The sequence below is a fragment of the Citrobacter sp. LST-B2 genome, assembly GCF_057983045.1.
In genome coordinates this window covers 3621207-4543952 of record NZ_CP192598.1, presented here as the reverse complement: position 1 = coordinate 4543952, position 922746 = coordinate 3621207, and the positions used below count along the sequence as shown (strand labels likewise).

At 52.5% G+C, this 922746-nt stretch carries 837 protein-coding genes, 18 tRNA genes, 3 rRNA genes, 2 other RNA genes, 39 pseudogenes and 1 other annotated feature (2 of these 900 running past the window's edge); of the genes and pseudogenes, 501 read left to right on the top strand and 398 right to left on the bottom strand.

From position 1 onward, the window contains the following. From dnaB-PI to ACQ0PY_RS21875, 15 genes are all read left to right on the top strand, one after another. On the top strand, nt 1–1259 hold the 3' portion of the coding sequence (dnaB-PI, locus tag ACQ0PY_RS21945; RefSeq protein WP_032676543.1) for an SPI-7-type island replicative DNA helicase. It extends 109 nt beyond the left edge of the window; 1259 of the gene's 1368 nt are visible here — the last part of the coding sequence; the start codon falls outside the window, past its left edge; its stop codon occupies nt 1257–1259. Next, the gene (locus ACQ0PY_RS21940) at nt 1256–2971 is read left to right on the top strand and encodes a ParB family protein (protein WP_032676545.1); all 1716 of its coding nucleotides are present in this window, start codon (nt 1256–1258) and stop codon (nt 2969–2971) included. The genes dnaB-PI and ACQ0PY_RS21940 overlap by 4 nt, the downstream gene beginning before the upstream one ends. Then, nucleotides 2964–3218 (top strand): TraR/DksA C4-type zinc finger protein, encoded by a 255-nt coding sequence (locus ACQ0PY_RS21935; protein ID WP_032676546.1) that lies wholly within the window; start codon nt 2964–2966, stop codon nt 3216–3218. The genes ACQ0PY_RS21940 and ACQ0PY_RS21935 overlap by 8 nt, the downstream gene beginning before the upstream one ends. Further along, nucleotides 3211–3954 (top strand): DUF2786 domain-containing protein, encoded by a 744-nt coding sequence (locus tag ACQ0PY_RS21930; protein ID WP_032676697.1) that lies wholly within the window; start codon nt 3211–3213, stop codon nt 3952–3954. Before ACQ0PY_RS21935 ends, ACQ0PY_RS21930 begins: the two co-directional genes overlap by 8 nt. An 84-nt stretch (nt 3955–4038) precedes the next feature. Next, the gene (locus ACQ0PY_RS21925; RefSeq protein ID WP_000077899.1) at nt 4039–4635 is read left to right on the top strand and encodes a DUF2857 domain-containing protein; all 597 of its coding nucleotides are present in this window, start codon (nt 4039–4041) and stop codon (nt 4633–4635) included. Beyond that, nucleotides 4635–4865, top strand: a complete 231-nt coding sequence (locus tag ACQ0PY_RS21920) for a ParE family toxin-like protein (RefSeq protein ID WP_001178480.1) — start codon at nt 4635–4637, stop codon at nt 4863–4865. The genes ACQ0PY_RS21925 and ACQ0PY_RS21920 overlap by 1 nt, the downstream gene beginning before the upstream one ends. Before the next feature lie 78 nt (nt 4866–4943). Then, nucleotides 4944–6176, top strand: a complete 1233-nt coding sequence (locus tag ACQ0PY_RS21915) for an STY4528 family pathogenicity island replication protein (protein WP_032676549.1) — start codon at nt 4944–4946, stop codon at nt 6174–6176. Between the two features lie 341 nt (nt 6177–6517). Continuing rightward, nucleotides 6518–7240: a PFL_4669 family integrating conjugative element protein gene (locus tag ACQ0PY_RS21910; RefSeq protein WP_000818555.1), complete on the top strand. Its 723-nt coding sequence runs from the start codon at nt 6518–6520 to the stop codon at nt 7238–7240. Nucleotides 7241–7253: 13 nt separating this feature from the next. Next, nucleotides 7254–9263, top strand: coding sequence for a DNA topoisomerase III (locus ACQ0PY_RS21905; protein ID WP_032676550.1), 2010 nt, complete (start codon nt 7254–7256; stop codon nt 9261–9263). Between the two features lie 628 nt (nt 9264–9891). Next, nucleotides 9892–10383: an STY4534 family ICE replication protein gene (locus ACQ0PY_RS21900; protein WP_032676551.1), complete on the top strand. Its 492-nt coding sequence runs from the start codon at nt 9892–9894 to the stop codon at nt 10381–10383. Nucleotides 10384–10455: 72 nt separating this feature from the next. Then, complete coding sequence (locus tag ACQ0PY_RS21895) at nt 10456–10659, top strand: hypothetical protein (RefSeq protein WP_032676552.1); 204 nt, start codon at nt 10456–10458, stop codon at nt 10657–10659. 17 nt (nt 10660–10676) lie between these two features. Next, on the top strand, nt 10677–11225 hold the full coding sequence (locus tag ACQ0PY_RS21890) for a single-stranded DNA-binding protein (RefSeq protein WP_032676553.1): 549 nt from the start codon (nt 10677–10679) through the stop codon (nt 11223–11225). A gap of 78 nt (nt 11226–11303) precedes the next feature. Then, nucleotides 11304–11546, top strand: coding sequence for a DUF4160 domain-containing protein (locus tag ACQ0PY_RS21885; RefSeq protein WP_001144085.1), 243 nt, complete (start codon nt 11304–11306; stop codon nt 11544–11546). Then, nucleotides 11530–11778 carry a DUF2442 domain-containing protein gene (locus ACQ0PY_RS21880; RefSeq protein WP_000155614.1) on the top strand — a complete coding sequence of 83 codons (249 nt, stop codon included), beginning with the start codon at nt 11530–11532 and terminating at the stop codon, nt 11776–11778. The genes ACQ0PY_RS21885 and ACQ0PY_RS21880 overlap by 17 nt, the downstream gene beginning before the upstream one ends. Nucleotides 11779–12141: 363 nt before the next feature. Next, nucleotides 12142–13380: an IS110-like element ISEsa2 family transposase gene (locus ACQ0PY_RS21875; protein ID WP_000219087.1), complete on the top strand. Its 1239-nt coding sequence runs from the start codon at nt 12142–12144 to the stop codon at nt 13378–13380. 198 nt (nt 13381–13578) lie between these two features. Here the strand turns inward: ACQ0PY_RS21875 and ACQ0PY_RS21870 are convergent, their stop codons facing one another. The 3 genes from ACQ0PY_RS21870 to ACQ0PY_RS21860 are packed head-to-tail and all read right to left on the bottom strand — an operon-like array spanning nt 13579 to nt 15988. Next, nucleotides 13579–14457: a metal ABC transporter substrate-binding protein gene (locus ACQ0PY_RS21870; RefSeq protein WP_032676556.1), complete on the bottom strand. Its 879-nt coding sequence runs from the start codon at nt 14455–14457 to the stop codon at nt 13579–13581. Between the two features lie 2 nt (nt 14458–14459). Continuing rightward, nucleotides 14460–15332, bottom strand: a complete 873-nt coding sequence (locus ACQ0PY_RS21865) for a metal ABC transporter permease (protein WP_032676557.1) — start codon at nt 15330–15332, stop codon at nt 14460–14462. Next, nucleotides 15329–15988 carry a metal ABC transporter ATP-binding protein gene (locus ACQ0PY_RS21860; protein WP_032676558.1) on the bottom strand — a complete coding sequence of 220 codons (660 nt, stop codon included), beginning with the start codon at nt 15986–15988 and terminating at the stop codon, nt 15329–15331. Before ACQ0PY_RS21860 ends, ACQ0PY_RS21865 begins: the two co-directional genes overlap by 4 nt. Nucleotides 15989–16382: 394 nt before the next feature. On the opposite strand from ACQ0PY_RS21860, the gene ACQ0PY_RS21855 reads away from it, so the two are divergent. The 36 genes from ACQ0PY_RS21855 (at nt 16383) to ACQ0PY_RS21680 (ending at nt 50396) form a co-directional block, all read left to right on the top strand. Continuing rightward, on the top strand, nt 16383–16628 hold the full coding sequence (locus ACQ0PY_RS21855; RefSeq protein ID WP_032676559.1) for a hypothetical protein: 246 nt from the start codon (nt 16383–16385) through the stop codon (nt 16626–16628). Nucleotides 16629–17049: 421 nt separating this feature from the next. Then, complete coding sequence (gene pilL2, locus ACQ0PY_RS21850) at nt 17050–18405, top strand: PFGI-1 class ICE element type IV pilus protein PilL2 (protein ID WP_046092721.1); 1356 nt, start codon at nt 17050–17052, stop codon at nt 18403–18405. A gap of 1 nt (nt 18406) precedes the next feature. Then, the gene (gene pilM, locus ACQ0PY_RS21845) at nt 18407–18850 is read left to right on the top strand and encodes a type IV pilus biogenesis protein PilM (protein ID WP_032676561.1); all 444 of its coding nucleotides are present in this window, start codon (nt 18407–18409) and stop codon (nt 18848–18850) included. Nucleotides 18851–18869: 19 nt separating this feature from the next. Then, a complete protein-coding gene (gene pilN, locus ACQ0PY_RS21840; protein WP_032676562.1) occupies nt 18870–20543 on the top strand; it encodes a PilN family type IVB pilus formation outer membrane protein in 1674 nt (557 codons plus the stop codon). A gap of 3 nt (nt 20544–20546) precedes the next feature. Next, nucleotides 20547–21827, top strand: a complete 1281-nt coding sequence (pilO2, locus tag ACQ0PY_RS21835; RefSeq protein ID WP_071886859.1) for a type 4b pilus protein PilO2 — start codon at nt 20547–20549, stop codon at nt 21825–21827. Then, the gene (pilP, locus tag ACQ0PY_RS21830; RefSeq protein WP_001252747.1) at nt 21814–22311 is read left to right on the top strand and encodes a type IV pilus biogenesis protein PilP; all 498 of its coding nucleotides are present in this window, start codon (nt 21814–21816) and stop codon (nt 22309–22311) included. The genes pilO2 and pilP overlap by 14 nt, the downstream gene beginning before the upstream one ends. A gap of 7 nt (nt 22312–22318) precedes the next feature. Beyond that, on the top strand, nt 22319–23893 hold the full coding sequence (locus ACQ0PY_RS21825) for a GspE/PulE family protein (RefSeq protein WP_032676564.1): 1575 nt from the start codon (nt 22319–22321) through the stop codon (nt 23891–23893). Then, entirely contained in the window at nt 23883–24998 is a 1116-nt protein-coding gene (locus ACQ0PY_RS21820) for a type II secretion system F family protein (protein WP_032676566.1), read from the top strand. Before ACQ0PY_RS21825 ends, ACQ0PY_RS21820 begins: the two co-directional genes overlap by 11 nt. A 9-nt stretch (nt 24999–25007) precedes the next feature. Then, a complete protein-coding gene (locus ACQ0PY_RS21815) occupies nt 25008–25604 on the top strand; it encodes a type 4 pilus major pilin (RefSeq protein WP_032676568.1) in 597 nt (198 codons plus the stop codon). 4 nt (nt 25605–25608) lie between these two features. Further along, on the top strand, nt 25609–26088 hold the full coding sequence (locus ACQ0PY_RS21810; protein ID WP_032676569.1) for a lytic transglycosylase domain-containing protein: 480 nt from the start codon (nt 25609–25611) through the stop codon (nt 26086–26088). After that, a complete protein-coding gene (locus ACQ0PY_RS21805) occupies nt 26085–26753 on the top strand; it encodes a prepilin peptidase (RefSeq protein WP_032676571.1) in 669 nt (222 codons plus the stop codon). Before ACQ0PY_RS21810 ends, ACQ0PY_RS21805 begins: the two co-directional genes overlap by 4 nt. Then, entirely contained in the window at nt 26753–28111 is a 1359-nt protein-coding gene (gene pilV, locus ACQ0PY_RS21800; RefSeq protein WP_077254510.1) for a shufflon system plasmid conjugative transfer pilus tip adhesin PilV, read from the top strand. The genes ACQ0PY_RS21805 and pilV overlap by 1 nt, the downstream gene beginning before the upstream one ends. A gap of 1165 nt (nt 28112–29276) precedes the next feature. Then, the gene (locus ACQ0PY_RS21795; RefSeq protein ID WP_032676573.1) at nt 29277–30398 is read left to right on the top strand and encodes a site-specific integrase; all 1122 of its coding nucleotides are present in this window, start codon (nt 29277–29279) and stop codon (nt 30396–30398) included. A gap of 206 nt (nt 30399–30604) precedes the next feature. After that, the gene (locus tag ACQ0PY_RS21790; RefSeq protein WP_032676574.1) at nt 30605–31471 is read left to right on the top strand and encodes a hypothetical protein; all 867 of its coding nucleotides are present in this window, start codon (nt 30605–30607) and stop codon (nt 31469–31471) included. A 24-nt stretch (nt 31472–31495) separates the two neighbouring features. Further along, nucleotides 31496–32209, top strand: a complete 714-nt coding sequence (locus tag ACQ0PY_RS21785; protein ID WP_032676698.1) for a TIGR03759 family integrating conjugative element protein — start codon at nt 31496–31498, stop codon at nt 32207–32209. Beyond that, on the top strand, nt 32188–32811 hold the full coding sequence (locus ACQ0PY_RS21780; RefSeq protein ID WP_032676575.1) for a transglycosylase SLT domain-containing protein: 624 nt from the start codon (nt 32188–32190) through the stop codon (nt 32809–32811). The genes ACQ0PY_RS21785 and ACQ0PY_RS21780 overlap by 22 nt, the downstream gene beginning before the upstream one ends. Continuing rightward, entirely contained in the window at nt 32808–33338 is a 531-nt protein-coding gene (locus ACQ0PY_RS21775) for an integrating conjugative element protein (protein WP_032676576.1), read from the top strand. Before ACQ0PY_RS21780 ends, ACQ0PY_RS21775 begins: the two co-directional genes overlap by 4 nt. Further along, nucleotides 33335–33883, top strand: a complete 549-nt coding sequence (locus tag ACQ0PY_RS21770) for a restriction endonuclease (protein WP_032676577.1) — start codon at nt 33335–33337, stop codon at nt 33881–33883. Before ACQ0PY_RS21775 ends, ACQ0PY_RS21770 begins: the two co-directional genes overlap by 4 nt. Before the next feature lie 229 nt (nt 33884–34112). Next, the gene (gene traD, locus ACQ0PY_RS21765) at nt 34113–36224 is read left to right on the top strand and encodes a type IV conjugative transfer system coupling protein TraD (RefSeq protein ID WP_032676579.1); all 2112 of its coding nucleotides are present in this window, start codon (nt 34113–34115) and stop codon (nt 36222–36224) included. After that, nucleotides 36211–36972: a TIGR03747 family integrating conjugative element membrane protein gene (locus tag ACQ0PY_RS21760; protein ID WP_024132198.1), complete on the top strand. Its 762-nt coding sequence runs from the start codon at nt 36211–36213 to the stop codon at nt 36970–36972. The genes traD and ACQ0PY_RS21760 overlap by 14 nt, the downstream gene beginning before the upstream one ends. A 192-nt stretch (nt 36973–37164) precedes the next feature. Then, entirely contained in the window at nt 37165–37482 is a 318-nt protein-coding gene (locus tag ACQ0PY_RS21755; protein ID WP_001216596.1) for an integrative conjugative element protein, RAQPRD family, read from the top strand. Further along, nucleotides 37473–37718, top strand: coding sequence for a TIGR03758 family integrating conjugative element protein (locus ACQ0PY_RS21750; protein ID WP_001251235.1), 246 nt, complete (start codon nt 37473–37475; stop codon nt 37716–37718). Before ACQ0PY_RS21755 ends, ACQ0PY_RS21750 begins: the two co-directional genes overlap by 10 nt. Before the next feature lie 12 nt (nt 37719–37730). After that, entirely contained in the window at nt 37731–38096 is a 366-nt protein-coding gene (locus ACQ0PY_RS21745) for a TIGR03745 family integrating conjugative element membrane protein (RefSeq protein ID WP_000673116.1), read from the top strand. Between the two features lie 9 nt (nt 38097–38105). Continuing rightward, nucleotides 38106–38486 (top strand): TIGR03750 family conjugal transfer protein, encoded by a 381-nt coding sequence (locus ACQ0PY_RS21740; protein WP_000268263.1) that lies wholly within the window; start codon nt 38106–38108, stop codon nt 38484–38486. Beyond that, nucleotides 38483–39142: a PFL_4703 family integrating conjugative element protein gene (locus ACQ0PY_RS21735; protein ID WP_032676581.1), complete on the top strand. Its 660-nt coding sequence runs from the start codon at nt 38483–38485 to the stop codon at nt 39140–39142. The genes ACQ0PY_RS21740 and ACQ0PY_RS21735 overlap by 4 nt, the downstream gene beginning before the upstream one ends. Beyond that, a complete protein-coding gene (locus ACQ0PY_RS21730; RefSeq protein WP_032676582.1) occupies nt 39139–40038 on the top strand; it encodes a TIGR03749 family integrating conjugative element protein in 900 nt (299 codons plus the stop codon). The genes ACQ0PY_RS21735 and ACQ0PY_RS21730 overlap by 4 nt, the downstream gene beginning before the upstream one ends. Beyond that, on the top strand, nt 40035–41561 hold the full coding sequence (locus tag ACQ0PY_RS21725; RefSeq protein WP_032676583.1) for a TIGR03752 family integrating conjugative element protein: 1527 nt from the start codon (nt 40035–40037) through the stop codon (nt 41559–41561). Before ACQ0PY_RS21730 ends, ACQ0PY_RS21725 begins: the two co-directional genes overlap by 4 nt. A gap of 11 nt (nt 41562–41572) precedes the next feature. Continuing rightward, entirely contained in the window at nt 41573–41836 is a 264-nt protein-coding gene (locus tag ACQ0PY_RS21720; RefSeq protein ID WP_305955352.1) for a DUF7446 family protein, read from the top strand. Next, a complete protein-coding gene (locus ACQ0PY_RS21715; protein WP_000926982.1) occupies nt 41820–42236 on the top strand; it encodes a TIGR03751 family conjugal transfer lipoprotein in 417 nt (138 codons plus the stop codon). Before ACQ0PY_RS21720 ends, ACQ0PY_RS21715 begins: the two co-directional genes overlap by 17 nt. Then, a complete protein-coding gene (locus ACQ0PY_RS21710; RefSeq protein ID WP_032676587.1) occupies nt 42236–45052 on the top strand; it encodes a conjugative transfer ATPase in 2817 nt (938 codons plus the stop codon). The genes ACQ0PY_RS21715 and ACQ0PY_RS21710 overlap by 1 nt, the downstream gene beginning before the upstream one ends. Beyond that, the gene (locus ACQ0PY_RS21705) at nt 45049–45456 is read left to right on the top strand and encodes a hypothetical protein (RefSeq protein WP_032676588.1); all 408 of its coding nucleotides are present in this window, start codon (nt 45049–45051) and stop codon (nt 45454–45456) included. The genes ACQ0PY_RS21710 and ACQ0PY_RS21705 overlap by 4 nt, the downstream gene beginning before the upstream one ends. Nucleotides 45457–45722: 266 nt before the next feature. Then, entirely contained in the window at nt 45723–46130 is a 408-nt protein-coding gene (locus tag ACQ0PY_RS21700) for a TIGR03757 family integrating conjugative element protein (RefSeq protein ID WP_032676590.1), read from the top strand. Continuing rightward, nucleotides 46127–47098: a TIGR03756 family integrating conjugative element protein gene (locus tag ACQ0PY_RS21695; protein ID WP_032676591.1), complete on the top strand. Its 972-nt coding sequence runs from the start codon at nt 46127–46129 to the stop codon at nt 47096–47098. The genes ACQ0PY_RS21700 and ACQ0PY_RS21695 overlap by 4 nt, the downstream gene beginning before the upstream one ends. Nucleotides 47099–47109: 11 nt before the next feature. After that, nucleotides 47110–48504 carry an integrating conjugative element protein gene (locus tag ACQ0PY_RS21690; protein WP_000709002.1) on the top strand — a complete coding sequence of 465 codons (1395 nt, stop codon included), beginning with the start codon at nt 47110–47112 and terminating at the stop codon, nt 48502–48504. Between the two features lies 1 nt (nt 48505). Then, nucleotides 48506–48844: a hypothetical protein gene (locus tag ACQ0PY_RS21685; RefSeq protein WP_032676594.1), complete on the top strand. Its 339-nt coding sequence runs from the start codon at nt 48506–48508 to the stop codon at nt 48842–48844. 10 nt (nt 48845–48854) lie between these two features. Further along, nucleotides 48855–50396 (top strand): conjugal transfer protein TraG N-terminal domain-containing protein, encoded by a 1542-nt coding sequence (locus ACQ0PY_RS21680; protein ID WP_032676595.1) that lies wholly within the window; start codon nt 48855–48857, stop codon nt 50394–50396. Nucleotides 50397–50456: 60 nt separating this feature from the next. On the opposite strand, the gene ACQ0PY_RS21675 is transcribed toward ACQ0PY_RS21680, so the two are convergent. Beyond that, entirely contained in the window at nt 50457–50747 is a 291-nt protein-coding gene (locus ACQ0PY_RS21675) for a hypothetical protein (RefSeq protein ID WP_032676597.1), read from the bottom strand. A gap of 226 nt (nt 50748–50973) precedes the next feature. Here ACQ0PY_RS21675 and ppl point away from each other — a divergent pair, with 226 nt between their 5' ends. Further along, entirely contained in the window at nt 50974–53661 is a 2688-nt protein-coding gene (ppl, locus tag ACQ0PY_RS21670) for an anti-phage protein Ppl (protein WP_032676599.1), read from the top strand. A gap of 170 nt (nt 53662–53831) precedes the next feature. Here the strand turns inward: ppl and ACQ0PY_RS21665 are convergent, their stop codons facing one another. Next, on the bottom strand, nt 53832–55661 hold the full coding sequence (locus ACQ0PY_RS21665; protein ID WP_032676600.1) for a hypothetical protein: 1830 nt from the start codon (nt 55659–55661) through the stop codon (nt 53832–53834). Nucleotides 55662–56108: 447 nt separating this feature from the next. Here ACQ0PY_RS21665 and ACQ0PY_RS21660 point away from each other — a divergent pair, with 447 nt between their 5' ends. The 4 genes from ACQ0PY_RS21660 (at nt 56109) to ACQ0PY_RS21645 (ending at nt 61736) form a co-directional block, all read left to right on the top strand. Beyond that, nucleotides 56109–59228: a hypothetical protein gene (locus tag ACQ0PY_RS21660; protein WP_032676602.1), complete on the top strand. Its 3120-nt coding sequence runs from the start codon at nt 56109–56111 to the stop codon at nt 59226–59228. A 528-nt stretch (nt 59229–59756) separates the two neighbouring features. Further along, entirely contained in the window at nt 59757–60044 is a 288-nt protein-coding gene (locus ACQ0PY_RS21655) for a hypothetical protein (RefSeq protein WP_123923331.1), read from the top strand. A gap of 82 nt (nt 60045–60126) precedes the next feature. Then, on the top strand, nt 60127–60945 hold the full coding sequence (locus tag ACQ0PY_RS21650) for a hypothetical protein (RefSeq protein WP_032676604.1): 819 nt from the start codon (nt 60127–60129) through the stop codon (nt 60943–60945). Next, nucleotides 60945–61736, top strand: coding sequence for a site-specific integrase (locus ACQ0PY_RS21645; RefSeq protein ID WP_032676605.1), 792 nt, complete (start codon nt 60945–60947; stop codon nt 61734–61736). The genes ACQ0PY_RS21650 and ACQ0PY_RS21645 overlap by 1 nt, the downstream gene beginning before the upstream one ends. Before the next feature lie 27 nt (nt 61737–61763). On the opposite strand, the gene ACQ0PY_RS21640 is transcribed toward ACQ0PY_RS21645, so the two are convergent. After that, nucleotides 61764–63038 carry a Y-family DNA polymerase gene (locus ACQ0PY_RS21640; RefSeq protein ID WP_032676606.1) on the bottom strand — a complete coding sequence of 425 codons (1275 nt, stop codon included), beginning with the start codon at nt 63036–63038 and terminating at the stop codon, nt 61764–61766. Then, nucleotides 63038–63472, bottom strand: a complete 435-nt coding sequence (gene umuD, locus ACQ0PY_RS21635) for a translesion error-prone DNA polymerase V autoproteolytic subunit (RefSeq protein ID WP_032676607.1) — start codon at nt 63470–63472, stop codon at nt 63038–63040. The genes ACQ0PY_RS21640 and umuD overlap by 1 nt, the downstream gene beginning before the upstream one ends. A gap of 186 nt (nt 63473–63658) precedes the next feature. Here umuD and ACQ0PY_RS21630 point away from each other — a divergent pair, with 186 nt between their 5' ends. Continuing rightward, the gene (locus ACQ0PY_RS21630; RefSeq protein ID WP_032676608.1) at nt 63659–64846 is read left to right on the top strand and encodes an FRG domain-containing protein; all 1188 of its coding nucleotides are present in this window, start codon (nt 63659–63661) and stop codon (nt 64844–64846) included. A gap of 966 nt (nt 64847–65812) precedes the next feature. Next, nucleotides 65813–66703: an integrase domain-containing protein gene (locus ACQ0PY_RS21625; protein ID WP_032676611.1), complete on the top strand. Its 891-nt coding sequence runs from the start codon at nt 65813–65815 to the stop codon at nt 66701–66703. A gap of 239 nt (nt 66704–66942) precedes the next feature. Here ACQ0PY_RS21625 and nirD read toward each other — a convergent pair. From nirD to ncrA, 4 genes and pseudogenes are all read right to left on the bottom strand, one after another. Beyond that, nucleotides 66943–67436, bottom strand: a pseudogene (gene nirD, locus ACQ0PY_RS21620) (nickel resistance OB fold protein NirD). 159 nt (nt 67437–67595) lie between these two features. After that, a complete protein-coding gene (locus ACQ0PY_RS21615) occupies nt 67596–68738 on the bottom strand; it encodes a nickel/cobalt efflux protein RcnA (RefSeq protein ID WP_032676613.1) in 1143 nt (380 codons plus the stop codon). 12 nt (nt 68739–68750) lie between these two features. Beyond that, complete coding sequence (gene nirB, locus ACQ0PY_RS21610; protein WP_032676615.1) at nt 68751–69020, bottom strand: nickel-sensing transcriptional repressor NirB; 270 nt, start codon at nt 69018–69020, stop codon at nt 68751–68753. A 105-nt stretch (nt 69021–69125) separates the two neighbouring features. After that, a complete protein-coding gene (gene ncrA / locus ACQ0PY_RS21605) occupies nt 69126–70424 on the bottom strand; it encodes a nickel resistance membrane nickel efflux protein NcrA (RefSeq protein ID WP_032676616.1) in 1299 nt (432 codons plus the stop codon). Between the two features lie 273 nt (nt 70425–70697). Between ncrA and ACQ0PY_RS21600 the strand changes: the two genes are divergently transcribed. Together ACQ0PY_RS21600 and chrA are read left to right on the top strand one after the other, a co-directional pair. Further along, entirely contained in the window at nt 70698–71651 is a 954-nt protein-coding gene (locus ACQ0PY_RS21600; RefSeq protein WP_032676617.1) for a chromate resistance protein ChrB domain-containing protein, read from the top strand. Nucleotides 71652–71765: 114 nt separating this feature from the next. Beyond that, complete coding sequence (gene chrA / locus ACQ0PY_RS21595; RefSeq protein ID WP_072268467.1) at nt 71766–73124, top strand: chromate efflux transporter; 1359 nt, start codon at nt 71766–71768, stop codon at nt 73122–73124. 228 nt (nt 73125–73352) lie between these two features. Here the strand turns inward: chrA and ACQ0PY_RS21590 are convergent, their stop codons facing one another. The 6 genes from ACQ0PY_RS21590 to ACQ0PY_RS21565 form a co-directional block, all read right to left on the bottom strand. Then, complete coding sequence (locus ACQ0PY_RS21590) at nt 73353–74111, bottom strand: hypothetical protein (RefSeq protein WP_032676619.1); 759 nt, start codon at nt 74109–74111, stop codon at nt 73353–73355. A gap of 53 nt (nt 74112–74164) precedes the next feature. Further along, nucleotides 74165–75085, bottom strand: coding sequence for a class I SAM-dependent methyltransferase (locus tag ACQ0PY_RS21585; RefSeq protein ID WP_032676620.1), 921 nt, complete (start codon nt 75083–75085; stop codon nt 74165–74167). A 63-nt stretch (nt 75086–75148) separates the two neighbouring features. Beyond that, entirely contained in the window at nt 75149–75511 is a 363-nt protein-coding gene (locus ACQ0PY_RS21580; protein WP_226991620.1) for a hypothetical protein, read from the bottom strand. Between the two features lie 149 nt (nt 75512–75660). Further along, nucleotides 75661–76350 (bottom strand): hypothetical protein, encoded by a 690-nt coding sequence (locus tag ACQ0PY_RS21575; RefSeq protein WP_032676623.1) that lies wholly within the window; start codon nt 76348–76350, stop codon nt 75661–75663. Between the two features lie 13 nt (nt 76351–76363). Further along, the gene (locus ACQ0PY_RS21570; protein ID WP_032676624.1) at nt 76364–77101 is read right to left on the bottom strand and encodes a HupE/UreJ family protein; all 738 of its coding nucleotides are present in this window, start codon (nt 77099–77101) and stop codon (nt 76364–76366) included. A gap of 43 nt (nt 77102–77144) precedes the next feature. Then, the gene (locus ACQ0PY_RS21565; RefSeq protein ID WP_032676625.1) at nt 77145–77510 is read right to left on the bottom strand and encodes a hypothetical protein; all 366 of its coding nucleotides are present in this window, start codon (nt 77508–77510) and stop codon (nt 77145–77147) included. A gap of 749 nt (nt 77511–78259) precedes the next feature. On the opposite strand from ACQ0PY_RS21565, the gene ACQ0PY_RS21560 reads away from it, so the two are divergent. The 7 genes from ACQ0PY_RS21560 (at nt 78260) to ACQ0PY_RS21530 (ending at nt 83245) form a co-directional block, all read left to right on the top strand. Continuing rightward, nucleotides 78260–78676 (top strand): hypothetical protein, encoded by a 417-nt coding sequence (locus ACQ0PY_RS21560; RefSeq protein ID WP_032676627.1) that lies wholly within the window; start codon nt 78260–78262, stop codon nt 78674–78676. A gap of 88 nt (nt 78677–78764) precedes the next feature. Then, the gene (locus ACQ0PY_RS21555; protein WP_001003975.1) at nt 78765–79130 is read left to right on the top strand and encodes a hypothetical protein; all 366 of its coding nucleotides are present in this window, start codon (nt 78765–78767) and stop codon (nt 79128–79130) included. Nucleotides 79131–79284: 154 nt separating this feature from the next. Further along, entirely contained in the window at nt 79285–79593 is a 309-nt protein-coding gene (locus ACQ0PY_RS21550; RefSeq protein WP_032676630.1) for a hypothetical protein, read from the top strand. A gap of 81 nt (nt 79594–79674) precedes the next feature. After that, nucleotides 79675–80298 (top strand): hypothetical protein, encoded by a 624-nt coding sequence (locus ACQ0PY_RS21545; protein ID WP_032676632.1) that lies wholly within the window; start codon nt 79675–79677, stop codon nt 80296–80298. Between the two features lie 95 nt (nt 80299–80393). After that, complete coding sequence (locus ACQ0PY_RS21540; protein WP_032676633.1) at nt 80394–81386, top strand: ArdC family protein; 993 nt, start codon at nt 80394–80396, stop codon at nt 81384–81386. Between the two features lie 91 nt (nt 81387–81477). Next, on the top strand, nt 81478–82431 hold the full coding sequence (locus ACQ0PY_RS21535; protein WP_000493293.1) for a DUF1281 domain-containing protein: 954 nt from the start codon (nt 81478–81480) through the stop codon (nt 82429–82431). Nucleotides 82432–82561: 130 nt separating this feature from the next. Further along, nucleotides 82562–83245, top strand: a complete 684-nt coding sequence (locus tag ACQ0PY_RS21530; RefSeq protein WP_000793034.1) for a DNA methyltransferase family protein — start codon at nt 82562–82564, stop codon at nt 83243–83245. An 83-nt stretch (nt 83246–83328) separates the two neighbouring features. Here the strand turns inward: ACQ0PY_RS21530 and ACQ0PY_RS21525 are convergent, their stop codons facing one another. The 6 genes from ACQ0PY_RS21525 to ACQ0PY_RS21500 all read right to left on the bottom strand — a co-directional run bounded on the left by ACQ0PY_RS21525 (nt 83329) and on the right by ACQ0PY_RS21500 (nt 87948). Then, entirely contained in the window at nt 83329–83607 is a 279-nt protein-coding gene (locus ACQ0PY_RS21525) for a hypothetical protein (RefSeq protein ID WP_032676634.1), read from the bottom strand. Continuing rightward, a complete protein-coding gene (locus ACQ0PY_RS21520; protein ID WP_032676635.1) occupies nt 83604–84251 on the bottom strand; it encodes a hypothetical protein in 648 nt (215 codons plus the stop codon). The genes ACQ0PY_RS21525 and ACQ0PY_RS21520 overlap by 4 nt, the downstream gene beginning before the upstream one ends. Before the next feature lie 35 nt (nt 84252–84286). After that, entirely contained in the window at nt 84287–84832 is a 546-nt protein-coding gene (locus ACQ0PY_RS21515) for a hypothetical protein (protein ID WP_032676637.1), read from the bottom strand. 57 nt (nt 84833–84889) lie between these two features. Next, entirely contained in the window at nt 84890–86086 is a 1197-nt protein-coding gene (locus ACQ0PY_RS21510) for a conjugal transfer protein TraF (protein WP_072268468.1), read from the bottom strand. A 108-nt stretch (nt 86087–86194) separates the two neighbouring features. After that, entirely contained in the window at nt 86195–87211 is a 1017-nt protein-coding gene (locus tag ACQ0PY_RS21505) for a hypothetical protein (protein ID WP_032676639.1), read from the bottom strand. 176 nt (nt 87212–87387) lie between these two features. Beyond that, a complete protein-coding gene (locus ACQ0PY_RS21500; protein ID WP_032676640.1) occupies nt 87388–87948 on the bottom strand; it encodes a hypothetical protein in 561 nt (186 codons plus the stop codon). Between the two features lie 197 nt (nt 87949–88145). Between ACQ0PY_RS21500 and ACQ0PY_RS21495 the strand changes: the two genes are divergently transcribed. Both ACQ0PY_RS21495 and ACQ0PY_RS21490 read left to right on the top strand, forming a co-directional pair. Next, complete coding sequence (locus ACQ0PY_RS21495; protein WP_032676641.1) at nt 88146–89684, top strand: TraI domain-containing protein; 1539 nt, start codon at nt 88146–88148, stop codon at nt 89682–89684. 40 nt (nt 89685–89724) lie between these two features. Then, nucleotides 89725–90678 carry a tyrosine-type recombinase/integrase gene (locus ACQ0PY_RS21490; RefSeq protein WP_032676642.1) on the top strand — a complete coding sequence of 318 codons (954 nt, stop codon included), beginning with the start codon at nt 89725–89727 and terminating at the stop codon, nt 90676–90678. A 276-nt stretch (nt 90679–90954) separates the two neighbouring features. Here the strand turns inward: ACQ0PY_RS21490 and ACQ0PY_RS21485 are convergent. Continuing rightward, a tRNA-Phe gene (locus ACQ0PY_RS21485) sits at nt 90955–91030 on the bottom strand. A gap of 169 nt (nt 91031–91199) precedes the next feature. Here ACQ0PY_RS21485 and ACQ0PY_RS21480 point away from each other — a divergent pair. Next, nucleotides 91200–92045 (top strand): AraC family transcriptional regulator, encoded by an 846-nt coding sequence (locus ACQ0PY_RS21480; protein ID WP_109739548.1) that lies wholly within the window; start codon nt 91200–91202, stop codon nt 92043–92045. A 38-nt stretch (nt 92046–92083) separates the two neighbouring features. After that, on the top strand, nt 92084–92674 hold the full coding sequence (locus tag ACQ0PY_RS21475; protein ID WP_109739547.1) for a LysE family translocator: 591 nt from the start codon (nt 92084–92086) through the stop codon (nt 92672–92674). Here the strand turns inward: ACQ0PY_RS21475 and ACQ0PY_RS21470 are convergent. From ACQ0PY_RS21470 to aspA, 5 genes are all read right to left on the bottom strand, one after another. After that, complete coding sequence (locus ACQ0PY_RS21470; protein WP_109740592.1) at nt 92671–93246, bottom strand: transcriptional regulator; 576 nt, start codon at nt 93244–93246, stop codon at nt 92671–92673. The two genes, ACQ0PY_RS21475 and ACQ0PY_RS21470, sit on opposite strands and share 4 nt — an antisense overlap. Before the next feature lie 35 nt (nt 93247–93281). After that, nucleotides 93282–94991, bottom strand: coding sequence for a protein-disulfide reductase DsbD (locus ACQ0PY_RS21465; RefSeq protein WP_109739546.1), 1710 nt, complete (start codon nt 94989–94991; stop codon nt 93282–93284). After that, entirely contained in the window at nt 94967–95314 is a 348-nt protein-coding gene (gene cutA, locus ACQ0PY_RS21460) for a divalent cation tolerance protein CutA (protein WP_044257253.1), read from the bottom strand. The genes ACQ0PY_RS21465 and cutA overlap by 25 nt, the downstream gene beginning before the upstream one ends. 119 nt (nt 95315–95433) lie before the next feature. Continuing rightward, nucleotides 95434–96735, bottom strand: coding sequence for an anaerobic C4-dicarboxylate transporter DcuA (dcuA, locus tag ACQ0PY_RS21455; protein ID WP_042999157.1), 1302 nt, complete (start codon nt 96733–96735; stop codon nt 95434–95436). Between the two features lie 114 nt (nt 96736–96849). Further along, a complete protein-coding gene (aspA, locus tag ACQ0PY_RS21450; protein ID WP_042999158.1) occupies nt 96850–98286 on the bottom strand; it encodes an aspartate ammonia-lyase in 1437 nt (478 codons plus the stop codon). Between the two features lie 340 nt (nt 98287–98626). On the opposite strand from aspA, the gene ACQ0PY_RS21445 reads away from it, so the two are divergent. Continuing rightward, the gene (locus ACQ0PY_RS21445; RefSeq protein ID WP_042999159.1) at nt 98627–99103 is read left to right on the top strand and encodes an FxsA family protein; all 477 of its coding nucleotides are present in this window, start codon (nt 98627–98629) and stop codon (nt 99101–99103) included. Between the two features lie 53 nt (nt 99104–99156). On the opposite strand, the gene yjeH is transcribed toward ACQ0PY_RS21445, so the two are convergent. Beyond that, complete coding sequence (gene yjeH / locus ACQ0PY_RS21440; RefSeq protein ID WP_109739545.1) at nt 99157–100407, bottom strand: L-methionine/branched-chain amino acid transporter; 1251 nt, start codon at nt 100405–100407, stop codon at nt 99157–99159. Between the two features lie 272 nt (nt 100408–100679). Here yjeH and ACQ0PY_RS21435 point away from each other — a divergent pair, with 272 nt between their 5' ends. From ACQ0PY_RS21435 to ACQ0PY_RS21425, 3 genes are all read left to right on the top strand, one after another. Continuing rightward, entirely contained in the window at nt 100680–100973 is a 294-nt protein-coding gene (locus ACQ0PY_RS21435) for a co-chaperone GroES (RefSeq protein ID WP_000027827.1), read from the top strand. Between the two features lie 43 nt (nt 100974–101016). Next, nucleotides 101017–102663 carry a chaperonin GroEL gene (groL, locus tag ACQ0PY_RS21430; protein WP_003025464.1) on the top strand — a complete coding sequence of 549 codons (1647 nt, stop codon included), beginning with the start codon at nt 101017–101019 and terminating at the stop codon, nt 102661–102663. 158 nt (nt 102664–102821) lie between these two features. Continuing rightward, on the top strand, nt 102822–103175 hold the full coding sequence (locus tag ACQ0PY_RS21425; protein WP_042999161.1) for a DUF4156 domain-containing protein: 354 nt from the start codon (nt 102822–102824) through the stop codon (nt 103173–103175). Nucleotides 103176–103341: 166 nt separating this feature from the next. Here the strand turns inward: ACQ0PY_RS21425 and yjeJ are convergent, their stop codons facing one another. Further along, a complete protein-coding gene (gene yjeJ / locus ACQ0PY_RS21420; protein ID WP_054177266.1) occupies nt 103342–104208 on the bottom strand; it encodes a YjeJ family protein in 867 nt (288 codons plus the stop codon). A gap of 161 nt (nt 104209–104369) precedes the next feature. After that, complete coding sequence (epmB, locus tag ACQ0PY_RS21415; protein ID WP_046401393.1) at nt 104370–105398, bottom strand: EF-P beta-lysylation protein EpmB; 1029 nt, start codon at nt 105396–105398, stop codon at nt 104370–104372. A 41-nt stretch (nt 105399–105439) separates the two neighbouring features. On the opposite strand from epmB, the gene efp reads away from it, so the two are divergent. From efp to ecnB, 3 genes are all read left to right on the top strand, one after another. Further along, a complete protein-coding gene (efp, locus tag ACQ0PY_RS21410; RefSeq protein WP_042999164.1) occupies nt 105440–106006 on the top strand; it encodes an elongation factor P in 567 nt (188 codons plus the stop codon). A 63-nt stretch (nt 106007–106069) separates the two neighbouring features. Beyond that, on the top strand, nt 106070–106204 hold the full coding sequence (locus ACQ0PY_RS21405) for an entericidin A/B family lipoprotein (protein WP_042999165.1): 135 nt from the start codon (nt 106070–106072) through the stop codon (nt 106202–106204). 108 nt (nt 106205–106312) lie between these two features. After that, nucleotides 106313–106459 (top strand): lipoprotein toxin entericidin B, encoded by a 147-nt coding sequence (ecnB, locus tag ACQ0PY_RS21400; RefSeq protein WP_042999166.1) that lies wholly within the window; start codon nt 106313–106315, stop codon nt 106457–106459. A gap of 33 nt (nt 106460–106492) precedes the next feature. On the opposite strand, the gene ACQ0PY_RS21395 is transcribed toward ecnB, so the two are convergent. Beyond that, the gene (locus ACQ0PY_RS21395) at nt 106493–107083 is read right to left on the bottom strand and encodes a LuxR C-terminal-related transcriptional regulator (RefSeq protein WP_044328366.1); all 591 of its coding nucleotides are present in this window, start codon (nt 107081–107083) and stop codon (nt 106493–106495) included. A gap of 256 nt (nt 107084–107339) precedes the next feature. On the opposite strand from ACQ0PY_RS21395, the gene sugE reads away from it, so the two are divergent. After that, on the top strand, nt 107340–107657 hold the full coding sequence (sugE, locus tag ACQ0PY_RS21390; protein WP_042321373.1) for a quaternary ammonium compound efflux SMR transporter SugE: 318 nt from the start codon (nt 107340–107342) through the stop codon (nt 107655–107657). Here sugE and ACQ0PY_RS21385 read toward each other — a convergent pair. The 5 genes from ACQ0PY_RS21385 to frdA all read right to left on the bottom strand — a co-directional run bounded on the left by ACQ0PY_RS21385 (nt 107654) and on the right by frdA (nt 111588). Beyond that, nucleotides 107654–108187: a lipocalin family protein gene (locus ACQ0PY_RS21385; protein WP_042999168.1), complete on the bottom strand. Its 534-nt coding sequence runs from the start codon at nt 108185–108187 to the stop codon at nt 107654–107656. The genes sugE and ACQ0PY_RS21385 overlap by 4 nt on opposite strands. A gap of 107 nt (nt 108188–108294) precedes the next feature. Further along, complete coding sequence (gene frdD / locus ACQ0PY_RS21380; protein ID WP_042999169.1) at nt 108295–108654, bottom strand: fumarate reductase subunit FrdD; 360 nt, start codon at nt 108652–108654, stop codon at nt 108295–108297. A 10-nt stretch (nt 108655–108664) separates the two neighbouring features. After that, entirely contained in the window at nt 108665–109060 is a 396-nt protein-coding gene (gene frdC, locus ACQ0PY_RS21375; protein WP_042321376.1) for a fumarate reductase subunit FrdC, read from the bottom strand. A gap of 10 nt (nt 109061–109070) precedes the next feature. After that, nucleotides 109071–109805 (bottom strand): fumarate reductase iron-sulfur protein, encoded by a 735-nt coding sequence (gene frdB / locus ACQ0PY_RS21370; protein ID WP_042999170.1) that lies wholly within the window; start codon nt 109803–109805, stop codon nt 109071–109073. Then, on the bottom strand, nt 109798–111588 hold the full coding sequence (gene frdA / locus ACQ0PY_RS21365) for a fumarate reductase (quinol) flavoprotein subunit (protein WP_042999171.1): 1791 nt from the start codon (nt 111586–111588) through the stop codon (nt 109798–109800). The genes frdB and frdA overlap by 8 nt, the downstream gene beginning before the upstream one ends. A gap of 323 nt (nt 111589–111911) precedes the next feature. Between frdA and epmA the strand changes: the two genes are divergently transcribed. From epmA to ACQ0PY_RS21340, 5 genes are all read left to right on the top strand, one after another. Beyond that, a complete protein-coding gene (epmA, locus tag ACQ0PY_RS21360; protein ID WP_042999172.1) occupies nt 111912–112889 on the top strand; it encodes an elongation factor P--(R)-beta-lysine ligase in 978 nt (325 codons plus the stop codon). Between the two features lie 425 nt (nt 112890–113314). Beyond that, nucleotides 113315–113656 carry a hypothetical protein gene (locus ACQ0PY_RS21355; protein ID WP_446894178.1) on the top strand — a complete coding sequence of 114 codons (342 nt, stop codon included), beginning with the start codon at nt 113315–113317 and terminating at the stop codon, nt 113654–113656. A 21-nt stretch (nt 113657–113677) separates the two neighbouring features. Beyond that, entirely contained in the window at nt 113678–114646 is a 969-nt protein-coding gene (locus tag ACQ0PY_RS21350; RefSeq protein WP_077910088.1) for an IS5-like element IS903B family transposase, read from the top strand. Between the two features lie 58 nt (nt 114647–114704). Further along, on the top strand, nt 114705–115094 hold the full coding sequence (locus ACQ0PY_RS21345) for a hypothetical protein (RefSeq protein WP_446894177.1): 390 nt from the start codon (nt 114705–114707) through the stop codon (nt 115092–115094). Further along, complete coding sequence (locus ACQ0PY_RS21340) at nt 115095–115409, top strand: YjeO family protein (RefSeq protein ID WP_109739544.1); 315 nt, start codon at nt 115095–115097, stop codon at nt 115407–115409. Between the two features lie 58 nt (nt 115410–115467). Here ACQ0PY_RS21340 and mscM read toward each other — a convergent pair whose 3' ends face one another. The 3 genes from mscM to rsgA all read right to left on the bottom strand — a co-directional run bounded on the left by mscM (nt 115468) and on the right by rsgA (nt 120932). Next, nucleotides 115468–118794 (bottom strand): miniconductance mechanosensitive channel MscM, encoded by a 3327-nt coding sequence (gene mscM / locus ACQ0PY_RS21335; RefSeq protein WP_042999174.1) that lies wholly within the window; start codon nt 118792–118794, stop codon nt 115468–115470. Nucleotides 118795–118812: 18 nt separating this feature from the next. Beyond that, a complete protein-coding gene (gene asd / locus ACQ0PY_RS21330; protein WP_044257238.1) occupies nt 118813–119784 on the bottom strand; it encodes an archaetidylserine decarboxylase in 972 nt (323 codons plus the stop codon). Between the two features lie 95 nt (nt 119785–119879). Then, complete coding sequence (gene rsgA, locus ACQ0PY_RS21325; protein WP_044327158.1) at nt 119880–120932, bottom strand: small ribosomal subunit biogenesis GTPase RsgA; 1053 nt, start codon at nt 120930–120932, stop codon at nt 119880–119882. A 106-nt stretch (nt 120933–121038) separates the two neighbouring features. On the opposite strand from rsgA, the gene orn reads away from it, so the two are divergent. The 4 genes from orn (at nt 121039) to ACQ0PY_RS21305 (ending at nt 122327) form a co-directional block, all read left to right on the top strand. Next, the gene (gene orn / locus ACQ0PY_RS21320; RefSeq protein WP_042999177.1) at nt 121039–121584 is read left to right on the top strand and encodes an oligoribonuclease; all 546 of its coding nucleotides are present in this window, start codon (nt 121039–121041) and stop codon (nt 121582–121584) included. 353 nt (nt 121585–121937) lie between these two features. Then, a tRNA-Gly gene (locus ACQ0PY_RS21315) sits at nt 121938–122013 on the top strand. 81 nt (nt 122014–122094) lie between these two features. Continuing rightward, a tRNA-Gly gene (locus tag ACQ0PY_RS21310) sits at nt 122095–122170 on the top strand. Nucleotides 122171–122251: 81 nt separating this feature from the next. Continuing rightward, a tRNA-Gly gene (locus tag ACQ0PY_RS21305) sits at nt 122252–122327 on the top strand. Nucleotides 122328–122596: 269 nt separating this feature from the next. On the opposite strand, the gene queG is transcribed toward ACQ0PY_RS21305, so the two are convergent. Further along, nucleotides 122597–123736, bottom strand: coding sequence for a tRNA epoxyqueuosine(34) reductase QueG (gene queG, locus ACQ0PY_RS21300; RefSeq protein WP_042999178.1), 1140 nt, complete (start codon nt 123734–123736; stop codon nt 122597–122599). On the opposite strand from queG, the gene nnr reads away from it, so the two are divergent. The 15 genes from nnr (at nt 123735) to ACQ0PY_RS21225 (ending at nt 141615) form a co-directional block, all read left to right on the top strand. Further along, the gene (gene nnr, locus ACQ0PY_RS21295) at nt 123735–125282 is read left to right on the top strand and encodes a bifunctional ADP-dependent NAD(P)H-hydrate dehydratase/NAD(P)H-hydrate epimerase (protein WP_044265695.1); all 1548 of its coding nucleotides are present in this window, start codon (nt 123735–123737) and stop codon (nt 125280–125282) included. The genes queG and nnr overlap by 2 nt on opposite strands. Beyond that, the gene (gene tsaE, locus ACQ0PY_RS21290; protein ID WP_042999180.1) at nt 125254–125715 is read left to right on the top strand and encodes a tRNA (adenosine(37)-N6)-threonylcarbamoyltransferase complex ATPase subunit type 1 TsaE; all 462 of its coding nucleotides are present in this window, start codon (nt 125254–125256) and stop codon (nt 125713–125715) included. The genes nnr and tsaE overlap by 29 nt, the downstream gene beginning before the upstream one ends. Nucleotides 125716–125731: 16 nt before the next feature. Next, a complete protein-coding gene (gene amiB, locus ACQ0PY_RS21285) occupies nt 125732–127063 on the top strand; it encodes an N-acetylmuramoyl-L-alanine amidase AmiB (RefSeq protein ID WP_109739543.1) in 1332 nt (443 codons plus the stop codon). A 9-nt stretch (nt 127064–127072) separates the two neighbouring features. Then, complete coding sequence (gene mutL / locus ACQ0PY_RS21280; protein WP_109739542.1) at nt 127073–128938, top strand: DNA mismatch repair endonuclease MutL; 1866 nt, start codon at nt 127073–127075, stop codon at nt 128936–128938. Next, nucleotides 128931–129881: a tRNA (adenosine(37)-N6)-dimethylallyltransferase MiaA gene (miaA, locus tag ACQ0PY_RS21275; RefSeq protein WP_109739541.1), complete on the top strand. Its 951-nt coding sequence runs from the start codon at nt 128931–128933 to the stop codon at nt 129879–129881. Before mutL ends, miaA begins: the two co-directional genes overlap by 8 nt. 83 nt (nt 129882–129964) lie before the next feature. Beyond that, on the top strand, nt 129965–130273 hold the full coding sequence (gene hfq / locus ACQ0PY_RS21270) for an RNA chaperone Hfq (RefSeq protein WP_061069555.1): 309 nt from the start codon (nt 129965–129967) through the stop codon (nt 130271–130273). Nucleotides 130274–130347: 74 nt separating this feature from the next. After that, on the top strand, nt 130348–131628 hold the full coding sequence (gene hflX / locus ACQ0PY_RS21265) for a ribosome rescue GTPase HflX (RefSeq protein ID WP_042321426.1): 1281 nt from the start codon (nt 130348–130350) through the stop codon (nt 131626–131628). 189 nt (nt 131629–131817) lie between these two features. After that, nucleotides 131818–133074, top strand: coding sequence for an FtsH protease activity modulator HflK (gene hflK / locus ACQ0PY_RS21260; RefSeq protein WP_042999185.1), 1257 nt, complete (start codon nt 131818–131820; stop codon nt 133072–133074). A gap of 2 nt (nt 133075–133076) precedes the next feature. Then, nucleotides 133077–134081 carry a protease modulator HflC gene (hflC, locus tag ACQ0PY_RS21255; protein ID WP_042321433.1) on the top strand — a complete coding sequence of 335 codons (1005 nt, stop codon included), beginning with the start codon at nt 133077–133079 and terminating at the stop codon, nt 134079–134081. Between the two features lie 86 nt (nt 134082–134167). Beyond that, nucleotides 134168–134365: a DUF2065 domain-containing protein gene (locus ACQ0PY_RS21250; RefSeq protein ID WP_042321436.1), complete on the top strand. Its 198-nt coding sequence runs from the start codon at nt 134168–134170 to the stop codon at nt 134363–134365. A gap of 103 nt (nt 134366–134468) precedes the next feature. Then, on the top strand, nt 134469–135767 hold the full coding sequence (purA, locus tag ACQ0PY_RS21245) for an adenylosuccinate synthase (protein ID WP_042321439.1): 1299 nt from the start codon (nt 134469–134471) through the stop codon (nt 135765–135767). Nucleotides 135768–135987: 220 nt separating this feature from the next. Continuing rightward, nucleotides 135988–136413 (top strand): nitric oxide-sensing transcriptional repressor NsrR, encoded by a 426-nt coding sequence (gene nsrR, locus ACQ0PY_RS21240; RefSeq protein ID WP_042321442.1) that lies wholly within the window; start codon nt 135988–135990, stop codon nt 136411–136413. Nucleotides 136414–136639: 226 nt separating this feature from the next. Beyond that, nucleotides 136640–139081, top strand: a complete 2442-nt coding sequence (gene rnr / locus ACQ0PY_RS21235) for a ribonuclease R (RefSeq protein ID WP_109739540.1) — start codon at nt 136640–136642, stop codon at nt 139079–139081. A gap of 66 nt (nt 139082–139147) precedes the next feature. Continuing rightward, a complete protein-coding gene (rlmB, locus tag ACQ0PY_RS21230) occupies nt 139148–139879 on the top strand; it encodes a 23S rRNA (guanosine(2251)-2'-O)-methyltransferase RlmB (protein WP_042321448.1) in 732 nt (243 codons plus the stop codon). A gap of 113 nt (nt 139880–139992) precedes the next feature. Continuing rightward, entirely contained in the window at nt 139993–141615 is a 1623-nt protein-coding gene (locus ACQ0PY_RS21225; protein WP_109739539.1) for an isovaleryl-CoA dehydrogenase, read from the top strand. A gap of 37 nt (nt 141616–141652) precedes the next feature. On the opposite strand, the gene yjfN is transcribed toward ACQ0PY_RS21225, so the two are convergent. Together yjfN and bsmA are read right to left on the bottom strand one after the other, a co-directional pair. Beyond that, nucleotides 141653–141928, bottom strand: coding sequence for a DUF1471 family protease activator YjfN (gene yjfN, locus ACQ0PY_RS21220; RefSeq protein ID WP_072140690.1), 276 nt, complete (start codon nt 141926–141928; stop codon nt 141653–141655). Nucleotides 141929–142075: 147 nt separating this feature from the next. Continuing rightward, nucleotides 142076–142405 carry a biofilm peroxide resistance protein BsmA gene (gene bsmA, locus ACQ0PY_RS21215; RefSeq protein ID WP_042999188.1) on the bottom strand — a complete coding sequence of 110 codons (330 nt, stop codon included), beginning with the start codon at nt 142403–142405 and terminating at the stop codon, nt 142076–142078. Between the two features lie 181 nt (nt 142406–142586). On the opposite strand from bsmA, the gene yjfP reads away from it, so the two are divergent. Continuing rightward, nucleotides 142587–143336: an esterase gene (gene yjfP / locus ACQ0PY_RS21210; protein ID WP_042999189.1), complete on the top strand. Its 750-nt coding sequence runs from the start codon at nt 142587–142589 to the stop codon at nt 143334–143336. 99 nt (nt 143337–143435) lie between these two features. On the opposite strand, the gene yjfY is transcribed toward yjfP, so the two are convergent. Continuing rightward, nucleotides 143436–143711 (bottom strand): DUF1471 family protein YjfY, encoded by a 276-nt coding sequence (gene yjfY / locus ACQ0PY_RS21205; protein WP_044257220.1) that lies wholly within the window; start codon nt 143709–143711, stop codon nt 143436–143438. 300 nt (nt 143712–144011) lie between these two features. On the opposite strand from yjfY, the gene ACQ0PY_RS21200 reads away from it, so the two are divergent. The 6 genes from ACQ0PY_RS21200 (at nt 144012) to ACQ0PY_RS21175 (ending at nt 147450) form a co-directional block, all read left to right on the top strand. Further along, nucleotides 144012–144776: a TSUP family transporter gene (locus tag ACQ0PY_RS21200; RefSeq protein ID WP_109739538.1), complete on the top strand. Its 765-nt coding sequence runs from the start codon at nt 144012–144014 to the stop codon at nt 144774–144776. A 159-nt stretch (nt 144777–144935) separates the two neighbouring features. After that, entirely contained in the window at nt 144936–145331 is a 396-nt protein-coding gene (rpsF, locus tag ACQ0PY_RS21195) for a 30S ribosomal protein S6 (RefSeq protein WP_042321529.1), read from the top strand. Nucleotides 145332–145337: 6 nt separating this feature from the next. Continuing rightward, nucleotides 145338–145652, top strand: coding sequence for a primosomal replication protein N (gene priB / locus ACQ0PY_RS21190; protein WP_042321531.1), 315 nt, complete (start codon nt 145338–145340; stop codon nt 145650–145652). Nucleotides 145653–145656: 4 nt separating this feature from the next. Beyond that, nucleotides 145657–145884, top strand: coding sequence for a 30S ribosomal protein S18 (gene rpsR / locus ACQ0PY_RS21185; RefSeq protein WP_000135199.1), 228 nt, complete (start codon nt 145657–145659; stop codon nt 145882–145884). A 41-nt stretch (nt 145885–145925) separates the two neighbouring features. Beyond that, nucleotides 145926–146375 carry a 50S ribosomal protein L9 gene (gene rplI, locus ACQ0PY_RS21180; protein WP_042999192.1) on the top strand — a complete coding sequence of 150 codons (450 nt, stop codon included), beginning with the start codon at nt 145926–145928 and terminating at the stop codon, nt 146373–146375. Nucleotides 146376–146520: 145 nt separating this feature from the next. Continuing rightward, on the top strand, nt 146521–147450 hold the full coding sequence (locus ACQ0PY_RS21175) for a DMT family transporter (protein WP_042999193.1): 930 nt from the start codon (nt 146521–146523) through the stop codon (nt 147448–147450). A gap of 110 nt (nt 147451–147560) precedes the next feature. Here the strand turns inward: ACQ0PY_RS21175 and ACQ0PY_RS21170 are convergent, their stop codons facing one another. Next, complete coding sequence (locus ACQ0PY_RS21170) at nt 147561–148205, bottom strand: OapA family protein (RefSeq protein WP_109739537.1); 645 nt, start codon at nt 148203–148205, stop codon at nt 147561–147563. A gap of 222 nt (nt 148206–148427) precedes the next feature. On the opposite strand from ACQ0PY_RS21170, the gene bamJ reads away from it, so the two are divergent. Both bamJ and cycA read left to right on the top strand, forming a co-directional pair. Next, on the top strand, nt 148428–149048 hold the full coding sequence (gene bamJ, locus ACQ0PY_RS21165; protein ID WP_042999195.1) for a BamJ family beta-barrel-assembly machinery protein: 621 nt from the start codon (nt 148428–148430) through the stop codon (nt 149046–149048). Nucleotides 149049–149370: 322 nt separating this feature from the next. After that, complete coding sequence (cycA, locus tag ACQ0PY_RS21160) at nt 149371–150780, top strand: D-serine/D-alanine/glycine transporter (protein WP_042999196.1); 1410 nt, start codon at nt 149371–149373, stop codon at nt 150778–150780. A 60-nt stretch (nt 150781–150840) separates the two neighbouring features. On the opposite strand, the gene ytfE is transcribed toward cycA, so the two are convergent. The 4 genes from ytfE to ACQ0PY_RS21140 all read right to left on the bottom strand — a co-directional run bounded on the left by ytfE (nt 150841) and on the right by ACQ0PY_RS21140 (nt 154391). Continuing rightward, a complete protein-coding gene (ytfE, locus tag ACQ0PY_RS21155; protein ID WP_042999197.1) occupies nt 150841–151503 on the bottom strand; it encodes an iron-sulfur cluster repair protein YtfE in 663 nt (220 codons plus the stop codon). Between the two features lie 85 nt (nt 151504–151588). Beyond that, nucleotides 151589–152560 carry a DMT family transporter gene (locus tag ACQ0PY_RS21150; RefSeq protein WP_109739536.1) on the bottom strand — a complete coding sequence of 324 codons (972 nt, stop codon included), beginning with the start codon at nt 152558–152560 and terminating at the stop codon, nt 151589–151591. 76 nt (nt 152561–152636) lie between these two features. Further along, nucleotides 152637–153461, bottom strand: coding sequence for an AraC family transcriptional regulator (locus tag ACQ0PY_RS21145; protein WP_054177253.1), 825 nt, complete (start codon nt 153459–153461; stop codon nt 152637–152639). A gap of 81 nt (nt 153462–153542) precedes the next feature. After that, on the bottom strand, nt 153543–154391 hold the full coding sequence (locus ACQ0PY_RS21140) for an SDR family oxidoreductase (protein ID WP_109739535.1): 849 nt from the start codon (nt 154389–154391) through the stop codon (nt 153543–153545). Between the two features lie 93 nt (nt 154392–154484). Between ACQ0PY_RS21140 and ACQ0PY_RS21135 the strand changes: the two genes are divergently transcribed. Further along, complete coding sequence (locus tag ACQ0PY_RS21135; RefSeq protein WP_042321550.1) at nt 154485–154865, top strand: winged helix-turn-helix transcriptional regulator; 381 nt, start codon at nt 154485–154487, stop codon at nt 154863–154865. Between the two features lie 38 nt (nt 154866–154903). Here the strand turns inward: ACQ0PY_RS21135 and cpdB are convergent, their stop codons facing one another. Continuing rightward, the gene (gene cpdB / locus ACQ0PY_RS21130; RefSeq protein WP_109739534.1) at nt 154904–156847 is read right to left on the bottom strand and encodes a 2',3'-cyclic-nucleotide 2'-phosphodiesterase; all 1944 of its coding nucleotides are present in this window, start codon (nt 156845–156847) and stop codon (nt 154904–154906) included. A gap of 188 nt (nt 156848–157035) precedes the next feature. On the opposite strand from cpdB, the gene cysQ reads away from it, so the two are divergent. Further along, a complete protein-coding gene (gene cysQ / locus ACQ0PY_RS21125) occupies nt 157036–157776 on the top strand; it encodes a 3'(2'),5'-bisphosphate nucleotidase CysQ (RefSeq protein WP_042999202.1) in 741 nt (246 codons plus the stop codon). On the opposite strand, the gene ACQ0PY_RS21120 is transcribed toward cysQ, so the two are convergent. Further along, nucleotides 157766–158323 carry a YtfJ family protein gene (locus ACQ0PY_RS21120; protein ID WP_042999203.1) on the bottom strand — a complete coding sequence of 186 codons (558 nt, stop codon included), beginning with the start codon at nt 158321–158323 and terminating at the stop codon, nt 157766–157768. The genes cysQ and ACQ0PY_RS21120 overlap by 11 nt on opposite strands. 323 nt (nt 158324–158646) lie before the next feature. On the opposite strand from ACQ0PY_RS21120, the gene ACQ0PY_RS21115 reads away from it, so the two are divergent. Beyond that, complete coding sequence (locus ACQ0PY_RS21115; protein ID WP_004857160.1) at nt 158647–158853, top strand: DUF1107 domain-containing protein; 207 nt, start codon at nt 158647–158649, stop codon at nt 158851–158853. A gap of 81 nt (nt 158854–158934) precedes the next feature. Here ACQ0PY_RS21115 and paeA read toward each other — a convergent pair whose 3' ends face one another. The 6 genes from paeA to msrA form a co-directional block, all read right to left on the bottom strand. After that, the gene (gene paeA, locus ACQ0PY_RS21110; RefSeq protein WP_042999204.1) at nt 158935–160272 is read right to left on the bottom strand and encodes a polyamine export protein PaeA; all 1338 of its coding nucleotides are present in this window, start codon (nt 160270–160272) and stop codon (nt 158935–158937) included. 184 nt (nt 160273–160456) lie between these two features. Then, nucleotides 160457–161449: a fimbrial protein gene (locus tag ACQ0PY_RS21105; RefSeq protein ID WP_109739533.1), complete on the bottom strand. Its 993-nt coding sequence runs from the start codon at nt 161447–161449 to the stop codon at nt 160457–160459. Between the two features lie 418 nt (nt 161450–161867). Further along, nucleotides 161868–164390, bottom strand: a complete 2523-nt coding sequence (locus tag ACQ0PY_RS21100; RefSeq protein WP_044257205.1) for a fimbria/pilus outer membrane usher protein — start codon at nt 164388–164390, stop codon at nt 161868–161870. A gap of 11 nt (nt 164391–164401) precedes the next feature. Beyond that, nucleotides 164402–165121 (bottom strand): fimbrial biogenesis chaperone, encoded by a 720-nt coding sequence (locus ACQ0PY_RS21095; protein WP_051642297.1) that lies wholly within the window; start codon nt 165119–165121, stop codon nt 164402–164404. A 64-nt stretch (nt 165122–165185) separates the two neighbouring features. Further along, the gene (locus tag ACQ0PY_RS21090; protein WP_109739532.1) at nt 165186–165746 is read right to left on the bottom strand and encodes a fimbrial protein; all 561 of its coding nucleotides are present in this window, start codon (nt 165744–165746) and stop codon (nt 165186–165188) included. Nucleotides 165747–166331: 585 nt separating this feature from the next. Then, nucleotides 166332–166973: a peptide-methionine (S)-S-oxide reductase MsrA gene (gene msrA, locus ACQ0PY_RS21085; RefSeq protein ID WP_042999206.1), complete on the bottom strand. Its 642-nt coding sequence runs from the start codon at nt 166971–166973 to the stop codon at nt 166332–166334. Nucleotides 166974–167187: 214 nt separating this feature from the next. Here msrA and tamA (ACQ0PY_RS21080) point away from each other — a divergent pair, with 214 nt between their 5' ends. From tamA (ACQ0PY_RS21080) to ACQ0PY_RS21070, 3 genes are read left to right on the top strand one after another with little or no spacing between them, the layout of a single operon-like run. Next, the gene (tamA, locus tag ACQ0PY_RS21080) at nt 167188–168921 is read left to right on the top strand and encodes an autotransporter assembly complex protein TamA (RefSeq protein WP_044257203.1); all 1734 of its coding nucleotides are present in this window, start codon (nt 167188–167190) and stop codon (nt 168919–168921) included. After that, nucleotides 168918–172697 (top strand): autotransporter assembly complex protein TamB, encoded by a 3780-nt coding sequence (tamB, locus tag ACQ0PY_RS21075; RefSeq protein WP_109739531.1) that lies wholly within the window; start codon nt 168918–168920, stop codon nt 172695–172697. Before tamA (ACQ0PY_RS21080) ends, tamB begins: the two co-directional genes overlap by 4 nt. Nucleotides 172698–172699: 2 nt before the next feature. Then, nucleotides 172700–173044 (top strand): gamma-glutamylcyclotransferase family protein, encoded by a 345-nt coding sequence (locus ACQ0PY_RS21070; protein ID WP_042999209.1) that lies wholly within the window; start codon nt 172700–172702, stop codon nt 173042–173044. A 165-nt stretch (nt 173045–173209) separates the two neighbouring features. Here the strand turns inward: ACQ0PY_RS21070 and ppa are convergent, their stop codons facing one another. Then, nucleotides 173210–173740 carry an inorganic diphosphatase gene (gene ppa, locus ACQ0PY_RS21065; RefSeq protein WP_042999210.1) on the bottom strand — a complete coding sequence of 177 codons (531 nt, stop codon included), beginning with the start codon at nt 173738–173740 and terminating at the stop codon, nt 173210–173212. 307 nt (nt 173741–174047) lie between these two features. Here ppa and ytfQ point away from each other — a divergent pair, with 307 nt between their 5' ends. From ytfQ to ACQ0PY_RS21040, 5 genes are all read left to right on the top strand, one after another. Then, entirely contained in the window at nt 174048–175004 is a 957-nt protein-coding gene (ytfQ, locus tag ACQ0PY_RS21060; RefSeq protein WP_042999211.1) for a galactofuranose ABC transporter substrate-binding protein YtfQ, read from the top strand. A gap of 145 nt (nt 175005–175149) precedes the next feature. Further along, nucleotides 175150–176652, top strand: coding sequence for a galactofuranose ABC transporter, ATP-binding protein YtfR (ytfR, locus tag ACQ0PY_RS21055; RefSeq protein ID WP_042999212.1), 1503 nt, complete (start codon nt 175150–175152; stop codon nt 176650–176652). A 13-nt stretch (nt 176653–176665) separates the two neighbouring features. Further along, nucleotides 176666–177688 (top strand): galactofuranose ABC transporter, ATP-binding protein YtfT, encoded by a 1023-nt coding sequence (gene ytfT / locus ACQ0PY_RS21050; RefSeq protein WP_042999213.1) that lies wholly within the window; start codon nt 176666–176668, stop codon nt 177686–177688. After that, nucleotides 177675–178676, top strand: coding sequence for a galactofuranose ABC transporter, permease protein YjfF (gene yjfF / locus ACQ0PY_RS21045; protein ID WP_042999214.1), 1002 nt, complete (start codon nt 177675–177677; stop codon nt 178674–178676). The genes ytfT and yjfF overlap by 14 nt, the downstream gene beginning before the upstream one ends. A gap of 81 nt (nt 178677–178757) precedes the next feature. Then, nucleotides 178758–179870: a methyl-accepting chemotaxis protein gene (locus ACQ0PY_RS21040; protein WP_072185422.1), complete on the top strand. Its 1113-nt coding sequence runs from the start codon at nt 178758–178760 to the stop codon at nt 179868–179870. A 74-nt stretch (nt 179871–179944) separates the two neighbouring features. Here the strand turns inward: ACQ0PY_RS21040 and fbp are convergent, their stop codons facing one another. Further along, nucleotides 179945–180943: a class 1 fructose-bisphosphatase gene (gene fbp, locus ACQ0PY_RS21035; protein ID WP_042999215.1), complete on the bottom strand. Its 999-nt coding sequence runs from the start codon at nt 180941–180943 to the stop codon at nt 179945–179947. 175 nt (nt 180944–181118) lie between these two features. Between fbp and mpl the strand changes: the two genes are divergently transcribed. Further along, nucleotides 181119–182498: a UDP-N-acetylmuramate:L-alanyl-gamma-D-glutamyl-meso-diaminopimelate ligase gene (mpl, locus tag ACQ0PY_RS21030; RefSeq protein ID WP_042999216.1), complete on the top strand. Its 1380-nt coding sequence runs from the start codon at nt 181119–181121 to the stop codon at nt 182496–182498. 51 nt (nt 182499–182549) lie between these two features. Here the strand turns inward: mpl and yjgA are convergent, their stop codons facing one another. Then, complete coding sequence (gene yjgA / locus ACQ0PY_RS21025; RefSeq protein ID WP_044264681.1) at nt 182550–183101, bottom strand: ribosome biogenesis factor YjgA; 552 nt, start codon at nt 183099–183101, stop codon at nt 182550–182552. A 95-nt stretch (nt 183102–183196) separates the two neighbouring features. On the opposite strand from yjgA, the gene pmbA reads away from it, so the two are divergent. Together pmbA and cybC are read left to right on the top strand one after the other, a co-directional pair. Continuing rightward, nucleotides 183197–184549: a metalloprotease PmbA gene (gene pmbA / locus ACQ0PY_RS21020; RefSeq protein ID WP_044264679.1), complete on the top strand. Its 1353-nt coding sequence runs from the start codon at nt 183197–183199 to the stop codon at nt 184547–184549. Nucleotides 184550–184602: 53 nt separating this feature from the next. Continuing rightward, nucleotides 184603–184989 carry a cytochrome b562 gene (cybC, locus tag ACQ0PY_RS21015; RefSeq protein WP_054177077.1) on the top strand — a complete coding sequence of 129 codons (387 nt, stop codon included), beginning with the start codon at nt 184603–184605 and terminating at the stop codon, nt 184987–184989. A gap of 44 nt (nt 184990–185033) precedes the next feature. Here the strand turns inward: cybC and ACQ0PY_RS21010 are convergent, their stop codons facing one another. Together ACQ0PY_RS21010 and ACQ0PY_RS21005 are read right to left on the bottom strand one after the other, a co-directional pair. After that, nucleotides 185034–185324 (bottom strand): helix-turn-helix domain-containing protein, encoded by a 291-nt coding sequence (locus ACQ0PY_RS21010; protein WP_172961308.1) that lies wholly within the window; start codon nt 185322–185324, stop codon nt 185034–185036. Beyond that, a complete protein-coding gene (locus ACQ0PY_RS21005) occupies nt 185308–185634 on the bottom strand; it encodes a type II toxin-antitoxin system RelE/ParE family toxin (RefSeq protein ID WP_042999220.1) in 327 nt (108 codons plus the stop codon). Before ACQ0PY_RS21005 ends, ACQ0PY_RS21010 begins: the two co-directional genes overlap by 17 nt. Before the next feature lie 435 nt (nt 185635–186069). Between ACQ0PY_RS21005 and ACQ0PY_RS21000 the strand changes: the two genes are divergently transcribed. The 9 genes from ACQ0PY_RS21000 to ACQ0PY_RS20960 all read left to right on the top strand — a co-directional run bounded on the left by ACQ0PY_RS21000 (nt 186070) and on the right by ACQ0PY_RS20960 (nt 193536). Further along, the gene (locus ACQ0PY_RS21000; protein ID WP_061075410.1) at nt 186070–186408 is read left to right on the top strand and encodes a glycine dehydrogenase; all 339 of its coding nucleotides are present in this window, start codon (nt 186070–186072) and stop codon (nt 186406–186408) included. 11 nt (nt 186409–186419) lie between these two features. Beyond that, on the top strand, nt 186420–186782 hold the full coding sequence (locus ACQ0PY_RS20995) for an SFCGS family glycine-rich protein (protein ID WP_012134368.1): 363 nt from the start codon (nt 186420–186422) through the stop codon (nt 186780–186782). 2 nt (nt 186783–186784) lie between these two features. Next, nucleotides 186785–187084 carry a DUF4312 family protein gene (locus ACQ0PY_RS20990; protein ID WP_042321633.1) on the top strand — a complete coding sequence of 100 codons (300 nt, stop codon included), beginning with the start codon at nt 186785–186787 and terminating at the stop codon, nt 187082–187084. A 22-nt stretch (nt 187085–187106) separates the two neighbouring features. Next, nucleotides 187107–187883, top strand: a complete 777-nt coding sequence (locus ACQ0PY_RS20985; protein ID WP_042999221.1) for a DUF4311 domain-containing protein — start codon at nt 187107–187109, stop codon at nt 187881–187883. An 11-nt stretch (nt 187884–187894) separates the two neighbouring features. Next, nucleotides 187895–188539, top strand: coding sequence for a DUF4310 family protein (locus tag ACQ0PY_RS20980; RefSeq protein WP_042999222.1), 645 nt, complete (start codon nt 187895–187897; stop codon nt 188537–188539). Nucleotides 188540–188636: 97 nt separating this feature from the next. Beyond that, entirely contained in the window at nt 188637–189770 is a 1134-nt protein-coding gene (locus ACQ0PY_RS20975; protein WP_044253217.1) for an amidohydrolase/deacetylase family metallohydrolase, read from the top strand. Continuing rightward, entirely contained in the window at nt 189754–190872 is a 1119-nt protein-coding gene (locus ACQ0PY_RS20970) for a DgaE family pyridoxal phosphate-dependent ammonia lyase (protein WP_109739530.1), read from the top strand. Before ACQ0PY_RS20975 ends, ACQ0PY_RS20970 begins: the two co-directional genes overlap by 17 nt. Further along, the gene (dagF, locus tag ACQ0PY_RS20965) at nt 190869–191609 is read left to right on the top strand and encodes a 2-dehydro-3-deoxy-phosphogluconate aldolase (protein WP_044264672.1); all 741 of its coding nucleotides are present in this window, start codon (nt 190869–190871) and stop codon (nt 191607–191609) included. The genes ACQ0PY_RS20970 and dagF overlap by 4 nt, the downstream gene beginning before the upstream one ends. 16 nt (nt 191610–191625) lie before the next feature. Next, nucleotides 191626–193536 carry a BglG family transcription antiterminator gene (locus ACQ0PY_RS20960; RefSeq protein WP_054177074.1) on the top strand — a complete coding sequence of 637 codons (1911 nt, stop codon included), beginning with the start codon at nt 191626–191628 and terminating at the stop codon, nt 193534–193536. A 47-nt stretch (nt 193537–193583) separates the two neighbouring features. On the opposite strand, the gene nrdG is transcribed toward ACQ0PY_RS20960, so the two are convergent. The 5 genes from nrdG to treR form a co-directional block, all read right to left on the bottom strand. Continuing rightward, nucleotides 193584–194048, bottom strand: coding sequence for an anaerobic ribonucleoside-triphosphate reductase-activating protein (gene nrdG, locus ACQ0PY_RS20955; protein ID WP_109739529.1), 465 nt, complete (start codon nt 194046–194048; stop codon nt 193584–193586). Nucleotides 194049–194307: 259 nt separating this feature from the next. Then, nucleotides 194308–196446: an anaerobic ribonucleoside-triphosphate reductase gene (gene nrdD, locus ACQ0PY_RS20950; protein WP_109739528.1), complete on the bottom strand. Its 2139-nt coding sequence runs from the start codon at nt 196444–196446 to the stop codon at nt 194308–194310. A 404-nt stretch (nt 196447–196850) separates the two neighbouring features. Then, entirely contained in the window at nt 196851–198509 is a 1659-nt protein-coding gene (treC, locus tag ACQ0PY_RS20945; RefSeq protein ID WP_044253228.1) for an alpha,alpha-phosphotrehalase, read from the bottom strand. 47 nt (nt 198510–198556) lie between these two features. Then, the gene (gene treB, locus ACQ0PY_RS20940; protein WP_162300701.1) at nt 198557–199975 is read right to left on the bottom strand and encodes a PTS trehalose transporter subunit IIBC; all 1419 of its coding nucleotides are present in this window, start codon (nt 199973–199975) and stop codon (nt 198557–198559) included. Nucleotides 199976–200121: 146 nt separating this feature from the next. Beyond that, a complete protein-coding gene (gene treR, locus ACQ0PY_RS20935; protein ID WP_042999232.1) occupies nt 200122–201069 on the bottom strand; it encodes a trehalose operon repressor TreR in 948 nt (315 codons plus the stop codon). 466 nt (nt 201070–201535) lie between these two features. On the opposite strand from treR, the gene mgtA reads away from it, so the two are divergent. The 4 genes from mgtA to ACQ0PY_RS20915 all read left to right on the top strand — a co-directional run bounded on the left by mgtA (nt 201536) and on the right by ACQ0PY_RS20915 (nt 207466). After that, nucleotides 201536–204244, top strand: coding sequence for a magnesium-translocating P-type ATPase (mgtA, locus tag ACQ0PY_RS20930; RefSeq protein WP_109739526.1), 2709 nt, complete (start codon nt 201536–201538; stop codon nt 204242–204244). Between the two features lie 356 nt (nt 204245–204600). Beyond that, the gene (locus ACQ0PY_RS20925) at nt 204601–205578 is read left to right on the top strand and encodes a TRAP transporter substrate-binding protein (protein ID WP_042999234.1); all 978 of its coding nucleotides are present in this window, start codon (nt 204601–204603) and stop codon (nt 205576–205578) included. 61 nt (nt 205579–205639) lie between these two features. Continuing rightward, a complete protein-coding gene (locus tag ACQ0PY_RS20920; protein ID WP_042999235.1) occupies nt 205640–206149 on the top strand; it encodes a TRAP transporter small permease in 510 nt (169 codons plus the stop codon). 30 nt (nt 206150–206179) lie between these two features. Then, nucleotides 206180–207466, top strand: coding sequence for a TRAP transporter large permease (locus ACQ0PY_RS20915; protein WP_042999236.1), 1287 nt, complete (start codon nt 206180–206182; stop codon nt 207464–207466). A gap of 52 nt (nt 207467–207518) precedes the next feature. On the opposite strand, the gene ridA is transcribed toward ACQ0PY_RS20915, so the two are convergent. From ridA to arcA, 10 genes and pseudogenes are all read right to left on the bottom strand, one after another. Beyond that, nucleotides 207519–207905 carry a 2-iminobutanoate/2-iminopropanoate deaminase gene (ridA, locus tag ACQ0PY_RS20910; protein ID WP_042999238.1) on the bottom strand — a complete coding sequence of 129 codons (387 nt, stop codon included), beginning with the start codon at nt 207903–207905 and terminating at the stop codon, nt 207519–207521. 76 nt (nt 207906–207981) lie between these two features. Continuing rightward, nucleotides 207982–208443 carry an aspartate carbamoyltransferase regulatory subunit gene (gene pyrI, locus ACQ0PY_RS20905; protein ID WP_042999239.1) on the bottom strand — a complete coding sequence of 154 codons (462 nt, stop codon included), beginning with the start codon at nt 208441–208443 and terminating at the stop codon, nt 207982–207984. Nucleotides 208444–208457: 14 nt separating this feature from the next. Further along, on the bottom strand, nt 208458–209393 hold the full coding sequence (gene pyrB / locus ACQ0PY_RS20900; RefSeq protein WP_042999240.1) for an aspartate carbamoyltransferase: 936 nt from the start codon (nt 209391–209393) through the stop codon (nt 208458–208460). A gap of 2 nt (nt 209394–209395) precedes the next feature. Then, nucleotides 209396–209531, bottom strand: a pseudogene (gene pyrL / locus ACQ0PY_RS20895) (pyr operon leader peptide). 98 nt (nt 209532–209629) lie between these two features. Then, entirely contained in the window at nt 209630–210109 is a 480-nt protein-coding gene (locus ACQ0PY_RS20890) for an arginine repressor (protein ID WP_043001817.1), read from the bottom strand. A 251-nt stretch (nt 210110–210360) separates the two neighbouring features. Further along, nucleotides 210361–211836, bottom strand: coding sequence for an arginine-ornithine antiporter (arcD, locus tag ACQ0PY_RS20885; protein WP_042999241.1), 1476 nt, complete (start codon nt 211834–211836; stop codon nt 210361–210363). Nucleotides 211837–211870: 34 nt separating this feature from the next. After that, on the bottom strand, nt 211871–212950 hold the full coding sequence (locus ACQ0PY_RS20880; RefSeq protein WP_042999242.1) for an alanine/ornithine racemase family PLP-dependent enzyme: 1080 nt from the start codon (nt 212948–212950) through the stop codon (nt 211871–211873). 65 nt (nt 212951–213015) lie between these two features. Next, nucleotides 213016–214032 carry an ornithine carbamoyltransferase gene (gene argF, locus ACQ0PY_RS20875; RefSeq protein WP_044264666.1) on the bottom strand — a complete coding sequence of 339 codons (1017 nt, stop codon included), beginning with the start codon at nt 214030–214032 and terminating at the stop codon, nt 213016–213018. 110 nt (nt 214033–214142) lie between these two features. Continuing rightward, entirely contained in the window at nt 214143–215075 is a 933-nt protein-coding gene (arcC, locus tag ACQ0PY_RS20870) for a carbamate kinase (RefSeq protein ID WP_044264664.1), read from the bottom strand. 10 nt (nt 215076–215085) lie between these two features. Then, nucleotides 215086–216306, bottom strand: coding sequence for an arginine deiminase (arcA, locus tag ACQ0PY_RS20865; protein WP_109739524.1), 1221 nt, complete (start codon nt 216304–216306; stop codon nt 215086–215088). A 677-nt stretch (nt 216307–216983) separates the two neighbouring features. Here arcA and ACQ0PY_RS20860 point away from each other — a divergent pair. From ACQ0PY_RS20860 to ACQ0PY_RS20850, 3 genes are all read left to right on the top strand, one after another. Continuing rightward, nucleotides 216984–217436, top strand: a complete 453-nt coding sequence (locus tag ACQ0PY_RS20860) for a YhcH/YjgK/YiaL family protein (RefSeq protein ID WP_042999246.1) — start codon at nt 216984–216986, stop codon at nt 217434–217436. A 470-nt stretch (nt 217437–217906) separates the two neighbouring features. Further along, on the top strand, nt 217907–219007 hold the full coding sequence (locus ACQ0PY_RS20855; RefSeq protein ID WP_042999247.1) for a NapC/NirT family cytochrome c: 1101 nt from the start codon (nt 217907–217909) through the stop codon (nt 219005–219007). A gap of 27 nt (nt 219008–219034) precedes the next feature. After that, nucleotides 219035–221482 (top strand): molybdopterin guanine dinucleotide-containing S/N-oxide reductase, encoded by a 2448-nt coding sequence (locus ACQ0PY_RS20850; RefSeq protein ID WP_046401402.1) that lies wholly within the window; start codon nt 219035–219037, stop codon nt 221480–221482. Nucleotides 221483–221577: 95 nt separating this feature from the next. Here ACQ0PY_RS20850 and argF (ACQ0PY_RS20845) read toward each other — a convergent pair whose 3' ends face one another. Together argF (ACQ0PY_RS20845) and argL are read right to left on the bottom strand one after the other, a co-directional pair. Continuing rightward, a complete protein-coding gene (gene argF / locus ACQ0PY_RS20845) occupies nt 221578–222582 on the bottom strand; it encodes an ornithine carbamoyltransferase (RefSeq protein ID WP_061069577.1) in 1005 nt (334 codons plus the stop codon). Continuing rightward, entirely contained in the window at nt 222552–222647 is a 96-nt protein-coding gene (gene argL, locus ACQ0PY_RS20840; protein WP_371192323.1) for a putative translational regulatory protein ArgL, read from the bottom strand. Before argL ends, argF (ACQ0PY_RS20845) begins: the two co-directional genes overlap by 31 nt. 98 nt (nt 222648–222745) lie before the next feature. Between argL and rraB the strand changes: the two genes are divergently transcribed. From rraB to ACQ0PY_RS20825, 3 genes are all read left to right on the top strand, one after another. Next, the gene (rraB, locus tag ACQ0PY_RS20835; protein WP_042999249.1) at nt 222746–223171 is read left to right on the top strand and encodes a ribonuclease E inhibitor RraB; all 426 of its coding nucleotides are present in this window, start codon (nt 222746–222748) and stop codon (nt 223169–223171) included. Nucleotides 223172–223232: 61 nt separating this feature from the next. Further along, a complete protein-coding gene (gene miaE, locus ACQ0PY_RS20830) occupies nt 223233–223997 on the top strand; it encodes a tRNA isopentenyl-2-thiomethyl-A-37 hydroxylase MiaE (RefSeq protein ID WP_042999250.1) in 765 nt (254 codons plus the stop codon). 87 nt (nt 223998–224084) lie between these two features. After that, nucleotides 224085–224915 (top strand): hypothetical protein, encoded by an 831-nt coding sequence (locus ACQ0PY_RS20825; RefSeq protein WP_044253257.1) that lies wholly within the window; start codon nt 224085–224087, stop codon nt 224913–224915. A gap of 6 nt (nt 224916–224921) precedes the next feature. Here the strand turns inward: ACQ0PY_RS20825 and ACQ0PY_RS20820 are convergent, their stop codons facing one another. Next, nucleotides 224922–225419: a GNAT family N-acetyltransferase gene (locus ACQ0PY_RS20820; RefSeq protein WP_044253259.1), complete on the bottom strand. Its 498-nt coding sequence runs from the start codon at nt 225417–225419 to the stop codon at nt 224922–224924. Nucleotides 225420–225609: 190 nt separating this feature from the next. Here ACQ0PY_RS20820 and ACQ0PY_RS20815 point away from each other — a divergent pair, with 190 nt between their 5' ends. Further along, a complete protein-coding gene (locus tag ACQ0PY_RS20815; RefSeq protein ID WP_042999253.1) occupies nt 225610–226809 on the top strand; it encodes a YjgN family protein in 1200 nt (399 codons plus the stop codon). A 54-nt stretch (nt 226810–226863) separates the two neighbouring features. Here the strand turns inward: ACQ0PY_RS20815 and ACQ0PY_RS20810 are convergent, their stop codons facing one another. The 3 genes from ACQ0PY_RS20810 to pepA all read right to left on the bottom strand — a co-directional run bounded on the left by ACQ0PY_RS20810 (nt 226864) and on the right by pepA (nt 231773). Beyond that, the gene (locus ACQ0PY_RS20810) at nt 226864–229719 is read right to left on the bottom strand and encodes a valine--tRNA ligase (protein ID WP_109739522.1); all 2856 of its coding nucleotides are present in this window, start codon (nt 229717–229719) and stop codon (nt 226864–226866) included. Next, nucleotides 229719–230162, bottom strand: a complete 444-nt coding sequence (holC, locus tag ACQ0PY_RS20805; RefSeq protein ID WP_042999255.1) for a DNA polymerase III subunit chi — start codon at nt 230160–230162, stop codon at nt 229719–229721. Before holC ends, ACQ0PY_RS20810 begins: the two co-directional genes overlap by 1 nt. A gap of 99 nt (nt 230163–230261) precedes the next feature. After that, nucleotides 230262–231773: a leucyl aminopeptidase gene (gene pepA, locus ACQ0PY_RS20800; protein WP_044253264.1), complete on the bottom strand. Its 1512-nt coding sequence runs from the start codon at nt 231771–231773 to the stop codon at nt 230262–230264. 153 nt (nt 231774–231926) lie between these two features. Here pepA and ytgA point away from each other — a divergent pair, with 153 nt between their 5' ends. The 3 genes from ytgA (at nt 231927) to lptG (ending at nt 234222) form a co-directional block, all read left to right on the top strand. Beyond that, complete coding sequence (ytgA, locus tag ACQ0PY_RS20795; protein ID WP_211180521.1) at nt 231927–231977, top strand: protein YtgA; 51 nt, start codon at nt 231927–231929, stop codon at nt 231975–231977. Between the two features lie 62 nt (nt 231978–232039). Next, nucleotides 232040–233140 (top strand): LPS export ABC transporter permease LptF, encoded by a 1101-nt coding sequence (lptF, locus tag ACQ0PY_RS20790; protein WP_042999257.1) that lies wholly within the window; start codon nt 232040–232042, stop codon nt 233138–233140. Then, nucleotides 233140–234222, top strand: a complete 1083-nt coding sequence (lptG, locus tag ACQ0PY_RS20785) for an LPS export ABC transporter permease LptG (RefSeq protein WP_042999258.1) — start codon at nt 233140–233142, stop codon at nt 234220–234222. The genes lptF and lptG overlap by 1 nt, the downstream gene beginning before the upstream one ends. A 63-nt stretch (nt 234223–234285) precedes the next feature. Here lptG and ACQ0PY_RS20780 read toward each other — a convergent pair whose 3' ends face one another. From ACQ0PY_RS20780 to idnD, 5 genes are all read right to left on the bottom strand, one after another. After that, nucleotides 234286–235788 carry a helicase HerA-like C-terminal domain-containing protein gene (locus ACQ0PY_RS20780; RefSeq protein ID WP_042999259.1) on the bottom strand — a complete coding sequence of 501 codons (1503 nt, stop codon included), beginning with the start codon at nt 235786–235788 and terminating at the stop codon, nt 234286–234288. 78 nt (nt 235789–235866) lie between these two features. Next, entirely contained in the window at nt 235867–236865 is a 999-nt protein-coding gene (idnR, locus tag ACQ0PY_RS20775; protein ID WP_042999260.1) for a DNA-binding transcriptional regulator IdnR, read from the bottom strand. Between the two features lie 57 nt (nt 236866–236922). After that, the gene (gene idnT / locus ACQ0PY_RS20770) at nt 236923–238242 is read right to left on the bottom strand and encodes a gnt-II system L-idonate transporter (protein WP_042999261.1); all 1320 of its coding nucleotides are present in this window, start codon (nt 238240–238242) and stop codon (nt 236923–236925) included. Between the two features lie 63 nt (nt 238243–238305). Continuing rightward, a complete protein-coding gene (gene idnO / locus ACQ0PY_RS20765) occupies nt 238306–239070 on the bottom strand; it encodes a gluconate 5-dehydrogenase (RefSeq protein ID WP_042999262.1) in 765 nt (254 codons plus the stop codon). Between the two features lie 11 nt (nt 239071–239081). Continuing rightward, nucleotides 239082–240125: an L-idonate 5-dehydrogenase gene (idnD, locus tag ACQ0PY_RS20760; RefSeq protein WP_042999263.1), complete on the bottom strand. Its 1044-nt coding sequence runs from the start codon at nt 240123–240125 to the stop codon at nt 239082–239084. Nucleotides 240126–240342: 217 nt separating this feature from the next. Here idnD and idnK point away from each other — a divergent pair, with 217 nt between their 5' ends. After that, nucleotides 240343–240885: a gluconokinase gene (idnK, locus tag ACQ0PY_RS20755; protein WP_044264649.1), complete on the top strand. Its 543-nt coding sequence runs from the start codon at nt 240343–240345 to the stop codon at nt 240883–240885. Nucleotides 240886–240909: 24 nt separating this feature from the next. Here idnK and ahr read toward each other — a convergent pair whose 3' ends face one another. Then, nucleotides 240910–241929 (bottom strand): NADPH-dependent aldehyde reductase Ahr, encoded by a 1020-nt coding sequence (gene ahr, locus ACQ0PY_RS20750; RefSeq protein ID WP_042999265.1) that lies wholly within the window; start codon nt 241927–241929, stop codon nt 240910–240912. A 201-nt stretch (nt 241930–242130) separates the two neighbouring features. Here ahr and ACQ0PY_RS20745 point away from each other — a divergent pair. The 4 genes from ACQ0PY_RS20745 to ACQ0PY_RS20730 all read left to right on the top strand — a co-directional run bounded on the left by ACQ0PY_RS20745 (nt 242131) and on the right by ACQ0PY_RS20730 (nt 246898). Beyond that, nucleotides 242131–242215 (top strand) — tRNA-Leu (locus ACQ0PY_RS20745). A gap of 186 nt (nt 242216–242401) precedes the next feature. Continuing rightward, the gene (locus tag ACQ0PY_RS20740) at nt 242402–243667 is read left to right on the top strand and encodes a tyrosine-type recombinase/integrase (RefSeq protein WP_109739521.1); all 1266 of its coding nucleotides are present in this window, start codon (nt 242402–242404) and stop codon (nt 243665–243667) included. 214 nt (nt 243668–243881) lie between these two features. Then, a complete protein-coding gene (locus tag ACQ0PY_RS20735; protein WP_109739520.1) occupies nt 243882–244757 on the top strand; it encodes a phosphorothioated DNA-binding restriction endonuclease in 876 nt (291 codons plus the stop codon). Between the two features lie 326 nt (nt 244758–245083). After that, nucleotides 245084–246898 (top strand): AAA family ATPase, encoded by a 1815-nt coding sequence (locus tag ACQ0PY_RS20730; protein ID WP_109739519.1) that lies wholly within the window; start codon nt 245084–245086, stop codon nt 246896–246898. Between the two features lie 112 nt (nt 246899–247010). Here ACQ0PY_RS20730 and ACQ0PY_RS20725 read toward each other — a convergent pair. The 4 genes and pseudogenes from ACQ0PY_RS20725 to ACQ0PY_RS20710 all read right to left on the bottom strand — a co-directional run. Beyond that, a pseudogene (locus ACQ0PY_RS20725) lies at nt 247011–247255 on the bottom strand (5'-nucleotidase); the annotation flags it as partial. A gap of 182 nt (nt 247256–247437) precedes the next feature. Then, nucleotides 247438–248643, bottom strand: coding sequence for a restriction endonuclease subunit S (locus tag ACQ0PY_RS20720; RefSeq protein ID WP_197710853.1), 1206 nt, complete (start codon nt 248641–248643; stop codon nt 247438–247440). After that, nucleotides 248640–250274 (bottom strand): type I restriction-modification system subunit M, encoded by a 1635-nt coding sequence (locus ACQ0PY_RS20715; protein WP_109739518.1) that lies wholly within the window; start codon nt 250272–250274, stop codon nt 248640–248642. The genes ACQ0PY_RS20720 and ACQ0PY_RS20715 overlap by 4 nt, the downstream gene beginning before the upstream one ends. A 63-nt stretch (nt 250275–250337) precedes the next feature. Then, nucleotides 250338–253751, bottom strand: a complete 3414-nt coding sequence (locus ACQ0PY_RS20710) for a DEAD/DEAH box helicase family protein (protein ID WP_109739517.1) — start codon at nt 253749–253751, stop codon at nt 250338–250340. A 225-nt stretch (nt 253752–253976) separates the two neighbouring features. On the opposite strand from ACQ0PY_RS20710, the gene ACQ0PY_RS20705 reads away from it, so the two are divergent. Continuing rightward, the gene (locus ACQ0PY_RS20705) at nt 253977–254948 is read left to right on the top strand and encodes a toll/interleukin-1 receptor domain-containing protein (RefSeq protein ID WP_109739516.1); all 972 of its coding nucleotides are present in this window, start codon (nt 253977–253979) and stop codon (nt 254946–254948) included. Between the two features lie 186 nt (nt 254949–255134). Here ACQ0PY_RS20705 and ACQ0PY_RS20700 read toward each other — a convergent pair whose 3' ends face one another. After that, complete coding sequence (locus ACQ0PY_RS20700; protein ID WP_069219349.1) at nt 255135–255341, bottom strand: helix-turn-helix transcriptional regulator; 207 nt, start codon at nt 255339–255341, stop codon at nt 255135–255137. 102 nt (nt 255342–255443) lie between these two features. After that, on the bottom strand, nt 255444–255950 hold the full coding sequence (locus ACQ0PY_RS20695; RefSeq protein ID WP_231912859.1) for a YagK/YfjJ domain-containing protein: 507 nt from the start codon (nt 255948–255950) through the stop codon (nt 255444–255446). Between the two features lie 677 nt (nt 255951–256627). Here ACQ0PY_RS20695 and ACQ0PY_RS20690 point away from each other — a divergent pair. From ACQ0PY_RS20690 to ACQ0PY_RS20625, 14 genes are all read left to right on the top strand, one after another. Further along, nucleotides 256628–257815, top strand: coding sequence for a hypothetical protein (locus tag ACQ0PY_RS20690; RefSeq protein ID WP_446894176.1), 1188 nt, complete (start codon nt 256628–256630; stop codon nt 257813–257815). 103 nt (nt 257816–257918) lie between these two features. Continuing rightward, the gene (locus ACQ0PY_RS20685) at nt 257919–258782 is read left to right on the top strand and encodes a GTPase family protein (protein WP_109739513.1); all 864 of its coding nucleotides are present in this window, start codon (nt 257919–257921) and stop codon (nt 258780–258782) included. Between the two features lie 91 nt (nt 258783–258873). Beyond that, nucleotides 258874–259695: a DUF932 domain-containing protein gene (locus ACQ0PY_RS20680; protein WP_109739512.1), complete on the top strand. Its 822-nt coding sequence runs from the start codon at nt 258874–258876 to the stop codon at nt 259693–259695. 216 nt (nt 259696–259911) lie between these two features. Beyond that, nucleotides 259912–260613, top strand: a complete 702-nt coding sequence (locus ACQ0PY_RS20675; RefSeq protein WP_109739511.1) for a DeoR family transcriptional regulator — start codon at nt 259912–259914, stop codon at nt 260611–260613. 38 nt (nt 260614–260651) lie between these two features. Next, entirely contained in the window at nt 260652–261491 is an 840-nt protein-coding gene (locus ACQ0PY_RS20670; RefSeq protein ID WP_109739510.1) for a hypothetical protein, read from the top strand. Nucleotides 261492–261512: 21 nt separating this feature from the next. Then, on the top strand, nt 261513–261986 hold the full coding sequence (locus ACQ0PY_RS20665) for a hypothetical protein (RefSeq protein WP_109739509.1): 474 nt from the start codon (nt 261513–261515) through the stop codon (nt 261984–261986). A 77-nt stretch (nt 261987–262063) separates the two neighbouring features. Continuing rightward, nucleotides 262064–262303 carry a DUF905 domain-containing protein gene (locus ACQ0PY_RS20660; RefSeq protein WP_109739508.1) on the top strand — a complete coding sequence of 80 codons (240 nt, stop codon included), beginning with the start codon at nt 262064–262066 and terminating at the stop codon, nt 262301–262303. 96 nt (nt 262304–262399) lie between these two features. Then, the gene (locus ACQ0PY_RS20655; RefSeq protein ID WP_109739507.1) at nt 262400–262858 is read left to right on the top strand and encodes an antirestriction protein; all 459 of its coding nucleotides are present in this window, start codon (nt 262400–262402) and stop codon (nt 262856–262858) included. 15 nt (nt 262859–262873) lie between these two features. Further along, nucleotides 262874–263350, top strand: coding sequence for a JAB domain-containing protein (locus tag ACQ0PY_RS20650; RefSeq protein ID WP_109739506.1), 477 nt, complete (start codon nt 262874–262876; stop codon nt 263348–263350). Nucleotides 263351–263358: 8 nt separating this feature from the next. Continuing rightward, nucleotides 263359–263580 (top strand): DUF987 domain-containing protein, encoded by a 222-nt coding sequence (locus ACQ0PY_RS20645; RefSeq protein WP_109739505.1) that lies wholly within the window; start codon nt 263359–263361, stop codon nt 263578–263580. An 18-nt stretch (nt 263581–263598) separates the two neighbouring features. Further along, nucleotides 263599–263916 (top strand): type IV toxin-antitoxin system YeeU family antitoxin, encoded by a 318-nt coding sequence (locus tag ACQ0PY_RS20640; protein ID WP_109739504.1) that lies wholly within the window; start codon nt 263599–263601, stop codon nt 263914–263916. A 20-nt stretch (nt 263917–263936) separates the two neighbouring features. After that, nucleotides 263937–264278 carry a TA system toxin CbtA family protein gene (locus ACQ0PY_RS20635; protein ID WP_109739503.1) on the top strand — a complete coding sequence of 114 codons (342 nt, stop codon included), beginning with the start codon at nt 263937–263939 and terminating at the stop codon, nt 264276–264278. A 115-nt stretch (nt 264279–264393) separates the two neighbouring features. Next, nucleotides 264394–265227 (top strand): DUF4942 domain-containing protein, encoded by an 834-nt coding sequence (locus tag ACQ0PY_RS20630; RefSeq protein ID WP_109739502.1) that lies wholly within the window; start codon nt 264394–264396, stop codon nt 265225–265227. Nucleotides 265228–265459: 232 nt separating this feature from the next. Next, the gene (locus ACQ0PY_RS20625; RefSeq protein WP_109739501.1) at nt 265460–266257 is read left to right on the top strand and encodes a helix-turn-helix transcriptional regulator; all 798 of its coding nucleotides are present in this window, start codon (nt 265460–265462) and stop codon (nt 266255–266257) included. A 319-nt stretch (nt 266258–266576) separates the two neighbouring features. On the opposite strand, the gene ACQ0PY_RS20620 is transcribed toward ACQ0PY_RS20625, so the two are convergent. From ACQ0PY_RS20620 to lsrA, 7 genes are read right to left on the bottom strand one after another with little or no spacing between them, the layout of a single operon-like run. Further along, on the bottom strand, nt 266577–267323 hold the full coding sequence (locus tag ACQ0PY_RS20620; protein ID WP_109739500.1) for a beta/alpha barrel domain-containing protein: 747 nt from the start codon (nt 267321–267323) through the stop codon (nt 266577–266579). A 10-nt stretch (nt 267324–267333) separates the two neighbouring features. Continuing rightward, entirely contained in the window at nt 267334–267624 is a 291-nt protein-coding gene (gene lsrG, locus ACQ0PY_RS20615) for a (4S)-4-hydroxy-5-phosphonooxypentane-2,3-dione isomerase (RefSeq protein WP_044264508.1), read from the bottom strand. Nucleotides 267625–267672: 48 nt separating this feature from the next. After that, nucleotides 267673–268548 carry a 3-hydroxy-5-phosphonooxypentane-2,4-dione thiolase gene (gene lsrF, locus ACQ0PY_RS20610; RefSeq protein ID WP_000774153.1) on the bottom strand — a complete coding sequence of 292 codons (876 nt, stop codon included), beginning with the start codon at nt 268546–268548 and terminating at the stop codon, nt 267673–267675. A 28-nt stretch (nt 268549–268576) separates the two neighbouring features. Next, entirely contained in the window at nt 268577–269599 is a 1023-nt protein-coding gene (gene lsrB / locus ACQ0PY_RS20605; RefSeq protein WP_109739499.1) for an autoinducer 2 ABC transporter substrate-binding protein LsrB, read from the bottom strand. Nucleotides 269600–269625: 26 nt separating this feature from the next. Further along, nucleotides 269626–270624 carry an autoinducer 2 ABC transporter permease LsrD gene (lsrD, locus tag ACQ0PY_RS20600; RefSeq protein WP_042999273.1) on the bottom strand — a complete coding sequence of 333 codons (999 nt, stop codon included), beginning with the start codon at nt 270622–270624 and terminating at the stop codon, nt 269626–269628. Continuing rightward, the gene (gene lsrC / locus ACQ0PY_RS20595) at nt 270624–271670 is read right to left on the bottom strand and encodes an autoinducer 2 ABC transporter permease LsrC (RefSeq protein WP_044256831.1); all 1047 of its coding nucleotides are present in this window, start codon (nt 271668–271670) and stop codon (nt 270624–270626) included. Before lsrC ends, lsrD begins: the two co-directional genes overlap by 1 nt. Then, nucleotides 271664–273217 carry an autoinducer 2 ABC transporter ATP-binding protein LsrA gene (gene lsrA, locus ACQ0PY_RS20590; RefSeq protein ID WP_042999275.1) on the bottom strand — a complete coding sequence of 518 codons (1554 nt, stop codon included), beginning with the start codon at nt 273215–273217 and terminating at the stop codon, nt 271664–271666. The genes lsrC and lsrA overlap by 7 nt, the downstream gene beginning before the upstream one ends. Before the next feature lie 249 nt (nt 273218–273466). Between lsrA and lsrR the strand changes: the two genes are divergently transcribed. The 6 genes from lsrR (at nt 273467) to ACQ0PY_RS20560 (ending at nt 282036) form a co-directional block, all read left to right on the top strand. After that, nucleotides 273467–274423, top strand: a complete 957-nt coding sequence (lsrR, locus tag ACQ0PY_RS20585) for a transcriptional regulator LsrR (RefSeq protein ID WP_043001820.1) — start codon at nt 273467–273469, stop codon at nt 274421–274423. Nucleotides 274424–274531: 108 nt separating this feature from the next. Beyond that, nucleotides 274532–276124 (top strand): autoinducer-2 kinase, encoded by a 1593-nt coding sequence (gene lsrK, locus ACQ0PY_RS20580; RefSeq protein WP_042999276.1) that lies wholly within the window; start codon nt 274532–274534, stop codon nt 276122–276124. 12 nt (nt 276125–276136) lie between these two features. Further along, nucleotides 276137–276487: a cupin domain-containing protein gene (locus ACQ0PY_RS20575; protein ID WP_042999277.1), complete on the top strand. Its 351-nt coding sequence runs from the start codon at nt 276137–276139 to the stop codon at nt 276485–276487. A 245-nt stretch (nt 276488–276732) separates the two neighbouring features. Then, nucleotides 276733–278700 carry a YjhG/YagF family D-xylonate dehydratase gene (locus ACQ0PY_RS20570; RefSeq protein ID WP_054176787.1) on the top strand — a complete coding sequence of 656 codons (1968 nt, stop codon included), beginning with the start codon at nt 276733–276735 and terminating at the stop codon, nt 278698–278700. Nucleotides 278701–279029: 329 nt separating this feature from the next. After that, nucleotides 279030–280409, top strand: coding sequence for a glycoside-pentoside-hexuronide (GPH):cation symporter (locus ACQ0PY_RS20565; protein ID WP_042999279.1), 1380 nt, complete (start codon nt 279030–279032; stop codon nt 280407–280409). A 10-nt stretch (nt 280410–280419) separates the two neighbouring features. Next, nucleotides 280420–282036, top strand: coding sequence for a glycoside hydrolase family 43 protein (locus tag ACQ0PY_RS20560; RefSeq protein ID WP_044256824.1), 1617 nt, complete (start codon nt 280420–280422; stop codon nt 282034–282036). Nucleotides 282037–282048: 12 nt separating this feature from the next. Here the strand turns inward: ACQ0PY_RS20560 and ACQ0PY_RS20555 are convergent. Continuing rightward, nucleotides 282049–282630: pseudogene (locus ACQ0PY_RS20555) on the bottom strand (IclR family transcriptional regulator); the annotation flags it as partial. Between the two features lie 66 nt (nt 282631–282696). On the opposite strand from ACQ0PY_RS20555, the gene ACQ0PY_RS20550 reads away from it, so the two are divergent. Beyond that, nucleotides 282697–283701: an IS110-like element IS5075 family transposase gene (locus ACQ0PY_RS20550; protein ID WP_064575655.1), complete on the top strand. Its 1005-nt coding sequence runs from the start codon at nt 282697–282699 to the stop codon at nt 283699–283701. Nucleotides 283702–283951: 250 nt separating this feature from the next. Here the strand turns inward: ACQ0PY_RS20550 and ACQ0PY_RS20545 are convergent. From ACQ0PY_RS20545 to ACQ0PY_RS20535, 3 genes and pseudogenes are all read right to left on the bottom strand, one after another. Then, nucleotides 283952–284137: pseudogene (locus ACQ0PY_RS20545) on the bottom strand (helix-turn-helix domain-containing protein); the annotation flags it as partial. 208 nt (nt 284138–284345) lie between these two features. Next, on the bottom strand, nt 284346–285062 hold the full coding sequence (locus ACQ0PY_RS20540) for an SLATT domain-containing protein (RefSeq protein ID WP_042999282.1): 717 nt from the start codon (nt 285060–285062) through the stop codon (nt 284346–284348). Between the two features lie 196 nt (nt 285063–285258). Further along, on the bottom strand, nt 285259–286131 hold the full coding sequence (locus tag ACQ0PY_RS20535; protein ID WP_109739498.1) for a phosphorothioated DNA-binding restriction endonuclease: 873 nt from the start codon (nt 286129–286131) through the stop codon (nt 285259–285261). A 141-nt stretch (nt 286132–286272) separates the two neighbouring features. Here ACQ0PY_RS20535 and ACQ0PY_RS20530 point away from each other — a divergent pair, with 141 nt between their 5' ends. Further along, a complete protein-coding gene (locus ACQ0PY_RS20530) occupies nt 286273–286908 on the top strand; it encodes an HNH endonuclease (RefSeq protein WP_109739497.1) in 636 nt (211 codons plus the stop codon). Nucleotides 286909–286956: 48 nt separating this feature from the next. Here the strand turns inward: ACQ0PY_RS20530 and ACQ0PY_RS20525 are convergent, their stop codons facing one another. Next, nucleotides 286957–288870 (bottom strand): sigma-54-dependent Fis family transcriptional regulator, encoded by a 1914-nt coding sequence (locus ACQ0PY_RS20525; RefSeq protein WP_042999285.1) that lies wholly within the window; start codon nt 288868–288870, stop codon nt 286957–286959. Between the two features lie 236 nt (nt 288871–289106). Between ACQ0PY_RS20525 and ACQ0PY_RS20520 the strand changes: the two genes are divergently transcribed. The 6 genes from ACQ0PY_RS20520 (at nt 289107) to ACQ0PY_RS20495 (ending at nt 294331) form a co-directional block, all read left to right on the top strand. After that, on the top strand, nt 289107–290303 hold the full coding sequence (locus ACQ0PY_RS20520) for a CaiB/BaiF CoA transferase family protein (RefSeq protein ID WP_042999286.1): 1197 nt from the start codon (nt 289107–289109) through the stop codon (nt 290301–290303). Between the two features lie 11 nt (nt 290304–290314). After that, nucleotides 290315–291232: a hydroxymethylglutaryl-CoA lyase gene (locus tag ACQ0PY_RS20515; protein ID WP_044264501.1), complete on the top strand. Its 918-nt coding sequence runs from the start codon at nt 290315–290317 to the stop codon at nt 291230–291232. 20 nt (nt 291233–291252) lie between these two features. Next, nucleotides 291253–292602, top strand: coding sequence for an MFS transporter (locus tag ACQ0PY_RS20510; protein WP_044253848.1), 1350 nt, complete (start codon nt 291253–291255; stop codon nt 292600–292602). Nucleotides 292603–292847: 245 nt separating this feature from the next. Continuing rightward, nucleotides 292848–293267, top strand: coding sequence for a hypothetical protein (locus tag ACQ0PY_RS20505; protein WP_042999289.1), 420 nt, complete (start codon nt 292848–292850; stop codon nt 293265–293267). Between the two features lie 618 nt (nt 293268–293885). Continuing rightward, nucleotides 293886–294086, top strand: a complete 201-nt coding sequence (locus ACQ0PY_RS20500; protein ID WP_042999290.1) for a hypothetical protein — start codon at nt 293886–293888, stop codon at nt 294084–294086. A 20-nt stretch (nt 294087–294106) separates the two neighbouring features. After that, nucleotides 294107–294331, top strand: coding sequence for a hypothetical protein (locus ACQ0PY_RS20495; RefSeq protein WP_042999291.1), 225 nt, complete (start codon nt 294107–294109; stop codon nt 294329–294331). On the opposite strand, the gene ACQ0PY_RS20490 is transcribed toward ACQ0PY_RS20495, so the two are convergent. From ACQ0PY_RS20490 to ACQ0PY_RS20455, 8 genes and pseudogenes are all read right to left on the bottom strand, one after another. Further along, on the bottom strand, nt 294315–295514 hold the full coding sequence (locus ACQ0PY_RS20490) for an MFS transporter (protein WP_109739496.1): 1200 nt from the start codon (nt 295512–295514) through the stop codon (nt 294315–294317). The two genes, ACQ0PY_RS20495 and ACQ0PY_RS20490, sit on opposite strands and share 17 nt — an antisense overlap. A 78-nt stretch (nt 295515–295592) precedes the next feature. Further along, nucleotides 295593–296357, bottom strand: coding sequence for an SdiA-regulated domain-containing protein (locus tag ACQ0PY_RS20485; protein WP_224788354.1), 765 nt, complete (start codon nt 296355–296357; stop codon nt 295593–295595). Nucleotides 296358–296551: 194 nt separating this feature from the next. Then, the gene (locus tag ACQ0PY_RS20480; RefSeq protein WP_109739495.1) at nt 296552–296827 is read right to left on the bottom strand and encodes a putative Se/S carrier protein; all 276 of its coding nucleotides are present in this window, start codon (nt 296825–296827) and stop codon (nt 296552–296554) included. Continuing rightward, nucleotides 296824–297591, bottom strand: coding sequence for a putative 2-hydroxyacyl-CoA dehydratase activator YjiL (gene yjiL / locus ACQ0PY_RS20475; RefSeq protein ID WP_099433758.1), 768 nt, complete (start codon nt 297589–297591; stop codon nt 296824–296826). The genes ACQ0PY_RS20480 and yjiL overlap by 4 nt, the downstream gene beginning before the upstream one ends. Nucleotides 297592–297600: 9 nt before the next feature. Then, nucleotides 297601–298752, bottom strand: a complete 1152-nt coding sequence (locus ACQ0PY_RS20470) for a double-cubane-cluster-containing anaerobic reductase (RefSeq protein WP_042999296.1) — start codon at nt 298750–298752, stop codon at nt 297601–297603. A gap of 96 nt (nt 298753–298848) precedes the next feature. Beyond that, nucleotides 298849–299088 carry a DUF2164 domain-containing protein gene (locus ACQ0PY_RS20465; RefSeq protein WP_042999297.1) on the bottom strand — a complete coding sequence of 80 codons (240 nt, stop codon included), beginning with the start codon at nt 299086–299088 and terminating at the stop codon, nt 298849–298851. Between the two features lie 9 nt (nt 299089–299097). Continuing rightward, nucleotides 299098–300381, bottom strand: coding sequence for a DUF445 domain-containing protein (locus tag ACQ0PY_RS20460; protein ID WP_042999298.1), 1284 nt, complete (start codon nt 300379–300381; stop codon nt 299098–299100). Nucleotides 300382–300531: 150 nt separating this feature from the next. Further along, nucleotides 300532–301359 (bottom strand): annotated as a pseudogene (locus tag ACQ0PY_RS20455) (LysR family transcriptional regulator); the annotation flags it as partial. 224 nt (nt 301360–301583) lie between these two features. Between ACQ0PY_RS20455 and ACQ0PY_RS20450 the strand changes: the two are divergent. Then, nucleotides 301584–302822: a dicarboxylate/amino acid:cation symporter gene (locus tag ACQ0PY_RS20450; protein WP_042999300.1), complete on the top strand. Its 1239-nt coding sequence runs from the start codon at nt 301584–301586 to the stop codon at nt 302820–302822. 25 nt (nt 302823–302847) lie between these two features. Next, entirely contained in the window at nt 302848–304038 is a 1191-nt protein-coding gene (gene metC, locus ACQ0PY_RS20445; protein WP_042999301.1) for a cystathionine beta-lyase, read from the top strand. 30 nt (nt 304039–304068) lie between these two features. On the opposite strand, the gene mdtM is transcribed toward metC, so the two are convergent. From mdtM to ACQ0PY_RS20425, 4 genes are all read right to left on the bottom strand, one after another. Then, nucleotides 304069–305301: a multidrug efflux MFS transporter MdtM gene (gene mdtM, locus ACQ0PY_RS20440; protein WP_099433781.1), complete on the bottom strand. Its 1233-nt coding sequence runs from the start codon at nt 305299–305301 to the stop codon at nt 304069–304071. A 325-nt stretch (nt 305302–305626) separates the two neighbouring features. Then, nucleotides 305627–306268 (bottom strand): LysE family translocator, encoded by a 642-nt coding sequence (locus tag ACQ0PY_RS20435; RefSeq protein ID WP_042999303.1) that lies wholly within the window; start codon nt 306266–306268, stop codon nt 305627–305629. A gap of 48 nt (nt 306269–306316) precedes the next feature. Next, entirely contained in the window at nt 306317–307132 is an 816-nt protein-coding gene (locus tag ACQ0PY_RS20430) for an AraC family transcriptional regulator (protein ID WP_042999304.1), read from the bottom strand. Nucleotides 307133–307267: 135 nt separating this feature from the next. Then, nucleotides 307268–308680, bottom strand: coding sequence for an aminotransferase-like domain-containing protein (locus ACQ0PY_RS20425; protein WP_044264485.1), 1413 nt, complete (start codon nt 308678–308680; stop codon nt 307268–307270). Between the two features lie 176 nt (nt 308681–308856). Between ACQ0PY_RS20425 and ACQ0PY_RS20420 the strand changes: the two genes are divergently transcribed. From ACQ0PY_RS20420 to ACQ0PY_RS20405, 4 genes are all read left to right on the top strand, one after another. Further along, nucleotides 308857–309021: a DUF1127 domain-containing protein gene (locus tag ACQ0PY_RS20420; protein ID WP_071888362.1), complete on the top strand. Its 165-nt coding sequence runs from the start codon at nt 308857–308859 to the stop codon at nt 309019–309021. Between the two features lie 149 nt (nt 309022–309170). Beyond that, nucleotides 309171–309635, top strand: a complete 465-nt coding sequence (locus ACQ0PY_RS20415) for a MarR family winged helix-turn-helix transcriptional regulator (protein WP_042999305.1) — start codon at nt 309171–309173, stop codon at nt 309633–309635. Between the two features lie 5 nt (nt 309636–309640). Then, on the top strand, nt 309641–310708 hold the full coding sequence (locus tag ACQ0PY_RS20410) for an HlyD family secretion protein (protein ID WP_109739494.1): 1068 nt from the start codon (nt 309641–309643) through the stop codon (nt 310706–310708). Continuing rightward, a complete protein-coding gene (locus ACQ0PY_RS20405; protein ID WP_042999307.1) occupies nt 310698–311759 on the top strand; it encodes a DUF2955 domain-containing protein in 1062 nt (353 codons plus the stop codon). Before ACQ0PY_RS20410 ends, ACQ0PY_RS20405 begins: the two co-directional genes overlap by 11 nt. A gap of 68 nt (nt 311760–311827) precedes the next feature. Here the strand turns inward: ACQ0PY_RS20405 and yjiA are convergent, their stop codons facing one another. From yjiA to btsT, 3 genes are all read right to left on the bottom strand, one after another. Next, nucleotides 311828–312787 carry a GTPase gene (yjiA, locus tag ACQ0PY_RS20400; RefSeq protein ID WP_044253881.1) on the bottom strand — a complete coding sequence of 320 codons (960 nt, stop codon included), beginning with the start codon at nt 312785–312787 and terminating at the stop codon, nt 311828–311830. A 12-nt stretch (nt 312788–312799) separates the two neighbouring features. Then, entirely contained in the window at nt 312800–313003 is a 204-nt protein-coding gene (locus tag ACQ0PY_RS20395; RefSeq protein ID WP_024130742.1) for a YbdD/YjiX family protein, read from the bottom strand. Between the two features lie 107 nt (nt 313004–313110). Beyond that, nucleotides 313111–315261 (bottom strand): pyruvate/proton symporter BtsT, encoded by a 2151-nt coding sequence (btsT, locus tag ACQ0PY_RS20390; protein WP_042321961.1) that lies wholly within the window; start codon nt 315259–315261, stop codon nt 313111–313113. 296 nt (nt 315262–315557) lie between these two features. Between btsT and ACQ0PY_RS20385 the strand changes: the two genes are divergently transcribed. Together ACQ0PY_RS20385 and tsr are read left to right on the top strand one after the other, a co-directional pair. Next, nucleotides 315558–316565 carry an Ldh family oxidoreductase gene (locus ACQ0PY_RS20385; RefSeq protein ID WP_109739493.1) on the top strand — a complete coding sequence of 336 codons (1008 nt, stop codon included), beginning with the start codon at nt 315558–315560 and terminating at the stop codon, nt 316563–316565. 165 nt (nt 316566–316730) lie between these two features. Continuing rightward, nucleotides 316731–318395: a methyl-accepting chemotaxis protein gene (gene tsr, locus ACQ0PY_RS20380; protein WP_042999311.1), complete on the top strand. Its 1665-nt coding sequence runs from the start codon at nt 316731–316733 to the stop codon at nt 318393–318395. Here the strand turns inward: tsr and ACQ0PY_RS20375 are convergent. Further along, on the bottom strand, nt 318392–318907 hold the full coding sequence (locus tag ACQ0PY_RS20375; protein ID WP_042999312.1) for a GNAT family N-acetyltransferase: 516 nt from the start codon (nt 318905–318907) through the stop codon (nt 318392–318394). The two genes, tsr and ACQ0PY_RS20375, sit on opposite strands and share 4 nt — an antisense overlap. A gap of 98 nt (nt 318908–319005) precedes the next feature. Next, a pseudogene (locus ACQ0PY_RS20370) lies at nt 319006–319134 on the bottom strand (C4-dicarboxylate ABC transporter); the annotation flags it as partial. A 144-nt stretch (nt 319135–319278) separates the two neighbouring features. Between ACQ0PY_RS20370 and ACQ0PY_RS20365 the strand changes: the two are divergent. After that, a pseudogene (locus ACQ0PY_RS20365) lies at nt 319279–319449 on the top strand (TnsA endonuclease N-terminal domain-containing protein); the annotation flags it as partial. A gap of 36 nt (nt 319450–319485) precedes the next feature. Here the strand turns inward: ACQ0PY_RS20365 and ACQ0PY_RS20360 are convergent. Further along, nucleotides 319486–322493 (bottom strand): annotated as a pseudogene (locus ACQ0PY_RS20360) (Tn3 family transposase). A gap of 159 nt (nt 322494–322652) precedes the next feature. Between ACQ0PY_RS20360 and ACQ0PY_RS20355 the strand changes: the two are divergent. Next, nucleotides 322653–322970: pseudogene (locus ACQ0PY_RS20355) on the top strand (recombinase family protein); the annotation flags it as partial. 64 nt (nt 322971–323034) lie between these two features. Further along, entirely contained in the window at nt 323035–323739 is a 705-nt protein-coding gene (locus tag ACQ0PY_RS20350) for an IS6-like element IS26 family transposase (protein ID WP_001067858.1), read from the top strand. A 33-nt stretch (nt 323740–323772) separates the two neighbouring features. On the opposite strand, the gene ACQ0PY_RS20345 is transcribed toward ACQ0PY_RS20350, so the two are convergent. Both ACQ0PY_RS20345 and ACQ0PY_RS20340 read right to left on the bottom strand, forming a co-directional pair. Further along, on the bottom strand, nt 323773–324243 hold the full coding sequence (locus ACQ0PY_RS20345; protein WP_317007337.1) for an SDR family NAD(P)-dependent oxidoreductase: 471 nt from the start codon (nt 324241–324243) through the stop codon (nt 323773–323775). Further along, entirely contained in the window at nt 324240–325232 is a 993-nt protein-coding gene (locus tag ACQ0PY_RS20340) for an aldo/keto reductase (protein ID WP_225622146.1), read from the bottom strand. Before ACQ0PY_RS20340 ends, ACQ0PY_RS20345 begins: the two co-directional genes overlap by 4 nt. 149 nt (nt 325233–325381) lie before the next feature. Here ACQ0PY_RS20340 and ACQ0PY_RS20335 point away from each other — a divergent pair, with 149 nt between their 5' ends. From ACQ0PY_RS20335 to ACQ0PY_RS20320, 4 genes and pseudogenes are all read left to right on the top strand, one after another. Next, on the top strand, nt 325382–325579 hold the full coding sequence (locus ACQ0PY_RS20335; protein WP_192468026.1) for a site-specific integrase: 198 nt from the start codon (nt 325382–325384) through the stop codon (nt 325577–325579). An 88-nt stretch (nt 325580–325667) separates the two neighbouring features. Then, the gene (locus ACQ0PY_RS20330) at nt 325668–326672 is read left to right on the top strand and encodes an IS110-like element IS5075 family transposase (RefSeq protein ID WP_064575655.1); all 1005 of its coding nucleotides are present in this window, start codon (nt 325668–325670) and stop codon (nt 326670–326672) included. A 276-nt stretch (nt 326673–326948) separates the two neighbouring features. After that, a pseudogene (locus ACQ0PY_RS20325) lies at nt 326949–327164 on the top strand (EamA family transporter); the annotation flags it as partial. Beyond that, a complete protein-coding gene (locus tag ACQ0PY_RS20320; RefSeq protein WP_016236507.1) occupies nt 327161–327496 on the top strand; it encodes a hypothetical protein in 336 nt (111 codons plus the stop codon). The pseudogene ACQ0PY_RS20325 and the gene ACQ0PY_RS20320, both read left to right, overlap by 4 nt. A 96-nt stretch (nt 327497–327592) precedes the next feature. On the opposite strand, the gene ACQ0PY_RS20315 is transcribed toward ACQ0PY_RS20320, so the two are convergent. Next, nucleotides 327593–328831 (bottom strand): IS110-like element ISEsa2 family transposase, encoded by a 1239-nt coding sequence (locus ACQ0PY_RS20315; protein WP_000219087.1) that lies wholly within the window; start codon nt 328829–328831, stop codon nt 327593–327595. Between the two features lie 233 nt (nt 328832–329064). On the opposite strand from ACQ0PY_RS20315, the pseudogene ACQ0PY_RS20310 reads away from it, so the two are divergent. Further along, nucleotides 329065–329661 (top strand): annotated as a pseudogene (locus ACQ0PY_RS20310) (LysR substrate-binding domain-containing protein); the annotation flags it as partial. Nucleotides 329662–329702: 41 nt separating this feature from the next. Here ACQ0PY_RS20310 and ACQ0PY_RS20305 read toward each other — a convergent pair. From ACQ0PY_RS20305 to ACQ0PY_RS20285, 5 genes are all read right to left on the bottom strand, one after another. Further along, nucleotides 329703–330362 (bottom strand): SDR family oxidoreductase, encoded by a 660-nt coding sequence (locus ACQ0PY_RS20305; protein WP_085397589.1) that lies wholly within the window; start codon nt 330360–330362, stop codon nt 329703–329705. 294 nt (nt 330363–330656) lie between these two features. After that, complete coding sequence (locus tag ACQ0PY_RS20300) at nt 330657–331493, bottom strand: helix-turn-helix transcriptional regulator (protein ID WP_023279881.1); 837 nt, start codon at nt 331491–331493, stop codon at nt 330657–330659. Nucleotides 331494–331568: 75 nt separating this feature from the next. Beyond that, entirely contained in the window at nt 331569–332348 is a 780-nt protein-coding gene (locus tag ACQ0PY_RS20295) for a DMT family transporter (RefSeq protein WP_048702732.1), read from the bottom strand. A gap of 178 nt (nt 332349–332526) precedes the next feature. Further along, entirely contained in the window at nt 332527–333402 is an 876-nt protein-coding gene (locus ACQ0PY_RS20290) for an MBL fold metallo-hydrolase (RefSeq protein ID WP_017384065.1), read from the bottom strand. A gap of 82 nt (nt 333403–333484) precedes the next feature. Further along, nucleotides 333485–334417 carry a LysR family transcriptional regulator gene (locus ACQ0PY_RS20285; protein ID WP_158002126.1) on the bottom strand — a complete coding sequence of 311 codons (933 nt, stop codon included), beginning with the start codon at nt 334415–334417 and terminating at the stop codon, nt 333485–333487. 260 nt (nt 334418–334677) lie between these two features. On the opposite strand from ACQ0PY_RS20285, the gene ACQ0PY_RS20280 reads away from it, so the two are divergent. Both ACQ0PY_RS20280 and ACQ0PY_RS20275 read left to right on the top strand, forming a co-directional pair. Then, a complete protein-coding gene (locus tag ACQ0PY_RS20280) occupies nt 334678–335802 on the top strand; it encodes an alkene reductase (protein WP_023279877.1) in 1125 nt (374 codons plus the stop codon). Between the two features lie 95 nt (nt 335803–335897). Then, the gene (locus ACQ0PY_RS20275) at nt 335898–336206 is read left to right on the top strand and encodes an ArsR/SmtB family transcription factor (RefSeq protein ID WP_032415288.1); all 309 of its coding nucleotides are present in this window, start codon (nt 335898–335900) and stop codon (nt 336204–336206) included. 546 nt (nt 336207–336752) lie between these two features. Here the strand turns inward: ACQ0PY_RS20275 and ACQ0PY_RS20270 are convergent. Continuing rightward, nucleotides 336753–337190: pseudogene (locus ACQ0PY_RS20270) on the bottom strand (IS3 family transposase); the annotation flags it as partial. A gap of 64 nt (nt 337191–337254) precedes the next feature. Here ACQ0PY_RS20270 and ACQ0PY_RS20265 point away from each other — a divergent pair. Beyond that, entirely contained in the window at nt 337255–338406 is a 1152-nt protein-coding gene (locus tag ACQ0PY_RS20265; protein WP_001254932.1) for an IS30-like element IS30 family transposase, read from the top strand. A 9-nt stretch (nt 338407–338415) separates the two neighbouring features. On the opposite strand, the pseudogene ACQ0PY_RS20260 reads toward ACQ0PY_RS20265, so the two are convergent. Both ACQ0PY_RS20260 and ACQ0PY_RS20255 read right to left on the bottom strand, forming a co-directional pair. Next, nucleotides 338416–338664 (bottom strand): annotated as a pseudogene (locus ACQ0PY_RS20260) (transposase); the annotation flags it as partial. 60 nt (nt 338665–338724) lie between these two features. Then, nucleotides 338725–338877 (bottom strand): tRNA (adenosine(37)-N6)-threonylcarbamoyltransferase complex ATPase subunit type 1 TsaE, encoded by a 153-nt coding sequence (locus ACQ0PY_RS20255; RefSeq protein WP_139156019.1) that lies wholly within the window; start codon nt 338875–338877, stop codon nt 338725–338727. A gap of 858 nt (nt 338878–339735) precedes the next feature. On the opposite strand from ACQ0PY_RS20255, the gene ACQ0PY_RS20250 reads away from it, so the two are divergent. Together ACQ0PY_RS20250 and acuR are read left to right on the top strand one after the other, a co-directional pair. Next, nucleotides 339736–340032: a helix-turn-helix transcriptional regulator gene (locus ACQ0PY_RS20250; protein ID WP_017384073.1), complete on the top strand. Its 297-nt coding sequence runs from the start codon at nt 339736–339738 to the stop codon at nt 340030–340032. A gap of 422 nt (nt 340033–340454) precedes the next feature. Continuing rightward, nucleotides 340455–341111, top strand: a complete 657-nt coding sequence (gene acuR, locus ACQ0PY_RS20245) for an acrylate utilization transcriptional regulator AcuR (protein WP_023280966.1) — start codon at nt 340455–340457, stop codon at nt 341109–341111. Nucleotides 341112–341173: 62 nt separating this feature from the next. Here the strand turns inward: acuR and acuI are convergent, their stop codons facing one another. Then, the gene (gene acuI / locus ACQ0PY_RS20240; RefSeq protein ID WP_023280857.1) at nt 341174–342157 is read right to left on the bottom strand and encodes an acrylyl-CoA reductase (NADPH); all 984 of its coding nucleotides are present in this window, start codon (nt 342155–342157) and stop codon (nt 341174–341176) included. 400 nt (nt 342158–342557) lie between these two features. Between acuI and ACQ0PY_RS20235 the strand changes: the two genes are divergently transcribed. The 5 genes from ACQ0PY_RS20235 (at nt 342558) to fghA (ending at nt 346131) form a co-directional block, all read left to right on the top strand. Continuing rightward, nucleotides 342558–343255, top strand: a protein-coding gene (locus ACQ0PY_RS20235; RefSeq protein WP_223195083.1) for an IS1 family transposase whose coding sequence is annotated in 2 segments (ribosomal slippage) — nt 342558–342807 and nt 342807–343255 — 699 coding nt in all. Because the reading frame shifts where the segments join, the coding sequence is not laid out codon by codon here. A 113-nt stretch (nt 343256–343368) separates the two neighbouring features. After that, the gene (gene frmR / locus ACQ0PY_RS20230) at nt 343369–343644 is read left to right on the top strand and encodes a formaldehyde-responsive transcriptional repressor FrmR (RefSeq protein ID WP_017384071.1); all 276 of its coding nucleotides are present in this window, start codon (nt 343369–343371) and stop codon (nt 343642–343644) included. A gap of 34 nt (nt 343645–343678) precedes the next feature. Then, on the top strand, nt 343679–344788 hold the full coding sequence (frmA, locus tag ACQ0PY_RS20225; RefSeq protein WP_017384070.1) for an S-(hydroxymethyl)glutathione dehydrogenase: 1110 nt from the start codon (nt 343679–343681) through the stop codon (nt 344786–344788). Between the two features lie 43 nt (nt 344789–344831). Continuing rightward, entirely contained in the window at nt 344832–345230 is a 399-nt protein-coding gene (locus ACQ0PY_RS20220) for a VOC family protein (RefSeq protein ID WP_012561111.1), read from the top strand. Between the two features lie 64 nt (nt 345231–345294). Beyond that, nucleotides 345295–346131: an S-formylglutathione hydrolase gene (gene fghA, locus ACQ0PY_RS20215; RefSeq protein WP_012561110.1), complete on the top strand. Its 837-nt coding sequence runs from the start codon at nt 345295–345297 to the stop codon at nt 346129–346131. Nucleotides 346132–346158: 27 nt separating this feature from the next. On the opposite strand, the pseudogene ACQ0PY_RS20210 reads toward fghA, so the two are convergent. The 8 genes and pseudogenes from ACQ0PY_RS20210 to ACQ0PY_RS20175 all read right to left on the bottom strand — a co-directional run. Continuing rightward, a pseudogene (locus ACQ0PY_RS20210) lies at nt 346159–346311 on the bottom strand (recombinase family protein); the annotation flags it as partial. Between the two features lie 114 nt (nt 346312–346425). Then, nucleotides 346426–346702: pseudogene (locus tag ACQ0PY_RS20205) on the bottom strand (IS3 family transposase); the annotation flags it as partial. Between the two features lie 16 nt (nt 346703–346718). Then, the gene (locus ACQ0PY_RS20200; protein ID WP_000227969.1) at nt 346719–347795 is read right to left on the bottom strand and encodes an IS110 family RNA-guided transposase; all 1077 of its coding nucleotides are present in this window, start codon (nt 347793–347795) and stop codon (nt 346719–346721) included. A 59-nt stretch (nt 347796–347854) separates the two neighbouring features. Next, on the bottom strand, nt 347855–348559 hold the full coding sequence (locus tag ACQ0PY_RS20195) for an IS6-like element IS26 family transposase (RefSeq protein WP_001067848.1): 705 nt from the start codon (nt 348557–348559) through the stop codon (nt 347855–347857). 53 nt (nt 348560–348612) lie between these two features. Next, nucleotides 348613–348933: pseudogene (locus tag ACQ0PY_RS20190) on the bottom strand (TniQ family protein); the annotation flags it as partial. Next, on the bottom strand, nt 348930–349838 hold the full coding sequence (locus tag ACQ0PY_RS20185; RefSeq protein WP_085397603.1) for a TniB family NTP-binding protein: 909 nt from the start codon (nt 349836–349838) through the stop codon (nt 348930–348932). The pseudogene ACQ0PY_RS20190 and the gene ACQ0PY_RS20185, both read right to left, overlap by 4 nt. A gap of 2 nt (nt 349839–349840) precedes the next feature. Further along, nucleotides 349841–351520: a Mu transposase C-terminal domain-containing protein gene (locus ACQ0PY_RS20180; protein WP_000179844.1), complete on the bottom strand. Its 1680-nt coding sequence runs from the start codon at nt 351518–351520 to the stop codon at nt 349841–349843. 74 nt (nt 351521–351594) lie between these two features. Next, nucleotides 351595–351660: pseudogene (locus tag ACQ0PY_RS20175) on the bottom strand (EAL domain-containing protein); the annotation flags it as partial. Nucleotides 351661–352208: 548 nt separating this feature from the next. Between ACQ0PY_RS20175 and ACQ0PY_RS20170 the strand changes: the two are divergent. After that, complete coding sequence (locus ACQ0PY_RS20170; RefSeq protein WP_085397602.1) at nt 352209–352577, top strand: DUF2513 domain-containing protein; 369 nt, start codon at nt 352209–352211, stop codon at nt 352575–352577. A 68-nt stretch (nt 352578–352645) separates the two neighbouring features. On the opposite strand, the gene ACQ0PY_RS20165 is transcribed toward ACQ0PY_RS20170, so the two are convergent. Together ACQ0PY_RS20165 and ACQ0PY_RS20160 are read right to left on the bottom strand one after the other, a co-directional pair. Further along, nucleotides 352646–353404 (bottom strand): abortive infection family protein, encoded by a 759-nt coding sequence (locus ACQ0PY_RS20165; RefSeq protein WP_085397601.1) that lies wholly within the window; start codon nt 353402–353404, stop codon nt 352646–352648. Between the two features lie 18 nt (nt 353405–353422). Beyond that, entirely contained in the window at nt 353423–353890 is a 468-nt protein-coding gene (locus tag ACQ0PY_RS20160) for a type ISP restriction/modification enzyme (protein ID WP_085397600.1), read from the bottom strand. Nucleotides 353891–353925: 35 nt separating this feature from the next. Between ACQ0PY_RS20160 and ACQ0PY_RS20155 the strand changes: the two are divergent. Beyond that, nucleotides 353926–355194, top strand: a pseudogene (locus ACQ0PY_RS20155) (IS1634 family transposase); the annotation flags it as partial. 27 nt (nt 355195–355221) lie between these two features. On the opposite strand, the pseudogene ACQ0PY_RS20150 reads toward ACQ0PY_RS20155, so the two are convergent. Both ACQ0PY_RS20150 and ACQ0PY_RS20145 read right to left on the bottom strand, forming a co-directional pair. Then, nucleotides 355222–355362: pseudogene (locus ACQ0PY_RS20150) on the bottom strand (IS5/IS1182 family transposase); the annotation flags it as partial. Nucleotides 355363–355473: 111 nt separating this feature from the next. Next, entirely contained in the window at nt 355474–356433 is a 960-nt protein-coding gene (locus ACQ0PY_RS20145; protein ID WP_224788382.1) for a LysR family transcriptional regulator, read from the bottom strand. A 99-nt stretch (nt 356434–356532) separates the two neighbouring features. On the opposite strand from ACQ0PY_RS20145, the gene ACQ0PY_RS20140 reads away from it, so the two are divergent. From ACQ0PY_RS20140 to ACQ0PY_RS20105, 8 genes and pseudogenes are all read left to right on the top strand, one after another. Further along, nucleotides 356533–357276, top strand: coding sequence for an SDR family oxidoreductase (locus ACQ0PY_RS20140; RefSeq protein WP_085397604.1), 744 nt, complete (start codon nt 356533–356535; stop codon nt 357274–357276). A gap of 60 nt (nt 357277–357336) precedes the next feature. Further along, nucleotides 357337–357444, top strand: a pseudogene (locus ACQ0PY_RS20135) (metal-sensing transcriptional repressor); the annotation flags it as partial. 284 nt (nt 357445–357728) lie between these two features. Further along, on the top strand, nt 357729–359120 hold the full coding sequence (locus ACQ0PY_RS20130) for an NAD-dependent succinate-semialdehyde dehydrogenase (protein ID WP_023205627.1): 1392 nt from the start codon (nt 357729–357731) through the stop codon (nt 359118–359120). A 141-nt stretch (nt 359121–359261) separates the two neighbouring features. Further along, nucleotides 359262–359959 (top strand): IS1-like element IS1B family transposase gene (locus tag ACQ0PY_RS20125; RefSeq protein WP_095033700.1). Its coding sequence is split into 2 segments (ribosomal slippage): nt 359262–359511 and nt 359511–359959, totalling 699 coding nucleotides; the frame shifts between segments, so codons are not numbered across the junction. A 320-nt stretch (nt 359960–360279) separates the two neighbouring features. Then, on the top strand, nt 360280–360600 hold the full coding sequence (locus tag ACQ0PY_RS20120; RefSeq protein ID WP_001137910.1) for a DUF134 domain-containing protein: 321 nt from the start codon (nt 360280–360282) through the stop codon (nt 360598–360600). Then, nucleotides 360575–361036 (top strand): NifB/NifX family molybdenum-iron cluster-binding protein, encoded by a 462-nt coding sequence (locus ACQ0PY_RS20115; RefSeq protein WP_000626969.1) that lies wholly within the window; start codon nt 360575–360577, stop codon nt 361034–361036. Before ACQ0PY_RS20120 ends, ACQ0PY_RS20115 begins: the two co-directional genes overlap by 26 nt. Nucleotides 361037–361400: 364 nt before the next feature. Next, on the top strand, nt 361401–361634 hold the full coding sequence (locus tag ACQ0PY_RS20110) for a hotdog domain-containing protein (protein ID WP_230128415.1): 234 nt from the start codon (nt 361401–361403) through the stop codon (nt 361632–361634). A gap of 114 nt (nt 361635–361748) precedes the next feature. Next, complete coding sequence (locus ACQ0PY_RS20105) at nt 361749–362225, top strand: Dps family protein (protein ID WP_000043177.1); 477 nt, start codon at nt 361749–361751, stop codon at nt 362223–362225. 304 nt (nt 362226–362529) lie between these two features. Here the strand turns inward: ACQ0PY_RS20105 and ACQ0PY_RS20100 are convergent, their stop codons facing one another. Further along, nucleotides 362530–362880: an ArsR/SmtB family transcription factor gene (locus ACQ0PY_RS20100; RefSeq protein WP_000928911.1), complete on the bottom strand. Its 351-nt coding sequence runs from the start codon at nt 362878–362880 to the stop codon at nt 362530–362532. A gap of 161 nt (nt 362881–363041) precedes the next feature. Here ACQ0PY_RS20100 and ACQ0PY_RS20095 point away from each other — a divergent pair, with 161 nt between their 5' ends. Next, entirely contained in the window at nt 363042–364700 is a 1659-nt protein-coding gene (locus tag ACQ0PY_RS20095; RefSeq protein WP_000706606.1) for an FAD-dependent oxidoreductase, read from the top strand. 245 nt (nt 364701–364945) lie between these two features. Further along, nucleotides 364946–365410: a methyltransferase family protein gene (locus ACQ0PY_RS20090; RefSeq protein WP_001243598.1), complete on the top strand. Its 465-nt coding sequence runs from the start codon at nt 364946–364948 to the stop codon at nt 365408–365410. A gap of 279 nt (nt 365411–365689) precedes the next feature. Here ACQ0PY_RS20090 and ACQ0PY_RS20085 read toward each other — a convergent pair. Beyond that, a pseudogene (locus ACQ0PY_RS20085) lies at nt 365690–365896 on the bottom strand (IS5/IS1182 family transposase); the annotation flags it as partial. 64 nt (nt 365897–365960) lie between these two features. Between ACQ0PY_RS20085 and ACQ0PY_RS20080 the strand changes: the two are divergent. Continuing rightward, nucleotides 365961–366209: pseudogene (locus ACQ0PY_RS20080) on the top strand (IS6 family transposase); the annotation flags it as partial. Between the two features lie 251 nt (nt 366210–366460). Here ACQ0PY_RS20080 and ACQ0PY_RS20075 read toward each other — a convergent pair. The 3 genes and pseudogenes from ACQ0PY_RS20075 to ACQ0PY_RS20065 form a co-directional block, all read right to left on the bottom strand. Then, nucleotides 366461–366610 (bottom strand): annotated as a pseudogene (locus tag ACQ0PY_RS20075) (IS110 family transposase); the annotation flags it as partial. A gap of 111 nt (nt 366611–366721) precedes the next feature. Then, nucleotides 366722–367237 (bottom strand): annotated as a pseudogene (locus ACQ0PY_RS20070) (IS110-like element IS5708 family transposase); the annotation flags it as partial. Nucleotides 367238–367346: 109 nt separating this feature from the next. Continuing rightward, a complete protein-coding gene (locus ACQ0PY_RS20065; protein ID WP_000156884.1) occupies nt 367347–368369 on the bottom strand; it encodes an IS110-like element IS5708 family transposase in 1023 nt (340 codons plus the stop codon). 80 nt (nt 368370–368449) lie between these two features. Here ACQ0PY_RS20065 and ACQ0PY_RS20060 point away from each other — a divergent pair. From ACQ0PY_RS20060 to ACQ0PY_RS20050, 3 genes and pseudogenes are all read left to right on the top strand, one after another. Continuing rightward, nucleotides 368450–368914, top strand: a pseudogene (locus tag ACQ0PY_RS20060) (IS6-like element IS26 family transposase); the annotation flags it as partial. 289 nt (nt 368915–369203) lie between these two features. Next, entirely contained in the window at nt 369204–370184 is a 981-nt protein-coding gene (locus ACQ0PY_RS20055; RefSeq protein ID WP_446894175.1) for an IS5-like element ISKpn26 family transposase, read from the top strand. Between the two features lie 478 nt (nt 370185–370662). Then, nucleotides 370663–371889 (top strand): AAA family ATPase, encoded by a 1227-nt coding sequence (locus ACQ0PY_RS20050; protein ID WP_224788386.1) that lies wholly within the window; start codon nt 370663–370665, stop codon nt 371887–371889. On the opposite strand, the gene ACQ0PY_RS20045 is transcribed toward ACQ0PY_RS20050, so the two are convergent. From ACQ0PY_RS20045 to ACQ0PY_RS20035, 3 genes are all read right to left on the bottom strand, one after another. Beyond that, complete coding sequence (locus ACQ0PY_RS20045) at nt 371829–372008, bottom strand: hypothetical protein (RefSeq protein WP_446894174.1); 180 nt, start codon at nt 372006–372008, stop codon at nt 371829–371831. The two genes, ACQ0PY_RS20050 and ACQ0PY_RS20045, sit on opposite strands and share 61 nt — an antisense overlap. After that, nucleotides 371990–372970 (bottom strand): IS5-like element ISKpn26 family transposase, encoded by a 981-nt coding sequence (locus ACQ0PY_RS20040; RefSeq protein WP_446894173.1) that lies wholly within the window; start codon nt 372968–372970, stop codon nt 371990–371992. Before ACQ0PY_RS20040 ends, ACQ0PY_RS20045 begins: the two co-directional genes overlap by 19 nt. A 469-nt stretch (nt 372971–373439) precedes the next feature. Next, on the bottom strand, nt 373440–373946 hold the full coding sequence (locus ACQ0PY_RS20035; protein WP_172050168.1) for a hypothetical protein: 507 nt from the start codon (nt 373944–373946) through the stop codon (nt 373440–373442). 272 nt (nt 373947–374218) lie between these two features. On the opposite strand from ACQ0PY_RS20035, the gene ACQ0PY_RS20030 reads away from it, so the two are divergent. Continuing rightward, complete coding sequence (locus ACQ0PY_RS20030; RefSeq protein WP_020899206.1) at nt 374219–375199, top strand: IS5-like element ISKpn26 family transposase; 981 nt, start codon at nt 374219–374221, stop codon at nt 375197–375199. A gap of 328 nt (nt 375200–375527) precedes the next feature. On the opposite strand, the gene ACQ0PY_RS20025 is transcribed toward ACQ0PY_RS20030, so the two are convergent. From ACQ0PY_RS20025 to ACQ0PY_RS19940, 18 genes and pseudogenes are all read right to left on the bottom strand, one after another. Further along, nucleotides 375528–376640, bottom strand: coding sequence for a 1-propanol dehydrogenase PduQ (locus tag ACQ0PY_RS20025; RefSeq protein WP_150547179.1), 1113 nt, complete (start codon nt 376638–376640; stop codon nt 375528–375530). Nucleotides 376641–376655: 15 nt separating this feature from the next. Next, nucleotides 376656–378050 (bottom strand): aldehyde dehydrogenase family protein, encoded by a 1395-nt coding sequence (locus ACQ0PY_RS20020; RefSeq protein ID WP_007372115.1) that lies wholly within the window; start codon nt 378048–378050, stop codon nt 376656–376658. Further along, entirely contained in the window at nt 378047–378556 is a 510-nt protein-coding gene (locus ACQ0PY_RS20015; protein WP_007372116.1) for a heme-binding protein, read from the bottom strand. Before ACQ0PY_RS20015 ends, ACQ0PY_RS20020 begins: the two co-directional genes overlap by 4 nt. A 32-nt stretch (nt 378557–378588) precedes the next feature. Beyond that, nucleotides 378589–378867 (bottom strand): EutN/CcmL family microcompartment protein, encoded by a 279-nt coding sequence (locus ACQ0PY_RS20010; RefSeq protein WP_007372117.1) that lies wholly within the window; start codon nt 378865–378867, stop codon nt 378589–378591. A 4-nt stretch (nt 378868–378871) separates the two neighbouring features. Continuing rightward, the gene (gene pduM / locus ACQ0PY_RS20005; RefSeq protein ID WP_050998913.1) at nt 378872–379351 is read right to left on the bottom strand and encodes a microcompartment protein PduM; all 480 of its coding nucleotides are present in this window, start codon (nt 379349–379351) and stop codon (nt 378872–378874) included. 13 nt (nt 379352–379364) lie between these two features. Then, entirely contained in the window at nt 379365–380000 is a 636-nt protein-coding gene (locus tag ACQ0PY_RS20000; RefSeq protein WP_112404841.1) for a phosphate propanoyltransferase, read from the bottom strand. A 4-nt stretch (nt 380001–380004) separates the two neighbouring features. Continuing rightward, entirely contained in the window at nt 380005–380871 is an 867-nt protein-coding gene (locus ACQ0PY_RS19995; RefSeq protein WP_011787815.1) for a BMC domain-containing protein, read from the bottom strand. Between the two features lie 27 nt (nt 380872–380898). Next, nucleotides 380899–381189, bottom strand: coding sequence for a BMC domain-containing protein (locus ACQ0PY_RS19990; protein WP_011787816.1), 291 nt, complete (start codon nt 381187–381189; stop codon nt 380899–380901). 71 nt (nt 381190–381260) lie between these two features. Then, nucleotides 381261–382088: an MIP/aquaporin family protein gene (locus ACQ0PY_RS19985; RefSeq protein WP_011787817.1), complete on the bottom strand. Its 828-nt coding sequence runs from the start codon at nt 382086–382088 to the stop codon at nt 381261–381263. A 34-nt stretch (nt 382089–382122) separates the two neighbouring features. Then, nucleotides 382123–383043, bottom strand: a complete 921-nt coding sequence (locus tag ACQ0PY_RS19980) for a glycyl-radical enzyme activating protein (RefSeq protein WP_150547183.1) — start codon at nt 383041–383043, stop codon at nt 382123–382125. A gap of 138 nt (nt 383044–383181) precedes the next feature. Then, nucleotides 383182–385725: a glycyl radical protein gene (locus ACQ0PY_RS19975; RefSeq protein ID WP_150547180.1), complete on the bottom strand. Its 2544-nt coding sequence runs from the start codon at nt 385723–385725 to the stop codon at nt 383182–383184. Nucleotides 385726–385749: 24 nt separating this feature from the next. Further along, the gene (gene pduB, locus ACQ0PY_RS19970) at nt 385750–386565 is read right to left on the bottom strand and encodes a propanediol utilization microcompartment protein PduB (protein ID WP_011787820.1); all 816 of its coding nucleotides are present in this window, start codon (nt 386563–386565) and stop codon (nt 385750–385752) included. Beyond that, nucleotides 386562–386864, bottom strand: coding sequence for a propanediol utilization microcompartment protein PduA (gene pduA, locus ACQ0PY_RS19965; protein WP_011918380.1), 303 nt, complete (start codon nt 386862–386864; stop codon nt 386562–386564). Before pduA ends, pduB begins: the two co-directional genes overlap by 4 nt. Before the next feature lie 1012 nt (nt 386865–387876). Then, on the bottom strand, nt 387877–388737 hold the full coding sequence (locus ACQ0PY_RS19960) for a mannose/fructose/sorbose PTS transporter subunit IID (protein WP_011787822.1): 861 nt from the start codon (nt 388735–388737) through the stop codon (nt 387877–387879). A 10-nt stretch (nt 388738–388747) separates the two neighbouring features. Next, nucleotides 388748–389545 (bottom strand): PTS mannose/fructose/sorbose transporter subunit IIC, encoded by a 798-nt coding sequence (locus ACQ0PY_RS19955; protein WP_334263354.1) that lies wholly within the window; start codon nt 389543–389545, stop codon nt 388748–388750. A 15-nt stretch (nt 389546–389560) separates the two neighbouring features. Beyond that, nucleotides 389561–389863 carry a PTS sugar transporter subunit IIB gene (locus ACQ0PY_RS19950; protein WP_241159783.1) on the bottom strand — a complete coding sequence of 101 codons (303 nt, stop codon included), beginning with the start codon at nt 389861–389863 and terminating at the stop codon, nt 389561–389563. A 77-nt stretch (nt 389864–389940) separates the two neighbouring features. Then, nucleotides 389941–390909, bottom strand: a complete 969-nt coding sequence (locus ACQ0PY_RS19945) for an IS5-like element IS903B family transposase (protein WP_077910088.1) — start codon at nt 390907–390909, stop codon at nt 389941–389943. Nucleotides 390910–390941: 32 nt separating this feature from the next. Then, nucleotides 390942–391462 (bottom strand): annotated as a pseudogene (locus tag ACQ0PY_RS19940) (IS1 family transposase); the annotation flags it as partial. Nucleotides 391463–391613: 151 nt separating this feature from the next. Here ACQ0PY_RS19940 and ACQ0PY_RS19935 point away from each other — a divergent pair. After that, complete coding sequence (locus ACQ0PY_RS19935; RefSeq protein ID WP_011787827.1) at nt 391614–392216, top strand: site-specific integrase; 603 nt, start codon at nt 391614–391616, stop codon at nt 392214–392216. A gap of 242 nt (nt 392217–392458) precedes the next feature. Beyond that, a complete protein-coding gene (locus tag ACQ0PY_RS19930; RefSeq protein WP_011787828.1) occupies nt 392459–393490 on the top strand; it encodes an IS630-like element ISSpu2 family transposase in 1032 nt (343 codons plus the stop codon). A 526-nt stretch (nt 393491–394016) separates the two neighbouring features. Here ACQ0PY_RS19930 and ACQ0PY_RS19925 read toward each other — a convergent pair. Further along, nucleotides 394017–394898, bottom strand: a complete 882-nt coding sequence (locus ACQ0PY_RS19925; protein ID WP_011787829.1) for a PocR ligand-binding domain-containing protein — start codon at nt 394896–394898, stop codon at nt 394017–394019. A gap of 248 nt (nt 394899–395146) precedes the next feature. Next, complete coding sequence (cadR, locus tag ACQ0PY_RS19920) at nt 395147–395554, bottom strand: Cd(II)/Pb(II)-responsive transcriptional regulator (RefSeq protein WP_004364961.1); 408 nt, start codon at nt 395552–395554, stop codon at nt 395147–395149. Between the two features lie 95 nt (nt 395555–395649). On the opposite strand from cadR, the gene ACQ0PY_RS19915 reads away from it, so the two are divergent. The 4 genes and pseudogenes from ACQ0PY_RS19915 to ACQ0PY_RS19900 form a co-directional block, all read left to right on the top strand. Then, nucleotides 395650–396546 (top strand): cation efflux transmembrane domain-containing protein, encoded by an 897-nt coding sequence (locus ACQ0PY_RS19915; protein WP_004364974.1) that lies wholly within the window; start codon nt 395650–395652, stop codon nt 396544–396546. A gap of 3 nt (nt 396547–396549) precedes the next feature. After that, nucleotides 396550–397062, top strand: a complete 513-nt coding sequence (gene lspA / locus ACQ0PY_RS19910) for a signal peptidase II (protein WP_047352305.1) — start codon at nt 396550–396552, stop codon at nt 397060–397062. A gap of 21 nt (nt 397063–397083) precedes the next feature. Continuing rightward, complete coding sequence (locus tag ACQ0PY_RS19905; protein WP_004574636.1) at nt 397084–398373, top strand: ISL3-like element ISPpu12 family transposase; 1290 nt, start codon at nt 397084–397086, stop codon at nt 398371–398373. 59 nt (nt 398374–398432) lie between these two features. Then, nucleotides 398433–399470: pseudogene (locus ACQ0PY_RS19900) on the top strand (ATP-dependent nuclease); the annotation flags it as partial. A 166-nt stretch (nt 399471–399636) separates the two neighbouring features. Here ACQ0PY_RS19900 and copM read toward each other — a convergent pair. From copM to silR, 4 genes are all read right to left on the bottom strand, one after another. Then, nucleotides 399637–399987, bottom strand: a complete 351-nt coding sequence (gene copM, locus ACQ0PY_RS19895; RefSeq protein ID WP_008786877.1) for a CopM family metallochaperone — start codon at nt 399985–399987, stop codon at nt 399637–399639. A 146-nt stretch (nt 399988–400133) separates the two neighbouring features. Then, nucleotides 400134–400565, bottom strand: coding sequence for a silver-binding protein SilE (gene silE, locus ACQ0PY_RS19890; RefSeq protein ID WP_023165800.1), 432 nt, complete (start codon nt 400563–400565; stop codon nt 400134–400136). A gap of 250 nt (nt 400566–400815) precedes the next feature. Further along, nucleotides 400816–402291, bottom strand: coding sequence for a copper/silver sensor histidine kinase SilS (gene silS / locus ACQ0PY_RS19885; protein ID WP_023165801.1), 1476 nt, complete (start codon nt 402289–402291; stop codon nt 400816–400818). Continuing rightward, nucleotides 402284–402964 carry a copper/silver response regulator transcription factor SilR gene (silR, locus tag ACQ0PY_RS19880; protein ID WP_000697966.1) on the bottom strand — a complete coding sequence of 227 codons (681 nt, stop codon included), beginning with the start codon at nt 402962–402964 and terminating at the stop codon, nt 402284–402286. Before silR ends, silS begins: the two co-directional genes overlap by 8 nt. Before the next feature lie 189 nt (nt 402965–403153). On the opposite strand from silR, the gene silC reads away from it, so the two are divergent. From silC to ACQ0PY_RS19845, 7 genes are all read left to right on the top strand, one after another. Continuing rightward, complete coding sequence (gene silC, locus ACQ0PY_RS19875; protein WP_001507116.1) at nt 403154–404539, top strand: Cu(+)/Ag(+) efflux RND transporter outer membrane channel SilC; 1386 nt, start codon at nt 403154–403156, stop codon at nt 404537–404539. 27 nt (nt 404540–404566) lie between these two features. Beyond that, nucleotides 404567–404920, top strand: coding sequence for a Cu(+)/Ag(+) efflux RND transporter periplasmic metallochaperone SilF (locus tag ACQ0PY_RS19870; protein WP_001246152.1), 354 nt, complete (start codon nt 404567–404569; stop codon nt 404918–404920). 113 nt (nt 404921–405033) lie between these two features. After that, the gene (gene silB, locus ACQ0PY_RS19865; RefSeq protein WP_001446341.1) at nt 405034–406326 is read left to right on the top strand and encodes a Cu(+)/Ag(+) efflux RND transporter periplasmic adaptor subunit SilB; all 1293 of its coding nucleotides are present in this window, start codon (nt 405034–405036) and stop codon (nt 406324–406326) included. 10 nt (nt 406327–406336) lie between these two features. Next, nucleotides 406337–409483: a Cu(+)/Ag(+) efflux RND transporter permease subunit SilA gene (gene silA / locus ACQ0PY_RS19860; RefSeq protein WP_032231520.1), complete on the top strand. Its 3147-nt coding sequence runs from the start codon at nt 406337–406339 to the stop codon at nt 409481–409483. Between the two features lie 85 nt (nt 409484–409568). Then, nucleotides 409569–410009 (top strand): DUF411 domain-containing protein, encoded by a 441-nt coding sequence (locus ACQ0PY_RS19855; RefSeq protein WP_023165804.1) that lies wholly within the window; start codon nt 409569–409571, stop codon nt 410007–410009. Between the two features lie 97 nt (nt 410010–410106). Next, complete coding sequence (gene silP / locus ACQ0PY_RS19850) at nt 410107–412581, top strand: Ag(+)-translocating P-type ATPase SilP (RefSeq protein WP_131631839.1); 2475 nt, start codon at nt 410107–410109, stop codon at nt 412579–412581. A gap of 91 nt (nt 412582–412672) precedes the next feature. Continuing rightward, nucleotides 412673–413370 (top strand): IS1-like element IS1B family transposase gene (locus tag ACQ0PY_RS19845; protein WP_095033700.1). Its coding sequence is split into 2 segments (ribosomal slippage): nt 412673–412922 and nt 412922–413370, totalling 699 coding nucleotides; the frame shifts between segments, so codons are not numbered across the junction. A gap of 212 nt (nt 413371–413582) precedes the next feature. Here the strand turns inward: ACQ0PY_RS19845 and ACQ0PY_RS19840 are convergent. Together ACQ0PY_RS19840 and ACQ0PY_RS19835 are read right to left on the bottom strand one after the other, a co-directional pair. After that, on the bottom strand, nt 413583–414563 hold the full coding sequence (locus ACQ0PY_RS19840; RefSeq protein ID WP_196479507.1) for an NAD(P)H-quinone oxidoreductase: 981 nt from the start codon (nt 414561–414563) through the stop codon (nt 413583–413585). A gap of 339 nt (nt 414564–414902) precedes the next feature. Further along, a pseudogene (locus tag ACQ0PY_RS19835) lies at nt 414903–415550 on the bottom strand (IS5-like element ISEc68 family transposase); the annotation flags it as partial. 64 nt (nt 415551–415614) lie between these two features. Between ACQ0PY_RS19835 and ACQ0PY_RS19830 the strand changes: the two are divergent. The 5 genes and pseudogenes from ACQ0PY_RS19830 to qseC-like all read left to right on the top strand — a co-directional run bounded on the left by ACQ0PY_RS19830 (nt 415615) and on the right by qseC-like (nt 420424). Further along, nucleotides 415615–416319 carry an IS6-like element IS26 family transposase gene (locus ACQ0PY_RS19830; RefSeq protein WP_001572363.1) on the top strand — a complete coding sequence of 235 codons (705 nt, stop codon included), beginning with the start codon at nt 415615–415617 and terminating at the stop codon, nt 416317–416319. 51 nt (nt 416320–416370) lie between these two features. Next, nucleotides 416371–417279 (top strand): annotated as a pseudogene (locus tag ACQ0PY_RS19825) (IS481 family transposase); the annotation flags it as partial. Further along, nucleotides 417212–418237 carry an ExeA family protein gene (locus tag ACQ0PY_RS19820; RefSeq protein ID WP_077909719.1) on the top strand — a complete coding sequence of 342 codons (1026 nt, stop codon included), beginning with the start codon at nt 417212–417214 and terminating at the stop codon, nt 418235–418237. The pseudogene ACQ0PY_RS19825 and the gene ACQ0PY_RS19820, both read left to right, overlap by 68 nt. Nucleotides 418238–418430: 193 nt before the next feature. Next, nucleotides 418431–419099: a QseB-like response regulator transcription factor gene (gene qseB-like / locus ACQ0PY_RS19815; protein ID WP_001572368.1), complete on the top strand. Its 669-nt coding sequence runs from the start codon at nt 418431–418433 to the stop codon at nt 419097–419099. Further along, nucleotides 419075–420424: a QseC-like sensor histidine kinase gene (gene qseC-like, locus ACQ0PY_RS19810; protein ID WP_001572371.1), complete on the top strand. Its 1350-nt coding sequence runs from the start codon at nt 419075–419077 to the stop codon at nt 420422–420424. Before qseB-like ends, qseC-like begins: the two co-directional genes overlap by 25 nt. Before the next feature lie 212 nt (nt 420425–420636). On the opposite strand, the gene ACQ0PY_RS19805 is transcribed toward qseC-like, so the two are convergent. From ACQ0PY_RS19805 to ACQ0PY_RS19795, 3 genes are all read right to left on the bottom strand, one after another. Next, a complete protein-coding gene (locus ACQ0PY_RS19805; protein WP_001572372.1) occupies nt 420637–421113 on the bottom strand; it encodes a WbuC family cupin fold metalloprotein in 477 nt (158 codons plus the stop codon). Nucleotides 421114–421189: 76 nt separating this feature from the next. Further along, nucleotides 421190–422809: a phosphoethanolamine--lipid A transferase MCR-9.1 gene (locus tag ACQ0PY_RS19800; RefSeq protein WP_001572373.1), complete on the bottom strand. Its 1620-nt coding sequence runs from the start codon at nt 422807–422809 to the stop codon at nt 421190–421192. A 188-nt stretch (nt 422810–422997) separates the two neighbouring features. Next, nucleotides 422998–423966, bottom strand: a complete 969-nt coding sequence (locus ACQ0PY_RS19795; protein WP_072196614.1) for an IS5-like element IS903B family transposase — start codon at nt 423964–423966, stop codon at nt 422998–423000. 38 nt (nt 423967–424004) lie between these two features. Between ACQ0PY_RS19795 and pcoS the strand changes: the two genes are divergently transcribed. Continuing rightward, entirely contained in the window at nt 424005–425351 is a 1347-nt protein-coding gene (gene pcoS, locus ACQ0PY_RS19790; RefSeq protein WP_004248839.1) for a copper resistance membrane spanning protein PcoS, read from the top strand. A 217-nt stretch (nt 425352–425568) separates the two neighbouring features. Further along, complete coding sequence (locus ACQ0PY_RS19785; protein WP_000723070.1) at nt 425569–426003, top strand: hypothetical protein; 435 nt, start codon at nt 425569–425571, stop codon at nt 426001–426003. A 257-nt stretch (nt 426004–426260) separates the two neighbouring features. Here the strand turns inward: ACQ0PY_RS19785 and ACQ0PY_RS19780 are convergent, their stop codons facing one another. After that, complete coding sequence (locus ACQ0PY_RS19780; protein ID WP_001572377.1) at nt 426261–427376, bottom strand: nickel/cobalt efflux protein RcnA; 1116 nt, start codon at nt 427374–427376, stop codon at nt 426261–426263. A 122-nt stretch (nt 427377–427498) separates the two neighbouring features. Here ACQ0PY_RS19780 and rcnR (ACQ0PY_RS19775) point away from each other — a divergent pair, with 122 nt between their 5' ends. Beyond that, nucleotides 427499–427771 (top strand): Ni(II)/Co(II)-binding transcriptional repressor RcnR, encoded by a 273-nt coding sequence (gene rcnR, locus ACQ0PY_RS19775; RefSeq protein ID WP_000019951.1) that lies wholly within the window; start codon nt 427499–427501, stop codon nt 427769–427771. Nucleotides 427772–428105: 334 nt separating this feature from the next. On the opposite strand, the gene ACQ0PY_RS19770 is transcribed toward rcnR (ACQ0PY_RS19775), so the two are convergent. The 4 genes from ACQ0PY_RS19770 to ACQ0PY_RS19755 form a co-directional block, all read right to left on the bottom strand. After that, nucleotides 428106–429347 (bottom strand): TRAP transporter large permease, encoded by a 1242-nt coding sequence (locus tag ACQ0PY_RS19770; RefSeq protein ID WP_416377568.1) that lies wholly within the window; start codon nt 429345–429347, stop codon nt 428106–428108. Next, the gene (locus ACQ0PY_RS19765) at nt 429344–429817 is read right to left on the bottom strand and encodes a TRAP transporter small permease (RefSeq protein WP_109739492.1); all 474 of its coding nucleotides are present in this window, start codon (nt 429815–429817) and stop codon (nt 429344–429346) included. The genes ACQ0PY_RS19770 and ACQ0PY_RS19765 overlap by 4 nt, the downstream gene beginning before the upstream one ends. A gap of 66 nt (nt 429818–429883) precedes the next feature. Beyond that, the gene (locus tag ACQ0PY_RS19760) at nt 429884–430855 is read right to left on the bottom strand and encodes a C4-dicarboxylate TRAP transporter substrate-binding protein (RefSeq protein WP_042999315.1); all 972 of its coding nucleotides are present in this window, start codon (nt 430853–430855) and stop codon (nt 429884–429886) included. 171 nt (nt 430856–431026) lie between these two features. After that, nucleotides 431027–431932 (bottom strand): GntR family transcriptional regulator, encoded by a 906-nt coding sequence (locus ACQ0PY_RS19755; protein ID WP_042999316.1) that lies wholly within the window; start codon nt 431930–431932, stop codon nt 431027–431029. Nucleotides 431933–432071: 139 nt separating this feature from the next. Here ACQ0PY_RS19755 and ACQ0PY_RS19750 point away from each other — a divergent pair, with 139 nt between their 5' ends. Beyond that, on the top strand, nt 432072–433094 hold the full coding sequence (locus tag ACQ0PY_RS19750; RefSeq protein WP_044264455.1) for a zinc-binding alcohol dehydrogenase family protein: 1023 nt from the start codon (nt 432072–432074) through the stop codon (nt 433092–433094). Nucleotides 433095–433151: 57 nt separating this feature from the next. Here the strand turns inward: ACQ0PY_RS19750 and opgB are convergent, their stop codons facing one another. The 6 genes from opgB to ACQ0PY_RS19720 form a co-directional block, all read right to left on the bottom strand. Further along, the gene (opgB, locus tag ACQ0PY_RS19745) at nt 433152–435443 is read right to left on the bottom strand and encodes a phosphatidylglycerol--membrane-oligosaccharide glycerophosphotransferase (protein WP_109739491.1); all 2292 of its coding nucleotides are present in this window, start codon (nt 435441–435443) and stop codon (nt 433152–433154) included. Between the two features lie 272 nt (nt 435444–435715). Beyond that, nucleotides 435716–436207 (bottom strand): YjjA family protein, encoded by a 492-nt coding sequence (locus ACQ0PY_RS19740; protein ID WP_109739490.1) that lies wholly within the window; start codon nt 436205–436207, stop codon nt 435716–435718. A gap of 60 nt (nt 436208–436267) precedes the next feature. Continuing rightward, nucleotides 436268–437005 (bottom strand): replicative helicase loader DnaC, encoded by a 738-nt coding sequence (gene dnaC, locus ACQ0PY_RS19735; RefSeq protein ID WP_109739489.1) that lies wholly within the window; start codon nt 437003–437005, stop codon nt 436268–436270. Between the two features lie 2 nt (nt 437006–437007). Further along, complete coding sequence (dnaT, locus tag ACQ0PY_RS19730; protein ID WP_109739488.1) at nt 437008–437547, bottom strand: primosomal protein DnaT; 540 nt, start codon at nt 437545–437547, stop codon at nt 437008–437010. 96 nt (nt 437548–437643) lie between these two features. After that, complete coding sequence (locus ACQ0PY_RS19725) at nt 437644–438117, bottom strand: threonine/serine exporter (RefSeq protein WP_042999321.1); 474 nt, start codon at nt 438115–438117, stop codon at nt 437644–437646. Then, nucleotides 438108–438884 (bottom strand): threonine/serine exporter family protein, encoded by a 777-nt coding sequence (locus ACQ0PY_RS19720; RefSeq protein WP_042999322.1) that lies wholly within the window; start codon nt 438882–438884, stop codon nt 438108–438110. Before ACQ0PY_RS19720 ends, ACQ0PY_RS19725 begins: the two co-directional genes overlap by 10 nt. A 295-nt stretch (nt 438885–439179) precedes the next feature. Between ACQ0PY_RS19720 and pobA the strand changes: the two genes are divergently transcribed. The 4 genes from pobA to bglJ all read left to right on the top strand — a co-directional run bounded on the left by pobA (nt 439180) and on the right by bglJ (nt 442845). Beyond that, nucleotides 439180–440367, top strand: a complete 1188-nt coding sequence (gene pobA, locus ACQ0PY_RS19715; protein ID WP_042999323.1) for a 4-hydroxybenzoate 3-monooxygenase — start codon at nt 439180–439182, stop codon at nt 440365–440367. Between the two features lie 12 nt (nt 440368–440379). Continuing rightward, nucleotides 440380–441255, top strand: coding sequence for a helix-turn-helix domain-containing protein (locus ACQ0PY_RS19710; RefSeq protein WP_042999324.1), 876 nt, complete (start codon nt 440380–440382; stop codon nt 441253–441255). 274 nt (nt 441256–441529) lie between these two features. Then, nucleotides 441530–442252 carry a helix-turn-helix transcriptional regulator gene (locus ACQ0PY_RS19705; RefSeq protein ID WP_109739487.1) on the top strand — a complete coding sequence of 241 codons (723 nt, stop codon included), beginning with the start codon at nt 441530–441532 and terminating at the stop codon, nt 442250–442252. Next, the gene (bglJ, locus tag ACQ0PY_RS19700; protein ID WP_044253909.1) at nt 442213–442845 is read left to right on the top strand and encodes a DNA-binding transcriptional activator BglJ; all 633 of its coding nucleotides are present in this window, start codon (nt 442213–442215) and stop codon (nt 442843–442845) included. The genes ACQ0PY_RS19705 and bglJ overlap by 40 nt, the downstream gene beginning before the upstream one ends. 26 nt (nt 442846–442871) lie before the next feature. On the opposite strand, the gene ACQ0PY_RS19695 is transcribed toward bglJ, so the two are convergent. Next, nucleotides 442872–443330: a YbaK/EbsC family protein gene (locus tag ACQ0PY_RS19695; RefSeq protein ID WP_042999327.1), complete on the bottom strand. Its 459-nt coding sequence runs from the start codon at nt 443328–443330 to the stop codon at nt 442872–442874. A gap of 235 nt (nt 443331–443565) precedes the next feature. Here ACQ0PY_RS19695 and ACQ0PY_RS19690 point away from each other — a divergent pair, with 235 nt between their 5' ends. Then, on the top strand, nt 443566–444912 hold the full coding sequence (locus ACQ0PY_RS19690; RefSeq protein ID WP_042999328.1) for a PTS sugar transporter subunit IIC: 1347 nt from the start codon (nt 443566–443568) through the stop codon (nt 444910–444912). A 28-nt stretch (nt 444913–444940) separates the two neighbouring features. On the opposite strand, the gene fhuF is transcribed toward ACQ0PY_RS19690, so the two are convergent. Beyond that, nucleotides 444941–445729 (bottom strand): siderophore-iron reductase FhuF, encoded by a 789-nt coding sequence (gene fhuF / locus ACQ0PY_RS19685; RefSeq protein ID WP_044253918.1) that lies wholly within the window; start codon nt 445727–445729, stop codon nt 444941–444943. Between the two features lie 112 nt (nt 445730–445841). Beyond that, complete coding sequence (locus ACQ0PY_RS19680; protein WP_042999330.1) at nt 445842–446906, bottom strand: GGDEF domain-containing protein; 1065 nt, start codon at nt 446904–446906, stop codon at nt 445842–445844. A 244-nt stretch (nt 446907–447150) separates the two neighbouring features. Here ACQ0PY_RS19680 and ACQ0PY_RS19675 point away from each other — a divergent pair, with 244 nt between their 5' ends. Continuing rightward, nucleotides 447151–447387: a DUF1435 domain-containing protein gene (locus ACQ0PY_RS19675; RefSeq protein WP_080343205.1), complete on the top strand. Its 237-nt coding sequence runs from the start codon at nt 447151–447153 to the stop codon at nt 447385–447387. A 25-nt stretch (nt 447388–447412) separates the two neighbouring features. On the opposite strand, the gene ACQ0PY_RS19670 is transcribed toward ACQ0PY_RS19675, so the two are convergent. The 4 genes from ACQ0PY_RS19670 to rsmC all read right to left on the bottom strand — a co-directional run bounded on the left by ACQ0PY_RS19670 (nt 447413) and on the right by rsmC (nt 449061). Next, a tRNA-Leu gene (locus tag ACQ0PY_RS19670) sits at nt 447413–447499 on the bottom strand. 31 nt (nt 447500–447530) lie between these two features. Beyond that, nucleotides 447531–447617 (bottom strand) — tRNA-Leu (locus ACQ0PY_RS19665). 28 nt (nt 447618–447645) lie between these two features. Next, nucleotides 447646–447732, bottom strand: a tRNA-Leu gene (locus tag ACQ0PY_RS19660). A gap of 297 nt (nt 447733–448029) precedes the next feature. Then, entirely contained in the window at nt 448030–449061 is a 1032-nt protein-coding gene (rsmC, locus tag ACQ0PY_RS19655; protein ID WP_042999332.1) for a 16S rRNA (guanine(1207)-N(2))-methyltransferase RsmC, read from the bottom strand. A 102-nt stretch (nt 449062–449163) separates the two neighbouring features. Between rsmC and ACQ0PY_RS19650 the strand changes: the two genes are divergently transcribed. The 8 genes from ACQ0PY_RS19650 (at nt 449164) to ACQ0PY_RS19615 (ending at nt 455665) form a co-directional block, all read left to right on the top strand. Next, nucleotides 449164–449577 carry a DNA polymerase III subunit psi gene (locus tag ACQ0PY_RS19650; RefSeq protein WP_042999333.1) on the top strand — a complete coding sequence of 138 codons (414 nt, stop codon included), beginning with the start codon at nt 449164–449166 and terminating at the stop codon, nt 449575–449577. Then, a complete protein-coding gene (gene rimI / locus ACQ0PY_RS19645) occupies nt 449546–449992 on the top strand; it encodes a ribosomal protein S18-alanine N-acetyltransferase (protein WP_042322031.1) in 447 nt (148 codons plus the stop codon). The genes ACQ0PY_RS19650 and rimI overlap by 32 nt, the downstream gene beginning before the upstream one ends. 14 nt (nt 449993–450006) lie before the next feature. Then, the gene (yjjG, locus tag ACQ0PY_RS19640; RefSeq protein WP_043001822.1) at nt 450007–450684 is read left to right on the top strand and encodes a pyrimidine 5'-nucleotidase; all 678 of its coding nucleotides are present in this window, start codon (nt 450007–450009) and stop codon (nt 450682–450684) included. A 92-nt stretch (nt 450685–450776) separates the two neighbouring features. Further along, entirely contained in the window at nt 450777–452366 is a 1590-nt protein-coding gene (gene prfC / locus ACQ0PY_RS19635) for a peptide chain release factor 3 (protein ID WP_044327055.1), read from the top strand. A 414-nt stretch (nt 452367–452780) separates the two neighbouring features. Further along, nucleotides 452781–453398 (top strand): molecular chaperone OsmY, encoded by a 618-nt coding sequence (osmY, locus tag ACQ0PY_RS19630; protein ID WP_042999335.1) that lies wholly within the window; start codon nt 452781–452783, stop codon nt 453396–453398. A 131-nt stretch (nt 453399–453529) separates the two neighbouring features. Beyond that, entirely contained in the window at nt 453530–453691 is a 162-nt protein-coding gene (locus ACQ0PY_RS19625; RefSeq protein ID WP_003019081.1) for a DUF1328 domain-containing protein, read from the top strand. A gap of 121 nt (nt 453692–453812) precedes the next feature. Continuing rightward, nucleotides 453813–454886 carry a patatin-like phospholipase family protein gene (locus tag ACQ0PY_RS19620; protein ID WP_044327056.1) on the top strand — a complete coding sequence of 358 codons (1074 nt, stop codon included), beginning with the start codon at nt 453813–453815 and terminating at the stop codon, nt 454884–454886. After that, nucleotides 454883–455665 carry a metal-dependent hydrolase gene (locus tag ACQ0PY_RS19615; RefSeq protein WP_042999337.1) on the top strand — a complete coding sequence of 261 codons (783 nt, stop codon included), beginning with the start codon at nt 454883–454885 and terminating at the stop codon, nt 455663–455665. The genes ACQ0PY_RS19620 and ACQ0PY_RS19615 overlap by 4 nt, the downstream gene beginning before the upstream one ends. Here ACQ0PY_RS19615 and ACQ0PY_RS19610 read toward each other — a convergent pair. Further along, nucleotides 455654–456517, bottom strand: a complete 864-nt coding sequence (locus tag ACQ0PY_RS19610; RefSeq protein ID WP_061069600.1) for a YjjW family glycine radical enzyme activase — start codon at nt 456515–456517, stop codon at nt 455654–455656. The two genes, ACQ0PY_RS19615 and ACQ0PY_RS19610, sit on opposite strands and share 12 nt — an antisense overlap. Further along, a complete protein-coding gene (locus ACQ0PY_RS19605; protein WP_044264436.1) occupies nt 456489–458039 on the bottom strand; it encodes a YjjI family glycine radical enzyme in 1551 nt (516 codons plus the stop codon). The genes ACQ0PY_RS19610 and ACQ0PY_RS19605 overlap by 29 nt, the downstream gene beginning before the upstream one ends. Nucleotides 458040–458300: 261 nt before the next feature. Between ACQ0PY_RS19605 and deoC the strand changes: the two genes are divergently transcribed. The 4 genes from deoC (at nt 458301) to deoD (ending at nt 462699) form a co-directional block, all read left to right on the top strand. Further along, entirely contained in the window at nt 458301–459080 is a 780-nt protein-coding gene (deoC, locus tag ACQ0PY_RS19600) for a deoxyribose-phosphate aldolase (protein WP_044253966.1), read from the top strand. A 106-nt stretch (nt 459081–459186) separates the two neighbouring features. After that, nucleotides 459187–460509 (top strand): thymidine phosphorylase, encoded by a 1323-nt coding sequence (deoA, locus tag ACQ0PY_RS19595; protein ID WP_042999341.1) that lies wholly within the window; start codon nt 459187–459189, stop codon nt 460507–460509. Between the two features lie 51 nt (nt 460510–460560). After that, entirely contained in the window at nt 460561–461784 is a 1224-nt protein-coding gene (gene deoB, locus ACQ0PY_RS19590; protein ID WP_109739486.1) for a phosphopentomutase, read from the top strand. A gap of 195 nt (nt 461785–461979) precedes the next feature. Further along, a complete protein-coding gene (gene deoD, locus ACQ0PY_RS19585) occupies nt 461980–462699 on the top strand; it encodes a purine-nucleoside phosphorylase (protein WP_042999343.1) in 720 nt (239 codons plus the stop codon). Between the two features lie 82 nt (nt 462700–462781). On the opposite strand, the gene lplA is transcribed toward deoD, so the two are convergent. Next, nucleotides 462782–463798: a lipoate--protein ligase gene (lplA, locus tag ACQ0PY_RS19580; protein WP_109739484.1), complete on the bottom strand. Its 1017-nt coding sequence runs from the start codon at nt 463796–463798 to the stop codon at nt 462782–462784. A 1-nt stretch (nt 463799) separates the two neighbouring features. Beyond that, the gene (locus ACQ0PY_RS19575; RefSeq protein ID WP_042999344.1) at nt 463800–464468 is read right to left on the bottom strand and encodes a YtjB family periplasmic protein; all 669 of its coding nucleotides are present in this window, start codon (nt 464466–464468) and stop codon (nt 463800–463802) included. A gap of 117 nt (nt 464469–464585) precedes the next feature. On the opposite strand from ACQ0PY_RS19575, the gene serB reads away from it, so the two are divergent. The 4 genes from serB to ACQ0PY_RS19555 all read left to right on the top strand — a co-directional run bounded on the left by serB (nt 464586) and on the right by ACQ0PY_RS19555 (nt 469201). Continuing rightward, complete coding sequence (gene serB, locus ACQ0PY_RS19570; protein ID WP_109739483.1) at nt 464586–465554, top strand: phosphoserine phosphatase; 969 nt, start codon at nt 464586–464588, stop codon at nt 465552–465554. A gap of 89 nt (nt 465555–465643) precedes the next feature. Next, nucleotides 465644–467026, top strand: coding sequence for a DNA repair protein RadA (gene radA / locus ACQ0PY_RS19565; RefSeq protein WP_044253979.1), 1383 nt, complete (start codon nt 465644–465646; stop codon nt 467024–467026). Between the two features lie 21 nt (nt 467027–467047). After that, entirely contained in the window at nt 467048–468280 is a 1233-nt protein-coding gene (gene nadR, locus ACQ0PY_RS19560; RefSeq protein WP_042999347.1) for a multifunctional transcriptional regulator/nicotinamide-nucleotide adenylyltransferase/ribosylnicotinamide kinase NadR, read from the top strand. 21 nt (nt 468281–468301) lie between these two features. Beyond that, nucleotides 468302–469201, top strand: a complete 900-nt coding sequence (locus tag ACQ0PY_RS19555) for a LysR family transcriptional regulator (RefSeq protein ID WP_150547127.1) — start codon at nt 468302–468304, stop codon at nt 469199–469201. Nucleotides 469202–469208: 7 nt separating this feature from the next. Here the strand turns inward: ACQ0PY_RS19555 and argP are convergent, their stop codons facing one another. After that, nucleotides 469209–470102 carry a DNA-binding transcriptional regulator ArgP gene (gene argP / locus ACQ0PY_RS19550; protein ID WP_042322080.1) on the bottom strand — a complete coding sequence of 298 codons (894 nt, stop codon included), beginning with the start codon at nt 470100–470102 and terminating at the stop codon, nt 469209–469211. Nucleotides 470103–470261: 159 nt separating this feature from the next. On the opposite strand from argP, the gene rpiA reads away from it, so the two are divergent. Together rpiA and serA are read left to right on the top strand one after the other, a co-directional pair. Beyond that, the gene (gene rpiA, locus ACQ0PY_RS19545; protein WP_042322083.1) at nt 470262–470921 is read left to right on the top strand and encodes a ribose-5-phosphate isomerase RpiA; all 660 of its coding nucleotides are present in this window, start codon (nt 470262–470264) and stop codon (nt 470919–470921) included. Between the two features lie 267 nt (nt 470922–471188). Continuing rightward, on the top strand, nt 471189–472421 hold the full coding sequence (serA, locus tag ACQ0PY_RS19540) for a phosphoglycerate dehydrogenase (RefSeq protein WP_042999349.1): 1233 nt from the start codon (nt 471189–471191) through the stop codon (nt 472419–472421). 394 nt (nt 472422–472815) lie between these two features. On the opposite strand, the gene ACQ0PY_RS19535 is transcribed toward serA, so the two are convergent. The 3 genes from ACQ0PY_RS19535 to zapA form a co-directional block, all read right to left on the bottom strand. Next, entirely contained in the window at nt 472816–473412 is a 597-nt protein-coding gene (locus tag ACQ0PY_RS19535) for a 5-formyltetrahydrofolate cyclo-ligase (protein ID WP_044253985.1), read from the bottom strand. A gap of 20 nt (nt 473413–473432) precedes the next feature. Then, nucleotides 473433–473616: non-coding RNA, 6S RNA (gene ssrS, locus ACQ0PY_RS19530), on the bottom strand. A gap of 42 nt (nt 473617–473658) precedes the next feature. Beyond that, entirely contained in the window at nt 473659–473988 is a 330-nt protein-coding gene (zapA, locus tag ACQ0PY_RS19525) for a cell division protein ZapA (protein WP_042999351.1), read from the bottom strand. Between the two features lie 166 nt (nt 473989–474154). Here zapA and ygfB point away from each other — a divergent pair, with 166 nt between their 5' ends. From ygfB to ubiI, 4 genes are all read left to right on the top strand, one after another. Continuing rightward, nucleotides 474155–474733 carry a UPF0149 family protein YgfB gene (gene ygfB / locus ACQ0PY_RS19520; protein ID WP_086512802.1) on the top strand — a complete coding sequence of 193 codons (579 nt, stop codon included), beginning with the start codon at nt 474155–474157 and terminating at the stop codon, nt 474731–474733. Nucleotides 474734–474761: 28 nt separating this feature from the next. Further along, on the top strand, nt 474762–476078 hold the full coding sequence (pepP, locus tag ACQ0PY_RS19515; protein WP_042999353.1) for a Xaa-Pro aminopeptidase: 1317 nt from the start codon (nt 474762–474764) through the stop codon (nt 476076–476078). Then, on the top strand, nt 476075–477253 hold the full coding sequence (gene ubiH, locus ACQ0PY_RS19510; protein WP_044264429.1) for a 2-octaprenyl-6-methoxyphenyl hydroxylase: 1179 nt from the start codon (nt 476075–476077) through the stop codon (nt 477251–477253). Before pepP ends, ubiH begins: the two co-directional genes overlap by 4 nt. Before the next feature lie 88 nt (nt 477254–477341). After that, nucleotides 477342–478544, top strand: a complete 1203-nt coding sequence (gene ubiI, locus ACQ0PY_RS19505) for an FAD-dependent 2-octaprenylphenol hydroxylase (protein ID WP_109739482.1) — start codon at nt 477342–477344, stop codon at nt 478542–478544. 73 nt (nt 478545–478617) lie between these two features. Here the strand turns inward: ubiI and ACQ0PY_RS19500 are convergent, their stop codons facing one another. After that, nucleotides 478618–478701, bottom strand: coding sequence for a hypothetical protein (locus ACQ0PY_RS19500; protein WP_418224869.1), 84 nt, complete (start codon nt 478699–478701; stop codon nt 478618–478620). Nucleotides 478702–478994: 293 nt separating this feature from the next. On the opposite strand from ACQ0PY_RS19500, the gene gcvT reads away from it, so the two are divergent. The 4 genes from gcvT (at nt 478995) to ACQ0PY_RS19480 (ending at nt 484330) form a co-directional block, all read left to right on the top strand. After that, nucleotides 478995–480089: a glycine cleavage system aminomethyltransferase GcvT gene (gene gcvT, locus ACQ0PY_RS19495; RefSeq protein WP_044264424.1), complete on the top strand. Its 1095-nt coding sequence runs from the start codon at nt 478995–478997 to the stop codon at nt 480087–480089. A 25-nt stretch (nt 480090–480114) separates the two neighbouring features. Beyond that, nucleotides 480115–480504 carry a glycine cleavage system protein GcvH gene (gene gcvH / locus ACQ0PY_RS19490; RefSeq protein ID WP_042999357.1) on the top strand — a complete coding sequence of 130 codons (390 nt, stop codon included), beginning with the start codon at nt 480115–480117 and terminating at the stop codon, nt 480502–480504. A gap of 131 nt (nt 480505–480635) precedes the next feature. Further along, nucleotides 480636–483509, top strand: a complete 2874-nt coding sequence (gcvP, locus tag ACQ0PY_RS19485; protein WP_061069607.1) for an aminomethyl-transferring glycine dehydrogenase — start codon at nt 480636–480638, stop codon at nt 483507–483509. Between the two features lie 77 nt (nt 483510–483586). Next, nucleotides 483587–484330 carry an SDR family oxidoreductase gene (locus tag ACQ0PY_RS19480; protein ID WP_042999359.1) on the top strand — a complete coding sequence of 248 codons (744 nt, stop codon included), beginning with the start codon at nt 483587–483589 and terminating at the stop codon, nt 484328–484330. Between the two features lie 104 nt (nt 484331–484434). On the opposite strand, the gene bglA is transcribed toward ACQ0PY_RS19480, so the two are convergent. Together bglA and ACQ0PY_RS19470 are read right to left on the bottom strand one after the other, a co-directional pair. Next, the gene (gene bglA, locus ACQ0PY_RS19475; RefSeq protein WP_109739480.1) at nt 484435–485868 is read right to left on the bottom strand and encodes a 6-phospho-beta-glucosidase BglA; all 1434 of its coding nucleotides are present in this window, start codon (nt 485866–485868) and stop codon (nt 484435–484437) included. A 118-nt stretch (nt 485869–485986) separates the two neighbouring features. Next, nucleotides 485987–486715 carry a MurR/RpiR family transcriptional regulator gene (locus ACQ0PY_RS19470; RefSeq protein WP_109739479.1) on the bottom strand — a complete coding sequence of 243 codons (729 nt, stop codon included), beginning with the start codon at nt 486713–486715 and terminating at the stop codon, nt 485987–485989. Between the two features lie 52 nt (nt 486716–486767). Here ACQ0PY_RS19470 and yqfB point away from each other — a divergent pair, with 52 nt between their 5' ends. Both yqfB and trhA read left to right on the top strand, forming a co-directional pair. Further along, nucleotides 486768–487079 (top strand): N(4)-acetylcytidine aminohydrolase, encoded by a 312-nt coding sequence (gene yqfB / locus ACQ0PY_RS19465; RefSeq protein WP_042999362.1) that lies wholly within the window; start codon nt 486768–486770, stop codon nt 487077–487079. A gap of 162 nt (nt 487080–487241) precedes the next feature. After that, nucleotides 487242–487901 carry a PAQR family membrane homeostasis protein TrhA gene (gene trhA / locus ACQ0PY_RS19460; protein ID WP_044264418.1) on the top strand — a complete coding sequence of 220 codons (660 nt, stop codon included), beginning with the start codon at nt 487242–487244 and terminating at the stop codon, nt 487899–487901. Nucleotides 487902–487981: 80 nt separating this feature from the next. On the opposite strand, the gene ygfZ is transcribed toward trhA, so the two are convergent. Continuing rightward, nucleotides 487982–488962 (bottom strand): tRNA-modifying protein YgfZ, encoded by a 981-nt coding sequence (gene ygfZ, locus ACQ0PY_RS19455; RefSeq protein WP_109739477.1) that lies wholly within the window; start codon nt 488960–488962, stop codon nt 487982–487984. A 256-nt stretch (nt 488963–489218) separates the two neighbouring features. On the opposite strand from ygfZ, the gene sdhE reads away from it, so the two are divergent. Together sdhE and ACQ0PY_RS19445 are read left to right on the top strand one after the other, a co-directional pair. After that, nucleotides 489219–489485 carry an FAD assembly factor SdhE gene (gene sdhE / locus ACQ0PY_RS19450; RefSeq protein WP_042322123.1) on the top strand — a complete coding sequence of 89 codons (267 nt, stop codon included), beginning with the start codon at nt 489219–489221 and terminating at the stop codon, nt 489483–489485. Further along, nucleotides 489466–489873 carry a protein YgfX gene (locus tag ACQ0PY_RS19445; protein ID WP_044254016.1) on the top strand — a complete coding sequence of 136 codons (408 nt, stop codon included), beginning with the start codon at nt 489466–489468 and terminating at the stop codon, nt 489871–489873. The genes sdhE and ACQ0PY_RS19445 overlap by 20 nt, the downstream gene beginning before the upstream one ends. Nucleotides 489874–489973: 100 nt before the next feature. Here the strand turns inward: ACQ0PY_RS19445 and fldB are convergent, their stop codons facing one another. Continuing rightward, nucleotides 489974–490495, bottom strand: coding sequence for a flavodoxin FldB (fldB, locus tag ACQ0PY_RS19440; protein WP_042999366.1), 522 nt, complete (start codon nt 490493–490495; stop codon nt 489974–489976). Between the two features lie 100 nt (nt 490496–490595). Between fldB and xerD the strand changes: the two genes are divergently transcribed. From xerD to lysS, 5 genes are all read left to right on the top strand, one after another. Next, nucleotides 490596–491492 carry a site-specific tyrosine recombinase XerD gene (gene xerD / locus ACQ0PY_RS19435; protein ID WP_042999367.1) on the top strand — a complete coding sequence of 299 codons (897 nt, stop codon included), beginning with the start codon at nt 490596–490598 and terminating at the stop codon, nt 491490–491492. Nucleotides 491493–491515: 23 nt separating this feature from the next. After that, nucleotides 491516–492229, top strand: coding sequence for a bifunctional protein-disulfide isomerase/oxidoreductase DsbC (dsbC, locus tag ACQ0PY_RS19430; protein ID WP_042999368.1), 714 nt, complete (start codon nt 491516–491518; stop codon nt 492227–492229). A gap of 5 nt (nt 492230–492234) precedes the next feature. After that, the gene (recJ, locus tag ACQ0PY_RS19425) at nt 492235–493968 is read left to right on the top strand and encodes a single-stranded-DNA-specific exonuclease RecJ (RefSeq protein ID WP_042999369.1); all 1734 of its coding nucleotides are present in this window, start codon (nt 492235–492237) and stop codon (nt 493966–493968) included. Between the two features lie 105 nt (nt 493969–494073). After that, a protein-coding gene (gene prfB, locus ACQ0PY_RS19420; protein ID WP_099433741.1) for a peptide chain release factor 2 occupies nt 494074–495172 on the top strand; the annotation gives its coding sequence in 2 pieces (ribosomal slippage) (nt 494074–494148 and nt 494150–495172; 1098 coding nt in all). A 9-nt stretch (nt 495173–495181) separates the two neighbouring features. Continuing rightward, complete coding sequence (lysS, locus tag ACQ0PY_RS19415; protein ID WP_042999370.1) at nt 495182–496699, top strand: lysine--tRNA ligase; 1518 nt, start codon at nt 495182–495184, stop codon at nt 496697–496699. A gap of 52 nt (nt 496700–496751) precedes the next feature. Here the strand turns inward: lysS and idi are convergent, their stop codons facing one another. The 11 genes from idi to mocA form a co-directional block, all read right to left on the bottom strand. After that, nucleotides 496752–497300, bottom strand: a complete 549-nt coding sequence (gene idi, locus ACQ0PY_RS19410) for an isopentenyl-diphosphate Delta-isomerase (protein WP_042999371.1) — start codon at nt 497298–497300, stop codon at nt 496752–496754. Nucleotides 497301–497434: 134 nt separating this feature from the next. After that, nucleotides 497435–497560, bottom strand: a complete 126-nt coding sequence (locus ACQ0PY_RS19405; protein ID WP_099433739.1) for a hypothetical protein — start codon at nt 497558–497560, stop codon at nt 497435–497437. A gap of 1 nt (nt 497561) precedes the next feature. Beyond that, on the bottom strand, nt 497562–499010 hold the full coding sequence (locus ACQ0PY_RS19400; RefSeq protein WP_061069612.1) for a nucleobase:cation symporter-2 family protein: 1449 nt from the start codon (nt 499008–499010) through the stop codon (nt 497562–497564). A 63-nt stretch (nt 499011–499073) separates the two neighbouring features. Next, the gene (ghxQ, locus tag ACQ0PY_RS19395; RefSeq protein WP_058587097.1) at nt 499074–500441 is read right to left on the bottom strand and encodes a guanine/hypoxanthine transporter GhxQ; all 1368 of its coding nucleotides are present in this window, start codon (nt 500439–500441) and stop codon (nt 499074–499076) included. Nucleotides 500442–500473: 32 nt separating this feature from the next. Next, nucleotides 500474–501790, bottom strand: coding sequence for a guanine deaminase (gene guaD, locus ACQ0PY_RS19390; RefSeq protein WP_044264405.1), 1317 nt, complete (start codon nt 501788–501790; stop codon nt 500474–500476). Nucleotides 501791–501807: 17 nt separating this feature from the next. After that, on the bottom strand, nt 501808–503208 hold the full coding sequence (locus tag ACQ0PY_RS19385) for a nucleobase:cation symporter-2 family protein (RefSeq protein ID WP_042999375.1): 1401 nt from the start codon (nt 503206–503208) through the stop codon (nt 501808–501810). 162 nt (nt 503209–503370) lie between these two features. Then, nucleotides 503371–506241, bottom strand: a complete 2871-nt coding sequence (locus tag ACQ0PY_RS19380) for a molybdopterin-dependent oxidoreductase Mo/Fe-S-binding subunit (RefSeq protein WP_061069614.1) — start codon at nt 506239–506241, stop codon at nt 503371–503373. Further along, the gene (gene ygfM / locus ACQ0PY_RS19375; RefSeq protein ID WP_042999377.1) at nt 506238–507017 is read right to left on the bottom strand and encodes a molybdopterin-dependent oxidoreductase FAD-binding subunit; all 780 of its coding nucleotides are present in this window, start codon (nt 507015–507017) and stop codon (nt 506238–506240) included. Before ygfM ends, ACQ0PY_RS19380 begins: the two co-directional genes overlap by 4 nt. Before the next feature lie 45 nt (nt 507018–507062). Then, nucleotides 507063–508391 (bottom strand): putative aminohydrolase SsnA, encoded by a 1329-nt coding sequence (gene ssnA / locus ACQ0PY_RS19370; protein WP_044264399.1) that lies wholly within the window; start codon nt 508389–508391, stop codon nt 507063–507065. A 2-nt stretch (nt 508392–508393) separates the two neighbouring features. After that, nucleotides 508394–511498 carry a putative selenate reductase subunit YgfK gene (gene ygfK, locus ACQ0PY_RS19365; RefSeq protein WP_109739476.1) on the bottom strand — a complete coding sequence of 1035 codons (3105 nt, stop codon included), beginning with the start codon at nt 511496–511498 and terminating at the stop codon, nt 508394–508396. Between the two features lie 378 nt (nt 511499–511876). Then, on the bottom strand, nt 511877–512449 hold the full coding sequence (gene mocA / locus ACQ0PY_RS19360) for a molybdenum cofactor cytidylyltransferase (protein ID WP_044264394.1): 573 nt from the start codon (nt 512447–512449) through the stop codon (nt 511877–511879). Between the two features lie 48 nt (nt 512450–512497). Between mocA and yqeC the strand changes: the two genes are divergently transcribed. Both yqeC and yqeB read left to right on the top strand, forming a co-directional pair. Further along, nucleotides 512498–513265 carry a selenium cofactor biosynthesis protein YqeC gene (yqeC, locus tag ACQ0PY_RS19355; protein WP_044264392.1) on the top strand — a complete coding sequence of 256 codons (768 nt, stop codon included), beginning with the start codon at nt 512498–512500 and terminating at the stop codon, nt 513263–513265. 48 nt (nt 513266–513313) lie between these two features. Then, on the top strand, nt 513314–514939 hold the full coding sequence (gene yqeB / locus ACQ0PY_RS19350) for a selenium-dependent molybdenum cofactor biosynthesis protein YqeB (protein ID WP_042999382.1): 1626 nt from the start codon (nt 513314–513316) through the stop codon (nt 514937–514939). 90 nt (nt 514940–515029) lie between these two features. On the opposite strand, the gene arcC (ACQ0PY_RS19345) is transcribed toward yqeB, so the two are convergent. The 5 genes from arcC (ACQ0PY_RS19345) to ygeW are packed head-to-tail and all read right to left on the bottom strand — an operon-like array spanning nt 515030 to nt 521139. Then, complete coding sequence (gene arcC / locus ACQ0PY_RS19345; protein ID WP_042999383.1) at nt 515030–515962, bottom strand: carbamate kinase; 933 nt, start codon at nt 515960–515962, stop codon at nt 515030–515032. 13 nt (nt 515963–515975) lie between these two features. After that, a complete protein-coding gene (gene hydA / locus ACQ0PY_RS19340) occupies nt 515976–517382 on the bottom strand; it encodes a dihydropyrimidinase (protein ID WP_044264387.1) in 1407 nt (468 codons plus the stop codon). 48 nt (nt 517383–517430) lie between these two features. Next, nucleotides 517431–518642 carry a YgeY family selenium metabolism-linked hydrolase gene (locus tag ACQ0PY_RS19335; protein WP_042999385.1) on the bottom strand — a complete coding sequence of 404 codons (1212 nt, stop codon included), beginning with the start codon at nt 518640–518642 and terminating at the stop codon, nt 517431–517433. A gap of 56 nt (nt 518643–518698) precedes the next feature. Further along, the gene (gene dpaL / locus ACQ0PY_RS19330) at nt 518699–519895 is read right to left on the bottom strand and encodes a diaminopropionate ammonia-lyase (RefSeq protein ID WP_104446034.1); all 1197 of its coding nucleotides are present in this window, start codon (nt 519893–519895) and stop codon (nt 518699–518701) included. 56 nt (nt 519896–519951) lie between these two features. Then, entirely contained in the window at nt 519952–521139 is a 1188-nt protein-coding gene (gene ygeW, locus ACQ0PY_RS19325) for a knotted carbamoyltransferase YgeW (RefSeq protein ID WP_042999387.1), read from the bottom strand. 467 nt (nt 521140–521606) lie between these two features. On the opposite strand from ygeW, the gene ACQ0PY_RS19320 reads away from it, so the two are divergent. After that, complete coding sequence (locus ACQ0PY_RS19320; protein ID WP_042999388.1) at nt 521607–523385, top strand: sigma-54 interaction domain-containing protein; 1779 nt, start codon at nt 521607–521609, stop codon at nt 523383–523385. Nucleotides 523386–523473: 88 nt separating this feature from the next. Here ACQ0PY_RS19320 and xdhC read toward each other — a convergent pair whose 3' ends face one another. The 3 genes from xdhC to xdhA are packed head-to-tail and all read right to left on the bottom strand — an operon-like array spanning nt 523474 to nt 527136. Then, a complete protein-coding gene (gene xdhC, locus ACQ0PY_RS19315) occupies nt 523474–523953 on the bottom strand; it encodes a xanthine dehydrogenase iron sulfur-binding subunit XdhC (protein ID WP_042999389.1) in 480 nt (159 codons plus the stop codon). Beyond that, nucleotides 523950–524828: a xanthine dehydrogenase FAD-binding subunit XdhB gene (gene xdhB, locus ACQ0PY_RS19310; RefSeq protein ID WP_044327729.1), complete on the bottom strand. Its 879-nt coding sequence runs from the start codon at nt 524826–524828 to the stop codon at nt 523950–523952. Before xdhB ends, xdhC begins: the two co-directional genes overlap by 4 nt. Before the next feature lie 10 nt (nt 524829–524838). After that, the gene (gene xdhA / locus ACQ0PY_RS19305) at nt 524839–527136 is read right to left on the bottom strand and encodes a xanthine dehydrogenase molybdenum-binding subunit XdhA (RefSeq protein ID WP_109739475.1); all 2298 of its coding nucleotides are present in this window, start codon (nt 527134–527136) and stop codon (nt 524839–524841) included. Nucleotides 527137–527457: 321 nt separating this feature from the next. Here xdhA and actS point away from each other — a divergent pair, with 321 nt between their 5' ends. The 16 genes and pseudogenes from actS (at nt 527458) to pagP (ending at nt 540829) form a co-directional block, all read left to right on the top strand. Next, on the top strand, nt 527458–528195 hold the full coding sequence (gene actS, locus ACQ0PY_RS19300) for an amidase activator ActS (protein ID WP_090048397.1): 738 nt from the start codon (nt 527458–527460) through the stop codon (nt 528193–528195). A gap of 79 nt (nt 528196–528274) precedes the next feature. After that, nucleotides 528275–528348: transfer RNA gene (locus ACQ0PY_RS19295), tRNA-Gly, on the top strand. A 207-nt stretch (nt 528349–528555) separates the two neighbouring features. Next, a complete protein-coding gene (arsR, locus tag ACQ0PY_RS19290; RefSeq protein ID WP_042999394.1) occupies nt 528556–528909 on the top strand; it encodes an As(III)-sensing metalloregulatory transcriptional repressor ArsR in 354 nt (117 codons plus the stop codon). 47 nt (nt 528910–528956) lie between these two features. Then, nucleotides 528957–529319, top strand: a complete 363-nt coding sequence (gene arsD, locus ACQ0PY_RS19285) for an arsenite efflux transporter metallochaperone ArsD (protein ID WP_109739474.1) — start codon at nt 528957–528959, stop codon at nt 529317–529319. Between the two features lie 17 nt (nt 529320–529336). Further along, the gene (gene arsA, locus ACQ0PY_RS19280) at nt 529337–531088 is read left to right on the top strand and encodes an arsenite efflux transporter ATPase subunit ArsA (RefSeq protein ID WP_109739473.1); all 1752 of its coding nucleotides are present in this window, start codon (nt 529337–529339) and stop codon (nt 531086–531088) included. A 47-nt stretch (nt 531089–531135) separates the two neighbouring features. After that, nucleotides 531136–532425, top strand: a complete 1290-nt coding sequence (gene arsB, locus ACQ0PY_RS19275) for an arsenite efflux transporter membrane subunit ArsB (RefSeq protein ID WP_109739472.1) — start codon at nt 531136–531138, stop codon at nt 532423–532425. 12 nt (nt 532426–532437) lie between these two features. After that, nucleotides 532438–532863, top strand: coding sequence for a glutaredoxin-dependent arsenate reductase (gene arsC / locus ACQ0PY_RS19270; protein ID WP_109739471.1), 426 nt, complete (start codon nt 532438–532440; stop codon nt 532861–532863). A 217-nt stretch (nt 532864–533080) separates the two neighbouring features. Beyond that, a pseudogene (locus tag ACQ0PY_RS19265) lies at nt 533081–533562 on the top strand (IS3 family transposase); the annotation flags it as partial. Between the two features lie 273 nt (nt 533563–533835). Next, on the top strand, nt 533836–534561 hold the full coding sequence (locus tag ACQ0PY_RS19260; RefSeq protein WP_044264374.1) for a winged helix-turn-helix domain-containing protein: 726 nt from the start codon (nt 533836–533838) through the stop codon (nt 534559–534561). Further along, entirely contained in the window at nt 534524–535012 is a 489-nt protein-coding gene (locus ACQ0PY_RS19255; RefSeq protein WP_109739470.1) for a FidL-like protein, read from the top strand. The genes ACQ0PY_RS19260 and ACQ0PY_RS19255 overlap by 38 nt, the downstream gene beginning before the upstream one ends. A 567-nt stretch (nt 535013–535579) precedes the next feature. Further along, nucleotides 535580–536245 (top strand): winged helix-turn-helix domain-containing protein, encoded by a 666-nt coding sequence (locus ACQ0PY_RS19250; protein WP_109739469.1) that lies wholly within the window; start codon nt 535580–535582, stop codon nt 536243–536245. Nucleotides 536246–536368: 123 nt separating this feature from the next. Continuing rightward, complete coding sequence (locus ACQ0PY_RS19245; RefSeq protein WP_109739468.1) at nt 536369–537808, top strand: basic amino acid/polyamine antiporter; 1440 nt, start codon at nt 536369–536371, stop codon at nt 537806–537808. A gap of 20 nt (nt 537809–537828) precedes the next feature. Continuing rightward, nucleotides 537829–539088: an arginine deiminase gene (locus ACQ0PY_RS19240; RefSeq protein ID WP_044264367.1), complete on the top strand. Its 1260-nt coding sequence runs from the start codon at nt 537829–537831 to the stop codon at nt 539086–539088. 14 nt (nt 539089–539102) lie between these two features. Next, nucleotides 539103–539570: an outer membrane lipoprotein gene (locus ACQ0PY_RS19235; RefSeq protein WP_044264366.1), complete on the top strand. Its 468-nt coding sequence runs from the start codon at nt 539103–539105 to the stop codon at nt 539568–539570. 216 nt (nt 539571–539786) lie between these two features. Beyond that, nucleotides 539787–540089, top strand: a complete 303-nt coding sequence (locus tag ACQ0PY_RS19230; protein ID WP_224788367.1) for a PLD nuclease N-terminal domain-containing protein — start codon at nt 539787–539789, stop codon at nt 540087–540089. Between the two features lie 131 nt (nt 540090–540220). Further along, a complete protein-coding gene (pagP, locus tag ACQ0PY_RS19225; RefSeq protein WP_109739467.1) occupies nt 540221–540829 on the top strand; it encodes a lipid IV(A) palmitoyltransferase PagP in 609 nt (202 codons plus the stop codon). 688 nt (nt 540830–541517) lie between these two features. Here pagP and ACQ0PY_RS19220 read toward each other — a convergent pair. Continuing rightward, the gene (locus ACQ0PY_RS19220) at nt 541518–542957 is read right to left on the bottom strand and encodes an alpha/beta hydrolase (RefSeq protein ID WP_109739466.1); all 1440 of its coding nucleotides are present in this window, start codon (nt 542955–542957) and stop codon (nt 541518–541520) included. Nucleotides 542958–543849: 892 nt separating this feature from the next. Between ACQ0PY_RS19220 and ACQ0PY_RS19215 the strand changes: the two genes are divergently transcribed. Together ACQ0PY_RS19215 and tamA (ACQ0PY_RS19210) are read left to right on the top strand one after the other, a co-directional pair. After that, nucleotides 543850–544395: a YfaZ family outer membrane protein gene (locus tag ACQ0PY_RS19215; protein ID WP_044264354.1), complete on the top strand. Its 546-nt coding sequence runs from the start codon at nt 543850–543852 to the stop codon at nt 544393–544395. A 384-nt stretch (nt 544396–544779) separates the two neighbouring features. Beyond that, nucleotides 544780–546510 carry an autotransporter assembly complex protein TamA gene (gene tamA, locus ACQ0PY_RS19210; protein ID WP_109739465.1) on the top strand — a complete coding sequence of 577 codons (1731 nt, stop codon included), beginning with the start codon at nt 544780–544782 and terminating at the stop codon, nt 546508–546510. Between the two features lie 333 nt (nt 546511–546843). Here the strand turns inward: tamA (ACQ0PY_RS19210) and ACQ0PY_RS19205 are convergent, their stop codons facing one another. The 4 genes and pseudogenes from ACQ0PY_RS19205 to ACQ0PY_RS19190 all read right to left on the bottom strand — a co-directional run. Next, nucleotides 546844–549939 (bottom strand): efflux RND transporter permease subunit, encoded by a 3096-nt coding sequence (locus ACQ0PY_RS19205; protein ID WP_109739464.1) that lies wholly within the window; start codon nt 549937–549939, stop codon nt 546844–546846. 9 nt (nt 549940–549948) lie between these two features. After that, nucleotides 549949–551013, bottom strand: a complete 1065-nt coding sequence (locus ACQ0PY_RS19200; RefSeq protein WP_109739463.1) for an efflux RND transporter periplasmic adaptor subunit — start codon at nt 551011–551013, stop codon at nt 549949–549951. 73 nt (nt 551014–551086) lie between these two features. Continuing rightward, a complete protein-coding gene (locus ACQ0PY_RS19195) occupies nt 551087–553795 on the bottom strand; it encodes a cation-transporting P-type ATPase (protein WP_109739462.1) in 2709 nt (902 codons plus the stop codon). 322 nt (nt 553796–554117) lie between these two features. After that, nucleotides 554118–554454, bottom strand: a pseudogene (locus ACQ0PY_RS19190) (DDE-type integrase/transposase/recombinase); the annotation flags it as partial. A 143-nt stretch (nt 554455–554597) separates the two neighbouring features. Here ACQ0PY_RS19190 and ACQ0PY_RS19185 point away from each other — a divergent pair. Further along, nucleotides 554598–555632, top strand: coding sequence for a LacI family DNA-binding transcriptional regulator (locus ACQ0PY_RS19185; protein WP_090048406.1), 1035 nt, complete (start codon nt 554598–554600; stop codon nt 555630–555632). A 40-nt stretch (nt 555633–555672) separates the two neighbouring features. On the opposite strand, the gene ACQ0PY_RS19180 is transcribed toward ACQ0PY_RS19185, so the two are convergent. The 4 genes from ACQ0PY_RS19180 to ACQ0PY_RS19165 all read right to left on the bottom strand — a co-directional run bounded on the left by ACQ0PY_RS19180 (nt 555673) and on the right by ACQ0PY_RS19165 (nt 560012). After that, nucleotides 555673–556092 (bottom strand): RbsD/FucU family protein, encoded by a 420-nt coding sequence (locus tag ACQ0PY_RS19180; protein ID WP_044254078.1) that lies wholly within the window; start codon nt 556090–556092, stop codon nt 555673–555675. A 46-nt stretch (nt 556093–556138) separates the two neighbouring features. Continuing rightward, on the bottom strand, nt 556139–556903 hold the full coding sequence (locus tag ACQ0PY_RS19175) for an SDR family NAD(P)-dependent oxidoreductase (protein ID WP_054176822.1): 765 nt from the start codon (nt 556901–556903) through the stop codon (nt 556139–556141). 117 nt (nt 556904–557020) lie between these two features. Continuing rightward, on the bottom strand, nt 557021–558895 hold the full coding sequence (locus ACQ0PY_RS19170) for a TRAP transporter large permease (RefSeq protein ID WP_042999405.1): 1875 nt from the start codon (nt 558893–558895) through the stop codon (nt 557021–557023). Between the two features lie 73 nt (nt 558896–558968). Continuing rightward, nucleotides 558969–560012 carry a TRAP transporter substrate-binding protein gene (locus ACQ0PY_RS19165; RefSeq protein ID WP_052522439.1) on the bottom strand — a complete coding sequence of 348 codons (1044 nt, stop codon included), beginning with the start codon at nt 560010–560012 and terminating at the stop codon, nt 558969–558971. A 450-nt stretch (nt 560013–560462) separates the two neighbouring features. Between ACQ0PY_RS19165 and cuyB the strand changes: the two genes are divergently transcribed. Further along, on the top strand, nt 560463–561197 hold the full coding sequence (gene cuyB, locus ACQ0PY_RS19160) for a cysteate racemase (protein WP_042999407.1): 735 nt from the start codon (nt 560463–560465) through the stop codon (nt 561195–561197). Between the two features lie 7 nt (nt 561198–561204). On the opposite strand, the gene hypT is transcribed toward cuyB, so the two are convergent. The 4 genes from hypT to ACQ0PY_RS19140 all read right to left on the bottom strand — a co-directional run bounded on the left by hypT (nt 561205) and on the right by ACQ0PY_RS19140 (nt 564508). Beyond that, the gene (gene hypT, locus ACQ0PY_RS19155) at nt 561205–562113 is read right to left on the bottom strand and encodes a hypochlorite stress DNA-binding transcriptional regulator HypT (RefSeq protein ID WP_042999408.1); all 909 of its coding nucleotides are present in this window, start codon (nt 562111–562113) and stop codon (nt 561205–561207) included. A gap of 70 nt (nt 562114–562183) precedes the next feature. After that, nucleotides 562184–563350, bottom strand: a complete 1167-nt coding sequence (iadA, locus tag ACQ0PY_RS19150; RefSeq protein WP_044254084.1) for a beta-aspartyl-peptidase — start codon at nt 563348–563350, stop codon at nt 562184–562186. Nucleotides 563351–563363: 13 nt separating this feature from the next. Beyond that, complete coding sequence (locus tag ACQ0PY_RS19145) at nt 563364–563825, bottom strand: YjiG family protein (protein WP_042999410.1); 462 nt, start codon at nt 563823–563825, stop codon at nt 563364–563366. Then, nucleotides 563822–564508, bottom strand: a complete 687-nt coding sequence (locus ACQ0PY_RS19140) for a nucleoside recognition domain-containing protein (protein WP_109739461.1) — start codon at nt 564506–564508, stop codon at nt 563822–563824. Before ACQ0PY_RS19140 ends, ACQ0PY_RS19145 begins: the two co-directional genes overlap by 4 nt. 469 nt (nt 564509–564977) lie before the next feature. Between ACQ0PY_RS19140 and evgA the strand changes: the two genes are divergently transcribed. The 7 genes from evgA to ACQ0PY_RS19105 all read left to right on the top strand — a co-directional run bounded on the left by evgA (nt 564978) and on the right by ACQ0PY_RS19105 (nt 574673). Next, nucleotides 564978–565607 carry an acid-sensing system DNA-binding response regulator EvgA gene (gene evgA, locus ACQ0PY_RS19135; RefSeq protein ID WP_058587082.1) on the top strand — a complete coding sequence of 210 codons (630 nt, stop codon included), beginning with the start codon at nt 564978–564980 and terminating at the stop codon, nt 565605–565607. Further along, complete coding sequence (locus ACQ0PY_RS19130) at nt 565604–568792, top strand: transporter substrate-binding domain-containing protein (protein ID WP_224788368.1); 3189 nt, start codon at nt 565604–565606, stop codon at nt 568790–568792. Before evgA ends, ACQ0PY_RS19130 begins: the two co-directional genes overlap by 4 nt. 460 nt (nt 568793–569252) lie before the next feature. Then, on the top strand, nt 569253–569777 hold the full coding sequence (locus tag ACQ0PY_RS19125) for a helix-turn-helix transcriptional regulator (RefSeq protein WP_090048409.1): 525 nt from the start codon (nt 569253–569255) through the stop codon (nt 569775–569777). A 116-nt stretch (nt 569778–569893) separates the two neighbouring features. Then, nucleotides 569894–570412 carry a fimbrial protein gene (locus tag ACQ0PY_RS19120; protein WP_042999413.1) on the top strand — a complete coding sequence of 173 codons (519 nt, stop codon included), beginning with the start codon at nt 569894–569896 and terminating at the stop codon, nt 570410–570412. A gap of 44 nt (nt 570413–570456) precedes the next feature. After that, entirely contained in the window at nt 570457–571134 is a 678-nt protein-coding gene (locus ACQ0PY_RS19115) for a fimbrial biogenesis chaperone (RefSeq protein WP_042999414.1), read from the top strand. A gap of 65 nt (nt 571135–571199) precedes the next feature. Beyond that, nucleotides 571200–573647, top strand: coding sequence for a fimbria/pilus outer membrane usher protein (locus tag ACQ0PY_RS19110; protein WP_224788369.1), 2448 nt, complete (start codon nt 571200–571202; stop codon nt 573645–573647). A 12-nt stretch (nt 573648–573659) separates the two neighbouring features. After that, entirely contained in the window at nt 573660–574673 is a 1014-nt protein-coding gene (locus ACQ0PY_RS19105) for a fimbrial protein (RefSeq protein ID WP_044254094.1), read from the top strand. 150 nt (nt 574674–574823) lie between these two features. Here the strand turns inward: ACQ0PY_RS19105 and ACQ0PY_RS19100 are convergent, their stop codons facing one another. Both ACQ0PY_RS19100 and ACQ0PY_RS19095 read right to left on the bottom strand, forming a co-directional pair. Next, nucleotides 574824–576122: an anaerobic C4-dicarboxylate transporter gene (locus ACQ0PY_RS19100; protein ID WP_044254098.1), complete on the bottom strand. Its 1299-nt coding sequence runs from the start codon at nt 576120–576122 to the stop codon at nt 574824–574826. A 111-nt stretch (nt 576123–576233) separates the two neighbouring features. Beyond that, a complete protein-coding gene (locus ACQ0PY_RS19095; protein ID WP_109739459.1) occupies nt 576234–577664 on the bottom strand; it encodes an aspartate ammonia-lyase in 1431 nt (476 codons plus the stop codon). Between the two features lie 137 nt (nt 577665–577801). Between ACQ0PY_RS19095 and ACQ0PY_RS19090 the strand changes: the two genes are divergently transcribed. The 3 genes from ACQ0PY_RS19090 to ACQ0PY_RS19080 all read left to right on the top strand — a co-directional run bounded on the left by ACQ0PY_RS19090 (nt 577802) and on the right by ACQ0PY_RS19080 (nt 580256). After that, nucleotides 577802–578737 (top strand): LysR family transcriptional regulator, encoded by a 936-nt coding sequence (locus ACQ0PY_RS19090; protein ID WP_042999418.1) that lies wholly within the window; start codon nt 577802–577804, stop codon nt 578735–578737. An 88-nt stretch (nt 578738–578825) separates the two neighbouring features. Further along, the gene (locus ACQ0PY_RS19085) at nt 578826–579131 is read left to right on the top strand and encodes an antibiotic biosynthesis monooxygenase family protein (protein WP_109739458.1); all 306 of its coding nucleotides are present in this window, start codon (nt 578826–578828) and stop codon (nt 579129–579131) included. Nucleotides 579132–579620: 489 nt separating this feature from the next. Continuing rightward, complete coding sequence (locus tag ACQ0PY_RS19080) at nt 579621–580256, top strand: acyl-homoserine-lactone synthase (protein WP_042999420.1); 636 nt, start codon at nt 579621–579623, stop codon at nt 580254–580256. Between the two features lie 13 nt (nt 580257–580269). Here ACQ0PY_RS19080 and ACQ0PY_RS19075 read toward each other — a convergent pair whose 3' ends face one another. Beyond that, nucleotides 580270–580953, bottom strand: a complete 684-nt coding sequence (locus ACQ0PY_RS19075; protein WP_192926969.1) for a helix-turn-helix transcriptional regulator — start codon at nt 580951–580953, stop codon at nt 580270–580272. Nucleotides 580954–581470: 517 nt separating this feature from the next. On the opposite strand from ACQ0PY_RS19075, the gene ACQ0PY_RS19070 reads away from it, so the two are divergent. The 3 genes from ACQ0PY_RS19070 (at nt 581471) to ACQ0PY_RS19060 (ending at nt 585675) form a co-directional block, all read left to right on the top strand. After that, nucleotides 581471–582889, top strand: coding sequence for an MFS transporter (locus ACQ0PY_RS19070; RefSeq protein ID WP_109739457.1), 1419 nt, complete (start codon nt 581471–581473; stop codon nt 582887–582889). A 1-nt stretch (nt 582890) separates the two neighbouring features. Continuing rightward, nucleotides 582891–584654, top strand: coding sequence for a sulfatase (locus ACQ0PY_RS19065; RefSeq protein ID WP_142765376.1), 1764 nt, complete (start codon nt 582891–582893; stop codon nt 584652–584654). 109 nt (nt 584655–584763) lie between these two features. After that, complete coding sequence (locus ACQ0PY_RS19060) at nt 584764–585675, top strand: LysR family transcriptional regulator (protein WP_044327020.1); 912 nt, start codon at nt 584764–584766, stop codon at nt 585673–585675. Here the strand turns inward: ACQ0PY_RS19060 and ACQ0PY_RS19055 are convergent. The 10 genes and pseudogenes from ACQ0PY_RS19055 to ACQ0PY_RS19010 form a co-directional block, all read right to left on the bottom strand. Beyond that, nucleotides 585660–587081 carry an EAL domain-containing protein gene (locus ACQ0PY_RS19055; protein WP_042999426.1) on the bottom strand — a complete coding sequence of 474 codons (1422 nt, stop codon included), beginning with the start codon at nt 587079–587081 and terminating at the stop codon, nt 585660–585662. The genes ACQ0PY_RS19060 and ACQ0PY_RS19055 overlap by 16 nt on opposite strands. 16 nt (nt 587082–587097) lie before the next feature. Then, on the bottom strand, nt 587098–588003 hold the full coding sequence (locus ACQ0PY_RS19050) for a fimbrial protein (protein WP_042999427.1): 906 nt from the start codon (nt 588001–588003) through the stop codon (nt 587098–587100). Nucleotides 588004–588019: 16 nt separating this feature from the next. After that, entirely contained in the window at nt 588020–588520 is a 501-nt protein-coding gene (gene fimG, locus ACQ0PY_RS19045; protein WP_044254116.1) for a type 1 fimbrial minor subunit FimG, read from the bottom strand. Between the two features lie 12 nt (nt 588521–588532). Continuing rightward, nucleotides 588533–589060, bottom strand: a complete 528-nt coding sequence (fimF, locus tag ACQ0PY_RS19040; RefSeq protein WP_042999429.1) for a type 1 fimbrial adaptor subunit FimF — start codon at nt 589058–589060, stop codon at nt 588533–588535. 10 nt (nt 589061–589070) lie between these two features. Then, entirely contained in the window at nt 589071–591692 is a 2622-nt protein-coding gene (locus ACQ0PY_RS19035; protein WP_109739455.1) for a fimbrial biogenesis usher protein, read from the bottom strand. Between the two features lie 72 nt (nt 591693–591764). Next, nucleotides 591765–592469, bottom strand: a complete 705-nt coding sequence (locus ACQ0PY_RS19030) for a fimbria/pilus periplasmic chaperone (protein WP_042999431.1) — start codon at nt 592467–592469, stop codon at nt 591765–591767. 56 nt (nt 592470–592525) lie between these two features. After that, the gene (gene fimI, locus ACQ0PY_RS19025; protein ID WP_042999432.1) at nt 592526–593065 is read right to left on the bottom strand and encodes a type 1 fimbrial minor subunit FimI; all 540 of its coding nucleotides are present in this window, start codon (nt 593063–593065) and stop codon (nt 592526–592528) included. A 68-nt stretch (nt 593066–593133) separates the two neighbouring features. Then, nucleotides 593134–593682 (bottom strand): type 1 fimbrial major subunit FimA, encoded by a 549-nt coding sequence (fimA, locus tag ACQ0PY_RS19020; protein WP_042999433.1) that lies wholly within the window; start codon nt 593680–593682, stop codon nt 593134–593136. A gap of 480 nt (nt 593683–594162) precedes the next feature. Further along, a pseudogene (locus tag ACQ0PY_RS19015) lies at nt 594163–594772 on the bottom strand (tyrosine-type DNA invertase). A 457-nt stretch (nt 594773–595229) separates the two neighbouring features. Further along, nucleotides 595230–595835, bottom strand: a complete 606-nt coding sequence (locus ACQ0PY_RS19010) for a tyrosine-type DNA invertase (RefSeq protein WP_109739454.1) — start codon at nt 595833–595835, stop codon at nt 595230–595232. Between the two features lie 788 nt (nt 595836–596623). Here ACQ0PY_RS19010 and ACQ0PY_RS19005 point away from each other — a divergent pair. The 6 genes from ACQ0PY_RS19005 to ACQ0PY_RS18980 all read left to right on the top strand — a co-directional run bounded on the left by ACQ0PY_RS19005 (nt 596624) and on the right by ACQ0PY_RS18980 (nt 603333). Continuing rightward, nucleotides 596624–597199 carry an LOG family protein gene (locus tag ACQ0PY_RS19005; RefSeq protein WP_109739453.1) on the top strand — a complete coding sequence of 192 codons (576 nt, stop codon included), beginning with the start codon at nt 596624–596626 and terminating at the stop codon, nt 597197–597199. Between the two features lie 566 nt (nt 597200–597765). Next, nucleotides 597766–598308, top strand: a complete 543-nt coding sequence (locus ACQ0PY_RS19000; protein ID WP_042999437.1) for a fimbrial protein — start codon at nt 597766–597768, stop codon at nt 598306–598308. A gap of 67 nt (nt 598309–598375) precedes the next feature. Further along, entirely contained in the window at nt 598376–599041 is a 666-nt protein-coding gene (locus tag ACQ0PY_RS18995; RefSeq protein ID WP_044254128.1) for a fimbrial biogenesis chaperone, read from the top strand. Between the two features lie 59 nt (nt 599042–599100). Further along, complete coding sequence (locus ACQ0PY_RS18990; protein ID WP_224788371.1) at nt 599101–601560, top strand: fimbria/pilus outer membrane usher protein; 2460 nt, start codon at nt 599101–599103, stop codon at nt 601558–601560. Then, nucleotides 601557–602669 (top strand): fimbrial protein, encoded by a 1113-nt coding sequence (locus tag ACQ0PY_RS18985; protein WP_224788370.1) that lies wholly within the window; start codon nt 601557–601559, stop codon nt 602667–602669. The genes ACQ0PY_RS18990 and ACQ0PY_RS18985 overlap by 4 nt, the downstream gene beginning before the upstream one ends. A 139-nt stretch (nt 602670–602808) precedes the next feature. Then, complete coding sequence (locus ACQ0PY_RS18980; RefSeq protein WP_109739451.1) at nt 602809–603333, top strand: HD domain-containing protein; 525 nt, start codon at nt 602809–602811, stop codon at nt 603331–603333. On the opposite strand, the gene ACQ0PY_RS18975 is transcribed toward ACQ0PY_RS18980, so the two are convergent. After that, nucleotides 603330–603953 (bottom strand): ECs1377 family protein, encoded by a 624-nt coding sequence (locus ACQ0PY_RS18975; RefSeq protein ID WP_109739450.1) that lies wholly within the window; start codon nt 603951–603953, stop codon nt 603330–603332. The genes ACQ0PY_RS18980 and ACQ0PY_RS18975 overlap by 4 nt on opposite strands. Before the next feature lie 277 nt (nt 603954–604230). Here ACQ0PY_RS18975 and ACQ0PY_RS18970 point away from each other — a divergent pair, with 277 nt between their 5' ends. Beyond that, nucleotides 604231–604782, top strand: a complete 552-nt coding sequence (locus ACQ0PY_RS18970) for a hypothetical protein (protein ID WP_042999442.1) — start codon at nt 604231–604233, stop codon at nt 604780–604782. Between the two features lie 45 nt (nt 604783–604827). Here ACQ0PY_RS18970 and ACQ0PY_RS18965 read toward each other — a convergent pair whose 3' ends face one another. Both ACQ0PY_RS18965 and ACQ0PY_RS18960 read right to left on the bottom strand, forming a co-directional pair. After that, nucleotides 604828–605196, bottom strand: a complete 369-nt coding sequence (locus ACQ0PY_RS18965; RefSeq protein WP_224267557.1) for a hypothetical protein — start codon at nt 605194–605196, stop codon at nt 604828–604830. A gap of 106 nt (nt 605197–605302) precedes the next feature. After that, on the bottom strand, nt 605303–606151 hold the full coding sequence (locus ACQ0PY_RS18960) for a winged helix-turn-helix domain-containing protein (protein WP_042999444.1): 849 nt from the start codon (nt 606149–606151) through the stop codon (nt 605303–605305). Between the two features lie 615 nt (nt 606152–606766). Between ACQ0PY_RS18960 and yjdI the strand changes: the two genes are divergently transcribed. Beyond that, nucleotides 606767–606997 (top strand): 4Fe-4S mono-cluster protein YjdI, encoded by a 231-nt coding sequence (yjdI, locus tag ACQ0PY_RS18955; RefSeq protein ID WP_042999445.1) that lies wholly within the window; start codon nt 606767–606769, stop codon nt 606995–606997. Nucleotides 606998–607008: 11 nt separating this feature from the next. Continuing rightward, nucleotides 607009–607281 (top strand): GNAT family N-acetyltransferase, encoded by a 273-nt coding sequence (locus tag ACQ0PY_RS18950; RefSeq protein WP_042999446.1) that lies wholly within the window; start codon nt 607009–607011, stop codon nt 607279–607281. Between the two features lie 31 nt (nt 607282–607312). Here the strand turns inward: ACQ0PY_RS18950 and ACQ0PY_RS18945 are convergent, their stop codons facing one another. From ACQ0PY_RS18945 to ACQ0PY_RS18920, 6 genes are all read right to left on the bottom strand, one after another. Then, entirely contained in the window at nt 607313–608038 is a 726-nt protein-coding gene (locus tag ACQ0PY_RS18945; RefSeq protein WP_044254144.1) for a fimbria/pilus periplasmic chaperone, read from the bottom strand. Then, complete coding sequence (gene stbD / locus ACQ0PY_RS18940) at nt 608004–609344, bottom strand: fimbrial usher protein StbD (RefSeq protein ID WP_109739449.1); 1341 nt, start codon at nt 609342–609344, stop codon at nt 608004–608006. Before stbD ends, ACQ0PY_RS18945 begins: the two co-directional genes overlap by 35 nt. Nucleotides 609345–609350: 6 nt before the next feature. Beyond that, on the bottom strand, nt 609351–611906 hold the full coding sequence (locus tag ACQ0PY_RS18935) for a fimbrial outer membrane usher protein (protein WP_109739448.1): 2556 nt from the start codon (nt 611904–611906) through the stop codon (nt 609351–609353). Further along, nucleotides 611887–612639, bottom strand: coding sequence for a fimbria/pilus periplasmic chaperone (locus ACQ0PY_RS18930; protein WP_109739447.1), 753 nt, complete (start codon nt 612637–612639; stop codon nt 611887–611889). The genes ACQ0PY_RS18935 and ACQ0PY_RS18930 overlap by 20 nt, the downstream gene beginning before the upstream one ends. Before the next feature lie 52 nt (nt 612640–612691). Continuing rightward, nucleotides 612692–613225 (bottom strand): fimbrial protein, encoded by a 534-nt coding sequence (locus tag ACQ0PY_RS18925; protein ID WP_043001829.1) that lies wholly within the window; start codon nt 613223–613225, stop codon nt 612692–612694. An 835-nt stretch (nt 613226–614060) separates the two neighbouring features. Next, nucleotides 614061–614936 (bottom strand): nickel/cobalt efflux protein RcnA, encoded by an 876-nt coding sequence (locus ACQ0PY_RS18920; protein ID WP_109739446.1) that lies wholly within the window; start codon nt 614934–614936, stop codon nt 614061–614063. A gap of 120 nt (nt 614937–615056) precedes the next feature. Here ACQ0PY_RS18920 and rcnR (ACQ0PY_RS18915) point away from each other — a divergent pair, with 120 nt between their 5' ends. Continuing rightward, complete coding sequence (gene rcnR, locus ACQ0PY_RS18915; protein WP_042999451.1) at nt 615057–615329, top strand: Ni(II)/Co(II)-binding transcriptional repressor RcnR; 273 nt, start codon at nt 615057–615059, stop codon at nt 615327–615329. Between the two features lie 27 nt (nt 615330–615356). Here the strand turns inward: rcnR (ACQ0PY_RS18915) and ACQ0PY_RS18910 are convergent, their stop codons facing one another. Next, on the bottom strand, nt 615357–615668 hold the full coding sequence (locus ACQ0PY_RS18910; RefSeq protein ID WP_042999452.1) for a hypothetical protein: 312 nt from the start codon (nt 615666–615668) through the stop codon (nt 615357–615359). A 20-nt stretch (nt 615669–615688) separates the two neighbouring features. Next, entirely contained in the window at nt 615689–616390 is a 702-nt protein-coding gene (locus tag ACQ0PY_RS18905; RefSeq protein WP_043001830.1) for a helix-turn-helix transcriptional regulator, read from the bottom strand. A gap of 602 nt (nt 616391–616992) precedes the next feature. Between ACQ0PY_RS18905 and ACQ0PY_RS18900 the strand changes: the two genes are divergently transcribed. Then, nucleotides 616993–617787, top strand: coding sequence for a winged helix-turn-helix domain-containing protein (locus ACQ0PY_RS18900; RefSeq protein WP_157959977.1), 795 nt, complete (start codon nt 616993–616995; stop codon nt 617785–617787). After that, on the top strand, nt 617774–618244 hold the full coding sequence (locus ACQ0PY_RS18895) for a hypothetical protein (RefSeq protein ID WP_044254160.1): 471 nt from the start codon (nt 617774–617776) through the stop codon (nt 618242–618244). Before ACQ0PY_RS18900 ends, ACQ0PY_RS18895 begins: the two co-directional genes overlap by 14 nt. Nucleotides 618245–618273: 29 nt before the next feature. Here ACQ0PY_RS18895 and ACQ0PY_RS18890 read toward each other — a convergent pair whose 3' ends face one another. Beyond that, the gene (locus ACQ0PY_RS18890; RefSeq protein WP_109739444.1) at nt 618274–619503 is read right to left on the bottom strand and encodes an amino acid permease; all 1230 of its coding nucleotides are present in this window, start codon (nt 619501–619503) and stop codon (nt 618274–618276) included. 141 nt (nt 619504–619644) lie between these two features. Next, nucleotides 619645–620100 carry a multidrug/biocide efflux PACE transporter gene (locus tag ACQ0PY_RS18885; RefSeq protein ID WP_042999456.1) on the bottom strand — a complete coding sequence of 152 codons (456 nt, stop codon included), beginning with the start codon at nt 620098–620100 and terminating at the stop codon, nt 619645–619647. A 101-nt stretch (nt 620101–620201) separates the two neighbouring features. Between ACQ0PY_RS18885 and ACQ0PY_RS18880 the strand changes: the two genes are divergently transcribed. The 4 genes from ACQ0PY_RS18880 (at nt 620202) to kduD (ending at nt 624410) form a co-directional block, all read left to right on the top strand. Next, nucleotides 620202–621077: a LysR family transcriptional regulator gene (locus ACQ0PY_RS18880; protein WP_090048443.1), complete on the top strand. Its 876-nt coding sequence runs from the start codon at nt 620202–620204 to the stop codon at nt 621075–621077. 111 nt (nt 621078–621188) lie between these two features. Next, nucleotides 621189–622367, top strand: a complete 1179-nt coding sequence (locus tag ACQ0PY_RS18875; protein ID WP_042999458.1) for an acetyl-CoA C-acetyltransferase — start codon at nt 621189–621191, stop codon at nt 622365–622367. 389 nt (nt 622368–622756) lie between these two features. Continuing rightward, the gene (kduI, locus tag ACQ0PY_RS18870; RefSeq protein ID WP_042288966.1) at nt 622757–623593 is read left to right on the top strand and encodes a 5-dehydro-4-deoxy-D-glucuronate isomerase; all 837 of its coding nucleotides are present in this window, start codon (nt 622757–622759) and stop codon (nt 623591–623593) included. Between the two features lie 55 nt (nt 623594–623648). Then, entirely contained in the window at nt 623649–624410 is a 762-nt protein-coding gene (gene kduD, locus ACQ0PY_RS18865) for a 2-dehydro-3-deoxy-D-gluconate 5-dehydrogenase KduD (protein ID WP_099433710.1), read from the top strand. Between the two features lie 58 nt (nt 624411–624468). On the opposite strand, the gene ACQ0PY_RS18860 is transcribed toward kduD, so the two are convergent. Next, nucleotides 624469–624795 (bottom strand): cupin domain-containing protein, encoded by a 327-nt coding sequence (locus ACQ0PY_RS18860; protein WP_042999460.1) that lies wholly within the window; start codon nt 624793–624795, stop codon nt 624469–624471. A gap of 138 nt (nt 624796–624933) precedes the next feature. On the opposite strand from ACQ0PY_RS18860, the gene ACQ0PY_RS18855 reads away from it, so the two are divergent. After that, complete coding sequence (locus tag ACQ0PY_RS18855; protein ID WP_090048446.1) at nt 624934–625626, top strand: aspartate/glutamate racemase; 693 nt, start codon at nt 624934–624936, stop codon at nt 625624–625626. On the opposite strand, the gene ACQ0PY_RS18850 is transcribed toward ACQ0PY_RS18855, so the two are convergent. Beyond that, nucleotides 625613–626548, bottom strand: coding sequence for a LysR family transcriptional regulator (locus tag ACQ0PY_RS18850; protein WP_042999462.1), 936 nt, complete (start codon nt 626546–626548; stop codon nt 625613–625615). The genes ACQ0PY_RS18855 and ACQ0PY_RS18850 overlap by 14 nt on opposite strands. A 117-nt stretch (nt 626549–626665) precedes the next feature. Here ACQ0PY_RS18850 and lysA point away from each other — a divergent pair, with 117 nt between their 5' ends. After that, nucleotides 626666–627928, top strand: coding sequence for a diaminopimelate decarboxylase (lysA, locus tag ACQ0PY_RS18845; protein ID WP_109739442.1), 1263 nt, complete (start codon nt 626666–626668; stop codon nt 627926–627928). 105 nt (nt 627929–628033) lie between these two features. Here the strand turns inward: lysA and ACQ0PY_RS18840 are convergent, their stop codons facing one another. Then, complete coding sequence (locus tag ACQ0PY_RS18840) at nt 628034–629047, bottom strand: LacI family DNA-binding transcriptional regulator (RefSeq protein WP_109740587.1); 1014 nt, start codon at nt 629045–629047, stop codon at nt 628034–628036. Nucleotides 629048–629060: 13 nt separating this feature from the next. Then, a complete protein-coding gene (gene galR, locus ACQ0PY_RS18835; RefSeq protein WP_042999464.1) occupies nt 629061–630089 on the bottom strand; it encodes an HTH-type transcriptional regulator GalR in 1029 nt (342 codons plus the stop codon). A 589-nt stretch (nt 630090–630678) separates the two neighbouring features. Between galR and aas the strand changes: the two genes are divergently transcribed. Further along, a complete protein-coding gene (gene aas, locus ACQ0PY_RS18830; RefSeq protein WP_446894172.1) occupies nt 630679–632838 on the top strand; it encodes a bifunctional acyl-ACP--phospholipid O-acyltransferase/long-chain-fatty-acid--ACP ligase in 2160 nt (719 codons plus the stop codon). After that, nucleotides 632831–634027, top strand: coding sequence for a lysophospholipid transporter LplT (lplT, locus tag ACQ0PY_RS18825; RefSeq protein WP_044254177.1), 1197 nt, complete (start codon nt 632831–632833; stop codon nt 634025–634027). The genes aas and lplT overlap by 8 nt, the downstream gene beginning before the upstream one ends. 33 nt (nt 634028–634060) lie before the next feature. Here the strand turns inward: lplT and ACQ0PY_RS18820 are convergent, their stop codons facing one another. The 4 genes from ACQ0PY_RS18820 to mutH form a co-directional block, all read right to left on the bottom strand. Continuing rightward, the gene (locus ACQ0PY_RS18820; protein ID WP_042999467.1) at nt 634061–635101 is read right to left on the bottom strand and encodes an NADP(H)-dependent aldo-keto reductase; all 1041 of its coding nucleotides are present in this window, start codon (nt 635099–635101) and stop codon (nt 634061–634063) included. Nucleotides 635102–635208: 107 nt separating this feature from the next. Beyond that, on the bottom strand, nt 635209–635427 hold the full coding sequence (gene ygdR, locus ACQ0PY_RS18815; protein ID WP_000758655.1) for a lipoprotein YgdR: 219 nt from the start codon (nt 635425–635427) through the stop codon (nt 635209–635211). Nucleotides 635428–635564: 137 nt separating this feature from the next. Then, a complete protein-coding gene (locus ACQ0PY_RS18810) occupies nt 635565–636278 on the bottom strand; it encodes a TerC family protein (protein ID WP_090048456.1) in 714 nt (237 codons plus the stop codon). A gap of 63 nt (nt 636279–636341) precedes the next feature. Next, nucleotides 636342–637037, bottom strand: a complete 696-nt coding sequence (gene mutH, locus ACQ0PY_RS18805) for a DNA mismatch repair endonuclease MutH (protein ID WP_044254180.1) — start codon at nt 637035–637037, stop codon at nt 636342–636344. 684 nt (nt 637038–637721) lie between these two features. On the opposite strand from mutH, the gene rppH reads away from it, so the two are divergent. The 12 genes from rppH (at nt 637722) to recD (ending at nt 655990) form a co-directional block, all read left to right on the top strand. Continuing rightward, the gene (gene rppH / locus ACQ0PY_RS18800; protein WP_042999471.1) at nt 637722–638252 is read left to right on the top strand and encodes an RNA pyrophosphohydrolase; all 531 of its coding nucleotides are present in this window, start codon (nt 637722–637724) and stop codon (nt 638250–638252) included. Nucleotides 638253–638264: 12 nt separating this feature from the next. Continuing rightward, a complete protein-coding gene (gene ptsP / locus ACQ0PY_RS18795; protein ID WP_044254183.1) occupies nt 638265–640511 on the top strand; it encodes a phosphoenolpyruvate--protein phosphotransferase in 2247 nt (748 codons plus the stop codon). Nucleotides 640512–640659: 148 nt separating this feature from the next. Then, nucleotides 640660–641535, top strand: coding sequence for a prolipoprotein diacylglyceryl transferase (gene lgt / locus ACQ0PY_RS18790; RefSeq protein ID WP_042322421.1), 876 nt, complete (start codon nt 640660–640662; stop codon nt 641533–641535). A 6-nt stretch (nt 641536–641541) separates the two neighbouring features. After that, the gene (gene thyA / locus ACQ0PY_RS18785; protein ID WP_042999473.1) at nt 641542–642336 is read left to right on the top strand and encodes a thymidylate synthase; all 795 of its coding nucleotides are present in this window, start codon (nt 641542–641544) and stop codon (nt 642334–642336) included. 182 nt (nt 642337–642518) lie between these two features. Continuing rightward, entirely contained in the window at nt 642519–642989 is a 471-nt protein-coding gene (locus tag ACQ0PY_RS18780; protein ID WP_042999474.1) for a prepilin peptidase-dependent protein, read from the top strand. After that, entirely contained in the window at nt 642980–643543 is a 564-nt protein-coding gene (locus ACQ0PY_RS18775) for a prepilin peptidase-dependent protein (RefSeq protein ID WP_042999475.1), read from the top strand. Before ACQ0PY_RS18780 ends, ACQ0PY_RS18775 begins: the two co-directional genes overlap by 10 nt. Beyond that, nucleotides 643540–643947, top strand: coding sequence for a DUF2509 family protein (locus ACQ0PY_RS18770; protein ID WP_109739440.1), 408 nt, complete (start codon nt 643540–643542; stop codon nt 643945–643947). The genes ACQ0PY_RS18775 and ACQ0PY_RS18770 overlap by 4 nt, the downstream gene beginning before the upstream one ends. Then, on the top strand, nt 643932–644252 hold the full coding sequence (locus tag ACQ0PY_RS18765; protein WP_054176844.1) for a prepilin-type N-terminal cleavage/methylation domain-containing protein: 321 nt from the start codon (nt 643932–643934) through the stop codon (nt 644250–644252). Before ACQ0PY_RS18770 ends, ACQ0PY_RS18765 begins: the two co-directional genes overlap by 16 nt. 15 nt (nt 644253–644267) lie before the next feature. Next, nucleotides 644268–647636, top strand: a complete 3369-nt coding sequence (gene recC, locus ACQ0PY_RS18760) for an exodeoxyribonuclease V subunit gamma (protein ID WP_109739439.1) — start codon at nt 644268–644270, stop codon at nt 647634–647636. Between the two features lie 113 nt (nt 647637–647749). Beyond that, nucleotides 647750–650638, top strand: a complete 2889-nt coding sequence (ptrA, locus tag ACQ0PY_RS18755) for a pitrilysin (protein ID WP_109739438.1) — start codon at nt 647750–647752, stop codon at nt 650636–650638. Continuing rightward, nucleotides 650631–654176 (top strand): exodeoxyribonuclease V subunit beta, encoded by a 3546-nt coding sequence (gene recB, locus ACQ0PY_RS18750; protein WP_109739437.1) that lies wholly within the window; start codon nt 650631–650633, stop codon nt 654174–654176. The genes ptrA and recB overlap by 8 nt, the downstream gene beginning before the upstream one ends. Beyond that, on the top strand, nt 654173–655990 hold the full coding sequence (gene recD, locus ACQ0PY_RS18745) for an exodeoxyribonuclease V subunit alpha (protein WP_109739436.1): 1818 nt from the start codon (nt 654173–654175) through the stop codon (nt 655988–655990). Before recB ends, recD begins: the two co-directional genes overlap by 4 nt. 50 nt (nt 655991–656040) lie before the next feature. On the opposite strand, the gene argA is transcribed toward recD, so the two are convergent. After that, nucleotides 656041–657372: an amino-acid N-acetyltransferase gene (gene argA, locus ACQ0PY_RS18740; protein ID WP_042999482.1), complete on the bottom strand. Its 1332-nt coding sequence runs from the start codon at nt 657370–657372 to the stop codon at nt 656041–656043. A gap of 234 nt (nt 657373–657606) precedes the next feature. Between argA and amiC the strand changes: the two genes are divergently transcribed. Beyond that, on the top strand, nt 657607–658860 hold the full coding sequence (gene amiC / locus ACQ0PY_RS18735; protein ID WP_109739435.1) for an N-acetylmuramoyl-L-alanine amidase AmiC: 1254 nt from the start codon (nt 657607–657609) through the stop codon (nt 658858–658860). A 72-nt stretch (nt 658861–658932) separates the two neighbouring features. On the opposite strand, the gene ACQ0PY_RS18730 is transcribed toward amiC, so the two are convergent. The 3 genes from ACQ0PY_RS18730 to ACQ0PY_RS18720 all read right to left on the bottom strand — a co-directional run bounded on the left by ACQ0PY_RS18730 (nt 658933) and on the right by ACQ0PY_RS18720 (nt 659290). Then, a tRNA-Met gene (locus tag ACQ0PY_RS18730) sits at nt 658933–659009 on the bottom strand. 64 nt (nt 659010–659073) lie between these two features. Next, a tRNA-Met gene (locus tag ACQ0PY_RS18725) sits at nt 659074–659150 on the bottom strand. A 63-nt stretch (nt 659151–659213) separates the two neighbouring features. Next, nucleotides 659214–659290: transfer RNA gene (locus ACQ0PY_RS18720), tRNA-Met, on the bottom strand. A 207-nt stretch (nt 659291–659497) separates the two neighbouring features. On the opposite strand from ACQ0PY_RS18720, the gene mltA reads away from it, so the two are divergent. Then, nucleotides 659498–660595 carry a murein transglycosylase A gene (gene mltA, locus ACQ0PY_RS18715; protein ID WP_042999484.1) on the top strand — a complete coding sequence of 366 codons (1098 nt, stop codon included), beginning with the start codon at nt 659498–659500 and terminating at the stop codon, nt 660593–660595. Between the two features lie 107 nt (nt 660596–660702). Next, nucleotides 660703–661509, top strand: coding sequence for a tRNA cyclic N6-threonylcarbamoyladenosine(37) synthase TcdA (gene tcdA / locus ACQ0PY_RS18710; RefSeq protein WP_109739434.1), 807 nt, complete (start codon nt 660703–660705; stop codon nt 661507–661509). Between the two features lie 52 nt (nt 661510–661561). Here tcdA and csdE read toward each other — a convergent pair whose 3' ends face one another. Further along, a complete protein-coding gene (gene csdE, locus ACQ0PY_RS18705; protein WP_042999486.1) occupies nt 661562–662008 on the bottom strand; it encodes a cysteine desulfurase sulfur acceptor subunit CsdE in 447 nt (148 codons plus the stop codon). Then, nucleotides 662008–663213 (bottom strand): cysteine desulfurase CsdA, encoded by a 1206-nt coding sequence (gene csdA / locus ACQ0PY_RS18700; protein WP_109739433.1) that lies wholly within the window; start codon nt 663211–663213, stop codon nt 662008–662010. The genes csdE and csdA overlap by 1 nt, the downstream gene beginning before the upstream one ends. Before the next feature lie 192 nt (nt 663214–663405). Here csdA and ACQ0PY_RS18695 point away from each other — a divergent pair, with 192 nt between their 5' ends. From ACQ0PY_RS18695 to rlmM, 4 genes are all read left to right on the top strand, one after another. Continuing rightward, entirely contained in the window at nt 663406–663633 is a 228-nt protein-coding gene (locus tag ACQ0PY_RS18695; RefSeq protein ID WP_042322452.1) for a YgdI/YgdR family lipoprotein, read from the top strand. 350 nt (nt 663634–663983) lie between these two features. Next, nucleotides 663984–664901 (top strand): glycine cleavage system transcriptional regulator GcvA, encoded by a 918-nt coding sequence (gene gcvA, locus ACQ0PY_RS18690; protein WP_042999488.1) that lies wholly within the window; start codon nt 663984–663986, stop codon nt 664899–664901. Between the two features lie 18 nt (nt 664902–664919). Next, complete coding sequence (locus tag ACQ0PY_RS18685; RefSeq protein WP_042999489.1) at nt 664920–665315, top strand: DUF423 domain-containing protein; 396 nt, start codon at nt 664920–664922, stop codon at nt 665313–665315. Next, the gene (gene rlmM / locus ACQ0PY_RS18680) at nt 665308–666408 is read left to right on the top strand and encodes a 23S rRNA (cytidine(2498)-2'-O)-methyltransferase RlmM (RefSeq protein ID WP_042999490.1); all 1101 of its coding nucleotides are present in this window, start codon (nt 665308–665310) and stop codon (nt 666406–666408) included. Before ACQ0PY_RS18685 ends, rlmM begins: the two co-directional genes overlap by 8 nt. Nucleotides 666409–666472: 64 nt before the next feature. On the opposite strand, the gene fucR is transcribed toward rlmM, so the two are convergent. The 4 genes from fucR to fucI all read right to left on the bottom strand — a co-directional run bounded on the left by fucR (nt 666473) and on the right by fucI (nt 670938). Continuing rightward, nucleotides 666473–667183 carry an L-fucose operon activator gene (gene fucR, locus ACQ0PY_RS18675; protein WP_042999491.1) on the bottom strand — a complete coding sequence of 237 codons (711 nt, stop codon included), beginning with the start codon at nt 667181–667183 and terminating at the stop codon, nt 666473–666475. Nucleotides 667184–667225: 42 nt separating this feature from the next. Next, a complete protein-coding gene (gene fucU, locus ACQ0PY_RS18670) occupies nt 667226–667648 on the bottom strand; it encodes an L-fucose mutarotase (RefSeq protein WP_042999492.1) in 423 nt (140 codons plus the stop codon). Nucleotides 667649–667659: 11 nt separating this feature from the next. Next, on the bottom strand, nt 667660–669057 hold the full coding sequence (gene fucK, locus ACQ0PY_RS18665) for an L-fuculokinase (protein ID WP_109739432.1): 1398 nt from the start codon (nt 669055–669057) through the stop codon (nt 667660–667662). Between the two features lie 105 nt (nt 669058–669162). Further along, nucleotides 669163–670938, bottom strand: coding sequence for an L-fucose isomerase (fucI, locus tag ACQ0PY_RS18660; RefSeq protein WP_109739431.1), 1776 nt, complete (start codon nt 670936–670938; stop codon nt 669163–669165). 476 nt (nt 670939–671414) lie between these two features. Between fucI and ACQ0PY_RS18655 the strand changes: the two genes are divergently transcribed. The 5 genes from ACQ0PY_RS18655 (at nt 671415) to fucA (ending at nt 676771) form a co-directional block, all read left to right on the top strand. Then, a complete protein-coding gene (locus ACQ0PY_RS18655; RefSeq protein ID WP_042999495.1) occupies nt 671415–672914 on the top strand; it encodes a sugar ABC transporter ATP-binding protein in 1500 nt (499 codons plus the stop codon). A 3-nt stretch (nt 672915–672917) separates the two neighbouring features. Then, nucleotides 672918–673901, top strand: a complete 984-nt coding sequence (locus ACQ0PY_RS18650) for an ABC transporter permease (RefSeq protein WP_044254230.1) — start codon at nt 672918–672920, stop codon at nt 673899–673901. Between the two features lie 73 nt (nt 673902–673974). Then, nucleotides 673975–674925: an ABC transporter substrate-binding protein gene (locus tag ACQ0PY_RS18645; protein WP_042999497.1), complete on the top strand. Its 951-nt coding sequence runs from the start codon at nt 673975–673977 to the stop codon at nt 674923–674925. 142 nt (nt 674926–675067) lie between these two features. Beyond that, entirely contained in the window at nt 675068–676066 is a 999-nt protein-coding gene (locus ACQ0PY_RS18640) for a LacI family DNA-binding transcriptional regulator (protein WP_042999498.1), read from the top strand. Between the two features lie 57 nt (nt 676067–676123). Then, nucleotides 676124–676771, top strand: a complete 648-nt coding sequence (gene fucA, locus ACQ0PY_RS18635) for an L-fuculose-phosphate aldolase (protein ID WP_044264281.1) — start codon at nt 676124–676126, stop codon at nt 676769–676771. 64 nt (nt 676772–676835) lie between these two features. Here the strand turns inward: fucA and xni are convergent, their stop codons facing one another. From xni to queF, 5 genes are all read right to left on the bottom strand, one after another. Then, the gene (xni, locus tag ACQ0PY_RS18630) at nt 676836–677591 is read right to left on the bottom strand and encodes a flap endonuclease Xni (RefSeq protein WP_042999500.1); all 756 of its coding nucleotides are present in this window, start codon (nt 677589–677591) and stop codon (nt 676836–676838) included. A gap of 112 nt (nt 677592–677703) precedes the next feature. Next, nucleotides 677704–679071, bottom strand: coding sequence for an L-serine ammonia-lyase II (sdaB, locus tag ACQ0PY_RS18625; protein ID WP_446894171.1), 1368 nt, complete (start codon nt 679069–679071; stop codon nt 677704–677706). Nucleotides 679072–679131: 60 nt separating this feature from the next. Further along, nucleotides 679132–680421 (bottom strand): HAAAP family serine/threonine permease SdaC, encoded by a 1290-nt coding sequence (gene sdaC / locus ACQ0PY_RS18620; protein ID WP_042999502.1) that lies wholly within the window; start codon nt 680419–680421, stop codon nt 679132–679134. A 507-nt stretch (nt 680422–680928) separates the two neighbouring features. Continuing rightward, nucleotides 680929–682293 carry a nucleotide 5'-monophosphate nucleosidase PpnN gene (ppnN, locus tag ACQ0PY_RS18615; protein ID WP_044264278.1) on the bottom strand — a complete coding sequence of 455 codons (1365 nt, stop codon included), beginning with the start codon at nt 682291–682293 and terminating at the stop codon, nt 680929–680931. Between the two features lie 112 nt (nt 682294–682405). After that, nucleotides 682406–683254 carry an NADPH-dependent 7-cyano-7-deazaguanine reductase QueF gene (gene queF, locus ACQ0PY_RS18610; RefSeq protein WP_044264277.1) on the bottom strand — a complete coding sequence of 283 codons (849 nt, stop codon included), beginning with the start codon at nt 683252–683254 and terminating at the stop codon, nt 682406–682408. Nucleotides 683255–683322: 68 nt separating this feature from the next. On the opposite strand from queF, the gene syd reads away from it, so the two are divergent. The 8 genes from syd (at nt 683323) to ACQ0PY_RS18570 (ending at nt 691854) form a co-directional block, all read left to right on the top strand. Continuing rightward, the gene (syd, locus tag ACQ0PY_RS18605) at nt 683323–683868 is read left to right on the top strand and encodes a SecY-interacting protein (RefSeq protein WP_044328608.1); all 546 of its coding nucleotides are present in this window, start codon (nt 683323–683325) and stop codon (nt 683866–683868) included. 637 nt (nt 683869–684505) lie between these two features. Beyond that, nucleotides 684506–684835, top strand: a complete 330-nt coding sequence (locus ACQ0PY_RS18600; RefSeq protein ID WP_042999506.1) for a YqcC family protein — start codon at nt 684506–684508, stop codon at nt 684833–684835. Next, complete coding sequence (gene truC / locus ACQ0PY_RS18595; RefSeq protein WP_042999507.1) at nt 684835–685629, top strand: tRNA pseudouridine(65) synthase TruC; 795 nt, start codon at nt 684835–684837, stop codon at nt 685627–685629. The genes ACQ0PY_RS18600 and truC overlap by 1 nt, the downstream gene beginning before the upstream one ends. A 6-nt stretch (nt 685630–685635) precedes the next feature. Continuing rightward, a complete protein-coding gene (locus tag ACQ0PY_RS18590; RefSeq protein ID WP_042999508.1) occupies nt 685636–686085 on the top strand; it encodes a flavodoxin in 450 nt (149 codons plus the stop codon). A 482-nt stretch (nt 686086–686567) separates the two neighbouring features. Beyond that, on the top strand, nt 686568–687926 hold the full coding sequence (gudP, locus tag ACQ0PY_RS18585; RefSeq protein WP_042999509.1) for a galactarate/glucarate/glycerate transporter GudP: 1359 nt from the start codon (nt 686568–686570) through the stop codon (nt 687924–687926). Next, nucleotides 687923–689263 (top strand): enolase C-terminal domain-like protein, encoded by a 1341-nt coding sequence (locus ACQ0PY_RS18580; protein WP_042999510.1) that lies wholly within the window; start codon nt 687923–687925, stop codon nt 689261–689263. The genes gudP and ACQ0PY_RS18580 overlap by 4 nt, the downstream gene beginning before the upstream one ends. A gap of 19 nt (nt 689264–689282) precedes the next feature. After that, the gene (gudD, locus tag ACQ0PY_RS18575) at nt 689283–690623 is read left to right on the top strand and encodes a glucarate dehydratase (protein WP_044254254.1); all 1341 of its coding nucleotides are present in this window, start codon (nt 689283–689285) and stop codon (nt 690621–690623) included. A gap of 88 nt (nt 690624–690711) precedes the next feature. Further along, entirely contained in the window at nt 690712–691854 is a 1143-nt protein-coding gene (locus ACQ0PY_RS18570; protein WP_109739429.1) for a glycerate kinase, read from the top strand. A 33-nt stretch (nt 691855–691887) separates the two neighbouring features. Here ACQ0PY_RS18570 and barA read toward each other — a convergent pair whose 3' ends face one another. Further along, nucleotides 691888–694644, bottom strand: coding sequence for a two-component sensor histidine kinase BarA (barA, locus tag ACQ0PY_RS18565; protein WP_044264274.1), 2757 nt, complete (start codon nt 694642–694644; stop codon nt 691888–691890). Nucleotides 694645–694701: 57 nt separating this feature from the next. On the opposite strand from barA, the gene rlmD reads away from it, so the two are divergent. The 8 genes from rlmD to ACQ0PY_RS18525 all read left to right on the top strand — a co-directional run bounded on the left by rlmD (nt 694702) and on the right by ACQ0PY_RS18525 (nt 704176). Continuing rightward, the gene (rlmD, locus tag ACQ0PY_RS18560) at nt 694702–696000 is read left to right on the top strand and encodes a 23S rRNA (uracil(1939)-C(5))-methyltransferase RlmD (protein WP_109739428.1); all 1299 of its coding nucleotides are present in this window, start codon (nt 694702–694704) and stop codon (nt 695998–696000) included. A gap of 51 nt (nt 696001–696051) precedes the next feature. Next, nucleotides 696052–698286: a GTP diphosphokinase gene (relA, locus tag ACQ0PY_RS18555; RefSeq protein WP_042999515.1), complete on the top strand. Its 2235-nt coding sequence runs from the start codon at nt 696052–696054 to the stop codon at nt 698284–698286. A gap of 60 nt (nt 698287–698346) precedes the next feature. Further along, nucleotides 698347–699138 carry a nucleoside triphosphate pyrophosphohydrolase gene (gene mazG / locus ACQ0PY_RS18550; RefSeq protein WP_042999516.1) on the top strand — a complete coding sequence of 264 codons (792 nt, stop codon included), beginning with the start codon at nt 698347–698349 and terminating at the stop codon, nt 699136–699138. Nucleotides 699139–699488: 350 nt separating this feature from the next. After that, nucleotides 699489–701126, top strand: coding sequence for a glutamine hydrolyzing CTP synthase (pyrG, locus tag ACQ0PY_RS18545; protein ID WP_042999517.1), 1638 nt, complete (start codon nt 699489–699491; stop codon nt 701124–701126). Between the two features lie 89 nt (nt 701127–701215). Continuing rightward, nucleotides 701216–702511, top strand: a complete 1296-nt coding sequence (gene eno, locus ACQ0PY_RS18540; protein WP_042999518.1) for a phosphopyruvate hydratase — start codon at nt 701216–701218, stop codon at nt 702509–702511. Between the two features lie 200 nt (nt 702512–702711). Next, on the top strand, nt 702712–703026 hold the full coding sequence (locus ACQ0PY_RS18535) for a hypothetical protein (protein WP_054176856.1): 315 nt from the start codon (nt 702712–702714) through the stop codon (nt 703024–703026). Between the two features lie 12 nt (nt 703027–703038). Continuing rightward, nucleotides 703039–703824 (top strand): DUF4225 domain-containing protein, encoded by a 786-nt coding sequence (locus ACQ0PY_RS18530; RefSeq protein WP_054176857.1) that lies wholly within the window; start codon nt 703039–703041, stop codon nt 703822–703824. 4 nt (nt 703825–703828) lie between these two features. Further along, a complete protein-coding gene (locus ACQ0PY_RS18525; RefSeq protein ID WP_061069661.1) occupies nt 703829–704176 on the top strand; it encodes a hypothetical protein in 348 nt (115 codons plus the stop codon). Nucleotides 704177–704824: 648 nt separating this feature from the next. Here ACQ0PY_RS18525 and ACQ0PY_RS18520 read toward each other — a convergent pair. Next, on the bottom strand, nt 704825–705649 hold the full coding sequence (locus ACQ0PY_RS18520; protein ID WP_042999519.1) for a MurR/RpiR family transcriptional regulator: 825 nt from the start codon (nt 705647–705649) through the stop codon (nt 704825–704827). Nucleotides 705650–705814: 165 nt separating this feature from the next. Here ACQ0PY_RS18520 and ACQ0PY_RS18515 point away from each other — a divergent pair, with 165 nt between their 5' ends. From ACQ0PY_RS18515 to queE, 3 genes are all read left to right on the top strand, one after another. Continuing rightward, a complete protein-coding gene (locus ACQ0PY_RS18515; protein ID WP_109740586.1) occupies nt 705815–707371 on the top strand; it encodes a maltose/glucose-specific PTS transporter subunit IIC in 1557 nt (518 codons plus the stop codon). Next, complete coding sequence (locus ACQ0PY_RS18510) at nt 707371–708060, top strand: N-acetylmannosamine-6-phosphate 2-epimerase (protein ID WP_042999520.1); 690 nt, start codon at nt 707371–707373, stop codon at nt 708058–708060. The genes ACQ0PY_RS18515 and ACQ0PY_RS18510 overlap by 1 nt, the downstream gene beginning before the upstream one ends. A 71-nt stretch (nt 708061–708131) precedes the next feature. Beyond that, nucleotides 708132–708803: a 7-carboxy-7-deazaguanine synthase QueE gene (gene queE, locus ACQ0PY_RS18505; protein WP_042999521.1), complete on the top strand. Its 672-nt coding sequence runs from the start codon at nt 708132–708134 to the stop codon at nt 708801–708803. Nucleotides 708804–708887: 84 nt separating this feature from the next. Here queE and queD read toward each other — a convergent pair whose 3' ends face one another. Beyond that, a complete protein-coding gene (gene queD / locus ACQ0PY_RS18500; RefSeq protein ID WP_044254982.1) occupies nt 708888–709250 on the bottom strand; it encodes a 6-carboxytetrahydropterin synthase QueD in 363 nt (120 codons plus the stop codon). Nucleotides 709251–709554: 304 nt separating this feature from the next. Here queD and cysJ point away from each other — a divergent pair, with 304 nt between their 5' ends. From cysJ to cysH, 3 genes are read left to right on the top strand one after another with little or no spacing between them, the layout of a single operon-like run. Next, nucleotides 709555–711354, top strand: a complete 1800-nt coding sequence (cysJ, locus tag ACQ0PY_RS18495; RefSeq protein WP_042999532.1) for an NADPH-dependent assimilatory sulfite reductase flavoprotein subunit — start codon at nt 709555–709557, stop codon at nt 711352–711354. Beyond that, nucleotides 711354–713066: an assimilatory sulfite reductase (NADPH) hemoprotein subunit gene (gene cysI, locus ACQ0PY_RS18490; RefSeq protein ID WP_109739427.1), complete on the top strand. Its 1713-nt coding sequence runs from the start codon at nt 711354–711356 to the stop codon at nt 713064–713066. The genes cysJ and cysI overlap by 1 nt, the downstream gene beginning before the upstream one ends. 58 nt (nt 713067–713124) lie before the next feature. Further along, nucleotides 713125–713859 carry a phosphoadenosine phosphosulfate reductase gene (cysH, locus tag ACQ0PY_RS18485; RefSeq protein WP_044255000.1) on the top strand — a complete coding sequence of 245 codons (735 nt, stop codon included), beginning with the start codon at nt 713125–713127 and terminating at the stop codon, nt 713857–713859. Nucleotides 713860–713925: 66 nt separating this feature from the next. On the opposite strand, the gene ACQ0PY_RS18480 is transcribed toward cysH, so the two are convergent. After that, nucleotides 713926–714963, bottom strand: a complete 1038-nt coding sequence (locus ACQ0PY_RS18480; RefSeq protein WP_058587029.1) for an aminopeptidase — start codon at nt 714961–714963, stop codon at nt 713926–713928. A 273-nt stretch (nt 714964–715236) separates the two neighbouring features. Between ACQ0PY_RS18480 and cysD the strand changes: the two genes are divergently transcribed. From cysD to rpoS, 12 genes are all read left to right on the top strand, one after another. Next, nucleotides 715237–716145, top strand: a complete 909-nt coding sequence (gene cysD / locus ACQ0PY_RS18475; protein ID WP_042322572.1) for a sulfate adenylyltransferase subunit CysD — start codon at nt 715237–715239, stop codon at nt 716143–716145. Between the two features lie 9 nt (nt 716146–716154). Beyond that, entirely contained in the window at nt 716155–717582 is a 1428-nt protein-coding gene (gene cysN, locus ACQ0PY_RS18470; RefSeq protein ID WP_042999536.1) for a sulfate adenylyltransferase subunit CysN, read from the top strand. Next, nucleotides 717582–718187, top strand: coding sequence for an adenylyl-sulfate kinase (gene cysC / locus ACQ0PY_RS18465; protein WP_109739426.1), 606 nt, complete (start codon nt 717582–717584; stop codon nt 718185–718187). The genes cysN and cysC overlap by 1 nt, the downstream gene beginning before the upstream one ends. Before the next feature lie 46 nt (nt 718188–718233). Then, a complete protein-coding gene (locus tag ACQ0PY_RS18460) occupies nt 718234–718557 on the top strand; it encodes a DUF3561 family protein (protein ID WP_042999538.1) in 324 nt (107 codons plus the stop codon). A gap of 183 nt (nt 718558–718740) precedes the next feature. Beyond that, a complete protein-coding gene (ftsB, locus tag ACQ0PY_RS18455) occupies nt 718741–719052 on the top strand; it encodes a cell division protein FtsB (protein ID WP_042288707.1) in 312 nt (103 codons plus the stop codon). 18 nt (nt 719053–719070) lie between these two features. Then, nucleotides 719071–719781, top strand: a complete 711-nt coding sequence (gene ispD / locus ACQ0PY_RS18450; RefSeq protein ID WP_109739425.1) for a 2-C-methyl-D-erythritol 4-phosphate cytidylyltransferase — start codon at nt 719071–719073, stop codon at nt 719779–719781. Then, entirely contained in the window at nt 719781–720260 is a 480-nt protein-coding gene (gene ispF / locus ACQ0PY_RS18445; protein WP_042999540.1) for a 2-C-methyl-D-erythritol 2,4-cyclodiphosphate synthase, read from the top strand. The genes ispD and ispF overlap by 1 nt, the downstream gene beginning before the upstream one ends. Beyond that, nucleotides 720257–721306 (top strand): tRNA pseudouridine(13) synthase TruD, encoded by a 1050-nt coding sequence (gene truD / locus ACQ0PY_RS18440; protein WP_044268948.1) that lies wholly within the window; start codon nt 720257–720259, stop codon nt 721304–721306. Before ispF ends, truD begins: the two co-directional genes overlap by 4 nt. Then, nucleotides 721287–722048, top strand: a complete 762-nt coding sequence (surE, locus tag ACQ0PY_RS18435; protein WP_042999542.1) for a 5'/3'-nucleotidase SurE — start codon at nt 721287–721289, stop codon at nt 722046–722048. Before truD ends, surE begins: the two co-directional genes overlap by 20 nt. After that, complete coding sequence (gene pcm / locus ACQ0PY_RS18430; protein WP_042999543.1) at nt 722042–722668, top strand: protein-L-isoaspartate O-methyltransferase; 627 nt, start codon at nt 722042–722044, stop codon at nt 722666–722668. Before surE ends, pcm begins: the two co-directional genes overlap by 7 nt. A gap of 189 nt (nt 722669–722857) precedes the next feature. Further along, complete coding sequence (nlpD, locus tag ACQ0PY_RS18425) at nt 722858–723934, top strand: murein hydrolase activator NlpD (protein WP_309295136.1); 1077 nt, start codon at nt 722858–722860, stop codon at nt 723932–723934. Nucleotides 723935–723996: 62 nt separating this feature from the next. After that, the gene (gene rpoS / locus ACQ0PY_RS18420) at nt 723997–724989 is read left to right on the top strand and encodes an RNA polymerase sigma factor RpoS (protein WP_000081550.1); all 993 of its coding nucleotides are present in this window, start codon (nt 723997–723999) and stop codon (nt 724987–724989) included. 119 nt (nt 724990–725108) lie between these two features. On the opposite strand, the gene ACQ0PY_RS18415 is transcribed toward rpoS, so the two are convergent. Then, nucleotides 725109–725516: a MarR family winged helix-turn-helix transcriptional regulator gene (locus ACQ0PY_RS18415; protein ID WP_042999545.1), complete on the bottom strand. Its 408-nt coding sequence runs from the start codon at nt 725514–725516 to the stop codon at nt 725109–725111. A gap of 171 nt (nt 725517–725687) precedes the next feature. On the opposite strand from ACQ0PY_RS18415, the gene ACQ0PY_RS18410 reads away from it, so the two are divergent. From ACQ0PY_RS18410 to ACQ0PY_RS18400, 3 genes are read left to right on the top strand one after another with little or no spacing between them, the layout of a single operon-like run. Further along, on the top strand, nt 725688–726281 hold the full coding sequence (locus ACQ0PY_RS18410; protein WP_044255030.1) for a non-oxidative hydroxyarylic acid decarboxylases subunit B: 594 nt from the start codon (nt 725688–725690) through the stop codon (nt 726279–726281). Next, nucleotides 726281–727708 (top strand): non-oxidative hydroxyarylic acid decarboxylases subunit C, encoded by a 1428-nt coding sequence (locus tag ACQ0PY_RS18405; protein ID WP_042999547.1) that lies wholly within the window; start codon nt 726281–726283, stop codon nt 727706–727708. Before ACQ0PY_RS18410 ends, ACQ0PY_RS18405 begins: the two co-directional genes overlap by 1 nt. Nucleotides 727709–727718: 10 nt before the next feature. Further along, complete coding sequence (locus ACQ0PY_RS18400) at nt 727719–727955, top strand: non-oxidative hydroxyarylic acid decarboxylases subunit D (RefSeq protein ID WP_042999548.1); 237 nt, start codon at nt 727719–727721, stop codon at nt 727953–727955. 93 nt (nt 727956–728048) lie between these two features. On the opposite strand, the gene mutS is transcribed toward ACQ0PY_RS18400, so the two are convergent. The 5 genes from mutS to ACQ0PY_RS18375 all read right to left on the bottom strand — a co-directional run bounded on the left by mutS (nt 728049) and on the right by ACQ0PY_RS18375 (nt 734186). Further along, nucleotides 728049–730610 (bottom strand): DNA mismatch repair protein MutS, encoded by a 2562-nt coding sequence (gene mutS / locus ACQ0PY_RS18395; protein ID WP_109739423.1) that lies wholly within the window; start codon nt 730608–730610, stop codon nt 728049–728051. A gap of 147 nt (nt 730611–730757) precedes the next feature. Next, a complete protein-coding gene (gene sitD, locus ACQ0PY_RS18390) occupies nt 730758–731606 on the bottom strand; it encodes an iron/manganese ABC transporter permease subunit SitD (protein WP_042999576.1) in 849 nt (282 codons plus the stop codon). Next, nucleotides 731597–732454 (bottom strand): iron/manganese ABC transporter permease subunit SitC, encoded by an 858-nt coding sequence (gene sitC, locus ACQ0PY_RS18385; RefSeq protein WP_042999577.1) that lies wholly within the window; start codon nt 732452–732454, stop codon nt 731597–731599. Before sitC ends, sitD begins: the two co-directional genes overlap by 10 nt. Further along, on the bottom strand, nt 732451–733272 hold the full coding sequence (sitB, locus tag ACQ0PY_RS18380; protein WP_042999578.1) for an iron/manganese ABC transporter ATP-binding protein SitB: 822 nt from the start codon (nt 733270–733272) through the stop codon (nt 732451–732453). The genes sitC and sitB overlap by 4 nt, the downstream gene beginning before the upstream one ends. Further along, complete coding sequence (locus ACQ0PY_RS18375; RefSeq protein ID WP_044255044.1) at nt 733269–734186, bottom strand: metal ABC transporter substrate-binding protein; 918 nt, start codon at nt 734184–734186, stop codon at nt 733269–733271. The genes sitB and ACQ0PY_RS18375 overlap by 4 nt, the downstream gene beginning before the upstream one ends. Before the next feature lie 203 nt (nt 734187–734389). On the opposite strand from ACQ0PY_RS18375, the gene ACQ0PY_RS18370 reads away from it, so the two are divergent. Next, the gene (locus ACQ0PY_RS18370; protein WP_042999580.1) at nt 734390–734734 is read left to right on the top strand and encodes a nitrous oxide-stimulated promoter family protein; all 345 of its coding nucleotides are present in this window, start codon (nt 734390–734392) and stop codon (nt 734732–734734) included. Nucleotides 734735–734811: 77 nt separating this feature from the next. On the opposite strand, the gene flhA is transcribed toward ACQ0PY_RS18370, so the two are convergent. From flhA to hypA, 6 genes are all read right to left on the bottom strand, one after another. Beyond that, a complete protein-coding gene (gene flhA / locus ACQ0PY_RS18365) occupies nt 734812–736890 on the bottom strand; it encodes a formate hydrogenlyase transcriptional activator FlhA (protein ID WP_044255048.1) in 2079 nt (692 codons plus the stop codon). Between the two features lie 225 nt (nt 736891–737115). Next, on the bottom strand, nt 737116–738126 hold the full coding sequence (hypE, locus tag ACQ0PY_RS18360; RefSeq protein WP_044266646.1) for a hydrogenase maturation carbamoyl dehydratase HypE: 1011 nt from the start codon (nt 738124–738126) through the stop codon (nt 737116–737118). Further along, on the bottom strand, nt 738123–739244 hold the full coding sequence (gene hypD, locus ACQ0PY_RS18355) for a hydrogenase formation protein HypD (protein ID WP_044266644.1): 1122 nt from the start codon (nt 739242–739244) through the stop codon (nt 738123–738125). Before hypD ends, hypE begins: the two co-directional genes overlap by 4 nt. Beyond that, on the bottom strand, nt 739244–739516 hold the full coding sequence (gene hypC, locus ACQ0PY_RS18350) for a hydrogenase 3 maturation protein HypC (protein WP_042999584.1): 273 nt from the start codon (nt 739514–739516) through the stop codon (nt 739244–739246). Before hypC ends, hypD begins: the two co-directional genes overlap by 1 nt. Next, complete coding sequence (gene hypB / locus ACQ0PY_RS18345) at nt 739507–740379, bottom strand: hydrogenase nickel incorporation protein HypB (protein WP_042999585.1); 873 nt, start codon at nt 740377–740379, stop codon at nt 739507–739509. The genes hypC and hypB overlap by 10 nt, the downstream gene beginning before the upstream one ends. A gap of 3 nt (nt 740380–740382) precedes the next feature. Beyond that, the gene (gene hypA, locus ACQ0PY_RS18340; RefSeq protein ID WP_042322631.1) at nt 740383–740733 is read right to left on the bottom strand and encodes a hydrogenase maturation nickel metallochaperone HypA; all 351 of its coding nucleotides are present in this window, start codon (nt 740731–740733) and stop codon (nt 740383–740385) included. Between the two features lie 210 nt (nt 740734–740943). On the opposite strand from hypA, the gene hycA reads away from it, so the two are divergent. The 9 genes from hycA (at nt 740944) to hycI (ending at nt 748812) form a co-directional block, all read left to right on the top strand. Further along, a complete protein-coding gene (gene hycA / locus ACQ0PY_RS18335; RefSeq protein WP_042999586.1) occupies nt 740944–741405 on the top strand; it encodes a formate hydrogenlyase regulator HycA in 462 nt (153 codons plus the stop codon). A 136-nt stretch (nt 741406–741541) separates the two neighbouring features. Beyond that, a complete protein-coding gene (gene hycB, locus ACQ0PY_RS18330; protein WP_042999587.1) occupies nt 741542–742153 on the top strand; it encodes a formate hydrogenlyase subunit HycB in 612 nt (203 codons plus the stop codon). Next, nucleotides 742150–743976, top strand: coding sequence for a formate hydrogenlyase subunit 3 (gene hycC, locus ACQ0PY_RS18325; protein ID WP_061069679.1), 1827 nt, complete (start codon nt 742150–742152; stop codon nt 743974–743976). Before hycB ends, hycC begins: the two co-directional genes overlap by 4 nt. A 2-nt stretch (nt 743977–743978) precedes the next feature. After that, on the top strand, nt 743979–744902 hold the full coding sequence (locus tag ACQ0PY_RS18320; RefSeq protein ID WP_042999589.1) for a respiratory chain complex I subunit 1 family protein: 924 nt from the start codon (nt 743979–743981) through the stop codon (nt 744900–744902). Nucleotides 744903–744919: 17 nt separating this feature from the next. After that, complete coding sequence (gene hycE, locus ACQ0PY_RS18315; RefSeq protein WP_042999590.1) at nt 744920–746629, top strand: formate hydrogenlyase subunit HycE; 1710 nt, start codon at nt 744920–744922, stop codon at nt 746627–746629. A gap of 9 nt (nt 746630–746638) precedes the next feature. Beyond that, nucleotides 746639–747181 (top strand): formate hydrogenlyase subunit HycF, encoded by a 543-nt coding sequence (gene hycF, locus ACQ0PY_RS18310; protein ID WP_044255059.1) that lies wholly within the window; start codon nt 746639–746641, stop codon nt 747179–747181. Next, the gene (gene hycG, locus ACQ0PY_RS18305; protein ID WP_042999592.1) at nt 747181–747948 is read left to right on the top strand and encodes a formate hydrogenlyase subunit HycG; all 768 of its coding nucleotides are present in this window, start codon (nt 747181–747183) and stop codon (nt 747946–747948) included. Before hycF ends, hycG begins: the two co-directional genes overlap by 1 nt. Beyond that, nucleotides 747945–748355, top strand: coding sequence for a formate hydrogenlyase maturation HycH family protein (locus tag ACQ0PY_RS18300; RefSeq protein ID WP_054176951.1), 411 nt, complete (start codon nt 747945–747947; stop codon nt 748353–748355). The genes hycG and ACQ0PY_RS18300 overlap by 4 nt, the downstream gene beginning before the upstream one ends. Then, nucleotides 748348–748812, top strand: coding sequence for a hydrogenase maturation peptidase HycI (gene hycI, locus ACQ0PY_RS18295; protein WP_044266632.1), 465 nt, complete (start codon nt 748348–748350; stop codon nt 748810–748812). Before ACQ0PY_RS18300 ends, hycI begins: the two co-directional genes overlap by 8 nt. Nucleotides 748813–748838: 26 nt before the next feature. Here hycI and ACQ0PY_RS18290 read toward each other — a convergent pair whose 3' ends face one another. The 3 genes from ACQ0PY_RS18290 to ascF form a co-directional block, all read right to left on the bottom strand. After that, entirely contained in the window at nt 748839–749090 is a 252-nt protein-coding gene (locus ACQ0PY_RS18290; RefSeq protein ID WP_042999595.1) for a SymE family type I addiction module toxin, read from the bottom strand. A 167-nt stretch (nt 749091–749257) separates the two neighbouring features. After that, nucleotides 749258–750682, bottom strand: a complete 1425-nt coding sequence (locus tag ACQ0PY_RS18285) for a 6-phospho-beta-glucosidase (protein ID WP_044266627.1) — start codon at nt 750680–750682, stop codon at nt 749258–749260. 21 nt (nt 750683–750703) lie between these two features. After that, the gene (gene ascF, locus ACQ0PY_RS18280) at nt 750704–752158 is read right to left on the bottom strand and encodes a PTS cellobiose/arbutin/salicin transporter subunit IIBC (protein WP_054176949.1); all 1455 of its coding nucleotides are present in this window, start codon (nt 752156–752158) and stop codon (nt 750704–750706) included. A gap of 265 nt (nt 752159–752423) precedes the next feature. On the opposite strand from ascF, the gene ACQ0PY_RS18275 reads away from it, so the two are divergent. The 3 genes from ACQ0PY_RS18275 (at nt 752424) to hypF (ending at nt 756471) form a co-directional block, all read left to right on the top strand. Next, the gene (locus ACQ0PY_RS18275) at nt 752424–753437 is read left to right on the top strand and encodes a LacI family DNA-binding transcriptional regulator (RefSeq protein WP_109739422.1); all 1014 of its coding nucleotides are present in this window, start codon (nt 752424–752426) and stop codon (nt 753435–753437) included. Between the two features lie 144 nt (nt 753438–753581). Continuing rightward, entirely contained in the window at nt 753582–754127 is a 546-nt protein-coding gene (gene hydN, locus ACQ0PY_RS18270) for an electron transport protein HydN (RefSeq protein WP_042999599.1), read from the top strand. A 103-nt stretch (nt 754128–754230) separates the two neighbouring features. Continuing rightward, nucleotides 754231–756471 (top strand): carbamoyltransferase HypF, encoded by a 2241-nt coding sequence (hypF, locus tag ACQ0PY_RS18265; protein WP_109739421.1) that lies wholly within the window; start codon nt 754231–754233, stop codon nt 756469–756471. 106 nt (nt 756472–756577) lie between these two features. On the opposite strand, the gene norW is transcribed toward hypF, so the two are convergent. Both norW and norV read right to left on the bottom strand, forming a co-directional pair. Continuing rightward, entirely contained in the window at nt 756578–757720 is a 1143-nt protein-coding gene (gene norW, locus ACQ0PY_RS18260; RefSeq protein WP_109739420.1) for an NADH:flavorubredoxin reductase NorW, read from the bottom strand. After that, nucleotides 757717–759162, bottom strand: a complete 1446-nt coding sequence (norV, locus tag ACQ0PY_RS18255) for an anaerobic nitric oxide reductase flavorubredoxin (RefSeq protein ID WP_109739419.1) — start codon at nt 759160–759162, stop codon at nt 757717–757719. Before norV ends, norW begins: the two co-directional genes overlap by 4 nt. Before the next feature lie 187 nt (nt 759163–759349). Here norV and norR point away from each other — a divergent pair, with 187 nt between their 5' ends. Further along, nucleotides 759350–760867: a nitric oxide reductase transcriptional regulator NorR gene (norR, locus tag ACQ0PY_RS18250; RefSeq protein ID WP_109739418.1), complete on the top strand. Its 1518-nt coding sequence runs from the start codon at nt 759350–759352 to the stop codon at nt 760865–760867. Here the strand turns inward: norR and gutQ are convergent. From gutQ to srlA, 7 genes are all read right to left on the bottom strand, one after another. Next, complete coding sequence (gene gutQ / locus ACQ0PY_RS18245; RefSeq protein ID WP_109739417.1) at nt 760864–761829, bottom strand: arabinose-5-phosphate isomerase GutQ; 966 nt, start codon at nt 761827–761829, stop codon at nt 760864–760866. The genes norR and gutQ overlap by 4 nt on opposite strands. After that, nucleotides 761822–762595, bottom strand: coding sequence for a glucitol operon DNA-binding transcriptional repressor SrlR (srlR, locus tag ACQ0PY_RS18240; protein ID WP_042999605.1), 774 nt, complete (start codon nt 762593–762595; stop codon nt 761822–761824). Before srlR ends, gutQ begins: the two co-directional genes overlap by 8 nt. A 68-nt stretch (nt 762596–762663) precedes the next feature. Beyond that, a complete protein-coding gene (gene gutM / locus ACQ0PY_RS18235; protein ID WP_042999606.1) occupies nt 762664–763023 on the bottom strand; it encodes a transcriptional regulator GutM in 360 nt (119 codons plus the stop codon). 91 nt (nt 763024–763114) lie between these two features. After that, on the bottom strand, nt 763115–763894 hold the full coding sequence (gene srlD, locus ACQ0PY_RS18230) for a sorbitol-6-phosphate dehydrogenase (RefSeq protein ID WP_042999607.1): 780 nt from the start codon (nt 763892–763894) through the stop codon (nt 763115–763117). Between the two features lie 10 nt (nt 763895–763904). After that, nucleotides 763905–764267, bottom strand: a complete 363-nt coding sequence (gene srlB / locus ACQ0PY_RS18225; RefSeq protein WP_042322676.1) for a PTS glucitol/sorbitol transporter subunit IIA — start codon at nt 764265–764267, stop codon at nt 763905–763907. Nucleotides 764268–764278: 11 nt separating this feature from the next. Further along, nucleotides 764279–765262, bottom strand: coding sequence for a PTS glucitol/sorbitol transporter subunit IIB (gene srlE, locus ACQ0PY_RS18220; protein ID WP_044266608.1), 984 nt, complete (start codon nt 765260–765262; stop codon nt 764279–764281). Next, nucleotides 765259–765822 (bottom strand): PTS glucitol/sorbitol transporter subunit IIC, encoded by a 564-nt coding sequence (gene srlA, locus ACQ0PY_RS18215; protein ID WP_109739416.1) that lies wholly within the window; start codon nt 765820–765822, stop codon nt 765259–765261. The genes srlE and srlA overlap by 4 nt, the downstream gene beginning before the upstream one ends. Nucleotides 765823–766091: 269 nt before the next feature. On the opposite strand from srlA, the gene mltB reads away from it, so the two are divergent. The 15 genes from mltB (at nt 766092) to luxS (ending at nt 777353) form a co-directional block, all read left to right on the top strand. Next, nucleotides 766092–767171 (top strand): lytic murein transglycosylase B, encoded by a 1080-nt coding sequence (gene mltB / locus ACQ0PY_RS18210; protein ID WP_042999611.1) that lies wholly within the window; start codon nt 766092–766094, stop codon nt 767169–767171. 143 nt (nt 767172–767314) lie between these two features. Beyond that, on the top strand, nt 767315–767812 hold the full coding sequence (gene pncC / locus ACQ0PY_RS18205; RefSeq protein WP_044255090.1) for a nicotinamide-nucleotide amidase: 498 nt from the start codon (nt 767315–767317) through the stop codon (nt 767810–767812). Between the two features lie 80 nt (nt 767813–767892). Next, nucleotides 767893–768954, top strand: a complete 1062-nt coding sequence (recA, locus tag ACQ0PY_RS18200) for a recombinase RecA (protein ID WP_044255092.1) — start codon at nt 767893–767895, stop codon at nt 768952–768954. A 115-nt stretch (nt 768955–769069) separates the two neighbouring features. Continuing rightward, nucleotides 769070–769570, top strand: a complete 501-nt coding sequence (gene recX, locus ACQ0PY_RS18195) for a recombination regulator RecX (protein ID WP_044255094.1) — start codon at nt 769070–769072, stop codon at nt 769568–769570. A gap of 128 nt (nt 769571–769698) precedes the next feature. Next, nucleotides 769699–772326: an alanine--tRNA ligase gene (gene alaS / locus ACQ0PY_RS18190; RefSeq protein ID WP_109739415.1), complete on the top strand. Its 2628-nt coding sequence runs from the start codon at nt 769699–769701 to the stop codon at nt 772324–772326. Between the two features lie 240 nt (nt 772327–772566). Then, on the top strand, nt 772567–772752 hold the full coding sequence (gene csrA / locus ACQ0PY_RS18185; protein ID WP_000906486.1) for a carbon storage regulator CsrA: 186 nt from the start codon (nt 772567–772569) through the stop codon (nt 772750–772752). A gap of 335 nt (nt 772753–773087) precedes the next feature. After that, nucleotides 773088–773180: transfer RNA gene (locus ACQ0PY_RS18180), tRNA-Ser, on the top strand. A gap of 3 nt (nt 773181–773183) precedes the next feature. Further along, nucleotides 773184–773260: transfer RNA gene (locus ACQ0PY_RS18175), tRNA-Arg, on the top strand. A gap of 62 nt (nt 773261–773322) precedes the next feature. Further along, nucleotides 773323–773399: transfer RNA gene (locus ACQ0PY_RS18170), tRNA-Arg, on the top strand. Nucleotides 773400–773460: 61 nt separating this feature from the next. Then, nucleotides 773461–773537 (top strand) — tRNA-Arg (locus ACQ0PY_RS18165). A 192-nt stretch (nt 773538–773729) separates the two neighbouring features. Further along, nucleotides 773730–773806 (top strand) — tRNA-Arg (locus ACQ0PY_RS18160). 253 nt (nt 773807–774059) lie between these two features. Beyond that, a complete protein-coding gene (gene yqaB / locus ACQ0PY_RS18155; protein WP_042999618.1) occupies nt 774060–774626 on the top strand; it encodes a fructose-1-phosphate/6-phosphogluconate phosphatase in 567 nt (188 codons plus the stop codon). Next, nucleotides 774623–775051: a YqaA family protein gene (locus ACQ0PY_RS18150; RefSeq protein WP_042999619.1), complete on the top strand. Its 429-nt coding sequence runs from the start codon at nt 774623–774625 to the stop codon at nt 775049–775051. The genes yqaB and ACQ0PY_RS18150 overlap by 4 nt, the downstream gene beginning before the upstream one ends. 78 nt (nt 775052–775129) lie before the next feature. Beyond that, nucleotides 775130–776689 carry a glutamate--cysteine ligase gene (gene gshA / locus ACQ0PY_RS18145; protein WP_109739414.1) on the top strand — a complete coding sequence of 520 codons (1560 nt, stop codon included), beginning with the start codon at nt 775130–775132 and terminating at the stop codon, nt 776687–776689. Nucleotides 776690–776837: 148 nt separating this feature from the next. Next, a complete protein-coding gene (luxS, locus tag ACQ0PY_RS18140) occupies nt 776838–777353 on the top strand; it encodes an S-ribosylhomocysteine lyase (RefSeq protein WP_003037312.1) in 516 nt (171 codons plus the stop codon). Nucleotides 777354–777394: 41 nt separating this feature from the next. On the opposite strand, the gene ACQ0PY_RS18135 is transcribed toward luxS, so the two are convergent. The 16 genes from ACQ0PY_RS18135 to ACQ0PY_RS18060 all read right to left on the bottom strand — a co-directional run bounded on the left by ACQ0PY_RS18135 (nt 777395) and on the right by ACQ0PY_RS18060 (nt 793554). Continuing rightward, nucleotides 777395–778510, bottom strand: coding sequence for an AAA family ATPase (locus ACQ0PY_RS18135; RefSeq protein ID WP_042999621.1), 1116 nt, complete (start codon nt 778508–778510; stop codon nt 777395–777397). After that, entirely contained in the window at nt 778507–779214 is a 708-nt protein-coding gene (locus ACQ0PY_RS18130; RefSeq protein WP_042999622.1) for an RNA ligase family protein, read from the bottom strand. Before ACQ0PY_RS18130 ends, ACQ0PY_RS18135 begins: the two co-directional genes overlap by 4 nt. Nucleotides 779215–779484: 270 nt before the next feature. Then, nucleotides 779485–781023: a multidrug efflux MFS transporter permease subunit EmrB gene (gene emrB / locus ACQ0PY_RS18125; protein ID WP_042999623.1), complete on the bottom strand. Its 1539-nt coding sequence runs from the start codon at nt 781021–781023 to the stop codon at nt 779485–779487. Between the two features lie 15 nt (nt 781024–781038). After that, on the bottom strand, nt 781039–782211 hold the full coding sequence (gene emrA / locus ACQ0PY_RS18120; protein ID WP_044266594.1) for a multidrug efflux MFS transporter periplasmic adaptor subunit EmrA: 1173 nt from the start codon (nt 782209–782211) through the stop codon (nt 781039–781041). A gap of 124 nt (nt 782212–782335) precedes the next feature. Beyond that, complete coding sequence (mprA, locus tag ACQ0PY_RS18115; protein WP_042999625.1) at nt 782336–782866, bottom strand: transcriptional repressor MprA; 531 nt, start codon at nt 782864–782866, stop codon at nt 782336–782338. 90 nt (nt 782867–782956) lie between these two features. Further along, entirely contained in the window at nt 782957–783292 is a 336-nt protein-coding gene (gene ygaH / locus ACQ0PY_RS18110) for an L-valine transporter subunit YgaH (protein WP_042326037.1), read from the bottom strand. Continuing rightward, nucleotides 783282–784019 (bottom strand): AzlC family ABC transporter permease, encoded by a 738-nt coding sequence (locus tag ACQ0PY_RS18105; protein WP_043001836.1) that lies wholly within the window; start codon nt 784017–784019, stop codon nt 783282–783284. The genes ygaH and ACQ0PY_RS18105 overlap by 11 nt, the downstream gene beginning before the upstream one ends. Before the next feature lie 114 nt (nt 784020–784133). Next, nucleotides 784134–785318, bottom strand: coding sequence for an MFS transporter (locus ACQ0PY_RS18100; protein ID WP_109739413.1), 1185 nt, complete (start codon nt 785316–785318; stop codon nt 784134–784136). Nucleotides 785319–785513: 195 nt separating this feature from the next. Further along, nucleotides 785514–786509, bottom strand: a complete 996-nt coding sequence (proX, locus tag ACQ0PY_RS18095) for a glycine betaine/L-proline ABC transporter substrate-binding protein ProX (RefSeq protein ID WP_109739412.1) — start codon at nt 786507–786509, stop codon at nt 785514–785516. 68 nt (nt 786510–786577) lie between these two features. Beyond that, on the bottom strand, nt 786578–787642 hold the full coding sequence (gene proW / locus ACQ0PY_RS18090; protein WP_042999628.1) for a glycine betaine/L-proline ABC transporter permease ProW: 1065 nt from the start codon (nt 787640–787642) through the stop codon (nt 786578–786580). Further along, complete coding sequence (gene proV, locus ACQ0PY_RS18085) at nt 787635–788837, bottom strand: glycine betaine/L-proline ABC transporter ATP-binding protein ProV (protein ID WP_042999629.1); 1203 nt, start codon at nt 788835–788837, stop codon at nt 787635–787637. Before proV ends, proW begins: the two co-directional genes overlap by 8 nt. A gap of 355 nt (nt 788838–789192) precedes the next feature. Then, nucleotides 789193–790152 (bottom strand): class 1b ribonucleoside-diphosphate reductase subunit beta, encoded by a 960-nt coding sequence (nrdF, locus tag ACQ0PY_RS18080; RefSeq protein ID WP_042999630.1) that lies wholly within the window; start codon nt 790150–790152, stop codon nt 789193–789195. Nucleotides 790153–790162: 10 nt separating this feature from the next. After that, a complete protein-coding gene (nrdE, locus tag ACQ0PY_RS18075; protein ID WP_109739411.1) occupies nt 790163–792307 on the bottom strand; it encodes a class 1b ribonucleoside-diphosphate reductase subunit alpha in 2145 nt (714 codons plus the stop codon). After that, a complete protein-coding gene (gene nrdI, locus ACQ0PY_RS18070; RefSeq protein WP_042999632.1) occupies nt 792280–792690 on the bottom strand; it encodes a class Ib ribonucleoside-diphosphate reductase assembly flavoprotein NrdI in 411 nt (136 codons plus the stop codon). The genes nrdE and nrdI overlap by 28 nt, the downstream gene beginning before the upstream one ends. Continuing rightward, a complete protein-coding gene (gene nrdH / locus ACQ0PY_RS18065) occupies nt 792687–792932 on the bottom strand; it encodes a glutaredoxin-like protein NrdH (RefSeq protein WP_109739410.1) in 246 nt (81 codons plus the stop codon). Before nrdH ends, nrdI begins: the two co-directional genes overlap by 4 nt. A gap of 190 nt (nt 792933–793122) precedes the next feature. After that, nucleotides 793123–793554, bottom strand: coding sequence for a carboxymuconolactone decarboxylase family protein (locus tag ACQ0PY_RS18060; RefSeq protein ID WP_044255114.1), 432 nt, complete (start codon nt 793552–793554; stop codon nt 793123–793125). Nucleotides 793555–793642: 88 nt separating this feature from the next. On the opposite strand from ACQ0PY_RS18060, the gene pdxR reads away from it, so the two are divergent. Continuing rightward, nucleotides 793643–794986, top strand: coding sequence for a MocR-like pyridoxine biosynthesis transcription factor PdxR (gene pdxR, locus ACQ0PY_RS18055; RefSeq protein ID WP_099433375.1), 1344 nt, complete (start codon nt 793643–793645; stop codon nt 794984–794986). 55 nt (nt 794987–795041) lie between these two features. On the opposite strand, the gene ACQ0PY_RS18050 is transcribed toward pdxR, so the two are convergent. Further along, nucleotides 795042–795368, bottom strand: a complete 327-nt coding sequence (locus ACQ0PY_RS18050; RefSeq protein ID WP_042999636.1) for an ElaB/YgaM/YqjD family protein — start codon at nt 795366–795368, stop codon at nt 795042–795044. Between the two features lie 161 nt (nt 795369–795529). Between ACQ0PY_RS18050 and ACQ0PY_RS18045 the strand changes: the two genes are divergently transcribed. After that, the gene (locus ACQ0PY_RS18045) at nt 795530–795874 is read left to right on the top strand and encodes a DUF2002 family protein (RefSeq protein ID WP_042999637.1); all 345 of its coding nucleotides are present in this window, start codon (nt 795530–795532) and stop codon (nt 795872–795874) included. Between the two features lie 34 nt (nt 795875–795908). On the opposite strand, the gene alaE is transcribed toward ACQ0PY_RS18045, so the two are convergent. Continuing rightward, complete coding sequence (gene alaE / locus ACQ0PY_RS18040) at nt 795909–796358, bottom strand: L-alanine exporter AlaE (protein WP_042999638.1); 450 nt, start codon at nt 796356–796358, stop codon at nt 795909–795911. A gap of 473 nt (nt 796359–796831) precedes the next feature. On the opposite strand from alaE, the gene stpA reads away from it, so the two are divergent. Next, a complete protein-coding gene (stpA, locus tag ACQ0PY_RS18035; protein WP_061069695.1) occupies nt 796832–797233 on the top strand; it encodes a DNA-binding protein StpA in 402 nt (133 codons plus the stop codon). A 43-nt stretch (nt 797234–797276) separates the two neighbouring features. Here stpA and ACQ0PY_RS18030 read toward each other — a convergent pair whose 3' ends face one another. Both ACQ0PY_RS18030 and ACQ0PY_RS18025 read right to left on the bottom strand, forming a co-directional pair. Continuing rightward, nucleotides 797277–797804, bottom strand: a complete 528-nt coding sequence (locus ACQ0PY_RS18030; protein ID WP_109739409.1) for a rhodanese family protein — start codon at nt 797802–797804, stop codon at nt 797277–797279. 9 nt (nt 797805–797813) lie between these two features. Next, a complete protein-coding gene (locus ACQ0PY_RS18025; RefSeq protein ID WP_042999641.1) occupies nt 797814–798113 on the bottom strand; it encodes an ArsR/SmtB family transcription factor in 300 nt (99 codons plus the stop codon). Nucleotides 798114–798292: 179 nt separating this feature from the next. On the opposite strand from ACQ0PY_RS18025, the gene ACQ0PY_RS18020 reads away from it, so the two are divergent. Beyond that, nucleotides 798293–798463 carry a YqaE/Pmp3 family membrane protein gene (locus ACQ0PY_RS18020; RefSeq protein ID WP_042999642.1) on the top strand — a complete coding sequence of 57 codons (171 nt, stop codon included), beginning with the start codon at nt 798293–798295 and terminating at the stop codon, nt 798461–798463. Between the two features lie 123 nt (nt 798464–798586). After that, entirely contained in the window at nt 798587–799036 is a 450-nt protein-coding gene (lysM, locus tag ACQ0PY_RS18015) for a peptidoglycan-binding protein LysM (RefSeq protein ID WP_042999643.1), read from the top strand. 6 nt (nt 799037–799042) lie between these two features. Here the strand turns inward: lysM and csiR are convergent, their stop codons facing one another. The 6 genes from csiR to glaH all read right to left on the bottom strand — a co-directional run bounded on the left by csiR (nt 799043) and on the right by glaH (nt 806357). Continuing rightward, nucleotides 799043–799735: a DNA-binding transcriptional regulator CsiR gene (csiR, locus tag ACQ0PY_RS18010; RefSeq protein WP_109739408.1), complete on the bottom strand. Its 693-nt coding sequence runs from the start codon at nt 799733–799735 to the stop codon at nt 799043–799045. 45 nt (nt 799736–799780) lie between these two features. Beyond that, the gene (gene gabP / locus ACQ0PY_RS18005; protein ID WP_042999645.1) at nt 799781–801181 is read right to left on the bottom strand and encodes a GABA permease; all 1401 of its coding nucleotides are present in this window, start codon (nt 801179–801181) and stop codon (nt 799781–799783) included. Nucleotides 801182–801310: 129 nt separating this feature from the next. After that, nucleotides 801311–802594, bottom strand: coding sequence for a 4-aminobutyrate--2-oxoglutarate transaminase (gene gabT / locus ACQ0PY_RS18000; protein WP_109739407.1), 1284 nt, complete (start codon nt 802592–802594; stop codon nt 801311–801313). Nucleotides 802595–802616: 22 nt separating this feature from the next. Continuing rightward, entirely contained in the window at nt 802617–804068 is a 1452-nt protein-coding gene (gene gabD / locus ACQ0PY_RS17995; protein WP_042999647.1) for an NADP-dependent succinate-semialdehyde dehydrogenase, read from the bottom strand. A gap of 24 nt (nt 804069–804092) precedes the next feature. Beyond that, entirely contained in the window at nt 804093–805361 is a 1269-nt protein-coding gene (lhgO, locus tag ACQ0PY_RS17990; protein ID WP_109739406.1) for an L-2-hydroxyglutarate oxidase, read from the bottom strand. An 18-nt stretch (nt 805362–805379) separates the two neighbouring features. Further along, the gene (gene glaH / locus ACQ0PY_RS17985; RefSeq protein WP_042999649.1) at nt 805380–806357 is read right to left on the bottom strand and encodes a glutarate dioxygenase GlaH; all 978 of its coding nucleotides are present in this window, start codon (nt 806355–806357) and stop codon (nt 805380–805382) included. Nucleotides 806358–806630: 273 nt separating this feature from the next. Here glaH and ACQ0PY_RS17980 point away from each other — a divergent pair, with 273 nt between their 5' ends. Beyond that, nucleotides 806631–808130 (top strand): alpha/beta hydrolase, encoded by a 1500-nt coding sequence (locus tag ACQ0PY_RS17980; protein WP_109739405.1) that lies wholly within the window; start codon nt 806631–806633, stop codon nt 808128–808130. 86 nt (nt 808131–808216) lie between these two features. Here ACQ0PY_RS17980 and ACQ0PY_RS17975 read toward each other — a convergent pair whose 3' ends face one another. From ACQ0PY_RS17975 to ACQ0PY_RS17965, 3 genes are read right to left on the bottom strand one after another with little or no spacing between them, the layout of a single operon-like run. Beyond that, nucleotides 808217–809731 (bottom strand): tripartite tricarboxylate transporter permease, encoded by a 1515-nt coding sequence (locus ACQ0PY_RS17975; RefSeq protein ID WP_042999650.1) that lies wholly within the window; start codon nt 809729–809731, stop codon nt 808217–808219. 10 nt (nt 809732–809741) lie between these two features. Further along, complete coding sequence (locus tag ACQ0PY_RS17970; RefSeq protein WP_042999651.1) at nt 809742–810173, bottom strand: tripartite tricarboxylate transporter TctB family protein; 432 nt, start codon at nt 810171–810173, stop codon at nt 809742–809744. A 14-nt stretch (nt 810174–810187) separates the two neighbouring features. Continuing rightward, nucleotides 810188–811165, bottom strand: coding sequence for a Bug family tripartite tricarboxylate transporter substrate binding protein (locus tag ACQ0PY_RS17965; protein WP_054176932.1), 978 nt, complete (start codon nt 811163–811165; stop codon nt 810188–810190). A 152-nt stretch (nt 811166–811317) separates the two neighbouring features. On the opposite strand from ACQ0PY_RS17965, the gene tctD reads away from it, so the two are divergent. The 4 genes and pseudogenes from tctD to ACQ0PY_RS17945 all read left to right on the top strand — a co-directional run. Next, complete coding sequence (gene tctD, locus ACQ0PY_RS17960; protein WP_044255134.1) at nt 811318–811992, top strand: transcriptional regulator TctD; 675 nt, start codon at nt 811318–811320, stop codon at nt 811990–811992. Continuing rightward, the gene (locus tag ACQ0PY_RS17955; protein WP_058586987.1) at nt 811979–813406 is read left to right on the top strand and encodes a sensor histidine kinase; all 1428 of its coding nucleotides are present in this window, start codon (nt 811979–811981) and stop codon (nt 813404–813406) included. The genes tctD and ACQ0PY_RS17955 overlap by 14 nt, the downstream gene beginning before the upstream one ends. 756 nt (nt 813407–814162) lie before the next feature. Further along, nucleotides 814163–814228 (top strand): annotated as a pseudogene (locus ACQ0PY_RS17950) (ESPR-type extended signal peptide-containing protein); the annotation flags it as partial. Between the two features lie 288 nt (nt 814229–814516). Continuing rightward, nucleotides 814517–818809, top strand: a pseudogene (locus ACQ0PY_RS17945) (autotransporter outer membrane beta-barrel domain-containing protein); the annotation flags it as partial. Between the two features lie 76 nt (nt 818810–818885). On the opposite strand, the gene ACQ0PY_RS17940 reads toward ACQ0PY_RS17945, so the two are convergent. Further along, entirely contained in the window at nt 818886–819242 is a 357-nt protein-coding gene (locus ACQ0PY_RS17940; protein ID WP_042999656.1) for a hypothetical protein, read from the bottom strand. A 270-nt stretch (nt 819243–819512) separates the two neighbouring features. On the opposite strand from ACQ0PY_RS17940, the gene ACQ0PY_RS17935 reads away from it, so the two are divergent. Then, on the top strand, nt 819513–821036 hold the full coding sequence (locus ACQ0PY_RS17935) for an EAL domain-containing protein (protein ID WP_109739403.1): 1524 nt from the start codon (nt 819513–819515) through the stop codon (nt 821034–821036). Between the two features lie 5 nt (nt 821037–821041). On the opposite strand, the gene ACQ0PY_RS17930 is transcribed toward ACQ0PY_RS17935, so the two are convergent. Further along, nucleotides 821042–821239, bottom strand: coding sequence for a hypothetical protein (locus tag ACQ0PY_RS17930; protein WP_044329145.1), 198 nt, complete (start codon nt 821237–821239; stop codon nt 821042–821044). A gap of 733 nt (nt 821240–821972) precedes the next feature. Here ACQ0PY_RS17930 and ACQ0PY_RS17925 point away from each other — a divergent pair. The 4 genes from ACQ0PY_RS17925 (at nt 821973) to ACQ0PY_RS17910 (ending at nt 824435) form a co-directional block, all read left to right on the top strand. Beyond that, nucleotides 821973–822710, top strand: a complete 738-nt coding sequence (locus ACQ0PY_RS17925) for a glycoprotein 3 (RefSeq protein ID WP_109739402.1) — start codon at nt 821973–821975, stop codon at nt 822708–822710. Then, nucleotides 822707–822952, top strand: a complete 246-nt coding sequence (locus ACQ0PY_RS17920) for an ogr/Delta-like zinc finger family protein (RefSeq protein WP_007900390.1) — start codon at nt 822707–822709, stop codon at nt 822950–822952. The genes ACQ0PY_RS17925 and ACQ0PY_RS17920 overlap by 4 nt, the downstream gene beginning before the upstream one ends. A 16-nt stretch (nt 822953–822968) precedes the next feature. Beyond that, entirely contained in the window at nt 822969–823535 is a 567-nt protein-coding gene (locus ACQ0PY_RS17915) for a phage polarity suppression protein (RefSeq protein WP_109739401.1), read from the top strand. A gap of 309 nt (nt 823536–823844) precedes the next feature. Further along, on the top strand, nt 823845–824435 hold the full coding sequence (locus ACQ0PY_RS17910) for a hypothetical protein (protein ID WP_109739399.1): 591 nt from the start codon (nt 823845–823847) through the stop codon (nt 824433–824435). Nucleotides 824436–824490: 55 nt separating this feature from the next. Here ACQ0PY_RS17910 and ACQ0PY_RS17905 read toward each other — a convergent pair whose 3' ends face one another. From ACQ0PY_RS17905 to smpB, 9 genes and pseudogenes are all read right to left on the bottom strand, one after another. Then, nucleotides 824491–825867 carry an NACHT domain-containing protein gene (locus tag ACQ0PY_RS17905; protein ID WP_224788363.1) on the bottom strand — a complete coding sequence of 459 codons (1377 nt, stop codon included), beginning with the start codon at nt 825865–825867 and terminating at the stop codon, nt 824491–824493. Then, nucleotides 825852–826448, bottom strand: a complete 597-nt coding sequence (locus ACQ0PY_RS17900; RefSeq protein WP_224788362.1) for a hypothetical protein — start codon at nt 826446–826448, stop codon at nt 825852–825854. The genes ACQ0PY_RS17905 and ACQ0PY_RS17900 overlap by 16 nt, the downstream gene beginning before the upstream one ends. Nucleotides 826449–826467: 19 nt before the next feature. Then, a pseudogene (locus ACQ0PY_RS17895) lies at nt 826468–827655 on the bottom strand (integrase domain-containing protein). Between the two features lie 183 nt (nt 827656–827838). Further along, nucleotides 827839–828201: a transfer-messenger RNA gene (gene ssrA, locus ACQ0PY_RS17890) on the bottom strand. A 62-nt stretch (nt 828202–828263) separates the two neighbouring features. Continuing rightward, a complete protein-coding gene (locus ACQ0PY_RS17885; protein ID WP_104446852.1) occupies nt 828264–829454 on the bottom strand; it encodes a beta-barrel domain-containing protein in 1191 nt (396 codons plus the stop codon). Further along, on the bottom strand, nt 829435–831621 hold the full coding sequence (locus ACQ0PY_RS17880) for a type I secretion system permease/ATPase (RefSeq protein WP_109740572.1): 2187 nt from the start codon (nt 831619–831621) through the stop codon (nt 829435–829437). Before ACQ0PY_RS17880 ends, ACQ0PY_RS17885 begins: the two co-directional genes overlap by 20 nt. After that, on the bottom strand, nt 831618–833024 hold the full coding sequence (locus tag ACQ0PY_RS17875; RefSeq protein WP_109740571.1) for a TolC family outer membrane protein: 1407 nt from the start codon (nt 833022–833024) through the stop codon (nt 831618–831620). The genes ACQ0PY_RS17880 and ACQ0PY_RS17875 overlap by 4 nt, the downstream gene beginning before the upstream one ends. A gap of 82 nt (nt 833025–833106) precedes the next feature. Further along, the gene (locus ACQ0PY_RS17870) at nt 833107–843843 is read right to left on the bottom strand and encodes a BapA/Bap/LapF family large adhesin (RefSeq protein WP_109740570.1); all 10737 of its coding nucleotides are present in this window, start codon (nt 843841–843843) and stop codon (nt 833107–833109) included. A 616-nt stretch (nt 843844–844459) separates the two neighbouring features. After that, nucleotides 844460–844942 carry an SsrA-binding protein SmpB gene (smpB, locus tag ACQ0PY_RS17865; protein ID WP_042325938.1) on the bottom strand — a complete coding sequence of 161 codons (483 nt, stop codon included), beginning with the start codon at nt 844940–844942 and terminating at the stop codon, nt 844460–844462. A gap of 130 nt (nt 844943–845072) precedes the next feature. Between smpB and ACQ0PY_RS17860 the strand changes: the two genes are divergently transcribed. Both ACQ0PY_RS17860 and ACQ0PY_RS17855 read left to right on the top strand, forming a co-directional pair. Further along, nucleotides 845073–845549 (top strand): type II toxin-antitoxin system RatA family toxin, encoded by a 477-nt coding sequence (locus tag ACQ0PY_RS17860; RefSeq protein ID WP_042999680.1) that lies wholly within the window; start codon nt 845073–845075, stop codon nt 845547–845549. Beyond that, the gene (locus tag ACQ0PY_RS17855) at nt 845539–845829 is read left to right on the top strand and encodes an RnfH family protein (protein WP_042999681.1); all 291 of its coding nucleotides are present in this window, start codon (nt 845539–845541) and stop codon (nt 845827–845829) included. Before ACQ0PY_RS17860 ends, ACQ0PY_RS17855 begins: the two co-directional genes overlap by 11 nt. A gap of 54 nt (nt 845830–845883) precedes the next feature. Here ACQ0PY_RS17855 and bamE read toward each other — a convergent pair whose 3' ends face one another. The 3 genes from bamE to nadK all read right to left on the bottom strand — a co-directional run bounded on the left by bamE (nt 845884) and on the right by nadK (nt 849003). Continuing rightward, entirely contained in the window at nt 845884–846228 is a 345-nt protein-coding gene (gene bamE / locus ACQ0PY_RS17850) for an outer membrane protein assembly factor BamE (protein ID WP_044255202.1), read from the bottom strand. A 149-nt stretch (nt 846229–846377) separates the two neighbouring features. Next, nucleotides 846378–848039 carry a DNA repair protein RecN gene (recN, locus tag ACQ0PY_RS17845; protein ID WP_042999683.1) on the bottom strand — a complete coding sequence of 554 codons (1662 nt, stop codon included), beginning with the start codon at nt 848037–848039 and terminating at the stop codon, nt 846378–846380. Nucleotides 848040–848124: 85 nt separating this feature from the next. Next, nucleotides 848125–849003, bottom strand: a complete 879-nt coding sequence (gene nadK / locus ACQ0PY_RS17840; protein ID WP_042325929.1) for an NAD(+) kinase — start codon at nt 849001–849003, stop codon at nt 848125–848127. A 122-nt stretch (nt 849004–849125) separates the two neighbouring features. Between nadK and grpE the strand changes: the two genes are divergently transcribed. Continuing rightward, nucleotides 849126–849719, top strand: a complete 594-nt coding sequence (grpE, locus tag ACQ0PY_RS17835) for a nucleotide exchange factor GrpE (RefSeq protein ID WP_042999685.1) — start codon at nt 849126–849128, stop codon at nt 849717–849719. 81 nt (nt 849720–849800) lie between these two features. On the opposite strand, the gene ACQ0PY_RS17830 is transcribed toward grpE, so the two are convergent. Continuing rightward, the gene (locus ACQ0PY_RS17830; protein WP_042999686.1) at nt 849801–851087 is read right to left on the bottom strand and encodes an HlyC/CorC family transporter; all 1287 of its coding nucleotides are present in this window, start codon (nt 851085–851087) and stop codon (nt 849801–849803) included. Nucleotides 851088–851106: 19 nt separating this feature from the next. Further along, entirely contained in the window at nt 851107–851898 is a 792-nt protein-coding gene (locus tag ACQ0PY_RS17825; protein ID WP_042999687.1) for a cytochrome C assembly family protein, read from the bottom strand. A 165-nt stretch (nt 851899–852063) separates the two neighbouring features. Between ACQ0PY_RS17825 and ffh the strand changes: the two genes are divergently transcribed. The 7 genes from ffh to ACQ0PY_RS17790 all read left to right on the top strand — a co-directional run bounded on the left by ffh (nt 852064) and on the right by ACQ0PY_RS17790 (nt 857677). Beyond that, nucleotides 852064–853425 (top strand): signal recognition particle protein, encoded by a 1362-nt coding sequence (gene ffh, locus ACQ0PY_RS17820; RefSeq protein WP_042325920.1) that lies wholly within the window; start codon nt 852064–852066, stop codon nt 853423–853425. 270 nt (nt 853426–853695) lie between these two features. Beyond that, a complete protein-coding gene (gene rpsP / locus ACQ0PY_RS17815; RefSeq protein ID WP_042325918.1) occupies nt 853696–853944 on the top strand; it encodes a 30S ribosomal protein S16 in 249 nt (82 codons plus the stop codon). 18 nt (nt 853945–853962) lie between these two features. Then, the gene (rimM, locus tag ACQ0PY_RS17810) at nt 853963–854511 is read left to right on the top strand and encodes a ribosome maturation factor RimM (RefSeq protein WP_042325915.1); all 549 of its coding nucleotides are present in this window, start codon (nt 853963–853965) and stop codon (nt 854509–854511) included. A gap of 44 nt (nt 854512–854555) precedes the next feature. After that, on the top strand, nt 854556–855323 hold the full coding sequence (trmD, locus tag ACQ0PY_RS17805) for a tRNA (guanosine(37)-N1)-methyltransferase TrmD (RefSeq protein ID WP_042999689.1): 768 nt from the start codon (nt 854556–854558) through the stop codon (nt 855321–855323). Nucleotides 855324–855363: 40 nt separating this feature from the next. Then, nucleotides 855364–855711, top strand: coding sequence for a 50S ribosomal protein L19 (gene rplS / locus ACQ0PY_RS17800; protein WP_012134695.1), 348 nt, complete (start codon nt 855364–855366; stop codon nt 855709–855711). A 134-nt stretch (nt 855712–855845) separates the two neighbouring features. Beyond that, entirely contained in the window at nt 855846–856262 is a 417-nt protein-coding gene (locus ACQ0PY_RS17795; protein ID WP_042999690.1) for a DUF2946 domain-containing protein, read from the top strand. Nucleotides 856263–856318: 56 nt separating this feature from the next. Beyond that, nucleotides 856319–857677 carry a PepSY-associated TM helix domain-containing protein gene (locus ACQ0PY_RS17790; RefSeq protein WP_109740569.1) on the top strand — a complete coding sequence of 453 codons (1359 nt, stop codon included), beginning with the start codon at nt 856319–856321 and terminating at the stop codon, nt 857675–857677. A gap of 3 nt (nt 857678–857680) precedes the next feature. Here ACQ0PY_RS17790 and ACQ0PY_RS17785 read toward each other — a convergent pair whose 3' ends face one another. From ACQ0PY_RS17785 to ACQ0PY_RS17770, 4 genes are all read right to left on the bottom strand, one after another. Next, complete coding sequence (locus tag ACQ0PY_RS17785) at nt 857681–858163, bottom strand: OmpA family protein (protein ID WP_042999692.1); 483 nt, start codon at nt 858161–858163, stop codon at nt 857681–857683. Between the two features lie 15 nt (nt 858164–858178). Further along, entirely contained in the window at nt 858179–859402 is a 1224-nt protein-coding gene (gene dgcN, locus ACQ0PY_RS17780) for a diguanylate cyclase DgcN/YfiN (protein WP_042999693.1), read from the bottom strand. Then, the gene (gene yfiR, locus ACQ0PY_RS17775) at nt 859395–859913 is read right to left on the bottom strand and encodes a regulatory sequestration protein YfiR (RefSeq protein WP_044255216.1); all 519 of its coding nucleotides are present in this window, start codon (nt 859911–859913) and stop codon (nt 859395–859397) included. The genes dgcN and yfiR overlap by 8 nt, the downstream gene beginning before the upstream one ends. A 140-nt stretch (nt 859914–860053) precedes the next feature. After that, nucleotides 860054–860428 carry a DUF2799 domain-containing protein gene (locus tag ACQ0PY_RS17770; protein WP_042999695.1) on the bottom strand — a complete coding sequence of 125 codons (375 nt, stop codon included), beginning with the start codon at nt 860426–860428 and terminating at the stop codon, nt 860054–860056. A gap of 213 nt (nt 860429–860641) precedes the next feature. On the opposite strand from ACQ0PY_RS17770, the gene aroF reads away from it, so the two are divergent. Together aroF and tyrA are read left to right on the top strand one after the other, a co-directional pair. Then, the gene (gene aroF, locus ACQ0PY_RS17765; RefSeq protein WP_042999696.1) at nt 860642–861712 is read left to right on the top strand and encodes a 3-deoxy-7-phosphoheptulonate synthase AroF; all 1071 of its coding nucleotides are present in this window, start codon (nt 860642–860644) and stop codon (nt 861710–861712) included. A 10-nt stretch (nt 861713–861722) separates the two neighbouring features. Then, a complete protein-coding gene (gene tyrA / locus ACQ0PY_RS17760) occupies nt 861723–862844 on the top strand; it encodes a bifunctional chorismate mutase/prephenate dehydrogenase (protein WP_109740568.1) in 1122 nt (373 codons plus the stop codon). A gap of 101 nt (nt 862845–862945) precedes the next feature. On the opposite strand, the gene pheA is transcribed toward tyrA, so the two are convergent. From pheA to bamD, 4 genes are all read right to left on the bottom strand, one after another. After that, nucleotides 862946–864106: a bifunctional chorismate mutase/prephenate dehydratase gene (gene pheA / locus ACQ0PY_RS17755; RefSeq protein ID WP_044255225.1), complete on the bottom strand. Its 1161-nt coding sequence runs from the start codon at nt 864104–864106 to the stop codon at nt 862946–862948. Nucleotides 864107–864128: 22 nt separating this feature from the next. Further along, nucleotides 864129–864253 (bottom strand) — a sequence feature (Phe leader region). Continuing rightward, a complete protein-coding gene (gene pheL, locus ACQ0PY_RS17750) occupies nt 864205–864252 on the bottom strand; it encodes a pheA operon leader peptide PheL (protein ID WP_001386991.1) in 48 nt (15 codons plus the stop codon). Its footprint overlaps the feature before it by 48 nt. Nucleotides 864254–864355: 102 nt before the next feature. Next, entirely contained in the window at nt 864356–864694 is a 339-nt protein-coding gene (gene raiA / locus ACQ0PY_RS17745) for a ribosome-associated translation inhibitor RaiA (protein ID WP_003031244.1), read from the bottom strand. Between the two features lie 270 nt (nt 864695–864964). Next, nucleotides 864965–865702, bottom strand: coding sequence for an outer membrane protein assembly factor BamD (gene bamD / locus ACQ0PY_RS17740; RefSeq protein ID WP_044255229.1), 738 nt, complete (start codon nt 865700–865702; stop codon nt 864965–864967). 131 nt (nt 865703–865833) lie between these two features. Here bamD and rluD point away from each other — a divergent pair, with 131 nt between their 5' ends. From rluD to ACQ0PY_RS17700, 8 genes are all read left to right on the top strand, one after another. Beyond that, entirely contained in the window at nt 865834–866814 is a 981-nt protein-coding gene (gene rluD, locus ACQ0PY_RS17735; RefSeq protein WP_042999700.1) for a 23S rRNA pseudouridine(1911/1915/1917) synthase RluD, read from the top strand. Continuing rightward, the gene (yfiH, locus tag ACQ0PY_RS17730) at nt 866811–867542 is read left to right on the top strand and encodes a purine nucleoside phosphorylase YfiH (protein ID WP_109740567.1); all 732 of its coding nucleotides are present in this window, start codon (nt 866811–866813) and stop codon (nt 867540–867542) included. Before rluD ends, yfiH begins: the two co-directional genes overlap by 4 nt. Nucleotides 867543–867671: 129 nt before the next feature. Continuing rightward, entirely contained in the window at nt 867672–870245 is a 2574-nt protein-coding gene (gene clpB, locus ACQ0PY_RS17725; protein WP_044255236.1) for an ATP-dependent chaperone ClpB, read from the top strand. Between the two features lie 467 nt (nt 870246–870712). Further along, nucleotides 870713–872254 (top strand): 16S ribosomal RNA (locus ACQ0PY_RS17720). Between the two features lie 86 nt (nt 872255–872340). After that, a tRNA-Glu gene (locus ACQ0PY_RS17715) sits at nt 872341–872416 on the top strand. A 196-nt stretch (nt 872417–872612) separates the two neighbouring features. Continuing rightward, a 23S ribosomal RNA gene (locus ACQ0PY_RS17710) occupies nt 872613–875518 on the top strand. 95 nt (nt 875519–875613) lie between these two features. Beyond that, nucleotides 875614–875729 (top strand): 5S ribosomal RNA (gene rrf, locus ACQ0PY_RS17705). The 16S, 23S and 5S rRNA genes sit together here with 1 tRNA gene alongside, the layout of an rRNA operon. A gap of 324 nt (nt 875730–876053) precedes the next feature. Further along, entirely contained in the window at nt 876054–877352 is a 1299-nt protein-coding gene (locus ACQ0PY_RS17700; protein WP_109740566.1) for an MFS transporter, read from the top strand. Here ACQ0PY_RS17700 and ACQ0PY_RS17695 read toward each other — a convergent pair. The 5 genes from ACQ0PY_RS17695 to trxC all read right to left on the bottom strand — a co-directional run bounded on the left by ACQ0PY_RS17695 (nt 877349) and on the right by trxC (nt 883068). Beyond that, entirely contained in the window at nt 877349–877675 is a 327-nt protein-coding gene (locus ACQ0PY_RS17695; protein WP_054176525.1) for a YfiM family lipoprotein, read from the bottom strand. The two genes, ACQ0PY_RS17700 and ACQ0PY_RS17695, sit on opposite strands and share 4 nt — an antisense overlap. Before the next feature lie 41 nt (nt 877676–877716). After that, a complete protein-coding gene (gene pssA, locus ACQ0PY_RS17690) occupies nt 877717–879072 on the bottom strand; it encodes a CDP-diacylglycerol--serine O-phosphatidyltransferase (protein ID WP_044253171.1) in 1356 nt (451 codons plus the stop codon). Between the two features lie 113 nt (nt 879073–879185). Next, nucleotides 879186–881846 (bottom strand): bifunctional acetate--CoA ligase family protein/GNAT family N-acetyltransferase, encoded by a 2661-nt coding sequence (locus tag ACQ0PY_RS17685; RefSeq protein ID WP_058586971.1) that lies wholly within the window; start codon nt 881844–881846, stop codon nt 879186–879188. Between the two features lie 35 nt (nt 881847–881881). After that, a complete protein-coding gene (gene tapT, locus ACQ0PY_RS17680; protein ID WP_042999706.1) occupies nt 881882–882580 on the bottom strand; it encodes a tRNA-uridine aminocarboxypropyltransferase in 699 nt (232 codons plus the stop codon). 68 nt (nt 882581–882648) lie between these two features. Next, complete coding sequence (gene trxC / locus ACQ0PY_RS17675; protein ID WP_042999707.1) at nt 882649–883068, bottom strand: thioredoxin TrxC; 420 nt, start codon at nt 883066–883068, stop codon at nt 882649–882651. A 206-nt stretch (nt 883069–883274) separates the two neighbouring features. Between trxC and ACQ0PY_RS17670 the strand changes: the two genes are divergently transcribed. Next, nucleotides 883275–884312, top strand: coding sequence for a tRNA/rRNA methyltransferase (locus tag ACQ0PY_RS17670; RefSeq protein ID WP_044253165.1), 1038 nt, complete (start codon nt 883275–883277; stop codon nt 884310–884312). 32 nt (nt 884313–884344) lie between these two features. Here ACQ0PY_RS17670 and ung read toward each other — a convergent pair whose 3' ends face one another. Next, a complete protein-coding gene (gene ung / locus ACQ0PY_RS17665; protein ID WP_042999709.1) occupies nt 884345–885034 on the bottom strand; it encodes a uracil-DNA glycosylase in 690 nt (229 codons plus the stop codon). Between the two features lie 317 nt (nt 885035–885351). Here ung and grcA point away from each other — a divergent pair, with 317 nt between their 5' ends. After that, nucleotides 885352–885735, top strand: a complete 384-nt coding sequence (gene grcA / locus ACQ0PY_RS17660; protein ID WP_044253162.1) for an autonomous glycyl radical cofactor GrcA — start codon at nt 885352–885354, stop codon at nt 885733–885735. Nucleotides 885736–885779: 44 nt separating this feature from the next. Here the strand turns inward: grcA and srmB are convergent, their stop codons facing one another. Next, nucleotides 885780–887114 carry an ATP-dependent RNA helicase SrmB gene (gene srmB / locus ACQ0PY_RS17655; protein WP_042999711.1) on the bottom strand — a complete coding sequence of 445 codons (1335 nt, stop codon included), beginning with the start codon at nt 887112–887114 and terminating at the stop codon, nt 885780–885782. 131 nt (nt 887115–887245) lie between these two features. On the opposite strand from srmB, the gene trmN reads away from it, so the two are divergent. Next, nucleotides 887246–887983 (top strand): tRNA(1)(Val) (adenine(37)-N(6))-methyltransferase TrmN, encoded by a 738-nt coding sequence (gene trmN / locus ACQ0PY_RS17650; protein ID WP_044253159.1) that lies wholly within the window; start codon nt 887246–887248, stop codon nt 887981–887983. On the opposite strand, the gene nadB is transcribed toward trmN, so the two are convergent. Further along, complete coding sequence (nadB, locus tag ACQ0PY_RS17645; protein ID WP_044253156.1) at nt 887968–889590, bottom strand: L-aspartate oxidase; 1623 nt, start codon at nt 889588–889590, stop codon at nt 887968–887970. The genes trmN and nadB overlap by 16 nt on opposite strands. 261 nt (nt 889591–889851) lie before the next feature. Between nadB and rseD the strand changes: the two are divergent. The 6 genes and pseudogenes from rseD to ACQ0PY_RS17615 all read left to right on the top strand — a co-directional run bounded on the left by rseD (nt 889852) and on the right by ACQ0PY_RS17615 (nt 894460). After that, a pseudogene (gene rseD / locus ACQ0PY_RS17640) lies at nt 889852–890017 on the top strand (rpoE leader peptide RseD). After that, the gene (rpoE, locus tag ACQ0PY_RS17635) at nt 890014–890589 is read left to right on the top strand and encodes an RNA polymerase sigma factor RpoE (RefSeq protein WP_000003307.1); all 576 of its coding nucleotides are present in this window, start codon (nt 890014–890016) and stop codon (nt 890587–890589) included. Before rseD ends, rpoE begins: the two are co-directional and overlap by 4 nt. Nucleotides 890590–890619: 30 nt before the next feature. Beyond that, nucleotides 890620–891270 (top strand): anti-sigma-E factor RseA, encoded by a 651-nt coding sequence (gene rseA, locus ACQ0PY_RS17630; protein ID WP_042999714.1) that lies wholly within the window; start codon nt 890620–890622, stop codon nt 891268–891270. Beyond that, the gene (gene rseB / locus ACQ0PY_RS17625; protein ID WP_042999715.1) at nt 891270–892226 is read left to right on the top strand and encodes a sigma-E factor regulatory protein RseB; all 957 of its coding nucleotides are present in this window, start codon (nt 891270–891272) and stop codon (nt 892224–892226) included. The genes rseA and rseB overlap by 1 nt, the downstream gene beginning before the upstream one ends. Further along, nucleotides 892223–892702, top strand: a complete 480-nt coding sequence (rseC, locus tag ACQ0PY_RS17620; RefSeq protein WP_109740565.1) for a SoxR-reducing system protein RseC — start codon at nt 892223–892225, stop codon at nt 892700–892702. The genes rseB and rseC overlap by 4 nt, the downstream gene beginning before the upstream one ends. Before the next feature lie 528 nt (nt 892703–893230). Further along, entirely contained in the window at nt 893231–894460 is a 1230-nt protein-coding gene (locus tag ACQ0PY_RS17615) for a tyrosine-type recombinase/integrase (RefSeq protein WP_446894170.1), read from the top strand. Here ACQ0PY_RS17615 and xis read toward each other — a convergent pair. The 4 genes and pseudogenes from xis to ACQ0PY_RS17595 form a co-directional block, all read right to left on the bottom strand. After that, nucleotides 894438–894722 carry an excisionase Xis gene (gene xis, locus ACQ0PY_RS17610; protein ID WP_061069717.1) on the bottom strand — a complete coding sequence of 95 codons (285 nt, stop codon included), beginning with the start codon at nt 894720–894722 and terminating at the stop codon, nt 894438–894440. The genes ACQ0PY_RS17615 and xis overlap by 23 nt on opposite strands. Nucleotides 894723–894768: 46 nt before the next feature. Then, on the bottom strand, nt 894769–895008 hold the full coding sequence (locus tag ACQ0PY_RS17605; RefSeq protein WP_378076564.1) for a DUF4060 family protein: 240 nt from the start codon (nt 895006–895008) through the stop codon (nt 894769–894771). Nucleotides 895009–895049: 41 nt separating this feature from the next. After that, nucleotides 895050–896132, bottom strand: a complete 1083-nt coding sequence (locus ACQ0PY_RS17600; protein WP_446894169.1) for a RecT family recombinase — start codon at nt 896130–896132, stop codon at nt 895050–895052. Nucleotides 896133–896142: 10 nt separating this feature from the next. Then, a pseudogene (locus ACQ0PY_RS17595) lies at nt 896143–898281 on the bottom strand (exonuclease family protein); the annotation flags it as partial. Nucleotides 898282–898285: 4 nt separating this feature from the next. On the opposite strand from ACQ0PY_RS17595, the gene ACQ0PY_RS17590 reads away from it, so the two are divergent. The 11 genes and pseudogenes from ACQ0PY_RS17590 (at nt 898286) to ACQ0PY_RS17540 (ending at nt 908316) form a co-directional block, all read left to right on the top strand. Then, on the top strand, nt 898286–898669 hold the full coding sequence (locus tag ACQ0PY_RS17590) for a hypothetical protein (protein ID WP_446894168.1): 384 nt from the start codon (nt 898286–898288) through the stop codon (nt 898667–898669). 11 nt (nt 898670–898680) lie between these two features. Continuing rightward, the gene (locus tag ACQ0PY_RS17585) at nt 898681–899211 is read left to right on the top strand and encodes a hypothetical protein (protein WP_446894167.1); all 531 of its coding nucleotides are present in this window, start codon (nt 898681–898683) and stop codon (nt 899209–899211) included. Continuing rightward, nucleotides 899208–899984: a phosphoadenosine phosphosulfate reductase domain-containing protein gene (locus ACQ0PY_RS17580; protein ID WP_446894166.1), complete on the top strand. Its 777-nt coding sequence runs from the start codon at nt 899208–899210 to the stop codon at nt 899982–899984. Before ACQ0PY_RS17585 ends, ACQ0PY_RS17580 begins: the two co-directional genes overlap by 4 nt. Continuing rightward, on the top strand, nt 899981–900814 hold the full coding sequence (locus ACQ0PY_RS17575; protein WP_446894165.1) for a DUF551 domain-containing protein: 834 nt from the start codon (nt 899981–899983) through the stop codon (nt 900812–900814). Before ACQ0PY_RS17580 ends, ACQ0PY_RS17575 begins: the two co-directional genes overlap by 4 nt. Nucleotides 900815–901042: 228 nt before the next feature. Beyond that, nucleotides 901043–901300 (top strand): hypothetical protein, encoded by a 258-nt coding sequence (locus ACQ0PY_RS17570; RefSeq protein WP_418225155.1) that lies wholly within the window; start codon nt 901043–901045, stop codon nt 901298–901300. After that, nucleotides 901297–901998 (top strand): annotated as a pseudogene (locus tag ACQ0PY_RS17565) (DNA cytosine methyltransferase); the annotation flags it as partial. The gene ACQ0PY_RS17570 and the pseudogene ACQ0PY_RS17565, both read left to right, overlap by 4 nt. A gap of 99 nt (nt 901999–902097) precedes the next feature. Then, nucleotides 902098–902580, top strand: a complete 483-nt coding sequence (locus tag ACQ0PY_RS17560; protein WP_130097135.1) for a DUF1833 family protein — start codon at nt 902098–902100, stop codon at nt 902578–902580. A 59-nt stretch (nt 902581–902639) separates the two neighbouring features. After that, entirely contained in the window at nt 902640–903152 is a 513-nt protein-coding gene (locus tag ACQ0PY_RS17555; protein WP_109740528.1) for a DUF4823 domain-containing protein, read from the top strand. 69 nt (nt 903153–903221) lie between these two features. Then, nucleotides 903222–903602: a nitrite transporter gene (locus tag ACQ0PY_RS17550; protein WP_446894164.1), complete on the top strand. Its 381-nt coding sequence runs from the start codon at nt 903222–903224 to the stop codon at nt 903600–903602. Continuing rightward, nucleotides 903599–906316: a host specificity factor TipJ family phage tail protein gene (locus tag ACQ0PY_RS17545; protein ID WP_446894163.1), complete on the top strand. Its 2718-nt coding sequence runs from the start codon at nt 903599–903601 to the stop codon at nt 906314–906316. Before ACQ0PY_RS17550 ends, ACQ0PY_RS17545 begins: the two co-directional genes overlap by 4 nt. 53 nt (nt 906317–906369) lie before the next feature. After that, entirely contained in the window at nt 906370–908316 is a 1947-nt protein-coding gene (locus ACQ0PY_RS17540; RefSeq protein WP_446894162.1) for a tail fiber/spike domain-containing protein, read from the top strand. A gap of 149 nt (nt 908317–908465) precedes the next feature. Here the strand turns inward: ACQ0PY_RS17540 and ACQ0PY_RS17535 are convergent, their stop codons facing one another. Genes ACQ0PY_RS17535 through ACQ0PY_RS17525 form a run of 3 tightly spaced genes read right to left on the bottom strand, consistent with a single transcriptional unit; the run spans nt 908466 to nt 911195 of the window. Then, nucleotides 908466–909887 carry a glucosyltransferase domain-containing protein gene (locus ACQ0PY_RS17535; protein WP_446894161.1) on the bottom strand — a complete coding sequence of 474 codons (1422 nt, stop codon included), beginning with the start codon at nt 909885–909887 and terminating at the stop codon, nt 908466–908468. A 19-nt stretch (nt 909888–909906) separates the two neighbouring features. Further along, a complete protein-coding gene (locus ACQ0PY_RS17530; protein ID WP_446894160.1) occupies nt 909907–910836 on the bottom strand; it encodes a glycosyltransferase family 2 protein in 930 nt (309 codons plus the stop codon). Next, complete coding sequence (locus ACQ0PY_RS17525) at nt 910833–911195, bottom strand: GtrA family protein (RefSeq protein ID WP_354655354.1); 363 nt, start codon at nt 911193–911195, stop codon at nt 910833–910835. Before ACQ0PY_RS17525 ends, ACQ0PY_RS17530 begins: the two co-directional genes overlap by 4 nt. A gap of 122 nt (nt 911196–911317) precedes the next feature. Between ACQ0PY_RS17525 and ACQ0PY_RS17520 the strand changes: the two genes are divergently transcribed. Further along, entirely contained in the window at nt 911318–912286 is a 969-nt protein-coding gene (locus ACQ0PY_RS17520) for an IS5-like element IS903B family transposase (protein ID WP_489670793.1), read from the top strand. A gap of 70 nt (nt 912287–912356) precedes the next feature. Here the strand turns inward: ACQ0PY_RS17520 and ACQ0PY_RS17515 are convergent, their stop codons facing one another. Next, the gene (locus tag ACQ0PY_RS17515; protein ID WP_446894158.1) at nt 912357–913385 is read right to left on the bottom strand and encodes an EpsG family protein; all 1029 of its coding nucleotides are present in this window, start codon (nt 913383–913385) and stop codon (nt 912357–912359) included. Between the two features lie 169 nt (nt 913386–913554). Between ACQ0PY_RS17515 and ACQ0PY_RS17510 the strand changes: the two genes are divergently transcribed. The 8 genes from ACQ0PY_RS17510 to acpS all read left to right on the top strand — a co-directional run bounded on the left by ACQ0PY_RS17510 (nt 913555) and on the right by acpS (nt 920366). After that, nucleotides 913555–913686 (top strand): hypothetical protein, encoded by a 132-nt coding sequence (locus ACQ0PY_RS17510; protein ID WP_446894157.1) that lies wholly within the window; start codon nt 913555–913557, stop codon nt 913684–913686. Between the two features lie 165 nt (nt 913687–913851). Further along, nucleotides 913852–915651, top strand: coding sequence for a translation elongation factor 4 (gene lepA / locus ACQ0PY_RS17505; protein ID WP_042999780.1), 1800 nt, complete (start codon nt 913852–913854; stop codon nt 915649–915651). A gap of 16 nt (nt 915652–915667) precedes the next feature. Beyond that, nucleotides 915668–916642: a signal peptidase I gene (lepB, locus tag ACQ0PY_RS17500; protein ID WP_042999781.1), complete on the top strand. Its 975-nt coding sequence runs from the start codon at nt 915668–915670 to the stop codon at nt 916640–916642. A gap of 273 nt (nt 916643–916915) precedes the next feature. Beyond that, complete coding sequence (gene rnc / locus ACQ0PY_RS17495; protein WP_042291512.1) at nt 916916–917596, top strand: ribonuclease III; 681 nt, start codon at nt 916916–916918, stop codon at nt 917594–917596. Further along, nucleotides 917593–918498, top strand: coding sequence for a GTPase Era (era, locus tag ACQ0PY_RS17490; protein WP_042999782.1), 906 nt, complete (start codon nt 917593–917595; stop codon nt 918496–918498). Before rnc ends, era begins: the two co-directional genes overlap by 4 nt. A gap of 29 nt (nt 918499–918527) precedes the next feature. Beyond that, complete coding sequence (gene recO, locus ACQ0PY_RS17485) at nt 918528–919238, top strand: DNA repair protein RecO (RefSeq protein WP_043001853.1); 711 nt, start codon at nt 918528–918530, stop codon at nt 919236–919238. 16 nt (nt 919239–919254) lie between these two features. Next, nucleotides 919255–919986, top strand: coding sequence for a pyridoxine 5'-phosphate synthase (pdxJ, locus tag ACQ0PY_RS17480; RefSeq protein ID WP_042999783.1), 732 nt, complete (start codon nt 919255–919257; stop codon nt 919984–919986). Beyond that, on the top strand, nt 919986–920366 hold the full coding sequence (acpS, locus tag ACQ0PY_RS17475) for a holo-ACP synthase (protein ID WP_042999784.1): 381 nt from the start codon (nt 919986–919988) through the stop codon (nt 920364–920366). The genes pdxJ and acpS overlap by 1 nt, the downstream gene beginning before the upstream one ends. On the opposite strand, the gene ACQ0PY_RS17470 is transcribed toward acpS, so the two are convergent. Together ACQ0PY_RS17470 and ACQ0PY_RS17465 are read right to left on the bottom strand one after the other, a co-directional pair. Next, on the bottom strand, nt 920363–920623 hold the full coding sequence (locus tag ACQ0PY_RS17470; protein ID WP_042999785.1) for a YfhL family 4Fe-4S dicluster ferredoxin: 261 nt from the start codon (nt 920621–920623) through the stop codon (nt 920363–920365). The genes acpS and ACQ0PY_RS17470 overlap by 4 nt on opposite strands. Nucleotides 920624–920678: 55 nt before the next feature. Then, complete coding sequence (locus ACQ0PY_RS17465) at nt 920679–921527, bottom strand: MurR/RpiR family transcriptional regulator (protein WP_042999786.1); 849 nt, start codon at nt 921525–921527, stop codon at nt 920679–920681. Between the two features lie 116 nt (nt 921528–921643). On the opposite strand from ACQ0PY_RS17465, the gene murQ reads away from it, so the two are divergent. After that, a complete protein-coding gene (murQ, locus tag ACQ0PY_RS17460) occupies nt 921644–922546 on the top strand; it encodes an N-acetylmuramic acid 6-phosphate etherase (protein WP_109740524.1) in 903 nt (300 codons plus the stop codon). Nucleotides 922547–922548: 2 nt separating this feature from the next. Further along, nucleotides 922549–922746, top strand: partial view of a PTS transporter subunit EIIC gene (locus ACQ0PY_RS17455; protein WP_042999788.1) — the 5' portion only. 1167 nt of this gene lie beyond the right edge of the window; the window shows 198 of its 1365 coding nt (coding positions 1–198); its start codon is at nt 922549–922551; the stop codon falls past the right edge of the window.

Below are 922746 nucleotides of genomic sequence, written 5' to 3'. Positions count from 1 at the left end.
TCCGTCTCGATTCCGATGATTTTTATTTCAAGGTTCACCAGGTCATCTTTCATGAAATGACGCGTCTGGTTGCAGCAGGGCGTCCGATTGACCTGATCACACTTGCTGAGAGCATTGAAAACCGTGGTAAGGATGCGCTTGAGCAACTTGGCGGATTCGCCTATCTGGCCGAACTTTCAAAAAATACTCCGAGTGCGGCCAATATCGTCGCTTACTGTGACATTGTTGCCAGGTACAGCCAGGGGCGACAGTTGGTCGCCATTGGTGCTGAGATAACCGAAACTGTTAAGGCATCCGGTGCTGATATCGGGGCGGTGATGGAAACCGCAGAGCAAAAAATTACCCGGCTGGCAGAACGTTCAGAACCACAGCAGGCCGTGACGCTGCTTGACGGCATGGAAAAACTCCTTACAGAGCTGGAACGTCGTTGCAATGTGCCTGATGGTATTACTGGTACGCCTACGGGATTTGAAGATTTTGATGCCATGACCAGCGGGCTGCAGGCAGCTGACCTGATACTTATAGCTGCAAGGCCTTCAATGGGGAAAACTGCCTTTCTGATCAGCCTGATTTTGAATTCACTTCTGAAAAAAGCCGATACACATGCGCAGTTTTACAGCCTTGAGCAGCCCACCGAGCAGATCCTCATGCGTATGGTCGCTTCACTTGGCAGTGTAGATCTAACACATTTAAAAAATGGCCAGATGGATGATGAGGAATGGGCGCGCGTTTCAAACGCGTCTTCACTATTGATGGGTGACCTTAAAGACCGCCTCATCATAGATGACACAGGCTCATTGACCCCCGCCATGCTCAGAATTCGCGCCCGTCGTAACGCCCGCCGTTATGGTCACCCTTCAGTCATCGGTCTTGATTACCTGCAACTGATGCGTTGTCCGGATCAGGAGAACCGCACACAGGAAATTGCTGAAATCTCGCGGTCACTCAAAGCGCTGGCGAAAGAAATGGGTTGTCCGGTTGTTGCCCTTTCGCAGTTGAATCGTCAACTAGAGAGTCGTGCTGATAAACGGCCGAACAATGGCGATCTTCGTGATTCCGGTGCACTGGAACAGGATGCTGATGTTATTGTCTTTATCTATCGTGATGAGGTCTATCACGAAAACACTGAAGACAAGGGGGTTGCTGAAATTATTGTCAGCAAACAGCGTCAGGGACCGATTGGTACGATCCGACTGCAATACGAAGGCCGTTATACGCGTTTTTCTGCTAACCCTGGTCATACCGGGAGGTTTGCATGAGCAACGTCCGTAGTCTTAACCTTGGCGACGCCATGTTGCAGCGTGGAAAATCACCGGCTCAGGCTGCTGATAATAATACTCCCACCGTTACCCAGCCAGTAAATGAAATGGCAATGGTTCTTACCCTTGACCAGCTTCGCCCGAATCCGGATAACCCGCGCAAAGGACGCAATCCTCGTTTTGAGGAAATTAAAGCTTCCGTCCGTGCACGAGGATTGGATTCGATTCCAAAAGTGACCCGTGATCCGGATGGTGATGATGTTTATATCTTTAGTGACGGGGGAAATACCCGGTATCAGATACTCTGCGATCTCTGGCAAGAGACTGGTGATGAACGTTTTTATCGCGTTCACACGATCTTCAAACCCTGGCCTGGACGTCTAAAATGTCTGGTTGGTCACCTGGCTGAGAATGAGGTCAGGGGAGATCTTACCTATATAGAAAAGGCATTCGGTGTTCATAAAGCGCGGGTAATTTATGAAGAGCAACTGGGCCGGAGTGTTACCTTACGAGAACTTTCGGATCTGTTGGGTAAGGAAGGTTATCCTATTGATAACTCCAGCGTAAGCCGGATGGAAGATACGCTTAATTACCTTTATCCACATATGCCCCAGTTGCTTGAGAGTGGCATGAGCCGTGGTCAGGCAACACCACTCCTGAGCCTTCGTTCTTCAGCTATGAAGGTCTGGAAATCTTTCAGCGGTGACGTAAACCCAGAATGTTCTCTTGATGATGTGTTTGGTGCAGTTTGCCGGTGTTTTGATGAACCTGAAAGCTATGCCCTTGATATTTTCAGGGATGAGTTTATCGGTCAACTGGTTAAGGCTCTTCCCCATCCAAGCCTGAATTATGACCGCTGGTTAATTGAACTTGATCCTCGTGAACAAAAACGCAGGGAACAGTTTGGCGAGCCGCCTCCACTGCCAGCACCTACACCTGCGTCTGAACAGTCAGGTGGTCGGGAACGCACATCACCACCAATTACGACTCTGCCAGCAGATACTTCATCCCAGCCCCCTGTTACTGGTCTGCGTAGCGGTACGCTGACTACTCCAGGGCGTCCGGAAGCTGTACCAGAACTTCAGGACAATACTGCACTTCCCGGCGGTATGTCTGTTGGAAGTGAGCCGCGTCGTGAAGTTCAGAATGACCTGTTTGGCGGAAATCCTGTGATTACCGGTCAGACAGAGAATCCTGATAACGATGGAGAGTGGCAATTTAAGTCAGATGTTAATGCCAACTCGCTCGTTTCTGCTTTTGGCGAACAGGATGAAACTTCCACACCTTCAGTTAGCTCAGTGGCCTTCGCCGCAACCGGGTTGGAACCGGTCAATGATATCTGGCACATCTCCGCTTTACAGGACGACATCGAGCACCTGCAGGATATGGCTTATCGGCTTACTTTCGAAATTGCCGAAGCGATGGGCTGCGCGGACTGTGTTCGGGAGGATAAAGACCATCATTCAGCTGGTTTCTCCATTTCAGAGAACGCCAGTGAGTTTACTCTTTTCCTCGCCGGGCTATCAGGTTCACTGCCTAACAAACAGTTCAATATGTTCATGTTCTGCCTGAATTTTTTTGGCTCTCAGGAACCTGCAGATACTGCCGTTTTCGATGATGTCACTGTTGTAAAAACAATGCGCCTTATCCGCGTTATACGGCGTCTGCGTGAGCTGCAGCGTCTGGTTGTGAAGGGAGGGGAAAATGTCTGAGGACCTGAATGATGAAATGGCTCAGGCCAGTACCGCTATTTTCACCCAGCGCGGCATCGATGCTGTCAGGGCAAAAGTGCACTCGTTACGCCCGTCAAAAGAAATCTGTGAGTGCTGCGGCGCGGACATTCCCGCTGCCCGTCAGCTGGCAGTGCCGGGCGTAGAGTTGTGTGCCGCTTGTCAGGATGTGAAGGAGAAGCAGGATGTTCACCGTGCTGCCGGCTGCAGGGGGCTACACCATGTCTGAAAATACAAAAGTGATTGCACGTATCCGGCGACTGATGGCGCTGGGTACCCGGAACAGTAATCCACACGAGGCGGCCCGTGCAGTGGCTCTGGCTCAACGGCTGATGCAGCGTCATGGCCTGACCCCTGACATGCTTTCTCTTCATGATATCCAGGAATCCGTCTGTCAGAACCTGACCAGTAATGCTGAAAAAGTGCCAGCCTGGCTAAGTTCACTCGCAACAGTGGTATGCATGGCCACGGGCTGCCGTTGCTGGTTTGGCTGGCATATTCACACTAGTTGCAGTGGTGTAAAAAGCGTCCGCCGATCTCTGCACTTTTATGGTTTCAGCGGGAGAGCCGAAGTTGCGCTCTATATCTATACCGTTTTACAGCGGCAACTTCGTGCAGACACTGACGGTCAGATTGCCGGATACCGGAAGCGCCGTATTCTTAAGAACACGCTTCGTCGCAGAGCCGATCAGTTTCGTGAAGGGTGGGTATCTGGCGTCTGGCAGGTACTGCAGTCATTTGCGCCTTCAGAATGTGAGAATTCCATGCTTCAGCGCTGGCTTGCCCAGCGTCACACCGGCGACACCTTGGGGACTGTAAACGTCAGGGCGGCCGGTAAATGCCGTGGCGACAGAGCAGCACGCGTAGCGGGCTGGCTCGCGGGGCGGGATACTGAAGTTCATCAAGGCCTGACTGGTGCGAAGGCTCAACAGCAGATTACGGCGGGAGGCTGTACACATGAGTAACATTATTTTATGGAGTGCCTGCCTGTCGGGCTGGCTTTTTGATGTTCTGCTTGTTGCCGATCAGATGATATCAGGAGGGGCCCTATGAGCCAGCACAACCTTTCACAGGCCACCACGGCCATCCTTTCATCACTGCTGATGGATGTTAAAAACGGCAATATCCGCCGCTGTGAGTCGCTGGGAATGTCACTCGAGGAGATACGCGCACTGAGTCAGCTGAGCCTTGATGAGCTGCATTATTTGAGCCAGTCACACGTTTCTGTGCTTGATGTTAGCCTGAATCACGAAAATTTTTGGCTGATGCTCAACCAGGCACGTAATGAGCAGAAACGAATGCTGATGATAGACCGGGCGCTTGAGCTTGGCGGTTCAATGGAACTGATTGATAAATACTTCGGCCTGTCTCCATCAGAGGTTAGCGCACGGCGTCGTCTGATGGGGATAGAGTCTCGCCAGGGCCGCACACAGTCTCTGACGGAGCCACAGGATTCGGCACTATGGATCGAGTGGAAGGCTGCCGGGCTATCATCCCCGGACTCTCATCAGGCTCTGGAAGCGATGATGCTTGCCGCTGAGCAGCATGGCCTGTCACTGACCGCAGTCTGGAGCAGGGTCTGCCAGTGGTGCCGGGAGACAACTCCATCCCGCAAGAGTGAATCACAACAGCGCAAGGAAGCATGATGCAGATGACCGACTTTTCTTCACGTCAGTACGTTTCCCCCTCGGTTCGTCGCAGGGCGCAACGGCTGTTCAGCGCAGTGTGCTGCGGTGAGAAGGTGTTCCGTCGGTTGACGATGAACGGCTATCTCAAGATAGATGTTGGGCCGTTCTGGCGCATCCTCAGTAAGGATGGAGGTAAACACTGGTGGCTGATGGATCATGAGACCTATAACCGTGAAATACGGCGGTAACGGAATGCCGCTGCTGACCGTACAGTGCCGGGTTTATCCCGGCATTGTGCTGTCTCAGGTTGAAGAGGAGAGCAGAAAATGACCATTCCGGCAGACAGCATAGTTGCTCATACACTGTCCAGGATGCAGCGTAGTCTCGAACGGCGTACAGACACTGGTGATGTCGGTCAGGAGCGCAGCGGGCTTCTTTTTATGGGAAATGTACATGATGCGTTTCCCCGACAGCTGTTTCTGGATACCCGTCTTTCGCCACTGGATAAAACCGCCTGGGTGATGATCCGGTTGTATGCACAGCAGAATGAAGGTGCTGTTTTCCCGACTTATGATGAGCTCCAGGTTCAACTGGCGTCGGCACATTCAGAGAAGGCCTCCAGAGATACGGTCAGCCGCGTTCTGCTGATGCTGCGTCTTACAGGCTGGCTCAGCCTGTGTAAGCGTGTTCGCGACGACCATGGTCGTGTGCGAGGCAATATCTATGCACAGCATGATGAGCCGCTGGGCTACCGTGATGCTGAGACTTTTGATCCGGGCTGGCTGACCCTTGTTGAAGAGAGTTGCCTGAGCAGGAATAAAGCCGTCCGTATGACGGCGCTGGCTGTAGTCAATGACATCCTTCATGATCCGGGAATGCGCCACCGTCACAGCCGCCTGGCCATTATTGAGAGCCGACTAAGTGCACCTGCCACACCAGAACAAATGGCTCGTCAGCGACAGGCTGTGCAATCGAGTCCGAAATCAGGACTCAGTAAAAAACGCATAAAAAACAGCCCGAATTCACTGAGTCCGGAAAACGGACTCAGTTCCCTTAAACCTGATAATTCACAGAGTCCGGAAAATGGACTCAGTAAAAAATCAAGGAGTTACGCCGGAGTCCGAAATTCGGACTGTAACGTACGTTCTTTCACACACAGTGTGAATAAAAAAACGTACGTACCGTGTGGTGAGCAATTCCTGCCAGATGATTTTCTGAACGCTCTGAACAGTGAAGACAGGCAGATGCTGAGTACGCAGATGGCTTCGCTTCCGGAGACAATGGCAAAAGCCCTTGCTGACATGCTGCGTGAACAACAGGCCCTTGGAAGGCTCAACAATCCGGTGGGCTGGATGTTCTCTATGCTTCGCAGGGCGCGAAGTGGTGAGCTGAAAATTTCAGAGGATACGGCGACTGCCAGTTCTGGTGGAACAATTTCCCGCCCGGTTGAATCACGTACTGTACCCACAGCCGACGTCCCTGTTCAACCTGCGAAACGCCCGTCTCAGGGGCAGGTAAGGGCGATGATTGCGGCTATTCGGCAACAGGTCCAGAAATGATTATGGCATCAAAAATCTGTTTTTGATTAAAAAGTGAGCTTGCTGCGGGGCGCAGCAAGTACAAAAAATGAGCAGAACTACTGGGCGCAATAGTGGTTAAAAAATGACCTTGTTGCGGGGCGCAACAAGTACAAAAAAGAATCATGTTTCGATGTGTTGTGGTTGAGGTCTTGCGGGAAAGTATTGCAGCTGGTTAAAAAATGAGCTTGCTGCGGGGCGCAGCAAGTACAAATTTTAACCAACTTACAATTTCGTTCTTGGAATTATGAGTTTCGCGTTGTTGGAGATACCGGTGTTTCAGGACTATGCCTGCTCATCTTAACTGAGCACAGGTGACAACGATGGCAGAAAAAAATGAGAAAAGAACTGGTGCGCTGCAGTCTGAAATGACGATCGCACTGCATACGAATTACGCAATCGGGCTATGGCAAGGGCGTCAGCCTGAAAAACAGGACGGTGAAAAGCCTGCAAGGCATGGAATTATCGGTATGCCTCAGTTTTTCCACCGTGCGACTCTGATTAACCAGGATTCCCTGCGCAATAATCCATGGGCTGATGTTGCTATGTTTAACCTGGAAGAAAAGATCAAGGTTGCATCAGATTCTATGACTGCTTTGATTCAGCAACTTGATGCTGAGATGTCAATGTTGCCGCCTGGTATTACATTGACAGAAGTTGCATCTGTTGAGCCACTCGATATCCAGGTATTTACACGAACCCCTCTGGGTTACAGGTGTGTGTTTCTGTTAGTAGGATTCGATCAGTTTGCGAAAAAGGCACTACAGGCATCGCATTATGGATTAATTACACGTTCTCGCCGTGATCATCATCTTAGCGAAGGTGGCAGATTAATTCGTCAGGTCTATGGCTCTGTTTTATCTTATCGCCGTATTGATGCTACCCGGTTTGATGCTGTGGAAAACAACGAAACATGGAAACAAGCATGCGAGGTGGCGGGAGAGCCAGATTTGTCTGTTCTTCTTGGTGAAAAGCGCTCAGCTTTCTCACCGCCGGTTAATGAATCGAGCGTAAACCTGCTTCGTATGCGATATCGGGCTGCCTGACCGGGGAACCACCATGCGGTTGTTTATCTGCGAAAAGCCCTCACAGGGGCGAGATCTTGCGAATGTTTTGGGTGCCACCCGACGTGGCGACGGTTTTCTAACTGGCCCTGGCGTCACTGTTACCTGGGCAGTAGGGCATTTGCTGGAGACCGCACCGCCTGAAGCATACGGTCAACAGTATGGCAAACCATGGTCGCTCTCTGCTCTGCCGATCCTGCCTTCCCCATGGCAGGTGGTGGTAAAAAAGGAGACGCAGTCTCAGTTCAAGGTTATTGAGCGGCTGCTGCGCCAGGTCGATGATGTGGTTATCTCCACTGATGCGGACCGGGAAGGAGAAGTAATTGCCCGTGAATTGCTGGAATACTGCCGCTGGGACGGTCCTGTACAGCGGCTTTGGCTTTCTGCCCTTGATGAAATGAGCATCCGTGCAGCTCTCCAGGATCTGCGACCGGGTGCCGAAACTCTTGGAATGTATCATGCTGGACTTGGTCGCGCTCGTGCCGACTGGCTCATTGGAATGAATCTGTCCCGTCTGTATACACTGCTTGCAGTACAGTCAGGATTCGACGGTGTGATTTCTGTCGGGCGGGTGCAAACTCCCACTCTGGCACTGGTTGTCCGACGTGATCGGGAGATAGCGACATTCATCCCTAAACCTTTCTGGCAGGTTAAGGCGCTTCTGAGTGCGGGAGGGAGAACTTTTCCGGCGCAATGGGTACCTGCAAAGGTTTATACCGACGAAGAAAAACGCTGTGTACACCAAAATATAGCGCAGCAGGTAGCGCATCTTTGCCGGCAGGCTGGAGCAGCGACCGTAACAGAATGTGAGACGAAGCGTGAAAAAGCGGCAGCACCGCTGGCTTTTTCGCTCGGCACTTTACAACAGGCCTGTGGCCTGCTCTGGGATATGTCACCCCAGCAGGTGCTTGACACTGCACAGAGCCTCTATGAGAAACACAAGGCAACCACTTATCCACGAACTGATTGTGGATACCTTCCTGAGTCTATGCGTGAGGAAATCCCCTCGGTTCTTTCCGCTATTGGTCTGTCTGATCCAGAGTGTAGTTCTCTTCTTTCAGGTCTAAATACTTCGTTTGTTTCGCGTATATGGAACGACAAAAAAATCACAGCTCACCATGGCATTATCCCTACCCGAAACGCGTTTAAGTTTTCTGCGTTAAGTGAGGCAGAGCGAAGGGTATACACCCTTATCCGCCGAAATTATCTGGCACAATTTCTTCCCCTGCACGAATCTGATATTACTCGTCTGCAGTTTGACATTGGCGGGCAACTGTTCCGCACAACAGGAAGGACGGAGATTGTAATGGGCTGGAAGGTCCTTTTCAGTAAGGAGGAAGAGGATAGTCCAGGGGATGATGATCTCAGTATTGAACTTCCTCCTCTCAGGAAGGGTGACCGTTGCGGAGTAAACGGTGCAGAGGTCGTGCAGCAAATGACTCGTCCGCCGGCTCACTATACTTTCGCAACACTCATCGGCGCTATGATGAACGCGTCAGCGTTTGTTACCGATATTGCTCTTCGTAAGGTACTGAAGGACAACGCCGGATTAGGCACGGAAGCCACCCGTGCTGGTATCGTTGAGCAACTGCTGAACCGCAGATTTATTGTGCGCAAAGGTAAGCAGCTTCGCGCGACTGATCTTGGTGCTGATGTCATTGATGCTCTGCCCTCGCAGTTAACCGACCCGGGAATGACTGCACTTTGGGAACAGGCTCTGGATGAAGTAGCAGAAGGACGCCTTACCCTGAATGATTTTTTGCAGCGACAGGTCGGATGGACCCGTAACCTTGTCAGCATGGGAGGACAGCAGCGGGTGAGCATTAGAATACCACCCACACCATCGTGCCCTTTATGTGGGGGGAAAACTCGCCTAAAAAAAGGACAGAAAGGAGATTTTTGGGGGTGTACTCGTTATCCTGATTGCAAAGGAATCATCAACAACGACACCCAGAAACGTAAAAGCGCGCGTAGCTCTAAGGCTGTAAAACCAAAGAATAATTAATTCCTTGTCTCTCATTGCGGGGACAGGATGCCTTTGCTATTGTTGCGACGGCTCTGAAGCCGCACCCCGTGACTGCGGGTCCTGTGAGCATCAAATGCAGTGCTTGCAGGATACAGTCTTGTTGGCCGCGTCCACACCTGAACGTGAGTCAAAAAGGCACAAAACTCCGTGAAACCGTGCCGGGTCCTGAACACACCCCCGGAGCAACTGCGTAAGCAGGTCAACATCAGGTCTAATGGTGCAGACCTCACAGGCGGTGCCGAAAGGTGCCGCTTTTTTTATTTTTTGGCATTGATGATTTTTTACGCACACCGGCGTTGACATCTGCTGCGTCTGAATAAATGATAAAGAGGCTAATCGTTGTCATCGACAACTGCCAATGCCCTGGTGATTTGAGAAGGGCGCCTTCGGGTAATCACATGCCAATGCCACATAAAACCTGAGAGTGGCGCCTTCGGGTGGTAAACCTGTTTAACCTCTGAGAACAGGTACTCCTGGCGAGTTGAGGTCCATTTCACAAATACAGCCAGTCGGCAAAAATTTGCTGACTTCCCTGCGGGAAACGTTATCCCGCAAGGGATAGATGTTTCTCCGCAACCAGTTTAGTTTTCACTCCGGAGATAACATCATGACTGCTACTACAACTGCATCTTCTTCCACCACCTCTTCCTCTGCCAGCCAGAAAAAAGAGTATTTCAATCTTAACGTAAGCGGTATCGGCTACCTGAGCTCGATTCGTCGTGTACAGGGCCAAAACGGTGAATTTACCTGCGCTGTCATTAATGCCCTGACTGGTCCTACCGACAATGCGTCATACACTCGTTTCGATGTCACTGTTGCGGGCCCAGAGGCTACAAAACTCATCAACCGCTGCCAGAAGGCCGTGGATGAAGAGGAAAAAGTATTGCTGGGGTTTGTGCTGAGCGGCCTGAAAGCTGACGTGTTTACCCTTCAGTCGGGTGAACATTCCGGTGAATCCAGACCTTCTCTGAAGGCTCGCCTGATTAAGGTCGAGTTCATTAAGAAAGGCCAGGAAGTCGTTTACACAGCGCCAAATGCATCTCAAACCCCGGAACAAGGTTCTGCGGCTCCTAAAGACTACGATCCGAACTCGTTTTAATTCTTTTTTCTTACATCCGGTAAATCTCTTTCGGGAGATTTACCTCTCTCGATAACGTAACGGAGCTCTCGCATGGGAAATCCTTTCGGTTTACTGGCTTCAGAAGCTGGGTATCAATTACAGATCCAGGTTCTGTCCAGTCAGCGCGGTTTTTATATCGGAACCGCGAACGAAATGGGACCCGTGTCCCGTGAGTCAGTCGAATACTACAAAACCAGTCTGCAGGCCGATATTGCTCTTGAAAAAGGGGAATGGACGCAGCGTGAATATGATTAGGTACAGGAGATTACATCATGGCAAGTCGCGGAATTAACAAAGTTATTCTCGTTGGCCATCTCGGTCAGGACCCCGAAGTACGTTATATGCCCAATAGCACAGCTGTTACAGGGTTCAGTATTGCAACGTCGGAGTCATGGCGTGATAAACAAAGCGGTGAAATGAAGGAAAACACTGAGTGGCATCGCGTTGTGTTGTTTGGCAAACTCGCCGAAATAGCCGGTGAATATCTGAAAAAAGGTTCACAGGTATACATTGAAGGCCATCTGCGGACCCGCAAATGGACTGATAATGGCGGGGTTGAACGCTGGACAACAGAAGTTGTGGTTGGTGTGAACGGTACGATGCAGATGCTGGGTAGTCGTAATGCTCCAGCAGGTACCGGTAATGCTCAGCAGCCTGGGTCGGCGCAAGGAGGTTGGGGGCAGCCTCAGCAGCCTCAGCCTCAGCAGTCAGCTGCGCCACACAATCCTGCTAATGAACCTCCGATGGATTTTGATGATGACATACCGTTTCTGGGGCATGGTTATGGGATCTGCCGAAAAGCGATCTACGCCATTTCCTGATTGGATTTTACAGAGGCGCCAGTTTGACTGGCGCTTTTTTATTCAAGATAATCATGGCAGGAGCGGGGTACTTTTTTAATGCCAGTTATACTGAGAATTAACGGATTCAAATTTTTCTTTTACTCGAACGAGGGAAATCCTCTAGAACCCGCTCATATTCATGTCCGTAACGCTGATGGTGAAGCGAAATTCTGGCTTGAAGATGAAGTTAAACTGAGCAGGAACGATGGCTTCGATGCCCGGACTCTTAAAGAGTTGACTAAGATGGTTCAACATAACCAGACGATGTTTGTGGAGGCCTGGAATGACTATTTCAGCTAAAAATGTACGATTTGATGAGACCACCATGTGGGTCGAATTAAACGATGGCAGGGTGATGGGCGTACCAATCGCCTGGTTTCCTCGTCTGCTGAATGCCACAGACAAAGAACGTAATGACTATGAACTGAGTAAACGTGGTATTCACTGGGATAATCTCGATGAGGATATCTCAGTCGATGGCTTGCTCGCTGGCCGTGGTGACGTGACCCATGTTCCACATCGCGTAGCCTGATAATGACTAAGTTGCAGACTAAGGCGCCGGATTTCCCGGCGCTTTTCTTTTTAAATGTATTAGCTCAGGCTTGACCTGACAGTTTTCTCCGTACTCCGCCAGCACACAATCAAATCTGACAGTCTGCTTTGAGCGAAATATAGTCATTCGCACCCTGAGAATTACACTTTAAGTGATTCAGGGTATGCGCTTACTGGTTACGAATATTGAGCGAGAATCACGTGATGATCGCCGCTTTTCTTTCGAGCCAGTGGGTGCTCCACGTTCGCTAACGAATACTCAGGGCATGCAGATAAACTGCTGGCTATATTTCTTTCGAAGAGCGTGGAATGCATACCAATCCCCGATAAAAAGGAGTTGGTGATGACTGTGACTAATCAATTTGCTGCGCACGTTGGTCTGGACTGGGCTGATAAAAAACACGATGTCTGTGTTCAGTTTAAAAACGGTGAACGCGTATTCGATGTGATTGAACATACAGCAGAAGCGCTTGATGCCTGGCTTACTGAGTTACACCAGAAAGTAAAAGGTAGAATCGCAATAGCTCTCGAACTGAAGAAGGGCCCCGTGGTATATGCTCTTCAAAAATACCCCTTTATCACCGTTTTCCCCGTCCACGCATTGTCCCTGGCTCGTTATCGGCAAGCCTTCTCGCCCAGCGGCGCTAAAGATGATCCGCAGGATGCCGAGCTGGCATTAGAGTTAATGCTGCGTTACCCCCAGAAGATAAAAGCTATTGAACCCGACAATGCGGATATTCGCTTACTTCAGCAACTGGTTGAGCAACGTCGTCAGTTGGTTGAAGATAAACGACGCTTTGTGAACCGGATAATCAATACGCTTAAACAGTATTATCCTCAGCCACTGGAGTGGTTCTCACATCGGGGTAGCTTACTGTTGTGTGAGCTGATTATCCGGTGGCCCAGTCTGCAACAACTGAAACGAGCCAGACGCGACACGATCCGCAACTTTCTGAATGCCAAAGGTGGTCGCGCTATGGCCCTTACCGAGCAACGTGTTGCGAGTATTGATAATGCGATCCCATTGACTACAGACCCGAGTGTTATAGAGGCTAATGCTTTGATGGCAGCAGCACTGGCGACACAAATTAAAGTCGTGAGTGAAATCATCAAAACCTATGACGAACGAATCGAAACGCTGTTTGACACATTGCCAGATGCGGGGCTGTTCAAATCACTTCCGGGCATGGGACCGTGCATGGGCCCACGGATGCTTGCTGCACTTGGTGATAACCGTGACCGGTTTAACAGCGCTGAAGAAATTCAAAACTACGCAGGTATAGCACCGGTGACCGAACGAAGCGGCCAAAAATCCTGGGTTCACTGGCGATGGCAATGTGCCAAGTTCGTCAGGCAGACCTTTGTTGAATGGGCTGCCAAGACGGTTAATTCATCATACTGGGCCAAACTGTATTATCAGGGCCTTAGAGAAAAGGGCAAATCTCATCAGTCTGCGATCCGGGCACTGGCGTTCAAATGGATAAGGATCATTTACCGCTGCTGGAAGGCCAGAACCTGTTATGACGAAGCGAAATATTTGCTGGCTCTCGAAGCGAGACACTCGCCCTTACTGAAGCCATAAAAAGCTTGTCGAATGTCTCAGGGCGTGAAGCGGACATTTCATCTTTGCCCACGAACAGCTGAAATCAGCTTTAACAAGCTCTTGTAGAATCTAAGTTGAGATGTCCGTCCCGGGGATGCGGATAATAATCCTGAACGAAGAGCTGTACTGGCACGTCTCCGTTCAGGCGCCACACAGAGTGATCCCTGGCTTAAATCGTTACTTCATACTGTCAGCGATGGTATCAACATTATGTCTGAACGCTTTCGTATAAGTATCCGCCGGGCCACCTTTTGGTGAGAGCGCTTCAGGGTACAACTCACCACCAGGCTTCGCACCGGTTGCCCTGGCGATTTGTTTGACCAGACGCGGGTCGAGCTGATTTTCCATGAACCAGGTTGTAACATGATCCGCTTTAATCTGTTCAATTAACTCGGCAACATCTTTTGCACTGGCTTCGCTTTCAGAGGAAAGGCCTTGCGCCGAGAGGAAACGGACGTTATATGCGCGGCTAAAGTAACCAAACGTGTCGTGGCTGGTCAGGACAATGCGTTTTGCTTCAGGAATACCACTGAAACGGTTTTTCGCCCAGTCATCAAGTGCTTTCAACTGCGCAATATAGTCCTCACCGGATTTTCTCAACGCCTCCTTATCTTCAGGATCTGCACTGATAAGCCCATTCACGATGTTCTGTGCATACTGTGCGCCATTCGCCGCGCTGTTCCAGGCATGAGGATCAACCACGGTTTCACCATCCTCATCCATAGTATGCGTTTTAACACCCTCAGAGGCGACGATCAGTGTGCCTTTGAAGCCTGACGCCTTAATGAGTCTGTCCAGCCTGCCTTCCAGCCCCAGACCGTTGACTACTACAATATCCGCGCTGGCGATAGCGGCGCTATCCTGCGGTGATGGTTCAAAGGTATGCGGATCGCCGTCAGGCCCGACAAGCGCTTTCACGCTAACGTGCTCTCCTCCCACTTGTTGCACCATATCGCCAAGAATGGAAAAGCTGGTGACCACATTAATGGTTTTCGCGCTGGCGCTGTGCGCCATGAACCCCATACTGAGTGCCAGAAAAAGTGCTGTACGTTTCATTATCACTCCTTACCAAAAAAATGGCGCAACAGAGTGACAACCAGTCTGCTACGCCCGCCAAATAAAATAGAAAAAAAGAAAAAGATACTGGCACAGAGCACGACAGATGGCCCTGCGGGTAACGCGATAGCCCAGGAAATACTGAGCCCAAGCCACGAGCACAGGACACCCACCACACCTGCCAGCAGTAGAATTCCTGGTAAAGTTTGCATCCAGCATCGTGCAGCAACCGCTGGCAGCATCATCACACCGACAACCATCAGCGTGCCGAGCACCTGAAAACCCGCCACCAGATTGAGAACCAGAAGACCCAGAAACAGCGTGTGAAACAGAGTGGGCAGGCGCTTTTTATTGACCTCAAGCCACGTACTGTCAAATACCTCGCTCACCAGTCCCCGGTAGCATACCGCCAGACTAAGCAGGGTTAGTGTCGCTACCGCAGCGACGAAAATTAGGGACGCCCGGTCGACCGCCAGAATCGAGCCGAAGAGAAGATGCAGCAGGTCCACGCTGGATCCGTGTAACGACACCAGCGTGACACCGAGCGCCAGCGAGCCAAGATATAATCCGGCAAAGCTGGCATCTTCCTTAAGCGGCGTTTGCCTGCTGACCCATCCGGCTACCAGTGCAACAACAATACCGGCGATAAATCCCCCTGTCGCCATTGCAAACAGCGACATGCCACTGAGCAGATAACCAATGGCTACGCCGGGCAAAATAGCGTGTGACAACGCATCACCCACCAGGCTCATTCGCCGGAGAAATAAGAAAACGCCCAGTGTGGTAGTGCTAAGCGACAGCGCCAGACACGCCACAAGCGCCCGACGCATAAAGCCATATTCAATAAAAGGCTGAATAAGGAAATGTAACGTCATGACACACACTCCTTGTGCACTTGCGTTTGCCAGTAGCTGCGCTCACTTTCCAGACGCAATACAGAAGGAAAATAGCGCTGCACCCGCGTGGTATCGTGCAGAACGGCCAGAATCGTTTGTCCCCGTTGATGCATTTCTTCGATCAATGACATCAGGACATGACTGGTGTTTTCATCTACCCCGGTCAACGGTTCATCCAGCATGATCAATGGAGCCTGCTGTAACCAGACTCTGGCAAAAAGCATTCTCTGAAATTGCCCACCTGAAAGCGTCTCAATAGGGCTTTTTGCGAGATGCAGCAACCCCACACGCTCAAGTGCGGCCGCAATTCGCAAGCGCTCGCTGCGGCGGATACTGCGAAAAAGTGACACTCGCGGCCAGAGCCCCATGCTCACTACATCCTGGACGACTATCGGGAAATCGGACTCCAGGGTATTTCGCTGGGCAAGCCATCCCGTGTCCGGACGCCCGTGTGGCCAGATAATATGGCCATTCACAGGAGGGAGAAAACCGGCCAGAGTTTTGAGTAACGTCGATTTGCCGCACCCATTTTCACCGACGATTGCAGTCATGCTGCCAACTGCAATATGTCCACTGATGATGGATGTCACGGGAGAATGGTTATAACCGACGCTGAGTTCCTGAAGCTCAATCATGGCAGTGCGATCGCCCACTGAACGGCAGCCCATAAAACACTTAAAATGAGTATGCCCACGCCCAGTCGCAGGAGAAGAGAGAGTGAAAAAAGCGTTGGAGAAAGCATACGAGCCCCTGGAATGTATGTTATAACATAACATTAAATCAGCACAGCAATGATTGTAAAGAAGGGCCAGCGCGGAAATGTGTGACGGAATGTTACAATCTTCTTTCGTTTTCTCCGATTCGTCCCGCTTATTTATTCTACGACCTGCACAAGATAGTCAAGGTCCGAGTGTCAAAGCGTCAATGATTCAATGCCCGGAAAAACTCACGTTTGCCACGAGCGAATAACACATTGATGTCAGGTTACAGTGAAGGATTGTCGTATGTTGTTCATTCAGGATAACTCAAATGAAAATTCATAAAATTATCGTTGCATCCCTGGCAGTGACCTCATTCAGTGCGCTGGCATTTAAATCTGAACTCTCCCCGACGACCACGATCTCCACGAATAAACTCACTGCGATTGAAGCCAGTATTTTTAGCAGTTTTAACCTCAGCCACTCAGGCCCATCGCTCGCCGGAACCTGTAATGCCTCTCCGGTCACAGGTTACGGTTGCGCATTCTGCACTATGCTTCGAAGCCATCTGAATTAAGAGGGCAGAGAGCAAGCTACCTGCAATTACATTACAGATTGCGAAACTGAAAAAAGTGCAAAAACAACCATTCTAAATAAAGTTTGAGCGCGATTTGAGAAGTGGTCAGAACAATTTAACGTCCGCTCCTGGCACAGAGCTGCCTGTCAGATTAGGTTTGGCTCTGTGCCATAGCTGTATCAGGTCAAATCTAAGCGAATACATTTTAAAATATTGCCAACTGGCTGGATAAATCGGTCTCGTGTAGCTCCTTTCCCTGCGCCCGAAAACGGTGAAAGCCCTTGAAACTGGTTATCCTGGTCTTTCGCGGTTGCCCCACCGAGGAAATTTTCTTCAGTTCTCAGTAATAGTTTTGCATTGTCCGAAAAGGCATCCCCGCCAGAATATCCGACTTGTTTCGGACAACTCCTGGGGATTCCTGATGGTAAAAATAAACCTGCAGACACGTTATCGGCTTGGGGCCATCACGCTATGTCTGCTTGCCGCTGGCTGCACAGACTTTAGTTCTCGCTCTGGACCCATGAGCAGGCTTCAGGGCTCTCCCCGTGTTCAGGATCTTTATCAAAACCGTTCCCCTGAAGTTGTTCGTTACGATCGTTACACACTTGCCAGTACGCTACCTGTAGATGCTCAGCGTGACCCACTGAATCAGATTATCGATATCAGGATGCCTTTGCAGATGGTGAATACGATTGGGGAAGGTATGCGATACGTGATGCTTGAATCAGGTTATTCACTGTGTTCAGGCGAACCGGGTGTATTCTCTGAATTGTTCGTTAAACCATTACCGGCTGTGCAGCGTTCAATAGGACCTGTGAAGCTTGGAGATGCTTTACAAATCCTGGCCGGGCCTGCCTGGCGTATGCGCGTAGATGACCTGAATCGAGAAATTTGTTTCGTTCTGCGTGATGAATACCGACATCTTGCCCTCTCAACAACAGGTCCCTTGCAGGCGAGTGTAGCAAGTCAGGGAACAGGGAAATCGGCTTCTACAGGTACACTACTTAACAGTTCTAAGGGACTTTCTGGTACTGGAAATAACAGCTATCCGTTGCCCCCGGCTCGGCCGGAAAGTTCCATTTTGTCACCAGGGACACCAAAAGTTACCTCTCAAGCTGTTTCTCCTTTATCTGTTGCAACGACAGCAAAAACACCTCGTAACCCGTTCTCTGCCAGCGAGCCTGGGGAAAAATCTAAGGTTCCGGTGCAGAAAACACAGGCAAGTCCCGCAGCTAAGTTAACATCTGGCAAGGTAAAACCATCAACAGAGTTGGCTCCTGCGCCTGCGCCTGCGCCGTCAGCATTGTCAGTTGCGTCAACACCTCTGAATAAAGCTGCTCTTGGTGTGCCTTTAACTCCATCTGGTGCAGTGAAACCAGGTGGAACAGTTCAGAACAGTAATCCACCTTCCACTGTTATCTCTCCTACTGCTCCGGTCAGCGGAAAAACTGTTTTCACTCCGGGAGCATTGCTTTCCTCGTTACCAGACGGACAGGCCTGGACCGCGCAGGCAGGCACTACGTTAAAAGAGACTCTGATCCAATGGGCTACATCGGTTCGCTGTGAGAGTGGCAGTAGTCCTACCTGGGTAGTTATCTGGCCAACGCCTGTGAACTACCGCATCGATGTACCATTTACGCTGCGCGGTAATTTCGAGTCGGTTATCGTGCAGCTGTTTAGGTTATATCGCCCTGCAGAAAAACCCCTCTATGCAGCACCAAATCGTCTTCAGTGCCTGGTATTCGTGGACGATAAGCCGATTCAGGACGGGAAATGATATGGGATATGCGCTGCCAGTTTTCGCGCTTTGTCTTGTCATCATCTTGATAGCCGGTGATGCACAGCACCACTCATCAGAGCATGTACGGCTTGCGCTGCAGCAGACTCAGCCTGAACAGCTTGCAGCAGACATGCTTCGGACTGCTGATGTCGTAAATAACTGGCGTCACGGGCGGTCCATAACAGATGGCCCCGTATCAACCGCACTGACTGGAATGGTGCCGTTACCAGACAGTCGTATCAAAAGCATTATTCAGAACGGTCGCCTGTGGATCTGGGTACCTGAAACAGACGGTGTTTATGCCGCGTTGCGCGCCCGCTCAGTGACTTCTGCGCTTGCCCTGACCGTCAGAGGCGGTCGTCTGCGGATGGCGGATGGCACTGATATGAACCTGTCTCTGCCGTCCGGTGTGACGGAAGGCAGCATTGTTTATCTTAACTAACAGAATCAGGGAGCTGCGGATGCCGCGTATACCTTTCTGCCTGACAGTACTTACCGCTGCGTTTGTGCTGTCATCATGTTCGCTGAATGAAATCAGCAAAATAGACAAGGAAGCCGTTGGGCAGGCCGATACGGCTCAGCGAGTGTTGCAGAGTCGTCAGTCCATATCACAACCAACTGTTGTCTGGATGGATAAGCCCTGGGTAAACCTGCAGCCAGTCACGCCGGTGGTCTCCACTCCGGACGAAAAGAATCTGCCTCCCTGTCAGATAACGATTAATCGTCCTGACGGCATTTCACTGCCTGAGCTGGGACAGCGCATCACTGCGCTATGTGGTATACGAGTCTCCATCACACCAGATGCATTTGCTGCGCTGAGCAACGTGAGTACCGGCAGCGTGGTAACTTCTCAGATGAGTGGTCAACTGCCGGCGCCGGATGACAATGGTCGGGTTCCCCTGGCACAGATGGGGGCTACGTCAGCTCAGCCCGTCTCCGTTCAGCCATCACCGGCGCTCATGCGTGGCCTTAAATTCCAGGGAGATGTTCGTGATCTGCTCGATGTCGAAGCCAGCGGGTACGGGCTGTCATGGCGCAGTGACGGAAACGGAGTTTATTTTTATCGACAGGATACCCGCACTTTTCAGCTCGTTATCCTGAATACGAAAGTAAACAGTAGCGCATCAATTAACTCCGGCTCTGGCAATCAGCTGGGCAGCGGTGGCGGCACATCGGGGGGGACTAGCGGAGACATTAGCTCTAATCAGAAGACCGATTATGGCATGAACAGCGACCTGTACGACGACATTCGTAAAACCATCGAGCAGATGCTGACGCCAAAATCTGGTCGTTTCTGGCTTTCAGCAGCTACTGGCACGTTGAGTGTTACTGACACACCGGACGTTCTGGAGCGTATTGGTCGTTACATTGAGTATCAGAATAAGGTTCTAAGCAGGCAGGTCCAGCTCAACATACAGATTGTCAGCGTCAACCAGACGCGTAATGAGCAACTGGGTCTTGACTGGGGGCTCGTATACAAATCCCTGCACAATTTTGGCGCCACTCTGACCGGTTCAATGGCCAATGCTTCGACTTCAGCAGGCAGTGCCGGCATTTCGATTCTCGACACGGCAACAGGCAATGCCGCCAAATTTTCCGGCTCCAGCCTGCTGATTAAAGCGCTTTCCGAGCAGGGCAACGTCAGCATGGCGCTGAACCAGACCGACCCAACAGCAAATTTGACGCCGGTAGCTTATCAGCTCTCAAACCAACAGGGCGTTCTGACAAGTTCCAGTTCAACTGCAACAGCTAATGTCGGGGTTACTTCCTCACAGACCGTAACCACAATCACCACCGGTTTGTTCATGACCATGCTGCCGTTCATCCAGGAAAACGGTGACGTGCAACTGCAGTTCGCTTTTAGCTATACCAGTCCACCGCAGATAGAGAAATTTATCAGTAGGGACGGGAATACCCGTAACGATATACCGAATACCTCGACACAGGGGCTGGCACGTAAAGTTAACCTGCGCTCAGGCCAGACACTGGTATTAACCGGATCTGAGCAACAGAACCTTTCTGCAAACAAGCAGGGAACATTCACACCCGACAACTTTATCCTGGGCGGTGGCCAGAACGGTACGCGCGGTCGTAACACGCTCGTGATTATGATCACCCCTGTTCTGCTGAGGTAATCCATGTCATCAAAGAAAAAATCTTCACTCCGTAGCGGCATTCGCGTCACCCACAACCGTCGCGACTGGATGGCAGGACTTCATTGGGAGCAGCAGCGGAGCGCACTGTTAACGCGATTCCGGGGAAAAGCCTCACCTGACACGCATGTAGTAGTTGCCGGCAGGCGTAACGCATCAATGATGGGGGTCGTTTCCCCCGGGCGTGTGCGACGTAGCCCTTACTCTCTTGCAGTAGCATTCCTGCTGTCTGAAGGGGGAAATACATGGGGGATATACCGCCTCAGCCGCAACGAAGATCTCTGGGTTTTCTTTGCAGCCAGCGGTGGGCAGCTTTCTGTCATGGGTGATGTGACCGGTTCACGCGCGAAGATAGAATCAGCAGCAGAAAACTTCCTGCGTTTTAACGATGCTGATACACCGGGTCTGCGCTGTGCTGCAACCGCAGATGATAATTGTGATGCAACCTCGCTCACTGACAGGCTGAACCGTTCGCAACTGAAGCGTTGCCGCCTGGGTAAGCGCCTGACGACGATGTCGCTTATTATGCCTGCTGCGCTTATTACACTCGTGGCAGCAGCAGGAATTTACTGGTACGACGACGTTCAGCAAAAAGCGGAACAGGCTGCTGCAATGGCAGAGTTTCGCGCCCGAATGGCGATGTCTGCTGATAAGCCAGCTGCGCCAGCCCGAGCGCCACATCCATGGGCCTCTCAGCCACCAGTTTCGCTTTTACTTGGTAATTGCTGGCTGACACGCGAACCACTTTTCGCCTCGGTGGCTGGCTGGCGCTTTACGGACGGTGAATGTGTCCCTGAAGGCCTGCGCTTGCGTTACCTCGCCACACCTGGTGCTACGGTGGAGGATTTCTCCCACCGCGCGAGGGTGCTTCTTGGGCATTCTGCTGTTTTCAACCTTCAGGAGGGAGGTAAAAACGGCGACGTATTCATTCCCTTCCGGAAATACAGCGTAAGTGAGTATACCGACGAGGCCTTGCCTGGCGCGGATGCCCAACTGATGCGTTTCATTTCGCACCTGCAGCGCCGCAACCTGGAAGTCAAGTTCAGTGAAGTGAAACCGCCAGCGGTCGCGCCAGGACAAGAGAAAACCATGCCCGTACAGGACTGGCGCGAATTCACTTTTACTGTCAGCTCGCGTTTGCAGCCTGAACGTCTGCTGCAGGATTTTGATGCGACCGGGCTCCGCCTGAACAGCGTGTCAATCACCATGAGCCCGCAGGGGCAGTTCGACTACACCATGAAGGGGAGCATTTATGCGCAGAATTAATCCCGCGGGAACGGGCCTGCTGCTGTCCGCTCTGTTCTGCGGGCAGGCAGTGGCAACCGTAACCAGTGATGCGCTTCCGCCGAACGTTACGCTTGGCGAACTTGAAGCAGCTCAGGCGCGCAACCTCATTCTGGAGCAGAAAGTGCAGACGGCGCGTCTGGAGCAGCAGCTGCGTGAAAGCCAGTCCGGACAGAGTACTGACAGGAATTATCTGTCTACTGCCGCCCAGCCTGCCATGCCGCTTATGGCGCAGCCAGCTCCTTCACAACAGACTGCCAGTGCAGTCGGTGAAAAGCGGACCGGTGGTGTGCGCCTTCAGGAGATTTACGGCCGTGGCTCGCAGTTGCGTGCACGCATTGTTCTGCCTGATGGCGGAGTCACAGAAGTAGCAAAAGGCGATCAGCTTCCCGGAACCTCAAAGCGGGTCACGGAGGTTACGTCCACGATCGTACGCCTCAGCGACAATTCTGAACTTTCATTCTGAGGTGATGATGTCTCCTGATAAAGAAATCATGGATTTTGTCTTTGCCGAGCAGCATCCGTCTGGAGGGGTTACGCTACTCATCGACGGCAACCGGCGAAAAGACCCTGACATACAGCGCTGGGTTATGGATGTCACCCGGACATGGGCTGATGCAAAAACTGAGTTTGTTACACTCAGCGAACTGAACCGGCGGCGTGAAGTGGCAGAACGTCAGGGCCGTGGGCTTAACCAGGGTGTGAGCGAGGCGGATCTAAGTAACCGTGACGTCAGTGTGTCGCAGGATAAGGTCATCAGCTATATGAGGCTGGGTAACGACTTTAATGCCTCTGATATTCATATGGAAATAAGCGGTGATCGCAAGATTTGCATCGTTCAGTTGCGTATTCACGGCGAGCTGGAGGTGGTGGATGAAGTGAAAGATGTGGAGGGTATGACGCTGGCCTCCACATCTTATCTTTCCATGTGCGACGTGCGCGAGCAGTCATTCTTTGCCGGTCGTGAGCAGTCAGGGCGCATCGATGCAAAGTTCGCCCGCCGCGCCGGCCTCTATGGCGCCCGCTACGAACACCGTCCTACTCCGGATGGGCTGATAGTGGTCATGCGTCTGATCCCGGATGACGGGGACAATATACCGACGCTGCCGCAACTGGGTTTTTTGCCTGAGCAGATTAAGCTCATCATGCAGATCCTGCGTATGCCGGAAGGCATGACGCTGCTGACCGGGCCTACTGGTTCAGGGAAGAGCGCCACGCTGCGCGTGTTCAGTGATATCTGGCTGAAACTGACCGGCGGTAAAAAGCGCCTGCTCACGCTGGAAAACCCGCCCGAGGGGCGTATTCCGGGTGGTATTCAGACCCCCGTTATGCCTGAAGACAATTCACCGGAGGCCATCAGCCGCGCCTGGAGTAACGGAAACGCCTCTGCACTTCGTCTCGATCCGGATGCCATCCTGAACGGTGAGATCCGTGACCTGTATTCCCTTCTCGCCGCCATTTTCGCCAGTGAAACCGGCCACCTGGTGCTGTCGACCCTGCACACCCAGAGCCCTATCGGCTCCCTGCGTCGTATGGAGCATTTCGGTATTGATCGCCACCTTCTGGCGGATGCTGCACTCATCACCGGCCTGATTGGCCAGCGTCTGGTGCCGCTGTTGTGTGAACACTGCCGGGTACCGTGGGAAGTCAAAGTCCCTGAGCTTGATGAAGAAACCCGCGCGCGTCTCGAAAAATATTGTTCTGTCGCGGGCTTGTGCGAACCGAAAAATCTCTTCTTCCGCAACTATGAGGGATGTGAACACTGCCGGAAAACGGTACCACTGACCGGACGCATTATCAGTCGTGGCGTTACAGGGCGAACAGCTATTGCCGAAGTTGTCCGGACAGATGCTCGCCTGATGCAACTTTGGCTTTCACATGGGCCTTCAGTTGCCAGAAAGTACTGGATAAACCAGGGGGGGATTACTCGCCGCATGCATCTGTTGCGTTATCTGGCAGAGGGTCTTGTTGATCCGCTGGAAGGCGATCTCATCTGTCCGCTGGATGAGGATGACATCATGGATTGTGAGGTGCCTGATGGAAAGTGACAGCCATTTTTATCCATCCCGGGAAATGTCGTTCCCTGAAAGGATTCGCTACCGGCTTGTCAGAGCCACTTTTACTGGGAAATACCGCCAGCCATTTTACGAAACGCTGCGCTTTCTTCTTGAAAACCGTAAGGCCCTGAAAGACGCGCTGACCATGATCGGCGATGTACATACTGATTTTGGCAGGCGCTGGCATCCTTATTATGAACTTGTTCAGGACTGCATCGAGGGTGTGAACGACAACCGTCCTGGCCGCGCGCTGCAGGATGTTCTGGCTGCCTGGGCACCTTACGAAGAGGCCGCGCTTATCAGCGCCGGAATGGAAACCGGTAATATTCCTGCCGCGCTGATGCAGGCTGATAAGTTGATTGTTGCCCGTCGGCGAATTCTTGGGCAGGTAATTTTTGCGTCAGTATTTCCTGCCGCGCTTGCCATCCTGAGTACGGGGCTACTACTGGCCAACAATCTCGCACTTGTTCCCACCATGAGCAAAATGTCCGATCCAGCTCGCTGGACCGGTGCACTCGGGTTTATGAATGGAGTAGCGAAGTGGAGTTCCGAGTGGGGTGTTGCTTCTGCCGCTACAGCCGCAGGGCTTGTGCTGCTGTCTTTCTGGTCGTTGCCCCGCTGGCGCGGCCGTCTCAGGCGCTGTGCTGACTGGTTACTACCATGGTCTGTTTATAAAGACCTGCAGGGAGCTGTATTCCTTATGAATATTGGCGCGCTTCTTGGTTCGGGTGTCCAGGAACTCAAAGCTTTGCAGATCCTTAACGGTTTTGCACCGCCCTGGCTGCAGGAACGCATCGAGGCAGCGATGGAGTGCATGAGTGAAGGCGATTCACTTGGCAGAGCTCTGCGTAACAGCGGATATGATTTTCCGAGCCGTGAGGCTGTGAACTATCTCTCTCTTCTGGATAAGGGGGATGGTGCTGCTTCGCTCATCACCAATTATGCGGACCGCTGGCTGGAACAGGCGCTCGCGCGCGTCGCGCGTCGGGCGAATGCCACCAAACTCTTTTCTCTCGTTCTGATTATGAGTTTCTTCTTACTCATCCTGATGATGGTGATGCAGATTCAGGACATGAACACTTTCAACTTACACTAAGGAACCGCCATGTCAGCTCAGACATTACCACATCGCCAACATCAGCCTGACCGGGGCTGGGGCATTCTTGAACACGGTACCATTGCGATCGGGACGATTATCGTACTGGCTATAGTTGGTGCTCTGGTCTGGAGTCTTTGGGGGAAAAAGTCCGTTGCCGTTGAGGTTTCAAATCTCCAGACCGTCGTGACAAACGCGCAGCAGCTTAAGCAGGCGCAGGGGGGATATAACTTTACGAGCGGTACAACTATGACGGGAACGCTTATCCAGCAGGGGGGCGCACCAAAGGCTGGCTGGACTATCCAGGGAACAGCCAGTTCCGGTACCGCTACGATGTGGAACGGTTATGGTGGTCAGGTCGTTCTGGCACCTGTGGCATCGAATGGATTTAACAATGGATTTTCAGTTACATCGCAGAAAGTTCCGCAGGCAGACTGCATCTCTATCACTACTCAACTCGGTTCCGGTGGAGCATTCAGTGCTATCACCATTAACAGTACCGATTACAGTGACGGTCTGGTCAGTGCAGAAGAGGCAGGCAAATCCTGCTCATCAGACAGCGGAATGACAGGTAACAATACACTGGTCTTCACCCATAACGGCTGATGACATGCTGCGCCTGTCCGCTTTTCTGCTGCTGATTTTGGTTTGCCCACGGGTGGATGCATTCTGCTTTGAATCGGCGGGCGCTAAATACCACATTGACCCGCTACTGGTTAAGGCAATAGCCATAGGTGAAAGCAGCCTGCGACCGGATGTCACAAATATTAATCGTGACAAAAAGACCGGGCAGGCACTCAGTACCGATTATGGACTGATGCAGGTTAATTCATCGCATATCGCTTCGCTGATAGCGCAGGGTTACATTCGCAGCTCACAGGACCTCCTGAACCGTCCGTGCCTCAACGTTCAGATAGGTACCTGGATACTGGCGAAGCATTTTCAGGTATGCGGCATAAGCTGGAACTGTCTTGGCTCTTATAACGCAGGTTTTCGTAAGGACCGGCACGAAACTCGCGAGTCCTATGCCAACCGGATTTATGCCATTTATCGTCGGCTTTTACTTAATGAACGGGGAATAAAACTGTGACACTGCTGACGCTGAGTATGCCCTGGGCAACTGTCATTATCATTTTTCCTCTATGCCTCAGCTTATTCAGTTTTATGAGGAGCCTGGTTCGTCTCAGCCTGATGATATTGGATGATGATCAGGAATGGTTTGCTGTTTTTTTCGCCCCTGCATCCACCGGCTTCATCTGGCTTTACGCTACAGCGGCAACTGGCATGATGCTGTCCCCTGTGCCGCTACTGGAGCGACTGATGTCTCTGTTGTTCTGCCTCTTTCTTTTCAGGTTGACGCTTACCGATGCGTTCACAGGATTTCTGCCTCGAGAATTGACGATAAGGTGTCTTATTGCCGGTCTTGTTTCCGCTCTTATCGCTCCCGGCTTTATAGGGCACTTCCTCACAGCTACCACTGCGCTGGTGATTTTTGGCGTCTGGCGTTATGTCACCTTTAGGATTCATGCCCGTGAGTGTCTGGGGCTTGGCGATGTCTGGTTGGCCGGTGCTATTGCGGCCTGGTTGGGAGGGCGAGAGGGGCTTAATGCTCTGCTGATCGGCGTGGTGCTCTTTGTGCTCTGGCAGATATCTGTTCGTCGCATAACTGAAGGAGGGCCGATGGGACCCTGGCTGTGCGCCGGCGCGATTTCTGTGACCCTGTTTAAATTGTATCAACCGCTTATTACATGGTGATGCCTGTGTTCACATATAAAACGACTGACCGGGGCTGGGCTATCCTCAGCACTGGTGCTTCATTGATTATTCTCCTGGTGGTCAGCGTCTGGGGCTTTACCCTTATCAGTGACTGGATGCAAAAACGGACCTGGCTGAATACCGCGTCACAGGTATCTCGCTTTACACAAGCTGTGAAGAGCTACACTGGCCGTTATTACGATACTTTGCTTTCAAGTGCCACCACCACGACCCCGGTTACGGTTACACCCGCTATGCTGAAAAACACCGGATTTCTGGAGCAGGGGTTCAGCGAGACGACAGTAGACGGACAGGCTTATCTGGCTGCTGTTGTTCGTAATGCCACTAATACAGATCAGCTGCAGGCACTGGTTTACACTCAAAACGGCGCGGCACTGCCTTTTCTCGCACTGCGCCAGATATCAATGGATATCACCTCGGGTATGGGCGGCTATATATGGACATCAGGTACTGCTACCGGCGCTATGGGCAGCTGGACTATTCCTCTTTCACAGTTTGGGATAAGTACAACTCAGGGACATATTGCGGCTTTACTGACCACAGATGAACTGGGCGCTGCTCGCGGTGAAAATGATCGCCTTTATCGTTTTTCGGTAACCGGCAAGCCAGACCTCAACACGATGCATACCAGTATTGATATGGGAGGTAACAATCTTAATAACGCAGGCACGATTAATGCCGTAACGGGTAATTTCAGTGGCGATGTGGCGGCCACTGGAAATATAACTGCGAATGGAACTGTTACAGGACAGAATGTTACTGCCGGTTCAAACGTCACCGCAGGAAATACAATAACGGCTAACAACGACATACGTTCAAATAATGGCTGGTTCATAACTCGAGGGAGTAAGGGATGGCTAAATGAAACGTATGGCGGCGGTTTTTATATGTCAGATAATGACTGGGTTCGAGTCATAAATAATAAGAATATTTACACAAGCGGTCAGGTTCGTGGCGGAAGTGTGCGGGCTGATGGAAGACTTTCTACAGGAGAAGTTTTGCAGCTCGACGGAGTCAATACTGCTGGCGCAGTTTGTTCACCAAACGGCCTTGTAAGCCGCGACGCCACTGGAGCCATACTTTCCTGTCAATCCGGTGTGTGGAAATCTCAAGATTCTGGTCATTACACTGATGTCGCAATGTGGGAAACCACCTCAACAAAAGGAGTTACATATCAGGTCCCAGGTGTTCATAAATACTGCTTTATTTCTGGATTAATGTCGGCAGGTGACAATGGTACATGCCGTGTATATCCGTCCGGTTCTTCGTGGTGGCTTGACCTGATCGGTTACAACGGAAGCAGCACTCAAAGATGTTGGGTAAGCTGTATCGATTGAACTGTCAATCCGGTGTGTGGCAAGGAAATGAAATTTCTACTGTTTACCCAGGATTTATTGACTATGGATCACATGTAGAAATGTTCGGAACCATATACGGTATTGGCGACGATAGCTGTGTCAACAGCGGATTTCCGGTACTGGTAAGCCAGGTTCTATCGCTTACAGGAAGTGTATCTGATCTTAGTTCTCTGGCTAATGCTGGAGTAACCTCTGCTTACTTTACAGTCATAAATGGAAGCCAATTTCGCGTTTGCGTAAAAAACAAAGATTCAAGCCGCAGCAACAACATTGCGTGGCGTGCATTAGCAATTAAATAAACCTGTCAATCCGGTGTGTGGACAGCCGCATCAAAAATCAAAATGCAAACCGTTTTTGGCGAAACCACCTGCGCCAACAAAGCGGTTGCATCTGCTTATTGTCCGTCAGGTACAGTGGCAATAGGTGGTTCTTATGCTTTAAAAAGTTGGTCTGATGGTTCCAACCATAACTCACCCGACTCAATGGTTCTTGATCCTGTAAATGACCGGTTTTACATCGTTTTACCGAACAATTCGAAAGGTGCAGCGTGCTTCCAGGCTATAGCAAACTGCGCCACTAATTAGACGCCAAATCAGTTGTCAGAAACAGACGGCAACGCAATTCGCTTGCCCATTACCAACCTTTGGAGCCGACAAGGTCCATGTGCCATTTGAGTTTCTTACCAAAACGCAGGCACGGTAATTGTTGTAATCGAATCGTGTCTGAGACAATGCACAATATTTATGTTGCCCAATATTACGTGATTGACCGGAGCCGATATCAGGAGAGAAGAACAAATCACCGATTTCAGCATTGTTTTTCCACACACCGGATTGACAGTCAAATTCCGGCACCAGGTAGATTTAAGCAAGTGACAGTGATTGTCCCTCCTGATTCGTAATCACCCCATCGCGTATTGGTAACAAACCAGCGATTTGAACTATCTGCATATACCTTCTGAAATCCACCAAAAGGTGAACCATTTAAGTTCGTCCATGAGCAATAAGCATGGATTCCAATATCACTGTTAGTGACATTTTTCCCCACATCGAAAGCCTGTATCGAGAACTTGTTTTGGGATGATTTCCACGCACCGGATTGACAGTAGTATGTGATATATTTCTAATCTTTTTAGGAATATGCGATGCAACTCAGACAGCGAATTAAGAAAATGGAGCTGGGTGTAGCTCTTGATAAATATTACGGTTGTGCATCTGTGCAAAAGCGGGGCCATCTGCAGGAGTTTTATCGGATAAATGTTATAAAGCGTTCAGCTCTTGCCAGGCGATACATGCATGAGATTACTTCGGTTGATATTGCAGAATACCGTGATCAGCGACTCTCTGAAGTAAGTGGTAAAACGGGGCGAACTAATAGCCCTGCAAGTGTCCGACTTGAACTTGCGTTGCTATCTGCCCTTTATAACCTTGCTCGAATTGAATGGGGAACATGTACTCATAACCCTGTTGAGCATGTACGAAAACCACCGGCCTCCAAAGGGCGAACCCGAAGATTGACATCTCAGGAGGAGCGAAAGATTGGCAGGGCGCTGGCAAAACGAAATATCGAGTTGGCAGCCATTTTTCATTTGGCCCTTGAAACGGCTATGCGTCAGGGGGAGATCCTCTCACTTCGCTGGGAGAATATCGACCTGCACATTGGCATCGCTCATTTGCCTCTCACTAAAAATGGGAGCGTAAGGGATGTTCCGTTGTCTTTTAAAGCCAGAAAGGTATTAAGAGAGTATTCCGGCCCTCTATCCGGACCTGTTTTCAGTTATACATCCAATGGGTTTAAAAGCGCCTGGCGAGAAGTTATACAGGCTTTAGGCATTGTCGATTTGCATTTTCATGATCTACGACACGAAGCTATAAGCCGTCTCTTTGAGCTCGGAACACTGAATGTTATGGAAATTGCAGCGATATCAGGACACAAGAGCCTGACGATGCTAAAACGCTATACCCACCTTCGTGCGACGCAGCTGGTTAGTAAACTCGATATACGTAAACGACAGGCGCAGAAACTGGCGGCGATCTTTGTTCCGTATCCTGCTGAACTTGAGAGCAGCAATAACGGTATTGTTTTACGCTTCCCTGATCTTGAACATCCTTCACTTGAAGCGCAAACAAAGGAAGACGTTATCCAGAAAGCCTCTTTTGAGCTTCTCAGAATTCAGGCTCTTGCTGCTCGTTCTGGAGAACGACTCCCCCCACCAGGCAATATCAAAGCCAATGACCCAACTCGTGTGCTTATTAATCCGCTCTGAAATTCTGTGAACCCCTGGATTCAAACACATCATAAACAAGGACGTTTTTGGCTGCGCTGTTATGAAAGTGGCCTTTCCAGATGATCCCCTCCGACCTGGTTTCCCCGCCGAAAAAAACTTCAGAAATGGCAGATGAGTTAATCATCGCCATAGAATGACGTTTTTTGCACCTTATGGCTGTTCTGCGCAGCTATAAGGATTTTGAAATGTCAGTCAGTCAAGTCGTCCCGGAAGAAGTTATACCTGAAAATCCAGAGGTTACTTCTTCGAAAGTTGTGCCTGCTGAGCCAGAGGCTCGCCGGTTGGTTCCCATTAACCTGAAAAAAATAGTCCGGATTGGAGGTCTGGGATTCCTCATTGTTTCTCTTGTTGGTTCTGTGGCCACGATTGTGATCATGGCACAGCAAATCTCTGATCTGAGTATTCGGGTGAACTCCCTGGATGCCGCTTTTCGCAGCGGTCAGATGAGCCAGTTGTCTGGTTCGGTTACTTCGCTCGAAGCTCAAAGCCGGAAACACGAGAAGCAGCTCGAGTCTGTCTCATCAGGGCTTGAATCAGTACAAAACCAGTTAGCTGATTTCCAGGAGGAACATTCAAAATTAACAGGAAGCATTAACAAACTTTCCTCAGAAGCCCTGGCGCGGCGTACCGCGATAGACGAACACTCTGAACGTATTGATGACATTAACTCACGGTTGTCACAGGTTGAATCGCGAGTTGCCGGGCTGAGCAAAGCTGAAAGCAACACTTCTCAGAAAGAATCGAAGCAGAACCAGCAACCAGTCACTAAGAGCAAAACATCTTCAAAATCCGGGACAGGCCAGATCGTAAAAAAGCCTGAGCGGTCAGTCAGGCGCGCAGCTGTTGAAGCACCGTTTGTACTGACCGGCATTGAGCGGCGCGGCGGGCAGATGTTCGCAGTCGTCATCCCCCGTGGAAATTCCCAAATATCAGATATGCGGTTGCTTTCACCGGGAGACGGGATGCTGGGGTGGACGCTTCGTTCTATCCAGGACAGTGGTACCGCTGTTTTCAGCGTGAACGGTGCCCAACAGAGTTTACAGGTTCAATAAGAGACCAGACATATGAAGCATCAGATGAGAAGAATTTTGATGGCAGGTGTACTTTCCTTGCCGCTGTGTGTGGCGGCATCAACAGTTACCACTCAATCGAATCAGAGTCAGCAAACATCCCTGCAGGCATCATCAGCAAACCAGGTTCAGACGCAGCAACAGGGTCAACAATGGGGGCTTTCAGATGAGGACTGGAGTCGCTATCAGTCGTTGATGAAAGGAGCCAGAGGCATTATGTCCCCTGGTCTTGATCCTCTCACTGCCCTGGGCGTCGAGACAGATAATTCATCTGAGCGCCGTCGGCTGGCTGAATTGTGGGTAAAACACGAATACGCCCGTACCGAGAAAGAACTCGCATTTCAACGAGAAATAAACACTGCCTGGCTTCGTCTTTATCCTGAAACATTGGCCGTGAATATGGGGAATGCCGCGGGTATCGCTCATGACACACAAGGAAGACTGGCGTTATTTGTCAAAGAGTCATGTTCACGCTGTGATGCTCGGCTTGCTGCTGTTATCGCCGACAACAGACCGGTAGATATTTACCTTGTCGGAAATGACGTGAGCGACGAAAAAATCAGATCATGGGCAATAAGCCATGGCATACCAGTCGAAAAAGTGCGTAATCGGCAAATTACCCTAAATCATGATCGCGGTTTGTGGCAGCGCTATGGGCAAGGTCAGATGCCAGTTATTTTGCAGCAGGGAGAAGAGGGATGGCAAATTGCCGCATTCTGAAACTGGCTTGCTGTTTATGGTTTGTCAGCACTGGTTGCCTGGCGGTCGTGAATGTAAATAGCAGTGTTCAGGTAGTTCCGCAGGCTTATCGGGTCATTGCTGCTGCCGAGCGCGTTCCGGCAGAATCGCTTTACTCGCTGGCGATGGCCGAAAGCACCCGTAAAACCGCATGGGGGTCTAAACCATGGCCCTGGACTATTAATGTAGCAGGGAAAGGATACCACTTTGAAACCCGCGAGGAGGCCTTTGCGGCACTTCTTGGATTTATGCAGCGCTACCCTCTCAAGCGTATCGATGTCGGTGTAGCCCAGGTCAATCTTGGGTGGAACGGGCATCTTTTCCCATCCTTTCGTGATGCTTTTGATCCCTACACAAATCTTCGTGCAGCGGCCCGAATTCTCCGTGCCTGCTATGACGCTCAGCCTGGAAGCTGGATTAAAGCTGCTGGCTGTTATCACCACCCGGCCGGTGGTAAGCCGGCAGCAAAATATATGGCTATCGTACGCCGCAAGCTAAGTCAGATCGCACCTGATATTAAGGTCCCTGAAGGGGGGCCGGTTGCTCTGGCCAGTCACTCATTAACCTGGGTTGAACCTCAATGAAAAAAAATATCGATAAATATTTCAATGGCATCTTTTGTGTATCACTGCTTACAGCAGCGTTTAGTTGTTTTGCTTCGCTGACAGTGGTCGGGGATCTGGGCGGGGAGTCAACCAGACCATTATTCGAGGCGATTAATTCAGGTGAGGAGTCGCATTTGTCCGATGTTTCTTCCTTGCCTGAACCACCGTCATCGCTGTCTATTTCCGATATGTTGCCCGTTAATACACCGGAAATGACACCCGGAAAGGTGACGTCTCGCCCTCTGCAGTTACCCGGTTTGCCCCCTGTTTTTGTGATTGGCGATGATGATATTTCCCGAGCCTGGCTGCGGCAGCGTGGTGCTGAACTGAAAGGGATGGGCGCCACAGGAATGGTAGTGAATGTTACGACTGAAAGTGCGCTCAACACGCTTAGAGGACTCTTGCCAGGTACTGAGATGGTCCCTGTTCGCGGCGGTGATTTGGCACAGCGATTGAAACTGACGCATTACCCTGTCCTGATTACCGCTGATGGATTAGCGCAATGACCACAGTGGTTTTCATATTATTGGCTTTCATTTCACTCACAGCTTTTTGGCTGCGGTGTAATACAAGAAGTGCCCGTGTCCGCAGACATCAGCGTAATCGACAGACGGCTAACAGGGTGTTGCTAAAACTGCCTGAGCTGAAAGCGGGGCAGCAGGTTTTATATTTACGGAAGATTAATCCCTATGTTTTCGAGGAGATGATTCTGACCGCCATAGAGCGGCGAGGAATACCGGTCAGGCGTAATCCGAGTTACAGCGGTGATGGTGGTATTGATGGTCAGTTCTGGATTGGTCAGGAAAGGTGGCTTGTCCAGGCTAAACGATTTGCCAGTGCTGTTCGTCCTGAACATGTCCGCCAGTTTGGTGAGTTAGTCCGACAAGAAAAATGCAGAGGTCTGTTTGTACACACAGGACGAACAGGTTTTATCAGTTTTAAGTATTTCAGTGATTACCCGGAAATTTTGCTCATAAGCGGGTCTTCCCTTTTGCTACTGCTGTCTGGTGAATCCGTTGAACATGTTCTCCGGCCATTAAAAAAGAGGTAATACAGATGAATTTTTCCACATCAACATTACCGTTTATTGGTTCGGTGTGGCTTTTGGTTTCTTTCCGGATTTTCATATTCCGGTCTGTATTGATTTCTTTGCTGATGTTTGGGTTATTTCTTTTCTTTTATTTATTTCTAGCCGTATTCCGCAAGGCCACAGATTCTGCTCATTTATTCCTCAAACTCAATGATAAAACTTTTGCTCTGTTCCAGGGGAGGGCTTTTATATGAGCGACAAGTACGTGATGGAATCCCTCCTTCGCCCGGCGGTTGAACTGTATTCCGCTGCGGCGGCGGGTAGCGCAACCTTTATTTGCCTTACGGCCCCTTGGGCTGTCGCGCTCGCACCATCGGTCAGTTGGGTGACCGCCGCGGGGTTTGGTGTACTGGCGCTGAAGCGTACATCTGAGGGGATGAAAATACTCCGTTACCGCCAAAACATTCGCCGTTTGCCCCGATATGTACTGACCAGCGAGCAGATCCCCGTCAGCCAGCGGCACTTGTTCCTTGGCAAGGGCTTCCAGTGGTCTCCCCGCCATACGCAGCGTCTTCTGGAAGCGAGGCGTCCGGAGTGTGAGGTCTACGTACAACCTTCTGTTATTTATCGCCTGGCACGCGATCTGGAAAAAAAGATGGAGTACAGCTTGCCGTGGTTGTGCAGGCTGACACGAACTGATTCGGCGCTCAACCCGTTTCGCCCGTTGCCTCCTGTAGGAGGAAGCCCCATTTACCATGGTGTGGAACTGGATGAAACTACGGTCACCTATGATCTCGGAGAACGTGTAGGGCATACACTGGTTATCGGCACCACACGAGTCGGTAAAACCCGGCTTGCTGAGTTACTTATCACACAGGATATTCGCCGTAAAAACGCTGCAGGCGAGCATGAAGTTGTCATCGTGTTTGACCCGAAAGGAGATGCCGATCTGTTGAGGCGAATGTATGCCGAGGCACACCGTGCTGGTCGTCAGGATAACTTCTGGGTGTTCCACCTCGGATGGCCAGATATAAGCGCTCGCTACAATGCCGTTGGACGGTTCAGCCGTATCTCGGAAGTAGCATCACGTGTTGCAGGACAGCTCTCCGGAGAGGGCAATTCTGCTGCATTTCGGGAATTTGCTTGGCGATTTGTCAATATTATTACCCGTGCGCTGGTCGCACTTGGCCAGCGTCCTGATTACGGTCTCATACTGCGTTACGTGACAAACATAGGTGAACTGTACGAAACCTATGTTGAGAATATGCTGAGTGAAAAGGCACCACAGTTGCTGAGTACAGTCGAAGCGCTGTTAGGTAGCGGTATAAGCGAGAAGGATCTGCCGCGTCACATGCAGGGCAGGCCTAATGGCATGAATATCTGGGCTATTGAGCAGGTACTGGCCAGCGAAGAAGGAAAAAAACTGTGGGACCCGGTGCTGGATGGGCTACGTAGCGCTGTGCAATATGATCGAACGTATTTCGACAAAATTGTTGCGTCACTGCTGCCGCTGCTTGAAAAGCTTACAACTGGTAAAACGGCCGCATTGCTGGCACCTGACTATACGGACCTGAACGATCCGAGACCGATCCTGGACTGGCATAACATTATAAAATCGCGCGGCGTGGTTTATATCGGCCTCGATGCACTATCCGACCCTGTTGTCGCAGCAGCAGTCGGCAACAGCATGTTCGCTGATCTCGTTTCCGAAGGTGGACACATCTATAAATTCGGTCTCGGTGATGAGGATGGCAGAAAAAGTTCGAAAGTGGCGATAAATCTTCACTGTGACGAGTTTAACGAGTTAATGGGTGATGAGTTTATTCCTCTCATCAACAAAGGGGGTGGTGCGGGCTTCCAGGTGACTGCATATACGCAGACTCTTTCGGACATCGAGGCCCGTATAGGCAGCAGTGCTAAAGCGAATCAGGTAGTGGGGAACTTCAACTCATTGATAATGCTCCGTGTGCGTGAAAAAAACACTGCCATGCTCCTGACCGACCAATTACCGGAAGTTGACGTCTACCAGAAAACCCTTACATCGGGTGTCACTGACGTATCCCGGCCGGGAGAGGGTACTGATTTTAACAGTAACGTTCAGGACCAGGTCAGTCTGGTTAAAGTCCCGATGCTCAACCCTTCAGACGTTATCAACCTGCCGAAAGGGCAGGCATTTGCCCTGCTTGAAGGAGGGCGCCTGTGGAAAATCAGGATGCCGTTGCCGGCTGATAACGACGATCCTTACATGCCCGCGAGCCTGAAGCAGCTGGCTGACAACATGGAGCAGAATTACCGAACTGGAGAATCCTGGTGGACAGGCGGTGATGCGGCATATTCGGGGGGGCAAAATGTCTCAGCATGACAGAGATACTGCCAATCGCAGTTCGCCATCCCGACAGAAACAATCCGGACCATTCGGCATGTTGCTCTGGGATTTGCCTGTCAGTTTAATTGGCATTCTGCTGGGGTCGCTTCTGGTTAGCCTGCTGATCGAATATGCCTGCATTGCCATACTCTGGCCTGACGAAGGTGCTTCACACAGCTACCGGGTGATGGTTGCAGAAAGCCACTGGTTGTCGGAAGGGTACACGCGGAGTTTACTGATGGCAGCGCCGGTTGAGACGATTTCGCGGTGGGTACATACCGCCTGGAACTGGTTGTTTGTCGATAGCGGATTCAGCCATTGGCTTCAATCATTCAGGGAAACTGGTCAGAAGGGGACTGGAGTTATCCCAACGATAAACCGGTTCGGTGACTCACTAATCGGCTGGCTTGGGGAGTACCTGCAAGCTACGCTCTGGGTAACTCTGATTTTCTTCATCAGGGTGATGATCCTTTTTCTGAGTCTGCCGCTGTTCGGCCTGGTGATTATCACCGGCATAGTTGAAGGGCTGGTCCGTCGAGATTTGCGTCGTTACGGAGCTGGATATGAATCGAGCTTTGTCTACCATCACGCCAAACGTTTTATTAAACCCGCACTTTACGGCCCCTGCATGTTGTATCTGGCCTGGCCGACTGCTGTCTGGCCAAATCTCCTGTTGCTGCCATCAGCATTATTACTTGGCGGTGTTCTGGCCATCGTCACGGCGTCCTTTAAAAAATACCTATAGCCCAGGAAGTAGCTGTTTCGGGAATTCCCCGGAGCCCGCTCGATGTCGCGGGCTTTTTTTTTGAAGGTCCATCTGTATTAACCAGCTCACTTTGTGTCATTTAATTTTCTGACCTTCATAAATATTTTCCTGCTGCCAGCATGTCCTGTTTGCGTCAATCTCCCGACGACAAGTTATTAGGGAGAGTCGCAAATGCGTCACACCACAATCATCCTGGCAATGTTATTGCCCGTTCTGCCGGTGCTGACCTGCCAGGCGTCAGAAAAAGATGAGCTGGCACTCGTGATGCGCCAGCTGGATCAGGTTCAGGCTGGCCTTGATCGCGCCCGCGTCGTAGCCAATCAGAATCAGGACGCTCGCTTTTATTTCGACTATCAGCAGGCAACCCGTGACATCTCAACGATGAGGCAGGGCATATCCACTTATCTCGAGCCGTCGCGCGCGCAGCCAACAGCACCCTCCACTTTAGTCACCGGGCAGTACCGTGCTGAGGAGCCCTCATGGCGATGAATGGCTCTCAGCTAAATGGATGGAGTGCGGGCACCGGAAGCAGCCTCACGCCCGGGCAACTGAACCTCTTGATCCTCGGTACGCTCGCCATCGTCGTTCTCCTTTTCAGCGCATGGGCACTGGTGCAGGCCTACCGTGGCCTGGTCAGTAAATCAGTGACGTTCAGGCAGTTCAATGAGCTGCTAATTCGACTGATTGTGCTTTATCTGCTGACCCTGTTTCTGTTTTTCCACTGAAAGGATGACTCAATGAAATTCACTTTCTTCAGGCATTTTCGTTCTGCCTATTCCCGTGCGGGATATTTGTTGCTTACCGGTCTCTTAACTGCAAGTCAGGCTATGGCAGACTTGCCAGCTGTTGAACAGCCAACATCTGGAGGCGGTGGCGGAACCTACAACACCGTTATGGGCTACATCAAAATGGGGGCACTTGCGATAGGGCTTCTCGTATGTGTCGGTGCTTTTTTTGCCGTAGCGCATGCCGTGATTACCGCATTTCACGATATCCGTCGTGGTAAGGGGGAATGGACTCAGTTCCTGGTCTATCTGGTTGTCGGCATCATCCTCATCCTTTTGGTTATTTACCTCGCAACTAAAGCTTCAGATATCCTGTAAGGAGCCCATATGGCCGTCATTGATTTCCTCCCTGACAGACTGAACAACCCCCCCGTGGTCTGGAAAGGGTTCACATCCGGGGAGTTTGTGCTGGCGGCCGTCATCGGTGTTATTGCCGGTATCCCTCTGGCAATACCGTTAGCTCTGGTTCCTTTTGTCGGATGGCTGGCTTTTCCGACGTGCATGCTGCTGATGCCGCTGTTGGTTATTTTTTTTGGCGGCAACTGGATTGCCAGCTACAAGCGCGGTAAGCCAGAAAATTATATCTGGCAACGTCTGGAGGAATTGCGCTGCCGTGCACGTATGTCCCGAACCATGATTCTGGATAGCAGGGCGTGGGAACTTAAACGAACGAAACCTGTTCCGTTGATGCGCGGAGGGAAAGTATGAGTCGTTTTCGTAACGGTATAACCGCCCGCGATAATCATATTATTTCGTTACGTATCGCTTGTGTTTTGCTGGCTCTGGGGCTGTTCGTCACCAGTCTGGGATGGATGCGAGCGCCCTCGGAACTGACAATTCACAACCCACCCGACCTGCGTTCCGGCAGCACCCGAAAATGGTGGGAGGTCCCGCCATCTACGGTTTACAGTTTTGCTTTTTACATTTTTCAGCAACTGAATTCCTGGCCGAAAAATGGGGAAGCTGACTACACAGCCAAAATTGCCCAAATGAGCCCGTATTTGACGCCGTCCTGTCAGGATTTTCTCAATAAGGACGCCGAGATGCGCAAGAATAATGACGAGCTGCGCGATCGTGTACGCGTGGTATACGAAATCCCCCGTCGTGGTTACAGCAACCGCAGCGTGACCGTCATTGATGAAGATCATTGGGTGGTACGGCTGGACCTGGTAGCTGACGAATATTTCCATACCGAACCCGTTAAGCGTGCCCTGGCGCGTTATCCAATGAAAGTGGTTCGCTGGGAAGGTGACCCAGAGCGAAATCCGTTTGGACTGGCACTGGATTGCTATGACAGCGCGCCACAAAGACTTGAGGCGATCTCCTTGCCTGAGCCAGAACAAAAGTCGGGAGCATTCAATTGAAAAAATTCTCAGTGATCCTGCTGACCCTGGTACTGGTCTCAGCCGGAGCTCGTGCTGTTGAGCTTATGAAATGGGAACGGATACCGTTGCAGATTCCCCTGACTGTAGGGCAGGAGCGAATCGTTTTTGTAAACAAAAACGTGCGAGTGGGGTTTCCGCCCGCACTCAACGACAAGCTGCGTATTCAAAGCTCCGGAGGTGTAGTTTATCTCGATGCGAAAGAAGCCTTTCCGGTGACGAGACTGGAACTTCAGAACAAGGAAAACGGGGAAATACTTCTACTTGATGTTTCTGCTGCCCCCGGTAAAACCACGCGGGAACCTGTCAAAATTGTCTACGACGGAGAAGTGGCTACCGCTTCGGCGACCGATAAACAGACGGTCAGCAGTGATGGGGACAGTGCCGGCCGTCAGTCGTCGGCAGAGGCAAAGGCAGAAAGCCGGAGGCCCGCAAAACTCAATGCGCCGCTGCCCGTTGTCCTGACTCGTTATGCCGCACAGAACATTTATGGACCGTTGAGAACGGTAGAGCCCGTACCGGGAGTAAGTCCGGTTTCACTGAAGCTTCCCCCCCGGATCACCACACTTATGCCCTCTGAGTCCGTCAGCGTCACGCCGATGGCTGCCTGGAGTCTGCAGGGCAGCAGTGTAATTGCGCTGCAGGTGCGTAACCGATCAGCAGTAAAGGTCATCCTCGACCCTCGTTCGCTGCAAGGTCAGTTTACTACTGCGACTTTCCAGCACCGTTGGCTGGGGCGTGCCGGTACACCGGAAGACACGACAGTTCTATATCTGGTTACTACAGGACGTCCCGAAAGTGCCTTTATTGCTGAACAGCGTTTACCCGAATCTGAAGGAAAGGAGAGTAAGCGGAGTAACCGAGGAGCGCATAAATGAAAAAGCCTGCTTCAAACCTGCTTGTGAAAATTGCGGTTCCCGTCGTAGTGGTGGGCGCCATCATGATTGGGGTTAAATCCTGTACAGATAAAAACGATAAAAATGAAGCAGGCCAGAAAACCTCTAATGTCGCCCTTAAGGATCTGACACCAGAAGATCTCAAAGCGCTGGGTGTGGAAGGTGACACCGCGCAGGATACTTTGCGTACCCTGGTTGGTAGTTACCGTAAGGTTCAGGGGCGGCTTGACAGCCTTGAAAGCGATAATAAAACGCTTGCTGATGAAAATAAGGAGCTGAAAAAAAATAGCACCAATGTTGATCAGCAAATCAGCCAGGCTGTGGGGCAAGTTCGTTCCGAAGAGGCCCAAAAACGTGCACAACTGAGTTCTCAGGTTACTGATCTGAGCTCGCAGGTGAACCAACTTCTTGATCAACTCAAAAATGGGTCCTCCGGCTTAACGGCAGGAAATAAAGGTAACGCTGCAGGCAGCGATATTCCTGTGGGACTGGGTTATGACAATGGTCTGACCGGAGGCGCGGGAAATATATCTCAAACAGATGGAAACGGGTTGCAATGGGTTGAACCGAAAGATGGTATTGCCACGGATGCGAACGGTCGACCGGTCTCAGATAAAAACAGTAATAACGCGACTGGTTTTTCTTTTGCCACCTCCTTTGGCGCTGCAGGTGATGCAGCCAGGCAGGCTACGTCAGCAGTAAGTACAACGGTACAGAACAACATTCCCGGATCTGAAAAAAATGCCGCCCCTGTTTATACCCTTCCGGAAAACTCCACGCTTGTGGGTAGTCGGGCCATGACCGCGCTGTTGGGACGTATTCCCATTGATGGCAAGGTGACTGACCCTTACCCGTTCAAAGTGATGATCGGAAAAGACAACCTGACGGCAAATGGCATTGAATTGCCTGATGTACAGGGGGCGATCGTTTCGGGAACCGCTACGGGGGACTGGACGCTTTCCTGCGTGCGTGGCGCCATAACCAGCATCACTTTTGTTTTTACTGATGGCACTGTTCGTACGCTTCCTTCACCTGAGGGGCAAGGCAGTAATGGTGGTAATCAGAACAGCCAGGGTGGGAATAACAGCAGTATTGGCTGGTTGTCAGATGACAACGGCATTCCATGCATTTCGGGTACCCGAAAATCAAACGCTTCTACTTATCTGCCAACCATTGCCGTACTTGCAGCTGCCAGCGCAGCTGGTGATGCCGTGGCCGAAAACCAGAATACCAGCCAGACCAATGGCTATGGTGGTGTGACGTCAACGCTGACGGGGGATGCCGGTCAGGCAGTGTTGGGTAAGGCGTTATCCGGCGGTATGCGTGAGACCGTTGACTGGGTTAAAGCGCGATATGGTCAGACGTTTGACGCGATCTATGTACCGCCTGGACAAAAAGTGGCTTTACATATCACTCGTCAGCTGGCGATTGATTATGAAGAAAAAGGCCGCAAGGTGAAATATGACAATTTCAGCCTCGCTGGTAGCAGCACGGGCATGGACTGATGGGGATAAAGATGCAGAACAATAAAAACCTCGAATATCGGGTGGACTATATACCACTGGGTGGCCGTCTCTTTGCCGGTTTTGTCAGGTGTGATAATGGCAAATGGGAAGGTAGCAGGCATGAAGTCACCGAACAGGCCCTGCTCGCTGTCGGAAAGAAGCTTCTGAGCGAGGGTAATGGAATGCAGATGCAACTGCCTGATGGGCGAGTGTTTCGTCTGTCAGCTGTCATCAGTGATTCGGATGAAGCGGAGGTGCATGTTGCTCAGTTTTAATCATCTGGCCACCATTATGTTGGTCGTTGTACCGCTTGCCCTCTCGGGTTGCAGTACGTCAAAAGAGGAAATGTTGCCGCCTGGCGACAGCACCATGCTTGAATTATGGAACGATGGTGCATCGGCAACTCATGCTACCAACGAGAGCAGAACAACACTTCGCCGGCCAGTTACAGACAGCGAACGTGAGATCAATCAGCAGGTCAGTAACAGCTACAGCCGCACCCAGGAAAATGAAATTCAGCAGACGTTCCCGCGTCTGCCAAATCCTGACATGGTCATGTATGTTTTCCCGCATCTGGCTGGCGGGAACACGCCGGTTCCAGGCTACAGCACCGTCTTTCCTTTCTACAGCCAGGTACAGTATGCGTTGCCTGGTGAGCGAACGGAGGATCTCTGATGGCTTTCCCCCTATTTGGCCGACGTCGAGCGTCTCAGGATGCTCATCAGTACGGTAACGGTCCGTTTTCCGTCAGTGGGTATGAACCGCTTACCCGGGAAGGGCAACTGACTCATTCAGATGAAGCGCGTCTGTATTCCACTGCACCTTCCATTATCGATCATGTTCCATGGGGCGAGTATTTGCCAGAGCATGAATGCATTCTGCTTGACGATGGTGTATCCGTTGGGGCCGTATATGAGATTATCCCGGTGGGCACTGAAGGGCGCCCGGAAACACGTCTGGACGAGATCTGCAATATCGCTGAGAACGCCCTACAGGACAGTCTCCCTGAACTGGATGATCATCAATGGGTGGTACAGTTTTTCTGCCAGGATGACTCTGATCTCTCTACTTATATGGATACTATCAGAGGCTATGTCAGGCCAAGAGCTCAGGGAACCGCATTCACTAAAGCCTGGCTGGCTGAACAGGAGCGCCACCTTGAAAATGTGGCGGTGGAACAGGGGCTTTTTGTAGACGAGGCTGTCACAGGGGCCGCCTGGAGAGGGCAAATTCGCAGAACGCGCATGGTGGTTTACCGTTGGGTTGAGACACCGTATCGTGACCCCATGCCACCGGAGGTGCTGCTGAAACAGGTCTGCGATCGCCTGACAGCAGCTCTGAGCGGTGCCGGTATCCGGTGCGAAAAGCAGAACGGCGAGCAAATCCATAGTTGGCTGTTGCGCTGGTTCAACCCGGCGCCGGCGTGGGTCGATAAGAAAACATTGTATCGTTGCGCAAAACACTCCGATCATGCACCGGGCGATCTGCCTCTTCTGAATGATTTCAGCGAAAGCCTCTGGTTTACCCGCCCGCGAAGTGATGCCGAAAGCGGTGTGTGGTGGTTTGATGATGTGGCACATAAAGCTGTTCCGGTTGCCCGCCTGCGTACTGCACCTTCCACTGGTCATCTGACGGGGGAGGTAAAACGTGGTGATAATGTGAATGCCATTATGGATCTGCTTCCGGAAGGGACAGTTCTGGCCATGACCCTGGTGGTTCAGCCTCAGGACAAACTTGAAGAAAGTTTTGCGAGCCTGAGCCGCAATTCAATGGGGGAGAATGTTGATTCCCTGCGTGCTCGTGAAGACGCTGCTACAGCGCGTAATTTCCTGGGAAACAAACACAAACTTTACCGTGCGGCCATCACACTGCTTATCAAGGCTCAGGACAAGGAAACACTCGATAAACGGTATCTTGATCTCAGCAGTAAATTACTGAACTGTGGGATGGAACCGATAAATCCAGAACACGATATTGGCCCTCTCAGCAGTTATATGCGTGCGTTACCCATGTGCTTTAACCCTCAAATGGATAAACACAACTGGTACACGCGCCTTATGTTTGTACAGCATTTTGCATGTCTCGCCCCTATTTATGGTCGTGACACCGGTACTGGTCACCCGGGGCTTACGTTCTGGAATCGTGGTGGTGGCCCCCTGTCCGTAGATCCACTTAATAAAAATGACCGTACCCAGAATGCGCACCTGCTGCTTTTCGGGCCGACAGGTGCCGGTAAATCTGCCACTGCGCTCGATAAACTGGCTCAGATGGTGGCAATCTACCGCCCCCGTATATTTTTGCTGGAAGCGGGTAACAGCTTCGGTCTGTTTGGAGATTACTGTAATTCGCTGGGGCTCTCAGTGCACCGTGTCAGTATCAAGCCTGGTAAGGTTATTTCACTTGCTCCGTTTGGCGATTCACATCTGCTCATGCAGGCGAAACCTGAGACGCTAGTGACAAGCGAAGAGGCCCTCCCTGACATTGATGAAGATGATGAGGACAAGGACGAAGAACGTGACATTCTGGGTGAAATGGAGATTGCAGCGCGGTTGATGATCACCGGTGGTGAAGCAGCAGAAGAGGAGCGAATGACACGCGCCGACCGCGGTATGATTCGTGAGGCGATACTCATTGCGGCTCGTAAAGCGTTTGACGAAAACCGCCAGATGCTACCGGAAGATTTAATGTTCTCGCTTGAGAACATTGCCCGCGATGTCAGCATGGGAGAAGACGGCCGCGAGAAACGCACGCCAGCGCGACGTGCGCGAGCTGAAGAGATGGCAGAAGCATTACGCATGTTTACCGAAGGTTTTGAAGGGGAGTTGTTTAACCGTCCGGGCGCGCAATGGCCAGAGGCAGACGTGACTATTGTTGATTTAGGTACGCTGGCGCGTGAAGGCTATGAAGCTCAGATGGCCGTTGCTGTCATCTCGCTGCTTAATACGATTAACAACATCGCAGAAAGGGAACAGTTCAGCGATCGGGATATCATTGTGCCAATCGACGAAGCGCATATTGTAACTGCTAACCCGCTGTTGGGCCCGTATGCAACCAAAATTGTCAAAATGTGGCGTAAGCTCGGATCATGGCTGTGGTTGTTCACACAGAACCTGGAGGATTTCCCTGACACTGCGAAAAAAATGCTCAATATGGCGGAGTGGTGGATCTGCCTCGTTATGCCACCTGATGAAGTTGAACAAATAGCGCGATTTAAGACGCTCACAGAAGAGCAGAAGGCGATGCTGTTGTCCGCGACAAAACTTCCGAGAAAATACACAGAGGGAGTTATTTTGTCCCGTAAGGTACAGGCGTTGTTTCGTGCGGTCCCCCCCAGTTTGTACCTGGCGCTGGGAATGACTGAAAAAGAGGAAAAAGCCGAAAGACGGGCCATTATGAATGAATTAAATTGCCCGGAGCTTGAGGCCGCATTTCACGTTGCGCGCCGCCTCGATGAGAAACGTGGCATTGGTACTATTCAGGGGACAATATGAAAAAACTGATTATGGCGACGCCGATCGTTGTACCGGACAAGGCTTTTATTGCCTCTGTTATTTTTACCGTTCCGCCACAGGGTTCTGCCTCAGTCGGTGTGGCTGACAGTGAGTCGATTAAGCATCTGCAAGGGGAGATCGTTAAGAGACTGGAGCAGCCTGTATTGCTGTCGGTCTATCCTCACCGGGTTGGCCGGCGCAGCTGCGTTGCAGTGCACCTCAGCGACGTGCATGAGAAAACCCTGGATATCCTGATAACTGTTACCGGCAATACACTCTGGCCAGCAGAACAGGAGTACCGGTCGGGTATCCGATGGAATATCTGTGTACCCGATGCAACCGATATGCTCTGGGTTCTTAAGGAAATCGACAGGGTGACCTGTGACACCGGATGTGACTTATAACCCTCCGACCTTGCCAGACAGCGGTGTGTTTTCCGCTGTCTGGTAAGGGGGGAGGCTGCGGGTGCGGGCGGCAAAGAGCCCGCGTGTATTAAAGTTCCTGCATTTAAAAAATGACATTTCCAGCGATCTGAGATTTATGCTGACGTACAGATGATGAATTACCAGGGCAAGATTAATTATCATTTTTCACGTCAGAATTAATTACTGACCCCTCCTTAAAGAGAACGCACCCTGAATAGGTTTTTCACACTCAGGGAGTGTTTTTCATGAAAATGCCATTTTGCTGCCTGGCAGCACTGTTCCTTTCCGTCGGTGCCAGTGCCGGCACAGTGATATATACCGACTCCTCTCATGCCATAGCAGCAAATCCTGGTCCGGATGTCTCCGTTGTTGAGCTCGATGCGCCCGAACGTGCACAGGCTGACATTTTCGGTCAGTTATCTGCCGATCCCGTTCTTGCAGAACAACGTGCCCGGGCAGTGATCTCTTCCCCGAATTTCCGGCAGCAGCAACAACAACTGGCGGAAGCTTATGCGGGTGTCACTCATGCCTGGTCCCTCGGCCTGGAAAAATACCCGGCTGTGGTTTTTGATGACGTCTTTGTTGTCTACGGTACGACTGATGTCAACGAGGCGACCCGTCAGCTCGCTGCCTGGAAGGAGAAGAACCGATGAAATCTTTCTCCTTCCGCCCACGTCGACTGGCGATCGCCACATTGCTGGTTTGTTCCGGCACCATGGCCAGCGTCAATACAGCGAATCTTCTGGCCAGCGCGGCAAGTACAGACTGTATCAGCTGGCGTGTCAGTGGTATCTGCTACTGGTTATTGTGTACTCCATTTGGTTGCACGGTGAAAACCTCGGTAAAAGTGACGCATTTCATTCCGGAGGCTGTGGTATCGGCTTACCTCAATCCCGGAGATAACCCCTGGACTGAAATGGCCACAGTTAGTGACGCCGCCAGCGGTGCTGAAGGTTCCCTGCTGGAAAGTGTGACGGGCGTGAGTACGGGGGGCGGTCGTCAGGAGATGAAAGCTCCCGGGGAACGTAAGCAGAACCTGCATTTCTATTACGGCGACGCCTGGGGCCATCCAGCTACGAAAATCATTGGCGGTATGGTGCCGGGCTATTCATGCGACAGCGCTGCTACTCCTTTCATGCCCTATTTCAACAGCTCACTGGATGCTCTGGTCTGGCGAACGGGCGTCCCGGAGACCCTTTATCCCGAAGCACTCATCCCCGGGCAACGAGAAATCGGGGAAACCACATCCGGCAATATGTGGGGGAACGTTTATCCACGTAGCGGGTTTGTCACCCAGACAGACAGTTACAAATCAGCAGCGGTTGTAGTTCAGCGTGTCGCTGACGTCATTACCCGCTCCGGCCAGCTCCATGTCTACAACCCCCTTACGGGACAGAAGTCCCCGGGTTACTGGCCACCCGAGCCGGTAAAAGAAAATACCGGCACGAAAAACCACAAATGGCAGCGACTTTCGCCTCAGTTGTCCCAGACCTGTGCAGTGTTTCCCGACACCAATGGCCAGATTGCCCAGGACGGTAACTATGCCTGGGCATTGTGGCAACCGTACAGCTGCTGCAAACGTCGCGGCCAGACGTTCCTTTCCAGCACCGATTTCTCATAAAGGTTCAGAACATGAAAAAAGCAGGACTTTTACTGATTTTTGCCTCGCTGCCGGCAATGGCAGCTGATATCTCTTTGTCTTCATCGGGGGCGTCAGTTAGCGGTAACGCTATCAGCGATGGGCTCTTTTATTCTATTGGTGGTGGTTCGGTTATTTCACCCCCGCCCAGTCGTAACAATATGTCCAGGATAGGCATTAATGGTGGCCTTAGCAGTGATCTGATGTGTGGCAATTTCGACATCAAAACAACCGTTGGCAACCAGCTGAATGGTATTACCAGCGGGTTTAAGGATTTGATGGGGAATGTGATTCAGGGGGCGACCGGTGCTGTCATGAGTATGCCGGCAATGGCTATTCAGCGCGCAAACCCCGGGCTGTATGAAATGCTCACCAATGGCGTTCTGCAGGCCGGTTTGAGTTTTGATAAAGCGATGTTGAACTGTCAGAGCATGTCGAAGAAGCTGGCTGATTATACCATCGGCAATAAATGGCAGCAGGTAGCCGTCTCTGAAGAGTACAAAGATATTGTGGCCACAAGTGGTGGCGATGCGGTTTCCAGCGACCAGAAACTGCAAAAAGCAACCGGAGAGGAAGGCGTGACGTGGGTCGGTGGGCAGAAAAGGGGAGGTAAGGGGCAGCCCGCAATTCAACCCACTCGGGATCTGGCCAAAGCTGGTTATAACATGATGAATAATTTGCCAGTGACCAGTAACAGCAGCGTCGGCTCCTCGAGCTGCAATGGTACCGCATGCCAACGTTATAAATCTTCTGAAGAGGCCGCAGCGGCCGTTGTTAAAGTGCTTGGTGATCGCTCCATCAGGACTTGCCGGGAAACCAGTGAATGTACCAGTGGTGGAACCGATAACCAGCCGGGCAGTGCTGTCGCTGGTACTGGCTTTTCTCCCATCCTTGAGGATGCCACGAAAGAGAATCTGGAGCAGCTTAGTAAGCTGGTTAGTGGTGAACTGCAGCCCACCACTGATAACCTTTCCGCACTGAAAACCGGCAGTCTGGTTGTCACCCGCGGGGTAATTCAGGCATTACGTGACGATCCAGACAAAGCGGCCCTGGTTCAACGGCTTGCCGGCGAACTGGCGATGTCCGATACCGTTGAAACCGCGCTAACAATGCGCAGGATGCTCACCACCGGTGAATCCGAACCTAATGCTGCAGAGCAGCCGGAAGCTATTGCCGAGGGTGATCGCCGCATCGATGCCCTCGATCGCGAGCTGACGGCGCTGCGTAATGAGATGGAGTTACGCAAATCTATCAGCAATAACAGTCTGCTTACGGCACTGGAACGGCAGGGAACAAGGAATCAGGATAACCGTCTGCAGCAGAAAGCCGGTAACGAGGACCAGGGCTTCAGCCAGATGGGCCAGTCTCAGTCTTCCGGAGCAAACTGATATGAGACTTAACCCGCTCAGCGGCCATATTGGCCGCATTCTCCTTATGGTGCTGCTCATTCTGTTGATGACGGCCAGCATGTTTGCTATCGCAGCGGTATTTATGGCTTACGACCCTGATGGCCACATCACACGGCGCTGGTTGCATGACAGCCGATGGGGACTGTTTGCCTGGCGACTGGTTCTTTATGGCTGCCTTATTACCGCCTGGATACTGAAGGTACGCCCACAGGCATTAATCCGTTGGCCGGACGGACGTCCACGTCTTGTGCGTATGGAACTGATGGGGGTGTTGTTCCTGGTAGCCACAGAATATGTGGCCTGGACAAGCGCTGTGTAAGGAGAGGACGATGACAGCAAACAGTTTTCTGGAATATTTTCTCGTTCTCTTTGGCTGGGTAATGAACAATGCCATGTGGAGCATTCTCAGCAATACGGGACTTTTTGCATTGCCACTGGTGGTCAGGGTTCTTGGCGTCTGGCTGAAAGTGAGGGAGGAGGGGGCTGACGAGGGGAACAAAGGGCTCCTTGCCCTTCCGCGAATCGAACATGCACTGTATGTGTCTTATCTTGTGATGCTCTTTTGCTGTATTCCGCTGTTGCCGGTTGATATCAGCACAATCAAGTTCGACAGCTCGCGCGCTAAACAGTGTGGCGTCAGTGTGCCGACGCCACAGAATTCCGGCTACAAGGGACTCGTTAATGATTTTGACGGTCGTACGGCCGAGGTTCCAGTATGGTGGTATCTCCTGCATATGATGTCGAAGGGTACAACGCAGGCAATGATTGCATCAATCCCATGCGGTACGAATTTGCGGCAGATGCGTTTTGACGTTCAGAACACGAAGCTGCGTGATCCTGTGTTGCTGCAGGAGGTCCAGGAATTTGCAGATCAATGTTACTCGAGAGCATATTTCAGGTTGAAAAACAGCAACAGCCAGCTCAGTGATGCCACCATCAACTCTGTGGGCTGGATAGGTAGCAGCTACTTTCTGAATACTACCGGATATTATGACTACTACACGGCTATGACGCCACGTAGCCAGTGGCCTTACAACAGCAGCCGGGACAGTGGCTATCCAGATACTGGCGCAGGTGGATATCCAACATGTAAGACGTGGTGGTCCGATGGTACTTCCGGGCTTCGCAAAAGAGTTCTGGCCAGCTTTAGTGATAACACACGTAAGGAGATGCAACGCCAGTTCCCCGGACAGCAGTGGGAAGAAATCGCCCTACGCTGGCTTGTCAGCCCACGTAACGCAGATCTGTCCGGGGGCGGTACCACTTATGCTGTTGGCAGTAGCGATACAACCACCGGAGTAGTTGGTAATCTTACACGCCTTACCTCGTCTATTGGTCTTGGACTGAAACAGGCCGAAGCGTTACCTGGTTTTGATGCATTGAAACAGGCATTGCCAATGATTCAGGCATTATTGTTGATGATGGTAATCACGGTCATACCGGCATTACTGATGTTCAGCGCCTACGATCCGAAAACTATTTTTACTATCTCCTTCGCGTTATTCGCTCTTCAGTTCATCACGTTTTGGTGGGAGCTGGCAGGCTGGCTTGATGACAGATTGATCACCATCCTCTATGACAATATGGCTGAGCAGGGGATTGCAAACAGCTCGGTGCCTTTCGCGGCTTTCTTTAGTTCAACGGCTGATGGATGGATTATGAACCTGGTTCTGGGGATGATGTACTTGGTATTTCCCGCGTTTTGGGTAGGAATGCTTAGCTGGATTGGCGTTAATTTGGGAACAGCAATAACTACTGGATTAGAAAAAGGTGGTTCTCAACCACAGCAGGCGGGAGCCGAGGCTGGAAGAGGAGCTCAGCAGATTGTTACAGATAAAGTCGGGGGAGCTATAAAAGGAAGCTTCAAATAGTAGTATTCATTCCATAGAGGACTGCCCATAGAGGACTGCGCGATATTTGAAACGCGCAGTTCATCTATTATCAGTCCATTTCCTATCTTGATCTGCCCATTCAGCCCTTTCTTCTTCCCAACGTGCTCTCCATTCGTCATTTCGTTTTTTACGTTCGGGAGTTATGGTCAGAATATTTGCTATACCATCGAGTACGGAGGTTCCACATGCATTGGTTGCACTGGTTAGTGCAATTGGCTCAGGTTTTTTCCGCTTTAACTTGGACTCATCACAAACGATATTGCGGCGTTTTGTGGTGAAGCGCGCAAAGGTGCTGCTTAGGTCATCTTTATTGAAACCGTCTTCGCTCATGGCAACGACTCCTCATTTTGTCTTTTTGTCTAATAAATAAGCTACTAAAAATCCCCTTTACACGCAAATTATAAAGCGCTATTGGGGGAGGGTATCGGCTCACCTGCGCGTTCTTTGGCGGCGAGCTCCAGCCCGCAACCTAAGAATATATGACGAAATGTTTCTGGATTACTAGGTGAATGCTTCTATAGTGGGATGACTTCTGGCATCACATGGAAAAGAAACAATGACGGTAGGATCACGCTGGTTTAAATTTGATTTTCATAACCATACCCCGGCCTCAGATGACTACAGAGTACCGGATCTCCAGCCCCGGGAATGGCTGCTGGCTTACATGCGACAGCAGGTCGACTGTGTTGTCATTAGTGACCATAACAGTGGGGCCTGGATTGACGTTTTGAAAGCGGAACTGGCGAACATGTCCCGGGACGCCAGTTCCGGTGAACTGGCAGACTTCCGGCCGTTGACTCTGTTTCCGGGGGTGGAGCTCACGGCCACCGGCAACGTCCATATCCTCGCAGTGTTGCACACCCAGAGCACCAGTGCCGAGGTGGAACGGCTCCTGGCCCAGTGCAACAACAACTTCCCTATTCCGCGTGAAACCCCCAATCATCAGCTTGTGCTCCAGCTGGGACCTGCGGGCATCATCAGTAATATCCGTCGTAACCCGGAAGCGATTTGTATCCTCGCACACATTGATGCAGCGAAAGGCGTTCTGACAAGCCTTACTAATCAGGGGGAATTGGCTGCCGCTTTTCAGGCAAACCCTCATGCTGTGGAGATCAGACACAGGGAGGAGGATATTACGAACGGGACTCACCGGCGTCTGATTGCGGATTTGCCATGGCTCCGGGGATCAGATGCGCACCACCCTGAACAAGCGGGAGTGCGCACTTGCTGGCTGAAGATGTCCGCGCCTGATTTTGACGGTCTCAGGCATGCATTACTCGATCCGGAAAACTGCGTGTTGTTCGATGATAACCCTCCGGAGGCACCAGCTTCACATTTGCGAAGCCTGACATTCAGGACTCGACTTTGCCGGCCGGCGGACCAGAATGGGGCCTCCGTCGAGTTCAGTCCGTTTTACAACGCGGTGATCGGCTCCCGGGGCAGTGGTAAGTCCACGCTTATCGAAAGTATCCGTCTGGCCATGCGAAAAACCGAAGGACTGACTGTGTCTCAAAGCAACAAGTTGAGCCAGTTCAGTCAGACGGGGATGGGCATGGAGGCGGATTCTTTCATCGAATGTGTATTCCGCAAAGAAGGCACCGATTTCAGGCTCAGCTGGCGGCCCGGTGGTCGTCATGAATTGCATATCTTCAGCGAAGGTCAGTGGGTGCAGGACAATCACTGGTCAGCAGACCGTTTTCCCCTCTCGATATACAGCCAGAAAATGCTCTACGAGCTGGCGTCGGACACAGGGGCATTCCTGCGCGTCTGTGACGAGAGTCCGGTGGTCAACAAACGTGCCTGGAAAGAGCGCTGGGATCAACTGGAAAGAGAATATCTGAATGAGCAAATCACGCTGCGTGGTCACTTGGCCAGCCAGACGATCGCGGGCACACTGCAGGGGGAGCTGTCTGATGCTGAACGGGCCGTCAGTCAGTTGCGGTCCAGTGCGTACTATCCAGTTTGCACCCGTCTGGCCACGGCCCGGGCTGAACTGTCTGCGGCGACTCTTCCTCTGGAGCATCATGAACAGCGTGTCGCTGGCCTGAGGGCGCAGGCGGAAGAGTCAGTACAAGTCCCGGTTCTCCAGGTGGAGGCGTCTGCACCACTGACAGCATTTATGACGCGTCTTTCGGACGTACAGCAACAATATGAACAGCGTCTTGACACGCTGTTGTCAGACTATGCCGCGGAACTCGATGCCATCAGGCAGGAGCCCTCTCTTCTCGCACTGGAAGAGGTGGTCCGCAACCAGGAGGAAACCGTACAACGTGAGGCTATTGCGTTACGGGAGCAGGGGCTCAATCCGAATGTCCTCGATGAGCTGATGACACGTTGCGAGTCGCTGAAATCGGAGCTGAGAAATTACGCCGATCTTGACGGGACGATTGCTGCCTCCGCAGCGAAGTCCGCAGAATTGCTGGCTGAAATGCGTAACCACCGTATGGTACTGACCGAAAAGCGGAAGGCGTTTCTGTCCTCCCTGTCTCTCAGCGCGCTGGAAATAAAAATTCTGCCGCTCTGTGCCCCGTATGAAGACACTGTATCTGGCTATCAGGCGGTAACCGGCATAGGCAACTTTGCCGAACGTATCTATGATAATGGTGACGGAAGCGGGCTGCTTCACGGCTTTATCAGTCTGCGTCCGTACAGTCCGATGCCAGCGGCTACGGAAAGCAAATATCTTGAGCTGGATAAGCTTAAAGCGCTGCATCTTGCTATCAATCGCGAGGAGCCGGGCGCCGGGGCAGAGCTTCACGGTGCTTTCAGAAATCGCCTTAAAGGTCTGAATGAAGCGCAACTGGATGCCCTGCAATGCTGGTATCCGGATGACGGGATCCACATTCGTTACCAGACGCCCGGGGGAGGAATGGAAGACATTTCCTCTGCCTCACCAGGACAAAAAGGGGCGAGCATGTTGCAGTTCCTGTTGTCGTATGGCACCGATCCACTTCTGCTGGATCAACCAGAAGACGACCTGGACTGCCTGATGCTAAGCATGAGCGTTATCCCTGCCATCATGGCAAACAAGAAACGCCGGCAGCTGATTATCGTGTCGCATTCTGCCCCAATAGTCGTCAATGGTGATGCGGAATACGTTATCAGTATGCAACACGACCGCTCTGGCCTGTACCCGGGGCTTTGTGGAGCGCTTCAGGAGACGCCGGTGAAGGCGCTGATTTGCCGACAAATGGAGGGAGGGGAAAAAGCATTCCGTTCCCGTTATGAGCGGATACTAAGCTGAGAAACTGTACCATCCCTAGGGCAGACAGACGTGTCAGAAGAGTAGCACCTGCGTGCCATTGAGTGTTTGAAAACCCGAACATTGGCCCCCATCATGCTGTTGGAGGCAGCATGATGGGGGCCGATGAGGCCTGTGAGTTACCCTTTCCCCTGACAGCCGTCACCAGAGTGTCAGTGGTGAGCATTGAGCCATGCAATCAGAAGTGCATCGCTACGGGAAAGCGTCCCATTTTTCAGCTGATTATCAATGGCTGTGTACAGTTTTTTTTCAGTGATTCCGTGAAGGGGGTTCAGTTCCCTGAAAACTGACTCACTGGTAAACTGGCACCGGGTAAATGCTTCCTCAGCGGTACTGACGGTTGGGTGGATCACCACAATATTAAACAACGCGCTGATGGTTGCCCGCAGATAGTGTTCAAGGTTCACCGTCAGCAGGTCAATGTGCGGGCTGGTGCCTGCATTGTGCACGATGGTGTTTCTCAGCAGATACAGGCGGTGAAGATGCCGGGTGACTTTCTCTGCATGCTGCTGCAGTTTATCCGCCATTTTCTCGGGTGACGCACAGATCCCGGCAAGCTTACGCACTCGGTACATGACATACGGAAAGTGCTGTAAATCTGCCTGAAGCTCCCGGGCCCGGTCTGCATCTTTAAGAAGGGCATAGAGCTGCCCCAGTGGAAGTGAGGCAATGTCTGGTGTGCGTAAGGGGTGTCCCGGTTCTCGCAGGATGAAGCGAAGCACTTTTCTTAGTGAAAAAAGCTGTTTAACAATATAATCCAGCACCATGCAGGGAGCCACAACGCTGATGACATGCTGTTCATGTGATGGTGTGCCAGGGGCAACCCCTAGCGTTAATGATTCAAGTGCCGACCAGTAAGCGGTGAAACGACTCTCCTGAACCTGGCTTTCAATACCGTTACGGAAAAACCGAAATACGGAGCTGATTTTTTTACGGGACACATCCGGTGTATCTGTGAATAGCCGGTTCATCGCCACCATAAAGCGCGCAAACTCCTCGTCCGTTAACCGGTCCGAGTTTGCCTCGATTTCATTATCGAAGCGCGGCACTTCGGCTTCGTCTTCATCCCTGATTATCATGAACTGTTTCTGGACGGTGATATCTCCCTTACCCACCATGTAGGCAATGACATCCAGGGATTCACGAAGCATCTGACCGGCCATGTTACGGGCAGATGTGTCAGACATTGAGCAAACTGGTATATCGACAGAGAGGGAGAAGCGTTGTCGGGCTTCATCAAGTGGCCGGAACACACATCCGTTGAACTGCAGTGTGGGTCCTTGCGTGTTAAGCAGGGTGTGCAGTTTCTCACTGATAATAAACATCCGGACTGTTACGTCCCGGGTAGGTGTTACCAGTTTCTGCCGGAACGAGTGAAAGGCGGTCCGGAAAGCGTCCGGTTCAGTACTCACATTTCTGAAAATATTGATGTACAGCAAGTAACATTCCGTAAGCGTCATTCCCCGGGTGAGGAGCACACTCATGACCCCGTTCGTCAGTGCGTAAATATCCCGCGCACAGTTTTCATCCAGAGGGTGCTCTGTAAACAGCTCCTGTTCAAGCATCTCAAGAGCCTCAGTGATATAACTGGCCTCGGTGATATCCGCCAGTTGTACGCAGAGGCTACAGATAAGACGAGGACGCTTTTCCACCGGGCTGCGAGTGGGGTCAACCAGCAGATCTCTGTCCAGAAGACTCACCAGTTGAGCGGGGATGTCCTCAAATGCCTCTCTCCTGAGAACTTGATCGGTCTCGAGTAACTCGAGCAGTTCTGTGGCCACCCGGAGTCTTTTTTTATCGGCACTGAAACGATCTTCCATTTCGTAAAGAAACAGCAGTTCGCGGATTGTGTTGAGTGGATTGCTGTATCCGACACGGTCCGTATCCGGGCTGTTTTTATGGCAGAAGTTGGACCAGCATTCAGTAAAATAGAGCTGACGCTCGGTAAGCACGTCCCTGTTCAGACGTCGGTCGATACGCATAGGTCTGGAAATCTCTTGTACGGTGAGTTATGATTCATTCATACCATATTTAAATCATCTGCCGCCATGCGGGGGATGTCACCGAAAAAAACGGCTCTCCCTTCTGTCAGTGGCTCAGTCCCGGGAAGGCTCAGGGCCTCATCTTCAGAAAGCCACCCTTACTGGTGGCTTTTTTTTCAGCAGTCCGGGATCCTTGTTTCACCTTGGCACTCCTAGAAATTGCAGGTTGTAAAGCTCACAGTATTACATCATTGCTAAAATTGCATTGTATTCCGATTTTGTCTCTGATTATGCAATGTTCTGTTTCCCTTCGATCCGAAAAAAGCATAAATCGGATAATAGGGTGACGAACTTTGCATGAAGGGCATCAGGTGACATTTTCCAGAGAAAAAAAGCTCCCTACCGCTTATTATTCATGAAATTTCTTATGGAAAACGCAGGATATCTATGTTTGGAAAACTTCTAAAAAGTGTCTCATGGCAGGTCAGAGCTGAGCTCCGACGGAGCCTGAAGTCGAACCGGGATTACAAAAAACTACGCTGGAACCCGGTGGAGAGAATACTTATTGCCTGCACCACCCATTACATCCGGGCTATGCTGGTTCTCTGGTCCGCAGCCTTCGCGGCTGTTGGCGTGGTCGAATATTTTCGCCCTGTACTACTACCTTTCGCTCTGCAGCATTTCAAGGGTATTACCACGCTTTCAGGTTGGATGTCTAATTTACTGGGTAGCCAGTTGACTATTATCGGTATCGTTTTTCCACTTGTCGTGGGCCTTATAAGTGTTCTGTTTCAAAAAAAATCAGCAAGGATCCATATCCAATCAGCATATCAACTTCATTCCGGATATTTGTTTGCTGGTCTGAGTGGACTGTCACTTGCCGCATTTATTGTGTTGGGCGGTATGACGTTATCTGTTGGTGACAGATACCTTAATACAGCTTTCGCCGTTACTGCTTTTGTGTGGATGCTTTTCAATATTATTCTGTCTATCTGGTTCTTCGTCTCCAGTCTGAATGTCCTGGATGAGAGCAAGCGCGATCGACTAATGAATAAGTTTTTTTTGTCTCAGATAGTGGATGACTACATTCAAAAAGCATATATTCTGGCGTGGCTGCGCTACCCGGGGGCTAACGTAGGTGAAAATTACCTCGGTAATATTAAAACACTGCCTTACTCAATCTCTGAGAAAGACGACATGCTTCATGTTAAATCTAATATCAGTAAAGGTGATGTTGTTACAGATATTTATGTTAGGCCATTTTTATTTCTGCTGAGAAGGCTAGAGGCGGTAGATGGGCAGGATGCGGAAATTATCATTTTGCCCTCCTTTGGTGTTCGTTCTGGTGAACTGACTTTATTGTCATCGAGAAATATCAAGCCTGTTTCAGGATTGTGGCGGTGGTTATTTAGCCGTTGTATTGTAACAGGGCGCCCTGAGAACAAAAGGGATCTGGATGATATTACTTTTGATTTCTTTGGTGAGGCTTACGATGCACTTAACGATAAAAATATTAGCGTCTTCAGAACAGGGATTGAACGATTAACAGATACCTATACCTCTATCAAAAGAAGTTACAATTACGGGGTCGATAAAAATTATCTGGATGAAGTAAAAGAATCAGGTTTTAGCCATACTTTCAGTGATTCATTCCATTATGAATTGAGAAAGTTTTTTCGTGAATCCGTAAAATCAACGGAATATTCAGGCGAATATTTCCGTGAATCGATGGCCATTCCATTGCAAGTGTACAGAAAAACACAGAGCACGTGTTTTACCGATTTCAGACAGTTTTTACTTTCGCTTTTCAGGGTGTGGCATGTGTTAAACGAGTGGAAAGCGGGACTGGGGGGCCCCCTCTCGGCCAGCCAGGAGCTGACTCACCAGGCCCTTATCCGCGAGTATATCGGACTGTGGGAAGGCTGGAGTATGACCACGATCACTGGCAAACCCGGGAGTGAAGATTCTTCTGGCCGCCTGATGTATCATCTGCATAATACCGCCAGGCTTCTTATTCCGTCAGTGGTTGCCGATAATGCCTCTTCCGTGCGATATGCTCACGACGTTCTCTGCCTCTGGTTTAATCAGAGCCGGTTTACACGGTACTGGGAGGAAGAGTACCGCTGGCACAGTTTCTTCCTGACTCCGGATTATCTGTCCCAGAAGGAGACTGATCCGCAGTGGGATATGTTACTCAGGGGCAGCCTGTATAAAAAAGATGCGGCCTTGTCCATTATATTTTCAAATGCCTTATCTGATTTGCGGTTGTTAATGGCAGGGTATCTTATTGCGCATTTTGAACCGCAAAAAAATATAGACTTAGCCGATCTTGTGAATCATCTCATTATGTCTGAATTATATGAAGATAGAGATACACATGACACGCTGACGCCTGCATTCAGATGTTCTGTCGATATCATTGACATGATACTGAGAATTGAGCACTGTAATCTGCATACGAATACAAGCTGGTACAGTGGGTTATCCGAAACCATTGAGGTTATGAACTCATATAATGAAAGGCCTTACATTCCTGGGCGTATGTATACAGGAGTATATGAAGATTTAGGGAGTCTCTACGGGGCGTTTGCCTTGCTGGCTATAAAGCTCGCAAGGCCTGCGGAACAGGTTACACAGCGTGTTAATGAAGCCCTGGCGGGAGGGTTGTTTTCCTACTTCAGTAAACACAGAATAATTTCTATTCTTGAACGACTGAAGCGAGACCCTTCAGTCCCTTATGAAGGCTATATCATTTCAGAAGCAGATTATGTAACGAATGTGGTTTTTTTTAATGATGTTCTGGATAAATACATTGATGTTTTCAGTCGTAGTAAAATGGCAGATATCCTTGCTGCTGAAGTAGACCAGGAACGACTGCGGAATACCGATATTCGTCTTACAAAAGAATCCCCAGAAATATTGACTGAACATGCTCTACTTAAACATTTCAGCTTTTCTCAAGATACAGAGTGTAATCGCCACTGGCAGGTCAGATTTATCTCAGGCAATGTTTCCAAAGAGTATGTTTCCAGAGAGATAAATCGTAATTTCTACGGAGATTTTCCGTCTGTATCAGATGTAAGGTCAAATATTCTCAACGAACTGCATTATTTACTGTGGAAATCACAGGCCAAACTAACGATGAAAGTTAAAAGCCTGGATGTTCTTCTAAAACAAGTCGCGCGACGGTCCGCTGATCAAAAGAATTACATTCTGGTGATCTATGGTTCTTGCTTCAGTGAAGAATTGAGAGATCTGGCCTATCAGCGGGAAAGACATGCAGCTTTTGACATACATGCTGATGCGTCAGCCAGGGGTATCCACTCTCTGCCCTTCAGGGTAAATAACTGTATTATTTACCTTGTCCACAATTCCGAACAGGAGTATTCACTTATGGTCAGCACGGAATCCTTTGGTGAACTCAGGCTGTTCAGGTATCCGGATGGAACCCTTTTCAACACCTTCTACCGCAGCAGCGACGATCCACTTGAAGGTGTAATGAAAACGCTCTGGGAGATGGAGATGGAAATCACTGATACACCAGTGGCGCGGTTTGAACATCGCTGATCAAAATTACGGTGACCCCTGATGGGGTCGCTGTTTAATTGAATTAGAGTTATCAATCAATACAAATTTTGCTCCTCAGGGAATAATCACCAATTCGCAACAATCCTTCTCTTTTAGTGCTATTCATACAATAATCCCTTTTCCCCGCTCCTGAGATCCGAAAAAAGGTTGACCCGGATCTGCTTCCCCCCTCCGGGGCGCTGCGGCTATTTAACCCGACATGTGGGGGGAATGCCGCCACCGTCACGCTATATGCTGTATTTTCGCCATCTTTCGTGACCCGGCGAGCAGGGCGGAAAAAGGCCGCCCTGCTTCTTCACTGACCGTGGTACCCTTCCGGAAAGTCGTTATACGTAAGAAAATCGGATCCCGCCGGAACCGGCATCCGGTAATTTAATGGCGTGGTTATATGCCTGGTTATTATCAGGTGAGTGATTATCACAAAGCGCGATAATACAAAAGGCAGGGATGGCGTCAGGAAGATATGTTTTCATGGCGGGAACATTTTATGTGGAATGAGTGAGAGGCGTGATGACATTTAAAGAGTTAATCAGTGTACTGAGACTCATGCACTATAAACTGGAGTGGCTGTGGATCCTGAATTTTGGCACCGGTACACCAGAACTTATAACGGGTGGGCGTTCACTTGCTGGATTTGATGCCCAGAGCAAAACATGGCGTTTTAATGCTGCCGACCGGTGCATTAAAGAAAGCGATAAAGTCTGGCCACCCCTCAATCGCCAGTCAGTTATGCAGCTGGATATGGGAGCAGTTAATTATATAAATCGGATGTACGGTGGTGATTCTGACGATTGACGGGATTTCACAACAGTGCAGGGGCGCTGAGTAATGGCGGGCGGGATTTCACATTTACAAAAACACACAGGAGGATGGCGTTATGGGAAGCCTCAAAGACCAGTTGATGGATATTGAAGCTGAACGATTTGATGAATGGCTTGAGGATAATTACCCGGATGTAGTCCCCAATTCTGAAGAATGGGAGCAGGCCGCGAACCTGTACTACTGGGAACAGGAGGCGCTTGCAGACCAAGCACAATGGGATCATGAACACGGGCTGTTTGTGGCTTCCCTGAATAATATTCAGGAGCGCTACCAGCATGCAAAACAGGAACTGAAGAAGCTAGATGCCCTGCTCGATAAGGAGCAGTCTGAACTGGTGTACAGGATGTCTTTCGTGCATACAGTTACAGTGATGGAGGCATACCTGATGTACTGCGCCAGGGCGCTGCTTGAGCATGACTGGCCACTTTGTCGTTTTCTTGTGGAGTATTACCTGAAGTCCGAACGTGTCAAAAAAAACGAAAAGCAGTCAGCTCGTGAGATGGAACTTCATATGTTCAGACCTGCTGCGCGCAATTATGTTTCCCGAATGACGTTTCATAACGTTAAAACTATTGAGCGCTATTTCGGTGCCGTACTCCACATCCCGCCCGTCTGGCCTGTTAAGCCGCTGGGCATCATTGCAGACTGGCGAAACGATCTGGTACACCGCAACGGCGTGGATGAATACGATGTGCCACGAGTCATATCAGCGCAGCAACTGCAGAATGCCCTGCAGAAAGTATCTGACCTGATAGAGGCCGCTCATCTGTCCCTGCGTCTGGAACTGGATTATTTCGGTAACTGGCGCACCGAGGAAAACCGGGAAATCATTTCATCAGCACTGTACATCCCTCCAGCCGGAGAAGAATCCTGATGACCGGACTCGTTACCCCTGGGCAGCATCCGGCACCTTCAGCGCTGTTACCGGTAGCCATCGACTACCCGGCCGCGCTTGCGCTGCGCCAGATGGCTCTGGTGCACGACGAACTGCCGAAATACCTGCTGGCACCGGAAGTCAGCGCCCTGCTCCATTACGTGCCGGATCTGCACCGCAGGATGCTGCTGGCCACCCTCTGGAACACCGGCGCACGGATTAACGAGGCACTGGCGCTGACGCGGGGGGATTTTTCGCTGGCGCCGCCGTACCCGTTCGTGCAGCTGGCCACGCTGAAGCAGCGCGCGGAAAAAGCCGCCAGAACGGCAGGCCGTGCGCCCGCCGGCAGTCAGGCGCACCGTCTGGTTCCGCTGTCCGACAGCCAGTACGTCAGCCAGCTGGAGATGATGGTGGCCACCCTGAAAATTCCGCTGGAACGTAAAAATAAACATACCGGCAGAATGGAAAAGGCACGCATCTGGGAGATCACCGATCGGACGGTCAGGACCTGGCTGAATGAAGCGGTCGAAGCCGCTGCGGCCGATGACATTACATTCTCCGTACCAGTGACGCCGCACACGTTCCGTCACTCCTATGCCATGCACATGCTTTACGCCGGTATTCCGCTGAAGGTGCTGCAGAGCCTGATGGGCCATAAGTCAGTAAGCTCGACGGAGGTGTACACGAAGGTGTTTGCCCTTGATGTCGCTGCCAGGCACCGGGTTCAGTTTCAGATGCCTGCAGATGAAGCAGTAAGTTTGATGAAGCAGATTACTCAACATGCGCGGTAAACCGGTGCATATACAGAGCTACTAGAATTATCTAATCGAAGCGCAAGGGAGATCTGACCATTTCGTTGTATAAGAAGGTGAGAGCATTTCACGTTTCATTTGCCACTCCGGCGCTATCCCTCGTCCGGCAAACCATATTTTTCCCAGTCCGGAATGGTTGATCCCGTCCAGCACTTTCATCAGCTCATCGCTGTTTGCGCGCGGCTGTATCTCGTCAAACAGGTTTAGCTGAGAAACTCCGGTGGGTGTAAAGTCATTCAGCATCACACCGGCCTTTGCATAACGATGGCCATCTATAAAAATACGATCCAGAGCTTTTACTGCGGCGGTGATGATGTCCCGTGTATCGAGTGTGGGAAGGAGCAGCTTTTCACTGGCCACGTTGCCGTAATAAGTCTCCTTGACTGCAAATGGTGAGGTTTTGACGAAAACCGAGATGTGCCGGCAATACTGTCGTTCTCCCCGTAATTTCTCAGCTGCCCGTTCGGCGTACTGACAAACAGCCTGACGCAGCGCCTCATAGGTTGTGATCCTTTCCCCAAAGGAGCGGCTACAGACAATCTGCTGTTTCGACGGAGGAGCCTCTTCAAGCGATATGCATGCTTCCCCATTCAGTTCGCGTACCGTGCGTTCCAGTACTACCGTGAAATTCTTGCGCACAAAGGTCGGGTTCATGCGGGCCAACTGCAGAGCAGTGGTGATCCCGTAGGTATTCAGTTTTTTGCCGATGCGACTGCCAACACCCCAGATTTCTTCGACTGGCTGCAGGGACAGCAGTTTCTCCGTTCGCTTCAGGTTTCCTGGTGTCAGGGCCAGTACGCCCCCGAACTGGGCCCATTCTTTTGATGCCCACTGCGCAGATTTAGCGAGGGTTTTGGTTGGCCCCATCCCCACACCGATTGTTAACCCGGTCCCGTTCTGGACATACTCGCGTAGTTGCCGGCCGAAATCCTCAAAATTCATGCAGCTATCGATGCCACGGATGTCGAGGAACATTTCATCAATGCTGTACTGTTCCACGCGCGGTGCCAGTTCTTCCAGGTGGGACATTACACGGTTGCTCATGCTGGCATAGAGCTCATAATTACTGGAGAACGTGACGATGGGTTCTGGAAATGACATCGCTTTGAGCTGAAACCATGGTACGCCCATTTTTATACCCAGAATCTTGGCTTCCTTTGAGCGTGCGATCACACAGCCATCATTGTTGCTAAGCACTACTACTGGTTTGCCACGCAGGTCAGGACGAAAGACTTTCTCACAGCTCGCATAAAAGCTGTTCACGTCGGCTAAGGCGAACATCACTGTGCTCCGCGAGTTTTATGAACAAAAGCGGTAACAACTCCAAAAATCTGTAGCTGTTCTGGCTCTGGCCATAGCGTTGGATACGCAGGATTCATTGGTTGCAGCCCCGGACGTGGGGTGAGCAGCAGTCGTTTAACGGTAAATTCACCATCGATCTCCGCGATAATGATATCGCCATGCCGTGCTGGTTCGGCCTTATCAACAACCATTAAATCACCTGAATGAAGACCGATGTCTGTCATTGAATTACCAATAGCTCGTACAAAGTAAGTAGAGCCACGTCGCTGAATGCAGTATTCGTTCAGATCTAGTTCGGCTTCTACATAGTCTTGTGCCGGGCTGGGAAAACCTGCGGAACAGCTCTCGATAAACAATGGAATCGATACTTCTGGCGGCTCTGATGTTGGACTAAGGAAGGATAAAACACGCATGATCTCACCCATTGATTAACTGTATGCATATACAGTATTAATTGAGGGGGTGAAAGAATCAAGTACTGTTTTTTAACTTGTTGATAAAGCATCGTTTGATGTTATTGTCTTATCATTACGTAAAACAGCAGATAATGATAATTAGACAAATATTAGTGCACTAACGCATTGAAAAAAGGAAAAAATATGTGTGCAGAAGAGGTAATAAGCTCCGTAGGTGATTTTCTTAAGGTGGTGAAAAGATTCTCACCGGGAAATGAAAAAGTTTTTTATCGTGGGCAGGGAAATGCTATTCATGGAGTGAATTCCAGCCTTTATCGCTTGTTAGATAATACGAAATTAAAACCGTTTAATATAACACAGTATAATTTTATTACTCAACAAATGCAGACTGATGACATTTCAGAGTATGTGTTGGCACATAAGCTTTATGAGAATTTTAAAGATAATCATGTTGTGTATCCTGATGTGAATATAATCAGCGGATACACTATGAACGAAATTGATCTTCATGTGACAGCTCAACACTATGGTTTATCGACAAGGGTTATCGACTGGACAAAAAGCCCATTAGTTGCTCTGTATTTTGCTACAGAAAAAAGAAAAAATTCAGATGAGCTAACTGATGCTTCTGTTTTTATGATTTGGGATACTCCAGATAGTAAATTAGATGTAGTGCAAAGCTCGAAATTTCTCGCTGCAATAAAATCAGAGAAAGATGCTTACAAGGAAATTTACCGTCGAAGTTCTCAGTTTTATAAATCTAACCATGCTCTTTATATTTCGAACCCTTCTGATCCAGTTTTATTGAAAAATATAAAAGATTATCTGGATGATGTAAGTTCACTCTTAATTCATTATGAACCAGGGACAGGGATTAAATTATATTTGAATCAAAGCCTTCATCTTTTTGATTTAATGACTCTGAATTTCAGTTTTACTGGTCAAAATCTTGTCACCCGTTTGTTTGGGAGTTTGACACAATTCTTAGGGGATCTAGACTACAATTACAGTAGGAGTCACGATAACGTTGATATTTTTAATAAGCATCAGACTATAATAAAACCACTACCGATAAATCAACGGGTAAAAAACCAGCAGGGCGTATTGCTTTTTTCAAATAAAATAAATGAAGAAGTTTATGCGGCCTCCATGTTTGGTGCAAGTAATACGGTGTCGAAAATAGATGAGGAAAGTCTTTCCGGTTTACAATCAAACTCGGGGCTTTTGAAGATAGTCATTCCAAAAGAGAAAATTATTGAAATCAGGAAGGAACTGGATTTATATGGATTCACTAAAGAATTCATATATCCTGAGATAATGTCTTTCACAGAGTATATGCAAGAGAAAATAGTTTCAGAAAGTCAAAATTGAATATATACCGTTATTTCATGATTTAAATGCGGAGCATACCAGCTCCGCTTTTTATTGTCGTAACCATTGAAAATGGATCGAGCTCTGATCTAATATGACTCTGTTGTACCGTTGCGTTGTATGCAACATGCCAATGCCTCGGCGATCTGAGAGAGGCGCCTTCGGGTGATCGCCATGCCAATGCCACCGTGACCTGAGAGGTGGCGCCTTCGGGCGGTAACTTCGTTTACCCTTTGAAAACGAAGATCGCATACAGTTTGAATCTGGCGATGAAGGTCCCTTTCACTTCTGTATCTGTTTTTTAGGTACGTCTTGCAGCCGTTGTCTGGTCGCAATTTTCTTATCGTTTTCACTCTTTATGACGCTGCTGGCCGTTGCGAACTTTGCAGCGTGGATATGACCATTTGGAACATTTGGGCATCTTCCACGACTGCATTGAGAGCAGAGGAGCGCGGCGTCACTTGTGCACGAGTGAAACGAGTACCAAGTGACGCGCGCAGCGCATAACTGGCAGAGCTGACGCACTGCCATTTCGACAACTTTTTTACCAACTGACCAACACGTATTTAAAGGTTTAAGGGCCTTAAAAACGTACTTCATTCACTGTTTGTTCATTTATCAACCAAACGTCTTTCCCGTAAAAACGGGTAAGGACTTCATTCTGAAAGGAGAAAATCGACACGATATCGATGGCGACACCAGTCAACATACTGGTGTGTGGAAGCAGACTGATTAATTTCAGCCCGGTGTAAACCGCGAACAGGTCAGAGACCTGGGGAGCTTCGCAATAACTCAACATTTCGCCGCCCCGATGCACAGATATCTGTCGAGACGCAGGAAGGGCAACCATAAACCGTGCCGTCGGGGTGAAATTCATCGTCTGTAGCTGTGGCGCAGCCGGTGTCAGTGCTTTTCCGTTCACGCAGACGGAAAAGCACTGACACCTGTTTAAATGGAGGGTTGTTTATGGCAAAACTGAATAAAAATCTTAAAACACTTGCCAGGCAGGCAGGGGGAAGTTTTAAAACCGTTTCTGACCGAATGAAAATTGCGGACAGGTTTGCCGAACGTTTATTAAAACTTAATGTTCAAATCAGAGATATTAAAAATATCAAGACGGGGCATATCGAGTTGTATATGAAGAGCCGCCTTTCCGAAGATATTTCCAGACGCACACTTCAGAACGAAATGGCAGCTATCCGGGCTTTGTTACGTGTTGCGGGGAAAACATTCATGGCAAATCCTTCTCATGAAAAACTGAGCAATCAGGCTCTGGGTATTTCGGAAACGAGCCGGGATGGAACTAAGGTTGCTATTCCCGATGCTTATTTTCGGCAGGTATTGACGTGTGTAGAGCAAAAGGATGATGGCGTTGCATGTGCAATGAGATTATCCAGATTACTCGGGTTAAGAACAGAAGAAACAGTACAGTCTGCTAAATCGTTGCGTACCTGGCAAAAAGCTTTACTCAATGGTAACGAAAAAATACGTGTTGTATTTGGGACAAAAGGAGGACGACCAAGAGATACAACGGTATTAGATCGCGAGTCAACTCTGGCTGCAATCAATGCGTCCCTTAAACATTTGAATGAAAATAATGGAAAGTTGATTGATAAGCCATCATTACATACAGCGATTGAACGTTATCGCAATGTTGTCCGTGAGTCCGGATTAACAGGAAAATATGCGCCTCATAGTTTACGCTATGCCTACTCTGTTGATGTCATGAATTATCATATGAAAAGAGGTTTCACTAAAGAAGAGGCACAGGCTCTGACATCAATGGATCTGGGACATGGCGATGGCAGGGGACATTACGTGGCTCGTGTTTATAATATGGTAGAGGGTAATGAGTAAAAGAGTTTTTGTTTCTGGTGACGATTCGGTTATTGGGCGTGTGTTTTTGGGATGGGTGGAACGGGTTTTACGTATTGTATTATAGACAGGGGGCATTATGAGATTGCCTGTTCACAGGAGGCACATGCGTATTACGGCGACAAATTCACCCGTACTGATGTGTATTAGCTCAGACTTGACCTGACAGTTTTATCTGGCAGCACACAATCAAATCTGACAGTCTGCTTTGAGCTGTGAATTCAACTGACGAACTTCACATGCCCAGAAAAGTGCCGTTCGCCAGAATTGTGTTTTAGGGTTTGCTGATAACTGCAACGTCTAAAATTGTACTACCATTTTCATGGCTTACCTGGCCACTAACACGCACCAGATCCTGAGCGTCGAAATGTTGCCCGTTCCAGACCTTCTGCTGAATGCGCACTTTGATGGTGCCGGTAGGATCACGGAATGTGTACCATTCCTCCTGTTGCTGACTGATAACATTGCCTTCCAGCGTTACCCACGCCCCTTCGCGCATTGAAGGAACGGCCTGAATACGACTTTGACCATTCTCCTGCTGAACTTTATGACCGGCGTACATGCGCTCAGTGACGACAGGCTCTTTCTCAGCGGAGAAGCCGCCCTGCGCTGCCAGGGCAGGAATGGCGATGAATGAAGTGAGTAACATACCGGTGACGTTGAAGAACTGACGACGAATCTGACTGAAATATTGTTTTTGCATAGCAGGTTCCATTTATGATTTTACATCCTCCCAGGGGGGATGATTTGATGATAAATGAGCGCCTGTAAAAGCTCAATTGCTATCCCCGGTAGGGGGATAAAAATGTGATGGGCTTCAGAGATAAAAAACCCACCGGGGGGTGGGTTCAGAGAAGAGTCATGTAAGGCGAAATCAGCGGGTCACGCCGATCCAGCCGTGATAACCCATGTAGATGCCAACAAGGGCAATCAGTACGCTTGAGAAGTACGGGGCCCGACGTGCCAGCGTATCCAGGCCGCTCCAGCGTTTTGTTGCCTGACGAACGCTGAAAGCCGCTGCTGCGCCCACTGAAACCAGCGTAATCGCTAACCCAATGCTGAAACACAGTACCAGCGCGGCACCGAGCGTAAATTCTTTCACCTGGATGCAGAGCAGCAAAACGGTAATGGCTGCCGGGCAAGGAATGAGTCCTCCGGTCAGGCCGAACAGGATAATTTGCCCGGTGGTTACGCTGCGATTGGCAAAGCGTTTTTTGATGTCGTTCGCGTGCGCTTTCTCATGGGCGTCCTGATACTCGGGGGAATTAACATCCAGTCCCTCCAGCGCGGAGTGATCGTGGTCATGATCGTGACCGTGTTCATGCTCGCGGAATTCCACATCATAATCGTGTACATGGCCGCGATGACCCAAAGAGAGACGAACATCAAAACTGTGCGGCTCCGGGATCGCCAGGGCCGATTCCATAAACCCGTCTTTTTCGATGAAATCAAAGGCCTGTGAAAATGTTCCTGTGCCCCGGTTAGTGACCAGCGAGATATCGCGGGCTTCCCATTTCTTGCCGCTGAGCGTGCGTAAACGCCAGTGAGGCGGCTGGCCTTCCTCGAAAATTGAGAGTTCAATGCTGCCATGACCGGTATCGATGATGCGGGTTTCGTCGTGATCGTGATGACCGTGGCCGTGTTCCTCTTCCTGCTCCATCTTCCACAGTTTTTCGCCGCGCCAGGTGCGCCAGAACATCCATGCCGCCGTGGCAAGAATGATGATCGCTGAAATCAGCTGGAACCAGGGTTCAGCCGATTCGGCGGTGAATTTCTGACTGACATACATTCCGCCCATGGCAATCAGCCAGACAACTGACGTGTGCGAAATGGTCGCAGCAAGCCCTAATAATACGGCTTGTTTGACCGTTCCCCGGATAGCCACAATAAAGGCGGCCATCATTGTTTTGGAGTGCCCGGGCTCCAGGCCGTGAAGCGCACCCAGCAGGATCGCGCTGGGGATGAACAGCCAGGCATTCGCCACGCCTTGCTGTAAAAGAGCAGAAAAATCAGTCATATTTCGCTTGCCTTAAAGATACTTGGTTATCTCTTTAAATTCGCTAAGCGTGTTATCAGACTCAGTGTAGTCGGCATGAAGGGCGTCCTCCAGGCAGTGATCCAGATGGTCATGAATTAAGGTACGCTTCGCATTCGTTATCGCCTTTTCCACAGCGTGCAGCTGCTGGGCGATATCCAGACACGCTTTTTCATCTTCGAGCATCTGGATGGTACTTTTCAGGTGCCCTGCGGCACGCTTAAGTCTTTTAATAATGTCAGGGTGTGATGCGTGAACGGTCATGATTTATCCTCTCCAGGTGGAGGGGATAAGATAATGTGTATCAACGCCATGGTCACACGTTTTATCGGCTTATCCTCTCCTGCCCGTTTGTCTGTTTTACGGAAATTACTTCTCTTTCTTCGGCCATGAAGGGTGTTCATCATCAATGACGAAATCATGCTCATGGGTCGATTCGTTGTTTGTTTCTGGATCGGTGTGGCTGTGAACCTGGGCGTAAACTTCATGCTCAGGCCGCCAGATAAGAACGGCAGTAATCAGTGACAGTGCGGCCACAATGGTCAGGGCGATGAACGAAGCCTGTGTCCCCCATGTTGCACCGACCCACCCGGCCAGCGGATAAGTCACCAGCCAGCATGAATGCGACAGTGCAAACTGGGCGGCGAACAGTGCCGGTCTGTCTTCAGCCGTAGAAGAACGGCGCAGCAGGCGACCACTCGGCGTCTGAGAAAGCGAATAGCCCACGCCCAGCAGCGTCCAGAGCACAACCAGCGTGATGTAATCCTTGAGGAAAATGCCCAGCCCCAGGCCAACGACTAAGAGTACGGTGCCCACAAGCATCGGCATGCGGTCACTCATTTTGTCGAGAAGTCTGGGGAGAATCAGAGCCGATATCATGGATCCGACACCGAAGAAGGTCAGCGCAATGGCGGTGGAGCGCTGCGAGAGACCAAAGTCCGCCTGAACCAGAACCACGGTGTTGACGATAACCATCGCACTTGCTGCGGCCACGGCCATGTTGAGTGCCAGCAGGCCGCGCAGTCTTGGGGTTTTCAGGAAGATGCGCATGCCCCGTGTGGTTTTGTCATAGATGCTGCGGTTGACCGTTAACGCTTTCATCTTTGGCAACGTCACGGAAACAACCAGAGTCGCTGAGGCGAGGAACCCGACCGCCGTACCGGCAAACAGGTTGTGGAAGTTCATGACCGTCAGCAGCGCCGCCGCCAGCATGGGGCTGATTACACTTTCCAGATCGTAGGCCAGACGTGACAGAGACAGCGCCCGGGTATATTCGCGTTCGTCAGGAAGAATATCCGGGATTGTCGCCTGGAAGGTTGGCGTAAACGCCGCCGAGGCAGACTGAAGAATGAAGATCAGGATATAGATTTCCCAAATCTGGGTGACAAAAGGCAACGCGACAGCCACGAGGGCGCGAACCAGATCCAGCGTCACCAGCATGGTTCGACGCGGGAATTTGTCGGCAAAGGCCGCTGCCACAGGCGCAACCAGAATGTAGGCGCTCATCTTGATAGCCAGTGCGGTACCCAGAACCGCCCCGGCCCTGTCTCCGGCAAGATCGTAGGCTAACAGCCCCAGGGCAACGGTCGCCAGACCGGTGCCGATAAGGGCGATAACCTGTGCCATAAACAGGTGGCGGTAGGTACGATTAGAAAGAATATTGAGCATCAGGAAATCTCTTGGCTTGAATTTACATCCCCCCCAGGGGGATGTTGAAAGCATAGAGGGAGCTGAAAAAAATGACAAGCTTTATCCTGGTGGGGAGGATTAAAGAGACATTCGTCAGTAATTAACTTCAGTTTTTAAGCTCATTAAGTCTTCATCAGCGAGTCCACTCTATTCGCATTCATTGTAAATATGTAGCATATTCTTCATTCTGTTATATCATTAACAAAATCCCTCGAAGGAGGGGAGACAATAAACAGAGAGTGGTGAGTGAAAATGAAATATCTCCTTCTCATCCTGTCGCTTCCGACAGAAAACGCCGCCGTCCGGATGCGGATCTGGCGTGCACTCAAAGCGTCCGGAGCGGCAGTATTGCGGGATGGTGTCTATCTGATGCCTGAAACAGAATTATGCAGGATGACTCTGGATGCTCAGGCAAAGGATGTCTGTGATGCTGGAGGGATGGCTTTGGTACTCAATACTGAAGAGCCTGAAGGTTCCTGTTTCGCCAATCTTTTCGATCGTGGTGAAGATTTTGCGGTACTGCTTGTAGAGATCTCACGTGCACAGGGAGCCCTGACCGGGGGGAATGTCCAGGAAACACTCAGGCTGGTTCGCAAACTGCGAAAATCGTTTACCGGTCTTGCTGACATCGACTTCTTTCCGGGAGAGGCGCAGCGCCAGGCGGACAATGCACTACAGGAACTGGAGATGGCCTGCTCGCGGATATTGTCACCTGATGAACCTCATATGGTGATCGGTACCATCCCGAAGTTACGCATAAGTGACTATCAACAGCGAGTCTGGGCAACACGACGGCGTCCCTGGGTGGACAGACTGGCCTGTGCGTGGTTAATCCGGCGCTTTATTGATCCCCGGGCAAAATTTCTCTGGATGAGCAATCCGGCGGAATGTCCGGCCGGAGCTATCGGGTTTGACTTCGATGGGGCCACATTCAGTCATGTGGATAACAGGGTAACTTTTGAAGTGCTGCTGGCTGGTTTTTCTCTGGAACAGGAGGGGCTTTCACGCACCGGGATACTCGTGCATTACCTTGATGTCGGCGGTGCCCAGCCCCCGGAGGCTGCCGGGGTGGAAAGTATTCTGGCGGGATTACGTGAAACCTTTACCGACGATGAGCAACTGCTGAATGCGGCCTGTCCCATTTTTGACAGCCTTCTGCTGACCTACAGCAAAAGCGCCTCCAGCGACGATAAGCCGGGTCATTAAGCCTCCGGTGTGGATCCATCAACACAGGTCATCATAGTCATGGACATCAATAACAGCAGTTCTTCAGACCCGGTATTTCCCTCTCAGCAAACACCGGCATATGAACGGCACGGTGTGTCTTTTCGAGAAGCGTTGCTGGTATGGGTGCGGGTTGCCGCGCTGAGTTTTGGCGGACCGGCAGGCCAGATAGCCGTGATGCACAGGATACTGGTGGAAGAAAAAAACTGGATCAGTGAAACCCGTTTCCTGCACGCCCTCAACTATTGCACTCTTGTTCCTGGTCCGGAAGCACACAAACTGGCCGTCTATATCGGCTGGTTACTGCATCGCACCCGGGGAGGGCTTGCTGCCGGGATATTATTTATTCTGCCTGGCCTGCTGGCCCTGGGAACACTGAGCTGGATTTATGCCAGCTATGGCCAGATTGGCATTGTCCAGGCGCTCTTTTTTGGCCTCAAGGCTGCGGTGCTTGCCGTAGTGCTGGAAGCCGTAATGCGGGTCGGCCGGCGGGCACTAAAAAGCCAGGCCATGGTGGGTGTTGCCGTCTTGTCATTTATCGCGATATTTGTGTTTGCCATCCCTTTTCCGTTCATTATTGCGGCAGCTGCGCTGATCGGATTTATCGGGAGTAAAACCGGGATCAGCGCTTTTCAGCCCCGTTCAGGCTCTGACAAACCCGATGCGGCGGATGATTCCGGGGCAGCGATTGATGTCGCGTTTGCTCAGGAAATCCCTGAACACGTGCGACCTTCTCACAGAAGAGCCATAAAAGTGACGCTCCTGGGTTTACTGATATGGCTGGGACCGCTGATGGCTTTTGTGGTCACGATGGGGGTTGATAACGTCTATACCCATATTGCGGTATTTTTCAGTAAGATGTCCGTGCTCACGTTCGGCGGGGCTTACGCGATACTGTCTTATGTGGCGCAACAGGCTGTTGAACATTTTCACTGGCTTACCCCGGGGGAAATGTTAATCGGACTGGGGATGGCTGAAACCACTCCGGGTCCGCTGATTAGCGTTGTGCAGTTTGTAGGATTTATGGCGGCATTCCGCGATCCGGGAGTATTCAGCCCGGTGCTGGCCGGGACGCTGGGCGGTATTTTAGCCAAATGGGTGACCTTTACCCCTTCGTTTCTGTTTATTTTTATCGGTGCGCCCTATATCGAGGCATTGCGTAACAACAAGGCACTCAATGCCGTACTGTCTACCATCACCGCCGCTGTCGTGGGAGTGATACTCAACCTGTCCGTCTGGTTTGCCCTGCATACGTTGTTTGCGCAAATTAATGTTGTTCGCACTTTTGGCATGGTCCTGCAGGTACCGGTACTGTCCAGCCTGGAACCCTGGTCACTTGCGCTATCCTGTGTTGCCATGCTGGCGCTGTTCCGCCTGAAGCTGGGAATGATGACGACACTGGCCACTTGTTGCGCCGCCGGGATTGTTCTTCATCTACTCGGTACAGGACCCTGAGTGTTCTTTAGTCTGTAAACGATAAGGCAAGAGAAAAAACTGTCAGGTTTTGCCTGTTAACGCCCCCTGAAACCATTTATGCCGGATTCGCTGATTGCCGGCACTCACTGGAATCGTACATGGCGTAAAAAAGCTTCAGGTATCCCAGCGTTATACCTGAAGCAGCATAAAGAGTGTCGGAGGTGTTATCACCGCTTCCCTGCGCAGTCCCTCCTGACCAGAATGGTATTAACTCAATTGCCCAAGGCAGGTTTTCAGGCTCAAACGGGTGGCTTCAACATCGCTGTGGATGATGGTGCACCAGTCGTCACGGTTAGCCCGAATATCCTCCAGCCAGCTGTTCAGGGCCTGATTGAATGCCATGGTTTTCTCGCGCTGCGGCCAGCTCATCTGGTTCGCGCTGTAAATGTCCTGCCCGGGCTGCGGCATCTGTACAGTTTGCTGTGTCGACATCCGGGAAGTCACTGACCAGGTATCAGAGTTACCATCCCAGGAAGGCATCACAGGGAAGCCCGCACCGCGCAAAGCGATATCCCAGGTGGCATCAAACAGGAATGTTTTCCCGTCTAACTCAAAAGTCACGGTGTCATGAAACCCCTGTGTTTGCGGCAAAATGGCCAGTATTTCCGGAGGAATGGGTAAATCAGCCCAGTCAAACTGCACCAGTTTTCGCCTTGCCGTAATACCACCGGCAACCAGCAGTCGTTCGGCCGCGGCGGCTTTATGACGACAATCGCCAAAACCCTGCTCAAACAGGCTCATGCTTTGGTCATTCCATGAACCGAGCTGATAGGGCATTCGCCTGACCAGTTCAAAAATGGCTCTCCGCAATTCCGTTGAGCCACTCTGAAGCCCGAGAGACTGCAAGATCCAGCCCGGTGTTATCGTCTCCTGAGCAGAGCGACGAGTGATTATTTTTTGCCATGTATTACTGACTCTTTCCGCCAGAGAGGCTGCCAGGGTTTCCCCCGGCAGTAATGTTGTCATCAGCAATGCTCCTGTGGTGGTGAGGAAATGTCTACGCGTCAACATATCGGGCGTTACACCTCCACGCTGCGACGAAGCGCCGACATAACCAGTGATTCACAGACCACTTCTTCATCCTGCGCCCGATTCACGCCAGGGAAGACCATCTGGCTCATCGGGGACGAACGAAGCCGGTGATAGCGGGCAATCGCGCCATTCATGCCGCCCATTTGCTTGCGTCTGACCAGCCGCAGCCCGTGCTCCCAGGCGACTTCATCCATCGCACTTGCCAGGACAGGATCATGGTTGAAGATTAAGACGCCATCCCCTTTCAGCAGGCGTGCTGCGCTGCGAAGGAATGCCGCGTAATCCTGCTCGAAATAGGCCGCTGCCTGGGAGTAGATAATATCGACCTCACCGGCCTGAACGCCCCGGTTCTCCAGGGCACACAGCCCGGCAGCCGTCACGTAAGGGTGCTCAGTCACGCCTTTTGGTAGCGATTCATGCCATGGCGTGAGATTGGTGAAGTGCAGGAATGCACTCTCCCCGAGTTGCTCTCTGAAGCCCTCAGCAAGCCCGGAAATTGTCGCCTGATGGCTGGCCGCTTCTTCTGCACGAAAACCCGCCCAGGCAGCACCAATTTCGAGGAAGGTGACGGTGCCATTTTTGTGGTGAATGTTCTTCGCGTAGTGAACGATATCGAACCCAATTTCCCGCGCCAGACGAAACGAACCGCCGCTGGAGGTCCAGGGGCCGTCAAAGCCAAAGGCGAGGATCGCTTTAAGCATCGAGCCCGTTTCCTGATGCATCATTTTCAGGAACGGAATGACCTTCCGCCGTGAAGGAACCGGAACATTCGGACGCAATTTTTTGGCCTGAAGGTCGCGATTAACGCCCATGCAGAGCGTCTGCCAGTGCAGGGGATCAATACGATAATTGAGTGCAGTGAAATTCCGCGCAATCTCGCGACGCGCCTGGATAGAGTCTTTATACATAGCCTCTCCGCTAAATCTGAAGTTGATTAAAGCCGGGCAGGAAACAGCTGCCGGTAACAGCGATCAGATCTGGCGGGTGCTGGGAGGACGGTAGATGATGTCCGTGGCTTTAACCGGGCTACGGAGATCGGCAAGTGGCAACCATCTGTCTGCTACAGGGGAGAGGGAAATCTCCACAGAGGGCGGCTGTTCAGGGGTTTCATGGAAATGGTCTGTCTGATGATGACCTGCGTGACCAGACTGAGGGATATCCGAATCGTGAGAGTGATCCTGCATTGTCATGGTGACTTCTGCATCGTGCAGATTCATCTCGTAGCCTGTCAGGCCGTTTGTACCGTGCGACGCAAACGTCCCCATCGACGACATCATCATGCCAAAGGCCATGATGACAATCATCAGAACATAACGGGGTGAACGCTTAAACATCAGGTACATCGCTCAATGCTTCTCTCAATGGACAATGACAATGGTTTAAAAAGATTAGCATCCCCCCGGGGAGGATGTAAGGGCTGGAGTGTAAAGTCTTGTATTGCCGGGATGAATAAAATGGGCCCGCATCATGCGGGCCCGATCAATCAGATGACGCGCTTGATACTCATGTACTCCCCGTTGGTATCCAGTTGGATCGTGATCGTCTGCGAACCTCGATTTCGCCAGAACCAGCCGTGCTTCCCGTCAAAGGCGGCCTGCAATACCCCATCTCCGGAGGTTATCTGCCGGTCCTTGCCATAGCCGTGGTAAAACCCTTTCGGTGCGTTAACCGGATCGCCGTGCGCATCAACGTTTACAGGGCCGGAACTCATCCACTGAAAAGCCACCCGGGCGTCCTTACGCATTTCCATCTTCACTTCAGCCGCTTCATTCGGTTTCAGCGTAATCAGCAACTGATTGCGTTGAGAACCGGTTGTTGATACTTCCGGCGAACGGGTTGTCACTGGTGCGCTAAGTTCCGGGTAGTTGTTTTGTGTGATCGTCGGCGGATTATCCGGCACCGGGCGTTCATTTTCCGGGGTCGTTGACTGCCCCCATTGACCTATACTTGCTTGTTTATCTGCAACGGCTTCAGCAGCCAGTTGTGTTTTTATCTCTCCCATTTGCTTGAGACCCAGCAAACGTCCTACGCCTGTCGGATCGATACCATATTCGGAAGGCATGACGATAGTGATCAGCAGTGTCAGCGCAACAATCGCCGCCAGGATGGTTGATTGCATCAGTTTGAATGCCGACGGCAATTCTGCACGGGTAGGTAAATCAGTGTTATACATTCTCTTTTCTCCCTCAGGCTAAAATGTAGCCACAAATCTGGTAACTCATTAACAGGAAACCGGCGCTCATCATGACGACGTTGGCGGTGTAGGCATGGCGGAAAAAGCCCGCCGTCTGCCGCCAGTAGCTCATGATGATCAGGATGGCGCTGAGCGCCAGCAGCTGGCCTATCTCCACCCCGACATTGAAGGCAATCAGGTTGACGAAAAGGCCATCGGGAGAGATTTCGAACTCCTTGATTTTGGTCGCCAGACCAAAGCCGTGGAAGAAACCAAAGATGAGCGTGGCCAGCTTCGTGTTTGGCTGAAAACCAAACCAGCGCTGGAAAGCTCCAAGGTTATCAAGTGCTTTGTAGACCACTGACAGACCGATAATGGCATCAATAAGATAAGCGCTGACGCTGATATTGAAGAACGTGCCGATAAGCAGCGTCGTTGAGTGCCCGACAGCAAACAGGCTGACGTACAGCCCGATATCGCGCATTTTGTAGAGAAAGAAAATCACGCCAAACAGAAACAGCAGGTGATCGTAACCGGTCACCATGTGCTTCGCGCCAAGATAGATAAACGGAATGATGTTAATCCCGGTGATTTCCTGGATGTACCCTTTGTCGCCCTCCGCCACGCCGTGGGCAGACGCGCCCTGGCTGTAGAACAGCAATAACAACAAAAAAAACAGACAAGCTGAACGCGCCTGAGCAGAAAGCAGGCCACCGCTCAACCGGCCCTGCATATCAAGGCTGGTATTCATAAAAACCCTTACAGTTTGAATAATAACGAATTAAAGGAAGTTATTAGGCAATCAGGGATCTCGGAGGGCGTTCGGGGGCGGCCAGGGGCATCCGCAGGATTTGTTCTGAACTCAGCGCAAACATCGCCCGCATGCCTGCGTTCCAGGCCTGCAAAGCAGTCAGTGTGAAGAGTTTGTTCAGATCGTGGGAATGATCGGCATTGAGGTGATGCACGTTACCGTGCGAGTGGAACAGCAACGGATCGTGCTCATTCAGCGGTTCATCGCTGTCGTGCTGATGGTCACTGATGGACGTTGTATCCTGGACGTTGTAGACAGCCTGTGGTTTTGCCATAAGCGAACTGCTCAGCACGGCAACAGCCATGATGATAAGCACGATTCTGGAAATGACTTCACGGCTGATAAACACAGTCAACGGCATCCTGATGATACAAGGTAACAACGTGCGTAATGTATCCGCTATGCTGGCCTGATTTCAATAGCTGTTTTGAGTCTCGTTTTGTCTGAAATATTTCAATATTTCCTAGCTTCCATTTTTGGCACAGAGCTGTCTGTCAGATTAGGTTTGGCTCTGTGCCATAGATGTGTCAGGTCATATCTGAGCTAATACAACTGATGCCTGTCTGTATTTCATCCATGGCGCACTGTCTGAAACTTTCAGGAAATCACTGAGAGAAAAAGAAAACGCTCATAAAATGTAAAAATATGATCCTTTTTTCTGATCAATTTAAACATGACACATTTTCTCAGGATATTCTCAGCAGTAGTGACTTTCCCGTTAAGGGCTTCATCGTCCTGGTTCAAACCACAATGTGGGAAGATCTTTGCGTTGACACTATTGCCTGAGGTGCGGGAATTGTGTACGCTTAATTTGCTAACGTTGTCTCTGACAACTGCCAATGCCTGAGTGATTTGAGACAGGCGCCTTCGGGTAATCACATGCCAATGCCATCATAACCTGAGAGATGGTGCTTTCGGGCGGTTCAAACCTGTTTAACCTTTGCAAACAGGAACCTGATTACAGGTTAAGGTCCTTTTCTACTTAACTTCACACTACCAAACACCTGATTTACTCATCCGGCATTTTTGGCCTGATTCTCACCCTAAGGGATACTTTCCCTTTGGGACGGTTCCCTTTTTTCATAAGGAATCGTACCCATGCATTACACCAGCATGATCAATCCGCTCGCGTTACTGAGTTGTGACTCACCCGCTTCTGCAAAAATCATTGTGGATTACGTAAAAACTCAGCTTAACGTTCGTCTGGATAACAAACTCATAGTCGACGCAGATCCTCAGGTTCCTGCTGACGGCCTTCCTGATTACCTGACTTTTCTCAGACATGTCGCGTATACAGTTGGTTTTGCAACTGAGCATGGCTTCATAAAACATACCTTTGTCGAAGAAGCAGTGAGCGAGCTTACGCTTCTGGGGACAGATGTTCACAGTTTTCACTGGAGTACAGCTTTTCTTCAGGGCGTTACCAGGTCTCGCGAGGAAAAAGAGCTGGACGAAGCTACAGAGCAATTGCGCGAAATGTTTTATCAGAGCGCCCATTTCTCAGACATCGCCTGACGGCCTTATTAGTCGAAGATTTTCTCACCCTAACGGGACTTCTGTCCCGGTCAGGGACAGGATTCCACAACTCTTTAAGGAATCCTTTATGAACGAGTTAATTCTCACCGAAGATTTTCACATCCGTGCCAGCGAGCGTAATGCTCACAAAGTTGCACTGGCTAAAGCGGAAGGCGAACTGCTGAGTATCGCAGCGCTTCGCCGCCTTGACCTAAATACCGGGACAGATGAAGACGGCTTTCCGTATTACGTCTGGGATATGGCTTCTGTTGCCCGGGAACTGGCTGAACTGTATGTTCGAAAACTTATACCGGGATCATGGGAGGCATTCTTTAACGACCTCTGCCGCATGGCAGAAGGTATTGATAAAGAAGCCTGGACATATTTCTACAAAAGCGCAGTCAAAGACGAAGAGGCCTTTCTGTCTATGGAACGCAGCGATGCTGATTTCTGACGTGATGCACTGAACCCTATGGGGACTTTCTCCATACGGAGGTGGTTGTGTTTTCTGAATGAAGCCAGCTTATAACTGATGTACCAACCCATGCGGGGACAACCTCCCTGCATCTGCGGTGATGGTTTTCTCCGCATTAACTAAGGAGAAAACCATGAGCAGTATAATACTGTTGTTTATCACCCATACCACGCGCGTCCTCAGCCGCATTTCAGAAGCAATGCGGCAGCAGCAGGCCGAATGGTTCACCAACCGTAGCGGTCACAGCAGTTTCCGCGCCGAGGTCGTTCAGTCTGAAGGGGGTTTTACCGCCATCATTTCACGCAGAACGGGCTACAGTTCGCGTGACTGGCAGTATCAGCAACTGGCCAGCGCCGGTCAGTTTGCCTCCGCACGTAAGGCTTTACGGGCGGGACGGCAGATGGCGCAGCAGATGGCCTGGCTGCGTTACCGTTTCGACTGAATCAGTTCTGACTGATTAACACTTCCCGGAGGGACCTTCCCTCCAGGGGAGGTCTCCTCCTTATTAATTTAAGGAGTCCTGATGATTCGCTTTACCTCAACCGAATTACGCCCTCTTTTATCACAGCAGGGCGGTATGCAAAGGCCACTGCTGCTTGAAAAGAACCTTGGTATATACATCCGGGTTCCGGATGACCGAAACCCCGGCGAATGGCTCAGGGCATGGGCGGAAGGTTGTAATCCCTCGAAAGATGCAAACTGGTCGGAAAATGCAGACCTGTTAATTCCCGGGAAGGAATACGCTTTTCAGACCTTTATGGAGCAGAGCAAATTCGACGCCGTTCTGAACGAACACCACGATCTTTTTATGATGCCATCGGCCGGTCCACTGGGGACTGGTATGACAATTCGTAAGGAGACCTGCCCGCCAGAAAAGGTGTATGTCCTGGTGGAGGAATATCGCAGCAATATTCGCTGGCTCTACGATCAGTCTCTCCGGCATTTACCTGCCTGTGTAGGGAATGCGGAACGTCTGAGCTGGCGCTCACAGGCGCTGTCTGTGCTTGACAGGGTAATCCGTCTCGACTGTAAACGGGCAAAACCGGCTGATCGCACGATGTTTGAGAGTGCGGTTCGCAGCGTACGCAGCAGCGTCAGCGAGGTGATGTCTGATGGCTCTTTCCGTTACGCGGGAACCCGCCGCTAGGTTGTATTACTGACTATCTCTGACTTTTTTCCACTCCCGGTGGCGCATTCTTCCGCCCCGGGGAGGATGCGCCCTTTTTTACAGGTTGCATCCTTATGAACAAATCCATTCGCGGCCGTAAGGCCGCGCCGGCTCAGAAAGCCGATCTTTACCAGCAGGTCACCGACAAAATCATTGCCGCCCTGGAAAAAGGGGTTCCACCGTGGCGCCGGCCGTGGCGTTCTGCACAGAACGTACATGGCAGCGCGTTACCGGTGAATGCCACAACCGGCCGCCATTACAGCGGAGTGAATATACCCTTGCTGTGGATGTCTGCTGAAGAGCGGGGATTTTCATCCGATCGATGGCTGACATACCAGCAGGCGAAAGCCGTGGGTGGTCAGGTGCGCAAGGGTGAAACCAGCTCGATGGCCATCATCTACAAACCGTTTGAGAAACAGGCGACGGATGGCAACGATAACAAGCTGTTCGATAAAGACGGTAATCCCGTCATGGAGTCGCTTGCAATGCTGAAGCCGCTGCAACTTTTCAATGTCGCCCAGTGTGATGGACTGCCGGATGCTGTTGCCGGCATGCCGCCAATAGAGGCAGAAGAGGAGCGGCATTCCATACTCAGTGAACAACAACAGGGGCAGGTACTGTCAGTACTGAATGCAACCGGTGTGGTTTGCACATCGTACCGACAAAACCGGGCGTATTATCAGCCATCAACCGATCGAATTGTGATGCCTACGACTTCACAGTTTAATTCTGAAGCTGATTACTGGTCCACACTACTGCATGAACTGGTTCATGCAACCGGCCACAGCCGCCGTCTGAGCCGTGAAGGGATAACATCTTCTTCGCGAAAATTCGGTGATCCAGTTTACGCCTTTGAGGAGCTTATTGCCGAAACCGGCAGTGCTTTTCTTTGTGCAGAGCTGGGTATTTACGGTGATGTTCAACATGAAAGCTATCTGGCCAGTTGGTTGAAGGTACTTCGTGACGATAAAAAAGCCTTTTTCCGCGCCTGCCGGTTTGCCCGGGAAGCGTCGGATTTTTTACTGCAGCCACTGAACCGACAACCGGAACAGAACAAGGCTGCTTAACAATAAACTTGATGGCTCTGGTCATCAGCATCCCCTGAGGGTATCTCCTCAGGGAGATGCCCTCTGTCTAAACTAAAGAGGAGTAATAACTATGTTTTCATGGTGCAAAAACCGTCTGGAAATCACTGCGAAATCTGTTTGTATTGACGTGATGCAGTCCTGGATTGCCGGCACTGAAACTCCGCGTTATCGACATGCCATACGGCAGGCCATAAAGCTGTTTCTTGCTGGATGTGCCGGGATACTTAAGCCAACAAAAGCGACAGAGTTTACTGCTTATCCGATGCTTACGGCCGCCGGTACGGGGGCTTCTACTTCGGCAAACCAGGCGTTCCAGCATTTCCTGGAATTAATGGAAAAGGATGCGTGGCTCGACAGCGCTACTATTGCACGTATGGAGAAGATCTGGGTTCAGTCCGGCCTGGAAACACTTAAATGGGAGAGTATTCCAGTTTCATCGCGCCAGATAATGTCCCAGTTGATGGCTGTTCACTATGCTGACTGGTTTGGTGTTGCCAGCTTCGGGGAACAGTTCGATCCGCAGGAGCGTTGGGAATGGCTCAGTATAATGCCGGCCGCGAGTTGTCCCTGCGATATGCTGATGATAATGCCGTCACGTCTTGCAACTGAGCTGAACGGTAACAGTGGTTTGTTCCGGGGGCTTAACACAACTGCAGATCTTTACACGCAGCTGTATGGTGTGGAGTTCCCGGCTGGTCATAAAGCCAACTGGAGCCGTGAATCACTGGGCACGATATTACTGACGTTCGATACCCCCTGGTACCCGCCATCTGGAGAGGTTATGGGTGAGATGTCAGAGCTGTTTGACTGTGAGATCCGTCATTACTGGAAATCAGTGGATGAAGGTTTTTCCGGATATAACTGTTTTGACCGCGGTGATCACGTTGACAGTGGCCCCTGGCCGGAAGAAATGCAGCAACTGAGCAACGGTGAAACAGCAAGAATGTACCTTGTCTCTACGGAAACCACAGCGGTAACGCCATATGCGGCGCCAGCGGCACAATACGGGAGCATTCGGGCCTGACACTAAACCAGGATAACCCGGGCTAACCGGTTCAACATACTGGCCACAACACTTGTTGTGGCTTTTTTTCACCCTGACGGGAAACACTGTTTCCCTGTCAGGGGCGTGTTTCCCGTTAAAGGAGACATGCATGAAAAATCTAATAAACCATGAAAAGGCGTTCATTTCGCTTTTCAACCAGACTGCTCGTTATCACCATCGACATCAGGTTTTTGAAGACTTCATCAGTTGCAGCGTTATTGCTCTTCAGAATGCCCTCAGTTTCTGCGAAAAGCGGGAGCAGAAATATCTGCGCATAGTTGCACGTTATGAAAAGAAGGATGTAGTCCGTATGGCAGAATTGCTGGCCCATGTTGTCAATGGGCTGGATGATTCACCGGGGGATTTTCTTGGACAGGTTTTCATGCAGCTTGAACTGGGTGATAAATATCGTGGTCAGTTTTTTACCCCATGGGATGTGGGCATCATGATGGCGCGCATGCAGCTCGGCAACGTTGCTGATAATTTTGCGGACAAGCCTTTTATTACCCTGGCGGAGCCAGCCTGTGGCGCGGGATGTATGGCGCTCGCATTTGCCACTGTGCTGCGCGATGCCGGTTATTCACCACACCGGTATTTGTGGGTTTCAGCTACTGATATCGATCCGCTGGCTGCGGGGATGGCTTATATTCAGTTAACGCTGTGTGGAGTGCCAGGTGAAGTGGTTATTGGCAACTCTCTTTGCGATGAACGCCGTCGTGTGTTGCATACGTTTGCGCATTACCAGGGCAACTGGCCCGGTCGTTTACGTCATGTCCTGAATCAGGCCGCCTGAATAATAAAAAGCTCCCTCCCGGGGGCTTTTTTATTGGGTATAGAGATTGAATGGTTGATGAGGCAGCATCTTGCTACTGGCCGTTATAGTAGTCTTATCTGAGTTGGCATTTCTCCGCGAACGAATTTAATGGTGAGCGGAGCATCAGTTCTGACCTGCAAAAGTGCTTTTACTTCCTCTTCAATTTCAGGCCAGTACAGGCCTGTTTTCTTATATGCAGGGAAAAAGAAAAACCTGATAACGGCAACGATCCTGTTCATCCAGTTTGCCTTCACGGACTTGTGGATGTCTTCAAACTCATCCAGTGTCATAGCGCCAATTTCCTTCCCGTTGGCTTCGACTACCCAGTACACATCTTTCATTCCGTCACCTCATCGTTCAGGCTTTTCCGTTTATCTACATCGTCTATTAAGGTGTTTGCCTGGAGATGACGAAGTGCGAATTCCAGTGAGGGAAACTCCATCGTTTCCTGACGTGACATAAAGCGATCTGTGGCGATGCCATATGTACCTGTTTCGATATTAAAAACGAAGCTGTGGCAGCAGTCCACCGCGGGGTAGTTATAAATCATTAATGATTTTTCTTTTCGCTCATCAGCAATAAGGTACGGCAGAACAAACTCCACCATCCGGATTGTTTGCTCCAGTTCTTCTTCAGACTTTGTTGTGAAACCGATCCCGTAAACTGACTGTCCGGTATAAATATTGCCGAAGGCAGTCAGACGCAGACCTGCGATCGTACCGACCCATTTATCACGGTATGCTCGCATGGTGGTTGAGGCATCCTCACTCATACTAAATATTCCATGCCAGTTGGGAGCATCTCCCCAGCTCGCTATGACGAGTTCATCTCTCTGATTTTCCAGGTCTGCAAGGTGGTCTTCGGCTATTTCCAGATTTCGTTCTGCACGTCTGACTGAGCGCTCTCGCTTTGCAATAACCTCTGAGGCATCGCTAATTAGCTTTTCAATGGCTTTGATATTTTCACCAGTTGGTAAACTGGACATATCAGTCTCCTGCGGCCGTGGAGAAGGTGACTTGCTCATTGCCCGACCTCCCGACTAACCTTCGTACCGCGTGCGACTTCCGGAATTTGTTTCCACAGGCGCGCGGTCCATTCAGGTTTAAGATGCTCCGGATTGGAGGAACGATAAATTGCGGTCACGTTGCTGCGTTTAGCATCGCCTGTGACTTCTATTGTCAGACGATCATTAGCTGCCCAGTTCCGGCTCATGCGATAATAAGACCCAGGTTGGGCTGACCAACTGGCACCTTCTGAAATTGCCGATGCTGACCAGCCAGCATTTCCCTGACCATTGTTTCTTGCGGCTGAAACGTCTTCATCAGAAGGAAAACCATAATGCTGCTTCAGGCGTAGTGCAGCAGTATCTACGCCGACTGGCAGGCTGAATGCCTGGGCAATCTCATTACGTTCAGCCTCTTTTTCAGAAGGATGCTGCTCACCAGGTGATATCATCGTGCTGACATCTGACAGTTGCCGCTGAAACTGATTGAGCTGGTTCTGGCTACACCCAGCAAGAGCCATAAGTACAAAAGAGATACCTGAGCAAAGAATGAGTTTTTTCATAGTGTTCTCCTGAGGACTTCCAGGGCTGTCAGTAAACAGCCCCTTCATTTTGCTGGATCAGAAAGTGAATTGAAGTTGTGCAACCGCCCCGTAGGTACGATCAGTGCCTGCGATGCCCGTGATATCCAGGTGAACCACATCAAACGGAGAGAACCCCAGGCCGGCAGTGAAAGCATTGCCTTCTCCGGAAGCCATGTTCTGGCGGTATCCCGCGCGCACCTGCATCCAGTTCCAGGCATTAATCTCGGCACCCAGACTTGCAAACTGACGCTTATTATCACTGGTGAAACCACTCGCCTCAGTCAGGTCGACATCGAGCGCGGTTGTGATGAAGCTGTTGTGCCATGAGGCGCCGGCAGTGGCCTGCGGTTTAATCCTGAACGTTCCCTTTTCACCATTTACTTCTTTGGTATCGATTGAGCGGGGGATGATATTTTGTACGGCCAGACCAAGAGTCCAGTTGTCGTTCAGGTTTGTGGACAGACCGACGTCGGCGTTAAAACCGGTTTTGGTATTGCGGTACTCGCTGGAGTCAATGTCGTTTTTGTCAAAATTACTGACGGAAACGTTGTAGTTAAACAGGTCAACGCGCTGGTATTTTGGTGTGATACCAAAGGACCAGGCATGTCCTGCAGTTTCGAACTCATGCGCCATGGCCACTCCGACATCGGTGATCACAGCCGCACGACCGTAGGCTCTTGACGTAAGTGAGTCAGTATCCACTGCAGAAGGGGGGATTGTGCCATCGGCGACCTTGTCGAGGTATTCCAGGTCGTGATCGCTGACCTTACCATCGACAGAGACAGTACCCCATGATTTCACCACAACGGCGAACGGTAGTGTCTGGTTCGGCACAGTTGCAATAACTGAAGCCCCGACCTGGCCGTTCGCATGTGTGTTTTTCAAATCCTGAAGCTTACTCTTGAGTGCCGCGGCGCTTTCGCTGACACCGGACTGATTAGCGACGGCGCTGTCGAAACGATCCCAGAGGTCCTTAACATCATCCGCTTTATCCACGGTTTTATCCGGGTCAGAGACCTGGGCGCCCACCGATGGCAGCACCAGGCTGAAATCATCGGTTGGTCCGGACGTAGTTAACAGAGCAGGGTTAGACAGAGCCGCAGTACCGTAGTGCGCGGATGCCACGCCGGTGCCACCCATAGCATCACCGCGTGCCTCCATCCAGTTCGTCGCAGCATTAACCGACGGCGCTGCGGAAACCAGAAGAGCAAGGGAAACGCAGCGTGTAATCATTGAAATTGAAGCTTTCATCATTTATATCCTTTGTCGTTTATGGTGTTTAAGGCAAAAAAATCCCCTGGCGCTGGTGCACCAATAAAACAATGTGTCTGACTGATTATTTCACTTAATATTGAGGGCTGTTATTTGGCTAACAAATTTACTCCATTCTGGTGTTATAAATTCCTCAGGGAAAAGAAAAGGTTCTCTTTCCTCTTCGGTCCATATATTTTGAGAAAACTTACCTGACTCTGTTTGTTGAAGTTTCTGAATTTCCCACAGTGCAGCGGCCGGAAGTATCTTTCCTTCTCTCAGCGCATCCAGTAAATAACCGGATGCATAAAATGTGTCGAAACTGTTGAGAATATGCGCTCTGAAGAGAATGTTGCTCATACTCAGGAATGAATTAAGTTGTGTTTTATAAGTACCTGAAGATGGACAATGCCCGATACATTCAACTACACGAATTGTTGTGTTATTAACGGTTTTATAGCGCCGAATAAAAATGAAAACATGTCCGGATTCGTCTTTGATATCTCCTGAGGTGTATTGATTCTCTCTGACCAGGAATATGTCAGGACGGGTCAGGTTGTCGTCAGATGTATATTCCTGAATTCTTTTTTTAATTATCATGGCAACCTGAATCCATTCGCTGAAAGCGGTCAGGTACACTGGCCGGGGATCACTTCCTTCCAGCCATCTGGTACTTACACAGAACCAGTCAGATAGCTGTTTCAGCAAAGGTGCAGTTAAGTAATCCATCGTTCTTTCACGGCTTTCCAGAACGCTCAGACCGATATTCCAGTCCGAGAGCAGGCGAGCCACGTCCAGTACCGACAGGCGGTGCTCATCCATCAGCAGCCAGAACCGTTCGTGGATATGTGTGATCACAGCCTGTCGGGGGATAAGCGTCTCGCGCATGATACCCTCGACGAGAATATTGACCAGTTCAGCTGATGAAATACCCAGGCGTCCTGATACCAGTGTGACGAAATCCCTGACAGCTGGTTTAAAACGTATTGCAATAGGGCTGCCAGACGTTTTCTTTCCGTCCGAAAGCTGGGCTACCAGCTGCTGCATATTTTCATCCCGTTCAGTGATGATACTGGCAAGGATGGAGGTGACGTTCAGACGGTTCATATAATTTCCCGGTGTTGGCTAATACATTAATTCGACTTAAGTTATTAATTATTGTATCCACTGTGGATACGTTACCGCGCACCAGAGTGGATGTATAACGATGAAAATCGATCGTTCAGATCGACTACATTGATGTAGCCAGTGTGACAACGGGTGAAAAATCAAAACAGGGGAAATTATTTTTCCGGATTGAAAGTTTTTCGTATGACAAGAACGGGCCATAACGTTCTGGACGGTACACGCCAGCGCCACTGTGCAAGAAGAATTTCCAGTTGCATAACTGCACGCGCAGCGGGTGTGAAGGGGACATGTATGACATGGCTTCGGTAATGTCCGGCCTGAATCTGAAGATGCCTTCTGATACGTTTAATTCGATAAGAGGTGAGGAGATGGGAGGCAATCACGATGGTGTTCTCTCTGCCACTGAGAGCGTCCTCTATACTGGTTAGCACTCCATTCCAGAACCAGGCCACACGTTCGGATGAAATACTGACGGTTGGCTGGTTTGGCGACAGATGCACGAATATCCTTGAGCTGCGCTTATGGTAGCTCAGGATGCAGGGCTGGCTGATGAGTCTGCGCTGCATCCAGTTCACCACTCTCAGAGAAAAAGGGGATATCAATACAAGCCCCCAGAGATACACCATCCCATCCTGATACCCCGTAATTAAAGCGATGAGCCCGTAACTCGCAAGACCCCAGCAGAGGATAATTCCAGAGACCACTAATCTTTGCATTCCTGTAGCTTCCCTCAGATTTCTGATGGCGCTTAAGGAAGCATGCTGATTAATTCTCTTCATCTGAAAACTGTGAACCGGCCTTTAAGGATTAATGCAAGTTCGTTTTGTTTAATCAGGAACTAAGGCTTTTGACTTGCAAAATACAACCGTCTCCATAGCGTAGCGTCAATTCGGTATTTGGTTATGGGGTGCTTATGCGTGGACTGAAATGGTTAACAGGCCTTGGGCTGGCAGTCGGAACGGAATACTCAGTAAGGCCATCCGTGCAGCCGGCACAAGCGGGAGGGTTCCGGAACGTACTGTCCGGTCAGTTGTTACTGGGAACTGCGGAGCGACAGAAGAACGTCCGGATGTTGCGGGAAAATTGCCCACTGTCACAGTCAGCCTTTGACGAATTCTGGCTAAAACCCTTAGAGCAAATGGCTGCTCGCGTTCAGGAAGTACCGGCAGCCTGGGCGGGGCCGTTCGCCACACCAGGGAGCTTTACTGACCTCAGTTTATCCGTGGCCGCAAGTGCCGTGAGGCTGGTACGCGGTATGATGTTACCTCCGGGAGCGACGCCTGAGGAGCAGGCAGAGCAGGGGCCTGCCTGGATATGCGCAGTGTTCTGGGCTGGGCTTTTTCATCATCTTGACTGGTTGTCGCAGATTGAAGGGAGCCTGGCGAACGGAAAAGCCTGGTGTCCGGGGATGGAAATACCCGGTGCAAACTGGCGGGTGCGTCCCCGGCAGGGGAGAACGGCTTCAATGAACGGCATGTACATTGCCAGTAAACTCATCCCGGATGCTGCGGCTATCTGGCTTCAACGCTGGCCGGCGATTTCAGGTGCGCTATTTTTGTACCTCAGCGGACAAAAAGCTCAGTCTGGAATTCTCAACAGCATCATCAGCGATGCGCTTGCCAGCGTTGCCAATAAATCAGGAACCGTTTCTGGTACAGCAAGCCCCTCTGAAAGCGATAAGGTGATCACCTCAGGGGAGGAAGGGGAGGAAGGATCCAGAACAAACAATATCCCAAATTTAATAGACGACGATATGCATCAAACGTCCAGTCACAAAAATATAACACCGGTTCCAGAGCCAATTAACAATGCTTCAATAGGTTACGATACTAACCAGACAGGTGATTATGCTGCTAAGGATGTTACCGGTCAGGTTACGTTGCTTTCGGCATTTGATAATCATGATACACAGTCATCCGATGAACGAACAGGTGATGAAACTGTCCCGGATGAGTCGGTATCAACCGCAGAATTTCTTAGCGTGCTTGACCAGATGTCGGGCTCTGGTGCTCCTGTTGTTGAAGAGAAGGTTGAAACTACTTCTTCTGAAGAGCCTTCGCTGGTCGGGATGGAATCTGGCACTCCAGGAGAAAAGTTTCTGGACTGGCTGAAATCCTCAATCCTTGACGGTACGGCTAGTGTCAATGAGGGCGAGAGTTTTGCACATATTCTGGCTCAGTTTGTATTCATTGTTTCACCTGAGTGTTTTTTTAAATATTTATCGCTGAATACAAACGAGTCACTGGATAAATCAGAGTTACAAAAAAGCTTTGAAGCTCTGAACGTTCATTATTCACGAAATGGTAAAGGCCTCTGGCATTACCATAAATACGATACGCCGGACAAAAGCGGTCGTTACACCAAAATGTCAGGATACATGCTGAGTGCTGACATTATTTACAGAAAAGGAACCTGTCCACCGGACAGCGTATGGCTTGCACGAAGAAATTAATACTATTGTTTAAGTCAGAATAACAATATACGAGGTGAATATGAACAATGCATTTGAAGAAGTGCTGGATGATTATTTTTTCAGTAAATCTTTGCGCCCGGCTACGGAGTGGAGCTACAGGAAGGTAGTCAGATCATTCATTTCCTTTAGCGGGAAAGGTATTTCACCTGAGCAGGTTGATAAAACGCTGGTTTTAACGTGGCGCCGAAAAATTATCCATGAGGAAGGACTGAGCAGAACGACATGGAATAATAAAGTGACTCATATGCGCGCTATATTTAATCACGCCATCGTTAATGGGCTTGTAACGATGAGGGAAAACCCTTTCAACGGCGTAATCACCCGACCCGATGTCAAACGCAAAAAAACACTGACTGATGTGCAGATGAATAAAATTTATCTGCACATGCTGGCAAGGGAAGAGGATGAACGGACTGGTATGATGGAGTTAAGAAAAAGCGCCTTACGGCCAGCATGGTTCTGGCTAACGGTACTGGATGCATTGCGGAGGACAGGAATGCGCCAGAACCAGTTGCTGCACATTCGCCTGGAGGATGTAAATTTTGAGCACCGCTGGATTAATCTCCGGCCTGAGGGTTCCAAGAACCATAAGGAGCACCGGGTTCCGATTACTGAAAACCTCCGTCCCAGACTTGAAAGGCTCTATAACCTCTCCCTTGAGCGTGGCGCGAAGATGCAGGACCAGTTGTTTAATCTTTCTCGCTTTGATGGCCGGAAGAATGAAATCAGCAGCAACATGGATTATCCGCCGTTGCGTGCGTTTTTCAGACGGCTTTCACGAGAATGCGGTTTTACAGTCAGTCCGCACAGGTTCCGACACACCATCGCGACTAACCTGATGCGTTTGCCGGATCGTAACCTGAAGATGGCACAGGACCTGCTGGGTCATTCAACACCGGCGGTCACGCTGGAGTATGTTGAAAGTGACCTGGATAAGGTACGGGACATGCTGGAGGAGCTGGATGCTGCATAAGACTAATCTTAAGTTAAATCTAAGTTGATGAAATTAAAAATGGAAAAAAAAGGGATGTTTGCTTTACAAAAGATTGACACAGGGAAGATCTGAGGGTAAATACGTTCGTGAAGTAAATTGTGGACGTGAGAAATCCAGAGGATGGTACCAACATCCTCTGGATTTAAGTCCCGTGTTCAACTGATGCGGTAACACAAGTACCATCATCATGCCGTCTGGGGACTGCTGTCTTGCCCGTTAAGGATCTCATCTCTTAACGAACAGGCTCTGAAGAAGTGGTGCCCGGACTCGGAATCGAACCAAGGACACGGGGATTTTCAATCCCCTGCTCTACCGACTGAGCTATCCGGGCAACGGGGCGCATTAAACCGTAATCATGCACGACAGTCAACCTAATTTAGGGAAAAGCTGTTCAACTGCTTAAGTTTGCGGCAATCTGTGCGTTTCTGCGTTCAGTTTGCACAAATCTTCCAGACAGATGCGTTCTGAACAAGCAATGCTGGCAGCGAGAGGAGGGCAGTATGGCAAACGACTGGCTTGAGCTGCGACAACATGCCGATACCGGTATTGAGACAATCAAAGCCCATTTTGAAGGGCATGCATTTGACCCGCACTGGCACGATAGCTTTCTGGTCGGTATTACCCTTTCCGGTACGCAGCAATTTCACTGTCGGCGTGAGCGTCACCACAGCCAACCGGGTGATGCTTTTTTGCTGGAGCCGGGTGAGATTCATGATGGCGATGCGCCGGTGGCCGGTGGGTTTACCTATCTCACCTTTTATCTGGATGAGCAGTGGCTGACAAAAACGTTGCAGGGCCTTTATGACACCGCGCCGGACAGCTATTCCCTGCATTTCAGCCGGACGCTGTCGCGTGAGCCGCAGCTGGTGCGCGCCATTGGCGAAACGTTTAACGCCTTGCATACCGAAGAGATGCGTATTGTGCAACAAAGTACGATGGATCATCTTCTTTCACAGCTCACCACCCATTGCCACTGGCGAAAGCGCCTCCCTTCACAGATACAGAGCGCGGCGATCGCCCATCGCGCCCGGGATTATCTGCATGCGCATATGGGTGACAACATTGGCCTTTCCGATCTGGCGCGTGAGACCGGAACGGATCGTTTTACGCTGACGCGCAGCTTTAAACGCGAGTTTCACCTCGCTCCACACGCATGGTTGATTCAGCTACGGCTGGCAAAGGCACGTCAGATGCTGGCGAAGGGCGCGCTGCCGGTTAATGTCGCAGCAGCGTTGGGATTTGCCGATCAAAGCCATCTGGGGCGCTGGTTCCAGCGTGCGTATCGTATTTCGCCTGCGCATTACCGTCGCTTGTGCACAAACCTTCCAGACGTTTACAGGAAATAGCGTCACAGTCAGAAGCTCAACTAAAAAGGAGTCTGCCTGTGAGTATCGCGCCGTTTTTGCTGTTTGCGTTTGTCGCCTCTATCACCCCCGGTCCCACCAATATCCTCATCCTGGCGAACAGTCAGCATCATGGCGTGAAAGCGACACTACCTGCGTTGGTCAGCGGTTGTGTGGCGGCGAGCATGATTGTGTTGATTTCTGGGGCCGGGGCTGGGGAGATATTGCATCAACATCCGCTGGTGCGGCAGGTGATGAGCTGGGCAGGCGTAGCGTGGCTAAGCTGGATGAGCTGGCAGTTATTCAACGCTCCGGCTGCGAATCTGTCCGGAAAACCATCTCATCGCTTTACCGCGCGCGCCGCGGCGCTGCTGCAGATAGTAAACCCGAAAACGTGGATGATGGCGTTGGCGGTGGTGAGTCTGTTTGCGCCGACCGGGAGTCACGCACTGCGCGATATTACATTGATGGCGCTGTGGTTTTTGCTCATCTCTATCGGATGTTTGCTGTGTTGGGCGTGGCTGGGAAAGGCGGTAAACCGAGTGTTTCGCACCACCGTGGCGATGGTGCGTTTTCAGCGTGTGATGGCGTTGTGTTTGTTGATCTCTGCGTGGGCGGGAGTGTTTGCTTAGGTCAGCGCCCCGCCCTGGCGGCACTGGGCAAAGCGCAGAATGTCTTCTGCCAGACGATGCGCCGTCTCCACATCCGCATGGCTGCGATTGACCAGCATACGGCTCAGACAGCCTTCCAGCACCAGTTCCATCTGTTTAGCCACCATTGCCGGATCGTCAATCTCCAGCGTGGTCAGCAGTTCGTGAGTGAAATCGTGCGCCGCGCTTTTTTGCTGATTTGCCAGTTGATGAATGGGGTGCGACGGATCGGGATAAAACGTACAGGCGGCGATAAACAGGCAGCCCGGGTAACGATTGTTACTCACGCACTCTGCCAGCGCCGTGTAGCGGGCCAGCAGCTTTTGCTCGGCACTCAGGGTGTCATCCAGCAATAGCTGGCGACGCCAGATATCCACCTGTTGGCTGAGATAGCGCAGCGCGTCATACAGAATGGCCTCTTTGTCCGGCCAGAAACGCTGCATTTCATCGAGCGGATAATCTACGCGCTCGGCCACCATCTCCAGTGTGGTGTTCGCAATCCCATGGATCTCGAGTAATTTTAGGGCTTCTCCCAGGACATCTTCACGTTGCACGGTCATTCCTCCGTCTTTACCTCTGAAAGTGTCGCTCACGGTTGGCGATCGCGCAAATGCGCACTAAATGTCGCCGCATCCATAAAGCCCGTCACCCGTGCCTGCGGGTGTTCCTGACCTTGCGTATCAAAGAACAGGATGGTTGGCAGTCCTAATACCTGCAAATGCTTCAACAGCGCCACATCCTGTGCGTTATTGGCGGTGACGTTAGCCTGTAACAGTACCGTATCGCCCAGCGCCTGTTTTACCTGTGGATGGCTGAAGGTGTACTTTTCAAACTCTTTACAGGCGACGCACCAGTCGGCGTACAGGTCCAGCATCACCGGTTTGCCTTTCGCCTCGGCCAACGCCTGATTAAGCTCCTCAACGCTTGCCACCGGTTTGAAGTCCAGATGCGCCTGTGTCTGGGTCACCGTCGTGCCAAACGCCCAGTCCTGGAGCGGACGCACGCTGACCAGCGCCGCCGCCAGCAGGATTATCTGCACGATGCGCATCCAGCTACGCGTTGCTTGCAGGCTGGTAATAAACGCCCAGCCAAAGAAGGCCACGCCCAGCAGCGACCACAGGCGTAAGCCCCACGTATCGCCGATGATGCGCTCCAGCAAAAAGACCGGCAGCGCGAGAATAACAAAGCCAAACGCCGTTTTGACCTGCGCCATCCACGGGCCGCTTTTCGGCAGCAGACGGTTACCAAAGACGGTGACCAGCATCAGCGGCAGCCCCATCCCTAGTGCATAGAGATACAGCGTACCGCCGCCGAGCCACAGATTCCCGCTCTGAGCGATATACAACAAAATGGCGCTCAGCGGTGCGGTGGTACACGGCGAACAAATCAGCCCGGCAATCGCGCCCATCACAAACACGCCACCCGCAGAACCGCCTTGCTGACGGTTACTCATCAGCGTGAGGCGCGTTTGCAGCGACGATGGCAGTTGCAGGGTGAACAGGCCGAACATCGACAGGGCGAGCAGGGTAAAGACCACTGCCAGGCCGATTAAGACATACGGATGCTGAAGAGCCGCCTGGAACTGCAATCCGGCGGCGGCCACCACCAGCCCCAGCGCGGTATAGGTCAGCGCCATCCCCTGTACGTAGATGAATGTCAGCAGCAGTGCGCGTCCGGTGGAAAGACGCTGTTTACCGCCCAGTACGATGCCGGAAATCAGTGGATACATCGGCAGTACGCAGGGGGTAAAAGCGATGCCAATACCGATCAGCAGCGCCCACAGGGCGGAGAAGGGGAGCTGGGCTGGCGCTTGCTCCGGCTGCGGCGGTTGCTGTATTGCTGCTGGCGCCACTGGTTTCTGCTTCGCGCTGGCGGTCACTTCACTTAGCGGCACGGTTTTGCTTTCCGGCGGATAACAGAAACCCGCATCGGCACAGCCCTGATACGTGACCGTTAGCGTGGCGCCAGACTGCGCCTGGTTGACGGTAACCGGAATGGTGAGCGTATTGCGATAGATTTCGCTTTTCCCGTAGAATTCATCTTCATGCCAGACGCCCGCTGGCAGCGTCACTTCCGCGATTTCCGCCCGTGCAGGGGTAATACTGATCTGCTTGCGATACAGGTAATACCCGTCTTTCACCTGCCAGGTGAGATTAAGATCGTGTTGGTTTTGCTGAAAGTCAAAGGCAAAGGCCTGGTCAGCAGGGACAAAATTCGAGCGACCCGGCGCGTCGAAAAGTCCGGCAAAAGTCGATGTGCTGCAAAAAAGCAGGATCAGCGTAAGGATGCGTTGAGCCATGAGAGGTAATCACTGTCTCCGTGGGTAACGGGTAAAACCAGAAGCTCGGGCGTTTGATACGGGTGATGAGACTTCAGGCAATCGAGTAAGGCGTCCTGGTGTGCCACCGAGGTTTTTAAGATCATCTGGACTTCGTATTCCTGCTCCAGTTTTCCTTCCCAGTAATACAGCGAGGTGGCACCGGGAATAATCGTGGCGCAGGCCGCCAGTTTTTCTGCCAGCACTTTGGCCGCCAGATCCTGGGCGGTGGCTTCATCCGGCGCGGTACAGAGTACAACAACGGCATCGGAGAGGGCGATATCCTGACGACTCACATCATGCATAAACACCTCGAATGAACAGAATGACCGGCAAAAGAGTGGTCACTATACAACGGACGAGGGAAGGATGTTAGACAAAGGGGAGGGAAATGCGGGGCGTGAACACGCCCCGCAGGTAACACTTACAGCATGAAACTGCCCAGCAGGAAGCCGAAGCAAACCGCCAGTAACACACCCAGCGTACCAGGGATGAAGAACGGGTGGTTAAAAACAAATTTACCGATACGCGTTGTCCCGGTGTCATCCATCTGTACCGCCGCAACCAGCGTTGGGTAAGTAGGCAGAATGAACAGACCAGAAACCGCAGCGAAAGACGCAACGGCAGTCAGCGGAGAAACGTTCAGCGCCAGCGCCATCGGCATCAGTGCTTTAGCGGTTGCTGCCTGAGAGTACAGCAGTGCAGAAGCAAAGAAGAAGATGACAGCCAGCAGCCACGGATGGCCCTGAATCACTTCACCTGCAGTGTCTTTGATCCAGTCAATGTTGTGAGACACGAACGTGTCACCCAGCCATGCAACGCCCAGAATACAAATACAGGCGCTCATACCGGCTTTGAAGGTGCTGGAGTTGAGGATGGCGTCGGTTTCCACTTTGCACATGATCGTGGTCAGCGTCGCGACGCTCAGCATGATGATCAGGATAGCGTTGGTGGTGTTCATCAGCGGTTTCTCAACCAGACCGAGGCTCGGGCTGTTGATGATCGCATAAACCACTACGCACACTACGCCCAGCAGGAACAGCCAGACGGAGTTCTTCGCCATAGGTTTGATTTCGATCTGCTTCTCACCGCGCAGCTCAATCAAACCCTCTTCCAGACGTTTGCGGTATACCGGATCGTCAGAGAGCCTGGAGTTGAACAGCATGGTCACGAGGAAGGACATTACCAGCACCGCCAGCAGCGTGGACGGAATGACCACAGACAGCAGGTGGATGTAGCTAATGCCATGGCCTTCCATGACCGAAGACATGTAGACGACCGCAGCAGAGATAGGCGATGCAGTGATCGCTATCTGAGCGGAAACCACCGCGGTGGAGAGCGGACGGCAAGGCTTGATGCCCTGTTCCTTCGCCACTTCAGCGATAACCGGCAGCGTTGCCAGGGAGATGTTCCCGGTGCCTGCAAAAATAGTCAGGAAATAGGTCACGATCGGTGCAAGGATCGTGATGTATTTCGGATTCCGACGCAGCAGTTTTTCTGTCTGGTTAACCAGATAGTCCAGACCGCCCGCAACCTGCATCGCGGAGATAGCAGCGATAACCGCCATGATGATGGAAATCACATCGAACGGAATGTTACCCGGTTTCACGCCGATAGCGGCAAGAACCAGAACACCCAGTCCACCTGCAAATCCAATCCCGATGCCCCCAAGTCTGGCGCCCAAAAAGATTGCCAGCAAAACAATGATAAGTTCGACAACTATCATATTAGCCTTCCTTGTTGTTTAACAAGTTGATATTAAATTGTTGTTATTTAGTAACTTCTTATAAGAAAAAAGGCACGTCATCTGACGTGCCCTCCATGGTACTACCCTGTACGATTACTGTTCGTTTTCATCAGTATAGCGTTTTGCTTTATAAGCCGGGTGCATCAGGTTCTGTGCGGAGAAAATATCGTCCAGCTCAGCTTCAGTCAACAGACCGCGCTCCAGCACCACTTCACGTACGCTCTTACCGGTTTCGGCACAAATCTTACCGACGATGTCGCCGTTGTGGTGGCCGATGAACGGGTTGAGGTAGGTGACGATGCCGATAGAGTTGTAGACATACCCTTCGCACACTTCTTTGTTAGCGGTAATACCGTTAACACATTTCTCCAGCAGGTTGTAGCAGGCGTTGCTCAGGATGTGAATCGATTCAAACATCGCCTGACCAATCACTGGCTCCATCACGTTCAGCTGCAGCTGACCGGCTTCAGACGCCATGGTGACGGTGATGTCGTTACCGATGACTTTGAAGCACACCTGGTTGACGACTTCCGGTACAACCGGGTTCACTTTCGCTGGCATGATAGAAGAGCCCGCCTGCAGTTCCGGCAGGTTGATCTCATTCAGGCCGGCACGTGGGCCAGAGGAGAGCAAGCGCAGGTCGTTACAGATTTTGGACATCTTCACCGCCAGGCGTTTCAGCGCGCCGTGTACCATCACGTAAGCGCCGCAGTCAGAGGTCGCTTCGATCAGGTCTTCAGCAGGAACGCAGGCAAAGCCAGTGACTTCCGCCAGTTTCTGTACTGCCAGCGGAGAGTACTCTTTCGGGGTATTCAGACCGGTACCGATAGCCGTTGCGCCGAGGTTAACCTCCAGCAGCAGTTCAGCGGTACGCTCAATGTTTTTCACTTCTTCTTTCAGCAGTACGCTGAAAGCACGGAATTCCTGACCCAGGGTCATCGGAACTGCATCCTGCAACTGGGTACGACCCATTTTCAGGATGTCCTGGAATTCGACAGCTTTACGCTCAAAGCCTTCACGCAGTTGGTTGATAGCATCGACCAGTTTTACGATAGAAGCGTAAACGGCGATGCGGAAACCGGTTGGGTAGGCGTCGTTAGTAGACTGACATTTGTTCACGTGGTCGTTCGGGTTCAGGTACTGATATTCACCTTTCTGGTGACCCATCAGCTCCAGCCCGATATTGGCCAGCACTTCGTTGGTATTCATGTTGACGGAGGTGCCTGCACCGCCCTGGTAAACGTCTACCGGGAACTGGTCCATGCATTTGCCGTTATTCAGGACTTCATCACATGCAGCAATGATGGCGTTCGCTACACTCTTAGGGATGGTCTGCAACTCTTTGTTTGCCAGAGCAGCGGCCTTCTTAACCATTACCATGCCGCGCACAAATTCAGGGATATCACTGATTTTGTTGTTGCTGATGTAGAAGTTTTCAATCGCTCTCAGAGTGTGAACACCATAGTAGGCTTCGGCTGGAACTTCCCTGGTACCCAACAGATCTTCTTCGATACGAATGTTGTTTAACATGTGAACCTTCTTTATTTAAAGCTGCCAATGAATGCACTAAACACACAGAATATATGTGGTTTCGATTGTTTCTTGACCGACGATTATCCCCTACATCGGTCTGGTCAACGAGATCATATTCTGCTTCAGAAATTGTGCCGTAATCTGGATCACTTTAAGTGTGGTAAATTACTCCTTAATTATTATTTTGTGAAATAGGTCACCGCTTTAGGATTATCTCTAAAAATAAGTGTACAAATAGCTTGAAATTTTGCGAACTACCCCTACATCCGACTAATGCGAATCGCAACTATTTTCGGGCCGACGTGGGCATCACGGCGGTCGTTTGAGGAGAATCCTTTTGCGCTGGATACCGTTACTTGCAGTCTTTCTCTATGTTTATATTGAGATTTCTATCTTTATTCAGGTTGCCCATGTGATGGGTGTACTGATGACGCTCATACTGGTGATTTTCACCTCGGTCATCGGGATGTCGCTGGTACGCAACCAGGGATTTAAGAACTTTTTGCTGATGCAGCAGAAAATGGCGGCAGGAGAGAGCCCGGCTGAAGAGATGATCAAGAGTGTTTCGCTGATCATCGCGGGTCTGTTGCTGTTGTTGCCAGGCTTTTTCACCGACTTCCTCGGTCTTCTTCTTTTATTACCACCGGTGCAGAAGCATCTGACGATGAAGCTGCTGCCGCATTTGCGTTTTTCCCGGATGCCGGGTGGCGGCTTTAGCGCCGGAACCGGCGGTGGCGACACCTTTGACGGTGAGTTCCAGCGCAAAGATGAAGAACGTGACCGTATCGAACACAAAGACGATCGTCGCGACTGATTCCCGTAGGCCCGGTAAGCGTAAGCGCCACCGGGCATTTTCGTAGAACCGGCCTATAAGTGATGTTCAACCTTTTTTCGTTGTGGCAAAAACAGCCACAGTATCGCCAACATAATCAGCGCATACAGACTCTTCCAGCCGACCATTGCCAGTAACAGAAGGCATAGTAATCCGCCCACCATCGCCAGCGCGCGATACCGCCCTTTCAACAGGCGACACCCTGCCAGCATGCACAACAGATAGATCATGATAAAGATGCCGTTGGCATAGACGATGAGCGCATCGAGATTGATCTCTAACGCATAAATGCACAGCGTACTGACCACGCAGCAGCTCAGCACGGCATTGAGCGCGTTGCGTGGAATATGACGAGAGGAGAGACGGGCCAGATAATGGTCCGGTTTGTATTGCGCCTGTGACCACACCAGACGGGCAAAACTCTGAATATAAATATTGAGGCTGGCAAAGCAGGCCAGATAACCGATCACACAGGCTACCCACAGCGCCTGAACGCCAAACAATTGCACGACAATTTCCGGTAATGAGGCCGCCGCTGCCATCGTTTCGCCATAGGCATCAAAGTGCAGAACCACAACGGTGCAGGCCCAATAGACCGAACCGGCCAGCAGCAGACCCATCATCAGTGCGCGAGGGAAATCCCGTTCGGGGTCTTTGAATTCTGAGGCCAGATGGGCGAACGCTTCCAGACCGACGAAGCACCAGAACATCACCGACAGCGCGGAGAATAACCCCGACATTTCAATATCGGCTGGCGCAGGGAAAGGGATTTCTGCTGGTGTGAGATCGCCAGCCCACCAGATAGCGACAATCAGCGCCACGATCAGACCGGCAATCACCGTTTGCAGGTTTGCGCTGGAGCTCGCGCCGCGTGAACCGATAAACCACACCAGCGCCAGGGTACCCAGTTCGGCCAGCAATAGTTGCCAGCCGTGCCAGCCAAACATCGCCTGACCAAACCCGGCGGCAATGTGCAGCGCAGCAGGAAGACCCACGGGAATGACGGACAAAAACAGCCAGCCGGTGACCCGTTCAAGATGTGGGCCAAACGCCATGCCGACGAAATGTGCGACGCCGCCTGCGCTGGGGTAATGTCGGCCTAGCAGGGCAAACACAATCGCAACGGGAAACACCAGCACAATCAAAACTGGCCAGGCCCACAGGCTGTTGTTGCCTGCTACCAGTGCCGCCAGGGCCGGGACGGCAAACACGCCTGTTCCCAATAATGATGTCGACAACAGGCCAATACCCTGAGCCAATCCAAGCTCTTGTTTCAGTCCACTCATGAGTTGTTATCCGTTTGCGCCTGAATGCCAGGCCACTGCGCAGGTTTTCGATGTTATCACAATCAGATTTGCTTATGACGCCAGCGATTAAATAGGCGAGAAATGTGAGGTAAGTAGGGTTTTTACAGGATTTTTTGCTGATCAGAATTTTTTTTCACATTGCCCCTTGAAGGGGCAAAAACCCATCCCCATCTCTCTGGTCACTAGCCGGGAACCTTAGCGGGCCGGCGTCACCCATAACTGATAATGACTTTCTCAAAGGAGAGCTATCAATGAGTATTCGTCCGTTACATGATCGCGTGATCGTTAAACGTAAAGAAGTTGAGTCCAAATCTGCTGGCGGCATCGTTCTGACCGGTTCTGCAGCGGGTAAATCAACTCGTGGCGAAATCATCGCTGTCGGTAAGGGTCGCATCCTGGATAACGGTACCGTGCAACCGCTGGACGTGAAAGTCGGCGACATCGTGATTTTCAACGATGGTTACGGTGTGAAATCTGAGAAGATCGACAATGAAGAAGTGTTGATCATGTCTGAAAGCGACATCCTGGCAATTGTTGAAGCGTAATCCGCGAACGACACTGAACATACGAATTTAAGGGAAAGAGAAAATGGCAGCTAAAGACGTAAAATTCGGTAACGACGCTCGTGTGAAAATGCTGCGCGGCGTAAACGTACTGGCAGACGCAGTGAAAGTCACCCTCGGTCCGAAAGGCCGTAACGTCGTTCTGGACAAATCCTTCGGCGCACCGACCATCACTAAAGATGGTGTTTCCGTAGCACGTGAAATCGAACTGGAAGACAAGTTCGAAAACATGGGCGCGCAGATGGTGAAAGAAGTCGCCTCTAAAGCGAATGACGCAGCAGGCGACGGTACCACCACTGCGACCGTACTGGCTCAGTCCATCATCACCGAAGGGCTGAAAGCCGTTGCTGCGGGTATGAACCCGATGGACCTGAAGCGTGGTATCGACAAAGCGGTTGCGGCTGCGGTTGAAGAACTGAAAGCGCTGTCCGTACCGTGCTCCGACTCTAAAGCCATTGCTCAGGTGGGTACCATCTCTGCTAACTCCGACGAAACCGTAGGTAAACTGATCGCAGAAGCGATGGACAAAGTCGGTAAAGAAGGCGTGATTACCGTGGAAGACGGTACCGGTCTGCAGGACGAACTGGACGTCGTTGAAGGTATGCAGTTCGACCGTGGCTACCTGTCACCGTACTTCATCAACAAGCCGGAAACTGGTGCAGTAGAACTGGAAAGCCCGTTCATCCTGCTGGCTGACAAGAAAATCTCCAACATCCGCGAAATGCTGCCGGTTCTGGAAGCCGTTGCGAAAGCAGGCAAACCGCTGCTGATCATCGCTGAAGATGTGGAAGGCGAAGCGCTGGCAACGCTGGTGGTTAACACCATGCGCGGCATCGTGAAAGTGGCTGCGGTTAAAGCTCCTGGTTTCGGCGATCGTCGTAAAGCGATGCTGCAGGATATCGCGACTCTGACTGGCGGTACCGTGATCTCTGAAGAGATCGGTATGGAGCTGGAAAAAGCAACGCTGGAAGACCTGGGTCAGGCAAAACGCGTTGTGATCAACAAAGACACCACCACCATCATCGATGGCGTGGGTGACGAAGCGGCAATCCAGGGTCGTGTGACTCAGATTCGTCAGCAGATCGAAGAAGCCACCTCCGACTACGACCGCGAAAAACTGCAGGAGCGCGTAGCGAAACTGGCAGGCGGCGTGGCAGTCATCAAAGTTGGTGCTGCGACTGAAGTTGAAATGAAAGAGAAAAAAGCCCGCGTTGAAGATGCCCTGCACGCGACCCGTGCTGCGGTAGAAGAAGGCGTGGTTGCCGGTGGTGGCGTGGCGCTGATTCGCGTAGCCTCCAAAATCGCTGGTCTGAAAGGTCAGAACGAAGATCAGAACGTCGGTATCAAAGTTGCGCTGCGCGCAATGGAATCTCCGCTGCGTCAGATCGTTCTGAACTGCGGCGAAGAACCGTCTGTTGTCGCTAACACCGTGAAAGCGGGCGATGGCAACTACGGTTACAACGCAGCGACCGAAGAATACGGCAACATGATCGATATGGGTATCCTGGATCCAACCAAAGTCACCCGTTCTGCTCTGCAGTACGCGGCTTCTGTGGCTGGCCTGATGATTACCACCGAGTGCATGGTAACCGACCTGCCGAAAGGCGACGCGCCTGACTTAGGTGCTGCTGGTGGTATGGGCGGCATGGGTGGTATGGGCGGAATGATGTAATCGCCTACACCCTGCATCCTTCAGGCTGCAGGGTGTTTATCTCCCAGAAATGAGAAACCCTCGGGCAGAAATGTTCGGGGGTTTTTCTTTTGGTCATCTTTTTAGTATAAGATTTAGTGACGGACAAAACGTCCAGCTCATTGATTATGGGGAATAACATGCACGTGAAATATTTAGCAGGGATCGTCGGTGCCGCGCTACTGATGGCGGGTTGTAGCTCCAGCAACGAACTGAGTTCCGCAGGGCAAAGTGTTCGCTTTGTGGAAGAGAAGCCAGGCGCTGAATGTCAGTTGATTGGCACGGCCACCGGGAAGCAAAGCAACTGGCTTTCAGGTCAGCACGGTGAAGAAGGCGGTTCTATGCGTGGTGCGGCAAATGACCTGCGCAACCAGGCAGCAGCGATGGGCGGCAACGTGATTTATGGCGTCAGCAGCCCGAGCCAGGGCATGTTATCCAGCTTTGTCCCGACGGCCAGTGAGATGATTGGCCAGGTTTATAAGTGCCCTAATTGATTACACTTCATCCTTCAACCAGCCTCTTTGTTGGCTGCGCTGTGAAACCCCAGTCACATAGTTATCTATGCTCCTGGGGATTTCTTCGCTTGCCGCCGCGATTCTGATTGAATGATTTTGTGTAATGACTCGAAGTTATGTCGTAGGCCTGATAAGCGCAGCGCCATCAGGCGTGCTGTGTTGCGGCGTTAACGGACTGAACCCGTAAATGATGTAGCGCGCGCAGGCATTGCTCCTGGGTCAGCGTCTGCGCTTTATCCGCCGTCAGCGTTCTGACAAAAGCCTGACACGATTTACCTGCCAGCTTTTTCAGCCTCGGGCTAAAGTCGAGTACACGACGGGAAATGGCTTCCGCCTCTTTACTGCCCGATGGAACGCGGGTTTTCACGACAGCGCCGCAGAACCGTTCCTTTCCTGTTTCATCCGTAAAACGATAAAGTACCGCAAGATAATGCGTGAAAAGCGCGTGTTTCCACTCTGACTGCGTGTAGGCGTCGTATTCCAGTCGCTCATGGTCCAGACAGTCCGCATCGTACAGCGGCAAAAAATCCAGCAACGAGGAGATCCTCAGTGCCAGTTCCCGCATACCCGCGTTCTCTATCGCCCGAATAATGGCATACACCAAAGTATCAATCTGCAATTCGTTCACCCGCAGGTCGCAGGTTGTGCCATCGTGAAGCGTGAAGGTCAGTGTGATGTTGTCACCACTCGCGTCAGTTAAGGCGACAGCGGTGACACGGCGATGAATATCCGCATGTCGAAGTTCGTTTTCCACCATCGCGGGAATGTTTTCCTGCATTTTCTTGCTGATAGCATCGCGCGTTTTTTCGTAGTGCTGACGTTCGGCAGCGTTCAGTTGCTGTTTCTGGTACAGACGACTTTCCACGGCAATCAGCAGATCGCGTAATTCCAGCGCAGGTAGAAAAAACAGCGATTCCTTGTTCCTTAGCTCTTTAATTTTCAGCGCCAGCGCGATGAATTCGTTCGCTTTACGAATAACACCCGTATTCACTCCTTTGATACTGATAGCCATAACGGTTCTCCCTCACCAATAATAAATTCAGCGATTAGTTGCGACTTATACATATGATTTTTAAATATATAGTTCGCAAGGTGTCGCTAAAATAGCATACAGAATGGGGGAATCCGGGGTTTTGGTGACAGGTGTCCGGATACGGACACCTGATTGCGAGGTTATTGTTGACGCAGTTGTAAATCCAGTGGCGTTTTACTCGGTTCGCCGCCAATTTCCCGCGCCAGTTTGGGCACCATATAACCCGAGACCAGGGTGAGCAGTTCACGCACAATCTGGCGCGCGTCATCATCCGTCACCATGAAATGCGCCGCCCCTTGCACTTTATCCAGCACGTGCAGGTAATAGGGCATGACGCCCGCATCAAACAGCGCATTACTGAGGTTCGCCAGCGTCTGCGCGTTATCATTGACGCCACGCAACAGGACGCTCTGATTGAGCAGCGTAACGCCTGCGATGCGTAGTTTCGCCATTGCTTGTCGAAACGCGTCATCCACCTCGTTAGCGTGGTTAATGTGATTCACCAGCAGGATCTGCAGCGAAGAACGGGTGAAGCGGGCAACCAGCCCCTCCGTAATCCTCGCAGGGATGACGATGGGCAGGCGACTGTGAATACGCAGACGTTTGATATGGGGAATGGCTTCCAGTTGTGTGAGCAGCCAGTCCAGCTCATGATCTTTGGCCATCAGCGGATCGCCGCCGGAGAAAATGATCTCATCCAGCTCGGTATGCGCGCTAATGTAGTCCAGCGCCGTCTGCCAGTTTCGCTTATTTCCCTGATTTTCGGCGTACGGAAAGTGGCGACGGAAGCAATAGCGACAATTTACCGCACAGCCGCCTTTCACCAACAGCAGCGCCCGGTTACGGTATTTATGCAGCAGTCCCGGTACGACGCTATGCTGTTCTTCCAGCGGATCGGTGGAGAAACCCGGCGCGGTAATAAACTCATCTTCGGAGGTAAGTACCTGACGTAAAAGCGGATCGTCAGGATTGCCTTTTTCCATACGTGCGATAAATGCACGCGGCACGCGCAGGGCGAACAGCCGTTTGGCGTCGCGTCCAGCCAACAGTTTTTCATCTGCGTCTATATTCAAAAGACGCAGGAGTTCATCGGGATTGGTCACAACATCGGCAAGTTGCGATAACCAATCTTCTCTGGATGGGGTATTTAGGGTTACAATATGCGCCATTTTGTGGCTTAGCTACCAGTTAACAATTTTCAGAGGGCCTTATGGCAACGTACTATAGCAACGATTTTCGTGCTGGTCTTAAAATCATGTTGGACGGCGAACCTTATGCGGTTGAAGCCAGCGAATTCGTTAAACCAGGTAAAGGTCAGGCTTTTGCGCGCGTGAAACTGCGTCGTCTGCTGACCGGTACTCGCGTTGAGAAAACCTTCAAGTCGACTGACTCTGCTGAAGGCGCTGACGTTGTAGATATGAACCTGACTTACCTGTACAACGACGGCGAGTTCTGGCACTTCATGAACAACGAAACCTTCGAGCAGCTTTCCGCAGATGCTAAAGCGATTGGCGATAGCGGAAAATGGTTGCTGGATCAGGCTGAGTGCATCGTGACCCTGTGGAACGGTCAGCCTATCTCCGTGACGCCGCCGAACTTTGTTGAACTGGAAATCGTTGATACCGATCCGGGTCTGAAAGGCGATACCGCTGGTACAGGTGGCAAGCCGGCAACGCTGTCTACTGGCGCCGTAGTTAAAGTGCCTCTGTTCGTTCAGATTGGCGAAGTGATTAAAGTGGATACGCGTTCAGGCGAATACGTTTCCCGCGTTAAATAATCCGCGCGTTTAGCTCATTATGGTGCAGCAGCTTTGCTGCGCCATTGTTTATCCAGGGCAGGAATGATGAAACGTCTTCTCGGTCTTGTAACACTGATTCTTCTCACCACCTCGTTGCTGGCGGGCTGCAATACCGCGCGCGGCTTTGGTGAGGATATTAAGCACCTCGGCAATTCCATTTCTCACGCGGCCAGTTAATTTTCTTCTCATCGTCCTAAAAAGCGTCTATCTCCCGGCATTGTTCGGGATCTTGTCTATGATTAAGTGGCACTACACAAATAACATTGGCTAGAAAAGGAAGACGTTATGGTTAAAAAGACAATTGCAGCGATCTTTTCTGTGTTAGTACTTTCCTCCGTGTTGACTGCGTGTAACACCACACGTGGTGTGGGCGAAGACATCTCCGACGGCGGCAACGCTATTTCAGGCGCAGCAACCAAAGCTCAGCAGTAACGGTGAAAACGGTACGGCAGTGTTGTCGTGCCGTTAATTTTTCAGCTCGGCTGGCGCAAGAAACGGCGAAAAGCGATTATCCATGTGTAACTTCATGCGGATATTGCGTTTGTAGGTGTACACCGTTTTGCCATGAATACTGAGCGCACAGGCAATCGCGTTGTTACTCGCCCCCTCCATCCACATCGTCAGTACTTTCTCTTCCTGTGGTGTAAGCAGCGTCGAGGCATTGCCGGGCGCTTCCGATACCGAGCCGCTCAGCAGGGCGTTGTGGATATTTTCAGCCAGTATCGCCAGAGAGACCTGCTTGGTTAATGACGCACAGACAGGATAGCGCTGCGTCTCTACCATCACGCCTCCTGACTCCAGTAATATCAACGGACTGCTGCCGCAGGCGAGTAAAAATGGGGCAATGGACTCGGCCGACAGGGTGTCGTTGAGAAAACCGTATAAGTCCGCAATAACCAGGTGAGGTTTCCACTGCTGGATGTGCTCTTTAACCAGTAAGAGATTATTGAGCCCAGAGACCAGAAACGACGTATTAAAGAGTTCGGAATGATTAAGCCATGCCTCGATCCCTGTGCGGGTGAAGTGGCAACGGTCAATCACTAATATTTTCAACATAGCGTTTTCGCATTCAGAAGTAAGGCAAATGGCTTCCTGACTTCAGAAAGCGTCCCATCATAGAGAAGTCGGATGAGTGCTGAATGCGCAAAATACGCAGCGAAATGCGCCTAATTCAAGCTTTTAGGTGCGGAAAGATAAAAATGTTGAAATTCACCGCCGCTCGGGCAAGAATGTTTTTTCCACCTTCAGCTTTGCAGGACGACCTGCGAACGCTTCTTTCATCGGGGACGGCCCCATTTCTCTGGAGCCTGATATGTCTTGGATAATCTTATTAATCGCCGGTCTGCTTGAAGTCGTTTGGGCGGTGGGGCTGAAATATACCCACGGTTTTAGTCGCCTGACACCGAGTATCATCACCATTGCCGCGATGATCGTCAGTATGGCGCTCCTTGCGTGGGCGATGAAAACGCTACCCGTGGGTACCGCGTATGCCGTGTGGACAGGGATTGGCGCCGTCGGTGCCGCCATCACCGGTATTCTGCTGCTGGGCGAATCGGCCAATCCCATGCGTCTGGCAAGTCTGGCGTTAATCGTTGTCGGTATTATTGGTCTGAAATTAAGCACCCACTAATCGCCGGGCTGCTTCACCCAGATAAGTTTATTGACATCAAACCCTTCCCGGGTCGCGACGGCCAGCATCTGCTGCTTCATTTCGTCAGAAATGGTTGGCGTGCGGGCGAGTATCCACAAGTAGTCGCGATCCGGGCCGCAGACCAGCGCGTGTCGGTACTCTCTGTCGAGCGCGATAACGTTATACCCGCCGTAGAAAGGCCCAAAGAACGAAACCTTCAGCGCTGCGCGGCTTGGGTCACCGGTAAAATAGGCTTTTCCTTCACTTTGCTGCCATCTGTTCCTGTCCGGATTCCAGCCTTTATTGATGACAGTAAGGCCACCGTCATCGCGCTGGCTATAAGTCGCCGTGACCTTCTCCAGTCCGCGTTCAAAGCGATGATCAAAGCGGGCAATTTCGTACCAGGTTCCGAGATAGCGTTTGGCATCGAAGTTATTCACCACGGTAACGCCCTGTGGCGGGGTTGGGGTACTACAGGAGACCACCAGAAACGCAGCGGTTACAGCGGCAACGATGGGGAGCAGGCGCATAGTTTTATCCTTAGGGTGTTTTTTCCTAAGTGTAGAACCTGGCGGGGGAAATAATGGCGGGAATGATAAAAACGCCCCCTTATCAGCAGACAAGAGGGCGGATGACGTTAGACGGACAGAATGCCAATCGCCGTAACGACGGTCAGGATGGCTGCCAGACCGTAGAACACCCATTTGCCAGCCGGCACATGGATTTTCAGGTCATGCATCGCGTGGTGCATACGGTGTAAGCCACACCACAGCGGCAGGACAATCATCAGGAACAGGAAAGCACGGCCGATAAAGCTCTGAGCAAACGCCAGAACACGCTCATAGCTCAGGGCATCGCCCGGGAACAGACCCAGCGGCAGCAGAATCCCCACCAGCAGAACCATCACTGGCGCGATAATCGCACCCCACATACCGCCTGCGCCAAACAGACCCCAGAATACGGGTTCGTCAGAACGTTTTGGATTTGGATTAATCATCCCGGACTCCTTACCAGAACAGGGCAACAAACAGTATGACTACGGTCGCCACCACAGTAACCGCCCAGAGACCTTTGATGATCGGCTCTGGCCCCATTTTTTCGTCTTTTACGATGATGTTGGCGGCTTTCGGCGCCAGCTCAAACCAGGTTTTGGTGTGCAGCAGTGCTGCCGCCAGGGCGATCACGTTGAGGATCACCACCACCGGGTTTTGCAGAAAACCGACGAAGCCCGCCCAGGATTCGACACCATGCTTCAGTGCGAACAGGCCGAAAATCAGCTCAATGCTGAACCAGACTGCCGGAACGGCTGTGCCTTCGCGCAGCATGTAAAAGCGATAAAACGGCAATTTTTTCCACCAGGTGGACGTCATCGGCCGCACATAGGGTTTGCGTTTAGTCGTCATGTTGCACTCCTTAGCGTGGTTTCAGGGTAGCGATAAGAAAGTCTTTCGAGCTTTCTACTTTACCCTGCTGAATGGCAGCCGCCGGATCGACGTGCTTCGGACAAACTTCGGAGCAGTAGCCCACGAAAGTACAGGTCCATACGCCGTTCGGGCTGTTCAACTGTGCCATACGCTCCTTCTTACCGTGGTCGCGGCTATCTTCGTTGTAACGATGCGCCAGGGTAATTGCAGCCGGTCCGATGAACTCAGGGTTCAGGCCGAACTGCGGACATGCGGCATAGCACAGACCACAGTTGATGCAACCAGAGAACTGGTGATACTTCGCCATCTGCGCCGGGCTCTGGATATTTGGTCCCTGATCCGGCGTACGCGGGTTACCGATGATGTACGGCTTAATTGCTTCCAGACTTTCGATAAAGTGCGTCATATCGACGACCAGATCGCGCTCAATCGGGAAGTTACCCAGCGCTTCCACCTTAATACCGTTGGTGTAATCACGCAGGAAGGTTTTGCATGCCAGTTTCGGCACATTGTTGACCATCATGCCGCAGGAGCCGCAGATCGCCATACGGCAGGACCAGCGATAGCTGAGGTCTGGTGCCAGGTTATCTTTGATGTAGCCCAGCGCGTCCAGCAGTGACGTGGTTTCATCATAAGGCACTTCATAGAAAGCACTGTGCGGCGCGGTGTCGGTCTCAGGGTTATAGCGCACCACCTCAACTTTCAGGTTTTTCATCTCAGCCATTAGCCTTCTCCTTCTTATCGGCTGCTTCCGCTTCGCCACCGTAAACACGTTTTGCCGGCGGCAGCGTGGTGATTTTCACGTCGCTATAGTCGAGGCGAGTCGTGCCATCAGCATCGCGGAAGGCGAGAGTATGTTTGAGGAAGTTGACGTCGTCACGTTCGGTGCAACCTTCGTCCAGACGTTGGTGTGCGCCGCGTGATTCCTTACGCGCCAGCGCGGAATGCGCCATACACTCAGCGACGTTCAGGCCGTGACCCAGCTCGATGGTGTACAGCAGATCGGTATTGAATACGCTGGAGGTGTCGGTGATGCGAACGCGCTTGAAGCGCTCCTGCAGTTCGGCCAGCTTATCCACGGTTTTCTGCATGAGTTCCGGTGTACGGTAAATACCGCAACCTTCTTCCATCGAAAGCCCCATTTCGTCGCGGATCTTCGACCAGTTCTCGTTACCTTCCTGGTTGACCAGGTCTTTCAGACGTTGTTCAACGCCAGCAACCTGTGCGTCAAGGGCGGCGTCGTTAGCAGTGCCCGCCGTTGCTGCACGCTCCATCGCCTGCTCGCCTGCCAGACGACCAAAGACCACCAGCTCAGCCAGAGAGTTAGAGCCCAGACGGTTCGCGCCGTGCAGACCCACAGAAGAACATTCGCCGACGGCAAACAGACCTTTGATGCGGGTTTCGCAGTTCTGATCGGTTTCGATACCGCCCATGGTGTAGTGCGCGGTCGGACGCACCGGAATCGGTTCTTTCACTGGATCGACGCCCACATAGGCTTTCGCCAGTTCACAGATGAACGGCAGACGTTCCAGCAGTTTCTTCTCGCCCAGATGACGCAGGTCGAGATGTACAACATCGCCACGCGGCGTGGAGATGGTGTTGCCTTTACGCCATTCGTGCCAGAAAGCCTGAGAAACTTTGTCGCGCGGACCGAGTTCCATATATTTGTTTTTCGGCTCGCCCAGCGGAGTTTCCGGACCCATGCCGTAATCCTGCAGATAACGGTAGCCGTTTTTGTTGACCAGAATACCGCCTTCACCACGACAGCCTTCCGTCATCAGAATACCGGAGCCCGGCAGACCGGTCGGGTGATACTGAACAAATTCCATGTCACGCAGTGGAACGCCGTGGCTCAGCGCCATGCCCATGCCGTCACCGGTCACGATGCCGCCGTTGGTGTTATAGCGATACACACGGCCTGCGCCGCCTGTCGCCATTACTACCGCGTTAGCACGAATCTGTACCAGCGTGCCTTCCATCATGTTCATCGCCACCAGGCCGCGAGCATGACCATCATCGACCAGGATATCCAGGACGAAGTGTTCGTCAAAGCGTTGGATCTGCGGGAACTGCAGAGAAGTCTGGAACAGGGTATGCAGCATATGGAAGCCGGTTTTATCCGCAGCAAACCAGGTACGCTCAATTTTCATCCCGCCAAAGCGACGAACGTTGACGCTGCCGTCTTCGCGACGACTCCACGGGCAGCCCCATTGTTCCAGTTGGGTCATTTCGGTAGGACAGTGGTGGACAAAATAATCCACGACATCCTGTTCACACAGCCAGTCTCCGCCCGCTACCGTATCGTGAAAATGGTAGTCGAAGCTGTCATGATCCTGGGCGACAGCAGCTGAGCCCCCTTCAGCAGCCACGGTGTGACTGCGCATTGGGTACACTTTTGAAATCAGTGCGATTTTTGCATTAGGATTTGCCTGCGCTGCGGCAATTGCAGCGCGTAATCCCGCGCCACCGGCGCCTATAATGGCAAGATCGGCTTGAAAGGTTTGCACGACATTCCTCCAGATTATTGTAATTTCGCCACCACATATTTCGGGTAAACCCCCTGAAACAGGTGGGGTGCGAATGCGTTTCCACTGCTCCTTTATAGGTACAACAGTATAGTCTCTGCGATGAGTGGGAAATTTGACGTGTTCGATTTTTTTAGCGTGTCAGAGGCCGGAATTATCAGTGATCTTGATTAATTTAATTACTAAACCATCGCTTTACGGTTTTTTAACTCTTCAGCCGTGTCGGAGTATTCCTGAGCAAAATTTGTTTCATTGCCGCGTTACGAGTAGACTTCGTGCCCTTGTCTTAAACTGGAGAAAGAACCATGAGCGAAACGGCAACCTGGCAGCCGAGCGCGTCCATACCTAACCTGTTAAAACGCGCGGCAATTATGACGGAAATTCGTCGTTTCTTTGCCGATCGCGGCGTGCTGGAGGTTGAGACGCCCTGCATGAGCCAGGCGACGGTCACAGACATTCATCTGTTCCCGTTCGAAACGCGTTTCGTCGGCCCCGGTCACTCTCAAGGGATGAACCTCTATTTAATGACCAGCCCGGAATATCACATGAAGCGTCTGCTGGTGGCAGGGTGTGGTCCGGTCTTTCAGCTGTGCCGTAGCTTCCGTAATGAAGAGATGGGGCGTCATCACAACCCCGAATTTACTATGCTCGAGTGGTATCGTCCCCATTACGACATGTACCGGTTGATGAACGAAGTGGATGATTTGCTGCAGCAGGTGCTGGAATGCCCGGCGGCGGAGAGCCTCTCTTATCAGCAAGCGTTCCAGCGTCATCTGGAGATTGATCCGCTGTCTGCGGATAAAACGCAGCTGCGTGAAGTTGCCGCAAAGCTGGATTTAAGCAACATTGCCGATACGGAAGAAGATCGCGATACCTTACTGCAACTGCTGTTTGCGATGGGCGTTGAACCGCACATTGGTAAAGAGAAACCGACGTTTGTGTATCACTTCCCGGCAAGCCAGGCATCACTGGCGCAGATCAGTACGGAAGATCACCGTGTAGCGGAACGTTTCGAGGTCTACTTCAAAGGTATTGAGCTGGCGAATGGTTTCCATGAGTTGACGGATGCGCGTGAACAGCAGCAACGTTTTGAACAGGATAACCGTAAGCGTGCCGCGCGCGGACTGCCGCAGCAGCCGATCGATAACAATCTGATTGAGGCGTTGAAAGTTGGCATGCCGGACTGTTCTGGCGTCGCACTGGGTGTGGATCGTCTGGTGATGCTGGCGCTGGGCGCTGAAAGCCTCGCGGAAGTGATCGCGTTTACTGTTGATCGCGCATAACTTGTTAAATCAAAAAAGCAAAGCGGCGTGTTTTTTCTCGCCGCTTTAAAGAATGCTTTTCAGTTAATATTTAACGCCCACATTTTATTTTTGTAACTTCTACCTTAAGGTTTCAACGTTAAGTCGCTGTAGATGGTTAGTATGAACGACTTCATCATATATTTATTTTGCACGAGATATTTATTTAACCATTAGATGGATATTAATTGCAGAAGCTATATTTTTCTTTATATATAACGCGCTGTGTGAATATATAAACGGCATTATATATTTTATTGTTTTTATAGATGGCTTGAATTTTTTATTGGAATAATATTGTGTTAGGCTGACATGCGTTTTTATAATTGTGATGTCTATCCCATCCTGAGCAGTGACGAAAGAGTTATTGTCTTTTCAATAGTGAGGTCTATCATGGGATTGTTATCGTGATCAGTTCGCCTCCTTTTTGTGATATTGATGAATACGTTTTCCCTCATTGGAATGGTTGGGATTTTTTCCGTTGGTATGCGTTGCCTACTAATTGGCATTTTATGACAGGAAAAGCATATCTTTGGTATTACAAAACAGCCTGGTTAGTACATCATCGGAATAAAATTAAACAATATGCTTATGAAGCGCGAATACCTGAATTACTCCTTGCGGGTGTTGCGGTTGCTGAAGTAGGGGGAACTCCGGAGAGATTCAAAGGTGTTGGCGTTCTGCAATTCAGACAAGTAATTGAAGAGATCCTGGGAAAGAACAACAATGAGTTGTCCAGGCTTTGTTGAATAAATCGAACTTTTGCTGAGTTGAAGGATCAGATCACGTATCTTCCCGACAACGCAGACCGTTCCGTGGCAAAGCAAAAGTTCAAAATCACCAACTGGCCCACCTACAATAAAGCCCTCATCAACCGTGGCTCCATAACTTTCTGGCTGGATGATGAAGCTATTCAGGCCTGGTATGAGTCAGCAACACCTTCTTCACGAGGCAGACCTCAGCGCTATTCTGACCTTGCCATCACGACTGTGCTGGTCATTAAACGCGTATTCAGGCTGACCCTGCGCGCTGCGCAGGGTTTTATTGATTCCATTTTTACACTGATGAATGTTCCGTTGCGCTGCCCGGATTACACCAGTGTCAGCAGGCGCGCAAAGTCGGTTAATGTCAGTTTCAAAACGTTCACCCGAGGTGAAATCGCGCATCTGGTGATTGATTCCACCGGGCTGAAGGTCTTTGGTGAAGGCGAATGGAAAGTCAAAAAACATGGCCAGGAACGCCGTCGTATATGGCGAAAGTTGCATCTGGCAGTTGACAGCAACACACATGAAATCATCTGTGCAGACCTGTCGCTGAACAATGTGACGGACTCAGAAGCCTTCCCGGGTCTTATCCGGCAGACTCACAGAAAAATCAGGGCAGCAGCGGCAGACGGCGCTTACGACACCCGGCTCTGTCACGATGAACTGCGGCGTAAGAAAATCAGCGCGCTTATCCCTCCCCGAAAAGGTGCAGGTTACTGGCCCGGTGAATATGCAGACCGTAACCGTGCAGTGGCTAATCAGCGAATGACCGGGAGTAATGCGCGGTGGAAATGGACAACAGATTACAACCGTCGCTCGATAGCGGAAACGGCGATGTACCGGGTAAAACAGCTGTTCGGGGGTTCACTGACGCTGCGTGACTACGATGGTCAGGTTGCGGAGGCTATGGCCCTGGTACGAGCGCTGAACAAAATGACGAAAGCAGGTATGCCTGAAAGCGTGCGTATTGCCTGAAAACACAACCCGCTACGGGGGAGACTTACCCGAAATCTGATTTATTCAACAAAGCCAGTTGTCCAATGCAACATCTATTGGTTCTATCGCGATCCAGATAGGCGTCGCTGCCAGAACAATCGGTATTCACCCAAACACGCTTTCGCATTTTCAGCAATTTAAGTTATCACAATGCTTACTCGATGACAGTTTTAACATTCGTGTTGTAGCATTCCATTTACATGACCTTATTCTCTATGATAATCCAGATACTGATACTCTTCACCTGACTGATGAGCAAATTATATTAGCGGGGTCCAGGTATAATCGCGGACTTATACGGGCCAAAGAAGATATTATTCTCTCGATTAGAAAATCACCGGGCTCTGCAGAACGTGAATATAGTGAATGTGGCCGACGAATTATGGAAAAGAAAGATATTCTACAAAAGATTTTGCGAGGAAATTAAATGAACTGGAAAGCTTTTGTTTTGAATTTTATAGGAGGCATGATTTGTATTTTATTGATAACCATGTTATCAACGCAAAGTAAGGAATGGTTTATCGATGGAAGGGGAATTAAAAACATCTGTGATGTCATGATGTATATTGAAAATGACGACATTGGCGCAGCTGGAATGATAATAACACTACCTCTCTTTATCCCTTTCCTCTATGTGATTATATGGAAAAAACATCGCAGTATTTGGCAATATTTTGTTGTGTTAACTCTGCTGAGTTTTTGGTTATGGCGTTTTATTATTCGATATCATTTATGCCTCTAAAAAGTAGAGATTGGCTGATGGAATACAACCAACCTCTGCTGATACACGTACAAACGATTTACAAACTCCCCGCCGGACGACTTCTTCTGCCGGCAGAACTGAGCGTTTTTCCTGTTTGTCGGCCATTCAAACTTTCCAGACGCATCTGGAATGGCGGGAACGGCATATCGATACCGTGCTCGCGGAAGCCTGCCAGAATCAACTGGTGGATTTCATGGCGCAGTGGCATTCGATGACCCATCTCGGCGGCATAGATACGCAGTTCGAAGATCTGAATCCCCTGTTGTAAGTCCACAAGGAAGACTTCTGGCGCCGGGTTATCGATGACTAACGAGCAGCGGTGTGCGGCGGTTAGCAGGATTTGCGTCACCTCTTCGCTGTTCACATCGGATGGGGCCGGAATGGTCAGCACCACGCGTGTCACGGAATCAGACAGCGACCAGTTGATGAACTGCTCGGTGATAAACGCTTTGTTCGGCACGATGATCTCTTTGCGGTCCCAGTCGCTGATGGTCGTCGCGCGGGTATTGATCTTCGTTACGCTGCCTGTCAGATCACGAATGGTCACGGTGTCACCAATACGAATCGGCTTTTCAAACAGGATGATCAGGCCGGAGATAAAGTTGGCGAAAATTTCCTGCAAACCAAAGCCCAGACCGACGCCGAGTGCCGCCACCAGCCATTGCAGTTTCGCCCACTCAATCCCGATCATCGAGAAGCCCACCAGACCGCCAATTAACATCAGCAGGTACTTGGTGATGGTGGTAATGGCATAGCCGGTACCCGGCGTGAGATCGAGGTGTTGTAGCAACGCCAGCTCGAGAAGCGCAGGCAGATTACGCACCAGTTGGGTGGTGATGATAAACACCAGAATCGCGATCAGCACCGCGCCCAGCGTAATGGGTTCTAAACTTTCAACCCCTTGCACCGTCGAGGTGACGTCCCACAGCGAGATGTTTTCGAGGAAGCCGAATGCGGAGTGAATTTCCGACCACAGCACAATGACCGACAGCAGGGCGATCAGCATCAGGATGGAGCGCACCAGACGGAGCGACTGGGCGCTGATAGCATCAAGATCGACTTCGCTCTCATCAACGTCGATGGTCCCTTCCAGACTGGTTGAATGAGCCGGCTCTTCTTCGCCACGGGCGCGCTGGGCCAGCATTTCCGCACGGCGGTGCTTGGCACGGTCAAAGGCCAGTCTGCGACGCTGAATCAGCATCCAGCGGCGAATGACGTGATAAATCACCAACAGCAGGAACCAGATGGCGACGGAGGTTTCCAGTCGTGCCAGCAGCGCCTGCGACGTTGCCAGATAACCCACGGCGGCAGCCAATATCGCCACCACCGGCGCGCCTATCATCAGGTTCCACAACATGCTGTTCACGATATTGTCGCCGCTGCCCTCTTTATCGAGATAGAGCGGAATGCCGGCTTTCTTGAGGCTCAGGGTAACCAGCGCCAGCGCGCCGCAAATCAGCATAAAGCACAGACGACCGAGCGAGCCGGAGAACTCCCGATCGTTCAGGTTATCAAACATGATGAGCGCCATGATTAGCGGTACGATAAGCCCGATGCTCATCAGGTAATAACGCATCGCACGTGACACGCGTTCGCGTGGCCAGCCAAAGTGGGCGATAAACAGGCCATTGGGCCGGGCAAATGTCGCGCAAATCATCACGACCCACAGCAGCGGCACCGTCGCCGTGACGCCATCGCCTATCGCGACGGCAAGCGGATAAGGCCAGGCCTCGCGCAGTCCGTATCCCAGCGTCATCCACAGTACTGGCAGCGGCGAGGCCACCAGTATCGACCAGAACACGGTACGCAGCGTCAGCCAGAAGTGATCCTGCGTCACCTTGCCCACTCGGGCGGCAGAACGCTCCAGAAAACGGGTAAAGTGGCGACGCGAGTAAATGCTGAACCCGACCAGAATCAACGCGCCAAACAGCGGCAGCAGGGTATCTCTGCTGGTCAGCATCATCACGCTGGCCTGACCTAACTGGCTGAAGGTGTCGAGTGAAATCAGCCGACGCAGATCCTGCACGATATCTATCGGCCAGGAGAATGACATTGGGCGAACGTCTGAGGTCCAGAACAGATAGCGGTGGGTCGCTTCGTTCACCTCTTTCAACGCATCTTCAAGCTGGCTATTGGAGACCTTCAGCTTGGTCAGTTCGAGGATCAGCGTGTCGCCGCCCTGTAACAGCGAATTCAGCAGCTCACGTTGGGTGCGCAGTTGCGCCTCAAGAATACGGTTTTGTTCGGCAGTGAGCGGCTGCCCGTCCGCCTGATGGAGCTGGCGCAGCTGAGGCTGCTTATTGAGCTGATCTTCATAGCGCAGACGCTGGACGCGCAGTTGCGCCATTTCAGTATCCAACTGCTGGGGTTTGGGCATTTCCGGCAGACGTGCCACCTGGGCGCGTAACGCTTCACCCAACAGGTTAGACGAGCCTAACCATTGCGACTGTTCACGCAGCGTCGTCAACGCCTGACGTACCTGCTGAGTCTGGCTGGCGGCCTGACGTTGCTGAGAGGCGACGAGATCCATGCGCTGCGCTTGCTGATTCAGCGCGGCTGACAGTTCCCGGTTCACTTTGAACTGGGCGACAATATCCGGCGGTAAATCAGCGCTGTTCTCCGCCAGTAACTCGGTACTTTCCAGCGCCCGTTCGGCTTCACGCTGGCGCTGGCTGTTGAGCTGATTGCGCAGTGCCTGTAAATACGCATCCAGTTGCTGGCTCTGTTTTTCCGCCAGTTCCGAGCGCATACGAGCCAGTTCCTGACGGTTGTTGGCCGACAACTGCGCCAGCTCCAGCTCATCAACCAGCGCTTTCAGGCGAGCGGATTCAGCCTGCATGCTGAAATTTTGCGCCTGGTTGAGCGGGGTGTTGCCGGTGGCGCTGCCAATACGGCGTTCAATTTCGTTGAGCTGTCGGCGGGCATCGGTTTGCTGCTGAGGCAGTTGGCTTAATGAGTCGGCAATCTCACGGGCGCGTTCCTGCTCCTGCTGGGCCTGACGGCTTTTTTCCAGCAACTGGCTACTGACCTGGAGAATTTCCTGATTCAGCGCATCAGTCGTCATGCCCGGCGATACGCTGCGGGGTTCATCGCGCAGATTGGTTAACTGCGCGCGCAGGCTGGCGGACATTTTCGGGAAATTATCGATAACCTGCTGATATTGCTGTGCGCGTTCGAGAGAACCTTTACGTTCCTCGAGTGCGTTCAACGCAGACTGAAGGGCTTCAACAACATCAGGCTGAGCAGGCTTTGCGGATTTCGCCTGCTCCAGTTCCTGAGTGATTTGTTTGGCGTCGGGGGCGGTTGCAGCGTACGCCCCCTGGCTGAGGCACCAGGCCATCAGAAACGCGATAATCAGGCGCACAGCAACGTCCTTCTACTATTAGGTTTCGTCTTTCTTATCGTCGACCAGCGGACTGGCGTCGTGTTCAGCTTTGATCTCTTCATCTGGCAGTGGTGCAGGCTCGGCGTCGACTGGCACAACGAATGTCTCTGTGGAGATCGCCAGCGGCTGACCAATTTTGGTCACAGAGAGGCTCTCAAGCTGCTCGACCAGATTCACTTTACCTGGCGCAAACAGGTTGATCACCGTGGAGCCCAGTTTAAAGCGACCCATTTCCTGACCCTTCAGCAGCGCCACGGAGCCTTCGCTTTCTCCGGCAGGCCAGGTCCAGCGTTTGATCACGCCCTCGCGCGGCGGCGTGATGGTTCCCGCCCAGACGGTTTCGATACTGCCAACAATCGTAGCACCGACCAGAATTTGCGCCATTGGGCCAAACTCCGTATCGAACAGGCAGATAACACGCTCATTACGGGCAAACAGGTTTGGAACGTTCTGGGCCGTCAGATGATTAACCGAGAACAGATCGCCCGGAACATAAATCATCTCACGCAGAATGCCGTTACATGGCATGTGCACGCGGTGGTAATCACGCGGTGACAGATAGGTGGTCACAAACGACCCGTTACGGAAAAGATCCGCCATCAGGTAGTTACCAGCCAGCAGGGCTTCCAGGCTGTAGTTGTGGCCTTTGGCCTGCAGGATCTTATCTTCTTCGATAGCGCCTAACTGGCTGATGACACCGTCAGCCGGCATGACCAGTACGTTCGGATCGGTATTCAACGGGCGAACGTCGTCACGCAGTGGGCGGACAAAGAAATCATTGAATGAGCGGTAGCTGGCGGTATCTGGCTTCTGCGCTTCTTTCATATCGACCTTGTAGTACTTCACGAACAGATCGATAACCAGCTTAGTCAGCCATCCCGCTCGTTTGCTCGCGCCCCAGCCCGCCAGGCGAGTGAGCCATAGTTTCGGCAGAATGTATTGTAGCGAAAGTTTAAATGAGTTTAACAAGGTAGCCTCCAGGCTATTGTTTTATCGTTCCTGACCCGGCGTTGATGCCGGATCCTGAAAAAGGGGGACGATTCTAGCGATGCTTAGCTTAGTTGTCAGTCATCGGTATCAGAAAAGTTTTTACGCGTTTTTACCTGCGACATGCTTTCGAGAATACGGTGATAATTTTCGAAACGGGTTTCCGCAATTTTCCCGTCCTCTACGGCGGCACGAATGGCGCAGCCTGGGTCAGTGTCGTGCTTACAGTCACGATATTTGCACAGCCCCAGATAGTCATGAAATTCGACAAAGCCATGGGTGATTTGTTCCGGCTCCAGGTGCCACAGGCCGAATTCACGCACGCCAGGGGAGTCGATGACGTCGCCGCCATGTGGGAAGTGGTAGAGGCGGGCTGCGGTGGTAGTGTGCTGTCCCAGACCGGAGTTGTCAGAGACATCGTTGGTGAGAATGGCTTCCTGCAGACCGAGCAATGCGTTGAGCAGGCTGGATTTGCCAACGCCGGACTGACCGGCAAAGATGCTGATGCGCCCGGTCAACGCTTCTTCCAGCGGTTTCAGACCATCCTGAGTGTGGCTGGAGACCATCAGCACGCGATAACCGATATGACGATAGATATCCATCTGCTCATTCACAAACGCCATGCTTTCGTCATCCAGCAGATCGATTTTGTTGAGCACGATGATCGGCTCAACCTGCAATGTCTCACAGGCCACCAGATACCTGTCGATAATATTGAGTGACAGCTCCGGTAAAATCGCGGAGACAATGACAATCTGGTCGATATTGGCGGCAATGGGTTTTACGCCATCGTAGAAGTCCGGGCGCGTCAATACCGAGGTACGTTCATGCACCGCCTCGACGATGCCTTTGACGTTGACCCCTTCCGCAGCCGCTTTGCCGGGACGCCAGACCACACGGTCGCCGGTCACTAGCGAGCGTATCGTCCGGCGAATGTTGCAGCGGTGAATTTCACCGTCGGCAGATTCGACGTCGGCATGCATGCCAAAACGGCTAATGACGATCCCTTCAGCGGTCTCGCCAAACAGGTTGTCATCGTAGTCTGGCTTCTCCTTAGACGTTTTAAGACGACGCTGGTGATTAGCGTTCACGCGGCGCTGTTGGCCTTTGGAGAGTTTATTTTTACTCAATCGTACTGGCTCCTGGTCGCCCATGTTGGGCAAAACATCTATGATACACACAATTCTAGTTGAGAGTAGTCACACAGAATGTGACGTATGAGGGGTGGAAAATAGCATGAGTGCCAATGAAAACAACTTGATTTGGATTGATCTGGAGATGACCGGTCTGGATCCCGAGCGCGATCGCATAATTGAAATCGCCACACTGGTCACCGATGCCAACCTGAATATTCTGGCTGAAGGGCCAACGATTGCTGTTCATCAGTCTGATGAACAGCTGGCACTGATGGATGACTGGAACGTGCGTACCCATACCGGGAGCGGGCTGGTGGAGCGAGTGAAGGCGAGCACAATGGGTGAACGTGAAGCGGAACTGGCGACGATTGAATTTTTGCAAGCGTGGGTGCCAGCGGGTAAGTCGCCAATCTGCGGGAACAGCATCGGACAGGATCGCCGTTTTTTGTTTAAGTACATGCCAGAACTGGAAGCGTATTTCCATTACCGCTACCTGGATGTCAGCACGCTGAAAGAGCTGGCTCGTCGCTGGAAACCCGAAATTCTGGACGGTTTGAGCAAGGAAGGAACGCACAAGGCGATGGATGATATCCGCGAGTCGGTGGCGGAACTGGCTTACTATCGTGAGAATTTTATTAAGCTTTAAAAGGTGGCTATGCCGGGTGGCGGCTTTACCTTACCCGGCCTACAGTTTACATCCGGGAAGCTTGCGTATACCGAAGATTGCCGCTAAATTACTCGCTTTGCTGATAAAATCGTCACTCAAACGAAATTCACAAAAAATTGCGTTTGAAGGGGTTGCAGGAGAAAGGATTTCTCGTATAATGCGCCTCCCGTAACGACAGAGAATTATGCGTTACGGCAGCAACAAATTTTAATCAAAGCATTTCATGTTGCAGCAAGGCGGCAACTGAGCGAATCCACAAGAGCTTACTTAAGTAAGTGACTGTGGTGAGTAAAGGCAGCCAACACAGCAGCAACATGAAAGACGAAGATTAAGCGGGAATAGCTCAGTTGGTAGAGCACGACCTTGCCAAGGTCGGGGTCGCGAGTTCGAGTCTCGTTTCCCGCTCCAAAATTTGAAAGTGCTTCTTAGCACAGACCACCCAATCGCAGAATTTCGAAGTGCGACAGCAGTTTGAAAGACGAAGATTAAGCGGGAATAGCTCAGTTGGTAGAGCACGACCTTGCCAAGGTCGGGGTCGCGAGTTCGAGTCTCGTTTCCCGCTCCAAAATTTGAAAGTGCTTCTTAGCACAGACCACCCAATCGCAGGATTTCGAATTGCGGCAGCAGTTTGAAAGACGAAGATTAAGCGGGAATAGCTCAGTTGGTAGAGCACGACCTTGCCAAGGTCGGGGTCGCGAGTTCGAGTCTCGTTTCCCGCTCCAAATTCTTATCTCCAGAAAATCAACCACAGTGCGTTTATGCGTTGGGGTCGTTTCGTTTTGTATCTGTCATACTCTTGTGAACAGAGTTATCCACAGCTTCGGATTTTTCTACGGAATATTCAAATACTTCGCTAAGTGAATAGTTTCTTTATAACTATCTGAAATCAAAGTTTAAATTAAGATTACAAATTGTTAATGCGATCACTTGACGATTTTTTCGTTCTTGAATAGCAATGTGTTTTTATTTTTATGCACAGCCTGTGGACGATTCAGGCGTCCCGTGGAAGTCCCTTTTCGATAGCATTAACCAGTCGCCTTTGCTTTGGTGATTGCACCTCGATCACGTCGGCGTTTCGCTTCGCGATCTGCTGCGCGACGGCCCACTCAATGTGTTCATCAAGAAGTGGGTGCTCACCCCGGCGGCTTTCCAGTGCGGAAAGGGCGGCGTCACTCCAGGGCGCATTACCGAGTGCTACCGCAATATTACGCAGCCAGCGCAGATGACCAATACGACGAATGGCTGACCCTTCTGTGACTTTTAAAAACCAGGCTTCATTTCTGGCGAACAGCTCTATCAACTCGGGCGCATGAAGCGGCTTACGGGGACTGAAATCGTCTTCGTCAGTCAGCTGCGAGTAGCGATTCCATGGGCAAATCAACTGGCAGTCATCACAACCGTAGATCCGGTTGCCCATCAATGGTCGCAGTGCTTCAGGGATTACGCCTTCCAGTTCGATGGTGAGGTAGGAGATGCAACGACGCGCATCCACCGTGTAGGGGGCGATAATCGCCCCGGTCGGACAGGTGGTGATGCAGGCGACGCACTTTCCGCATCCTTCCTCCACGGGAGCATCAACCGGCAGGGGCAAATCAATCAGTAACTCACCAAGAAAGAAAAACGACCCGGCCTCACGGTTGAGGATTAGTGAGTGCTTACCTGTCCATCCCAGACCGGCTTTTTCTGCCAGCGGGCGCTCAAGTATGGGCGCAGAGTCGACAAAAGGTCTAAAATTCAGCGAGACACAGTGCTGCTGAATCCTCTCACCCAGCTTTTTGAGGCGGTTGCGTAAAAGCTTATGGTAGTCGCGGCCCAGGGCATAGCGACTGATGTAACCCTGCGAGGGATTTTTCAGCGTCCGGGCAAACGCGGCGTGGGCGGGAAGATAGTTCATGCGCACGCTGATGACGCGAAGTGTGCCAGGCAGTAGCTCATGAGGACGCGCGCGCATCATGCCGTGGCGCGCCATCCAGTCCATTTCGCCGTGGTATTGTTTGTCCAGCCACGCCTGCAGTTTGGGTTCGGACTCGCTCAGGTCAGTATCGGTAATACCGACCTGCTGAAAGCCCAGTTCCAGCCCCCACTGCTTAATATTTTGCGCTAACTGATTGAGATTGAGGGGCTCTGACATGACGGACCATACAATGAAGAAAAACCCCATCAGTATACCACACTCCATCTGGCCCGCCGATGACATCAAACGGCTGGAGCGAGAAGCTGCTGACACGCTGGGGCTCACGTTGTTCGAACTGATGTTGCGAGCGGGCGAGGCGGTGTTTGACGTGGCGCGCGAGTCCCGGCCTTATGCCCGGCGCTGGTTGGTGCTCTGCGGTCACGGTAACAATGGTGGCGATGGCTATGTGGTGGCGAGGCTGGCGAAAGCAGCAGGGATTCTGGTCACCCTGGTAGCGCTGGAAAGCGATAAGCCGCTGCCCGAGGAGGCCGCACAGGCGCGGGAAGCCTGGCTGAATGCAGGAGGCGTGATCCATTCCCCGGCGATTGCCTGGCCGGAAAATATCGACCTGATTATTGATGCGCTTCTGGGGATCGGGTTAACCCAGGCGCCGCGCGATCCGTTGTCTGAATTAATCGAACGGGCAAACGCCCACCCTGCGCCTGTTGTCTCAATAGACATTCCTTCCGGGTTGCTGGCACAAACGGGCGCGACGCCCGGTGCGGTCATCCGGGCCGAACGCACGGTCACCTTTATCGTCCTGAAACCCGGTCTGCTGACGGGGAAAGCCCGGGATGTGACCGGGCGCCTTCATTTTAATTCGCTGGGACTGGACGACTGGCTGACAGGGCAGGACGCGCCGATTCAACGCTTTGACGCCTCACAACTTGCGCACTGGCTCTCTCCGCGTCGTGCAACGTCGCATAAAGGCGATCACGGTCGACTGGTGGTGATCGGCGGCGATCACGGCACGGCGGGAGCGATTCGACTGGCCGGTGAAGCGGCGCTGCGCGCCGGAGCGGGGCTGGTACGCGTGCTAACGCGCAGCGAAAATATCGCCCCGCTGCTGACCGCTCGTCCCGAACTGATGGTGCATGAACTGACGCCGCAGTCCCTTGATGAAAGCCTCGCATGGGCGGATGTCATCATCATTGGCCCTGGGCTCGGGCAGGCGGAGTGGGGGAAGAAAGCGCTGCAAAAAGTCGAGAATTTCCGTAAACCGATGGTCTGGGACGCCGATGCGTTGAACCTGCTGGCAATCAATCCCGATAAACGTCACAATCGCGTCATCACACCGCATCCGGGAGAAGCCGCGCGGTTACTGGGGTGTTCTGTCGCAGAAATTGAAAGTGATCGCTTACATTCTGCACAGCGTCTGGTAAAACGTTACGGAGGCGTTGCGGTGTTGAAAGGGGCGGGAACGGTGGTTGCCGCACAACCGGAGGCGTTGGGAATTGCTGATGTCGGCAACGCAGGCATGGCCAGCGGCGGCATGGGCGATGTGCTTTCCGGTATTATTGGCGCATTGCTCGGACAGAAGTTTACCCCGTATGATGCAGCCTGTGCTGGCTGCGTGGCTCACGGTGCGGCGGCCGATGTTCTGGCGGCGCGTGCCGGTATGCGCGGCATGTTGGCAACCGATCTTTTTTCCACGCTACAGCGTATTGTTAACCCTGATGTGATTGACGTTTATCATGATGAATCGAGTAATTCCGCTACCTGACGAACAGGCAACATTAGACCTGGGACAACGGGTAGCCAAGGCCTGCAACGGCGCGACCGTGATCTATCTCTACGGTGATTTAGGCGCGGGTAAAACCACCTTTAGTCGGGGATTCCTGCAGGCGTTAGGCCATTCCGGTAATGTAAAAAGTCCAACCTATACGCTGGTCGAACCCTATTCTCTCGATAACCTGATGGTCTATCACTTCGATCTGTATCGTCTTGCCGATCCCGAGGAGCTCGAATTTATGGGGATCCGCGATTATTTTGCCAACGATGCCATTTGCCTGGTGGAATGGCCACAACAGGGTAAAGGTGTACTCCCGGACCCGGATGTCGAAATACACATAGATTACCAGGCGCAAGGTCGTGAGGCGCGCATCCGTGCTGTCTCCTCATCAGGTGATTCGTTGCTGGCGCGTTTAGCCGGTTAACCTTAAAGGTGGCGGGATGATTTATCGTATCAGAAATGGGTTGGTGGCCATGCTGGTTCTGCTGTGCGCGCAGGCCGGAGCCGCCAGCCTCTCCGACATCCAGGTCTCCAACGGCGATCGACAGGCGCGTATTACGCTCAGTTTTATTGGCGATCCCGATTATGCCTTTTCCCATGAAGGCAAACGTACCGTTGCGCTGGATATTAAGCAAACGGGGGTCATTCAGGGGCTTCCGCTGATGTTTAGCGGTAATAACCTGGTGAAGACCATTCGTTCCGGCACGGCGAAAGATCCACAGTCACTACGACTGATGGTGGATTTAACCGAAAACGGGAAAACCGAGGCGGTAAAACGGCAGAGTGGCGGAAACTACACGGTAGTCTTTACCATTAACGCCGATACGCCTCCGCCACCTCCCCCCGCTCCAGTCGTTGCTAAACGCGTCGAAACGCCGGTGGTGGCGCCGCGTCCGACTGAACCTGCGCGAAATCCGTTTAACACCAGCAACGATCGCACTACCGCCGTGATCAGCAGCAATACGGCGACGCGCCCGGCGGCCAGAGCGACATCCAGCAATGGTGACAAAGTGGTGATCGCCATTGATGCCGGGCACGGTGGGCAGGATCCCGGCGCGATCGGCCCCGGCGGTACGCGAGAGAAAAATGTCACTATCGCGGTGGCCCGTAAACTGCGCACGCTGCTTAATGATGATCCGATGTTTAAAGGCGTGTTAACCCGTGACGGGGATTATTTTATCTCTGTGATGGGGCGCTCTGACGTGGCGCGTAAGCAAAACGCCAACTTCCTGGTGTCGATTCACGCCGATGCCGCGCCCAACCGCAGCGCTACGGGTGCCTCCGTGTGGGTGCTGTCGAACCGGCGCGCCAACAGCGAAATGGCGAACTGGCTTGAAGAACATGAAAAACAGTCGGAGCTGCTGGGTGGTGCGGGGGATGTGCTGGCAAACAGTCAGGCCGATCCGTACCTAAGCCAGGCGGTGCTGGATTTGCAGTTCGGCCATTCCCAACGCGTAGGGTATGATGTGGCAACCAACATGTTAGGCCAGCTCGAACGGATTGGGTCACTGCATAAACGGCGGCCTGAACATGCCAGCCTGGGCGTTCTGCGCTCGCCAGATATTCCCTCGGTGCTGGTGGAAACCGGGTTTATCAGTAATCACAGTGAAGAACGTCTGTTGGCGAGCGATGCGTATCAGCAACAACTGGCCGATGCGATTTACAAAGGGCTGCGTAACTACTTCCAGGCGCATCCGATGCAGTCGGCTCCGCAGGGAAGTGCGGCGCAAACCGCGAGCGCCGCTACGCCGGGTGAGTCGTTGATCAACTAAGGAATTTGCATGCCGATTCAGGTGTTACCGCCACAACTGGCGAACCAGATTGCCGCAGGTGAGGTGGTTGAGCGACCTGCATCGGTGGTCAAAGAGCTGGTGGAAAACAGCCTTGATGCCGGGTCAACGCGCATCGATATTGATATCGAGCGCGGCGGCGCGAAGCTGATCCGTATCCGTGACAATGGTTGCGGGATCAGGAAAGACGAACTGGCGCTGGCGCTGGCGCGGCACGCCACCAGTAAAATTGCCTCTCTTGACGATCTGGAAGCGATCATTAGCCTGGGTTTTCGCGGCGAAGCGCTGGCGAGTATCAGCTCGGTATCTCGCCTGACTCTCACGTCACGCACCGCAGAGCAACAGGAAGCCTGGCAAGCCTACGCCGAAGGGCGCGACATGGAGGTAACAGTCAAACCGGCCGCGCATCCGGTAGGCACCACGCTGGAAGTCCTCGATCTGTTCTACAACACCCCGGCCCGGCGCAAGTTTATGCGCACCGAGAAAACCGAATTCAATCATATTGACGAGATCATCCGGCGCATTGCGCTGGCGCGTTTTGATGTGACGATCAATTTGTCGCACAACGGCAAAATGGTACGTCAGTACCGCGCGGTGGCGAAAGAGGGGCCGCAAGAGCGTCGTCTGGGCGCCATTTGTGGTACGCCGTTTCTTGAGCATGCGCTGGCGATTGAGTGGCAGCATGGCGATCTGACCTTACGCGGCTGGGTCGCCGATCCCAATCACACCACGACGGCGCTGGCGGAAATACAGTACTGCTACGTCAACGGACGCATGATGCGCGACAGGTTGATCAACCACGCCATTCGTCAGGCCTGTGAAGATAAGCTGGGCGCCGATCAACAGCCCGCATTTGTGCTGTACCTTGAGATTGACCCGCATCAGGTGGATGTCAACGTGCACCCGGCCAAGCATGAAGTGCGTTTTCATCAGTCGCGCCTGGTCCATGACTTTATCTACCAGGGCGTGCTGAGCGTGCTGCAACAGCAGCTTGAATCGCCATTGCCGCTGGAAGCAGAAGGCGAACCCGCGCCCCGGCACGTTCCGGAAAACCGTGTGGCCGCAGGGCGTAACCATTTTGCTGAGCCGGCGCAGGCCCGCGAACCTACGGCACCGCGCTACGCTTCCACACCGACAGCGGGCAGCAGCGCGCCGCGCCCAACGGCGGCAAGCTGGCCGCATGCCCAACCGGGCTACCAAAAACAGCAGGGCGAAGTGTATCGCCAGCTCCTGCAAACGCCGACACCTGCGACAAAATTATCGCCTGCGCCGGAGCCAGCTGTGTCAGCACTGTCGGGACACTGTCAGAGCTTTGGCCGTGTGCTCACGATTGTGGGCAACGACTGCGCGTTGCTGGAGCGCGAAGGGAATATTCACCTGCTGGCGCTGCCCGTGGCAGAACGCTGGCTGCGTCAGGCGCAGCTTTCGCCGGGAGAGGGGCAGGTTTGCGCTCAGCCGTTGCTGATCCCGCTGCGGCTAAAAGTCTCTGCAGAGGAAAAGGCTGCGCTGGAAAATGCGCAGGGCGCACTGGTGGAATTGGGGATTGAATTTCAGGCAGATGCCCAGCATGTGACCATTCGGGCGGTGCCTTTACCCTTACGCCAACAAAATTTACAAATCTTGATTCCTGAACTGATAGGCTACCTGACGCAACAGTCAGCGCGTGAACCTGGTAATCTGGCGCAGTGGATTGCGCGTAATTTGATGAGTGAGCATACGCAGTGGACAATGGCTCAGGCCATTACCCTGTTGGCTGATGTGGAGCGGCTTTGCCCGCAGCTCGTGAAGGCGCCGCCGGGTGGTCTGTTACAACCTGTTGATTTACATACGGCGATGAATGCCCTGAAACATGAGTGATATCAGTAAGGCGAGCCTGCCAAAGGCAATTTTTGTGATGGGGCCTACGGCCTCGGGTAAAACGGCGCTAGCGATTGAATTGCGTAAAGTTTTGCCAGTAGAGTTGATAAGCGTCGATTCCGCCCTTATTTACAAAGGGATGGATATCGGGACGGCAAAGCCGGACGCTGAAGAGTTAAAGGTGGCTCCGCACCGATTGCTGGATATTCGCGATCCGTCGCAGGCGTATTCTGCTGCGGATTTCCGCCGCGATGCGTTGGCGGAGATGAGCGAGATCACTGCGGCGGGGCGTATTCCGCTGTTAGTGGGCGGTACGATGTTGTATTTCAAGGCATTGCTGGAAGGTCTTTCGCCGTTACCGTCGGCAGACCCGCAGGTCAGGGCCAGAATTGAGCAACAGGCGGCAGAGCAAGGGTGGGATGCGTTGCACCAACAGCTTCAGACAATCGATCCGGTTGCGGCTGCGCGTATTCATCCAAATGATCCGCAAAGACTTTCCCGGGCACTGGAAGTTTTTTTCATTTCGGGTAAAACTTTAACGGAACTGACGCAAACGTCAGGTGATGCTTTACCGTACCAGGTGCATCAGTTTGCCATCGCCCCAGCGAGCCGTGAGCTGTTGCATCAACGCATCGAGCAGCGTTTTCATCAGATGTTGGCTTCAGGATTTGAAGCAGAAGTTCGGGCGCTTTTTGCCCGTGGAGATTTGCATACGGACTTGCCTTCCATTCGTTGTGTGGGATACCGCCAGATGTGGTCATACCTTGAAGGCGAAATATCATACGATGAAATGGTTTATAGAGGTGTTTGCGCCACGAGGCAGTTGGCAAAGCGCCAGGTAACCTGGTTACGCGGTTGGGAAGGAGTGCACTGGCTTGACAGTGAGAAACCTGAGCAGGCGCGGAACGAAGTATTACAGGTTGTTGGTGCTATCGCGAACTGAATGTGTACAATTAAGGCGTATCGTGCGCAATTTTCAGAATCGAAAGATTCAAAGTACAAATAAGCATATAAGGAAAAGAGAGAATGGCTAAGGGGCAATCTTTACAAGATCCGTTCCTGAACGCACTGCGTCGGGAACGTGTTCCAGTTTCTATTTATTTGGTGAATGGTATTAAGCTGCAAGGTCAAATCGAGTCTTTTGATCAGTTTGTGATCCTGTTGAAAAACACGGTCAGTCAGATGGTTTATAAGCACGCGATTTCTACTGTTGTCCCGTCTCGCCCGGTTTCTCATCATAGTAACAATGCCGGTGGCGGTACCAGCAGTAACTATCATCACGGTAGCGGCGCGCAGGGTTCTGCGGCGCAACAGGACAGCGAAGAGACCGAATAAGGTTTTTGGCTGTTTTACACACGGGGAGCCAGAATTTCTGCGTTCCCCGCTGATCTATATCGAGGGGTTGACGCTTGTTTGACCGTTATGACGCCGGTGAGCAGGCGGTACTGGTACACATCTATTTTTCGCAAGACAAAGATATGGAAGACCTCCAGGAGTTTGAATCTCTGGTCTCTTCCGCCGGTGTCGAAGCAATGCAGGTGATTACCGGTAGCCGTAAAGCACCGCACCCGAAGTACTTTGTTGGTGAAGGTAAAGCCGTTGAAATTGCGGAAGCCGTAAAAGCGACAGGCGCTGCCGTCGTATTATTCGATCATGCATTGAGTCCGGCCCAGGAACGTAACCTGGAGCGCCTGTGTGAGTGTCGTGTTATCGACCGCACTGGCCTTATCTTAGATATTTTTGCGCAGCGTGCACGTACCCATGAGGGGAAATTGCAGGTTGAACTGGCGCAGTTGCGCCATCTGGCTACGCGTCTTGTCCGTGGCTGGACCCACCTTGAAAGACAGAAAGGCGGGATTGGTTTGCGCGGTCCGGGTGAAACCCAACTCGAAACCGACCGCCGTTTATTGCGAAACCGTATATTGCAGATCCAGTCGCGCCTGGAAAAAGTTGAAAAGCAACGTGAGCAGGGGCGACAGTCGCGCATTAAGGCGGATGTCCCGACCGTCTCGCTGGTGGGATATACTAACGCCGGAAAATCCACCCTTTTCAATCAGATAACCGAAGCCAGGGTCTATGCGGCAGATCAACTGTTTGCGACCCTGGATCCGACGCTGCGTCGCATTGACGTGGCGGATGTCGGGGAGACCGTGCTGGCGGATACCGTTGGGTTTATCCGTCATCTTCCGCACGATCTGGTTGCGGCGTTTAAAGCGACCCTCCAGGAAACGCGTCAGGCGACACTGTTGCTGCATGTGGTTGATGCAGCGGATGTGCGCGTGCAGGAAAACATCGACGCAGTGGATACGGTTCTCGAAGAGATCGATGCTCACGAGATCCCGTCCCTGATGGTGATGAACAAGATCGATATGCTGGATGACTTTGAACCGCGTATCGACCGGGATGAAGAGAACAAACCGATTCGTGTCTGGCTTTCCGCGCAGACAGGGGTTGGGATACCACAGCTTTTTCAGGCTTTGACGGAGCGACTTTCCGGCGAGGTGGCGCAGCATACGTTGCGTTTGCCGCCGCAGGAAGGGCGTCTGAGAAGCCGTTTTTATCAGCTTCAGGCAATAGAAAAAGAGTGGATGGAGGATGACGGTAGCGTAAGTCTGCAAGTTCGCCTGCCGATCGTTGACTGGCGTCGCCTCTGTAAACAAGAACCGGCTTTGGAAGACTATGTTGTCTGATCTGACGGATATGGCCTGAAGATTTTTTCGCCTCTGTACCTTGTGGAGGTTGAGCGGCAGGAAGGCGGCAAGTCCTGAAATTCTCTGGAGCATAGTCAACTATGTGACGGGAGCTGAGGGATGTAGCCAACGCATCTGCCGCGCAAAAAACACAGGTATAGCATCGCATAACAAATATGGAGCACAAACATGGCGTGGAATCAGCCCGGTAATAACGGACAAGACCGCGACCCGTGGGGAAGCAGCAAACCAGGCGGCAACTCTGAGGGAAATGGAAACAAAGGTGGTCGCGAGCAGGGGCCACCTGATCTCGATGACATCTTTCGCAAGCTGAGTAAAAAACTCGGTGGACTGGGAGGCGGTAAAGGTACCGGCTCTGGCGGCGGAAGCTCATCGCAAGGCCCGCGCCCGCATCTGGGCGGACGTGTCGTCTCCATCGCGGCGGCAGCTATCGTCATTATCTGGGCGGCGAGCGGTTTCTACACCATCAAAGAAGCAGAGCGCGGCGTGGTGACACGCTTTGGTAAGTTCAGCCATCTGGTTGAACCGGGCCTGAACTGGAAGCCGACGTTTATCGACGAGGTGACGCCGGTGAACGTGGAAGCCGTCCGCGAACTGGCCGCTTCCGGTGTGATGCTGACGTCAGATGAGAACGTGGTGCGCGTTGAGATGAACGTGCAGTACCGCATCACCGATCCGCAAAAATATCTGTTTAGCGTAACCAGCGCGGATGACAGTCTGCGTCAGGCGACCGACAGCGCCCTGCGCGGCGTGATCGGTAAATACACCATGGACCGTATCCTGACCGAAGGGCGTACCGTTATTCGTAGCGATACCCAGCGTGAACTGGAAGAGACCATTCGTCCCTATAACATGGGTATTACCCTGCTGGACGTCAACTTCCAGGCTGCACGTCCGCCGGAAGAGGTGAAAGCGGCGTTTGACGATGCCATTGCTGCCCGTGAGAACGAACAGCAGTACATCCGTGAAGCGGAAGCGTATACCAACGAAGTTCAGCCGCGTGCGAACGGTCAGGCACAGCGTATCCTTGAAGAGGCGCGTGCTTACAGAACGCAAACCATCCTGGAAGCGCAGGGTGAAGTGGCGCGCTTTGCGAAAATCCTTCCGGAATATAAAGCGGCGCCAGAGATTACCCGCGAGCGTCTGTATATCGAGACGATGGAAAAAGTGTTGAGCCATACCCGTAAAGTGTTGGTTAACGACAAAGGTGGCAATCTGATGGTTCTGCCATTGGATCAGATGCTGAAAGGCGCGAGCGCGCCGGCGGCAAAGAGCGATAGCGGTTCGAACCTGCTGCGTCTGCCCTCCACGTCTTCTTCCAGCAGCAGCGGAGCAAGCAACACCTCGTCCACCAGTCAGGGCGATATTATGGACCAACGCCGCGCTAACGCGCAGCGTAACGACTACCAGCGTCAGGGGGAATAACGATGCGTAAGTCAGTTATTGCGATTATCATCATCGTGCTGGTAGTGCTGTACACCTCAATTTTCGTGGTGAAAGAAGGCGAGCGCGGAATTAAGTTCCAGTTCAGCAGCGTCGTGCGTGATGCCGACAAAAAACCATTGATTTATGAGCCGGGTCTGCACTTTAAGGTACCGTTTATTCAGTCGGTGAAAATGCTCGACGCGCGTATCCAGACGATGGATAACCAGGCCGATCGCTTTGTCACCAAAGAGAAGAAAGACCTGATTGTTGACTCTTACATCAAATGGCGCATCAGCGATTTCAGCCGTTACTTCCTGGCGACGGGCGGCGGCGATATTTCTCAGGCTGAAGTTCTGTTGAAACGTAAGTTCTCTGACCGTTTGCGTTCTGAGATTGGTCGTCTGGATGTGAAAGACATTGTGACCGACTCCCGTGGTCGCCTGACCCTGGAAGTGCGTGACGCCCTGAACTCTGGCTCTGCCGGAACCGAAGACGAAGTGGCGACCCCGGCAGCGGATAACGCGATTGCCGAAGCCGCTGAACGTGTTCAGGCTGAAACCAACGGCAATGTGCCGGTGATCAACCCGAACAGTATGGCCGCATTGGGTATCGAAGTGGTCGACGTGCGGATCAAGCAGATCAACCTGCCGACCGAAGTGTCTGAAGCGATCTATAACCGTATGCGCGCTGAGCGTGAAGCGGTAGCGCGTCGTCACCGTTCACAAGGTCAGGAAGAAGCGGAAAAACTGCGCGCGACAGCCGACTATGAAGTGACCAAAACGCTGGCGGAAGCTGAGCGTCAGGGGCGTATCATGCGCGGTGAAGGGGATGCAGAAGCGGCGAAGCTGTTTGCCGATGCGTTCAGCCAGGATCCTGACTTCTACGCCTTTATTCGTAGCCTGCGTGCTTACGAGAAGAGCTTCGAAGGCAATCAGGATGTCATGGTCATGAGCCCGGACAGCGATTTCTTCCGCTACATGAAGACACCGAATACCGCAACGCGATAATATCGTCGCAACGGTTTTAGGTTAGACGCATAAAACCACCGCATCCCTGAGGATGCCGGTGGTTTTCTTTTTATAAAGGACGTCCGATGAACTCAACAATCTGGCTCGCGCTTGCGCTGGTTTTAGTGCTTGAAGGTTTAGGTCCGATGCTTTACCCGCGAGCATGGAAGAAGATGATTTCTGCCATGACGCAGTTGCCTGAAAATACTTTACGTCGTTTTGGTGGTGGACTTGTGGTTGCGGGCATTGTGGTCTACTACATGTTGAGGAAAACGATTGGCTGATCAAAAAACGTGCGAATTTAGCTAATTTTTGCATGCAAAAAGTGCTGTATATCTGAAAAAGCGATGGTAGAATCCATTTTTAAGCAAACGGTGATTTTGAAAAATGGGTAACAACGTCGTCGTACTGGGCACCCAATGGGGTGACGAAGGTAAAGGAAAGATCGTCGATCTTCTGACTGAACGGGCTAAATATGTTGTACGCTACCAGGGCGGTCACAACGCAGGCCATACTCTCGTAATCAACGGTGAAAAAACCGTCCTCCATCTTATTCCATCAGGTATTCTCCGCGAGAACGTCATCAGCATCATCGGTAACGGTGTTGTGCTGTCTCCGGCTGCGCTGATGAAAGAGATGAAAGGACTGGAAGATCGTGGTGTTCCTGTTCGCGAGCGTCTGCTGTTGTCTGAAGCATGCCCGCTGATTCTGGACTACCACGTTGCGCTGGATAACGCGCGTGAGAAAGCACGTGGCGCGAAAGCGATCGGGACTACCGGTCGTGGTATCGGGCCGGCTTACGAAGACAAAGTCGCCCGTCGCGGTCTGCGCGTTGGCGATCTATTCGACAAAGCCACCTTCGCTGAAAAGCTGAAAGAAGTGATGGAATATCACAACTTCCAGCTGGTTAACTTCTACAAAGTTGACGCGGTTGACTACCAGAAAGTGCTGGATGATGTGATGGCGATTGCCGACATCCTGACCTCTATGGTTGTTGATGTGTCCGATCTGCTGGACCAGGCGCGCAAGCGTGGCGATTTCGTCATGTTCGAAGGCGCGCAGGGTACGCTGCTGGACATTGACCACGGTACCTATCCGTACGTAACGTCCTCTAACACCACTGCGGGTGGCGTGGCAACAGGTTCTGGCCTGGGTCCGCGTTATGTGGATTACGTGCTGGGTATCATCAAAGCTTACTCCACGCGTGTGGGTGCGGGTCCGTTCCCGACTGAGCTGTTTGATGACATCGGTGAGTTCCTGTGCAAACAGGGTAACGAATACGGTGCTACCACGGGGCGTCGTCGTCGTACTGGCTGGCTGGACTCCGTTGCTGTGCGTCGTGCAGTACAGATCAACTCCCTGTCGGGCTTCTGCCTGACCAAACTGGACGTACTGGACGGTTTGAAAGAGGTGAAAATCTGTGTCGCTTATCGTATGCCGGATGGCCGTGAAGTGACCACAACACCGCTGGCGGCTGACGATTGGGAAGGTATCGAGCCGATTTACGAAACCATGCCGGGCTGGTCTGAGTCCACCTTCGGCGTGAAAGAGCGTAGCGGTTTGCCACAGGCAGCGCTGAACTACATTAAGCGTATCGAAGAACTGACCGGTGTACCGATTGATATTATTTCGACTGGCCCGGATCGTACTGAGACCATGATTCTGCGTGACCCGTTCGACGCATAATTTTGGTTCGTGGCGCAGTGCCTGATGGTGCTGCGCTTATCAGGCCTACAAAGTGTAGTTAGCCGGACAAGATGCCAGGCGTCGTCATCCGGCTTAATCGTGCGTTAAATCCTCGCTTTTTTCCTTCCGAACTGAAATAAATTAGCGGCCTGGCTAGTGGCTGGTTTATCATCAATATAAATAAGATGTATCCCGATTCCCCCTTTTCCCTGAGGTTGATGTGCAGTTAACGAGTTTCACCGATTACGGACTACGAGCGCTAATCTATATGGCATCACTCCCGGAAGGTCGCATGACCAGTATTTCGGAGGTGACAGACGTCTACGGCGTTTCCCGTAATCATATGGTCAAAATAATCAATCAACTTAGTCGGGCGGGCTTTGTAACTGCTATTCGGGGAAAAAATGGCGGGATCCGTTTAGGCAAAGCCGCGAATACTATTCGAATTGGCGATGTCGTGCGCGAACTCGAACCGCTGTCGCTGGTGAATTGTAGCAGCGAGTTTTGCCACATCACCCCTGCCTGTCGACTCAAACAGGCGCTTTCTAAGGCCGTGCAAAGTTTTCTAACGGAGCTGGATAACTACACGCTGGCCGATTTGGTTGAAGAGAATCAACCGCTTTATAAATTATTGCTGGTGGAATAGTGAAGTCCAAAGCATTTCGCGTCGTATCGCGGCGGCAACTGAGTGACAAATTCGTCAGGAACGAATTTGAACAGCCGCAGGCTGGCCTTCGGTGAGAGACTGGGATGTCTCTCATAAATCCCCAGGAGCTTAAAAAGTAAGCGACTGGGGAGAGCAAAGGCAGCCAACAAAGAGACGGCGTGAAAGACGACGGAATTCCACCGGAGCTGACAATGGAGGAACCTCAATGTCACAAGATCCTTTCCAGGAACGCGAAGCTGAAAAGTACGAAAATCCTATCCCAAGCCGGGAATTTATCCTCGAACATTTAACTAAACGCGAAAAACCGGCCAGCCGCGATGAGCTGGCTGTGGAACTGAACATAAAAGGCGAAGAGCAGCAGGAAGCCCTGCGTCGCCGCCTGCGCGCGATGGAGCGTGACGGACAACTGGTCTTCACCCGTCGGCAGTGTTATGCGCTGCCGGAACGCCTCGATCTGCTGAAAGGTACCGTTATTGGCCACCGTGATGGCTATGGCTTTCTGCGCGTCGAAGGGCGTAAAGACGATTTGTATCTCTCCAGCGAGCAGATGAAAACCTGCATTCATGGCGATCAGGTATTGGCGCAACCGCTGGGCGCGGATCGTAAAGGCCGCCGTGAAGCGCGTATTGTGCGCGTTCTGGTGCCAAAAACCAGCCAGATTGTCGGTCGTTACTTTACTGAAGCGGGCGTGGGTTTTGTGGTTCCTGACGACAGCCGTCTGAGCTTCGATATTCTGATCCCGCCTGAAGATATCATGGGCGCGCGCATGGGCTTTGTGGTGGTGGTTGAACTCACCCAGCGCCCGACCCGCCGCACCAAAGCGGTAGGGAAAATCGTCGAAGTGCTGGGCGACAACATGGGAACCGGTATGGCCGTCGATATGGCGCTGCGAACCCATGAAATCCCGTATATCTGGCCAGCCGCCGTTGAGAAACAAGTTGCCGGTCTGAAAGAAGAGGTGCCTGAAGAGGCAAAAGTCGGGCGTGTGGATTTACGCGATTTGCCGCTGGTCACCATCGACGGCGAAGATGCCCGCGACTTTGATGATGCGGTCTATTGCGAGAAGAAACGCGGTGGCGGCTGGCGTTTGTGGGTGGCGATTGCTGACGTGAGCTATTACGTGCGTCCGCCGACGCCGCTGGATCAGGAAGCGCGTAATCGCGGGACGTCCGTGTACTTCCCGTCGCAGGTGGTACCGATGCTACCGGAAGTGCTCTCCAACGGCCTGTGCTCACTGAACCCGCAGGTTGACCGCCTGTGCATGGTCTGCGAAATGACCATCTCTACCAAAGGCCGTCTGACGGGATATAAATTCTACGAAGCGGTGATGAGCTCACATGCGCGTCTGACCTACACCAAGGTCTGGCACATGTTGCAGGGCGATCAGGAGTTGCGCGAGCAGTATGCGCCGCTGGTTAAGCATATCGAAGAGCTACACAACCTCTACAAAGTGTTGGATAAAGCCCGTGAAGAGCGCGGCGGCATCTCGTTTGAGAGTGAAGAAGCGAAGTTCATTTTCAACGCGGAACGCCGTATTGAGCGAATTGAGCAGACCCAGCGTAACGATGCGCACAAGCTGATCGAAGAGTGCATGATTCTGGCGAACATCTCGGCAGCGCGTTTCGTTGAGAAAGCCCAGGAGCCTGCGCTGTTCCGTATACACGACAAACCGACGACTGAGGCGATCACTTCCTTCCGTTCTGTTCTGGCGGAGCTGGGGCTGGAACTGCCTGGCGGTAATAAGCCGGAGCCGCGCGATTACGCGGAATTGCTGGAATCGGTTGCCGATCGCCCTGACGCCGAAATGCTGCAAACGATGCTGCTGCGTTCGATGAAGCAGGCGATTTACGATCCGGAAAACCGCGGTCACTTTGGTCTGGCGTTGCAGTCGTATGCTCACTTTACCTCGCCGATCCGTCGTTACCCGGATCTCTCCCTGCACCGCGCCATTAAGTATCTGTTGGCGAAAGAGCAGGGCCATAAAGGTAACACCACCGAAACGGGTGGCTACCATTATTCGATGGAAGAGATGCTGCAACTGGGTCAGCACTGTTCGATGGCTGAGCGCCGTGCGGATGAAGCAACCCGTGACGTCGCTGACTGGCTGAAGTGCGACTTCATGCTGGATCAGGTCGGCAACGTCTTTAAAGGCGTGATTGCCAGCGTCACCGGCTTTGGCTTCTTTGTGCGTCTGGACGAACTGTTCATCGATGGCCTGGTCCACGTCTCCTCGCTGGATAACGACTACTATCGTTTTGACCAGGTGGGACAGCGCCTGACCGGCGAATCCAGCGGCCAGACTTATCGTCTTGGCGATCGCGTGGAAGTGAAAGTCGAAGCTGTAAATATGGATGAGCGCAAGATTGATTTCAGCCTGATTTCCAGCGAGCGTGCGCCGCGTAACGAAGGTAAAACGGCGCGTGAAAGAGCGAAGAAAGGCGATGCGGATAAAAAAACCGGCCGCAGTCGTCAGGTTGGTAAGAAAGCCAATTTTGAGCCTGACAGCGCTTTCCGTGGCGAGAAGAAACAAAAACCAAAGGCGGCGAAGAAAGAGGCCAGAAAAGCGAAAAAGCCTTCTGAGAAAACGCAAAAAATAGCGGCGGCGACAAAAGCAAAGCGTGCCGCTAAAAAGAAAACGGCACAGTAAGCCGCACAGTGTAAGCCGGGGAAGCATTGCGTCACCCGGCATGATTAACTATTAACGAGTGATTTCATGAGTGAAATGATTTACGGCATCCATGCGGTGCAGGCCCTGCTGGAGCGTGCTCCTGAACGTTTTCAGGATGTCTTTATTCTCAAAGGCCGTGAAGATAAACGCCTGCTGCCGCTGATCCATGCTCTGGAAGCACAGGGCGTGGTCATCCAACTGGCAAACCGTCAGTTTCTGGATGAGAAAAGCGAAGGAGCCGTCCATCAGGGCATTATCGCTCGCGTGAAGCCGGGTCGTCAGTATCAGGAAAACGATCTACCGGATCTGATTGCTTCGCTGGATCAACCGTTCCTGCTGATCCTTGATGGCGTGACCGATCCGCATAACCTCGGTGCCTGTCTGCGTAGCGCCGATGCCGCTGGCGTTAATGCGGTGATCGTGCCGAAAGATCGTTCTGCGCAGTTGAATGCCACGGCGAAGAAAGTCGCCTGCGGTGCAGCGGAAAGCGTCCCGTTGATTCGGGTGACTAACCTGGCGCGTACCATGCGTATGTTGCAGGAAGAGAATATCTGGATTGTCGGCACGGCGGGTGAAGCTGACCATACTCTCTATCAGAGCAAAATGACCGGCCGTATGGCGCTGGTGATGGGGGCGGAAGGTGAGGGGATGCGTCGCCTGACGCGTGAACATTGCGATGAGCTGATCAGCATTCCAATGGCCGGAAGCGTCTCTTCGCTCAACGTTTCTGTCGCGACAGGCATCTGTCTGTTCGAGGCTGTGCGGCAGCGCAGCTAATAGACGATTTCTGAAGCCATCCAGCAGGATGGCTTTTTTGTGCCCTCCTTTCCAGGCATTCTCCCCTCAGACTGACCATACTTATTGAGATGCCATTGAAGGAGGGAAACACAATGCACTGGCAAACTCACACCGTTTTTAATCAGCCGTTACCCCTGAATAACAGCAATCTGTTCCTGTCTGATGGCGCGCTCTGCGAGGCCGTAGCGCGTGAGGGGGCAGGCTGGGACAGCGAACTTCTCGCCAGTATCGGTCAACAACTTGGCACTGCGGAATCGCTGGAACTGGGACGGCTGGCGAATGCCTGGCCGCCAGAATTACTACGTTACGATCCCCAGGGGCAGCGTCTGGACGACGTTCGCTTCCATCCCGCGTGGCATCTGTTGATGCAGGGACTGTGTGCCAACCGTATCCACAATCTGCCCTGGGCGGAGGCGGCGCGAGACGGATCGTTTGTCGCCCGGGCAGCCCGCTTTGTCCTGCATGCGCAGGTGGAGGCCGGCACGTTATGCCCCATCACCATGACTTTTGCCGCGACACCGCTATTGCAGCAAATGTTGCCCGCCGTATTCGCCGACTGGCAAACGCCGCTACACAGCGATCGCTATGATTCGCATCTTGCGCCGGGGGGCCAAAAACGTGGCCTGCTGATCGGCATGGGGATGACGGAAAAACAGGGCGGTTCTGATGTGTTGAGCAACACCACCCGCGCCGAGCGTCTGGCGGATGGGTCGTACCGGCTGGTGGGACATAAATGGTTTTTCTCTGTGCCGCAAAGTGATGCCCATCTGGTGCTGGCACAGGCAAAAGGTGGCCTCTCCTGTTTCTTCGTCCCGCGCTTTTTACCTGACGGCCAGCGCAATGCGATCCGCCTTGAACGGCTGAAAGACAAGCTGGGGAATCGTTCCAATGCCAGCGCGGAAGTCGAGTTTCAGGATGCCATCGGCTGGCTTCTTGGTGATGAGGGAGAAGGCATTCGTCATATCCTGAAGATGGGCGGTCTGACGCGTTTTGACTGTGCGCTCGGCAGTCACGGACTGATGCGCCGCGCCTTCTCGGTGGCGATTTACCACGCGCACCAGCGTCAGGTGTCCGGCAAGCCGCTGATTGAGCAACCGATGATGCGTCAGGTGCTTAGTCGTATGGCGCTCCAGCTGGAAGGACAAACCGCATTATTGTTTCGTCTGGCCCATGCCTGGGATCGGCGTAGCGATGCCAAAGAGCGACTCTGGGCGCGTCTGTTCACGCCAGCGGCAAAATTTGCCGTTTGTAAAGGCGGCATTCCGTTCGTGGCGGAGGCAATGGAAGTGCTTGGCGGCGTAGGGTATTGCGAAGAGAGCGAACTGCCGCGACTGTACCGGGAAATGCCGGTCAATAGTATCTGGGAGGGATCCGGTAACGTCATGTGTCTCGACGTCTTGCGGGTTATCAACAAGCAAACCGGGGTCGATGAGATGCTGAGTGAGGCATTCTCTGAGGTCAGGGGGCAGGACAGGCATTTTGATCGCGCGGTACGCCAGCTTTTGCCGCGACTGCGCAAACCTTCCGAAGAACTGGGTCGTGAGATCACCCAGCAGATTTTCCTGTTGGGATGCGGAATAGAAATGTTACGGCACGCATCACCGCCTGTTGCCCAGGCCTGGTGTCAGATGATGCTGGATACGCGCGGCGGAATGCGGTTATCAGAACGGGTACAGGACGCGTTGCTGCTGCGGGCGACGGGGGGATTGCGCTGATACGTTGCCGGATGCGTTTACGCCATCCGGCAATCTGTTATGCGTAGAGTATGGCTTGTACGCGCCAGTTATCAGGCTGCTGCTCTTCATACATCTGAATAATGCGATACCACGATGCGCCTTGTTCATCGGCTTTTAACGCGACAATCCGCTCCACATCCTGTGGGTTTCCGGAAATATTACTGACAGAGATCAGGCCAATTTCATTGAGGCCAGTCACGCAATCCGCACTCGCGAATTCAGCAGACTGCGCCGTCGTACTCACCAGTCCGGCAGTTAACAGCAGTGAGGATAAGGCAAGAGATTGTTTCATCGTCAGCTCCATTTTACGTTTCCCCGCAATGCGCAGGGCATTCCATCGCCGAAATAAACGTCCAGCCTCCTGCTGTCGGTTTATTGTGCACAGGTAAACGTATAGAGGCGTAAAGCTACGTGAAATTGGCTTAAATTCCATCAATGATTATTTACGATATAAGACGGCCTGTGAGTACCACTGACCCGTCACGATAGTTTCATCAACCATGACAATAACGTAATAATCGGCTTTCGCTGCGGCGGCTTTCGCTCTGACTTCATCAACTGCATCATCCGGAGAGCCTCTGACCAGAGAGGTCACGGTTCCCATTCGCTGCAACCCTTGTGTCTGGTCGCGACGAATTTCCTGCGGATGATCGGCGACGGGCGGTGCTGGCTGTGGCGTTCCCTGAAGAATGCTACATCCACTTAACAGCATCACCAACATCAAAGAGGTAAACCGACGCATCACTCTATCTCGTTTCCTGATAGCCATAGTGTAGTGCCTTATTAATTTCCCTTTGGGGGAATGTTCCCAAAATGTTACCTTCCGCGCGATTTTCGAATGAAAATGTCGTGAAAGCGTAATCCAGTTCTCAACATTATGAATCGTTGTTGAATACGTCACCTTGTTTAATAATGTGACCTATAGCATACCCGCGCCAAAAGAGGTGCAAATGATTGAAATTGAAACATGTCAACTGGCGGAACATCATCTGCTTCACGCCTTTCCTTCGGGGCAACGCAGTACACTTTTGCCGTGTATTGTTTTCTACCACGGGTTTACCTCTTCCAGCCTGGTCTACAGCTATTTTGCCGTGGCGCTGGCGCAGGCCGGATTTCGGGTCATTATGCCAGACGCCGCCGGGCATGGGGCGCGTTTCAATGGTGACGAACAGGCGAGAATGGGCCACTTCTGGCAGATTTTGCAGCAGAGCATGCAGGAGTTTACGGCGTTACGTGCGGCACTGCGTGCAGAAAACTGGCTGCTGGAGGAACGTCTTGCGGTTGGCGGCGCATCGATGGGGGCAATGACTGCGCTGGGGATCATGACTCAGCATCCGGAGGTCAAATGTGTCGCCAGCCTGATGGGCTCGGGTTATTTCACCCGTCTGGCGCGAACGCTGTTTCCCCCTTGTGCCCTGGACACGCCCGCCCGTCAGGAGGAATTCACGCATATCATTGCGCCGTTGGCGAAGTGGGATGTGTCGCAGCAGCTCGCCCGACTGGCCGACAGACCGCTGTTGTTATGGCATGGCCAGGACGATGATGTGGTGCCAGCGGCGGAAAGTTTCCGTTTACAGCAGGCAATGATTCAGGCCGGCCTGGACCACAATTTGACCTGTCAGTGGCAAGCAGGCGTACGCCATCGCATTACGCCCGAAGCCCTGGCCGCAACGGTGTCGTTTTTCCGTCAGCATCTCTGACGCAGGCGCTAGCTAGCCATACGTCATCATGCAAAAAAAAGCCCCCTGAACAGGGGGCAAGTCAAGCTATGGCTTTCTTTTCGTTGGACTTTCCTGGTGCTAGCGATAAATATCCGCGCTGGCGTGGATGTTGCCGTTACTACCGGGTTCCCGCATCAGGATCACGTGGTAGTACGTTGCGCCCTGCGCATCGGTCTCTTCATTCAGGGCCCTTTCTGCATCACTTTCAGTGGCGAAGTTATGATTGATGTAAATGACGCCTAAGCTCTGCACATCATCCATGTTTCGGGCTTGCTGGTGGTCTATTTCAATGGCGGCGAATGTATTTGCACTGAGCAACAGTCCCGCCAGAAGGGTGACAAAACGGATTCGCATACCTACCTCCTCGACAGCTGACTCTGATTAGCGATTTCTCCTGTTAGTCGATAACGTCTGATTTAATTTTAATCGCTACTTTGTCGGTCGATAGCGACCATTTCTGATGCAGTTGTTCAAAAAATTACCGCGATCCGTTCTTTCTGAATGTAAACAATCGGCTAGCCCGTTTTGCTGTGGCGAAAAATACCTGTTTTTCTGACAAGAACACTTACCGAATCGTCAATATCACTGTCGGCCATCGCCGCTTATAGTGAGCCGAAACATAAAGCTAACTTTATGATAATAAGGCAAAAAGATATGGATACTTCATTCATGAATTTCAGCTACTTCGCCATTATGTTTATGGTGGCGCTGATAGCGGGTTTTATTAATGTAGTTTCAGGCGGCGGTGGGTTTTTATCGATTGGAGCGCTATTGCTCTCAGGATTGCCGCCAGCCAATGCGCTGGCCACCAATAAGATTCAGGCGCTGGGCAGTTCATTGACGTCGGGGATCTACTTTCTGCGTCGCGGACATATCAACATCCAGCAGCATAAGTATGTCTTTTTATCCGCGTTTGTGGGAGCGGCTCTGGGGACGACGCTTATCCAGTTCATTGAACCGGAACTGCTGAAAAAACTGTTACCGGTACTCATCATCGCGGTAGCGCTGTACTTTATTTTTGCCCCCAATCTCACTGAACCAAAAAAGAAGCAGCAGGTGTCACTGTTTCTCTTTTCCCTGATAGGGGGAGGGTGCGTTGGTTTCTATGATGGATTCCTCGGCGCCGGGGCCGGTTCCTTTTATACCCTGTGCTACATCCTGCTGTGGGGATACAGCATCGATAAAGCGCAAATTCACTCTAATTTCATTAATCTTGCGTCCAACATCGCCTCTATTCTGTTCTTCATTTTCGGCGGCAAAATGATCTGGTCGCTGGGACTGGTGATGTTCGCCGGGCAGGCGCTTGGCGCACGCCTGGGGGCGACAGTAGTCCTCACACGTGGCAAGAAAGTGATCAGGCCGATGATCGTGATTGTTTCTATCTGCATCAGCGGCAAAATGCTATTGGATATGTATTAAGGGCGTCCTGACAAATATTCCTGGAATCACCTTGAGTTTGCGGCCTGACACCAGTATTATGACGCGTCAATTTTTCAGCCGACCTTTAACACGTTCCTTGCCTCCATGGGCCGCGGCTGACCCAGACAGGAGGCTGAATAATCCGTAAGGAGCAATTCGATGCGTCATTACGAAATCGTTTTTATGGTCCATCCTGACCAGAGCGAACAGGTTCCGGGTATGATCGAGCGTTACTCTGCTGCCATCACTGGTGCAGAAGGCAAGATCCACCGTCTGGAAGACTGGGGCCGCCGTCAGCTGGCTTACCCGATCAACAAACTGCACAAAGCTCACTACGTTCTGCTGAACGTTGAAGCACCGCAGGAAGTGATCGATGAGCTGGAAACAACTTTCCGCTTCAACGACGCCGTTATCCGCAGCATGGTAATGCGTACTAAGCACGCTGTTACCGAAGCATCTCCGATGGTTAAAGCGAAAGACGAGCGCCGTGAGCGTCGCGATGATTTCGCAAACGAAACCGCAGATGATGCTGAAGCTGGGGATTCTGAAGAGTAATTTCTGATGACCAACCGTCTGGTGTTGTCCGGCACCGTGTGCAGGACCCCCCTTCGAAAGGTCAGTCCATCAGGAATTCCGCACTGCCAGTTCGTGCTTGAGCATCGTTCTGTGCAGGAGGAAGCCGGATTTCACCGGCAGGCGTGGTGCCAAATGCCCGTGATTGTTAGCGGACACGAAAACCAGGCCATTACTCACAGTATAACGGTCGGTAGCGCAGTGACCGTTCAGGGGTTCATCTCTTGCCACAAGGCAAAGAACGGCCTGAGCAAAATGGTTCTGCATGCCGAGCAGATTGAATTGATAGATTCTGGAGACTAGCCATATGGCACGTTATTTCCGTCGTCGCAAGTTCTGCCGTTTCACCGCGGAAGGCGTTCAAGAGATCGACTATAAAGATATCGCTACGCTGAAAAACTACATCACCGAAAGCGGTAAGATTGTCCCAAGCCGTATCACCGGTACCCGTGCAAAATACCAGCGTCAGCTGGCTCGCGCTATCAAACGCGCTCGCTACCTGTCTCTGCTGCCGTACACTGATCGTCATCAGTAATCGGTCACGGTCCATTAATACGACTTTGAGAGGATAAGGTAATGCAAGTTATTCTGCTTGATAAAGTAGCAAACCTGGGTAGCCTGGGTGATCAGGTTAACGTTAAAGCGGGCTATGCTCGTAACTTCCTGGTACCACAGGGTAAAGCTGTTCCTGCTACCAAGAAAAACGTTGAATACTTCGAAGCACGTCGCGCTGAACTGGAAGCTAAACTGGCTGACGTTCTGGCTGCTGCAAATGCACGCGCAGAGAAAATCAACGCATTGGAAACCGTTACCATCACGTCTAAAGCAGGCGACGAAGGTAAACTGTTCGGTTCCATCGGTACCCGCGACATCGCTGATGCTGTAACTGCAGCTGGCGTTGAAGTGGCTAAGAGCGAAGTTCGTCTGCCGAACGGCGTTCTGCGTACCACTGGTGAGCACGAAGTGGACTTCCAGGTTCACAGCGAAGTATTCGCTAAGCTGACCATTAACGTTGTTGCAGAATAAGTTTTTATTCTGATAACGTCGTAAGAAACGCCGACCTTGTGTCGGCGTTTTGCTTTTCTGCTCCCCTCATTTTTTCGCTCTGGCTATTCTTTGTCCTTTTCGGGATAATCATTAAAAATAAAACATAATTTCAATCTGGTGATGAATGGATACTCCGCACCCGCAACCTTTGTTTGCGCGTAAAAATGTTGTCTGGCTGAGCGCGGCGTTTTGTTGTCTGCTCTGGGGCAGCGCCTATCCGGCCATAAAGAGCGGTTATGAGATCTTCCAGATCGCCGCTGACGATATTCCGTCCAAAATTGTTTTCGCTGGTTACCGCTTCCTGTTCGCAGGTCTGCTGTTACTCTTGCTGGCGATAGCGCAGCGTAAGCCGATTGGCCGCCTGAGTTCCCGGCAGTTCGGGCAATTGACGCTGCTGGGAGTGACGCAGACCTCGCTGCAATACATCTTTTTTTACATCGGTCTGGCGTTCACTACCGGCGTGAAGGGATCGATCATGAATGCCACGGGCACCTTCTTCAGCGTGCTGTTGGCGCACTTCATCTATCAGAACGACAAACTGAGTTACAACAAAACGCTGGGATGCATTCTCGGTTTTACCGGCGTGATGGTGGTGAACTTCAACAGCGGACTGCTGGATTTTAATTTTACCCTGGCGGGCGATGGCTCAATTGTGCTGGCGGCATTTATTCTCTCCGCCGCGACACTTTACGGTAAGCGACTCTCTCAGACGGTCGATCCAACCGTGATGACGGGGTATCAGTTAGGGATTGGCGGGCTGGTGTTGGTGATCGGTGGTTATGTCTTTGGCGGCACACTGGCGGTTCACGGTCTCGCATCGGTGGCGATTCTCGGTTACCTGACGTTGCTCTCTTCAGTGGCGTTCGCGCTGTGGAGTATTTTGCTTAAGTATAACCGTGTGGGGATGATTGCACCGTTTAACTTCCTGATCCCGGTCTCCGGCGCGGTGCTGTCCGCGATTTTTCTCGGTGAGAATATCCTGGAGTGGAAATACGCGATTGCGCTGGTTCTGGTGTGCTCGGGGATCTGGTGGGTTAATAAGGTGAAGCGGTAACGCCGCCAATGCCGTGGTAGGCCGGATAAGGGCAAGCCGCCATCCGGCACGGCGCTGATGTGCCTGATGGCGCTACGCTTATCAGACCTGGCAGACCCCGGCACGATGAATTAACGTACGCGGATAAAGCTGCCGTCAGGTTGACGAGTAAACAGTACCTGCTGATTGTTGCCGGTGTCGATAGTCAGTCCGGTCACCACGCCATTCGCGTTCTGGCGAATTTGCACCATCTGCCCGCTCTGGAGAGTGCTTAGCGGTTTCCCCGCACCTTCAACCTGCGCCATCGCATAAACATCTGTAGGTGGCAGTCCGTGGTCGCGGAACAGTTGTGCCATGGTTTTACCGGGCTCTACGCGATAGGAGCGCCATTGCTGCTCAATGCCGCTATCCTGCTGGAAAGGCTGGGTTTGCGGTTGCTGTGACTGAGGTTGCTCTTCCGGTTGCCCTTCCTGAATGGGTTCCGGCGCAACGGGAGCGACTTGGCCTGGATCGTTTTGCGGGGCCACAAGCTGGGCCTGAAGCTGCGCTTCCGTCGGGGGTTGAGACTGCCACTGGAGATCCAGTTGCGCGTTACGGGTTACCGCTGGCGTATCGTTCGTGTCGCTTGAGGGGAGAAGGAAACCGACGACCAGCACAATCGCTGCAATGATAATGCCGCGGCGATGCATAGACGGAAGCGGATCCATAATGCGAAAATTGTCCGGTGCATGCCAGATTTTCGCCAGGGTTGGTTTTAATTCAAAGCGCCCGGGCATGGCTTTCCTCCTGCTCCGCGTCTCGTTCCTCAATCATAGAGTATAGACAGCTAACGCTATGATGTTCGTGATATTCCCCGTTTTTGGCACATATACAGGGGGATATCCCTATTGTTTCTTTTTCGTCGTGATTTGTCATCCACCCCGAGACAACATTTTACCGGGAGAAGCCTGGCTGTTATGCTGCCCGCTACTTTTTTATATCCGATGAAAGGAAATACGATGGCAACCCCGACTTTTGACACTATCGAAGCGCAAGCAAGCTACGGCATTGGTTTGCAGGTAGGACAGCAACTGAGCGAATCCGGACTGGAAGGGCTGTTGCCTGAAGCGCTGGTTGCCGGTATTGCTGACGCGCTGGAAGGCAAGCAGCCAGCCGTGCCGGTTGATGTGGTACACCGCGCGCTGCGCGAGATCCATGAACGTGCGGATGCCGTACGTCGCGAACGCTTCCAGGCGATGGCCGCAGATGGCGTGAAATATCTGGAAGAAAACCGTGAGAAAGACGGTGTGAACAGCACGGAATCTGGTCTGCAATTCCGCGTCCTGACTCAGGGCGAAGGCGCTATCCCGGCTCGTACTGACCGCGTTCGTGTGCACTACACCGGTAAACTGATCGACGGTACCGTCTTTGACAGCTCTGTTGCGCGCGGCGAACCGGCTGAATTCCCGGTAAACGGCGTGATTCCTGGCTGGATTGAAGCGCTGACCCTGATGCCGGTTGGCTCTAAATGGGAACTGACCATTCCTCAGGAACTGGCTTACGGCGAACGTGGCGCCGGTGCGTCGATCCCGCCATTCAGCACCCTGGTGTTCGACGTCGAACTGCTGGAAATTCTGTAACTAGTCACTTCTGTTCCCCCTCCACGCCGGAGGGGGACGAAAAATGCGCAATAACGCTGCCAGATTGCTGGGTATCGGAGTTTTATCTTGCAAATGCATCAGTTGCGTGTATTTTTGTGAGCTAATTCGCGTTACCAGAGTGATATGACACTCACTTTAAACATATAATTAACATAATATCTAAATCTTAGTATTCATCCCGCCGATTCTTACCTAATATCGATAAGTCCTGAAAACAGGATCGTCGTATCATAGATGCACAACAGACGCATTAAAGGCCGCAGAGCCCGCACAACACAGACAGGTACAGGAAGAATAAAATATGGTAGATCAGGTAAAAGTCGCCGCCGACGAACAGGCTCCGACTGAACAGTCGCTACGGCGCAATCTTACAAACCGACATATTCAGCTTATCGCCATCGGCGGTGCCATTGGTACGGGCCTGTTTATGGGGTCGGGTAAAACGATCAGTCTCGCCGGGCCGTCGATCATTTTTGTTTATATGATCATTGGTTTTATGCTTTTTTTCGTGATGCGCGCAATGGGAGAATTGCTGCTCTCGAATCTGGAATACAAATCTTTTAGCGACTTTGCTTCGGATCTGCTGGGACCGTGGGCAGGTTATTTCACCGGCTGGACCTACTGGTTCTGTTGGGTGGTGACCGGGATGGCGGATGTCGTCGCTATTACGGCCTACGCGCAGTTCTGGTTCCCCGGTCTTTCCGACTGGGTCGCCTCGCTGGCGGTAGTGATCCTGCTGCTGAGCCTTAACCTTGCCACCGTGAAAATGTTCGGTGAGATGGAGTTCTGGTTCGCGATGATCAAAATCGTCGCTATCGTGTCGCTGATTATCGTCGGCCTGGTGATGATTGCCATGCACTTCCAGTCGCCAACCGGTGTGGAAGCGTCGTTTGCTCACCTGTGGAATGATGGCGGCTGGTTCCCGAAAGGCATTAGCGGCTTCTTTGCCGGTTTCCAGATTGCCGTGTTCGCCTTTGTCGGGATCGAACTGGTCGGGACGACGGCGGCGGAAACGAAAGATCCGGAGAAATCGCTGCCGCGCGCCATTAACTCGATTCCGATTCGTATCATCATGTTTTACGTCTTTGCGCTGATCGTCATCATGTCCGTAACGCCGTGGAGTTCAGTGGTGCCGGATAAGAGTCCGTTCGTTGAGTTGTTCGTGCTGGTGGGTCTGCCTGCCGCTGCGAGCGTGATTAACTTCGTGGTCCTGACGTCCGCTGCTTCCTCTGCAAACAGTGGCGTGTTCTCTACCAGCCGTATGCTGTTTGGTCTGGCGCAGGAAGGCGTGGCACCGAAAGCATTCGCTAAGCTGTCTAAACGCGCGGTTCCGGCGAAAGGGCTGACCTTCTCCTGTATCTGCCTGCTGGGCGGAGTCGTGATGCTGTATGTCAACCCAAGCGTGATTGGCGCGTTCACCATGATCACGACAGTGTCGGCGATCTTGTTTATGTTCGTCTGGACTATCATCCTGTGCTCATACCTGGTGTATCGCAAACAGCGTCCACATCTGCATGAGAAGTCAATCTACAAAATGCCGCTTGGCAAGCTGATGTGCTGGGTGTGCATGGCGTTCTTCGTCTTCGTGCTGGTACTGCTGACGCTAGAAGATGATACCCGTCAGGCGCTGCTCGTCACGCCGCTGTGGTTCATTGCGCTGGGTCTGGGCTGGTGGCTGATTGGTAAGAAGCGGATGGCAGGCGTTCGTTAAAAAAAGAGCCGCGACGCGGCTCTGCAATTACATGAATCAGGGCGCTCTCGGGCGCCTTTTTTATTCGCCTGCGAGGGCACGCGGGAACAACACATTATTTTCCAGACTGATGTGTTCCATCAGATCATCAATCATCTCATTGATGCCGTTGTACATCGCTTTCCAGGTGGTGCACGCTTCTGGCGGGATCGTCACGTTCTGGGTGGTATGTTTAATCACTTCCAGCAGTTCCCCCGCTTCATCATGCTCACTTTCCATGACGCTGATCGGCCCCATCGCCTGGCTACCCATGCCCTGTTTGATCATCGGGAACAGGATCTGCTCCTCTTTCATCATGTGGCTTGAAAGCTCCTGATGCAGCATGGTCAGATACTTCGCCAGACCTTTTGGTACGTTGGGCTTATCAGCATGAACGCGTTCAACTTTGGTGGCTTGCAGGATCAGTTCCGGCAGTTGCTCGCGGTGTCTGTCGTGATAACGCACGATGATGTGGTCGATAATTTCGACCAGCGGCGCGGTACGCCAGTCTTTATCGATCGGTTGTTCTGCCAGTTGTGCCAGTTGCGCTTCGATAGCATCAACGTCCAGCTCTTTACGGGCGGCAGCACGCGCCAGCGTCTGCTTACCGCCGCAGCAGTAATCCATATCGTACTTACGAAACAGGGCCGACGCGCGAGGGATAGAGAGCGCCAGTTCACCTAAAGGTTGATCGCGATAAGCCATAGCCGTTACCTCATTCTCAATAATATAAGGTGTATTTTAAATGCATCTTTAATCGGGCGCTATAACCCTTTCGAGGGGGGACGGATTAACGGCCTGGCTCTGAAAGCGGAATGACGCGTGGTTTTTCCGGTTTTGCTCTGACTGCCACCACCACGCCGATAACCAGCAAAGCAATACCGCTGAGCGTCAGCACAGGGGGAAGGGTCTGGCGCAAGATGAAGGTGTAGAGCAAACCCGCCAGCGTTTCGAACACGATCAATGGGCCGAGGATCACCGTCGGTAATCGCTGGCTGGCAATGTTCCAGCACAGCGCGCCTACCCATGAGCACAGCACCGCAATCGCCACCATTAGGCCTACAAACACCGCAGGGCGCGGGCCGAACGGCAGGGCGAAGTCGGGCATTTTCCCATGCAGCCAGAAGCAGGCGACGAGGTAGCCCAGCAGCGAAACGGGCAGGGTTACCAGCGCCTGCGCCGTCGCCCACATCATCGGGTGTTTTTCCGGGTTCTCCCGCAGCCAGCGGGCATTACGCAGCGCATACCAGGCCCAGCACACCACTGATACCAGCGCCAACGCGATGCCAGAACCGTAGCGCCAGCCGCTAAAATCAGGCAAGCCCTGGTTGAGTTCCGCAATGTTCACGCACAGCAATCCGATGCCTATCAGCAGCAGTGCTGGGGCCAGCCGTAGCCAGGAGAGCCTGCCATCGCGCTGGCTGTACAGCAGGTTGGCAAATACCGGAATGACGACCGGCAGCGTGCCGATGATCATCGTTGAGACTGGTGCGCCGGTGCGCTGAATGGCGCTGGCAAGGCAGACGTAATAAATCAGGTTGCCCATCATGGTCAGCGCCAGCGCGGTCAGCCAGTCTTTCGCCGAAAGCTGCCGCAGGCGCACACGTCCGAGCCATGTCAGCGGCAGGGCAATCAAGCCTAATGCCAGATAACGCCCCATCGACTGCAGCACCGCCGGATATTCCGGCACGATCAACGGTCCGACAAAAATCAGTCCCCACATCAACCCTGCCAGCAGGGCGTACAACACACCGCTAATCATGCTTTACATCCACATCGTTAAACATGACGAAAAGTGTAGGCAGGGAACCGGGGCGCGTATTGTATGAGCTTGCGCATTAGCGCGAATAAACCTGCTTTTGATAGCGCACGGGAGTGATGCCGTAGCGATGGGTAAAGGCGCGGGTGAGATGGGATTGATCGGTCAGGCCGGTCGCGGCGGCAACGTCCGCAGCGGGCATACCGAGAGTCAGAAAACCTTTTGCCCGCCACAGACGGATCGCCATCAGCATCTGGTGTGGCGTCACGTGGAAATGGCCTTTGAACTGACGTTGAAAGTGCCAGGGGCTAAGCGAGGCAACACGTGCCAGTTCATCGAGGGTGACCGGGCGCATGTAGTTGTCATGCAAATAGTCGCGCACGCGCTCAAAGCGATGCGCGCCTTCCCGTGGCAACGGGGCATGACGTGCCAGCGGCTGGAAGGTGTCGATCAGATCCAGCAACAATCCTTTTTGCGCTAAAGGATCGTCGGTGTGCCACAGTCCGTGGATCAGCGAACAAATCTGACGGGAGCGGCGCGGATCGTGACGTGTGACGTCGTGAAACCACCAGTGACGAATGCCGGTCACCTCTTCCAGCAGATCGGGCTCCAGATAGATCATCCGGTAACGCCAACCGTCGGCGGTTTCGGCCTCGCCGGTATGCAGCTCATCCGGATTCATCGTCACGACCGAGTGGGCTGGGGCAACGTACTGCGTGCCACGATAGCGAAAGCGCTCGGCACCAGCTTCTATCGCGCCAATGCCGAACGCTTCGTGGGTGTGTGGCTCAAAGGCGTAGCGTGAAATATGCGCGTGATACAACTCAACGCCAGGCACCTGCGCCAGATGGCGAAAGCGGGCGCTGTCTTTTTCATCGCTAAACTGCTCGGGTACACCTTGCACGTTGTCTCTCCCCACGCATCGTCCTGTCATTATCAGAGAGGATGCGCGGGGATGCCACCATAATTAACCGATTTTTAACACTTACAGAATACCGTTGACGCTTTCGGCCAGCGACGTGGTCGGGCGACCGATCAGCTTGCTCAGCGTGTGGCTGTCATCGAACAGACCGCCTTTGGATGCCCCGATGTCTGAATCGGCCAGCATCTCCGCCAGTCCTGCTGGCAAACCGACCCCTTTCAGCGCGGCGGCGAAATCGGCTTCGCTCATGTTCTGATAAACGACAGGTTTGCCACTCTGTTTACTCAGTTCTGCGGCCAGCTGGCTTAGTGTCCAGGATTCATCACCCGCCAGTTCATACACTTTCCCGGCATGGCCTTCGGTGCTGATGACCTGTGCGGCGGCAGCGGCGTAATCCGCACGCGTTGCACTGGCAATTCTGCCCTCGCCCGCCGCGCCGATAAATACGCCATGCTCCAGCGCAGCAGGGGCGCTGGCGAGATAGTTTTCGGTATACCAGCCGTTACGCAACAGCGCGTAGGCAATACCGGAGTCAGCCAGCATCTTCTCGGTATCGACGTGTTCAACGTGCAAAGCGAGGGGAGAGCGGTCGGCATGCAACAGGCTGGTGTAGGCGATAAATTTCACTTTCGCCGCCTTTGCCGCATTAATCACGTTACGGTGCTGAACGGCACGCTGGCCGACTTCGCTGGAAGAGATCAACAGCAGCTTGTCCACACCCTGTAACGCATGGGTAAATGCCGCTTCGTCACTGTAATCCGCCTGACGTACGGTAATTCCCTGTTGGCTTAACGCGGTGGCCTTCGCCGGGTTGCGAACGATGGCCACAATCTGGCTGGCAGGAACGGTTTTCAGTAGGTTCTCAATAACGTGTTGGCCCAGTTGGCCCGTCGCGCCGGTAATAGCAATCATGAGGTGACTCCTTCTTAATGTGTCGCTTGTGTTTTATAAAGCTAGCACCTAAACTTACTTTTAGTAAGTACGTACAAAAAGGTAAGTATAAAGATGAGTGCATCGACTCTTTCTCAACAACTGCGCGACGGCAATTTGTTTGCCGAGCAGTGTCCGTCGCGTGAGGTGTTAAAGCATGTGACCAGTCGCTGGGGCGTCTTGATCCTGGTGGCGCTACGTGACGGCACACATCGCTTCAGCGATTTGCGGCGTAAAATGGGCGGCGTGAGCGAGAAGATGCTGGCGCAGTCGTTGCAGGCGCTGGAGCAGGATGGGTTTATCAACCGGGTTTCGTATCCGGTCGTGCCGCCGCACGTGGAATACAGTTTGACTCCGCTGGGCGAGCAGGTCAGTGATAAAGTCGCCGCGCTGGCGGACTGGATTGAGCTGAATTTGCCGCAGGTGTTAGCACAACGGGAAGAACGGGCGGCGTAAAACGTTGCCGGATGGCGGGATGTCATCCGGCATTAACGTTACTTGCTTAAATCCATCTGATAAATTGCGAAACCGATCTCATCGGTCGCCACTTTTTGCATCGGGTACTGGCCTTTCTCTTTGATAAACGCAGCGGCTTTATCCCCCGGCGAGGTTTCGAAGCGGATATCCAGTTTTTTCTCACTGTGAATTGGTGCCAGACGCCAGTTGTTATCGGCCGCCGGATGAATTTCCCCGGCGCGTTGAGATTCCGCGCCAATCCATGCCGCCAGCACCGAGCGATTCTCATCCGGTGACGCAAAGGCAATATGGCTGTCGCCGGTTCCGGCAAATTTACCGCCATAGGCGCGATAGTTATTGGTAGCGACCAGGAAAGTGGCATTCGGGTCAATCGGCTTGCCGTTGAAGGTCAGATTTTTAATCCTTTCTGCGGACGGATTTACCGTCTGGCATTCACCGTCATAGCGTGCGGGCTGTGAGACATCAATCTGGTATTCCACGCCGTCGATCACATCGAAGTTATAGGTACGAAACCCATCCCAGTTGATGAGCGACTGCGGTTTGCTACTGGTGACATCGATCTGATTAAACTGTCCGGCTGAGCATTCCAGCCACTCTTTCACCTCTTTACCACTGGCTTTAACGACCACCAGGGTATTCGGGTACAGGTAAAGGTCAGCGGCATTGCGGAAGGTCAACGGGCCTTTTTCGACTTCGACAAAACTGGCCGGATCGTTCTTGCGTCCGCCAACTTTAAACGGAGCGGCGGCGGAAAGCACCGGCAGTTTCGCCAGATCCGGATCGCCCTGAATGAAATGTTCGACATAGGCTTTCTGTGCGTTATTGACCACCTGAACGGTCGGATCGTCCTGCACCAGCGCCAGATAGCTGTACATGTTATCTGCGGATTTGCCGATCGGCTGGCTGACAAATTCGCGGGTCGCGTCGTGGTCGGCTTTCAGAATCTCCGCCAGTTTGCTGTCTTCGGCAGCGAGTGATTTCTTCGCAGCGGTGTCGTAAATGGGGCGCGCTTCGGCTTTGGCCTGCGTTATCTGCCATTTGCCGCTGTCGTTATTGAGCACCAGATCCACCACGCCCAGATGATCGCCCCACATGCCTGGCATCACCGCCGGCACGCCGTTCAGCGTCCCTTTTGCGATATCCGCGCCTTTGATGTTGGCAAAGTCTTTACCGGGGAAGACCGCGTGGGCATGACCAAACATAATGGCATCCACGCCGGGCACTTCACTGAGATAATAAACCGAGTTCTCGGCCATGCTCTGGTACGGGTCAGCAGAGAGTCCTGAATGCGCGATCACCACCACCACATCGGCCCCTTTTTCACGCATTTCTGGGACATAGCGACGTGCGGTTTCGGTAATGTCGTTAACCGTCACTTTGCCGCTCAGGTTCGCTTTATCCCAGGTCATGATCTGCGGAGGGACAAACCCGATATAGCCGATTTTCAGCGTCTGCTTATGGCCTTCCTGATCGACGACATCCGTCTCTTTAATAAGATAAGGGGTAAACAACGGCTTTTTGGTCTTAACGTCGATGATATTGGCGTTAACGTAAGGGAATGACGCGCCTGCCAGCGCTTTTTGCAGATATTCCAGCCCGTAGTTGAACTCATGGTTACCGAGGTTACCAACCGCGTAATCCAGTGTATTCAGCGCTTTGTAGACCGGATGGATCTCGCCTTTTTTCAGTCCCTTTGCCGCCATATAATCGCCCAGCGGACTGCCCTGAATCAGATCGCCATTGTCGACCAGCACGCTGTTTTTGGCTTCATCGCGCGCGGCGTTAATCAGGCTTGCGGTGCGTACCAGTCCGAATTTTTCGGTTGCGGTATCTTTGTAATAATCGAAATCCATCATGTTGCTATGCAAATCAGTGGTTTCCATTATCCGTAGATCAACGGTCGCGGCATTCACGCTGGCCGCGATCAGCGTGGCCAGAAGCGTTGCACTAAACTTAATCATCAGAGGGCATCCTTTTAAGATCTGAAACACAGTAAAAAATGTATTTATATCTTCTTGCTTACAGAACTGTGAAGCATGCATCAGTTTAGCAAGCAAAACCGCAGACACTATCACAGTTGGCGGATTCGCTTTTGATCGGGTATAAGTAAAACAATGAGTTAAGACCACTGCCACAAATGAGGTGGAGAATGCTAGAACACGTATGCCAGCTTGCACGGAACGCGGGCGATGCCATTATGCAGGTTTATGATGGAGTCAAACCGATGGAGATTACCAGCAAGCCGGACGACTCCCCGGTGACAGCGGCCGATATCGCGGCGCACGCGGTGATTCTTGAAGGGTTGACGCAATTGACGCCAGATATTCCAGTGCTCTCCGAAGAGGACCCACCAGCCTGGGACGTGCGTCGGCACTGGCAGCGCTACTGGTTAGTCGATCCGCTGGATGGCACCAAAGAGTTCATCAAACGCAACGGCGAGTTTACCGTAAATATTGCGCTTATCGAGAAGGGCAAACCGGTACTGGGCGTGGTCTACGCGCCGGTGATGAAAGTGATGTACAGCGCGGCGGACGGCAAAGCCTGGAAAGAAGAGTGCAATGTGCGCAAGCAAATTCAGGTCCGTGACGCGCGTCCGCCACTGGTAGTGATTAGCCGCTCCCACGCAGACAACGAACTGAAAGAATATTTACAACAGTTGGGCGAGCACCAGACGACGTCGATTGGTTCGTCGCTGAAGTTCTGCCTGGTCGCGGAGGGACAGGCGCAACTGTACCCGCGCTTTGGACCGACCAACGTCTGGGACACCGCTGCGGGCCATGCTGTCGCGGCGGCAGCCGGGGCGCACGTTCACGACTGGCAGGGTAAACCGCTGGACTACACCCCGCGTGAGTCGTTCCTCAACCCCGGCTTTCGGGTCTCTATTTATTGAGTAACTTATGCAGCAGGGTAATCACCTGCTGCACCTCTTCCTGGGTGAGCGCCCCGTCTTTTGCCCACTGTACGCGACCGTCTTTATCAAGCACCGCGATAGCAGAGCTCTCTTCATCCAGTTGCCAGGCTTTACGGGCCACGCCGTTGCTGTCGACAATAAACTGCGACCACGGGTAGAGCTTCTTATTGCTCTCGAGGCTGCTGCGCACAAACATACCGGAGCCAGGAATCGCGTCGTCAGTGTTGACGATCGTCGTGGTCTGGTAAACGTCATGGGGCAGTTTTGCTGCTTTGATCGCTTCAATCAGCGTCGCATTTTTTTCTTTCGCAGAGGTGCGTCCGGCGATGTGCTGAAGGATTCGCACCTTCCCGGGCAACTGTGCGCTGTTCCAGCTTTTATAGCTGAACTTATCATTTTCAAGAATCAATTCGCCGCGATCCGCAATCCCTACCGGCGGGACGCGCTGGCCCGTTTCGAAGCTATGCGCGGAGGCCATCATTGGCGCTAACAGGCACGCCAGCGCGAGAATCTTACGTAAGGTCATGGTGTTTCCTTCTTATTGTTTGCAGGTGATCCGACCACTTGGGTCTGATTTTTAATCATATGTGCGAATGATGCTTTTTCCCGCAAGAGTGATGCCAGTTTGCGGACGGGCGCACAAATCCTGCGAAAAACGAAGGCTTATACTGAGGACCGCACCCTGATTCAGAGATGATTCTGATTAACTGTAATGAAAAGGTAAATAAACTTATACGCGCTGGAAACATCGTACAGATAGTCTATAGTCAAATGGCATTAAATTTTGCGCCTTAGAACGGTTGGACCGATTGTGGGACCACAAGGGCGTGACTTAAGCAGGAGATAACAATGAAAATTTTCCAACGGTACAACCCACTGCAAGTGGCGAAGTACGTGAAGATCCTGTTCCGTGGACGGTTATATATCAAGGACGTTGGCGCTTTTGAGTTTGATAAGGGCAAGATTCTTATCCCAAAAGTGAAGGATAAACAGCATCTGTCTGTGATGTCCGAAGTTAACCGTCAGGTTCTGCGTCTGCAAACTGAGATGGCTTAACCAAAGTGCTATGCAGTAGTTTAAAAAACGGCTCCCATTGGGAGCCGTTGATGTTTCTGGAGCAGGCAGAATAAGCGAATACTACGCTTTAACGTCTCCCTGAACGTCCGGCAGTTTCGGCACCAGTACGCTTGGTTTACTGTCCAGGCGGGTCACCAGCAACTGATCGATACGGTAGTTATCGATATCCACCACTTCGAATTTGTAGCCCGAGAACTTCACGGAATCGGTCCGTTTCGGGATTTTACGCAGCATGAACATCATAAAGCCGCCAATCGTTTCGTAGTTACCTGATTGCGGGAACTCGTCGATATCCAGCACGCGCATCACGTCATCGATCGGCGTACCGCCGTCAATCAGCCAGGAGTTCTCGTCGCGCGCCACAATCTGCTCTTCCAGACCCTGGCCGACCAGATCGCCCATTAGCGTGGTCATCACATCATTCAACGTGATGATCCCCACGACCAGCGCGTATTCGTTCATGATCACCGCAAAGTCTTCACCGGCGGTTTTGAAGCTTTCCAGCGCTTCAGAAAGAGTCAGCGTATCCGGAACAATCAGGGTGTTGCGGATCTGCACGCCGCTGTTCAGCGCCATGCTCTGATTCGCCAGAACACGATTCAGTAAATCTTTCGAGTCAACGTAACCAATGATGTGGTCAATGTCTTCGTTACAGACAAGGAACTTGGAGTGCGGATGTTCCGCCACTTTGTTTTTCAGGCTCTGCTCGTCTTCATGCAGATCGAACCAGATCACGTTTTCACGCGACGTCATCGATGACGGCACAGTGCGCGACTCCAGCTCAAACACGTTCTCAATCAGCTCATGTTCCTGTTTACGCAATACGCCTGCGAGCGCGCCAGCTTCCACTACCGCATAAATATCATCAGACGTGATGTCATCCTTGCGCACCATCGGCAATTTGAAGATGCGAAAGATCACGTTCGCCAACCCGTTGAAGAACCACACCAGCGGCGTGAAAACGAACAGACAGAAGCGCATCGGGTTGATGATACGCAAAGCCACAGCTTCTGGTGCAATCATACCGATGCGTTTCGGGGTTAAGTCCGCGAAGAGGATAAACATACCGGTGACCAGCGAGAAGGAGAGAATAAAGCTCAACTGCTCAGAGAGTTCCGGCGACATATAGCGAGAGAATAACGAGTTAAAAGCGGGGGAAAATGCGGCGTCACCGACGATACCGCCAAGAATGGCGACCGCGTTCAGACCGATTTGCACCACCGTGAAGAACATCCCCGGGTTTTCCTGCATTTTCAACACGCGTTGCGCATTGAGATTGCCTTCATCGGCCAGCAGTTTGAGCTTAATTTTACGTGAGGCAGCAAGTGAGATCTCGGATATCGAGAAGAACGCACTCACAGCGATCAGGCAAAGAATAATGAAAATACTGTTTAACATATCTTATCCGGCGTCACGCCAGATCCTCGGAAGGGAAGTTGATAAATCCATGTGGTAAAACTTAATGAAAACCGGCCCGTGGAGGTGAGCCGGTAAGTTCAGGGGCTAGTATAGCGTAAGGGCGGGGCAGGCCGCTAGCGGTGGGTAAATGTCGATCTCTTTCTGTTGGCAAGTGAGAAAACCATCAGCGATAAATCATATCAAATGTCGCCGTTGCGTTGACGTCTCCGGCCTTGATGGCATCGCTCAGACGAATCAGCCACGCCTGAAAAGGCAAGATAATCGTCATTGAATCTGCATTGCTCAGTAAATAAACCTCTTTTCCGAAGGTGACGGGCTGGTAGTTATACATCACTTGTACGCCAACACCGCGAGCGGAGGAACTCTGATTAGGATTATCCAACGCCAACGTCTTTTTTTGACCGTCGGTGGTGGTGCCGTCAAATTTTATGTTCACATTCGTGCCCTGTTCGCAATTAAGAACAATATCAAAGCTTACGGGAGAGGTGGTGTTGCCGGAACGAGGAAGTGATGTGATAGCAATCCCCTGTGATCCTGTTAATGGGACGGTAATATCTTTGGTTTCAATATCACAGCCAACAGATTGCACGAACACCGAGGTTGGATTAAAGGACATTAAATACTGACGGGCAGAGCCAAACACACGTTCAACGCTGTAATTAGTTAAATTCAGGACACCGGTAGTAATTCGTGACCCGGTAGCAATTAATTGAACTTTAAAGTAATTTTGTTGCTTGTAAGCGTAACTCGCCTTAGCTTGCTCAGTCCCATGCGGCCAGGCCATGGGGATTAAATTGGACATATCCTGACCGGCCAGGATTTTTATACCAATGCCAGGATTGTTCGTTTCATAAACATAGGAAGTAGAAATGTCACTTACCGGTGTCTTTGCTGATTGATAGCCTGATTCAACCACTTGATCAGTATAACAATAGATATCCGCCATAGTGGAGGCAGTGATAACGGGGCTTTCCCAAAGAATAGTATCTGCCGGGTTAGTATAATTCAACCTTAATGCAGGTATATTGATTTGCTGTAAAACGGTACTTGTACCGTTCCTCAGGGTACAATCTGCCCCTGCTGAGCAGGATAAAGATATTGCACAGACACTAAAGAAAATACGCAGTATCCAGGTCAGTATAAAACGTGAAATCATAATTAATCCGTAAAGTAGTAACGCTAAATCATATCGAATGTCGCCGTTGCGTTGACATCTACGGTCTTAATAGCGCGGTTAAGCCTATTAAACAGGCCTGACAGGACAAGGTCACTTGTGTTGTTATGTGAGTTAATAAATCATATTGTCCAATGAAATAAACAGGTTGGATATTGGATGGGATTTGAATACCGTCCCCTTGAGCAGAGGAGGGTATATCAACATTATCTAAATGAAGCATAGTGTATTTTCCATTTATCGTCGTACTATTAAATTTTATGCTGGTACGGATCATTTTCAGACAGGTAACATTAATATCGGACGCGTACCGGTGTTGTGGTATCTCCATGAGGAGAAAGAGACGTTATCACGGCAGCACGGACTCATTCTTTATTTCGCATCTTGTCACCTGGCAATATTAATGGCATTCCAGCGAGAGGCGCATTACGGTCGCTTCGCTGTCAGCGCTTTCGGATAATGAGGGGACGTGCGTCTCACAAGTATGATCACTGCCATTTCCCCATAGGGCCACCAGTTTCATCCCTTTGGAGACACCGGTGATATAAACCTGACCGTGATCGTCGACGAGGCTGGTTGGGTTCTCTTCCTCTTGCGGGGTTGAGACCAGAGCGCCAAAGGGAACAGTACTATTACCGTGCAGCAATGTAAAAAGCACACGTGCTCCGCTGCGCACTTTATAATCCGCGAGAGCCACTGCACCACGAGTCGGTACGACAGTTTTTACCGGATCGCTAATATCACTATTTCTACTGCCACTGGTATTCAGCGATATAGTGTTTTGCCGATAGGGATTACTGTAAGGAACTACGGCATAACCACGTTTATCCGTATAAATACCTGATGCGCCGCTGACGTTAATATTTGCGGCACCGGGTGCGCGAACTAATGTCATGGTTTCCGGTAAGGTTTGCGCTAAGGTTACACCAAAAGGATGAGCGATTATGCCGCCCTGTGCACTGTAATTCACGCGCTGACTATTATTATCATAACTGTAACCACCGCTCAGTGTACCGGATGAGCCGCGATAAGCGGCATTCATGCTGCCGCTTGTTGCGTTGTTCTGCTCTGAGTATGACTGTTGTATATTGTAAGTTAAGTTATTGTCTTTCAGCGCAATGCCATTAATACCAAGCTGGTGTCCCGCATTGCCTTGCTGTGAAGAGTTAAGTGCATAAGTCGCCCAGGTTTGCGGCAACCATTTATCCAATGGAATACCAATGGTTAATAAATATTGCGTATCCGTTTGGCTGGTGGGCATCTGCGTTTGTGACGCGTTAAATGAGTACGAAACATTATTGAGCATCACGTTATAGCCTAACGTGAAATTACGCTCAGACTTATTCAGTTTCCAGTAATCCTGCTGATAAGCCGACAGATATAAGCTACCCCATTCTCCCAATGCTTGACTGATGTTGATTTGTGCACGGCTCCGGCGGTTATAGAGATCTCTGTAGGAGTACATATCATCGGCTATATCCGCTGAGTCTCGATGGTTAAGTGTTTCCGCAAAAGTGTAAAAATTTGCAGAAGAATAGCGATAACTGGCGATAGTCAGGTTAGTGTTAGTCGCATCTATGTTTTTCGCATACTGAAGACGGTATGACATACCGGTTTCATTTTGATCATCATTAAGCTGGCTTTTGGCCTGAGTGGCATCAAAAGAAATTGAGCCCACAGCGTGCAAATCCATACCAATACCCAGAGCAGCAGACTGATATATATCGGCACCAATCAGCCCACCATAGACAGTCATTCCCCATGGCATACCATAAATAAGCTGAGCCTGGCCGAAATCAGGCGCGTCGGAAACATCATTGCTCTGATATTTGCCGTAGGCCACGCTATAACTATAACTGCCACTACGCAGCATGACCGGTAAGGAGGAAGACGATTGGGTAAAAGTATGTTCGCTGCCGTCAACTTCGGTCACGATAACGTCGAAGTCACTCCCGGATGAAACCTGATTAATATCCCGAATTTCAAACGTGCCAGGAGCGACGTAGGTTTCGTAAATTTTATAGCCATTTTGTTTGATGGTGACTTTAGCATCACTGTGCGCGATACCACGAATCAGCGGCGCAAATCCTTGCTCGCTATAAGGATGCATAGTGGAATCAGAATAGACTCTGACGCCGCGAAACTGAATGCTATCAAAAATGTCCGAAGGTGTGCTGCTGTCCCCGGCTAAAAATTGGCTGCGCAACGTTTTAATATCATGCGTCAACGTTGTTGAAAGCTCGTCCCACTTTTCGCCGGAATAGTTCGATACATTGCGCAGCCGCCATCCGCCAAGATTAGCACCCGAGTTTAAACTTAAAAAATTACTGTTTGTATTTCCGTCGCTACTGTTTCGGGCGTACAACTGTGATCCACTATAATAGTAGCCTAACAGGAGGGCAGGTAAGCCATCATCCCATAATTCGGGTGAGACCGCGTCTTTCGCTTCCTGATTTAAGGCTATCTGTGGTACGCGGATATCCAGACGCTGCGTTTTCTCGCTATAGGTATAACTGGCACCGTCTATATATTGCCCAATATTCCCAATGGTGTCTTCGTCCTTCACTTTTTGAAAGCCTGAGAGCACATCAACGTTGACACCGTAACGACGTAAATCTGCTTTGGTGAGAGCAGGAACAAGTCGGTTTCTATCTGTAGAGAGTTTGTAGTTGATTTCTTTTTTCTCTACATAATTAGAATTAAAATAAATAGTTGATAAAAAACTGCCTTCCAGCATTTCGTTATCGGCAATATACTTTTGCAGGATATTGCTGTCGGCGAGTGGCGTATCATGGCTTAAGGCGTTCAGATTAAACTGGTCTTCCGCAACGGCATAAGTGCTCAAGAGCATTACCGCTAAGGCTAATGCAGAATAAGCAAACCTTTCCGAACGATTTTGACTGCTTATATCGCCTCTGGCCATTCTATACAACCTTATTTTAATACAGATTCTTTACTCGGTGTGGCGCTGCCGTAATCGCTAATAGCGTTCCATTTGATCACTGAATTCGCTTTTAATGCTGCGGGCAGTGAAATATGCCCATACGGTGCCACCATCATTGTCATGGCTGTTAAGGTATCTTTTGGGGCAGTGACAGGTTTGCCATCAACAGTAATAGAATTAAATGTCACATAAAAAGGGGTTGGATTGGTTATATTCAGTGCATTACCCTGCCTTGAAAAATTAATTTTTTCGTAGGCGCTAAAAGCCTCGTTATCCTTAAGAGATGTCGGGCGATAAAAAAGCTTAATGCGCGTTCTGGATGCAATCTGCAATTTACTCTGATCGCGCATGTTTTCAGGCGTGCTGGCGATAAATTTAATATTAGCCCAGAATACGGACTCCCTGTCTTTAGGAAGTTCAGCTCCTTTTTTGGCATAAATAAAATGGAAAATAGTTTCCTGGCCTGCTCCAAGCTTCATAAGAGGGGGGGTAGCAATAAAAGGCGCATCACCTTGATCGTCTATATTACTTACCCATGCCTGAACCAGATGATTCGTTGATGTGTTTTTACTTTGAACAGTCAACTGAACCTCATCACTATTGGATGGGTACACAATACGGGTTGCGCCAACCTGCACACCTGAAATCGCTGGCGCGCACGTTAATATAGATGTTAACAAAAAGGAATTACGTATTAATTTTTTCATCATTCACAAATCATAAGGCAAGCCAGAAAGGCATATCATTCAATATGCCTTCTCTACGCTTTTATCATTAAGGATAGGAAATGGTATAGGTTGTATCTGCCGTGAAATCGCCACCTTTGATATCCGCTGGCGTGACAGTTGCAACAACTTTAGCCTTATAATTAAACGCCAGGTCACTGGCTTCACCGGCTGGCGTGGTTTGTGCAAAGGCCGCATCCGGCTTGTTGTCAAAAACAACTTTTGTACTGGCTGCACTGCCAGTTCCATACATGACAATACCGACACCCGTGGCATCCGAACCTGTCATTGCTTTCAGCTGATCGCTGGTCGTGGCAGTCGCACCAGAGAACGTCAGGTTGATGGTGGTATCGGCTGGACAGGATTTCAGATTAATCACTACGTCCTGGGTTTGCGGATTTTCAGAGCCGATAGCGGCAAAGGTAGTTGCGACCATAGGCGTGAAAGTCACGTTTACCGTCTTTGAATCTGTTGATACTTCACAGGGCGGATTAATAATTTTCCCCTGGAAATGTACAGTTCCCTGATCATCCGTCAACGCAGCATGCGCATTACCGATGGCAACTGATGATAATACCATTGCTGATATTAATATTAATTTTCTATTCATAGCCTGGCTCCATAGAATAATATATAAGTGATATCGTGATCGTATGTTATTTCCATATGGTGTATCTATGGGTGGCAATATGGAAAAATCCCATGCTCACTTGAAGTTTTGTAATTAAGTGTTTCTGTTTGAAAATTAAATTATGACATTCTATGTAAACCATTCAAGGAGATTATAATCTAATTTTGGATAAAATTATTATTGCTATATGGTTGGTTTACTTGATTATTACAATTTTGCAGCGAGGTGTTAAAATTTTAGATTTGTTATCTACGATGTTGGATGAGCCCATCATACAGACGTTCAAGGGGTAATCGGGCCTGGTGCACGAGGCATGATGGCAACGAATGATTAATTGCAATAGCTAATAAACATATAGTTATTTTTTAGTTATTGCTTTGTAGGGGAAGTGAACAATCTGTTGGTTCAAATGGTATGTAGAGTATTGAAAATAGTTATTAACTATTAGTTTTGTCTATTTGTTTATCTGAAACGCGGCTGGCGATGGCTCATGGAGAGAATGCCATTAATTATCGCTTACGGGACTGATGAAAAAGAAAGGGGCCCTCAGGACCCTGATAATCTCTATTTTGTTCCAGGCGGTAAACAGACGCCAATCCCGCCGATACCGCAGTAGCCGTACGGGTTTTTGTGCAGATACTGCTGATGGTCTTCCTCAGCGTAATAGAACGGCGTCGCGTTGCTGATTTCGGTGGTGATAGGACGGTCGTCGCCCGCTGCGCGCATGGCGGCCTGGAAACGCTCCAGGCTTGCGCGCGCGGCGCTGTCCTGTTCCGGCGTCAGCGGATAGATAGCCGAACGATACTGAGTGCCGTGGTCATTGCCCTGCTGCATGCCCTGTGCCGGATCGTGGTTTTCCCAGAACACCTGCAGCAATTGCTCATAACTGATGACCGCCGGGTCGTACACCACGCGCACCGCTTCGGCGTGGCCCGTTTCACCGGAGCAGACTTCCCGGTAGGTGGGGTTGGGCGTATAGCCACCGGTGTATCCTGCCGCGGTGCTGTAAACGCCAGGCAGTTGCCAGAACAACCGCTCCACGCCCCAGAAACAGCCCATGGCGAAAATGGCGATTTCCATCCCTTCGGGGACATTTGTCATCGAGTGTTCGTTGACGGCATGCAGCGTCGCCACGGGCATCGGGGTATTGCGCCCAGGGAGGGCATCTGACGGTGAAATCAGATGCTTTTTATCAAATAAACTCATGGTGCCGTTCTCCCGAAAATCAGTAATTGGGGTTAAGGTTGTAACAAGACGCGTATTTGCACACAATAACCGTTACGAATACGTCTACAGTAAACATAAGAAATATTTGGGGTGTCGTCTGTTTTTCAACCCCAATTGTTGGGTTTTTGTTAAGCCGTGGAGCGGCGTTATGATTTTTTTCCAGGGGTGGAAATAAGGGATTTCAGGAGAAAAAGTGCCACATATCCGTCAGTTATGTTGGGTGAGCCTGCTGTGTTTGAGTAGTTCTGCTTTTGCCGCGAACGTCCGTCTACAGGTCGAAGGGCTATCAGGAGAACTGGAGAAAAACGTCCGGGCACAACTCTCAACTATCCAGAGTGATGAAGTCACGCCGGATCGGCGTTTTCGCGCGCGCGTGGATGACGCTATCCGCGAAGGGCTGAAGGCGCTCGGTTATTATGAACCGACCATCGATTTCGATCTGCGTCCGCCTCCGGCGAAAGGGCGTCAGGTGCTGGTAGCCAAAGTGACACCCGGTGAACCGGTGCGCATTGGCGGAACAGAAGTCATTTTACGCGGCGGCGCGCGTACCGACAGAGATTACCTGGATCTGCTGAAAACGCGTCCGGCAATCGGTACGGTGCTCGATCATGGGGATTATGACAGCTTTAAAAAATCCCTCACCAGCGTGGCGCTACGTAAAGGGTATTTCGACAGCGAATTTAATAAGAGCCAGTTGGGTATTGCGCTTGATCGCCATCAGGCGTTCTGGGATATCGATTACGACAGTGGTGAACGTTATCGCTTTGGTCACGTCTCCTTTGAAGGTTCGCAGATCCGCGAGGAGTATCTGCAAAATCTGGTGCCCTTTAAAGAAGGGGATGCATACGAGTCAAAAGATCTCGGCGAGCTGAACCGTCGACTCTCGGCGACTGGCTGGTTTAATTCCGTGGTTGTGGCGCCCGAATTCGACAAAGCGCGAAAAACCAAAGTACTGCCGCTGAAGGGTGTGGTTTCACCGCGAACGGAAAACACCATTGAGACCGGGGTGGGGTATTCCACCGACGTGGGGCCGCGTGTGAAGACCACGTGGAAAAAACCGTGGATGAACTCCTACGGTCACAGCCTGACGACCAGCGCCAGTATCTCATCGCCTGAACAGCAACTGGATTTCAGCTACAAAATGCCGCTGCTGAAGAACCCGCTGGAGCAGTACTATCTGGTACAAGGCGGCTTTAAGCGTACCGATCTCAACGATACCGAACAGGACTCCACCACGCTTGCGGTTTCCCGCTACTGGGACCTTTCCAGCGGCTGGCAGCGCGCCATTAACCTGCGCTGGAGTCTCGACCACTTTACGCAGGGGCAGGTGACGAACACTACCATGCTGCTCTATCCCGGCGTGATGATCAGCCGAACCCGTTCGCGCGGCGGACTGATGCCCACCTGGGGCGATTCCCAGCGTTACTCTATTGATTATTCCAACACCGCCTGGGGCTCTGATGTCGACTTCTCGGTCTTTCAGGCGCAAAACGTCTGGATCCGTTCCCTGTACGATCGTCATCGCTTCGTGATGCGCGGCAATCTTGGCTGGATCGAAACCGGTGATTTCGACAAAGTGCCGCCGGATCTGCGTTTCTTCGCCGGGGGCGACCGCAGTATTCGTGGCTACAAATATAAATCCATCTCACCAGAGTACAGCAACGGCGATCTGAAAGGGGCCTCGAAGCTGGTGACCGGATCGCTGGAATACCAGTACAACGTGACCGGTAAATGGTGGGGGGCGATGTTTGTCGATAGCGGTGAAGCGGTCAGTGATATCCGCAAAAGCGATTTCAAAACCGGCGCCGGGGTGGGGGTACGCTGGCAGTCTCCGGTCGGGCCGATCAAGCTCGATTTTGCCGTGCCGGTCGGCGACAAAGAGGAACACGGTTTACAGTTTTACATCGGTCTGGGGCCTGAATTATGAGTTTATGGAAGAAGATAAGCCTCGGCATCCTGATTTTTATCCTGCTGTTGCTGGGAACGGTGGCGTTTCTGGTCGGAACAACAACCGGCCTGCATTTGATCTTCAATGCGGCGAATCGCTGGGTACCGGGGCTGGAAATTGGTCAGGTCACCGGCGGCTGGCGTGATTTGTCGCTGAAAAATATCCGCTTTGACCAGCCTGGTGTAGCGGTTAACGCCGGGGAAGTGCATCTGGCGGTCGGGCTGAATTGCCTGTGGAATAGCAGCCTGTGCGTGAACGATCTGTCGCTCAAAGACATCAATGTGGCGATCGACAGTAAAAAAATGCCGCCTTCTGAGCAGGTAGAGGAAGAAGAGGACAACGGGCCGCTGAATCTCTCCACGCCGTATCCGATCACGCTTTCTCGCGTGGCGCTCAATAACGTCAATATTAAAATCGATGACACCATCGTGTCGGTGATGGATTTTACCTCCGGCTTGCACTGGCAAGAGAAGGATCTGACCCTGAAACCCACGTCGTTACAGGGATTGCTGATCGCGCTGCCGAAAGTGGCGGAGGTGGCTCAGGAAGAAGTGGTCGAGCCGAAGATCCAGAACCCGCAGCCGGATGAAAAACCGCTTGGTGAAACGCTGAAAGATCTGTTTTCGCAGCCGGTTCTGCCGGAGATGACGGACGTTCATCTGCCGCTCAATCTCAATATTGAAGCGTTTAAAGGCGAACAACTGCGTATCACCGGTGATACTGACCTGACGGTGTATAACCTGCTGCTGAAAGTAAGCAGCATCGACGGCAACATGAAGCTCGATGCGCTCGATATCGACTCCAGTCAGGGTACGGTGAATGCCAGCGGTACGGCCCAGTTGACCAATAACTGGCCGGTAGACATCACCCTGAACAGCACGCTGAACGTCGATCCGCTGAAAGGCGAGAAGGTGAAGCTGAAGGTGGGTGGGGCGCTGCGTGAACAACTGGAAGTGGGTGTTAACCTTTCCGGGCCGGTGGACATGGATCTGCGTGCCCAGACGCGTCTGGCGGAAGCCGGGTTACCGCTGAATCTGGAGGTGGTCAGTAAGCAGATTTACTGGCCCTTTACCGGCGACAAACAGTTCCAGGCCGACGATATCAAGCTCAAGCTCACCGGCAAGATGACGGACTACACGCTGTCGATGCGTACGGCGGTGAAAGGGCAGGATATCCCGTCGGCGACCATTACCCTTGATGCGAAAGGCAACGAACAGCAAATTAATCTCGATAAACTCAGCGTGGCGGCGCTGGAAGGGAAAACCGAGCTGAAAGCGCTGGTGGACTGGCAACAGGCGATCAGCTGGCGAGGCGAGTTGACGCTGGACGGCATCAACACCGCGAAAGAGATTCCGGACTGGCCGTCGAAGCTCAATGGCCTGATCAAAACCCGGGGCAGCCTGTATGGCGGCACCTGGCAGATGGACGTGCCGGAGCTGAAACTGACCGGGAACGTTAAGCAGAACAAGGTTAACGTCAACGGATCGCTGAAAGGCAACAGCTATTTGCAGTGGGCCATTCCGGGCCTGCATCTGGAACTGGGACCAAACAGCGCCGATGTGAAAGGCGAGCTGGGCGTGAAAGATCTCAATCTGGATGCGACTATCGACGCGCCGGGACTGGACAACGCGCTGCCGGGACTCGGTGGTACGGCAAAAGGGTTGGTCAAGGTGCGCGGTACCGTCGACGCTCCGCAACTGCTGGCGGATATCACCGCCCGCGGGCTGCGCTGGCAGGAACTGTCCGTGGCGCAGGTGCGCGTGGAAGGCGATATCAAATCGACGGATCAGATTGCCGGTAACCTCAGTGTACGGGTTGAACGTATTTCGCAGCCCGACGTGAACATCAACCTTGTGACCCTGAACGCCAAAGGCAGCGAGAAGCAGCACGAGTTGCAATTACGTGTTCAGGGCGAGCCGGTCTCCGGCCAGCTCGATCTGGCGGGGAGTTTTGATCGTAAAGAAGAGCGCTGGAAAGGATCGCTGAGCAATACCCGTTTCCAGACGCCGGTTGGGTCGCTGACCCTGACGCGCCCCATCGCGCTGGACTATCGTAACAAAGAGCAGAAAATCAGTATCGGGCCGCACTGCTGGGCAAATCCGAATGCTGAACTGTGCGTGCCGCAAACCATCGATGCGGGTGCCGAAGGGCGGGCGGTAGTGAATCTTAACCGCTTTGATCTGGCGATGCTGAAACCGTTTATGCCGGAGGCGACGCAGGCCAGTGGTGTATTTACTGGCAAAGCGGACGTTTCGTGGGACACCACCAAAGAAGGGCTGCCGCAGGGTAATGTTACGCTCTCCGGGCGTAACGTGAAGGTGACGCAGACGGTGAACGATGCGCCGCTGCCGCTGGCGTTCGATACCCTGAACGTGACAGCCGATCTGCGCAACAATCGTGCAGAACTGGGCTGGCTGATCCGCCTGACCAATAATGGTCAGCTTGACGGACAGGTGCAGGTGACCGATCCGCAAGGGCGTCGTAACCTGGGCGGCAACGTCAACATTCGCAACGTGAATCTGGCGATGGTCAACCCGATCTTCGCGCGCGGCGAAAAGGCGGCGGGGATGCTGAGCGCTAATCTGCGTCTGGGCGGCGATGTACAGAGCCCGCAAATGTTTGGGCAACTACAACTAAGCGGGCTGGATATCGACGGCAACTTTATGCCGTTTGATATGCAGCCGAGCCAACTGGCGATGAATTTCAACGGTACCCGCTCGACGCTTGCCGGGGTGATACGAACCCAGCAGGGGCAGATCAACTTAAGCGGCGACGCGGACTGGAGTCAGATCGACAACTGGCGTGCGCGTGTGGCGGCGAAAGGCAGCAGGGTACGTATCACCGTACCGCCGATGGTGCGACTGGATGTTTCTCCGGATGTCGTGTTTGAAGCGACGCCGAGTCTGTTCACTCTCGATGGCCGGGTGGACGTGCCGTGGGCGCGTATTGTGGTTCATGACTTGCCAGAGAGCGCGGTGGGCGTCTCCAGCGATGAAGTGATGCTCAATAACGACCTGCAACCTGAGAAGCCGCAGAGCGCCGGGATCCCGATCAACAGCAATCTGATTGTGCATGTGGGTAACAACGTGCGGATGAATGCGTTTGGTCTGAAAGCCCGTCTGACAGGCGATCTGAACGTGGTGCAGGATAAGCAAGGGCTGGGGCTGAACGGACAGATCAACATTCCGGAAGGCCGTTTCCACGCCTACGGTCAGGATCTGATTGTGCGGAAAGGCGAACTGTTGTTCTCTGGACCGCCGGACCAACCGTTGCTGAATATCGAAGCTATTCGTAACCCGGAAGCCACCGAAGATGACGTGATCGCGGGTGTTCGCGTCACCGGAACGGCAGATGAACCGAAGGCTGAGATCTTCTCTGATCCGGCAATGTCGCAGCAGGAAGCGCTCTCTTATCTGTTGCGCGGCCAGGGTCTGAGCAGCGATCAGAGCGACAGCGCGGCGATGACCTCCATGCTTATTGGCCTGGGGGTTGCACAAAGTGGTCAGGTTGTGGGTAAAATCGGGGAGACATTTGGCGTAAGCAATCTGGCACTGGATACTCAGGGGGTGGGCGACTCCTCCCAGGTGGTCGTCAGCGGATACGTACTGCCAGGTCTGCAGGTGAAATATGGTGTGGGTATATTTGACTCACTGGCGACACTCACGTTACGTTATCGCCTGATGCCTAAGCTATATCTGGAAGCCGTGTCTGGCGTAGATCAGGCACTGGATTTGCTCTATCAGTTTGAGTTTTAGCAATGCGAATATTTGTCTACGGCAGTTTACGAACCAAACAAGGCAACAGCCACTGGATGACCAACGCCCAGTTGCTGGGCGATTACAGTATCGATAACTACCAGTTGTATAGCCTGGGCCACTATCCAGGCGCAGTTCCGGGGAACGGAACGGTACACGGTGAGGTTTATCGTATTGATAACGCCACTCTGGCCGAACTGGATGCGCTGCGCACCCGCGGCGGTGAATACGCGCGCCAGTTGATCCAGACGCCGTATGGCAGTGCATGGATGTACGTGTACCAGCGCCCGGTGGAGGGATTAACACTGATCGAAAGCGGTAACTGGTTAGACAGAGACCAGTACTGAGTAGCGCGCAGGGTAGGCCTGATAAGCGTAGCGTCATCAGGCATTTCCTTGTTTGCCAGCACTTTTACCACGCCACCTTCGGGTGGCGTAGTTTTTTGTGTCGGTGACTCGCGTTTACGGACACAAAAAAGCCCCGACATGCGGGGCTTCGCTCGACAGGACGAATTACTTCTTCGCCGCACGCTCGAAGGAGGCAACGATTTCAGCTTTCGCCGCTTCAGCGTTGTCCCAACCGTCGACTTTCACCCATTTGCCTTTTTCGAGATCTTTATAGTGCTCGAAGAAGTGCGTGATCTGCGCTTTCAGCAGTTCCGGCAGGTCGTTCACATCGTTGATGTGATCGTACTCTTTGCTCAGCTTGGTGTGCGGTACAGCAACCAGTTTCGCATCTTCACCGGATTCGTCGGTCATTTTCAGTACGCCAACCGGACGGCAACGGATAACGGAGCCTGGCTGCAGCGGATACGGGGTCGGGACCAGTACGTCAACTGGGTCACCGTCCAGGGACAGGGTGTGGTTGATGTAACCGTAGTTGCACGGATAGAACATCGCGGTGGACATGAAGCGGTCAACGAACAGTGCGCCGCTCTCTTTGTCGACTTCGTATTTGATCGGATCGGCGTTAGCCGGGATCTCGATAACAACGTAGATATCTTCCGGCAGGTCTTTGCCCGCAGGGACGTTGAGTAAGCTCATGTCTGTTTCCTTTAACTGTGTCGTAAACAAGTGGCGAGTATTATAGCTATCTCGCGCCGAATGTCTCCGCCTGATTTCGTTTTCACTCGTCTCCCGCTGGTCTTTTTAGACCACTCGCATGACAGAAAAATCCATATCTTCAGCCGCTTTTTTCATAGGTAAATGAAAGCGATTACAAACTTGTGATTAACGTTCTATTTACTTTTTTGAAGTGTGATGTAACGCAATCCGTTACATGCTCGATTGTCTATAGTTTTTTCGCGACTGTTTCTTAACCAACAATAACCTACCCTACGAGGACACAGTTATGTGGAAGCGCTTACTTATCGTCACAGCAGTTTCGGCAGCCATGTCGTCTATGGCCATGGCCGCCCCATTAACCGTAGGATTTTCGCAGGTCGGCTCTGAGTCCGGCTGGCGCGCCGCAGAGACCAACGTGGCGAAAAGCGAGGCCGAGAAGCGCGGCATCACGCTGAAAATCGCTGACGGTCAGCAAAAGCAGGAAAACCAGATTAAAGCCGTGCGTTCCTTTGTCGCTCAGGGCGTCGATGCCATCTTTATTGCGCCGGTAGTGGCAACAGGGTGGGAGCCGGTGTTGAAGGAAGCGAAAGATGCTGAGATCCCGGTCTTCTTGCTCGATCGTTCCATCGATGTCAAAGACAAATCTCTCTATATGACCACCGTCACTGCTAACAACGTGCTGGAAGGTCAACTGATCGGCGACTGGCTGATCAAAGAGGTGAACGGCAAGCCGTGTAATGTGGTTGAGCTGCAGGGTACCGTCGGGGCCAGCGTGGCGATTGACCGTAAGAAAGGATTTGCTGAAGCCATCGCCAAAGCACCAAACATCAAAATTATCCGCTCTCAGTCCGGCGACTTTACCCGTAGTAAAGGTAAAGAGGTGATGGAGAGCTTTATCAAAGCCGAGAACAACGGCAAGAACATCTGCATGGTTTATGCCCATAACGATGACATGGTGATCGGGGCTATTCAGGCGATCAAAGAAGCGGGGCTGAAACCGGGCAAAGATATTCTGACCGGTTCTATTGACGGCGTACCGGACATCTACAAAGCGATGATCGACGGTGAAGCGAATGCCAGCGTTGAACTGACGCCGAACATGGCAGGCCCGGCCTTCGACGCGCTCGAGAAGTTCAAGAAAGATGGCACGATGCCTGAGAAGGTCACGATCACCAAGTCGACGCTGTATCTGCCGGATACCGCGAAAGAAGAGTTAGAGAAGAAGAAAAACATGGGCTACTAAGTTCAGACCCTTTCTGGGGGCATACCTAACACCGTAGGCCTGATAAGCGAAGCGCCATCAGGAAAAGGTTCTGCCGGATGGCAACGTAACCGCCTTATCCGGCCTACGGGCCTCCAGAGCCACACTCTTGTCGCGGAGGGCTATTATGATCGCGGAACAACACCAGGAGATCCTCCGTACAGAGGGATTAAGTAAATTCTTTCCTGGCGTCAAAGCGCTGGATAACGTCGATTTCAGCCTGCGTCGCGGCGAAATTATGGCGCTGCTCGGCGAGAACGGGGCTGGAAAATCCACGCTCATCAAAGCACTGACCGGCGTCTATCATGCCGATCGCGGTAGTATCTGGCTGGAAGGCAGTGCCATCTCCCCCAGAAATACCGCACATGCCCAACAGCTGGGCATTGGCACGGTGTATCAGGAAGTGAACCTGCTGCCGAATATGTCGGTGGCGGATAACCTGTTTATTGGTCGTGAACCGCGTCGATTTGGCCTGCTACGGCGCAAAGAGATGGAAAAGCGCGCTACGGCGCTAATGGCGTCTTACGGTTTTTCCCTCGACGTGCGCGAACCGCTGAACCGCTATTCGGTGGCGATGCAACAGATCGTCGCGATCTGCCGGGCTATCGATCTTTCCGCCAAAGTTCTGATCCTTGATGAACCTACCGCCAGTCTCGATACGCAAGAGGTTGAGATGCTGTTCGGCTTAATGCGGCATCTGCGCGATCGCGGCGTGAGTCTGATCTTCGTCACCCATTTTCTTGATCAGGTTTATCAGGTCAGCGATCGGATCACCGTCCTGCGTAACGGCAGTTTTGTCGGCTGCCGGGAAACCCGCGAGCTGCCGCAGATTGAACTGGTCAAAATGATGCTGGGACGCGAGCTGGACACTCATGCGTTACAGCGTGCGGGGCGTACCTTGTTGAGTGATAAACCGGTGGCCGCGTTCAAAGGTTTCGGTAAGAAAGGGACGATCTCCCCGTTCGATCTCGAAGTACGACCTGGTGAGATCGTCGGTCTGGCGGGACTGCTTGGATCCGGGCGCACCGAAACGGCCGAGGTGATTTTCGGTATCAAACCGGCGGACAGCGGCAGCGCGCTGATCAGAGGAAAACCGCAGACGCTGCGATCCCCTCATCAGGCATCATGCCTGGGGATCGGTTTTTGTCCGGAGGATCGCAAAACGGACGGTATTATTGCCGCCGCCTCGGTGCGCGAAAACATCATCCTGGCATTGCAGGCCCAGCGCGGCTGGTTGCGGCCGATTGCGCGCAAAGAACAAAACGACATTGCCGAGCGGTTTATCCGTCAGCTTGGCATTCGCACCCCCAGCGCAGAACAGCCGATCGAGTTTCTCTCCGGCGGCAACCAGCAAAAAGTGCTGCTATCGCGCTGGCTGCTGACTAAACCACAGTTTCTGATCCTCGATGAACCGACGCGAGGGATCGACGTAGGCGCGCATGCCGAGATCATCCGCCTGATCGAAACGCTGTGCGCCGATGGTCTGGCGCTGCTGGTGATCTCCTCGGAGCTGGAGGAACTGGTAGGCTATGCGGATCGGGTGATCATCATGCGTGACCGCAAACAGGTGGCGGAGATCCCGCTGGCTGAACTGTCCGTTCCGGCGATCATGAACGCCATCGCGGCGTAAGGAGACTCTTGTGATGCCCCAATCTCTTCCGCAAACCACGCCGCCAAAGCGACGCTTTCGCTGGCCGACCGGTATGCCGCAGCTGATTGCGCTGCTGCTGGTGCTGTTGGTGGACAGCCTCGTCGCCCCCCACTTTTACCAGATTATCTTGCAGGACGGTCGTCTGTTCGGCAGCCCGATCGATATCCTGAATCGCGCCGCTCCCGTCGCGCTGTTGGCGATAGGGATGACGCTGGTTATTGCCACCGGCGGCATTGACCTTTCCGTTGGCGCGGTGATGGCGATTGCCGGCGCCACGACCGCGGCGATGACCGTCGCCGGTCACAGCTTGCCAGTGGTCCTGCTTGCCGCGTTGGGGACCGGCGTGCTGGCTGGCCTGTGGAACGGCGTCCTGGTGGCGATCCTCAAAATTCAGCCGTTTGTCGCCACGCTAATCCTGATGGTGGCGGGTCGCGGCGTGGCGCAACTGATCACCTCTGGACAGATTGTCACCTTCAACTCGCCCACGCTCTCCTGGTTCGGCAGCGGCTCGCTGCTGCTGTTTCCCACGCCGGTGATTATCGCGCTGATCACGCTGCTGTTGTTCTGGCTGTTGACCCGGCGAACGGCGCTCGGGATGTTTATTGAAGCGGTGGGGATCAACATCCGGGCAGCGAAAAATGCCGGCGTCAACACACGAGTCATCGTTATGCTCACCTATGTGTTGAGTGGGCTGTGCGCGGCAATCGCCGGGATTATCGTCACGGCGGATATTCGCGGTGCGGATGCCAACAACGCCGGATTGTGGCTGGAGCTGGACGCCATTCTGGCGGTGGTGATCGGCGGCGGTTCCCTGATGGGCGGGCGCTTTAATCTGCTGTTATCGGTGGTGGGCGCGCTGATCATTCAGGGGATGAACACCGGGATCCTGCTGTCCGGGTTTCCGCCGGAGATGAACCAGGTGGTCAAAGCCATTGTGGTGCTGTGCGTACTGATTGTGCAGTCACAGCGCTTTATCAGTTTGCTAAAAGGAGTGCGTGGTCGTGATAAAACGTAATTTACCGTTAATGATCACCCTCGGGGTTTTCGTGCTGGGCTATCTCTATTGTCTGACGCAGTTTCCCGGCTTTGCCTCCACGCGCGTGATCTGCAACATTCTGACCGATAATGCCTTCCTGGGGATCATCGCCGTGGGGATGACCTTTGTGATCCTCTCCGGCGGGATCGATCTCTCCGTGGGATCGGTGATCGCCTTCACCGGCGTATTCCTGGCGAAGGCTATCGGCTACTGGGGGATCTCGCCGTTACTGGCGTTTCCGCTGGTGTTGGCGATGGGCTGCGCGTTTGGCGCGTTCATGGGGTTGCTGATTGATGCGCTGAAGATCCCGGCGTTTATCATCACGCTTGCCGGTATGTTTTTCCTGCGCGGGGTCAGTTACCTGGTATCGGAAGAGTCGATCCCGATTAATCATCCCATCTATGACACGCTTTCCAGCCTGGCGTGGAAAATCCCCGGCGGTGGGCGTCTGAGCGCGATGGGCCTGCTGATGCTGGCGGTGGTGGTCATTGGGATTTTCCTCGCGCATCGCACCCGGTTTGGCAATCAGGTGTATGCCATTGGCGGGAATGCGACATCGGCGAACCTGATGGGGATTTCCACCCGTAGCACTACGATCCGCATTTATATGCTGTCAACCGGGCTGGCGACGCTGGCCGGGATTGTCTTTTCTGTTTACACCCAGGCTGGCTACGCGCTGGCGGGAGTGGGTGTAGAGCTGGATGCGATCGCTTCGGTGGTGATCGGTGGTACGTTGCTGAGCGGTGGGGTCGGTACGGTTCTTGGAACGCTGTTTGGCGTGGCGATTCAGGGGCTGATCCAGACCTACATTAACTTCGACGGCACGCTCAGTTCATGGTGGACGAAAATTGCCATTGGCGTTTTGTTATTTATTTTCATTGCGTTGCAGCGCGGTCTGACGGTGCTTTGGGAAAATCGACAGAGCTCGCCGGTAACACGAGTCGGCCCGGCAGCGACGCCGAAGTGAGACACAGATTTTACTTAAACACCTAAACTTTTTCCGGTTGTTGTCGATAGTTTCTGTATATCTTACAACCGGAAAATAACGATGCCAAAATCCCTCTCCCTACGAAATACCCTGTTGGTTTTATTGTCGCTTATTACCCTGTTATTGCTGCTAACAGGCGGCATGGGGATTTACGCCTCCACGCGAATCATTACCTCATGGATTTATTACGGAGTGATGACCGCGACGACGCTGACGGCCATCGCCCTGTTGGCGGTGGTCTGGCTGTTATTGCGTAATAAGCTGCTGAAACCGCTCGATAATGTGGTTGAACAACTGGAACGCCTGGCAACGGGAGATTTGTCGGCGGCAGAAAGCCGTTATGCCAGCGCCGAGTTTAATCGCCTGCAGGCCGCGCTTGAAGGGATGCGCATGGCGCTGAGTGAATCTGTCAGACGCGTTCGCGATGCCAGTTCGCAGATAGACACCGGCAGTCGTGAACTGACGGCGGGCAATATTCATCTGGCGACACGCACCGAATCGACGGCGACCTCGCTGGAACAAACTGCCGCCAGCATGGAGGAGCTTACCGCAACGGTGAAACAGAATGCGGAAAACGCCGATCAGGCGCATCAACTGGCGAAATCGGTTTCTGATACCGCCGATCGCGGCAGTGAAATGGTCTGTTATGTCATTGAAAAAATGCGCGACATTTCCGGGAGTGCTAATCGTATCGCCGATATTCTTGGCGTGATCGACGGGATTGCGTTCCAGACCAATATTCTGGCGCTGAACGCCTCGGTTGAAGCGGCGCGCGCGGGAGAGCAGGGACGCGGTTTTGCCGTGGTGGCGGGCGAAGTGCGCAATCTGGCCAGCCGTAGCGCGGAGGCCGCAAAAGAGATTCGTACGCTGATTGGCGACTCGCAGTCACAGGTGGGAGAGGGCAGCGATCTGGCGATGCAGGCAGGCGAAACGATGGATGAGATTGCCAGCGAAGTCATGCGGATGACCAAACTGATGCGGGAAATCGCCAGTGCGTCGCAGGAGCAGAGTCGCGGTATCGAACAGGTGAATATCGCGGTGAGTCAGATGGATGAAACGGCGCAGCAGAATGCGGCGCTGGTACAACAGTCTTCTGCGGCAACCCGTTCCCTGGAAGAGCAATCGCATGCGCTGATTGAAGCGATGGCGTCGTTTAAATTGCAGACCGCCTGACAAAAAAACGCCTCTCCGGGGAGAGGCGCTTAGTGTGTAGGCTGGATAAAGCGTCAGCCCATCCGGCAAGAGTTTTACGCGTCCGGGAATTCCCGGATAAAGCGTTCTACATCTTCAACCATATGGTTGTTGCCGACGAAGAACGAACGACGCTGGTGCAGGCTTTCCGGCGTGATATCCAGAATACGCTCTTTCCCGTCGCTCGCCTTGCCGCCCGCTTGCTCCGCAAGGAATGCCATTGGGTTGCACTCGTACAGCAGACGCAGTTTACCGTCCGGGTGGCTGGCGGTGCTTGGATAAAGGTAGATCCCGCCTTTCAGCAGGTTACGATGGAAGTCAGCAACCAGTGAGCCGATGTAGCGCGAGGTATACGGGCGCTGCGTGGATTTATCCTCTTCCTGGCAGAACTTGATGTACTTCTTCACGCCGTTCGGGAATTTGATGTAGTTGCCTTCGTTAATGGAGTAGGTGTTGCCTTTCTCCGGGAAGCGCATCCGCTCCTGACACAGGCAGAACACACCCAGTGACGGATCGTAGGTAAAGGCGTGGACGCCGCAGCCGGTGGTGTAAACCAGCATGGTGGAAGAGCCGTAAACCACGTAACCCGCAGCAACCTGCTTGTTGCCTGGTTGCAGGAAATCTTCTTCCGTGACCGGCGTGCCGACAGGCGTCACGCGGCGGTAGATAGAGAAAATGGTCCCGACAGAGACGTTAACATCGATGTTGGACGATCCATCCAGCGGATCCATCAGCACCACGTATTTCGCGTGTTCACAGCCTTCGAAAACGACGATTTCATCTTCTTCTTCAGAGGCAATACCCGCGACAATATCACGCGCCTTGAGTGCAGCTTTCAGTTTTTCGTTCGCGAACAGGTCGAGTTTCTGCTGAACCTCACCCTGTACGTTCTCAGCACCGCTGGCACCCAGGATATCGACCAGACCGGCCTTGTTGATATCGCGGTGGATGATCTTGGCGCCCAGCTTTATTGCCGACAACAACGCAGTGAGCTCACCTGTAGCATGAGAGAACTCGTGCTGCTTCTCGACAATAAATTCACCTAACGTTTTCATAACACTTTCCCTGCAATTAATATGGAGTAAAGCGACCGTAACAATCTTAACAAATATTTCAGTGGCTGCGCTCAGGTGAATCGCGCCAGCAAACTACGGATTATCCTGAAATGCGTTTCTCACTTGGCTGACATATGCGTAAAATGCCCCCTGGGTTAAATTAGGATAGTGACGTATGCGCATTCATATTTTGGGAATTTGTGGCACGTTCATGGGCGGTCTGGCGATGCTGGCGCGCTCGCTCGGTCATGAAGTAACGGGTTCGGACGCCAATGTGTATCCGCCGATGAGTACCTTGCTTGAGAATCAGGGCATTGATTTGATTCAGGGTTATGACCCCAGTCAACTCGACCCGCAGCCGGATTTGGTGATCATCGGCAATGCCATGACCCGTGGGAATCCGTGCGTTGAGGCGGTGCTGGAGAAAAACATTCCGTTCATGTCCGGCCCGCAGTGGCTGCATGATTTTGTGTTGCGCGATCGTTGGGTGCTGGCCGTTGCGGGAACGCACGGTAAAACCACGACCGCCGGCATGGCGACCTGGATTCTGGACGCTTGCGGTTACAAACCCGGTTTTGTGATTGGCGGCGTGCCGGGGAACTTTGACGTTTCTGCGCGTCTGGGCGAAAGCAACTTTTTCGTGATTGAAGCGGATGAGTACGACTGCGCCTTCTTTGATAAACGATCCAAATTCGTACATTACTGCCCGCGTACGCTGATCCTCAATAACCTTGAGTTTGATCATGCGGATATCTTTGACGATCTGAAAGCGATCCAGAAGCAGTTCCACCATCTGGTCCGCATTGTGCCGGGGCAGGGGCGGATCATCTATCCTGAGCACGACATTAACCTGAAGCAGACGATGGCGATGGGCTGCTGGAGCGAACAGGAGCTGGTGGGCGAGCAGGGCCACTGGCAGGCGAAAAAGCTGAACGTCGATGCTTCTGAATGGGAAGTGTGGCTGGACGGTGAAAAGGTCGGCGACGTGAAGTGGTCGCTGGTCGGTGAGCACAACATGCACAACGGTCTGATGGCAATCGCCGCAGCCCGTCATGTTGGCGTCCAACCGGCGGATGCGGCTCAGGCGCTGGGATCATTTATTAATGCCCGTCGCCGCCTGGAACTGCGCGGTGAAGCAAACGGCGTCACGGTGTACGACGATTTTGCCCATCACCCAACGGCGATTCTGGCAACGCTTGCGGCGCTGCGCGGAAAAGTAGGCGGCACGGCGCGCATCATCGCCGTGCTGGAACCGCGTTCCAACACCATGAAGATGGGGCTTTGCAAAGACGACCTGGCGCCGTCATTGGGCCGCGCAGATGAAGTGTATCTGCTGCAACCACCGCATATTCCGTGGCAAGTCGCGGAAGTGGCGGACGCCTGCATTCAGCCTGCTCACTGGAGCGGGGATGTGGATACGCTGGCAGAGATGATCGTGAAAACGGCGCAGCCGGGCGATCACATTCTGGTGATGAGTAACGGCGGATTTGGTGGAATTCACCAGAAACTGCTGGATGGTCTGGCGAAGAAAGCCGAAGCGGAAGCTGAAGAGTAATAAAAATGCCCGGTGGCGCTGACGCTTACCGGGCCTATTTAGCGTACGGGATTACTCTTCGTTTTCCGCCAGTTCGCGCAGATACTGGAAGATCTGACGTGCGGACTTCGGCGGCTTATTCCCTTCTTTCTCTTTCTTCGCATTGCGGATCAGCGAGCGTAACTGCTGACGATCGGCGTGCGGCCACAGATTCAGCACCTCTTCTACCGCGTCATCGCCTTCATCGATCAGACGATCGCGCAGATGCTCAAGCTTGTGAAACAACACCACCTGCTGGTTGTGGCGGTTTTTCAACTTATCCAGCGCCTGACGGATAGGATCCACCTCGCGTTGGCGCAGCATTTTACCAATCAACTGCAACTGGCGGCGGCGACCTTCCATCTTGATACGCTGGGCCAGCTCAATGGCGGCACGCAGGTCCGCATCAAGCGGGATTTTGTCCAGCGCGTTTTTCCCCAGATCCACCAGTTCCGCGCCCAGGCGTTTTAGCTCCTCGGCGTCGCGTTTAATTTCACTTTTGCTGACCCAGATAATTTCATCGTCTTCGTCTTCGATGTCATCACCGGGAACGTCGTCGAGCCAGTCTTCGGGCTGCTTTGTCATGTCAGGCTCCTTAAAAAAAGAGGCTAATGTTACCAGTTAAGATGCGCACTGAAAAACGGTTCTCTGTTAGACTTCAAAGAAACTCTCTCTACATTATGGCATTTGCGATGAAAGTAATCTCACAAGTTGAAGCGCAGCGTAAGATTCTGGAAGAAGCAGTTTCGACAGCGCTGGAGTTAGCCTCAGGCAAATCGGACGGGGCGGAAGTCGCCGTAAGCAAAACGACCGGCATCAGTGTCAGCACCCGTTATGGTGAAGTGGAGAATGTCGAATTCAATAGCGATGGTGCGCTGGGGATTACCGTCTACCATCAGAACCGTAAAGGCAGCGCCTCATCGACCGATTTAAGCCCACAGGCTATTGCCCGTACCGTCCAGGCGGCGCTGGATATCGCGCGCTACACTTCACCGGATCCGTGCGCCGGTGTGGCCGACAAAGAACTGCTGGCTTTTGACGCGCCGGATCTGGACCTGTTCCACCCGGCTGACATTTCCCCGGACGAAGCCATCGAACTGGCAGCGCGTGCTGAACAGGCCTCTTTGCAGGCCGACAAACGCATCACCAATACGGAAGGCGGCAGCTTTAACAGCCACTATGGCATTAAAGTGTTTGGCAACAGCCACGGTATGTTGCAGGGCTATTGCTCCACCCGCCATTCGCTGTCCAGTTGCGTAATTGCCGAAGAAAACGGCGATATGGAGCGCGATTACGCCTACACCATTGGTCGCGCGATGGGCGATCTACAAACGCCGGAATGGGTAGGCGCAGACTGTGCTCGCCGCACGTTATCCCGCCTGTCTCCGCGTAAACTCTCGACCATGAAAGCGCCGGTGATTTTTGCTAACGAAGTGGCGACCGGGCTGATTGGACATCTGGTTGGCGCAATTGCGGGCGGTTCGGTGTACCGCAAATCCACATTCCTGCTGGATTCGCTGGGCAAACAAATTCTGCCTGAATGGCTGACCATTGAGGAGCATCCGCACCTGCTGAAAGGACTGGCCTCCTCACCGTTTGACAGCGAAGGTGTGCGCACGGAACGTCGTGACATTGTGAAAGACGGCGTTCTGACTCAATGGCTGCTGACCAACTACTCCGCACGTAAGCTGGGGCTGAAAAGCACCGGTCATGCGGGCGGCATTCATAACTGGCGTATTGCCGGACAAGGACTGAACTTTGAGCAGATGCTTAAAGAGATGGGCACCGGTCTGGTGGTCACTGAACTGATGGGCCAGGGCGTGAGCGGCATTACCGGGGATTATTCCCGCGGCGCAGCCGGTTTCTGGGTTGAAAACGGGGAAATTCAATACCCTGTGAGCGAAATTACCATCGCCGGAAATTTAAAAGAGATGTGGCGCAATATTGTGACGATTGGTAACGATATTGAAACACGTAGCAATATACAGTGTGGTTCAGTACTGTTGCCGGAGATGAAAATCGCCGGGCAGTAAACATCCATGGCGCGACCTGCCGCGCCATAACAATAAAAAAAAGGAAGTGAGCAATGCGTAAACATCTGTTAGCAATCATCGCAGCTTCAACGTTAGTTTTGGGCTCTTCCGTGTTCGCCGCTGATCTGGAAGATAATATGGAAACGCTTAACGATAACCTGAAGGTAATCGAAAAAGCGGATAACGCGACGCAAGTGACCGATGCGTTAACCAAAATGCGCGCCGCTGCGCTGGACGCGCAAAAAGCGACGCCGCCAAAACTGGAAAGCAAGGCCTCAGATAGCCCGGAAATGAAAGATTTCCGTCATGGTTTCGACATTCTGGTCGGCCAGATCGACGGTGCGCTGAAGCTGGCAAACGAAGGGAAGGTCAAAGAAGCGCAGGCCGCGGCGGAAGAATTCAAAACCACCCGCAACGCGTATCACAAGAAGTATCGTTAATTGTCTTGCTCACCTGATGTCTCCAGAGGGACATCAGGTGACCGTCACAGGATGATTTGCGGATGTTTAATTCCGCAGGCTCTGGCGTAACGGACAATAGTTTCCAGACTGGCCTTGATAATATTCGCTTCCATCCTGGAGACTGTTGGCGGCGTAACCCCCATTCTTTCAGCAACTTGCGCGCGAGTTAATCCCGCGTGTTTACGCCATTGTGCGAGCATAGCTTGTAGACGTGCCTTCCGCTCTTCCACTTCCATTGCGGCTTGTACATCAGGATCGGACATCAGGTCTGCTCTGACGTCGTCCCAGGCGACGCTTTTAGTTTTCTTGCTCATTGAGCATCTCCTCCAGCCTTTCGAAGGCTAGCATCATTTCTTGTTTGGGCGTTTTCTGCGTTTTCTTAATGAACACGCGTAACAGATAGATGGTTTTGCCTTTCTGATAGACATACAGACCACGGCCTGGCTCGGTTCCCATTGTGCGAATCTCAAACAGACCAGCACCGAGAGGTTTGCTGTCGGGTTCCCGTAATGCAGTCGCATTGATTTTTAACTTATCAATCAAGCGAATCATTTTTGCCCTGACGGTGGGCGGTAAACTTGCCAGCTCGCTGGCAACATCGACATGCAGCATGACGGTAAACACGGCATCTCTCCCTGATAAAATATTAGCATAAAAGCTAAATTAGCTTATAGGCTAATTTAGGTGTTTCCTCTTTATGATGGGGACGCATAGCCATCACCGTATTTTCTTGTAATCACAAATTCCGCGCCAGCGTGGGGTTTAGCCTATGCGTAGCGCCTCGCAGAGATTCGTCATAAGTCTTTTGGATACTATGGTTGAAAATCGCTCTTTGCTCACAGTTTCAGACTTTCTTCTCTGCTGGCGTCGCAACGAAACGCCGTTGATATCTGTGAATAAAATCACACTTTTCCAGCGATAAATCATCAAAACCCCCTTTTCTGTGGAACAGATCACTATTGCCACTCGCCTTTCCACTTCGAAGTGGAAAACAACTCGCTACAAACTTTTTACCCCCACCGCTAGTTTTAACTCAGAGCCATTAACGGGGTAAGACGAGTGAATAACGGAGCAGTAATGAACGACATGGGGGAACAGGTGGCGCAGATTGGTGAACTGGCCGATCGCATGCTGGCGCAAGTGTATGCCTTGCTGCGTGAACATCACATCATTCCCAACGCCGTACAGGAACAAATGCTGACGTCTCACGTTCGCGCCATGGCGCACCGGTCGGTGACCGGCGAGCCTTTGCCGGAAGTGGAAGCCAGTTTGTTTGATGAAATTTCAGCCGACTCAATGGCGCTTGCCCGCGACGTGGTCGCAGCGTTTGGCAACCTTCCCGAGGAAGAAGCCTGGCTGCTGTCCGTCCACTTTGAAGTCGCGAAAGACAACCTTTAAGGAGCAACAACATGGAACAGATTACAGTCGTGATTGGCGATCGTCTGGGTAAAGGCCAGAAAGTGGCGGCAGGCGTCGAGAAAGCCGGTGGTCGTGCGGTGGTAGTACCGGGCGTTGCCGCGGATATGAAACTGGGGGACGTGATGAAAGCGGAAAACGCCACGTTCGGCATCTCTTTTTGCGGCAGCGGCGGCGCGGGCGCCATCACTGCACAGAACAAATACGGTTACAAAGCCAAATACGGGATGCGCTCTGTGGATGAAGGCGTAACGGCGATTAACGAAGGCTGCAACGTGCTGGGGTTCGGCTTTATGGATAAAGAAGAGCTTGGCGAGCGCCTGGTCCAGGCGTGGCAGAAAAAATACGGCGCGTAAGTATGAAAGAACAATTCACCACAACGGTGAGAGTCACCGGTAAAGGCGAAGCCAAAGCGCGCGCCTTTGCCGATGCCCTGAACCACGTTCAGGCCGCGGTCATGAAGGCATCGCCGCACATTTTACTGCGTATTGAGCCACAGGATGTGCAGGTTGTTCAAGCGCGTGAAGCGGTGCGCAAAGAAGCGTTTTTGTTCTTCTTTCTGCGCCGGGAACGACGCACTTACAGCGTGGAGCTGGATGTGACCGTCAACGTGACAGCCATCAATCTGGACAAGGTGGATTTTGTCTCGCAACGCTGATTCTTGTTAAGAAGGCATAATTATGTTCCTGATAATTTTAATAAAATCGCTCATCATCGGTGCCCTCGTCGGCGTGGGTGTGGGGGCCGGGGCTGCACGCATGTTTCATGCGCCTACCACACAGGGGATGGGTGCGTTTCGAACTCTGGGGGAACTGAATTCCTGCGAAGGGGATCCGGCTTCTCACTTCTCGTTTGGTCTGGGCTTTTTCTTCAACGCCTGGGCCTCATCCGTTGCGGCGGGCTCGTTCACACAGGACGTGGATCACCGCATCATTCCTAACTGGGGCGCGGCAGCGCTGATGATCAAAAACCGTAACGTCGGTGAAACGCTGCATGACCCGAAAAAAATGGCGATTGCGTGCGGCGTCATCGGCATGATCGTCGTGACCTTCCTGAACCTCACGGCTTCTTCCGTACCGGAAGCGTTGCAGGTGACCGCCGTTAAGGTGCTGGTCCCTGCGGCAAACCTGCTGGTCAACACCGTGATGCCGGTGATCTTCTGGCTGGCGGCGATCGATGCCGGTAAGAAATCAGGCTTCTGGGCAACCGTTTTCGGCGGCGCGGCACAGTTGATCATGGGTAACGCCGTACCGGGTCTGGTCCTCGGCATCCTGATTGGTAAAGGCGTTGAAGAGAGCGGCTGGAACCATGTGACCAAAGTGATGATGGCGGCCATCGTTCTGCTGTTCGTCCTGAGCGGCTTCTTCCGTGGCTTCGACATGAAGATGATCGAATCCTTCCACATGACCGTGCCGAACTGGCTCGAACTGATCCACAACTCGCTTAGCGGCAAATAACGGAGGCCACAATGGAACAGAATAAAGGTTTTTGGTTTGCCGACTGGTCGTTCCCGATCTTCGTTGGCCTGCTCTCCTCCGGTGTGTTTGCCGGGACGCACATGTACTACCTGTACGGGATTGGCGCGTTTAACGAAGTGGCGTTCGTGGCCATGCTGAAAGCGGGGATTGATACCGGATCGTACGGCGCAGTGGCCGCGTTTGGTGCCAGCTTCCTGTTCGCCCGCATTATCGAAGGCTCCCTGGTGGGGATTCTGGATATCGGCGGTGCGATTCAGACCGGCGTTGGTCTGGGGGTTCCGGCGCTGTTGTTGGGCGCAGGCATTGTGTTCCCGGTTGAGAACTTTATCGCTTCTCTCGCTACGGGGCTGGCGATTGGCCTGGCGATTGGTTACGTCATTATCCTGGCGCGTAAGTTCACCATCAATCAAAGTGACTCGACCTACGGGGCGGACGTGATGATGGGGGCCGGTAACGCCTCGGGGCGTTTCCTCGGCCCCTTGATCATCCTCAGCGCGATGACGGCGTCGATCCCTATCGGTGTGGGTTCTTTGGTCGGCGCACTGCTGTTTTACATCTGGCAGAAACCGATCACCGGGGGCGCTATCCTTGGCGCCATGATTTTAGGTTCAATCTTCCCGATTGCGATTAGCTAATTACCTGATGGCAAAGCGCTTATCAGGCCTACGGATAAGCGCGTCTTTGTTGGCCGGATAGGGTGGTTACGCCGCTATCCGGCAAAAGGAGAGAGACATGTTTGATTTACTCCTTCGCCGTGCGCGTCTGGTTGACGATACGGTCTGTGATATCGCCCTGAAGGACGGCAAAATCGCCGCGTTAGGCGAGATAAACGACCCGGCGGTGAAAACCGTTGAGCTCAACGGCGAGTACTACGTCAGCGCCGGATGGATTGATTCCCACGTTCACTGTTATCCAAATTCCCCGATTTATCACGACGAACCGGACAGCGTAGGCATTGCCACCGGCGTGACGACCGTTGTGGATGCGGGCAGTACCGGTGCCGATGATATTGATGATTTCTATGCCCTCACGCGCGACGCCGCGACGGAAGTCTATGCACTTCTGAATATCTCCCGCGTCGGGCTGATTGCACAAAACGAACTGGCGAATATGGCCAACATCGATGCCGACGCGGTACAGCAGGCGGTGAAACGCTACCCTGATTTCATCGTCGGCCTGAAAGCGCGTATGAGCAGCAGCGTGGTGGGTGAAAATGGCATCACGCCGCTGGAACGCGCCAAAGCGATGCAGCAAGCGAACGGTGATTTGCCCCTGATGGTCCACATTGGCAATAACCCGCCGGATCTGGATGAGATCGCAGAGCGCCTGACGGCGGGCGATATCATCACCCACTGCTACAACGGAAAACCCAATCGCATTCTGACGCCGGAGGGCGAACTGCGCGCCTCGGTCACCCGGGCGATTCAGCGAGGCGTGCGTCTGGACGTCGGGCACGGCACGGCCAGCCTGAGTTTTGCGGTGGCGAAACGTGCCATCAGCTTAGGCATTCTGCCGCACACCATCAGTTCTGATATCTATTGCCGCAACCGTATTAACGGCCCGGTACATTCGCTGGCGAATGTGATGTCGAAATTCCTCGCCATCGGGATGTCGCTGCCGCAGGTCATCAACTGTGTGACGGCGAATGCCGCCGACGGCTTGCGTCTGAAATCCAAAGGTCGCCTCCAGCCAGGTCTGGACGCTGACTTAACCCTCTTTACGCTGAAGCGTCAGCCAACCGTGCTGATCGATGCCGAAAATGACAGCTTACAGGCTGAAAAACTGCTGGTGCCGCTTGCCGCAATACGTGCGGGCAAGGGTTATATGACCGAACAAGGGAGCGCGGAACATGCCTTCGATTTTTGAGAAATACCATTTAAAGCAGGTAATTAATACCTCCGGACGAATGACGGCGCTGGGCGTGTCCACGCCGCGCCCGGAAGTGGTGGAAGCGGCGATGGCCGGTATGAACCAGTACTTTGAGATGAAAGATCTGGTGAATAAAACCGGGGAATACATTGCGAAGCTGCTGGATGTGGAAGGGGTGACGGTGGTTTCCTGTGCGTCTGCGGGCATTGCTCAGTCGGTGGCCGCCGTGTTGGTCCAGGACAGCGACTGGCTGCTGGAGAACCTGCACATCACACCGATTGAGAATAACGAAATCGTGCTGCCGAAAGGGCACAACGTTAACTTTGGTGCGCCGGTTGGCACGATGGTGGCGCTGGGCGGTGGCAAGCTGGTGGAAGCCGGATATGCCAATGAATGCTCTGCCGCACAGCTGGCGGCGGCAATCACCCCGCGCACGGCGGCGATTCTTTACATCAAATCCCACCACTGTGTACAAAAAAGCATGCTCAGCGTTGAGCAGGCCGTCGTCGTGGCGCGTAAACACAATCTGCCGCTGATTGTAGATGCGGCGGCGGAAGAAGATCTGCAGTGCTACTACCGTTCGGGGGCCGATCTGGTGATCTACAGCGGCGCGAAGGCGATCGAAGGCCCTACCAGCGGACTGGTCATCGGCAAAACCCAGTACGTCGAGTGGGTGAAACGCCAGACGGCGGGTATTGGTCGGGCGATGAAGGTCGGCAAAGAGGGGATTCTCGGCCTGACCTGTGCCATTGAACTCTATTTGAATGCGCAGAAAGAGAGCGGCGCGGAGATGGTGGAAAAAATGACGCCGTTTATTGATGCGCTGAATGCGCTCAACGGTGTGACCGCTCGCGTGGTGTGGGACAGCGCGGGACGGGATATCGCCCGCGCAGAAATTAAGTTTGATGAAGCTGTTACCGGCATCGCGACAGGCGAACTGGTGGAAGCCCTCAAGCAGGGTGAATACGCGATTTACTTCCGTGGTTACAAAGCCAACGAAGGAATTATTGAAGCAGATGTGCGCAGTGTTGATCGTGCACAGTTGGACATTGTGGCGCGCCGGATTGGCGACGTGATTAATCAGGAGAAACAAGCATGAAATTGACCCCGAACTTTTATCGCGATCGCGTCTGCCTGAATGTACTGGCCGGCTCGAAAGAGAACGCGCGTGACATTTACGACGCGGCGGAAGGTCATGTGCTGGTGGGTGTACTCTCCAAAAATTACCCGGATGTCGAAAGCGCGGTGGCGGATATGCGTGACTACGCGGCGCTTATCCACAATGCGCTCTCCGTAGGGCTGGGGGCGGGCGATCCGAACCAGTCGGCGATAGTCAGTGAAATCTCCCGCCAGGTGCAGCCGCAGCACGTCAACCAGGTGTTCACCGGCGTAGCAACCAGCCGCGCCCTGCTCGGGCAGAGTGAGACGGTGGTCAATGGTCTGGTATCGCCGACTGGTACGCCTGGTCTGGTCAAAATTTCCACCGGGCCGCTGAGTAGCAAAGCGGCGGACGGCATTGTCCCGGTCGAAACGGCTATCGCGCTGCTGAAAGATATGGGCGGTAGCTCGATCAAATACTTCCCGATGGGCGGTCTGAAATGCCGTGACGAGTTTAACGCGGTGGCTGAAGCCTGTGCGCGTCATGATTTCTGGCTGGAGCCAACCGGCGGGATCGATCTGGAAAACTACGCTGAGATTCTGCAAATTGCCCTCGACGCGGGCGTCAGTAAAATCATTCCTCACATTTATAGTTCTATTATTGATAAGGTAAGCGGAAACACCCGTCCGGACGATGTGCGCCAGTTGCTGGCGCTGACCAGGGCGTGTGTAGGTTAAAAACGAGGAGAGTGATGTGCGATTCCCCAACCAACGTTTGGCGCAACTGTTTACGATGTTGCAAAACGAGACGCTGCCGCAGGATGAGCTGGCGCAGCGGTTGTCGGTTTCCACACGAACTGTTCGTGCTGATATTACAGCGCTCAACGCCCTGCTGACTCAGCACGGCGCGCAGTTTATCCTCAGCCGGGGCAACGGTTATCAGCTCAGGATCGATGACCCGGCAAGCTATCAGTCCCTGCAATCGCAGCAGCCCAGCGCGCTGCGAATTCCGCGCACCAGTCAGGAACGCGTACATTACCTGATGGTACGTTTTCTGACATCCGCCTTTTCTCTCAAACTCGAAGATTTAGCTGATGAATGGTTTGTCAGTCGGGCGACGCTACAAAACGACATGGCAGAAGTGCGTGAATGGCTGCAACGCTATCATTTGACGCTGGAAACGCGTCCGCGCCATGGCATGAAACTGTTCGGCAGCGAGATGGCGATCCGCGCCTGCCTGACCGACCTTCTCTGGACGCTGGCGCAGCAGGATCCCGCTAATCCGCTGGTGACCGAAGAGGCGCTGTATGCCGGGGTGCCATCGCAGCTTCAACCGCTGCTTGAGGAGATTTTCAATCGCTTCCATATTCGCCTTACTGACGAAGGCGAGCTGTTTTTACGTCTGTACTGCGCGGTCGCGGTACGCCGTATCAGCGAAGGGTATCCGTTGTCGGAATTCACCAACGAAGAGGTGGAAGAGAACGTGTGCCTGGCGGCGCGTGAGATTGCCGCTGTCGTGCAACATCTGGCAAATCATCCGCTGTCGGTGTCGGAAGAGAACTGGCTGAAGGTACATATCGCGGCGCGGCAGGTGCAGGAGATTGCGCCCAGTGCGATCAATGCCGACGACGAGGAAGCGCTGGTCAATTACATCCTGCGGTTTATCAACAGCCAGTACAACTATAACCTGTTGAATGATAAACAGCTTCATGCGGATTTACTCACTCACATCAAAACGATGATCACCCGGGTGCGCTATCAGATCATGATCCCGAACCCGCTGTTGGAGAACATCAAGCAACACTATCCCATGGCATGGGATATGACCCTGGCGGCAGTCTCCAGTTGGGGTAAATACACCCCTTACGCCATCAGCGAAAACGAGATCGGCTTTCTGGTGTTACACATCGGCGTTGGGCTTGAACGTAGTTACAACATCGGTTACCAGCGGCAGCCAAAAGTTCTGCTGGTCTGCGACACGGGAAATGCGATGGTGCGGATGATTGAAGCGGTACTGGCGCGCAAATATCCGCAGATCGAGATTGTAAACACGCTGACGCTGCGTGATTACGAACAGCGCGAGAGTATCGCGGAGGACTTTGTGATCGCCACGGCGCGGATCGGTGAGAAAGACAAGCCGGTCGTGCAGATCGCCCCGTTTCCTACCGACTATCAACTGGAGCAGATCGGTAAGTTAGTGCTGGTAGACAGAACCCGTCCGTGGATGCTGAACAAATACTTCGATGCCGCGCATTTTCGTATTATCGAAGGCGAGATGGACCAGCAGACGCTGTTTAAAACCTTGTGCGATCAGTTGCAGCGTGAAGGGTTTGTCGACGCGGAATTCCTCGATTCGGTGGTGGAACGTGAGGCGATTGTCAGCACGATGCTCGGTGACAGCATTGCGCTGCCGCACGCCCTCGGACTGCTGGCGAAAAAAACGGTGGTCTACACGGTGCTCGCCCCGCAGGGTATCGCCTGGGGGGACGAAACCGCACATGTGATCTTTTTACTCGCTATCAGTAAAAGCGAGTACGAAGAGGCAATGGCCATCTACGATATCTTTGTCACTTTCCTGCGTGAACGCGCTATGACGCGACTGTGCGGCAGCCAAAACTTCGCCGAGTTTAAAGCGGTGGCAATGGAGTGTGTGAGTCGTTTTTGATGGGAGGGGCAGGAAAGACGGAAAGCAGATGCTGTCCGCCATAGTGTTTACCGTAAATGATGGACAACCTGGTTGCTGCTGCCGCGCCAGATCAGCGCCGGGTCTTTCAGATCCTGCACAAATTTGCCGTCCACCAGCACGTTAATGAGGTCCACAACCTGCATTTGCGCGGCGTTGAGTTCATCCAGCTTATAGCCGGTCCACACCCAGATATCTTTACCTGCACATTCAGCACGAATGCGCTGCACCAGCTTCAGGATATCCGGTACGTTCTGCGGATGAAGCGGATCGCCGCCGGAAAGGGAGATCCCCTGGCGGTGGATCCGCGTATCGTTCAGATCGCGGATGATCTGGTCTTTCATTGCTTTCGTGAACGGCTGACCGGAGTTCAGCCGCCAGGTGCTTTTGTTATAGCAGCCGGGGCATTCGTGTACGCACCCTGAAACAAACAGGGTGCAGCGGGTACCGGGGCCGTTAACGATATCGACGGGATAATACTGGTGATAATTCATTTTTCCTCGTTGCATTTGGCGCTGTAGCTGTGTTGGCCGCTCTCACTCACCCGGGTCACTTACTGATGTAAGCTCCCCGGGATTCGTTCGTTTGCCGCCTTGCTACAACACCAACTGCTTAGAGGAAAACCACGACATTGGAACTGTAGTTAGCGGTAGTAGGCCGGATAAGGTGCTTGCACCGCCATCCGGCAACATTGTGATGCCTGATGGCGACGCGATGGCGTCTTATCAGGCCTACGGCCTTTGCAAACGGAAATTAACCGATCTGCCCATTCCCTAAATGTTTAACGCGACGCTTCACTTCTTCTTGTTTACCGGCGTTAAACGGACGTGCGTCCGGGCTGCCTAAATAACCGCAGACGCGGCGGGTTACCGACACGCGTGCAGCGTCGTGATTACCGCATTTCGGACAGGTGAAGCCTTTGCTGGTGCATTCGAACTCACCGGTAAAGCCGCACTCGTAGCATTCATCGATTGGCGTATTGGTGCCGTAATACGGCACATGCTGATAGCTGTAGTCCCAGACATCTTCCAGCGCTTTCAGGTTGTGCTGGATGTTCGGGTATTCGCCATAGCAAATGAAGCCACCGCTCGCCAACGGCGGGTAAGGCGCTTCAAAATCGATTTTGTCGTACGGGTTCACCTTCTTCTCCACATCGAGGTGGAAACTGTTGGTGTAGTATCCTTTATCGGTGACGCCCGGCACGACGCCAAACTCGGCGGTATCCAGACGGCAGAAGCGGTCACACAGGTTTTCACTCGGCGTGCTGTACAGGCTAAAGCCGTAGCCGGTCTCTTCTTTCCATTTATCGACGGCCTGACGCAGATGCTCAACAATGGCAACCGCTTTCGCGCGCAGCGTTTCGCTGTCGTAGACATGCGTATCACCAAACAGCGCGTTGATGGTTTCGTGGATACCAATGTAGCCCAGTGAAATCGATGCACGACCGTTTTTGAAGATTTCCGCGATATCATCATCGGCTTTCAGACGTACGCCGCAGGCGCCTTCCATATAGAGGATCGGCGCGACGCGAGCCTTAACGCCTTCCAGACGGGCAATACGGGTCATTAGCGCTTTACGCGCCAGCGTCAGACGATCGTCCAGCAGTTTCCAGAACGTCGGCTCATCACCACCTGCTTCCAGCGCGATACGCGGCAGGTTAAGGCTGATCACGCCGAGGTTGTTACGCCCATCGTGAACCTGTTCGCCTTTCTCGTTTTCCCACACGCCGAGGAAGCTGCGGCAGCCCATCGGGGTTTTGAACGAACCGGTGACTTTCACGACCTGATCGTAGTTCAGGATGTCCGGATACATGCGCTTGCTGGCACACTCCAGCGCCAGTTGTTTGATGTCGTAGTTCGGATCGCCAAATTTGTGGTTCAGGCCGTCACGAATCGCAAACACCAGTTTCGGGAACACGGCGGTTTTGCGATTTTTGCCCAGACCGGCGATACGGTTACGCAGAATGGACTGCTGAATCAGGCGCGATTCCCAACTGGTACCCAGGCCGAAACCAAAGGTCACAAATGGCGTCTGGCCGTTGGCGGTATGCAGCGTATTGACCTCATACTCCAGAGACTGGAAGGCGTCGTAGCACTCTTTCTCGGTACGGGAATGCGCGTAGCCGTCGGCATCCGGAATTTGCCACTCTTCCGCCGTCTTACGGTGCTTGTTAAAGCTGGCAGTCACGAATGGCGCCAGTACTTCATCAATACGGTTAATGGTGGTGCCGCCGTAAATATGGCTGGCGACCTGCGCGATGATTTGCGCGGTCACGGCGGTGGCGGTAGAGATGGATTTTGGCGGCTCAATTTCTGCGTTACCCATCTTAAAGCCCTGCGTCAGCATCCCTTTGAGATCGATAAGCATGCAGTTGAACATCGGGAAGAACGGGGAATAGTCGAGATCATGGTAGTGAATATCACCGCGCTCGTGCGCCTGTACTACATCACGCGGCAGCAGATGCTGACGGGCGTAGTGTTTGGCGACGATACCGGCCAGCAGGTCGCGCTGGGTCGGGATGACTTTACTGTCTTTATTGGCGTTTTCATTGAGCAACGCGGAATTGGTCTGTTCTACCAGGCCGCGAATTTCCTGGTTCAGACGACCGCGTTTCTCTCGCTGAATATCACGGTCATGGCGATATTCAATGTAGGCGCGCGCCAGCTGCTTGTAAGGGCCTGACATCAGTTGGTTTTCAACCGCCGTCTGGATCTCATTAATATCGACCTGGCTACGCGCGTCCATCTGGCTGCTAACGACTTCTGCGACGGTGGCGCAGTAATCTGCGTCATCGACTCCCGCTGCTTTAGCTGCACGCAGAATGGCTTCTTTGATGCGCTCTGATTTAAACGGCACTTTACAGCCATCTCGTTTCATCACATGCGGTGTCATGATCACTCCATAATGTATAAGAACAGGTTATCCACAGAGGCTCGGGAGGCGTTGATATGGTTATTCATCTCTCTATCCAATCACTTCCCGCAATCCAGTCCCATGTTATCCACAAAGTCACCTTGACTGTGGACATCATTGTTGTTGTAAATGTAGTTGATTAATACAACATGTTGGGGCGGATTGCATTTTAAGTTCTATATATAGTGATTTGCATCAAAAGTGTTTGCGATTTTTTTGATATAGCGCAAGGTAAAAAGCAGAGCGTACAGTTGGCGGGCGTTATAGCGATTGTAAATTGTGATATAGAAAAATCTGATTATTTATTCAACAAAAACAGTAAGCTAACGCGGGGCGACCTTTTTGCCCGGCATCGAGAGTTTGCCGGGCAAAATGTGTTCAGTTTATGACTTCTGCAACCACCAGATCGCTTCGAAAGGACGCAGCGTCATCGCCGTTGGCAGTGGTGAAACTTCATCATAGTTGTGCATCAACACCTGCCAGTTACCCCGGTACGATTCCGGGAACCAGGCCTGACATTCACCGCTCAGATTGGCAATGACCAGCAGCCGCTGTCCTTGCCACTCGCGCTGATAACACCATACGTGTGGGCTGTCTGGTAACAGATCCTGATAGTCACCCCAGGTCAACACAGGTTCGGATTTACGCAGCGCAATCAGCCGTTGATAGGTATAAAACACCGACGAATTATCGCCGAGCGCGTTCTCCACGTTGATGTCCGCGTAGTTATCGCACAGGGAGATCCACGGTTCACCCTGGCTGAAACCGGCGTTCTTGCGGTTATTCCACTGCATTGGCGTACGGCTGTTGTCACGGGATTTACTGGCCAGGATTGCCAGCAGTTCATTGGCATCGCGACCCTCCGCCCGCAGCCCGGCAAACATGTTATGGCTTTCCACATCGCGGTAGTCGGTGATCCGGGTGAAGTGAGGATTGGTCATGCCGATCTCTTCCCCTTGATAGATGTACGGTGTGCCCTGCATACCGTGCAGCACCATCGCCAGCATTTTCGCGGCCGGCACCCGATATTCGCCTTCGTCACCAAAGCGCGACACAATGCGCGGCTGATCGTGGTTACACCAGAACAGCGCATTCCACGCGACGTTGTGCATTCCTTGCTGCCAGTGGCGGAACAGGGTCTTCAGTGCGACAAAATCGGGCTTCGCCAGCGTCCATTTCTCTCCATTGGGATAATCGACCTTCAGGTGATGAAAATTGAAGGTCATCGACAGTTCGCTACCGTCCAGCGCGGCGTAGCGCTGGCAATGTTCCAGCGTGGTGGAGGACATTTCACCGACCGTCATCAGCTTGCGCGGCGTAAAGACGTCGCGGTTCATCTCATGCAAAAATTCATGCGCTCGCGGCCCATCGGTATAAAAACGGCGACCGTCGCCGTCCAGATCATTGGGGAAGCGCTGATCTTTGGAGATCAGGTTGACGACGTCCAGGCGCAGGCCATCCACGCCGCGATCGGCCCAGAATTCGCAGACTTTTTTCAGCTCGGCGCGGACGGCAGGGTTTTCCCAGTTCAGGTCCGCCTGTTCCGGGGCGAAGAGGTGCAGATAATACTGTTCGCTCTGGGCATGCCATTGCCAGGCGTTGCCGCCAAACTTGGAACGCCAGTTATTGGGCAGCGCATCAGGCGTGCCGTCGCGCCAGATGTAAAACTCGCGATACGGGCTGTCTTTGTCGAGCGCTTCACGAAACCAGGCGTGCTGCGTGGAGGTGTGGTTAAACACCATGTCGAGAATAATGCGGATGCCGCGTGCTTTTGCCTGGGCGACCAGTTCATCGAAGTCATCCAGCGTACCGTAAGCGGGATCGATAGCGGTGTAGTTAGCGACATCGTAGCCATTATCCACTTGCGGTGAGATATAGAACGGGGTCAGCCAGAGGGCATCTACGCCCAGTTTATGCAGGTAATCGAGGCGCTGAGTCACGCCGCGTAAATCGCCGGTGCCGCTGCCGGTCGTATCCTGAAAGCTTTTGGGATAGATCTGGTAGATGACGCCGTTTTGCCACCAGTGGGGAAGGGTATTCATAGTCAATTCCTGGTTATGCGAGGGGCGCAAGTGCGCCCCGAATAAAATCAGACAATCTGTAACGTGCCCTGACGGTATTTGCGCTGGTAAACCATAGAAGTCAGCACGATCGGGATGACAATGGCGATGGCTATCGCGACGGCGTAGACCTGCCAGTAAGTCGGTTGGATAGAAAGGATGCCCGGCAGGCCGCCAACGCCAATACCGTTCGCCATCACCCCGTACAGGCCGCAGAGCAGACCGGCGAGACCGGAGCCGATCATTGCGCAGAGCATCGGGAAGCGGTATTTCAGGTTGATACCGTACATTGCTGGTTCAGTGACCCCAAGATAGGCGGAGATCGCGGCAGGAACGGAGATCTCGCGTTCGTTCTGTTTACGGCTGGCGATAATAATGCCGACCACCGCAGACGCCTGCGCGATGTTGGAAAGGGCAATCAGCGGCCATACCGGCGTTCCTCCCATGCTCTGGATCATCTGCATGTCGATGGCGAGCGTGGTCTGGTGCACGCCGGTAATCACCAGTGGGGCGTACAGGAAGCCAAACAGCGCGGCACCAATCGGCGCGAAGCTGCCGGTCATCAGATGGCGAACCGCAAAGGCCACACCGTCGCCAATCAAGCGGCCAAACGGACCGATCAGCGCATGAGCGAGGAAGACCGCGAGGATCAATGAACACACCGGCACCACCACGAGATACAGATAATCCGGCACGATGCGTTTCAGGCGCGTTTCAATCACGCCCAGCGCCAGGCCAGCCAGCAGCGCCGGAATGACCTGCGCCTGATAGCCTACTTTCGCGATGGTGAACAGGCCGAAGTTCCATACTTCCGGTACCTGCTGCCCCAGCAGATACGCGTTCATCAACTGTGGCGATACCAGCGTAACGCCAAGCACGATGCCGAGGATCGGCGTACCGCCCATTTTTTTCACCGCCGACCAGCAGATGCCCACTGGCAGATAGAAAAAGATGGCTTCGCCAATCAGCCACAAGAAGTCATAGATCGTTTTCAGCGCTGGATACATCTGCGCCAGCGTCTGGCCGTTGCTCATTGGCAGGTCGCCAATGACGTTGCGGAAACCTAAGATCAAGCCTCCGCTAATCAGCGCCGGCAGCAGCGGGAAGAAGATTTCAGCGAAATGGGAGATGAGTTGCTCATGCCATTTCATGTTCTGACGAGCCGCTTTTTTCGCCTGCTCTTTATCGGCGTGCGCCTGCCCGGTGGTGGCCAGCAGCGCCTTGTAATAATCGCCAACCTCGGTGCCAATCACCACCTGGAACTGACCGGCGTTGGTAAAGCAGCCTTTGACCATCGGTAAGGCTTCAATTTCTTTCGGTCTGGCGTTTGCTGGCTGATTCAGCACAAAGCGCAGGCGCGTAATACAGTGACTCACGGTGGCGATATTCTCTCGCCCGCCTACCAGCTCTATCAGCCGGTCAATATCCACTTGTTTAACTTTGCTCATCATGAAGCCTCGTGGCGATGACAGTGAAAAGGGGGGGGTTATGCGATGGCCACAGAGTATATCCGGGATAAAAAATTAAAAATGGGAACGTTCCCGAAACGCAGCGAAGATCACAAATTATCGTTCAGAAAGCGATCAGCAATGCTTCAGGAAAGGGTGGAAGGAATGACGATCTGGCGCAGCTCGCTGCGTCCGTTGATCTGCTCGATCAACTGGGAGGCCGCCTGGCGTCCGGCTTCGGCATAACCGGGATCGACCGTGACGATCTCCGGATGCAGGAATTTCATCAGCGGCGTATTACCGACGCTCGCCAGTTGCAGATTATCGACCCGCTGTTCTTGCAAATACTTACTGGCACCGAGCGCGAGAGTATCCGTGGCACAGACCAGCGCGGTAGTGTCTGGTGTAATGACGCTCGCGGCATGCTCATAGCCTTGCTTCATCGCCAGACCCGGCAGGGCCGCGACGGGATGTAACTTATGTTGTTTGCAAAACGCGAGATAGGCGTCATGGCGGCGCTTCCCGGTGGTGACGTCGCTGTGCGGCACACCGAGAAAGCTGATGTGGCGATGCCCCTGATCGTACAGGCGTTGCATCAGGATTTTAATCGCCCCGTCGTCGTCGTAGCAGACGGAGGCAAAGCCTTTCGCATCACGAGCCAGCAGCACCAGCGATGCCTGCCACGGGGCGATCATCGTGTCCGTGATGCCGGTAAAACCGAACAGCACCACGCCGTCGATATTGCGGCGTTTCAGCATACCTAAGTGTTCTTCCACTTTTTCCGGGGAAAACTGACTTTCCATCATGATCGGATCGTAACCCTGCTCATAAAACACCGGCAGCATCGTCTGTACGGCAAGGTTTTCCGACAGGGAGTCGAGACGGGTCACAATGATGGCGACGACTTTATCGCTCTGGCCCCGCATGGCGCGGGCTGAACGGGAAGGAGAAAATCCGTGCTGATTCATCACGGCTTCGACACGCTCGCGAGTCCGTTCACTGACGCCGCTTTCGTTGTTCAGCACACGGGAAACGGTGGATTTCCCCACGCCGCTTAAGCGGGCGATGTCTTTGATAGTCAGCCGATTTTGCATCCTGTTTTCCCGTGGTACGCAACAAAAGATGATAAGAGGGTAACTTTACTTATAGAAACCACAATGGGCAAAGTCTGGTTTATACACGTCATCCTTCACGCTGCTTTTGCGTTGGCGTCGTTCATTTTCTGCCGGGATGCGAACCGAATGATTTTGCGTATATGTTTTGTTTAATTGCCGGGGGTTATTATAACGCCATAAATGCCACAAATATTATGATCTACAACTTATTATCTGTGAGCTAACTCATTCAATTACCGGAGGCTTTATGGATCCCGATCCCACCCCTCTCCCGACCTGGAGAACACGCGCTTTCCGGTAAGCCTGCCTTTCGCTGTCTTACCGGTGATGTAAGACAGTGACGCATTAACGTCCCTGTTTAAAAATGATGTTACCTGTCAGGTAAGGTTTTGCCACGCCTGAAGGATATTTCTGCGCCTGTCTTATTGGCGCGGAGGGGCTTCCTATGTTTAAAAATATCACTCGCCAGCTGTTTGCCCGGCTTGGCCGCCATTTGCCCGATCGCCTGGTGCACCGCGATCCATTACCTAATGCACAGTCGATTGCCAGCACCCCGATACCTTCTTCACTGAGTGAACACTGCCTGAAAGTGGCCGTGATGGATGAAAAGACGCTATGGAAAACGTTTCATGCGCATCCGGAAGGACTCAATGTGGCAGAGGTGAACGCCGCCCGCGAACAACACGGTGAAAACCTTCTGCCAACCCAGAAACCGTCACCGTGGTGGAAGCATCTGTGGACCTGTTATCGCAACCCGTTCAATATGTTGCTGACTCTTCTGGGCGCGATCTCGTATGCCACGGAAGATCTGTTCGCCGCCGGGGTGATCGCTCTGATGGTGGTGATTTCCACGCTGCTTAACTTTGTCCAGGAAGCGCGCTCCACCAAAGCGGTAGACGCGCTGAAAGCGATGGTCAGCAACACCGCGACGGTGCTGCGGGTCATCAATGAGAAAGGGGAAAACGGCTGGGTGGAGCTGCCTGGCGATCAACTGGTGCCCGGCGACATCATCAAGCTGTCGGCGGGGGACATGATCCCGGCCGATCTGCGGGTGATTCAGGCGCGAGACCTGTTTGTTGCTCAGGCGTCATTAACCGGCGAATCGCTGCCAGTGGAGAAAGTGGCGCACACCCGCGACGCCAGCCAAAGCAACCCGCTTGAGCGCGATACCCTGTGCTTTATGGGCACTAACGTGGTGAGCGGCACGGCGCAGGCGATGGTTATCGCCACCGGCGCCCATACCTGGTTTGGTCAACTGGCGGGGCGCGTCAGCGAACAGGAAAGCGAGCAAAACGCGTTCCAGAAGGGGATCAGTCGTGTCAGTATGCTGTTGATTCGCTTTATGCTGGTGATGGCGCCAGTGGTGCTGCTCATTAACGGTTATACCAAAGGTGACTGGTGGGAAGCGGCGCTGTTTGCGCTCTCCGTCGCCGTAGGCCTGACGCCGGAAATGCTGCCGATGATTGTTACTTCGACGCTGGCACGCGGCGCGGTGAAACTGTCGAAGCAAAAAGTGATCGTCAAACATCTGGATGCCATTCAGAACTTCGGCGCGATGGACGTTCTGTGCACCGATAAAACCGGCACGCTGACCCAGGATAAAATCGTGCTGGAGAATCATACGGATATCTCCGGTAAGCCCAGTGAACGCGTTCTGCACGCGGCATGGCTGAACAGCCATTACCAGACCGGACTGAAAAATCTGCTGGATACCGCCGTGCTGGAAGGTGTGGATGAAGGCGCTGCGCGCACGTTGTCTACCCGCTGGCAGAAAATTGATGAGATTCCGTTTGATTTTGAGCGCCGCCGGATGTCGGTGGTGGTGGCCGAAGAGACGGATGTGCATCAACTGGTGTGCAAAGGCGCGTTGCAGGAGATCGTCAGCGTCTGTACGCAGGTGCGGCATAACGGTGAAATTGTGCCGCTGGATGACAACATGCTGCGTCGGGTGAAGCGCGTGACCGATACGCTGAACCGTCAGGGGCTGCGCGTAGTCGCTGTGGCGACCAAATACCTGCCAGCGCGGGAAGGGGATTACCAGCGTATTGATGAATCCGATCTGATCCTTGAAGGTTACATCGCCTTCCTCGATCCGCCGAAGGAAACGACCGCACCGGCACTGAAAGCGCTGAAAGCCAGTGGCATTACCGTGAAGATCCTGACCGGCGACAGCGAACTGGTCGCCGCGAAGGTATGCCATGAGGTAGGTCTGGATGCCGGAGAGGTGATTGTCGGAAATGATATCGAAGACATGAGCGACGACGTGCTGGCCGCGTTGGCTCAGCATACTACGCTGTTCGCACGCCTGACGCCGATGCATAAAGAGCGGATCGTCCGCCTCCTCAGACGTGAAGGGCACGTGGTGGGCTTTATGGGCGATGGAATTAACGACGCGCCAGCGCTACGTGCGGCGGATATTGGTATTTCGGTGGATGGCGCGGTCGATATCGCCCGTGAAGCGGCCGATATTATTCTGCTGGAAAAGAACCTGATGGTGCTGGAAGAAGGCGTAATTGAAGGGCGTCGTACGTTCTCCAATATGCTGAAGTATATCAAAATGACCGCCAGTTCTAACTTTGGTAACGTCTTTAGCGTGCTGGTGGCGAGCGCCTTTTTACCGTTCCTGCCCATGTTGCCGCTGCACTTGCTGATTCAGAACCTGTTGTACGATGTATCTCAGGTGGCGATCCCGTTTGATAACGTTGATGATGAGCAGATCCAGAAACCGCAGCGCTGGAATCCGGCGGATCTAGGCCGTTTTATGCTCTTTTTTGGCCCGATCAGCTCCATCTTCGACATTCTGACGTTCTGCCTGATGTGGTGGGTATTCCACGCCAATGTGCCGGAAGCGCAAACGCTGTTCCAGTCTGGCTGGTTTGTGGTGGGGCTGCTGTCGCAAACGCTGATTGTGCATATGATTCGTACGCGCCGCGTGCCGTTTATTCAGAGTCGCGCTGCCTGGCCGCTGATGCTGATGACGCTGGTGGTAATGATTGTGGGAATTGCGCTACCGTTCTCACCGCTGGCAGGTTATCTGCAATTGCAGGCGTTACCGCTGAGTTATTTCCCTTGGTTAGTGGCGATTCTGGTGGGATATATGACGTTAACGCAATGGGTTAAAGGCTTCTATAGCCGCCGCTACGGCTGGCAGTAAACAAAATAATGGCTGCTTCGGCAGCCATTCTCTTTTTTATCGCGCAAGAATATATTCTTTCCCTCCGTCGTGTTTTATTTTTTTTGAAAAACCAAAGAGGTGTGGTCGATCACAATTTAAGCCCGCTTCAGGACATCTTTTTTCCAGGAAAAAGACCTTCATTGCAAAAATGAAACAGCGTGCTAAAAAAAATTCCATCCATCGTCATTTTATGAACATAATCATCGTAATACTTTGTTACACCGACGAGTCTGCCTGGGCAATGTCATTCCTTACTGTCCCTTTTAATTAAGGCGGCCCTCTATCCTGCAAGTCGTTTGTATTAATGAAAATTATAAACCTCTGGAGATGGAAAAATGAAACTGACCAAAACCTTGTTAAACCTGTGCGTGGGGACTGCTTTAGTGCTGGCAGCGCAGGCGGCGTCTGCACAAACGCTGCGTGCGGCAGATGTCCATCCGGCGGATTATCCGAACGTAGTTGCTGTGAAGCATATGGGCGAAAAACTCAGCGCCGCTACCGACGGACGTCTGGATATTAAAACCTTCCCGGGCGGCGTACTGGGGGATGAAAAGCAGATGATTGAACAGGCGCAACTGGGTGCGATTGATATTATTCGCGTGTCGATGTCTCCGGTTGCTGCCATATTGCCTGAGATTAACGTCTTTACGCTGCCCTATATCTTCCGCGATGAAGATCACCTGCATAAGGTTCTGGATGGGGCAATTGGTCAGGAAATTGGTGACCGGCTGACCGCCAACAGCCAGTCCCGACTGGTGTTTCTCGGCTGGATGGATGCCGGAACGCGTAACCTGATTACCAAGGCTCCGGTGGTGAAACCGGAAGACCTGAAAGGGATGAAAATCCGTGTTCAGACCAGCCCGGTCTCGCTCGATACCTTAAAAGCGATGGGCGCGAATGCGATCGCCATGGGAACCAGTGAGGTGTTCAGCGGGATGCAGACCGGGGTTATTGATGGCACAGAAAATAACCCGCCGACCTTTGTCGCGCATAACTATCTGCCGGTCGCCAAAAATTACACCTGGAGTAAGCATTTCATTATTCCTGAACTGTTCCTGTTTTCAAAAGCCAAGTGGGACAAGCTGAAAAAAGAAGATCAGGAATTAATTATTAAACTGGCAAAAGAAGCGCAAATAGAACAACGTCAACTCTGGGAAGCCTATAATGCGAAATCACTGGAAACCATGAAAGCAAATGGGGTGAATTTCCATGACATCGATACGGATTATTTTTATAAAGCCACACAGCCCGTCCGGGATCAATACGGTAAAGACCACCAGGATTTGATCAAGCGAATTCAGGATGTGAAGTAATTCATCAGGCGGATGACGGAGGTCATCTGCCTGAATCGGTTATTCGTTCGAGGTGATGATTATGGGTGAAGGTTATTCATCGGTAATGGATGTGCTGTATCGAATTTCAATGTGGATTGCCGGGCTGGCTTTATTGGTGATGGTGGCGGTTATTCCCGTGGGGATATTCGCGCGCTACGTGATGAACAGCGCGCTGTCCTGGCCCGAGCCGATCGCCATATTGTGCATGGTGACGTTCACTTTTATTGGCGCGGCGGTTAGCTATCGTGCGGGTTCGCATATTGCGGTCAGCATGGTAACCGATCGTCTTGGTGAAATGGGGCGCCGGATCTGTTTTATCGGTGCCGATTTGATGTTGCTGGCGATCAGTATTTTTATTCTTTGGTACGGTTCGACGCTCTGTTATGAGTTGTGGCAACAACCCGTGGCAGAATTCCCAATTTTGACTGCCGGGGAAAACTATCTTCCGCTCCCTATCGGTTCGGCGATCATGCTGCTTTTCATCATCGAGAAGATCTGCCGTGGCGCTCAGTATCAACGTCCTGTGGTCATGCTGGGTTCAACCAGTTGATGACCGAACCGACTTCATAGGGGAAAGCAAATGGATGCATTTATTCTCGTTTTTACGCTCGGCATCATGCTGGCGATTGGGGTGCCGGTGGCGTACGCGGTGGGGATCAGCGCGATCGTCGGGGCGTGGTATATCGATATCCCGCTGGAAGCGGTGATGATCCAGTTGACCAACGGCGTGAACAAATTCTCATTGTTGGCGATCCCGTTCTTTATTCTGGCCGGGGCCATTATGGCGGAAGGGGGCATTGCGCGCCGGTTAGTCAACTTTGCCTATATCTTTGTTGGCTTCATTCGCGGTGGTCTGTCGCTGGTGAACATTGTCGCATCAACCTTTTTTGGCGCGATCTCAGGATCGTCGGTGGCGGATACCGCATCGATCGGTTCAGTGATGATCCCTGAAATGGATAAGAAAGGTTATCCGCGAGACTTTGCCGCAGCGGTCACCGCCAGCGGTTCCGTGCAGGCAATCCTGACGCCGCCCAGCCATAACTCGGTGATCTACTCGCTGGCGACGGGCGGTACTGTGTCGATTGCCGCGCTGTTTATTGCCGGGATCCTGCCTGGGCTATTGCTGAGTTTTACCCTGATGGTAATGTGCGTGGGCTTTGCGCATAAGCGCGGCTACCCGAAAGGGGAGCGCGTGCCGTTCCGACAGGCATTGAAGATCTTTCTCGATACGCTGTGGGGGCTGATGACGGTCGTCATCATTATGGGCGGGATCCTTTCCGGTATTTTTACCGCGACGGAATCGGCGGCGATCGCCTGCCTGTGGGCGTTTTTCGTCACCATGTTTATCTACCGCGACTATAAGTGGTCTGAACTGCCGAAACTGATGTATCGCACTGTGAAGACCGTGACCATCGTGATGATCCTGATCGGTTTCGCGGCAGCGTTTGGCGCCATCATGACCTATATGCAACTGCCGATGCGCATTACCGAAGCGTTTACCAGTATCTCGGATAACAAGTATGTCATTCTGATGTGTATTAACATCATGCTGTTGCTGATTGGTACGCTGATGGACATGGCGCCGTTGATTCTGATCCTGACCCCTGTGCTGCTGCCGGTCACCAACGCCCTCGGCATTGATCCGGTACATTTCGGGATGATTATGCTGGTGAACCTGGGAATTGGCCTGATCACACCGCCGGTAGGGTCGGTGCTGTTTGTTGCCAGTGCGGTGAGTAAACAGAAGATCGAGCAGGTGGTGAAGGCGATGCTACCGTTCTACGCGGTACTGTTCCTTGTGCTCTTGCTGGTGACTTATATCCCGGCGATTTCGCTGTTCCTGCCGAAATTCTTTGGCGTGATGTGATAGTGGTGCAGTAACGAAAATCCGGGTGGGTATGCCCGGATTTTTTTATCGCTTAACGACGAACGGCGATCGCTTCGATCTCGATCTTCACGTCTTTTGGCAGACGCGCGACTTCCACGCAGGAACGTGCCGGGAAGGTAGCGTTGTGTTCGGTGAAGAACGCTTCGTAAGTGGCGTTGACGGTCGCGAAATCGTTCAGATCTTTGACAAATACGGTTGTTTTCACGATGTCGCCTACTTTCAGGCCAGCGGCTTCAACGATAGCTTTCACGTTTTCCAGCGACTGACGCGCCTGCGCGGAGACGTCGTCCGACACGCTGCCGGTTTTCGGGTCAACCGGGATCTGACCGGAAGTGATGATCATGCTGCCCAGATCTACGCCCTGAACATATGGACCGATTGCTGCGGGTGCATTTTCCGTCGCGATAGTTTTGCTCATGATTTCTCCTGAAGTACAGCGGTTAATGAAATTTCTCTGGCATTATAGGGAGCCACGAATTTTTAACCAACTGCAATTAGTTGGCCAGCACCACATAATGAGAAAACTCTTTTTCGCAGTATTTGCATTTAAGCGCGATGTCATCCGCGCGTTTTTTCACTGAAAAACTGGAAGAAACCGGTTCAGCGTGGCTGATGCAGTTACTGTTCGGGCAGACCAGCACGCTGTCGATGTGGTCCGGCAGGCTTGGACGTGATTTACCCACCACGTCGTAGTTGTCGATACGGTTGACAGTAGCCTGTGGCGCATACAGTGACAGTTGATTAACCTGTTCGGCGGTCAGGAAGGTGTTCTCGATCTTAATCAGGTCTTTACGTCCCATTTCACCGGAAGGCAGATTAAGGCCGATAGTGATGCGCTGGTCGGTTTCGGTCAGCTTGAACAGAGTCAGCAATTTAAAGCCGATTTGCGCGGGAATATGGTCGATTACGGTGCCGCATTTGATCGCTTCAACCTGCAGTTTATTATCGTGTGTCATCTCGTTATCTCCCCTTACAGTGCCAAATCGCTAGTCAGAACCAGTGCCAGTAACGCCTGGCGCGCGAAAATCCCGTTGCCTGCCTGCTGGAAATACCAGGCGTGAGGCGTTTTATCCACGTCCGTGGCGATTTCATCTATACGCGGCAGCGGATGCAGTACCTTCATGTTTTCCCGCGCTCCCACCAGGTCGCTGGCGCGCAGGACAAACTGGGCCTTCACGTTGGCGTATTCTGAAGGGTCCAGACGCTCTTTCTGTACGCGGGTCATATACAGAATATCCACCTCCGCCATCACCTCTTCGATAGAGGCGTGCAGGCTCCAGGCAATGCCTTTTTCGTCCAGCATATCAAGAATGTACTGCGGCATTGCCAGCGCATCCGGGGCGATGAAGTAGAAGCGGTTGCCGTCAAACTTCGCCAGCGCCTGCGTCAGGGAATGCACGGTACGGCCATATTTCAGGTCGCCGACCATCGCCACATGCAGGTTGTTCAGACGCCCCTGCGTTTCCTGAATGGTGAACAGATCCAGCAGCGTTTGGGTCGGATGTTGATTTGAACCGTCACCCGCGTTCAGTACCGGCACCTTACCGGAGAATTCGGTCGCCAGACGCGCCGCGCCTTCCTGTGGGTGACGCATCACGATCGCGTCAACATAAGTGCTGATCACAGAGATGGTATCTGCCAGCGTCTCACCTTTCTTACCCAGCGACGTGTTGGCGCTGTCGGAAAAGCCGACCACGCTGGCGCCCAGGCGGTGCATGGAGGTTTCAAACGACAGGCGGGTACGGGTCGAGGCTTCAAAGAAGCAACTGGCGATGACCTTGTGTTTGAGCAGCTCCGGTTGAGGGTTCGCTTTTAATTTCGCCGCCGTCGCCAGCACCAGATTGAGGTCGTCGCGACTGAGGTCGTTTATGGAAATGATGTGTTTTTGATATAGCGGGTTAGCCATGTTTATCTCCTGACGCCAGGGCAAAAAAAAAGCCCCTCATTTGAGGGGCTGGGAATAGGTGAGCAACGGAAAGAAAAACGGCAGGCCAGCGTCTGTTTTCAGACGCGGTAAGACAGAATGTCGTACACACTGGACCATACTTCCTCCCGGCAAATTGTCCGCGATTATACTCAGCTCCGTTTGTGGATCAAGCAAAAAATGCCGTTTTTATTCAACGCAAACGGTTTTAATGAATATTAATTCATTTTTAGTAAGTAGTTAATCTGTTTGTGGACAAGGCCAGTGCGCTGCACCACCCGTGGCGCAACCCAGACAATACTGCTACCCGCTACCACACCCAGGATTTCCGGCAGGGCATGATAATCGAGGATCCGGGCGACGGCGCGGCCATAGCCTGCCGCCGTATGGATAAGGATAAATTCGCTGTTATGCTCCACGCTCACCACCATTTCAGAAATGGAACGGGCGGCGTCGGGGGCTGGACGCAATTGCGGATTGACGGAATAAATTTTTTGTCCTTTCGTATTTCTAATTTTTATGACGCCAAGAATTTTCAGCAGGCGGGAAACCGTTGACTGGCTGATGGTTTCAAAGCCGTAGTTTTGCAGATCGCGGCGGATCTCCTCCTGTGAGAGATAGCTTTTTTCGCCAATCAGGCGCTGACAAACAGAGAGTTGTAGTTCTTCTTTTTCTGAAGCGGGTTGGTAAAGTTTCATCATCAGTTAGTCCAGTGTAATCAGCCGAAGATAACAACCAGTAGATCTGCCCAATGTTTCTATTTTTATTTGATGACGCACTAAGCAAATGTTCTCCATTTCAACCGGGATGTATTTGATCGGCTTATTGAAATTTGACTGGAGCGCGCTTCAGCATCCTGACGGATGGCATCTGCATGAAAAAATATTCCACTTAGTCGTCTAAGGGAAGGCGGAGTTTTGCCGCTTCGTCTTCCCTGTGTTGACGTGCATCAACTGAGCGTGAGCACGCCGGTCGCCAACAGATAGACCGCGTAGATCCCTGCGACCACCACCATAATAGCCAGAACGATCTCTATTGGATTGAAAAGTCTTCCATTTTTCTCCTTCCGCGCCCAGACATAAAAAACGATACCGAGGGCGTAGAGGATCATCGACAGCAGCAGATATTCCATCCCGGCGGCATAGACCAGCCAGGCACCATAGAGTGTTGCCAGCGCGCCGATGATGATGTCGCGGGTGATGGAATGCTGTTCATCACGGTTATAACCGTCCTTCTGCCACGCCACTTTCAGGGCATACAAACCGCTGAGAAAATAGGGGATCAGGATCATTGAGGTGGCCAGCAGCAGCAGCGCAAGATACCCCGCCTGTTGAAAATGGGCGATGATCAGGAACAGTTGGGTCAGCCCATTGGTCAGCAGCAGCGCATTGACCGGCGCTTTGTTGGCGTTTTCTTTGCCCAGGAATTTGGGCATGGTGCCGTCTTTACCGGCCATATACGCCGTTTCCGCAGACAATAACGTCCAGGCCAGCAGCGCGGCGCCGACGGAAACGATAAGACCGATATTCATCAGGGCTGCGCCCCACGGCCCGACCGCCGCTGCCAGTACGCCTGCAGTAGAAGGGTTCTTCAACTGTGCGAGTTCTGGCTGAGACAGAACGCCGAGCGACAGCACCGAGACGGCGACAAACAGCAGGATTGAGATGAAAAATCCAATCATGGTGGCTTTACCCACGTCTGATTTTTTCATCGCCCGGCCCGAGTACATGGCGGCGCCTTCAATACCGATGAAAACCCAGGTGGTGACCAGCATGATGTTTTTCACCTGGTCCATAACAGAGCCAAGCTGTTCATTGCCCCAGAATTCAATCTTAAAGGTGCGAACCTGAAAGGCGACGCTGACCAGCACAACAAACATGATCAGAGGAACCACTTTCGCGACCGTGCCGATCAGATTGAGCAGGGCGGCACCCTGTACGCCGCGACAGATCAGGAAATGCAGACTCCAGAGCAGAATTGATCCCACAATCAGCGCAGAAAGGGTGGTGCCGTCGCCAAAGAAACCGAGCGCGCTGAAGGAGCCGAGTGCGGAACAGATCACCACATAGTATGAAACGTTGCCGATCCACGCCGAGATCCAGTAACCCCAGGCGGAGTTAAAACCGATGTACTCGCCAAAACCCGCGCGGGCATAACCATACACGCCGCCTTCCACTTCGCTTTTACGGTGCGCCAGGGTCTGGAAGACGAAGGCGAGGGTTAACATGCCGATAAAGGTAATTCCCCAGCCGATCAGAATCGCGCCAGCGCCTGCTTTGGCCGCCATGTTCTGCGGCAGAGAGAATACCCCGGCGGCGATCAGCGCGCTGACCACAAGCGCCGTTAGCGCCGGAAGTTTGAGCTTACCTTCGGACTGGGAGGTCGAAGCGTCCGCAGCCGGTTTGCTGGTATCGAGAGTAGTCATGAAGAGAGTCCTCAATCTGACAGAAAGTGATTTTTTAGAAGTAGCTGTATTGTTTGCCGACGTATTCGGAGGTCATGCACTGCAAGACGCCGCTGTATCCCAGGGAGAAATAGACGATGTCGCCCACCTGATATCCCGATGCGGCGTGGGTGACGTCGAGGATCAGGTGATCGGAACTGGCGCCGAGCACTTTGACGCCGGGATCAAATGGCCGGAGCTGGGAGAAGGAGACGTCCTGTTCGCCGAGCGCGGCCAGCGCCCGGTGATGTACGCCAAGATCTTCGAATACCGGCTTTCTCCCCATGGCATCCAGCGCCGTGGAGTGTTGCGGAACGGAGGGCTTGTCTTTCAGCTCGATGATCTCCACGCCGAGCTTGATAGCGTCCTGGCGGGTGTCGGGGATTGGCTCGTCATTCAGGCCGAACCCCATGATCAGCGACGCGCCAAGTCGCAACTGGTTGACGCCCGTCGGCAGCCCACCGTTGATCAGCAGGAACAGGGCGGCGGAGCTGGCGCCGGAAATCGTGCGCAGTGCAATACCCAACTCGTCTTCGATCTGATGGGCGAGATCGACCAGCGCCTGTTGGTTTTCGGTGGTGGGTTCCACTCCGCCGTAGCAGGCAAGATTGGCGCCCAGTCCTTCCAGCGTCAGCCCCGGCAGTTCTTTGTGTACCAGACGCGCAAGGCGTCGTGTCTCCAGCGGATCCACGCAGCCTTCGCGCAGATCGCCCAGGTCATGCATCAGAATGACCCGGTGCGTTTTGTTCTGCGCTATGGCTGCCGCAGAGAGCGCCTGCAACGTATGTTCTTCGGAGTTCAGCGAGATATCCGCATAGGCCACGATGTCGTGCGCAAGGCTTATCTGCGGCAGACGCAGCAGCAGTTTGTCGACGGGCAGATCGGCGATTTTTTTGAGATTCTGGATGCGGGAATCTGCAATCGTGCTGATTCCTGCATCAATCATGGCTCTGGCGACATTTGCCGCTTCGCAGCTCAGCTTATTGACGCCGACAGGCTCTACCCCGTGCTGGCGACATAGCGCAATCAGTGTCCGGGTGTTGTCACGAATGACCGAAAGATTAACGAAGAGGCAGGGAAAGTCCTGATTTCGCATAATGGGTCTCCTAACGTGGGCGCGGGTCAGGAAGGCACCCGCACCCGGTGCATTCGGTTCAGTCGCTATCGTGTGAGTGAGTCGCCGAGCGTCGCCACCATCACCGCTTTGATGGTGTGCATGCGGTTTTCCGCTTCGTCGAACACGATGGAGTGTGCGGATTCGAAAACGTCTTCCGTTACTTCCAACCCTTTCAGGCCGTAGGCGGCTTCAATTTCACGACCCACTTTGGTGTGTTCGTTATGGAAGGCGGGCAGGCAGTGCATGAACTTCACGTTGGGGTTGCCGGTGGCGTCGATGACCTTCTGGTTGATCTGGTACGGCGTCATCAGGCTGACGCGCTCAGCCCAGGCCTCTTTCGGTTCACCCATGGAGACCCAGACGTCGGTGTACAGAAAATCAACGTCGTAGACGCCTTCTTCCACATCGTCCGTCAGCGTGATGCGTGCCCCGGTGGTGCTGGCGATGCTGCGGCATTGCGCAACCAGCGCTTCATCTGGCCAGAAGGATTTTGGCGCGACGAGGCGAATATCCATGCCCATCTTCGCGGCGCCGACCATCAGGGAATTGCCCATGTTGTTGCGCGCATCGCCAAGGTAGGCGAAGCTCAGTTCGGGCAGCGTTTTCCCCGGCGCGTGCTCCAGCATGGTCATCAGATCCGCGAGGATCTGCGTGGGATGGAATTCGTCGGTCAGACCGTTCCACACCGGCACTCCGGCGTATTGCCCCAGTTCCTCAACGATCTGCTGACCGAACCCGCGGTATTCGATGCCGTCGTACATCCGGCCCAGTACACGAGCGGTATCTTTCATCGACTCTTTATGACCGATCTGCGAGCCGCTTGGGCCGAGGTAAGTGACCTGCGCGCCCTGGTCGAATGCCCCAACTTCAAAGGCACAGCGGGTGCGGGTGGAGGTTTTTTCGAATATCAGCGCAATGTTTTTCCCGATCAGCGTTTGCTGTTCGCGCCCGGCTTTTTTCGCCGCTTTCAGTTCAATCGCCAGATCGATAAGGAACTGGATCTCCGCTGGCGTAAAGTCGAGAAGTTTCAAAAAGTTTCTATTTTTCAGTGAAATAGCCATCAATGTATCCTTGTCAAAATGAACTGCCTGATGACGCTGCGCTTATCAGGCCTACGGACGTGAATCGGTGTAGGCCGGATAAGGCGAGGCCGCCATCCGGCAAAAAAGCCTTAAGCGTCAACATCGGCGGTTTCGCGCCGAATCAGGGTGCCTTTATCGCCGGCGAGAATGGCCGGGCCATCGGCCAGCGAACCGATGCCCGCAATGCCGTGGCAGCGGCTGACAAAGTCGGCGCAGGCGCTGACTTTTGGCCCCATCGAACCGGCGTCAAATTGCATTTCGCTTAAGCGTTCCGGCGTCACCTGTGCCAGCGGACGCTGGGTCGGTTTGCCCCAGTCGAGGTACACCGCGTCGGCGTCGGTCAGGATCAGCAGCGCGTCAGCGTGGATCTGGCTGGCGAGCAGCGCGGCGGAAAGGTCTTTGTCGATCACCGCTTCCAGGCCGTGGTAACCGTCTGCTTTCTCGACGACCGGCACACCGCCGCCACCGTTACAGATGACCAGATGATCGCGGGCGATCAGCGCCTGGATGGCGTCGCTCTCTACGATGCGTTTTGGCTGTGGTGAAGGCACCACACGGCGGAACGCTTTGCCATCCGCTTTGAAGACCCAACCTTTTTCAGCCTGCAACGCGTCGGCCTGGGCAGGGTCATAAACCGGACCGATATACTTGGTCGGGTTATGAAAGGCCGGATCGTCAGGGTCCACTTCCACCTGCGTGAGCAGGACACTGATTTCGCGCTGCGGCAGTTGGTTCTTCAGCGCCTGTTGCAGCATGTAGCCGATCATTCCCTGGCTTTCTGCCCCGAGAATGTCCAGCGGGTAGGGGGTGACGCGGTCGTAGGCGCTGTTTTGCAATGCCAGCAGGCCCACCTGCGGCCCGTTGCCGTGAACCAGCACCACCCGCCATTGCTGTGTGAGTTGGGCGATGGTTTTCGCCGCCAGGACGATGTTCTTGCGCTGGATGTCGGCTTCCAGCGGTTCGCCACGCTTGAGCAACGCATTGCCGCCGAGGGCAACAACCAGAGTCGGTTTGTTTTGCATGGTGGGTTCCTTAAATGCCATCGCGTTCCAGTGGGCAACTCATGCAGCGTGCGCCGCCGCGTCCGCGCCCCAGTTCATCGCCAGGGATTGGCAGCACGGTGATGCCGGCTTTGTCATATTTCTCGTTGGTCCAGATGTTGCGCTCGTAGCCCACGACGACGCCGGGGCGCAGCGTGAGGACGTTGTTGGCGTCGTTCCACTGCTCACGCTCGGCTTCAAAGGCGTCGCCGCCGGTGGTAATCAGACGCACCTGATCGATGTCGAGCGCTTTCTCAATGGCGTTAATCAACGTGCGTTCTTCGGTACGTTTCAGGCCACCGCGCCCGTCTGGCGTTAAGGTCCAGCACTGCACGTCCTGGCGCACCACTTCCGGGTAGACGGAGAAGGTGTCGATATCGATGTGGGTCATGACGGTGTCGAGGTGCATACAGGAGCGGTGTTTGGGAAGCTCAACGGCAATCACCCGTTCGGCCTGACGATGGTTAAAAAGCGACTGGGCAAGGAACTCAATTCCCTGCGGCGTCGTGCGTTCAGACATGCCGATTAGCACCGCACCGCGCCCGATGACCAGCACATCGCCGCCTTCTAAGGTGGCATGGTCGTAATTGATATTCTCGTCGCCGAAATATTTAATAAAATCGCCGTCAGCAAATTGCGGATGCCAGCGATAGATGGCCCGCAGATTATTCGTTTCACGCTGGCGAGCCGGTTTGGCCATTGGGTTAATGGATACGCCGTTATATATCCAGCAGGAGGTATCGCGGGTAAATAAATGGTTTGGCAATGGCTTCATAATAAAGTCATTAATATCGTGGGTATCCACCACCATATTTTTAATTGAGGCGGGAATTTCACCGTAGGTGAGTCCGCCGCTTAAATGACGGGCCAGTTCCCGGTGCGGCATATCGGCCAGCCAGGCGCGGATGTCGGTGGCGAAAGTCGGGCCAAGTCGGTAATCCGAGATTTGCGTTTCCAGTAGCCAGCTTTTGGCATCCGAGATATCCAGAGTTTGTGTCAGTAAATCAGTCAGTAACAGAACTTCGATACCCTGCTCGCGTAACGTGTTGGCGAAAATATCATGCTCTTCACCTGCACGTTCGACGGACAGTACGTCATCAAACAGCAGCTCCTGGCAGTTAGACGGCGTGAGGCGTTTCAGGCTGAGATTAGGGCGATGCAACATCACACTGCGTAGTTGGCCGATTTCAGAACCGACATAATGTTTTTCCATTACGATACCTTTCACTCTATTTCAGGAATAAAAAGGGGGTGGCTGCGAATAATGAAAATGCTCGCAGTCATAACTGTTCCGATATTTTTCGAGAGGCATCATTGAATTATTTAGAAGTCAGGAATGTGATGAATTTCACATCCATTCGGTTATTTGTTTTTTCTTAATTAATATATGACGGAGGTCTGAGAAATAACAAAAATAAAAAGTCTTTACCTGAATTACTACGCATTTATACGTCAGATTATTCTTTTGTGTTAATTGTTTGTTGGCTAAAGCAAAGAATGATGTCAATGTAACATCATGATTTTTATAGACTAATAATAATTTACTGCATAGATATGCGTATTGTGAATTATATTATTTTCGCTATAAAGTAAATTGAGCAATAAATATGGCGATTGTCATTGATTAAGCAGTGGAAATGAATTGTGATCGACTAATGGTTTTTCTTGTAAACCATTATATAACAATAGCTTGATAGCATTGTCTATTGGGTGTGTTTACATTTTATGCATTAAAGATGCATAGATCGCTGTTTAGCGTTAACAGACAGTCAACAACTTCAGCGATAAACATGCGCTGACGCAAAACTTTGCATGATAGCGATGGCACGCTCGGGTTTTTTTCCGTATAACAACTAAAATTGAAACGCTGTTTTGAATGAGGGGTATGAGATGATCGTTGGTAATATTCACCATCTGCAATCCTGGCTTCCTGAAGAACTCCGCCAGGCGATTGAGTACATTAAGGCAAACGTCACCGAGGCGACGGAGAAGGGGAAACATGAGATTGACGGTAGCCGTCTGTTCTACCTGATTTCTGAAGATATGACCGAACCGTTCGAGAAGCGTCGTGCGGAGTATCACGCGCGCTATCTGGATATTCAGATCGTGCTGAAAGGGCAGGAAGGAATGACCTTCAGCGTACTGCCTGCCGGTAAACCGGATACCGACTGGCTGGCTGATAAAGACATCGCCTTTTTAGCGGAAGGGGAGCAGGAGAAAACATTGATCCTGAATGAAGGTGACTTTGTCGTCTTTTATCCGCAAGAAGTGCACAAACCGCTGTGCGCCGTCGGCACGCCTGCGCCGGTGCGTAAAGCGGTGGTTAAACTGCTGGTGGCTTAAACAGAAAGGCAGGCATTGCTCAGCCGCTCCGTGAATCGGAGCGGCTGTCCTTTTTATGATTTATCCTGCATTCGTCCGTAACGATCCTTGCGTCTGCGCATGCGGTAAAAATAATAAACTGCATTTATCTTCATTCAGATGTTAACCGAACGGTAAAAACGGTTTATTTCAGGCATTAATAGTGCACCGCGATCACATTATTTACTTATATATTTAAATATATAACGGTGGCTTGATTTTAGTTAGTCGTTATATATTTAATTTCATATCGCTATCGCCATAACTTCAGTCACAACATACCGTTAGCTGTAACCTTTCCTGTTAACTTTCAAAAACTCGATCAAAAGCACGTTTAACTCTTTCTGGTTAATAACACTTTTGTGTTACATCAATTCTTGTTGAAAAATCATCCAGCAAAATACATTACACAAAATTAAATATTAACTTTTGAATTAATTTCAGGGCAAGGTATGAATAAAAAATGGAAGTGGATAGCGGGTCTTGTATTCGTGGGCATTCTGCTGGGGGGAGCACTCGTGCTGTCATCTATGTGGATGATGCATAAAACGTCAGACACCTCGTTTTGTCTCTCCTGCCACACAATGCAAGCACCCTATGAAGAGTACCAGGGATCTGCGCACTTTATGAACCAAAAAGGTATCCGTGCGGAGTGCCGTGATTGCCACATTCCGCAATCGGGTATGGATTACCTGATCACCAAAGTTCGGGCCAGTAAGGATATCTGGCATGAGTTTGTCACCGGCAAAATTGATACACCGGAAAAATATGAGGCGCATCGCCTTGAGATGGCGGAGACCGTCTGGGAGCAGATGAAAGCTAACGATTCGGCGACCTGCCGCTCGTGCCATCAGTTTGACGCCATGGATCTTCAAAAGCAGAGTGCCGATGCACAGAAAATGCATGCGCTGGGTATTAAAGAAAAACAAACCTGTATTGATTGCCATAAAGGTATCGCGCACTTCCCGCCTGAAATCACCATTGACACCAAAGCGCATGATGCGCTGATGGAAAACGCACGCCAGACGCCGGTTGATGCGAAAGAAGTGTACCCCGTCGCGCCTGCCGCACTGGGTAACCTGGGCACAGTTTATCCGGCCACCAAACTGAACGTGGTGGGACATTCCGGCGATGCGCGGGAAGTGGAGATTATCGGTAGCCAAATGCAAGGCGCTGAACAGGTGATTTACTTCGCGGCGGGTCAGCGTTTGGTCCTTGCCACACTTACCGACGAAGGTCAAAAAGCGCTCAAAATCTCCAGCGACTGGGAAAAGGATCCCTACGGAAACGCATGGCGCAATGTGTCTCTACGCGCACCTCTGGCTGAACCCGCACTGAGTAAACCCGACGTGATCTGGGATTACGCCAAAACTCTCGACAAAACGTATTGTTCCGGATGTCATGCGCCGATTTCCTCCGAACATTACACCTTAAATGCCTGGCCTTCCGTAGCAAAAGGGATGGGCGCGAGAACGGATATTAGCGCCGAGGATTTAGACATCCTGACTCGCTGGTTCCAGTATCACGCCAAAGATTTTACCTCTAAGGAATAACTAACAATTACGATTAAAGGAAAACCTATGAACCTTACACGACGTAACTTTATTAAGTATGCTGGCGGTTCCGCTGGCGCGATGATGATTACCTCGGCAATCCCGATGCCAGCGTGGGCAGCAGACGCGCCGGGTAATGCCATCCTGACCGCAGGACGTTGGGGGGCGATGTACATCGACGTTAAAGACGGCAAAATTGTGTCGTCGCGCGGTGCGCTGGCGAAAACGATTCCCAACGATCTGCAAACTACCGCACCCGATCAGGCGCATACCCCGTGCCGTATTCAATCTCCGATGGTGCGTAAAGGCTTCCTCAATGCGCCGGGCAAACCGGATGGCAATCGTGGTAAAGACGAATTCGTCAAAGTGTCATGGGAAGACGCTCTGAAGCTCATCCACGAGCAGCACGCCCGTATCCGTGCCGAGCATGGCCCATCTTCCATTTTTGCGGGATCTTATGGCTGGCGCTCCAGTGGTGTGCTGCACAAAGCGCAGACGCTGCTGCAGCGTTACATGAGCATGGCGGGCGGCTATACCGGGCATACCGGCGACTACTCCACTGGCGCGGCGCAGGTGATCATGCCGCACGTCGTCGGCTCGGTAGAAGTTTACGAACAGCAAACGGCATGGCCGCTGATCCTCGAACATAGTCAGGTGGTGGTCCTGTGGGGTCTTAACCCACTGAACACCCTGAAAATTGCCTGGACCAGTACGGATGAGCAAGGCCTCGAGTACTTCAATAAACTGAAAGCGTCCGGCAAAACTGTTATCGCCATCGATCCGCAACGCTCAGAAACTATCGATTTCTTCGGTGATAAAGCACAGTGGATTGCGCCGAATATGGGTACCGACGTGGCGCTGATGTTAGGTATTGCGTCCGCGCTGGTAGAAAAAGGACTGCATGACAAAGCCTTCCTCGATAAATACACCACTGGCTATGGCGAATTCGAAGCGTATCTGACGGGTAAAAACGACAACACGCCGAAAAATCCGGCCTGGGCCGAGAAGATTTGCGGCGTTCCGGCGAAGCAAATGGAAATTCTGGCGGAAATCTTTGCCAAGAATAAAACCATGCTGATGGCGGGTTGGGGCATTCAGCGTCAGCAGTATGGTGAACAGCGCCACTGGATGCTGGTTACCCTGGCGGCGATGCTCGGCCAGATTGGTACCGAGGGCGGCGGTTTTGGTTTCTCTTACCATTACTCTAACGGCGGCAACCCAACTCGCAGTGGCGGAGTGCTGTCGGCCATTTCAGCGACAATCGCAGGCGGCTCGTCTGCTGGCAACGACTGGGCAACCTCCGATGCGGTGGAAGCGTTCCCGGTTGCGCGTATCGTTGAAGCCCTGGAAAACCCCGGCGGCAAATATCAACATAACGGTAAGGAACAAACCTTCCCCGATCTGCGCATGATCTGGTGGGCCGGCGGTGGCAACTTCACTCATCATCAGGATACCAACCGCCTGGTAAAAGCCTGGCAAAAACCGGAACTGGTGGTGATCTCCGAGTGCTACTGGACGGCTGCCGCCAAGCACGCGGATATTGTTCTGCCGATCACCACATCGTTTGAACGTAACGATCTGACCATGACCGGTGACTACAGCAACCAGCATCTGGTGCCGATGAAACAAGCCATCCCCCCACAGTTCGAAGCCCGCAATGATTTTGATGTGTTCGCGGATATGGCTGAGCTGCTGAAACCAGGCGGTAAAGCCGTTTATACCGAGGGCAAGAGCGAAATGGACTGGCTGCGCGAGTTCTACGACGTGGCGCAGAAAGGCGCGCGCCAGCAGCGCGTCAATATGCCGCAGTTCACCGCCTTCTGGGAAGCGAACAAGCTGATCGAAATGCGTAAGAACCCGAAAGAAGAAGTTTTCGTGCGCTATGCCGATTTCCGCAAGGACCCGGTGATGAACCCGCTGGGCACGCCGAGCGGTAAAATCGAGATTTACTCGAAAACCATCGAAGGTTTCAACTATAAGGATTGCCCGGCGCATCCGACCTGGCTGGAACCAGACGAATGGGCTGGCAACGCTAAAGAGGGTGAACTGCAGCTGTTGACCGCGCACCCGGCGCACCGTTTACACAGTCAGCTTAACTATGCGTCGCTGCGCAAACAGTATGCGGTGGCCAACCGCGAGCCGTTATACATCCATCCAGAAGATGCGAAAAAACGTGGCATTGCCGACGGCGATTTGGTGCGTGTCTGGAACACGCGTGGACAGGTGTTAACCGGCGCGAAGGTTACTGATGGCATCAAGCAAGGTGTGGTATGTATCCATGAAGGCGCATGGCCGGATCTGGATTACGCAGGTACCGGGATCTGTAAAAACGGTGGAGCTAACGTGCTTACCAAAGACATCCCGACCTCGCGTCTGGCGAATGGCTGCGCGGGCAACACTGCGCTGGTGATGGCGGAGAAATACACCGGACCGGAGCTGGAACTTACCGCGTTTACGCCGCCAATGGGCGCATAATTCACGGTTGTAATACTGGGCGAAAATGGTGATTTTCGGCTCAGACTGGTGATGAACCCCACAGTGTTATGTGGGGTTTTTCTTTGCGAACAATATTACTGCGCCAGCGTCGCCACCATCACTGCTTTAATGGTGTGCATCCGGTTTTCAGCCTGGTCAAACACAATACTGGCCGGGGATTCAAACACCTCATCGGTGACTTCCATTCCGCCGTGCAGACCAAATTCCTCCGCCATTTTTTTACCGAGCGAGGTCTGATCGTCATGAAATGCGGGCAGGCAGTGCAGAAACTTCACCTGCGGATTCCCCGAAAGCGCCATCATCTGGCTGTTGACCTGATAGTCGCGCAGCATGGCGATACGTTCCGCCCACATCTCTTTCGGTTCGCCCATCGACACCCAGACATCGGTGTAGATAAAGTCCGCCCCTTTCACGCCAGCCGCGATATCTTCGGTGAGCGTAATGTTACCGCCATTTTTCTTCGCCATTGCGCTGCATTCTGCGACCAGCGACGCTTCCGGCCAGCAGCTTTTGGGGGCCACCAGACGCAGGTCCAGCCCGGTGAGCGCGGCGGCTTCCAGCATTGAGTTACCCATGTTATTGCGCGCATCGCCCGCGTAAACCAGCGTCATCTCGTTAAACGCCTTACCTGGTAGATGTTCCTGCATCGTCAGCAGGTCAGCCAGTAATTGCGTAGGATGGAACTCGTTGGTCAACCCATTCCATACCGGTACACCGGCATATTCGGCCAGCGTTTCGACTACTTCCTGACCGTAACCGCGATACTGAATGCCGTCATACATCCGGCCCAGCACGCGCGCGGTGTCTTTAATTGACTCTTTATGCCCAATCTGGCTGCCGCTGGAACCGAGATAAGTGACGCGAGCCCCCTGGTCGTAAGCGGCAACTTCGAAAGAGCATCGTGTACGGGTCGAGTCTTTTTCGAAGATGAGCGCGATGTTTTTGCCAGTAAGCTTTTGTTCTTCTTTGCCATTTTTCTTATCAGCTTTCAGTTTTGCGGCAAGTTGGACGAGTGCGGTGAGTTCAGCAGGGGTGAAATCGAGTAACTTTAAAAAATGCTTCTGATAAAAACCTGACATAGTTCCCTCCTATGGCGAATGCCATCTATTGAATTAAAATTCAATTTATATGGATGATTATGCATTTGCAACCCCGTTTCACAAATCTTTTCTGGAAAGGTGGAGGCAATGACGGCGGTATGTGACAATAAGAGTATCGGCAGGACATTATGAGGAACGAGCCATGGCAAACCCGGAACTACTGGAAGAGCAGCGTGAAGAGACGCGCCTGATTATTGAAGAATTACTGGATGATGGTAGCGACCCGGACGCGCTGTACACCATCGAACACCACCTTTCCGCAGACGATTTCGAAACCCTGGAAAAAGCGGCGGTAGAAGCGTTTAAACTCGGCTACGAAGTCACTGAGCCAGAAGAGCTGGAAGTCGAAGAAGGCGACACTGTGATTTGCTGCGATATCCTCAGTGAATGTGCGCTGAAAGCTGACCTTATCGACGCGCAGGTTGAACAGTTGATGAACCTGGCCGAGAAATATGACGTCGAATACGACGGCTGGGGCACCTACTTTGAAGATCCGAACGGTGAAGACGGTGAAGAGGGCGACGACGAAGACTACGTCGACGAAGATGACGACGGCGTGCGTCACTAAGATTACCAGGCGTTAAAAAGTACGGCAGCGCCTGCTGTCGTACTCTTCCAACAGGTTACTCATGAACTACCCGCAAATACTTTCTCCGGTGCTTAACTTTCTGCACTGTCCGACCCCGCAGGCATGGATTGACCAGGCGCGCGATCCGCAAAACCTCCCTCTGCTGCTCACCGATCATCTGATATGCGAACTCAAGGCGGCGCAAACGGCGATGCTATTGGTGCGTAAGTATGTAGCGGATAAACCGGGTGCGGATGCGCTGCTCGCCTGGCTACAGCCGTATGAAGCCTTTGCCTTCCGGGAAGGGCCGGAACCGGACTTTGTTGCGCTCCATAAACAGATTGGTAAAAGCGTAATGCCGGAAACGGACGATCCGTGGGGCCGCCAGCTTATCGACAGCATGGTGTTGTTGATAAAGGAAGAATTGCACCATTTCTGGCAGGTGCGCGAAGCGATGCAGGCCCGCAACATTCCTTACGTGAAGATCACCGCCAGTCGCTACGCGAAAGGGATGCTGAAAGCGGTGCGCACGCACGAGCCGCTGACGCTGATTGATAAGCTGATTTGCGGTGCTTACATCGAAGCGCGCTCCTGTGAACGCTTCGCCGCGCTGGCTCCGTTTCTCGATGACGATCTGCAAAAGTTCTATCTGTCGCTGCTGCGATCCGAAGCGCGCCACTATCAGGACTATCTGGCGCTGGCGCAACAGGTTTCGCAGGAAGATATTTCTCCCCGCGTCCGCTATTTTGGCGACGTGGAAGCGGCGCTGATCGTCTCGCCGGACAACGAGTTTCGCTTTCACAGCGGTGTCCCCGTCGCCTCTTAATTTCGGTAGTTCTGCCCGCCGCAAGGTGACATCCCGACGTGGGCAGTGAAAAATGTCTCTTTTTCAGGGCAAGGAATACCAATACCGATGAACTGGACACATGTACTTCTCGCAGGCTACGTCGGCGCGGTCATCGCCGCGGTGATAGGGCTCATGCGTAAAAAAGGCTGGGTAGGGAAGGCTTCTGGCGCGGTGCTGATGATTGTGGCGATCGTCGCGTGGAACCTGTTTGACGTGCACTACCTGATCCCGCGAGAAAAAGCGGCGTCCGGTCAGACGGAAGAGCAGCAGTTTGATGCCGCGCTACTGCAAATGCCGACGTTTCAGGTACTGAAGGAACAGGAGCCGGCATTTTGGGTCCATCTTCGCACCCAGGCGCTGCAGCTGAAAAATGAAGGCAAAACCGAACAACAAATAATCGATACCATTCAACCGCAGGTGCTGCAAATTCAGATGTCGCGTTTACAGCAGGCGCCGGACAGTAATGTCATTGACTATATGAAGATCAATCTCGAACAGACTGCGGCGGTGCAGAAAAAAGGCGACGATGAGTGTTTCCGCTTTCTCTTCCCGCAGGTCAAAGGCGGCATTAACCCGACGCGTCTGATCTCACCGGATATTCTGAAACGGCGTATGGAAGGCGATGCGGCGATGATGCGAGCGGCATACGGTCCTAATAAACACACGGTAACCGACACCGAGAAGCAGCAGGCCATGCAGGATCTGCAAAGCGTCGTACCAGTACTGGTGCAGCGCTACGGGCAGGATGTTCAGCTTATGGCTGAGCCGGAGAAGGGGATCGGGAAAGAAAAGGTCGTCTGCAATCTGGTGCAGGATATGTGGACGGAAGTGCTGAAATTGCCAGCCGCGCAGGCCGCTGGCGTGATTCGACTTTCGGTATCGCCTGAGATGCAATAGCCGGTATTACAGGGGTTTGAGCATCCGCACTTCGCAATCGACGTGCCCGGTGCAGCCAAGCGGTTCGCTGATATGCTCAAACCCTAAATGTTCGTACAGACCAATCGCCTCGCGTAAAAAGGCGGTCGTTTCCAGATAGCAATGTTTAAATCCCAGCGCGCGGGCGTGATCCATCGCCATCAGCGCCAGCTTTTTCGCCATGCCTTGTCCGCGCGCCACGGGCAAAAAGTACATTTTTTGCAGTTCGCAAATATCGGGTTCGCTACAGGTTAACGGCGCAATTCCGCCGCCCCCCACCACTTCGCCATTACGCTCCACCACCCAATATGCATGTCCTGGTTGCGAGTAGAGCTGATACAGCTCATCAAGATTTGGATCGGCAACGGTATAGCCTTTATCAGCGGTAAGGCCATATTCGGCGGAAACCTGACGGATAACGGCAGCGATGACCTGGTTATCCCTGGCCGTCAGGCGACGTAACGTGAGCGCGTCAAAAACATTCATTTTACTACCCGGTTAAACAATACTAATAATTTGAACTAATAGCATCCCCGGCCAGGTGATGCAAGCACCTTATAACATAGCGGGTGGATGTTATTTATGCAGATAATAAGGTAATATCTCTATTGGCTGGTATTTCTATTGCCTGCTAATAATGTGTATTTTTAAGGATGATTAACGACAGGGATTTATTATGCAGGAATATCTTATAAAAGAAGATGCACCATCACACGCTTTTGAATTTCGTGGCGATGGCGGAAGTTATTTTCTTATTTGTCTGGTCAATTCGTTGCTGGTACTGGTGACATTAGGAATTTACCTGCCGTGGGCATTAATGAAATGCCGTCGCTATATTTATTCCAATATGACCTTAAATGGACAGCCGTTTAGCTGGAAGGTGACAGGTGGCGATGTGTTCCTGAGCTGGTTTATGCTGCTGGTGATTTATATTGCAGGCATGACATTGATAAGCATGGAATATTTTTTCATTGGCGCGGCCTTACTGGCAGCACTGATCTTAGCAATACCTGTCCTGGTGATGAAAAATCTGCAATATCAGGCAGTGAAGACCTCGTTAAATAGTATCCGTTTTGGTTTTCGTTTCTCTGCGCTTAAGGCATTCTGGAATATTCTGTGTCTGCCCATGCTGTTGCTTATGGCGCTGGGGGTGGTGATATTTTGCCTGCTACAGGTGTGTCCAACAGAAAGCCCGGGAGAAGTGATTTTCACGGTAATCGTGCTGGGGCTGACGGGCCTTGCCGGCGTGGGAGTGGTCAGCGGGGTGACGTACAGTCGGTTGATGAGGATGGTGGGGGATGGCGGCCGCTTTGGTGTCCACGCATTCTCTGTGCAGATAAATGTCTGGCATTGTATTAAATCCGCGATTCTGGCCATGGCAGCGCTGCTGCCTTTTCTCGCCGTGGTCGGTTTTATCGCGATTGCTCTGTTTAAATCGATATACGAACTCGATGTGACGGGGATGGCGGAAGAGGAAATTGAAGCGTTAATCCTCATCGAATATCAACGACAGATTGTGATAAGCCAGATTATCTATTATCTGGGCATTGCCATTTCAATGAGTTATTTGATTGTGGCGTTTCGTAATCACTTTCTGAATAACCTGCAACTCGCCGACGGACACATTCGTTTTCGTTCCACGCTGACTTTCCATGGCATGGTTTATCGCCTGGGGGGGTTATATGTGATTTCTGCTATCACTGGTGGGCTGGCGTATCCACTGCTGCGCATGTGGCTGATTACCTGGCTGGCGAAAAATACGTACGTGGTGGGCGATCTCGATACGTTACCACTTGCTGACAGCGATGAGCGCGTGGATAACGGTCTGGTATCGCGACTCTCACGCGGCGTGATGCCGACGCTCAATTTTATGTAGTGATAAAAAAGGCCGGAGCAAGCTCCGGCCTTTATACATTATCGCTTTCCGCGATTACAGCGCGGCGATAACCGCCTGCTGCTCAATCAGTTTCGCTTTCGCCTCGGCATAACCTTCCAGCTTCTCACGCTCTTTGGCGATCACCGCTTCCGGCGCACGCGCCACAAAGCCTTCGTTAGCGAGTTTGTTTTCGATACGGCTAATTTCGCCTTCGATTTTCGCCACTTCTTTCGCCAGACGCGCCAGTTCATCGTCTTTATTGATGAGACCCGCCATCGGGATCAGCAGTTCGGCGCCGTCGATGATTTTAGTCACGGAGACCGGACCCTTGTCATCAGCAGGCAGTACGGTGATGCTTTCCAGACGCGCCAGGTTCAGCAGGAAGCTGCGGTTGTCGTTTACGCGACGCATCGCGTCATCGCTGCAACCCCGCAGCAGCAGCTCAAGCGGTTTGCCCGGCGCAATGTTCATTTCCGCACGGATGTTACGTACGGCAACGATCGCCTGCTTCAGCCATTCGGTGTCCGCGAGTGCGGCTTCATCAACCTGTGCGGCGTTATATTCCGGGAACGGCTGCAGCATGATGGTGTCAGCGGTAATGCCGGCAATCACTTTCACACGCTGCCAGATGGTTTCAGTGATAAACGGGATGATCGGGTGCGCCAGGCGCAGCAGACCTTCCAGCACGGTCACCAGCGTATGGCGGGTGCCACGCAGTTCAGCTTCCGTTCCGCCGGTCATGACCGGTTTGGTCAGCTCCAGGTACCAGTCACAGAACTGGTTCCAGGTAAACTCATACAAAATGCCCGCGGCGATATCGAAGCGGAAGTTATCCAGTGCTTCACGGTACGCTTTGGTGGTCTGGTTGAATTCCGCGAGGATCCAGCGGTCCGCCAGCGACAGTGTCATCTCGCCGCCGTTGAATCCGCAATCCTGTTCTTCGGTGTTCATCAGCACAAAACGGCTGGCGTTCCACAGCTTGTTACAGAAGTTACGGTAACCTTCCAGGCGCTTCATGTCCCAGTTGATGTCGCGACCGGTCGAAGCCAGCGCGGCGAGGGTGAAACGCAGGGCATCGGTGCCGTGCGGTTCAATGCCGTCCGGGAACTGTTTTTCGGTACGTTTGGCAATTTTTTCAGCCAGTTGTGGCTGCATCATGTTGCCGGTACGTTTTTCCAGCAGTTCCGGTAACGAAATACCGTCGACCATATCCAGCGGGTCAATTACGTTACCCTTGGACTTGGACATCTTCTGGCCTTCGTCGTCGCGGATCAGACCGGTCATGTAGACGGTTTTGAACGGAACCTGCGGCTTGCCATTTTCATCTTTGATGAAGTGCATGGTCATCATGATCATGCGGGCAATCCAGAAGAAGATGATGTCAAAGCCGGAAACCATCACGCTGGTTGGGTGGAACTGACGCAGCGCGTCGGTGTTTTCCGGCCAGCCGAGGGTGGAGAAGGTCCACAGCGCGGAGGAGAACCAAGTATCCAGCACGTCGTCGTCCTGACGCAGGGCAACGTCTGCGCTCAGGTTGTTTTCCTTACGCACTTCGTCTTCGTTGCGACCCACATAGACGTTACCGTCGTTGTCGTACCATGCAGGAATACGGTGACCCCACCACAGCTGACGGGAAATACACCAGTCCTGAATATCGCGCATCCAGGAGAAATACATGTTTTCGTACTGCTTCGGCACGAACTGAATGTCGCCGTTCTCAACGGCTTCTATCGCCGGTTTTGCCAGCACATCGGCACGGACGTACCACTGGTCGGTCAGCATCGGTTCGATGACCACGCCGCCACGGTCGCCGTACGGGACGGTCAGGTCGTGCGGTTTAATTTCTTCCAGCAGGCCCAGCGCGTCGATCGCCGCAACCACCGCTTTACGTGCGGCGAAGCGCTCCAGTTTCTGGAATTCCGCCGGAATTTCGTTGGAGTAGACGTCGGACTCATTGCCTTTGGTGTCGTACACTTCCGCCGTTTCGCGGATATCGCCATCAAAGGTGAAGATGTTGATCATTGGCAGGGCATGACGACGACCGACTTCGTAGTCGTTAAAGTCGTGCGCCGGGGTGATTTTCACGCAGCCGGTGCCTTTTTCCATGTCGGCGTGTTCATCACCGACGATCGGAATGCGGCGGTTCACCAGCGGCAACACCACGAATTTGCCAATCAGATCTTTATAACGCGGATCTTCCGGGTTAACGGCCACGCCGGTATCGCCCAGCAGGGTTTCCGGACGGGTGGTCGCCACCACCAGGTAATCTTTGCCGTCAGCCGTTTTTGCGCCGTCGGCCAGCGGGTAGCGGATGTGCCACATCGAGCCTTTAGACTCGCGGTTTTCTACTTCCAGATCGGAAATGGCGGTGCGCAGTTTTGGATCCCAGTTCACCAGGCGTTTGCCACGGTAAATCAGATCTTCTTTGTACAGGCGGACAAAGACTTCTTTCACGGCATTGGAAAGACCTTCGTCCATGGTGAAGCGCTCGCGCTCCCAGTCCACGGAGTTGCCGAGACGACGCATCTGACGGGTGATGGTACCGCCGGATTCCGCTTTCCACTGCCAGATTTTATCGATAAAGGCATCGCGACCGTAGTCGTGGCGGGTTTTTCCTTCTTCAGCGGCAATTTTACGCTCAACCACCATCTGGGTCGCGATACCGGCGTGATCGGTCCCGACCTGCCACAGGGTATTTTTCCCCTGCATGCGCTGATAGCGGATCAGCGTATCCATGATGGTTTGCTGGAAAGCATGACCCATATGCAAACTGCCGGTGACGTTCGGCGGCGGGATCATGATGCAGAAGGACTCTTTGCTTTCATCGCCGTTAGGCTTGAAATAGCCCTGCTTTTCCCAGTGCTCGTAAAGCGGCTGTTCGATATCTTGGGGGTTGTATGTCTTTTCCATTATTTCCAGGTTGCCGTATTCAGGTTAAAACCAGCCACGCGGTAGGCTTTGTAGCGTTCGCGTGCCGATTGTTTCAGAGAATCTTCGTAAGGGACGAAGTCTATCACTTCTGTGAAAGCGGTGGCAAAATCTGCAAAGCCAACGCGCAGGCTGATGAGCAGATCGCGCGGACTGCTGTTGCGTTTTTCCGGCCAGGCGATTTCTACCGGCGCACCGCCGCGCGGCCCTTCACCGGCCAGATTGTGCGGGACGAAACGGTCAGCCGGTCTGGCCCATAGCGCCTCATCCAGGCGAATCGCCTGTTTTTCGTCTTCGCAGGCAATTAACACGCGTTTGCCGCTGCGCCAACGTTCTGCGGCAATCTCACACACCAGTTGCTCGACGGCGCTAAGGCCATCGTGTTGTGTGTCGTTGTCCAGAAGATAGAACGTTGCGTTTCTCATGATATGGGGCTTCTTGTGGTGGATTTAAATGCGTTGTCTTATTGCACACCGTAGGCCGGATGGCGCTGCGCTTATCCGGCCTACGGGGCAATTTCAAACTTACTCTTCGCCAGAAAAACCGGCACGATTGAGCAGGAACTGCGACAACAGCGCCACCGGACGACCGGTTGCGCCTTTGGCTTTCCCGGAACGCCATGCGGTACCGGCGATGTCGAGGTGCGCCCAGTTGTACTTGCGGGTAAAGCGCGACAGGAAACAGCCTGCGGTGATTGCGCCGCCAGGACGGCCGCCGATATTCGCCATATCCGCGAAGTTGGATTCCAGCTGTTCCTGATACTCATCACCCAGCGGCAGACGCCATGCGCGGTCGCCCGCTTGTTCGGACGCGCCGATCAGCTCGTGCGCCAGCGGGTTATGGTTCGACATCAGACCGGTAATGTGGTGGCCCAGCGCAATCACGCAGGCGCCCGTCAGGGTCGCCACGTCGATTACCGCTTCTGGCTCGAAACGCTCAACGTAGGTTAAGACGTCGCAGAGTACCAGACGGCCTTCGGCATCGGTGTTCAGCACTTCAACCGTCTGACCGGACATGGTCGTCAGTACGTCGCCCGGACGATAGGCGCGACCACCTGGCATGTTTTCACAGCCTGCCAGCACGCCGATGACGTTGATTGGCAACTGAAGCTCCGCCACCATGCGCATTACGCCATACACTGCCGCCGCACCGCACATGTCGTACTTCATCTCGTCCATGCCTTCAGCTGGCTTGATGGAGATACCGCCGGAGTCAAAGGTAAGCCCTTTACCGACCAACACAATCGGACGCACGTCTTCGGACGGACTGCCTTTGTACTCAATCACTGACATCAGCGATTCATTCTGCGAACCGTGACCGACGGCGAGGTATGCGTGCATTCCCAGCTCTTTCATCTGCTGTTCGCCGATGACGCGGGTGACCACATTCTTGCTGTAGCTGTCAGCTAACTGGCGCGCCTGAGAGGCTAAATAGGCGGCGTTACAGATGTTCGGCGGCATGTTGCCGAGATCTTTCGCGGCCTTAATGCCGGCAGCAATGGCCAGACCGTGCTGAATCGCACGCTCGCCGCTGGTCAGCTCACGGCGGGTCGGCACATTGAAGACCATTTTACGCAGCGGGCGGCGCGGCTCGCTTTTGGTTGTTTTCAGTTGATCGAAGCTGTACAGCGTCTCTTTGGCCGTCTCGACAGCCTGACGCACTTTCCAGTAGTTGTTGCGGCCTTTGACGTGCAGTTCGGTCAGGAAGCAGACGGCTTCCATTGAGCCGGTATCATTCAGAGTGTTGATAGTTTTCTGAATCACCTGCTTATACTGACGTTCATCCAGCTCGCGTTCTTTGCCACAACCGATGAGGAGGATACGCTCGGACAGTACGTTGGGGACATGGTGTAACAACAGGGTCTGACCCGGTTTGCCTTCCAGTTCGCCACGACGCAACAGGGCACTGATGTACCCGTCGCTGATTTTATCGAGCTGTTCTGCAACCGGAGAAAGGCGGCGTGGTTCAAAGACGCCCACGACGATGCAGGCACTCCGCTGTTTCTCCGGGCTACCGCTTTTTACACTAAACTCCATGCACTACGCTCCTGAATCTTAAAGACAACGGCGGCGCCTGCGGTTAGAATTGCAAGCTTTCGTAACTCATATCCGCAGTTGCGGTGACTTCGTGTTAATCTTAACGTTATTACGGCATTGGCACATCAGAACGCGTTCTGAGTGGCGAATCCGCTGAGTATAATAATTTTAGCGACGATTTCGACGACTCAAGAGAATAAATGACGTTTAAGCCATGAAACAAGCTAAATTCCTGCAAAAGACGAGTTTTTACGGGCGTATTTAAAGTGATAATCATAAGATATCTGGTGCGGGAGACGCTCAAAAGCCAGCTTGCCATCCTCTTCATTCTGCTTTTGATCTTCTTTTGTCAAAAGTTAGTGAGGATCCTCGGCGCAGCGGTTGACGGTGACATTCCGGCAAATCTGGTGCTCTCGCTGCTGGGCCTCGGCGTGCCTGAAATGGCGCAGCTTATCCTGCCGCTCAGCCTGTTCCTCGGACTGTTGATGACGCTGGGCAAACTGTATACCGAAAGTGAAATTACGGTGATGCACGCCTGCGGTCTGAGCAAGGCCGTGCTGGTGAAAGCCGCCATGATCCTGGCGTTGTTCACCGGGATCATCGCCGCCGTTAACGTCATGTGGGCGGGGCCGTGGTCGTCAAAACATCAGGATGAAGTGCTGGCCGAGGCGAAAGCCAACCCCGGTATGGCCGCACTGGCGCAGGGGCAGTTCCAGCAGGCCACCAATGGCAGCTCGGTACTGTTTATTGAAAGCGTTGACGGTAGCGATTTCAAGGATGTGTTCCTCGCACAAATTCGCCCGAAAGGTAACGCCCGTCCTTCTGTGGTGGTCGCCGATTCCGGACATCTGTCGCAGATGCGCGACGGTTCGCAGGTGGTCACGCTGAACAAAGGCACCCGCTTTGAAGGCACCGCACTGCTGCGTGATTTCCGTATTACCGACTTCCAGGACTATCAGGCGATTATCGGTCACCAGGCGGTGGCGCTGGATCCGAACGACACCGACCAGATGGACATGCGCACGCTGTGGTCCACTGATACTGATCGCGCCCGTGCGGAACTGCACTGGCGTATCACGTTGGTATTCACCGTATTTATGATGGCGCTGATGGTCGTCCCGCTGAGCGTGGTCAACCCGCGTCAGGGCCGCGTGCTGTCGATGCTGCCCGCGATGCTGCTCTATTTGATGTTCTTCCTGATCCAGACCTCCCTGAAATCCAATGGCGGGAAAGGAAAGCTGGACCCGGTTATCTGGATGTGGGTGGTCAACCTGCTGTATCTGGCGCTGGCGGTGGGTCTTAACCTGTGGGATACAGTGCCGGTGCGCCGTCTGCGCGCCCGTTTTTCGCGTAAAGGAGCGGTGTGATGCAGCCATTTGGTGTCCTTGACCGCTATATCGGTAAAACCATTTTCACCACCATCATGATGACGTTATTCATGCTGGTGTCGCTTTCCGGCATCATCAAGTTCGTCGACCAGCTGAAAAAAGCCGGGCAGGGGAGCTACGACGCGTTGGGCGCGGGGATGTACACCCTGCTCAGCGTGCCGAAAGATGTGCAGATTTTCTTCCCGATGGCGGCGTTGCTTGGTGCGCTATTGGGACTCGGGATGCTGGCGCAGCGCAGCGAGCTGGTCGTGATGCAGGCGTCGGGTTTTACCCGTATGCAGGTTGCGTTCTCGGTGATGAAAACCGCGATCCCACTGGTGCTGCTGACCATGGCCATCGGCGAGTGGGTTGCGCCGCAGGGCGAGCAGATGGCGCGTAATTACCGTGCGCAGGCGATGTACGGCGGTTCGCTGCTTTCCACCCAGCAGGGGCTGTGGGCGAAAGACGGCAATAACTTTGTTTACATCGAACGAGTGAAAGGTGACGAAGAGTTAGGCGGCATCAGCATTTATGCCTTCAACGATCAGCGTCGTCTGCAATCCGTGCGCTATGCTGCGTCGGCGAAGTTTGACCCGGAACAGAAGGTCTGGCGTCTGTCGCAGGTGGATGAGTCGAATCTGACCGATCCGAAGCAGATCACCGGTTCGCAAATGGTGAGCAGTACCTGGAAAACCAACCTTACGCCAGACAAACTGGGCGTGGTGGCGCTGGACCCGGATGCGCTCTCTATCAGCGGTCTGCACAACTATGTGAAATACCTGAAGTCGAGCGGCCAGGAGGCCGGGCGCTACCAGCTCAATATGTGGAGCAAAGTCTTCCAGCCGCTGTCCGTTGCGGTGATGATGCTGATGGCGCTGTCGTTCATCTTTGGTCCGCTGCGTAGCGTGCCAATGGGCGTGCGGGTGGTGACGGGGATAAGCTTTGGTTTTGTTTTCTATGTGCTGGACCAGATCTTTGGCCCGCTGACGCTGGTGTACGGTATTCCGCCGATTATCGGCGCCCTGTTGCCAAGCGCCTCGTTCTTCTTGATCAGTCTCTGGCTGATGATGCGTAAGTCATAATCGTTCGCCGCCATCCGGCAACGTAAAGCGCAGTGCCTGATGGCGCTGCGCTTATCCTCGGTACTAGCGTTTTCTGCCGCCCATCAGGCTGCCTAACATCCCGCGAATGAGCTGATTGGTGACCTGACGCGCTGCGCTTTTTGCCACGCTCTGCACTACGCCATCGCGCTTGCCACCGCGCGGTCCGGTACTGCCGAAGAGAATATCCTTCAGCCCGCCGAGGATCCCGTTGTCAACCGCTACCTCTTTGCCTTTCGCCGTCGGGTTACTTTGCGCTTCGGTCGTTGCCTGGACACTTTGTTGCAGCATTTCAAACGCGGATTCACGATCCAGGTCGTCTTCATATTTGCCATAAACCGGAGAGTGGTTGATAAGCCCATTGCGCTCATCATCCGTCACCGGTCCCATCCGTGAGCACGGGGCGATCACCATTGCCCGCTCGACGAGCGATGGACTGCCTTTCGCATCGAGGAATGAAACCAGTGCTTCACCGGTGCCCAGTTCCTGAATCGCTTTCTCTGTATCAAACGCCGGATTGGCGCGCATGGTCTGCGCGGCGGTTTTCACCGCCTTCTGATCTTTCGGCGTAAAGGCGCGCAGGGCATGCTGAACGCGGTTGCCCAACTGACCGAGGACGTTATCCGGAATATCCGCCGGGTTTTGCGAAACAAACCAGACGCCAACCCCTTTCGAGCGGATCAGACGGATCACCTGTTCAATTTTATCCAACAGTACCTGCGGGGCGTCGTTGAACAGCAGATGCGCTTCGTCGAAAAAGAAGACCAGCTTCGGTTTTTCCAGATCGCCGGCTTCCGGCAGTTGCTCGTAAAGCTCGGAGAGCATCCACAGCAGGCTGGCTGCGTAGAGTTTTGGCATCTGGTAGAGCTTCTCGGCGCTGAGAATATTGATGATCCCTTTGCCACTGGCATCGGTCCGCATCCAGTCTTTGATGTCGAGCATCGGCTCGCCAAAGAAGTGCGTCGCACCTTGCTGTTCAAGCGTCAGCAGCCCACGCTGGATCGCTCCGACCGAAGCGCTGCTGATGTTGCCATACTGATTCTGGAAGGATTTGGCGTTATCGCCGATGTATTGCGTGATGGCCCGCAGATCTTTGAAATCCAGCAGCAACAGACCCTGGTCATCGGCAATACGGAAGATAATGTTCAGCACGCCGGACTGCACCTCGTTGAGGTTCAGCAGACGCGCCAGCAGCAGCGGCCCGAGGTCTGAGACCGTGGCGCGAACCGGATGACCTTTTTCGCCGAAGATGTCCCACAGTACCACCGGATTGCTGTGCGGTTGCCAGTCGGTAATGCCGATATTTTTCAGTCTGGCGAGCAGTTTTTCGGAAGCCTGGCCTTCGGCAGCGATGCCCGTTAAGTCACCTTTTACATCGGCCATAAAAACCGGTACGCCAATTTCCGACAGCGACTCGGCCAGCTTCTGTAGCGTGACGGTTTTCCCGGTCCCGGTCGCCCCGGTAATCAGCCCGTGGCGGTTCGCCATCCCGGGGAGTAAAAACAGTTCAGTGTCTGGCGTGCGGGCAATCAGCAGGGGTGAGCTCATGAGATTTCCTCCATTTATCCTGCGTCGAGTATAGGCAATGTGAGTGCAAGAGAATATGCGCCGGGGAGAGAAAATCACTTATAGCGTATTGCCGTGGTAAATCTGGTATCCCAAATCGATCGTATTGTGGTTGTGGTCGTTGTTCTTGATTTTGCTCAGCAACATCTGCGCCGCCATGCGGCCAATGTCAAAGCGGGGGGTGATGACGCTGGCAAGACTTGGGATCATCTGTCGGCCCATCTCCAGACCGTGGAAACCGGCAATGGAGACCTGTTCCGGCACGGACAGGTCGCGTTCCCGGCAAAACAGCAGCGCGCCCATCGCAATATCATCATTGGTGCAAAACACACCGTCTAAATCCGGGTGGGCAATCAGCGCGTCGCGCATCAGTTGCATGCCCAGACGAATCGACGAGATCGCTTTCGGGTTCACGCGCAGCGGCGTCAGGCCTCGCCGCGTCATCGCATCGCAGTAACCGCGAAAACGCTGTTCATCACGGATATCGTCTTTCGAGCCGAGATAAAGAATTTTGCGCCGCTGGCGTTTATCCAGCATGGTGCTGACCATATCAAATGCCGCCTGGCGGTTATCAAACCCGACTTCCATATCCAGCCGATCGCCCTGAATATCCATTAGCTCGATAATGGGAATGGCCGCCGAGCGCAGGAATTTCACCGTGCGCAGGGTGTGATACTTCTCGGAAAGAATGATGCCGTCGATATTGTAGGAGAGCAGATTGATCACCGACTCTTCTTCCGACTCACGATCGTAGTTGTAGTTGGCAATCAGCGTCTGGTAGTTATGGTCGGACGTCACCGATTCGATACCGGCAAGAATGTCGGCGAAGAGCTGGTTCTGAAAGGAGGGAATGAGCACGCCAAGCGTGTAGCTTTGCGCGTTCAGCAACATGGCTGGCGCACGGTTCGGGATGTAGTTGATCTCCTCCATGATCTGCGCGATACGCTCGCCAGTTTCCTTTGCGACCTTTTTCGGTGAGCGGATATAGCGGCTCACCGTCATTTTGGTCACGCCCGCGAGCGTGGCGATGTCCTGCAAAGAAATTCTGTGGTTCCTCATCTTCTCTCCGGTACCAGGGAGCGGCGGCGACATCGCCCCCCGGTGGTTAATCACGCCTTAATGCAGAACCGCATTCAGTGCCAGCACGCCCAGCAGTCCCATGATTGAAATCAGCGTTTCCATCACGGTCCACGTCCGCAGCGTTTCACCGACGCTGAGGTTAAAGTAGCCCTTGAACAGCCAGAATCCCGGATCGTTTACGTGCGAAGCGATTACGCTACCGGCCCCGGTCGCCAACACCATCAACGCCGGATCGGCATGGGTGACGTTAATGATCGGCAATACCACGCCAGCGGTCGTGATCGCGGCGACGGTCGCCGATCCCAGTGCAATACGCAGTAACGCGGCCACTGTCCAGCACATCAGCAGCGGCGACAACGAGGTGCCGGTCATCAGGTGAGAGATATACTGACCCACGCCGCTGTCCACCAGAACCTGTTTAAACGCGCCGCCACCGGCGATGATAAACACAATCATGGCGATGGCACCGATAGAGTCACCGACGATATCCATGATCTGTTCAATCGTCCTGCCATTGCGTCGGCCGAGAGTGAAAATCGCCAGCACGATGGCGATAAACAGCGCGACGGCAGGGTTCCCGATAAACTCAAAGAATACCCGTACCGAGTTGGTTTTGGGCAGTGTAATTTCACAGACGGCAGCAACGGCCATCAGTATGACGGGGATCACCGCCGCAAAGATACTGTTCCAGAAGGACGGCATCTCCTCTTCGGTGAACAGGTGCGGGTTAAACAATCCTTCCGGCGGCGCTTTTTCAAAGCGGGTCAGCAGTTTTGAAAACAGTGGGCCTGCGACAATCACCGTAGGAATGGTGATAATAAACCCGTACAGCAACGTGGTGCCGAGGCTGGCTTCAAAAATCGTCGCAATGGCTGTCGGTCCCGGATGCGGCGGCAGGAAGCAGTGGGTGACCGAAAGGGCAGCGACCATCGGCACGCCGACATACAGCAGCGGCAAACCGGATGAGGCCACCACCGTAAACACCAACGGCAGCAGCAGTACAAAGCCGACTTCGAAGAACATCGCCAGCCCAACGACCAGTCCGGTGACGACCAGCGCCCACTGCACGCGTTTTTTACCAAACGTTCCGATCAGGGTGGTCGCGATGCGCTGCGCGGCCCCCGTATCAGAAATCAATTTTCCCAACATTGCGCCAAAACCGAGGATCATCGCCAGCCCGCCGAGCGTGCCGCCGATCCCGTTTTGAATGGAATGTAAAACGGCCTGTGCGTCCATCCCTTCGGCGAATCCCACGACGGCTGCGACCAGGACCAGGGCGATGAAGCCATTGACTTTAAAGCCAATCATCAGGACCAGAAGCAGCGCGACGCCTGCCGCAATTATGATTAATGGCATAATCTTATCTCTTATGTGTGCCAAAAAGGCAGCGCTGGCGCGCTGCGTAGGGTTGTTCAGTGGTTACACTGCGACCAGCATGCCGCCGTCGACGAACAGCAGGTGTCCGTTGACGAAGTCCGAGGCTTTGGAGGAGAGGAATACCGCCGCGCCAATCAGCTCCTGCGGATCGCCCCAGCGGGCGGCAGGGGTACGTTTGCATAACCATGAGGTGAAGGCTTCATCTTCAACCAGCGCTTTAGTCATTTCCGTTTTGAAGTACCCCGGTGCGATGCCGTTAACCTGGATGTTATGGCGCGCCAGTTCAACGCACATACCGCGAGTCAGCATCTTCACCGCACCTTTCGAGGCGGCGTACGGGGTGATGGTGTCGCGACCCAGTTCACTTTGCATCGAGCAGATGTTGATCACTTTCCCGGCCTGGCGCTCCACCATTCGGCGGGTTACCGCCTGGGAGACGAGGAACACGGCGGTCTGGTTAACGGCGATCACGTCGTTCCATTCCTGCTCAGGGAATTCGGTAAATGGGTGGCGGCGCTGGATCCCGGCGTTATTGACCAGCACATCAATCGGGCCAATATCTTTTTCGATATGATCAATTGCGGCGTCAATATCCTGTTTATGCGTCACGTTAAAAGGAGCGGCAACGGCACGGATCCCTTCCTGCTGCAGTTTAGCAACCGCGGCTTCTGCCCGCTCTGACGTAATATCGTTGACGATAATCTGCGCACCATACTGACCAAGACCCGTTGCCAGCAAATAACCGATCCCCTGGGCGGAACCGGTGATCAGAATATTTTTACCTGCCAGTGAAAAAAGATCGTTCATGATGTTATTCCTTATTTTTCATTCTCAAAGACGAGCTGAACTTTCGCCGCCTGGGTTTTGTCGCTGGCGAAAATCAGCGCCTGTTCCAGGTCGGTAAACGGATATTCCGCACTCAGTAGCGGCAGCGGATCGATAACGTTATGCGCCAGCCAGGAGACTGCGGTGTTAAATTCAGTGGTAAAGCGGAACGAGCCTTTCAGGGCGATCTCTTTGCCGATCAGCATCATCATCGGGAAGTCCGGAACGGCACCACCCATACCAACCTGCACCATCACCCCTTTTGCGCGGGTGACTTCCAGACAGGTGGTAATGGAGGAGGGATGACCGGAGACCTCGAAACTGATATCGAAATAGCCCTTCTCCGTTTTCCACTGGTCGAGCGCGTCATGCTGGGGATTAACCAGCGTATCCGCGCCCATTTGTTGAGCCAGCGATAGCGAACGGGGGCTGACATCGGCACAGACCACTTCCGCTGCACCCAGCGTTTTCACCGCGCTGACGATCAGGCAACCGATGGGGCCGACGCCGGAGATAAACACTTTCTTACCCTGTAGATCGCCAGCCTCATGCGCAGCATGGATGGCAACGGCCAGCGGTTCAGCAAAGGCCATGACCTTTTCGTCCGCCTGTTCCGGGTAAGGAATACACTGGGCGGTATCGACCGTTTTAAACTGGGTAAAGCCGCCGTCGACGTGCGGAAAATACATCGCACTGCCAAAAAAGCGCATTTCAGTGCACTGGTTTTCTTCATGTTGAAGACAGTATTTACAATGACCGCATGGTTTAGACGGATTAATGGCAATCGACTGCCCTTCGCGTAATGTTTCTGAATCGCTATGGACCACTTTACCAATAACTTCATGGCCTAAAATCATCGGTGCTTTGACGGTAAAATTACCGACTTTACCTTCCTGATAATAATGTAAGTCGGAACCGCAAATTCCTCCTCGGGTTATTTTTACGAGCGTGCCTTTATTATTCCATTCGATATTCTGTTGTGTTACGGCAACAGAGCGCTTACCCGCGACAACGCAGGATTGAGTTTTCACTTCCATAAATGCCTCACAGGGTCAGGTCTTCATCTCCGGTGCATTTAAGCGGTTTTAATTGTCCTTATTTGTGAGTTAGATCACACTGGAAAATTGTTACACTACAATGTTACGCATAACGTGATGCGCTTTATAATTCTCATCTATGGAAACAAAAAAGCGTGAAATTGCCGATTGTGCAGGCGTAATATCGCGCCATGAAATATGACGCAGAGGGTTTTACATGGCCGGGGAAAGCTATATTTTGATGGGCGTTTCAGGAAGTGGTAAATCGTTAATTGGTAGTAAGGTGGCAGCATTATTATCGGCGAAGTTTATTGATGGTGACGATCTCCATCCTGCCAAAAACATTGATAAAATGTCCCAGGGAATACCGTTAACTGATGAAGATCGACTGCCGTGGTTAGAGCGCTTAAATGATGCGTCTTATAGTCTGTATAAAAAGAATGAGACCGGATTTATTGTCTGTTCATCATTAAAAAAACAGTATCGCGATTTTTTACGTAAGGGCAGTCCTAACGTCCATTTTCTCTGGCTGGATGGCGACTACGATATTATTCTGGCACGGATGCAGCGTCGGGCAGGGCATTTTATGCCGGTTGGTTTGCTGAAAAGTCAGTTTGAGGCGCTGGAGTGCCCATTGGCGGAGGAGGCCGATATCGCGCGTATCGACATTAATCATGATATTGAGAATGTGACGGCGCAGTGCCAGCAGGCGGTTCTGGCGTTTCGCCAGGCACGAGAGCGACTCAGCGCCTCACTCTGAGCAGGGAGGCGCTGAGTCAGACCGTCAGAAATCGGCTTTCAGCACCACACGGTAGCGGGCTTTACCGTCGCGCACGTGCTGGATTGCCTCGTTGATTTTCGACATCGGGAACAGTTCGGTGGTTGGCGAGACTTTGCTGCGTCCGGCAAACTTCATCAGCTTACGCAGTTCATACGGTGTACCAGTCGCCGAACCGGAGACGCTGCGATCGCCGGCAATCAACGTGAAGGCAGGGACCGGTAGCGGCTTCAGTACCGCGCCGACGGTATGGAAGTTGCCGCCGTAAGCCAGCGCTTCGAAGTAGGGTTGCCAGTCGAGATCGACATTGACGGTATTGATGATGAGATCGAACTGGCCTGCCAGCGCCGTTAATGCCTGCGGATCGCGGCTGTTCACCACTTTATCGGCACCCATCGCCAGCACTTCTTTCTCTTTCGCCGGGTTAGAGCTGAACGCGGTGACTTCACATCCCATTGCATGCAATAGCTTGATAGCGATATGTCCCAGTCCGCCAATACCGATCACCCCAACGCGGCTGGTGGCAGTGACGTGGTGCATCAGCAGCGGTTTAAACACCGTGATACCGCCGCACAGCAGCGGACCGGCGGATTCACTATCGATGCTTTCTGGAAGCGGGATCACCCACTGCCAGTCTGCGCGCAGCTTCTCGGCAAAGCCGCCGCGATTAAGAATGGTGGGCACCGCTCCTTCCAGGCAGTTGATCTGATTACCGCTGATACAAGCATCGCAGTGACCACAGCTGCGCGCCGTCCAGCCAATCCCCACGCGCTGGCCGATCTTCAGGCCTTTCGCCTGCGCCGCGCTACCGAGGGCGGCCACGCGACCAATCACCTCATGTCCGGCAACCAGTGGATACTGAGAGAATCCCCACTCGTTGTCGATCATCGACAAATCGGAATGGCAGATACCGCAGTAATCGACCTGCACCTCGACATCCTCCGGCTTGAGTTCGCCTGCATCGTATTCAAAGAGTTCGAGTTCGCTACCCGCCTCTTTTGCGGCATAGCTTTTAATCATCGACATCGTGTTTCCCTCAGTGTGGTGTTGAACAGAAAAGTGTAGAGCATGAAAAACAGCGTCGCTTTGCAGAAGGGGGGATTAAGAAGACGGCGAGGTGGGGGCATGCTGGTTTTTTCGACACTTAGCGGAGAAGACACACGCTAGCGCTTGCATGGTTGCGTGCTACAGGTATAATCCACAACGTTTTCCGCATACCTCTTCAGTGCCGAAGTGGCGAAATCGGTAGACGCAGTTGATTCAAAATCAACCGTAGAAATACGTGCCGGTTCGAGTCCGGCCTTCGGCACCAAAAGCATGTAAATGGACCTCAACTGAGGTCTTTTTTTATGTCTAAAATCCAGTATTTATCTACCTTTCCCGCTATATTAACTCTCTCAAGGTCAACCGACATCAACGTACATCTACCAACAGATGTTGGTATAGATGATGGTATTTCCGGTTCGATAATGCTTGTACCAACAGGGAGGGGATAAGCATGGCTCTAACAGATATCAAAGTCAGAACAGCCAAGCCAACGGATAAGCAATATAAGCTGACCGATGGCAGCGGTATGCACCTTCTTGTCCATCCAAATGGTTCTAAGTACTGGCGTTTGCAGTACCGTTATGACGGCAAGCAAAAGATGTTGGCACTTGGGGTTTACCCTGAAATCACACTGGCGGATGCCAGAGCACGTCGTGACGAAGCGCGTAAGCTACTAGCGAATGGCGTCGATCCGGGAGACAAAAAGAAAAATGATAAGGTTGAACAGAGTAAAGCCCGAACCTTTAAAGAGGTAGCGATCGAGTGGCATGGCACCAATAAAAAGTGGTCTGAAGATCACGCCCATCGCGTGCTAAAAAGCCTGGAAGATAATCTTTTTGCATCGCTTGGTGAGCGTAATATCGCTGAGTTAAAAACTCGTGATTTATTAGCGCCCATTAAAGCCGTAGAGATGTCTGGACGTCTTGAGGTTGCTGCTCGTCTTCAACAGCGCACTACGGCCATCATGCGGTATGCGGTGCAAAGTGGGTTAATTGATTATAACCCGGCACAAGAGATGGCTGGGGCGGTTGCTTCCGGTAATCGACAACATCGTCCGGCGCTGGAATTAAAGCGCATCTCTGAGTTGCTTGAGAAAATAGACAACTATACCGGCAGGCCGCTAACCCGCTGGGCAACAGAACTCACTTTGCTTATCTTTATTCGATCTAGTGAGCTGCGCTTTGCTCGCTGGTCAGAGATCGATTTTGAAGCTTCAATGTGGACTATCCCGCCAGAGCGAGAGCCTATTCCCGGCGTGAAACATTCTCAGCGAGGATCAAAGATGCGTACACCTCATCTGGTACCGCTTTCAAAGCAGGCGCTGGCGATCCTGAAGCAGATAAAACAGTTTTGCGGGGAACACGAGTTGATTTTCATTGGCGATCACGATCCGCGTAAACCCATGAGTGAGAACACGGTGAACAGTGCATTGCGGGTGATGGGCTATGACACCAAAGTTGAGGTTTGCGGCCACGGCTTCCGCACAATGGCCTGTAGTTCGTTAATTGAGTCAGGGCTATGGTCGAAGGATGCGGTTGAAAGGCAGATGAGCCATATGGAACGCAATTCGGTGAGGGCGGCGTATATCCATAAAGCGGAACATCTGGACGAACGCAAGCTGATGTTGCAGTGGTGGGCTGATTTTCTGGATGCCAATCGGGAGAGAGCGATTACGCCGTTTGACTATGCGAAGATCAATCGGGGTAATGGGGGGTGAGTTGAAGGCCTTTATTTCTCGGTTGATGTTTAAATTAAAAAGACCAACCAGTCCGCTTAGGACTGGTTGGTCGCTGTATTTTTTACCGTTGTTATCAGAATTTCATCTGCCGGGTACAGAGCCGCCAGACAAAAAGGATATCTGCAATAATGCCTTGAATGTACATATATTTGCGAGCATCATCGCAAATATGCACTCATGATTCTTCAATGCAATGACCTCTGACAAAACCCTAAAGCAAGCGATATCAAATATTACTATTTGGCGCAAAGGCGAACAGCGTGCGCCACATAAGCCTTTATTGCTGCTGCACGTCCTCTCACACTATCGGCAGGATCATGAGCGCCTGTTTAACTATGCCTCTGAAATCTACGAGCCCCTGTTGGATCTCCTGGAACGTTATGGACCGCAGCGTCGTGACCAGCGCCCGGACATGCCGTTCTGGCGTCTGAAGGGCGATGGCTTCTGGGAACTACAAAACGCGGAACTGTGCTCAACCAATGGTAGCCGCCAGCCTCCCCGACGTGAACTCATCGAATATAATGTCGCGGGTGGATTTGATGCCGATAATTTTGCGTTGGTGGCAAAAAACCATAGGTTAATTGATACACTGGCGCAGCAGCTTCTGGAGGCGCATTTCCCGGCCAGTATTCAGGAAGACATCGCTGACGAAATGGGTTTTGATATTCGCACCTCTCTCAGTCAACGCGACCCGAAGTTCCGCCAGATGGTGCTACGTGCTTACAATTATCAGTGCACTATCTGCGGCTTTAACATGCGCCACGATAATGCGCCGATTGCTCTGGAAGCTGCCCATATCAGATGGAAGCAGCATCATGGCCCTTGTGAAGTACCTAATGGCCTGGCGTTGTGCGCAATCCATCATAAAGCGTTCGATCGTGGTTCGATTGGCCTGGATGAAAATATGCGTGTGATGGTTTCAGGCGCGGTAAATGGTGGCGGGGTGGTACAGAGGCTGTTCTGGGATTTTGCGGGAAAGGCGATTACGTTGCCACCTATTAAAGAAAATTATCCTGGCGAGCGGTTTGTGGAATGGCATAGGAAAGAGGTGTTCAGAGGTGAGTATTAATCTGAGGTAGGGCAGTTATTTTGCATGTGGTATACAAACTATTCAGCTGTATTAGCTCAGATTTGACCTGATACATCTGTTGCACAGAACCTAATCTGACAGGCAGTTCTGTGCCAGGAACGGACGTTACCACAACCACAATGTGTTACAAATGAGATGTTAATCAGAAAAATCAAGTAAAAATGTAAAATAATAATTCTTTAAGTTGAATGTGTGACTTATAGTGGCTAAAGAAGGTGTGATTGGATTCCCGTTAGTTGTAAGTATGCCAATCCATTAGGTAATTTATTAAACATATGGTCTGTGTTAATTTCTGAATGGAATAAATGTTAATGTTATTTAATAAGATTGAAATTGATAATATTGGCCCAATCTCAAATTTATCTATCGAATTTCCAAAAATAGATGAATCGCCTAAGCCATTGATTATAGTCGGTGAAAACGGAACAGGGAAAAGCATACTTCTAGCCCATCTCGTCAACTCTCTTATGGTAGGTAAGCAAGAGGTATATGAGGATGTAGAAGTAGAAAAAGGTAGAGTTTTCAAATATCGAAGCCCCCAATATATAAAATCTGGGGAGAATTATTCGTATTCAAACGTTGAGTTTGAATCCGGTGAAAAAGTACAAGAATGGCAACTCGAACGCCCGAAGAATGAGTTTGAAGAAAAATTAGGTTACACGCCGATCAGACCAGAATGGAACCAAATTCATACAGGAGAAAATTCGCATTTTTTTTCTTCTTTTAATGTAAACTCTGAAGAAACCAATAATATTTTTAAAAAACAATGCTGTCTGTATTTTCCTGTTAATAGATTCGAGGAACCTGCTTGGTTGAATTTACTGAATCTAAAAGCGAAAGCTAGTTATACAGAACTGAAAAGAATTTCTGGGTTTTCAAATCGAGATACCATATGTATATCACCGCTTAAAAATAATATTAATTGGCTGCTTGACTTGATGTTTGACAGACAAGTCTTTGATATTAAAATACAAAATATGAGGTTTCCACTACAGGTAATGCCCAATGAAATCAATATCCCAGTATTCATTGGTTATAACGGCCAAAGCTCTAGTATTTATGATGCAGTGCTGCAAGTTATACGCGTGATATTAAATGAACATGGAGATATTCGACTTGGTGCGGGAGCAAGAAAAACTCGACAAATATCTGTGATGCGAAATGAAAAAATGTGGGTCCCAAATTTGTTTCAATTATCAACTGGTGAGGTTCAGTTAATAAACTTATTTCTATCTATTCTTAGGGATTATGATCTATCCGACGGAGAGTTAAACACCCTTAATGATATTAAAGGTATTGTAATTGTTGATGAGATTGACGCCCATCTTCACGCTATTCACCAGAAAGAAGTATTACCAAAGTTAATAAAATTATTTCCAAACATTCAATTTATCGTTACTTCTCACTCACCACTTTTCCTTATTGGCATGGAGCAGGAGTTTGGTGATAATGGTTTTGAAATCATAAGCATGCCAAAAGGAGAAAAAGTATCGGCAAGTGATTTTTCAGAATTTATCGCAGCTTATGAAGCATTTAAAGAAACAACTAGCCATAGAGATGAAATTACTAAAGAAATACTTCAACATGCAAAACCAGTAGTTTTTGTTGAAGGTGATTATGATATACGGTATTTAGTTAAAGCCGCAGACATACTTGAAAGAGTCGATGTATTGGAACGAATACAAATTAAAGATGGTGATGGCTTTGGTAATTTAGATAAAATCTGGAAAAGTTATAACAATTCTATTTCAGAGGTTGTGCCAAATAAAATAATCCTATTGTTTGACTGTGATACACATAAACAGGATGCTAATAAAAATTTAGTTTTCAAGCGTGTGCTACCGTCAAATTCTGAAAATCCTATTTCTATTGGAATAGAAAACTTATTCCCTCAGACCACTATTGATAGAATTGAAGCAATAAAGCCACAATATATTGACTTTCAAGAAGCATCGGTGTCAAGAATCAGAGGTGTGGAAACACATTTATCTGCATCAAAGTCTGTTAATAAGGATGAAAAAGGGAATATGTGTGATTTGCTTTGTGAGACAGGAACTGCAGAAGACTTTTCTGGGTTTAAAGTTGTGTTTGACATAATTGAGGAAATAATTAATAGCTAACAAGGAGTGATTACGACAATTGGATAGGCGTGGTTTGCATGTCCGCTTCTTGCTCATAAGGCTTGGGCTGCATTGTTGCTCGAGCATGCAACCTCAAGTTTATTGGGTATACAGCCACGATCAAATGCACATCCTGATCGTCAAAGAAAATATGTGGCTTAAACGCCTTCAGTACTTTTGTTTTCTCTACACCGCCAAGAAAAAAAGCCTCATCGACGTATCTCCCCAACTTCTCAGCGTTTTGATAACGCACATGTCAGAAGGGTTGTTTTGGCCCGTAACCAACGCAGTGCGAACTGGCGAAAATTCAATACGGGTCTGTAATCGGTCCTGCAGTTTGACTATTTTTGAGCAGAGTGGCAGAAGCAGGGTTATTCCTTCCTAGCCTCTACCAAGCTCTAATCCTGCTACAGCACACTACCAGTATGGTGCGCACTAAAAAGATAACTAGCGTGGTTCAAATCGCCAAATCTCATCAAATTCAAATGGTTGGCTACCGGTGGTGGATTTATCTGAGTTTCACCGAACATACCCACTTTTTAAAATCCATCAGAAAAAGCTTTTTGGCTGAGTGTGTTAAATAGAGGGGTAACCTCTTTCAACCCAGTCATAGCATTTGAGCGTATTTTTTGAATGGAGTTTAGCTTCCTCATAAACTCCATTTGGAGATCATCTGGCGGACAGATAATAGGGAAATCTTCAATATGTTCCTTATTTAGTTGTCTTTTATCTATTCCACCCACACAAACCTCACGAATATGTTCACGATATTCATTCGAAGTCAAAATGTATGTAATAAATTCATGTAAAATCCCAGACTTTAATCTTATCAAATAAACATGTCCATTGACGTTTGCACTGTCGTCATCACCCAAAAACAAAGCTGCACGACCAAGGCTGCTGTTTTCTGTATTGAACCGACCCGTTTTAGTCATCAATATATCTTTATGTTTTAGACTGCTTTTCTTTAGACTGTTATGGGTTTTTTCATCAATGTACGCGACATCATCTAGCCTGATATCATTTTTCCAAACATTTTGGCTTCTAAAAAAGGTAATACCTTTATCAACATAAACCTTGCTACCACCTTTAGGTGTAGAACCACTAGCTATTTTTACAGAGAGTTCCTTTAAAGGTTTTACTTTCCACCCTTTTGGATTAGACACAGGATCGCCAAACATCTCCAAAAACGCAGCATGTAAAAAATCGTCAGCCAGTTTGATTGCTTGATTGCGTTTTTGGCGTATGTTATCAGCTTTATCAAGTGTTGAAGCAATCTTTATCTGTTCCGTGATAGGAGGAAAAGGAACTTCTAAGTTTCTCACAATATCTGAGTTCAAATTTTTTACAACTGCACCGGCAGCCTTATTTTCGATGATAATCTTTGCAGTTGCTGAGTTTAAGTAATGATAAAAATAATCAATATTAATTTGATCATTTTTAGGACTTAAAACCAACCATCCATCATGTATGCATCCCTCAACATTAAGTATATATGGACGCCCGAAACTCATAGAGTTTGTAAGTAACAAGTCTCCAGAGTAAACCTTTCTGGATTTTTTTACTCCTTCAAACTTTATTTTTTTTGCTGTTTTTTTGATATATTTTGAGTTTGGTTCAGTGTCACCAATCATTATCCAATTTACTCCATCAGAGGAGTCGGTAATATAATCCTGAATAGGTCTTGGAGAACCACCTCTAGATATAGTAAATATTTCTCCTAACTTCACCATCGGCCAACTCACAGCATCCCCTCCAGCTCATCCAGATCCGCCAGAATCTCATTTTCCAGATCTTTTAACCGCTTCAGTATTACCTTCGGATCTTCATACTCCTCCGCCTGATACACCACCTCTTTATAACGATTGATGGAAAGATCGTATTTCTGCGCGGCAATATCCTCTTTCGGTACCACAAATGCCGCTTGGGTGCGATCTTTAAAGCTAACACCAACATCAATCCCTTCTGGGTACTGCTGTTTCAGCAACGAGGAAAATTTCTCGCCCATAAAGTTATCTACCGGTAAACCACGTAAAGCACGGTAGTGCTTCCAGCTTGCCAGCAGATGTGGTAGATCGTTATCTTTTATCGGGTTACGTTTGTCATCCAGGCTGTAGCCGTCATTTTGTAGATCGTAGAACCAGACCTCATCCGTCTGACCGCCTTTGGTAAAAATTAGGATCGCCGTCACCACACCCGCGTAAGGTTTAAATACGCCGGAAGGTAGACTGATTACTGCTTCCAATTGGTTATTTTCCACCAGCATCTGGCGTAGAGACTGGTGCGCGTTGCTGGAACCAAACAGCACGCCCTGCGGCACAATAGTAGCGCTGCGTCCACCTACTTTTAGCATTTGTAGAATACGCGCCAGGAACAGCAGTTCTGTTTTCCTGGTTTTCACCATTGCCGACAGCGTGGCGTCGATATCTTCCTCGTCCAGTGAGCCGGTAAACGGCGGGTTCGCCAGAATCAGGTTGAAAGCGTTTTTACTGGCCTGCGGGAAGTTGGTGCTGAAACTCTGGCTCATGGTGTCCTGATAGTGGATATCCGGCTCTTCCACGCCGTGCATAATCAGGTTCATAGCGGCGATACGCAGCATAGTAGTGTCAAAGTCGTAGCCGTGGAACATGTTGTTATCCACATGGTCACGCCACGGCGTCAGCAGATCACCAGTAAAGATTTTTTGCTCTTCCAGCTCACCGTGTTCGTTGCTGCCAATCTCGGTATGGATGGACTCCAGCGAGCTGTATTTTTCCAGCAGGTACTCATAGCTGGTCGCCAGAAAACCACCAGTGCCACAGGCCGGATCGCAAATCGTCTCACCACGCGCTGGATTCGGCTCCATCATTTCAACCATCGTGCGGATAATGTGGCGCGGCGTACGGAACTGACCGTTGATTCCGGCGGTGGTCAGCTTGCTTAACAGGTATTCGTAGAGATCGCCTTTGGTGTCGCCACGATCCAGCGGCAGGTTTTTGATCACCTCTACGGCTTTTGTTAACAGCGACGGTTTGACGATCTCCAGACGGGCGTCTTTCATAAAGTTGCCCAGCAGCGTCACCTTCGAATCGTCGGCCAGCCCGAGCTGACGGAAATGCTGGAAGACGCCATCACGCACCACTTCCATCATTTCGTCCGAGCCAAGGTTGCTGTAGTGACTGAACCGGAACTCCTGCTGCTCAGGCGCAAAGCGCGGTTTAAAATCAACACCTGCGATTTGTTTACGCTTCTCGTCGCGTTGTTCCTGGGTATCCAGCATCCGGGAGTACATTAGATAGGTGATCTGTTCGATTACGGTCAGCGGGTTGGTGATACCACCCACCCAGAAATCTTCCCACAGGCCGTCGATTTTACTTTTTAAGTCACCGGTGATCATTGTTAGCGTTTATATCCTGTTTTAAATACAAAAGCCCCGCTGCCGGGGCTTGTCATATGCGTATTATACCGTCGCTGCGTCGGTCACAACACCCAACTCTTCAACTATCTTTTGCAAGCGGGCGATCTGCTCTATATCAGGGAACACACCGGTAACGCCTTCGTTGTGGATATGCGTAAACGGCTGTTCAAAAAGCTGTCGCATTTCAATGGTGCCGTAATCGCGAATGTGGTTTTTTAGCAGTGACAGGAAGCGCAGTTGCTGGCTGGTCAGGCTGTTGTCAGCTGCGAACTGTGCAAAACGTACTTCTACCGCATCACTGTCCATACCGATGATGGTACGCAAAAGTTTATCCAGGCTGGCGGTTGCCTGCGGGTAGAACTCTTTTAGCGCCCGGATATCAACGTTCGGATTCTGGATAAGCACCAGCTTCGCCAGCTCATCCAGCTCGCCTTGCCTGACCGGCTCGCCGTTGCGGATTTTCTTCAGAACCGGATTTTGCTGGAACAGTGGCTCCAGCGCTCCCTGCACCTGCTGACGATACAGTTTGAAATCAATCGAGCGGATGTTGGTTTTGCGGGTTTCCGTCTGAATCAGGTTCGCGTCTTCGGTGATATCCACCTGTATCGAACCAAATTTCGGCGTCGCATCTTTTTCCATCAGGTGCATGATGCCGCGCAGATGAATGCGGATATCTTCCAGTTCTTCCAGACTTGCCTGCTTCCACCAGCCTAAATCACGAAGCTGATTAATCCGCTGTCCCTGCTGTTGCACCTGCGTCAGGTGCGGCGGCAGACGTTCTACTTTCTCGATGATGACCGGCCAGAGCACATCCAGCTCTTCAGGGTTGGTATAACGGGCAGTTTGCGCCGCCAGAATATCCATATCAAAGCGCATAGCATCGCTCTGACCGCGCACGTCCAGCCACTGCATCAGCGGGGCCAGGATAGATAGCAGATCCTGCTGTGTTTTCGGGGAAAGCTGGCGCAGCACTTTTTCATCGCTGTACTGCGCTTTTTGCTGCCACTTTTCCTGTACGGCAATCGACTTTTCATCCAGCGCGTTGATCTGCTCGCGGAGCTGGTGAGCGACTAAATCCACCGCCTGCTTGTCGAACTTACGCTGCGCGGCAGCCCCCAGCATAACCCACGCTTCGAAGCGTTTTTGCGCCAGCGATTTTGTCGCTGTCACTTCGGCCTCTTCGGTATGCAGTTCGTGATACTCAAAATTGCCCCAGTGATCGAAGATGCGGAATTTCTGTTTATCCAGCGGTTTGCCGTTTTCATCGCTGCCGTATAGCCCCGAACAGAGGCGTGTACCACGGCCAATCATCTGCCAGAACTTTACTTTCGATTTGACCGGCTTGGCAAAGACCAGATTCACAATTTCCGGGACATCAATGCCGGTATCAAGCATGTCAACGGAGATAGCGATGGTCAGCTCTTTGTTGGTGCTTTCGTCCAGCCCTTTAAAATCATCAATCAGTTGCTCGGCGCGGGGATCGTAGTTGTCGATGACCTGACAGAAGCGTCCGGCAAACTGCGGGTACATGTCGTCGAACAATTCATTCAACAGCAGTGCGTGTTTGTGGTTACGGGCAAAAATGATGGTTTTACCTGGCAACTGGCCGTCCCGATCTTTCAAGCCATTTTCCATCAGGTTACGCAGGATATAGCGGTTGGTGTCTTTGTTGTAGATCGCCTCATCCAGCGCCTTGCCATCAAATTCCAGCGTATTTGGATCGATACCCTGTTCTTCCAGCTCACGGATTTGTTCGTCGCTTAATTTCTCCCGTTTGATGCCTTCGCGCAGGAATTCTGTGGTGTGCGTAACAACCTCATAGGGAACCAAGTTGTTATCGGCGATGGCATCTTCCAGGCTGTAGTTGGCGGTAGGGATACGTCCTTCACAACCAAACAGGCCGAAAGTCGTTTTACTCACCATGTCGATCGGCGTGGCCGTCAGGCCAATCTGGAGGGCATCAAAATACTTAAACAGATCGCCGTAAACGTTGTAGATAGAGCGGTGGGATTCATCGGCGATAATCAGATCGAAATAACCAACATCAAAATGGTCCATGATTTTCATCATGCCGGGATAGGTGGCGATGTAGATCCTGGCATTCTGCCTGTCTGCTTTCTTCGATTTCCCGACCACATACAGCGGCTCATTGGTGAACTGATTGAAGGCATTCGCCGCCTGTTTACGTAGCTCTTTGCGGTCACAAAGAAACAGGACGCGTTTTACCCAGCGGGCATCAATCATTAGTTTGCTTAGTGCAATCGCTACGCGGGTTTTGCCTGTACCAGTAGCCTGAACAATTAACGATTGCCGGTACTTGTTGGTAAACCGTTCGCTGACGCGGGCAATAGTTTCAAGTTGATACAAACGTCCGGCAACGGCCTTACCTTCGTTATCTTTAACGTGCGGGACACTATTCAGCGGCAGACGAGTTTCACGCCGTTGAATAAGATATTGCAGGCTTTCCTTACTGTAGAAACCAAACACTCGACGTGGGGGATAACCATGAGTTTTATGGTCGTCCCACAGCCAGATATCGTAGCCGTTGGTGTAGAAAATGACCGGGCGCTGACCGTATTCTTTTTCCAGCCAGTCTGCATATAGCCGAGCCTGAATTCGTCCTTGCTCGGCATTGATGCTGGTTTTTTTTGCTTCCACCACCGCCAGCGGTTTATGCGCTTCATCCCACAAGACATAATCCGCATAACCGTCGCCAGTTGCAGTAGGCTGTTCTTTAACAGGATGCTCCTGCGTAACCTGATCGGTATTTCTAAGTTCTTCGCCTACATTCCAGTCAGCAGCAAGCAGGCGGGAGTCAATCAGGCGGCGGCGGGTTTCCGCTTCATCAATAGAGAGGATGTCGGCAACATGCTGGTTGCGAGATCTGGCTTCATTTAGGCGCTGGGTGAGGTGTTCGGCTTTTTCCTGCTCTTGCTGGAGTGCGCGTTGTAACGCCAGTTCGCGCTCACGGCTTTCATCCTGAGCCCTGATTGCATCTTCCAGACGTTTATCATCTGCACGACCTGAAGATTGCGTTAAAGGAGGAAGAGAAAATTTGGGGCAGTCATCAACATTACCATGGGCGTAGCGAACATACAGCCAAATTCCCAGTAAATACGCTTCCTTTAACAGCCAGTAAGTATCTTTAGCTTTGATACGTCCGCCGTGCGCAGCGCGGTTACCGTGGATACGCAGTGCATCCATTTTCATGATGATGGCTTCCGGCATCATGCTGGTGAAGACATCGGCGTTCATTAAATCGTACAGATTTGCTTTGATGCCTTCAGGCAGCCGTTCCTGGCGGTATAACCAACGTACCATCAATTCGGTGTAGTTGCGCAGCTTGACCAGACAGCTTTCCGGATCGGAGTGAACATAGCGTTCCGCCATACACGCGAGTTCTGCCAGTTCCGGCCACTGGCTGCGCAACATTTCAAAATTGAGAGACTGCTCCATCAATCATCGCCTTATGTCGTGGATACAACAGGATTTCTGGAAAGAATATCACACTATTTTGGCTGACGAAGTGAGCCGGATGGCATACGGTGGCTATGAATAAGCTGATGTAACAACTTTAAAGAGATCAAGCATCTATTAATTACAGTCAATAGCGTGATTTTTTTATACCGTGGGCACAGAATAGCTTTAAATACAGTAACGGCTCAGGAGCATTTCACCCTTATGACTACTCTCGTTTTTTCCTATTCTCATGCGGATGAAGCACAACGCAATGAGCTAGAGAAACATCTGTCCCCGCTGAAGCGAATGGGGAAAATCACCACATGGCACGATCGCCGAATCGTTCCTGGGCAAGAGTTTGAACATCAGATCGACCACTATTTTTCGCAGGCAGATATTATCCTGTTGCTAATTAGCAGTGATTTCATCGCTTCTGACTATTGTTATCAGGTAGAGATGACCAACGCACTGGAGCGGCATAAAAAAGGCGAGGCGGTAGTCATTCCGGTGATTTTAAGAGAGTGTGCCTGGCATCAGTTGCCATTCGGCAGCATCATGGCAGCGACAATCGACGGTAAAGCTATAAGCAGATTTGTCAGTCACGATGAGGGTTACGTTCAGGTCGCCGAGGCTGTCTCCCGAGCCATTGCCAATTTGGAAGCGAAAAAGCCGCAGCAGATTGTGCACGCCCCAGCTCCGGCTAATCCGATGCTTCAAGCAACGGATACCGTCTTTATACCGCGCTCGAGCAATCTTTCTCTACCAAAGAATTTTACTGATCTTGATAAAGATCGCGCCCGTCGCGAGGGTTTTGAGTATGTTGCTCGTTATTTTGCAAACTCATTGGACGAACTCAAAAAGCGCCATGCAGGGCTAGACGTTGATTTCCACCGACCTGATAACGATTCCTTCACATGTGCCGTGTATATCAACGGTGGCAAGGTTGGTCAGTGCGGCATCTGGTGTGGCAGTCGTAATATGGGATTCGGTGATATCTGCTACAGTCAAAGCGGTGTGACTCGCAATAGTTGCAATGAAAGTCTTAGTGTGGCGGATAATGGGCAAACACTTGGGTTCCGCACTTTGATGGGATTGGGGTACAGCAACTCAAGGGATTCGTTATTGACTAACGAAGGTATGGCAGAGCATCTATGGGATATGTTTTTTAGTCCTATTCAGCAACGTAATCGCTAAATGTAATCCGTATCAGTTCTGCTGATACGGATCATCCTTCTGAGCAGTTAGGTAATGCCCAGTCTGGGGTAATAGTTGATTTTGAATATCCTTCGAAGGATTGATGATGACGTACTCCGCTGAGGATATCAGTACTGAATGAAGAACAGTATTGAATATGATAAGAATTATAAGGCTGAGTTTAATTCATGGTCTGGATTCGTAAATTCTGTTATATAACCATTCTTCCACATCACTTTTTAACCATCTTGATGAACGCCCAAGTTTAATTGGCTTCGGGAATAAATCATCCTGTATTAGCTTATAGAACCATTTATCGCTAAGGCCAGTAAGTTGGGTAATGAATTTCATGTCAATAAACTGATCGTCCAGTAAAGCAGGTTTAGTTAGCATGTCGATGTGTCCCGGTAATATCTGTTAACCGGAGCGGGTGTTAGTAATTATTACTACTCGCTCCTCCACATCAACTGTTGGCTCTGTAAAAAATAAACCACGCTAAAGACTATCGCTATTTCTGGGTCTGCCTAACCCACTTGGCGGAGGAACCTCATTACTTCCCCAGATATACATCCCATTTTTTTGTTCCTCTTTAGCAAGATAGCTGATGATGTATCTTAATTCATTAATGCTCTTGATATCCGAATGGTTAATTTTCCGGTTAATATCAGCCTGATAATTTTTCTTGTAATTGCTCCAATTATAATAACCCTCTGCATTTGTTATCTCTCTCCAGAACTCACTAACTCTCTGTACCAGCGGAAATGGTTTTTGTGTATGATGACCATCGAGATAGAATATAACATGTGCATGAAAGCCATGATCTGGTGTATGTTCAATGACCCAGAAGTAACCAGTTACGAACGAACAGGCTTCTGTTTTGGTCATTAATTTCCGCACGTCTGACTCAATTGTTCTGTAAGTGCTCTGACGAAAGCTGGAAGTCGACTTTATATAGAATAAATCAATCCTTACACCCAGTACCCTTGAGTATCGGTGTAGCATATCATTTAGATGACTGTTAATGAGAGAGTATAAAAACCAGTTTATATCATAACGGGTATTACTGGGGTAGGGGAAATGCATGGCTCAATCCTCGCTGTTTATGCTCAGAGGATTTGTGTTGTATGTAAATTATCACTCTTTTATAAGTTTGAATATATGCAGTGGTGAGCGTGAGGCAGAATATTATGAAACAGAGTAAAGATGCAGTATATTTAAGATGACGTCATTATTAATTATACTAATTAACCCAAATTAATAGCCCACATTAATCAACACCTGTTTAACTCTCATTTTCATTCACCTATCTGAGTGAAGTCGCTGTGCGACACGCAGCTGCCCCCGGCAAGTCTCTGCCCGTTTCATCACCTTCCGGATACATCATCACTTGCGATACGACAGTGTCACTTATCAGGACAAATGAAAGGTTTGTCCTGTAAAAAATCGCCATTACTGTAATCAGGATAGTTTACTGATATTAAGTAAATTTGTCATACTCTTCAGACCACCTAAATAACCCCATTAAAACGCACTTATGCTGTAAAAAACAGCCTGATTATCATTACTAAATAATTATGCTTTTAAAGCATTTTTATTACTGGTAAATTATGTTTTTCATGGTTGATTGACGGGTGATTTTGATACATTAGGATGCACGATAAACGTGACAGGGGAACGGTATGGCATTGATGGACTACAGGCGTTTGAGGAGATATAACCAGTACCTGGGGTACCTGGCTGTTAGGTATGGGATAAGGATTGACACCAATGCAACAAAAAGTTACTACTCTGCTGCTCAGTATGCTGATGAAATTAACACAGCTTTAAACTCTCTCTGTAAAAATCTTAAAGAGCGAAAAAAAATAATCAGAGAAATGAAAAAGCATGCTGCTATCAATATCGTTCCTGATAAGTATTTTGACTGGATGAAATCAAGCAGACGTGCTGCATGTTATTCATACTTTTGGCTTGTCAGTAACGATATGTTACTTCCTTCCAGGTTAAATAATTCAGGCATCAATTCCGCAGGAGTTTTATTGATATCAACTCCGATCATTAAAGATGATGCACTTATAACGCAGTCAACGAGTCAATGGGAAATTGATGTTGATTCAAAAAATGATAAGGCAGGCGTGGAAGATGTTAAAGGCGTGAAAAAGTTGATTGCAGATTTAAATAGAGAAAAAGCAATAAATACAATTAACGTTCAGGGTTTTACTCTTAATAATGGCCCTTCAGCCATAAAAAATATAGCTTCTCACGTAGCTAATGGTGTTAATTTTCAATCGCTAAGTCCATTATACGATTCTGAAGAAAGCTATATTTCTTCAAGCATGACTTTCGTTGATAATCTGGCTATGAGCGTAAATGATAAAATAGAAGTCATCGATCGCCTTTATAAGTCATGGCGTACTGAGTTTGGCAATTACCCTCAGCCTTTTTCATGGATTGATCTTGATGATGAGGATAATCTCCTCTGGCTGTGGGATTATATGCAAAAGAGCTTTATTGGTTGCGATGTATCTCCTGCCACCAGAAAACAAATGAAAGATTTTCTTCTGGCGACATTTGATAACTGGGCTGGTTGGAGCAAAGAACAGCTCGCTTTCATCAAAAATGAATCATATAGTTTCGAACTGGATGCAGACAAAAATAAGCAAAATTTCCTGGCTCGGGCCCGAAACGCCTGGATACAAAAACGCCACAGGGATAAAAAAGCCAAAGACAGCTCAGGTATTAAACTGACAGCACAGTCTAAAAAGAAATTACTTGCGTTGCAGGATGCGACAGGCATTGAACCAAATGCCTTACTTAAAGCATATATTGATGATGCTTATAAGAAAATGAAATCTGTAAAAAACGATTAATCAAAAAATATTCAGATATATATCATCCTCGTGAACAGCCCTGATGTGACGGCAGAACTTTCGGGTACTGCCGTTTTCATTTTAATTCTTCAGAGGAATGACGATGCACGAAAAAGAAGTTCTGCAGACCTTTATACAACCGCTTTCCGGCCTGCCCCAGTGGGTATCTGAACGCATTCTGCTGCAGATAAATCAGTTAGCCCACTACGAGCCTGTAATAGGCATTATGGGGAAAACCGGCGCGGGCAAGAGCAGCCTTTGTAATACGTTGTTTGCCGGGGAAGTATCACCCGTCAGCGATGTGGCTGCCTGCACCCGTGAGCCACTGCGCTTTCGTCTGCAGGTCGGTGAGCGAGTTATGACCATCGTTGACCTGCCTGGCGTGGGGGAAAGTAGTGCCCGCGATACCGGGTATGCTGCACTGTACCGGGAACAGCTTCCCCGGCTTGACCTGGTGCTGTGGCTGATTAAGGCCGATGACCGGGCACTGGCGGTGGATGAGCATTTTTATCATCAGGTAATTGGTGAGGCTTACCGGCATAAGGTGCTGTTTGTTATCAGCCAGTCCGACAAGGTTGAACCCACCAGCTGTAGGGGGCTATTGTCCACGGAGCAGAAGCAGAATATCAGCCGAAAAATCTGTCTGTTGCATGAACTGTTTCAGCCCGTGCATCCCGTGTGTGCGGTGTCGGTCCGGCTGCAGTGGGGATTGCGGATAATGGCCGAACGGATGATCCGTTGCCTGCCTCGTGAAGCCAGCAGCCCGGTGGCCGCGCAACTGCAATCTCCCTTTCGCACAGCGACAGTCCAGAAAAAAGCGCGTGACGATTTTGGTGAAACGGTCGGCGCGGCGCTGGATGCGGTGAGCGCTCTACCGCTGATACCGGCCCCGGTGCGGGCCGTAATACAGGCTGTCCGTAACACAGTAGTGTCCGTTGCCCGGGCTGTCTGGAATTTCTTCTTCTGAACGTTTAACGCCTGCCTGTTCTTTTCCGAGCCCTGTCGCCTGTGCGATGGGCTTTCTTTTATTTGTTTTCCCCGTTATGAGGAATCTGCTTATGACCCGTCTGGCTTCGCGCTTTGGCGCTGCAAACCTTATTCGTCGTGATCGTCCGTTAACCCGTGAAGAACTGTTTCGCGTGGTACCCAGTGTATTCAGTGAGGGCAAACACGAATCCCGTAGTGAACGTTACACATATATTCCCACCATATCTCTGCTGGACAGTCTGCAGCGAGAGGGCTTTCAGCCGTTCTTTGCCTGTCAGACCCGCGTTCGTGACCCTGGTCGTCGTGAACATACGAAGCATATGCTGCGCCTGCGTCGTGAGGGACAGATTACCGGTAAACAGGTGCCGGAAATTATCCTGCTCAACTCCCATGATGGCACCAGCTCGTACCAGATGTTGCCGGGCTTGTTCAGGGCTGTGTGTCAGAACGGTCTTGTCTGCGGCGAGTCGTTTGGCGAGGTGCGGGTGCCGCACAAGGGAGACGTGGTAAGTCAGGTGATTGAGGGGGCGTATGAAGTGCTGGGGATTTTCGACCGGGTGGAAGAAAAGCAGGATGCCATGCAGTCGTTGTTTTTACCGCCACCTGCGCAGCAGGCACTGGCGAAAGCCGCGCTTACGTATCGCTTTGGTGAGGACCACCAGCCAGTTACTGAATCGCAGATACTCTCCCCGCGCCGCTGGCAGGATGAAAGCAACGACCTGTGGACCACGTACCAGCGTATTCAGGAGAACCTGATTAAAGGTGGGCTCAGTGGCCGTAATGCCAAAGGCGGACGGTCGCATACCCGTGCTGTGCGTGGCATTGACGGGGACGTGAAGCTTAACCGGGCACTGTGGGTGATGGCGGAAACGCTGCTCACGCAGCTGCAGTAGCTGCTTGATGTTACCGCGTTGTTAATATCGGACATCACCTGTCCGCATTGCGACGTACTGGCGGCCCTCACTCCCCCGGGGATGGTCTGTAACCCCCGCCACAACTGACATTTGCAGAAATGAAAAATAGTTACTGCGGTGTCCATACCCTGACCGCGCCCCTCTTTAAAGTAATCACATCATTTTCAGTCAGTTAACTTTCCCGGAGAACCTCTCATGACACAGGCAGAACGCCGCCATGACCGGCTGGCAGTCAGGCTGTCGCTGATAATCAGCCGTCTGGTGGCCGGGGAGACGCTGAGCGTGCGTAAGCTGGCGGCAGAGTTTGGCGTATCGGTTCGCACGCTGCGGCGGGATTTTCGTGAACGTCTGATGTACCTGGACCTTGAGTATCAGTCCGGCTACTGCCGTCTGCGCACCGCTGGCAGTGAGATGCAGATGGTGCCTGATGTGCTTATCTTTGCCCACCGCAGCGGGCTGGCCGGGCTTTTTCCGGGCCTTGACCGCCGACTGGTGAATGCGTTGTTGATGTGTGATGAAGCCCCCTGCGTTATACCACCTGCCAGTCCGGCATCCTCACCGTCAGTGCCTCTGTCATTCTGGCGACTGGTTCAGGCAATTACTGACCGCAGAAAAGTCACACTGCTTGCTGACGGGCAGCGCTGCGAGCGACTAGCTCCGTGCCGGTTACTCATCCACCAGCAGACCTGGTATCTGATTGCCGAGCATAACGGACATATTGCAGTGTTCACGCTGGATGAAATTCATCTGGTTCAACCCCTGCAGCAGTCTTTCCGGCGTAACGACAGTTTATGTCGTCTGGCTGAAGACCCGGTGTTCATTCAGGCCTTACCCCATTTTCGTTTTATTCAGCAGTCACTGCTTGCGTTTGTTCCGGCTGATAACAGGCCGGAATAGCGCAGCTTTTTATCCACCTGGCAGTAAAGAGGAGCCCGATGCTGTTATCGCCAGTATCGTCAAAAACCGGGGTATCCAGCCGCCTCATCGCCCTGACACTGCCCTCTGATGTACCGGTGGGTATTATCCGGGGCATTTATGTATTCACAAAAACTATTCATCTGATTTCAGTAAGGAAAAAAATGAAACTGATTAAATTATTACCTCTGCTGGCAATGGTTGCTGGCTCCAGCTTTGCTGCATCACAGGAGAGTACGGTCAAAGCATCAGGCTGTCTGGCAGTAAACGATATGCTTGAGAACCTCAATTCGCGGCAGTCCTGTGTTTCAGTCGATATCACCAGAATCTTATCTGAAGGTCGCTATCTGGCGGTTGCTAACCTGAGTAACGGCAACATCTACCCGGTCCGCATGACCCTCAGTGATGGGGTCATTACCGCACGTCCAGATACGGATGAGATTGATAAGCTCCATCAGCAGCAAGCGCAGAAGCGCCGGGAAGAGCAGTTACAGAAAAAGCTCGATCATTACAAAACCCACCCACAAAAAGAGAGCGAGTTCGATAAAGCGAAAAAGGCACATCTGAACCTTACTCAATATCACTCAGCCGCCTGCAGGGCCATTGGTCAAAAAGTATGGGATTCCATTCATGAAGATATGTCGTGCCTGATGATTGAGAATGCACAGCCGGTCAGTGATAACACTCAAACGGGAACAGCCATTCTGCGCGGACCAGGTGCGAGCAAATTTAAGCTCCCGGTGAAGTTCAGCGTGATTCAGGAGGATTTTATCCGTGTTGACGCCGATATCGCTCCGACTGCGCTGACACAGCTAAAGGCACAGATAGATGCGTATAAAGAAAAATTGAACCAGCGCTAATCAACTGAAAAGGATAACAGTATGAAAATTAAACCCTGTTTGCCTGTCCTGCTATCTCTTCTGGCCCCGGCCTTCACTCATGCAACAGTGACCGAACAACAGTGGGGTGAATGGTACGGCAATACGGGCGGTATGGAGTTTGCACTCAGCAGCAACAATCAGGCCGGAGAGAAGCTGACCATCAGTTGCAGCAATAAAAAGATGGTTGTGGCCTGGCAGCTCCCGAAGGAGGATTACCGCGCCACCTCTGATGAAGGAATGAGCGAAGTGTATCTTCTGATAAACGATGAAAAATACTCGCTTGAGAATGAAACTCTGCTTCCGGGTGAGGCTGTTCCGGCTCAGGTGGCTTTTGAAGCACTGAAGCACACAGGAGCAAAAGACAAACTGGCTTTCACTGCCTTTCAGTCAGGGGAATCGAAACCGTTCAGTGCCCGTGGTCTTCACGATGCGCTGAAAGATATCACCTGGCAGGATTGTCTCGATCAACCCTGACGGCTTTTCACATAAGTCATTCGACCAGCCCTGTAGCCCATGTGCAACAGGGCTTTTTACTTTTTAAGGTGTTCATCATGCCTGAATCCCCGTTACTACTACCTGGTTCTTTTACCCGGCAGCAGGCCGAAGCCATTATCTGTTGGTACCACAACGTCACCATCGAAGATGACCAGAACACGCATTTTCGTCTGGTTGTGCGCGACGATGATGGCAGCATGGTCTGGCGGGCCTGGAACTTTGAACCCGATGCCGGTGCAGGACTTACCCCATATATCCGGCGCTATGGCATCCGCAGGTCGTTACTCACCGACTGACAAACCCCATTCCCGACAACCATCTCCCGGACCATCCTTTATTACCCCACACGCCAGCCATCGCGGCTGGCACCTTTTATTGACGGAGACATTTACATGACAACAGCGACACAGTGCGACCTCATACCCGCTAACGAATCCGAATTTGAACTAACTGTAATGCAGGTACCCGACGAACAGCGTATTCGCTTCTGGCCGCAGCACTTTGGCTTCGTCCCGCAGTGGATAACGCTGGAACCCCGCATTTTTGCCTGGATGGACCGCTTCTGTGATGAGTACAGCGGTGGTATCTGGTCCTTTTACACGCTCAGCAATGGCGGTGCGTTTATGGCTCCCGATGCTGACAGTGTCGATAAATGGCATCTGCTCAACAGCATGAACGGCAATGATGCGGAAATGAGTGCGGAAGCCGCCGGTATCGCTGTCTGCCTGATTGAATACAGCCACCATGCCTGCCGTACAGAATGTGATGCTATGACCGCACACTATTACCGCCTGCGGGACTATGCCCTGCAGCATCCTGAATCTCACGCCATTCTGCGCATCATCGACTGACCGGAGGAACAACGAATGAAACAGCTTTCCTTTTTACCCGGCGAGATAACGCCACAGGAGCGGCGTCTCATCCAGCGTGCCCTCAGAGTTCTGGACAGGCATCTGCATGAGCCCGGGGTGGCCTTCACCTCCACACATGCTGTCCGTGAATGGCTGCGACTGCATATGGCCGCGCTTGAGCGGGAAGAGTTCCGGGTGCTGTATCTGGACAACCAGAATCAACTTATTGCCCATGAGACGCTCTTTAGCGGCACGATTAACCGCACCGAGGTCCATCCCCGGGAGGTGGTCAAACGTGCTCTGTACTTCAACGCGGCGGCGGTGATACTGGCGCATAACCATCCTTCCGGCGAGACGACGCCCAGCCAGGCTGACAAAGCCCTCACGCAGCGACTGGTTCAGGTACTTCAACTGGTGGATATCCGTGTCCCTGACCATCTGATTGTCGGTGGCAGGCAAATCTATTCATTCGCTGAACACGGTCTGCTGTGAGGTATTACATGAAAATTATCAGTAAGCGCCGGGCAATGACGATATACCGCCAGCATCCGGAGTCCCGAATCTTTCGTTACTGCACCGGAAAATATCAGTGGCTTGGTAGCGTCTGCCATTACACCGGCAGGGCAGTTCCGGATATCACAGGAGTCCTGGCGGTATACGCCGAACGCCGCCAGGACCGCAACGGGCCTTATGCCTGCCTGATGAGTATCACCCTGAACTGATAATAAAGGAGATTATAAATGAGCAACATCACATGGGGCCTGCAGCGGGATATCACGCCACGCCTGGGAGCCCGTCTGGTGCAGGAGGGGAACCGGCTGCATTATCTGGCTGACCGGGCCAGTATCACCGGTAAATTCAGTGATGCCGAATGTCTTAAGCTGGATGTGGCATTCCCGCACTTTATCAGCCAGATCGAGTCGATGCTGACCACCTATGAACTGAATCCCCGACACGCCCACTGCGTCACCCTGTGCCACAACGGTTTTACCTGCGAAGCCGATACCCTTGGCAGTTGCGGCTATGTATACGTCGCTGTTTATTCCACTCAACGCTAACAAATTTCACGAGAGCAAACATGAAAATTCTACCTGCTACAATTTCGCGGGCGGCGAAGCCCTGCCTGCCGCCCGTTGCAGTCTGGCAAATGCTTCTTACACGGCTACTGGAAAAACACTATGGCCTGACCCTGAACGATACGCCGTTCAGTGATGAAATCGTTATAAAGGAACATATCGATGCCGGTATCACGCTGGCCGATGCCGTTAACTTTCTGGTGGAAAAATACGAGCTGGTTCGAATAGATCGCAAAGGATTTAGTTGGCAGGAACAATCCCCGTATCTTCGGGCTGTAGATATTCTGCGGGCAAGACAGGCAACTGGCCTGTTGCGACAAAGCCGTAACAACGCAGTACGGTAAATATTGCGTACAACCTTCCCGATTTACATTTCTGGTCTTTCTCCCTTGTTTACATATTGCATAATGCGCCTGCCATTATCCGGCGGGCGCTTTTGCTTTTTACGGATAAAGCGTCATGCAAACTGAAGCTGAAGTATTAACCGACCATAGCGAGCTAATTTGCTCGACCAGTATTGAACGTATTGTTACTGGTCGTGATACCGCGCTTAAGGAAATTGAAGCTCTGATTCTTCAACTTGAAGAAATCTCCCGACTGACTTTCATGATTGGTGGCAATACTGCGGATCACTGGGCGATGAGACAGGGTAGCTCCTTTGACTGCTGGTTGATGCAACCAGTGGGCAAAGCGATGCCAGCCATCACCCGGAATATTGACCGTAGCATCTGGCGTGACCTGATGCTGAAATCCGGGATGTTGACCTTGATGGATGCCGAAGCCCGCAGTCAGTGGGCGAAGAACCTAGAGGAGGGCGATCTCCCGGCTATTAGCGAAGCCAACATCCTGAATACCTTTGAACAACTCCACCACAATAAGCAGGACGTTTTCGAACGTGGGATTATCAATGTATTTAAAGGGTTAAGCTGGGACTACAAAACCAATAATCCCTGTTATTTCGGTAAGAAGATTATCGTCAACAATCTGGTGAAGCATGACAGATGGGGCTACAGTCTGAACTGGGGCTGGCGACGCGACCAGCTTGCCGATCTGGAAAGGATGCTCCGCCTACTGGATGGTCAAACCATTCCAGATAGCCGACACGATGTATCCATCAGGTTTATGGATTTTATCCGAGATAATCCTCGTGTGCGGATATTTGAGGACGATCTCTTCATTATTCGCTATTACCAGAAAGGGAGTGGGCATATCACGTTTAAGCGTTTGGATCTGATTGAAAAGATGAATGATATCGTGGCAAAGCACTATCCGAAGGCTTTGCCAGCAAGATGAAATGTGATGTTTTTATAAGCAGGGAGGAGGTCAAAAAATGTGATTCAAAGACTACTGGCTCCCTGATAGGGCTATCTACACCATGCATATCTGGCATAAAAAGGAGAATGATGAGGGAGGTACTTTTTACATTAATGAGTGTTGTCTATCACCATTAAACTCATTTTTGTGTTTTATACTCAATACTGTGTTTTAATGGCATTCATCACATTTATGTCGGAGGTATGCCATCTTGCAAAACAAAATCAAAGAACTTCGTACCCAACTATCAATCACTCAGCGTGAGTTAGCCGATATGGTTGGTACCAGCCAGCAACAGATTCAACGTATCGAAGCAGGGAAAGTTGCGGCTAAGTTAGGGCTGGCACAAGCGATCAGTGCTGTTTTAAAAAAGCCGTTGAACGCTATTTTTCCCGATAGTGATAACCTGCTACAGAAATTGCGTAATCAGGGTAGTCGTAGTAGCGATGAACTGAAAGATATTGCCGCAAGCGGTATTGAAATGGATGGCCGCTTTTGGACGGTAAAGCTCTGGTTACGGGGGCAGAATGATTATTTGCTGCTACCCATTTCTCCGGCTGATAAGCGTCGTTTTTACTCATACTTTGAAGAAAGCACCGTCCCAGATCATGAGCGTTTTTTTGTTTTCGATTCAGAGCAGCATCGTTATGCCATAAATGCCCGAGAAGTCATTTTCCACCAATTTTTGTTTGATGGTTTTCCACCTATCCCAGATGAAGAGGACAGCGATGCCAATGAAGGAAGCTATGGTAATGTCCATATTACGATGGTTAACGGTGGCCCAGTCATTGAGCTATGCTGTGAGTCCGAGGTATCGGATAACGATGAATTTGACGATATTGGTCAGTTGAACGCATTGTTTGATACTTTGGAGCTAGAGCCTGAATCAAAAGAGCGATACCAGATAACCGATGAGGATGGAGAGGATGCTTTCATCCGTATTGGCTCTGTTGCGATGGTCCGAATCTCACTTGATGTGCTGGATTCGGTTGAGGAAGATAATGACTGACAGAGGTCGGCATCTTAACCTTGCATACTTGTTCGGGTTCGATGCCGAAAATCAATGAAATTATGTGTTGGTATCTGTGTTGGTATAATATTGAATTGTTTTTTATTAATTGTTTTAAATCAAGAGGTTATCTTAAATGTGCGAGTCCGGCCTCCGCACCAAATCTAAATATAAAGCCCTTAAAAGCAGTTTTTGTACCTTAAATCCGCGCCACGCAAGATTTCTCTTTCAATCTTAGCCAGCTATCATCCTTGTCAAAAAAATTAAACGAATTCATCAAGGTACTGCCCAAAAATGCCCCATCCAGCAGACCCCCTCATCACCCCTTTGCTGAATGTATCGTCATTAGCCAGTGAGTGATGTTTTCATTCAACGCATCGTTTTTGAAGAGGGCGCTGCCGGATACTACGCGATCGACGCCGCTGGCGATTATCTCCGGCAGTTCTTCCAGTGCTAGCGAACCGTCGATGGCCAGCAGAATGGAATCCCGCTTCCCGGACGCATTGAGTAATGCGACAACCTGAGCGATGCGCCTGAGTAAGGCAGGCTTGCTGAGCTTGCTCCCGTAGCCCGGATTGACCGCCAGAATTTGTACGATTTCAACGTCTTCAATGACCGGCAGAATGTGTTCCAGCGGTGTTGCCGGGCACAGACTGACTCCTCGCAACACCGGCATTGTGCCGCCGGAGACTTCCGCATTTTGCTCACCCAGCCAGTGGAGCATATGGTGCAGATGCGGCGAGTTTTCTACTTGCAACGTGACGCAGTGTGCTCCCGCCTTTACGCTTGCCTGCACGACGGGCCAGGGATTATCCACCATCAGGTGAACATCCTTAATTATCTGCGCTGGTAATTGCGTGATAGCCCAGGGACCGACGGTGAACTGAGGGCAAAAATGCCCGTCCATCAGATCCAGGTGAAGAACGGGTTGTTCAAGCGCGCGAAGCGTTTGCAGGTACTCACCGAGTTTGAGCCACTGACCGGCAAGAATACCGATGCTTAACGGGTAACGCTTCATTAACGAGACGCACTCTGCGCGATTCAACCCGGAAAAGGGACGGTTCATTTTGAGATCCTTATGGCATCAATCCATTGAAGACGCGTTTTTTTCGGGGGCAGCTCATCAGCGATTCCAGTTTTTCCACGCAGGCAAGGTAGTGGGGCGTGGTTTTATGGAACGCAACGGCGGCTTCATCCTTATAGGCTTCATAAATATAAAAGCGGCTCTTCACTTCCGGATCCTGTAACACGTCGAAGCGGAGATTTCCCTCTTCACGCACCGATCCCAGATGATTGAGGCGAAAGACGTCGATAAATTCATCGACTTTATCGTCGTGGACGTTAATTTCCACCAGAGTGACATGCATACTGTTCTCCTTGAAACGCATGGGCCCGCCTGGCAGGCCCATGACTTCTTAGTTTTTCTCGCTCAGATAGAGTTCATACGCGCGGTCTGCGGTTTCATTACGATGTACCACCGCGTGGACGGCCTTCATCATGGCGACAGGGTGTTCGGACTGGAAGATGTTACGTCCCATATCGACACCGGATGCGCCCTGGTCGATGGCCTGCCAGCACATCTCAAGCGCTTCGCGTTCCGGTAATTTTTTACCACCGGCGATAACAATCGGAACCGGGCAACCTGCGGCGATGCGCTCAAAACCTTTATCGACGTAGTAGGTTTTGATGATCTGCGCGCCCATCTCTGCGGCGATACGCGTGGCGAGCGAGAAGTAGCGCTGATCGCGCACCATGTCTTTCCCCACGCCAGTTACCGCCATCGTCGGCATGCCGACCTTGATACCGGCATCAATCAACTGAATGATATTTTTGATCGACTGGTGCTCATACTCACTGCCGATATACACCTGTGCCGCCACGGCGCAGCTGTTGAGACGAACCGCGTCATCGATGGAGAGCGCAACCGCCTCATTGCTTAACTCGGTGAGAATCGAGTTAGCGCCTGAGGCGCGCAGGACTACCGGTTTGTTGGTGGCGGGCGGTACCACACTGCGCAGGATACCGCGTGTGCACATCAGCACATCGGCGAGCGGGAACAGGGGAGCGATATTGATATCGATACGTTCCAGTCCCGTCGTCGGCCCCTGAAAATAGCCGTGGTCAAACGCGAGCATGACCGTTCTTCCCGTCTCAGGATTAAAAATGCGCGACAGTCGGGACTGCATCCCCCAGTCAAGTGCGCCGCACCCCTTTAATGTGAATGGGGTATTGCGTTGCGGCGTATCGGTATGGAAATCCTTACCATCTTTGATGTCATCTAAATCAGCCATTTTTTACTCCACGGTTAAGGAATGAAACTCAAAAATCGTACTTATCGATATTCTCTTTGGTGAACACCACGCGCTCAGGCAGCAGCACAATGCCGTTGCCTTTCGCCTCATAGCTGTAGCCCTGTACGCTGTTCGGCGAGACTTCAACCTGGCCCACGCCCGGAATGTCCAGCTTGTCGCCGGTATTCATGTCGCCTTTTTTCAGCAGCTCGTCAGCCACGTACACGGAGATCTTGCCCTGCTGGACCACGTCCCAGAGGCCAAACTCTTTCACCGTGCCGCGCTCAACATAAGGGCGCATCACGTTTGGCGTGCTGAAGCCGACAATCGCCACGCTGGTGTTTTTCAGGTTTTCAGCAGCCTGAGCGGCGGCGGGAAGGGCGTTGGCATCCGGCGCGATGATGGCGTCGAGATCGGCATAAGCCTTAATAATGCCTTCTGCGGTTTGCAGCGATTTGGTGGCGTCGTTATAACCAAACTGCGTGGTGACGACTTCCCAGCCCGGATGATCTTTGGCGATCTTGTCTTTCGCTTCTTTTACCCACTGGTTTTGATCGGTCACGGTCGGACTGGAGTAGAAGAAGGCCACTTTGGCTTTCTCTTTTTTGACCTGATTTGCGGCCATATCGACCAGCATGCCGCCTAACTGGGCAGGAGTGCCCTGGTTGATGTAGTACGACCGGCATTCCGGTTTGGTGTCAGAATCCCAGGTCAGCACCTTCACGCCGCGCTGCATGGCACGCTTTAACGCCGGGCATAAGCCATCAGGCGACACGGCGGACACCACAATGGCGTTATACCCCTGGTTGACGAAGTTATTGATGAGCTGAACCTGGCCGGACACGCTGGGCTCCGTCGGGCCATCGTAGGTGACATCGACGCCCAGCTCTTTGCCTGCCTCGAGGGCGCCGTTACCGCCGCTGGTAAAGAATCCCACGCCAACCAGTTTTGGGATAAACGCGATTCGCTCTGCGGCATAAGCGTTGAGAGTGAACGCCGCCAGGCTAAGGGTACTGATTACGGCAATTTTTTTAATGCTCTGAATAGTCATGTACTTTTCCTTTATGGCAATGGGTTTTAGGCCTGCCGGATAGCGCGACGACGCGCCAGCCAGTCTTTGATTTGCTGACGATGCAGGCTGACAGAACGACCTACGACAACGACAATTAGCAATGCGCCGGAGAGGGCGCTGGATACCTGATTGGGCACGCCAGCCATCTGCAATCCCTGCTGCAGATAGCCCACCAACAGCGCGGCGATGGCGGTACCGAGAATTGACCCGGAGCCGCCGTAGATATTGGCGCCGCCCAGGACGACCGCTGTAATGGCTGGCATCAGGAAAGAGGCGCCCAGATCGGAACGTGCAGAGCCGAAGTAAGAGACCAGCAGCACCGCCGCGACCGCCGACGCAAAGCCGGTCATCGCGTACAGCGCGTACAGAGTCCGGTTCACCGGGATAGCGCTATACAGCGCCACGCGGGGGCTCTGCCCAATCAGGAAGACATTGCGTCCGGCGTGGGTCCGGTGCATCAGCAACCAGAAAAAGATCACGCTGACGAGAAAGAAGATCAGGGGGACGGGCAGACCCAGCACATCGAGATTGGCAAAATCGGTGAAGCCCTGCGGGAAGCCGCCGATACCTTCATAACCGGTCGCTCCCGCCATCCCCGACAACAGCAGTGCGCTGCCGCCGAACAGGTATAACGTTCCCAGGGTGATGACCAGCGGGTTCACACCAGTGTAGATAATCAGTCCGGCGTTGATCAGTCCGCACAGTGCGCCCAGCGCGAGCGTCAGAATAATGGCCAGCGGCAGCGGTACGCCGCCCTGGAACATCACGCCCAGCGCGATGGCGCACAACCCCATCGTCGAGCCAAAGGAGATGTCGATCCCGCCGCTGACGATCACCATGGTTAAAGGCAGGGCGACAATGCCAATGCAGATAAAGTCGCTGGTGCTGAACAGCAGGACGTTCAGATCCAACAGGCGTGGGTTCAGGGCGCCGAATCCCAGAATTTCAATCACCAGTAGCGCGGCGAGCGCCAGTTCCCAGCCGTAACGATGTAAACGAGTCATCAGGCAACCTCACGTTTTTTGGCAGTGCGCACAGAGTCGGTGTTTTTTGCCGACGGACGCGGTTGGGGCGGCGGCGTGAAGCGGGCATATTTTTGCCGACGGATATTGCGTTCCAGCGCGCAGCGCAACCGGCCGTCAAATACCAGCACCGCCAGCAGGACCAGACCGGCAATAAAGTCATTCCACCACGCCGGAATGCGCAGCAGGACCAGTACGCTGTCGATTTGCGTCAGGAAATAGGCACCGAGCACGGCACCAATGATCGTCCCGGAACCGCCCAGCAGGCTGATGCCCCCCAGCACGCAGGCGGCAATGGCTTTCATTTCCAGCCCGGTTCCCGTCTGATTCGGGATAAAGCCAATCTGTGAGGCAAAGACGATCCCGGCCAGCGCTGCCATGCAGCCATTGAGCGAAAAGGCCAGAATCCGAATGGCTTCGGTACGCACGCCCAGTTGCCGCGCGCCCTGTAAATTATCCCCGGTGGCATAAAAACAGCGACCAAAAGCGGTTTTTGCCAGCAGCCAGGCCATCAGCAACATCAGCAGCAGGGTCAGCCAGCCAATGGCGGAGATACCGAGGAAAACCGGGGCGGAGAGTTGCTTGAGTTGTGCCGGTAATCCTTCAATCCATTTACCGCCCGTCCACAGCAGCATGACGCCGCGATACAAGCCAAGCGTGCCCAGCGTGGCGACAATCGCCGGGATCTTCAGCCAGGCGACCAGCACGCCGTTGATAAATCCTGCCAGCAGTCCCAGCAGCAGCGTCGCCACGCAGGCCACCGGCAAGGGATATCCCGCGTTCAGCAACAGCCCCAGCAGTACCGCGCACATCCCGGTGATTGAGCCGACCGACACGTCGATGTTGCGGGTCAGCATCACCAGCGTTGCGCCCATCGCCAGCAGCATGAGGATTTGGGCGCTGCTGAAAATCATTGTCAGCGTCTGAACGCTGAGGTACTGGCTGTCCAGCATCCCTGGCAGCACGAACAGCAGCAGCACGGCTAACAGGGCGGTGGCCTCGCGGTTATTCTGGATAAATTTCAGCATGGCGCCTCCCCGGAATGTGGTGTAGCCCCTGACGTGCGGTCGCCGAACGCCACGTGCATGATGGTGTCGACATTAATCTCGTCGCCTTGCAGAGCATCGTTGCCCGTTTCTCCCTGGTGCATGACGTAAACGCGATCGGCCATCTGTTCTATCTCCTCCAGATCAGAAGAGATGAACAGCACCGCGACGTTCTGGGCGGCAATACTGCGGAGCAACTGATAGATGTCATTACGCGCCGAGACGTCCACACCGCGCGTCGGCTCATCCACGATCAGCACCTGCGGCGAGGCTTCAAGGCATTTGGCGATCAGGATTTTTTGCTGATTACCGCCAGAGAGCGTGCGGGCAGGCTGTTCAGGATCGTTGAGCTTGATATTAAGCGCGCGGCGATAGCGTTCGAGCGTGGCGCTGTCTTTGGCCGGATTAGCCCAGAAACCGCTGTGGTTGTGGGTTAATGCGCAAACATTCCACGCCAGCGAGGCATCCAGATTCAGCCCTGACGATTGCCGGTCCTCCGGCAAATACACCAGACCGTGCTGTAGACGTTCGCGGGTGGAAAGTGAGGAGATATCCTTGCCGCCGAGTACGATGCTTCCGGCCCGTAGTGGTCGTAGCCCGTAAAGCGTTTCGGCAAGTTCGGTACGTCCGGCGCCGACCAGACCGGCCAGCCCTAAAATTTCCCCGGCGCGGACCTCGAAACTGACGTTCATAAACCCTTCGCCGGTCACATTCTCAAGACTCAACACCGGCGTGCCCGCCTCGTGCTGCGGACGGTTGCCGGGCAATTCCAGCCACAGTTTTTGCGTCGCGCTCAGCGCGTTGGTGCGTGAGGCAGGCGTGATGGCCTGGATAATCTCGTCAGTGGTCAGATCCGCCGTTTTTCCGGATAGCGCAATGATGCCGTCCCGCATCACGCTAATGTAATCCGCTATCTGGCGTATCTCTGGCAGCTTGTGGGAGATAAAGACGATCCCTACGCCAGTGCTCAGCAATTCACGCAGGCGGCTGAATAAACGATCGGTTTCCGCAGGCGTCAGTGAGGCGGTGGGTTCATCGAGGATCAAAATTCGTGAATCGCGCATCAGTCCGCGCATGATTTCGACCATTTGCCGGTCGGCCACATCCAGTGAACCCGCCGGGCTGTTGATATCAAACTGGCAACCCAGCGCGGTCAGCATCGCCGCCATTTTTTGCGCCGAGCTCTGGTGTTTGGGCAGGCCAAAGAGAATATTCTCCTTTACCGTCAGGCTGGGGAAGAGCAGAGGCTCTTGCGGGACAAGGTAGATGCCTAACTGATGCGCCAGAATGGGCGTCAGTTTTGTACAGCGGGCTCCCTCAATCTCAATGATTCCGCTATCCGCAGGGGTAATGCCGGCGATGATTTTCATCAGCGTGGATTTCCCGGCGCCATTCCCGCCCAGGAGCGCATGGACTTCGCCTTTGCGTAAGACAAAATCAATCCCTTTCAGGACGTTGACGCCGGAATACTGCTTGCAGACAGACTGCGCGCTGAGTAGTGGGGCGATCTTTTCTTGACTCATTTGCATGCCACCTCCGTTCGGCCTGGGTAGAATCAGGTTGAACAAATGTATTGTGCGATTCGAATTGTTCATAACCTTATGACCTAACTGCTCATAAAACCGACGAATAGATCACGTTTCATGCTAAAATGATCGTCAATATTAAATTTGTTCAAACGAAAGCCACTGAAATGTGGGTTTAATCACAGTTATTAACGACCAATGAATGAACAATTGTGTTCAGAAATTCGATATGTTCAAAGTGAAGACAGAATTATGACTATTAATGACCCGATGATTTCCGAGCAAGGGATGTGTGAAGAAGAGCTGGTGGCACGTATTGCGTGGTTCTATTACCACGACGGTATGACGCAAAGCGACATCAGCAACAGACTGGGGTTGACGCGGCTTAAGGTGTCGCGCCTGCTGGAAAAGGGGCATCAGTCCGGGATTATTCGCGTACAGATTAATTCTCGCTTTGAAGGCTGTCTGGAATATGAAACCGAATTACGTCGTCGCTTTGACCTGAATAATGTGCGGGTCATCCCGGGACTTCCCGGCGCGGATGCATGTGTTCGCCTGGGGATCGGCGCTGCGCATATGTTGATGGAGTCACTCCAGCCACAGCAGATTCTGGCGGCGGGCTTCGGCGAAGCGACCATGAATACCTTAAAACGGCTCAGCGGGTTTATTTCTGCTCAGCAAATTCGCCTGGTGACGCTGTCGGGTGGCGTGGGGCCTTACATGACCGGGATTGGACAACTCAACGCGGCCTGTCCGGTCAGTATTATTCCGGCGCCGCTTCGCGCCTCTTCTGCGGAGATTGCCCGGACGTTAAAAAATGAAAATAGCGTCCAGGATGTCCTGCTGGCCGCCCAGGCAGCCGATGCGGCCATTGTCGGTATCGGCGCTATCAACCAGAAAGATGAAGCCACCATTATTCGCTCAGGCTATATCACGAAGGGTGAACAACTGATGATTGGCCGCAAAGGCGCGGTGGGCGACATTCTGGGTTACTTCTTCGATGGTGAAGGGCAGGTGATCCCGGAGATGAAGATTCACGATGAACTGATTGGGTTAACCCTCAATACCCTGAAGACGATCCCGACCGTGATTGGCGTCGCCGGGGGCGTGAATAAAGCGGAAGCGATCGCCGCCGCGATGAAAGGGGGCTATATCAACGCATTGGTCACCGACCAGGAAACTGCCGCCGCCATTGTCAGCGGACAGTAATGCGTATCTGTCGTGCAGGCGTACGGCAGGGGAGTAACAGAATTTCCGTTTGTACCGTGGAGAAAGCATTGACGACCTGACAGATATAATAAGCCGAGGACTAAAACGATGGCCCGACTCTGTACCCTCTCTGACTCAGAACATTACCTGATGGCACTGGACGCCGGAACTGGCAGCGTCCGCGCCGTGATTTTCGACCTGGAAGGCAAACAAATTGCGGTGGGACAAGCGGAATGGCGACACCTTGCCGTACCGGATGTGCCCGGCTCGATGGAATTTGATCTGGGAAAAAACTGGCAACTGGCCTGTGATTGCATTCGCCAGGCACTGCATATCGCCGGTATTGCGCCGGAAGCAATAGCTGCCGTTTCCGCCTGTTCGATGCGCGAAGGCATTGTGGTCTATGACGCAGAGGGAACGCCGGTCTGGGCCTGTGCCAACGTGGATGCCAGAGCGGCACGGGAAGTCAGCGAGCTTAAAGAGATCCACGACTACACTTTCGAAAGCGAAGTCTATCGCAGCACCGGCCAGACGCTGGCGTTGAGTGCCATTCCGCGTCTGCTCTGGCTGGCGCACCATCGTTCGGACATCTATCGTCGCGCCTCGACGGTCACGATGATCAGCGACTGGATGGCCTATATGCTCAGCGGCGAGCTGGCGGTCGATCCTTCCAATGCCGGAACCACGGGCCTGCTGGATCTCAAAACGCGCGACTGGAAACCCTCACTACTGCAAATGGCCGGACTGCGGTCGGATATTCTCTCGCCGGTCAAAGAGACCGGCACGCTGCTGGGTAGGGTGACGGCTCAGGCTGCAGCCCTGTGCGGGCTGAAAGCCGGCACGCCGGTGGTGGTGGGCGGCGGGGATGTGCAGTTGGGCTGTCTCGGCCTTGGGGTTGTTCGTCCGGCGCAAACCGCCGTACTGGGTGGCACATTCTGGCAGCAGGTCGTGAATTTACCTGCGCCGATTGTTGATCCTGAGATGAACGTACGCGTTAATCCGCACGTCATTCCGGGAATGGTACAAACTGAATCGATCAGCTTTTTTACCGGCCTGACGATGCGCTGGTTCCGTGATGCCTTCTGTGCCGAAGAAAAGCTGATCGCCGAGCGCCTGGGCGTCGACACTTATACACTGCTGGAGGAGATGGCTTCCCGGGTGCCGGCAGGGGCATGGGGCGTGATGCCGATTTTCTCCGACCGGATGCGTTTCAAGAGCTGGTATCACGCCGCCCCTTCGTTCATCAACCTGTCCATCGATCCGGAAAAATGTAATAAGGCCACGCTGTTCCGCGCGCTGGAAGAGAATGCGGCCATTGTGTCGACCTGCAATTTACAGCAAATCGCCGATTTTACCGGGATCCATCCCACGTCGCTGGTGTTTGCCGGGGGAGGCTCGAAGGGCAAACTCTGGAGCCAGATTCTGGCAGACGTGTCAGGGCTGACGGTCAACGTTCCGGTCGTCAAAGAGGCGACGGCGCTGGGTTGTGCGATTGCCGCTGGCGTGGGGGCCGGGATTTGGTCATCCATGGCTGAAACGGGCGAACGACTGGTGCGCTGGGAGCGGGAGCATGTTCCGGACAAGGAGAAACATGCGCTTTATCGGGAATCGCGCGAGAAATGGCAGGCGGTATATCAGGAACAGTTAGGTCTGGTCGATCACGGGTTGACGACCTCTTTGTGGAAAGCGCCGGGTTTATAACAGGAGATCGTCATGATTAAATCGAATGAAGCGCAGCATGAGTACCGTTTTGGCGACAGTGGCCCGAAATACCTCATTCGTGGCCCGGTATGTGACATGGGCGTCGTCATGCTCCAGCCCGGTCAGTCTTTTCCCAACCATCGCCACATCGAAGCCTGTGAAATTTTTTATACCCTGGCAGGCGAAGTGACGCTGTACCTGAACGGTGAACCCTACACATTAGGCTCCGGGGATGTGATGCACTGCGATCCCGGTGAAGCACATTTTCTGGTGAACAAAGGGGAAGTGCCGTGGAAAGGGGTCTTTGTGAAATCGCCTCATATACCGGGTGACAGTCATCCGGTTGAGCCTGCCGGGTATTAGCTTTCGGGATCATCAACGGTCGGATAGTCAGTGGCTGTCCGACCATTTCGTTAGCGTAACCTTCTCGTTACATTTCGTTGCTTACCGTTTTGTGATCAAGGCTAAAAAACGCACAGCCTGCTCCTCTCTCTGATTTACCTCTACGCATGGCCTGCATTACAGTTAATCTATAAATAAGAACGTTGTTCTATAATGTAGAACAATAATGGAGCGACCTGAACCCCGACGCTCGGGAGAGTGTGACAATGTCTATCAACACCATTTTTACGCCGCAGGATGAACCGTTCTATGCGGTGAAAACCCACGCTGCTGGCCCCCAGGGGGCATTGCCGCTGACGCCGCAAATGTTACTGGAGTCTCCCAGCGGTAACCTTTTCGGCATGACGCAAAATGCCGGAATGGGCTGGGATGCTAACAAACTCACGGGCAGAGAAGTGTTATTGATTGGTACGCAGGGTGGTATTCGCCACTCAGATGGCCGCCCTATTGCTCTCGGTTATCACACCGGGCACTGGGAGATTGGCCTGCAAATGTCGGCGGCGGCAAAGGAAATTACCCGTCTCAGTGGCATTCCTTTCGCGGCATTTGTCAGCGATCCGTGTGACGGTCGTTCGCAGGGGACGCACGGCATGTTTGATTCGCTGCCTTATCGTAACGACGCGGCGATTGTCTTTCGCCGTTTGATTCGTTCGCTACCGACACGGCGGGCGGTCATTGGCGTGGCGACCTGTGATAAGGGGTTGCCCGCAACGATGATTGCGCTGGCGTCAATGCACGATCTGCCGGTGATCCTCGTACCGGGCGGGGCGACATTACCGCCCACCTTCGGCGAAGATGCCGGAAAGGTACAAACCATCGGTGCTCGTTACGCAAATAATGAGTTGAGTTTGAAAGAGGCATCCGAACTGGGGTGTCGCGCCTGCGCGTCGCCCGGCGGCGGATGCCAGTTCCTGGGGACCGCAGGGACATCACAGGTAGTGGCGGAAGCGTTAGGACTGGCGCTGCCGCACTCAGCGCTGGCGCCGTCGGGCCAGGAGGTGTGGCTGGAGATTGCGCGTCAATCGGCGCGGGCAGTGATGGCGCTGGATGAAAAAGGGATTACTGCCCGCGACATCCTCACCGACAAAGCGATAGAGAATGCGATGGTGGTGCATGCGGCCTTCGGAGGCTCGACGAATCTGCTGCTGCATATACCGGCGATCGCCCATGCCGCCAGATGCCGCCTGCCGGATGTGGCGCAGTGGAGCGCGATCAACCGCAAAGTGCCGCGCCTGGTCAGCGTGTTGCCCAACGGCCCGGATTATCACCCGACGGTGCGTGCATTCCTGGCGGGGGGCGTGCCGGAGGTGATGCTGCACCTGCGTCGACTGGGACTACTGCATGAAGATGTGATGACGGTAACCGGGCAAACACTCGGTGAAAACCTCGACTGGTGGGAGCACGCTGAACGTCGGGCGAAATTCCGTCAGTGCCTGCGCGATCAGGACGGTGTGGATCCTGATGACGTGATCCTGTCGCCGGAAGGGGCAAAAGCGAAAGGGATGACCTCCACAGTGGCGTTCCCGGTGGGTAATATCGCGCCAGAAGGGTCAGTCATCAAAGCGACGGCGATCGACTCGTCTGTGGTGGATGATGACGGTGTTTATCGCCATACGGGCAAGGCGCGCGTATTTGTCTCGGAAGAGGCGGCGATCAAAGCCATCAAACAGGGGCAGATCCAGCAGGGCGATATCATGGTGATTATCGGCGGTGGGCCATCCGGCACTGGCATGGAGGAGACTTACCAGCTCACTTCGGCGCTGAAGCATATCTCATGGGGGAAAACCGTATCGCTCATTACCGATGCCCGTTTTTCCGGCGTATCCACTGGCGCTTGCCTGGGGCACGTTGCGCCGGAAGCGCTCGCGGGAGGGCCGATCGGCAAATTGCGCACGGGGGATGTGATTGAAATTGTGGTCGATCGCTTGTCATTGAAAGGCAGCGTGAACTTTATCGGCAGCGCACAAGCACGACTGACGCCGGAAGAGGGCGCGACAGTTCTGGCGGAGCGCGAGTTACATCCCGACCTGAAGCCCCATGACTATCTGCCTGACGACACCCGACTGTGGGCTGCATTGCAGGCGGTAAGCGGTGGAACCTGGAAAGGGTGCATCTACGATACGGATAAAATTATTGAGGTGATTAACGCTGGGAAAAAAGCACTTGGGCTTTGAATAATTAAAATTAATTAATCAGTCGCCGGAACACTATTTTCGGCGACGAATAATATTGTCCTGAAATATATTATCCTTCACGGGAGGATGTCTTTTTTTTATTTTCTTGAAAAGTGCATCGTTATCACAGAAGTTAAAATACATAACCGCTAAAGCAAATATGACAATTGTTGTCTCATCGAATCCCTCTCTACAATCTTCCTCGTAAGCATCATCTGGTAAGCATACGGATAAAGGGTGTATTCCTCACAAAGTTCACGTTCAGATATTTAATTTTGTAGGTCCCGGTCATTCGGAACGTATTTCTCTCATATTCTCTGGAGGTAGAAATGCAGTTAACAATGAAAGATAAAATTGGTTATGGACTGGGGGACACCGCCTGCGGTTTCGTCTGGCAGGCCACGATGTTTTTACTGGCCTACTTTTATACCGATGTTTTTGGTTTGTCGGCAGGCGTAATGGGCACATTATTCCTGATTTCACGCGTGCTGGATGCGATAACCGATCCATTAATGGGGTTAATGGTTGACCGAACGCGTACCCGCTACGGCCAGTTTCGTCCCTATTTGTTGTGGGGAGCGATCCCGTTTGGCATTGTCTGCGTATTAACATTTTATACGCCTGATTTCTCCGCCCAGGGCAAAATCATTTATGCCTGCGTCACCTATATTTTATTGACGCTGGTTTATACCTTTGTGAATGTCCCTTATTGTGCCATGCCCGGCGCCATTACCGCTGATCCAAAAGAGCGTCATGCTTTACAATCGTGGCGTTTTTTCCTGGCCGCTGCCGGTTCATTAGCCATTAGCGGCATTGCCCTGCCGTTGGTAAAAATTATTGGCCAGGGGGATGAACAGGTCGGCTATTTCGGCGCGATGTGTGTATTGGGTATTTGTGGCGTAGTGCTGCTGTTCGTGTGTTTCTTTACAACGAAAGAGCGTTATACGTTCGAGATTCAACCTGAATCATCGGTTAAGAAAGACCTTAAATTGTTGATGGGGAATAGCCAGTGGCGAATTATGTGCGCCTTTAAAATGATGGCGACCGGTTCGAACGTGGTTCGCGGCGGCGCAACGCTCTATTTTGTCAAATACGTGATGGACCATCCTGAGCTGGCAACGCAGTTCCTGCTCTATGGCAGCCTGGCGACGATGTTTGGTTCTCTTTGTTCGTCTCGTCTGCTTGGCCGATTCGATCGCGTGACGTCGTTTAAGTGGATCATCGGCATTTATTCACTGATCAGCCTGAGTATTTTCTTTATTCCGTCAGACAATATCGCGCTGATATTTGCGCTGAATATTGTGTTCCTGTTCGTCTTCAATACCACCACACCGCTGCAATGGTTGATGGCCTCCGATGTGGTGGATTATGAAGAGAGCCGAAGTGGGCGCCGGCTTGATGGCCTGGTATTCTCTACCTATCTCTTCAGCCTGAAAATCGGTCTGGCCATTGGCGGCGCGCTGGTGGGCTGGATCCTTGCCTTCTCCAGCTACTCCGCAAGCAACGCCGTGCAGCCAGATAACGTCCTGATGACTATCAAAATCCTCTTCTGCATCGTACCGGTCGTGCTTTACGTCGGTATGTTCACACTGCTTTCGTTCTACAAACTGAGCAGCAAGCGTGTGGAAGAGATCAGCCAGCAGCTGCAACGTCAGCGCACCGCGCAGCCTGAGAGCAAACCTGCCGATGCCGCTGTGGCAGTGAACTGAGGAGAGAACCATGTATCAGATTGAAAACCCGATCCTGACCGGCTTCAACCCGGACCCGTCTCTGTGTCGTGTGGGCGAGGATTACTATATCGCCACCTCAACCTTTGAATGGTTTCCCGGTGTGCGAATTTACCATTCTCGCGACCTGAAACACTGGTCTCTGGTCAGTACTCCGCTCGACAGCGTGGCGCTGTTGGATATGAAAGGCAATCCGGATTCTGGCGGCATCTGGGCGCCTTGCCTGAGCTATGCCGATGGCAAATTCTGGTTGCTGTATACCGACGTAAAAATCGTTGATTCGCCGTGGAAAAATGGCCGTAATTTCCTGGTTACCGCGCCATCTATTGAAGGGCCGTGGAGCGCGCCTGTGCCAATGGGCAACGGCGGGTTTGACCCTTCACTCTTTCATGATGCGGATGGACGAAAGTATTACATCTATCGCCCGTGGGGGCCGCGTCATCACAGTAATCCTCATAACACCATTGTGTTGCAGGAGTTTTTTGCTGACACGCAAACCCTTTCGCCGCAGCGTTCAACGCTCTTTACGGGTACTCCATTGGGCTATACCGAAGGGGCGCATATTTATCGTCGCGAGGGCTATTACTATCTGATGGTGGCGGAAGGGGGAACCAGTTACGAACATGCCGTGGTGGTATTGCGGGCAAAAAATATTGATGGGCCGTACGAACTGCATCCCGATGTGACGATGATGACCAGTTGGCATCTGCCGGAAAACCCCCTACAGAAGAGTGGTCACGGTTCACTGCTGGAGACCCATACCGGCGAATGGTATCTGGCGTATTTGACCAGCCGTCCGTTACATCTTCCGGGAATTCCGCGATTAGCGGCAGGCGGGCGGGGATACTGTCCGCTCGGGCGTGAGACAGGGATTGCGCGTATCGAGTGGCGTGACGATTGGCCCTATGTTGAAGGGGGCAAACACGCGGCGCTGACGGTGCCGGGGCCACGTATGACAGAGCAGGCTAGCGTTGGAACGGGAGCGTGGCGAACGGATTTTGACAGTGAAAGGCTCGATCCAGAATTGCAGACCCTACGTATTCCGTTTGATGACCAGCTTGGCTCGCTGACCGCCCGACCTGGATTTTTACGTCTGTATGGCAATGATTCGCTGAACTCCACCTTTACCCAGTCAACGGTCGCTCGCCGTTGGCAGCATTTCTGTTTTCGTGCTGAAACGCAGCTGGCCTTTTCTCCGCGCTACTTCCAACAAAGCGCGGGGCTAACCTGTTACTACAACAGTAAAAACTGGACGTACTGCTTTATGGACTGGGAAGAGGGGCGCGGACGAACGCTGAAGATTATTCAACTCGATCACAACGTGGCGCACTGGCATCTTTACGATAATCCGATTCTGGTGCCGGAGAATGCGGAAAACGTCTGGCTGCGAGTGGATGTGGACAATCTGGAATACCGCTATAGCTATTCATTTGATGGTGACCACTGGCAGACCATTCCGCTAACGTTTGAGGCGTGGAAACTGTCAGATGACTATATTGGCGGCAGAGGCTTCTTTACCGGGGCATTTGTTGGTTTGCACTGTGAGGATATTAGCGGCGACGGCTGCTACGCCGATTTCGCCACCTTCTCTTATCAACCGAAAGTTTAGCGAGACACAGGGTCAGGGTTGACGATAGCCCAGCGTTATCGACAGCCCCAGCCCGGCATCCATCAGTTTCTGACGCCAGGCGGCCAGCTCGGCGTCGTTTACGCGAGAAGTGAGAGTGGAGAGGCTAAGGGCTGCGATAACCCGTGATTCATGATTCCAGACCGGTACCGCGACGCAGCGCACGCCGGGCTCATTCTCTTCGTTATCCATCGCATACTGGTTATGGCGGGTTTCTTTCAGCGCGGCAAGTAGCGAGGCGCGATCGGTAAGGGTGGCGGGGGTAAAGCCATTGAACTGATACCCCTCCAACACCGCAGCAAGTTCTTCCTCATCCAGCCAGGCGAGCAATACCTTACCGATAGCCGTGGCGTGAACAGGCAAGCGGCGACCAATTCGTGAATAAGCGATGGCAGCCTGCTTACCTTCTATTTTCTCAATATAGACGCCTTCGTTGCCGTCCAGAATACCCAAATGGGTGGTTTGTCCCGTTTCCTGCGAGAGCCGGATCAACCAGCTTTTTGCCTTCTGGCGAATATCCATTGTGCCAACGACAAAGTGGCCACGCTCGACCAGTTTCATTCCCAGACGGTATTTAATGAGATGGTCACTCCCTCCTTCCCAGTACTATGCTGAGGACAGGCTTTCATTCGGAGAACCATCATGGAAAACATTGCGCTTATTGGTATCGATCTGGGTAAGAACTCTTTCCATATTCATTGTCAGGATCATCGTGGGAAGGCCGTTTACCGTAAAAAATTCACCCGACCAAAGCTAATCGAATTTCTGGCGACATGCCCGGCAACAACCATCGCGATGGAAGCCTGTGGCGGTTCTCACTTTATAGCACGCAAGCTGGCAGAGTTAGGGCATTTTCCAAAGCTGATATCACCGCAATTTGTCCGCCCATTCGTTAAAAGCAACAAAAATGACTTCGTTGATGCTGAAGCTATCTGTGAAGCAGCATCACGTCCATCTATGCGTTTCGTGCAGCCCAGAACCGAATCTCAGCAGGCAATGCGAGCTCTGCATCGTGTCCGTGAATCCCTGGTTCAGGATAAGGTGAAAACAACTAATCAGATGCATGCTTTTCTGCTGGAATTTGGTATCAGCGTTCCGCGAGGTGCTGCCGTTATTAGTCGACTGAGTACCCTTCTTGAGGACAGTAGTTTGCCTCTTTATCTCAGCCAGTTACTGCTGAAATTACAACAGCATTATCACTATCTTGTTGAGCAGATTAAAGATCTGGAATCTCAGTTGAAACGAAAGTTGGACGAAGATGAGGTTGGACAGCGCTTGCTGAGTATTCCCTGCGTTGGAACGCTGACTGCCAGTACTATTTCAACTGAGATTGGCGACGGGAAGCAGTACGCCAGCAGCCGTGACTTTGCGGCGGCAACAGGGCTGGTACCCCGACAGTACAGCACGGGAGGTCGGACGACATTGTTAGGGATTAGCAAGCGGGGCAACAAAAAGATCCGAACTTTGTTGGTTCAGTGTGCCAGGGTATTCATACAAAAACTGGAACACCAGTCTGGCAAGTTGGCCGACTGGGTCAGGGAGTTGTTGTGTCGGAAAAGCAACTTTGTCGTCACCTGTGCTCTGGCAAACAAGCTGGCCAGAATAGCCTGGGCACTGACGGCGCGACAGCAAACTTACGAAGCATAAAGGCAGAAATACACCAGTTTAAACAATCATTCATCTGGTTTTGCGAATACTGATATTGATGATACTAACGGCCCACCGGCCTGTTGAGGAACCTGTAAAACGGAAAGGCTCATTGAAGCCGTATATTTTCTGGAGGTTCATCAGGCGCGGAACTCATCGAGGCGCGGGAATAAAATCCCATTCAGACGCCGGATAGATTCAAGCAAGCCAACTTGTCGTCAAAATCGGTGTTGCAAAAACGGGAGTGACCATAGATTCCGTTTTCCGGGTTCTGATCGATATAGCCATGCAACTGAAGCGTTTTAAGAAGAGAGTGGAGGGTACTTTTGCTCAATCCCATCAGTTTGCTTATCTCGGTGATTTTGAGTTCCGTAGCCTGTTCATTAAACAAGTCGAGGATCTGCAAAGCACGTTCAACAGACTGAATTATTGGCATAATTTTCCACCGTCCACGAAGAATTCTTCTTGTGTGACCGTACTATTTTCGAGGGTGAAAAGCAATGCCGGGCACGCTGGCATGATGCAGGTTTCAGGGCAGATAAGTGCAGGTGTTACAGGGCACGCTGAGTTGATGAATCGTTCTGTGTGGGCGACCTGCACCGGTTTGATTGAGAACGGGCTTAATCGCCCGTTGTACGATGAGATTAACAGGATAATGTCAGATAGCATTTCACATAGCGTAAATAATCTCTTTTCCTGATGATTTTTAATGAGCATAATACGTAGGCGATTTTTATCTTTATATTCACACTTACAATAGTACTTAGCTTTAATGTCGTACGTTTTTTCTTGGTGCTAAATTTTATAATATCCTTTTCCATCTCAGCTAGTTTTCCTTTGATGGCATTGCGTCGGTAAGCATTCATACTCATCGCTTTGAATGAGTCGCTATTATTCGTCGGACATGACTCACCCTCTTTGTTTATCTCCAGATACTTTTCTAATAAAGGTTCGTATTCTTTTATTTTCTCATTATAATTGTTTTTATTGATTTCATTTAAAAGAGATCTTGCTTTCCTGGATATTTCAATATAGGCATTGCCGACATATCGATGTTGTGCCGTTTGTTTCTCTAAACCAAGAAAACCGATAATTGCAGTTGAAATACCAACTAATAATGGAAGGATATGACTCAAAGCCGTATCCCAGGAGGCCCAATGTTCTATTTGAAGATAAGAATTTAGTAATTCTAATATGCTCTTGCCTATTCCAGATGATATTACAGCGGAGCCTACGACGGCAAATAAACCCAGATAGATTCGCCATTTGTTTTTTCTGTCGGCAGCAATAAAGTGCCTGTCCTTGCCAATTTTACAATCATTTTCCAGATTCGCAATTTCAATGATTTTTTTCTCATTCATAAATATTAACTCTATGCTGTGAAAAGGGTAATTTTTGTGCTTTTCAATGATGTTAGCCTTATAGAAAGACCACTTGTGAGATATATGATAAAAGAGTTTTGACCTAATCTAACGCTAGTTAAACGAAAGTATCATACCCTATTTTTTGTCATGGCTACTGAAAGTTCTAATGTTTCCTGAGCAAGCCTGATCTTTATCATCTCCTGAACACCTCTCTCCTATGCCAATCCACGAATTCGTCCTGCGGGCAGTATGCTTTTACCTGCGGTAGAGAAATGATCTTCCCCTGAAAATCCCAAAACAGCCTGCCGACGATCCCGCTACCGTTAACCGCTTCTGAAACCTGTACTCGCATACTCTCATCTAATCCAATGGATCCCTTATCAAAAGCTTTATGATGGATTGCGCAGAGGGCCAGACCATTCGGAATTTCGCAAGGACCACCGTACTGCTTCCATTTGATATGGGCAGCTTCCAGCGCGACAGAGGTATTGTCGTGCCGCATGTTGTAGCCGCAAATGGCGCATTCATAGTTGTAGGCTCGCAGTACCTGCTGGCGGAACAGGGGATCGCGCTGTCTACGAAGCAACTGGAGTTCAAATCCCAGTTCATCGGCGAGTTCTTCCTGAATACTTTCGGTAAAATGGGCTTCGAGGATTTGTCGGGCGAGTGAATTAATCAGTTTCTTACTTTTTATCAGATGGTCGTAATGTTGCTTATCAAAGCCGCCAGCAACGTTAAATTCAACCAGTTCACCAGCGGGAGGTTGTCGGCTACTGCCAAATGTGGAACAGCGCTCCGCGTTTTGCAGTTGCCAGAAACCGTCTCCCTGTAAACGCCAGAAGGGCATGTCCGGTCGGTACTGGGCGCGTTGGGGGCCAAATCGCTCCAATAGACTACGTAGGTTATCGCGAACTTCCGAAGCATAATCAAACAGACGCCCATGACCTTGCTGATAACCCGCCAGTACGTATAACAGCAGTAATGGCTTATGCGGCGCGCGCTGCTCGCCTTTGCGCCAGATCGTCATGTCGGCAATTGCCTGTTGCAGCATCTGAATGGAACCCATTGATTTCATTACTCGAGAAATAATTGCGATGATGCTCGCAAAATACGGCCTGATCAAGCGGTGAAGGAGGGATACACTGGTGGGGTCACGGAGTCTTGCCAATGAGACAAGCAAAGCCCCGGATTACATGGATCATATCAAATGAATGAATTACCCGATCGATTGCCACGGAAATACATTATTAAAGCCATTCGAGCCTACGATGACGGGTTCCCTCATCTTTTCAAAGAGGCCCGACGTTATGAGGTAGTGTTTGATGGCCGCCGCTATCCTTCAAAAGCGATCGTGGGGATCGCGGCAACGTTGATGACCGGGAAAACATTCACGCCGCAGGATTTCTCGGGAGGTATCAAATCGAAATGCGTGCGTTTGTTGATTGAGCAAGGATTTCACATCGTGCAGGGAGAAAAGGGGGCTGCAACTGTCAGCGATACCCTTTTCCCCGATGAGCTAACATCGCAAATCGACTATGTGGAAGGAGCGGCTACGCAGGTGGTGGTGAATTGTTATGAACGCGATCGCAATGCTCGGCAGAAAGCGCTTGAGTATCATGGCTATCAATGCAAGGTGTGCGGCCTCGACATGTCAAAGGTATACGGCGAAATCGGCAAGGGGTTTATCCATATTCACCATCTGGTACCGCTTTCGGCGATTAAAGAGGATTATCATCTGGATCCCATTGACGATCTGATACCAGTCTGCCCGAATTGCCATGCGATGTTACACCGACATAATCCGCCATTGACCCCAGAAGAATTAAAGCAACGAATGAGTTGAAATAATATTGGACTCAGCAGGCGACCGGCATTGCGTCGTTGCCCTCCCTTAGCGGTCCATCTGATTATATTTTCGCCATAAACTCATTTTGCTGATCCCCAGATGGGCGGCGACTTTCTCTTGATCCTGTTCAAAAAGATCCATGTAGAACGCAATAATCTGTCGCTCGAGATCTTTAATGATGACTTTCAGTTGTCCTTTACTCAGATCCGCGACGATCCTCCCATTTGTCTGTGACGCGTTGCAGGATTTAAGCGCGTTAAAACCGGTCAGATTTAATATCTCAAACAGCGAAGCGTCCGGAAATCCGGCCGATAATAGTGCCAGTCGTTCAATGATAAAATTCAGTTCACGCACGTTTCCCGGCCAGTTGTAAGTGGAAAACAGGGCGATGAACTGCGCCAGTTTATGCCCGCAGCCCGATTTTTCGAGGAAGTGCCCAGCCAGAAAACGGACGTCGCCGTCTCTTTCCCGTAGCGGCGGCACCATTAGCGGTAAGACGTTCAACCGATAGTAGAGATCGCCGCGAAACGAGCCTTCCTCCGCCATTTTTTCCAGCGATCGGTTAGTGGCGCCGATAATACGCACATCGACAGGGATAATATCCTTTCCCCCCACCCGCATAATTTCGTATTCCTGTAAGACGCGTAACAGGCGGCTCTGAATAGGCAGTGGCAGTTCACCAATTTCATCGAGAAATAAGGTTCCCTGGTGCGCCAGTTCTATCAGACCTTCTTTTCCTTCGCGCCGCGCGCCGGTAAAAGAGCCCCCTTCATAGCCAAACAGTTCGCTTTCCAGCAGGGTTTCCGGAATGGCGGCGCAGTTAATGGCGACAAATGGACCCCGGTGGCGTTTACTCTGGTTATGAATACTCTGCGCGAATAGCTCTTTACCGGTGCCGGATTCCCCATAAATCATCACCGGGGAGTGGGTATTGGCATAAATTTTTGCCAGATGAATGACCGACTCCATGTGTTTATTTTGCGTGAGGATATGCTCAAAACGGTAACGGGCGGTGAAGCCTTTTTTCATCAGCTTGCCGCGAATAATCCGCTCCACTTTTTGGATTTGCGGCGTATCGGTAAACGAACACACCACCCCAATACACTGCGTACCACGAAATATTGGCACCCGGCTGGTAATGATGGAGGTATTGTCCAGATCCATAATCTCCCGGATCTCGGGGGATTTTGTCAGCAATACCTGGTTAATCCGCGTATTTTTAATGACCGTATCCACCGGTTTGCCAATCACCTGCGAGGCCATCAGGCCAAATATGTTCTCGGCGGATTTATTGAAGATCTGGATCTCGTTATTTTCGTTGGTGACGATGATCCCTTCCGTAATTGAGGAGAGAATGATCTCCAGTCGCGCCATATCCTGTTGCTTGCGGCGGGTCGTCTCCACGATTGCCATCGCTTCGCGCAGCGCGCTGTTCACCGATTCCAGACCATTTTCGATCAGAATCCCGTGCATCTCATAGTGTTCCGCCGTGTCTGAAACCGGTAATCCTCCCGCCACCGTCTGGAAATTACGTGCACGGCATTTTTTGAGCTTATCCACCATATCGGCATGCGATAAAAAGATAAATTCTTCTATCTCCACGTCCAGTGCGGTTGCCACCAGATTTACGTCAGATAAATAGTTCTGATAATTGAAAAAGGCGATTTTATGCGGATGTTTTTTCAGTGGCGTGAGCGATTTAAGCAAATCCAGCGCGGACGTGAGAATACGTACTACCGGAATTTTGGTTACGCGATCGATATAGTCCGCCGTACCGCCACGGCTGATAATGATGTCATAAAAATCAGGGTCGAGATTTCGCGCAATCCCCGCGGCTTTTTCCAGGCTTCCGTGAAAAACATGGCAGTTAAAAATACCGGCGCACTGCTCAGTCACCACGGCTGCCAGTGCCGGATAGGGGGTTATTAAGGCCAGATTCGGTAACGTTTTATGTGACATAAATCACCATGGAAAATTTGTGGCTATCATAAACCAATATCACAACTGTTATGAATTTCAAAATTGAAAGCCATTTTTCTATCTCTCAGATAAATAGCAAAATGCAATAAATCTATTTGTTTCATTTGGTTAGATCAAATAGTTCCGATTTATTCATTCCTGGCACACATATTGGATTAGACAATCTATAAGGCAAGCGGCCTTGTGCTCTATCTAATAAAAAAGTGAGGGAAGGAATGAACAAACAGTCTGGTGTATTAAGCGGTGTTCGTGTGCTGGATTTAACCCGGGTGCTGGCTGGCCCTTATTGCGGAATGATGCTGGCGGATTTTGGCGCGGATGTGATTAAAATCGAATTGCCGGGGAAAGGGGATGATTCGCGGGCCAACGCGCCGCAAATTAATGGCGAAAGCGCCTACTTTATGAATTTAAACCGCAATAAGCGCGGAATGACGCTGAATCTTAAATCTGAAGAAGGTCGGCAGATATTTCTCGATTTAGTTCGCGACAGCGATGTGGTTCTGGAAAACTACCGTCCGGGTGTGATGGAAAAACTGGGACTTGGCTATGAGGATTTGCGTAAGGTGAATCCGGCGATTATTTACGGCGCCGTTTCCGGCTTTGGTCATACCGGCCCGTATTCGAAACGCGCGGGTTACGACATCATCGGCCAGGCCATGAGCGGACTGATGAGCACCACCGGTTGGCCTGATACGCCGCCTACGCGCACCGGGACTGCTATTGCGGATGTGGTCGGGGGGATGAGTTGCGCTATTGGCGTACTTGCCGCTTACGTCAACCGCCTGAAAACCGGTGTCGGCGAAAAAGTGGATATTGCGCTGGTCGATTCGATGGTGTCGTCGCTGGAAATTATCAACATTATTTACCTTAATACAGGACGTATTCCGACACGTATTGGTAACCGCTATGAAGCGATTTATCCGTATGACTCTTTCCAGGCGCGTGACGGTTACGTCATTATTGCCTGCGGCAACGACAAATTATATGGCCTGCTGAAAAACGTTCTGCAAATCAGCGCGCTGGAAGATGAGAAATTTAAATCTAACCTCGACCGCGTCGCTCATCACGCCGAGCTGAAAGACATTATCGAATGCTGGACCCGCGATTTAGATATCGACACCATCGTGTCGATGCTACTGGATGCCGGTATACCTTCTGCGCCGATCAATACCATCGACCGCGTGACTCAGGATCCGCATATTGCTGGTGCCCGCGAAATGTTTGTCGATATTGAACACCCCGTCGCCGGGAAAATTACCATGACCGGCAATCAGGTTAAATTCACGAACAACAAGGCGACCATCAGAATGCCTGCGCCCACGCTTGGTCAACATAATTACGAAGTGCTTAAAGAACGTCTGGGCTATTCAGATGAAAAAATTGAGCAGCTTATTCGTTCCGGCGTTCTGTAAGGGGTTCTGCCATGTCGACATTTATCCAGATTACTGAAGTCGGGCCAAGAGATGGTTTTCAGAACATCAAAGCGTTTATTCCTACCGATTTAAAAATAAAAATTATCGATCGTCTGGTCGAGTCGGGGATCGGCGCGATGGAAATCACCTCGATGGTTAGTCCTAAGGCGATTCCACAAATGAGCGATGCCCGTGAGGTTATTCAGCATGTTCTGAACACGCATCCGCATATTATTCCGTCAGTGTTAGTACCGAACGTGAAGGGGGCCAGTCTCGCCAGTGAGGCCGGCATTAAAAATATTAACTATGTGGTTTCGGTCAGTCCGGCGCATAACAAGGCCAACATTAACCGGACGCATGCCGAGTCGCTGGAGGATCTTTATAAAATTCGCCACACGTTCCCGGATATGACTATTACGCTGTCGCTGGCGACGGTATTTGGCTGCCCGTTTATTGGCGAGACCAGTCGTGAAACGCTGATGGATATGATCAAGTTTGCCGATGATCTCGGGATTTCGGCGGTAACCCTGTGCGACACCATCGGCGTCGCCAATCCGACTCAGACATTATCTGTACTGCGCGGGATCCAGCAGAAATTCCCCAAAATGGACATTGGTTTGCATCTGCATAACACCCACGGTATGGCGCTGGCCTGTATGTTTGCTGGCGTTCAGTCGGGCATAACGCGCTTTGAGACCGCTGTCGGTGGACTGGGCGGGTGCCCGTTTGCGCCTGGGGCCGCCGGTAATGCCGCCACCGAGGATGCGGTGAATATGTTTAACCGAATGGGGTTCGATACCGGTATCTCACTGCCTGACCTGCTGGATATCGCAAACCTGATCCGCAGCACGATTGAACCGACGTTGTTGAGCAGTCTTTCGCGAGCCAGAACCTACAGTGAATTTGATTTTTGCAGCGAAAAAATCTGACCTCTGATACGGAAACAGACATGATGAATAATAATATCGGGAAGCCGAAGATGACCCATTACAGATGGTGGGTCATGAGTTTTATTTTTGTAACCTACACCGTAGCTAACGCCGATCGCGCAAATATCGGCTTTGCTATTCCGTTTATTCAGGAAGAATTTCAAATCTCAAATACCATGGCAGGACTGTTAATCAGCCTGTTCTTTGCCGGCTATGCGTTTTTTCAAATTCCTGCCGGGTACTTGATTAAGAAGTTCGGCATGCGTAATGCATTTGCGATGGGGATGTTATTAACCTCCGTATTTACGGGGTTGATGGGGATGGTGAATAACATTTTCCTGCTGAAGATCCTGCGTTTTATGGTGGGCGTCTGTGAGTCACCGGTGGTTATTGGCTCGACGGTGACTATCAACCAGTGGTTTCCCCCGAAGGAAAAAGGGACGGCAACCGGGCTGTTTCTGGCAGGATCCAAGTTTGGTCCACTGATCGTCCCGCCACTGTGCGCCTGGATCATCACCGTCTGGGGATGGCGCTATATCTTTGTCTTCTTTGCCATTCCGGGCTTGCTGTTGGCGATCTTCTGGTATCTGATGGTTCGCAATAAGCCGGAAGAGAGCCGCTTCGTGAATGAGCAAGAGGTCGCTTACATCCGCGAAGAACAGCTTCCGGCGACGACTCAGGAAGCCGCCGCTCCGGCCGTTCCTGAGTTCAATTACTGCTGGCTCGACAAGCTAATTCGCACAAAGCAGGTTGAAGAACTCTCCTGTTCAAAACAGGTCTTCCGCTGCTGGGATATTTATGGCGTCGCGCTGGGATACTTCTCGATGGTGGGGATTGTCAGCGTGCTGATGTCATGGCTGCCCAAGTATCTGATCACCGAACGCGGATTCGATCTGACGAGTTCTGCCGCACTGGCAGCCGCACCGTTTCTCGGGACGGTCATGGGCAACTTTATTGGCGGCGTGCTCTCTGACCGGGTGCTGAACAAGCGTCGTAAACCGCTGATGTTGCTCAGCGCCGGGGCGACGATCTTCACCATGTACTCACTGGTTTATGCGCCAGAAAGCAAAATCGTTCTGTCGCTGATGCTGTTCCTGCTGGGGCTGATGCTGTCGCTGGGCTATTCGGCTTACTCGGTCTACGCGATGGGGCGGGCGAATAAAGACATTTATCCGATCGCTTACAGCGTGATCAACATGGGCGGGCAACTGGGTGGCATGTGTATGCCGCTGATCGTGGGTATTATTCTGGATGCTTACAACTGGGATGCGGTATTCATGGCGATGACCGGGTTCTGTGTTCTGTGCTTTATTCTGGTCTCCACGGTCATTGAACCGTTGTCGAAAAATATGAAGGTCAACTACCGGTAACCCGTAAGATACTGTGCGGGTAAGCGCGTGGGCTGCTTACCCGCACGTTGAACGGCGCATCTGTAGGCGCTATCGCGTCAGGTCAATGAAAGGTATGAAACGGCACGCGCTGATTACAACTTTCCTGTTATGGAGCGCGGCCGCAGAGTTCATAAAAATTAGTGTTACCCCTTCTGTTCGTCATCGTTTTATCCGGGCGGCCTTTGGCGGCCTGCATAACTGTGTTTGCGCAAAGGTGATGATGTATGGTTGATCGAATGTGCGTTCCGCCACTGGCTTCACGACGGGTGAAGCGAACTCAAATTCGCTCACGCGATAAATGGGTTGAAACGGAGCTGTTTGTTGAGCAGGGCGTCAGGTATTTCTTTCATGTCACCGGAAAGTGGTGCGATATGGGGCATTATTGTGACGCGAACGGTTACACCGTCGGCTATTTGAATTTTGCCCGACTCTGGCTGCGTTGCCGCCACGAATCTGCGACCTGGTTTACCCTGATTGGTACTATTGATAAATCAACCGATACCATGTTTGTGATTGGCGACGGCACCCGGCTCAATAATGGCTGGATTGCGCCCCGCAGCGGTGAGTTAGTGGTGTTTGCAAATGATATGTCGGGGATGTACTGGAATAACTTTGGTTCCGTCGTGCTGGAAGTGTGGCGATGAAAAGTAAAGTCAATATCACCCGCGGATGACAGGCATGTCTGGTGGCGTAAAATTTAGTGTACAAAAGCAGTCGGTATTTGTGCGCTTCATCAGATTCTTACCAAAAGCTGGCAAAATTCAGCTTTTAAAATTGATCCATATCAATTGATACGCACTTAATTTGCGTCGTTAAAAAATGTCCTTATTTACGACTTGTTTACCTTTATTGCGTTTATGGTGGCGGTGGTAAGACGTCTGATAACAAAGAAAAGAAGTGACGTTAGCGAAAATTATTGAAAGAGATCGTCGTAACTCTCTCTAAAAAAGCCAGTTATTGCCTTCAAAGTAAACATTTATCCTGTAAGTAACTTATTGGCGCATAGGAATTTTCAATAATCGTGGTGAATGTTTTGCCGGAAGCGCAGGGGCTGAAATGCACTGAATTAATCAGAACATGTAAATAAACCCTGACATCATTAGCCTGCTACGGGCTATCTTTCACTTGAAACAGCGTTCCATTTTAAGGCGTTTTCTTAACATTTCTATCACCCGGCTGCTGAAATTTTGTACGTTGACTTGTTATTCGACCAACTGCATATTCCTCCCCAGTTAAGACGACATAGCCTTCAGGAGCCGACGATGCCTTCCCGCGATTATCCCGATACCCGTAAAGCCAGGGGAACCCGTTCTAAAGATATGGTGCTGTTAAGCGCCCGTGTTGAGACTACGCTATGGGACTACGTTCGGGCGTTGGCGTTAGAAACGCGTAAAAGCAAACAGGACATTATTGCCGAAGCGCTCATGCTGCATCGCACCGCCAATGAAGGCGGCCGTGAATAAGTGCGGGCGGATTTTACAGGATGATGTTTTTACCTCTCTGGCGCGCCATGGCGTGTATTACCGTCACCGCATTAGGACTGACCCTGGTCGTGACAACTGTCTCGCTCATGACGTGGGAACTCAGCGTAACGCTCTTTCCCTGGTCAACCGCGACAACCAGTAAAATCGTCACGGCTTCGCTGCTTTACGAATTACTGGAGTGGATCCACCAGGTCCCCCGTATTATGGTCAGCGCATGTCTTTGATGCGGCACGTCAACAAACGCTTTTGTTTATAGAATTGCAGGGCGCTGATCGTCGCGGCGATAAATAACGCCAGCGCGCCGCACAGCGTGGCATCGGTAATCGCCTGCGTGCCACTGCCTAACAGCGTGGTTAACAGCGGACCCAGAATCTGGCCGATACCGTAGGTCAGCGTCACAAACCCGAGCAGGTTGAGGTTTCCCGGCACAATAAGCTGTCGCGCGAGGGTCATGACCAGCGAGGTGGTGCCCATAAACGTTGCGCCGAACCCCACGCTGCTCAGCACCAGCAACAGCGGAGAGCCGCTGGCCAGCGTCAGGATCACACAGGCCCCCTGAATCACCAGGTTTGCCGTCAGGCATTGCAGCACTCCCCAGCGTTTCGCGGCCCACAGCCAGGCGAAGCAGCCCGGCACAATTGAGACACCGACCAACGTCCACAGATGAACCGTCAGCAGTGGAGAACCCGCCCCTTTCGCCATAAGCGGTAAATAGGTGGCAACGATGATGTAACCGAATCCTGCCAGTCCGTAGAGCAGCGCCAATAGCCACCAGCGCATCGGCTGTGGGTCACTTTTTGCCTGGGTGGCGGCAGGCAGCGTGTGGGCGTGGGACGGAAGCAGCAGCACCAGCAACATCGCCAGGACGGCCGAGAAGGCCACCGCCCCGATCCACAGCGCGTGGGAGGAGAGCGCAAAGTGCAGACCAGCAATCACGTACTCGTTACCCAGCGCAATCCCGACGCCGACGCCAGAAAACAGCGAGGCAATGACAAAAGGATTGCGGGTATGTTGTAGCACCAGCGTGGAGCCAAAGATCAGCATCCCGGCGCTGGCGACTCCCGCCAAAAAGCGCACTAGCATCACCACCATGGGATTGGAGAATAGCGCCATCGCGAGGATCAGTGCGCCGGTCGCCACCGCTGAACTCAACAGCATAGGGCGTAAACGTCCCGGCAGATGAAAAAGCCCGAACGAGAACAACAGGCTGCCGACCAGGTATCCCGCATAGTTGACGCTGGCTATCCACGACAGTTCGGAAAACGTGAAGCGCCCCTCAGCCAGCAGTACGGGCAGCATTGGGGTATAGAGAAAACGGCCAATTCCCATGCCCAGCGCGAGGACCATCATCCCGAAAAGGGCGGTGCGCAGTGAATACCGGTCTGCGATGTGCGGTTGCTGGCTCATGCCGTACCCATTGTTATTTGTCGTGAGCGAAATGCGAGAGTAACAAATTTATAACAAATGGGTAAGGCGATGGCGGTATTATTGTGCGCTCTTAGACGTGAAGCGGTAAAACAGGTTGGGCTCTGCCACGATAAACAGCGTCCCCTGGTTATCCATCGCGATCCCTTCAGCCTGCTGTATGGTGTGCGCCAACCCGTGGTGACCTTCGGTTAGCGGCATGACGCCGAGAACGTTGCCGTCGGTTCTGACCTCTTTGAGCACTCGTGATTCGTGAGATAGGATCAGCAGGCTGTTCCGCTGCGGATTAAACTCCGCGCCTGAAATATCCTGCACACCTAGCTGTTGTTGCAGCGCATGCTCTTTACTGATGGTCAGATTGTCATTATTGAGCAGCCCCGTCACTTTATAGATCCCAATCGGTCTCTTTTCTTTAAAAAACCAGAATGTCTCTTTTTCACGTGACCAGGCGAGGCCCTCAAAACCGTCGTTGGTCGGGGTTTCATAGAGATTAAGCGTTAACTTTTTGATGATGTTGACCTGTGACTGCGCATTGAGGGTAATCACGTAGATGGAATAGTCACTTTCATCGCTGATGACAAATGTGTCGTTACCAATGAACTCGATCGTCTCCAGATCGCGAATAAAATCGAGTGGGATGGTACGCAGCAGTTGACCCTGGCGGGTTAATTCAATAATCGCGGCGGGTTTATTGATTGTGCTGAACAACGTATTCGTTTTATCGGACCAGGTGAGTGAGGAGACATTTTTTTTCACGCCCGCGATCTGTTTAGCGTCTATCGTCGCGCGATAATCGGCAAGGGAGTTATTGTCATTGTCGGGCATGGCGTTACCCGATATGACATAACTCGCCCCCGCAATGAGTAAAGTAAGAAGAAGCATGATTCGCAGAGGTGAATTCAGATATCGGGCGGACAATCTCATTATTCTTCCTTAAATAAAATCAAAGACATTAAGGGAGAAAGTATAAAGATTAATCTTAATGAATCCTTAAACGGGTGATAATTGCATAGTGACATTTATCGTGGTTTCGCGGGGCAACGTGCTGGCGCGTCGAAGGTTGCCACACATTGCCAGTCGCCCTGCTCAAGGCGGTAGATTGATTCGGTGTGACCGGGGATCACCCACCGATCTTGTTCACCAGGCTGGCAATGCAGGTAGACGCACAGTCCGCAGCCCCCGCGCAACTGGCGGGGAATGTCGGCGACCCGAAAGGTCACGCCTGCGGCCTGCAACGCTTTGCGGGTCTGGATCACGCCAATCGTCGAATGAAATAAAAACAGGTATTCCGTCATCCGCGCTTTCTCTGCCGTTGGCCGATCAGCGCCGCGCCGATGGCGCCGGCAAACTGCGCGTCCGGGTGGGTGTTTACCGGGATACCGACATGGCCTTCCAGCATCCGGGCAAACGCTGCGCAGTGGCTGACGCCGCCGGTAAACAGCAGTGGCCCTTCTGAAGAGAGTCGACCAATGAAATTGGCGCTGCGTCGCGCCATGGCATTGATCACCCCCGCGAGGATCGCTTCCGGGGCGATACCCGCAGAGCGTAGGCTAATCACTTCGGATTCGGCAAAAACGGTGCACATACTGCTGATGGCGTGCGGCGCAACGCCAGCGGTAATGGTATCGAGTTGCTCCACGCTGGCGCCCAGGGTGCGTGAAATGACCTCCAGAAAGCGCCCGGTGCCCGCCGCGCATTTGTCATTCATCAGAAAGTCGGTGAGGTTACCATCGTCATCCAGTTGGATCACCTTGCTATCCTGTCCACCGATGTCAATGACCGTGCGGGTGGCAGGTGCGAGCAGCCGCGCACCCAGTCCGTGACAGGAGATTTCCGTCACCTGCTTGTCGGCAAAATCAACCAGCTGGCGGCCATAGCCGGTTAAGGTCAGGTAGGGGCGCGTTTCCAGACCTTCCGCGAGAACCTCCCAGGCCTCACGGATGGCATCGGCAGGGCGGAATGGCGTCGGGCACAGGAAACGGCGCTCAATCACACCGCCGGTGAGTAAAATGCCTTTGGTCGCCGTCGAGCCGGAATCAATTCCTATCGAATACGTCACGCCTGCTCCTCACAGCATTTCAATAAAGGCCGCGACGCGGGTGCTGAGCTGGCCGACATCCGAGGTAGAGTAGTCGGTTTCAATGGCGATATAAGGAATGTTGTGTTGCTGGCGAACATGGCGCTTAATTGCCAGTGATTCAACGGCATAGGTATGACAGGCCTGCAAAATCACGTCCACCACGCCGTCTGCATGGTACTCTTCCACCATCTGGCTGAGCAGCGTCAGGCGCTGATCGTTTGGAGAGATGCACGAACAGCCGATGGCGAGATATTTGTCGGTGAGCGCCTCGTATACGTCACCAGTTTCCGCGACGCACTGCTCGGTCGCCTTCGCGCCGGTACAGTTTTCGTATCCCACCACCCAACCGCCGTTTTCCTCAATGGCGCGCACCACTTTTTCTGCCGCGCCGCCGATCGGACAGCCGGTGATCAGAATACGCGGACGGGCGTCCAGTCGTTTACCATCCTGCCATGCCTGGCGCACGCGTTCAGCCATGCTGTTCAGTTCGTCGATAAGGGCTTCTTTATCAAAGCGGAAGGTCGCGCCGTACACCACTTTCAGGATATCGCTGCCGCTCAATGCAGGGGGATTAAGCTGCCCGAGACGATAGAAATTCGCCAGTGCACGACGCTCACGGTTTTTGAGGACAATGGCGTCACGCAGTGCCGCTTCGGTAACCGGCGTCCCAAAGCGTGCTTCCACAGCCTGTTGCAGACGCAGAATTTCTGCTTTCCACAGCGCGCGTGAGGCGGCATCCTGGCTGCTGTTTGGCAACTGCATGACGTGAACGGCTTTGAACTCCGCCATATATTCGTACATTTTCTTTTTGCCATCGCAGGTGGTTTCACCCACTACCAGGTCGGAAAAGTAAAAATAGGGGCATTTGTCGGTTTTGCCGAAACCGTAGCTGCTTTTGATCAGCGGGCAGAGGTTGCGCGGTAGATCTTTTTCGGCTTCTTCGATGGTTTCATCCGACGTTGAGCACAGCGAGACCACCACCGCACCCGCCGCCATCGGGATCTCCTGCGGCATGAAGGTGCAATAGGTTCCCACCAGCGGGATACCCTGCTCTTTGAGATCCATCACGGTGAGAAAGCCTTTCTGGCGGGCTTCAGAGAACTGGTCGAAAATGGCGGGCAGATCGGTGATAAGCGACATGGATTTTCCTTCCCCGTGACACGGGAGATGTTAAAAGTGCTCGCATTATAACCATGTCAATGTTATGGATTTATTGATCTCCCGCCAGGTAAGGCATTATAAAATCTTCTTCAGATCCATCTCTTCCTGGATGCGCTCGCTCCAGGCCAGATGCGTGCGAATCGCCTCCTCAATGCCCGCGTTGTAGTACACAGGCCCTAGTTTTTCGCTAATGAAATCAATAAAAAACTCAGCGTCGAACTGTTCCAGCTCCAGTTCGAAATGATCGCGGCAGTAGTCTCTGAGCGCATCGCGCAGACCGTCGCGCTGCGCCGGGGAAAGGGTAATGTCAGCCATTTTTTCTCCTTAAAAAGTGGACAGTGCGGGCAGCAGTGAGGGAAGTTGCGATAACAGGTATAAGACCAGCCCGATCGTCCCGCCCACCAGCGTGCCGTTGACGCGGATAAACTGTAAATCTTTCCCGATGTTAAGTTCAATCTGCCGCGACATATCGCGGGCATCCCAGCTTTTCACCGTATCGCTGATGTGGCGGGTCAGGAAGGCGGCAAACTCCGGCGCCACCCGATGGGCGGCCTGCTCCAGATGGCCGTTGAGCGAAGCGCGCAGCGCATCGTCGGCGATCAGCGTTTCGCCAAACCACTGTCCGGCATGGGCGATTCGCTGCTTCACCCTGGAATCGTCGGCGTTGATATCCTGCTTCAGCCACTGACGTAAATCCGCCCACAGCTCGCCGAGGTAGCGGTTAAAGGCTTCATCTTCTTTCAGGTAATCTTTGATGCTTTCCGCCCGGTTCGCCATCTCCGGATCGTTTTTCAGTTTGTCGATAAGCCTGAACGTGGCGCGATCGAAGGCGTGGCGGATTTGATGCGCGCGATCGTGGCTGATGTCGTCGAGCAGCGAGTTCACCGCTTCCGATACCAGCTCCGCGCTGTGCTCGCCCAGCCATTCGGTAGGCAGAATTTTAGCCTTCAGCGGATGCTCGGTCTCCAGCCAGTGGACGATTTGCCGGGCGATAAAGGTCCTCGAACTGTCGCGCTGGAGGAGGGATATCAACTGGACGATCAGCGTATCGAGCAGAACCTGATGGCGATCGTTTTTGGTCATGCTTTCCAGCATCAGGGCGCTGGTGCCGGAGAGATCGACCTTATCAATCGCCTTATGCACCGCCCGTTTTAGCAGGCGCTGGATACGGGCATCGTCGGTCAGTTCCAGAAAACCGCTCACGATCTGCAACAGATGCTGTCCGACCCGCTGGGCGTTTTCCGGCTGGCTGAACCAGTTGCCAATCAGCAGCGCGGGTTCATGGCGGCGGATCAGCGCGACCAGGGACTGGGTGTCGAGGAATTTCTCCTGCACAAACTGCCCCAGATTCTCGCCGATGCGGTCCTTATTGCGGGGAATAATCGCCGTGTGCCGCGAAATGAACGGGAGAGGGACGCGGCGAAACAGCGCCACCACCGCGAACCAGTCCGCCAGGGCACCGACCATCGCCGCCTCGGCAATGGCTTTGATCCCGCTGACCCAAAAACCAGGCGGCAGGAAGAGGGTGATGACGAACGTAGTGGCCGCGATCAGCAGTAACGAAAGCGCCAGCAGTTTGGCGCGTTTGAGTTCAGCAATTTTATTCATACGCTTAAGGATAGAGCCAGACGGAGGGATCGTGCAAAAACAACCGGGGATCAGCCGGGGATCCAGTTGTCCCACGCTGGCAGTGTCCCCTAACTCCGCGACCAAAAAATCAATAAACGAACGCACCTTCGGATTGCTGTATTTGCTGGGGAAATAGAGCGCGTAAAGGGTGTGCGTTTCGCAGGCGATCGTGCCGTCGAGCATCAGCGGGGTGATCTCCTCTTTCTGGATATGATCGCCAATCAGATAGGTCGGCAGATAGGCCACGCCCTGATCTTCCAGCACCGACTTCAGCAGGACCAGGCTGCTGTTGGCCTGGATCGGCATATGCAGTTTTAGCTGATGCAGGCGATCCTGCTCGTCGGCAACCTTCAGAACCGGGGTCAGGCCAGGATAAACCAGACAATCGTGATCGACCAGATCGGTACGACGCAGCGGCATCCCTTTCTTCGCGAGGTAACCGGGGGAGGCGCAGTACGCCCAGCGGATCGGCACCAGTTTACGCGTGGCATAGTTTTGCGGCGGGGCGGTGGAGATGCGCAGGGCGATATCGAAATCCGTGTCGTTCAGATTGACGAAGTTATCGTTGAGATCGATATACAGGTTCACATCCGGGTATTGGGTGCGATATTTATCTACCAGATTGACCAGTCGGGAATAGCCGAAGGCAATCGAACAGGTAATGCGTAATTCACCCTGCGGATTATGATAATAACCAGAGGTGGTATTAAGCGTTTCATCAAATTCTTTCAGTAATTTATTGGCCCGGTTAAACAAATATTGCCCGGCGTCGGTCAGCGTAATACTGCGGGTCGTGCGCTTAATTAATGTTGTCCCCAGCGTATCTTCCATTGCCGCCAGACTTTTACTGACCGCGGACGGTGACACGTTAAGTTGCACCGCGGCTTCAGATAAACCTCCGCAGTCCACAATCCGGACAAAAAATTCTAAGTGCTTGAGAGAAATGGGTGTGCTCATTGTTTCCTTTTGCTCATAAGTGATTTGCAAAAACGGTACGAATAGGCCGTTACATTGGGTTTTGAAACATGTAACTATTGAATCACAGGAAACGACATGCGCACAAAATGAAAAAATAACAACTTAAGTGAGGTGCGTCACAAATAGTAAGGAGGCAAAAACAGAACGTCGCCAAATTGTGAATTTACTCTCATTTAATTCCATTCTTATAAAAGGTACCGATTATGTGGACACGACTCGAACCCTACAAATCGTCAATTATTTTATTACTTGCTCTGGTGGCAGGTGGTTTATTAGGGATTTTAGCCCCCGCGTTTGCCAGTAAACTCCAGCCGATAGGTCAGATTTTCCTGAACCTGTTATTTATGATTATCGTTCCGCTGGTGGGAATCAGCGTAATGTCCTCTATCGCCAGTATGACCGACCTGAAACGCTTAGGGCGAATTATGGCGATTATCTTTATCGTTTCCATCGCGATGGCGTTTATTCCGGCGGCCGTTATCGTGGCGTTAGCCCTGTGGTACAACCCGGCGCAGGGGGTCACTATCGATCTCTCGCAGTCTGTGCAGGCGGGCAGCGGCAAGATGGATTTTGTCAGCATGATCACCACCAACGACTTTATTGGTCTGTTTTCTAAGTCGAATATTCTCGCGCTGATCGTGATGGCGATCATTGCCGGGATCGCGATTGGTCAGTCAGAACAGGCGGGTAAACGTATTGCCTCGCTGCTGGACGATGCCAACACCGTCATTATGAAGATCGTGTCGATCATCATGAAGGTCGCGCCGCTGGGGCTCGGTTGCTACTTTGCGGCGACGATGGCCAGCCAGGATTCCGGACTGCTGCTCACCTTTGCCCGGGCAATTGGTCTGTTCATGGTTGCCACGCTGGCTTACTACATTTTCGGCTCTATTCTCTACTCTTACATTGGCGGCGGCGTACCGGCGGTGAAGGCCTTCTGGCGTCACGCCATTGAGCCTTCTGTCACGGCGCTGGGTACCTGTTCTTCGCTGGGCACGCTGCCGGTGACGCTGCGCGCGGGCAAAGCGATGGGGATTAACCCGGAAATTGTGGATGTCTCGATCCCACTGCTGGTCAACCTGAACAAAGGCGGCGTGGCGATGATTGCGGCGCTGAAGATCGTCTTTATTTACTCGGTGCTGGGGATTCCATTCACCACGGAAACCTTCTTCCTGACCATGCTGATCGCCGTGCTTTCCGCGATTATCGTCGGCGGCGTACCGGGCGGGGCGTTCCTTGGGGAGATATTTATCGTCACCACGCTGGGACTGCCGATGGAAACCATTCCGATGTTGGTAGTGCTGGGCACCATTACCGATGCCCCGGCGACGCTGATCAACGTGATTCATGATTTGAATGCGGCACAAATTGTAGAACGCTTCTCCGGGAAAAAGTCGGTGAATGCAGAGATGAATGCGACGGCGACGGCCGCCGAGGTTTAACGCACGGATTAAGGATAAGAAGGTTATGAAAGATTCAGTGAAACTCGAAACCCAGTTGGTCATCGCCGGACGCGATAAACGCTATACCCAGGGCGCGGTAAACCCGGTTATCCAGCGCGCCTCTTCGCTGGTGTTTGATACCGTGAAGGACAAAAAATTCGCCACCGCCAATCGCGCAAACGGTGAGTTGTTTTATGGTCGTCGCGGCACTTATACCCACTTCGCGTTTCAGAAAGCGATGAGCGAACTGGAAGGCGGCGTCGGCTGTGCGCTCTATCCGTGCGGTGCGGCGGCGGTGACAAACGCGATCCTCGCGTTTGTACAACGTGGCGATCATCTGCTGATGACCGGGGCGGCATATGAACCAACACAGGATTTCTGCAATAAGATCCTGAGCAAATTCAACGTCGAAACGACGTACTACGATCCGATGATCGGCGCCGGAATTGTCGATCTGATCCGCCCAGAAACCAAAGTGGTGTTCCTTGAATCACCGAGCTCGATCACCATGGAAGTGCAGGATGTGCCGGGAATGGTGAAGGCTATTCGTGCGGTGAACCCGGAGATCGTCATTATGATCGACAACACCTGGGCGGCTGGCGTGTTGTTTAAGGCGCTGGACTACGGCGTGGATATCTCGATTCAGGCTGGCACCAAATACACGATTGGTCACTCTGACGGCATGCTGGGAACGGCGGTATCCAACGCCCGTTGCTGGGACCAATTGCGTGAAAACTCGTATCTGATGGGGCAAACGCTGGATGCCGATACCGCGTATAACGGCAGTCGCGGCCTGCGTACGCTGTCGGTGCGTCTGAAGCAGCATCAGGAGAGTAGCATTCAGATTGCCCGTTGGCTGTCGGCACGCGCAGAAGTGGCGCGGGTGAATCATCCGGCACTGCCGGAATGTCCGGGCCACGAATACTTCACGCGTGATTTCAGCGGCAGTTCTGGTTTGTTCTCGTTCGTGCTGAAAAAGCGACTGACGGATGAACAGTTAGCGAACTTCCTCGATAACTTCTCGCTGTTCCACATGGCTTACTCATGGGGCGGATTTGAGTCATTGATTCTGGCGAACCAACCGGAAGAGTTGAACAGCATTCGCCCGGCCGGTGAGGTTGATTTCAGCGGGACGCTGGTGAGGGTGCATATCGGCCTGGAAGATGTCGGCGATTTGATTGCCGACCTTGAAGCCGGATTTGCCCGCATTGCTTAAAAAAACGGCCCCGCATGGCGGGGCCTGATTTTACTTCTCTGTTGCCAGTTCCGTTGCGTGATACTGGCGTACCCGCGTTAACAACCCTTTCAACGTGAATACCACCGCCACTCCCGCAATGACCGCCAACAGGTGAAACGGGATCCGACCGCCGTTAAACCACAGTCCGCGACCGATTTCGACGGAAACGGCCATCACCGCCAGAATGACCATGTTCAGCGAGGCCGACACGGTTCCTTTCGGCAGGTTGTTGGTAAACAGCGTGAAGCGGAACAGCGTCGGGAAGATTAGCCCAATGCCAAACGCATACAGACTGGTGCCCAACACCGACCACAGCCACACGTGAGGCCAGAGCAGGTTCCCGGCGATCAGTACAAACAGGCCGCTGAGCTGAATGGGCACCGCACGCCAGATAAAGCGCGGGTTGGTCGGATCTTTTACAAAACGAGCAACGACCATGTTGGCGACGATGACCGCACCGAATACCGGAACCTGTACCCAGGCGAACTGGGAGGACGTCATGCCACCCGCGTCGATCAGGATCACCGGGGAAACGGCGACCCAACTCATCATTGGGATGTAACTTAGCGAGATCGTGGCGACGCCAAAGAGGAACACGCGGTTGCGAAAGACATCGCGAAAATCGCGTACGACGCTGATCGCACTAAACGGCACCGCGCCGCGCTGGACCGTCTCCGGCATCGCCAGCAACAGGCCCATAAAGGCGATAAAACCCATTACCGCAATAATGGCGAACAGCACCTTCCAGTGGACGAAGTGCATCAGCGCCGCACCGGAAAGCGGGCCAATGATCGGCGCTACCAGCACGATAGAGGTGATGATTGCCATCAGCTTGATGGCTTTCGTTTGTCCGAACGCCTCCTGCACCGTGACGTAGCCGACCGTCGCGATAAAGCAGATGCTGGTGCCCTGCACCACGCGCGCGATCAGAAACTGTGTCATTGAAGTGGTGAACAGCGTGGCGGTACAGGCGAGGGAAAAAATGAGCGCCCCCGTGACCAATACCGGACGACGACCGATCCGGTCGGAAAGCGGCCCCAGCAGCCATTGCAGCGCCATCCCTCCGGCGAGATAGAGACTGACCGCCGCCGGCGCCAGACTGACATCGGCATCAAACTCCCGCACGACGTTGATGATGCCCGGCTGAATCAGGTCCGTCGACAGATAGGCGGCAAAATCGTACAGAATCAGCGCCATCGGAAAGAACAGCGTCGTGGCGTGCCGCTTGAAAAACTCAATAATCCATTGCATACAAAACGAACTCCATGTGGAGAACCCCTTAACGGGAACAACGAAATTCAATACTGTCACAGGGACATCAGGCAGAAAAGAGAGAACAGCAGACTGCGGATGTACTGAATTTCATGTAATCAAAAGCACTGCCCATGAGAATCACAGACAGGGGAACACATTCTGACGCTTGTCAGAATGTGTAGCGATTACAGATGGTTATCAGCACATCACACCTCGGGAAAAGTAAGTTGAACGGAAAATATACACCTTAAGTGTCATTATAATTTGATGTTAGTCAATAGAATGGGCTGAATTCATTCAGTATCTCAATGAGCTACGGGAAGAGAAAGCGCCAGACGATCCCGCAGCCAAAGGCGATCAACACGACCCCGGCGAGACGTTCGATCCACACGATCCCGTGGCTTAGCCGTCGCTGGATAAACGGCAGGCCAATCCCCATCACAATCAACAGATCCCAGCACAGTACGACGCTGGTCATCCAGATCCCGCTGACGGCCTGCTGCACCAGCGTCACTGACGGGCCAAGCAGGGCGGTCATCAGCGCCAGATAGAACAAGGCGTTTTTCGGGTTGAGCAGCGACGAACCCAGCCCCAGCAGCACTTGTTTGCCCAATCCCGGACGCGTGGACTGGGCATCTGCGCCCGTCAGCGTTTGCGGACGACTGCGTAGCAGCAGGCTGCCGATCCACAGTAAATAAAGTGCGCCCAACAGTGCGATCAACGTGAAGAGCTGGGGAAGCTGACGGAGGATCCCCCAGCCGGCAATCGCCAGCAGGATATAGATGCCGTTACCGGCGGCGATCCCAAGGCACAGCCCGGCACTGCCGCGCAGTCGATAGCGAACGGCGTAGCCCACCAGTAAAAAGAAATCCGGTCCGGGGCTGAGCAGCGCCACAAAGTGAGCCAGCGCCAGGGCGGGAAAGGCAGGGGGAAAGAGTACAGACAACGGTTCCATAGTGACCTCAGTGTGCAAACCTGAGTTCACGCTACGCCCGGTGAAACGCTAATTATTGTCTGATATTGATCGTCCCCGCGCATACTGACGCGGTGTGGCGGCGGTATAACTGACAAAGGTGCGGTGGAAATGGCTCTGGTCGGCAAAACCACTCTGATAGCCGACGTCGGCGATATCGTCTCCGGCGCGCAGTCGCGTTCTGGCAAAATCGATCCGCGCGATGTTCAGATAGCTGCCCGGCGTCAGACCGGTGTCCTGCTTAAAGGTGCGAATCAGCGTCTCTTTGCGCATGCCGAACTCTTGCGCGACATCATCAAGCGACGGTGGAGAGAGCAAATTGCTGTGCAGCCGCGCTTTCAGAGACTGACTGGTCGCTCGCGGACGCGGCGGATTTCCTGACTGCAAGGGGAGTGCGCGCAGCAAGAGGCGGACGGCATCGATAAGCGGCGCGGTTTGCCGTTTCTCCATTAACGCCACAAGGTCGAGAAAGCGCTGAAAGCGTTGTGGATCGCGGATCACCGGGTTCGGGGCGAAAAACGGTGCAGGGATTGTCTGTTCGGACAACTGGGCAACACACCAGTCCGCGTCCAGGTAGAGCATATGGTAGCTGCGACACTGTCCATCGACCGGATTACAGCTGTGCGGCACATGCGGTGGGATCACAATCAGATCGCCTGCCTGCAAACGGTATTCTTTGCCATCGCTGACACAGCAGGTTTCACCTTCCAGAATGGCCCCAATGGAGAGCTGCGGATGATGATGGCGCTTATAGGCCTGATGGCTGCGCCAGGTGCTGCGCAACTCCAGCCATGCAAGCCGCTCATCGCGCCAGAACGATTGTGGAATATCTCGGGTGTGGGTCACAATTAGTGCCTCCGGCATAGTCATGCTTTGTTATATCACGGTACAAAGACTTACCGGACTTTCCGCAGAAGAGCTGCAGAGTGTGATTCACTGAATACGCTGTGTCGCGTTCAGGCCGTCCGGTAAGTCGAATGTTTACTCCATCGCGACTTTGATCGCCTCGCCCAGCTTCTGCATCACGTCCCGGTGCTTCTCGCTGGGCGGGAGCGCACAGTTTATGCGCACACAGTTGCGGTATTTCCCTGATGCGGAAAACAGTGAGCCCGGCGCGACCTGAATTTTCAGGCGGCAAAGCTGTTTGGCAACGCAAACCATATCCACTTGTTCCGGCAATTCGACCCACAGCATAAAACCGCCTTTTGGTCGCGTAACGCAGATGCCGCAGGGAAAATATTCCCGCGCCCAGCAGGTATAAATCTCCATATTACGCTGATAAATCTGGCGCATACGCCGGACGTGGCGATGGTAGTGTCCTTCCCGGACAAACGTCGCAGCCGCCAGTTGTGTGGCGGGAACGTTGGTGCCAATGACCGCATATTTCATATGCAGTAATTTGTCGTGATAACGACCCGGAGCGACCCAGCCGACGCGCAGGCCAGGGGCGACCGATTTAGTGAATGAACTGCAAAGGATAACCCGACCGTCGATATCCCAGGAGTGAATGGTTCTGGGGCGGGGATACTCTGTCGCCAGTTCACCGTAAACATCATCCTCGAAAATCACAATGTCGTGGCGTTGAGCGAGCGCCAGCACCGCCCGCTTACGGGCGTCCGGCATGATAAAACCGAGCGGGTTATTGCAATTGGGCACCAGGATAACGCCTTTGATCGGCCACTGTTCAAGCGCCAGCTCCAGCGCTTCAATACTGATGCCGGTATCCGGATCGGTCGGGATCTCAATCACTTTGATCCCTAAACCGCGCAGCAATTGCATGGTGCCGTAATAAGCCGGGGATTCCACAGCGACAATGTCTCCTGGCTGGCAGACGGCCAGCAGGGCCAGTGACATGCCGCTTTGACTGCCGCTGGTGATCACCAGATCGTCGGCGTTAACCACCGATCCGCCATCCAGCATCAGCCGGGCGATTTGCTGGCGTAGTGCGAGGCTGCCAGCCAGTTCATCGTAGCCCAGAACCGCACTCAGATTGTGTTGTGCTACGCGACTGAGTTCGCGCCAGAGCGGTTTCAGGCTGGGTTGGCTAACATCCGGAATACCGCTGCTAAGCGGGATAACCGATTGGTCGTGATGGCCTTCCAGCATGTTCAGTACCTGCTCCCATTGGGTAATCTCAACCGGACGCTGTACCGGACGCGACATCGGCGGGACCGGCGGCAGCGCTTTCTGAGGCGCGACGAAGTAGCCTGAACGGGGCTGCGGCGTAATGAGCTGCAATGATTCCAGTACCTGATACGCCTGCTGTACGGTGCTGATACTGACACCGTGCTCCTGACTCAGACTGCGTACTGACGGCAATTTCTCTCCGTGACGATACAGCCCTTGTTCAATACGCTCGGTCAGCAGGTTGGCCAGATGTTGGTAACGGGTCATGCTGTATCCCTCGAAGATGCCATACAGATGTAAAAACCAGTACAGACAGGTGCAAAATGTGCGATGCAGAGACAGTATTAGCGAATCTGTATGTTAAATAAAAGCTGTTTTTGAATCTGTATTGATCCACTCGAAAACCGCCAGAATACAGGCTCTGGTATGAGAGGGGGTGGAGTATGGAATTTCATGAAAACAAAGCAAAGCAGCCGTTTATTGGTTTTGTCCTGATCTGGCGAGCGTTTAAAAAATGGCATCTGCAGGCGCAAACCCGACGGATCCTGCAACAGATGAGTGATGAGCGACTCAAGGATCTGGGATTACGCCGGGATCAGATTGAATAGCGTGACTGTAGCAGTCAGAGGCTGGAGGTTGAACCCGTCCGGCCTTTGTTACATTCATAAAATTTATCAATTCATGCTTACAGACAGTGTGTTTCTTGATACTTATCCTGATAAGTATTATTTTCCTTTCGCTTAGAGAGGAAAGAGACATGACTGAAGATGAGCTGTTTGCCCGCCGCCCGTTGGGGATGCGTATGGCGATGGTCGTGCGTCAATGGCGGGCCATTATTGATGCGGCTATTACCGATACCGGCCTGACCCAGTCCAGCTGGACGGTGCTGATGCAACTGTATCAACTGGGCGATAACGTTTCGGTCAGTGAACTGGCACAGGTGCAGGGTATTGAACTGCCACCGCTGATGCGCACGCTCACACAACTGGAAAATCAGGGCTATCTGGTGCGTTCCACATCGCCTTATGACAAACGCATCCGTCTGCTAATGCTAACTGCGGAAGGCCGTGCCCGGCTGGTAGAGTTGAACCGGATGATTGAAGCCTATCAATGTCGCGTCACGCGTACCATTCCTGAAGCAGATCTCGCTTCCTTCAGCGCCACCTTAAATGTAATCGCCTGCAATCTGCGGACAATCCGCGAAGAAGATAATCAACACTAAAAACTATGATGACCCCAGAACAAAAATTTGCCCGTTGGGTAAGGGTGAGTATTGCCGCTTTCCTTGCCATATTCGCCTGGTTTATCGTTGCCGATATTTGGATCCCGCTGACGCCAGATTCCACGGTGATGCGTACAGTTACGCCGGTTTCAGCACGCGTTTCCGGGTATGTTTCGCACGTCTACGTGCAGAACAACAGCATGGTAAAAAAAGGCGATCTGCTTTACGAGCTGGATCCCACGCCATTTATCAACAAAGTCGAGGCCGCGCAAATCGCCTTTGCGCAGGCCAGACTGAGCAATCAGCAACTGGATGCACAGATTGCTTCTGCCCGCGCCAACCTGCGTACTGCTGAATATACGGCGCGTAATGACAAACTGACGTTCGATCGTTATCAGCGGCTAAGCGCGATGCAAAACGTCTCGCAGGCGGATCTCGACAGGGTGCGGACGACCTGGCAGACCAGCGAACAGTCGGTAACCGCGCTGCATGCCAACATCCAGAATCTGCTGATCCAACGCGGCGAGCGCGAAGACAGCCATAACGTGACGCTGCAAAAGTATCGCAACGCGCTGGAAGAGGCGCAGTTGAATCTGGCATGGACAAAAGTGCGCGCAGAGACGGACGGAACGGTGAGTAATCTCCAGCTTAACGCCGGGCTTTACGCTACCGCCGCCACGCCACTGCTGGCGCTGGTCAGTAATCAGACGGATATCGTGGCCGATTTCCGCGAGAAGAGCCTGCGCCATACCCGCGTCAATACCGATGCCGCCGTGGTGTTTGATGCCATGCCGGGTAAAGTGTTCCGTGCGCGTGTGACCAGCAGCGATGCGGGGATCCTCGCCGGACAGGAAGAGGTCAACGGTCAACTGTCGCAGCCAGAGCAATCCACCCGTTGGGTGCGCGATGCGCAGCGGATGCGTATTCACGTGACGCTGAGTGAACCACTGGACAAACCGTTACCGACCGGTGCCCGCGCCACGGTGCAGTTGTATAACAGCGAAGGCCCCTTTGCCCGTACTTTTGCTGGCGCGCAAATCCGCCTGGTCAGTTGGCTGCATTATGTCTATTAACACCCTGGCGCGCGTATTCACGCCACATGATAACATCGTCTATACAGCCAACGACTTTCGCCAGACTCTGCGGATAGCCGTTGCCGGGACGATAGCGCTAAGCATTTCGACCTTTTACAACGTCCAGTACGGCGTTTTCTTCGTGGTCTATCCGTTGATGCTGATGTCGCTGGTACCGGTGTTTAACCGCCACGTAGCGCGGCAGTTTGTGTTCAGTGCGGCGGTGAACTGCGTCGAAATGGTATTGATTGTCGGTTATCTCTCGCAGTGGCCAGTGATCATGACGCTGGTGGTGTTTGGCCTTTACGTGATGCGCTTTCGCTTTATGAGCAAGGGGCCGCTGTTTCTGCTGGGGTCAATGGGTGTGGTCTGCCAGAGTACGATGCTCAATTTTATGAGCTATCCCACCACAGACTGGCACACGCTGATGTTTTCCAACATGGAGGCCTGCGTGATGGCGGTAGCGCTGAGTGCGCTGCTGCACTATTTGATCCCCGATGTGGAACCGCGTAACTCGCCGCCGCGCATTGAGAAAGACGACGCCCGCATTCGCCACGAATCGCTGCTTTCCGGCACCGTGGCGACGATGATCTTTGTGATCTTCCAGATTTGCGATCTGAGCGATTCGCTGTCAGCGCTGATGGCGGGGATTTTGATCCTCTTTCCGATGCACTATCGCGGCGCGGTCCTGAGTTCCCTCTGGCGCGTCGTCGGTGTGGTACTGGCCTGTCTCTATATTCTGGTGGTGCAGTTACTGATTTATGATTTCAGTAATCACATGCTGTTAATGATGCCGCTGATCGGTCTTGGATTGGCTTTTAGCGCCCGTCTGCACGTCATGGAAAAAGTGGGTGCAGGCGTGGGGTTCGCCAGCATCACCACAATCGGTATTATGTTCGGCCAGAACCTGCACCCGAACAGCGATTTAGTGTTCAGCGACCTGTATCGCATCACCTCAGTCACCGTCGCGCTGCTGGCAACGCTGACGATGGTCTTTCTGGTCCACCGAATACTGAACTGCTTTGCGGCGACGCGATTTGTGGTGGAGTGAGTGTCGGATGGCTGCCGCCCGGGGAAGAACCGTAGGCCCGATAAGCGTAGCGCTATCGGGCACGGGAATCACGACTTCTTCAGCCCCGCAAAGGCGGCTCTGATGTCGTCTTCCGGCAACTGAATGCCGATAAACACCAGCGTGCTGTGCGGTTGTTCGTCGCCCCACGGGCGGTCCCAGTCGGCGCTATAGAGTCGCTGTACACCCTGGAACAGCAGACGGTTCGGTTCGCCTTCAATCCACAGCATACCTTTGTAACGCAGCAGTTTTTCGGCGGATTCCAGCAGCAGGTTTTCCATCACGCGGGAGACGTCGCCGATATCCACCGGGTAATCCAGTTCCACCACAATGGAAGAGATATCGTTCTGCTTGTCGGCGATAAAGTGGAAGCGCGGTTTGGTGCTGACGACGTTCTCTTCCAGCATAAAACCGTTGGTGTCGAATAGCAGAGAAAGATCGATATCGCCGTGCGTAACGGTATACACCGGGGCGCGGGCGTTGATGCGCGCCAGACGTTCGCGAAGCTTTTCACTTTCGCCAGCGACGTCGGTTTTAGTCAGCAGAATGCGATCGGCATAGCCGACCTGCGACTGGGCGATGGTGAACTGGTTCATTTGATCGTCGGCATGGACCGCATCAACCAGCGCAATCACGCCGTCCAGCAGATAGCGCTGACAAATCACGTCGTGGGAGAAAAAGGTCTGAATAATCGGGCCGGGGTCGGCCATGCCGGTGCACTCGATCACCAGACGATCAAAATTGATGGTGCCTTTATCGAGGTTATCGAGCAGGTCTAACAGCGCGTCTTCCAGCTCGTTGGAACGGGTACAGCAGATGCAGCCGTTGGTCAGGGTTTTGATCTGCGTGGCGCGATCGCCAATTAGCTGATCGTCCACGGACACTTCGCCGAATTCGTTTTCGATAACGGCAATCTTGTAGCCGTGTTCTTCGTTGAGGATGTGGCGTAGCAGGGTGGTTTTACCTGCGCCAAGAAAACCGGTGAGTAGGGTGACTGCAATCGGGGTCATTCACTTCTCCTTCTAACAGCAGCGCATGCCGCCTTTACCGTCGCCGCCGTAGCGCGCCTGCTGGCGCTCGCGGAAGAATTCTTCATAGCTCATGTACGGCTTGTCCGGATGGTTGGTTTGCATATGCTCGACATAGTTGTCGTAGTCTGGAATACCAATCAACATCTTTGCCGCCTGGCCGAGATATTTTTTTGCCTGACCTAAGTTACCAAACATTGTGCCGCCTCGTGAATGATTAAAGCCGGATGGCGGCTTTCGCCTTATCCGGCCTACGCTTACAGCATTTTGTAGGCCGGGTATGCGAAGCGTTACCCGGCATCAGCTTAGTGATGTGAAGAGGTCTTCACGCCGCCTTCAGGAATCGGAACGTACGGTGTTTCTTTATCGGTACGCTTGTCGACGTTGCGCACATTCATCCAGGTTTTGAAACCATAGAAGATGATGCTGTACACCACCACCAGGAACAGAATACTCAGGCCGGCGTTGGTGTAGTTGTTCACAACGATGTGATTCATGTTAGCAATCTGTTGTGCGGTCAGTTCGCCGCCGTTGGCAATCTTCTCTTTGTACTGGTTAGCCATGTAGAAGAAGCCTTCCATCTGCGGGTTGGAGCTGAACAGTTTCAGGCCCAGCGCCCAGGTGGTGCAGATCAGCAGCCATACTGCCGGGATAACGGTCACCCAGATGTATTTGGTGCGCTGCATTTTAATCAGTACCACGGTACCCAGAACCAGCGCCACGGCTGCCAGCATCTGGTTAGAGATACCGAACAGAGGCCACAGGCTCTTCACGCCGCCCAGCGGATCGACCACGCCCTGATACAGCAGGTAACCCCACAGACCCACGCAGCCCGCCGTACCGATGATACCGGCAACCAGAGAGTCGGTTTTCTTCAGGAACGGAACGAAGTTACCCAGCAGGTCTTGCAACATAAAGCGACCAGAACGGGTACCGGCATCCAGCGCGGTCAGGATGAACAGCGCTTCAAACAGAATACCGAAGTGGTACCAGAAGCCCATGTCCGCCATCGGCAACACTTTGTGGAACACGTGCGCGATACCTACCGCCAGCGTCGGTGCACCACCAGCACGGTTCAGAACGGACGGTTCGCCGATGTCTTTCGCCGTTTGCAGGATCTGCTCTGGCGAAATCACGAAGCCCCAGGAACTGACGGTTGCCGCCGCATGCGCGGTCACGTCTTTCAACTGTGCCATAATCAGCGGCGCGTTCTCACCCCCCATTTCATGCAGGTTCGGCATGGTAATGCCCAGGCCTGCCGGTGGGGTGTTCATCGCAAAGTAGAGACCCGGTTCGATAATGGACGCCGCAACCAGCGCCATGATCGCCACGAAGGATTCCATCAGCATCGCGCCGTAACCGATGAAGCGGGCGTCTGTTTCACAGGCCAGCAGTTTCGGCGTGGTACCGGAAGAGATCAGGGCGTGGAAGCCAGAGACCGCACCACAGGCGATGGTAATGAACAGGAACGGGAACAGCGCACCTTTCCACAGCGGACCGGTACCATCGATGTACTGGGTCATGGCCGGCATTTTCAGCTCTGGGTTGAGGATCACGATACCCAGCGCCAGGCCGACGATCACGCCGATTTTCAGGAAGGTGGCCAGATAGTCGCGTGGAGCGAGGATCAGCCATACTGGCAGCAGTGCAGAAACGAACGCATAGCCGATCAGTGCAAAGGTAATGGTGGTGTCTTTAAAGGTCAGCGCCGGGCCCCAGTACGGGTCGTGAGCAATCACGCCGCCGAAGTAAATAGACGCAACCAGCAGAACAATACCAATCACCGACACTTCACCCACACGCCCCGGACGCAGGAAGCGCATGTAGATCCCCATGAACAGCGCGATAGGTACGGTGGAGCAAACGGTGAAGACCCCCCACGGGCTTTCTGCCAGCGCTTTTACGACGATCAGCGCCAGTACCGCGAGGATGATGATCATAATTAAGAAGCAGCCAAACAGGGCAATGGTCCCCGGCACGGAGCCCATCTCTTCTTTAATCATCTCGCCAAGCGACGCGCCGTTACGGCGAGAAGAGATAAACAGTACCATGAAGTCCTGGACCGCACCCGCCAGCACCACACCCGCCAACAGCCACAGGGTACCAGGCAGGTAACCCATCTGCGCCGCCAGAACCGGACCGACCAGCGGACCAGCGCCCGCGATTGCGGCAAAGTGGTGTCCGAACAGGACATAGCGGTTGGTCGGAACGTAGTTCAGGCCATCGTTATTGATGACCGCAGGTGTCGAACGTGTAGGGTCGAGCTTCATCACCTTCTGGGCGATGTACAGGCTGTAGTAGCGGTAAGCCACCAGATATACCGACACGGAAGCGACCACGATCCACAGGGCGCTGACGTGTTCACCCCGGCGTAAGGCGACAACCGAGAGGCAGAATGCCCCGATGATCCCGAGGATCACCCAGGGTATGTGCTTGAATATCTTTTTCGTATCCATAGTAAAACCTGGTTTTATAAGATGAATAATTGGCCGAAGCCGTTTGGTTTGGGTTGCGTTTGAAGAGGTAATTTGACTGCTATGTTGGTGACGATCTTGCCAGAGAGTCGCGCGTGTAAAGTAAGGTAAATAAGTGAGCGGTCAAATGGTGAGTTAAGCGGTCAGAAGTGTCAGTAAGCGGTAAAGAGGATCGCCGGGCGGTAAATATTATGTGACTGAGATCACAAAGAAAAATCCGCCAACGAAGGGTGAATACCGACTACGCTTATTGCCGACAACATCATAAGGAGAACAACATGGAAACAGTAAACCTCACTTTATCTGAGGCTTACACGCTGGCGCGTGAGGTGCTGAGCAGCAACGGCTTTAGCGCGGAACATGCGGATGCTATCGCGCGCAATGTGACGGCGGGCGAGCGCGACGGCTGCGTGTCTCACGGGTTATGGCGCTTGCTGGGGATCGTCGAGACCCTGCGTAAAGGAAAAGTCTCCGCTGATGCCCGTCCGCAGATTTTCGATCAGGCGCCCGCTATCGTCAAAGCAGATGCTGGCGGCGCGTTCTCGCTGGTGGCCTATGAACAGGCGCTGCCGTTGCTCATCAGTAAAGCCAGCGCATGCGGAATTGCGGCGCTGGCGATCAACCGCTGCGTTCACTTTTCCGCATTATTTGCAGATATTGAACTTCTGACGGACGCCGGACTGGTGGGCTACGCCTGTACGCCAAGTCACGCCTGGGTCGCACCGTCAGGCGGTACGCGTCCGCTGTTTGGCACCAATCCCATCGCGTTTGGCTGGCCGCGCAAAGGCAAACCGCCTTACATTTTTGATATGGCGACCAGCGCGGCGGCGCGCGGCGAGATCCAGTTGCATCTGCGAGCTGGAAAAGCGATTCCGGAAGGGTGGGGTATCGACAGCGAAGGGCGACCGTCAACCGATCCGCAGGCGGTATTAAATGGCGCGATGCTGACCTTTGGCGGACACAAGGGCTCGGCGTTTGCGGCAATGGTTGAACTGCTGGCAGGGCCGCTCATCGGTGATATGACCAGTGCGGAATCGCTGGCCTGGGATGATGGGGCAGGCGGTCTACCATACGGCGGCGAGCTGATTCTGGCACTTGACCCGTCCCGGTTCCTCGGGGATGAGGCGCATCATCATCTGGATCGCGCCGAAACCCTGTTTGCCGCAATGCAAGAGCAAGGCGCACGCTTACCAGGAGAAAGACGCTTCAGTTCGCGTGAGAAATCGTTGCTGGAAGGGGTGACGATTACCCGTTCCCTGTTTGAGGACATTTCCGCACTGAGATAAGGCAGAACGGGCGAGGCATCCTCGCCTGATTCCCGTTCGGGTAGAGGGTAATCGCATTTTTTGCCAGTTAATTGAACAAATTTCCTGTGATACCCCTCGCGATTGCATAAAGTTTTCTCGTTCCAGGCCGACAACCAGAGTATCTGTCTAGCGGAAAGAGAAAACATGTTAAAACGTATCAAGATTGTGACCAGCTTATTGCTGGTTCTGGCTTTATTTGGCCTTTTACAACTCACTTCGGGCGGTTTGTTCTTTAACGCATTGAAAAATGACAAAGAGAATTTCACCGTTCTGCAAACTATTCGCCAGCAGCAGTCTACGCTGAACGGCAGTTGGGTGGCTCTGCTGCAAACGCGTAACACCCTTAACCGTGCGGGTATCCGCTACATGATGGATCAGAACAATATCGGCAGCGGCGCGACCGTTGCGGAGCTGATGCAGATTGCCAGCGCCTCTTTGAAACAGGCGGAGAAAAACTGGGCGGACTATGAAGCGTTACCGCGTGACCCACGTCAAAGTGAAGCGGCATCGGCGGAAATTAAACGCAATTACGATATCTATCACAACGCGTTAGCCGAACTGATCCAGTTGCTCGGGGCCGGGAAAATCAACGAGTTTTTCGATCAGCCAACCCAGGGGTATCAGGATGGTTTTGAGAAGCAGTATGTGAACTACTTGCAACAGAACGACCGTCTGTATGACCTGGCGGTAGAGGACAACAACAGCTCTTACAGCCAGGCGATGTGGGTTCTGGGCAGCGTGTTGTTGGCGGTGCTGGTGGTCATTATTGCCGTCTGGTTTGGCATCAAACTGTCGCTGATCGCGCCAATGAACCGCCTGATCGCGAGCATTCGTCACATTGCCAGCGGCGATCTGGTGAAGCGGATTGATGTAGAAGGCACCAATGAAATGGGCCAACTGGCGGAAAGCCTGCGCCACATGCAGGGTGAACTGGTGCGTACCGTGGGCGATGTGCGTAACGGCGCGAACGCCATTTACAGCGGCGCCAGCGAAATCGCGATGGGTAACAACGATCTCTCTTCCCGTACCGAGCAGCAGGCAGCCTCTCTGGAAGAGACGGCGGCGAGCATGGAAGAGTTGACGGCGACCGTTAAGCAGAACGCCGAAAACGCCCGTCAGGCCAGCCATCTTGCGCTGAGCGCGTCCGAAACGGCGCAAAAAGGCGGAAAAGTGGTGGATAACGTGGTGCAAACCATGCGCGATATCGCCTCCAGTTCACAGAAAATTGCTGACATTATCAGCGTGATCGACGGCATTGCCTTCCAGACCAACATTCTGGCGCTGAACGCTGCGGTAGAAGCGGCACGTGCAGGTGAACAGGGACGCGGCTTTGCGGTGGTTGCCGGTGAAGTACGTAACCTCGCGCAGCGCAGTGCGCAGGCAGCGCGCGAGATCAAGAGCCTGATTGAAGACTCCGTGAGCCGTGTTGACGTCGGTTCTACGCTGGTAGAAAGCGCCGGTGAAACCATGGATGAGATTGTGAATGCGGTAACCCGCGTGACCGACATCATGGGCGAAATCGCGTCGGCTTCCGATGAGCAAAGCCGTGGGATTGACCAGGTCGGTCTGGCCGTGGCGGAAATGGATCGCGTAACTCAGCAGAACGCCTCGCTGGTGGAAGAGTCAGCCGCCGCCGCTGCGGCGCTGGAAGAGCAGGCCAGCCGTCTGACGCAGGCCGTCGCCGTGTTTCGTATCCAGCAGGAACAGCAGCGTGCGCGTGACGTTGCCAGCGTGAAGTCCGTTTCCACAACGGTTCAACCGCGTAAAGCCGCTGTAGCGGAAACCGGGGATAACTGGGAAACGTTTTAATTAAGCATCAGGCGCATGGCACAACGCGATTCAAACGGGATGCCATGCGCCGTTTCTTCCTCTCGCTTCTGGCGTAATGCCGCCGGCAACGCGTTCTCTTCCAGTATTTCAAATCCCAGATGTTGATACAGCGGTGCGTTCCAGGCGACATGGCGAAACGTGGTGAGCGTCAGGGAGGTAAAGCCCTGCTCACACGCCCATTGCGCGACGGTGTTGATTAACTGGCGGCCAATGCCTTTACCTTGCCACGCCAGATGCAGCGAAAATTCGGCAATATACAGCGACGTCTCCATCGCTTCGCCCAGCAGAAATCCAACGGGCCGATCGTCAACCAGCGCCAGCCAACTCAATCCTTTAGCGGCATATTCACGGTGCAGTTCCGCGCTGACAATATGATCGTCCGCGATCCATGCCAGCGCAGGCACCGTTAAAAAACGCTGTCCTGCTGAGCGTTCAATCGCAGGCAGAACGGCAGCGTCTGCCAGTGTAGTGGGGCGAACCGTAATGTGCATAACGATACCGGGAATAAGGTGACAGTGAGGGCAGTATAACGCGCTGTCCGGTCACAGGGAAAAGTCCCCGCGAGCGGGGACACTATGGGGTCAACAGGTTAGACGAGAAATAACGAAATAGCCGGTATGTAGGTCACCAACATCAGCATGAGTAACAAGGTACCCAGTAACGGTAGAGACTGGCGGAAAAACTGTCCGACAGAAACCTGCGTATGTCCGAAGACAATAAAGTTGTACACAAAGCACTAAAGTTGTAACCATTCTCAAAAAACGACGCTAATGTTGTATGCTTACTGAATGTGTGGTTATAGGGTTGGAGACTATAAAATGCACATATAGGTACGTATCAATGTCGTTTTTTGGGTACGATCATGGGTAGGGGTAGGCGTCTCAAATCCTATTTGGATTATGAAAATGCGCTAGGTGACGGCATAGGAGTGGGCTATGGCCAAAGTTATCAGCCCTGGCTTAGAGCTCAGGACGTTAAATCCCGTGGAAACCGTTCGATAGTCTTTGGCCTTAAGACGTTTCGAAACCATCATCATGGGGTTTGAGGGCCAATGATGTAAAAAACCACGCTAAGGAGATAATTCATTGTTTAAATTGAGATTTAACGGCCTCAATTCCCCCTTCATAATATCCTCCGGTAGTGTGAACGTATAATGTCCCAGCATGTTGATATGACCGTGCATCAGAGGCGAAAGCCGCGCGATATGTTCATCCTCTGGCCCTTCCCCGATGCTGCGCAGGTGCGACAAGGCTTCCTGCATATAAAGCGTATTCCACAGCACCACTGCGTTTGTCACCAGACCCAGCGCACCCAACTGATCTTCCTGCCCCTCGCGGTAACGTTTTCTGATCTCGCCACGCTGACCGTAGCAGATGGCTCTTGCAACGGCATGGCGGCCTTCACCCCGGTTCAACTGTGTTAGGATCCGGCGACGATAGTCCTCATCATCAATATAGTTGAGAAGATACAGTGTCTTGTTAACTCTTCCGACCTCCATTATTGCCTGAGCAAGCCCTGACGGTCGGGTACTTCTCAATAGCGATCGAATGAGTTCTGACGCATGAATAGTGCCCAGCTTCAGCGAACCGGCAACCCGCATCATCTCATCCCAGTGGCTTTCGATTTTAGAAAGGTCAACACAACCCCGCGCCAGTTTGTCCAACGCCCCGTAATTCGCTGCTTTGTCGGCCCGCCAGAACACAGCCTCACCCGCATCCGCCAGACGAGGTGAAAATTGGTATCCCAGTAGCCAGAACAGGCCAAAGATAATGTCACTGGTACCTGCTGTGTCCGTCATGATTTCAACCGGGTTTAGTCCCGTTTGTTGCTCAAGTAGCCCTTCCAGCACAAAGATGGAATCCCGCAGTGTTCCAGGAATCACTATGCCATGAAAACCCGAATATTGGTCAGAGACAAAGTTGTACCAGGTGATGCCGCGCCCTGAACCAAAGTATTTTCTGTTGGGGCCAGAATTCACCGTTTTCACTGGCGTGACAAAACGCATACCATCAGCGGAGGCTACCTCCCCGCCCCCCAGTATCCTGCCAACGCTAACGAGGACTGAAAATCAACCAGCCGCGCATTGGCGCTAACCAGCGTTTCTGCTCGGATGTAGTTCTGTTTCACCCAGCTCAGACGATGGCGAGTCAGTGCAGGGATATTGTGCTTGATCAGCGGCTCATGTCCGATATTGCAGGCCTCAGCCAGCATCACCGCACACAGGCTTATATGCAGATCCTGCGCACGGGCACCTGACTCGCTGACATGGCTGAATTCACGGGTGAAGCCAGTTCTGGCGTCAATCTCGAGCAACAGTTCTGTCAGGTCAACGGGTGGAAGCAATTGTCTGACTCGGCTGCTCAGTTGTATCAGCGCCGGTGGTTCATCCAATTTATCCAGGCTGCTGATGGTCAGCGAAGGATGTTTACCTTCATTGCAGATGTCCACGGCGGTATTGCGATCAAAACGTGATGCCACCGTTTTCCAGGTTTCATCTAACTGAGCGGCCAATTGCTCCGATGCTTTACTGCCATTAGTGGGGTGACCCAATGCCCGGCAGACTGGAACCCGCTGCGCCTGCCATTCCTCCCCCTGAAGAAGTTTTTGGCGCGGATCACCCCAACGATCGCTGTTTTCCAACCAGATGTCACGACGGCGTAGCGCATCCTGAAGTCGCTCCAGCAGACACAACGAGTAACCTGCTCGCTGTATCCGACCGTCAGCATCGTACACCAGGCGTTTCCAAGGGCCTGAAATGATATGTTCAGGTGCATCGTCCAGGATCCGTTTTTTCGAGCCGTTTAGCTCTGCCAGGTAATGGATGGCAGCCAAGGTATGTTCACCGTCTGGGGCCGCACGGAAGTGCAGATCGCGCAGTAGTGCGGGCAAAAAACGCCTTACCCGTCCGTATTGCTCCACCATTTCATCCTGAAAGTTTGTATCCTGGGGGCGGGCCAGTTCATTCACTTTTTCCACGGACTCTGCCAGTCTGGCGACAGACACACTGCTGAATATGGTCTTTCGCAGCAAATCATCGGCGGTATCTTCATCAAGTAAAAGTGCGCATGCCCGCGCCAGCAGCAACGCCGCGCGGTCAAGATCCTTGAGCGTCCTAAGTCGCTTTTTCTGCCCGGTTTTCTTCGCCTCCCGGGTAATATTGAGGATCAGCATATCCAGCACGTCAACGGCCTCGTCCAGCGCCGAGATTTCTTGCGCTTTCACGAATGCGGTAAGGATCGCCAGCCGCCGTTCTTCTGGCATTCTGCTGATATATTTCACCGATGCCATTCCGGCATAGCGTGCCAGATTGCGGAGCTGTATGGCGGGCAGCCCAGTGAAATTCAGACAGGAAAACTCCAGGCTGCGCAGGCGAGTGTAACGTTCAAGTGCTTCAGTGAACGCGGGGCCGCTGATAGTGACAGGGCCTCTTTTTAGGTGCTCCATCACTGAGAGTCGCTGTCCTTCGGGGATTTCAAGTAACCCAGCCAGTTGTGCGGTCTGCCAACGGTTTGGCAGCGCGGCCAATTTTCGCCACAAGCGGCGGGTCGCACGCTCACGGATTTCACCAATGACTCTCGTCAGGGTGGATGCGGCTGGCAACAACACTTTATTTTGAAGCAACCACGCGGTGGCAAAATCGAACATCAGTCCGGGGCGTTCATTACTGAGCCATGCACGGGTATACAGCAATCGCTTCAGTCTGAACGACCACGGGAAATCACCGAAATCATGATAGCTATAGTGCTGCCTGATAAGCCCGTGGTGCTCCCAACGTGTGTTTTCCCTTTGAGCATAGCGGGAAATGATCTCTGGATAGCGGATGTTAAGTTGCCTTGCGACATAAAACTGGACACCGGGCGGTATTTGCATGAGATCGGACAAGAAGGTTCCCAGAAAGCGGGCAGTTGTGAGTTGAAGGGCAATTCCCAACCGGTTATGCCTGCCCCTACGCAGGTTGATGAAAGTAAGGTCTCGCTCATCAAGATGAAAATACCGTGCCAGCTGGATCTCGTTTGGCTCTGCGGCATAACGCCCGTAGTTCTGTGTCTGTTTGTCGGTCAGAAAATCAGCAGCCATCACGCATCCTTTCGTAAACGGGTGTTCTGTTCTCTTTTTAACCGTCTCAAATGTTATAAATTTTGAGACCAATGAAAACTGCCCTAAACATGAGTATCAAAAATCGTGATTTATGCCTTATGATACTACGCAGTATCAATATCGATTTATGAGACCAAAATGGCATTATTAGGGTATGCAAGAGTATCAACCAGCCATCAGAAACTGACGAGCCAGGTTACTGAGCTCAACACAGCGGGAGTGAGGGATGATCGAGTGTTTACTGACATGATGTCGGGAGCAACTGATGAGCGCGAAGGGCTACAGCGACTCCTTGCCAGAGCGGAGAAAGATGACATTATTCTCTGTACAAAAATGGATCGTCTTGGACGTAATACCGCAGATATGATTCGCATCGTGGATACTTGCTATAAAAAAGGCATCGCTATTCGCTTTCTTGAGAACGGCCTTAGTACTGAAGGCACTATGGGAAAAATGGGGCACTGTTGCAAATAGTCGGTGGTGATAAACTTATCATCCCCTTTTGCTGATGGAGCTGCACATGAACCCATTCAAAGGCCGGCATTTTCAGCGTGACATCATTCTGTGGGCCGTACGCTGGTACTGCAAATACGGCATCAGTTACCGTGAGCTGCAGGAGATGCTGGCTGAACGCGGAGTGAATGTCGATCACTCCACGATTTACCGCTGGGTTCAGCGTTATGCGCCTGAAATGGAAAAACGGCTGCGCTGGTACTGGCGTAACCCTTCCGATCTTTGCCCGTGGCACATGGATGAAACCTACGTGAAGGTCAATGGCCGCTGGGCGTATCTGTACCGGGCCGTCGACAGCCGGGGCCGCACTGTCGATTTTTATCTCTCCTCCCGTCGTAACAGCAAAGCTGCATACCGGTTTCTGGGTAAAATCCTCAACAACGTGAAGAAGTGGCAGATCCCACGATTCATCAACACGGATAAAGCGCCCGCCTATGGTCGCGCGCTTGCTCTGCTCAAACGCGAAGGCCGGTGCCCGTCTGACGTTGAACACCGACAGATTAAGTACCGGAACAACGTGATTGAATGCGATCATGGCAAACTGAAACGGATAATCAACGCCACGCTGGGATTTAAATCCATGAAGACGGCTTACGCCACCATCAAAGGTATTGAGGTGATGCGTGCACTACGCAAAGGCCAGGCCTCAGCATTTTATTATGGTGATCCCCTGGGCGAAATGCGCCTGGTAAGCAGAGTTTTTGAAATGTAAGGCCTTTGAATAAGACAAAAGGCTGCCTCATCGCTAACTTTGCAACAGTGCCATATTGATGATGCGCCCGCGACCTGCCTTGATCATCACTGGGACCGCTGCCCGTGCCATCAGAAAGGGGCCATTGACGTTGGTGTCGATGACAAGGCGCCAGATGTCCGGGTCGGTTTCCCAGAAACGGGTTGGATCGGTCAGGAATTGCTCGCTGACATACTTCATACCGCGACCGGCGTTATTGACGAGGATATCAAGTCGACCGAAGTGATGCTGTGCCATTGCCACGACGCGGGCACAATCTTCTTCACGCGTGACATCGGCAAGTACCGGAATTAGCCGGTCGTTCCCGACTTCGCTAGCCACGCCCTCGACTTCGGCCGCCTCACGCGATGCGGTCATGACAACCCGCGCTCCGGCCGCCACGAGTCCCAGCACCATCGCCCGACCGAGCCCGCGACCACCGCCGGTGACGATGGCAACCTTGCCCTTGAGTTTCTTGCCACTCATCGGTTCAGCGCCTGCATCTGAGGTGCAGCATAGCGCTCTCCGACGACGGCACCAGGCGGCAAGATGCGGTCGATTCGGCTGCGATCCTCAGCCGTGATACACACCTCAAGCGCCTCTACGTTCTCCTCAAGTCTCGCCCGTTTCTTGGTCCCTGGAATCGGAACAACGTCCTTACCCTGCGCAAGCAGCCATGCCAGCGCTAGCTGGGCTGGCGTGCAGCCTTTCTCACGCGCCATCGTCTCGATTTCCGCGACTAAGTCAAGGTTTTTCTGGAAGCTTTCACCCTGGAAGCGGGGCGCGTGCCGCCGATAGTCGTCCTCGGCGAGATCCTCAATGCTGCGGATCTGACCTGTGAGAAAGCCGCGTCCCAGCGGGCTATAAGCCACATACCCGATGCCGAGTTCGCGCACGGTCGGCAGTATCTCGTCTTCCGGATCGCGGCTCCAGAGCGAATATTCGGTCTGCAGGGCCGAGATCGGGTGAACCGCATGAGCGCGGCGAATGGTTTCTGGCGCGGCTTCCGACAAACCAAGGTAACGGACCTTACCTGCCTTAACAAGATCGGCCATGGCACCTACTGTTTCCTCGATCGGCGTGTTCGGGTCCACCCGGTGCTGGTAATAAAGGTCGATGTAGTCAACCCCAAGGCGCTTCAACGACGCATCACAAGCTTGGCGCACATATTCCGCATCGCCACGAATGCCAAGATATTCACCATTCTCGCTTCGGACGTTGGCGAACTTAGTTGCCAGCACGACCCCATGGCGGCGATCAGCGATTGCCTTACCGACCAAGGCCTCGTTGGTAAAGGGACCGTACATGTCGGCGGTATCAAGGAATGTGACACCAAGCTCGAGCGCCCGGTGGATCGTCGCGATCGCCTCGCCCTCATCGCGACCGCTATAAAATTCCGACATCCCCATGCAACCAAGACCAAGCGCCGAAACTTCCAGCCCCTGTGACCCCAGCTTACGCATACTAACTTGCATAGCTTCCTCCTAAATGTTGCTTCATCAAGTAATCTACCTGACTCAATCGGCTTTGTTGCAAGTATGCAACAAAGAACCAACGGTATGCAAAAGCGTTATCTTACATAACAATCATAATTAACAACGCTCTGCTGGGCGGCATTGACTACGTGCCGAAGCTATCAAGCTACAGCCTGCTGCGCGGCATGTCCACCAGTGTGCACCGCTCCGGTGCCGACTTCCGCGACGTCAAAAAGCAAGGCGGCTCGTGCCATGACGGCACAGTGCAAGGCTGCATTGAGAAGGCGAGCCGGTTCGAGGAAATCGCGGACGGTAGCTTGCTACGCACGCGGGTCAAACCAGCCTAATTTAGCTTAGCGCCAGATTTTTAATGAGATGGTCACTCCCTCCTTCCCAGTACTATGCTGAGGACAGGCTTTCATTCGGAGAACCATCATGGAAAACATTGCGCTTATTGGTATCGATCTGGGTAAGAACTCTTTCCATATTCATTGTCAGGATCATCGTGGGAAGGCCGTTTACCGTAAAAAATTCACCCGACCAAAGCTAATCGAATTTCTGGCGACATGCCCGGCAACAACCATCGCGATGGAAGCCTGTGGCGGTTCTCACTTTATAGCACGCAAGCTGGCAGAGTTAGGGCATTTTCCAAAGCTGATATCACCGCAATTTGTCCGCCCATTCGTTAAAAGCAACAAAAATGACTTCGTTGATGCTGAAGCTATCTGTGAAGCAGCATCACGTCCATCTATGCGTTTCGTGCAGCCCAGAACCGAATCTCAGCAGGCAATGCGAGCTCTGCATCGTGTCCGTGAATCCCTGGTTCAGGATAAGGTGAAAACAACTAATCAGATGCATGCTTTTCTGCTGGAATTTGGTATCAGCGTTCCGCGAGGTGCTGCCGTTATTAGTCGACTGAGTACCCTTCTTGAGGACAGTAGTTTGCCTCTTTATCTCAGCCAGTTACTGCTGAAATTACAACAGCATTATCACTATCTTGTTGAGCAGATTAAAGATCTGGAATCTCAGTTGAAACGAAAGTTGGACGAAGATGAGGTTGGACAGCGCTTGCTGAGTATTCCCTGCGTTGGAACGCTGACTGCCAGTACTATTTCAACTGAGATTGGCGACGGGAAGCAGTACGCCAGCAGCCGTGACTTTGCGGCGGCAACAGGGCTGGTACCCCGACAGTACAGCACGGGAGGTCGGACGACATTGTTAGGGATTAGCAAGCGGGGCAACAAAAAGATCCGAACTTTGTTGGTTCAGTGTGCCAGGGTATTCATACAAAAACTGGAACACCAGTCTGGCAAGTTGGCCGACTGGGTCAGGGAGTTGTTGTGTCGGAAAAGCAACTTTGTCGTCACCTGTGCTCTGGCAAACAAGCTGGCCAGAATAGCCTGGGCACTGACGGCGCGACAGCAAACTTACGAAGCATAAAGGCAGAAATACACCAGTTTAAACAATCATTCATCTGGTTTTGCGAATACTGATATTGATGATACTAACGGCCCACCGGCCTGTTGAGGAACCTGTAAAACGGAAAGGCTCATTGAAGCCGTATATTTTCTGGAGGTTCATCAGGCGCGGAACTCATCGAGGCGCGGGAATAAAATCCCATTCAGACGCCGGATAGATTCAAGCAAGCCAACTTGTCGTCAAAATCGGTGTTGCAAAAACGGGAGTGACCATAGATTCGTTTTCTGAGACGTCCCCAGTATGGCAACCACGATCAGTCTGCTGGAGCCGGTTATAGCCGCACTGCTGGCCGTTGTGCTCGTCGGTGAAAGGCTGCCGCCTTCCGGATGGGCAGGCGTCGGACTGATAGTTACGTGTCTGGGGCTCATCACCGTTCCGGCTGGAAAGTTACGTTTCAGTCTGTTCCGGCAACGGAAAGAAAACTTTGAAATCGCAAAAAGGAAAGAATTATGAAAGATAAAGCGTCATTTGACTCATTTTCGGCTCTCGATATGCGTGCCGGTACCATCATCAGGGTTGAGGAGAGTAAAACATCAAAGCCCACCTGGCGCATGACTATTGACCTAGGACCAGAACTGGGAACAAGGGTGTCATGCGGTGCGTATACTAACTATGCAGCAGAAGACCTGCAGGAAACGCAGGTAATCTGCATCGTCAATCTGGGTACCATGAAGATGGGACCTGAAAAGTCAGAGGTGCTGGTACTTGGTGTGTCTGATGGTTCAGGCGGGACGATCCCGCTGACGACAGAAAAGCGCGTCGATAACGGTGAATGCGTTTTCTGAAAATCGGCAGATAAAGCCACGTATGGGCAAGAAAATGCTTCCTAAAAATTTCAGTGAATATGTCTGCTTCACGCCCTGAGACATTCGACAAGCTTTTTATGGCTTCAGTAAGGGCGAGTGTCTCGCTTCGAGAGCCAGCAAATATTTCGCTTCGTCATAACAGGTTCTGGCCTTCCAGCAGCGGTAAATGATCCTTATCCATTTGAACGCCAGTGCCCGGATCGCAGACTGATGAGATTTGCCCTTTTCTCTAAGGCCCTGATAATACAGTTTGGCCCAGTATGATGAATTAACCGTCTTGGCAGCCCATTCAACAAAGGTCTGCCTGACGAACTTGGCACATTGCCATCGCCAGTGAACCCAGGATTTTTGGCCGCTTCGTTCGGTCACCGGTGCTATACCTGCGTAGTTTTGAATTTCTTCAGCGCTGTTAAACCGGTCACGGTTATCACCAAGTGCAGCAAGCATCCGTGGGCCCATGCACGGTCCCATGCCCGGAAGTGATTTGAACAGCCCCGCATCTGGCAATGTGTCAAACAGCGTTTCGATTCGTTCGTCATAGGTTTTGATGATTTCACTCACGACTTTAATTTGTGTCGCCAGTGCTGCTGCCATCAAAGCATTAGCCTCTATAACACTCGGGTCTGTAGTCAATGGGATCGCATTATCAATACTCGCAACACGTTGCTCGGTAAGGGCCATAGCGCGACCACCTTTGGCATTCAGAAAGTTGCGGATCGTGTCGCGTCTGGCTCGTTTCAGTTGTTGCAGACTGGGCCACCGGATAATCAGCTCACACAACAGTAAGCTACCCCGATGTGAGAACCACTCCAGTGGCTGAGGATAATACTGTTTAAGCGTATTGATTATCCGGTTCACAAAGCGTCGTTTATCTTCAACCAACTGACGACGTTGCTCAACCAGTTGCTGAAGTAAGCGAATATCCGCATTGTCGGGTTCAATAGCTTTTATCTTCTGGGGGTAACGCAGCATTAACTCTAATGCCAGCTCGGCATCCTGCGGATCATCTTTAGCGCCGCTGGGCGAGAAGGCTTGCCGATAACGAGCCAGGGACAATGCGTGGACGGGGAAAACGGTGATAAAGGGGTATTTTTGAAGAGCATATACCACGGGGCCCTTCTTCAGTTCGAGAGCTATTGCGATTCTACCTTTTACTTTCTGGTGTAACTCAGTAAGCCAGGCATCAAGCGCTTCTGCTGTATGTTCAATCACATCGAATACGCGTTCACCGTTTTTAAACTGAACACAGACATCGTGTTTTTTATCAGCCCAGTCCAGACCAACGTGCGCAGCAAATTGATTAGTCACAGTCATCACCAACTCCTTTTTATCGGGGATTGGTATGCATTCCACGCTCTTCGAAAGAAATATAGCCAGCAGTTTATCTGCATGCCCTGAGTATTCGTTAGCGAACGTGGAGCACCCACTGGCTCGAAAGAAAAGCGGCGATCATCACGTGATTCTCGCTCAATATTCGTAACCAGTAAGCGCATACCCTGAATCACTTAAAGTGTAATTCTCAGGGTGCGAATGACTATAATTCGCTCATAGATATGCCTGTCGCGTTTGCGGCTTTACTTGTTATACCCAACCTGCCTGATTTTTATCGCCAGCATCCCGGAATTGAAATTATCCTGAGCAGCTCAGACCGCCGACGGAATATGCTGCATGATGGCCTGGACTGCATACTGAGGGTGGGGGAGCTGGACGATGGCGACTATATCGCAAAGGAGGTGGGAACCGTTAAAATGACGACCTGCGCCAGTCCTGCGTATCTTGATCAACACGGCACCCCGGAAACAATGGACGAGTTGCAGCAGCATCAGGCCGTCAACTGGATTAACAGCAGCAACAGACAAGTTATGCCCTGGACATTCGGGACGTCAGAGGGCTCCACCGAAATTGAACTTCCAGGCAGGCTTGTCGTGGATAACTCAGAAGCCTACATTGCAGCAGGCCTGGCGGGGCTGGGAATACTACAGGGCATGAATATTTTTTTGCAGCCTTATCTCGATCGCGGGCTGTTGGTAGAGGTTCTGCCAGATAATACGTCCCCGAATCGCAAACTGTAACTTCTGTATCCGCACCGCCATCTCTCCCGAAAAGTACGGGCGTTTACCGACTGGCTGGAAAGTTTATTGTAAACGCCTGGGGGCCTGCAGCCTGCTGGTACGTGCGCTGCCTTTTATCGGCCCGCCAGCTTCTGTATGGCTTCACGGACAGGAGCATCGCCAGACGTCAGCTCAATGATGACGCGGCTGACGGCAGGTTGCTCAATGAGTTCAGCCAGCGTAGCCGCCACGTCATCACGGGGCACGTTACCATACGGGATGGCCAGGCCGGCACGTACATAACCCGTACCAGTCTTATCCTGCAGCGCGCCGGGGCGCAGGATCACCCAGTCAAGCTCGCTTTGTGCTAGTTCCACATCGGCCATTTTTTTAACACGCATATAATTTTCGAATGATTCAGAAGTGGTTTCTCCCCGTGCGGACTCCGGGAATGCAGAAACGAGCAGAAAGCGAGACACACCGGCACTGAGGGCGGCAGCTACCGACTTTTTCAGCCCTTCGCCGTCGACCGCATTGGTCATCTCCTGTCCCCCCTTACCGCCGGCACCGGCAGTAAACACCACTGTATCACTACCTGCAAAGTGCATCGCCAGCGCAGCTGCATCCAGCTCTGTCAGGCTCCCACTGACGGGCTCAGCACCCAGCTCGCCTAGCAATGCCTGCTGCTCTGGCTTACGGTAGAGGGCACGAACAGCATGCCCCCTACCTGAAAGGATCCTGCACAGACGCTGGCCGATTTTGCCTGTACCACCGATAATGAAAACATGAACCACAGTTGTCTCCTTCTGGGGTTATGATGTGTCCGAAATTATAACCTGACATCAGGTCAGTTCCTTTGAGCCTGACCGATTGCACTGCATGCTGCTGCCAGCACCAGACAGCTGGTCAGATACTCAGTTGTTCTTATAGCTGAGAACAACAGCCGTACCGATTTAGCTCTCCCGTCACGATGAGAACTCCTGAACCGGTTACACGCAATGCCGGCCAATATCTTCCGTTATATTCGAAAGATCCACGCAAGTTACTGAAGTGCGAGGGACGCAATGTGTACCTTGAACGAACTGAAGTCAGCGGAACCCTGAAGGTTCGATTCCATAGCGTTCAGAAAACTGCTTGCTGAAGCTCGATAGTGAATTGTAACCCACCCGCCCCGCGACCGTTTTTACCGGCAGCGTCGATGTCATCAGCAGGCGGAGAGCCTCCGCGATACGTGCATCGGCGATAACTGAGCGTAAGCTGGTTGACTCACTGGCCAGGTGGCGCCGAAGCGTGGGGCCACTGAGTCCCGTCAGATCTTCAATTTCAGCAGCACTCCAGGGATGAGCCGGTTTGTCCGCTACCATCTGACGGATTTTCATGGCCAGACTTGGCTGCCGGGCTCGCAGCAAAGCATGGTATCCCATGCCATAAAGCCAGAGCACCACTTCAACCATGGCGTGCAGGGAAAGCGGACGCTTCCCTTCCCGCATTGCGGCTGTCCAGCGGTTAAGGGGTGAAAGAAGAGCTGATACGGAAATGGCTGCGATGCTGCCGGTGTCCTGTGGTGGTGGTGCGGCAAGTAACAGCCTGGCTGCTTCAAGCTGTTCCTCCGCGAGCACCACGCTCAGGGCAACAAACTCACCACTTTGTTCTGAAGGGGCATATTCTATATCGATGCTACGGGCATTCGGGACGACCATAATCTCGCCCGGGATCACCCGGTGCCATTTCTCATTTTCACGATACCGGAATTCTCCTTCCAGCGGGAAGGAAAGGGTCGCACCTTCCACCTCGAACTTCTTTACCTGATGCGTCTGTTCTGCGCGAAGGCAATCGCAGGGAAGTGGAAAACGGGAGCGTGCCAGGGTAAGAAGCTCAGCGAGGAGATCATCAACGGGAGAATCGGAAAAGCTGACTGTTTGCATATTCATCCGGAATTTGACTTTGACCGCTATTATACGTCGCCATATACAAAAGCATACAGCGACGCGTGCGGTTGTCTATTCCCGGATGACAAAAATCAGGCCGATTATAGTTATTGCCATACCCACAAGCATGGGCAATGTAATGGCCTCTCCAAACAGCAACCACGCTTCAGCTGCCGTGAGAATGGGAACCAGGTAAAAGTAAGTAGCGACTTTGGTTGCTTCACCGCTTCGTATCATAAAAATCAGCAACATAATCGCCAGAACCGATACGCCAATAACCAGCCAGCCCAGACCCAGCGCAAATGATAAGCTCCACTGCGTCGGAGCAGATTCGAACATCAGGCTAATTGCACCCATCGATATTGTCAAAGTGACGTACTGTAAAAACGTGTTCGCAAAGATATGTCCATCTCCCTGAGCACGGCGCTGATAAAGCGCTCCGATCGTTACGCCAAATAACCCCAGCATGACCGACCCAAAAGCCACAGGATCCAGTGCAAAACTATGCTGGCCTGGCGAGAGCACCAGGAAAACGCCCGCAAAGCCAATCGCAATACCCAGCCATTTCCGGGGATGCAGGGACTGACGGTGCATGAGTGAAACCAGTATTGCAGTCAGTACCGGCTGCAGGCCGGTGATGAGCGCCACAATGCCTGACGGCATGCCACGATGGATGGCATAAAAGCATCCGCCCAGAAAGAAGCTCTGCAGGAAAAGTCCGACAATCAGGTTGCGAACCATTCCTCTGCCGGACGGAAAACGGGCCCTGAACCCCAGTGTAAGCAGCAGAAGGACCAGACAGGAAAATGCGCCACGCAGGAATAAAAGATGAAACGGCGCGCTGTACTGCACGGTAAATTTGGCTGCGACAAACCCTGACTCCAGAGGAATACAAAAAGCCAGGGCGCAAGAGTAATGAGCCATTTTTTTGTGAGGCAGTGATATTCATAGTATTGCAGGTGGGTTCTTGTCGGGCGATATGAAAGGGGATCTTCCCGGTCACTATTGTGTGCACCGGGAAGGAAGGTGATCAGACTGCGGGTGACCACAGGTCGTAATTCAGTGCGAAGCTGTTACCTTCACGGATAACCTTACCGGTAGTAGGCAGGTTGAAGTGCATACCACTGACAGCCAGGTTATCGCTCGCTGCGCGGTCAAGCACTTTGCTACGGATGGCCGCCGCCGCCGCAGGATCGCTGTCGAACGCGATAGTAACGTCAGGCTGAGCAACCTGAATGTGCGGGAAGTGAACAATATCACCCCAGATGAGCAGCGACTCTTTTTCATCACCCAGCAGATAACCGGTATGTCCTGGTGTATGGCCGAACAGCGGTACAGTCTGAATACCTGGTAAAATCGCTTCCTCGCGGAATGGCACCAGTTTGTCGTCATAAGCGCTGAAGGCGTTCCTTGCTACTTCAAAGAACGGCTTGAATGCGTCAGGCGCGCCAGCGGAAATGGTTTCATCACGCCAGAAAGCGAGTTCTTTCTCATGCACAAACAACTGCTGAACATTGCGGAAAACGGGAGTCTGCAGGGGGCCTGCAAGCCCGCCGATATGGTCAGGATGCGCGTGAGTCAGGAGAAGGGTATCAATCTGAAGCGGGTCAATGCCTGCCGCGGCCAGGGCTACCTGAAGCCGACCGCCCCAGCCATTGATACCTCCGGCACCACTGTCAATCAGGATGGTTCGCTCAGGCGTCTGGATAACGTAGACGTTGATATTAATACGGGGTACTGCTGGCACACCGCGCTTCTGCAGTAAATCCTCGGCACGTGAGCCGTCAATACCAGACAGCAGCTCAAAAGATACGTCCAGATAGCCATCACTCAGCATGGTCACAGTCATGTCACCTACTTTTTTGCGATTGATAGCCGGGGCCTGCCAGTTCAGTTGTGAAGTCATATTGGTCTCCGTTACGATTAGAGGTCATCAGGTTTTACTTTAGCAATAGTAACGAAATTTCTGGTTCGAACTGCTCATCCTGCTACGTAAACCGCTCATTCTTAAAATCCGGAGCACAGCAGGTTATATTGCTTTTGCCTTTCTCATGTAAGGTGTCGGTATTATCTTTACCGGAGCCTGTAATGGACATTATTGGAATTATCATGTCGGCGGGAAAAGCCTCTGACCAGTCCTCAAGCACCCGACAATAGTGTCCCGCCTCAATCCCCGCCAGGGCAGAAGACTCCGGCAGGTAGGCCAGGCCGTAGCCATCTTTTACTGCCTGAAGCATTGGATAAATGCTTGAAAAAGTAAGCTGCCCGTCCACTTTTTTCACAATCTCCCCCTGCCTGACAAATTCCCAGCCATACAGCGGGCCTGTGGGTGACAGACGTATATTGATGCAGTCATGTTTTTCCAGCTGAGAGGGATGTAGCGGCAGACCTCTTTCTGCAAGATAGGTGGACGATCCAATGACGACAAACCGTATGTCCGGTGCGATTCGGACGGCCACCATATCCTTTAATATGTCATCACCAATTCGGACTCCGGCATCAAAATTGCCCTCAACAATGTCGACAAAACCGTTCTGCTGCGACATTTCCACCTTGATATCCGAATATTTTTTTAGTAACGGTGACAATCGTGGCCAGAGACATTCATGAATCATGTGATCTGATACCGTAAGTCTGACCAGCCCAGCCGGTGTATGGCGCAGTCTCTGAAGAGCTGTCACGCCCGCTTCAATGCGCGCAAGACCGGGTTCAAGCGTCAGTAATAATTGTTTACCGGCTTCGGTGACAGCCACCCGCCTGGTTGTACGCATAAGTAACGGCATGCCAACGCGCTCCTCGAGACGACGTATCGTGTGTGAAAGCGTGGATGCCGAGATCCCGAGGCGGACAGCAGCCCGTGAAAAACTGCACTCCTGTGCTACTGCCATGAATGCAACATAGTCATTAAAATCGTGACGCATACCGTTCCCGTTCAGGATCTCCGATAACATTATCAGAACCATTTAGGTTCATGATGCCGATTCTGTGAGCCATCAGGCAACTCCCCCGTTCCGCTCATCCGATCATAATTTTTATAAATCTAGATATTGATAAATCTCAATATGTGGAATAAAGTGTCGTGGTTCTGCGGCTACATCGGCCGAACGACGACATGCCAGGTCGTAAATGCTGAGACATGGCGTTTCAGTGATATTGAAAATTCGCTATATCAGGATATGTAATGAAGACGAAAAACCTGTTCTCTCCCACCAGACTAGGTCCCTACACCCTGAAGAATCGTGTTGTACTTCCGCCTTTAACCCGCTCACGGAGCTCACAACCGGGTGATATTCCGAACGAACTGATGGCTGAATATTACGCACAGCGCAGCAGTGCCGGGTTTATGGTGACCGAAGGAACACAAATCGAACCTCGTGGGCAGGGTTATGCGTGGACCCCGGGGATCTACAGCTCACGGCAAGTGGAAGGCTGGAAGAAAGTGACGCGGGCAGTGCATGAAAAAGAAGGCATCATTTTTGCCCAGCTCTGGCATGTCGGAAGAGTATCCCATAACTCCCTGCAGCCATGTAACGCCTCGCCTGTCGCTCCGTCGGCGATACCGGCAGGGGAAAACGTTAAGGTATTCATCGAAACCGGGCCGGGAGAGGGTGCGCTGGCTACCGCTTCCTGCCCCCGCGCACTGGAAAAAGAGGAAATTAGTGAGATTGTCAGGATGTACGCCGGGGCAGCTCAGAACGCCCTTGATGCCGGTTTTGACGGTGTGGAAATTCACTGTGCAAATGGATACCTGGTTAACCAGTTCATGTCATCCCATAGCAACAAAAGAGAGGATGAATATGGTGGCTCATTACATAACCGGCTGCGGTTTCTGCGCGAAGTGACGCAGGCTGTCGCTGATGTGGTCGGTAAAGACCGTGTGGGAGTCCGTTTTGCTCCGCTCTTTCAGACCACGGATGAAGTAAGGGTCTATCTTGGCTTGGTGGAAGATGATCCCCATGAAACCTATACCGAAGCCGTTAAAATTCTTGAAGAAATCGGAATAGCCTATATTTCTCTTGCTGAAGCCGACTGGGATGATGCTCCCGAATTGCCTGAAGCATTCAGAGCTGAAGTCCGTAAGTTATTCAGCGGTGTAATTATGTATGCCGGGCGATATACGCAAGAAAAAGCCGAACGGATTATCGGTGCTGGCTGGGGAGACATTATCGGATTTGGCCGCCCGTTCATAGCTAATCCGGATTTACCGCAGCGCCTTTATCATGAATGGCCACTGAATCCGGTCGATCCAACAACCATGTATGGTGGAACGGCAAAAGGCTACACAGATTATCCCGCCTTTGGCTAACCATTCTTATGAGCATCAGCTTTTCAAAAGCTGATGCTTAACGTAGAGAAGTATCGTAACATTGCAATTCCTCAATGCGACAAGTGACAGAGTTTATGCCTGATATTGATTTGAATGACGTGATTAAGGCGCTGGGAAACCCTGTTAGAAGAAAAATTCTGCATATGCTCAAGGAACCGAAAATACACTTCCATCAGCCTTATGCTGATGCGGACGAGTTCGGTGTGTGTGTCAGTATCATTCAGGAAAAGGTCGGGCTCTCACAGTCTACCGTTTCTCTTTACCTCTCAGCTCTTCAACGGGCACAACTTGTTACTTCTCAGCGCATCGGTCCCTGGACGTACTACAAACGTGACAATGATAAAATAAGGGTTGTTCTTGAGTTGCTGAAAAATACAATCTGATACAGGACTGAGCACATTCAGTGTAACAGTACCGGGGGTTCGTACTTGCGATCCCGGCAGGCATTCCATGAAAGCGCACTAATTCCTCAATATCAGGCTGCAGACCGGTCATAAGAGGCTAATAGTTTTGCAAAATATCCACCAGTTTGGGTCAAATCACTCTGTCGGTTGGTGTGCATACTCGGTGCAAGGACCTGCAGATATTTAAGATGGCGGATAGCTTGTTACAGTGCCGCTGATGACATTCCGACCCTGTTGCCGTCCGGGTAAGATAATACCTCTGACAGCGGTCATAAAAGCCCAACATAATTGTCTTTCGAGCCATATATTAATCGCTCATCGCGCTCTCTTTTTCGAAGAGGTGTCACTTAATCATGATCGGTCAGTACAAAAAGACAGTGCTTTTCCAAATTCCGGACGGTTGTATGCGAAAACGGTGAAGCTCAACAAATGGTGTCATCGCTGTGCAATGCTCTGCGGGCTCATTCTTTCAGTTAACTGTTTGGTTACAGCTTCAATGAAGTATTTCAGTTAATTCACAGCGAGGGTTTGAGGAAACCACGCTGTGATTACCCAACGCTCATCCGGAGCATCCGGATTGAACTGTCGCTGGAGCTTGTTGGGCGACACGATACTGGCCTCGCCTTTACATGCCCTCGGGCTCCGGTATCCGACCTGAGCCTTTATCCCGACACGTTTCATCAGTCGCCAGACTCTGTTCACTCCGCACTGTTGCCCGCTGTCCCGCAGATCCAGATGGATTTTGCGATAACCATAGACGCATCCCGATTCCAGCCAGAACTGTTTAATCTGTCCTGTCAGTCTCAGGTCTGCCTGATGGCGTTGTGAATGCGGCTGCTGAAGCCAGGCGTAAAAACCACTGGGATGTTCATCCAGCACCCGACAGAGCAGGCGAACAGGCCAGCAATAGGTGTTGTCACGAATAAAGGCGTACCTCAGTCGGACAGCTTTGCGAAGTACGCCGCTGTAGATTCAATTGGTCAACGCAACAGTTATGTGAAAACATGGGGTTGCGGAGGTTTTTTGAATGAGACGAACATTTACAGCAGAGGAAAAAGCCTCTGTTTTTGAACTATGGAAGAACGGAACAGGCTTCAGTGAAATAGCGAATATCCTGGGTTCAAAACCCGGAACGATCTTCACTATGTTAAGGGATACTGGCGGCATAAAACCCCATGAGCGTAAGCGGGCTGTAGCTCACCTGACACTGTCTGAGCGCGAGGAGATACGAGCTGGTTTGTCAGCCAAAATGAGCATTCGTGCGATAGCTACTGCGCTGAATCGCAGTCCTTCGACGATCTCACGTGAAGTTCAGCGTAATCGGGGCAGACGCTATTACAAAGCTGTTGATGCTAATAACCGAGCCAACAGAATGGCGAAAAGGCCAAAACCGTGCTTACTGGATCAAAATTTACCATTGCGAAAGCTTGTTCTGGAAAAGCTGGAGATGAAATGGTCTCCAGAGCAAATATCAGGATGGTTAAGGCGAACAAAACCACGTCAAAAAACGCTGCGAATATCACCTGAGACAATTTATAAAACGCTGTACTTTCGTAGCCGTGAAGCGCTACACCACCTGAATATACAGCATCTGCGACGGTCGCATAGCCTTCGCCATGGCAGGCGTCATACCCGCAAAGGCGAAAGAGGTACGATTAACATAGTGAACGGAACACCAATTCACGAACGTTCCCGAAATATCGATAACAGACGCTCTCTGGGGCATTGGGAGGGCGATTTAGTCTCAGGTACAAAAAACTCTCATATAGCCACACTTGTAGACCGAAAATCACGTTATACGATCATCCTCAGACTCAGGGGCAAAGATTCTGTCTCAGTAAATCAGGCTCTTACCGACAAATTCCTGAGTTTACCGTCAGAACTCAGAAAATCACTGACATGGGACAGAGGAATGGAACTGGCCAGACATCTAGAATTTACTGTCAGCACCGGCGTTAAAGTTTACTTCTGCGATCCTCAGAGTCCTTGGCAGCGGGGAACAAATGAGAACACAAATGGGCTAATTCGGCAGTACTTTCCTAAAAAGACATGTCTTGCCCAATATACTCAACATGAACTAGATCTGGTTGCTGCTCAGCTAAACAACAGACCGAGAAAGACACTGAAGTTCAAAACACCGAAAGAGATAATTGAAAGGGGTGTTGCATTGACAGATTGAATCTACAGCGGCTTTTTTTAATATGTCCCGTTCGTCGGTAACCCGCTTCAGCTCTTTCTGAAGACGGCGGATCTCGGCCTGAGCATCTGACTGTTCTTTATTAGTGGAAGAATCCGGACCGTAGTTCTTTATCCAGGCGTAAAGGCTGTGGGTGGTGATATCGAGACGCGTTGCAACGCTGGCAACAGAATAACCGCGATCAACAACCTGTTTGACTGCTTCAATTTTAAACTCTTCAGGATAACGCTTACCGCTCATGGGCACCTCTCTTTAAGTCATCTTAAATGACTCTGAGGTGTCTGTTAAACCTGTGGCGATTCACTTACCTGAACCCAGCTCACCTTCCAGACCAATAATATTGACATCAGGTGTCCTGATGATCTGAGCCACATTCTCTGCAACTTTTTCATGACTGCTGCCTCTAAACATATCCTGGTCAGCGGGTGATTCCGTCTGCAATCGTAGAGTCATTCAGCAATTTCCTTCGTTATAACGTAAGATTCTTTCACTATTAGACACAGTACAGAGCCCACAGCAACCAAATGACTGCAGCCGGGGCAGTTTAGTTTTAAGCATGCATAAGCCGATTTCGATGGAATCCCTTTCACACAATAATATTGAATTGAAGCAATGAAAACATTAATGTGTTTGTTGTGACTAGCTGCAGGGGCCTGGAAGAAATTCCAAAGCCTGACAAACCGGAACAGGGCTTGCTCTGCTCCGGTTTTATCCAGTTCATCTTGAAGCCCTTGTTTTTGTTACATATCCCTGCTCACTCTTTCAGCCATTGTTAAGCTTCTTGTGTGTAATCTGCGAATAATACGGATGCAAAATTGATGCAATGGATTATACATACCTACAGCGCACGTTACGCTGAGCTGAATCGAATTTCAGAGAACGTTCTTCGCTATTACCCTGCCCAGCCAGTTGAACACATTTTATCATCCGGCCCCGAGAGTGACATGTTCTCTGCCTGGTACAGCCTTCATCAGAGTCAAACTAGACGTTATTTACAGGCAAAAGAAGACAGCTACAGAGTTTAAGTCTGACATTATTCGTGGCTGTGTCTGCCTTCGGAGTTTTCAGCTTATCCCGATAACAGCGGTTTTGAAAAATTGACGTTTTTTACACCGGTACATTGCCCGAACGCAATCTCCCCCGTAGCGAAATACCGCCCCGCAGAAAATCGTCCATGCTCGGCATGCCCCTGGAACATCAGCATCTTTTCAATAAAGGTTTTACAGCCTATAGTCTGTATAACACAAAATACACCTTACCTGCTGTATTACAGGGCGGTACTCCCTACTCAGTCTGCGAGGCAGGTCACTTATGAATAATCAGTTCCCGATAAAAACGCTGAACCAGCTCAGACCTGTGCTAATCGGGTTTCGCAAAATCAAGGGCTTCACGCAAAAAGATGTGTCTGAGAGGCTTGGCGTAACGCAGCAAACCTATGCCCGCCTGGAAGCAAACCCTGCTAGCGCCAGTATTGATCGTCTGTACAAGGTATTCAGTATTCTGGGCGTAGAAATAACGCTGTCATCTATTTCCCCTTCACCCTTCATTTCCCACACAGAGATGAGGGGGGCATTTGACAGCACTCCCGCCAGACGGGAGAAATGGTGACTATTAGAAGTTTGCTAGTTTTGTCGAATGACGCCAACTACATGTCCGCATCCATCGAGTAGTGGCTTCAAGCCACGATTGTCACTGCCTCCGCTGCCTTTTTCCAGTAACTCTCTCCTTTTAATTCTAATATTTAGGGGTGTCAACGCAAAGCAGAAACGGCACCTTCTTTGCGAGACAAAATGACCTGTGATTGCCTGGCCGATTTATGGCAGCTAAGTGCGAGAAGCGGATATAGCGAATTCGCCATTGTACGGGATTAGCAGGTTTACTGAAGCAACCTGCGATGGCGTTATGGCAATAGTCAGTCCCCTGTCCAGTCGGCATAGGTGGCCACCTCGTCACCGCCGGGGATAAACTGATTGAAGCCTCCGCGCAAAATCACTTATTCTTTTCCGTTAATAAAATGCAGGAGCAAAGTCATGACTGGCGAAATTCGTGGGCGAGGCAGGCCACGAAAAACAGAGAGTACCTATACAGATACCCGTAATGACCTGATCCGAAGCGGGCTTGAACTGCTCACGCAGAATGGTTTTCTTTCAACGGGAGTCGATGCCATTGTCAAAAATGCCAGTGTTCCTAAAGGCTCATTTTATTACTATTTCAAGAGCAAAGAAGAGTATGCCCAGACTGTTCTGAGCGCCTATGACAGTTTCTTTGTGCATAAACTCCAAAAACATCTGTATGAATCATCCTTCACACCAATGATGCGTCTGGAAAATTTCATCGACGATGCCTGCGACGGCATTAAAAAGTACAATTTCACCCGGGGCTGTCTGGTTGGCAATATGATGCAGGAGAGTCCGGGTCTTCCACTGTCCTTTATCAAACAGCTCCACGAAATACTTGAGCGCTGGCAGGCGCTTGTGGCGTGCTGTCTGTCCGACGCGTTATCTTCGGGCGAAATCCGTTCCGATATGAATAATACGCAACTGGCGGCCATTTTCTGGAGCAGTTGGGAGGGTGCCGTAATGCGTGCCAAACTTTATTGCTCAACCCAGCCTGTGTACGACTTCTGGAGCTATTTCAAAAAGTCAGTACGCTATCAGCCCTCTAAGGACACGGCTGTTGAAAAGTAAAAAAGGGGCCGCAGCCCCTGATAATAATTATCAAACCCAGGCTGAGCCTGGCTTCCACTTCATTAGCTACACTGAATTACTGCCCGGCCACGAATTCCGCCACTCAGAAGTTTTTCGGCCACATTGATGGCATCACTCAGCGGATAAACGGTGGTCAGGCTATCCAGTCTGGACTCCGGTAAATACTGTACCGCCTGCTGCCAGATCGCCGCTCTTTTTTCCTTCGCGAACATGACACTGTCAATCCCTTTCAGCGTGACGCCACGCAGGATAAACGGAGCCACATTCCCCATTAGTTCCATCCCCTGTGCCATGCCGCAGGCTGCAACAATACTGCCATAACGCACCCCGGCGCATACATTGCAGAGCGTATGGCTACCGACTGTATCAATGGCGGCAGCCCAGCGTTCTTTCTGTAACGGTTTTCCGGGACAGGAGAGCTCGGAACGGTTAATAATCTCGTCCACACCGACCGTTTTATAGAGCCAGGCAGCCTCTTCCGGGCGTCCAGTAGACGCCGTAACGCGGTACCCCATTGATGCAAGGATCATGGCCGCAATGCTCCCGACGCCGCCGCTGGCACCGGTAACAAGTACCGGACCATCTTCAGGCTTAATACCATGATTCAGAAGTGCGTCTACGCACAGCATCGCGGTAAACCCAGCTGTTCCGATTGCCATTACGTGTTTGCCGTTAGCGCCAGCCGGGAGCGGCGTCAGCCAGTCTCCATTTACCCGTGCTTTTTCGGATAGTCCGCCCCAGTGTTTTTCCCCAACACCCCAGCCGGTCAGGAGAACCTTATCTCCGGCCTGATATTCGGGATGTGAACTGGCGGACACTGTACCGGTAAAATCAATGCCGGGCACCATGGGAAAGCGTCGGACGATTGGGCCCCGGCCCGTAATGGCCAGTGCGTCTTTGTAGTTGATGGATGAATAGTCAACATTGACCTCCACATCCCCCTGCGGTAGTTCACTTTCAGCGATTTCAGCAAGTTGCGCACTATAGCGTCCATCTGTTTTGTTGATTAATAAAGATTTAAACACGTTCACCTCGTTTGTCCGGGCGTTTACCGTTCAGTCATTAAGTCGTCAATAAATAATATTGACCGATCGTCTAATAATCAACACTACTATCCCAGTGCTTTGCCAGCATTCAAGAAACATTATTCATTTCATGCACTTAAAGCTGTCTTTTTTGACCGACATCAAACTGTATTCTGGTTTATCTGGTGCAGAGGGAAAATCAGCATCCCTGAAGATACATAGCTAATGCTTCAGAACACGGCTGATGATGCGATAAAACAACCAGGCTTTAATGAGTTAGTCTGAGCGGACCTTCGGCTCAGTAAATAGGTCCGCTCCGTGCCAAGAGCAGACGCTGGTAATTCGGGTAATGGTGCCAACTTACTGATTTAGTGTATGATGGTGTTTTTGAGGTGCTCCAGTGGCTTCTGTTTCTATCAGCTGTCCCTCCTGTTCAGCTACTGAAGGCGTGGTGCGTAACGGTAAAAGTACTGCCGGACATCAGCGCTATCTCTGCTCTCACTGCCGTAAAACATGGCAGCTACAGTTCACTTACACCGTCTCTCAGCCCGGTACACACCAGAAAATTATTGATATGGCCATGAATGGCGTCGGATGTCGCGCCAGTGCACGCATTATGGGCGTTGGCCTCAACACGATTTTACGACACTTAAAAAACTCAGGCCGCAGTCGGTAAACTCACGCATACAACCGGGCAGTGACGTCATTGTTTGCGCGGAAATGGACGAACAGTGGGGTTACGTCGGCGCTAAATCACGCCAGCGCTGGTTGTTTTACGCGTATGACAGGATACGGAGGACGGTTGTGGCGCACGTATTCGGTGAACGCACGTTGGTCACGCTGGAGCGTCTTCTGGGCCTGCTGTCGGCCTTTGAGGTCGTGGTATGGATGACGGATGGCTGGCCGCTTTATGAATCACGCCTGAAGGGAGAACTGCACGTTATCAGCAAGCGATATACGCAGCGCATTGAGCGGCATAACCTGAATCTGAGGCAGCATCTGGCAAGGCTGGGCAGGAAGTCACTGTCGTTCTCAAAATCGGTGGAGCTGCATGACAAAGTCATCGGGCATTATCTGAACATAAAACACTATCAGTAAGTTGGAGTCATTACCGGTGCTCTGATATATTTATTATACTATAGTGGGGTATGTGTTGATCTTAATGTAATACTCCCCTATAGTATAAGAAATACAGAGCAGTGAGGTAAGCAATGCCCAGTACTCCTGAAGAGAAAAAAAAGGTCCTAACCCGGGTTCGCCGTATCCGGGGTCAGATTGATGCTCTGGAAAGAGCACTTGAAAGTGGCGCTGAATGCCGTTCCGTTCTCCAGCAAATCGCCGCCGTCCGGGGCGCCGCTAACGGACTGATGGCAGAGGTGCTGGAGAGCCACATACGGGAAACCTTTGACCAGAATGACAGCTACAGTCATGAAGTCAGTAAATCAGTTGACGATACGATTGAGCTGGTTCGTGCCTATCTTAAATAGGTGAGGCCATTATTACATTGAGGATATATTACGTATGAAATCACGTGCCGCTGTTGCATTTGCACCAGGGAAGCCCCTGGAGATTGTTGAAATTGATGTTGCTCCGCCTAAAAAAGGCGAGGTGCTGATTAAAAACACCCACACAGGTGTCTGCCATACCGATGCCTTTACCCTCTCAGGGAATGACCCTGAGGGCGTTTTCCCGGTGGTTCTCGGCCACGAGGGAGCCGGTATCGTCGTTGAAGTTGGTGAAGGCGTCACCAGTGTGAAGCCGGGTGACCATGTTATTCCGCTCTACACCGCTGAATGCGGGGAGTGTGAATTCTGCCAGTCCGGTAAAACGAACCTCTGTGTATCGGTTCGCGAGACTCAGGGCAAAGGACTGATGCCTGACGGGACCACTCGCTTTTCATACAACGGTCAGCCTCTTTACCACTACATGGGATGTTCCACATTCAGTGAATACACCGTTGTGGCCGAGGTTTCTCTGGCAAAAATTAACCCGGAGGCGAACCATGAACACGTCTGCCTGTTGGGTTGTGGCGTGACTACCGGTATTGGCGCCGTCCATAACACGGCTAAAGTGCAGCCGGGCGATTCAGTTGCCATTTTTGGTCTGGGGGCAATTGGTCTGGCTGCGGTACAGGGGGCCCGTCAGGCAAAAGCGGGACGTATTATCGCTATCGATACTAATCCGACAAAATTTGACCTGGCCCGTCAGTTCGGGGCCACTGACTGCATTAACCCGAATGATTATGACAAACCGATTAAAGATGTTCTGCTGGATATCAACAAGTGGGGTATTGACCATACCTTTGAATGTATCGGTAACGTTAACGTCATGCGTGCAGCGCTGGAAAGTGCTCACCGTGGGTGGGGGCAGTCCGTTGTCATTGGTGTCGCAGGGGCCGGACAGGAGATTTCCACCCGTCCTTTCCAGCTGGTCACCGGGCGCGTATGGAAAGGTTCCGCGTTTGGCGGAGTAAAAGGCCGCACTCAGCTCCCCGGTATGGTCGAGGATGCCATGAAGGGGGATATTGACCTTGAGCCATTTGTAACCCATACGATGACACTGGATGAAATCAATGACGCCTTCGAGCTTATGCATGAAGGCAAATCTATCCGGACAGTGATTCATTACTGATCCCATCAGAATTTTAATCAACTCAAACTGAAGGAAGTGGAAAATGACAACTCCGGTAATTTCTGGTGACGGCATCTTTTCTCATGTGTTCATTGGCGCAGCCGATGTCGAGAAATCCTCCGCATTTTACGATGTCGTCCTGGGCACGCTTGGTATCAATAACCTCGGCCCGTTTGGCAACGGCTGGGTACTCTATGGCCGCGAAAAGCCGGCATTTATCATTGCCCGTCCGGGCAACGGTGAAGCACCTTCCGCTAACGGGGTGACTGTCGGCTTCGCTGCTGCCACCCCGGAAGAGGTTGATGCTTTCCATGCTGCCGGCCTTGCCGCCGGTGGAGCTGATGAAGGTCAACCTGGCCCGCGTGGTCACCTTCCCGGGGCCTATGCTGCCTACCTGCGGGATCCGGCGGGTAACAAAATCACGGCGTATACGTTTATCTGACGTCCGGATTTAAAGATACTTCCCCTGGCTTCGGTCAGGGGAAATAACCATGAGATAACGGCTGATGGAACTCATTGAGCAGCATGCCAGCTCTGGCGGCTGGCAAAACGTGTACCGGCATTATTCACAATCCCTTAATTGTGAAATGAATTTCGGTGTGTATCTTCCTCCCAAAGCAGTAACAGAAAAACTGCCGGTACTATACTGGTTGTCGGGCCTGACCTGTACTGAGCAGAATTTCATCACCAAATCAGGTATGCAGCATTATGCAGCCCGGCATAACGTCATCGTTGTTGTCCCGGATACCAGTCCCCGGGGTAATAATGTCCCGGATGCCGACAGTTACGATCTTGGCCAGGGGGCCGGTTTTTATCTGAACGCGACGGAACAGCCGTGGAATGTTCATTACAGGATGTATGACTATATTCTCAGAGAGCTTCCGGATGTCGTCATGAATCATTTTCCTGCAACGGCAAGAAAATCTATATCCGGTCATTCTATGGGAGGGCTGGGTGCTCTGGTGCTGGCTCTGCGAAATCCTGGTGAATATGTGAGCGTATCAGCATTTTCCCCGATAGTATCGCCTTCTCAGGTGCCATGGGGGCAACAGGCATTTAGCGCTTACCTGGGTGAAAACAGAAAAACGTGGGAAGCCTACGATCCAGTCAGCCTCATTTTACAGGGTGAAAAATTACCAGAAATCTTCATTGATCAGGGGCTGAGTGACGCCTTTTATGAAGAGCAACTGCGCACCAAAATCCTTGAGAGAGTATGCAATGAGATGAACCTCAATGCGTCGTTCCGATATCATACTGGATACGACCACAGCTATTATTTCATTTCCAGCTTTATTGGTGAGCACATTGCTTACCATGCCAACAGGCTCAGGCTGTCAGCATGAGTTGATTTCCAGCCTCAGAAAATGTGCTTAATTTTCAGGCCTGAACAGGGCCTGAACCCTGCAGACCTGAGATGTACTGTAACTGGTGGCTTCAGCAGTTTCTCTTATGCTCAGTTTCTTGACCTGTCGGTAATACAGAACTTTCTTATGTCGTTCCTGATCGGCCTGTTTGCCCCGGTGAATCGCCACGGATAATCTAGACACTTCCGAGCCGTTGATGGACTGACCCCGCCCCGGTAGACGATCCTGCCCTATAGTTTGGACTGACCCCACGCCTGTAGACAAATCCTGTCCTCACGACGAGGCCTGTTCGAAGGCCTCCGGACTGACGTCGCCGAGGTGGCTGTGGCGCCGGGACCGGTTATAGAAGACTTCAATGTAATCGAAGATCCGCCCGGGCCAGATCCCTGGTTTTATATATGCGTTTTCTGATCCGTTCTTTTTTCAGCGAACTGAAGAACGATTCGGCCACCGCATTATCCCAGCAGTTGCCACGCCGGCTCATGCTCGGCGCCAGGTTATTGGCCCGGTAGAAGCGCTGCCAGTCGTCACTGCCGTACTGGCTGCCCTGGACGCCCTTCTAAGAGTCAAGCTGTTATCGGGATACTGTTGATCCGCCTGTTTTGATTGCGCAGTAACGTGTAAACTTCGCGGGAGATATATCGCTTTAGACAGCGTATCGCTTCCATTTTTGTATGTCCTTCGGCTACACGCCTGGCGACATATTCCTTTGTTTTTGCGTCAGTTCGTAAGCGTCCGATGGCGATGATGTGAAGTGCACTATTTGCAGCACGATCTCCACCACGATTAAGTCGGTAACGGTTCGTTTTTCCAGAAGAAACGGGGACCGGGCTGACACCACACAGTGCCGCAAATCCTGATTCTGATCTTAACCGTTGAGGATTGTCTCCGGCAGTGATCAGCAACTGTGAAGCGCTTTCGTATCCGATAGCATTACGTTTAATCAGCTCAGGTGCCAACTCGTCGACAATTGCCGCAATCATGACATCCAGATCAGCGATTTCGTCATGTAACTCGAGATAGCGTCGGGCAAGGGACTTTAATGAAATGCGATAAACGTTGGTTACATTGCGGTATTCACTGGCATCAGGTCTCCAGGAACCCAGGGTCCTGATGAGCTGCATGCGCGTCATATTTCTGAGCTGTTCACGTAATTCATCCGGGGCAGAGATAATATTTGAATGGATAATCTGGAGAGCGACTCTGCGGGCTGATATTGCTGTTTTTCGGCAAGTTTTTAATACCCGCAGGGACTCAATCATGCCATCACGCGTTTTGGGAGTAACTGTCCTGATGCCTGAGAATGCTGCATGAGCGGCACATTCAGCATCAATTGTGTCACTTTTACCCCGTTTGCGTCGCTCCATCCGGTCTGGAGCAGTCACCTCAAGAACTTCTAACCCGGCGTTCTGAAAATAACGAAGCAAACCGGAACCATAGGTACCTGTGCACTCAACACCAATTCGCTTTAATGTCCCAAACGAGGTCATCCATGCCAGCATCTGCCGGTAACCTTGTCGTGTTGTGGAGAAATACTGAGTCCCAAGGACTTTATTGTTCTGATCTACGACAGCGGCAACGTGCAAATCTTTATGTGTATCCACGCCACCCACAACGGCAGCTTCGGTAACTTTATCAACCATGACAGAGGGCACTGTTGCAAAGTTAGCGATGAGGCAGCCTTTTGTCTTATTCAAAGGCCTTACATTTCAAAAACTCTGCTTACCAGGCGCATTTCGCCCAGGGGATCACCATAATAAAATGCTGAGGCCTGGCCTTTGCGTAGTGCACGCATCACCTCAATACCTTTGATGGTGGCGTAAGCCGTCTTCATGGATTTAAATCCCAGCGTGGCGTCGATTATCCGTTTCAGTTTGCCATGATCGCATTCAATCACGTTGTTCCGGTACTTAATCTGTCGGTGTTCAACGTCAGACGGGCACCGGCCTTCGCGTTTGAGCAGAGCAAGCGCGCGACCATAGGCGGGCGCTTTATCCGTGTTGATGAATCGCGGGATCTGCCACTTCTTCACGTTGTTGAGGATTTTACCCAGAAACCGGTATGCAGCTTTGCTGTTACGACGGGAGGAGAGATAAAAATCGACAGTGCGGCCCCGGCTGTCGACGGCCCGGTACAGATACGCCCAGCGGCCATTGACCTTCACGTAGGTTTCATCCATGTGCCACGGGCAAAGATCGGAAGGGTTACGCCAGTACCAGCGCAGCCGTTTTTCCATTTCAGGCGCATAACGCTGAACCCAGCGGTAAATCGTGGAGTGATCGACATTCACTCCGCGTTCAGCCAGCATCTCCTGCAGCTCACGGTAACTGATGCCGTATTTGCAGTACCAGCGTACGGCCCACAGAATGATGTCACGCTGAAAATGCCGGCCTTTGAATGGGTTCATGTGCAGCTCCATCAGCAAAAGGGGATGGTAAGTTTATCACCACCGACTATTTGCAACAGTGCCAGCTGAAATGCATAGGTTTCCAATGCGTCTGGAATCTGGTCATCAAGACTATCCAGTAGCCAAGGCACCCAGCCGGCGAAACTCATGCTGCGCAGCCGGTCCGGATCGATCCCGCTCCGCTGGGAAAGCATCGCCAGCAGCGACAGTGGTGGCGCGGTGTCCAGGTCATCGACCTGGCTGTGGCCAAGATCGTGCTCCAGCAGCTCGGGCAGTTCCATGTGATAGCAAAGGGCCACGCGGTTGAGCCATGAGGACAGCGCCTCGCCTTCTTTCGGAGCGGGATGCAGCGGCCAGCGCGGCGCGGGCTTCACATTAGTTCCCGCTCGAACTGTCGTCGCCGCTCGCTGGGGCCGGTGTAGTCGGCCATGCTGAGCGTGCGATGGTTGATCGCTTCCTCACCACTTTCCACGGCAGCGACAGCCGCCGCCATTAACAGGTGCGCCAGTTCGCCGATGGTGCCCTCGCTGCGCGTGAGCAGGTAGCGAGCCATATCCAGCGTGGCAATCGACGAGGGTCGCCGCAGCGGGAGCGAAGCCGCGAAGCTGGCCAGCAGTGAGCAGCAATCGTCGTTGGCCTCCCATACCGGCAGCAGCATCGGCTCGAACCGGTTCTCCAACTGATCGTCCGAACGAATGGCCAGGTAGGCGTCGCGTGTGCCAACCCCGACCAGCGGGATGCGCAGCTCGTTGCCGAGAAAGCGCAGCAGGTTGAGAAATTCCCGGCGGTTGACGCTATTGCCGGCCAGGACGTTGTGCAGTTCGTCGATCACCAGCATACGCACACCGACCTTGCGCAGCAGTGCCAGAGCCAGTTGCTCCATTTCCGGCAACCGTGGGCGTGGGCGCAGCGGCGCGCCCATCGCGGCGAGCAGCGCGACGTAGAAGCGGATCACGGACGGCTCGGACGGCATCTGCACGACCAACACTGGGATGTGCTCCTGGTCGGCGTCGGCGCTGGCCGGGTGGGTGCGGCGGAACTTCTCGACGATCATCGACTTGCCATTGTTGGTCGGGCCGACCAGCAGCAGGTTGGGCATGCGTTGCTTGTTTGGCCACGCATAAAGGGCTTCCAGCCGGTTCAGCGCCTCGACCGCGCGCGGATAGCCGATCCAGCGGTCGGCGCGAAGGCGCTGGACGCGCTCGTCCGCCGGCAGCCGAGCCAGCCCCTGCGCCGCCGGCAGCAGGTGGGACAGGTCGATGATGGGATATTCGTCCACGGCTACCACTCCTCAATCTGGTCGAACGGTTTGGCGGGTGGCAAGTTGTCTGCCTGCGGGTCGGCAATATCCGTATCCGGCGGAACGGGCTTGTCCGGCCGAGCTGATGTCTTGAGGTGCTGGCGGCGATCCGCGTCACGCCGCGCCTTGCGTGTGGCCTTCTGCGCGCTGGTCACAATCTCACGCATCTGGCCGATCATGCGGAACAGCGCCGACTCATCCACCTGTTCGCGCCCTTGCTGCCGCAGTTTCGCCAGCGCCTGCCGTTGTTCCCAGAGGGTGACAGCCGGATGCGACAAGGTACGGTAGGGAATTTCCAGGTAATGCTGTCCCTCCGGTTCCAGGACCCAGATACGGCTGATGTCGCGCGGATCGCGCCGGATCAGAAAGGACGGCCAGCGTTCACGCCGCGCAATCCACGGCTTGAGCGCATCGGCGTAGTAGTGGATGTGGTCGATGACAAAGCCGGTGCGGGTCAGCGTGCGCCGGAGGATCGGCAGAAAATCGACCAGGAACGAAGTAGCGCGTGTGACGACGGCCGGTACGCCGACACGCGCCACGGCCTCGGCCCAGCGCGCGGCCGGCGGTTGGAGCAGGCCGTTGTGCACCGAACCGTGGTAGGTGCCGACCGCCAATGTGAGCCAGCGCTCTAGCTCGCGCAGCGTCAGGGCGGCCTTGTTTTCGGAATCGTAGTCGCCGCGCTGGTCAGGGTTGGAGAAGGTCGTTCCCGGCAGTTCGTCGTGAATCATCTGCATCGCCGTGCCGATGATCCGTTCCACGATGCCGCCATAGTGCGGCTGTCCCAGCGGGCGATAGTCCAGCCGGATGCCATGCTGCTCGCAACCCCGGCGCAGGGCCTCGCTCTTGAACTCGGCCGCGTTGTCTAGGTAGAGCAGCAAGGGCTTGCCGCTCATCTGCCAATCCATTTCCACGTTCAGTCCTTCCAGCCAAGGGCGCTTGTCGCAGGCGACATGCACGAGGCACAGGCCAACCGAAACGGCAGACGGCGCTTCCAGCGTGACGACCATGCCGAGCACGCAGCGGGTGAACACGTCGATGGCGAGGGTCAGGTACGGGCGGCCAATAGGTTGCCGGTCGCGGTCATCGACCACGATCAGGTCGATGACCGTATGGTCTATCTGCACCTGCTCCAGCGGCGCGGTCACGGCAGGAGGCTCGCCGCCCACACCTTGTAGGTCACGAGCGGCATCCTGGCCTTCCCGCCGGCGGATGACCTTGCGCGGGTCAAGGCTAGCGATCCGTAAGGCCACGGTATTGCGCGCCGGCACTCGCAGTTTTTGAGCCTTGCACACCTGAGTGACTTCGCGGTGAAAGGCCGCTAGGCTGCGCTTCTGCTTGGTCAGGAACCGCTTTTGCAGTAGCTCGTGGATGACGCGCTCGACCGGTTCCGGCAAGCGCCCCTTACCTTTACCTCCACCGGACTGGCCGGGCACCAGATCCGTCACGAGGCCGCTGCCTTGCCGGGCACGCCGGATCAGAACGTATACCTGGCGCCGAGACAAGCCCAGCGCCTGAGCCGCCATATCGGCCGCTTCGTGCCCGACCGTCTCCGACTGCGCCAACGGACTGATGATCTCCGCACGACGGCGCGCACGCTCCCAAGCCTCATCAGGCAGAGTGGCCACGCCTTGTTCTGGAATCCGTGGGGTGTCCGTCGCCATGCTCACCTCGCTTTGGTGCACACGAGTATTGAGCATAGTCGAGATTGGTGCAGATCACTTCTGATATTGAACTGTCAGGAGCTGGCTGCACAACAGCCATTACGCCCAATCAACTGGTGCAGTCGTCTTCTGAAAATGACATAAATGCGCCCCTTCATTTTGGCCCACTCTAAAGCGCCCATTGTTACTAATTGACGCCCTGAAGTCCCAAAGGGCTTTACTCCAACTTGTACAGGTCGTGACGGCACACTGGCCTCCAACAACTGTTTGGCGGTCGTGACCACACCACTGTGCTGCGCCGTGGCAGCAAGATGGATTGATGTGTGGCAACGATCAGGTGTCTTCCCTTTTTTTGCGCCAGCGCTTCTGGAAAGGTTCTCGGGTGCAGCGCTCAACAACAAGGGGAGCACCCCTAGAAGAAAGGATCGTTGCGGATGGGAAGTCACAGGGCCTTGGCTCTAGTGATGGATCGTTTTACAGGCGCAGGCGGCATCCGCCTCGTTTCAAACCTTGAGACCAGACATGGCAGAAAAACTCGTCACTGAGATCGTTGCTCCCGCGATACTTGTTGTGCTGTCTCCGACACTCGTCATGCTTGGGAAGCGGCTGGTAGCATGGGCAGAAGTGAAGTTCCAAGGAAAGACAAAGTAGTGTCTCCTCAGGAGACACTTTCGGCATCGGAGGCTGCATGAAGCGTGACTGGGACGTGATCCGCGAAGTTCTGACAGAAATCGAGACAACCCCCTTATCGGAGCGCACCAATCTCACCTATGGAGTAGGGCCAGAGTACTCCGCGGAGGGCGCATCAAAAGGCGAGCATGCCCTCCTTCTATGGAAGGCCGGCTTCATCTCCGCCATCGACATCACGACCTACGGCGGACACGCGATCCTCTCTCCCGAATTGACCTGGCAAGGTCATGAGCTGCTGGACACCATCCGCAGCAAAGCTGTCTGGGAGCGAATCAAGACGATAGCGAAGGAAAAGGGAATCGAGCTAACCGTCGACAGCGTGAAGGCACTTGGTAAAGTGGCCCTGGACTGGGTACTTGCCAACTGAGATGTGAAGAACGCGCTCGGTCCAAGGGCAAGCAGAAACCACGTGCTCACAGAGTTTCACCTTGGCGGTTACGGGTTTCCGGCTTCGGACTTCGCGAGCCAAGTTTCGATGACGAACAGGGCGACCGTACCCGCGAGGTTCACTGCGAGCTGTGCATGCCTCGGCGCCGGGCGCACTGGTTTCTTCCCCTGGCCGTGGGCGTCCCCTAAGCGGTTCCGCATAGCGCCGAGACCGTGGACAACCGAGGTCACGCCGCCGAGGATCTGCTTGAAGACGTCCTGGGTGTGCTGGTCGGGCGCGAGGTTCAGTTCCTTTGCCACGAGCCTGTAGAGGTCCGGAAGGTCCGCTCTCCCTTTCTCGTACGCCACGCCGGCCTCATCGAGAACGTGCTTGCAGACGGTCTCGAGCAGCGTCCTGGCCGACGTGATTGCACCCTCTGGATCCGATTCACGCCGTTCGAGGGCCTTCGCCCAGACTGCATGCACTCCGTCCGCGTCGAAGCTTTTCAGTCCCTCGGAAATCGGTGCATCAGAGGGCCTCGAGGCTTTGCCCTCGAGGTGATCGAGCAACGGCGCAAACGAACTCCATATGAGCTGCCTGCGTTCGCCGTACGTACTCTTCTCGTACTTGATGAAACCCCAGAACTGTGCGAGGTCACGACATGTCCGCACGAAACCTGGCAACTGTTCCGCCACCTCCCGATTATCCAAAAGCGCTCGGCGAACAGTTTGGTATTCGCCGTCGTCGGCCTTACTCCCAGTTGCGTGCGCGATTAGCAGATTCTGGAGGTACTGCACTCTCTCGAGGTCGGTACTAAGTTCATCCATCGTGTCTTCGGTACCCGCCTACGCCACATGCTCATTGAGCGTAGGCAGCCCCCGGATTAGCCGCACGCTCTCCAAACTCACCCGCACGATCCGCTTGAGCAGATCCACAATGTACCGGGGGTCCTCCGACCACTGGTTCGGGTCGTTCTTGATGCCCGAAGCCTTGTCGATCGTGACCTGGTAGCGCTCCATGATCCACTCGATCGCCGGCTTGCCGTTGACCACGTACTCGTAGGCCTCGAGCGGAATGTCACGCAGCACCAGGTGCGGGTTGTAGACGATGACGCTCTTGTCGGGCTTGCCGTCCTTCTTCCCGAAGGTCATCTTCGTCACCAAGTAGTCGTCCGGCTCCATCACCAGGCGTTTGGCTTCCTCGGTCAGCGGGAAGGGTTCGACCGTCTCGTAGTTCAGATGCCATTCGCCCAGCTGGCGGCCGGCGGCTGAGAACGCGTTGAAGTCCTCAGCGAAGGGAATGCGTGGGAGCATTTTCTTGAGGTCGGCCGCGAAGCGCTGCTTATATGAAGGCGGTCACCCACCAGCAGTTGCTGCGCAGCCTCGATGCGCTGATGGATCATCAGGACGAGGTCGATGCGGTGGTCGCCGGGCTGCTTCGCCCGCTGATCGACCAGGATCTGTCGGTGGTCTTCTACGACCTGACCACGATTCGAAGCGAAGGACTCAGCCAGCAGGCCGATGACGTGCGCCAGTACGGCATGGCCAAGGAGGGGCTGATCGCCCGCCAGTTCATGCTCGGCGTGGTGCAGACCGCTGAGGGGCTGCCGATCTACCACGAGGTATTCGACGGCAATACGGCCGAAACCCGAACCTTGCTGCCCACGCTCACCAAGGTGCTCGAGCGTTTCCCGTCGGTGCAGCGCCTGGTGCTGGTCGCCGACCGGGGGCTGCTCAGCCTGGACAATCTGGAGGCGCTGAAAGCCGTGCGCCTGGCCAGCGGCAAGCCGCTCGAGTTCATCGTCGCGGTGCCGGGCCGGCGCTACAACGAGTTCATCGAGTTGCTCGAGCCCTTCCACGAACAGCAGTGCGCCACCGCCATGCAGGAAGTCATTTCGGAGCACGCCTGGAACGATCTGCGGCTGGTGGTCGCGCACGACCCGGTAACAGCGGCTGCCAAGACCGGGCAGCGCAACGAGCGCATCGACGCGCTGATCCGCCAGGCGGACCAATGGTCGGGCAAGCTCACCGAGCAGGACGAAGGCGTGAAGCACCGGGGGCGCAAGCTCTCGGATAGCGGCGCCAAGGCGCGCTTCTACCATGCGGTCAGCGAAGCGCACCTGTCGCGCATCATCAAGGTGGATCTGGGCGAGGAGCTCTTCAGCTACCACATCGACGACAAGGCGAAGCGTCTTGCCGAAATGATGGACGGCAAGCTGCTGCTGGTGACCAACGCCGAGGGGCTCGCCGCGCAGAACGTGCTTCAGCGCTACAAGTCGCTCGCCGACATCGAGCGCGGCTTCAAGGTGCTCAAGTCCGAGATCGAGATTGGCCCGGTGTATCACCGCCTGCCCGAGCGGATTCGCGCCCACGCGTCGATCTGCTTCATGGCGCTGATCCTGCATCGGGTGATGCGCAGCCGACTCAAGGCGGCGGACGCGGGCTACACGCCCGAGCGGGCGCTCGAGCAACTGCAGCGCATCCAGCATCACCGCGTGCGCCTGAACGGCGGCGAGCCGGTGGCGGGGGTGTCGACGCTCAGCACGGAGCAGAACGGGGTGCTTCATGCATTAGGAATCGAAAAGCCAGCGGCGCCGGAGCAGTTAGCGCTGTTGTAGTGGCATTTTTGAAAGTGCGCTCTAGCAAAAACAAGCACTTGCGATCTTAACTGTCGAACTCGGGAGGCACTGGTCGATGCTGCGCAGGAGATGTTGGGCCGGGACGTGATCTTCCAGGTTGAACGAGTAGAACAAGCGCTGCTGTCCTCCCGGTAACTGTCCCATCATGCTGTTCGCCCCCACGCTCGCTGACAACGCAATTTTGCCAACGGCATGGGAAGGCCGCTACTTTTTCAACAGAATCGGCCAAAAGCGGACGATTGCTGGCAGGTATTCAAGCTATGTCCCCAGGCCCTGGGGAAATAGCTTGGGGTTTGAGAAAGCCTGCTTAAGGTGGTCGTACACCAATCGCACCCGCTTCGATACAGGACCCTGCTGCGGGCGGTATATGAACAGATCCCATGGTGCTGGAGCGTGATCAGCCAAAACGGCAACCAGCTTTCCTGACCGCAGATGAGGCTCAGCCAGATAGGCAGGAATTTGGCCAAAACACATGCCTGCCAGGGTGGCTTCCAATTCCGTATCTGGATCATCACAGATAAGCGCTGGCTGCCTGGGCGCGAACGTTTGCCCGTCGGCAAATAGCCAAGGCCAAGGGCGGCCATTTTTCCGGTCGATCAGGACTGAAAGTGGCAGCTTAGCTAAAGCATCCAAAGATTCAGGTGGTGTCTTTTGGCCTATGAGAGACGGGGACGCGACAACGTAAAACGGCACGGGAGCTAAGGCACGTGCAACGTAGCGCCGGTCGCGAATAACCCCCACCCTGATACCAATATCGATATGCGCCTCAACAGCATCAGTCATCTGATCTTCCAAACGGAGATCGAATTGCAGGTCAGGATGTGCAGCGGCCAGGGGCTGAAGAAACGGTATTAGGAAGCGCCTGCCAATAGCATGTGGAGCCGTAATCCCCACCCTACCTGACAGCTCAGGCTCCGTCCTGTGCGACCGGAATAGCGTATCGAAATGATCCAGAGCTGACCTGGCATCTTTGGCGTAATTCTGACCGAAAGCAGTGATGCTCACCTGGCGGGTATTGCGGTGGAACAGTGATTCGCCAAGCTCAGTTTCCAGGGCTTGAATGGCTCGAGTCACCCCTTGTGGGGAGATGCCTAATCGAGTTGCCGCTTCGCGGAAGCTACCTGCCTCTGCTGCTGTGCAAAAAATCCTAACCATCTCCATGCGGTTAAGCATGTTGCCCCTCCCATTTATTCCATTTTCAGGAATAGCATAATCCAATCATTTTCATTTATTGAGATCAATCATGGGTCTAAAGTTTGCGCACTGCCAGGTTAACCAACCATGGCGAAGTATAAAACCACCGATGAGGTTCTCAGCATGAGCAATAACATTTCTGGAAAAGTTGTCGTTATCACCGGTGCCAGCAGCGGCCTGGGTGAGGCTACTGCACGCCACCTTGCTGCGCTTGGCGCTCGCGTAGTGCTGGCTGCGCGCCGCAAAGATAAACTCGACGCATTGGTGGCTGAGCTGACCAATGCAGGTGGTCAGGCAATCGCGTATCAGACCGATGTCACCTCTCAGGAAGAGGTCAAAACGCTCATTCAAGGTGCCGTGGATACCTTCGGTCGCATTGATGTACTGATCAACAATGCCGGACTGATGGCGATTGCACCGCTCAGCGATACTCGCACTGACGAGTGGGATCGCATGATCGATATCAACATCAAGGGTCTGCTGTACGGAGTCGCGGCTGCATTGCCAGTCTTCCAGAAACAAAACAGTGGTCACTTCATCAACATCGCATCGGTTGCAGGCCTGAAGGTGTTCAGCCCAGGTGGCACCGTGTACAGCGGCACCAAGTTTGCTGTGCGGGCTATCTCCGAAGGACTGCGTCACGAAGTCGGTGGCAGCATCCGCACCACGACTATCGAACCGGGCGCCGTGGACTCCGAACTGAAATTCGGCAGCACCCACCAACAGAGCCGCGATTTCGTAGTGGACTTCTACAAGCATGCAATTCCCGCCGAATCGGTCGCTCGAGCTATCGCCTTCGCAATTGAGCAGCCTGCTGACGTGGATATTAACGAGATCGTTCTGCGCCCAACCGTGCAGGAATTCTAATGAGTTGAGGGCCTGACTCTTCGGCGTCAGGCCCCGCTTATCTGGAGTGAAAAGCGGTGAGTGCCACATGGCCCGGAAGAAAAGAAGCAAGCGCTCGATGCAGGTGCTGAATGCCCTGCAATTCTTCAGCAGCTTGCAGCTGTTCGTGGGGCTGACAACGGATTGATGAGGGGTCAGTTTGGATATAGAGAATTATTGTACGGTAAGCCTGTTTTTTGAACAGACTTACCTATGGCAATAGGGTGTACTCCCGCGCTATACGGCATTTTCAGAGGTTTGACCTTAATCGGATAACCTAAATGCGATACTGCAAGAGCGACAACTTAAAAGCGATAGCCACTGACGCAAAATCAACCCCTTACGAACCAAGATTGGTTAAATAATGCGCTTAACGTACAAAAATTTCCGATCTCCAAACTGACCCCTATTACTTGCAACGCTGGGAGGAACACATGACATATGCAACGATCAATCCCTTCACGGGAGAGCTCATCAAAGAATTTCCCAATGCCACTGATGCCGAAGTCACAGAGGCAATTGAATCGGCCCACCAGGCCTTTTTGAGTTGGCGCAATACCTCTTTTGCCAACAAGGCTGAAATACTCAATCGGGCTGCAGCCCTGCTCAGAGACAGCAAGCGCCGCTATGCAGAGCTGCTGACCCTAGAGATGGGTAAAGTCATTGGAGAGGCCGAGGCCGAAGTAGAACTGTCGGCGCAGATCCTCGAATACTATGCCGAGCATGCCGAGAGACTGCTGGCACCGCAGAAACTGCCTGTGGCCGATCCCGCCGAAGGGGAAGCGCTGCTGGTCAATGAACCTCTTGGGGTCTTGCTGGCCATTGAACCCTGGAACTTCCCCTATTACCAGATAGCCAGGATCTTGGCTCCGCAACTTTCTGCCGGCAACACCCTGCTGCTGAAACACGCTTCCAATGTGCCTCAGTGCGCCGCCGCTTTTGAGAGCCTGATGCGGGATGCCGGACTGCCACAGGGCGCCTTCCAGAACCTGTATGCTACCCGGGATCAAGTCGAGCAGATCATCAACTCACCCAAGGTACATGGCGTGGCTCTGACCGGCTCTGAAGGTGCAGGCGCCGTTATTGCCTCTCAGGCCGGTAAGGCGCTGAAAAAATCCACTCTGGAGCTGGGCGGCTCTGACGCCTTTATCGTGCTGGAAGATGCCGAGCTTGAGAAAACCATAGATTGGGCGGTATTCGGCCGTCACTGGAATGCCGGTCAGGTATGTGTTTCATCCAAACGGATGATCCTGGTGGAAGCCATTTATGACAAGTTTATGGAAGGCTATACCAAAGGCGTAGCCGCGCTTAAAGCCGGTGACCCTATGGATCCGAACACGACTCTGGCGCCCCTGTCTTCCCAGGGTGCTGCCGATGAAGTGAAGCAGAAAATTCGTGAAGCGGTTGAGCATGGTGCCACAGCTACCGAAGTTGGTCCCAAAGTGCCGGAGCAAGGCGCTTTTGTACAGCCGACCATACTTACCAATGTGACCCCGGACAACCCGGCTTACTATTGGGAGTTCTTCGGCCCTGTCTCCATGATCCTCAAGGCAAAGGATGAACAGGAAGCGATTGCCATTGCCAACGATTCGCCCTTCGGCCTCGGTGGCTCTGTGTTCACCGCCGATGAACAGCGCGGTCTGGCGGTAGCCAAGCAAGTCTCTACCGGGATGATGTTTGTCAACCACCCCACCATGGTTAAGGCTGATTTGCCCTTTGGCGGCATCCGCCGCTCCGGCTATGGTCGTGAACTGATCGACTTAGGCCTGAAAGAGTTCGTCAACCACAAGTTGATCAACGTGGTGGATATCAACGCTCCCTTCTGATCGCGCTTGAAGCATATTTAGTTCGATAAAGACCCGAGCACCTGGCCGGGTCTTTTATCGCCACAGTCAAATCGACTGGCAAACTGGGTGATGCTGCCAACTTACTGATTTAGTGTATGATGGTGTTTTTGAGGTGCTCCAGTGGCTTCTGTTTCTATCAGCTGTCCCTCCTGTTCAGCTACTGACGGGGTGGTGCGTAACGGCAAAAGCACTGCCGGACATCAGCGCTATCTCTGCTCTCACTGCCGTAAAACATGGCAACTGCAGTTCACTTACACCGCTTCTCAACCCGGTACGCACCAGAAAATCATTGATATGGCCATGAATGGCGTTGGATGCCGGGCAACCGCCCGCATTATGGGCGTTGGCCTCAACACGATTTTCCGCCATTTAAAAAACTCAGGCCGCAGTCGGTAACCTCGCGCATACAGCCGGGCAGTGACGTCATCGTCTGCGCGGAAATGGACGAACAGTGGGGATACGTCGGGGCTAAATCGCGCCAGCGCTGGCTGTTTTACGCGTATGACAGGCTCCGGAAGACGGTTGTTGCGCACGTATTCGGTGAACGCACTATGGCGACGCTGGGGCGTCTTATGAGCCTGCTGTCACCCTTTGACGTGGTGATATGGATGACGGATGGCTGGCCGCTGTATGAATCCCGCCTGAAGGGAAAGCTGCACGTAATCAGCAAGCGATATACGCAGCGAATTGAGCGGCATAACCTGAATCTGAGGCAGCACCTGGCACGGCTGGGACGGAAGTCGCTGTCGTTCTCAAAATCGGTGGAGCTGCATGACAAAGTCATCGGGCATTATCTGAACATAAAACACTATCAATAAGTTGGAGTCATTACCCATCGAGGCGCGGGAATAAAATCCCATTCAGACGCCGGATAGATTCAAGCAAGCCAACTTGTCGTCAAAATCGGTGTTGCAAAAACGGGAGTGACCATAGATTCCGTTTTCTGAGACGACCCCCTTATGGCAGCACTTTAAATTGAGTCTCATACAGTATCTGTTTTCTTTCTCTTCATCTCTCATGACCTGCTGCCCACTTACAGACTCCAGGGTAAAGCAAAAAATTCTCCACCGGTGAGCAGAGTATATTGCATATGCCAGTTTATGAGTGTATATATAGCATATGCCAATAAGGAGCCTTCATGCCAAGACCCAGAATTCCCCGTAACATCTGTGGCCGCCCTGCGGATACCTGTTTTAAGCCCAATGCGCGACCGATGAGCCAGCTTGAACATGTTCATTTAAAAGAAGATGAGTTTGAAGCGTTACGGCTGGTCGATTTACTGGGCATGCAACAGCAGGAAGCGGCTGTTGCAATGGGGGTTTCAAGGCAGACACTGGCCAATGTCCTGAAAGCAGCCCGTTTTAAGGTTGTGGACTGTCTCACTCAGGGCAAGGCCTTAATAATGCACTCTGAAAGGGAAGGAGTTACACAAGATGATCACAGCCATTCCAGTGAATGACGACCGGGTAGCAAATCATTTTACCAAAGCGAGTCACCTTGTCCTGGTGGATGAGCGCGGTGTGGAGCTCAGCCGGACAGAAAATCCCGCGCTGGGCGCAGATTGTTCAGGTAAACGGAAGCTGGTTGACCTGCTGGTTCAACAGCAAGTCAGCCGCGTTGTGGTCCGTAACATCGGGGAACGGATGCTGGGTAAATTACTGGGGCATCAGATCGCGGTGTACCAGACTGACTGTGGTCGTCGTTTGTTCACTGAACTGTGTGATCCGGATACCCGTGTTCTGACTGAACTGAATAAGCCGGAGCAGGGACGCCAGTCCTTTCATCATGAGGCGAAAGGGAAAAAATGCTGTCACTCTGACGGGAACACAGCAGAAAATGCGTGCCAGGGTGGGCGTCAGCATCATCACGGAAACGGGCGCTGTTGCCATTCATGAGTTTATTTCATCACGGGCGGTGATTTTTATCAGACCCGTATTGTGTATAAACCAGGAGCCGGAATGTGTGGAGGAGGCAGTAATGATGCCGGGGGAGCCCCTCAGCTGACTGAATTCCGGATGCCTCCCGTCAGTACAACCGGACGCTGAGCAGAAACAGATGAATTGTTATCTTGATGCCAGAAAGGCCCATACCTGTTGTATGGTCTGTAGTTCCCGCGACAACAACCCTGATACGGTGAACTTAATGTTTTCAGAGCACCCGGATGGCTCTGTATGTGCGGACTACACGGCCAATCACAGGCATCAGGGGTATACGGGTCTTTTACATGGCGGAATGACGAGTACCCTGCTGGATGCAGCAATGACTCATTGTTTGTTCATGCAGGGTGTGCAAGCCCTGACGGCTGAACTGACGGTAAGATTCATTTCACCCGTTTGTACCGGAGACAAACTGATGGTATGTGCCAGACTGCTTGGGCAACGCAGGGGGATTTACCTGCTTGAAGCATGGCTGACAAAAGGACAGCAGACAGTGGCACGTGCCACGGCGAAATTCATTGTTCCGTCGCAGGATATTGCTCTGGCGCATCGCTAGTGTGACAGACGACAGGTGTACCTGGTTATTATAAAAATTTGAGGCGTGTTTTGCTCAGACCGGAAAGAATAATCGCATATCGTATATTCCACTGAAACCGTGTAAGAGGTAGTTATGAGTAAACAAATCATTGATATTGGTATTGCTGAATCATCCCGGGTGGAGATTGCAGACGGCCTGTCCCGGCTTCTTGCTGACACCTATACCCTGTATATAAAAACACATTACTATCACTGGAATGTAACTGGCCCCATGTTTAACAGCTTACATTTAATGTTTGAAAATCAATACAATGAGCTGGCCACTGCCGTTGATGATATCGCTGAACGTATACGCTCGCTCGGATGCTTCGCGCCCGGCACATATCATGAATTTTCACGTTTAACAGCGGTTAATGAAGATAAGGATATTCCGGCAGCAAAAAACATGATTGAAAATCTTGTCCAGGGCCAGGAGACCGTGGTTAAAACTGCACGCTCCCTGTTCCCGCTCGTTAATAATGCGAATGATGAAGCCACAGCAGATCTGCTTACACAACGTATCCAGTTACATGAGAAAACTGCCTGGATGTTGCGTAGCCTGCTTGAATAATGTCACCCCGTGGCAGCAGAAAAAACGGTTTGTCAGCCACAGGCTATTACTGACAGTGCAGAATCATCCGTGTTCCTGTGGCTGTTTTTTCTGACCGTCACAGTATTAAACACCATTGAATCAGTGGGTTAATCAGTGAATGCGTGAACGAGAAATACAGTCCGTGACGGGCATCATCGGCTGGTATATCCGGACCACTGTTGTTTTCCCGTTAAGGTATCGCAGGTTCCGGTCTGGCATTTCACAGCCTGAACAGGGTTAATGATGCATGGATAAAACGGTTTACGGGGAAAGCAGGATCATATTATTCGTTGTTATGGCTTCCTTTACCGGTGCCTGCCTGCGGGCAGTAGAGATCATATAAGGTATTTAACAACGTCATGATACGGTTATCCTCAATACGGTAATATACCATTTTACCTGCCCGTCGGGTCTCGACCAGCTTCAGGCGGCGCATTACACCCAGCTGCTGGGACAGGGTCGGCTGAGTGATACCGACCGCCGCTTCCAGCCCGGCCACATTCGCTTCCCCCAGGCTTAACTGACACATCAACAGCAACCGGTCGCTGTTGGCCAGTCCCCGTAAGACATCTGCTGCCCTCAGGGCCGCATTCTTCATATCTGTCTGACGTTTTGTGTCTTCATTCATGAGCATTGCTGATTTCTCATACTATGTGTTTTTATATAATATAATTTAGTATACTAACGGTATCGTAATTTTGCCATCGTGTTCGTCAGGTCTGCAGCGTCCTGCCGGCCCGGGGAAACGATTATATCTGGCAGGCATTTTTGCCCCGGGTGAACAGAGAGGATGTAATGAAAATAGTGATTGTTGGTGGTGTTGCCGGCGGGGCATCCGCTGCAGCCAGAGCTCGTCGGTTATCAGAGGATGTCAGTATTGTTGTGTTTGAACGGGGAAGCGATGTCTCTTTCGCCAACTGTGGATTACCTTATCATATAGGCGGAAAAATTCCTTTAAGGCAGTCACTGATTCTGAAAACCCCGGAGGATTTTAAATCCCGCTTTAACATAGACGTCCGTATCTGTCATGAAGTGACGTCAGTGGATCCGGTTAATAAAACGGTGACGGTTAAAAATCTGACCTCAGGGGAGGTCTATAGCGAAGAATGGGATCGTCTGCTCCTCAGTACCGGCGCCGCTCCGGTTGTCCCTCCTTTGCCCGGGCTACAGGAAGAGGGTGTCTTTACGCTGCGAAATCTTACTGACATGGATGCTATCCTGGGGTGGATTGAGCAACATCACGTAGCTCACACCACGCTTGTCGGGGGGGGATTTATCGGACTTGAAGTGATGGAGGCTCTGAGCGAACGGGGGATCAGTGTGACCCTGCTGGAGATGGGGGAACAGGTTATGGCTCCGGTTGATCCTGAAATGGCATCTGCCCTGCATCAGGAAATCCGGAGTCATGGCGTGGATCTGCGTCTCAGAACGGCGCTCACCGAGGTACTGCGGACAGAGACGGGATTCCGCGTTGCACTGTCTGAGGGTGGGTTTCTGCAGACCGACATGGTTATTCTCGCCATCGGGGTAAAACCTGAGAACAGCCTTGCCACAGGAGCCGGGCTCGCAGTGGGTAAACGGGGAGGCATAAGCGTCAATGCCTGTATGCAGACCAGTATCCCTGACATCTACGCCGTGGGGGATGCCGTTGAAACTCCAGACTTTGTCTTTCAGGAACCCGCTAATTTTCCTCTGGCAGGGCCCGCCAACCGCCAGGGACGCATTGCTGCTGATAACATGCTAGATCGTCACAGCCTTTACCATGGCAGTCAGGGGACATCCATTTGTAAGGTATTTTCGCTGAGTATTGGCAGCGTCGGTGCGAATGAAAAGCAGCTGAAAGTTCATGGCACCCGATACGAGAAGGTTTACGTCCATGCCGCTGATCATGCCGGTTACTACCCGGGGGCAACGATGATCAGTCTGAAACTGCTGTTCAGCCCCGATACCGGTAAAATTCTCGGGGCTCAGGCATCAGGGAAAAAAGGGGTTGATAAACGCATCGATGTCCTGTCTGTCGCACAGCGCGCGGGGCTTACCGTCAACGATCTCGAACATCTTGAGCTGACTTATGCTCCACCTTTTAACAGTGCAAGGGACGTCGTTAACCAGGCTGGTATGGTGGCGACAAATGTAATGAAAGGAGATACGGTCATATGTCATGTCAGCGATGTGTTACAACGGGAACCGGGCAGTTATTGTTTACTTGATATTCGCTCTCCTGCCGAACTGAAACAATTTGGCGAATATCCTGACGCGCTATCCATTCCACTGGATTCCCTGCGGGAGAATCTTGAAAAAGTGCCTAAAGATAAAGAGATTTTTATAGGGTGCCAGAGTGGCCTGCGCGGGCATGTGGCATACCGTATTCTTCAGGCCCACGGCTTCAGGACATATAATCTGAGTGGTGGCTTTATAACCTGGCAGGCGGTAACGGAGTCAATAAGTAAATAAGAGATGAGGTGCCATACACATGGCACCCTGAATCGCCACAGGTTTAACAGTGAAGTGGTCTGCTGAATTTGTTCACCTGAACAGAGGTGTGGACTGACCCCGCACCGTTATAAGGACGGTTATGAAAAAAATAACTTTTCAGATCAGGCATATAATGTCAGATTCATGGTCACTATAGGAATGGCAAGGACTGGATTTTCATTTTGCAGCCATCAGGCTGCTTAGTTCAGAGATAGGTCTGTGTAATGCGTAACTTCGTGACTCGATTGAGAGTATGGTTTCCGCCCCCACTCATCTTATTGCTGTTTTTCGTCACTGATGTGTTGACTGCAATCCCGCGTTTTACCTTCGACATCGTGAATATAGTGCTAAGCGTGTTGCTGACCGGTGTTTGTATTACCATGATACTGCACACCGCTTGGCAGATGAGCACGAACGGCACGACGCTTAATCCGCTTCATCCGGATAGAACCACCAAGCTGGTAACTGTCGGTTGTTACGCATGGAGTCGAAACCCTATTTACCTTGGAATGAGCGGGCTCCAGTTATCCGTTGCTCTCTGCTTTGGCAGCCTGGTGGGGATACTTGCTGTACCGTTGTTTATGTTTGTAGTAGCCAGATTACATATCCATGTTGAAGAGGTACAGCTTCGAAAACGTTTCGGGTTGGAATGGGAACGCTATACCCAACGGGTTCGTCGCTGGTTATAGCAACCCCGTGGTGTTGCAGGAGACAAATAACGTCGAAATCATAAAGAAAAGAATTCATCATCCTTGAGCTTTTATATCGTAATCGTAAACCAGGTGCCGTATGTAGCCATTGAGCCAGTGCTGGTACCTTAGGGAAGGTGCGAATAAGCAGGTCATTTCTTCCCAAGCTGACTCGCTGATTAAAATTTCGCGGATCTGGGCCGATTTTTTTCCCGCAAACACATCGAATCAGCCTATTTAGGCTATTTTTTCCACCATTTCTGGCGTTATTTCCGGTTTTTACTGAGATCTCTCCCACTGACGTATCATTTGGTCCACCCGAAACAGGTTGGCCAGGGTGAATAACATCGCCAGTTGGTTATCGTTTTTCAGCAGCCCCTTGTATCTGGCTTTCACGAAGCCGAACTGCCGCTTGATGATGCGAAACGGGTGCTCCACCCTGGCACGGATGCTGGCTTTCATGTATTCGATGTTGATGGCCGTTTTGGGCACTGTTGCAAATAGTCGGTGGTGATAAACTTATCATCCCCTTTTGCTGATGGAGCTGCACATGAACCCATTCAAAGGCCGGCATTTTCAGCGTGACATCATTCTGTGGGCCGTACGCTGGTACTGCAAATACGGCATCAGTTACCGTGAGCTGCAGGAGATGCTGGCTGAACGCGGAGTGAATGTCGATCACTCCACGATTTACCGCTGGGTTCAGCGTTATGCGCCTGAAATGGAAAAACGGCTGCGCTGGTACTGGCGTAACCCTTCCGATCTTTGCCCGTGGCACATGGATGAAACCTACTATAAGGGCTTCCCCGAACAGTCAACGCCGGTTTTTAATTTCTGTCTGTTCATCAATGAAAGGCAAGGGATAAGACTGCGCTACTATAAACGGTCATGCTGAATCGCTAGTGATTCGGACCCTGATGAAAGACGCTCGTGAGATCCTCCTTCGTTAATCGGATAGTGATATCCAGTAGGATATGCAGATACTTCTCACGGGGGTCTAACCCTTTACCATCAACAATTTACAGTTCAGTTACTACTCAGTTAAATTTTTCATGTTGTTGAATACAGTCTGAAGTCATCGCCGTAATGTAATGATGCCCAGCACAACCTCGCATTCTTGGCGGCGATTGCAACGACAGCACGCCAGTATCCCCGCCTACCAATCAACGAGCAGACCCAACGGCTAAACGGGTCCGTTCTATTCTCGTTAATCGGATAGTGATATCCAGTAGGATATGCAGATACTTCTCACGGGGGTCTAACCCTTTACCATCAACAATTTACAGTTCAGTTACTACTCAGTTAAATTTTTCATGTTGTTGAATACAGTCTGAAGTCATCGCCGTAATGTAATGATGCCCAGCACAACCTCGCATTCTTGGCGGCGATTGCAACGACAGCACGCCAGTATCCCCGCCTACCAATCAACGAGCAGACCCAACGGCTAAACGGGTCCGTTCTATTCTCTGCCCCTACCATTACAGAACGGGCTCCCTGGACCAGTAGGGTTCGCAGATAGGCATCACCCGCTTTTGTTATCCTGCCAAGCTTTGATTTTCCGCCACTACTGTATTGTGATGGCGTTAGCCCCAACCAGGCTGCCAGTTGGCGCCCGTTCTTAAAATCATGGGCATTGCCAATACTGGCGACCAGCGCACTCGCTGTGGTGGGCCCAACACCTTTCAGTTCCATTAACTGCTGGCTGCGATGATCTGTTTTGGCCACACGAGATAATACCCTGTCATATTCGGCGATTTTCTCTTCAATATTAGTGACATGTGTCAATAGATCATCAATGCACAGCCTGACCTGTACTGGCAGAGTTTCCTTCGTTAATCGGATAGTGATATCCAGTAGGATATGCAGATACTTCTCACGGGGGTCTAACCCTTTACCATCAACAATTTACAGTTCAGTTACTACTCAGTTAAATTTTTCATGTTGTTGAATACAGTCTGAAGTCATCGCCGTAATGTAATGATGCCCAGCACAACCTCGCATTCTTGGCGGCGATTGCAACGACAGCACGCCAGTATCCCCGCCTACCAATCAACGAGCAGACCCAACGGCTAAACGGGTCCGTTCTATTCTCTGCCCCTACCATTACAGAACGGGCTCCCTGGACCAGTAGGGTTCGCAGATAGGCATCACCCGCTTTTGTTATCCTGCCAAGCTTTGATTTTCCGCCACTACTGTATTGTGATGGCGTTAGCCCCAACCAGGCTGCCAGTTGGCGCCCGTTCTTAAAATCATGGGCATTGCCAATACTGGCGACCAGCGCACTCGCTGTGGTGGGCCCAACACCTTTCAGTTCCATTAACTGCTGGCTGCGATGATCTGTTTTGGCCACACGAGATAATACCCTGTCATATTCGGCGATTTTCTCTTCAATATTAGTGACATGTGTCAATAGATCATCAATGCACAGCCTGACCTGTACTGGCAGAGTTTCCTTCTGGTCAGAAACAACATGACGCAGAGCATCAGTGCTTTGTGGGGCAATAACCCCGAATTCAGATATCAGGCCCCGAAGACGGTTATACGTTGCTGTTCTTTCCTGGATAAATCCCTGTCTTGTCCGATGTAAGCATTGCATTGCCTGCTGGCTTTCGTCTTTGACTGGTACAAAGCGCATATGCGGCCGCTGCACTGCCTCACAAATAGCTATTGCATCAGCTGCATCATTTTTCCCGGTCTTACCCGCCATGCGATAGGGTGAGACAAATTTCGGAGCCATCAACCGGACATCATGGCCATACTGCCTGAATAATCTTGCCCAATAGTGGGCACCCGAGCAGGCTTCCATTCCAATGACACAGGGAGGTAAACCTGCGATGAGTTCAGAAAGTGCTGCACGCGACACCTTGGGTTTAACCAGAACAGCTTTACCATTTTGGTCAATGCAGTGAACAGCAAACACATTTTTAGCAAGATCGATACCGACAGTGGTGATGGTCATAACGAATCCCTCTGGGTCAATGTTTATCCTATGATTGCACGAAAGTTAATCAGGCGCATATCTAGGGGAAGTCCCTTCCATTCGTGAAGGTCAATGGCCGCTGGGCGTATCTGTACCGGGCCGTCGACAGCCGGGGCCGCACTGTCGATTTTTATCTCTCCTCCCGTCGTAACAGCAAAGCTGCATACCGGTTTCTGGGTAAAATCCTCAACAACGTGAAGAAGTGGCAGATCCCGCGATTCATCAACACGGATAAAGCGCCCGCCTATGGTCGCGCGCTTGTTCTGCTCAAACGCGAAGGCCGGTGCCCGTCTGACGTTGAACACCGACAGATTAAGTACCGGAACAACGTGATTGAATGCGATCATGGCAAACTGAAACGGATAATCGGCGCCACGCTGGGATTTAAATCCATGAAGACGGCTTACGCCACCATCAAAGGTATTGAGGTGATGCGTGCACTACGCAAAGGCCAGGCCTCAGCATTTTATTATGGTGATCCCCTGGGCGAAATGCGCCTGGTAAGCAGAGTTTTTGAAATGTAAGGCCTTTGAATAAGACAAAAGGCTGCCTCATCGCTAACTTTGCAACAGTGCCCTTTGTTATGGTTTCGGGTGACTCAATGAAAACGTTGGTTACGGTTTTTGCAGTAAAGTGAGTGAGCTAATGTAGTATTCGAAATTTCTGAATATTTCTTATGTGCCAAAAGCAGACCTTGCCAAAGCACGTTGTGCACGTTGCAAGACTTGACCCCAGACTTTCTTAGGGAAGGTGCGAACAAGTTCCTGATATGAGATCATCATATTCATCCGGAGCGCATCCCAGAGGGACATCATGAGCCATCAACTCACCTTCGCCGATAGTGAATTCAGCACTAAGCGCCGTCAGACCCGAAAAGAGATTTTCCTCTCCCGCATGGAGCAGATTCTGCCATGGCAGAATATGACCGCTGTCATCGAGCCGTTTTATCCCAAGGCGGGCAATGGCCGACGGCCCTATCCGCTGGAGACCATGCTGCGTATTCACTGCATGCAGCATTGGTACAACCTGAGCGACGGTGCCATGGAAGATGCCCTGTACGAAATCGCCTCCATGCGCCTGTTTGCCCGATTATCCCAGGATAGCGCCCTGCCGGATCGCACCACCATCATGAATTTCCGCCACCTGCTCGAGCAGCATCAACTGGCCCGCCAATTGTTCAAGACCATCAATCGCTGGCTGGCCGAAGCAGGCGTCATGATGACTCGAGGCACCTTGGTCGATGCCACCATCATTGAGGCACCCAGCTCGACCAAGAACAAAGAGCAGCAACGCGATCCGGAGATGCATCAGACCAAGAAAGGCAATCAGTGGCACTTTGGCATGAAGGCCCACATTGGTGTCGATGCCAAGAGTGGCCTGACCCACAGCCTGGTCACCACCGCGGCCAACGAGCATGACCTCAATCAGCCGGGTAATCTGCTTCATGGAGAGGAGCAATTTGTCTCAGCCGATGCCGGCTACCAAGGAGCGCCACAGCGCGAGGAGCTGGCCGAGGTGGATGTGGACTGGCTGATCGCCGAGCGTCCCGGCAGGGTAAAAACCTTGAAGCAGCATCCGCGCAAGAACAAAACGGCCATCAACATCGAATACATGAAAGCCAGCATCCGTGCCAGGGTGGAGCACCCGTTTCGCATCATCAAGCGGCAGTTCGGCTTCGTGAAAGCCAGATACAAGGGGCTGCTGAAAAACGATAACCAACTGGCGATGTTATTCACCCTGGCCAACCTGTTTCGGGTGGACCAAATGATACGTCAGTGGGAGAGATCTCAGTAAAAACCGGAAATAACGCCAGAAATGTCGAAAAAATAGCCTAAACAGGCTGATTCGATGTGTTTGCGGGAAAAAAATCGGCCCAGATCCGCGAAATTTTAATCAGCGAGTCAGCTTGGGAAGAAATGACCTGCTTATTCGCACCTTCCTTAGCGAAGTGTCCACTTTTGCTGGTACGGATCACTCGAAAGTGTTAGCAATAGAGTAGACGCGATATGAAGTTGTGTAGTGGTAAGTGGCACTGTCAACATTGGTGCTCATATCACGGATTCGCGAAACGCGATTATAGAAACTGTTGCCATATTAGACTTATGGTGTTTAATATCAGGAACTTAAAGAATTTATTGAAATGCTCGTTGGTGATTATCTCGCTAAAAAGTGCTAGATAAGAAGCAAAACTAAACCTGTTTTTCTCGAGATGTAGATGTGTTGAGTTTGCAACACGTAGGTAATCCCTTTATTTATTGTTTGAATAGAAATCATGGCTTTAGAACAAGTTATCTACAACCTTGAAGAGGTTAAAGGGCTCTCTGATGAAGAGCTTTACCAACGCCTTTATGATAGTTGGGGCTTGGAAAATCATAAAATTGATGTCTGGGGTGAACTGAGTATTAACGAGGCAGGGAACTGGGCTGGTATCCGTAACGCAAAAACTCTTAGTGGCAACCAAAGCATAGAATACCCTCTGGCTGATTCGCATGAATTGCAATCAGGTGTGTTTTTAACCCCATCAGTAGCAAAAATAGTGTTAGGCAATGACACTAAAGGGATGGTTGCTTGTGAACTGATGTTAGCATCCATCCCGCAAAGAGCTAAAAAAAACAACCCATTTCTATTAGCCGTCAATGATAAGACGGTTGAGCGTTTGACCTATCTGCCCGATGCATTACCTAATTTAGATCGGCAAGCCCTAATTCAAAATGAAGATGAAACACTGCTACGCAAAGTTATTTATGACGCAGAAGTTAAGCGCGTTAAACATAAAATCGCCTCAGAAACAGAAGCGTTAGAGGCAGCGTTGCAAGAAAAACAACAGGATATGACTGACAAGTTGGCGGAGTTGTCAGACGCATTCAAAAGTACACAGGATAAAATCACAGCATCAACGACAGAGCTTGAAAGCTCAATCAAGAGAAATGAAGAACTAAATAATGATAATCATCGGCTAAATCTGAAGATTCAGGAAAGCAAAGCTGAGTTAGACGTCATTATCGAAAAGAGCCGAAAAGTAGAGGAAAGTATGGCAAGAAAAGTCGAGAAACTAACAGATTTCATCAAAGAGAAAGCCATCTTCCTGAAGAGTTTTGAGTTTTTGGATGAGGAAGATTTCGACTTTTTTGTTGGAAGCCCCTTGTCTAATAAGGAGCGTGGTGAACATATCTCTTTTTCACAAGCCCTTTATTCAAACTACAGCGATGCAGTTTCTTACATTCAAGCGTACCTCAAAGAACGAGACATCCTGTACCCTCGCCATATTATCGAGAACTTCCTAACGCTTATTCGCACCAATGATCTCATCATTCTGGCGGGGGACTCAGGCTCAGGCAAAACAAACCTGGTTCAGTCGTTTGCCAAGGCTATTGGTGGGGTATCTAAGATCATTCCGGTTAAGCCTAACTGGACTAGTTCAGAAGATTTGCTGGGCTATTACAATCCCCTAGGGAAGGTGCGAATAAGCAGGTCATTTCTTCCCAAGCTGACTCGCTGATTAAAATTTCGCGGATCTGGGCCGATTTTTTTCCCGCAAACACATCGAATCAGCCTATTTAGGCTATTTTTTCCACCATTTCTGGCGTTATTTCCGGTTTTTACTGAGATCTCTCCCACTGACGTATCATTTGGTCCACCCGAAACAGGTTGGCCAGGGTGAATAACATCGCCAGTTGGTTATCGTTTTTCAGCAGCCCCTTGTATCTGGCTTTCACGAAGCCGAACTGCCGCTTGATGATGCGAAACGGGTGCTCCACCCTGGCACGGATGCTGGCTTTCATGTATTCGATGTTGATGGCCGTTTTGTTCTTGCGCGGATGCTGCTTCAAGGTTTTTACCCTGCCGGGACGCTCGGCGATCAGCCAGTCCACATCCACCTCGGCCAGCTCCTCGCGCTGTGGCGCTCCTTGGTAGCCGGCATCGGCTGAGACAAATTGCTCCTCTCCATGAAGCAGATTACCCAGCTGATTGAGGTCATGCTCGTTGGCCGCGGTGGTGACCAGGCTGTGGGTCAGGCCACTCTTGGCATCGACACCAATGTGGGCCTTCATGCCAAAGTGCCACTGATTGCCTTTCTTGGTCTGATGCATCTCCGGATCGCGTTGCTGCTCTTTGTTCTTGGTAGAGCTGGGCGCCTCAATGATGGTGGCATCCACCAAAGTGCCTTGGGTCATCATGACGCCTGCTTCGGCCAGCCAGCGATTGATGGTCTTGAACAATTGACGGGCCAGTTGATGCTGCTCGAGCAGGTGGCGGAAATTCATGATGGTGGTGCGATCCGGCAGGGCGCTATCCTGGGATAATCGGGCAAACAGGCGCATGGAGGCGATTTCGTACAGGGCATCTTCCATGGCACCGTCGCTCAGGTTGTACCAATGCTGCATGCAGTGAATACGCAGCATGGTCTCCAGCGGATAGGGCCGTCGGCCATTGCCCGCCTTGGGATAAAACGGCTCGATGACAGCGGTCATATTCTGCCATGGCAGAATCTGCTCCATGCGGGAGAGGAAAATCTCTTTTCGGGTCTGACGGCGCTTAGTGCTGAATTCACTATCGGCGAAGGTGAGTTGATGGCTCATGATGTCCCTCTGGGATGCGCTCCGGATGAATATGATGATCTCATATCAGGAACTTGTTCGCACCTTCCTTAGTAATAAAAGTAACTTTTTCCTGATTGCGACGCTAGTGCTATCATACGCGCACAAAAAACATACCAGCACTACCGTTTGCTTTGTTATTACTCCACTTGATAAGTGAACTATACACTACGCGTCACGAGAATAGAGAGTTGACAGGAGCTAAACTCTATCCCACTGTATATACCACTTCATACAACGAAAAGAGTGATGTGCGGTCATATCTGTCGCCTCATCTTCGAAATAGGGTTATTCCAGGCATCAATATCTTCCTGAATCACCCTGCCGTTAGCACCGCATAACATACAACCGGATAGAAGGCCGTAACACTCAGGGCATTTTTCGAATGGCCCAAACTGGCGCTTCCATTTTAGCAGTGCTGCTCGCTTGCCCATTTCTTCGATGGAGGGCATCATTTCACCTCCTGTGGGGCGGCTGCGAGCATGGCTTTGTATGTGCCTTTTGATGAAGGGTTCTTGGTGGCCATGTAGTGCAGCCACCCGGCATCAATCATCTCTTTTGTCGGTTCCTTCGGTAACATCACGTAACCAGGAGGTGCTACGTAGCGAACTTCCACTGTTCTGTCAGCACCTGTTGCCTGGTCAATGCCAATTACCGGAGAGTTGACTGCCTGGAGCATAGCGGCCCGGAAAGCGTTCCAGGAATCAGCGGCCGCATTTCGCTGGTCTTCATCCCACTGGAATACAGCGTGGTCACGACGCCTGGCGCTGGCAAGAATCTCGATACTGTCCGGAGTAGCTTCTTCCGGCACTACCAGCGTTGGCTGTGGGGCGGCGAAAAGTTCGTGCACACCATCAGGGCACATTTGACCGCCCTTTACAGTGCATACCGCCACTGGCTCAGCCTCCACCTTCATGCCATTTGCCAGCAGAATAGTGATGGCGCGAGTTAATGCCATGCGTTCACCACTTTGAAGAATCCGAGCAGCCTCTGCGCACGAGGACTCTGCTGAACCGGCACGTTCAAGAAGATTTTTTACGTTATTTTCGTATACTCTGCAGTCTTTATCCAGCTCAGCAATACGCTGCAGGGCCTTCTCCAGTGACTCTACCAGTGCATCAACGTAACCAGCGGCACGAAGGGCAAACGCCGTGATTGATAGGGAAGGTGCGAACAAGTTCCTGATATGAGATCATCATATTCATCCGGAGCGCATCCCAGAGGGACATCATGAGCCATCAACTCACCTTCGCCGATAGTGAATTCAGCACTAAGCGCCGTCAGACCCGAAAAGAGATTTTCCTCTCCCGCATGGAGCAGATTCTGCCATGGCAGAATATGACCGCTGTCATCGAGCCGTTTTATCCCAAGGCGGGCAATGGCCGACGGCCCTATCCGCTGGAGACCATGCTGCGTATTCACTGCATGCAGCATTGGTACAACCTGAGCGACGGTGCCATGGAAGATGCCCTGTACGAAATCGCCTCCATGCGCCTGTTTGCCCGATTATCCCTGGATAGCGCCCTGCCGGATCGCACCACCATCATGAATTTCCGCCACCTGCTCGAGCAGCATCAACTGGCCCGTCAATTGTTCAAGACCATCAATCGCTGGCTGGCCGAAGCAGGCGTCATGATGACCCAAGGCACTTTGGTGGATGCCACCATCATTGAGGCACCCAGCTCTACCAAGAACAAAGAGCAGCAACGCGATCCGGAGATGCATCAGACCAAGAAAGGCAATCAGTGGCACTTTGGCATGAAGGCCCACATTGGTGTCGATGCCAAGAGTGGCCTGACCCACAGCCTAGTCACCACCGCGGCCAACGAGCATGACCTCAATCAGCTGGGTAATCTGCTTCATGGAGAGGAGCAATTTGTCTCAGCCGATGCCGGCTACCAAGGAGCGCCACAGCGCGAGGAGCTGGCCGAGGTGGATGTGGACTGGCTGATCGCCGAGCGTCCCGGCAGGGTAAAAACCTTGAAGCAGCATCCGCGCAAGAACAAAACGGCCATCAACATCGAATACATGAAAGCCAGCATCCGTGCCAGGGGGGAGCACCCGTTTCGCATCATCAAGCGGCAGTTCGGCTTCGTGAAAGCCAGATACAAGGGGCTGCTGAAAAACGATAACCAACTGGCGATGTTATTCACCCTGGCCAACCTGTTTCGGGTGGACCAAATGATACGTCAGTGGGAGAGATCTCAGTAAAAACCGGAAATAACGCCAGAAATGGTGGAAAAAATAGCCTAAATAGGCTGATTCGATGTGTTTGCGGGAAAAAAATCGGCCCAGATCCGCGAAATTTTAATCAGCGAGTCAGCTTGGGAAGAAATGACCTGCTTATTCGCACCTTCCTTAATTGAATGGCTATTATTTGGTTGGATTGATTGAAAGGGATGATTCTGTAATGACTATCCAGTATCTAAGAAACGGATATGATTTATATAACATGTTCGGCGGATTGAAAATTTAAAAAAAAAGCCGGAAAAATCACGTAACTTAAAGTTTTTCCGGCTTGAATTTTTTGATCCTGACTCTATATTATCGCTCTAAGAATAGCACGTATATCCGTACCCGATACGGTTACCGGATTGGTGGATAGACAGGCATCTTGTAAAGCGGCTGTAATCATGGCATTTTCAGCAGTCATTACCTGTTCGCGAGCGATATTTAATGCGCTAAGGTTGTCTGCGACATTAACCTGCTTCATGAGATTGTGCAGATGGGTGATTAGACTCGTAACACAATATTCATCCGCCGACTGGAAGTTTGCCAGTCCACACAGTTTACTTAACCGTGCATATTTTGCACGAACGGCGAAATCACGACTGTTGAACTGGATCACATGACGCAGCAACAGGGCGTTGGCAAGCCCATGGGGAATATGCAGTTGACCACCCAGTTGATGGGCGATGGCATGGTTCATTCCCAGTCCTGCCTGGCTGAAGGCGATACCGGCTAGTGTGGAAGCGTTATGCATCCGGGTACGGGCCTCCAGTTCATTACCGTCCCGATATACGACGGGCAGGCAACCGATGACCAGTTGTGCTGCTTTTTCCGCCAGTGCATCAGTAAAGTCCGTAGCGCCTTTGGCCACATATGCCTCAAGTGCATGCGTCAGTACGTCAAGTCCGGTATTGGCTGTTACTGCCGGTGGTACGCTCAACACCAGCCGCGGTTCAAGAAGCGCTATATCAGGATAAAGACTGTCATCAAACAACGGATACTTTATCCTGCTGGCCGGATCGCTGATAACGCTGGCGCTGGTGACTTCAGAGCCCGTACCACTGGTAGTGGGGATTGCAACGAAGTTCTCAATCTTTATGCCAAGCCTGCGACCAAAGAATATCATTGCCTTCGCTGAATCCAGTGCCGACCCACCGCCGAAACCGATCACTACCTCCGGCTTTATTGCGCTCATCGCCTCGATACCTGCTACCACTGTAGCGATAGGTGGATCGGGGATGATATCGCTAAACAGAGCGACAGTGTTGTCCTCATGGATATTGTCGGTGACCATTTTCAGATTGGGGCTACCAGCCAGAAAACCATCGCAGACGATCCAGATCTTTTTACCGTGAAGCGTTCTGAGCCAGGATAAACTGTCGGCTCCGCTATACACCCGCGTTTTTACCGTGAACAGGGACATCTTCACATCCTCCACTTAGCGGATGGAAAATCCATTAGTCAGTACACAACGGCGTTTACGGGCGAAGCTCCGTGCAGATGTTGTCCCCTCGCCAGTGGGAGTTGCAATAGTAAAGGTGGTAAAACCCTCAGCCTCAATGCCCAGCCCAGCATAAGAAGGGCCATTTTTCACAAATATTGAAGTTTGCATGGTCTTCGCGGCCAGGTTCAGACGGGAAACATTCTGCGAATGCATTATGGCTGTATGGTGCTGATCGTTTTCCACTTTCAGCGCCAGTGCCAGCCCTGTCTCAAAATCCCTGACCCGCACAACAGGCAGAACCGGCATCAATTGTTCGACCATCACCAGCGGATCGTCCTGCTCCACTTCCACAATAATCAGTCGCGGTGCCGTTGATGTGTTCAGATCAGCAGCCTGCAGGATCACTGCCGGGCTTTTGCCTACCAGTTTCTTGTTTGCTTCTCCTTTGTCATTGATAACGACCTGGCGCAGTCTGGCAATATCACCGGGTGTTTTTACCAGAAAGGCATCGTTTTTCTGCATATTTTCTACGAGGCGATCGGCGATGCTATCGACCACGATGACGCATTTTTCGGCGATGCAAAGGACGTTATGATCGAAAGAGGCACCATCAACGATATCTTTGGCAGCTTTGACCGGACAGGCAGTTTCATCCACCAGTACAGGGGGGTTACCTGGGCCGGCACCGATAACTTTTTTACCGGTTTTCATGGCCATATTGACAATTGCCGGGCCGCCTGTAACCACAAGCAGAGCAATGCGCGGATCTGACATCATTTCGCGAGTGGCGTCAAAGGTGGGCTCTGCGACGGTGGTAACCAGATTCCGGATCCCGCTTACCCGATAAATGATGTCTTCGATTTTTTCAATAAGCCACAAAGATACCTTCTTTGCGCCAGGATGGGGGCTGAAGTAGACAGCATTACCAGCGGCCAGCATACTGATGGTGTTGTTAATGATAGTTTCGGTCGGATTGGTGCTGGGGGCGATAGCGCCAATGACTCCAAAGGGGGAAAGTTCGAACAAAACCATGCCACCATCGCCAGTCAGGGCGCTTGTGGTCAAATCCTCAATCCCTGGAGTATTATTCAGTGCCGCAGTATTTTTACTGATTTTGTCGAGTGCATTACCCATGCCGGTTTCTTCTGCGGCGCGTTCGGACATCTCTTTGATCCAGGGTGCCAGCTCTTCCTTCAGGGCAGTAATAATCCTGGTTCGAAGTGCCAGAGGTTCTGCCAAGTATTTTTTATAGGCATCGTAGCTGGCAGTGATAGCATCTTCCACACGAGCGAAGATAGTGTGCTGAATATTTCCAGGGGCAGTAGCGATCCCTGTCAGATTATCAGCAAGAATAGTGCGGATCATATTCTCCAGTTCAGTGGTATTCATTTTTGACTCCCTGATTTAAGGCTGTCGACAGCCCGTAATGCAATAAGATGATTTTTTTCAGCGGATGCGCCGCTAATTCCGACCCCACCGATCACTTTTCCCGCACAATTCACGACACAACCTCCGCGGGAGGTATCAATCCCGCCAATGACGTTATGTGGTGTGGGGTCAATGATCTGTTTATTATCTTTAGCGAAACGTACCGCGGCTTCGGCCGCAAGCTCGGCGACAGCAATATCTTCTGCCGATGCACCCGGCATGCGGTAAGTCAGAACACATTCGCCTTTTTCGTCACACAAGGTGATAACTACCATGGCGCTTTGCTGCCACGCCTCCGCCAGAACAGTATCGATAATGTTTTTCAACTGCTCTGAACTGAAAATGTGCTTACTGAAGTTTTCCGATGGCGAAAGTGACTGAGGGTACTGGCGGATAACTTCGCCGACGGCCTCCTCCAGCAATATGCGATGCTCTCTGATAAGGGATGCTATATCCTGTTCTGGCATAGCTCTGTTTCTCCTGTAACAGCCGACCGAGGCTAAAACCGATCGATGGTATCGACGATGCCGACGATGGCCAGATCAATGGCCTGATTTGGTTCCGGAAAGATCTTTCTGGCTGAAGAGCCACGGCTGACCAGAACCAGCTCTCCTTCGCCTGCTCCCATAGAATCCACAGCAACCTCCTGGGTGTTTTCCTGGAAATGCGGTGTGGAGCCGTCCAGATTAACTAAAGTAACGACCATCAATTTTTTACCTGTCAGGGATGCAGATTTTTGCGTCGACACCACTGACCCTACGACTTTCGCCAGTTGCATTGCGTTACTCCTGCCATATTAGTTTGATGTTCTGTCTTTCCATTACTTCCCGAGCGAGGGCGGTAATCAGCGTCTGCTTTTCCAGTAAAACCCAGCAATCGCGCCAGTGAATAACGCTGGCATAGCTGAGGCCAGCTGCAGTTGCCAGTTGCACCGGTGTACTCAGATGGTCAGTGAGTGTGACCGGAAGGCGGCGTAACTCTCGCAGTGGCAGTGCGGTCAGTAATTGCTGGTGGATCTGAAGGTGTAACCGTACGCCATATGCCCATGCTTCCAGGACAGTTGCCACTGCCGGGTGGTGGTGATCATAGGCAACCAGACTCTGAATAAAAGCCAGATCTGGTAAGGGCAATATCAGTTGTGCATTATGCAAATAAACCGTTTTTGATAAGCCTGCCGCTAGCTCGGCCTGGGTCACCCGTAAACTCCGGCTTTCTCTTTCCTGTAAAAGTGTAATGACCCTTGAGACGATCATGTCCAGCATAGGCACACCTGCATTAGCGTTTTGTCAGGAGAAGTCTTGCCACTGCCTGGCCTCCATCAATACCGGCAGCATTCGCTTCATCAGTATCAATATGCATTTCAAGACGCATATCCTCAGCGACCCGGATACAGACATCATCAAAAATCAGTTTTCGATCGGTGCCTTCAATCCCGACTTTCACGGTTTCTCCTTGTGTTACGCCAAATATCGCAGCGTCCAATGGCGACATATGAATATGTCTGCGAGCGATGATGACTCCCTCGGTGAGATTAATTTCTCCGGCCTCGCTTTTCAGCGTGACAGAGGCACTTCCTGTCAGATCACCTGACAGGCGGAGTGGCGCCGTCAGGCCAATTTGTCTGGCATCGGTGTACGAGATTTCCACCTGTGTTTGTCCCCGCAACGGCCCCAGTATACGTACGTTTTTCAACTGACCTCGTGGACCGATTAAGGAAACGGTCTGCTCTGCCGCAAATTGCCCGGGCTGACCAAGGGGCTTTTTAATTTTTAGAGTCTGTCCAGGAAACAGACTCTGGTAATCTTTTGCCGACAAATGAACATGCCGGTTTGATATACCCAGCGGAATCGTTCGTTGCCGCATCTGCGCAATTACCTGACCGGTCAGTTTTGTGATCAGATCGTGATCCATTGATTTACCTCAATACCGATTTCTGATTGTGAATACATCTACTGCGTGGCTGGCCCTTATGTCGCGGACATGAAGGATCTCCACAGATTTTGCATGTCACCAGTAATTTTGCTGATATGGCGACAGCCTGTTTTGTTTCACCTGTCTGTTGGCTACCCGCATCTGCAGTTTCATCATCAGGTTTTTCCTGATAATGAAACTGATGCAGAGATATTCCGGGTTTAACCTGCTGCGCAACGGCAACGGATCTCGCTGACGCTGTCGGAATATCGAGGTCAGTAGCGATATCTCCCATGACCGGAAATGCTTTGACCGTCGCCACAGATTGTTTTTCACCATATTCAGCAGGAGGAGACTTTGCTGAAGCGTTTGGTTTACTGATTTCCCTGGCCGTTTCCACAGGATCATTGATAGCATCGACCTGAATGATATTGCCTGTGCTTCCCTCGACAGCCTCCCTGATCGGGGGGACTGCCTTTTCTGCGTCCGGATCCTCCTGAACGGATTCAGGTCCGGTTGTGGTATGGGCGGCGGATGCCGTGAGGGCAACGGCCGGGAGAACGGTTATCTTCTGAACAGGCTCAGCTCGGGGCGGTTTAGTTGTTGAAACCAGTTCACCGGTTCCTTTCGCTGGCCGGGCGATTGTGGTGCAGGCAACAAATCCCTGGTGTGCTCTGGCTGTTTCTTCTCCGGCCGATAGAGCCGTACGCACTGCAGCAACATCGCCTGCAATTTTCACCAGCATCCAGCCAGACCCGATGGTTCTTTCCACGCCGATCAGTCTGATCTGGGCGGTTTTCGCCATCACATCAGCAACAGTTATCGCCAGAGACATACCCGAGACTTCGATAAGGCCAAGAGAATGTTGCACAAGCTCCCCCTTTTCCTTGTTAATTTTTCACTCGGCTGTTGCGGTCTGATAAACCGGCAACAGCGTTTCCACCTCATTATGAGGACGTGGGATGACGTGAGTTGATTTCACCTGGCCCACACCGGCTGCAGCTGCGGAGCCCGCCTCCACCGAAGCTTTTACCGCACCGACATCACCTCGTACCATGACGGTAACCAGGCCGGAACCAATTTTTTCGTAACCCACCAACTGGACGTTTGCCGATTTGACCATGGCATCTGCACCTACGATGGCGCCAATCAGTCCATAGGTTTCGATCATTCCAAGCGCATTGTTCATTTCTCTTTTACTCCTGAGTTTCTTGTGTAAAGTTCATCTTCAGCTCCTGTCCCTGACGGGACGGGAGATAATTATTCCGGCAGCGACAGACTTTTTCCCTGGCCCCCCTTGCCCGGCAGAAGTGGTAACCTGGTCAGACCGCGATACAGCGCGGCGCCAAGGCAGGCTCCGAAGATCGGTGCGACGAGTGGTATAATGAAGTAGGGGAATGCACGTCCGCCTGTTAAAGCATTACTACCCCAGCCAGCCAGATAGCTGAACAGACGGGGACCTAAATCCCTTGCCGGATTCAGCGCAAAACCCGTCAGTGCACCGATGGCAACCCCAATCAGGGCCACGGAAATCCCAATCAGTAGCGGCGCCAGCGGACCGCGAGGAACACCGTTGCCGTCGTCGGTCAGCGCCATGATCAGGCACATCAGCGTCAGCGTTCCGATGGTTTCACTGGCAAAAGCCTGAAGCAGATTAATTTCCGGATGGGGAAACGTCGTGAAAATACCCGCCTGTGCAAGGCTGTCCATGCTGCCGCGTTGAATATGGTGTGCCAGCTCATAATCAATAAACAGATTGTGGTAAAGCAGGTAGACCACCATGGCGCCGCCAAAAGCGCCCATAATCTGGCACAGGATGTAAGGTAAGACCTTATGGGCACTGAAATTGCCGAAAAGCCACAATGCGATAGTGACTGCCGGATTAAGATGCCCTCCGGATATTCCCGCAGTGAGGTAAACACCGAGTGCGACACTCAGTCCCCAGACAATACAGATCTCCCACAAACCGAAACTGGCGGCAGCCAGTTTCATCGCTGCGAGGCAACTGATACCAAGAAACAGAAAGAGTCCGGTGCCCAGAAATTCGGCAAGGCACTCCTGCTTTAATGTCGGTAAGGTTGTGTTCATAATCGTTTCCTGCAAAAGTTTAAAAAACTACCGGTTACCCACCGATGACGCAGTCGATTCCAAGGGATGTCACAATATCTTTATATTTATGCATACGACTTTCTTCCGGTGGTTTTATTTCAATCATGTCGTACGTTCTGCCAAGCAGGTTATATTTATTATGGCCATAGTTGTGATAGGGCAATAAATGTAATCGCGATACATTTTTCATGTGCGTAACAAATCTGGCAATAGCTTCGATACTTTGTTCATCATCATTAAATCCAGGAATTACCGGGATCCGAACGGCGACATTCTTTGCCAGTTCTGAAATTGTCAGTGCATTACGTAAAACCGTCTCATTCGGATGTCCCGTAAATTCCTTATGCCGTTCACTATAAAAGGTTTTGATGTCGAGCAATACGATATCAAGCAATGGGATAACCTTTTCCAGCACGGCCCGGGAGGCTATTCCGGTGGTTTCCATCGCTGTATGCCATCCTCTGGCTTTGCAGGCGGCCAGCAATGCTGCTGCAAATGCAGGCTGAGCCAGTGCTTCGCCACCGGACAATGTAATACCTCCACCGGAGCGGCGATAATGCGTCTCATCTTTACGCAGTTCGTCTATAACCTCCACCACCGACATTCTCTTACCTGACTGAACCATCGCGCCAGCCGGGCAGACCTCAGCGCAAGCTCCACAATGAATACAGGCATTCCGGTCAATAAGCCCTTGACGTGAGGCATCGATAGCCCCAACGGGGCAGGCGGATACGCAGCGTCCGCAATGGATACAATTGCGATCGTAGTAAAATATTTCCGGTTCAGTGTGCTGTGATTCCGGATTACTGCACCATTTACATGCCAGATAACAGCCTTTCAGGAATACAATGGTGCGTATTCCCGGGCCATCATGTAAGGAGAATTTTTGTATATTAAATACGGTGCCAGTCTGCGCGTAATCAATTTCCGCCATGTCAATACCTTTATTTCTTTTCTTCATGGTGATATTCAGCATGTTATTGGCCGGATGTGTTTTCCTTGTCTGTAAAAACAAGGAAAACAATCATCAGAAGATAATATCCTTATGTTGAGAAATCCGGCCGACTGTCAATTAAAAGACATGTTCGGTTCGCAGGATAATATCGTCCTGTACGCTTTTATCCAGTGAGACAAATTGCGCACTGTAACCCGCCACACGCACAACCAGATCACGATATTTTTCTGGTTCTTTTTGTGCTGCCAGCAGTGTATTACGGTCGATCACATTGAACTGAACATGCATGCCTTTCTGATCGAAATAACCACGCAGTAAGGCCGCCAGATGGTATAATCCCTCATCGCCTTTCAGAGCTGCCGGATGGAATTTCTGATTAAACAGCGTGCCATTTGAGGCCAGGAAGTGATCCAGCTTGGCTACTGAGTTGGCGGCAGCGGTTGGACCTTTTGTATCCATGCCCCTGCTGGGCGACACCCCATCGGGAAGCGGCTGGCCGGCCAGACGTCCATCTGGAGTTGCCCCGACGCTCTCACCGAGAGCCACATTAGCGGATACCGGATATAAGCCAGCCTGGAATAAACCGCCACGTGGGTTGGTGTATTTTTCTACCTCGCGACAGTAAATTTCAGCACCGGTACGGGCCAGCATATCCACTTCGTCAATGTCATTACCGAACTTGGGGGCGCCATTAATGAGTAACTGACGCACTGCTGTCAGCCCGGCATTAGCCCCTTTGACAGGCTCCGGTGGGTTGCTATTGAGTGAGGTGAGTGCAAGTGCGCCGCTTTCGCCCAGCACTTTCTTCACGGCCTCAAGGACTAGTTCATAGGTTGCATCCTGTTTCGGCGTACTTTCAGTGGCTATAGTGTCAGGTTTCTCTATCCCGCCAGATACACCGAAATTGGCATCCAGTGCTTCTTTCAGATGACCCAGCGATAATTGGCCTTCTTCAAATACCAGACGTTTGATAGCCATCAGCGAGTCGCCCACATTGGCAACGCCGACACCTTGCGGACCCGTGAAGTTATAATGGGCACCGCCTTCCTGAACGCTTTTACCGCGACTGATACAGTCATCCACCATACAGGACAGGAACGGCAGGGGGGCCCGTTCCATATGAGCAAGGTCAACACTGTTATCGGCCATTGCCAGATGATAGACAAAATATTCGTTCTGTTTACGATAAGCTTCAATGATGTCTTCAATACTCTGGAATGAATCCAGCTCACCAGTTTTGGGGCCGAGTTGTTTATCCCCGCAGCGTCCGTTGTTCAGGGTTATTTCCAGTACCTTACTCATGTTATAGAACGCGGCGTCGTGCCAGCCTTCTGTTTTTCCCGGACGTTGAGGTTCGACGCAGCCGATGATGCCGTATTCCCGCGCATCTTCCAGGGTCAGGCCGCGGTTAATCAATGCAGGGATAACAACTTCATCGTTGTAATAGGCCGGGATCCCCATACCAAGACGACTGACTTCACAGGCTTTCAGTAAAAAATCGTCCGGAGATTTTGACCAGACACGTACTGACAGTGAAGGTTCATGCAGACGAACATGGGCGGTAGCCGTCATGGCCATAAAGGACAGTCTGTTAGTGGCGTCCTGTCCGCCGCTGGTTTGACCGCCAACGATCAGGTTCTGGAACATCGGATAGCCACCAAAAGCTTTGGTCGAGCCTTTTTCACGAACCTTGTTAACGTCGTTGAACTTGAGCCACAGACAATCCAGCAATTCCTGCGCCTGTTCCTCGCTCAGGGAGCTGTCCTTTTCCAGGTAAGGGTACATGTACTGATCGAAACGCGCCGGGGAGATAGAATGCCCGTTGGATTCAAGTTGAATAATGGCATGGGCAAACCAGAATGACTGGCAGGCTTCATAGAAATTACTTGCACCATTTTCAGGTACTTTGTCACAGATTTCAGCAATTTTCAGCAGCTCTTTTTTACGGACTGGTGAGGCCTGTTCCGCGAGAGTACGAGCTTTAACCGCGTAACGATGAGCAAAATTGATTGCTGCGTTACAAGAAATAATGACCGCCTTGTAGAACGATTCTTTTTTCAGAAAAGCGGGGTCTTTTTTATCAGCGCTGGCCATTGCTGCAACAACATCCTGGATGATGCCTTTGTATCCACGAGCGAGAACACGCGCGTAGTCCACGGCTATATGACCGACGCCACTAAAGTAATAGTTGCCGACAGTGAAGACATTTTCTGCCATGCAATCAAGCGTTTCAGGCAACATATAGGATGTAGCCAGTTCATTCGTTGTTTTCCCTTCCCAGTAGCCAAATACGCTATCCAGCTGCTGTTTCGCTTCATCGGTTATGGTAAAACGGTCGCCTTTACGCAGATTCAGACGATCGAATTCATCCTGAAGCCAGCGATTTGAGTACTCCGGGTAAATTTGTGTGGAATGAGGAGTGACTGTCAGACTACCAACGATTAGTTCACCTGCCCGGATGGTGACCGGCAATTCCGCAAGGATCTTCTCAAGCGCTTTGGCGCGACGGATGATCATGGGCAGGGATTCCGTTTCCTTATAGGACTCGGTGATCAGGCGGGCACGATCCGTCTCAATGCAGGGGGTCGTATCAAGGATTTGTTCCCGTAAGGCACGAATTCGGTCAGTTGGTTCACCAAAAGCCTGTGATAATTGGCTCATTTCTTGTTCTCCACTACATGGTAATCAGATATAGGGGGTTGTGGCTGAAGGCGCTTTGCCACCCATTGTTTCCAGCAGAGTCAGACCTACATCACGTGCAGAACGCACCGCCTGGCGCACAGCACCGGAGTCACCGGAAACAATCAGAATAACTTCGTTAGTAAAGCTGGTGCCTTTTGCCGGGGAGTTGTAAGCCACCACATCCACATTGGCAGATTTGATCGCCGTGTCTGCCATCAGCACACCAATCGCTGCCGGGGCACCGACAATCACGCCACAGGCGCGTCCAAGGGGGGCGCCAAATGCTTTTTCCAGAGCGTAGCTGGCGCGTGCGGTGTACTGGAGTTCCACATGACCTGCTGCGTTGGCGTAAATGTCACCGAAAGTACGCTCAAGTTCGCCTAGCGCCACTTCCACAGCCCGTTTCACATCGGAAACATCCTGACCACCGAACAGCACCAGTGAACCGTGTCCTGCGCCGCCTTTAGTGTCGCGGGCCAGTTCAATTGCAACGACTTCAGTATTTGTGGCTTTGACAGCTTCATCAGCCGCCATGATCTGTGGGCCCGCACCAGTACGTGCACCAAGGATGCCTATTGAACGGTATTTCTTCTCCAGATGCATGGCATCCAGCAAGGCGCTGTCAACGTTGGCAATTACAAGGCCGATACTGTCGCCCGTTGCCGTCCCGACGAACTCGGTTAAACCGCAAAGTTTTCTTGGGATAGCGGGCTCCTGCTGAGATATCCCCGGCTGGGATGCGGCGGACGGGGTTTTCAAATCCCCGACTTTTCCGAGCACCTCGGCGATAATATTTTCTACGAGGTTATCGCTACTCATTGTTTAACTCCTTCAGATGGTTTAAGGCCTGCTGGCAGGAGTTTTTCAACATCAGAATGCGGACGTGGAATGACATGGGTAGCGATGACATCGCCGATCTGACGAGCAGAGGCACAACCGGCATCGGTGGCGGCTTTGACTGCACCCACATCTCCGCGTACGAGCACTGTTATCAGACCAGAACCAATTTTTTCGTAACCAATGAGCACGACATTGGCTGATTTGACCATCGCATCAGCAGCTTCTATTGCTGCAGTCAGACCTTTGGTCTCGACCATACCTAACGCTTCTTGTTGCATATTGTTCTCCTTCCGGGAGGAAATCGTCTGTGGGGGATAATTCACCCGGAAAGGGTAAGGGATTGGATTTTAAAATAATTGCGGGGATCTTTTTTTTTGAAGCATCATTATTGCGTTTTCAGGTGTTGATTTGCCATTTTTTAATGTATGTGATTGTTTTTTAAATTAAATAATATTTAACTGATGGTGTGTTCTTGCGTTGGCGAAGAAAATAATTTTAATTTATTTGTTGCATTATGTTGTCGAGTGTGGTTGCTTCTGCCCACGAGGCAGAGCTTGTATGTCCGCGGTTTAGCATAGAAAAGAGGTCTCTGATTATTTCGTAGATGGTGATATTGCCAGACCTTCTCTTTTTCATGATTGTATTATGACCAACCTTACTTGCGAATAGTGAGGCGACAGGAGGATACAAATATCAAAAAATGAATATATATAATCTTAGAGGTAATACCAAATTTAGGTAAAGTCATGAGACAAGATAATGGATGCGTGATATGCGCGGTATTCCATTGATATCTAATGATTTAATTTTATAGCAGCGTCAAAATTTATTCTTATTAAATAAATGTACCCCCAGGATCGTTTCTCAATATTTAATTTTCATGAGTGTTTAATGTTAAATAAAATATAATAATGGCCGCGTGTCAAAATACTGCTGCTGAGGATGTGTGTATATTAAGGTGATGGGGGTTTTCTAAGAAATAGAAATACTTTTTGGTATTATATAAAAATCGTCTGTGGGTAGGTCTGAATTCAGTCTGGAATTCCAATTCATGCTTTTTTATGTTTTGCGGTACATCGGAGTTACAAAAGGTTGTGCTAGCGTCACAAAACTTAAACCCTTCTCGTCACACGTATGATTTTCATTGGGGATAAATCTTTAATGAATTTCATATTGAGAGTAAGTAACAATTTAATAAAACAGGTGTTGTTTATGGAGTTGAATTTTTTATGAAGAAATGATGGAGGCTCCCCCGATGACAGGGGAGCTCCAAGTTTTTGTGTTTTATTATTAAGCCAATATTCCAGCCCAGTAACCCAGAATACCGAATGCAAAAATAAGCATAATCAATAGTAGGGGACTCAGTTTCTTCCTGAGCAATCTTGCAACTAACAATGTAAGAGCCAAAGGAAGCATTCCCGGAAGTAACTGATCGAAGATGTTCTGCAGCGTTGTTACTGTGACATGGCCATCTGCCTGTGTGACACGGGATACAACAATCGGTACATTAATTGTCGTCCACTTACAAACCAGGGCGCCAATAACGAACAGTCCCAGAATTGATGCACCTTCTGTCAGTTTCTGAAGGCGATCCCCACCCAAATCCTTAAGAATTTCTCTTCCTTTCTGGTATCCGTAATTTAAACCATAGTATTTCAGTGCTAAACGGATTGCGTTGAACAATACAAAAAAAATGATTGGGCCAAGGATATTTCCGGTTAACGCAAGAGAGGCTCCCAGGGCAGCAAGAACGGGTCTGATAGTCCCCCAAAAAATAGGATCTCCAACACCTGCGAAGGGACCCATCAAACCGATTTTTACACCACTGATACTATTCCCTTCAATCTGTGCACCGTTTGCTTTTTCCTCTTCCATCGCCGCCGCAACACCCAATATGGGGGAGGCGCAGTAGGGCTGAGTATTAAACCACTCCAGATGTCTTTTAAGAGCTTCTATTCTTTCCGGACCCGGCGCATACAACCGTTTTATGGCAGGAATCATGATATAGCAAATACCCAGATTCTGTACACGTTCAAAGTTTGCTGAAGCCAGAAGGACGTTTGATCTTAAAAACATACTTCTAAGGTCGCCAGAGGTAAGGCGTTTATTTTCGGTAACAGTAGTGTCTTTATTGGTATTATCGATTGACATGATTGGCTCCTCAGGAATCGCGATCGTCTTCATCAGACAAGGTTGCTTTCGATGGGCTACTTACCGCTTTACTGGCCGCAGAAAATCTTGGATTTACCTGAAGGTAAATAATGGCGGCAACTAACCCCATCCCTCCAAGTCCAACCAGATTGAAATTGGTGAAAGCCGCAATCAGAAAACCCGCAAACAGGAATGGCATCAAATGTCTGACATTCATCATATTGACAACCATTGCATAACCCACAACGACAACAATGCCACCTCCGATCTGGAGACCTTTTGTGACGACTTCCGGGATACTGTTGAGAACGTTCTGAACGGTGGTAACATCAAGCATCAGTACGGCCAGCGTGGGGAGTGCAACGCGTAATGCCTGTAATGACAGCGCACTGATATGCATGAACTCGATACCTCGAATATTGCCGGACTCGGCATAGGTATCTGCCTTGTGGACAAAGAATACCGCTATCGTTCTGATAAAAATAGTTAAGACCTGACCTGCTGCTGCCAGGGCGACTGCGATGGCAATACCTTGCCCAATGCCCTGATGGGTCGTAATGACGAGGATAGTTGAAATGACGGAAGCAATGGCGGTATCTGGCGCCATTGCAAGCCCGACGCTCATCCAGCCCAGGGCCATCATTTCAAGTGTACCGCCTAAGATAATACCGGTTTTAATATCACCCAGAACGATCCCGACCAGCGTACAAACCACAAGTGGGCGGTGGGTCTGAGCTTCGTCCAGCACACTCCCTATCCCCGCTAAAGCAGCTACCATGACCAGTGCAATAATTTGATATGTTTCCATGTCATTTAACCTTCATTATTCAATTTTAGAATAAAAATCAACCGCGGAATCAGAGGGTAATTGCCGTAGTTCAAGCTGAACACCTTTCTCATGCAGTTTTTTAAACGACGCGATGTCTTCAGGAGTTGCGCTGACGGATTTCGTGAGTTGTTTACGACCCTCTTCATAAATCATTCCTCCAATATTTACTGAAGGAATTTTAACTCCGCCCTCAGCAAGATGAAGAACATCTGTTGGATTACCAAATAAAAGAAAAGCGGTAACACCTTCATAACGTTCACTGTGATATGCTTTTATCATCTTTTCAACGGTGACCACGCTGGCCTTCATGTGGCTGGGGGCTTTGTTGAATAAATCAGATTTCGGGTAAGTCTCCCCCGTAGCGGGTTGTGTTTTCAGGCAATACGCACGCTTTCAGGCATACCTGCTTTCGTCATTTTGTTCAGCGCTCGTACCAGGGCCATAGCCTCCGCAACCTGACCATCGTAGTCACGCAGCGTCAGTGAACCCCCGAACAGCTGTTTTACCCGGTACATCGCCGTTTCCGCTATCGAGCGACGGTTGTAATCTGTTGTCCATTTCCACCGCGCATTACTCCCGGTCATTCGCTGATTAGCCACTGCACGGTTACGGTCTGCATATTCACCGGGCCAGTAACCTGCACCTTTTCGGGGAGGGATAAGCGCGCTGATTTTCTTACGCCGCAGTTCATCGTGACAGAGCCGGGTGTCGTAAGCGCCGTCTGCCGCTGCTGCCCTGATTTTTCTGTGAGTCTGCCGGATAAGACCCGGGAAGGCTTCTGAGTCCGTCACATTGTTCAGCGACAGGTCTGCACAGATGATTTCATGTGTGTTGCTGTCAACTGCCAGATGCAACTTTCGCCATATACGACGGCGTTCCTGGCCATGTTTTTTGACTTTCCATTCGCCTTCACCAAAGACCTTCAGCCCGGTGGAATCAATCACCAGATGCGCGATTTCACCTCGGGTGAACGTTTTGAAACTGACATTAACCGACTTTGCGCGCCTGCTGACACTGGTGTAATCCGGGCAGCGCAACGGAACATTCATCAGTGTAAAAATGGAATCAATAAAACCCTGCGCAGCGCGCAGGGTCAGCCTGAATACGCGTTTAATGACCAGCACAGTCGTGATGGCAAGGTCAGAATAGCGCTGAGGTCTGCCTCGTGAAGAAGGTGTTGCTGACTCATACCAGGCCTGAATAGCTTCATCATCCAGCCAGAAAGTTATGGAGCCACGGTTGATGAGGGCTTTATTGTAGGTGGGCCAGTTGGTGATTTTGAACTTTTGCTTTGCCACGGAACGGTCTGCGTTGTCGGGAAGATACGTGATCTGATCCTTCAACTCAGCAAAAGTTCGATTTATTCAACAAAGCCGCGTGACTCATACAGCGGCCATCCGTCCGTCATCCATACCACCACCTCAAAGGCCGACAGCAGGCCAAGAAGACGTTCCAGCGTAGCCATGGTGCGTTCACCAAAGACATGCGCCACCACCGTTCTGCGTATCCTGTCATACGCGTAAAACAGCCAGCGCTGCCGTGATTTTGCCCCGACGTAGCCCCATTGCTCGTCCATCTCCGCACAGACAATGACATCACTGCCCGGCTGTATCCGGGAGGTTACTGACTGCGGCCTGAGTTTTTTAAATGGCGGAAAATGGGGTTGAGACCAATGCCCATAATGCGTGCGGTGGCGCGGCAACCGACACCATTCATGGCCATATCAATGATTTTCTGGTGTGTTCCGGGCTGAGATGCGGTGTAAGTGAAGGTGAGCTGCCATGTTTTACGGCAGTGAGAGCAGAGATAGCGCTGATGCCCGGCAGTACTTTTGCCGTTACGCACCACCCCGTCAGTAGCTGAACAGGAGGGACAACAGACGGAGACGGAAGCCACAGGAGCACCTCAAAAACACCATCATACACTACATCAGTAAGTTGGTAGCATCACCTGGAATAGATTACCCATAAAGCTAGCTTCCGCTCTTCGCTCTTCGCTCTTAAGGGACAACCATACTCAAATCTCCCATATTGCAGGAGATTTGAGTATGAAAACGTCACCGTGGAACAAAGACTGTATCATCGGTCAAAAAAGGCCGCTTCAGATATCTCATATCTGGGGGATCCGGATTCGACTTGAGCTGGAAGGTAAAACACGCGATCTTGCACTGTTCAACATGGCTTTGGACAGTAAGCTACGAGGCTGTGACCTGGTCAAACTCAAAGTATCAGATGTTGCATATGGCAGTTCTGTTTCAAGCAGAGCAACGGTGTTGCAACAGAAAACCGGTAGTCCTGTCCAATTTGAGATAACCAAAGGAACAAGAGAAGCTGTTGCTGCATTGATAAAGCTTGGTAATTTGCATAGTAAAGACTTCTTGTTCCGGTCTCGGGTTGGTACTTGCCAACACATATCAACCCGGCAATACAACCGAATTTTTCATGGGTGGATAGCAAAGCTTGGTCTCGAAAATTCACTTTACAGCACGCATTCTATGCGAAGAACAAAACCTTACCTGATCTACAAAAAAACTAAGAATCTCAGAGTGATCCAACTCCTTCTGGGCTACAAGAAACTGGAAAGTACAGTTCGATACTTGGGCATTGAAGTCGATGATGCGCTGGAGATATCTGAATCGATCGAAGTCTAAGGTTGTCAGGGCTGCGACAGCGGCCCTGTGCCAAGAGCGGAGGTTTAGCAGTTTTTTTCCTTCAACTCGTCTGTTGTTATACGCAATGGTTATGCTGTCTAACGATCATATCCAACCTTCAGATTACCCGTGCTTTTTTCTAAATAACTGTTCGGAATAGTAGATCACTTTGAGGGAACTCAGCCCGAATTGTGCGATCTGATCAATCGCTGAATATCCCAAATCACCAACCGGACTGAGCGATGCCGATCATAGCACCAATTCCCCGTGACGAACGACGCCTGATGCAGAAAGCTATCCATAAAACGCGTGATAAAAATTATGCCCGCAGACTGACCGCCATGCTGATGTTGCACCGGGGCGAGCGCGTCAGTCATGTGGCCAGAACACTCTGCTGTGCCCGCTCATCGATTGGTCGCTGGATTAACTGGTTCACTCTGTCTGGTGCTGAAGGCCTGAAGTCATTACCGTCAGGACGTGGCAGGCGCTGGCCGTTCGAACATATTTGCGCATTGCTGCGTGAGCTTGTGAAGCATTCTCCCGGCGATTTCGGTTATCAGCGTTCCCGCTGGAGTACCGAACTGCTGGCGATAAAAATCCGTGATGTCACCGGTTGTCCGCTACATGCCTCAACCATCCGGAGATGGTTACCTGCTGCCGGGCTGGTATGGCGCAGAGCAGCGCCGACACTGCGTATCCGTGACCCACACAAAGAAGAAAAAATGGTCGCTATCCATGAAGCACTGGCGAAATGCAGTGCGGAAAATCCCGTGTTTTCCGAAGATGAAGTGGATATTCATCTCAACCCGAAAATCGGTGCTGACTGGCAGTTACGCGGGCAGCAAAAACGTGTTGTCACACCGGGCCAGAATGAAAAGTACTATCTTGCCGGTGCGCTGCACAGCGGTACGGGAAAAGTCAGCTACGTAGGTGGAAACAGTAAAGGTTCATCTTTATTTATCAGACTGTTAAAACATCTTAAGGCGACATACCGGCGGGCAAAAACGATTACGCTCATTGTCGATAACTACATTATCCACAAAAGCCGTGAAACGTTGCGCTGGCTGAAAGCAAACCAGAAGTTCAGGGTCATTTATCAGCCGGTTTACTCGCCATGGGTCAATCATGTCGAACGGTTGTGGCAGGCGCTTCATGAGACAATAACCCGAAATCACCAGTGCCGTTCAATGTGGCAACTGTTGAAAAAGGTTCATCACTTTATGGATACCGTCAGCCCATTCCCCGGTGGAAAACACGGGCTGGCTAAAGTGTAGCGGTATTAGGATCAGTTATTTAGGACAAGCCACGATACTTGCTACAGATTAATCATTTCTTCTGATAGTGGATGATCAACACAGGAACCCGATAAATTGAAACTGACAGAGCCGAAACGGGACATCAAAAACAAACCGCCCCCGGTTGACAGGAATGCCCCGTCCGGCTGGTTTCGATAGTAACATCTTCCATCTGGGGATGTTAAGTAATGGAACAGGCAGTAGGTGGGCAGATTCGCAAGCGCAAGCATGGTCGTACTGTCTATTCAGTATCAGCATGTTTCTGAGTCTTTTTCTGGTTCTGAAGTATCGTTTCATCGGAGTTAAGAATGTTATGGATGAGTTCCTCACATCCCTGTTGCTTTTGAACTTCCAAAAGTAACTGAACGGAAATGCGGTGTACTGGGAGTGAAGTACTTAGGGTAGGTGGAGGGGCTGAGCTGATATTCGGTGAATCATATCCTCAGGAGACATAATTAACATGTTGGAAGATCTCAAAAGTGAATGGACAGATTAAGCGAGATATTTACATGGAAAAGCCTGAAGAATGATTTCGGAATTCTGATGGAGACCTATTGAACGTTTTCTTAAAGAGACGGGAAAAATAATGGACATCATTATAACCGACACTTCGTGCTATTTTTTCAATGCTCCAGTTTGTTTGTTCAAGGAGACAATGAGCTTCCGTCATTCTTTTATTTATTAAATAAGCAGTGAAGCCTGTGCCTGTCAACTCCTTAAACGTTCTGGAAAAATAAAACATACTCAGGTTGGCTTTGCTGGCCATTTGTTCAAGATTGAGATTGTCAGAGAAATTCTGATTTATGTGATTGAGTATCATTTCCATTGTTGCCTGATGTCGACCCAATGTCTCCAGTTTCTGATTTTTAACAGGACTGACATTTTTTACTATACGTAAATTATATTCCTTACTAAGGTAGTTCTCTATAATAAGGTTCAGGAGCTGTGCAGCAGACTTTATTTTCATCAGGCTCAGTTCAGGCACCTCATGATATAGTTCGATAAGTTTTGATTCTGTTGGTAAGTTTTTATCGTTTTCCACTATTTTTGGTAATGGTAAGTTTTCTGCAACACGTGCTTGTCCACAAGAAACAAACCCTGTCAGATTACCGTTAATGAAAATAGGAATGGAAAAATCTACGAGTCCTGCGTGACAGCGATAACATTGAATCTGTTTTGCTTTCGTACTTTCAAAACCACCACAGCGATCGCATTGTTGGCAATAGGGATGGTAAGCTGCGATTTGCCTGACCTGCTGGCAGAAAGAAGTAAAATTATACCATGGGGATATCTCTTTGCCATTCAGATCTACGGCAACAGAACCCAGACCTGTGGCATTGGCAAAATCATATACAATATTGTCAAGTATATCGTGGGCGTTTCTCATTTTTTTACCTGGCAATAAAAGTTGTAATCCGTTAGTTATTCTTGGTTTTTCACAAAGATAAATCCATTACATTCGTGACTATATCATATGAAAATTATACTCTTTTTAAAATCGTTGTAAATTGTGCTACATCACATTTTCTTGCCTGAGCTTTAAAGTATGGGTAAGCGGATTAAATGGTTGATCTTACCTTTGCATGAGAGTGAGACAGACCGGCATCTCATCGGATTATCTGGTTGATGCTTCACCTACTGCTGGTGCATGTTTCCTTCGCTAATTCCAGCAAGAACCCCACACGCCTCAACTTCCCGGTCATCGTTGCAACTCGCTCTCAGTGAAACGAGTTGTTTCTCAAGCGCTTGCAGAGCGGTTATCTGCGACCGCACATGAGAGATGTGATCATCGAGCAAGGCGTTGACGGCGGTACAAGGCTGATGAGGGTCGTCCTGATAGCTCTGTAGTTCGTGAATCTCAGCCAGTGACAGGCCCAGGATTCTGCAGCGACGGATGAAGGCCAGCCCCTCACCATGCTTCTCGGTATAGACACGGTAACCGTTGTCCTGCCGATCAGGCGGCGGCAACAAGCCCTGCTGTTCATAGAAGCGGATCGTCTGTGTTTCGACCCCTACCAACTGCGCCAACTGACCAATGCGCATCAGCCTCCTCCCCAACGGATTCTTTACTCTATTGACCTTATAGTAGCTTTATAGTTTTAAATGGTACCACAACATTGTTCAAGTGGAGTCGTATCATGAGCAAATCCTGTGGTGGCGCCTGTGGCGGTGATGCAACGTCCGCAGCGGATACCGATATACAGGCCTCCTCCGAGGCGCCAGGGAGATGGGTCAGTGTTTATGCCGTGCCGAAGATGGACTGTCCATCAGAAGAACGAATGATTCGCCTAGCCCTGAACGGCTTTGAGGAGATTCGGGCGCTGTCCTTCGACTTGTCGAACCGCCGGCTGAAGGTCGTGCATGACGGCGAGGTCGAGCCCGTCACCTCGAAACTGAAGACCTTGGGGCTAGGCGCCTCGCTTCAGGAAACCGTCGCTGCAAATCCGGAGACCATCAAGGCCGCCGAGTTTTCGGCAGCTTCTGCTAAGCAAGAATCCGGGACCCTGCGCTGGTTGCTCGGCATCAATGCACTTCTGTTCGTGGTGGAAATGACTGCCGGTCTGATCGCCCGGTCCACCGGCCTGATTGGAGAATCCCTGGACAATTTTGCCGATGCGGCGGTGTACGGGCTTGCCCTTTATGCGGTTGGACATAGCGTGAAAATGCAGGTACGTGCCGCGCATCTTGCTGGTGTACTGCAACTGATCTTGGCTGTGGGCGTGCTCGTAGAGGTGGTGAGACGCTTTGTATTCGGTAGTGAGCCTGAATCGCTGGTGATGATGGCTATCGCATTCGTCGCATTGATTGCCAATACCAGTTGTCTGCTGCTCATATCCAAACATCGGGAAGGCGGGGCGCACATGAAGGCAAGCTGGATATTCTCGGCCAACGACGTGGTGATCAACCTGGGGGTCATCACCGCCGGCGCCCTGGTCGCGTGGACCGGTTCCAATTATCCGGATCTGATTATCGGCACCATCGCGGGGGGCATTGTACTTAACGGTGCCAGACGCATTTTGGCGTTGAAGGGTTAAATAATGCTCATTATTGGCAAAAAGCTCTCGCCGTATGCCCTATTGTCCATATCGGGCCTGATGGCAGCGTCTGATCAGGCTGTAAAGTGGCTGGTGCAGCAATCAATGGCCTATGGCGAGTATGTTTCGGTGACCCCGTTCTTTAACTGGGTGCACCTATGGAACACCGGTGCCGCATTCAGTCTTTTTGCGAATGGTGGAGGCTGGCAGCGCTACTTTTTTATCGGAATCGCGGTAGTGGTCTCGATTTTTCTGATCAAGCTGATCCTTGAAAATCGTCATAAAGGAGAAGCCATCGCTTACAGTCTTATCCTCGGTGGCGCCATGGGCAACCTGATTGACCGGGTCTTTCGCGGTTATGTTGTGGATTCCTTTGATTTCTATTGGCGAGACTGGCATTGGCCGGCCTTCAACCTGGCTGATATTGCAATTGTCCTCGGTGCCTTACTTTTCGTTTCCAGCAGCTTGTTGGGTAAAAAAGCAAACACCAATGCCGAGTCGGATGGATCTGACTGACACCTACGCCTATACAACACCATGACCGAACTTCCCGACAACATCCTTCACCTGCCGCAATACCAAGTACTGGGCTGCAAATCAACCGACGACGAAATGCACTTCCAGGTGGACGTGCCCGATCCCATCGCCTGCGAGGAATGCGGCGTGCAGGGTGAGTTCGTACGGTTCGGCAAGCGTGACGTTCCCTATCGTGATCTGCCCATCCACGGCAAGCGGGTCACTCTCTGGGTGGTCCGCCGCCGATACACCTGCCGGGCCTGCAAGACAACATTCAGGCCCCAGCTACCGGAGATGGTGGACGGATTCCGTATGACACTGCGGCTGCATGAGTACGTGGAGAAGGAATCCTTCAACCACCCCTACACCTTTGTGGCGGCACAGACCGGCCTGGACGAGAAGACGGTGCGCGACATCTTCAACGCCCGCGCCGAGTTCCTGGGGCGCTGGCACCGCTTCGAGACGCCCCGCATCCTGGGCATTGACGAGCTATACCTGAACAAGCGCTACCGCTGCATTCTGACCAACATTGAGGAGCGAACCCTGCTCGACCTGCTGGCCACCCGCCGCCAGGACGTGGTGACCAACTACCTGATGAAGCTGAAAGACCGGCAGAAGGTCGAGATCGTCAGCATGGACATGTGGAACCCCTACCGGGCAGCGGTCAAGGCTGTGCTGCCCCAGGCCCGTATCGTGGTCGATAAGTTCCATGTGGTGCGCATGGCCAACGATGCCCTAGAGAGAGTGCGCAAGGGCCTCAGAAAGGAGCTGAAACCGTCCCAGAGCCGGACTCTCAAGGGAGACCGGAAAATCCTGCTGAAACGCGCTCACGAAGTCTCAGACCGGGAGCGCCTCATCATGGAGACCTGGACAGGCGCGTTCCCGCAACTGCTGGCCGCCTACGAGCACAAGGAGCGCTTCTACGGCATCTGGGACGCCACCACACGGCTCCAGGCAGAAGCCGCCCTGGACGAGTGGATAGCCACCATCCCGAAGGGCCAAAAGGAAGTCTGGAGCGATCTGGTCAGGGCAGTGGGAAACTGGCGCGAAGAGACCATGACCTACTTCGAGACGGACATGCCCGTCACCAACGCTTACACGGAGTCCATCAACCGACTGGCCAAGGACAAGAACCGTGAAGGGCGCGGTTACTCCTTCGAGGTGATGCGGGCACGAATGCTCTACACCACGAAGCACAAGAAGAAGGCACCGACTGCGAAGGTCTCTCCTTTCTACAAGAAAACCATCGGTTACGGACTGCCGGACTTCGCAGAGGAACTCAACTACGGAGTCGATCTATCAACCATCTGAGGGTGGTATCAGATTGATGGGGTGAAGGTGCCCCATCAACCATTAAATCCGTATACCCGGATAAATTACGTGAAATGGCCCCCGAACTCGCCAGTGAACTGACTCCACGATTTAAGGAAAAACCCAAGTGGACCTTCAATTTCACCCTGGACGGGGAAAATGGCATCCCCATCAATAAGCGCGGCAGCGGGATAAGGAGGCTTATCCTGTTGAATTTTTTCCGGGCTGAGGCTGAAAAGAATGTCGCGGGGACGCCCAGAAACATGATTTATGCCATCGAAGAGCCTGAAACGTCACAGCAGCCAAACTATCAGATGATGCTGATGAAAGCGTTGCTGGCACTGGCAGGCCAGCCGCACCGTCAGATTATCGTCACCACCCATGTCCCGGCGCTGGCCGGATTGATCCCTGTCGAAGGTGTACGTTATGTCACCCGAAATGAGGCGGGTGAACCCGTAGTAAAAATGCCGGATGACGCTGTGCTGAAGGAAGCCACTGAAAGCCTGGGGGTGCTACCAGAGACCGGTATGGAAAGGGCGCAGGGGATTGTTCTGGTAGAGGGAAAGTCGGATGTCACTTTCCTGAGGCATGCGGCCAGTTCATTAAAACAGTCAGGTGTGCTGCCAGCCTCTCTGGAGGACGTGAAAATAGTGCCAGTCCTCATAGGAGGGTGTGGCAGCGTCAAACACTGGGTTACATTGAATCTGGCCAACGATCTGGGGCTTCCCTGGTGCGTTTTTCTGGACTCCGATATTGGGGGAGACCCTGCACAGGTTATGTCCATTCAGAAACGTAAAAGAGAAGTGGAGGATGCCGGTAAGGTATTCTTCGCCACGCGTAAACGTGAAATAGAGAACTATCTCTGCCCGGATCTGATCGAAGAAATGACCGGTGTAGCCGTCACGTTTACGGACACCTGTGATGCTAAAAAAATAATTGGCCGGGCGGTGGGAATGAAGCCCGATAATGTGCTTGATAAATTCTGGCCCCGGATGACAGCGGAAAGAATCATCTCAAGATCAACCTATCATGACGGAATGCAGGAAAGGATTGAGCTGGTTGAGATCCTGAGCGATATTGTTGCCATGACGAGATAATGTGTAAAAATTATCGCTGCTGCATATATTCCGGTCCACAGCAAAGGACCGGAGTATAGTATATAAAAAACCCGAAATTAATCGGGTTTTAATTATTTAACGTTTAACAGGCTCCCGTGCCCGGGAGTGAATTAAAATTACGCTTATTATGGCGTTTTTGCAATCTTTATTTTTGACTGCCAAGCCATTTATTCATCTGCTCGATTTCACCTTTCTGAGCTTTAATGATGTCCTGCGCAAGCTTTCTCATTTCGGGATCTTTTCCGTATTTAAGTTCGGTCTCAGCCATTGCTATTGCTCCTTCATGGTGTGCGATCATACCTTTTGCAAAGGCCTTATCGGGATCGGGCTCATTAACGGCGGCCATCATTTTGTCATGCATGTCTTTCATGCCAGCCATATATTCCTGTGACGATGCCGATGAGTGCATATCTGACATTTTCATTTCCGAATGTTCAGCAGAAATGGCTGGCAGGGATAACATTAATATTACAAAAAGGGTGTTTTTGATTTTCATTTAATAAATCCTTTCAGACAGGTACCGGTTAATTGTAGCTGAGTCAGATAAAAAAGCCCCCTGACGGGGGCAAAAATCTCACAACATATCCGGTTAAGGAATAATCTATCAAGGAAAGGGTAAAAGCACGGATACTACAGTCGCATTCAGCCTGCATTGATCATGCGGCGGTGCGCTTCGGCCATGGCCTGATGTGGGCCGGATTGCCCGTTATTCATGAATTCATGGGCAACCGCTGCTCTTTCATGCTCATTCATCGCCGTGTAAGATGTTGACGGGACGGTCGTGGATACTGTGTTATTTCCCATCATCTTCTGATGACTTTCCACCATTTTCTGGTGCGCATCCGCCGAGCCGTTCGTCATGGTTTCATGAGCAATAATGGCCTGTTCATGCTGGTCCATACCGGTCATACGAGGAGCAGTCCCCTGGATCCCGACAGGAGCCGCAGCAGACTGCATCTGGTGAGCAGGAGCCTGTGCATTGTTGACGCGATCATGGATATTCACGGTTTCAGTGGCCCAGGACGATGTAATTAAACCAAAGCCCAGCAAAGATGCTAATACGATATTTTTCATGATAACTCTCCATTTCTGAATTAGTGATGTCCGGGGAAGTACAACCGGTGTTTTCAGTTCCATAACTGAAACAGGTTCGGCAGCGTTTATTTCTCCGGGAGAAGGCTGGATATTCATTTCCTGGCGTACTCTGACGCCGGGTATTGATGAAGCAATCCAGCCTTCCTGATAAGTTGCACTAATTATATCGAATGGCTTCTGTTTGCTGCATGACAGGCTAATGACATCTTTGTCATTTAAATCTTTATTCTCAGCATTGGATTTCCGGGATCATTTTCTCCAGTCTGGGCACGGATAAGATAAAACGCGTGGAGCGTACGTCCGATTCCACCCGCACTCTTCCGTGATGTGCTTCCACGATTGACTTTACAATCGCAAGGCCGATGCCGCTGCCTTCTCCTTTTCGTTGTCTGGACGGATCCACCCGATAAAAACGGTCAAAAAGCCTTAATAAATGTTCTTCAGGGATTGGTTTCCCCGGATTTTCAATCACAAGGTCAAAAAAACTCTCCTGCTCTCTTATTGAGACGGTGATGGCCTGTCCCTCCGGGGTATAACGCAGGGCATTGGATAACAGATTATTGATCGCTCTTCTGAACATTTGTGGATCTCCCTCAACCAGGCAGGGCATCCCGTTAAATTTGAGCGTGATATTGCGTTCTTCGGCCCAGGCTTCGAAAAACTCGAAGACTTTCATGACTTCTGCTCTGAGGTCAAAACGGACCCTGTCAGGTATAAGCTGGTTATTGTCCGCCTGTGCCAGAAACAGCATGTCGCTGACCATTTTGGTCATCCGGTTATACTCTTCAAGACTGGAGTAGAGGACATCCTCAAGTTCCTTCTGGGTTCGATCCTGACTCAGTGCGATTTCAGTCTGCGTCACCAGATTGGTGATGGGCGTTCTGATCTCATGCGCGATATCGGCAGAGAAATTGGCCTGGCGGGTAAAGACGTCCTCAATCTTTCCAATCATATGATTGAACGAGATAACCAGTTGCTCCAGCTCAATGGGAACGCGTGTCGGTTCCAGCCGCGCATCAAGATTCTCGGAGGTGATGTTTTTAATGGCATTGCTGACATTACGAAGGGGCAGGTGCCCCTGACGGACAGCGATGCGAATGATCAGAACAATCAGCAGGCTTATCACGACGGCGATCGCAATCAGATTTTTTTTCAGCGCATCGAGGTAATGGAGATGGAAATTAATGGAGAGGCCAGTCAGCATGACATAATTCTGCTGTTTGCCCTGAAATGTCGCCTGGCCAGAGGAGGCGATAATCCGGTACGTTTCCATCTTCATTCCGGACCCGGTATCCATCGCTCTCGCAGTATCCTCCACCGTCCAGAGAAAGACATCCCGTGCGCGGCTGTGCTCGCTAAAATCGGCTGAATTCACGGCCGGGCGTAGTGCTGCCCCCTGCGCAGAGCTGTACAGCACCTCACCCCGGGGATTGAGGAGCAAAAGGGCAACGTTGCGGTAGCTGGCGATCGATTCCTTTATTTTGCTTACTTTTTTTTCATCCGGATCTGCCGGGGACTGGAGTATACGGCTCAGTGTGGTGCTGATTTGTTGCAGATCGCTGACATCCTGCTCGGCAAAATGCTTTTCAACAGAATGCAGCATAAACCAGGTGAAGGCGATAAACGCCAGTATTGTGGACAGGCTGATAAAAAAGGTCAGCCGCAGCGCGAGTGAGAAAGGTCGTCTGGACGGTTTGCTATGCATCCGGGATCTCCAGCATGTAGCCCACGCCCCGCACTGTCTGGATCAGTTTTGTCCCGTAATCGTTGTCTATTTTAGCGCGGAGTCGCTTTACTGCGACATCAATCGCGTTAGTGTCGCTGTCAAAATTCATGTCCCAGACCTGAGAGGCAATCAGGGAGCGGGGAAGAACTTCTCCCTGATGGCGAATGAAGAATTCCAGCAAGCTGAACTCTTTACTGGTGAGCACAATGCGGTTCCCGGCGCGGCTGACTTTTCTGGATACGAGATCAACCGAGAGGTCAGCCACTTTAAGCTGGCTTTCCGTGATCATCGTGTTTCCCCGCCTGAGGAGGGTTCTTACCCGGGCGAGCAGTTCAGCAAACGCAAAGGGCTTCACCAGATAATCGTCCGCACCCAGCTCAAGTCCTTTGACCCTGTGTTCAATCGTGCCAAGGGCCGTCAGCAGTAATACCGGCATCCCCTTTCCGGCACTGCGCAGCATACGGATGATATCCCAGCCGTTTACATCAGGCAGCATGATATCCAGGATGGCTAAATCATACTCGGCTGTCATGGCAAGATGATATCCGGTCAGACCATTATCAGCGTGATCCACGACGAACCCCGCCTCTGTCAGCCCCTTGCTGAGATATTCACCTGTTTTAATTTCGTCTTCAACGATTAATATTTTCATCATGCTCCCCGGCTGGCTGCTAATGTCATTTTATTGCGCCCACGATCGTTATCAACGGATTACAGCAAAAATGACAACATTGTCATTATCCTGTCACCCGGCAAACAGAGAGCGTTCGGTAAAGTATCCCTATCAATACTCTGGACTTCGTTTGAACCATTTACCAGGTCTGCCTGTACGAGAAGCGTTATGTTCAAATTAAAATTACTCAGCATCAGTACCATATTCATCCTGGCTGGTTGTGTTTCTCTGGCACCTGAATATCAGCGTCCGCCAGCTCCGGTTCCCCAGCAGTTTTCATTGTCTAAAAACAGTCTGACGCCTGCGGTAAACAGCTATCAGGATACGGGCTGGCGAAACTTTTTTGTCGATCCCCAGGTCAGCAGGCTGATCGGTGAAGCCCTGAATAATAACCGTGATTTGAGAATGGCTGCCCTGAAGGTTGAAGAGGCCCGGGCCCAGTTCAACGTCACGGATGCAGATCGTTATCCCCAACTGAATGCCTCATCCGGGATCACATACAACGGTGGTCTGAAAGGTGACAAGCCGACCACACAGGAGTACGACGCGGGTCTGGAGCTCAGCTATGAGCTCGATTTTTTTGGCAAACTTAAGAACATGAGTGAGGCTGATCGCCAGAACTACTTTGCCAGCGAAGAAGCCCGTCGTGCCGTACACATCCTGCTGGTCTCCAACGTTTCACAGAGCTATTTCAGCCAGCAACTGGCGTACGAACAACTCCGTATTGCGCGGGAAACGCTGAAAAATTATGAACAGTCTTATGCATTCGTTGAGCAACAACTGGTGACCGGGAGTACGAACGTTCTGGCGCTTGAACAAGCCAGGGGGCAAATCGAAAGTACCCGCGCCGAAATAGCCAAACGAGAAGGCGATCTGGCTCAGGCAAACAATGCCCTGCAACTGGTGCTGGGAACGTACCGCGCAGTTCCGTCAGAAAAAGGGATTAAAGGTGGGGAGATCGCACCAGTAAAATTGCCACCAAATCTGTCGTCACAAATATTGCTGCAGCGTCCGGATATTATGGAAGCGGAATACCAGTTGAAAGCGGCTGATGCCAATATTGGCGCAGCGCGAGCGGCTTTTTTCCCGTCCATTACCCTGACCAGTGGTCTCTCCTCTAGCAGTACGGAGCTGTCCAGCCTCTTTACGTCAGGAAGTGGAATGTGGAATTTTATTCCTAAAATTGAAATTCCTATATTTAATGCTGGCAGGAACAAAGCCAATCTGAAGCTGGCTGAAATTCGCCAGCAACAGTCCGTGGTTAATTACGAACAAAAAATTCAGTCAGCCTTTAAGGATGTTTCCGACACGCTTGCGCTGCGCGACAGCCTTAGCCAGCAACTTGAGTCACAGCAGCGTTATCTTGATTCACTTCAGATAACTCTACAGCGTGCCAGAGGATTGTATGCAAGTGGTGCTGTCAGTTACATCGAAGTGCTGGATGCAGAACGTTCCCTCTTCGCGACGCAGCAAACCATTCTCGATCTTACCTATTCCCGACAGGTTAACGAAATTAATCTGTTTACCGCGCTGGGTGGCGGTTGGGTAGAGTAAATTTATTCAATTAATCAGGAAATTAAAATGCGTAATTCACTTAAAGCCGTTTTATTTGGTGCCTTCTCTGTCATGTTTTCTGCCGGTCTTCATGCTGAAACACATCAGCATGGCGATATGAATGCTGCCAGTGATGCTTCGGTACAGCAGGTTATCAAGGGCACCGGTATCGTTAAAGACATTGATATGAATAGTAAAAAGATTACCATTTCGCACGAAGCAATCCCGGCGGTGGGCTGGCCTGCAATGACCATGCGCTTCACTTTTGTTAATGCAGACGACGCTATCAATGCCCTGAAAACCGGCAACCATGTCGATTTCTCGTTTATTCAGCAGGGCAATATCTCCTTACTCAAAAGCATTAACGTTACGCAATCCTGATTAACAGTCCGGAGCGAATACATCCAGTGCGCCTGAACATTCATTATGGGATTACTGTGAATGAATAATCGTGCGCATATGCCAGGTGTTTTGATTTTTCAGCGAGAAATTGTATGGCTTCTTTAAAGATAAAATATGCTGCAATAATTATCAGCAGCCTCATAGCAGGGGGGCTGATATCGGTTACTGCCTGGCAGTATTTAAACTCATCACAAAAAACAGTACCAGCAGAACAAAAGGCACCGGAGAAAAAGGTACTTTTCTGGTATGACCCTATGAAACCGGATACCAAATTTGATAAACCCGGAAAATCGCCTTTTATGGATATGGACCTTGTGCCGAAATATGCTGATGAAAGTGGCGATAAAAGCAGTGGCGGGATCCGTATCGATCCAACTCAGGTTCAGAATCTGGGATTAAAAACGCAAAAAGTCACGCGAGGAATGCTGAATTATTCTCAGACAATCCCGGCTAATGTCAGTTACAACGAATATCAGTTTGTCATTGTGCAGGCGCGTTCTGACGGTTTCGTCGAAAAAGTGTATCCCCTGACGATTGGCGATCATGTGAAGAAAGGCACTCCGCTTATCGATATCACCATTCCTGAATGGGTTGAGGCACAAAGTGAGTTTCTGCTGTTATCCGGTACAGGCGGTACGCCAACCCAGATAAAAGGGGTTCTGGAGCGACTTCGTCTGGCTGGTATGCCGGAAGAGGATATTCAAAGGCTGCGTTCAACCCGCACAATCCAGACCCGTTTTACCATTAAAGCACCTATTGATGGTGTCATTACTGCATTTGACCTGCGCACCGGCATGAATATTTCCAAAGATAAGGTGGTGGCTCAGATTCAGGGGATGGACCCGGTCTGGATCAGCGCTGCAGTGCCAGAATCTATCGCCTATCTGCTGAAAGATACGTCGCAGTTTGAAATTTCGGTACCGGCTTATCCGGATAAAACATTCCATGTCGAAAAATGGAACATTCTTCCCAGCGTGGATCAGACAACCCGCACGCTTCAGGTCCGCCTCCAGGTTACTAACAAGGATGAGTTTCTCAAGCCGGGCATGAATGCCTATCTCAAACTGAATACCCAAAGTCAGGAGATGCTGCTGATACCAAGCCAGGCCGTTATCGATACCGGCAAAGAACAGCGCGTGATTACTGTTGATGATGAAGGCAAGTTTGTGCCGAAACAGATCCACGTTCTGCATGAATCACAGCAACAGTCCGGCATTGGCTCCGGTCTTAATGAAGGCGATACCGTGGTGGTCAGTGGCCTGTTCCTCATTGACTCCGAAGCCAATATTACGGGCGCGCTGGAACGTATGCGCCACCCTGAAAAAACAGAAAACAGTATGCCAGCAATGTCTGAGCAGCCTGTAAATATGCATTCAGGGCACTGAGGAGACGACGATGATTGAATGGATTATCCGGCGCTCTGTCGCCAACCGTTTCCTGGTCATGATGGGGGCACTGTTTCTCAGCATCTGGGGCACATGGACGATAATTAACACGCCGGTCGATGCGCTGCCTGACCTGTCAGATGTGCAGGTCATTATTAAAACCAGCTATCCCGGACAGGCCCCGCAGATTGTAGAAAACCAGGTCACCTATCCGCTTACCACCACCATGCTGTCCGTACCTGGCGCAAAAACCGTGCGTGGCTTTTCACAGTTCGGTGATTCGTATGTATATGTCATTTTTGAAGACGGGACCGATCTGTACTGGGCCCGTTCGCGCGTGCTGGAATACCTGAATCAGGTTCAGGGCAAACTGCCTGCGGGTGTGAGCTCTGAAATCGGTCCGGACGCCACGGGAGTGGGCTGGATATTTGAATATGCCCTGGTCGATCGCAGCGGAAAACACGACCTTTCAGAACTGCGTTCTTTGCAGGACTGGTTTCTGAAATTTGAACTGAAGACCATCCCGAACGTGGCTGAGGTAGCCTCGGTTGGTGGCGTGGTGAAGCAGTACCAGATTCAGGTCAATCCGGTAAAACTGTCCCAGTATGGGATCAGCCTGCCCGAAGTGAAACAGGCTCTTGAATCGTCTAACCAGGAGGCCGGTGGTTCATCCGTTGAAATGGCCGAAGCGGAGTATATGGTCCGTGCCAGCGGTTATCTTCAGAGCATTGATGATTTTAATAACATCGTCCTGAAAACAGGTGAGAACGGCGTGCCGGTTTATCTGCGGGATGTTGCCCGCGTGCAGACCGGGCCCGAAATGAGGCGTGGTATTGCCGAGCTGAACGGCCAGGGAGAAGTCGCTGGCGGCGTGGTGATCCTGCGGTCGGGTAAAAATGCGCGCGACGTTATCACGGCAGTGAGGGATAAACTGGAGACGCTGAAGGCCAGCCTGCCGGAAGGCGTTGAAATCGTGACCACCTACGATCGCAGCCAGTTGATCGACCGGGCGATTGATAACCTCAGTTCCAAACTTCTGGAAGAGTTTTTCGTGGTGGCCATCGTCTGTGCCCTGTTCCTGTGGCACGTACGTTCTGCCCTGGTGGCGATTATCTCTCTGCCGCTTGGCCTGTGTATCGCCTTTATCGTCATGCACTTCCAGGGACTAAACGCCAATATCATGTCGCTGGGAGGGATAGCTATTGCCGTCGGTGCGATGGTGGATGCCGCCATTGTGATGATTGAGAATGCGCATAAACGGCTTGAGGAGTGGGATCATCAGCATCCGGGTGAGCAGATTGACAACGCCACCCGCTGGAAGGTGATTACCGACGCCTCCGTGGAAGTGGGACCCGCACTGTTTATCAGCCTGCTGATCATCACCCTGTCCTTTATTCCTATCTTTACCCTGGAAGGTCAGGAAGGACGTCTGTTTGGCCCGCTGGCATTCACGAAAACGTACTCCATGGCGGGAGCGGCCGCGCTGGCCATCATTGTCATTCCGATCTTGATGGGATTCTGGATCCGGGGAAAAATTCCTGCCGAGACCAGTAACCCCCTGAACCGGGTGCTGATCAAAGCGTATCATCCATTGCTGCTGCGGGTCCTCCATTGGCCAAAAACAACCCTGCTGGTTGCGGCCTTGTCCATTTTCACCGTTATATGGCCATTGAGTCAGGTGGGGGGGGAGTTTCTGCCGAAGATCAATGAGGGCGACCTGCTGTATATGCCATCAACATTGCCTGGCGTCTCTCCGGCAGAAGCTGCAGCACTCCTGCAGACGACGGACAAGTTAATCAAAAGCGTTCCTGAAGTGGCCTCTGTATTTGGCAAGACCGGTAAAGCAGAGACCGCAACGGATTCCGCACCGCTTGAAATGGTGGAAACCACGATCCAGCTCAAACCTGAGGATCAGTGGCGTCCGGGTATGACGATTGACAAGATTATTGAAGAACTCGACAAGACCGTCCGTTTACCGGGTCTGGCAAACCTCTGGGTTCCGCCTATCCGTAACCGTATTGATATGCTCTCAACCGGGATCAAAAGCCCGATAGGTATCAAGGTCTCAGGGACTGTCCTGGCCGATATTGATGCGACTGCGCAGAGTATCGAGGCGGTAGCCAAAACCGTGCCGGGCGTGGTGTCTGCCCTGGCTGAGCGACTTGAAGGCGGGCGTTACATCGATATCGATATCAACCGGGAAAAAGCGTCCCGTTACGGTATGACTGTTGGTGATGTACAGCTGTTTGTCTCATCAGCCATCGGCGGCGCAACGGTAGGGGAAACGGTTGAAGGCGTGGCCCGGTACCCGATTAATATTCGCTATCCACAGGATTATCGGAACAGTCCAAATGCATTGAAACAGATGCCGATCCTGACCCCGATGAAGCAGCAGATCACGCTGGGCGATGTCGCGGATATTAAGGTCGTTTCAGGGCCGACTATGCTGAAAACGGAAAATGCCCGTCCAGCCAGCTGGATTTACATTGACGCGCGCGGCAGGGATATGGTGTCGGTGGTTAATGATATTAAAACGGCTATCAGTCAGAAAGTGAAACTTAGACCGGGTACCAGCGTGTCATTCTCCGGACAATTTGAACTGCTTGAGCACGCCAACAAGAAACTTAAATTGATGGTGCCGATGACGGTGATGATCATTTTCATCCTGTTGTATCTGGCGTTCCGCCGGGTTGATGAAGCGTTGTTGATCCTGATGAGTCTGCCGTTCGCCCTGGTTGGCGGGATATGGTTCCTGTACTGGCAGGGCTTCCATATGTCAGTCGCAACCGGAACCGGGTTTATCGCCCTGGCCGGTGTGGCAGCAGAGTTTGGCGTGGTCATGCTGATGTATCTGCGTCATGCCATTGAAGCGCATCCGGAACTGTCAAACAAAGAAACGTTCACACCGGAAGGTCTTGATGAAGCCCTTTATCATGGTGCCGTGCTGCGTGTCCGGCCGAAAGCCATGACCGTGGCGGTGATCATCGCGGGTCTGCTGCCGATCCTCTGGGGTACCGGCGCAGGTTCAGAAGTCATGAGCCGTATCGCGGCCCCCATGATTGGCGGGATGATCACAGCTCCGCTGCTGTCCCTGTTCATTATTCCTGCCGCCTATAAACTCATCTGGCTGCGCAGACATAAAAAGAGCGTGTCATAACCCTGAAAGGGCACCCCTGCGGGTGTCCTTTTGCATAAATTCACCCTGACGTCAGGGTTTATATCGATAACATACAGAGGTGAGTATGAAAAAAATAATTTTAATGACCCTGGCTTTTGGCCTTTCACTTCCTGCAATGGCAGGTGAAAAAGTAATAGACATGTACAAGTCTGAAAACTGTGGTTGCTGTTCCCTGTGGGGCAAGGCGATGGAAAAGGACGGGTTTGAGGTGCGGACCCACGTCATGAATGATCAGGCCCTGTCAGCCCTGAAAGAAAAATATGCTGTTCCTGCTGAGCTGAGAAGCTGTCATACCGCAGTTACTGGTAATTTGATCATTGAAGGCCATGTGCCTGCAGCCACGATACATAAGGCAATGCAGTCTGGTTCAGGGATTTATGGTCTTGCCACCCCGGGCATGCCTGCGGGGAGCCCGGGAATGGAGATGGGGGCCCGTAAAGAGGCTTACGATGTTATTTCATTCTCTCCGGAGGGCAGTAAAAAAGTCTTCCAGCGAATCGAATAGTCAGCGGAACGGCTGATAACGGGACGCCGGCAGCAGGCACTCCTGTGCCGGCGACATTCGTGGTAATCGCATCCATGACATACCCTGAAGACAGAAAATGCTTCAGGCATGCATAAGGAGAGTTACTGTGAAAAATGACAATGTAGTGCAACACAACAACCAGACTGCTTCTGAACAGACATTATCCCCGGACGAGAGCCACGTATTGCATAAGGTGAGAGATCCCGTGTGCGGGATGGCATTCCTGCCCGACAAGGCGCACAGCAGCATTCGATACCAGGACCATCAGCTTTATTTCTGCTCTGCCAGCTGTGAGAGTAAATTTACAGCCCATCCCGACCGTTATCTTACCGAAGATGCCAGTGAACATTCCCACCACCACCACGATCACCACGAAGTCAGCCCAGACCAGATAAAACAGCCTCACCATCAGGCGGAGAAAGATATTTCTGAAGGTGTGTGGACATGTCCGATGCACCCGGAGATACGCCGCAGTGGTCCCGGAAGCTGTCCTGTCTGTGGAATGGCACTGGAACCGCTCGTAGCCACGGCATCGACGGGGCCGAGTGATGAACTTCGCGACATGACAAGACGCTTCTGGCTGGGGTTGTTGCTGGCGTTTCCGGTTCTGATACTCGAAATGGGATCTCATCTGTTTCCCGCCTTGAGGAATACAGTACCGCCACAATACAACACATGGCTGCAGCTGCTTCTGGCCTCTCCAGTCGTGTTGTACTGTGGCTGGCCATTCTTCGCCCGGGCCGGAATGTCGTTGCGTAACCGCTCCCTGAATATGTTTACCCTTGTTGCAATGGGGACCGGCGCAGCCTGGGTTTACAGCGTCATTGCAACCGTCTTCCCTTCCTGGTTTCCTGCATCGTTCAGAAACATGGATGGCCTGGTGGCCGTTTATTTTGAAGCCGCAGCAGTAATTACGGTGCTTGTTCTGCTGGGACAGGTTCTTGAACTGCGGGCACGGGAACAAACCTCAGGTGCCATTACTGCGCTTCTGAACCTTGCCCCCAAAACAGCCAGGCGGCTGGATCATGACGGTCATGAAACGGATATTAATGCAGAAGATGTCCTGCCTGGCGATAAGCTCCGCATCAGACCTGGAGAGAGTATTCCGGTCGACGGTATCGTGGTCGAAGGCAAAACAACTGTTGATGAATCGATGGTGACCGGGGAGTCTATGCCGGTTACCAAAAAAGAGGGTGAACCTGTCATTGGGGGGACGATTAATCAGACAGGTAGTCTTATCATCCGAGCAGAGAAAGTCGGTGATGAAACGATGCTCTCACGAATTGTTCAGATGGTCGCTGATGCACAGCGTTCGCGTGCCCCCATCCAGAGAATGGCAGACAGCGTTTCAGGCTGGTTTGTTCCTCTGGTGATACTTATCGCGGTTGTTGCTTTCTTGATCTGGTCTGTCTGGGGGCCCGAGCCCAGGATGGCGCACGGTCTCATTGCGGCTGTGTCGGTCCTGATTATTGCCTGTCCCTGCGCGCTGGGACTGGCCACGCCGATGTCGATAATGGTGGGGGTGGGCAAAGGCGCCCAGGCCGGGGTGTTAATCAAGAATGCCGAAGCCCTTGAGCGTCTTGAAAAAGTGGACACGCTGGTTGTCGACAAAACAGGCACGCTCACGGAAGGTTCGCCTACGGTGACAGGGATTATCAGTCTCAGTCCGGGTGGGGAAATATCTCTTTTACGTGTAACAGCTGCAGTGGAAAAAGGTTCGCAGCATCCGTTGGGTATGGCTGTTGTCAGAGCCGCGCAGGAAAAGGGGATCGTGATACCTGCCGTCAGTAATTTCAATGCCCCGTCGGGGAAAGGTGTCTCAGGCGATGTCGAAGGTCAACGGGTTGTTATTGGTAATGAACTGGCTATGCAGGAAAACAGTATCGTTATTGATAATCAAAAGGCCGTTGCGGATACGTTGCGGATGGAAGGCGCTACCGTTATCTATGTGGCCACAGACGGGAACCTTGCAGGCCTGATAGCTATCTCGGATCCCGTGAAAGCAACCACGCCGGATGCGCTTAAAGCTTTGCGTCAGGCGGGGATCCGCATTGTTATGCTCACCGGGGATAACCAGCTTACTGCTGAAGCAGTCGCACGGAAACTGGGAATAGATGAGGTTGAAGCCGGGATTCTGCCGGATGGCAAAAAAGCAGTGATAACCCGACTGAAAGAGTCTGGCCATGTGGTTGCGATGGCCGGAGACGGTGTGAATGATGCCCCGGCGCTGGCAGCGGCTGACGTGGGTATAGCCATGGGAACGGGTACAGATGTGGCAATTGAAAGTGCCGGAGTCACCCTTCTCAAAGGCGACCTGATGATACTGAACAGGGCCCGTCATCTGTCAGAGATCACCATGAAAAATATCCGACAGAATCTGTTTTTTGCATTTATCTACAACGCACTTGGTGTGCCGGTGGCTGCAGGCCTGCTTTATCCTGTGTATGGAATACTGCTGTCGCCAGTTATTGCGGCGGCGGCCATGGCTCTTTCTTCCGTCAGCGTCATTGTGAATGCGTTGCGTCTGAAAAGTGTCAGGCTCGGGAAATAACACTGAGTGAAGGGTCTGAGTCCAGTATGAAAAGTAGGTGATGCTGCCAACTTACTGATTTAGTGTATGATGGTGTTTTTGAGGTGCTCCAGTGGCTTCTGTTTCTATCAGCTGTCCCTCCTGTTCAGCTACTGACGGGGTGGTGCGTAACGGCAAAAGCACTGCCGGACATCAGCGCTATCTCTGCTCTCACTGCCGTAAAACATGGCAACTGCAGTTCACTTACACCGCTTCTCAACCCGGTACGCACCAGAAAATCATTGATATGGCCATGAATGGCGTTGGATGCCGGGCAACCGCCCGCATTATGGGCGTTGGCCTCAACACGATTTTCCGCCATTTAAAAAACTCAGGCCGCAGTCGGTAACCTCGCGCATACAGCCGGGCAGTGACGTCATCGTCTGCGCGGAAATGGACGAACAGTGGGGATACGTCGGGGCTAAATCGCGCCAGCGCTGGCTGTTTTACGCGTATGACAGGCTCCGGAAGACGGTTGTTGCGCACGTATTCGGTGAACGCACGATGGCGACGCTGGGGCGTCTTATGAGCCTGCTGTCACCCTTTGACGTGGTGATATGGATGACGGATGGCTGGCCGCTGTATGAATCCCGCCTGAAGGGAAAGCTGCACGTAATCAGCAAGCGATATACGCAGCGAATTGAGCGGCATAACCTGAATCTGAGGCAGCACCTGGCACGGCTGGGACGGAAGTCGCTGTCGTTCTCAAAATCGGTGGAGCTGCATGACAAAGTCATCGGGCATTATCTGAACATAAAACACTATCAATAAGTTGGAGTCATTACCGCGAATGTGTTAGACGGTGTCCACCATAGAAAAGCCAGAAAACGAAATCAGATATTTTAGTCGCCACATATCGTGTCCTGTGATATTTGATTACTATCACCCGATAAGCGTATTAATAAATGCTGGCTCAACATTGGTGGATATTTAAATGGTCATATTCCTGATGACCTAACGTGGGAGTTGTGTCGGGCTTAAAGCTAATTCACCGTAAGAACAATTTTCCCAACATGCTTGCCGGACTCCATCAATGCATGCGCGCGTGCTGCTTCGCGTAACGGGAATGTGCTGTGAATCATGGGATGGCAACGACCTGCATTGAGAATCGGCCAGATATTTTTAAGCAAGTCATTGGCAATTTCGGCTTTTTCGACCGAAGTTCGTGCTCGCATCGTTGAACCCGTGACAACCGCTCGCTTCAACGCGAGTTCTTGCAGATCCACTTGATCTGCGAAAGCTCCGCCAAGGAAGCCAATGATTACCAGCCGGCCATCCATTCCTAAACTCCTCATATTTCGGGAGAAATAGGATGCACCCATTATATCGAGAATGATATCAACGCCACGGCCATCCGTTTGCTTCAAAATGAAATCAGAAAAATCAGTTGTCCGGTAGTTGACTGGCGTAGCGCCAAGCTCTGCGATCACATCGCATTTATCATCTGATCCAGCCGTCGCATATGCCTCGATACCGATTTCGCGGCATAGCATCAACGCGGTTGTGCCGATACCACTTGTTCCCCCATGAATCAGAACACTCTGACCCTGTGTTGCGCCACCAATCTTGAACAAGTTTGCCCAGACGGTGAACAGAGTCTCAGGAAGTGCCGCCGCTGCTATCATTGACATGCTGTCTGGCACCGGCAGTGTCTGGCTTTCCGGCACGATGCAATACTCACCATAACCACCGCCATTCGTCAGAGCACAGACTCGGTCACCAATCTTTACGCCCGTGACGCCTTCTCCAATTGATGAAACCGTTCCAGCGACCTCAAGACCAGGAATAGGGGTTACGTCGTCAGGCATAGGGTAATGACCCTGGCGTTGAATGACGTCAGGACGATTAACACCTGCGGCCTTGACGCGAACCAAAATTTCCCCAGCCTTTGGCACCGGAATCGTTGTCTGAACGGGCGTTAAAACCTCTGGCCCGCCAGGCTCAGAGATTTCAATGACAGTCATTTTATTCGCAGTATGTAACATGAACGTAAGTCCTTATGATTTTGTTTTTCGTTGAATTTCCCAACTACACTGTGTCTCATCACTAGCCACTTTTCTGTACGTTGCAGCACGTACCCTCTGCGGATTCCGATTTACTTGAACATCCATTCCGGTTTTATTTGAACACCTTGGATCAACGCATCGTTGGCTAAGGAAGTTGCGATTAAGTGGTCCGCAGCTCCCGATATGACGCCCCAAACCGTCCTTTATCGACGTCCTGTGGCTCAATTTTCCAATTTTCAGCCCAAAATCGTCTCTTCGTGGCTGATTTTGGCCCTGTTTCAGGCCAATTTCCTCATTTCAGGTAGATCTCGCCTGTGCCCGTATCAATTGGTCAACTCGAACCAGGTTCGCCAGGGTGAATAACATCGCCAGTTGACTGTCATTTTTAGCCAGCCCCTTGTACCTGGCTTTGACGAAACCAAACTGACATTTTACTATCCGAAATGGATGCTCAACCTTCGCTCGGATACTCGCTTTCAGGTATTCGTAACGGATGGCCAGCTTGTTCTTGCGCGGGTGTTGCTTCAATGCATTCACTTTGCCGGGACGCTTGGCGATAAGCCAGTCTGCGCTGACATCGCTGAGCTCATCGCGCTTTTCGGCCCCCTGATAACCAGCATCGGCTGAGATAAATTCTTCATCGCCATGCAGTAACTTGCCAACCTGATTGAGGTCGTGCTCGTTAGCCGCCGTGGTCACCAGACTGTGGGTCAGGCCACTTTTGGCGTCCACGCCAATGTGCGCTTTCATGCCGAAGTACCACTGGTTACCTTTCTTGGTCTGGTGCATGTCTTCATCACGGCTGTTGTGTTTGTTTTTGGTAGAGCTGGGGGCTTGAATGATGGTGGCATCCACCAAGGTGCCCTGGGTCATTAGAACGCCACACTCTGCTAGCCAGTGATTAACGGTACTGAAGATTTTGCGGGCCAGTTCATGCTGCTCCAGCGGCACTGTTGCAAATAGTCGGTGGTGATAAACTTATCATCCCCTTTTGCTGATGGAGCTGCACATGAACCCATTCAAAGGCCGGCATTTTCAGCGTGACATCATTCTGTGGGCCGTACGCTGGTACTGCAAATACGGCATCAGTTACCGTGAGCTGCAGGAGATGCTGGCTGAACGCGGAGTGAATGTCGATCACTCCACGATTTACCGCTGGGTTCAGCGTTATGCGCCTGAAATGGAAAAACGGCTGCGCTGGTACTGGCGTAACCCTTCCGATCTTTGCCCGTGGCACATGGATGAAACCTACGTGAAGGTCAATGGCCGCTGGGCGTATCTGTACCGGGCCGTCGACAGCCGGGGCCGCACTGTCGATTTTTATCTCTCCTCCCGTCGTAACAGCAAAGCTGCATACCGGTTTCTGGGTAAAACCCTCAACAACGTGAAGAAGTGGCAGATCCCGCGATTCATCAACACGGATAAAGCGCCCGCCTATGGTCGCGCGCTTGCTCTGCTCAAACGCGAAGGCCGGTGCCCGTCTGACGTTGAACACCGACAGATTAAGTACCGGAACAACGTGATTGAATGCGATCATGGCAAACTGAAACGGATAATCGGCGCCACGCTGGGATTTAAATCCATGAAGACGGCTTACGCCACCATCAAAGGTATTGAGGTGATGCGTGCACTACGCAAAGGCCAGGCCTCAGCATTTTATTATGGTGATCCCCTGGGCGAAATGCGCCTGGTAAGCAGAGTTTTTGAAATGTAAGGCCTTTGAATAAGACAAAACGCTGCCTCATCGCTAACTTTGCAACAGTGCCAAAGCCATGTATTCCAGAATGTGATGCAGTCCCTGAAAGTTGACTGGCTGACGCATACACCGGCAGGTAAGGATGGCACCCGGACAACGGCACGGTCCAAAGGTAAAGTAGAGCGTCCTTTCAGGACCGTTAAAGAGGCACATGAAACCCTGTACCATTTCCATAAACCGGAGACGGAGCTGCAGGCCAACGAATGGCTCTGGAACTATCTGAGTCGTTACAATGCGCAGCAACACCGCAGCGAGAAACACTCGCGCCTGGAGGACTGGCTGGCAAATATCCCCCGGGACGGCGTGAGAGATATGTGCAGCTGGGAACAATACGGTCGGTTCGCCCGGGAGCCGGAATCCCGCAAGGTGGGTGTTGATGCGCGGGTAACGATAGACGGCACCGCATGGGAAGTTGAACCGGATATGGCGGGGGAAATCGTCATTCTGCTGTGGGGGTTGTTTGACGAAGAGATGTATGTGGAGTTTACCGGTGAAACATGGGGGCCTTATTATCCGGTATCGGGGCCTGTGCCACTACACCGTTATCGGACGTTCAGGCGTGGCAAAGCGGCTGAACGGGCCGATCGTATTCATGCTCTGGCCAGACAGCTGAACATCCCCATCAGCGCGTTGTCCGGAAGCGATCTCCGCGTGGTCAGTGATGACACCCAGCAGCGCATTGATGAATTGCCACATCAGCCCTTTGATGCCCGAAAATTTGAATACCACTTTCCCACCGTTATTGCGGCAAAACTGGCTATTGCCGACGATCTGGCCATTCCGCTGGCCAGAATGCCGGATGAAGACCGGGCGTTTATCGACAGTATTCTGGCTGAGACGCTAAACCGTAATGAAGTACTCGCCCGCATCAGAGACTATTTTCGTAACAGACAACCAGGAGAAGACCATGCGGGTTGAAGTGATGGAGCATTATGGGCTGACGCAGTCTATTGAACAGGCCAGGTATTATGAAACTGCTCACCATAAGCAGTTGATGAAAGACATTAAAGGGGCGATACGCGAAGGGCGTCTGATAGCCGTCTGTGGTGTGGTCGGAAGTGGCAAAACAGTCACTCTGCGACGCCTGCAGCAGCAACTGATGGATGAAAACAAAATCATTGTCGCCCGTTCCCTGTCGGTCGACAAACAGAGTGTCCGGCTCGCCACGCTGATTAACGCCCTGTTTTACGACCTGGCGCAGGATAAGCAGGTGCAGATCCCCAAGCAGGGTGAACGTCGCGAGCGGGAACTGCAGGAGCTGGTCAAAAAAGGTAAACGCCCGGTGGCGCTGTTTGTTGATGAGGCGCATGACCTGAACGGTAATACACTGACGGGGCTCAAACGGTTGATGGAAGTGGTTGAAGACGGCGGAGGACGGCTATCTGTCGTTCTGGCAGGTCACCCTAAACTGCGTAATGACCTGCGTCGTCCGACGATGGAGGAAATCGGTTATCGTACCGATATTTTTACGCTGGACGGGATCACCGGCAGCCAGCGCGAATATATCCAGTGGTTGCTGAAAACCAGCACCGGCAAGGGTAAGCCGGAAGATATTCTGACGACCGAAGCAGTTGACCTGTTGGCGATGAAACTTCGTACACCGCTGCAGGTCCAGTTGCACCTGACGCTGGCGATGGAAGCAGGATACCAGACAGGTGAAAAGCCGATTACCGCCACGCTGGTTGAATCCGTACTGTCACGTCAACTGGATGACCTGGAACCGACACTCACGCGGCATGGTTACCGGCTGAAAGATATGGTGGAGCAGTTTGATGCAAAACCTGCTGAAATCAGGGCATTATTTAACAATCAGTTAGACCCTGCCCGCACAGCCGAGCTACGCGACAGAATGTTGGCGGTCGGCCTACCGATATGACGATGTCTATTTGCAGTTATTGTGAGCCCGGCGGACTGGATTGCGAGTCCGTCTGGCTGATTGCGAGCCCATTGTCACTTAATGTGAGTCGGGGGCGTTTTTCATTTGCAGTTAATGTGAGCCGAAATATGCGCTGATTGCGAGTCGGAGGGATTTCGATTGCGAGCCACTACACATAGGGATTATCAACGCGATGAGAATTTTACTGGTTGAAGATGATCTGATGATCGGCGACGTGGTGGCGAATTCGTTACGCGATGCGTCGTATGCGGTGGACTGGATGAAAAATGGCAATGATGCGCTGGCCAGTTGCTTCGCGCAGCATTATGACATTGTGCTCCTGGATCTTGGGCTGCCGGGACAGGACGGCTTTAGCGTCATGAACGCACTTCGCCGTCAGGGATCATCCGTACCGGTGGTGATTGTCACCGCGCGGGATGCCCTTACGGACAGACTTCACGGCCTCGACAGTGGAGCAGACGATTACCTAATTAAACCGTTCGAGTTCAGCGAACTGCTCGCGCGGATACGCGCTGTTTTGCGACGACATAACGGCAACAGTGATCGATTGCTGAGTAACGGTGTGCTCAGCCTGAACCCGGTCAGTCACGAAGTGTGTTTGTTGGCCAGCGGAGAGAACTTTTTACTTTCGAAGCGCGAGTATGCTCTTCTGGAAGCACTCATGCAGCGCCCCGGCGGTATTCTCTCTCGCAGCGATCTTGAAGACCGTATTTATGGCTGGGGGGATGAGATTGAAAGTAACGCTGTTGAGTATTTCATCCACGCTCTACGTAAAAAGCTCGGCCGGAATGCCATCAAAAATGTCAGGGGGGTCGGATGGCTGGTTTCCAAAAGCGAGTGAAAAACTCTCTGAAGCTACAGCTCTCGGTAGCCCTGAGCGTCGCCATTTTATTTACCGCAGTTATTTCCTGTGGTCTTACCTTCTATTTTGCACTCGACGAAGCCCATGAACTACAGGATGGCACCCTGACCCAAATCGCCAGTGTGATATATGACAACCCTGACTCGCAGACTCTTGTTAAGCAACTGGATGGTGATAATGATTCCCGAGTGGTGGTGGAATTCATATCGGAAAACGGTAATTCCCTGCAGGCCCGCGACCCCACTTTTCAGCTGGAAACGCCCATGCATGAAGGTTTTCAGAACGTAATTTCCGGCGGAGAATCGTATCGTGTATTGGTGCATCGACTTTCACCCACCCAATTGGTCGCCATTGGTCAGCAGCTTGACGTACGCGACGAAATCTCATTTGAAAGCGCACTGCGCACGTTGATCCCGCTCAGTCTGCTGTTGCCGATACTGTTGCTGGTTGCGACTGATCTGATCCGGAAAGCCTTTCGCCCCGTTTCACTCCTTGCCGATGAGGTGCATCAGCGAGATGAACGCAATTTGACGCCGTTCCCTGAAGATGCCATTCCTGATGAAATTCGTCCATTTGTGGGTGGTATCAATAAATTGTTGCACAAAGTTAACGATGCCATGCAGACACAGTCACGTTTTATCGCCGATGCGGCCCATGAGTTACGTACCCCGCTAACGGCATTGTCGCTACAGGCGGAGCGGCTGTCGGCGAGCGAAATGTCGCCCGAAGCGCAATTCCGGCTGAACAGCCTGCAACAAGGGTTAAGCCGAACCAAAAACTTGTTAGAACAGCTGCTTCTGCTTGCCCGCGAACAGCAAAATACGCGGCAAGGAAATAATCAGCCTCTGCTCATTACACAGTTATTCAGGGAGGTGATTGAATCCCTGCATCCACTTGCTCTGGAAAAAAGTATTGATATTGGCGTACTGGAAACTGCCAGTGCGAGTCAGCTGGTTTACACCGATAAATACACACTCACTATTATCGTGAAAAATCTGGTAGAAAACGCAATCCGCTATATACCGGAACACGGACAAATTGATCTCAGCGTGATGGTATCGCAGCACGAAGCGATCATTAAAGTTGAAGATAACGGTCCCGGTATTGCCGCAGAAGAAAGGATGCGCGTGTTCGATGCATTTTATCGCCCTGAAGGCGTGACCCAACCCGGCTCTGGGTTGGGCTTAGCGATAGTCAAAGCATGCGTCACGCGGCTGGGTGGGAAAGTTACTTTAGCCCCTGCCAGCCAGTTTACCTCAGGCGTACTGGTCAGCATTGTCCTGCCACTGCAATCTGCGCGATAAAATGTAGATGAAAATTGTACTCTTACTGGAGATACTTTGCGTTCTGCTGGTGTTTTGCCTGCATCCCGACCTCGGTAAGGATATTGCCTGTTATTTGCATAAGATGATTTTCTACTCTTGCCACAGGTTTACGAGTAGGTGATTTGGGAGGAAGCGTCTTAGCCTTTGAAGTTGGCGCGAAGGAGAGAATGGCACTCCGTGCAACGCATTAATTACCGCGGATATCCGCCATCACCTACTTGCGCCTGTGTGTACCATTTCATCAGCTCTGCAGTTCCCGGCTCGTTTTCGGCGGGGGCCCATGGGGCGGCATCTTGATCAGCAACAGGCTGGTACCTACCGTGTTTTACCTCAAAAATAACGCCGCCTTCATCCAGTGACAATACGGTATGCCAGGTGCCTGCATCCATCTCCAGCACTTTACAGTCCTCACCTAACACGACGCGCTGGGTCAGGTTACCCAGGTCATCAAAGTTCAATACCAAAAAGCGACCGGTAAGGGATGTCAGCAGTTCAAAAGTATGCGGGTGGCGATGAGGGCGAACATAAGTTCCCGGTTCCATAGCAATAGCCAGACGCTGCACCGGGTCGCTCAATTCAGGGTGGAAATTATGATGGGCACGTAAGCGGGGGGAATTTGCGGCTTGTGCGCTTTGCTTGCGTAGGTCGTTGAAAGTAAGTTGTTTCATATTATAAGCCTTATTGCATTCTTGCAGCTTACGGCAACCAGGTTGCCGTAAGGCTTTTTGTTATACTAACAATCGATTAGCCACGGCATTCGCGGAACAAATCGCGGTCAGGATTATAGACGCTGGTGCTTACGTCCCACAGCCCCAAAATCGATGAGAACAGGTTGTCGTGGGAATATGATTTTTTCGCCGCATTATTTTCAAGGCAAGACATGTTGATGTGTTTCCCGGCGATAAAGCCCGGTGACATCCAGACCTGCATCGGAATATGCGTCTGCTGATCCGGTGCCAGTTTGTACGGCGTGCCGTGCAGATATAGCCCGCTTTCGCCCAATGATTCACCATGATCGGACACATAAAGCAGCACGGTGTTGTACTGATCGCTGTAATTTTTTAGCTTTTCAATCATCTCAGCTAATACATAGTCTGTATAACGAAGGGTGTTGTCGTAGGTGTTGACCAATTGTTCCTGAGTACAGTTTTCGATATCGCTACGTGCACATTCGGGCATGAAGTGGCGATGCTCAGCCGGATAACGCAGGTAATAAGTCGGTCCATGGCTGCCAATGATATGGAAGGCGACAAGCTTATCACCTGGCATTTTGGCGATTTCATCATCAAGGTTTTCCAGCATCACCTCGTCATGGCACGTTTTGCCATCGCACAGTTTCGGGTTATCACTAGGCTTAATTTCGACAGTCGGGATGCGGCTACATACGCCTTTACAACCGCCATCGTTCTCTTTCCATAACAGCGAGACACCGGTTTTCTGCACGATGTCGAGGAAATTTTCACTGTTAGATGCTTTTTTACTGTCGTACTCGGTGCGATTCATATTCGAGAACATGCACGGAACGGATATTGCGGTAGCGGTACCGCAGGAATGCATATTTTTAAACGAAATAACGCCGCCGGATTTGCTGGTAAAGGCATTGGTATCACGCGAATAACCGTTCATCGAGAAATTCTGGCTGCGTGCCGTTTCGCCAATCACCAGGAACATCAGCGTGGGTTTTTCGTGAGCGACGACGCGTTTAGCATCATTCCCCAGCGTCTGGAAAGGCACTTTAGTCGTAAAGTACGTATCCTTAACATACTGGAAAGTGCTGTAAGCGTAGTTCGCCGGGATGATCTCTTTATTCAATGTCGAGTTATTGCGGCCGACAGAGGCATAATCCTGATAATAAAGTGCGGCAACACCTGCAATCAAACTCAACGATGCCAGCACGGAGAGCAAACGGTAAGCAATGCCTTTATACCATTTTTCAGGATATTGAATTTTTATTGAAAAAAGGAGGATGGCAGGAAGGATACCGGTAAAGACGAACCATATAATAATTGAGCCATTAAGATAGGAATGCGCTTCCTGGGGGTTAGTTTCAATAATGTTTTGAATCATCGTTTGATCAAACATTACTTTATATTTTAGTGTCGAATAACTGACCAGTGAGCCAGTGATAAACAGTAAAGCAAAGAAAGGTTTCAGCAGAAAACGAACTGAGAAAGGCATAAAAACAACGTTAAGCGCCGCAACCAGAACAAAGGGAATAGAAATGACAAAACCAATTTTGACATGCTCTAAATGCGACAAAATCTCGTAAAAATGCAGCAATATTGGCCAGTTAAGTAAAAACGCAAAGATCATTGCCAGAAGTAAAACCAGCGGAATAACTTTCACCCTGAAAAGTACAGGCATTAACACCTCCGGAAAATAGTAAACCAGTAAAAACATTGATGATAATTACAACAATTCAATCTAATATTATGATTGCCTTATTCGCTGCAAAGCAGAGATTATCATTCTGAAATCTTAGGTTAACCTTAACGAGGCTTTGTTGAATAAATCAGATTTCGGGTAAGTCTCCCCCGTAGCGGGTTGTGTTTTCAGGCAATACGCACGCTTTCAGGCATACCTGCTTTCGTCATTTTGTTCAGCGCTCGTACCAGGGCCATAGCCTCCGCAACCTGACCATCGTAGTCACGCAGCGTCAGTGAACCCCCGAACAGCTGTTTTACCCGGTACATCGCCGTTTCCGCTATCGAGCGACGGTTGTAATCTGTTGTCCATTTCCACCGCGCATTACTCCCGGTCATTCGCTGATTAGCCACTGCACGGTTACGGTCTGCATATTCACCGGGCCAGTAACCCGCACCTTTTCGGGGAGGGATAAGCGCGCTGATTTTCTTATGCCGCAGTTCATCGTGACATAGCCGGGTATCGTAAGCGCCATCGGCGGCGGCTGACCTGATTTTCCGGTGGGTTTGCCGGATTAACCCGGGGAAGGCCTCTGAGTCCGTAACGTTGTTCAGCGACAGGTCAGCGCAGATGATTTCATGTGTTTTACTGTCAACGGCGAGATGCAGCTTACGCCAGATACGGCGGCGTTCCTGGCCATGCTTTTTGACTTTCCACTCGCCTTCACCGAAGACCTTCAGCCCGGTGGAATCAATTACCAGGTGTGCGATTTCACCCCGGGTGGGCGTTTTGAAACTGACATTAACCGACTTTGCCCGCCTGCTGACACAGCTGTAATCCGGGCAGCGTAGCGGAACGTTCATCAGAGAAAAAATGGAATCAATAAAGCCCTGCGCAGCGCGCAGGGTCAGCCTGAATACGCGTTTAATGACCAGCACAGTCGTGATGGCAAGGTCAGAATAGCGCTGAGGTCTGCCTCGTGAAGAAGGCGCTGCCGACTCATACCAGGCCTGAATAGCTTCATCATCCAGCCAGAAAGTTATGGAGCCACGGTTGATGAGGGCTTTATTGTAGGTGGGCCAGTTGGTGATTTTGAACTTTTGCTTTGCCACGGAACGGTCTGCGTTGTCGGGAAGATGCGTGATCTGATCCTTCAACTCAGCAAAAGTTCGATTTATTCAACAAAGCCGCGGTGATGCTTACGGTATGGTGGTTATCAAGTTTTATCCTGATTAGCACCCTTAATGGCTATTTCGATAATCAGGACCGCGATTTTCTGACAGGTAAACTTCAGCTCACCGAAGAGTTTCTTAAAACAGAGACGTTCCGGAACAAAACGGATATTAAGTCATTATCAGAAAAAATAAACGATGCGATGGTAGGGCACAATGGTTTATTCATTTCTATAAAAAACATGGAAAATGAAAAAATTGTTGAACTCTATGCCAAAAATTCTGTTGTTCCAGCGGTCCTGCTTAATAAGTCGGGTGATATTCTCGACTATATGATCCAGACGGAAGAAAATAACACCGTGTACCGCAGTATCTCGCGGCGGGTTGCCGTGACGCCGGAACAGGGTAAAAGCAAACATGTCATCATTACGGTTGCCACGGATACTGGGTATCACACCCTGTTTATGGATAAGCTCAGTACCTGGCTGTTCTGGTTCAATATCGGTCTGGTCTTTATTTCTGTTTTTCTGGGCTGGCTGACCACACGTATTGGTCTGAAACCGCTACGGGAAATGACCAGTCTGGCTTCCTCCATGACCGTACACAGCCTGGATCAGCGTCTTAATCCCGATTTGGCTCCGCCGGAAATTTCTGAGACCATGCAGGAGTTCAATAACATGTTCGATCGCCTGGAGGGGTCATTCCGGAAACTGTCAGATTTCTCGTCTGACATCGCGCATGAGCTGCGCACAGCGGTCAGTAATCTGATGATGCAGACGCAGTTTGCACTGGCTAAGGAAAGGGATGTTTCGCATTACCGCGAAATCTTATTCGCTTACCTGGAAGAACTGAAAAGGTTGTCACGAATGACCAGTGATATGCTTTTTCTGGCACGTTCAGAGCATGGTCTGCTGCAGCTGGATAAACATGATGTGGATCTGGCCGCCGAACTGAATGAATTACGTGAGCTGTTCGAGCCTCTGGCAGACGAAACAGGAAAGACAATCACCGTTGAAGGAGAGGGCGTTGTTGCCGGAGACAGCGATATGCTGCGACGTGCTTTCAGTAACCTGCTTTCCAATGCAATCAAGTATTCTCCCGATAACACCTGTACAGCGATACACCTTGAGCGTGACAGTGACTGTGTGAACGTGATGATTACGAATACGATGTCCGGCCAGGTTCCCGCTAATCTGGAACGTTTGTTTGATCGGTTCTATCGAGCTGATTCATCAAGGGTCCACAACACGGAAGGCGCGGGGCTGGGATTATCAATTACAAGGTCGATCATTCATGCTCATGGCGGCGAGCTGTCAGCAGAACAGCAGGGGCGGGAAATTGTGTTCAGTGTGCGCCTGTTAATGGATTAATCCCGTTCTTCAGGAGAAACCTGGAAGGTGACAAAATTGTCATCATTCAGTCACGCGATAAACAGAGGCGGTTTTTTATAATCATACATAAATCAGGAGCAGAGTGATAACGCAATCGCCTGGTTCCTGGAGTGATGAATAACCCGCCCTGAGATCAAATGCTTTCTCTGTTATAAGCCGTTGATTGTTTGGGTATGAAAACACCGGAGACCCAACCATGAAAAAGATCCTTGTATCATTTGTTGCCATTATGGCTGTCGCTTCATCCGCCATGGCTGCAGAGACAATGAACATGCATGACCAGGTAAATAATGCCCAGGCACCCGCCCATCAGATGCAGTCAACCTCTGAAAAAAGCGCTGTTCAGGGAGACAGTATGACAATGATGGATATGAGCGGACACGATCAGGCTGCAATGTCCCATGAAATGATGCAAAACGGCAACGCTTCTGCCCACCAGGACATGGCGGAGATGCATAAAAAAATGATGAAAGGCAAACCAGGGGCCACCAACGAATCAGCAACGTCATTTTCAGAAATGAACGAGCATGAAAAAGCCGCTGTTGTGCACGAGAAGGCGAATAATGGTCAGTCTTCCGTTATTCATCAGCAGCAGGCTGAAAAGCATCGCAGCCAGATCACCCAGAATTAACCCGCAGCTCCACTTGTTAGACCCTCATTTGACGCCGAAGTCACTGGCTTACGCTCCCGTCCGGGAGCGTTTTTTTTATTCTTTCATTTATCATTGAGTCTTATGGGAATGGATTTAATCAGTTACTTAATCCCTGCCTCAGCAACAAGTCCCGGAAAGAGCAGCTTTATATTCCGGGTTTTTCTGCTCATAACCTCAACGGTGGCGCTTAGGATGTACTTTGTAAGTACCCAGAGTGTGTGTCATCAGTACCGGTGTTAATGCACCAGCCCATTCCAGCCATGTATACCCATGTAAATCCCAACAGCAGCAATCAGGGCGCTTGAAATATAGGGGGCTCTTCTGGCGATGGTATTGAAGCCACTCCAGCGTTTGGCGACCTGACGAACGCTGATCGCCGCACCCACTCCAACCGTTACGAGGGTCAATGCCAGGCCGATACTGAAACAAACAACCAGTGTGGCACCCAGCGTAAGCGCTTTAAGCTGAAGGCAGATCAACAATACAGTTATAGCTGCCGGGCAAGGGATAAGCCCTCCTGTCAGTCCAAATATCAGGATTTGCCCGTTGGTTACTTCTTTCCCGTCGAAGCGGCGTTTTATGTCATTGGCATGAGCCAGTTCGTGAGCGTCCTGATACTCTTTCGAATTCACATCCAGCCCATCAAGCTCAGAGTGGTCATGGTCATGGTCGTGTTCAGCGAACGCCACATCATAGTCATGGACATGACCACGATGTCCCAGAGACAGACGTACGTTGAAACTGTGAGGCTCAGGGATGGGAGATGTTGACTCCAGATAATCACCATGATCAACAAATTCAAAAGTCTGAGAGATCGTACTGTTTTCCCGAAGTGTGGTTAATGAGATATCTTCAGAAGCCCATCTTTGGCCACTAAGAGTGCGTAGCCGCCAGTGGGGAAGTTGTCCTTCTTCAAAAATGGACAGTTCAACTTTTCCATGGCCAGTATCGATCAACCTTGTTTCGTCATGGTGATGATGTTCATTCTCCTGCATTCCCTCCAGCCAGTTTTTCTCACCGCTCCAGGTTCGCCAGAACATCCAAAAAGCCGTACCAAGGATGATCACTGAAGAGACCATCTGTAGCCAGGGTTCGGCTGATTCTGCGGTAAATTTATTACTGATATACATCCCTCCAAAAGCAATCAGCCATACGACTGCAGTGTGCGACAATGTTGCCGCGACACCCAGCATCACGGCCTGACGTACGGTGCCTTTTATAGCAATGATGAATGCTGCCATCATTGTTTTGGAGTGCCCGGGCTCCAGTCCATGAAGCGCGCCAAGCAGAATGGCGCTGGGGATGAAAAACCATGCGTTGCCTTGCTGAAGAAGTGTCGTAAATTCGTTCATGAGAATCATTCTTGGTTATTAAGTGTAGGCCGGATTCTACTCCCCCCCAGTAAAATATACTACCCCCCAGTAGAATAACGCTGGTATAGTTACATAAAATATCCAGGAGAGTGAGAGCCCACATGTCACATACCATCCGCGATAAACAAAAACTGAAAGCACGTACAAGCAAGATCCAGGGGCAGGTTGCTGCGCTGAAAAAAATGCTTGATGAACCTCACGAATGTGCCGCTGTACTGCAACAAATAGCCGCCATACGTGGTGCCGTGAATGGTTTATTGCGTGAAGTGATTAAAGGACATTTGACTGAACATATTGTTCATGAAAGTGAAGAACAGAAACGAGAAGAAGACCTGGACGTTGTGCTGAAGGTTCTGGATTCTTACATCAAGTGACAGTTTGGCTAAAAGCCCTGAGCATTAATTTATCTAAATAACACGTTATCAAGTGACGGTTTTGGGCTGTTTGTAGCGGCATAGTGAGTTTGTTTAATCAATGAGCTTTAAGATGCCCCCCTTCATGCAAGGCAACGCGTACATTTCTGGTACATCTACTTCCCTTACTTTGCTCAGGGCAACCCACATTGTTAAAGCCTCTACTCGCTGACCATCAAAATCACCCAACGTCAGATAATGGAAAAAAATTTTGGATGACATTTTGAAACGTGTCCTCTGCTGTGAACGTCGAGAGATGCTACGCGAGAAAGGAGATGACCTACTTAGTATCCTGTTAAGTAGGTCTATCTGAAGAAGTAGACAACTTTAAAGTCTTTTTCATGTTAAAGGAGACAACTTTAATGTCTGTGTACAGCGTAATATTGCAGACCAGTAACATGACGGTGCCAACCGGCGGCGTGAAGGCGCCAATAGAAAGGTTGAAAATCATGATGATACCGAAGTGTACCGGGTCGATTCCAAAATGCGCCACGACAGGTTTAAGCAAGGGAACCAGAATCAGCAGAATGGCATTCCCTTCAAGAAACATCCCCAGTGTTAGCAAAAGAATATTGATAATTAACAGGAATATGTATTTGTTTTCTGTCAGCGTCGTGACAAAGTTCGCCACCGCGACGCCAGCATGTTCCATTGAGAAGATCCAACCGAGCGCGGCACTTGCCATGATGACTAACATGACCGATGCCGTTGCCCGTGCCGTTTCTCCCAGCGCTTTCACGACATGGCCGAGAGTCATTTGACGATAAATGAAGAAACCGATAATCAACACGATGAGCACCGCTGCCGCACCGGCTTCTGTTGGGGTGAAGATGTTGGCGCGAATCCCCCCGACGACGGCAAAAATCAAAAACAGAGCGGGCCATGCCTGCCCAAGCGAGAAGAGCGCTTCCTTACCGGTAGGCCAGGTGTCGCGTGAGGGCTTAGCGTTGGTTTTACGGGCAACCAGATAAACCGTAAACATTAACAACACCGCACAGAGCAGACCCGGAATCAGACCAGCCATGAACATTTTTCCGATGGAGACGTCTGCCACCAGCCCATAAATAATCAGGGCAATTCCCGGTGGGATAATCGGGGTGACAAGCGATCCCCCGGCGGTGATCGCCGCTGCAAAGGCGCGGTTGTAGCCTTTACGCTCCATCTCGGGGACCATCATGCGTGACAGCATCGCTGCGTCGGCCAGGTTTGAGGCGCTGACCCCTCCCATCATGGTACTGACCAGAATATTAGCGACACCGAGTCCACCCCGCATTTTACCGACCAGAATATTCGCCACCTGCAGGATACGTTCTGCAATACCGGTATAACTCATCAGCGTACCCAACAAGATAAAGAAGGGTATTGCCAGCAGGGACGGGCTTTGGGTTGGCGCAATCAACCGCTGAACCGCAATTTCAATCGGAACCGTGGAAAAGAAGAGGAAATAGGCAATAATGCCGATAAACATTGCCAGATAAACACGAATATTCAGAAATAAGCACACGATCATTAGTGGAATAATTAATAACCAGCTCATTGTTTTTCCTCACCGACATCGGCCTGTTTAACGTCATTAATTAACCAGTAGAGCGTGTACGCTGCCGTTGCCAGGGTACCGACCGGAACGGCGACATCAATCCAGAACCAGGACACTTTTAAGATTTGCGTGACCTTGTACTGCGCCATTTCCGCCAGTCGATAACCCAGCCAGGCCATATAAACCAGCAATCCGATGGACAGTACAGCAACCAGCGAGGCAATAGTGCGTTTGATTTTATGCGGGAGCATATCGACGACAAAAGGAATCGTCAGATGCGCCCGGTCGCGCTCAGCCACCACGCCCCCCAACATCACCACCCAAATCATCAGCAGTCCGGACATTTCCTCGGTCCATTGAATGGGCTGTCCGACAAAATAGCGCATGAATACGGCGGCAATGGTCATGATCACCAGGATAAACAGTGCCAGTGCTGCGCTCAGTTCTACAAGCTTGCCAAAGAAACGCATTAATCCTCCTTCAGAGAGTCGCCCTGGCCTTGAGAGAAAAAGGTTTAGGGCGATCTGGGCCTGTATTTATTGCAGTTGCTGTTGAATGGTTTCATACAAACCCGGCGTCCACTCCGGGAATTGCGTGTACACGTCGCGAGCTTTCTGGCGGAATGCTTCAGTATCCGGGTAAATTACTTCGACGCCTTCCGCTTCCATGGCCTTCAGCATTTCGGCGTCGCGTTCAATCGTTAATTTTTGGCTATAGAGACCCGCTTCATAACCCGTTGAGTGAATCAATTCCAGCTGCTCAGGAGAGAGCGTACTGAAAAAGGCTTCGCCACCAATCCATACCGAGGTGTTGGTCAGGTAATTGACCATCGACAGATATTTCGCCTGCTCAAACAGTTTTTGTCCTTGCAGAACAGAAATCGGGTTTTCAACGCCATCAATAACGCCCTGAGTCAGTGCAGGGTAAACTTCACCCAGCGGCATAGGGGTTGGCGTGGCGCCCATTGCCTGAATGGCTTTAATTTGCATGACATTATTTGGTACGCGGATTTTCATCCCCGCCAGATCTTCCACTTTGCGAATCGGTTTTTTAGAAATAATCTGACGGGTGCCGTACAGATAATTGTTCATCACCACATGAATCCCTTTTTTCTTCAGGTCTTCATTTTTTTGACGGAACCAGTCGCTCTCATAGATTTTGAAGAGTTTTTGCGGATCGTCAGTCAGATAAGGTCCAAACAAAATACCTAAATCAGGTTCATAATCGGCAAGGAAAGCCACGTCGGTGAGCGTGATGACGTTCATTCCCATCATGGCTTGTTCAGTCACATCTTGTTTTGACCCTAGCTGTGAGCTGGGATAGAGAACCAGGGTTATTTCTCCATTACTTTTTTTATTCAGAATGTCAGCCCAGTAGCGCATCACCACATCTAATGGCTCGCCTGGATTATTCTCATATGCGACTTTAATAGAAAGCGGTTTAGCCTGAATGGTGAATGGCAGAAAAAAAGTACAAACAGTAATCAGCACGGCTATTATCTTGTTCATTTTCTACTTGCTCCCAGGGGTCAACGAATAAAACCAACTTTTTTACTGGCGAAAAAATTCAGAGTGAATCCTGCCTAATCAGAAAGTAAGCAGAAAGTCATCATGGTGCTGTATGCGTTGTATGAAATCGTGCTCTTGCTAAAGGTTTGTTGTTTTTAATGTGTTTTTAATTTACTCGTTTTCTTGTCGAATAGAGCGAATCATCGATTGCTTCGCCGTATTCAGGTGGTTACGCAGTGCAAGAAGCGCATCGAGATCGCTGCGGCAAATCAGCGCGCTGAGGATGGTCATGTGCTCATCAATGGCGATGATATTGCGTTGTTTAAGATCGCGCTCATCCCACTGGTAATGGAAATGGAAGATTACTGAAATAATCTCAAGTGATTGATTGAAAAATATATTATCGGCAGCGGAGAGCAGCAGTGCGTGAAAATCACGGTCCAGCAGGGAGAACATACGGAAGTCGCTGCCGACGCTGTCGCGCAGCGTACGGTGGCGTTCCAGCAGCATTTTGGCCTGCAGCCAGCGCGGATCGTCATCCGGCAGATTGAGAAAATGCTGTAGCGCATGGGTTTCCAGCATCTCACGCAGCTCAAAAAGCTGTTCTGCATAGGACTGATCGAACTTTTTCATGCTCCATTGGCCGCGTTTCTCGCTCTGGATGAGATCGTAACGTCCAAATTTTAAAAGGTATTCTCGTACCACCACCGGGCTGACCCCAGCCGCTCTGGCCAGTTGAAGTTCAGAGAACGTCTCGCCAGCGCGAAGCTGGCGTTGGTTAATCATCGTATAAAACGCCTGCTCAAAAATACGGTTCTGCTCGGCCATGGAGGCGGTGGTACAGGCAAAACCATCATCATGTTCGGGGCTTCGGGTAATGACGTGGTCGTTGCCGACCAGAGTCAGCACGCCGCACTCGCTGAGGTGGTTCAGCATGTGGCGCACGGTGGTACGGCTGATGTTGTACATCTCAGCTAAGGCGCTTTGCGACGGCAACGGTGAAGGAAGGTGGCCGCGCGCCATATCATCGATCACCTGGTTAATAACATTGTGACGTAAATTTTGCGAACGGCTCATCGGGATCTCCTTTTGACTGCATTAAAACCCGATTTAAAACATTTTAATGCGCAGAGTTTCACAAATTAGCTTTCTCGTTACGCGGCTATTTCTATTTTCATCAATATCTGAAGCAACAAAGAAACAGGAGCGCATAACGATGTCCACAATGAATATGTTGATTTGCCAGGAACCCAAAAAATTAATTCATGAGAAACGCGAAATTCCAATTCCGGATAAACAGGAAGCGCTAATTAAAATTAAGTCTGTCGGTATTTGCGGAACCGATATTCATGCCTGGGGAGGTAATCAACCTTTTTTTAGTTATCCGCGCGTGTTAGGCCATGAAATATGTGGGGATATTGTGACGCTCGGCGAGAAGGTGACGCAGTTTAAAGTGGGTCAACAGGTAGCGGTGATCCCGTATGTCGCCTGTCAGCAGTGTCCGGCGTGCCTGGGAGGACGAACGAACTGCTGCGAGAAGATCTCGGTGATCGGCGTGCATCAGGACGGGGGGTTTAGCGAGTATCTCAGCGTGCCGGCGACCAATCTGCTGTTGGCGGAGGGGATTGATCCTCAGGCTGCGGCGTTGATCGAGCCTTACGCGATTAGCGCGCATGCGGTACGCCGTGCCGCTATCGCCCCCGGTGAGCAGGTATTGGTCGTTGGAGCCGGACCGATTGGGATCGGCGCGGCGGCCATTGCCAAAGCAGAAGGGGCGCAGGTGGTGGTGGCCGATACCAGCGCTGCACGTCGCGAACACGTTGCTTCTCGTCTTGACCTGCCGGTAGTGGATCCCTCTGCGGCAGATTTTGAGGCTCAACTGCGCGCGCTGTTTGGCGGTTCACTGGCGCAGAAAGTGCTCGATGCGACGGGGAACCCGCATGCCATGAACAATAGCGTTAACTTGATCCGCCACGGCGGCACCATCGTTTTTGTCGGGCTGTTTAAAGGCGACTTGCAGTTCTCTGACCCGGAATTTCACAAGAAAGAGACCACCATGATGGGCAGTCGTAACGCCACGCCGGAGGATTTTGCGAAAGTGGGACGACTGATGGCAGAAGGCAAACTGAGCGCTGAAATGATGCTTACGCATCGCTATCCGTTCAGCCAGCTTGCGGAGATCTTCGAACAGGATGTGATTAACAACCGGGCGTTGATCAAAGGAGTGATTACGTTCTGACGATTGCCATGCAGCGCCCGGAGTGGTGTTGGGCGCTGTTTTTTTTATTGTCGGTGGTCAGCCCTGAGCGCTGACCACTTTGATTTCAACCATTCCGATCCCCAGCTTACGCGGTGAGTGACCGAGGATGTTGCCTTCGTTGGTCGGGATCGGATCGGGCGGGACAATCACCAGCGTATCGGACTCTGTCGGGTTGTCGAAATGCAGCGTGGTGGTGGTGACATCGTGACCTAGCACCAGCGTCTGCTCTTCCTTGCCTACGCGCACCGGAATGGGACGATTCGCATTGTCGCCGAAGGCTTTCGCGGTGATCACCAGATCGAATTTTTTCGGCAGCGGCTGTTTGTACTCGATCTTCACTTCTTCTGCCAGTTGCGCGTTAGACCAGCGTCCCCAGGATTCCGGACGAGAAATCCCGCTGAACTGCTTCACCTCTTCCGGCGCGCCTGCCACGTTGAAGATAAAGCTGTCGGCTTTATAGCGGATGTCGTTGTCGACAATTTTCAGGGTATCGACGTTGCCTTTATAGCGTTCCATGTCGATCATTGTGTCTTTAAAGGCCGTCTTACCTTTCCACTGCGCTTTATCAACATGCTGGACGATTTGCTCACCGCCAAGCTGCCCCTGCGAGACACACCAGTCGGTTGAGAGCGCCAGTTCCGGTGACCACAACTGGCCCATCTTGTAGCAGCGATCGACCCAGACGAAGTTATCGCGCGGGGCAAAGTCGGCAAGCTGGTAGCGCAGCGGAGCGGAGTATTCACTTTCCGGCAGTGGCTCGACGCGCTTATCCGACACCCGCAGCAGCAGCGGCAGACGGAAATGGCTGCCGGAGAAGGCGATCATATTTTTATCCCGGTCGACGGTGAAATCTTTCATCTCTTTCGGGAAGTTCCACAGGCGAATGATGTCCGGCTTCATGGCGAGGATCTTTTCTTTGCTGTTGAGGAACACTTCCGACATCGACTGACCTGACAGGCTACTACGCCCCAGGCCAATAAAGTTATCGCCGCCGAGAATATCCAGCACCGTGGCGCCGTTATCCATGGTGTTACGTTTGACCGCCAGCGTATCCTGCTGAGGTTTGTCGCCACGTATCACGAAGAACAGGTTGTTGCGATCCTGCTTGTTCAGGTATTTCCATGCGCTGTTGTTCATCGCCAGATGGTCTGAAGAGACCACAATCACCGTATTTTTAAACCACGGTGATGCTTTGATTTTATTGATAAATGCCGCGATATTTTCCTGACTACAGCTGACGGCGCTAAAAGACTGGTTAGGTTTACCGTCGAAATCATAGCGTTTTCGCTGACAGGCACGTGAGATAAAGCCATCCGGATGATGGGTATCAACGGTCAGGGTAAACAACGAAAAACGCTGGCCGGAACGGGAGAGCTCTTCGAACTTCTTCCACGCTTCATCCAGTACCGTATCGTCATAGAAGCCCCAGTCATTGCGGTAATTCGGATCGGCGACGACGCTTTTTAACTCTTCGGCGCCATACAGATAATCGAAGCCGTGGGACTTCAGGAACACGTCTTTCCCGGCAAAACGCAGGTTTGCCCCTTGCACAAAGTGGTTTTGATAGCCGGAGTTTTTCAGGATATCCCCGAGGCAGATATTTTGCGGGAAGAAGCTGGAGACTGACGCTGACGCGTTGCCTTCAAACGGCGCGAACAGGGGAATACCGCACTGGGAAGCGACCATTCCGGCGATGGTGTAGTCTGTACCCGGTAACTGCTGGGTATGGCTGAAATCCATGCCTTCGTTTTTCAACGCGCCGAGTTCCGGGGTGAGTTCCGGGAAGGCCTCATTGTCGAAATAGGTACGCTCCAGGCTTTCACCGTAGATGTACACCAGATTCAGTTTCGGATTGGGGATGCTTTTCGCCGGTTCTTTATAGTAGGCCGCGAAATCGGGATCGCCCTCGCGGGTTTGGGATTTAACCAGCTCGCTTATCTGACGAAATGCCGGGCTGGCATCGACGGAGCCCAGCGCCAACAGCAGTGCCAGCAGGCTGTAACCAAAATGGTGGGGATGATGGCGACGACGACGCAGCACCCAGCCCAGCGTGCCAAAGACCACCACAAGCGCTAATGCAATGCCGATGCCCGGCAGAATGTATTTGCCGACACCGGCCCCTGTCAGACTGTTCGTCAACGTGTAGAGTACGGCATCGTTAATTCCATCACCGGTGAAATAGTCGCTGGCGAAAAGCGTGATATTCAGAATCACAAAAAGTCCCAGCACCGTCAGGGTAGCGATAAACCACCAGGTGTTGCGACCCGCTTTGCAGGCATAAATCAATACAGAGGCAAGAAACAGCGCGATGGAGAGTAACTCAGACAACGGACGATCCTCACAAATAGCCTTGTGATTAGGCTTTAAACCAGGCCTTCGACTGGCAGATTAGCGTTTACAGAAAGTACAATGTAATGGGGTTGTCACTTAGCTGCAATTCTAGTGACATTTAATTACCTTGTTATTCAGAATTGGTTTAGAAAGAGGCTTTTTTGATCGCCGTCACTTCCCTCCATGCCTGGGATGAGCATGAAAGAAGGGCGAAAAGGGGGGAGAAGCGCCGCGACTGGCGGAAAACGACCAAAACGCGGCGTCGGGGATCAGGAAATAAAGTTCATACCCTGTTTGAGTACCAGGTCGCAGGCTTTGGTTTTCACTTTTTCTGCGAGCGGCGTGCTGCCGATATTGTTCAGGTTAAGCTGCTGACCGTCTTTGGTATTGAGCAGACCCTGAATGCCGTCCAGATAGTTGGTGTCCTGCTTTTGCTCGGTAGCGCCGAGGCCAAGCTTATCCAGTACCTGATTTTTCACATTTTCCGCATCGGTAACGGACGCCAGCTTCTGCTTCGCGCAGTATTGCAAAATCCCGGCGGCGTTATTCATATTGTTCGCACTCAGCGCCTGGTTGCCGCCGTTCAGCAGGCTGGTCAGGGAAGAGAGCGAGGTGCCGCTTTGCGATGAGGTGGTACTCTGCTTGCTCAGTTCGCTGGCGGCGCTGGAGAGCGAGTCTTGCCATGAGGCGGCGAAAGTACTGGCTGCGAAGCAGGCGCTGGCCGCGATCGCGCAGCACAGCAAACGTTTTGTCGTTTTCATTGTGATTACTCGTGTATAGAACTTTGTCGGAGTATAGCGCCGCTCAGTCTAAGAATGGTCTTAATACTCTTTGCCGGTTACCCGACTGCGGAAACTGTCCCAATCGAAAGTTACCCACAAGCTGTTGCCCAATCGCATGCGATCCATCACGCGTTCACCCAGCAGTTTGGTCATCTCTTCCATACTACTGTTAGTGAGCATGCCAGTCGGGCGCTTTGAAGAGGAACGACGATCGACGATCTGGTTGATGATCACCTTTTCATAGCGTGATTCGGTTTGCATACCAATTTCATCGATGACCAGCAGATCAACATTGCTCAAATCGTTGAGCAACTGCTCTTCGCTGGTTTGGCGATTGCTGAACGTCTCTTTCATCGCCGACATGATGTCCGCCACGGTGATTATCAGCACTGACTTCCCGCGCAGCAGCAGCTCGTTGCAGATTGCCGCAGCCAGGTGGTTTTTCCCAGTACCTGGTTTACCATAAAAAATAAAGCCCGCTATATTACCATCGAAAGCTTCAACATATTGTCGTGCTTTGCTTAAGGCATTCATCTGACCATCATTCTCAACGTGGTAGTTATCGAACGAGCAGTTTTGATGTAATGGACGGATGCCGGAACGGTTAAAAGTGCGCTGCATTTTCATCGCCCGGTTTTCGCGAGCCAGTGCGGCGGCACGAATTTCACCTTGCTCCTTCTGCCATGCCAGCAGCTCTTCACCCGTTTTGAACGCCGGTTCGATATGGGCGGGCATCATTTTTTGCAGACGTTTCATTAGATCGCCAACGTTTTTCATTATTACCCCCTAAAGCCTGGCGGAATACGAGTATCAATTTCCGAGATCGTGTTCACATCGCGCTTCGGCAGGCCGCCGTTGCTTGCGCGGCCGATCTGGACGCTGCGCGCCAGTTTTTGCTGCCACTGCACATGATGAAACACTTTGCCTTCCGCTTGCCAGTAAGTCACGAACGAAGCCAGCTCTTCAGCGGTGACCGGCTCTCTTAACGCCACGCCCCACAGTGCGGCCTGACGCTGAAAGTCGGCATCCGGCTGCCAGGCGGGATACATGGCGAATTTCCCCAGCGGTACGGCGACCGGCACCGGTTGCGGTTCTTCATAAAACTGTGCATCCAGCGTCACATCGCTCCCAGGACGAGCGAGCTTTTCTTCGAGCGCCAGCAGTTGCGCCAGGCGTGCGGGGGTCAGCGCATAAAAAGCCGGGGCGTTATTGGCAAACACCGCCACCGCGCCAGCTTCAGACTTCGCCAGCACCGTCTGGTGATCGTGTAATAAGGCGTCAATACCAATGACGTCCGGGGTCAAAATTCTGGATGACATAACGTTTCTCAATACCGACTACAACCGAGAAGGGACACTGCTTCTATAGTAACACACCGATGAGGAGGAGCGGCAGGGATGCGCCTGCCGCGGCGATTAAACGCGTGGGCGTTTTCGGTAGAGCCACAAGCCGGGCACGGAGAGTCCGATCGAAAGCGCGCCCACAATCGACGAGGCTTTCAGGAAATTGGTCAGCAGCGTAATCATCAACGGTTCGCTGTAGCCGAAGTGGCCGATTTTCACCGCAGAGATCATTGCCGTGTAGGCTGAAATTCCGGGGAACATCGGGATCACCGCCGCAACGGTAAACACTTTGGGATGCGCCAGATACCAGCGCGACCATTGGATGCCGATGCTGCCGACAAGCAGCGAGGCAACAAACGTTGACCATTCAATATTAAACCCGGCGGTCATCATCACCATACGCGAACCGTGACCGAGCGCACCGAGCAGCGCGCACCAGGGCAGGGCGCGGTGGGGGACGTTAAAGACCATCGCAAACCCCAGTGCCGGGATCGCGGAAAGCAGCATGTCCTGCATCAGCGCGAGAATGAAATCGATTATACCCATCCGCGAAGCCCCCAAAGTGTCAGCGCCATGACCACGCCCACGCAGGTTGCGAGCGTCAGCAAGCTGGCGATCGCCCAGCGCGCCAGACCGGTATTGATGTGTCCTTTAAACATATCCGCCACCGCGTTGATCAGCGGAAAACCGGGAACCAGCAGCAGGACGCTGGCGGCCATCGCCACCGTGGGCGTCTGGCTAAAGGCGGGAAGGTGTAACATCAGACCGGAAATGGTGGTCGCGACAAAAGCCGTGACGCAAAAGTTGATCTGTGGATGCAAATGACGATGCGCCAGGATTTGACGAATATACATCGCCACCATGCTGGCAAAAAAGGTAATCACCGCGCCGTCCCAACCGCCGTTATTCAGCTTACAGAAGCAGGCGCAGGAGAGGCCGACCATCAACGCGACCAGCCAGCGCGGATAGCGCAGGGGCCTGACCTGGCTGAAACGTTTCTCGACGCCTTTGTAATCCAGCAGCTTATGTTCGGCGAGAATGACGATGTGCTGAACCTCAGTGACTACATGCATATTAATACCGCGATCCTGGTTTTTTCGCGTGGAGGTCAGGCATTGCCCATCTTTAATAGTGGTCAGAACGATAGCATTGGAGGAGATAGCGCTTTCGACGCTGTCCATCCCCAATGCCAGCCCAAGTCGGGTAGAGAGTTCATCAACCAACGCGCTCTCCGCGCCGTGTTGCAGTAAAAAAAGCCCACACTGAATGCATAACCGTGTAACCGTTCGCTGTAATGACTGCTCTTCTTGCATGACTCGCCCTGGCTGAAAAGACGCGTTACGTACTGTCGAATGACGAAAGACATCTTTGTATCACGAAGTGCGCGTTTTTTGGCTCCGGCTGAGATCAATCTTTCTGTTGAAAAAAGAACCCGCTCTACGGTGGCCGGAATTTGAACTGCGCCACAGTTTTGCTAAATCGGTGAAAAGTGCAATTTTTAACCGCATTTAGCCCTTCTTTTTCTGTGTCTGCTTATCAAAAATGCAATTTGAAACTTTTATTCAACATTGATTAAACAAATAATCAACGATGCAGATGAGGAATGTGATGAAAACTCAGGTCGCAATTATTGGGGCAGGACCTTCCGGCCTGCTACTGGGACAACTACTGCATAAGGTGGGGATCCGCACACTCATCATTGAACGTCAGACGCCGGAGTATGTGCTGGGGCGCATCCGGGCGGGGATCCTCGAGAGTGGGACGGTTTCGCTTTTGCGGGAAGCTGGTGTGGCGCAGCGCATGGACAGCGAAGGTCTCGTACATCATGGCGTTGAGTTTATTTTTGATGGCAAACGCATTCCCGTCGCGCTGAGTGAATTGACCGGCGGCAAAAGCGTGATGGTCTACGGACAAACGGAAGTCACACGGGACCTGATGCAAGCGCGTAGCGACTGTGGTGCGCCTACGATTTATGGCGTTCAGCAGGTAGACATTCACGATGCTAAAAGTGACCGTCCTTTTGTCACGTTTGAGAAAGAAGGGGAGAAGTGCCGCATTGAGTGCGACTTCATTGCCGGGTGTGATGGATTCCACGGCGTTTCCCGACAAAGTATTCCGCGTGATGTCATTCGCGAATACGAAAGCATCTGGCCGTTTGGCTGGCTGGGGCTGCTGGCCGATACGCCGCCAGTCAATCCGGAGTTGATTTATGCGCATCATGAGCGCGGATTTGTACTTTGTAGTCAGCGCTCACTAACCAGAAGTCGCTACTATTTGCAGGTCCCGCTCAGCGAACAGGTGGACTCCTGGAGCGATGAACGTTTCTGGGGCGAGCTGAAACGGCGTCTGCCTGATGAACTGGCCATGAAGTTAGTGACTGGTCACTCACTTGAAAAGAGTATCGCGCCATTACGTAGCTACGTGGTGGAACCGATGCAATATGGCAAGCTCTTTCTGGTTGGTGATGCGGCGCATATCGTGCCGCCGACCGGTGCAAAGGGACTGAATCTGGCCGCGTCTGATGTGAATTATTTATGGCGTATTTTGACGCAGTACTATCAGCACGGGCGTAACGACCTGCTGGCGACCTATTCCCGACTGGCCCTGAACCGGGTATGGAAGGGGGAGCGTTTCAGCTGGTTTATGACCCATCTGCTGCATGATTTTCAGGGAAAGAGCGATTTTGATCGCAAGATGCAGGAGGCGGACCGTCAGTACTATCTGGGCTCGCAAGCGGGACTGACGACGATCGCGGAGAACTATGTCGGACTGCCTTACGAAAAGATTGGTGAGTAATGAGGAAAAATGATGCCACCGGCTGACATTGTCCCTGTTTTTAAATTGTATGGTGAACACCAGGGATGGCCCACTCCCGACCTGCTGCACTGCGAATCAATTCATCAGCGCAGCAGTTTATATGAGTGGCATATTCGGGTGCATCAGCATGCGGAGATCGTCCAGTTGCTCTACTTGCATCGGGGGGAGGCAACGATTGAAATCGAGGGGCAGACGACGGTGATGCGTGATGCCTGTATTCAGGTCGTCCCTGCGCTTTGTGTCCACGGTTTTCGCTTTTCCCCCGGGACGCAAGGTTACGTTCTTTCTCTGGCGTTACCGCTGATTGGCCGCCTGGAGTCTCAGTTCCCACAGCCGTTGTCATTGCTCACTACCCCTCAGTGCGTGCCGGTGGCTCAGTCTCGCAGCCACATCCGCACGTTGTTTTCCGCCTTGCAGAGGGAGTATCAGACGGATAACGAGGCGCGGGAAATGATGCTGTTTTCATTGCTGAGCGCGCTGCTGGTCTGGCTTCGTCGGCAGCGTCTGCCGGTTCAGCCACCGAATGACACCCTGGCGCGCCGGCGTAGCGCAATACGCCTTTTTGCCCGGCAGATTGAGAGCCACTATCGCGAACATCTTCCCCTTGCAGAATACGCGCATCGAATCGGGCTTTCCGCAAATTACCTGAATCAGTTATGCCGTGAATTTCATCATTGCAGTGCATTAAGCGTTTTGCATCAGCGGTTGATGCTCGAAGCCAAACGTAGCCTGCAATATACCAGCATGACGGTAAGCCAGATCTCCGACTATCTGGGATTCAGCGATGTTACCTATTTTTCCCGCTTCTTTAAAAAACACGCCGCGTTGTCTCCGAAGGCATACCGGGAATATATTAAGAATAAATAGCTTGTCCAAATTTGGATAAATAAAAAATTCATATATAAAATAAGAATGTTTAATATCCTGTTCTGGAATGCGACGTATCTATCGACAATATCGACTTGTATTATACCCCGTGATAGTTGTATAACCGCATTTTACGGAATTAACGTTAAAACACCAGGGATAAACAATTCATATTGTCTATTGTTTTGTTTTTTGTATTGCATAATTGTATGTGTTAATTCAAATGCGATTCATTAATAACAGAAAGATAAAAGCATATGAATATGGAGGATATATGTTGCCAGGATGCTGCAAAAACGGAATTGTCATCAGTAAAGTTCCCGTGATACAAGCGGGACTCCACGGGGTTATGCAACTGCATTTCCCGGAGTATGAACTCACCATCTGTAGTGTCGTAGAAGAACTCACGCCACTACAACTGCGTCGGACGGAATTGGTGATCGTGGATTTAACCGGTGACTGCCATCACCCGCGCACTGTCTGCGAGCGATTCTACGCACTTCTTTCTCAATACCGTGATATCCACTGGGTTTTCATGGTGTCGCGCGCGTATTACGCGCAGGCGGTCGAATTGTTGATGCGCCCCTCCAGTACGCTGCTGTCTGATGTCGAACCGATTGAGAGTCTGGTAAGTACTATCCGCTCGGGACACAGCAGCCCTGACCGAATCAGCAAAATGCTGTTGTCACCCCCAGAATTAGAACCTCAGGAATTTGGTTCTCACGCCATTCTTTTAACGCTATCAGAGCGAAAAGTACTGCGCCTGCTGGGGAAAGGTTGGGGGATTAATCAGATTGCGGCATTACTTAAAAAAAGTAACAAAACCATCAGCGCCCAAAAAAATAGCGCGATGCGCCGATTATCAATACACAGTAATGCGGAAATGTACGCATGGATTAACAGTTCTCAGGGAGCCAGGGAGCTGAATTTACCTTCAGTATATGGAGAGACAGCAGAATGGAAAATAGAAACTGTACGCGAAATGTCGCACTCATAGAAAAATGTGTTATGAGTGGTATTGGTATTCAGAGTTTATTTAACGCAACGTTTGATAGCCAATATAAATTACACCTCTATTTGACGCTGGATGATTTTCAACAGGCGATGGGTACGACTGCTTTTTCTGCCATTATTTTCTCTCTCTCCTCGATCAGAAAAGACAGGCGGGTGGGGTTGATGAGTCTGATCGAACTGGCTGAAAATTATCCCGGCATGCGTCGCCTGGTGATCGCGGATGATGATGTTGAAGCGCGTTTAATCAGTGCACTGTCGCCCTTACCGTTGGATGGCGTACTGAGCAAAGCCGCTTCGCTCCCCGCGCTGCAGGAGGCGTTATTTACTGCGCTAGGCGGTACGCGGCGGATCAGCGAAAGTAACAGCAATCTCTGGTATCTCAATCAGAGTCGTATGCTGAGCCCGACAGAGCGTGAGATTTTGCGCTTCATGTCCTGCGGTTATTCAATGCCGCAAATCGCGACAGAACTGGCGCGAAATATTAAAACCATCCGGGCGCACAAGTTTAATGTGATGTCGAAACTGGGCGTCAATTCTGACGCCAGTTTACTGCATGCGGCGGATATTCTGCTTTAATCGCCGCGAAAGCAAAGGGTTGATGTTTACTGGCACACATCAACCCAGGTGGCGGAAGTCAGCTCAGCCATGCGCTCTGGCGTAATACGCACTGCGCTATGAGTGGCACCGGCGGCCGGAAGGACTTCGGTGAACGATCGTAAAGAGACGTCACAATAAACAGGCAACGGGGTTTCCAGCCCGAAAGGACAAACCCCGCCAATGGGATGTCCCGTCGCGTTGACGACTTCATCACTGCTCAGCATACGGGCTTTGGCACCGAAAGTGCTTTTGAGTTTTTTATTGTCCAGTCTTGCATCGCCTTTGGCGACGACCAGGATGATGGCGTCCTTAACCTTCAACGAAAGGGTCTTCGCTATCTGTCCGGGCTGTACGTTATGCGCTTTTGCCGCCAGCTCAACCGTCGCGGTGCTTTGATTTAATTCAATGATTTCAATATCCGGGGCATGTTCGGCTAAAAATTGCCGTACCGATTGCAGACTCATTTGATTCTCCTGACACCATTTCTACAGTCCTCAACGCTTCAGAAAACTGCTGGCGTAATTTGGCATAAGTCTTCCAGTACTGTAAATATTTTAATGTAACAAACCAGCAACATGGGCGATTTTTCGATCCTCTTCACATTCACGGAAACCGGTTACCGTAACCGGTTGCAGTCCTCGAAAGAGCGATTAATACTGGAGCTGTCACTTCCTCTGTATCACATAAAAAGAGCCACTTATGAAATCTACCAACCATGCAGTCTTTAATGTGATTTTCCGGTTTGTTGAAAACTATGTCAGCCCGATTGCCGGGCGCATTTCTTCACAGCGTCATGTTATGGCTATCCGTGACGGCTTTATCTCTGCGATGCCATTTATGATTGTCGGATCGTTTTTGTTGGTATTTGCTTATCCTCCGTTTTCACCCGATACCACCTGGGGCTTTGCCCGGACCTGGCTGGATCTGGCGAAGCAGTTTGAAGGGCAGATCCTGACCCCCTTTGATATGACCATGGGGATCATGTCGATCTACATCTGTGCCGCCATTGCCTATAACCTGGGCAAACATTACGTCAAGTCATATCAGTTGGACCCGTTCATGTGCGCCATGCTCTCTATCATGGCGTTCTTACTGGTCGCCGCGCCTAAAACAAAAGGCACTCTGCCGGTGGACAGCCTCGGCGGAACGGGGATTTTTACGGCGATTCTGGTGGCGCTTTACTGCGTAGAAATGATGCGCTTTCTGAAAGCGCATAACATCGGCATTCGTTTACCCGATCAGGTCCCGCCGATGATCAAAAACTCATTCGATCTGCTGATCCCGGTGCTGGTGGTGGTGTTGACATTATACCCACTCAGCCTGCTGATTCAGGCACAGTTCGACATGCTCATCCCACAAGCCATTATGTCCATCTTCAAACCGCTGGTATCCGCTGCCGATTCTCTGCCAGCGATTTTACTGGCGGTACTGATTGGCCATCTGTTGTGGTTTGCCGGTATTCATGGTGCGGCGATCGTCTCCGGGATGCTGCAAATGTTCTGGCTGACCAACCTGGGTATGAACCAGACTGCGCTGGCGCAGGGGGCACCGTTACCGCATATTTTCATGGAGGCATTCTGGACGTTCTTCATCGTGATTGGCGGGTCGGGTGCGACGATGGGGCTGGTGATTTGCTATCTGCGCAGTCGTTCCGTACATCTGCGCTCAATAGGCCGACTGAGCGTAGTACCCAGTATCTTTAACATTAACGAGCCGGTGATTTTCGGTACGCCAATTGTTATGAATCCGGTGTTCTTTATTCCTTTCCTGTTAGCGCCGATGGTGAACGCCGTGCTGGCATGGGCGGCGATGAAACTGGATCTGATTGGTCGTGTAATTTCGGTTGTGCCATGGACTGCGCCAGCGCCAGTCGGAGCCGCGTGGGCATTAGGCTGGGATTATCGTGCTGCAATTCTGGTGGTGCTTCTGGCAATCGTTTCAGCCGTCATCTACTTCCCGTTCTTTAAAGTGTACGAGAAGCAACTGCTGGAACAAGAGGCGGAAGAGGCACAACGTTCAGACGCGGAAAACGAGCAGATTGCGTAGTTATCATCAGGGGGCGAACGCTCCCTGACTACTTCAGCGTACAGTCACCACACTGCTGAACGTCCGGCAGACGATAACGCTGACAGCATGTTCTGCGTACCAAGACGCCTTCACGAGGGACGACCGTACGCCAGAGCGGGTTGTCAGCCCCACAGGACAACTGCTTTTCAAAGAAGCAGGTCTGGCGCAGCGTATTCAACAATGTTTCACCCAGCAGCGGTTTCATTTCAGTGAGATACCAGTTAATCAGATAGCCGGTATTGCTCCAGATAAGTTTGCCGTTGATCTCTCCGGTCGCCTCTAGTGCCTGGATGACCGGCGTCAGCGCCTGCTTAACCAGCGTTTCCATGCGTGCCTGCGGGGATTGCGTTGTCGCCAGTTGATCCTGATGTACGTCGATCCAGAAGCACGCAGCACGCCCGGTTTCGTGAAACTCAACGTGGATATGTTCGGGCGAGACATCAATGGCTGTTTCCTGCGTGAGCAGGGCTAGCATGAGGGGAGGTACCATCAGACCGATGTACCACTGCGCCCACAGCGAGATTAGCGGCTTATTTTCGCGCGACTGCGTGGGATGGTTGCGATAAATATGATCGGAGTAAATTGCCAGCAGAGACTGAAGCTCGCTGGGGCGACACCATTGTGCCAGCGTCATCGCACTTTGTGGTGCGGGTTCATCCAGACGGATAAAATCCAGCAGATGCTCACGCGTCTGGGCTATGGTTGCGCGTACGGCTTCGGCCAGCGAGGGCATCGGTGGCTGGAGATGCGTTCGCCAGATGACATCGTCAATGATCGGTGCGGAACGATAGGCCATAGTCTGGATAGCAATCTAAATGATAATGATTGCCAATCCTAACGATAGCGATAACCGATAGCAAGATCTTTGTCAGCTGACGTTTAACAGCGCACGAATGCGTCATCGTGCGTCAGGCGATACCCGGATCGTCACTGACTAAAATATGGTTACGACCCAAATCCTTAGCTTTATAGAGCGCCTGATCGGCATGAAGAATGGCCCCTTCGACATCGCTCCCCACCAGAGGCGCAATACCGATACTGATCGTGACGTGAGTTGCGACGCTTTCATTGAACATATGGGGAATTTTGAGATCGTAAACATTCTGTCGGATGCGTTCCGCTACCGTGCGGGCGGTTTGTGGGTCGATCGCCGTCAGTAACACCATAAACTCTTCCCCCCCAAACCGGGCGACGACATCACGTGAACGTACAGCGTTGCGGATCGCAGCAGAAACGCGGATCAGCGCCTGATCGCCCATCATATGCCCATAGTGATCGTTGTAGGCTTTGAAATGGTCGATGTCGATCAGTAAAACGTAATGCTCATGCGTGTCGAGTTCCAGCACGGCTTTCAGCTTATGCTGGAGTCCCCGCCGATTGTACAGGCCCGTTAATGGGTCAAGCATGCTCAGGTCAGTCAGTGTCTCTTTTTCGGCGAGCAGTTTGAACATCAGTTGCTGGGCGAAGTCGTCATAGCGCTTTTGAATCACATGCTGAATCGCGATACCGGCCATGGGCAGGGCCATAAAAAAGAGTAACTGCAGGCCATGTTCGTGGCCGTTTAGCCATAAACAGACGAATAAGGATGGCAGCGAATGAAGGGTGAAAGCGATGATATTATTGGCAAAAGCAATTGAGCCAATAAATAACACCGTTAGCAGTGCAACCAGTAAAAAAGAATAGTCAGGATTCTGCTGAGCCAGGTATTTCAGCGTAATGTGCGCTGCCCATAACCCACCAAAGAGTAGCGAGATAGCATGGAGATTAATCCGCTTCTTCGCATACTTTACATGCCATGTCAGTAACGCAGTGCTCAGCACAAGGATGAGAGATCCTGGTGTGGAGATGGTTTTACTGGGAAAGATCGGAAAGGCTACGGCAAACAACGCGGAAACAGCGTTGAGAAACAAAAAGAGTCGCAGAGAGAGTTGGTATTTTTTCGTGCGCAGAGTTTGCCAGGATTGTGCAGTCATATCTTAACGTCATTATTTATCTAACAATTACACTGTTCAGGTCACACAAATAATGGGCGAGAAGATGCTCGCTTAAGTTCAGATTATTGTGTCTCTATGTTTACCGCTGTGCAATTTATCACCTTAAATAATTCGTGTCATCATTACTTAAGTAAAGCTCATGTAAGTGGTCTATGGATTACTGACAAATGAGAAAATTTATCATATGATATTGGTTATCATTATCGGTATGAGAGGTGAAACCATGTTGCAACGGGCGCTGGGCAGTGGATGGGGAGTCTTGCTGCCGGGGATCGTGATTGCCGGGCTGGCGTTTGCCGATCTTTCTCTCGGGGCATGGAAGACCATTATTGTATTCGGGTTACTGCTGACACCGGCTATGCTTTATCACAAACATTTGCGGCACTTTGTATTGTTACCATCATGTGTTGTGTTGATCGGCGGAATGATGCTGGTGATGATGAACTGGAATCAGGGATGAATTTTGGAGAGGAAGGTAAGATAATTGGTGCGAGGGGGGGGACTTGAACCCCCACGTCCGTAAGGACACTAACACCTGAAGCTAGCGCGTCTACCAATTCCGCCACCTTCGCACAGTTATCTTACTTTTTGATATCGCCTCGTTGGTGCGAGGGGGGGGACTTGAACCCCCACGTCCGTAAGAACACTAACACCTGAAGCTAGCGCGTCTACCAATTCCGCCACCTTCGCCCAGTGCGAGCAATATCAACGTGGTTTATGGTGCGAGGGGGGGGACTTGAACCCCCACGTCCGTAAGGACACTAACACCTGAAGCTAGCGCGTCTACCAATTCCGCCACCTTCGCATACCATCGATTCTTAAAAAGAATCGCTACCACGGAGGCGCATTCTAGTGGTTTTCAGTTTTTCGTCAATAGTTAATTACGTAGGATAGCGGTGATTGCTGCAAAAACGGCCATTCACATGGCCGTTCAGACTGCTGACAAAGAAGGAAAAAACGTGGTTTTTCCTTCTTTGTGGTTATCAGCCGAAAATCAATGAGTTGATTTTCCTTGTTTTTAATGAGGTGTTCTCTGCTTGTCCGGTATCGGGATGAGGTTTGTCATCCCTCTCAACGGCCATTCGCATGGCCGTTATCGCGACTAGGCTTTTTTCGCCTGGCGGGTCATGACCGTACGATACACTTTGAAGCGTCCGGTCTGGGCGATGACCTCGTGGAAGCCAAAGGTCTCATCCAGTACCTGCGGATACGGCAGGAAGGCGTTAGCAACTATGCGCAGTTCACCGCCACTGTTCAGATGACGTACGGCACCGCGAATCAGAGATTGTGCGGCATCAAGGCTGGTTTGCATGCCGTCATGGAACGGTGGGTTAGAGATGATCATATCAAAGCGTCCCGTCACTTCAGAGAAGACGTTGCTGGCAAAGACTTCACCCTCAATGCCGTTCGCCGCCAGGGTGGCGCGACTGGCTTCCACCGCCGGCGCGGCGACGTCGCAGAGCGTTAAACGCACTTTCGGCGAGTGACTGGCCAGCGCGACAGAAAGTACACCTGCGCCACAGCCGACGTCCAGCACTTTACCTTTAGTGTGTGGTGTCAGCGTGGAGAGCAGTAACTGGCTGCCGACATCCAGACCATCGCGGCTGAAGACGCCAGGCAAGGTTTTGATCGTCAGCCCATCAACGTGGTACTCGCCCCAGAATTTATCGGCATCAAACATCGGCTGCGTTTCCAGACGACCATGATACAGGCCGCAACGACGCGCGCTGTCAATTTTGTTCAGCGGGGCATATTCCGCCAGCATTTGCTCGGCGCTACGTACGCCACTGCGGTTTTCACCGACTACGAAAATGTCGGTTCCCACAGGAAGCAGCGACAGAATATTCATCAACTGAAACTGGGCTTCCGGCTTGTTTTTCGGCCAGTAATAGATAAAGGTGTCGCAGTCGGCAACGTCTTGCGCTTGTGCGACAAGGCTGAAACGTGCGTTGTCGCCCATCTGGCGGCTCAGCACCTGCCAGTGGTGGAACTGTTGGGTATGCACGCGGCGGTCTGCGCTTTCAAAGCGCGCGGGCAGGTCATCCTGCAAGTCTCCGGCAAACAGAATACGGCTTTGTTCGAAATCATCACTGTGGCGCAGCAAGACTTCACTTGCCGGGGTAAAAGCAGACATGGAAAACTCCTTAATTCATACAGCGGGCGATTATAGACGTTTGATGGCGTCTATTCGACTAATTTGCTATATTTGCGCCCCTGAATACAGGAGCGATTCGCTATGACAACCCGACGAGACTGGCAGTTACAGCAACTGGGCATTACCCAGTGGTCGCTGCGTCGCCCCGGCGCGTTGCAGGGAGAGATCGCGATTTCCATTCCTGCGCACGTCCGTCTGGTGATGGTCGGTGAAACACTGCCGCCGCTGACAGAACCTCTGGTCAGTGACATTCTGCGAGCCTTAACGCTGAGCCCCGATCAGGTATTGCAGGTGACGCCCGAACGCGTCGCGATGCTGCCGCAGGGCAGCCGCTGCAACAGCTGGCGACTGGGTACAGATGCGCCGCTGACGCTGGAAGGCGCGCAGATTGCAACGCCGGCATTTGATGAATTGCGGGTAAACCCAACGGCACGCGCCGCACTATGGCAACAAATCTGCACACATGAACACGATTTCTTCCCTCAGTCAGAGTGATTTACCCGCCGCGTTTCAGATTGAAAAGCGCGCCCATGCGTTTCCCTGGAGTGAGCACACGTTTGCCAGTAATCAGGGGGAGCGTTATCTCAACTATCAATTGACGGTAGAGGGGAGAATGGCGGCGTTTGCCATTACGCAGGTAGTGCTGGATGAAGCTACGCTGTTCAACATTGCCGTTGATCCCGATTTTCAGCGCCGGGGATTAGGGAAAGCGCTGCTGGAACATCTCATTGATGAATTAGAAAAACGCGGCGTCCTGACGCTGTGGCTGGAGGTTCGCGCTTCCAACGTTGCCGCCATCGCACTGTATGAAAGCTTAGGCTTCAACGAGGCAACGATTCGCCGCAATTATTATCCGACCGCTGACGGTCGTGAGGACGCCATCATAATGGCACTGCCAATCAGTATGTAAAAGAAGGTGTAATGATGAAGTGGGACTGGATTTTCTTTGATGCCGACGAAACGCTGTTCACGTTTGACTCGTTTACTGGCTTACAGCGGATGTTTCTCGACTACAGCATCACCTTTACCGCTGAGGATTTTCAGGACTACCAGGCCGTGAATAAACCGCTATGGGTGGATTATCAGAACGGCGCGATCACCTCATTACAGCTTCAGCATGCCCGCTTCCAGAGCTGGGCAGAACGGTTAAAGGTGGAACCGGGCTCGCTTAACGATGCCTTTATGAACGCGATGGCCGAAATTTGCGCGCCGCTGCCAGGGGCCGTTTCGCTGCTCAATGCGATACGCGGCAAAGCCAAAATTGGCATTATTACCAACGGTTTCACCTCCTTACAGCAGATCCGCCTGGAGCGCACGGGACTACGCGACTACTTTGATTTGCTGGTCATTTCTGAAGAAGTAGGCGTGGCGAAGCCGGATCCGAAGATTTTTGATTACGCCCTGGCGCAGGCGGGCAATCCCGATCGTGATCGGGTGCTGATGGTTGGAGATACCGCCGCGTCCGATATTCTTGGCGGCAGCAACGCCGGGCTTTCTACCTGCTGGCTGAATGCGCATCATCGCGAGCAGCCCGAAGGCATCGAGCCGACCTGGACCGTATCGTCATTACACGAACTGGAGCTGCTCCTGTGTAAACACTGATTGCCTCCCCCCCGCTGATGGGTAAAATAGCCGCAATTTTTCGTATTCAACATGCGCGGTGCGATGCCGCGTTTACTCAAGAAGAATGAACTATGACGTTGTCTCCTTATTTGCAGGAGGTGGCCAAGCGCCGCACTTTTGCCATTATTTCTCACCCGGATGCGGGTAAAACGACCATCACTGAGAAGGTGTTGCTGTTCGGACAGGCGATCCAGACTGCCGGTACGGTAAAAGGCCGTGGTTCCAGCCAGCATGCGAAATCAGACTGGATGGAAATGGAAAAGCAGCGTGGGATCTCCATTACCACCTCCGTGATGCAATTTCCGTATCACAACTGCCTGGTTAACCTGCTGGACACCCCGGGGCACGAAGACTTCTCCGAAGATACCTATCGTACCCTGACGGCAGTGGACTGCTGTCTGATGGTGATCGACGCCGCGAAAGGCGTCGAGGATCGTACCCGTAAGCTGATGGAAGTCACCCGTCTGCGCGATACGCCTATCCTGACTTTTATGAACAAACTCGACCGCGACATCCGTGACCCGATGGAGTTGCTGGACGAAGTTGAGAACGAGCTGAAAATCGGCTGTGCGCCGATCACCTGGCCGATTGGCTGCGGCAAGCTGTTCAAAGGGGTTTATCACCTCTATAAAGATGAAACCTATCTGTATCAGACGGGTAAAGGCCATACCATTCAGGAAGTGCGCATCGTTAAAGGTCTGGATAACCCGGATCTCGACGCGGCCGTTGGCGAGGATCTGGCGCAGCAGTTGCGTGACGAACTGGAACTGGTGAAGGGCGCCTCTAACGAGTTTGATAAAGAGCTGTTCCTGGCGGGCGAAATTACCCCGGTCTTCTTTGGTACCGCACTGGGTAACTTCGGCGTTGACCACATGCTGGATGGTCTGGTGGAGTGGGCGCCAGCGCCAATGCCACGCAAGACCGATACGCGCGTGGTGGAAGCGGAAGAAGAGAAGTTCACTGGCTTTGTCTTTAAAATTCAGGCCAACATGGATCCGAAACACCGTGACCGCGTGGCATTCATGCGCGTTGTTTCCGGCAAGTACGAAAAAGGCATGAAGATGCGTCAGGTCCGTATCGGCAAAGACGTGGTGATCTCTGACGCGCTGACCTTTATGGCCGGTGACCGTTCGCATGTAGAAGAGGCTTACCCGGGCGATATCCTCGGTCTGCACAACCACGGTACAATCCAGATTGGCGATACTTTCACCCAGGGTGAAATGATGAAGTTCACCGGTATACCGAACTTCGCGCCGGAACTGTTCCGTCGTATTCGCCTGAAAGATCCGCTGAAGCAGAAACAGTTGCTGAAGGGGCTGGTACAGCTTTCCGAAGAAGGTGCGGTACAGGTGTTCCGCCCGATCGCCAATAACGATCTGATTGTGGGCGCGGTCGGGGTACTGCAGTTCGACGTGGTTGTTGCCCGTCTGAAGAGCGAGTACAACGTTGAAGCCATTTATGAATCTGTCAACGTGGCGACGGCACGCTGGGTGGAATGCGCTGATGCGAAGAAATTCGAAGAGTTTAAGCGTAAGAATGAAGTTCAGCTGGCACTGGATGGCGGTGATAACCTGACCTACATCGCACCGACGATGGTGAACCTCAACCTGACGCAAGAGCGTTATCCAGACGTTCAGTTCCGTAAGACGCGCGAACACTAATTACCCCTTCAGGGCGCGGCTACCGCTGCGCCCTGCGACTTTTCCAGCCTTATTACCCCCTTGCGGAATGTTCTTAAATCCCTCTGTTTTGCTTATGACTGCCTGTTTTTTATGCAATCCTCCGCGCTTTTTCAAAATTGTGATCTATATTTAACAAAGTGATGACATAAACATTGGCTTTAAATACCGTTCAACTCGTGAATCTAAGTAGTTAAAGCTAATGTCTGGTGTTGTCACGATATTAATAACTGACTCAGAGGGGCACCTGTCAGCGTATCATCATCACCTTTTCTGTTGCGTGATTGTGACCGCCGCCATTGACTTCTGAGCTGGGTGAATTTTTCACCACATTCAGCAATGCAACCTTATGTTGCCTGAGCTCAAATTATGAGCAAACCATACAGGAAAAAATCGATGACTATGACAAGACTGAAGATTTCTAAAACTCTGCTGGCCGTGATGTTGACCTCCGCTGTGGCAACGGGTTCTGCGTATGCAGAAAACACCACAATGGATAAAGCGCAATCCGGTGTAGAAAGTGCAGGGCAGAAAGTCGATAGCTCTATGAATAAAGTCGGTAATTTCATGGATGACAGCGCCATTACCGCCAAAGTGAAAGCGGCACTGGTGGATCATGAAAACATTAAGAGTACCGATATTTCCGTCAAAACCGAGCAGAAAGTCGTAACGCTGAGCGGCTTCGTCGAAAGCCAGGCGCAGGCGGAAGCGGCCGTGACCGTGGCGAAAGGTGTTGAAGGCGTAACCTCCGTCAGCGACAAACTCCACGTGCGCGACAGCAAATCAGACTCCGTGAAAGGCTATGCCGGCGATACGGCAACCACCAGTGAGATCAAAGCGAAACTGCTGGCGGATGACATCGTTCCTTCTCGCAAAGTGAAAGTAGAAACGACCGATGGTGTGGTCCAGCTTTCCGGCACCGTGGATTCCCAGGCGCAAATCGAGCGCGCTGAGAGCATCGCGAAAGCCGTTGATGGCGTAAAAAGCGTCAAAAACGATCTGAAAGCGCAGTAAGTCTTCGGTTTCTCCTCCGGCCCCGGTCGGAGGACGTCATGAGCACTAGCACTACACAAACAATAGCGTGAATGAGCAGCCTGAGCGCTCATATCAAGCGGTCGACATTAACTATGGTAAAGGAGAAGCGTATGTTTCGTTGGGGCATTATATTTCTGGTTATCGCGTTAATTGCCGCCGCTCTGGGATTTGGTGGACTGGCCGGTACGGCAGCGGGCGCGGCGAAAATTGTCTTCGTCGTCGGGATTATTCTCTTCCTGGTCAGCCTGTTTACAGGGCGTAAGCGGCCCTAGCGCGTAAAGCGTACAATGATTTTGCTGTCAAGCCAGTCCAGTGGACTGGCTTTTTCGGTTTTAGCCGCCGTCTATTTGCGTTATTTTGGCACATTACGTAATAAGAAACAGGAAGGCAGAGGTGGGGCAGCGTATACCCGTCACGCTCGGCAATATTGCGCCGTTGTCATTAAGAAGGTTCAAACCGGGTCGCCTGGCGTTGGTCTGCGAGGGCGGCGGGCAGCGTGGCATCTTTACCGCAGGTGTACTGGACGAGTTCATGCGCGCGCAGTTTAATCCGTTCGATCTCTATTACGGCACCTCGGCGGGGGCGCAAAACTTGTCGGCCTATCTGTGCAACCAGCCCGGCTACGGGCGCAAAGTCATCATGCGCTATACCACCAGACGGGAATTCTTTGACCCGGTACGCTTCGTGCGCGGCGGGAATCTGATCGATCTCGACTGGCTGGTGGCATCTACGGCCAGTCAGATGCCGTTACAGATGGATACCGCCTCGCGCCTGTTCGAAACCGGGAAATCGTTTTACATGTGCGCCTGTCGGGGTGATGACTACACACCGTACTATTTCTCTCCCAATACGCAAAACTGGCTCGATCTGATCCGGGCGTCCAGCGCGATCCCAGGGTTCTATCGTAGTGGCGTATCGCTGGAGGGGATCAATTACCTGGATGGTGGGATCAGCGATGCCATTCCGGTGCGTGAGGCCGTGAAGCAGGGGGCGAAAACGCTGGTGGTGATTCGAACGGTGCCTTCGCAAATGTATTACACCCCGCAGTGGTTCAAGCGGATGGAGCGCTGGCTGGGCGAAAGCAGCCTGCAGCCGCTGCTCAATCTGGTTCAACACCACGAAGCCAGCTATACGGAAATTCAGCGATTCATTGAAAAACCGCCGGGCAAGCTGAAGATCTTTGAAATCTACCCGCCGAAGCCGCTAAAAAGTATGGCGCTGGGAAGCCGGATTCCGGCATTGCGGGAAGATTATAAAACCGGGCGGCTGTGTGGGCGCTACTTCCTGGCGACCGTGGGAAAACTACTGGCAGCGGAACCGCCGTTATCACGCCATCTGCCGCAAATCGTCACGCCGACGCCAGTGGTGGTTCCACCAGCACCGGTGGCCAACGATACCCATGCGGCGGTGGTGAGCGATGCGCCGCAGGCTAACGATACGACATTCAGCAATGAGGATCTGGCGTGAGTTTTCGCTTTATCGATACCCACTGTCACTTTGATTTTCCGCCTTTTACCGGGGATGAAACCCACAGCCTGCAACTCGCGGGTGAGGCGGGCATTGAGAAGATCATCATTCCGGCCACCGCAGCGGAAAACTTTGCCCGCGTGCAGGCGCTGGCGGAACGCTTTTCGCCTCTCTATGCCGCGCTCGGTTTACATCCGATTGTGATTGAACAGCATACGGAAGAGCATCTCGAACGGCTGCGACAGGCGCTGGAACAGCGTCCGGCAAAGGTGGTCGCTGTTGGTGAGATAGGCCTGGATCGGTATCGCGACGATCCGCAATTTGCGAAGCAGGAGCGGTTTCTGCAAGCGCAATTGACGCTGGCAAAACGGTTCGATCTTCCGGTGATCCTGCATTCCCGACGTACGCATGACACGCTGGCGATGCACCTTAAGCGCCAGGATTTGCCGCGTACCGGCGTGGTACATGGTTTCGCTGGCAGCTTGCAGCAGGCAGAACGTTTTGTGCAACTGGGCTACAAAATCGGGGTGGGCGGGACGATTACCTATCCGCGCGCCAGTAAAACCCGTGACGTGATGGCACGATTGCCGCTGGAGGCGCTGCTGCTGGAGACCGACGCGCCGGATATGCCGTTGAATGGTTTTCAGGGGCAGCCAAATCGCCCGGAACAGGCTGCGAGAGTGTTCGATGTGTTATGCGAACTGCGCCCGGAACCCGCAGAGGCGATCGCTGAGGCGCTGTATCGCAATACGACAGCATTATTTACTCTAGAGATATAGCGCAGGGAAGATAAGCTCAGTCACGCCGCGTTCCCGTAATGCCTGCGCCAGCGTCTCCACCTCTTGTGGCGTCGCGCTTGGCCAGGATTTTGCCTCACCGTATACCCCGTGCGCATGAAAGGCATTCAGTCGTAGCGGGACATTTCCCAGTTGTCCGATGAATGCGGCGAGTGAATCAATGTGCAGCAGATAATCCACCTGCCCGGGGATGACCAGCAGGCGCAGTTCTGCCAGCTTTCCTCGCTGCGCCAACAGCGTAATACTGCGCTTGATCTGCGCGTTATCCCGACCGGTGAGTGCGATGTGGCACTCACTATCCCAGGCTTTGAGATCGAGCATCACACCATCGCAAACCGGTAGCAGTTTCTGCCAGCCGGTTTCGCTCAACAGCCCATTGCTGTCGACCAGACAAGTCAGAGACCGGAGCTGCGGGTCGGCCTTAATCGCCGTAAACAAATCCACAACGAAAGGCAACTGCGTCGTGGCTTCGCCGCCGCTGACGGTGACACCCTCAATGAACAATGATGCTTTGCGGATCTGGCGCAATACCTCGTCCACGCTCATTGTTTGCGCCATCGGCGTTGCCTGCTGCGGGCACATCTGCAAACAGGTATCACACTGTTTGCAGGCCTCGGCATGCCAGACAACATTCCCATCACTGAAACTCAGCGCCTGGTGCGGGCACTGCGGAACGCATTCGCCGCAGTCGTTGCAGCGTCCCATGGTCCACGGGTTATGGCAATTCTTACAGCGCAGATTGCACCCTTGCAGAAAGAGGGCCAGACGACTGCCCGGCCCGTCCACGCAGGAGAACGGGATAACCTTACTGACTGAAGCGCATCTGCTGTTCATGACTGACGACACGAGGTTGGCGTTCCAGAATATGCGTATTGCGTGCGGCCTCTTCCCCCAGCCAGGTGGTATTGGTTCGTGAACCTTCAGCGCGGTATTTTTCCAGATCCGACAGGCGCACCATGTACCCGGTAACGCGGACCAGATCGTTGCCGCTGACGTTGGCGGTAAACTCGCGCATTCCCGCTTTGAACGCACCCAGACAGAGTTGCACCAGCGCCTGCGGGTTACGCTTGATGGTCTCATCGAGCGTCAGAATGTCGCTGATACCGGACTGATAATGCGCGTGGTGCGGTGCGACGGTTTGCAGGTGGGTGATCGGATCCGGTTCATCGCCATAGGGCAAACGTGCGCCCGGCGTAGTGCCAATATCTGAACTGATCCCCGACTGGGCATGCAGCATGGCGCGCTGCTGCCAGCCATATTTCACCGGCGTGTTTTCGACAAAATCCGCAAGCTGGGCGCTGATGCGATAGCCCAGATCGTTCGCCGTCTCATCTTTGCCGTAGCGCGCATTCATACCCGCTTTTTCGCACAACAGGTTAACCGCCTCCGCCAGGCCGTACATACCGAACATCGGCACAAAACGTTGTGGATCGATCAGACCTTCCTGCACTAGGAAGCTATTCTCAAAGAAATGTGATTTTTCATAGAGGAACTCACATCGCGCATCGATGATGGCAATTTGCTGCTGACAATAGTACGGCAGTGTGCGGTTAAAGAAGTCATAGACAGAAGTGCTGCGCTCGGCAATGGCTTTCAGATTGAGACGAACCAGCGTGCTGCCGCCACCGGCAAGCGGCAGAGAGTTGTAACAGCTGACAATACCATAGTGACCTTTTGTGAAAATTCTATCATTTACCGGCCCATTGGAAATATGCGGCTTGCTGCATTCACAGATGTTTTTTGCCACTTCCAGCAGCAGATCATCGGGGGTGATTTCCGGGTCGTAGATGAACGTCAGATTAGGCGCAACCTGTTTTAACTCTGCATCGGCGCGTAAAATAGCCCGGGTGATGGGGGTATCTGCCGGGCCAATGTTGGCGTGCATAAAAGCGTCAGGCAGCGTTCTGTCGAGATACCGCCAGAAACGTTTTATTCGAATATCGATCGCTTCTTGTGTTAGAATTTTCACATATGGTTGCAGCAGCGTATCCAGTTGCCCCAGGTAAACCGGCATCGATGTGACGGAAGGCACGTGGTGATACAGAATGGTCAACAGAGACAGTGCATCGTCCAGATCTTTCGCCCCTTCCAGTTCCAGCCATGCTGAACCGTTGGCCAGAAAACGCGCGTAATCGGGAAGCACATAGCGCGGTTTATACGGTGCGTGACCTTCGAACATATCGCAGATAACCCCGTCGTCCAGCGCCTGGCGCGCCCCGGCGGGCAGTGAAGGGTAAGGCAGGTTGTTCTCTGCTTCCAGCGCGAGAAAATGACGTTTCTGTTCCGGACTGAGGAGTGAGCTGGTGACGATTTGCTGGCAACGTTGTTGCAGCGCGGTTTCATGGGTCGTAGGCATCGTAATTCCTTTATAGGCCGAAGATCATAACGTCATTGTAGAAAGATGTGCTGTCAGCACTTTGATCCTGATGCGCCTGAGTGGAGAAGAAATCGACAGAAAAGGACTATTTTTTGAAGTTGATCTCATTACAGTAATGCAAATTTGTACGTAGTTTTCATTAACTGTGATGTATATCGAAGTGTAACGGTGAGTCGATGTTAGAATACTAACAGACTCGCAAGGTGAGAATTTTATACGGCGACGCCGTTGGAGAATGTTATGAGCGATTTAACTGCAAGCAGCCTGCGCGCACTGAAACTGATGGACCTGACCACCCTGAATGACGACGACACCAATGAAAAAGTGATCGCCCTGTGTCATCAGGCGAAAACTCCGGTTGGCAACACGGCAGCAGTCTGCATCTATCCGCGTTTTATCCCGATTGCGCGTAAAACGCTGAAAGAGCAGGGCACCCCGGATATCCGTATTGCGACGGTGACTAACTTCCCGCATGGCAACGACGATATTGAGATCGCGCTGGCGGAAACCCGCGCGGCGATTGCTTACGGGGCGGATGAAGTGGACGTGGTCTTCCCGTACCGTGCGCTGATGGCTGGTAACGAGCAGGTCGGCTTCGATCTGGTGAAAGCCTGTAAAGACGCGTGCGCGGCGGCAAACGTGCTGCTGAAAGTGATCATCGAAACCGGTGAGCTGAAAGAAGAGCAGCTTATTCGTAAGGCCTCTGAAATCTCTATCAAAGCAGGTGCGGATTTCATTAAAACCTCTACCGGTAAGGTACCCGTAAACGCCACGCCGGAAAGTGCTCGCATCATGATGGAAGTGATCCGCGATATGGGTGTATCCAAAACTGTGGGCTTCAAACCTGCGGGCGGCGTGCGTACCGCAGAAGATGCTCAGCAGTTCCTGGCTATCGCTGATGAACTGTTCGGCGCGGACTGGGCGGATTCTCGTCACTATCGCTTTGGGGCATCCAGCCTGCTGGCAAGCCTGCTGAAAGCGCTGGGTCACGGCGATGGTAAGAGCGCAAGCAGCTACTAAATTTGAATTGCCCATCGTAGGCCGGATAAGGCGTTAGCCGCTATCCGGCATCAATACGACTCGCCGGGGAGCACATGGCTTACCCGGCCCTAATCGGGAGGTTATCGTGTTTCTCGCACAAGAAATTATTCGTAAAAAACGTGATGGTCATGCGTTGAGCGATGAAGAAATTCGTTTCTTTATCAATGGTATTCGTGACAATACCATCTCAGAAGGGCAGATCGCCGCCCTGGCGATGACCATTTTCTTCCACGATATGACGATGCCAGAACGCGTTTCGCTGACCATGGCAATGCGGGATTCAGGAACCGTCCTGGACTGGAAGAGCCTGAATCTGAACGGCCCGATCGTGGATAAACACTCCACCGGCGGTGTGGGCGACGTGACGTCGCTGATGCTCGGCCCAATGGTCGCAGCCTGTGGCGGCTACATTCCGATGATTTCAGGTCGCGGACTGGGTCATACCGGCGGTACGCTCGATAAACTGGAAGCTATTCCGGGATTCGACATCTTCCCGGACGACAACCGTTTCCGCGAAATCATTAAGGACGTGGGTGTGGCGATCATCGGGCAAACCAGCTCGCTCGCACCGGCGGACAAACGTTTTTATGCCACCCGCGATATTACCGCAACGGTGGATTCCATCCCGCTTATCACCGGCTCCATTCTGGCGAAAAAACTGGCTGAAGGGCTGGATGCGCTGGTTATGGATGTGAAAGTCGGCAGCGGCGCGTTTATGCCAACCTATGAGCTCTCTGAAGCGCTGGCGGAAGCGATTGTGGGCGTGGCGAACGGTGCTGGCGTGCGCACCACCGCGCTGCTGACCGACATGAACCAGGTACTGGCGTCCAGCGCGGGTAACGCGGTGGAAGTACGCGAAGCGGTGCAGTTCCTGACCGGCGAATACCGCAACCCACGCCTGTTCGATGTGACGATGGCGCTGTGTGTTGAAATGCTGATCTCCGGCAATCTGGCGAAAGACGACGCTGACGCGCGGGCGAAATTGCAGGCGGTGCTGGATAACGGTAAAGCCGCTGAGATCTTTGGCCGGATGGTTGCCGCCCAGAAAGGCCCGACCGACTTCGTGGAGAACTACGCGAAATACCTGCCGACGGCAATGCTCAGTAAAGCGGTTTACGCTGATAGCGAAGGGTTCGTCAGCGCGATGGATACGCGTGCGCTGGGTATGGCGGTGGTGTCGATGGGCGGCGGTCGTCGCCAGGCGTCGGATACCATTGATTACAGCGTCGGCTTTACCGATATGGCGCGTCTTGGCGACAGCGTAGACGGGCAGCGTCCGCTGGCGGTGATCCACGCGAAAGATGAAGCCAGCTGGCAGGACGCGGCGAAAGCCGTCAAAGCGGCAATTATCCTTGACGATAAAGCGCCTGAAAGCACACCAACGGTCTATCGTCGTATCACCGAATAGCTATATACTGATCTGATCGCTTTTTTGCAGCGCAGATGAATGGAGAACAAGATGAAACGTGCATTTATTATGGTGCTGGACTCCTTTGGTATTGGTGCGACGGAAGACGCGGATCGCTTTGGCGACGTCGGTTCCGACACCATGGGACATATCGCTGAAGCCTGTGCCAAAGGCGAGGCTGACAAAGGGCGTAAAGGCCCACTGAATCTGCCAAACCTGACCCGCCTGGGTCTGGTGAAAGCGCATGAAGGGTCTACCGGTAAAATCGCAGCCGGTATGGACGCTAACGCACAAGTGATTGGTGCATACGCCTGGGCGCATGAACTCTCTTCCGGTAAAGATACGCCGTCTGGCCACTGGGAAATCGCCGGTGTGCCGGTTCTGTTTGACTGGGGTTATTTCAGCGACCACGAAAACAGTTTCCCGCAGGAACTGCTGGATAAACTGGTCAAACGTGCGAACCTGCCGGGCTATCTCGGTAACTGCCACTCTTCCGGTACGGTGATTCTGGACCAGTTGGGCGAAGAGCATATGAAAACCGGTAAACCGATTTTCTATACCTCCGCGGATTCCGTGTTCCAGATTGCCTGCCACGAAGAAACGTTTGGTCTGGATAAACTCTACGAGCTGTGCGAAATCGCCCGTGAAGAGCTGACCGAAGGCGGTTACAACATCGGTCGCGTCATCGCGCGTCCGTTCATTGGCGACAAAGCGGGTAACTTCCAGCGTACCGGCAACCGTCACGATCTGGCCGTTGAACCGCCAGCGCCTACCGTGTTGCAGAAACTGGTTGATGAGAAAGACGGCCACGTGGTTTCCGTCGGTAAAATCGCGGACATCTACGCCAACTGCGGCATCACTAAAAAAGTGAAAGCCACCGGCCTGGACGCGCTGTTTGACGCCACCATTAAAGAGATGAAAGAAGCCGGCGATCAGACAATTGTCTTCACCAATTTCGTGGATTTCGACTCCTCCTGGGGCCACCGTCGTGACGTAGCGGGCTATGCAGCGGGTCTTGAGCTGTTCGATCGCCGTCTGCCGGAGCTGATGGAGCTGGTGGGTGAAGATGACATTCTGATCCTGACCGCTGACCATGGCTGCGATCCGAGCTGGACCGGTACCGATCACACCCGTGAACACATTCCGGTGCTGGTGTACGGCCCGAAAGTAAAACCGGGCTCGTTAGGCCACCGCGAAACTTTTGCGGATATTGGTCAGACTCTCGCTTCGTACTTTGGCACGTCGCCAATGGAATACGGTAAAAACATGCTGTAATACCCGTTGTCTTTCGCGCTGTAGATGCGTTGACTTCATTCGCTCACCCCGGTCACATAGTTAATCTATGCTCCCGGGGATTCACGAATTCGTCGCCTTCCTACAACGCGAAATCCTTAGGGTATTTGAATACATTTTGTAGGCCTGATAAGGCATAGCCGCCATCAGGCAATAACAACGAAATAAGGATAAAAGATGGCAACTCCTCACATTAATGCAGAAATGGGTGATTTCGCTGACGTCGTTTTGATGCCGGGCGACCCGCTGCGCGCAAAACACATTGCGGAAACTTTCCTTGAAGATGTACGCGAAGTAAACAACGTTCGCGGCATGTTAGGTTTCACCGGGACTTACAAAGGCCGTAAGATCTCCGTCATGGGTCACGGTATGGGTATCCCGTCCTGCTCCATCTACACCAAAGAGCTGATCACCGATTTCGGCGTGAAGAAAATCATTCGCGTAGGGTCCTGTGGTGCTGTGCGTCCGGACGTAAAACTGCGTGACGTGGTAATTGGTATGGGTGCCTGCACCGATTCCAAAGTGAACCGCATTCGTTTCAAAGACCATGATTTTGCCGCGATTGCTGATTTCGGCATGGTACGTGACGCGGTTGACGCGGCAAAAGCACTGGGTGTGGACGCACGCGTTGGCAACCTGTTCTCTGCGGATCTGTTCTACTCTCCGGACGGCGAAATGTTCGACGTGATGGAAAAATACGGCATCCTGGGCGTGGAAATGGAAGCGGCGGGTATCTACGGCGTGGCGGCAGAATTTGGCGCGAAAGCACTGACTATCTGCACCGTGTCTGACCACATCCGTACGCACGAGCAGACGACGGCGGCTGAACGTCAAACCACGTTCAACGACATGATTAAAATCGCGCTGGAATCCGTTCTGCTGGGCGATAAAGCGTAAGACCTGGTGTGCCGGGGGGAGGCTTCGCCTCACCCGGCCTACGGTTTTCCAGGCCCGCTGAGCAGTGCCAGCGGGCTTTTTATTAGCGCACCGCCTGTGCAATCCACGCTGACAATTCCCGCAACTCTTTTTCCTGCTCCGGAAAATCCCTCGTCAAAGATTCGCACTCCTGCTGTACGACACTGGCACGATACAGGCAGCCCTCAAGACGTGCGGCCAGCGCTTCTAGCGGTGCCGGATTGAGACTGTCCGTAAACACCTGCGCACGGGTGATATGCCCTTTCTCAACGTCAAAGTGCAGTTCGACTCCTCCCCAGGTAAAACGTTCATCCAGCAGATGCGAGAAGGCCGGTGCCTGCCCGAAGTTCCACTCCCAACTGCTCTGGCGGGCGAAGGTTTCGGCAAAGTTCGGCAGATCGGGCGTGTTGTCCGGGGAGATCACCTCCGCTTCAACGCGTTCGCCGTAGTGGGCAAAAAAGGCCTCGGTTACCGCCGCACACACCTGGTCATGGGTGATGCCCGGCAACAGTTCGGTGAGATTCGCCACGCGCGAGCGTACAGAGGTAATGCCTTTGGCCGCCAGTTTCTTTTTGTCTGGATTCAGGTAGTTTGCCAGTCGGCTGAGATCGGCGTTCAACAATAGTGTGCCGTGATGAAAACCGCGATCTTTGGTTTCGCGGTAGGCTGAGCCAGAAACCTTACGGTCGCCATCCGCCGTTTTCACCACCAGATCGTTACGTCCTGAAGCTTCAGCCGTCACGCCCAGTGCGTTAAGCGCATTCAGGACAATGGACGTCGAGATGGTCTTATCGTATTCCGGCTTCCCGGCCATAAAGGTGAAACAGGTATTGCCGAGATCGTGGAAGACCGCGCCACCGCCGCTGCTGCGGCGCGCCAGGCGCACGTTGTCCTCTTCCATCCGCCGCGTATTGCACTCTTTCCACGGGTTTTGCGCACGCCCAATGACGACCGTATCGGCATTGCGCCACAAAAACAGCACGCGCTGAGTGGCGGGCATCTGACGAAAAATACACTCTTCGACCGCCAGGTTAAACCAGGGGTCATAAGAGTCAGAAATAAGCAGGCGAAGTGTCGACATGTCAGTTTTCCTTTCCTGTAACGAATGACTCTTTTTTCTCGCTCTCTTCCTCTTCCGGCACCGACTTGTTGGCGGTGAGCAGGAAGGGCGATTGCTGCCAGCGGGTTCGTTTACCCTGCAGCAGAGTGCGGGTCAGCACCACGCCGATGGCCAGTGAAAGCAGCAGCATCAGGCGTAAAATGTTAGTAGTGTTGTCCACCTGCCGGGCTTCAGTGGCTAAGGTATGCGTATCCAGCGTCAGGCGCAGATAGCCCAGTGGGCCATTTTTCCCCTGGATGGGTTCAACAATCTGCTGGTTGAAGTAGCCGCCGGCTTTTTTACCGTCCAGCGCCAGACGGTCGCGCACATTTACGCTTTCGCCTGCGCGGGCAATCATATCGCCTTGTTCATCATAAACGCCGGCATCAAGTATGCGGCTTTCCTTCGTTAACTGCTGCAGAATCGTCTTGATGCGTTTTTCGTCAGGCGTTTCGGTACGCATCAGCGGCGCGATGTTCAGCGTGACCTGGTGCGCCAGCGTGCGCGCCAACTCTTCAAGCTGCGGATTACGCTGTCTCTGGTGATTTTGACTGAACCAGGAGGCGCCCTGCATGAGCGCAACAAGCAGTGCGAGACAGAACAATACAATCACTGCACGATGAAGTCGGAATTTCAGTTTTGCGCGAGCCATATTCCACCTGCTGAAAATTTGAGGCTTAATGTTGCCAGAAGCGATGGTTACAGGGTAGCCTCATGCGTTATTTTCCCCGTGAACCTTCCCGGCCCGAACGATTTTACAGGAGCTTTAATGCCTAACATTACCTGGTGCGATTTGCCTGAAGATGTCTCTTTATGGCCAGGTTTGCCCCTTTCTTTGAGTGGTGACGAGGTGATGCCACTGGATTACCACGCTGGACGTAGCGGCTGGCTGCTGTACGGACGCGGGCTGGATAAACAACGTCTGACTCAGTACCAGGGCAAACTGGGCGCGGCGATGGTGATTGTCGCGGCGTGGTGTGTCGAGGACTATCAGGTCATTCGCCTTGCCGGTTCGCTCACGCCTCGCGCGACGAAACTGGCGCATGATGCGCAATTAGACGTTGCGCCGTTGGGGAAAATCCCGCATTTGCGTACTCCTGGCCTGTTGGTGATGGACATGGACTCCACCGCGATTCAGATCGAGTGCATTGATGAGATCGCCAAACTGGCCGGTACCGGCGAAAGGGTCGCGGAAGTGACCGAACGGGCGATGCGCGGCGAACTCGACTTCACCGCCAGCCTGCGCAGTCGTGTGGCGACGCTGAAAGGCGCGGATGCCAATATTTTGCATCAGGTACGTGAAAGTCTGCCGCTGATGCCAGGCCTGACGCAACTGGTGCTGAAGCTGGAAACACTGGGCTGGAAGGTGGCAATCGCCTCCGGCGGCTTTACCTTCTTTGCCGAATATCTGCGTGAGAAACTGCGGCTAACGGCGGCAGTGGCGAATGAACTGGAGATCATGGACGGTAAATTTACCGGCAACGTGATTGGCGATATCGTCGATGCGCAGTATAAGGCCAAAACGCTGACCCGACTGGCGCAGGAATATGAAATCCCGATCGCGCAGACCGTGGCGATTGGCGATGGCGCCAACGATCTGCCGATGATCAAAACGGCGGGGCTGGGGATTGCGTACCATGCCAAGCCGAAAGTGAATGAAAAGACGGAGATTACTATCCGTCACGCTGACCTGATGGGGGTGTTCTGCATTCTCTCCGGCAGCATGAACCAGAAATAATTGAGATACCGGCTGGTATTAAGGTGTAGGCCGGGTAAGGCGCCGCCGCCATCCGGCACACAGGCGGTACAGAGATAACGAGGTAAACCGTGGCAAAAGCTCCAAAACGCGCCTTTGTATGTAATGAATGCGGGGCGGATTATCCGCGCTGGCAGGGGCAATGCAGCGCCTGTCATGCCTGGAACACCATCACCGAGGTGCGCCTGGCTGCATCGCCGACGGTGGCGCGTAATGAGCGACTGAGTGGTTATGCCGGGAGCGCTGGCGTTGCAAAGGTTCAGAAGCTTTCCGATATCAGCCTGGAAGAGCTGCCGCGTTTTTCCACCGGTTTTAAAGAGTTTGACCGCGTGCTGGGCGGCGGCGTCGTTCCCGGCAGTGCGATTCTGATTGGCGGTAACCCCGGCGCGGGTAAATCCACGCTGTTATTGCAGACGCTGTGCAAGCTCGCGGAGCAGATGAAAACCCTGTACGTCACCGGGGAAGAGTCCCTGCAGCAGGTGGCAATGCGCGCGCACCGCCTCGGTTTGCCGACCAACAATCTCAACATGCTTTCGGAAACCAGTATTGAGCAGATTTGCCTGATTGCAGAAGAAGAGCAGCCGAAGCTGATGGTGATCGACTCCATTCAGGTTATGCACATGGCGGATATCCAGTCATCACCCGGCAGCGTGGCGCAGGTGCGTGAGACGGCGGCCTACCTGACGCGCTTTGCCAAGACGCGCGGCGTGGCGATTGTGATGGTGGGCCACGTGACCAAAGACGGCTCGCTGGCCGGGCCAAAAGTGCTTGAACACTGCATCGACTGCTCGGTATTGCTGGATGGCGATGCCGATTCCCGTTTTCGTACCCTGCGCAGCCACAAAAACCGTTTTGGCGCGGTGAATGAGTTAGGGGTCTTCGCGATGACCGAACAGGGACTACGCGAAGTGAGCAACCCTTCGGCGATCTTCCTGAGTCGTGGCGATGAAGTCACCTCCGGCAGTTCGGTGATGGTGGTCTGGGAAGGGACGCGACCGCTGCTGGTGGAGATCCAGGCGCTGGTCGATCACTCGATGATGGCCAACCCGCGTCGCGTCGCGGTGGGGCTGGAGCAGAACCGTCTGGCGATTCTGCTGGCGGTGCTGCACCGTCACGGCGGTCTGCAAATGGCCGATCAGGACGTGTTCGTTAACGTGGTGGGCGGCGTCAAAGTCACAGAGACCAGCGCGGATCTGGCGCTGCTGCTGGCGATGGTCTCCAGCCTGCGCGACAGGCCGCTGCCGCAGGACCTGGTAGTGTTTGGCGAAGTGGGGCTGGCAGGAGAGATTCGCCCGGTGCCCAGCGGTCAGGAGCGTATTTCCGAGGCCGCAAAACATGGTTTCCGTCGCGCGATTGTTCCGGCAGCTAACGTGCCAAAAAAACCGCCGGAAGGGATGCAGGTTTTTGGTGTCAAGAAGCTGGCGGATGCGTTAAACGTGTTTGACGACTTATAATGAGTGAAACGGAGGTTACCCATGTCGTCATTTGATTATCTGAAAACCGCGATCAAGCAAAAGGGCTGTACCCTGCAACAAGTGGCGGATGCCAGTGGAATGACCAAGGGCTATCTCAGTCAACTTCTCAATGCCAAGATCAAAAGTCCCAGCGCGCAAAAGCTGGAGGCGTTGCACCGTTTTCTGGGGCTGGAGTTTCCCCGGCAGCAGAAAAATATCGGTGTGGTATTCGGCAAATTTTATCCGCTGCACACCGGTCATATCTATCTGATTCAGCGCGCCTGTAGCCAGGTGGACGAGTTGCATATCATCATGGGCTATGACGATACGCGCGACCGCGCGCTGTTTGAAGACAGCGCCATGTCCCAGCAACCGACCGTGCCGGATCGTCTGCGCTGGCTGTTACAAACGTTCAAATATCAGAAAAATATCCGCATTCATGCCTTCAACGAAGAGGGGATGGAGCCGTATCCGCACGGCTGGGACGTCTGGAGCAAGGGCATCAAAGCGTTTATGGCGGAGAAGGGGATTGCGCCAAACTGGATCTATACCTCAGAGGAAGCCGATGCCCCGCAGTACCTGGAACATCTGGGTATCGAAACGGTGCTTATCGACCCGAAACGGACCTTTATGAGCATCAGCGGCGCGCAAATCCGTGAAAACCCCTTCCGCTACTGGGAATATATTCCTACCGAAGTGAAGCCGTTCTTCGTGCGTACCGTGGCGGTGCTGGGCGGAGAATCGAGTGGGAAATCGACGCTGGTCAATAAGCTGGCGAATATCTTCAATACCACCAGTGCGTGGGAGTATGGCCGGGATTATGTCTTCTCTCACCTCGGGGGGGATGAGATGGCGCTACAATATTCTGACTACGATAAAATCGCGCTGGGCCACGCGCAGTACATTGATTTTGCAGTGAAGTACGCCAATAAAGTGGCGTTTGTCGACACCGACTTCGTCACGACTCAGGCCTTCTGCAAAAAGTACGAAGGGCGAGAACATCCGTTTGTGCAGGCGTTGATCGATGAATACCGCTTTGACCTGGTGATCCTGCTGGAAAATAACACGCCGTGGGTGGCGGACGGTCTGCGCAGCCTCGGTAGTTCAGTGGATCGTAAAGAATTTCAGACGCTGCTGGTGGAGATGTTGCGCGAAAACAATATCGACTTCGTGCATGTCGAAGAGGCGGATTACGATGGCCGTTTCCTGCGTTGCGTCGAGCTGGTCAAAGAGATGATGGGTGAGCAGGGGTGATCCTCGCCAGGGGTGAACGCGATGTTTAAGCACTTGCAGGATATGGCGCTGTTTGCCCTGGTCGCCGAACACGGCAGTTTTACCGTCGCCGCGCAAAAGGCGGGGCTGCCGAAGTCGAGCGTCAGTCAGCGTATCAGCCAGCTTGAGCAGCACGTTGGCATTCGCCTGATTAACCGTACCACCCGCAAACTGAACCTGACCTACGCCGGTGAACACTATCTGGTGCACTGCCGGGAAATACTCGCTGCCAGCGAACGCGCCGATTATGCGGTTCAGCGCCTGCGCGACAACCCCTGCGGACGATTGCGCATCACGTCGCCGGCGGGCATTGGCGCGACACTGCTCGCGCGCCTGAACACGCAGTTCCAGCAACGCTACCCCGATGTTTATCTTGAGGTCAGTATCTCCGATGAACTGCTGGATTTGGTGGACAGCGGTTTTGACGTCGCGTTGCGCACTGGTAAGCCGCAGGATTCCTCGCTGATCGGACGTATGATTGGCCATTGCCCGCGCTATTTGCTGGCCTCGCCCGATTATCTGTCACGTTATGCGCCGTTGAACCATCCCCGTCAACTGGTCGAACACCATTGCATCGCGCACAAAGCCTGGGCTGAGTGGTTATTTCATCGCGGTGATGAAGACTATCAGTACATGCCTGAGCGGGTGCATCTGACGGATAATCTGGTCTATGCCCGCGAAAGCGCCATCGCAGGGGCGGGGATCACGCTGCTGCCGGCGTTTATGCTGGAAGATAAAATCGAAAAGGGCGCTCTGATACCGGTACTGGCGCCATGGACAGTGGCGGGAAACGATCTTTGGCTGGTGTATCCCAGCCGTAAGCTGAACTCTCCCGCGCTGATGAGCTACATCGAATTTGCCATGCAGTTCGATGAGCTCCGACACTTCTACACCGCGGAATGAGACCGGCTCAGTCCTGACGCAGTACCTTGTGACCGTAGGCCAGCAGCGCGTCGGTGACGTTGCGCATCATCCGGCTTTCAGGCGCAAACCGATGCCAGTAGAGCATCCGGCGCTGAAACAGGCCTGGCGTGAGATCGATCAGTTCACCGCTTTGCAGCTCTTTTTCAATCTGCAGGTGCGGGATCATACAGCAGGTGGTGCCCTGACGCGCCAGTTGCACAAAGGCTTCCGAAGAGTTGACGATGTGGCACGGAACGCTGCCCGGCGGCAGATCAAAGTTCTGTTGCAGGAAGGCCTGGTGCATATCGTCCAGATGGTCAAACGCCACCGCAGGCGCTTTCAGCAGCGCGGAGCGGGTGACACCGTTCGGGAAGTAGCGTTCGGCAAACGCTTTGGAACCCACAAACAGATAGTCGAGCGCGCCGAGTTTATCCACCAGACAACTGGGCAGCGCCTGATGCTGAATACTCACCGCGCCTACCACTTCGCCGCGACGCAGACGTTCCTGGGTGCGGGTTTCATCTTCCACCTGCAGGTTAAGACGAATAGGGGAGTCAGCCAGTACCGGCGCCAGAGCCGGTAACAGCCAGGTCGCCAGACTGTCGGCGTTAACCGCCAGCGACAGCAGCAACGGCGTGGAGCCGGTCTGCTCATCGCCCAGCCATTCCTCTTCCAGCAGTTCGACCTGACGAAGCAGCGCCAACAGTTTTTGCCCCTGCTCGGTCGGACGCGGCGGAACGGTGCGGACCAGCAGCGGTTGTCCGAACATATTCTCAAGCTGCTTGATGCGTTGCGAAACGGCAGATTGGGTGATGCACAGCTTTTGCGCCGCGCGCTCAAACCCGCGTTCACGTATAACGGCATCCAGTGCTTGTAGTGTTCTGTAGTCCGGACGTTTCATTGATCTGACACACTCCTGAAATTTTTGCTTATTCTGCACTATGACATAAATTTGCATTGGGTAAAGACGAAATCCGCAGCCTGCGAGCGGGTCGGGAAGATTTTTCCGCGCAATGGTCTATAATGCGCGTGAATTTTTCTCCACAAAGGCGAGACAATCATGACGCAGGATGAACTGAAAAAAGCAGTAGGATGGGCGGCACTTCAGTATGTACAGCCCGGCACCATTGTAGGGGTAGGTACCGGTTCAACAGCCGCGCACTTTATTGACGCGCTGGGCACCATGAAAGGTCAGATTGAAGGCGCGGTTTCCAGCTCGGATGCCTCAACCGAAAAACTCAAAAGCCTCGGCATCCCTGTGTTTGATCTCAACGAAGTGGACAGCCTTGGCGTTTATGTCGATGGCGCGGACGAAATTAACGGCCACATGCAGATGATTAAAGGCGGCGGCGCTGCGCTGACCCGTGAAAAAATCATTGCCTCCGTGGCGAAGAAATTTATCTGTATCGCCGACGCGTCCAAGGAAGTGGATATTCTGGGTAACTTCCCGCTGCCGGTTGAGGTTATCCCAATGGCGCGCAGCGCAGTGGCCCGCCAGTTAGTCAAACTGGGCGGTCGTCCGGAATACCGTCAGGGCGTGGTGACTGACAACGGTAACGTGATCCTTGATGTGCACGGCATGGAGATCCTCGATCCGGTGGCGATGGAAAATGCCATTAACGCTATTCCCGGCGTGGTGACTGTCGGCCTGTTTGCTAACCGTGGCGCGGATGTGGCGTTAATCGGGACCGCTGACGGCGTCAAAACCATCGTGAAATGATCTGACCAGGGGAGCGCTTCCCCGGTTAAAATTTTTTTGCAGGGCAAATTTGGTGACATGTATCACGTTTTGAATCTTGCCCTGCTGATTTCTCCAAAGAAAAACTTATCCCCAGCATTTTCCTCTGGCATTTGCCACTGAATGAACGTTCCTCAACAGAGCGACGCAAACGTTCATATTGCCGCAATAATTATTTTTGATATGTTGAAAGGCGGATGCAAATCCACACACACAATATCAGATTGCATAAAAAGACAGGGTCGGGAAATGGCAAAGGTATCGCTGGAGAAAGACAAGATTAAATTTCTGCTGGTTGAAGGCGTGCATCAAAAGGCGCTGGATAGCCTTCGGGCGGCAGGTTATACCAACATCGAATTTCACAAAGGGGCACTGGATGCTGAAGAGCTGAAAGAGTCCATCCGTGATGCCCACTTCATTGGCCTGCGATCCCGTACCCATCTGACAGAAGAGGTGATTAACGCGGCGGAAAAACTGGTCGCTATCGGTTGCTTCTGTATCGGCACCAACCAGGTAGACCTGAAGGCGGCAGCAAAGCGCGGTATTCCGGTGTTTAACGCGCCGTTCTCTAACACTCGTTCCGTGGCGGAGTTGGTGATTGGTGAGTTGCTACTGCTGCTGCGCGGCGTACCGGAAGCAAATGCCAAAGCGCACCGCGGCGTGTGGAATAAACTGGCTGCCGGTTCGTTTGAAGCGCGTGGTAAAAGACTCGGCATTATTGGCTACGGCCACATCGGGACTCAGTTGGGTATTCTGGCGGAATCCCTGGGGATGCACGTTTACTTCTACGACATTGAAAACAAGCTGCCGCTGGGTAATGCCACTCAGGTTCAGCATCTGTCTGAACTGCTCAACATGAGCGACGTGGTCAGCCTGCACGTGCCGGAAAACGCCTCAACGAAGAACATGATGGGCGCGAAAGAGATCGCGCTGATGAAGCCTGGCTCGCTGCTGATCAACGCCGCACGTGGCACCGTGGTAGATATTCCCGCGCTGTGCGATGCGCTGGCGACCAAACACCTGGCAGGGGCAGCAATCGACGTGTTCCCGACCGAGCCGGCAACCAACAGCGATCCGTTCACTTCACCGCTTTGCGACTTTGATAACGTGATTCTGACGCCGCATATCGGAGGTTCCACTCAGGAAGCGCAAGAAAACATCGGTCTGGAAGTTGCAGGTAAACTGGCGAAGTATTCCGATAACGGCTCTACGCTTTCTGCGGTTAACTTCCCGGAAGTGTCGCTGCCGCTCCACGGCGGGCGTCGTCTGATGCACATCCATGAAAACCGTCCTGGCGTGCTGACTTCCCTGAACCAGATTTTTGCCGAGCAGGGCGTCAACATTGCCGCGCAGTATCTGCAAACGTCGGCGCAAATGGGCTATGTCGTTATCGACATTGAAGCGGATGAAGCAGTCGCCGAGAAAGCGCTGTTGGCGATGAAGGCCATTCCGGGCACTATTCGCGCGCGCCTGTTGTACTGATCCTTACCGATGCGGGCAGGCGCTGAGTCTGCCCGTCATTTCTTCCTTTCTCCTTTCGTTTTCCCGACATCGCCATCCTTTTTGTAACGTATACATCTTGTTTTCGAGCCTTGCCGCAATTGATGATTAAAGGCTTCGCTACGCGTTGTACATCAACAAAAGGAATTTACGATAGAGGCGCAGCACGACGCTGAAACGGGAAAGCCCCTACCGAAGCAGGGGCTCTAAAAAGGAAAGGGACGATGATGAGTTATGTCATCATGCTGCTTATCCTGTTAATCATCGCCTGGCCAGCATATTAACAGCGAAAACGCAGGAGGGAGGTTCGCCTCCCTCACCCTTACCGAGGAAATTTAGGTCAAAAAAACGGCGGTGTCAATCAGCAAAGAAGCGCTTACCATTCCCACACTTTTGACGGCGTTACGACGGCCGGTAAGGGGACATCCCACTCTTCTGCCGGCAATTTCTCCACACGCTGACAGTCGTGGGCATACCCTACGGGCGTCAGACCATGCTGTTGCCAGTTTTGCAAGGTGCGATCGTAGAATCCGCCACCCATCCCTAAACGCTGACCGTACTCATCAAACGCCACCAGTGGCGTGACCAGCACGTCCAGTTGCGAAAGCGGCAGAACATCACGAACGTCGAGTTTAGGTTCCTGAATCTTCAGCCGATTAGTGATCAGTTCACTGTGCGGGTGATAGTGCAGAAACAGCAAATTACCGGGGCTGAATGGGTGCAGGACCGGGAGATAGACGCGTTTTCCCGCGTGCCAGAGTTGTTCGATTAGGGGCTGAGTATCGAGTTCGCCATCAAATGACAAAAACACGGCGACCGTGTGCGCCATCACTACGGGAGGGTATGCAAGCATGCGTGTTGCGGCCTGCTGACCGAAGGTGATTTGCTGCGAAAGTGTGAGCGCACGACGACGTTGCCTAATCATCTGGCGAATGGTTTGTCGTGATAAAGGGAGTTCAGAAAGTAATGTCATGGCTGTCGCCAGGTAGAAGGAGAATCTCCGAGATGCCGCCGCAGGCTGTAACCCTTGAACCCTTGGTTCAAGGTGAATGCGTCGTCACAGTTTTAAGGCTTCTCGGACGGACCGAGCATGCTCACCAACCATGGATCGCCACATTCTTGTGGTATGAAATATCGGCTCAGGGGACTGGCCCGCTTGCAAACATCTCAGAGAAATTTTTGTCTTCACGGTCACTCTACCATAGTAAACCGAAAAGTGTTATTCAAAGTTTTGGTTCGTTTTTTCGGTTATGCGACCCTGATCAAGCAGTGCCTGTTCAATGGTCTGTTGGAGCATCCGAATACGTTGTTCCATGCTCGCCGCGTAGTCGCGGGTCTTCGCTTTTTCCTGAGCCAGTTCGTAGCTAATATTCAGTGCAGCAATGAATACCAGTTGCTCAGTATTTGTGACTCTAGTGCGAACTTTCAGATCTTGCAACCGCTGATTCAGATCGTCCGCAGCCTGATTCAACGCATCCCTTTGTTCAGGCGGGCAATTCACTCGCAGTGAACGGCCAAATATTTGGATATCGACGGGTTGTGCAGACATGCCACCTTCCTGCTGATTGACTGTGCTGCCTTCGTCTCCAGACCCTGGGTCCGCGAAGGGGCGACACTATAGCTACCCTGGTGTGAAGATACAAGCCCTATTCTGGTTCACCAGGGTCCAAAGTGGTAGCATACCATGAATATCCTCCCTTTGATGACGAATGCTTATGTCTATACAGAACGAAATGCCTGGTTACAGTGAAATGAACCAGTATTTGAACCAACAAGGGGCCGGACTGACCCCTGCGGAAATGCACGGTTTGATCAGCGGGATGATTTGCGGTGGTAATAACGACAGCTCCTGGCAGCCGCTGCTTCACGACCTGACGAACGAAGGGCTGGCCTTCGGTCATGAACTGGCTCAGGCGCTGCGTAAAATGCACTCCGCGACCAGCGACGCGCTGGAAGATGATGGTTTCCTTTTTCAGCTTTATCTGCCTGAAGGCGATGACGTGAGCGTTTTCGATCGTGCAGACGCACTGGCAGGATGGGTTAATCACTTCCTGCTTGGCCTCGGCGTTACGCAGCCGAAGCTCGATAAAGTGACCGGAGAAACGGGCGAAGCCATCGACGATTTGCGCAATATCGCGCAGCTCGGCTATGACGAAGATGAAGATCAAGAAGAGCTGGAGATGTCGCTCGAAGAGATCATCGAGTATGTGCGTGTCGCGGCGCTGCTGTGCCACGATACCTTCACTCGTCAGCCGCCGACCGCACCGGAAGTGCGTAAACCGACCCTACACTAAAAAGTAAAACGATAATGGAGGCCACGTCATGACACCGCAGGAATACCAACGTCGTCGCCAGGCACTGCTTGCGCAAATGCAGCCAGGCAGCGCCGCGCTGATTTTTGCCGCGCCGGAAGTAACGCGCAGCGCGGACAGTGAATACCCGTATCGCCAGAGCAGCGATTTCTGGTATTTCACCGGTTTTAACGAACCGGAGGCCGTTCTGGTACTGATTAAAAGCGACGATACCCATAACCACAGCGTGTTGTTCAACCGCGTTCGCGATCTGACTGCAGAAATCTGGTTTGGTCGACGTCTGGGGCAAGATGCCGCGCCGGAAAAACTGGCGGTGGATCGCGCGCTGGCCTTCAGCGAAATTAATCAACAGCTTTTTCAACTACTTAACGGTCTTGACGTGGTGTATCACGCGCAGGGCGAATATGCGTATGCGGATGAGATTGTCTTCACCGCGCTGGAAAAATTGCGCAAAGGCTCACGCCAGAACCTGAAAGCGCCGTCGACCCTGATCGACTGGCGGCCGATGGTGCATGAAATGCGCCTGTTTAAGTCGCCTGAAGAGATTGCGGTGATGCGTCGCGCCGGAGAAATTACGGCACTCGCGCATACCCGGGCGATGGAGAAATGCCGTCCGGGGATGTTTGAGTATCACCTGGAAGGCGAAATTCACCACGAATTTACTCGCCACGGCGCACGCTATCCGTCCTACAACACCATTGTGGGCAGCGGTGAAAATGGCTGTATTCTGCATTACACCGAAAATGAAAGTGAACTGCGCGACGGCGATTTGGTGCTGATTGATGCAGGTTGTGAATACCAGGGCTATGCCGGGGATATCACCCGAACGTTCCCGGTGAATGGCAAATTTACCCCGGCGCAACGTGAAATCTACGACATCGTCCTGGAATCACTGGAAACCAGCCTGCGTCTGTACCGTCCGGGCACCTCGATTCAGGAAGTCACCGGCGAAGTCGTGCGCATTATGATTACCGGGCTGGTGAAGCTGGGTATTTTGCAGGGCGAAGTGGATCAACTGATCGCCGATAACGCGCATCGTCCGTTCTTTATGCACGGTCTGAGCCACTGGCTGGGGCTGGATGTCCATGATGTCGGCGAATATGAGCAGGATCGTTCCCGCATCCTGAAGCCAGGAATGGTGATTACCGTTGAACCAGGGCTGTATATTGCGCCTGATGCCGATGTCCCTGAAGCATATCGGGGGATCGGGATCCGTATTGAGGATGACATTCTGATCACCGAAAACGGCAACGAAAATCTGACCGCTGGCGTCGTCAAAAAGGCGGATGAGATTGAAGCGTTAATGGCGGCGGCGAAAAAGGCATGAGCGTGATCATTGTTGGCGGTGGCATGGTGGGCGCGACGCTGGCGCTGGCGATTTCCCGGTTGAGTCAGGGGACGCTGCCGGTTCATCTGATTGAAGCGACTGCCCCCGAAGCGGACAGTCATCCCGGGTTTGATGCCCGGGCGATTGCGCTCGCGGCGGGGACCTGCCAACAACTGGCACGCATTGGCGTCTGGCAGGCAATTGCCGACTGCGCCACCGCGATCAATACCGTCCACGTCAGCGATCGGGGTCATGCCGGTTTTGTGACGCTCCACGCTGAGGACTATCGCATTCCGGCGCTGGGTCAGGTGGTTGAGCTGCATGACGTGGGGTTACGCCTGTTTGCTCTGCTGCGAAAAGCGCCTGGCGTCACGTTGCACTGCCCGGATCGGGTTGCCAGCGTGTCGCGTACCGAAGACCAGGTGAATGTCACGCTGGAGACGGGCGAAACGATCGTCGGACGCGTTCTGGTGGCAGCGGATGGTACCCGTTCAGCGCTGGCCACCGCCTGCGGCGTTGACTGGCAACAGGAACCCTATGAGCAGTTGGCGGTGATCGCTAACGTCTCAACCGCCGTTGCACATAATGGCCGCGCGTTTGAACGGTTTACGGCGCATGGACCATTGGCGATGCTGCCGATGTCTGAAGGGCGCAGTTCGCTGGTGTGGTGCCATCCGCTGGAACACCGTGAGGAGATTCTGAGCTGGTCAGATGAACGTTTCTGTCGCGAACTCCAGACGGCATTTGGCTGGCGGTTGGGGAAAATCACGCACGCAGGCAAACGGAGCGCGTATCCGCTGTCGCTCACCACGGCGGCGAAGGCATTCACGCACCGTACCGTGCTGGTGGGTAACGCCGCGCAGACGCTGCATCCGATTGCAGGGCAGGGGTTCAACCTCGGACTGCGCGATGTCATGAGCCTCGCCGAAACGCTGACTGAAGCGCAGGCAACGGGCAGGGACGTCGGTGATTACGCCGTGCTCTCGCACTATCAACAGCGTCGTCAGGGGGATCGCCAGGCTACGGTCGGCGTGACGGACAGTCTGGTCCATCTGTTTGCCAACCGCTGGGCGCCGCTGGTTGTTGGGCGCAACATGGGACTGATGACCATGGAATTATGCCCTCCCGCCCGCAATGCGTTTGCGCAGCGGACGTTAGGCTGGGTGGCGCGGTAAACATCTCCAGACCGGATAAGCGAAGCGCCATCCGGTATTTATACGAACATGACGCCCGATGGCGGTTTCCGATTTCCAGGAGTAAACAGTGCAAAGTGTTGATGTAGCAATCGTGGGTGGAGGCATGGTTGGCCTGGCTGTCGCGTGCGGGTTACAGGGCAGCGGTTTACGTGTCGCTGTGCTCGAACAGCGCGAACCGCAGCCGTTGGCGATGGATGCCGATCCTGCGCTTCGCGTGTCGGCGATCAATGCCGCCAGTGAAAAACTGCTTACCCGTCTGGGCGTCTGGTCAGACATTGTGGCTCGTCGCGCCAGTTGTTATCACGGGATGGAAGTGTGGGATAAGGACAGCTTTGGCCGCATTGAATTTGATGACCAAAGCATGGGCTACAGCCATCTGGGCCATATCGTAGAGAACGCGGTGATCCATTACGCGCTGTGGCAAAAAGCGCAGCAATCCTCCGATATCACGCTGATGGCGCCTGCCGAATTGCAGCAGGTGGCGTGGGGGGAAAACGAAGCCTTCCTGACGCTGAAAGATGGCGCAATGCTCACCGCGCGTCTGGTGATTGGTGCCGACGGGGCGAATTCGTGGCTACGCAATAAGGCAGACATTCCGCTGACCTTCTGGGATTACCGCCATCATGCGCTGGTCGCGTCTATTCGCACCGAAGAAGCGCACGGTGCTGTTGCCCGTCAGGCGTTTCACGGTGAAGGCATTCTGGCGTTTTTGCCGCTCAGCGATCCGCATTTGTGCTCCATCGTCTGGTCGCTTGTGCCGGAAGCGGCTGAACGGATGCAGCAGCTTAGCGATGAGCAATTTAATCAGGCGCTGAACATCGCCTTTGATAATCGTCTGGGGCTGTGTCAGGTGGAAAGCGACCGCCAGGTGTTTCCGCTGACAGGACGCTATGCGCGCCAGTTTGCCGCGCATCGTCTGGCGCTGGTGGGCGACGCTGCGCATACTATCCATCCGCTGGCCGGACAGGGCGTAAACCTCGGTTTTATGGATGCAGCAGAACTGGTGGATGAACTCAAACGTCTGCATCGTCAGGGTAAAGATATCGGTCAGTACCTTTATTTGCGTCGTTATGAGCGTAGCCGTAAGCACAGCGCCGCGATGATGCTCGCGGGCATGCAGGGATTCCGCGAGCTGTTTGCGGGGACGAATCCGGCGAAAAAACTGCTGCGTGATATAGGGCTGAAACTGGCTGATACGCTCCCTGGCGTTAAACCGCAACTTCTCCGTCAGGCAATGGGATTAAACGATCTGCCTGAGTGGCTTCGCTAAGCATTCCCTCTTTTTAAAGAATTTGAAACCCGTCACATTTCCTTCTCCCGGCGTCTTCGCCGGGAGGCTTCCCTCATTTGAAATAAACTAATTTCACTCTTCTTTTCGCATTATATTTTCTAATGTCATGATTTTCTCGCAACGCCAGTTTTGACATTTTTTTAGCGTTTAATATTGATATGTGCGGCTGTTATGGATGAGTGCTTATCATTTATCTGTATTAATGGCCTTTTCAATGGTTTTTTATGCTGATGGTGTTTTGGCGGTTTTTGGTCATAAGCTAATGTGATGGTTAATTTTGTTTTATGGTTTAGCGTGGATTTCGGTGGTAAGTTCAGGGGCAAAGAGAACGTTTGCGTCGGAGTCCAGGAGTGACGTCGATGCCGGGTTTCGTGGCGACAATTTTCGCTGCGAAAGGGTGGTCAGCCCCGCTTATTCAATGAGGACAAGATGGCTCAACAGACGCCTTTGTACGAACAACACACGCTATGCGGCGCGCGCATGGTCGATTTCCACGGCTGGATGATGCCGCTACATTATGGTTCTCAGCTCGATGAACACCATGCGGTTCGCACCGATGCCGGAATGTTTGATGTGTCGCACATGACCATCGTCGATCTACGCGGCAGTCGCACTCGGGAGTTCTTGCGTTATCTGCTGGCGAACGATGTGGCAAAGCTCACGAAAACCGGCAAGGCGCTTTATTCCGGTATGCTTAACGCCTCGGGCGGCGTGATAGATGACCTGATTGTCTATTACTTTACCGAAGACTTCTTCCGCCTCGTTGTTAACTCCGCCACTCGCGAAAAAGACCTCTCCTGGATTACCCAACACGCTGAACCTTATGCCATCGACATTACCGTGCGTGATGACCTGTCGCTGATCGCGGTGCAGGGGCCTAACGCGCAGGCGAAGGCGGCATCCCTGTTTACTGACGAGCAGCGCAAAGCCGTTGAAGGCATGAAACCGTTCTTCGGCGTGCAGGCCGGCGACCTGTTTATCGCCACGACCGGTTATACCGGTGAAGTGGGCTATGAGATTGCGATGCCGAATGAAAAGGCGGCGGATTTCTGGCGTGCGCTGGTGGAAGCGGGGGTGAAACCGTGTGGTCTGGGCGCGCGCGATACGCTGCGTCTGGAAGCGGGTATGAACCTGTATGGTCAGGAGATGGATGAGGGGATCACTCCACTGGCGGCCAACATGGGCTGGACTGTTGCCTGGGAACCCGCCGATCGCGACTTTATCGGTCGTGAAGCACTGGAAGCGCAGCGTGAAAAAGGCCACGAACAGTTGGTTGGCCTGGTCATGACCGAAAAAGGTGTGCTGCGTAACGAACTGCCGGTACGTTTCACCGATGCCCAGGGCAATCAGCAGGAAGGCGTTATCACGAGCGGAACCTTCTCACCGACGCTGGGCTACAGCATCGCACTGGCGCGCGTCCCTGAGGGAATTGGCGAAACGGCCATTGTGCAGATTCGCAACCGCGAAATGCCGGTAAAAGTCACTAAACCTGTTTTTGTGCGTAACGGCAAAGCCGTCGCGTGATTCATCCTTTTCTGGAGATTGATTGATGAGCAACGTACCAGCAGAACTGAAATACAGTAAAGAACACGAATGGCTGCGCAAAGAAGCTGACGGCTCTTACACCGTTGGCATTACCGAACACGCTCAGGAACTGTTGGGCGACATGGTTTTTGTTGACCTGCCGGAAGTCGGCACGACCGTGAGCGCGGGTGATGACTGCGCGGTTGCCGAATCGGTCAAAGCCGCTTCTGATATCTATGCGCCGATCGGCGGTGAGATCGTGGCCGTTAACGATGCCCTGAGCGACTCCCCGGAACTGGTGAACAGCGAGCCGTACGCCGATGGCTGGATTTTCAAAATCAAAGCCAGTGATGAGAGCGAACTGGACTCGCTGCTGGATGCCACTGCGTACGAAGCATTGTTAGAAGACGAGTAAATCTGCCTTTGCCGGATGGCGCTGCGCTTATCCGGCCTGGAAGGCATGCGTAGGCCCGGTAAGCGTTAGCGCAACCGGGCTCGCAGACAGAGACAATCACGATTCACTGCACGTTTCAGGAACCATCGCCCATGACACAGACGTTAAGCCAGCTTGAAAACAGCGGCGCTTTCATTGAACGCCACATCGGACCGGACGCCACGCAACAGCAAGAGATGCTGAATGCCGTTGGTGCCGGGTCGTTAAACGCGCTGATCGGCCAGATTGTGCCGAAAGACATTCAGCTCGCAACCCCGCCGCAGGTGGGCGAGGCGGCGACCGAATACGCCGCGCTGGCAGAATTAAAGGCCATCGCCGGGCGTAACAAGCGCTTCACGTCATACATCGGCATGGGTTATACCGCCGTGCAACTGCCACCGGTTATCCTGCGTAACATGCTGGAAAACCCGGGCTGGTACACCGCCTATACGCCTTATCAGCCGGAAGTGTCTCAGGGCCGCCTGGAAGCACTGCTGAACTTCCAACAGGTGACACTGGATCTGACCGGTCTGGACATGGCTTCCGCTTCGCTGCTCGATGAAGCCACTGCGGCTGCAGAAGCGATGGCAATGGCGAAGCGCGTCAGCAAACTGAAAAACGCGAACCGTTTCTTTGTTGCCGCAGATGTGCATCCACAAACGCTGGATGTTGTTCGTACGCGTGCGGAAACTTTTGGTTTTGACGTGATTGTGGATGATGCGGCGAAAGTACTGGATCACCAGGATGTGTTCGGCGTGCTGTTACAGCAGGTGGGTACCACCGGTGAAGTCCACGACTACAGCACGCTGATTAGCGAACTGAAATCACGCAAAGTGATCGTCAGCGTTGCTGCCGATTTTATGGCGCTGGTGCTGTTGACCGCGCCGGGCAAACAGGGCGCGGACATTGTTTTCGGCTCTGCGCAACGCTTTGGCGTACCGATGGGCTATGGCGGTCCACACGCGGCATTTTTTGCAGCAAAAGATGAATTCAAACGCTCCATGCCGGGTCGTATTATCGGCGTATCGAAAGATGCGGCGGGCAATACCGCGCTGCGTATGGCGATGCAGACGCGTGAGCAGCATATTCGCCGCGAGAAAGCGAACTCCAACATTTGTACCTCACAGGTACTGCTGGCAAATATCGCCAGCCTGTATGCCGTGTATCATGGCCCGGTTGGCCTGAAACGCATTGCGAATCGTATCCACCGTCTGACCGATATCCTGGCCGTGGGCATGCAACAAAAAGGGCTGAAACTGCGTCATGCCCACTATTTTGACACACTGTGCGTGGAAGTAGCGGACAAAGCCGCAGTGCTGGCGCGTGCGCAAGCGGCAGAAATCAACCTGCGCAGTGATATCCATAACGCAGTCGGCATTACGCTTGACGAAACCACCACCCGTGAAAATGTCTTGCAGTTGTTTACGGTTCTGCTGGGTGACGGCCACGGTCTGAACATCGACACCCTGGACAAAGAGGTGGCGCACGACAGTCGTTCAATTCAGGAAAGTATGCTGCGTGATGACGCCATCCTGAGCCACCCGGTATTCAATCGCTATCACAGTGAAACTGAGATGATGCGCTACATGCACTCGCTGGAGCGCAAAGATCTGGCGCTGAATCAGGCGATGATCCCGCTGGGTTCCTGCACCATGAAGCTGAATGCGGCAGCGGAAATGATCCCGATTACCTGGCCGGAATTTGCCGAACTGCATCCGTTCTGCCCGCCAGAACAGGCGGAAGGCTACCATCAGATGATTGGTCAGCTTTCTGACTGGCTGGTCAAACTGACCGGTTACGACGCCGTCTGTATGCAGCCGAACTCTGGAGCACAAGGGGAATACGCCGGTCTGCTGGCGATCCGCCATTATCACGAAAGCCGCAATGAAGGGCATCGCGATATCTGCCTGATTCCGGCCTCTGCGCACGGGACTAACCCGGCTTCCGCACAGATGGCGGGGATGCAGGTAGTGGTCGTGGCCTGTGATAAGAACGGGAATATCGATCTTGGCGATCTGCGTGAAAAAGCCGCTCAGGCGGGCGAAAATCTCTCTTGCATCATGGTGACCTATCCGTCTACCCACGGCGTTTACGAAGAGACGATCCGCGAAGTGTGCGAGATCGTGCATCAATTCGGTGGTCAGGTTTATCTCGACGGCGCAAATATGAATGCTCAGGTGGGTATCACCTCGCCGGGATTTATCGGCGCTGACGTTTCGCACCTGAACCTGCACAAAACCTTCTGCATTCCGCACGGCGGCGGTGGCCCAGGCATGGGACCGATTGGCGTGAAATCGCACCTTGCGCCGTTTGTACCAGGCCACAGTGTGGTGCAGATTGAAGGGATGCTGACCCGTCAGGGCGCGGTGTCTGCCGCACCGTTCGGCAGCGCATCAATTCTGCCAATCAGTTGGATGTACATCCGCATGATGGGCGCCGAAGGACTGAAGCAGGCAAGTCAGGTGGCAATTCTGAATGCCAACTACATTGCCAGCCGTCTGAAAGACGCATTCCCGGTTCTGTATACCGGCCGCGATGGTCGCGTGGCGCACGAGTGTATTCTCGACATCCGTCCGCTGAAAGAAGCGACCGGTATCAGTGAACTGGATATTGCCAAACGCCTGATCGACTACGGCTTCCATGCGCCGACCATGTCGTTCCCGGTCGCGGGTACGCTGATGGTTGAGCCAACGGAATCAGAAAGCAAAGTGGAACTGGATCGCTTTATCAACGCGATGCTGGCGATTCGTGCGGAAATCGATCGCGTGCAGAGCGGCGAATGGACGCTGGAAGATAACCCACTGGTTAACGCGCCGCATACCCAAAACGAGCTGGTAGCAGAGTGGAATCACGGTTACAGCCGTGAAGTGGCGGTCTTCCCGGCGGGTGTAGCGAACAAGTACTGGCCAACCGTGAAGCGTCTTGATGACGTTTATGGCGACCGTAACCTGTTCTGCTCCTGCGTGCCGATGAGCGAATACCAGTAATTGTCCACGGTAGTAAATCATTTGTAGGCCGGGTAAGGCGAAGCCGCCACCCGGCTTTTTCATATCGGGAGAACGCTATGGGAATCGCACTGGTTACCGGCGGCAGTCGTGGCATTGGGCGCGCGACCGCGTTGCAGCTGGCAGATGAGGGTTACACGGTTGCCGTTAATTTTCATCATAATATTCGGGCTGCCACCGAGGTGGTGAATAAGATAGTCGCCGCTGGCGGGAACGCGTTTACCCTGCGCGCAGATATCAGTGACGAAGCGCAGGTCGTGGCGATGTTCGAATCGATCGACCGTGAAAATGAGCCGCTGGTGGCGCTGGTCAATAATGCCGGAATTTTGTTTGAACAAAGTACAATCGAAAACCTCTCTGCCGAGCGGATTAACCGCGTGTTAGCGACCAACGTGACGGGGTATTTCCTCTGCTGTCGCGAAGCGGTCAAGCGGATGTCGCACAAACACGGCGGTCACGGCGGGGCGATTGTGAACGTGTCGTCAGCGGCGTCGCGGCTGGGCGCGCCGGGGGAATATGTTGACTATGCGGCGTCGAAAGGGGCTGTCGATTCTCTGACGACGGGACTGGCGCTGGAGGTGGCGGCACAGGGTATACGGGTCAACGGTGTACGTCCGGGGTTAATTTACACCGAAATCCACGCCTCCGGTGGCGAGCCTGGACGGGTGGATCGCGTGAAGTCGATGTTACCTATGCAGCGCGGCGGACAGCCGGAAGAGGTGGCGCAGGCCATAGCCTGGCTGCTGAGCGAGAAAGCGTCGTATGTCACGGGCAGTTTTCTGGAACTGGCGGGCGGGAAGTAATGTAATGTTTGCCGGATAACGCTGCGCGATATCCGGCTTATATTCCCTTTCCCGAAAGAGCATGTAGGCCGGATAAGGCGTTTACACCGTCATCCGGCAAAAGCTCACAGCACCTCGCCGTTGCTGGCGATCACGGCTTTGTACCAGTCGAAACTCTTCTTGCGTGAACGGGACATGTCACCCGTGCCGTCGTCGTGCTTGTTCACATAGATAAAGCCATAACGTTTGCTGTACTGGCCGGTGGTGAAAGAGACGCAGTCGATACAGCCCCATGGCGTGTAACCCATCAGATCCACACCGTCATACGTGACCGCCTTCATCATCTCTTCGATATGGGTGCGCAGATAGTCAATGCGGTAGTCGTCGTTAATGCTGCCATCGTCTTCGACTTTATCGTAAGCGCCAAAGCCGTTTTCAACGATGAACAACGGTTTCTGGTAACGTTCATACAGTTCGCACAGCGAGTAGCGTAGACCCACCGGGTCAATCTGCCAGCCCCAGTCGGAGGCTTTGACGTGCGGATTCGGTACGCTGCCTTCGAACCCCGAAATGGCATCGCCACTGCCGCCTTCGGCCTTCACTGCGTTGGTCATGTAGTAACTGAAGCCGAGGTAATCGCAGGTACCTTCACGCAGAATCGTGGTATCGCCGTCTTCCATTTTAATGTTAAAGCCGCGACGCTCCCACTCGTTGAGGACATAGGACGGGTAGTAACCGCGCAACTGAACGTCAGTGAAAACATAACGCTCGCGCATGGATTCTTGGGCGAACATGACGTCTTCTGGCTTGCAGGAGAACGGATACAGCGCGACCATCGCCAGCATACAGCCCACCTTCATCTCCGGATTGATGCGACGCGCCGCCTTCACGGCTAACGCGCTGGCAACAAACTGGTGGTGCAGCACCTGGTACATGGTCTCTTCCGGGTTTTCGTGCTCGGTATAAACAACGCCAGAGCAGCAATAGCCAAACAGCGGCGCACGCCAGTTGCGCTGGTTGTTGATTTCGTTGAAGGTCATCCAGTATTTGACCTTATGCTTATAGCGTTCAAACACCACTTCGGCAAAACGAACAAAGAAATCAACGACCTTGCGGTGAGTCCAGCCGCCGTACTGCTGAACCAGGTGCAACGGCATTTCAAAGTGAGAAAGGGTAATGACCGGTTCGATATTGTACTTGAGCAATTCATCAAACATGTCGTCGTAGAATTTCAGCCCTTCTTCATTTGGCTGTGTTTCGTCACCTTGTGGGAAGATTCGGGTCCAGGCGATGGACGTGCGGAAGCATTTAAAGCCCATTTCGGCAAACAGCTTGATGTCTTCTTTATAGTGGCCATAAAAATCGACCGCTTCGTGGTTTGGGTAATATTTATCCGGCACCACCTGCTGAGTGATTTCACGGGGTACGCCATGCGCGCCGCCGGTCAGAACGTCACAAATGCTCGGTCCTTTACCGCCTTTGTTCCAGCCGCCTTCAACCTGATGTGCAGCAACCGCGCCGCCCCAGAGAAAATCTTTTGGTAAGGTGTGTTTTTTCATCGTTGCGTCATCTCAAATTAATACAAACTGATTTGAGTCTAACAAAGGGAAGGTAAATGTCACGATATAACAAAATAGCGAAACGGTAATTTGTTACCGCTAAAAAACAATCTGTTTTTTATGCTATTTTTTTCGCCAACTTTCGGCCAAGGGATTCGAGAATATAAATAACGGGAATTTGCGTGGTGATATCGTACACGCCAGCAATGCGGGTTTGCGGCACATGCCAGGAGAGATTAAAGTCCGCCAGTTTGGCGAGGCGCGAGTGTTCATGGCTGGTAATCGAAAGCACTTTGCAGTTATGCAGGCTGAACTGGCTGGCAAAGCGCAGGATCTCTTCGGTTTCGCCAGAGACCGATAACACAATCGCCAGCGCATTACGTGCCATATCGTTCGTCACCGGGAAATAAGGATCATCAATGTGGTTGCTGAATTTCCCGACGTTTGAGAAAAAACGCGCGCCATATTTCGCCAGGGCACCTGAGGTACCGGCACCGACAAATATAATGCGCTCGGACGATAAAATAATCTCTACAGCCTGATCGAGTAATTGATCAAATTCATCGTTATTTACGCCTTTAAAGAAACTGATAATTTCGCTGGCGCCAAAATTAGCCTGTTGCGGTTCGTTCTGCTCTAAATATAATTTAAAGCGTACGCGAAATTCAGAGTAGCCTTCACAATTAAACTTGCGACAGAAACGCAACACGGTGGTGGTCGATACTCCCGCCGCTTCAGCCAGCTCCCGAATGGTCATGTACATGACTTTGTCACGGTTCTTGATGACATAGTTGTAGACCAACATCTCAATGTTGTTGAGACTGGCGATGGCAGCGTGGGAGAACATACTCACTATGGCAATACTCACTCATCAGATTTTACCTAAAGGGAATAATAACATGCAGCCAAATGACATCACTTTTTTTCAACGTTTCCAGGACGACATTCTGGCAGGGCGTAAAACGATCACTATTCGTGATGAGTCAGAATCTCACTTCAGGACCGGTGACATTCTGCGGGTAGGGCGTTTCGAGGACGATGGCTATTTTTGCACAATTGAGGTGCTGGGAACGTCAACCGTCACGCTCGACACGTTGACGGAAAAACATGCACAACAGGAAAACATGACGCTGGAGGAACTGAAGCGGGTGATTGGCGAGATTTACCCGAATCAGTCACAGTTTTATGTGATTGATTTTAAATGCCTTTGAATTAAATGAACAACTGTTAGTTGAAAAGTTCGTTTCAACATTTTGATTTATAACGATTAGTTTTAAAATGATATTTATTTTAGCTAACAGGTGTTCACTGGAACCATTCTCAGTTACGCTAGAGGCGCAATCACGAACAAGTTCGTTTCTCCGGAGTAAGTTATGGTCCAGAAGCCATTAATCGCGCAAGGATATTCACTGGCAGAGGAAATCGCCAACAGCATCAGTCATGGCATTGGGCTGGTGTTTGGTATCGTCGGTCTGGTGTTGTTGCTGGTGCAGGCGGTGGATATGAATGCCAGTGCGACAGCGATTACCAGTTACAGCCTGTACGGCGGCAGCATGATTTTGCTGTTTCTGGCGTCGACCCTGTATCACGCGATACCACATCAGCGGGCGAAGATCTGGCTGAAAAAATTCGACCACTGTGCGATTTACCTGCTCATTGCCGGGACCTATACGCCGTTTCTGCTGGTTGGGCTAAATTCACCGCTGGCGCGTGGGCTAATGATCGTTATCTGGAGTCTGGCGCTGCTCGGCATTTTATTCAAACTGACGATAGCCCACCGGTTTAAAGTGCTGTCGCTGGTGACCTATCTGACGATGGGGTGGCTGTCACTGATTGTGGTGTATCAACTGGCGATCAAACTGGCGGCGGGCGGCGTAACGCTACTGGCCGTAGGCGGCGTGGTCTATTCGCTGGGAGTGATTTTCTACGTCAGTAAGCGTATTCCCTACAACCATGCTATCTGGCACGGGTTTGTGCTGGGCGGCAGCGTATGCCACTTTCTGGCCATCTATTTGTACGTAGGACAGGCGTGATGTGATGCTTTACCGTCTTATCCGGACTACGACTTTTCCCCGTAGACCGGATAAGCGAAGCGCCATCAGGTGCTGATGAATTACTCTTCCAGTGAATAGGGCAGCGGTTCGATGTGCAACGTGTTGGCATCGTCGCGCACGCGGAATACGCTGTCGGCCTCCATATCGTTGTTCATCACCACCTGTACCCGTAGCTGACCGTCATCCAGTTGCACTGCCGCGAGGACGGTGCCAGTACGACGCCAGTTCTCACCCATTTTCATTTCAAGATCGTCACCCGCTTCCGGTACACGACTGGCCTTACCCGCCAGAGACCATAACGCGCGTTTGTTCGCCCCGCGGAATTTCGCTCGCGCCACCATCTCCTGACCGGTATAGCAGCCTTTCTTAAAGCTGATACCGCCCAGTACCTGGAGATTAGTCGCCTGCGGGATAAACTGCGCGCTGTTTGCTGAATCAATCACCGGCAGACCGGCCTCAATATCCAGCGCCAGCCATTGCTGACTGTTATTCAGTTCGGCTTCACCACGCAGTTTTTCGGTTACGGTTTCCGCGGTTGCCACATCGGTAACCAACAGGAAGCGTTCTACCGGATGTTCAAACCACAGCAGGGTCGTCGCTCCTTCATGCGTGACAGGCTTTTCGCTGTCGGGCAGTTCGCTGAACAGATTCACCAGTGCGGCACGCGCCTGGAAACCCGCCACACCCAGCAGTATGCGTTCGTCGTCTGGGGCAATCGTCACTTTCGAGAACACAGCGTATTTTTTCAGTTCGCCCACCTGCGCATCACGCAGACTACGGCGTTCAATCCAGGCAAAACCGTCGCCGTCGCGGAACAGCCGCAGGTTGCTCCACATTTTTCCTTTAGCGTCGCAGTGGGCGGCCAGGATGTGTTGGTGTTCAGTCAGTTGACTCACGTCAGCTGTCACCTGACCCTGGATATACTTCTCGCTGTCAGCCCCGGTAATCGTGGCCAGCGCCCAGTCATCTAACGTCATCAGCGTCAAGGGCAAACGCGCTGAAGCTGAGGGTTGACGAGGTGGAAATGGAGTAAATGCCATAAAAATGTCCTGATTTGCTTAACGCAGTGATAATGACTAATGGTAAAAGAGCTATGGCCCAATGCAAGCGCTTTGATAGTCCCATTTGTGCCTTATCTTACAGATTGCGAGGCGGCATCCAGAAAACATGAACCCATTGACTTATTGGGGATTTAATTAGCGATCGCGCTTGTGGTTACGGATATTCCCGCAAAACAGGATGAAAAACACGTTACAATAGCCGGGTAGTTCATTTGAGTGAGACAGGAAGAAGAACATGGATATTAACAATAAAGCACGTATTCACTGGGCATGCCGACGCGGTATGCGTGAACTCGATATTTCCATCATGCCGTTTTTCGAACATGAATACGACACGTTGAGTGATGATGAAAAACGTATTTTTATCCGCCTGTTGGAGTGTGATGACCCGGATTTATTCAACTGGTTGATGAATCACGGTAAACCGGCAGATGCTGAACTGGAGCAGATGGTACGACTCATCCAGACACGGAATCGGGATCGTGGTCCTGTGGCAATCTGATCTCCGCGTCTCATGGCGCGCACAGTGGCTATCACTCCTTCTGCATGGGCTGGTGGCCGCGGCGATTCTATTAATGCCATGGCCGCTGAGCTACACGCCGCTGTGGTTGATACTGCTTTCGCTGGTGGTGTTTGACTGTGTCCGCAGCCAGCGGCGAATTAACGCCCGTCAGGGAGAGGTCAAACTTCTGATGGATGGACGGCTCCGCTGGCAGGGGCAGGACTGGCTTATCGTCAGTGCACCGTGGATGATCAAAACCGGCATGATGCTGCGCTTGCGCTCAGAAACCGGTAAACGCCAGCATTTGTGGCTCGCGGCTGACAGTATGGATAAGGCGGAATGGCGGGATTTACGCCGCCTGATGATGCAACCGTCGACGCAAGGGTAGCGCCGACGAATGCCTGATGGCGGGCAGCTTTAAGGTCTACTATGCGGTGTGTCATGTAGGCCGGATAAGGCGTTCACGCCATCATCCGGCAAAACGGTTATCAGGAATAGTGCTCGGCCATTTCACCGAGAATCTGCTCGCACCACGCCTGAATACGCTCATCGCTGAGATCGTATTGATTGGTTTCATCCAGTGCGAGACCGACGAACAACTGCCCATCGGCAATAACCGGTTTAGGGCTGGTGAACTCATAGCCTTCGGTAGGCCAGTAACCGACGAATTTGACGCCTTTGGTTGACAGTTTGTCATGCAACATGCCCAACGCGTCAAGGAACCACTCGCCGTAGCCTAACTGGTCGCCCATACCGTAAAGCGCGACAATTTTGCCTTCGAGGTTGAGTTCGTCCAGTTGATCCCAGACGGCTTCCCAGTCCTCCTGAATTTCACCGAAATCCCAGGTGGGAATGCCTAAGATCAGCACATCGTACTGCTCCATCAGGGCCGGGGCATCATCTTTCAGATTATGCAGCGTCACCAGTTCCGGGCCGATGATGTCACGAATTTTCTCCGCAGCCATCTCGGTGTAGCAGGTGCTGGAACCGTAAAAAAGACCAATATTCATCGCGTAAACGTCTCAATACTTGCTATGACTTTGCGCGTAGTGTACCAGAAACCCGTATCATTGAGTCATAATGGCAGACTGCAGAATCAAAGGAGCAGATGTGGAACAGGATCTTGCGCGCATCGAACAATTCCTTGATGCGCTCTGGCTGGAGAAAAATCTGGCGGAAAATACGCTGAGCGCCTATCGCCGCGATCTGACCATGCTGGTGGAGTGGCTCGCGCACCGTCAGGTGTCGCTGGAAACCGCGCAAAGTGACGATCTGCAGGCCTTGCTGGCCGAGCGGATGGACGGTGGGTATAAAGCTACCAGTACCGCACGACTGCTGAGCGCGGTGCGGCGGCTATTCCAGCATCTTTACCGCGAGAAAATTCGCACCGACGATCCAAGCGCGACGCTGGCATCGCCCAAGCTCCCGCAGCGTCTGCCGAAGGATCTCAGTGAAGCGCAAGTAGAACGGTTATTACAAGCTCCCGTGGTTGACCAACCGCTGGAGTTACGCGATAAAGCCATGCTTGAGATTTTATATGCCACCGGACTGCGCGTGTCTGAACTGGTCGGACTGACGATGAGCGATGTCAGCTTGCGTCAGGGCGTAGTGCGGGTGATTGGTAAAGGCAATAAAGAGCGTCTCGTGCCATTGGGCGAAGAGGCGGTGTACTGGCTGGAGACGTATCTGGAACATGGGCGTCCGTGGCTGCTGAACGGCGTGTCGATTGACGTGCTGTTTCCCAGCCAGCGCGCGCAGCAGATGACGCGCCAGACCTTCTGGCACCGCATTAAGCACTATGCCGTCTTAGCGGGAATCGACAGTGAAAAGCTGTCGCCGCACGTTTTACGCCACGCATTTGCCACGCATTTGCTCAATCATGGCGCCGATTTACGCGTGGTGCAGATGTTGCTGGGTCACAGCGATCTCTCCACCACGCAGATTTATACTCATGTTGCGACAGCGCGCCTGCGTCAACTTCATCAACAGCATCACCCAAGAGCGTGAATGCTGAGCGAACAGGAAAGGTTATGAAAAAAGGTTTAATGCTGTTTACCCTGCTGACCACTGCGTTTTCCGGCCTGGCACACGCCGACGACGCCGCGATCCGTCAGTCTCTGACGAAACTGGGCGTGCAGAGCACGGATATTCAACCCGCCCCGGTTGCCGGGATGAAAACGGTGCTGACCAACAGCGGCGTGCTGTATGTGACAGAAGACGGTAAACACATCATTCAGGGGCCAATGTACGATGTCAGCGGCGCGACGCCAGTCAACGTGACCAACCAGCTGCTGATGAAGCATCTGAACGCGCTGGAAAACGAAATGATCGTCTATAAGGCGCCGCAGGAAAAACACGTCATTACCGTCTTTACCGATATCACCTGCGGCTACTGCCACAAGCTGCATGAAGAGATGAAGGATTACAATGCGCTGGGCATTACCGTGCGCTATCTCGCCTTCCCGCGTCAGGGACTGGATAGTCAGGCCGAGCAGGATATGAAGTCAATCTGGTGCGCGCAAGACAAAGCCAAAGCGTTTGACGACGCGATGGCAGGCAAAGGCGTGAAAGCGGCGACCTGTGAGGTGAACATCGCGGATCACTATGCGCTGGGCGTGCAGTTTGGCGTAAGCGGTACACCGGCGATTGTGCTGAGCAACGGCTATGTCGTGCCAGGCTATCAGGGACCGAAAGAGATGAAAGCGTTTCTTGACGAGCACCAAAAACAGACCAGTGGTAAGTAATTCGCGTGAAACAACAGATACAACTTCGTCGGCGGGAAGTCGATGAGTCGGTAGAACTGCCTGCCGACCTTTCGCCGCTGCTACGTCGCCTGTATGCCAGCCGTGGCGTACGCAGTGCTCAGGATCTTGAGCGCAGCGTCAAAGGCATGCTGCCATGGCAGCAACTGAGTGGCGTCGAAAAAGCGGTCGAAATTCTCTATAACGCCTTTCGCGAGGGGACGCGCATCATTGTTGTCGGCGATTTCGATGCGGATGGGGCGACCAGTACCGCCCTGAGCGTGCTGGGTATGCGCGCTCTGGGCTGCGATAACATCAGCTACCTCGTGCCAAACCGCTTTGAGGATGGTTACGGCTTAAGTCCGGAAGTGGTCGATCAGGCCCATGCGCGTGGCGCGCAGCTGATCGTCACCGTCGATAACGGTATCTCTTCCCATGCCGGTGTGGATCACGCCAGGGCGCTGGGGATCCCGGTCGTGGTCACCGATCACCACCTGCCGGGCGAGACGCTGCCCGCCGCCGAAGCCATCATCAACCCGAATCTGCCCGATTGTGATTTCCCCTCGAAATCGCTGGCCGGTGTGGGCGTGGCGTTTTACCTGATGCTCGCCCTGCGCACCTTCTTGCGCGACAAAGGCTGGTTTGACGAACGCGGCATTGCGCCGCCAAACCTGGCGGATCTGCTCGATCTGGTCGCGCTGGGCACCGTGGCGGACGTGGTGCCGCTGGATGCCAACAACCGAATCCTCACCTGGCAGGGCTTAAGCCGCATTCGTGCCGGGAAATGCCGTCCGGGGATCAAAGCGTTGCTGGAAGTGTCCAACCGTGATGCGCAAAAACTCGCCGCCAGCGATTTAGGGTTTGCGCTTGGTCCGCGTCTGAATGCGGCGGGTCGGCTGGATGATATGTCCGTCGGCGTGGCGCTGCTGTTGTGCGATAACATTGGCGAAGCGCGGGTACTGGCCAACGAACTGGATGCGTTAAACCAGACCCGTAAAGAGATTGAACAGGGAATGCAGGCGGAAGCGCTGACCCTGTGCGAGAAGCTGGAACGCAGTCGCGAAACGCTGCCCGGAGGTCTGGCGATGTATCATCCTGAGTGGCATCAGGGGGTGGTCGGGATCCTCGCCTCGCGCATTAAAGAGCGTTTTCACCGCCCGGTGATCGCTTTCGCACCGGCAGGCGACGGCACGCTAAAAGGCTCCGGACGTTCCATTCAGGGACTGCACATGCGTGATGCGCTGGAGCGGCTGGATACGTTGCATCCGGGGTTGATGATTAAATTCGGCGGCCATGCGATGGCGGCGGGACTGTCGCTGGAAGAGGCAAAATTCGACCTGTTCCAGCAGCGTTTTGGCGAGCTGGTCACGGAATGGCTGGATCCCTCGCTGTTACAGGGGGAAGTGGTCTCTGACGGCCCGCTCAGCGCCGCGGAGATGACGATGGAGGTTGCGCAACTGCTGCGTGATGCCGGTCCGTGGGGGCAAATGTTCCCGGAACCGCTGTTTGACGGGCGTTTTCGCCTGCTTCAGCAGCGTCTGGTTGGCGAGCGACATTTGAAAGTGATGGTCGAACCCGTTGGCGGAGGACCGCTGTTAGACGGCATCGCCTTTAACGTCGACACTGCCTGCTGGCCGGATAACGGCGTGCGCGAAGTCGAGCTGGCCTACAAACTGGATATTAACGAATTTCGCGGCAACCGCAGTTTGCAGATCATCATCGATAATATCTGGCCCGTGTAATCTGACCAATTTCCCGTCACTATTCTCTATAAATAAGCGCGTGGATTGGGTACAATCCCGCTCTTATCACCGCATTTTGACAAGTCCAATAAAAGAAATCAGACCATGTTTGAAATTAATCCGGTAAAAAACCGCATTCAGGACCTCACGGAGCGCTCTGACGTTCTTAGGGGGTATCTTTGACTATGATGCCAAGAAAGAGCGTCTGGAAGAAGTAAACGCCGAGCTGGAACAGCCTGACGTCTGGAACGAACCCGAACGCGCACAGGCGCTGGGTAAGGAACGTTCCTCGCTTGAAGCGATTGTCGACACCCTCGACCAAATGTCTCAGGGTCTGGAAGATGTTTCCGGCCTGCTGGATCTGGCTGTAGAAGCCGACGACGAAGAAACCTTTAACGAAGCCGTTGCTGAACTCGATACGCTTGACGAAAAACTAGCGCAACTGGAGTTCCGCCGTATGTTCTCCGGCGAATATGACAGCGCCGATTGCTACCTCGATATCCAGGCCGGTTCCGGCGGTACTGAAGCGCAGGACTGGGCAAGCATGCTGGAGCGTATGTATTTGCGCTGGGCAGAAGCACGCGGCTTCAAGACCGAAATTATTGAAGAGTCAGAAGGGGAAGTGGCCGGGATCAAGTCCGTGACCATTAAGATTTCTGGCGAATATGCCTACGGCTGGCTGCGTACGGAAACCGGCGTTCACCGTCTGGTGCGTAAGAGCCCGTTCGACTCCGGTGGTCGTCGCCATACCTCGTTTAGCTCCGCGTTCGTTTACCCGGAAGTGGATGACGATATTGATATCGAAATCAACCCGGCGGACCTGCGAATTGACGTGTATCGCGCATCCGGCGCGGGCGGTCAGCACGTTAACCGTACGGAATCCGCGGTGCGTATTACCCACATCCCGACCGGGATTGTGACGCAGTGTCAGAACGATCGCTCCCAGCACAAGAACAAAGACCAGGCCATGAAGCAGATGAAAGCGAAGCTTTATGAACTGGAAATGCAGAAGAAAAACGCTGAAAAGCAGGCGATGGAAGACACTAAATCCGACATCGGCTGGGGAAGCCAGATCCGTTCTTACGTCCTTGATGACTCCCGCATTAAAGACTTGCGTACCGGGGTTGAAACCCGCAACACGCAGGCGGTGCTGGATGGCAGCCTGGATCAATTTATCGAAGCAAGTTTGAAAGCAGGGTTATGAGGAACCAACATGTCTGAACAACACGCACAGGGCGCTGACGCGGTAGCCGATCTTAATAACGAACTGAAAACGCGTCGTGAGAAACTGGCTGGCCTGCGTGAGCAGGGTATCGCCTTCCCGAACGATTTCCGTCGCGATCACACCTCAGACCAACTGCATACTGACTTCGATGCGAAAGAGAACGAAGAGCTGGAAGCGCTGAACATCGAGGTGTCCGTTGCAGGCCGCATGATGACCCGTCGTATCATGGGGAAAGCGTCCTTTGTGACGTTGCAGGACGTGGGTGGCCGCATTCAGCTGTACGTTGCCCGTGACGATCTGCCGGAAGGTGTTTACAACGAGCAGTTCAAAAAATGGGATCTCGGCGACATCCTCGGCGCCAAAGGAAAGCTGTTCAAAACCAAAACCGGCGAACTGTCTATCCACTGCACCGAATTGCGTCTGTTGACCAAAGCGCTGCGTCCGCTGCCGGATAAATTCCACGGTTTGCAGGATCAGGAAGCGCGTTATCGTCAGCGCTATCTGGATCTCATCTCTAACGATGAATCCCGCAACACCTTTAAAGTGCGTTCTCAGATCCTGGCAGGCATCCGCCAGTTCATGGTCGGTCGCGGCTTTATGGAAGTTGAGACCCCGATGATGCAGGTGATCCCAGGCGGCGCGTCTGCGCGTCCGTTTATCACCCATCACAATGCGCTGGATCTGGACATGTACCTGCGTATTGCGCCGGAACTGTACCTGAAGCGTCTGGTGGTTGGCGGCTTCGAGCGCGTATTCGAAATCAACCGTAACTTCCGTAACGAAGGGATCTCCGTGCGTCATAACCCAGAGTTCACCATGATGGAACTCTACATGGCCTATGCGGATTATAAAGATCTGATCGAACTGACCGAGTCTCTGTTCCGTACGCTGGCGCAGGACGTGTTGGGTAAAACGGAAGTGCCTTACGGCGATGAAGTGTTCGACTTCGGCAAACCGTTCGAAAAACTGACTATGCGCGAGGCTATCAAGAAATACCGTCCGGAAACGGAAATGGCTGAACTGGATAACTTCGACTCCGCCAAAGCGATTGCTGAATCCATTGGTATCAAGGTCGAGAAGAGCTGGGGTCTGGGCCGTATCGTGACGGAAATTTTCGAAGAAGTGGCCGAAGCGCATCTGATTCAGCCGACGTTCATTACCGAATACCCGGCAGAAGTGTCTCCGCTGGCGCGTCGTAATGACGAGAACCCGGAAATCACCGATCGCTTTGAGTTCTTCATCGGCGGTCGTGAGATCGGTAACGGCTTTAGCGAGCTGAACGATGCGGAAGATCAGGCGCAGCGCTTCCAGGATCAGGTTGACGCGAAAGCGGCGGGCGACGACGAAGCGATGTTCTTCGACGAAGACTATGTCACCGCGCTGGAGCACGGTCTGCCGCCGACCGCGGGTCTGGGTATTGGTATCGACCGTATGGTGATGCTGTTCACCAACAGCCACACCATCCGTGATGTGATCCTGTTCCCGGCGATGCGTCCGGTCAAATAAGCTTCACGGCGACGGCTAATAAAAAAATCCCCGGCTGACATGCCGGGGTTTTTTATTGCTGACGGCTAAAGTTAAGGAGTGACGCTCGCGCCGTATCGTTTGACGCCTGCATCACCATCCACGGACTGAAAGCCCACGGCGTCGCGTCAATTCCGCGTAAAACCGCCTCCAGATCGCTCCACTGATAATCCATCACCTCATCGCGATTGACCTGCAGTTCACTGGTCACCCGTGCTGCATAGACCGGGCAGACCTCATTCTCGACGATCCCACTGGGATCGGTCGCGCGATAGCGAAATGTCAGGTAGACGGGAGTCAGACTGGCAATCTCTACGCCCAGCTCATAACGACAGCGGCGGATAACAGCCTCTTCGTGACTTTCACCTTGTTGAGGGTGGCCGCAGACCGAGTTAGTCCAGACGCCTGGCCACGCTTTTTTTTCCAGCGAACGGCGAGTCACCAACAGCTGTCCCTCTGTATTGAACAGCCAGGAGGAGAAGGCGAGATGCAATGGTGTGTTAACGGTGTGGGCGGTATATTTTTCCAGCGTGCCGGAAGGGGTGTCCTGTGCATCCAGTAAAATGACGTGTTCCTGTCGCATAATGTCTCACTGTCAATCTCAAGCGCACACCAGTATATGAGATCTCACGATGAAATGATTAACGCCGGGAGCGTTTAACACAGGAATGTGACATCCGCATCTTGCGGTACGGATGTCGGGAGCGGGGCGTGATTTTAGAAAAACAGCAGCATAAACCGGAAGCGACTTTCGATACCCAGCGCAATGCCGTCAGAAATGGCGGGTATCGACATCAGCATGAGCAACAGCAAGGTAATCAGGCAGCGCCAAAAGAGATTCATGCTATTCATCCTGCTGATTTTTTTTCAGCTTGCGCATCAGTAACCACATTCGAACCGTTCTGACCTTCAGGTTTTTATCCGAGACGGATTCCTGCACCAGCCCGGTATGGTGGTGGTAGCCATTGAAAAACAGATTCAGTACGACAGCGCTGAAGGTGGCAAGCATAATTCCGCTGTGCAGTAACGGCTGGAGAACGGCAGGCAGGCGAGAGAAAAAGTCATGCGATAACGTCGGCGTCATGCCGACGCCCAGGCTGATGGCCACAATGTAGAGGTTGTAACGGTTCGTGGTGTAATTGCAGCGCGAGAGAATGCGGATCCCGGTTGCCAGTACCATACCAAACATCACCAGACCCGCGCCGCCGAGGACGAACTGCGGAATGGAGGCGACCAGAACCGCCATTTTCGGCACCATGCCAAACAAAATTAAGATGACGCCGGAAGCGATGCAGACCCATCGACTGTGCACGCGCGTGACGCTGACCAGGCCAACGTTTTGGGAAAATGATGTGTGGGGAAAGCTGTTAAATACTCCGCCAATCATTGTCCCGACGCCATCCACGCGCAGGCCGCGAATGATATCCTGCGATGAGAGTTTGCGACCGACGATTTCGCCGAGCGCCAGGAACATCCCCATCGATTCAATAAACACAATGATTAACACAGCCGTCATGGTCAGAATCGACACTGGATCAAAGACAGGGGTGCCGAAGGCCATGGGGGTGACAATCGCGAACCACGAGGCATCGTGCAGGCCTGACAAATTCACTTCATTCATCATCCATGACAACGCAAAGCCAAAGATGATCCCCAGCAGGACCGCGACGTTGGACATGAAGCCTTTGGCAAATCGGGTGATTAATAAAATAAAGATTAAGACCGCAAATGAAATCCCTAAATAGACCGGATTCCCATACTCAGGATTACCTTTTCCGCCTGCAGCCCAGTCAACGCCCACCTGAATAATGCTCAGACCAATCGAGGTGATCACCACGCCCGTTACCAGCGGTGGAAATAAGGGCATCAGGCGACCGACAAGCGGCGCTAAGAGTGTGGTGATCGCGCCAGCGGCAATGGTTGAGCCAAAAATGCCCAACAGACCGATATCCGGATTGATGCCAATCGCAATCATCGGCGTCACCGCGGCAAACGTCACCGACATAATCACGGGCAGGCGAATCCCCATAAAGCGACCGATGCCAATACATTGCAGCAGGGTCACGATCCCGCAGCAGAAGAGATCCGAGCTGATTAACAGCGCAATAGCTTCTTTGCTGAGGCCGAGTCTGTCGCCAATCATCAGCGGTACAGCGACCGCGCCTGCGTACATGACCAGCACATGTTGCAGACCGAGTACGACCAGCTTGCCAGGCGATAATATACGGTCGACCTCATCGGTGGCGCGGCCCTGCCCCGACGGTGAGGGAAGTTGGGAATCTATGGCGCTCATGCGTTTTCTCCTGAATGGCGAGGCCGATAGAACAGCTCCGCGCGCGTTGGCGCGGAGCCTCGCTTAAATAGCCCATCCGCCGGCGTAGAACGCCACCAGCGCGACGGTAATAATGACGGTACCGATGTTCAGCTTCTGCCATTCCCGGGCAAAAACGCGACCGACAACCAGCGTCACGAAACCGAGCATAATGCCGGTGACAATATTGCAGGTCAGGACGATAAAGACCGCGCAGACCAGACCAGCCATCGCATCGATGAAGTCATTGAAATCCAGTTTTGAGACATTACTGAGCATCAGTAAGCCGACGTACATCAGCGCAGGCGCCGTCGCATAGCCGGGTATGAGGTAAGAGAGAGGCGATAAGAACAGGATAAGCAAGAACAAACAGCCGACGATGGCGGCGGTCAGTCCTGTTTTTCCACCGGCGGCGGTTCCCGCAGCGGATTCAATATAGACGGCGGCTGGCGCTGCGCCCACCAGACCGGAGAATACGGAGCTGATGGAGTCGCTGGTCAACGCTTTACCGCCGTTGATGATTTGGTTGTCTTTATCCAGCAGATTCGCTTGTCCGGCGACGGCGCGGATGGTGCCGGTAGCATCAAATACCGCCGTCATCACCAGCGCCAGTACGCTGGGCAGCACCGCAGGCTGTAAGGCGCCCATGATATCAAGACTGAAAATCAGAGACTTACCATCTTCACCGCTCAGGCTGGGCATGGCGACCAGGCCGTGATATTTAACGGCAGGGTCAAATATCAATCCGATAATCGAGATGGCGATAATCACCAGCAGGATCCCGCCAGGGACGCGGCATTTCTCCAGCCCGAAGATGACCGCCAGTCCCAGCAGACTCATCAGAACCGGAAAAGAGGTAAATGCGCCGAGTGCCACCGGAAGCCCTTCCAACGGGTTTTTAATCACCATACCGACGCCGTTCGCCGCGATCAGCAACAGGAACAACCCGATGCCAATCCCTGTGCCATGCGCGATACCCATGGGTAAGTTTCGTAAGATCCAGGTCCGGACGCCGGTGACCGAGATAGCGGTAAAAATGACCCCCATCAGGAAAACCGCGCCGAGGGCGACAGGAATCGAGATCTGCTGCCCCAGCACCAGGCTGAATGCGGTGAAGGCGGTCAGCGAAATAGCACAGCCAATCGCCATCGGCAGGTTGGCCCACAGGCCCATCAACAGTGAGCCAAAGCCTGCGACGAGGCAGGTGGCGACAAAGACGGCGGCGGGTGGGAATCCCGCTTTCCCCAGCATTCCGGGCACGACTATGACCGAATAGACCATCGCCAGAAAGGTGGTCAACCCGGCCAGTATTTCCTGACGCACGGTACTGCCACGCGCCGTAATCTTGAAGTAATTATCCAGCGCGCTGCGTGGTTTCGACGCGCCGGGGGTTTGCAGAATATCTCCAGACATAATGATGTCCTCAGCAGGATGTTAGCGTTCTGTCAGGTCCGTTCGTACACCAGACGTCCGTCGACGTAAGTGCGGTAAATTGAGCGATCGTCGCCCAGCGTCATCATCACGAACAATTTGTCGACCAGGGATGTAGAGTTGTCATAGCGCAGTTGTTGCAGCGGCGTCGCTGTCGGTTCCAGCACCACAAAGTCCGCCTCTTTGCCCGGCATAAAGTTACCAATCAGATCGTCGAGGCCCAGCGCTTTCGCGCCGCCGAGCGTCGCCAGGTAAAAGGCTTCGTATGCCGAGAGTCGGTACCCCTGTAGTTGCACCACTTTGTAGGCTTCGTTCAGCGTTTGCAGCATGTTGAAGGTGGTACCGGCGCCGATATCGGTCCCCATACCGACGTTGATCTTCTTCCTCCAGGCTTTTTGCAGATTGAACAAACCGCTGCCGAGGTAGAGGTTTGAGGTCGGACAAAAGGCGATGCTGGAGTGGGTTTCGCTCAGGCGATCCCACTCTTTCTCTTCCAGATGGACACAGTGGGCGAAGACGCAATTTTTGCCGGTCAGCCCGTACTGGTGGTACACATCCAGATAGCCGTCATGTTCAGGATAGAGTTTTTTAACCCAGGCAATTTCGTCTTTGTTTTCACAGAGATGGGTATGTACCCAGGTGTCGGGATATTCTTCCCGCAGACGCTGCGCCATCGCCATCTGTTGCGGTGACGAGGTCGGGGCAAAGCGCGGCGTGATGGCATACAGCAGGCGGCCATTTTTATGCCAGCGCTCAATCAACGCCTTACTTTGCAGGTAGCTGCTCTCGGCGTCGTCCAGAAGGTAATCCGGCGCGTTACGATCCATCATCACTTTGCCGGCGATCATGCGCATATTGATATGGCTGGCGGCTTCAAATAGCGCATCCACGGACTGCGGATGCACCGTGCCAAAAACCAGCGCGCTGGTGGTGCCGTTACGCAACAGTTGCTTGATGAAAAAAGCTGACATCTCGCGTGCGTATTCCAGATCCTCATAGCGTCTTTCGGTCGGGAAGGTGTGCTTATTCAGCCATTCCAGCAACTGCTCGCCATAGGCACCGACCATTTCACTCTGGGGGTAATGGATATGCGTATCAACGAATCCCGGCACGACCAGTTTTCCGCGATAGTCACGGACACGGATGGCGTCAGGGATCCGCTGTTTTCCTGCTTCCCACTCACCAAACCATTCGACTTTTCCCTGGCGAATCAGCAGCAATCCGTCTTCCAAAAATCGCAGCGCTGAGGCGATCTCTTCCGGGTTTTCAACGGTGCGGATGACATCAATAAAGCTGCCGCGTACCGCTTTCAACGTGTGTTCTCCAGACATCGTAAACTCCTTTACCGTTAATCCGTTTCCTCCGGGGAGACGATGCCCGGCAGCACTTCTTCAGGCCGGTAGCCTCCTGGGAGAATGATATTCAGTAGAATGGCGGTCAGACCGCCCGCGCAGATGGGGTTTTCCACCAACACATAAATTGAGGCCGGCAGGATTTTGAATATTTCCGGGTCATAGGAGACGCCCAGCCCCAGTCCCAACGAGGTGGCAACAATCAGCGTTTCACGGCGCTTAAGCCCGTTCGTGATGATGATGCGGATCCCGGCGATTGCGATCATCGAGAACATTAGCGTCATCGCGCCCCCCAGCACCGCCGAAGGAATAGTGGTAAAGAAGCCGCCAATCATGGGAAACAGTCCAAGCAGCACCAGCATGACGGCGATGGTGCGGCCGATATAGCGAGAGGCGACGCCGGTCATCTGGATAACGCCGTTGTTTTGCGCAAAGGTCGTCAATGGCAGTGAACCCACCGCAGAGGCAATAACGGAGACCAGCCCATCGGCCAGTACTCCACCCTTCAGGCGTGACTGGTATTCATCTCCCTGAATGGGGCGTCTGGACACCATCGCGGTCGCGGTAATGTCGCCGACGGCTTCCAGCACGCTGAGCAGATAAATGGTCCCCACCACCAGAAAGTGATGAAAGTTGAACTGGAAACCGTACTTAAAAGGGGTCGGGATGGTGACCCACGGCAGATTGCGCATACTGCTGAAATCCACCATGCCCAGGCACAAAGAGACGATATAACCCACGCACAGCCCGATCGCGATGCCGCCCATTCTCAGTAACGGACTGCGGCAGCAGTTAAAACCGATCACCACGATCAGCACCAGCAACCCGACGCCGATATTCTCGTAATTTCCGTAGGTGCCGCTGCTTTTCGCCGCAAAGCCGCCGCCAAAATCGATAATCCCGACTTTAATCAGGCTCAGGCCAATCATCAGCACCACAATTCCGCTGACGGTCGGCGTGATGACCCTGCGCAAGTAAGGCAAAATGAAAGACGATCCCACCACCAGAAATGCCCCGACAAATGAAACGCCAAGCAGCGATGACATGATCAACTCTTCGTGGAATCCATCGTTTTTCATCCCGCTGCCCAGTGCAATCATTACCGTGACAAACGAAAAGTTGACCGACTGAATCGAGAGTAAGCCGGAACCGACCATGCCATAGCGATTGACCTGCAGCCAGGTGCCGATGCCAGATGCAATCATCGCCATTGAGACCAGATAGGCGGTGGTTTCCGTTGAGAGCTGCAGCGCGGTGCCAACAATTAATGCGGGCGTGACCATGGGGACAAAGATGGCCAGCAGGTGGGTGATCGCGCCGATAATAGACTGATGAAAGGGAGGGCGATCCTCCAGTTCGTAAATCAGATCTGAGCCTGCACGTGATATATCAGACATCCCTTCACTCCTTAATAAGTAAATTTGATCATCTGAATCAGCAGAATTAAATTCTGCGAATTTGAGGCGCAGGTTGCCCTGAGAACGGCTTATCTCATTTCCGCAGACGGCATTTAATCGTTATTGAGTCATGTGAGCGGGCCGCCTGAGCGGCCCACGTTGTTACATTTTTTCCAGCGCGGTCAGTATTTTCTCCGGTGTGAAATGCCATTCGCGTAACCATACGCCACAGGCATCATGAATAGCGGTGGCAATGGCCGGTGCCGCGCCGTTAACGCCAATTTCTGAGATCGATTTGGCACCAAAGGGGCCAACCTTATCGTCGCTTGGCACCAGAACGGCACGAAAATCCCGAGGGATGTCGCCAATTTTTGGCGCACCGTAACTGCGCAGATCGCGGGTCAGCGGATGGCCTTCGGCATCATAGAGGATCTCTTCGCTCAGACTATGGCCAATGGCCCGCATTGACGCCCCGTAGATTTGCCCGAGTGCGAGTTCCGGGTTGACCGGTGTGCCACAGTCCAGCAGTGCGTAGAACTTGTCGAGACGGATTTCGCCGGTTCGGGTATTCACCGCGACTTCGGCGAAGTTCGCCCCATACGGAAATGCGAAGTCTGCGGTGATGTAACTGGCCGTGGCGACCAGCGTGCCAAAACCAGTTCCCGTCTCCGCTTTGTGCGCGATCTCAGCGTAACTCACTTCGCCCTGCTTGCCGCGTACAACGCCAGGTGCTACCAGTTGAACGTCAGCAACGGGTTCACCCAGCATCTGCGCTCCATGAAAGAGGATTTTCTCACGCAGGTTTTCTGCTGCCTTACGCGCCGCGTTCCCCGAGAAGCAGGTGCCGGATGAGGCGTAAGCGCCTTTGTCGAAGAGTGCATGGTCAGTATCGCCGGAAATGACATGCACTTCCTCTGGCGCACAGTGCAGCACTTCCGCCGTCAGTTTAGTGACAACCGTATCCAGCCCGGTGCCAATATCTGCGCCGCCGGAGTGGACGATGAAAGTGCCATCGGACTCCAGTTTGATCATGCAGTTCGCCTGATCGATGTCCGGGATCCCTGATTTCTGCATAATAATGGCGACCCCGCGACCGGTACGCCAGTCACCGTCCTGTGGTTTGGGCGACGACCAGTCGATCATCTTCCGTCCCTGACGCAGGATCGCTTCCAGTGCGCAACTGGCGGCGGAAGGAACGGAGGTTGGCGCTTTCCCTTCACCGATCGCGCCGAGAATTTTCAGTTCCTGTCCCTCGTGAACCCGATTGCGTTCGATGATCTCCAGTTGATCAATGTGCAGTTGTTCGGCAAGTTCGGCTAACGCCATCGTCATCGCAAAGGTGCCTTTCGGCGCGCCATAGCCCTGATACGCCCCCGTCGGACAGATATTGCTGTAGTAGGTGGTGACCTGGAAATCGACGTTGTCGCAGGGGTACAGCGGTAACGAGAGCGCCGGGCCGTTGCTCGGCACGGTCAACGAATGGTTGCCATATGGGCCAGTATTGGCGCGGAAGTCCATTTTGACCGCCGTCAGGCGACCATCTTTCTTCGCGCCAAGTTTGACCGTGACTTTTGCAACGTGACGGGAGGTATTGGCAATAAACTCCTCTTCACGGGTATAGCGGAAATAGACCGGGCGTCCGGTCACGCAGGTCGCCCATGCGCAGACTTCTTCCAGCAGGATGTCCTGTTTAGAACCAAAGCCGCCGCCGACGCGTTCCTTAATGACGTGGACTTTGTGCTGCTTCATGCCAACGAGACGGGCAACCTGGCGGCGAAGGTGCCACGGTACCTGAGTTGAGGCGTGAATGATCAGGCGATCGCCGTCCATGCGCGTAAAACAGATGTGAGGCTCTGCCGGACACTGCTGCGCCTGTGTGGAGTGATAAGTGCGCTCGATGACCACATCCGCTTCGGCAAACCCTTTCTCCATATCGCCGATATGACCATGAATGCTGGCGGCGATATTTTTCCGCGGGCGTGAACCAATCGGGAAGTTGATGACCATGTGCTCGCCACGTTGGGCGGCATGGCGGTTATCTTCTTCCAGTGTCTGTGGCGCGCCTGCAACGTACACTACCGGTTCATCGTGTACGACGGGTGCATCGTCTGCCATGGCTTCGTCTATCGACAATACCGGCTTAAGCACATCATATTTCACATCAATGAGTTCGAGCGCGGCCAGCGCAATCTCTTCGCTCTCTGCAACCACGGCGGCAACACGATCGCCGACATGGCGCATTTTTTTGCCGAACATGCGGCGGTCAAGCGGGGAGGGTTCAGGCGCGCTCTGCCCGCCGGGCGTATAATAGATGTCCGGGCAGTTGCGGTGGGTGATCACGTGAACCACGCCGGGCAATGCTTCGGCTTTGCTGACGTCGAGATGAGTGATCAACGCATGGGCGTGCGGACTGCGCAGCATTTTAATTACGCAGGCGTCTGGGGTGATACGGTCTTCCACATAGCAGGGTTTGGCCTGGACCATTTTGGCCGCATCGGTTTTTGGCCAGGGTTTACCAATCACCGCGAGATCGTCGCGGAAAGTGGGGGCGACAGTCATACGGGCTTGCGGATCGTTTTTACGCGCCACCGCCAGTTCGATCACCTGATAATATTGCTGCCAACCCGCATCACGACTGAACAGGCCGGACAACGCATCGTCAATCTCTTCACGGGTAGGATTCGCGATTCGTTCCAGCAGATCGGTGATGATCAATGCGGCGGCCGGATCGTTATAACCGGACTGCACGACGCCGACATCCACCATCGCCTGTTGTACCAGGCTCAACGCATTCCATTGACCGAGTGATTCGCTGGTGCGAATCTCCGCGTGATCCAACTGCGCGGCAATCAGTAATGAGGCATTGACGATGCGACCGTTGTAGAGAATCGCGTCCGAACCGGCGAAACCGAATCCGTCATCACTGTTGCGCACGGAGTGCATGCCGAGGCTAAACAGCAGCTTCTGTACGTTTTCGCCCGGGTTAATCTTCATTTCACGGGCCATGCCGTTCAATGTGAAGTGAATCATCATACAACGTCCTCCCCGGCCATCAGACAGTCGGCATACAGATCGGCGACAACCACGCCGGTGATATAGCGCTTATAGGCCGCGCTGCCCCGAATATCATCCTGTGGGAACAGGGCGTTTGCGACCGCCTGTTCCAGTTCCGTACCTTCTCGCGTTTGTGTTTCCACGTCACGCAGGCGCAGTGCTTTGTCCGCCACGCCGTCCAGCGCGATGCACATGCCACCGTGCTCAGTCAACGCGACCGCCGCCGTCACGACGGTTAATCCGGCCTGTGAACGGCTCACTTTGCGCGTGGCGCAAGGGCGGAAGGGATCTTTAATGATAATTTCGGTGAGCAGGCGATCGCGTGGATCGGCGAGATAGCTTTCCAGCGACAGAGTTTCGCCATCACCACACACCAACTGGGCGTCCAGCGCCAGCAGGACGGGGAGTAACACGGACTCTTGCTGTTGCGCGGCAATCTCGCCGCCGAGGGTCGACTGGTTGCGAAGATGGCGGGAGTAGATAAAGCCTATCGCCTCACGCAGTGCCGCCGGGAGATAGCGGGCGTCATGCAACGGTTGCAGGCGAGTCATCGCCCCAATACGCAATGCGCCATTGTCCCAGTCAATCCACTCCAGTTCCAGATCCTGCAATGAAATGGCAATCCGCTTATCGGTACGCGTTGGCGTGGCGTTAAGTTTGCTGCCCCCGGCAAACCAGACGGCGTCCTCCTGATAGCGGCGCTTGAGTTCCAGCGCCTGGTCAACGGAGTCGGGCCTGAAAAATTGTTCAATCATCATCATTCCTCATCACTCCCTCTCCCGTTCAGGAGAGGGTATGGGCTATGCCAGCGCATCCATTCGCCGCCACATGTTGGCGGCGGCTTTTCGGGCCTGCGCATAAATGGAATCGGTATCGAAAGTAAACTGACGGTCTTCATACACCATCACGCCATTCACCATCACGCTGTGCACGCTGCCTGAACCGAGACCGAAAGCGATATGCCCGGCAACGTTTTCAGCAATCAGCGGCGTCGGCGACGAATAGTCGAGGAGGGTTAAATCGGCTTTATAACCGGCTTCCAGTTGGCCAAAGTTTTCTCCGAAGTTGCGGTGCAACAGTTCGTTGCCGTTCGCCAGAGCTTTCGCAAAGCTGTCAGGCCACAGAGGACCGCCCGCGTCGCGATGTTTGAAGAAGGCAAATTTCATCTCTTCAAGCATGTCGGAGCCGATACCGTCCGTCCCCAGCGCCAAATTGCGAATATGGGTAAGATGGTGGTTATAGCCCACATGGTTGTTCATGTTGGAGCGGGCATTGTGTACCAGGAAGGCATCTTGCTGATTCAGCAGGGCGATATCTTCCGCAGACAAGTACAAGCCGTGTGCGACCAGCGTTTTACGGTCAATGAGCCCATATTCCGCCAACCTGACCAGCAGGTCTTTACCGTACAGATGATGACTGTGGGAGACATCGTAGCGGTCTTCCGCCGCATGGATGTGCAGCCCGCGCCCGGTCGCGTTGATGGCCTCGCGTAGCATCTCCAGACCGGCATCGGGCACGGTAAAGGGGGCATGCGCGCCAATGTGCGCTTCCACCAGGTACGGCTCGCTACCGCTCTCTCGCGCATGGTCTATCTGACGGGCGAAGCGAATATTCTCTTCGACGCCTGCCTGTAGCTCTTTGATACCTTCGTTACGGTCGGTGGTTTCAAAGCAGGTCATTGCTCGCAGACCGACTTTTAAAAAGGCTGAACGCAGCGTAGAGAGCGAGCCCTGGATGTAGCCTGGTGAAGCATGGTGATCGATAACCGCAGAGCATCCGCTCTTAATCGCCTCCAGCGAGCAAATTAGTCCGCTGTAGTAGAGCGACTCTTCGTCCAGCGCCCGGTCCAGGCGCCACCACAGGTTTTTCAACGTTGAGATAAAGTCCGGGCTGGGGGCGATATTGGCCTGGATCCCGCGCGATAAACCGGAGTAGAAGTGGTTATGCGCACAGACCAGGCCTGGCATCACGATTCGCCCATGCATCTCTTTCCATTGCGCTTGCGGATAGCGCTGCGTCAGGGCGTCACCCACCTCAACAATAACGTCTTTGTCGATTGCAATATCCACCCCTTCACGCACGCTGGCCGGATGAAGTTGTACGGCGGTGACATTTTTCAGAATCAACATGATTACACCTCCACGCGGCCTAACAGGTAATGGTGATGCTGGTGGACATAGCTAATGACGCGGCACATGTCATCCAGTTCCGGCGGGATGCTGGCGAACTGCCCATCATGGCTGATGTTTAATACCCAGCTTTGGTCATTCAGCCGGACCCTGACCCGATCGTCTTCCACCAGGAAGCCCGGGTTACTGCTGTTGTCGAAATCCTGCGGCAGGCTAAAGAGCGTGACTTTGTCTTTATACGGCTTGCCCTGCCACGGACAGAATTGAGCGCAGTTACCGCATTCGTTGCAGTAAGCATCCAGATGTAGCGTCTGGAAGCGATTCTGGAATCCCGGCACGGGAATTGACACATTGGCGCGGTTCGGACAGACATCCACGCATTTGCTGCAGACATAGTTGCATTCAAGGCAGCGGGCCGCTTCCTGGGCGACAAAGGCGTCACGGTCATCTTTATCGACCTTCGCGACCGCGATCTCGCCTTTACGCTGATAGATTTCAGCGGGGCTGACGTTATTCCAGCGTTTATCGCCATGGTGGGAGCGGATATTTTCCCGCCAGAGGATGGTATCCGTGGCCCGACGCGCAGAGCCGATGGCGGCAACAATGGATGATGGACCACGCTGGACGTCGCCAATCATGAACACGTCGGTGAGGCGGGTTTCGCCGTTGTGATTCACCTCTGGCCAGCCTTTGCTGTCAAGCGGAACACCCATTGCATTCAGTGCTTCGGTATCCTGCTGTTCACCAATGGCGGTAATCAGACTATCGATGTGCAGCGTCAGCGTTTCGTCGGTTTCAACCGGGCGGCGCCGTCCTTTCTCATCCGGCTCTCCGAGCGTCATGACGCGCAGGGTGAGTGTACCATCCGCATCAAAACGTTCAGGGTTGTTGAGAAAACGGAACTCAACCCCATCGTGCAGGGCTTCTTCATACTCTTCACGCCAGGCGGGCATCTCCTGCAACGAACGGCGGTAGACCACGGTGACTTTCTCCACACCCGGCACGCGCAGTGCCGCACGGGCACAGTCCATCGCCGTGTTGCCCGCGCCGACGATCGCCACATGCTTACCGAGCGTCAACGCAGTTCCCTGATTGTATTCACGCAGGAAGGGAAGCGATTTCCAGATGTTGGGGTTATCGCCGTCGAGCTTCACGCCGCTGTTTTTATCCGTACCGGTTGCGATCAGAACGTAGTGGAACCCCTTTTCTTTCAGGCTCTGTACGGTCAGATCAGGCGCACAGCCATATTCGAACTTCACGCCGTGATCGGCGACAAAATCGATATCGTGCTGGATGAGTTCTGCCGGAATACGGAACTGAGGAATTATATTTTTCACCACGCCGCCCGCGTTGGCTTCGCGTTCAAATAGCGTCACCGGGTGTCCTGCCCGGGCAAGGAAGTAACCGGCCGCAAGCCCGGCCGGGCCCGCACCGATGACTGCAACCGGATGACGAGAGCCTGAGCCTGCGGGTTTGTGCCAGCGCTGTTTGTATTCATCCCACCCCTTTTCCAGCGCCACTTTTTTCAGTTCACGGATGTTCAAAGCGCTGTCATAGTCCAGACGGGTACAGTTGTACTGACACTGATGATCGCAGATATGACCGGTGATTGCCGGGAGGGCGTTTCGCTGATAAATCAGTTCCAGCGCGTCGGCATAACGCTGCTCGCCCAGCAGGCGAATATACTCCGGAATGTCCTGTTTGATGGCGCAGGCCGTAATACACGGGGCGACGTAGCAGTCGGTCAGCGGCAAGCCGCCGGCCACGTCAATGCGCTCTTCAGGTTTCCAGTGTTTTTGGGTATAGGCCATCGTGACGGCCTCTTCCGCCAGTCGATTCAGTCGTTCGACATCGACATGTTCCATTCCCCACGCATCTGAAGACTCCAGCTCACGCATACAGGCGCTGAGTCGCAGGTAACCGCCTGGCTTTAACAGGTCGGTCGCCATGGTGATCGGACGAATGCCGGTGTCAAAGATATCGCGGATGGTCAACTGGCTGGCGCCGCCGGAATAGGAGATGGGTAATTGGCCGTCGAAGGCCCGGGAAAGCACGGCCGCCACGTTGATTGAGAGCGGGAACAGCGCCCGGCCAGACATATACATCTCTTCGCCGGGAAGCGCACCTTTGTTATTGACGGTGCCCAGGGTGTTGGTGAGTTTTACGCCAAAACCCAGCGACTTTTCTTTTGCCAGCGCCATCAGGCGCTGCAACATTTCCAGCGCCTGGGTGAGCTTCAGATCGTGCTCAAATGACTCTTCTTTTAAGCCGATATAACCGAAGCCACAGCTGTCCAGAATTTCACGTACGCGTGAATAGCCCAGCAGCGTCGGATTCAGCTTCACAAAGGTATTCAGCCCTTTTTCTTCCAGCATATAGCGGCAGATGGCTTCGATTTCGTGCGGTGGGCAGCCGTGCATCGTGGACAGCGTGACACCCTGCACCAGTTTTGTGGGAATGCGTCCCGGCAGCGCCTGTAGACGTTCCCGATGTGCGTTCAACCCGTGGCGCGCGAGGAATGTTTCATCGTGCAGCCATCGCTGTAGCGTGTCGCGGTACTGCACAAATTTAGGGTGCGCGGATGCGTCCATCATGTTGTCGATGAACGCCTGCATGGGCGGTTGCTTGATGCCGTCGAGGTTATAGCCGACGCTCATATTAAAAATGAACGATTTACCGGTATCGCTACCTGAAGGTTGCAGCAGTTGCTCCAGTAAATGCAGGGCGAACCAGGCTTTAAGATACTCATCCCATGCTTTCAGCAGGGTAAATTCCGTCGACCATTCGGTATTGAAGCACTCATCTTCCGCATCAATACAGGGTTTTTCCAGTTCGAGCCGATCGAGAATTTGCACTGTTTTGAGTTCAATAAACCGACCGCCAGTCAGCCAGGAGGTGATGATATTTTGTGCGAGCTGGGTGTGCGGGCCGGCGGCGGGGCCGACGGGGGTGGCACAGGTTTCACCAAATACGCTTATCGATTTGCCTTTTTCCGGTGAATAGAACTGCTGCTCAGGAATACCAAAGATCGAGCGCTGCTGCTGATATTCATCAAATAGGCGCGTCAAAAGTTCCTCAAACGGAATCGGACGCATTATATCCCCCATACCCCTCTCCTTAGCTTTACTCGGCTTTCTTCAGGTCGTGGCAAGACAACCGGAAGGTGCGCGTGTTCATAGATGTCATTGGTTGACCGGGACTGATAAAGCCGGCGGTTTGGAGAAATAGAGCAACATTCGCACCACTACTCACAAAGCAGAGCCATAAAAATATAATTTTGTGAGGCGCTTCTAATCTTAAGTCTGCTTTGTGAAATATCTCACAAACGCTAAATGAGAATGAAAATCAGCCGGGAGAGGTATGGCGATAAGGTATTTCATCATCGCATTCTGTTTTCTCAAAAATGGCTATCGCTTATCATTATGATAAGTGAAAAATGAATCGGGAAATATTTGAACGCAATCGTTTAACTCCGTATTTCCTATTTATCTGTGTCGATTCTGCGCATTGATAAAATCCTCTGGTGTATCAATATCCAGAGTGATTCGGGCATCGTTTATTTCAATAAGATTATGTTTTCCGCGCAGCAATGCCTGACGCATATTGCTGACATCCGGTTGTGAGATGGCCTGCAACAGGCATTTTTTGGAAAGTAATACAGGATGGCCGGGCTGGCCCTGATAGCAAGGGATAAGTGCGTTATCGTTACGTAACGCCCAGATTTTATGGAAAATATCGTTATTCAGTTCAGGCATGTCACCGTGCGTGATGAAGCAGTGCCCGCTGTTCACGGCGGCAGCGCCAACCTTAATTGACGTAAATAAACCCTGAGCATAATCCGGATTGTACGTAATAATAATATTAGGCTGATTCGCATAGCGATTATGTATCTCCGTGGCGCGGTAACCGGAAACTAATATCACCCGGTTACAAAATTGCAGCGCGTTTTTGATACTTGCATCAAGAATTGTTCCTGCGTGCCAGGGTAACATCATTTTCCATTTTCCCATTCTGGATGATAACCCAGCAGCAGTAATTATACAGTCGACGACAGGCATGGCGATTCCATAATGTCTATTAGATGTTATGTCACTTCAGAGAGGCTTATGAGTATACCGGGGCATGCTTCTTTATTCTTTGATTTAGGTGCACAGAAACGGCCAACGGTGATTTCAATTATCGGTGCGGGTGGGAAAACCAGTACACTTTTCTGGCTCGCTCATCTCTTTCAATTATCAGGTCGACGGGTATTCATCACCACGACGACGCATATGTTTCTGCCTGACCACTCCTGGCCGACCCTTTTCTGTCGGGAGCCCGCCGGGTTGCCGTATCACGTGTTAATGCAACCCATCATTACCTGCTTTCGGTCGTGGAAAGCCCCATTGGGAAAAGCACGTGGTTTCTCACCCGACGCCATCGATGCCTTAGCCAGACGATCGGAATGTGACGTGGTTCTCGTCGAGGCAGACGGCGCACGCGGAATGCCGCTTAAAGCGCCAGATGAGCACGAACCTTGCATACCTGAAAGCAGTTGCTGCGTGATTGCCGTGATGGGTGGACACCTGCTGGGGAAACGCGTGGGGGCAGAGCAGGTGCATCGTTGGTCGCCGTTCGCCGGGATGACAGGCCTGACGGAGGGATCCCCCTTATCGCTGAAGGCGCTGGTTCGCCTGGTTCAGCATCCACAGGGAGCATTCAAAAATGCCCCGCCAGCCAGTCGACGCGTCTGGTTTCTCAATCGTTTTTCTCAATCTGAGAATGCCATTGATGAACGCGAGCTCATCCAACTGTTGTCAGACGGTGATGTGCAGGCTATCTGGCTGGGGAATGCACAGGAAACGCCTGCAATCACGCGCAGATTTGTGAGATAGCGACGCCGGGAACACCGGGTTCCTGAAAAGATATCCATTGAGGTCTGTATGAATATTTTCACAGAGGCTGCAAAACTTGAAGAGCAAAACCGCCCATTTGCGTTGGCGCAGATTGTCGATAGCCGGGGGTCCACGCCCCGCCATTCGGCACAGATGCTGGTACATCAGGATGGGTCTATCGTCGGGACTATCGGCGGAGGCATGGTGGAGCGCAAGGTGATCGACGAAGCGCTGCTGGCGTTACAGGAAAGAAAGCCGCGTATGTTTCATGGCCGGATGGCCCGCAACGGCGCCGATGCCGTTGGCTCGGACTGCGGCGGCGCGATGTCGGTTTTTATTAGCGTGCACGGCCTGCGCCCGCGACTGGTGTTAATCGGCGGCGGGCATGTCAACCGGGCGATTGCCCAGGGGGCAGCGCTGTTAGGGTTTGATATTGCCGTAGCGGATGTTTATCGCGAAAGCGTTAACCCGGACGCTTTTCCTCCCTCGGTACAGTTGTTACATGCCGATTCTTTTACCGCGGCAGTGGATGCGCTGGAGATCCGTCCGGACAACTTTGTGCTTATCGCGACGAACAATCAGGATCGGGAAGCGCTGGACAAATTGATCGAGCAACCCGTCGCGTGGCTGGGTTTGCTGGCAAGCCGTCGTAAAGTGCAGTTGTTTATGCGTCAGTTACGGGAGAAGGGCGTCGGTGAAGAGCACATTGCCCGCCTGCATGCGCCGGTGGGTTACAACATTGGTGCTGAAACGCCGCAGGAGATTGCGGTCAGCGTGTTGGCGGAGATCTTACAGGTTAAAAATAATGCGCCTGGTGGACTGATGATGCGCACCGCGCATCCGTCCGGCCATCAGCGGGTGGTGATTCGTGGCGCGGGAGATATCGCCAGCGGCGTGGCGCTGCGATTGTTCCATGCCGGTTTCAAAGTGATCATGCTGGAAGTGGAGAAACCGACCGTCATTCGCCGCAGCGTTGCGTTCGCGCAGGCCGTCTTTGATGGTGAAATGATCGTGGAAGGCGTGACGGCAAGACTGGCCACCTCGTCAGCAGAAGCGGCGGCGTTAGCCGAGCGTGGTTTTATCCCGATTCTGGTCGATCCAGCCGGTTCGCTGATTGACGCACTGAAACCCGTCTGCGTAGTGGATGCGATTCTGGCAAAACAAAATCTGGGTACGCGAAAAGATATGGCTCCTGTGACCATTGCGTTGGGGCCTGGGTTTACTGCGGGTGAAGACTGCCATGCGGTGATTGAAACAAATCGTGGACACTGGCTGGGTCAGGTGATTTACGCCGGTTGTGCACAGGAAAATACCGGGATACCCGGCAATATCATGGGGCATACCGCACGACGGGTGATTCGTGCACCCGCCGCAGGCATCATGCGCGCCAGAGTGAAATTAGGCGATCTGGTAGAAGAGGGCGAGGTGATTGCCTGGATTGGCGAAAACGAAATCATGGCACCGCTGTCGGGGATGGTGCGCGGCCTGTTAAGTGACGGGCTGGCGGTGGTGGGCGGTTTTAAAATCGGCGATATCGACCCGCGCGGCGAGACGGCGGATTTTACCAGCGTCTCTGATAAAGCGAGAGCGATAGGCGGCGGAGTGCTGGAAGCGCTCATGATGCTGATGCATCAGGGAGTGAAGTCAACAAATGAGGTGCTTGAAGTGGCGTAATGCGAATGGCCACATGGCGCTATGTTTATCCGGCCTGGGAGGCGCCAGGCCGGGTACGCAAAGCGCCCCCGGCGAATAAAACGCATCATATTACTGGCAGATAACCGTTCCGGTTTTTCCCTCAATCCCTTCTTTCGCTTTACTGAGCACCGTGATCAAGGCTTCCCGACCGGGGCGGGAGCGGGCGAACGACGCTGCGGCCTCCACTTTCGGCAACATAGAACCTTTAGCGAAATGCCCTTCGCTGATAAAGCGTTCCGCATCGCTCAACGACAGGCGATCCAGCCATTGCTCATTTTCTTTACCGAAGTTAATAGCCACTTTTTCGACCGCCGTCAGGATGATGAGCATATCCGCGTCGATCATCTCTGCCAGGCGGGCACTGGCCCAGTCCTTATCGATCACCGCGCTGGCCCCCCGCAGATGGTTGCCTTCGCGAATCACCGGAATACCGCCTCCGCCCACGGTAATAACCACCTGTCCGGCCTCAACCAGCGCCTTAACGGTTTCTTTCTCAATGATGTCCACCGGCTTAGGCGAGGCCACGACACGACGATAACCACGTCCGGCATCTTCTCTAAGCGTATAACCTTGTTTTTCCAGCTGTTCCGCTTCCTGCTGTGTGAAGAATGAACCGATGGGTTTGGTGGGGTTCAGAAACGCAGGATCGTGGGCGTCGACTTCTACCTGCGTCACCAGTGTGGCGACAGGTTTGTGCATCCCGCGTGAGAGCAATTCTTCGCGCAGCGCGTTTTGCAGATCGTAACCGATATAGCCCTGGCTCAATGCCACGCAGACGGACATCGGTAGCATTGGCGAGTGCGCCTCTGTTTTTGCCGCGGCTTCGAATGCCTGGTTGATCATACCCACCTGCGGCCCGTTACCATGAGTCACGATAACCTCATGACCCTGCGCAATGAGATCCACAATGGCCTGCGCGGTGATTTTGACGGCCTGCATCTGTCCGGCCAGATCCTCACCCAACGCGTTACCACCCAGCGCGAGAACAATTTTCTTCCTCATTTTTCCTCACTTATCATACACAGTTATCTGTTTCACCCACGCCGGGCGGGGTAAACGGCTTACGTCGTAAGAAGCGGCCCCGGCCTGCTTTCCCTGTAAAGACGCCATCGCAGAAGATCGTTTCGCCACGCGACAGCGTTCTGACAATCGCACCCTGACAGCGGAACCCCTCCCAGGGCGAATAATCAGCGTTATCGTGCAGGTGAGCATGATGGATCGTCTGGCTCTGGCGGGGATCGATAATCACCACATCGCCATCAGCGCCAGGTGCCAGTTGCCCCTTCTGCGGCCACACGCCGAACAGCCTGGCAGGCGTCGCGCTGGTTAACGCGACAAAGCGTTCAGGGGTAATTCGCCCGCTCATCACACCTTCAGAAAAGAGCAGTTGCAGGCGGTTTTCCACGCCGGGCAAACCATTCGGGCAGCGGCTGAAATCGCCGCCTGAGATCTGCTGGCGCTGCGCCATTGAGAAGGTGCAGTGGTCAGTCGCCACCACGTCAATGGCGCCGTCACTGATGCCGCACCAGAGCTTGTCCTGCTCGCGTACATTGCGTAACGGCGGGCTGAGAATGAAGTTCAGACCGTCTTCCCCGTCATAACGGCGTTCATCCAGCAGCAGATATTGCGGACAGGTCTCTATCCACACGGGCTGATGATTCGCTTTCGCCAGGCGTAAATAGTCCAATCCCAGGCCATTGGACAGGTGGACGATATACAACGGCGCGTTTCCCGCTAACTGCGCAAGGTTAATCATCCGGGCGATGGCTTCGGCTTCACATTCCAGCGGTCTGCTCAGGGCGTGATAGCGTGGCGACGTTAAGCCAGCGGCAATGAATTCGGCCCGTTTACTGGCGATGGCGGCGTCGTTTTCCGGGTGGACGGTGGTCAGCGCGCCGGACTTGTGCAAACGGCGCAGCACCTGCAAGGTTTCATCATCGTTGAGTTTGTACTGGTAGGTCAGATAGAGCTTGAAGCTGCTGATGCCTTCTTCCACCATCATCGGGATCTCGTCGAGGATGGCATGATTGACGTGCTGAATGACGCCATGGAAACTGTAGTCGATCGCCGCTTTGTGCGCGGCGTACCCCTGGTAGACTTCCAGTTGATGGCGCAGGCGACAGCCTGACGGGCCAAATCCCATATGGTCAATAATGGTTGTTGTACCGCCACACGCCGCGGCGCGGGTGCCGGTAAAAAAATCATCACAGCTACGGGCGAGGCCGGTGTCGATATTGAAATGCGTATGTACATCCACGCCGCCGGGAAAAACGTAACATCCCGCAGCATCAATCACTTCACACGAAGGGGGCGGCGTAATCTCCGCATCCCGTTGACGAACGATACCGTTCTCAATCAGCAGGTCCTGTTTAGCCTGTCCGTCGGCGTTAACGACAATGCCATTTTTAATCAATACGCGCATAGCACACTCCAGAAATCCCCCGGTAAACCGGGGGAGACAGATGGATCGTTATTTCGTTGCCAGCCAGGACAGTGGAATGGCAGCGTACATCGCGGCGCAGGTCACCAGATGTGATTTCCAGGTTTTTTCGTTTGGCGCGTGGGCTTCGGGTTCTTTACCCGGACCAAAACCGATCACCGGAATACCGTGACGTCCCATAATCGATACGCCGTTGGTGGAGAACGTCCACTTGTCGACCACCGGTGCTTTGCCGAACAGACCTTCATAGGCATTGACCAGCGCTTTGACGGTGAAGTGATCTTCTTCCACTTTCCAGGTTGGGAAGTAGCATTCGGTCGGGTAAACCAGCCCGGTCCAGGAAGGGCGGTCATAGTTGTACATCGAGACCACCGCATTGGCTTTTTTTACAGCCGGCAGGGCGCGAATCTCTTCCAGCGCGCCTTCCCAGGTTTCACCCCAGGTCAGACGACGGTCGATGGAGACGGCGCAACTGTCCGCCACGGCACAGCGGCTTGGCGAGGTGAAGAAGATTTCGGAAACGGTTAAGGTCCCTTTACCGAGGAATTCGTCATAAGCCAGATGTTGTGACAATTCCTGTAACTCGTTGAGGATTGGTCCCATTTTAAAAATGGCGTTATCGCCGCGTTCCGGGGCGGAACCGTGACAACTGACTCCCTGCACATCAATGCGTATTTCCATGCGCCCGCGCTGTCCACGATAAACCTGGCAATCAGTCGGCTCGGTACTGACAACAAACTCCGGACGGATACCGGATTGCTCAATGATGTACTGCCAGCACAGACCATCGCAGTCCTCTTCCTGTACCGTGCCGGTGACCAGCAGCGTGTACTCATCTTCCAGACCGAGATCTTTAATGATCTTCCCGGCGTAAACCATGGACGCCATGCCGCCTTCCTGGTCAGATGTGCCGCGTCCACCGATCAGTTCATCGGTCTCCATCCCTTCATAGGGATCAAAATTCCAGTTGTTGATGTTGCCGATACCGACCGTGTCGATATGCGCGTCCATTGCGACCAGGCGCGGGCCATGGCCGATGTATCCCAGAATGTTGCCCATCGGGTCGATCTCGACTTTATCGAAACCGACTTTCTCCATTTCTTGTTTGATGCGATGGATAACCCGTTTTTCATCGCAGCTTTCGCTGGGAATGGCGACCATGTCGCGCAGGAAACGCGTCATGTCTTCTTTGTAGTCGTTTGCTTTTTCAAGAATCAGTTTAAAAGGAATGTGCTTAGCCATGACTTTTCTCCAGTGTTCGCTCCCGAATCTCCTGGGGAGCGTTTTCCAATAGGGGGTTACAGTGCGACCGGATGTTTGCCTTCCCAGACCACTTCCCGGTAGTGCTTCACATCGGTATCGCCTTCGGTACTGATGACCAGCACAACGGCATCTTTATCTAACGCCAGTTTGTCCATCAGGGCCTGGCGCTGTGGGTGATGATGGACGGCAGCCAGAACGCCCAATCCTACGGCGCCGGACTCGCCGGAGATCACCCGTGGGTCGCTGCCAAAAGGATTACCCAGCACGCGCATGCCCAGCGCGGCGACGCTGTCCTGGCAGGAGATAAATTGGGTGGCGCAGTTGCGCAGAATTTCCCAGCCGAGCGGGTTAGGTTCACCACAGGCCAGACCGGCCATGATGGTTGCCATATCTCCCCCAACGTTGACGATGTCGCCTTTCACGCCGGAACGATAAATGCAGTCCGCTTTGTCCGGTTCGACGATAATGCTGTGCAGGTTTTGCGGGCCATAGACGTCGACCAGATAGCCCAGCACGCCGCCCGCCATGGCGCCAACGCCAGCCTGTAACAGCACGTGGGTCGGTGTGACGTCCAGGGCGCGCATTTGCTCAACGGCCTCATCGGCCAGCGTGGCGTAGCCCTGCATAATCCAGGTGGGGATTTTGGTGTAACCTTCCCAGGCGGTGTCCTGCACCACTTCCCAGCCGTTTTGTTGAGCGTGCTGCATGGTCAGACGAACGGTATCGTCATAGTTCATGTCGGTGACAATGCACTCCGCGCCGAGGTTGAGAATGGCGTCCACGCGTTCTTGCGCTGAGCCTTTCGGCATGTAAACCACCGCATGTTGTCCGAGTTGTTGTGCCGCCCAGGCAATACCGCGACCGTGGTTACCGTCGGTGGTAGTGGCAAACGTCATTTTTTCGCCGATGGTGTTTTTGAGCTGTTCGAAAGAGAGCGTCTCAATATCAAGATGATATTTCTCACACAACAGGCAGGCGATGGCAAAAGCCCCGCCGAGCATCTTGAACGCGTTCAGTCCAAAGCGTTTTGACTCATCTTTGACGAGGATTTTTTTCACGCCAAACAGTTGGGCGAGGTCATCCAGCGCACAGAGCGGCGTTGGGTGGTAGCCAGCGATCTTTTGATGGAACTGGCGAGCCACTTTGGCCTGTTTTTGCGAAAAAAGGGGCGATGTTTCACCGTTGTAAAAGCGGTTATCGGCAATATCGATCTTCAGTGAGAAAACGGACATATCCTATCCTTTTGGCCTCCGGAAAGGAGAGCCGACCGGCAGGTCGGCTCAGGGGGTTATTTCACGCGTGGTTGCGCTTCTTTCAACAACTGCTCCAGCAGTACGCCAGGCTTCGGATATTTGCGGGAGAGGATCATCGCGGCGATGATGTAGGGCTTCCAACTGGCTTCTTTGTACGTTGCTATGCGGTATTTTTCGAATACGGCGTCGGTGACTTCCCCTTCTTTGCAGGAGACGCCGCTGATATCCGCGGGCAGGCAGTGCATATACAGCGCTTCGCCGTCGCGGGTGAGTTGCATCATTTCTTCAGTGCAGTGCCAGTTTTTATGCTTTGCGTTTTGCTCAAGACACTGTCTTTCCAGCTCTTTCAGGGCCGCGTGATCGTTGGCGCGCAGAAGTTCGGTACGTTCTTCCATCACTTTGTAAGGCGCCCATGATTTCGGATAGACGATGTCGGCATCTTTGAAGGCTTCTTCCATGCTGGTGACCTGGCGGAAGCTGCCGCCGGACGCGTTCGCGTTGTTTTTCGCCACTTCAATCACGTCCGGGATCAGGTCATATCCTTCCGGATGCGCCAGGGTGACGTCCATACCGAAGCGGGTCATCAGACCGATAATGCCTTGTGGCACAGAGAGGGGTTTGCCGTAGCTGGGTGAGTAGGCCCAGGTCATGGCGATTTTTTTACCCTTAAGGTTTTCCAGCGAACCAAAATGTTCACGTAGCCAGGCCAAATCCGCCATCGCCTGTGTTGGATGGTCGATATCGCATTGCAGGTTAACTAACGCCGGACGCTGCGGCAGCACGCCCTGTTTGTAGCCGTCATCCAGCGCGGCGCCGACTTCACGCATATAGGCGTTGCCCGCACCAAGATACATGTCGTCGCGAATACCAATGGCGTCGGCGCAGAAGGAGATCATATTGGCCGTTTCGCGGACGGTTTCGCCGTGCGCGATTTGTGATTTTCCTTCGTCCAGATCCTGCTGAGCCAGGCCGAGCAGGTTAAGGGCGGACGCGTAAGAAAAGCGGGTACGGGTGGAGTTATCGCGGAAAACGGAAATCCCTAATCCACTATTGAAGACTTTGGTCGCGATGTTTTCGGCACGCAGCATCTTCAGCGCAGCAGCGACGTCCAGGACTTGTTTCAGTTCATCCGGCGTCTGTTCCCACGTAAGCAAAAAATCCTTCTCGTGAAGGTGTGAGGTCAGCGAATTGATATCCTTTATCAGCTCATTAACAGTTTTCATGGTAAGGTCCTGGTAGTGGAATGACGGCAAGGTGGCTTATTCGCGGTAATGACAAGCGGCATCACCGATATACCAGGGACTAACAATAAGCGTGCCAAAATGAATCCGACGGCGGATAAATAGGAAATCATCAGGCAATATGTGGCACTGATCACAGAATAAAGCTATCTGTAATTCGTCATGAATATACGAAAACGTTTGGCTTAATAAATAACGCAATGTGTCAATGAACTGACTGACAGAATAATACCCGGATGAAGAGTAAATACCGTCAGTTTGATAAACTCACTACGCTGATTCTCATATTGATATAGAAATGTGATTTCTCTTGCATATTTTCATTATAAAATGATAAAGAGCCTGTGTTTTTATCAAAGCAAATTTTGTCTGAGTTAGTATCCTTATATTCTACGAACCATCAATGTCTTCAATGATCAATCATTTAAGTGATTCCGGAAGGTAAGACTATGGTGCTTGCAACAACGCAGTCCATTTTGATGCAGATTCAACCTACCATTCAGCGTTTCGCCAGAATGCTTGCCAGCGTTTTGCAACTCGAAGTTGAGATCGTCGATGATAACCTCTGCCGCGTCGCGGGAACCGGCGCTTACGGGAAATACCTCGGACGCCCGTTGAGCGGTAACTCCAGACTGTTGCGCTATGTACTGGAAAGTAAAAAAGAAAAGGTTGTGACGCATTCCCGCTTTGACCCGCTCTGTGAAGGCTGCGATAGCAAAGATAACTGTCGCGAGAAGGCTTTTCTGGGAACCCCCGTCATTCTGCAGGACCGCTGTGTAGGAGTGATCAGTTTGATTGCCGTAACGCATGAACAGCAGGAACATATCAATGACAACCTGCGCGAGTTTTCAGACTATGTTCGCCATATATCCACTATTTTTGTTTCAAAACTTCTCGAAGATCAGAGTGGGAGTGACAACATCAGTAAAATATTTTCGACAATGATCGAGAATATGGATCAAGGTGTATTGGTCATTGATGAAGACAACCGCGTACAGTTCGCGAATCAAACCGCGTTAAAAATTCTTGGTGCGGTGCAGAATAATATGGTGGGAAAGTCGGTCAGGTTTCGGCCATTAACGTTTGAAAGTAATTTCACGCACGGGCATATGCAGCATATCGTCTCCTGGGATGATAAAAGTGAACTGATCATTGGTCAGTTGCATCATGTGCAGGGACGGCAGTTATTCCTGATGGCCTTCCATCAGTCGCATACCAGTTCCTCTGTATCGATTGCCACCGATGAACCGCATATTGAACAACTGGTGGGTGAATGCCGGGTTATGCGCCAGCTTAAGCGGCTGATCGGCCGTATTGCCCCCAGTCCGTCCAGCGTCATGATTGTGGGGGAGAGCGGCACCGGAAAAGAGGTGGTCGCGCGCGCCATTCACAAACTCAGCGATCGACGCAATAAACCGTTTATCGCCATCAACTGCGCGGCGATACCGGAACAGTTGCTGGAAAGTGAACTGTTTGGCTATGTTAAAGGCGCATTCACCGGCGCCTCCGCCAATGGGAAAACGGGCCTGATTCAGGCGGCAAACAGTGGAACGCTATTTCTCGATGAAATTGGCGATATGCCCTTGATGCTACAGGCTAAACTGCTCAGGGCGATTGAAGCGAGGGAAGTGTTGCCGCTTGGCGCGAGCAGTCCGGTTCAGGTCGACATCCGCATTATTTCAGCTACCAATCAGAACCTCGGGCAGTTTATCGCCGAAGGCAAATTCCGTGAAGATCTGTTCTATCGACTGAACGTCATCCCACTGACTCTGCCCCCGCTACGTGAACGACAGGATGATATTGAGCTACTGGTGCACTATTTCCTACATCTGCATACTCGCCGTTTAGGGCTGGTCTATCCGGGGATTGCACCGGATGTGGTGACCCTGCTCAGACACCATCAGTGGCCGGGAAATCTGCGTGAATTAAGCAACCTGATGGAATATCTGGTCAACGTGGTCCCTTCAGGCGAGGTGATCGACAGTACGCTTTTACCGCCAAATCTGATCAACAACGGTAAAGCGCCGGAATCCGTTGGAGCGGTCGCTCATGCGGCGCAGTTGCTGTCTGAGGATACCGGCGGAACCGCGCTGGAAGAGATGGAAAAGCAGATGATTCGCGAAGCGCTATCTCGCCACTCCAACAAAAAACAGGTGGCGGATGAGTTAGGCATTGGGATTGCCACGCTTTATCGCAAAATTAAAAAGTACGAGCTGCTGAACGCATAACTCAACGCACAACCGCGTTCAGGTTGCATCAGGGGGCGAGTGTGTGAACGCTACTGACCCGGAGGCAACCTGAAGGATGCGGTGTTAATTATTCAGGCTCAGTGCAGCGCTGGACGGTATCGACAATCATCTGATAGCCAGTACAACGGCACAAATTCCCCGCCAGACCACGACGGATCTCCAGAATGGTTAATGGTTTTTCACGCGGTTTTGCCAGCAATGCGGTGGTCGCCATAATCAGACCCGGCGTGCAAAAACCACACTGCACGGCACCGGATGTCGCATAAGCCATCTGAACACGCGAGAGCTGACTGCCAGCCGATTCACCTTCCAGGGTACGGATCTGTTTTCCGGCTGCCCACGCGGCAAGGTACAGGCAACTGTCGATGGCCGTACCGTCAACCAGCACCGTACAGGCTCCGCATTCACCGACACAGCATCCCTGTTTGACGCTCAGCAACCCTTGTTCGCGCAGGAGTTCAGAGAGCGGCATCCCCGGCATGATGCTGAGCTGAAAAGGGTGATCATTAATGACGCATTCCAGCGTGATTCGGTTAGTGTCATTCATTGCAGCTTTCCTCCCGCCGCGACAACGGCTTCAGTAACCACTTTCCGGGTCATCGTCTGGATGAGATGCAGACGAAATTCCTTACTTGCCCGCCAGGAAGATCGCGGGGCGACGTCCTGCAGAACGGATTCGGCGATCGCGTCCAGCGTCTGGTGGGTCAATGGCGCATTTTGCGCCGCGCTCTCCGCATGCTGACAGCGAACTGGCGTCGGAGCCGCAACGCCGAATGCCAGACGAAGTTCTTTAAAACCGCCGTTATCCAGTTGGCATCGTGCCGCACAACCAATGGTCGAGATGTCCATCGCATCGCGCATGGCATATTTAAAATGCGCGCTGCCAGTATGCGCCCTCGGCTGCGGTGGAAAATGAAAGGCGACAAGGATTTCATCTTGCTCGAGAGCGACTTTTCCGGGGCCGGTGTGAAAACCGTTGATGCTGGTAAAACGCACCCCTTTTGGCGAGGCGATCTCAAGCGTGGCGTCATAAATCAGCGTTGGCGTCGCCGAGTCTGCGCTGGTTGCGCCATTACAGATATTCCCGCCGTAGGTCGCGACATTACGGATTTGCGGTCCGGCGATGGAGGTAGCTGCCGCACACAGGGCTGGCAGATGTCGTTGCGCGACGGGATGCTCGATAATCTCGCTAAAGGTGGTGGCGGAACCGATACGCAGCCTTTCTTCCTTCGACAGGGTAATGCCTCGTAATTCGGGCAGATCATGGATATCGACGATATGACGGTAACGCGCATTGTGATGATGAAGTTGGATCAGTACGTCGGTTCCGCCGGCGAGCAGTTTCGCCTGCGGATAGCGCGCCAGCAGGCTGACAGCCCCGGCAATGTCTGAAGCGCGATGATAAGAAGCAAAGTCAAACATGATCATATCCTCAAATCAAGCCAGCCTGGTGGAACTCCGCATATAACCGTTTTGGCGTCAGTGGCAACGTATCAATTGCAACGCCTGTGGCCATTTTCACTGCGTTACGAATGGCGGCAGCAACAGGAATAATGGGCGGCTCGCCGAGGGATTTATGTCCATACGCCGACTGCGGCTCCTGCGTTTCAACGAATGCGCTCTCCAGTTGCGGCAGGTCAGGCATGGTCGGCATTTTGTAATCAAGGAGATTCGGGTTACGCACCAGACCACTTTCCCCATCGATGATCATCTCTTCAAACAGCGACCAGCCAATGCCCATTCCCATCCCGCCATGCACCTGACCTTCCGCCAGTTGAGGGTTCAGAATATGGCCGGAATCGTGGACATTGAGGATGCGGTTGATGGTGACCTTGCACAGGGCGATATCGACGCTCAGATCGACAAACGTGCAGCCAAACGCCGGTGGGTTAGTGGTGGTTTTCACCGAGCATTCCGCAGACAACTGACCGCCGCGCTCCGGATGATAAAACGCATCCATCGCCAGCTCTTTTAAGGACAGCAACGGTGAGTCCGGGCGATCGATAAGGACGATGTGGCCTGCCGTCAGCGTCAGGCTCATGACGGACTGATGCAGCATGTCGGCAGCGTGAAGAAGGATCTTATCGCGCAGTTGAAGTGCTGCCTTGCGCAGTGCCGGTGCGGTGACATAGCTTTGGCGAGAGGCGAAGGCGCCAGGGTCGAAGGGGGTAATGTCGGTATCCTGGGTGGAAATAACGTGCACATCGCTGACCGGTACGCCGAGAGTTTCCGCCACCATCTGTGAGAAAACGGTATCCGCCCCCTGACCGATTTCCGTGGCTCCGCTCTGCACGTTGATCGTTCCGTCCTGATTCATCAGCAGACGGGCACCAGCGATCTCCACGCCGACCGGCCAGGTGTTGGAGGTATAACTAAAACAGGCGACGCCGACGCCCCGGCGGATGTTGCCTTGCTGGTGCAGACATTCAGCGCGACGGGCGTCCCACTCAAACAGCGCGCGGCCTTTTTGCAGACATTCCGGGAGCCCCGCGCTGTAGATGCGTTTGCCGGTAATCGGGTTCGTGTCGCCTTCGCAGGCCGCATTGCGCAACCGAACCTCGACCGGATCGAGACCCAGCGCCGTTGCGGCGTCATCCAGCATCGATTCTACGGCAAAGATCACCTGCGGCGCGCCGTAGCCGCGCATCGCGCCAGCGGAAGGAAGATTGGTATAGCAGGTGGTGGAACGGTAAGCGTATGCGCTACGGGGATAGAGGTAGGCCACTTTGTTGCCGCCCGCCGAGGCGATGGAATGCCCGTGTGAGGCGTAAGCGCCAGTATTTGACAGAACATCCAGACGATAGCCTTGCAACGTGCCGTCGCGATTGAGCCCTATCTGTCCATCCATCGTGAACGCATGGCGGGTACGGGAAGCGAGAAAACATTCTTCACGGCTGAGAGAGACTTTCACTGGAATACCGCCCAGTTTGCGCGTCAGGAAAGCGGCCATGGGTTCTTCCAGCACATCCTGCTTGTTTCCAAATCCGCCGCCGACGTAAGGTTTGATAACCCGCACGCATGACCACGGAATGCCCAATGCCTGGCCCACGACCCGACGTACGATGTGTGGGATCTGCGTGCTGGAGACGATGGAGATTCGCGAGTCATCTTCCATCCAGGCCAATGAAGTGACGCTTTCCATATGGCAATGTTGAATCACCGGCGTCTGGTAATGTCCCTGGAGTTGGTAATCAGCGGCATCAATGGTCTGCTGGACATTCCCGGTGGTCATTTCACTGCGATTGAGCAAATTACCGCCTGGGTGAATAGGGACAGCATCATCCGCCAGAGCTGCTTCTGGCGTGGTGATCACCGGGAGTTTTTCCCATTCCACATTCACCAGTAAGGCCGCTTTCTCTGCGGTTAACGCGTCCCTTGCCACAACAATCGCGACCGCATCGCCATGATGGCGTACGTGGCGGGTCAACAGAAAACGGTCGGCGGTGTCACGTTTGTTCTCATCCAGCGTCCAGGCGTGCCCTGCCGTGGCGAAGGGAATATCCGGTACATCTTCCCAGGTAAACACGGCCAGTACACCGGGCAGGCTTTTCGCCTCATCACAGTTGATGCTGGTGGCGTAACCGTGGGCAATCGGACTGCGAACGTATTTGGCATAACACATGCCCGCCATCATGTAATCATCAGTATATCGAGCCCGCCCGGTCACTTTAGCGATGGCATCCACGCGCATGCATGACTCTCCGGTAGCGGTTGCTTCCCGCGCATCCATAAACGTCCCCTTGATTTAACAATTCGGTTCCTGAACAACCGTTAAATCAGGCAAGAATTACGCCAGAAGCGCAAAGTTGCGCCGTGAGAAAAGGGAAGTGTGACGGAGATAATAATATGGTCTGTCGGGAGAGGGATCCGACCTTTGACGATGAGCACTTTGCGTATCATTATGAGTTTAATCAACTCATTGTGATACACGGTAAGTGGCGGTGATAGCGTTTATCAGGCGGTCCATGAGGGGACATACCGATTCAATAAATTTGGCATCCGGATTATGGCTGCTATCATATGGCGTCTGTGAATATTGCGAGGAACGGTTTTGAGCGCAGGACGCCTGAAGAAAAATAGCCTGGGTATTGTCATGCTGCTTTGTGCGGGATTGCTTGTCGTGGGCTGCTCGGGGAGCAAATCGTCTGATTCTGGCGCCGTTTATACCGTCAAACGGGGAGATACCCTTTACCGTATTTCACGCACGACAGGCACCAGCGTCAAAGACCTTGCGCGTCTGAACGGCATTTCGCCGCCGTACACCATTGAAGTTGGGCAAAAGCTGAAGCTCGGTGGTTCGAAAACGGCCTCATCGAAATCCACTAAAAAGTCGTCTACCAAAACAGCCTCCGCGAGACCGTCTTCTTCCGTGCCGCAATCGTCCTGGCCACCGGTAGGGCAACGTTGTTGGCAGTGGCCTGCCAGCGGTAAGGTGATCCTGCCTTATTCCACTGCGGATGGAGGGAATAAGGGGATCGACATTTCCGCTGCCCGCGGTACGCCGGTTTATGCCGCCGGGGCAGGGAAGGTGGTCTACGTGGGCAACCAACTGCGGGGCTACGGTAATCTCATTATGATCAAACACAGTGAAGATTACATTACCGCCTACGCTCACAACGACACGATGCTGGTGAATAACGGGCAAAGCGTGAAGGCGGGACAGAAAATCGCCACGATGGGCAGTACTGATGCGGCCTCGGTGCGGTTGCACTTCCAGATTCGCTACCGTGCGACGGCCATCGACCCGCTGCGTTACCTGCCGCCGCAGGGCAGCAAACCGAAATGCTGACGGTGAATTAATCGCCAGTCAGCTGGTCTGTCCCTTGCCAACAAGAGCGTAAGGTTTATAATGCCTTACGCACTCCAACGCGGGCGTAGTTCAATGGTAGAACGAGAGCTTCCCAAGCTCTATACGAGGGTTCGATTCCCTTCGCCCGCTCCATGACACTTCATACTTAAAACTCTCCAGTTTACTGAATCCAAAGGGAAATAGCTTAAAGCCTCTTTGCTGAGTTCCTTACTGTAACCGACGGTATAACCCTCACAGGGTCAGTGAGAAGTCTTGCTTTATTCATATATGGAAATTCAAATATAATTTGACACTGTACGGTTACAGCGAGATATTGCGAAACAATAGCCGGGGGGACTTATGCCACAATTATCATCTCTACAACTCTTCAAAAACCTCTCCGATGAAACCCGCTTGGGCATTGTGTTGCTGCTCAGAGAGATGGGAGAGCTGTGCGTGTGCGATCTCTGTACGGCGCTGGAACAGTCACAGCCCAAGATCTCCCGCCATCTGGCAATGCTCCGGGAAAGTGGACTATTGCTGGATCGCAAACAGGGTAAGTGGGTTCACTACCGTTTATCCCCGCATATTCCTTCCTGGGCCGCTCAGGTGATTGAGCAGGCCTGGTTAAGCCAACAGGACGACGTACAGGCCATCGCCCGTAAGCTGGCATCAGCAAACTGCTCTGGCAGTGGTAAGGCTGTTTGTATCTAAAAAATTTGCCTGTACATATATGTTTTTACGGATGTGAGGTGTTAAAGATGAAAACGTTAACCGTGTTTGATCCTGCGATGTGCTGCAGTACCGGCGTTTGTGGTTCAGATGTTGATCAAGTTCTGGTTGATTTCTCTGCGGATGTGCAGTGGCTGAAAGGACGTGGCGTACAGGTTGAACGTTACAACCTGGCGCAGCAGCCCATGAGCTTTGTTCAGAACGAGAAAGCGAAAGCATTCCTCGAAGCATCTGGAGCAGAAGGGCTTCCGCTACTGCTGTTGGACGGCGAAACGGTGATGGCAGGGCGATACCCAAAACGCGCTGAGCTGGCTCGCTGGTTAGGCATTCCGCTGGAGAAGGTTGGGTTAGCGCCCACCAGCTGCTGTGGTGGTAATGCTTCCTGTTGCTGAGTATGTCAGGAGGACATATGAAATTCTTACAGAACATCCCGCCTTACCTGTTTTTTACCGGTAAGGGAGGTGTAGGAAAAACGTCCATTTCCTGCGCGACGGCTATCCGCCTTGCCGAACAGGGGAAGCGGGTTTTGCTGGTCAGTACCGATCCGGCTTCCAATGTCGGTCAGGTATTCAATCAGGCTATCGGTAACACCATTCGCCCTGTGGCAGCAGTTCCTGGACTTTCCGCTCTGGAGATCGACCCGCAGGAAGCCGCCCAACAATACCGCGCCAGAATCGTTGATCCTATCAAAGGTCTTCTGCCTGATGACGTTGTTAACAGTATCAGCGAGCAGCTTTCAGGAGCCTGTACCACTGAGATTGCGGCGTTTGATGAGTTCACCGGCTTATTGACAGACGCTTCCCTGCTGACCCGCTTCGATCACATTATTTTTGATACAGCGCCGACGGGCCACACGATTCGCCTTCTCCAGCTTCCCGGAGCCTGGAGTAGCTTTATTGAAAGCAACCCGGATGGTGCTTCCTGTCTTGGCCCAATGGCCGGTCTGGAAAAGCAGCGTGAGCAGTATGCTCATGCAGTAGAGGCGTTATCCGATCCTGAACGTACCCGCCTGGTTCTGGTTGCACGACTGCAAAAATCTACGCTGCAGGAAGTCGCCCGCACCCATGAAGAACTGGCTGCAATTGGCCTGAAAAACCAGTATCTGGTGATTAATGGGGTGCTGCCTAAAGCCGAAACTGAATATGACGTCCTGGCCGCTGCGATATGGCAACGTGAGCAGGAGGCACTGGCAAATCTTCCTGCCGGTTTATCTGAGCTACCGACAGATACCCTATTACTACAGCCAGTCAATATGGTTGGTGTTTCAGCATTGAAGGGACTGCTGGATACCCGTTCTGAGGCATTACCGCTCCCGGCAACGAACGTTCTGTACATGCCTGAAAACTTATCGCTCTCTGGCCTGGTCGAGGATATCGCTCGCAGTGAACACGGCCTGATTATGCTGATGGGCAAAGGTGGTGTAGGGAAAACCACGATGGCTGCTGCCATCGCCGTCAGGCTGGCGGATATGGGATTTGATGTCCATCTCACCACCTCAGATCCCGCTGCACATCTCAGTACCACGCTGAACGGTAGCCTGAATAACCTTCAGGTCAGCAGGATTAATCCACACGATGAAACCGAACGTTATCGCCAGCATGTCCTGGAGACGAAGGGAAGAGATCTGGACGAAGCAGGGAAACGGCTACTGGAAGAGGATTTACGCTCTCCCTGTACTGAAGAAATTGCCGTATTTCAGGCCTTTTCTCGGGTGATTCGTGAAGCGGGTAAGCGGTTTGTTGTTATGGATACTGCCCCTACGGGACACACGCTTTTACTGCTGGATGCGACCGGGGCTTATCATCGTGAGATTGCTAAGAAGATGGGGGATAAAGGTTATTTTACTACCCCAATGATGCAGCTTCAGGACCCGGATAGAACCAAAGTTCTGCTGGTTACGCTTCCTGAAACCACACCGGTGCTGGAAGCGGCAAACCTGCAGTCTGACCTTGAAAGAGCGGGGATTCATCCGTGGGGCTGGATTATCAATAACAGCCTTTCCATTGCGGATACGCGTTCTCCGTTGCTTTGCCAGCGCGCCCGGCAGGAACTGCCTCAGATTGAGGCTGTTAAGAATCAGCATGCTGACCGTATAGCGCTCGTTCCGGTATTGGCGTCAGAGCCCGCCGGTATTGAAAAGCTCAGAGAGTTGATGAGTTAATTTTTTTGTATTTACAGGGCGGCAAAGTCGCCCTGTCAGGAGGATGTATGTTACTGGCAGGCGTTATTTTTGTCCTGACCATTGTTTTGGTTATCTGGCAGCCTAAGGGTTTAGGGATCGGCTGGAGCGCGACGCTGGGCGCAGGACTGGCTTTGATTTCTGGCGTTGTGCATGTAAGCGATATTCCGGTGGTGTGGAATATCGTCTGGAACGCGACGGCAACATTTATTGCCGTAATTATTATCAGCCTGCTGCTCGATGAATCTGGTTTTTTCGAATGGGCGGCACTGCATGTTTCACGTTGGGGTAATGGTCATGGCCGTTTGCTCTTTACGTATATCGTTCTGCTCGGTGCGGCGGTGGCGGCACTGTTTGCCAACGATGGAGCGGCATTGATTCTGACGCCGATAGTCATCGCCATGCTGCTGGCATTAGGGTTCAGCAAAGGCACCACGCTGGCATTCGTCATGGCTGCCGGGTTTATTGCCGATACTGCCAGCCTGCCGCTTATCGTGTCGAACCTGGTGAATATCGTCTCGGCGGACTTCTTTGGTCTGGGATTCACTGAATATGCATCGGTGATGGTGCCGGTGGATATTGCCGCCATTGTTGCCACGCTGGTGATGCTGCATCTGTTCTTCCGCAAGGATATCCCGCCGACTTACGATCGGGCTCTCCTTAAGGCACCGACAAACGCGATTAAAGATCTGGCAACCTTCAGAACTGGCTGGATAGTGTTGATTCTTCTGCTGGTTGGGTTCTTTGTCCTCGAGCCACTCGGGATTCCCGTTAGCGCGATTGCTGCAGTTGGGGCGGTAATGCTGTTTACTGTGGCGAAACGAGGCCATGCCATTAACACCGGCAAAGTGCTGCGCGGTGCGCCATGGCAGATCGTCATCTTCTCACTGGGGATGTACCTGGTGGTCTACGGTCTGCGCAACGCCGGACTAACCGAATACCTTTCAGGTGTGCTGAACGTACTGGCGGATAAAGGACTCTGGGTCGCGACGCTGGGGACTGGCTTCCTGACAGCAATCCTGTCTTCCATTATGAACAACATGCCTACGGTGCTGGTTGGCGCGCTCTCTATCGAGGGAAGCACTGCCACCGGCGTTATTAAAGAGGCGATGATCTACGCTAACGTGATTGGCTGCGATCTGGGGCCGAAAATTACACCTATTGGTAGCCTTGCAACGCTGCTCTGGCTGCATGTACTTTCACAGAAGAATATGACCATCACGTGGGGATACTATTTCCGCACAGGGATTATTATGACTCTGCCTGTGCTGTTTGTAACGCTGGCGGCGCTGGCGCTACGTCTCTCTTTCACTTTGTAATGAGATACTGATATGAGCAACATCACCATATATCACAACCCGGCCTGCGGCACGTCGCGTAATACGCTGGAGATGATCCGCAACAGCGGTAATGAACCGACCGTTATTCATTACCTTGAAAATCCACCGTCTCGCGATGAGCTGGTCAAACTTATCGCAGATATGGGGATTACAGTACGGGCGCTGCTGCGTAAAAACGTCGAGCCTTATGAAGAACTGGGGCTTGCGGAAGATAAGTTTACTGACGACCAATTACTAGACTTTATGTTGCAGTATCCGATCCTGATTAACCGTCCGATTGTGGTGACGCCGTTGGGAACGCGTCTGTGTCGTCCTTCCGAGGTGGTTCTGGATATCCTTCCAGATGCTCAGAAAGCGGCTTTCGCTAAGGAAGATGGCGAGAAAGTCGTTGATGAAACAGGTAAGCGATTGAAATAAAGATGAAGGGGGCAGATGCTCCCTTATTTCTTACTTTGCTATCTCTGCCAGCAGAGCAATATCAACACGTTCTTCACTATCTGCGGGATACCGGACAACAATGCGGTGTAAACAAAGTCTGGTGATTGATGCAACGTGTGGGGATAAAGGTGAAGCCAGTGTGACCCCCAACAAGCTCCAGCGGTAGTTCAACCCGGAAGCACAGGAAGAACGTTGAGTAACAGACATTTCCAATATACGAACTCACGAGGCTGACTGTATCTGGTCGTAGTTGTTGACCTGTTCTCGCGCAAAGTTATCGGCTGGTCAATGCAACCCCGAATGAAAAAGATATTATCCTGAATGCGCTTCTGATGACCTTGTGGTGACGTAAGCCTTAAATACAGGTGCTGGTTCATTCTGATCAGGGTAGTCAGTATACAACCTATGAATGCAGTCGTTCCTGAAATCGCACGGACAGGAGGGCAGTAAGAACCGTTGTGGTGACTGTCATGACAACGCGGTTGCAGAAAGTTTTTTCCAGCTACTGAAGCGTGAACAGATAAAGAAAAAGATCTACGGAACCCGGGAAGAAGCCCGCTGCGATATTTTTCATGACATCGGAATGTTTTATAACAGCAAGCGTCGGCATGGCTCGAGCGGCTGATACCACCGGCTAAATATGAAAACCTATATTATCAACGGCTCAGAAGTGTCTAGGTTATCCGTGACGAAGCATATCGTGCTCTATTACATTATTTACGCTCTCGAAGCAAGCGTTAATATAATTAATTCGACAGATTTTTCATTCTGATCAATATCTTATGCAGCTTAAGCTACAAAAGCTATACATACTATAGCAACTCAATCTCAAAAATAGTTAACAACAAATTTTGTTTAATGGCAGAATGAATGCATGTGCAAATAATTGCACATGCTAATAAATCAGATTATAATTAATAAAAGTAAAATAAAGTAAAGGAACACCACATTATGGAGTATTTACTTGATAATCTTGTTCGTTACAGTGAAGAGCAGCGGTTGTTAACTAATAAGGATGACGAAATAAAGCTTTCGGTTACGTCAGCAAGACTATTGACATTAATGATAGAGAATAACCACGCTAAGATAGCTCGTAATGATATTCTTTATCTTGTCTGGGAAAAACATGATTTAGTTGCTTCAGAGCACAATCTAAATAGGAATATATCCATATTACGTAAAGCATTGCAAGATCTTGGATTGAAAAATGTTATCGAGACAGTGCCTAAGCAAGGATTTATATTTCATTGTGAAGTTCAATCTGTTGGTACTTCCCTAAACAATTCATACAGTAAAGTGTTAAATGTATTTTCATCGGGTTATATTTTAAAGATTAGCACCTTGATTTTAATCTTGCTATCAACGATGTTGCTGTTAGTTTATTATTTGCATGATGAGAATGTTAATTCTATGCATAAATATAAAACTGTGGGAGCATGTGATGTATATATAGATAAGAATTTGTCCCATCCTGATTATGTGTCTACATTTTTTGAGACAGCGTTAGGGAAAAGAATTACTGAATCTTGTAATCATAACTCTAAAATAATATATTTCGATGATAACAAAGCTACGCTAAATACTAAAGCGTACTCAACTCATGTTGCGGTATGTGAAAGTAATAAACTAAGGGGGAGTTATGAATGCGAAAACTATATCAATTTTAACAATCTTTAGTTTTGTTTTGAACATATCTATTGTTATTGCAATAGGTTATTTAGGTTATAAGATAATAGACACTAAAACCTATTTGCCAATGAATTGTATGGCTACATTTCATATTAATATGGACAGTAACAATGACATAAAAGGTAATGTGAAAGTAGTCTACCATATAACAAGAAATGGCTTGGTTGTTGTAAATGAATATGGGGAGTTACAATATAAAGATAATGAGTATATTGTTGATAGAACAATAAACATGCATATGTCAAGTATAACGGAAAATGATTTTTACAAAGTCACTAAAGATGAAGTGATTACGAATCGACAGGATAATGCCCCAATAACACTAGTGCAAAAGTTAATATCCAATCAGCCTGTATATTATTACAAGATACAAAAAATAGATGATGATACATGGCGCATAAGCGATCTTCAGCGAACTATTTTCTTATGTGGTAAATAAGTTGTTTTGTTGTTGTATGGATTAATTAATTGTTAATTTTTGTTGATGTAAGTTTATAAAAAATAGATATTTCTCAGAATAGCCAATCCTATGTAAAAGGGTGCCATGTCAATGGCACCCTTTTTTATATGGGAAAATCGATATCTAAGTGATACTAGGTAGAATAAAAAACTGTTTAAATATGATTATCAGATGTTTATTCTAACTCCAGATGAGAGGCTTGGATTCCTTATGACTCTGTTTTTTCTGGCAAGACATAATCTTGTATTAATAAAAAGAGCGAAAAAAAGTTTTCAAACAAATTTTATCAATTAATATTTACCACGTGCTTTGCTATCCCTTGAATTCACTGGAGTATAAGAGAATGTCTTGTGTAAATCATTATAATGCTCGTTCTTTTCAGAATGAGTATGGAGCAAATATGCGCATTAATAAATAATTGTCACCATTGTTTTGTAAACCAATAATCCGGGAATAGTTTGAGCTTTTGGGGGATATTCAGGGGAATATATACTGACACACGAAAATCTCTCAAAAACAAATGTAAAGTTAATTTATGAGGATTACATGAGAGTATTAGTTATGGAGCCTGATGTCGTTCATCAGTACTATTTAAAAAGTCAGTTCGAGGAAGCCGGCTTTTTGGTTGATAGCGCCACCAGCATTAAACAAGCCGAGCTTTATATGCTTTCAAATTACCCTGAGATAATCTTGATGAATATTGACTCTGTTGAGGGTGAATCGGCTATAGCTATTAAAAAATGGCGTCGCGAGCGACGAAATATAAAAATTATGGTGCTGAGTTCAACAAACGATATTCAATATAAAGTAAATTTCTTAAATTGTGGTGCTGATGATTATGTCACTATGCCTTTTCAAATACAGGAAGTCATCGTCAGGGTCTGGGTTTTAGTTCGAAGAACTTTTTGTATACCTGCAAAAAAGATAAAAAAAGGAAATGTTGAATTAGATTTGTCAGGTAAAGCTCTTTGCATTGGCAATAACATAATACGACTCACTGGTTTTGAATTCAAAATCATGGCATTGCTGATGGAAAATACGGGTTCTGTACTAAGCAAGAGCCGAATCATGAGCCACATTTATGATGATGGTGCTGTAAAGAATAACAATACGGTAGAGGTCCTGATTGGCCGGCTAAGAAAAAAACTAGCAGCTTATAATGGTGGGAAGATAAAAAATCAAAGAGATAATGGATACTATCTAAAAACATGAATGTTTTAAGAATATTATAAAATTATCCTTCTTTTATGATTCAATTCCCATTGAGTTTAAAGTTCGTATATAAAACTATTCTATCATATACCTTGCGTAAATATTCTATTGCGAGTAAAGCAGATGTCAAAAAATGAGCGTAATACTCTTTCGCTATGGTCATTAACAGCGCTTGTAGTTGGAGCAATGATCGGTGCAGGTATATTTTCCTTGCCAGCCACATTCGGACAAGCAACTGGAGGTCTTGGGGCGATAATAGCATGGATGATCGCAGGTAGCGGCATGCTACTGTTAGCTTTTGTCTTTCAGTCGCTTGCAGAACGTAAACCAGATTTAAATGCCGGTGTCTTTAGTTATGCCAAAGAGGGATTTGGTGAGTATTCTGGATTTATATCAGCATTGGGTTTTTGGGCTGGCACATGTATTGGAAATGTATCATATTTTATATTAATTAAGTCGACATTAGGCGCTTTTTTTCCGGCCTTCGGTGAAGGCAATTCTTTTTATGCAGTTGTATTATCCTCAGTGATACTATGGTCATTTCATATTCTTATTCTCAGGGGAATAAGAGAAGCAGCTTATATAAATACTATTGCAACCTTTGCAAAAATTATCCCCATAATATTGTTTATAGTTGTATTATCAGTTGCTTTTAGTAAAGATATGTTCTCTTTAAATTTCTGGGGACATCAAGCAAACGAAGTAAACCAAGACATGTCACTCATTACCCAGGTTAGAAGTACAATGCTAGTGACTGTATTTGTATTCCTCGGGATAGAAGGTGCAAGTATTTATTCCCGATACGCTCGTCGTAGAAAAGATGTTGGAATTGCGACAGTGTTTGGATTTCTTGGTGTGTTATGTTTATTAATGTTGGTAACTTTGCTTTCATATGGTGTATTACCGCTAAATGAACTTGGTAACCTACGTCAACCCTCTATGGCTGGTGTACTTGAAAGTATAGTCGGTCGCTGGGGCGGGGTTTTTATAAGTATCGGATTGATTGTATCAGTTTTGGGGGCCTATTTGTCCTGGTCCTTGCTTGCTTCTGAGATTATTTATACTGCAGCTCAGAAGAATAGTATGCCAAGAGTATTTACAAAAGAAAATAAATGGGCTGTACCGTCTTCTGCTGTGTGGTTGACAAATATCACAGTTCAATTTTTTCTAATTATTTCAATGTTCAGTAATTATGCTTTTCAGTTGGCATTGGAATTAACGAGTGCCATGACTTTAATTCCGTATTTTTTCGTAGCGGCATATGGCTTGAAATTAGTCCTAACGCGAGAAACCTATGGTACTAATACCAAGGGATACTATAGGAATTTTGTTATTTCTTTGCTGGCAACATTTTATGCTCTTCTCATGATTTTTGCTGGCGGCATGAAGTTTTTACTCTTGTCTGCAATAATTTATGCGCCAGGAACTATTTTATATATTATGGCTAAACGTGAGCAAAAACAGAGAATTTTTACAGCAGCGGAACGAATGATATTTTTCGTGATTCTGCTATCTGCTCTTGCCGGGTTGGTTGGTATTTTTGATGGTACGATTTCTATTTAACAAATAATGAGGGTATCTATATGTCTGTCACTCCTTATGGAGTTTATTCTGAGGTCGGTCAATTACGAAAAGTAATGGTGTGTGCTCCTGGTTTAGCTCACTCCCGTCTCACTCCGGGAAATTGTGATAAGCTATTATTTGATGATGTCATGTGGGTAGAACGAGCGCGTCTGGATCACCAGGATTTCATTAAAAGTATGAATCAGTGTGGTGTAGAAGTTTTAGAAATGCATCGTTTACTTGAGGATATCTTGTCACAAGATTCAGCACGAAACTGGCTTTTAGATCAGCAAGTTAATGCAAATGAGATACCATTATGTCTTCTTGATGAAACGCGATCCTATCTGAATTCACTTCCATCTAAACAACTTGCAGAGTTTATGATAGGAGGGTTGTCGACAAAAGATCTTATTTCAGGTTGGAATGGTGACAAAGAAGAACTTGAATTAATTGGTGCTGCTTCAGGATTGCGACAATATCTTTTACCACCGCTGCCAAATACACTCTATACCAGAGATACAACCAGTTGGATCTATAATGGCGTTACGCTTAATTCCCTGTACTGGCAGGCAAGACGCGAGGAAACATTGTTAACTACTGCTATTTATATTTACCATCCAGAATTTAAAACACAGGAGATTAATGTATGGTGGGGTGAACCAACTCGCCAACATGGTTCTGCTACTCTGGAAGGCGGAGATATTATGCCTATTGGTAACAATACGGTATTGATAGGCATGAGTGAAAGAACATCATATCAAGCCATAGCACAGTTAGCAAAATCACTCTTTACAAACCCTCGTAGTGATGTAAATAGGGTGATCATCGCAGTCATGCCTAAGCTGAGAGCTGCAATGCATTTAGATACTGTCTTTACATTTTGTGATAGAGATCTTGTGACCTTGTACCCAGCAATAATTGACGAAATTGAGACTTTCTCGTTATTTAAGGATGATAGACCTACAGGTATGAGATTATTTCATCATACTGAATCTTTGACACAAGTTGTTGCGCAAGCCCTTAATTTAAAAAAATTACGAGTAGTTGAGACTGAAGGGAACCTTTATGACAAAGAGCGACAGCAATGGGATAGTGGTAATAATGTTGTCGCAATGTCACCTGGTGTTGTTATGGCTTACGATAGAAACACCAAAACAAATGATAGATTACGTAATGAAGGTGTAGAAGTTATTGAAATTGTCGGTAGTGAATTAGGTCGTGGACGTGGAGGCGGTCACTGTATGACTTGTCCTTTAATTCGCGATGCTGTTGATTATTAAAAACGGAGTCATTGATGTTAAGAAATTTATTTTTAGTTATGGCTGGTGTGATAATCCTGTCGGGTTGCACAAGTAAACCGATTGGTTCAGCTAATAATGTAAGTACATCTCTCACTGGGCAGGCCATGCGTCTTTCACAAGGTACAATCACTAGTGTAAGAGAAATAACTATTCAGGATGATTCATCCAGCAATGTGACTGGTACAGTTGGTGGTGCCGTTATAGGTGGCTTAGCTGGTAATTCAGTTGGCGGAGGTAGTGGCAGGCGTTTGGCAACGGCTTCCGGTGCTGTTGCTGGGGCGATGACAGGGCAAGCCCTTCAAAGAAATATGGCTCGACAAAGGGCTTTTGAACTTTTTGTAAAGCCAGATACCGGACATGAATTTGCTATAGTCCAACCAGCAGGCAGCAGAGATTTTTTTGTTGGTCAGCGTGTGAATATTACATCGCAGCGTGGTCAGGTTCTTATAACCCCGATGTAGTAAATTATAGTATTTATTCATTCTAGTATCATCGATACGATATTCCGAATGCCATTCTGTTCTTCGGGCGGCATTCGGATATGAAATATTAACGTTTCATTGTAAATATGTTTATTTTGTGAATAACTAAAGGGTTCATTTAATGTTAAACCACTTAATGTCTTTTTGGAGTATTGCTGTAACGACATTTTCAATATTTTTTTTATGGCATATTTGATGGTGATCTTCCAAATTGTCACTGATCTTTTTAGAGATGATAAACTTCACGGGTTTTTTAAAGCAGTTTGGATTGTTTTACTTCTTTTTGTCCCTTTAATGACAGCTTTAATGTATCTTATCTTCAGAGGTAAAGGAATGGCAGCGAGACAATGTGCCAATAACCGGGACATTTTCTGGACTGGGAAGTACAATACGAGTAAGACTCCCGCTGAGCAAATTCTGGATGCTCGGGCACTATTACAAGACAATATCATTACAGAAGACGAATTTAAGACGTTAAAGAATAAAGCGTTAAGTTAAAAGACTTAACGTCTTTTGCTTCAGTTATTAGATAACGCGTAAAGTTAGTGGCGCGTTATCTACAACCTTATTACTGCATATTGAATTAATTTGGTTCACTCATCATGGCTGTTTATATTAAATTTTCCTCAATGAAAACATTATTGTCTATCGTTAGATGGCATAAATATTCTTCGGTTTCTTTCCTTATATTATCTCTTTGGTTAGCTCTCACGTCATATGGAGTATGTGCAGAGATACCCGGTAATGGAGAACAAAGAGGTTTCTGGGGAAGATTAAAAGACGACATTTCGCAAACCTGGAACCAACCAGAAAATATTGATCTCTATATTCCATTTATTAGCTGGCATAATCGTTTTCTTTATGATAGGGAAAAAACAGACAGATATAACGAACACCCCTGGGGCGGAGGTGTTGGCGTCTCTCGTGATACCAGTTATGGTAACTGGAGTTCACTCTATATGATGATTTTCAAAGACTCTCATAAAGAGTGGCAGCCCATTGCGGGTTACGCCTGGGAAAAAGGGTGGCATTTTGATAAGCGAGAGAAATTCAGAGTAGGCCTGGGGTTCACGGCTGGGATAACAGCACGAAAAGATTTCGCTAATTATGTCCCTTTACCTATTGTCTTACCGATCTTTTCCGCAAGCTATAACAATGTTAACATGCAGTTTACCTATATTCCTGGAACCTATAATAATGGGAATGTGCTTTTTGGTTGGTTAAGATATTCATTCTGAGGTGTCAATATTTTTAAATATTAATCTGTAAAATGCATCTTCGTTTAGAATACATATATTATTTTGTCATAATATTGATACTGTTGTAGTGAATCCCCCTGTGCGGAGGGGCATTTCAGCCGTTAAATATACTCCATGTAAGCGCATGCAAATTTGTGGGCTGGCACAAATTTACCGGGAGGCACCCGGCACTTCGACATCTCTGACTCCTTAACATATACGTTAGAAAAAAGTTTATAAAACTATTTTGGTCGGTTGAATCCGTCAGGAGCCATTACTTCCTATAGACACGTCATTCAGCATTGCTGCGGTTTATGTTTTCATTTCAACGATCTCTACTCCTGCCTTCTTTTCTGAGGCACTTCACCAGGCTACTATACTGGCAGTATTAGCCCTGTTCGTCCTTTATTTTTCCGAGATGATCTCAGTTACTACCAGAACAGCTTGCGTCATGATAGAGGATGTTGTCCCTGTACGTTGACTGCAGCCGCATTAGTACAGTTCTGATCAAGGATAACGCTCACTTAAACTCTACGCTGACCTATTTTCATCAGCGTGTCTGCGTTGTTCATAGGTGAGCGCAACCTTTTTTCATGGGAGGCAAAGTCAGTGCACGGCTACAACTTTGTTTGGGCTGTGATAGATATTATGTTAAAACCGTTTAGATTTAAGCATCCTGAATGAGGTACTATTCTATAATGTTATTAATTTTCTCTTTAACGTAAGGGAAAAATGGATTTGAGGAAATTCGCATAAAAGAATCAAAACCAGTGAGTAATACAGAACGTTCACCTCGTAAATTAAACTTACCAAAACTAACGCCATACTTTTCTGGTTGTTCTGGCGATGAGCCATATAAAGAGTCAGTGACCGGAAACGGTAGTGCAATGTGAGAAAGAGAAAAAACATCCGCAGGGTATGCTAAGTTTATTTCTTTTATTTTCTCCGTTGTAGTATTTGCATTTATAGAGACTTCCTGCATATTCATTGTGTTTGGTGTAACATTCCTGATCACCGTTGCTATATAATTTTTTTCGTTTTGTGGTAATATCTTAGATAACATCGTATCAGCCGTATTGCGAAAAAGAGATCTGAAGTTAATAGCGCGGTTAATATCAAATAAGACAAGTTCACTTCTGTTATCTGGCAAGTTTTGATAAAGTATATCGACAACTGCTTTTGTACTTACAGTTGAATCAATGACAGATTGAAATGTGAGTATGGGGGGGAGGGTGTTCCATTTTTTTTGCTTGCTCATTTTGATAATTTGATTTCGCAAATTAATAGTTAACAGATGTGCCTGACGTGCACCATTGATGGGAAATGAATTGTATTTAAATGGATTAAATTCAGGTGTAATGTCAAGCCAGGCCGCCTGTGAGAAAGCAGGGAAAATCGCAGGCCATCCTGCAAAATTTGCGAAACGAGCTAATCGGGTTATACCTATCATAGGTGAAATGAGAACGACTTGCTGTGGCATTCTAAATTCTTCATTGTCTAATGCATCAAGCGTATATTTTATTGCTAGTGCACCTCCATTCGAAAATCCCACAATATGGAGTGGTGTGTTCTTCCCTGATAATTCTGTTGCCTCTCTCACGGCAAGTCTTGTGGCCGCCAGCCAATCCTGCCATTTTACAGCAGTCAATGCGCCTGGTACGGTTCCATGTCCTGGTAAGCGAATGCTTACAGCGACATATCCGGACTGTTGATACAATTCTGCTATATGTCGCAAGCTATAAGGGGAATCGGTAAGACCATGCAGTAATACTACTGCCCCTTTTACATCGGCTTGAGGCCGCATGATGTAAGAACGGTTCCAGTCTGTAAAGAATCTCCCTGGATACACAGGGCTTTCACGATCATATCGGTTTAAAATGTTAATATCATTTCTTTTTATTTTGCTTGTCACATTTCTTTCTATATCTAAAAATATCTTATTTTCCGAATTAATATAATCATCCCAGTCTGAATGGTCGAGTTCGACTTTGTTGAGTTCTTTAGTGGTAAAGGTGTGCCATGGTTTTAAGTCTGCATTATTATGCGCCCAAAACATTCTCCAGACTAACGTTGATGCTAGTAGCAAAACAATAACTAAAATAATTCTTAGGGAAATCTTGCCTATCATGTGCACACCTTGCTTAACTAATTGATAATTCTCCAGTTAGTATGGTTTATGAGTTACACTGAAGATGGCTCTCTCGAAATTATTTATTAAGCCATTGCATTAATACGAGAGAGTTCGTAATGAAGTTAATGTAGACAACAAACGATAACAGCATAACTAATGCTAAGCTGAATGTTATTCTTAAATTTAGCAACTTAAATGTCATTATGTTTTTGTCAAGCCATAACAGTTTCTTTATTTTGTTTTTTTGGTATAAATACATTACTCCAGTAGTGAAGTACATAATCGGCACTATTATATTCGCCGAGCTAATTTGCCAAAGCAACATTTCACTGGCAAAAAAAGAAAAGACCCATGCTATAAAAAGCAACATTTTTTACCTCTTAAAATATTTGCTAATTTTATCGGGATAGAAATACCATAGCATAAATAGTACATCGATAAATATCCATAACCCACCAAGTAAGATCATGTGATTGATTGCTCCTGACCAGAATATAAATTTATTAGAGATCAGGGTGAAGTAATTAGCGTCAGATTTTATCCTGATAAATATCATTAGTAACGAAATTAACAATAGATTAAATGCCAAAAAGTGGCGCAATGCCTTCTTCTTTTTTTGAGTTAACATTGTATTTGTACCCCTGAGTGAGACGTGAGTTGACAAATAGTATCATCAGGTTGTTATGTTAGCCCTAAAACTTATACCGTACCTAAACATCCTTAATTTAGTGATCACGTCGTAGTTATCGGTTTAATAAGATGAACAGAAAAAATCTATAAAAAATACGTTTGTTTGAATTTCGTATAACTTTTTAGAATAAATTCGTGCTGCCAGGTCAATTTATGGCCCTAAATCGATAATTTAATACATTAGATGTGGTAATAATTTATGTTAAAGAAAATGTTTGTAGCAGTGGGTGTTCTTTCCACCATGACTTTAAATGCCAATGCTGTAGAGCTTGGTACCCAATTAGGTACTCAACATATTGAATTAAATGCAAAGTTTGCTCCTGAACCGACGGGTATGTTCTATACTGCGAACTGGACCAAAAACTTCAATGATGGGCCTAATACCGGTGGTGTGGGAGCGGGCTACCAATTATCCTTCGATATTATCGATGTCTATGCTGGAGCTAAAACTATCTATTTTGCTCCAAAGAAAGGGGATAATGGATTTGCTGTACCCATTGGTGCTGGAGTACGAGTCCATTTCAATGACTCATTATACGCTTACGGAGAAGGTTACACCGCTCCTCGTGGCCTGAATAATGCAGTAGAAAACTATGCAGAAGTTGATGCTGGCGTGGCCTGGAAAATGCGAGACACTATTGACTTAAAAGTAGGGTATCGATATGCAGGTGTTCATGGCAAATCAAGCACACCTAATCATACTCTACTTGATGGTGCTTACTTCGGAACATCTGTGAAATTTTAAATTTCCTGATTCCGCGGACAATCTGTCCGCGGAATATCCCGATCGCATATTTAAAGTATCTCTTGTGTTTTGTTGATGAGCATAATTTTGTTGTCATCATCTATATGTTTCTTTCATTCCAAATTAAAGTTGCGTTATATACTATTTGTGACTTGATTCTTTCTTTGCAACAGTTGTGTTTCCAGACCATAAGTCTTATTTGATTTTAATGGCGACTTTGTTACTCGTTAATTAATCTGATGAGATGGGTTAACTTAGTGTTCTATTGTTAAGCATCTTCTTTATATGCAAATTTGACTCGAATAAAACATACTGTTGTTCAAATGTCATTATGATTACAGGCTTCTCCTCTTAGGGATAGTAATTATAATCCCAGGATTCAATATGTGTTATATTCATTTATTAAGTATATTTCTTCTCTTCTTAATCAATTCCACACATGCAGCAGACCTGGAGATTAAGATCAAAGGTATATCAGGTGAGCTTGAGAAGAATGTTCTTGCCCATTTAGCCCGCATTTCTAACGATGAAATAATATTTAACCGTCGAGGATGTTCGCACGTTGAGGACACTATACGCATAGGGTTACGCGCTCATGGATATTACGAACCAACGGTAACGCTTGAGTCCTGTCCGTCATCGGTGAATGGCTCGAAGATATTAATCGCAACGGTGATACCTAACAATCCAGTGATCATTGGGGGTACAACTATTCAACTAAGAGGAGAAGCCCAAGAAGATCCGGATTACCTGGAATTACTAAATAGTCGCCCGAGTAACGGTACCATCCTAAATCATGGCGATTATGATTCTTTCAGAAGCGCCTTATCGCGCATGGCCCTACGTAAAGGTTATTTTGATGGAAGCTTTAAGAAAAATCAATTAGGTGTGGCTTTAGGTCTTAATAAAGCCTTCTGGGATATAGATTACGACAGTGGTGAGCGTTATAAGTTTGGACATGTGACTTTTGAAGGTTCTCAGATACGTGATGAGTACCTGCAAAACCTGGTACCTTTCAGGGAGGGGGATAAATACGATTTTAGGTATCTTGCAGAACTTAATCGCCGTCTTTCTGCTACTGGTTGGTTTAATTCAGCAGTAGTCGCGCCGCAATTTACTCCAACAATGAATACCAAAAAATTACCTATGAAAGCGGTAATCTCTCCTCGTACCAAACATACCATTGAAACTGGAGTAGGTATGTCAACAGATACAGGCCCACGTATAAGCTATATGTGGAGAGTTCCATGGATTAATGCTTTTGGCCATAGTATGTCCTTCCGTTCTGAAATTTCACAATCTGAGCAGTTGTCAGACTTTAATTATAAAATTCCTCTTCTGCATTCTCCTTTGGAACAATATTATTTGCTTCGTGGTAGTTTCAATTTTACCAACGTTAACGATTCTGAAGAGAATTCGTTTGCACTGACGATGTCCCGGTTGTGGGAGCGTTCTGACAGTTGGCAGCGAGCTATTAATCTTAGATGGGAGCAGAGCAAATTTACGCAAGGTAATGTCAAGGATTCTACTATGCTGCTTTATCCCGGCATTACAATTGGACGCGTTCGTTCGCGCGATGGCTTTATGCCTGCATGGGGAGATACGCAGCGATACACAATTGACTATTCTAATATGTTATGGCGTTCTGATATTAATTTTATGGTTTTTCAGTCGCAAAATGCGTGGATTAGAACCTTTTATGACCATCATCGTTTCGTTGGGCGGCTCCACTCTGGCTGGATTGAAACAGGTAATTTTTCTGCAGTTCCGCCACATTTACGTTTCTTTGCTGGCGGCGACAGAAGTATTCGTGGTTATTCTCAGGGCTCTATTTCACCCAGAGACAGTCAAGGTAAATTACAGGGGGCTTCTAAACTACTCACCGGTTCCCTTGAATATCAATATAATTTTTCAGGTCGGTGGTGGGGAGCGATGTTTGTTGATGGAGGAGAGGCTACAAATAGAATAAGTTCAGCACGATTAAACGTTGGTTCTGGGATAGGTATTCGCTGGAGATCTCCGGTTGGTCCAATAAGACTTGATCTTGCCACTCCGCTTGGAAATCATGATTCTAATGGTTTGCAGATATATATTGGGGTGGGGCCGGAGCTATGAATGATAAAGAATTGAAATGCGGAATTGGAAATTAAAGGCTATGGGTGAGTTCATGGAAAAAATAACAGGGATTCACCACGGTTTGGTTATTCGGCTACTCGATGAGCAGGCACTGGTCAGACTGTAAAAACCTCGTTTACCCTAACACTTTCATAGTAATCAAACGCTATAAAAGTTAATAACATCATTATTGGATATAGTCATTATGCTTAATGAAACGGTATTTTTCTTTATATCGATCATCAGCAAGGCACTGTACATGAATGAACGCTGTGCAACACACGTGCAGGCTTGCTGATTCTCTTAAATAAAAATACCGCTAACAATGGAGCATTAACGAGTAAGCCGATGGCACCACTCGCGCAGATGCTGGAATAACACAAACAATGCCGGGATAAACAGAATTCCCACCACGGTTGCCACCAGCATGCCGCTGAATACCGTGGTACCGATGATGCGGCGGCTCTGTGCACCCGCTCCGGTCGCCAGCATCATCGGCAGGACGCCTATGATGAACGACACTGCTGTCATCATCACCGCACGGAAGCGGCGCGATGCGCCTTCCCTCGCCGCATCGACAATTGCCATCCCGTCCATACGCCTTGTGCGGGCGAACTCAACGATGAGAATGGCGTTCTTAGCCGCAAGGGCTATCAACAATACCAGACCAATTTGCACATAGACGTCGTTAGCGTAACCCGACATCCACAACCAGACCAGAGCCCCGCCGATGGCAAACAGCACGGAGAGCATCACGCTAGCGGGTAGCGTCCAGCTCTCGTATTGGGCGACGAGGAACAGCCACGCCATGACAACCGCTGCCAGTACAATCCATATCGCCTGATTGCCGGTTTGCTGCTCCTGATATGACATGCCGCTCCAGGCGTAGTCATATCCGGCAGGCAGGTGTTCAGCCAGAAGCTGGCTCATTGCCGCCATCGCGGTGCCGCTGCTCACCTCAGTAGCCGCCGAGCCGCTCACCGATACCGACGGGAACTGGTTATATTGTTGCAGGAACGGCGCGCCGACGGTCGGCATAATGGTGACGAGATTGCTCAGGCGCACCCGCTCGCCGCTGTTGCTGCGCACGAACAGCTCGCTGATTTGCTCGGCGCGCTCGCGCCACTGCATCTCGTTTTGCATCACGACGTGGTAAACGCGGTTGTTGACGCTGAAATCCCCGGCGCGCGTGCCGCCGAAGGCGGTTTGCAGGCTGCTGAAGATGCGCGACACTGGCACGTCGAGGCTCGCAGCCCGCTCGCGGTTAACCGCCAGCGTCAACTGTGGCACGTTACTGCTCCAGGTGGTGAACACCCTGTTCAGTTGAGGATGCTGGTTAGCTTTCGCCAGTACGTCACGTGTCACGCGCTCCAGCTCAGTCGGGCTTTGCCCCGCCTGTGCCTGAATACGCAGGTCGAATCCGGAGGCGTTGCCCAGTCCCGGTAACGTTGGTGGAGCGAAGGTCAAGATGGTCGCTTCCGGCAGGGCCAGCAACTGACGCTGTAGGGTATCCATGACTTCATCCAGAGGCGGACGCACGCTCCAGTCCTTCAGCATGATAGAGATAAACCCGCCGTTGGAGGCGCTGGTGCCGTTGAGAATGTTGAACCCGGACACCTGAATCACATCTTCAACCGCCGGGTTTTTAGCGATCAATTCGCGGGCGGTTGTCATCACTGCTTCGGTACGCTCCAGCGACGCCGCTTCCGGCAACTGGACGCTGGCAAAGAAATACCCCTGGTCTTCCTGCGGCAGGAAGCCTTTTGGCATTGACATAAAGCTAAATACCACAACGACCACCGCACAGACAGTAGCCAGTAGTGCCAACCACGGGCGGAGGTTGAGCACATTCACAATGCGGGTGTAGAAATTGCGTGTGGCATCCATCCCGCGATTGAAGGCGCGGTAGACAGCAGCCGGACGAGCCGGACGCGGGCGCAGCAGGATCGCGCACAGGGCAGGCGTCAGGGTCAGCGCCACCAGGCTTGAGAGCGTGACGGCCGTTGAGAGCGTTACCGCGAACTGGCGGTACAGCTCGCCGACTATCCCAGGCAGGAGCGCCACCGGCACAAACACTGCCAGCAGAACCAGCGTCGTCGCAATCACCGGCCCCGCAATCTGACGCAGCGCCAGCGCGGTTGCCGCCGTGCGGCTCTGTCCTTCCGTCATCAGCGTTTCGACGCTCTCCACCACTACGATAGCGTCATCCACCACCATCGTCAGCGCCAGAATAATGGCGAACAGACTGAGCGTGTTGGCGGAGTAGCCGAGCGCGTAGAGCACTGCAAAGGTGCCTACCAGCGACACCGGAATGGCGAGCGCGACAATCAACGTCGTGCGCCAGCTTTGCAGGAACAGGGACACAATCACCACAACTGTTAGCAGGGTCAACGCCAACGAGACACCAATCTCTTTAATGGTGGCGGCAACGAAGGCGGTGGTGTCGAATTTCACTTCGTAGACAAGGTCGTCCGGGAAACGCGTCGAGAGACGTTCCAATTCTGCGTGCACCTTATCGGCCACGCGCAGGGCGTTAGCGGACGGGGTCGGATATATGCCGAGGTAGGCGGAGTCATGCCCGTTTAACTGCGCGCCGGAGCTGTAGCTGCGCGAGCCGAGTTCGATAGTGGCAATGTTCTTAAGGCGCACCAACTGGCCCATCTCGCCTGCGCGGATAAAAATGTCGGCAAAGTCTTCAGCCTGATTTAAGCGCCCCAACCCGTTGATAGTCAGAGTTTGTTGCTGGCCGTTAAACACCGGCGGTGTGCCGACCTGGCCTGCCGCACCCTGCACATTCTGCTCGCGCAGCGCCTGTGCCACGTCATCGGTGGTCACATTCAGGGCGTTCATGCGGTCCGGACGCAGCCAGATGCGCATGCTGTAGTCGCGCGCGCCAAACATCTGCACCAGCCCGACGCCCGGCAGGCGCGACAGCGCCTCGCGCACCTGGGTGCTGGCGTAGTTGCTGACAAACAGCGGCGTGTGGGTGTTGTTCGGTGAGTAAAGACTTACCCCCATCATCAGGTTGGTGGCGCGCTTACGCACCTGCACGCCATTTTGCTGCGCCTCGCTCGGCAACTGCGCCACGGCCTGCGCCACGCGGTTTTGCACGTCGATGGCGGCGAGATCCGGGTCGGTGCCCGCTGCAAAAGTAATGTTCAGGCTGTAAGTGCCTTCGTCAGAACTGGTGGATTCCATATAAAGCATCTGGTCCACGCCGTTAAGCTGGGTCTCCAGCGGCGTGGCGATGGCCTCCGCCACGTCAGCGGAGCTCGCGCCCGGCCAGCTTGCAGAAACATTCACCACCGGCGGCGTGATCTGTGGGTACTGCTCCACCGGAATAATTTTCAATGCAATGGCCCCCAGCAGGGTAATGACCAGCGCAATCACCATCGCAAAGCGCGGGCGTTTGATGAAAAACGTCAGCATGATGGCTCCTTAATTCAGTATCTGAACGGCTGTTCCGGACTGCACGTGCTGCGCGCCGTCAGTAATCGCTCGCTCACCGGACTTCACGCCGGATGAAATCCGGAACTGCTGACCGATCTGTCCGGCGACCTTCAGCGGCCGCATTTCGGCTTTTCCGTCGGCGTTAACCACCCAGGCAAAGAACCCGTCGCCGTTCTGCTGGACCGCCGCGGCAGGCAGGGTCAGGACCGTCTGCTCGCTGGCCGGGCGCAGCGTCACGTTCACATTGCCGCCGGGCAAGAGCTGATGGCGCGGGTTGGCGAATTCGGCGCGCAGCATCACGCTGGCGGTACGCGGATCGATGCGGTTATCCACGGAGGTGAGTTCACCGCTGATGCGCTGCCCGTTGCTGTCAATTAATACCTGCCAGGCCTGTTTCATGGCATGGATGTCCGGATGCTGCCTGGCCTTGCTGGCAAATGAACCCTCTTCCAGCGCAAAGGCGATGCGGACAGGATCAAGCTGCACCACTTCTATCAACACACCACTTCCTGGATTGACCAGACTGCCCACGTGGAAACTGCTGTGTCCCACACGGCCATCAATCGGTGAAGTGATGCGGGTATAATTCAATGTGACGTTGCGGGTTTCGAGTCGGGCTTTGGCCTGTTCCAGTGCGGCACTGGCAACGTCGCGCTGCATGCGGGAGTTGTCGACGTCGTGACGGCTGATGGCGTTGTTGTTGCCCAGACTTTCAAAGCGGGAAAGCTGCTGCTGTGCTTGTCGCAGTGTAGCTTCGGCGCTTTTCACTTCAGCCTGTGCCAGACGCACGGCAGCGCGCGGTTCGGCGTCGTCCAGTTCAAACAGCACATCGCCTTTTTGTACATATTGCCCATCGCGGAACGGAGCTTTGACGATCACCCCCTCCGTGCGGGCGCGCAGCTCAACGGTGTGGATGGCTTCGATGCGGCCCGGGATCTGACGTTCTGCAGCATGGGCAGTCTGCTCTACGGTGACGACGCGAACGGGAATGGTGGCGGCCAAAGCGGGTTGTAGAGTGCAAACGAGGAGTATGAACAGGAATGGGAATTTCAAGGGGGGGTCCTCTGTGTTATTCCCCTCACTCTGGCCCTCTTCTTGTGGAAGAGGGGGCGGTGAGGGAAAAAGGTTATGCAGCCTGACGGAACCTGCGGGTCAAGTGTTTCTCAATTTCGACGACGAAGAACATGACGCCTGAAACCGCCAGAGTGACAAACCAGTAGTACAGCGGTAAGGCTTGCGTACCGAACAGTATCTGCATAAACGGCAGGTAGATAATTGCTGACTGGAGCAGGAATAGCACGCCGGTCACCAACCAAATCCCTTTGTTCGCCAGCAGGCCGCGGTTCAGGGAGAATCCTTCAGTATTGCGGCAGTTAATCATGTAGACCCACTGGGCACAGACCAGCATCTGTAGCAGTACGGTGCGGATGAACTCCGCGCTATGGCCGCGCGGGGCCAGCCAGGCTTCCAGCGCAAAGGCGGCGATGGCAATCATGGTGCCGACGAAGGCCACTCGCCATACAGCATAAGCATCCATCACGTGCTGCCCCGTCTGACGAGGCGGACGACGCATAATGTTGCGCTCAGCGGCTTCAAAGGCGAGGCCGAAGGAGAGCGTGGCGGACGTCGCCATGTTCATCCACAGAATCAGCACCGGCGTCAGCGGAATGATGTTCCCCGCCAGCAGCGCAATCACAATCAGCAACCCCTGCGCCAGGTTGGTCGGCATGATGAACAGAATCGTCTTTTTCAGGTTGTCGTAAACGCGCCGTCCTTCTTTTACGGCGCTGGCGATGGTGGCGAAGTTATCATCCGTCAGAACCATGTCCGCCGCCTCTTTGGTCACTTCCGTGCCTTTGATGCCCATCGCGATGCCGACGTCCGCCTGACGTAGCGCCGGAGCATCGTTCACACCGTCACCGGTCATGCCGACGATTTCACCTTTGTCCTGCAATGCTTTTACCAGCCGCAGCTTATGCTCCGGGCTGGTACGGGCGAAAATGTCATATTTCACCGCCGCGTCTGCCAACTCAGCGTCATCCATCTTCTCCAACTGGTAGCCGGTCATCGCCTGCTTACTGTTTGCGATCCCCAGCATCTGTCCGATGCTCATCGCCGTCTGCGGGTGATCCCCGGTGATCATCTTCACGCGGATCCCCGCCTGCTGGCAGGCGTTAATTGCATCAATGGCTTCAGGACGCGGCGGATCCATCATCCCCGCAATGCCGAGGATGATCAGGTCGTGGTTCAAGTCGTCGTGCGTGAGTTCCCGCTCACCGTTCGCGGGTTTGAACGCCGCTGCGACCATACGTAGTCCCTGACGGGCATAGCGCTCCATCTCGCTTTCCCAGTAAGCACGGTTGAAGGCTTCCGCGCCGTTACGGGTCTGCTGCTGCGCACACAAGGCGAAAATGACGTCCGGCGCACCGGTAATCAAAATCCGCTCCTCATCGCCAATCTGGTGATGGGTGCTCATGTACTTGTGCTGGGAGTCGAATGGGATCTTATTAATCAGCGTGGTTACGACCGGCGCGAGGTTGGCTTTCGCCGCCAATACTTTCAGCGCCCCCTCGGTTGGGCCACCGGTAATACACCACAAACCACGCTCGTCCTGAATCATTTGGCTGTCATTACACAGGTCGACGGTGCGCAAGTACTGCTCCAGAACAGAGCCAGGCTGGATCTGCACTGGCGCGTCGCTGCCTTCCAGGTAGATATTGCCCATCGGCTCGTAGCTGTTGCCGTCCACGTGATAGCAGTTGTCGGCGGTGATGATGGCTTTGACCGTCATTTCGTTCATGGTCAGGGTGCCGGTTTTATCCGAGCAGACCACGGTCATTGCGCCCAATGTCTCGACAGTAGGCAGCTTGCGGATAATCGCTCGCTTGTGCGCCATCGCCTGCACGCCCAGGGAGAGGATGATAGAGATAATCGCTGGCAGACCTTCCGGTACCGAGGCTACCGCCAGGCTAATCAGGGAGAGTAGCAGCTCGCCCATTGGGATCTCGCGGAATACCAGGCTAAAGACAAACAGTGCCGCCATCATCGCCAGAATAATGGCGAAGATCGCTTTACCCAGCTTGTCCATTTGCACCAGTAGCGGGGTACGGAGCTTTTCGATATCAGCCATCATCTGGTTAATACGACCAAGTTCAGTATTTTGCCCGGTCGCAAATACCACACCCATGCCTCCGCCAGCGCTCACGGTAGTACCGGAGAAAGCCAGATTGGTTCGATCCCCTGGCGGTAGTTCACCACAGAGCGGATCGGTATGCTTATCAATCTCCGTCGATTCACCAGTTAGAATAGATTCATCCACGCGTAAATTATGCGTCTTGATTAAACGCATATCCGCCGGAATACGATCACCCGCGCGTAAAACGATAATATCCCCAGGGACAATTTCGGACGTTGGTATTATATTATGATAACCATTCCGCATGACACGAGCCTCACTGGAGAGCATGTTGCGAATGCTTTGCAGGGATTTTTCCGCATTACTTTCCTGAAAAAAACCAATTGAAGCATTGATGAATGCTACCCCAATAATAACTAATGTATCGATCCAATGACCCATAACTGCTGTTAATACGGCAGCGACGAGTAGTACATAAATGAGGATGTCATTGAAATGCCCCAGAAAACGCAGTAAGGGGTGTTTGTTTTTTTTTGCAGGTAAGTTATTCGCGCCATGTTTTAGGAAACGAGCCTGAGCTTCTTCAGTATTAAGTCCATGAATTCCGCTTTTCTCGTGGATAAGTACTTGCTCTACAGTCTGCTGGTACGCTAATGCGCTGACGGTTTGTCGATGCTGATCGACCTTGTTTTTTTTCATTTTTATCCTTCATTCTCTGGTGGTTGGAAGGCTGAATGTAAATAAAATAATTTTAAATGAGGAGGAGGCGAAATGTTATTTAAGGTTGTTTCTTAAACCCCAATAAAAAATATTTTGTAAGATTATTATTACAAAAAACGCTAAACCAAATCTAAACAAAGAAAGCATGAGTGTTATTTTTGAGAGTATTTGACTTAGTAGTTCGTTGTTACGATAATATTTTTTTTGTTAATTTTAATAAAAGGTAAGAGTAAATCCTGAGCTGCATGGACTGACCCCAGGTAGACATATCCTGTCCTCACGGTGAGACCTGTTCAAAGACTTACGGGCTGACGTCGCCGAGATAACTGTGGTGCCGGGCACGGTTGTAGAATACTTCAATGTAATCGCAGATATCCGCCCGTGCCAGAACCCGGTTTTGTATATTCTCTTCCTGATGCGTTCTTTTTTCAGCGTACTGAAGAACGATTTGACCACCGCATTATCCCAGCAGTTACTACGTCGGCTCATACTGGAGGCCAGGTTATTGGCCCAACAGAACCGCCGCCAGTCGCCACTGTCGTACTGGCTGCCCTGGTCTGAGTGCACGATACCTCGTCGTCAGGTTTATGTCGCCAGACTGCAATCAGCAGCGCATCCAGTGCCAGCGAGTGGTTCACTTGCTTAATTATGCCTGATACATTGCATTGACAGCTCCGTCTGTAACGTTACACTAAACCGTTGTAGTTGATAATTCCTGAGAAGATGGCGATGCCGGGTATGAGTGTCTTCCGCCATTCATCGATTGCCGCAAAGGAGATGTATGGCGAATATTCGTGATGTCGCAAAGCATGCTGGCGTTTCCGTCAGTACGGTATCCAATGTGCTCAACGGTCGGACCGATCAAATGCGGGCTGAAACCCTGGCGCGTATCCAGCAGAGCATGCAGACGCTGAATTACTTTCCAAACCGGGTGGCTCAACAGCTCAAGACCGGACAGGCCAAAATGATTGGTCTGCTGGTGCCGTCCATTGTGAATCCCAGCTTTGCTGCCCTGGCCCGTGAAGTCGATCTGGCCGCCAAAAAGCGCCAACTGCGGGTGCTGATTGGAAATACCTACCGACAAATTGAAGAAGAAGAAGCCTTTCTGGACGACATGTTTTCCCACGGCGTCCGCGGGATTATCGTTGCCGCCTGCGATATTGAAAAAGCGCATTTTGCGCAAGCGGCAGAGCAGGGCATGGTGATGGTGAACTATGATGGCCGTATGCCTGTGCGTGCTCAGTCGGGTCATTTTGCGCTGGACAGTGTATCAATGGATAACATTGAGGCCGGGCGAATGGCAGCAGAACACCTGATTGCACAGGGGTGCCGTCGCCTCGCGTTTGCCACGGTGGAAGGGATGACCCCCAGCCGTGCGCACAAAATTGAGGGCTTTCTCCGCGCGGTGCAAGACCACGGGCTTTATCGGGAAGGGATGATCGTTGAAGGCCAGGCCATGGCGGCCTATGGCGACACAGAAATGACAGAACTCGGGCGGGCGCTGGCGTTAAAAATCAGCCAGCAGCCGATGTTCCCGGATGGTATTGTCGCGATCAACGATGCGTTGGGCATTGGGCTGATGGCTGGTCTGCATCAGGCCGGGATCCATGTGCCGGAACAGATCTCTATTGTGGGCATCGACAATATTCCGCTCTCCGGACTGGTTTTCCCTGGCCTGACGTCCATCATGCCGCCGCTTCGGGAGATGGCAGAAGTGATGGTGGAGCGGTTGATCGAGCGGACTGAAAATCCGGCCATTCCGCCAGCGGAGTTTCTGTTCCCTCCGTCGCTGGTTTCCCGACAATCGGTACAGTAGCGGCGAGGCACGAGAAGAACGATACGTTCTTCTCGCTCTGTCATACCAGCGTTGGGGCTACGGTCAGCAGAATATTGGCGAAGCGGCGGGTTTCGCCGGAGGCGATGACCAGGAGCGTGTCAGACGATTTGGCCAGCGAATAAAACGCGTTACGTTCAACATGTTCAACTTCGATCGCCTCAGAAAGCATGCCACGGTATTCACGCTCGACCGTATTATCAAAATCCGCCGGGCTTGCCATTAACGTGGCTTTTTCCACATTAATATAGCCAAGGATTTTCTCCAGAATGACGACGCTCCCGATCATCCCTGGAGTGAAATTAAGCCAGATAATCCGTGCCTGCGCAGAAGTATTGGTTAGAAAAGAGTAATTGGCATCGGTGATTAAAATATTCGCCTTGTGTCCGCACTGTGCCAGCGCCTGTAATAAATCAGGATGAATAATATCTGACTTGATCATATGTCATACCTTTTAAAACTGGCGGGCATTATCGCCCGCCGCATTTTTATGCCCGGTAAATACCGCCGTTAATATCGATGGTGGCACCGGAAACGAAGCCATCATATTCAGAAGCGAGGAAACAGATGACCCTTGCCACATCTTCCGGGGTGCCCGCGCGTCCCAGAGGAATGGCCTGGATTGTCTGCTCGGCAGAGGCCTGCGTAGTATGCTGATTATGAAAACGCGTGCCGAGAATCAGTCCCGGCGCAACGGCATTGACGCGGATGCCGTGTTCACCGAGCTCCGCGGCAAGCGAGCGAGTCCAGGTCAGCACCGCGCCTTTGGTGGTGGAGTAGACCAGAGAACCCGCATGGCCGCCAGAGCGCCCGGCCAGGGAGGCCAGGTTAACAATACTGGCGCCGTCTGGCGCGGCCTTCAGCCACGGTAATGCCTGCTGAGTGACATTCAGCATCGTCGTCATATTGACGTCGATCACCGTGCGCCAGAAATGTGGCTCAATCTCACCCAGCCATTTGCGGGCAATAATGCCGCCAACGTTATTGATCAGAATATCGATACCGCCGAGGAATTCCGCTGCCTGTGCCACACAGCGGGCTGCATCTTCTTCATCGGTTAAATCGGCGAAACCACAGGCCGCGCGACAGCCTTGCTGTTCGGCGAGCGCCATTAATTCCCGTGGGCCTTCTTCGCCACTGAAATAATGAATATAAATATCGCATCCCGCCTCAATCAGTTTTTTCGCGCTCTCTTTACCAATGCCTTGTTCTGCACCTGTAATAAACGCTTTTTTACCCGTTAATAATCCCATTTCATACTCCCATTATTCATATTTAAACGGCATCAGGTAATGACGTGACATCGTTTTACCGTTTTTTGTGCGTGGATATCCCTGCCACCTGAGCGTGGCAAATACAGGACTTCATTATCAGTAGCCGGCCAGTCCGGGCAGCCAGGTGGTTAATGGTGGCGCCATGGCGACAATAATGATGCCGACAAAAACCACCGCCAGATATTTCGCCATCGGTTTGATGACGTGCTTCATCTCCACGCCACAAATGGCGCAGGTGGTATAGAGACCCAGGCCGATCGGCGGTGAGAACAGACCAAAGCCCATCGCCATGATCATCACAATGCCAAAGTGCAGCGGGTTAAAGCCAAGCTGAATGGCTATTGGCACCAGAATCGGGGCGAAAATGATCAGCGCAGGCGCACCTTCAAGAACCGCGCCAAAGATGATCAGAATAACAATGGTCAATATCAGGAACAGCCAGGCCCCTTGCTCCATGCCAATGCCAACCAGCAGTTCAGCGATCTGTTGTGGGATCATTTGAATGGTCAGGGCATAAGAAAGGCTGGTCGCACAGGCCACGATGAACAGCAAGACGCCGGACATTGCCGCAATATCAACGAACATTTTCACTGTGGCTTTCAGCGTCAGCTCACCAAACGCCAGGCGACCCACCACAATGGCGTAGATCACTGCGAAGGCGGAAATTTCCGTGGAGGTGGCGATCCCCATCATGACCCCGCGGCCAATCATGAAGATCATGACCAGACCGACAGCGGCACCGAGGTAAAGCTGAGTCCGCGGGCGTAATACCGGATAGGCTTCGCTGACGTTAATTTTCCCGCCGAAACGGTTGGCGGCGACCATTAACAGCACCAACAGGCAAGCTGCAGGGATGAGGCCTGCGATAAACAACGCGCCGATGGAAATATTGGCGACAAAGCCCATCACGATCAGGTTCACGCAGGGTGGAATGGTTTCCGCCATTACCGCGGAGGCGGCAAATACCCCGGCGGCTTCTTCGCTGTCCTGCTTCGCGCGACGTACCGCAGGCATTAACACTCCGCCGACGGCGGCCACATCCGCCAGTTTGGAACCGGAGATGCCTGAGAAAAAGGCCATCGACAGTACGGTGGTCATGTTCAGACCGCCGCGAAAGCGTCCCATACCACGCACAATCAGTTCGACCAGACGCGTGGACATGCCGTTGATTTCCATTGCCGCACCGGCGAGCAAGAAGAACGGAATCGCCAACAGAACAAAGTGGTCAACGCCCGCCGCTACCTGCTGGGAGAAAAAGACAAACGGCAGGGAAGGGTCGCAGATAAAAAAGACCATTGCCGACATGCCGAGTGTGAAGGCGATTGGCACACCGGCCAGAATGCCAAGCACGAAGCAAATCAGCATCAGGCCCGCCGCCGCGCTGGCCGGATCGGCCATCAGCGACAGTTTCAGATAACCCAGCGCCGCCAGCACAATGATCCCTGCGCCGCTAAGCAACACCACTTTTGCGCGTTCATGCAGCGCATGTTCCAGCGCAGCCACCATCATCACCACGGAACCGATTAATACCGGAATCACGTAAATGGTCTGCGGCAGGCCCGTCTCGGTGGTTTGCAGTCGCGCGGCCTGCACCAGATCGTAACTGGAAACGACCAGTCCAACGGAGACCAGAAACAGGATCCAGCGGCTGGCATGAACAACGTAAGGGCGAACGCTTTCTGGCAGAAAGCGTAAGAACAGATCGACGCCAATGTGTCCGCCTCGGCCGGTTGAGGTGGCGACGCCAAAAAAGACCAGCGCAATCATCAACGCTCGCGCCACTTCTTCCGCCCAGTGGATCGGTGAATGCAGGGCGTAGCGCCAGATCACCGAAGCAAATACCACCAGCACGTTGATAAACAGCACCAGCGCTCCGGCCCAGGACGTTAACGTGGTCAGAAATCGACTCAACCGCCCCAACAGCGTCAACAAAGACTTTTCATCCTTTGTTTTCATCGGGATATCAGCCATGATGAACTCCTTTCATGGTTTGTGTGGGCAACATCACCGGCCCGCTACACTCAGCAGGCCGACGATGCTCGGCTTATGGTTTGTCGCTCGGCGCGGCGGCGCTGATCTCGTCCACCATCGGTTTCAGATCCGGGTATTTATCCAGGAAGGCTTTCCAGACAGGCTGTACGGCCTGTGCGAAGAAGGCGCGATCGGTTTCCCGGAAAGTGACACCTTTCGCCTCCAGGTTTTTAATCGCTTCCAGTTCCTTCTGGCTGGCCTGCTGGCGTTCGTATTCCGTGGCCTCTTTCGCTGCGGCCAGCACGTCGGCACGTAATGACTCTGGGATCTGCTCGAAGCTCTTCTTGTTCATGGCAATCATCAGCGGGTTATAGCTATGGCGGGTCAGCGTGCCATTTTTGATGATTTCATAATATTTGCTGGCGTAGATAGTGGGGGCATCATGTTCGACACCATCGATCACGCCCATTTGCAGGCTGGAATAGACTTCTCCGCCCGGCATGGGAATGGCCACCGCCCCCATGTGATTCAGCGTGGCGATAAAGTTAGGCACCGGCAGTACGCGGATTTTCAGATTCTTTAAATCCTCCGGCTTTTCAATTGCCTTTTTGGTGTACACGTTGCGCGCGCCAAGGTTATAGCCATAGCCCAGTACCATTACGTTTGCTTTATCCATCATCAGTTTAGAAAGCTGCTCACCGGCTTTGCCGTCCAGCGCTTTCCCGACCTGGTCATAGTCTTTAAACAGATACCCCAGATCCAGCACACCGACTTCCGGCACCAGCGTGGCCCAGATTGAGGTCCCTGAAATCATCATGTTAATGGCGCCGATACGGACCTGCTGTGTTGCATCGGCTTCTTTTCCCAGCATAGCGTTGGCAAAGTAATTAAGCTTAATCTGTCCTTTTAACTTCTCGTTTTTATTAAGGTTTTCCTGGAAGCGGTTGAACCAAATATAGTGCGCAGAGGAGTCATCTCCTGGCAGAGACGAGTAAACACGAAAATTGATTGCTGCCTGTGCTGAAGCGCTCAGCACACTGCCTGCAATCAGGGCGCTACTGAGGCAAGCGAGTGCCAGAAAACGTCTGGCTGAACGAAACGGGGTTGTTTTCATCATGATTATCCTTTCTCACAGTGTAGAGGTCGTGATAACGCCATCTGGCAAGGTGGACGCAGCCAGCTGGTTTAACGAAAAAGTCGCTGATTCTGTTTTCTGTAACGTTTTAGTGTAACGTTACAGACGCTATCCGACTCACTGTGCAAATGCAATATGCTTCCTTTCATCAAGATGAGTGATATGTGAATTTTGTGGCGGGTATCGCTAATTTCCGGGCGCGTGTTACAAAACCGAAACGGGGTGTTCGCTGTTTAGTCACTGTTTAGTGAGACAGGCTACAGAAACCGGTACGTCGTTGGTGCCCGGGAGCGCAGACAGCAGTCTGTGTAAACCGATTCGCGTCTGTCAGGTGATAACTTTTACGCATAGCTGCTTAGAAAATGGCATTTTTTACATAAGCATCAAGGTGATAGTGTCAATTGAAATGACAGAGAAAGCACGGTGCAGATGATGAAACATACCATTGGGATTCTGGGCGGCATGGGGCCCGCAGCAACGGCGGACATGCTGGAAAAATTTGTTGAATTGCGCAGCGCCAACTGCGATCAGCAACATATCCCGCTCATCGTTAGCTCAATCCCGGACATTCCCGATCGTACAGCCTGTCTGCTTTCTGGCGGCCCCTCTCCCTTGCACTATCTGGAGCGTTATCTGCATATGCTGGAAGATGCAGGGGCTGAGTGTATCGTCATACCCTGTAACACCGCACACTACTGGTTTGATGATTTACGGGCAGTGGCAAAGGCGGAAATGATCAGCATTCTGGATGCCACGCTGAGTGAAATTCCTCCCGGCGTGACTCGCGTCGGCCTGCTGGCAACAAACGCCACGCTTGCGACAGGGTTATACCAGAAAAAAATGACTGCGCAGGGGCTCTCACTGATTCAGCCGGAAGAGGCGGGGCAGGCGCAGGTGATGCAGGCAATTTACGCATTGAAAAGCGGAGATAAAGCCACCGCGCAAAGGTTGCTGTTTCCACAAATTGAGCGACTGATTTCCCATGGTGCGCAGATCATTATTATGGGCTGCACCGAGATCCCGTTAATTGTGGCCGGGCATGAGAGCAATTTTGGGTGCCGGTTTATTGACTCAACCGCGTCTCTGGTACACGCCGCCATTCGCTGGTATGAGTCATGGCCAGATACGCAGATGGATGAGCCTGTGCAGCAGGTTGCCTGCGTTTGAATTGCGCTCAGGGGACAGTATGCAGATGGTGCAGTTCTTTCCAGAACCGCTCCGCCAGGGGCGTCATCCGCGTATCCATCCGGTAAGCATAAGCCTGAATAGGAATAATCAGCTCGTCCTGGTTCAGCACAATGAGCTGTCGATTACGAATCTCCTGACGAATCGCATACTCCGGGAGCCAGGCGATTCCACAACCGTCCAGCGCAACCTGCTTAAGCAATTCACTCATCGAAGAGACAAAAAATGTACTGAAACTCAGCTCGGTATAGCGGGTTAACGTTCGGTTGATAAGCCGCCCCATATAGGAGTTCTGGCTATAGTTGAGCAACGGGAACGCGGGTTGGTCGAGTGTGTATCGCGGTTTTCCGTTTTCATCGCTTGCACAGACGGGAAACAGTTGTGACTCAAACAAGTGAATATTGGCAAACGGTGGCTGGAGCAGGTTTTCGTCATAATAAGAGAAGATAAAGTCGCTTTGCCCCTCCCGCAACATATCGACCGCCTGATCGACATCGATCGCCTCAACCGACCAGGTAAACTGGGTTGGCATCTGGCTGACGATACCGGGTAACAGCCCCAGTGAAAGGGAGTGCGCAGCGGCAATCTTAATTTTACGCAGTGTGAAATCGCTGCCGCCACGGAGTTCAGCCAGGTTACTTTCCAGCTGTTGTAGCAGATGACGTATCTGAGAGTGAAAGATTTTGCCCTGTTCGGAGAGTTGCAGCGGCGAGACCTGACGATTGAACAATTCAACCCCGACCGCGTTTTCCAGGGCGCGAATACGACGGCTGAAGGCGGGTTGCGAGACATTACGAATAATCGCGGCCTGGGAGAAGTTTCGGCACTTTTCCAGCGTCAGAAAGTCATAAAGCCATTTCGTTTCAATGTTATACAAACCTGCACCACTCACATCCATTTATCATCACCTGTCAGCCGTCTGTCTGCGCCATTTTACGGGCATTCACACGGCTGACAACCGATTGCGCTTACTCGAAAGTACCCTTCACGCAGGCTTTCCCGTCAACCACCATGCGTTTGCCGTGAGCATAAACCTGCTCAATACACAATTCCGGCGTCATCACCAGCAGGTCGGCATCCTTACCGGGGGCGATTTCGCCTTTAGTGGATAGGTTAAGAAAGGTAGCCACACTGGTCGTCAGCGGACGCAGTGCGTCGGTCAGGGTAAATCCGTAATCGTTGATTAGCGATTGCACGGTTTCAAGCAAGCTCTCGAAGCCCGCCACGCCAATTCCGGTGAGTTTTCCGGCATCATCAAACAACGGCTGACTACCATTACCATCAGAACTGACCGTTATCCGGGCAAGCGGTACACCGGCTTTGACTGCGCGAGCAACCCCCTCAGCCGGTGCAACCGGATCGGGGATACCGCTGGTGATGTCGATGGTGCCGCCCTTGAGCGCAAAGGCCAGTGCTTCTTCGAACAACGCCTCATTGCGGTTTACGTGGGTGGGAAGCAGCTTACTCATCGGCACATCGCTATTTTCGAGAATGTCGTACAGCGGTTTGAGCCCCTTTTTACTGTCGCCCATATGGAACACGCTGACACCCGGTTTGCCGCCCAGCAGGCCACCCACACGAGATTCTGCTGCCATGTTTGCCAGTTGATAATCGCCAGGCGCGGCAGAGCGGTGGTCAGAGACGGCGCATTTTACGCCGATAACGCGATCGATCAGCGCCACATCTTTTTCGACGGAACCGGTGATCGTCGGTGAAGGGACATGATAAGCGCCGGTTAGCATCCAGGCGGTGATCCCTTCTTCATTCAGCGCCCGGGTTTTCGCCAGCAGTGATTCCGGATGACGGGTTACGGAGTCGGTGCCGAGCAAACCAATGACGGTCGTGACCCCGGCTTCGGTCAGTCTGCTCAGTCTGACTTCTGGTGTTCGGGTCGTGGGGCCCGCTTCACCACCGCCACCAATCAGGTGTACATGCTGATCGATAAAGCCAGGACATAGGATCCGTCCCTGGAGATTGATAACCTTACAATCCGGCACAATGTGAGGCGATATATCGCGTGCAACGGCAATAATTTTGCCGTTGGCGAGAAACACGTCGCAAATCCCCTGATCTTCAGGGGTATAAAGGTGCGCACCTTGCAGTAACGTAAATTCTGCGAAGGATAAATCAGGCATGATAATTCCCTTTTTAAACAATAAGCTGCATAACCCAGATCGACAGTAATGCGTTGATGGCACATACCGCAATGATGTGGGGGTAATATTTGGCGTTCACTTCGGCGGTACCGAGGCAGCGACCCACGTTTTGTACCGGGTTACCCATCAGGTATATCGCCGGGAGCAGAACCGTGACGTCGTGACCATTTAATGCTCCTGCAGTGAGTAAACTGGCGGAAACGCCTACCGCGCCGCCCATACTCATCAGCGACGCTAACAGCACGGTGGCGGCTTCACCAGGAAGTCCCCAAAGTGCCATGACGGGCTGACAAATGTGTCCAACCCAGTCAAGTAAACCGGTGATTTTCAGCGCCTGAATAATGACGAACGCCATCACCACGTTTGGCAGCAGGTTAGTGGTGGCAATTGTAAAGCCGCGGCGGGCACCGTCGATAAACATGTCCATGACATTTTTGCGTACCTGAGTGGTCATGCTTGTGCTCCTTGCGTTGGGTTACGGCGTTCTTCAAAGTTGATCCAGATACGTAGCAGGTTGGCGCCGACAAATTTAAACACCAGAATCACGGCCAGCGGGACGATAACAGACGTTCCCAGAAACGCGAAGACGGCAACGCCAGAGGAAAAATAGTTGGTAATAATCGCGCTGCCGCTGGTCTGGTATGCGGCAAAAATGACTTTATCGCGCTCGGTGATTTCACCATCCTGCGCCAGTTCTTTCGTCATACCTGCAGCCGCATCGGTATTTTGTAAGTTAGCGATAAGCGCCAGCGAGCAGATGCCCGGAATGCCCAACAGCGGCTTCAGGATCGGCGTCATCAGTTGTTGCGCCGCACGCAATCCGCCAAGACCGTCGGTGATAGAAATAATGCCCAGTGACAAAATGACTGACGGCGCAAGTTCCAGCGCGAAAAGAAAACCATCTTTTGCGCCCGTACCGCCCGCGCCCCGGAAGGTGACGGTCGTTTGTGCCGCGCCATTCGCGATCTGGCCAAACGAACCGTTCAGCACGCTAAAATCAAAAACACGCCACCAACCTTCCGTTCCGGAAAATACGCCGGAAAAGAAAATGATGGTCAGAAAAAATGCCAGATATCCCTTAAGTCCGACCTTTTCTGTTACAAGCGGCAGCGCCGCCTGTTCCCCTTGTTGCGCCATAGCGAACCCCGTTATTTTTTTGATAATGTGTGTTTGTTGCGACAGGCCAGAAGTGGCCCGAACTCAATGACCTTACCAGCCATAGGGATATGGGGAAAATGCCAGAATGTTTCGCGCTATGCGTTTCTTGCATAGGGTGACAGAAATATCAGGATTAAAACGACCCGCCAATTTCTGCCTCGTTTTAACATTGCCAGATAATTTCTTTTCCATTTTTGTAAGGATAGTGGATTCAACGGCATGGTTTTAAACATTCAGAACATCGCTTCATGATGTGCAATAGCCTCAGTCATCACGATCGCATATGAGTGAGTATCCAGTGAAATATATACAGCCAGGGTGGGGGAAGTGATGAGAACAGTGAAGTACTCCGCACGACAAAGGTTAATGTAGAGGGTAATCTACCGTATCGTTTACGCTATTATTAATGACATAGCGTGTTTAGAACATCACGATCTTTGGGGGAATTATGAGTGGAATGCGTTCCCGCACGGCAATTATCGTGGACGACCATCCTCTGGCGCGTATGGCTATTCGTGGTGTACTGGAGAAAGATCGCGTTACGGTTCTCGGAGAGTATGATGACGGGGCGATTGCGCTGAAGAGTTTGCTAAAAACGACTGCGGATATTGTGGTTATTGACGTTGAGATCCCCGGCGTCAATGGGGTAGAGCTGGTGGAGAAACTCAGAGCGAATCACTATCACGGCGTGTTAGTGGTCGTCTCAGCGAAAAATGATCGTTACTTCAGCAAGCGCTGTGCACAGGCGGGAGCGAACGCGTTTATCAGTAAAAAGCAGAACATGGATAATATCCTGGCGGCCATTAATGCCGCACAGAATGGGTATACCTATTTTCCATTTTTCTCCGAAGAAGCCTCCGAAATCCTCACCGATGCGCAGCGTCTGGAATCCCTTTCGACACAAGAGATGAAAGTCATGGGGCATGTGCTTAACGGTCTGGACAATTCGCAAATTGGTGAGGCGATGCATATTAGTGGTAAAACCGTCAGTACTTATAAAACGCGGCTCATGGAAAAACTCGGCTGTAAATCATTAATCGAACTGCTCTCGTTTGCTCATCAGAATAAGCTGACATGATGATAAATAAATGGCTGATGGCGGTGCTCATTATTTTATCCATCGGCGGGCGTGCTGTTTACGCACAACTAAGACTTCCCGTTGAGCTGGAACTATCAGGATTCAATTATATATCGCCTGTACCGGTTTATTTGAGTGAGGATGACAAACGCTGGTTGCAGCAGAAAAAAAGTCTCAGAGTCGCCGTTTATGAGCCCGTTCAGCCGCCGCTTGTTATGACAACGCTGACTGGACGTTATCGGGGAATGAATGCTGATTATCTGGCATTGATTCAACATTCCCTTAATACACGAATAAGTGTGATGGCGTATCCGGATCAGGCTGACGCTGTTGAGGCGTTAAAAAAGGGAGAGGTCGATATGGTATTGACCGGGCTGGAGAGTCAATCCTGGCGTGAAGCAAGTGTTCAGGTTTCTCTGCCACTGATTCATTCCTGGCCCAATTTAGTCACCTCTCTTGGCAACGTTATGGCGCCATTGCAGAGCGCACAACGTACGGGGGTAGCGATTGTTAATCACTATCCAGATGTCGATTTTATCCGCCAGTCCTTTCCCGATGCCGAGATCGATAACTATGGCAGTTACCAGGAAGCGCTGAATTCTGTTAATAATGGGCGCAATGCCTGGTTTTTCGGCGATTCACTCACGACCAGCACCTGGCTTTCCCAGGAGTTCAGTCTTGCGCTGACAACGGTGAAGTATTGGCCTGCGCCACAGAGAAAGAGCTACTTTTTATTTTTGCCCGCACAGCAACGGCTGCGGGAAATTGTGAACAATACCCTTAGCGCAATTGATGAAAACATCCATGGGCAAATTGCCCAGTCGATGATTGATAAAGGCAATCTCTCCTTCCTGATTGAACCTCTGGACCTGATGCCACGCGAAAAGCAGTGGTTAAATAATCACAAAACACTCCGTGTGATTATCAATCCCTGGTTTGCCCCTTACACGATGGTTGATGGAAGCCAGCAAACGCGGGGTATTGTTGGCGATGTCCTTAATTTGATTGGCTTACAAACGGGTATTCAGTTTGAGACGGTGGTCGTCAAATCGAATAAAGAGATGGTCGCAGAGATGAAGAAAGGTAACTGGCATATTGTGCAGGCAGCTACCTATGATCTCAGCCGAGAAGATTATCTCTCTTTTACGCATCCATTTATCACTACACAGTTCGTGGCCGTGATCAGAAAAGAGGAAAGTAAAGAGCATGCGCTGCGGCCCGGTAACCATGTTGCAATCAGCGCCGATCACACTTTACTGGCCACACTGAAGGCGAAATATTCAGGCATTGTGTGGGAAGAGGTGGAAAATTCCAGCGTGGCATTGAATCTGGTCGCAACAGGAAAAGTGGATGCCGCCATTTCGAATCAGCTGACCGCGCGTTATCTGAGCGAGCATTACTATCCCGATCAGCTTTCCTGGATACCGCTTACCGGAGAAGAACCCGCGGCAATCAGTTTCGCGGTGCCCCGCTCTGAGCCGGAGTTAAGGCAAATTCTGGATAAAGCGTTAGATGATATTCCGCAAAAAGAGGTCCTGCAGATCGTCAGTAAATGGATTCGTCTGCCGGATGTCAAAATAGATACCTGGGAATTATATAACAGGCCTTTTTATCTGGTGGCTACCTTAGCGTCGTTACTGGTACTCAGCACCTTGTTATGGGCAGTCTATCTGGTGCGGGAAGTTCGTATCAGAAAACGTTCTCAACGCTTACTGCAAGAGGAACGAAACCGGGCTCTCAGGGCCAATGAAGAGAAGCGGGAATTTCTTTCTCACATGAGCCATGAGATACGAACCCCGGTAAGTGCCATTATGGGATTTCTTGAACTCCTGCAATTTTCTCCTGCGAAGTTTAGCCCGGAAGATAAAGCATCAGTGGACCAGGCGGCCCAGGCCTCACGTTCGTTATTAAAACTTATTGGCGAGATCCTCGATCTGGAGAAGATCGAATCGGGCTTATTAGAGACCGTTCCCCAGTGGAAATATCCGGACAGCCTGATACAAGACAACATTGCATTATTCAGCGCGCTGGCGGCGCAAAAAGGGATCGCGCTACGTTACGATTCTCGTTTAGAGGCACGCGAGGCGATGCGACTGGATCCCCAATTACTGGGGCAGGTTCTCACCAATATTATCGGTAACGCGGTGAAATTTACCGAACGTGGTGATGTGCGAATTTCTGCGGTCAAGCATGAGCAAACGCTGGTGATCTCAGTGCGTGATTCTGGGCCGGGAATGAGCGAAGAAGAACAACGTCGTTTATTCACCGCCTTTAGCCAGGGAATAGCGGGAGAACATCACCGCGGTTCGGGGCTCGGATTAGCCATTAGTCGGGGATTAATGAGGCAAATGGGAGGGACAATCGAACTGCAAAGTGAGGTGAATCGGGGGACGACCGTTACGTTGAGCCTGCCAGTCCAGACGTCGTTTGATATCACGCCTACCGTTGCGGACGTTGACGCGCCTCTGCCAGTATTGCAAGGAACAACACTCCGGGTATTAATCGCGGATGACCTTCCTTTCAGCCGATTACTTTTGAAACGTCAGCTTATGACGCTGGGTATCATCGCTGATGAAGCCGACAATGGCGAGATTGCATTGCATTATCTTCAGCAAGGAAATTATGACTTGTTGATTACCGATCTCAATATGCCGGTTATGGATGGTATTGAGCTTGCCCGCCAGGTCAGAAAAAGTAATACGACGCTTGTCATCTGGGGGCTCACGGCAACGGCGCAGGAGCACGAGCGCGAACGTTGTCTGTCGGCGGGCATGAATGCTTGTCTTTTCAAACCCATCACGTTGTCACAACTCTCTCATTTACTCTCCGGCGTCAGTGATACCCACGACACGGCATTTGATCTCGAAAGACTGGCGATGCTGGCGCAAGGGAATCGGGCATTGATGCTTCGCGCATTAAAAGATGCGCAGGAAGAAAATCGCTGTGATTTAACGGCGGCTTATAACGCCAGTGAGTCTGGTGATTATCGTCTGGTTAAACATCATATTCATCGCATTAACGGGACTGCTCAGTTATTGGGGGTTGAGACTTTAATGAAGGCTTCACAGTCTCTGGAGGATAAACTCCCGGACGCAATGACTGTCACCGAACTGCCTGCTGAGCTTGAGTATATCCAGACACTACTGGACGAGCTGGAGCAGGCAATCGAGAAATTCACACCTTAATTTTCCTTCCTACATGTGTAGGCGGTGCCTGACAGAATAATAAGGCATCGCTGATGTTGCTCCTGTGTTAACCAGGTAAAATAAGCCCTGTTCCAACAGAATAAAATTAGTTAATTAAACCTGGTATATTTCCTAAGAAAAATCCATGTTTTGGTTTATTACAAGTTTCAACTATCAAACACGCCCGGATCATTAAACCAAACCTATACATATAGCTAGTGTTTAATTCTGTTTTTTGTTGCATATTCTGGGTTTTTGTTTTGATAAAAATAGCCAGGTGTGGATCGTTGTTCTTTTGAAAGTAAAAAGATAGTAGAAACGATCGTTTTTATGTTTTCTTACGAAATCCACGACTTTTGTGATGTCATGCTGAATTATTTTCTGTAAATTTTACAGCGAAACATGTGGCGACTTACAGACGTTAAAACAGCAAGCAGGAAGTGTCGAAAAGGGAAGTTCTATGAAATTGTCAGACTCCGTTTTTTCTGATGATTATTTTTTTATTGTCGGCATAAGTGCGTTGTTAACGCCGGAGTTAATTGATGAAAATTACACTATAGTCGATGTCGATGAGTCGCTCCTTCAACGGAGTACAGAGTATTTGTTTCCTGGCAGGAAGATCATTGCATTTATCACCAATGATCTCGACTACTACGCGTTATGCCATTTGAGAGATATAACTTTCATTGATAAGAGACGCCGGATAAATGAAATCCTCTCATGCCTGTTTGTCAATGACTCCAGGTATGCTTATCGGGTGAAATACACGCTTTCATTCCGGGAAAGTGAAGTTCTTGATTGTATACAAAAAGGAATGGAGGCGAATGAGATTGGTGAGTTATTGGGCATGTCGATGAAGACATTCTATGCACACCGTCGCAGTCTGATATTTAAACTTCAACTCGGTAATCGTGTATCTCTGTATCGAAATATCGCGCGAATAAGAATGTGCAAACCCTGTGTTCATGAGACTGACCTTACATAAATTATTGCGTTAATGTCGGGAAACGAGAATATGCAGAGGAGGTGAGTGCAGAAATAATTGTTTTTAACATCAACGCTTTTAATTAAATATTAACTTAACTATCAGGATTTTACGATATGAAAAAATTAGCACTGATTTCTGCGATTTTATCGCTGTCTGCTCTACAGGCGACATATGCAGCCGATGGCGTAATTAACTTTAACGGAACCATTACGGGAACGGCGTGTGTGGTGGATCCTTCCGCGATTTCACAACCCGTTGAGCTTGGAACCGTTTCAACGGCGGCATTTTCTGGTGGAAGTGGTGCAACAGCTGCCGCTAAGCGCTTCAACATTGTGCTGAAATCCTGTCCGGCAAGTGTAACCAGCGCCAGTGTTCGATTTGACGGTACCACCAATACGACTAACCCTTCGATTCTGGCGTTGACCACAGGTCAGACTGCGACAAATGTTGGCGTCGCTATTTATGAACAGGACAGCGCGACATTGATCCCGGTCGGTACTTCTTCGGCTAGCGTGGCATTGCAGGAAGACATCGACAATACGTTGACCTATTTCGCGAAATATATGGCCACAGGCGTTGTCGGAGCAGGGTCGGCCAAGTCGTCAACCTCTTTCACCGTAACTTATCAGTAAAAGCAGGGCCACTCGTGGCCCTGAGTAATTAAGCAGGAATTCTCATGTTTCAGCAATTATATAACACGGTTGCTATAGGGATGATATTTATCTCAACAGCGGCAATTAGTGGTGTTGAAATAGGCGGTACTCGTCTTATTTATAATGGTAATGCCAGTCAGGCTGCAATCAGTGTTAAAAATCCGGACAATAAACCGTATTTAATTCAGTCATGGGTGAGTAAAAGTGAAAATGGTGATGAGAGTGGTAGCGAATTCACTACTACACCACCTTTGTTTAAATTAAATCCAAATGCGCAGAACTCTGTTCGCGTCATGTTGGCTGAAAATAACTTACCAACCGACAGAGAAAGCGTTTACTGGCTGAATATCAAAGCGATTCCCTCATCCTCACCGGATGCGAAAAATGAATTGTTGATCGCGGTAAAAAGCAAAATGAAGCTGTTTTATCGTCCCACCGGGTTAAAAGGCGATCCGTCATTGGCATACCAGCAGTTAATTTTTTCACGTGAGGGTGGCAAATTAACTGTAAATAATCCAACACCTTATAGCGTGTCGCTCAATGAAATAAAGGTGAACGGCAAGACGATCACTAAGCCTCCAATGGTATTACCATTTCAAACCGTCACGCTACCCCTATCGGGGATAAACGGCGGTGACGTATCGTGGCGTGCGATTAATGATTTTGGAGGCGTCACGACTGAACAAAAAGTTAAAATGTAGGTTAAATGCTTATGCTCCAGTTCAATACGGTTTCAGGTTTTGCAACGTTAACGAAATTATCAGTCATGGTCTATCTGTTTACACAAGCATCAACCGTGTTGGCTGAGGATTATTTTTCACCCGATCTCATTGAAACCCGAGGGAATATTCCACGTGATATTGATATCTCCCGTTTCAGCAAAACTGACGGACAGGTTCCCGGTATTTATCACGTTGATGTCTATCTGAACGGAAATTATATTGAATCTCGTGATATCAGCTTTCTGGGTAAAGAGAGTGAATTGGCACCATCCTTAACCTACGCCGATTTCGTAAAATGGGGTGTGAAGCGTAACGCACAGCCTGACTGGATGAGTATGGAGGATTCCGCGACCATCGATAATATTGGTGCGTTACTCCCCGGGAGCCAACTCAATTTTCAGTTTGATGGGATGCGTCTGGATATTTCGGTGCCACAAGAATATATGCAGCGCGATCCACGCGGCTCCGTTGCACCGGAACAGTGGGACGATGGACTGAATATGCTGTTCCTGAATTATAACTTCTCTGCTGCCAACAGCCATGGCAAGGGAGATTCGCGTAATGACAGCTATCTAAACCTGCGGAGTGGGATTAACGTCGGTCCCTGGCGGTTGCGTAATTACTCGACATATAACAATAACGAAGGGGACGGGCGCTGGAATACCCTCAGCACGTCACTGGAGCGTGATATTAAAGTGCTGAAAAGCCAGTTCAGTATGGGGGATGGTTATACGCAGTCTGGTGTATTCGACAGTGTTCACTTCCGTGGCGCGCAAATTTATTCGGATGACACCATGTTGCCGGAAAGCGTTCGGGGGTTTGCGCCTGTAGTCCGTGGCATTGCGCAAAGTAACGCACAAGTCACCATTCGTCAGGGCGGGAATATTATCTGGCAGTCTTATGTTCCGCCAGGCCCGTTTGTGATTGATGATCTCTATCCTACTGCTGCCAGCGGTGATCTTACCGTGGTTGTGCGTGAGGCAGATGGTTCGGTGCATCAGTTTATTCAGCCATTTTCGGCTGTGCCGATCATGCAGCGTGAGGGCCAGTTTAAATATGCTCTGGCAGTGGGAAAATATCGTGCATCAAACAGTACAGATAAAGAACCGGATTTTCTTCAGACCACAATGAGCTACGGGTTGCCGTGGGACACCACAATATATGGCGGCACGCTGGCGTCGAGAGATTACCAGGCCGGGGCTATTGGTATCGGCAAAGGATTGGGCGATTTCGGTTCGTTCTCTTTTGACACTACCTTTGCTCATACGCAGATGCCAGGCAAAACGGAAGGTGGTATCTCGCTTCGCGCGCAGTATGCCAAAGATTTTTCATCAACGGGCACCTCGCTGAGTCTGATGGGATATCGGTATTCCTCTTCCGGCTTTCATGATTTTCAGGAAGCGAATGGTGATGTCAATAAATACCGGATGGCGAGCGATAACGTTCTGGAAGGCAATGACTGGCGTTATCAGCGTAACAAACGCAGTAAGGCACAGGTGACATTGAACCAGCAGCTTGGCGATTTCGGGAATATCAACCTTTCGGCCTGGCACCAGGACTATTGGGGCGGTGATACCGAGCGTAACGTCAGTCTGGGTTACAACACCAGTATTAACAATATTAATTATGGCCTGAACTATAGCTATTCCCGTGGTCCCTGGCACAACGACAACGATCATATCGTCTCTTTTACGATGCAGATTCCGTTCTCACGTTTCTTGCCAAACAGTTGGATGACGCTATCGGCAAACGCGAATAAAAAAGGCGACGCCACTTCACAGGTTGGGCTGTCCGGTACCGCGCTGGAAGACAACAATCTGAACTGGAACGTACAGCAGGGATACAACAGTAAGGGTGCAGATGTGACGGGCAGTGCGTCGGCGAATTATAAGGGCCGGCATGGTGAATATCAGCTTGGTTATAACTACTCTCGCGATAATCGTCAGGTCTCGGTTGGCGCAATGGGGGGACTGGTGGTTCATCCGTATGGCGTCTCCGCGACTCAACCTCTTGGCGAGACAATGGCGTTGGTGAAGGCCGAGAATGCCGCTGATGTGAAAGTGGCGAATAACAGCGGCATTTACACAGACAGTAAAGGTTTTGCCGTTGTGCCGTACGTTGCGCCATATCGACAGAACAGTCTGACGCTAAATACCGACAGGTTGAACAACAATACGGATGTGTTGAATGACACGCAGACCGTCGTACCAACAAAAGGCGCGCTGACCCTGGCCGATTTCCCGACCGTTACCGGCTACCGAATCCTGCTGCAATTGACGGGCAAAACGATTCCGTTTGGGGCGACGGCAACAATTAACCATCGCGACAATACACCAGAAGGGATTGTTGACGATCGTCAGCGAGTCTGGTTTAGCGGTGCACCGGAAAAAGGCTCCGTGGTGGTGAACTGGGCTGGGGAAAGTTGTCTGGCACATTATCAGATTGCGCAGGCTTCTGACAAAACGCATAACGTCACCGCGGAGTGCAGGTAAGTGGAGAGTAAGATGAATCGAATTATAGTGAGTTTATTGTGGGTAGCTCTGGGACTGTTTTCACGGACTACGCTGGCGTGGGATTGTTCGACGGTCACGCCATCAACAACCTTATCGCCGCAGAATATCACTATCTCCAGGGATCTGCCGGTGGGGGCCGTTATTGGTACGCAGATGATGACGCCGACAGTGAATGCGTTCAGTTGTTTTGATTCAGCGGACGGGGTTATTTCCAATCAAACATTTGGCGTAAAGGCGATAGGTACCTTCGATTCGATGGTCAATGGGGTACGGGTCTATAAAACCAACGTTGACGGTATTGGCTATGCGATTTCCGGCTCGACGGCAAAGTGTGCCGGAGGGAATGCCGCCGTAACGGGGGCGAATACGATTCGGGGCGATATTAACACCGCCAGGCTTTGTCAAAATACCACGGGAATGATAAGTCCCGGATTGAATGGTTCGGTCACGGTGACATTTTATAAAACGGCGACGGAGACCGGTTCTGGTACGATATCGGCAAGAATGGTGGGGTCGTTGATATTGCTGAATAACTCGCTGCTCTGGCAATCCCCAGAAGCCGCAGTCAATATCAATGCGTTCACGGTGACCACGCCAGCCTGCAAACTGACCACGGCATCCATCCCTGTCGATATGAAAGAGGTTGATAAAAACGCCTTTAATGGCAAAGGAACGACGCCGGGAGAGACATATACCCAGTCATTCAATTTGCCGATGACCTGCAATGCCGGAACCGCCGTCAGCGTCAGGATGGAAGGCGATATTAATGACGCAACGAAAGGCGTCATCAATACGACCAGCGGGAGTAACGCCGCCACAGGGGTCGGGATCCAACTGCTTTATAACAACCAGCCAATGAGGTTGGGCTCCGATGTGGCGGCTGGGACATCGAGCACAGGGGGCGGTTTCACGGTCCCGCTTAAGGCGCGTTACTACCAGACGGGCGATCACATCACCACAGGGACGGCTAATGGCGTACTGTCTTTTACGATGACATACCAGTAGTTGCCGAATAACTAACATATGGATGAATAGCAGAACAGATTAACCTCAACCTGTTCTGCTGTTCATCACGACATATTTAATACGGTTACGTTGGTGATGTCGTGGGGGATAGAGAAAGCCGCCAACGGCAGGTCTGTTCTGTCTGCGCCATTACAAAATCATCTGTGCCAGTAAAAAGCCAAATGGTACCGAGAAGATAATCGATAAACATCCCGGCAGGAAGAAGGGGTGATTAACGATCTTTGAGCCATTCCAGCGCGAACTGAGAAATGAACCCGTATCATCAGTGGCTATCGCAAACGCGGTTGTCGGGTAAATATTCGTGATATAAAGTGCGCTGACCGCGACAAAACTGGCTAATATTGCCTCCGGGCTAATTCCGATGGAGGCGGCGATAGGCATCAGCAATGCGCTGGTTGCCCCCTGGCTAAACAGCATGGCGCTGGTACAGAAAAATACCGCCGCCAGTAAGAACGGCCAGGCGCGTAATATGTCGCTGGCTTCCATTTTAATCTCATCGATATGGGCACCGATCAGCGTGCTGCTCAGCCAGACAATCCCTAATACCACCACCAGTGATTCCGCGCCGGATTTAAATATCGGTGAGTTCTTCAGCTCTTTCATGTCCAGCTTGCAGGTGAAAATAATGATCGTGGACACGACAAACATCGTAATAATGATTAAGTCGCGGGAATTAATGGTATGCCCAATCAGGGATTTAAACAGCAGCATACAGACCACGAAGACCACTCCCACCAGGAATATGGCGACTGAGGATTTTGCTCCGGCGGGAATAGGGCGGCTGGCCTGTTTATTCAGCACAATTTTATTTTCCTGCATGATTTTTTGACACACAGGATCGTCGGCCAGTTTGGCACCTTGTCTGCTGGCAATGAACGCCGCGATCAGCATGGCAAATAACGCGGTGGGCAGGATAATCAGCATTGCATCGCCGAAGCTCACGCCCATCACCTCAACGGTGCCGTACATAATCGCCGTGGCGGCAGAGATCGGGGAGGCGGTAATCCCGAGTTGCGAAGCCACAACCGCAGAGCTTAACGGCTGGCTGGGTCGGATACCGTTGTCTTTCGCCACTTCCTGAATCACGTTCATCACCGACATGGCGGTATAACCAGTACCGGACAGTACCGTCAGAATAAACGTTACGGTGGGGGCAAGAATATTAAGATAGCCGGGATTATGGCGCAGTAATTTTTCGGTCAGGGTGACGAGATAATCCATTCCGCCGGCCTGTTGCATGGCTGAGAGCGCCACAATGGTAGACAGAATAATCAGCATCACGTCGACAGGTGGAGAACCTGCCGGAACGCCAAAAATAAATACCGAAATCGCTAATCCGATCCCGCCGGCAAACCCGACGCCAATTCCGCCCCAGCGGGCGGCAAGCATGATGGTTCCCAGTAATAAAACGACATGTAATATCACCATATAATTAACCTGCTCTTTGTTATATTTTATTTATCGACAACGAGAGGGCGAGGTAATGAATAGGGAATATTCATTACCTGCAGTTAACGCTTATTTCTCGATAACAGATGATTACGACATATTCATTTCTGTTTGATAACGTTTAATCGCTGCCGTACTCTTTTGCGGATCGGTCATATTCATCGGATCAAGCAGATAATCCGCCTGTTCCGGTGTCAGCAGTTTTTCTGCCAGCACGACCTGCTTTACGCTGCACTGCTGTTGATACGCGGTTTTTGCAATTCGCGATCCTACCTGATAGCCAAACAGGGTTGCCACGACGGTGGCCAGCGCCGTACTTTCCTCTGCGTAGAGAGCACTCACTTCTTCATTTATCGCGATATCTTTCAGACATTTATCGATGAACAGCGGTATCCCCCGACTCAGTAACGAGCAGGATTCGAAGAGCGCCTTTAGCAACACCGGTTCCCACACGTTCAGGTCAAGCTCGCCGCCCTCAACCGCCATGGTTACCGTGACGTCATTACCGATAACCTGATACGCAATTTGATTCATCAGTTCGGGCATGACCGGGTTAATTTTGCCCGGCATGATGGACGAACCCGGTTGCACGGCAGGGACAATAATTTCATTAAAACCGGCGCGCGGCCCTGAACCCTGAATACGAAAATCGGTCGCCATTTTAGAGAGAAAGGCGGCGATTTTCTTGAGCTGTGCGGAGAATTCAATATAGAAGTCACCGTGTTGCAGACCATCGAAAAAATCCGCTTCCGGGCGATATTGCTCGCCAGTGAGGGTCTCCAGCCATTGATACACCGCCGGAAGATATCCCTCATGGGTGGACAACCCCGTACCAATCGCCGTCGCTCCCAGGGGTAAATACAGCGCCTCCTCGTTGACCTCGGCCAGTTTTTCCCTAAGCCGGTTGACCTGTGTGCGATAGGCGCCAAACTGTTGGCCAAACGTCATTGGCACCGCATCCTGTAAGCAGGTGCGGCCTAATTTCACTTTGTCGGCAAACTCACGGCTTTTATCCGCCAGTACGGCTTCCAGTTTTTCCAGTTGCACCAGCAAATGCTTGATATTCATGCGACTGGTCATTTTCATCGCCGCAGGAATGACGTCGTTGGTCGACTGTCCCATATTAACGTGCGTATTTGGGTGAATCGCATCATATCCCCGTACGCCGGTGAGCAGTTCATTCGCGCGGTTAGCCACCACTTCATTCATGTTCATATTGGTCGAGGTGCCGCCGCCGCCCTGAAAAATATCAATCGGGAAATGGGCGTCAAAATCGCCGTTCATCACCTCCTGCGACGCCGTCACGATGACGGCGGCTTTCTGCTGATCCAACGCGCCAATTTGCGCGTTGGCCTGAGCAGCCGCTTGTTTTATCGCGGCGATTGACCACAGGAAATGCGGAATGTCCCCGGCCGTTTTCCCCGAAACTGAAAAATTCAGTACCGCCCGTTGCGTTTGAATACCGTAGTAGGCTTCCTCCGGCACCATTAACGTTCCTAATAGATCCTTTTCTTCACGCATCGTTATGTCTCTTCCTGTATTAAGGTGTATCGCTACCTTAATTGGCTGGCAGTACAGATAATTTGAAGTGGCTCAAAGAAAAAAAGCATTGAAAAGATAAATACTCATTATTAAAAAATGTAATAGTAGAGGCGGTAATGAAGGATATTAACTTCGATTTTAAGCAGTTACAGGCGTTTTTAGCAGTCATTGAGACGGGGTCATTTACCGCTGCGGCAAAGAAACTCAACCTGACTCAATCCTCGATTTCTCAGCAGATCGCGAATCTGGAAAATGGCTTAAAGACTGAAGTGATTAACCGTTCACAGCGACCCATTCAGATGACGATAGCCGGGCAGGCGCTGTACCCGCTGGGAAAAAAGATTATCGATAGCGGTGTTTATCTGCAGGAACATATAAACGCGATCAGTCACGGGCATATTTCACATTTGAAAATCGGCTTTGTGGATTCGATCGGTAAATCTATCGGCCTGGATATCCTGACCTTTCTACAACCGCAGGTGAAACATATTTTTCAGGTTACCGGTACAGCATCGGGGCTGCTTTCCGCGCTGAATACGGGCAGCATTAACCTGGCCATCACGATGCTGCATACCGAGATGCCGCCTAATGTCAGAATGTACCCGCTGATTGAAGAGGAGTTTCTGTGCGTTTGTCCCAAAGCCTGGCCGGAAACGCGGCTGGAAGAGTTGTGTAAAAACAGGGACTACATCGCCTATACCCGCAATACGCCGACCGGCATCCAGACGCTCAACTGGCTGAAATGGAATAACCTGTCTCCGTCTATCCAGTTTGAAATGGATAATGCTGATGACATTCTGAAATTAATTTCCTGCGGCTACGGATGGACGCTGACCACGCCGCTGTTTATTACCACACTTCCCGCCTTTACTGACTCGCTGAAGATCATCCGGATCAACAATCGCAAAGAACGCCGCAAAATTGTCCTGCTCTGTAAGGATGATGAACTGTCTGAGTTCTATAAAAACCTGGCGATTGAGGTCCAGTCAATACTGGAAACGAAACTGGAACAGGGGTTCTACAGTAAGCTCAATGCGGATGTGCCGTCATGATCCCTAACCAGGCATGATTCGGTCTTCAGCGAAGTATTGCCCGGTACTTACCGCTAAAGTAGCGGAAATGCTAACCCAGGAGATTGTTATGATAGCGGTGATTTTTGAAGCGGATACAGTACCGACTCAGCAGGAGCGATATTTACAGCTTGCCGCTGAACTCAGGAACGAACTTGTTAATATTGAGGGCTTCATTTCGATTGAGCGTTTCAAAAGCCTGAGTACGGAAGGGAAGATTTTATCGCTTTCCTGGTGGGAGAGTGAAGACGCCGTCGCGGTGTGGAAGAGCAACATGAAACACCGGGCAGCGCAAAGGGAAGGCCGGGAGTCGATATTCTCTTTTTACCGCATCCGCGTTGCGCACGTTCTGCGAGATTATTCATCGGAAGGATAAAATTCGACCATCTTACGGAAGCGTAACTTCCGCTGATCTCACGCAATCTTTGCAAACAGGACTATTTTCTTACAAGAGAGAAATAAGGATGGAGGTAGAGGGACAGAAAGAGAAAATGGCGCGTGATGTAAAAGGATGTGATCGAGCGAGGAAGAGCATTGAGCTTAATAGTTAACTCAACCTTAAATATTACCCCTTGAAAATACAAGGGGCAATATAATAAGGTAAAATATTTGATATTTGTCGTGTTTTAATAGTTTTTTATTGATTAAGTGCTTATTGCATTCTGTACCCGGGAGTCTAAATGTTAGATAATCTCGGGTGGATTTATCCCTGGTGTTACGTTGGTCTTTGACCGCCTGACTAGTATGTGCCGCGAGCGCTATTAGTCAGGTATTTTTTAAGTATAAGTAAGACCCGACCTGAAAAAAAGCTGTCCTAAAAGACAGGGGATAATAATTTCGGAATGTTATTATCAGGAATGAATAAATGAACTCTTTTGTTGAGTTTTTTTTGCTTGATCGCGATGAGTTGCCGTCAGGTTTTGCCACTGAACTCTACCGCCTGAGAAACCGAACATTTCGTGAGCGGCTCAACTGGAAAGTAGAATGTACTGATGGCCTGGAAAAGGATCAATTTGATAACGAAAACACGACTTACCTGTTAGGGATGCATGAGGGAGAAATCCTGTGCGGCGCCCGATTTATCGATGCCACGCAACCGACGATGATCAGCGAAATATTCCATGAGTACTTCGATAATATTACGCTCCCTACGGATATTCCCTGCTGTGAAGTGAGCCGCCTGTTTTTAGATAAAGAGAGACGTGATTGCGGAAACCTTCGCGGGATGCCCGCCAGTAAGGCACTGTTTCTGGCAATGATCGTCTATTGCATGAAGAAACAGTATCGGGGCATGTTCGCCGTTGCCAGTCGCGGTATGTATGCCATTTTCCGTCATGCGAACTGGAAAATTGACGTGATTCAGAAAGGACTTTCTGAGAAAGGTGAAACTATCTACTATATTTTTATGCCGGCGAGTGAAAGCGCAATTGAGAGCATCATCAGCAAAGATAAGGCCAGCCACTGGCTCCGCGAGATACTTCAACAACTTCGCCGTCTGTAATCCCGCACGGAGTTCAGTTATCCAGTAATCTGAGCTCCATTCCAAGTTTTACCGCATGCCTGGCGTTGTTTACGCCCAGCTTTTTCATTGCATTGCTCATATGAAATTTCACGGTTCGCTCTGCAATTGACAATATAACCGAGACTTCGGCATAGGTTTTACCCGCACTAACCCACTTCAAAATTTGTCGTTCGCGCGGTGACAAAAAAACGTTCTTTTTCTGATGCACTTTACTGTAAAGATTAAGGGTCTTTTGATGTAACTGAATGAGAAAATGCATGAAGTGCGCGCGGCAGGCTTCCATCTCTATCCCCGAATCCTTCTGGCTGATGATGGATAATACGACAAGATTATTCAGATAGTCATGCAGGGGAAACGTCTGACCCTGATAAATATTGTGTTCAGAACTTTCACTGAAAATGCGCGTCAGGTTATAACCGTTCGCCAGCAGCACCTTGTTCTCCCAGAAAAAATCTTCAACACTGCTTAAAGCCCTAATAATAACAGGGTCAATAAACTGGTATTTTCTTTCAAGATAGATGTTAAACCACTCAGGATTATTATTGATAATCTGCATTTGCGAGGGATCTTTCTTGTTCATAATCGCATATGCGTAGATCGTATTTTTGTAGTCCTTAATGAACGCATTCAGTTCATTCTGGATTAACGCATTGATCCCTTCATCGTTGTAATACATATCCTTCACGCCAGTTGCTGCCTCTGAGATGAGTGTTTGAAAGAGTATAGCCTGCCTCGTTACCTGACAAAATGGACTTACCCCACAACAGTCGATATTTCCTGTCCTTATGTCAAATTGTGTATAAAAACGCCAGGACTGAGGTTCATGGCATGACCGTCAAGTTGGCCCCGAAGGTTTGTTGAGCCGGGCGGCACAATCGGATGCCAGACATCACGAACAGAGGAGCGTAAAGACAGAGTGTGGGCCAATGTCAGGCCATTGCGCCACCCGTACTGTCGGTGGCGGAAATTGAACCAGGGTCACAAATATGAATATTGTCCAGCGGCGTGTTTAATCAATGCCGGTTACGGTTGCGGAATAAAAACTGAATAATTACAAAATATTATTTACCCGCGCGATGCGCAGGCGCGGGGGATTATAGGTTTTTACTATAGGTTCAGGATGCAAACAATTGTCGTCCCGAGTCTCTCTTTTTTAACAATAAGGAGGCCATACAAAATACAAGGATAATAAAATGGAACGTCTGACGGTCTCTGACAAACTCTGCTACGCAATGGGGGGCGGATTTGCCTCCAACCTCAGTTTTTACGCGATGCTGGTTTTCTTTATTACCTATGCTTCTGATGTCTATGGTGTGAATCCGGCCACGGTGGGCGCCATCACGCTTGCCGCACGGGGGATTGATGCGTTTATCGATCCGGTGATGGGCGCGATGGGTGACAGAACCCGGACGCGACTGGGTAAATACCGCTTCTGGATAATCACATCAGCACCGGTACTGGGTTTTACAACCTGGATGGTTTTTGCCTCTCCGGATTTCTCCGCGACGGGCAGGGTGGTTTATATCGCCTGCGTTTATATGCTCTACTCCCTTGTCTCTACCGTGTCGAATATCCCGTACCACTCATTAACGGCCTACATTACAGACAAGGTCAATGAACGCAGTAATATTGTGTTATTCAAGCAATTTACCGGGATTATCGCCCAGTTTATCGTCAGCGCGGGCGGCATTTATATTTTATCTGCATTCAGCCAGACCCGGGATGCGACGGGTAATGTGGTGGTTGATTTTCATAGCTATCACTACCTCGGCATTTTATTTGGGGTCGTGACCACGCTGGGATTCTGGATTTGCGCTTACGGCGCCCGTAGACAGGATAACTGGCAACGTATTGTGCACGATGAAAAGGGATTACAGACCGACCCGGCGGGTGAACAGCAGAATATTGTGGTGGCCGTTTTCAAACAGCTGTCGCTGGCTTTTCGTAGTCGTTCACTGGGATGCCTGGCGTTGGCCTCTTCGGCGAACACGCTGTCCTTAGCGATTACCGCCGGGGTGACCGTTCAGTTTTATATGTGGGTTCTCCACAATACAAAGCTGGTTGCGACGGGAGCATTACTGAATATGCTGTTTGGCGCATCAATATATCTGCTGGTTAAGTGGTTAGTATCTCGCTATGGAAATAAAACGGCATTTGTGATCATCTGTTTTATTGCCATGGTTCCCTCGCTGATACTCTGGCTCACCTTCTCGCCTGAAAATGTCACCTTTACTTTGATACTTCTCGCCTGCGTGATGGCGTTTTGTCAGGGCGGGTCGCTGATTACCTGGATGATGGTCACTGATTGCGCGGATGAATTACGCTGGAAAACGAAAAAGAATGCCGCCGGAATTGCCTCCTCCACATTAACGTTCTCCAACAAATTTGGTTCTGCGCTGGGTGCCTTTGTGCTGGGCGGCGTCCTTGATCTTATTGGTTATCTACCCGGCGCGCAGGCGCAAACGGCGGGAACATTACATGGATTGCTTATTTTGATGGTCCTGACGCCGGTTTGCGGGCAACTCCTGTCACTGTTTTCGATGATTTTTTATACCCTGAACAAAAAAAATCATCAGGCGATCTGCATGAAACTGCTCGGGGATGGAGAGTAATATGAAAGTTGTTATGCTGATGTTTGATACCCTGCGTCGTAATAAGCTCCCGGCTTATCAGGCCGACGCATTTCCTCTGCCTAATTTTAAACGACTGGAGGGGAAAACCGTTCGTTTTGATAATTTCTATGTTGGCTCAATGCCCTGCATGCCAGCCCGACGCGATTTGCATACCGGACGGTTGAATTTCCTGCATCGCAGTTGGGGGCCGCTGGAACCCTTTGATGACTCTATTTTTGAAATCATTAAAAAGCACGGCGTCTATTGCCATTTAATTACCGACCATCAGCACTACTGGGAAGATGGCGGGGCGACCTACCATAATCGCTACAGCAGTTATGAGTTTATGCGCGGGCAGGAGGGGGATCTCTGGAAAGCGAAGATTGGCTTCGACGGCGCCCGTGAACTGGATTCATGGAAAAACGCCGAACCGCTGCGCCGTAATATGATCGAGCACGATCAGATTAACCGCAGTTATATTCGTGAAGAGAAAGATTTCCCGCAGGCGCGCTGTTATCAGGCCGGGCTGGCTTTCCTGGCGGAAAACTATCAGCAGGATAACTGGTTATTGCAAATAGAGAGTTTTGATCCGCATGAGCCCTTTTATGTGCCGGATCGTTTCAAGCGCATGGTCGATCCTGAACTGCTCAATAACCCTGACGACTGGCCGGAATACAGTTCGACAGAGAGGATCAATAATCCGCAGAAAGTGGTGAACGGTGAAAAGCATTATCAGGCGCTGATGTTGATGTGCGATGAATATCTTGGCCAGGTGCTGGACTTTTTCGACGCACATCATCTGTGGCAGGACACAATGCTTATTGTGAATACCGACCACGGCTTTATGTTTGGTGAAAAAGAGTGGTCGGGGAAAAGTGTTATGCCGGTGTATAACGAGATTGCGCATGTCCCCTTCTTTATTTGGGATCCCAGAAGTCGACGGGCTGGCGAGTCGCGAACCCAACTGGCGCAGATGCACGATCTGGCGGTGACGTTGCTTGAGGCGTTTGGCATTGAGAAAACGCACAACATGACAGGCAAGGCATTGTCTCCGGTCATAGCGCGACAAATGCCGATTAAATCAGAGGCTATTTTTGGCTATTTCGGCGCGCATGTGTCGATCACCGATGGTCGCTATGTCTATATGAGAGGGAGCCAGTCGCCGGAAAATACCCCGCTATACGAGTACACGCTGATGCCGATGCGCATGCGCAGGATGTTTAATCTCGCTGAATTGCAGGAAGCCACTCTGCATCCTGGTTTTGTCTTCACCCACCAGACGCCGGTGCTGAAAATCCCGGGTTCCGCCGGTTTTTACAGTTCTTATGCGCACGGCAATTTGCTGTTCGATTTAGCTCACGATGCGAAGCAGGAGCATCCGCTCTGCGATCCTGAACGTGAAGCGCTGTTTATCCGCAAACTGTCGCAGGCAATGCGTGAGGCGCAGGCTCCGGAAGATGAATGGCGGCGTCTGGGGATCCCCGTCGACGACGCGCGTATTGACGCGGAGTTCGTGCGACAGGAACATGAAATGCGCAAACGGGTGATGCAGCAGTATTTAGGCTCTCTTGCCTGCCTTGATATGCATCCGGATACCCGGGCATTGCTCCTTGAGATAGCGGCCTGCCCCGGAGGGGATAAATTCCTTCAGGATCTGGCAACGATCTCCGGGCAGCGCAGCATCACCAAGCAGGCGGTGAAAGCGCTGTATGACAGCGGTGATTATGAGTCGGCACTTTACGGACTGTTCAATAAACCCTACTGAGTCTGCATGCCTCACTCATCCGGGAGCCCGATTTTGCCGGAGTTCCCGTCTATCTTCATCGCTACGCATCAGGCAGGCATCATCAATCCCGGAAACCGTGGTGAGGCGAATGTATTTACACAAATTAATTTTTCAGTTCAAAGTGCTGGTAGATAAAAAGACCTTTACCTCGGCGGCGGAAAGTCTGTTTATCTCTCAACCGACCCTAACCCAAAATATGCAACGACTCGAGTCGGAGCTTGGGATCCCTTTGTTGTTCCGTGAGGGGAAAAAGATTTCCTTAACGGTTTATGGCGAAAGCCTGTATCAGCATGCCTGCCTGCTGGATCGCAATTACCAGCAGGCTTTACTCAGTATTGATGCGATAAAGCATAGCCACAGACAGCAACTGGTGATCGAGTGCGGGCACGCGTGGAGTCATGGCGTCTTATTTCATCTGATGAAGGACTATGTGAGGCTGTATCCGCAAATCCGGATGGTGATCAAAAACAGTAATACAGCACTGGGGCAACAGCATTTACTGAAAGGCGAATGCGATCTTGCGTTAGGGGCGATACCCGCTGCGGAAAACAGAATTGCGGCAATAAATTACCTTCCGATCTTCACGACCCGGTTTGTCCTGTATTGCGCGAGCGATCATCCGCTTGCGTATGTGCCGCAGATTACCGAAGCGCAGCTTAATCACTGTGAGTGGGTCATTCTTAAGCATGAATCGGAAAACGAAGAGTTTAACGATCCTTTGCTTTGTCCTATTTCGCCAGAAAAGGTCAGATTTGAAGTCTGTTCGGTATCGAATGCTATTGCGCTGGCGAAACAGACGCAATGCATTCTGGCGCTTTCCATACATCTGGAAGCCGAAGCGCGTCACCGTGGTCTGCGTCGCCTCAATCTGGCGAAGAACATTCCCTCTTTTGATACCGGCATCATGTACATAGACGATGTGCTGAAGTATGACCATAAGAAAAAATTTATTGAGACCATCATTTCGTCAAAAAGCATGTTTGATCAGAATGATATGTAGCGGTCCACAAACCGTTCAAGCATATTCCCGCCTACCGGCGGGGAGATGAGATATCCCTGAAAGCGATCGATACCTAATGCTTTCAATATCGTAAATTTCTCTTCACTGTCGACCCCTTCGGCAACGCAGCGACTACCGGTCAGCATACAGTAATAGTTCAGGCTTTTTATCAGCGCCAGCGCGTGTGGATCGCGTTGCATCTCATTGATAATACACATATCCAGCTTATATTCGTTAAACTGGATCTGCCTGACCGGAAACATCACGCTACCTTGTGAGAAACAGTCATCGAGCATAATCCGAAAGCCGAGCCGTTTTAATTTGTCGATGTTCGCGGCGGTTTTTCCCCTTTGACTGAACTCGATGGTCTCAGCAAATTCCAGCACCAGTCTGTCCGTTTGCTGTGGCGACACCAGTTGCTGTTTCGCCGCTTCCAGCATTCGTGGAAGGCATTCATGGCTGGCGAGGGCGGCAGGGATATTAAGTGAGAAATAAAACTCCCCGGGATGCTGGTTGATTTTCTGTATCGCTTCCTGCAAAACAAATGCGGTCAGCACCTGCCAGGCGTATTCAGCACGTATTTGTGGCAAAAATGCGCCGGGTTGCAGGACCGTACCCTCGCGCCGCCAGCGTGAGAGTATTTCCATCCCTTGTAAACGGTGGTGGCTATCCACAATCGGTTGAAACACCGGAAAGAGTTGCCGGCAACGGATGGCATGGACGAATTCACGTTCGAAGGCGGATAACGCATCGCTACCGCTTCTGTTCAGCCGCGTTTCTGGGTTGCCGGGAAAGTGTGTCGCCAGTTGCGGGAAATGTTCCGCCATCTTTTTAAGTCCTGAAGTTCTCTGATTATAAAGGGTTTTTTGGCTTATGCCTCGCTGTTGCGCCCGTTCAGGGATGTTGTATCCGTGCAGCAAATCCACAATGGCGTTGAGCTCTGGTTTGCTGAGGCCGATTGTCGGCTTGCCATAAATCAACGTCTGGTTATCTGCGCATTGGCCCAAAGGAGGGACATCCTGCAACCCGTGCCCGCGCAATAGCGCGGCAATGCAGCGTGTCGGTAAATCCGAGGCGACGGCCCGGATTTCCGTCAGCAGACGGCGACGCGTCACAAGATGCTCCAGCGTGTGCCACAACCAACGGTCAGGACAGCGGCTGAGGATAAGCATCGGCAGGGGGACAGCGGCCTGTTCCAGCAGAAGCGCCGCCTGCTGCAACGTGGTGAGCAGCCAAAGGGGATCGTCAGGAAGAAACACCACGATCCGGCGTGCTGACGCCAGTGCAGGAAGCGTTGAGATATCCAGCGACGGCGAATTAAGCAGCACCAGACGCTGGCGGTCTGGCGTCATCATCCTCGCGAGACCTTCGGCGGCACAGGGGCAGGGGGACAAAATGTAGTCCATCCCCGGCTTTCCCACATCACTGATAAACAAACGTCACCCCAATGATTGACTGAACATTGCCTGCCGTCACTTGTCCGCTGGTTCGCGCGTAGTTAGCCGTTAAGCCGAGGCTCACGGCAGAGGTGCCGACCGTGCCTAATGACACGGTGCTGTTGGCGGGGACGATGGTACCGTTGCGCGTGAGCTGAACACCGATGCCCTTCGCGGGCGAAGACGACGCGGTATTGGTAAAGATCGAATTGGCGGAATCTGCGGTGGTGCCGGAGAGGTAATACGTCAGATTTTGGCTCTGCGCGCAGTAGACCGTCAGCGGAACGGGGGCGGAGCCCGGATAGTCCGGCAGCGTAACCGTGACGTTGCGGGAGGAGACATCGCAGCCGCCAGTCGGAATGACCACACTATTGTTCGCATAAATGCTCCAGACGAACTGAAAGTCATCGCTGTTTTTGTTGTTGGTCTGGCGGAGAATGAGTTTAGCAATAAGCGTTCCTGCACTGATTGCGACGCCGCCCGCAGAACTGATTGGCGTCAGATACAGGACGGTCGGCCACGGCTTATCGACTCTCGAGTCATAGATCATCCGTGCGGTTTCGCTGGTGGTCGGAAACGGGTAGCTGGAGCCGTTGTATCTTACGGAGCCGGAAAAACTCGATAACACGCCGCCGTAAGCGGACCCCTGCTGAAGGGTGACATAGTCAGTGATGGTTTCGGGATAATCGTTATGACAAAAAATCTGCGTTGAGAGGTCGACCACCAGGTTTTGCCCGACGTTAACCGCAGGCGAGAGATCAACGTAGACGTTCGCGCTACCGCCGCCAATGGGAATGGTCGCGCCGCTGGCGGTTTTGCACGCAAAGGACCAGGCATTGATTGACCAGCCCATCAGCAACAGTGTCGTCAACAGGGTTACGACTCTTTTCATCAACATACTCTCCTGGTCATGCATAGGTATAGGTCACGTTAATCACCGCCTGGATCGTTCCCTGGGTTGCGCCGCCGTTGACCGACAACGCCCTGACCTGCAAAGGAAAACGGGCGGATTGCGAGGCGTCATCCACCACCACTGATTTTGTCGCGCCGGTGTTCAGTCTGTTACCGCTGTCATCCTGGAGTTCAAGCTGGATATTTCCGGCAGTCCCCTGGTTTTTGTAGTAGCCCGTGCTGTCGGCGGTACCGCTGAAGCTGGCGGTGACGCGCGAGGTGCCCACCGGACAATTGCTTAGCTCAAGCGCCACGCTGTGCCACGCGGAGGAGGAACCGGCATTGACCAGACTGAAGGTGTAGAGATCGCCCAGTTCGACGGTGGCAGTGGTGGTCGACACCGTGCACGGTTTGGCGACCACTTTCCCGTTCACGGTAATGGTCACGTCAGCCGCCTGCACAACAGCAGAAGCGGCAAGGATGACTGTCAGTAGCCACCGGGGTTGAAACCATTTCATCAAAGCCTCCGCTTACTGAAATTCAAGAGTGAACGTCGCTGTTGCATTGACGTGTCCCGGCGTGACGGGGAGCTGCGTTGCCATCAGGCGGGCATAAAAGTTAAGCGTATTGGTCTGACCGGGCGTCAGGGTCGTCCACGGAAGGGTGGCGGACCCGGCATTCAGCGGCAGTGTCGTTTGCTGGCCGTTGAGGATCTCGATTCCCATCCCTGCCGCCGCCGATGTTCCGCTGTCGAGTTTCAATAAGCGGGTGTTATCGTTGTCGGCAATACCGATAAAACCGACTTTTACCGCCGTGACCGACGTGCCGCAGGGAGAAAGCACAATACGAAACGGGACGACAGGCGTGGTGGCGCCGATATGGCTGAACTGTTTAGCGGCGTTATCCAGCAAATCGACGGTAAAATCTTTCGATTCGCCCGCCACGGCGCAGGCGTTATCCCTGACATATCCGCTGATCGTGATTGTGCTGTCGGCGGCGAACGCACTGGCGCTGACCAGCGAGAAGATGGCACCCAGCAGATAAAGACGTTTGTTCATCATCTTGTCCTTAGCGGCATTGCGCCGTGAGCTGGCTGAGCAACTGTTGTTGGTTTTCTGCGGATAAGCGGTACTCCGCCACACAGCTGGCGTTTGCGCCGTCACCCCATTTCACCCGAACCTTGCCTGCCAGCGGCATACCGCTCAGATAAACCTGACCGTTATCGGCGACGATGCTGCTGCTTTGGCTGCTGTCGGCGGTTACCATTGCGCCGAATGGTACCGGCTTGCCGTTATGGATGAGCGTCATCAGCAGTTTCATCCCGACGTGGGCGTTAAATTCCGCCCGGACGATCGCGCCGTGCGTGGGGACGACGTTGACCACTGCCTCATCCAGATCAACGTTATCGGCGAGCGTATTGGTATCCAGCGCCACCCGGTTTTCCCGGTACTCGGTGGCGTAAGGCAGCACCGCATAGCCACGCCAGTCAGTGCGTACTCCGGTCTGGTTTTCCACTTTCGCGCCCTCAGCGCCGGGAGCCTTAATCAGCACAACCGTGTCATTGAGTGGTTGACTCAGCGTGACGCCATTAGCATGTGCCAGCACGCCGCCGCTCATCCCGTAATAGAACTGTTTGAGTCCGTCGCTACGGCTGTAACCGACGTTGGCATTGCCAGAACCGCCGCGATAGTTCAGCGTGGCATAGCCAGTGCTGCTGCTGTTACCTTCACCACCGCCCGCATAGCCGGTTTGCACGCTGTAGCTGAGGTTATTGTCTTCCAGCACGGTGCCATACAGCCCCGCCAGGTTGGTCATTCGACCGTTGAGGTCATTCGACATGCTGTAGCTGGCGCTGGCGTGTCGCCAGACGGACTGACTGTCCGAGCGCAGCCAGTGGCTGAAAGGAATATTGACGTTAATAGCCAGCATCTGGTCGCGACCATCCTGCCAGGCGTTTTTGGTCAGGCTGTAGCTCAGCGTCCAGTTGATATCGCCGATGGCGGTATTCAGACCGGCCTGCAATTGTTCATCAGCGCTGTCGGTGCCCCAGTAAGTCTGGTGACTTCCGCTCAGATAGAGCGTGGCGGTGCGGCCTAACTGCTGGGTCAGGCTCACCTGCACTTTGCCGCGCTTGTTATAGGCGAGGTTGTAGTAGTCCGTGAATTTCGGCTGAACCTGAATCACGCCATCCTGCGTTTCGACGTCATGGCCGCTCATCCGACGGTAAGTGGTATCGGCAAAGCTAAAATATCCGCGTGTGGAGTAGCGATAGCCCACCAGTTGGATATTCGTGCCAACGTCGCTGAGTGATTTGTTATAGAGGAAACGCACCGACTGTCCCTGATGTTTGCTGTCATCGGGCAGAGTGGCATTGGCCTGAGTGATGTCCACCGACAGCGCCCCCAGCACCCCCATGTTTTTCCCCACCCCCAGATTGAAGGCGCGGTAGCGGTCTGCCAGTTGTGTACCGCCGTACAAGGTCCAGCCAGCCGGGAGGCCGTGGAGTATGGTGCTCTGAAAAAAGGTCGGTTCTTCCTGCTGATCGTTACCGCTACGGTACTCTCCGGCGGTGACGGCATAGCGGGTATGGCCTTCACGTTGCAATACCGGGACTGAGGAGTAAGGAACGGTGAAGTTCTGGCTGCTCCCGTCGGCTTCCTTGATGGTAACCTGCAGATCGCCGCCGTTACCCGCGGCATACAGGTCGCTAATGCTGAAGGGGCCAGGCGGTACCGTGCTGTGATAGATCTCATAGCCATTCTGTTTGATGGAGACCTGTGCCGTCCCGCGCGCAATCCCATGGATCACCGGGGCAAAGCCTTTCTGGCTGTCCGGCAGCATATTGTCATCAGATGCGAGCTGCGCGCCGCGGAAGTTAATGCCGTCAAAGACATCGCCGTTGGTATAGCTGTCGCCGAGTGTCAGGCGTGAGCGCAACGGCGTGATGTCTCTTTCCAGCCAGGTATTAACGTGCTGCCATTTGTTTTCATTGCTCGAGGCACTCCCGACGCTGCTGTAGCTCCAGGTGGTATTGTCGCGCAGACGCCACGCGCCCAGATTAAGGCCACTTTGCAGGTTTAAGTAGGCGTAGTTGCTGCTGCCGCCGACGTCGTTCTGGACATTGTTGCCGGTGAAGTTGTAATTCAGTAGCCCGGCGGTAATCCCATGATCCCAGCGTTCCGGCGGGATATAACCGCGAGCCTGATTTCCCATAAAGGCCTGAGGAATCGTCAAATACAACCGCTGCTGACCCACATCTAAACGGGTGGTGGCGTCAGGGATCATTTCCGTTAACGGGACACAGGCATCCGCTGCCAACACGTTCATTCCACTGACGGCAGCGGTGTTCAGCCCCATTGTGGCGAGCTGTTCACGCGTCAGGCACGGGGTTAGTTCGCGGTGGTTGTCGCTGGCATGAAAAGTGACGTCGCGGGTGGTCATAAACCCCTCGTTCAGATAAATATCGACGCGATACGTGCCGGGGGGGAGCTCATGTCCCTTTTCAAAACCGGAAAGATCCGCGACGGCAGCCGGATCGTCCGCCAGAAAGCGCGGGTTAAAATAGAGTTCTGCCTGCGCGGAAAATGTGTGTGAGGCAAGCAAAAAGGCAAAGGGGATCTGCGCCATTGCGCCTGACAAAAGTGGTGCATAACGCCGCCTGTGGACGAGTCCAGGTTTCAGATATGACATAGTCCCTCCGGTTCAAAATCGCCCGGCTGTCAGTTCTTTTTTTATTCAGGGATCACGCGGATTCCCTGTTCGTTATCGCAGTGCGCCTTTCATGCGCGGCGTGAGTGCGCCATAGTCATTAATGGTTTTATAAGTAATCTCGCTGCCCGCATCGGCTGGCAACTTCACGCGGGCTTCGCCCAGGGGAGGCACAAGGGCATTTTCCAGTACCCGGGTGCCGGCATTGAGTTCGGTCACCGTCAGGTAGTACGGCGTTGGGTTGATCAATGTGAGCGTGCCTGCGCTGCGGCGGAAAGTGAGTTTTTCTGCGGCCTGATCTGGCGGCAGCGCGAGACCGGCTGGACGGTAATACAGCTTGATACGGCTGATAATGGCCAGTTGCAGGGTGTTATCGCTGAGCCTGGATTTGTCCATCGACGGAATGGCTTTGACGTTCATCCAGAACAGACTCTCGCGGTCCTGTGGTAACTGATTGTTGGTTGCATCAAGGATGCGTAAGGTGTTCTCCTTTTTTCCCTGCATGGCAAACAGCGGTGGTGTGACCACAAAACGTCCGTCTTTGACGCCCTCGGCATTTTCTACCCAGGACTGGATCAGATACGTGCTGCTGTCATCATTATTGGTGACCGCCAGTTGCACCTGTTTTTGACCCGCCGGATAAATCACCCGTGTTGCCCCCAGCGCAACGCCAGCTTCAGCCGGTGTGAATAATCCCATGACGGCTATCATCAGCATCCCGCCCAGCAGGTTGCGCATCATGGTGCGTGTTTTTTTCATGTTTATCCTTGCTGTATTCACCGTCGTTTCCTGTATTTGCTATCTCTGCGGGGTTGTTACTGGTAGGTCAAAGAGAACCAGGCTTGTGCATTCGCGACCCCACCGGTGACCTGACGTCCGGTAGAACGGTATTTCGCAACGAAATGCAGTGTGGTTGGCCCGGAGTAAAGCCGTGCCCAGCTCGTCGGTGGGCCGTTAAGTGGGAGTTGGCTACCCTCTTTATCAAATAACGCTATCCCGATACCGCTGGCGATCCCCGGACCTTCTCCTACGGAGAGAACGTCAGGGTTTTTACCATCCGCGACGCCATGAAATGCCACGCCGACGCGTTGACTTACGGCGGTACTGCATTCCTGAAGGTGAATATCGAAAGAAACAGGGTTGATATCCTCCCCTGGCGCATGAAATCGATTGCTGCTGATCTGCCCCATTTGCACGGTCATCTGGCGATCGCCAGCTTCAACGCGGCAAGATTCGGCAATAATGACCCCCTGGAAACGCATGTTTCCGCCAGGTAACGTCACGTTCCACTTGTTGCCGGCCAGCGCGCAGGCGGGAAGTAAAAGCATCAGCAGACCTGATTTCATCCTTTGCATCGTTATCACCTCAGTCCCATTACGGATAACAGGCCTTCCTGGCCCCTGGTGCATCCTTGCGTGATGAATTACTCGTATTGAACTTTGAAGGTGGCGTCTGCGTTAGCGGTACCGGCAGTTGCGGCGCCCGTGGCGTAGTAACGTGCCTGGAACGGGATGATATTCGTGCCATCGTTCAGGGTTGTTGCTGCGCTAAAGGTTGCGCCGTCCAGCGCCAGTGGGGTGCCTTTGTTGTCGAGGATCTGGACGCCAACGTTAGTGGCGCTACCGGCAGCAGAGCCCTGCAGTGCCAGTACGGTGTTGTTGGTGGTATCAACGGCCGTGCCAGAAAACGCGACAGAGGCTTTGGTTGACACGCTGGTATCACAATCATCAAGCTGAATGTTGAAACCGACCGCAGAACTGGTGCTGCCCGCAGTAGCCAGTTTTGCCGAACGAACCTGACCAAGCTGAACGGTTTGTTCGACTGAACCGGCGTCGACGGCGCAGGCTGCGTTAACGACTTCTCCTTTAAAATGCACTGTACCGCCGTTTACCGTGGTGGTATCGGCCAGAGCCGCCGCGGAGGTCAGGGACAGGGCTGACATAGCAACGATAGCCAGTGTTTTAATTTTCATGCTGTTTTCCTTTAAACAATGTCGATATCACGAACCGAAATGGCCAGTCGTTGTGCCTTCCAGGCATTCCATATTTCAGCCGAATGGGGCGACTGCCGGTTCTGCACAGTTTTTACCCAATGAATGAGTCAATTGGGGCCATTTTGACTCGTTGGTATAAACGGCTTGAAATGGCATATTATTTCTTGCTTATTGGTTTTTTATTTCTTTAGATTGTATTTTTTAGATATAAAAAACTGCAAAATAGTTTTATGTAGATGACTGAAATGGTGCAGGAGTCAGGTGGAGAAATGGTGAAGCGCGTAAACGGCGGTGGTAAATGTGAAAAAATGTTGGGGGTAATACTATTCTAATCAATGAGATAAAGAGTGTTTATCGATAATTCCTAACTTGTTAGTTGCAAAGCTTTACTAATTCTTTTTATGATATAAACAGTTTGGCCCCAATTGACCTGTTCAGGTAAAGACTTTCCTTTTTATATCAATCCGTTAGCTTATTTCTTTTTCTCCTGCGAAATGACCTCTAACAGGCTGCTTCTCTCCCATAATCCGGCGAAACGTGCGGCGTTGCTGGCGGTATAACGGACGGTATGACGAATATTTCGATGGCCAAGATAATCCTGAATCAGTCGCGTATCGGCCCCCCGTTCGGCAAGTTCATAACCGCAGGCGTGACGGAGCATATGGGGGTGAGTATGGGTAACGGTTCCAGCATCAACCCCCGCAGCCCGAATAATGCGATATGCCTGCTGGCGAGAAAGCGGTGTCCCCCGGCGGGAGATAAACACGGCGTCAGTGCGGCCTGCGCCTCTCCAGCCTGCGCGTTCCTGACTCCAGCGTTCAACGGCCTCACGCTCATCAAAACGCAGTGGATGAATGGTGGAAAACCCGTTTTTCAGTCGACGGACATTGATTCGTCCCTCGTTGAGATCGAGGTCGCGATAATGCAAATCGAGGAGTTCACTGATGCGCATGCCGTGACGGAACGCCAGCAAAATAAGACAATAATCTCGCTCTCCGGTTGCGCCATGTCGGGCAGCCTGCATCATGGCTTGTACTTCTTTGCCAGTAAGATAACGACGTCGATTCACAATGCATTACTCCTGAAATATGTTTCTGTTAATGAACACCTGTAGAAAACATCATGCGATTAAAAAATAATCCACGATGTTAAAGGCATATTATATTTGAGGGATTAATCACCGTTGGTGATTACATCACTTTTACATACGTAGATATTATTACCACGTGATAAGTCTTATTTTTATTGATTTTATCAGGTGCGACAATAGCGGCTGTTGTAGACAAAGTCAGGTGTATAAATTTAAACGAAAAATAGTTACAGAGGGTGAGAAGGTGGCGAAGGTTTGTTTGACGAAAAGGTCATGTTGAAAAAAGTATCCTGATTCATTACATGGATATAATAAAACTGTTTAATTCTGCTGCAAATAAGGATGGAAGTGAACAATAAGCATAATAAATATATGGTTAAATATTATTAATGCTTTGTTTATCGTGGTTTTAACACCATCCATGGTGTTGTATCTGTCACAGTGAAATAGCATTATGCTGTTTGAGTTTAGCGTCATCCCAGATACCGTAAAATCGACCAGCGTTACTGGCGGTGTACCAGACGGTATGGCGAATGTTACGGTGTCCCAGGTAATCCTGGATGAGACGGGTGTCGATCCCCATATTGGCTAATGCAAAACCGCATGAGTGACGAAGCATATGCGGATGAATTTCAAGCGGGAGCCCAGCGTGATCGCCCGAGGCTGAAATGATTTGATAAAACTGTTGGCGAGAAAGAGGGTTTCCTTTTCTTGATAAAAATAGCCACTCACTGTTGGCATGAGGATAGTCAGTTCGTATAGTCAGCCAGTTTTTTAACGCCTGAATTTCTTCTCTTAATAATGGATGTGTTGTCGAAAAACCTTTTTTCAGGCGGTGAATGTAAATACATCGAGATTTAATATCAATATCTGATATTTGCAGGCGACAGATTTCACTGGCACGAAATCCATGAATAAAACACAATAAGGTCAGACAGTAATTGCGGGCAGCGTGTGGTCCCGTGTTTGCTGCATTGAGAAGTGACTCTATTTCATTTTGAGTCAGGAAATTCCTCTTCTTATTATCGGCGTTATTTTTCATTAGGTTCCCTTTTGATTGCAGGTGCGCAAGCGTTCTGCTGATTTCCATTAATCCAATGGTCTTATCCGGTTTTAACTCATGATTTATTTGTACTGCACGGTAGGCGCTAATCGTATGCAACGTTGCTTCGCTACAGAAGGACGTGAGCGGATAATGAAAATGGCTGTATGTTGTTTCGTCATAACGTCGTGACATTATCGACTGGGTGCCTCCTCTGGTCTTGTGTTTTTGCTTATCTTACTGAATCAATAAACGTTATTGCTGTTCTACGATCGAGCCCATTCCGGAATACCCCGAATGATGAGCAAAAGGCTTTGCTAAGGACGAAAAACGACATGGCAACCTCGCTAGCATTCACTGTAGAACTACAACAATGAGTAAACAATACTGCAAAAAACACGGTGAGAATAGCAATAATAAGTCATATAACCGCTTTAGAGGCGGGATCTGGTATTTAGCCGTGAGCAGATTGATTCCCGTTAACCCGCAGAAATTGCATTAGTACGGGTATATTTGGCGGATGAGGGCGTGTGGCTGAAATTAGCCTGTCTTTAAGTGATGAAATGTTTTGCGACAAATAAAATGCGAGCGAGGGAATAATAACGCCTGAAACTACTCTTATTCATCTAAGGCGTTTATGCGTATCGTTCTGGTAATTACTGGAAATCACCTGGTCAGTACTTTCATCTGGCCGATCTCACATAGTGTATTGAGCCCCTTTGCATTATGCTGTTTCGACATTGAGTGAATGAAGATTTACGGATTAAGTAATTCCCAAAGGAAATTATATGAAGTCTATCGGTATTTTTTGCGGTTCATCTGAAGGCCATTCTTCGGTTTATATGCAGGCCGCGCGCGAAGCCGGAACCTATCTGGCTCAGGCCGGGCTGGGCATTGTTTATGGCGGTGGCCGGGTCGGATTGATGGGGGCCGTGGCGGATTCCGCCCTGCGACACGGCGGGCACGTGACGGGGGTGATGCCCGTGTCTTTGGTTGAACGTGAAATTGCGCATACCGGGCTGACTGATTTGCAGGTCGTTGAGAACATGCACCAGCGTAAAGATCGCATGGCGGCATTGTCTTCTGCTTTCATCGCCTTACCCGGCGGGGCAGGCACGTTGGAAGAGATTTTTGAGCAGTGGACGTGGGGACAATTAGGCATCCACCACAAGCCCTGTGCGTTTTATAACATGAACAATTTTTATCAACCGCTGCAGGTCATGGTACAGAAAATGGCCGATGAAGGTTTTATGAAGCAGAGCTACGTGGATATGCTGTTTTTCTCCGATTCGTTGCCGGAAATTGTTGAATATTTTTCGACATATACGCCGCCGACCTCCAAGTGGACCGTGACCCAGAAATAAGACGACTCATTGTGCTCCTGAAGAGCAGAGGATGACACCTGTCACTGACATGCCCCCGCCCAGGCTATGGCCTTCCGGGGGCATTTTTACGCCGGATTCATATCGATGGTTAAAAGGGCGCCTTCCCCCCAGGAATATTCTTAATTTCACTTAGGCCAGATGCCCGTCGGGCAAAAAAAAGCCCAGAAAATGATCTCTTTTCTCTCTATATGTTGCCATTATGTTTATTTTAACCGTTGCCCCAGGGGATGTTGATACAGTTAATAAAAAAATGGCCGCGAATATTAATGTAGACTTTTATCTTACGGTGTTGGAGAAAATTCAGTGGTATTGCAATTGGTAACATAGAAAAATATTATTTTAATCACGGCTAACATGGCAGCGATGCAAGTTTTTATTAAAAGGCCATGTTTTGTCTTTGCCACATTACCACAGCAAGTAAAGCCTCGTATTATCACGACGGGATTGTGAATATTATCAGCAGGAGCATGCGAAGGGAGAAACGCCAGAACAATTTTTGTATTGGCGAAAGTAAACATTAATAATACGTTTAAATGAGCGAAATAATGAAGAGTCAAATTCGTATAGCCGCGTTTCTGGTCAGCGCAATGGCGTCTGGTGTCGCGCTGTCAGCGGTTTCTGGGGTGCAGGGGACCGGTGGTACAGTGGAATTTTCCGGTGAGATTGTCGACAGTTCCTGTAATGTCACTACGGGGTCAAAACATCCCACCGTGGATTTAGGTCGATGGGCAAAAACCTTTTTTACCGGTACAGGGGTGGAAACCACGAAAACGCCTTTTACCATCAGCGTAGATAATTGTCCGGCGTCGGTGAAAACGGTGGCCGTGTTATTTACGGGGGTGACAGATGCGAATAATCCCGCACTGCTGGCATTGAATTCCAGCTCCATCGCAACAGGTGTCGGTATCAAATTATATAACGCCGGTAGCGCGCCTACGCCAATTACGCTGGGCTCAGTGTCTGCCGCTGCGAATGTGGTATCAAATAAAGCCGACCTGAAATTTATGGCCGATTATGTTTCCACGACCACGAATGTGACAGCGGGCAGCGCTAACGGCACTGCTGACTTCCTGATGGTATACAACTGATCGACACTCTGAGCAGGCTTCCGGTCTGCTCAACGCTTTTTTCTTCTTTTCCTGATGGTCACACTTCATGAAACAGTTTATCGCCGCAATGACGGCATCGTTAATTCTGCTGAGCGCTACCGCGCAGGCAGGCATTGTCATGGGTGGAACCCGTGTTGTTTATCAGGAAGGGAAGCGCGAAGCCACCATGACGGTGACGAATGCCGACACGCAGACGCCGTATCTGGTGCAATCATGGGTGGAAAACGCGAACGCAGAGGATAAGCGGGCAGTGCCGTTCGTGGTCACGCCGCCGCTGTTTCGTCTTGAGCCGGAACAGCAAAACGTCCTGCGTATTACGTTTACGGGGGGCGCATTGCCTGCCGATCGGGAGTCCATGTTCTGGCTGAACATTAAAAGTATCGCCCCGACGCAAAAAGAGGACGCCAATAAACTGCAGATTAACGTGAAGTCTCGCTTCAAACTTTTTTATCGCCCGCAGGGGCTGAAAGGCGAGGCAAAAGACGCCTGGACGCAGTTGACCTTTACCGTGCAGGGAAACCAACTGGTGGCGAACAACCCGACGCCGTATCACATCTCCTTGTTCTCCCTGACCGTGGGCGGCAAAGCGCTTGCCGAGCCGGGGATGATCGCCCCGCTGAGCACGCGTCGCTGGACGATCAACGGCAGCGGCCCGGTGACATGGCGGGCAATCAATGATTTTGGCGGCGTGACCGACTCCGCGCAACAGTGATGTCAGGCAACCTTCCCGTGAAAAAGAGAACCGTCCTGTTATCGGCGGACAGCGCGACGCTGCTGCTGACGATCATCCCTGGCGTTTTACTGCTGTTTTGCGATCAGCGTCAGGCGTGGGCGGATGACTATTTTGATCCTGCCGCGCTGGAATTACGCGATCCGCAACAGAAACTGGCGGACCTGCGCTATTTTGCCAAAGCGGGCGGACAGCAGCCCGGAACGTACCCGGTCAGTGTCTGGCTCAACGAACAGGAGGTCGCACAGCAGAATGTGACGTTTGTCGAGGAGAATGGGCAACTGAAACCGGTGCTCACCCCTTCGCAACTGGCGGAATACGGGGTTAACGTTAGCGCGTTTACCGCCTTCAGTCAGTTGCCTGATGGAGGCACTTTCACCGATATCGAACGCTACATTCCCGATGCCCGCAGCCAGTTTGATTTCTCCACTCAGCGTCTGAACCTGAGCATTCCACAGGCGGCGATGAACGTGCAAAGCCACGGTTATGTCGATCCCGCGCGTTGGGATGACGGCATTCCGGCCGCCTTCGTCGATTACACTTTTTCCGGCTCGCAGACCCGGCAGTCAACGGATGACGGGCGTTCCAGTTATCTGAACCTGCGCAGTGGCGTTAACCTCGGCGCATGGCGCCTGCGTAACATCTCGTCGATGCAGTACGATAAAACCCGACGCTGGGACTCGCAAAGTACTTACCTGCAGCGCGATATTGTCTCACTGAAAAGTCAGCTGCGGATGGGGGATACTTACACCCGTGGCGACGTCTTTGACAGCGTGCAATTTCGCGGTGTGCAGCTGATGTCTGATGACGAAATGCAACCGGACAGCATGAACGGCTTTGCTCCGATTGTGCGCGGCGTGGCGCACAGTAATGCGAAAGTAACCATCGCGCAGCACGGCTATGTGATTTATGAAACCTACGTGTCGCCGGGGGCATTTGCCATTCAGGATCTCTATCCCACCGCCCAGAGCGGCGACCTGGAGGTCACTGTTAAAGAGAGCGATGGTTCTGAGCGGCGCTGGACACAGCCGTTTGCTGCGGTTCCATTTATGCTGCGTGAAGGACGCGCCAGATTCAGCCTAAGCGCCGGGCGCTACCACTCGACCTCGCAACGCAGTCGTTCGCCGACGTTTATGCAGGGAACGCTTTTTTATGGTCTGCCCGCTGAGTTCACCTTCTATGGCGGTTCGCAGCTGGCTGAAGATTATCATGCCGTCGCGGCAGGGCTGGGGCGTGGTTTTGGCCTGCTGGGCGCGCTGGGGTTGGATACGACCTGGGCGGCGACCACGACGCCTTCAGGTAAGCGTTATACCGGTCATTCGCTGCGCGCGCAGTACCAGAAAAGCGTTGCGCAAACGGGGACCTCGTTCAGTCTGGCCAGCTATCGTTACTCTTCCAGCGGATATTACGATTTTAGCGAATCCGCGATGCTGGAAAGCCGCTACGGTCAGACATGGAGCAAACGCAGTCGCGAAGAGATTTCCGTTAATCAGGCGCTGGGAGGGGTGGGTACGCTTTCGCTGTCAGCGTATTCGCAGGACTACTGGCATAACGCGGATCGCGATCAAACCCTGCACGCCGGATTTTACAGTACCTGGAAGCGTGTTGCCTGGAGCGTCGGCTATTTCTACACCAAAACGACAGGACACAGCGCGCCGGATCGCTCATGGTCATTGAACGTCACGCTGCCGCTGGGCGGCGCGTGGTCAGACAGCACCGTAAGCTACAACACCTCTTCCGATAATCACGGCTACACCTCGCAACAGGTGGGGATATACGGTGCGCTGCCGCAGAACCAAAACCTCTACTATTCGGTACAGCAGGGGATTGCAAATCAGGGGCAGGGTAGCAACAGCAGCGCATCGCTGGACTATCACGGTGGATATGGGACGACGCAACTGGGGTATCGCCGCGATCGCGACAGCAGCCAGATGACCTGGGGGGCGTCTGGCGCTCTGGTGGTACATCCGCACGGCATCACGCTCGGACAGAACGTCGGTGACAGCTTCGCCATTGTTCGCGCGCCGGGCGCGGCGAACGTCGCGATTCAGACCGCAAACAATGTTCATACCGACTGGCGTGGTTATGCCGTGGTGCCCACGCTTACGCCCTATCACAAAAACGTGATCGCGCTGGATGCCCAAACGTTACCGGATGATGCGGATGTCGAGTTGCAGGGGGCGACGGTGATCCCTGGCGGCGGCGCAGTGGTGGAAGCACATTACCAGACGCATATCGGCAACCGCGTACTGTTCACGCTTCGCCGCGATCAGGATGTGGTGCCTTTTGGTGCCAGCGCCCGGCTGGTCGGTGATGGCGGTACCGCCAGCGCGATGGTGGCCGAACGCGGGCAGGTCTACCTGAGCGGGGTGCCGACGGCAGGCACTCTTGCGGTGAAATGGGACGACGCGGGCGTGAGCCGCCAGTGCGTACTGCATTTCCGGATAGCGGATGCACAGGACCGGAACCCGGTGAAAGAGGTGGCGGGACAATGTTTATGAATCATGAGGAACTGACGATGTCAGGGGTTTTTCGTCTTATTTGCGGGTTAATGCTGCTGGTAGCGAGCCTGTTTAGCCAGTACGTTCAGGCCGAAACCTGTCAGGGTAATACCGGACAAATGACCCTGAACTTTCAAAACATCAAATATCTGCCGACGCTGCGGGTCAATACTCAGATGAGCAGTATTATGCCGGTGAACGGTGGGGGGATTCGCTTTACCTGCGATCGGCAAGGGACGACATCGTTGTGGAAAAAAATCGTCTATCAGCAGATGAATACCCAGGGTGGGCAGATAATTGACGGACATGCGGTGTTCAATTCGGCCTTGCCCGGGATCGGCTACTCACTCAGTTTCCAGTGCGACGGGGGGCCGATCCATTTCCTGGAGTCAGTGGGCAGTCGGTCGGTTACGGTTTGCGACAGCACAGAGAGCCCGTCGATGCTGACGCAACGGGAAGTGGAGGTGAAAGCGTGGGTGACCTTCTATAAAACCGCTGATATTCAACTGGTAAGTAATAACCATGCTTTCGCCAACACGCTGGCAAATGTCGGGAACCTGTCGATGACGTACCCGAATGCGGGGGGAAATGGCGATCAGGTCAGCAGGCCGGTGATTCTCGATCTTGCGGCGATGAACGTGGACATCGGCAGTCGCGGTAGCTGTAGCGTCACCCGCGCCAGTATTTTTGTCGATCTGGGCAAAGCGAACCGGAGCGATTTCAAAGGTCCGGGTACCTCTGGCGGTTCGGCAGCGCCGTTTAGCATCCCTGTGTATTGCGCTACGCCCACGGATATCCGTATTGGCTTCTTCGCGACCCCGGCGACGACCGGGGCGACGGATACGCTGGATATTACGCACTTTCCCGGTGGTGCGGACGGCGTCGGGATCCGGATCCGCTATGGCGATAATGGTGGTAACGGGCCGGTAAAGGGAACATCGGTGACGCTGAATGAGCCCGCAAATCTGCCAGTGGTACAGAAAGTTCCCGCTTCCAGCGCCGCAACGGCAGTGCCGGTCAATTTTATGGCACAGATGGTGCAGACAGGATCGACGGTCACCGCGGGACGGGCAAATGGCACTGCCACCTTTGTGCTGGAATATAACTAAGAAGCCATAAAAGCGATCGCTCTGAAAAGCGTGCGGTAAGGGGTGAAAAATATTTACGTAGTGAATATAAAAACGTAGTTTCTTTATGGCTACCCAGGCGCCCGACGTGGGCAAGAACGGCAAGGAAGCAGGAGAACGGATGAAATTTATCGCCACCATTACCGGGCAACACATTGATTACGCTGATATTCGACCGGAGCATATTGTGATTGAAGATATCGCGGTCGCCCTTTCGCATCTCTGTCGCTTTGCCGGACATGTGCCTGAATTTTACAGTGTCGCCCAACACGGGGTTCTGTGCAGCCAGTTAACGCCACCTGAGTTCGCGCTTGAAGCGCTGCTGCACGATGCCGCTGAGGCCTATTGTCTGGATCTTCCCTCACCGTTAAAGCGCTTGCTTCCCGCGTACAAAGAGATTGAAGCGCGGCTGGATAACGCCATTCGTCAGCGTTTCGATCTTCCTCTCACCCCGAGCAAGGTGATTAAACAGGTGGACCTGATGATGCTGGCAACCGAGCGGCGCGATCTCAATCTGGATCCCGGTAATGACTGGCCGATGCTGGCAGGGGTCTCGCCCACGACGCGGTTGACCGTCACCCCACTGATGCCACGAGAGGCGCGCGCGCTTTTTTTATCCCGCTTTCAGGAACTGACAACCGGTTAAAGATGGTATGCCGTCACGGTTCGGCGCGTGCCGGTCAGTGAATCGAACACCTCGACATCTGACGCCAGAATCGGCATGCCTGACGCGCGGAGTCGCTGAATATCGGCGGCAATACGCTGGATCCCCAGCCAGAACAGTCCATCCAGGGCGTTAACCTGCAAACCACTCTCCAGTGCCAGGCGAAGCCGTTCCTCGGGATGCTTTGTCTGACTGGCAACCTGCTGATAGGGCACCGTGGTAATGGTTTCCTCATCCATACGGCGGATACGCGACGACAGACGATAGCGAAAGGCATCGGGGACGCGACTGAGATCGGCATTGATGCTGTAAACCTGGCCACGGCGTTTATCATTAATCAGCACATTTTTCTGGGTGAGGGCAAATTCTTTCCGCAGCTTGTCGATCAGTTGCGGAGTACGGGTGAGGAGCAAACGGAAGGGCAGTTCAAAGCTGGTTACGTAATCGACATTAAGCAGCGCAATACGCAGTCGTTCTTCAACACCGGCATTCTCTTGTTGGCACTCCGCCAGAACCTCTTTCCATTGGCTGGCAATGCGCGGCGACTCGTTGATTTCAGTGAAATGATATTTTTCAATCAGGTAATCGATACGCCTGGTCATTTTTTTCCATCCCATCCGCCCGTTCGCTAATGGCACAACATAACATAGAGAAAGAGACAGAATACAGAGACAAACGAATAATTGTCTACTTAAGAGTGTTTAAGAAATTTAATTAAAATGCACATTATCAATAAGTTATAAATGTCACACCAGTTAAGACTATTTAATTGTATTATTCGTAAGCTTATCAATATAATTTTTTACATGTCTCGCTAAAGCTGGATATAGAAGAACGGAAACGACCTGTGAGTTAAATTATTAATACGGAAATAAAGCGATGGCAATATATATTATAAGTAATGATAACTATTTGCAGGAGGGTATTGTCTTATTGGCAAAAGAGGCCAACCTGGAAATCGTGAAAGAAACCATGCCTCATTTACCTGTTGAAAGACTCACATTCGACGATACCGTGATTTTGCATCTTAATTTGTTCAACAAATGTTGTGCTAAAGAAATCTCCAGACTCAACAAAAAATGTAAGTTGCTGGTTATACTGGACTCAGAGCGGAGTGCATTGGTCCTGGATGCCGATGTGATTGTCAGCGCACAGCAGTCTCTGCTATCGCTGATGATGATCATTACGCGTCTGGTCGGTATGGAAAAACGCCAGGCTATCAGGAATCATGTTCTCAATCGTGTTGAAAAAAGGATTATTTGTGAATCGCTGTTGGGTAAAGATATTAACCTGATTGCCGAATCATTGGCGCTACCGCCGAAACGGGTATACACCTATCGCAACCTTGCGTGTAAGAAATTAGGTGGGCACCGGGTTCACGATCTACTGCTGATCAAAGAGAATTTACTCGAAGAGAGTATGTTTCTTTAAAACGCGTCAGCCCTGTTGAGCACAGAGCTGACGGTTTTCTCCCGTTTATCGGGCGCAATAGAGCAGGGGACGTTTCCCGATGGTGAACAGGAACCCGTGAACACCCTGATTGAGAATGGAGTAACTCACATCTTTATCGGGGTAGACGTAAAAATCAGGCAGAATATCGGCTAACAGATCATCCGGCAACGTTTCGATAATTTCGAACTTGTTGATTCTGCTTGAATGTAAGTGATACGAATCCTGATTTTCTGTCCAGTTATAGGCCACATCTCGTCTGATGCGCCCTTTCAATTTGTTATCTTCAATATAGGTTCCGCTGACGGCCACGATGCCGTTCTGGTTTTTCAGCGAATACATGTAGTTCAGCGTGATATTTGCGCGGGCGTTTTTATGAAACACCACCAGCGACATCGAACATTCCTGTTTATCGTAATGTTTTGACATTAAAAAATTGTATAACGCGCTGATGAGCACACCCGCGAGTAAAAATATGGCACTCATCGTTATGACTGTTCTTTTACTCACTTCCTACTCCACGAAAAGAGAGTGTAATACAACCTGGAATGGCTGATTTCAGGTAGTTCTGGCGGCAGACAAGAACCGCTAAGCCTGGCGACGTTTGTGATAGCGGGAAGTACACCCAGGGGTACTTTTCGCAATCGAGTCCAGAACCCAGAATCAGCGCCTTAAAGTGTGCAAAGCTGTTTTTGTTATCGTGGCTGTCATCTTTGGTATAGAAACGACAGCCTTTGTCTTGCTCGACGAAGGTGTAATCAGCGAAGAATGGCTTCGTATCGCTAAAGTGCCAGAAATAGTTCATGCCGATAGCGCCAATAAAAAATGCCGCTACCATGGCGAGAATGCTAACGAAGAGCGGCAATCTGCTGCTCTTACTTACCGTCATCGCACGGGCAGGAGGGGCGATTTCTTCTGGCGTAAGCGCGGGATCCGCCTCAGTGCGGTACTCCACATCCAGTTCATCTTCACCCTGCAGAGAATCAGGGGCCACTTCAGCCTCCTGAACCGCAGCAACGCGAGTAATTTTAACGCTTTTGTCGATTTGGAAACCTTTGCGCGGGACTGTGGCGACGAGGATCCGGTCAGTCTCGCCAACGGCGCGTAAGCCTCGACGGACAATAGAAATATTTTGGTAAAGGGTGTTGGCAGGCACCAACATGCCTTCATCTTCCCATACCTTTTTAAAAAATTCCTGCTGAGTGACGACGTCCGGTGAAGCGTCAAGCAGCAAAAGCAGACAACGACTGGCAGGCGTTGTCAAAACCACGTTAATTTCTGGGTTAGTGACAGAAATTAACTTTTTACTGTCTGGTCTGAATTCAATATTATCGTTAATAATCCAGTACATATGGGTTCACGGTGTTCGAAGTTATAAACAGTAGAGACTTAATTGTAGAAAATTCTGAACATACTATTACGTATAGTATAAATGAGTTCAGTAAGTCGTTTAATTTATGAAACTAATGTTTTTGTTCTGAAGTTTCACATAAGTGCATATAAAACAAAGCAATTTATTAACAAGGTCGGTGGATTCTGCCGCAATGAATAATCAGCTACTGTAATCATTTAAACATCCCAATGCCGCATTCCGGAGAAATTATGGCCTGATTATCAACAAAGTGGCGTTGAAATCTGTTTCAACGTCGTGATTTAAGATTCGGTATCAGACAGGTATACTTTTCTGTAACTCACTATTTTTAATGAGTATTCTTGAATAAAAACAGATTTTTTTAATGAGTCATTTGAAAGATTTATTATGCCGACCTGATGTTAAATAGTCAATTAGAGCGAATAACCTTAAATATCATTAAATGCATAATATAAAATCTTAAATGCCACTATAATTGGTTTTTTATGCTTAAACATAAGGAACAGATGAGTATTTACTCATCTAACATTAAAGTGGTGGCGGGTGATATTCACGCGCTATGCTTAAGGGATAAACAAAAAATGAGGCAATGTCATGGATAAGCAACTTGAGGATGCGGGTTATCGCGTCTATACCGGTGAGAAAATCGATGTCTACTTCAATACAGCAATTTGTCAGCACTCTGGGAATTGTGTACGCGGTAGCGCCAGACTTTTCAATCTGAAACGTAAGCCGTGGATTATGCCTGATGAAGTGGATGTCTCAACGGTGATCAACGTTATCGATACTTGCCCAAGCGGGGCGCTACAATATCGTCGTAAATAAGCGAGGGGAAAATGGAAATACTGGAAGGTCACAATAAATTCTATGTCAATAATGATCAGGGGAATCAGGTCGCTGAAATTGTTTTTGTTCCAACCGGTGAGCATTTAAGCATTATTGAGCATACCGATGTCGATGCCAGCCTGAAAGGTCAGGGGGTGGGAAAACAGCTGGTGGCGAAAGTCGTGGAGAAAATGCGCCGCGAAAAACGCAAAGTTATTCCTCTTTGCCCGTTTGCCAAACACGAGTTTGATAAAACTCGCGAGTATGACGATATTCGGGCCTGAAATATGCCGGGCAAGGCGCGTAAGCCGTCCGCTACGGGAGACGCGAGACGGCTTTATTGTAATGCCACAGGGTACCCTGGTCGTTAATGATGTCATAGCGGACCGATGAACATGGTGCTCCTTGTCCCTGTAGCGGGACCGATACCGTCGTCAGCGGCGCAATCATGATGCCGCTTGCACTGCCGGACTCACAGCTTATTCCGGCCAGCGTGATATGCCACGGGGTGGGGTTGGTTAACTGCAACTGATTTTGCGCCCCGGCGTATATCACGTGCAACTTCTCCGCATCGCTTTCCTTAAGCGCACCGACGCCTTTCGGGCGAATGAACACCTTCATACGGATGCGTAACGGCAGAACCACTTTCTGCGCCACCTGGGCGTCGGTCTGCGTCATGGGCGGGATCTGATACACGTTCAGCCAGTAAAGCGCTTCGCGATCGCGCGGCAGTACCGAGGTGTCGGTCAGTTGCAGCGTAATGCTGCGCAGTTCGCCGGGCTGCATTTTAAATACCGGCGGTAGTACGATGACGGGCGTCGTCTCCTCATTGGGCTGGCTCGAGGGATTACCCGTATCGGTCCAGACCTGAACCAGGGCTGGCTGCTGCGGGGAATTGATCAGCGCCAGCGAAGCGCTTTTGTCACCAGCATTAAAAATTACCCGGGTCACTTCGCTATTCACCACCGCATGAGCGGAGAACGGCAGAACGTTCAACAGCAACGCGCTACTGAAAACTAACCACCACCTGAAGTTGTGCATAAACCGATCCTGCTGTTATGGCTTCGCCTGGAATGGCTTCCAGCGAGGCGGTGAATTCCCCGTTATACAATTCGGTCGAACCGCTTGTTGAAGTTTTACTGGTTAAATCGGCATAGCCGTACCATCCTCCAGCGTTGCCCGTGGCGGTTGACGTCAGATTTGGCAGCAGGTTGATAGCGCTACCGCCCAGTTTTTCGCTGTAGATGCGAATGCCCACGCCGGACGCCACGCCGCTGACGCCATAGTGGTTATCGAGCAGCCAGGTCCAGGCTCCCGATCCGGTCTTAAGCCCTAACTGATTTGCCGCATTCGCCGCCGTCTGGTTATTCACCAGAAAACCCATCGCCACGTTCGCTTTGCTGGTTGTCGAGACCGCGGTGCCGGAAATCGCGCCGGTTTCGCATTCGACGGTAATGTTAAACGGAGTCTGCGCTGTGCCGCCGCCGCTCAGCTCACCGACGCTGATCGGCGGCAGACGGACAATAGCGGGATAGTCATCGATTCGACAGGCGGCGCCGCGCACAAAGTAACTCTGGCTGGTGAGCGTCCAGCCGCCAGGCCACTGCATGGCGCCCCAGCCGTCATAGTTGGTTCTGCTGTCAGCACCGTCAAACAGCCCGGAGCTCATGCCGCCGCCGTGGAAGGCGATATAGCCAGCCGGTCCGGCGTAGGTATAACCATAGCGGTTTGAACCGTTCACCCCTTTTGATGCGTCATCAACCCGAAACAGCTCAACGAAAACATCGCTGAAGGCGCTGCCCGGGATGTAAATGTAGGTCCCGTCATTGAACATCTCGCTTTCAGGGATGAGACGTGTTTGCCAGTAGCGCGAATAGTATTGCCCGGTTTTCAGGTTTGTCAGTCTGAGCGCTACGTTTTTGACGTAGGTGTAGTAAGCGCCTTCAATCCCGGCAACCGCTTCTCTGCCGCCCCAGGCATCATCGCCGTTGGTGGCGTAATACTCATACACCTTGCCGATTTCGGCGACGTCGCAGCGAAAATAGATCTGATTGGCGTTGACGCCCTGGGTGCGGCCATTAGGCACAAAGCTGGCCGTCGAACTGGCGAGCAGTGCGCCTTCCGTTTGAAATCCGGTGCCGCTGCTTAAGGTGATAACGCCAGGCAACCCCAGTTTGCCTTTGACTTCGCTATCGCCAACGCCTCCCCAGCTGGCGCCGATGTAACCGGCATCTTTCGCCGTCTGAGACAGATCGTTGGCAGAGGTTACCCTTTTACAGGCAGACCATGCCGGCTGTGCCAGTACGACGCCAACTAACAGCAGCGGGAAAAAAGAGGATAATTTCATCAGCCATCACTCCTGGCGGCAAGGTAGCGTAAGTTGGTACAGCGGCACGTCGCGCGTCGTTGGCAATTGATACCAGACCTGGCACTGCTGGGCGGCGGTTTTACCCCACTTAACGAACAGCACGCCGGACTGAGCGGCGAGTCGGGCGTAGATTTGCCCGCCCTGGCCCATGATGCCCACGGCTTCGCCATTGCTATCCGTGACGTCCGCGCCCATCGGTGGCTGGCTGCCATCAGGCAGAGTGGTGTTAATCAACGTTGCTTTTCCGTGAGTGGTCTTGAACGTTACGCGAGAAATTGCGCCCGCATAGGGGACCAGCCGCTTGCTGCCGCCCTGAAGTTCGACGTCATCGGCCATATTCTGGCTGTCGAGACTAATGGTGTTATAGCGGTAGGGCGTTAATGACGGGAGGATCGCGTAACCGAAACGGTCCACCGTCGCGCCCTGCCCATTACGAATCTCGGCTCCGCGTGCACCGGGAGCCTCCACCAGTGCGAAGGTGTCGCTGGTATACGGACCGGCGGTAATCCCACCGCGATGGGCGACCAGCGTACCGGACATCCCCAGTCCATACTGCTGATAACTGTCGCCCCGGGAGGCATAAGCGCGAAAGGCGCCGACGGAGGTGCGATGTTCAATATTTCCGCCCCAGGTCGAGCTGTCGCCACTGTCGTTGTTGTGCTCAATGCCGCTGTAGAGCGCCCACGAGGTAGAACTCTTTTCACCCGTCGTCCCGCTCATCCCAACCGTGGCCGTCCGGCTGTCGCGACTGCGGTTCATGTCGAGGTTGATTTGCGAGCGGCTGGAACCAAAGTAGAATGGAATCGAAATCCCCAGCGATACGGTGTTTTCCGTGTATTTTCGCTGGTTTTCGTTATCAAAATCGCGATCGTTGACGCTGCTGAAGTAGCGGCTGGAGTAGGTACTCCGCTGGCGTGCGGCGCTGATATTGAAGCTGATGTCACGCCAGCTATTACTGTAACCGAGTTGCAACTGGGTGATGCGTGAGGCGTTGTTATAGTAATCCGAGGTGCTGCCGGTAAAGCTCAGCATGCCCCAGTCACCCATCGGCTGGCTGACGGTCGCCGAGAAGTTGTTCCGCTGATTGAGCGTATCAGAGTAGTAGAGGGTGCCGTTTTTCTCCTGGCGACGTACGCCGAGTACGTCCTGCAGATCGCGATAGCCGCTGGTGGAATAGCGATAGGCCGCGAGGACCAGGTTGGTGCCGGTGGTGAAGGTTTTACTGTAGCTTGCCTCGACGCGCCAGCCTTGTTGTTTTTCGTTATTTTCTACATGAGCGCTGGAAAAAACCGTGTTCAAACCGAATGCGCCGACGGAGGTTGCCAGCACGCCGCCGGCGAGGAAGGCCTGATAATTATCTGCCAGTCGTGAACCCATGTTGGCCGTCAGCACGTTGCTCATCCCGCGCTGCAGTACACCTTCAATAAACTTATTTTCTACGCTGTAGTACTGACGAACGTAGCCCATCGCCAGTTCGTAATTCCAGTTACCGGGACGAATCGAGTCCGGTACGGCGGAATAGGGGACGGTGAAGCGCGAAACTTGTCCGTTTGCTTCAACGACATCCACCGTCAGATCGCCCTGGCCGCGGGTGTTGTACAGATCGTTAATCACGAAGGCGCCGGGCGCGACGGTAGTTTCGTAAATCACTTTTCCCTGCTGGCGTACAACCACACGGGCCGTCGTGGTGGCGACGCCGCGCACTTCCGGGGCATAGCCTCGTTTACCCTGTGGCCACATGCGTTGGTCAGTGCTGAGCTTGACGCCATTGAATGAGAGATTGCCAAACAGACTGCTGTTGGTGTAGTTGTCGCCGAAGGCAATGATGCTGTCCAGTTGCGGCAAAGGCCGTTGTACCGAGGTGGCAACCGCATTGTATTTGTAGTGTCTTCCCGTCTGATTGTCATCGGCGTAGCGCAGGTTGCCCTGATGGCGAATCTGCCACAGGCCAAGGTTGAAGCCAGCATTGATATTGCTCCACAGATAGTCATAGCGCAGATGGCTGTCTGTGTTTTCGGTGTGGTAAAAGTTGGTATTGTGGCGCAGAAACAGCGCGGTTTCCCCGGCGTCCCATTCGGAGACCGGGATGAATCCTCGTGGCGAATGTAATAGCCCCGCCTGGGGAACCACCATGTTCAGGCGCAGCGAGCTTAAATCCACCTCCCAGTTGATTTTCGGGCCCAGACTGTCGATCGGCAGACAGATGTTAGGGGTTACATTTTGCGTCGTACGTATGGCGCTGAGGGCAATCAGTTCCGGTGACAGGCAGGGTTGCACATCAGTTTTGTCGCCTTTGGGTTTGACCAGGGCGATCGATGCCTGGCGACGAATCAACTGGTTGTTAAGATATACGTCGAGCACATAGTCGCCTGTCGGAAGGGCGTTGTCCCGCTGATTAAAACGATCCAGATCCAGTGACTTACCAAAATCAGAACCCTGCAAAAGCGCCGGGTCAAAGTAGTATTCCGCACACGCCGTCGCCGGAACTAACGCCAGGCCGATCAGGGGCGCGACGACGGTGTTACAGCGGATAGTCGGCACTGATGCGTGCTCCCTGATCGTTGATCAAGGTAATGCGTACGCGCTGCGCGTCAGCGGTTCGCGGAAAGTGAAACGTTTCGCTGGCAAAAGGCGAGATCATGTCATTTTTAGGGTGCTGGATTTGCGACGACCCGCCAGGTTGCAGGGCCGCGACCGTAACGAAATAAGGCTGATTGTTCTTAATACTTATCGCCAGTTCTTTATTTCCGTTAATCCGTTTGACCTGCAGATTCTCCAGCATTTTTTGCGGATCGCCGACCAGTCCTGCCGGGCGATAAAAAAGTTTGACCCGATTGCGCAACATAATCAGCAGGCTATTTTGTTTTTCGGTTTGGCTCGCTGATTGTCCGGCATTGGCGGGAGGAATTTGCATGAAATTAAAATAGACCAGTGACTCCCGGTCCTGTGGTAATTTTTTTCCTTGAGTGTAAACAATACGAATGATTTGTCCTTCGCCTGGTTGAATGCGAAATGCCGGAGGCGTGGCAATAAACGGAACCTGCGCAGACTTTTCCGGGCCATCGGCCATATTACCGTTATCGAACCAGCTCTGGACAACATAAGGAATGGCATCTTTATTTTTTAGATGCACATCAGTCGATTTCGCCGCACCATCATAAATGATACGCGTTCCTGTCATCGTAATACTGGCATTGGCATGGCTACAGCATGCGACTAAAAAAAGAAACAGGCAGCCTGAAATAAGCGTGCGATGACGATGAGAGGTTCGCATAGTATTTTCCCTGAATGTGGATGGCGGGAGTACATTCCCGCCAGAACGACGTTTACTGATAAGAAACGGCGTATTGCAGTGAAGCCAGTACTGTACCGGTCGTGGCCGCGCCGGCGCTGTAATACTGGGCTTTATAGGTCGCGCTCGCTGAGGTCTGGTTAGCCGCGAGAGAGAGGTCGCCGGTGCCGGTAAAGGCGCTGCGGAAATCAATTTCGGCATCACTGGTATCGAGAATTTGGATCTCTACATTCGTCGCAGAACCTGTGCTGCCAAGGTTTCCCGTAGCAGAACTGATGTTGTTACCCACGAAGACCGTCGAGATCTGCACGCCAGAAGACGAGCCGGTACAGTTGCTCACACCGACATCAAATGTCGTCGCGCCAGCCACCTGATTGGCATTCAGTTCGGTAGCCGTCACGGTCGGCAGTAATACCACCGGAGAAGCATCAGAGCCGTTTACCGATATTGAACAGGTCTCATCACTCACTTCGCCCATAAACGTAATGGTATTGTCAGAGGCCAGTGCATTCGTGGAAAAAAGCGCAGAAGCCATCAGCGCCGAAAGGAAGGCACGATTTAAGGTCATAATATAAAACTCCATTTTTTATCAGTCGTGTTGATTTACCCTGTGAGTCAGGGTTCTTCCATGCGCAGGGACATTTATCGTGATGGCTCTGTGCGGGAATGAAGACAAAATAAAATTATTGGTAATTTTCTTAAAGGTGAGTTTTTTTGCGCTGAGAATATCTTCAACACCATGATTTTATTCTCGTGGCGAGATTCATTTCACCCGAATGAATAAATTAATTTGTCTGTGTGGATATTAGCCGGAAAATTCCTGGAGAGGAAAATCGTTTAAAACGAACAGATGGAATACTCGTGATAGGTTGGGTCTATTGAAATCTGGAAATAGATCGGCTGTAACTTCTTTAAGAATTTTAGATTATTAGATGATTAATATTGAAGTGTTGAGCCGGACGTAAAGCGTATTACGACTTAATTGATTGCCAGATTAAGATAATTCACATTTAATGTATAAGGAAAAATGAATGATTAACCGTGCTAACCATTTTTATGATGCTATGCCGGGGTAAGAATTTTATGTGATTACCTGTCTTCTTTTGGAAGCTAAGTAAGGTGGGTTCCAATAATTGCGGGTTGTTTGACATCAAAAAATGGGAAAAAAATTTTTGCTCTGTAATTGATATTGAGATGCTTTCCTCATTTTCATCGCAATAAACAGGAAGAGCTAGCCCTGAAAATGGTCACTGACAATGGATTTTCAGCCCAACGTGGTGTGCCTTATGGTGATGCAAGGAAATATTTATCGAGCAAATAGTTGCAACTCGCAACTAAATGGATGGTTTTTTTGGAAAGGGAAGTGAGCACAGCGGCAGGCGCTGTGCGTCAGAAATATGTGTTCAGGAGGTGTGAACAATCCCCATGTAGCCATGAATTCCCATATACAGACCGACCAGACCGATCAGCAGGCTGGAAAAATAAGGCGCTTTTCTTGCCAGAGCATTGAATCCACTCCAGCGTTTAGCGACCTGATGGACGCTGACTGCTGCGCCCACGCCGACGGCCACCAGCGTAATCGCCAGCCCCAGGCTAAAGCAGAGCACCATTGTTGCGCCGAGCGTGAAGGCCTTTAACTGGATACAAATCAGCAGTACGGTAATCGCGGCTGGACAGGGGATCAGTCCGCCGGTCAGACCGAACAATAAGATTTGCCCATTGGTCACCTCTTTGTCGTGAAAGCGGCGTTGAATATCGCTGGCATGCGCGCGTTCATGGGCATCCTGATATGCTTTCGACCCCTCAGTCAGTCCCGCCAGATCGCAGTGGTCATGATGATGGTCGTGATCGTGGTGTTCGTGGTGGTCATGATGATCGTGATGCGCATGATCATGGTGGTCATGGTGGTGATCATGCTGCGTGGCGGTGAGCCAGTTTCGCTCACCCTGCCATGTCCGCCAGAACATCCAGGTTGCGGTGCCCAGAATAATAAACGCGGAAATCAGTTGCAGCCAGGGCTCCACAGATTCTGCGGTAAACGCCCGACTGATGTACATGCCACCGAGGGCGATCAGCCAGACCACGGCGGTATGGGAGAGCGTTGCCGCCAGTCCCAGCATCACCGCCTGCTTAATGGTTCCTTTAATGGCGATGATAAATGCTGCCATCATCGTTTTCGAGTGACCGGGTTCCAGTCCATGCAGCACGCCGAGAAGAATCGCGCTGGGAATGAAAAACCACGCGTTACCTTGCTGAAGAAGTGTTGAAAATTCACCCATGATAATGATTCTTAGTTGCTTGTCTTTGCCCGATTCTACTCCCCCCCAGTACTAAATACTACCCCCCAGTAGATACGTAATGCTATAATTCACCACGTTTTATGTTAAGGAGGTGTTGCGATGTCACACACAATCCGGGATAAACAGAAGCTTAAAGCCCGAACCAGCAAAATTCAGGGGCAGGTGGTTGCGCTGAAAAAAATGCTCGATGAACCCCATGAGTGCGCCGCTGTGTTGCAACAGATCGCCGCAATACGCGGAGCCGTGAATGGTTTAATGCGAGAAGTGATTAAAGGGCATCTGACCGAGCATATCGTCCATCAGAGTGATGAAGAGAAGCGGGAAGAAGATCTGGACGTGGTACTGAAAGTTCTGGACTCCTATATAAAATAGTCGGGAACGCTGTCCCGACTCGGTGTCTTAGCAATACACGACCGCCTGATTCCGTTGGGCAATATAGCGCTCAACGTGCTTATAGCCACTGATCGATTCCAGTGCATGCAGCAGGCAGCAAACCGCCCGGGCATTCGTCCGATCGGCTTCGTCTTCACTATGACTTTGCAACGCCTCTTCACACAACCTGCGAACAGCAGGCGGGAAGGCGAGTTTTTGCAGAGAGCACTCCAGCTCACCGAAAGCTATCTCAGCACGGGCCGTAAACAGTGATAACAGTACTGCACTCAGCGCGCGCGTTTCTTCTTCGTAGTATCCCACTTTATAATCCTTGTCCATTTCGTTCCCTGTTGTCGGACTCATCTGCGTCTTTGCAAATGCACTGCTGTACCATCCATCTCTTTGAGCAACAGCGGATAAGACGACTTATCGCCAGAAACCGCATGAGAGTGAATAAACAACGAATTGATTCGTCCACCCATTCTTTTTTCAATTCGTTGTTTGTAGGCGTAGATGCTGCGGATGTCCATGTTCAACAGTTGAGCGATCTGGTGCGGATTACTGCCTGCAACCATGTGGCCCAGAATGGTGAACTCCATCTGCGTCAACGTATTCCCCTTGGTGAACGACAAATGCCGTCCGATAAACACCTGCCTGATCTTCTCATTGGCGACATCCAGTCCGTCATCATGGTAAATGATAGCGGAAACAGCAGGATGATTTTTGCGCCAGTAGTTGGCGAGCGACTGCATGTTGCGATCGCTGATCAAAATAATGCCCATGCGGGTGCTTGCGAGATATTCTATCCACTCTTTATCCAAAAACAGGCGTAAAAAGCTAATAGAGAAATCCACAAAAATATAACCACTAAGTCTGGCGTTGTGATTGTGATTTAAAATACCTTCAATGACCCCTTTATTAAAATAAATGCTTTCTTCTGGCCACATGCAAAAACAGGCATTGGCGCAATACTGTAAGCGGGGTGATTTTTCGGGCATTATTTTACAATGCAAGGTACAACTGCTGCATGTCAAATTCTTTAATTTAACGTCCAGCCCCATATTGAGAGCCTCCCTATCCGTAGATGATTTCATAATTTCATCCGTTTTAAAACATGTCAATACTCTACAAAATGCAACTTTGATAGAGAGGAAATCCGAAATTTTATTTATTGCTATTATTCTTAATCACGAATTTTTTAAGGGGTTTACCTCTGTATCAATTCAGGTTTCTGGCGGGGTCATTGTTCCGTTGAGGAAGCATGAAAAAAAGCCTCCAGGAATTTTGTAACAACCACCAGGAAAATCTATATTGCAAAAATGTTTAAGTTTTATCGCTAAATGGCATTAATGGCAAAAAGTTGATCTTATGTTAAATTCTCTGAAAAAATTGTAACAATGCTATTGTCTTTTATTAAGTAATGCTATTTATCTGTTTGTCCGCTTTTTAAACGTGAAACTATAATAATGAGTGCTGAGTGATAACGCACCTAAAATGGTCTTAATTAAGAACACCTGATCTTTTTCAGATTGAAGTGTATTGATTTATAAGAATTTTTGTTTGTAGGTTATGAGCGCCCAGACATATCTATTATATATTTAGTGATCTCTGTATAAGATTTTTGTAGCATGACATTCATCATGTAAATGCGAGAACGCACACAGTGTTTGAGAAGTACACACACACTACAGTATACACAATTAATAACCTGGTTGACTTTCACCCGGGTGACAGAAGTCTGACGAATAAAAATACCCAAAAAACTGTCATTCTTCAAAACCCTGCGAGTTTCATCCTTTTATATCTCCTTACAAATTGTGGGGTTGTTATTCCGCAAGCCCAGCTCGTAAAGATTGGTTGGGGTGATAAAAACACTATCACCTCTGTCAATACGTTATATCAGACGGTGCTCATGCTCAGAAATGCATTATCGGAGGTTGGGTTGCCGCGCGACCTGATTAGAACCGTTGCCCGGCGGGGTATGATGATCACCGCAGAGATTCAACGTACGGAGACGGAATCGGTTGAAAATGTGGAAGAGAGCGAGAGCACGGAGGAGCCTGTATGGCCTGCTCTGACAGCGGTAGCGCTTAAATTACGGCCTTCAAGAACAACACTAAAGATGGGGGCTATTTTACTGTCGGCATTGCTGATCGGTGTCAGCGTTTCTTTTGGCTTTTTATCTCCGACGGCCGAATCGCTGTTCTCTTCCTATGCCATTGTTGACTCTGTCTCCTTTTCATCCTGTACCCTGTTAATGAAAAGCAAAAGTACCTTTAATACTCGCTATACGGTATTCCTGACGAGACACCCGGATATCTGTCAGAATCATAACTATGTCTATCTCTCAGGAATGAGCAGCGCGAAAAATATTGCGGCAATTGCTTGTCAGTTGGATATAAGGGAACATCCTCTAACAAAATGTACGACCTGGTATTCAATTAATGATAAAAACTAAAATAGTTATCTTCATTGTATTAGTGGTAATAGTAACCCTGGCCGGTGTGGGGTTCTGGTATGCACATAAAAGCAAAAATAATATTGATTGCGAGGGGCGTGTGGTATGGGAAATTAATAATGAGGAGTTTCGGGGGGATGTAGCCTATCAAATGCAAAATAATCAGGGGATCGTCACCATTACCGGTGATTTGCATACGCCGCAAAATAAAAAGTTTAAAATTAGCCGGATTGTGTATTTCACCTATTATAAGGTTCGTGACAACTATATTATCAGCACCAATAACCTCGTGCGGTTTCCGAGCGACAATTTAGAGGTGAACAAAGGATACCGTTCGTTGCCTGCGCTTTATCTCACTGAGCGCGCTTCTTTCTCGCTATCGATTAAACGCTATCGGGAAGGGTGGGCCTTTACGACGGTTGGCGCCCCCTCGTTATTATGCCGTAGTAGTGAGTAAACGGCCCGGACGAGCCGTTTACGCCAGTATTAGCCAAGGAACATCACGGACACGCACAGCAGGCCGACAATCAGGGTGACCAGATTGCCGAACGAGCGGTGCGGTTTCAACGCCGGGATCAGGTATGTCGACAGGGTCGGCATAATGAACAAAATCATGGCAATGAGCGGCCCGCTGATGGCGTAAATCATCGAGATCGCATTCGGATTGATGCAGCAGATAATAAAGGTGATGGTCGATACCATCATGATCGACAGGGCGCGGTTAAAGGCCCGGCTTTTCTTCACCCCAACCTGTTGCAGACCGGTTTTGACCACCTCGGTTGCCCCTTCGATGACGCCAAAGTAGGTGCCGAGAAAGGATTTCGACATCGCCACCACGGCGACGATGATACCTGAAATCGAGAGCCACGCCGGGGCGGCAGGCATCATGGATAAGGCCGAAAGAATGGTGACACCTTCATTTTTAGCGGCTTCGATGTACGATGGCGGAATCGACAGCAGGCAGCTAAAGACGAAGAACAGCACGCTTAAGCAGATGATAAGATACGCTACCTTCATGATTTTTTTGCATTTACCCATGGCCAGCTCACCATATTTCTCACGTCTGTCGATGGCAAACGTAGAGATAATAGGCGTATGGCTAAAAGCAAAAACCATCACCGGAATTGATATCCATACCTGATGCAGCGTGTGCTGATCGAACGCCATTTGTCCGGTAAGCAAAGAGGGTTGCCAACTGCCGGTCAGATATAGCGAGAGAAACAGGAAGTAAGCGATCAGCGGGAACACCAAAAAGCCCATCACTCGTATGGTCGCATGGCGGCCCATCAGGAAAATCAGGTTCAGGATCAATACCACGCCAAGGCTGACTCCCATGCGGATGCCGAGGCTAATCTCAAGATAGCGGGTGAGCTGTTCTGTCAGGGAGTTGGTGATGGCGACGGCATAAATCAGAACCACCACGAAAAAGGCAATAAAGTACAGCGTGGTAATCAGGCTGCCGATCTTCTTACCGTAATAGTGCGTCACTGCACCGGTGATCCCTTCTCCCGCAGAGGTTTTCGACGAGAGAATGAACTGACATAACGCTTTATGCGGCCAGTATGTGAGAGGCCAGGCGACCAGAGCGGTGACAAACAGGACAATCGCGCCCGCGGAGCCAAGCTGGATGGGGAGAAACAAAGTTCCTGCGCCCACGGCAGTTCCATATAACGCAAAGCTCCAGAGCGTCTCTTCTTTTGACCAAATTTTAGACATTTCTTGAACGTATCAACTATAAAATAAACAAAAAGAAGCGCAATTTACCATAAATGAGCGGGTGGGCGTGAGATCTGAACGGGAGAAGGGGGGCAACAGGTTTTGCCGGAACCGCGTGGATTCCGGCAAAAGTGTGAGTTATCAGGCAGTCACGCGCGGTTCGCGACGCTTCACGACGCGTACGCGCAACGTGTCATAAGCCCAGTTATAGAACATGGTGTAGGGCAGGAAGAACAGGAAGAAGCCGATCTCCAGCGTAAAGGCCTGTATCAGACTAACGTTCAACACATACGCCACGATACTCACGCCGATGACGATAAAGCCGCTTTCAAACCCCAGCGCGTGAAACGCGCGCACTTTCGCTGTTCGTTTCACCAGATGTGAAGGCCAGAAACGGTCAAACAGCGCGTTGTAGATGATGTTCCAGATCATCGCCGTGGTCGCCAGCAGGATCGTCAGTCCGCCCATTTCCAGCACCGATCGTTGCATCAACCAGGCCGTGGTGGGAGCCAGGATCGCCGTGGCGATCCCTTCAAAACAGACGGCGTGAAAGACACGCTCCAGTAATGAACGACGTTGAACTGCATTGTGTTGCATAACTTACCTTTCTTGAAAACGCCCGGATAACGGAATAGGGGGAATTTTATCGTTTTATGTGATATCTAAAAGATAGTATCCATCGATAAAGTAGATAGTTCATGCGTTACTCACCTGAAGCCTTAACCGCATTTGTCGAGACCGTTTCCTGTGGCTCTTTCTCGGCGGCGGCACGCAGACTGCGGAAAAGTCAGTCCACCATTAGCACGGCGATCGCTCACCTTGAAGCCGATCTTGGCGTTTCGCTTTTTGACCGCTCTTCGCGTCAGCCGGTGCTAACGGAAGAAGGCAAGAAAGTACTTGGTTACGTTCAGGCGATTCTGTCGGCCAGCGAACGTCTCGATGAGGTGGCGCTTTCGCTGGCTGGCGAAACCGAAGCGCGTCTGACGTTTGTGCTCTCCGACACGTTACACCCCGACGTGCTGGAGGAACTGATGGTGCAGTTTGATCGCCAGTTTCCACATACCGAATTTGAATGTCTGATTGGTGAGGATGTGGACGTTATCGATCTGCTGCAAAAAGAGCGGGCGCAGGTTGGTTTGATTGAAGCCAGAGACCACTATCCCACCGATATCGGTGCGACGCGCTTGCCGATGCAAACGTGGATGGGACTTTACGTTGCCGCGTCCCATCCGCTGGCGAAAGAGAAGAAACTGCAATGGGATCAACTGCATACCTGGCGTGAATTGCGCCTTAACACCTATATCGACCATGGTGCCCAGCTTGCCCGCGGCCCGGTCTGGTCTGCGCCGAACTATTTGTTGTTGTTGAGTATGGCGGTACAGGGGTTTGGCTGGTGCGCGCTTCCGTGTGCACTGGTGGAGGAGTTTGCGGCGGAAAAACCGCTGGTGCAACTGGCTGTCTCGGGATGGCCGAAAGCGATCGCCATCGATCTGCTCTGGAACAAAAAATCCCCGCCCGGTGTGGCAGGGAGTTGGCTGAGATACCATTTACAGCAAGGCAGTGTCCCGGGCTGAGAGGCGTGATAACGATTTCCTTTGTGATAAAACTCACCTTTCTTAAACAATCAGGATAACTATTTTTAACAATCCTCTACTATTGCGGTGTTATTTTGCGCTGAGGTCGTAATGAAAGAGGTGGTGATCGTCGGGGCGTTGCGTACGCCAATTGGTTGTTTTCAGGGGACGCTGGCGCGTCATTCTGCCGTTGAACTGGGCAGTATGGTGGTCAAAGCGTTGATTGAAGGCAGCGGCGTGAATGCGCATGCCGTTGATGAAGTGATCCTCGGACAGGTGTTGACGGCGGGGGCGGGACAAAACCCGGCGCGTCAGTCAGCGATCAAAGGGGGATTACCGAACACGGTTTCTGCTATCACCATTAACGACGTCTGCGGCTCGGGGCTGAAAGCGCTGCATCTTGCCACGCAGGCGATCCAGTGCGGTGAAGCGGATATTGTGATTGCCGGTGGGCAAGAGAACATGAGCCGTGCGCCACATGTACTCACCGACAGCCGAACCGGCGCGCAACTGGGCAACAGCCAGCTCGTCGACAGCCTGGTACACGACGGCCTGTGGGATGCCTTCAATGATTATCATATGGGTGTGACCGCAGAGAATCTGGCGCGTGAATATGGCATCAGCCGGGAACTGCAGGATGCGTATGCGCTCAGTTCACAGCAAAAGGCACGCGCGGCCATCGATGCTGGTCGCTTTAAAGCGGAAATCGTCCCGGTCACCACCCAGCGTAATGGGCAAACCGTGATCATTGATACCGATGAGCAGCCGCGTACGGATGCCAGCGCAGAAGGCCTGGCGCGTCTGGATCCGGCGTTTGAACTGCAGGGGTCGGTAACCGCCGGCAATGCCTCTTCTATAAATGATGGCGCGGCAGCGGTAATGATGATGAGCGAGTCCAAAGCGCTGGAGTTGAACCTGCCTGTGCTGGCGCGCATCCGCGCCTTTGCCAGCGTCGGCGTGGATCCTGCGTTGATGGGGATCGCCCCCGTGTATGCCACTCGCCGTTGTCTGGAGCGGGTCGGCTGGCAACTGGCCGATGTGGATCTCATTGAAGCAAATGAGGCGTTTGCCGCCCAGGCGCTTTCGGTTGGCAAAATGCTGGAATGGGACGAGCGACGGGTGAACGTCAACGGCGGCGCGATTGCCCTTGGCCACCCGATTGGCGCGTCCGGCTGTCGTATTCTGGTTTCTCTGGTTCACGAAATGGTCAAACGTAATGCCCGCAAAGGTCTGGCAACGCTGTGCATTGGCGGCGGGCAAGGCGTGGCGTTAGCCATTGAGCGCGATTAACGACTCTTTTTTCTCCTCTTCACTCCCCCCGTTATGCCGCACGATAATCGTGGCGGCATGGCTGCGTTTTGTTTCTCCTTCCTTCTGATTTTCGCGTTAAGCGAATGAACTGACAGCCGTTTACCCGCAAGTCAGGGCGTCGAAAACTCAGGGGTAACGCCTATTTCCTTGTTTTTCTATACCATTTTCCTCCTGCTCTTAATCACGGAATGAATCGATCGTGATCGGAATTACACTTTTGATAATAAGATGCAGAAAAAGTGAAACGATGTTTTATTTGTAATTGAAAACGGTTCCCCGGAAGACTATCATGGGCGCATAACGTAAAACGGAACAGCGTTTCGCTCTCCGTTGAGGGATTCCCGCTCAGTACATCACTGGAGGTAAATGTGGACGTAAGACAAAGTATTCACAGCGCGCACGCCAAAACACTGGATACCCAGGGGCTACGCAAGGAGTTTTTGGTTGAGAAAGTGTTCGTGGCTGACGAATACACGATGGTTTACAGCCACATTGACCGCATCATCGTCGGTGGCATTATGCCGGTGGCAAAAACGGTCTCCGTTGGCGGTGAAGTCGGTAAACAGCTTGGCGTAACCTATTTTCTGGAACGTCGAGAACTGGGTGTGATCAACATCGGCGGCGCGGGCACTATCACCGTCGACGGTCAATGCTATGAGATCGGCCACCGCGATGCGCTGTATGTTGGCAAAGGGGCGAAAGAAGTGGTTTTCGCCAGCGTCGATAGCGCAACGCCAGCCAAGTTCTATTATAACTGCGCACCGGCGCATACCACGTATCCCACCAAAAAAGTGACGCCTGCTGATGTCGCGCCTGTGACATTAGGTGACAATCTCACCAGCAACCGTCGCACCATCAATAAATATTTCGTGCCGGATGTACTGGAAACCTGCCAACTGAGTATGGGCCTTACCGAACTGGCACCGGGCAACCTGTGGAACACCATGCCGTGCCACACCCATGAACGCCGTATGGAAGTGTACTTCTATTTCAATATGGAAGAAGACACCTGTGTCTTCCATATGATGGGGCAGCCTCAGGAAACGCGTCATATCGTTATGCATAACGAGCAGGCCGTCATTTCGCCAAGCTGGTCGATCCATTCCGGGGTGGGCACCAAAGCCTATACCTTCATCTGGGGCATGGTCGGTGAAAACCAGGTCTTTGATGATATGGACCACGTTGCGGTGAAAGATCTGCGTTAGTCGCGGGCGCTCATAACGCCTGTCCGTGACAGGTATGAAAAACTAAGGATTTACAATGATTTTGAATGCATTCTCTCTCGAAGGTAAAGTCGCTGTCGTGACCGGTTGTGATACCGGTCTGGGCCAGGGCATGGCGCTCGGTCTGGCGGAAGCGGGCTGTGATATCGTCGGGATTAACATCGTTGAACCGACCGAAACCATTGAGCGTGTGACCGCTCTGGGCCGTCGTTTTTTGAGTCTGACCGCCGATCTGCGACAGATCAACGGGATCCCGGCACTGCTGGAGCGTGCGGTTGCTGAGTTCGGCCATATCGATATTCTGGTCAACAACGCGGGTCTGATCCGCCGCGAAGACGCGATCAATTTCAGCGAAAAAGACTGGGATGACGTGATGAACCTGAACATCAAGAGCGTGTTCTTTATGTCTCAGGCGGCGGCCAAACACTTCATCGCACAGGGTAACGGCGGCAAAATCATCAATATCGCCTCCATGCTCTCCTTCCAGGGCGGTATCCGCGTCCCGTCTTACACGGCTTCCAAAAGTGGCGTAATGGGGGTGACCCGTCTGATGGCGAACGAGTGGGCGAAGCACAACATCAACGTCAACGCGATTGCACCGGGTTACATGGCGACCAACAATACCCAGCAACTGCGCGCCGATGAGCAGCGTAGCGCTGAAATCCTCGACCGTATCCCGGCAGGACGTTGGGGTCTGCCGAGCGATCTGATGGGGCCGGTGGTCTTCCTGGCCTCCAGCGCATCTGATTATATCAACGGCTATACCGTGGCGGTTGACGGTGGTTGGCTGGCACGTTAATTCGCGCCCACTTGCTGACAAAACCCTGCCTTCGCGCAGGGTTTTTTTATTGATGAAATCAGGCGTTGAGAAAATCTTCGCGAACCGGCGTAAAGGTATCCAGCAGTGTTCCCGGCTTCAGGCAGACACAGCCGTGAACAATATTTGGCTGCTTATACAACGTATCCCCCGCGCGTACCACCTGCTTCTCGTCACCGATAGTAAATTCAAATTCACCGGATAACACGTAGGTCAGTTGTTCATGTGGATGGTGATGCAGCGGGCCAATCGCCCCTTGCTCAAAGTTAACCTCGACAGCCATCAGTTTGCCGTTATGCGCGAGGATACGGCGAGTGACGCCATTACCCAGATCGTCAAGCGTCGTCTCGTTATGGAAAACAAACATGTGGGATCCTATTGTTTGAAACAATGTTTCATTAAAGCTAACTCAGGTGCGTGGCAAAGAAAATGGGAGATCAAATGAACTGGAAACTTGATCACAAGTTTGCTTCACTGCTGTAAATCACTGATGAAGGAGCAGGTAATGAAGACGATCGGCTTGTTGGGCGGGATGAGTTGGGAATCGACCATCCCGTACTACCGGTTAATTAACGAAGGGATCAAACAACAACTGGGTGGGCTTCATTCTGCGAGTCTGCTGTTGCACAGCGTTGACTTCCACGAGATCGAAGCGTGCCAGAATCGCGGTGAGTGGGATAAAGCCGGAGACATTCTTGCGCAGGCCGCGATCGGGCTGCAGCAGGCGGGGGCGGAAGGGATCGTCTTATGTACCAACACGATGCACAAAGTGGCGGAGGCCATTGAATCGCGCTGCTCGCTGCCTTTTTTACACATTGCTGATGCGACCGGGCGCGTCATCTCCGCGCAGGGAATGCGCCGGGTTGCGCTGTTGGGAACGCGTTACACGATGGAGCAGGATTTTTATCGCGGCCGCCTGGAACAACAGTTTGCCATTGAGTGCCTGATACCCGATGCGGATGCGCGGGCGACGATCAACCAGGTCATCTTTGATGAGCTTTGCCTCGGACAGTTTACCGAAGCGTCACGTCAGTACTATGTGGAAGTGATTGAAGCCCTGGCGGCACAGGGGGCTGAGGGCGTCATTTTTGGCTGCACGGAGATTGGTCTGTTGGTGCCGGTGGAGCGTAGCCCGATCCCGGTGTTTGACACCGCCGCGATCCATGCCGCAGACGCCGTGACGTTTATGCTGTCGTAACCGGCCCGAGGATCTGCTCCAGCGCTGTCACCAGGAGGTGATGGCGGGTTTGCAGATGATGGCTGAAGGCCTCGACCAGCGCGGAGGCGGGTCGGTGAATGGGACGCACCAGGCTGACGGTAAACGGCACGGAAATACTGAAACGGCGCACTACTACGCCGCTCGCCGCATAATCCAGAGCGGTGAACGGGTTTACCACCGAAAGACCGGCTCCGGCGCGCACCATGGCGCACACTGACGCCGCGCTGTGAGTCTCCACCACCATCCGCCGTTTAACGTCGTGCTCATTAAACAGGGTGTCCAGCAGTTGCCGATAACTGTCCGTGCGCGACAGGCTGATGTAGTTCTCCCCCTGAAAATCCTGCGGCGTTAATACTGACTTTTCCGCCAGCGGATGCCCCGGCGGCAGCACGCAGACTTCATCAAGCGAGAAGAGCTCCGTACGTTCAGTACCGGCAGGCGTGTGCAGTGTTTCCGTCAACCCCAGATCGTGGCGCTGGGCAGAAAGCCACTCTTCAAGCAGCGGTGACTCCTGCGGGACAATATTCAGGCTGACGTCCGGATAGCGGGCGAGAAACGGCTGAATCAACGTGGGCAGCAGCGACTGCGAAAAGACCGGCAGGCAGACTATCGACAGTTCCCCCTGGCGAAACTCCCGCAGGCTTTCCGCTGCGCTGACGATCCTGTCCAGCCCGTACCAGGATCGCTGGACTTCTTCGAACAGACGCAACCCCTGAACCGTCGGATGCAGGCGACCGCGCGTACGTTCGAACAACGTTAATCCCAGCACTTTTTCAAAGCGCGCCAGTTCACGGCTGACGGTGGGCTGTGACGTATGCAGCAACCGCGCGGCTTCGGTCAGGTTTCCGGCGGTCATGACCGCATGAAAGATTTCAATATGACGTAAGTTAACGGCAGCCATCATCACCTCGCAGGATTAAAACCATATCATTTTTGCATAAAGTCGGTATAAAACGATATTTTTTATTCTCTTCGTACTGTGGCGTAATCATAAAAAACGTCATGTCCGGAGCCTGTTATGCCTCATTCACTGTATTGCACCGATACCGATCTCACCGCAGAAAACCTGCTCAGGTTGCCAGCCGAATTTGGTTGCCCGGTCTGGGTTTACGACGCGCAGATCGTCCGTCGTCAGATTGCGGCACTGCAACAGTTTGATGTGGTGCGCTTCGCGCAGAAGGCCTGTTCCAATATTCATATTCTGCGCTTAATGCGTGAACAGGGCGTTAAAGTGGATTCCGTATCGTTAGGCGAAATTGAGCGTGCGCTGGCGGCGGGATATGATCCGCAAACGCATCCGGATGACATCGTATTTACTGCCGATGTGATTGATAACGCCACCCTGGCCCGCGTCAGCGAATTACGCATTCCGGTCAACGCCGGTTCCGTTGATATGCTCGATCAGCTTGGACAGGTCTCTCCGGGCCATCGCGTCTGGCTGCGCGTTAATCCGGGCTTTGGTCACGGCCACAGCCAGAAAACCAATACCGGCGGCGAAAACAGCAAACACGGTATCTGGCATACCGATTTGCCGCAGGCGCTGGCGGTGATGCAGCGCCATCAACTGAAGCTGGTGGGTATCCACATGCATATTGGTTCAGGTGTTGACTATGGTCATCTGGAGCAAGTGTGCGGCGCGATGGTGCGTCAGGTGGTGGATTTCGGCCAGGATCTGGAGGCGATCTCCGCCGGCGGCGGTCTGTCGATCCCTTATCACGATGACGAAGAGGCGGTGGATACCCGGCATTACTTTGGTCTGTGGAATGCCGCGCGCGAGCAGATCGCCCGTCATCTGGGGCATCACGTAAAGCTGGAAATTGAGCCAGGACGTTTTCTCGTCGCTCAGTCAGGCGTGCTGGTCACTCAGGTTCGCAGCGTGAAGCAGATGGGCAGTCGTCATTTTGTGCTGGTGGATGCGGGCTTTAACGATCTGATGCGCCCGGCAATGTATGGCAGTTATCACCATATTACCGCGCTGGCGGCGGATGGTCGTTCACTGGAGAACGCGCCGCGGGTCGACACGGTCGTCGCAGGACCGCTGTGTGAATCCGGCGACGTCTTTACCCAGCAGGAGGGCGGCAAGGTGGAAACCCGCGCGCTGCCAGCGGTGGTGTCGGGCGATTATCTGGTGTTGCATGATACCGGCGCCTACGGCGCCTCAATGTCGTCGAACTACAATAGCCGTCCGCTGCTGCCGGAAGTATTATTTGACAACGGTCAGGCGCGACTGATTCGCCGTCGCCAGACCATTGAAGAGCTGTTGGCGCTGGAAGTGTTTTGATTTCTTGTCGGGCGGCGGCTTATCCGATCTGCGGAGTTACCGTCGTCTGCAGGCCTGATAAGCGAAGCGCCATCAGGCCTTGCATCGCGCAGATAGCGTTACGATTTATGCCTTAAAATACGGCCCGGTGGTGACCGAATCACGCAACACCAGCGTGCCGGTAAAGGGCGGGATCGATTCAATTTCTTCGCCATTGACCATGCGGATCGCCTGATCGATGGCTGTGGTGATCATCGTGTCGATGGGGAGATAAACCGTCGACAATCCCGGTTCAAGCCATTTTGCACTCGGCGCATCGTCAAACCCAAACAGCGACACATCCTGCGGAATGTTAAGCCCGGCCTGGTGCAGGGCTTTCGACGCACCCAGCGCCATGTCGTCGTTACAGGCAAACAGGGCGCTGAACGTTACCCCTTCCTGCAACAGTTCATTACAGGCGTCATAGCCTCGCGTCATGCTGGAATCACCATATTTCACCTTCGCCGGATCCCAGTCGATACCGTTTTTTTCCAGTGCCTTGCGATAGCCCATCAGACGCGACTTCCCGGTCGGGGTGTGTCCCGGTACGGTAATACAGGCTATCTCGCGATGTCCTTGCGAAATCAGGTAATCCACCGCCTGAAATGCCGCGTCTTCCTGTTCAAAAAAGATGGCGCGTTCGCGGGCCAGGCTGACATCGCGGTTAATGATAATCAACGGCATCGTGATCGAATCCGCCAGCGCGAGGATCGCTTTTTCGCTCATGTAACGGGTGTAGAGAATGATGGCGTCGCACTGTCGATCGGCCAGCATCTGCACCGCTTCTTGTTCGCGCTCCGGCGTATCGTGACCATCGGTCACAATCAACTGCTTGCCGTGAGATTCAGTCTGCCGCGAGGCCTGCTGTAGCAGGCGGCCAAAGTAGAAGCCATCAAAGGTCGACACAACCAGCCCAATGCTGTTGCTGGTTCGGTTCGCCAGCGAGCGGGCCAGAAAGTTCGGACGATAATCCAGCGCCTGCATCGCCTTAAACACTTTCTGACGCGTACTTTCTTTGACCTGACCGGTGCCGTTCAGCACACGAGAAACGGTGGCTTTCGAGACACCGGCACGACGGGAAACATCCAGCATTGTTATCATGACGCGATCCTGATTACTCGTTTGATGACGCATTGCCCGGCTCCGCTGGCGTCGTCACGGAATGGCGACGGACCAGGGTAGGGCTGAAAACATGGGTGACATCCGGTAGCGGGCGCTTTTCCGCCAGCGCGAGCGCCAGTTCTGCGGCCTGTGTCGCCATTGTCACGACAGGATAACGCACGGTGGTCAGGCGCGGACGAACGTAGCGCGAAACCAGCACGTCATCAAAGCCTATCAGCGAGATCTCTGCCGGGACGTCCACACCATTATCATTTAGCACGCCCATCGCGCCAGCGGCCATGGAGTCGTTATAACAGGCCACCGCGGTGAAGTTTCTGCCGCGGCCTAACAGTTCGGTCATCGCCTGCTCACCGCCGCTTTCGTCCGGTTCGCCAAACGTCACAAGGCGATCGTTGACCGGGAGATGGCTCTCTTCCAGAGCATCGTAATAGCCTTTGAGACGATCTTCCGCATCCGAAATAGAGTGATTCGAGCAAAGGTAGCCAATGCGCGTGTGGCCCTGTTGGATCAGATGACGGGTCGCCAGCCAGGCGCCGTAGCGGTCATCCAGCGCCACACAGCGCTGTTCAAAACCGGGCAGGATCCGGTTGATTAGCACCATGCCGGGCATTTGCTTCATTAATGATGCCAGGTCGGCATCCGGGATCATCTTGGCGTGAACGACGAGCGCCGCGCAGCGGTGACGAATAAGCTGCTCGATTGCCTGACGCTCTTTTTTTTCATTATGGTAGCCGTTGCCAATCAGTAAAAAATTGCCGGTGTTATAGGAGACCTGCTCGACGGCTTTCACCATCGCGCCGAAAAAAGGGTCAGAAACATCGCCAACCACCAGACCAATCGTTTCGGTGGACTGCTGCGCGAGCGCGCGCGCATTCGCATTGGGATGGTAGCTGAGCGACTCCATCGCACTGGCCACCGCCAGGCGCGACGCCTCGCTGGCTTTGGGGGAATCATTGATGACGCGGGAAACGGTGGCGACTGATACACCAGCCAGTCGGGCTACATCCTTTATGGTCGCCATGACAGTACCTATTGTGGGTAAACGCTTACATTCTGTCAGTGTTACGGAAAACGGCTGCTGGTTCAAGCAGATTGCCTGTTGCGACGCGGCAAATGTGAGCAAAATCCTTGGAATTACGCCAAAAATCGAATGATGCAAACCATTAGTTACACTTTGCGAAGGGCTGTTGCGATTGTTCGCTGGCGACGCTTCCTGGCAGCTTGATAAAGTTGAGATCCCAGAGGTATTGATAGGTGAAGTCAACTTTCGGGTTGAGCACACGAATTACACCAACCTGCGCAGTCGCGCAGGTTTTTTTTTACTGTTTCGGCAATCTGTAACAGTAAGCGAGAATTTACACAACTGGTTGCATTTCCCTTCATTCCTTTGCGTTTTCTCGCTGGCGAAGCGGTCATGCACAGACCACAATCAAGATCCCAGAGGTATTGATTGGTGAGATTATTCGGTACGCTCTTCGTACCTTGTCTCTTGCACCAACCTGCGCGGATGCGCAGGTTTTTTTTCGCCCCGAGTTTACTGTCGCTCCTGTTGCCTTGTTCGTGTAATCTGCCACCATTATTTTACCGAATCGTGCGCAAAGGGAGTTGAAATGTTATTTAGCTTTTTCCGTAACCTGTCCCGCGTGCTCTATCGGGTACGCGTGACGGGGGATATGCAGGCGTTGCGGGGAGAACGCGTCTTAATCACCCCCAACCATGTCTCGTTTATCGACGGCATTCTGCTGGCGCTATTTCTACCGGTACGTCCGGTGTTTGCGGTTTACACCTCGATTAGTCAACAGTGGTACATGCGCTGGTTAACCTCGCTGATCGATTTTGTGCCGCTCGACCCAACGAAGCCGATGGCGATTAAACATCTGGTTCGACTGATTGAGCAGGGTCGCCCGGTGGTGATTTTCCCGGAGGGGCGCATTTCGGTGAGCGGCTCGCTGATGAAAATCTACGACGGCGCCGGATTTGTCGCCGCGAAATCTGGCGCGACGCTGGTACCGGTACGGATTGAAGGTGCAGAACTCACCCATTTCAGCCGCCTGAAAGGGCTGGTGAAACGCCGCTTCTTCCCGCGGATCCACCTGCATGTTTTACCACCCACTCATCTGCCTATGCCCGATGCGCCGCGCGCGCGCGATCGCCGTAAAATCGCCGGTGAAATGCTGCATCAGAAAATGATGGAAGCACGGATGGCGGTGCGTCCGCGCGAAACGCTGTATGAATCGCTGCTGGCGGCGATGTACCGTTATGGCGCGGGCAAGCACTGTATCGAAGACATCAACTTCAAGCCGGACAGCTACCGACAGTTGCTCACTAAGACGCTTTTTGTCGGGCGTATTCTGGAAAAATATAGCGCGGAAGGCGAAAAAATTGGCCTGATGTTGCCCAATGCCGCGATCAGCGCGGCGGTGATTTTCGGCGCGGTGTCTCGCCGTCGTATCCCGGCAATGATGAACTACACGGCGGGCGTCAAAGGGCTGACCAGCGCTATCACCGCTGCGGAAATCAAAACCATTTTTACCTCCCGCCAGTTCCTGGATAAAGGCAAACTCTGGCACCTGCCGGAGCAACTGACGCAGGTTCGCTGGGTCTATCTGGAAGATCTCAAAGCCGATGTGACCACGGCGGACAAACTGTGGATCTTTGCGCACCTGCTGATGCCGCATCGGGCGCAGGTCAAGCAGCAGCCGGAAGAGGCGGCGGTGATCCTCTTTACCTCGGGTTCCGAAGGTCATCCCAAGGGGGTGGTGCATAGCCACAAAAGCCTGCTGGCTAACGTCGAGCAGATAAAAACTATTGCTGACTTCACCGCCAATGACCGTTTTATGTCGGCACTGCCGCTGTTTCACTCGTTCGGTCTGACGGTAGGGCTTTTTACGCCGCTGCTCACCGGCGCTGACGTGTTCCTCTATCCCAGCCCGCTGCATTACCGCATTGTGCCGGAACTGGTTTATGACCGGAACTGCACGTTGCTGTTCGGTACCTCCACGTTCCTCGGCAACTATGCGCGTTTTGCCAATCCGTATGATTTCTATCGTCTGCGCTATGTGGTGGCGGGAGCGGAGAAACTCCAGGAGAGTACAAAACAGCTCTGGCAGGATAAGTTTGGTCTGCGGATTCTCGAAGGCTATGGCGTAACGGAGTGTGCGCCCGTGGTTTCGATTAACGTCCCGATGGCGGCGAAGCCTGGTACCGTTGGGCGGATCCTGCCCGGCATGGACGCGCGTCTGCTGGCGATCCCGGGTATTGAAGAGGGCGGTCGTTTGCAGTTGAAAGGGCCAAACATCATGAACGGTTATCTGCGCGTGGAAAAACCGGGCGTACTGGAGGTGCCGGTGGCGGAAAACGCCGCCGGGGAACTGGAGCGCGGCTGGTATGACACCGGCGATATCGTGCGCTTTGATGAGCAAGGATTCGTGCAAATTCAGGGACGCGCCAAACGCTTTGCGAAAATTGCCGGTGAAATGGTCTCTCTGGAGATGGTTGAGCAACTGGCGCTCGGCGTGTCGCCGGAAAAAATGCACGCGACGGCGATCAAGAGCGATGCCAGCAAAGGCGAAGCGCTGGTGCTCTTTACCACCGATAGCGAGCTGACGCGTGATGTATTACAGCAGTATGCCCGTGCGCACGGCGTGCCAGAACTGGCGGTGCCGCGCGATATCCGTTACCTGAAGCAACTCCCGTTACTCGGCAGCGGTAAGCCGGATTTCGTGATGCTGAAAAGTTGGGTTGATGATCCGGAAAAACAAAATGCCTGAGTCAGTACATACCAATACCTCTGTCTGGTCGAAAGGAATGATGTCGGTTATCGCGGCGCAGTTTCTCTCTGCGTTTGGCGATAACGCCCTGTTGTTTGCCACGCTGGCGCTGCTGAAGGAACAGTTCTATCCGGACTGGAGTCAGCCGATTCTGCAAATGGTGTTTGTGGGCGCGTACATCCTGTTTGCGCCGTTTGTGGGGCAGATCGCTGACAGCTTTGCCAAAGGCCGGGTGATGATGTTCGCCAACGGCCTGAAACTGCTGGGGGCGGCAACGATCTGTTTTGGCTTCAATCCGTTTATCGGCTATACGCTGGTGGGGATTGGCGCGGCGGCTTACTCGCCGGCCAAATACGGCATTCTGGGGGAACTGACGACCGGCGATAAGCTGGTGAAAGCGAACGGCCTGATGGAAGCATCCACGATTGCGGCGATCCTGCTTGGCTCGGTGGCGGGCGGCGTGCTGGCCGACTGGCATGTTATTGCCGCGCTGGTTGTCTGTGCGCTGGCCTACGCCGGAGCGGTGGTGGCGAATCTGTCTATTCCCAAGCTGGCTGCTGCTCGTCCTGGGCAGTCCTGGCATCTGATGAAAATGACACGCAGTTTCTTTTGTGCCTGCGTTTCACTGTGGCGCAACGGCGAAACGCGTTTTTCGCTGGTGGGCACCAGTCTGTTCTGGGGGGCGGGAGTCACGCTGCGTTTTCTGCTGGTCCTGTGGGTACCGGTGGCGTTAGGCATTACCGATAACGCCACGCCAACCTACCTGAACGCGATGGTCGCGATCGGTATTGTGGCCGGGGCCGGAGCTGCTGCCAGACTGGTCACGCTGGATACCGTGGTGCGTTGTATGCCAGCAGGGATCCTGATTGGCGTTGTGGTGCTGATTTTCTCTCTGCAACACGCGCTGTTGCCTGCCTATGCGCTACTGATGCTGATCGGTGTGCTGGGCGGTTTCTTTGTCGTGCCGCTGAATGCATTGTTGCAGGAGCGCGGTAAAAAGAGCGTCGGGGCGGGTAATGCGATCGCGGTACAGAACCTCGGTGAGAACAGCGCGATGCTGTTGATGCTGGGGCTCTACTCGCTGGCGGTGTGGGTAGGAATTCCGGTTGTCGCCGTGGGTATCGGTTTTGGCGGTCTGTTTGCGCTGGCAATAGCGGCGCTGTGGATCTGGCAGCGCCGCCAGGCATAATCAACGCGCCGGAATTCCTCCGGCGCGCTTCTGTTACGGTGCAGGATAGGTGTAAACCTGATGCACCGCTTCAATCTCTGCCAACACCTCTTCGCTTAATTCGAGATGCAGACTCTCGACGTTGGTTTTCAGCTGTTCCATGGTGGTGGCGCCCAGCAGTGTACTGGCAACAAACGGTTGACGACGAACGAATGCCAGCGCCATCTGCGCCGGATCAAGGTTATGCCGTCTGGCGATATCGACATACGCCGCCACGGCTTTTTGCGTCTGCTCGCCGCTGTAGCGGGTAAAGCGGCTAAACAGTGTATTGCGCGCACCGGCAGGTTTCGCGCCATTCAGGTATTTACCGGTCAGCGTGCCAAATCCCAGGCAGGAATAGGCCAGCAGTTCGACGCCTTCATACTGGCTCACTTCCGCCAGCCCCACTTCAAAGCTGCGGTTGACCAGGCTGTAAGGGTTCTGGATGGTGACAATGCGCGGCAGATCATGCTTATCCGCCAGATGCAGATAACGCATCACGCCAAAGGCCGTTTCATTCGAGACGCCAATGTAGCGGATTTTGCCCGCCCGCTGGAACTCGGCCAGCGCATCCAGCGTATCCAGTAGCGACACCACCGGCGCGGCGTCGCTCCAGCTATAGCCGAGTTTGCCAAAACAGTTGGTAGGGCGCTGCGGCCAGTGAACCTGGTAAAGGTCCAGATAATCGGTTTGCAGACGTTTCAGGCTGTCGTGCAGCGCTTCACGAATGTTTTTACGATCCAGTGCCTGATTCGGGCGAATACTGTTGTCATTATTGCGCGACGGGCCGCTCACTTTGGAGGCGACAATCAGCTTTTCTCGATTGCCATATTTGGCCAGCCAGTTTCCGACGTAAGTTTCGGTAAGCCCCTGGGTTTCCGGGCGTGGCGGGACCGGGTACATTTCGGCCACGTCGATCAGGTTAATGCCGTTGGCGACGGCATAGTTGAGCTGTGCATGTGCGTCGGCTTCGCTATTTTGTTCACCAAACGTCATTGTGCCCAGCCCCAGTGTACTGACTTCAAGCGAGCTGTGGGGTATACGGTGATATTGCATAGCCGTTTCCTTTTTATAATCACGACATAAGGATTATAAAAATGGCTGAGGGAAGGGAAAAAGGGAAGAAAAATTGTTAAGGCCAGCAGCGCGGCTGACCTCAATCTTCAACGTTCAATGATTTGAGAAACGTCGTCGCGGTTAATTTGCATGGCGTTGCCCTGCTGGTCGTGGTAGCTCACCAGACCGGTATCGTCATCAATTTCGGGTTTCCCGTCGGTCAGGATCATCCGACCATCTTTGGTCGCCATGACATAATCGCTGCTACAACCGGAAACAGCAAAAGCCAGTCCTACTGCGGAAATTATCACTGCCCATTTTTTCATCCATTTATCCTCACGTGGCCTGCGTCTGATAACAGTCTAGTAATAACCTGAAGTTGTGGGCAGGAAAAGCAGGAAAATCTTAATCTGAGAGGAGAAAAGGGGAGAGGTTCGCTCCCCGCAGGGAGCGAAAAGGACAATTACAGCGGGTTCTTTTTGTTTCGCAACAAGTTCAGGCTCTCAACCGCAATCGAGAAGAACATGGCGAAATAGATGTAACCCTTCGGCACGTGAACGTCGAAGCTTTCCAGGATCAGGGTGAAGCCCACCAGTATCAGAAACGACAGCGCCAGCATCTTCACGGACGGGTGCCTGTCGACAAACTCGCCTATAGGACGCGCCGCAAACATCATTACGCCAACGGCAATTACCACCGCCGCCATCATGATGAACAGATGATCGGACAAGCCAACCGCCGTGATCACCGAGTCCAGACTGAAGATAATGTCGAGCAGCATGATCTGCACGATGGCCCCCAGAAAGGAGCTGACGCGCATCTTCACCCCTTCTTCTTCACCTTCAATGGATTCGTGGATCTCCTTACTCGCTTTCCAGATCAGGAACAATCCGCCGAGCAGAAGGATCAGGTCGCGGGCGGAAATGGCTTCACCAAACACCTCGAACAGCGGATTGGTCAGCCGGGTCACCCAGGCGATGGAGGCCAGCAGCGCCAGTCGCATGATCATCGCCGCTGCGAGACCGAGACGACGGGCGTGCGCACGTTGCGCAGTCGGGAGTTTTGCAACCACCAGTGAGAGGAAAATAATATTATCGATCCCAAGCACGATCTCCAGCAGCGTCAGCGTACCGAGCGCAAGCCAGGCGTTAGGATCGGTTATCCATGCAAATAACATTGAACAAAGTCCTGCCAAAAAAAGAAACGCTAATTATATGCTTCCCGGACACAAGGCGAAAGTCTAACGCTGCTGTAACAAAAAGTGGCGTTCCAGCAGGGCGCGCGTAAAGTTCTTTTTCAGGTAAAAACCACGCGGCAACGTCAGTATTGGCTCGCCCTGGGCGCCGATCGCCTCGGTGAGCGCTTTGGCGTTTGCCGCCTTCGGTCGTAGTTGTAAAAATTCGCCATGGCGGGCAGTGATACGTTCAACCTGACCGAGCACAATCATGTCCATTAATTCTTCCCAGTCGAGCCGTAACTGACGGTCTTCTTCTTCATCAGGGCTCCACAGTACTGGCGATCCCACCCGCCGCTGCGCGAGGGGAATGCTGCGTTCGCCTTCTACCGGGATCCACAGTACCCGCTTCAGTTTGTGTCGTACGTGACTGGTTTCCCACGTCACGCCGCTGTTTCCGGTCAGCGGTGCAACGCAGACAAAGGTGGTTTCAAGCGGCCGGCCGAGGCTATCCACAGGAATGGTTTTCAATTCGACGCCTAATGCGGCGAAATCCTGTTCAGGCTTACTTCCGGCGCTGGCCCCCAACCAGAGTTCCAGTAATACGCCGATCCAGCCTTTGTCCCGCTTGAGATCTTTCGGCGCAACAATACCTGCCATCGCCGCCAGTTCGCCCAGCGAATAGCCCGAAAGCTGCTGCGCTTGCTGGAGCAGAAGGGCTTCAGATTCCGGTGGAAAGCGTAAAGGATGGAGTCCGGACATGGCGTTACACCTTAGGTGAAAAAATGAACAAGGATTTTATACCGTGAGAAAGAAGTTTATCGTTTTCCACATGTCATATTCAATGTCATGATTTATATTGGTTTTTAGTTTCTGACGTCACGTGTTGCGCAACATAAAAATAGGTTTTCCATTTCTGGTCACTGAATTTAAACAGGATCTTACACCATGTTATCCACAGAAAGATGGGATAACTGTGAAAAACCCCGACTACTGTTTCCATTTACAGCCTTGACGTGCGACAAAAATCGAATTTTCACACAATTTGTGTTTAACTTATTGGCACAATCTGTGGATAAAGTCGGCGCTGTTCGATCTTTCATCAGCCTGAGGATCGTCAGTGTGATGGCTATCACCTTTTTGCCTGGTTATCGCTAAAGCGAGCCAGTAACCCCATGAATAAAAGAAAATATTTTTTTCACCCTCTTGTCCGTTTATTCAGACTGTTCCGGGTTTTCCCGGAGTAATTCCGTACTTCTTCACAACTCTATCCACAGAAAAGGTGAATAAAATCGCCCGAATGGGTGAGTGTCTGTTTATAACTTTGTCATTAACTGTGAGTTATTCAATTGTTATTAGATGCACACCGCCGTAACTCAGTGGTTTACCGTCTGTCAGGAGTGTGAAACAATCATTCTCATATAAGGTTTATGTTGAGGTAGTCCGGTGATTGATGACGATGGCTACCGCCCAAATGTAGGTATCGTAATTTGTAATCGTCAGGGGCAAGTGATGTGGGCCCGGCGGTTTGGTCAGCACTCCTGGCAGTTCCCACAGGGTGGGATAAATCCAGGAGAATCAGCAGAACAGGCGATGTACCGGGAACTGTTTGAAGAAGTAGGGTTAAGCCGTAAAGATGTGCGAATCCTTGCCTCTACTCGCAACTGGTTGCGTTACAAGTTACCGAAACGTTTGGTGCGTTGGGATACAAAGCCGGTGTGTATCGGCCAGAAACAAAAGTGGTTTCTTTTGCAGTTGATGAGCGGGGACGCGGAAATCAATATGCAAACCAGCAGCACTCCTGAGTTTGACGGCTGGCGTTGGGTAAGTTACTGGTATCCGGTCCGGCAAGTGGTTTCATTTAAACGCGATGTCTACCGCAGGGTGATGAAAGAGTTCGCAAGTGTTGTGATGGCGCTTCAGGAAGCGACGCCAAAACCGCAAAATACACCTGCTTATCGACGTAAAAGAGGTTAAGCCACGCAAATTATGCTCACCCGCCTGCGCGAAATAGTCGAAAAGGTGGCCAGTGCTCCGCGTCTTAATGAAGCGCTGAATATTCTGGTTACTGACATCTGTCTTGCGATGGATACAGAGGTCTGCTCGGTTTATCTGGCCGATCATGACCGGCGTTGTTATTACCTCATGGCGACGCGGGGGCTTAAAAAACCGCGCGGTCGTACTGTCGCACTCGCATTTGATGAAGGTATCGTCGGCCTGGTTGGCAGGCTGGCGGAACCTATTAACCTCGCTGATGCGCAAAAACACCCCAGTTTTAAATACATCCCCTCGGTAAAAGAAGAACGCTTCCGTGCCTTCCTCGGGGTGCCGATCATTCAGCGTCGTCAACTGCTGGGCGTCCTCGTTGTACAGCAGCGCGAACTGCGCCAGTACGATGAAAGCGAAGAATCTTTCCTGGTGACACTTGCCACGCAGATGGCAGCGATTCTGTCACAATCTCAGCTTACTGCCCTGTTCGGCCAGTATCGCCAGACGCGAATTCGTGCGCTACCGGCGGCGCCGGGCGTGGCGATTGCCGAAGGCTGGCAGGATGCGACGCTACCGCTGATGGAGCAGGTGTATCAGGCCTCGACGCTGGATCCCGCTCTGGAGCGTGAGCGCCTGACCGGCGCGCTGGAAGAGGCGGCAAATGAGTTTCGCCGTTACAGCAAGCGGTTTGCCGCTGGGGCGCAGAAAGAGACCGCCGCGATATTCGATCTCTATTCGCACCTGCTTTCCGATGCCCGCCTGCGACGCGAGCTGTTTGCCGAAGTGGATAAAGGGTCTGTGGCCGAATGGGCGGTCAAAACGATCATCGAAAAGTTTGCCGAACAGTTTGCCGCGCTGAGCGACAACTATCTCAAAGAGCGTGCAGGCGACCTGCGTGCGCTGGGCCAACGCCTGCTGTTCCATCTCGATGATTCCATACAAGGGCCAAATGCCTGGCCAGAACGCTTCGTGCTGGTGGCTGATGAACTCTCGGCCACCACGCTGGCGGAACTGCCGCAGGACCGGCTGGCGGGCGTTGTTGTCCGCGACGGGGCGGCCAACTCCCATGCTGCGATCATGGTCCGTGCCATGGGGATTCCCACCGTGATGGGCGCCGATATTCAGCCATCGGTGCTGCACCGGCGTACGCTGGTGGTGGATGGCTACCGCGGTGAGCTGCTGGTCGATCCTGAACCGGTATTGATCCAGGAATATCAGCGGCTTATCAGCGAAGAGAACGAGCTCAGCCGACTGGCGGAAGATGACGTCAATTTACCCGCACAGCTGAAAAGCGGTGAGCGGATCAAAGTTATGCTGAACGCGGGACTCAGCCCGGAACATGAAGAAAAGCTGGGCAGTCGTATCGACGGCATTGGCCTGTATCGCACCGAAATTCCCTTCATGCTGCAAAGCGGTTTCCCTTCGGAAGAAGAGCAGGTGGCGCAGTACCAGGGCATGTTGCAGATGTTTAATGACAAGCCGGTGACGTTACGAACGCTGGACGTTGGCGCGGACAAACAGCTGCCGTACATGCCAATCAGCGAGGAGAATCCCTGCCTGGGCTGGCGAGGCATCCGCATTACGCTCGATCAGCCGGAAATCTTCCTTGTCCAGGTGCGGGCGATGCTGCGCGCCAATGCGGCGACGGGCAACCTGAGTATTCTGCTGCCGATGGTAACCAGTATCGATGAGGTGGATGAAGCGCGCCGCCTGATTGAACGTGCGGGCCGCGAAGTGGAAGAGATGATTGGGTACGCGATCCCGAAACCGCGTATCGGCATCATGCTGGAAGTACCGTCGATGGTCTTTATGCTGCCGAATCTGGCGAGTCGTATCGATTTTGTCTCCGTCGGGACTAACGATCTGACCCAGTACGTGCTGGCGGTGGATCGCAACAATACGCGCGTTGCCAGCATTTATGACAGTTTGCATCCAGGAATGCTACGCGCGCTGTCGATGATTGCGCAGGAAGCTGAGCGTAGCGATATCGACCTGCGCGTGTGTGGCGAAATGGCGGGCGATCCGATGTGTGTCACCATCCTGATTGGACTGGGTTTCCGCCATCTTTCAATGAACGGTCGTTCTGTGGCGCGCGTAAAATACCTGCTGCGTCGCATTGATTACGAAGAGGCAAAAATCCTTGCCCAACGCAGCCTTGAGGCACAACTGGCAACGGAAGTGCGCCATCAGGTGGCAGCGTTTATGGAGCGTCGCGGCATGGGCGGCCTGATTCGAGGGGGGTTGTAAAAGCGCTATACAGATCTTTTACATCTTCCCGACAGCCTCACAGAACCTCGTATGCTATCATTTGCTCCTTTGGAGCGCCTGTAAGTAGTGGGTGCGCATATCGCTTGCTGAGTTTTTTCAGCGAAATAACAAGAACTTGTGGTGACAGATGACCAGTAGCTATCTGCATTTTCCGGAATTCGATCCGGTCATTTTCTCAATTGGACCCGTCGCACTTCACTGGTACGGTTTAATGTATCTGGTCGGCTTTATTTTCGCGATGTGGCTGGCGACGCGCCGAGCCAACCGTCCGGGCAGTGGCTGGACCAAAAATGAAGTCGAAAACTTACTTTATGCAGGTTTCCTCGGGGTCTTCCTCGGGGGGCGTATTGGCTATGTACTGTTCTATAACTTCCCGCTGTTCCTGGATAATCCGCTGTACCTGTTCCGCGTCTGGGACGGAGGTATGTCCTTCCACGGTGGGCTGATTGGTGTGATTCTGGTGATGATTATCTTCGCCAAACGCACGAAGCGCAGTTTCTTCCAGGTCTCTGATTTTATTGCGCCGCTGATCCCCTTTGGGCTGGGGGCCGGGCGTCTGGGCAACTTTATCAATGGCGAACTGTGGGGCCGTGTCGACCCGAATTTCTCTTACGCCATGCTGTTTCCCGGGTCGCGCACTGAAGACATTCTGCTGCTGCAAACCAACCCGCAATGGCAATCTATTTTTGATACCTACGGCTCTTTACCGCGCCATGCGTCTCAGCTCTATGAGATGGCGCTGGAAGGCGTAGTGCTGTTTATCATTCTTAACCTGTTTATTCGTAAACCGCGTCCGATGGGGTCAGTCTCCGGGCTGTTTTTGATTGGTTACGGCGCGTTTCGTATCATTGTTGAATTCTTCCGTCAGCCGGATCAGCAGTTCACCGGTGAATGGGTACAGTACATCAGCATGGGACAGATCCTCTCGATTCCGATGATTGTCGCTGGTGTGATCATGATGGTTTGGGCCTATCGCCGTCGCCCACAGCAACACGTTTCCTGAGGAACCATGAAACAGTATTTAGAACTGATGCAAAAAGTGCTGGATGAAGGCACACAGAAAAACGACCGTACCGGAACCGGAACGCTTTCCATTTTTGGTCATCAGATGCGTTTTAACCTGCAGGAAGGATTCCCGCTGGTGACGACAAAACGTTGCCACTTGCGCTCCATCATCCACGAGCTGCTGTGGTTTCTGCAAGGTGACACCAACGTGGCCTATCTGCACGACAATAACGTCACCATCTGGGACGAATGGGCGGATGAAAACGGCAACCTGGGCCCGGTGTATGGCAAACAGTGGCGCGCCTGGCCAACGCCGGACGGTCGCCACATTGATCAGATCACGACGGTGCTGAACCAGTTGAAAAATGATCCTGATTCGCGCCGTATCATCGTTTCGGCGTGGAACGTCGGCGAACTGGACAAAATGGCGCTGGCGCCATGCCACGCGTTCTTCCAGTTCTATGTCGCGGACGGCAAGCTCTCTTGCCAGCTGTATCAGCGCTCCTGCGATGTGTTCCTCGGCCTGCCGTTTAACATCGCCAGCTATGCGTTGCTGGTGCATATGATGGCGCAGCAGTGCGATCTGGAGGTCGGCGATTTCGTCTGGACCGGTGGTGACACGCATCTGTACAGCAACCACATGGAGCAGACGCATCTGCAACTGACTCGCGAACCGCGCGCACTGCCGAAACTGGTGATTAAACGTAAACCTGATTCCCTCTTCGATTATCGCTTCGAAGATTTTGAAATCGAGGGTTACGACCCGCATCCGGGGATAAAAGCGCCGGTTGCTATCTGACGGCTTTATCCTGTCATAACCGACGCCTTTGCGCGTCGGTTTTTTTTACCCAAATTTTGGTTTTTCGGCGCAGGTTCCTGAAATGATGCAACCTGCTGTAACAGAGTAAATTTCTTTCGTAAAGCGCCGAAAAACCTGAATTCTCGCCTCGTGTTAACCTCCCGACGCGTCATACTGCCGTCATGAATACACAGCAGGGCTATACGCTCATCGAAACGCTGGTCGCGATGCTTATTATTATCAGCCTGAGTGCAACAGGACTCTATGGTTGGCAGCAGTGGCAGCAACAGCAACATCTCTGGCAGACCGCCTGTCAGTTGCGCGATTTCTTGCTGCAGCTACGGGAAGATGCCAACTGGCATAACCGCGATCACATCATTACCGCCATCAGGGAGGACGCGTCATGGTGTCTTGTCAGTTCGACAGCCTCACGAAATACCTGTACGCCGCGCTCGGCGTTCGTTTTTGTGCCGCTCTGGCACGATGTCGAGCTCGTCGGGATTACAGCTTCACTGACGTTTTATGGTCAGCGCAATACCGCGTGGCCGGGGAATATCCGACTGAAAAATTCGACAGGCGAATGGCGGGTAGTGGTTTCACCGTGGGGACGCATCCGCTTGTGCGAGCGCGACGATACCCAGGGTTGTCGGTGAGTGAACGCGGTTTCTCTCTGCTTGAGGTGCTGATTGCAATGGCGATCAGCAGCGTACTGTTGCTGGGAGCCGCCCGTTTTTTACCGGCATTACAGCGCGATATTTTGCAGCAGACCCGCAGACTCGCGCTGGAGGATGACATGTGGCAGCGGGTGTACACCATTGCGAAACACCTCCAACGCGCAGGATATTGCCACGGTAGCTGTAGTGGTGATGGAGTAAACATTACCAACGCGGGACAGTGTGTCATCGTTCAGTGGGACGCCAACGCGAATGGCGTCTGGGAAAGCGAGCCGGTAAAGGAAGCTGAACAAACCGGGTTTCGCCTGAATGATAACGTGCTGGAGACGCAGCGCGGCGCGAAAACGTGCAGTGGAAAAGGATGGGATAAAATGACCGATCCTGACGTCGTACACATTACGGCATTTGAGGTTGTGCCTCAGGATATCGCGGGCTTTGCACCCGAATTGACCATACATCTGCGCGGCATTAGCCGGAGGGATCCGCAAACCGTGGTCGATGCACGCTACAGCGTTACCGGGTTTAATTTATGAACCACGAACGGGGCGTCTCCTCTCTGGCGCTGGTTCTGCTGCTGTTGGTCCTCGGCAGCTTACTGTTGCAGGGCGTTAACCAGCAGCAGAGCAGTTTTGCTTCACGGGTGACGATAGAAAGTCAGGCTCTGCAACGCCAGGCTGTCGTACAGTCAGCCATGGAGTGGGGCAGGATGCAGCCATGGTCGATAAGCTCGGATAAACCGTGTCGGTACTACGGGGATGCCAATGTCCCCGTCTGCCTGCGCAGACTCGCCAACAGTCGCGCTTTGCTTATTGCCAGCTATCAGGGAACCTCCCTATGGCGAGAAGGCGAGCAACAGGAGGAAAACGTCGTCTTTTCTCTTCATGGCTGGAGCGATTTCTGTCCGCTACGGGAGGTCGCGCTATGCCAGCTCCCCTGAGCCGCCAGTGCGGATTTAGCCTGCCAGAGGTGATACTGGCAATGGTTCTTATGGTGATGGTGGTGACGGCGCTTTCCGGATACCAGCGCGCGCTAATGAACGGTTTTTTCATCAGGAGCCAGTACCTGCAACTCTGGCGTCAGGGCTGGCAGCAGACGCAACTGCGTTCGTTTTCGCCACCTGTTAACTGGCAGGTTAACCGGATGCAGACAACGCAGGCGGGATGTGTCAGCATCAGCGTTACGCTATCTTCACCTCAGGGCAGGCAGGGGAAAATGACGCGCCTGCACTGCCCAAACCGTTAGTTGCCAGGAGTCTCTATGTTAAGGGTCTACCACTCAAATCGTCTGGATGTGCTGGAAGCATTGATGGAGTTCATCGTCGAGCGCGAGCGGCTGGACGATCCTTTTGAGCCGGAAATGATTCTGGTACAGAGTACCGGGATGGCGCAGTGGCTACAGATGACCCTTTCGCAGAAATTTGGTATCGCCGCCAACATAGAATTCCCACTCCCGGCAAGTTTTATCTGGGAAATGTTCGTCCGCGTACTGCCGGAGATCCCCAAAGAGAGCGCTTTCAGCAAACAAAGCATGAGCTGGAAGTTGATGACGCTGCTCCCGCAACTGCTGGATCATGATGATTTCGCGTTACTACGCCACTATCTGACGGACGATACGGATAAACGTAAGTTGTTTCAGTTGTCGTCGCGCGCGGCGGATCTTTTCGATCAGTATCTGGTGTACCGACCGGAATGGCTAACCCAGTGGGAAGCGGGGCGAATGGTCGACGGGTTAGGAGAGGCGCAAAGCTGGCAGGCGCCGCTATGGAAAGCGTTGGTGGAATATACCGATGCGCTGGGACAACCGCGTTGGCATCGTGCCAATCTCTATCAACGGTTTATCCAGACTCTGGAGAAGGCAACCACTTGCCCGCCAGGACTTCCTTCTCGTGTGTTTATCTGCGGGATCTCCGCGCTGCCACCGGTATACCTACAGGCACTGCAGGCGCTCGGTAAACATATCGAGATTCATCTGCTCTTCACCAATCCCTGCCGCTACTACTGGGGCGATATTAAAGATCCGGCGTATCTGGCAAAACTGCTGGCACGTCAGCGGCGACACAGTTTTGAAGACCGTCATTTACCGCTGTTTCGTGACAATGCGAATGCCGAAAGTTTGTTTAACGGCGATGGCGAACAGGATGTCGGTAACCCGATGTTGGCCTCGTGGGGGAAACTGGGGCGCGACTATATTTATCTGCTCTCTGAACTGGAAAACAGCCAGGAGCTGGATGCGTTTGTCGACATTACGCCGGATAACCTGCTGCATAACATCCAGGCCGATATCCTTGAGCTGGAAAACCGCGCAGTGGCGGGCGTGAGTCTGGAAGAGTATTCCCGCAGTGACAATAAGCGACGCCTTGATCCAAACGACACCAGCGTCACCTTCCATGTCTGTCATAGCCCCCAGCGTGAAGTTGAAGTCCTCCACGATCGTCTTCTGGCAATGCTGGAGGCAGACCCAACGCTCACCCCGCGTGACATCATCGTGATGGTGGCGGATATCGACAGCTATAGCCCGTTTATTCAGGCCGTCTTTGGCAGCGCCCCTGCGGAGCGTTATCTACCTTATGCGATTTCCGATCGTCGGGCGCGTCAGTCACATCCGGTGTTGCAGGCCTTCATCAGCCTGCTGTCTCTGCCTGACAGCCGTTTTGTTTCTGAGGACGTGCTGGCGCTGCTGGATGTCCCGGTGCTGGCGGCACGCTTCAATATCAGCGAAGAAGGATTGCGTTACTTGCGGTTGTGGGTCAATGAATCGGGCATTCGCTGGGGTATTGATGACGACAACGTGCGCGAACTGGAACTTCCGACAACGGGACAGCATACGTGGCAGTTTGGCCTGACGCGCATGCTGCTGGGCTATGCCATGGAAAGTGCGCAGGGTGAGTGGCAGTCCGTTCTGCCTTACGATGAGTCCAGCGGACTCATCGCCGAACTGGTAGGGCATCTGGCGTCGTTACTGATGCAGCTTAATCTCTGGCGTCGTGGCCTGGCACAGGAACGTCCACTGGAAGAGTGGCTGCCAGTGTGTCGCGAGATGCTCAACGATTTCTTCCTGCCTGACGCTGAAACCGAGGCGGCCATGACGCTGATTGAGCAGCAGTGGCAGGCGATCATCGCCGAAGGTATAGAGGCTAAGTATGGTGATGCGGTTCCGCTATCCCTGTTGCGCGATGAACTGGCGAAGCGGTTGGATCAGGAGCGAATTAGTCAGCGCTTTTTAGCCGGGCCGGTAAACATCTGTACGCTGATGCCGATGCGCTCCATTCCTTTCAAAGTGGTCTGTCTGCTGGGAATGAACGACGGTGTTTATCCGCGCCAGCTTGCGCCGCTCGGTTTTGATCTCATGAGCCAGAAACCAATGCGTGGGGATCGCAGTCGTCGTGATGATGATCGTTATCTGTTCCTTGAAGCCTTAATTTCTGCCCAGCAGTCGCTTTACATCAGCTATATCGGGCGCTCGATCCAGGATAACAGCGAACGGTTTCCTTCCGTGCTGGTGCAGGAGCTGCTCGATTACATCGGACAAAGCCACTACCTGCCGGGTGACGACGCGTTAACCAGCGATGAGAGCGAGAAACGAGTGAAAGCGCATATCGCCCGCCTGCATACCCGTATGCCGTTCGATGCGCAAAACTTCCTGCCCGGTAAACAGCAGAGCTACGCCAGCGAATGGCTACCGGCGGCAAGCCGTCGTGGAGAAGCCCATAGCGATTTTGTGCAGCCGTTAGCCTTTGATATGCCAGAGACGCTGAGTCTGGAAACGCTGCAGCGCTTCTGGGCGCATCCGGTGCGGGCGTTTTTCCAGCAGCGTCTGCAGGTTAATTTCCGCTCCGAAGAGCGTGAGATCCCGGACACCGAACCGTTTACCCTGGAAGGGCTGACCCGTTATCAGCTCAACCAGCAGTTACTGAATACGCTGGTTGAACAGGATGATGCCGAACGTCTGTTCCGTCGCTTCCGTGCGGCGGGGGATCTGCCGTATGGGGCCTATGGCGATATCCTCTGGGAAGCTCAGCATCAGGAAATGCAGACGCTGGCGGACAGGATCGTGGCTTGTCGTCAGCCGAGCCAAAGCCTGGAGGTTGATCTGCACTGCAATGGCGTACAGTTGACGGGCTGGCTGCCGCAGGTGCAAGAAGATGGTCTGTTGCGCTGGCGGCCTTCGTTAATCAGCATTTCACAAGGCGTGCAACTTTGGCTCGAACACCTTGTCTATTGTGCCTGCGGAGGAAAAGGTGAAAGCCGGCTGTTTTTGCGAAAAGACGGAGAGTGGCGATTCCCACCGCTGGAGCAAGAGCAGGCATTGGGGTATCTGGCGCAACTGATTGACGGATATCGCGAAGGGATGTCCACACCGCTACTGGTGCTACCGGAAAGCGGCGGCGCGTGGATAAAAACCTGTTATGACGCGGCAAATGATGCCATGTTAGATGACGATGATACGCGTCAAAAAGCCCGCGTGAAGTTTATGCAGGCTTACGAAGGCAACATGGTTGTGCGTGGCGAAGGCGAGGATATCTGGTATCAGCGCCTGTGGCGACAACTGGACTCTGAAACCTTTGAGGCCATTATTTTGCAGTCACAACGTTACCTGCTTCCGCTTTTCAGATTTAATCAGTCGTGATGATTGTATAAAAATTGCGCAATTTTGATGCTTCCTTTATGATGCGTTGCCCTGCTCAGAGAAGCATCCAATGTGTCTTTGCGCAGAAAGAAAGTTAATGATGAGGTTCTTGAATGCCCCGCAGCACCTGGTTCAAAGCGTTACTGTTGTTGGTCGCCTTTTGGGCGCCTTTAAGTCAGGCAGATACCGGTTGGCAGCCCATTGCGGAAACCATCCGTAAAAGCGACAAAGATACCCGCCAGTATCAGGCCGTCCGTCTCGATAATGGTTTGGTGGTATTACTGGTATCCGACCCGCAGGCGGTGAAATCGCTTTCTGCGCTGGTGGTGCCCGTGGGGTCTCTGGAAGATCCCGATGCGCATCAGGGGCTGGCACATTATCTTGAACACATGTGTCTGATGGGATCGAAAAAGTACCCACAGGCCGATAGCCTTGCGGAATACCTCAAATTGCACGGCGGCAGCCACAATGCCAGCACCGCGCCGTACCGCACGGCGTTCTATCTGGAAGTGGAAAACGACGCGCTTACTGGTGCCGTTGACCGCCTGGCCGATGCCATTGCTGAACCGTTACTGGATAAAAAATATGCCGAGCGTGAGCGCAATGCAGTAAACGCTGAGCTGACGATGGCGCGTACCCGTGACGGGATGCGAATGGCGCAGGTGAGCGCGGAAACCATCAACCCGGCTCACCCCGGTTCACGTTTTTCCGGCGGCAACCTGGAAACCTTAAGCGACAAACCGGGTAATCCGGTGCAACAGGCGTTGCGCGATTTTCACAGCAAGTATTACTCCGCCAATCTGATGAAAGCGGTTATCTACAGCAATAAGCCATTGCCGGAACTGGCAAAGATTGCTGCAGAGACCTTTGGGCGAGTGCCCAACAAGAATATCGAGAAGCCGGAAATTACCGTTCCGGTCGTCACTGATGCGCAGAAGGGCGTTATCATCCATTACGTACCTGCGCTGCCGCGTAAAGTGCTGCGCGTTGAGTTCCGAATCGACAACAACAGTGCGCAGTTTCGTAGTAAAACCGATGAACTGATCACCTATCTGATCGGTAACCGTAGCCCGGGTACGCTTTCTGACTGGCTGCAAAAACAAGGGCTGGTGGAAGGTATTCGCGCGGACTCCGATCCGGTAGTCAACGGCAACAGCGGTGTGTTAGCCATTTCCGCTACCCTGACCGACAAAGGGCTGGCGAACCGCGAAGAAGTGGTTGCGGCTATTTTCAGCTATCTCAATCTGTTACGCGAAAAGGGCGTCGATAAACGCTACTTTGACGAGCTGTCGCATGTGCTTGATCTGGACTTCCGTTACCCGTCGATCACCCGTGATATGGATTACGTCGAATGGCTGGCGGATACCATGATCCGCGTGCCGGTGGCGCATACTCTGGACGCAGTGAACATTGCTGATCAATACGATGCGAAAGCCATTCAGGCGCGTCTGGAGATGATGACGCCGCAAAATGCGCGAATCTGGTACATTAGCCCAAAAGAACCTCACAACAAGACCGCTTACTTTGTTGATGCTCCTTATCAGGTCAATAAAATCAGCGAGCAGACGTTCAGCGAGTGGCAGAAGAAAGCGCAGGAGATAGCCCTGTCTCTGCCGGAACTGAACCCTTACATTCCTGGCGATTTCACGCTGATCAAGCCGGAAAAGAAATACGACCGTCCGGCGCTGATTGTCGATGAGCCTAATTTGCGCGTGGTATACACCCCGAGCCAGTATTTCGCCAGCGAACCGAAAGCGGACGTGAGCGTCATTCTGCGTAATCCACAGGCGATGGACAGCGCCAGAAACCAGGTCATGTTTGCGCTGAACGATTATCTGGCGGGAATTGCGCTCGATCAGTTAAGTAACCAGGCGGCGGTGGGCGGCATCGGTTTCTCAACCAACGCTAACAATGGCTTAATGCTCAATGCTGACGGCTATACGCAGCGTCTGCCGCAACTTTTCCAGGCATTGCTTGCAGGTTATTTCAGCTATACCGCAACTGAAGAGCAGCTTGAGCAGGCGAAATCCTGGTATAGCCAGATGATGGATTCTGCCGAAAAGGGGAAAGCCTACGAGCAGGCGATTATGCCGGTGCAGATGATCTCTCAGGTGCCTTATTTTTCCCGTGACGAACGGCGTGCACTGCTGCCGTCGATCACCCTGAAAGAGGTGATGGCCTACCGTGAAGCATTGAAAACGGGCGCTCGTACGGAGTTTCTGGCGGTTGGCAACATGAGCGAAGCGCAGATCACGACGATGGCGCGGGATATCCAGAAACAGCTGGGGGCGAACGGTTCCGAATGGTGTCGCAACAAAGATGTGCTGGTGGATAAGAAGCAGTCTGTCATTTTTGAAAAAGCGGGCAGCAGTACCGACTCCGCGCTGGCGGCAGTCTTTGTCCCTGCCGGTTATGACGAGTATGCCAGCTCGGCCTACAGCGCCATGCTGGGCCAGATTGTCCAGCCGTGGTTCTACAATCAACTGCGAACGGAAGAGCAGTTAGGGTATGCGGTGTTTGCCTTCCCGATGAGCGTCGGACGCCAGTGGGGAATGGGTTTCCTGCTGCAAAGCAGCGATAAACAGCCGCCGTATCTCTGGGAACGCTACAAGGCGTTTTTCCCCACGGCGGAAGCAAAACTGCGGGCCATGAAACCGGAAGAGTTCGCCCAGATTAAACAGGCGATCGTCGCGCAGATGTTGCAGGCACCGCAAACGCTGGGTGAAGAAGCGTCGAAATTAAGCAAAGATTTCGATCGCGGCAATATGCGTTTCGATTCACGTGATAAAATTGTGGCTCAGATAAAACAGCTGACGCCGCAAAAACTTGCTGATTTCTTCCATCAGGCGGTGGTCGAGCCGCAAGGCATGGCGGTACTGTCGCAGATTTCCGGCGGTCCAAACGGGAAGCCGCACTATGTGCACCCGGAAGGCTGGAAAGTGTGGGACAACGTCAGCGCGTTGCAGCAAACTTTGCCCCTGGTGAGAGAACAGAATGAATGATGTCGCCGAGTCCCTTGATCCCCTGCGCTTGCCCCTCACGGGCGAGCGCCTGATTGAAGCCTCTGCGGGCACCGGCAAAACCTTTACTATCGCGGCGCTCTATCTGCGCCTGCTCCTCGGGCTCGGCGGGTCTTCCGCCTTTCCCCGTCCCCTGACCGTTGAAGAACTGCTGGTGGTAACCTTTACTGAGGCCGCCACCGAAGAGTTGCGCGGGCGTATCCGCAGTAATATTCATGAGCTGCGTATCGCCTGCCTGCGCGAATCGACTGACAACCCCCTTTATGCCCGTCTGCTGGATGAAATCGACGATAAAAAGCAGGCGGCGCAGTGGCTGCTGCTCGCCGAAAGACAGATGGATGAGGCGGCGGTATTCACCATCCACGGTTTTTGTCAGCGCATGCTGAGTCTGAATGCCTTCGAATCCGGCATGTTATTTGAACAACAGCTGATCGAGGATGAATCGCTTCTGCGTTATCAGGCCTGTGCGGATTTCTGGCGCCGTCACTGTTACCCCCTGCCGCGTGAAATTGCCGAGGTGGTGTTTGAAACGTGGAAAGGGCCACAGGCGCTGCTGGCGGATATTAACCGTTACCTGCAAGGGGAAGCGCCGGTTATCAAAGCGCCACCGCCGGATGACGAAACGCTGGCGTCCCGTCATCAGCAGATCGTGCAGCGAATCAATGCGCTTAAGCAACAATGGTGTGATGCTGTGGGTGAACTTGAGGGATTGATGGAAGCCTCAGGCATCGACCGGCGTAAATTCAACCGTGGCAACCAGGGCAAATGGATTGAGAAGATCAGCGCCTGGGCGCAGTCCGCAACGCAAAGCTACCAGTTGCCAGAGGCACTGGAGAAATTCTCTCAGCGTTTCCTTGAGGACAGAACCAAAGAAGGCGGCGTTGTGCCGCAGCATCCGCTGTTTGTCGCGATTGATGAATTACTGGCGGAACCGCTGACGCTCAGAGATCTGATGATCACCCGCGCGCTGGCGGAGATCCGTGAAACGGTGGCGAAAGAAAAACGCCGCCGGGGTGAACTGGGGTTTGACGATATGCTCAGCCGACTGGATAGCGCGTTGCGCAGTGAAAGCGGCGATGCGCTGGCGGCGGCGATCCGTACCCGCTTCCCGGTAGCAATGATCGATGAGTTCCAGGATACCGATCCGCAGCAATACCGTATTTTCCGTCGCATCTGGCAGCATCAGCCAGACACTGCACTGCTACTGATTGGCGACCCGAAGCAGGCGATTTATGCGTTTCGCGGCGCGGATATTTTTACCTATATGAAGGCCCGCAGTGAGGTCAGCGCGCACTATACCCTCGACACCAACTGGCGTTCCGCACCAGGCATGGTGAACAGCGTCAACAGGCTGTTCGGCCTGATGGATGACGCTTTCATGTTCCGCGAGATCCCGTTCCAGCCGGTGAAATACGCCGAAAAAAACCAGTCGCTGCGTTTTGAATTTTACGGCGAAACTCAGCCCGCAATGACGATGTGGTTGATGGAAGGAGAAAGCTGCGGAATAGGCGATTATCAAAGCTATATGGCGCAGGTGTGTGCTGCGCAGATCCGCGACTGGCTGAAGGCCGGGTTGCGTGGAGAGGCGATGCTTATCAGCGGCCACGACGCGCGTCCGGTGAGCGCGGCGGATATCAGCGTGCTGGTGCGTAGCCGCCAGGAAGCGGCGCAGGTACGCGATGCTCTGACACAACTGGCGATTCCGTCCGTCTATCTTTCCAACCGCGACAGCGTGTTTGAAACGCTGGAAGCGCAGGAGATGCTCTGGCTTCTACAGGCGGTGATGGCGCCGGAAAAAGAAAATACGCTACGCAGCGCGCTGGCGGCCTCAATGATGGGGTTGAACGCGCGCGACATTGACATGCTCAATGGCAATGAAAACGCCTGGGATCGGGTGGTTGACGAGTTTGTCGGCTACCGTCAAATCTGGCAAAAACGTGGCGTGATGCCGATGCTGCGTGCGCTGATGTCAGCGCGACAGATTGCGGAGAACCTGCTGGCAACGGCGGGAGGTGAGCGTCGCCTGACCGATATTTTGCACATCAGTGAGCTATTGCAGGAGGCCGCTTCGCAACTGGAAAGCGAGCATGCGCTGGTGCGCTGGCTCTCGCAGCATATTCTTGAGCCTGACAGCAATGCTTCCAGCCAGCAAATGCGTCTGGAAAGCGACAGCCATCTGGTGCAGATCGTCACCATCCACAAGTCAAAAGGGCTGGAGTATCCGCTGGTCTGGCTGCCGTTTATCACGAATTTCCGCGTTCAGGATCAGGCGTTTTATCACGACCGCAACTCGTTTGAAGCAGTTCTGGATCTGAGCGAGGCGGACGAAAGCGTGGCGCTGGCGGAAGCCGAAAGGCTGGCGGAAGATTTGCGTTTACTGTACGTGGCGCTGACGCGTTCAGTCTGGCACTGCAGTCTGGGCGTCGCACCTCTGGTTCGTCGTCGGGGCGATAAAAAGGGCGATACCGATGTGCATCAGAGCGCGCTGGGGCGTCTGCTGCAAAAAGGCGAACCGATGGATGCCGCCGGGCTACGCTCGGCGATAGACGCAGTTTGCGATGAGAACATCGTCTGTCGTATCCCGGACGCGGTCAGTATGGAGCCGTTGCCTGGCACCGTTGCGAGCGAGGCGTCTCTGAATGCCCGACGGGTACAACGAACGCCGGGCGACAACTGGCGGGTGACCAGCTATTCCGGCCTGCAACAGCGTGGTCACGGCATCGCACAGGATCTGATGCCGCGACTGGATATCGATGCGACAGGCGTGGGTGAAGTGGTTGAGGAGCCGGAACTGACGCCGCACCAGTTCCCACGCGGCGCATCGCCAGGAACATTTTTACACAGCCTGTTTGAAGATCTCGATTTTACCCAGCCGGTTGAGGCTGCCTGGGTGCAGGAAAAACTGGAGCTTGGTGGCTACGATGCCGACTGGGAACCGGTCATCACCGCGTGGGTGACGACGATTCTCCATGCGCCACTCAATGAGACTGGCGTCAGTCTGAGCCAGCTTTCTGCGCGTGAAAAACAGGTCGAGATGGAGTTTTATCTGCCCATTAGCCAACCGCTTATTGCGGAAAACCTGGATGCGCTGATCCGCCAGTTTGACCCGCTCTCGGCGGGCTGTCCGCCACTGGAGTTCACCCAGGTTCGCGGGATGCTGAAGGGCTTTATCGATCTGGTATTTCGTCACAACGGGCGCTATTACCTGCTGGATTACAAATCGAACTGGCTGGGAGAAAACAGCGCCGCTTACACCCCAGAGGCGATGGCGGCGGCCATGCAGGCGCATCGCTATGATTTGCAGTATCAGCTCTATACCCTCGCGCTGCACCGGTATCTGCGCCATCGCATCGCAGATTACGACTACGAGCGCCATTTTGGCGGCGTGATTTATCTGTTCCTGCGCGGCGTGGACAGCAAACAGCCGCAGCAGGGGATTTACACTACACGCCCGGCGGGTGAGTTGATTACCCGGATGGACGAGATGTTTGCCGGGGTGGCGCTGGAGGAGGCATCATGACGCTACAGAAGCGATTACTTGAGGCCGTCGGGCAGAAGCAACTGCGCCCGCTGGATGTGCAATTCGCTCTGGCGGTGACCGGCGAACATGAACCTGCCGTGACGCTGGCAGCGGCGTTACTCAGCCGGGATGCCGGAGAAGGGCACGTCTGTTTACCGCTTTCTCAACTGGCGCTGAACGCGGATAATCCCCCTTTCTATTCTTCATGCCTTAGCGACATTGGCGAACCCGAGAACTGGGAAGAATGCCTGCTCGCTTCCGACGCCGTCAGTCATGGAGAGCGGCCATCGCCGATGGTCCTTTATGGCGACCGTTTGTATCTGAACCGGATGTGGTGCAACGAACGTACCGTTGCTCATTTCTTTAGCGAGGTGAATCGACCCATTGAGGTGGATGAAACCTTGCTGACGCAAACGCTGGAAGCGCTGTTCCCGACGACAAACGAAATCAACTGGCAAAAAGTCGCCGCGGCGGTCGCGCTGACCCGCCGTATTTCGGTGATTTCAGGCGGGCCGGGAACGGGGAAAACAACCACCGTGGCCAGGCTGTTGGCGGCGCTGATCCAGATGGCGGAAGGCGAGCGTTGCCGTATTCGCCTGGCGGCGCCGACGGGTAAAGCAGCGGCGCGTTTGACGGAGTCCTTAGGCAAGGCGCTGCGTCAGTTGCCGCTGACGGATGAACAAAAGAAACGTATCCCGGATGATGCCAGCACGCTGCACCGGTTGCTGGGTGCGCAACCCGGCAGTCAGCGTTTACGCCATCACGCGGGCAACCCGCTACATCTGGATGTGCTGGTGGTGGATGAGGCGTCAATGATCGACCTGCCGATGATGTCGCGCTTGATCGACGCATTGCCGTCGCACGGACGTATCATTTTCCTTGGCGATCGCGATCAGCTTGCTTCGGTCGAGGCGGGGGCGGTGCTGGGGGATATCTGTGCCTGGGTGAATGCGGGTTATACCCCTGAACGGGCGCAGCAACTGGCTCGCTTGACGGGGATGTCCGTTCCGGCAGGTGCTGGCGAAGACGCCGCCACGCTACGGGACAGCCTCTGTCTGCTGCAAAAGAGCTACCGTTTTGGCAGCGATTCCGGCATCGGGCAACTGGCGGCGGCGATTAACCGTGGCGATAAGGCGGCGATAAACGACATTTTCCTGCAAGGCTTCAGCGATATCGATAAACGGACGCTGGAGAGCAGTGAAGATTACACCGCCATGCTTGAAAACGCACTGGCAGGTTATGGACACTATCTGCAACTGCTTCAGGCGCGCGCGGAGCCTGCATTAATCATTCAGGCATTCAATGAGTTCCAGCTGCTGTGCGCGCTGCGCGAAGGGCCGTTTGGCGTGAGCGGACTGAATGAACGTATCGAACTGGCTATGCAGCAAAAGCGCAAAATTCATCGCCTGCCACATTCCCGCTGGTATGAAGGGCGGCCAGTGATGATTGCCCGTAACGACAGCGCGCTGGGCTTGTTTAACGGCGATATCGGTGTGGCGCTCGATCGTGGGCAAGGATTAAGAGTCTGGTTTGCGATGCCGGATGGCAGTATTAAGTCTGTGCAGCCCAGCCGCCTGCCAGAGCATGAAACGACCTGGGCAATGACGGTGCACAAATCTCAGGGCTCGGAGTTCGATCATGCCGCGCTGGTGTTACCCACGCAGCGCACGCCGGTGGTGACACGGGAACTGGTGTATACCGCCGTGACCCGCGCACGTCGCCGCCTGTCGTTATATGCCGATGAACGCATACTTGGCAGTGCGATTGCCACCCGAACCGAACGACGCAGTGGGCTGTCGACGTTGTTTAAATGAGAGGTTGCCGGATAAGCCATTTGCGTCGCTATCCGGCAATGCGATAACCGCTACCCCAGATCCGCCATCAGGACTTTGGATTTCCGCTGATAGTTGTACATCTCTTTTTTACTTTCCGGCAGCAGGTCGATATCCACCGGCGTGAAGCCGCGTTCCTGGAACCAGTGAATGCTGCGGGTCGTCAGGACGAACAGCTTGCTTAGGCCAATCTGCTTCGCCTGGGCGGCGATCCGCTCCAGTAGCACTTCTCCCCTTGAAGAACTGCGGTAGTCCGGATGGACAGCCACGCAGGCCATTTCGCCGATTTTTTCTTCCGGGAAGGGGTACAGTGCGGCACAGGCGATGGTCATATTATCGCGCTGGATAATGGTGAACTTGTCGATCTCCATTTCCAGTTGTTCGCGTGAACGACGCACCAGAATGCCCTGCTGTTCCAGCGGGCGGATCAGCTCCAGGATCCCGCCGATGTCGTTAATGGTGGCGCGGCGGATCTGCTCGGCGCTTTCCATCACAATTTGTGTCCCGATACCGTCGCGCGAAAACAGCTCCTGCAACAGTGCGCCATCTTCCTGATAACTGATCAGGTGACAACGACGGACGCCGCTGCGACAGGCTTTCACCGCGCCACGCAGAAAGCGTACGGTACCCGAGTTGTAATCGCCTTTTTCTTCCTGTGCTTCTACGCGCGCCTGGGCCTCGTTCGGGAACAGTTCGGAGACGATATCACCGTCGTCGTTGGTCACCCCTTGCGAAGAACAGAACCCGATCATCTTTTCGGCTTTCAGTTTAATCGCCAGTTGCGTGGCGATCTCTTCTGAAGTCAGGTTAAAGCTTTCGCCAGTGACAGACACCGCAACGGGGCCCATCAGCACAATGGCGCCGCTGTCCAGTTGACGATGGATCGCCTCTTCATCGATGCGACGGATACGTCCGCTGTGGCAGTAATCTACGCCGTCATCGACGCCCAGCGGCTGCGCAATGATAAAGTTGCCGCTGACCACGTTGATATGCGCCCCCTGTAGCGGCGTATTGTTCAGGCTCATCGACAGGCGAGCGGTGATATCCAGTTGCAACGTTCCCGCCGCCTGCTTTACCAGCTCCAGCGTTTTGGCGTCGGTGACGCGGGTATTTTTGTGATACATCGGCTCATGGTGATGAGTGGCGAGGTTGGCGTCAATTTGCGGACGCGCGCCATAAACCACGACCAGGCGAATGCCGAGGCTGTGAAGAAGCCCAATGTCATTGACGATGCTGGAAAAGTTTTCATGCTCAATGGCTTCGCCGCCGAGCATAATGACAAACGTTTTTCCCCGATGGGTATTGATATAGGGAACAGAATGGCGGAATCCCTGTACCAGTTCGGTTCTACGCTCCTTCACCACGGCATATCCTCATTGCATGATTATTCGTAATTAGTGTATTTTTATTCTGTTTTTCCGCCGCGCGCAAGTGCAAATTTTGACCCTGACAAAGTTTTTTCTCAGTAATACCGTGAATACAATAAGAATGTTTACCCTTTTATAGATGACAGATTATGCGTCATTCGTTAAAGTTTCCGGTCAATTTAGACGTTTACTATCTCATCACCAATACGTTTTATTTTGCTCGGGAGAAGCATGTCAGGATCCAATCCACCTATTAGCCGCCGTCGTTTACTGCAAGGGGCGGGCGCCATGTGGCTATTGAGCGTCAGTCAGGTCGGTCTGGCTGCGGTCAGTCAGGTCATTGCGGTTCGTATTTGGCCAGCATCCAGTTACACCCGTGTGACGGTGGAATCGAATCAACAGCTGAAGTACAAGCAGTTTGCGCTGAGCAATCCTGAACGCGTGGTGGTGGATATTGAAGGTGTGAACCTGAATTCCGTGCTGAAAGGCATGGCGGCGCAAATTCGCCCCGACGATCCTTACATTAAGTCGGCACGCGTGGGACAGTTCGATCCGCAGACCGTGCGCATGGTGTTCGAACTGAAGCAAAACGTGAAACCACAGCTGTTCGCGCTGGCGCCGGTGGCGGGTTTTAAAGAGCGTCTGGTTATGGATCTCTATCCGGCCAATGCGCAGGATATGCAGGATCCGCTGCTGGCGCTGCTGGAAGATTACAACAAAGGCGATCTTGATAAGCAGGTACCGCCCGCGCAGAGTGGGCCTCAGCCGGGTAAAGCGGGACGCGATCGCCCGATCGTGATCATGCTCGATCCAGGGCATGGCGGTGAGGATTCTGGCGCTGTCGGTAAATACAAGACGCGTGAGAAAGATGTGGTGTTGCAGATTGCCCGTCGGCTGCGCGCGTTAATCGAGAAAGAAGGCAATATGAAGGTTTATATGACGCGAAATGAAGATATTTTCATTCCGCTCAAGGTGCGAGTGGCGAAAGCCCAGAAGCAGCGGGCCGACCTGTTTGTCTCGATTCATGCGGATGCGTTCACCAGTCGCCAGCCCAGCGGTTCGTCCGTGTTTGCGCTATCGACCAAAGGGGCGACCAGTACGGCGGCGAAATATCTGGCGCAAACGCAGAACGCCTCGGATTTGATCGGCGGCGTGAGCAAAAGCGGCGACCGCTACGTCGACCACACCATGTTCGATATGGTGCAATCGCTGACCATCGCCGACAGCCTGAAGTTTGGTAAAGCGGTGCTCAACAAACTCAGCAGGATTAACAATCTGCATAAAAATCAGGTGGAACAGGCCGGGTTTGCGGTGCTGAAAGCGCCGGATATCCCGTCGATTCTCGTTGAAACGGCGTTTATCAGTAACATCGAAGAAGAGCGAAAGCTGAAAACAGCCACCTTCCAGCAGGAAGTGGCAGAGTCGATTCTGGCTGGGATCAAAGCGTACTTCGCCGATGGGGCGACGCTGGCGAGAAGGGGATAATAAAAAAGCGCTGAAAAGCGCTTTTTTTACGAACCGCAGATACAAAAAAACACCCGTTAAGGTGTTTAGTATTGGTTGCGGGGGCCGGATTTGAACCGACGACCTTCGGGTTATGAGCCCGACGAGCTACCAGGCTGCTCCACCCCGCGTCCGTCTTCCTGCTTCGCATTTTTAAACTGCTTTGCAGAATTAGATACTGCATCAAAATTTGATTGGTTGCGGGGGCCGGATTTGAACCGACGACCTTCGGGTTATGAGCCCGACGAGCTACCAGGCTGCTCCACCCCGCGTCCGCCATTCTGCTGCGCATTTTAAGCTGTTTAGCAGAAGCATGTACTGCATCAAATTTTAATTGGTTGCGGGGGCCGGATTTGAACCGACGACCTTCGGGTTATGAGCCCGACGAGCTACCAGGCTGCTCCACCCCGCGTCCGTGGATGCGCACTATACTCTGCTAACATTTTCATGCAACCCTTTTTTCACCTGGATCACGGTTTCGGGATGAAAATGAACAAAAACAAGGCATTTCAGTTTAAATAATGTGCAAAATTTGCGTCTGGGCAGCGGTGCTCGTTTCATTAGCGGGCCGGGTTTGTTATCTTCATGACGCATGATTTACAGCTAAAAGAAGAGAACAATGAAAGGACGTTGGGTAAGTTACCTTCTCATGGGCGCGGTGGTTGCAATGCTGGCTGCCTGTTCCTCTAAACCAACCGATCGCGGACAGCAGTATAAAGACGGGAAGTTTACCCAGCCTTTCTCACTGGTGAACCAGCCGGATGCCATCGGCGCACCGATCAACGCCGGCGATTTTGCCGAGCAGGTCAATCAGATCCGCAGTGCTTCTCCGCGTCTGTACGGCAATCAAAGCAACGTTTATAACGCGGTGCAGGACTGGCTGCGCTCTGGCGGCGATACGCGCACCATGCGCCAGTTTGGTCTCGACGCCTGGCAGATGGAAGGTGCCGATAACTACGGCAACGTGCAGTTTACCGGTTACTACACGCCGGTGATTCAGGCGCGCCATACGCGTCAGGGCGAATTCCAGTACCCAATCTATCGCATGCCGCCGAAACGGGGACGCTTGCCGTCTCGCGCGGAGATTTACGCGGGCGCACTGAGCGAGAACTACATTCTGGCGTACAGCAACTCTCTGATGGATAACTTCATCATGGACGTGCAGGGTAGCGGCTATATCGATTTTGGCGACGGCTCCCCGTTGAACTTCTTCAGCTATGCCGGGAAAAACGGGCATGCCTATCGCAGCATCGGCAAAGTACTGATCGATCGAGGCGAAGTGAAGAAAGAAGATATGTCGATGCAGGCGATTCGCCACTGGGGCGAAACCCACAGCGAAGCAGAAGTGCGTGAGCTGCTGGAGCAGAATCCGTCATTCGTCTTCTTTAAACCGCAATCTTTTGCCCCGGTGAAAGGTGCCAGTGCTGTACCGCTGATTGGTCGCGCGTCGGTGGCGTCTGACCGCAGTATTATTCCGGCAGGCACCACGCTGCTCGCCGAAGTCCCGCTGCTGGACAACAACGGGAAATTTAACGGGCAGTATGAACTGCGCCTGATGGTGGCGCTGGATGTCGGCGGGGCAATTAAAGGCCAGCACTTTGACATTTACCAGGGCATCGGGCCAGACGCCGGACACCGCGCAGGCTGGTACAATCACTATGGTCGCGTGTGGGTGCTGAAGAGCGCACCGGGCGCAGGTAACGTGTTCAGCGGCTAGTTGTCGGATGGCGCTTCGCTTATCCGTCTACATCATCGGGTAGGCCTGATAAGGCGCAGCCGCCATCAGGCAGTCATACCGTTCGATATTAATGAATTTGAGGTGTTATGTCTGTGGTTATCAGTGATGCCTGGCGTCAGCGTTTTGGCGGCACCGCGCGTCTGTATGGTGAAAAAGCCCTGCAATTGTTTGCCGATGCGCATGTCTGCGTGGTTGGGATCGGCGGCGTCGGTTCCTGGGCGGCAGAAGCTCTGGCGCGAACCGGGATTGGCGCGATTACGCTCATCGATATGGATGACGTGTGCGTGACCAACACCAACCGCCAGATCCATGCTCTGCGCGACACTGTTGGGCTGGCGAAAGCCGAGGTGATGGCTGAGCGTATCCGCCAGATTAACCCCGAGTGCCGGGTGACGGTAGTCGATGATTTTGTAACGCCGGATAGCGTCGCAGAATACATGAGCGCAGGCTTTAGCTATGTGATTGACGCGATTGACAGCGTGCGGCCAAAAGCGGCGCTGATTGCGTACTGTCGGCGCAATAAGATCCCGCTGGTGACCACCGGCGGCGCGGGTGGGCAGATCGATCCGACGCAGATTCAGGTTGTTGACCTGGCGAAAACGATTCAGGATCCGCTGGCGGCGAAACTGCGCGAACGACTGAAAAGCGATTTTGGCGTCGTGAAAAACAGTAAAGGCAAACTCGGCGTCGACTGCGTGTTTTCAACGGAAGCGCTGGTGTATCCGCAGTCTGATGGCAGTGTGTGCGCCACGAAGGCGACGGCGGAAGGACCCAAACGAATGGACTGTGCGTCGGGGTTCGGTGCGGCAACGATGGTTACCGCCACGTTCGGTTTTGTAGCAGTATCCCATGCGTTAAAAAAGATGATGGCAAAAGCGGCGCGTCAGGGCTGAGATTCTCTTGCGCGGGGCAATGCGTCGCAGGCCGGAAGACGAGCCTGCGTCGTCATCCGGCAGCGTGAGCCGCTTCGACGATCGCTTCATTGAGTGCCTCCAGCCCCTGACTGCGCGACGCGCTGAGCTGAGTGCGTAATCCCAGTTCATCAAACAAGGCCAGCGGCGAATGGGCCAGCAGTTCCGCTGCGGTTTTCCCTTCTGCGGCGGTCAGTAATACCGCCAGCAGTCCGCGCACGATGCGACCTTCACTGTCGCCGAAAAAGTGTAAAGTGCCCTTTTCAGAGCGCGTATATCCCAGCCAGACGCGATTTTCGCAGCCCGCGATCTCTTTAGCCTGCGCTTTGAGATCGTCGGGCAGTGCCGGCAGCTGTTTACCGAGCAAAATCAGCTGTCGATATTTGTCTTCCCACTGGGTCAGCGGGATAAAGGTATGACGCAACGTCTCTTCGGTTACGGTTGTGCCAAACGGGTGTCCGGCAAACATTGGGCTAGTCATTAATCCACCAGTATTTCCAGGGCGCGATCAACGGCGTTGATCAACGCATCCACATCACTTTGGGTATTATACGGTGCGAATGAGGCACGTAGCGTACCCGAGACGCCAAGTTCAGCCAGCAGCGGCTGCGCGCAGTGCTGACCGGCACGTAGCGCAATACCATATTCCGCCAGCAGGGTGACCATATCGCTATGATGAACACCAGCAAAATCAAAGGCCAGCAGACTGGAGTCCTGACAGCGAAATGAGCGAAATCCCGGACGCTGGGCCAGCGCCTCTTCCGCCAGTGTAGCCAGCCCCCGACTCCAGCTTTCCGCCTGGGCGATATCAACATCGGCTAGCCATTCCAGCGCGGCGCTCATGCCAATCACGCCAGCGACGTTAGGGGTACCTGCTTCAAGCTTCCACGGTGCGGCCTGAGTAGTGAAGCCCTCGAAACTGACGTCGTTGATCATCTTACCGCCACCGAGCCATGGCGACATGGCCTCCAGCAGCGCCGGTTTGCCGTAAAGCACGCCGATACCGGTTGGACCGTACAGCTTATGGCCTGAGAAGGCGTAGAAATCGATGTCGAGCGCCTGGACATCCACCGGGAAATGGACGGCTCCCTGCGCGCCATCCACCATCACTACCATGCCCGCGGCATGGGCGAGGGTAATGGCACGGGCTAAGTCCGGGCAGCCGCCGGTCACGTTCGACATCTGCCCCAGCGCGAGGATTCGGCTGCGCGGGGTGATGGTTGTCTGCAGACGTTCAACGTCAGGCAGGTGCTGGGCATTGAGCGGCAGCTTGACCACTTTCGCCCCAGTTTGCTCTGCGAGCATCAGCCACGGCACGAGATTCGCGTGATGCTCCGCGACGCTGACGATGATTTCATCGCCCGGTTGCAGGCGAGGGCGGGCATAACTCTGCGCCACCATATTGATGGCCTCCGTCGTGCCCCGGGTCCAGACGATGGTTTTGTCATCTGGCGCATTCAGCAAATGCGCCACTTTTTCCCGTGCGGCCTCATAGCGCGCGGTCAGGTGCTGGGCTTCGGCGAACTGGCTGCGATGGACGTTGCCAGCGCTCAGGCTATAGAACTGCCGGGTCGCCTCGATGACGGCCTGCGGTTTAAGGGCCGTCGCGGCGCTATCCAGATAGACGCCCGCGTCAGCGAGTGCCGGAAATTGCGCGCGAAACTGCGCGGGATTGAAAGCGTTCATGGTATTCCTCGGTTCAGTAATCCGATCGTGGCGCAAATTGGTCGTTGATTCAAGAAGTGTACGGTCACCAGGAATCTTCTGGATGTTGTGGCGAAATCAGACCAGTAGCTTATGCTGAATTATGTTAGGCAAATCTTTTTGCCTGTTACGGAGTACGTTTTTAATAGCATAAACAGCTTTAAGGAGAAGAAGATGAAAAAGACTGCCGCAATTATTTCCGCATGTATGCTGACTTTTGCCCTGAGCGCCTGTTCCGGTCCGAACTACGTGATGCACACCAATGACGGGCGTAGCATCGTTGCGGACGGTAAGCCGAAAACCGATGATGAAACCGGGATGATTTCGTACAAGGACGCTAATGGCAACAAACAGCAGATCAATCGTACCGATGTGAAAGAGATGGTCGAGTTGGATCAGTAGTCGGTAGAGAGTAGGTAAAAAAAAGCACCGCAAATTGGCGGTGCTACATTAATCACTATGGACAGACAGGGTAAATGTACAGGAAGTGAAAAAGGGTAGCGTTGCTACCGTGGTCTGAATCGCAGACCAATTGCAAACACAACAACACAACATCACAACCGTAAGCCAAAAGCCCACCAGAACACGCATTCCGATAAAACTTTTCGTTCCGGCTCAGGAAGTGCCGCCACTATAGGTATTTGCTGGTAGTTCCTCAACGGACAAATTATAATGGCTCAGATTAAAAAAACTAATAGGTTACACAGTGTAGCTTAATTGTTAAATTCTTTTAACATCAAAGTTTAAAAGCCATGTCAAAACGACTTCCACCTCTGAACGCATTACGTGTTTTTGATGCCGCCGCACGGCATCTGAGCTTCACCCGCGCAGCAGAAGAGCTTTTTGTGACGCAGGCCGCAGTAAGCCACCAAATCAAGTCACTTGAGGATTTTTTGGGGCTTAAGCTGTTTCGCCGACGCAACCGTTCTCTTCTTCTTACTGAAGAAGGACAGAGCTACTTTCTCGACATAAAAGAGATTTTTTCGCAATTAACCGAAGCGACGCGTAAACTTCAGGCGCGAAGTGCAAAGGGGGCGTTGACGGTCAGTTTATTGCCCAGTTTTGCGATTCAGTGGCTGGTGCCCCGACTCTCTAGCTTTAACTCAGCTTATCCGGGAATTGACGTCAGAATCCAGGCCGTGGACCGTCAGGAAGACAAACTGGCGGACGATGTTGACGTGGCGATTTTTTATGGTCGCGGTAACTGGCCTGGACTGCGCGTAGAGAAATTGTACGCCGAATATCTGTTGCCGGTGTGTTCGCCGTTGCTGTTGACGGGCGATAAGCCCCTGAAATCGCCAGAGGATTTGGCTTCGCATACTTTGCTACATGATGCCTCACGTCGTGACTGGCAAACTTACACGCGACAGCTAGGGTTAAATCACATCAACGTCCAGCAGGGCCCTATCTTTAGCCACAGCGCGATGGTGCTGCAGGCCGCTATCCACGGACAGGGCGTAGCGCTGGCGAATAACGTGATGGCGCAGTCAGAAATTGAAGCGGGGCGACTGGTCTGCCCGTTTAATGATGTACTGGTCAGTAAAAACGCATTTTATCTGGTTTGTCATGACAGTCAGGCAGAACTGGGTAAAATAGCCGCCTTCCGTCAGTGGATACTGGCGAAAGCGGCCACGGAACAAGAGAAATTCCGCTTTCGTTACGAACAATAACTTACGTAGGGTATTACCATGACCAGCCGTTTTATGCTGATTTTTGCCGCTATCAGCGGCTTTATTTATGTCGCTCTGGGGGCTTTCGGTGCGCATGTCCTGAGCAAAACCCTCGGTGTGGTTGAAATGAGCTGGATCCAGACCGGCCTGCAATATCAGGCGTTTCATACGCTGGCGATATTCGGGCTGTCGGTTGCGATGCAACGCCGGATCAGCATCTGGTTTTACTGGAGTAGCGTTTTCCTCGCGCTAGGAACGGTGCTGTTTAGCGGCAGCCTGTATTGCCTGGCACTGTCTCATCTGCGCCTGTGGGCGTTTGTTACCCCTGTCGGCGGCGTCAGCTTCCTGGCAGGTTGGGTGCTGATGTTAATCGGCGCTATCCGTTTGAAGCGTAAGGGCGTAGTTCATGAATAAGGTTGTGTTGTTGTGTCGCCCGGGCTTTGAAAAAGAGTGTGCCGCAGAAATCACCGATAAAGCAGGGCGTCGGGAGTATTTCGGTTTTGCCCGCGTCAAAGAAAATGCAGGCTATGTCATCTATGAATGCTATCAGGCCGAAGACGCCGAAAAAATTATCAGCGAGCTGCCGTTCAGTTCGCTGATTTTTGCCCGCCAGTGGTTTGTGGTCGGCGAGTTGCTCCAGCACTTGCCGCCGGAAGATCGCATTACGCCGATTGTCGGCATGTTGCAGGGCGTGGTGGAAAAGGGTGGCGATCTGCGCGTGGAAGTGGCGGATACGAACGAAAGTAAAGAGCTGATGAAGTTCTGTCGCAAATTCACGGTGCCGCTGCGAGCCGCCCTGCGCGAGGCTGGCGTGCTGACGAATTATGAGACGCCGAAGCGCCCGGTGGTGCACGTCTTTTTTATCGCGCCAGGCTGCTGCTATACCGGTTACTCGTATGCCAGTAATAACTCGCCGTACTATATGGGCATTCCGCGCCTGAAGTTCCCGGCCGATGCGCCCAGCCGCTCGACGCTGAAGCTGGAAGAAGCGTTGCACGTGTTTATTCCGCAAGATGAGTGGGATGAGCGTCTGGCAAACGGGATGTACGCGGTGGATTTAGGTGCCTGCCCCGGCGGCTGGACCTATCAACTGGTCAAACGCAATATGTGGGTGTATTCGGTCGATAACGGCCCGATGGCGCAAAGTCTGATGGATACCGGACAGGTTACCTGGCTGCGCGAAGACGGCTTTAAGTATCGCCCCAACCGCAACAACATCTCGTGGATGGTGTGCGATATGGTTGAGAAGCCGGCGAAAGTGGCGGCGTTGATGGCGCAGTGGTTGGTCAACGGCTGGTGCCGGGAAACTATCTTTAACCTCAAGTTGCCAATGAAAAAACGCTACGAAGAGGTCTCGCAGAATCTGGCCTATCTCCAGGCGCAGCTTGATGAGCATGGTGTGAATGCGCAAATTCAGGCGCGGCAGTTGTACCACGACCGTGAAGAAGTGACGGTGCACGTGCGTCGCCTGTGGGCCGCCGTAGGCGGACGTCGCGACGAGCGCTAGCTCGCGCCGTTGCAGATCTGATGCACTGTTGTTCATCAGGTCTGCAACCCATTCCCGTTAGTGGTTATGACTGCGGCGTGTCCGACACAATATGCGTTACGTCGTCCAGATGACCGAGTCGGGCTTCTCCGGAACGATTGAATTTGCTTTTGTCGATCAGCAATAACGACTGTGACGCGCGTTTCAGCAGGACTGATTTGAAATCCGCGTTGAAGGTGCTGGAATCCCACAGTGCGCCGTGGCGGTCGATCCCTTCGCAGGAAAAAATGAACAGATCGATATCAAGAAATTTGAGTTGTGAAATGAGTGCGGGGTTGACGTAGCAGCCGTGTTTGCGCTCCAGCCTGCCACCAGAACTGATGAGCTGAAGTTGTTGGCGTTTGCCGAGCTCCTGACAAATCGGCTGGCTGTTGGTGAAAACCTGTATATTGATATCCGGTAGTTGCCGCGCCAGATACCAGCAGGTGGAGCTGGCATCCAGCGCAATCACCATCCCTTCTTCAATCCAGCTCAACGCCTTTCGGGCAATATCGGCTTTGTGCGCGTAATGGCTCTTCAGCCGAATATGAAAGGGATCGCCACTGTCCGGGTTTTCCCGCGCGATCCCTTTAACGCGCCCGTGATTGCGCAGAACCTTCCCTTGTTCCTGTAGTTCACTGAGATCGCGGCGGATCGTCTCTTTACTGACGTTGAGCTGAACGGCCAGTGCTTCGGTGGTCAGGCTTTTATGCTGACTGAGCAGATCCACAATCGTCTGCTGGCGTGCCGCTTTCATCTCTTCTCACCTCTCAATCAAATGCCCTGACCGCGATTGAGATTACGGGGTTACCCCTTTTTTTAAAAGAATATTCCCGTACTTTGCGCACTCGCCGGTGATAACAATGGCAAAGGCCTTTTGTGCACGGGCGTAGAAGGCGAAACGATCGATTCGCGCGATCTCCGGGCATGGCGCCTGTAGGGAAAGCGCTTCGCGATAGCGTGTTTCAACGTGCGGGTCGAGGGTATCGCCCTCGACGGCAGCCATCATCACCAGCGGTGGTGCATAGCTGTCGAGTTCAAACAGCGGGATCACGGCTCGCAGTAAGTCGCTGACGCTGAGACCATCCGCACGGATCACCTGCGGTCCCATGCTGTGCGCCGGGAAGTGCGCGTCTGAGAAAATAATCTCATCGCCGTGTCCCATTTGCGCCAGTACTTTAAGTAACTCCGGCGAAATGAGGGGAGAAATCGTTTTAAGCATGCGAGATTCCTTTACAGTTTTTCGGGATAGAAATAACGGTACTGGTAGCGCACTTGTTCTCTGGCCTGTTGTGGGCTGGAAAACGCACCGATACCGTACCAGCCGTACATCGCCGCGCCGGCAACGGTGGTTTCTGCGTCATCCAGCACTTTGATGGGGATCTCCAGGGTGTTGGCCTTAATCTGATTCCATAGCGTATTGCGACTCCCACCTCCGACCAGCAGCAGTTCTGTGGCGTTGAACTGGCCAATTTTTTCCAGCGTATGCAGGTTATGTCGCAACTGGTCCGTTAATCCTTCCAGCGCCGCGCGATAGAAATGACCGCGGGTGGTATTCAGGGTGACGCCACGCCAGCCTGCATCCGCAGAGGAGAGCAGCTCGCACAGCATCCGCACGCCATCGGCCCCGGCGGGAACCGCTTGCGCTTCCGCAATCAAGGTTTGCCACGGGGTTTCGGGTGTCCACAGCAGCTTGCGCACCCATTCAAGGATGCCGGAGGCAAGCCATTGCATCCCCGGATTGTAAAGCCCCGGCTGGCTGTCCAGTTCACAGGTTGAACCGGCATGACTGCTCAGTAACGCTGTATTGACTCTGGCGCTACGCACCATCAGGATTTCCCACGTGCCGGAAGAGAGAACTGGCTCATCTTGCCCCGCACCAGCGCCAAACAGCGCGAACTGGGTATCGTGTCCGGCAGAGATCACGGGAATTCCCGGTGGGAGACCGAGCATCGTTGCCATTGCGGGCCGCAACGAACCTACCAGTTCACCGGCTTCCACGAGTCGCGGGAAGAGCCGTCTCGGCAACCCTGCGGCCTGCAAGATATCGGCGCTGAAATCCCGCTGCTGAATATCCAGCATTTGGCTGGTGCCCGCCATGGTGATGTCAGTGGTGAATTCGCCGGTCAGGCGATGAGTAATGAGTGAGGAGATAAACAGCCAGGCGTGGGCTTGATCCAGCCGTTGCGGGTGATTTTCTTTAAGCCAAATCAGCTTATATAAGGTGTTGAAGCTGAATGCGCCGACGCCGGAAAGCGTCTGCAACTGACGCGGCGGCATAAAGCGGCTGATATTTTCCATTATCGCGGCAGTGCGCGGGCATTTCCAACTGATGATTGGGTAGAGCAATTCGCCGTTTTCATCGACCAGCGCGCCGTCAACGCCAAAGGTGGTGACGGTGATAGCGCGGATCTGAAAGGCCGAAAGTTCAGCCGACAGTGTCCGGCAGCACTGTGCGAAACGTTGCAGGATGGCGTCCAGCGACCACTGATGCCAGGCGGTGTTTTCCGTGGCTACCTCGCTGGCATTAGCAACCGCCGCACGAGCAACGATGTGTCCCTGACGATCTACGGCAATGGCCCGCACGTTGGTCGCGCCACAGTCGAGAACCAGGATGATTTCATTTTTCATAATGACTCCCGTTGCCGGATGGCGCTGTGCTTATCCGGCCCACGAGTCATTCCCCGTAGACCAGATAAGATGTGCCAGCGTCGCCATCAGGCAGTTGCGCGATCCTTAACGTTTATACAGTGGCCCGTAGTTCTGACAGGCGCGGTAGTCCTGGCCTTCTGTATCCATCCCGTGTGCGGCCCAGGCGGAAGGGCGGTAAATTTTCGCCTCTTCCACATTGTGCATGCAGACTGGAATGCGCAGCATCGCGGCGAGGGTGATGAAGTCTGCGCCGACGTGGCCGACGGTCAGCACGCCGTGGTTTGCCCCCCAGTTCGCCATCACGGAATAGACGTCGGAGAACGGTCCTTTGCCGGTAAGACGTGGCGCAAACCAGGTGGTAGGCCAACTGGAGTCGGTGCGTTTGTCGAGGGTGTCATGGACCTCTTTTGGTAGCTCGACGCTCCAGCCTTCCGCAATTTGCAGCACTGGTCCCAGGCCGTTGATGATGTTCACGCGGGTCATAGTGAACGGCACGCCGCCTTCGGTCAGGAAGCGTGATGAATAACCGCCGCCGCGAAAATATTCATGGATTGCCGGACACCACTCGGTTGCCGCGAGGCAGGCGTCAGCCTCCTGCTGCGTGATCTCCCAGTGTGGTTTCATCGTCGGTTTTCCTTCGCTGTCACGCTGTTTACAGGTGCCATCCAGCGCGGCGGAACCGGAGTTGATCAGATGGATAATGCCGTGTTCTGCCCGTCCGGTCAGCGGCTGACCGGTCACGCGTTCAACCGCTTCTGGTGACCAGTAGGTACGCACATCGGCAAAGACCTGCGCGGTGCCGGTCAACTGATGTCCCAGCAGCATGGCTACGCCGTTCAGACTGTCGTTTTCGGTGGCGACAACAAACGGTTCGCGTACACCGTTCCAGTCAAAAGAACTGTTCAGTAGCGCTTCGGCGGTATCACCGTTGGGATATTGATCGGTCCAGTGACGCTGTCCCTGGAAGCCTGCGGCAATCGCGTTATAACCGAGTGACTCCTCCACGCGTCCCATCTCCGCGAGCTTAGGATTTCCTTGCATCATGTCGCGAATGCACATTGCCATCAGCAGGCTTTCCCGCAGGATGGCCCGGCTCTGTTCGGCGTTGCGTTGATATTGCTTCGCGTTTTTATCTTCACCGTAGCGGAAGTGTTTATCCGCCCACGCCAACGCCATTTCCAGCTCGGCTTCGTCATAGATTTTTTGATCGATGCGGCGGCGCAGTTCGGTCATATCGACGGACTGGACCTTCATCCCCAGCCAGGACTCAAAGAAATGATGATCGACGATGGAACCAGCGATCCCCATCGACACCCCGCCCAGCGAAAGGTAGCTTTTTCCCTTCATGCTGGCGACGGCGAGCCCTGCCCGGGCGAATCGCAGCAGTTTTTCCTCAACGTCGGCTGGGATCGATGTATCTCCGGCATCCTGTACATCCTGGCCGTAGATAGAGAACGCAGGGATCCCTTTTTGGCTATGCGCTGCCAGCGCGGCAGCCAGGTAGACCGCGCCCGGACGTTCGGTACCGTTAAAGCCCCAGATGGCTTTCGGGCGCAGGGGATCCATATCGATGGTTTCACTACCGTAGCACCAGCACGGTGTTACGGTGATTGTCAGGCCGACGTTTTGACTGCTGAACTTTTCCTCACAGGCGGCAGATTCTGCCATTCCGGCAATACAGGTGTCGGCAATAACGCAGTCAACCGGGGTGCCACAGGCGTAGCGCAGTTTTTCTGTCAGCAGGGTGGCAGTGGCCTTTGCCATATTCATCGTCTGTGCTTCCAGAGATTCACGAACGCCCATTCGGCGTCCATCAATAACCGGACGAATACCAATTTTCGGCAGGCTGATCTTCTTCATTCGGGGTTCCTCATTTCACGTATAGGCGTGCTGCTCAGGTGGATGACAGGGCATCACCGCAACAGTCGGCTGAAACAGGTAAATTTGCTAACTCGAGTTAGCTTAGGTATTGGCGTGTTTTTTACACAACTTTTTTCTGATGGGATTGTGAGGGGCTTCACGAGAAGTGGTTAAAATTCGATCTGCATCAAATAATTAAATGACAGACAAATTTAGTAAAATATTTAAAATCAGATGCTTATAAATAAATGTCTGTGCGGTATCACAGTTTTAACCCAAATGATTTGGCTATTTTTGGTGGCTAAAATAGCTTTAAAGGGCAATTCGCTAACTCGAGTTAGCAATATCTGGCAACATATCGACGTGACGTAAACGTGTTTTCAGGAAGTATTCACATTCATGGTGACGCTCGCTCCCTGAGAATGCACTTCGCCTGATTCACTGCCTGCAGTTTCTGATTATTGAGGAAAGCAGCAATGTCCGAAACATTTTTACAGATGAATCATATTACCAAACGCTTTCCCGGCGTATTAGCGTTGAGTAATGTGAACTTTACTCTTCGCAAGGGCGAAGTGCATGCGCTATTAGGTGAAAATGGTGCAGGCAAATCCACGCTGATGAAAATTTTGTCCGGTGTTTATCAACCGGATGAAGGGGATATTATATTTGAGGGGAAGCCTGTGTCATTCAGCGATCCGCTCAGCGCGCAGAATGCCGGGATTACCATTATTCATCAGGAATTTAATCTCTTTCCTGAATTAACCGTGGAAGAGAATATCTTTATCGGCAGAGAGTTTTGTAAAAATAACCGTTGGCGGCTGGATGAAAAACAGCAGCGACAGGCGGCAACCGAGATTTTGCAGAAATTAAACCTGAATATTTCGCCAGAAACGTTGGTGTCAGACCTGACCGTGGCGCAACAGCAGATGGTGGAGATCGCGAAAGCGATATCCGTCAATGCCAAAATCCTGATTATGGACGAACCCACCGCGGCGCTGACGGAAACAGAAATAGAAAGCTTATTCCAGGTGACCCGCCTGCTTAAAGCGCAGGGGACCGGGATTGTCTACATCTCGCATCGCCTGGAAGAGTTAGCGCTGATTGCTGATCGAGCGACGGTTATGCGCGACGGTCAATACATTGATACCGTTGATTATGAAACCGTGAAGATCAGTGAGCTGATTGCGATGATGGTCGGGCGCGAACTGGGGAATATCTATCCTCGCCGGGAAGCGCGGACGCATCAGGAACCGGTGCTGGAGGTTAACGGCCTCACGCGCAAAGGCGTGCTCAATAACATCGACTTTACGTTGAACCGGGGCGAGATACTGGGTTTTGCCGGGTTGATGGGCGCCGGGCGTACGGAGCTGGCGCGCGCCATTTTTGGCGCCGACCCCATCGACAGTGGAACCATTAAGTTGAACGGTAAGACCATTGTGATAAAGGGGATTTCTGACGCCATTGCGCAAGGCATTAGCTATTTAACCGAAGACCGTAAAAAAGAGGGACTGGCGCTTAATCTGTCCGTTGAGCGCAATATTATGTTGGGAAATTACCCTGAATATGCCGACCGTTTTGGTCACGTTGATTCGAAACGCTGCCAGCAAACGAGTGAAGAGCAGGTCAGGACGCTCAGAATCAAAACGCCACACCTTGAACAGGCGGCCCTGAATTTGAGTGGGGGAAATCAGCAAAAAATTATTATTGCCCGTTGGGTGTGCAAAGATACCGATATTCTTATTTTTGATGAACCTACACGTGGAATTGATGTCGGCGCCAAGCTGGAAATCTATGAATTAATGAATCGCCTCGTGGCAAAAGGGAAATCGATCATTATGATTTCTTCGGAATTACCGGAGGTGCTGGGTATGTGCGATCGTATCTTAGTTATGCGCAGTGGTCGTATTACCGGAGAATTAACTGCTGATAACGCCACACAAGAAAAAATCATGCAATATGCGACGTTAGAGGATTAAATCATGACCATCTCTGTAACCTCTTCAGACAGCAATAATAAGAAAATAAAAATTAATAAAGAACTTTTAATGCGCCTTGCACCGCTTTTTAGTTTGATTATCCTGGTTGTCTTTTTCAGTTTCAGTTCGCCGTTTTTCTTTAATACCGAAAATATTATGACAATTGCGCTGCAAACGTCGGTTATCGGCATTATGGCCATTGGCGTAACGTTTGTGATTATCACCGCAGGGATCGACCTCTCTTTAGGATCGGTGGTGGCGTTTTCCGGCGTTGCGGTCGGCATCTGCGCGACGCTCGGATTGCCGTTGCCGGTCTGTATTTTGGCAGGCGTGCTGGCCGGAGGGTTGTGTGGCTACGTGAATGGTCTGCTGGTGACCAAAATGACGATTCCCCCGTTCATCGCCACGCTGGGTCTGATGATGTCCGTTCGGGGAATGAACATGGTGATGACGGATGGGCGCGCTATCTATTTCGCCGATTATCCCACCTTCAAATTGCTGGCGCAGGGGCGTTTATTCGATGTGCTGCCGTATCCCGTGTTTTATCTGGTGATTGTGGCGCTGGTCGCCGGCTACATCCTCAAGAAAACGGTAATTGGTCGCTATGTCTATGCCGTGGGCAGTAATGAAGTGGCGGCGCACCTTTCCGGGATCAACGTTCAGCGCGTCAAAATCTTTGTCTATGCCTTCTGCGGCCTGCTGACCGGCATTGCCGGGGTGATTCTGGCCTCGCGTCTAAACTCCGGTCAGCCAACGGTCGGCGTCGGTTATGAACTGGAAGCCATTGCCGCAGTGGTGATCGGCGGCACCAGTCTGATGGGCGGAATTGGCACTATCGGCGGCACCATCATCGGTGCATTCATTATGAGCGTATTGAAAAACGGCCTGAACCTGATGGGGGTCTCTCAGTTCTGGCAAATGGTCGCGATGGGCATTGTGGTCGTCGCCGCTGTCTACCTCGATACGTTACGCAAAAAGATTCGTTGATTTACGCTCCCGGCAGTCACGGGGAACACTGACCCTGACGTTAAGGGTGACACACTCACAACGGAGTACAACAATGAAAACCAGGCATTTTGTCTATGCGTTATCCCTGCTGGCGTGCATCACTTCCAGTGCGTTAGCGAAAGATTTAAACCTTCCGGTCATCAGTAAAGGTTTCCAGCATGAATTCTGGCAAACCGTGAAAATGGGGACGGAAGCGGCGGCGAAAGAGTTGGGCGATAAAACCAGCTATGTCGGACCTGCGGACGAAACTCAGATTGCGGAACAAATTCAGCTGGTTGAAAACGCCATGGCGCAAAAGCCGAACGGTCTGCTGCTGGCGGCGCTGGATGCCAATGCGCTTGCTCCGCTGGTGGAAACGGCGAATTCGCGTGGTATTAAGGTTGTCACCTTTGACTCCGGCGTAAACTCGGATATTCCGGTTAGCTTCGTGGCGACCAATAACCGCAAAGCGGGCGCTGAAGCTGCGGACGCGCTGGCGGCGCAAGTGAATAATAAAGGTAAAGTCGGCATTATCGCTCATGTCGCCGGGACGTCGTCAGCGATTGAACGCTCGGAAGGGTTCATTGCCCGCATGAAGGAAAAGTATCCGGATATCAAGGTGCTGCCCGTGCAGTACAGTGATGGCGATCCACAAAAAGCGATGGATAAGACCATTGATATGATTCAGGCCAACCCCGATCTGGCCGGGATTTATGGCACCAATGAAGGCTCAACGCTGGGCGTCGCCAACGCTATCGACAGTCAGAATCTGAAAGGGAAAGTGAAAGTCATTGGTTTTGACAGTACCGAAGCGATTATTCACTTCCTGAACACCGGTGTGATCCAGGGCTTTGTCGTCCAGGATGCTTATCAGATTGGTTACCAGGGGATTAAAACCCTGAATGCGGCACTGTCCGGGCAAACGGTCGCGAAAGAGATCGATATCCCGGTGAAATTTGTGAGCGCCCAGAACATCAATACGCCGGAAATAGACAAGTTGTTACATCCTTTCGGTAAGAAATAAACCGGCAGGGGGCGGTATCTTCGCCCCCCGCTTACTAGGTGAGATCAACGGCGTGCGCTTAACCGACTGATGCGGTAAGACAAAAGTGTAAAATGATTTTATGATTGTCAATTGACGCTTGGACGGTGACTGGGGCACATACATGGCTAAAACAGTAGAACAGATAGCCAGCGACCTGAATTTATCGGTGACAACCGTGAGACTGGTGCTAAACGGAAAAGCTGAACAGTATCGAATCAGCCTCAAAACGCAAACGCGTATTAATGAATATGTTGAGCGATATGGTTATGTGATTAACCATTCCGCCCGCAGCCTGAAGCTGAATAAAACGGATACGCTTGGCCTGATTGTTCCCAATATTTCTAACGTCTTCTTTGCCACATTGGCAGAGAAACTCGAGCAGCGCTGCCGCCGATCCGGTTATCAGCTGATGATTAGCTGTACTTATGATGATGTCGATTACGAAAACAAAATCACCAAGGCTTTAATTGCCCGTAATGTGGACGGTCTTTTTATTGTCCCGTCAACGTTAGAAAACCAGCAGCATCATTTACGTCAGGTGAGAAAACCGATGGTATTGCTGGACCGTGATTTTAAATACACGGATAACGCGCTGGTGGAAAGTCACAATATTTCAGGCGGTGAACATTTAACCCAAAGTTTGCTGGATGCTGAAAAGTTACCGGTCTGGTTTCTGGTGGGCGATACCGGTTTGCCCAGTATCAGCGACCGTCTGACGGGTTACCTGAATGCGCTCAGTAAAAAAGGGATTCATCATCGTGACTGGGTGCGCGAAGGGCCGGTGAACACCCCGGAAGGGGGATACCAGATCATGCAGGCTTTGATCGACGAAGCAGGATGTCCGCAGGCGTTTATCGCCTCGTCATTACCGGTGCTGGAAGGGGCAGTAAGAGCCATTCGTGACCGTTTTGGCGTTATTCCGCCCGAGATCAATATCGGTACGTTTGACGAACACCCGATGCTGGGATTCTTGTCCAATAACGTGTGGTCAATGCAGCAGGATGAGAACGCCTGGGCGGAAAAAGCGTTCACAATGATGCTCAACGCCATCGAAGATCGCCCTGTTCATGAGACGGTAAAAGTTGAAATGAAATTAATTAAGCGCTTAAGACAAAAATAATACGCGCGACAAAAAGAGTGTTATCAGTCATTGAACCGAGTACCCCGGAGAACTGAGATGGAAAGAACTCGTTTATCTCGAGAAATTATTGAAACCTGTCTTGAAATGACGCGCCTGGGATTAAACCAGGGGACGGCGGGAAATGTGAGCGCGCGTTATCAGGACGGTATGTTGATTACCCCGAGCGGCATTCCTTATGAACGTATGACCGAACAGATGATTGTCTACGTGGATAACGACGGCAAATACGAAGAGGGGAAATTACCGTCCAGCGAATGGCGCTTTCATCTGGCGGCTTATCAGACTCGCCCGGAAGCGAATGCTGTTGTGCATAACCACGCCATTCATTGTACCGCAGTGTCTATTCTCAACCGGCCGATCCCGGCCATCCACTATATGATTGCGGCGGCGGGAGGGAATTCCATTCCCTGCGCGCCCTACGCCACTTTTGGCACTCGCGAACTCTCAGAACATGTGGTCGTGGCGCTGAAAAATCGCAAAGCCACGCTGCTGCAACACCACGGTTTAATTGCCTGCGAGGAGAACCTGCAAAAGGCACTGTGGCTGGCGCACGAGGTGGAAGTGCTGGCGCAACTCTATATGAAGACGCTGGCGGTGATGGATCCGGTGCCGGTGTTATCCGATGAAGAAATCGCCGTAGTGCTCGAGAAGTTTAAAACCTACGGATTACGTATCGAAGAATAAGCGGTGCAGAGTCGTCGTGGTTTGTGTGCCGGGTCGGACGGTCTGCGCCATCCGGCCCGCAATTCTATCGTGCCAGACGCAACTGTTGCAGGTTTCCGTCAAGCTGCAAATCGGTTTGCAACCGTGCGATATCACGGCATAAGAATGCCATCTCCCGGTGAGCCTCCAGCTTCTTACGCCATTTTTCCGGCACTTCATCCAGATGTGCGTAGAGACCTTCCAGCGTCTGAAACTGCACCAACAGTTGGGTGGCGCTTTTCGGGCCAATACCGGCGACGCCGGGTACTTTTGAACTGCTGATCCCCGCCAGTCCCCAGTAATCCGGCAACTGCTGCGGTTGAACGCCAAACTCTTTTTCAATGAACGGCGCATCCAGCCAGCGTTTCTGAAAGTAATCGCGAATGCGTAACGTCGGAGAGAGCAACTGGCAATAGCCTTTGTCAGTCGACACGATAGTCGCCTGGTGGCCCGCTTGTGTGACTTTTACCGCCAGGGTTGCCGCCAAATCATCGGCTTCATTGCCGCTCGACACCCAACACGCGACGCCACACTGTTCAAAGGCCGTGCGCAGGGTGGGCATCTCATTGTGCAGTTCATCCGGCATCGGTGGACGACCGGCTTTGTAGTCCGGAAGACGCTGGTGACGCCATCCACTGTTACGCGCTTCATCATCAAACACCGCCACGGCGTGGGTGGGCTGGCTGTGGACAATCAGCTGGTCAAGCGCGTGCAGACAGGTCTCCACACAGGGCGAACCCTGAACGGCGTGGATCCGGCGAATTAAATTGAGTGCGTCGACGATGAGCAGATGGACAGCCACGGTGTTCTCCCTTACCAGTCAGCGTGTAGGGTAACATTCAGGACGGAAGCAGGCTATTGCAGGAGGCTAAAACGGGAAGAGGCCTCGCAAAATGAGGCCTCTGAGTGCACGATTAATCGCAGGTGACAATCTTCATGGCCAGGCCGCCGCGAGAGGTTTCGCGGTACTTGGCGTTCATGTCTTTACCGGTTTCGTACATGGTTTCGATGACTTTATCGAGACAAACGCGAGGTTCGCTGGTACGGCGCAGGGCCATACGTGCTGCGTTGACCGCCTTGACGGATGCAATGGCGTTACGCTCAATGCACGGTACCTGAACCTGTCCTGCAACTGGATCGCAGGTCAGACCGAGGTTGTGTTCCATACCGATTTCCGCAGCAATACACACCTGCATCGGACTGCCGCCCAGCAGTTCTGCCAGACCGGCCGCCGCCATCGAGCAGGCCACACCGACTTCGCCCTGACAGCCCACTTCCGCGCCGGAAATGGAGGCATTCATCTTGTACAGTGAGCCAATCGCACTGGCGACCAGCATGTAGCGAGCCAGCGAGTTAGCGTTCACTTCGCGGATGAATTTGTCGTAGTAGGCGAGCACGGCTGGCACGATACCACAGGCGCCGTTCGTCGGTGCAGTAACCACGCGTCCGCCAGCGGCGTTCTCTTCGTTTACCGCCAGAGCGAACATGTTGATCCAGTCAACGACCGCCATCGGATCGGTGGTGGTTTTGTCGCTGCTCACCAGCATACGACGCAGCGCTGCCGCACGGCGGGGAACGCGCAGTTTTCCAGGCAGAACGCCCTCGGTGGTGATGCTGCGCTCAATGCCGCTGCGCATTACCTCCCAGACGTTAGCAAAGTGCTGTTCCAGCTCTTCTTTGCTGTGTAATGCCAGTTCGTTTTGCATCATCAGACCGGAAAGGGAAAGTCCGGTTTCCTGACAGTGTTTTTGCAAATCGGCAGCCGATTTGTACGGATACGGTACGTTGACCGGCGCACTGTTCGGTAAACCGAAATGTTCTTCATCAACGATGAAACCACCGCCAATGGAGTAATAAGTCTGGCTGTAGAGGACGTTATCGCCCGCCAGCGCGGTAATGCGCATCCCGTTCTCGTGCAGAGACAGGTTATCGGCATGGAAATTCATGCACTTATCAACCGGGAATTCAACTTCATGCTGACCGTTCGCCAGCAGCAGTCGCCCGTGGGTGTTCACATCCTGGATGAAGCCCGGGATGGCGTCGATGTCGACGGTATCCGGCAGATTTCCCGCAAGACCCATGATAATCGCGATATCGGTGTGGTGGCCTTTACCCGTCAGCGACAGGGAGCCATACACATCCACCACCACGCGGGTGACATCCGTCAGAATATGGCGGGCAATCAGATCATCCGTGAATTGTTTGCCAGCTTTCATTGGTCCAACGGTGTGTGAACTGGAAGGGCCAATGCCGATTTTGAAAATATCGAATACGCTAATCATAGGGCATCCATTGCGGTTATATCAGGGAGGAAGCGCCGCCCGAAAGCGGCGCTAAACAACTTAGCTGAACAGGGAGTAGAAAATCGCGGAGATAGCAATCAGACCCATCACGACAACAAACACGTTGCTGATGTGACCGCTGTATTTACGCATTGCCGGTACTTTCTGGATTGCGTACATCGGCATCAGGAACAGGATCATCGCGATGATTGGACCACCCAGGGTTTCAATCATACCGAGGATGCTCGGGTTCAGGGTGGCGACAATCCAGGTCGTTACCAGCATGAACAGCGCAGTGATGCGGTTCAGTTTGTTGATTTCGATAGACTTGCCTTTACCACGCAGAGATTTGATGACCATCCCGTTGAAACCTTCACGTGCGCCCAGGTAGTGGCCGAGGAAGGATTTGGTGATAGCAATCATTGCGATGATCGGTGCCATCCAGGCGATGATCGGCGCATTAAAGTGGTTTGCCAGGTAAGACAGAATCGAGATGTTCTGCTCTTTCGCTGCCGCCAGATCCGCCGGAGTCAGACTCAGTACGCAACTGAAGACGAAGAACATCACCGTCAGCACCATCATGATGTGAGCGAATGCCAGAATCTTCGAGCATTTTTTCTCTGCCGCGTCGCCGTACTCTTCACGCTTCGCTACTGCGAAAGAAGAGATAATCGGAGAGTGGTTGAAAGAGAACACCATCACCGGAATTGCCAGCCACAGGGTCATCCACAAACCGTTGCCGGTCGTAGCCGCAGAATCAAAGGACAGGGTTTCCAGCGCAGCACCGCTCCACTGTGGGATCAGGTACAGTGCCAGCAGCATCAGTGCAGCGACAAACGGGAACACCAGGATGCTCATTGCCTTCACGATCATCTGCTCACCGAAGCGAACGATAGTCATCATCCCGACAATCAGGATCAGCGACAGGATCGCACGCGGTGGCGGGGTGATGGATAACTGGTGAGTCAGGAAGCTCTCAACCGTGTTGGTGATCGCGACACTATAGACCAACAGAATCGGGTAAATCGCGAAGAAGTACAGCAGGGTAATCAGTTTACCCGCGCCGATACCAAAGTGCTCTTCAACTACTTCTGTGATGTCTTCACCCGGATTTTTGCCGGACAGCACAAAGCGAGTCAGACCACGGTGGGCGAAGAAGGTCATCGGGAAGGCGAGGATTGCCATGATGATCAGTGGGATCATCCCACCGACACCTGCGTTGATTGGCAGGAACAATACGCCCGCACCGATAGCCGTGCCATAAAGGCCCAGCATCCACATGGTATCGGTCTTGCGCCATGCGCTTCGTGATTCAGTCGAAGCAATTGTGCTGGTTTGAATGGTTTCCATCTATTTCTCCTGGAGGAAGCTAAAAATCAGGAAAATGTTCCTGACCGTAAAACGAAATTCTTGCAGCGACGATTTTTATAAAATTTTTAACCGTAGTAATTTGCGGGCAGAAAGATACATTTAACTAATGAATCTATCAGTGATCGCGATCTCAAATGCAATAATCCACTTCTAATGTGGATATTTTTGGATCATTGGTCTGTTAAAAAAACATCACAGCGAATTTACGCGTGCGAAGGCTAGCATTAACAACATATTGACAGAAAGGATTGCCAGACAGATGCGGAGGTTACGTTGTAAAAAGCGATCTTTATAGTGGTTTGTGGTGACTAATTTAAATTCTGGATGATAAAACGCGGTTGCATTAGCGAGGTAATCGTTTGCGTAGCGATATTTTTTGTATGATGTATTAGCAGGCTTAATAAAGTGAACGTGTTATCTCATTGGTAATTATAGAAAAACCGGAAGGGCTATTCGCCGCTCCCGGTCCATGAAACGCTTTTCGCGTCAGGCGCAAATTTCGTAGCAGGGGATATAGGCGGTGCCTGGCAGCTTCATACGGTGCTGCGCAACAAAACCTTGCAGGAGATCGTCCATGCGACGCATCATTTCACTGTCGCCGTGGATTTTGTATGGCCCAAACTCTTCAATGGCGCGGATACCCACTTCCTTAACGTTACCCGCTACAATGCCGGAGAAGGCGCGACGCAGGTCTGCCGCCAGTACCTCAACCGGTTGGTCAGGGTACAGCTTCAGGTTGGCCATGTTCTCGTGGGACGGTTCGAACGGCATTTGCAGATCCGGCGTGATACGAATCGACCAGTTGAAGCTGTAGGCATCACCGGTATCACGACGGTTCTCTTTCACCAGCGGCATCGCTTTTTTCATCAGGCGCGCCACTTCTGCTGCGTCATCAATGATAATGCGGTAATGCGTGCGCGCGGCTTCTCCCAGCGTATGCACGATGAACTCATCCAGCACGCGGAAGTAATCAGCGCTCTCTTTCGGGCCGGTGAGGATGAGCGGTAGAACCTGATCTTTGTTCGCCGGATTCATCAGGATCCCCAATAGATACAGTAACTCTTCCGCTGTACCGACACCGCCCGGGAAGATGATAATGCCGTGGGCGATACGCACGAAGGCTTCCAGACGTTTTTCAATGTCCGGCATAATGATCAGTTCGTTAACCAGCGGGTTCGGTGGTTCAGCGGCGATAATCGACGGCTCAGTCATCCCAATAAAACGGCTGTCTTTATAACGCTGTTGCGCATGGCCCACCGCGGCACCTTTCATCGGCGCTTCCATTGCGCCAGGCCCGCAACCGGTACAGATGTTCAGCTCGCGCAAACCTAACTGTGTCCCGACGCGTCGGGCGTACAGGTATTCGTTTTCATTAATCGAGTGGCCGCCCCAGCAAACCACCATGTTTGGCGCTTCGCCCACGTGCAGCGCTCTGGCATTACGCAAAATAGAGAACACCAGGTTAGTAATGTGCACGGAGCTTTCGAGATCCAGATGCTGGAAACGGCCCGCGTTATGAATCTGCCCGTTAACAAACAGAATATCGCGCAGCACGGCAAACAAGTTCGCCTGCAGTGCGCGAATGATACGGCCATCGACGAAGGCATCTTCTGGCGGGTTGATCAGTTCCAGCTTCACGCCGCGTTCGCGACGCAGCACGTTAATGTCGAAACTTTCAAAGCGGGACAGCAGCTCTTTGCTGTTGTCAGTCAGACTGCCGGAGTTTAAAACGGCAAGCGAACAGTTACGAAACAGTTGATACAGGTCGCTGCTGGCCGTGCGTTTAAGCATATCGACTTCCAGTTGCGACAACATGTCCATTGAGCCAAGCGGGCTAATATGTGTAATCAAGTAAACTCCTTATGGGACGCAAAACGTCATTCCCTGTAGAGTACAATAGCCCTGGCTTATGACCTTTCACAACCTTACGCGTGGAATCCGACCCGCAAAATTGTGAAATAATTCACTGTCGAACTAATCTGCCGGTTGCCGGAACGAAGTCGGTGTTGCTCCGCCATGGGTTAATATCCAGACCACCACGGCGCGTATAGCGTGCATAAACGCTCAGTTTTTCCGGCTGACAGAAGCGTAGCAGGTCGTTGAAAATGCGTTCTACGCACTGCTCGTGAAACTCGTTATGATGGCGGAAAGAGATCAGATAACGGAGTAGTTTTTCGCGATCGATCTTGCGTCCGCGATACTGAATTTGTATGGAGCCCCAGTCCGGCTGATGGGTGATCAGACAGTTTGATTTCAACAGATGACTCACCAGCGTCTCTTCTACCACTTTTTCACCGCTGGTGGCGGACTGCAGATAATCGGTAGTGAACTGGTAGTTATCGATGTCAATGTCCTGATCATCAATGCAGGTGCCGTGAAAATGCGCGACCGGCTGTCCTTCCAGCTCATCGAGACGGTATAGCGCAACGGTCACTTTCCCTTCAGCACAGGCGCGCAAATCGTTTTCCAGCGTCTGTTGTACCGCTTCCCAGGAGTCAAACCGCGTCTGGTTAAAACTGTTCAGATACAGCTTAAAGCTTTTGGATTCAATCAAATTGAGGCTGGTGTAATCCAGTTCCACATGACCCACCGCCACCTGTGGTAATCCCCTGGCATTCAGCCATGACAGTTCATACAGCGTCCAGATATCGGCACCGTGAAACGGCAGGCTGTCAGCTTTTAGACCCAGCGGGTCGCGATTCAGACTGCGAGGCACGCCCTGTAACAGGCTGGGGTCGTAAATATCCCGGTAATCCGTTGATTTACCGAGCGTCAGGCCATCAAGAGCCTGATGGTTTTCATAAGAAGACATGTTTCACCGTCATAAACCAGATACACTATGCGCCAAGTGTATCCTGGCTTTTATGAAGAGAGAAACCGGTGGACGAACAGACAGCTTTAGCCCTGAAGGATTTTACGGCGCGTTACTGTGACGCATGGCATGCAAAAAACGGCAGTTGGCCGATGAGCGAAGAACTGTATGGCGTGCCTTCTCCCTGCATTATCTCGACTACCCGTGATGCCGTGTACTGGCAACCGCAGCCGTTTGAAGGTGAACAGAATGTAAACGCGGTTGAACGCGCCTTCGATATTGTGGTACAACCTGCGCTTCACGCATTTTATACCACGCAGTTTGCCGGGGATATGCGCGCGCAGTCAGGCAGCGAAACGCTGACGCTGTTGCAAACCTGGAGCGAGGATGATTTCAGACGGGTTCAGGAGAACCTGATTGGTCATCTGGTGACGCAGAAACGTTTGAAACTGTCGCCGACCCTTTTTATTGCCACACTGGACAATGAACTGGAGGTCATTTCGCTCTGCAATCTGTCGGGGGAAGTGATCAAAGAAACGCTGGGAACCCGTAATCGTTCCGTCCTGGCCCCTTCTCTTGCGGATTTCCTTACGCACCTTAATCCTCTTCTGTAATCCATTTCACTCATGAATATGTGAGAGATCTCTTACAAGCCCTGTAGGAGATCGCCAGGTAGTAAATGAAGATATCACGAAGTAAAAATGGCTAATAACCTAATAAATCATCGAGTTAATGATTTTATGTCAACTTTCATATGAAATTTTCCTTAAGGCATTGCCTGTAAGCATCTTGTAAGACGGCGTGAAAAAGGCGATTCTATGTACGTCGACAGGGAGTCGCACAACGAAGTGAACATCAGGATGATGACACTTCAGCAGGACACACCAGGACGGTGTTACAGGGAAAGGCTTCAGGATGAAGTGAAGAGGATAACGCGGGAATGCGTTAAAGGACACCTCCAGGAAGGAGAACGAGAGCCGGTCAGGATAGTCGGTGGGTCAGGATGGCCAGGATGCTTCAGGATGAAGTAATCACATCGGGGTGGTGTGAGCAGGATGCAAAATGTTCAGGATGAACAACAGGTCGCAAGACCAGAGGAAAAGTTGTCACGGATGAGCAGGGAGCACAAAAAGTAGCTGGAATGCTGCGAAACGAACCGGGAGCACTGTTTTTACAGTGCTCCCTTTTTTTGCTTCTCATTTTACTGGTGGTATCCTTCGCGCCAGATTTTTCATCATTGAGGTGACTTTCATGACGACTCATGACCGTGTGCGTCAGCAGCTTCATGCACTTGAAGCGTTGCTGCGTGAGCATCAACACTGGCGGATGGATGAACCCGAAGCCCACCTGTTTACCAGCACCCAACCGTTTTGTATGGATACGATGGAACCCATTGAGTGGCTGCAATGGGTCCTTATCCCCCGCATGCATGCGCTACTGGACAGTGCGCAACCGCTGCCCGAGGCGTTTGCCGTCGCACCTTATTACGAAATGGCGCTGACCGCCGATCATCCGCAGCGCGAAATCCTGCTGGAGGCGTTGCAGGCGCTGGATGCGCTTTTTGCGCAAGATAAATCCTGATGCTGGAAATTCTGTATCAGGATGAATGGCTGGTTGCGGTCAACAAGCCTTCCGGCTGGCTGGTGCACCGCAGCTGGCTGGATCGAGACGAAAAAGTGGTGGTGATGCAGACCGTGCGTGACCAGATTGGTCAGCATGTGTTTACCGCGCATCGCCTCGACAGACCAACATCCGGCGTCCTGCTGATGGGCTTATCCAGTGAAGCCGGACGCCGTCTCGCGCAGCAGTTTGAGCAACACCAGATCCATAAGCGCTATCACGCCATTGTCCGTGGTTGGTTAATGGAAGAGGCGGTACTCGATTATCCGCTGGTGGAGGAACTGGATAAAATCGCCGACAAGTTTGCCCGCGAAAACAAAGACCCACAGCCTGCGGTAACTCATTACCGTGGCCTCGCCACCGTTGAAATGCCCGTGGCAACCGGGCGTTATCCGACGACTCGTTACGGACTGGTGGAACTGGATCCGCAAACGGGACGCAAGCATCAGCTCAGACGTCATCTGGCGCACCTGCGCCATCCGATTATTGGCGACAGCAAGCATGGCGATTTGCGGCAGAACCGCAGTGCAGCGGAACATTTTGGCTGCAACCGACTGATGCTGCATGCCAGCCAGCTTTCGCTGACTCATCCGTTTACCGGTGAACCGTTGACGATTCATGCCGGGCTGGATACGGTCTGGATGCAGGCGCTATCACAGTTTGGCTGGCAGGGACTTCTCCCTGATAATGAAAGGGTTGAGTTAAGTGAGCCAGCAGGTCAGGATGAACGCATACGTTCTTCATTCAGGGAGTAATTAAGCATGGCGGAAATCGGGATTTTTGTCGGGACAATGTACGGTAACGCGCTACTGGTGGCCGAAGAGGCCGAAGCGATCCTGACGGCCCAGGGGCACAATGCGACTGTTTTTGAAGATCCTGAACTGACGGACTGGCAGAAATATCAGGATAAAATCGCGCTGGTGGTCACCTCAACGACCGGGCAGGGCGATTTACCTGACAGCATTGTGCCGTTGTTTCAGGGAATCAAAGACCAACTGGGTTTCCAGCCAAATCTGCGTTACGGCGTGATTGCGTTAGGCGACAGCAGCTACGTCAATTTCTGTAATGGCGGTAAACAGTTTGATGCCCTGTTACAGGAGCAAAGCGCGCAGCGCGTGGGGGAAATGTTGTTGATTGATGCCAGTGAGCACCCGGAGCCCGAAAGCGAATCCAATCCCTGGGTTGAACATTGGGGCACACTCTTATCCTGAGAGTGAACCCTCCCCCTACCGGGAGGGGCTCTCTTATGGTGCCAGGCACGGGAACAACCTGATGCTATGCTACCCATACTGAATCGAGTTAGCCTCGGGCAAACGCCCCTAAATACCCTCAACATAGAAGGGTTTTTAGGGGCGTTTTCATAGGGTCAAGCGACCTGTTTCACACTCCTGTCTTTTCCACGTAAGTCCCACGCGATTTCCGTTACAGGTTTTCAATTCCGTGAAGTCGCTTCCATCACCCTGGGCTTTTGCCATAAACATAAGTGATACATCCCCTAAATGTTGGGTTCTTGCACGGTGAGCAAGAACCGGGTGCTTTTTATACTTCTCCTGCCAGTTATAAAAAATGCAGTTAGCAAGGTGAACGACCTAATAAAAGCTGCAATAAAAAACACGAAACGTCACCTCTGATCCCCTACCAGTTGTGCTGTTCAGAGTGAGCGTGACTAACGCGAAAATTCAGGAGTGCAACAATGAGTTCATTAAGTCAGGCTGCGAGCGGTGCGGAAAAACGCACCAATGCCCGCTACTGGATAGTGGTGATGTTGTTTATCGTCACCTCCTTCAACTATGGCGACCGCGCCACCTTATCCATTGCCGGTTCGGAGATGGCCAAAGATATTGGTCTGGATCCGGTCGGTATGGGTTACGTTTTCTCTGCGTTCTCATGGGCCTATGTTATCGGGCAGATCCCGGGCGGCTGGCTGCTGGACCGTTTTGGTTCCAAACGCGTTTACTTCTGGTCCATCTTCATTTGGTCCATGTTTACCCTGTTACAGGGCTTCGTCGATATCTTCAGCGGATTCGGCATTATCGTCGCGCTGTTTACCTTGCGCTTCCTCGTCGGTCTGGCGGAAGCGCCATCCTTCCCCGGCAACAGTCGCATCGTCGCGGCCTGGTTCCCGGCACAGGAGAGGGGAACGGCGGTCGCAATCTTTAACTCTGCGCAGTACTTTGCCACCGTTATTTTTGCCCCAATCATGGGCTGGCTGACGCACGAAGTGGGTTGGTCGCATGTGTTCTTCTTTATGGGCGGCCTTGGGATTGTCATCAGCTTTATCTGGCTGAAAGTGATCCACGAGCCAAACCAGCATCCGGGCGTGAACAAGAAAGAGCTGGAATACATTGCAGAAGGCGGTGCGCTGATCAACATGGATCAGAAAGACACCAAAGCCAAAGTGCCGCTCAGCGTGAAATGGGGACAGGTCAAGCAGTTGCTGGGTTCCCGCATGATGATCGGTGTGTATATCGGTCAGTACTGCATTAACGCGCTGACCTACTTCTTTATCACCTGGTTCCCGGTTTATCTGGTACAGGCTCGCGGTATGTCGATCCTGAAAGCGGGCTTTGTGGCCTCGGTTCCTGCGGTGTGTGGATTTATCGGCGGGGTGCTGGGCGGCATTATCTCCGACTGGCTGATGCGTCGGACCGGCTCACTGAACATTGCGCGTAAAACGCCTATCGTGATGGGGATGTTGTTGTCGATGGTGATGGTGTTCTGTAACTACGTCAACGTCGAGTGGATGATCATCGGTTTCATGGCGCTGGCGTTCTTTGGTAAGGGCATCGGTGCCCTGGGCTGGGCGGTGATGGCTGATACGGCGCCGAAAGAGATCAGCGGCCTGAGCGGGGGTCTGTTCAACATGTTCGGCAACATCTCTGGCATCGTGACACCCATTGCCATTGGCTACATCGTTGGCACGACCGGCTCCTTCAACGGTGCGCTGATTTATGTGGGCGTGCATGCGTTGATCGCGGTACTGAGCTACCTGGTGCTGGTGGGGGATATTAAACGTATCGAACTGAAACCGGTCGCAGGACAACTATCATGACGACACAATCCAGCCCCGTTATCACGGACATGAAGGTCATTCCGGTCGCCGGACATGACAGTATGCTCCTCAACATTGGCGGTGCGCATAACGCGTATTTTACCCGCAATATCGTGGTACTAACCGATAACGCCGGGAACACCGGCGTCGGTGAAGCGCCGGGCGGAGAGGTTATCTACCAGACGCTGGTTGATGCCATTCCGATGGTGCTCGGTCAGGAAGTGGCCCGACTGAATAAAGTGGTCCAGCAGGTCCACAAAGGCAATCAGGCCGCTGACTTTGATACGTTTGGCAAAGGCGCCTGGACATTCGAACTGCGTGTCAATGCGGTGGCCGCGCTGGAAGCCGCGCTGCTTGATCTGCTGGGCAAGGCGCTCAACGTGCCGGTCTGCGAACTGTTAGGGCCAGGCAAGCAGCGTGATGCAGTGACCGTGCTCGGTTATCTTTTCTACGTGGGCGACAGAACCAAAACCGATCTGCCTTATCTGGAGACCACACCGGGCAACCACGACTGGTATCACCTGCGCCATCAGGAAGCACTCAACAGCGATGCCGTGGTGCGTCTGGCGGAAGCTTCGCAGGATCGCTACGGTTTTAAAGATTTCAAACTCAAAGGCGGCGTGCTGCCAGGTGAGCAAGAGATCGATACCGCTCGCGCGCTGAAAAAGCGATTCCCGGATGCGCGTATTACCGTTGATCCCAACGGTGCCTGGCTGCTTGAAGAGGCGATCACGCTGTGCAAAGGGTTGAACGATGTGCTCACTTACGCAGAAGATCCGTGTGGCGCCGAGCAGGGCTTTTCCGGGCGCGAAGTGATGGCCGAATTCCGTCGCGCCACGGGATTGCCGGTGGCGACGAACATGATCGCCACTAACTGGCGCGAAATGGGCCATGCGGTAATGCTGAATGCCGTTGATATCCCGCTTGCCGATCCGCATTTCTGGACGCTTTCCGGTGCGGTACGTGTGGCACAGTTGTGCGACGACTGGGGGCTGACCTGGGGCTGCCACTCTAACAACCACTTCGATATTTCACTGGCGATGTTTACCCACGTTGGCGCGGCAGCGCCGGGTAAACCGACCGCCATCGACACGCACTGGATCTGGCAGGAGGGCGATTGCCGCCTGACGAAAAATCCTCTTGAGATTAAAAACGGAAAAATTGCTGTCCCTCACGCGCCTGGACTGGGTGTTGAACTGGACTGGGATCAGGTGCAGAAGGCGCATGACGCTTACAAAAAACTGCCAGGCGGTGCGCGAAATGACGCCGGTCCGATGCAGTACCTGATCCCCGGCTGGACTTTTGACCGTAAACGTCCCGTTTTCGGCCGTCACTGACTTGTATAAGGACTCAACAATGAACGCACAATTTACTACTCCTGTTGTAACGGCAATGCAGGTTATTCCGGTTGCGGGCCACGACAGTATGCTGATGAACCTGAGCGGAGCACATGCCCCGTTCTTCACGCGTAATATTGTGATTATCAAAGATAATTCCGGTCATACTGGCGTGGGTGAAATCCCCGGTGGCGAAAAAATCCGTAAGACGCTGGAAGACGCGATCCCGCTGGTGGTGGGTAAACAGCTTGGTGAGTACAAAAACGTGCTGAATGCGGTGCGCAATACTTTTGCCGATCGTGACTCAGGCGGCCGCGGTCTGCAAACGTTTGACCTGCGTACCACCATCCACGTAGTCACCGGCATTGAAGCTGCGCTGCTGGATCTGCTGGGACAACATCTGGGCGTAAACGTGGCGTCTTTGCTGGGGGACGGTCAACAGCGTAGCGAAGTAGAAATGCTCGGCTATCTGTTCTTCGTCGGTAACCGCAAAGCCACACCGCTGCCGTATCAGAGCCAGCCGGATGAGCAATGCGACTGGTATCGTCTGCGTCATGAAGAAGCGATGACACCCGATGCGGTCGTCCGTCTGGCAGAAGCGGCGTATGAAAAATACGGTTTCAATGACTTCAAACTGAAAGGCGGCGTGCTGGCTGGGGAAGAAGAGGCGGAGTCGATTGTGGCGCTGGCAAAACGCTTCCCACAGGCGCGCGTCACGCTGGATCCTAACGGTGCCTGGTCACTGAATGAAGCGATCAAAATCGGTAAATACCTGAAAGGTTCGCTGGCCTACGCGGAAGATCCGTGTGGTGCTGAGCAGGGCTTCTCGGGTCGTGAGGTGATGGCGGAGTTCCGTCGCGCCACCGGTCTGCCGACCGCGACCAATATGATCGCCACCGACTGGCGTCAGATGGGCCATACGCTGTCATTACAGTCGGTGGATATCCCGCTGGCTGACCCGCACTTCTGGACGATGCAGGGTTCTGTGCGCGTCGCGCAGATGTGCCATGAGTTCGGTCTGACCTGGGGTTCACACTCCAATAACCACTTTGACATTTCGTTGGCGATGTTTACCCATGTGGCTGCGGCGGCGCCGGGCAAGATCACGGCGATCGACACTCACTGGATCTGGCAGGAAGGCAACCAGCGTCTGACCAAAGCGCCGTTTGAAATTAAAGGCGGTATGGTGCAGGTACCGGCGAAACCGGGTCTGGGCGTTGAACTGGATATGGACCAGGTAATGAAAGCTCACGAGCTGTATCAGAAGCATGGTCTGGGCGCGCGTGATGACGCGATGGGGATGCAGTATCTGATCCCGAACTGGACGTTCGATAACAAACGTCCATGCATGGTTCGTTAAGATGTCGACCGGTCCCAAAAGGACCGGTTATTTTTTATTGGTAAACCGGGTGTATGCTTAGCTGAGTCAACATGCGTAAGGACGGCTTATGAAAATAGTGATCGCACCGGACTCGTATAAGGAAAGTTTGAGTGCTCTCGAGGTGGCGAACGCCATTGAGCAAGGTTTTCGTGAAATCTGGCCCGATGCGGATTACGTAAAACTTCCGGTTGCTGATGGCGGTGAAGGAACGGTTGAAGCCATGGTGGCGGCGACGGCGGGACGCATTGTTGATGTCGACGTCACGGGTCCGCTGGGGAAAACCGTCACCGCGTTTTTCGGCTTATCCGGCGACGAGCGCACGGCTTTCATTGAGATGGCGGCAGCCAGCGGCCTGGAGCAGGTGCCTGTCGCGTTACGCGATCCATTAAAGACAACCTCCTGGGGAACCGGGGAGTTGATTCGTCATGCGCTGGATGCTGGCGTAGATCATATTATTATCGGGCTCGGCGGCAGTGCGACCAACGACGGCGGTGCGGGCATGGTGCAGGCGTTGGGGGCAAAATTGCTCGATGCCCGGCAGAATGAAATTGGTAAGGGCGGAGCAGCGCTCGATGCGCTTACACGGATCGATATCAGCCAGTTGGATCCGCGTCTTGCCGCATGCCGTATTGAAGTCGCGTGTGATGTGACTAACCCGCTGACTGGTAAAGAGGGGGCGTCAGCGGTGTTTGGCCCACAGAAAGGGGCGACGGTAGAGACGATCGATCGTCTGGATACGGCACTGGTGCATTATGCGCAGATTATCGCCCGCGATCTGGAGGTGGATGTCCTTGAACTGGCTGGCGGTGGTGCGGCAGGCGGTATGGGCGCGGCGCTGTATGCGTTTTGCGGTGCGCAACTGCGACGCGGAATTGAGATAGTCACCGATGCGCTACAACTGGATGCGTGCGTTGCGGATGCCAATCTGGTGGTGACCGGCGAAGGGCGCATGGATAGCCAGACGATCCACGGTAAAGTTCCGGTAGGAGTGGCGAAGGTGGCAAAGCGCTACCACAAACCGGTGATCGGTATTGCCGGCAGCCTGACGGCCGATGTCGGCATCGTCCATGAACATGGGCTGGATGCCGTCTTTAGCGTGATTTATACCATCTGTACGCTGGACGATGCGTTGAAGAACGCCGCAGAGAACGTGCGCATGACCGCGCGCAACGTCGCGGCGACGCTCAAAATGGGACAGACGCTACGCTGATCGACAGGCCGGATGGCGCGCTGCCTGTCCGGCCTACAATAGCCATTTTCGCGCTTCACGCGCCACGTTATCCATCTCGTCCAGCAGTTCCAGAAACTCGGGTTCCAGATCTTCTTCTGGCGTCCCTTCGCGTAACTGGCTTTCCAGCAACTGACACAAATTCTTCATGCGCGGTACGCCGCTATAACCGCAACTGCCATGCAGCTTATGAATCAAATCGATTAATCCTTGTGGATTTTCCCCTACCAACTGCTCTTCGATTTTATTACGCACTTCCGGCAGAAAATCGATCAGCATTTGCAGCATATCGCGTGCCAGATCGGGTTTTCCGGCGGCCTGGCGTAGCGCCAGTTGCCAGTCCAGCGTGGCATTTGGGTTGAAAACCGGTTCGATCGGTTCAGCGCTAAGCCGGCGTGTCGGAACACTTGCGCCTGGTTTGTAGCGTTGCAGCAGATTAAACAGCTTCTCTTCTTCGATCGGTTTTGCCAGATAGTCATTCATTCCGGCACTCAGCAATTTCTCTTTCTGGCCTGCCATCGCGTGCGCGGTGACGGCGATCACCGGGGTTTGCTGTTGATGAGGAAGCTGGTGGATCAGTTCGCAAGCCCGAATGCCATCCATGTCCGGCATCTGAATATCCATCAGGATCAGATCAAATTGCATCTGCTTCGCGCGATCGACCGCCTGTTGGCCGCTATCACACAGCTCAACATGTTGAACCAGATCGTCCAGCAGTGCGCCGATCAGCTTCAGGTTGGCTGGATTATCATCAACCGCCATAACCGTCATGGCAATTTTGCTTTCGTCTGAGACCAGCGCGCTTTCGGGGTGATTCTGACGACACAAATCCACCAGCGCGGGCAGCAGACGCGTGGAGGTCAGGGGTTTTAGCAGACAACTTGCCACACCGTCCTGTTTGAGTTTCTCGGCGTTCACCTGAGCGTGGCACGGCAGCGCCAGCATCAGGAATTCGGTCATTTTGGTTGCCTGAATCAGCCGCTCGTGCTGCATTGTCAGCGGCTCTTTGAAGGTGACGGCAACGCCAAGCAGCATAAAGTCGTAGTGCTCAACGGCCAGTGCGGAAAACGTTGGGCTATAAATCACCTCCAGCGGCGTTTCGCTAAGAATATCCAGCGTACACTGCGCGGCAGCGGCATTTGGCTCGATGTAGGCAATACGTTTACCCACCAGGCAGGTGGTCGCCGGGCCATCCTTAATCACATTCGGATTCAGATCGAGATTGATGTGGAACCAGAAGGTTGAGCCGCGATTCGGCTGGCTGTGGAAGGAGATATCACCGCCCATCTCGTTAACCAGCTTCTGCGTGATCACCAGCCCCAGTCCGGTACCGCCGTGGCGACGGGAAATACTGGCATCGGCCTGACGGAAAGCCTGGAACAGGCGTGACTGGTCGCGCTCGGGGATACCGATGCCGGTATCGCGGATCTGCACTTCGATCTGCACTTTGGTGTTACTCAGCGAACGCTTTTCCACCAGAATGTCGATGTTGCCGCTCTCGGTGAATTTAATCGCGTTACCGACCAGATTAGTGATGACCTGCTGTAAACGCAGCGGGTCGCCAATCACGTTATCCGGTACGTCATTCTTAATATTGAGCGTCAGCTCCAGCCCTTTGTCGTGCGACGAATGCGCCAGCAGCGTCACCACTTCATCGAGCGTATTGCGCAGGGCAAAGGGAATGCTTTCGAGAATAAGTTTACCCGCTTCCAGCTTAGAGAAATCGAGAACGTCGTTGATGATTGCCAGCAGGTTATTTGCCGAACGCTCGATGGTATTCAGGTGGTCGCGCTGGGTGGTATTCAGCTCGGTTTTCAGCGTCAGGCGCGTAAAGCCGATCACGCCGTTCAGCGGGGTACGCAGCTCATGGGACATGTTGGCCAAAAATTCAGACTTGATGCGCGCGGCTTCCTGCGCACGCTTTTTCGCGAGATCCAGCTCGACGTTCTGGATCTCCATCTGCTCGAGCGTTTCACGCAAATCGGAGGTCGCCTGATCGATATTGTGCTGCATCTCTTCGTGATAGGCCGCGAGCGACATGGCCATTGAGTTAATGCCGTTTTTCAACACATCCAGCTCGCCGAGCATAAAGCCCTCCACGCGGCTGTCGAGTTGCCCCCGGCGGATGCGGTCAACCGTATTGACCATGTTGCGAATCGGCCCTGTCACATCGCGCATCAGACGCCAGCCAAAGATCAGCGCAATGCCGATACAAAACAGCATCATGACGGAAGAAATGAAGATTTCTTTATACTGTTGTAAGCGGACCGACTTGAGATCGAGTTCAAGCGCCACATATCCCAACATATTACCCGCGTTTTTCGCATCAGTGGCCGGGGATTCGTCAAGCGAATAGCTTTCTGAAATGATCGGCGTGCGCAGGATTAAAATATCGCCCTGACCCTGAACGCTCAGTCGGCGCGGAAACGGTGAGCCCGGAGGCAGTTGCATTTCCGACGGATTGAGATTGAAATTCGAGGTGACGAAGAGGTGATTGTTCTCGTCGTAGACCGAAATCGCCCGCACAATCTCTGAGTGGCGGCGATGCAAAACGCTAATGAGCTGGCCGATGGATTCGCGGTTTTGCAGGTTCATACCGTATTCGGTAGAGACCGCGAGAGGCTCGATGATACTGGCACCGGCATCTTCCAGTTGACGCTGCAAGTCGTGGTAGCGATGCACAACGAAAAAGATACTAAGCAGTAAACCGATAAGCACGGTCGGGGCCAGGATCAGAATCATCATGCGAGCGCGCAGGCTGTAGTTGGTCATGGAGTTCCGTTATGGGACAATTAGGGTCACACTGTTAAATTGAGAATATTCTCGTCGATGGCGCAATTCTACTCTGCAAAACGGCGCGTGACGACGCGCCAGATCATAACCGTTACCGTCAATGACCTCGATTCTTTTGGTCAGGGCGTTGCGCGACACAACGGAAAGACGTTGTTTATCCCCGGATTGTTGCCGCAGGAAAGTGCGGACGTGGCGATCACCGAAGATAAAAAACAGTACGCGAAAGCTCAGGTTAAGCGCCGTTTGAATGATAGCCCGGATCGCGTCACGCCGCGCTGTCCGCACTTTGGCATTTGCGGCGGCTGTCAGCAACAGCACGCGAGTATCGAACTGCAGCAGCGCAGTAAAAGCGCCGCGCTGTCACGCCTGATGAATAACGATGTCACCGAGGTGATCGCCGATGCGCCGTGGGGCTATCGCCGTCGCGCACGTTTAAGTCTCAACTTCCAACCCAAGACCCAGCAGTTCCAGATGGGATTTCGCAAGTCAGCGTCCAGTGACATCGTTGATGTCAGACAGTGCCCCATTCTGGTGCCCCAACTTGAAGCATTGCTGCCCGATCTCAGGGCATGCCTTGGCAGCCTGCAGGGAATTCGCCATCTGGGACATGTTGAACTGGTGCAGGCAGACAGCGGTATGCTGATGATTCTGCGCCATACCGCGCCGTTAAGTCGTGCGGATAACGAAAAACTGGAACGCTTTTCGCATTCAAAGGGACTGTCTCTGTATCTGGCACCGCAAAGCGAGATACTGGAAACGGTTTCTGGTCAGACGCCCTGGTATGAATCAAACGGGCTACGCTTAAACTTCAGTCCGCGTGATTTTATTCAGGTCAATGCAGGGGTGAACCAGAAAATGGTGGCCAGCGCGCTGGAATGGCTGGACGTACAGCCTGGCGATCGCGTGCTGGATCTCTTCTGCGGGATGGGCAATTTCACACTCCCGTTGGCAATCCGGGCGGCAAGCGTTGTCGGGGTGGAAGGCGTGCCTGCGCTGGTGGAAAAAGGGCGCGAAAATGCACAACAAAATGGATTACACAATGTGACATTCTTTCATGAAAATCTTGAAGAGGATGTTACCCGACAGCCGTGGGCCAAAAACGGTTTTGATAAAATCTTGCTCGACCCTGCGCGCGCAGGGGCTGCGGGCGTGATGCAACATATTATAAAATTGCAGCCTGGCCGCATTGTTTATGTATCCTGTAATCCTGCCACGCTGGCGCGGGATAGTGAGGCGTTATTACGCGCAGGATATCAAATACAACGGCTGGCGATGCTTGACATGTTCCCCCACACGGGACACCTGGAATCGATGGCATTGTTTGAGCATTCATAATGAATCACGACTTGTCGACTTCGACAGGTCACGTCCCTTAAGGAGAGGACAATGGTTGCGGTAAGAAGTGCGCATCTAAACAAAGCTGGGGAATTTGACCCGAAAAAGTGGATCGAAAGTCTTGGGATCACCAGCCAGCAGTCATGTGAACGCTTAGCCGAAACCTGGGCGTATTGCCTGCAACAGACACAGGGGCATCCGGATGCGGAACTGCTGCTGTGGCGTGGCGTGGAGATGGTGGAAATCCTCTCGACACTCAGTATGGATATCGACACGCTGCGGGCAGCGCTGCTGTTCCCTCTGGCAGATGCCAATGTCGTTAGCGAAGATACCCTGCAGGAAAGCGTAGGTAAGTCTATCGTCAATCTGATTCATGGCGTGCGTGACATGGCGGCCATTCGCCAGTTGAAAGCGACCCATACCGATTCCGTCTCCTCCGAGCAGGTCGACAACGTGCGGCGCATGCTGCTGGCGATGGTCGACGATTTCCGCTGTGTGGTCATCAAACTTGCTGAACGAATCGCCCATCTGCGCGAGGTGAAAGACGCACCGGAAGATGAGCGCGTGTTGGCGGCAAAAGAGTGCACTAACATCTATGCGCCGCTGGCGAACCGATTAGGTATCGGTCAGCTGAAATGGGAGCTGGAAGATTATTGCTTCCGCTATCTGCATCCTGCCGAGTACAAACGCATTGCCAAACTGCTGCATGAACGGCGTATCGATCGTGAGCACTACATTGAAGAGTTCGTGAGTCATTTGCGCTCAGAGATGAAAACGGAAGGCGTAAAGGCGGAAGTGTATGGACGCCCGAAACACATCTACAGCATCTGGCGAAAAATGCAGAAAAAGCATCTGGCATTTGATGAGCTGTTTGACGTGCGCGCCGTGCGTATCGTCGCCGAGCGCTTGCAGGACTGCTACGCCGCGCTGGGCATTGTCCACACGCACTATCGCCATCTGCCGGATGAGTTTGACGACTATGTCGCCAACCCGAAACCGAATGGCTATCAGTCGATTCACACCGTGGTGTTGGGGCCCGGCGGCAAAACGGTAGAGATCCAGATTCGTACTAAACAAATGCATGAGGACGCTGAGCTGGGCGTCGCCGCGCACTGGAAGTATAAAGAAGGCGCAGCCGCAGGCGGGGCGCGTTCCGGCCATGAGGACCGCATTGCCTGGCTGCGTAAGCTGATCGCCTGGCAGGAAGAGATGGCGGACTCTGGCGAAATGCTCGACGAAGTGCGCAGTCAGGTGTTTGACGATCGGGTCTACGTCTTTACGCCGAAAGGCGATGTTGTGGATCTGCCCGCGGGCTCTACGCCGCTCGACTTTGCGTATCACATTCATAGTGATGTGGGGCACCGTTGTATTGGGGCGAAAATCGGTGGGCGCATCGTGCCGTTTACCTATCAGTTGCAGATGGGCGATCAGATCGAAATCATCACCCAGAAACAGCCGAACCCGAGCCGCGACTGGCTGAATCCGAATCTGGGCTATGTGACGACCAGCCGTGGGCGCTCGAAAATCCACGCCTGGTTCCGTAAACAGGACCGCGATAAGAACATCCTTGCCGGACGGCAGATTCTGGATGACGAGCTGTCGCATTTAGGGATCAGCCTGAAAGAAGCGGAAAAGCATCTGCTGCCGCGCTACAACTTCAACGAGCTGGAGGAACTGCTGGCGGCGATTGGCGGGGGCGATATCCGTCTGAACCAGATGGTGAACTTCCTGCAATCGCAGTTCAACAAACCGAGCGCCGCCGAAGAAGACGCCGCCGCGCTGAAACAGCTTCAGCAGAAAACGCATGCGCCGCAGAACCGGCGTAAAGACGATGGGCGTGTTGTTGTGGAAGGCGTAGGTAATTTGATGCATCACATTGCCCGTTGCTGCCAGCCGATTCCAGGTGATGAGATTGTTGGGTTTATTACCCAGGGCCGTGGGATTTCCGTCCATCGGGCGGACTGTGAGCAACTGGTCGAACTGCGTGCGCATGCGCCGGAACGCCTTGTGGACGCCGTGTGGGGTGAAAGCTATTCGGCGGGATACTCGCTGGTAGTGCGCGTACAGGCCAACGATCGCAGCGGTTTATTGCGTGATATCACGACGATTCTGGCGAACGAGAAGGTCAATGTGCTCGGCGTTGCCAGTCGTAGCGATACCAAACAACAGCTTGCTACTATCGATATGACAATTGAAATCTACAACCTGCAGGTGCTGGGACGCGTGCTCAGCAAGCTGAATCAGGTACCTGATGTGATTGACGCGCGTCGTTTGCACGGCAATTAATTTTACTTTCCAGGCCCGGTGGCGCCTCGCTTATCGGGCCTGTGTTTTCAGGATGTTCCAATGACCCAAATTGACCGCCTGCTTGGCATCATGCAACGCCTGCGCGACCCGAAAACCGGCTGTCCGTGGGATAACGAACAGACTTTCGCCACGCTCGCCCCTTACACCCTTGAAGAAACCTACGAAGTGCTCGACGCGATTTCCCGTGAGGATTTTGACGATCTGCGCGGTGAGCTGGGAGATCTACTGTTTCAGGTCGTGTTTTACGCACAAATAGCCCAGGAAGAAGGGCGCTTTGATTTCAATGATATTTGTGCCGCCATCAGTGACAAACTCGAGCGTCGCCACCCGCATGTTTTTGCGGATGCCCAGGTCAACAACAGCACTGAAGTGCTGGCCCGCTGGGAACAAATCAAAACCGGCGAACGAGCGCAAAAAGCGCAGCATTCTGCCCTCGATGATATTCCGCGCAGTTTACCAGCGCTAATGCGGGCGCAGAAAATCCAGAAGCGCTGTTCGAATGTCGGTTTTGACTGGACGACGCTGGGACCAGTGGTCGATAAGGTGTATGAAGAGATCGACGAGGTCATGCACGAGGCCCGGCAGGTCGTTGTCGACCAGGCTAAACTGGAAGAGGAAATGGGCGATTTGCTGTTTGCCACCGTCAATATGGCCCGTCATTTAGGCACCAAAGCGGAGACCGCTCTGCAAAAAGCCAACGAAAAGTTCGAGCGGCGTTTTCGTGAGGTCGAACGGATTGTGGCGGCGCGCGGCCTGGAAATGACCGGTGTTGACCTGGAAACGATGGAAGAAGTCTGGCAACAGGTAAAACGGCAGGAAATTGATCTCTAAGGGAATTGCGCGGTCAAGGGCGTTTTGTGTGATTTTTTAAATAACAAGCGCTTGATTTGCGTCAAAAACATTTACTTCAAAGAGGCTATTTTCTCTTCCCGTTATGTTGATGAGACACCGTGTATACTGCTTCTTCGAGTTATTCGAGTCGCAACACGGCGGCGACTGAAAGAATCCCCAGAAACATAGAAATGCTATGTGACTGGGGTGAGTGAAGGAAGCCAACACCGGTGCGGCTTGAAGAACGAAGGAGAGGGGATAATGAAAGTTTGTGGCGTACGTCATGTTCGGGTATACTACTTTCCCGTCCTGGTTATTCCATCGTTTCACCCTAACTTCTCAGGTTCAGCATGACAACGAACTATATTTTTGTGACCGGCGGGGTCGTATCCTCTCTGGGTAAAGGCATTGCCGCAGCCTCCCTCGCAGCCATTCTTGAAGCCCGTGGCCTCAACGTGACCATCATGAAACTGGATCCGTATATCAACGTCGATCCTGGCACCATGAGCCCAATCCAACACGGGGAAGTGTTCGTTACTGAAGACGGCGCTGAAACCGACCTGGACCTGGGTCACTACGAGCGTTTCATTCGCACCAAAATGAGCCGCCGCAACAACTTCACCACGGGTCGTATTTACTCTGACGTTCTGCGCAAAGAGCGCCGTGGCGACTATCTGGGCGCGACCGTACAGGTTATCCCGCACATCACCAATGCCATTAAAGAACGCGTGCTGGAAGGCGGCGAAGGCCATGACGTTGTGCTGGTCGAAATCGGCGGTACCGTTGGTGATATCGAATCTCTGCCGTTCCTTGAAGCGATTCGCCAGATGGCCGTTGAAATTGGCCGTGAACACACACTGTTTATGCATCTGACGCTGGTTCCGTACATGGCAGCGGCAGGTGAAGTGAAAACAAAACCGACGCAGCACTCTGTAAAAGAGCTGCTCTCTATCGGTATCCAGCCAGATATCCTGATTTGCCGCTCTGACCGCGCTGTCCCGGCAAACGAACGTGCGAAAATTGCATTGTTCTGTAACGTTCCGGAAAAAGCGGTGATTTCTCTGAAAGATGTCGATTCCATCTATAAAATTCCAGGCATGTTGAAATCACAGGGCCTGGACGATTATATTTGTAAACGATTCAGCTTAGAGTGTCCGGAAGCTAACCTGGCCGAATGGGAACAGGTAATTTACGAAGAAGCGAACCCGGCAGGCGAAGTCACGATTGGGATGGTTGGCAAGTACATTGAACTGCCGGATGCCTATAAATCCGTGATTGAAGCGCTGAAACACGGCGGTCTGAAAAATCGCGTGACCGTCAACATCAAGCTGATTGATTCGCAGGATGTTGAAACACGCGGTGTCGAAATCCTGAAAGATTTGGACGCTATCCTGATCCCTGGCGGCTTCGGCTACCGTGGCGTAGAAGGCAAGATCGCGACTGCACGCTATGCGCGTGAGAACAATATTCCTTATCTGGGCATTTGCCTGGGTATGCAGGTTGCGTTGATTGAGTTTGCGCGTAATGTCGCCGGTATGGACAACGCCAACTCGACGGAATTTGTGCCAGACTGTAAGTACCCGGTTGTGGCGCTGATTACCGAATGGCGTGACGAAGACGGTAACGTTGAAGTCCGTACCGAGAAGAGCGATCTGGGTGGCACCATGCGTCTTGGCGCGCAGCAGTGTCAGCTTGGCGACGATAGTCTGGTCCGTCAGTTGTACGGCACGCCGACTATTGTTGAACGTCATCGCCATCGTTACGAAGTCAACAATATGCTGTTGAAACAGATTGAAGCTGCGGGTCTGCGTGTTGCAGGCCGTTCCGGTGATGATCAGTTGGTCGAGATCATTGAGGTACCGAATCATCCGTGGTTCGTGGCCTGTCAGTTCCATCCGGAATTTACTTCCACGCCACGTGATGGACATCCGCTGTTTGCTGGCTTTGTGAAAGCCGCCAGCGAGCATCAGAAGCGTCAGGCGAAGTAAGAAGTAAAAAAAGTTAGAACGGCAACGCGTACCAAAGGTACGCGTTGTTTGTCTGGAGTTTTAGTTTAACTTGTACTGAGGAAAACCTAATGTCCAAAATCGTTAAAGTCATCGGTCGTGAAATCATCGACTCCCGTGGTAACCCGACTGTTGAAGCCGAAGTACACCTGGAAGGTGGTTTCGTCGGTATGGCAGCAGCTCCGTCAGGTGCTTCTACAGGCTCCCGCGAAGCGCTGGAACTGCGCGATGGCGACAAAGCCCGCTTCATGGGTAAAGGCGTACTGAAAGCTGTTGGCGCGGTTAACGGCCCGATCGCTCAGGCTATCCTTGGCAAAGATGCCAAAGATCAGGCTGGCATCGACAAGATCATGATCGATCTGGACGGTACTGAAAACAAATCCAACTTCGGCGCGAACGCCATCCTGGCTGTGTCTCTGGCTAACGCCAAAGCTGCTGCTGCTGCTAAAGGCATGCCGCTGTACGAGCACATCGCTGAGCTGAATGGTACTCCGGGCAAATACTCCATGCCGGTTCCGATGATGAACATCATCAACGGTGGTGAGCACGCTGACAACAACGTCGACATCCAGGAATTCATGATTCAGCCAGTTGGCGCGAAAACCCTGAAAGAAGCCGTACGTATGGGTTCTGAAGTGTTCCACAACCTGGCTAAAGTGCTGAAAGCGAAAGGCATGAACACTGCTGTGGGTGACGAAGGTGGCTATGCGCCGAACCTGGGCTCCAACGCTGAAGCGCTGGCTGTCATTGCTGAAGCGGTTAAAGCTGCTGGCTACGAGCTGGGCAAAGACATCACTCTGGCGATGGACTGCGCAGCATCTGAATTCTACAAAGACGGTAAATACGTTCTGGCTGGCGAAGGCAACAAAGCGTTCACCTCTGAAGAATTCACTCACTTCCTGGAAGACCTGACCAAACAGTATCCGATCGTTTCTATCGAAGACGGTCTGGACGAGTCTGACTGGGATGGTTTTGCATACCAGACCAAAGTATTGGGCGACAAAATCCAGCTGGTTGGTGACGACCTGTTCGTAACCAACACCAAGATCCTGAAAGAAGGTATCGAAAAAGGCATCGTTAACTCCATCCTGATCAAATTCAACCAGATCGGTTCTCTGACCGAAACGCTGGCTGCAATCAAGATGGCGAAAGACGCTGGCTACACAGCTGTGATCTCTCACCGTTCCGGTGAAACTGAAGATGCTACCATCGCTGACCTGGCTGTGGGTACTGCTGCAGGCCAGATCAAAACGGGTTCTATGAGCCGTTCTGACCGCGTTGCTAAATACAACCAGCTGATTCGTATCGAAGAAGCGCTGGGTGAAAAAGCACCGTACAACGGTCGTAAAGAGATCAAAGGTCAGTAATTTATTACTGTCGCTTTACACTCTAAGAAACCCGCTTCGGCGGGTTTTTTTATGTCTGTAATTTATTATTGATTGAATATTTTAATAAACGATTTGATCTTTGTCACTTTGCTATTATTTTACGAAGAGTAATTTAAAGGTGTGATTATTGCTTGTATATATTTTTTATATTTATCATCAACAAATGATGGAAATATTGAATGGATAATGAATTGGAAGAGATGCTGGCGAAAGCGGGCATGAAAAGGAAAGATGCTACTATCCTGATGAAACAGGCGAAAGTAAAAAATATCAGCTTAAGTCGGGCATTTTTTCTTTATGCCTGGACATATTACGCCTGGAGTATAGCCTTACTATTGTCAGTAATTTTCGCATCACTTTCTGAGGGAATAGAGTTCTTTATAGTAAACGTTCTCTTTTGTATCGCTGTAGCTTTCATTTCACTCTTCTATACACCGTTTGTCATAAATTTACTTTGGAGTATTAAGATTCAATATAAGTTGCTCGGTAAATAACAGGAGGTTATTTTGAGTAGTTATGGATTAATGAATTTGCAACGTGAAAAAGAAAGGATTGACCGGCTTGTCTATGATATCGGCTTTCAATATATTCATGATTCAGCTATACGTACAAAATATATGATAGAGGAACGTAGATTTACATCAGGTTGCCTTGATGAATATCGATACGGGAAATTGGATTTCGGTAGAACAATGGATAGACTACGTGAATATCATAATTCTTTAATTAAGTATCATATGAACTTGAGAATGGGGAGTGTTAAATTATATGTAATAGCTGAGCGTGAAAGAGAAAGGCATTCTACTCTTACTATAGCATTAAAACAAATCGGATTTGTTAGTGGGGCAATGCAAACAATCGGTGGTTTTGGTTTATGTAAAGCAAGCCTTGGTGCTGCCTGTAAAAGTTATGGGATTCCTTTAATGATGCAGGGAAGCGAGAATGTTTGGGAAAATGGTTATTATTTATTATATCATGATGACCCTAAGAAAATGCCTTTGCGGTATGCCTACCGTCAGGCAGCAAAGCTATTGGGTGGGGATGATAAGGTTGGTGATATTGCTTTTTCAACGGGAGATCTTGTTCTTTCTTTAGGCTCGGTTTCAACGCTGACGCTGAGGACAGATTCGTGGAAATTATTCCGCTATATACAGGAAGACTATATTCGGAACTGGAGAACCCTTGGAGCTGTTGGGGGGGCTAATGAGTTAACCGGTGATGCAGCTAGTGGATTCACTATTTATCAACTTCTTGGTGGAGAAAGCACTAACTGGTCCGATTTGAGGGAATAAAGCCATGTTCTTCAAAATATATGATCAAAATGATAAGGCTTTAACTGAGAGTATTAGACTTGCGGGTTTAAGTGAGTATAAAACACAGAAACTTATCCGCGTTGCTAATGAAAATAAGATAAGCTTACAAAAGGCTTATTTATTAACTGATGCAAGTGTCATTAAAGTTGATATTATCTTGCTTTTTGTCATGTCATTTTTTACCTTTTCAATTGCACAAAAAGATTTCAATGAGTTATGGGCGTTTTTTTTAATATTTGGGTTGTTATTTTTTGTTATCGAGTTAACCTGTCGGCTTCATAAAAATTACTTTAAGATTTGGAAAGTTTATATCAAATTACGAGGGCTTTAAATGATTGTCTGGTGTTACTTTAATGAGACACTGGATAGTATTTTTGTATGTTCTAATTATTTTAATTGATGGTTGTTATGAATAACGACATAAAGACAATACTCGTGAATGCTGGGATGAAAGAAAAAACATTCGTTTCTTGCTTAAGTTAGCGAGAAAGAAAAACATCAGCGTAAGCCACGCTTTTTTTCTCCATGCCTGGAAGTACTATGCATGGGGTGGCGCGTTATTTTTCTCCATGCTTTTTCCTGCAACAATGGGAGGGGTTGAGCTATTTATAGTGTTTATACTTTGCTGCCTCCTCTTAGCCTTGATGTCAGTCTTTTTTAACCCTTTCTTTATCAATCTGGTTTGGAGCATCAAGTTACAGATTAAGCTAATGGGTAAGCGGTAGAGGAACTAAGCTCGATATATGTTTTGCGGCAAACAGGTAAATCTTACCTTACACAAGCGCAGTGCATGACCGTTTCCGGAATCTGTGAAAATTATTGCTTATCTTCATACTGAGAACGCCAACAGGATACATTCAGGAGATGTTCCAGCCTCTGCAAGAAGAGGGGATTTTACCGGCGTCCCCACCATGATTATTTGTAAGCCTGTTCTTTAATTCTTAACGTAAAAACCCGCTTCGGCGGGTTTTTTATGTCTTTAAAGCAGTAGCGGCAGGGTCGCGCTGGCTGTTTTCTGGCTTACATCGCTGTACTTTTCATCCAGTGCGATTAGCGATGTGGTGAGCAGTTCTATCAACAGCATCACACCCACCTTGGCGTTTAGCGCGCCGGCACTCAACGGACCTTCTGGTTTGGCTGCGACCAGTTGAATATCACTAAGCGATGCTAACGGGCTGCGCGGCGTATTACTCAGCGCCACTACGCGCACACCTTGTTTACACGCTAGCTTTACAACATGCAGCAGATCGCGCGTGGAGCCTGAACTGGAAATTGCCACTACGAGCGTGTTTTTACTAAGCGTTGTGGCGTTCATGGCAGCACGGTGCATATCGCTGAACAATTGTGCGGGTTTACCCAGACGCAGGAGTTTGTAATGTAAATACTCCCCCAGAATGGCACTGGCTGCTACGCCATAAATCTGCACTGACTGAGCCTGATGCAGTGCAAGCGCGGCGGCTTCCAGTAAGGTCCTGTCGAGTAATTTTGCTGTGTCCTGCAGCGCCTGGACGGATTCATTGACCACATTGTCAATCTCATCGCCGCTGTGCTCGACAGACTGTCCTTGTCGGAGATCGAGTGCCAGCGCCATTTTGAATTCGTTATAGCCCTTACACCCTAGCGTTCGACACAGACGTGTGACGCTAGCCTCGCTGGTGCCGCTTTCACGCGCCAGTTCGGTAATCGTCAGGTAGACCACTTTTGCCGGATCGCTGAGTACAAACTCGCCTAGCTTCTGTTGTGTTCGGCTGTATCCATCAACGCTCTGCCGCAATCTCAGCAGCAGGTTTTCATTTTCAGACATGCAAAATCCTTAATGCGTTTATCTGTTGATAGTGTGGCGGAAAGCAGGGGAGAGATGCCAGACATTTTAAAAAAGTATGATCGGCTTCCTGGATTTTGATGATAATTTTCATTTATAAAAATTAATATGGTAAAAATTTTCATCAATAATCGAGGAGATGAAAAAATGATGCAAATGTTTAGCGGCGCCTCATCCGGGGGATGGTTTGAAAAAGCGCAGCGGTTTGGCAAATCCTTCATGCTGCCGATTGCGGTATTGCCCGCAGCAGGGCTGTTGTTAGGGATTGGTGGCGCGTTGTCCAATCCAAACACATTGACGGCTTATCCGTTTTTAGATGTCGACTGGCTGCAGGCCATCTTCACGATCATGACCAGCGCAGGTTCCATTGTGTTTGCCAATCTGTCGGTACTCTTTGCGGTCGGTGTCGCCGTGGGGCTGGCGAAAACAGATAAAGGCACTGCCGGGCTTGCGGCATTGCTGGCATTTCTGGTGATGAACGCCACCATCAACGCCTTATTAACGCTCAACGGAACGCTGGCGCAAGAGAACCCCGGTGCTGTTGGCCAGGGGATGACGCTTGGTATTCAGACGCTGGAAACAGGCGTGTTTGGTGGTGTGGTGATGGGTCTTGTCACCTGCGCGTTGCATAGCCGTTTCAATAAAGTCTCACTACCTCAGTTCCTCGGTTTTTTTAGCGGTTCGCGTTTTGTACCGATTATCAGCTCCCTTGCCGCGATTGTAGTGGGTGCGGTTATGACGGTGGTGTGGCCGCATTTCCAGAAACTCATTTTTGGACTGGGCGGTCTGGTGGATGCGACGGGCTATCTGGGGACGCTATTGTACGGCTTCATCCTGCGTATGCTTGGCCCACTGGGTTTACACCATATCTTTTATTTGCCGTTCTGGACGACGGCGCTGGGCGGCAGCGAAATCGTCAACGGCCAGTTGGTGGAAGGTACGCAGCGGATTTTCTTTGCCCAACTTGCCGATCCGAATACGCAGCAGTTCTATGCGGGTACCGCGCGCTTTATGTCCGGTCGCTTTATCACCATGATGTTTGGTCTGGTTGGCGCATGTCTGGCGATGTACCACACCGCAAAGCCGGAGAACAGAAAGGTTGTCGCCGGACTGCTTCTGTCGGCCGCCCTGACCTCTTTCCTGACGGGAATCACTGAGCCTATTGAGTTCTCCTTCCTGTTTGTCGCGCCTGTGTTATATGTCATTCACGCCTTCTTCGATGGTCTGGCGTTTATGATCGCCCATATTTTACATATCACGATTGGGCAAACCTTTTCAGGTGGGCTTATCGATTTCCTCCTCTTCGGCGTGTTACAGGGAGAAGCTAAAACCAACTGGATGTATGTCCCCATGGTGGGAATACCGTGGTTCTTCCTCTACTACTTCACTTTCCGCTATTTGATCACCCGCTTTGGCTGGCTGACGCCAGGACGTGAGAACGCAACCCCGCTTGAATCCGGCTTGTCTCAAAGTGAACGCGCAGTGGCAGTCATCGCTGGGCTGGGAGGCAAAGAGAATTTGGAAGAGGTGGACTGTTGCGCCACGCGCTTACGCGTGACGGTGAAAGAGAGCAGCAAAGTAGATGAAGCGGCGCTGAAAGCGACCGGAGCCCGTGGCGTGATTATTCGCGGCAACGGTGTTCAGGTGATTTATGGCCCGCATGTCACCATCATTAAAAACGAAGTCGAAGAGATGTTATCGTAATGAAAACTGTACTGGATCCCCTGAAAGGTAAATTAATCGTCTCCTGTCAGGCGCTGGAAAATGAGCCTCTGCACAGTCCGTTTATTATGTCTCGTATGGCGCTGGCGGCAGCACAAGGCGGTGCGGCAGGTATCCGTGCGAACAGCGTGGTGGACATTCGTGCTATCAAAGAGTGCGTCTCCCTGCCGGTGATTGGGATAATCAAACGCGATTACCCTGGCAGTGAGGTGTTTATCACGGCCACTCTCCAGGAAGTGGATGAGCTGATGACCGTTGAGCCGGAAATTATTGCTCTGGATGCCACTGCGCGGCCGCGCCCCGGTGGGCAGACGCTGGAAGAGTTGGTCACGCAGATCCGTGCTCGCTACCCGTCCGTACTACTGATGGCGGATATAGCCACCGTAGACGAGGCGGTGACAGCCGAGCGTCTGGGTTTTGACTGTGTGGGCACCACGCTTTACGGCTATACCGCAGAAACCGCCGGGCATGTGCTGGTGGAAAATGACTGCGGATTCTTACGTGAAGTGTTGGCTGCGGTCAGCGTTCCGGTCGTGGCGGAAGGGAACGTCGATACCCCGGAACGCGCCGCACGCTGCCTGGCATTAGGCGCTCACACCGTGGTGGTTGGCGGGGCAATCACTCGTCCGCAGCAGATAACAGCACGCTTTATCGCGGCGATCGCCTCGTAAAGCACCGATGGGGCATGATACTTTGGTGGGGATCTGCGATAATTATCGTTTATCCCCATATTGAGAGCGCTATGCAGTACCCGATTAACGAGATGTTCCAGACCCTGCAAGGTGAGGGTTACTTTACCGGCGTCCCCGCCATTTTTATTCGTTTACAGGGATGCCCGGTTGGCTGTGCCTGGTGCGATACCAAACACACCTGGGATAAGCTTGAGGATCGGGAAGTCTCCCTGTACAGCATCCTGGCGAAAACCAAAGAGAGTGATAAATGGGGCGCGGCAAGCAGTGAAGATCTGCTGGCGGTGATTGGCCGACAAGGCTACACCGCGCGTCATGTGGTGATCACCGGCGGTGAACCGTGTATTCATGACCTGATGCCCCTCACAGATTTGCTGGAAAAGAACGGTTTTAGCTGCCAGATAGAAACCAGCGGTACACACGAAGTGCGCTGCACGCCAAATACCTGGGTGACCGTGTCTCCGAAGGTGAACATGCGCGGTGGTTATGACGTTCTGTCTCAGGCGCTGGAACGCGCGAATGAGATTAAACATCCGGTCGGGCGCGTGCGTGACATTGAAGCGCTGGACGAACTGCTCGCCACGCTGAGCGACGACAAACCGCGGGTGATTGCGCTGCAACCTATCAGCCAGAAAGAGGATGCCACACGCCTGTGCATTGATACCTGTATCGCGCGCAACTGGCGCCTGTCGATGCAGACGCACAAGTATCTGAATATTGCCTGATAAAAAGCCCGGTGCGTTAGCTTACCGGGCTTTTCTGTTAACCGGATAAGAGGCGTTACGTCGCTATCCGGCAAGACGAAATACTCACTCGCCGCGATAGACACAGCCCGCCGTACAGGTCTCTTTCACCATCACCGCGCTCAGCAGAGGAACTGCCGGTTTGACCTGATCCCAAATCCATTTCGCCAGTACTTCGCTGGTCGGGTTTTCGAGACCGGGAATATCGTTCAGGTAGTAATGATCAAGCCTGTCATACGTCGGCTTAAATGCGGCTTTTAACTCGGCAAAATCCATGATCCAACCGGTATGCGGGCAGACTTCACCGGTAATTTCAAGACGCACCATAAATGAGTGACCATGCAGGCGGCCACATTTATGCCCTTCCGGTACGTGTGGCAGGCGGTGAGCGGCTTCGAAGGTGAAATCTTTAAACAAGGTGGTGGACATTATTGACTCTCAAGAATGCAAAAAACGCCGTAGGGTACCGTAAAGTACAATTTTTAGCATTAGTTAAAAGGGCGCTGAGCAGCAGAATGCCACATATAGATGGCAAATATTAAATAATCATTTATATATCATGTGGTTATTTAATCGTTTTTGTCGTTAATAACTATAGCTAAAACAGGTTAGTTCATTTGGTTATTTGTTATTTCCATCCCTTCTTTAATTGTTACTATCACCGCCGTTACCCTTATCTTCAGTTTGGGTTTTATTGCTTAAATCCGCTTTGCTTACTGGAACATAACGACGCATGACGACACAGGCCCCACCTTCCGCTTTGCTTCCGCTGAACCCGGAGCAGCTGGCACGCCTCCAGGCGGCCACCACCGATCTTACGCCCACGCAGCTTGCATGGGTTTCTGGCTATTTCTGGGGTACGCTGAATCAGCAACCTGGCGCAGCCGTTGCAACACCCGCTCCCGTGGCGGAAATGCCGGGCATCACGCTAATCTCTGCATCACAAACGGGCAATGCGCGTCGTGTGGCGGAAGCGCTGCGTGATGATCTGTTGGCAGCAAAACTCAGCGTCACGCTGGTTAACGCAGGCGACTACAAATTCAAACAAATCGCCAATGAAAAGTTGCTGGTTATCGTCACGTCTACGCAGGGAGAGGGTGAACCCCCGGAAGAAGCGGTCGCGCTGCATAAGTTCCTGTTCTCTAAAAAAGCGCCCAAGCTCGAAAACACCGCCTTTGCCATTTTTGGTCTGGGTGACACGTCATATGAATTTTTCTGCCAGTCGGGCAAAGATTTTGACAGCAAGCTGGCGGAACTCGGCGGTGAGCGTTTGTTGGATCGCGTTGACGCCGATGTGGAATACCAGGCCGCCGCCGCCGAATGGCGTGCTCGTGTGGTTGAGGTGTTGAAATCACGAGCGCCGTTTGCGACACCGGCTCAGGCGGTTGCCAGCGGAGCGGTAAATGAGATCCACACCAGCCCGTATACCAAAGAAGCGCCGCTGAGCGCCACGTTGTCCGTAAATCAAAAAATCACCGGACGCGATTCAGAGAAAGATGTTCGCCATATTGAAATCGATCTCGGTGATTCGGGTCTGCGCTACCAGCCTGGCGATGCGCTGGGTGTCTGGTATCAAAACGATCCGGCGCTGGTGAAAGAAATCGTAGAACTGGTCTGGCTGAAAGGCGATGAGCCCGTTACGGTCAATGGCAAATCTCTCCCGCTGTCCGAAGCGCTACAGTGGCATGTTGAACTGACCGTAAATACCGCCAATATCGTTGAAAACTATGCCACCTTAACGCGCAGTGAATCGTTGTTGCCGCTGGTCGGTGATAAGGCACAGTTGCAGCATTACGCCACCACGACGCCTGTTGTCGATATGCTGCGCTTCTCGCCCGCACAACTGGATGCACAAGCGTTAGTCGATCTGTTGCGTCCGTTAACACCGCGTCTGTACTCCATTGCGTCTTCACAGGCCGAAGTGGAGAGCGAAGTGCACATCACCGTGGGGGCGGTGCGTTATGAAGTGGAAGGCCGCGCGCGTGCCGGTGGCGCATCCAGCTTCCTCGCCGATCGCGTCGAAGAAGAGGGCGAAGTGCGTGTGTTCATCGAACATAACGATAACTTCCGTCTGCCGACGAATCCTGAAACCCCGGTGATCATGATTGGTCCGGGGACAGGCATCGCGCCGTTCCGCGCTTTCATGCAGCAGCGCGCTGCCGAGGGAGCATCAGGCAAGAACTGGCTGTTCTTTGGCAACCCGCACTTTACCGAAGATTTCCTCTACCAGGTGGAATGGCAGCGTTACGTCAAAGAAGGCGTACTGAGCCGTATCGATCTGGCCTGGTCACGAGACCAAAAAGAAAAAGTCTACGTACAAGACAAACTGCGCGAACAGGGCGCAGAACTGTGGCGCTGGATCAATGACGGTGCCCACGTTTATGTCTGCGGCGACGCCAATCGCATGGCGAAGGACGTTGAGCAGGCATTGCTGGACGTGATTGCTGAATTCGGCGCGATGGACGCGGAATCAGCGGATGAATTTTTAAGTGAGCTGCGCGTTGAGCGCCGTTATCAGCGAGATGTCTACTAATGAGCGAAAAACATCCAGGGCCCCTGGTGGTCGAAGGTAAACTGACCGACGCCGAGCGTATGAAGCTGGAAAGCAACTATCTGCGCGGCACTATTGCTGAAGATTTAAAAGACGGTCTCACCGGCGGTTTCAAAGGTGACAACTTCCTGCTGATCCGTTTTCACGGAATGTACCAGCAGGATGACCGCGATATCCGCGCCGAGCGTGCCGAGCAGAAGCTGGAGCCGCGTCACGCGATGTTACTTCGCTGCCGTCTGCCGGGGGGCGTTATCACCACCAAACAGTGGCAGGCGATTGATAAATTTGCCGCCGAGAACACGATTTACGGCAGCATTCGCCTGACCAACCGTCAGACGTTTCAATTTCACGGGATTCTGAAGAAGAACGTGAAGCCGGTGCACCAGATGCTGCACTCCGTGGGGCTGGACGCGCTGGCGACAGCCAATGATATGAACCGTAACGTGCTGTGCACCTCGAACCCGTATGAGTCCGAGCTGCATGCCGAAGCCTACGAGTGGGCAAAGAAGATCTCCGAGCACCTGCTGCCGCGCACGCGCGCTTATGCGGAGATTTGGCTCGATCAGGAAAAAGTCGCGACCACGGACGAGGAGCCGATCCTCGGTCAGACTTATCTGCCGCGTAAGTTTAAAACCACGGTCGTGATCCCGCCGCAGAACGATATCGACCTGCACGCCAACGACATGAACTTCGTGGCGATTGCTGAAAACGGCAAGCTGATTGGCTTTAACCTGCTGGTGGGCGGCGGTCTTTCTATCGAGCACGGTAACAAGAAAACCTATGCCCGTACGGCCAGCGAATTTGGCTATCTGCCGCTCGAGCACACGCTGGCCGTGGCGGAGGCGGTGGTCACCACCCAGCGCGACTGGGGAAACCGTACCGATCGTAAAAATGCGAAAACCAAATACACGCTGGAACGCGTAGGGGTTGAGACGTTCAAAGCGGAAGTGGAACGTCGTGCAGGCATTAAATTTGAGCCGATTCGTCCGTATGAATTCACCGGGCGCGGCGATCGGATTGGCTGGGTGAAAGGCATCGACAATAAATGGCATCTGACGCTGTTTATCGAAAATGGCCGTATTCTCGATTATCCGGGACGTCCGCTGAAAACGGGCCTGCTGGAGATTTCGAAAATCCATAAAGGCGAGTTCCGTATTACTGCGAACCAGAATCTGATCATCGCTGGCGTACCGGAAAGCCAGAAAGCGAAGATAGAGAAGATCGCGCAAGAGAGCGGTCTTATGAACACCGTGACGCCACAGCGTGAAAACTCCATGGCCTGCGTGTCGTTCCCGACCTGTCCGCTGGCGATGGCGGAGGCCGAACGTTTCCTGCCGACGTTTATCGACAAGATTGATGGCCTGATGGCGAAGCATAACGTGAGCGATGAACACATCGTTATGCGTGTAACAGGCTGCCCGAACGGCTGCGGTCGCGCGATGCTGGCGGAAGTCGGTCTGGTCGGGAAAGCGCCTGGCCGCTATAACCTGCATCTCGGCGGTAACCGAATCGGCACGCGTATCCCGCGGATGTTTAAAGAGAATATCACCGAACCAGAAATTCTCGACTCGCTGGACGAACTGATTGGGCGCTGGGCGAAAGAGCGCGAAGCGGGTGAAGGCTTCGGCGACTTTACGGTGCGTGCGGGCATTATTCGCCCGGTGCTCGATCCCGCACGGGATTTCTGGGAATAACCCATCCTTTGCCGGGCAAACGCAGTGCCACCCGGCAAAACAGGCAAACGAGGTTCTTATGTCCGTACTCGATCTAAACGCGCTTAATGCATTGCCGAAGGTAGAGCGTGTGATGGCGCTGGCTGAAACCAACAGCCAACTGGAAAAACGTGATGCTGAGGGGCGTGTGGCGTGGGCGCTGGAGAATTTGCCTGGCGAATACGTCCTCTCATCAAGCTTTGGGATTCAGGCGGCAGTCAGCCTGCATTTGGTCAATCAGATCCGCCCGGATATCCCGGTGATCCTGACCGATACCGGCTATCTGTTCCCGGAAACTTACCAGTTTATTGATGAGTTAACGGACAAACTCAGGTTGAACCTGAAGGTCTACCGGGCGAATGAAAGCCCCGCCTGGCAGGAAGCGCGCTACGGTAAGCTGTGGGAGCAGGGCGTTGAAGGCATTGAGAAATACAATGAGATCAACAAAGTCGAACCGATGAACCGGGCGTTGCAGGAACTGAACGCGCAAACCTGGTTTGCGGGACTGCGGCGCGAACAGTCCGGCAGCCGTGCGCATCTGCCCGTGCTGGCTATCCAGCGTGGGGTCTTTAAAGTGCTGCCGATTATCGACTGGGATAACCGAACGGTTTATCAATACCTGCAAAAGCATGGGCTGAAATACCATCCGCTGTGGGATCAGGGCTATCTTTCCGTCGGCGATACGCACACCACGCGGAAATGGGAACCCGGCATGGCAGAAGAAGAGACCCGCTTCTTTGGCCTGAAGCGCGAGTGCGGGCTGCACGAAGGGTGAAACAACCCCCCTTCAGCGGTCCGACAGTATGGCCGGATAAGGGCATTGCCTTATCCGGCCTTATGATTAGCTCGCTTTTGCTAATTCTTTTACGAGCGGCAGCATAATGCGCATTACGTCGCGGTTGCGATGTTCAATGCGTCCGGGCAGGGCTTTATCAATGTGTTGTTGATTATCCAGACGTACATCGTGCCAGCTATTTCCTGCAGGGAAAGAGGCGGTTTTGGCGCGCTGTTGGTAACCATCTTTCTTGCCAAGATTCCAGTTCGTTGCCTCAACGGATAGCACCGAAATTCCCGCTTTATCGAAAACCTCTGCGTCATTGCAGCAACCGGTGCCTTTGGGATAGTCCTTATTCAGGCCTGGATTAGTGGTGGCGGTAATGCCATGATGACGCGCAATCGCTAATGCCCGGTCGCGGGTTAATTTACGCACCGCTTCCGGCGTGCTCTGCCCGCTATTAAAATACAGTTTGTCGCCGACGATCAGGTTATCGAGATTAATCACCAGCAGCGTGTTTTTCTTCTCCGCCGCGCTCATGCGCTTCAGCAGGTTTTCAGCCCCCAGTTTTCCCTCTTCCTCGCCGCTGGTGGCAATAAAGCGAATACCGTATTCCGTCGGCACATCTTTCAGGCGTTCTGCCAGTTCGAGCATAACGCCCAGACCAGCGGCGTTGTCATCCACCCCTTGCAGAGTGAGCCCGCCAAGATTCGCGTCAGTGTCGGCATCACTTTGCGGCGCGTAGGTATCCAGGTGCGCCATGATAATAATCTGCTGCGGGGCTTTGCCTTCGTGGGCGGCAATAACGGTACTGCCGGTGACGTTATGCCAGTTTTTGCGGTTATTTTTGGCGGTATAAATATAGCGACTGTTGAACGTGCGGATATCACTGCGATAGCCCATCTGCTCAAACTGCTGGCGTAAATAGTCGGCAGATAACATTTCTGCCGGCGAGCCGGTCATCCTTCCCGGGAAAACGGTCGCAATATGACGGGTCTGCATTGTTGCAAATTCGCCCGGTTTTGGCGATGACGCCTGAGCGGGGACAATAAAGCATACGCCGAGCGCCAGGAGGGCGGAAAGACGGCGCGTTGCGGAAAACATAGTGAATCCTTAATAGCCAGCGGGGGAGCCCTGAATACAAAGCAAAAATTTTAACCCATCTAGTATGAAACGGTGACTTCGCTAAAACAATTTCATTTGCTCTTAAATGCCCGAATTCCGGTGGGTTAAGCACTTTTTGATATTTGCTTTGCCAGATCGTTATTCCTTTGAGGAACTACTCATTCCAATTCGTAATTTCATTCGTTCTCTTGCGCTCCCTATAGTCGGGTTATCTGACGCGCTCGACATTCGCGGTATTGTAAAGGAACGGTTATGGACCAAAAACGACTCACCCACCTGCGACAGCTGGAGGCCGAAAGCATCCACATCATTCGCGAGGTGGCAGCAGAATTTTCGAACCCGGTTATGCTGTACTCCATCGGTAAAGATTCCAGCGTCATGCTGCATCTTGCCCGTAAGGCGTTCTACCCGGGATCGCTGCCGTTCCCGTTGCTGCATGTCGATACCGGCTGGAAGTTCCGCGAGATGTATGAATTCCGCGATCGTACTGCCAAAGCGTACGGCTGCGAGCTGCTGGTACATAAAAATCCGGAAGGTGTGGCGATGGGTATCAATCCCTTTGTCCACGGCAGCGCCAAACACACTGACATTATGAAAACCGAAGGGTTGAAGCAGGCGCTGAACAAATACGGTTTTGATGCCGCCTTTGGCGGTGCGCGCCGCGATGAAGAAAAATCGCGGGCGAAAGAGCGCATTTACTCCTTCCGCGACCGCTTTCATCGCTGGGACCCGAAAAACCAGCGTCCTGAACTGTGGCACAACTACAACGGGCAGATTAACAAAGGCGAAAGTATCCGCGTCTTCCCCCTGTCCAACTGGACGGAACAGGATATCTGGCAGTACATCTGGCTGGAAAACATCGAGATCGTCCCGCTGTATCTGGCGGCGGAGCGCCCGGTGCTGGAGCGCGACGGCATGTTGATGATGATTGATGACGATCGCATCGACCTGCAGCCTGGCGAAATGATCAAAAAACGGATGGTGCGTTTCCGTACTCTCGGCTGCTGGCCGCTGACCGGCGCCGTCGAGTCAAACGCACAAACGCTGCCGGAAATTATTGAAGAGATGCTGGTCTCGACCACCAGTGAACGTCAGGGCCGCGTGATTGACCGCGACCAGGCGGGCTCTATGGAGCTGAAGAAACGTCAGGGGTATTTCTAAGGAGCCGCCATGAACACCACACTTGCCCAACAAATCGCTAATGAAGGCGGCGTCGAAGCCTGGATGGTTGCCCAACAACATAAAAGTCTGCTGCGCTTTTTAACCTGCGGTAGCGTGGATGACGGCAAAAGCACCCTGATCGGTCGCCTGTTGCACGACACGCGGCAGATTTATGAGGATCAGCTTTCATCGTTGCATAACGACAGCAAACGTCACGGTACGCAGGGTGAAAAACTGGATCTGGCGTTGCTGGTGGATGGGCTGCAGGCCGAGCGTGAGCAGGGGATTACCATCGACGTGGCGTATCGTTATTTCTCCACTGAGAAGCGCAAATTTATCATTGCCGATACCCCTGGGCATGAGCAATATACCCGCAATATGGCGACCGGCGCGTCTACCTGCGATCTGGCGATCCTGCTGATCGACGCCCGTAAAGGCGTGCTGGATCAGACCCGTCGTCACAGCTTTATTTCAACACTGCTGGGGATCAAACACCTGGTGGTGGCGATCAACAAAATGGATCTGGTCGATTACAGCGAAGAAACCTTTGCGCGTATTCGTGAAGATTATCTGACCTTTGCCGAACAGTTGCCGGGGAATCTGGATATCCGCTTTGTCCCGCTCTCCGCGCTGGAGGGTGACAACGTCGCCTCCCAGAGCGTCAGCATGCCGTGGTACAGCGGCCCGACCTTACTTGAAGTGCTGGAGACAGTTGAGATCCAGCGCGTGGTCGACAGTCAGCCAATGCGCTTCCCGGTGCAGTACGTAAACCGTCCAAATCTCGATTTCCGCGGTTATTCCGGCACGCTGGCTTCCGGGCGCGTCAAGGTAGGGCAGCGCGTGAAGGTGCTGCCGTCCGGTGTGGAATCCAGCGTGGCGCGGATCGTCACCTTTGATGGCGATCTGGACGAAGCCTTTGCCGGAGAAGCCATTACCCTCGTCCTGAAAGACGAGATTGATATCAGCCGCGGCGATCTGCTGCTGGCGGCGGAGGAGAGTTTACCTGCCGTACAGAGCGCCGCCGTTGACGTGGTCTGGATGGCGGAACAGCCACTGGCACCGGGGCAGAGTTACGAAATCAAAATCGCTGGTAAAAAGACCCGTGCGCGCGTTGATCATGTTCAGTATCAGGTAGATATCAACAATCTGACGCAGCGTGAGGTAGACACTCTGCCGCTGAACGGTATTGGCCTGGTGAATCTGACCTTTGATGAGCCGCTGGTGCTGGATACCTATCAGCAAAACCCGGTGACCGGCGGGCTGATCTTTATCGATCGTCTGAGCAATGTCACCGTCGGTGCCGGTATGGTCCGCGAACCGATTGTGCAGGAGACCGCTACGCCATCAGAATTCAGCGCCTTTGAGCTGGAACTGAATGCGCTGGTACGTCGTCACTTCCCGCACTGGGGTGCTCGCGATCTGCTGGGAGGAAAATAATGGCGCTGCATGACGAAAACGTCGTCTGGCATGCTCATCCCGTCACGCCGCAACAGCGTGAGCAACACCACGGTCATCGTGGTGTTGTGCTGTGGTTTACCGGGCTTTCCGGGTCCGGTAAGTCGACCGTCGCCGGGGCGCTGGAAGAGGCGCTGCATCAACTGGGCGTCAGTACCTATTTGCTGGATGGCGATAACGTTCGCCACGGCCTGTGTAGCGATCTGGGGTTCAGTGATGCCGACCGGAAAGAGAACATCCGTCGCGTGGGCGAAGTCGCAAACCTGATGGTGGATGCGGGATTGGTGGTACTGACGGCGTTTATTTCTCCGCACCGTGCAGAGCGGCAAATGGTGCGCAAACGCGTTGGCGAGGGGCGCTTTATTGAAGTGTTCGTGGATACGCCACTGGAAATCTGTGAAGTCCGCGATCCAAAAGGATTATACAAAAAAGCGCGGGCTGGCGAATTGCGCAACTTCACCGGAATTGATTCCGTTTACGAAGCGCCTGAATCGCCAGAGGTTCATCTCAATGGCGAACAATTAGTAACAAATTTGGTCGCCCAATTATTAGACCTGCTCAGACAGAGCGATATTATCAGATCCTGAGACACCTGACCGCTGTGTACGGTCAGTCAAGGTTACAGGATTCACTATGCGCAATAGCCAGAACATCACACTCACAACGACAGACGCGTTTGCTACAGATGACGAAACCACCTGGTCGCTGCCGGGCGCGGTGGTGGGCTTCGCGTCATGGCTGCTGGCGTTGGGGATCCCCTTTCTGGTGTATGGCCCTAACACGTTGTTTTTCTTTATCTACACCTGGCCTTTCTTCCTGGCGTTGATGCCCGTTGCGGTGGTTGTGGGTATCGCGCTGCATTCCCTGCTCAACGGCAAATTGCGCTACAGCATTGTCGCAACGCTGCTGACCGTTTGCGCAATGTTCGGCGCACTGTTTATGTGGTTGCTGGGCTAAAGCGCGACGGCTGTCCATAATTCAAACCGTAACTAACAATGAGATGATGTTCTCAGGGTTCTGGGTATACGTTATAAAGGGCAATTGTGGTACATTTGCCCGCGTTGTTGCGGCTTTCCCGTCTGCAAACGTCGTGTCGTTTGCGGAAGTATGGGAGGATGATGCCGTTTTTCAGGGGGCAGGATGGGTAAACTAACGCTGCTGTTGCTGGCTTTACTGGTCTGGCTACAGTATTCACTGTGGTTCGGTAAGAACGGCATACATGATTACAGTCGCGTCAATGATGACGTGGCGGCGCAGCAGGCGACGAACGCCAAACTTAAAGCACGTAACGATCAGCTGTTTGCCGAAATTGACGATCTCAATGGCGGTCAGGAGGCTATCGAGGAGCGTGCACGCAACGAACTCAGCATGACTAAGCCGGGCGAAACGTTTTATCGCCTGGTGCCCGACGCGTCTAAACGCGCGCAAACTGCGGGGCAAAATACTCGTTAAACCAGCCCAGGAAATCACATGGCAGCCACTTTATTGGATGTTTGCGCCGTGGTGCCGGCGGCCGGATTTGGCCGCCGTATGCAAACGGAATGTCCGAAGCAATATCTCTCGATTGGCAATAAAACCATTCTCGAACACTCGGTCTTTGCGCTGCTGGCGCATCCCCGGGTGACCCGCGTGATCATCGCGATAAGCCCTGGCGACAGCCGCTTTGCCCAGCTCCCTCTGGCGCAGCATCCGCAAATTACCGTCGTGGACGGGGGAAATGAACGTGCAGACTCTGTGCTGGCCGGATTGCAGGCCGCCGGAGACGCCGAATGGGTGCTGGTGCATGATGCGGCGCGTCCCTGCTTACATCAGAATGATTTAGCACGTCTGCTGGCGCTTAGCGAAACCAGTCGCACTGGCGGGATCCTTGCCGTACCGGTGCGCGACACGATGAAACGCGCAGAGCCGGGCAAAACCGCCATCGCCCATACGGTCGAACGTAACGATTTATGGCACGCGCTGACGCCGCAATTTTTCCCTCGCGAGCTGCTGCATGACTGCCTGACACGCGCACTGAATGAAGGGGCGACGATCACCGATGAAGCCTCGGCGCTGGAATATTGCGGCTTCCATCCACAGCTTGTTGAAGGACGGGCTGATAATATCAAAGTAACCCGTCCGGAAGATTTAGCGCTGGCTGAATTTTACCTGACCCAAATAATTCACCAGGAGAAAGCATAATGCGAATCGGACACGGTTTTGACGTACACGCCTTTGGCGGGGAAGGCCCCATTATCGTTGGTGGTGTGCGTATTCCCTATGAAAAGGGGCTGCTGGCGCATTCTGATGGCGATGTTGCGCTGCATGCGCTCACCGACGCGCTGCTTGGCGCGGCGGCACTGGGTGACATTGGCAAGCTGTTTCCGGATACCGATCCGGCGTTTAAAGGCGCAGACAGCCGTGAGCTGTTGCGTGAAGCCTGGCGTCGGATCCAGGCAAAAGGTTACACCCTGGGCAACGTCGATGTGACCATTATTGCTCAGGCGCCGAAGATGCTGCCGCACATCCCGCAAATGCGTGTGTTTATTGCTGAAGACCTCGGTTGTCACATGGATGATGTGAACGTGAAGGCCACCACCACGGAAAAACTCGGTTTTACCGGGCGTGGGGAAGGGATTGCCTGCGAAGCGGTGGCGTTACTCATTAAGGCCGCGAAATGACAGAGTTTGAAAATCTCACGTATCTTCACGGTAAGCCGCAAGGCTTCGGTCTGCTGAAAGCCAGTCCGGAAGATTTTGTGGTGGTCGAAGATTTAGGTTTCGAACCCGATGGCGAAGGTGAACACATTCTGGTGCGTATTCTTAAAAACGGCTGCAACACCCGTTTTGTGGCTGACGCGCTGGCGAAGTTTCTGAAAATTCATGCCCGTGAAGTGAGTTTTGCCGGGCAAAAGGATAAGCATGCGGTCACCGAACAGTGGCTGTGCGCGCGCGTACCAGGCAAAGAGATGCCCGACCTGAGCGCTTTCCAGCTTGAAGGTTGCAAGGTGCTGGAATATGCGCGTCACAAACGCAAGCTACGTTTAGGCGCGCTGAAAGGCAATGCGTTCACGCTGGTGCTACGGGAAATCAGTCATCGTGATGAAGTGGAATCCCGTCTGCAAGCGATAAACGCTGGCGGCGTACCGAACTATTTCGGCGCTCAGCGTTTTGGTATCGGCGGCAGCAATCTGCAAGGTGCGCTGCGCTGGGCGCAAAGCGATGCACCGGTCAGGGATCGCAATAAACGCAGTTTTTGGTTGTCGGCGGCCCGCAGTGCGTTGTTTAATCAAATTGTCAGCGAGCGTCTGAAAAAAACAGACTTTAATCAAGTTGTTGACGGCGATGCGCTACAATTAGCGGGACGCGGAAGCTGGTTTGTCGCCACGCAAGAAGAACGGGCGGAATTACAGCATCGTGTCGATGAAAAAGAACTGATGGTGACGGCTTCGCTTCCCGGCAGCGGCGAGTGGGGAACCCAACGGGATGCGCTGGCGTTCGAACAGTCCGCGATTGCCGAGGAGACCGCGTTGCAGTCGCTGCTGCTGCGTGAAAAAGTTGAGGCGTCGCGAAGAGCGATGCTGCTCTATCCGCAGCAATTAAGCTGGAACTGGTGGGATGATGTCACCGTCGAGTTACGTTTTTGGCTGCCGGCGGGGAGCTTCGCCACCAGCGTTGTGAGGGAACTGATCAACACAATGGGTGATTATGCGCATATTGCTGAGTAACGATGATGGGGTCCACGCGCCCGGTATACAAACGCTGGCGAAAGCCCTGCGGGAGTTTGCTGATGTACAGGTCGTCGCCCCGGATCGGAACCGCAGTGGTGCGTCAAATTCGCTGACGCTTGAATCCTCTCTCCGGACGTTTACTTTCGAGAACGGCGATATCGCCGTGCAGATGGGCACACCCACTGACTGCGTATACTTGGGTGTCAATGCACTCATGCGCCCGCGTCCGGACATCGTGGTCTCGGGAATTAATGCCGGCCCCAACCTGGGGGATGACGTTATCTATTCCGGCACCGTCGCGGCGGCAATGGAAGGGCGACATCTTGGCTTTCCGGCGCTTGCCGTGTCGTTAGACGGGCACCAGCATTATGAGACCGCAGCGGCCATCACCTGTCGGATCTTACGCGCCCTGCGGCGTGAACCGCTGCGTACCGGGCGGATCCTCAATATCAACGTGCCCGATTTACCGTTGGAGCAGATCAAAGGCATTCGCGTGACGCGTTGCGGCAGTCGTCATCCCGCAGACAAAGTGATCCCACAGGAAGATCCGCGCGGCAACACGCTGTACTGGATTGGCCCACCGGGCGACAAATGCGACGCCGGGCCTGATACCGATTTTGCGGCAGTGGACGACGGTTACGTGTCCATTACGCCGTTGCATGTAGATTTAACCGCGCACAGCGCGCATGATGTGGTTTCCGACTGGTTAGAGAGCGTGGGAGTTGGCACGCAATGGTAAGCAGACGCGTACAAACGCTTCTTGATCAACTGCGCGCACAGGGGATTCGCGATGAGCAGGTGCTTAATGCCCTGGCCGCGGTGCCGCGTGAGAAATTTATTGATGAAGCGTTTGAACATAAAGCCTGGGACAATATCGCGTTGCCGATAGGTCAGGGGCAGACGATTTCGCAGCCGTACATGGTGGCGCGAATGACCGAACTCCTCGAACTGACGCCGCAGTCGCGTGTGCTGGAAATTGGCACGGGTTCCGGGTATCAGACGGCGATACTGGCGCACCTGGTACAGCAGGTTTGTTCCGTCGAACGTATTAAAAGTTTGCAATGGCAGGCGCGTCGCCGTCTGAAACAACTCGATTTACACAATGTTTCAACTCGTCACGGTGATGGTTGGCAAGGCTGGCAGGCACGCGCGCCATTTGACGCTATTATTGTGACGGCAGCACCGCCGGAAATCCCGACCGCGTTGATGACGCAACTGGATGAAGGTGGCATTCTCGTCTTGCCCGTGGGTGACGAGCATCAGTTTCTGAAACGGGTGCGTCGTCGGGGCGGCGAATTTATTATCGACACCGTGGAGGCGGTACGTTTTGTTCCCTTAGTTAAAGGGGAACTCGCGTAAAAAGCGGTTCCGAATACCTGGAATTTTCCTGGAGTTTTTGGAACTGGTCAGCGTATCGTGGTCACATTTTCCAGTGCCCATTTGCTGTCTGCACGATTATACGTCACTGGTTGTTAACCAATTTTTCCTGGGGGATAAATGAGCGCGGGAAGCCCAAAATTCACCGTTAGCCGCATTGCGGCACTGTCACTGGTTTCGCTATGGCTGGCGGGTTGTTCAAATTCATCGAATCCACCTGCGCCGGTAAGTTCCGTCAATGGTAATGCTCCGACGAATACCAGTTCTGGCATGCTGATTACGCCGCCGCCGAAGATGGGGACGACGACGTCCGCTCCGCAGACACCGCAAATTCAACCGGTGCAACGTCCGACGACACAACCGACGCATGTTCAGCCCGTCGCCGAGCAACCCGTGCAGATGGAAAACGGACGTATTGTCTACAATCGCCAGTATGGGAATATTCCGAAAGGTAGCTACAGCGGTGGCAGTACGTACACCGTTAAAAAAGGCGATACGCTTTTTTATATCGCCTGGATCACCGGGAACGATTTTCGTGACCTGGCGCAACGCAACAACGTTCAGGCCCCGTATGCTCTGAATGTCGGACAAACGCTGCAGGTGGGTAACGCATCGGGTGCGCCAATTACCGGCGGTAATGCGATAACTCAGGCCGACGCGGCAGAGCAAGGAGTTGTGACCAGACCTGCACAAAATTCCGCCATCGCTGTTGCGTCGAAACCGACAATTACGTATTCTGAGGATTCAGGTGAACAAAGTGCTAACAAAATGTTGCCGAACAACAAGCCTGCTGGGACTGTGGTCACAGCACCTGTAACGGCTCCAGCAGTTAGCGCAACCGAATCGACAGCAAGCAGTTCGTCTACCAGTTCGCCAATCTCCACATGGCGCTGGCCGACTGACGGCAAAGTGATCGAGAACTTTGGGGCTTCCGAGGGGGGCAATAAAGGGATCGACATTGCAGGCAGTAAGGGACAGGCTATTATCGCGACCGCCGATGGGCGCGTGGTCTATGCCGGTAACGCACTGCGCGGTTACGGTAATCTTATTATCATCAAACACAACGATGATTACCTGAGTGCCTACGCTCATAACGATACAATGCTGGTCCGGGAACAACAAGAAGTGAAGGCAGGACAAAAAATAGCGACGATGGGTAGCACCGGAACCAGTTCTACACGTTTGCATTTTGAAATTCGTTACAAGGGGAAATCCGTAAACCCGCTGCGTTATTTACCGCAGCGATAAAGCGACGGAACCAGGCTGACACTTGCTAGTTCCGTCAAGGGATCACGGGTAGGTGCCACCTTATGAGTCAGAATACGCTGAAAGTTCATGATTTAAATGAAGACGCGGAGTTTGATGAGAACGGAGTTGAGGTTTTTGACGAAAAAGCCTTAGTTGAAGAGGAACCCAGTGATAACGATTTGGCTGAAGAAGAGCTGTTATCGCAGGGGGCCACACAGCGTGTGTTGGACGCGACTCAGCTTTACCTTGGTGAGATTGGTTATTCGCCACTGTTAACGGCCGAAGAAGAAGTGTATTTTGCGCGTCGCGCACTGCGTGGAGATGTCGCCTCACGCCGTCGGATGATTGAAAGTAACCTGCGTCTGGTGGTGAAAATTGCCCGCCGTTATGGCAATCGTGGTCTGGCGTTGCTGGATCTGATTGAAGAGGGCAATCTGGGGCTTATCCGTGCCGTTGAGAAGTTTGACCCGGAACGTGGGTTCCGCTTCTCCACATACGCAACCTGGTGGATTCGCCAGACGATTGAACGGGCTATCATGAACCAAACCCGTACCATTCGACTGCCGATCCACATCGTTAAAGAGCTGAACGTTTATCTGCGTACCGCGCGTGAGTTGTCCCATAAACTGGACCACGAACCGAGCGCGGAAGAAATTGCAGAACAGCTGGATAAACCGGTTGATGACGTTAGCCGTATGCTTCGTCTAAACGAGCGCATTACCTCGGTAGACACCCCGTTGGGTGGCGATTCCGAAAAAGCGTTGCTGGATATCCTGGCCGATGAGAAAGAGAACGGTCCGGAAGACACCACGCAAGATGATGATATGAAACAGAGCATCGTCAAATGGCTGTTCGAACTGAACGCCAAACAGCGTGAAGTGCTGGCACGTCGTTTCGGTCTGCTGGGTTATGAAGCTGCAACACTGGAAGATGTGGGCCGCGAAATCGGTCTGACTCGTGAACGTGTTCGTCAGATTCAGGTTGAAGGCCTTCGCCGTCTGCGTGAAATTCTGCAGACTCAAGGGCTGAATATCGAAGCGCTCTTCCGCGAGTAAGCACCGTTCTAACAAGAAAGGCCAGCCTCTTTGAGGCTGGCCTTCTTCTTTCTGGCTGACTACGCTGTGTTTTTGCGGGTGAAGGCAGACGGGAGCATTTTCATGCTTACTCAGGTTTGTTAATCAGGCATCATTTTCTTGATTAGCAGGGCGAATTGCGCGCGTTCTTCGTCATTCAACCGTCCCAGAAACTCCTCATCCACCCGATTTCCCAACGGCATGCTTACCTTCAGCAAGGCTTCTCCTTCAGGGGTCAGATAAACGAAGCGGCGACGTTTATCCAGCGGATCGTTTTCACGCCTCACCAGCCCACGTTTTTCCATTCGGCTTAGCATTTCTGCCAGCGTCGCTTTGGTACTGACGGCGGCCTCCATCAGATTAACCTGTTCAATGCCGGGACGTTCCGCAATGGCACGCATCACCGCGTACTGTGGTTTAGTCAGATCCGGCAACGCATGCTGCCAACGCGCCGTATGTTGTTGGAACAGCTGGCGTAACAGGTGAAACGCTTTATTCCGTAACTCCATGAAAACTCCAGGCTAAAAATCATGTCTCCTATCATAACGGGTAACACCGCGTTTTTTAACGAGGAAATCTTAAGCAATACGTGCGGGAAAAAACGGGCGCTATTGTCGTTGCTGTTTTAAAGGGGTAATTTATATTAAACGTTCGTATACGAACAACCTGTGGGATGATGAATGAGACTGATTGTGGGGATGACCGGGGCAACGGGAGCGCCGCTGGGTGTAGCACTGTTGCAGGCGCTGCGGAAGATGCCGGATGTGGAAACGCATCTGGTGATGTCGAAATGGGCCAAAACCACCATTGAACTGGAAACGCCATACCGTGCGCGCGATGTTGCCGGACTGGCCGATTTTTGCCACAGCCCGGCGGATCAGGCGGCGACCATCTCGTCAGGTTCGTTTCGTACCGACGGCATGATCGTTATTCCTTGCAGCATGAAAACCCTGGCTGGAATACGCGCAGGTTACGCCGACGGTCTGGTGGGACGCGCTGCCGACGTGGTGCTGAAAGAAGGGCGCAAGTTGGTGCTGGTGCCGCGTGAAATGCCGCTCAGTACGGTGCATCTCGAAAACATGCTCGCGCTTTCACGCATGGGCGTGGCGATGGTGCCGCCCATGCCTGCGTTCTATAACCATCCACAATCCGTTGATGATATTACGCAACACATCGTGGCCCGCGTACTGGACCAGTTTGCGCTGGAGCACCCGCATGCGCGTCGCTGGCAGGGATTAGCGCAGGCACAGAATTTTTCACAGGAGAATGAATAATGGCATTTGATGATTTGCGCAGCTTTTTGCAGGCGCTCGACGACCAGGGACAATTGCTGAAAATCAGTGAAGAGGTGAACGCGGAGCCGGATCTGGCCGCGGCTGCCAACGCCACTGGCCGTATTGGCGACGGCGCACCGGCGCTATGGTTCGATAATATTCGTGGTTTTACCGACGCGCGTGTGGCGATGAATACCATCGGCTCCTGGCAAAATCATGCCATTTCATTGGGCTTACCGCCGAATACGCCAGTGAAAAAGCAGATAGATGAGTTTATTCGTCGCTGGGATAAGTTCCCGGTCACCCCGGAACGCCGCGCGAATCCGGCATGGGCGGAAAACAGTGTCGATGGCGAAGCGATTAACCTGTTCGATATTCTGCCGCTGTTTCGCCTGAACGACGGCGATGGCGGATTTTACCTGGATAAAGCCTGCGTAGTCTCCCGCGATCCGCTCGACCCGGACAACTTCGGCAAGCAGAACGTCGGTATCTACCGGATGGAAGTGAAGGGCAAGCGTAAGCTGGGCCTACAACCGGTACCGATGCATGATATAGCGCTGCATCTGCATAAGGCGGAAGAGCGCGGCGAGGATCTGCCGATCGCCATCACCCTGGGTAACGATCCGATCATCACGCTGATGGGGGCGACACCGCTGAAGTACGATCAGTCCGAATATGAAATGGCAGGGGCGCTGCGCGAAAGCCCGTATCCCATCGCTACTGCGCCGTTGACCGGGTTTGATGTGCCGTGGGGATCGGAGGTGATCCTGGAAGGGGTGATTGAAAGCCGCAAACGTGAAATTGAAGGCCCGTTTGGCGAGTTTACCGGCCACTATTCCGGTGGTCGCAATATGACGGTTGTGCGTATTGATAAGGTGTCGTATCGCAGTAAACCGATTTTTGAATCCCTTTATCTCGGTATGCCGTGGACAGAAATCGACTATTTGATGGGGCCGGCCACCTGCGTTCCGTTGTATCAGCAACTAAAAGCGGAGTTCCCGGAAGTGCAGGCGGTTAACGCCATGTATACCCACGGCCTGCTGGCGATTATCTCGACCAAAAAACGCTACGGCGGTTTTGCGCGAGCGGTGGGACTGCGCGCGATGACCACGCCACACGGGCTGGGTTACGTGAAGATGGTGATCATGGTGGATGAAGATGTCGATCCGTTCAACCTGCCGCAGGTGATGTGGGCGCTGTCGTCGAAAGTCAACCCGGCGGGGGATCTGGTTCAGCTACCGAATATGTCAGTACTGGAACTTGATCCGGGCTCAAGTCCGGCGGGGATCACCGATAAGCTGATTATCGACGCCACCACGCCCGTTGCGCCGGATAACCGTGGTCACTATAGCCAGCCGGTGTGCGATCTCCCGGAAACCAAAGCCTGGGCTGAAAAGCTGACTGCCATGCTGGCCAACCGTAAATAAGGAGCCTCAGATGATTTGCCCACGTTGTGCTGATGAACATATTGAAGTGATGGCGACCTCGCCAGTGAAAGGCGTCTGGACGGTGTATCAGTGCCAACATTGCCTGTACACCTGGCGTGATACTGAGCCGCTACGTCGTACCAGCCGCGAACACTACCCGCAGGCGTTTCGTATGACGCAGAAAGATATCGATGAGGCGCCAATGGTACCCACTATTCCGCCGCTGCTGACAGAAGATAAGCGCTGACGGAGTGCCGGATGGCGGCTGAGGCCTTATCCGACCTGGGAAAAGTACCGTTAATATGTGGCCCGATACGCAAAGCGGCATCGGGCCTTTTTCTTACACCAGACTCTTCAGCCGATAGATCCACTCCAGCGCCTGACGGGGCGTTAGCGAATCCGGGTCGAGATTTTCCAGTGCTTCAACGGCAGGAGAGGTCTCTTCGGGAACGGACAGCAGCGACATCTGGGTGCCATCCACCTGTGTTGCCGCCGCGTTGGGTGAAATGCTCTCCAGTTCGCGCAGTTTCTGTCGCGCACGTTTGATCACCTCTTTCGGAACGCCCGCCAGCGCTGCGACCGCCAGGCCGTAGCTCTTACTGGCCGCACCGTCCTGCACGCTATGCATAAAGGCAATGGTATCGCCGTGCTCTAACGCGTCGAGATGGACGTTGGCAACGCCTTCCATTTTTTCCGGCAACTGTGTCAGCTCGAAGTAGTGCGTCGCGAACAGCGTCAGCGCTTTGATCTTATTCGCCAGATTTTCCGCACATGCCCACGCCAGCGACAGGCCATCGTACGTGGATGTCCCGCGGCCAATCTCATCCATTAGCACCAGGCTGTTCTCAGTGGCGTTGTGCAGAATGTTGGCCGTTTCGGTCATCTCTACCATGAAGGTGGAGCGCCCGGAGGCCAGATCGTCCGCCGCGCCTACACGGGTAAAGATACGATCGACAGGACCAATTTCCACCTTCTGCGCCGGTACGTAGCTGCCAATATAGGCCAGCAGGGCAATCAGCGCGGTCTGGCGCATGTAGGTACTTTTACCGCCCATGTTTGGTCCGGTAATGATCAGCATTCTGCGCTGTGGTGAGAGGTCGAGCGGGTTGGCGATAAACGGCTCATTCAGGACCTGTTCCACCACCGGATGGCGTCCCTCGGTAATACGAATACCCGGTTTATCGCTGAAGGTTGGGCAGGTGTAGTTCAGCGTGTACGCGCGTTCGGCCAGATTCACCAGTACATCGAGTTCCGCCAGTGCACTGGCGCTCTGTTGTAGATCCGCCAGATGCGGTAGCAGCAGGTCGAACAGTTCGTCATAGAGCTGTTTTTCCAGCGCCAGCGCTTTGCCCTTGGAAGTCAGAACCTTATCTTCGTACTCTTTGAGTTCCGGAATGATGTAGCGCTCGGCGTTTTTCAGCGTCTGGCGACGGACGTAGTTGATTGGTGCGAGGTGGCTCTGCCCACGGCTAATCTGGATGTAATAACCGTGCACCGCGTTAAAGCCGACTTTCAGCGTGTCCAGCCCGGTACGCTCGCGCTCACGGATTTCCAGCCTGTCGAGATAGTCGGTCGCACCGTCTGCCAGGGCGCGCCACTCATCAAGCTCTTCGTTGTAGCCCGGCGCAATAACACCACCATCACGAACGAGAACCGGGGGAGCGTCAACGACCGCACGTTCCAGCAGTTCCCGCAGTTCGGCGAATTCGCCCATTTTCTCGCGCAGCATTTGTACAGGGGGGCTGTCCACCGATTCCAGTTGCGCACGCAGTTCCGGCAGTTGCTGGAAAGCGTGGCGCATGCGCGCGAGATCGCGCGGACGCGCGGTACGCAGTGCCAGACGCGCAAGAATACGTTCCAGATCGCCCACCTGGCGAAGCACGGGCTGCAGTTCGCTGGTTGCATCCTGTAATGAACCAATGGTTTGCTGACGTTCTGTCAGGATTTTCGTATCACGTACCGGCATATGCAGCCAGCGTTTGAGCATACGGCTGCCCATCGGCGTCACGGTGCAGTCGAGCACGGCGGCCAGCGTGTTCTCCATGCCCCCAGCCAGATTCTGGGTGATCTCCAGATTGCGGCGCGTCGCGGCATCCATGATGATGCTGTCCTGCTGCCGCTCCATGGTGATAGAGCGAATATGCGGCAGGGAAGTGCGTTGGGTATCCTTGACGTACTGCAACAGGCAGCCAGCGGCGCAAAGTCCGCGCGGCGCGTTTTCAACGCCAAAGCCAATCAGATCGCGGGTACCAAACTGCAAATTCAACTGCTGACGTGCAGTATCAATTTCAAATTCCCACAGCGGGCGACGACGTAATCCTCGACGACCTTCAATCAGAGCCATCTCCGCGAAATCTTCGGCGTACAGCAGTTCCGCCGGGTTGGTCCGTTGCAGTTCGGCGGCCATTGTTTCGCGATCGGCGGGTTCGCTCAGACGAAAACGCCCGGAGCTGATGTCCAGCGTGGCATAACCATAGCCTTTACTGTCCTGCCAGATGGCGGCGAGCAAATTGTCCTGGCGCTCCTGTAGCAGGGCTTCATCACTGATGGTGCCCGGCGTGACAATACGCACGACTTTGCGCTCAACCGGCCCTTTACTGGTGGCCGGGTCGCCAATTTGCTCGCAAATGGCGACGGATTCACCCTGATTGACCAGTTTGGCGAGGTAGTTTTCGACCGCATGATGGGGAATACCCGCCATCGGGATGGGCTCGCCCGCAGACGCACCGCGCTTCGTCAGCGAAATGTCGAGCAACTGCGACGCCCGTTTTGCATCGTCGTAAAAGAGTTCGTAAAAGTCGCCCATGCGATAGAAAAGCAGAATCTCCGGGTGTTGGGCCTTCAGCTTGAGATACTGCTGCATCATGGGGGTGTGGGCGTCGAGATTATCGATTGTACTCATGGAGTTGTGTCCAGTCCCTGAATGTAAATGGGTTGCGATACTTTTAGTTTTCGTTGTTATCACATAAGGGACACATGATAGCGGAGATACGCATTTCAGGGAAAGTCAGGATCGCCGACTTCTCGATCCTTCTTCCGTTTCAGAATTTTACACCGATTGTTGTTGTCGCAATTCCGAATGTCGGTCGCGTAATGCGGCAAAAACAAACGCCGCGATAAAGAGAATGGTGAACAGCACGACGATCGTGGGAGCGGGTGCGCTGTCGAGGAAGAATGACAGATACACACCTAAAAATGAGGTAACCACCGACAGACCCGTTGCCAGCAACAGCGCATGAGCAAACCGGCGGGTGAGTAAAATGGCAATCGCGCCTGGGGCGATCAGCAGGGAGATTGACAAAATGATCCCCACCGATTTCAGCGTCGCCACAATGGTCAGCGCAATCATGCACAGCAGTCCGTAATGCAGCAAAGTCGTGTTAAGGCCGCAGGCTTTCGCCTGATGCGGATCGAAGGCGTGCAGCAGCAAATCTTTCCACTTGAATGCAATGATCAGGGCGATACCCAGTACAATGAAGGCCGTTTGCCCAATATCGCTCAGCGAAATCCCTAGCATGTCGCCGAACAGAATATGATCGAGGTGAACCTCTGACTGGATAGAGACATAGAGCACCAGTCCGGCGCCAAACATCCCGGAGAAGACGATCCCCATGATGGTGTCGCGTTTGATGCGGCTGTTGTCGTCAAGATATCCGGTCGCGACTGCGCAGAATAGGCCCGCAATAAACGCGCCGATAGCCAGTGGAATACCGACGATATAAGCCAGCACAATTCCCGGAAAAACCGCATGACTCATGGCATCGCCCATGAGCGCCCAGCCTTTGAGCACCAGAAATACCGACAGTAACGCACAGGGAATCGCCACAAGAGCGGAGACGGCCAGCGCGTTGACCATAAAGTCGAACTGAAAAGGTTCCAGCAGGGTGCTCAGAAACATGATGACTCCTTACGTCGTGCGCGACGGCGGTTCGCCAGCAGGCCGTGTTTGGGGGCAAAAACGAACGCCAGCAGGAATAATACGGTTTGTAGCACCACAATGATCCCGCCGGTCGCCCCGTCCAGCCAGTAGCTGAGCCAGGCGCCGAAAAAACTGGTCACACTGCCGATCGCAACGGCGATCATAAGAAGGCGTGGAAAGCGGTCAGTCAGCAGCCAGGCGGTGGCACCGGGCGTCACGACCAGGCAGATCACCAGAAATGCCCCCACGGTTTGCAGCGCGGCGACGGTGGACACCGATAACAGAGTGAAAAACAGCAGCTTCAGACGGGCCGGGTGCAGGCCAATGGAGCGGGCGTGGTTTTCATCGAAAAAAGTGACCATCAGATCCTTCCACTTCAGCAGCAGGATGAGCAGGGAAACCGTGCCGATAATCGCCAGTTGCACAATGTCTTCCGGCGCGATGGCCAGTACGTTGCCGAGAATGATGGTCTGAATATTCACCGACATCGGGTTGAGCGACACCATAAACAGCCCGATGCCAAAGAATGACGAGAAGATCAGGCCAATAATGGCATCTTCTTTAAGCCGTGAGCGCTGGTTCAGAAAAAGCATACTGCCTGCTGCCAGGCCACCGGAGAGAAAGGCGCCGAGCGAGAAGGGCAAGCCGAGCATGTAGGCACCGGCAACGCCTGGCACGATGGAGTGCGACAGCGCATCGCCAATCAACGACCAGCCTTTAAGCATTAAATAGCAGGAGAGAAAGGCGCACAGTCCGCCAACCATCGCTGATACCCACATCGCGTTGAGCATGTACTGATAACCAAAGGGTTCTGTCAGCCAGTTCATGATGACTCTCCGCAGCCTGCCGCTCGTCGGGAGATAAACGGGCGTTCGTCGTCGGTAATGATGTGTTCTTCGCCGCCGCTGAGCGCGACGTGACGCAGGACGCCGCTGAACGCCAGTTCAAGGTTGTCGGCGGTAAAAGTGGTTTCGGTCGGGCCGCTCGCCAGCACGGTGCCTTTGATCATCACCGTATAATCACAGAATTCGGTGACTGACCCGAGATTGTGGGTGGAGACCAGCATCGTGCGCCCCTCATCGCGCAACTCGCGTAGCAGCGCAATAATGCGCGCTTCGGTTTTGACATCGACGCCGGTGAAAGGCTCATCCAGCAGAATGACCTGACCGTCCTGGGCAATGGCCCTGGCGAGGAAGACGCGTTTTTTCTGCCCGCCAGAAAGCTCGCCAATCTGCCGGTGGCGGTATTCCAGCATATCCACCCGCGCCAGCGCAGCGTCAACACTGGCATGATCCTGAGCCTTCGGACGACGTAGCCAGCCCATATGTCCGTAGCGGCCCATCATCACGACGTCTTCCACCAGCACCGGAAATGACCAGTCAACCTCTTCGGACTGTGGGACGTAGGCAATCAGATTCTGCTTCAGCGCGTGATTCACCGGCTGTTGCAGGATGGAAATGTCGCCGTCGGCCAGGCGGACAAAACCCATCAGTGCTTTGAACAACGTTGATTTTCCCGACCCGTTGACTCCTACCAGCGCGGCAATCGAACCGCCCGGTACCTGAAAGGTGGCATCGCGTAGTGCGGTATGACCATTGCGATACGTCACCGTCACCTGATTCACGGTAATCGCAGATTGACTCATTTCTGACTCCTCAAACCGTCATTGATACCACTGACGATGGTCTCGGTGGTGACGCGTAGCAGATCGAGATAGGTGGGAACGGGGCCATCGGCGGCGCTCAGGGAATCGACATACAGCACGCCGCCGTAATGTGCGCCGGATTCCCGCGCGACCTGACGGGCCGGTTTATCTGATACGGTGCTTTCGCTGAATACGGTGGGGATCTGATGCGCTCTGATCGCATCGATCACTTTACGTACCTGTTTGGGCGTTCCCTGCTGATCGGCGTTGATCGGCCAGAGATAAAGCTCTTGCAGATCGTTATCGCGGGCAAGATAAGAGAACGCTCCTTCGCTGGTGACCAGCCAGCGTTTATCGGCAGGGATTTTTGCCAGCGCGGCATGGAGAGGGGCCAGCGTCTGGTGAATTTGCGCTTTATAACGTTCGGCATTTTTCTGGTAAATCGCGGCGCTATCCGGATCGTATTTCGTCAGCGCGTCGCGAATATTGTCGACGTAGATCATCGCGTTTTCCGCCGACATCCAGGCGTGAGGGTTGGGTTTCCCGTTATACGGTCCTTCGCTGATGCCCATGGGTTTCACCCCGTCAGACACCGTCACTTCCGGCACACCCGACAAATTCTGGTAGAAGCGGGCAAACCACAGCTCCAGATTCAGACCGTTAGAGAGGATCAATTGCGCCCCCTGCGCTCGCTTAATGTCGCCCGGAGTGGGTTGATACTCATGAATTTCCGCGCCGGGTTTGGTGATCGAACTGACATTGGCCGCCTCACCCGCCACGTTTTGCGCCATGTCCGCAATGATCGTGAAGGTGGTAACGACATTGAGCTTCTCTTTGGCATAAGCCGGTGACAGCATGCAGATGGCCAGTACAGCCGCCAGCAGAGACGAGGTCAGACGGGAGAGGTGCGACATAGTATCCCTCATAAAAAAAGTGGTTAATTATTCATCGAATATAGCCTTTGCTATGTTATATAGCACAAGGCATGTATAAAGATAGTGTTAAATGAAAATAATTCTTATTTGAGGTGTGGTGGGGGAGTGTCACCTTTGGGTGATAGTGTTGCGAGAATTTAAGTTGTAGAATAAATACACCTTAATGTAGTGGAGGGCGCATCATGTCCGGCAAGCGCATTGCTCGCGAAAAACTGACGATTAAAAAAATGATCGCGCTGTACGAGAGCCAGTGTCCGCAGGCATCTGATGAGCCGGAACACTACGACGCGCTGTTTGCCTATGCGCAAAAACGTCTGGATAAGTGCGTCTTTGGCGAGGATAAACCGGCCTGTAAACAGTGTCCCGTACACTGTTATCAGCCAGCGAAGCGTGAAGAGATGAAGCAGATTATGCGCTGGGCGGGGCCGAGAATGCTCTGGCGTCATCCCATCCTGACCGTTCGTCATCTCATCGACGATAAACGTCCCGTGCCGGAACTGCCGGAAAAATACTCGCGTAAGAAGTGAAGCGAAATGCCGGATGGCGGCTTCGCCTTAATCCGGCCTACGGATAATTGCCCACCCGACATCCAGCAACGCGTGCCTCAAACCAGCGCGTCTTTATCAATACCTAAACGCTTCATGCGTGAAAGCAGCGTGGTACGCTTAAGACCCAGCCGCTGAGCTGCGCCTTTCGGGCCTGCAACCACACCATTGGTCTCTTTCAGCACCCGCAGGATGAGCTGATACTCGTCTTCCCCTTCCTGGGCGACTTCGGTCGCGACGGGCGGTTCGCCAGGTGAGAGCATGCCGATATCCGGCAGCGAGAGTTGCAGCACGCTTCCTCGCGTCAGCAGAACGGCACGTTCCACCACGTTCTCCAGTTCGCGCACATTACCCGGCCACTCCATATTGCTGAGGATGCGCAGGGTTTCCGCCGGGATACTGTCGATGTTACGCCCCAGGCGGCGAGCGATTTTAAAGGTGAATGCTTTCACCAGCAGGGGGATATCTTCCGGGCGTTCGCGCAGCGGCGGAAGTCGGATCGGAAAAACGTTGAGGCGGTAGTAGAGATCGCTACGAAACTCGCGATCCTCGACCATTTTTTTCAGGTCACGGTTGGTGGCGGCGATCAGACGCACGTCGGTCTGGATCAGCTTATTGCTGCCCAGACGCTCAAATTCCTGTTCCTGTAAGACGCGCAGGAGCTTAGGCTGTAATTCCAGCGGCATGTCGCCCACTTCATCCAGGAACAAAGAACTTTTATCCGCCAGCTCAAAGCGGCCAATGCGCTGCGCACTGGCACCGGTGAAGGCGCCGCGTTCGTGACCGAACAGGTCACTTTCCAGCAGGCCAGCGGGCATGGCGGCGCAGTTCATCTTCACCATCCGGCGTGCGTTACGCCCACTCAGATTGTGGATTGCGCGGGCAATCAGCTCTTTCCCGGTACCGGTTTCACCGAGGATCAGCACAGTGCTGTCGCTCTGGGCCACCATCTCGACCTGCTTGAGCACGCTGTACATCGCATCGCTGCGCCCGATGATTTCACCAAACTCGCTGTCGACATTGTTGAGCTGTTCGGTAAGCGCCAGGTTTTCATCCACCAGCCGCTCTTTCAGCCGATGGATTTCCTGATAGGCGAGGGCGTTGTCCACGGCGATGGCGACGCGCCCGGCAATCTGGCGCAGCAGGTTCAGGTTGGCGGTGGTAAACACTTTTTCTTCACACTGCGCCAGCTTGAGTACGCCGAGCATGGTGTTGCCCGACATCAGCGGTAGCAGGCACAGCGTCTGAATCTGGTTGCCCCACGTATCGAACAGCATGCGTTCATAGGGGGCCAGCGCGTCCCGTTCGTTCAGGTTTATCAGCAGCATCTCTTTGCTTTTAAACACCCGTTCCGTCAGAGTGCCAGCTTCATCGACTTCGCTTTGTTCGTGTGCGGGATGATTTTCATCGAGGTAGTGAGTGGAGTAAATACTGAGCTTATTTTTACGGTGGCTACGCAGGACAATGCTGATGTCGTCGATGTTGAAATAGTGATGGATCTCTTTGGCGACTTCACTTACCAGCTCATCCATGTCGAGCCGGGAGAGTACGGCGTTAGTGATGGCGACCAGAATACGAAAGTTGTCGCGTTCGCGGCACAAGAGATCGTAATCGACGTTGTTCGTGACCCTGCACTGAATTTGCTCTGCCACCACGCCGACAATCTGGGTGAAGGTTTGCAGACGCTCGTACTCTTTTTCGCTCCAGGGGCGATCGTCGTTGCGGATAAATTCGCAGCCGCCAAAAATGCGGCCATCCGCCGCCAGCGGCAGCAGGCAGTAGTGGCCGAATGGCGGGTAAAGGCCGCCAGCAGCCAGTTGCGGCCAGGTTTCTGAAAACTCGTGATAATTGCAGTGCAGGGCATCGGGGCGAGAGAGAATACGGCGGATCGGGCCGTGGGCCAGCACGGTTTCATCTTCGTAGATGACGGGTTTGCCGTTATCGCGCGTGGCGTACCAGGACGCCCGCTGTGTCTGCGCTTGCCACAACACAATCGCCGCGCTGTCGGCAAGCGCCGAGCGCTTTACCAGTTGCGAAAGCGCCTCGCTTAGCGATTGCAGGTCGGGCTGCTGTAACAATGTGCGAGTGATGTCGAACAATCCTTGCTGCCCGAGATCGCTCATCGGTGTATACGACATATTGCTTTTCCAGGAAAGTACCGCTGCGCGGTGCAAAAAAAGAAATTAAATTATAGGTATAGACACTCGACTTCCGCTGGGTGTCGACAAAAAACGCCTTATCCGGCCTACGGTTCGAACAGTTTGTGTGAGTTGAATAACGGCGAAAACGCCTTATTCGACCAACGGTTCAACCGATTGTGTAGGCTGGATAAGGCGACGCCGCCATCCGGCATAATGACGGACTTAACAGATCCGCGGCAGCGGTTCTGCATGCGGTAAATCCAGCGTGCGCTTCACGCCGTAAAGACCGGCCAGACGCACACCTTTACGTTCGACCACTTCGCCAATCAGTGCCGCATCGCGCCCCAACGGATGGGCATGCAACGCCGCCAGCACCTGCCCGGCCGCCTGACGTTCAACGGCAATGACCAGCTTGCCTTCGTTTGCGAAGTTAAGCGCATCCAGACCCAGCAGTTCACATACTCCACGAACGGCAGGTTTCACGGGAAGTGCGGATTCGGACAGCTCAATGCCAAAACCGCAGGCGGCAGCAAACTCATGGGCGACCGCGTTCACGCCGCCACGCGTCGCGTCGCGCAGGGCTTTCACGCCGGGGATATCGCGCAACGACTGAATTAGCGGCGTTAATACCGCGCAGTCGCTGACCAGTTCGCCATCCAGCCCTAACTGTTCACGCAGATTAAGAATAGTGGCGCCGTGATCGCCCAGCGTACCGCTGACCAGCAGCACGTCGCCCGCTGCCAGGGTTTGTGCACCCCAGTGAATATTGGCCGGAATCGCCCCCATGCCTGCAGTGTTGATGAACAATTTGTCCGCTGCGCCACGTTGAACAACTTTTGTATCGCCGGTCACAATCGCGATATTGGCCTCACGCGCGGTGGCGGCCATGCTGTTTACCACGCTTTTCAGCGTCTCCATCGGCAGTCCTTCTTCGAGGATAAAGCCGCAGGAGAGATAGCGTGGAATTGCGCCGCTGACGGCGACGTCATTGGCGGTACCGCAGATCGCCAGCTTGCCGATGTTGCCGCCGGGGAAAAACAGTGGGTCAATGACGTAGCTGTCGGTGGAGAATGCCAGCCGATCGCCTTCAGCGACCAGTTGCGCCAGTTCAAGCCGCGCCTGATCTTCCTGCTCCGCCAGCCACGGGTTAGCGAAGGCTTCCATAAACAGACTGTTAATCAGTTGCTGCATGGCCTGACCGCCGCTACCGTGGGCGAGTTGTACGCTGTTCATGCTTCACACTCCTGCTGACGATACTGATACCAGGCGGCGCATGCGCCTTCTGAAGAGACCATCAGTGCGCCGAAGGCGGTCTCTGGATTACAGGTCTTGCCAAACAACGGGCACTGATGCGGTTTACATTTCCCGGTCAGCACGTCGCCGCAGCGGGCGCGCGGGTCGTCGTAAACCTGCTGAGGTGCCGGTCGGAAATGCGCTTCGGCATCAAAACGCTGATAGTCAGGCGTCAGATGCACGCCGGAGGATTCAATCACCCCCAGGCCGCGCCACTCGCTGTCGCCGGTGACGCAAAATACGTCGGCAATAGCCTGTTGCGCCAACAGGTTGCCGGCGTCTGGCACCACGCGGCGATACTGGTTTTCGACCTGGCTGTGGGCCGCTATTTTCTGCTCAACCAGCATCACGACGCCTTGCAGTAGATCAAGGGGTTCGAATCCAGCGACCACCAGCGGACGATGAAACTCACTGGCAATAAAATGATAGGCGTCGGTACCGATCACCATACTGACGTGACCTGGAGCGAGAAACGCGTCGATGCCGTTATCGGGCTGTTCCAGCAGGCTGCGCAGGGTCGGAATGAGCGTGATGTGCTGACAGAAGAAGTAAAAATTCTGCACGTCGCGCAGTTTTGCCTGTTGCAGGGTAATGGCGGTGGTCGGCATGGTCGTTTCAAAGCCGAGGCCGAAAAACACGACTTTACGCGTTGGGTTTTCCTGCGCCAGTTTGAGCGCATCCATCGGCGAGTAGACGATGCGAATGTCCGCACCGCGCGCTTTCGCCTGCAACAGCGAACCTTGTTTCCCCGGCACGCGCATGGCGTCGCCAAAGGTACAGAAAATCACCTCCGGATGGCTGGCAATTTCAACGCAACTGTCGATACGTCCCATCGGCAGTACGCAGACCGGACAACCCGGGCCGTGGATAAACTCCACGTTATCAGGGAGCAACTGGTCGAGACCAAATTTGAAGATCGCGTGTGTATGGCCGCCGCAAACTTCCATAATGCGCAGCGGACGTTCAGCGGTATACGGCAGATGCGCGGCACGTTCACGCAGGTGTTCAATCAGTTGCATCACCTGTTCCGGCGCGCGGTATTCGTCAACAAAACGCATTATTTTTCCTCGCCATACAGCAAAGCGCCGACGTCCGGCTCAACATCAAACATGTTCTGGAGCGCATCGAGCGTGTCGCGCGCTTCGGCTTCGTTAATCACGCTCATGGCAAAACCGACGTGGACCAGTACCCACTGGCCCAGACGAGGTTCGCCGTGCTCATCACAACTGCCGACCAGCGTCAGATCGACGTCGCGCTGAATGCCGCAAACGTCGACTTTCGCCAGGTTACCTTCGATAGTGCGGATTTGGCCGGGAACGCCTATGCACATCGCTGTGCCTCCAGCCAGTTCAGCCACTGATCCATTCCTTCGCCGCTGGTGGCGGAAATCAGGATGATCTCGATATCCGGATTAACTTCCCGGGCACTGGCAATGCACTTCTCAACGTCGAAATTCAGGTACGGTAGCAGATCGACTTTGTTGAGCAGCATCAGCGAGGCGGCGGCGAACATATGCGGGTATTTCAGCGGCTTGTCTTCGCCTTCGGTGACAGAAAGCACCGCCACTTTATGGCGTTCGCCGAGATCAAAACTCGCCGGGCAGACGAGGTTACCGACGTTTTCGATAAACAGAATGCCGTGGTCTTCCAGCGGCAGACGCGGCGCGGCATCGGCAATCATCTGCGCATCGAGGTGACAGCCTTTGCCGGTGTTGACCTGAATGGCCGGAGTGCCCGTGGCGCGAATGCGTGCGGCGTCGTTGACCGTCTGCTGGTCGCCTTCAATGACGGCGCACGGGACGCTGTCTTTCAGCTTCATCAGCGTTTCGGTAAGCAGAGTGGTTTTACCGGATCCTGGGCTGGAGACGAGGTTGAGCACCAACTGTTGGCGCGCGGCGAAGCGGGCGCGGTTGCGCTCGGCCAGACGGTTGTTTTTATCCAGCACGTCGATTTCTACTTCCAGCATACGCCGCTGGCTCATGCCTGGCGCGTGGGTGCCGGCTTCACCGTGACCGTAGTGCAGATCGCCTTCTTCCGTCTGGCTCGGGGTGAATTCGGACGTTTTTATGCCGGTAATATTCAGCGCCGGGCGAGCTGCCGGGGCAAAAGGCGCGCTGCGAAACGCGGAATGAGGGTTATGCTCATCACCCTCTATATAAAGGTTGCCTTCAGCGCAACCGCATGTTGTACACATCGCTCACTCCTGATCTATTTCTATTCGTCGAATCTGTAATCCATCATCGGCCACGATTTGCAGCGTGTCGCTATTGCATTGCGGGCAACGGCGTACGCGTTGGGTCAGTAAGGTGACGTATTGCTGACAGGATTCACACCAGCATTCGGCTTCTTGTTCCTCGAGGTGCAGTTTACAACCTTCCGCAACGGTGCCACGGCATACCAGATCAAAACAAAAGGAGAGAGCGCTGGTTTCTACGCAAGAAAATGCGCCAATTTTGAGCCAGACCCCAGTTATCCGTTTTGCGCCGTGCGCGACGGCCTGTTGTTCGATCAATTCCAGTGCCCGCTGGCAAAGGGTAATTTCGTGCATAGTGCCTCCCGATATGATGGGCAGTGATAAGCAATAACTATGCCAGCCTGAAAGTTGGGGGCATTTGTCGATGACGATGATGACGAAATGACATGTCATTCGGGCGTCGACAGCCGTCTTTTATTATTAAATTCATGAAAAAACAAATAGTTAAAAACTGGCATGGAAAATGCTTATGGCAGGCTATCTCTGTTAAACGGGTAACCTGACATGACTATTTGGGAAATAAGCGAAAAAGCCGATTACATCGCGCAGCGGCATCGTCGCCTACAGGACCAGTGGCATATTTACTGCAATTCGCTGGTTCAGGGGATCACCCTGTCGAAAGCGCGTCTGCACCATGCGATGAGCTGCGCGCCGGATAAAGATCTCTGTTTCGTACTGTTCGAACACTTTCGCATCACCGTCACGATGGCGGAAGGCTTCAACAGCCACACCATTGAGTATTACGTCGAAACAAAAGATGGCGAAGATAAGCAACTGATTGCACAGGCGCAATTGAGCATTGATGGCAAAGTGGACGAGCGGGTCAGCAACCGTGAGCGTGAGCAGGTGCTGGAACACTATCTCGATAAAATCGCCAGCGTTTATGACCGACTGTATGCCGCTGTTGAAAGCGGGTCGCCGATCAATCTGAGCCAACTGGTGGCGAGACAAAATCCGGCGGCCTGACCCCAGCGTTTTACGTCGTGACGTCGTCTCATGGGTTGTCACGACGCTTTAAGGGACAGACGTGTCGAACAGTGTCGAAAATGACATTTCATCGGCATGTTTTCGTCAAAAATGACTATCACCTGAGGAATGCCTGGTGAATCGTTTTGTAATTGCTGACTCCACGCTCTGTATCGGCTGCCACACCTGCGAGGCCGCCTGTTCAGAGACGCATCGCCAGCACGGCCTACAGTCTATGCCGCGCCTGAAAGTGATGCTGAATGAAAAAGAATCTGCGCCGCAGCTTTGCCACCACTGTGAAGATGCCCCTTGCGCCACCGTGTGTCCGGTTAACGCCATTAACCGGGTGGATGGCGCCGTACAGCTTAATGAAAGCCTGTGCGTGAGCTGCAAACTGTGCGGCATTGCCTGTCCGTTTGGCGCGATCGAATTTTCCGGCAGCCGTCCGCTGCATATCCCGGCCAACGCCAATACGCCTAAAGCACCACCAGCGCCACCGGCACCGGCTCGCGTCAGTACGCTGCTGGACTGGGTTCCGGGCGTGCGTGCCATCGCGGTGAAATGCGATCTGTGCAGTTTCGATGAACAAGGCCCGGCCTGCGTACGGATGTGTCCGACGAAAGCTCTGCATCTGGTGAACAACATGGACATCGCCCGCGCCAGTAAACGGAAACGTGAGCTGACTTTCAATACTGACTTCGGCGATCTCTCCTTGTTTCAGCAGGCTCAGAGTGGGGAGGCAAAATGAGCGCAATTTCACTGATCATCAGCGGTGTGGCCTGGTTTGCCGCCGCCGCCGTCCTGGCATTTCTGTTCTCTTTTCATAAAGCGCTTAGCGGCTGGGTTGCTGGCGTGGGCGGCGCGGTGGGGTGCTTGTGTACTGCCGCGGCGGGTTTCTCCGTGCTCATCAACGCTGTCGCGGTGCGCGGCGTGATGCCGTTTATCGGTCACAGCGTGCAAATCACCCCACTGAATGCCATCTGGCTGATTACGCTGGGGCTGTGCGGACTGTTTGTCAGTTTGTACAACATCGACTGGCATCGCCATCCGCAGGTCAGGGCCAACGGTCTGCTGGTGAATCTGCTGATGGCGGCGGCGGTGTGCGCAGTTGCCGCCAGCAATCTCGGCACGCTGGTGGTGATGGCGGAAATCATGGCGCTGTGTGCGGTGTTCCTGACCGGATGCAGCAAAGAAGGCAAGCTGTGGTTTGCGCTGGGGCGTCTCGGTACGCTGCTGCTGGCGATCGCCTGTTATCTGGTGTGGCAGCGCTATGGCACCCTTGAGTTGCGTCTCCTCGATCTGCGCACTCAGGAACTGCCGCTGGGCGCTGACATCTGGCTGCTTGGCGTGGCGGGCTTTGGTCTGCTGGCCGGGATTATTCCGCTGCACGGATGGGTGCCGCAGGCTCACGCGAACGCCAGCGCTCCAGCGGCGGCCCTGTTCTCCACCGTGGTGATGAAGGTCGGTCTACTGGGCATTCTCTCGTTATCGCTGATTGGCGGTAATGCGCCGTTGTGGTGGGGTGTGTTACTGCTGGTTCTCGGCATGATCACCGCGTTTGTCGGCGGTCTGTATGCGTTGATGGAGCACAATATTCAGCGCCTGCTGGCGTATCACACGCTGGAAAACATCGGCATTATCCTGCTCGGTCTCGGCGCAGGCGTGACCGGGATTGCTCTCAAACAACCGACGCTGATTGCGCTGGGCCTGACCGGTGGTCTCTATCACCTGGTGAACCACAGCCTGTTCAAAAGCGTGCTGTTTCTTGGCGCGGGCAGCATCTGGTTTCGTACCGGACATCGCGATATCGAAAAACTGGGCGGCATCGGTAAACGCATGCCGGTCATTTCCATTGCGATGCTGGTGGGGCTGATGGCGATGGCTGCACTGCCGCCGCTGAACGGATTTGCTGGCGAGTGGGTGATCTACCAGTCCTTCTTCAAACTGGGCAACAGCGGCGCGTTTATTGGTCGTCTGCTGGGGCCACTACTGGCGGTCGGACTGGCGATTACCGGTGCGCTGGCGGTGATGTGTATGGCGAAAGTGTATGGCGTGACGTTCCTCGGCGCGCCGCGCACGAAAGAGGCGGAAAACGCCTGCTGTGCGCCTCTCCTGATGGGCATCAGCGTCGTGGCGCTGGCGATTTGTTGCGTACTCGGCGGGGTTGCCGCGCCGTGGCTGTTGCCGCTGCTGGCGACTGCCGTACCGTTGCCGCTGGAAACCGCCAATACCACCGTATCGCAACCCATGATCACGCTGTTGCTGATTGCCTGTCCGCTGCTGCCATTCATCATCATGGCGATGTTCAAAGGCAACCGTCTGCCATCGCGTTCTCGCGGGACGGCATGGGTCTGCGGTTACGATCACGAGCAGTCGATGGTCATTACCGCGCACGGTTTCGCGATGCCAGTGAAGGAAGCCTTTGCACCGGTTCTCAAACTGCGTAAGTGGCTCAATCCGGTAGCGTGGGTTCCGGGTTGGCAAAGCGCGGCGGTACCGGTGCTGTTCCGCCGCCTGGCGCTGATCGAACTGGCCGTGCTGGTGGTGATTGTGGTTTCACGAGGAGCCTGAGAATGAGTGTTTTATATCCGTTAATTCAGGCGCTGGTGTTATTTGCCGCTGCGCCGCTGCTATCCGGCGTGACCCGCGTGGCGCGTGCCCGTCTGCACAATCGCCGCGGTCCTGGTGTATTGCAGGAGTATCGCGACCTGCTCAAACTGCTGGGCCGTCAGAGCGTCGCGCCAGCGGATGCTGGCTGGGTCTTTCGTCTGACGCCGTTTGTGATGGTGGGCGTTATGCTGACCATCGCTACCGCGCTGCCGGTGGTAACCGTGGGTTCACCGCTGCCGCAACTGGGCGATTTGATCACGTTGATTTATCTGTTCGCTATTGCCCGTTTCTTCTTTTCTATCGCGGGACTTGATACCGGCAGCCCGTTCACGGCGATCGGTGCCAGTCGTGAAGCGATGCTCGGCGTGCTGGTGGAGCCGATCCTGCTGCTGGGACTGTGGGTCGCTGCGCAGGTTGCGGGTTCCACACATATCAGCAATATCACCGATACGATCTATCACTGGCCAGCAGCCCGCAGCATTCCGCTGATTTTGGCACTGTGCGCCTGTGCGTTCGCCACCTTTATCGAAATGGGCAAACTGCCGTTCGATTTGGCGGAAGCGGAGCAGGAATTGCAGGAAGGGCCGCTGACCGAATACAGCGGCAGCGGTTTTGCGGTGCTGAAGTGGGGCATTAGCCTGAAACAGCTGGTAGTACTGCAAATGTTTGTCGGCGTGTTCCTGCCGTGGGGACAGATGGAAACGTTCAGCGCAGGTGGACTGTTGCTGGCGCTGGTGATCGCCATCATCAAGCTGCTTGTCGGCGTACTGGTGATTGCCCTGTTTGAAAACAGCATGGCGCGTCTGCGTTTTTGCGCCACCTCACGCGTGACCTGGGCCGGTTTTGGGTTTGCGTTTTTAGCGTTCGTCTCCTTGCTGGTGGCGTGATTTAAGAGAGTTTGAGCATGTCTGAAGAAAAAGTTGGTCAACAATACCTTGCTGCACTGCACCAGGCGTTTCCTGGCGTGGTGCTGGACGAAGCCTGGCAGACCCGGGATCAGCTGACCATCACCGTGAAGGTCAACTATCTGCCGGAAGTGGTCGAATTCCTCTACTACAAGCAGGGCGGATGGCTCTCGGTGCTGTTTGGCAATGATGAACGCCAGCTGTGTGGTCATTACGCGGTGTACTACGTGCTGTCGATGGAGCAGGGTACCAAATGCTGGATCACGGTACGTGTTGAAGTTGATGCCAATAAGCTGGAATTCCCGTCCGTCACGCCGCGCGTGCCGGCTGCCGTCTGGGGCGAGCGCGAAGTGCGCGACATGTACGGTCTGATCCCGGTCGGTCTGCCGGACGAACGCCGTCTGGTGCTGCCGGATGACTGGCCGGACGAACTCTATCCGTTGCGTAAAGACAGCATGGATTATCGTCAGCGCCCGGCACCGACCACCGATGCGGAAACCTACGAGTTCATCAATGAACTGGGTGACAAGAAAAATAATGTGGTGCCGATTGGCCCGCTGCACGTCACTTCGGATGAACCGGGACACTTCCGCCTGTTTGTTGATGGCGAAAATATTATCGACGCTGATTACCGCCTGTTCTATGTCCATCGCGGCATGGAAAAACTGGCGGAAACCCGGATGGGCTACAACGAAGTCACCTTCCTGTCGGATCGCGTTTGCGGGATCTGCGGCTTCGCCCACAGCACCGCGTATACCACCTCCGTTGAAAACGCGATGGGCATCGTGGTGCCGGAACGCGCGCAGATGATCCGCGCCATTCTGCTGGAGGTGGAGCGTCTGCACTCCCATCTGCTGAACCTCGGTCTGGCCTGTCACTTCACCGGTTTTGACTCCGGTTTTATGCAGTTCTTCCGCGTACGCGAAACCTCCATGAAGATGGCGGAGATCCTGACCGGGGCGCGTAAGACTTACGGTCTGAACCTGATCGGCGGGATTCGTCGCGATCTGCTGAAAGAGGACATGATCCAGACCCGTCAACTGGCGCAGCAGATGCGTCGCGACGTGCAGGAACTGGTGGATATGCTGCTCAGTACGCCGAACATGGAACAGCGCACCGTGGGAATTGGTCGTCTGGATCCAGAGATTGCGCGTGATTTCAGTAACGTTGGGCCGATGGTTCGCGCCAGCGGTCACGCTCGTGACACCCGCGCCGATCACCCGTTTGTCGGTTACGGTCTGCTGCCGATGACGGTTCACAGCGAACAGGGCTGCGATGTGATCTCGCGTCTGAAAGTGCGTATCAACGAAGTGTACACCGCACTGAATATGATCGACTTCGGTCTGGACAACCTGCCCGGCGGTCCACTGATGGTGGAAGGCTTCACCTACATTCCGCATCGCTTTGCGCTGGGCTTTTCCGAAGCACCACGCGGTGACGATATTCACTGGAGCATGACCGGCGACAACCAGAAGCTGTATCGCTGGCGCTGTCGTGCGGCGACTTACGCTAACTGGCCGACCCTGCGTTACATGCTGCGCGGCAACACCGTTTCTGATGCACCGCTGATTATCGGTAGCCTTGACCCTTGCTACTCCTGTACTGACCGCATGACCGTGGTGGATGTGCGTAAGAAGAAGAGCAAAGTCGTGCCATACAAAGAACTTGAGCGCTACAGCATTGAGCGTAAAAACTCGCCGCTGAAATAAGGAATCGCCATGTTTACCTTTATCAAAAAAGTCATCAAAACCGGCGCGCCGACTTCGTCTTATCCGCTGGAGCCGATTGCGGTTGATAAAAACTTCCGCGGTAAGCCGGAGCACAATCCGCAGCAGTGCATTGGCTGCGCGGCCTGCGTGAATGCCTGCCCGTCAAATGCGTTGACGGTGGAAACGGATCTGGCCAGCGGCGAACTGGCCTGGCAGTTCAACCTCGGGCGCTGCATTTTCTGCGCCCGCTGCGAAGAAGTGTGCCCGACGGCGGCGATCAAGCTTTCGCAGGAGTATGAACTGGCGGTGTGGAAGAAAGAGGATTTCCTCCAGCAGTCCCGTTTTGCGCTGTGCAACTGCCGCGTATGCCATCGTCCTTTCGCTGTTCAGAAAGAGATTGATTACGCCATTGCGCTGCTTAAGCACAACGGCGACAGCCGCGCGGAGCATCACCGCGAAAGCTTTGAGACCTGCCCGGACTGCAAACGTCAGAAGTGCCTGGTGCCGTCCGACCGAATTGAACTGACTCGCCATATGAAAGAGGCCAGCTGATGAGCCATTTATTAGGTCCGCGTGACGCAAACGGTATTCCGGTACCGATGACGGTGGATGAGTCCATCGCCAGCATGAAGGCGTCATTACTGAAAAACATCAAGCGTTCAGCCTATGTTTACCGCGTGGACTGCGGCGGCTGTAACGGCTGTGAAATTGAAATTTTCGCGACCTTATCACCATTGTTTGACGCCGAACGCTTCGGTATCAAAGTCGTACCGTCGCCGCGTCATGCGGACATACTGCTATTCACCGGCGCGGTTACCCGTGCGATGCGCTCCCCGGCGCTGCGTGCCTGGCAGTCTGCGCCCGATCCGAAAATCTGCATCTCTTACGGCGCCTGCGGCAACAGCGGCGGTATCTTCCATGACTTGTACTGCGTCTGGGGCGGCACTGACAAAATTGTGCCGGTGGATGTGTATATTCCAGGATGCCCGCCGACGCCTGCGGCAACGCTGTACGGCTTTGCGATGGCGCTGGGCCTGCTGGAGCAGAAAATTCATGCTCGTGCACCGGGAGAACTGGACGATCAGCCAGCGGAAATCCTGCATCCGGACATGGTGCAGCCGCTGCGTGTGAAGGTCGATCGCGAGGCGCGTCGACTGGCCGGTTATCGCTATGGGCGTCAGATTGCGGATGATTACCTGCGTCAACTCGGCCAGGGTGAACATCAGGTGGCGCGCTGGCTGGAAGCGGAAAGCGATCCGCGTTTGACCGAGATCGTCACCCACCTGAATCAAGTAGTCGAAGAGGCGCGTATCCGATGAGTGAAACGGTGGTGTTCAGTCAACTGAGCCGTAAGTTTATTGATGAGAACGATGCGACGCCCGCCGAGGCGCAGCAGGTTGTCTATTACAGCCTGGCGATTGGTCACCATCTTGGGATCATCGACTGCCTGGAAGCCGCGCTGACCTGCCCGTGGGAGGCGTATCTGACGTGGATTGCCACGCTGGAAGAGGGCAGCGAGGCCCGTCGGAAGATGGAAGGTGTGCCGAAGTATGGCGAGATCGTCATCGATTTTAATCATGTGCAAATGCTGGCGCACGCGTTTGATCGTGCGCTCGCGGTACAGACCCCGGAGCAGCAGGCATGGAGCAAACAGATGCTCAGCATGTTGCACGATATTCATCAGGAGAGCGCGATTTACCTGATGGTAAGGAGACACCGTGACTGACGTTTTATTGTGTGTTGGCAACAGCATGATGGGGGATGACGGCGCGGGTCCGCTGCTGGCAGAAAAATGCGCGGCGCAGGCGAAAGGTCACTGGGTGGTCATTGACGGAGGCTGTGCGCCGGAAAATGACATCGTGGCCATTCGCGAACTGCGCCCGGATCGTCTGCTGATCGTGGACGCTACCGACATGGGGTTGAATCCCGGCGAGATCCGCATTGTCGATCCTGACGATATCGCCGAGATGTTCATGATGACGACCCACAATATGCCGCTGAATTATCTGGTTGATCAGCTTAAAGAAGACGTCGGCGAGGTGATCTTCCTCGGGATTCAGCCGGATATCGTCGGGTTCTATTATCCTATGACTCAACCCATTAAGGATGCCGTCGACACCGTTTACCAGCGTCTCGACGGCTGGGAGGGCCACGGCGGCTTTGCGGAATTAGCGGCGTCGTGACATTCAGGCCGGATGACGCTATGACCTCATCCGGCCTGTTCCTCTCTCACCTGTTCGATCACTAATTTCCCCTGCATTACCGCCACATTGACAAGGGTACCGGTCGGAAAACCCGCCTGTTCCAGCCAGTCGCCATTAATGGTTAACGACGCATGCCGGCTATAGCGGCGCGTGTTGCCGGTTTTTGGATCTTCATGGCGCTTTCTGACATAGCTCACCTTTAAACGACGAAACGGCCTGATGATAGCGATTTCAGGACTGCCAGCCTCAATAGTCATAAACGATTCCTTGTTGCCCACGAGTAGATGAAAATACCTGTATAAAATGCCAGTAAAAAAGGGAAGGGGCAAACCGAAAACTGGAAGGGAGATAGCGGAAACGAAATGCAAATGATGTAACGAGGGAAGGGAAGGGCGGACAGCGCGAGCGCCATCCGCCATCCTGTTTACGCCAGATCCTGACCGTTGCTGGCGATCACTTTTTTGTACCACCAGAACGATTTTTTACGCGTTCGCGCAAGCGTACCGTTACCGGCATCATCGCGGTCGACATAGACGAACCCGTACCGTTTGCTCATCTCACCCGTCGACGCGGCCACCAGATCAATACAGCCCCAGGTGGTGTAACCCATCAGCGGCACGCCGTCTTCAATGGCGTCAGCCATCGCACGGATGTGTTCGCGCAAATAGCTAATACGATAATCGTCATTAATGTGGCCATCGGCATCGATTTCATCTTTTGCCCCGAGACCGTTTTCCACCAGGAACAGCGGTTTCTGGTAGCGGTCGTACATCATATTCATCGTGATGCGCAGTCCAAGCGGGTCGATCCCCCAGCCCCAGTCGCTGACCTGGATGTACGGGTTGCGCATTGACTTCACCACGTTCGCGGCACTGCTGTTCTTTGTGTTCATCTCAGCCGACGCGCAGCGCGACGTGTAATAGCTGAAAGAGACAAAATCGACGGTGTTTTTCAGGATTGCATCATCTGCCGGGGCTTTCTCAATCACCACACCTTTTTCACGAAACACACGGGCAGAGTAAGCTGGATATGCGCCGCGCGCCTGTACGTCAATGAAGAACAGGTTTTCACGATCTTTTTCCAGCGCTGTCCAGACATCTTCCGGTTTGCAGGAGTACGGATAAAAATTACCGCCCGCCAGCATGCAGCCCACCTGGTTCTGCGGGTTGATCTCATGGGCGATTTTCGTCGCCAGCGCGCTGGCAATCAGCTCATGGTGCGCGGCCTGATATTTCACCTGATCCTGATTTTCCCCCTCTTCAAACACCAACCCCGCGCCGGAGAAAGGGCTGTGCAGCATGATGTTGATTTCATTGAAGGTCAGCCAGTATTTCACCAGACCGTCAAAGGCGTCAAAACAGGTACGCGCATAGCGGGTGAAAAACTCCACCATCTTGCGATTACGCCAGGAGCCGTATTCGGTAACCAGGTGCATGGGCACGTCGAAGTGGCACAGTGTAACCAGCGGTTCAATACCGTACTTTTTGCACTCGGCAAACACCGCGCGATAGAAGGCAATGCCTTCCTCGTTAGGCGTCAGTTCGTCGCCGTTGGGATAAATACGGCTCCAGGCAATCGAGGTGCGAAAGACGGTGAAGCCCATTTCCGCCATCAGGGCGATATCGTCCTTATAGCGATGGTAAAAATCGATCGCCTGATGGCTGGGATAAAATTCATCATTCCGCAGCTGGAAACGTTTCTCCTGTCCCAGTTTGACCGGCATGCGATGCTCGCCGTGCGGGATCATATCGACAGTGGTCAGCCCTTTGCCGCCCTCCCGGTATGCGCCTTCAGCCTGGTTGGCGGCCAGTGCGCCGCCCCATAAAAATCCTTGCGGAAATACAGCCATAATAACCTCAGTGAATAACAGTCAGACGCTGGCACCTTTAACCGTAGACGGTTGTGCAGCCTGGTTTTTTCGTGCCTGTGCGGCCGCGTCTTCGACGGGGATATCTTCAAAGCCCAGCAGCAGCGTCAGGACAAATGACAACACCACCGCCAGCGCCATGACGCCAAATACCCAAACAATAGTCATGGGATTCGCCGGATCGAAGAACTGAACGCTGGTAAACAGGCCCGGTGCCGCCATTGAGTGGCTGGCGAGTCCAGCCATCCCGGCGACCGCGCCACAGATAAAGCCGCTGATCAAGCTGGCAATCAGTGGACGTTTCAGGCGCACCGCCACACCGTAGAGCGCGGGTTCCGAAATTCCGGCCATGATGGCCGAGGCCGCCGCTGCCAGCGCAGTCTGGCGCAGTTCCGGGTTTTTCGTTTTCCAGGCTACCGCCAGCGAGGAACCGCCGAGCGACAGGTTGGCGCCAATTTCGGACGGCATGACCATCCCTTCTTTGCCCGTTTCGGCAATGGTCTGAATGATGGTTGGCGTAAAGACGCGGTGCATCCCGGTCATTACCAATAGCGGCCACAGCGCGCCCATGATGGCAACAGACAACCAGCCGAGATAACCGTGAATGGTATAGACCAGCGCGGAAATCGCGCTACCAATCCAGATGCCAATCGGCCCAATCAGGACGATAGCCAGCGGCGCGGCGATCAGCACGATCAGCATAGGTTTCAGGAAGTTTTTGGTGACCGCGGGCGTAATGCGATCCACCCAGCGTTCGATGTACGACAGACACCAGGTCATCACCAGCGCCGGAATAACCGTATAGGTGTATTTCACCGCGGTGACCGGGATCAGGGCGAATTCAACGTGTTCACCCTGTGCCGCTTTCGCCATCAGGTCGATAAAGCTTGGATGCACCAGCACCCCGGCAATGGCGATCGCCAGCGACATGTTGGTTTTAAATTTAATCGCCGCCGAGGCCGCCACCATTAACGGCAGGAAGAAGAAGGCGCCATCGCCGATCACGGTCAGGATCGTTAACGTGGAGGAGCCTTTTTCCAGCACGCCGGTCATTTCAAGGATCATTGCCAACAGTTTTAGCATCGATCCGCCGATAATCGCCGGGATCAGCGGCGACATGGTACCGATTAGCGCATCAAGGATCCCCGCGCCAATGCGTCTGAGCGTCAGCTTGGGTTTGCCAACGGGCTCGGCGGGTTGCATATCGCCCGGCAACAGGTTGACGACCTCACGATACGCCTGGGAGACGGTATTGCCGATAATCACCTGGCACTGGTTGTCGCTGCGAACGACGCCGAGTACACCGCTGAGGGTTTTGAGCGTGGCACTGTCGACCAGCGTGTCATCTTTCACAACGAAACGCAGACGCGTCATGCAGTGTGTCACTGCGGTGATATTGTCGACGCCGCCCAGAGCCGTCACCACGGAGCGCGCCAGCGCTGCATAATTCTTGGACATAGGATTTTTATCCTGTTTTATCAGTAGGGTACGTTTTATTTTTGCCGCACATTCGCCTGAGCGATCGTCGGTGATGAAACGCTGATGAGAAACCGGTTCCACAAAATCATGAATAGTTTATTCAAGTTGGGCAATATTTAATTTTATTCATTTTCGTGAAATGTGATTCATATCACTCGCGGTTTTCTGGGGTGATTTAGCATCGGGGACAACCACGCGGCAGTGAAGTACACTGCATCTCATTGCGAGAAAAGGAAGAAAACTTATGACGACGATGCTGGAGGTAGCGCAGCGGGCCGGGGTGTCGAAGGCGACGGTCTCCAGGGTGCTTTCAGGGAATGGCTACGTCAGCCAGGAGACGAAGGATCGTGTATTTCAGGCAATTGAAGAGAGCGGCTATCGGCCTAACCTGCTGGCGCGTAGCCTTGCGGCGAAAACCAGTCAGACGCTGGGGCTGGTGGTGACTAACACCCTCTACCACGGCGTCTATTTTAGCGAATTGCTGTTTCATACCGCGCGGATGGCGGAAGATCAGGGGCGTCAGCTTCTGCTTGCCGATGGAAAACACAGCGCGGAGGAGGAACGCCAGGCGATCCAGTATCTGCTGGATTTGCGCTGCGACGCGATCATGATCTACCCGCGTTTTCTCAGCGTGGATGAGATCGATAAAATAATCGACAGCCACTCGCAGCCGATTATGGTGCTTAACCGCCGGTTACGGAAAAACAGTAGCCACTGCGTCTGGTGCGATCAAAAGCAGACCAGTTTTAACGCCGTGGCGGAACTGATTAGCGCAGGCCATCAGCAGATTGCCTTTATCACCGGTTCGATGGACTCACCCACCGGGGTTGAACGCCTGTCGGGGTACAAAGAGGCACTGACCCGACATGGTATCGCCGTTAATGACGACCTGATCGTCAAAGGCAAATGGACGCCGGCCTGCGGTGCCGCAGGGGTGGACGTGCTGCTTTCTCGCGACGTGACGTTCAGCGCGCTGGTGGCCAGCAATGACGACATGGCGATTGGGGCCATCAAACAGTTGCATGACAAAGGGGTCGCCGTGCCATCGCAGGTGTCGGTGATTGGTTTTGACGATATCGCGATGGCGCCCTACACCATACCGGCGCTTTCCAGCGTCAAAATTCCGGTGACGGAGATGATTCAGGAGACCATTGGCCGACTCATTTTCATGCTGGACGGCGGGGCGTTTACGCCACCGAAAAGCTTCACCGGCACGTTGATTCGCCGAGATTCCGTTATGTCGATGGCGGCGCAGTAACATTGTCACCCGTCATCGTCATTCGTGACGATGACACCATAACGGTCACCCTCTGTTTTTAAATATCGTTAAATTACAGCAAGATAAAAACTGGCATGATTTGTGAATGTTTCGGCACATTATCTGTCATTGCTGGAGAATTTGATGAACCGTTTCATCATTGCAGACGCCAATAAGTGCATTGGTTGCCGTACCTGTGAAGTGGCCTGCGTGGTCTCCCATCAGGAAAACCAGGACTGCGCGTCACTGACCCCTGAAACCTTTTTACCCCGTATTCATGTAATCAAAGGTGTGAATGTCTCGACGGCGACGCTGTGCCGCCAGTGCGAGGACGCGCCGTGTGCGAACGTCTGTCCGAACGGTGCCATCAGCCGTGATAAAGGTTTTGTTCATGTCATGCAGGAACGTTGCATTGGCTGCAAAACCTGCGTGGTGGCCTGTCCATATGGTGCAATGGAAGTCGTGGTGCGTCCGGTTGTGCGTAATAGCGGTGCCGGCCTGAACGTACGGGCAGAAAAAGCGGAAGCTAACAAGTGCGATCTCTGTTATCACCGCGATGCCGGTCCGGCCTGTATGGAAGCCTGTCCGACGCATGCCCTGATTTGCGTTGACCGTAATAAGCTCGAGCAACTCAGCGCGGAAAAGCGTCGTCGTGCGGCGCTGGATTCTTCCGCTTCTTTGCTTTTCTGATTCCTGCCGCAAAAATCACTCAGGAAACGCGCTGGCATCAAGGGAATTCCCGGAAATTTTCGTAAAATACCTTTCCGGGAATGATGATGGCGAGAATGACTCAATGGCAACAAATACCCCCTCTGGCATACAGCTCCGTATTCGCGGCAAAGTTCAGGGCGTCGGCTTTCGTCCTTTCGTCTGGCAACTGGCGCAGCAGCTTCAGTTGCATGGCGACGTCTGTAATGATGGCGATGGCGTGGTGGTTCGATTGCTGGAAGATCCCGCGCTGTTTATCCGTGAACTGCATGCCCATTGTCCGCCATTGGCGCGTATCGACAGCGTAGAAAGTGAGCCTTTTCGCTGGGCGCAGCCGCCCACGGAGTTCAGCATTCGCCAGAGTGCGGGCGGCACGATGAACACCCAGATTGTGCCCGATGCCGCGACGTGCCCGGAATGTCTTGCCGAAATGAATACGCCCGGAGAGCGGCGTTATCGCTATCCATTTATCAACTGCACCCATTGCGGCCCGCGTTTTACCATTATCCGGGCGATGCCCTACGATCGTCCGTTTACCGTGATGGCGTCATTTCCGCTCTGCCCGCAATGCGACAGCGAGTATCGCGATCCCTGTGACCGACGTTTTCACGCCCAGCCGGTGGCGTGCCCGGCGTGTGGTCCGCATCTGCGCTGGCTGAGCGGCGGATACCAGGCGGAAAAAGAGGCGGCATTACAGGCTGCGGTTGAAATGCTACAGACCGGAGGTATTGTTGCCGTTAAGGGGATCGGCGGATTTCATCTGGCCTGCGATGCGGGAAACAGCGATGCCGTGGCGCGGCTTCGTGCGCGTAAGCGCCGTCCGGCAAAACCGCTGGCGGTTATGCTGCCGGATGCGTCGGGCCTGTCGGATGCGGCGACCCGACTGCTGAAAACGCCCGCCGCCCCGATTGTGCTGGTGGATAAGCAACATGTTTCCTCGCTGTGTGACGGTATTGCCCCAGGGCTTGCGGAGGTTGGCGTGATGTTGCCCGCCAATCCACTTCAGCACCTGTTGCTCCAGGCACTGAAGCGCCCGCTGGTAATGACCTCCGGCAATCTTAGCGGTAAACCGCCGGCCATCAGCAACGAACAGGCAATTAAGGATTTGCAGGATATTGCCGAGGGTTTCCTGTTACACAATCGCGACATCGTGCAGCGCATGGACGATTCCGTGGTACGTGAAAGCGGTGAAATGCTGCGTCGCTCGCGGGGATATGTCCCGGACGCGCTGGCGTTGCCGCCGGGATTTCATCATATACCACCGATACTCTGTCTGGGGGCGGATCTGAAAAACACCTTCTGCCTGGTGCGCGGTGAGCAGGCGGTGATCAGCCAGCATCTTGGCGATCTCAGCGATGACGGGATACAGAATCAGTGGCGTGAGGCACTGCGGCTAATTCAGAACATCTATGATTTCACGCCGCAACGCATCGTTCATGATGCTCATCCGGACTACGTTTCCAGCCAATGGGCGAGCGAAATGAACCTGCCGACAGAGATTGTGTTGCATCATCATGCCCATGCCGCGGCGTGCCTTGCCGAGCATGGGTGGCCGCTGGACGGTGGCGATGTTATCGCCCTGACGCTGGACGGCATTGGAATGGGTGACGCGGGCGCGCTGTGGGGAGGAGAGTGTCTGCGGGTGAACTACCGTGAGTGTGAACATCTTGGTGGATTGCCCGCCGTGGCGCTTGCCGGTGGCGATCTCGCCGCGAAGCAGCCCTGGCGTAACCTGTTAGCGCAGTGTCTGCGCTTTGTGCCTGACTGGCAGCGCTATCCGGAAACGCAATACCTACAGCGACAGAACTGGAACGTGCTGGCGCGAGCGATTGAGCGTGGGATTAACGCACCGCTGGCCTCGTCCTGCGGGCGTCTGTTCGATGCGGTTGCCGCAGCGCTGAACTGCGCGCCAGAATCGCTCAGTTATGAAGGGGAAGCCGCCTGCACACTGGAGGCGCAGGCGTCGCAATGCGTGGGGGTTAAACATCCGGTCACGCTTCCCTTGACGGGGAATCAACTGGATCTGGCAACCTTCTGGTCGCAGTGGCTGAACTGGCAGGCAACGCCCGCTGAACGCGCATGGGCTTTCCACGATGTGCTGGCACAAGGGTTTGCCGCGATGCTGCGCGAGCAGGCCACGGCACGCGGTATCAACACGCTGGTGTTCAGCGGTGGGGTGATGCACAACCGGTTACTGTCAGCTCGCCTGGCTTATTATCTGGCGGATTTTACGCTGTTGTTCCCGCAGCAGTTACCAGCCGGTGACGGTGGACTGTCGCTGGGACAGGGGGTGATTGCTGCGGCGCGTGGGATGGCGGAAGCATAAAAAAGCCCCGGGGCAGGCGGGGCGAAACGACAAGCAATATCGCACTTCCGTGTGCATGAGGTTAATCAATCAGTGGCGATAGCGCCGGATGGCGACGCAGAGCGTCTTATCCGGCCTGCCGAGGCAACGTTTTCAGCAGGGCGAAAGCCTCCTTCATTCTGTCTTCACTTACCACGAAGGCGCAGAGCTGTCCTTCACCGTTCATCCCTTTGGCTACCATGCCGTCAGATTCTGCGGCAATGTGCCAGTTCAGATCGCGACGCTGGGTTTCCCCTGCCAGATGCAGCGGCAGTTCTGGCGTTTTGATTTTGACTAACATGGCAGGCAGCTTCAGCGGCGCGTTGCCGCCGAGCAGATTTTTCGCCAGGTACATCGCACTGAGCTGAATAGGCTGCAGGAATGGTAGCACCTGACCGTTGATCTCCGCGCAGTCGCCGAGGGCATAAATATCCGGGTGGCTGGTTTGCAGGTAGCTGTCGACACAAACGCCGCGGTTGAGGGTTAAACCGGCGCGACGCGCCAGCGCCGTTTCCGGGCGCAGACCCGTGGCGGCAATCACCGCATCGACGTGAATGCTGCGCTCGCGATCGAACGTTGCACGAATACCGGATGCGCTTTTCTCCAGCCCTTGTAACTGTGATTTCAGCAACAGGTGTACACCCATATCGGTAAGACGATGCTGTAAGCGACTGCTCACTTCCGGCGGCATCAGCGAAGCAAGCAGGCTGGCTGCGTTATCTATCAGCGTGACCGCTTTACCTGCGCGGCAGAAATCCATCGCCAGTTCGGTTCCAATCAACCCGCCGCCGACAATCAGCACCCGTTGGGCATCGCGTAGCTGTGTTTCGCAGGCACGGTACTCCTGCTGGCTGTTCAATGTGAGCATTAACTCACGTCCTGCTATCGGTGGAACAAAGGCCGCAGCGCCCGTAGCCAGCACCAGTTTGTCGTACTGCCACTGCTTGTCCTGGCTTTTTACCACGTGGGCATCGGCATCAATGTCGGTGACCCAGGTGTGGGGAAAGAGACGCAGAGCAAACTGTTCAGCAAACTCTCCCGCCGACTGACGGGTGAGGTCGTCGGCGTGCTGCGCCTGGCTTATCACATGACTGAGATCGGGTTTGTTATACTCATCCATGCTGTCAGCCGCAATCAGAGTTAACGGGACATCCGCGTCCTGCTTGCGAATGTTTTTGACTAACTGGCGGGCAGCAAAGCCCGAACCAATGATGACAATTCCCCGGCTCATTTTGCCTCCGTTGCCAGCACGTCGAAGACATCTTTGCCTAATGAACATTCCGGACAGAGGAAGTTGTCCGGCACATCGCTCCACGGCGTACCTGGCGCGACATCCTGCAACGGTTCACCTTTTGCCGGATCGTAAATCCACTGGCACACGCTGCACTGCATGCTCGGACCGAGGTCGGCTGCTGCGGCGGCGCAGGCGCATGCTTCTTCTTTGGTTGTCGCTTTCACTGTCGCGTCCGGCAACGGCGCGAGCGCCCATTGACGCGCGATTTCACGACCGTGCTGGCGGCACAGTTCCAGCGCATCCAGGTCCGGGCGCCATTTGGCCTTCAGGCTCAGCGACATTTCAAAACCGGCATCCTGTAAACGGGTGGATAAGCGGTCGACCGCTCCGCCGCTCCAGCCGTGGGAACCAAAAGCGCTGGCGCGTTTGTTACGAAAACGCAGACCGGTCATCTCTTCCACCAGACCGGCGATTTTCGGCATCATCACATTGTTCATCGTGGAGGTGCCGACCAGCACACCTTTAGAGCGAAAAACGTTGGTCAGGATTTCGTTTTTATCGCTGCGGGCGACGTTAAAAATTTTCACTGCCACGTTCGGGTCGACTTCGTTAATTCCCTGTGCAATCGCATCCGCCATCATGCGGGTGTTATTGGACATGGTGTCGTAGAAAATTGTGATGCGATCTTCCTGATAATCCGCCGCCCATTTCAGATACAGCTCAACAATCTGGGTCGGATTATCGCGCCAGACCACGCCGTGGGAGGTGGCAATCATATCGACCGGCAGGTTGAAGCCGAGGATTTCGGTAATTTTTGGCGTCACCAGACGACTGAACGGGGTCAGGATATTGGCGTAGTAACGCTGGCACTGTTCGAACAGCTCGGCCTGATCCACTTCATCGTTAAACAGACGTTCGTCGCAGTAGTGCTGACCGAAAGCGTCGTTACTGAACAGGACGGCATCGCCGGTCATGTAGGTCATCATGCTGTCCGGCCAGTGCAGCATCGGCGTTTCCACGAAGATCAACTGTTTGCCGTTACCAATATCCAGCGCGTCGCCGGTTTTCACGACGTTAAAATTCCACTCCGGATGGTGATGATGACCGGTAATCGAGTCAATCGCGTTGGCGGTACAGTAGATAGGGGTATCCGGGATCTGCGTCATCAGCTCGGTCAGCGCCCCGGCGTGATCTTCTTCCGCATGGTTGATGATGATGTAGTCGATGGCGTCCAGGTCGATTTCATTACGCAGGTTCTGCACAAACTCACGGCTGAATTTATGATCGACGGTATCGATCAGGACATTTTTTTCTTCACGGATGAGATAGCTGTTGTAGCTGCTGCCGCGCAGCGTTTTGTATTCGGTTCCGTGGAAATCACGCACTTCCCAGTCACGTTGGCCAACCCAATGGATATTATTTTTAACCAGAATAGACATAGCAACCTCAATTCATTTAGCGTTGTTCAAATAAGTTGTTTCGCTTATTGCAGGTCGCGTGCCAATTTTTTATCTATTTGATTTTTATTGATTTAAAATTTTATACTCATTAGATGGTAGTCAAAAAGACTATTCATAACACAGTCAATATGACAGTATGGATTGTCAAAATGACAGTGAGGACAGCATGAGTTTTTCTGTTGATGTTCTGGCGGGGATCGCCATTGAATTACAGCGCGGAGTGGGCCATCAGGATCGTTTTCAGCGTCTGATTACTACGCTGCGTCGGGTGCTGGAATGCGATGCTTCTGCGTTGCTGCGTTATGAGGCGCGCCAGTTTATCCCGCTGGCGATTGATGGTCTTGCACGTGATGTGCTCGGCAGGCGTTTTACCCTCGAAGGGCATCCCCGACTGGAGGCCATCGCCCGCGCCGGAGACGTGGTGCGCTTTCCGGCAGACAGCGATTTGCCTGACCCGTATGACGGATTGATCCCGGGGCAGGAGAGTCTGAAAGTGCATGCCTGTATTGGGTTGCCGCTTTTTGCCGGGCAGAATCTGATCGGCGCGCTGACCCTCGATGGCATGGCGCCGGATCAGTTTGATATTTTCAGCGATGAGGAGTTACGGCTCATCGCCGCGCTGGCCGCCGGTGCATTGAGCAATGCGCTGCTGATTGAACAACTGGAAAGCCAGAATATGTTGCCGGGGTCGAGTACCGATTTCGAACAGATAAAAGAGACGCAGATGATTGGTCTCTCGCCGAACATGATGCAGTTGAAAAAAGAGATCGAGATTGTGGCAGGCTCCGATCTCAACGTGTTAATCAGCGGCGAAACTGGTACCGGGAAAGAACTGGTGGCGAAGGCGATTCATGAAGGTTCACCTCGCGCGGTCAACCCGTTGGTCTACCTGAACTGCGCCGCGCTGCCGGAAAGCGTGGCGGAGAGCGAACTGTTTGGTCATGTAAAAGGGGCATTCACCGGGGCCATCAGCAACCGTAGCGGCAAATTTGAAATGGCCGATAACGGCACGTTATTCCTCGATGAAATTGGTGAACTGTCGCTGGCTCTGCAAGCCAAACTGCTGCGCGTATTGCAGTATGGCGATATTCAGCGCGTCGGCGATGACCGCAGCCTGCGCGTGGATGTGCGCGTGCTGGCAGCAACGAATCGCGATCTTCGTGAAGAGGTGCTGGCGGGACGTTTTCGTGCCGATCTGTTTCATCGTCTGAGCGTGTTTCCGCTTTTGGTTCCCCCGCTACGGGAGCGCGGGGAAGATGTGGTGTTACTGGCGGGTTATTTTTGCGAGCAGTGTCGATTACGACTGGGGCTTTCCCGCGTGGTGCTCAGTCCTGGGGCGCGTAGCCATCTGCTGAATTACGGCTGGCCGGGTAACGTGCGTGAACTGGAACATGCGATTCATCGGGCGGTAGTGCTGGCGCGCGCGACCCGATCCGGAGACGAAGTGGTACTGGAAGCGAAGCATTTCGCGTTGCAGGAGGAGGCTATGACGCCGCAGCCGGAAGTGACAGCGGATTTACCGCGCAATCACAATCTGCGTGATGCGACGGAGGCGTTCCAGCGGGAAATGATTCGCCAGGCGCTGGCGCAAAATAATCACAACTGGGCGGCCAGCGCCCGGGCACTTGAAACGGACGTCGCCAACCTGCACCGGCTGGCGAAGCGTCTGGGGCTGAAGGATTAGAGTATCCCGGCCTGATAGAAATCCTGCAGGTTGATGGCGCCGGTGAGCTTACCGGTTTCATCCACCACCGGCGCGGCGGTAATTTTGCGTTTCATCAGGATCTCTTTGGCATCAATCGCCCGGCTTTCTGACTGCAAGGTGATGCCGCTGTGGGTCATCGCTTTACTGACCGGCGTGGTGAGCGCGCCGCCGCCAACCAGCCAGCGACGCAGGTCGCCGTCGGTAAAGACGCCTTTCACCTGCATCTGGTCGTCGCAAACGGCGACCAGACCCAGACCGGTACGGCTTAATTCCAGCATCGCGTCCATCACGCTGGTGGCAAGTTGAACCTGCGGGACAGCGTCGTCACGGCGCATCAGGTGATGCACTTTATTAAGCAAACGCGCGCCTAACGCACCGGCCGGATGCGAGCGGGCAAAATCTTCTTCATTGAAGCCGCGTGCCTGCATAACCGCCATCGCCAGCGCGTCGCCCATCATCAGGGTATTGACGGTGCTGGAGGTCGGTGCCAGGTGCATCGGGCAGGCTTCGCGCTCAACGGAGATATCCAGAACAGCCTTCGCCGCCAGACCCAGCGGTGAATTGGGTTTGCCGGTCATTGCCAGCAGGGCGATGGATTTATCTTCCAGACGCGGGATGATGAGATCCAGCTCTTTTGCGCCGCCGGAATAGGAGATAAACAACATCACGTCACGGCTTTCGATCATCCCCAGATCGCCATGCAGCGCTTCGGCAGGGTGAACAAAAAAGGCCGGGGTGCCGGTACTGGCGAGCGTCGCGGCGATTTTCTTACCAATATGGCCCGATTTGCCGATACCTGAGACAATCACTTTGCCTTCACAGTGGATAATGGTATTGGCGGCGCGGATAAAATCATCGCCCAGACGTTCCGGCAGACGGCTTGCTTCCTGTAATTCCAGCATTAACGTCTGACGGCCCGCGTTCAGTAGTGCATCACTCATTGGTTTCTCCGGTTATGATCACTTCAATCCCTTTTTCTTCCAGCGCCTGACGAAATGCGGGATCAATACCCGCGTCGGTAATCAGTTTGTCGACGCTTTCCAGACTGCACACAACATTCGGACTCTTGCGGCCAAACTTTGATGAGTCCGCCATCAGAATGACTTCGCGAGCGGCGTTACACATCGCTTTGCTGACGGTGTAAACCTCATTAAAGGTGGTCACGCCGGCACTGAGATCAATACCGTCGGTGCCCATGAAGAGTTTATCAAAACTGAACTGCTCAAAGGCGTTTTCGGCCAGTTGTCCGTGAAATGAGGCCGATTTTTTACGAAATGTTCCGCCAGGCATCAGGATGGTTTGTTCGTTGTCTAACTCGGACAGCGCGTTGACAATGTGCAGGCTGTTGGTCATGACGGTGATATTGCTAAAGCGGGTAAGCATCGGCACCATTTGTAGCACGGTACTCCCGGCATCCAGAATGATGGAGTCGCCATCATGGATAAAGCGGACCGCAGCTTCAGCAATACGCTCTTTCTTATGCGTATTGATCAGCGTTTTGTGATCGATAGGCGGATCGGACTCATCTTTATTTAACATCACGCCGCCATAGGTGCGAATGACGGTACCGGCATTTTCCAGAACGACAAGATCTTTGCGAATGGTCGTGCCCGTGGTGTCAAAGTACTGGGCCAGTTCTTCCACAGAGCTTTTACCCTGTTTTTGCAGATGCTCCAGAATGGCGGCCTGACGCTGACGAGGTTTCATAGGCGAAATAACCCTGAATTAAATTTGCGAAATGATAATTTCGCAAGCTAATAGCATTCACAACGAAATTACCCATGTTTCAGATTAAGCGCCAATGATAGTGCATTCTGCGATAGCGGATCATGGGGAAAGATCACATCAGGCTGTAATTCATTAAGATGTTTGCCCTGAATGTCGGCGATTTTTCCTGGTCTGGCGAATACGGTGAGACCTTTCATAAACAACGTATCGGTGACTCGCTGATTGTCATCGACAGCGACGGCGACCACGACGCGCGGTTTAAAACGTCCTCCTGAACGCCCTACGCCGACACGTCCCTGTTGGCAAAGCCGGTCAAATGCATTGTTAAAGCGCGATATTTGCCAGTATCCCAGCGCCAGTTGTGCACACCAGGCAATGACGGCGACAGTAACGAGTGCGGATACCATATGTTGCTCCTTTTATTTTGCCAGACGGCGGTTTTACTTTCTCCGGCCTGCGGGTAGGCCCGGTAAGCGTATCGCCACCGGGCGATACCCATTAAAACATTACTTGTCCACCGGTAACGTTGATTGACTGCCCGGTGCAGTACGACGCTTTCGGGCTGGCATAGAATAACAACATGTTCAGCACATCCTGATAGTCGCAGCCGCGCTTCAGCGGAACCTTATCAATGTAATACTGCTCCACTTCGTCTGGCTTGATACCCAGCTTGGTGGCGTACTGCGGCAGCAACGACTGGAACATCGGTGACTTTAACAGGTTGCCGAGCATCAGCGAATGCACGGTAATGCCATATTCCGCCAGATCCAGCGCCAGCGACTGCGTTAACCCCACGCCGCCAAACTTCGCCGCGCTATAGCCGGAATTGTGCTTGCTGCCCACTTTACCGGATTTGGAGTTGATCTGAATAATACGTCCCTGAATACCATCGCGGATCATCAGACGGGAGAATTCACGTGCGCAGAGGAAGTAGCCGACCAGATTCACCTGCAGCGAGCGGTCAAAATCACCGAGCTGGAAATCACTGATAAATGCTGCTTTCGCAATCCCGGCGCTGTAAACCAGCAGATCCACGCGGCCAAAGATTTCATCCACACCGCGAGAGAGTGCGAGCACGCTCTGTTCGCTGGTGGCGTCGGCGCCGAAACCGTAGGCCATGCCTTCGCCAAATTCTGCGTTAATCTCCTGTGCAACGTTTGCGGCTTTATCACTCTGAATATCTACCACCGCAACGCGATACCCTTCTGCTGCAAGCCCACGGCTGAGGAACGCCCCCAGGGTCTGTCCTCCACCAATGACAACGGCAACCTGATTCATTTTTCTCTCCTTAAGCGACAAACTTCAAAATACAGCCCGGTGCGATATCGTCCGGTACAGGCCCCGCGACATGCACGGTGCCGGGAAATTCCGCTTCGCTCAGCCCATCGAAGCGCAGGGTGATATGCCCCAGTTCACGTAAATTCTGCTCGGCCACACTGCCAACGGCAGTGACCGGATAACGATGCTGACCCAGTTCGAACTGGGCGCCGGGCTGCAGCGGGCCGTTCAGTTCGCCATGACAATGGATAAAGCAAAACTCCTCGATATCCGCAGGCGCGCCTTCACGAAAGGTAATCAGCATCTGGTCGCAGAGCGCATCCGGTGCGCTCTGGCCGATACGGGTGATGGTGGTCTGATAAATAACGGTCATGTCGACACCTCTTATTGATAGATAAAGCCGGAAACAAACCAGGCGATGAGAACGGTGGGCGCCCCCGTCAGGAAGCGGCTCACCAGTACCGACGGCACGCCGACGCGAACGGTGTCCTGACGGGCTTCTGCCAGCGACAGACCGACCGGAATAAAGTCACAGGCTGCCTGGGCGTTAATGGCAAACAGGGCGGGCAGCGCCAGATGCGGCGGGATGTTGCCCAGGCCAATTTGCACGCCGATCAGAACGCCGATAACCTGCGCAATGACCGCACCTGGGCCGAGGAACGGCGACAGCAGTGGAAACGAACAGATCAGCGCCAGCGTCACCAGACCCAACGGATGGCTGGCAAGCGGCGCCAGGCCATGGGCGATCCAGTCACCCAGACCCGAGGCCATGATGATGCCGATCAGTGCCGAGACGAATGCCATAAACGGCAGAATGGTTTTCAGAACCGTATCGATGGTGTCGCGACCGGACTGGAACAGCACGGCCACCGCCGACCCCATCCCCATGCCGACTTTTGCTAACAGGCCATCGCTCTGTTCGGTGATTTTTTTGCTGCTGTCGTAATCACGCCCGGCGGTAGCGCTTGCCGGTTGTGATTGCGGCTGCGGTGCAGCAGACGCGTCGCTGATGACGGTGATGTTGTCTTCCCTGACGCCAGAGACATAAATGTCTTCAACAATATACTGGGCCAGCGGGCCGGATTTCCCGGTTGAGTGAATGTTCACGGTCGGAATACGGCGTTTAGGATAGATGCCACAACGCAGCGTCCCGCCACAGTCAATGATGGCAACGCCAATTTCGTCTTCAGGCGGTTCTCCCTCTTTAAAGCCATCGACAGCCTGCCAGCCGGTTAACTGCGCCAGTTTGTCGACAATCGCCGGGCGAGTGCCTGCGGTGATATAGACAATTTTCTTTCCGGCGGTCACGTCCAGCTCTAACGGGCCACCCCAGCCGCCAGTTCCTCGTTCAATTCGAATACGCGTCATGATGCTGCTCCTGCAAGGTGGACTTTCTGCTCAAGTTGGATACCCATCTTTTTCTCAAAGATGGAGGTTGTGAGGTCCGTGACCCAGCCACGAAAGAAGTTGGTGACCACTCCGACCAGCAGATAGCTCACGGCCAGTGGCCCGAGCGGGAGACCTAACGTGGTCAGGCCGCTGGCAATGCCGAGGTAAACGAACAGTTCGCCAGGGTTGATATGCGGGAACAGGCCGTTCATTGAGTGACAGCTGTAAGAGGCGGCTGCGTAATAGCTGGGCTTGTATTTCTCTGGCATGAAGCGGCCCAGACTCAGGGTCATGGGGTTACAAAACACAAACGTGCCAATAAAAGGCAAAATCAGGTAGCGGGACAACGGATTCCCGGCGCAGCGCTGGGCGAAGCGTTCGATTCGCTGCTGGCCGATAAAGTTGATCAGCGCATTCATGATGACCAGCAGGCTCATCAGCAGTGGAAGAATGCCGGTGACCATCCCGGTAAACACCTCTCCACCTTTCTGGAACAGCCCGATGAACCACTCTGCTCCATGTGTAATGGTTTCGATCATTATTCTCTCCTGTAGGGATTTTTAGTTATCTTGCGAATGGGTGACTTATTTTAATCAGATTGAAAGAAATAAAAGTGTTATTTTGATCTCAAAATGAAAGTAAAATATTTTAAGTTGAAAGTTTTTGTGGAAAGGAAAGAATGTACTGACGATCAAACGAGGGGAAGTGATACGTAAATTGTGTGACGGAGCGCGTCTGGTGCTTCCTTGTATGACGGGGGATGCTTTACCATACTTCTCTCTGGCTGAATCTGTTTAATGGATGTCTCATGTTCAAGCGTCGTTATGTAGCATTACTTCCCCTGTTTGTGTTACTTGCTGCCTGTAGTAGCAAACCGAAACCTCAAGAGCCTCAAACGACAACGGGCACGCCTTCCGGCGGCTTCCTGCTTGAGCCCCAGCACAACGTTATGCAGATGGGGGGCGACTTTGCCAATAACCCGAATGCGCAGCAGTTCATCGATAAGATGGTGAACAAGCACGGTTTTAATCGTCAGCAGTTGCAGGAGATCCTGTCACAGGCGAAGCGCCTGGATTACGTTTTGCGTCTGATGGACAGGCAGGCGCCGACCACGCAGCCGCCGGCCGGACCTAACGGCGCATGGCTACGCTATCGCAAACAGTTCATTACCCCGGATAACGTGCAAAACGGCGTGGCATTCTGGAATCAGTATGAAGATGCGCTCAACCGTGCCTGGCAGGTTTACGGCGTTCCGCCGGAGATCATCGTGGGCATTATTGGCGTGGAAACCCGCTGGGGCCGCGTGATGGGAAAAACGCGCATTCTGGACGCGCTGGCGACGCTGTCGTTTAACTACCCACGTCGTGCGGAGTACTTCTCCGGCGAGCTGGAGACGTTCCTGCTGATGGCGCGTAACGAACAGGATGACCCGTTAGATTTGAAAGGATCCTTTGCTGGCGCGATGGGTTACGGACAGTTCATGCCGTCGTCTTATAAAGAGTACGCGGTAGATTTCAACGGCGACGGCCACATCAACCTGTGGGATCCGGTCGATGCTATCGGTAGCGTGGCGAATTACTTCAAAGCGCACGGTTGGGTGAAGGGCGACGCGGTGGCGGTGATGGCGAACGGTCAGGCACCGGGACTGGCGAATGGCTTTAAAACGCAGTACAGCCTTTCTCAACTGGCGGCCGCCGGACTCACGCCGCAACAACCGCTGGGCAACCATCAGCAGGTGAGCCTGCTGCGCCTGGATATTGGTACCGGCTACCAGTACTGGTACGGTTTGCCGAACTTCTATGCTATTACCCGCTACAACCACAGCACCCATTACGCGATGGCGGTGTGGCAGTTAGGTCAGGCAGTGGCGCTGGCGCGCGTGCAATAATGGTTTTTACCCAGGGTTGCTTCGGCTTCCCTGGGCCTCACTCGTTTTTTCGGAATCCCCCTCGTAAAATTGTTACCTCATCCCCATCTCCGTTGGGAAAGTGTTATCTTGTCCGGCATATTTTTTAACTGACAGAGGCTGATATGACTGACAGTGAACTGATGCAGTTAAGTGAACAGGTCGGGCTGGCGCTGAAAGCGCGTGGTGCGACGGTGACTACCGCAGAGTCCTGCACCGGCGGTTGGGTGGCGAAAGCCATTACCGATATTGCTGGCAGCTCCGCCTGGTTTGAGCGCGGTTTTGTCACCTACAGTAACGAAGCAAAATCGCAGATGATCGGCGTGCGGGAAGAGACGCTGGCGCAGCATGGCGCGGTCAGTGAACCGGTGGTGGTTGAGATGGCGATTGGCGCACTGAAAGCGGCACGTGCCGATTTTGCGGTTTCCATCAGCGGGATCGCCGGGCCGGATGGCGGCAGCGAAGAGAAACCGGTCGGCACCGTCTGGTTTGCCTTCGCCAGCGTGCGCGGAGAAGGGATTACCCGTCGGGAATGCTTTCACGGCGACCGTGAGGCGGTGCGTCGGCAAGCCACGGTTTATGCGCTGCAAACCCTGTGGCAACAATTTCTACAAAATACTTGATACTGTATGACCATACAGTATAATTGCGACAACAGTACAGAATCACTATCCGGTTTCAGCCGGCATGACAGGAGTAATTAATGGCTATCGACGAAAACAAACAGAAAGCGTTGGCGGCAGCGCTGGGCCAGATCGAAAAGCAATTCGGTAAAGGCTCCATCATGCGCCTGGGTGAAGACCGTTCTATGGATGTGGAAACGATCTCCACAGGTTCGCTTTCACTGGATATCGCGCTGGGCGCAGGCGGCCTGCCGATGGGCCGCATCGTCGAAATCTACGGGCCGGAATCATCCGGTAAAACCACGCTGACGCTGCAGGTGATTGCCGCGGCGCAGCGCGAAGGTAAAACCTGTGCGTTTATCGATGCAGAACACGCGCTGGACCCGATCTATGCACGTAAGCTGGGCGTTGATATCGACAATCTGCTCTGTTCTCAGCCGGACACCGGTGAACAGGCGCTGGAAATCTGTGATGCGCTGGCGCGTTCTGGCGCTGTCGACGTTATCGTTGTCGACTCCGTAGCGGCACTGACGCCGAAAGCGGAAATCGAAGGCGAAATCGGTGACTCTCACATGGGCCTCGCGGCGCGTATGATGAGCCAGGCGATGCGTAAACTGGCCGGTAACCTGAAGCAGTCCAACACGCTGCTGATCTTCATCAACCAGATCCGTATGAAAATTGGTGTGATGTTCGGTAACCCGGAAACCACGACCGGTGGTAACGCACTGAAATTCTACGCTTCTGTTCGTCTGGATATCCGTCGTATTGGCGCGGTGAAAGAGGGCGATAACGTGGTGGGCAGCGAAACCCGCGTGAAGGTGGTGAAAAACAAAATTGCGGCACCGTTTAAACAGGCTGAATTCCAGATCCTTTACGGTGAAGGCATCAACTTCTATGGCGAACTGGTTGACCTGGGCGTGAAAGAGAAGCTGATCGAGAAAGCGGGCGCCTGGTACAGCTACAACGGCGAGAAAATTGGTCAGGGTAAAGCGAATGCAACCACCTGGCTGAAAGACAACCCGGCGACTGCGAAGGAAATTGAGAAGAAAGTTCGCGAAATGCTGCTCAATAACCAGGATGCCAAACCTGACTTCGCTGTTGATGACGGTGAAGGCGTTGCGGAAACCAACGAAGATTTTTAATCGTCAGGTGTCGTCCGTCCGGATAACGCAACACTGCCATCCGGCAAAAAGTTGAATTACACTCAAGGGCTGCATTGATGCAGCCCTTTTTGCATTTCTGATTTCGAAGGTTGTTATGAGTGAACCCACACCGCGCCGACCCGCGTATTCCCGGCTGTTAGATCGCGCAGTACGTATCCTCGCGGTTCGTGACCACAGCGAACAAGAGTTGCGACGTAAACTTGCCGCCCCGGTGATGGGGAAAAATGGACCGGAAGAGATTGATGCGACTGCGGAAGATTATGAACGAGTGATTGCCTGGTGTTACGAGCATCAGTATCTCGATGACGACCGGTTTATCGCCCGCTTTATCGCCAGCCGCAGCCGTAAAGGCTATGGTCCGGCGCGCATTCGCCAGGAGTTGAATCAAAAGGGCATTGCCCGTGAATCGACGGAAAAAGCAATGCGGGAATGTGAGATTGACTGGAGCGTCCTCGCACGCGATCAGGCCTGTCGTAAATATGGTGAACCGCTGCCTGGTGCATTTTCAGAAAAGGTTAAGATACAGCGATTTTTGCTCTATCGTGGATATCTGATGGAGGATATCCAGGAAATATGGCGAAATTTTGACGATTGAGCGCATACGGGATTTTACTTCCCCGTAAAGAAAACTTATCTTATTCCCACTTTTCAGTTGCCGGCGGCCCAGTCAATCAAGAGTTGTTGCTGGTAATGATTTTTCGTTAGCAAGATTTCAGGATAATTATGAGCAAGAGCACCGCTGAGATCCGTCAGGCGTTTCTCGACTTTTTCCATAGTAAGGGACATCAGGTAGTTGCCAGCAGCTCCCTGGTTCCAAACAATGACCCCACTTTGTTGTTTACCAACGCCGGGATGAACCAGTTCAAGGACGTTTTCCTTGGGCTCGACAAGCGTAATTATTCCCGCGCAACCACATCTCAACGCTGCGTGCGGGCGGGTGGTAAGCACAACGATCTGGAAAACGTTGGTTACACTGCACGTCACCATACCTTCTTCGAAATGCTGGGTAACTTCAGCTTCGGCGACTATTTCAAGCATGATGCAATCCAGTACGCATGGGAATTGCTGACCGGTGAAAACTGGTTTGCCCTGCCGAAAGAGCGTCTGTGGGTGACCGTCTACGAAACAGACGATGAAGCCTATGAAATTTGGGAAAAAGAAGTCGGTATTCCTCGCGAGCGTATTATCCGCATCGGTGATAACAAAGGTGCGGCTTATGCGTCCGACAACTTCTGGCAGATGGGCGACACCGGTCCGTGCGGTCCGTGCACCGAAATTTTCTACGATCATGGCGATCACATCTGGGGCGGCCCTCCGGGAAGCCCGGAAGAGGACGGCGATCGCTACATTGAGATCTGGAACATTGTCTTTATGCAGTTCAACCGTCAGGCTGACGGTACGATGGAGCCGCTGCCTAAGCCTTCCGTGGATACCGGTATGGGGCTGGAACGTATTGCGGCTGTGCTGCAACACGTCAACTCCAACTACGAAATTGACCTGTTCCGTACGCTGATTGAAGCAGTAGCGAAAGTGACCGGTGCAACCGATCTGAGCAACAAGTCACTGCGCGTGATTGCGGATCACATTCGTTCCTGTGCGTTCCTGATTGCCGACGGCGTGGTACCGTCGAACGAAAACCGTGGCTATGTTTTGCGTCGTATCATTCGTCGTGCGGTACGTCATGGCAACATGCTGGGCGCGAAAGAGACCTTCTTCTATAAACTGGTGGGTCCACTGATTGACGTCATGGGATCGGCGGGCGAAGAACTGAAGCGTCAGCAGGCTCAGGTTGAGCAAGTTCTGAAAACCGAAGAAGAGCAGTTTGCCCGTACGCTCGAGCGTGGCCTGGCGCTGCTGGACGAAGAACTGGCGAAACTGTCCGGCGATACGCTGGACGGCGAAACAGCATTCCGTCTGTACGATACCTACGGTTTCCCGGTTGATCTGACGGCTGACGTTTGCCGTGAGCGCAATATCAAAGTGGATGAAGCCGGTTTTGAAGCCGCCATGGAAGAGCAGCGTCGTCGCGCGCGCGAAGCCAGCGGTTTCGGTGCGGACTATAACGCGATGATTCGCGTGGATAGCGCCTCTGAATTTAAAGGCTACGACCATCTGGAACTGAACGGTAAAGTGACCGCGCTGTTTGTTGATGGTAAAGCGGTTGATGCGATCAGTGTCGGTCAGGAAGCCGTTGTCGTACTGGATCAAACCCCATTCTATGCGGAATCCGGTGGTCAGGTTGGCGATAAAGGTGAACTGAAAGGCGCGGGCTTTGCGTTTGCCGTAAGTGACACGCAAAAATATGGTCAGGCAATTGGCCACCTCGGCAAGCTGTCTGCGGGCTCTCTGAAAGTGGGCGATGCGGTCCAGGCTGATGTGGATGAGGCGCGTCGTGCGCGTATTCGTCTGAATCACTCCGCAACGCACCTGATGCACGCGGCGTTGCGCCAGATTCTGGGCAAGCACGTGGCGCAGAAAGGGTCGCTGGTTAACGACAAAATGCTGCGCTTCGATTTCTCGCATAATGAAGCAATGAAGCCGGCGGAAATCCGGGCGGTTGAAGATCTGGTGAACGCGCAGATTCGTCGTAACCTGCCGGTTGAAACCCGCGTGATGGATCTGGAAGCGGCGAAAGCAAAAGGCGCAATGGCGCTGTTCGGCGAGAAATATGACGAACGCGTTCGCGTGCTGAGCATGGGTGATTTCTCTACCGAACTGTGCGGCGGGACGCACGCCAGCCGTACCGGTGACATCGGCCTGTTCCGTATTGTCTCTGAGTCCGGAACCGCCGCCGGGGTTCGTCGCATTGAAGCGGTAACCGGTGAGGGCGCCATTGCGACTGTGCATGCAGAAAGCGATCGTTTAGCCGATATTGCACATCTGTTGAAGGGCGATAGCCAGAATCTGGGCGACAAAGTGCGTTCAGTACTGGAACGTACTCGTCAGCTTGAGAAAGAGCTTCAGCAGTTGAAAGAACATGCTGCGGCGCAGGAAAGTGCGAATCTTTCCAGCAAAGCGGTTGATATCAATGGCGTTAAGCTGTTGGTGAGTGAGCTTGCGGGTGTTGAGCCGAAAATGTTGCGCACCATGGTTGATGATCTGAAAAATCAACTGGGGTCGACAATTATCGTGCTGGCAACGGCAGCTGAAGGTAAGGTTTCTCTGATTGCTGGTGTGTCTAAGGACGTGACCGACCGTGTCAAAGCAGGGGAACTGGTAGGTATGGTCGCTCAGCAGGTGGGCGGTAAGGGTGGTGGTCGTCCGGACATGGCGCAAGCCGGTGGTACGGATGCTTCTGCTCTGCCTGCGGCGTTAGCCAGTGTGCAAGCCTGGGTCAGCGCAAAATTGTAATAACTATAAGCGTTAGCCGATGCCGCGGATAAGCATTCCGCGGCGTTTGCATCAACGTTGTCGACAACGATAAAGTCAGGTTGAAGTTGTGTATATCGGCTAAACTTAGGTTTAACAGAATGTGATGCCGTGACTGCTTACATGTAATGTGTTTGTCATCGCTTACTTTTTGGCGTTATATGATGGATAATGCCGGGATACAGAGAGACCCGACTCTTTTAATCTTTCAAGGAGCAAAGAATGCTGATTCTGACTCGTCGAGTTGGTGAGACCCTCATGATTGGAGATGAGGTCACCGTGACAGTTTTAGGGGTGAAGGGCAACCAGGTACGCATCGGCGTAAACGCCCCGAAAGAAGTATCTGTCCATCGTGAAGAGATCTACCAGCGTATCCAGGCTGAAAAATCCCAGCAGTCCAGTTACTAAGGTTTCCGCGTCTCACCTGACCGGGTGAGGCGCAACCTGACATCGTCGCAATATCCCACTCTGTTTCGTTTTTCTGTGACTCTTTTTCCGGTTTCGCCTGGCGCTACTGCATCCGTGTGTCTTTTCCATTGAGGTAGTCCGTTGCCCCAGAGTCCAATTTATCTGTTGATAAAACACTCTTTTTGCCGTTTTTGCAGACTAATTGAACGTGAAGTGTGCAAACGATAAAAGCTCAGGAAAAATTGTTTGACTTATAAGTCCCAGAAAGTAATATGTGCGCCACGCAGCGACGATGAGCAGAAACAAGTTCTTCGAAGCACTCGTAAGAGGCGTGTGGTGAGGTGGCCGAGAGGCTGAAGGCGCTCCCCTGCTAAGGGAGTATGCGGTCAAAAGCTGCATCCGGGGTTCGAATCCCCGCCTCACCGCCATTTGCATCCGTAGCTCAGCTGGATAGAGTACTCGGCTACGAACCGAGCGGTCGGAGGTTCGAATCCTCCCGGATGCACCATCTCTTACTTGATACGGCTTTAGTAGCGGTATCAAAATCTGCAGTAAAGTAAGTTTCCCGATGCATCCGTAGCTCAGCTGGATAGAGTACTCGGCTACGAACCGAGCGGTCGGAGGTTCGAATCCTCCCGGATGCACCATCTCTTACTTGATACCGCTTTTGTGCAGTATCAATATCGGCAGTAAAATAAGTTTTCCGATGCATCCGTAGCTCAGCTGGATAGAGTACTCGGCTACGAACCGAGCGGTCGGAGGTTCGAATCCTCCCGGATGCACCATCTTCTCCCGAATAACAGCGAGTTTGTTGTTTCATGGTCTGCGAGAGCATCGTAAGCACCAGGGGGATAACGTTGCGCCAGCAACAGCCCGAAGGGCGAGGCTTCGCCGAGTCATCCTCCCGGATGTACCATCTCTTATTTGATACCGCTTTTGTACAGTATTAGTATCAGCAGTAAAATAAGTTTCTCGATGCATCCGTAGCTCAGCTGGATAGAGTACTCGGCTACGAACCGAGCGGTCGGAGGTTCGAATCCTCCCGGATGCACCATCTTCTCCCGGATAACAGCGAGTTTGTTGTTTCATGGTCTGCGAGAGTATCGCGAGTACCAGGGGGGGATAGCGTTGCGCCAGCAACGGCCCGAAGGGCGAGGCTTCGCCGAGTCATCTTCCCGGATGCACCATTTTTTTCTTTTCCTTACTCCTTTGCATTCATCTCCTGAACAATCCTCAGCATCGTCGTCAGCGACAAAATCCAGCAATTACGATAAAGTAACGTCTGTTTACTTGCCGGTGAGAGCGCTATGTACGAACGTTATGCGGGTCTGATTTTCGATATGGATGGTACCCTTCTGGATACTGAACCGACGCACCGTAAGGCGTGGGTTGAAGTATTAGGTCGTTACGGTATGCATTTTGATCTTCAGGCGATGATTGCCCTTAACGGCTCAGCCACATGGCGTATTGCTCAGTCCATTATTGAGTTGAATCATGCGGATCTCGATCCTCACGCGTTAGCCCGTGAAAAAACCGACGCGGTAAAAATCATGCTCCTCGACAGCGTCGAGCCGTTGCCGCTGGTTGAGGTGGTAAAAGCGTGGCATGGTCGTCGCCCGATGTCCGTCGGAACCGGCAGTGAAAGCGCAGTAGCGGAAGCGCTGCTGGCTCATCTGGGGCTGCGTCGCTATTTTGATGCCGTCGTTGCTGCCGATCATGTCCAGCACCATAAACCCGCGCCAGATACTTTCCTGCTTTGTGCGGAGCGTATGGGCGTGCCTCCGGCGCAGTGCGTGGTATTTGAAGATGCGGACTTTGGTATCCAGGCAGCACGCGCCGCCGGAATGGATGCTGTGGACGTTCGACTCCTGTGAGTGACGGACTGTCGCTCCTTTCATTGTTCGCCAGCAGTTTCCTCAGCGCTACGCTGTTGCCCGGCAACTCGGAAGTCGTTCTGATTGCCATGTTACTGGCCGGACTCAGTCATCCCTGGGTCTTAGTTTTAACAGCAACAATGGGTAATAGCCTTGGAGGGTTAACTAACGTTATCCTTGGGCGTTTCTTCCCGCTGCGCAAGACATCGCGCTGGCAGGAGAAAGCCACAGGCTGGCTTAAACGCTATGGCGCGGTCACACTATTATTAAGCTGGATGCCGGTTGTGGGTGATTTACTGTGCCTGTTAGCGGGATGGATGCGCCTCTCGTGGGGGCCGGTGCTCTTTTTTTTATGCCTTGGCAAAGCGCTGCGCTATATTGTTGTCGCAGCTGCTACCGTTCAGGGCATTACCTGGTGGCACTAATTGTGCCTGGGGATTAGCCTTTAGGTTAACCACTACAATTATGCTAATTAATACGATTTTGACAGGCGGGAGGTCAATTTGATCCCGGACGTATCACAGGCTTTGGCCTGGCTGGAAAAGCATCCTCAGGCATTACAGGGGATACAGCGCGGGCTGGAGCGCGAAACATTGCGCGTGAATGCGGATGGCACGTTGGCGACAACGGGGCATCCTGAAGCGTTAGGCTCAGCGCTGACGCATAAATGGATTACCACGGATTTCGCGGAAGCGCTGCTGGAGTTTATCACACCGGTAGACGGCGATATCCAGCATATGCTGACCTTCATGCGTGACCTGCATCGTTATACCGCCAGAAATATGGGTGATGAGCGCATGTGGCCACTGAGCATGCCTTGCTACATTGCCGAAGGTCAGGACATTGAACTGGCGCAATATGGCACTTCAAATATTGGTCGTATGAAAACGCTGTACCGTGAAGGGTTGAAAAACCGTTACGGTGCGTTGATGCAAACTATTTCCGGTGTGCACTACAACTTTTCACTGCCGATGGCATTCTGGCAGGCGAAATGTGGCGTAGTGGAAGGCGAAGAGGCAAAAGAGAAAATCTCTGCCGGCTATTTCCGCCTGATCCGTAACTATTACCGCTTTGGCTGGGTCATTCCTTATTTGTTTGGTGCGTCCCCGGCGATTTGCGCTTCCTTCCTGCAGGGCAAACCGACCACGCTGCCGTTTGAGAAAACCGACTGCGGAATGTACTACCTGCCGTACGCGACCTCGCTGCGACTGAGCGATCTGGGTTATACCAATAAGTCGCAAAGCAATCTCGGAATTACGTTTAACGATCTCTACGAGTATGTGGCAGGATTGAAGCGGGCGATTAAAACGCCTTCTGAAGAGTATGCGGCAGTAGGGCTGGAAAAAGGCGGTAAACGTCTGCAAATCAACAGCAACGTGCTGCAGATTGAAAATGAGCTGTACGCGCCGATTCGTCCGAAACGCGTTACGCGTAGCGGTGAGTCGCCTTCAGATGCGCTTCTGCGTGGTGGTATCGAATACATCGAAGTCCGCTCGCTGGATATCAATCCGTTCTCGCCAATTGGCGTGGACGAGCAACAGGTGCGTTTCCTTGACCTGTTTATGGTCTGGTGTGTGCTGGCCGATGCACCGGAGATGAGCAGCAGTGAGCTGCTATGTACGCGTACCAACTGGAATCGGGTGATTCTGGAAGGGCGTAAGCCGGGCCTGACGTTAGGGATTGGTTGTGAAACTGCACAGTTCCCGCTGCCCGAAGTGGGTAAAGATCTGTTCCGCGATCTGAAGCGTGTGGCACAAACGCTGGACAGCATCCACGGCGGAGAGGATTATCAGAAAGTCTGTGACGAACTGGTTGCCTGCTTTGATAACCCGGAATTAACGTTCTCTGCACGTATTCTGCGGTCTATGATTGATACGGGTATTGGCGGTACGGGCAGGGCGCTGGGCGAAGCTTACCGCAATCTGCTGCGTGGAGAGCCGCTGGAAATTTTGCAGGAAGAAGACTTTGTGGCTGAACGTGACGCCTCAAAACGTCGTCAGCGCGAAGTTGAAGCGGCAGATTCGGAACCGTTTGACAGCTGGCTGGCAAAGCAGCAGGCCTGACAGAAAAGAAAAAGGCCACTCGGGAGTGGCCAAAATTTCATCTCTGAAAACAGGGATGATGATAACAAATGCGCGTCTTTCATATACTCAGACTCGCACCGGAACAAAGAGTTCAGTTTATTTATAAAAAATTATCGGAGGTAGCTAAATGCCGTTGTTAGATAGCTTCACTGTCGATCATACCCGGATGGAAGCACCTGCAGTCCGTGTGGCGAAAACGATGAACACTCCACACGGTGACGCCATCACCGTGTTTGATCTGCGTTTCTGCATTCCAAATAAAGAGGTGATGCCGGAGAAAGGGATTCACACGCTGGAGCATCTGTTCGCAGGCTTTATGCGTAATCACCTCAACGGTAACGGCGTCGAGATTATCGATATCTCCCCGATGGGTTGCCGTACCGGTTTCTATATGAGCCTGATAGGTACGCCGGATGAGCAGCGCGTGGCAGATGCATGGAAAGCGGCGATGGCCGACGTGCTGAAAGTTCAGGATCAGAATCAGATCCCGGAACTGAACGTCTACCAGTGCGGTACATATCAGATGCACTCCCTGAGTGAAGCACAGGATATCGCGCGTCATATTCTGGAGCGCGACGTTCGCGTCAACAGCAATGAAGAGCTGGCGCTGCCAAAAGAGAAGTTGCAGGAACTGCATATCTAGTTAGTGCTGTAGCCGGACAGAGGTGGCTCTGTCCGGTTTGTTCACTCATCTCTCACCTGATATTCCACGCAGTGCGCTTCATCAGACTGAGGTACTTCCAGCTTTGACGCCATTCTCATTATAACCGCGTCCGGAACCGCATATTGGCGGTTTGCATTTTGCTGCTTCCATTGCGCCCATGGAACTTCAATGTAGACAATTTTTACCCGTGCACCGTAGGCAGTAAAAAGGTCGATGAGCTGGCTTCGTAGCTGTCGGGTAATATTGGTCGCATTCCAGACAAAAGCCGTTTTTTGTCGCAGCAAAGCCCGTGCATCTTCTTTTGCCTGCTGGACGACGCGACCGGTTGCCGACCTGTCTTCCGGGCTGACACCAAGTCGACGGCGGATATCATCAAGACTCACTACCGGTATGCCGGGACAGTGTTCGCTGATATAGCGATCCTTACCCATTCCGGGCAGAGCGCTCATTATAATCACTTCAAAGCTTTCTGTTTCCCAAGGGATGAAATCGGCTGAACTGTTCGAATGCGTCAGATAATGCCAGCGAGCCGCATCGGAAACGAAGTGACGGGCATGTCCCCAGCACTGTTGTTCCTGACAGAAAAGCTCAAACAGGGCGATCCGGTCGAGCATCTCCTCCCTATCCTGACAGCGTCGCCCTTCTATATCGGCACGGGCGAGCAGCGTCAGCAGGCGGGTGTCAATCCGCATAGCCGCGCTAAGCAGCAGGCGCTCAGGGGCGGGACGTTCGAGTAGCCACAACGGCAGTCCGTGCAGGCGAACCAGCGCCGCGATTTGCTCACGCAGAATAAAGGGTGTGGGAATATCTCGCCACAGGATCTGCCGTGTCGTGAGTTCACCTTTGCGCGCATGGCCCAATGACTGGATGCGACCGTGTTCATCACGCTGCGTGGTGCTGCGCTTTTCCACATCGTGTAGCAGCGCCGCAGCCCATAGCAGCTCTTGTTGCTGTGGTGAGCATCGCTGAAAGTCAGACATGGTTGATAGCGCGTTGAGCACCATTTCAGTATGAATGCCAACGTCCCCCTCGGCATGATGGACGGGATCCTGTGGTACATCGTGCATCTCTTCTACCCAGCGGAATTGTTGTCGCAGCGCCGACCAGCTTTTGTCACCAGTAAGCTGCCAGATCATAACTGGCCTCCAAAGGCAAATTCATGGGCCAGACGAGCCCGTCGCCAGTTGCGCTTCCAGTGTTCCGTTGTTTTGACATGATTCTTACGGACAAACTTAAACACTTGGTGGGCGAAATCATCCACAGGAAATTCGTTGCGATTACGGCTCACGATGCCTTCAAGGGTGCAGGGCTGACCGGCCTGGATATCCCATGGGTCGAACGCGCCGCGTCCGTTGGTTAGCGCAAGAAATTCTCGCTGCCACGCTTTTTCATCCTGACCAGGCTGCGGTCCTGGGATTTCCGGGACGCAGGGAAAATCAAACAGCGCGGCATAGAACTGCACTTCTTCCCAGCTTAGCCACATATCCTGGCAGCGGATGGCAAACAGGAAAAAGTCCTGCTCCAGCGCGTGATATTCAATCGAGTGGACGGCATAGAGGTTCTCGCCGAAAAGCTCTAAATCGCCAAGATCGTTTTTTAGCAATTGCCAGCGCTGGCGAATTTTATGCGTCCACGCGGATTGCGTTGGGGCTGCATGAGAGCGGGCAAAAACGCCGTGGCGATTCAGGCAGTTATTTTCACCATCCAGCTTTTCGGTGTGCACCAGTAGAGGAATAACCTGCAAATCTCGCCAGTAGTCGGCGTTGATACGGTCATCGCTAGTAGTGCCGGGGGAGAAAGGATAGTGCCAGGTTCTCCCGTATTTTCGTTGCGTATTCATGATAATTCATTATTTATGTTGTTATAAAGTTACGCCCGCGGGGAGGCGAGTTGTGAGGTTAACGGGTTAAAAGGGATAGTGTGAATTTCACCCATCAAGGCGAGGGTGTAGATAAAGAGGATTGACAACCTGAGCGAAGCGCTCAGAACCGGCTAGTTGTTAATGGAAGTATTTGGGGCGGCGTAAAGATACACCTCTTATGATGATAAAACAACCACCTGCAGTTTCAGGCAATAAAAAAGGGATCCGCGGATCCCTTTAAATCAAACCTTAGTGCGCGCCACCACCGCCACCGCCCGCACCAAACGGGGGTTTGGCGAACCAGACCAGACCGAGCAACACCAGGAAGATCCCCGCCGACATCCAGAAGATCTCGTTGGCTGAAATAATCAGCCCCTGATTCGTTATCTGCTGGGCTATCCAGCCAGACGCCTGTTGCTGCGTCATGCCCAGTCCCTGTAGCTGATCGTACATTGCCTGCGCATTCGGGTTATACGGATTCACCGACTCGGTTAACTGTGCATGGTGCATCGATTCCCGGTTGGTCCACATGGTGGTGGTGATCGATGTCCCGATTGACCCCGCCAGCGTTCGCGTAAAGTTAGACAAACTCGATGCCGCCGCCAGACGCTCAGGCGGTAAGCCAGACAGCGTGATGGTTGTTAGCGGCATAAAGAAGCACGCCACCGCGAAGCCCTGAATAAACTGTGGCCAGGCGGAGGCGCCGAAGTCCATTCCCGGTTCAAACGTCCACGCGCGCCAGTAAAAGCAGACGGCATACATAATAAAGCTGAACGTCACCAGCCTGCGCATATCCAGCTTATGGGCAAAGCGGCCAATAATCGGCGACAGGATCACCGGAATAATCCCCACCGGCGCGGACGCCAGACCCGCCCACGTCGCGGTATAGCCGTAAACCTCCTGCAAAAGCTGAGGTAGCAGAACAATAGCCCCGAAGTACAGCATATAAGCCAGACTGATACACAAACAGCCGATGGTAAAGTTTCGCGACTTAAACAGTGAGAGATCGACAATGGGGTTATCGTCGGTAAGCTCCCAGACAATCAGGAAGCTAATGGCGACCACCGCCACCACGGTCAGAATGATGATCTCCTGTGAGGCGAACCAGTCCAGCTCTTTCCCCCGGTCGAGCATAATCTGCAGGCTACCGATCCCAATGACCAGCAACGCCAGCCCGATGGCGTCAATCCGCCGCTGTTCCGTGCGTGTTTCGCGTCCACGCAGGGTTTGCAGCGTCATCAGAACGACGGCAATACCGATTGGCACGTTGATAAAGAAAATCCAGCCCCAGTGATAGTTATCGCTGATATAGCCGCCCAGAATCGGGCCGCAAATCGGCGCGACAATCACTGTCATCGACCACAGCGCCAGCGCGATAGAGCGCTTTGCCGGAGGGTAGTTATTGAGTAGCAGACTTTGCGAAAGCGGGATCAGCGGCCCGGCAACCACCCCCTGAACGACGCGGAAGAAGATCAGCATGTTCAGACTACTGGAGACGCCGCACGCCCAGGAGGCGATGGCAAACGCCACCGTTGACCACATGAAGAGCTTCACTTCCCCAACGCGCTTTGCCAGCCAGCCGGTAATGGGAATCGAGATGGCGTTCGCCACCCCGAAAGAGGTGATCACCCACGTCCCCTGGCTCAGCGATGAGCCCAGGTTCCCGGCGATCGTAGGGATCGCCACGTTAGCAATGGTGGAGTCCAGCACCTGCATGAATGTCGCCAGCGACAGCGCAATCGTCATAATGACGAGCTGCGCGCCCTCCAGCGGTTTTTGCTGTTGCATCACACGCACCTCAGATTAGCCTGCGTTGGCCTGCACAATCTCTTCGATCAGTTTATTGACCGGGGCAAGGCTGATTTCACGGGCGTTACTCTCAGACACCGGCGTAGTGCGCACCTGGCTGGCGAGCACCTGACCGTCGCGGTTCGCGGTATCGACGGTGACGAGCGTCGATAAACCAATCCGCAACGGATGTTGCGCCAGCTGCTGTGCATCCAGTTCGATACGTACAGGCAGACGCTGAACCACTTTGATCCAGTTACCGGTTGCGTTCTGTGCTGGCAGCAGTGAGAAGGCGCTACCGGTCCCCATATCAAGACCGACCACTTTACCGGTGTACTTAACATCATCGCCGTAGATATCACTGATCACCGTTGCCGGTTGGCCGATGCGCATATGGGCAAGCTGCGTCTCTTTGAAGTTAGCATCAACCCACAGATTGGTGGCCGGAACCACAGCCATCAGCGGCGTGGTAGGGCTGATCTGCGCACCAGGCTGCACGGCGCGGCGCGACACGTAGCCGGTCATTGGGCTGACGATCTTCGTTCGCTCGAGCGCCAGCCAGGCGTTACGCACTTCGGTGGCGGCCTGTTGGACGGCGGGCTGATCTTCCAGCTTGCTGTCGAGAATCATCGCCTGATTAGCATTGTATTGCTGAATGGCAACATCAAGCTGCGCCTGAGCGCTGGCCACGGCATCCCGTGCGTGTTGCAGCTCTTCACGACCAATCAGATTGGCGTTACCCAGTGGTACGCGACGGTTAAAATCGCTTTGCGCCTGGGCAAGGGCCGTTTTCTGCACCGCAATGTTCGCCTGCAACTGTTTGCTGTTGATCATTAACTGATGCGTCTGACGGACGCTGGAGGCCAGCGCGGTCTTCGCTTTTTCAAATGCCTGTCTGGCATCCGTCTGATCGAGCGTGACGAGAACGTCACCCTGTTTAACAAAATCAGTGTTATCCGCCCAGACTTTCGTCACGCTGCCGGATACCTGTGCCATGATTTGAACCTGGTTCCCTGCCACGTATGCATCATCGGTCTCTTCGACATGACGCAGTACCAAAAACCAATAAATTCCATATGCCACGGCAATAACGATAAAGAGCAAGGTCAGGAGGAGTAGCGTACTTTTACGTTTGCTTTTCTTCTTAACCGGTTGCTGCGGGGTTTGGGTCTCCGCATTTGCGCTCATGTTGTTCTCCACGATCTTATTTTTTCGTCGGCTGAGCCGAGCTGTTTATCAGAAAGGCCAGCACGTTCAAGTGCTGGCCAGTCAGTTTTCTTTGGTAATCTGGATTATTGAGCGAGTCGACGCGTTAGCTCAGCGCCTCAAGGATAGCACCCTCCTGGTCCATCTGATCGAGACGCGTCAGAAGCTTACGAGTGATGTGCTCAAGCTGTTCTTTTTCTGCAGTGTTAAGAGCGGACCACAGTTGATGCAGGCAGTTATGCTGCGGCGGTAATACTTCGCGCAAAAATGCGTGGCCTTTATCGGTTAACTGCAGATGCAGGCAACGACGATCGTTGTCGCTTTCATGGCGCTCGATCCAACCGCGCTTTTCCAGCTCATCAGCGATACGTGTCGCGTTAGTACGGGATGATCCCAGGGCACAGCTCAGTTCAGAAGGCTGAATGCTGTGGTTTTCCTGAGACTCCAGCGTAATCAACGCCATAAACAACGTCTCGTTAATCCCTTGAGCTTTCAGCATTTTATTGCGGTTATCCAGCAGTTTTCCTTGCATATGCATGCAAAGACGAGTCAGCAGGATTTCCTGATACGGAAAATCCTCGTGGCGGCTGGCGCGAAATTTTAGCATTTGTTCAATGGGCGTAAACGAACTATCCATTTGGGCATGACCTCATTAATTTCAGCCGATATAGTAACGACAGTGACAAATAAAGTAAATGTATTATTAAATTAAAATGATTTTTCCAACCTATAAAACCGCCAACATTTTCCACGCTAATCCATAGGCCAGAGCACTTAATAGCGTAGGAATGATGATACTGCGCGTTTTATAAAAACTAGCACCCAGTACAGCAAAGCCCACGAGCGTCGGCACGAAGCGACTGGCATCGTGCATGACCTCAGGGGCCGTTGACACAACCAGCAGGGCGCAAATTGATGCAATGCCGATGGTGTCGAGTAAAACGCCGGTTGCACCACGCTTGCCTGGACGGGTATTTCCCATCTTCAGACGTAGCGGTAAATAGCGAAACCCATAATTTACACAGCCGACCAGCAATCCGAGCAGCAGCACCTCATAGCGCATCGGGAACTCCTTGCCAGAAAGCTTGAATTAGCGCGGTCAGACAACCACACACAATCCCCGCCAGAATCGCGGCGGGGATGGAAAACAGCGTCACGCCCGCCAGTGCGCCCGCTAAGGCGGCGGTCACGCACAGGGACTGTTTACGCTGGAATGACGCCAGCAGAAAACTCATAAACAGCGCGGGGAGCATAAAACCGAGCGCCGCTTCGACCGCCGGGAATCCTTTCAATAAACCGCTGCCGGAAAAGGCGCCGAGTACGGTTCCCAGCACCCAGGAGGCCCAGGAGCAAAACGCGATGCCAATCATCCAGTTCTCGCTCCAGCGACGGTTATCCCGCACCAGCTTTGCAGTGGCAGCGGCAAAGACTTCGTCGGTGAGACCAAACGCCCACAGGGCGGTTTTCGGTTTACTGAGTTTCTGGGCGATACGACTGCGCAGGGAAGGACCGTATAAAACATGGCGTACATCCATCGCCATAACGGTCAGGGCGGCAACCCATAATGTGCTGCCTGCGGCGAGCATGGTTGTGATAACGAACTGGCTGGCACCGGCATAAATAATGCAGGAGAAAAACACGCTCTCAACCGGGCTAAACCCGAGACGGGTGGCATTGAGACCAAATGCAAAGGCAACAGGAATATAGCTGATGACGATGGGTAAGCTGTCTTTGAATCCTTCCGCACAGGTAGCCGGAGGGGTATTGGGCAGAGATGCGGGCCTTTCCATAGAGTTTTGCGCGTTATCACCAATGTTAAAATTATCAGGGTTAATAATCTCTATCACCTTAACAGACTGGGGGGCTCCTTAACACCCTCAGGAGCCCAAACGCTTGCCGGGCGCTTAAATTGCAGCGTCTTGTCGGTGAAATCCTCGCCACCAGACCAGCAGGTTCAGTACGGCAACGGTCGTCCCTGCCAGACAAACGCCCAGCCATCCGGCATGCTGCCAGGCCGAGGCGGAGATCAATGACCCTGCTGCCCCGCCGATAAAGTAACTGGTCATATACCCGGCGGTCAGACGGTTTCGGGCCTCCGGATACAAACGGTAAATCACCGTCTGATTAGTGATGTGAACCCCCTGAACGGTAAGATCCAGAACCAGAATCCCCACAATCAGCGCCAGCACTGAGGTGTGTCCCAACCAGATAGCGAGCCAGGAAAGCAGCAATAGCAGCAGGCCATAGGTTGTGGTGAGGTGAGAATGTCCTTTATCCGCAAAACCGCCAGCCGGACGCGCGCCGAGCGCACCAGCGGCACCCGCCAGCCCAAACAGGCCAATCATCCCTTCAGAATAGTTAAACGGCGGGGCGGCCAGTAAAAAGGCCATTGACGTCCAGAGAATGCTGAAATTGGCGAAGGTCAGGCAGCCCAGCAGTGCACGCGTGCGCAGCAGTTTATCGCGGGTAAACAAACTGAATACCGAACCCAGCAACTGCGGGTAGTTCAGGTGGGTGTCTGACTTCACCTTTGGCAAGCCGCGCCACAGCGCGATAGCCATCAGCGCCATCAATACGGAGGCGACCCAGAAGACAGTGCGCCAACCGCCGAGATTCGCCAGCAGTCCCGCCACGGTTCGCGCCAGCAAAATGCCCAGCAGCAGGCCGCTCATGATGGTTCCGACCACTTTGCCGCGTTTATCCGGCGTGGCAAGCGTCGCCGCCAACGGCACCAGAATCTGTGCAACCACGGAAAAAAGTCCGGTCAGCGCCGTACCGAGGATCATCATCGCCAGCGACTGACTGCTGGCGGTAATAAGCATCCCACCCGCCGCCAGCAGCGTCATGGAGACGATCAGCGTCCGGCGTTCAAACATATCGCCAAGCGGAACCAGAAACAGTAAACCGGCGGCGTAGCCAAGCTGAGCGGCGGTGACGATAAACCCCGCTGAACTGGCAGAAAGTGAGAAGTGGCGTGCGATGGTTTCGAGCAGTGGCTGTGCATAATAGTTGCTGGCGACGGCCAGACCGGTAGCCACTGACATGAGAACGATCAGTGCCGGGCTCAGCCCGTGAGAGGTTTTTGTCATTATGTTCGCAATCGTGAGTCAGGTGATGATTTCTTTGGGAATCAATCATAGCGGACATTTATGAATGTTGGGGATTTGTTGCGTGCCGGATTGTGCGATCAGGGGAGGGAACGGAGGGAGCAGGCCGGGAACCGCGTTCCCGGCTATCGTATGCCAGATAAGCGCATCGCGCGCCATCCGGCATTCAGGAGGCAATTACTTCTGCGCCGCCAGCGCGTCATTCACCCAGCCGTCAAACTGCTGCTGGTGGGCTTTTATCCAGCCGTCAACATGACCCTGAACGTCAGCTTCCGACGCTTTGCCCTCATGCATCATCGCGTTTTGCGCGTTAATGTCCGCCAGCGGCAGTTTCATGATGGCAAACAGTTTCGCCGCCGCCGGGTTTTTCTCTGCCCAGGCCTTGTTGGCAACGATGTGCATGGTGTTTACCGGGAAGCCATAGTTCGCGCCATTCGGCAGTTTAGTATCGATATCTTTCTGTTCGCCCGGCAGTGAGGAGAACGGCACCTGTAACCAGACCACATCTTTACCTGGCTTCATCACGTCGCTCACCCAGTAAGGCGTCCAGGTGTAATACAGAATTGGTTTACCTTCTTTAAAGCGGGTGATGGTATCGGCCATCATCGCTGCATAGTTACCGTGGCTGACGTCGACGGTTTTTTCCAGATCAAACGCTTTGTTCTGGTGGTTAATCACCGCTTCACAGCCCCAGCCTGGTGAGCAGCCCATCATGTCCGCTTTACCGTCGCCGTTGGTGTCGAAGATTTTAGCGATGTTGGGGTCTTTTAACTGGGCGATATTAGTGATTTTGTACTGCTCAGCGGTTTTCTTATCGATCAGGTAACCCTGCGCAGCCCCGGTGACGAATGTGCCTTCGCGCCAGAACTTCTTGTCCCCACCTGCCGCAGAAAACATATCGTCGTGCAGCGGCTGCCAGTTGACGGCGGTAAAGGTAGCGTCGCCGGAGGCAATAGAGGTGTAACCCACGTTATAGTCGACTTCGCTCGGTTTATTGACGGTGTAACCCAATTTCTCCAGCGCGCGGCTCACCAGCAGCGTCTGAAAGGTTTCTTCGGTGATGGTGCTCTGTACCGGTTGGACGGTAATGCCTTTGCCTGGCAGGTTGGCAGCGAAAGCGCTGGTAGAGACAAGGGTGGCAAACGCTGTGGCAATCATGATTTTCTGTCGCATCGTTGTTCCTTAATTATTGGAGGGACGTGTAGGCCCGGTAAGCGCAGCGCCACCGGGCAACAGGTGAATTACTTAATGAAAGGGCGCGTAACGAGCCCGACAGGACCGGTGGTGTACCAGCGACGGTTACCGCGGCTGCGTGAGTCGCGACCCACGGCCTGAGTCAGACGATCCAGAATGATGGCGAGGATCACAATGCCGACCCCGCCGACGGTGGCCAGTCCCATATCGAGACGACCGATACCGCGCAGTACCATCTGGCCCAGACCACCGACGGCAATCATGGAGGCGATCACGACCATCGAGAGCGCAAGCATGAGCGTCTGGTTGACCCCCGCCATAATGGTGGGCATCGCCAGCGGTAACTGAACTTTGAACAGCATCTGACGCGGACTGGCTCCAAATGAACGTGACGCTTCGATCAAATCAGCCGGAACCTGGTTAATCCCAAGGATCGTCAGACGCACAATCGGCGGCAACGCAAAGATGATCGTCACGACCACCCCCGGCACGTTGCCAATACCGAACAGCATCACAATCGGCACCAGATAGACGAACGCTGGTGTTGTCTGCATGGCGTCGAGCAGCGGACGAACGATCTTCGCCGCCCGTGGACTGCGCGCCAGCCAGATCCCCATCGGTAGGCCGATCACCACGCAAAAGAGCAGAGCGGTCAGCACCAGCGCCAGCGTAATCATCGCCTGCGACCAGGCGCCGATCGCGCCGATGGCAATCAGGGAAACAAGTGTTGCAACGCCCATCCCGACGCCGGAAATCTGCCAGGCGATCAGGGCGAAAACGACGATCGCCACCGGAGCCGGCATTCCCAGCAGCAACTGCTGAAAACCGTTAAGGATGTAATCCACCGGCACACGAATGCCCTGGAAGACGGGACGAAAATGGGTAACCACCCAGTCGATCCCTTCAGTGACCCAACTGTCGAGCGGGATCAGCGTCTTATGGAACGGATCCATAATGTTGAAATGTTCTGGTGCTGGCGCAGGTGCGCTGGTCAGCCAGTCTGCGCTGCCGCTATCGGCAGGCGTTCCGGACGGCGTGCTCCAGGCGTCAGCGGATGGTGCGGCGCTCTCAGCCGCTGGTGCGGTATCCCACGGATTAGATTGATCAGCCATTGTTTGTCCCCTCGCGATCTAAAGCCTGTAGCAGCATGCGTTTTGAAATAATGCCTACATACTGTTGTTCCTCATCGACAACCGGCACCGCGCACGGCGCTTGTCCGACATGAGAGAGCAGCTCGCTAAGTGGGGTTTGTGCATCTACGGCCAGCGGCTCGTCGATTAACGCCCCTTCAATGCCCTGAGCCTGACCTAATGCCGCTTTTAATGAGTCGATGGAGACCACGCCAACAAACTTATTGCCGCGTTCGATGACGTAACCGTATTCCCGATCTTCGTCCTGTAATAATTTCAGGGCTGAACGGGGGCCAAAGCCCGGCGTTTTACGAATCAGTCCCACCGGGCTACGGCGGGCAATATCTTTCGCGCTAAAGACCTGGCTAATATCGACGCCACGGAAGAAGGTACGCACATAATCGTTCGCCGGATTATTCAGAATTTCATCCGGTGTACCGACCTGAACCACTTCGCCATTTTGCATAATGGCAATTCGGTCGCCAATACGCATCGCTTCATCAAGGTCGTGGGAAATAAAGACGACGGTGCGCTGATGTTTCGCCTGCAGTTTCACCAGTTCATCCTGCATCTCGGTACGAATTAAGGGATCGAGCGCAGAGAAGGCTTCATCCATTAATAAGATGTCAGGGTTAATGGCTAATGCTCTGGCGAGACCGACACGCTGACGCATGCCGCCGGAAAGTTCATCCGGGTAGCCGTGCGCATAATTTTCAAGTCCCACCTGGCGCAGGGCATCCAGCGCTTTTTCGCGACGTTCCTCAGCACTTACACCGGCTAATTCCATGCCGAATGCGGTATTGTCCAGAACGGTCATGTGCGGCATCAGCGCAAATGACTGGAAGACCATCGCAATCTTTTTTCTGCGCACCTCGCGGAGTTCGGCATCCGATATTTTGGCGATATCGACGCCATCGATCAGTACCTGTCCGCGGGTGGGTTCAATCAGGCGATTGAGAAGGCGTACCATTGTGGATTTACCCGAACCGGATAATCCCATGATGACAAATATCTCGCCTTCTTCAATGGCCAGACTGGCGTCTTTAACGCCAAGCGATAGCCCTGTTTTTTCCAGAATTTGTTCTTTCGAAAGTCCTTTTTCAATATATTTGAAGGCGCGCTGTGGATGCTCTCCAAATACTTTATATAGATTTTTCACTTCTAATTTAATTGCCATGCAATAGAAAGATTCCCGTTATTTATATATATCGATATGTTACCTGATAGAAATAGTCACCTTTTTCTACCCTAACATACTGAGAATCTGAGACAACCCTGAATGCGATATGAGGGGAAATAGAGAGGAAGGCAAATTGCCGGGACTTCCCATGATATAAGGGCTGAGAGCAAACCACGGCCGGTGAATATTTTTTGTCAAGACCACTAAAAACGCGCCTGAATTTCAGCAATTCAGGCGAATATGACAACCACTATTGAGTGTAGATCACCCTGAAATAATTGGGTGATAAAAATGTGATCTGCTTAAAATATTACCATCATGATTGCCGTGATATTTCCCCTATTAATTTCCGTTAAAAATTCCAGTCTTCGTCTTCCGTTTCGACGGCTTTTCCCATCACGTATGACGATCCTGAGCCGGAGAAAAAGTCATGGTTTTCGTCGGCATTGGGCGAAAGCGCAGCAAGTATCGCCGGGTTCACCTCCGCCATTTCCGCCGGGAACAGCGCCTCATAGCCCAGGTTCATCAACGCCTTGTTGGCGTTGTAGCAAAGGAACGCATTGACATCCTCTGCCCAGGCGGTGTCGGCATACAGTTCTTCGGTATAACGGACTTCGTTATCGTACAGTTCCATCAGCAGCTCGAGGGCAAAATCCTTCAGCTCGTCACGCTCGGATTGAGAGCGTTTTTCCAGTCCTTTCTGGTATTTATAGCCGATGTAATAGCCATGAACCGCTTCGTCACGAATGATTAGCCGGATCAGATCGGCGGTGTTGGTGAGCTTACCGCGGCTGGAGAAATACATCGGCAACCAGAAGCCGGAATAGAACAGGAAGGATTCCAGAAACACACTGGCAATCTTCTTCTTTAAAGGGTCGTCGCTGGCGTAATGCGCGAGGATAATCTGCGCCTTTTGTTGTAACGGCGCATTTTCTTCGCTCCAGGCATAAGCGGCATCGACATCTTTCGTCTGGCACAGCGTAGAGAAGATGGAACTGTAGGAGCGGGCATGCACCGCTTCCATAAAACTGATGTTCGACAGCACCGCCTCCTCGTGCGGTGTCAGGGAATCTGCCATCAGCGACGGGGCCCCGGCGATATTCTGGATGGTGTCGAGCAGCGTCAGGCCGGTAAAGACGCGGATGGTGAGCTGCTGCTCGGCGGCGCTCAGGTTTTGCCACGCTGGAATATCGTTAGACAACGGTACTTTTTCCGGCAACCAGAAGTTGCTGGTCAGGCGGTTCCACACTTCGAGATCTTTGTCGTCCTGAATCTTATTCCAGTTAATGGCGCTCACGCGTGATAATGTCATACTGCTCTCCTTACAATGCGCACGAGACGCAGCCTTCAATTTCAGTACCTTCCAGCGCCAGCTGTCGCAAGCGAATGTAATATAACGACTTAATGCCTTTTCGCCAGGCGTAGATCTGCGCTTTGTTGATATCGCGGGTGGTGGCGGTATCGGGGAAAAACAGCGTCAGCGACAGGCCCTGATCGACGTGTTTAGTGGCTTCGGCGTAGGTATCAATGATTTTCTGTGCGCCGATTTCATACGCGTCCTGATACATATCCAGATTCTCATTGGTCATGAACGGGGCCGGATAGTAGACGCGCCCGGTTTTGCCCTCTTTGCGAATCTCCACTTTCGAGACAATCGGATGAATGCTCGACGTCGCATGATTGATGTAGGAGATCGAACCGGTCGGTGGCACCGCCTGTAAATTCTGGTTGTAGATGCCATAGCGCATCACTTCGTCGCGCAGATACCGCCACATTTCACGCGTCGGCAGCGTGATGCCGCTACGGGCAAACAGCGCCCGGACTTTCTCGGTTTTCGGCGTCCAGTTCTGCTCCAGATACTGCGTGAAGAACTCGCCGCTGGCGTAGCGCGACTGTGCGAATCCGGCAAACGTCTGTCCACGTTCGCGTGCCAGCAGCATCGACGTATGCAGTGCATGCCAGGTGATGGTGTAAAAGTAGAGATTGGTGAAATCCAGTCCTTCTGGCGAACCATAGGCGATGCCTTCGCGTGCCAGATAGCCGTGCAGGTTCATCTGTCCCAGTCCGATGGCGTGGGAGGCGGCATTACCGGCAGCAATCGACGGGACGCTGTGGATATGGCTCATATCTGACACCGCCGTCAGCCCGCGAATCGCTGTTTCGACCGTCCGGCCAATGTCCGGAGAATCCATGGTGTGGGCAATATTCAGCGAGCCGAGGTTGCAGGAAATGTCATGCCCGGTCTGGGCGTAGTCAAGATTCTCCTCGTAGGTAGAGGCGCTGTTGACCTGCAAAATTTCCGAGCACAGGTTGCTCATATTAATGCGACCCGCAATCGGGTTGGCGCGATTCACCGTATCCTCATACATAATGTAGGGATAGCCGGATTCAAACTGAATTTCTGCCAGTGTCTGGAAAAAGTCGCGGGCGTTAATGTATTTTTTGCGCACGCGCTCGTCGGCGACCAGTTCGTCGTATCGTTCGCTTATGGCGATATCGCCGAAGGGTTTACCGTAAAGACGCTCGACGTCATACGGCGAAAACAACGCCATCTGCGCATTCTCTTTGGCCAGGCGGAAAGTGACGTCCGGGATCACTACCCCCAGTGAGAGCGTTTTAATGCGGATCTTTTCGTCGGCGTTTTCGCGTTTAGTATCGAGGAAACGCAGAATATCCGGATGATGCGCATGCAGATAGACCGCCCCCGCCCCCTGACGCGCGCCTAGCTGGTTGGCATAGGAAAAGGCGTCTTCCAGCATCTTCATCACCGGGATCACCCCGGAGGACTGGTTTTCGATGCGCTTGATGGGCGCACCGGCTTCGCGCAGGTTAGAGAGTAAAAATGCCACGCCGCCGCCGCGTTTGGAGAGCTGAAGTGCGGAGTTCACCGCCCGGCCAATCGACTCCATGTTATCTTCAATCCGCAGCAGGAAGCAGGAGACCAGTTCGCCGCGCTGCTGTTTACCGCAGTTTAAGAAGGTGGGCGTGGCGGGCTGGAAACGCCCTGAGAGCATCTCATCGGTGAGTTGTGACGCCAGCGCTTCATCCCCCTGTGCAAGTGTGAGCGCAACCATCACCACCCGGTCTTCAAAGTGTTCCAGATAGCGTTTGCCATCAAAGGTTTTCAGCGTGTAGCTGGTGTAAAACTTCCAGGCACCGAGGAAGGTCTGGAAACGAAAACCGCTGGCGTGAGCGCGGGCAAACAGCGACACCACGAAAGCGCGATCGTAGCGTGCCAGAACGCTTTCGTCGTAATACCCTTCGCGCACCAGCGTTTGCAGACGTTCCTCCTGACTGCTAAACGTGACGGAGTGGGGGCGAACATGGGCGGCAAAAAAGGCGTCGACCGCCTGCCTGTCTTTATCGAACTGAATACGGCCTGCTTTATCGTACAGATTCAGCATGGCGTTCAGCGCATGGTAATCCAGCGATTCCTGCGTTACGCGTTCTGCGGTTGTCGTTGCCAAAATTCGCTTACTCCTTTTCGAACGTTGTCGATGTCGGCGGGGGTTCCCATCAGTTCAAAACGATAGAGCCAGGGTACGGCACATTTCTGGGCGATCACTTCCCCTGCGCGACCATACGCCTCGCCGAAGTTACGATTGCCAGAGGCAATGACGCCGCGAATTAACGCCCGGTTGTGAGCATCATTTAAAAAGCGGATCACCTGTCGCGGCACTGCGCCAGCCGTGCCGCCGCCACCGTAGGAAGGCACCACCAGAATGTAGGGATCGTCTACCCGGATCCGTTCGCGTTCATTCAGCGGAATGCGAATGGCGGGCAGCCCCAGACGCTGCATAAAACGGTGCGTATTTTCGGAGCTGCTGGAGAAGTAGACGAGCGGGTTCATGCGCTGGCTACCCGAGGCTCTGGATGCAGACGGTTGATCATATCCGGACGAAATCCTGACCAACGGGTTTCGCCGGCAATGACCACCGGCAACTGGCGAAAACCTTGCGCACGCAGGGTCTCGGCCGCGTCGGGCACCAGATCGACGTTCACCATCTCAAATTCAAATCCACGGCTTTCCATCGCCCGTTTAGTGGCGTGGCACTGAATACAGTCATTTCGAGTGTAAATAGTAATGCGCATGATTCGTATTTCCATTTAAAATGAAAGAACGGCGCGATAAGACGCGTCGGTTTGGGTGTGTACTGATAGAGGGAATACTAGATGTAGTTGAAATAAGTTTCAATCATACAAGATATGGGAATTATCGATTGATTACTCCCCACCGATGAGCCTGGCGGGGAGCGGGAGTTTGTGCTGAAAAATCGCCGGATTACATCCGCATGCTAACGGCCAGGCGGTTGAAGCAGTTCATCAGACCGATCGCAAAGGTCAGGTCGCTGATTTCGCGAGCGCTAAAATGCGTAAGCAGCGGCAGATAAACGTCATCTTCAGCATGGGTTCTGGCGATATCGGTCACCGATTCAGCCCACGCCAGCGCCGCTTGTTCCTGCGCGCTGAAATGATGACTCACTCGCCAGCCGGCCAGCGCGTCCAGTTTACTTTGCGTGACACCCGATTTACGCAGCGCCTTGCTGTGCATTTCCAGGCAAAATGCGCAGCCGTTGATCTGCGAAATACGCAGGTAAATCAATTCCATCAGCGTGGTATCCAGCGCGCTGTTTTCCAGTGCCGTTTTCGCTTGTACCAGGGCGTTATAGACTTCAGGGCTGAGTTCATAGTAGGGCTGGCGTAACGTCGTCATGGTGCTTCTCCTCATGTTGATGGCAGGCAATGTAGCACTATAATGGACTGCAAAAGAGAGCCATATTTTTACGAAAAAAGCAGACCATATGCCGCGCTATCAGCAAATTGCCCGTCAGTTAAAAACGGTCATTGAACGTGGGGAACTCCAGCCCGGAGCCAGACTACCGTCCAGTCGTACCTGGTCACAGGAGCTGGGTATTTCGCGCTCGACGGTGGAAAACGCTTATGCGGAGCTGGTGGCACAGGGCTGGCTGGAGCGGCGAGGGCAGGCGGGAACGTTTGTCAGCGCACAGTTGCATCCGGAACAGACGTACAGCGAACCGGTGGTCTTTGCCGGAGAAAGTACCGTTCCTCAGCCCTTTCAGATGGGGCTTCCTGCACTGGATCTCTTCCCGCGAGACATCTGGGCGCGGGTGATGGGGCGACGACTGCGCACGCAGACGCGTTTTGATCTGGCTCTCGGCGACGTCTGCGGTGAAGCCGTGTTACGCCAGGCAATCGTGGACTATCTGCGCGTGTCGCGCAGTATTGACTGTCTGCCCGAGCAGATTTTTATCACCTCAGGCTATGCGGCGTCGATGACCCTCATCCTGCGCGCGCTGGCCAAGCCGGGCGATGGCATGTGGATTGAAGATCCCGGCTTTCCGATGATCCGTCCGGTGATTGAGCAGGAAAATGTCGCGCTGCTGCCGGTTCCGATCGATGACGACGGGTTGAATGTGGCGACCGGGATCCGCGATTATCCGGATGCGCGTTTTGCGCTACTCACTCCGGCCCATCAAAGCCCGCTTGGCGTCGCGCTGTCGTTAGCCCGGCGTCATCAACTGCTGGAGTGGGCATCACATACCCAGGCGTGGATTATTGAAGATGATTACGACAGCGAGTTTCGTTATCACGGTAAACCGCTGCCGCCGCTGAAAAGTCTGGATGCGCCACAGCGGGTAATTTACGCCGGTACGTTCAGCAAATCGCTGTTTCCCGCCTTGCGCTGTGCATGGCTGGTGGTGCCAGTAAACCAGGTGAGTCGTTTTCGTCAGCAGGCGGTACGGATGGCCTGTAGCGTGCCGCTGCTCTGGCAGCAAACGCTGGCGGATTTTATCCGTGATGGGCATTTCTGGCGGCATCTGAAAAAAATGCGTCAGCACTATGCGCAGCGAAGGCAATGGACGGAAAGGGCGCTCGGCGAACAGGGATTTCACGTTGTGCCCCAACAGGGCGGGATACAGCTGGTGATTACTGTTGACGGTGACGATATCGCGCCGGTACGCAAAGCCAATGAGGCGGGCCTGGCGGTCCAGGCCCTGAGTCGCTGGCGGTTGAATACATCGGGGATGGGAGGGATTTTGCTGTCGTTCACTAACATCGCTTCGCCTGAAATCGCAAGACAGGTGGCAAAGCGGTTGCGACAGGCCATTCAGTCAGCGCTTTAGTCGAGTTTATGCCAGGCCGGATATACGTAAACGCTATCCGGCACCGGCCTCATCCTTAACGACGAAGACTCAGCAACGCACCGACGAAGATCCCCACCGCCGCCGCCGTACCGATGCTACACCAGGGTTTATCACGCACAAACGTATCGGCGCAGCCTACGGCGTCACGGGCGGCTTGCTGCACGCGCGTCCGGCCATGCATTTTCGCACGCGTCTCTTTCAGTAGCGCCTGTGCTTTACGCCGTGCGGTATCTGCTTCATCCTTCGCATCGCTACCCAATGACTTCAGTACGGCTTCCAGACTATCGGCTAATTGATTGACGTCATTATGAATATCCTGCACGCCATCATCTACGTCGTTTCGGTTCGGTCGGTTAAACATATGATCCTCCAGTGATTTCGATGTGACTTTCAGTTTAGTCGATATTTTTAACTTCTGAGACGCCTCACGGCGTTATTGCGCGTTTATGGACTTTTCTGAAAGCGTTGCCAATGCTGAATCAGGTAAGGTAAGCCCGCAGTAAAAGATAACGAGGAAAAAATATGTATTTACGACCTGACGAGGTGGCGCGCGTACTTGAAAAAGTGGGGTTTACCGTTGATGTGGTAACACAGAAAACGTACGGTTATCGACGTGGCGAGAATTATGTCTATGTTAATCGCGAAGCGCGTATGGGACGCACTGCGCTGGTGATTCATCCGACATTAAAAGAGCGCAGTTCTTCGCTGGCTGAACCGGCATCTGAAATTAAAACCTGCGACCATTATCAGCATTTTCCGCTTTATTTAGCCGGGGACACCCACGAACACTACGGCATTCCTCACGGCTTTAGTTCGCGTATTGCGCTTGAGCGTTATTTGAATGGACTGTTTGGCGAGGCGAGTTAATTAAGCGACTGGCACAGCCAGTCGCAAAGTCGTTTCAGGCTTTAACCTGTTGGTAGCGACTCACCTTAAACAGGCGGCGGCAATAATCGAGGAAATAGCCATATACCGCCCCCATCATCATCGATATTACGATATTAGAACTGACTGCGGCGGTAATTTGATGCCAGTCAGCGCCCACCGTCAGCAGAATAGCGACATAAACCGGGGACTGGAAGGTGACATAAGCCAGTACATCCGCCAGGTTTTTCAGCCACCCCGCAGAACCCACTTTACGCGACGCCTTCATAAAGAGATCACGATACATTCCATAGGGCCAGGCGATCAGAATGTTGACCGGAATGGCGACCAGTCGGGACGAAAGTGATTGCTCAAAGGTCATTCCGGAGAGGAAGATCTCGATCAACATGTTCACGACAGAACAATAAACAACCATCGCGAACGTGTCTGCTACAGCATGACGCAAGCGTGACTGTGGTGAGAACATGCTGATGCTCCTTGTAAAAAAGGGGTAAAATTGCCGTTAAATAAGTTCGTTTTAGTGGTTTGTTGTGGTGTTTTTGCTTGATGCTAGAGTATATTGCTGCATTGTAACTATCAACTAGCGAAATATTTTTATTTTGACGCTTTTTGTCGATAAAATACTCTGTAACCGCCTGATTTTTGTACCGGATAGAGTTTTTGTTGTTTGTGTATCTTAAATCATTAAAAATCAATGTGTTATGTTGATGTTCTGGTTGAGGGGTTTCCCTGTAAGGCAAAAACCGCATTCTATGTTCGATGAGCCGGTATGGAGGTTATTCGTCATAGAATGAGAAAATGAGCCGGAATATTATTTAGCGTATATTAACGGGAGGTGGTATTTCCTCTGTTATATTCCAGGGGCTGGAAAATGTTCTAATAATATAATAGACTGCACAGTGTAATAATTTTTTTTTGCGTTAAAGGATTTTAATTATTATGAATTTGATGTTACAGAACTTAAATAATATTCGTAAATTACGCGCCATGGCTCGCGAATTCTCCATTGACGTTCTTGAAGAAATGCTGGAGAAATTCAGGGTCGTCACTAAAGAAAGACGTGAAGAAGAAGAACAGTTACAGCGTCAGCGCGCTGAACAGCAGCAGAAAATTAATACTTTGCTGGAACTGATGAAGGCCGACGGAATTAGCCCGGAAGAGTTGTTCGGTAATGACGCCGCGGCCATGCGAGTGGGTAAAAAACGCCAGCCGCGTCCGGCGAAATATCGCTATACCGATCTTAACGGGGAAAGTAAAACCTGGACCGGTCAGGGGCGTACGCCAAAACCGATTGCCCAGGCACTGGCGGCAGGTAAATCGCTGGACGATTTTCTGATCTAATTCTGTAAGCGGTGAGGTGTTCCTCACCGCTTATTTCCCGTGATTATTGAGGACGGCGATTCCACGGCATTTTGTCGAGCAATCGCGCCATGCCGCAAAAACCAGTCAGTCCGGCGAACAGCAACCCCGCGCCTACAAAACCGCTGAGCAGGAAAAAGCCGCTGTTGACGCTATATCCCAACACTACGCCCAGTAAGGCCAGCCCGCCTGCGGCAATTTGTACCTGACGCATCAGCGGAAGCGGCTGTGATTTATCTTCTGCCGTGGGGAAACCCGCCGCTTTCCAGCCGTCAATGCCCCCTTCCAGCAACAAAGCTTCAGCCGGTGCGGCAAGAGCCTGCAAGGTAGCCGCATTGTTTTGCGTTCGTTTTCCGGACTGACAATGGAAAATGACGCATTCACCTCGCAGCCTGGCAGGAAAGTCCCCCTGTTCGAGCGTACTCAGCGGTGCGAGATGGGCCTGCGGAATATGTTCACGCAGATATTCGTCGGCATCGCGAATATCAATCAGTCTGGCGCCTTGCTCAATACGGGCCTTTGCGTCGCGCGGGGAAATCGTCCCGATGGTCATGTTCACTCCTTATGGACAATAGACGTTTTTCAATGTGGCAATGAGTGAATTCACCGCTGCATTTTTAATGAAATAGAGGATGCGCTGAGCATCGCGCTGGCTGCCAATCAGCCCTTCTTCGCGCATTTTTGCCAGATGCTGTGAAGTGGCCGAGGGACTTAACCCGGTGGCGCGTGCCAGATCGCCCGCGCTGGTGCCCGGTGAGCCGCAAAGCATACACAGGATCAGCAGTCGCTTAGGGTTGCTCATCGCTTTCAGCAGGGCCGCCGCCTGTTCCGCGCTGGCCTGGAGTTGTTCGAGTTCGCTCATATTTATTTTAGTGTTTTCTAAATTAAGTAAAGTCTAAAATAAAAATGAAGCGACTGCCAGTGTAAAAATCGTAAAAGAGGGTAAAAGCGAGAGTGATAACTGGCGATCTCCGCTAAGCTCGCTACGCTTAGGGATAAAATCCCTTTTTAAACAATGAGTAATTTTTTTTTGGAGTGTATATGGGTTTCTGGAGAATTGTATTTACGATCATTCTGCCGCCGCTGGGGGTCCTGTTGGGTAAAGGATTCGGCTGGGCGTTCATTCTTAATATCGTTCTGACGTTACTGGGCTATATTCCGGGTTTGATTCACGCGTTCTGGGTGCAAACCCGTCCTTCATCTCTTTCTTAACCGCCATGATACCGCCCGATAGCGTGACGTTGTCGGGCCACACCGGTCGCCGCGCCGTCAGAATTTTAAGCGAAACTTTCTGCTACACTTCCTGAGTGTTTATTGTCAACGATCGAGGTGGATATGGGACTTTTCAACTTTGTAAAAGACGCCGGGGAAAAACTGTGGGATGCAGTAACCGGTAATCACGATAAAGACGATTTAGCAAAAAAGGTGCAGGACCATCTGCATAAAACCGGTATTCCGGACGCTGACAAGGTGAATGTACAAATTGCTGATGGCAAGGCGACGGTGACGGGTGACGGATTAAGTCAGGAAGCGAAAGAAAAAATCCTGATTGCGGTCGGGAATATTTCCGGGATTGCCAGCGTGGAGGATCAGGTTAAAACCGACGCGCCTGCCGCCGAGAGTCAGTTCTACACGGTGAAATCCGGCGATACCCTGAGCGCTATTTCGAAACAGGTTTACGGCAATGCCAACCTGTATAACAAAATTTTTGAGGCGAATAAGCCGATGCTTAAAAGCCCGGATAAAATATATCCCGGCCAGGTGCTGCGTATTCCGGAAGAATAAGCGCCGTCAGGATTTTTGCGCCAGTAGTTTACCGGTCATGGCCTGCTGGATAATAGGTATCGGCGTCAGTAAATGTTGGCGCATGAGTTCACTGGCGCGCGTCGCATCGCGCGCCAGAATGGCCTCCGTTAGCGTCTGATGCTGAATGTGTTTATCCTCCAGCATTTCAATCGACAAGACCGTTTTTCGCAGCCAGATAAACCGATAGCGCGCCGCGAGATCAAACAACCGTTCACGCATTTGCAGCAGATACTGCGAACCGCATCCGGCAACAATAGCGGTATGGTATGCCTGATGGCGTAAATCCCACTCATCCAGCAGATGTTCGCTGGCGTCGCTGGCCTCTAGCTTGCTGAGCATGTGGGCGCGGGCGAGGATCTCAGCTTCCCATTCGTCACCGCCGCGTTCAATCGCCAGACTTACCAGCATGGCTTCCATATTGGCCCGGGCGTCGAAAATATCGAGCAGTTCCTGCTCTGACATGGACGCCACCCGATACCCTTTTTGATTCACCACCGTGACCAGCCGTTCCGCCACCAGATGAGAAAGCGCCTCCCTGAGCGGCCCAACGCCAAGAGAATAGCGTGAAGTTAATAAACTCATGCGCAGTTTTTCATCAGGTTGATAAACACCACGGATAATATCGTTCTTCAGCCAGCGGTATCCATCTATGGCCGTCGGATGGGAAATGGCGGTCATGGTCTTACTCCTGAATCGTGTTCCCGGCCTGCGCCGGGAAATCATTTAACGGGTATTTTGCAGCGGTGTCTTTTGCCACAATACCAGTTTTTTCCAGCGCGACATAATCGGCACGGTGCAAATAATCCCCAGCCCCAGCAACCCTGTGGAAATCACTTCCAGCTGTTGCGCCGGGCGGAAGAGCATCACAACCAGCACAAAGATGATAAAGCCAATCACCAGCCAGGTCAGCCATGGATAGAGCCACATTTTCAGTTTGATCTCGCCGCCTTCCGCCAGCAGGATTTTGCGCATCCTCAGCTGAGAAACGGCGATAACCAGATACACCAGCAGGGCGATAGCGCCGGAGCTGTCAATCAGGAACTTAAACACTTTTGCCGGGGCATAATAGTTCACGACTACGGTTAAAAACGCCGCGCCTGTCGAGAGTAACACCGCCACCCAGGGGGTTTTGCTGCGATTGATTTTACCCATCATGGCTGGCGCGTCGCCACGGCGGCTCAGGGAGTAGAGCATTCGCGACGCGGTATACAGCGCAGAGTTCAGGCAACTGGTTACCGACAGCAGGATCACACAGTCCATGATCAGTTTGGCATGCGGAATATGCAGCAGTTCCAGCACCGACTGATAGGAACCTACCTCTTTCAGACCCGGCATGTTCCACGGAATCAGGGAGACGACGACAAAGATCGAACACAGATAAAAGATCGAAATACGCCAGATGACCGAGTTAGTGGCGCGGACGATGTGCTTATCCGGCGTGTCGGATTCGGCAGCGGCGATGGTAACAATCTCAGCGCCCATAAAGGAGAACATGGTGATCAGCATGGCGCTTAGCACCGCGCCAAAGCCGTTCGGCATAAAGCCGCCGTGATCCCACAAGCGCGAAATACCGCTGACTTCAGCGTAAGGGTAAAAACCGCTGATCGCCGCGGCACCCAGCGCGATAAAGGCGAGGATGGCAATCACTTTGCACAGCGCCAGCCAGAACTCAAATTCACCGTAGTTTTTGACGCTCAGCAAATTACTGCCGGTCAACGCCAGCGTGATGACCAGCGAGAACAGCCAGATCGGGATGCCGGGGACCCAGGAATTGAGGATGATGGCGGCGATATTCGCTTCAAGCGGGATCACCAACACCCAGAACCACCAGTACAACCAGCCGATGGTGTAGCCTGCCCAGCGTCCGATGGCTTTATCGGCGTACGTGGAAAAGGAACCGGTGTCCGGCGTGGCGACGGCCATTTCGGCCAGCATCCGCATAATCATCACCACCAGTAATCCGGCGAACAGATAGGCCAGCAGGACCGCGGGCCCGGCCTGGGCTATCGCCACACTGGAACCCACAAACAGACTTGCGCCGATAACCCCGGCAATAGACAGCATGGTGACGTGGCGTGATTTCAGCCCGCCCCCTAAATCATGTGATTGCGACAGTTGCCCCATCTTATGACCTCTTTATTGTTATTGAACCGTTTGCCGGATGGCGGCTCCGCCTTATCCGGCCTTCAGAGGAGAGGTTTTCCAGGCCGGACAAGACGCCGAGGCATCTTGTCCGGCAGCGCTACAGGCGTGTTAACCGTGTTTCACCTCATCAAAACACTGGGCGATAATGTCCAGCCCCTGGCGGATTTGCGCCTCTTCAATAGTGAGCGGAACGAGGATGCGCAGCACGTTGTAGTACGGCCCACAGGAGAGCAGGATCAGACCTTTATCGCGGGCGCGCGTGACGATCTCTGCCGTCAGTTTTGCATCCGGCTTGTTGTGGTCGCCGTCTTCAAACAGTTCGATGGCGATCATCGCCCCCAGCCCACGGACATCGCCGATTTCACGATGCGTTTCGGCAATCGCCAGCAGACCGTTGCGCAGGGTTTTGCCGAGTTCGTTGGCTTTTTGCAGCAGATTTTCCTGCTCGAAAATGTTCAGGACCGCCAGCGCGGCGGCGCAGGCAATCGGGTTACCGGCATAGGTGCCGCCCAGTCCACCCGGCGGGATGGCGTCCATGACGTCGGCGCGTCCGGTGACGCCCGCCAGCGGGAAGCCCCCGGCAATGGATTTGGCGAAGGTAGTGATGTCCGGTGCCACGCCCATCTGCTCCATCGCAAACAGCGTACCGGTACGCCCCGCACCGCTCTGTACTTCATCGGCAATCAGCATGATCCCGTGTTCGTCGCAAATCGCGCGCAGGCGCTGCATAAAGGCCGGAGAGGCGGCGTAAAAACCGCCTTCGCCCTGTACTGGTTCAATCACGATGGCGGCGATATCTTCCGGCGCGGCATCATTTTTAAAGATGCGGTGAATGCTGGCGATGGCGTCATCTTCGCTAATGCCATGCAGGGCGCACGGAAAGAGCGCGCGATAGACGTGACCCGGCATCAGCCCCATTCCGGCAGAGTACGGGTTCACTTTCCCGGTCAGCGACAGGGTGTAGTGAGTGCGACCGTGGTATGCACCGCTAAAGGCGATCGTCCCCGTCCGTTTCGTTGCCGCGCGGGCGATCTTCACCGCGTTTTCTACCGCTTCGGAACCGGTGGTGACCAGCAGGGTCTTTTTGGCGAAGTCGCCCGGCACTTTCTGGTTCATGATTTCGCACAGTTGCAGATACGGCTCATAGGCCAACACCTGGAAGCAGGTGTGGGACAGTTTTTTCAGTTGCGCTTCGACTGCCGAGACGATCTGCGGGTGCAGGTGTCCGGTGTTCAGCACCGCGATGCCGCCAGCAAAATCCAGGAATTCACGGCCTTCCACATCCCAGACCCGACAGTTTTCCGCGCGCGCGGCAAAGATCGGATGAATTTGTCCTACGCCACGCGGGACGGCATGAGCGCGACGCTGCATTAATTCGTTATTGGTGCTCATCAGGTGTTCTCCAGTTGATTTATTATGAAAGGCCAATGCACAGGTATTTGATTTCTAAGTAATCTTCGATGCCGTATTTGGAACCTTCACGGCCAAGACCGGAGGCTTTGATTCCGCCAAACGGCGCGACTTCGTTCGAGATAATGCCGGTATTAATGCCGACGATGCCGTACTCCAGCGCCTCGCCAACGCGAAAGACGCGGCTCAAATCGCGGGCGTAGAAATAGGCCGCCAGACCAAACTCGGTGTCGTTGGCCTGTCTGATAACGTCGGCTTCATCACTAAAGCGGAACAGCGGAGCCAATGGACCGAAGGTCTCTTCTTTGGCGACCTTTGCGTTGTCTGGCACGTCCACCAGAATGGTGGGCTGGAAGAAATTACCGCCCAGCGCGTGCGGTTTTCCGCCGGTGATGATGCGCGCCCCTTTTTCCAGCGCATCGGCAATATGCTCCTGCACTTTGGCGACCGCTTTCTCATCAATCAGTGGGCCGGTAGTGACGTCGGGTGCCAGACCGTCACCGAGATGCAGTTTTTCCACCGCCTGTTGCAGCTTCTCCGCAAAGCGCTCATAAACGCCGTCCTGCACATACAGACGGTTGGCGCAGACGCAGGTCTGTCCGGCGTTGCGGAACTTGGACGCCAGCGCGCCTTCAACCGCTTTATCGAGGCAGGCATCGTCAAAGACGATAAACGGCGCATTACCGCCCAACTCCAGAGAGACTTTTTTGATGTCTTTGGCGCACTGTTCCATCAACTGACGACCGATCTCCGTCGAACCGGTGAACGACAGTTTGCGCACCAGCGGATTGTGGGTCAGTTCGTTACCGACCGCGCCCGCCGAACCGGTGACAACACTGAATACGCCCGGCGGGATCCCGGCGCGGTTTGCCAGTTCCGCCAGCGCCAGCGCGGAGAACGGCGTCTGGCTGGCGGGTTTAAGCACCATCGTGCAGCCAGCCGCCAGTGCCGGACCGGCTTTGCGGGTGATCATCGCTGACGGGAAGTTCCACGGCGTAATGGCGGCAGTAACGCCAATCGGTTGCTTAATGACGATCAGGCGTTTGTCGGCCTGGTGTCCGGGAATGGTGTCGCCATAAATGCGTTTGCCCTCTTCGGCAAACCACTCAATAAAGGAGGCGGCATAGCTGATTTCCCCTTTGGCTTCTGCCAGCGGCTTGCCCTGTTCCAGGGTCATCAGGCGGGCGAGATCGTCCTGATGCTCCAGCATCAGATTGAACCAGCGACGCAGAATATTCGCCCGCTCTTTGGCGGTGAGGTCGCGCCAGGCGGGCAGTGCGCGGTTAGCGGCCTCAATGGCGTCGCGGGTTTCCGCGCTGCCCATTTTTGGCACGCTGCCCAGCGTCTTGCCGTTGGCCGGGTTGGTCACCGCAATGACTTCGCCGCTATCGGCATCGCGCCACTGGCCGTCGATCAAGGCCTGCTGACGGAACAACGTCGGATCGTTTAGTTGCATGATGGCTTCCTGTCTGAAAAAAGGTTAACGGGTGAAAGCGGCGTGTAAGGTGTCCACGCTACGTGCCGCACGCAGCGTGCGTCCGGGGTTGCTCTGGTTTGCCAGCAGCGTTTGTACCTGGCTGACGATGTGTGCGCCGATAGGCAGCGCTGACGTCGCCGCAGGGGAGGGGGCATTGCAGGTGTGGATCGATCGCGGTGTGGTGACAAACAGAAAATCGTCAATCAGCTTGCCGTCCGGCGAAACGGCCTGAGCGCGGACGCCTGCAGGCCACGGTTGCAGATCGTTTAGCGTCAGGCTCGGGCAGTACTTTTGCACCAGTCGGAGATAGCCACTCTTGCACAGCGAGTTTTTCATTTCGCTTAAACCGGCGCGCAGGTTGTTTTGCAGAACCCGACGAATGCCGGAAGAACCGAGGATCTCCAGCGTATCGCTGAGCGAAAAGTCGCGTTTGCGATAGCCCTCGCGCTTAAACGCCAGCACCGCATTTGGCCCAACCGTGACGCTGCCGTCGATCATGCGGGTGAGATGGACGCCGAGAAACGGCATCGCCGGATCGGGAATCGGGTAGATCAAATGGTTGACGATATGGTTGTGTTCCGCCGCCAGGCGGAAGTACTCGCCACGGAACGGGCAGATGATAAAGCCTGGCTCGACGCCGAGCATTTTCACCAGCCGATCGGCCATCAGTCCGGAGCAGGTAATTAGCGTCGACCCTTCACATTCCTGTCCCTGGCGGGTACGCACGACCATGCCCGAGGCGTGCTCTTTCAGAGCGCTGACGTCGGCGTTGTAGATAATTTCGCCGCCTCTGGCCTGGAAGATTTTCGCCATCGCCGCCGTGACCTCCCGGTAGCTGACGATCCCGCTGGACGGCACAAAAATGCCGCCGAGTCCGGTGATGTTTGGTTCGCGCTCGCGCAATTCCTGCGCATTCAGCCACTCGCGTTCTAAGCCATTCGCGGCGGTGCGATCCCACAGGGCGCGCATCCGTTCCATTTCCTGTTCAGAGGTGGCGACCAACATCTTGCCGCAGGTGTCGTAGCGGATGCTGTTTTGATCGCAAAAGGCTTTGGTCGCACGGTTACCGACGAGACAAAACTGCGCTTTAAGACTGCCGGGAGTGTAATAGACCCCGGCATGGATCACGCCGCTGTTGTGGCCCGTCTGATGACAGGCCGGGCCGGACTCTTTTTCCAGCAGCGCGATGCGAGCGTCCGGATAGACCTCACTTAACTGCATGGCGGTCGACATGCCAATAATGCCGCCGCCAATAATCACAAAATCATACATCCGCTTGTTCCTTCACGCTTACTGATGCGTCTGGTAGTGGTGGGTGGAATAAGCGAAGTAGCCGCGCTGACGCATGAGTTCGCGGCGCAGGTCCGGGTGCGAGGTAAAACGATCGCGACCGTGTAGCCAGAACAGGTTGTTGATCAACAGGAATTTACCCACCGAAACCGGAACGGACAGGATGCTTTTGCTGGTTTCCAGCGCATCAGACAGCTCGCTCAGCCAGACACCTTCTTCAAAATCTTTTGGCTGCACAAACTGGTCGATGTAGCGCATAACCGGGCGGCCCTGTTGGTCGACGTCAAATACCGGGTGGTACACATCATGACTGACGTTCTTGCTGGGCGGCGCAGCGAAGCGCATCGGACGGCGCGCCAGTGGGTGGCTGAAGTACTCGTCAAGATGTTCCCAGTCGTCAAGATGCAGCAGCAGCGAGTTGCCGCCGGTCATGTTTTGCTCGTCGATTTTCATCATCAGCACGTAATCAGTGATCTCTTCGACGTAGGTGCCGTCGTTATGCAACTCCATTACGCGGTGTGGCTGACGCAGATAGCTGTCTGAGTTATCGACGTTTTTTACCACAAAGCGCGCATAATACTGACCGCTCATGGCATCAAAGTTGGAGCGTCCAACCAGATGGGCCACCGCGGTTGCCAGTTTGACCATATCGTCAGCCTGCGCCACGTTATCGATGCCTTCTGCGTTGATCAGCAACGCGCCCTTTGCGCGATCCAGCAGCGTTTTCAGCAGCAGCGGCTGCAGCTGGTTGTCGCACAGATCGTCAAGGATCTTGCCCACTTTGAAGCGCAGGAACGATTTGTATTCCAGTGCCTGCACCGGCCATTGCGCGACCTGCCGAAGAAAGTGTTCTGTTGTCCGGGCGGAAAAGGTCAGCTCCAGCAGACGTGGGGATTGGGCTGACGGTTTCAGCGTAAATCCGTTGCCAGGTTGGCCTGGATCTTCAGCGTTTGGTTTAACGGCAGTCAGTGCATTCATCAGAATCGATCCTCTCAGTAGATGGTCAGGGAGACATGGCGAAGCTCATTTCGTAGCCATAAATTAAAAATATCTACATTTTTATAAAACGCGCACAAAATGAACTTTTTGTTTCTTTTTTGTGATCAAAAACAACAAATATTTAACATTATTAAATGCAGGGATAAATGCATGCGTATCGGGAGAAAAGGGCGGAAAAGGTTGAGGAAACCGCCGGTTAGCCTACACTAACGCCGGTTGCGGTGTGTCTGATGAGCGAGGTTCGGGATAAACATGTTGCTTAAAAACCTCTTCCGTCGGGTGAAGTGGGTCAGTTCCGGCCTGTTGGCGTTGATCAAACACGTGGTGCTGACGCTGCTGGTGGTACTGATTATTTTTCTCGGCGTGCGGGTGTATCAGACAGAGAGTGGGCCTGATCTTCATTCCTGGCATACCTGGCACGGGAATGAAATGAGCGCGGCGGCGCTGGATAACGCCACCTTTGCGCAGTATCAGGTACGGGAAGCGGCGCTGTTTGCCGATCTACAAAAACAGGTGGGCGATACGCTGAGCCCGGATGAGCAGACGCCGATCAACCGTTTCTGGTTGGGCAGTCGGGTTGCTCCGGCGCAATTTACCCCCAACTGGAACCGCTCATTCGTGTTGATGCCGCAAGGCAAACCGCGCGGCGTTGCCGTGATGCTCCACGGCCTGACCGACTCGCCCTACAGCCTGAAAGATATCGCCCGGATCTACCAGCAGCAGGGATTTATCGCCGTGGTGCCACGCCTGCCCGGACACGGTACCGCGCCAGGCGCGTTAACGGCGGTCGACTGGGAAGCGTGGCTGGCCGCGACACGTCTGGCGGTGCGTGAGGCGACGAGACTGGCGGGTAACGAGGTGCCGCTGCATCTGGTGGGGTACTCTAACGGCGGCGCGCTGGCGCTGAAATACACGCTGGACAGTCTGGACGACGCCACGCTGCGACGTCCGCGTCAGGTGGTGTTGCTGTCGCCGATGATTGGCGTCACCTCCTTCGCCCGTTTTGCCGGGCTGGCGGGGTTACCGGCGCTGTTTCCCGCGTTTGCCAAAGCCGCGTGGCTCAACGTCACGCCAGAATTTAACCCCTTCAAATACAATTCGTTTCCGGTCAATGCGGCGCGGCAGTCTTATCTGTTGACCAAAGCGCTACAGCAGCAAATTGTCCAGGATGCGCAGACTATGCGACTTCACGATCTGCCGCCGGTGCTGACCTTCCAGTCGGTAATGGATTCCACCGTCAGCACCCAGGCGGTAGTGGAGTCGTTGTATCGCTATCTGGGACCTAACGGCAGCGAACTGGTGCTGTTTGATATCAATCAGGCGGCTAACCTGCGCCCTCTGCTGCGGACATCTTCTTATACCGCCGCCGCGACGTTGCTGCCCTCCGTACCGCGAGCTTACCGCACAACGGTGGTCACTAATGCCACGGCAGAAACGCTGGCCGTGGTGGCGCGTGACACCCTCGCCGGAACGCGTGACGTGCAGGTTCAGCCGTTACAGGAGGCCTGGCCGCAGGAGATGTATTCGTTGTCGCATGTGGCGGTGCCCTTTCCAATGACCGATTCGTTGTATGGGTTGAAGCCGGATGTGTTGAATCGCTATGGGCTGAGCATTGGCACGATTGCGCTGCGCGGAGAGACCTCCACGCTGCTGGTGGGGCTGGATACGTTAATGCGTGTCACCTCGAATCCGTTCTTTCCCTATATGAAGGAACGGATTGAGGCGGTTATCGGAAGGAATGTTAAGAATTGAGACTGTTGCCGGATGACAACGCGGCGTGTTTTATGCGGCCTGGGTTGCGGGTAGGCCGGATAAGCGAAGCGCCATCCGGCGAGGCATTACCCGACATCCACCTGCGGTTTGGTGTGGCGCTTACGGAGGATCCGTAACAGCGGCGGGATCACAATGACTGCCACCGCCATCACCAGCAGCACTTTGGTGACGCTACTTTCCCACAGAATCGCCATATTGCCGTTGCTGATCGACAGCGCACGGCGCAGGTTTTGTTCGAGCATTTCGCCCAGCACAAAGCCTAAGATCAGCGGCGACATCGGGAAGTGCATTTTGCGCAGAACGTAGCCCAGCACGCCGAGCGCGACCATCAGCACCAGATCGAAGGTTGTACTGTGTACGGCGTACACCCCGACAGCGGAAACCGCCGCGATAGCCGGTACCAGGAACCACAGTGGGATGGTCAGCATCCGGGTGAACAGGCCGATCAGCGGAATGTTCATCACCAGCAGCATCACGTTGGCAATCAGCAGAGCCGCAATCAATCCCCAGACGATATCCGGTTGTTCGGTAAACATCGCCGGTCCCGGCGTGATGTTGTACAGGGTTAGGGCACCCATCATCACCGCCGTGGTGCCGGAACCCGGCACGCCCAGTGTCAGCATCGGAATAAACGAGCCACAGGCCGACGCGTTATTCGCCGCTTCTGGTGCGGCAACCCCACGAATATCGCCTTTGCCGAAGCTGTCGCTGTTGCCGCTGATTTTTTTCTCGGTCATGTAGGTGATGGCGCTGGCGATGGTGGCACCCGCGCCCGGCAGCACGCCGACGAAGAAGCCAATCACCGACGAGCGCAGCGTCGCGCCGACGCACTGCGCGCCTTCTTTGGCGTTGAACAGCATGCGCCCTGTTTTGCGTACCAGTTTCTGCCCGCTGCTGGTATGTTCCAGCATCAGCAGGATTTCAGAAACCGAGAACAGGCCGATCACCACGACGATAAACTGCACGCCGTCAGAAAGATGCACGCTGTCAAAGGTAAAGCGATACACCCCGGTGTTGGCGTCAACGCCGACGGTCGCCAGTCCCAGACCAATCAGCGCCGCCAGAAACGATTTCAGCGGATTTTGCGCCATCATGCTGCCAAGACAGGCAATCGCAAAAACCATGAGCGCGAAGTACTCTGCCGGACCAAACGCCAGCGACCATTGCGCCAGTAAGGGGGCGAACAGAATGATTCCGCCGATGGCGATCAGTGAGCCAAAGAAGGAACTGACCGCTGAAATAGAGAGCGCGACGCCGCCGCGCCCCTGTTGCGCCATCGGGTAGCCGTCCAGCGCGGTCATAATTGCCGCCGCATCGCCGGGCACGTTGAGCAAAATCGACGAAATGCGTCCGCCGTATTCGCAACCAATGTAAACCGTTGCCAGCAGGATTAGCGCCGATTCCGCTGGCAGATGCAAAGCAAAGGCCAGTGGCAACAGGATCGCCACGCCATTGATCGGCCCCAGACCCGGCAGCAGACCGACAATGGTGCCGACGAAGCAGCCGATCAGCGCGATCACCAGGTTTTCCGGCGTCATCGCCACCGCAAAACCCTGAGAAAGATATATCCAGGTATCCATCGTTTCTCCGTTAACTCAGCCAGGCGCCGAGCGGTAAGGTGACATCAAGCAGGCGGTCGAAGGCATACCACAGGGCGACGCCGAGGATCGCGCCGGAAATGCCCGCGGCGGGTAATGTGGCGCCAAACAGAATGCCAATCACCAGCGTCAGAATGGCGGTGGCGACAGGGAAGCCCAGCCACTCAAAGCCCCAGGCGTACATCAACAGGACGATCACCATAGTTAACAGTTTTTGCAGGACGTGCCGGCGCGGCCAGTCCACAACATCTGGATGGCGTAACAGGAGTGCCAGCGCGCACAGCGCCATCAGGGCGATAATCCCCAGCGGAAACGGACGCGGGCCGACCGGTTCGTAACTGTATTCACTCTGAATTTGCCAGGCGATAAACAGCCCGGCGATACACAGCAACAGCCAGATACCGGCGAAAATACGATCGCTCATCGGAGCCTCCATCTTTATTTCGCCAGGCCAAAGGCTTTCGCCTGCTCGCGGTAACCGGTCACCTGTTTTTTGACATACTCATCAAGCTGTTGACCCGTCATATTGAATTCGAACAGGCCACGCAGGTCGCGCTGCTTTTTGAACGCGTCGGTCTGCTGGAGTTTTTCAAATGCCTGCACCCACCATTGATACTCGGCATCACTGACTTTCGGGCCGACATAAAAGCCGCGAATGATGGGCCAGACCAGGTCGTAACCCTGCTCTTTGGCGGTAGGCACATTGGCGAGTTGTCCGGGCAGACGGTTTTCAGAGAAGACGGCGAGGACGCGGATTTTATCGCCGCTCAGATAGGGCACCATCTCACTGAGATCGCCGGAAACCACCTGAACATGATTGCCCATCAGTGCGGTGACTGGTTCGCCGCCGCCTTCAAAGGCGACATAGCGCATCTTGTGCGGATCGACGTGAGCCTGTTGCGCCAGCAGCGCCGACTTCATCCAGTCCTGGCTGCCAATAGAGGCCCCGGCGCCAATCACCACGCTGTTGGGATCTTTTTCCATCGCGGTGAGCAGATCTTTCAGTGACTTCCACGGCGAGTCGGCGCGCACGGCGATCATGCCGTAGTCCGTACCGACGCTCGCCAGCCAGCGCACATCATCCACGCCGTAACGACCAAATTTACCCTGTGACAGGTTCAACAGCGAACCGCCGGAGAACGCCACGACCGTCCCCGCTTCGGCGGGCCGTTGCGCGACGATCGCGTTATAGGCGACTGCGCCCACGCCGCCTGGCATGTAGGTCACGCGCATCGGTTTCTCGATAGCGCCGGTTTCCATCATGCTTACCTGAATCAGTTTGCAGGTAAGGTCAAAGCCGCCGCCCGGTTTCGCCGGGGCGATACATTCGGTACGCGACGGCGCTTCTTGCGCCAGGACAGAGGTGCTCATCAGTAAAACGCTTGCAGCAAGGGTACGAACGAACTGTTTTTTCATTATTTATCCTCACGCCGGAGAACCGGATGGTAGGGTTCGGAAGATTATTTTTTGATTATGTGAACCAACATGTAGCGGTTCAGTTGCGTGATTGTTAAAACATTAACCTTTCATTTCCCTTTCAATGCGGCAGAAACTTTACAGGATGTGATATGCGTCTCTTATTGGCGGAAGATAACCGTGAGCTGGCTCACTGGCTGGAAAAAGCGCTGGTGCAGAACGGATTCGCCGTGGACTGTGTGTTCGACGGACTGGCTGCCGACCATCTTCTGCATAGCGAAACCTATGCGCTGGCGGTTCTGGATATCAACATGCCTGGGATCGACGGACTGGAAGTGGTGCAGCGTCTGCGTAAGCGTGCGCAGACGCTGCCGGTGCTGCTGCTGACAGCGCGTAGCGCGGTGGCGGATCGGGTAAAAGGACTCAATGCCGGAGCGGATGATTATCTGCCCAAGCCCTTCGAACTTGAGGAACTGGACGCCCGGCTGCGGGCTTTGCTCCGGCGCAGTGCGGGACAGGTACAGGAGCTTCAGCAACTGGGCGATCTGGCATTCCATGATGAAGGGTATTTCTTGCTTCAGCAGCAACCGCTGGCGCTCACCCCGCGTGAATTGGCGCTGTTGACGGTGCTGATGTATCGCAGAACCCGTCCGGTATCGCGCCAGCAGTTGTTCGAACAGGTCTTCAGCCTGAACGATGAGGTCAGCCCCGAAAGTATCGAACTGTACATTCATCGTCTGCGGAAAAAATTACAGGGCAGCAATGTGCGGATCACCACGCTGCGCGGGCTGGGATACGTGCTGGAGTGCGGCAATGAGGTGGGTTAAACCCCAGTCGTTATACCTGCAATTGATGCTGTTTCTTGGTCTACCGTTGATTCTGCTGTGGGGACTGTCGGCGTTTAACAGCTACGTCAGCGCCCTGCAGGCGGCAACGCAGGCCTATGACCGCACGCTGCTGTCGTCTGCCCGCACGGTGGCGGAGCGGCTGGTGGTCCGCAATGCAACGCTGGAGGTCAATGTTCCGTGGGTGGTGCTGGACAGCTTTGAACTGAACATGAACGACCGGCTGTACTATAAAGTGGTGGATCCGTCGGGGAAGGTGATTTCGGGTTACGACGACCTGCCGGCGATGCCGCCTTCCACCTCTCGTACGCAACTCTACCCTGCGCTGGCCTGGTTTTATCATACGCAATATCAGGGGCAGGCCATTCGCGTGGCGCGCCTGCTACAGCCGGTAAACGAGGGCGGCATTGTCGGGATGGCGGAGATCTACGTCGCAGAGACGCTACAATCGCGGCGTTACCTGGCAGGACAACTGCTGTTTTCGTCATCGGTAACGCAGGGTTTGTTGGTGCTGCTGACGCTGGTGCTGGTCGGCTGGCTGCTGCGCCGCGTGCTGCGGCCGATGCGCCAGCTCTCCTCACTGATGGTGCGACGTGAACCGGAACTCCTGACACCGTTACCTGAACTGCTGCCCTGGTCGGAGACGCGGTTGCTGATCGTCGCGTTTAACCGCTATCTCGATCGCCTGCGCGCGCTGATCTCCCGGCAGGAACGGTTTAGCGCCGATGCCTCTCATCAACTGAAAACCCCGCTGGCCGTGTTGAAAACGCAGGCCGCCGTGGCGCTTGCCAGCGAACAGCCTCAGCAGTGGCACGAGAGTTTACGGGCGATGAGTACGACGCTGGACAACACCATCCTGCTGACGGAAAGGTTGTTACAGCTTTCAGCGGTGAAGCGAAAAGAGCAGGGGGAGCGGCAGTTTTCACCGGTCAATCTGTTCGAGGTGGTGCAGACGAGCTGTTTCACGCGACTGGCGCAGGCGCGCAGTAAAGGCATCGACCTGGGTTATGAAGGCGTGCTGGAGGCGATATGGATAGACGGTGATGATGTCCTGCTGGGGGAGTTGTGCGGTAATTTGCTGGATAACGCCCTGAAATATACCCCGGCACAAGGGACGGTGACCGCCAGGTTACGTCGGGAAGGTGAGGCCGTGGTGCTGGAGGTCGAAGACAGTGGTCCTGGCATCGAAGATGAACAGATTCATCAGGCAATGCTGCCGTTCCATCGTCTTGAAAATGCCGGAACGGAAGCCGGAGCAGGCATTGGCCTGGCGCTGGTTTCTGATATTGCCCGTTTGCATCGCACCCATCCTCATCTTTCACGCAGCAATACGTTAGGCGGTTTACATGTTCGGGTTCGCTTTTTAGTGGTCGCTCACATCCCGATGAAAACATAAATATTCTTTATAGACAATCAGATAGCCGGAATTACCACATTGAGCCATAAAAGCTTTTAGCAAAAAGTGCTTTTCAAAGGCAGTTTTTACACGCTGGCAAAATGTTAAAAATCTTATTACGCAATATAAAAATCCTGGGTTCCTCTCTATTTCCCCTTTCATGATACGGAAAAATAGAATTTCGTCATCTGTCCTTCCCAGGAATTTATGCTCACTAATTATTATTTTCTGATATTAATGTTCAGGCTAATAGTCCGGGGGCGTATTGACAGCTTTTTAGGCGAGTGTAAAACTGAGCGCAAGAATTACATAAACATTATTAACCAAACAGCAAGCCGCAATGGCTGCCGCCGAACCGATCCCGGGTCGTCACCAGAAGGTCTGAATTTATCGTGTGTTGTCAGTCACCAACTGGCATGAGTGGATGTTTTGTACAGGGACACGCGTTATATATTTGCATAATATTGTTTTTTATTTCTGACGATGGTCTGTGATTCATTAACGCCCTCTCCGGAGAGTAAATCGTGGATCCTGGATGTTCGTTATTTACTCATGCATGGATACTATTGTCGGAGACAATATGTGAAATCATTATAACACCATCAATAGATTATTTAATTTAAGACTGTTCAGAATTCATTTCTGAATAGCCCTCTATTTCCCATTTCCAGGTGAGGGAAGCTTATCGATTCTATGTTGCGTATTAAAAAAAATTACACCGCATATAAACATTTTATCAGATTATGAGCATTTTTTATGAACACAAATTATCGCGTTATATGGAATGAAGTTCTGAAGGTATTTCAGGTTTGTTCCGAGTTGGTGAGAGGGAAAAGCCAGTCATCAACCCATTCATCTTTGAAAACAACGTCCTCTTCCGCTCAACAACATCATGCTTTGCAACCGCTTTTTAAACGTAGTGCCCTGTCACTGCTGCTGCTGGCCTCTCTGCCCGCCAATTCGGCCATTATTGATAATGGCGAGGTGGTCAACGTGGCGACGGGATATTCACTGGATTACTACACTTTCATCGGCATGAACGGCGTGGGCACACTGAATATTCTCGCGGGCGGTGTGGTGGCAGGATCGGATGTCTACAAGCTCATTATCGGCGATAACACCCAGGCGAACGGTACGGTGAACGTCGATGGTTCCGGCTCTTCGTTACGTTCAGGAGCGATGACCATTGCCGAGTACGGTGTCGGCACCATGACCATCTCCAACGCTGCGGTGGTGAATACTTCAGGGTTGGGCGTGTTGGGCGGATCAAATGGCAGTCACGGGTCCGCTACGATCCGTTCGGGTGGGCTGTGGAATTTAGTGAATCCTTCGGGGGCGCTCCAGGACCTGAATATTGGTTATGGCGGCACAGGAGTGATTAACATTGAAGAGGGCGGTGCGCTGAACGCCGGTATGACAACGATTGGCAGTTTTGAGGCCGGGGTCGGAACCGTCAGCGTTAGCGGTCAGAATTCAACAATGAGCACCGGCGCGCTGCGGGTCGGGGATTATGGTTCGGGAACGCTGAATATCTCTGACTCTGCCATTGTACGCAGTAGCGCCGACAGTATGCTGGGACGTTCGCCTGCTGGTTACGGGCGAGTGAATATCAGTAACGGCGGGGAATGGCGGATCGCTGATGCCAGTGACGTCACCAAAAAACTCAACGTGGGTCATTCCGCGACAGGGATACTGGATATTCAGTCGGGTGGGAAAGTGGTTGCCAGCGCGGTGAGCCTGGCGGCAAATGGCGGCGAGGGGACGGTGAATATCAATGGCGCCGGATCGCGTCTGGATGCGACGTCAGCCACCGTCGGCGCCGTGGGCGACGGTACTCTCAACTTGAGTAACAGCGGCGCGCTTAACCTGAATGGCAAACTGTTCATTGCGCAGAATGCCTCAAGCACCGGCGTAGTGAACATTGGCGCGGCTCAGGGACAGGCCGCCGCCGGAGCGGGCGTGATTTCCGGCGTGACCGGCGTGACGTTTGGCTCGGGTACCGGTTCTCTTGTGCTCAATCACACCACCAACGATCCCTCCACCGCGGGAGGATATCAGCTCGCTATGCCGATTACCGGCCAGGGAACGATTGTTCATCAGGCCGGGCATACCGTACTGACGGGGGACAATACCTACAGCGGGAAGACCCTGGTCAATGGCGGCACGCTCACCTCGGCTCTGCAATCTAGCGCTAACAGAACCGGCCTTGGCAGCAGTGAAGTGACGATTGGCAGTGATGGCACGCTCGAAATTGTCGGTGCCACCGACACCAGCACTAATGACTTTGCTTTTAGCAATGTGTTGAACGGCACGGGGTTGATGTCTGTCAATCTGCACGCTGGAGATGATGTCTTTTCCTTTACGCCTGCCGTCGGCAATAGTTTTCGCGGAGCGGTTGAGTTGCGAAATAGCACATTTGCGCTTTCCGGGAATAACGCTTCGTCATTGGCACAATCGCTGTTAATCAGCAGTGCGGGGAACACCACAACCGTCAGCGGTACGCAGGATCTTACGGGACTACTTTTTAATGGGGGCACGCTGGCTTTTGACGTTACGCTTCCGGGGTCAACGATCTCCAACAGTCTGGTGTCGGTCAATACCCTGGTTGCCGGCGCAGCGGGGGTAATGTACAACGGACGCGAATACCAGGCAGACGGCACCGGCACGGTGAAAGTAAACTTTGCCGATCCCTGGAACGATACTGGCGCGGCGGCGAATCCAGAAACTACCGCAAACCTGCTCCAGCAGGATGACACCGGGATTGGCGTACAGCTGGTGAAAGCGTCGATTGTGCTTGGGTCGGGTGGTTCGCTGACGCTTGCCGATCAAAACGGTGCGCCGATTGCGGCAGATAAAACCCTTCAGATAGCGCAGAACGGGACGACCGTGGCGAACGGGCAGTATGGTTTTCGCCTGACCACTGCACCGGGTAATGGCCTGTATGTAAACTACGGTCTGAAGGCGTTGGATATTCTCTCCGGGCAAACGTTGGTGCTGTCGCCGTATGCGGGGGCGACGGGTGCTGGCGCTGATATGTCGGCGACGATCTCCGGCAGCGGCAATCTGGCGGTGAATACGGCTGATGTCGTGTCGCTCTCCAACGGCCTGAACGACTACAGTGGTGCCACGCAGGTACAGGCAGGGACGTTGCGCACCGACGCCGATGGCGCGTTGGGCGAGACCAGCGAATTGCACATCAGTAGTGGAGCGACCGCCGATCTCAATGGTACAACCCAGACGGCGGGTACGTTGACAGGACAGTCAAACTCTACCTTAGCACTAAATGGCGGCTCGCTGACCCTGTCGAACGGCGGGCTTAGCGAGGGAAGTCTGACCGGCAGCGGTGCGCTGAATGTTAACGGCGGCCTGTTAACGATTGATGGTGCTAACGCCGCCCTGACGGCCAAAACGACCATCAGCAGCGGGGCGGAAGTGAGCGTAAATGATGTGCTGGGTGCAGGCAGCGGCGATATCGTCGACGGCGGGACATTAACCCTGAATGGCGTTGTCGGCACGCTGACGAACACCCTCAGCGGAGCGGGCGGCATTGATGTGGCAAACATGTCAGATGTGGTCGTCAGCGGGGATAACAGCGGTTTTAGCGGCCTGTTCAATATCGACACAGACAACAAACTGACCGTCAGTGAACAGCAGAACCTTGGCACTGCTTCTGTGACGGATAACGGCCTGTTGACGGTAGCGACGGACACGGACTGGACGCTGGACAATGCCATTAGCGGCACAGGCAATCTGACCAAGACCGGTAGCGGCGTGTTGACACTGAAACAGGATTTGGCCTCCTGGACGGGCACCACCGATATTCTCGACGGTGAGATTGCGCTGGGTAGCGATGCCGATTCTGCCGTCGATATGGCTAACCAGCAGGTAAATATTCACGATGGCGCTACCCTGTCGGGGTATGGTCGCACCGCCGGGGATGTGGATGTGATGAGCGGCGGGACGATGCAGGTGTCCGACTTTACAGTCGGCGGCAATCTGACTCACAGCGGCACTGTGATCCTGGGGCGTTCGGGCATGCAGCCGGGTAATCACCTGGATGTGAACGGTAACTACCACGGTAATGACGGTCTGATGGTATTTAACACAGCCCTCGGCGGTGATGATTCCGCCACGGACAAACTGACCGTACATGGCGATACCTCCGGTAACACGCGGGTGGACGTCAATAATGTCGGCGGTATTGGCGCGCAGACCCGCAACGGCATTGAACTGGTGCAAGTGGAGGGCAATTCAGCCGGTCAATTCGCCCTGACCCGTGGCTCCGTGGAGGCCGGTGCGTATGTCTACACGCTGGCGAAGGGAACCGGCGAGGCGGCGAAAAACTGGTATCTGACCAGCAAATGGAATGGTGTGATTGATTCGGACAACCCGCCGGTTGTTGATCCGCGGACGGTGGATGTTCTGCGACCGGAAGCGGGTAGCTATACCAGCAATATTTCTGCTGCGAACACGCTGTTTGCTCACCGTCTGCACGATCGTCTCGGCGAGCCGCAGTACAGCAATGAGCTCCAGGATGAAGGGCTGGCTGGCAGCATGTGGATGCGCCACGTCGGCGGGCATGAACGTTCCTCGGCGGGGGACGGCCAACTGAAAACACAGAGCAATCGCTACGTGCTGCAACTGGGCGGCGACATTGCACAGTGGAGTATGGATGGGCTGGACCGCTGGCATCTCGGCGTGATGGGCGGTTACGCCAATGAGCACAGCAACACCCAGAGTAACCGTGCCGGATACGGTTCAGACGGACGTACCAGCGGCTACAGCGCCGGTCTGTACGGAACCTGGTATCAGAATGCCGTGGATAACACGGGGGCGTATGTTGATAGCTGGTTGCTGTACAACTGGTTCGACAACACGGTGGATGCGGACGAGCGTGAGAGCGACAGCTATGACTCTAAAGGGCTGACGGCCTCGCTGGAAGCGGGTTACACCCTGAAAGCCGGTACGTTCAGCGGCAGCCAGGGTTCTCTGAACACCTGGTACATCCAGCCGCAGGCACAGTTCACCTGGATGGGCGTGAAGTCGGATTCGCATACCCGGCATGATGGTACGCGCATTGAAACAGAAGGTGATGGCAACATTCAGACGCGTCTTGGGGTGAAAACGTACCTCAACAGTCATCACAAAATGGATGACGGACAGCAGCGCGAGTTCCAGCCCTATGTCGAAGTGAACTGGATCCACAATACCGAATCCTTCGGCGTGAAGATGGATGGCGTGAAAATCAGCCGTGACGGCGCGCGCAATCTGGGTGAAGTGCGTACCGGGGTGGAAGGTAAACTGAATAACCGTTTAAGCGTCTGGGGGAATGTCGGTGTGCAACTGGGTGATAAAGGCTACAGCGATACCCAGGGCATGCTGGGAGTGAAATACAGCTGGTAAGTTCAGACGGGGAAAAGCAGAAATAAAAAAGCCGCGTAAGCGGCTTTTTTATTCTTTAATGATCAGGGCGAAAGATTTATTCGCTGATTTTCTTCTCTACGCTGGCTGCGCCTTCTTTGGTTTTATTCCAGCCCTGCTCAGCACTTTCTTTCGTGGCGTTCCAGCCTTTTTCAGTACCTTCTTTGGTTTTATGCCAGGTTTCTTGCGAGCCTTCGCTAACTTTGCTGCTGATATTATCCTGTTTACCTTCGGCGCGGTGTTCTGCTTTCAGTTTTTGCTCTTCACCCTGATTCTGCGCCTGGTGTAATTTCTCTTTCGCTGTATTTGCGTTTTCATGTGCGGCAGCGACATCATTATCGGTTGCGTGTGTCGTAGCGGCAAAAACAGGAGAAGCCAGCAGAAGTGCAGATAATGCGATTAGAGTCTTTTTCATCATGTCCTCGCTTTACGTTATAAGTTATTAGCGTGATTAAGCATGGCATCTAAACGAAGCGCTGGCTTTAGGAAAAAACTGTAAGCGGGAAATATCGATTTTTTCCATGTGTTACGTCAGGAGCGCGTCATGCTGATTGGCGTTGACGGCGACAAATAAATATCGACATGACTATGGTTATTTATCGTTCTTTCTACCATGCTTTTTAGATTCGTGGCGTTAAGCGAGTCAACGACAAAATAATAACTTTTCTCTCGCCCGGGGCTGACAATGCGTAACACTCTTCTCCCTATTATTGTTGCTGTGTTGCTCTTTATTCTCGGTGTTTCTGTTTTAAATGTGCAGCTCTGGTATTCGGCGAGAGCAGACAGTCTTTCGGGGGCCCGCTATGTTGCGAGTGATATTGATGTCATTCTTGATGAGGCTACTCACGCGACGTCAACGGCCAGTGATATCATGCGAAAGGGTTGCGATCAGGAAGGACAGTACCGGTTAGGGACGGAAGCCGCGCTACAGCCTCATCTTCGGACCATTTTAATCTACCGCGAAGGCAAAATATGGTGCTCCTCGCTGCCGGGTAATCGCATGCTACTTTCTTATCTTTCTGCAATACCGGATACAACGCTGCAACTCGCGCCAGCAAATAATGCGGTTAACAGACGACCGGTTTTGTTATATCAGAATCAACTTGCCGGGAGCCGAATTGTCATCACCATCAGCGATCAGCATATTCGTGATTCACTGCGCACGCCGCTGAAAGAGGCGAATTATTCATTAATGGTAGGGAGGGCGATCCTGGGGCTGTCCGGTGATGTGGCGACCGTCAACGATACAGGCCAGGAGTTCGGACAGGTAGGATCCAAACGTTACCCCTTCACAATACGTTATAATTTACCGCCCGTGTTTAGCCTGCAAAGACTCATCAGTCAGGGGATGGGGATGCTGATCTTCATTTTTCTCATGTCTTGTTTTGCCGCGTATGCCCTGATTAAGTATTTAAATAAAAGCACCACGCCGGAAGAAGCGCTGCGCAGAGCAATTGTCAAGGGCGAAATCGTGCCTTTTTATCAGCCCGTGGTGAATGGCCGGGAAGGGACGTTACGGGGCGTTGAAGTGCTGGCGAGGTGGAAACATCCGAAAGCCGGATATATTTCCCCGGCGTCATTTATTCCGCTAGCGGAAAAGTCAGGTTTGATTATTCCTCTGACGCAAAGTTTGATGGAACAAGTGGTTACCCATATGAATGCTATCGCCACGAAGTTGCCAGAAGGTTTTCATGTCGGTATTAACTTCAGCGCCTCTCATATTACCGCTCCGACCTTTGTCGACGAGTGTCTGAACTTTAAGGCGCGGTTCAGCCGAAAAGATTTGAATCTGGTGCTCGAAGTGACCGAGCGTGAACCTTTGCATGTCGATGAGCACCTGGTACAGACGCTCAACGTTCTGCACGAAAATGGTTTTGTCATCGCTCTGGATGATTTTGGCACCGGTTATTCCGGACTTTCTTATCTTCATGATCTACACATTGATTACATTAAGATCGATCAAAGCTTTGTGGCGCGAGTCAGCATGGAAGAAGATTCCACCCGGATTCTGGACTGTGTACTGGATCTTGCTCGAAAACTGTCGCTAAGCATTGTGGCGGAGGGCGTGGAAACAAAGGAGCAGGTTGACTATCTGAACCGTAACGATATTACCTTCCAGCAGGGGTATTATTTCTTTAAACCGGTTAACTTCACCGAACTGATAAAAATTATTTTGTCGAAGCCGAAAGTCAAAGTGGTTGTTGAATAAGTAGATTATTTTTTGTGTAAACGTTGCGTGTTTATATTATCCACTTCCAGCATGCCTTTTTGCGGGTCAATAAAATAGCATTTTGTCTTTGACGAATAGGCCAGTGATGCCGTCTCGCATTGCGCCAGATCGCTAAACGCGCCAATCACTTCACTTTTCGTTGTGTTATTGGAAAGGGCGAAAATCAGTGCCAGAACGTACATATTCATTCCTTGAATAAATGGCTCATGGAGAGCCTGTTTTTTATTGACAGGAAGATACTACGTAGGACATGGCGCAAAACAAGTTGAACATGCCTGCAAGTCTGAATCTGGACCAGATCTCGTTTTTTATAAACCAAAGAATTGGCGTGGCTTGTCTGGTGTTCAGGAGGACTCTAGCATATCTCAATGGTGTTAAAGAAAGGCTAAACGCCAGACTATGAAGCCGCCGTAGAACGGTTCAATAAGTGTGTTGCGTCTATCAGTTGAACTCACAGCTCATAGCAGACGCTCACATCAGCTATGGCTAAAAAGCATGTATGAGGGGAAGGTGACAGGCTGCGATGAAAGAAAAGCGGGCTGTTGTTTGCGGCCGCATTGAAAGTGGCGAATGAGGCCAGAGAGCAGCAATAAAAAAGCCCGCATCAACGGGCTTTCATGTCACTCTGGAGCCGCGGCTCCTTTGCGTATCCTTTTTTGTCCCCTCACCGTCAGTTACACCCTCAACTGTTCACCCTTTATCTTACTGTATTACTAATCTTTTTCTTTTCAGTGAACAGTAGTGAATAGTTATAAGTAAAAAAACAAACAGTGAGTAAGGTTTTCCTGAGACTTTTCTCTGGCCAGCCGGGTTTTAAGGTCTGTTTATGCCATTTTTGCCACAACGGCAATGAATCGTGTTGTTGTGTCTGGCGCGGCAGAATCTCATCAGATTGAAACGAAGAGGAGACCCGACATGACTCAGACTGCTGTTATTCCCGACTACCTTAAACCCGCAATGGAGTGTCTTGAGACGGCCAGAGAAGCGCATCTCGCCAGTGCCCGATGCATGGATGAAACCACGACGGCCATCAGCCAAGTGAAAGTACAAAAAAAGGAACTGGAGCAGGAAAACGGCAATGATTCCGGCGCATGGCGTAGCGCCTTTCGTGCCGGTGGCGCTGTCATTACCGACGACCTGAAACAGCGCCATATTGCGCGAGTGGCACGGCGGGAACTGGCGCAGGAATGTGACAATATGGCTGAGGTGCTGTCTTTCGAGCTGGACAGCCTTAAAGGCGCGTGTGACCGGACGGCCAGAGCGTATCGTCAGGCACATCACAGCGTCCTCAGCCAGTATGCAGAGCATGAACTTGATGCTGCCCTGCGTGACACCTGTAGCGCGCTGGTCAGGGCAATGAAACTCAACATACTGGTTCTGAATAACCCGCTTGCCAATACCACCGGGCATCAGGGCTATATCAAGCCAGAACAGGCCGTTATGCAGCAGGTGAAAGCGTGGCTTGAACAAGCCGTGAAAGGCTGCAATATCCGTCTGACCGATGAACCGGTGCTGTTTAAAACAGGGCTGTCGGCCTCCACGCTGCAGCATATGGAGCATGACGTTGCGGCCACTCCTGTTCAGCGGAAAGTCTGGCAGGAAAAAATGCGGGAACGTGAAGCCGACCTGAAAGCACGGGGGCTACTGTCATGATGCGCTGCCCTTTCTGCCGCACGGCGGCTCACGTTCGCACCAGCCGCTATATGTCCGAGAGCGTCAAAGAGAGTTACCTGCAGTGCCAGAATGTGCACTGCTCGGCGACATTCAAAACGCATGAGTCCATCTTTGAAGTGATACGTTCGCCGGTCGTCGATGAGAAACCCGCGCCGGTGCCGACAATACCCGCAGCACCCCGTCGGGTAAAAGGCTGCTACAGCTCGCCGTTCCGACACTAATCAGGAGAGACAACCCGTGACCACCCTGACCTTACAGCAGGCCTATGAAGCCTGTCAGACGAACAAAACCGCGTGGCTGAACCGTAAAACCGAACTGGCCGCCGCAATGCAGGAATATCAGGAATTATTGCTGGATGACAATGCATCAGGCTCCCGCAGATTGCAGACGCTGCGTGACCTGATTGACGTAAAAAAGTGGGAAGTTAATCAGGCCGCCGGTCGCTACATCTTCTCGCATGAGGAGGTGCAGCGCATCAGCATCCGTAACCGGCTGCATGATTTTATGCAGCAGAACGGCGCGGAGCTGGCCGCCGCACTGGCACCGGAGCTGATGGGGATTAAAAACCAGCCCGCGATGATAAAAAACCGTGCGCTTGACCGTTCAGTAGATTACCTGCGAGAAGCTCTTTCCGTCTGGCTGGCCGCAGGAAATGAAATTAATTATTCTGCACAGGATAACGACATTTTAACGGCCATCGGATACAGGCCTGACGCGCCTTCGCGGGATGATAATCGTGAAAAATTCACCCCTGCACAGAACATGATTTACACCCGTCGACGTGCTGCACTGGCCGCGCAGTAACCTGTCAAAAAATCCCCGTAAATACCGTCATTTTTCCCGAATTAAGCCATGCATCCATAAGGTGCATGGTTTTGTATGCGTTTTCCCGTTCCTGCACTCCCGACCAGCGCCAGTCGCGGCGCGGCCTGAGTCCACCTTTGCACCTGCATTAAAAACGCCCCCTTAAGCGGGCAGGCGTGGCGGGGAGAGCATTGCGCGCAAAGTCTAATGACAGGATATTTTATCTAGGCCATTACGCAATGGTTGTTTTCTGAGCTATTATGTCATGATTTTATAAATCTATTGTTTTACTATTAATTTGGAGTGGTGATGAAAAAAACAGGGCAATCCCTTGGTGAATATATGAATATGATTGAAACGACAGATGATGAGTTATCAGTTGTTATCAAGGGACATTATGGTCTGGAGAATTTAATTGAGAAAATACTTGTTATTTCTGTGCCTAGTTCTGGAGCATTAGATTTTAAAAGAATTACCTTTATGCTAAAGGTGGATCTATTAATAAGTCTAGGGTTGCTAGATAGTAAATTCAAACCTATGCTTAACTTTATTAACTCTATAAGAAATAAATTTGCTCACAACCCTTATAGTCTGTTTGATGAAAAGGATGCTTTGAAGATCAGAACGATACTGATGCAGCAAAAAGTATTTAACCATTTATTAAGGAATAGTACCCTCCCCAAGGATGTTTTAGATGACTCATTGTGTTGTGCGTTTGCTCTGATAGAGGCTATTCTAAAAAATAAATATATAAAAATACATGCTGCAAAATTAGTTAATGAAAGAGTGATTAAAGTATTGGGGGCGATAGAAAAACCTGAGCAAAGAGCAAGAAGGAAAGCTTTTTATAAACAAGTGGAAGATGAGCTAAAGGATATCTACCCAGAACTTTACGATTAAATTTTGGAAAGACAACAAATAGTTTTCGTTCGTTGTCTTTCCTTCCAAATTTTATCTAAAATCCTTCCAGTAACTTATTAATTCCATTGCTATCGTCATGGCGTATCTTATCTAATTCCTCTAAGGCTTTTCGATATTTCAGTTGCGGTGTTTTATCAAAAGATAAAACACCTGAAATTAATTTCAAATCAAAGTTCTCATTACAATTAAAAACATTAGAGAAGTTAATATCTATTTTTAATTCGTCTTTGTTTTTGATAACTCGGCGAACCTCGCGACCTAGATTTTCATCGTCGCTATTTAATCGGTTTTCGCTGTGGAAGTATTCGGGGTTTCTTGTTTTTAGAATGCTAAGGATGTAAGAAATGATTGTTTCATTTCTGGCGATTACAACCCAAGTATTCCCAATGTCTGCAAAAGTAGTATTAAGATAACCATCTTTGGTATTCAGTTCTTTAAACTCCCGGAAGTCACCGTTAATTAAATTAGAAAGTGCCGTATTTTCTACTCTTTTGGAAAACATGTAAATTAATGATCTTCCGGGGAACAGTAATTCAGCTTTAGAAACAACATCTTTTGGGTTGCAGGATAATTTATTTTGACTGAGCCTATCATATAGAAGTACGTAATCTTCGAGTAATGTTCGTATTACACTTGATCTGAATGTTGAGTAATCAATATCAGCACATAATTCAAAAAGATTTTTATGCCTGATAGATTCTTCAGTTTGATAAAGCTTAGTTAGTATTCCTCTCTGTCTCTCTTTAGTATCTCTGCAAATAAACATCGCAGCGAAATACTCCATTAAGGACTTATGAGACCATCTAATGATTGCTCCTTCCTTGACAAATAATGGAACGGTATCAATTAAATCTTTAATGAATAAGGAGGGAGAGACCTTCATGCCCGGTATTTTGGATACAATATCATTAATTATTATTTGTAGATCATCTTTAGTAAATTCAATTCGCCCCCCCTCCCTAAGACACCAAAAACCTAATCTTCTTAAAATTTGATGAAAATCAGTAGAGTCGAGTTTTGAATATTTTTCTCGGACATACCCAAGTTCTTTCGTGAGGTCATGCGACTCAAATAGAGCATCAAAAACTTGGCTATAAAAAAGTTCTTTTTTACGAGGTATAATTGGTTTAAACTTGTAAGCGCAGAATAATAATGAAACATATAAAGGAGTAGATAGAAAATCATCAAAATTGCGACCCTCCTCTAAACGCAGACCTTCGATTAATTGCGATGATATATATCCATTATTGTCATACCTCTTTATCAGATCATACGCTTGATATTTATCTAAAGGTCTAATTTTAAAACGTGAGAATCCATAAAGCTCAGATAGGAAACTGTCATGTCTTGATGTAATAATTATCTTGCTATTCGGGAACTCATCAGCAAAGTCCCTCAATAAGGTAACCACATCTGATTTAATCTCTTGAGGTATTTCATCAATGCCATCAAAAAGATATATGAAAGGAATTTCTTTAATGCACTCATTAGAAATACTTTTCCCAGACCAAGAAAGTTTTTGATTTGTTCTGATATACTATAAGCTCTTATGCGGCGTAGCTCTAAATAGATAGGTATATAATTAGTTTCTTCGATGCAGTACATCGCTATCCGCTTCATAAGGGTCGACTTACCCATCCCTGCAGAATCGGTAATAAGTATATGACTAAAGGAATTAAGTAAATCAATCTTGTTATTAATTAAGCACTCATAGTTTGACTTTTCGTTATCATGGAATACGGAAATTGGTTCATATATTTTTTTGAGTTCTACAGGTGTATTTTGAAAGGCTAGAGTGTTAACGAGTGAGCACTGCCCACCCATTCTAGAGAGGAAAAATTCCATTCTTTCATTAAGAAACCGTGTTGCTTTTATATCGTCGTAATAGCCCTTTATTCGTGACGAAATAATTGGGACGATTTTATTTTTAATTACCTCCTTTGCCCAAGGTAACGATGCAGCTATCATTCCTTCCAATGTTACAGGTTGCATAAGATCTCCTATCAATATTTCAATTGCGGACTTTTAGTCCCCACCAATTCATTAACTCTATTCTTGCATTTAAATATGTTGAGCGATTGTAGGCTTTACGTACTTCATTTATATCTGAATGAGCAAGAGCTGCCTCAATTACATCGGCGTTAAATCCGGCTTCATTCATGGTTGTACTTGCTATAGAACGTAATCCATGAGCAACCAATTTTCCACTATAACCAATCCGCTTTAAAGCAGCGTTAGCTGTTTGGCTATTCATGGGTTGCTTTGGATCATTTCTACTCGGAAAAACATGTTCTCTATGAGCACTTACAGGCTTCATTACTTCCAAAATATCTAAAGCCTAAGGTGACAAAGGGACAATGTGTTCACGCTTAGCCTTCATTCGTTCGGCGGGAATCGTCCAGAGTTTGGCATCGAGATCGATCTCTACCCACCGAGCACCAGAAGCCTCAGAAGGGCGCACTAGGGTCAGGAGCTGCCATTCAATAAGACAGCGAGTCGGAACAGACAGATTCGACATGACCAAGGAACGCATCAGTTTCGGCAGTTCTTCTGGTCGTAGCGTGGGCATGTTTTGCTTTTTGGGTTTCTCAAATGCCATTCCAACACCTGATGCCGGGTTAGCATCAATCAGACCTGTGTTAACCGCATAAATCATTATTTCATTGATGCGCTGTACCAGGCGGCGAACTGTCTCCAGTGCCCCTCGTGCTTTGATTGGATCAAGTGCTTCAACAATCGTTCTGGCCTTTATCTCCTGAACAGGTATCTCACCAATAGCAGGGAACACGTCTTTATCCAAAGAACGCCAGATGTCTTTTGCATAATCTTCTGTGACACTTCTGCTTTTCATCTGGAACCAGTTAGCGGCCACAGTTGAGAAAATGCTGTCTAATTCAGTCTGGCGTTGTTCTGACGCTTGTTCTTGCTGCTGTTGTGGATCCTTCCCCTGCGCGAGCGTAGCTAAATATTGGTCGCGTATTTGGCGAGCTGCTGCGAGCGTAAGGGCAGGGTATGAACCGAGACTCAGATTGGTGCGGCTATTACTTACAGGACGTTGGTATCGGAAGCGCCAGAGTTTTTTTCCAGATGTTTTGACGAGTAAGAACAGGCCGTCACCATCATGGAGAGTGAAGTCTTTTTCTCGGGGCTTAGCTTTAAGGATCTCGTTATTAGTGAGGGGGCGTGTAATACGCGCCATACCTGGATTCCTTCCATAATTGGTACACGATTAATGGACCACAGTATAGCGTGTACCTAAACGTGTACCAATTTTCTCTGGATTTAGCCGGACGAGCTCGGACAATGACAGACACAAAAAAGCCCGCAGAGCTTGTACCGTGCGGGCTTTCTGTACTTCACCGGACGTATCCGGATCATGATTTGGTGGAGCTGGCGGGAGTTGAACCCGCGTCCGAAATTCCTACATCCTCGGTACTACATGCTTAGTCAGTCTTTACATTCGCCTGGCACCTGCGGATTGACACGCCACTACCAGACTAGCCTGATTAGTTTTAACGCTTCAACCCCAGGCAGGGCATCCACGCGATCTCTTTTGGGTTTGACCTCTCTTTGATCCCCGTCTTAAGAGCGGAAGCTAGGGAGAGAGGGCTCAGAGCAGGTTATTAAGCTGCTAAAGCGTAGTTTTCGTCGTTTGCGACTATTTTTTGCGGCTTTTTACGAGGCCAACCGCCCCTCGGCATGCACCTTGGGTTTCGCAAATCCCGTCGAATCCAGAATCAGCCCCAATGTGTTAAGACAAGTATAACAGACTTGTGACAGCCCTTTCCACCCCAAATCATCAGGCATTTACCGCTCGCGCAGCGCTTCTTTGGCTCGGTTGAACGGTTTGATTAAATAGTCGACGATGCTTTTTTCACCTGTTTTTATATCCACTGTCGCGATCATGCCCGGTACGATGGAAAAACGGCGTCCCAGCTTGTTTTGCAGATAGTCCTGATGGGTACGAATGAAAACGCGGTAGTAGAAGATTTCCGGCTTCACTTTGTCCTGAATGGTATCCGGCGAAATGGTTTCGACAACACCTTCCAGTCCGCCGTAAATGGCGTAATCGTAGGCGGTGATTTTCACCAGCGCGCGCTGGCCGGGGTGGACAAAAGCGATGTCGCGCGGCGACAGACGCGTTTCAATCAGCAGATGATCGTCAACCGGTACGATCTCCATCATCTCGCCGTTTGGCGGGATCACGCCGCCGATGGTCGTGACCTGAATGTTCTTCACAATGCCGCGAACCGGTGAGCGAACGGTCAGGCGGGTCACCGAATCTTCGCGTCCCTTAATGATGGCGGAGAGCATTGCCACTTCGGCGTTGGCTTTAGACAGCGCCTCGCGCGCCTGGACGTAATATTGCGAGCGCAAATCCGTGAGCTTCAGACCAATATCGCTTTTTTGCCGTTGCAAACGTAGCACCTCGACGTGGCTGGCGGCGCCGCTTTTTGCCAGCCGCTCGGTGATCGCCAGCTCTTTATTCACCAGCGTCAGCGCCTCTTTGAGCTCAGACTGCGCGTCGGCGAGTTGTGCGCGGCGACTGGTGTAAAGTCGCGTTTCCGAGGCGAGCAGATCCGGCCAGGCGTTCAGTTCGTCAGAGAAAACCAGCGGCTTGTCGCTAACCTCAGCCGTCAGGCGCTGACTGGATGCCAGCGAGGCACGATAGCGGGCGGCGCTTTCGCCGACGTTAGACTCCGAGCGCGTCGGGTCCATTCGCGCCAGTACCTGTCCCGCCTGGACCTGATCGCCTTCATGCACCATCAGTTCGGCGAGGATCCCCCCGTCGAGCGACTGCAATACCTGCTCGCGCGAACTGGGGATTACCTTGCCGGTGCCCGTCGAGACCTCATCAAGAATGCCGAACCACGCCCACACCGCGAGAAGCAGACACAAGATCGCGGTGAGCCAGATGATGCGGCTGGCACCTGAGAATTCTCGCTCGCGGCTGTCGTCGAGCGCGTCGTGGGTCGCGTCAGGCTGACTGGTTTTCATTTTTCCACTCCCGCGTGTTGACCTGCGCGGCCATTCGACTTTGCCCCAGCGCCTGCGCTTTCGGCGCGTCCATCACCAGTTGCCCCTCTTTAAGCACCACCACCCGTTCGACCAGCTCCAGTACCGGTACGCGATGGGTGGCGACGATCAGAGTGCGGTTGCCGAGCCATTGTCCCAGTCGTTGAATAAACTCGCGTTCGGAATGCTCATCCAGCGAGGCGGTGGGCTCATCGAGCAGGACGATATTGGGGGCGCGCAGCAACATGCGGGCGAGCATAATGGACTGTCGCTGACCGCCGGATAACCCGCTGCCGCCTTCCATAATCGGATGATCGAGCCCTTTCGGCAGCCGTTTCACGAAGTTGGCCGCACCGCAAATCTCCAGCACGGTAAATATCTCGTCGTCGCTGGCGTGCGGGGCGCCGAGCGTCAGGTTCTCGCGCAGGGTGCCAAAAAACAGGCGCGCGTTCTGGCTCAGTAGCCCGACGTTGCGGCGCAAATCGGCCATATCGATGTGCGGCAGGCTGAGGTTATCGAGACGGGCGTCGCCCTCGACCAGATCCACGCCGCCTGCCAGCGCCTGCAACAGCGTGGATTTGCCCGCGCCGTTGCGCCCGAGCACCGCGATGCGCTCGCCGGCGGCGATCTCCAGTCGGTTAATGCGCAGTGGCACTCGCTGATCTTCACTGTGATAGCGAAACTGTGCGTTCTCGAACAGATAATGACCGTGAAAGATCTCCTGATGCACCCGCGTTTCGTCACGCTGGGTCTCGGTGGGAAGTTCCATAATGCTGTCCAGCCCCTTTTTAGCGGCTTTCACCTGCTGCCAGCGTGCCAGCACGCCGCACAGATTACCCATCGGGGCGATCATTCTTGAGCCAAGCATGGAGGCAGCAACCACCGAGCCGGTCGTCAGCGTTCCTTCAATCACCAGCGGAGCGCCAAACATCACCATTGCCGCATAAACCAGCCCCTGGACGGTCACTCCCCAGTTGATTAGCCCTTGCGACAGTTCACGGGTGCGCAGTCCGGACTCGGCGGTGATGCGGATATAGCTGTTCCACTGTTGCAGAAACCGGTTCTCCGCCTGCATCAGCTTGATGTCCTCCAGCCCCTGAACGCTTTCGACCAACACGGCGTTACGCAGCGTGGCCTCGTGCGCTGACTGATTCGCCAGCTCCGCGAGCTTTTTTTGCAACAGTAGACCGGGAAGGATCATCAGCAGCGCGGCGACCGGGGCGATCCAGGCGAGCGGCGGGGCGATGATCGCCAGCACCACGATGAACAGGAAAAAGAAGGGCAGATCCACAATGGTGGAGATCGTGGAAGAGGTCACCATCTCGCGGATCTGTTCCAGCTCGCGTAGCTGCGAAATAAAGCTGCCGGTGGAGCGCGGGATCGCGCTATTACGCAGGCGTAGAGCGTGGCTGAACACGCGATCCGACACCCGCATATCGGCGCGCTTACCCAACAGATCCATCACATGACCACGGGCGAGTCGCAGCAGAAAACCAAACAACATGGCGATCAAAACGCCGACGGCAAGGACATACAACGACGGCCACGATTGCGCGGGGATCACCCGGTCATACACCTGCATCGAGAAGACGATCCCGGAAAGCGACAGGATGTTGATCAGCAATGCTGCCAGCATCACCGGGCCGTAAGGACGTAGATCTTTCAGCACCAGGCTTTTCAGCCAGTCGGGTTTGAAACGCGAGATATAGGTATCCACCCGGCGGTCTTTCACGGCGGAAAGCGGACGTAACGCGATAATGAAACGGACCGTCGGCAGCAGGTCGCGCAGGGCGATCCGGTTGCGCTGGAGTTCGCCGTTGATAAAACAGACGTCAAGCTGGTCTTCGCCGTCGAACTGTTCAACCAGTACCAGTTCACCCTCCTGGAGCTGGATCACCACCGGCAGACGCCAGCGGGTGAGCGACTGTTCGCTGGGAGCCAGCGGCTGAAAAGAGAGTCCGGCCTGGCGGGCCAGTTGGCTGAGCGCCTGCGGCATCGGTTTATCCTGGAACCACGGGGCGCTGGCCTGCAACGCGCCGGGAGAACAGGCAATACGATAATGGGTGGCGATATGGCTCATTGCCCGCGCCCAGTTGGCCAGCGCCGGTGCGGTGATGCGCTCGTCGCCAGGAATGTCGGCGTGAGTCATGGCTGAATCTCCACTGACTGAATGGTGCGGTTTTCCAGACCAAAGGCCTGGCGCATCTGACCGGTGTTGTACAGGCAGTTAAGCTGCAGTTGATGCAACTGACTCTCTGTCTGTAACTGTGCGAAGCGCGCCTGATAGACCTCCTGTTCAGCGTTAAGCACATCGAGAAGCGGTCGGGAACCAAGGTCGAGATACTGTTGCTGGTACAGCTCGCGCGTCCGTTCACTCAACGTCTCCTGACGCTTCTGGATCTGCAAGGAGGTCACCAGGTTCATCGCTTCACTGCGATCCGCAAGCAGCTTCTTGCGAACGTCCAGCCGGGTGCGCTGGATGGCTGACTGGGCGGATTCCACCGCGTGGCTGGCGGCGTTGCGCCGGGCGGTTAAGCCGCCGCCCTGATAAATGGGCATCTCCACTTTGACCCACGCCGAATACTGAGTGCGGTCAACGGACTCATGCCCGGCATAATTATCATTGAGATAGTGGCGAACCTCCGGCTCCAGCGAAACCGTCGGCGTCATCTGCGCGTTGGCGTAGTCGAGATTAGCCTGGGCGACGTTGGCCTGCGCCCAGGCGGCAAGAACGGCGGGTACCAGCTTGTCATCCGGTTTTGCCCGTTCGCAACTGCGGCCCAGCTTTTGCGGGAAGTCGTTGCTGATGGTGTTAAGGTTTTTCCAGCCCAGCCAGGTCATGAGCGTCGCCTGCGAGCTCTCAAGATTGGCCTGATACTGTACGAGTTGGGAGCGGGCGCCCTCAATGCGCGCATCGGTCTGCACCACGTCCGACAGCGAGCTGGCGCCTTCATCGTTGCGCTGATTCGCCAGCCTGCCAATGGCGCTCAGGGCATCCAGTTGCTCCTTTGCCACCGCCACCATCTGCTGCCAGGTCTGCACCTGTACAATAGCGGTTGCCGTTTCATGGCTGACGGTATCAATGCTGAGCAGCACGTTGGCCTGCTCCTGCGCCACGCCGGCGTTTTCTGCCCGCACCTGGCTTGCGACTTTTCCAAAGTCATAGAGCATTTGCGACAGTGACAGTACCAGCGACGGGCTGAATCCGCTGTCGGAATAGCTGTTGGTATAGCCGTTATTCATCCCGGCGTTAACCTGCGGATAGTATTTGGCTTTTGCAACATCGACCTGCTGAATTTGGGCATACAGTTTACCGACCACTTCCGCGATCGATGGATGCCAGGTGACGGCGCGATTGACCGCCTGAGAGAGGGTCAGTTCGCCGGGCGCGGCGCTGTCGCCGCTTTGCGGCATCGGGCCATCAAGCGCGGGCAGTTCCTGCTGTTCAACCCACTGCTGCGGGGCGATGCGGGGCATTTCCACGGCAGCGATAGCTGGCGCAGCGCACAGATTGCCCGCCAGCCACCAGAAAGTAAGCTGTCGTTTTCCCATTTTCTTCCCTAATTGAGCGTTGTTTTTTGCCCCGGGCGAGCGTGCGCCCGGGGTCGTTGTGTTGTCGTGCTACTGGCCTTTATCAGGTCACAATATGGTTTTGTTCGATAAGCTCCGTCAGCGTGGTTTGTACATTCTCCAGGGTTACCAGTTGCGTGGAGTGGTAAGTGCTGCCCGCCCCGTCACGGTCAATAGAGAGAGTGGTATTGCCGCCGCTGGTGCTGACGCTGAGATAGTTGCCCAGCGAGGCGGTTTGCCCGTTCCAGCCCACCAGCAAATCGCCGATGTCAATTTTGTCGCCCTGCGCCAGCGAGAAGTTTCTCCATGTGTCAGTCCCGTTGCCGCCCGTGGCATCGCTGGCGTTGAGCAGGTTGTAGATCAGCGTGTCGCCATATACCGATCCCACCAGCATGTCGCTTTGCACGGTACTGCTTACCTGCGGGGCGATATCCACCGTCAGCGTGGCGGTATCGGTATGACCGTGGGTGTCATTGAGCGTGTAAGTGAATGTCTCCTTCGTGGTGATGGACGAGAGCGCCACACCGTTGTTGAGCGTGTAGGTGTACGAACCGTCGGTGCGAATTTGCAGAGAACCGTAGTGGCCCTGAATGGTTGTAGTGGCGCTGGAGTAAGGATCCAGCGTGGCGGTACTGCCGTTGTAACCGGTAATGGTCAGGCGCGTATCGACGGTATTCAACTGGTCCATCGCACCGCCGGAGTCGCTGCCGTCAAAGATATTGCCGCTGACGGTGTGCGTGCCGGAGGTTTCGAAGTTATCCAGATCGACCGTCGTCCCGGTGATTTTCGGCGTAATGGTCGCTGCGCCCGCCAGGGTGTTATTGCCGGTGAAGTTCAGCGTGTAGGTGCCGCCATCCAGCTCCAGCCCGCTCAGATTGACGGTCACGGTGGCGCCGCCGAGCGTGATATTGGCGACCGGCACGGTGCCGGAGCGAACGACCACGCCGTTTTCCAGTATTGACCAGCTAATGGTCAGATTGCCCAGCGTCACCAGCGTCGAGACATCAAAGACGATGGACGCGCCTTTCAGAATGGTGCCTGCCGCGACGTCAAAGGTTCCGCTGCCGCTACCGGTTCTGCCAAGTACTCCCCAACTGGCACTCCCGACGGTGGAATCCAGATAACTCGTGGTGTCCTGTACGGACGGGGCCAACAGGGTATCGCTGACATCGTTCACGGCATCCAGCGGACGGGCAGTCGGCTGGATATTGAGCGAGGCGGTATCGGTATCCCCGTTTGGCGCTTTCACCGTGTAGATGAAGCTGTCCGGTGTTTTGGTGCCGTCCGCACCTACGCCGCTTTTCAGGGTGTAGGTGTAGTTCCCTTTCGCATCAATGGTTAACGTGCCGTAGGTGCCGACAATGGTTGTCGTGCCGGTAGCGGCAACCGCCACACCGTTTACCTGGGTGACCAGCGTGCCGGCGGGGGCGATATCGTCGCTCAGTACATTGCCCTGGGTGCTGGTGGTCAGGCTGTCAACGCTGTAAACATGATCCTCCAGCACGTTCAGGGTATAGCCGGTCAACGCCGTGACGCCAAATGCCGGGTTCAGCAGGAACAGGTATTCGCCGCCCGGCAGATTCAGCGTCAGCTTGTCGGACTGACCGCCCAGCAGCGGTGCGTTCAGCCAGTTTTTCTCCACTTGCCACTGTTCAAATTTCTGGGTGACGTCGTTGAAGCGATAGATGTACAGATCGAAGCTGGACGCCACCGCCACGCCGCCAATGGAGGATTGCAGCGTCATGGTGCGCGTAGAACCCTGCTCAACGTCGAAAATAATTGGGTTGCTCAGTTTGTCCAGTACGCCCAGATCCAGCACGTTGCCCAGACTGACGTTCACCACCGTAAAGCCGCCCTGCGAGGACGCCCCGTTGTTGATCGCCTCCACATGCGTGTCATAGGGCAGGGTGGCGACGTTATCGACGGCGGTCACGCTGCTGACCGGAGCGTCATTGCCCAGAGTAATCACCAGCTTCGCCGAGGCGCTGTTGCCGCCGCCGTTGATGGTGTAGGTGAAGCTCTCCGTGCGGCCAATCACTGAGGCCGGACTGTTCGGGTTCAGTGCATAGCTGTAGCTACCGTCCTGATTAATCGTCAGCGTGCCGTAGACGCCCTGAATGACGTTACTGCCAGCGTTAAGCGTAAAGACTTGTCCGTTGGCGTTAGTGACTGTGGTGACAAGGGTATCCTGCGGCGCGCTGTCGTTATTCAGCACGTTGCCGGTCTGCGGCGTGGTGGTAGTGATGGTACCGGCACTTGTCTCTTCGACGCTGACGTTCAGTGCGGTGTAAGAGCCGGTTGCCAGCAGCGCGGTGTTATAGGTCAGAACCCGATAAGTACCGCCCTCCAGTCCGGACACGTTCACCGTGACGCCGCTGCTGCCGAGCGTCAGTAAATTGGCAAACTGTGCCTGCGCGGTGTCGATGACCGTGGTCCACGAGTTAGTCGCGGCATCATATTTCTGGATCGCCACCTCCTGCGTATTCAGCAACGAGAGCACAACCCCGGTAGCGCTGGCGTCTATCACCAGACTGGCGCTGCCGCCGTCCTGAATGGTGAACTCCACGGCTGCCGTATCGTTACCTAACACGTTCGCCACGTTGCCCAGCGCGCCAACCAGCAGCAAACCATAGTCGCTCAGTTGCTCGGTTGTGACGGTGGCACTGGAGGTTAACTCCAGATTTTCAACGTTATCGCTGGCCGAGATGGGCAGCGTTGGCGCGGTGACCTGCGTCGGGGTCGAGGCGTTGCCGACGGCGTCCGTGGCGCTGACGCTGATGTTCTCGCCGCTGGTCTGTTTGCGATCGAAGGTATAGGTGTAATTGCCGCTGCTGTTGGCGGTTGTGGTCACCGTTAAGCCCGTGCTAAGCGTGATGCTCACCGTACTGCCCGCTTCAGCAGTGCCGCTGATGCTGGCACCGTCGGCGCTCACGGTGCCCGTTGGCGCGGCCGTGACCGTATCCACCGTGACGGTATAACCGGATGACAGCGTACTGGTGCCGTTGGTGTTAGTGGCTGTGGCGGTGAGGATGTGCGTTCCGTCGGCGATGTTGGCCTGCGGGGTCAGCGACCAGTTACCTTGCGCATCCACGCTGGTGCTGCCAATAGAAACGCCGTCGCTGTACACCGTGATGGTGGAGAACGGCTGACCCGTCCCGTTTAACAACGGTCTGGCGTCATTGGTGCCCTGACCGTTGGCCACCAGGCCGGTGATAGAGCCCACATCGTCCGTCAACGAGGCGATCACCGGGGCACCAGGCAGACCACTGAACGGCGCAATGACGCTGCCGGAGGTCCCGGTATTACCCGCTTTGTCCTGGGCGACTACCTGCAACGTCTCTCCACCGACCTGCGCAGGGGTAATCAGAATGTTAAAGCTGCCAGTGGTGCCGTCCGCAACGCCGGTACCCAGCACCGTGCCATTGCTGCTGGTGATAGTGACCGTGCTGCCGGCCTCTGCCGTACCGGTGACGTGACTGCCGTTGGTGACCACCGCCAGATTGCTCGGCGTGCCGGGCGGCGTGGTATCCACCACGATGGTCGATGTCGCCGATGATGCGCTGACATTGCCCGCGGCGTCGGTGGCTTTGGCGGTAAAGGTATGCGCACCCTCCGTCAGTGCGGTGGTAGGCGTAAAGCTCCACGCGCCGTTGGCATCCGCCTGAATCGGGGTTGGCGTGAGTAACGTTGCGCCGTCATAGAGTGTGATGAATGCGCCCGGCTCGCTGGTGCCACGCAGCTCTGGCAGGGTGTCATTGGTGCTTTGTCCGCTGCCGACGGGACCGATGATATTGCTGACATCATCAAGAATGGTGGTAATCACCGGCGCGGTTGGCGCCAGCGTATCCACCGTGACGGCGAAACTGGCCGCCGGACCGACGTTGCCCGCGGCGTCAGTCGCGGTCACAGCAAGGGTATGCGCGCCGTTAGTCAGGGCGGTGGTTGGTGTGAAGGTCCAGTTGCCGTCCGTACCGACAACGAGGCTGCCAATGACCGTGCCGTTATCGGTAAAGGTTAGCGTGGTGCCTGGCTCTGCCGTGCCGTTAAGCGTTGGGCGAGTGTCATTGGTGCTCTGATTGGGCGACAGATTGCCGGTTTGCGGCGCGCTGTCATCGACCACAGAAGTGATTACCGGTGCCAGCGGCGCGGCGGTATCTACCGTGACGGTGAAGCTGGCAGAAGGACCGACGTTACCAGCGGCATCCGTTGCGGTGAAGGTTAACGGATGATTCCCCTGGCCCAGATCGCTGGTGGGGGTAAAGGTCCAGCTCCCGTTCGCCTCAACCGTCACGCTGGCGAGGGGAACGCCGTTGTCCGCGATGCTGATTGTGGTCCCCGGTTCACCGGTGCCGGTGAAAACAGGACGCGCATCGTTGGTGGTTTGACCGCTGCTCAGACTGCCGATGACTGGGCCAACGTCATCCTGCACATTACTGATTATTGGCGCGCCGGGCGAAACGGTATCGACCGTCAGCGTAAAATTCGCTGATGCCGGGCCGGTATTGCCCGCGCTGTCGGTGGCGGTGACCCTCAGCGAGTGGGCCCCCTGGGACAATCCGTCCGGCCGGTAGCTCCAGCTCCCGCCTTCGGTCACGGTGGCGGTGCCAAGCAGAACGTTGCCATCGTAGACGTTAATGGTGCTACCGGGTTCACCGGTTCCGGTCATGATCGGGCGGGTATCATTGGTGCTTTGCCCGCTGGTGAGCGCACCGGTTCCTGGCGTCACGTTATCGGTGACGCTGACGATGGTGGGAGCCGGAGGGGAAACCGTATCGACGACCACAGTAAAGGTAGCGCCAGGGCTGACGTTACCGGCCGCGTCTGTGGCGGTTACGTTGAACGTGTGTGAGCCATTGCCCAGCGCGGTGGTGGGCGTAAAGGTCCATGCGCCTGTACCGTTGGCCTGCACGGTGCCTAGCAGCGTGGTGCCGTCAAAAATGCTGACGGTGCTGTTCGCTTCGGCGGTTCCGGTCAGCGTTGGCCGCGTGTCGTTGGTGCTTTGTCCGTTGTTCAGCGAACCACTATTCGGGGCGACATCATCACTGACGGAACTGATGACAGGAGCCGATGGCGCCTGTGTGTCCACGGTCAGAGTGAACGCGGCGGACGGGCCTTCGTTGCCTGCCGCGTCCGTGGCCGTGACGGTCAGATTGTGTGGGCCGCTGCCTAATGGGGTATCCGGTGAGAGCGACCAGCTTCCATCGGTGCCCACCACCACGCTGCCCACGGCGAGTCCGCCGTCATACAGCGTAACAGTGGCGCCCGGCTCCGCCGTTCCCTGGAAGGTTGGCTGAGTATCATTGGTGCTTTGTCCGTTCGCCAGTACGCCGGTTGACGGGGTGGTGTCATCGGTGACGCTTTGAATCACCGGTACCCGTGGCGCGGTGGTATCGACGTTCACCGTGTACGCGGTGGAAGGCGCGCTGACGTTACCCATCGCATCGGTGGCGGTGACGGTAATCGCATGTGAGCCTGTGGCAAGCGTCGGAGAGGTAAAACTCCAGCTACCGTTGGTGACCTGCGTGGTGCCGATTTTCACGCCATTGTCATAGAGGGTAATCGTACTGCCTTCTTCACCGCTGCCGATAAAGGCGGGTGTGGTGTCATTGGTGCTGCCACCGTTACTGATGACGCCTGTTTGCGGCTCGCTGTTATCCGTGGCGCTGGTAAGGGTTGGCGCTACTGGCGGCGTGGTATCCACCACCACGACAAATGCTTCCGACGCGACGCTGGTATTCCCTGCCGCATCGGTGGCAGTGATGGTCAGATTGTGGCTGCCTTCCCCCAGACCGGTGGGAGGCGTAAAACTCCACGTGCCGTTGACGACCTGTACCTGACCGATTGGCGTATTGCCATCGTAAATCGTGATGGTTTCGCCGTTGGTGCCGCTGCCGCTCAGGGTGGGACGGGTATCGTTGGTCGTCTGCCCGCTGGTCAGCGTTCCCGTACCCGGGGCGACATCATCTGTCACGCTGCCAATCGACGGTTGTGCCGGTGGAGTGAGATCGACGGTGATGTTGACCACGGCTGACGCTTTGCTGCCATCCACAGTATCGATAACCTCGAAGGTGTGCAGGCCTTCGGCTAACGTGGCGGTGGATGTCCAGTTCCAGTTGCCGTTCTCGTCAACCGGGACGTTTGACGCGACAACGATGCCGTCGACCAGAATATCGACGGTTGAGTTCGGTGTGGAAACGCCGCGCAGCCCTGGTTGCGTATCGTCAGTGGTTTGTCCGCTCTTCAGATCGCCCTGAATGGTGCCGGTGTCATCGACTATCGCGCTGATGACCGGCAACCCGGTGCCGGAGCCGGTAAAGTTTGTGGGATCGCTGGTGTTACCGGCGGCATCCTGCGCCGTAGCGGTCAGCGAATTGACGCCCGTTTGCGCTGGCGTGACCTGAATCTGGAACGTGCCGTCTGTTGCCACGCCCGTACCAATCACATTGCCGTCGGTATCGCGGATTGTCACCGTGCTGCCGGTTTCTGCCGTGCCGCTGACCGTCGCGCCATCGGCTGTGATCGTTACCTCCTCCGGGGACGCCGGTTTAGTCAGATCGACGTTCAGCGAGATGGAGGCGGAAGGTGTGCTGACGTTCCCCGCCGGATCGGTGGCCGTTGCCGTCAACGTGTAATTGCCTTCGGTGAGCGGCGAATCCGGGGTGATCGTCCAGTTCCCTGCGGAATCGACTTCAGCGGTGCCAATCACCGTACCGCCATTCGACAGGGTGATGGTGCTGCCGGGTTCGCCGGTACCGCTAATGGGTAACCCGGGCTGATTGGTGACTGCCGGACTGCCCAGCGAGGTGATAAACGGCGCGTCGGGTGCCTGGGTATCAATGATGATGCCAGTCGCCTCCGACGGCTGACTGGTGTTACCTGCGGCATCTTTTGCCGTCACGCTAAAGTTGTAATGGCCTTCGACCAGGGCGCTATCCGGGGTAAAGCTCCAGACGCCATCAATGACCTCGGCAGTGCCAATCTCCACGCCGTTATTCAGAATGGTAACAATGCTACCCGTCTCGCCCGTCCCACTCAGCGTTGGGGTGGTATCGTTGGTTTGCGCTCCGGCGTTCAACGCCCCGTCATCATCGCTCACAGCCAGCGTTGGCGTGCCAGGCGCCTGGGTATCCACGCGAACAATGCGATCCGGCGAGGTGCTGCTGTTACCGGCGGGATCGGTCGCGGTGACCTTGATGATATGGTCGCCCTGCGCCAGCAGTGGCGACGGGATGCTCCAGTTCCCGGAATTGTCAATCACCAGCGATGGCAGCGCGACGCCATCCAGCGTGATAGTGATCGTGTCGCCTGGCGTACCACTTCCGCTCAGCAGCGGTCGCGTATCATCGGTGTACTGACCGTTATCGAGAGTGCCGGTCTGATTGCCGACGCGGTCAGTGACGGTCAGGTTGGGCACGGCGGGTGGAGTGGTATCTACCAGAATGCCGATCGCCGCGGAGGGTTCACTGATATTGCCCGCCGGATCGGTGCTGGTGAGGGTAAAAACATGGTCGCCTTCATCAAGGGCATCCGACGTGTAGCTCCAGACGCCGTTAGTCACCGTGACGGTGGTAACCAGATCGCCATTGTCGTAAATGCTGATGATATCGCCATCTGTTCCCGTACCGCTCAGAACCGGCTGGGTTTCCCGGGTCGCCTGACCATCGGTGAGTGGGCCATTTGCGCCATCCGTCAGTGTCAGCGCCGGAGTGTCGGGGGCGGTGGTATCCACCGTAATGGTTATCGGGGAGGATTTCTCGCTGGTGTTGCCCAGAGGATCGCTGGCGGTGACGCGCAGCGTATGGTCGCCTTCGCCCAGCGCGGGAGTCGGGGTAAAGCTCCAGCTCCCGTTTTCCGCAACTTTTGTCGTGCCAATGATCGCCGTTCCGTCATACACCGTAATGGTGTCTCCGGCGGTGCCGCTTCCACTTAACACCGGTTGCGTGGTGTCGGTCACGTCGTTGTCCGTCAGTTCACCTACGTTGCTGCCAGTGTTGTCAGTCAGGGTCACGATCGGAACGACTGGCGGCGTGGTATCGACGGTAATCGTGATGGGTGCAGAAGGTGTGCTGGTCTGGTTTTCCGCATCGGTCGCGGTGACGGTGAAGGTATGGTCGCCGTCGCCCAGCACCGGTGTGGTGAGCGTCCAGTTGCCGTTGCTGTCCACGGTGGTGGTTCCCGCAAGCGGGGTCCCTCCGTCCAGAATGGTGATGGTTGCGCCGGGTTCACCGGTACCGTTTAAGGTCAACGTGTTGTCGTCCGTGCGCTGGCTGTTACTCAGATTGCCTTTCTGCGCGCCGGCATCATCGATAATCGCACTGATGATGGGGGCGTCTGGCGCTGTGATATCCGGGGCCGTAACGTCAGTTGGCTGGCTGGTATTGCTCGCGGCGTCGGTGGCGGTGATGCTCAGCGTTTCACCGTTGGCCTGCGGCGGGTTAAGGGTGATCACCAGCGTTCCGCTCTCCGGTACCGGACCGGTTTCCGCCAGCGTATTGCCGTCACTGTCTTTAATTGTAATCGTACTGCCGGGTTCGGCGGTGGCGGTCAGGGTGGTGCCGTCTGTTGAAATAACCGCCGTAGGTGGCTGCGGCGCGGTGGTATCCGGCGCGGTAACGTTGGCTGGCGTGCTGTTCTGATTTGCCGGATCGGTCACTGTGGCAGTAAGCGTTTCACCATTGGTTTGCGGCGTGTCCAGCGTGACGGTGAAATTCCCCTCGCCGTCGGTTTGACCCTGGCCAATCGGGTTACCGTCCGGATCGCGAATCGTCACCGTGCTACCGGGTTCCGCTGTCCCCGTTACGGTGGTGCCATCATCCGAGACGTCCAGGTTTCCGGCGGGCTGCGGCGGGGTCGTGTCGGGGGCGAGAGCGATCGCCGGAGGACTGGTCAGATTCGCCGGGTCCTTGACGATGGCGGTTAAAATTTCTCCGTTGGTTTGTGGTGGGTTCAGTGTGACGGTGAATGAGCCGTCGGGTTGAACCTGTTCAGATCCCAGCGGGGTGTTGTCGCTGCCGTAAATAGTCACCGTCGTGCCAGGCTCGGCGGTACCGGTTACGGTTGTCCCATCATCGGAAACATCCAGATCACCGGCCGCCTGCGGAGGCGTTATATCAGGAGCGGTTGCGTTGGCTGGCGAGCTGTCATTTCCCGCTTTATCCGTGGCGATGGCGGTCAGAACTTCCCCGTTTACCCGTGGCGGATTGAGCGGGAAGCTGAATTTCCCTTCGCTGTCTGTGGTCACGGTGCCGAGCGTGGTGCCGCTGGCGTCAGCAATGGTGACTTTACTTCCCGCCTCGGCGTTGCCGGTCAGCACGGTTCCGTTTTGCGAGACGAGCAGATCGTCGGGAGCCGCCGGTGGGGTAGTATCCACGGTGACCGCAAATTCTATCGTATTGCCGCTGACGCCGTCCTCTGTGGTCTGTGTGGCCGTGTAGTTGTGCAACCCTTCAGGCACATCTGTCAGATCGAACGTCCACGTGCCATCGTTGGCACTCGCCGTGCCGATCGCGATACCATTTTCATAAATGGTCACGACTGCGCCAGGCAACGCGGTACCTGTAAGGGTGGGGGTGGTGTCCTTGGTAAACTGACCGCTGCCTAACGTCACCGCGATGGGTTGCGTGTCATCAATGATGCCGGTAATGGTGGGGGCATCAGGAAAACCTGAGTCGGAACCGAGAAAGGCGGCTTCGTCACCTTCGTTACCCGCAGCGTCAGAAATATCGGCATACAGCTGTTCGGAATCGGTTTGCGCTGAAGTGAGGCGAACGGTAAACCGGCCAGTGTCATCGACCTGAACCGAGGCCAGAACATTGTGCTGGTTGTCGAAAATCGTGACGACACAACCCGCTTCTGCGATCCCTGAAACCCAGAGCCCATCTTCAGAAATCGCTAACCCGGAGACCTCATCAGGGGCAATCGTGTCGACGGTAAAGGTGAAATCACCGGAGATGGCGCTGGTATTACCGTTTTCGTCCGTCGCGGTCGCGGTCAGTACGTGTTCGCCTTCGGAAAGCGGGAGGTCGGGTTTATAGCTCCAGTTTCCTTGTTCATCGACGATAACGATCCCCATGACCTGCCCATTGTCATAGAGGGTGATGACGGAGCCAGCTTCACCTGTACCGGCAATCATCGGCTGGCTGTCGTTGGTGCTCTGGTTTTCCTGAATCGCCCCCGTAATGGCGGAGACGGCATCTGTTGCGCTGGTAATCACAGGGGCCGTCGGTGGTGTGGAATTTTCCCCGCCCGGAAGGTTCGTGTTGTTATCGCCGCCGCTGTTATTTCCACTTCCGTTATTTCCGCCCGCATCCCCCGGCGTGCCGCCGTTCCCGGAACCATCATCAGGATTACCATTGTCGTTATCATGATGATGACTGCTGCCACCTCCCGAGGATGCGATGGCCACGATTCCACCGGCAGCAACCGCGCCACCCAGAAGCCATGGCCAGAGTGCTCCGCCTTCGTGAGATTCGCCGGCAGTAACCAGTAAATCGTCAATGGTTGAAATTTGTTCAAAATGCAGACCGTTTTCCGGGTTTTCCACCCACCACAGAGCACCGTGACTGTCTTCCAGCACCAGTTGGCTGGCCCCCTGGTCGTTCGCCACATAGAAATTTTTAACGGTCAGTTTTTCACCGGACGTAAAGGTGATCACCAGATCCTGATTCACACGAGCCAGTTGGCTGATGTCGCTACGCTCTGCGGATAATTTCACAATGGAAGGGGCATTAAGTGTGACTTCAGAGGCTTCAACATTGGTGGAAACGCCCGTCAACCTGGATATAACGGCGAGATGACGCATATGATCACTCCTGATGGCTAGCTCTGTGCATAAATTCGTTAAAACTACCGGGCAGGGAAAAGTACAGACGAGCGATCCCGTTCATCATGTGGATGAATTCTTGCCGGTGATGACAATGTTATGGCCGTGCAGATGATGGTTTCTGTTGCGTTGAATAACCCTTTGTTTTTTTGATCCACTGGTACTTTCGTATTAGATGATATAGTCAGAAAGAACTCATTCTGCAAATTAACGTATATTTGCGATTTGTTTAGTGGCGGTAAAATATATACAGTTTTGCACCGATTGGCGACGTGAAACGGTACGGTGCGGAAAGCGAGTGTGATTTATCTCATTGTATTAAAATTAGTTTTATAGTTTCTGCTAGCCGGGTAGGCATTGATTTCTTACATAAATTGTATTGGTATTTTTGATTATTAAAATGTCAAAAAAAATTATTTGAAGTATTAGATTATTGGACTATGTACGTAATATGAATAGGGTTGAAGATATATTCTTATCAGTTTTACGTTTCGGGGAAATAGAAATAATAAAGGAGAGAATATATTTTTGGAGATTCAACAGGTAAATAATGATGACCTACCTCAAATGCGAGGCAGGTCACATAATAACATCGTTAGCGTCCGGCATTTTTCATAATGCGCGCTTTATCCAGTTGCCATTCACGTTCTTTCAGGTCGGAACGTTTGTCGTGCTGTTTCTTACCCTTCGCTACGCCAATTTTGACCTTGCACCAGGCATTCTTCCAGTACAGAGAAAGGGCGACAACAGTGTAGCCTTCACGATTCACACGACCATACAGGGAATCAAGTTCACGCTGATTCAACAGCAGTTTACGGGTGCGAGTGGGATCGCACACCACGTGCGTGGAGGCCACCGCCATCGGCGTAAAGTTAGCGCCGAACAGGTACGCTTCGCCGTCTTTCAGGATCACATAGCTGTCGCCGATGTTGGCTTTACCGGCGCGCAGGGATTTCACTTCCCACCCTTGCAGAGCGAGTCCCGCTTCGAACTCTTCTTCGATAAAGTATTCGTGTCGCGCGCGCTTGTTGAGCGCGATGGTGGCTGAGCCAGGTTTGTGTGCTTTTTTCTTCGTCATAGTGCCGCTCAGTATAGGTAATCTGGAATCGAAAAACACCCCATTTCATCCTTTGGGGCGCAAGGAGATATCTTAACATGAACGAGGTTGTACCCTGTTGTGGGATAGCGTTTTTTTTACCTTGTGATAAATGGTATTATTTGTTCGATTTTTGTTGATGGAAAGAGCTATGCCGCAGATTAGTCGAACCGCGTTAGTCCCTTACAGTGCGGAACAGATGTATCAGTTAGTGAATGATGTTCAGTCCTATCCCCAGTTTTTACCGGGTTGTACCGGCAGCCGTGTTCTCGAGTCTACGCCAGGACAGATGACGGCCGCAGTGGATGTCTCTAAGGCGGGGATCAGCAAGACGTTCACCACGCGAAATCAGTTAACCAGTAACCAGAGTATCTTGATGCATCTGGTCGACGGTCCGTTCAAAAAATTGATTGGTGGCTGGAAATTTACGCCGCTGAGTACGGATGCCTGCCGCATTGAGTTTCATCTCGATTTCGAGTTTACCAATAAGCTGATCGAGCTGGCGTTTGGCCGTATCTTCAAAGAGCTGGCATCCAATATGGTGCAGGCTTTTACGGTTCGAGCCAAAGAGGTCTACCGTGTCGCCTAAGATTGTCGTTGAGGTGGCCTATGCGCTGCCTGAGAAACAGTACCTGCAACCGGTGACGTTGCAGCCGGGGGCTACGGTCGAAGAGGCTATCCGCGCGTCGGGGCTGCTGGAACTGCGAACCGATATCGACCTGACGAAAAACAAAGTCGGTATTTACAGCCGTCCGGTCAAGCTGGCGGATGTGTTACAGGATGGCGATCGGGTAGAAATTTATCGACCACTGATTGCCGATCCGAAAGAGTTGCGCAGACAGCGGGCAGAGAAATCGGCAAAAAAATAGCAGATAACAAAAAAGGTGCTCTCAGAGCACCTTTTTTGTTATCTGAAGACAAGCTTACGGGTTGTTGGTCAACGAAGGCTTGTTATCGATATTGGTCAATACACCGCTGCTGTTGAAGGTTAACGTCAGCGTTTGCTGCGTAACACCTTCATGGCCCGGCTGTTGACGGAACACATAGAACCAGGTATTGGTGCCAAACGGATCGGACATCATCGGCGTACCCAGCGCATAGGCAACCTGTTGTTGCGTCATGCCCACACGAATTTTGGCTACATCGTTCGCGGTCAGATAGTTCCCCTGGTTGATATCAGGGCGGTAAACCACTCGCTCCAGAGTGGAACAGCCTGCGGTCAACATCAATAATACTGCTGCGGCAGCAGTCAGCGTTTTACAGCGCATAGTGATTTGATTCCTTTTCGGGCCCGAGCAGTACGTGGCTCATATGTAATATGCCGATGATAATAGACCTTTCACCACTTTAAAACCTTTTGCTTACGGGTCCGACGGCGTTTTTGTTGTCTACTCTGACCGTTAAGGTGCAAAAAAGTTTACGCTGCCAGCAGTTCTTTCGCATTTGCAAGGGTGTTGCGCGTTACTTCGCTGCCGCCCAGCAGGCGCGCCAGCTCCTGCAACCGTGCGCGTTTATCCAGTGGTTGCATGTGCGTTTCGGTCATTTCGCCGTCGGTCTCTTTACTGACAAAAAAGTGCTGATGACCGCATCCCGCCACTTGTGGAAGGTGCGTGACGCACATCACTTGTGTTGACTCACCGAGCTGACGCAGCAATTTCCCGACCACTGCGGCTGTTGGACCACTGATGCCGACATCGACTTCATCGAAAATCAGCGCCGGGGTTTCCATCTTACGTGCGGTAATCACCTGAATGGCGAGAGCAATACGCGACAGTTCCCCACCGGAGGCCACTTTGGCAATCGGCTGCATCGGCTGGCCTGGGTTAGTTGTCACTTTAAACTCGACGCGGTCTGCGCCGTCCTGGCTCAGATGGTGCTCATCAAACGCCACGTCGATAGTGAAACGACCGTGTGGCATAGAGAGTGAGTGCATACTCTCGGTAATGAGGGTACTCAGTTCCTGGGCATAGTGCTGACGTTGCTCATGCAGCGCTTTCGCTGCTTCCAGCGCCTGCTGGCGGTGTTTGTTCACGGCCAGAGTCAACGTTTCCAGCGAGTCGGCCTGATCGTCGAGCTGCTGCTGTTCCTCCAGTAACGACTGGTAATACTGTGGCAGCGCTTCCGGACTGACGTGGTGTTTACGGGCCAGCGAAATTTGCTTCGAGATACGCTGTTCCAGTTCGAACAGGCGATTAGGGTCTAAATCCAGGCGATCGCAATAGTGGCGCAGCTCGTCACTGGCTTCCGTGAGTTGAATCGTTGCCTCTTCCAGCATATCAAGAATGCCTGAGAGCTTACCGTCCATACCGACCAGTTCACTAACCAGTTGCTTTGCGGTATAGAGCTGACTTTGTAGGTTAACGTCTTCACCGTCTGCCATCAGCGACAGCGCATTCTGGCTGGTGGAGAGAAGCTGGCCGCTGTTGGCCAGGCGCTTGTACTCTTCATCAATCTGTTCAAACTCACCCGGCTGCGGGTTAAATTCATTCAGCTCTTTAAGCTGATATTGCAGCAGTTCCGCACGAGCGGCACGTTCCTGACTCAGCTGCTGGTGATGTGCTAAATCACGGCAGCTCTGGTGCCAGAGTTGGTAACGCGCAGCCATATCCTGCACCCGCACGGATTCATTCGCGTAGCCATCAAGCAAGGATTTTTGGTGTTCAGCTTTGGTCAGCAACTGATGCGCGTGCTGGCCATGAATTTGAATGAGCAGTTGTCCCAGTTCGCGAAGCTGAGAGAGGGGAACCGCAGTCCCGTTGATAAAACCACGGGAGCGCCCGTCGCTGCTGATCACGCGGCGAAGTAAACACTCACGTCCTTCTTCAAGCTGGTTTTCTTCCAGCCAGCGCAGGGCGGCAGGGGTATCCTTCAGCGAAAAACGGGCGCACAGGTCAGCACGGCTGGCGCCGGCCCGGACCATGTCGGCTTCAGCACGGCCACCAAGGCACAAGCCGAGCGCATCAATTGCAATAGATTTACCCGCCCCGGTTTCACCGGTGATGACGGTCATTCCGCTCTGAAAATCGATCTCAAGTTCACGAACGATAGCAAAATTGCTGATGGTCAGTTGTGCCAACATAATCGTTTTCCTGTATGAAAAACCATAGCTGTAATTACATACAGTATAAACTGGTTTTTTATACAGTAAAGAGGTTGGTGTTAAATTAGAATAATTTTTTTGACCAGCCTAATTTGGTACTTAATGTATTGAAATAACTATAATCTTTAGGGTGGATGAGATTCAGGTGATAGTCACAGCGGCGGATCAGTACATCTTCACCTTCCTGGATCGGCAACGCGATCTGGCTGTCACAACTGATTTCGAGATCGTTACGGCGGTGCGAGAAGCGCAACCGAATAGTGCTGCTGCTGTTGATGACCAGCGGACGCGCAGAAAGGGTGTGCGGGAACATCGGCACCAGCGTGATGGCATCAAGCGACGGGGTCAGAATCGGCCCGCCGGCAGAGAGGGAATAGGCGGTGGAACCGGTAGGCGTTGAGATGATCAGGCCATCGGAACGCTGAGAGAAGGCAAAGCTTTCGTCAATATAGACTTCAAACTCAATCATATGCGCGACTTTGCCGGGATGCAGCACCACTTCGTTAATGGCGGTACTGATACGCTTCTGGCAGTCCTTCTGACACACCTGTGCTTCCAGCAGAAAGCGTTTTTCCGCGACGTAATGACCTTCCAGCACGTCGGCGAGCTGTTGCTGCGCGTTATCGGGGTCAAGGTCAGTCAGAAAGCCGAGATTGCCACGGTTGATACCGATCACTTTGATATCGTATCGCGCCAGCGTTCGCGCCGCACCCAGCATATTGCCATCACCGCCGACAACCACCGCGAGGTCTGCCTGCTGGCCAATCTCCGCCAGGGTGCCAATTTTCACATTCTTCAACTGCAACTCGTGAGCGATTTGTTGCTCAACAATGACCTCATACCCTTTCGTGCATAACCAGCGGTAGAGCATTTCATGTGTCGTGAGTGCCGTGGGGTGACGAGGGTGTCCCACAATGCCGATACACTTGAAATGATTATTCATTTTTTCGAGGTCCTTGTGACGAAGATTGATGACAATGTGAGTGCTTCCCTTGAAACCCTGAATCTGATCCCCATAATAAGCGAAGTTAGCGAGATGAATGCGAAAAAAACGCGGAGAAATTCATGAGTAGTAAAGAACAGAAAACGCCTGAGGGGCAAGCCCCGGAAGAAATTATCATGGATCAGCACGAAGAAGTTGAGGCGGTTGAATCAGACGCTTCTGCTGAGCAGGTGGATCCGCGCGATGAAAAAATTGCGAATCTGGAAGCGCAGCTTACTGAAGCTCAGACCCGTGAACGTGATGCGGTGCTGCGCATAAAAGCGGAAATGGAAAACCTGCGTCGCCGTACCGAACTGGACGTTGAGAAGGCGCACAAGTTCGCGCTGGAGAAATTCGTCAATGAACTGCTGCCGGTGATTGATAGCCTGGATCGCGCGCTGGAAGTGGCGGATAAAGCCAATCCGGATATGAAGCCTATGGTGGAAGGGATCGAACTGACCCTGAAATCGATGCTGGATGTGGTGCGCAAGTTTGGCGTTGAAGTGATTGCTGAGACGAACGTTGCGCTGGATCCGAACGTGCATCAGGCGATTGCGATGGTCGAGTCTGAAGACATCGCGCCGGGCAACGTGCTGGGTATTATGCAGAAAGGCTATACGCTAAACGGTCGTACGATCCGCGCGGCGATGGTGACCGTTGCGAAAGCGAAAGGTTAATCTTTCGGCTATTTATATTGCCGGATGGCGCTGATGTTTATCCGGCCTACGGCCCACTGGAAAACCGGCGGGCCGTTTTCATTACTCCGCGACACTCTCCCGCAGCGGTTTCACGGGCAACACTTTGACCTGTTTAATCATATTCTCCTGGACGTCGAGAATATCGATATCATATTGACCGATGCGCACGCGAGTGCCCGCAATCGGGATCTCTTCCAGTGCTTCCAGAATCACGCCATTTACCGTACGCGCGTCGTCTTCCGGCAGATGCCAGTTAAACGCTTTGTTAATTTCCCGCACGTTGGCGCTGCCATCGATAATCACCGAACCGTCATTTTGCGGCGTCACTTCCTCAGCCAGCGTAGGTGACATCGAGGTGGTAAAGTCGCCGACAATCTCTTCAAGAATATCTTCCACCGTGACCAGCCCCTGAATATCGCCATATTCATTGACCACCAGGCCGACTTTCTTTTTATTACGCTGAAATTTGATGAGCTGTGTGCTGAGTGGCGTGCCCTCCGGGACGAAGTAAATCTCATCGGCGGCGCGCAGCATGGTCTCTTTGGTGAACTCTTTCTTTTCCGACATTAACCGCCAGGCTTCGCGAACGCGCAGCATGCTGATAGCGTCATCCAGCGAGTCACGGTACAACACAATACGCCCGTGCGGCGAGTGCGATAGCTGACGCACGATGGACTTCCAGTCGTCATTGATATCAATTCCCATAATTTCACTGCGCGGCACCATGATGTCATCCACGCTGACCTTTTCCAGATCGAGCACTGACAGCAGCATGTCCTGGTTGCGCCGGGAAATTTGCGAGCGGGATTCATTCACGAGGGTTCGTAACTCATCTTTACTCAACGAACCGCTGATGACGATATCGGTTTTAATGCCCATCATGCGCATCAGTAATCGGGTGATGGTGTTGAGCAACCAGACCAACGGCATCATCAGAATCTGTAACGGCGCCAACAGGAAGCTGCTGGGATAGGCCACCTTTTCCGGGTACAGCGCCGCAATGGTTTTTGGCAGAACTTCGGCAAACACCAGCACGACGAAGGTCAGCACGCCGGTGGCGATGGCAACGCCCGCATCGCCATACAAACGCATACCGACAATGGTGCCGATGGCCGAAGCAAGAATATTGACCAGGTTATTACCAATTAGTACCAGGCTTATCAGGCGATCGGGTTTACGCAGCAGCTTTTCAACGCGCTTTGCCGGACGGTTCCCTTGTTTGGCAAGGTGGCGTAAGCGATAGCGATTCAGGGTCATCATTCCGGTTTCGGAACCGGAAAAATAAGCGGAGATAACCACCATGACGATCAATGTGACGATCAGCGTGGTGGTGGAGATGTGTTCCAGGGGGCGCCTCCTTTAAGGCTTAGCTGACAAACTGCTGCAATATCCGGCTACCGAAATAAGCCAGCGTCAGGATCCCGGCGCCTGCGACGTTAAACCACACAACACGACGACCGCGCCAGCCTTCATGATAATGTCCCCACAACAGAACAATATAGACAAACCATGCGATGATCGAGAGCACCGCTTTGTCGATATTTTCCATGCTGAACAGATTGTGCATGTAAAACAGGCCGGTACACAGGGTGAGCGTCAGCAGGACCACGCCAATCTGCGTGATGTGGAACATCTTGCGTTCGATGCTCATCAGCGGCGGCATTTCATTATTGAACGCCAGCTTTTTGTTTTTAAGCTGATAGTCGATCCACGCCAGTTGCAGCGCGTACAGTGCGGCGATAATGAGTGTCGCATAAGAGAACAGCGACAACCCGATGTGGACCATCATTCCCGGCGTGGCTTCAAGGTGGGTGATGAACTCGTTCGGCATAAAGGTCGCGAAGGCCAGATTGATCAGCGCGAAGGCATACACCACTGGCAACAGTAGCCAGCCACGGTTGCGCGAGGCGACAATCGTCATCACCGTACAGATCATCAGGCTGACCAGCGAACCGACGTTCAGCAGGCTCAGGTTTTGTCCGCTATCACCACCCGGCAGAATGCGGGCTTCAAGCGCAATGGCGTGACACACCAGCGCGACAACCGCAGAAAGAATGGCCATACGCCGCCAGCCGCTGTTTTTTTGCAGCAGAGCGGGGACGATCAGCGCGAGGCTGACGGAATAGGCGACAAGGGCGAGCAAAGCAAAAACGGGCATAGTGGTGTCGACAGTTGGCCAGTGAGAAAGAGAAGCAGTATAGCGTTACGTGACCGCGGCTCCAACCGTTGCATAACAACAAAGACGGCTTCATGTTATACTGCGACAAAATTCTGTTCATGTGTCGCTTGAGCGACCAACCGTTTCCACCCCAGGCGAGAGACAATGTTTGATAATTTAACCGATCGTTTGTCGCGCACGCTGCGCAATATCAGTGGCCGCGGACGCCTTACTGAAGACAACGTTAAAGAGACGCTGCGCGAAGTGCGCATGGCGCTGCTGGAGGCTGACGTTGCGCTGCCGGTAGTGCGAGAGTTTATCAATCGCGTAAAAGAGAAAGCGGTTGGGCATGAAGTTAACAAGAGCCTGACGCCAGGGCAGGAGTTCGTCAAGATTGTCCGTAACGAACTCGTGGCGGCGATGGGCGAAGAGAACCAGAGCCTGAATCTGGCTGCGCAGCCGCCAGCCGTGGTGCTGATGGCGGGCTTGCAGGGTGCGGGTAAAACCACCAGCGTCGGTAAGCTGGGTAAGTTCCTGCGCGAAAAGCACAAGAAGAAAGTGCTGGTCGTCTCCGCTGACGTATATCGCCCTGCGGCGATCAAACAGCTGGAAACGCTGGCCGAGCAGGTTGGCGTTGATTTCTTCCCGTCGGATGTCGGCCAGAAGCCGGTCGATATCGTTAACGCGGCGCTGAAAGAAGCCAAACTCAAATTCTACGATGTGCTGCTGGTGGATACCGCCGGTCGTCTGCACGTTGATGAAGCGATGATGGACGAAATCAAGCAGGTCCATGCTTCTATCAATCCGGTAGAAACCCTGTTTGTGGTCGATGCGATGACCGGTCAGGATGCGGCGAATACCGCGAAGGCGTTCAATGAAGCGCTGCCGCTGACCGGCGTGGTGCTGACCAAAGTTGATGGTGACGCCCGTGGCGGTGCTGCGCTCTCTATTCGTCACATCACCGGCAAGCCGATCAAATTCCTCGGCGTTGGCGAGAAAACCGAGGCGCTGGAGCCGTTCCATCCGGATCGTATCGCGTCACGTATTCTCGGTATGGGCGACGTGCTGTCGCTGATCGAAGATATCGAAAGCAAAGTTGACCGCGCGCAGGCTGAGAAGCTGGCGACGAAACTGAAAAAGGGCGACGGTTTTGATCTGACCGACTTCCTGGAACAGTTGCGCCAGATGAAGAACATGGGCGGCATGGCGAGCCTGATGGGCAAGCTGCCGGGCATGGGGCAGATCCCGGACAACGTGAAGTCACAGATGGATGACAAAGTGCTGGTGCGCATGGAGGCGATCATCAACTCGATGACGCTGAAAGAGCGCGCGAAGCCGGAAATCATCAAAGGGTCCCGTAAACGCCGTATCGCACAAGGCTGCGGTATGCAGGTGCAGGACGTTAACCGCCTTCTGAAACAGTTCGACGACATGCAGCGCATGATGAAGAAGATGAAGAAGGGCGGAATGGCCAAAATGATGCGCAGTATGAAAGGGATGATGCCGCCAGGATTCCCTGGTCGCTAAAAACAAGGGTATAGGGCTATCTTGTTTGCCATTTTAGTTCCGGGGTGTGCTCGAAATGCTCACGTACTACGTGTACGCTCCGCTTTCTGTGCGCACGCCGGAACGAAACTGGCTTCACCGATATACGCCTTCTATCCCTTGTTTACTGTCCAGCATCAAGATGCTGATTGCAATTTCCCCAGAAATCAGTAAAATTTTCGGGCTTTTAATATGACACCGGGCTCCGTTCCTCGATGGGGCCCGGTTGTTTTATTCACACAAGAGGATGTTATGGTAACTATTCGTTTAGCTCGTCACGGCGCTAAAAAGCGTCCGTTCTACCAGGTTGTTGTTACTGACAGCCGTAACGCACGTAACGGTCGCTTCATTGAGCGCGTTGGCTTCTTTAACCCAATCGCTAGCGAAAAAGAAGAAGGCACTCGCCTGGATCTGGATCGCATCGCTCACTGGGTTGGCCAGGGCGCGACCATTTCTGATCGCGTTGCTACGCTGATCAAAGAAGTAAGCAAAGCAGCTTAATCTGTCACGGTGGTCATGATGAGCAAGCAACTCACTGCGCAAGCACCCGTGGACCCGATTGTCTTAGGGAAAATGGGATCGTCTTACGGTATTCGTGGTTGGCTCAGAGTGTTTTCTTCCACTGAAGACGCCGAAAGCATTTTTGACTATCAGCCCTGGTTTATCCAGAAGGCGGGTCAGTGGCAGCAAGTACAGCTGGAAAGCTGGAAGCACCACAATCAGGATCTGATCATCAAGCTGAAAGGCGTTGAAGATCGGGATGCTGCGAATCTGTTGACCAATTGCGAAATTGTCGTGGATTCTACGCAACTGCCAAAACTGGAAGAAGGTGACTACTACTGGAAAGACCTGATGGGCTGCCAGGTAGTGACCACTGAAGGCTACGATCTCGGTAAAGTCGTCGACATGATGGAAACCGGATCGAATGACGTCATCGTCATTAAGGCAAACCTGAAAGATGCGTTTGGTATCAAGGAACGCCTCGTGCCGTTCCTCGATGGGCAGGTTATCAAGAAAGTCGATCTCACTACGCGGACTATCGAAGTAGATTGGGATCCTGGTTTTTAAACCACCGGATAAGCGGTAAATGACGGCGTGATGGGGATTGGCTTGTGTTTATAGGTATCGTTAGCCTGTTTCCAGAAATGTTTCGCGCAATTACCGATTACGGGGTAACTGGCCGGGCTGTTAAAAATGGCCTGCTGAACATCCAGAGCTGGAGTCCTCGTGACTTCACGCATGACCGGCACCGTACCGTGGACGATCGTCCTTACGGCGGCGGACCGGGGATGTTAATGATGGTACAACCCTTACGGGATGCCATTCATGCAGCAAAAAGCGCGGCGGGTGAAGGCGCTAAGGTGATTTATCTGTCACCTCAGGGACGCAAGCTTGATCAAGCAGGCGTCAGCGAACTGGCTACGAATCAAAAGCTGATTCTGGTCTGTGGTCGCTACGAAGGCATAGATGAGCGCGTGATCCAAACCGAAATTGACGAAGAATGGTCAATCGGCGATTACGTTCTCAGCGGTGGCGAGTTACCGGCAATGGTACTGATTGACTCCGTTTCCCGGTTTATTCCGGGGGTTCTGGGTCATGAGGCATCGGCAACGGAAGATTCCTTTGCGGATGGATTGCTGGACTGCCCGCACTATACCCGACCTGAAGTGTTAGAAGAGATGGACGTCCCGGCAGTGTTACTGTCAGGAAACCATGCTGAGATACGTCGCTGGCGTTTGAAACAGTCGCTGGGTCGCACCTGGCTTAGAAGACCTGAACTTCTGGAAAACCTGGCTCTGACTGAAGAGCAAGCAAGGTTGCTGGCGGAGTTCAAAACGGAACACGCGCAACAGCAACATAAACATGATGGGATGGCGTAAGCCCCCGATTATCAGTTTACCCAGGATAAGAGATTAAATTATGAGCAACATTATTAAGCAACTTGAACAAGAGCAGATGAAGCAGGACGTACCTTCCTTCCGTCCGGGTGATACCGTGGAAGTGAAAGTATGGGTTGTTGAAGGTTCCAAAAAACGTCTGCAGGCATTCGAGGGCGTGGTTATCGCTATTCGTAACCGCGGTCTGCACTCTGCATTCACTGTTCGTAAAATTTCCAACGGCGAAGGCGTTGAGCGTGTCTTCCAGACTCACTCTCCGGTTGTTGACAGCATTGCTGTTAAACGTCGTGGTGCCGTTCGTAAAGCTAAACTGTACTACCTGCGTGAGCGTACTGGTAAGGCTGCTCGTATCAAAGAGCGTCTTAACTAAGATATCGCTCAGGCGACATCCTGTTAGAAGGGCTGGCCAGTTGGCTGGCCCTTTTTTATCTCCGTAACACTCACAACGTTAACCTTCAGTTCATAAATCATTTACAATGCCCCTCGTTCTCTGAGGGAGGGACAGTGAATAACGGTAAATTTCGTCAGTCAGGTTTTCAGCGGCACGCGGCATGTCTCGCGTTGTTTGCGATCCTGCTGATTGTCATTGCCCCGCTAATCTCCGTTGCACTGCAAAAAGATCCAATGAGCGCGATGCCGGGTATGCATCATGAGATGAGTTCGATGGCGAAGCACACCGGGCATCACGGTGATTCTCCTTCCATTCCGATACCTGTCGATCACGGCGAAGCCTGTGGCTATTGTGTATTACTGGCTCATGTTCCAGGGCTTATCCTGGCGATGATGATTCTGCTCTGCGGCGTTCTGCTCAGAGTGCAATGTCAACCCACTCGTCCGACGGTAAAACACTGGTATTTCTTCCCCTGGCTGTATCCTGATACGCGCGCGCCGCCGCGCAGGTCCTCACTTTCCTGTTACTGAAAATAAGATTGACGCATAAGCGTCACGACACTCTTTTGCTTTTTCTGAGGAAAAGTATGACAACCTGCACACCGCGCGCGGCATGGATAACCCTGCTGCGACGCCTTCATTTCTACATCGGCCTGTTTGTCGGGCCATTTATCTTTGTTGCCGCACTGACCGGCACGTTGTATGTGGCGACGCCGCAACTGGAAGAGGCCATTTACGCTCAGGCACTTAACGGGACGACGCAGGGAGAGCCGCAATTACTGGCGGCACAGGTTGCGATTGCGCAGCAGGTGACCGGCGGGCACCTGCGCCTGCACGCCGTCCGCCCTGGACTGGAGCCGGGCGATACAACGCGCGTCATGTTTGCCGACCCTGCGCTGGCGGCTTCTGAACATCGGGCCATTTTTATCGATCCGGTAACCCTGGCCGTGAAAGGCGATATGCCGGTGTACGGCACCAGCGGTATCCTGCCGCTGCGGCAGTGGATTGATTATGCCCACCGTTCGCTATTGTTGGGGGAGGTCGGGCGTCTCTACAGTGAACTGGCGGCATCCTGGATGTGGGTGGCGGCGCTGGGCGGTATTACACTCTGGTCAGTAACGCGACCCCGGCGCCGGTTGAACAATCCGGTTCAAAACCACCGTCGCTTGCACGTTACGCTGGGATGGCTGTTGTTAGTCGGAATGCTGCTGTTTTCAGCAACCGGACTGACCTGGTCGCAGTGGGCAGGCGGCAATGTGGATAAAATGCGCGCCGCGTTTGGCTGGCTGACGCCACAGCTTAACGCTCAACTTCATGGTGCTCGCCCGCTTCATGATGAGCACGCAGGCCACCATGGCGGCAGGGAGATGCCTGCGGCTCAGGTGAATATCCGTCAGTTCGATACCGTATTACAAACTGCGCAGACGGCTGGCCTCAATGCGCTTCGGATGGAAATTCGTCCGCCGAAGGATGCGCAGCACGGGTGGACGGTAACGGAAATCGATCGCCGCTGGCCTACGCAGGTTGATGCCGTTGCTGTTGACCCGACGATGCTTCAGGTGACTGACCATACCCGATTTGCCGACTTCCCGCTGATGGCGAAGTTGACGCGCTGGGGCGTCGATTTTCATATGGGCATTCTGCTGGGATTGCCGAACCAATTACTGCTGATCGGTTTTGGCGTTGGCCTTTGCCTGATGATCGTGATTGGTTATCGGCTGTGGTGGATTCGCCGTCCTGCGGGCCCATCAGCCAGTCCGGCGCAGACGCTGGTTCAAAGCTGGCTCATGTTGAGCGTTTGGGGGCGTACAGGTGTTGGGTTACTGGCGATGACGCTCGGACTGGCAATGCCGGTGCTGGGGGGGAGTCTGCTGCTGTTTATGCTGGTCGACTGGCTGCGCTGGGTTCACGCGTCACGCGCGGGAATCGTGCAGCCAGCCGACTGAGAACTAAGGCGTGCTGATGACCACGGCGACACGGCGGTTTTCAGCGCGACCTTTCGCCGACTGGTTGCTGGCGATGGGGTATTTTTTCCCTAATCCCTGAGTGGTCAGATTGGTGCGCGGAATCTTCGCACCTTCTGACCACGCGTCCGCCACGACATTGGCGCGCTTGAGTGATAACGCCTCATTGTAGCTGTCCTCGCCATAGTTATCGGTATGCCCATCCATACGCGCATGATTCAGACCGACTGAAGCCAGACGAGCGGCCATCGACTGAATCTGCTGCTGGCTTTCCGCACGCAGTTTGTAGTCATTCTTATCAAACAGGATAGTGTCGGAAAGCCCCAGGGACCAGTCTCCTGCGGATTCAGTAAATCCGTACGATTGCATGGCTGCTATCTGCTCAGGGGTGAATTTGCCCTGTGGTGCCTGACAGCCTGCCAGCAGTAGTGTGGCAAGAATGAATGGGGATAAAAGACGCTTAAGCATGTGTGCATTCCTTTTTTATTTTATCGAGCGCACAGCGCGCTGATGTTTAGCCTGATACATATTACGATCGGCCAGTTCTTGTAATTTCTCGGCGGAAGCGTGCTCCCAGGTCAGCGCGTAACCCATACTCAGTGTCATACTGACTAAATGTCCGTTATGCAGGTCAAAAGGACGATTAAACTCTTGTGACAGCGCGGCGCTAATTCGCTGGACTTCATAGTCTGAATGGACGCCGTAAAGCACGACGGCAAACTCATCTCCGCCGAGGCGATAAGGAATATGGCGGTTGCCGCCAAATTCAGCCAGTCGTCTGGCGACTTCAATCAGCACGCGATCGCCTGCGGCATGTCCCCAGGTATCATTTATAAATTTGAAGTTATCGCCATCAAGAAACAGAAGCGCTGAGCTGCTACGGGCTGAATTGTCGTTCATCAGGGCGCTGATGCTGCTCCGGAACGCCGCCCGGTTTGCCAGCCCGGTCAGCGGATCGTGCAGCGCCGTTCGCAATAATTGTGCATTTTTGGCCTGCAAACGCAGCTGCCACTCTTCCATTTCATCCAGCAGGCTGTTGAAGTCCTGGGCAAAATTGTGGAACTCTTCAATCCGCTCTTCAGAGACGCGGCGGGAGAAGTTACGGTTGGTACGCACATCGTGCACCACCTCGGTGATATTTTGCAGCGCCTCAACCACACCACGGTGCAGGTGACGCGTCAGCAAAATGGCAATACCGGAGGCCAGCAGAATCGACCCGGTAAGTACCGCCAGAGAAAGCCAGATGAAGTGGCTGATTAAGCTGTCGCGTGCGGTAAGTCGAACTTCACCGATAATTTCACCACTGTGCCAGACGGGCTGGGCGACGGGGAAGGGAAAGAGCCAGTGACTAATAAAATCCCCTAGCTTATCGTCGTTCTCCAGCGCGTTGTAGCGCCAGGAGGCAATGACATTCTGATTATTGTCGCGAACCTCAGCGGCGGAAAATTGCCCCTGTTGGCCGAGCGCGGCCAGCGTTTCTGCGGCGGCGGCATCATCGGCGAATACCAGCGCAGCTTCCAGACTATGGGTCATTGTCGCCGCCGTGAGCTCGAGGTTCCTTTGCGCATACTGTTTTAACGTCAGCACCGAGGCCACACATAGCAGCAGCCAGATCAACGTCATGGTCACGATCACGCTGGTGATGTTGATGCGTCGCAACGCTCGCTTAAATGTGGGACGGGGGGTTAGGGAAAGATCCTTATCCATTTTTATTATTCCGTGCGAGCATCAATACATCCGGATTGACTCTTACGCCACTGCGTGACAAGGAATCCAGATTAACGGCGAATCTGACATCATTATTGTTAATAATCAGACAAAAGGTGCTGCCAATAATGCATTCGGCATTCTGTTCTGCAATTAATAACAACGCCTTAGACGGATATTTATTCGCTAATTCAACCTGAGCAGTGGGAGATTCGCTGCCGAAATAAACACCATCACAACGCGCAGTTAATGCTTCTTGTTCGGTGTAAATAATAACAGGTTGATAAGGCAGCGACGTATCACTGCTGTCTCCCAGGACGTTGACGAACCGGGAAGACGAGAAAATACACAGTCTGGGTGGCCCTGAGAGGGCAGGCCAGCGCGTATAGCTGACAATGCCAGAGACCATGGTGCGAACGTTCTTCGCCGCATCAGGGATGTCATTTGCAAAAACTGGCGATCCTGCCAGTAAGAGCACCAGCAGCATCAGGCATCGGTGAGAAGCGGACATAACGATTTCCTCACCAGCATCTTTTATCAGTCATCAAAATACATCCATGTTTTGTTTAAAGCAAAATAGCATTATTTTTGCGGAGCGTCATTATACCTTGTAGATTAACGTATACGCCTTAAGCTAAATCTGACTAAATATTAATTCAGACGTATTGAGCCAGCATTTTCATCGGCACCTTGTTGCCATGCTTCACGCAACTGGCTGGCATTTTCTACGGTATCGCAACTGGCAGGGAAGGTTTTCCCCGTTACGCCTCTGGCATAGACAAAATTTTGCTGACAGGTTTTACGCTGACCTTCTGCATAACCGTTGAGGTATTGCGAACGATCCACCTCCGGGTCGTTAAAGCTATCGGCCAGCGTTTCATTATCTTTAACCGCAACGCCGGAAATTGCATCTTCAATACCGGCGTCATACCAGTTGGTACTGGTCCATGTTGGCGCGTGGGTGTAAGGATCGATCTGGCAGCCACTAAGCAGAAAAATGACTGCGATACTGACTCTTCTCGTCATTGCTCGTTCTCCTGTTTTTCAAAGCATAGCGGACCGTACAATAACCGTGTGTAAATTATTATGTACGATGTGATGGGCTTTAAATCGAACAAATGTCGATTCTGTAACGTAATGTTTACGTATTTTGGATTGATATCTTTACTCGTTGTGTTATCGTTACGTCATCCTCACTGAGGAAAACTATCGCAAACGAGCTAAAACAGGATCGCCATCATGCAAAAAGACGCGCTTAACAACGTACATATTACCGACGAACAGGTTCTGATGACCCCGGAACAACTTAAAGCGGAATTCCCGCTGAGCCTGGCGCAAGAGGCGCAAATCGCCCAGTCCCGCAAAACCATTTCTAACATCATTGCCGGTCGCGATCCGCGTCTGTTAGTGGTGTGCGGTCCGTGCTCCATTCACGATCCTGAAACGGCCCTGGAATATGCTCGTCGATTTAAAGCCCTTGCCGCAGAGGTCAGCGATAGCCTCTATCTGGTGATGCGCGTCTATTTTGAAAAACCCCGTACTACCGTTGGCTGGAAAGGGTTAATTAACGATCCTCATATGGATGGCTCTTTTGACGTTGAAGCAGGTCTGAAAATTGCGCGTCAACTGCTGCTTGAACTGGTCAACATGGGACTGCCGCTGGCGACGGAAGCGCTGGATCCGAACAGCCCGCAGTACCTGGGCGATCTGTTTAGCTGGTCTGCGATTGGCGCGCGTACCACGGAATCGCAAACGCACCGTGAAATGGCATCGGGTCTGTCGATGCCGGTGGGCTTCAAAAACGGCACCGACGGCAGCCTGGCGACGGCGATCAATGCCATGCGCGCGGCGGCGCAATCGCACCGTTTTGTCGGTATTAACCAGGCAGGTCAGGTTGCGCTGTTGCAAACCCAGGGCAACCCGGACGGGCATGTGATCCTGCGCGGCGGCAAAGCGCCTAACTACAGCCCGGCAGATGTCGCCCAGTGCGAAAAAGAGATGGAACAGGCGGGACTGCGGCCGTCACTGATGGTAGATTGCAGTCATGGTAATTCCAATAAAGATTACCGTCGTCAGCCTGCCGTGGCGGAGTCGGTGGTTGCGCAAATTAAAGATGGCAACCGCTCAATCATCGGCCTGATGATTGAAAGTAATATTCACGAAGGCAACCAGTCCTCCGAGCAACCGCGCAGCGAAATGAAGTACGGCGTGTCCGTTACCGATGCCTGCATCAGTTGGGAAATGACGGACGCGTTACTGCGTGAAATTAACAAAGACTTGAACGGCCAGTTGGCGGCGCGCCAGGCTTAAGAGGTTCGTTATGGTTGCTGAATTGACCGCGTTACGCGATCAAATTGATGAAGTAGACAAGGCGCTGCTGGATTTGCTGGCGCGCCGTCTGGAACTGGTGGCAGAGGTCGGGGAAGTCAAAAGCCGCTTTGGCCTGCCGATTTATGTACCGGAACGCGAAGCCTCAATGCTGGCTTCGCGCCGAGCCGAAGCGGAAGCGCTCGGCGTACCGCCAGATCTGATTGAAGACGTACTGCGTCGAGTGATGCGTGAATCCTATTCCAGTGAGAACGATAAAGGGTTTAAGACGCTGTGTCCTTCGCTGCGCCCGGTGGTGATTGTCGGCGGTGGCGGTCAGATGGGACGGTTGTTCGAGAAAATGCTCACTCTGTCGGGTTATCAGGTGCGGATCCTCGAACAGCATGACTGGGATCGCGCGCAGGAGATCGTCGCGGATGCCGGCATGGTGATCGTGAGTGTCCCGATCCATCTGACGGAACAGGTGATCGCAACATTACCGCCGTTGCCCGCCGACTGTATCCTGGTCGATCTGGCGTCGGTGAAAAACGGTCCTTTACAGGCAATGCTGGCGACGCACGACGGGCCGGTACTCGGTCTGCACCCGATGTTTGGCCCGGACAGCGGCAGCCTGGCAAAGCAGGTGGTGGTCTGGTGCGATGGACGTCATCCGGAAGCTTATCAGTGGTTCCTGGAGCAGATTCAGGTCTGGGGCGCGCGGCTGCACCGTATTAGCGCCGTCGAGCACGATCAGAACATGGCGTTCATTCAGGCGCTTCGTCACTTTGCGACCTTTGCTTATGGTCTACATCTGGCAGAAGAAAACGTGCAGCTTGAACAGTTGCTGGCGCTCTCTTCTCCGATTTATCGCCTTGAACTGGCGATGGTGGGGCGGCTGTTTGCTCAGGACCCACAGCTTTACGCCGATATCATTATGGCGTCGGAGAGCAATCTGGCACTGATTAAGCGCTATTACAAACGTTTTGGCGAAGCGATCAGTTTGCTGGAGCAGGGAGATAAACAGGCGTTTATCGACAGCTTCCGCAAAGTGGAGCACTGGTTCGGTGACTACGCGAAGCGCTTCCAGAGCGAAAGTCGTACGCTGTTACGCCAGGCGAATGACAGTCGACAGTAATGGCAGGATTATGCCGGATAGCGCCGCTAAAGTGCCTTATCCAGCCTATGCAACATAAACAACAGGCCGGACAGGCATACGCCCTCCGGCCTTGTTGCACGTTAGCTCGGATCGACTGGCACCACGTTCTCACTGGGATAGCAACCCAACACCTTCATGGAGCGAGTAATCTCGCCCAACTCCTTGAGCGCCTTCTGCATCTGTGGGGATTCCAGATTGGCCTGGATGTCGAGATAAAACATCTCTTCCCACGGATTGCCGTGTATGGGGCGGGATTCCAGTTTGGTCATGATCAGATTGTGGTTACGCATCACCAGTAGCGCTTCCACCAGCGCGCCCGCCTGTTGTCCTGTCGCCATCAGCAGCGTTGTTTTGGCTGGCACCTGGTCAGAAACATTGATTGCTTTACGCGCCAGCACGATGAAACGCGTGATATTTTGCGTCTGATTCGCCTCGATACGTTCAAGAACCTGTAAGCCATGCAGCACGCCACCGGCTTCGCTTCCGAGCGCAGCAACGTGCGGAGAGTTCGCCTGAGCGACCTTTTCCATTGCGGCGGATGTGCTTTCGGTGTACTCAATTTTCCAGTGCGGATAACGACTGAGGAACTTGCTGCACTGCTGGAACGGCTGCGGGTGGCTGTACACCGTCTCAATGGTGTCGAGGTCCGTGGTACCGGAAACCAGCACGCAGTGATCGATAGCCACCGTCATCTCACCCACAATGGAGAGACTGGTGTGCTGGAGCAGATCGTAGACATCGTTAATCCCACCCGAGCTGGTGTTTTCAATCGGTACAACTGCGTAATCGGCCTGGCCGGTTTCAACCTGATTAAAGATATCGGCAAACTTTGTACAACCGCTCTCAATAAACTGCTCAAAGTGACGGGCAGCGTACTGACGTGCCGCAAGATGTGAGTAAGAGCCTTTTGGTCCCAGGAACGCCACGCGCGCAGAATGCGGGTTGATCTTATTCAGATGTTGCTGGAGCAGCGCCTGCTGGGTGAGAACGGAGTCTTCGATGATGAGTTGAAAAAGGCGGGTGATGTAGTGCGCATCCAGATGATGGGCTTTGCCAAGCGTAATCAATCTGTCCAGGAGATCGCGCTCGCGGTCGATATCCCGTACCGGGCGATGGGATTCGAGCTTGGCTTTGCCGACTTCAACTGCCAGCCCACGTCGCTCGGCCAGTAACGCCAGTAATTTTGCATCCAGCGCGCTGATTTTATCGCGCAGCGCCAGTAATGGGTTTTCCGATGTCATAGTGTTGCCTTTATTGTTATCAATAAAAAAGGCCCCCCGGTGTGGGAGGCCTTATTGTTCGTCTTCGCATTCTTTTTCACACGACGAAAGCCTCCCATTCAGGGGAAGGTAAAAAAGAATGCGAAGAAGAACGGAGTGTGTTTCATATCAGTTTCCTTAAGTGATGTCAGTAAAGTACCCGTACTGTTTTCACCCTGTCAACAAAAAACGCGCCCGAAGGCGCGTTGGCGATACACTCAATGTAAGGGACTACTCTTCTTCTGCTTCGACGAAGTTGGCGTCTTTTACTGAAGTTGTTGCACGACGGGCTTCGCCTTTGTGCTGCACTTTATTGAGCTGCCGTTCCAGCTTGTTGATCAAATCGTTAATAGCGGTATACATATCTTCGTGTTTTGCGCTGGCGACCAGATGTCCGTTCGGTGTATTGATGGTGGCATCAGCAATGAAACCCTGTGGCTCCTTGGACAGAATAATATGTGGATTAATGAGATGGGTTTGCCATTTTTCAAGTTTGGCGAGACGGTCTGCGACATGTTGGCGAATTGCCGGAGTAATTTCCATTTGTTTACTGGTAATGTTCATTGTCATAAATTTTACCTCTTGTCTTTCCCGTCTTGGTGATTCCAGCATACCGTTCCTAATGTCAAAATGTGTGATTTAAATCACATTATTTTGTCACTTTTTGTCAAGGGTACCTTTTTGTGAGTTATCGCAGGAAGAGGTGATTTTTAACTTGAGGAAAGCCAGAAAGCAGGCCATATTTGATGAGTTGCGTCACGCAAAAGTCATCAGCGCCACGACGCGAAACGGATAAAAAAACGGCAGCTCAGCGCTGCCGTTTTTGCATCTGAAAATCGATCAGGTGTTGCTGCTGTTAGCGGCGATAATCTTCGCCACTTTGTCAGCCTGCGCCGTCATCTGCATTTCGCGATAGGCATTTTCCATCAACGGCAGGGCATCACGCGTTGCCTGCGTATCCGGGAAATCGCGCAGCATACCTTCTACACGGTTAACCACGGCAACCCATGCACCGCGCTGAGTGTAATAATCCGCAACGGAGTACTCATATTTCGCCAGACGATCTTTCAGGAACACCAGACGTTTGGTGGCGTCGGTGGTGTACTGGCTGTTCGGATAACCGCGAACCAGTTTCGAAAAGTCATTGAACGCAGCTCGCGCATGCTGAGGGTCACGGTCGCTACGATCAACACCAAAGAACCCTTGTAATGCGCTGTCATCTAACGCCATATTGGTCAGGCCACGCATATACATGACATAATCAATGTTAGGATGAGTTGGATTCAGGCGGATAAAGCGATCGATGGCAGCCTGAGCAAGCGGCAGATCGGCGTTTTTGTAGTAGGCGTAGATGAGATCTAACTGCACCTGCTGAGAATAAGGACCAAATGGATAGCGGTTATCCAACGCTTCCAATTGCGTTATTGCCTGTTTCCAGTTACCGTCCTGCAGCTTTTGCTGAGCAGTCGCGTAGATTTCATTAGGCGGATTATCGGGCACCTCTTCCTTTGAACCAGAGCAACCCGCCAAAAACAGGCTCAACGTGGCTGCTGCCACCAGATATTTCATGCGCGTCATGACGTTTTGACTTTCCTCAAAATGTTTTACGGGAGATTCTCTGTTCCTGCTCCCGGTTAAGACCAGCTACAATAGCACACTATATTAAACGGCAAAGCCGTAAAACCCAACGTTAAACGAAGAAGCTGTATATGGCACAACGAGTACAACTCACCGCAACGGTATCCGAAAATCAACTCGGTCAACGCTTAGATCAAGCTTTGGCCGAAATGTTCCCTGATTATTCGCGATCGCGCATAAAAGATTGGATTCTTGATCGGCGCGTGCTGGTCAACGGTAAACTTTGCGACAAACCAAAAGAAAAAGTGTTAGGCGGAGAACGGGTCGCCATCGATGCTGAAATCGATGAAGAAATCCGCTTCGAGCCACAGGATATCCCACTGGATATCGTTTATGAAGATGATGACATCATTGTTATCAACAAGCCACGCGATCTGGTTGTTCATCCTGGCGCGGGCAACCCGGACGGCACGGTTCTGAATGCATTACTGCATTATTATCCGCCAATTGCTGATGTTCCACGCGCAGGTATTGTCCATCGCCTGGATAAAGACACCACCGGGCTGATGGTGGTTGCGAAAACCGTTCCGGCGCAAACGCGGCTGGTGGAAGCGCTGCAACTGCGTGAGATTACCCGTGAATACGAAGCGGTAGCGATCGGTCATATGACGGCTGGCGGCACGGTGGAAGAACCTATCAGCCGTCACCCGACGAAGCGTACTCATATGGCGGTGCATCCGATGGGTAAACCAGCGGTCACGCACTATCGCATCATGGAACACTTCCGTGTGCACACGCGTCTGCGCTTGCGTCTGGAGACCGGACGTACGCACCAGATCCGCGTGCATATGGCGCATATTACCCATCCGCTGGTGGGCGATCAGGTATACGGTGGCCGTCCGCGTCCGCCGAAAGGCGCGTCGGAGGCATTTATCTCGACATTGCGTAAATTCGACCGTCAAGCGCTACATGCCACCATGCTGCGTTTGTATCACCCGATTTCCGGTATCGAAATGGAATGGCATGCGCCGATCCCACAGGATATGGTGGAACTGATTGACGCGATGCGTGCGGATTTCGAAGAGCATAAGGATGATGTGGCCTGGCTATGAGTGAGCTTATTGTCCCGCAGTGGCCTCTGCCGAACGGTGTGGCGGCCTGCAGTTCGACCCGTACCGGTGGTGTGAGTTTGCCGCCGTATGATGCCTTAAACCTGGGCGCCCACTGTGGCGATAACCCGGAGCATGTCGAAGAGAACCGCAGACGCCTGTTTGCTGCGGGCAATCTGCCTTCAAAACCGGTCTGGCTGGAACAGGTGCATGGAAAAGACGTCCTGAAGCTGACCGGCGAGCCTTACGCCTCCAAACGGGCGGATGCGTCATACAGTAATACGCCGGGTACCGTTTGTGCGGTAATGACGGCAGACTGTCTGCCCGTACTCTTTTGTAATCGGGCAGGAACGGAGGTGGCGGCAGTCCATGCGGGCTGGCGTGGATTATGTGAAGGCGTACTGGAAGAGACGGTGGCCTGCTTTGCTGATAAGCCTGAAAATATTCTTGCCTGGTTAGGCCCGGCGATTGGTCCTGCGGCGTTTGAAGTCGGACCTGAGGTGCGCGAGGCGTTTATCGCCAAAGAGACTAATGCGCATGAAGCCTTTGAGCCTCACGGCGAAAAATATCTGGCGAATATTTATCAGCTTGCCCGTCAGCGCCTGGCAAATGTCGGCGTTGAGCAAATTTATGGCGGCGACCGCTGTACTTTTAGTGAAAATGAGACTTTCTTCTCTTATCGTCGCGACAAGACCACGGGGCGTATGGCAAGTTTTATTTGGCTGATATAACCTAAAGAATCAAGACGATCCGGTACGTGTAATTTTCTTTTCACATAATTCAGGTCAATAACCTTGAATAATTGAGGGATGACCTCATTTAATCTCCAGTAGCAAATTTGACCTGTTATGGGAGGAGTTATGCGTCTGGATCGTCTTACTAACAAATTCCAGCTTGCTCTTGCCGATGCCCAGTCGCTCGCACTGGGGCACGACAACCAATTCATCGAACCTCTTCATTTAATGAGCGCCTTGCTGAATCAGGAAGGGGGATCGGTACGTCCTTTATTAACCTCTGCCGGTATTAATGCCGGACAGTTACGCACCGCCATCGATCAGGCGCTGAGTCGTTTACCGCAGGTGGAAGGCACTGGCGGCGACGTCCAGCCCTCTCAGGATCTGATGCGTGTTCTTAATCTTTGCGACAAGCTGGCGCAAAAGCGAGGGGACAATTTTATTTCGTCAGAACTGTTCGTTCTGGCGGCGCTTGAGTCGCGTGGCACACTGCCCGATTTACTGAAATCGGCTGGCGCAACGACCGCGAATATTACTCAGGCAATTGAACAAATGCGTGGAGGTGAAAGCGTGAACGACCAGGGGGCTGAAGACCAACGTCAGGCCTTGAAAAAATACACTGTCGATCTGACTGAGCGTGCCGAGCAGGGCAAACTTGACCCGGTTATCGGCCGTGATGAAGAGATCCGCCGGACCATTCAGGTTCTGCAGCGTCGTACAAAAAACAACCCGGTGTTAATCGGTGAGCCTGGTGTCGGTAAAACGGCGATTGTTGAAGGACTGGCACAGCGAATCATTAATGGTGAAGTCCCTGAAGGGTTAAAAGGCCGTCGCGTACTGGCGCTGGATATGGGCGCGCTGGTGGCAGGGGCAAAATACCGCGGTGAATTTGAAGAACGCTTAAAAGGCGTACTCAACGATCTTGCCAAACAGGAAGGGAATGTCATCCTGTTTATCGACGAATTGCACACCATGGTGGGCGCAGGTAAAGCGGATGGCGCAATGGATGCCGGGAACATGCTGAAACCGGCGCTGGCGCGTGGGGAACTGCACTGCGTAGGGGCGACTACGCTCGACGAGTATCGGCAGTACATCGAAAAAGATGCGGCGCTGGAACGTCGTTTCCAGAAAGTGTTCGTGGCTGAGCCGTCAGTGGAAGATACCATTGCGATACTGCGTGGTCTGAAAGAACGTTATGAACTGCATCACCATGTGCAGATTACTGACCCGGCAATCGTCGCGGCCGCCACGCTGTCTCATCGTTACATTGCCGATCGCCAGTTGCCGGATAAAGCCATCGACCTGATCGATGAAGCGGCATCCAGCATCCGTATGCAGATTGACTCTAAGCCGGAAGAACTGGACAGACTCGACCGCCGCATTATCCAGCTCAAGCTGGAGCAGCAGGCATTAATGAAAGAGTCTGATGAGGCGAGTAAAAAACGCCTCGATATGCTTAACGAAGAGCTGGATGATAAAGAGCGTCAGTACTCTGAATTAGAAGAAGAGTGGAAAGCGGAAAAAGCGTCGCTCTCCGGAACACAAACGATCAAAGCCGAGCTGGAACAGGCGAAGATTGCTATTGAACAGGCGCGTCGTGTTGGCGATCTGGCGCGGATGTCAGAACTGCAATACGGTAAAATTCCTGAGCTGGAAAAACAGCTGGAAGCCGCGACGCAGTCGGAAGGTAAAACCATGCGTCTGTTGCGTAATAAAGTGACGGATGCGGAAATTGCCGAAGTGCTGGCGCGCTGGACCGGTATTCCGGTCGCGAGAATGCTGGAAGGCGAGCGCGAAAAACTGTTGCGTATGGAGCAAGAGTTACATAGCCGTGTGATCGGTCAGAATGAAGCGGTCGAAGCCGTATCGAATGCGATTCGTCGTAGCCGTGCCGGTCTTGCCGATCCAAACCGCCCGATTGGCTCGTTCTTGTTCCTCGGCCCAACCGGGGTCGGTAAAACCGAGCTGTGTAAGGCGCTGGCAAACTTTATGTTTGACAGTGATGATGCGATGGTGCGGATCGACATGTCCGAGTTTATGGAGAAACACTCCGTATCACGTCTGGTGGGTGCGCCTCCGGGATATGTCGGTTATGAAGAGGGTGGCTACCTGACAGAAGCGGTTCGTCGTCGTCCTTATTCCGTTATTCTGCTTGATGAAGTTGAGAAAGCGCATCCTGATGTGTTCAACATTCTTCTGCAGGTACTGGATGATGGTCGTCTGACCGATGGACAGGGGAGAACGGTCGACTTCCGTAATACGGTGGTCATTATGACCTCTAACCTGGGTTCCGATTTGATTCAGGAACGCTTTGGCGATCTCGACTACAGCCATATGAAAGATCTGGTGTTAGGTGTGGTGAGTCACAACTTCCGCCCGGAATTCATCAACCGTATAGATGAGGTTGTGGTATTCCATCCGTTGGGTGAACAACACATCGCGTCTATTGCGCAGATCCAACTGCAGCGTCTGTACAAACGTCTGGAAGAGCGTGGCTATGAAATCCACATCTCTGATGAAGCGCTGAAACTGCTGAGCGCAAATGGTTATGATCCGGTGTATGGGGCGCGTCCGTTGAAACGTGCAATCCAGCAGCAGATCGAAAACCCGCTGGCGCAGCAAATCCTGTCTGGAGAGTTAATTCCAGGCAAAACGATTCGTCTTGAGGTAAACGACGATCGGATTGTCGCAGTACAGTAATTCTTAATGAAATAATTAATGGGCTCTTCGGAGCCCATTTTTGTTTAAAAAACAGGCTAAAATGATGGTTTATAGAGTGGTTTGCCTGGAAAGTGAGCAGTCGATAAGTTTTTTGTATTTTTGACTTGTCAGCCAGAAATAACTCCCTATAATGCGCCTCCACTGACACGGAACAACGGCACGCAAGCCGCCTGGTCAGCAGGGTTCTCCGGTGAAAACCAGTGATGAACACCGACAGAGAAAAGCGAAATAAATGCTTGACTCTGAAGCGGGGAAGTGTATTATGCACACCCCGCGCCGCTGAGAAAAAGCGAAGCGGCACTGCTCTTTAACAATTTATCAGACAATCTGTGTGGGCACTCAGAGTGACATGGATTCTTAACGTCGCAAGACGAAAAATGAATACCAAGTCTCAAAGAGTGAACACGTAATTCATTACGACGTTTAATTCTAGGAGCATCAAACTTAAATTGAAGAGTTTGATCATGGCTCAGATTGAACGCTGGCGGCAGGCCTAACACATGCAAGTCGAACGGTAACAGGAAGCAGCTTGCTGCTTTGCTGACGAGTGGCGGACGGGTGAGTAATGTCTGGGAAACTGCCCGATGGAGGGGGATAACTACTGGAAACGGTAGCTAATACCGCATAATGTCGCAAGACCAAAGAGGGGGACCTTCGGGCCTCTTGCCATCGGATGTGCCCAGATGGGATTAGCTTGTTGGTGAGGTAACGGCTCACCAAGGCGACGATCCCTAGCTGGTCTGAGAGGATGACCAGCCACACTGGAACTGAGACACGGTCCAGACTCCTACGGGAGGCAGCAGTGGGGAATATTGCACAATGGGCGCAAGCCTGATGCAGCCATGCCGCGTGTATGAAGAAGGCCTTCGGGTTGTAAAGTACTTTCAGCGGGGAGGAAGGGGTTAAGGTTAATAACCTTAGCCATTGACGTTACCCGCAGAAGAAGCACCGGCTAACTCCGTGCCAGCAGCCGCGGTAATACGGAGGGTGCAAGCGTTAATCGGAATTACTGGGCGTAAAGCGCACGCAGGCGGTCTGTCAAGTCGGATGTGAAATCCCCGGGCTCAACCTGGGAACTGCATTCGAAACTGGCAGGCTTGAGTCTCGTAGAGGGGGGTAGAATTCCAGGTGTAGCGGTGAAATGCGTAGAGATCTGGAGGAATACCGGTGGCGAAGGCGGCCCCCTGGACGAAGACTGACGCTCAGGTGCGAAAGCGTGGGGAGCAAACAGGATTAGATACCCTGGTAGTCCACGCCGTAAACGATGTCTATTTGGAGGTTGTGCCCTTGAGGCGTGGCTTCCGGAGCTAACGCGTTAAATAGACCGCCTGGGGAGTACGGCCGCAAGGTTAAAACTCAAATGAATTGACGGGGGCCCGCACAAGCGGTGGAGCATGTGGTTTAATTCGATGCAACGCGAAGAACCTTACCTGGTCTTGACATCCACAGAACTTGGCAGAGATGCCTTGGTGCCTTCGGGAACTGTGAGACAGGTGCTGCATGGCTGTCGTCAGCTCGTGTTGTGAAATGTTGGGTTAAGTCCCGCAACGAGCGCAACCCTTATCCTTTGTTGCCAGCGGTTAGGCCGGGAACTCAAAGGAGACTGCCAGTGATAAACTGGAGGAAGGTGGGGATGACGTCAAGTCATCATGGCCCTTACGACCAGGGCTACACACGTGCTACAATGGCATATACAAAGAGAAGCGACCTCGCGAGAGCAAGCGGACCTCATAAAGTATGTCGTAGTCCGGATTGGAGTCTGCAACTCGACTCCATGAAGTCGGAATCGCTAGTAATCGTGGATCAGAATGCCACGGTGAATACGTTCCCGGGCCTTGTACACACCGCCCGTCACACCATGGGAGTGGGTTGCAAAAGAAGTAGGTAGCTTAACCTTCGGGAGGGCGCTTACCACTTTGTGATTCATGACTGGGGTGAAGTCGTAACAAGGTAACCGTAGGGGAACCTGCGGTTGGATCACCTCCTTACCTTAAAGAACCTGCCTTTGTAGTGCCCACACAGATTGTCTGATGAAAAGTAAAAAGCAAGGCGTCTTGCCGAAGCAGACTTCAGTGTCCCCTTCGTCTAGAGGCCCAGGACACCGCCCTTTCACGGCGGTAACAGGGGTTCGAATCCCCTAGGGGACGCCACTTGCTGGTTTGTGTGAGTGAAAGTCGCCGGCCTTTGTATCTCAAAACTGACTCAGCGAGTCATGTTTGAGATATTTGCTCTTTAAAAATCTGGATCAAGCTGAAAATTGAAACGACACACTGTTAATGGTGTGTTCGAGTCTCTCAAATTTTCGCAACACGATGATGAATCGAAAGAAACATCTTCGGGTTGTGAGGTTAAGCGACTAAGCGTACACGGTGGATGCCCTGGCAGTCAGAGGCGATGAAGGACGTGCTAATCTGCGAAAAGCGTCGGTAAGGTGATATGAACCGTTATAGCCGGCGATGTCCGAATGGGGAAACCCAGTGCAATTCGTTGCACTATCGTTAACTGAATCCATAGGTTAACGAGGCGAACCGGGGGAACTGAAACATCTAAGTACCCCGAGGAAAAGAAATCAACCGAGATTCCCCCAGTAGCGGCGAGCGAACGGGGAGCAGCCCAGAGCCTGAATCAGCATGTGTGGTAGTGGAACGGTCTGGAAAGGCCGGCGATACAGGGTGACAGCCCCGTACACAAAATTGCATGTGTTGTGAGCTCGATGAGTAGGGCGGGACACGTGGTATCCTGTCTGAATATGGGGGGACCATCCTCCAAGGCTAAATACTCCTGACTGACCGATAGTGAACCAGTACCGTGAGGGAAAGGCGAAAAGAACCCCGGCGAGGGGAGTGAAAAAGAACCTGAAACCGTGTACGTACAAGCAGTGGGAGCCTCTTTATGGGGTGACTGCGTACCTTTTGTATAATGGGTCAGCGACTTATATTCTGTAGCAAGGTTAACCGAATAGGGGAGCCGAAGGGAAACCGAGTCTTAACTGGGCGTTAAGTTGCAGGGTATAGACCCGAAACCCGGTGATCTAGCCATGGGCAGGTTGAAGGTTGGGTAACACTAACTGGAGGACCGAACCGACTAATGTTGAAAAATTAGCGGATGACTTGTGGCTGGGGGTGAAAGGCCAATCAAACCGGGAGATAGCTGGTTCTCCCCGAAAGCTATTTAGGTAGCGCCTCGTGAATTCATCTCCGGGGGTAGAGCACTGTTTCGGCTAGGGGGCCATCCCGGCTTACCAACCCGATGCAAACTGCGAATACCGGAGAATGTTATCACGGGAGACACACGGCGGGTGCTAACGTCCGTCGTGAAGAGGGAAACAACCCAGACCGCCAGCTAAGGTCCCAAAGTCATGGTTAAGTGGGAAACGATGTGGGAAGGCTCAGACAGCCAGGATGTTGGCTTAGAAGCAGCCATCATTTAAAGAAAGCGTAATAGCTCACTGGTCGAGTCGGCCTGCGCGGAAGATGTAACGGGGCTAAACCATGCACCGAAGCTGCGGCAGCGACACTAAGTGTTGTTGGGTAGGGGAGCGTTCTGTAAGCCTGTGAAGGTGTGCTGTGAGGCATGCTGGAGGTATCAGAAGTGCGAATGCTGACATAAGTAACGATAAAGCGGGTGAAAAGCCCGCTCGCCGGAAGACCAAGGGTTCCTGTCCAACGTTAATCGGGGCAGGGTGAGTCGACCCCTAAGGCGAGGCCGAAAGGCGTAGTCGATGGGAAACAGGTTAATATTCCTGTACCAGGTGTTACTGCGAAGGGGGGACGGAGAAGGCTATGTTGGCCGGGCGACGGTTGTCCCGGTTTAAGCGTGTAGGTGTGTGTTCCAGGTAAATCCGGTTCACTTTAACACTGAGGCGTGATGACGAGGCACTACGGTGCTGAAGCAACAAATGCCCTGCTTCCAGGAAAAGCCTCTAAGCATCAGGTAACATCAGATCGTACCCCAAACCGACACAGGTGGTCAGGTAGAGAATACCAAGGCGCTTGAGAGAACTCGGGTGAAGGAACTAGGCAAAATGGTGCCGTAACTTCGGGAGAAGGCACGCTGATGCGTAGGTGAAGCGATTTACTCGTGGAGCTGAAATCAGTCGAAGATACCAGCTGGCTGCAACTGTTTATTAAAAACACAGCACTGTGCAAACACGAAAGTGGACGTATACGGTGTGACGCCTGCCCGGTGCCGGAAGGTTAATTGATGGGGTTATCCGTAAGGAGAAGCTCTTGATCGAAGCCCCGGTAAACGGCGGCCGTAACTATAACGGTCCTAAGGTAGCGAAATTCCTTGTCGGGTAAGTTCCGACCTGCACGAATGGCGTAATGATGGCCAGGCTGTCTCCACCCGAGACTCAGTGAAATTGAACTCGCTGTGAAGATGCAGTGTACCCGCGGCAAGACGGAAAGACCCCGTGAACCTTTACTATAGCTTGACACTGAACACTGGTCCTTGATGTGTAGGATAGGTGGGAGGCTTTGAAGCGCGGACGCCAGTTCGTGTGGAGCCGTCCTTGAAATACCACCCTTTAATGGCTGGTGTTCTAACGTGGGCCCGTAATCCGGGTTGCGGACAGTGTCTGGTGGGTAGTTTGACTGGGGCGGTCTCCTCCTAAAGAGTAACGGAGGAGCACGAAGGTTAGCTAATCCTGGTCGGACATCAGGAGGTTAGTGCAAAGGCATAAGCTAGCTTGACTGCGAGCGTGACGGCGCGAGCAGGTGCGAAAGCAGGTCTTAGTGATCCGGTGGTTCTGAATGGAAGGGCCATCGCTCAACGGATAAAAGGTACTCCGGGGATAACAGGCTGATACCGCCCAAGAGTTCATATCGACGGCGGTGTTTGGCACCTCGATGTCGGCTCATCACATCCTGGGGCTGAAGTAGGTCCCAAGGGTATGGCTGTTCGCCATTTAAAGTGGTACGCGAGCTGGGTTTAGAACGTCGTGAGACAGTTCGGTCCCTATCTGCCGTGGGCGCTGGAGAATTGAGGGGGGCTGCTCCTAGTACGAGAGGACCGGAGTGGACGCATCACTGGTGTTCGGGTTGTCATGCCAATGGCACTGCCCGGTAGCTAAATGCGGAAGAGATAAGTGCTGAAAGCATCTAAGCACGAAACTTGCCCCGAGATGAGTTCTCCCTGACCCTTTAAGGGTCCTGAAGGAACGTTGAAGACGACGACGTTGATAGGCCGGGTGTGTAAGCGCAGCGATGCGTTGAGCTAACCGGTACTAATGAACCGTGAGGCTTAACCTTACAACGCCGAAGCTGTTTTGGCGGAATTGAGAAAATTTTCAGCGTGATTACAGATTAGATTAACCGGCGAAAGGCGGGTTAATAAACAGAATTTGCCTGGCGGCTGTAGCGCGGTGGTCCCACCTGACCCCATGCCGAACTCAGAAGTGAAACGCCGTAGCGCCGATGGTAGTGTGGGGTCTCCCCATGCGAGAGTAGGGAACTGCCAGGCATCAATTAAGTGAAGAGCCCATCCTGACGGATGGGCTTTTTGCGTTTCTGCGCTGCAAATTTGGAGTGTGGCTTTGCCTTATCTGGCCTGCTGTCAGGGCGAGGCTCTGTGGTTAACGGACACGACCGTCCAGAATAGTCGAACCTCTGCGCGCGCCGTCACGATGAATCTCATCAACTGATCCCTGCGCTTACTCCTAAATTCTTTCCCTGCTAATTAAAACCGCGATCGCTGTCACACAACAACATATAACAATTATATAACATTTATTTTACTAAAAAAGACAGCAAACACAACCGGATCTTTGGCAGGAGTACAACTTTAATGACTGAAAGCAGTGTAACTGCGAGCGGGTCACTGACTGATAGTGATACCCGTCGTCGCATATGGGCAATTGTAGGCGCGTCATCCGGAAATCTGGTCGAATGGTTTGATTTCTATGTCTACTCGTTTTGCTCGCTCTATTTTGCCCACATCTTCTTTCCTTCCGGAAACACGACAACGCAGCTACTACAAACCGCAGGCGTTTTTGCGGCCGGGTTTTTAATGCGTCCGATTGGTGGTTGGCTATTCGGTCGTATCGCCGATAAACATGGTCGTAAAAAATCCATGCTTTTGTCCGTTTGTATGATGTGTCTGGGATCGCTGGTGATCGCCTGCCTGCCAGGTTATGAAACCATTGGAACCTGGGCTCCGGCGCTGTTACTGCTGGCGCGTTTGTTCCAGGGATTATCTGTTGGTGGGGAGTATGGCACCAGCGCGACCTACATGAGTGAAGTTGCTGTCGAGGGCCGTAAGGGGTTTTACGCCTCTTTCCAGTACGTCACACTTATCGGTGGTCAACTGTTGGCGCTGCTGGTTGTGGTTGTCTTACAGCAGACTATGGAAGATTCAGCCCTCAGAGAGTGGGGCTGGCGTATTCCTTTCGCATTAGGCGCAGTACTGGCGATTGTGGCGCTCTGGTTACGTCGTCAACTGGATGAAACATCAAAGCAGGAAACGCGTGCGCTGAAAGAGGCGGGCTCGCTGAAAGGGTTATGGCGTAACCGTAGAGCGTTCATCATGGTGCTCGGGTTCACCGCGGCGGGATCGCTGTGCTTCTATACCTTCACTACCTATATGCAAAAGTATCTGGTAAACACCGCAGGTATGCATGCCAATGTGGCAAGCGGCATTATGACGGCGGCGCTATTTGTTTATATGCTTGTGCAGCCGCTGTTTGGTGCGTTGTCAGATAAAATTGGCCGACGTACCTCCATGCTGTGTTTCGGCGCGCTGGCAACCCTGTTTACTGTCCCCATTTTGACCGCACTTCAGAATGTGACTTCGCCGTATGCAGCATTTGGTCTGGTAATGTGCGCGCTGCTGATCGTCAGTTTCTACACCTCGATCAGCGGTATATTGAAAGCTGAAATGTTCCCGGCACAGGTTCGTGCATTAGGAGTGGGGCTTTCTTATGCCGTGGCGAATGCTCTGTTTGGTGGTTCGGCGGAATATGTGGCGCTGTCGCTGAAGTCTGTCGGTATGGAAACGTCGTTCTTCTGGTATGTCACCGTTATGTCGATCGTCGCATTTTTGGTTTCGCTGACGTTGCATCGTAAAGGGAAAGGTCTGCGCCTCTAGTGATGCGCCATTTGCCAGAGTGTATAGCCGGTCGTTGCACCGGCGACATCCCAGGCAAAGTCTTTCCAGCTCCAGCCGCTCCCTGCGGGGCGGCTATCCCAAAGCTCCTTTGACGCCCCCAGACTGACCGAGAACATAAACCCTATCATCGCACTGTGATCGCGGCTGATTCCCTGATGTTGCGCGTACTCATTACCTGCGGCTGAGAGCATCGCGGAAGCAATAAAGTGCTGTGCTTTGTCCTGCCCACTCCAGCTATCCTGCGCCATATGGCTACAGCCTGACAGAATAAAGGCGCTCAGAAAAAAAATAACGCGCACCATGCCCCCATAGGAAAAACCCCGTTCAGGACGGGGTTTCACTTTTACAGAATACGGCTTATCAGCCTGTCGATTCGAATACGACGTAAGCGACGGATCAGTTTGCGAACTTTTACCGGGTAATCGGCAATGCTCTGCAAGTCACGATAGTGTTTAACGACCGTGGTATGCGTACGAATTAGCGCCAGCTCTTTCTCGCGCTGTGCAGCCAGCTCTTGCTTAGGATCGTGGATCAGGATTGCATTTTCCAGATCCAGACGCCAGGCGCGCGGGTTGAGGTTGTTCCCGGTCAGCAGCATCCACTTGTCATCGATCCACATCCCTTTGAGATGGTAGGTATTGTCGTCATCTTTCCACAAGCGAACGACCAGTTGATCGGTATTGACGTAATACTGCAAACGACTCAGGAAACGACGCAGGTTAATCTCATAGAGATAGGGCAATGCGCCAATTATCTTAAATGGTTCATTTTCCGGGATATAAAAATCGTTGGCGGTTTTATCCCCCACAATGATCTCAACTTTCTTCCCTTCGCGCAGCAGTTGAATGATGTTGCGAACAAGAATTGCTGGCAGGTTGAAATAGGGGGTGCAAATCGTGAGCTTATGCTCCGCACAGGGCATAAGGTGGAAAATGGTTTTGTTCAGCAGGCTGGATTTCCCCAGACCGACCAATGGCGTCACGGACAGCTGTTCATTATCGGCATCGCCCTGGAAGTGATAAGCCGCGTCACGAAGCTCCTGGCGGTATAAACGAATGTCGTTTTTAATCTCCGGGCTTTTCGGACGCTGGGTATTATCCAGACGATTTACGCCACGACCGTTCATCAGGTTCTGGGTCACCCACTCGAACATGATGTCTGCCATTCTGGCGTTGCGGATTAGCTGATAGCGGTCATAGCGATATTTATCGTGCTGATGCAGATAGACATCGTTAAGACTGGCGCCGCTGTACAGGACGCTATCATCAATGATAAAGCCTTTAAAGTGCAGCACGCCAAGGGCTTCGCGGGTATTGATCGGCACACCGTATACCGGCACATCGACACCCGGATTTTCATGCGCCATTCGGCAATACCAGTCGGCGTTGGTATTGGATGCTGCCGCGCCAATACGTCCACGCTGCGCACGATGCCAGTCGACGAGTACCCGAACATCCAACTCAGGACGCTGCCGTTTCGCCTCGTAAAGCGCGCTAAGAATGCCTTTGCCACCGTCATCCTGTTCCAGATACAGGGCAATAATGCAAATGCGCTGCTTCGCGCTGGCTATCTTTTCCAGCAGGGTCTCCCTGAACCTGGCGGGAGCATAAAAGAAATCGACATCATCAACTGATTGAGAAATCTTAGGTAGTTGGGCAAGGTGTTGTTGATGTTTATTACGCTTAAATTTTGACAACATCACAGTGCATTTCTTCTCTGTTCATTGAAGGGTCCTCTGTGCTATGCAGACGACATAAGCGGGCAATGATAACACCGTCCCCGTTAAAGTGGTCAACATTTCCAGTACCTTACTCACGATTCCTCGGGCGGAGCCAGATCCAGCGACAGCCCGACGATTCCCTCTTCGAGCTGGATATCCACGCTAAACCCAAGCTTACGCGCCAGCGCGACCATGCCACGATTATTTGGCATCGTAATACCATTCAGCCTTCTCAGTCCGTGATCTCGTGTATAGGTAATCAATTTTTCCAGCAATCGACGACCCAATCCTAACCCTTTGAGATCGGAACGAACCAGTACGGCAAATTCCGCATCAATATTATCCGGATCGGAGATCGCTCGCGTCACTCCCAGGATCTCTTCCGTTCGTTCTACGCGCCTCACCGCAACAAACGCCATTTCCCGATCGTAGTCGATTTGCGTCATGTTGGCTAAATCTTCATGAGTAAATTCATTGATCTCGCTGAAATAGCGGTAATAAAGATCTTCTTTGGTGACCTGGGAAATAAACTGCTGAAGCTGGGGTTCATCTTCTGGCAGGATAGGACGGAACAGACATTGCTCGCCATTTTTCATATCCACCCACTCTTCCAGTTGATGCGGATAGGGGCGAATGGCAAGACGACTTTCGTTATCGCCCTCGAATGGGGCGATATCCAGCGTGACATCCAGGGCGGTAAACTCACCGGCGGAGGCCAGCAGCGGGTGAATATCCAGACGCTGGATCTCCGGGCAGTCGACAATCAGGTTTGAGACCTGAACCAGCAACTGACTTAACCCCGCGACATCCAACGGGCGCAGCGCACTGCGGCCACGGATCTTTTTATTCTTGATCGCCTGAATCACTAAATAACGCGCCAGGTTCATGTTTAGCGGCGGTAATGCCACCACGGCCTGCTCTTCAGGCCGCCACTCAACGCCGCCTTCACCCAACATGATCAATGGGCCAAATACGGGATCGTGCTCAACCACCACGCGCAGTTCCTGCGCTCCCGCACGGTTCGCCATACTTTGCACCAGCAGACCGTGGATCCGCGCCTGTGGCCAGGTCATTTTCACACGATCAATAATTGCATTGGCTGCCTGTTGAACTTCGTTTGCCGTACGCAGGTAGAGCATTACGCCCTGAACTTCAGATTTGTGCGGGATGTCCGGTGAACGCAGCTTCAGCGCGACCGGGTAGCCAATCTGTTCTGCAATATGGACGGCCTCGATGCTGTCGCCGGCAATCCAGGTCGGGAGCGTATGTAATCCATAAGCCTGCAGGATCGGCTGAACCTCATGGGTATCGAGTGAGGTTGCTCCATCGGCAATCGCCTGCTGAAGCAGATCATGCGCCTGGGCCGTGTTGGAGGTCAGATTGCTGGGCAGGGCTGGCGTTTCACGCAGCTGTTTCTGGTTGCGCCGGTATTCGACCATATGCATAAATGCAGTGATCGTCCCTTCCGGAGTACGATAGGTAGGGAGTCCGGCTTCACTGAACAGTCTACGGGCTTCCTGAGAGGAAAACTCGCCACACCAGTTGGTCAATAGCGAGACAAATTTTCCACGCGGGTGGTGCTTAACGGTTCCAATCAGCGTTTGTGCACACTCAGTGGCGGGGGCGGCGGCACTGGGGGAGTGAATCACCATCAGTGCGTCAAAGTCCTGGCTGGCGAGCAGAATGTCCAGCGTTCGGGTGTAATGTTCAATGCTGGCATCGTCACGCAGGTCCAGTGGGTTGGCGATCTCGACATGGGCAGGCAGAGCATCGCGCAGTTTCTGGCTGGTCTCTTCACTCAGCATGGCGAGCTTGCCGTTGCGGGACCAAAGTTGATCAAGCGCAAGCGCCGCAGGCGCGGCACCGTTACTGATGATCATCAGCCTGTCACCGCGCAGAGGACGCATATGGCTGAGCGTTTCCACTGCGGAAAAGAGCTCATGGGTATCTTTCACGCGCAGCAAACCGGCGCGCTGGATGGCGGCATCCCAGGCCGGATCCATTCCGGCGCTGGTATGCAATAACCGCTGCGCTGCCGGGCTGCGACCGCTCTTAATCACCAGAATGGGTTTGTTGCGCGCGGCGCTACGGGCGGCGGATACAAAGTGCCGGGCATCGCTGAGATGTTCGAGATAAAGCAAAATAGCGCTGGTTTTGCTGTCACGCGCCAGATAATCCAGCAGCTCATCGACATCAATATCCAGGCTGTCGCCGAGGGCAATGAAATAGGAAAAGCCCATTTCCCGCTGCTGTGCCCAGTCGAGAATGGTATTGGAAACCGCAGCGGACTGAGAAATAAAGGCCAGTTTGCCGCGCTTAATCGGGACCGGCGAGAAGCTGGCATTCAACCCCTGCCAGGGGGCCAGCAGGCCAAGACTGTTAGGGCCGAGCAGACGCATGTTGTAGCGTTGCGCACAGGTTAGCAGTTCTGCATGTTGCGCGCCTGGAGCCGAGAGAATAATGCAGGTTTTACAGCCTTTTTCCCCAAGCGCTTCCAGCAAGGCCAGATTACGGCTGGCATTGGTACACAGCACGGCAAGGTCGGGGGTGAAGGGCAGACTGGCAATATCGGGCCAGGCCAGGACGCCCAGAACGGCTTTCCAGGCAGGGGTTACCGGCAAAACGGGACCGTTAAATCCTCCTGCCAGCAGATTGCGCATCATCAGATATCCCGCCCGATTGGGCTTCATCGATGCCCCGATCACCGCGATCGATTTTGGTCGCAGAAGTGCTTCCAGTCCTCGCTGACTCATACCGGTTTCCCTTACACAGAAGTGACCGAATGATTCTAAACGCTTTCTGCTGATTCTGCTGTGATGCTTCCCTGATGTTGGGTTTTTCCCGCGAGGTAGCGCGTTTTAAAACGGGTAAAGTGCTCGCCGAGGCTGCTTGCTGCATCGGTATCACCGGCCAGATCCAACAGCGCAATGGCGACTTCAGCGGTACAATACTGCCCTTCGGCATGGACTTCACGCAGGTGATAGGCCGACAACCGCGACAGATCCACCGAGATCACGGGGAGAGAGTCGAGATACGGGCTTTTACGGAACATCTTACGCGCTTCCGGCCAGGTGCCGTCGAGCATAATAAACAGCGGAGGCTTACCTGTCGGTGGAGTGGAAATCACCACACGTTCAGCATCGGCATAGGAGGCGGGGAACACTACCATCGGCTGATACGTCGGGTTTTTCACCAGATCCAGCAAGGCCTGCGGTGGTTCTGTCCGCGACCACTGAAACGCGGCAGTATCCGGTAAAATATCGGCGATCAGACGCCCGGTATTGCTCGGTTTCATCGGTTCAGTATCAAACATCACCAGACAAAAACGGCTCGTTGCCTGAGAAGGCGACAGCGTCGCGCACAGGCAAAGTTTCAGCGGCAGCAAGCAGCGCTGGCAGCGACGAATGCGATTGCCTCGGGCGAGAAAAGGGCGAGTGGCGCGCGCCAGACGTTCAGCGCGAAGCGTGAGAACAGCGTTTTCAGTCATAGAGAATACGTTGAAAAACGTCATTGTCGCAGAGGTGAAAACGGGGCACAAGATGCGCCCCGCAGAGTTTACAGTGACTCGTTCAGCCAACTATCAAATGGCGCTTTGGGAACCGCGCCGTTCAGCATGTCGACAACCTGACCGTTTTTGAAGATCATAATGGTGGGAATACTACGGATACCAAAGCGTGCGCTAAGCTCACGTTCCGCTTCCGTGTTGATCTTCACGAAGCGAACTTTGCCGCTGCGTTCTTCGGCAACATCTTCAAAGATCGGGGCGAAGTTACGGCATGGGCCGCACCACGGTGCCCAGAAATCGATTACGACGGGCAGATCGTCTTTGAGCAGTTTATCCAGTGTTTCACCGGTCGCATTGATCACCTCCCCGTCGAACAGGTCGTGACCACAGCGTCCGCATTTTGCCGCATCCTCAACCCGATCGTCGGGAATGCGGTTGATGGCTTGGCAGCTGGTACAAACGGTATTCATAACTAACCTCTGGATGCGTCGGGGTATTGAACGGCAGAGACGCCGGTATGTTTCTAATATGTTACATATTATCGATGAGACTGTTTTAAACGACAATCTGTTTTATTCAATGAGTACAATAGTCATAAGCTTTTAAATGAAATAATGGCTAACCTGGCGCACATCGGGTAATCTGCGCGCTTCGCGCAGCGCTGGTGGAGAAAAGCATGAACGATGAATTGAAAAACAAAAGCGGCAAGGTCAAAGTGATGTATGTCCGCAGTGATGATGATTCTGATAAACGTACCCATAACCCGCGTACCGGGAAAGGTGGCGGACGTCCAGGAAAATCTCGTGCCGACGGTGGCCGTCGCCCCGCCCGCGATGAAAGAACCCCTCCGAGCCGCGATCGCAAGCGTGAAGACTCACCGTGGCGGACCGTGTCCCGCGCGCCGGGTGATGAATCGCCTGAAAAAGCCGATCACGGTGGTATCAGCGGTAAAAGCTTTATCGATCCTGAAGTCTTACGTCGTCAACGTGCAGAAGAGACCCGCGTTTACGGTGAAAATGCCTGTCAGGCCCTGTTCCAGAGTCGCCCGGACGCGATTGTCCGCGCCTGGTTCATTCAGAGCGTCACGCCGCGCTTCAAAGAAGCATTACGCTGGATGGCGGCAAACCGCAAAGCGTACCATGTGGTTGATGAAGCGGAACTGGCGAAAGCTTCAGGTACCGAACATCACGGCGGTGTCTGCTTCCTGATTAAAAAACGTAACGGCACGACGGTGAAACAGTGGGTAAGCCAGGCGGGCGCGCAGGACTGTGTGTTAGCGCTGGAAGCTATTTCTAACCCGCACAACCTCGGTGGCATGATGCGTAGCTGCGCGCACTTCGGTGTGAAAGGCGTAGTGGTGCAGGATGCGGCGCTGCTGGAGTCCGGTGCGGCGATTCGTACTGCAGAAGGTGGTGCCGAACACGTTCAGCCGATTACCGGCGACAGCATCGTTGATGTGTTGGATGATTTCCGTCAGGCGGGTTACACCGTGGTGACAACGTCCAGCGAACGCGGTAAGCCGCTGTTTAAAACTGAACTGCCAGAGAAAATCGTCCTGGTGTTAGGTCAGGACGTTGACGGTTTGCCGGATGCGGCGCGCGATGCCAGCGATCTGTGCGTTAAAATCGACGGTACGGGGAATGTTGAAAGCCTGAACGTCTCGGTGGCAACCGGTGTGCTGCTTGCCGAATGGTGGCGTCAGAACAAAGCCTGATGGAAAAATGCCAGCGATTCGCTGGCATTTTTTTATTCGCTCTCCGCCGGTAAAACGGGCATCCAGTCAATCGGCTTCTCGCCGCGTTGTTCCAACCACTGATTCGCCAACACAAAATGGTTACAGCCAAAAAATCCACGATGCGCCGAGAGCGGTGAAGGATGAGGCGCTTTCAGGACATGATGACGTTTTTGATCAATGATTGCGCCTTTCTTCTGCGCATGAGAGCCCCAGAGCAGAAAAACCACCCCTTCACGATGTTGATTAATCAGGCCGATCACTTTATCGGTGAACGTTTCCCATCCCAGACTGGCATGAGAGTGCGCCTGACCCGCCCGCACGGTTAATACCGTATTAAGCAGCAGAACGCCCTGATGCGCCCAGCTTTCCAGATAACCGTGGGCAGGACGAGTGAAACCGGGGATCGACCCCTCCAGTTCCTTATACATATTCAGCAGCGAAGGAGGAGTAGCAATACCGGGGCGGACAGAAAACGCCAGACCATGCGCCTGTCCGGGACCGTGGTAGGGATCCTGTCCAAGGATCACGACCTTGACATCACCCAGCTCGGTGAAACGAAACGCATTGAACACATCTTTTTGCGGCGGATAAACCGTGATCCCGGACTGACGCTCTCCGGCGACGGTATGCAGCGTATTGATAAAGTAGGGCTGCTGTTTCTCTTCAGCCAGCACATCGTGCCAGGTTAATTCAGTGGCCATCTCGCTCTCCTGCGAATTCTCGATCGTCATAGCTTAACTGCTTCTTTCAACGGCGCAAAATTCTCTCCGCGATGATGTGCGCTATGCACTTAATAAAGTTGAAAATTTGTGTAAAAAGTTTATGTCTTCACATGGCGTAAGTTGATGTAAAACAATAAAATCATCTCATTCCCTTATTTGGCATGTGGATTTTATTGATTTAAATCAATGAATCGAGGGTGTTAGGGGGGTATATATACACTCAAGCAACAATGGTTTTACCAATTGGCCGCGAGCCGGCCAACCCTAATCAAATACTTTGCCGGGGAGGCATCACAATGATTACAGGTATCCAGATTACTAAAGCCGCTAATGACGATCTGCTGAATTCCTTCTGGCTGCTGGACAGCGAAAAAGGCGAAGCGCGTTGCATCGCAGCGAAAGCCGGTTTTGCCGAAGATGAAGTGGTAGCGGTCAGCAAACTGGGTGAAATTGAGTACCGCGAAATTCCGATGGAAGTGAAACCGGAAGTTCGTGTGGAAGGTGGCCAGCACCTGAACGTTAACGTTTTGCGTCGTGAAACGCTGGAAGATGCGGTTAAGCATCCGGAAAAATACCCGCAGCTGACTATCCGTGTTTCGGGTTATGCCGTGCGCTTTAACTCACTGACGCCGGAACAACAGCGCGACGTTATCGCTCGTACCTTTACTGAAAGCCTGTAAGGCTTAACGTTTAAATAAAAACGCCGGGAAATCCCGGCGTTTTTTTATTCTTCGTTTGACTCCTGCGGCGTCGTTGCCGTACTCGGCTTGCGACGTTTACCAATGTTCCTGGTATCGCGATGGCGTTTCTTCACGCGCGGTTTATCTTTGTCTTTCTCTTTTTTCTTCTCTTCACGTTTCGCGAGTGCTTTTTTCGACGGTTTGCCCGTCATCTTTTCGCTCGGAGCGCGTGAGGTTGGGCGCAACTCATCAATCACCCTGGATTTCAGCGGTTCTTCAATGTAGCGACCAATTTTCAGCAGCAGCAGATGATCGTGCGCTTCGACCAGCGAGATTGCGGTGCCCTTGCGACCGGCGCGGCCGGTACGGCCAATGCGGTGCAGATAGGTGTCTCCGCTACGCGGCATGTCGAAGTTAATCACGTGGCTGACGTCAGGAATATCGATCCCGCGTGCGGCAACATCGGTGGCGACCAACACGTTAACGCGACCGTCAGTAAGACGCTTAATGCCTTCGTTACGCTTGATCTGCGCCATCTCACCTTCGAGATAGCAGTTGTTGATCCCCGCCAGACGCAGCTTTTCAGCCAGTTCGTGCACGCGCTCGCGCTTGCGGACAAACACGATGGTACGGGTGGCGTCGTCTTGCTTCAGCAGGTGCTTCAGCAGTTCGAATTTATGTTCGACGTTATCCGCGCGGTAATACCACTGGTGGATCTTCTTACGTTCGCGGGTGGATGGCGTAGCGGAGACTTCGACCGGCTCTTCCAGCAGACGTTCGGCAAAATCTTTAATCGCATCGCCTTCCAGCGTGGCGGAGAACAGCATCGTCTGTTTGCGCCAGCGCGTTTCCCCGGCGATGTGCTCGATGTCCTGGGCAAAGCCCATATCCAGCATTCGGTCGGCTTCGTCGAGGATCAGCGTTTCCACGGCGCGGCAGTCAAAATTCTCTTCTTTAATATACTGCAGCAGACGCCCGGTGGTGGCGACCACGATATCCTGGTTTTCGCTGAACACTTCGGCGTGGTTCATGTAGGCTACGCCGCCGGTAATTGTCGCGATATCCAGATGGGTGTTTTTGGCCAGTTCACGGGCATGATCGGCGACCTGCATCGCCAGTTCGCGAGTCGGAGTCAGGATCAAAATACGTGGCGGACCGGATTTTTTACGCGGGAAGTCGAGCAGGTGCTGCAACGCTGGCAGCAAATACGCCGCCGTTTTACCGGTGCCTGTCGGCGCAGAACCGAGTACGTCACGGCCTTCGAGTGCAGGCGGAATGGCGGCAGCCTGAATGGCGGTCGGGCGAGTGAAACCTTTTTCCTGGAGGGCATCCAGCAGGCTTTCATCGAGTTCAAGTTCGGAAAAAGTCGTTACAGTCATGTTCTACCTCTGTGTGGGGCGCTGATTATAGACGTTACGGCTGCAATCTTCATCTGTTTGTATGGATATCGCTTCTCAGGTATTGTTTTCACCAGGTGCTGTTGCCGTTTTTCCTGCAAGGTTTTTAATTCATGCCTCAGTCTACATCCGTCCTTCGTCGTAATGGATTTACTTTTAAACAGTTTTTTGTCGCGCACGATCGTTGTGCGATGAAAGTCGGAACAGATGGGATTCTGTTAGGGGCATGGGCACCGGTGGCGGGCGTAAAGCGGATCCTCGATATCGGTACCGGCAGCGGACTGTTGGCGCTGATGCTGGCGCAGCGTACTGATGAAAGCGTCACCGTTGATGCCGTTGAACTGGATAGCGACGCCGCCGCGCAGGCGCAAGAAAACGTTACCCAGTCGCCGTGGGCGGATCGGGTAACGGTGCAGGCGGAAGATGTCCAACATTGGGCGGCACGGCAGACCGTTAAATATGACCTTATCATCAGTAACCCGCCGTATTACGAGCAGGGCGTCGAGTGTGCTACACCGCAGCGGGAACAGGCGCGTTATACCACGATGCTGGATCATTCTGCGCTGTTAGCGACGGCGACGGGGCTGATCACGGAAGAGGGGTTCTTGTGCGTTGTGTTGCCGGAAAATATCGGCAATACCTTCACGCAGCAGGCGTTAAATATGGGCTGGCATTTACGGCTACGCACCGACGTTGCTGAAACGGAGGCGCGGTTGCCGCATCGGGTGCTGCTGGCATTCTCCCCTAAGAAGGGGGAATGCTTTAGCGACAGGCTGGTGATTCGCGGGCCGGATCAGCGTTACTCCGAAGGTTATACGGCGCTGACCCAGGCATTTTATCTGTTCATGTGAGCCGTTAACGGCGAGAGCACAGATGGGCCAGATTCCTCCAGCAGTGCCGGATAATCGAGCGTGTAGTGCAGACCGCGGCTCTCTTTGCGCATCATCGCACAGCGCACAATCAGCTCGGCGACCTGAACCAGGTTGCGTAACTCCAGCAAATTATTCGAGACGCGGAAATGGGCGTAATATTCGTCGATCTCCTGTTGTAACATAGTGATACGACGCAGGGCCCGCTCCAGACGTTTGGTGGTGCGCACAATCCCCACGTAGTCCCACATAAACAGCCGCAGCTCATGCCAGTTATGCTGAATCACCACCAGTTCGTCAGGGTTGTCCACGCGACTTTCATCCCAGGCGGGCAGGGCGCTTACGCCACGGGCGTAAGGCATTCGTCTGTCGATATCTTCCGCTGCGGACCAGCCGTACACCAGACACTCCAGCAGCGAGTTTGAGGCCATCCGGTTCGCGCCGTGCAGGCCGGTGTAGCTCACTTCCCCGATCGCATACAGGCCGTCCACATCGGTACGACCAAAGTCGTCAACCATCACGCCGCCGCAGGTGTAGTGTGCTGCTGGCACGATGGGCACTGGTTCTTTGGTCAGGTCGATACCCAGCCCCAGCAGCTTTTCGTAAATCATCGGGAAATGCTGACGCACAAAGGCTTCTGGCTTATGGCTGATATCAAGGAACATACAGTCCGCACCGAGACGCTTCATTTCATGGTCGATAGCGCGGGCGACAATATCGCGCGGCGCCAGTTCCCCTCGCGCGTCAAAGTCTGGCATAAACCGCGTGCCGTCCGGGCGTTTTAGATGAGCACCTTCTCCGCGCAGCGCTTCGGTAAGCAGGAAATTACGTGCCTGGGGATGATACAGCGCGGTAGGGTGGAACTGATTAAATTCGAGATTCGCAACCCGGCATCCCGCACGCCAGGCCATCGCAATACCGTCTCCGGAGGAAATGTCCGGATTGGTTGTATATTGATACACCTTTGATGCGCCGCCGGTCGCCAGCACGACAGACTTCGCGTGACAGGTTTCCACCGCCTCTTTATTCCGGTTCCAGACCCATGCCCCCACGACGCGTCGTGTGCCGGGCAGGCCAATTTTGTCGGAGATGATTAAATCGACGGCATTACTGCGTTCCAGTACCCGGATGTTCGGATGGCTTTGCGCCTTGCTGACCAGCGTGGTTTCCACCTCTTTACCGGTGGCATCAGCGGCATGCAAAATGCGACGATGGCTATGACCACCTTCACGCGTCAGATGGTAACTCTCTTCACCGTTAGGCTGCACCTGGGTATCAAATAGCACCCCCTGATCAATCAACCACTGTACGCAGGGGCGGGCGTTGCTGGCGACAAACTCCACCGCATGGCGATCGCAAATACCGGCGCCGGCAATGAGCGTATCTTCGACATGTGAATCAATGCTGTCGGTTTCATCGAAAACGGCGGCAATCCCGCCCTGCGCATAGAAAGTGGAGCCTTCGCTGACGGGACCTTTACTCAGCACGATAACCTGGTGCTTTTCAGCCAGGCGCAGCGCCAGCGAGAGTCCGGCAGCGCCGCTACCAATAATTAACACGTCACAAGAAAGTTCAGGCGTAGTTTTCATGATATTTTGTTTAATGTACTAAACAGTGTTTGGCCAGCATAGCACCAGAATCTGCGATTCAGCACGTTTTATTTTCAGTGTTGTTGTAATGACTAAACAAAACGGTGCGATGTAAAAGGATGTCAGGTGGGGAAACCATTTTGCGCGGCGGGCCGTAAGCATCAGATTAGAGGATGAAATAAAGTGGCCGTTGGGTTACTCTGCAACCGGTTTATGGGCATTTTTAAAGATAGTGCGTTGTTCAGACTCGGTAGACTTATAATGAGAGATAATGACCGTCTACAACATGACAAACAAAAAACAGATGCGTAACGGAACTTTACAAAAACGAGACACTCTAACCTGTTGCTTGCTCATAGTGCAGCTAATGGAGTGGCGTTTCGCGAACGCGTGGAAATTTGGTTTGGGGAGACTTTACCTCGGATGAGCGAGCAGTTAACGGACCAGGTCCTGGTTGAACGGGTCCAGAAGGGAGATCAGAAAGCCTTCAATTTACTGGTAGTACGCTACCAGCATAAAGTGGCGAGTCTGGTTTCCCGTTATGTCCCGTCGGGCGATGTTCCCGATGTGGTGCAAGAATCATTTATTAAAGCCTACCGTGCGCTGGACTCGTTCCGGGGAGATAGTGCTTTTTATACCTGGCTGTATCGCATTGCGGTGAATACAGCGAAGAATTACCTGGTGGCTCAGGGGCGTCGTCCGCCATCAAGCGATGTTGATGCGATTGAAGCAGAAAACTTCGAAAGTGGCGGTGCGCTGAAAGAAATTTCGAACCCTGAGAACTTAATGTTGTCAGAAGAACTGAGACAGATAGTTTTCCGAACTATTGAGTCCCTCCCGGAAGATTTACGTATGGCAATAACCTTGCGGGAGCTGGATGGCCTGAGCTATGAAGAGATAGCCGCTATCATGGATTGTCCGGTGGGTACGGTGCGTTCACGTATCTTCCGAGCGCGGGAAGCTATTGATAATAAAGTTCAACCGCTTATCAGGCGTTGACGATAGCGGATACTGGAAAAGGTATTAGGCATGCAGAAAGAAAAACTTTCCGCTTTAATGGATGGCGAGACGCTGGATAGTGAGTTACTTAACGAACTGGCTCACGATTCGGATATGCAAAAAACCTGGGAAAGCTATCACCTGATCCGTGATTCAATGCGGGGTGATACACCTGAGGTGCTTCATTTCGATATTTCCGCTCGCGTAATGGCCGCTATTGAAGATGAGCCGGTACGCAATACGGTGCCATTCATTCCAGAGGCCCAGCCTGCGCCGCAGCAATGGCAGAAAATGCCATTCTGGAAAAAAATGCGTCCGTGGGCCGCGCAACTTACCCAAATGGGCGTTGCCGCGTGCGTATCGCTTGCAGTTATCGTTGGTGTCCAGCACTATAATGGACAATCTGAAACGTCCCAGCAGCCTGAAACGCCGGTCTTTAATACTTTGCCGATGATGGGTAAAGCCAGCCCGGTAAGCCTGGGAGTACCTTCTGATGCGACCGCGAATGGTGGGCAACAGCAGCAGGTACAGGAGCAGCGTCGTCGGATCAACGCCATGTTGCAGGATTACGAACTGCAACGCCGACTGCACTCCGAACAGCTTCAGTTTGAGCAGGCACAGACACAGCAAGCCGCTGTTCAGGTGCCAGGAATTCAAACTTTAGGAACGCAATCGCAGTAATGAAGCAACTTTGGTTTGCCATGTCACTTGTGACGGGTAGCCTGTTCTTCTCTGTCAACGCCTCGGCCAACACTGCGTCCGGGGCGTTGTTGCAGCAGATGAATGTGGCGAGCCAGTCACTCAATTACGAGCTGTCATTCGTCAGCATCACGAAACAAGGCGTTGAGTCTCTGCGTTATCGCCATGCTCGCCTGGAAAATCGTCCGCTTGCGCAGCTGCTGCAAATGGATGGTCCGCGTCGTGAAGTGGTCCAGCGCGGAAATGAAATTAGCTACTTCGAGCCTGGACTCGAACCGTTCACTCTGAACGGTGACTACATCGTCGACTCCCTGCCGTCGCTTATCTATACCGATTTCAAACGTCTTGCTCCCTACTATGATTTTATTGCTGTAGGTCGTACCCGAATTGCCGATCGCCTGTGCGAAGTGATTCGCGTGGTCGCGCGTGATGGCACGCGTTACAGCTATATTGTCTGGATGGATACGGAAACGAAGCTGCCGATGCGGGTCGATCTCCTCGATCGCGATGGCGAAACGTTAGAGCAATTCCGGGTGATTGCCTTCACCGTGAATCAGGATGCCGGTAGCGGCATGCAGACGCTGGCGAAAGCCAGTTTGCCGCCGCTGCTCTCTGTTCCGGCGGGTGAAAAAGCCAAATTCAGCTGGAATCCGACCTGGCTTCCGAAAGGGTTTAGCGAAGTGTCCAGCGGGCGCAGACCGTTGCCAACGATGGACAACATGCCGATTGAATCGCGTCTCTACTCCGACGGTCTGTTTAGCTTCTCTATTAACGTCAATCGGGCAACTCAGGCCAGCACCGACCAGATGCTGCGCACCGGGCGCAGAACGGTCAGCACCAGCGTACGCGACAACGCGGAAATTACCATCGTGGGTGAATTGCCGCCGCAGACAGCGAAGCGCATTGCCGACACCATTAAGTTCGGAGCCGCGCAATGATCAAAGAGTGGGCTACCGTGGTGTCATGGCAAAACGGTGAGGCATTGGTGAGCTGTGATGTGAAAGCGTCCTGCAGCAGCTGCGCTTCACGTTCAGGATGTGGCACCCACGTGCTGAATAAACTCGGGCCGCAGACCACGCATACCATTGTGGTGGCGAGCGATGTGCCGTTAGAACCTGGGCAGAAAGTGGAGCTGGGGATTGCCGAAGGCAGTCTGTTAGGTTCCGCCATGCTGGTTTATCTGTCGCCGCTGGTGGGGTTATTCCTCATCGCCTCCCTGTTTCAGGTGCTGTTTGGCTCAGATCTCGCGGCGTTAAGCGGCGCGATACTGGGCGGCGTCGGCGGATTCCTGATTGCCCGTGGCTATTCCCGCAAGCTGGCTGAACGCGAAGCCTGGCAACCCGTTATTCTTAATGTTGCTCTCCCATCCAGTACGATTCGCGTTGAAACGCCCTCCACCGAAACGGCACCATGATATTCTTGCCGGATGGCGGTTTCGCCTTATCCGACTTACAAACGGTCAGCAAGTCCAGTAGACCCGATAAGCTTGCGCCATCGGGCATCATGCTTCTCTTACGATGTTTTACATCAGAAAAGCGATGCCGTTTCCAGTTCCCGCTATCCTGACTTTATGAACATTTCCTCGCCTCAGCGTTGTAGTGTAGAATGCGGCGTTTCAGTTAAACAGACGTTAAGCTCAGAACAGCGACTTCTCAAAGCCTGTCCAACCAGGCGTAAGGCACAATAATTACACTATATGAAGAACATACGTAACTTTTCGATCATTGCTCACATCGATAACTGACACCACGTCACCCTCCGCAAACCTCCGACAGAATCCCCTCAAAAACCCCACTAAATAAGCTTTCACAAAAATAATACTGGTTGCATGTACAGTCAACCTACGACATCATAAGTCATGGTTTTTGTGTCCACCAGCGCGTCCATATTCTATGATGGACACAGAACCAACTGTTCTGATGGACACACGTAGGGACAAATCATGGCTATTTCAGATAGTTATCTAAAGTCGTGCCTGGGGCGCGAACGCGATAAAGTTGAAGAGAAGGCAGACCGGGACGGTCTGTGGGTGCGCATTTCTAAGAAAGGTGCCGTTACCTTTTTCTACCGATTCCGTTTCCTGGGAAAACAAGACAAGATGACGATCGGCAGCTATCCGGAGTTCGGTTTAAAAGCTGCGCGCGATGAAGTCGCGAAGTGGGCTGCAATTCTTGCTCGCGGCGAAAATCCCCGCATCAGGCAAAGCCTCGATAAAGCTAAAATAAACAATCAGTACACCTTTGAAGAATTATTCAGAGAATGGCATGCGATGGTGTGCATCCAGAAGGAAACCGCCGATCAGATTTTGAGATCGTTCGAAATACACGTCTTCCCTAAGCTTGGGAAATATCCGGCGCATCAACTGACGCTACATAACTGGCTTACGGTTCTGGACCGACTGGCACAGGGTTACTCTGAAATCACCAGACGAGTAATCAGCAATGGCCGGCAGTGCTACTCATGGGCAGTGAAGCGCCAGTTGCTTGAGGTGAACCCGTTGTCAGAAATGTCTGGCCGTGATTTTGGTATCCAGAAACAAATGGGTGAACGAACCCTGGACAGAAAAGAACTGGCGATTGTCTGGCGAGCAATAGAGGATTCCCGTCTTATTGAGCGAAATAAAATCCTTTATAAATTGTCCCTGGTCTGGGCATGCAGGGTCGGCGAACTCCGGCAGGCTGAAGTTTCGCATTTCGATTTTGAGGAAGGCTCCTGGACTGTGCCATGGGAAAATCACAAAACAGGACGGAAAAGTAAGAAGCCTATAATCCGCCCAATCATCCCTGAGATGCTCCCGTTGATAAAGCGGGCTATAGATCTGGCACCGGGGCGTTTTGTTTTCTCGAAATACGAAGACAAGCCGATGAGCGAGGGCTTTCACATGAGCATCAGCAGCAACCTGGTGAAATTCATGTTGAAGGCCTATAACGAACAGGTGCCGCATTTTACTATTCATGATCTGCGCCGGACAGCACGAACGAATTTTTCTGAACTGACGGAACCACACATCGCCGAGATGATGCTGGGTCATAAACTACCTGGCGTGTGGTCGGTGTACGATAAGCACACTTATATCGAGGAGATGAGAGAGGCGTACGGTAAATGGTGGGCCCGACTGATGAGCATCATCGAGCCCGATGTTCTGGAGTTCACGCCACGTCAGACCGGATGATCCGACCTTTGCTGTCACGCTGAAGATTCAGATGCGACATTGGGCGCCGTACTGGACGTGACATTTCTCTGACTTGCCACTCGTGAACTTTGGTTTTCAGCCATTTGTTGGATCCACCCATGTATGAACAGTCTGGTTCAGGGAAGGGATTGCTGTCGCTCGGTCGCTTACGATAACGCTCCAGTGTTCTGGCGGAGATCCGCAACTGGCAGCAAATTTCGCGGGTGCTCATCAGATCGAAGTCTTCAATTTTTTCGCTCATCATCTCTCCAGTGGCCACGACCGGGGCCGTTATTGATTATTCGTTATCAGTTAAACCGACCAGGCAGAGTTCTCAGACGGCGCATGCCAGTCATAGCGGTTGCCACATAGCTCTTATGACGGTTGACCACTTCTACCCAGATCTTCACTCCGTCCACGTTCACCGTGTATGTTTCCTTCCTTTCGCTGCGACCATAGTCACCGTATCGTTCAACATGCTTTGCCAGTGCTGCATCACATGCCCGGCGGCCCAATGGCGATTGCTTACTGCGGTTGATAAGGCGCATAAAACCCCCTGTGATGGAGGGTGTTACCCCTCCCTATTCAATTAGCCGATGTATTCCGGTTTCATGTCGTCAAGAGTTATGCGGTACTTATCGTGCAGCTCGTCGCCAAGATGTCGCTTCGCAGCGGAGAGTTTTTTCTCTACCACTTCAAAGCATGTTGCAGCATCCGGTGCGTCAGGCTGTGGCAGACTGTTGATTGCTTCATCAAGCATGGCGCGATGCTTAACCAGGTGATAACGGCGGGTAGCTTTATTCTTCAACTCAGTGAACAATGCCGTACCTAATGCAGGTTTTGCCGTATTGATATCGTTTCCCACAGCAGTTGCATCTTCCAGCGTCTCAGCCGAATCAATGCGCGCACGGAATTTCTCTGCAGCATCATCGATGTTTACATCAGATTCCTGCGCACCGGCGGTCTGCAGGTTATCGGCATTAATATCCTGCATGGTGATGCTTTGGGTGCTCTGGGCAGGGTTGATAATTTTCTCTTCCCGCTCTTCGAGTTCGTCTGGGGTGTAGACGCCAAGAATGACGTCAGGGCAGAAAAGGCGAGCCCAGCGTTTCACTGCGAGGTAAGCAAGTTGCTGGCGCGGATCGTCAGCCCAGAGAGTGGAGTTACGAACTCGTGCCTGAGCAAGCAGCAGGTCGAGTTCTCGCGGTTGATCCTCACCTTTCAGGCGCGCTTTGATAATGATGCCGATACCTTCTTCATCAGCCATTGCCCAACCCGGTACGCGGTACTCGCCTTTTTCACCTTTTTTGATGTTGAATTTGCCGATGACCTTTTCCCATGGGCCATACCATTCATATTCAAAACGGCTTGCCAGTACACCACTGCGGGAAATAACTGCGTTAACCAGTTGTGCTTCGTAACCCAGCACACCATTGATAAGGTGCGTTTTCTGCGCCACAGCGAAAGGATTCATCTGCCATTGTGCGGCCTGCATAGCTACTGCCATGCAATCTGCTGCATTACCCTGCAGATGGCGAGGAACCGTTGCAGAACCCTGAGACATCATCTGAGCGAAGGCACTGATAGCGTTCAGGTACTGCGAGTCAAACAAAGCAATGTTTGAGTTAACTACTGCATTCTGATCGGCAACAGTTATGTTTTTGTTTTCCATAGTTTCCCCCTTAAGCCATTTCACGAAGCGCATCGAGACGGCGCAGGTCGTAATCGTTCAGTTCGTCGGTGTAGTCTTCAGTTATCGGTGCTGGCCATTCGCCTGTGTCCATGGCGTTCGCGATGGAACGAATCGTCTGGCGATACTCAAGCTTTCCGAGTTCCAGCAGTGATTCCGAAGCCCACACAACAGCCACCCAGTGATAACCTTCATCTTTGTTCACGAAGATCCACGCGAATTTGTCCAGGTCGGCAACGTTGCAGTACATACCGGCGCTGAGGTGGTAATCGCGCATGGTTATTTCGCGGTGAAGCCGTGATTTCAGGGCATCTTCCTTCACATCCCACATGCTGATTGTTTTCAGGTCGAAGCCGATACGCAGACCTTCGTACTCGAGTTCAACATCCGGGCGAACACGGATTTCAAGCCCGGTGTCGTCATCAATGCCGAAATAGCTGACTTCAACGGCACGTGTTGGGTTTTGCAGTAACTTGCCTGCTTCAGGGTGGGTGTAGAGCGCAGACTGGATAGCCAGCGCGGTGGCGTACTGCTGACGGGTAACCAGGATTTTATCGCCTGGGTTTTCGCGCCATGCGTCAAGCAGCTCGTCGGCGAACACTGTGTCAGGTTTGACGGATTTCACTGACTGAATCAGATCCGCTTTGGTACCAGATACTTTCAACGGTTGAGGTTTCTGTGCTTCCTGCGCAACGAGATCAGGATTGATGATTGCCAATTGCTCCAGTAGCGTGTCGCGGCTACCGCTGGTTTTCATTTGCGCCGGCAGGGTGGCGTTGTATTCCCTGATGCATGCCTTCATTTTGGCTGCTGTAACTTTTTGGCCTTCCTCCACACGCTGGAATTCAGGTGGTAACGACATGTAGCTTTCGCCAGTTTGGGTAACATCATCTCCTAACGGAATTGGCTGTGGCAGGGTGGCGTTGTATTCCTCCAGGAACCTTTTAATATCGTCTGCGCTGAGCTGCACCGGCAGATCATTGTTGTAGTCGTCGATAACTGCGCGGATGGTTGCTGTCGTCGTGAGAGCGCCTTCCGGGATAACCGGTTCAATGCTGAATTCTTCATCCAGAATTTCAGGCTGTAACGCCAGCGCATGCACCAGATTTCCCATATCCAGAACTTTGGAGCGTTCTTTCTTTATGGTTTTAGATACGTGGCGGCCGTCGTAATACATCAGGCTCACTCGTGCGTCTTTCACCATCGTTGAACTGATACCATTCGCGGCGTGATAAACGTCGTTCGGCACGCCTTCATAACGGCCAGGCTCGAAGTATGACGGCCACTCCGGTGCCGGTTCCTCCTGTTGCGTTTCCGGCGCATTTTGTTGCACTTCTGGTTCAGAATGGTTTACTGAGTCGTCATTTTGGTGCGTTTCAGCCTGACTCTGGTTCAGAATGGCCCGCTCTCCGGCATCTGCTTCTTCACCATTCCCCAGATTACTTTCGCCTGCGTACAGCGCATCACCAGCCTGTTTTTCATCACCGTTAGTTTCTTGAACCTGCACATTGCTGGTGGTCTCCGGATCCTTTTTAGTGCCATGAGTCGAAGAGTTCTTGATTAAAGCGGCAGCGTCAAAAATGCCATCGGCAGCTTTTTCCGGTTGCGTGGTCTGCTGGCTTGTCTCTGTCTTCACCCATTTCGGATCGTTCGGGTCGCTGATTCCTTCAACGTAATCACCACGTGAAGCCGCAAGGATTTTATTTACTTCTTCTGCTGTTACCTTCTGAGGCATTGGCATTGATGAGCGACCGCAGGCGATATCAACGATCATTTCATCCGGGTGAGCGTGGTCGGTTTCAGTCATGACACGATTGAGATACTCGCGATGACGGAAAGGAGATTTAAACAGTTCCTCTGGCGTTGTTTTTACCGTAGCGACATTGCAGGCGCGGGAGTAATCCATCCCACCAGGCATTTCTTCAAACAATTTGCAGGTCGCAATAAATTCATCGAGTACGTTATCTTCCCCTGAGCGGGAGAGATTCATAATGGCGTTGGCTTCAACATCGATCTCGAAGGAAGGGCTGTAAATATCGAACTCTTTGTTACGGGCGATCAGGCCAAGTGCTATTTCATATTCGAGCCCGGTTTTTGTCAGTGGAGTAAGAGGCTTAGCGTCAAATCTATGCCTGATGGCAAAGCGCAGACACATTAAAAAAATCGGTCAGGGGAAAGGCGTTAAGTGGGGACTTCCTGACGAAACGAAAATTAACCCGGAGCCAGTGTTTGCAGAACTACCGGAAATTGAGATCACGCCGAAAGTTGCAATGCTTCCTGCGCTGGCGCCATCGGCAGAACCGGAACCGACCAACACCAGGACAGAAGAATTCTTGGAGAGCATCCCTGTACTGAGAAAACCATCTCAGCCAATGCAGATCCCATCACTACGGGAAATCAGCAACAAGATCCGCAAAGTCAAATCCAACCTGCAAGGACTGGAGAAACTCCGTGTAGCCGTTCGGGAAGTTAACAAACATCGCCGTGCGCTGAGTTTATTTATCGGGGAGGGGAAATGAGCTTCTTCTCTATGAAAAAAATGGGTGTTCCCGGCAAATGTCCTGCGCATATGCGTGCATGGACGGTCGCTGAGGATGAAACGTTGATCGCAATGTACCCGACAGCCACTTTCAGGGAAATAGGTTTGAGGCTGAATCGGAGCGAGGCAGCGACGCGATATCACGCCCGCCAGCTTCGCCACGCAGGCCTGCTGCAACCGAAGCACATCGCCTTCACCATGGATGATGATCGATTTATTCGTCGTAATCGTCACTCGTTAACTGCAAAAGAGATAGCGCTATTACTTGGGCGTTCTACAGAGAATATCTATCGCCGCGCGAAACTGCTGGGTGTAAGTCTGGCGAAATGTGGCGATTCACACTGGAGCACAAAATATCCGGATGAAGATGTCGAGCTGATGTGTGCGCTACGTGATGACGGAATGCGGGTATGTGATATTGCCGAAAAATTTGAGATAGCTCCGCAGATGGTCAGTTGGCTGTGTAACAAACGACTGATGGCTGTTGATGCCATGACTTTGAACCGGGAGGCCGCACAATGATCACCGGTATCCAATCACTGATTGAAGCAGGCGCGTTGTTTGTATCCAACCACTCAGGCGGAAAAGACAGTCAGGCGATGCTGATCAAGTTGCTTGATGTCATCCCGGCGCGTCAACTCGTCGTTGTTCATGCGTCGCTTGGCGCGGTTGAATGGCCTGGTGCGCTCGAGTTGGCTCGCGACCAGGCGAAGGCTGCTGATCTGCCGTTCGTTGTCGCCACTGCGCGCAAAACTCTGCTGGAAATGGTCGCACGACGCTTTGCGAACCGTCCGGAAGTACCGAGCTGGCCATCCGCCAGCACCCGGCAATGCACCAGTGACCTGAAGCGCGGCCCCATCCAGCGAGAAGTCCGTCGGTACGCAAAGGCCAATGGTTTTAAAACCATCGTGAACTGCCTCGGTCTGCGCGCGCAAGAGTCGCCTGGGCGCGCCAAGCGGCAGGTATTCCGTAAAAACGAGACAGATTCCAACTCGGTGCTGACCTGGTACGAGTGGTTGCCGGTTCACGAGATGAATACAGACGAGGTTTTTGCAGCCATCCGCGAATCTGGGCAGCAGCCGCACTACGCCTATGCTCTGGGCAATGAGCGACTGAGTTGCGTCTTCTGCATCATGGCAAGCCGTAACGACCTGAGGAATGGCGCGCGTCACCATCCCGAATTGCTGGAGCAATATGCCGCGCTTGAAACGCGTACCGGATACACGATGCACATGAATCGCATTCCTATCCGCGAGTTGACCGCAGATATTGAGAAACAGGAGCGTGCAGCATGACCACTATTACCAAAGAACAGACACAAAAAATTATTGATGCTGCCGATGAAGTTATTACCGCACTGGCTGGCACTAACGATGATGTTCACCCTGATAACAGCGCGAAGATGTGCGGTTTGTGGGACGAGCTGAACGATAGATACGCACCGCCAGAAGTTGTGCGCGAGCTGGCGCGTATCGCGCTGGCATCGATCGAGGCGGAGGCGGTGACGAATGAGATTGTCATCCCTGAACCTGCGACGCACCGTAACATCAATGAAATATGTCCGCCAGGCGTTAATCAGACCCTATTCGCATCTGGTTGGAACGCGAGCCGCAAATCAGGGATGAATAGCGGCCGCATTCCGCCGATCGTCAAAGGGATTGATGCAGAATGCGTGGGCTGGAACGCTTGCCGCGCCGCCATGCTTCAGGGTGCCGAACCTGCAAGTAATTGCGATGAATTACCGCTGGACTACCTGCAAGGGCACAAAGACGGGCTGGAATGGGCAGCACAACTGGCAAAAGCAAATCATCCGGAAACTGGCGACTGGCTTTACGATGACCCTATCGAATTGTCAAAGGCGATACGCAAGGGGCCGGATATGCCATTATCCGATGGCAACTCTCCGGTGATTCAGGATGGCTGGATTAAGTGCAGCGAGCGGATGCCGGAAGACGAGCAGGAGGTTCTAACCAGGAACAGGATGGGGCATTGCTTTGTATCGTTCTTTGATGAGCATTCAGGGCTGTTTTTCGACAGAGTAGATGTGGCCGCCGCATGCTGTATAGAGCACATATTGGTAACCCATTGGATGCCACTGCCAGCAGCACCGCAGCAGGAGGAGTGAGGTGAGTACTTATCTTTTTTTCGGTTTCCTTGTTGTTTGCACTCTGTTTTGTATGGTGATGCTGTGGCGGGTGGTCAAGGTGGCAAAGTGGCGATTCAAGGCCCTCGAAATGAGTGCTGATGATTATCGGGCACTACCTGAATTTAATAAGATGTTGTGGATGATTTGGATATGGAGGCTAGAACGCTTCCCGAGATGTAATAAGCGGGCATGGCGGGAGACGAAGTGATGGATCAACTACTGCAATACGCAACCAACCGGATTATTGAGCTGGAAAATCTGCTGCTGGTGGATGTTCCTGAAACCGTCTGGCCAGCGGAAGTGAAAATGGTTTTTTCTCAGGTCGAGAATGCCAGTGATCTCCTTTCTCACCACCAGCGCCGCCTGCAGCATCACATCAACCGGATGTGGCTGGAAAAAATGCCGGTACCGTCAATTGTTACTGCTGCCCGTTCGCTGGCAAGCGCGATGGAGAAATACGCGTGAGAGAAATCATTGTTGATAATTTCGCTGGTGGCGGCGGAGCGTCAACCGGCATTGAAATGGCGATCGGGCGCAGCGTTGATATTGCGATAAACCACGATGAAAACGCCGTGGCGATGCACACGACAAACCATCCTGATACGTTGCACTACTGCGAATCTGTTTACGATGTCAGCCCAAAAGTTGCGACTGCTGGCCGCCCGGTTGCGCTCGCGTGGTTTTCCCCGGATTGCCGCCACTTTTCCAAGGCCAAGGGTGCGAAGCCTGTTGAAAAAGCGATACGCGGTCTGGCTTGGGTGACACTGCGCTGGGGGCTTGATGTTAAGCCTCGTGTTATGAAGCTGGAGAACGTCGAAGAGTTTAAAACATGGGGGCCGCTTCTTGCTGGTGAAATGCGCCCGGATCCTGAACGTGTTGGCGAAACCTTCCGGGCTTTCGTCGCTATGCTAACGACGGGGATTTCTCCCAATCATCCTGCGCTGATGGAGTGCTGTGAATTCCTGGGTATTCCTCTCGACAGCGATGACGCCGCCAGGTTGGTAAAAGGTCTGGGTTATGTTGTTGAGTATCGGGAACTGCGCGCCTGTGACTACGGTGCGCCGACGATCAGAAAACGCTTCTTCATGGTTATGCGCTGTGACGGGAAACCGATAGTGTGGCCGGAGCCAACACATGGGGATCCGAAATCACCGGCGGTTATGGACTCGTCCGGTTCTTGGAGATGGTTGGGCGGAGTTCCCGGACTACATCATCAACAGCAACATCATTGATATTGCGCTTAACAGAGAGTGGCCTGAGGCATGACCATACTGAATCGACTCTATGCTTCTTCCGGAGAAGAGGTAATTATTGAAACTCTGCAGATCACTATCGGTGATGACGTTCTTTATCTTTGTGATGGTTACGACGATGTAACGGCGGTGACGGAGTCAGGTGAGGAAGTGACATTTATTGCCAGCGCCATCGCCGTTGCGCTTCCGGCTCGTAACAGTGACGGAACTCAGGATCTGCAGTTTGCAGTAAGTAATATCGATGGAGAGGCATCAACAGCAATTCGTAATGCGCTGGATAATCTTCGTGGTGCAACGATGACTTATCGAAAATACACCTCCAACGATTTAGCAGCTCCTGCGGAACGCCCGTTCACTCTTAAGGTGAAAAGTGGGTATTGGACGGCAACTCAGGCGCAAATTATCGCTGGATACATGAATGTTCTGGATACCGCCTGGCCCCGCTATCGCTACACACTCCCGTTCTATCCTGGCCTTCGGTACATGAGTTGATGTTCAGTCGAAATAATCCTTGATAATATAAGAATCTTCAAACTGACAGGGATAGAAAAGTGAAACGATTTTTGCTGGTTTCTGCCGTAATTTTACTGGCTGGGTGTTCAGCTAAATACAACACGAGCAATATTCAGAACAATACCGAGCAGTTGATCAAAGATGCTCCAGTTGCTATTTCCATGCCATCTGATGGCGTGTATGAAACCCGTACATATGCGGGTTCCGGAAATTCAACGGCTACTGCATTAAAATCTGCGTTTTTGCGCCACTCTGATAGCGTAACAATTTATGCTGATTGTGAAGATATTACCTGCCTGAAAAGTAAACATGCTATCAGTCATGGATACTATGTTATTCCGCAAATACTTCACTGGGAGGACAGGGCAACCGAGTGGTCAGGAATTCCGGATAAAATTGAAGTTAAAATCACAATTTATAACGCAGAGTCCAACGATCGGATTGCCTCAACGATTATTAGTGGTAAAAGCAAGTGGGCTACGTTTGGTGGTGACCATCCGCAAGACTTGCTACCGGATCCAGTCAACTCTTACATATCCAGTCTTTATTGAACAATCTGTAAAACACATTCCAGACCCCGTTCATACGGGGTTTTTTATTGCCTTAATTCCGGAGGCCATATGTTTAATCCTGATAAATACCTTTCGGTGAAATGGCTGAAAGGTGGGCGCGTTTACCCGGAACTTGACTGCTTTGGGGTGCTGAATGAAGTACGCCGTGATATCGGCCTTCCTGAATGGCCAGATTTTGCCGGGGTAACCAAGGATAACGGCGGACTTGACCGGGAAGCACGAAAGCTTATGCGTTCTCTTCGTCGGTGTGAACCGTGTGAGGGGGCCGGAGTTGCATGCTATTCCGGTTCAACAGTGGCACATGTCGCCGTGGTAGTAGATATCAATGGCCAGCTTTACGTTGCAGAGTGTAACCATAAAACAAACGTTACATTTCTGCCATTGGCGCGTTTCATGCGTCGCTTCGTCAAAGTGGAGTTCTGGGCGTGACAATAAGACTTTACCCCTCCAGATTGCCAGGGGAACCGCTGGAAACGCATCAACATGGCGCGATGACGATTCATCAATGGATGAAGCGAAACGTTGAAAATTATCGTGCTGATATGAAGCATCCGGTTGCTATTGAAGTTGATGGGGAAAATATCCCCCCGTCGGCATGGTTTGATTTTGCAGTTAAACCAGACAGCGATGTGAAAATTTTCCCGATCCCTTACACAGCCGTTGCGCTGGCATGGGTTGCTGTTGCTGTCTCAGTTGCCTCCGTTGCTTATGCACTGTTCTTTGCTCCTGGTGCTGCGGACCCGGGCGGTTTTTCGTCCTCGACAGGCGATTCACTGGACGTTAACCCTGCGAAAGCGAACCGGGCAAAACTAGGCGATCCGATTCGTGAGTTGTTCGGACGCCGTCGAATTTACCCCGATTACGTGGTGCAGCCGGTAACCCGCTTCAGTCCGGACGACCCGACAGTGATGACCGTTGAAATGTTTGTCGCTTTAGGGTTTGGGTTGTTCTCATTTGGTAATGGAGATATACGTGTCGGCGCCACACCAGTTTCATCGCTGGGTGATGGATTCACCCATACTTTGTATCTACCCGGTCAGAATGTCGCAGGTGATCGCCGTAGTGAGAACTGGTTCAACTCTACAGAAGTGGGTGGAACATCTTCTGGGGCCGGTCTGGATATGGCCCAGACCGCGCCAGATACGGAAGACGTTGTTGCGCAGTCTTTGACAGTATCAGGGAGTACGATCACATTTAACGGGTTAAGTACCGATGATGACGATCCGGCGACCAATGAATTACCGGAATCGTGGGTTGCAGGTGCAGTGGTTGAACTTATCGTTCCTGATTCATTTGTTGTTACTAATGATGGCGCATACAGCCGAATCACCAGTGATAATCTGGCTGAAATAGCCCCATATGTCGGAATGCCAGTCACGCTCTGGTACAACAGTGTCGACTATAACCTCTTCATTGCATCTTACACTCCACACTCAGCACCACCTGGCGGTGACGTAGTGACTGCATCAGTAACTCTTGCCTATGAGAGTTCGGTCGGAGCACCTTTTACGGGCATTCCGGAAGGTTATATTCGTCTATCGCTGTCCCATGCGGGCAATCAGTACAAAATTCTCGATGTTGATGGCAGCAGCGTAACACTCAGGCGTCTGGTCAACGGTGTAGTTGATAACACCTGGCCGGGATTCGCTGCCAGAACCGTACTTGATTTCGATGCGTCTGGTGTTAACCAGAACGATACATGGATGGGGCCATTTATGGCGTGCCCGGAAAATGAAACAATCGATATGTTTGAGGTTAATTTCTTTTTCCCGAATGGAATTTGCGGTTACAACAAAAAAGGCAGAAAGCAGAACAGGGAGGTGCGCTGGGAGATCCAGTATCGTGTTTATGGCTCAGGATCGGGATGGAGCAGCAAAACAGGATCGTACAATACACAGAACATCAATGGTCTCGGATACACTGAGCGCGTCACTTTAAGCTCTCCGGGCCTCGTTGAAGTTCGCTGCCGGCGCACTAACGAGCAGGGGCAGGACAACAGCCGCGATAACATGTACTGGCAATCATTGCGCGGTCGTTTGCTCACGCGACCTTCATCCTATGCAGGCGTCACGACGATGGGCGTCACTGTGGAGACCGGCGGTAAACTGGCAGCGCAGTCCGATCGGCGTGTCAATGTGGTAGCCACCAGAATTTACGATACAGGTACACCACGCAGCATTTCCGGCGCGCTGTACCACGTTGGTAACTCTCTGGGGCTGGATATGGATACTGACGCCATTAATGCTCTGGAAAGCATGTACTGGACGCCTGACAATGAGTTCTTTGACTTCGAGACCACAGACAGCACATCGGTACTGGAGGTTTTGCAGAAGATAGCCAACGCCGGGAAAAGTTATTTTCTGCTGACTGACGGACTGGCATCAGTCGCGCGTGAAGGTGTTAAGCCCTGGTCTGGTGTTATCAGTCCACATGAGATGACAGAAGACCTTCAAACCGCGTTTGTGGCTCCCTCTGACGACGACTATGACGGCGTGGACGTTACGTATATCAACGGGACGACATGGGCGGAGGAGACGGTACAGTGCCGGACACCGGGTAATCCAACCCCCGTTAAAATAGAAGACTACACGCTTGATGGCGTGCTCGACCGGGACTGTGCCTATCAGATCGGCATGCGGCGCCTGATGAAGTATCTCAGGCAGCGTTTGACGTTCACGACCACCACAGAACTGGATGCACTCTGTTACAACGTTGGCGATCGGGTTGTACTGACCGACGATATACCGGGAAGCAAGACGGTTAGTGCGCTGATTGAAAGTATGTCCACGGCTGACGGTCTGACGACATTTACTGTTACGGAACCACCAGACTGGAGTTTTGATAATCCGCGTGCACTCATCCGTTATCAGGATGGGACAACCTCCGGGTTGCTGGTGGCTACCAATGCAGGGGATTATCAGATCTCTGTGCCTGAACAGCCAGAGTTCGGAAATATCATCCTGAATGACCAAGCCATTGAACCACCGCGCCTTATTTTCTGCGATTCTTCACGTGTTGGCTATAACGCCATTATTTCTGAAATTGCCCCACAATCTGACGGAACATGCCAGGTAACGGCCAAAGAATATCGCGACTCCTTCTATCAATACGACAATGCCTCTTATCCCGGCAATGTAGCTTAATCAAAAAAATCAACACAACTCGTTTCGGCGGGTTTTTCGCTTATGAGGCCTATATGACGACTTATAACACCGGCAATCCGCTGGGGTCTGCTGCTGCAAAGGATTTGTACGATAACGCGCAGAATTTTGATTTTGCGCTCAATGACATAACTCAGGCAATCTGGAATGACCGTTTTGGGCGGGAACGTAATACGTGGTTTGGCCTTGAGACGATGGTAATTAATGCCGCCGGGTCCTATGGTTATGTCATTCTTAACGACATGTCTTTTCAGGATGGCGGTACAGTTAATCTGAATGAATTACTTCTGGATGAAAGCACCGGTGAGTATTTCAAGTGGACAGGCACTTTTCCTGTCGGGGGGAAAGTTGTTCCACCAGGTTCGATTCCGGCTTCCACAGGCGGGGAAGGACCTGGTGCATGGCTCTCAGTTGGTGATTCGACATTGCGTACTATGCTCGCATCTTCTTCGGGAGCGGGAATGGTTGGTTACGACAGCGGAGAAACCTATGCGCCTGGGACTGTCGGTGAGGCTATCGGTCCATATACCGCAACTGGTGGTGACAGAAAGTTAAGTCGTGAAGATCGTGCCAAAATCACATACATCGCTCCTGACTTTGAACCCTTCTCAACTAACGCAGGTGCCGCTGTAAATGCCGCAATTGCGCAATTGCGAACGGAAGAGGATGCTGTTAATGCCCCTAACCTGAAAGGCGGAAAAATTATACTGCCACGCGGCCGTATGAACTCCGTAACGCCAATCAGCATTAATCGAATTTTAGGGCAAACTGGTATCGATATCCAAGGGCAAGGGCAGACAACAACATCTATCGACCTGACCAGTGCGCCTGCTGGCAGCGACGGTATTGAATCAAACTCTACAGGTGCTGTTTACGGCGAGTTTTCAAACTTTTGCATTACCGGGGCGCGACGTCGCGCATTCTCATTTGAATCAGGCTCACGCTTAACTTTTAAAAATGTGCAGGCTTACCTTTCTGAGGGGGACGGTTTTTTCTTCGGGAATAACTTTGTAACAAGCCTTGAAAAGTGCACATCTGGAAACAACTCGGGGAGCGGGTTTAATTTCTCTAACACCCCACCTGCAGGAGAAGTAACATCCGAAAAGACATCAATTAACCTAGTCAACTGCTTTGCATCAAATAACGCGAGCACTGGATATATCCTCGGAAATATGAATTACTCAAGCGTAAGGGCTTGTGCAGCAGATTTTAACGGCTTGTATGGTTACCTTATTTCCGGCATGACATTTGGCTTGAGTGTTGAGGGATCTGGTTCGGAAAATAATGGTCGTTCTGGATTTGCTGTGATTGCAACACGCGCTACGGATAATATTCGTGGAGTGACTCTAAAAAATATAACTGGTTATCGAAATAATCTTGCTAATAGCGGGCATCCAACGCTGTTGTTTGTGCAAGCTGCAAATGGAGGGACTGCCCGATGCAGGCTTGAAGGAGCTGTGTCAAACGCGGCTGGCCCCGGTGCTGCTGTACCCGATGTTATTGTTGAAGGAAGCGGAGCCCGCCTCATCCTGAAAGGGGATTGTGATCTGCCAAAAGGATGGCGCTCAAGAAATGGTGGATATGTTGATTATGAACCAGTAACGCACGTAATTAACAGACTGGTAAACGCCTCAACCCCAACGGGTATATGCAATCTAAAATCAACTCAGGGATTCAATACAACATATTCTGGAGAAATTACAGTTGTAGTCTCAAATGGACATCCATCTGTCGAAGCAAGAAATATAAGCATTTATAAACTGCTTATTGTTAAGTCGGTAGGGACGCAACAATTAGTAGAATTGTCAAAAGCTGGCCACGTTGCAGCAAGCGGAAACGGAGCCAGTCTTCCAAGTTTCACATGGTCACTTGATTCAGCAAACAATGCTTTAGTGGCAACACCAAACGGCGGCGTTGGCGGAATTGAGTTTTGGTTCGAAATAACAACATCAAGTCAAATCGTTGCGTTCGGAGTTTACTAAGGAGGAATTATGGAAACTGATCAATAGACAGGATTCCGACCGCCAACACACGACTTCATCTAATCATCTGGCTGAATGACAATCTTTAAGAGACGTATCGTAATAACGGTTTTATGTAACTTACAGGCCAGTACATACTGGCCAATCAATTAATTTTTACCCGGCAGTTTCCCAAGCCTAACAATGATATAATCACCATTGTCAACAATTGAGTCAGGGCTTGGCCATAATGACAACTTCTGAGCAGCATCCCTTGCTTTTTCCACATCAGTGCTTTTTATACCCCTTAACTCAGCTATGCCCTCCATTTTCATGAATGACATTATTCTTTTGTTGTTGCCGCCATCCCATGAAAAGTGAGAACCACCGAACACATCGGAGTTTTTTACTTTCCACGGAGTTACCTTGAAATATCCACCATAAAAATAAACGGGTTTTTTTACTGGATCAAAATTAGGATATTTTCGATATATTGTGTTAATTATGGATTCTGCCGTCCTGATATCAATTTCATGTGTTTTTTTATCGGAGTAAAATAACTTGCTAGCGCTGGATGAGCCGATGCTTACCATAATAATAACAATGACTGTAGGAATTAATTTATTATCTATGTAATAGATGCTTAACCCGAAAATCATTGAAAGACACACCCCCAGCGATACCATTGTTCTAGGTGGCACACTCCCGCCAAAAGCGATATTCATTATAAATGGCGTAATGATTATAATTAAAGGGTAGATGATTTTTGATAATGTTACTTTCCTTCTGCGAAGAATCTCATATAAATACACAAAGTAAAATATAGTTATCAATCCATAAAGGTTAAGACCAAAGAACGACTTGCCAGTGAAATATCGTGAGATAAATGAAAATAAACTAACCAGTGTACTTATAAAATCAGCATTGCCCCATCTTATTAGTTGGTCAAAATAAGAAGTTGGTTGCACTTCTGCGAAAAACTGAAACCCCTTGGAAATAAAAGAATAAACCGCTACTGATATAATTGACAAAACCGCATATCTAGAAAGAATTTTCAATGACGAATTTAGGTTAACCTCTCCTCTCATACTCATAAATGCAATGTTGGATAACATAACGGATATTGGTAGTATAGAAAGAGACTGATATATTCCGATGGCGTAAATGTATAGGCAGACACTCACTAACGCCCATACAGAAATTAGTTTATTATTTCCACGATGAAAAGCCATGACTGACAAAGTACACAATACCATACCAATTGAGACCGTATCGCTTTGATTTGCAAACTCAAGTTGATAAGCATATTGAGGGATAGAAACATACACTGCTGCAATTAGTGATGTTTTGTAAACATCCAGTTTTGCTATACTGGCAGATAAAGTAGCTGCAAGTGCTAAAAGGCATACAGAAAATATAATTGTAAAGAATGGCGTAAAAGGTTCAGGCAGTATGTAGCTTCGTAATAGAGCATGGCCCCATCTCCCTAATGTTATAGTTTGATAATAGTTATCAAAAAACTCTTCATCTATAGATAACGTGAAATTTGTGATCTCATACCCATATACAAATAGCGCACAAACGAGTGCCACTATATACACCTTTGTAAAATTATTTATTTTGATCATTTTTTTTCCTAAGCACATATCGTGGCCTTTGCTTAACCTCTGTGTAAATTCTTCCAATATATTCACCAAGAACACCAATGCCGATAAGTTGTACGCCACCCAAGAATAAAATTGATACCAGCAAGGAAGGGTACCCCCTAACTGGGTTCCCAAAGGCCAGCGTTCCTATTATCATCCAGGCTCCATAGAGGAATGACATGCCAGCTACAGCCAGTCCGATATATGTCCACATGCGCAGTGGGAATGTAGAGAAGCTAGTTATTCCCTCAAGAGCAAGGTTCCACAGTTTCCATCCGTTGAATTTTGTGCTTCCGGCTACACGTTCAGCACGAGCGTATTCAACCACATCAGTTCGACCACCAACCCAACTCAGAACACCTTTCATGAACAGGTTACGTTCTGGCATGAGTTTTATGTTTTCAACGACTTCTCGAGACATCAGGCGGAAGTCACCGACGTTCTCTTCAATTTGCGGATTACTGATTTTGTTGTGGAGTTTGTAGAACCATTCAGCGGTCTTGCGTTTCAGCCGGCCATCTGTTGAGCGGTCAGAACGCTTTGCAAGAACCATATCAGCCCCAGACCGCCATTTCTCTATCAGATGAGGAATAACCTCAATCGGATCTTGCAAGTCGACATCTATAGGGATAACCGCATCACCAGTTGCGTGATTAAGACCGGCGAATAATGCAGGCTCTTTACCAAAGTTACGTGTGAATGATAGTGGTACAACAAGCGGATCAGACACAGCAAATGCGTTAATAATAGATTCTGTAGCGTCTTTGCTACCATCATTGATGAAGACTATCTCAACTTCATACTGTTTTAATTCGTCGAATTCCCGAACCGTTTTGTAGAAAATCGGTATCGTGGCTTCTTCATTGAAGACCGGAACGATCAGAGAGATTTTCATTTAGCATCCCTAAAGATTATGAATTTTGAGTAGATAAATCCCGCGATCAGGCTGAATGCCGAGAACGCCACAAGCGTTAAAATCGGTGGTGCCTTGAGTTGATCTGCAATAAACCCAGTAAGCATAGCCATAACCCCCATGAATACGACGAACGCAATGTAACGCCCGGTCGTAGCCTGAGAGTTGAAAGTAAACTTTGCATTAGCGAAGAAGCTAAAAGTTACAGCCACGCAAAATGCCGTAACATTGGAAATGGCCTGGCTGGCACCAAAGAAGTGAAGCAAACCAACAAAGCATAACCAATGAATAGCGGTGTTCACTACACCAACCGAAACATATCGACTAAATAGCTTTAACATGTGAAAAAATCAGTGAGCTCTGAAAGGATGGAAGTGTAGCACCAATACACCACTTGATCGACTGCGTAGGACAAATTGTAGCCTACGCATGGCTTTGTTGAATAAATCGAACTTTTGCTGAGTTGAAGGATCAGATCACGTATCTTCCCGACAACGCAGACCGTTCCGTGGCAAAGCAAAAGTTCAAAATCACCAACTGGCCCACCTACAATAAAGCCCTCATCAACCGTGGCTCCATAACTTTCTGGCTGGATGATGAAGCTGTTCAGGCCTGGTATGAGTCAGCAACACCTTCTTCACGAGGCAGACCTCAGCGCTATTCTGACCTTGCCATCACTACTGTGCTGGTCATTAAACGCGTATTCAGGCTGACCCTGCGGGCTGCGCAGGGCTTTATTGATTCCATTTTTTCTCTGATGAACGTTCCGCTACGCTGCCCGGATTACAGCTGTGTCAGCAGGCGGGCAAAGTCGGTTAATGTCAGTTTCAAAACGCCCACCCGGGGTGAAATCGCACACCTGGTAATTGATTCCACCGGGCTGAAGGTCTTCGGTGAAGGCGAGTGGAAAGTCAAAAAGCATGGCCAGGAACGCCGCCGTATCTGGCGTAAGCTGCATCTCGCCGTTGACAGTAAAACACATGAAATCATCTGCGCTGACCTGTCGCTGAACAACGTTACGGACTCAGAGGCCTTCCCCGGGTTAATCCGGCAAACCCACCGGAAAATCAGGTCAGCCGCCGCCGATGGCGCTTACGATACCCGGCTATGTCACGATGAACTGCGGCGTAAGAAAATCAGCGCGCTTATCCCTCCCCGAAAAGGTGCGGGTTACTGGCCCGGTGAATATGCAGACCGTAACCGTGCAGTGGCTAATCAGCGAATGACCGGGAGTAATGCGCGGTGGAAATGGACAACAGATTACAACCGTCGCTCGATAGCGGAAACGGCGATGTACCGGGTAAAACAGCTGTTCGGGGGTTCACTGACGCTGCGTGACTACGATGGTCAGGTTGCGGAGGCTATGGCCCTGGTACGAGCGCTGAACAAAATGACGAAAGCAGGTATACCTGAAAGCGTGCGTATTGCCTGAAAACACAACCCGCTACGGGGGAGACTTACCCGAAATCTGATTTATTCAACAAAGCCCCTACGCATTGTAATTATGTAAAAAGAATGCTCTCATAAGACAAGGATGTCTTTGTAGTATAAGTGATAAATATCATCACTATTATCATAGCGTAAACAGAAATCCTTTTTAGCCTTGAATTAGTGTATAAAACAGCCTGCGCGAGAATGAACACCATCAAGTAGAAAGGCATATAGCTGAACCTGTAAGATGATGGTGATGAAAAAATCATCGCATAAGGGATAAGCATTATATAATGAATAGTGACGATATTGTTATTTACATAATATCTAAATTTATACAATGCGTATGGTATAAGCGATATTACAAAGAAATAATACTTTATCCATCCGTTAAACATGTCTGATTCTTGGTATTTGAATGCTAATATTCTTGCTATTATATGGCTACCTAATCCCGCATCAGACAGTTTTATAAAAACGAAGTCTAGTAACTTAAAGTTTTCTGCAATGAATATGGCGATGTAAGCGTAGAAAGTTAGTTTTAAATACCTTGTGTTTAAATATTTTATTACTAGCGGAGCTACAAAGAAAGCCACGCAAGAAGCATGGATCATGCTAGCCATCGATACATATATCATAAATACAATAAGTCGCCCATTTGTTGTGTATCTCAATAGAGCGAATGTGGCGATAGCAAGCCCCAGCCCGTTTCTTATTCCGTTGGCAATAAGATCTACGCCGCTAATAAAAGAAACTGACATAACTATAGCCAGCGGAACGACTATAATCTTGTTGTTAATGGTATATGCTTTTGCAAGAAAAATGACGGTTAGTATTGTTACAATACTAAAAAATACCGACGGTGAATCAGTGAATACCGAAATTGTTCGTCCGATAATCGTGAACAGCGGCTCAAAGTCCCTTGTGGTCCACTTATCGTCAAGTGATTCGAACCATGACCAGTAAGCGTACGTGTCTGTACCTGTATCAATAGTTCTCATGCCGAACAGCACAACCATGAATACAAAAATAATTGGTAATGCTGTGATTGCTATGCCTGCAGACCGAAGTCCTTTCACAGTAATGGCAATTAAAAACATGAAAAATACCGACACCCCGTAAAGTGATGTCATGAAATTTGATATGTATTCCATTTTTATCTATTCGGATCATTCTGATGGGCACCAAAATACATAAAAACAACACAGTTCACAAGCCGATAGTCGGGATTCCGACCGCTACGCTGCCATACCCTCCCCATTAAACTAAGTGGACCCCACGGGGGTAAGGCGTGATGGCGAGGCGATAGAAGGGAGCGCGCTGGAAGAGGTGAAAGTTATTGGTCGTGTAACGTTCTTCATCAACCGCGCGCTGAGTGATGATGACTGCCCGGTGTTATAAAAGTAACGTAACATCGTATGTTAATGAAGAGATCGTATGCTGACGATTTCGGCGCTACAGTGTAATATGCACGCCAGTCATTGATGGGGTAGTTACTGTGGAATGTCCACCGCTGTGTCCATCAAGAAATAATTATCAGCATAGCGAGTTAAAAAATTCATATTTATGAAGAATATAAGAAATTTCTCCATCATTGCTCACATCGACCACGGTAAATCGACGCTGTCTGACCGTATTATTCAGATCTGCGGTGGCCTGTCTGACCGTGAAATGGAAGCGCAGGTTCTCGACTCGATGGATCTTGAGCGTGAGCGCGGTATTACTATCAAAGCGCAGAGCGTAACGCTCGATTTCAAATCCGCTGATGGTGAAACATACCAGCTTAACTTCATCGACACCCCAGGCCACGTTGACTTCTCGTATGAAGTTTCTCGTTCGCTTGCCGCTTGTGAAGGCGCACTGCTGGTGGTGGATGCCGGGCAGGGTGTCGAAGCGCAAACCCTGGCAAACTGCTACACCGCGATGGAAATGGATCTCGAAGTGGTGCCGGTCCTCAATAAAATTGACCTGCCAGCCGCCGATCCCGAGCGTGTCGCCGAAGAGATTGAAGACATCGTTGGTATTGATGCGACTGATGCCGTGCGCTGCTCGGCGAAAACTGGCGTGGGCGTGACCGACGTTTTGGAACGTCTGGTGCGTGATATTCCGCCGCCGCAGGGCGATCCGGATGGACCGTTACAGGCGCTGATCATCGACTCCTGGTTCGATAACTATCTCGGCGTTGTCTCGCTGGTGCGTATTAAAAACGGCACCCTGCGTAAAGGCGACAAAATCAAAGTGATGAGTACCGGTCAGACCTATAACGCTGACCGTCTGGGGATCTTCACGCCTAAACAGGTTGATCGTACCGAGCTGAAGTGCGGCGAGGTAGGTTGGCTGGTGTGTGCGATTAAAGACATCCTCGGCGCACCGGTTGGCGATACCCTGACTCAGGCACGTAACCCGGCAGAAAAAGCGCTGCCAGGCTTCAAAAAGGTAAAACCGCAGGTTTATGCGGGCCTGTTCCCGGTCAGCTCTGATGATTACGAGAACTTCCGCGACGCGCTGGGCAAGCTTAGCCTCAACGACGCCTCTCTGTTCTATGAGCCGGAAAGTTCTACTGCGCTGGGCTTCGGCTTCCGCTGTGGCTTCCTTGGTCTGTTACACATGGAGATCATTCAGGAGCGTCTGGAACGTGAATACGATCTCGACCTGATCACCACCGCGCCGACGGTTGTGTATGAAGTCGAAACCACCGCGAAAGAGACGATTTACGTCGACAGCCCGTCCAAGCTGCCACCGCTGAATAACATCTATGAGTTGCGCGAGCCGATCGCGGAATGTCACATGCTGTTGCCTCAGGCATACCTCGGTAACGTGATTACCCTGTGTATTGAGAAGCGTGGCGTGCAGACCAACATGGTTTACCACGGTAACCAGGTGGCGCTGACTTATGAAATCCCGATGGCTGAAGTGGTACTCGACTTCTTTGACCGCCTGAAGTCCACCTCGCGCGGTTATGCGTCGCTGGATTACAACTTTAAACGCTTCCAGGCCTCCGACATGGTGCGTGTTGATGTCTTGATCAACAACGAACGTGTCGATGCGCTGGCGCTGATCACTCACCGTGATAACTCGCAGAGCCGTGGTCGTGAGCTGGTGGAGAAGATGAAAGATCTGATCCCACGTCAACAGTTCGATATTGCGATCCAGGCGGCGATCGGGACGCATATCATTGCGCGTTCTACTGTGAAACAGTTGCGTAAAAACGTTCTGGCAAAATGCTATGGCGGCGATATCAGCCGTAAGAAAAAGCTGTTGCAGAAGCAGAAAGAAGGTAAGAAGCGGATGAAGCAGATCGGTAACGTTGAGCTGCCTCAGGAAGCGTTCCTCGCCATTCTGCATGTCGGCAAAGACAGCAAATAATCCTTAAGGAGTTGGCATGGCGAATATGTTTGCCCTGATTCTGGTGATTGCCACATTGGTCACGGGCATTTTATGGTGCGTGGATAAATTTATCTTCGCACCAAAACGTCGGGAGCGTCAGGCGGCGGTACAGGCTGCAGCCGGAGATTCACTGGATAAGGCAACGCTGAAAAAAGTCTCGCCGAAGCCTGGCTGGCTGGAAACTGGCGCTTCGGTTTTCCCGGTGCTGGCTATCGTGCTGGTTGTGCGTTCGTTCATCTATGAACCTTTCCAGATCCCATCGGGTTCGATGATGCCGACGTTGTTGATCGGTGACTTTATTCTGGTGGAGAAATTTGCCTACGGTATTAAAGATCCGATTTACCAGAAAACCCTGATCGAAACGGGTCATCCCAAACGCGGTGATATCGTGGTCTTTAAATACCCGGAAGATCCACGGCTGGATTACATCAAGCGAGCGGTCGGTTTGCCTGGTGATAAAGTGACCTATGATCCGGTCGCGAAAGAAGTGACTATTCAGCCGGGTTGCCGTTCGGGTCAGGCGTGTGAGAACGCCCTGCCGGTCACCTATAGCGATGTTCAGCCGAGCGATTTTGTGCAGACGTTTGCACGTCGTAACGGTGGTGAAGCCACCAGTGGTTTCTTTGAGATCCCGCTGAGTGAAACGAAAGAGAACGGTATTCGTCTGTCCGAGCGTAAAGAGACGCTGGGCGACGTGACGCACCGTATTCTGACCGTGCCGATTGCTCAGGATCAGGTGGGGATGTATTACCAGCAGTCCGGGCAGCCGCTGGCGACCTGGATTGTGCCGCCGGGCCAGTATTTCATGATGGGCGACAACCGCGATAACAGCGCGGACAGCCGTTACTGGGGCTTTGTCCCGGAAGCGAATCTGGTCGGTAAAGCCACTGCCATCTGGATGAGTTTCGACAAACAAGAAGGCGAATGGCCGACTGGCGTTCGTTTAAGCCGCATTGGTGGTATCCACTAATTGCCGCGAATCGTTCACGTTGTCGTCGTTATGACGGCAACGTGAATTATTTCTTCGATAAATCTGCCCAGGCTAACGACATCCCTCGTCGTTGTGTATAGAATATTCCCCCGAAGTTTCAGGTTGGCGCCTCCAGGCCGCCACGGCACACGAAACAGCGTTGGTCCCCCTATATGAGCGTACATAAGCTGCTTAACGCGGCCGGAAGGATGCTACATATATCAGGTCTGTTTCGTGTGCTGAATTGTTGACGCATTTATTTATTGGTATCGCATGAACCCCATCGTAATTAATCGGCTTCAACGGAAGCTGGGCTACACTTTTACTCATCAGGAGTTGTTGCAGCAGGCATTAACCCATCGCAGTGCCAGCAGCAAACATAACGAGCGTTTAGAATTTCTTGGCGACTCAATTTTAAGTTTTGTGATTGCAAATGCGCTGTATCACCGTTTCCCGCGAGTGGACGAGGGTGATATGAGCCGTATGCGCGCGACGCTGGTGCGCGGGAATACGCTGGCTGAATTAGCCCGCGAGTTTGATCTGGGCGAATGTCTGCGCTTAGGGCCTGGCGAACTGAAAAGCGGTGGCTTCCGTCGCGAATCGATTCTGGCCGATACCGTCGAAGCGTTGATTGGCGGGGTTTTCCTTGACAGTGACATTCAGACCGTCGAAAAGCTGATCCTCAACTGGTATCAGACTCGTCTGGACGAAATCAGTCCTGGCGATAAGCAAAAAGATCCGAAAACGCGTTTGCAGGAGTATTTGCAGGGTCGCCATCTGCCGCTGCCGTCTTATCTGGTGGTACAGGTGCGTGGTGAAGCGCACGATCAGGAATTTACTATCCACTGCCAGGTCAGCGGCCTGAGTGAACCGGTGGTTGGCACTGGTTCGAGCCGTCGCAAGGCGGAACAGGCTGCCGCCGAACAGGCGTTGAAAAAACTGGAGCTGGAATGAGCGACGAAAAAACCTATTGCGGATTTATTGCCATCGTCGGTCGTCCGAATGTTGGCAAATCCACGCTGTTGAACAACCTGCTCGGGCAGAAGATTTCGATCACCTCCCGTAAAGCGCAGACTACGCGTCACCGTATTGTCGGGATCCATACCGAAGGGCCCTGGCAGGCGATTTACGTCGATACCCCCGGTCTGCACATGGAAGAAAAACGCGCGATTAACCGTCTGATGAACAAAGCGGCTAGCAGTTCCATTGGTGATGTTGAACTGGTGATCTTTGTGGTGGAAGGCACCCGCTGGACGCCGGATGACGAGATGGTGCTCAATAAACTGCGTGACGGTAAAGCGCCGGTGATTCTGGCCGTCAACAAAGTAGATAACGTGCAGGAAAAAGCCGATCTGCTGCCGCATTTGCAGTTCCTGGCAAGTCAGATGGACTTCCTCGACATCGTACCGATCTCTGCGGAAACCGGGATGAATGTCGACACCGTCGCGGGCATCGTGCGCAAGCATCTGCCGGAGGCGGAGCATCACTTCCCGGAAGATTACATCACCGATCGCTCACAGCGTTTTATGGCTTCTGAAATCATCCGTGAAAAGCTGATGCGTTTCCTTGGCGCTGAACTGCCGTACTCCGTGACTGTGGAAATCGAACGCTTCGTGTCAAACGAGCGCGGCGGTTATGACATCAACGGGCTGATCCTCGTTGAGCGCGAAGGGCAAAAGAAGATGGTTATTGGCAACAAAGGGGCCAAAATCAAGACCATCGGTATTGAAGCGCGTAAAGACATGCAGGAAATGTTCGAAGCTCCGGTTCATCTTGAACTGTGGGTGAAAGTGAAATCCGGCTGGGCCGATGACGAACGCGCGCTGCGCAGTCTCGGTTACGTCGACGATCTCTAAACCTGCGCTCCGAACAGGCGACGAGTATGATGGAGGGCTGGCAGCGCGCATTTGTCCTGCATAGTCGCCCCTGGAGCGAAACCAGCCTGATGCTGGACGTCTTCACGGAAGAGTCGGGTCGCGTGCGTCTTGTTGCTAAAGGCGCACGTTCTAAACGCTCTAATCTGAAAGGTGCCCTTCAACCTTTTACCCCCCTGTTAGTCCGCTTTGGCGGACGTGGCGACGTCAAAACGCTGCGTAGCGCGGAAGCGGTTTCTCTGGCGCTCCCTCTGAGCGGTATCACGCTGTACAGCGGCCTGTACGTCAACGAACTGCTCGCCCGCGTGCTGGAGCACGAAACCCGCTTTTCTGAACTCTTTTTCGATTATCTGCATTGCATTCAGGCACTGGCGGGGGCTACGGGAACGCCGGAACCCGTGCTGCGTCGTTTTGAACTGGCGCTGCTCGGCCACCTCGGGTATGGAGTCGATTTCCTACACTGTGCGGGCAGCGGTGAGCCGGTGGATGACACCATGACCTACCGCTATCGCGAAGAAAAAGGCTTTATCGCCAGCGTTGTGATTGACAACAGCACCTTTACCGGACGCCATCTGCGGGCGCTGGCAGAACGTGAATTTCCGGATGTTGATACGCTACGCGCGGCGAAACGCTTTACCCGCATAGCGCTGAAGCCGTATCTTGGTGGTAAACCCTTAAAGAGCCGCGAATTATTCCGGCAGTTCATGCCGAAGCGAACATAAAATCACGAGGATTGTCATGGCTGAATTACTGTTAGGCGTCAACATTGACCACATTGCCACGTTACGTAATGCACGCGGTACTGCATATCCGGATCCGGTTCAGGCGGCATTCATTGCCGAGCAGGCGGGTGCTGATGGCATTACCGTCCATTTACGTGAAGATCGCCGTCACATTACCGACCGCGATGTCCGCATTCTGCGCCAGACGCTGGACACGCGTATGAACCTGGAAATGGCGGTGACGGAAGAGATGCTGGCGATTGCCGTGGAAACCAAACCGCATTTTTGCTGCCTGGTGCCGGAAAAGCGCCAGGAAGTGACCACCGAAGGCGGCCTGGATGTGGCCGGGCAGCGCGACAAAATGCGTGATGCCTGTAAACGTCTGGCTGACGCCGGGATCCTTGTGTCGCTGTTTATTGACGCCGATGACGCGCAAATCAAAGCGGCTGCTGACGTCGGCGCACCGTACATTGAAATTCATACCGGCTGCTATGCGGATGCGAAAACCGATGCGGAACAGGCGCAGGAACTGGCGCGCATCGCGAAAGCCGCCACCTTCGCCGCAAGCCTGGGGCTGAAAGTCAATGCGGGACACGGCCTGACCTATCACAACGTCAAAGCCATTGCCGCACTGCCGGAAATGCACGAGCTGAATATCGGTCATGCGATTATCGGTCGTGCGGTGATGAGCGGGCTAAAAGACGCCGTCGCGGAAATGAAACGTCTGATGCTGGAAGCGCGCGGCTAATGGCCATTCTTGGATTAGGCACTGATATCGTGGAGATTGCGCGCATTGAAGCGGTGATCTCCCGTTCCGGTGACCGGCTTGCCCGACGAGTGCTCAGCGCTAACGAGTGGGCTATCTGGGAAACGCACCAGCAGCCGGTGCGTTTTCTGGCAAAACGCTTTGCCGTCAAAGAGGCGGCGGCGAAAGCTTTTGGTACCGGTATTCGCAATGGGCTGGCATTTAATCAGTTTGAAGTGTTTAACGACGAACTTGGTAAACCGCGCTTGCGGTTGTGGGGAGAGGCGTTAGCGCTGGCGGAAAAACTAGGCGTTGCGCATATGCACGTAACGCTGGCCGACGAACGTCACTATGCCTGCGCCACGGTCATTATCGAAAGTTAGATTTTATCGGCGTGGTGCATCTGGACAAATTTGTCCCACAGTTGTTCTTCCGTTTCGACATGTGCCGGGTCTTTGAGGATCGTATTGGGGATCGGGCACACCTTCTGGCAGGTGGGCGTGTCGTAATGCCCGACGCACTCGGTGCATTTGTCGCTGTTAATCTCATAGATGCTGTCACCCATCGAAATGGCCTCATTTGGACATTCGGGTTCGCACATATCGCAATTGATGCATTTTTTCGTGATTAACAGGGCCATCAGGAAACTCTCAAAACAACACAAATCGGGCGGGCATTATACGCGCATTCCTTGCTCAGACCAGTTTTTTTACCAGCGCCTCGCTGTGGCGAATACGTTCAGGTGCGTGCTCCAGATCCTGCTGTACCAGCGCCATAAAAAGCAGATCGGTGAGCATCATTTGCGCGTGGGTTGAAGAGATCGCCGCACTGCGGGTGGCCTGTTCTTCCGCGATGGTATACAGGCAGTGGCTGGCGCGCTGTTGAAGCCCATTAGGGGTGAAACCCGTGATCGCCAGGATCTGCCCGCCGACGCGTAAAGTCTCTTCTGCCGCCAGGTTTAGTTCCCGACGTTCGCCGCTGTAGGAAATCGCTAACAGCAGATCGTCCGGCGTCAGCGCCTGAACCGTGGCCAACAGCGCATGCATATCGCGCTCAACAATAGCGTTCAGGCCGATTTTCATCAGCTTCCAGGCAAAATTCTGCGCTACCAGGCCGGAGGCACCAATCCCGGTTAACACGATCCGACGGGCGTTACGCAGCATCGTCACGCTTTCGCTCAGCTTCTCTTCCGTGTTGACATCCAGCGTGGCATGCATCGCCGCCACATTCTCTTTGATCAGTTTCTCGCCGACCAGACGCAGGGGATCGTCGCCACGGATCTGGTTATGCACTGGCACCGAATGCGGGTTCGGATTGCTGACCAGCGCTTCGCTGATCGCCAGTTTCAACGCCGGGAATCCCTTATAGCCGAGCTTTTGTGCGAACTTCACCACGCTCGACTGACTGACGCCCGCTTCGGCGGCCAGTTGCTGAGAGCTAAGGTGGCGGGCAGTGTCGGGTTGTATCAGAAGATAGTCCGCGAGTTTTTTATCGCTCTGCGCAAATCCCGGGTAGCGCTGTCGGATGCGAATTAAACAGTTCATGGTCTCTCCTGACGAAAACGTGATGGCGGCGACAAAATGAAATTTCACTCGCCTGCACGAATATTATATTCCATTATTGGTCGTTAATATGAATTAAAAATTCCTGAGGAGCAAACATGAATCTCGGCGCTTTAGTATCAGAAACCCGTAATCCGCAAACAATGGACCTCGACGCGTTATCAACGCTGGATCTGGTTCACCGTTTTAATCAACAGGATACGCTGGTAGCGGAAGCAGTAAAAGCAACATTGCCCGATGTTGCGAGCGCCGTCGATGCCGCGGCTGAAGCGTTAAAATCCGGTGGTCGGATTATCTATATGGGCGCAGGGACCAGTGGGCGACTCGGCGTGCTGGATGCGTCTGAATGCCCACCGACGTTTGGCGTTCCTCATGGTCTGGTGGTGGGGCTAATCGCCGGTGGTCCGGGAGCATTGCTGAAAGCCGTTGAAGGGGCAGAAGACAACGCGCAGCTCGGTGAAGACGATCTTATTGCCCTGAACCTCGTGCCGCAGGATCTGGTGGTTGGGCTGGCGGCATCAGGGCGTACGCCGTATGTCATCGGTGGACTGAAATATGCCCGCAAAACGGGTTGTACCACGGTTGCTATCTCCTGTAATCCGGACTCGCCGATTGCGCAGGAAGCGGATATTGCGATTTCACCCGTAGTAGGGCCTGAGGCGCTGACAGGCTCAACGCGTCTGAAATCCGGTACCGCGCAAAAGCTGGTGCTCAATATGATCTCCACCGGGGCGATGGTGAAGTTTGGCAAGGTGTACCAGAACCTGATGGTGGATATGAAAGCCACCAATATCAAACTGATGGACCGCGCGTGTCGAATGGTGGTTGAAGCCACAGGCATTGCCCGCGGTGAGGCGGAAACGCTGCTCAGACAGACCGATTTTGACGTGAAACCGGCCATTCTTATGGCGCTGAGCGGTTTCAATGCTGATGCGGCGCGCGAAAAACTGGCCGCCCATCAGGGATTCTTACGCGCTGCGTTAGCTGATTCATCGAGGTAATTATGGATAAGATGGCGACCCTTGCCAGCGATATTCTGCTGGGAATAGGCGGAGAACAAAATATTCTGCGTCTGGAAAATTGTATGACGCGCGTCCGGGTGGAAGTGAAAGACGATACGCTGTTGGATATCCCGCATCTGAAACAGCTACCGGGCGTCAGTGGCTACGTGAAGCAGGGGGCGCAGCATCAGATCATCGTC

What these genes read in the sequence shown, in the direction of transcription:
- ACQ0PY_RS21940 (WP_032676545.1), top strand. Translation starts at nt 1,256, where the DNA reads ATGAGCAACGTCCGTAGTCTTAACCTTGGCGACGCCATGTTGCAGCGT.
- ACQ0PY_RS21935 (WP_032676546.1), top strand. Translation starts at nt 2,964, where the DNA reads ATGTCTGAGGACCTGAATGATGAAATGGCTCAGGCCAGTACCGCTATT.
- ACQ0PY_RS21930 (WP_032676697.1), top strand. Translation starts at nt 3,211, where the DNA reads ATGTCTGAAAATACAAAAGTGATTGCACGTATCCGGCGACTGATGGCG.
- ACQ0PY_RS21925 (WP_000077899.1), top strand. Translation starts at nt 4,039, where the DNA reads ATGAGCCAGCACAACCTTTCACAGGCCACCACGGCCATCCTTTCATCA.
- ACQ0PY_RS21920 (WP_001178480.1), top strand. Translation starts at nt 4,635, where the DNA reads ATGCAGATGACCGACTTTTCTTCACGTCAGTACGTTTCCCCCTCGGTT.
- ACQ0PY_RS21915 (WP_032676549.1), top strand. Translation starts at nt 4,944, where the DNA reads ATGACCATTCCGGCAGACAGCATAGTTGCTCATACACTGTCCAGGATG.
- ACQ0PY_RS21910 (WP_000818555.1), top strand. Translation starts at nt 6,518, where the DNA reads ATGGCAGAAAAAAATGAGAAAAGAACTGGTGCGCTGCAGTCTGAAATG.
- ACQ0PY_RS21905 (WP_032676550.1), top strand. Translation starts at nt 7,254, where the DNA reads ATGCGGTTGTTTATCTGCGAAAAGCCCTCACAGGGGCGAGATCTTGCG.
- ACQ0PY_RS21900 (WP_032676551.1), top strand. Translation starts at nt 9,892, where the DNA reads ATGACTGCTACTACAACTGCATCTTCTTCCACCACCTCTTCCTCTGCC.
- ACQ0PY_RS21895 (WP_032676552.1), top strand. Translation starts at nt 10,456, where the DNA reads ATGGGAAATCCTTTCGGTTTACTGGCTTCAGAAGCTGGGTATCAATTA.
- ACQ0PY_RS21890 (WP_032676553.1), top strand. Translation starts at nt 10,677, where the DNA reads ATGGCAAGTCGCGGAATTAACAAAGTTATTCTCGTTGGCCATCTCGGT.
- ACQ0PY_RS21885 (WP_001144085.1), top strand. Translation starts at nt 11,304, where the DNA reads ATGCCAGTTATACTGAGAATTAACGGATTCAAATTTTTCTTTTACTCG.
- ACQ0PY_RS21880 (WP_000155614.1), top strand. Translation starts at nt 11,530, where the DNA reads ATGACTATTTCAGCTAAAAATGTACGATTTGATGAGACCACCATGTGG.
- ACQ0PY_RS21875 (WP_000219087.1), top strand. Translation starts at nt 12,142, where the DNA reads ATGACTGTGACTAATCAATTTGCTGCGCACGTTGGTCTGGACTGGGCT.
- ACQ0PY_RS21870 (WP_032676556.1), bottom strand. Translation starts at nt 14,457, where the DNA reads ATGAAACGTACAGCACTTTTTCTGGCACTCAGTATGGGGTTCATGGCG.
- ACQ0PY_RS21865 (WP_032676557.1), bottom strand. Translation starts at nt 15,332, where the DNA reads ATGACGTTACATTTCCTTATTCAGCCTTTTATTGAATATGGCTTTATG.
- ACQ0PY_RS21860 (WP_032676558.1), bottom strand. Translation starts at nt 15,988, where the DNA reads ATGATTGAGCTTCAGGAACTCAGCGTCGGTTATAACCATTCTCCCGTG.
- ACQ0PY_RS21855 (WP_032676559.1), top strand. Translation starts at nt 16,383, where the DNA reads ATGAAAATTCATAAAATTATCGTTGCATCCCTGGCAGTGACCTCATTC.
- pilL2 (WP_046092721.1), top strand. Translation starts at nt 17,050, where the DNA reads ATGGTAAAAATAAACCTGCAGACACGTTATCGGCTTGGGGCCATCACG.
- pilM (WP_032676561.1), top strand. Translation starts at nt 18,407, where the DNA reads ATGGGATATGCGCTGCCAGTTTTCGCGCTTTGTCTTGTCATCATCTTG.
- pilN (WP_032676562.1), top strand. Translation starts at nt 18,870, where the DNA reads ATGCCGCGTATACCTTTCTGCCTGACAGTACTTACCGCTGCGTTTGTG.
- pilO2 (WP_071886859.1), top strand. Translation starts at nt 20,547, where the DNA reads ATGTCATCAAAGAAAAAATCTTCACTCCGTAGCGGCATTCGCGTCACC.
- pilP (WP_001252747.1), top strand. Translation starts at nt 21,814, where the DNA reads ATGCGCAGAATTAATCCCGCGGGAACGGGCCTGCTGCTGTCCGCTCTG.
- ACQ0PY_RS21825 (WP_032676564.1), top strand. Translation starts at nt 22,319, where the DNA reads ATGTCTCCTGATAAAGAAATCATGGATTTTGTCTTTGCCGAGCAGCAT.
- ACQ0PY_RS21820 (WP_032676566.1), top strand. Translation starts at nt 23,883, where the DNA reads ATGGAAAGTGACAGCCATTTTTATCCATCCCGGGAAATGTCGTTCCCT.
- ACQ0PY_RS21815 (WP_032676568.1), top strand. Translation starts at nt 25,008, where the DNA reads ATGTCAGCTCAGACATTACCACATCGCCAACATCAGCCTGACCGGGGC.
- ACQ0PY_RS21810 (WP_032676569.1), top strand. Translation starts at nt 25,609, where the DNA reads ATGCTGCGCCTGTCCGCTTTTCTGCTGCTGATTTTGGTTTGCCCACGG.
- pilV (WP_077254510.1), top strand. Translation starts at nt 26,753, where the DNA reads ATGCCTGTGTTCACATATAAAACGACTGACCGGGGCTGGGCTATCCTC.
- ACQ0PY_RS21795 (WP_032676573.1), top strand. Translation starts at nt 29,277, where the DNA reads ATGCAACTCAGACAGCGAATTAAGAAAATGGAGCTGGGTGTAGCTCTT.
- ACQ0PY_RS21790 (WP_032676574.1), top strand. Translation starts at nt 30,605, where the DNA reads ATGTCAGTCAGTCAAGTCGTCCCGGAAGAAGTTATACCTGAAAATCCA.
- ACQ0PY_RS21785 (WP_032676698.1), top strand. Translation starts at nt 31,496, where the DNA reads ATGAGAAGAATTTTGATGGCAGGTGTACTTTCCTTGCCGCTGTGTGTG.
- ACQ0PY_RS21780 (WP_032676575.1), top strand. Translation starts at nt 32,188, where the DNA reads ATGGCAAATTGCCGCATTCTGAAACTGGCTTGCTGTTTATGGTTTGTC.
- ACQ0PY_RS21775 (WP_032676576.1), top strand. Translation starts at nt 32,808, where the DNA reads ATGAAAAAAAATATCGATAAATATTTCAATGGCATCTTTTGTGTATCA.
- ACQ0PY_RS21770 (WP_032676577.1), top strand. Translation starts at nt 33,335, where the DNA reads ATGACCACAGTGGTTTTCATATTATTGGCTTTCATTTCACTCACAGCT.
- traD (WP_032676579.1), top strand. Translation starts at nt 34,113, where the DNA reads ATGAGCGACAAGTACGTGATGGAATCCCTCCTTCGCCCGGCGGTTGAA.
- ACQ0PY_RS21760 (WP_024132198.1), top strand. Translation starts at nt 36,211, where the DNA reads ATGTCTCAGCATGACAGAGATACTGCCAATCGCAGTTCGCCATCCCGA.
- ACQ0PY_RS21755 (WP_001216596.1), top strand. Translation starts at nt 37,165, where the DNA reads ATGCGTCACACCACAATCATCCTGGCAATGTTATTGCCCGTTCTGCCG.
- ACQ0PY_RS21750 (WP_001251235.1), top strand. Translation starts at nt 37,473, where the DNA reads ATGGCGATGAATGGCTCTCAGCTAAATGGATGGAGTGCGGGCACCGGA.
- ACQ0PY_RS21745 (WP_000673116.1), top strand. Translation starts at nt 37,731, where the DNA reads ATGAAATTCACTTTCTTCAGGCATTTTCGTTCTGCCTATTCCCGTGCG.
- ACQ0PY_RS21740 (WP_000268263.1), top strand. Translation starts at nt 38,106, where the DNA reads ATGGCCGTCATTGATTTCCTCCCTGACAGACTGAACAACCCCCCCGTG.
- ACQ0PY_RS21735 (WP_032676581.1), top strand. Translation starts at nt 38,483, where the DNA reads ATGAGTCGTTTTCGTAACGGTATAACCGCCCGCGATAATCATATTATT.
- ACQ0PY_RS21725 (WP_032676583.1), top strand. Translation starts at nt 40,035, where the DNA reads ATGAAAAAGCCTGCTTCAAACCTGCTTGTGAAAATTGCGGTTCCCGTC.
- ACQ0PY_RS21720 (WP_305955352.1), top strand. Translation starts at nt 41,573, where the DNA reads ATGCAGAACAATAAAAACCTCGAATATCGGGTGGACTATATACCACTG.
- ACQ0PY_RS21715 (WP_000926982.1), top strand. Translation starts at nt 41,820, where the DNA reads ATGTTGCTCAGTTTTAATCATCTGGCCACCATTATGTTGGTCGTTGTA.
- ACQ0PY_RS21710 (WP_032676587.1), top strand. Translation starts at nt 42,236, where the DNA reads ATGGCTTTCCCCCTATTTGGCCGACGTCGAGCGTCTCAGGATGCTCAT.
- ACQ0PY_RS21705 (WP_032676588.1), top strand. Translation starts at nt 45,049, where the DNA reads ATGAAAAAACTGATTATGGCGACGCCGATCGTTGTACCGGACAAGGCT.
- ACQ0PY_RS21700 (WP_032676590.1), top strand. Translation starts at nt 45,723, where the DNA reads ATGAAAATGCCATTTTGCTGCCTGGCAGCACTGTTCCTTTCCGTCGGT.
- ACQ0PY_RS21695 (WP_032676591.1), top strand. Translation starts at nt 46,127, where the DNA reads ATGAAATCTTTCTCCTTCCGCCCACGTCGACTGGCGATCGCCACATTG.
- ACQ0PY_RS21690 (WP_000709002.1), top strand. Translation starts at nt 47,110, where the DNA reads ATGAAAAAAGCAGGACTTTTACTGATTTTTGCCTCGCTGCCGGCAATG.
- ACQ0PY_RS21685 (WP_032676594.1), top strand. Translation starts at nt 48,506, where the DNA reads ATGAGACTTAACCCGCTCAGCGGCCATATTGGCCGCATTCTCCTTATG.
- ACQ0PY_RS21680 (WP_032676595.1), top strand. Translation starts at nt 48,855, where the DNA reads ATGACAGCAAACAGTTTTCTGGAATATTTTCTCGTTCTCTTTGGCTGG.
- ACQ0PY_RS21675 (WP_032676597.1), bottom strand. Translation starts at nt 50,747, where the DNA reads ATGAGCGAAGACGGTTTCAATAAAGATGACCTAAGCAGCACCTTTGCG.
- ppl (WP_032676599.1), top strand. Translation starts at nt 50,974, where the DNA reads ATGACGGTAGGATCACGCTGGTTTAAATTTGATTTTCATAACCATACC.
- ACQ0PY_RS21665 (WP_032676600.1), bottom strand. Translation starts at nt 55,661, where the DNA reads ATGCGTATCGACCGACGTCTGAACAGGGACGTGCTTACCGAGCGTCAG.
- ACQ0PY_RS21660 (WP_032676602.1), top strand. Translation starts at nt 56,109, where the DNA reads ATGTTTGGAAAACTTCTAAAAAGTGTCTCATGGCAGGTCAGAGCTGAG.
- ACQ0PY_RS21650 (WP_032676604.1), top strand. Translation starts at nt 60,127, where the DNA reads ATGGGAAGCCTCAAAGACCAGTTGATGGATATTGAAGCTGAACGATTT.
- ACQ0PY_RS21645 (WP_032676605.1), top strand. Translation starts at nt 60,945, where the DNA reads ATGACCGGACTCGTTACCCCTGGGCAGCATCCGGCACCTTCAGCGCTG.
- ACQ0PY_RS21640 (WP_032676606.1), bottom strand. Translation starts at nt 63,038, where the DNA reads ATGTTCGCCTTAGCCGACGTGAACAGCTTTTATGCGAGCTGTGAGAAA.
- umuD (WP_032676607.1), bottom strand. Translation starts at nt 63,472, where the DNA reads ATGCGTGTTTTATCCTTCCTTAGTCCAACATCAGAGCCGCCAGAAGTA.
- ACQ0PY_RS21630 (WP_032676608.1), top strand. Translation starts at nt 63,659, where the DNA reads ATGTGTGCAGAAGAGGTAATAAGCTCCGTAGGTGATTTTCTTAAGGTG.
- ACQ0PY_RS21625 (WP_032676611.1), top strand. Translation starts at nt 65,813, where the DNA reads ATGGCAAAACTGAATAAAAATCTTAAAACACTTGCCAGGCAGGCAGGG.
- ACQ0PY_RS21615 (WP_032676613.1), bottom strand. Translation starts at nt 68,738, where the DNA reads ATGACTGATTTTTCTGCTCTTTTACAGCAAGGCGTGGCGAATGCCTGG.
- nirB (WP_032676615.1), bottom strand. Translation starts at nt 69,020, where the DNA reads ATGACCGTTCACGCATCACACCCTGACATTATTAAAAGACTTAAGCGT.
- ncrA (WP_032676616.1), bottom strand. Translation starts at nt 70,424, where the DNA reads ATGCTCAATATTCTTTCTAATCGTACCTACCGCCACCTGTTTATGGCA.
- ACQ0PY_RS21600 (WP_032676617.1), top strand. Translation starts at nt 70,698, where the DNA reads ATGAAATATCTCCTTCTCATCCTGTCGCTTCCGACAGAAAACGCCGCC.
- ACQ0PY_RS21590 (WP_032676619.1), bottom strand. Translation starts at nt 74,111, where the DNA reads ATGACAACATTACTGCCGGGGGAAACCCTGGCAGCCTCTCTGGCGGAA.
- ACQ0PY_RS21585 (WP_032676620.1), bottom strand. Translation starts at nt 75,085, where the DNA reads ATGTATAAAGACTCTATCCAGGCGCGTCGCGAGATTGCGCGGAATTTC.
- ACQ0PY_RS21580 (WP_226991620.1), bottom strand. Translation starts at nt 75,511, where the DNA reads ATGTTTAAGCGTTCACCCCGTTATGTTCTGATGATTGTCATCATGGCC.
- ACQ0PY_RS21575 (WP_032676623.1), bottom strand. Translation starts at nt 76,350, where the DNA reads ATGTATAACACTGATTTACCTACCCGTGCAGAATTGCCGTCGGCATTC.
- ACQ0PY_RS21570 (WP_032676624.1), bottom strand. Translation starts at nt 77,101, where the DNA reads ATGAATACCAGCCTTGATATGCAGGGCCGGTTGAGCGGTGGCCTGCTT.
- ACQ0PY_RS21560 (WP_032676627.1), top strand. Translation starts at nt 78,260, where the DNA reads ATGCATTACACCAGCATGATCAATCCGCTCGCGTTACTGAGTTGTGAC.
- ACQ0PY_RS21555 (WP_001003975.1), top strand. Translation starts at nt 78,765, where the DNA reads ATGAACGAGTTAATTCTCACCGAAGATTTTCACATCCGTGCCAGCGAG.
- ACQ0PY_RS21550 (WP_032676630.1), top strand. Translation starts at nt 79,285, where the DNA reads ATGAGCAGTATAATACTGTTGTTTATCACCCATACCACGCGCGTCCTC.
- ACQ0PY_RS21545 (WP_032676632.1), top strand. Translation starts at nt 79,675, where the DNA reads ATGATTCGCTTTACCTCAACCGAATTACGCCCTCTTTTATCACAGCAG.
- ACQ0PY_RS21540 (WP_032676633.1), top strand. Translation starts at nt 80,394, where the DNA reads ATGAACAAATCCATTCGCGGCCGTAAGGCCGCGCCGGCTCAGAAAGCC.
- ACQ0PY_RS21535 (WP_000493293.1), top strand. Translation starts at nt 81,478, where the DNA reads ATGTTTTCATGGTGCAAAAACCGTCTGGAAATCACTGCGAAATCTGTT.
- ACQ0PY_RS21530 (WP_000793034.1), top strand. Translation starts at nt 82,562, where the DNA reads ATGAAAAATCTAATAAACCATGAAAAGGCGTTCATTTCGCTTTTCAAC.
- ACQ0PY_RS21525 (WP_032676634.1), bottom strand. Translation starts at nt 83,607, where the DNA reads ATGAAAGATGTGTACTGGGTAGTCGAAGCCAACGGGAAGGAAATTGGC.
- ACQ0PY_RS21520 (WP_032676635.1), bottom strand. Translation starts at nt 84,251, where the DNA reads ATGTCCAGTTTACCAACTGGTGAAAATATCAAAGCCATTGAAAAGCTA.
- ACQ0PY_RS21515 (WP_032676637.1), bottom strand. Translation starts at nt 84,832, where the DNA reads ATGAAAAAACTCATTCTTTGCTCAGGTATCTCTTTTGTACTTATGGCT.
- ACQ0PY_RS21510 (WP_072268468.1), bottom strand. Translation starts at nt 86,086, where the DNA reads ATGATTACACGCTGCGTTTCCCTTGCTCTTCTGGTTTCCGCAGCGCCG.
- ACQ0PY_RS21505 (WP_032676639.1), bottom strand. Translation starts at nt 87,211, where the DNA reads ATGAACCGTCTGAACGTCACCTCCATCCTTGCCAGTATCATCACTGAA.
- ACQ0PY_RS21500 (WP_032676640.1), bottom strand. Translation starts at nt 87,948, where the DNA reads ATGCAAAGATTAGTGGTCTCTGGAATTATCCTCTGCTGGGGTCTTGCG.
- ACQ0PY_RS21495 (WP_032676641.1), top strand. Translation starts at nt 88,146, where the DNA reads ATGCGTGGACTGAAATGGTTAACAGGCCTTGGGCTGGCAGTCGGAACG.
- ACQ0PY_RS21490 (WP_032676642.1), top strand. Translation starts at nt 89,725, where the DNA reads ATGAACAATGCATTTGAAGAAGTGCTGGATGATTATTTTTTCAGTAAA.
- ACQ0PY_RS21480 (WP_109739548.1), top strand. Translation starts at nt 91,200, where the DNA reads ATGGCAAACGACTGGCTTGAGCTGCGACAACATGCCGATACCGGTATT.
- ACQ0PY_RS21465 (WP_109739546.1), bottom strand. Translation starts at nt 94,991, where the DNA reads ATGGCTCAACGCATCCTTACGCTGATCCTGCTTTTTTGCAGCACATCG.
- cutA (WP_044257253.1), bottom strand. Translation starts at nt 95,314, where the DNA reads ATGCATGATGTGAGTCGTCAGGATATCGCCCTCTCCGATGCCGTTGTT.
- dcuA (WP_042999157.1), bottom strand. Translation starts at nt 96,735, where the DNA reads ATGATAGTTGTCGAACTTATCATTGTTTTGCTGGCAATCTTTTTGGGC.
- aspA (WP_042999158.1), bottom strand. Translation starts at nt 98,286, where the DNA reads ATGTTAAACAACATTCGTATCGAAGAAGATCTGTTGGGTACCAGGGAA.
- yjeH (WP_109739545.1), bottom strand. Translation starts at nt 100,407, where the DNA reads ATGAGTGGACTGAAACAAGAGCTTGGATTGGCTCAGGGTATTGGCCTG.
- ACQ0PY_RS21435 (WP_000027827.1), top strand. Translation starts at nt 100,680, where the DNA reads ATGAGTATTCGTCCGTTACATGATCGCGTGATCGTTAAACGTAAAGAA.
- groL (WP_003025464.1), top strand. Translation starts at nt 101,017, where the DNA reads ATGGCAGCTAAAGACGTAAAATTCGGTAACGACGCTCGTGTGAAAATG.
- ACQ0PY_RS21425 (WP_042999161.1), top strand. Translation starts at nt 102,822, where the DNA reads ATGCACGTGAAATATTTAGCAGGGATCGTCGGTGCCGCGCTACTGATG.
- yjeJ (WP_054177266.1), bottom strand. Translation starts at nt 104,208, where the DNA reads ATGGCTATCAGTATCAAAGGAGTGAATACGGGTGTTATTCGTAAAGCG.
- epmB (WP_046401393.1), bottom strand. Translation starts at nt 105,398, where the DNA reads ATGGCGCATATTGTAACCCTAAATACCCCATCCAGAGAAGATTGGTTA.
- efp (WP_042999164.1), top strand. Translation starts at nt 105,440, where the DNA reads ATGGCAACGTACTATAGCAACGATTTTCGTGCTGGTCTTAAAATCATG.
- ACQ0PY_RS21405 (WP_042999165.1), top strand. Translation starts at nt 106,070, where the DNA reads ATGATGAAACGTCTTCTCGGTCTTGTAACACTGATTCTTCTCACCACC.
- ecnB (WP_042999166.1), top strand. Translation starts at nt 106,313, where the DNA reads ATGGTTAAAAAGACAATTGCAGCGATCTTTTCTGTGTTAGTACTTTCC.
- ACQ0PY_RS21395 (WP_044328366.1), bottom strand. Translation starts at nt 107,083, where the DNA reads ATGTTGAAAATATTAGTGATTGACCGTTGCCACTTCACCCGCACAGGG.
- sugE (WP_042321373.1), top strand. Translation starts at nt 107,340, where the DNA reads ATGTCTTGGATAATCTTATTAATCGCCGGTCTGCTTGAAGTCGTTTGG.
- ACQ0PY_RS21385 (WP_042999168.1), bottom strand. Translation starts at nt 108,187, where the DNA reads ATGCGCCTGCTCCCCATCGTTGCCGCTGTAACCGCTGCGTTTCTGGTG.
- frdD (WP_042999169.1), bottom strand. Translation starts at nt 108,654, where the DNA reads ATGATTAATCCAAATCCAAAACGTTCTGACGAACCCGTATTCTGGGGT.
- frdC (WP_042321376.1), bottom strand. Translation starts at nt 109,060, where the DNA reads ATGACGACTAAACGCAAACCCTATGTGCGGCCGATGACGTCCACCTGG.
- frdB (WP_042999170.1), bottom strand. Translation starts at nt 109,805, where the DNA reads ATGGCTGAGATGAAAAACCTGAAAGTTGAGGTGGTGCGCTATAACCCT.
- epmA (WP_042999172.1), top strand. Translation starts at nt 111,912, where the DNA reads ATGAGCGAAACGGCAACCTGGCAGCCGAGCGCGTCCATACCTAACCTG.
- ACQ0PY_RS21340 (WP_109739544.1), top strand. Translation starts at nt 115,095, where the DNA reads ATGAACTGGAAAGCTTTTGTTTTGAATTTTATAGGAGGCATGATTTGT.
- orn (WP_042999177.1), top strand. Translation starts at nt 121,039, where the DNA reads ATGAGTGCCAATGAAAACAACTTGATTTGGATTGATCTGGAGATGACC.
- nnr (WP_044265695.1), top strand. Translation starts at nt 123,735, where the DNA reads ATGACGGACCATACAATGAAGAAAAACCCCATCAGTATACCACACTCC.
- queG (WP_042999178.1), bottom strand. Translation starts at nt 123,736, where the DNA reads ATGTCAGAGCCCCTCAATCTCAATCAGTTAGCGCAAAATATTAAGCAG.
- tsaE (WP_042999180.1), top strand. Translation starts at nt 125,254, where the DNA reads ATGATGAATCGAGTAATTCCGCTACCTGACGAACAGGCAACATTAGAC.
- amiB (WP_109739543.1), top strand. Translation starts at nt 125,732, where the DNA reads ATGATTTATCGTATCAGAAATGGGTTGGTGGCCATGCTGGTTCTGCTG.
- mutL (WP_109739542.1), top strand. Translation starts at nt 127,073, where the DNA reads ATGCCGATTCAGGTGTTACCGCCACAACTGGCGAACCAGATTGCCGCA.
- miaA (WP_109739541.1), top strand. Translation starts at nt 128,931, where the DNA reads ATGAGTGATATCAGTAAGGCGAGCCTGCCAAAGGCAATTTTTGTGATG.
- hfq (WP_061069555.1), top strand. Translation starts at nt 129,965, where the DNA reads ATGGCTAAGGGGCAATCTTTACAAGATCCGTTCCTGAACGCACTGCGT.
- hflK (WP_042999185.1), top strand. Translation starts at nt 131,818, where the DNA reads ATGGCGTGGAATCAGCCCGGTAATAACGGACAAGACCGCGACCCGTGG.
- hflC (WP_042321433.1), top strand. Translation starts at nt 133,077, where the DNA reads ATGCGTAAGTCAGTTATTGCGATTATCATCATCGTGCTGGTAGTGCTG.
- ACQ0PY_RS21250 (WP_042321436.1), top strand. Translation starts at nt 134,168, where the DNA reads ATGAACTCAACAATCTGGCTCGCGCTTGCGCTGGTTTTAGTGCTTGAA.
- purA (WP_042321439.1), top strand. Translation starts at nt 134,469, where the DNA reads ATGGGTAACAACGTCGTCGTACTGGGCACCCAATGGGGTGACGAAGGT.
- rnr (WP_109739540.1), top strand. Translation starts at nt 136,640, where the DNA reads ATGTCACAAGATCCTTTCCAGGAACGCGAAGCTGAAAAGTACGAAAAT.
- rlmB (WP_042321448.1), top strand. Translation starts at nt 139,148, where the DNA reads ATGAGTGAAATGATTTACGGCATCCATGCGGTGCAGGCCCTGCTGGAG.
- ACQ0PY_RS21225 (WP_109739539.1), top strand. Translation starts at nt 139,993, where the DNA reads ATGCACTGGCAAACTCACACCGTTTTTAATCAGCCGTTACCCCTGAAT.
- yjfN (WP_072140690.1), bottom strand. Translation starts at nt 141,928, where the DNA reads ATGAAACAATCTCTTGCCTTATCCTCACTGCTGTTAACTGCCGGACTG.
- bsmA (WP_042999188.1), bottom strand. Translation starts at nt 142,405, where the DNA reads ATGGCTATCAGGAAACGAGATAGAGTGATGCGTCGGTTTACCTCTTTG.
- yjfP (WP_042999189.1), top strand. Translation starts at nt 142,587, where the DNA reads ATGATTGAAATTGAAACATGTCAACTGGCGGAACATCATCTGCTTCAC.
- yjfY (WP_044257220.1), bottom strand. Translation starts at nt 143,711, where the DNA reads ATGCGAATCCGTTTTGTCACCCTTCTGGCGGGACTGTTGCTCAGTGCA.
- ACQ0PY_RS21200 (WP_109739538.1), top strand. Translation starts at nt 144,012, where the DNA reads ATGGATACTTCATTCATGAATTTCAGCTACTTCGCCATTATGTTTATG.
- rpsF (WP_042321529.1), top strand. Translation starts at nt 144,936, where the DNA reads ATGCGTCATTACGAAATCGTTTTTATGGTCCATCCTGACCAGAGCGAA.
- priB (WP_042321531.1), top strand. Translation starts at nt 145,338, where the DNA reads ATGACCAACCGTCTGGTGTTGTCCGGCACCGTGTGCAGGACCCCCCTT.
- rpsR (WP_000135199.1), top strand. Translation starts at nt 145,657, where the DNA reads ATGGCACGTTATTTCCGTCGTCGCAAGTTCTGCCGTTTCACCGCGGAA.
- rplI (WP_042999192.1), top strand. Translation starts at nt 145,926, where the DNA reads ATGCAAGTTATTCTGCTTGATAAAGTAGCAAACCTGGGTAGCCTGGGT.
- ACQ0PY_RS21175 (WP_042999193.1), top strand. Translation starts at nt 146,521, where the DNA reads ATGGATACTCCGCACCCGCAACCTTTGTTTGCGCGTAAAAATGTTGTC.
- ACQ0PY_RS21170 (WP_109739537.1), bottom strand. Translation starts at nt 148,205, where the DNA reads ATGCCCGGGCGCTTTGAATTAAAACCAACCCTGGCGAAAATCTGGCAT.
- bamJ (WP_042999195.1), top strand. Translation starts at nt 148,428, where the DNA reads ATGGCAACCCCGACTTTTGACACTATCGAAGCGCAAGCAAGCTACGGC.
- cycA (WP_042999196.1), top strand. Translation starts at nt 149,371, where the DNA reads ATGGTAGATCAGGTAAAAGTCGCCGCCGACGAACAGGCTCCGACTGAA.
- ytfE (WP_042999197.1), bottom strand. Translation starts at nt 151,503, where the DNA reads ATGGCTTATCGCGATCAACCTTTAGGTGAACTGGCGCTCTCTATCCCT.
- ACQ0PY_RS21150 (WP_109739536.1), bottom strand. Translation starts at nt 152,560, where the DNA reads ATGATTAGCGGTGTGTTGTACGCCCTGCTGGCAGGGTTGATGTGGGGA.
- ACQ0PY_RS21140 (WP_109739535.1), bottom strand. Translation starts at nt 154,391, where the DNA reads ATGATTGCTATTACCGGCGCGACGGGCCAACTGGGCCAACACGTTATT.
- ACQ0PY_RS21135 (WP_042321550.1), top strand. Translation starts at nt 154,485, where the DNA reads ATGAGTGCATCGACTCTTTCTCAACAACTGCGCGACGGCAATTTGTTT.
- cpdB (WP_109739534.1), bottom strand. Translation starts at nt 156,847, where the DNA reads ATGATTAAGTTTAGTGCAACGCTTCTGGCCACGCTGATCGCGGCCAGC.
- cysQ (WP_042999202.1), top strand. Translation starts at nt 157,036, where the DNA reads ATGCTAGAACACGTATGCCAGCTTGCACGGAACGCGGGCGATGCCATT.
- ACQ0PY_RS21120 (WP_042999203.1), bottom strand. Translation starts at nt 158,323, where the DNA reads ATGACCTTACGTAAGATTCTCGCGCTGGCGTGCCTGTTAGCGCCAATG.
- ACQ0PY_RS21115 (WP_004857160.1), top strand. Translation starts at nt 158,647, where the DNA reads ATGAAAATTTTCCAACGGTACAACCCACTGCAAGTGGCGAAGTACGTG.
- paeA (WP_042999204.1), bottom strand. Translation starts at nt 160,272, where the DNA reads ATGTTAAACAGTATTTTCATTATTCTTTGCCTGATCGCTGTGAGTGCG.
- ACQ0PY_RS21105 (WP_109739533.1), bottom strand. Translation starts at nt 161,449, where the DNA reads ATGATTTCACGTTTTATACTGACCTGGATACTGCGTATTTTCTTTAGT.
- ACQ0PY_RS21100 (WP_044257205.1), bottom strand. Translation starts at nt 164,390, where the DNA reads ATGGCCAGAGGCGATATAAGCAGTCAAAATCGTTCGGAAAGGTTTGCT.
- ACQ0PY_RS21095 (WP_051642297.1), bottom strand. Translation starts at nt 165,121, where the DNA reads ATGATGAAAAAATTAATACGTAATTCCTTTTTGTTAACATCTATATTA.
- ACQ0PY_RS21090 (WP_109739532.1), bottom strand. Translation starts at nt 165,746, where the DNA reads ATGAATAGAAAATTAATATTAATATCAGCAATGGTATTATCATCAGTT.
- msrA (WP_042999206.1), bottom strand. Translation starts at nt 166,973, where the DNA reads ATGAGTTTATTTGATAAAAAGCATCTGATTTCACCGTCAGATGCCCTC.
- tamB (WP_109739531.1), top strand. Translation starts at nt 168,918, where the DNA reads ATGAGTTTATGGAAGAAGATAAGCCTCGGCATCCTGATTTTTATCCTG.
- ACQ0PY_RS21070 (WP_042999209.1), top strand. Translation starts at nt 172,700, where the DNA reads ATGCGAATATTTGTCTACGGCAGTTTACGAACCAAACAAGGCAACAGC.
- ppa (WP_042999210.1), bottom strand. Translation starts at nt 173,740, where the DNA reads ATGAGCTTACTCAACGTCCCTGCGGGCAAAGACCTGCCGGAAGATATC.
- ytfQ (WP_042999211.1), top strand. Translation starts at nt 174,048, where the DNA reads ATGTGGAAGCGCTTACTTATCGTCACAGCAGTTTCGGCAGCCATGTCG.
- ytfR (WP_042999212.1), top strand. Translation starts at nt 175,150, where the DNA reads ATGATCGCGGAACAACACCAGGAGATCCTCCGTACAGAGGGATTAAGT.
- ytfT (WP_042999213.1), top strand. Translation starts at nt 176,666, where the DNA reads ATGCCCCAATCTCTTCCGCAAACCACGCCGCCAAAGCGACGCTTTCGC.
- ACQ0PY_RS21040 (WP_072185422.1), top strand. Translation starts at nt 178,758, where the DNA reads ATGCCAAAATCCCTCTCCCTACGAAATACCCTGTTGGTTTTATTGTCG.
- fbp (WP_042999215.1), bottom strand. Translation starts at nt 180,943, where the DNA reads ATGAAAACGTTAGGTGAATTTATTGTCGAGAAGCAGCACGAGTTCTCT.
- mpl (WP_042999216.1), top strand. Translation starts at nt 181,119, where the DNA reads ATGCGCATTCATATTTTGGGAATTTGTGGCACGTTCATGGGCGGTCTG.
- yjgA (WP_044264681.1), bottom strand. Translation starts at nt 183,101, where the DNA reads ATGACAAAGCAGCCCGAAGACTGGCTCGACGACGTTCCCGGTGATGAC.
- pmbA (WP_044264679.1), top strand. Translation starts at nt 183,197, where the DNA reads ATGGCATTTGCGATGAAAGTAATCTCACAAGTTGAAGCGCAGCGTAAG.
- cybC (WP_054177077.1), top strand. Translation starts at nt 184,603, where the DNA reads ATGCGTAAACATCTGTTAGCAATCATCGCAGCTTCAACGTTAGTTTTG.
- ACQ0PY_RS21010 (WP_172961308.1), bottom strand. Translation starts at nt 185,324, where the DNA reads ATGAGCAAGAAAACTAAAAGCGTCGCCTGGGACGACGTCAGAGCAGAC.
- ACQ0PY_RS20995 (WP_012134368.1), top strand. Translation starts at nt 186,420, where the DNA reads ATGGAACAGATTACAGTCGTGATTGGCGATCGTCTGGGTAAAGGCCAG.
- ACQ0PY_RS20990 (WP_042321633.1), top strand. Translation starts at nt 186,785, where the DNA reads ATGAAAGAACAATTCACCACAACGGTGAGAGTCACCGGTAAAGGCGAA.
- ACQ0PY_RS20985 (WP_042999221.1), top strand. Translation starts at nt 187,107, where the DNA reads ATGTTCCTGATAATTTTAATAAAATCGCTCATCATCGGTGCCCTCGTC.
- ACQ0PY_RS20980 (WP_042999222.1), top strand. Translation starts at nt 187,895, where the DNA reads ATGGAACAGAATAAAGGTTTTTGGTTTGCCGACTGGTCGTTCCCGATC.
- ACQ0PY_RS20975 (WP_044253217.1), top strand. Translation starts at nt 188,637, where the DNA reads ATGTTTGATTTACTCCTTCGCCGTGCGCGTCTGGTTGACGATACGGTC.
- ACQ0PY_RS20970 (WP_109739530.1), top strand. Translation starts at nt 189,754, where the DNA reads ATGCCTTCGATTTTTGAGAAATACCATTTAAAGCAGGTAATTAATACC.
- dagF (WP_044264672.1), top strand. Translation starts at nt 190,869, where the DNA reads ATGAAATTGACCCCGAACTTTTATCGCGATCGCGTCTGCCTGAATGTA.
- nrdG (WP_109739529.1), bottom strand. Translation starts at nt 194,048, where the DNA reads ATGAATTATCACCAGTATTATCCCGTCGATATCGTTAACGGCCCCGGT.
- nrdD (WP_109739528.1), bottom strand. Translation starts at nt 196,446, where the DNA reads ATGACACCGCATGTGATGAAACGAGATGGCTGTAAAGTGCCGTTTAAA.
- treC (WP_044253228.1), bottom strand. Translation starts at nt 198,509, where the DNA reads ATGAATACCCTTCCCCACTGGTGGCAAAACGGCGTCATCTACCAGATC.
- treB (WP_162300701.1), bottom strand. Translation starts at nt 199,975, where the DNA reads ATGAGCAAAGTTAAACAAGTGGATATTGACCGGCTGATAGAGCTGGTA.
- treR (WP_042999232.1), bottom strand. Translation starts at nt 201,069, where the DNA reads ATGCAAAATCGGCTGACTATCAAAGACATCGCCCGCTTAAGCGGCGTG.
- mgtA (WP_109739526.1), top strand. Translation starts at nt 201,536, where the DNA reads ATGTTTAAAAATATCACTCGCCAGCTGTTTGCCCGGCTTGGCCGCCAT.
- ACQ0PY_RS20925 (WP_042999234.1), top strand. Translation starts at nt 204,601, where the DNA reads ATGAAACTGACCAAAACCTTGTTAAACCTGTGCGTGGGGACTGCTTTA.
- ACQ0PY_RS20920 (WP_042999235.1), top strand. Translation starts at nt 205,640, where the DNA reads ATGGGTGAAGGTTATTCATCGGTAATGGATGTGCTGTATCGAATTTCA.
- ACQ0PY_RS20915 (WP_042999236.1), top strand. Translation starts at nt 206,180, where the DNA reads ATGGATGCATTTATTCTCGTTTTTACGCTCGGCATCATGCTGGCGATT.
- ridA (WP_042999238.1), bottom strand. Translation starts at nt 207,905, where the DNA reads ATGAGCAAAACTATCGCGACGGAAAATGCACCCGCAGCAATCGGTCCA.
- pyrI (WP_042999239.1), bottom strand. Translation starts at nt 208,443, where the DNA reads ATGACACACGATAATAAACTGCAGGTTGAAGCGATCAAATGCGGCACC.
- pyrB (WP_042999240.1), bottom strand. Translation starts at nt 209,393, where the DNA reads ATGGCTAACCCGCTATATCAAAAACACATCATTTCCATAAACGACCTC.
- ACQ0PY_RS20890 (WP_043001817.1), bottom strand. Translation starts at nt 210,109, where the DNA reads ATGAAACTTTACCAACCCGCTTCAGAAAAAGAAGAACTACAACTCTCT.
- arcD (WP_042999241.1), bottom strand. Translation starts at nt 211,836, where the DNA reads ATGACTACTCTCGATACCAGCAAACCGGCTGCGGACGCTTCGACCTCC.
- ACQ0PY_RS20880 (WP_042999242.1), bottom strand. Translation starts at nt 212,950, where the DNA reads ATGCGAAATCAGGACTTTCCCTGCCTCTTCGTTAATCTTTCGGTCATT.
- argF (WP_044264666.1), bottom strand. Translation starts at nt 214,032, where the DNA reads ATGGCTATTTCACTGAAAAATAGAAACTTTTTGAAACTTCTCGACTTT.
- arcC (WP_044264664.1), bottom strand. Translation starts at nt 215,075, where the DNA reads ATGCAAAACAAACCGACTCTGGTTGTTGCCCTCGGCGGCAATGCGTTG.
- arcA (WP_109739524.1), bottom strand. Translation starts at nt 216,306, where the DNA reads ATGGAAAAACATTATGTCGGTTCTGAAATCGGCCAACTACGCAGTGTG.
- ACQ0PY_RS20860 (WP_042999246.1), top strand. Translation starts at nt 216,984, where the DNA reads ATGATCGTTGGTAATATTCACCATCTGCAATCCTGGCTTCCTGAAGAA.
- ACQ0PY_RS20855 (WP_042999247.1), top strand. Translation starts at nt 217,907, where the DNA reads ATGAATAAAAAATGGAAGTGGATAGCGGGTCTTGTATTCGTGGGCATT.
- ACQ0PY_RS20850 (WP_046401402.1), top strand. Translation starts at nt 219,035, where the DNA reads ATGAACCTTACACGACGTAACTTTATTAAGTATGCTGGCGGTTCCGCT.
- argF (WP_061069577.1), bottom strand. Translation starts at nt 222,582, where the DNA reads ATGTCAGGTTTTTATCAGAAGCATTTTTTAAAGTTACTCGATTTCACC.
- argL (WP_371192323.1), bottom strand. Translation starts at nt 222,647, where the DNA reads ATGCATAATCATCCATATAAATTGAATTTTAATTCAATAGATGGCATT.
- rraB (WP_042999249.1), top strand. Translation starts at nt 222,746, where the DNA reads ATGGCAAACCCGGAACTACTGGAAGAGCAGCGTGAAGAGACGCGCCTG.
- miaE (WP_042999250.1), top strand. Translation starts at nt 223,233, where the DNA reads ATGAACTACCCGCAAATACTTTCTCCGGTGCTTAACTTTCTGCACTGT.
- ACQ0PY_RS20825 (WP_044253257.1), top strand. Translation starts at nt 224,085, where the DNA reads ATGAACTGGACACATGTACTTCTCGCAGGCTACGTCGGCGCGGTCATC.
- ACQ0PY_RS20820 (WP_044253259.1), bottom strand. Translation starts at nt 225,419, where the DNA reads ATGAATGTTTTTGACGCGCTCACGTTACGTCGCCTGACGGCCAGGGAT.
- ACQ0PY_RS20815 (WP_042999253.1), top strand. Translation starts at nt 225,610, where the DNA reads ATGCAGGAATATCTTATAAAAGAAGATGCACCATCACACGCTTTTGAA.
- ACQ0PY_RS20810 (WP_109739522.1), bottom strand. Translation starts at nt 229,719, where the DNA reads ATGGAAAAGACATACAACCCCCAAGATATCGAACAGCCGCTTTACGAG.
- holC (WP_042999255.1), bottom strand. Translation starts at nt 230,162, where the DNA reads ATGAGAAACGCAACGTTCTATCTTCTGGACAACGACACACAACACGAT.
- pepA (WP_044253264.1), bottom strand. Translation starts at nt 231,773, where the DNA reads ATGGAGTTTAGTGTAAAAAGCGGTAGCCCGGAGAAACAGCGGAGTGCC.
- lptG (WP_042999258.1), top strand. Translation starts at nt 233,140, where the DNA reads ATGCAGCCATTTGGTGTCCTTGACCGCTATATCGGTAAAACCATTTTC.
- ACQ0PY_RS20780 (WP_042999259.1), bottom strand. Translation starts at nt 235,788, where the DNA reads ATGAGCTCACCCCTGCTGATTGCCCGCACGCCAGACACTGAACTGTTT.
- idnR (WP_042999260.1), bottom strand. Translation starts at nt 236,865, where the DNA reads ATGAGGAACCACAGAATTTCTTTGCAGGACATCGCCACGCTCGCGGGC.
- idnT (WP_042999261.1), bottom strand. Translation starts at nt 238,242, where the DNA reads ATGCCATTAATCATAATTGCGGCAGGCGTCGCGCTGCTTCTGGTCCTG.
- idnO (WP_042999262.1), bottom strand. Translation starts at nt 239,070, where the DNA reads ATGAACGATCTTTTTTCACTGGCAGGTAAAAATATTCTGATCACCGGT.
- idnD (WP_042999263.1), bottom strand. Translation starts at nt 240,125, where the DNA reads ATGGAAGTGAAAACTCAATCCTGCGTTGTCGCGGGTAAGCGCTCTGTT.
- idnK (WP_044264649.1), top strand. Translation starts at nt 240,343, where the DNA reads ATGGCCGGGGAAAGCTATATTTTGATGGGCGTTTCAGGAAGTGGTAAA.
- ahr (WP_042999265.1), bottom strand. Translation starts at nt 241,929, where the DNA reads ATGTCGATGATTAAAAGCTATGCCGCAAAAGAGGCGGGTAGCGAACTC.
- ACQ0PY_RS20740 (WP_109739521.1), top strand. Translation starts at nt 242,402, where the DNA reads ATGGCTCTAACAGATATCAAAGTCAGAACAGCCAAGCCAACGGATAAG.
- ACQ0PY_RS20735 (WP_109739520.1), top strand. Translation starts at nt 243,882, where the DNA reads ATGACCTCTGACAAAACCCTAAAGCAAGCGATATCAAATATTACTATT.
- ACQ0PY_RS20730 (WP_109739519.1), top strand. Translation starts at nt 245,084, where the DNA reads ATGTTAATGTTATTTAATAAGATTGAAATTGATAATATTGGCCCAATC.
- ACQ0PY_RS20715 (WP_109739518.1), bottom strand. Translation starts at nt 250,274, where the DNA reads ATGATCACCGGTGACTTAAAAAGTAAAATCGACGGCCTGTGGGAAGAT.
- ACQ0PY_RS20710 (WP_109739517.1), bottom strand. Translation starts at nt 253,751, where the DNA reads ATGGAGCAGTCTCTCAATTTTGAAATGTTGCGCAGCCAGTGGCCGGAA.
- ACQ0PY_RS20705 (WP_109739516.1), top strand. Translation starts at nt 253,977, where the DNA reads ATGACTACTCTCGTTTTTTCCTATTCTCATGCGGATGAAGCACAACGC.
- ACQ0PY_RS20700 (WP_069219349.1), bottom strand. Translation starts at nt 255,341, where the DNA reads ATGCTAACTAAACCTGCTTTACTGGACGATCAGTTTATTGACATGAAA.
- ACQ0PY_RS20695 (WP_231912859.1), bottom strand. Translation starts at nt 255,950, where the DNA reads ATGCTACACCGATACTCAAGGGTACTGGGTGTAAGGATTGATTTATTC.
- ACQ0PY_RS20690 (WP_446894176.1), top strand. Translation starts at nt 256,628, where the DNA reads ATGGCATTGATGGACTACAGGCGTTTGAGGAGATATAACCAGTACCTG.
- ACQ0PY_RS20685 (WP_109739513.1), top strand. Translation starts at nt 257,919, where the DNA reads ATGCACGAAAAAGAAGTTCTGCAGACCTTTATACAACCGCTTTCCGGC.
- ACQ0PY_RS20680 (WP_109739512.1), top strand. Translation starts at nt 258,874, where the DNA reads ATGACCCGTCTGGCTTCGCGCTTTGGCGCTGCAAACCTTATTCGTCGT.
- ACQ0PY_RS20675 (WP_109739511.1), top strand. Translation starts at nt 259,912, where the DNA reads ATGACACAGGCAGAACGCCGCCATGACCGGCTGGCAGTCAGGCTGTCG.
- ACQ0PY_RS20670 (WP_109739510.1), top strand. Translation starts at nt 260,652, where the DNA reads ATGCTGTTATCGCCAGTATCGTCAAAAACCGGGGTATCCAGCCGCCTC.
- ACQ0PY_RS20665 (WP_109739509.1), top strand. Translation starts at nt 261,513, where the DNA reads ATGAAAATTAAACCCTGTTTGCCTGTCCTGCTATCTCTTCTGGCCCCG.
- ACQ0PY_RS20660 (WP_109739508.1), top strand. Translation starts at nt 262,064, where the DNA reads ATGCCTGAATCCCCGTTACTACTACCTGGTTCTTTTACCCGGCAGCAG.
- ACQ0PY_RS20655 (WP_109739507.1), top strand. Translation starts at nt 262,400, where the DNA reads ATGACAACAGCGACACAGTGCGACCTCATACCCGCTAACGAATCCGAA.
- ACQ0PY_RS20650 (WP_109739506.1), top strand. Translation starts at nt 262,874, where the DNA reads ATGAAACAGCTTTCCTTTTTACCCGGCGAGATAACGCCACAGGAGCGG.
- ACQ0PY_RS20645 (WP_109739505.1), top strand. Translation starts at nt 263,359, where the DNA reads ATGAAAATTATCAGTAAGCGCCGGGCAATGACGATATACCGCCAGCAT.
- ACQ0PY_RS20640 (WP_109739504.1), top strand. Translation starts at nt 263,599, where the DNA reads ATGAGCAACATCACATGGGGCCTGCAGCGGGATATCACGCCACGCCTG.
- ACQ0PY_RS20635 (WP_109739503.1), top strand. Translation starts at nt 263,937, where the DNA reads ATGAAAATTCTACCTGCTACAATTTCGCGGGCGGCGAAGCCCTGCCTG.
- ACQ0PY_RS20630 (WP_109739502.1), top strand. Translation starts at nt 264,394, where the DNA reads ATGCAAACTGAAGCTGAAGTATTAACCGACCATAGCGAGCTAATTTGC.
- ACQ0PY_RS20620 (WP_109739500.1), bottom strand. Translation starts at nt 267,323, where the DNA reads ATGAACCGTCCCTTTTCCGGGTTGAATCGCGCAGAGTGCGTCTCGTTA.
- lsrG (WP_044264508.1), bottom strand. Translation starts at nt 267,624, where the DNA reads ATGCATGTCACTCTGGTGGAAATTAACGTCCACGACGATAAAGTCGAT.
- lsrF (WP_000774153.1), bottom strand. Translation starts at nt 268,548, where the DNA reads ATGGCTGATTTAGATGACATCAAAGATGGTAAGGATTTCCATACCGAT.
- lsrB (WP_109739499.1), bottom strand. Translation starts at nt 269,599, where the DNA reads ATGACTATTCAGAGCATTAAAAAAATTGCCGTAATCAGTACCCTTAGC.
- lsrD (WP_042999273.1), bottom strand. Translation starts at nt 270,624, where the DNA reads ATGACTCGTTTACATCGTTACGGCTGGGAACTGGCGCTCGCCGCGCTA.
- lsrC (WP_044256831.1), bottom strand. Translation starts at nt 271,670, where the DNA reads ATGCTGAAATTTATCCAGAATAACCGCGAGGCCACCGCCCTGTTAGCC.
- lsrA (WP_042999275.1), bottom strand. Translation starts at nt 273,217, where the DNA reads ATGCAAATGAGTCAAGAAAAGATCGCCCCACTACTCAGCGCGCAGTCT.
- lsrR (WP_043001820.1), top strand. Translation starts at nt 273,467, where the DNA reads ATGACTATTAATGACCCGATGATTTCCGAGCAAGGGATGTGTGAAGAA.
- lsrK (WP_042999276.1), top strand. Translation starts at nt 274,532, where the DNA reads ATGGCCCGACTCTGTACCCTCTCTGACTCAGAACATTACCTGATGGCA.
- ACQ0PY_RS20575 (WP_042999277.1), top strand. Translation starts at nt 276,137, where the DNA reads ATGATTAAATCGAATGAAGCGCAGCATGAGTACCGTTTTGGCGACAGT.
- ACQ0PY_RS20570 (WP_054176787.1), top strand. Translation starts at nt 276,733, where the DNA reads ATGTCTATCAACACCATTTTTACGCCGCAGGATGAACCGTTCTATGCG.
- ACQ0PY_RS20565 (WP_042999279.1), top strand. Translation starts at nt 279,030, where the DNA reads ATGCAGTTAACAATGAAAGATAAAATTGGTTATGGACTGGGGGACACC.
- ACQ0PY_RS20560 (WP_044256824.1), top strand. Translation starts at nt 280,420, where the DNA reads ATGTATCAGATTGAAAACCCGATCCTGACCGGCTTCAACCCGGACCCG.
- ACQ0PY_RS20550 (WP_064575655.1), top strand. Translation starts at nt 282,697, where the DNA reads ATGGAAAACATTGCGCTTATTGGTATCGATCTGGGTAAGAACTCTTTC.
- ACQ0PY_RS20540 (WP_042999282.1), bottom strand. Translation starts at nt 285,062, where the DNA reads ATGAATGAGAAAAAAATCATTGAAATTGCGAATCTGGAAAATGATTGT.
- ACQ0PY_RS20535 (WP_109739498.1), bottom strand. Translation starts at nt 286,131, where the DNA reads ATGGGTTCCATTCAGATGCTGCAACAGGCAATTGCCGACATGACGATC.
- ACQ0PY_RS20530 (WP_109739497.1), top strand. Translation starts at nt 286,273, where the DNA reads ATGAATGAATTACCCGATCGATTGCCACGGAAATACATTATTAAAGCC.
- ACQ0PY_RS20525 (WP_042999285.1), bottom strand. Translation starts at nt 288,870, where the DNA reads ATGTCACATAAAACGTTACCGAATCTGGCCTTAATAACCCCCTATCCG.
- ACQ0PY_RS20520 (WP_042999286.1), top strand. Translation starts at nt 289,107, where the DNA reads ATGAACAAACAGTCTGGTGTATTAAGCGGTGTTCGTGTGCTGGATTTA.
- ACQ0PY_RS20515 (WP_044264501.1), top strand. Translation starts at nt 290,315, where the DNA reads ATGTCGACATTTATCCAGATTACTGAAGTCGGGCCAAGAGATGGTTTT.
- ACQ0PY_RS20510 (WP_044253848.1), top strand. Translation starts at nt 291,253, where the DNA reads ATGATGAATAATAATATCGGGAAGCCGAAGATGACCCATTACAGATGG.
- ACQ0PY_RS20505 (WP_042999289.1), top strand. Translation starts at nt 292,848, where the DNA reads ATGGTTGATCGAATGTGCGTTCCGCCACTGGCTTCACGACGGGTGAAG.
- ACQ0PY_RS20500 (WP_042999290.1), top strand. Translation starts at nt 293,886, where the DNA reads ATGCCTTCCCGCGATTATCCCGATACCCGTAAAGCCAGGGGAACCCGT.
- ACQ0PY_RS20495 (WP_042999291.1), top strand. Translation starts at nt 294,107, where the DNA reads ATGATGTTTTTACCTCTCTGGCGCGCCATGGCGTGTATTACCGTCACC.
- ACQ0PY_RS20490 (WP_109739496.1), bottom strand. Translation starts at nt 295,514, where the DNA reads ATGAGCCAGCAACCGCACATCGCAGACCGGTATTCACTGCGCACCGCC.
- ACQ0PY_RS20485 (WP_224788354.1), bottom strand. Translation starts at nt 296,357, where the DNA reads ATGCCCGACAATGACAATAACTCCCTTGCCGATTATCGCGCGACGATA.
- ACQ0PY_RS20480 (WP_109739495.1), bottom strand. Translation starts at nt 296,827, where the DNA reads ATGACGGAATACCTGTTTTTATTTCATTCGACGATTGGCGTGATCCAG.
- ACQ0PY_RS20470 (WP_042999296.1), bottom strand. Translation starts at nt 298,752, where the DNA reads ATGTCGCTTATCACCGATCTGCCCGCCATTTTCGACCAGTTCTCTGAA.
- ACQ0PY_RS20465 (WP_042999297.1), bottom strand. Translation starts at nt 299,088, where the DNA reads ATGGCTGACATTACCCTTTCCCCGGCGCAGCGCGACGGTCTGCGCGAT.
- ACQ0PY_RS20460 (WP_042999298.1), bottom strand. Translation starts at nt 300,381, where the DNA reads ATGAATAAAATTGCTGAACTCAAACGCGCCAAACTGCTGGCGCTTTCG.
- ACQ0PY_RS20450 (WP_042999300.1), top strand. Translation starts at nt 301,584, where the DNA reads ATGTGGACACGACTCGAACCCTACAAATCGTCAATTATTTTATTACTT.
- metC (WP_042999301.1), top strand. Translation starts at nt 302,848, where the DNA reads ATGAAAGATTCAGTGAAACTCGAAACCCAGTTGGTCATCGCCGGACGC.
- ACQ0PY_RS20435 (WP_042999303.1), bottom strand. Translation starts at nt 306,268, where the DNA reads ATGGAACCGTTGTCTGTACTCTTTCCCCCTGCCTTTCCCGCCCTGGCG.
- ACQ0PY_RS20425 (WP_044264485.1), bottom strand. Translation starts at nt 308,680, where the DNA reads ATGACCCGTTACCAACATCTGGCCAACCTGCTGACCGAGCGTATTGAA.
- ACQ0PY_RS20420 (WP_071888362.1), top strand. Translation starts at nt 308,857, where the DNA reads ATGGAATTTCATGAAAACAAAGCAAAGCAGCCGTTTATTGGTTTTGTC.
- ACQ0PY_RS20415 (WP_042999305.1), top strand. Translation starts at nt 309,171, where the DNA reads ATGACTGAAGATGAGCTGTTTGCCCGCCGCCCGTTGGGGATGCGTATG.
- ACQ0PY_RS20410 (WP_109739494.1), top strand. Translation starts at nt 309,641, where the DNA reads ATGATGACCCCAGAACAAAAATTTGCCCGTTGGGTAAGGGTGAGTATT.
- ACQ0PY_RS20405 (WP_042999307.1), top strand. Translation starts at nt 310,698, where the DNA reads ATGTCTATTAACACCCTGGCGCGCGTATTCACGCCACATGATAACATC.
- yjiA (WP_044253881.1), bottom strand. Translation starts at nt 312,787, where the DNA reads ATGACCCCGATTGCAGTCACCCTACTCACCGGTTTTCTTGGCGCAGGT.
- ACQ0PY_RS20395 (WP_024130742.1), bottom strand. Translation starts at nt 313,003, where the DNA reads ATGTTTGGTAACTTAGGTCAGGCAAAAAAATATCTCGGCCAGGCGGCA.
- btsT (WP_042321961.1), bottom strand. Translation starts at nt 315,261, where the DNA reads ATGGATACGAAAAAGATATTCAAGCACATACCCTGGGTGATCCTCGGG.
- ACQ0PY_RS20385 (WP_109739493.1), top strand. Translation starts at nt 315,558, where the DNA reads ATGGAAACAGTAAACCTCACTTTATCTGAGGCTTACACGCTGGCGCGT.
- tsr (WP_042999311.1), top strand. Translation starts at nt 316,731, where the DNA reads ATGTTAAAACGTATCAAGATTGTGACCAGCTTATTGCTGGTTCTGGCT.
- ACQ0PY_RS20375 (WP_042999312.1), bottom strand. Translation starts at nt 318,907, where the DNA reads ATGCACATTACGGTTCGCCCCACTACACTGGCAGACGCTGCCGTTCTG.
- ACQ0PY_RS20350 (WP_001067858.1), top strand. Translation starts at nt 323,035, where the DNA reads ATGAACCCATTCAAAGGCCGGCATTTTCAGCGTGACATCATTCTGTGG.
- ACQ0PY_RS20345 (WP_317007337.1), bottom strand. Translation starts at nt 324,243, where the DNA reads ATGAGTGGCAAGAAACTCAAGGGCAAGGTTGCCATCGTCACCGGCGGT.
- ACQ0PY_RS20340 (WP_225622146.1), bottom strand. Translation starts at nt 325,232, where the DNA reads ATGCAAGTTAGTATGCGTAAGCTGGGGTCACAGGGGCTGGAAGTTTCG.
- ACQ0PY_RS20330 (WP_064575655.1), top strand. Translation starts at nt 325,668, where the DNA reads ATGGAAAACATTGCGCTTATTGGTATCGATCTGGGTAAGAACTCTTTC.
- ACQ0PY_RS20320 (WP_016236507.1), top strand. Translation starts at nt 327,161, where the DNA reads ATGAAAGATAAAGCGTCATTTGACTCATTTTCGGCTCTCGATATGCGT.
- ACQ0PY_RS20315 (WP_000219087.1), bottom strand. Translation starts at nt 328,831, where the DNA reads ATGACTGTGACTAATCAATTTGCTGCGCACGTTGGTCTGGACTGGGCT.
- ACQ0PY_RS20300 (WP_023279881.1), bottom strand. Translation starts at nt 331,493, where the DNA reads ATGCAAACAGTCAGCTTTTCCGATTCTCCCGTTGATGATCTCCTCGCT.
- ACQ0PY_RS20290 (WP_017384065.1), bottom strand. Translation starts at nt 333,402, where the DNA reads ATGACTTCACAACTGAACTGGCAGGCCCCGGCTATCAATCGCAAAAAA.
- ACQ0PY_RS20285 (WP_158002126.1), bottom strand. Translation starts at nt 334,417, where the DNA reads ATGCGTCACGATTTTAATGACTATGTTGCATTCATGGCAGTAGCACAG.
- ACQ0PY_RS20280 (WP_023279877.1), top strand. Translation starts at nt 334,678, where the DNA reads ATGAAGACGAAAAACCTGTTCTCTCCCACCAGACTAGGTCCCTACACC.
- ACQ0PY_RS20275 (WP_032415288.1), top strand. Translation starts at nt 335,898, where the DNA reads ATGCCTGATATTGATTTGAATGACGTGATTAAGGCGCTGGGAAACCCT.
- ACQ0PY_RS20265 (WP_001254932.1), top strand. Translation starts at nt 337,255, where the DNA reads ATGAGACGAACATTTACAGCAGAGGAAAAAGCCTCTGTTTTTGAACTA.
- ACQ0PY_RS20255 (WP_139156019.1), bottom strand. Translation starts at nt 338,877, where the DNA reads ATGACTCTACGATTGCAGACGGAATCACCCGCTGACCAGGATATGTTT.
- ACQ0PY_RS20250 (WP_017384073.1), top strand. Translation starts at nt 339,736, where the DNA reads ATGAATAATCAGTTCCCGATAAAAACGCTGAACCAGCTCAGACCTGTG.
- acuR (WP_023280966.1), top strand. Translation starts at nt 340,455, where the DNA reads ATGACTGGCGAAATTCGTGGGCGAGGCAGGCCACGAAAAACAGAGAGT.
- frmR (WP_017384071.1), top strand. Translation starts at nt 343,369, where the DNA reads ATGCCCAGTACTCCTGAAGAGAAAAAAAAGGTCCTAACCCGGGTTCGC.
- frmA (WP_017384070.1), top strand. Translation starts at nt 343,679, where the DNA reads ATGAAATCACGTGCCGCTGTTGCATTTGCACCAGGGAAGCCCCTGGAG.
- ACQ0PY_RS20220 (WP_012561111.1), top strand. Translation starts at nt 344,832, where the DNA reads ATGACAACTCCGGTAATTTCTGGTGACGGCATCTTTTCTCATGTGTTC.
- fghA (WP_012561110.1), top strand. Translation starts at nt 345,295, where the DNA reads ATGGAACTCATTGAGCAGCATGCCAGCTCTGGCGGCTGGCAAAACGTG.
- ACQ0PY_RS20200 (WP_000227969.1), bottom strand. Translation starts at nt 347,795, where the DNA reads ATGGTTGATAAAGTTACCGAAGCTGCCGTTGTGGGTGGCGTGGATACA.
- ACQ0PY_RS20195 (WP_001067848.1), bottom strand. Translation starts at nt 348,559, where the DNA reads ATGAACCCATTCAAAGGCCGGCATTTTCAGCGTGACATCATTCTGTGG.
- ACQ0PY_RS20180 (WP_000179844.1), bottom strand. Translation starts at nt 351,520, where the DNA reads ATGGCGACGGACACCCCACGGATTCCAGAACAAGGCGTGGCCACTCTG.
- ACQ0PY_RS20170 (WP_085397602.1), top strand. Translation starts at nt 352,209, where the DNA reads ATGAAGCGTGACTGGGACGTGATCCGCGAAGTTCTGACAGAAATCGAG.
- ACQ0PY_RS20165 (WP_085397601.1), bottom strand. Translation starts at nt 353,404, where the DNA reads ATGGATGAACTTAGTACCGACCTCGAGAGAGTGCAGTACCTCCAGAAT.
- ACQ0PY_RS20160 (WP_085397600.1), bottom strand. Translation starts at nt 353,890, where the DNA reads ATGCTCCCACGCATTCCCTTCGCTGAGGACTTCAACGCGTTCTCAGCC.
- ACQ0PY_RS20140 (WP_085397604.1), top strand. Translation starts at nt 356,533, where the DNA reads ATGAGCAATAACATTTCTGGAAAAGTTGTCGTTATCACCGGTGCCAGC.
- ACQ0PY_RS20130 (WP_023205627.1), top strand. Translation starts at nt 357,729, where the DNA reads ATGACATATGCAACGATCAATCCCTTCACGGGAGAGCTCATCAAAGAA.
- ACQ0PY_RS20120 (WP_001137910.1), top strand. Translation starts at nt 360,280, where the DNA reads ATGCCAAGACCCAGAATTCCCCGTAACATCTGTGGCCGCCCTGCGGAT.
- ACQ0PY_RS20115 (WP_000626969.1), top strand. Translation starts at nt 360,575, where the DNA reads ATGATCACAGCCATTCCAGTGAATGACGACCGGGTAGCAAATCATTTT.
- ACQ0PY_RS20110 (WP_230128415.1), top strand. Translation starts at nt 361,401, where the DNA reads ATGACTCATTGTTTGTTCATGCAGGGTGTGCAAGCCCTGACGGCTGAA.
- ACQ0PY_RS20105 (WP_000043177.1), top strand. Translation starts at nt 361,749, where the DNA reads ATGAGTAAACAAATCATTGATATTGGTATTGCTGAATCATCCCGGGTG.
- ACQ0PY_RS20100 (WP_000928911.1), bottom strand. Translation starts at nt 362,880, where the DNA reads ATGCTCATGAATGAAGACACAAAACGTCAGACAGATATGAAGAATGCG.
- ACQ0PY_RS20095 (WP_000706606.1), top strand. Translation starts at nt 363,042, where the DNA reads ATGAAAATAGTGATTGTTGGTGGTGTTGCCGGCGGGGCATCCGCTGCA.
- ACQ0PY_RS20090 (WP_001243598.1), top strand. Translation starts at nt 364,946, where the DNA reads ATGCGTAACTTCGTGACTCGATTGAGAGTATGGTTTCCGCCCCCACTC.
- ACQ0PY_RS20065 (WP_000156884.1), bottom strand. Translation starts at nt 368,369, where the DNA reads ATGACCATCACCACTGTCGGTATCGATCTTGCTAAAAATGTGTTTGCT.
- ACQ0PY_RS20055 (WP_446894175.1), top strand. Translation starts at nt 369,204, where the DNA reads ATGAGCCATCAACTCACCTTCGCCGATAGTGAATTCAGCACTAAGCGC.
- ACQ0PY_RS20050 (WP_224788386.1), top strand. Translation starts at nt 370,663, where the DNA reads ATGGCTTTAGAACAAGTTATCTACAACCTTGAAGAGGTTAAAGGGCTC.
- ACQ0PY_RS20040 (WP_446894173.1), bottom strand. Translation starts at nt 372,970, where the DNA reads ATGAGCCATCAACTCACCTTCGCCGATAGTGAATTCAGCACTAAGCGC.
- ACQ0PY_RS20035 (WP_172050168.1), bottom strand. Translation starts at nt 373,946, where the DNA reads ATGGCATTAACTCGCGCCATCACTATTCTGCTGGCAAATGGCATGAAG.
- ACQ0PY_RS20030 (WP_020899206.1), top strand. Translation starts at nt 374,219, where the DNA reads ATGAGCCATCAACTCACCTTCGCCGATAGTGAATTCAGCACTAAGCGC.
- ACQ0PY_RS20025 (WP_150547179.1), bottom strand. Translation starts at nt 376,640, where the DNA reads ATGTCCCTGTTCACGGTAAAAACGCGGGTGTATAGCGGAGCCGACAGT.
- ACQ0PY_RS20020 (WP_007372115.1), bottom strand. Translation starts at nt 378,050, where the DNA reads ATGAATACCACTGAACTGGAGAATATGATCCGCACTATTCTTGCTGAT.
- ACQ0PY_RS20015 (WP_007372116.1), bottom strand. Translation starts at nt 378,556, where the DNA reads ATGCCAGAACAGGATATAGCATCCCTTATCAGAGAGCATCGCATATTG.
- ACQ0PY_RS20010 (WP_007372117.1), bottom strand. Translation starts at nt 378,867, where the DNA reads ATGCAACTGGCGAAAGTCGTAGGGTCAGTGGTGTCGACGCAAAAATCT.
- pduM (WP_050998913.1), bottom strand. Translation starts at nt 379,351, where the DNA reads ATGCTGGACATGATCGTCTCAAGGGTCATTACACTTTTACAGGAAAGA.
- ACQ0PY_RS20000 (WP_112404841.1), bottom strand. Translation starts at nt 380,000, where the DNA reads ATGGATCACGATCTGATCACAAAACTGACCGGTCAGGTAATTGCGCAG.
- ACQ0PY_RS19990 (WP_011787816.1), bottom strand. Translation starts at nt 381,189, where the DNA reads ATGAACAATGCGCTTGGAATGATCGAAACCTATGGACTGATTGGCGCC.
- ACQ0PY_RS19985 (WP_011787817.1), bottom strand. Translation starts at nt 382,088, where the DNA reads ATGAACACAACCTTACCGACATTAAAGCAGGAGTGCCTTGCCGAATTT.
- ACQ0PY_RS19980 (WP_150547183.1), bottom strand. Translation starts at nt 383,043, where the DNA reads ATGGCGGAAATTGATTACGCGCAGACTGGCACCGTATTTAATATACAA.
- ACQ0PY_RS19975 (WP_150547180.1), bottom strand. Translation starts at nt 385,725, where the DNA reads ATGAGCCAATTATCACAGGCTTTTGGTGAACCAACTGACCGAATTCGT.
- pduB (WP_011787820.1), bottom strand. Translation starts at nt 386,565, where the DNA reads ATGAGTAGCGATAACCTCGTAGAAAATATTATCGCCGAGGTGCTCGGA.
- pduA (WP_011918380.1), bottom strand. Translation starts at nt 386,864, where the DNA reads ATGCAACAAGAAGCGTTAGGTATGGTCGAGACCAAAGGTCTGACTGCA.
- ACQ0PY_RS19960 (WP_011787822.1), bottom strand. Translation starts at nt 388,737, where the DNA reads ATGTCAATCGATAATACCAATAAAGACACTACTGTTACCGAAAATAAA.
- ACQ0PY_RS19955 (WP_334263354.1), bottom strand. Translation starts at nt 389,545, where the DNA reads ATGGAAACATATCAAATTATTGCACTGGTCATGGTAGCTGCTTTAGCG.
- ACQ0PY_RS19935 (WP_011787827.1), top strand. Translation starts at nt 391,614, where the DNA reads ATGAAAACGTCACCGTGGAACAAAGACTGTATCATCGGTCAAAAAAGG.
- ACQ0PY_RS19930 (WP_011787828.1), top strand. Translation starts at nt 392,459, where the DNA reads ATGCCGATCATAGCACCAATTCCCCGTGACGAACGACGCCTGATGCAG.
- ACQ0PY_RS19925 (WP_011787829.1), bottom strand. Translation starts at nt 394,898, where the DNA reads ATGAGAAACGCCCACGATATACTTGACAATATTGTATATGATTTTGCC.
- cadR (WP_004364961.1), bottom strand. Translation starts at nt 395,554, where the DNA reads ATGCGCATTGGTCAGTTGGCGCAGTTGGTAGGGGTCGAAACACAGACG.
- ACQ0PY_RS19915 (WP_004364974.1), top strand. Translation starts at nt 395,650, where the DNA reads ATGAGCAAATCCTGTGGTGGCGCCTGTGGCGGTGATGCAACGTCCGCA.
- lspA (WP_047352305.1), top strand. Translation starts at nt 396,550, where the DNA reads ATGCTCATTATTGGCAAAAAGCTCTCGCCGTATGCCCTATTGTCCATA.
- ACQ0PY_RS19905 (WP_004574636.1), top strand. Translation starts at nt 397,084, where the DNA reads ATGACCGAACTTCCCGACAACATCCTTCACCTGCCGCAATACCAAGTA.
- copM (WP_008786877.1), bottom strand. Translation starts at nt 399,987, where the DNA reads ATGAAAATCAAAAACACCCTTTTTGTAATATTAATGTTATCCCTGCCA.
- silE (WP_023165800.1), bottom strand. Translation starts at nt 400,565, where the DNA reads ATGAAAAATATCGTATTAGCATCTTTGCTGGGCTTTGGTTTAATTACA.
- silS (WP_023165801.1), bottom strand. Translation starts at nt 402,291, where the DNA reads ATGCATAGCAAACCGTCCAGACGACCTTTCTCACTCGCGCTGCGGCTG.
- silR (WP_000697966.1), bottom strand. Translation starts at nt 402,964, where the DNA reads ATGAAAATATTAATCGTTGAAGACGAAATTAAAACAGGTGAATATCTC.
- silC (WP_001507116.1), top strand. Translation starts at nt 403,154, where the DNA reads ATGTTCAAATTAAAATTACTCAGCATCAGTACCATATTCATCCTGGCT.
- ACQ0PY_RS19870 (WP_001246152.1), top strand. Translation starts at nt 404,567, where the DNA reads ATGCGTAATTCACTTAAAGCCGTTTTATTTGGTGCCTTCTCTGTCATG.
- silB (WP_001446341.1), top strand. Translation starts at nt 405,034, where the DNA reads ATGGCTTCTTTAAAGATAAAATATGCTGCAATAATTATCAGCAGCCTC.
- silA (WP_032231520.1), top strand. Translation starts at nt 406,337, where the DNA reads ATGATTGAATGGATTATCCGGCGCTCTGTCGCCAACCGTTTCCTGGTC.
- ACQ0PY_RS19855 (WP_023165804.1), top strand. Translation starts at nt 409,569, where the DNA reads ATGAAAAAAATAATTTTAATGACCCTGGCTTTTGGCCTTTCACTTCCT.
- silP (WP_131631839.1), top strand. Translation starts at nt 410,107, where the DNA reads ATGCTTCAGGCATGCATAAGGAGAGTTACTGTGAAAAATGACAATGTA.
- ACQ0PY_RS19840 (WP_196479507.1), bottom strand. Translation starts at nt 414,563, where the DNA reads ATGACTGTCATTGAAATCTCTGAGCCTGGCGGGCCAGAGGTTTTAACG.
- ACQ0PY_RS19830 (WP_001572363.1), top strand. Translation starts at nt 415,615, where the DNA reads ATGAACCCATTCAAAGGCCGGCATTTTCAGCGTGACATCATTCTGTGG.
- ACQ0PY_RS19820 (WP_077909719.1), top strand. Translation starts at nt 417,212, where the DNA reads ATGAAGTACTCGCCCGCATCAGAGACTATTTTCGTAACAGACAACCAG.
- qseB-like (WP_001572368.1), top strand. Translation starts at nt 418,431, where the DNA reads ATGAGAATTTTACTGGTTGAAGATGATCTGATGATCGGCGACGTGGTG.
- qseC-like (WP_001572371.1), top strand. Translation starts at nt 419,075, where the DNA reads ATGGCTGGTTTCCAAAAGCGAGTGAAAAACTCTCTGAAGCTACAGCTC.
- ACQ0PY_RS19805 (WP_001572372.1), bottom strand. Translation starts at nt 421,113, where the DNA reads ATGAAACAACTTACTTTCAACGACCTACGCAAGCAAAGCGCACAAGCC.
- ACQ0PY_RS19800 (WP_001572373.1), bottom strand. Translation starts at nt 422,809, where the DNA reads ATGCCTGTACTTTTCAGGGTGAAAGTTATTCCGCTGGTTTTACTTCTG.
- pcoS (WP_004248839.1), top strand. Translation starts at nt 424,005, where the DNA reads ATGCTTACGGTATGGTGGTTATCAAGTTTTATCCTGATTAGCACCCTT.
- ACQ0PY_RS19785 (WP_000723070.1), top strand. Translation starts at nt 425,569, where the DNA reads ATGAAAAAGATCCTTGTATCATTTGTTGCCATTATGGCTGTCGCTTCA.
- ACQ0PY_RS19780 (WP_001572377.1), bottom strand. Translation starts at nt 427,376, where the DNA reads ATGAACGAATTTACGACACTTCTTCAGCAAGGCAACGCATGGTTTTTC.
- rcnR (WP_000019951.1), top strand. Translation starts at nt 427,499, where the DNA reads ATGTCACATACCATCCGCGATAAACAAAAACTGAAAGCACGTACAAGC.
- ACQ0PY_RS19770 (WP_416377568.1), bottom strand. Translation starts at nt 429,347, where the DNA reads ATGAGCTGGTTATTAATTATTCCACTAATGATCGTGTGCTTATTTCTG.
- ACQ0PY_RS19765 (WP_109739492.1), bottom strand. Translation starts at nt 429,817, where the DNA reads ATGCGTTTCTTTGGCAAGCTTGTAGAACTGAGCGCAGCACTGGCACTG.
- ACQ0PY_RS19760 (WP_042999315.1), bottom strand. Translation starts at nt 430,855, where the DNA reads ATGAACAAGATAATAGCCGTGCTGATTACTGTTTGTACTTTTTTTCTG.
- ACQ0PY_RS19755 (WP_042999316.1), bottom strand. Translation starts at nt 431,932, where the DNA reads ATGAGCCGTTCGCAAAATTTACGTCACAATGTTATTAACCAGGTGATC.
- ACQ0PY_RS19750 (WP_044264455.1), top strand. Translation starts at nt 432,072, where the DNA reads ATGTCCACAATGAATATGTTGATTTGCCAGGAACCCAAAAAATTAATT.
- ACQ0PY_RS19740 (WP_109739490.1), bottom strand. Translation starts at nt 436,207, where the DNA reads ATGAAAACGACAAAACGTTTGCTGTGCTGCGCGATCGCGGCCAGCGCC.
- dnaC (WP_109739489.1), bottom strand. Translation starts at nt 437,005, where the DNA reads ATGAAAAACGTTGGCGATCTAATGAAACGTCTGCAAAAAATGATGCCC.
- dnaT (WP_109739488.1), bottom strand. Translation starts at nt 437,547, where the DNA reads ATGTCATCCAGAATTTTGACCCCGGACGTCATTGGTATTGACGCCTTA.
- ACQ0PY_RS19725 (WP_042999321.1), bottom strand. Translation starts at nt 438,117, where the DNA reads ATGGGTATAATCGATTTCATTCTCGCGCTGATGCAGGACATGCTGCTT.
- ACQ0PY_RS19720 (WP_042999322.1), bottom strand. Translation starts at nt 438,884, where the DNA reads ATGCAAGAAGAGCAGTCATTACAGCGAACGGTTACACGGTTATGCATT.
- pobA (WP_042999323.1), top strand. Translation starts at nt 439,180, where the DNA reads ATGAAAACTCAGGTCGCAATTATTGGGGCAGGACCTTCCGGCCTGCTA.
- ACQ0PY_RS19710 (WP_042999324.1), top strand. Translation starts at nt 440,380, where the DNA reads ATGCCACCGGCTGACATTGTCCCTGTTTTTAAATTGTATGGTGAACAC.
- ACQ0PY_RS19705 (WP_109739487.1), top strand. Translation starts at nt 441,530, where the DNA reads ATGTTGCCAGGATGCTGCAAAAACGGAATTGTCATCAGTAAAGTTCCC.
- bglJ (WP_044253909.1), top strand. Translation starts at nt 442,213, where the DNA reads ATGGAAAATAGAAACTGTACGCGAAATGTCGCACTCATAGAAAAATGT.
- ACQ0PY_RS19695 (WP_042999327.1), bottom strand. Translation starts at nt 443,330, where the DNA reads ATGAGTCTGCAATCGGTACGGCAATTTTTAGCCGAACATGCCCCGGAT.
- ACQ0PY_RS19690 (WP_042999328.1), top strand. Translation starts at nt 443,566, where the DNA reads ATGAAATCTACCAACCATGCAGTCTTTAATGTGATTTTCCGGTTTGTT.
- fhuF (WP_044253918.1), bottom strand. Translation starts at nt 445,729, where the DNA reads ATGGCCTATCGTTCCGCACCGATCATTGACGATGTCATCTGGCGAACG.
- ACQ0PY_RS19680 (WP_042999330.1), bottom strand. Translation starts at nt 446,906, where the DNA reads ATGACTGCACAATCCTGGCAAACTCTGCGCACGAAAAAATACCAACTC.
- ACQ0PY_RS19675 (WP_080343205.1), top strand. Translation starts at nt 447,151, where the DNA reads ATGTTGCAACGGGCGCTGGGCAGTGGATGGGGAGTCTTGCTGCCGGGG.
- rsmC (WP_042999332.1), bottom strand. Translation starts at nt 449,061, where the DNA reads ATGTCTGCTTTTACCCCGGCAAGTGAAGTCTTGCTGCGCCACAGTGAT.
- ACQ0PY_RS19650 (WP_042999333.1), top strand. Translation starts at nt 449,164, where the DNA reads ATGACAACCCGACGAGACTGGCAGTTACAGCAACTGGGCATTACCCAG.
- rimI (WP_042322031.1), top strand. Translation starts at nt 449,546, where the DNA reads ATGAACACGATTTCTTCCCTCAGTCAGAGTGATTTACCCGCCGCGTTT.
- yjjG (WP_043001822.1), top strand. Translation starts at nt 450,007, where the DNA reads ATGAAGTGGGACTGGATTTTCTTTGATGCCGACGAAACGCTGTTCACG.
- prfC (WP_044327055.1), top strand. Translation starts at nt 450,777, where the DNA reads ATGACGTTGTCTCCTTATTTGCAGGAGGTGGCCAAGCGCCGCACTTTT.
- osmY (WP_042999335.1), top strand. Translation starts at nt 452,781, where the DNA reads ATGACTATGACAAGACTGAAGATTTCTAAAACTCTGCTGGCCGTGATG.
- ACQ0PY_RS19625 (WP_003019081.1), top strand. Translation starts at nt 453,530, where the DNA reads ATGTTTCGTTGGGGCATTATATTTCTGGTTATCGCGTTAATTGCCGCC.
- ACQ0PY_RS19610 (WP_061069600.1), bottom strand. Translation starts at nt 456,517, where the DNA reads ATGAACAGCAGATGCGCTTCAGTCAGTAAGGTTATCCCGTTCTCCTGC.
- ACQ0PY_RS19605 (WP_044264436.1), bottom strand. Translation starts at nt 458,039, where the DNA reads ATGCCTACGACCCATGAAACCGCGCTGCAACAACGTTGCCAGCAAATC.
- deoC (WP_044253966.1), top strand. Translation starts at nt 458,301, where the DNA reads ATGAGCGATTTAACTGCAAGCAGCCTGCGCGCACTGAAACTGATGGAC.
- deoB (WP_109739486.1), top strand. Translation starts at nt 460,561, where the DNA reads ATGAAACGTGCATTTATTATGGTGCTGGACTCCTTTGGTATTGGTGCG.
- deoD (WP_042999343.1), top strand. Translation starts at nt 461,980, where the DNA reads ATGGCAACTCCTCACATTAATGCAGAAATGGGTGATTTCGCTGACGTC.
- lplA (WP_109739484.1), bottom strand. Translation starts at nt 463,798, where the DNA reads ATGTCGACACTTCGCCTGCTTATTTCTGACTCTTATGACCCCTGGTTT.
- ACQ0PY_RS19575 (WP_042999344.1), bottom strand. Translation starts at nt 464,468, where the DNA reads ATGGCTCGCGCAAAACTGAAATTCCGACTTCATCGTGCAGTGATTGTA.
- serB (WP_109739483.1), top strand. Translation starts at nt 464,586, where the DNA reads ATGCCTAACATTACCTGGTGCGATTTGCCTGAAGATGTCTCTTTATGG.
- nadR (WP_042999347.1), top strand. Translation starts at nt 467,048, where the DNA reads ATGTCGTCATTTGATTATCTGAAAACCGCGATCAAGCAAAAGGGCTGT.
- ACQ0PY_RS19555 (WP_150547127.1), top strand. Translation starts at nt 468,302, where the DNA reads ATGTTTAAGCACTTGCAGGATATGGCGCTGTTTGCCCTGGTCGCCGAA.
- argP (WP_042322080.1), bottom strand. Translation starts at nt 470,102, where the DNA reads ATGAAACGTCCGGACTACAGAACACTACAAGCACTGGATGCCGTTATA.
- rpiA (WP_042322083.1), top strand. Translation starts at nt 470,262, where the DNA reads ATGACGCAGGATGAACTGAAAAAAGCAGTAGGATGGGCGGCACTTCAG.
- serA (WP_042999349.1), top strand. Translation starts at nt 471,189, where the DNA reads ATGGCAAAGGTATCGCTGGAGAAAGACAAGATTAAATTTCTGCTGGTT.
- ACQ0PY_RS19535 (WP_044253985.1), bottom strand. Translation starts at nt 473,412, where the DNA reads ATGACATTACTTTCTGAACTCCCTTTATCACGACAAACCATTCGCCAG.
- zapA (WP_042999351.1), bottom strand. Translation starts at nt 473,988, where the DNA reads ATGTCTGCACAACCCGTCGATATCCAAATATTTGGCCGTTCACTGCGA.
- ygfB (WP_086512802.1), top strand. Translation starts at nt 474,155, where the DNA reads ATGTCTATACAGAACGAAATGCCTGGTTACAGTGAAATGAACCAGTAT.
- pepP (WP_042999353.1), top strand. Translation starts at nt 474,762, where the DNA reads ATGACACCGCAGGAATACCAACGTCGTCGCCAGGCACTGCTTGCGCAA.
- ubiH (WP_044264429.1), top strand. Translation starts at nt 476,075, where the DNA reads ATGAGCGTGATCATTGTTGGCGGTGGCATGGTGGGCGCGACGCTGGCG.
- ACQ0PY_RS19500 (WP_418224869.1), bottom strand. Translation starts at nt 478,701, where the DNA reads ATGTCAAAACTGGCGTTGCGAGAAAATCATGACATTAGAAAATATAAT.
- gcvT (WP_044264424.1), top strand. Translation starts at nt 478,995, where the DNA reads ATGGCTCAACAGACGCCTTTGTACGAACAACACACGCTATGCGGCGCG.
- gcvH (WP_042999357.1), top strand. Translation starts at nt 480,115, where the DNA reads ATGAGCAACGTACCAGCAGAACTGAAATACAGTAAAGAACACGAATGG.
- gcvP (WP_061069607.1), top strand. Translation starts at nt 480,636, where the DNA reads ATGACACAGACGTTAAGCCAGCTTGAAAACAGCGGCGCTTTCATTGAA.
- ACQ0PY_RS19480 (WP_042999359.1), top strand. Translation starts at nt 483,587, where the DNA reads ATGGGAATCGCACTGGTTACCGGCGGCAGTCGTGGCATTGGGCGCGCG.
- bglA (WP_109739480.1), bottom strand. Translation starts at nt 485,868, where the DNA reads ATGAAAAAACACACCTTACCAAAAGATTTTCTCTGGGGCGGCGCGGTT.
- ACQ0PY_RS19470 (WP_109739479.1), bottom strand. Translation starts at nt 486,715, where the DNA reads ATGTTCTCCCACGCTGCCATCGCCAGTCTCAACAACATTGAGATGTTG.
- yqfB (WP_042999362.1), top strand. Translation starts at nt 486,768, where the DNA reads ATGCAGCCAAATGACATCACTTTTTTTCAACGTTTCCAGGACGACATT.
- trhA (WP_044264418.1), top strand. Translation starts at nt 487,242, where the DNA reads ATGGTCCAGAAGCCATTAATCGCGCAAGGATATTCACTGGCAGAGGAA.
- ygfZ (WP_109739477.1), bottom strand. Translation starts at nt 488,962, where the DNA reads ATGGCATTTACTCCATTTCCACCTCGTCAACCCTCAGCTTCAGCGCGT.
- sdhE (WP_042322123.1), top strand. Translation starts at nt 489,219, where the DNA reads ATGGATATTAACAATAAAGCACGTATTCACTGGGCATGCCGACGCGGT.
- fldB (WP_042999366.1), bottom strand. Translation starts at nt 490,495, where the DNA reads ATGAATATTGGTCTTTTTTACGGTTCCAGCACCTGCTACACCGAGATG.
- dsbC (WP_042999368.1), top strand. Translation starts at nt 491,516, where the DNA reads ATGAAAAAAGGTTTAATGCTGTTTACCCTGCTGACCACTGCGTTTTCC.
- lysS (WP_042999370.1), top strand. Translation starts at nt 495,182, where the DNA reads ATGTCTGAACAACACGCACAGGGCGCTGACGCGGTAGCCGATCTTAAT.
- idi (WP_042999371.1), bottom strand. Translation starts at nt 497,300, where the DNA reads ATGCGACAGGAACACGTCATTTTACTGGATGCACAGGACACCCCTTCC.
- ACQ0PY_RS19405 (WP_099433739.1), bottom strand. Translation starts at nt 497,560, where the DNA reads ATGAATCTCTTTTGGCGCTGCCTGATTACCTTGCTGTTGCTCATGCTG.
- ACQ0PY_RS19400 (WP_061069612.1), bottom strand. Translation starts at nt 499,010, where the DNA reads ATGAGCGCCATAGATTCCCAACTTCCCTCACCGTCGGGGCAGGGCCGC.
- ghxQ (WP_058587097.1), bottom strand. Translation starts at nt 500,441, where the DNA reads ATGTCTGGAGATATTCTGCAAACCCCCGGCGCGTCGAAACCACGCAGC.
- guaD (WP_044264405.1), bottom strand. Translation starts at nt 501,790, where the DNA reads ATGTCTGGAGAACACACGTTGAAAGCGGTACGCGGCAGCTTTATTGAT.
- ACQ0PY_RS19385 (WP_042999375.1), bottom strand. Translation starts at nt 503,208, where the DNA reads ATGTCTGATATATCACGTGCAGGCTCAGATCTGATTTACGAACTGGAG.
- ACQ0PY_RS19380 (WP_061069614.1), bottom strand. Translation starts at nt 506,241, where the DNA reads ATGATGATTCACTTCACATTGAACGGCATGGCCCGTGAAATGAAGATT.
- ygfM (WP_042999377.1), bottom strand. Translation starts at nt 507,017, where the DNA reads ATGATTGAACAATTTTTCAGGCCCGACTCCGTTGACCAGGCGCTGGAA.
- ssnA (WP_044264399.1), bottom strand. Translation starts at nt 508,391, where the DNA reads ATGTTGATTCTGAAAAATGTCACCGCCGTACAACTTCATCCGGCCAGC.
- ygfK (WP_109739476.1), bottom strand. Translation starts at nt 511,498, where the DNA reads ATGGGGGATATAATGCGTCCGATTCCGTTTGAGGAACTTTTGACGCGC.
- mocA (WP_044264394.1), bottom strand. Translation starts at nt 512,449, where the DNA reads ATGCCTGTCGTCGACTGTATAATTACTGCTGCTGGGTTATCATCCAGA.
- yqeC (WP_044264392.1), top strand. Translation starts at nt 512,498, where the DNA reads ATGAGTATACCGGGGCATGCTTCTTTATTCTTTGATTTAGGTGCACAG.
- yqeB (WP_042999382.1), top strand. Translation starts at nt 513,314, where the DNA reads ATGAATATTTTCACAGAGGCTGCAAAACTTGAAGAGCAAAACCGCCCA.
- arcC (WP_042999383.1), bottom strand. Translation starts at nt 515,962, where the DNA reads ATGAGGAAGAAAATTGTTCTCGCGCTGGGTGGTAACGCGTTGGGTGAG.
- hydA (WP_044264387.1), bottom strand. Translation starts at nt 517,382, where the DNA reads ATGCGCGTATTGATTAAAAATGGCATTGTCGTTAACGCCGACGGACAG.
- ACQ0PY_RS19335 (WP_042999385.1), bottom strand. Translation starts at nt 518,642, where the DNA reads ATGGCTAAGCACATTCCTTTTAAACTGATTCTTGAAAAAGCAAACGAC.
- dpaL (WP_104446034.1), bottom strand. Translation starts at nt 519,895, where the DNA reads ATGTCCGTTTTCTCACTGAAGATCGATATTGCCGATAACCGCTTTTAC.
- ygeW (WP_042999387.1), bottom strand. Translation starts at nt 521,139, where the DNA reads ATGAAAACTGTTAATGAGCTGATAAAGGATATCAATTCGCTGACCTCA.
- ACQ0PY_RS19320 (WP_042999388.1), top strand. Translation starts at nt 521,607, where the DNA reads ATGGTGCTTGCAACAACGCAGTCCATTTTGATGCAGATTCAACCTACC.
- xdhC (WP_042999389.1), bottom strand. Translation starts at nt 523,953, where the DNA reads ATGAATGACACTAACCGAATCACGCTGGAATGCGTCATTAATGATCAC.
- xdhB (WP_044327729.1), bottom strand. Translation starts at nt 524,828, where the DNA reads ATGTTTGACTTTGCTTCTTATCATCGCGCTTCAGACATTGCCGGGGCT.
- xdhA (WP_109739475.1), bottom strand. Translation starts at nt 527,136, where the DNA reads ATGGATGCGCGGGAAGCAACCGCTACCGGAGAGTCATGCATGCGCGTG.
- arsR (WP_042999394.1), top strand. Translation starts at nt 528,556, where the DNA reads ATGCCACAATTATCATCTCTACAACTCTTCAAAAACCTCTCCGATGAA.
- arsD (WP_109739474.1), top strand. Translation starts at nt 528,957, where the DNA reads ATGAAAACGTTAACCGTGTTTGATCCTGCGATGTGCTGCAGTACCGGC.
- arsA (WP_109739473.1), top strand. Translation starts at nt 529,337, where the DNA reads ATGAAATTCTTACAGAACATCCCGCCTTACCTGTTTTTTACCGGTAAG.
- arsB (WP_109739472.1), top strand. Translation starts at nt 531,136, where the DNA reads ATGTTACTGGCAGGCGTTATTTTTGTCCTGACCATTGTTTTGGTTATC.
- arsC (WP_109739471.1), top strand. Translation starts at nt 532,438, where the DNA reads ATGAGCAACATCACCATATATCACAACCCGGCCTGCGGCACGTCGCGT.
- ACQ0PY_RS19260 (WP_044264374.1), top strand. Translation starts at nt 533,836, where the DNA reads ATGGAGTATTTACTTGATAATCTTGTTCGTTACAGTGAAGAGCAGCGG.
- ACQ0PY_RS19255 (WP_109739470.1), top strand. Translation starts at nt 534,524, where the DNA reads ATGAATGCGAAAACTATATCAATTTTAACAATCTTTAGTTTTGTTTTG.
- ACQ0PY_RS19250 (WP_109739469.1), top strand. Translation starts at nt 535,580, where the DNA reads ATGAGAGTATTAGTTATGGAGCCTGATGTCGTTCATCAGTACTATTTA.
- ACQ0PY_RS19245 (WP_109739468.1), top strand. Translation starts at nt 536,369, where the DNA reads ATGTCAAAAAATGAGCGTAATACTCTTTCGCTATGGTCATTAACAGCG.
- ACQ0PY_RS19240 (WP_044264367.1), top strand. Translation starts at nt 537,829, where the DNA reads ATGTCTGTCACTCCTTATGGAGTTTATTCTGAGGTCGGTCAATTACGA.
- ACQ0PY_RS19235 (WP_044264366.1), top strand. Translation starts at nt 539,103, where the DNA reads ATGTTAAGAAATTTATTTTTAGTTATGGCTGGTGTGATAATCCTGTCG.
- ACQ0PY_RS19230 (WP_224788367.1), top strand. Translation starts at nt 539,787, where the DNA reads ATGGTGATCTTCCAAATTGTCACTGATCTTTTTAGAGATGATAAACTT.
- pagP (WP_109739467.1), top strand. Translation starts at nt 540,221, where the DNA reads ATGAAAACATTATTGTCTATCGTTAGATGGCATAAATATTCTTCGGTT.
- ACQ0PY_RS19220 (WP_109739466.1), bottom strand. Translation starts at nt 542,957, where the DNA reads ATGATAGGCAAGATTTCCCTAAGAATTATTTTAGTTATTGTTTTGCTA.
- ACQ0PY_RS19215 (WP_044264354.1), top strand. Translation starts at nt 543,850, where the DNA reads ATGTTAAAGAAAATGTTTGTAGCAGTGGGTGTTCTTTCCACCATGACT.
- tamA (WP_109739465.1), top strand. Translation starts at nt 544,780, where the DNA reads ATGTGTTATATTCATTTATTAAGTATATTTCTTCTCTTCTTAATCAAT.
- ACQ0PY_RS19205 (WP_109739464.1), bottom strand. Translation starts at nt 549,939, where the DNA reads ATGCTGACGTTTTTCATCAAACGCCCGCGCTTTGCGATGGTGATTGCG.
- ACQ0PY_RS19195 (WP_109739462.1), bottom strand. Translation starts at nt 553,795, where the DNA reads ATGAAAAAAAACAAGGTCGATCAGCATCGACAAACCGTCAGCGCATTA.
- ACQ0PY_RS19185 (WP_090048406.1), top strand. Translation starts at nt 554,598, where the DNA reads ATGGCGAATATTCGTGATGTCGCAAAGCATGCTGGCGTTTCCGTCAGT.
- ACQ0PY_RS19180 (WP_044254078.1), bottom strand. Translation starts at nt 556,092, where the DNA reads ATGATCAAGTCAGATATTATTCATCCTGATTTATTACAGGCGCTGGCA.
- ACQ0PY_RS19175 (WP_054176822.1), bottom strand. Translation starts at nt 556,903, where the DNA reads ATGGGATTATTAACGGGTAAAAAAGCGTTTATTACAGGTGCAGAACAA.
- ACQ0PY_RS19170 (WP_042999405.1), bottom strand. Translation starts at nt 558,895, where the DNA reads ATGGCTGATATCCCGATGAAAACAAAGGATGAAAAGTCTTTGTTGACG.
- ACQ0PY_RS19165 (WP_052522439.1), bottom strand. Translation starts at nt 560,012, where the DNA reads ATGATGAAAACAACCCCGTTTCGTTCAGCCAGACGTTTTCTGGCACTC.
- cuyB (WP_042999407.1), top strand. Translation starts at nt 560,463, where the DNA reads ATGAAACATACCATTGGGATTCTGGGCGGCATGGGGCCCGCAGCAACG.
- hypT (WP_042999408.1), bottom strand. Translation starts at nt 562,113, where the DNA reads ATGGATGTGAGTGGTGCAGGTTTGTATAACATTGAAACGAAATGGCTT.
- iadA (WP_044254084.1), bottom strand. Translation starts at nt 563,350, where the DNA reads ATGCCTGATTTATCCTTCGCAGAATTTACGTTACTGCAAGGTGCGCAC.
- ACQ0PY_RS19145 (WP_042999410.1), bottom strand. Translation starts at nt 563,825, where the DNA reads ATGACCACTCAGGTACGCAAAAATGTCATGGACATGTTTATCGACGGT.
- ACQ0PY_RS19140 (WP_109739461.1), bottom strand. Translation starts at nt 564,508, where the DNA reads ATGGCGCAACAAGGGGAACAGGCGGCGCTGCCGCTTGTAACAGAAAAG.
- evgA (WP_058587082.1), top strand. Translation starts at nt 564,978, where the DNA reads ATGAGTGGAATGCGTTCCCGCACGGCAATTATCGTGGACGACCATCCT.
- ACQ0PY_RS19130 (WP_224788368.1), top strand. Translation starts at nt 565,604, where the DNA reads ATGATGATAAATAAATGGCTGATGGCGGTGCTCATTATTTTATCCATC.
- ACQ0PY_RS19125 (WP_090048409.1), top strand. Translation starts at nt 569,253, where the DNA reads ATGAAATTGTCAGACTCCGTTTTTTCTGATGATTATTTTTTTATTGTC.
- ACQ0PY_RS19120 (WP_042999413.1), top strand. Translation starts at nt 569,894, where the DNA reads ATGAAAAAATTAGCACTGATTTCTGCGATTTTATCGCTGTCTGCTCTA.
- ACQ0PY_RS19115 (WP_042999414.1), top strand. Translation starts at nt 570,457, where the DNA reads ATGTTTCAGCAATTATATAACACGGTTGCTATAGGGATGATATTTATC.
- ACQ0PY_RS19110 (WP_224788369.1), top strand. Translation starts at nt 571,200, where the DNA reads ATGGTCTATCTGTTTACACAAGCATCAACCGTGTTGGCTGAGGATTAT.
- ACQ0PY_RS19105 (WP_044254094.1), top strand. Translation starts at nt 573,660, where the DNA reads ATGAATCGAATTATAGTGAGTTTATTGTGGGTAGCTCTGGGACTGTTT.
- ACQ0PY_RS19100 (WP_044254098.1), bottom strand. Translation starts at nt 576,122, where the DNA reads ATGGTGATATTACATGTCGTTTTATTACTGGGAACCATCATGCTTGCC.
- ACQ0PY_RS19095 (WP_109739459.1), bottom strand. Translation starts at nt 577,664, where the DNA reads ATGCGTGAAGAAAAGGATCTATTAGGAACGTTAATGGTGCCGGAGGAA.
- ACQ0PY_RS19090 (WP_042999418.1), top strand. Translation starts at nt 577,802, where the DNA reads ATGAAGGATATTAACTTCGATTTTAAGCAGTTACAGGCGTTTTTAGCA.
- ACQ0PY_RS19085 (WP_109739458.1), top strand. Translation starts at nt 578,826, where the DNA reads ATGATAGCGGTGATTTTTGAAGCGGATACAGTACCGACTCAGCAGGAG.
- ACQ0PY_RS19080 (WP_042999420.1), top strand. Translation starts at nt 579,621, where the DNA reads ATGAACTCTTTTGTTGAGTTTTTTTTGCTTGATCGCGATGAGTTGCCG.
- ACQ0PY_RS19075 (WP_192926969.1), bottom strand. Translation starts at nt 580,953, where the DNA reads ATGTATTACAACGATGAAGGGATCAATGCGTTAATCCAGAATGAACTG.
- ACQ0PY_RS19070 (WP_109739457.1), top strand. Translation starts at nt 581,471, where the DNA reads ATGGAACGTCTGACGGTCTCTGACAAACTCTGCTACGCAATGGGGGGC.
- ACQ0PY_RS19065 (WP_142765376.1), top strand. Translation starts at nt 582,891, where the DNA reads ATGAAAGTTGTTATGCTGATGTTTGATACCCTGCGTCGTAATAAGCTC.
- ACQ0PY_RS19060 (WP_044327020.1), top strand. Translation starts at nt 584,764, where the DNA reads ATGTATTTACACAAATTAATTTTTCAGTTCAAAGTGCTGGTAGATAAA.
- ACQ0PY_RS19055 (WP_042999426.1), bottom strand. Translation starts at nt 587,081, where the DNA reads ATGGACTACATTTTGTCCCCCTGCCCCTGTGCCGCCGAAGGTCTCGCG.
- ACQ0PY_RS19050 (WP_042999427.1), bottom strand. Translation starts at nt 588,003, where the DNA reads ATGAAAAGAGTCGTAACCCTGTTGACGACACTGTTGCTGATGGGCTGG.
- fimG (WP_044254116.1), bottom strand. Translation starts at nt 588,520, where the DNA reads ATGAAATGGTTTCAACCCCGGTGGCTACTGACAGTCATCCTTGCCGCT.
- fimF (WP_042999429.1), bottom strand. Translation starts at nt 589,060, where the DNA reads ATGAACAAACGTCTTTATCTGCTGGGTGCCATCTTCTCGCTGGTCAGC.
- ACQ0PY_RS19035 (WP_109739455.1), bottom strand. Translation starts at nt 591,692, where the DNA reads ATGTCATATCTGAAACCTGGACTCGTCCACAGGCGGCGTTATGCACCA.
- ACQ0PY_RS19030 (WP_042999431.1), bottom strand. Translation starts at nt 592,469, where the DNA reads ATGAAAAAAACACGCACCATGATGCGCAACCTGCTGGGCGGGATGCTG.
- fimI (WP_042999432.1), bottom strand. Translation starts at nt 593,065, where the DNA reads ATGCAAAGGATGAAATCAGGTCTGCTGATGCTTTTACTTCCCGCCTGC.
- fimA (WP_042999433.1), bottom strand. Translation starts at nt 593,682, where the DNA reads ATGAAAATTAAAACACTGGCTATCGTTGCTATGTCAGCCCTGTCCCTG.
- ACQ0PY_RS19010 (WP_109739454.1), bottom strand. Translation starts at nt 595,835, where the DNA reads ATGAAAAATAACGCCGATAATAAGAAGAGGAATTTCCTGACTCAAAAT.
- ACQ0PY_RS19005 (WP_109739453.1), top strand. Translation starts at nt 596,624, where the DNA reads ATGAAGTCTATCGGTATTTTTTGCGGTTCATCTGAAGGCCATTCTTCG.
- ACQ0PY_RS19000 (WP_042999437.1), top strand. Translation starts at nt 597,766, where the DNA reads ATGAAGAGTCAAATTCGTATAGCCGCGTTTCTGGTCAGCGCAATGGCG.
- ACQ0PY_RS18995 (WP_044254128.1), top strand. Translation starts at nt 598,376, where the DNA reads ATGAAACAGTTTATCGCCGCAATGACGGCATCGTTAATTCTGCTGAGC.
- ACQ0PY_RS18985 (WP_224788370.1), top strand. Translation starts at nt 601,557, where the DNA reads ATGAATCATGAGGAACTGACGATGTCAGGGGTTTTTCGTCTTATTTGC.
- ACQ0PY_RS18980 (WP_109739451.1), top strand. Translation starts at nt 602,809, where the DNA reads ATGAAATTTATCGCCACCATTACCGGGCAACACATTGATTACGCTGAT.
- ACQ0PY_RS18975 (WP_109739450.1), bottom strand. Translation starts at nt 603,953, where the DNA reads ATGACCAGGCGTATCGATTACCTGATTGAAAAATATCATTTCACTGAA.
- ACQ0PY_RS18970 (WP_042999442.1), top strand. Translation starts at nt 604,231, where the DNA reads ATGGCAATATATATTATAAGTAATGATAACTATTTGCAGGAGGGTATT.
- ACQ0PY_RS18965 (WP_224267557.1), bottom strand. Translation starts at nt 605,196, where the DNA reads ATGTCGCTGGTGGTGTTTCATAAAAACGCCCGCGCAAATATCACGCTG.
- ACQ0PY_RS18960 (WP_042999444.1), bottom strand. Translation starts at nt 606,151, where the DNA reads ATGTACTGGATTATTAACGATAATATTGAATTCAGACCAGACAGTAAA.
- yjdI (WP_042999445.1), top strand. Translation starts at nt 606,767, where the DNA reads ATGGATAAGCAACTTGAGGATGCGGGTTATCGCGTCTATACCGGTGAG.
- ACQ0PY_RS18950 (WP_042999446.1), top strand. Translation starts at nt 607,009, where the DNA reads ATGGAAATACTGGAAGGTCACAATAAATTCTATGTCAATAATGATCAG.
- ACQ0PY_RS18945 (WP_044254144.1), bottom strand. Translation starts at nt 608,038, where the DNA reads ATGCACAACTTCAGGTGGTGGTTAGTTTTCAGTAGCGCGTTGCTGTTG.
- stbD (WP_109739449.1), bottom strand. Translation starts at nt 609,344, where the DNA reads ATGAAATTATCCTCTTTTTTCCCGCTGCTGTTAGTTGGCGTCGTACTG.
- ACQ0PY_RS18930 (WP_109739447.1), bottom strand. Translation starts at nt 612,639, where the DNA reads ATGCGAACCTCTCATCGTCATCGCACGCTTATTTCAGGCTGCCTGTTT.
- ACQ0PY_RS18925 (WP_043001829.1), bottom strand. Translation starts at nt 613,225, where the DNA reads ATGACCTTAAATCGTGCCTTCCTTTCGGCGCTGATGGCTTCTGCGCTT.
- ACQ0PY_RS18920 (WP_109739446.1), bottom strand. Translation starts at nt 614,936, where the DNA reads ATGGGTGAATTTTCAACACTTCTTCAGCAAGGTAACGCGTGGTTTTTC.
- rcnR (WP_042999451.1), top strand. Translation starts at nt 615,057, where the DNA reads ATGTCACACACAATCCGGGATAAACAGAAGCTTAAAGCCCGAACCAGC.
- ACQ0PY_RS18910 (WP_042999452.1), bottom strand. Translation starts at nt 615,668, where the DNA reads ATGGACAAGGATTATAAAGTGGGATACTACGAAGAAGAAACGCGCGCG.
- ACQ0PY_RS18905 (WP_043001830.1), bottom strand. Translation starts at nt 616,390, where the DNA reads ATGGGGCTGGACGTTAAATTAAAGAATTTGACATGCAGCAGTTGTACC.
- ACQ0PY_RS18895 (WP_044254160.1), top strand. Translation starts at nt 617,774, where the DNA reads ATGATAAAAACTAAAATAGTTATCTTCATTGTATTAGTGGTAATAGTA.
- ACQ0PY_RS18890 (WP_109739444.1), bottom strand. Translation starts at nt 619,503, where the DNA reads ATGTCTAAAATTTGGTCAAAAGAAGAGACGCTCTGGAGCTTTGCGTTA.
- ACQ0PY_RS18885 (WP_042999456.1), bottom strand. Translation starts at nt 620,100, where the DNA reads ATGCAACACAATGCAGTTCAACGTCGTTCATTACTGGAGCGTGTCTTT.
- ACQ0PY_RS18880 (WP_090048443.1), top strand. Translation starts at nt 620,202, where the DNA reads ATGCGTTACTCACCTGAAGCCTTAACCGCATTTGTCGAGACCGTTTCC.
- ACQ0PY_RS18875 (WP_042999458.1), top strand. Translation starts at nt 621,189, where the DNA reads ATGAAAGAGGTGGTGATCGTCGGGGCGTTGCGTACGCCAATTGGTTGT.
- kduD (WP_099433710.1), top strand. Translation starts at nt 623,649, where the DNA reads ATGATTTTGAATGCATTCTCTCTCGAAGGTAAAGTCGCTGTCGTGACC.
- ACQ0PY_RS18860 (WP_042999460.1), bottom strand. Translation starts at nt 624,795, where the DNA reads ATGTTTGTTTTCCATAACGAGACGACGCTTGACGATCTGGGTAATGGC.
- ACQ0PY_RS18855 (WP_090048446.1), top strand. Translation starts at nt 624,934, where the DNA reads ATGAAGACGATCGGCTTGTTGGGCGGGATGAGTTGGGAATCGACCATC.
- ACQ0PY_RS18850 (WP_042999462.1), bottom strand. Translation starts at nt 626,548, where the DNA reads ATGGCTGCCGTTAACTTACGTCATATTGAAATCTTTCATGCGGTCATG.
- lysA (WP_109739442.1), top strand. Translation starts at nt 626,666, where the DNA reads ATGCCTCATTCACTGTATTGCACCGATACCGATCTCACCGCAGAAAAC.
- ACQ0PY_RS18840 (WP_109740587.1), bottom strand. Translation starts at nt 629,047, where the DNA reads ATGATAACAATGCTGGATGTTTCCCGTCGTGCCGGTGTCTCGAAAGCC.
- galR (WP_042999464.1), bottom strand. Translation starts at nt 630,089, where the DNA reads ATGGCGACCATAAAGGATGTAGCCCGACTGGCTGGTGTATCAGTCGCC.
- aas (WP_446894172.1), top strand. Translation starts at nt 630,679, where the DNA reads ATGTTATTTAGCTTTTTCCGTAACCTGTCCCGCGTGCTCTATCGGGTA.
- lplT (WP_044254177.1), top strand. Translation starts at nt 632,831, where the DNA reads ATGCCTGAGTCAGTACATACCAATACCTCTGTCTGGTCGAAAGGAATG.
- ACQ0PY_RS18820 (WP_042999467.1), bottom strand. Translation starts at nt 635,101, where the DNA reads ATGCAATATCACCGTATACCCCACAGCTCGCTTGAAGTCAGTACACTG.
- ygdR (WP_000758655.1), bottom strand. Translation starts at nt 635,427, where the DNA reads ATGAAAAAATGGGCAGTGATAATTTCCGCAGTAGGACTGGCTTTTGCT.
- ACQ0PY_RS18810 (WP_090048456.1), bottom strand. Translation starts at nt 636,278, where the DNA reads ATGTTATTTGCATGGATAACCGATCCTAACGCCTGGCTTGCGCTCGGT.
- mutH (WP_044254180.1), bottom strand. Translation starts at nt 637,037, where the DNA reads ATGTCCGGACTCCATCCTTTACGCTTTCCACCGGAATCTGAAGCCCTT.
- ptsP (WP_044254183.1), top strand. Translation starts at nt 638,265, where the DNA reads ATGCTCACCCGCCTGCGCGAAATAGTCGAAAAGGTGGCCAGTGCTCCG.
- lgt (WP_042322421.1), top strand. Translation starts at nt 640,660, where the DNA reads ATGACCAGTAGCTATCTGCATTTTCCGGAATTCGATCCGGTCATTTTC.
- thyA (WP_042999473.1), top strand. Translation starts at nt 641,542, where the DNA reads ATGAAACAGTATTTAGAACTGATGCAAAAAGTGCTGGATGAAGGCACA.
- ACQ0PY_RS18780 (WP_042999474.1), top strand. Translation starts at nt 642,519, where the DNA reads ATGAATACACAGCAGGGCTATACGCTCATCGAAACGCTGGTCGCGATG.
- ACQ0PY_RS18770 (WP_109739440.1), top strand. Translation starts at nt 643,540, where the DNA reads ATGAACCACGAACGGGGCGTCTCCTCTCTGGCGCTGGTTCTGCTGCTG.
- ACQ0PY_RS18765 (WP_054176844.1), top strand. Translation starts at nt 643,932, where the DNA reads ATGCCAGCTCCCCTGAGCCGCCAGTGCGGATTTAGCCTGCCAGAGGTG.
- recC (WP_109739439.1), top strand. Translation starts at nt 644,268, where the DNA reads ATGTTAAGGGTCTACCACTCAAATCGTCTGGATGTGCTGGAAGCATTG.
- ptrA (WP_109739438.1), top strand. Translation starts at nt 647,750, where the DNA reads ATGCCCCGCAGCACCTGGTTCAAAGCGTTACTGTTGTTGGTCGCCTTT.
- recB (WP_109739437.1), top strand. Translation starts at nt 650,631, where the DNA reads ATGAATGATGTCGCCGAGTCCCTTGATCCCCTGCGCTTGCCCCTCACG.
- recD (WP_109739436.1), top strand. Translation starts at nt 654,173, where the DNA reads ATGACGCTACAGAAGCGATTACTTGAGGCCGTCGGGCAGAAGCAACTG.
- amiC (WP_109739435.1), top strand. Translation starts at nt 657,607, where the DNA reads ATGTCAGGATCCAATCCACCTATTAGCCGCCGTCGTTTACTGCAAGGG.
- mltA (WP_042999484.1), top strand. Translation starts at nt 659,498, where the DNA reads ATGAAAGGACGTTGGGTAAGTTACCTTCTCATGGGCGCGGTGGTTGCA.
- tcdA (WP_109739434.1), top strand. Translation starts at nt 660,703, where the DNA reads ATGTCTGTGGTTATCAGTGATGCCTGGCGTCAGCGTTTTGGCGGCACC.
- csdE (WP_042999486.1), bottom strand. Translation starts at nt 662,008, where the DNA reads ATGACTAGCCCAATGTTTGCCGGACACCCGTTTGGCACAACCGTAACC.
- csdA (WP_109739433.1), bottom strand. Translation starts at nt 663,213, where the DNA reads ATGAACGCTTTCAATCCCGCGCAGTTTCGCGCGCAATTTCCGGCACTC.
- ACQ0PY_RS18695 (WP_042322452.1), top strand. Translation starts at nt 663,406, where the DNA reads ATGAAAAAGACTGCCGCAATTATTTCCGCATGTATGCTGACTTTTGCC.
- gcvA (WP_042999488.1), top strand. Translation starts at nt 663,984, where the DNA reads ATGTCAAAACGACTTCCACCTCTGAACGCATTACGTGTTTTTGATGCC.
- ACQ0PY_RS18685 (WP_042999489.1), top strand. Translation starts at nt 664,920, where the DNA reads ATGACCAGCCGTTTTATGCTGATTTTTGCCGCTATCAGCGGCTTTATT.
- rlmM (WP_042999490.1), top strand. Translation starts at nt 665,308, where the DNA reads ATGAATAAGGTTGTGTTGTTGTGTCGCCCGGGCTTTGAAAAAGAGTGT.
- fucR (WP_042999491.1), bottom strand. Translation starts at nt 667,183, where the DNA reads ATGAAAGCGGCACGCCAGCAGACGATTGTGGATCTGCTCAGTCAGCAT.
- fucU (WP_042999492.1), bottom strand. Translation starts at nt 667,648, where the DNA reads ATGCTTAAAACGATTTCTCCCCTCATTTCGCCGGAGTTACTTAAAGTA.
- fucK (WP_109739432.1), bottom strand. Translation starts at nt 669,057, where the DNA reads ATGAAAAATGAAATCATCCTGGTTCTCGACTGTGGCGCGACCAACGTG.
- fucI (WP_109739431.1), bottom strand. Translation starts at nt 670,938, where the DNA reads ATGAAGAAGATCAGCCTGCCGAAAATTGGTATTCGTCCGGTTATTGAT.
- ACQ0PY_RS18655 (WP_042999495.1), top strand. Translation starts at nt 671,415, where the DNA reads ATGTCCGAAACATTTTTACAGATGAATCATATTACCAAACGCTTTCCC.
- ACQ0PY_RS18650 (WP_044254230.1), top strand. Translation starts at nt 672,918, where the DNA reads ATGACCATCTCTGTAACCTCTTCAGACAGCAATAATAAGAAAATAAAA.
- ACQ0PY_RS18645 (WP_042999497.1), top strand. Translation starts at nt 673,975, where the DNA reads ATGAAAACCAGGCATTTTGTCTATGCGTTATCCCTGCTGGCGTGCATC.
- ACQ0PY_RS18640 (WP_042999498.1), top strand. Translation starts at nt 675,068, where the DNA reads ATGGCTAAAACAGTAGAACAGATAGCCAGCGACCTGAATTTATCGGTG.
- fucA (WP_044264281.1), top strand. Translation starts at nt 676,124, where the DNA reads ATGGAAAGAACTCGTTTATCTCGAGAAATTATTGAAACCTGTCTTGAA.
- sdaB (WP_446894171.1), bottom strand. Translation starts at nt 679,071, where the DNA reads ATGATTAGCGTATTCGATATTTTCAAAATCGGCATTGGCCCTTCCAGT.
- sdaC (WP_042999502.1), bottom strand. Translation starts at nt 680,421, where the DNA reads ATGGAAACCATTCAAACCAGCACAATTGCTTCGACTGAATCACGAAGC.
- queF (WP_044264277.1), bottom strand. Translation starts at nt 683,254, where the DNA reads ATGTCTTCTTATGAAAACCATCAGGCTCTTGATGGCCTGACGCTCGGT.
- ACQ0PY_RS18600 (WP_042999506.1), top strand. Translation starts at nt 684,506, where the DNA reads ATGACGACTCATGACCGTGTGCGTCAGCAGCTTCATGCACTTGAAGCG.
- truC (WP_042999507.1), top strand. Translation starts at nt 684,835, where the DNA reads ATGCTGGAAATTCTGTATCAGGATGAATGGCTGGTTGCGGTCAACAAG.
- ACQ0PY_RS18590 (WP_042999508.1), top strand. Translation starts at nt 685,636, where the DNA reads ATGGCGGAAATCGGGATTTTTGTCGGGACAATGTACGGTAACGCGCTA.
- gudP (WP_042999509.1), top strand. Translation starts at nt 686,568, where the DNA reads ATGAGTTCATTAAGTCAGGCTGCGAGCGGTGCGGAAAAACGCACCAAT.
- ACQ0PY_RS18580 (WP_042999510.1), top strand. Translation starts at nt 687,923, where the DNA reads ATGACGACACAATCCAGCCCCGTTATCACGGACATGAAGGTCATTCCG.
- gudD (WP_044254254.1), top strand. Translation starts at nt 689,283, where the DNA reads ATGAACGCACAATTTACTACTCCTGTTGTAACGGCAATGCAGGTTATT.
- ACQ0PY_RS18570 (WP_109739429.1), top strand. Translation starts at nt 690,712, where the DNA reads ATGAAAATAGTGATCGCACCGGACTCGTATAAGGAAAGTTTGAGTGCT.
- barA (WP_044264274.1), bottom strand. Translation starts at nt 694,644, where the DNA reads ATGACCAACTACAGCCTGCGCGCTCGCATGATGATTCTGATCCTGGCC.
- rlmD (WP_109739428.1), top strand. Translation starts at nt 694,702, where the DNA reads ATGGCGCAATTCTACTCTGCAAAACGGCGCGTGACGACGCGCCAGATC.
- relA (WP_042999515.1), top strand. Translation starts at nt 696,052, where the DNA reads ATGGTTGCGGTAAGAAGTGCGCATCTAAACAAAGCTGGGGAATTTGAC.
- mazG (WP_042999516.1), top strand. Translation starts at nt 698,347, where the DNA reads ATGACCCAAATTGACCGCCTGCTTGGCATCATGCAACGCCTGCGCGAC.
- pyrG (WP_042999517.1), top strand. Translation starts at nt 699,489, where the DNA reads ATGACAACGAACTATATTTTTGTGACCGGCGGGGTCGTATCCTCTCTG.
- eno (WP_042999518.1), top strand. Translation starts at nt 701,216, where the DNA reads ATGTCCAAAATCGTTAAAGTCATCGGTCGTGAAATCATCGACTCCCGT.
- ACQ0PY_RS18535 (WP_054176856.1), top strand. Translation starts at nt 702,712, where the DNA reads ATGGATAATGAATTGGAAGAGATGCTGGCGAAAGCGGGCATGAAAAGG.
- ACQ0PY_RS18525 (WP_061069661.1), top strand. Translation starts at nt 703,829, where the DNA reads ATGTTCTTCAAAATATATGATCAAAATGATAAGGCTTTAACTGAGAGT.
- ACQ0PY_RS18520 (WP_042999519.1), bottom strand. Translation starts at nt 705,649, where the DNA reads ATGTCTGAAAATGAAAACCTGCTGCTGAGATTGCGGCAGAGCGTTGAT.
- ACQ0PY_RS18515 (WP_109740586.1), top strand. Translation starts at nt 705,815, where the DNA reads ATGATGCAAATGTTTAGCGGCGCCTCATCCGGGGGATGGTTTGAAAAA.
- ACQ0PY_RS18510 (WP_042999520.1), top strand. Translation starts at nt 707,371, where the DNA reads ATGAAAACTGTACTGGATCCCCTGAAAGGTAAATTAATCGTCTCCTGT.
- queE (WP_042999521.1), top strand. Translation starts at nt 708,132, where the DNA reads ATGCAGTACCCGATTAACGAGATGTTCCAGACCCTGCAAGGTGAGGGT.
- queD (WP_044254982.1), bottom strand. Translation starts at nt 709,250, where the DNA reads ATGTCCACCACCTTGTTTAAAGATTTCACCTTCGAAGCCGCTCACCGC.
- cysJ (WP_042999532.1), top strand. Translation starts at nt 709,555, where the DNA reads ATGACGACACAGGCCCCACCTTCCGCTTTGCTTCCGCTGAACCCGGAG.
- cysI (WP_109739427.1), top strand. Translation starts at nt 711,354, where the DNA reads ATGAGCGAAAAACATCCAGGGCCCCTGGTGGTCGAAGGTAAACTGACC.
- cysH (WP_044255000.1), top strand. Translation starts at nt 713,125, where the DNA reads ATGTCCGTACTCGATCTAAACGCGCTTAATGCATTGCCGAAGGTAGAG.
- ACQ0PY_RS18480 (WP_058587029.1), bottom strand. Translation starts at nt 714,963, where the DNA reads ATGTTTTCCGCAACGCGCCGTCTTTCCGCCCTCCTGGCGCTCGGCGTA.
- cysD (WP_042322572.1), top strand. Translation starts at nt 715,237, where the DNA reads ATGGACCAAAAACGACTCACCCACCTGCGACAGCTGGAGGCCGAAAGC.
- cysN (WP_042999536.1), top strand. Translation starts at nt 716,155, where the DNA reads ATGAACACCACACTTGCCCAACAAATCGCTAATGAAGGCGGCGTCGAA.
- cysC (WP_109739426.1), top strand. Translation starts at nt 717,582, where the DNA reads ATGGCGCTGCATGACGAAAACGTCGTCTGGCATGCTCATCCCGTCACG.
- ACQ0PY_RS18460 (WP_042999538.1), top strand. Translation starts at nt 718,234, where the DNA reads ATGCGCAATAGCCAGAACATCACACTCACAACGACAGACGCGTTTGCT.
- ftsB (WP_042288707.1), top strand. Translation starts at nt 718,741, where the DNA reads ATGGGTAAACTAACGCTGCTGTTGCTGGCTTTACTGGTCTGGCTACAG.
- ispD (WP_109739425.1), top strand. Translation starts at nt 719,071, where the DNA reads ATGGCAGCCACTTTATTGGATGTTTGCGCCGTGGTGCCGGCGGCCGGA.
- ispF (WP_042999540.1), top strand. Translation starts at nt 719,781, where the DNA reads ATGCGAATCGGACACGGTTTTGACGTACACGCCTTTGGCGGGGAAGGC.
- truD (WP_044268948.1), top strand. Translation starts at nt 720,257, where the DNA reads ATGACAGAGTTTGAAAATCTCACGTATCTTCACGGTAAGCCGCAAGGC.
- surE (WP_042999542.1), top strand. Translation starts at nt 721,287, where the DNA reads ATGCGCATATTGCTGAGTAACGATGATGGGGTCCACGCGCCCGGTATA.
- pcm (WP_042999543.1), top strand. Translation starts at nt 722,042, where the DNA reads ATGGTAAGCAGACGCGTACAAACGCTTCTTGATCAACTGCGCGCACAG.
- rpoS (WP_000081550.1), top strand. Translation starts at nt 723,997, where the DNA reads ATGAGTCAGAATACGCTGAAAGTTCATGATTTAAATGAAGACGCGGAG.
- ACQ0PY_RS18415 (WP_042999545.1), bottom strand. Translation starts at nt 725,516, where the DNA reads ATGGAGTTACGGAATAAAGCGTTTCACCTGTTACGCCAGCTGTTCCAA.
- ACQ0PY_RS18410 (WP_044255030.1), top strand. Translation starts at nt 725,688, where the DNA reads ATGAGACTGATTGTGGGGATGACCGGGGCAACGGGAGCGCCGCTGGGT.
- ACQ0PY_RS18405 (WP_042999547.1), top strand. Translation starts at nt 726,281, where the DNA reads ATGGCATTTGATGATTTGCGCAGCTTTTTGCAGGCGCTCGACGACCAG.
- ACQ0PY_RS18400 (WP_042999548.1), top strand. Translation starts at nt 727,719, where the DNA reads ATGATTTGCCCACGTTGTGCTGATGAACATATTGAAGTGATGGCGACC.
- mutS (WP_109739423.1), bottom strand. Translation starts at nt 730,610, where the DNA reads ATGAGTACAATCGATAATCTCGACGCCCACACCCCCATGATGCAGCAG.
- sitD (WP_042999576.1), bottom strand. Translation starts at nt 731,606, where the DNA reads ATGTTTCTGAGCACCCTGCTGGAACCTTTTCAGTTCGACTTTATGGTC.
- sitC (WP_042999577.1), bottom strand. Translation starts at nt 732,454, where the DNA reads ATGAACTGGCTGACAGAACCCTTTGGTTATCAGTACATGCTCAACGCG.
- sitB (WP_042999578.1), bottom strand. Translation starts at nt 733,272, where the DNA reads ATGAGTCAATCTGCGATTACCGTGAATCAGGTGACGGTGACGTATCGC.
- ACQ0PY_RS18375 (WP_044255044.1), bottom strand. Translation starts at nt 734,186, where the DNA reads ATGTCGCACCTCTCCCGTCTGACCTCGTCTCTGCTGGCGGCTGTACTG.
- ACQ0PY_RS18370 (WP_042999580.1), top strand. Translation starts at nt 734,390, where the DNA reads ATGTCCGGCAAGCGCATTGCTCGCGAAAAACTGACGATTAAAAAAATG.
- flhA (WP_044255048.1), bottom strand. Translation starts at nt 736,890, where the DNA reads ATGTCGTATACACCGATGAGCGATCTCGGGCAGCAAGGATTGTTCGAC.
- hypE (WP_044266646.1), bottom strand. Translation starts at nt 738,126, where the DNA reads ATGAACAGCGTACAACTCGCCCACGGTAGCGGCGGTCAGGCCATGCAG.
- hypD (WP_044266644.1), bottom strand. Translation starts at nt 739,244, where the DNA reads ATGCGTTTTGTTGACGAATACCGCGCGCCGGAACAGGTGATGCAACTG.
- hypC (WP_042999584.1), bottom strand. Translation starts at nt 739,516, where the DNA reads ATGTGCATAGGCGTTCCCGGCCAAATCCGCACTATCGAAGGTAACCTG.
- hypB (WP_042999585.1), bottom strand. Translation starts at nt 740,379, where the DNA reads ATGTGTACAACATGCGGTTGCGCTGAAGGCAACCTTTATATAGAGGGT.
- hypA (WP_042322631.1), bottom strand. Translation starts at nt 740,733, where the DNA reads ATGCACGAAATTACCCTTTGCCAGCGGGCACTGGAATTGATCGAACAA.
- hycA (WP_042999586.1), top strand. Translation starts at nt 740,944, where the DNA reads ATGACTATTTGGGAAATAAGCGAAAAAGCCGATTACATCGCGCAGCGG.
- hycC (WP_061069679.1), top strand. Translation starts at nt 742,150, where the DNA reads ATGAGCGCAATTTCACTGATCATCAGCGGTGTGGCCTGGTTTGCCGCC.
- ACQ0PY_RS18320 (WP_042999589.1), top strand. Translation starts at nt 743,979, where the DNA reads ATGAGTGTTTTATATCCGTTAATTCAGGCGCTGGTGTTATTTGCCGCT.
- hycE (WP_042999590.1), top strand. Translation starts at nt 744,920, where the DNA reads ATGTCTGAAGAAAAAGTTGGTCAACAATACCTTGCTGCACTGCACCAG.
- hycF (WP_044255059.1), top strand. Translation starts at nt 746,639, where the DNA reads ATGTTTACCTTTATCAAAAAAGTCATCAAAACCGGCGCGCCGACTTCG.
- hycG (WP_042999592.1), top strand. Translation starts at nt 747,181, where the DNA reads ATGAGCCATTTATTAGGTCCGCGTGACGCAAACGGTATTCCGGTACCG.
- ACQ0PY_RS18300 (WP_054176951.1), top strand. Translation starts at nt 747,945, where the DNA reads ATGAGTGAAACGGTGGTGTTCAGTCAACTGAGCCGTAAGTTTATTGAT.
- ACQ0PY_RS18290 (WP_042999595.1), bottom strand. Translation starts at nt 749,090, where the DNA reads ATGACTATTGAGGCTGGCAGTCCTGAAATCGCTATCATCAGGCCGTTT.
- ACQ0PY_RS18285 (WP_044266627.1), bottom strand. Translation starts at nt 750,682, where the DNA reads ATGGCTGTATTTCCGCAAGGATTTTTATGGGGCGGCGCACTGGCCGCC.
- ascF (WP_054176949.1), bottom strand. Translation starts at nt 752,158, where the DNA reads ATGTCCAAGAATTATGCAGCGCTGGCGCGCTCCGTGGTGACGGCTCTG.
- ACQ0PY_RS18275 (WP_109739422.1), top strand. Translation starts at nt 752,424, where the DNA reads ATGACGACGATGCTGGAGGTAGCGCAGCGGGCCGGGGTGTCGAAGGCG.
- hydN (WP_042999599.1), top strand. Translation starts at nt 753,582, where the DNA reads ATGAACCGTTTCATCATTGCAGACGCCAATAAGTGCATTGGTTGCCGT.
- hypF (WP_109739421.1), top strand. Translation starts at nt 754,231, where the DNA reads ATGGCAACAAATACCCCCTCTGGCATACAGCTCCGTATTCGCGGCAAA.
- norW (WP_109739420.1), bottom strand. Translation starts at nt 757,720, where the DNA reads ATGAGCCGGGGAATTGTCATCATTGGTTCGGGCTTTGCTGCCCGCCAG.
- norV (WP_109739419.1), bottom strand. Translation starts at nt 759,162, where the DNA reads ATGTCTATTCTGGTTAAAAATAATATCCATTGGGTTGGCCAACGTGAC.
- norR (WP_109739418.1), top strand. Translation starts at nt 759,350, where the DNA reads ATGAGTTTTTCTGTTGATGTTCTGGCGGGGATCGCCATTGAATTACAG.
- gutQ (WP_109739417.1), bottom strand. Translation starts at nt 761,829, where the DNA reads ATGAGTGATGCACTACTGAACGCGGGCCGTCAGACGTTAATGCTGGAA.
- srlR (WP_042999605.1), bottom strand. Translation starts at nt 762,595, where the DNA reads ATGAAACCTCGTCAGCGTCAGGCCGCCATTCTGGAGCATCTGCAAAAA.
- gutM (WP_042999606.1), bottom strand. Translation starts at nt 763,023, where the DNA reads ATGGTATCCGCACTCGTTACTGTCGCCGTCATTGCCTGGTGTGCACAA.
- srlD (WP_042999607.1), bottom strand. Translation starts at nt 763,894, where the DNA reads ATGAATCAGGTTGCCGTTGTCATTGGTGGAGGACAGACCCTGGGGGCG.
- srlB (WP_042322676.1), bottom strand. Translation starts at nt 764,267, where the DNA reads ATGACCGTTATTTATCAGACCACCATCACCCGTATCGGCCAGAGCGCA.
- srlE (WP_044266608.1), bottom strand. Translation starts at nt 765,262, where the DNA reads ATGACGCGTATTCGAATTGAACGAGGAACTGGCGGCTGGGGTGGCCCG.
- srlA (WP_109739416.1), bottom strand. Translation starts at nt 765,822, where the DNA reads ATGATCGAAACCATTACACATGGAGCAGAGTGGTTCATCGGGCTGTTC.
- mltB (WP_042999611.1), top strand. Translation starts at nt 766,092, where the DNA reads ATGTTCAAGCGTCGTTATGTAGCATTACTTCCCCTGTTTGTGTTACTT.
- pncC (WP_044255090.1), top strand. Translation starts at nt 767,315, where the DNA reads ATGACTGACAGTGAACTGATGCAGTTAAGTGAACAGGTCGGGCTGGCG.
- recA (WP_044255092.1), top strand. Translation starts at nt 767,893, where the DNA reads ATGGCTATCGACGAAAACAAACAGAAAGCGTTGGCGGCAGCGCTGGGC.
- recX (WP_044255094.1), top strand. Translation starts at nt 769,070, where the DNA reads ATGAGTGAACCCACACCGCGCCGACCCGCGTATTCCCGGCTGTTAGAT.
- alaS (WP_109739415.1), top strand. Translation starts at nt 769,699, where the DNA reads ATGAGCAAGAGCACCGCTGAGATCCGTCAGGCGTTTCTCGACTTTTTC.
- csrA (WP_000906486.1), top strand. Translation starts at nt 772,567, where the DNA reads ATGCTGATTCTGACTCGTCGAGTTGGTGAGACCCTCATGATTGGAGAT.
- yqaB (WP_042999618.1), top strand. Translation starts at nt 774,060, where the DNA reads ATGTACGAACGTTATGCGGGTCTGATTTTCGATATGGATGGTACCCTT.
- luxS (WP_003037312.1), top strand. Translation starts at nt 776,838, where the DNA reads ATGCCGTTGTTAGATAGCTTCACTGTCGATCATACCCGGATGGAAGCA.
- ACQ0PY_RS18135 (WP_042999621.1), bottom strand. Translation starts at nt 778,510, where the DNA reads ATGATCTGGCAGCTTACTGGTGACAAAAGCTGGTCGGCGCTGCGACAA.
- ACQ0PY_RS18130 (WP_042999622.1), bottom strand. Translation starts at nt 779,214, where the DNA reads ATGAATACGCAACGAAAATACGGGAGAACCTGGCACTATCCTTTCTCC.
- emrB (WP_042999623.1), bottom strand. Translation starts at nt 781,023, where the DNA reads ATGCAACAGCAAAAACCGCTGGAGGGCGCGCAGCTCGTCATTATGACG.
- emrA (WP_044266594.1), bottom strand. Translation starts at nt 782,211, where the DNA reads ATGAGCGCAAATGCGGAGACCCAAACCCCGCAGCAACCGGTTAAGAAG.
- mprA (WP_042999625.1), bottom strand. Translation starts at nt 782,866, where the DNA reads ATGGATAGTTCGTTTACGCCCATTGAACAAATGCTAAAATTTCGCGCC.
- ygaH (WP_042326037.1), bottom strand. Translation starts at nt 783,292, where the DNA reads ATGCGCTATGAGGTGCTGCTGCTCGGATTGCTGGTCGGCTGTGTAAAT.
- ACQ0PY_RS18105 (WP_043001836.1), bottom strand. Translation starts at nt 784,019, where the DNA reads ATGGAAAGGCCCGCATCTCTGCCCAATACCCCTCCGGCTACCTGTGCG.
- ACQ0PY_RS18100 (WP_109739413.1), bottom strand. Translation starts at nt 785,318, where the DNA reads ATGACAAAAACCTCTCACGGGCTGAGCCCGGCACTGATCGTTCTCATG.
- proX (WP_109739412.1), bottom strand. Translation starts at nt 786,509, where the DNA reads ATGCGACAGAAAATCATGATTGCCACAGCGTTTGCCACCCTTGTCTCT.
- proW (WP_042999628.1), bottom strand. Translation starts at nt 787,642, where the DNA reads ATGGCTGATCAATCTAATCCGTGGGATACCGCACCAGCGGCTGAGAGC.
- proV (WP_042999629.1), bottom strand. Translation starts at nt 788,837, where the DNA reads ATGGCAATTAAATTAGAAGTGAAAAATCTATATAAAGTATTTGGAGAG.
- nrdF (WP_042999630.1), bottom strand. Translation starts at nt 790,152, where the DNA reads ATGACATTATCACGCGTGAGCGCCATTAACTGGAATAAGATTCAGGAC.
- nrdI (WP_042999632.1), bottom strand. Translation starts at nt 792,690, where the DNA reads ATGAACCCGCTCGTCTACTTCTCCAGCAGCTCCGAAAATACGCACCGT.
- nrdH (WP_109739410.1), bottom strand. Translation starts at nt 792,932, where the DNA reads ATGCGCATTACTATTTACACTCGAAATGACTGTATTCAGTGCCACGCC.
- ACQ0PY_RS18060 (WP_044255114.1), bottom strand. Translation starts at nt 793,554, where the DNA reads ATGACGACGTTACGCCAGCCCTACTATGAACTCAGCCCTGAAGTCTAT.
- pdxR (WP_099433375.1), top strand. Translation starts at nt 793,643, where the DNA reads ATGCCGCGCTATCAGCAAATTGCCCGTCAGTTAAAAACGGTCATTGAA.
- ACQ0PY_RS18050 (WP_042999636.1), bottom strand. Translation starts at nt 795,368, where the DNA reads ATGTTTAACCGACCGAACCGAAACGACGTAGATGATGGCGTGCAGGAT.
- ACQ0PY_RS18045 (WP_042999637.1), top strand. Translation starts at nt 795,530, where the DNA reads ATGTATTTACGACCTGACGAGGTGGCGCGCGTACTTGAAAAAGTGGGG.
- alaE (WP_042999638.1), bottom strand. Translation starts at nt 796,358, where the DNA reads ATGTTCTCACCACAGTCACGCTTGCGTCATGCTGTAGCAGACACGTTC.
- stpA (WP_061069695.1), top strand. Translation starts at nt 796,832, where the DNA reads ATGAATTTGATGTTACAGAACTTAAATAATATTCGTAAATTACGCGCC.
- ACQ0PY_RS18030 (WP_109739409.1), bottom strand. Translation starts at nt 797,804, where the DNA reads ATGACCATCGGGACGATTTCCCCGCGCGACGCAAAGGCCCGTATTGAG.
- ACQ0PY_RS18025 (WP_042999641.1), bottom strand. Translation starts at nt 798,113, where the DNA reads ATGAGCGAACTCGAACAACTCCAGGCCAGCGCGGAACAGGCGGCGGCC.
- ACQ0PY_RS18020 (WP_042999642.1), top strand. Translation starts at nt 798,293, where the DNA reads ATGGGTTTCTGGAGAATTGTATTTACGATCATTCTGCCGCCGCTGGGG.
- lysM (WP_042999643.1), top strand. Translation starts at nt 798,587, where the DNA reads ATGGGACTTTTCAACTTTGTAAAAGACGCCGGGGAAAAACTGTGGGAT.
- csiR (WP_109739408.1), bottom strand. Translation starts at nt 799,735, where the DNA reads ATGACCGCCATTTCCCATCCGACGGCCATAGATGGATACCGCTGGCTG.
- gabP (WP_042999645.1), bottom strand. Translation starts at nt 801,181, where the DNA reads ATGGGGCAACTGTCGCAATCACATGATTTAGGGGGCGGGCTGAAATCA.
- gabT (WP_109739407.1), bottom strand. Translation starts at nt 802,594, where the DNA reads ATGAGCACCAATAACGAATTAATGCAGCGTCGCGCTCATGCCGTCCCG.
- gabD (WP_042999647.1), bottom strand. Translation starts at nt 804,068, where the DNA reads ATGCAACTAAACGATCCGACGTTGTTCCGTCAGCAGGCCTTGATCGAC.
- lhgO (WP_109739406.1), bottom strand. Translation starts at nt 805,361, where the DNA reads ATGTATGATTTTGTGATTATTGGCGGCGGCATTATTGGCATGTCGACC.
- glaH (WP_042999649.1), bottom strand. Translation starts at nt 806,357, where the DNA reads ATGAATGCACTGACTGCCGTTAAACCAAACGCTGAAGATCCAGGCCAA.
- ACQ0PY_RS17980 (WP_109739405.1), top strand. Translation starts at nt 806,631, where the DNA reads ATGTTGCTTAAAAACCTCTTCCGTCGGGTGAAGTGGGTCAGTTCCGGC.
- ACQ0PY_RS17975 (WP_042999650.1), bottom strand. Translation starts at nt 809,731, where the DNA reads ATGGATACCTGGATATATCTTTCTCAGGGTTTTGCGGTGGCGATGACG.
- ACQ0PY_RS17970 (WP_042999651.1), bottom strand. Translation starts at nt 810,173, where the DNA reads ATGAGCGATCGTATTTTCGCCGGTATCTGGCTGTTGCTGTGTATCGCC.
- ACQ0PY_RS17965 (WP_054176932.1), bottom strand. Translation starts at nt 811,165, where the DNA reads ATGAAAAAACAGTTCGTTCGTACCCTTGCTGCAAGCGTTTTACTGATG.
- tctD (WP_044255134.1), top strand. Translation starts at nt 811,318, where the DNA reads ATGCGTCTCTTATTGGCGGAAGATAACCGTGAGCTGGCTCACTGGCTG.
- ACQ0PY_RS17955 (WP_058586987.1), top strand. Translation starts at nt 811,979, where the DNA reads ATGAGGTGGGTTAAACCCCAGTCGTTATACCTGCAATTGATGCTGTTT.
- ACQ0PY_RS17940 (WP_042999656.1), bottom strand. Translation starts at nt 819,242, where the DNA reads ATGAAAAAGACTCTAATCGCATTATCTGCACTTCTGCTGGCTTCTCCT.
- ACQ0PY_RS17935 (WP_109739403.1), top strand. Translation starts at nt 819,513, where the DNA reads ATGCGTAACACTCTTCTCCCTATTATTGTTGCTGTGTTGCTCTTTATT.
- ACQ0PY_RS17930 (WP_044329145.1), bottom strand. Translation starts at nt 821,239, where the DNA reads ATGTACGTTCTGGCACTGATTTTCGCCCTTTCCAATAACACAACGAAA.
- ACQ0PY_RS17925 (WP_109739402.1), top strand. Translation starts at nt 821,973, where the DNA reads ATGACTCAGACTGCTGTTATTCCCGACTACCTTAAACCCGCAATGGAG.
- ACQ0PY_RS17920 (WP_007900390.1), top strand. Translation starts at nt 822,707, where the DNA reads ATGATGCGCTGCCCTTTCTGCCGCACGGCGGCTCACGTTCGCACCAGC.
- ACQ0PY_RS17910 (WP_109739399.1), top strand. Translation starts at nt 823,845, where the DNA reads ATGAAAAAAACAGGGCAATCCCTTGGTGAATATATGAATATGATTGAA.
- ACQ0PY_RS17900 (WP_224788362.1), bottom strand. Translation starts at nt 826,448, where the DNA reads ATGCAACCTGTAACATTGGAAGGAATGATAGCTGCATCGTTACCTTGG.
- ACQ0PY_RS17885 (WP_104446852.1), bottom strand. Translation starts at nt 829,454, where the DNA reads ATGAAAACCAGTCAGCCTGACGCGACCCACGACGCGCTCGACGACAGC.
- ACQ0PY_RS17880 (WP_109740572.1), bottom strand. Translation starts at nt 831,621, where the DNA reads ATGACTCACGCCGACATTCCTGGCGACGAGCGCATCACCGCACCGGCG.
- ACQ0PY_RS17875 (WP_109740571.1), bottom strand. Translation starts at nt 833,024, where the DNA reads ATGGGAAAACGACAGCTTACTTTCTGGTGGCTGGCGGGCAATCTGTGC.
- ACQ0PY_RS17870 (WP_109740570.1), bottom strand. Translation starts at nt 843,843, where the DNA reads ATGCGTCATCTCGCCGTTATATCCAGGTTGACGGGCGTTTCCACCAAT.
- smpB (WP_042325938.1), bottom strand. Translation starts at nt 844,942, where the DNA reads ATGACGAAGAAAAAAGCACACAAACCTGGCTCAGCCACCATCGCGCTC.
- ACQ0PY_RS17860 (WP_042999680.1), top strand. Translation starts at nt 845,073, where the DNA reads ATGGTATTATTTGTTCGATTTTTGTTGATGGAAAGAGCTATGCCGCAG.
- bamE (WP_044255202.1), bottom strand. Translation starts at nt 846,228, where the DNA reads ATGCGCTGTAAAACGCTGACTGCTGCCGCAGCAGTATTATTGATGTTG.
- recN (WP_042999683.1), bottom strand. Translation starts at nt 848,039, where the DNA reads ATGTTGGCACAACTGACCATCAGCAATTTTGCTATCGTTCGTGAACTT.
- nadK (WP_042325929.1), bottom strand. Translation starts at nt 849,003, where the DNA reads ATGAATAATCATTTCAAGTGTATCGGCATTGTGGGACACCCTCGTCAC.
- grpE (WP_042999685.1), top strand. Translation starts at nt 849,126, where the DNA reads ATGAGTAGTAAAGAACAGAAAACGCCTGAGGGGCAAGCCCCGGAAGAA.
- ACQ0PY_RS17825 (WP_042999687.1), bottom strand. Translation starts at nt 851,898, where the DNA reads ATGCCCGTTTTTGCTTTGCTCGCCCTTGTCGCCTATTCCGTCAGCCTC.
- ffh (WP_042325920.1), top strand. Translation starts at nt 852,064, where the DNA reads ATGTTTGATAATTTAACCGATCGTTTGTCGCGCACGCTGCGCAATATC.
- rpsP (WP_042325918.1), top strand. Translation starts at nt 853,696, where the DNA reads ATGGTAACTATTCGTTTAGCTCGTCACGGCGCTAAAAAGCGTCCGTTC.
- rimM (WP_042325915.1), top strand. Translation starts at nt 853,963, where the DNA reads ATGAGCAAGCAACTCACTGCGCAAGCACCCGTGGACCCGATTGTCTTA.
- rplS (WP_012134695.1), top strand. Translation starts at nt 855,364, where the DNA reads ATGAGCAACATTATTAAGCAACTTGAACAAGAGCAGATGAAGCAGGAC.
- ACQ0PY_RS17790 (WP_109740569.1), top strand. Translation starts at nt 856,319, where the DNA reads ATGACAACCTGCACACCGCGCGCGGCATGGATAACCCTGCTGCGACGC.
- ACQ0PY_RS17785 (WP_042999692.1), bottom strand. Translation starts at nt 858,163, where the DNA reads ATGCTTAAGCGTCTTTTATCCCCATTCATTCTTGCCACACTACTGCTG.
- dgcN (WP_042999693.1), bottom strand. Translation starts at nt 859,402, where the DNA reads ATGGATAAGGATCTTTCCCTAACCCCCCGTCCCACATTTAAGCGAGCG.
- yfiR (WP_044255216.1), bottom strand. Translation starts at nt 859,913, where the DNA reads ATGTCCGCTTCTCACCGATGCCTGATGCTGCTGGTGCTCTTACTGGCA.
- ACQ0PY_RS17770 (WP_042999695.1), bottom strand. Translation starts at nt 860,428, where the DNA reads ATGACGAGAAGAGTCAGTATCGCAGTCATTTTTCTGCTTAGTGGCTGC.
- aroF (WP_042999696.1), top strand. Translation starts at nt 860,642, where the DNA reads ATGCAAAAAGACGCGCTTAACAACGTACATATTACCGACGAACAGGTT.
- tyrA (WP_109740568.1), top strand. Translation starts at nt 861,723, where the DNA reads ATGGTTGCTGAATTGACCGCGTTACGCGATCAAATTGATGAAGTAGAC.
- pheA (WP_044255225.1), bottom strand. Translation starts at nt 864,106, where the DNA reads ATGACATCGGAAAACCCATTACTGGCGCTGCGCGATAAAATCAGCGCG.
- raiA (WP_003031244.1), bottom strand. Translation starts at nt 864,694, where the DNA reads ATGACAATGAACATTACCAGTAAACAAATGGAAATTACTCCGGCAATT.
- bamD (WP_044255229.1), bottom strand. Translation starts at nt 865,702, where the DNA reads ATGACGCGCATGAAATATCTGGTGGCAGCAGCCACGTTGAGCCTGTTT.
- rluD (WP_042999700.1), top strand. Translation starts at nt 865,834, where the DNA reads ATGGCACAACGAGTACAACTCACCGCAACGGTATCCGAAAATCAACTC.
- yfiH (WP_109740567.1), top strand. Translation starts at nt 866,811, where the DNA reads ATGAGTGAGCTTATTGTCCCGCAGTGGCCTCTGCCGAACGGTGTGGCG.
- clpB (WP_044255236.1), top strand. Translation starts at nt 867,672, where the DNA reads ATGCGTCTGGATCGTCTTACTAACAAATTCCAGCTTGCTCTTGCCGAT.
- ACQ0PY_RS17700 (WP_109740566.1), top strand. Translation starts at nt 876,054, where the DNA reads ATGACTGAAAGCAGTGTAACTGCGAGCGGGTCACTGACTGATAGTGAT.
- ACQ0PY_RS17695 (WP_054176525.1), bottom strand. Translation starts at nt 877,675, where the DNA reads ATGGTGCGCGTTATTTTTTTTCTGAGCGCCTTTATTCTGTCAGGCTGT.
- pssA (WP_044253171.1), bottom strand. Translation starts at nt 879,072, where the DNA reads ATGTTGTCAAAATTTAAGCGTAATAAACATCAACAACACCTTGCCCAA.
- ACQ0PY_RS17685 (WP_058586971.1), bottom strand. Translation starts at nt 881,846, where the DNA reads ATGAGTCAGCGAGGACTGGAAGCACTTCTGCGACCAAAATCGATCGCG.
- tapT (WP_042999706.1), bottom strand. Translation starts at nt 882,580, where the DNA reads ATGACTGAAAACGCTGTTCTCACGCTTCGCGCTGAACGTCTGGCGCGC.
- trxC (WP_042999707.1), bottom strand. Translation starts at nt 883,068, where the DNA reads ATGAATACCGTTTGTACCAGCTGCCAAGCCATCAACCGCATTCCCGAC.
- ACQ0PY_RS17670 (WP_044253165.1), top strand. Translation starts at nt 883,275, where the DNA reads ATGAACGATGAATTGAAAAACAAAAGCGGCAAGGTCAAAGTGATGTAT.
- ung (WP_042999709.1), bottom strand. Translation starts at nt 885,034, where the DNA reads ATGGCCACTGAATTAACCTGGCACGATGTGCTGGCTGAAGAGAAACAG.
- grcA (WP_044253162.1), top strand. Translation starts at nt 885,352, where the DNA reads ATGATTACAGGTATCCAGATTACTAAAGCCGCTAATGACGATCTGCTG.
- srmB (WP_042999711.1), bottom strand. Translation starts at nt 887,114, where the DNA reads ATGACTGTAACGACTTTTTCCGAACTTGAACTCGATGAAAGCCTGCTG.
- trmN (WP_044253159.1), top strand. Translation starts at nt 887,246, where the DNA reads ATGCCTCAGTCTACATCCGTCCTTCGTCGTAATGGATTTACTTTTAAA.
- nadB (WP_044253156.1), bottom strand. Translation starts at nt 889,590, where the DNA reads ATGAAAACTACGCCTGAACTTTCTTGTGACGTGTTAATTATTGGTAGC.
- rpoE (WP_000003307.1), top strand. Translation starts at nt 890,014, where the DNA reads ATGAGCGAGCAGTTAACGGACCAGGTCCTGGTTGAACGGGTCCAGAAG.
- rseA (WP_042999714.1), top strand. Translation starts at nt 890,620, where the DNA reads ATGCAGAAAGAAAAACTTTCCGCTTTAATGGATGGCGAGACGCTGGAT.
- rseB (WP_042999715.1), top strand. Translation starts at nt 891,270, where the DNA reads ATGAAGCAACTTTGGTTTGCCATGTCACTTGTGACGGGTAGCCTGTTC.
- rseC (WP_109740565.1), top strand. Translation starts at nt 892,223, where the DNA reads ATGATCAAAGAGTGGGCTACCGTGGTGTCATGGCAAAACGGTGAGGCA.
- ACQ0PY_RS17615 (WP_446894170.1), top strand. Translation starts at nt 893,231, where the DNA reads ATGGCTATTTCAGATAGTTATCTAAAGTCGTGCCTGGGGCGCGAACGC.
- xis (WP_061069717.1), bottom strand. Translation starts at nt 894,722, where the DNA reads ATGAGCGAAAAAATTGAAGACTTCGATCTGATGAGCACCCGCGAAATT.
- ACQ0PY_RS17605 (WP_378076564.1), bottom strand. Translation starts at nt 895,008, where the DNA reads ATGCGCCTTATCAACCGCAGTAAGCAATCGCCATTGGGCCGCCGGGCA.
- ACQ0PY_RS17600 (WP_446894169.1), bottom strand. Translation starts at nt 896,132, where the DNA reads ATGGAAAACAAAAACATAACTGTTGCCGATCAGAATGCAGTAGTTAAC.
- ACQ0PY_RS17590 (WP_446894168.1), top strand. Translation starts at nt 898,286, where the DNA reads ATGGCAAAGCGCAGACACATTAAAAAAATCGGTCAGGGGAAAGGCGTT.
- ACQ0PY_RS17585 (WP_446894167.1), top strand. Translation starts at nt 898,681, where the DNA reads ATGAAAAAAATGGGTGTTCCCGGCAAATGTCCTGCGCATATGCGTGCA.
- ACQ0PY_RS17580 (WP_446894166.1), top strand. Translation starts at nt 899,208, where the DNA reads ATGATCACCGGTATCCAATCACTGATTGAAGCAGGCGCGTTGTTTGTA.
- ACQ0PY_RS17575 (WP_446894165.1), top strand. Translation starts at nt 899,981, where the DNA reads ATGACCACTATTACCAAAGAACAGACACAAAAAATTATTGATGCTGCC.
- ACQ0PY_RS17570 (WP_418225155.1), top strand. Translation starts at nt 901,043, where the DNA reads ATGGATCAACTACTGCAATACGCAACCAACCGGATTATTGAGCTGGAA.
- ACQ0PY_RS17560 (WP_130097135.1), top strand. Translation starts at nt 902,098, where the DNA reads ATGACCATACTGAATCGACTCTATGCTTCTTCCGGAGAAGAGGTAATT.
- ACQ0PY_RS17550 (WP_446894164.1), top strand. Translation starts at nt 903,222, where the DNA reads ATGTTTAATCCTGATAAATACCTTTCGGTGAAATGGCTGAAAGGTGGG.
- ACQ0PY_RS17540 (WP_446894162.1), top strand. Translation starts at nt 906,370, where the DNA reads ATGACGACTTATAACACCGGCAATCCGCTGGGGTCTGCTGCTGCAAAG.
- ACQ0PY_RS17530 (WP_446894160.1), bottom strand. Translation starts at nt 910,836, where the DNA reads ATGAAAATCTCTCTGATCGTTCCGGTCTTCAATGAAGAAGCCACGATA.
- ACQ0PY_RS17525 (WP_354655354.1), bottom strand. Translation starts at nt 911,195, where the DNA reads ATGTTAAAGCTATTTAGTCGATATGTTTCGGTTGGTGTAGTGAACACC.
- ACQ0PY_RS17515 (WP_446894158.1), bottom strand. Translation starts at nt 913,385, where the DNA reads ATGTTTTTAATTGCCATTACTGTGAAAGGACTTCGGTCTGCAGGCATA.
- lepA (WP_042999780.1), top strand. Translation starts at nt 913,852, where the DNA reads ATGAAGAATATAAGAAATTTCTCCATCATTGCTCACATCGACCACGGT.
- lepB (WP_042999781.1), top strand. Translation starts at nt 915,668, where the DNA reads ATGGCGAATATGTTTGCCCTGATTCTGGTGATTGCCACATTGGTCACG.
- rnc (WP_042291512.1), top strand. Translation starts at nt 916,916, where the DNA reads ATGAACCCCATCGTAATTAATCGGCTTCAACGGAAGCTGGGCTACACT.
- era (WP_042999782.1), top strand. Translation starts at nt 917,593, where the DNA reads ATGAGCGACGAAAAAACCTATTGCGGATTTATTGCCATCGTCGGTCGT.
- recO (WP_043001853.1), top strand. Translation starts at nt 918,528, where the DNA reads ATGGAGGGCTGGCAGCGCGCATTTGTCCTGCATAGTCGCCCCTGGAGC.
- pdxJ (WP_042999783.1), top strand. Translation starts at nt 919,255, where the DNA reads ATGGCTGAATTACTGTTAGGCGTCAACATTGACCACATTGCCACGTTA.
- acpS (WP_042999784.1), top strand. Translation starts at nt 919,986, where the DNA reads ATGGCCATTCTTGGATTAGGCACTGATATCGTGGAGATTGCGCGCATT.
- ACQ0PY_RS17470 (WP_042999785.1), bottom strand. Translation starts at nt 920,623, where the DNA reads ATGGCCCTGTTAATCACGAAAAAATGCATCAATTGCGATATGTGCGAA.
- ACQ0PY_RS17465 (WP_042999786.1), bottom strand. Translation starts at nt 921,527, where the DNA reads ATGAACTGTTTAATTCGCATCCGACAGCGCTACCCGGGATTTGCGCAG.
- murQ (WP_109740524.1), top strand. Translation starts at nt 921,644, where the DNA reads ATGAATCTCGGCGCTTTAGTATCAGAAACCCGTAATCCGCAAACAATG.